We start from the raw sequence: 893,216 nt of genomic DNA, 5'->3' as shown, positions 1-893,216 counted from the left end.
AACTCGTTCGCGTTCCGGGGCCGATCACGGAGTTCTTTGACGATTCGAACCCTGTTTGTCCCGCCACGGCTTCCGGCAAACAGGTACCACAGGGCCTTCTCCATTTGCTGTGTAGTTGGTGTAAAGCGCGCAATCAAAGTCGTTTCGACATCTGGACCAGCCGTAGAGAACTGGCAATAGGACTTCCGTACAAGCCGTTCGACCATTAGTTGACAGTCTTACTGACCCAGCCAGTCGCCCCGCTCGGGGATGGGTCCGACCGGTTCTGCTCCTGCAGTTCTCCTATCCCGTCGGTCGCTCGGACGACGACCTCGTGGCTTCCGTCGGGGTCGAATTCGTAGCGGTACTGCCGCCAGACGTCCTCGTCGGGCAGCGGTGCGGAGAGTTCTGCGTCTTCCCACGTCTCCCCGCCGTCCGTGGAGACCTCGACGCGCTCGATGCCACGAGTGCCCGCGTATGCGTGGCCGGCAAGTTCGTACCGCCCGTCGTCGAGTTCGGTGATGCCCTCGTCCCAGAGTTTGGCGACAGTGTTGACCGGGCCTGTGCCTTCCCAGCCACGTTCCTCCCAGTAGCCGTCTTCTTCGGCTTCGAGCAGTTCGATTTCGTTGATCCACTTGACGTTAGTTTCGCCCCAGTGGCCCGGCACGAGCAGGCGAACGGGGTGCCCGTTCTTCTGGGGGAGAGGCTGGCCGTTCATGCCCCAGGCGAGGAAGCCGTCCTCCAGAACGTCGACGGGGAACTGGACGTAGTAGCCGTCCTCGCCGTGGAGCATCACACAGCCACACTCGCTTTCCGGATCGACCTCGTCGAGCAGGGAGCGGATCGGCGTCCCGGTCCAGATGGCCGAATCCAGTTTGTGACCGTTGAGGTTCTCGCCGACACAGCGCAGGGTGATAAGCCGGTGCTCGACGGGCATCTCCGTTAGCTGGTCGTATTCGATCTCTGTGTTCATTCCGACCTCGCCGCTGACCGTCAGCGCCCAGTCGTCGGAGGGCACTTCCGGATCGAAACCGGAGATGCTCGTCCGGAAGAAATCGTCGATCGTGCTCACCAGTCCGGGCAGGTCGTCGCTGGCGACATCGAGTTCCTGACTCTGTGTCTTCTGAAACCGTTGTTCGATTTCTTCTTCGTCCGCTCCGGGAGCGCTCTCACCGATGTCGAGTCCGTCCCCGACGAGGGTACTGCCAGCGGTGATTCCGAGTCCGGCGAACCCGACTGCGCCGGCGCTCGCAGCAAGCACACGCCGTCGGGAGTGATCCGGATCGGCCGGGATCGGCGCGATTCCGACGGCGGTGAACGCTGCGACCGGAACCGCAGCGCCGATTGCAAGCATGGGATCGCCAATGAGCACCGCTGTCACCGCCCAACTGAGCAGCCCCGCGAGTGCAATGCCAGCGACCGATCGTTCAAACCGTCTGGCGATTGCGAACCCACCAAGCGCAATCAGGCCGAACAGACCGACGAGGATGAAAACCGACAGCGCCCGATGCAGGTGGTGGGCCTCCTGTCCGACGTTTTCGATCATATACTGGGAAATCACGCCCGGCGTCATGTTGACGACGAAGTCGTCGACCGGTTGCATGACAAACGACCGCGTGTAGCCGGCCGTCGCGTACGAACCGATGACCGCTGTGACCCCCGCGAGAAACGCGAAAATCACCTCAGTTTGCGTCGGGCGTCTCATGGGATGCTCACCTCCTGGCAGTTACGTCGGCGGTCGGGGCCACGGACGGAGACCGGACAGTGGCCTGGCTGTTCCATTCCGTACCGTACCAGTCCGTCGTCAGGCGCGATCCCAGAGGCCGACACGTTCTGCGAAGAACGAGTGTTCAGTGTTGAAGAGACGGCTGATAGACGGCGAAGCGACGACCGATAGTTGACAGACTGGACACTCATACTCTTACTCTGTAGAGACGATGGGGCAGTTTACGTGTGCTGCCTCGTCGTCGAGGATAGTCGCGCTCGTCGCCGAGTCGAGATCGGAAACGTCCTCGAAGTCAGCGTTGTCGTAGACGTTGACCCGCCACAGCGGCGAGTAGCCGGCATCACCCGGAAGCGTGGCGACGACGTTGTGCGTCTGAGCGCTCATCTCCTCGGTCATGAACCCTGACGCCGGACCGCCGCCGTCCTGGCCAGGGTTGGTGTTGAAACTGACGTAGATCTGGGAGAGCGGAACGCTACCGTCCATGGTCTCGAAACTGTCCTCCTCGAAGAGGAAGTACTGGACCACCTCATCCTCGTACCAGCCCTGAACGAGCGGTGCCTCGTCGTGGCCGTCACCGTGATGTTTCGAGGCTGTCGACCCCTGGGGGACGATCGGACAGTTCTTGATCGTGTTCGTCTGTTCGACGTCGTAGCCAGCCTCGGAGATACCGGAGACACTGGTCACCGTATTCGCCTCGTACTCGTCGGGGACGGTAACCATGTTGACACGCCAGAAGTCGTTGTACAGTTCGTCGCCGGGAACTGCATCGACGATGTTGAGTTGCTCTTCGACCGGATCGCCGTTCTCGTAAAAGAAGGCGTAGATCGGTGCTGGCGTGGTCTCCTGGACGTCGAAGTTGTAGTACTCCACCGTGTTGCCGTCGGGACCGAATCCCTGCGTAATGAACGGTTCCTGATCGAAATCGACTGGTTCATCGGGACCGGGAAGCCCGTTCTCGTCATTGCGCACCAGTAGAGTCCCGGCCGATTCGCTGAAACGGTCGATGGCGGCGCGTGGTGCTTCGTCCGGATCCATCCCGCTCATCTCACCATCCATGTCGTCATCGTCCATGTCGTCGTCCATCTCATCGTCGTCCATCTCATCGTCCATGTCGTCGTTGCTGTCCTCTTCGTCGCCGCCTATACAGCCAGCCAGTGCGATTGTCGCCGATCCGCCTGCGAGTTGTAGGAATCTCCGCCGTGACTTGTTTGACATTACGACTACACAGAGATATAGAAGATTAAAAGAGATTTTTCAACAAGCGGACAAATTGTGACCAACATCCGTTCAAACCCCGTTCAAACTTCGTCCATAGTTCGGCTCTAGTACAGCGTTTTTAATTAAACGATCAGGGAACTTCGTTGGCGTCATACTCGGCATATATTTGGATCAGACGGTCGTCTTCGGCCAGCAGTCCCGACACTCGTCGTACCGAGTGTGTTGGAATGAGGGAGACTCGGACCAACCATCTCCAGGTGCCGGCGGATTGGGGTTATTAGTAGAGAAGTAGAGCTACGAACGCTGTGGGGTTGGAGAGATTGTGAACCACAAGAACGTCGCTGCGCTCGTTCTCTGGGTTCAAATCACTCAGAACATACCTGCCGCTCGTGGTGTTGCTCGCGGCAGAGAATGGGGTTGGAGGGATTTGAACCCCCGATTGACTGATATCTCCGATTCACCTCGGTTCTCCAGAGAGTCGTCAACGCGAACGATGATCAGTCGCACGCTCAGTATATCAGTCTGGAGTTCGTCACCGGGTGTCAGTCTCTGGAGTCAGTCGCCATGCCTGGCTTGGCCACAACCCCGTCACTACTCCATAACCCGGACCGCCCTAAAGTGGTTTCGATTCAGATCAATCTCGTTCGGCCTTCGCCCAGTCGCAGTCCTGGCATTTCTTTCCTGTGACCAGTTCCGTTACGGTCGGCATATAGACGACTTCGAGAACCGAACCGCCACAGTCCGGACAGTCGGTATCGCTCTCCTCGATGGATTCGGCCTCCATGATGCTTTCGTCTTCGATCATCTCTGCGAGGTGTGCAGGCGTGACCATTCGACCCTGAACGACGCGGTTATCACTCATCGTGTGAACGAGGGGCTGGCGGCACCAAAGGCGTTCTGCTTGGCGGGGTTAGAGCCATGGTTCGCGGCGTTCGTTGCCTGCGTTGTCGTCGCCGTCATCGTCGTCGCCTGGCGTCCACGAGGCGCTTGGACCACCATCAGCCAGATGTGCGTCTCCGGCACCGGTGTCCGACGGAGTGGCGCTCGTGGTTTCGGCGTTGTTCGACGCGTTCGGGTCGAGGGCAAACAGCGCAGTCAGGGCGAGTACGGCCAGCGGGGCCAGGTCGCCGAGCGGAAGGTCGAGGAGCGAGAGCGGTAGCAGACCGAGTGCTACGGCGCTCCCGAATCGGAACCGATCGAGGTCGACCATCGACCGGAGCACGGGCCCGAACAGTGCGACCAGCAGCGCGAAGCCGACGCCGACGCCGGCCGCCGCAACGCCACGAGCGACCAGTTCGAGGTCGGAGACGAAGGCGAGTTGGGCGCCGCTCGGGTCGATGCTGGCGAACAGGCCAAGGGCGACGATAATCGCCGGGCGTGGCATGTACTCGCCGACCGTAGCGCTCGCCGTCTTCGCCGCGATTGCCAGGATCACCAGCGCGGCGAACCGCTCGAAGATCACCAGATCGACGAGTTCTGCGATCGACGGCGCGAGCGCGGCTTCGACCGCGGCCAGGATCAACAGCGGGATACCGACGAGCGTCACCGTCTTTGCCTGGCTACGGGAGGTGCCGTTCATCTCCGCCAAAATGACCGCAACCGTTGCACTCCCGCCGAACACGAGTAAGCCGACCTGTACGATGCCGGCGGTCGTGTCGAGTGCCCCTGCAAGGACGAGTGCTGGGAAGATGCCGTCGAGTAGGGGAAGGAACATCACCGTTGCAAGGAGCCGAGTCGCACCACCAACGCGTCGCTCTAGCTCCAGTGCAATCGGGTGTTGTGAGGTACTCATCGATCAACTTGCGTGGCCGTACCCCGTGGCCGATGGGTGGTGTATACCGCGATGCGAATCGGAGGCCTCGTGGGACAGCCAGTCGATCGCGGTGGAGATGTCCACCAGTTTTGTCCCCATCCAGAAGAAATTGAAGCAGTTGCCGGAACGAATGGTCATCTGACCGGCGTTGCTCTGGACGACGGAACTGGTAGACTGCATACATCACTATTGTTCATATCGAGTGATAAACGTTGCGTGAGGAGCGTCCACATATCGCGGGTCACGCAGTATGTACTGTTTTATTCATCGATGTGACCGACTGTACGACAGATCGATAGACGATCGGTCAGATCCTGTACTGAACCCCCGTAACAGCGGCTACGAACAGCCGGATCCTCGGCGCGTCTCGCAACGTTTTTCAGCGACCGAATCGGACGGTTGACATGGCGAACGACGCAAACGATCGATTCTCTTCGAAATTAAACGTTCCAGAGGCATTGACCTTCGACGACGTGCTGTTGCGGCCCAAAGAAAGTACCGTCGAACCCGACGAGGCGGACCTCTCGACGCGCGTATCGAGCAACGTCGAACTCAACGTTCCGATCCTGTCGGCGGCGATGGACACGGTGACGACGAGCGAGCTAGCCATCGAGATGGCACGACAGGGCGGCCTCGGCGTCATCCACCGAAACATGGACGACGACCGGATGGTCGACGAAATCACCAAAGTCAAGCGCGCCGACGAGCTGATCATTCGTGACGTCGTCACCGCGGAACCCGACCAGACTGTCCATCACGTCGACACGCTGATGGAGAACGAAGGTGTGAGCGGTGCACCGGTCGTCGACGACGACGACGAGGTACTGGGGATCATCAGCGGGACCGACATCCGACCGTATCTCGAAGTCGGCGAGAGCGACGAGGTCAGGGAAGCGATGACCGACGAGGTCATCACCGCGCCCGAAGACGTCACGGCCCGTGATGCGCTGGAACTGATGTACGAACACAAAATCGAGCGCGTCCCCGTCGTCGACAAGCAGAACCGACTCACCGGACTCGTCACGATGCAGGGGATCCTCCAGCGCCGCGAGTACAACAATGCGGCGCGCGACGAGACTGGCCGCCTGCGCTGTGGCGCCGCCGTCGGCCCGTTCAGCACTGAGCGAGCGATAATGGCGGACGAAGCGGGTGCAGATATCATCTTCATCGACTGTGCACACGCCCACAACCGCAACGTCGTTGGCGGTGCCAGGGAAATCAAAGACAACGTCGAGGCCGACGTCGTCGTCGGCAACATCGGAACGCGCGAAGCGGCCCAGGATCTGGTCGACTTCGCCGACGGACTCAAGGTCGGCATCGGCCCCGGCAGCATCTGTACCACCCGCGTCGTCAGCGGGGCCGGAATGCCACAGATCACCGCCGTCTCACAGGTCGCCGACATCGCGGCCACCGAGGACGTGCCAGTCATCGCCGACGGCGGAATTCGGTACTCCGGGGATGCAATCAAGGCCATTGCGGCCGGCGCGGACGCCGTGATGCTCGGTTCGTACTTCGCAGGCACCGACGAAGCGCCCGGACGGGTCATCACGATGAACGGCAAGAAGTACAAGCAGTACCGTGGAATGGGTAGCGTCGGCGCGATGAAGGGCGGCGACAGTGAGGAGAACCGCTATCTCAAAGAGGAACCCGACGAGGAAGAGTACGTCCCCGAGGGCGTCGAAGCGGCGAAGCCGTACAAGGGGAGCCTCGCGAGCGAACTCCACCAGCTAACCGGCGGCATGCAAAGCGGCATGGGCTACGTCGGTGCGGAGACGATTCCCGAGTTCAAAACGCGCTCCGAGTTCGTCCGCGTCTCCGGTGCTGGCCAGCGCGAGAGCCACGCCCACGACGTGGTCATCACTGACGAAGCGCCGAACTACAGCCCAGAAGAGTAACGACTTTTCCGATCCGTTTATTGGCGCAATCGCATGAGGAGTCGGTGAACCATATCGGGACGTTCGAGGCGGACGACCGCTTCTTCGCTGTCGTATGCTATCAGTTCTGCCTCGTCGAGTGCCGGCAGATGGTTGTGATGCAGCGAGATCTCGATCCGACGTATCTGGTTCTCTCCCCGCCGCTCGACTTCGGACGTGTCGGTCGCGATCTGTTGTGCGATCTCGTGTCGCTCGACCGATTCCCGCGGATGATGGCCGAGAACCTCGAGTACTCGACGGCGGCGTCGATTCGCGAGGAGTCCGAACGATGCGGCTACCCCCTCCTCGTCGATCCGCTCCGCTGTTGGGGGGCTGTCGTCGGAGGGTGACTGTGGGTGCATTCCCATTAGTAGTCCATCATAAAACCCGCGAACATATAATGTTTGTACGTTTATTGGTTATCGCTCAGCAGCGGTGAAATAGCGTTAGAAAGCCGAAATCGAACGTTAGTATCGAGTAATAATTCGATAACAAACGTCGTCTCATTCCGTAGATGATATCGAAGAAGCCAGGGTCGACTGTTCAACTCGTAATCGTGTCGTTTACCGGTTCAATTCCGCTTGAATCAATTCTGCTACGTGTGCGGAGCCAGGGGGCTATGAAGATCGGGCTGAAACACCAAGTTGGCGCAGTTGTATCTTTTCAGGGAGTCATAGAACCATTCGCACACCGCCTCTTCTGAAGCCAGACGCTCACTCAGTGTGGCGGGAAGCCCACTAGCGATTCTCCGTGAGTTGGTAGTTCCGACTCTGAAACACTGCCTTGTTCTTTATTGGCACTGCGCGATATGTAGAAGTATGACACCTCCACAACAGTATGATCTCACAGCGATTGACCTCTCCGGCAGCCAGTATATCGTCGAACAGACGGGACGGGACAAGAACCTTCGACCCGAGTATGAGGCCAGAAACGTTGCTGGCGACACCGTCTTCAGCGGCTTGTACAAGATGTACCAGGAGGAAGACGAGTTTCCCTTCGTCGACACTGATGGGAACGAGATGTTTACTGTGAAGGCAAGTGGCACCTGGGATATCGCCGGCGATTACGTCCTTACAGATAGTCACACTGGAGACGACCTCGTCATACTGGACAACGATTTCTCACTGGTTCAGGACACCTGGCGGATCCGCGACGCCGATGACCAGTCGCTCCTCGCCGAAATCGACTCGCGTGGTGTACTCGTCACCGCTGGTCGCAAGGTTCTGCCGTTTGGCCAGTGGATCGGCCACAAGTACGAAATAACCGATGCAGAGGGCGAAACTATCGGCTCTATCGAGAGCGACTTCGCCATGTTTGACCAGTACGAAATCACGATTACCGACGCCAGCTCGGTTCCGATAGAGCCGATTGTGCTCGGGACCGTCGTTATCGATGCGATTCAAGCGAATTGAGTTGTGTATCTCGCGGCCCGGCGGCGTATCGATACTTACCCTCGAGGTCGGTTCGGACTGACAGTTGTCTCACGGAGTGTTCGTGGCTAAAACGGGCCGGGCGCGATTGCGAACCACGCCCAGAAATGCTCGCTTCGCTGCGCCTTTCTGTTCTGATTCAAATCGCTCTATCCGCTTCGCTCGTCACGAACTGTTCCTCACAGAAGCGGGCCGGACGCGATTTGAACGCGCGACCGTCTGATTAAGAGTCAGACGCTCTGCCGGACTGAGCTACCGGCCCAACGTACCCCGAAGTTGCCGGGGTATAGTGAAATACGTTACGTTTACAGGTCGGTCCGGCGGGCAGTTTGTGGCCTTCTCAGGAGTGGGTGTAGTAGACGACTGCCTCCGCTTCGCCAGCGGGGTCGATATCGTCGACGCGGACGAAGCCCACGCGCTCGAACTGGAGGATTTCGTCGGGCGCTCGCTCGGCGAAGCCGGGTTCGGCACGGCCGGAGATATCGCCCCCCATCGTGCGCATCCGGACGGGGACGGATTCGGCGGCCGGCACCCAGTGGATCACGTCGACGCCTTCCTCGCGCACGGCATCGATGTCGTCGCCGGTGAACTGGAAGCTATCGCGGGTGTGTTTCACGCAACCCAGGCCTTTCAGCCAGACGCGCTCCTCGTGGTCCGGGCGGTCATCGGGTTCGATCAGTACGGCCTGACCGACGGGGATATCGCGAGTGCCGCGGTCCTCGTGGTCGGGGTGAAGCGGCGGGGTCGCAGTGTCCGGTCCGGAGCCAGTGAGCGGCACCTCGACGCCATCGCGGACGAAGAAGGCCCGGTCCGCCTCGTCGTCGATGATATCTCGGTTCTTGGAGTAGACGCTCGACATCGCGAGGTCGACGTTGCTTGTGGAGATGCCGAGTTCGACCATCGCGTCGGTGATGGCCTCGCCCTGAATCCCCCGTCGGCGAACGCTAGCTATCGTGGGCGCGCGCGGGTCGTCCCAGCCGTCGAGTTCGCCCTCGTCGATCAGTTCCTTGATCGAAGACGTCGACATCGGGACGTCGTACTCGTCGATCTGGACGTGACCCCAGTGGAGGACCTCCGGGTACTCCCAGTCGAAGTAATCGTAGACGAAGCGCTGGCGTTTGGCCGAGTCCTGCAGGTCGATCCCGCGGATGATGTGGGTCATGCCGAGCAGGTGGTCGTCGATGCCGCTCTGGAAGTCGAGCATCGGCCAGCAGCGGTACTCGCTGGCCTCCTCGCGGGGGTGGGGCGTGTCGATCATCCGGAAGCCGACCCAGTCCCGGAGTGCGGGGTTTTTGTGCTCGATGTCGGTCTTGACGCGCAGGACCATTTCGCCGCTCTCGTACTCGCCCTCGACCATCTCGTCGAACTCCTCGTGGATCGTCTCAACGTCCTTGTCGCGGTGCGGGCAGGGCTTCGCGTCGTTTTTCAGCGCGGAGAACTCCTCGCCGGGACAGGAGCAGGTGTACGCCCCGCCGTTGTCGATCAGGTCACGGGCGTGCTCGTAGTAGGTCTCGACGCGGTCGCTAGCGCGGTAGACCGCGTCCGGTTCGAAGACGAGATACTCGATAGCGTCGAGTATCTCGTCGTAGGCGTCGAGGTCTGGCCGCTTGGTTTCGGGGTCCGTGTCGTCGAAGCGGACGCAGAACCAGCCATCGTACAGTTCTTTGTACGTCCCGATTACGGCTGGCATCCGGGCGTGACCCATGTGCCACGGACCGTTCGGGTTCGGAGCGACGCGCATCTTGATCTCGTCGTACTCCTCTGCACGGGGGAGGTCGGGCAGGACCTGTTCGTCCTCCTCGTCCTCGCTTTCCAGTTCTTCGAGTTCCTCGGGAGCAAGGTTGGCGAGTCGCTCCCGTCGCTCGTCAGTATCGAGTCCGTTCACCTCGGCGATGACGCCGCCCGCGATACCGGGGATCTCGTCGCCGTGCTCGCGGAACTCGGGGTTCTCGCCCATCAGCGGCCCCATGATGGCGCCGACGTCCGCGTCGCTTTCGTGTTTCACGGCGTTTATCAGCGCGTGTTTCTCGACTGCCCGCTCGACCCGTTCGCGGAGTTCGTCGTTCATTACCGGTCGATACTGGGCGCGGCGTCAAAACTGCCGTGGATTGTCGGCGACGACGAACGGGCCGTTTTTATACTCGAACGCGTAACCGGAACCAGTGACAGGGACGGACGGAGACTCGGTGATCAACACCCTCGTCGACCCCTCGCTGGACGCCGCCACGGAGGCGGTCGAAAGCGGATTCGAGGCCGAACGGCTAGTGACGCTCTTTGGCCGCTGTACCGTCGAGTACGACGGCCGGGCGTCCTCGACGCTCGGACTCGGTGACCGCCACGTCATGTGCAAGCCCGACGGCTCGATTCTCGTCCACACCGACGAGAGCCAGCAACCGGTCAACTGGCAACCACCAGGCTGTACTCACGAGGCTGGCGTCGCTGAGGACCGACTCGTCCTCGAAAGCGAGCGCTCGACCCCGGACGAGCGACTGGTGGTCCGGTTCGAGCAGATCGCTCAGGTGTCGACCTTTGCCGTCGAGGACGCCACCGAACTCACCCTCGACGGCACCGAGGAGGATCTCCGAAATCGCATCCTGGACGATCCGGAACTCGTCGAACCGGGCTTTACGCCGCTCGCGACCGAGCGCGACACCGCCGCGGGCGCAATCGACATCTTCGGCGAGGATAGCGACGGCCGGACCGTCGCGGTCGAACTCAAGCGAAAGCGCGTAGGTCCGGACGCGGTCGGCCAACTCGGGCGGTACGTCGACGCGCTCCGGCGTGATCTCCACGACGACGCCGAGATCCGCGGGATCCTCGTCTCACCGTCGGTGACTGACCGCGCAGCAGAGCTCCTGGAGCGAAACGGACTGGAGTTCGTCTCGGCGGCCCCCCGCGAGTAACGAACCTCGACTACTCGGCTTGTACTCGGCCCGCACGCGTCTCGACGACCGTCAGATAGCCGACGTAGACGAGCGCGGCGGCGACGAGCGCGACTGCAAGCACCGTGACGCCGACGTACCCCTCTAGCGCAACCGACGGTTCTTCCCAGAGATACTGCCCGCCCTCGACGGCGAAGACGAACAGCGCGCCGTAGATAGCGGCGAAGGCGATGGCTCGCAGGAAGCCGAGCGAGCCGAGATGCCGGCTGTTGAGCAACTCCATGACGAACAGAAACGCAACTGCGAGGAAATAGAACGGTTCGGGCAGTGCCTCGCCGATCATCCGCCCCTCCTGGATCGCGACGACGCCGTAGTACGCCAGCGCCAGCAGGACCGCACCGAGGATAGTGACCGTGATGCCGTAGCCGCTCGTTTCCGCGGTCTGTGGCGTCCGTGATTCACCAGCCGCTGGGGAGGACTGCCCTTCGGCCATGCATACGTGCTGTCGGCGAACGGGGTTAGTTAGAAACGGCCTGTTCGCCGAGGCCGACTGATAAGCCAGAATTACCTGCGATCGGACTGCGCTGGCGGCGATCAGTAGCGCTGTCGTGGCCGAGGCATTGAAGCCGTTGCCGTCCTGTCTCTCGGTAATGACCGAACAGGCGGCACTCAGGGGTTTCGAACGGTTCGTCGACGACGCTATCGAGGCCACCAGAGCGCAGTTCAGCGTCTCGCGGGTGCTGACTGGGAGTCGGGGCGTGTCAGGATCGGTCGTCGATCGGATCGTACAGAACTCGGAGGCGTTCGACCGCAAGGTCGTCGGGCCGGAGCTATCGGAGTATCGTGATCAGATCGTCGACCAGTTCGAGGTCGTACTGGAGTACGCCGCCGATCCGACAGCGACCGGAGAGGAGTACCGGGATCCGATACTCACCCAGGACGCGTATCTAGACGCCCTCCGGAAAGACGTCGATCCGTCGCGCCGGAACGAGATAGAGGACCGACTCGTAGAACGCCAACTCCGCCTCGGCGACGCGATGGCACCGCTCGTCGAGAGCGACAGATCGGCGTTCTGGCCCGCCGTCCGAGACGTGTTCACTCACGACGAAGCACGGACCTTTGTCGACGACCAGTTCCGGTTTGCCGGGCCGTTGCGGACCGAAGCGGACGCGTTCCAGTTCACTGCGACGTTCGACCCCGGAACAGTCATCGAGGGATCGCTTGCGAGCGTGCTGACCAGTGGGATGCCGAGCGTGACACTGGAGTACACCGACGAAGCCGTCCGGTCGATCACCCGCGCGGAGTCGACCGTCGTCGAGCGAGCAACCCGAACCGTCGATCGGAAGTTCTAGCCTACGTCTCGTCACGCACCGCCCGCAGGGCATCCTCTCGGGTAACGATGCCGACGATCAGGTCGTCCTCGACGACCGGGAGGCGGTTGATATCTCGCGTCTCGTCGGTGAGCAGTTCGATGACCTCGTCGAGGTCGGTGTCGGGTTCGACCGTCACAACGTCCTCGGTCATGATCTCGTGAATCGGTTTGCGGGCGGCCCTCGCGGCGTCGATGCCGATGTCGAGTTCGTCGAGCGAGAGGTCGAAGCCGTATGTCAGCGTCTCGCTGAAGGGCGGGACGCCGATGGGGATCCAGACGATCCGGTCTTTACTGCGAAACAACTGTACCAGATCGGTCTGCGTGACGATGCCGACGACCTGGTCGTCGTCGTCGACGACCGGGTACCCCTCGAAGTCGGCCTTTGCGAGGCGTTCGAGCACCTCGTCGACGCGGTCGTCCCGATGCACCGTCTCGACATCCTCGGTCATGAACGCACTTGTTCGGACCATACAGGATCATCAAACCGGCAGAGTGTAGTCGTTGTGGTGGGGCCAATGCGACCGGATGGGACGACTGCGATCAGTCGTCTGCGGTGACGTCCGGACGATACGCTTTACTGATTCGCTTCCACTTGCCCGTCCGGAAGCGCCAGTAGTTGATCGCCGCGGGAACCGTGGTCTCCGCGAGGAACGCCAGATACAGCCCCCAGTAGCCGAGCGAGGTCGTCGCACCGAGGTAGGCAAGCGGGATGGAGACGCCGAACATCCCGAGGAACTGGCTGAGGAAGGGGACCCGGGTGTCGCCGCTGGCGTCCAGCGGGCCGGCCGCGCCGCTGGAGACGCCGGCGAACACCACCGCCACACAGGCGGCGTAGACCAGGTCGATTGCAATCGGGATCTCGCCGCTCGTCGAGTCCTCGGCGAACAGGACGACGATGTCCCCGGCGAAGATGGCGATGATGACCGCCGAAAACATGTAGGTCACGACCGAGAAGACGATGATGTCGTTTCCGTAGGCCGTCGCGGTCCGCTCGTCGTTCTTGCCGAGCGCCTGTCCGACGAGACTCGACGATGCGAGGCCGAAGCCCCACCCGGGCGCGTTCATGATGCCCCAGATGCGGCGGGCGATGACGAAGGCGGCGACGGTGTTCTCGCCGAAGATGTCGAGGATACCGAGCATCGGGAACTCCGCGGCGGTCCAGACGAGGTTGCGTGCGCCGACGGGCACGCCGATCTCGACCAGATCGTGGAGCGTGCCGGGATCAACGTAGCTTCCGAACGGATCGATCTGTACCGGGAACGCGCCCATGCCGGGGAACTGCCCCCGGACGAGGCCTATCGCGAAAACCGCCGTGACGGCGACGTTCGAGAGGACGGTCCCGGCGGCCGCCCCGGCGACGCCCATATCGAGGCCGAAGATCAGGAGCGCGCTCAGCGCGATGTTCATGATCGCGCCGCCCGCCCGGGCCTGCATGGCTGTGTAGGCGTCGTCGGCACCGACGAGTACACGGCTCCCGACGAGATTGAGTCCGGCGAACGGAACCCCGAAGCCGACGATCTGGAGGTAGGTCGCGCCGTACTCTATCGCCGCTTCGTTGCTGGAGAGGATGGAGATGAGGGTGTGCGGGACCAGCCAGAAGACGGCCGCGACAGGGATCGTAATCACGGTCGCCAGCAGCGCGCTTGACCGTACCGCAAGCCCCAGTTCGTCGTGGGCATCAGCGCCGTAGCGCTGGGAGACGAGCGCGATCGATCCACCGGCGACGCCGCCGCCGAGTGCGAACGCGAGCCCCCAGTACGGACCGGCGAAACCGACACCCGCAACTGCGGAGGTGCCGACGGCGACGCCGACGAGGGCGACGTCGACCGCGTTCTTTGACATCCGCGCGATCCCAGTGACGATACGGGGCCACGCGAGTTCGGTCGTCTGCACCGCACGCTCGCGGTCGATCAGGCCGGCACGTGCGAGCGCTAGCCCGATCCAGAGGATGAGCAGACGGATCGGGTTCGGAGGGCGATACACGGAGTACGAAATTACCACTCCGTGGTCAAATGCGCTTTGTTATGTGTCGAAAGTCGCCGGCGTGAGGGTTGTGTCCGGACACCACGCCGTGGCAGCCGATTGGCTACTCGACGCTTACTGTTCAACTGTACTTCTCGATTAGCGATTCGAGCGTCCCCCGGTCCTGTGCGCCGACAAGCCGCTCGACGGAGTCACCGTCGGCATACAGCAGGAGGGTCGGAATGCTCTGGGCACCGAGTTGGCCTGCGAGTTGCCGGTTGGCGTCGACATCGACTTTCGCTACTGCTGCGTCGGTCTCGGCGGCCAGCGCCTCGATTGCCGGCTCCATCATCTTACACGGCCCACACCAGTCGGCGTAGCAGTCGACGAGCACGACCGAGTAGGAGTCGACGACCTCCTCGAACTCGGCGGACCCGTCGATGTGGATCGGCTCGCTGGGGGCGGCGCTATCGCCAGCACTCTCCTCTCTGGAGGCGTCGTTGCCTTCGAGTTGTCGTTTCAGTTGCTCTTTCTTTCGTTCACGGATCCGCTCACGTTCGTCGTCGCTGCTCATAGATCCCAGTACGGCGCTCCGAAGTATAATACTTGTGCATATAAAGTGCAATACTCTCTGGCACTAACGCCGTCTCGACCGATATGTAGCACCTGACAGATGCCAGAACGGATACGCTTTTGCGTTCGCCGCACAATGCCTTTACATGGGTTTTCATACCTTCCCCGTCGACCGTGCCGATGCGCTCGACGATCCGGCGCGCTATCGCTTCTGTTCTCGTGAGGAACTACTGGAGATGCTCGACGTGGCCGCCGACGCCGTCGTGGCCGACCTGGGTTCGGGGACGGGCTTTTACACCGACGACGTCGCGCCGTTCGTCGGAGCGGTGTACGGAGTCGACGTCCAGTCCGAGATGCACGATGTCCATCGGGAGAACGGCGTCTCCGAGAACGTCGAACTGGTGGCCGCGAACGTCGATTCGCTTCCCTTCGACGACGACGAACTCGACGGCGCGTATTCGACGATGACCCACCACGAGTACGCCAGCGACGAGACGATGGCCGAACTGGCACGCGTACTCCGCCCCGGTGGCCGTGTCGTCACCGTCGACTGGTCGGCGACCGGAACCGGCGAGGACGGGCCAGACCCCGACGAGCGGTTCGGGCCGGAGGACGTGCGCGAGCAGTTCGAGGCGGCCGGATTCACCGTCGAACGCGTCCACGACCGCCCCGAGACGCTCGCAGTCGTCGCTCGGCGCTGATCTCCACGACCTCGCTGAGTATTCTGTTTTCGAAGTAATCGAACCTCAAACAGTAGTATTGTAAGTTCTGCGAAATACTTTACATCCAGGTCCACGTAGTATACAGTATGGAGGATCCGTTCGTAATCGTCGGGGGCGACGCCGCAGGGATGAGTGCCGCAAGCAAGGCCAAACGGGAGGACCCGGAACTCGACGTAATCGTGTTCGAGAAGGGAGAGTGGGTCTCCTACGCCGCCTGCGGGATGCCGTACTACGTGAAAGGCGAGGTCGACGAACTCGATGACCTTGTCGCGGTCGAGCCCGAAACGTTCCGGGAGAAACGCGACGTCGACCTGCGAACCGGCCACGAGGTCGTCGATATCGACCCCAGGGCGAAAACGGTCACCGTCAGCGCGGGTGCCGAACCGTTCGAGCAACCCTACGGTTCCCTGTTAATCGGGACGGGCGCGCGAGCGATCGAACCGCCGTTCGAGGGCCTCGATCTCGACGGCGTGTTCACGCTGCGAAGTATGGACGAGGCCGACGCGATCCAGGGCTACGTCACCGATGCCGACCCTGCGAGCGCGGCGATTGTCGGCGGCGGCTACGTCGGCGTCGAGATGGCCGAGGCGCTCGTCGAGCGGGGCCTCGACGTCTCGATCTACGAGATGCTACCCCGGACGCTCCAGCCCTTCGGCGAGGAGACGGCCCGGACCGTCGAGGACCACCTCCGCGAGCAGGGCGTCGATCTGCACCTCGACACGGCCGTGGAGGGCTTTGCGGGCGATGGAAGCGTCGAGGGGATCGAGTACGAGGGCGGGTCGGCCGCCGCCGACCTCGTTATCGTCGGCGTGGGCGTCGTACCGAACGTCGAACTCGCAGCGGAGGCCGGGATCGAACTCGGGCCGACCGGTGCTATCGCGACCGACGAGTACGGCCGGACGAACTACGAGGACGTCTACGCGGCCGGCGACTGTGCCGAGGCCGAACACGTCGTCACCGGCGAACCGGAGCACGTCCCGCTGGCGCTCACCGCAAACCGCGCCGGACGGGCCATCGGGACCACGGTCGCGGGCGATCCGACACCGACCGGGGGAATTGCCGGGACGGCTATCGTGAAAGCGTTCGACCTCGGCGCGGCCCGGACCGGTGTTCTCGACGAGGAGCGGGCCCGAGAAGCCGGCTTCGATCCAGTGTCCGTCAGTATCGACGCTCCGACGCGTCCACATTACTACCCTGGCAGTTCGGAACTGACGGTGACCCTCGTCGGCGACACCGAGACCGGACGCGTACTCGGCGCCAGTATCGTCGGTCGTGAGGGTGCAAAGCGGATCGACACCGTCGCCACTGCGCTCAGTTCTGCACTCACCGTCACGGAACTCCAGAATCTCGATCTCGCGTACGCGCCGCCGTTCAGCCCGGTCTGGGATCCCGTCCTCACGGCGGCGAAAGTGCTCGCCGGGAAACTCGAGAACTGACCGCAGGGCCGTGTTCCGGAGGCGTATTAATTATCCTACATATATTCGCTTCAGGAAATCTTTAGAGTCCTTCGCGTGCTGTATCCTATCATGTCACTCGATGATACCAGTGCGTTCGTTTACGCCTGTGATCTCGACGACGTTCCGCGAGAGGAACCGTTTCTGGTCAGCACGGAGGAGCGGCCACTCGCTATCGTCCACCACGAGGGGGAGATCCACGCCGTCGACAACCGGTGTCCGCACATGGGGTTTCCGCTCTCGGAAGGATCGGTCGACGACGGTATCCTCACCTGCCCGTGGCACCACGCGCGCTTCGAGGTCTCCTGTGGCGATACGTTCGACCCCTTCGCCGACGACGTCCAGACGTATCCCGTCGAACTGCGAGATGGAGAGGTGTACGTCGACCCGCATCCGGAGCGAAACCGCGACCCCGCAGAGCGCTGGAGCGAGCGTCTCGATCACGGGTTACAGGAGAACCTGAGCCTCGTCGTCGCCAAATCGGTGATCGGTCTCGATGACGCCGACGTGGCCTACACGACGCCGGTCGACATCGGCGTGGACTTCGGCACGCACTACCGGCGAGAGGGCTGGGGCCGTGGACTGACGACGCTCGGCGTGATGACGAACCTCCTGTCGGATCTCCGGAGCGAAGACCGCCGCCGGGCACTCTACACCGGTCTGACCGAGGTCGCCGAGGAGTCGGCCGGCGAACCGCCGTTTTTCGTGCAGGATCCGCTGTCGACCGAGGACGTCGCCCCGGAGCGCCTTCGGTCCTGGTTCCGCGACAACATCGAGGTCCGCGACTCCGACGGTGCGGAACGAGTCATCCGGGCGGCGATCAACGCGGGCCTCGATGAGAACGAAATCGCCGGACTGCTCGTTGCTGCCGCGACCGATCATATCTACCTCGACGCTGGCCACCGGTTGGACTTTATCAACAAGGCGTTCGAGACGCTCGATCACGTGGGGTGGGACCGCGCGGACGACGTCCTGCCCAGTCTCGTGCCCGGGCTAGCGAGCGCAAGCCGCGCCGAGGAGGCCTCGACCTGGCGACAACCGATCGACGTCGCCGCGCTTCGCTCGGAGATAGCGGAGGAGCTACCGACGTTGTTGGCCGCGGGCGACGGCAAGGAGTGGCAGGAGCCGGACGGGTTCGTTGCGACACTGCTGGGTGACGACCCGCACGATATCGCCGACGCGCTAACCGAGGCGATCACGGCTGGTGCGACGGCGACAGAGCTAGCAGAGACTGTCGCGCACGCCGCCGCCCGCCGGATCGCACAGTTCGGGACGGCCAACGAGTTCAGAGACTGGGACACCGTCCACCACACCTACACCTACAGCAACGCCGTACACGCCCTTTCACAGCGCACGGACGCCCCGGAGCTCTACCGCGGTATCTTCGACGCTGCGTTCGCCGTCTACTTCGACCGATTCCTCAACACGCCGCCGATCCCGCTGCCCGACCCCGACGGTGACCGCGACCCATCGACGGTCCTCACCGACCTGGAGGAGACTTTCGAGGTCGAAGCCAACGAGGTAGTCACTCGTGCTGGCAACCTGACCGCCGAGTACCTCGCCGCTGGCGGCGAGGCAGGGGAGTTGAAACGGACGCTCGGCAAGGCGCTACTCCGGGAGGACGTCGGCTTCCACACCCGACAGAACGTCGAGGCGGCGTTCGCCCAGTACGACGCCGTTGACGAGGAGCGAGCGCGCGTCCATCTCGTCGCCACTGCACGATATCTCGCGGCTCACACGCCGACCCGTCGTGCGGGCGAGCAGACGTTCCGGATCGCGGAGCGACTCAACCGCGGCGAAGAGATCCACGAAGACTGAGCAGTTCGTTGAGGGAGGGCTGTCGATCAATCCGATGCCCAACGAACAGGCGGTCACTCGGCGAGGACAACCGACTCCGTAGGATCGAACCGCGTTACTCCTTGCTCATGCCGCCGAACACTGCTTCGGCGTCCGCGGGGACGTCGAAGTCGTGGAAGTGTTCGCCTTTCTCCTTTGTCAGAATGTTGAGCGCCGCGGCCGCACCGTCACCGACCGAAATCGCCGCCTGCCACTCCTCGGCCCGCGGCATCGCACCGGTCGCGTAGGCGTCCTCGACGCTCGTCTCCATCGTGATGTCGACGTCGACGGTATCGTCCTCATCGAACTCACAGCCCAGATCCTCGGCGAGGTCGCGGTTCGCTCCGGTCGCGAGGACGACGTAGTCGGCCGCTATCTCGTCGTCGTCCGTGGTGAGGGTGAAGCCGTCGTCGGTCTCCGTAACTCCTGTCACTTCCTCGCCCTGCCGGCGGTCCACACCGAAATCGTCGGCCTGCTGGCGCGCCGTCGCGAGGAACTCGCTGCCGCCGACAGAGCCGATGCCGAGATAGTTGAACAGGTGTGCCTTGTGGAGCCACGTCTCGTCGGTGTCGAAGACAGTCGCATCGAGACCGTTTTTCTGTGTGAACAGTGCCGCGCTGAGTCCCGCCGGTCCACCGCCGACGACAGCTACGTGTGTCATATGTGTACATCTGTACGAAGGAACTTCAAAGCTATAGTGAGACCGACCATACCACAGGATCGACCCGGTATCGGTCCGACGCGATCAGTCTACAAGGGCCATTCCCCGGGTCCAGGGCGTTACTCGAACTCCTGCTGTAACTCGTCAAGTAGCTGTAACGCTTCCAGCGGCGTCGTGTCGGCGAGATTGACGTCCCGAAGGCGGGCGGCGACCGCGGCATCGGTTCCCCCACCATCGCCGATGGCGTCGGCTGGCTGGGTTGGCTGCGAGGCGGCGGAGGTTCCAGCCAAGCTATCATCCTGTCGATCACCCAGTAGCTCTCGCGCTCGCTCTACGACCCGGCCGTCGACGCCCGCCATCCTCGCAACTTCGACGCCGTAAGATGCCGTTGCAGCGCCGTCGGATAGCTGGTGGTCGAAGGTGACTGACCCATCCTCCCGGCGTGCCGCGAAGTGGCGGTTCACGACGCCTGCCCGCTCTCGGGCGATCTCGGTCAGTTCGTGATGGTGGGTCGCAAACAGCGTCGTCGCGCGGATCCGGTCGTGGACGTGCTCGGTAACTGCCCGAGCGAGGGCGAGTCCGTCCGTCGTGCTGGTTCCCCGACCCACCTCGTCGAGCAGGACCAGCGAGCGCTCGGTGGCGGCGTCGAGAATCTCCGCGAGTTCGGTCATCTCGACCATGAATGTCGATTTCCCGCTGGCGATGTCGTCGCTCGCGCCGACGCGGGTGAACACCCGGTCGACCAGCCGTAGAGTGGCGCTCTCAGCGGGGACGAAACTGCCGATCTGGGCCAGCACGACGATCAGCGCGACCTGTCGCATGTACGTCGATTTGCCGGACATATTCGGTCCGGTGAGCACGGTGATGACGGCGTCGTCGTCGAGGTCGGCGTCGTTCGGGACGAACCGCTCCTCGGTGCGTTCGACGACCGGATGGCGACCGGTCTCGATGTCGATACCGTCGCCGCCCAGTTCGGGCCGGCAGTAGTCGTGCTGGGCCGCCACCGTCGCCAGCGAGACGAGGGCATCCAGTTCCGCGATCCGTTCGGCGACCGCCTGTATTCGGGCTGATTCGGCGGCGACCTCCGAGCGCACCTCGGTGAACAGCCTGTACTCCAGGTCGTCCGCGCGCTCCTCTGCGCTGATAATCTCGTCCTCTCGGGATCTGAGTTCGGGCGTGACGAACCGCTCAGAGTTCTTCAGCGTCTGTCGGCGCTGATACTCCTCCGGGACGGCGTCGAGGTTCGGGTTCGTCACCTCGATATAGTAGCCATGGACCGAGGTATGGCCGACTTTGAGCGAGTCGACGCCGGTGCGCTCGCGCTCGCCGGCCTCCAGGTCGTCGATCCAGGCTTTCCCCTCGCGCTCGGTCGCCCGGAGGTCGTCCAGGTGGTCGCTGTACCCCTCTCTGATCAGGTCGCCGTCCGTGACGCCGGTCGGCGGATCGGGCCGGATCGCCGCCCCGATCAGTTCGCGCACGTCAGCCATCTCGTCGAGATCCGCACGCAGATCGACCAGCACGTCGGTTTCGACGTCGGCGAGGGCGTCCCGGAGTTCCGGGATGACATCGAGCGTGTGCTTGAGCGAGCGGAGGTCGCGAGCGTTCGCCCGGCCGCGAGCGACTCGCGAGATGAGGCGTTCGATGTCGTAGACGTCCCGAAGCAGGTCACTCAGTTCCTCTCGGCTCCGGAGGTCACCGACGAACTCCTCGACGGCGTCGTGCCGGGCCTCGATCTCGGGGCGGTCGATCAGGGGCCGGCGGAGCCAGTCCTGTAGCTCTCGGCTCCCGAGCGCGCAGGACGTCTCGTCGAGCACGTCGACCAGCGCGGCCCCGGCCTGATCGTGGGCACCCCGGCGCTCGAACAGTTCGAGACTTCGGATGGCCACCCGGTCGAGCACCATGTACTCCCGCGGATCGTAGCGGGTGAGATGGTTGATGTAGTCGAGCGTTGCCGCCTCGGCTTCTGCCTCAGTATCCTCGTCGGCGTGTCTGGCGAACGTATCTGGCTCGAGTTCGGTGTGTTTCCCACCGCGGGTGTACTCGGCGTACGCAAGCAGCGCGCCGCAGGCCCGGATCTCGACCGCTCCGGCGAGCAGTCGCTCCGGATCGCCGAAGTACGCGCTGACCCGCTCGCGTGCGTTTTCCTGCTCGAAGGTTCGCTCGTCGTGTGGCGTGACCATACAGCCGTCGGGGAACGGGTCGGGATCGGCGTGGGGGCCGACGATGGCTTCCTGCGGGTCGAACCGGCTGATCTCGTCGCGCAGGGCGGCTGCTGATCCCACGGCAGTCGCGTAGAAGTCGCCGGTCGAGACGTCGAGCAGGGCCAGGCCGTACTCCTCGCCGTCCGCGGTCAGCGCGGCGACGAAGTTGTTGTCGTCGGTTCGGAGCAGTTCGTCCTCGGTCAGCGTTCCCGGCGTGACGATACGCGTGACGGCACGGTCGACGACGCCGGAGACCTGCGAGGGCTCCTCGACCTGATCGGCGACGGCGACCCGGTAGCCGGCGTCTAGCAGCGTCTCGATGTACGATTCGGCGTTGTCGATGGGGATGCCGGCCATCGGATAGGTGCCGGTCGAGTCCTCGCGCTTGGTCAGCGTGATCTCGAGGAGCCGGGAGATGGCCTCGGCCGCCTCGCAGAAGGCCTCGTAGAAGTCACCGACCTGAAAGAGGACCAGCGAGTCGTCGTAGCGGTCACAGAGTTCGTAGTACTGTGACAGCATCGGCGTCAGTTCGTCGCCCCGATCGGCCATCTTCTCGGGCGGTCCAAGCGCCGCGTCCATACGTAGGGGCGATGGCTCCGGGCAAAAATACTCTCCGTTCCGCGCCGGTTAGTTCCGCATCCGGGCGATGCCCTCCTCGAAGACGAGGCGGTTCGGCAGGATGTACTCTTCTTCCTCGTTCTCGATCCGGGTCGTCATCACTGTCATCTCCTGGACGATGCCCTGTCGGCCGCCGATTCGGACCTCGTCGCCGATCCCGTACGGGTGATTGAGCAGGAGATACATCCCCGCCGCGGCCGACGCGAGGAAGTCCTTGAACGCTAGCCCGCCGATCAGGACGACGCCGAAGACGTAGACGGTCAGTAACACGAGCAGGGCCGTCGTGTTGACGCCGACCTGCCCGAGCGCGATCAGCAGCGAGATGTAGAGGACGCTGTACTTGACGACAAGCGGAAGGACGCCGACCTCCGGCAGTTTGATGTCCTTGAGTCGCTCGCTGACGGCCAGTTCGGCCTTGTCGGCGAGAATAAAGCCCGCGATCAGCACGAGCACGGCGATGAACAGGCGCGGGACGAACTCGGCGACGCGGACCCAGAACGCCGGCGCGTCGAAGAGTCCTGAGATGTGGATCGCAGTCAGGATCGTTACGCCGTAGATGAACCACGAGGTGACCCGGGCGATGAGCGCGACCGTCGACGTCCCGATGCTTCTGGCTGTGCGCTCGAACGCCGTCCCCTCGACGGTGTCGCCGATCCCTGCAGTCATGAGGATCTGCTTGTTGATGCGGCCGATGCCAAGGCCCAACAGTAGACCGAACACCAGCACTAGCAGTGCGAGCACGATCGGTTCCTGTATCAGGTTGCCCACTTCCACCAGCGCCTGGTCGACCTGCATATCAGTAGTTCTCCGGATCGATCTCCAGAATCAGTTCCCCGCCTTTGAACGCGCGGACCAGTCCGTCGCTCTCGCTCAGTACGATCGCCGTCGCGTTCGTGTCGCGGGTGATCGCCCCAGCGGCCATATGTCGCGCGCCGAGACCTTTGGGAATGTCGACGCCCTCCGCCGCGGGTTCGAGGTAGCGGTAAGCGCTGACTATCTTCCCGGAGTCGCTGATGACGAACGCGCCGTCGAGTCGGGAGAACTCCTTGAGCATGACCGTCACGATGGGGTCACCGACGTGGACGTGGGACTTCTCGAAGGGGTTGTACGACAGCGGCCGGGACTTGTTCATCACCTTCCCGGCATCGCCGACGACGAACAGTGCGCCGACTGGCTTCCCTTTCTGGCCCTTCTGTCCCAGTTCGATCGCCACCTCGAAGACGGAACGGATCACCGATGGCTCGGCCCGAGACTGTGTAAAGAGATCGTAGACGCCGGAGTTCTCGCCCTCACTCGCCCTGACGCGGGCGACAGTATCAACTTCGTCTTCGTCGAACAGTTTCGCGCCACAGAGCAGTTCGTCGCCTTCCTCGACCAGGTCGTCGTCGAGTGCCCCTTCGATCGCAAAGGTCAGTTGCTCGGCGATGTCATCGAACACCAGCGGTAGCTCGACGAAACTGTCGGCCCCGTGTTCGTTTTCCCGACCGGCAACGATCACGTCGGTATCCTCCATCTCGGCAAACGCCTGGTAGTACGAACTACTCGGCGAGAACAGCACGATTCCGTCCGCACCGACAAATAAATCCTCGAATAACTCACTGACGTCCGACATTGCCCGTACCAACTCCGTGTGAGGGCAAAAGGTTTTGGTCACAGGGGTGGCGTACGCCCCGATTTCGCCGATCGATCGAACTCAATCGTTTCAAGTTCGGCCACACACAAGGACGGGTATGAGCGACGATCAGTCACGGGAGCACGTGCTTCCCGATAGCGACGAAGAACTGGACACGGCGGACGTCGAAGGCTTCGATTTTACCGGCGACGTCACCCTCGAATCTCTACTCGACTCGTATGCGACGACCGGGTTTCAGGCGACCGCTCTCGCCGAGGCCATCGACATCGTCGAGCGGATGCAAGACGACGAGGCGACGGTCTATCTCACCTGCACCTCGAACATGGTCTCTTCGGGCCTACGCGAAGTTATCGCCGCGCTGATCCGCGAGGGGCACGTCGACGTCCTGATCACCACGTCCGGATCGCTGACCGAGGACGTCATCAAGACGGCGAAGCCGTTCAAGATGGGCTCGTGGGACGCCGACGAGGCCGAACTCCGCGAGAAAGGGATCAACCGTCTCGGTAACATCTACGTTCCGTCGGACCGGTACGTCTGGCTCGAGGAGTATCTCTACGACTTCTTCGACGATTTCTTCGCGGAGGAGGCGGTGCGGACGCCGACCGATTTCGCCCGGGAACTGGGCGCGACGCTCGACGACGAGAACTCGGTACTGAAACAGGCCGCGGACAACGACGTTCCGGTGTTCTGCCCGGCGCTGACCGACGCCGAGGTCGGGAACTTCCTCTACTACTACCGCCAGCAGGCCGAGAAAGACATCGGCATCGAGATTCTGGAGGATTACGAGACCCTCATCGAGGACGGTATGCTCGCTGATACGACCGGCCTGATCGCACTCGGGGACGGCGTCCCGAAACACCACGCCATCATGACGAACCTGTTCCGCGGCGGCGCGGACTACGCAGTCTACGTCTCCACGGGGATGGAGGGCGATGGCTCACTGTCGGGCGCACCGCCGGAGGAAGCCGTCTCGTGGGGGAAGATCAAGGATACCGATGCGAACTACACGCAGGTCGAGGCCGAGGCGACGCTCGTGGTCCCGCTACTCGTCGCCAGCGCGTTCGAGTTCTGATCGGGAAACACCTTTTTATCCCCGTCTGCTACTATCAGCTATGATATCGCTCGACGAGGCAGTGACGGCACGGTTGGAATCACACGGGGAGCGGTTCGAGGTGCTCGTCGATCCGGACGCCGCGCTGTCGATCAAGCGCGACGACTTCGATGGCGAACTGGAGGACGTCATCGCCGCCGAAGACGTCTTCGAGAACGCTAGTCGGGGGGATCGGCCGACCGAGAGCGATCTGGAGGACGTGTTCGGCACGACGGACCCACTGGAAATAATCCCGGAGGTCATCGAGCGCGGCGAGATCCAGATTACGGCCGAGCAGCGCCGCGAGATGCAGGAGAAAAAGCACAAACAGCTAGTCAACCAGATCACGCGAAACGCCGTCAATCCGCAGATGGACGACGCGCCGCACCCGCCGGACCGGATCGAAAGCGCGCTCGAAGACGCCGGATTTAGCGTCGATCCGATGGAACCGGTCGAGGAACAGGTCGACGACGCGCTCGACGCACTGCGTCCGGTCATTCCGATCCGGTTCGACGAGGTCACCGTCGCCGTGCAGGTACCTGCCGACAAGGCCGGCAGTGCGCAGGCGAAACTCCGCGAGTTCGGAGAACTCCAGCGCGAGGAGTGGCAGGCCGACGGTTCGTGGATCGGCGTCCTCAAGTTCCCCGCCGGGCTTCAAAACGAGTTCTTCGAGCGGGCGAACGAAGTGACGAGCGGCGAAGCCGAGACACAGATCCTCAAGGACGAAGACGACATCAAAACGCGTTAGCCTCGACGGTAGCCGACCCAGAAGCCGCCGATGAAGCCCGCGCCGATCGAGAGCGTCGAGAGGATCGGGACGATCCAGCCAGGGTTCTGCACCGTCTCCTGTGTCGAGACGACGCCGTTGGTCAGTCGGTTGTAGTCGACGATCACGATCCCTTTCGACTCCAGAAAGCGGAACAGGGCGAGTTGGACGCCGACGATCACAGCAAGTAGTTTCGCGATTTTCTTGGTCCCGTAGCCGATCAGTCCGCCGATCAGCGCGCCGCCGCCGAACTCCAGGGCCAGTTGTTGGGCCTCGATCTCCATACAGGAAAGGGGTAAGCCGAGCATAATAAGCACTGTGTCACTGGTCGATCATCTGGTGAACGGGATATCGAAGATTCGCGGAGGAGTCGACGATCGAGTGTTACTCTCCGGGAGTAGCCAGTAACTATTTGAATCACAAGGCCTTCCACCATTGTAATTGTGATCGCCGAGAACAATCGGATACAGACAGGAGTCGCTGGCGCGGACGACGTCCTGAAGGGAGGACTCGTTCCGAACTCTGCAACCCTCGTCAGAGGCTCACCCGGTGCGGGCAAGACGATTTTCGGGCTACACTTTCTTGCGGCCGGTGTCGAAGCCGACGAGTCGACGCTCTATATCAATCTGGGCGAACCGACCGAGTATCTGCGCGACACTGCCGAACGTTTCGGACTCGATATCGGCGCCGTCGAATTTCTCGATCTCTCTCCCTCCGAAGAACAGTTCCAGAGTTCCGAATCCTACGATATCTTCGAATCGAGCGAAGTAGAACAACCGTCGCTTGTCCAGGCGATTCGAGGTGAGATCGAAGATATCTCTCCCGACCGCGTGGTGGTCGATCCGGTTACCGAACTCAAATACCTCTCTTCGGACGAACACCAGTTCCGAACGCAGATCCTGAGTCTGCTTGCTCTTCTCAAGGACGAAGGCGCAACCGTCCTGCTGACGTCCCAGGCCGCCGAGTCGATGGCCGACGACGATCTGCAGTTCCTCGCCGACGCGGTGATCGAACTGGACGCAGACTCCAATCGTCGGACACTGCAGGTGCCGAAGTTCCGTGGATCCGGCTCGAAGCCCGGCCCACACACGGTCACCATCGACGACGAGGGGATACACGTGTGGCCGCAACTGTTTCCCGCCGATCATCATCGAGACTCCTCGCTCGGCACGCTCCCCTCCGGCGTCGATGGGCTCGATAACCTCCTGCACGGCGGCATAACTACGGGAACGATCACGTTCCTGAGCGGGCCGACAGGTGCCGGAAAGACGACTACCGGCTTGCAGTTCCTCACCGAAGCCGCGAGCCGTGGACAGCGGGCGGTCCTGTATAGCTTCGAGGAGGCTCAGAAGACGATGCTCGCACGGGCGGACGACATCGGCATCCCGGCACGGGAGATGGTCGAACAGGGAACACTGATCATCGAAGAGATCGATCCGGACGAAATCGCGGTCGACGAGTTCACGGACCGACTCCGGACGAGCGTCGAAGCGGACAACGCACAGGTCGTCATGATCGACGGCATCACGGGCTACACGCGGTCGCTTCGTGGCGCATCGGACGACGGGACGCGACAGTTGATCAAGATCGGGCGGTATCTCCGTAACATGGGGGTCACGGGGATTTTCACCAACGAAGTCCATCAGATAACGGGAGACGTTCAGGCGACCGAACAGCGGTTGAGCCACCTCAGCGATAATCTTGTCGTTCTTCGCCACGTCGAGTACGACGGCGAACTGCGCAAGGTAATCGGCGTCCTCAAGATGCGAGCCAGCCAGTGCGACTCCGCGATCCACGACCTGGAGATCTCCGAAGACGGCATGTCAGTCGGCGAGTCACTGACTGGGTTACGTGGCATCCTGACCGGCACGCCGGACTGGGACGATGACGTCTGAACGGCCCTCGGGAACCGACATGGAGCGACAGGACGACAGTGATGACTCGCCGCCTAGAACAGTCATCTTCCCGTTGCTGGCTGACAGCGGCAACCGACGCGTTCTCCGGGAGTGGCTCGACGGTCACGAGGAGTATCGGGCCGCCGACCCGGATACTTCGCTCGAGGAGGCCCAGTTCGATCTCTGCGTCGTCGACTATCGGGAGCTAAAGCGCAATGCAACGGAGCTGAAACGGCTGAAAGAGGCCATCAGCCCGAGACTGTTACCGATCCTGCTCCTCCTCCCGGAGCGCCGGATGGACGTCATCGACGAGGACGCTGGCGAGATTGCGGACAACGTCTTCGCGACGACAATCGACGAGATAGTCTCGCTACCGATCAGACAGGCAGAACTCGGGTGGCGGATCAAGGCACTGTTGCGCCTGCAAGAGCAGTCCGAGGCCCTAGAGGCACAGGCGAGCGAACTCCGTCGGTTCAAAGAAGCGGTGGATGCGTCCGGACACGCTGTCTACATCGCAAACCTCGACGGGGAGATAGAGTACGTCAATCCGGCGTTCGAGGAGATTACCGGCTACAGTTCGTCCGAGGCGGTCGGTTCGACGCCAGAAATCATGGACTCCGGCGAGATGTCGGACGCGTACATCCAGAACCTGTGGGAGACGATACTCTCCGGCGAGGTCTGGGAGGAAGAGATACGCAATCAACGCAAGGACGGAACCGTATATACAGCGTATCAGACTATCGCACCGATTGTCACCGACGGAGAGACATGTGCCTTCGTCGCCGTCCAGGCCGACATTACCGAACAAAAACAGCTCCGGCGGGACGTCAAGCAGTCCGCCGCAATCATCGAGCGACTCGACGACCCGATCATGATGCAGGACACGGACGGGGAGTTCCGACTACTCAACGAGGCTGTAACCGAGTATGCGGGGCTCTCGAAAGCGGACCTCCGTGAGGCGGACGAGATGCCGTTCATGGACGAGCAATCCGCTCGGACGATAGCGGAGAACAAGGAAACGGTGCTGGAGACGGAAGAACCGCTCCAGTACGAGATATCGCCCACGTTCCAGCGTACCGACAGGGAGCCAACGTTCAGCACGAAACGCTACCCCTACTACGACCCGAACGGCGAACTCGCTGGGACGATGGCTATCTGCCGGGACGTCACGGGTCTCAAACAGCGCCAGATGGAACTTCGGCAGTACGAGCGGGCGATCACCGAGGCAAACGACCTCATCGCGGCAGTCGATATCGATGAGGAGTTCCTGTTTGCCAACCCACAGTACTGTGAGTATCACGATATCTCCCCAGATGAGATCAGCTCGCTTTCGCTCACTGATGTCATCGGCGAGGAAGCGTACACGACGGTCGCCGAGTCGATAGAGCGCACCCTCAACGGCGAGAGCGTCCAGTATCGCACCACCAGGACGCATCCCATCCGTGGCGAACGGACACTCGACGTGCGGTATCATCCGCTCCGAGATGACGAGGACGGTGTCATCGGCATCGTCGGAGTGCTTCGGGACGTGACCGAAAACGAGGAGAAGACCAAACAGCTACGCGTTGTCGACCAGATCCTGCGTCACAATCTGCGGAACAGCCTCCAACTGATCCGGGGCCACGCCGAACAGATGGGCGCGCAGGGTGACAAACAGATGAGCACGCTGGCCGATACGATAATAGAACGGAGCGACGACCTGCTGACGACCAGTCACAAGTCCCGGGCAATTACCGAAGTGCTGAGTGAGACGGTAGACGTTGGCCGGATTGATATCGGCGAGACCGTGAGCGTGGTGGCCGAATCGGTTGCTGGGTCGTACCCGGGCGCAGAGATCGATGTCGATGTTCAGGACCCGGGCGATGTATTCGCCACACAGCGGATCGATCTGGCGCTCGAAGAACTGCTCGAAAACGCGGTCGTTCACTGCGATTGTGGGTCTTCGTCCGTGGAACTGCGCGTCGAACGGGACGAGTCGGGAGTTCGGATCCACGTCGCCGACGAAGGCACCGGCATGCCGGAGATGGATCGGGACGTGCTGGTGAGCGGCCGGGCGACCGGGGACCTCTACCACGGAAGCGGACTCGGTCTGTGGCTGGTCTACTGGATCGTCAGACGGTCGGGTGGCTCGATCAGCGTCGAAGACAGGGAACCACGGGGAACCGTCGTCACAATCGAACTTTCGGGAGCGAACTGATCGCCGTCAGGTCACACACTCACGGCAACTACAACACTTTTCAGCCGACGGTGTCCACATAGTCGCATGCAGACGACACCGCTCGGTACGACCGGCGAAACGGTCAGTTCTCTCTGTCTCGGTCCGATGCTCTTTGGTACCGAGGTCGACCGCGCCACCTCGTTCGACCTGCTCGACCGGTACTACGAGGCGGGCGGACGCTTCCTCGACACGGCGAACAACTACGCGACGTGGATGGAGGGGTACGACGAACCCCAGAGCGAACCGCTCCTCGGCGAGTGGCTGAACGAGCGCGGCGTCCGCGAGGAGATGACCATCGCCAGCAAACTCGGCTTCAATTTCGGCGAGACACCACAGAGCCTCGCACCGGACGTTATCGAGGGAGAGATTGCGGGAAGCCTCGACCGTCTCGGCATCGACCAACTCGACCTGCTGTACGCCCACGTCGACGACTTCGACACGCCACAGGCGGAGACGATGCGCGCGTTCCAGCGCGCCGTCGATGCGGGCACGGTTCGCCATCTCGGAGCCAGCAACTTCCTCGGGTGGCGACTGGCCCGCGCGAACCGGATCGCCGAGGAGCAGGGCCTGACGCCGTACCAGTGCGTCCAGCCCCGCTTTTCGTACTACGCGCCCAACCGTGGGGCCGACTTCGGCGGGCAGGTGCAAGGAACCGACGAACTACTCTCCTACGCCGACCACGAGGACCTGACCGTCCTGCCGTACTCGCCGACCCTGAGTGGCTGTTACGGCCGCGACGACCGGGGCATCCCCGAGGGCTACGTCAATACCGAAAACCGGGTCAAACGCGATATCGTCGAGGAAATCGCCGACGAGAAGGCTCTGAACGGCAATCAGGTTGTGCTCGCGTGGCTACTCGACCGCGAACAGCCCACCGTCCCCGTCATCGGCGTCAGCACGCTGGAGCAACTCGACCAGAACATCGCCGCGCTCGACGTCGACTTTACGAAGGACGAACGCAGACGGCTCGATTCCGTCGAGACGATGGGGATCTACCCCTGGCGGAACTGAGGCTCCGAGGGACTCACGCCGCGGACGCCTCTACGACCAGGTCATCCGCCGACATCGCGACGTAGTAGCCACGAAAGGTTAGCTCGGTAGTGTCTCCCGCCGCCAGGTCGATCCGTTCCTCGGCGTGGACCGATGAGCCGTCGGGCGACGACACTGAGACGACAACGCGGCCGTCCTCGCTCTCGTTCGTCACAGTGGCGGTGAGGCTGGCCGGGCGCGCGTCGATCCAGTAGGTGTCGTATCCCGTAGCGATGCCCTCGAAGGATACCTCCCCTATCCCGGCTTCGTCGATTGTGATTCTTCGAACACGATCGGTGCTGCCGGTGTAGACCGTCCCGCCATCGGTTTCGTCCTCCGCACTCTCCAGCAGCGTCAGTGCGACGTCGACCTCGCCGGTGTTGCCTGCGTTCCCGACTCTCTCCGTGATCGGCGTGCTGTCCTCGGGGACCGGCGTGACGTCCAGCACGTCCCGCTCCGGCAGGTACGGGTCGGGATACCGAACCGATTCGACGACTGGCTCGGGCGCTTGCTCGTCACCGTCGTCCGACGACGAACAGCCGGCGAGCGGGACGGCAAAGAGGGCGCCGGACAGCGCGAGGAGTCGGCGGCGGTGCATAGCTCTGACGTATCACTCATCGAGGCTAAGTGTTTCGTCGATGCCGTACCGGCATTTAATACGCGTCGAGCGTCTATCCTCTGCTATAGCGGACAGGCTCACTCACATGAACGCGATAATCGCAAAACGCGTCGATTCCGGCACGCCAGATACGTCCGAGATCAGTGACCTCGCCCGTGCGGCGGGCTACACTGTCGTCGGCGAGGTAACTCAGACCCGGACTGAAGATCCAGCCCTCGGGATGGGCGAAGGGAAGGTCGAAGAACTGGCGGTGCTCGCCGCCCAGGAGGACGTCGAGGCCGTCATCTTCGACAACCGCCTCGATCCGTACCAGACCTACAACCTGGGACAGAAACTTCCGACGGGGATCGAGGTGATCGATCGCTTCACCCTGATCCTCGATATCTTCGGCCAGCGCGCCCAGACGCGCAAGGCCCAGTTACAGGTCGAACTCGCGGAGCTACGGTACGAACTTCCGCGAGCCGAAACCAAGGCCAGCCTGGCAAAACGCGACGAGCGGCCAGGCTTTATGGGTCTCGGCGAGTATGACGAGGGCCGCGAGCAGGACATCAAAAAGCAGATCAGCAACATCCGGGACGAACTCGAACAGATCGAGAAAACCGAGGCGAACCGGCGAAAGCAACGCCGGGAATCCGGGTTCGACCTCGTCGCGCTGGCGGGCTACACGAACGCCGGCAAGTCGACGCTGATGCGACAGTTAGCGTCCGATCTGGATGTCGACGAAAACGAGGAGCTTCATCCCGACCTCGACGCCACCGCGGAGTCGGAAGACCGCCTCTTCACTACGCTCGGGACGACGACCCGACAGATGGAGACGAGTCGGCGGGACGTCCTGCTGACCGACACGGTCGGCTTTATCAGTGATCTCCCCCACTGGCTCGTCGAGTCGTTCAAGTCGACGCTGGATCAGGTCTACCGGGCCGATCTGGTGTTGCTCGTCGTCGACGTCACCGATCCGGTCGAGGAGATCCGCGAGAAAGTCGTGACGAGTCACGACACCCTCTACGAGCGCAACGAAGCGCCGATCGTGACGGTGCTGAACAAGATCGACAAGGTCGACGACGAGGAACTCGCGGAGAAGCGCGCGGCGCTGTCGGCGCTCGCCCCGAACCCGGTCGCCGTGAGCGGGAAAGAGGGCGAGAACGTCGAGCGCCTGATCGAACGCATCGACCAGGAACTACCCGCATGGGAGCACGAACGACTCGTCATGCCGATGACCGACGAGACGATGAGCATCGTCTCGTGGATCCACGACAACGCACAGGTCAACGACGTGAACTACGGCGACGACGACGTGCTGGTCGATTTCGAGGCCAGACCGACGGTCGTCGAGCAATCGCGGGCGAAAGCGCGCGACCTCTCTCCGGCCGTCGAATCGGCCTGACGAGGGTGGGGCTTTTGCTTTCGGAGATGAACACGTACGTATGGGGGAGAACAACACGAACGCGATTCCGGTGACGGTAGTTTCTGGCTATCTGGGCGCGGGGAAGACGACATTGGTCAACTACCTCCTGTCGAACCCCGGCGACCGGAGGATAGCCGTCATCGTCAACGACATGGGAGAGGTGAACGTGGACGCGGATCTGATCGCCAGAGAAGGAGACGACGAAGAGGGTGTCGTCGACCTCTCGAACGGCTGTATCTGTTGTGAACTGGGTGACGACCTTGCGACGGAGGCGACACGGCTCGCGGAAAGCCGGGAGTTCGACGTGCTCGTCGTGGAGGCGTCGGGGATCAGCGAGCCAGTTCCCATCGCTCGAACGCTACTCGACATCGAGGACGACGCGGTGGCCGGGGGAGCCAGTCTCGAACTGGATACGATGGTGACCGTACTGGATAGTTTCGGCTTCTGGAAGGAGTTCGATCCGGAGGACCGTGAGCCAAACGAGGACGTCGAACGGCCGCTCTCGGCTGTGATGATCGACGAAATCGAGTTCTGTGACGTGTTGTTGCTCAACAAGACGGATACGCTATCGGAGGACGTCATCGACGAGATAGAGGAGACAGTTACCGAACTCCAGCCGCGTGCCCACATCGAGCGGACGGAGTACTCGGCGATCGATCCGGAACTCGTCCTCGATACGGGCCGGTTCGACTTCGAGGCGGCACAGCAGTCACAGGGCTGGAAACGGCAACTGAGCGGGGACGGCCACGACCACGAGGACGGGCATTCGGTGGCCGAGGCTCATGGGGTCAGTTCGTTCGTCTACCGCCAGCGACAGCCCTTCCACCCCGATCAGTTCGCCGACTGGCTCGACGACTGGACGGGCGATGTGATCCGGGCGAAAGGGATCTGTCGGATCGCTGGCCGAGACGACGACGTGATCGGGCTCAGTCAGGCCGGACCCTCCGTCGAGGCGGGACCCATCGGGACGTGGGACCCCGAACGAGACGACCCGCGAACGGAACTCGTCTTCATCGGACAATCACTCGACGAAGCACGCATAACCGACGAACTGGACGGCTGTCTGGCCCAGGAGGCGGACGGAGAAGACTGGCGGCCAGCGACGGATCCGTTCCCGCTGTAAGGCGGTTTCCCGCTCTAGCCCTCGAACGTCTCTCTGAGGTCGTCCCACTCCTCGTGGAAGCCGTGGGTCGATGCTGAGTCGGTCGACATTGCGGACTGGTACACGTCGTCGTATTCGAGCAACTGTGACCACCCCTCGCTGAACGCCGCCGTGCAGTACTTACACATACGATAGCGTTTACGGGAGAGAATATATGAGTTGGCCTGCCGGGTTCGATTTCGCAGGGTCCCTGTGAATATACAACGTGGGACAATAAATACTTATGCATGAGGTTCTAGGTACCGGGTGAGATAACCGATCGGCGGTAACGAGGTCAAGCATGAATTCGGCGAACTACATGGAGCAGGAAGGACAGTGGGTTGAACACGGTTGTAGTAAATGTGAGTGGGCGGCCTTCGCGGAAACGTTCCCCGAGGCTATCAAATCCTACCACTCACACCTAAAAGAACACCATCCGAAAGCCTGGCTGCAAGCCTAAAAAATCGAAGAGAGGGCGTCGCGCTACGGTTCGAGCAGCACTTTGATAACGCCTTCTTCGCGCGCGTCGAACTGCTCGTACATCTCGGGTGCTTCCTCCAGATCGACTCTGTGAGAGACCACCCACGACGGGTCGGCGCGCCCTTCGATGATCAGGTCGCGTAGCTGGCGGTTGTACTGTTTAACATTACACTGGCCAGTGCCGACTTTGAGACCCTTCTCGAAGAACTTGCCGAAGTCGATGCCGAGTCGACCCTGCGCGGCCATTTCGTCCGGCGCGCCGGGGTCTTCGGGGACGTACAGCCCCGGCACCCCGAGTTGACCGGTCGGACGGACGACCTTGATCAGCTGGTTCAGGACGACCGCCGGGTTCTCCTTGGCCGGGTCGTACGCGTACTCATCGGTATCGGTGTCGACGTCATCGGGATCGGTCGCCTGATAGCCGACCGCGTCGACGCCTTTGTCGACCTCGCCGCCGTGTTCATCGATGATCTGCTCGACCGGATCTCCTTCGGTGAAGTTGATCGACGTCGCATCACAGTGCTCTTCGGCGAGTTCCAGTCGGCTCGGCACCTGATCGACAACGTAGATTTCCGACGCGCCCTTGATACTGGCGCTGTAGGCGGCCATCAGCCCGACCGGTCCGGCACCGAAGATAGCAACGGACTCTCCGGGCTGGAGATTCGCCAGCTCGGTCCCGTGCCAGCCCGTCGGGAAGATGTCGGCCAGCAGTGCGAACGCGTCCTCGTGTTCCTCTCCCTCGGGCAGTTTGAGCGCGTTGAAGTCCGCGTACGGAACGCGCAGTTTCTCCGCCTGCCCGCCTTTGTACGGTCCCATCGCGACGTATCCGTACGCCCCACCGGCAAAGCCGGGGTTGACGTTCGTACAGAATCCGGTGAATCCATCCTCGCAGTTCTGACAGAACCCGCAGGCAACGTTGAACGGCAGGACGATCCGGTCGCCCTCCTCCAGCGTACTGACGGCCTCACCGACTTCGCTCACGACCCCCATGTTCTCGTGACCAAAGACGATGCCGGGTTCCGCCGCAGTGCGGCCCTCGTACATGTGGAGGTCGGACCCACAGATGGCCGACGTAGTGATATCTATCACGACATCGTTCGGATGTTGAATTTCCGGTTCATCTACCTCTTCGATCGCTACGTCGTATTCCCCTTGGTATACGACAGCATTCATTGACATATTGTAACTCCCCCTGCACGGAATGTTTCCACAGATCAACTATTATAGTTATTTCAGGCGATCTGAGAGTACCATCTCGAATATATTAACGAATATAGTGGGTTAATATATGCTTGCATCCCTCGGGGATCAGATATCGGACTGCACCGGCAACCCATTTAAGCCGTTCCTGTCGACGTTATCCAGTCCGACACGGTCCAGTAGCGTACGCGTCGGGCGGCCGTCGGCGGTCCACTCGCGGACCTCGTAGTATCGGTCGAGCGTCGTCTCGAACGATTCGGGATCGATGCCGTCGTCTCCGGCGAGCGAGGGCGGGAGCGCGTCGTCTGCTCTGTCGAACCCCTCGCGGACGTTGAACAGGCGCGTGAGCGTCCAGATGCGTTCGCCGACAGTGCGCAGGTCGGTATCGGGGACGACGCCGGCCGCAGCAAGCCACTCCGCCCCGAGGTCGCTGAACACGGGCGCGACGAAGTCGTCGAGGACGAGACTCCAGAGGACCGCTCTGCGGTCTTGCTCCTCGGCCACGGCAGTTGCGACGCGCTCTGGCGTCCAGCCGTCCTCGAACACTTCGTTCTCGATGGGGAGTGCTCGGCGGTGGCAGGCACCTCGATCACTGGTGGCGTACGCGAGCGCCATACTCGGCGCTCCCCGGGGATCGTAGGCGGGCAGTGCCATCGCCTTGACCGTCGGGACGAGTTCTCGCCCACCGAACCGGTGTGCCGCCGCATCGATCCCCTCGGCCAGAACGTCACCGAGGGGCGTGTCACGGGTCGCGATCTCTTGGAGTAGCCGTCGCGCCCCGACGGGATCACCGAAGTCGATCTTCCTGTCCAGTATACCGTCTTCGCTCGCCCTGATCGTCCAGGCGACTGCACTGCCGGCGCTGATCAGGTCGATGCCGAGGTCGTCACAGAGCGCGCCCAGTTCGACGACGGCATCGAACTCGTCGATACCGAGGCCCGCGCCGAGCGACATCGCAGTCCCGCCGCGCGGGACGCTCTCTCCGGTGTCGGTCTCGATACGGAAGTCGCCCGGTGCGGCGTCGTCAGGTCGTTCGCGCTCGGTGGCGTGTTCCCGGACGGCTTCGATTCCCACGGCATCGACGTCGTCGACGCCGCGTTGCTGCCACCCCTCGGCGGCGAGCGCACCGACGGCGTCGGCGAAATCGATGCTCTCGACCGTGCCGCTGGCCCGGTGCCAGCCGGTTGCCGCGTCGCTCTCGTAGCGCTCCTCGTAGCGCTCCCGAAGCGTCTCCAGACCGGTCGGGGGGTCGCCCCGTGCGACGACCGTTTTCAGACGCTTGGCCCCGAGTACCGCACCGGCACCGCCCCGCCCTGCGTGGTGCTCGCCAGCGTCAGAGGCAATCGTCGCGTAGGCCACGCGCCCTTCGCCTGCGGGGCCGATACAGGCGACTGCCCCGTCGTGGCTCTCCGCGGTCGAAACGGTGTCCTCGCCCCAGTTGTCGCTCGGTTCGAGGGTAGCGTCGCCGGACTCGATGTCGAGCCGAAGCGGTTCGCTCGCCTCGCCTTCGACCAGCACCCCGATATGGTCGTCGAGTGCTCCAGCCAGTACTGCCGGGAACTCCCCGCCACCGTAGGAATCCAGGAAGGTTCCAGTCAGCGGTGACTTCGTGACGGCGGCGTACCGGGCGTCGCCCGGCAGGACGCCGGTGAGCGGGCCCAGCATGAACAGGACGACGTTCTCCGGACCGAGGGGATCGGTACCCGGGGCCAGTTCGTCGTAGAGGTAGCGTGCGCCGAGTCCTTTGCCTCCAATGAACTTCCGTAGCCACGGCTTCGGGACGCGCTCGCTCGTCACGGACCGCGTCGAGAGGTCCACGCGGAGGAGCCGGTCGGGCGTGAGTGGCTCCGTCATCGGTACGCCAGTCGGGACTCTCGGTTCGGTCCCACCCGGGAGTTCCCGGGCGGGGCGTGTCCGCACCGCTCGTGAGCGATCACGTCAGTCGTCCGCGGGTGATTCGTCGGCTGGCTCGATACCGACGTCGACCTCGGCTGCTGCAGCCTTGTACTCGGGGATCTTCGCCCGCTCGTCGAGGACGTTGTTCGTCAGGACGTTCGCGGACGCCTCGGCGAAGTGTGGCGTCGTCCAGACCGAGCCCTCCTTGATGTCAGTCGTGACCTGCGCTTTCAGCGTGATCTCACCCCGTCGGGATTTCAGAGTGACGTAATCGCCGTCCTCGATACCGTACCGCTCGGCGTCCTCGGGGTGGACGTCGACGAAGTTCTCGGGGTGCTGGCGCTTGAGCGTCGGCGAGCGTCGACTCATCGTCCCCGTGTTGTAGTGCTCTTCGAGGCGTGCGGTGGTGAGCGTGAGCGGGTACTCCTCGTCGGGCACCTCCCTCGGTGGCTGGTGGACGACACCCTCGATCTGACCGAGTCCGTTCTCGGTGTCGAAGGATTCCTCGTAGAGGAACGGATCGCCCTCGTCACCGATCTCGTAGCAAGGCCAGTGGAGGCCCTCCTCGCCGAGCAGTTCGTAGGTCATTCCGTGATAGCTCGGACAGACCTGCCGGAGCTCCTCGAAGACGGCTTCGACGTCCTCGAACCGGAACGTCTCCTCGTCGAACAGCCGACTGCCCATCTCCATCAGGATCTCGAGGTCGTGTTTCGTGTTCTCGTGGACCTTGTCGACGCCGCGCATCCGCTGGACGCGCCGGTCGGTGTTCGTGACGGTGCCGTCGCGCTCGGCCCAGGTCGTCGCCGGCAAGATCACGTCGGCGAACTTGGCTGTCTCCGTCATGAAGATGTCCTGGAGGACCATGAACTCCAGTTCCTCGAAGCGCTCTCGCACCTCGTTGGCATCCGGTTCGGACATCACTGGGTTCTCGCCCATGATGTAGAGTCCGTGAACGGAGCTTCCCGCGGCGTTCGAGATTTCGACGTTGGTCAGTCCGGGTTCGTCCGGTATCTCGAAGCCCCATTCCTCTTCGACGCTCTCGCGGGCCTCGTCGTCGTCGACTAGCTGGTAGCCCGGCAGGACGTTCGGCATCGCACCGACGTCACAGGTCCCCTGCACGTTGTTCTGGCCGCGCAGCGGGTTCACGCCCGTGCCGGGGCGGCCGAGATTACCGGTGGTCAGCGCGAGGTTGATCTCGTTCTGGACGTTGTCGACGCCACAGGCGTGCTGGCTCATCCCCATTCCGGTGAAGATGGCCGCGTTGTTCGCCTTCGCGTACTTCTCCGCGGCGAGTTCGATATCTTCGAGCGGGACGCCACACTGCTCGGCGGCCTCCTCCTTGTCGAAGTCCTCTAGCGTCTCCTTCAGGTCGTCGAACCCTTCCGTCCGCTCGGCGATGAACTCCTCGTCGATCCAGTCGTTCTCCAGAACGGTCTTGAGTACGATATTCAGGAGCGGGATGTCGGTTCCCGGATTCAACTGGAGATGCATGTGGCGGTCGGTCTCGTCGATACTGAACGACCGGGTGGTCTTGTTGGCGTGTGGGTCGACCTGGATGACGGTGGCCCCCTCCAGAACGGCCTGTCGGAAGTACTGGCTGTTGGCGATGGGGTGCTGTTCGCCGGGGTTCGCCCCCTGGATCCAGAACACGTCGGCGGCCTCCTCGAGGTCCGCCATGCTGTTGGTCATTGCGCCCGCACCCAGACTCGTCCGGAGCGCCCACACCGTCGAGGCGTGACACATCCGCGTGCAGTTGTCGACGTTGTTGGTGCCGTAGCGGCGGGCGAGTTTCTGGAGCAGGTAGTTCTCCTCGTTCATCGTCTTCGAGGAGCCGTAAAAGCCCATGGCGTCCGGGTTGTACTCGTCCCGGATGTGTTCCATCTCCGAAACGATCCGGTCGTACGCTTCCTCCCACGATGCCTCCCGGAACTCGCCGTCCTCCTTGATCATCGGGTCTGTCAGACGGTCCTCGTGGTCGACGACCTCTGTCGCCGCGCCGCCCTTGATACAGACGCGCCCCTCGTTGACCGGTGCGTCGCCCCACGGCATGAAGCGAACGTCGCCCGGTTCATCGCCTTGCTGCACTTTGATTCCGCAGCCGACACCACAGTACGGACAGATCGTTTTGACTGGTTCTTGGTTATCGCTTGACATAGTTGAAGCCTCCCTGTTGAGGTGCCTATGATATATAATGACAGTTCAGCACTCATCAAGTTATCCTACGATATCTGACTAGTTATGGATCAGATGGGGCAATGCTCACAACGCCGGCGCTCGACACTGGACACGATGGAGCTAACTCGAGCGCTCATCGAACAATCAGCGACGGAGTACGAACGGGACGCGCCGTTTTATACGGTCGAGCAGGAGTCCATCGAGACGCTTCCCGCGGCGTTCAAGAACGGTGAGTTCGGCCGCCGGGACGCCATCTGGATCGTCGAGTGGTACTACCGCCGCGAACTGGGCGCGGTCTCGAACCGCGAGCGACGCGCCCTCGAAGACGAGTTCGAGGAGAACGACCGGCGGGAGATAAAACGGGCAGTCGTCGACGCCGCGAACGCAGACACGCTCGACGCCGCAACCGATTCTCTCACTGCGCTCTCCGGCGTGGACATCACCGTTGCATCGGCGTTCCTGTTCTTTATCGATCCCGACCGCTATCTCGTCGTCAGCGAGACGGAGTGGGACGTCCTGCACGACGCCGACTACCTCTCGGAGCCATACCCCGATCCGCCCACGCTCGACCAGTACAGGGAGTATCTCGACGTCTGTCAGGGACTCGCCGACCGGTTCGACTGCGACCTCTGGACGCTATATCAGGCTCTCCGACAGCTTTCTGATCGCTGAGAGCCGCGGCTCCCACAGGGGCTTTTACCCCGCAAGTCGATAGTCGGAGTATGTCTACGGCCGTGATTATCGCAGGGGGACGCTCGACGCGCTTTGGCGACCAGGACAAAGCCGTTGCCGACCTCGGGGGGACGCCGATGATCCGGCGCGTCGCAGACGCCGTCGCGGAGGAGGTCGACTCGGTCGTCATCAACTGCCGGGCCGACCAGCGTGCGGCGATAAAGTCGGCGATGGCTGGCTACGATGCCCCCGTCAGTATCGCCGAGGACGAACGCCCCGATGCCGGGCCGACAGCAGGGATGATGACCGGCCTCCGCGCCGTCGATTCCGGGTACGCCTTCGTCGTCGCCTGCGACATGCCCTTCGTCGACCCCTCGTTCGTGGAGTTCCTGTTCGACCGCGCCGCAGGCCACGACGGCGCAGTTCCGCTACTCGATGATGGCTGGTACCAGACCACGCAGGCCGTCTACCGCGCCGAGGCGATGGCGGATGCCTGTGAGCGCGCCCTCGACGCCGGTGAGCGGAAGGTTCTCGCCGCACTCGACCGGATCGAGTACGTCACGGTGGAGGAAGACGCGGTTCGCGATCACGCCGACCTGCAGACGTTCAGAAACCTCAATACGAACGAAGAGTTCGACGAGGCGACCGCCGAGTTCGAGTGAGTCCGGTCCGTGTTTCCGGGCCGGTCAGTCGAGGAGTTCGCGAACCGGGTCCTCCTCGATCATCGCAGTGAGCGCAACGGCGTCGATCCGTGGCTCCTCGCGGACCCGCGTCCCGATCTCTCTCGCTACGTCGAGGGCCGCCGCATCGTCGACCATGTTGACGACTGCGATCACGGTAGCGCTCTCGGGAACGCCCTTGAGCGCACCGAAATCGCTCGTCAGGACGCCCGCGACGGTCTGAGGGCGGATCTCGTCGCCGACCGATAGGTCCGTGATCGCCGCCACGCGCTCGGGCCGGTGGACGTACTCGTCAGTGAGCGGTTTGCCGACCGCCCGGATGCTCGCGATGGGGAGGACGGTATCCGCCCCGGCGGGGATCTGCGGTTCGTGTTCGGCGGGCGCTTTCAGCAGTCGCGTCCGTGCGCCGTCGGCCTTCACGAGTATCGGCGCTTCGACGTCCGCGTCGGCGAGCGCGTCGACGGTCTCGGGGTCGTAGCCCAGATACCGGTCCTCGCGCTCGCGCTCCGGGACGAGACCGAGCGGCCACTCGTCGGTCTCGCGGGCCGCCGTGATCGGATCCTCGGTCACGACGACTTCGGAGACCTGGCTGTCGAAGATCGGAATCCGAACCGTCGCGGTGACGATGGCCCGGTCGAGTCGGTTCGCAAGCGCGTACAGCGTCGTCTTCTTGCCGCCCGCGCCGACGACGCAGACGAGGCCCGAGCGAGCGTCGAGCGCGTCGGCCAGTGGCGGTGGATCGAGAACAGTCATCGCTGGATACTCACAGTCGCTCCTTACGTTTCTGTGCGACGTGTACGTTCTCGATTCTGGTGTCCGGATACTGGCCGTCGGCGTCCTTCTCGGCGGCTTTGACCATGTCCCAGACGACGTTCAGACCGGTCGTCACACCTTCGAGGGCTTCCATCTCACAGCCGGTCTTCCCGGTGGTCTCGACGGCGACGGCGAGGCCGACGCGGTCGTCTTCGACCTCGAAATCCACGTCGACGTTCGAGACCGGGATCTGGTGGCACAGTGGAATCGTCTCCCAGGTGTGTTTGACCGCCTGTATCGCGCCGATCCGCGCCGTCGCCAGCACGTCGCCCTTCTCTACGTCGTCGGCCCGGATCGCCTCGACCGTTGACGGCTGAAGCCGGATCGCGCCCTCGGCGACGGCCCGGCGGTCGCTGTCGGGCTTGTCGCCCACGTCGACCATCTGCGCATCGCCGGAGTCGTCGACGTGCGTTAGTTCGTCGGCCGGGGTCTCGGTCGCACCGTCCTCCTCACTCATCGCCATCACCCCACAGCGCCCGGGCGACCAGCGGTGGGAGATCAGTGGCGACCAGCCCGTAGCCGTGATCTTCGACGGCCAGATCGCCCGCAGTGCCGTTCGCGTACGCCGCGATGCCCGCGGCCTGTACGGAGTCGTCGAGCGTCGCGACCAGGGCGGCGGTGACCCCAGCCAGCACGTCACCCGTGCCCCCGACGGTCATGCCGGGGTTGCCCGTTCTGTTGACTCGCGTTCGCTCGCCGTCGCTCACGATGTCGTAGGCACCCTTGACCAGTAGTGTCGCGCCGACCTCTCCGGCGAAGGCTTCGACGGCGTCGGCGCGCTCGCGCCAGTCCTCCTCGCGCGGGCCGCCCATCGCCGCCAGTTCGCCCTGATGGGGCGTGCAGACGAGCTGTGCGTCGGTCTCGACATCCGGGACGACCCGGACCGGATCGGCGTCGACGACCGCGCGCCCGTCGTAGGATGCGAGGAACTCGCTGACAGCGTCGAGGCTCCCTTCGGCGGTACCCAGTCCGGGGCCGACGAGCACCGTGTCGACGTCCGCGGCGAGCGAGAGCAAGGTGTCGACGTGGACCGGCGCGATACGGTCGCCGGGCAGGGCCTCGACAATGAGGTTCTCGGAGTAGCCCGCGACGGCGTCGGCGACTGATTCGGGCGTCGCGACGTAGACCAGATCCGCGCCGGCGCGGAGGGTGGCGTGCGCGGAGAGCGCGGGTGCGCCGGAGTAGGGGCCACCGCCGATTACCAGCACCGTGCCGTGGTCGCCCTTGTGGCTCTGCGGATCGCGCGCGAGCGAGTGCAGGTCGCCGCGTTCGACGAACAACTCGGCGGCCGCGGGGATGCCGATATCGGCCACCGTGATATCGGCGTCGACTGCTTCGAGCCCCGGCTTCGCGTCGTGAAACGTCACTACGTGATCGGCCTCGACTACGACGCCCGGCGCATTGCCCGTGTCCGCGTCGACACCGGAGGGGACGTCGACCGAGAGGACCGTCGCATCGCTCGCGTTGATCGCTTCGGCGGCGCTCGCGGCCGGTTCTCGCAGTGCGCCGGTGACGCCAGTGCCCAGCATCGCGTCGACCACGACGTCCGCGTCGGGCAGTGCGATCTGGGCCGAGTCTCTGACCGCCTCGATATCGTACTCGCCCTGCCGCAGAGCATCCCAGTTCTCCCGTGCGATATCGGTCGTGATGGTCTCTGCCCGGCCCAGCAGGTGGACCGAGACGTCGTATGCGTCGAGAAAGCGCGCCGCGACGAAGGCGTCGCCGCCGTTGTTGCCCCGGCCGGCGACGACGACGACTCGGGTACCCCGCTCGGCGACGTCTCGGACGGCCTGGGCGACGGCGTTACCGCTCGACTCCATGAGCTGTTTCCGCGGGACGCCAAGCGCCTCGGCGTTCGCGTCTACCGCGGCCATGCGCTCGCTCGTGATCATATAGCGAGGTTCGGCGTCCGGCGACAAAACGATGCTGGAGGCTCGGCGTCGACAGCGAAAAAACAGAAGCCGAGACAGGAGATCGGGACCGGGCGTTGTCGGGAGATACCAGCCCGGATTCCGGGCCGTGATTACTCGAGATCGAACCGGTCGAGAGTCATCACTTTGGTCCACGCATCCACGAAGTCATGCACGAATTTCTCCTCTGCGTCGTCGGCACCGTAGGCTTCCGCGAGCGCCCGAAGCCGGGAGTTCGAACCGAAGATGAGGTCCACGCGGGTGCCTCTCCACCTGACTTCGCCCGTCTCACGGTTGCGCCCCTCGAACACGTTCTCGGAGTCCGGGGCCGCTTCCCACTCCGTATCCATATCGAGCAGGTTCACAAAGAAGTCGTTGGTCAGCGTCTCCGGTCGGTCAGTGAACACACCGAGGTCGGTATCCTGATAGGTGGCGTTCAGTGCGCGCATGCCGCCGACCAGAACCGTCATCTCGTCGGCCGCCAGATTCAGCAGTTCCGCGTTGTCAACCAGTACTTCCTCGGCCGGTCGGTCGGCGTCGCTGCCGAGGTAGTTACGGAACCCGTCCGCCGCCGGTTTGAGCGCGTCGAACGAGTCGACGTCGGTCTGTTCCTGCGAGGCGTCCGTCCGTCCCGGCTCGAACGGGACATCGACGTCGTAGCCGGCGTCTTCCGCAGCCTGCTCGATGGCCACAGAGCCACCCAGAACGATCAGGTCAGCGAGCGAGACTCGCGTCCCGTCGGACTGTGTGCTGTTGAACTCTGTCTGGATCCCTTCCAGGGTCTCCAGCACGGTGTCCAGTTGTTCCGGCTCGTTCGCCTCCCAGTGCTTCTGGGGTTCGAGGCGGAGACGGGCACCGTTTGCGCCGCCGCGTTTGTCGCTGTCGCGGTACGTCGACGCCGAGGCCCATGCGGTCTTGACCAGTTGGGGCACGGACAGGTCCGAGTCGAGGATCTCCTCTTTGAGTGCGGCGACATCGTCCTGCCCGATCAGGTCGTAGTCGGCTTCGGGGATGGGGTCCTGCCACAGCATCTCCTCGTCCGGAACCTCGGGACCGCGGAACCGGGTCGGCGGGCCCATGTCGCGGTGGATCAGTTTGTACCACGCCTTTGCGAAGGATTGCTGGAACTCGTCGGGGTTCTCGCGGAAGCGCTCGACGATCTCCCGGTACTCGGGGTCTTCCTTGAGCGCGATGTCCGTCGTCATCATCATGGGCGCGTGTTTCTCCGACGGATCGTGGGCGTCCGGGACGGTGTCCTGTGCGGCTTCGTCTGTCGGTGCCCACTGTACCGCACCACCGGGGCCTTCCTCTACCTCCCACTCGTAGTCGAGCAGGTTGTCGAGGTAGGAGGTGTCCCACATCGTCGGCGTGCCGTTCCAGGCGCCCTCGATGCCGCTGGTGATCGTGTCGGGACCTTTGCCGGTGCCGTGGTCGTTCTCCCAGCCGAGGTCCTGCGCGTCGATAGGGGCCTCTTCCGGGATTGGCCCGAGGTCTTCGTCGTCGGCACCGTGGGATTTGCCGAACGTGTGGCCTCCGGCGATGAGCGCGACGGTTTCCTCGTCGTTCATGGCCATGAGGCCGAACGACTCACGGATGTTCGCGGCCGACGCAAGCGGGTCCGGCTCACCGTTCGGTCCCTCGGGGTCCACGTAGATCAGCCCCATCACGCTGGCCCCGACTGGCTCGTCGAGCTGTCCCTCCTCGTTACGACGCTCGGACTGGTGGGCCTCGAACTCCTCCTCGGGCCCCCAGTTGACGGATTCGTCGGGCTTGAACGCATCCTCGCGCCCGCCGGCGAAGCCGAACGTCTCGAATCCCATCGACTCCAGGGCGCAGTTCCCGGCCAGGACGATCAGGTCGGCCCACGAGAGTTTGCGGCCGTACTTCTGCTTGACCGGCCAGAGCAAGCGGCGCGCCTTGTCGAGGTTCGCGTTGTCCGGCCAGCTGTTGAGGGGTGCAAACCGCTGGGTTCCGCCGGACGCGCCGCCGCGGCCGTCGGTGGTTCGGTACGTACCGGCGCTGTGCCACGCCATCCGAATAAACAACGGGCCGTAGTGGCCGTAGTCAGCCGGCCACCACTCCTGTGATGTCGTCATCACCTCTTCGATGTCCGTCTTCACGGCCTCGAGGTCGAGTGTCTCGAACTCCGTGCCGTAATCGAACTCCTCGCCCATCGGATCGGCCTGGCGGGCGTTCTGGTCGAGAATCTCCAAGTTCAGCTGATTCTGCCACTGGTCTGGGTCGGACCAATTCATCACCGGCGATTTGCAGTCTTTCGCGTATTAATCTTGTCTAACTCACTGACAATGTCTTTGTTAACCTCTAAGCAGTCTGTCGAATGTATTATTATGTTCGAGTGACTGCTTTACAGTCTCACGGACGTGTTTGTTCAGAACAAGCAGGCTGGAATAAATATGGGCATAGGACGATTGACTACACGCTTGGAGTCTTGTACGCCTGACTTCAATTTCTGGAGCAGAAAGCTTCGGAAACTATCGTCGGACCGTGCGAGAGTTGCAGTATCCAGTAGCCGGCCCTATTGGTCGTATTACGGCCGACCGCTAGTACCGGATCCGGAAGCCGTCCTCTCCCTGTGGCTCCTCGTACTCCACGTCGACGTCCTCGACAGTCGCTGCGGGACTGCCAGTGTGACACCATTCGACCATCTCTTCGATGGCCTCTTCGGGGCCTTCGAAAACTGCCTCGACGCGGCCGTCGTCGAGGTTCCTGACCCAGCCGTCGACAGCGTTCGATTCCGCCGTCTCTTTGGTCGTCGCCCGGTAGAAGACGCCCTGGACACGACCGGAGACGAACACGTGTGCGCGAGTTCGCGTCATACTCGAAGATGGATCGCCAGCGATCAAAAATGATGGGGCGCACGGCGAGTCGAAAACGAAATGCACCGGGGGTTCGTCCACCCCACAATGAAGCCGATCAAGGACAGCGTCCACGACTACATCGCGCTCGGTCCGGAGGCGGAAGCGCTGGTCGACACCCCGACCGTCCAGCGGCTTCGCCACGTCAAGCAACTCTCTACCGTTCGGCTGGTTTTTCCCGCGGCCAACCACACCCGGTTCGAGCATAGCCTCGGCGTCTACCACCTCGCCGACACCGCTATCGGACATCTCGACGTCGACGCCGACACCGCGGCCCACCTCCGCGCCGCGGCGCTCCTCCACGACGTGGGCCACGGCCCCTACGGCCACCAGACCGAGGAGGTAATTCACCGCCGGACCGGGAACGATCACGACGATGTTGGCTGGCTACTGACCGATCCCGACCGCCCCGTCTGTCAGGCACTGGAGGGCCTCGACCTCGATCCGGAGCGCGTCGCCACGCTCGTCGCCGGTGAAGGCCGACTCGGTTCGCTCGTCTCGGGCGAACTCGACGTCGACCGGATGGACTACCTCTCCCGGGACGCCCACCACACCGGCGTCCCCTACGGCGCAATCGACCACGGACGCCTCGTCCGCGAACTCCGACTGGAGAACGGCCACCTCGCTCTCGGCGAGGGCAACGTCGCGACGGCCGAGTCGATGCTGTTCTCGCGGGCGCTGATGAACGCTATCGTCTACCGTCATCACGTCTCCCGGATCGCCGGTGCGATGCTCGACCGGGCCTGTGAGCAGTATCTAGACGCCACCGAGACCGGAATCGAGTCGTTCCGACGGATGGCCGACCACGACCTGCTGGTCGCACTGGCCGAGCACGTCCCGACGCTCGGCCGGCGACTGGAGCACCGCGACCTCTACAAACGCGCCGTCTGGACGGGCATCGAAAACGTCCCCCGAGAGATCACGGACGTGGACTACGAGGACGAACGGCAGGCCGAGCGCGAGATCGCCGAAGCGGCAGGCGTCGACCCCGCCGCAGTGATCGTCGACATCCCCGACCGTCCGCGACTCAAGGAATCATCGACGAGCGTCGTCGTCGACGGCGTCGTCCAGCAACTGGAGGACGCCTCGGAGTTGGTCCGTGGTATCCGGATGGCCGAGCGGGCGCGCTGGCGCCTCGGCGTCTACGCTCCCGAAGAACAGACGCAGTCGGTCGAACGCGCCGCCCGGGACGTGCTGGGCCTTCGCTAGGTATCGGGAAACGTCCGGGCGACCTGCTCGCGGGTCTCCTGCTCCGTACCGGAGTTGTCGATGGCGACGTGGTACATCTCGATAGGGTGGAACTCCTCGCGGAACTGGTGGTACACCTCGACATCCGCGTCGCTCATACCGCCCTCACGGTCGGCGATGCGCTCCTCTGCAACCGAGCGCTCGCAGACGACTTCGAGCAGGCGAAACCGTGCGCCCGCTTCCTCCGCGATTTCCCGGACAGTGCGTCGACGGTCGCGCGCTGCAAACGTCCCGTCGAGAACGGCTGATTCGCCCGCCTCGACCGTCTGCCTGGTTCGGTCGAGCAGTTCGCGGTAGACGCTCGCTATCTCCTCGTCGGTGTACTGGGGGTCGTCGTACAGTTCCTTGCGGACCACGTCGGTTCGAAGGCGTCGCACCCCGAGGCGCTCCGCGACCACCGCCCCGACAGTCGACTTGCCCACGCCGGGAAGCCCACAGAGCACGACGAGCCACGGGTCGTCGCCGCCCGCCGGTTCGCCGTCTTCACCCTGCGCTGTTGCCTCGCCGTCGCTGTGGTCTCCGGACATACTGTATTCCGACCCAGGTGCCGGGTCTTGCTGTCACGTCGGACCAGCGGGTGCAAAATAGCTTCGACTACGCCGGGAGCGGTAGACACCCTTTAGTCCCCGCTCGCCAATCCTGTCGGTATGCCGAACTTCGAGGGAACGAGTGCCATCGAGACCTACTCCGGCGTCGCCTTCGACCCGCTCGACCCGGAGCCAGCATCGGTCAGGGTCGAGGACGTCGCACACGGGCTGGCGAACACCTGTCGGTATGCCGGCCAGTGTCAGTTCTACTACTCCGTCGCGACCCACGCGCTCTACGTGAGCCGTGAACTCGAGGAGTACGGGCCGCTTGTACAGCTTTACGGACTCTTTCACGACGCAAGCGAGGCGTACATCACCGACGTCCCCCGCCCAGTGAAACGCAAACTCGAGGAGTACGACTCCATGGAGCGGGAGATTCTCGCCGCCGTCTGGGAACGGCTGGACGTTCCCGCTCCGACCGACGAGCAGTGGACCGCGGTGATGGACGCCGACGACATGTTGCTCAGATACGAGGCCGACACACTGCTCTCGGAGTTTGCGCCCTCGCCGGTTCCGGACCTGTCTCACGAACTGACGCCGGGGCGTCCCGGCGAAGCGCGCGACCTGTTTCTCGACCGGGCGGAACGGCTTCGCGAGCGCGTCTGATCCGCTCCGAACGGTCGCCGAAATCGCCACCGCTAAACCCCTAGCACCTGAACTTTCTGGGATGGACCGAACGTCGACCGACGCTGACGGGACGCCGGATTGCGAGCAGTTGACGACGATCACACGGGAGAGCGCCGCCGCGGGGAGCGCAGTCGCCGCGGCGTCGTTCCGGACGGATCTCGACGTCGAGCAGAAATCGGAGAAGACGGATCTCGTCACCGCGGCCGACCGCAAGGCCGAAGCCGCGGTCGAAGAACGCATCCGGGAGTCGATGCCCGAAGCCACGATTTACGGCGAGGAGAGCGCGACCGGAGAGCTACCGGAGGAGGGCACCGTCTGGATCGTCGATCCGATCGACGGGACGAACAACTTCGTCCGGGAGAACCGTCGCTGGGCGACGAGCGTCGCCTGTCTCGTCGACGGCGAAGCGGTCGCGGCGGTAAACGATATGCCGGCACTGGGCGACACCTACGTCGGAACGCCCGAGGGTATCCGGCGGAACGGGGAGCCAGTTTCGGTCAGCGACCGCTCCGATCCGGAGACGTTTCAGGTCGTCCCGACGGTCTGGTGGCCGCGGGACCGGCGGCGGGAGTACGGCGCGGCAACGGGCGCGATAGTCCGCCGATTTGGCGACCTCCGGCGGGTCGGGTCGGCGCAGGCGGCGCTATCGCTACTTGCCGCTGGCTCTGTCGAGGGCGTTCTCACGAACGTCGAGACGAACGCCTGGGATACGGTCGCGGGCGTCGCGATGGTCCGGTGGGCCGGTGGCGAGGTCACCGACCTCGACGGCGAGCCGTGGACCCCGCAGAGTCGCGGCCTCGTCGCATCGAACGGGAACGCCCACGAGGAACTGCTGAAAGCGGTGGCCGAGATCGACGCGGCGCGATAAAAAAGGAGAGACGTCTACCGCATGAGCGAGTCGGCCATCCGCTGCGGGAAGCCAGTGATCAGCTCCCACAGGCTCATTTCCACGTCGTCCGAGCGGAGCCGCGATCGGAGCCGCTGGCTGAACAGCTCGACGGAGATGATGAGAACGAAGATAGCGAGCAACGTCGCCATCATCTCGGTGAACCGCAGCAGATTCTGCTGAGCAGTCAGGACGTAGCCCAGCCCGCCCGCGCCGATGACGCCGACGGTGACGCCGATCCGGACGTTGATCTCGAAGATGTACAGCGTCCACGCGATGAACGCTGTGCGAACCTGACTCAACATGCCGAAGAAGACGATCTGGGGTTTGTTCGCACCGGTCGTCCGCATCGCCTCGATCGGCCCGTCCTCGATCTCCTCGAGTTCGTCGACGAACAGGCGTCCGAGGTTCCCGATCGTGTCGAACGCGATCGCGATCGCCGCGGACGCAGGACCCAGTCCGAGGAAGGGAATGAAGATCAGCGTCCAGATGATCGCCGGGATCGCCCGGATGAACGACATCGTGCCACGGAAGATGAAGTTGAACGGAAACGGCGTGACACGTTCGGAGCCGAGCGTCCCGAACACTAACGCGAACGGGAACCCGATGACGGTCCCGACGAATCCCATTGCGAGCGTGATACCGGCCTCACCGAAGATCTGGAAGATCCCGAGCTCCTGGAAAAAGAACGCATACATGTCGGTCAGGTTCGGCGGGAACTGGAACAACAGCCCACCGATCTCGGGGTCGTACAGCAGGTTCTCCTGGCGGATGAACGAGATGTACTGGCTGATGTCGAGGAACGGGATTACGTCGAAGTATCTCGTGATCGGGAAGAACCCGGTCAGCGACTCGACGAACGTCTCGAGGCGCGCGTCGGGGTTGAGTAGTTCGGTCGCGGCGAATGCCTGGATCGTCGCAAAGACGAGGAACCCAGCGAGCGCGACCCAGCCGACTGCGCGGCGCCGTCTCGTCCGTTTGATGTTCTCGAACTGTTCCGCGATCCGACCCGGAGTCATATCGCTATCGATCTCCTCGCCACCGTCGGTGGTTGGCGTGTCGCCGGATTCACTCGAATCGGTGTGGGCGGATCCTACGTCCACGTCGTTGTCATCGTCTCTCACTGGATGATCAGCTCCGTTTGTGTCACTGTGTTGCGTTCTCTTTGTCCGCCGTTTCACCACCGACAAACATCCCATCGGTATCGATATCACCGTAGATGGTGTCGATCGCGTCGATCGTGAGTTCGTCGCGGTACCCGTCGAACACTTTGTGGCCGTTTCGCAGGCCGATGAACCGCTGTCCGAACTTCCGCGCGATGTTCACTTGATGGAGACTACAGAAGGTGGTCAGTCCACGGTCTTTCGAGGCGGCCAACAAGTACCGCATCACGTCCTGTGCGCTGCCCGGGTCGAGGCTCGCGACCGGCTCGTCCGCGAGGAGGACCTCCGGCTGCTGGACGAGTGCTCGGGCGATCCCGACCCGCTGTTGTTGGCCACCGCTCATGCTGCGCGCCTTCTGTTGGGCCTCCTCCAGCAGGCCGACAGTGTCGAGCGCGTCAAGCGCCCGGTGTTTCTCCTTCTCGTCCTGTAGCTGCAACACACTAGAAAAGAATCCGGAGCGATAGATGCCCCCGGAAAGCGAGTTCGAGTACGCCGTCATATCGCCGATGATGTTGTGCTGTTGGAAGATCATCGCCACTTCGGGGCGGGGGTCAACCATCGGCTCGCCGGCGATCACTATCTCGCCATCGGTCGGTGAGAGTAATCCACTTAGCGTCCGTAACAGGGTGGATTTGCCGGAGCCAGAGACGCCGAGAACGATAACGAACTCTCCTTCGGGCACCGAGAAGGACACGTCGTCGAGCGCAACTGTGTCGCCAAATCGTTTCGTGAGACCGTCTACTTCGATATAGCTCATAGTAATAAATACATAGTAACCGACGCCTAGAGGTTGGCCCAGTCCAGCCCGAGCTCCTGACCCAGCTCCGCGACCGGGTCGAAATCGCTGACGCTTGCCTCGACGACGCCGCTGAACCACAGTTCGTGGTCCTGAACGAGCTGGACGTCATCGAGTTCATCCTCGGAGAGTTCGTCTTCTTCCATGTCGAGCAGTTCGGGATCAATGCTGAGTGCCTCCGCGATGTCGGCCTGTGACTCGTGCTGGAACGCCTCCTCCGGTGCGTCGATCATGAGCTGTCGGAGTTCGTCCTTGATCGGCTCGTCCCACGCGGCGTTGCTCACGATCGGGGCCCGCGGGATCGGGTCGGAAACGGCGAGCAGTTGGAGCTCGGGGTCTCGCTCGCCGGCGCTATCGTACTCCGCGGAGATATCGACGAACTCCTGTGACATCTCGTCGAACTGCTCCTGTGGGACGTGCCCTGCCGTCGAGAACGCACCGGTACCGGCGGCAGCGATCCGGTCATCGTTGATAAGCTGATCGCGTGCGGTGGAGTGGTCCGAGGTCCTGAGGTCGAAATCCTCGGGCGAGCCAGCGGGTGCGTTGCCGATATCGAGGCCCGCGTTTCTGAGCATCAGGAGGGGGAACAGTGTTCCGGAGACGGATGTCGCCCCCGCGGATGCGAAGACCTCGCCTTCGATGTCGCTCAGTTCCTCGATATCGCTGTCGGCTCTCGTGGTAATGAGCGAGAAGTACCGTTCCGCCCCGTAGGCAACGCGCAGCCCCGTGACGTCGATCTCCTCGGGGATCTGTGCGACCGCGCCGGGCGAGGTGTCCGCAAAGACACGGTCGCCCTCGGACGCGCGCCGGAGTTCCTGTGCTGTTCCGGAGTAGCTCTGAGTGGGCTGCTCGACGATCTCGACGTCCGCCTCCGATTCGAGATACTCGAACAGTGGCTGATACTGTACCCGAATATCGATCTCCTCTTCTGCGGGATTCATTACCCACGTGACCTCCGTCGGGTCGTCGGTGTCACCGGTAGTCCCGCCGTTTTCGCCGCCATTCTCACCGTCGCCTCCGACACATCCGGATATGCCGAGGATCCCTGCGGCTCCCGCGGTTTTTAAGAACCTTCGCCTGTTCGCCGATGGTCTGTTATCTGCCATGATACCATCACTTTACTCAATGATAAAATGCGTTTCTATTACTGATATATATCTCTTAATAGATTTTGTATCTTCCAACAAAGGATCCAGTATCGTAACCGATCCACGGTCGGCTAAGGTGGCGACGCCCGGGATGGTTGGTTGGGCGTCGTTTCCCAGGATACCGGGGACCGGACCTTCGTACAGAGCCAGTCTCCCGAGAACACACCGGAACGGTGTTCGTCGTGTGGAGTCGATCATGATGTCGTCACCAGTTACGGGACACGGTCCGACAATGAGTGTACAGGTCGACCGGGTACGGCGGGAGCCGAGCAAAAGCGAACGTGACGCAGTTCGGTTCGGAGCTCGGGGAAACGTCTACGTTTCTCATAGTGTCAGCCGCTCGGGTGAGCGGTAGCTACGGAACGACCGACAACACAACGCCGATTACCCCCCATCGGTAAGAAGGTGGTATGAACGATCGTACGCGACTCGTTGCGGCCGTGGCGGGAACGGTCGCACTCTTCGTCCTCGTCCAGTTGGGCGCACTCGCGCTGGTCGAGCCGTTCCAGCAAGCCGAGTATCAGGCCGTCGAGGACCCGTCAGACCCGGCGAACAGCGCGCTCTTTTTCGGGGCTATCCTCGTCGCCACCCTCGTGATGCTGGCCGTGATCAAGTACGAGGCCGAGTGGCTGATCCGCGCCGGCGTCATCGGCGTCAGCGGGATGCTCGCCTGGTACGTGCTCAACGCCATCGTCCCAGTAGGATCCGTCGCGGGTGTCCCGCTCGCTCTCCTGCCGATACTGGCGGCGCTCGCCGTCATCCTCGGCCTGGTCTATCATCCCGAGTGGTACGTCATCGACGCCGCCGGGGTGTTGATGGGCGCGGGTGCCGCAGGGATGTTCGGCATCAGTTTCGGACTCCTACCAGCAATCGTTTTCCTCGCCGTGCTGGCCGTCTACGACGCGATCAGCGTCTACAAGACGGAGCACATGCTCACCCTCGCGGACGGCGTGATGGGCCAGAAGATTCCCGTCCTGCTCGTCATTCCGACCACGTTCTCGTACTCGTTCCGCGAGGCCGGTGCGGGCGATGAGATGACCGACGAAACCGCCCCAGACGGCGGAGACGTGGAGGCCGAATCTGACGATATCGTGGACGCTGAGGAGGACGAATCCGCAGATACCGGAGATGAGGAGCAGGCCCCGGAGGGCGTCCGGGATGCTCTGTACATCGGTCTCGGCGACGCCGTGATGCCGACGATTCTGATCGCGAGCGCCGCGTTCTTTATTCCGGCGGAGGCGGCCGCCCAGTTCGATATCCCGGTCATATCGATGAATCTCCCAGCCCTCGGCGCGATGGTTGGGACGCTCATCGGACTCGTGATACTCCTCCGGATGGTGCTCGAAGGGCGTGCACACGCCGGACTCCCGCTCCTGAACGGCGGAGCAATCGCGGGCTACCTGCTCGGCGCACTCGGCAGCGGCATCACGCTGTTGCAGGCGGTCGGCCTCAACCCCTTCTGAACGCGGCCGGGTCAGCGTCCGGTGAGTGCCTCGCTTGCGGGCGAGAACTCGATCTCCGTCCCTAGTCCCGCATCCAGCGCTCGTTCGTAGACCAGCGCGCCGCCGGCGACGGTTTCGATACCGGTGCCGCCGCTGTCGAAGATGGTGATTTCGTCGGCCGAACTCCGCCCTTCGACTGTTCCGGCAACGACCTCGCCCAGTTCCGCGTGGACGTGGCTCTCGTCGACCACTCCCTCCTCGACGGCGTGGATGAACGATCCGGCGTCGATCTCGATCCGCTCGCGCAGATCGGGGACGTAGGTCGCCCGCTCGATTGTCGTCGTATCGAGTTCGCGCTTCTCGGCGTTGTACTGGCCCATCGCGGTGACGTGGGTGCCTGCCTCGAGGCGGTCGCCGTCGAAGACTGGCTGGCTGGCGTTCGTCGCTGTGATCACCACGTCGGCCCCCTCGACGGCGGCCGCGCTCGCCTCGACAGGCCGGACGTCGGCCTCCAGCAGGTCGTCCATCTCGGTGGCGAACGACTCGCGGTGCTCGCGCGTCGGCGAGAACACGTCGACGCGCTTGAAATCACGGACCGTGGCCGTCGCGCGAAGTTGTCCACGCGCCTGTGCCCCGCTCCCGATGACTGCGAGCGTCTCGGCGTCGTCCCGGGCGAGCGCGTCGACGCCGACCGCACCGGTCGCCCCGGTCTTGAACGGGTTCATGCTCGCGCCGTCGAGTATGGCGAGCGGTTCCCCGCTCTCGGCGTCGAACAGCGGGGTCATGAACCACGCGTCCTGCTCGCCGAAACCTGCGGCGTACATGTACCCACCCATCACGCCGGTCTCCGGAAGGACGGCCGCGTAATCGGTGAGCATCCCCGGCGGATCGCCGCGCAACAGTCTGGTCCGGGGGCGGGCCGGAGCGCCCTCGCCGTGCTGTCGATAGCCCTCGCGGACCGCCTCGACGAACTCGTCCGGACTTGCCAAGCCATCCACGTCACTACTGGAGAGAAACAGTGCCTGCGTCATACGCGATGTCTACGAGCGCATCCGAGAAGAGTCCACTGGCGGTCGACCCCGCGGGTTGCCCGGCGTCGGGCGAGCAGTACCGTTCAGTCAGCGGTCATCGACCCGCCCAGAAGCGGGCAACGACGAGTCGCCACGGCACGACAACGGCGAGGACGGTCAGAGTCATCACGAGATTGAACGGCCACGTGGCGCTCCCCTCGAACAGCGGCGACGCGCGCAGGACGAGGGCGATGTTGACCGCAGCGAAAGAGGCCACCGCGCTCAGTCGGGCCGCCGTCCCGAGATCGGTCAGTACTTCGGTTCCGTACAGACCGGCGAGGCCCGCACAGAGGAGCCACCCGACGACGAATGGGGTGATCGTCTCGGCCGCCGACAGCGGGCTAGCAAAGCCGGCCGCCCCGTGGTGCTGGTACAGGCCGACCGAGACGATACCGATCACTGCGAGCAGGTCGCCGGTGAGTACGCCTAGCCGTCTCGAGTCACCGAGCGGGAGGCGTGCGGAGAGCGTGGACATACTCGGACTTTTGGCTCGACGAATAAGGACGTACTGGAATCAGAGCGGGCCAGATCGGGTGCTGGAGAGGCGTCGACCGCGCCGCTCAATCGGGCTTGACGCCGACAGCCGTGTAGTCGAAGCCACGTTCGGGAACGGTCGGCGACAGGCCAGCGTCGCCGAGAATCCCTGCGAGTTCGTCGGCGCCGAAGAAGGTCGACTCGAAGCCGATCAGATGTTCGCCCGCCACGAGCAACCGCCCGAGGACGGTGTTCGGATCGAAATCGCGGATCACCAGCACCCCGCCCGGTGCGAGGACGCGTGCCGCCTCCGCGATAGCCTCTCTCGGCCGACCGATATGGTGTAAAGCGTCGACGATCGTCACCGCGTCGACGGACTCGTCCGCGACCGGAAGCCGTACGGCGTCACCGCGGATGCCCGGAATGTCGCGTTCTGCGGCCTGTGCGAGCATATCGGCGGACGCGTCGACGACTGTCCAGTTCACGCCGGGCAGCGCACGTGCCGCACGACCGGTCCCGCCGCCGACATCTAAACCGATCTCGATCTCCCGGGTACCGAGATCGAGTCCTCGCCGTAACACCGCCGGGTCCGCATCCGGCATAAACAGGTCATAGAACCTCGCAAACAGGTCGAAATACCGAACGTCGCTCGATCCGGACATAGCGATACTTGTCCCCCGGCCGGCAAAAAGAGGCGTGATCGGTGCTGTCAGATCCCGCGGACTCTTGGGTCCCCGCCGTCTACGACATGTCATGCCGAGCCTTCTGGAGACTCACATCGAGAACCGGTACCGCGTACAGCCGAACCACGCCAACAACTACGAGACCGCACATGGAGGGAACGTGATGAAGTGGATGGACGAGGTCGGCGCGATGTCGGCGATGCGGTTCGCCGGCCACTCCTGTGTCACCGCAAACGTGGACGAACTCGACTTCCAGCGACCGATCCCGATCGGCGACAACGTCCTCGTAGAAGCGTACGTCTACGAGGCCGGCCGGACGAGCGTCCGCGTTCGTCTCCGGACGTTCCGGGAGAACCCCCGAACCGGCGTCCAGGAGCAGACGACCGAATCAGCGTTCGTCTTCGTCGCGCTGGACGACGGATCGCCGGTGGAGGTTCCGGATCTTTCCATCGAGTCGGAACGGGGCGAACGACTGCGAGCAGAGGCGCTGGAGTCCGATGCCAGAAACGACTGATCCTCTCGCCCAGTAAATATAACTCAGGCTACGCAGTATGGATATCCAGTGAGACGGACAGTCAGTATCGTTCTGGCAATTCTCGTGATCGCTGTGGGGGTCTCGACGGCAATGTCGCTTGTTGCACCACCGACTACGGATCTCGTCGCTCCCGAGGACGACACCGAACGCAACATGGTCCAGCTAGAGGGCAGTGAGAGTGCCTTTTCGCCGTATCTGAGTTCGACGAAGCAACACAAAAAGGGGAGTTCGGTCAACGTCGTCGTCCGCGCTGACCTCGACACTACGCTACAGCGGATGACCGAAACCGGTGACTGGAACGTGACTCAGGGAGAGGAACAGGAAGTCGGGCCCGAGGAACTCTCCGCCGAACAGATCGAACTCGACACGGCCGGCGGCACCTCGATGGAGTGGGACGAAGCGGGCGGTGCAACACGGTACGCGTTCGTCGACGACACGAACAGCAATGACGATGGCGAGTTCGTCACCGAGTCCGCCCAGATCCACTTCGGCGATTACTACGGCCATCGGTATCACATCCGGATGTACGAGGCACCCCACCCCAACGACGAGTGGGTGATCATGCAGGCCCACAACGAGCACTTCGACTGGTTCACGCTTCGCCACGCGGTCCACGGTAACGACGAAGCTCAGCGGCAGGTCGAACTCGACTTCAGGAACCAGCCGTTCACCGACGAAGTCTGGCGAATGTACGTTGGAAACGACGAACCCTACGACAACGATGGCTGGATGACCGTCGTCGAGTTCGCGTGGATGTTCCCCCTGTTCATGATCGGGGCGATCAGCCGCCAGCGCCTCCGAGACAGTGTCAGGCGGCTCTGGCAGAGCTTGAGTTACGTCGACAGGCGGCGTCTCCGCGCCGCGTACAACCGCCTGACGTTGAATCACATCCTGCTGTTCGGCGGAATCGTCGGGCTGTACTTCGGCGTTCGGGTCGGTGGGATACTGCTGGAACGGCACGTCCCCGCGCTCACGATGCACAACATCGCTGGGCTCCTGTACCCGTTTATCGCGGTGGGGATTCCGCTCGTGACGTATCTGATCGCACGCCGCATGACCAGACGGATGGACGCCGGCGTCGTCGCCGCCGGCGCGCTGTCGACGGCCGTGGTACTGGATCTGATGGCGCTATCGGTAGCCGTGATGCCCATCGGAATCGTCCTCCAGCGGGCGGGTATCGTGCTCGCACTGGGACTGATCGCCATCGGTTCGACTGACCGGGCGACCAGACAGGCGAACGAGGCCCTACCGAACGACTGGCTCGTCGTTGGCGGCACGCTGTGGGTGGCGCTTCTGGGCGCAACGCTCATGGGCTGGATCTAGGGACGTCTGCGACGGCAGGAAGGCCAATTTTAAGCCCGTTGCTCTCAGTATTGCATATATGATCATGCCGTCAGATCTCTCCGCGACGTGGGGGCGATATCGATGAGCATCTCGGCTGCAGAAGAGGAGCTCACGGAGGAAGAGCACGCCGGGCTCGAACTAGTCCGCGAGACGGGAGGGATTCACCAGAGCGAACTCTGGAAGGAACTCGACATCTCGTCGCGGCAGGGGAGCCGGATCGTCGACTCCCTCGCCGAAAAGGACCTCGTCGACCGCGAAGAGACGGTGTATCAGGGCCACAACACCTACTACGTCTCCCCGACAGCGATGGATCTGGACTTCTCCCTGCTGATGGCTGGCGACATGCTCTCACCGTTTATCGGCGAGGAAGAGATCGATCCCCAGAGCGACGCCTTCTCGCAGTGGATGATGAACCTCGCGTACGAGGAGTAAGCCCGGTCACGGTTCGTATCTTTATACTCACCCCTGCTCTACCGACTAGTATGGCGCTCAAAAAGCTACGCCCACCGTCGCTGCTGGACGGTACCGAAACCAACGAAGCCGAAGCGGAAGCGACCGAAACAGAGGCCGAAGAGACCGAGACGGAGGAGGAAGCGACCGAAGACGAAGAGACGGAGGACGAAGACGCCGAATCGAGCGGCTCGCGGCTCGGAACGCTAATAAAGGGTGCCGGCGTCGCCCTGAGCGCCGGTATCGCCTTCGTCACGCTGCGAAAGCTCCGTGGCGGCGATAGCGACGACGAGTAGGACCCGGCGATCCGTTTTCCGTTATTCCGACAGATGCTCCAGCAGTAGCTCCGTCACCGCCTCCGACTCCTCCTGATGGACCCAGTGGGTCGCGTCGGGGAACCGCTCGACGCGGCCGTTCTGACAGTACTGCAGGCTCATCGGCGCGAGGTCTGGGATCAGTGCGGTGTCTTCCTCGCCCCAGACGATGAGCGTCGGGTGGTCTATCGCTTCGTCCTGGGAGTGGCCAGTGCCCTCAGCCCTTTCTGACGAGTCTCCGAGCAACAGGTCGGTCGGGTGAAGCCCGGCCGCGCGGTACCAGTTTATAAGTCCCGATAGCGAGTCTGCCGCCGCCCAGCTTGCCCGATAGCGCTCGATATCGATGTCGGAGAAGGCCGCTGGCGAGCCACTTTCCAGCAGGGCGTCACCGAGACCCCGGTAGTCGTCGCGACCGAGCGCCCACTCCGGGATCCGCGGGATCTGAAAGAAGAAGACGTACCAGCTCCGCCGGAGCTGTTCGGCGCTCGACCGGAGTGCCTCCTGGAACGCTCTCGGATGCGGGACGTTGATGATTCCGAGACGGTCGACGACCTCGCTATCGATGGCTAGCTCCCACGCGACGATTGCGCCCCAGTCGTGGCCGATAACGTGGGCGGAGTCGCGGCCCTCGGTCTCGATGAGCGCCCGGATGTCGCCGGTCAGCGCCTCGATCCGGTAGGCGTCGGTGCCCTCGGGTGAGTCGCTCAGGTTGTAGCCCCGCTGGTCGGGGACGAGAACGCGATAGCCAGCGTCGACCAGCGGTTCGATCTGGTCCCGCCAGCCGTACCAGAAGTCCGGAAACCCGTGGAGGAGAACGACGAGCGGGTCATCGGGGTCGCCGGCCGTCACGACGTGGAGGTCGACCCCGTTGACCGTTCGCATTGTCGACTCGATGGAGGGCGCGTCGAGAAGGCTGGCGTCGGTTTGCATACATACCCCTTCGAGAGTGACAGTAAAATCGTTCGGGTAGCGCAGGGCGCTTATGATGCTTGAACCCCTAGAACACCCGTGATATCGAATCTGGGCGTTCTCAAGAAGGTTTTCGACGCGGACGATACAGACATGGCGGCGACCACGGAAGACGACGAACGAGAGGCACCGAAACTCCGTTCGAAGGTAGGACTGTTCCTCGCGCTGGTGGTTCTGACGGCTATCGGCGAAGCAACTGTTCTGGAGATTCGGAAACGCCAACGAGAAGGAGCGACGTAATCAGTCGAGGGCGCTACCGGCGCGGATGATCTCTTTCTCACCAAACGCGGGACCGACAAACTGGATACCGACCGGGAGGCCGTCTGCCTCGCCTGCCGGAACCGAGATGGCTGGCAGGTCCGCGAGGTTGACCGGTGTGGTGTTGGCGTCCGCGAGATACATCTTGAGCGGGTCGTCGAGGCTCTCGCCGAGTTCGAAAGGGGTAATGGGCATCGTCGGACTCGCAAGCACGTCAGCGTCCGAGAGCGCCTCGTCGAAGTCCTGTTTGACCCACGCTCTGGCGTCCTGGGCCTTCTTGTAGTACTTGTCCTGATAGCCTGCCGAGAGCGCGAAGGTACCGAGCAGGATCCGGCGTTTGACCTCGTCGCCGAAGCCCTCGCGGCGCGACGCGGCGAACGCCTCGTTCCAGTTGCCCTCGTAGCCGCCCGATTTCCCGTAGCGGACGCCGTCGAACCGCGCGAGGTTCGAGGAGGCCTCCGACATGGCGATGACGTAGTAGGCCTCGACGGCGTGTTCGACCGACGGGAGGCTCACTTCGTGATAGCTTGCGCCCTGCGATTCGAGTTCGTCGATGGCGTTCCAGAACTGCTCGACGACGCCCTCGTCGGCACCCTCGACCAGTTCCGTGGGGACGCCGATCCGAAGACCGTCGACGTCGCCGTCAGCGGCGGCGGCGTACTCGTCGTCGGGACGCTCACGCGTCGTCGCATCGTTTGGGTCCTCGCCAGCGATGGCGTCGAGCAGTTCGGCAGCGTCCTCGACGGTCTCGGCCAGCGGGCCGATCTGTTCCAGGCTGTTGCCGTACGCGATCAGGCCGTATCGTGAGACCAGCCCGTAGGTCGGCTTGATGCCGACGACGCCGCAGAACGCGGCGGGACAGCGGACCGAGCCGCCGGTATCGGTGCCCAGTGCGAGGTCGGCTTCGCCCGACGCGACTGCTGCCGCGGAGCCACCGGAGGAGCCACCGGGAACGTGTCCCGGCGCGGCCGGGTTCTCGGTCGCACCGAACGCGGAGGTTTCGGTAGTCGTTCCCATCCCGAACTCGTCCATATTCGTCTTGCCGGTGATCGTCCCACCGGCTGTTTTCAGTCGGTCGACCACGGTGGCGTCGTACGGCGGGATGTACTCGTCGAGCATCGCCGAGCCACAGGTCGTCCGGACGCCTTCAGTCGAGATGTTGTCCTTGACTGCGATCGTCTTTCCGGCGAGGGGGCCCTCTTCGTCACCCTCGATTCGCTCTTCGGTGATGTAGACGTTATCAGTCATGAGACGTTCGGCCCCTTGAAGTAGCCGTCCTCGCTCTCTTCGGCGTTCGACAACGCTTCGTTCTGCGTGAGTCCCTCCCGTTCCTCGTCCGGCCGCATCACGTTCACGAGGTCGGCGTCACGATCGACTTCAGGCACCTCGTCTAGCGTCTCGAAGTAATCGAGAATGTCGGCGAACTGCTCGGCGAACTGGTCGACCTCGTCGTCGGCGAGGTCGACCCGCGCGAGCTCCGCGGCGTGGCGGACAGTGTCGGGTCCGGCGGGGGTGTCGCTCATATACGGGGAAACTGGTGGATCGGGAGTAAGGGTTTCGATCCCTGAATCGATAGTGCGCAGGTGGGGGCCATACCGCGGTAGTTTTAAGTTGCTCGCAGTGCAACAAATGATTGCAATACGACGTTCTCCGTCTGCAGTCCCCAACCCTAAGAGCAATGACTGATACAACGATTCGCGATCACTCGAATACGCGCGAGCACGCGCGTAGACAGAAGAAAGAACAATCCCAGTCGGAAAACGAGGAGCAACTGGAGTGTCCGGAATGCGATGGACAGCTGGTCTCCGACGAGGAACGTGGCGAGACGGTCTGTCTCGGTTGCGGTCTCGTTGTCGACGAGGACGAGATCGACCGAGGTCCCGAGTGGCGTGCGTTCGACTCCAAAGAGAAGGACAAGAAATCACGCGTCGGCGCACCCACCACGAAAATGATGCACGACGATGGTCTCTCTACGAACATCGGCTGGCAGAACAAGGACGCGTACGGGCGGTCGCTGTCTTCACGCCAGCGCGAGAAGATGCAACGGCTGCGTACCTGGAACGAGCGGTTCCGCACCCGCGACGCAAAAGAGCGTAACCTCAAACAGGCGCTCGGCGAGATCGACCGGATGGCTTCCGCGCTGGGACTCCCGAAAAACGTCCGCGAGACCGCCAGCGTCATCTACCGCCGCGCACTCGACGAGGACCTCCTCCCGGGCCGTTCCATCGAGGGCGTCTCGACGGCCTCGCTGTACGCTGCTGCCAGACAGGCTGGCACCCCACGGAGCCTGGACGAGATCAACACCGTGAGTCGCGTCGATCGCTCCGAGGTCGCCCGGACCTACCGGTACATCGTCCGGGAACTCAATCTCGAAATTCAGCCTGCCGACCCCGAGCAGTACGTCCCCCGATTCGCGTCGGATCTCGAGCTCTCCGACGAGTCCGAGCGTCGCGCTCGCGGCCTACTCAAGAACGCCAAGCAGGAAGGCATCCACAGCGGTAAGAGCCCAGTCGGCCTCGCCGCCGCCGCGGTATACGCCGCCTCGCTGTTGACCAACGAGAAGGTCACACAGAACACCGTCAGCGAGGTAGCGAACATCAGCGAAGTGACCATCCGGAACCGCTACCACGAGCTGCTGGAAGCCGACGGTCACACTGCTGACTGATCCGTTTCGTCTTCGGCGCTCGTTTTCTACCGAAAGCGACGGCTACAAATCGACCCTCACCAAGCGGACGGTATGGAGACCACTCGACACTTTGTAGCGACCGTCCTCGTGGTCAACGACGGCGCGACGGCACTACACGAACACGAGAAACTCGGGATGTGGCTGCCGCCCGGCGGTCATATCGACCGTGACGAACTACCGCACGAGGCCGGACTCAGAGAGGTCCACGAGGAGACCGGACTGGACGTTGATCTGGTCGCCGACGCCGACGGGACGGCCTCCGACTCCGCTCGGCCCCTTCCAGAGCCCGAACAGTTCAAACTCGAGGATATCGACCGGATCGACGGCGACGTCGCCCACCAGCACATCGACTTCGTCTACTACGCCCACACCGACAACAGAGAGCTATCGCCGTCCGATGGCGAGGCCCCGGCTAGTGCGTGGGAGTGGTTCACGAAAGGCGAGTTGCGAGAACGACGCGACGAACTCGAAGCCGACGTCGTGGCGGCCGGCATCGACGCCATCGAGACAGTAGAGTCCTAGAGGGAGACGTCGCCCGACCCCTTTGCCATCTCTAGAGTCCGCTTTGCCAGCCGCGGCACGCCGTCGCGCATCTTCGGGTAGAGCGAGTCGGCCGCGTTGCCCTCCAGATGCCGGCGGAAGAACATCTCGCCGAGCGCGGCCATCTTGTACGCCGCGAGCACCCGATAGAAGCGCAGGTTCTCGGCCTCGATACCGCTCTCGCGCTCGTAGCGCTCGATCAGTTCCTCCCGCGACAGATAGCCCGGTTTGGCGGTGAACGTCGGCATTAGCTCCGGAATCGGTGGGTCCGGGTCGTCCGGTTCCTGCCAGAACAGGAGCAAGAGGCCGAGATCAGTGTGTGGATCGCCCAGCGTCGAGAGTTCCCAGTCGAAGACGGCGGTGAGATCCGGCGGCGTCCCCGGCGCGAACATGAGGTTGTCCAGCTTGAAATCGCCGTGGACGAGCATGTGGGGATGCCCCTCGGGCGCGTGCTCGGTGAGCCAGGACATCAGTTCGTACACTTCCGGCACCTCGCGCTCCTCGCCGGTGACGTCGAAGGCCCACGTGAACTGCTCGGACCAGCGCCGGACCTGCCGCTCGGTGAACCCCTCGGGGTAGCCGAAGTCGTCGAGGCCGACGGCGGCCGGGTCGACCGAGTGAATCGCCGCGAGCGTGTCGATTACCTCCTCGCTCAGGCGCTCGCGGGCAGTCTCGGACTGGAACCGTTCCGGTTCGTCCGTCCGCAACACGTCGCCGTGCTGGCGCTCCATCAGGTAGAACTCCGCCCCGAGAACGCTCTCGTCTTCACAGGCGAGTACGGTCGTCGGGACAGGCACTGGCGTCTCCTGCAGGGCGTCCATCACCAGATACTCCCGGGTGACCTCGTGGGCAGTCTCCGCGGTCTCGCCCGCTGGCGGGCGTCGCAACACGAACTCCCGGTCGCCCCATTCCACGAACAGCGTCTCGTTGGAGTGGCCCTGATCGTGCCGGGTCACCGTGAACTCCTCCGCCGAACCGAGTTCGTCGGTGAGATAGTCGGATAGCGATCCCTCGTCGACGAGTCTGTCGAGATACTCCTCGCTCACGTCGAACCACCCTCCACGAGTTGTCCGTTCATATACGTCGTTCATAGTCGACCGTTATCAAATAGCTTGGGACGGAGCAGTGATGCGATAAATTTGGAGAAAGCATTTAGGTGGAGTTCGATATGTCGTACCCATGCCAGGATCACGCATCGCGACAGACGGCGACGTGACGCTCAGGTCGCTCGAAGCGGAAGATCTGTCCTTTCTCCAGCGCTCGTTTACTAATCCCGAGATCAGGTATCCGATCGGGAACCCACTGAAGACTCGCACGGAACTGAAAGAGCGCCACGAGGACGGCGAAACTCCCGAGTTTCTCGTCTGTCTCGACGACGCGGGACCGGGGACACCCGAGGACGAGGTAGAGCGCATCGGCGCTGTCTCCGTCGACGACGTCGACTGGCGACGACCCGAGTTGGGCTACTGGCTCAAATCCGAGGTCCACGGTCAGGGCTACGGGAAAGCCGCGGTCAGTCTCGTCATCGACTACGTCTTCCGAATGCACGACCACCCGGCCATCGGCGCAGGTGTCTACGAGTTCAACGAGGCGTCGCGCGGACTGCTCGAATCGCTCGGCTTCGAGGAGGAAGGCCGGACTCGTCGTGACCGGTTCATCGACGGCGAGTACATCGATACCGTCCAGTACGTGCTGTTCCGCGAAGCGTGGCGCGAGTGAACTCCCAGGAACACGTTTTTCACGTCTTACAATAATGAACAAATATGAATTTCACATACGACGACCCGGAGCGCGGACGAGCGGTCGCCGAACGCACCCGCGACTTTGTCGACGAGGTCGTCCTGCCGGTCGAACGCGAGTATCTCGGGCGGGGACCGGTCCCGGGCAATGAGATAGACCGACTCCGCGACGCGGCGCGGGAGCGCGACCTCTATGCCCCGCAGGTGCCCGAGGAACACGGCGGCCTCGGACTGGACTTCCGCGAGATGCTGCCGGTGTTCGAGGAAGCGGGGCGGAGTCTGCTCGGCCCGGCGGCGCTACGGTGTAGCGCGCCCGACGAGGGGAATATCCACACCATCGAACTGGTGGGGACCGAGGCCCAGAAAGAGCGCTGGCTCGACCCACTCGTCGCTGGCGAGGCCCACTCCGGGTTCTCCATGACCGAACCGCCACAGGGCGGTGGATCGGACCCGAAGATGATCGCCACGACTGCCGAGAAAGACGGCGACGAATGGGTGATCGACGGCCACAAATGGTGGACCACCGGCGGCAGCGAGTCGGACGTATTGCTCGTGATGGCCCGAACCGATCAGGATTCCCACCCGTACCAGGGTACCTCGATGTTTCTCGTGCCGACGGACGCCGAGGGCGTCGAAATCGTCCGTGACGTGCCGCATCTCGGCCCCGATCTCGTGGAGATGGGCCACGCCGAGATCAAGTATCACGACGTCCGCGTCCCCGAGGAAAGCCTGCTCGGTGCGGAAAACGCCGGCTTCGCCATCGCACAGCAACGGCTTGGCCCCGCCCGACTGACCCATTGCATGCGCTTTTTGGGGATGGCCGACCGTGCGCTCGACGTGGCGACGGCCTACGCCAGCGAACGGGAAGCCTTCGGAGAGCCTCTCGCCGAGAAGCAGGCGATTCGGTTCGACGTCGCCGAGCACCGGATCCAGTTACACGCCGCCCGGACGATGGTGCGCCACGCCGCCGAGCAGATCCGGCAGGGCGAAGACGCCCGAATCGAGGTGGCGATGTGCAAGACGTTCGCCGCGAACGCCACCCAGCAGGCCGTCGACTCGGCGCTCCAGTACTGCGGCGGCACCGGCATCAGCCGGGACCTTCCCCTCGCGGACTTCTACGAGAGCGTCCGGCAGTTCCGCATCATCGACGGCGCGGACGAGGTCCACAAACGCTCCATCGCCCGCGAAGCCTTCGAGGACCCGCCGATGGAGGAGCTAGAGCGGATTACGCGGTTCGGGGAGTAAATCACGTCACCCGACGAGTCCCAGCAGACGCTCGATGCCGTACCACGACGCGGCGGCGAGCACAGTCGACCAGAGGACGAGACTCCCCGTCATCCAGCCGAGCACCCGACGACGCGAGGAGCCGAAGGCGAGTCCCAACACGGCGGCGAGATGTACGCCCGTCGTCACCGGCGCGGCGAGTGCGACGCCCGGCAGGCCGTATCCCTTCCAGATCCGGCGGGCGCGGCGGACGGTGCTGGAGTCGGTATCGGCTGTCGGATCGCCGTAGCGCCGCCGGACGAAGCGCAGGCTCCAGTCGGAGGCGACGACGACGGCGTAGACAGTCGTGAGGTTGCCGGTCGCCGCGGCGACGCCGACCAGCAGTGGGTCGAGACCGACTGCGATAGCGAACGGGATAACGACGAGTACCTCGACGACGGGGACCGCCGCGAAGACGAACACCAGCAGGTACGCAAGGGGGCCCTCGACCGCTTCGATGGCTTCGATTCCGATGCGGAGGTCCATGGGGAGAGTGACCGCAGACGGTCAGTCGTCGACCCGCGAGCGAATGTACTCGCTCACGTGGTCGTCCATCCGGCGTTTGAAGCCGGCCTGTCTGGCGAGTCGGTCGAGTTCGCGCCCGACGAGACTGCCGTACTGGACGGCCTTCTTCTCGCGAAAGGCGATACTGTCGGGGACGAACTCCCGTGCCGCGAGCCGAAACGCTCGTTTGCGCTCGCCGCGGTCGTCGACGAGCGAGTCGGCGGGGAGTCGAAGCGCGGTCTCGACGACGCCGTCGTAGAGTAGCGGGGCGACCGGTTCGACGCCCGCCGCGCGGAGCGCGAGAACATCACGTTCTAGCTGATCGGGCAGGGTGGCGATCATCTCACGCTGTGCGCCGCGGACGGTGTCGGCGTCGACGCGGGGGTCCTCGGGCGCACGGGCGACTTTCGCGTAGCCGCCGAACAGTTCGTCCGCTCCCTGGCCGACCGCGAGATAGTCGTAGCCGTCCTCGCGAACGCGCTGGGCGACGAGATACAGCGGCAGCGCGATCTGGACCGCCATCGCGCTCGGGCGACCGATCGCCCGTGCGACTTCTGGCACCGCCCGTTCGACGTCTTCGGGGGTGAACGCCACCTCGCGGAGTTCCGCTCCCATCGCGTCGGCCGCCGTCGCCGCCGCCTCGCGGTCGTGACTCCCCGCGAAGCCGCCGACGTACAGCGGGGCGTCGAACCCCGCGGCGACGACCGAGGAATCGACGCCGCCCGAAAAGGCGACCGCGACGGCGTCGGCCTCGTCGGGACGCGTTGCCGCGATGCCGTCCCGGACGGCGTCGACGAGTTCGCGCACAGCGCCGCGTTCGCGCTCGAAGGGGGCGGGATCCGGCAGCGACCAGCGCCGCTGAGGCTCCTCGCACTCGTGTTGTACGTGACCGGCGGGAAATGAAAGAGGCTCGTCGAGGTCGTTCGGATCGGTCGCCCACGTCGGGTCGGCGGGCCACTCTCTGGCGTCATCGCCCTCGACGAACAGCGGGTACCGGCCGAGGACGTCCCGGACGAGCATCTCGTCGACGTGTCCGGCAAAGCCCGCAGTGCCCGGCAGCGGATCGCCTGTCTCGACCGCCCGGCGGACGGCGTTGGGATCGGCCCCCTGCACCGTCAGAACAGCTCCTGAATCCGGTTCTTGACGCGTCGTTTCGCGCCGCCGGCGGCCTGCCGGAGGCTAATCCGCCACGGCGTTCGTTTCCCCGCGACCTCCGTATGCCCTGCCGTGATCGCGTCCAGAATGGCGTCGACCGAGCGTTCCTCGGCGTCGATCCGCGTCACCGCCTGTCCGACCATCTCGCTGATGTGGGCATCACTGCCCGCCGTCATCGGCATATCGTACTCCGTCGCGAACGTCCGGGCCTGTCGGTTACCGCGGCCAGTCAGCAGTCGAGAGTTGTAAACCTCGATGGCGTCTGCGGTCCCGAGCGCTTCGGGCGTGATGTTCGCCATCACGCCGCTACGTGATTCCTGATACGGATGCGGGACGACAGCAATCCCGCCCAGATCGTGGATCCGGTCGAGCGTCTCGCCGAACGAGAGCCCGGGTGGAACGGCCTCCTCGATACCGATCCCAAGCACGTGGCCAGCCTGGCTGGTGATCTCGATCCCCGGAATCCCGACAAGTCCGTACTCCGGTGCCTTGTCGACGGCTTCCAGACTGGCGTCTATCTCGTCGTGGTCGGTGACCGCTATCGCGTCCAGGCCGACCGCTTCGGCCTGTTCGAGAAGCAGATCGACTGGGTCACGACCGTCGTATGACAGCGCCGAATGGGTGTGTAGCTCGACCGACAGCACGCTCCCGTGTTTAGAGCGTACCGACAAAAGCGACTCGATACGGGTCACCGCGGCCGGTAAACCGACCTAACCGATCTGTTAGAACAGCGCCACGAGTGCTGGCTCGAACGTGTTTCCGTACGTGTGATTGAGAATGACGTAGGTCACGACGCCGAGGACGAGACTCAGGATCCACGAGGCGGCGGCGATCCGGCCGACTTGAGCGTGGCGTGTCTCGCGGAGTTCGCCCGGCGTGTGAGACAGTCCGAGCAGGAGGGCGTAGACGACGACCGGGATCGCCAGGCCCGACAGGAGGATGTGGATCGCGAGCATCGCGAAATAGCTGTAACTGACCAGTTCCGGGGCGCTGTCGGCGATGGCTTTCTGCCCGCCACCGCCGACCTTCGGGAGATACAGCACGAGGAAGACGAGGATCAGCGTAAACGCCGAAGCCATCGCCTTGCGGTGTTTGTCGACCTCGCCGTTGCGGATCCAGTACCACCCGGCGACGAGACAGACCGTCGCCAGCGCGTTCACGGCCGCGATAGCATGGCCCAGCAGGTCGACGCCGGACTCGGTGATGTTCGGGTAGGGGAACCAGCCACCGAACGTTCCAATCACCAGCAGGTAGCCGACCGCCGTCAGGAGAACCGTCCACTCGGTGACCCGACCTTTGATCGGACGGGCAGGTGTCGCTGTCGCCATAGCGGGCGATTAGGCGTGGTCCGGTATTTTCCTGTCGCTTCCAAGGAGATCAAAGTATAAACGAGTCGCTAGCAAACGATCATGTATGAGCGCCGATGGACAGCAGCGGACGATCCGGTGTCTCGTGGCGAAGGTCGGTCTCGACGGTCACGACCGGGGTGCACACGTGATCGCCCGCGCCTTCCGCGATGCCGGGTTCGAGGTGATCTACTCCGGCCTGCACAAAGCGCCCGAAGAGATCGTGCAGGCCGCAGTGCAGGAAGACGTCGACGTACTGGGGATATCGATCCTCTCGGGGGCACACAACACGCTCGTCCCGAAAGTCGTCGACGGCCTGAAAGAGTACGATGCGTTCGAGGATACCCTGTTGCTCGTCGGGGGGGTGATCCCGGACGACGACAAGGCGGCGCTAAAAGAGAAGGGCGTCGCCGAAGTGTTCGGGCCGGGCACGGAACTGGAGGAGACGATCGAGTTCGTCAGGGAGAACGTGCCCGAGCGATGAGCGGCAAGCAGCAAACGCTGATCGAAGGACTACTGGCGGGCGAGTACCGCGCGCTCGCCAGAGCCATCACGGTAATCGAGAACCGGGAGGATGGGTATCGGGAACTGGTCGCCGCGCTCCACGGCTACACCGGGAACGCCGACGTGATCGGGATTACGGGAAGCCCTGGCTCCGGGAAGTCGACGCTCGTTGACAAGCTCGCACTCGCCTACCGGGAGCGCGACGAGCAGGTCGGCATCATCGCTGTCGACCCCTCGTCGCCGTACACGGGCGGGGCCGTCCTCGGCGACCGGATCCGAATGGCCTCGAACGTCGGCGACATGGACGTCTTCGTCCGCTCGATGAGCGCCCGGGGGAGCCTTGGCGGCCTCTCGACGGCGACCGCGGACGCCGTCAAGGCGTTCGACGCCTTCGGAATGGACAGGATCATCATCGAGACCGTCGGCGCCGGACAGAACGAGATCGATATCGTCCGCGCGGCCGACACCGTTGCCGTCCTCGTCCCGCCGGGGAGCGGCGACACCGTTCAGACGCTCAAGGCCGGGATCCTCGAGATTGCGGACGTGTTCGTGGTCAACAAGGCCGATCTGGAGGGCGCGGATCGAACGGTCATGGAACTCCGGGAGATGGTCGGCCTGGGGGACGACGTGAACCCGATCATCGACGGTGGGGCGAAACACGGCCACGGGACGGGGACGGAGAGCACAGAAAGCGACGCACAGGAGGCGGACTGGACGCCGCCGATCGTCGAGACGGTCGCGACGCGGGGCGACGGCGTCGACGAACTCATGGAGGAGTTCGCTGCCCACGGATCGTATCTCGACGAGTCGGGCCGGCGCACAGAGCGCGAACGCACCCGGTCCGCAGAGGAACTCCGCCAACTCCTGCGGAGCGATCTCAACGGGATGGTCGAAGACGAGATCGAACACCAGGGTGGGATCGACGCGCTCGTCGAGTCGATGATCGACGGCGACCGCGACCCCTACACGCTGTCCGACGAGATACTCACCCCCATCGAGGAGTGTCTCGCAGAGCAACGCGACGGGTAACTGGTCAATTCAGCGAGCTTTATAAGTCCCCTCCGGACGAATGGGTGTGTATGAAGCTCCGAACACTGCTCGCGGGTACGGTCGGTGCGCTTGGAACCGCCGCTGTGGCGAACACCGTCCTCGCTCGACGTGCCGAGGAACTCCCCCCAGCGATCGAGGGTGACCAGAAGGAGTACCGATGGCGCGGGATGGACGTTGCCTACACGGAGCGTGGGGACCCGTCGGATCCGGATCTCCTCATGCTCCACGGCGTCGGCGCCGCGGGGTCGAGTTACGAGTTCGCCGAGGTGATCGACGAGTTCGCCGAGGATCATCACGTGATCGTTCCCGACCTCCCAGGGTTCGGTCGATCGGATCGACCGCCGCTGATCTACTCCCCGACGCTGTACGAGGGCTTTGTCGCCGACTTCATCAGTGACGTCACAGACCAGCCCACCGTGGTCGCGTCCTCGTTGACCGGCGCATACACCGCTGCGGCGGCCGAAGATGTCGACATCGAACGGCTCGTGCTCGTCTCGCCGACGGCCGAGACGATGCCCGGCCAGCGCACCTGGCTCCGATCACTGCTGCGGACGCCACTGATCGGTACGGCGATCAACAACCTCGTGACGAGCAAGCCGGGGATCCGCTACTTCAGCGCGGATCACGGCTACTACGACTCCAGCGAGATCACCGACGAACAGGTCGAGTATCAGTGGCAAACCGCACACCAACCGGGGGCGCGCTACGCACCCGCCTCCTTCATTAGTGGCTATCTCGACCCCGACCTCGACCTTGCCGATCAGCTAAAGGAGCTAGACATCCCGACGACGCTCGTCTGGGGCCGCGAGACGGAGACGACCCCGCTCTCGGAGGGGCGAGACCTCGCCGATCGCTCCGACGCGCGGCTGGTCGTCGTCGACTACGCCCGACTGCTACCCCACGCCGAGCACCCCGAAACGTTCGCGCAACTGCTCCGCGAGGAGCTATCGCTCCCGAAAAGCGAGTAGACGTTCGCCGTTCGTCTCGCTTCTCGCAATCTCTACCTCGACCGTCATACCGACAGAGACGTCCTCCGGATCGACGCCCTGTACCTGGCCAGTCAGTCTGACCGGGCCGAAGTCGGCGATTGCCAGCACGTAGGGCGCGTCGTCGGCAAACGCCGGTGCCGGGACCTCGGTGATATTGTAGGTGTCGACCCGTCCAGTCTCGGGCAGTGGCTCCTCGCGCAGTTGGTCGTCGCCACACTCCGGACAGAGTCGGCGTGGTGGAAGCGAGCCATGACCAGCCGAACATTCCAGATAGTAGCCCTCGCCGGATTCGATAGCGTCGAGAGCGTCGTCGTAGCCGCGGTCGCGCACGGTTTCCTCGGAATCACTCATTGTTGAACCTCCAGTACGTGAACGAGTGCACTCGCAACGGTGCCACCCGCGTTGTGCGTGACGCCGGTCGTCGCGTCGGGGACGGCGTCGCTATTGATGTGATCTCCCCGGAGGAGTTTGACTACTTCCGCGATCTGGGCGACGCCGGTCGCGCCGACGGGATGACCCTTCGCCTTGAGTCCCCCGGAGAGGTTGACGGGGACCGACCCGTCGATAGTGGTCTCGCCGCGGCGTGCCGCCCCGATTCCCTCCCCGGGTTCGTAGAGCCCAAGCGATTCGATGGCGAGCACTTCCGCGATCGTAAAGCAGTCGTGGACCTCGGCGACATCGATCCGGTCGACATCGATGTCGGCGTCCGCGTAGGCCTCCGCGGCGGCGTCGTCCGCGGCGGGGGAGGTCGCGAGATGTGCGCGGTCGTGTAGCGCGAGGCGGTCGCCGCCCTGTCCAGTCCCGGTGATCGCAACCTCGGCATCGAGGTCGTGTTCGGCGGCGTAGGACTCGCTCACGATGACGGCCGCGCTCGCACCGTCGCTGATCGGACAGGAGTCGTACAGTCCGAGCGGTGCCGAAACCATCGGAGCATCGAGCACGTCCTCGACCGAGATGGCTTGCTGGTACTGTGCTTTCTCGTTCTCGACGGCGTTTGCATGGTTTTTGACGGCGATATACGCGAGGTCCTCGCGCGACCCGCCGAACTCCTCGAAGTACGCCCGCGCCATCAGCGCGTACGCGCCGGGGAACGTCATCCCATGGCCGACCTCCCAGAGGTCGTCGGCGGCGATTGCCAGCGCGTCCGTCGCAGCCGCCGTGCCGAGGTTCGTCATGCGCTCCGCCCCGCCGATCAGAAGCACGTCCGCTTCGCCGTTCCGGACATCGTAGACGGCCTGCCGGACGGCCGCCCCGCTCGACGCACACGCCGATTCGTAGCGCGTCGCTGGTGCCTGTACCCCGGCGGCTTCGGCCATCATCGGACCCTGATGGCCCTGATGCTCCGCGAGTTCGCCCATAAAGTTACCGTAGTAGACGGCCTCTACGTCGCTATGATCGACTCCGGCATCAGAGATAGCTGTCGCCGCCGCTTCGCCGAAGAGATCACGGCCGGTCCGTTCGGGTGCTCTACCGAACTCGGTGACACCCACTCCAGCAACACGTGGCCCGTTCATACAATACCTAGATCACGAACTGCATATATTACCTTGGGTGCCCATCATATACCGGTGGGTTCTATACTCTCCAGCCAAAGTTATCTCTATGAATGAGGAACCCGGACTGTCCGATCAGTACCGGAAATCGAGCCCGTGGCCGATGCTGATCGCCCTCGGAATCGTGTTCTCGGAGGTCGGAATCGTGCTCGCACTGTTCCCCGTCGCGGTCGGTGGCCTGGTACTGTTGCTCGGGAGCATCGGCGGCATCCTGCGCGAGACGGAGTACGTCTCTAGCCCGTGGCCTGTATTCTTTGGGCTCTCCGTCGTACTCGTCGCCGTCGGGATGAGTCTGTTCAGTTTTGCTGGAGGGACGATCAGCCAGAGCCTGACTATCTCGGCTGCAGACAGTTCGATCGCGCTTCGCGGGCTATCGATAGCCGCCGCGGGTCTCGTCGGGGCGGTGCTCGCGCCGATCCTCCGTTCACGACTTCGGACGCAACCGAGCGTCTAAGCGTGACGCGTCGGCGACAGCGGACACGCTGAAGGGGAATCTATTTCTGCTCGCATACACTACCGAAGCCCAATGTCACGAGAGATCTTCGACCGGGATACGCTTTTGGACCTCACGGTCAATTTCATCCCGCTGGGTATTCTGGCCCTGTTCGTCGCAATGTACGTCATCCTGAACCCCTGGGGATGGGACTCGCTGTACAGCACGCTTCAGTTCGGAATGATCGCGTTCTGGTTCGGACTACTGGCGGTGCTGACCTACCTCTCGGCGAAGGCAATCGAAACCGACGAGGAACGGTTCGGCGGCGAGGAACACTAGCTTCCTCTCCGTATTCTTTCACTAACCGGCCCGAAACTAAGCCAAAATAACGAACCTTTCTTTACTCCTCAATACAGAGGGTGTCTATATGGTAAACGGACAAGTAGCTTTGACGGCGTTCATGGGGCTTTTCCTCGTCGCCGTCGTCGCATGGCTCACGCGCCTCGAAAGCTGGCGTACGTACTCGCCAGTCGGTGGCACGGGCTATGGCGACGACACCGAGACGACGCACTCTGAAAAGCCAAGTGGCGTTATCCGATGGCTCACGACTGTCGATCACAAGGATATCGGAATGCTCTACGGGGCCTACGCGATCATCGCGTTCGCGTGGGGCGGACTCGCTGTGATCGTCATGCGCGTGGAACTCACCTACCCTGGAACGTCGATCATCCAGGCGGACACCTACAACGCCCTGTTGACGTCCCATGGCATCACGATGCTGTTCCTGTTCGGGACGCCGATCATCGCGGCCTTCGCGAACTATCTCTTGCCACTGATGATCGGCGCGGACGACATGGCGTTCCCACGGATCAACGCCATCGCGTTCTGGTTGCTCCCGCCCGCGGCACTGCTGGTCTGGTCCGGGCTGATTCTCGGGCCGGTCATCGACGGCATCGCTGGCGCGCAGACGTCCTGGACGATGTACCCGCCGCTCTCGACTGACTCGACTATCGCCGGCACCCCATCCGGGGGCGGGCCGCTCAACCCCGGCGCGGACCTGATGATGCTCGGCTTACACCTCTCAGGTGTCTCGGCAACGATGGGAGCGATCAACTTCATCGCGACTATCTTCACCGAGCGTGGCGACGACGTGGGCTGGCACAATCTGGATATCTTCTCGTGGACGATGCTCACCCAGTCCGGCCTGATCCTCTTTGCCTTCCCGCTGCTCGGTAGCGCGCTCCTCATGCTGCTGGCCGATCGGAACCTCGACACGCTGTTCTTCGATCCAGCTGGCGGTGGCCCGATCCTCTGGCAACATCTGTTCTGGTTCTTCGGCCACCCCGAAGTGTACATACTGGTGTTACCACCGATGGGAATCATTAGCTACGTCCTCCCCCGCTTTGCGGGCAGGAAGCTGTTTGGCTTCAAGTTCGTCGTCTACTCGACGCTCGCAATCGGCGTCCTCTCGTTTGGTGTCTGGGCGCACCACATGTTCGCCTCCGGGATGGATCCCCGGCTGGAATCGGCGTTCATGGCGGTGACGTTATCGATTGCGATACCGAGCGCAGTGAAGACGTTCAACTGGATTACGACCCTCTGGAACGGCTCTATCCGGCTGAACACGCCGATGCTGTTCTGTCTCGGCTTCATCTTTAACTTCATTATCGGCGGCGTCACCGGGGTCTTCCTCGGTGCGGTACCGGTTAATCAGGTGCTCCACGAGACCTACTACGTCGTCGGACACTTCCACTTCATCGTGATGGGGGTGATCGGCTTCGCCGTCTTCGCAGGGCTGTACTACTGGTTCCCGCTGTACACCGGGCGGATGTACCAGCAACGCCTCGGCAAGTGGCACTTCTGGCTCTCGATGATCGGGACGAACGTCACGTTCTTCGCGATGATCTTCCTCGGCTACGGCGGAATGCCGCGCCGGTACGCGAACTATGAGGTGACCCTCGGTCCGCAGGCACTGTTCACTGATCTGCATCAGTTAGCCACGGTCGGGGCGTTCATCCTGCTGATCGGACAGATGATCTTCGTCTACAACTTCGTCATCTCCTGGCTGGAGGGACCGAAGGTCCGCGACGGCGACCCGTGGAACCTCGACGAACACGGCATGAAGACCCGCGAATGGGACTGGTTCAAGGACAACAAGATTCTGCCGATGACCGACGGCGGTGAAGACGAGCAGTCCTCGTCGGAACTGCGTTCGGACGGCGGAGCGGTCGACGGCGAAGAGGCGCCGGGCGAACTACAGACCGACGCCGACGCTGCGGACGCGAGCGACGACGCTTCGAGCGAATAGCTGACCGCTGTTTTTGTCGAATATCGTGGATTCGGGAACTACGTCAGAGCGTGATAGAGAGCCGACGGCGCGACGAGCTAGCTCAGTGCGATAACGAAGCCGGTAGAGAACATGAGCAGGGCGACCGCGGTCAGTATCAGCCCGAGCAGTTCTTGTTGAGTCATACCGTTGTTTGGCGGGGCAAGTGGAAAAACCTAATCGTTTGCCACCCCAATGAGTACTCGTGACAGATAGCGAAACGTCGTTCGAGGGCGTCGACGCGACAGCAGATCTCAACGGACAGCAAGTCGTCATCCGTCTCTACTTCATCCTCATCGGTATCGCCGCGTTCATGGGTGTTGTCCTGTCGGTGGTCCTCTCGGACGAGCTCGAGACGGTCGCGCTCTACGGGTTCATCGAGATGCCGCCGAACGCGCTCGGACTTGGTCTGTACGGCGCGATAACGATCGCTACTCTGCTCGGGATCCCGCTGTTCGCGATCCGGTACTACGGCCTCGGCGAGAACAACTGAGTCGAAAAAACGGAGTCAGGGAAGCCGGCTAGTCGCTGCTGACCTGCGCCTGGATGTCCTCGACGATTTCGGGGTTTCTGAGCGTCGACGTGTTGCCCAGTTCCTCCTCGTTGGCGATGTCTTCGAGCAGACGGCGCATGATCTTCCCGGAGCGGGTCTTCGGTAGCTCAGGCGTGAAGATGACTTCCTCCGGCCGTGCGAACGGACCAATGGCCTTCTCGACGTTGTCGATCACCTTCTCGCGAAGCTCCTCGCCGCCCTCGGCGTCGTCCTCGGTGATGACGTAGGCATACACCGCCTCCCCTTTGACCTCGTGTGAGCCGCCGACGACCGCCGCCTCCGCGACGCCCGGTACGCCGACGATGGCGCTCTCTATCTCCATCGTACCGAGGCGGTGCCCGGAGACGTTGATGACGTCGTCGACGCGACCGAGGACGGTGATGTAGCCGTCCTCGTCGATCTTCGCGCCGTCCTCGGGGAAGTAGACCCATTCGTCGGCGTCCTCGTCGGAGTAGTCCCGCCAGTACTCGTCGAGGAACCGCTGGTCGTTGTCGTAGAGGGTGCGCAACATGCCGGGCCAGGGGTTGCGGATGGTCAGATAGCCCGCATCACCCGGACTGACCTGTTCGCCGGCCGTATCGACGATTTCGGTGTCGATGCCGGGCAGTGCCGGGCCGGCGGACCCGGGTTTCATGTTGCCAATACCCGGCAGTGTCGTGATCATCATTCCGCCGGTCTCGGTCTGCCACCAAGTGTCGACGATTGGACAGGACTCGTCACCGATGTGTTTGTAGTACCACTTCCAGGCGCGGGGGTTGATTGGCTCTCCGACTGTCCCGAGCAGACGAAGACTAGAGAGGTCCCGGCTCGCGGGGTACTCCTCGCCCCATTTCATGAACGAGCGGATCGCCGTGGGCGCGGTGTAGAAGATGTCCACGGCGTACTTCTCGACGAGTTCCCAGAGGCGGTCCTTGTCGGGGTAATCTGGCGTCCCCTCGTACATCACAGTCGTCGTGCCGAGAGCGAGCGGCCCGTAGACGATGTAGGAGTGGCCCGTGATCCAGCCGATGTCGGCCGCACACCAGTAGCTATCCTCTGGCTTGATGTCCAGTACCGAGTGGGACGTCCACGCCGCATAGGAGAGGTAGCCGCCGGTCGTGTGTTTGACGCCTTTGGGCTGGCCCGTCGTGCCCGAGGTGTACATGAGAAAGAGCATATCCTCGGCGTCGCGGGAGACCGGTTCGACGCGCTCGCCGTCGTGGGCCGCGACCAGTTCGTCGTAGTCGTGGGACTGCTCGCCGAGGAAGTGGTTGAGTTCGTCGCCGAGTCGGTCGACAACGACCGTCTCGACGTCTTCGTCGACGCTCCGGAGGCCTTTGTCGGCTTTCTCCTTGTGGTTCAGGGCGTCGCCACGGCGGTAGTAGCCGTCACAGGTGACCAGATACTCGGAGTCCGCGGAGTTCATCCGCGTGGCGAGGGCGTCAGCCGAGAACCCGGCGAAGACGACAGAATGGGGTGCTCCGATCCGCGCGCAGGCGAGCATCGCGATCGGTAGCTCCGGGATCATCGGCATATACAGTGTGACGACGTCGTCCTCCTCGACGCCGAGGTCGCGGAGTCCCGCGGCGAACTCGTTTACCTCGCGGTAGAGGTCCTGATAGGTGTAGGTCCGGGTCTCGCCGAGTTCGCCCTCCCACTTGATCGCGGCGTGGTTCTTGCGGCCGGACTCGACGTGTCGGTCGATACAGTTGTACGCGGCGTTGAGTTCGCCGTCGACGAACCACTCGTAGAACGGGGCGTCGTCGTCGACGAGCACGTCGTCGTACTCGGTATCCCAATCGAGCAGGTCAGCGGCCCGCTCCCAACTTTCTGGCTCCTCGAACTCGTCGTATATCTCCGGGTCGGAGACGTTGGCCTGTTCAACGAACTCCTCCGGTGGTTCGAACTCTTCCTGTTCTGCCAGCCGCGCCTCCAACTCCACATCGGGCTCATCTGTCATATTTCATCATGATATGCACCGTGCTTCGGAATAAACATTCCCCCGAGAACTGCCGGCCAGATCACGTCGGTGCTAGCTGTTCGGTGTAGGAGCCGTACTCGTTCTCGAAGACGGTCATGATCTCGCCCATCGTCGCATACGCTTTGACCGCCGCGAGGATCGCCGGCATCGTGTTCTCGCCCGCCTCGACGGCCTCACGAAGGTCGGTGAGTGCGGATTCGACGGCCTCATCATCGCGTTCCTCGCGGACGTTCGTAAGTCGGTCGCGCTGGCGCTCCTGAACGTCCTCGTCGACCGAGAGTATCTCCGGTTCGGTCTCCTCTTCGATCTGGTAGGCATTGACGCCGACGACCACCTCTTCTTCGCGTTCGACCCGTTCCTGGTACTCGTAGGCGGCGTCCTGTATCTCGCGATGGAAGTAGCCCCGGTCGATCCCCCGGAGGACACCGGCGCGCATCGACCCGTCGCCCATCTCCCGGATCTCCTCCAGATACGCTATCGTCTCTGCTTCGACCTCGTCGGTCAGCGTCTCGACGGCGTAGCTTCCGCCGAGCGGGTCGACGATGTCCGCGACGCCGGACTCCTCGGCGATAACTTGCTGGGTCCGGAGCGCAACCCGGACGGCGTCCTCGCTGGGCAGTGCTAGCGCCTCGTCGTAGCTGTTGGTGTGGAGGCTCTGTGTGCCGCCCATCACGCCCGCGAGCGCCTGAATCGTCACCCGGACGACGTTGTTCAGGGGTTGCTGGGCTGTCAGTGACTGCCCGGCGGTCTGGGTATGGAACTTGAGCTGTTTCGCCCCGTCCGAGTCGGCGTCGTACCACTCGTCCATCAGTCGTGCGTAGATGCGACGCGACGCGCGGAACTTCGCGACTTCCTCGAAAAAGGAGTTGTGACAGTTGAAAAAAAAGGAAAGCTGTGGCCCGAACTCGTCGACGTCGAGGCCACGATCCAGCGCGTCCTCTACGTAGGCGAAGCCGTTGGCGAGAGTGAAGGCGAGTTCCTGCACGGCGGTCGACCCAGCCTCGCGGATGTGATAGCCAGAGATGGAGATAGGCTTGAACTTCGGCGTCTCGTCGACTGCGAACTCGAGCACGTCCGTGACGAGGTCTAGCGATGGTTCCGGCGGGATCACCCACTCCTTCTGCGCGATGAACTCCTTGAGCATGTCGTTCTGGAGGGTGCCCCGAACCTGCTCGCGCGGTACGCCGCGCCGGTCTGCCAGTGCGACGTACATCGCGTAGATCACTGGCGCGGAGGGATTGATCGTGAAACTCGTCGAGACGTCGGCGAGATCGATCCCCTCGAACAGGATTTCCATGTCCCGCAGGGTGTCGACCGCGACGCCTTCCTTGCCGACTTCGCCATCAGTGAGCGGGTCGTCGGAATCCTTGCCCATCAGCGTCGGCATGTCGAAAGCCGTCGAGAGCCCAGTCTGGCCCTCGTCGGTCAGGTAGTGAAACCGCTCGTTCGTCTCCTCGGCGGTGCCGAAACCCGCGAACTGTCGCATCGTCCATGTCCGCCCACGGTACATCGTCGGATAGACGCCGCGGGTGAACGGCTCCTGCCCGGGAAAGCCCAGATCGGCCTCGTAGTCGAGGTCTGCAACGTCGTCGGGCGTGTACAGTCGATCGACCTCGTGGTTCGAGACGGTGGCGAAGCGCTCCTTGCGTTCGCCGTACTGCTCCAGTACGGGATCGAGTCGTTCTTCCTCCCACTCCTCGCGGGACTCTCGGATCGACGCCAGATCCTCCTCGTCGTACATAGCTACCTATTGTCGTGGTGAATGATTAATAATTCGGGTTACCGGGGGTCGAGCGTTCGGGCAACAGTAGCCGAGTTACAGATACGCGAAAACGAGCAGGGCCGCACCGATTGCCGCGACTATCACCGAGGCGAAGCGGGTCAGACGATACTGCGTCTCCGACTCGATATCGTCGGTGGGGCCGACTGGATACCGGTTCTGGGCTTCCATCATACCCTCCGGCGAGGAGTAGCCTGAAAGACCCATCAGGAGCAGTACGACCCCAACGATGGCGAGAGCGAGTGACATAGCGGATGTGGGGTGCCGGGCTAGAAAAAACTACTCTTCGTCGTCCGGGACGACCTTCTTTCCGGTCGCCATCGGCACGACGTGCTGGTCTGCGTCCTCCCACTCGCGGTCGAGTTCGCGCCCCTCGAACAGGCGGTCGAGGAAGACGGCCAGCCCCGCAACCTCGGAGTGGGGTTGGTTCGTCACGCCGACGTTCCAGTCGGCCGCCTCGTAGACGTCGAAAGAGACTTTCTCCGCGCCGACGACGACCAGTATCGGCTCGCCCGATTCGTGGGACTCCCTGATCTCCGCTTCGACGTCCTGAACGCGCTCGCCGTACATCGTCAGGTGGACGACGACCCCCTCCCAGTTCCGCAGGACGCCTTTGGGACTCTCCGTAACCTCTACCTCGAAGGGGCCGCCGAAGCGCTCGGTGATGTCCTCGACGGTCTCTGCCGGACCGGACGCGCCGTCGAGGAGTACCCGGTCGGCACCCAGCGCGCGCGCGGTCAGCCCGACGTGTGTCGTCATCCGGTTGTCTCGGCCGGGGCGGTGGCCGAGTCGGAGGACGGTGACTTCGGATTCGTTGTGCATGTCCGATCCGTAGCACGACGCGTGTTAGGGCGTTTCGCTTCCCAGTCGAACTATGCCGGACGACAGACACGTTTTCACTCAACGAGGATCGAGAGTTATTCAGAGCAAGTAGATACGAGAAACTTTACACGAATTTTAAATAACGTGCTAACTATCTCTGGGTAAACCGCATGAAATCGAAGATCGATGCGATTGAGCGATGTGCGTACTGCAGAAGCTACGTCCCGGTTACCCCGATCAAGATCGGGTCGGAGCAGAACGGCAGTATCAGCGCCAGAGTATCCATCTGCGACGCCTGCCAGTCGGGAGGCCGGTGACGGGCAGGGTCGCGGTACCACACCACATGTCATGAGGGTGCGGAGAAACCCTTTTGTTCCCGCCACGGCCTGGTTATGGCATGAGCAAGCGCGAGCTGCTGGAGCTCCTTCTGGAGAACGCACGGTACTCCACCGAGGACCTGGCGCGGATGACCGACCTCGACGAGACCGAGGTCATCTCGACGATCGAATCGCTCGAAGACGAAGGTATCATCAGAGGGTATCAGGCAGTCGTCGACTGGAACGAGGTCGACGAAGAACGCGTCCGCGCGTCGGTCGAGTTGAACGTCAAACTCGACCGGGAGACTAGCTACAACGATATCTCCGAGCGGCTGGCGCGGTTTCCGGAGGTCAAGACGCTCAGGCTCGTCAGTGGCGACTACGACTTCGAGATGGTCGTCGAGGGCGAGTCGATGCAGGAAGTCTCGAAGTTCATCAGCGACAAGGTCGCACCCGTCCCCGAGATCACTCAGACGGTAACCCACTACGTCATGGATACCTACAAGGACCGTGGCATCCGAATGAGTGAGGACGACGACGACGACAGGCTGTCGATCTCTCCATGAAGATCAGCGAGCGCGTCCGGAAGGTCCCACCGTCGGGGATCCGGCGGTTCTTCGAGCTAGCCGAGGAGATGGACGACGTAATCTCCCTGGGTGTGGGCGAACCGGACTTCTCCGCACCGTGGGGCGCTCGTGAGGCTGCTATCGCCTCGCTCGAACGCGGAAAGACGTCCTACACGGCGAATCGCGGGAAACGAGAGCTCCGTGAGGGAATCGCCGAGCACGTCGACGAGCGATACGGGCTGACGTACGATCCGGACGATGAGATCATCGTTACCACCGGTGTCAGCGAGGGGGTCGACGTGGCGCTCCGGGCGCTCGTGGATCCCGGCGATACCGTCGCCGTTCCCGATCCGTCGTACGTCTCCTACGGGCCGGGAATCACCTTCGCGGGGGCCGATCCGCTGCCGGTCAAGACCAGCGATCACGGATTCAAGCTCACCGTCGAGGAGCTACAACGCGCCGGCGCACAGCACGCCGACGCGATGTTGTTCTGTTACCCGAACAACCCGACCGGCGCGATCATGACCGAATCCGAGCTAGAGCCGATTGCGGAGTTTGCCCGTGAACACGATCTAACGGTGCTGAGCGACGAGATCTACGCAGATCTCACCTACGGCCGCGAGCATACCTCGATCGCCACGCTGCCAGGGATGCGCGAGCGAACCATCGTGTTTAACGGCTTCTCGAAGGCCTACGCGATGACCGGACTGCGCCTTGGCTACGCGATGGGGCCGGCGAAAGCCATCGAGGCGATGAACCGCATCCACCAGTACGCGATGCTGTCGGCCCCGACGACCGCCCAGAACGCCGCCCTGGAAGCGCTGGAAAACTGTGATGACGACGTCCGGGAGATGGTCACCCAGTACAACCGTCGTCGAAACTTCGTCCTCTCGCGGTTCGAGGAGATTGGTATCGACTGCTTCGAGGCTGAGGGGGCGTTTTACGTCTTCCCAGAAGTGCCTGGCGGCGACGCGGAGGCGTTCGCCGAAGGACTGCTCGAAGAGCAGCAAGTCGCCGCAGTCCCGGGTGATGTCTTCGGCGAGGACGGCGAAGGACATCTCCGGGTCTCCTACGCGACCGGCCTCGACGACCTGAAAGAGGCGATGCGACGGATCGAGAGCTATATTGACTGAGAGCACGCTTTCGTCTCCGGACGAAGCTTTTAACGCTCCGCTCGTGCCCACTTTCCCTATGGACCTGGCAATCGACGGGAATGCAGCGCTCGTCACAGCATCGAGCAGCGGCCTCGGCAAGGCATCGGCGACGGCGCTCGCGGAGAACGGCGCGAACGTCGTCGTGAACGGTCGCGACGAAGAGCGTCTCGAAGCGGCGGCAGAGGAGATCCGTGAGAGCGCGACGGGCGAGGTCGTCGCCGTTCAGGCCGACCTCACGAAGAAAGACGACATCGAGCGACTCGTCGAGCGCACCGTCGAGGAGTTCGGCGGCATCGATCACCTCGTGACGAGCGCCGGCGGGCCGCCGAGCGGCCCCTTCCTCGACACGACCGACGAGGACTGGTACGAGGCGTTCGACCTGCTGGTGATGAGCGTCGTCCGACTCGTCCGCGAGAGCGAGCCATATCTCCGTGAGGGCGAGGGCACCATCGTAAACATCACCTCCCGGAGCGTCAAGGAGGCCATCGACCAGCTAGTGCTCTCGAACGCCGTCCGGATGAGCGTCATCGGGCTGGAAAAGACGCTCTCGAAGGAACTCGCGCCGGACGTGCGCGCCAACGCCGTCCTCCCCGGCGCTCACGAGACGGCCCGCGTCGAGGAGCTAATCGAGCAGTCCATAGAGCGCGGCGAGTTCGACAGCTACGAGGAGGGGTTAGCGGACTGGAGCGAGGGGAACCCGATGGAGCGGATCGGTGAGCCCCGCGAACTCGGCGACACGGTCGCGTTTCTAAGCTCTCCGCGGTCGAGTTACATCAACGGCGTGGCGGTGCCCATCGACGGCGGCGCCGGGGCGTCGAACCTCTGAGCGAACAGGCGACGAAGACGGATCGTGCGGTGGGACGTCGCACAACGGCAGCCACCGCACGTCGACAGTCAGATCATGCCGGCCCTCGCCGCGGCATTGTTGATAAATGGACGGCCAGTTACTCCACGAATCGACGAGTCACTTATATACGATCCCGCGCAATCGGCTGGTATGTCGCTGGTCCTCCCGGGGGAGATCGTCGTCGAGCGGTTCATGCCGACGGCCCGCGTGTTGCTCGCGAGCGAACTCGACGAGCGAGGGTTCACCCAGCAGGAAATCGCAAATCGGCTTGGGGTCACGCAGGCCGCGATCAGCAACCTCGTCAACGAAAACGTCGCCATCGAGCCGCGATTTAGCGAGGACGAACGGATGATCGCAACGGTCGAGCGGATCGCCGAGGGGTTCGACTCCGGCGAGATGGACGAGGTGGACGCCCTCGCGGAACTGCTGGCGCTGATCCGCGAGTTCGAGGATAGAGGGCCGATCTGTGCCATCCACGAGGAACTGATGCCGGAACTGGAGGGGTTGGGCTGTGATCTCTGCGTCCGCGGAACGGATTCACAGGTCCTCGCAGAGCGGGACGTGCTCCGGTCCGTCCGTCGGGCCGCACGCCTGCTGACCGGCACCGATGCCGTCACCGAGTACGTCCCGAACGTGGGGACGAACATCGGAATGGCACTGCCGGAGGCCGAGGGGCCGACCGACCTGGCGGCGATTCCGGGCCGGATCTACCGGATCCGCGGGACGGTCGAGCGCGCGGCAAACCCCGAGTTCGGCGCGTCAGAACACGTTGCAGGGACGGTCCTCGTCGCGAAAGAGGCGGATGACGACCTCAGGGCAGCGCTCAACCTCGCAACGAGCGATGCGTTGCTCGATGCCGCCCGGGACGCCGGAATCGACCCGCTGGAGTTCGACGCGGGCTACGAGGGGCGTGAAGAGCATCTCCGAGAACGACTCGCCGAACGGGAGTCGGTCCCGCTGGTTCTCTACCATCGCGGCGAGTTCGGTATCGAGCCAGTGACCTACGTGCTGGGCGAGACTGCGGTCGATGCCGCGGAGTTGGCAATCGATCTCGTCGAGAGCGCAATGGACGGGCGTGACCGCGAGTCGTGAGTACAAGAGTATTGTAAAGTATCAGAGCGAGGTGGGGGCTCTCGACGGCGCCCTCTCTGTTACCGGGCGATGTCCTGACAGGCCCGGTCGTAGGCGTCCCGGTCCGACAGTTTGGCCATCGTGTCGTCGATATCCGAGCGGAGAACAGCCAGTCGGTCCTCGAGTCGAACGTACTCCTCGCTCGCCCGGAGTTCGTAGTCCGGCTTTTGTTTGTCGAGAATCGCTTTCTTCGATGCCAGCGCGTAGAACTCCTGTAACATGCCGTCGTACTCGCTTCGCAACAGCAGTTGCTCGACCATCGCACGCAGTTCGTCACTGGATGCCGGTTTCACGAGGTAATCGTCGAACCCCATCTCGATGATCTCGAAATCCGGTTCGACGGCGGTCACCATCGCGACGCGACAGTCGAGTTCACGGTCCCTGATCGTGTCGAGTACCCGGTCCCCCGAGAGCCCCGGCATCCGGCGGTCCAGAAGCACCACGTCGACGCGTTCGTCGATCGAATCGAGTGCCTGGCTCCCGTTGTAGGCGGTTCGAACCTCGTAGTCTTCCTGAAGCCAGGCCGTGTACAGGTCGGCGAGGTCCGGTTCGTCCTCGGCGATCAGCACCGTTGGATCAACCGTCTGAGCCATTAGTTACAACCTCTGTACCTGTCATTGATCTAACTTTCGCAGGGGAGTTACTTCAATATAACGGCTATGCGAGAGAGCAAATGTGGGGATTCGACGGAAGAGAGCGAGCCGTTCAGTCGAGTTCGCGCTCGATCACGTCGCGGCGCTCGGCGATGGTCTCGGCATCCGACCGGACCGTCTCGTCGCCGACATCGATAGTCAGTTCGCCGCCTGCAGTCCCGGTACCGAGCCGTTCGACCGGTGCGATGCCGTCGAACGCGTCCTCGACGGCCTCGGGGTCAGTCGTCGCCACGATCGCCCGGCCTGGCTGTTCGTGGAACAACTCGGCAAGGGGTGCTTCCCCCGGCAGGGAGACGTCGAGACCGGCAGTCTCTGTCACCATCTCGGCGAGCGAGACGGCGAGGCCGCCGTGGCTTACGTCGTGGACCGCGGTCGTCGAGTCCCGATCTGATACGTCCGCGAGCGTCTCGACGAGAACGGCAGGACGCTCCGGGAGGTCGGGGAAGGCGTCAGTTCCACCGAACTGTGCGAGATACTCGGAGCCACCGAGTCGGGGCGTCCCCTCCGCGATGCCGCGGTCGCCCACGAGCAACACCTCGGCGTCGGCGTCGGCCGCGAGCGGCGGGGCGTCGTAGCCCGCTTTCGTTCCGGTCATCGCGAGGGTCGGCGTCGGCGGAATCGGCCCCGTCGGCGAGTCGTTGTACAGCGAGACGTTCCCGCCGACGACCGGCACCGAAAGCTCCGAACACATGTCCGCGAGGCCGTCGACGATGCCTTTGAAGCCGCCATAGACCTCCGGCTTCTCGGGATTGCCGCCGTTCAGACAGTCGACCGCGGCGAGCGGTGTCGCGCCCTTGGCCGCGATATTCGTCGCGTTCTCCAGGGCGACTGCTCGGGCACCGTCGTACGGCGCTGTTTCGGTCCAGTTCGGCGCGGCCCCCGAGGAGAGCGCGAGGCCGGTCCCGACGCCGTCGTCGCCTTCCGTCTCGCGGATGGCGAGCACGGCGGCGTCGTCACCCGGGGGAACGCTCGTCCGGACGCCGACCTCGTGGTCGTACTGTCGGTAGACCCACCGTTTGCTCGCCGTACTCGGACTGCCGACGACGGCCTCGAAGGCGTCCTCGACCGCGACGTCCGGCAGATCACGCTCCGGCTGTTGCGGTTCGACGTGATCGAGGTCGTTCATCGGCGCGCCGTCGCCGAGGAACTCGGCGGGGGCGTCGACTGCCACCTCGTCCTCGAAGCGACAGACGTACCGGCCCGTGTCGGTCACGTCCCCGATCACCGAACAGCCAAGGTCGAACCGCTCGGCAACCTCGGCGACGCGGTCGACGTTTTCGGGCGTCACCTCGTAGCACATTCGCTCCTGGGATTCTGCGAGCAGGATCTCCAGGGCGTTCATGTTCGGTTCGCGCTGGTGGACGGCTTCGAGGTCGATATCCGCACCGAGGCCGCCTTTTGCGACGAGTTCGCTCGACGCGCCGCCGAGACCGGCCGCACCGAGGTCCCGTGCGGACTCGACGAGGTTGTCCTCGACCAGTTTCTCGTTGGCCTCGATCAGTAGCTTCTCGCTGTAGGGGTCGCCCACCTGGACTGCGGGGCGGTCCTCGGTTTCTGCGTCCTCGCTCAGATCCTCGCTGGCGAAGGAGGCCCCCCCGAGGCCATCCCGACCCGTGGCGTTGCCGAGAAGGACGAGTTTGTTGCCCGGTTCCTGGGCGACTGCGGTGATCAGTCGATCCTCGTTCGTCAGGCCGACGCAGGCCACGTTGACCAGTGGATTGCCCTCGTAGCGCTCGTGGAAGTCGACGCTCCCGCCCACCGTTGGGACGCCGATGCAGTTACCGTAGTGGCTGATCCCCTCGACGACGCCGTCGAGCAGGTACCGAGAGTGCTCGCGGTCGAAGTTGCCGAAGTACAGCGAATCGAGCAGGGCAATCGGATACGCACCCATCGAGAGCGTGTCCCGAACGATGCCGCCGACGCCCGTCGCCGCGCCGTCGAACGGGTCGACGTACGAGGGATGATTGTGGCTCTCGACACCCATCGTGATGTACGTCTCGCTGTTGCCGTCGCCCGACGGTTCGGGCAGGGCGACGACTGCGGCGTCATCGCCCGGGCCGATGACGACCTGATCGCTCTCGCTGTCGAAGGCGGAGAGTAACGGTCGTGACGAACGGTACGCACAGTGTTCGCTCCAGAGGTTCTCGAACAGCGCCGTCTCGGCCGGGGTCGGCTCCCGTCCCAACTCGTCGACGACGACCTCCCTGTCCGAATCGGAGAGACTCATTCATCCCCGTGTTGACTCAGGGCGGATAAATGGCTTTCCATGTGCACGAACGTGGGAGTCAGGCGGGTCGGCATCCGGGTCCAGACAGCGGCCGTTCGCCGGACGGAATCAAAGTTGGTATATCGGCCACTACAGTAAGGACAACCAGGATGACTGACGTGAGTATTATCGGCTGCGGACATATGGGGAGCGCCCTCGTCAAAGGGCTCTCGGCGTCGGACGCACACCGGGTGACAGCGATTGACGTCGACCCGGACGCGCTGGCAGCGGTCGAGGAGTACAGCGACTGGACCACCCACGACATCGACGCGGCGGCCGAATCCGATGTCGTGATCATCGCCGTCAAACCGGACGTTGTGGGGACGATTCTCGACGAACTCGAACTCTCGCCGGAGCACACGCTCGTCACGTTTGCCGCCGGCGTCTCGACGGACTTCGTCGCCGGGCGAACCCCCGCGACCGTGGTCCGGGTGATGCCGAACCTCGCCGCGGAGACCCGAAACATGGCCGCCGCGGTCACCGAGGATACCGTCACCGACGAGGTACGGGGGATCCTCGACGCCGCCGGCGAGTACGCCGAAATCGACGAGGCGCAGATGGACATCGCAACCGCGGTCAACGGCAGCGGCCCCGCGTTCGTCTACTATCTCATTCAGGGGATGAAACAGGCCGGGATCGACGGGGGACTCGATCCCGAACAGGCCGAAACGCTGGCTACACAGACGTTCAGAGGCGCTGCGGAGATGGCACTCCAGTCCGACGACGACCTCGACGACATGATCGACGCCGTCTGCTCGCCGAACGGGACCACTATCGAGGGGATGGAAGTGCTCTGGGATAGCGACGTACAGGCGGAAATCAGCGAGGCCGTTGCCGCCGCCGAGGAGCGCTCCAGAGAGTTAGCGGAGGCCGTCGACGATGAGTAAGCAGATCGACAGCGCGGCGGTGGAAAGGACCAGAGAACTCGCTGCCAACGCCGGGCGAGTCGTCGTCAAGGCGGGGACGAACTCGCTGACGGATGCCGATTCGAACCTCGACGATACGAAAGTCGACAAACTCGTCGACGACATCGCGGCATTGCGAGAGCGCGACAAGGAGGTCCTGCTGGTCTCCTCCGGCGCGGTCGGCGCAGGTATCGGCCGGATCGACTACACCGGCGACACCGTCGAGAAGTCTCAGGCACTCTCGACGATCGGTCAGAGCCACCTGATGCGGCGGTACACCGAAAGCTTCGAGCGCTACGGGCTGAAGACAGCGCAACTACTCCTGACACAGAAGGATCTGGACAATCCCGAACGGTACACGAACTTCCGGAACACAGTCGAGACCCTGCTGGAGTGGGGCGTCGTCCCGATAGTCAACGAGAACGACGCCGTCGCGACCGAGGAGATCCGCATCGGCGACAACGACATGCTCTCGTCGTCGATCGCTATCGCGGTTGATGCCGGACTGCTGGTCACGCTCACCGACGTTCCCGGCGTCTACACCGGCAACCCCAAGCACGACGACGACGCCGAGCGGATCGAAGCCGTCGGCACCAACTACGACTACGTCCACCAACTGGTCGAGGAGAGTTCCTCGGACGGCTTCGGCGGGATCATGACGAAAGTCGAGGGCGCACGCCGCGTCAGCGAGCATGGCATCCCGGCCGTGATCGCGGAATCGACGGAACCGGACGTGCTCGAACAGATCGCTGCAACCAAGACCGTCGGAACGATATTTACACCCATAAACGGTGTCGATCATGACTGACAGGGACGCCACTACCAAAGTCCGTGAGGCACAGTCCGCCGCGCTCGAACTCGCGAACGTCTCCGAAGCGAGACGAAACGAGGGGCTCCGATCGATCGCTGACGCCATCGAGGCGAACAGCGAGGCGATCCTCGAAGCGAACGCGAAAGACGTCGAGAACGGTAAGGAACTGCTCGAAGCGGGCGAGTACAGTCAGGCGCTGGTCGACCGGCTGAAACTCTCCGAGTCGAAACTGGAGAGCATCGCAGATATGGTGCGCAGTGTCGCCGGGCAGACGGACCCGCTGGGCAAAACCCTGACCGCCCGCGAACTCGACGAGGACCTCGAACTCTACAAGGTCGCGGTACCGATCGGCGTCATCGGGACGGTGTTCGAGTCCCGCCCGGACGCGCTGGTCCAGATCGCCGCGCTAAGCCTGAAATCTGGCAACGCGGTCATCCTGAAGGGTGGCAGCGAGGCCAGCCACTCGAACCGTGTGCTCTACGAGACGATTCTGGAAGCGACAGCGGAGCTACCGACTGGCTGGACACAGCAGATCGAGGCCCACGCGGAAGTCGACCGGATGCTGGAGATGGACGACGAAATCGACCTGCTGATGCCTCGCGGCAGTTCGGAGTTCGTCAGCTATATTCAGGACAACACGCAGATTCCCGTCCTCGGCCACACCGAGGGCATCTGTCACGTCTACGTCGACGAGGCCGCCGACCTGGAGATGGCCGAGGAGATCGCCTTCGACGCCAAGGTGCAGTATCCCGCGGTCTGCAACGCCGTCGAGACCCTGCTGGTACACGAGGACGTCGCCGCCGACTTCCTCCCGGCGATGGTCGCGCGGTACGAGGACGCCGACGTGACGATCAGTGGCGACGAGCGCGTCCGAACCGTCGTGGACGTCGACGCCGCCACCGAGGAGGACTGGTCGACCGAGTACGGCGACCTCGAACTCTCGATCCGAGTCGTCGACTCGGTCGACGACGCCATCGAGCACATTACGGCCTACGGCTCCAAACACACGGAGTCTATCGTCACCGAGGACGCCGACCGCGCGGGTCGGTTCATGCGAAGCCTCGACGCGGCGAGCGTCTTCCACAACGCCTCGACGCGCTTTGCCGACGGCTTCCGGTTCGGTCTGGGGGCGGAAGTCGGGATCAGCACGGGCAAGATTCACGCCCGCGGTCCCGTCGGTCTGGAAGGACTGACGACCTACAAGTATCACCTCGAAGGCGACGGCCACCTCGTCGCCACCTACGCCGGCGAGGACGCCGCACCGTTCACCCACGAGGAGTTCGACGGCGACTGGTCGCCGGGACGCCTCTCGCGAGAGTAAAACCCCCCAACGCTCGTTCGCCGACAACCGAAAACGACATGCCTCGTGGTCAGCAGTTACGAGGCTCGTTGCACCGTACGATTCTGCCCGACTAGTAGCCGAGTTGTTCGCGGATGAGCACGACGGACGTGCGCCCTTCGTCGAGTTCCTGTCGGAAGATGAGCTGTTTGGCAACGGCAGAGTCGACGCCATAGGCCTCCTTGGCGCGCTCGTTTTCGAGGGGATAGGCGACTGATTCGAGTCGATCGAGCGCGTCGGAGAGCGTCGGAACGACCTTGTTCACGCCGCTGACGATAACGACGTTGCCGGCGGCGAACGGGTACGCACCGATGCGACTGCCCGAGCGATCAGCCGCGACGAGTTCGCCGGTCTGTGCGATACCGTTGATGCCGCCGAGGAAGTAATCAGCCGTCTGCGCGTCGCGGCGAGCGGCCTGTCGCTTTGCGTCGTCGTCGATGCTCCAGATTTCGTCGGCGAGGCTCTCCCAGTCGTGATCGCCCTCGTTGAGATACTCGGCGAATCCGATCTCCTCGAGCGTCGTCGAGTGTCCGTTCATCACGGAGGCTCCGGCGGGGATGAGCGACTGTACGTGTGCGAGCGCGTCCGCAGGCGAGTCGACGACGACGACATCGAAGCCGTTCGCCTCCAGGTTTTCGACTGTTTCTTCGATGGTCTCCTCGGTGGGAAGGTCGTCGAGCGATTCGTCGATCTCGGCATCGTCTACGTAGTCCGGTTTCTGTTGAGACATAGTTGAAATAGACGGTATGACAGCAATGATTCGTAGTCGGCGCTGGCGGATAAGTGCTCGCGGACACCGGTGTCCGGTAGTATCATCAGTGTTACTTCAGGCAGAAAGAGGCCTCGTGACGGCTCGGGGAGGGCAGCAGTAGATCCAGTCCCAACTACGAGTCATTGCCAGTCCCGGCAGAGAAGCGGCTCACTGCTGCTACGCGTACCGTTTCAGCTCCATCCGCGCTTTCGCGGGATCGACCCGATACTTGAATTTCGGCGTCCCGTCGACGAGAACGTAGGGAACGCGGTCGCTGTACTCCTCGTGGAGCTCGGGATCCTCGTCGACGTCCACGAGGTCGATCTCGATGTCGACGCCCTCCGAATCGGCGATCCGGCGGAGCGTGTCGACGGCCTCGTCACAGAGGTGACAGTCCTCACGCGTGTACACCGTGATCGGTAGCGGTTCGGCCATACAGATCCTATCCGGCGCAGACCAAGATACGTTGCGATCCTACCGGACGATAGTTACCGGAACGGGCGAGCGGCGGGCAACGGTCTCGGCAACACTCCCGAGCAGTACCCGGGAAACGCCCGAGCGCCCGCGGCTTCCGACGATGACGTGGTCGACATCGAACTCCTCGGTGGCGTCGATGATCCCCGATGCGGGCTTGCCGACGAGGATTTGGGTCACGAGTTCGCGGTCGTGGTTGTCCGCTATCTCGACGGCGTCATCGAGTATCCGCTCCGCGCGCTGTTCTTGGCCCTCTCGGATCGACTGGTAATCGACGTAGTGCTCGCCGTACATCCCGGAGAGGATGTCGATGACATGCACCGCGATCAGTTCGGCCTCCGGGTGCTCCTCGATGGCGTGTTCGAGCGCCGCTTCGGCCTGTTCGGATCCGTCGAGCGCGACGAGGACACGAGATGCCATAGATAAACTGACGGGCGGAGCTATCAAAAGCACCCTCCCAACGTAGTGCGCGGGTTCAAACAGGGGTTCGTCGAGTAGATACTGCGTATCGAAGCTAGTTCGGCGGAGCGGCCGCTCGCGATAGTTTGAAACAGGAAAGCGGCACTCGCGTAAAAAGCGCGAAGTGCCGCTTGCCGCCCTGAATTGGTCCCCGCTGACGCTTCGGCCCTCCAAAGCGAAGCGTCACCTAAACGAAACCGTTGGTGCCTCATAAATGTACCGACACGGTGTAATCGTTCGGCCATTGACCATCACAAATCCGCAACTACTCTCACATATGTTCCTCTTCGAGGGCCCACCCCAATGCTCGCTTGTAATGACTGAACAGTTTCCGGACCCCCTCGTGGCGCATTTCCTCGCTTTCGAGCTGTTCTTGCAGGTATTCGTACTGTTCGCGAATCTCGTCCTCGTCACGCATGTGGGTCCGTACCGTCGGTAGCGTCATGAAACCCGCGACGGGCTACATTCCCAGTCGGTGAACTACCGCGCCCTACTCAACCGTGGAAACGGTTTCCTTGAGGACGCGGCTTCCTGCTTCCACGACGCGACTTGCATCCACAGCAACGGAAGCATCGCCTCCGTCGGTAGACACAGCGGTCGCAGTCTCCACAGGCGTTGACGAGAGCGGAGCTCTCGTTCGCACATCAGAATCGCCGTGCGATTCTGAGGACGTTGATTCGGAGTGAACCACTCCTACTTCTTCCAATCCTCGGTGTAGAATATTCGCAGCTGCGTTGAAATCCCGGTCTGTTGTGTACCCATATGACGGACACGAGTGCTCACGCACCCACAACGGTTTCTCTGACTCTACACCGCACGATGCACACTCTTTCGTTGTCCCGGACGGGTGCTGTATCACCCCCCTACTCACTGTGTTCGTTGAGGAAGACGACTTAGCACCCATACTGTTAAACCGCCGGTCTCCAAAGAGGCGATGAACCGGGCGGCGACGCCCCACAGAGCTACACGTGACAGATAGAACCCGACAGACCGCGACGGAGCGACTCCTCGACCGATTTGCGCGTGACGGCGACTGCTACCGACAGTATACTGACGGCGTCGAGGCGGCCCTCGACGACGATGGCGTCGTCACGGCGGCGTTCGCGGCGTGGCGGTCGTTCTTCAGACAGAGCCATGGCGACGCTTTTGCCGGACTTCCCGACGGCGTGACGATTGAAGCCGTGTTCGCGGACGCGCTTTACTACGACTTCCTGATCGAGCGACTACTCTCGCGTGCCGAGGGGGTGCTCGGCGTCGACGTGAGCAACCGGGAACCGGGCTCGAACACCGATGCGCTCGACGTCGACTTCGTCGCCGTCCACGATATGGTCGCTAGCGATGGACTCGCCGAACAGGTGGACGAATCCATCGCCGCTGTCGAGGTTACGGTACTCGACGGCTCCGTGCTCCGGCGACTCTTCGAGTCTGTCGTCACCCAGCCCGTTCGACTCGCACTGGGCGAGTACTACACCCCGCGTGGCGTCGCGGACCTCGCCGTCGACGACCTCGCTATCGAGAACCTCGCCACGGAGACGTTTCTCGACCCGGGTTGTGGCTCCGGCGTCTTCCTATCGACGGTCGTCGAGCGAAAGCGCGCGGGCTACGCCGAGGCCGACGACGCACCGACGCCAGCCCAGCAGGTCGCCGAGATTACGAACTCGGTGTACGGCATCGACCTCAATCCTATCGCAGTCCGTAGTGCGCGGCTTGGGTATCTGCTCTCGCTCGCCCCTCTGCTCGACGACGCAGTCGACGCCGTCGAGTTGCCGGTCTTTCTGACCGACGCGCTCGGACTCACACGGGACGACGACCTCCGCTACGGTGGCGAGAGGTTCACGCCGACCGTCGACCACCTCGTCGGGAATCCGCCGTGGCTCACCTGGAGCGCGCTTCCCGACGATGTCAGGAAGGCGTGGCGCGAAGGGCCGGCCGACCGCCTCGACCTCGTGGTCCACCGCGGCGCGGACGCGAAACTCGGCCACGCCAACGACGATATCTCGGTCCCGTTCGTTCTCGCCTGTATGGACCGCTATCTCGATGGCGGTGATGCCGCGTTCGTCCTCAAGCGTGGCATCGTCAAAGGACCGGCCGGCCGTCGCCTTCGAGAACAGCGCCTGAACGGCGCGCCGGTCGCCGTCGACCACGTCCACGATTTTACTGACCTGCGCCCCTTCGGCGACGCACGCGCCGGCGCGGCAATCTACTCGCTCTCGGTGGGGTCGGAACCGACCGCGCCGGTCCCCGTCACGGCGTGGTCGCGGGACGGGATGCTGCCGGAGTTCGGAACCCTCGACCGACTTCGCGAGACGCTCGCGTGCGAGGAGACCGGCTTTGCCCCGGTCGACGAGGACGATCCGGCCTCCTCGTGGCTCCGGCGTGACGCCGAACGGCAAGCCCTCGGCGAGTGTTCCCACGAGATCCGCCACGGCGTCAAAGACGACGCGCGGGACGTCTTCGAACTCGATCCCGAGCGCGTCGACGACCTCGAACCCGACCGGGTCTTTCCCTATCTGAAGTCCCGACACGTCGTCAAGTTCGGGCTCTTCGGCCACGATTACCGACTCGTCCCGCTCGATAGTGCTGACGAGGACAACGAGGCGTGGCTCGAAGCCGAGTGCCCGCGGACCTACGCGTATCTCGACGCGAACCGCGAGGCGCTCGCGGCCCGCTCGTCGTCGTGGCTCGACAACGGCACTTTCTACAACGTCTTCGGCCTCGGCGAGTACACCTGGGCGGAGTACAAGGTGGTCTGGTGTCGACTCGGCTACAAACCCCACTTCGTCGTCGTCTCGACGGTCGAGGACGACCTGCTGGGCGAGCAGCCAATCGTGCCCGGCGACCACTGTATGTTCATCGGTACCGACGACGGATCGGAGGCGCATTTCCTCTGTGCGTTACTCAACTCCTCGATCTATCAGCGGACGCTCGACGACGTCTCCTCGGGCGGCAAATCGAGCCTCTCGAAGTCGGTCGTCTCGCGCCTCGAACTCCCGCGACTCGACGACGTCGACGCCCGGGCAGCGGATCGGCTGGCCGACCTCTCCCGCGCCGCTCACGGCATCGTCCCCGAGCATACCGACGTGAGCAAGCGAGCGTACAACCGAACGACCATCGACGATCTGGTGCCGATCCGCGCCGAAATAGACGCTCTCGTCGAGGAACTGCTCGCACGACGGGAGTGAGTCGGGCCGAACTGCCAACTGCGAGGGAGTGAGTATTTGACTCGCCACGCGCTAGACCGGGTATGGAGATACGCGGCGAGCGGGAGTGTACCGAGTGTGAGACCAGGTGGTCCTACTACGAGACGGGGACCATCTCGTGTCCGGCCTGTGGCAGCGTCAAAAGTGTCGGTATCGACGACGAACGCAAACAACATACGGCCGCACCGGCGACGCTAAATCTCACGTCGGTCCGGAACATGATCGACGAGGCCCCCCGCGAGGATATCGCGTCGGCGGCAATCGACGAATGCCGGGAGTACGTGCTCAAACAGGGCTTTATCGACGCCGGGGAACTGCAGGCGCTCGAAGACGTCTATCTCGCTGCCCACGAACTCCGGCAGGTCGCGGACGTCTTCGCGCGTTCGTTCGATCCCACGGATGAGGAGGAACTGTACTACCTCTCTCTCCTTCGGGGTGCCGACCACGGGGAACGACCCGATCCCGAGAGCGTCCCCGACTCGATCCGCGAGGCGCGCGGACTGGGCTATGCCGACGCCATCGACGAGTATCGGAAAGACCTCAAGACCTACGCCGAGGACCTGAACCGGACCGACAACGAGGCCCTCTCGGCGCTCCAGTCGCTCTCCGAGCATATCAAGCGAGTCCGGGCCCTGCAGGGCGACGTCGACCCGAAGACGGCCGAACGGCTTGTCAAGGCGGCCCGCGCGCTCGGCGAATACCTGCGCTGGGACGACGAGGACGCGCTGGTCCGGTGTCAGGACCGACTGAAACGGCTCTCGACCTGATAACGTTACAAACGCGCTGGCGGAACTCCGAACTACGGTAGAGCGGCCTTGTTGAAATACTCAAGCAGTGACAGTTATCGACGGCCGTGCTGAATATAGCGCGCGTGTCTCGCAACGCTTCACCGTCAGGGTTGCATAGCGAGTATTCATAACACGTGACCCCGCTACTTCGGGTATGAGCATCGTTGCAGAGTTCACTATCGATGGCGATGAGTTTCTCCTCGGTAAAACGCTTGCCCGCGACCCGGTCGCCCACATTGAGATGGAGCGCGTCGTCCCGGCGGCCCGGCGGATAATGCCATACGTCTGGATACATGGAGACGAGCTTGACCAATTCGAGGCGTCGCTCCATGCCAGCGAGCAAGTGAAAGACCTCAAGCAGTTAGACCAGACAAACGGGAGCGCGCTGTATCGCATCGACTGGGAGGACGAGGCGGAAAGCCTTATTGACGGAATCGCTGAAACTGACGCGACTATCCTCGAAGCCCGTGGAAAAGAAGAGTGGTTCTTTCGAGTCCGGTTTGACTCCCCCGTGGAACTCACTGAGTTCAATAACTTCTGTCGACAACACGACATTTCGATCAAACTGGACCGTTTGCACACGTTGACAGATCCGAGAGCTACCCCGGAGTTCGAGTTAACGGACTCGCAACGAGAGACGCTCTTCCAGGCTGTCAGAGACGGGTATTTCGAGGTCCCTCGTCGAACGACACTCGGTGATGTCGGGGGCAAAATCGGCATCTCTGAACAGACCGCCTCGGAAAACCTTCGCCGAGGGGCTAACAAGGTGTTAAAACAGGTGGTATTGAATCCGTCCGAATCTGACCCATCGTGATGGGGTCTAGTCAGGTAGAGCCATTTATACCGACTTACATAACAGGCAAAGACTCAGTAGAGATTGCATCGAACTACTCTCTGATGACAACCGTAGACCGTGCGGCATGGAAGACGATCTATGCCGCCCTGGCCCATGAGGAGAGCCGGGAGTTGCTCCAATACCTCAAAGGCGTTCAAGTGGCACAAATCGAGGACGTGGCACAGCAGCTCCTCAAGCGGGGGTATGGCTCCACTGAGGAGAGATCCGACACGATGAGGGTCAGGCTTCACCACGTCCGTCTTCCGGAGCTGGCGGAAGCAGAACTTCTCACCTGGGATTCAGAACAGAATCAGGTTACACTGACTGCGGTAGGCTCACAGTTGCCAGCTGAGTTGCTCGCTCCGAATCTGGTATCATCGCCAGATGTAAGCAATAAAGAACCGGTAGTAGACTGAAACAACGGCACGGTATGCTGACCTGTGATATGTAGAGGAAAGTGTCGCTGGGGGCCGCCCTCTCACTGCAGGAACCTCCATGCTGAATCCACAGTCTTTCTTCAGTACGCGGTTTCTATCAGCTTCGGGGAGTTCAACAGAGCCAGTAGAACCGAACTCGGCCACGAACTGGGCCCGGTACAGCAAAAAGATAAGTCGATACATGACGAACTACTCTCACGACAATGGATCACCGGCAGAAGCTACTCCAAGCCTTCCGGATCGGGTTTGTAGCCCTCCTCGTTGGCGGGGTCGCGGTAGGCCTGTTCCGAGAGGGGCTAACTGTCGACGCTGCAGTTACAGGCCTCGGAATCGGTATCTCGACAGTCGTCCCGGTCACAATGATCGTTGCTGTGGTACTCTTGGTACTCGGTATCGCTGATAGATGGTCGGCGAGACAGGCGTGAGACGCTGATCGCGGAGTCTCAGGGCAACTCGACGTCGACGCCCTCCGAGAGACTCGCCGCTTTCGTCGTGTTGTACAACAACATCGCGATGGTCATCGGGCCGACGCCGCCCGGCACAGGCGTAATAGCGCTTGCCTTCTCCTTCGCGCTCTCGAAGTCGACGTCCCCGACGAGTTCGTAGCCTTTCTCGGTGTCGGCGTCGACGCGGTTGACGCCCACGTCGATCACGACGGTACCCTCCGAGAGCATCTCGCCGTCGACCAGTTCGGGGACGCCACAGGCCGCGACGACGATGTCCGCCGACTGGGTCTTCGCCACGAGATCATCGGTGCGGGAGTGACAGACCGTCACCGTCGCGTTGCCGCCCTCGGCCTTCTGGATCAGCAGGTTTGCAAGGGGCTTCCCGACGATGTTCGAGCGCCCGACGATGACCACGTCTTTCCCCTCTGTGTCGACATCCGCAGATGCGAGCAGTTTCTGGACGCCGTGGGGGGTACAGGGCTTGAATCGCGGGTAGCCCGCGACGAGTTTGCCCACGTTCTCGGGGTGGAAGCCGTCGACGTCTTTCGCGGGGTCGATCCGGTTGATCACTTCCCGCTCGTCGACGTGGTCGGGGACGGGCATCTGGACGAGGATGCCGTGGACCTCGGAGTCGTCGTTCAGGTCGTCGATGGTGTCGTACAGTTCCTCGGCGGGCGCGTCGGCGTCGATTTCGACGTGGATGCCGTTGATCCCGACTTCCTCGCAGGCGCGCTGTTTCATCGAGACGTAGGTGTCGCTTGCGCCGTCGTCGCTCATGAGCACAGTCGCCAGCCCCGGCGTGACGTCCGCGTCGGCGAGCGCATCGATGCTCTCGGAAAGCTCCGCCCGGATGTCGTCTGCGACTGCGTTCCCGTCGATGATCTCCGTCATTACGTAGGTGGGCGCTCGCCGTGGCCTTCAAACTCTCGGATTCGTGTGCATCTCCACCTGTATAGAGGGACAATTATGCATATACATGCATATCAGCGCCCGCAGTCACCTGGCGTCGTCCGATCCGTCGCGTAGCCACGGTAGCGATAGCACGTTTTCGACGGTTTCCACCTGATGGGTTGGCTTAACGGTCTCCGGATTCCCGTGGCCGACCCACACCGAATGGAGTCCGGCCGCGCTCGCCCCAGCAACGTCCGTGTCGAGCGAATCGCCGACGTGGACGGCCCGGTCGGGTGCGACGTCGAGCGACTGGAGCGCCCGCTCGAAGGCGTCGGGGGCAGGTTTCGGCGGCGTCTCGTGCCCGGCGACGACTATCCGCTCGACCCACCGCTCTAGCTCCACCGCGTCGCATTTCTCCTGCTGTGCATCGGGCGCGCCGTTCGTGACCACTGCAACCGGATACTGACGACTGGCTGCGGTCAGGACGCGCTCGACACCAGGGAGGAGTTCGACGTTCGACTGATCGCGCTCGTCGCTGAACGTCGCCGCGACCTCCCGGCCACGCTCCCGGTTGAAGCCGTTCCCGGCGGCGAGGGCGGCGAAACAGTCGGAACGCAGTTGGTCCATCGAATCACAGGTCTCCGCGAACTCGTCGTACCGGGCGTAGTACTCCTCGACGGCAAACAGCGGGTCGACCCCGAGACGCTCGAACGACGCGCGAAGCACCGCGCCAGGGGAGCGACGGTACTGAAGCAGGGTGTCGTCGAGGTCGAACGTGACCGCTTCGATCCGGTCCATACGAGACGGATGGTCTCGCCCAGCCTAATACGTACGGCTCCGGCGCGCGACAGCCGTCGCTGGCTGGCGTTACATCAAAAAAATCGGGAACTGGTCTCCGACGATTTAACCGAACAGCTCGCCGAGGCCCTCGCCATCGGCATCTTCGTCTTCGTCATCGTCTTCGTCGGTCGTGTCCGGAAGGTCTTCTTCGCCTTCCTCGGCCTCCTCGGCCTCGTCGGTCTCCTCGTCTTCGGCTTCCGCCGCGGCACCGCCTGCCGCTGCGCCCCCTGCGGGGACGGCTGCGGCCTCGGCGACTGCCTCGTCGATATCGACATCTTCGAGAGCGGCGACCAGCGCTTTGACGCGGGACTCTTCCACGTCGACGCTAGCGGCCTCGAGGACGCCGTTAAGGTTTTCTTCGTTGATCTCTTCGCCCGTCTCGTTCAGGATGAGTGCTGCGTAAACGTATTCCATTGGTAGTTACCCAAACATGTTGCCGAGACCTTCCGCGGCGTCGCCGTCGTCGCCGTCGTCGTCGTCGTCATCGTCGTCGGCGTCTTCGGTGTCGTCTGCCTCGTCGGTCTCGTCCGCGGTTTCTTCGTCGCTCGATTCGTCAACTTCCTCGGAAGCGGCGGGGGCTTCGACGCCCTGGAGCTCCTCGGGAAGCGCCTCTTCGTCGTCGATCTGCGCGGCAAGCGTGCGGACCTGTGCGTCCGCCTTGCTCACGAGATCGCCCGCGAGGTCGGGGCTCTCGATAGACGCCTGGATACCCAGACTCTTGGCCTCGCCGGTCGCCTTCGCGATGAGCGTCGGCGCGGTGGACGAGGTCGGGTATTCGGCGTTGAGCGAGAGATTCCGTGCGCGAGCGGCCGCCGTCTGGACGTCCGTCCGGTACTCCTCGACGTCGATGTCGAGGTCTTCCGGTGCGAACATGACGCCCTCGGAAAAGACCGATCGCAGGTCGAGCCCGACTTCCTTGGGCTCGATACCGAGTTCGCTGAGGACGTTCGAGAGGTCCTGTGAGACTTCTCCGCCGGCCTCGAGGACGGTCGAGTCCTCGGTGACCTTGATCGAACCGTCCTGGATCCGCGCCGATGCGCCGACCGTCTGCAGGTCGCCGACGAACGGCCCCGGATCGACGCCGGTGTCACCCTCAGGGATGACGATGTCGTTCGGCGCGATTTCGCCAGCACCGATCGGTGCGGGCGTCTTGGACGCTTCGAGTTGCTGGTACAGTCCGAACGGGTTGTCGTTCGTCCCGATCAGGCCGACCTGGCCTTCGATATGCTCGGTAAGCTCTTCGATGCCCTCGTCGACCGCTTCGAGCGCTCGCGCGAGCAGCGTGTTGCGGCTGACGCGCAGTTCCGCGCTCCCGTGCAGGTCGCGGCGCATCTCCTGGAGCTGTCGCGAGGGGATCCCCGCGATGTTGACGACGCCGACGCTGTCGTAGCTCTCGATGACCTCGACAAGCGCGTCGACTTCGGCCTGCTTCCATTCGGGCAGGTTCTGCGTCTTGCGCTCCGCTTCGGCGCTCATCTCAGGCCACCTCCACGGCCGGACCCATCGTCGTTTTCACGAAGACGGTGTCCAGGTTGAGTGGACCTTTCTCGAGATCCGCGTGGAGACGGCGAAGGATCACGTCGATGTTGTCAGCGATCTCCTCCGCGCTCATGTCCTCGGCACCGACGCGCGTGTGGAATGTGCGTCGGTCGCCGCTACGGATCTGCACTGTGTTTTTCATCCGGTTGACGACTTCGACGACGTCGTCGTCGGGCGACAGCGGCTCGGGCATCTTACCGCGAGGCCCGAGGATCGTACCGAGATAGCGACCGACGTCCTGCATCTTGGATTCCTCCGCGATGAAAAAGTCGGTCTCCTCGGCGAGATCCTTCGCCGCGTCGTCGTCGTCTCCCAGATCTGCGAGGTCGTCACTGTCGAGAACTTCGTCAGCGGCGTCCTCTGCTCGAAGGCCTGTCTCGCCTTCGGCGATCACGACGATCCGTGTCTCCTGTCCAGTACCGCTGGGCAGGACCACGGACTCGTCGACTCGATTCGACGGTTCGTTAAGGTCAAGATCGCGCAGATTCACTGCAAGGTCCACCGTTTCGCGGAAATTCCGCGGAGGTGCATCCTCGAGTGCGCGCGATACTGCTTGCTCTAGTTCCTGATCTGCCATCGTTCACCTCCGTAGTACGCAGGGTATGCTCCTACGGGTCAGTGAAACAGGCGTAGCCTGTCTCACCCGTAACGAGTCCGATGCGACACTTAAAGTCGTCGTTACGGACGCGAGATTTTGGGGGTACGGCCCCGTTCGGGGGCCTGTGGCATGGCTTCGGGCACCATTCGGATCGACGTTCGAGGGCTGCTGATCCGGAACTGATCGCGAACTCCCACGACGAGCATCCTCAATCAAGAAACCGATCCGAGACGTCCTCGTCCGGGATCATGCACTGATCCTTTTTGCCGAACCAGCCGTACCGGTGTTCGGCGACGAAGTCGTATATCCGGTCCCGAACTCGCTTCGGTAGAATCGTCCCCACTGCGAGCAGCGACCACGGGAGGCCGAGGTGGCGCGCGGCGCGAATCGCGGCCGAGGACTTGCGGTAGTACTGACCGTCCTCGATCAGGACGACCGAATCGAGGTCGCCGTGTGGCGCGCCGACGGCATCCAGCAGCTCGTCCGCGCTGTCCCACTGGAGCGAAGCAAAGGAGAAGACGCCCTCGTCGTCGCGCTCGATGATGAACTGCACCGAGGCGTTACAGAGGTTACAGACCCCGTCGAACAGGAGGACCGGCCCCTCGAGATGCTCGGGGTCGACCGTACTGTCCGGGTCGTCGCGCGCTGCTGGTTCGGCCATACGTGCCCGTAGCTACCGGTCGAACACAGTAAAAGCGAGGGGTGAGAAGCGATGGCGTCGATTACGCTTCGAACTGGTCGTCGTACTCGCCGGCGTCGATCCGCTCTTTGAAATCGCGCGGGTTCTCGCCTTCGATGGTGACACCGAGCGAGGTACAGGTGCCGACGACTTCCTTCGCGGCGTTCTTGAGGTCGTAGGACAGCAGATCTGCGTGTTTCTGATCGGCGATCTGTTTGACCTGATCGACCGAGAGGTCCGCGACGAAGTTCTCTTGAGGCTCACCGCTGCCAGTGTCGAAGCCGGCCTCGTCCTTGATCAGTTCGGCCGTCGGCGGGACACCGACTTCGACGGTAAACGAGCCGTCGTCCTCGAACTCGACGGTGACGGGGACTTCGGTGCCGTCGAACGCTTCCGTGCGGTCGTTGATTTCCTGTACAACTGCCTGCACGTCCACGGGGGTCGGGCCGAGCTCCGGTCCGAGCGGCGGGCCAGGATCAGCCTGGCCACCGGGGACGAGTACTTCGATAGTTCCAGCCATATGGTGTAGAACCGCCGCGCGATTTTTAAGGATTATCTTTCTGTCGTGGCCGTGCTACTATGTGACACCCTCACACAATCTGGCTCCCGATTTTACCGTGTCCGGCGGCCGATTACTCGACTGCACCCGCACGCCAGTCCGCGAACGCGTCGAGCATCCCTGCTTCGTCGAACCGCTCGATACAGGGGACATCGTAGGGGTGAAGCGCCTCAACGCGCTCGACGAGTCGGGGATACGCCTCCCCCGTCGTCTTCGCTAACAGGATCTGTTCGGCGTCGTCGTGCACCGCGCCGTCCCAGCGGTAGGTCGACTCGCAGTCGATGCGGTTCACACAGGCGGCGAGTCGCTCCGCGACCAGCGTTCGAGCGATATCGTCGGCCGCCTCGGGCGGCGCGGTGATGTACGCAGTGGGCATGGGTGTACGACGGGGACGAGAGCAGAAAAAGCTACGAGACCGTTATGCGTCGGTCCGCTCGATCGGCGTGAACGCGCCCGTGATGTCCCACTCGTGGATGCAGTGGGGATTGCCCACCTGTCGCTCGCCATCGGCACTGACGATCTCCCACGTGCCTTTTTCATCGCTCCAGGCTTCCTGTCGGCCGCAGAGTTCGCATTCACGGGAGCGCGGCTTTCGGATCCTTGTGGCCATACGTTGCGTAACGTGCCCCGGGGTAATAATTTATTTGCCGTAATTCGGGGCGGATGGTGCTAACACTACGCATGGCTCTCCCGGATCCCCTGACTGTTTGTAACGAAGCCGGGCAAAAAACTGGAGATCCACGGATACAGCCCAGACGTGCGGGGCGATATCCCGAACCATTCATTACCGCCAAGTCAGACATACATAACTAGTTCGATTCCACGGGCGGTCCATGTCCGGAACGCCCCCTCACAGATCTATGAGCGACTCCCTGCATCCACCGTCCGCCGACCCGCGAGCATCGTACGATTACCGAAGCGACGAGGTTCGTCGGAGCGGTCTGGTCGACGACCTCGAACGCCTGATCGAGGGTGACGTCCGCTTCGACGAGTACTCGAAGGGACTGTACGCGACTGACGCCAGCGCCTACGAGGTGACACCTATCGGCGTCGTCTACCCGCGTTCGACCGCGGACGTCGCCGCGGTGATGGAGTACTGTGCGCGACGGCTGATCCCGGTACTCCCCCGTGGGGGCGGAACGAGCCTCGCTGGACAGGCGGTCAACGAGGCCGTCGTCCTCGACTTCGATCGGTACATGGACGACCTGCTGGCGTTCGACCCCGACGCGAGGACGGTCCGCGTCCAGTCAGGCGCAGTCGTCGACGAACTGAATCTGGCGCTGGAACAGCACGGCCTGAAGTTCGCGCCGGACCCGGCCGCGGGGGACCGCAGTACCGTCGGTGGCGCAATCGGCAACAACTCGACCGGTGCGCACTCGCTGAAGTACGGGCTGACCGACGCCTACGTCGAGGAGGTCGAGGCCGTGCTCGCGGACGGCACTGTCACGACGTTCGGCGAGGTATCGCTTTCGACGCTCCGCGAGCGCGCCGACCCGGACGGCGATCCGGAAGCACGGATCTACGCGGGCGTCGCCGACGTCATCGACGAGCACGATGCGTCGATCCGCGAGGTCTACCCGCAACTGAAACGAAACGTCTCGGGCTACAATCTGGATCGACTGCTCGACGAAGCCGAAGGCGGGTCGGTCAATCTCGCACGCCTGCTCGCCGGGAGCGAGGGGACCCTCGCCATCATCACCGAAGCCACAGTTTCGCTGGAGCCGATCCCCGAGACGAAATCGCTGGCACTGCTTTGCTACGAGGACCTCCGCCACGCGATGGAAGACGTCGCACCGATTCTCGACCACGATCCGGCCGCTCTGGAGGTGCTCGACGACGTCCTGCTCGATATGGCGCGAGAGACGGAGGAGTTCGCCGACCTCGTCGCAATGTTACCGGAGGGAACTGACACCGCTCTGCTCGTGGAGTTCTACGCCGAGACCGATGCCGAGGGCGTCGGTCGAGTCGCCGATCTGTACGCCGACCGCGTCCCCGCGGCGACGCCGACGGGCGACGCCGACGCGGACGCCGGGCTTATCACCGAGGTTCCGGTGACCGCGTTCGATGCGCTAGAGGCCCACGAACCCGCTCGACGGGCGGAGTTCTGGAAACTCCGCAAATCCGGGCTCCCGATCTTGCTCTCTCGGACCTCCGACGCGAAACACATCTCCTTCATCGAGGACACCGCCGTCCCGCCGGAGAACCTCCCCGAGTACGTCAGCGACGTCCAGGACGTGCTCGCAGCGCACGACACGTTCGCCAGTTTCTACGGCCACGCGGGTCCCGGCTGTCTCCATATCCGCCCGCTGATCGACACGAAGACGTCGGCGGGCGTCGAGCGAATGGAGTCTGTCGCGGACGCCGTCACTGACCTCGTCGTCGAGCACGACGGTTCGGTGTCGGGCGAGCACGGCGACGGACGCGCCCGGACGGGGTGGAACCGCAAGCTCTACGGCGACGACGTCTGGACGGTCTTTCGGGATCTGAAGGCGGCGTTCGATCCGGACTGGCTACTCAATCCGGGACAGGTCTGCGGCTATCGCCCGCAGGAGGGAGAGGGCGGACGCTCCCCGGACATGACCGAGAACCTCCGGTTCGACCCGGACTACGACTTCGAGGCTGGCTTCGAGCCGACGCTCTCGTGGGAGAACGAGAACGGCTTTCAGGGGATGGCCGAACTCTGTCACGGCTGTGGCGGCTGTCGAGGGGAACAGGAGACCACTGGCGGCGTGATGTGTCCGACCTACCGGGCGGCCGAGGAGGAGGTCACAAGCACGCGTGGGCGGGCCAACGCGCTCCGTCGGGCAATGAGCGGCGACCTGCCCGACGAGGAAACGTTTTCCGACGAGTTCGTCACCGAGGTGCTCGATCTCTGTATCGGCTGCAAGGGCTGTGCGCGGGACTGCCCCAGCGAGGTCGACATGGCGAAGCTCAAAGCCGAGTTGACCCACGAGTACCACCAGCGCGAGGGCGCGAACCTGCGTGATCGGCTGTTCGCCAACGTCGAGTTGCTCGCCAAGGTCGGGAGCGCAACGGCACCGCTGGCGAACTGGGCACAGAAGATACCTGGGTCTGGCATACTGACCGAGAAACTGGTCGGAATCGCCCGGGAACGCGACCTGCTGACCTTCGAGCGCCGCTCGCTCGTCGATCAGGCGGCCGACCGCGACCCGGCAGTCTCGGAGGCCGAGGCCGACCGGAAGGTGTTGCTCTTCCCCGATACCTACAGCAACTACAGCGACCCGGATATCGGGCTGGCGGCGATCCGTGTCCTCGAAGCGGCGGGCGTCCACGTCGACGTCCCCGAAGACGTGACAGGGAGCGGCCGCCCGCCGTTCTCGAAGGGCTTTCTCGATCTGGCCCGGAACCGAGCGGAAAAGAACGTCTCGGAACTCGCACCGAAGGTCCGAGAGGGCTGGGACGTCGTCTTCATCGAGCCCTCCGACGCGGTGATGGTCCAGTCGGACTACCGCGACCTGCTCGACGGCGAGGACGTCGACCGGGTCGCCGGCAACAGCTACGGGGTCATGGAGTATCTCGACGGCTTCGCGCTCGACGTGCCGACAGATGGCGACCAGCCGGTGACGTATCACGGCCACTGCCATCAGAAAGCGATCAAACGCGAGCATCACACCACAAACGTTCTCGAACGGGCGGGCTACGACGTCGACGAACTCGACAGTGGCTGCTGTGGGATGGCTGGAAGCTTCGGCTACGAGGCCGAACATTACTCGATGAGCCAGGCTATCGGCTCGATTCTCTTCGAGCAGGTCGAGGACAGCGACGGCGAACTCGTCACCGCGCCGGGAACGTCCTGTCGAAGCCAGCTAGAGGAGTACGATGGTGAGGAGGAGCAACCGCCACATCCGGTCGAACTGGTCGATCGCCTGCTATAACACGACGCTCGTCACGCCGATACTCTCCAGGAACATCCAGCAGACGAAAATCCCGTACAGGCAGAGCAAGACCCACGATTCGGGATCGGTGATCTCGAAGTCCGTCCGTGCGATTGTGAACAGCGCTATCGTGGCGACGATCAGGAACGCCATCATCGGGGCCGCGACCGCGAAGTTGATCTCGGTCGCCCCCGCGAGCATGACGCCGATCGGGATCGCGATGAGCAGATCGAAGATATTGCTCCCGAAGACGTTCGCGAGGCTGACTGTCGAATCGCCCCCCTGAGCGGCACGAACGCTGATGATGGCGTCGGGCAGACTCGTTCCGGCGGCGATGATCGTCAGCCCCCAGAGGAACGAGGGCGTCCCGAAGTACTCGCCGAGGCCGAGGGCGGACTGGACGAACAACTCGACGCCGATGAGGATCAAAAAGAGGCCCGCCGCGAGCAGTGCCCACTGTTTGCCGACCGACAGCGATTCCGGCGGGGCGGGGGCGTCGTAATCGCTCGTCTCCTGTTGCTGGATGAACAGGTAGACGGCGTATAGCCCGATCGGGAACAGCGCGAGTGGCCGAGTGATCTCGCCGACGAGCCCTCCGTTGCCAGCCGGGAAGTAGATGACGGCGAGCGAGAAGGTCAACAGCAGCGTCGCGACGGAGATGATATAAAACTGCGCCTCGCGGTAGACCAGCGCACGACTCGATTCCAGCGTCCCCCGGCGGGCGAGTGCTGACATCGCCGGAATCACGAGAATGTTGAAGACCGCTGAACCGACGATTGCGCCGACGCCGAGTTCGAACTCGCCGTATCGGAGCGTCGAAATTACGATGCTCGCGAGTTCGGGGAAGCTAGAGCCTGCCGCCGCGATGATCGAACCCTGAACGATTGCCGGGAGCCCGTAGTACAGGGCCAACCGGTCGGCCGCGCCTTCGAGATAGAGACTGCCCTTCCAGACGAACGCAGTGGCGACCGCGGCGAGAGTAAACAGCCAGAGTAGCGTCAGCATACGAGCAGGAACGGGTGGGGGTTAAAAGAAAGCGCCGAAGCGCTCAGAGCGCCAGCCAGATCTGGGCCAGTCCGGCGAGGACGAGCACGCCCCCGCCGATCCGGACGAGTCGTCGCGTCGGCAACGCCACCCGGTCGACCCCGATGCCGTGACCGATCGCGGTCAGCACCGTCGTCGCCAGCATGAGCGCGCCGACGGTGCCGGCGTAGACCGCGAGGACGCTGACCGTCTCCACCGTCGGGAGCGTCACCGACTGGAAGACGATGGAGAGAAAGAGCGGGGCGACACAGCCCGCCGCGGCGAGCGCATACAGCACGCCGAAGCCGCCGAACCCGAGCACTGTCGTCCGCCGCTCGGGCAACGAGACGTGTGGGCGCGGGCCGCGACCGGCCGCCAGCGCGATTCCGAGCACGACCAGCGCGCCGCCGACGAACAGTTCGACAGCCGGGAGATACGCCTCGATCGACTGCTGGACGGCGACCGCTACCAGCGCCAGCGCGGCGAACGAGAGGAAGACCCCGCCAGTCGCGGCACCGCCCCTGACCAGTGCGCCGGAGAGCGGGGGTTGGTCCTCGCCAGTCGACGCCACGTAGTAGCCGACGTAGCCCGGCAGGAGGGCGTACGCACACGGGGAAAAGAAGGTCGCGACGCCTGCCCCGGCGGCCAGCCCTGCGGTGGCGAGGAAGCCGAGTGAACTCATCCGCCCTCCGCGCGGTCGATTCCGGCCCGAAGCTCCGCCGCCGTCTTCTCGCCGGTGGCCGACCACGCAACCTCGTTATCGGCGTCGAGAACGAGCACGGTCGGTACTGACGAGGCGTCGAGTCTGGCCGTCAGTTCCAGATCGGTGTCGACGGCGACCGGCCAGCGACCGTCGTGGCGCTCCCACCAGTCGACGACGTCCTCGCGGGTCACCGTCCCGCCGACGGCCTCGTTTGTCACCGAGAGGAACTGGACTTCGTCGCCGCGCTCGTCGTAGACGGTCCCGAGCGCCGGCATCGAGCGCCGGCAGATCCGACACCACGTGGCGAAGAAGGTGACGAGTGTCACTCTGCCCTCTTCGGGGACAGCAATCGTTCCCGCATCGCTTCCGGGCGCGTCGAGCGTCTCGATTTCGACCGGCTTGGCCCCCGCCTCGCCCGGCGATCCGCCGAGATCGAGTCGGCCCGTCGCGACCGCCGCCCCGCCCCCGAGCACGCCCAGACTTGCCGCCGCGGCGACGAACTCTCTGCGGTTCATTCGAAGTGGTTTCGAACCTCGGTCAGATCCTCCAGTACGACGTCCGGTCGCGGCACATCGCCGCTATACGCCCGTTCAACGTAGCCGTCGACGTTGACCAGTAGCGTCAGCGACTGGTGCATGAACTCCATCTCTTCGACGTCCTCGTCGGGCGTGAACGCGTCTGTCTTCTGGAACGGGATGCCGAACGCCTCGCCGACGACCTCCTGGGCGCGCTCCTCGCTCTCTGGCCGCAGGAACTGCCAGTTCTCGGCGGTCGGATCAGCGCCACGGGCCTCGGTGAACTCCCGGAGCACGTCGGCGCTATCGTAGACTGGATCGAAGGTGACCGGCATGAGGACGACGTCGTCGGCGTACTCCGCTTCGGCGGCGTCGAGTTGGACCTGCGCCAGGTTCGAGGTGAGCGCGGGACAGACCTCGTGACAGCGCGTGAAGACGAACGTCAACAGTGCGTGGCGCTCGCCGACGAACTCCCGGGTGTTCACCTCCCGGTCGTGGATCGGCGAGGGGACCGTTACATCGGGCAACTCCTGACCGAAGGCTGGATAGGCCAGGTCCTCCGGGTCGGCCAACTGGTCCTCGGGTGCTGACAGCGCGGTCGGTCCATCGTCGCCGAGACAGCCAGCGCCCGCGACGACGGCGACGCCGGCGGCCGCTCGAAGATAGTGACGGCGGTTCATTTGTCGGGAATAGCTAGCGGCCGAGTAAAGCCTCGTTGGTGCGATCCTCGAACGCCTAGTCGAGCACGACCAGCACGTCGCCCATGTCGACGCTGTCCTCCTCTGCGACGGCGATCTGAGTGACCTCGCCGCCCCGTTCGGCGACGACGTCGTTCTCCATCTTCATCGCTTCGAGGACGCAGAGCACGTCGCCCGAGGCCACCTCGTCGCCGACCTCGACGTTGATCTCCAGGATGGTCCCCTGCATCTCCGCGGTGACGGTCTCGCCCTCGCCCGTTATCGCGGTTTCATCCTCGCCGCCGGGGCCGACCGTGTCGGGCCGGTTCCCGGTGTTCGCGGATGGCTGTGACGTGATCGGCGTCGCGCCGCGCTCTTCGAGGTCGACGTCGAAGCGCTTCCCGTTGACCTCGACGGTGAACTGGCGTTCGACGACCTCCTCGGCCTCGGCCTCGGTTGTCTCGGTGTCGCTGCCCCACTGCTTCTGGGCTTCCTCGATCCTGCTTCGGTCCATCTCCTCGTCGAGATACTTCGTCGTGTGACGGCCGTCGACGAACGCCTCGTCGCTCAACATCAGCCGATGGAACGGCATGACCGTCGTCAGGCCCTCGATATCGAACTCCCGGAGCGCGCGCAGGCTACGGCTGAGACATTCGTCGCGGTCGCTCGCGTAGACGATCAGTTTTGCGACCATCGAGTCGTAGTCGCCGCCGATTTCGTCGCCCTGGCGCAGGGCGTCGTCGACCCTGACGCCGATCCCGCCCGGCGGGTCGTAGGTCCGGAGCGTCCCCGTCTGGGGGGCGAACTCCTCGGCGGCGTTCTCCGCGTTGATGCGGAACTCGATCGCGTGCCCGTTGATCTCGACGTCGTCCTGCTCGAAGCCGAGTTCCTCGCCGGCGGCGACCCGGATCTGCCACTTGACGATGTCGATGCCCGTAATCTCCTCGGTGACGCAGTGTTCGACCTGAATGCGGGTGTTGACTTCGAGAAAGTAAAAGTTCGTCTCGGGCCCGAGCAGTTCGCCCGCCTCCCGGTCGTCGTCCTCCTCGACGAGGAACTCGACGGTCCCCGCGTTGGTGTAGTCGGCCGACTTGACGCCGCGCCGGGCGGCCGCACCGATCTCCTCGCGTAGTTCGTCCGAGAGCGCCGGACTCGGGCCCTCCTCGATCACCTTCTGGTGGCGGCGCTGAAGCGAGCAGTCGCGCTCGCCCAGATGTCTGACGTTGCCCTCGGCGTCCGCGAGGATCTGTACCTCGACGTGCCGGGGGTTCTCCAGGAACCGTTCGAGATAGACCGAATCGTTGTCGAAGTAGGCCTCTCCCTCGCGTTTCGCGCTCGTGAGTTGCTCGTCGATCTCGGACTCGCTCTCGACGATCTTCATCCCGCGGCCGCCGCCGCCACCCTCGGCCTTGATTGCGACGGGATAGCCGTGCTCCTCGGCGAACGTCTCGACCTCATCGGTCTCGGTGACTGGATCGGTCGTCCCCGGAACGATGGGGACGTTCGCGGAGTCCATGACCTTGCGGGCTTTCGTCTTCTCGCCGAGTTGCTCCATCGCGTGGGCGGAGGGGCCGATCCACGTGATTTCGGTCTCCTCCACCTTCGCGGCGAACTCGGCGTTCTCCGCGAGGAAGCCGTAGCCGGGGTGGATCGCATCGGCGTTTGCCTTCCGCGCCGCCTCGATCACGGCCTCGTGATCCAGATACGAGTCGCTCGCTCTGGCCGGGCCGACGTTGTACGCCTCGTCGGCGTAGCGGACGTGTCCGGCGTCCCTGTCGGCCTCGCTGTAGACCGCGACGGTTCCGACGTTCAACTCTTCACAGGCGCGCATCACCCGAACTGCTATCTCACCGCGGTTCGCGACCAGAACCTTCCGGAACATTCTTGATGGAAGTATCACCCACCACGTACCTTACTTTTCCGGTTCGGGAAGTCCGAGTCCGCGGCGAATCACCCACAATCGTAGAAATCGGTCGGTCGGTTCGCCCGTGGCGTCGGCCGCGGCGAGGGCGGCCCGCCAACAGCCGTCTAGAACCGGTCGCGACGACCCGCCGCAGTCCACGGATCAGTCGGCGCGTCGAGCGGGACGCGTCGGAACGAGCCGCCTCGGTTGGAGAGTTTGCCGTCGAACACCCAGCGCTTGCCCTCCCAGGTGTCCTCCTCGCTCCCGGCCTGGGCAGCGGCTATCTCGCGGTCGCGCAGGTGCGCACCGATAGCGGCCGCAATCGCCGCCGCCTCGGCGTCCGTCGCGTCCGGGGGGAGCGACATCGACACGTGCTCGGGCAGGACGTTCCCCAGTGGCTGATTGACGTCCTCCGGATCGGTCGTGGAGGTCGGTCGGTCGTCCATCGATCAGAGCGGGATATTGCCGTGTTTCCTGTCCGGACCGTCCTCGCGCTTCGAGCGAAGCATCTCCAGATCCTGAACGAGTCGCGGTCGCGTCTCGGTTGGCTCGATGACGTCGTCGAGATAGCCCCGGTCGGCGGCGGTGTAGGGGTTCGCGAACTCCTCGCGGTACTCGTCGATGAGCTCCTGGCGGAGCGCTTCGGTGTCGTCGGCCGCCTCCAGTTCGTCGCTGTAGAGCAGGTTCACCGCACCCTGTGGCCCCATCACCGCGATTTCGGCGGTCGGCCAGGCGTAGTTGACGTCAGCGCCGAGATGTTTCGACGCCATGACGCAGTAGGCCCCGCCGTAGGCTTTCCGGGTGATCACCGTGAGCAGGGGTACGGTCGCCTCCGAGTAGGCGTACAGGAGTTTTGCGCCGTGACGGATGATTCCGCGGTGTTCCTGATCGGTTCCGGGCATGTAGCCCGGTACGTCGACGAAAGAGACGATGGGGATGTTGAACGCATCACAGAAACGAACGAACCGGGCCGCTTTCATACTCGAATCGACGGTGAGCGTCCCGGCGTTGACCCGCGGCTGGTTGGCGACGATGCCGACCGAGTGGCCGTCGAGCCGTGAGAAGCCCACGACGATGTTCTTCGCGAAGTTCTCGTTGACCTCGAAGAAGGAGCCTTCGTCCATCACCGAGCCGATCACGTCGACCATGTCGTACGGTTTCTGCGGACTCGGGGGTACGATCTCCTCTAGCTCGTCGTCGCGACGGTCAGGGTCGTCCCACGGCTCGACGCGCGGCGGGTCCTCGACGTTGTTCTGCGGGAGATAGGAGAGCAGATGCTGAATCTTGTCCAGTGCCGTCTCGTCGTCCGGAACGGAGAACTGCGCGACGCCGGTCGTCGAGCTATGTGTCGACGCGCCGCCGAGTTCCTCGTGCGAGACCTCCTCGCCGGTGACCGTCTTGGTGACACCGGGCCCCGTGATGTACATGTGGCTCGTGTCCTCGACCATGAAGATGAAGTCGGTGATCGAGGGCGAGTAGACGGCCCCGCCCGCACACGGGCCCATGATGCCGGAGATCTGCGGAACCACGCCGCTCGCTTTCTGGTTCCGGTGGAAGATTTCGGTGAAGCCAGCGAGACTGTTGACGCCCTCCTGAATCCGTGCGCCGGCCGAATCGTTCAGGCCGACGATCGGACAGCCGACCTCCATCGCGGTGTCCATCACTTTACAGATCTTCTCGGCGAACACCTCACCCAGCGACCCGCCGAAGACGGTAAAGTCGTGTGCGAAGACGAACACCTTCCGGCCGTCTACCTCGCCATAGCCCGTCACGACGCCGTCGGTCAGGATCTTCTTTTCTTCCATCCCGAAGTTGTGGCTTCCGTGGGTTCGAAGCTTGTCGAACTCGTAGAAGGTGCCGTCGTCGAGGAAATATTCGATGCGCTCACGGGCCGTCATTTTCCCCTTGTCGTGTTGGCGCTCGATCCGAGACTCCCCGCCACCGAGTTCGGCCTCCTCGCGGAGACCCCGTAGCTCCGCTAACCGATCTTCCATCGTCATAGTTGCTGCCTCCGAGTCCAGTCCATACCGCCTCTGACAACTAGTAGGGGGAAAAAATTTCGGTCACAGTACTCACCCTCGGCGGAGAGATACGAGCCGGAATGTGGGTTCGTTGTCAGGAACGGCGACGAGACCGCCTCTCGACTCGGATTCCGAATGAACGTCCCCTCGGGATAGGTCCGTGTCTTTTTATAGCACTGTTGCGGAGCCAGTGGTGTATGTCAGAGAGAGAAACCTGGGCAACCCGCACCGGCTTCATTTTTGCCGCGGTCGGGAGCGCCGTCGGACTCGGTAACATCTGGCGGTTTCCCTTCGCTGTCGGAGAGGGCGGTGGTGCAGCGTTCTTGCTGGTGTATCTGTTATTCATCGCGATTATCGGATTCCCGGCAATCCTGGTCGAGTTCGTTATCGGCCGTCGCACGAACCTCAACCCCGTCGGAGCGCTGCAGTCCCTCGCAACGGGCCCGTGGCGATATATCGGCTATCTGTTCCTCGCCACTGGGTTCGCGATCATGGCGTACTACAGCGTCGTCGCTGGCTGGTTCGTCCGCTACTTCGTGATCGGCATCACCGATGGGTATACGGTCGCCGATCCCGACAGCGCGGCCGCACTGTTCGGCAGCGTCTCGACTGGGATGGACGCCCTACTGTATCACATCGTCTTCATGGCCGCCGTGATCGGGGTCGTCGCGGTCGGGATCCGGGACGGCATCGAGAAAGCGGTGAAGTTCATGGTACCGGCGATCATCATCCTGCTCGTCGTTCTGGCCGCCTACGGGGCGACGCTGAGCGGTGCTGGCGAGGCCTACGCCTACTACCTGTCGCCGGACTTCGGCGTCATCGCCGCCGAGTGGCAGACCCTGCTTCCGCTCGCCGCGGGACAGGCCTTCTTCACGCTCTCGCTCGGAATGGGCGTGATGATCACGTACGCGTCCTATCTCGGTGAGGACCGGAACCTCGTCAAAGACGCGCTGACGATCATCGGCTTCGATACCGGAATCGCCGTTCTCGTCGGCTTTGCCGTCTTCCCGATCATCATCACCGGTGCGGGCGTCGAGGCCGCAGGCGAGGAGACGGTCAACGCGGTCTTCGTCAGTCTCGCGGCCGCGTTCAGCGACATTACCGGTGGCCGGATCCTCGGCCTCCTGTTCTTCGGGACCGTCGCGCTGGCGGCGCTGTCGAGTGCGATCAGCATCCTCGAAGTCGTCGTCTCGTACATCATCGACCAGTTCGACGTCGACCGACGGCCCGCAACTGCTGTCGCTGGTAGCGGCATCTTCCTGCTCGGTATCCCCGTCACTCAGGACCTGATCTTCCTCGACTTGCTGGACGGCTTCGTCAACGACTTCCTGCTCGTGCTCGGAGCACTGTTACTCGTGTTGCTCGTCGGATGGGTGATTCCGGACGCCGGACGGGACGAACTCGCGAAAGGGATCACCGACATCGGCAAGCGCGGGGACATCTGGCTGTGGCTCGTCCGTATCCCGCTTGTCGTCGTCCTCGTCGTCACGCTGGCGCTCGGTATCGAGGGCTACCACGAGTTCCTAACCGGGCCGTTCAGCGAGTGGCTGGCTAGCTGACCGCGACTCGCGTTTCAGGCCTCGCCGTAGACCGGTACCGCCGCGCCGCTCGTCGGACTCGCGCCCTCGCTACAGAGGAACGCAATGACGGTCGCGATAGCGGCTGGGTCGACCCACTTCTCGTGGTCCGAATCCGGCATCATGTCGCGGTTCATGGGCGTGTCGATGACGCTCGGCATCACCGCATTCGCCCGGACGACGCCGTTGTTCTCCTCCGCTATCGTTTCGGTGAGGCGTCGGATCCCCGCTTTCGACGCCCGGTAAGGACCGTCGCCCTCGCCACCTTCTAGCGAGGAGCGCGAACTGATGCTCACTATCGAGCCCTCGCTCTCCTGGAGGTGTGACAGCGCGTGTTTCGAGGCGAGAAACGCCGTCTTGAGGTTGACGTCGAACAGCATCTCGAACTCGTCGACCGGCGTCTCATCGATCGGCTGGCCGCCGCGCCAGGTTCCCGCGACGTTCACGAGGTGGTCGATCCCGCCGTGGTCATCGACGATTTCGCCGAACCCTTGCTCGACATCGTCCTCGTCGGTAAGATCGATCTGGTAGTACTCGGTTCGCTCGTTGAGGTTGAGCAAGGAGTCCTCGTCGTCGGGAGCGAGCACGTCGACGGCGGCGACCGCCGCTCCTGCCGCGCTGAACTCGTCGGCGACGGCGCTCCCGAGCGCGCCACAGGCACCGGTCACGACGACGACACGATCACTGAAATCGAAGCTAACGGACATATCCACGGTAAAGGGCGGGACGAAAATGAATCCATGGGGCGGGCAGTTCATTACGCCGGCGACCGAGACTCCGCTATGCGAGTGATCGCCCACCGGGGGTTCTCCGCGGACGCCCCCGAGAACACGCTGGCCGCAATCGAGCAGGCGAGCGACCTGGCCGACAGCATCGAGTTCGACGTCCGTCGGTGTGGCTCGGGCGAACTAGTCGTCTTCCACGACGAGACGGTCGACCGGGTCACCGACGGAACTGGGCGCGTCGACGAGTTCGCCCTCGACGACCTGCAGTCGCTCGACATCCTCGACAGCGGCGAGTCCATCCCGGCACTCGACGCCGTTCTCGACGCCATCCCGCCGGAGGTCGACGTCAACATCGAACTCAAGGAGACCGGCATCGCTGACGACGTACTAGAGGCACTCGCCGCGGTCGAGAACGACCCGATCGTCTCCTCGTTTTCCGCCGCGGCGCTGCGGGAGGTGCAGTCCATCCCCCGGACCGTCGAGACCGCGTATATCACGAAACGGGTGCGTGATGAGCCAGTTCGCCGTGCCGTGGAACTCGACTGCCAGTACGTCCACCCCCGCTTCACGCTCCTGCTGTACTCGCGGTTGCTCTCCCGTGCGCGAGCGGTCGACCTCGGCATCAACGTCTGGACTGTCAATAACGCCCGTCTCGCCCGCCTGCTTGCCTGGCGCGGCGTCGACGGTATCGCCACGGACGGGCTTGCGGTCGCTCGCCCGTATCTGTAGCGTCGAGCAGTCGCCGGTCCACGAGTCGAAACGCCCCTAGACGCAGCATATTCCGCTCCTGTCGGTGGTAAGCCGCTCCTGCGTACTGGTATCGAAGTCATATCAAAGGGTGGCGATAGCGAGCGTCGAAACGGAGTCGCCTCTCGGGGCGACGTCGAGGCTCATGTACCGTACGACAGTCCCGCCCGCAGACCGGTATCGACACGCCAGAGCGGCCCTACTGTGCAAAGTCGATGCCGGGCCCGGACCGTCCAGGTCCGACACCACGGCCAGTCGCCACCTGAACGTCGCCACCCGGAACGAGAGGTGTCGCCGTGGCCGCCGATAACGCGCCCGGCCGGGTCAATCAGGCGTCGGCCGGTATCGATCACCGATCCGCGGAGCGCGCGCTGTGGGTGCTTGCACTCCTGTTCTACGGCTTCGGCGACCTCGTCTCGACGCTCGTCGGACTGGGCCTCGGCGCGACAGAGGGGAACCCGCTTCCTGCCATGCTCGTCGAAGTCGTCCCGGGAGCCCTCGGTCCGGCCGTCGCACTGACCGCGTGGAAAGCGGTCGTAATGACTTGCTTCGTGGTGGTCGCCCGACAGCTGCGGCCAGCCCACCGCCTCGCCATCTCCGGTACGCTCGCCGTACTCGGCCTCGTCGTGGTGGCGTGGAACGCGACTGTACTCGTCTCATTCTACGTATGAACGTCCAGAACACCGGCTGGCTGCTCGCCGTGGCGGTCGGTCTGGGCTGTGTCCTTCTGTTTACGACGGGTGTCCCGGCGTCCGCACCGCTCGTCGTCGCACCCGTCGGCTCCGACGCACTGGGCCGGATCATCGTCGGTACCGACAGTACCTCCGGCGCGTGAGCTACGCCCCGACTACCGTCACCGACACCGTCCGCGTCCGCGGGCCGTCGCACTCGACGAGCAGTACCGACTGCCAGGTGCCGGTGTCGAGGGTGCCCTCGACGACCGGGATGGTCTCACTCGGGCCCAGAAGCGTCGTTCGGAGGTGCGAGTCGGCGTTCTCGTCGAGTTCGTCGTGGCTGTGTCCCTCGTCGGGCACCAGACTGGAGAGGAACCCTTCGATATCGTCGAGCAATCGTGGTTCGGCCTCGTTGATCACGAGTGCCGCAGTCGTGTGCTGGACGAATACGGTACAGAGTCCCTGCTCGACATCGTCGGGGATGGCCTGCTCGACCTTGTCGGTGACGTCGACGACGGTGAGTCGGTCGCCCGTCGACACCGAGAACTGGTTGCGACTCGTCATTGGACCTCCGCGGCACAGCGGTTCGGCCCGAGTTCCAGTTCGATCGCCTCGGTTTCGTCCGCGACTGCCTCGCGGCCGGTGTTGAGGCCGATGATCTGCTCGTAGTTCGGTGGCTTCTCGGGGCGACGCTCGGTGACGTGCTCGACGAACGCCTCCCGGGGCTGGTCGAGCAGGTCGACCGACTGCCGGATATCGCCGATGGGTCGGGTGATCGGTTCGCCAGGGGTTAGCTCGCCGTCCTCGCCCGCGTCGCTGACGGGGAAATGCCCCGGCAGGACGGTCACGCTGTCGGGTTCGGCGAGCAGGGTGCGATGGAGCGAGTCGTAGAGTTCGCTGGCACCCTCCGCGGCCTCGCTGTCGCCGAACTGCAGTTCGGTGCGTCCGACCGAGTCGACGAAGAGGGTATCGCCGGTCGCGACGGCCTCGTCCTCGACGAGATAGCTCACTATTTCGGACGTGTGGCCCGGCGTCGACAGCGCCTTTATGTCGAGTTCGCCTACGCTGACGACCTCGTTTCGCTCCAGCGGTTCGTACTCGTGGGTCACGCCCCGGTCGGTCGCGTCGGCCCCGAGGTAGTACGGCACGTCCTGCTCGTCGGCGAGTGTCCGAGCGCCGGAGATGTGGTCGGCGTGGACGTGCGTGTCGAAAGCCGCGGTGATATCGTAGCCAGCCTCCGTGGCGGCGTCCACGAACTCCGCGACGTGTCTTGTCGGATCGATCACGCATGCCTCGCCCGTTTCCGTACAGCCGACGACGTAGCCGAGACAGCCTTTTGCTCTGCGCTGTACCTGAATGATCTCGACGCCGTCACTGTCGGTCGGGACGGTGGTGTGATCGTAGACACGGCTCCACGCCCGCATGCCGTTCTCGATGACGGTGACGTCGTCGTAGCCCGCTTCGTCCAGTTCGTCGAGGATCTCGAACGACGACTCGCCTTTGGCACAGATCGTCAGGATCCGGTCGTCCGGCTTCAGCCCGGTCTGTGCCCGAAAGTCTTCGGCGTCGAAGTCGTAGTGGGGCTTGTAGGTGTAGTTGATCGCGCCGTCGATATGCCACGACTCGAAGCTCTCTCCCGGGCGCGTGTCGACGAGCGTGTAGGGCTCGCCGCTGTCCTGTACGTCGCGGAACTCCTCCGCGGTGATCGTCTTGGTCATATCGATTATTCGTGATCGGCCAGTAAAAGCGTAGTCCGACTCTCGGGAGCGATAGCGGTCTGGAGTTGGACGGGACCCTTACTTAATTAAGAATTCCTATGCAACTGTAGTACTGTAATAACTACTATATAAGAGGGCTCACAGCGGCTCCACGGCGAATCAGTCAACAGTAACTGCCGTATTAATCTCCAATTACGGCTAAGACGGGCGTATTGGGGTCTTCGCGAGTGCCAGCGTTCGTGACATGTCGAATCAGTTCAGAGGCATCTATCCGGAGTCGTACAACCGAATCTTGATCGGCTATAGCCGCTACTCCAGCAGTTACCAGCGTTTTCTCGGAGCGTATCTGCATTCGCGCGTTCGGTACTGGCTATGATCGCTCTCACCGAGACGGGGCAGAGTAACAGTTGGCTATGTATATACGATATAAAATAAGAACCCAAATATCGGAGTACCACTACAGCTAGAGAACGTCGATCGGCCCACCGGGTTCGGCGTCACCGTCGGCATCGAAGCGGTCCAGTGCGTCGGCCAGTTGTGTAGCACGTGTTGCCAGATCGGACATCGAACCGGAAACCTCGGTAAGGGCGTTCGTCTGTTCTTCGGTAGCAGCGACGACCGTGTTCGCCTCCGAAGCCGTCTCCTGACTGATCGACGCTACTTCGCTGATCCGCTGTTCGACCTCCCGGGTCGAGATCATCTGTTGTTGGGTCGCGGAGGAAATCTCCTGAACGCCGGAGGACGTTTCGTCGGCGTACGTGGCGATGGATTCGAGCGCCTCGGCGGCGTGTTGAACGCTGCTGCTCGCGTCTTCGATTCGGTCGCTCGTCTTTTCGACGGCATCGATAGACTGTTCGGTCTGTGTCCGGATGCGTCCCAGTCGGGTTTCGATCTCCCCTGCGGCAGATTTCGCATCCGTGGATAGCTCTTTGACCTCCTGGGCGACCTTGTCGAACCCATCGTCCTGCTCGCCCCCGGGCGAGCGGACGGCTTCGAGGTTTGCACTGAGCGCCAGCATATTCGTCTGATCCGCGATCTCCTGGATCTGATCGATGAGTTCGTCGATCTGGGCGACCTCCTCGCCCAGTTCCTCTATCTGCTCGACCGCACGCTCGGACTCGGCTTCGATCTGGCCGATACCTGCGACCACCTCCTGGGCCGCTTCCTGCCCTTCCGCACCGGTACGAGCCGTTTTTTCTGCAATATTGGCAACCTCGTTTGACGACGTTGCGATACTTCGGGTGGTCGAGGAGAGATCGGATATCTCCGCTTTCACGTCCTGCAACGAGTCGTTCTGACGGTCTGCTCCCGCCGAAATCTGCTGGACCGAGCTGGCGACACGCTCCGACGAGGATCGAACGGCCTCACTCGACGCAGTCACCCGTTCGCTGGCGGCCGAAACTTCGCTCGCGAACTGGTTCAGTTGGGCGATAGTGTGTTCGAGTTCTTCGATCATGCTGTTGAACTCGTGGGCGACCTCCCACATCGCATCGGTCTCCGTGGCCGCAGGATCCATGCGTGCGGTTAGATCGCCCGCTGCGGCCGCCTGCATCACGTCCGCGTACTCATTGGCCGTCTTTGTGAGATCCTCGTTCATCTCTTCGATCCGTCGACGCTCCTGTTCGGCCTCTTGTCGCGCTTGCTGAGCCATTTCGATCTGCTCCCGTAGCGAGAGACGCATGCCATCGAACGCCAGGTATAGCTGACCGATTTCGTCGATACGTTCGGTCGCCAGGTCGACGTCCAGATCACCGTCCTCCATTAGAGCAGCACGATCAGTCAGTCGGTTGATCGAAAGCGCCGTATTCCGGCCGAGTACAGCACCGATAGCAGTGATCAGGATCATAGCCGTCGCGGTTGCGGCGAACCCGAAGCGCTGGACGGTCGTCACGAACCCGTACGCGTCAGCGGTCGGCTGATGCACCAGGACAGTAAAGTCCGTGCCGTCGACCGGTGCATAGCCGACGACGTACTCCTCCTCGGGGAAACCGTACTCGGAAAGCGCATCGGCGCGGTTACTACCCGCCACCGTATGAGCTCCCGACAGCCCGTTCTCGTCGTCGAGCGCGCTGCTGGCACCGTACTCCGACAGGAAGTTATCTCCTTCAGTACCGTAGTGGGCGTCGTCGAAAACGACTCTGTTCCGACTGTCGAGGACGAGTGTAGTCGACCGGTCGTCTCCGTAACTGTTGAACGTCTCCGTGTACTGCTGCAGTTCGACTGTGTAGACGACCCCGATAGCGCCGTCACCAGTCGTCTGTGCGTACGTTACGACAGGTGACCCCTCACCATCGTCCAGACGGTAGGGCTCCGACCGGTAGACAGAGAACGGCCCGAGTCCTTCCAGCAGTCGGTCCGAGTCCGGAATCGAAAGCACGTCGATACCCTCTCCTTCGACGCCACGATCCGTACTCGCCGTAATCGTTCCATCCCCGGCATCGACAATATGGATCGCATGAGCCCTGTCGGGTGCCTGAGTGTACTGGCGCAGTTGCGTCGTGCTAAGGCTCCGCAGTTCAGGGTTCCGGACGAGCGTCCGGACCCGTTGTTCGTTGCTCTCGGACCAGGCCTGGAGACTCTGGGCCTCCTGTTCCGCAAGCGTCGCGAACTCATCGTTAGCGTCGTCCTGAACCTGTGCACCGATCGCTTCGGTCGCCAACAGTCCGATCATCCCGACGGACACCCCAATGATCAGGAGGACGATTCCAAACTTCAGGGCGTAACTCCGCCGCACCCTGTTTGGGATCATCCGTCGTAGAATATTAAACATATACTGTACGCTGTTGACGAAATAGCTTAAACCTCCTGACTACAGGCAAATTGTAAATTTTTTATACTTTGTAGTTCGTATCGGTTTGCTGTAACAGATAGTTAACAGAGAAATACATCTAGCATACTGGTTAGGTCATCGAATACGTGATAGCCAGAGACGTCGATCCACACTCGGAACGAACCACACCCCGCCGGGGCCTCCAGCGACGACGGGATTACCAATGCGGTATCGCTGACCCCGGAGAGGGGATCAGTGTTCGCGGGAGTCGGTGCTCTCTGCGTCGGTCCCGGTGAACGAGAACATGTCTTCCTCCGACTCGTCGCTACTGTCCGCCTCCGTTTCGGACGCCGGTGTCCCGGTATCCGTCGACGTCGTCGTCACATCGGCATCGGCCGTCTCCGGGGGAGCGTCGCTACGCTCCGTCGATTCCCCGTCAGTCTCACTGGAATCGTCCGCTGCGGGGAGTTCGCCGCCCGTGTCGAGATCCGAGTGCTCCTCCGAAGCATCGGTCTCGAAGCGGTCGAGTGCCTCCGAAAGTTGTGAGGCCTGGTTGGCCAGGTCGGACACCGAATGTGAAACCTCGGTAAGTGCGGTTGTCTGTTGCTCGGCCGCCGCGGCGACGTTTTCCGCCTCCGCGGTCGTTTCTTCGGAGATCGTCGCTGCTTCGTCGACCATCGCGACCACCTCCTGCGTCGAGGCGGCCTGCTGTTCGGTCGCCGCAGAGATCTCCTGAACGCCGGTATTCGTCTCCTGTGTGTAGTCGGCGATTTCGTCGAGCGCGTTGGCGGCATCGCGAACCGAGTCCGTGTGGTTGGTGATCTCGTCGCTCGTCTTCTGGACCTCCAGTGCCGTCTCGTCAGTTTGTGATTTGACCCGTTCGAGGCGGTCCTCGATGTCCTCGGCTGCATCTTTCGTTTCGGCGGCTAACTCTTTGACCTCCTCGGCGACGACGGCGAACCCGTCGCCGGATTCGCTGGATCGAGAGGCCTCGATGTTGGCGTTGAGTGCCAGCATGTTCGTCTGCTCGGCCACTTCGGTGATGAACTCCAGCAACTCGTCGATCTGTGAGACTTCCTCCTGTAGGGCCTCGATCTCTTCGACGGCGTCTTGGCTCCCACGTTCGATACTGCTCATCCCCTCGATCGCTTCTTGAGCGGCCTTGCGCCCCTCTCGGCCCGTTCGGGCCGTCCGTTCGGCGATATCGGCGACCTCGTTCGACGAGGCGGCGATCTCCTCGGTCGTCGTCGAGAGGCCACCCATCTCCTGGCTGACGGATTGGAGCGAGTTGTTCTGTTGTTCGGCCCCGTCGGAAATCTCCTGGATCGACTCGGTAACCTGCTCGCTCGCGCTGCGAACCTCCTCACTCGACGCCGTGGCCTGCTCTGAGGCGACCGCTACTTGCTCTGCGAACTGTTTCAGGTCCGCAACGGTCACCTCGATCTCTCCCAGCATCTCGTTGAAGTCCTCGCCGATGCCACGCATCTGCTCGTTCTCCGTATCGACGTCCGCGCGGACGGACAGGTTTCCGTCCGCGGCGGCCCCCATCACGGCACAGTACTCCTCGGCGCTCTGTTGCAAGTCATCGTTGATCCGCTCGACTCGCTCGCGTTCGGACTCGGCCTGCGAACGCGCGGCCTGCGCCTCGCTGATCTGCTCCCGTAATGCATCCCGCATGTTCGCGAACCCGTCATAAAGTTGTCCGATCTCGTCGATCCGTGTGGTTTCCAGATCGACATCTAGATCGCCGGATTCCATGCGTTCGGCTCGCTCGGTGAGCTGGTTGATCGAAACCGCGGTACTTCGCCCGATAACTGCCCCCATCACTGTGATGAGTAACACGCCTGCACCCGTCGCACCGAGACCGAACCGCTGGACCGTCGCCACGAACCCGTATGCGTCCGCTGTTGGTTCGTGCACGAGAACGACCCAGTCCGTGCCGTCGACCGGTGCGTAGCCGACGACGTACTCCTCATCGGGGAAGTCGTACGCGGAGAGCGCCCCAGCGCTGTCAGAGGCCGCGACCGTACGAGCCCCGATTGTCTGACTCTGTCCTTCCAGAACGTCTCCATTGTACGATTGCAGGAAGTGTTGTCGTTGCTCGCCGAAGCCAGCATCGTCGAAGGCGACTCTGCTCTGGCTATCCACTACGAGCGTGGTCGAGCGGTCGTTGCCGTAACTGTTGAACTTCTCGGCGTACTGCTCGAGTTCGACGGTGTACACGACCCCGATAGCGCCGTCCTCGGTGGCCTGTCCGTAGGTCACTACGGGGGTCCCCTCACCGTCGTCTAGACGGTACGGCTCCGAAGTATAGACCGAGAACGGTTCGAGCTCCGTGAGCATCCGATCAGTATCGGGAACCGAGAGGTTGTCGACGGATTCGCCCACCAACTCACGATCCGTACTGGCCGTTATACTGCGGTCGTTCTGGTCGATTATGTGAATCGCACGCGCCCTGTCCGGAGACTGTGTATACTGTCGGAGATCCGTGGTACCGAGCCCACGGAGGTCCGGATTTCTGACGAGCGTCCGGACCTGTTGTTCGTTGCTCTCGGACCACCCTTGCAGGTTCTGTGCCTCCTGTTCGGCGAGCGTCGCGTACTCATCGTTGGTGTTCTCCTGGACTTCTGCGCCGATCGCTTCGGTCGCCAGCAGACCCACCGCGCCGACAGAGGCCCCAATAACCAGCAGGAGGATCCCGAATTTCAGCGCGTAGCTTCTGCGAACTACTGTCGGTATGAGACGGCGAAGCCAGTGTAACATCGAATTATGTAATGATGAATAGTTTTATTAATGTTTTGGTTTTCAGTTATGTTGGTCTCAGAGATAAGTTAGATAGCACGAACAAGAGTGACCGACACCCAATCGGGTGGATCGACGACAGCAGCGACAAAATCGGATCGCGGACCGCTGGCGCGGAGCTATAATGTCAGTTCCGGTTCTTCCGTTCCCGAGAGTTGACGGTTCTGCAGTGCGGTTCCGGTGCGGCCATCGAAGATATGGACGGCATCTTCCGGGAACCGAACGGTGATCGACTGCCCTGCCTCGATACGATGCATACCGCCGACGGTGGCGACAAACGTTCTGTCGTAGTCCGCACCCTCGAATTCGAGGTAGACAACGTTCTCGTCACCCTTCGGCTCGACCACGTCGACGGTTGCCTCGTAGTCGTGCACGCTGGACCCGGATTCCAGTAGTTCGATATCCTCTGGCCGGACCCCGAGTACGACATCCGTCACGTCACCGAGCGTTTCGAGAGACTCCTCGGACAGCGAGTACTGGAACCCGTCTCTGACTAATGCACCACTGGTGGCCGCTCCGTCAGTGGTTCCGACTTCCGATCCGCGGTCGAGTTCGAGGTCGAAGAAGTTCATCGAGGGGTCTCCGATGAACCCGGCGACGAACTGGTTGTTGGGCCGATGGTAACACTCCAGGGGCGTCCCCACCTGCTGCAGTTCACCCTTGTCGAGGATGGCGATTCGGTCGCCCATGGTCATCGCCTCGGTCTGATCGTGCGTGACGTAGACCGTCGTGGTATCCAGGTCCTCCTGCAGGCGCTGGAGTTCGGTCCGCATCTCGGCACGCAGTTTGGCGTCCAGGTTGCTGAGGGGTTCGTCCATCAGGAACACCTGTGGCTCACGAACGATCGCTCGGCCGAGTGCGACCCGCTGTCGCTGTCCCCCCGAGAGGTCGGCGGGTTTTCGGTCGAGGAGGTCGTTGATACCCATCATCGAGGCCGTTTCCTCGACCCGGCTGTCGATCTCGCTATCGGAGAGATCCGTCGACTCCTCGAGGCCAAAGCTCATGTTCCCGTGCACAGTCATGTGCGGATACAGAGCGTACGACTGGAAGACCATCGCAATGTCGCGCTCCTGTGCGGGAGTGTCGTTGACGACCCTGTCGTTGAGTCGGAGGGCACCCTCGGTAATCGTTTCGAGCCCTGCGACCATCCGCAGCGTCGTCGACTTGCCACACCCGGAGGGGCCGACCAGGACGAGGAACTCGCCGTCTTCGACCTCGATGGAGACGTCGTCGACGGCGACGACCTCCTCGCTGCCGTCCTGAAACACTTTCGTCACCCCGTCGAGCGTCAGATCAGCCATGGGAGAGCACCTCCGATCCTCCGCCGTTCGTCGAACTGATACCACCATCGTACGCGTCTATATCTGTCATTCGTGTACCGTTAGTCAGTCGAATCATTGTTCTCCCGCGACTCCTTTCGCGAACTGTTTACCGAACACGACGTAGATGATCAGCGTCGGGAGCGCCACGAGGAACGCACCCGCCATCTGTAGGTTGTATTCGGAGACCATTGCACCCTGCAACTCGTTGAGTTTCTGGGTGGCAACGTGACTGCTCGACGAGGTTACGAGCACCAGTGCGAACAGCAGGTCGTTCCAGATATTCGTGAACTGGTAGATGAGCGTAACCGCGAACATCGGCTTCGAGAGCGGCAGGATGATGCGCCAGTAGACGCGGATCGTCGATGCGCCGTCGATCTTGGCCGCCTCGAGAATATCGTTGTCGATCGTCAGGTAGTAGCCCCGGAACAGCACGGTACAGATCGGGATACCGAAGGCGGTGTGTGTGATCATCAACTCGATCAGATCAGCACGTTCCGCCAGCGCGGCGAACAGCGCGGGTAGCACTGGGAGCACCGCGACGCTCGACTCTGCGGTCAGCATCATACTCTCGATCTCGACCATCCCCCAGAAAACCCGAAGTGGGACCAGAACGGACTGGTAGGGGATGAACACGCCGGCTACGAACAGCAAGAGGACTGCCAACTGTCCCCGCCAGTCGATCTTGGTGAGTCCGAACGCGGCCATACTCCCCAGAAGCGCCGAGAATATCGTTGCCGGAATGCCGAACAGTAGGCTGTTGAACATTCCACCCTGCAGGCGTGACCATGCCTCAAACCACGGTTGTGCGACCATCTCACCGGGCAACGGTGGTATGTACGGAGCGGTCGTGGCGAACGCCGTCTGATTTTTCAAGGATGTCATGAGGCCGCTCCACAGCGGCGACAGAAACAACACTAGCACTGCTGCGAGGACGGCATAGAGTGCCAGCCGTCGCGGACTGGTCGCGTTCAGACGAGCGCGGACCCGTCCGAGGGCCCCGCTATCGTTTGTCGTCGAATCCTGGTCAGAGCTGTGAGTACCGTCGGACGTGTCGGAATCAGTCATTAGAGGTCACCTCGCTTGTGCTGCGTGTAGAGGTACGGGACGACGATCGCCAGTGCCAACAGGAACAACACTGTCGCGACGGCGGATCCGTACGCCCAGTTGCTCCGCGAAAACGCTTCCCGGAACATCATCACCGACAGGATATCGGCCGACGGGCCGGGTGTGTCTCCGAACATCACGAAGATGAAATCGAACGCTTTCAGCGCGAAAACCATCAACACGACCGTCGCGCTGGTTGTCGCCGACCGAAGCTGCGGGACGATGACTCGCCAGTACATCCGGAATGTGGAGGCACCGTCGACCTTGGCGGCCTCGTAGTGCTCGTTCGGGATCGCACGGAGCGCCGCGAGATAGACGATCATACAGTAGCCGCTGAACTGCCAGGTCAGTGCGACGATGATTGCAGCCAGTTTCGTCCGCGGATTGCCCAGCCAGTCCAGCGCCACTGCGCCCAATCCAACCGTCTCCAGTGCCTGATTGATCAGACCGATGTCCGCGTTGTAGAGCCACGACCAGAAGATAGCCGTGACGACGAACGAGAGGGCCATCGGGAGCAGATAGACTGTCCGGAACGTGTTCTCGAACCGGATATTCTGGTCGATCATGATCGCTAACAACAGTCCGAGACCCAGCGCCGCGACTGTAAAGCTGATCATGAGCACGACCTGGTTACGTGCTGCGACCTTGAACGAGGGGTCGGACAGCAAGTCTCGATACATACCGAGATCGAACGAATCGTAGAGGGGCTGACCAAGACCGCTCCAGTCGGTCAGCGAAATCACGACGTTCCAGCCGATAGCGCCGTATACGAACCACCCCATCAGGAGAAACGGCGGAACCCAAAAGAGAAGCCCGGCGACGCGCTCGTCCTGGAACAGACGTCTGATTCGGGTGCTGACGCTGACCGTGGGGGTCGAGGTAGCGCTCACCGACTCGCCGCCGTCGGTACGAATCGCATCGCTATCCGCACCGGAATCACCGGTGCCATCGGAGGAGCCCTCACGCCGATCTCGCGGATTACCGGCCCGTAATCGGTTCAGTATTCGTCGAAATATATGAATCATAGGTGTGGACCCTATTTACAGCTCGTCGAGGATGCGAGCCGTCGTCGCATCTGCGTCCCAGTTCTCGATGAACCCGGAGAAGATTTCCTCGAGAACGCTCTTGCCTTGCGGATCGATACCCGATCCATGTGCGATCGTCGGCGGCTGCTGGTCCGAGCTCTCGAAGTCCTCCATCTGGCTCTGGAGGAACGGACCGAACTCGTCGGACGGGACGTCAGTTCGGGGCGGGATCGAGCCCTTGATACTGTTGAACCGCTGCTGTGCGTCGATCGATCCACAGTAGGTCAGGAAGTCCTTGGTGAGTTCCGGCGACGGGTTCGGCTCGGGCATCACGAAGGAGTCCATGACCAGCGAGTACGTTCCCTCTGTCCCCGGGAACGCGATGTGGTCCCACTGCTCGCCGTATGTGAGGTCGGTGGCACCGTACTGGCCGGCCGCCCAGTCGCCCTGATGGATGAAGGCAGCCTCCCCGTCAATCACCTGGCCGTTCGCCTCGTCCCATGCGATCGAACTGGCATCGGGGCTGAAGTACTCTCTGTAGTCAGCAACGAGTTGTAGCGAAGCACGAATCTCCTCTTCGAGACTGTCGACATCCCGGTCGAGGAACGACATGAAGTCATCGACGCCGGTGTGACCGATGAACACCGTTTCCCATAGCTGGAGCGTCGACCAGACTGAGCCCGTCTGGTGAGCGAAGGCCGTGTAGCCAGCATCGTCGATAGTCTGTAGCGCATCGAGTAGCCCTTCGGGGTCGTTGATATTCGCCGGGTCGACGCCCGCGTCGTCGAGGACATCAGTGTTATAAAAGAGGTTGTTCAGCCGGTGAATATTGATTGGGACGCTGACGTAATTGCCGTCGGGCTGTGCAGTGTCCTGAACCCCCTGGACGTACGCGTCCTGCATGTCGTCGGACCAGATGTCGCCGATGTCCGCCAGCACGTCTGCATCGGTGTACGGACGGAGCGACTCGCCAGGCCAGATCTGGAACGAGGACGGCGGGTCCTGATCGATGATCCGCGACTGGATTGCAGCGTCGACTGCGGATCCAGCACCACCCGGTGCGGGGTTCTCGTTGATATTGCTATCGTCGTAGCCATACTCCTCCTTAAACCCAGTCAGCAGGGCGTTCAGTGCTTCCTCCTCGCCACCGGCCGTCCACCAGTGGACGAGTTCCATCTCTTGCTGACTGGCCTCGTTGCCGTTCTCGTCGCCGTTCTCGGTGCCGTTCTCGTCGCCGTTCTCGGTGCCGTTCTCGTCGCCGTTCTCGTCGCCGCCGCCGAGACAGCCGGCGAGGCCAGTCGTACCGGCGACACCAAGCGCGCTCGCTGCTTGGATAATCTTACGTCGTGAGTGGTTCGAATTGCTAGTGTTTTTTTCGCTCATATTCGAGATTCCACTCGGGTACTTCGGACCACACCACTTAAAATTTTGCTTTGGAGCACAATTTTCTTATTTATTCAGTCGTCGAAAGTCGGTGACGAGGTACGGGTGCCCGCGTGAGCGCGCCAGGCGGGGAACCGAAACAGTAATACGAAATGAGACTATCAGTATAGTCCATGAAAGTAATACTGTGCGAACGGTGGTCGGGCCCGATGAACGCTCGTCGGACGGGGGGTAGCGATGACTGAGGATTCGGATAGCGAGGATATGCAGTCGGGAATCCCCGATATGGGGGAATCACTCGGCGACGAAGCACCGACCGACGACTACGACCTCACGGATCTAGGAAACGTCAAGCAAGAGTGGAAGAGCGTAACGATCTATCTGCCTGAAGAGCTACACGACGCGCTGGAACTAACCTACCGAGAGGTGAGTTACGACTGCAAGCGTACCAGCAACTACGATCTACAGAAGTTACAGGACTTCTACCCCCTACTGGCAGCAGTAGGTCTGAACAGCCTGAACCAGTCGGATAGCGATGATACACTTGCGATGCTCGAGTACATCCAGGACGAATACGAGTAATCGCCCGATTCCGTTAGACGATTCGAACTGGACCGCCACTCAGCCTCTCTAGTGCCGATAATCGTATCGTACCGCTCTGTCGAGACAGGTGGACACGAAAACTGCCGGAAGTATTACTAGTATTGCGGATCGGGGGGTAAATGTGGAAAACTAGTACTACTATATAGCTCTCCCTACTTCCGGGGTACGAACTCAACGCTGATCGGAGAATAGATTTACGACTGTACCTCTGTAATAGCCCGTCCTCAGACGTGTTCAGATGCTCCGGCTACCAAAGCATGGAGCGAGGTTGTGGCGTCGATCGGTCTCTGAGCCGCAGCGAACTAATTTAACGATATTAATGTCATTACTATAGTACTCACGTGAAAAACAACTATTTTTAACTTTCAATATTTCCGTTACTTCTTCTATTTATTATACTCTCGTTAGTATCGTCGACGTCATCCAAATTTACGCTGTCTCCGCCGCTAGAGCCTATAAAACCAATTATACTCTACTTCTGAATGCTAACTCCGTTTCTATCCGGAGATAAAACTGCCTCCGCCACGTCCATATTTTGCGGATTCAAATCGTGTTTTAAGACTTATCAACCGTTCAAAATCAGTTAGTTTTCACCGGGAATATTGAACCAGGGCTACCGATCCACTTATTGCAATATGATATCTTATAATATACGTTAGCTTTTAATTCTCATTAATATCAATTTTATATTATATCTGTAGATGAGGAATTTCGTGGCGACTGGCGGCCAACGAAACTATCCTCCGCTGATCATTCGACGGGGGACACGCTCGCGCGCAGCATCACCCCCATCGTATTGGACAGAAACACAGCGTTGATCGCTCGGCCGCATCCGACGTTGCGGTCTTACAGAATCAATCCGATCATCTGTCGTCCCCAGAGGCCGGTTCCCGGTCCCGATGCGGGACCGCGTTTCGTCGGACGACGGTTCTACAGGGCTTACGCTAGCCAGTCGTCGGGTTTCGTGTCGTAGTCGACGTCGCTTGCGGCGATATCTTCGACGTCCTCCCAGGGGAGTTCGCGCTCGTCGAACCCGTCGCCGTCGTACCGGATCAGTCGGCCTTGCTCGGTGGGTTCGGGTTCCTCGTTGCGGCGGCGGGCGACTTCGAGGTCGTGATCATCGACGGTCTTGACGATTGTCACGAGGTTGACGGGGCGACCCCATAGCTCGAAGACGCGTTCGAGCGTGCTCTTTGCCTGCTCGATATCGAGCATCACACCGTTGTACCGGTGGGCCAGCAGGAGTTCGTTGCGGTTGTTGTAGTTGCCGTCCTTGACGAGGATGGTCGGTTTGCCGAAGTTGGTAAACCGTAGCAGTAGCTTCTGTTTGACGTCCGTGGCGTCCCTGCTGGCAACCCGTGGCTGGCCGGTGGCATGGGAGTGTTCGTAGGTGAAGTACTCGTTCTCCTCGATGAACTCCTGTGTGAGGAACTCGTCGAGAAAGGTCACGTCGTTGTGGCTCTCCCGGATCTCGCGCATCCGATCCCAGCCAGTGGTGTACTCCACGTCTTCGAGGGCCTCGTCGACGCTCCCGTAGATGGCGTCGTCGAACAGGTATCGGCCGATCCGTTCGAGTTCGGACTGGCTCACACTCGGCAGGAAGCGCCGGTGCTGTGGCTTGGTGAGCGAGAAGTGTCGTCGAGCAAGCCCCTCGTAGGTGAGTACTTTCCAGGGGTACTGGTCGACGTCGATCTCACCTTCGCGGGCGCGCTTCAGGTGCTCCCCGTCGACGAACTCGTCCGGGAGCGCGGCCACCTTGTCGAGTCGGTCACTGGTGATCAGTTTCAGTGCCGACGGGGGTTCGAGAGTCTCCAGCACGCTATCGAAATCGACCGAATCAAGCAGGTTCCGCCACGAGATTCCCTCTACGCGGAGGAGTTTGTCCAGCACCTCGCGTCGGTTGGCCGTGTTCTCGGCGTACTGCCAGAGTTCGAGGCCGAGTTTGTAGGGATTGAGTCCGGGCGAACCGAGCACCCGCGCCATGTGGTCTGCGTAGGTAAGAAACTCGTCAGTACTGGCGAAGTTCTCGTCGGCCATCATCCCGGATTCCCAGTAGGAGTTATGATTGACGAATCCAGCACCGGCGTATCTGTGTGTGTTGTCAACCGAGATATCGTACACTGTACCGGTACTCACTGACGTATCGATAACTTCGTCAGTCCAGCTTTCTTCCTCAAACCAGGCCAGTTCATCGACGTATTGATCAAGCAGGGCCTGTTTCTCCTGGTATCCGAACCCGATCTCTTCACCGAAAATACTTGCAGATTTCCCGGTTATATGGACGTGATAGCAACCATCCGACTGCTGGCGCCGCCGGGTCAGTATTCCGAAATTGGTCAACAGAAGCTGCACTTCCTTGCTCAGCTGTTCACTTTTCGTACTGAGGATGGCACCCTGTTCTCCCGCATAGCCATCAGCATCAAAGAGGCCACGAAGGAACGCGGCGACAACTGATTTCGGTGATCGAAGGATCGACTCTGGAACCGATTTATCACTTGCCGATTTACCGGATGGTAACCCGATCCCCTCAGTCAAAAGCTCTACCAGGTTCTGTGAATAGAGATACACACGCCATCGATCCCCCGACTCTTCAACAGATGCGTTGGTCCCGAAAAGCTCGTCCGCTAGCCCCGCAAATTCCTCTGCACGATCCCGTGAGCCACTGGTGAGACCGACCTGTCGGGATTTCGCCGAGACGTGCCCATCACCGGTCAGCAGACCAAGGAACCGCCCGAAAGTTTCGGATACAGTATCCGGGATGTGAATACCGTTCCGTGTCGAGACGCTCAGGTTCTGTCCTTTGTAGTCCGTCAGAGCGGTTTCTATCGCATCCGCTTTCCGTGCGGAGCCGGTTTCTCTGTATCGCAATACCGTCCAGACAGATACGCCTGCCTGAGTTGCGACATCGTCAAGCGTCTTTTGTTGGGGGTTCGTCCATTCGACCGGTACGTACTCCTCCGGCCAGAGTCCGTTCCCTCCTGACACTTCGATTGAGTCGCCGGTTTCTAGCTCGTCCAACCGTACCCAGGATCCATCAGGCCGCTGTACACGATGATTATTCGAGCCGGTCAGTTCGAATCCTCGCCTGCTTTCGATCGTTACTGTCTCGTGATCGTGTATGACGTTCGAGTCATACACTGTCTGATCGTCGGTCCCGTCCGAAACCGGAACGTGTCTCTCGACGACCTCCCGCATCGGAAGCACCCCATCTACGGTGAACACAGGAGTATCAGGAGCGACACAGGCCCATCCCTCGTTCATCACTTTCGTCATCTTCTGGCCGGCGAAGTAGTACGACTCGGTCCGCAGCATCTCCAGCACGTCGCGCTGCCAGGGTTCGTACTCGCGGGCCTTCCCGGTATCCTGGTCGAACTGTTTGCCGTGCTCGCCCAGGAAGGCGATGACGTCCTTCTCGGGCGTCTCTGGCTCTGCGGCGTCTTCCTCGGACGACTGGCCTTCGAGCCACTCGTCGGAGAACACCTCCTCGCGGACCTCGTCGCTCATGTTCAGTTCGCCGAGTTTCTCCGCGAGATCCTCTTCCAGTTGCTCCGTTTCGGCGTCGGGTTCTCCGGGGCGTGACGCCGAGAACGCCTGGTGCTGGTCGATCGTATCTTCGAGCGTGAGCACGTGATCGATCCAGCGCTCCACGTCGGCCCGATCGATCTCGGGGTCCTCCATGTACTCGCGGATCTGTCGTGCGTGTCGCTCCAGCATGGCGGCCGCCTCGACGGTATCGTCGCTGCGCCCGTCGGTGAACAGGCCGAACCACTCGTTGTTCGCGAAGAAGTCGGCGTGCGCCTCCACGTGCGTGATGACCGCTTTCTGGTCGGCTAGCTCGTTCGACTCCTGCAGGAAGGCGTGTGATGGGTTGTCGTTGTTGACGATTTCGAAGGCCTTCCCGCCCATGTACTGGCCCTGCTTTTGCTGGCGGTCGTACTGCATCCCCCAGCGCCAGTGCGGGTATCGCTGTTGAAACCCGCCGTAGGAGATCAGTTCGTTCATTTCGTCGTAGTCGACGATCCAGTAGTTGACCGGATACGGCTCTAATCCGAGCCGTTCGGCTAGCTTCCGGGCCTCGTCGACTGGCTCCTGTAGTTTCGTTGCCTCGCGCTGTGCGTTGTATCGATCGAAGTTCATTCTTCACTCTCCGTACTGAGGATCTCCTCGATGGCGTCGACGACGTCGTTCTGGTTCGAGACGTACGCGACCGCAACGTCGTCGTCCTCGCCGAAGTGGCTCTCCAGTTCCTTGGCGTGGGTCGCATTAACCGCGTTCCCGCTGGGTTGGGTCTCGACGTAGGCGTGGAGGTTCGCCGGAATCTCCTCCATCAGCGGGATCACGCCCGATTCGGTGTCGTTGCTGGAGTTCTCGCTGTCACCTGCGGCGAAGACGTAGCGGTTCCACTCGTGCCAGGGGTACTCTTCGAGCAGTTGCTCTGCGAGTTCGTACGCGCTGGAAATCTTCGTCCCGCCACCCGAACGGATCCCGAAGAACTCGTCGCGGTCGACCTCCCACGCCTCGGCGTCGTGGGCGATGTAGACGAACTCCGCGTTGTCGTACTTGCCCTGGAGATACCAGTCCAGCGGCGTAAACGTCCGCTCGACCAGTTCGCGCTTGTTCTGTCGCATCGATCCCGAGACGTCCCGGATGTTGACCACGACGACGTTCTTCTCTTTCTCTTCGATGATCTCCGGGTGTCGGTACCGCTCGTCCTCGCGGCGCAACGGGACGTGCTGGAGGCCTTCGCGTCGGATCTTTCGCTGGATCGGCTCCCGGTCGACGTTCGCGTCTAGCTGTTCGAAGCTCTCCCACGTGTCGAGTTCCTCGGCGGCGATATCGCTGTACGCCTCCTCGATCCACGGCTTCGAGACCGGGATGTTCTCGCCGCGGGCCCACTCGAAGACGCGCTGGGGCCCCCAGCCGTCGATTTTGAGTGTCTCACGGAGGAACTCCTCGTCGAAGTCCATCGCCAGTTTGCGTTTGAGCCCCTCTTTGAACATCCGCTCGAAGTCGAGGGTGGAGTCCGGGCCGCTCCGGGTGAGATCGGTGAAGGGTCCTTCCTTCTCCTCGACGACTTTCTTGCCTTTCGGCTCCAGGTCCAGCCCCAGTCGTTCGTCGAGTTCCTCGGCGAACTCTTCGGGATCCATCTCGTAGTACTCGTGTTCGCCGCCCTCCTCGCCGGGGTCGCCCTCCTCGTCGCCGTCCCCTGGCTGTGGCTGTGGCGGCCCTACCGGATCGCCGACGTCGCCCTCACCCTGACCGACGCCGCCCTGATCGCGCTGGTCGTACTCGAACGAGGGCAGGTCGACTATCTTGATCGGGATCTTTACCTCGTCCTTCTCGCTCCCACTGAGATCACCGTACTGGATGAACTCTTCGAGGTCTTCGCGGCGCTGTTCGCCCACCGCCCTGAATCGTTCGAGGTCGTCTTGCAGTCCCATTATTCCCACTTGTAGGCGATCTGTCCGACGACGTGACGGCTCGTCAACTCGGCCGACGCCGCCGTGTAGTCGAACAGGTCGATCATGTTCTCTATCGTCTGTGCTTTCACGCTTTCTGTCTCCGTATTTGCCGGGGGATCGTCCCACTGGTTCGGTTCGAAGTCCTCGTAGATCCGCGCGACATCGTCCCAGTCGTAGCTCTCCAGAAGACTTCGGATGATCGGGATCTCGGTCAGATCCACGTTCGACACGGAGAAGTCCTCGTCACGGTGCTCCCACGCGTGGCGGTTCAGTGACGTGATGATCTTGCTCCGCCTGAACTCCGCGACCGCGGTAGAGGGCTCGTTGCCGTCGTAATCGCTTTCGGCGAACCGACCCATATGCTCTGCCTCGAACAGTTTCATCTTCAGCGGGTCCGGTTCGATCCGCTCGCCGCGGTCGTTGGTGATCCGCTCGTCGGTCGCCCACGCGTAGACGTGCTCGACGTACTCGCCGACCGTCTCCTCGTCGACGCGGTTGTCGTGAAGCATCGCTTCGAGGACGTCGCTTTCTTGCTGGCCGAACAGGAAGTTCTTCACCGGCACGACCCGGTTCTCGAATTCGGCGCGCTCACCCGCCGAGAACATCGGCGCGTCCTCGAGGCCCTCCGCCATCGCGTTCAGAACGTCGCGGGGCATGACCACCCGTTCGACAGGGAGGTCGGCGTGGTGCCGATCCGTTTCGGTCTGGAGGAGCTCTGCCAGCACGTCACGCGTGAAGGTGACGGGAATCCCCTGCTCGCCATTCGTCTCGTCGTCGAACTCGAACTCGGATTCGTCGCGTCGCTCGTCGCCGTCCTGCAGGTAGCCCTTGTCGTACAGGACGGCCTTGTCGACGAGGTCGATTCCCGCGGGGAGGTCGCCGTCTTCCAGACGCGTCACGACGGCGTACATCGCCGCCGCCTCGATAGTGTGCGGTGCGAGTTCGCGCTCCCAGATCTCGCTATCCGATCCCCGCACCTTCATACTGATCGGTTCGCGGATCTTTGCCTCTAGCTCGTCGTACTCCTCGGTCTCCCAGACGGTCGTTTCACCGGTCAACTCCCGCCTGATCAGTTCGGTCTCCAGCGAGATGTTCGTGAGGTAGGTGAACTCGTGTTTGTCGAGGCGTCGCTTGAGCGCTTTCAGCGGGTCCGTCCCGTTGCGATCGGAGTGCTGATTCAGCTGATCTTCCAGATCCGGGTTCGAGATGATCAGCATCTGCGTATCGATGTCCATCCCGATCCCCTTATCGAGTTTTACCGTTCGCTCGTCGGGGACGTTGAGCAACTTCTGGAGCAGGTCCGCGTGCTGGGCCGCATCCTCGACGATAGTCAGGAGGCCGTTGCCCTGCGAGAGCACGCCATCGTAGCTGAACGCCTGCGGGTTCTTTCGACCGCGGGAGTCGAGTTCCTGTAACATTCCCTGCATCCAGGAACCGACGAGACGCTGTTTGGGATGGCCCTCGTCCTCCGAGTGCAGGACGCCGATCCCCTGTCCGACGTCGACGACGTAGTTTTTCACTCGCAGGTGCTCGGGGTCGGTGATCGCAGAGAACAGTTGTTCGGCATCGCCGTTCCGGCGGTACTGCTCTTCGAGGTAGTCGTACGCCTCCCGCGAGAACGGATCGAGTCGGGCGTCGACGTGAAGGTCGACGTGATCGTCGGACGTGTCGTTGATCGAGGCCAATATCTCCGACCGGACCTCGTCGGGAAACACCGAGAGGGGGTGCGCCTGCACGGGGCTCTCGTACCAGTCGTCCTCGTCCGAGCGCTGCTCGCTGCCGTAGCTCAGTCCCCGTGTATCGGCGGCCCCCTCGACGTTCCATTCGACTGTGTACCGGCGTCCTTTCTCGGTCTTCGAGTACTCCCGTAGCCCGTTGATCAGGCAGCGTTTGAGTTCGGACTTGCCGGTCGCCGTTGGCCCGTCGAACCAAATGATCTTCTCGCCTTTCCCCCGTTCGGCGGCTATCGTCCGCAGGTCGTCGACGAAGGCGTTGAGCACCTCAGTGTTGCCGAGTACGGCGTGCTCGCCGTCGTTGTGCGGGTCGTCGAAGAAGCGATACCGTTCTTTCTCTTCGCCCTCTTCGATGACCGTCCGGGTTCCCTGGGACTCGATCGCCTCGACGAGATACTTGCTCGCGTGTGAGGCGATCCGGGGGCGCTCGAAGACCTCGTCGACGTACTCGGCCAGACTGTGTGGCTCCTCGTAAGCCCCTTCGAGGGCGGCATCGGCCTCGCTGACGTACTCTTCTCCTCGAGACATTACTGTTCTAGTTCGGACTTTGCGACCTCGGCACCGGCGAACTCGAGCACCTCGCGCGCACCGTCCTCGCTGTAGCCCTGCTTGACGAGCGCGTCGATCCACGCCGAGCGCTCGTCGTCGTCGAACTCGTTCGCGCTGACCAGCGCCGAGAAGTTGATGTTGTGTTTCTTATCCTCCCAGAGTTTGCGTTCGAGCGCGCGGCGAAGCCGCTCGTTGTCCTGCGGATTGAACGCCTCACCCTCGCGTGCACGCCGGGAAACCCAGTTGCTGACCTCCTGTCGGAAGTCGTCTTTCCGGTCCTCGGGGATGTCGAGTTTCTCCTCGACCGAGCGCAGGAAGGTCTCGTCCGGTTCCTGTTCGCGGCCCGTGATCTCGTCTTCGACGGTGTCGTCGTCGATGTAGGCCATGACGTGGTCCATATACTTCTCGCCCTGTCGACGGATCTCGTCGACGTCGTACGCCAGGGCGTGGCGGACGTCCTCGATGGCTCGCTCGCGGTACTCCTCGCGGACGCGTTCGAGGTAGCGGTAGTACGTCTCGAAGTTGTCCTCGGGGATCGAGCCGTGATGTTCGAGGTTCTCCTCGAAGAAGTTGAAGACGATCAGCGGCGAGAGAAAGCCACGGCCGCGATGTTTGCTGTCCATGATCGCTTCGGCTATCTCATCGCCGATGAACCGGGGCGAGATACCGTCCATTCCTTCACCGATCTCCGCCGTGGTCGAGGCTTCCTCACGCAGTTTCTTCACGTCGACTTCGTCGGCCTCGTCCTCCTCGCCGTTATATGCTTTGGCTTTCTGAAGCAGGTCGACCGTGTCCGTATCCGGCTCCTCGATCCGCGTGAGGACGCTGAACAGCCCGGCCATCTCCAGGGTATGCGGTTCGACGTGGATGTCGGGCACGTCGGCGTTGCCGAGCAGTTTTCGGTAGATCTCGGCTTCCTGGTCATAGGACAGGACGTAGGGGAAGTCGATCCGCTTGGTGCGGTCGTTGAACGCTTCCATCTTCTCGTCGCCTTTCTTGTCCTTGTACTCCGGCATGTTCGTCCGGCCGACGATCACCTGGTCGATATCGATCCGGGGGTTGTTCTTCGGTTTGATCGTCTGTTCCTGGGTTGCATGCAGGAAGTCGTAGAGGAACTCCCGCTGGAGTTTCAGTAGCTCCTCGCCCGAGAAGACGCCGCGGTTCGCGTTACAGAACGCGCCGGAGTAATCGAACGCGCGCGGGTCGGACTCGCCGTAGACTGCGATTTTCGAGTAGTTGACGTCGCCGGTGAGTTCGGTCTCGTCCTGGTTCTTTTTGTCTTTCGGCTCGAACGTCTCCAGGGCCTGGCGCTTGTTCTCGTCGGCAGTGAGCCGGATGATCTCGACGTGTTTTTCGAGCACCTTCTGCAGGTCGTCGTTGTAATGCCCCAGCAGTCGGTCCATGTAGAACTCGCTTTCCGGGTCCAGCGACTGCTCGTTGCGGATCGTGTAGGGGGCCTCTAGTCGGTCGTTGATCCCGTCGATGACCTGCTGGCGCTGTTCGAGCGGCAGCAGGACGAGCGGGTCCTGGTTCATCGGCGATCGGACCGTGTCGTCGGCGGGGTCCTGATCGTCGATCACCGAACAGAGGTCGGTCCACCGGAAGGTGTACATCCGACCCTCCTCCTGCATCGTGTAGTCCTCGAAGTACCGCCGGACCTGCTGGTCGAAGGCGGACTTACCTGACCCGACTGGCCCGAGCAGCAGTTTGATACGGCGTTCTGGGCCGAGCCGTCGGGCACCGCTTTTGACCTTGTTGACGAACTCGTGCATCGAGTCGTGTATTACGCGGCCGAAAAAGCGGTTTTCGCCGTCGTGAAGCGGATCCTCCGACGCGAGGTGGTACTCGACGACGCCTGCCTCCTCGTCGTACTCGGTACCGTAGTGGTCGAACATGTCAGCCACCCGCTGGTGTGCGTTCCGCGCTATCTTCGGATCCTCGTAGACCTCGTCCAGATACCAGTCAAAGGATCTGGTCTCACGCAGGTCTGACGGTATCGACTCTCTGTACTCCTGACTGAGCTCGTCGAGCGTTTCTGTATCTCCGTTCATGCTTTCGATAAACACCGATCGGTCGACTGTTCCATCGTCGCGGCTGATGCCACGTCGGGCGGTTCGCCGTCGGTTCGGATCGTATATGTCATGTGCTGTCACTCCCCAGACCGTTCCGCGCAACGAGTGACTCGGCAATGAACGACTCAACAGTGCTAGACGCGTCGAAGTCCGGGTGGGGGTCCGGCGGGCGGTCACCGAATCGTGTGCTAGTCACAGAATCCAAGCTATATAAGCTTGTCCCCAAACCATATTTATGATTAGTAACCCCCTTATAATACTTGTTGGTATCCCGACGAAGAGTGTATTTTATTGACATCCATGAGACGGTATGAGCGACCTCGGTAATGTATGTGTGGGTCTCACACGGGGGGGGTGGGCCCGCGAGCGCGACGTGGTCGTGACTACCGGTCGGTCGCCGGACATCGTCGAGACACGGTAGTAGAATGTGGTCGTGGTCCCGCGCAGCCGTCGCCCACGGCGTCCCCTGCAGGAGGAAGGTGCTAATCGTCTCAGTCCTGCACACACTGCTGGCCGATGCCGAACCGTACCTCGCCCGCCCTGGCGTCTCACTCGCGCGTTCGCAGGTAATGAAACACGTACGTCTGGACGTAGCCCGCGTAGTCGTCGCCGTCACCGACGCCGAAGCGCTGGCGAATGGCCCGTGACGTCTCGGCGTAGTTACCGCAGTCGCAGTCGGGGAAGTGGTCCTCGATGGCCGTCCGGATCCAGGTATCCAGCGGGACGGCCTCCAGATAGCCCAGCGAGAACAGCAAGACGCAGTCCGCGACCTTGTCGCCGACGCCGACGAAGCGCGTGAGGCTCTCGCGGGCGTCCTCGTAAGAGAGTCCGAGAGCCTCGTTCGGATGCGCATCGCCGTCCGCGACCATCTCTGCCGTTCGGACGACGTATGGGGCGCGATAGCCCAGAGCGAAGTCACGCAGTTCGCTCTCGGACGCTGTGGCGAGTTCCTCGGGCGTCGGGAAGGCGCGATACGTCTGGCCATCGAACTCGACTTCCGCGCCGTATTCGCGGGCCAGCGTCGTCGTCATCGAGTGAATCCGTTCGACGCGCATCTGCTGGGAGAGAATAAACGAGATCAGGGTCGGAAAGACCGGGTCGGCGACCAATCGGAGTCCCCTGGCGTACTCGTAGGCGGCCTCGAGTATCTGCTCGTCGGGGGCGGCCCCGAAGATTTCGGGGAGGTCGTCGTCGAGGCGCAACAGTTCCCTGACGAGCGGTTCGGCCTCCGTGCTGGCGTGCCACTCGATGGCCGACTCGGTCTGGCGAACCCGGACGACTTCGCCGTCGACGACCGTGTAGTACCACGGCGACCCTTCCGTTGCGTTCTCGTACATCCGACCGTCCTCGCGCCGCCAGAGATACGACTGGCCGCTTTCGAGGGTGAGGTGAAGATCCATCCCGCCCGCCAGCGACGCCGTCGGTATCGCACCCGTGGGCATTACCGGGAGGGTAGGCCGACGAAGGCTTGTGGGTTTCGAGTCCTCCCGGACGGTGGCAGTCGGTGGATTCAAGCGCATGCTGGAAGAACTACCGGGTAGATGACGCTGCAGGTCACGAACTCCCTGACGGGCGAGACGGAACCGTTCGAGCCACAGGACCCCGACTCCGTTCTCCTGTACTACTGTGGACTGACGGTCTCGGACCTCCCGCATCTCGGTCACGCCCGCGCCTGGGCCCACGTCGACGTGATGCACCGCTGGCTGGAGTATCTCGGCTACGACGTCCGCCACGTCGAGAACTTCACCGACGTCAACGAGAAGATCGTCGCCCGAGTCAACGAGGAGTACGGCGACACCGAGAGCGAGGTGGCTCGTCACTTCGTCGGCGAGACCATCGAGGACATGCGCTCGCTGAACCTCAAGCGTGCGGACGTCTACCCCCGTGTGAGCGAGCACGTCCCCGATATCATCGACCTCGTCGAGACGCTACTCGACCGGGGCTACGCCTACGAGGCCAACGGTTCAGTCTACTTCGACATCTCGACGTTCGACGAGTACGGCAAACTCTCGAATCAGGATCTCGACGAGATCGAATCACAGGGGGATCCTGACGAACGCTCCGAGAAGCGCAATCCCGCGGACTTCGCGCTCTGGAAGGCCGGCGAGGCACATCCCGACGACGCCGACCCGGGTGGACAGACCTGGGCGTCCCCGTGGGGCGAGGGGCGCCCCGGGTGGCACATCGAGTGCTCGGCGATGAGCACGACCCATCTCGACGATTCGATCGATATCCACGTCGGCGGACAGGACCTGATCTTCCCGCATCACGAAAACGAAATCGCCCAGAGCGAGGCCGCCACCGGCGAGCAGTTCGCCCGCTACTGGCTCCACGTCAATCTGCTCGAAACCGAGGGCGAGAAGATGTCCTCCAGTCTGGAGAACTTCTTTACCGTCCGCAACGCCGTGCGCGAGTTCGGCCCGAACGCCATTCGGATGTTTCTGCTGTCGGCCGCGTTCGACAGCAGACAGACCTACAGCGAGGCGGCACTCGACGAAGCCGTCGAGCGCTGGGAGCGACTCGAGCGGGGCTATCGGACTGCGGTCGACGCCGCCGACAGTCCCGACGCCGCGGCGAAAGTCGTCGACGAGGAACTCCGCGCGACCGTAGCGGACGCCCGCGAGGAGTTCGAGCGTGCGATGAACGACAACTTCAATTCGCGCAGGGCGCTCGCGGCCCTGCTGGAGATTGCCGGCGCTGTAAACAAACACGTCGGGCACGAAACCTACGACTATCAGGGGCTGGCCGACGCCATCGAGGCGTTCGAGACGTTCGGCGGCGAGGCGCTCGGGTTCGCGTTCGACGGCGAGACCGGCGGGAACGTGCGACTCGCCGAGGAGTTGGTCGAACTCGTGCTCGACGTCCGCGAGGACGAACGCGAAGCAGGAAACTACGAGCGGGCCGATGCACTGCGTGACGACCTGGAAGCGCTCGGGGTCACTGTCGAAGATTCGGACGACGGCGTCGAGTACCGGTTCTAACCGATTACGATCTCGTCGACGCCCACGTCGACGGTGCGCGAACCGTCATCGGTCGATCCGCTGACGCCGCTCGTCTCGGTGTCTACCTCGCGCTGTTCGCCGTCTATAGTCGGGTCCTCGTCGAGGGGGTTTTCACTCTCGACGTAGGACTCGCCGGGGTCGACCTCGACCAGACCGATCACGTCGTTGAAGTTGGGGTCACCGGTATCCGTCTGTGATCTGTCTCGGTACCCCCCAGCGATATCCCAGGCCGCTTGATTCGCAAGTGTCGGATCAGCCGAATCGAACGCCTCGGAGTATTCACCGTCGTACCCACTGGCGTGATCGTACTCGTCTGCTAACCCGTCCTGATCCATTGTCACCTCCATCATGAACGCAAAGTCTTCTGTGCCGAGTTGGAGTCCGTCCTCCTGGAGTTCGACATCGTCGGTACCGTGATCGAAGACCTCCGCGACGCTTCGCTGGCGTTCGTAGCCTTCTTCGATATTCGGGAGATCGTTCCGTTGGTGATCCCGGGTCATTACGAACCCGGAACCGGGGTCGATTTCGCCGTCAGAGACGTCGACGGTTATCGGATCACCGAAATCAGTACACTCGTAGTGATCGTAGTTCCGAGAGTTGTACGTATCGCTGCTTTCGTACTCGTACGTCTCACACCGCCAGTACGTCGCTTCGATCGTAACTGATCCCTCGTCGAGTGACTCTTCGAGTTCGTACACTTGCTCTTGCGTTCCGAACGTATTCAGATTGAAGTCCTCCATCTCCGCTCCCGGCCCGGTAGTGTGTGGGTCGTCGAGATCGATCTCTCGGGTGGAGCCATCAGGGAGGAACCGGTAACGCGTGTCACCGACCACTGCCGACGACGTGACGCCAGCCCACCGCTTTGTCCAGTGGTCCTCCCACGGATCGTACCACTCCGCCGAAATCTCCGTCCCGATCAGGCTCACGTTCACGTCGGTCGGTTCGTCAACGACGATCTCACCGGGATCAGTACCGACGCCGTTACCGGCGTTTAGCTCGAACGTTCCGGTGGCAATGCTAGCGTCCGGATTGTTGTTGTGGGCTGACGGGAAGTTGGTGTCTGCGACGTCAATCGTGTACGTATACTCGCCATAGGGGAGTCGGCTCTGGTTGATATCTATCTCGTAGGTCGACTCCTCCCAGGATCGCTGTGAGAGGTCTTCAAGCGTTCGCTCCTCCGATATTTCGACTTCGCCGTCGGCGCTTTCGCCTTCGAGCAGGAAGGTAACATCGTACTCCTGAATGTCGCCCGCTATGTTTGTGAACTCCGCGGTGACGACGCCGGAACTCGGATCGTACTCGTGGGCTTCGATCCGGTAGAACGCTTTGGGCTGGCTAAACAGGAAACTCCCGGTTCCGCTGTCGTTGTCAGTCGCTATCTCGAAGGCGTACTCGTCGTACTGGCTGACAATCTGATGTTTCTGATTACTGATCCCGCCGACATCGACTAGCGAGCCATCGGCACCGCCACCACCGGGGTTAGAGGCGTACTCGAAAGTGATCGTCTGCCGCTCGCCCGGCGATAACTCGTCTGTCGAGAGGGTCTCCATTGCATCTCCCTCGATAGACATATCGACTGCCGTACTCCCGGGAGCAGTCCCCGTATTCCCGACTGTTACCTCGACAACGAGGTCCTCTCCGTGCTCGACGGTTTCCGTGACGGTATCGATGGAGTCGACGTTGAATGTCGGCGACCGTTCGGTCGCTAACTGTTTGATCGCGATGCGAAGCAGATCCTCGTCCGGATCATGATAGTAGTTGATGTGCTCGTGGTCGAGGTCGCTGTGGCGTTCCAGCGCCGCCTCCCATGCTTCGTAGTATTCGGTTTCGATTTCGATCACGATGTCCTCACCGCCGTCGGTCCCGTCGTGCTCAAGAACGTCGGCGAGTTTCGACTCATCGATAGCATTCGATCCGGGCCCCTCAGTCCGGGCGACCACATCGGCACCAGAAAATTGCGAGGAGTCGTCGACGTTCAGGAGCGAGACATCGAGACCGAGCGTCTCGTCGTAAGAGAACTGGAACTGGGGTGCCGACTGGACAGTGACCCGGTCGCCCGAGACGCGCCATTGTCCACCCCCTTCAAATACGAACTGCTCGTTGGCGCCGTCAGGTTGGTACCGGACGGAGTTGAGATCTATCTCGTACGGAGAGGACGTTTTTTCCCAATCAGTATCGTAGTCCGCCTCGTCGAAGTCGACGTCCGCCCGCTTGAACGCTATCGTCGTCGTACCGGATCGTAGCTCGGTCGATGCCGCCATATCGGGCAATCCCTGGGGATCGCCAGTTATTACCGCCTGCTGTAGCTGTTGTGAGGTCACGTCGAAGTTCTGCTGTGTCCGCTCGATATCGGTCTGGGTCTCGATCGTATCCATCAAACTCATGCCGGCAACCATGGTGATCATCGCACTTATCGCGACGAGCCCGAACAGTAGAATGATCGCCACCACAGGAGTGATGCCCCGGTCTTCCCGGTGTGATATTCGTTCCCAAGTCATCTTCTCGTAAGATATAGGTTTGTATTACTAAAATATAACGAAGTATGAAAATTAAATATTATCTGGTAAAAATAGCCCCTAATGTGGTTAACACTATCCGATTACGTCTTGCGAAAACGCTATTCAATCGGTCCGTCGTTTACACGCTCGCTATCGACTTCTTGGACCCGAATCCCCTTCGATCGGAGGTGCTGCAGTTGTCGCTGAGCGAAATCCTCCTCGGTCGTCCCGCGAGTCGCCAGGACGTAGACGCGGGATTTACCGGCGGGACGCATCGTTCGCCCGGCCCGCTGTGAGCCCTGGCGTCGGGAGCCACCGAGTCCCGAGGCCAGTATCGCCAGATCTGCATCGGGGAGGTCGATCCCCTCGTCGCCGACGCGGGAGACGATCAGGATGTCCCGCTCATCCTGGCGGAACTGGCTGAACAACTTCTCCCTGCGTGCGTGTGGCATCTCGCCGCTGATGAACGGCACCGAAAGCGCCTCGGAGAGCACGTCGCCCTGATCGATGTAGTCGGCGAAGACGAGCGTCTTCGAGTTCCCGTGGTCGGCGAGGATCGACCGGATCTCGTCGATCTTCACGGGATTTCCGGCAGCGAGCTGGCGTTTCTCGTGGCTCTCGGCGGTCGCGTACTCCGAGCGGTAGACCTCCTCGTCCCACGGGACGTAGCGGATCTCGACTTCTGGCTCCTGGACGTAGCCGGCGTCGAACAGCTCGTCCCAGTCGGTGCCAATCGGCTGGCCGACCAGCGTGTAGATGTCCTTCTCACGCTCGTCCTCGCGGATCGGCGTCGCCGAGAGACCGAGTCGGTGGCGACTCTGGAGGTCGGCACTCCGGCGGCTCACGTCTGCAGGGATGTGATGAACCTCGTCGTAGACGATCAGCCCCCAGCGTCGGCCGTCGAACAGCGAGCGGTGCCGATCCATCCCCGCAGTCTGATAGGTGGCGATGGTAATGGGCCGGATATCCTTGCTACCGCCGTGGTACTCTCCGATCTGTTCGGCGGTGAGGTCGGTGCGGGCGAGCAGTTCGTCGCGCCACTGGCTCGCTAGCTCTCTGGTCGGGACGAGGATCAGCGTCTCCCCGCCGATTGCCTCCATGATCCCCATCGCGGCGACGGTCTTCCCGCTCCCCGGCGGGCCGACAAGCACGCCAGATCCCGCGTCGACGAAGCGATTGACCCAGTCGCGCTGGTAGCCGCGCAGTTCGAGGCCGAGCGAGATATCGAGCGGGTCGCCCTCCTCCAGTTCGCGCTCGTCCTGAACGGGATAGCCCGCTTCGTAAAGCGTCCGTTTGATCGACGCCTCCGAGCCCTCGGCGACCCAACTTTCGGTATCGGAGATGGGCGCGCGAAGTTGTGCCTCCTCGAGTTCCTGTCTGGCGACGTTGCCCATCAACTCGGCGCTCTGGGCTTCGAGTACGGTGTAGCCGTCCTCGTGGGTCACCAGCCGGAACTGGCGTGCTCTGCGCCACTGGTCCTCGATCCACTCCTCCAGTTCGGGCAGTCGGTCGGGAAGCACCTGCTGGACGGTTCGGAGCAGGCGCTCGAAAGACTCGTATGGCGCTTGCCAGATGTCTTCCTTTCTGATCTCGTAGCGGTACGCTTCCGCGCCGGAGACGTCGACGAGATGGGCGAACTGGGATAGCTGTGCCCGGGTGAACTGGGTCGGCTGGTCGACGACGATCTCGCGGCGTTTGGGGAACGGGACGACGCGCTCGTGGTCGGCAAGCTTGCCCCAGTCGGTGGGGAACCAGACCACGGGATCGGTGCCGACGTCGACGTGTTGGATCTCCTCGGACGCGGCGAGGTTCTCCAGTGCGCCCATCGCTTCGGACTGGGTCCAGTCGCTCTGACGGGCGACTTCGCTGGCCGTCACGACCGGTCGGCCGAGGCCTTCGAGGGCGTCGTGAAAGCCTCGCATGGAGAGCGTTCGCGCAGGGTCGGTGGGGTCGTCGGATGCCTCGGGGTCCTCGGTCGATCCGTCGGCTGTCGGGGACTCGTCTGTCACTGTCCGTTCTAGTGGTCGCGGTGGTCAAACGACTTTCGTCGTCGCCTCGCTGTCGCAGTAGTTCCTCCCCAGTCTCTCCCGCCACGCACCGCCTGCCCTCCCCCGTCGGCGCGCATACAGCGCGCCTCGGCCACCGGCGTCTACGGTGAGCTATGCCCACGGAGCTGTAGCTTCCCAATCCTAATTGACCCGGAACACGCGCCTACTGACTGCTCTCTCGAACGTTGTTTCGGTAGAAGTTGTGCGTGGGTGCAGTCCCAGGGGGAATGCACCGTGCATCGTTTCCGGTGGGGTATGCCCACCAATGCACCGGAAATCCGAGATTTCCGAGCCTGCGAACCCGACGGTTCGCAGACGATGCGTGGGACCGGATTTAGTCGACGTCGTTTCGCTGCGCTCCCTGGAGTCACACGCGAGTAACACAACCGCTCGTTCATCGGTGGATCCCTGCGGGACAGCACTACTGCTCCGTGTTTATTTTCGGTAGAAGTTGTGCGTGGGTGCAGTCCCAGGGGGAATGCACCGTGCATCGTTTCCGGTGGGGTATGCCCACCAATGCGATGCGTGGGACCGGATTTGAACCGGCGGACCCCTACGGGACAGCGCCCTCAACGCTGCGCCGTTGGCCTAGCTTGGCTACCCACGCCCGCTGTCTTACTGCACTCAGTTCTATTCCACGGGTGAATAAAAGGGCTTTCGTTTACGGGCGGAGAGACAGAGGTTACCACGTCGGTAAGTACCGCGCCCTCGTCACTCGATTTTCCGGCCCCAGTACCGGGTGTTCGATCGACTTCCGACGCCGAACGGGCTTCGAGTGGATCTCGCGTAAAACGTCGAGAACCGATCTGACCGACGCTCTCCGTGCAGCTCCGAGACGTCGACCGCGAGCGGACGAATCGAGGCGGCGACGGTCCGTCGGCCAGACTGGCGGTGTGTCCCTCCGCACCACGTTTCGACACTACTAACTCGGGTTCACCGAAAGTACGGGACGAGTCAGAAATGAAGCTACACGAATATCAGGCGAAGCAGGTGTTCGCCGACGCCGGGATTCCGACACCGCCGTCGACGCTCGCAAAAAGCGTCGACGAAGCGGTCGCTGCCGCCGAAGAGATCGGGTATCCGGTCGCCATCAAGGCGCAGGTTCAGGTCGGAGGACGTGGAAAGGCCGGCGGGATCGAACTCGTCGATAGCGAGGAGGAAGCCCGCGAGGCCGCCGAGTCGATCCTCGGGATGGATCTGAAGGGCCTCCACGTCGACAGCGTACTCGTCGAGGGCGCAGTCGACTTCGTCAACGAACTCTATCTGGGCGTCACGATGGATCGTAACGCGGGCAAGCCCGTCGCCATGGTATCGACGAAAGGCGGCGTCGATATCGAGGAGGTCGCCGAGGAGGACCCCGACGCCATCGTCCGCGAGCATATCGACCCCTCGTTCGGAATGTTTCCCTACAAGGCGCGACGCGCCGTCTTCGAGGCCGGCGTCGACCGCGAGGTTGCGACAGATGTCGCCTCAGTCCTGCGGACACTCTACCAGCTATGGGCCGATAGCGACGCCACAGAGGCTGAGATCAATCCGCTGATGGTGACGGCCGACGACGAAGTGATCGCGGCCGATGCCGTCATGAACATCGACGAAGACGCCCTGTTCCGCCAGCCAGAACTCGCCGAGATGGAGGACGACTCCGCTGGCGGCGACGAACTGGAAGCCAAAGCCGGCGAGTACGGCTTCGATTACGTTCGCCTGTCGGGCAACGTCGGCATCATCGGCAACGGTGCCGGTCTCGTGATGACGACCCTCGACCTGGTCGACTACTACGGCGGCGAACCCGCCAACTTCCTCGACGTGGGCGGTGGTGCGAAGGCTGAGCGGATCGCCAACGCGCTGGATATGGTCTTCTCCGACGAGAACGTCGATTCGGTCGTCTTCAACATCTTCGGCGGGATCACCCGCGGCGACGAGGTAGCCAAGGGGATCAACAGCGCACTCGAACAGTTCGACGAGATCCCCAAGCCCGTCGTCGTCCGACTTGCCGGGACCAACTGGGAGGAAGGCATGGAGATCCTCAACGAGGACCTCGTGACCGTCGAGAAGACGCTGGAGGATGCGGTGCAACGCTCCGTCGAGTACGCGACGGAGGTGGAAGCATGAGTGTTCTAGTCGACGAAGACACGCGCGTCGTCGTGCAGGGTATCACCGGCGGCGAAGGGAAGTTCCACGCCGGCCAGATGATGGAGTACGGGACCAACGTCGTCGCCGGCGCAGTGCCGGGCCGCGGCGGGCAGGACGTCCACGGCGTCCCGGTCTACGACACCGTCGAGGCGGCAGCACGCGAGGAGAACGCCGACGCATCGGTCATCTTCGTGCCGCCGGCGTTCGCGGGCGACGCCATCTTCGAGGCGCTCGACTCGCCGCTGGATCTGGCGGTCGCCATCACGGAAGGCGTTCCGACTCAGGACATGGCGAAGGTCAACAAACGCCTCACCGAGACCGACACGCGGCTGATAGGCCCGAACTGTCCCGGCATCATCACGCCGGGCGAGTCGAAACTCGGCATTCTCCCCGGGAACATCTTCTCGTCGGGGAACGTGGGGCTGGTCTCGCGCTCGGGTACCCTAACCTACCAGGTCGTCGATAACCTTACCGACCGCGGACTGGGTCAGTCGACCGCCATCGGCATCGGCGGCGATCCGATCATCGGGACGAACTTCATCGACGCCCTCGAAGCGTTCGAGGCAGACCCCGACACCGACGTCGTCGTGATGTGTGGCGAAATCGGCGGCGAGGACGAGGAGCAGGCCGCCCAGTACATCGCCGACAACATGGATACGCCGGTCGCTGGCTTCATCGCGGGCCGTACCGCGCCGCCGGGCAAGCGAATGGGCCACGCAGGCGCTATCGTCTCCGGTTCGGGTACCGGTACCGCAGAGTCGAAGATCAACGCACTCAACGACGCCGGCGTTCCGGTCGGCGATACGCCGGAACAGGTCGCTGACGCCGTCGAAGACCTGCTGTAGAAGCGATCGTATTTTTTATTCGCCGTCCGCCAGATCCTCGATCCAGCTAAGCGCCGCCATCGACTCCGGGAAGCCAAGCGTCGGGATGGCGAGGACGCCGACGTGACGCAGCGTCTCGGGATCGATATCTTCGTCGAGGCCGCGGCGGACATGCGAGTGGACCGCGCCTTCGGACTGTGCACCGACCGCCAGCGCGAGTTTGACGAGGCGCTTCGTCTCCCCGTCGATCGGCCCGGCGTCCGAACAGGCTTCGCCCAGGTCGGCATAGCTATCCCAGACCTCGGGATGCTCGGCGGCGAGTCGTCCGGGTACTGACGGTAGTTCCTCGGGTTCTTCGATGTCGTCTGCCATACTGTACCCTTCGTTGGCATCGTTCATATTATTCCGGTGTTAGCAAGGCTCAAGGGACTTGCCGGACCGGATTATCTCTTTTGGCTATCAAGTAGCGCAGGAAGACGGTCATAAACCCGTCTAACGGCGGGCGAGTCCAGCGGTCGCCGAGCGTCGGGGACCGCAACGATCCGCTCAGTGCCAAGCAGGCTTGCCGTGCCTTTCGGGACCGAGTCCGTCCTCGTGAGGACCGCACCGAGAATCGGTGTCCCGACTTCCCGTGCCATCGCCGCCGTCTTGGCGGTGTCACGCAGACTCGCGGGTTCGCCCGTCGAGACGAGCACGACGCCAGTCGCGACGTCGATGGGCACCGCCGCGTCACGCCCGGCCCCGGCGGAACAGTCGATCAGCGTCCGCGCGGTGGCGTCCCGGAGCGTCCGGCCGATCCGCTCGAACGTCGGGCGCGGGCGGGGGTGATCCCGCTCCGTCGGGGCTTCGAGTACCGTGACGCCGCGTTTATCGATCTGCGTGGCTGGGTTCGGTGCAGTAACCGACCCCGTCGTCGCCGAGAGCGAGGGCGCAACACGCGCGAGCGAGTGGAGGTCGGGCATGTCCCAGTCCGCGTCGATGCCGACGACGGGACGCGACGTCCTCGACGCGACGGATCGCGCTAGCGCTACCGTAGTCGTCGTCTTTCCACAGCCGCCTTTCCCGCCTGCGATCGCGATCACGACCGTTCTGGCGTCGGGATCGGATTTAAACCTCGGGTGCTACTCGTCGGTGCCGGCGGCCCCGTAGCCGCTCCGATCGGTCACGCTCTCTCCCTCGCCGATTTCGGCCATGACACGCTCGTGGAACGACTGCAAGACGGCGCTCTCGTCCTCTGCTAGCACCACGTCGCTGGCAGACAGCGTCGCTAGCCCGAACGCCCGTGGCGTCGGCGAATCGACCGACTGGCTGACGACGTCGATATCGCCCGCTCCGATGGCACCGAGCACCGTCTCGATGCCCGCCAGATCCAGTTTGTCCTCGAGGATCTCGCGGTAGGTCTCTTCGATCACCGCGAAGTCCTCCAGATCCTGGGCGAACCCGAGCAACATCTCGCTGGAGACCTGCTGTTCGCTCGCGGACTTCTCGTAGCCCTTGTACCGCTTGAGGATCATCAGCGAGCGCGTCGCATTGATCCGGAAATACCGCTGGAGCAGGTCGGTGCCGTCGAGACTTGCGCGTAACAGTTCGCGGACTCGCTCCGGATTCGTCTCTTCGAGAATGCCCCGGACATCGACTTTCCGGTTCAGCGGCATCGAGATCGTAAAGCCGTTGTCGGCGACGGCGACAGTCACGTTGGCGTTGGCCTCCTGAGCACAGCGATAGGCAAGCAGTCGTGAGAGGCCATCGTTGAACCGCCGGCCGTAGTTCGAGTGGACGTGGAAGTTCCGCTCGTACTCGTCGTGGTCGCGCTCGACTTCGATCGCAAGGCGTTCGTCCGTGCTGACGCTCTCGGTCCCGGCGTATCTGATCTGGTGCTCGAAGATCCGTGCGACGGCGCGGACGCTGTCGTCGTCGAGCGGGAACTCCCGGAGCCAGTGGCGGACTGCTGGGGCACCACCATCGTCGTAGCGCTCGACGATATCCCGCTGGAACCGAAGCACCTCCTTGCCGAGGTCGTAGGAGAGGGGAAGCCGCTCGGAGTACCACGACGGCACTGTAGGCCGGGCGCTCGTCCGGTCGACGTAGACTTTCGACCCGCGGCGGTACTGATACTCGAAGTTCGAGCCGCCGAGGACGAACACGTCGCCTTTTTCGAGCGTGTCGAGATACGTCTCATCCAGTTGGCCGACCCACTCGTCGCTCGCGCGAGTGTACACGTCACAGCTAAAGGAATCGGGAATCGTCCCGATGTTCGTCATGTAGATCACCCGCGCCAGACGGCCGCGCTTCCCGATCAGCGGCTTCCCGACGGGGAACTCCTCGTGGTGATGTTCGCCCTCGGGCGGGTCGTTCGGATCCCGCCAGATCTTCGCGTAGACGTTCTTTTCCTCCAGTCCGTCGTAGTCGGCGGTGAGATATCTGGCCAACTGCTCGAAGTCGGCTTCGGTGTACTCGCGGTAGGGGTAGGCCCGCCGGAGCGTATCGACCACCGACTGCTCGGGACGGATCTCGTTGATCGCCATGCCGTAGACGTGCTGGGCGGCGACGTCCTGGGGCTTTTCGGGAATGTTGACGCTGTCGACGAACCCTTCCTGGGACTTCTTGAGCATGACCGCACACTCGATGAGTTCGTCGCGGTCGAGCGCGATGACTCGACCGGTCACCGTCTGACCGACGCGATGGCCGGCACGGCCGACGCGCTGGAGCAGCGCGGCGACGGACTTGGGACTGCCGACCTGCACGACCAGATCCACGTGTGGCATGTCGATACCGAGTTCGAGACTCGTCGACGACGTGACGAAGTCGAGCGACCCCTCCTTGAGCGCCCCTTCGATGCGTTCGCGCTCCCCCTTCGAGAGGCTCCCGTGGTGACAGCCGGAGTTGTCCTCGTCGTAGTCGTCGAACCGTTCCCTGAGGTTGTGGAGGACGCGTTCGGCCCCCGAGCGGGTGTTCGTGAACACCAGCGTGTTGGTGTGGTCCTGTATGAGGTCGTGTAGCTGATCGTAAAAGCGACTCTGGATCACGTCACGCGGGGTATGGATCAGGTCGTCAGTCGGCGACTGCAGTTCGATGTCGAACTCGCGGGCGAAGCGGGCGTCGACGATTTCGTACTCCCGCGGATCGCCGCCCGGTTCGGCCTGCCCGACGAGGAACTCAGCGACGGTCGAGAGGGGATCGATGGTCGCGGAACAGCCGATGCGTGTCGGAGAGCTCTCGGCTAGCCAGTCGAGGCGTTCGAGGCTCATGCTCAGGTGGGTCCCGCGCTTCCCGGCCGCCAGCGCGTGGATCTCGTCGACGACGACGTACTCGACGGTTCGCAGTTTCTCGCGGAACTTCGGGGAGTTAAGCAGAATCGCTAGCGTCTCGGGCGTCGTGTTGAGGATGTGCGGCGTCTCGTCGAGCATCCGCTGGCGCTCGCTGTCTTTCGTGTCGCCGTGTCGGATCGCGTGGCGGATGTTCGCCGCCGCAGGCTCACCGTCGCTCCGCTCGCGCTCGATATCGGCAATGCCATCGAGCGGGACGGTCAGATTCCGATGAATGTCGTTGGCGAGTGACTTCAGCGGGGAGACGTACAGACAGTAAACGGAGTTTTCGAGTCCTTCCTCGCGCTCGCGGGCGAACAGTTCGTCGATGATTGCCGTGAAACTGGCGAGGGTCTTGCCGCTCCCCGTCGGCGCGCAGATCAGCGTGTTCTCGTCGTCGTCGATCAGCGGAATCGCGTCTTTTTGTGGCGGTGTGAAGAATCCCGCGTTCTCGTCGACGTACTCACCAAACTCCCGAATCCACCACTCCTGGACGTGTGGATCGAGCCGTTCCAGTACCTCGCCGTCGGCGACAGCGCTGCTGTCGACAGACTCGTCCCCGACGTCCGAGAGAACCTCCTTCCAGCCCATTACCCGCTACTGAGGGCTGATAGCTCAAGTGGGTTTGGACCGGATCCCTACTACTCGACGTCGCCGTCGTTGCTTGGCTCGTCTCCGCCACGAGCCATCGCGGCGCTGGCGCTTGCGGAATCGGTCACTTCCAGACGCCGGTCGATCAGCCCCTCGAAATCGGCGGTAGAGTCGTACTCGTCGCGACAGCGTAGCGCGACCCGACCACGTTCGGTTACTTCGTACAGACCCGACCGTTCGGCCGGTCCGATCTTCTCGACGAGGCTGTAATCCTCCAGCACTGGCAGTCGGTTGTTGACGTTTTTCCGACTCTTGCCAGTGATGTGCGAGAGGTTAGGCGCCACGTTTCGCCCGTATGCGTGTAGTGCTTCGAGTATCAGGAAGTCTGTAGGCTGGCGCAATTTCACGGTTTTTCTCCTTGCGTAAAGATAGTCCGGCCCCGATAAGTAACCATCCCTTTACTACCATGTTGAAGTGCCGTAATCAAATGCTGTAGGTAATTACCATCGGCAATTTTAAGTTGTGAGGGTACGATGGGGTATTCGTGGCTCGGCGTGTTTGCCCCCAGATGCCCCCCAAACACGACCGGACCACAGTTTAGCCATGTCAGAGCCCTACAACTACCCGCTCCTCGGGGACCGACTATGACGGACCACAGTTGTGTGGAACCCATCGAAGACGGTCGGCATTCCCCACATGCGCCAACAGTCGGCCTCCTGCTCCAGAGCGATGAGTACCGAACCCAGGTTCGGACAGCAGTGCCGACCTCGTTCTCGATCACGGAGATCGAGGGCGCCCCCGTATCTCCCGAGGAGTTCGATCTGCTGATTCTCGAGGAGTCGGGTAGTTCCCCTGGACCGGTTCCTGAAATGACGGAGCGGGGCAACTCCGAGACGTCGATACTGTATCTGACTACGGATACATCCACGATACCGACGGACGTATGGGAGATGATCGACGACGTGCTTCAACCGCCATTGGTGCCCGAAGCGCTCGAAGCACGGATCCGCAATACGATGACCAGGACAGGCGACAGTCAGACGAAGCCGGATCACGCTCTCGTTGGGATCGATTGCATTCCGGACCCGACACTCGCGGTCGACGTCGAAGACGGTCGCCGAATCGTGAGGCAGGCAAACTCGGCGTTTGCGACCGAATTCGGCTTCGATGCGGACGTGCTCGTGAACGCGAACCTCGACGAACTCATCGTTCCCGAGACGGTGGCGGAGTACACTTCCCGCCTCGTCGACCGAGCGCTGGCCGGGGAGACGGTAGAACGTGCTCTCCGTCGAGACACCGTACACGGCCGGCGGGATTTCCTCGTTCGAATGATAGAGGCCGATCAGTGCGAGTCCGATCTCTGGATTACGTACACCGACGTGACCGGAAAGAAGTGTCGTGAACAGCAGATACAGGTCCTCAATCGTGTATTGCGCCATAATCTGCGCAACAATATGAACGTCATCCTCGGTAACGTCGACCGGTTGTTGTCCGGAGTCGACGACCCGGACGCGCAGGAGGCAGGCACGGCAATCCGGCAAGCAGCAGCCAGCCTCGTCGGTCTTGGAGACACTGCGAGTACGCTGCGCCAGACTTGGGACGACATCGATCCCACCGCGATCGATCTCGTACAGGTCGCCCGGCGTGTTCGCTGCGACGCTCGTGCAGAAAACCCGTCTGCCGACATCGATGTCGTAGCCCCCGATAGCTGCTGGGTCAGCGGTGATTCACGGCTAGTAACCGTGCTCTCCGAACTCGTCGAGAACGGTCTCGAACATGCCCAGTCGAATGCTGGCGTCGAGATGCGGATCGATCCCGGCTGTGAGTGGACGGAGATCCACGTGATCGATCACGGGCCCGGACTGGCCCCGTCGGAACGAGCGGTGCTCAACGGTGATATGGAGACGCCGTTGGAGCATGGCAGTGGGCTTGGCCTGTGGATCGTCAACTGGATCGTCTCGATTTCGGGCGGACAACTCGACGTCACTGTCGACGGTACCGCCGGCACCGTCGTGACAATATCGTTACCCACGGCCGACCTGGAAACGAAGGAATCCCGGCGATAGGACAGGCGAGTTACGCGGTTGACGGCCCGGAGCGGGCCGTCGGTAATTTTATTCGAGTCCTCTGTGTAGACCTCTTCAAATGGGTGGGTCTCCGGTAGAGTGGAGGTGCTCGGTTCGGTGAACATCGATTTCGCCCCCCTCGAAGATGGTGGTCTGGAGATCGCTGACCCGATCGAGCGCGTCCACTACACGCTGTTTACGCCCGACCCAGTGAGCGTCGCCGAGGCCGATACCGAGCAGTTTCGCTTCCCCGTCGATGCGGCCGCTGGGTTCCGAAGCCAGCGGATAACCCTCCCGACTGTCCCGGCGACGCTCGTGCGGGACGAATCCGAAACGGTCGTCGCACAGGTCGAACACTTCTCGGACGAAACCCTCCCCTCCGGCGAGTACAGCATCGAGCTATCTCTCCCGCTCAAGCTATACATCCGCGTCGAGAGCGCTATCGAGTTCTCCTCCGATGACGAGCGACTACTGATCGACTTCGGCGAGCAGACGGACGTTTCGATCGGCGTCCGGTCGAAACACGAACAGCCAGCCGGGACGATCACGACGACGGATCGACCGCGAGACATCATGAAAACGGTGACCGCGTTGAGTTCGTCGCTAAAGACGATATCGCCGGAGCGCTCCCTGCCCACGCTCCGCGGCCACCCACCCGAGATCGAACTCGGCGAGACGCTCTCGATTCCCGACGAACTCTCGGCACCCGACACGGGTATCGAACTCCACGTTCCGCCGACTTACCGGCACATCTTCCCCGCGGCCCCGCTCGCGTACTACCTCGGAGCGGAGATGCGGCCCGGCGAGGAGCCCCAGATCGTCACCGAGGGGGGCTACACGCACGAGCTAGTGGCTGCACACTCCTACGAGGAGCGGATCGCCCGCACCCTCAAGCAGGTGTTCTTCCTGGACTGTGTAACCCGGACGGAAGGGCTGTACCCGGTGCCGCTCCGGGAACGCACCTCCCTGGAAGACCGGATCGACCTGCCGTTCGGCAGACTGTACGAACTGTCGCCAGCGGATCGCCTTGCGACGTATCTCGACGTGCCCTACTCGGCCGTCGAGGATCTCCTGCCGGACTGGAAGCTTACGACGCACGTCTCGCCGACGGCGGAGACAATCGAGACGCTACCGTACCTCATCAACGACCTGGCGATAGTCCGAACTGCCGACCCCCAGACTGTCTCTCGGTCCTCCGTGGAAGACTCCGGGATGGGCGCGTACACTCGCGGGAGCGACACCCGAAGCGCCGTCAACCAGTCCTCGGACACCACCTACGTACAGGTCGAGGACGACGACGAAGCCGTCGAACAGGCGTGGATCGGCGACGAGACGCCGGTCGGACTGTCCAAGGCGACGCCGGAAGCCTACCGAAACCGCTTCGACCGCGACCCATCGGACGGCGACATCTCGATCACGGTCGTCTGCAACGACGATCGGATGGACCGCGAGCGGGGCGTCGTCGACGACGTGTACGGCTCACGAACCGATCTCCCATTCGAGGTAGCGATGCATCACGACCTGACAAAGGAGGAACTGGCGGACGTCCTCGCCCAGCCGTCGGACTTCCTCCACTATATCGGCCACATCGAGGACGGCGGCTTCCGCTGTACTGACGGTCTTCTCGACGTCGCCGACGTGGAGACCATCGGCATCGACGCGTTCCTGCTCAACGCCTGCCAGTCCTACCACCAGGGAATGGCACTGATCGAAGGCGGAGCGATCGGTGGCGTCGTCACGCTGAGTGACGTGGTCAACTCCGGTGCGATCCGTATCGGGTCGACGCTCTCGCGCCTGCTGAACTCCGGATTCCCGCTTCGGGCCGCTCTCAAGATTGCGAAAGGCGAGAGCATCGTGGGGAGCCAGTACCTCGTGATCGGCGACGGCGGTCTGGCAATCACGCAGGCGGAGAGTGGGACTCCGATACTTATCCAGCTCGAACAAAAAGACGATGACAAATTCAACGTTTGTTTGAGAGGATTCCCAACGACATCTGGAGGTATGGGGGGGATATTCTCTCCACATATCGAGCAAGTAGCTAATTATACGCTGAACTCGGGAACAACAGAGTCAATCAATCTTTCGAGAGCAGATTTACTCGACTTTCTACGGCTTGAGAAGGTACCAGTAAGATTCGATGGACGTCTTCGGTGGAGTTCTGAGCTAGCAGCCGAAATCTCGGTTACTTAATCAATCGTGTGAGCCATCGCCGCCGCTGCACCACCAACCTGACTGAGCGCCAGCAGTATCGTGAATAGCGCGCCGATCATCCGCGGGTGGTTCTTGAGGAACGCTTCCATCTTTCCGCTATTGTTGTCTTCCATCGTACATGCTAACGGTAATTGCCAATGGAAATAAGTATATTTAAAACTTGCTTACAGTAAAAATAATAGATTATATACAATATAAGAGAAAGTATCTATCAATACACTGTATCTTGCACATACGACGATTTAAGGCCGTAAGCGAGGGAATAGACGAGAGAGCCGATGAGGAACGAAAGGACTCTCAGTACGAGAAACGGGCGGTAATACCCGTCTCGACGACATTCTCGAAGACGCTCTGGAGCATGTATATCGTCTGGTCGTCGTGTTCGGAGCGGTCGAGGTAGAACTGTCCGACGGCGTCGGCCGCCGCGATGCGGTTCGTGAGGATCTGAAGGAACCTGAGTAGCCGTTCGACGCCTACCGTTTCGAGCAGTGCAGTCAGCGAGTAGAGACAGACAACCGTTCCGCCGTCGTCGTCGAGGAATGAACTGATCTTGATCCCGACCGTGCTGAGGTCGTAAGGGTCAGCCAGCGTCTGGATCAGGGCGTCGTCGATTGTGAGTTCCTCGCCATCCTGCCCCGCGGTCAGGAGCCGTTTGCGGCCGTCGACAGTGATATCGGCGAATCGGTCGACTGCGTCGGACCGCTCGGAATATCCTGCGAGCAAGAGCAGATCCTCGGGCGCTCGTTCGTCTACGAACCGTTCGGTGAACTCGATATCGTCGTCGGTTCCGGCTGTCAGTATCAACGAGCTGGTGCCCGCCTCCGCGGCCGCCACGGGCCCCGAGTCTCCCGGTGTCAGTTCCTCGTCTTCGGCCATTTGAGTGGAACTTGGAAGCCACGCATAAACACATTGTGAAATTGATGGATCGAACGTGACGTCCAAAGCGATTAGGATGGCCGGCACGGGATTACTACCATGCGCGTTACGTTTCTCGGCACTGGCAGTGCGATGCCGACCGGCGAACGATATCAGGCGGGGACGGTGCTCAGAGCCGACGACAGTACGCTGCTCGTGGACTGTGGTGCGGGGGTCTTGCAGCGCCTCCAGCAGAGCGGGGTCGGCTACGAGTCTATCTCGACGGTTCTGCTGACCCACCACCACCTCGATCACGTGGCGGATCTGATGCCGCTACTGAAGGCCCGCTGGCTCGCTGGCGAGGAACACCTCTCGGTCGTCGGTCCGCGCGGGACGAAGGCGCTGGTCGACGGCCTGTTCGAGGTCCACGACTATCTCGACGGCAGGATCGACGTCGGCGTCCGAGAGATAGCCGACGGCGACTACGATATCGCCGGGTTCGAGATGAGCGCTCGGGAGGTGCGCCACTCGAAGCGGACCCTCGCCTACCGGTTCGACGACCGCCTGACGCTCAGCGGCGACACCGAGGCGTTCGAGGGGCTTGCGGCCTTCGCCGACGGATCGGCCGTACTGGTCCACGACTGCTCGTTCCCCGACGACGTCGACGTCGACAACCACCCGACACCGACTGAGCTAGGGCGGGTGCTATCCGGCCACGAGTACGGCAGGGTCTATCTTACGCATCTGTACCCGCATACGGACGGCCGTCACGAGGAGATGCTCGACGCCATCGGCGAGCATTACGGCGGCGACGTGCGGTTCGCCAAGGACGTCATGACGGTCCGAATCGGCTAGGACTCGTCGTCCGAGAGCGGTCGAGAGAGCTGATCGAGTCGATCCTGAGCCTGCTTTTTGCGCGCCGTCGTCTCGTCGGGTCGATAGGAGAGTGAGAGGAGAGAATCGTCAGCGACCGTTGCCCGGAACACCGCCCCCTCGTGACGCCCGGGGTCGGGGACTCGCTCGATGTCGATGACGAACTCGTCGACGACGCGGTCGTCGGCTTCGAGCAGTAACGTCGCGTGCTCGCCGTCGACGATCCGGTCGAGGACGACGTCGTAGGTCTCGGTCATCACTCGGCGATAGGGACGCCAACCGCTTGAGTCCCGGGTGCGGCGATGGCGGCGGTCTCGTCATCGGGCTTTTCATCCAGCAGTTCGGCCGGATCGGTCGTCTCGTCGTACTCGGTGGTGACCGTCGTCTCCTCGCCATCGGTCCGAACCACCACGTCGCCGTGGACGCCGGTCCAGTAGGTCTCGATGCCCCTGTCCGCGAAGGCTTCGAGGGTTTCGTCGTGCGGGTGGCCGTACTGGCTCTCCTGAGCGCTGGAGATCACCGCCACCTCGGGATCGACGACGTCCAGGAACGGTTCGGTCGAACTGGTCGAGGAGCCGTGATGGCCCGCCTGATAGATGCCTGCGTCGAGTGCCTCGCCATGTACCTCGACGAGGCGCTCCTCGACGTGGCCCTCGGCGTCACCGGTCGTCAGATAGCTCGTCTCGCCGATACGAATCGAGAGCGCAACGCTGTTCTCGTGGAGGTCCGATCCGGAGTCGCCCGCGGGCGGATTGTAGATATCGACCGTCGTCGCTCCGAACTCGAAGCTATCGCCGTCCTCGACGGTTCGGAGGTCGACGTCGTGGCGCTCCACCGCATCCAGGTATCGCTCGTAGGTCTGGGAGGTAGATGTAACGCCGCTGTCGTAGGCCCGCCCGATGCCGTCTTTCTCTTCCTCGAAGTGGTCGATCACCGCCTCGTGGCCGCCGATGTGGTCGGCGTGGCCGTGGGTCGCGACGAGGTGGTCGATCCGGTCGAAGTCCTGCGATTCGAGATACGCGATAACCGCTTCACCGTCCTGTCGCCAGTCGCCGGAGTCGATCAGCATCGTTTCACCCTCTGGTTCGAGTATCAGCGTGGCATCAGCCTGCCCGACGTCGATATGATGGATCTCGACGGCGTCGTCGAGTGGCGGTTCTGGCTCTTCGCTGGCGGCATCCAGTGGCACTTCGCCGACACAGCCAGCGGTCACTACCAACAGACTGAGTAGCACGAGTAGAGCCGAACGGCGCATACTCTGATAACGGAGCTATCGGGGCATAAACGCCCGGTGAGGAATTGTACCTGACGTGGCCCCAACCCCCGCTTGTTTTCTCAGAACGATCAAAGGAATTATGTTCCAGTCACGAATCAGTTACAGTATGGTCGTAGTAGCAATAATCGCAGGAGGAGGCGTTATCACGCTTGTCGGCACCCTCGCTGCTGTCTATATGGGCGACTGGAGCGACGAGTCGGACTCTGCAGTTGCCGCGCGTGCCGCACTCGAATCCGTCTCGTTCGGCCGAGACTCCGATCTGGTCTCCAAACCGTCATCAGTCGAGTCGACGCCGGAGGTGAACACGCACCGCGACGGCGAACCGATCGTCGTCCCCGTGATCGAGGTCGAACTGGCGACCGACGAGGAACCGGACCGGGCGACGGGGTACCGGATCGCCGAGGCCGTCCTCGGGGCAGTCCACCCTGAGTTCGCAGACAGCCACGTTCGGAACTACGACATCCACCTCGTCTACGGGGACGACTCGTGGATCGGTGAGCGGGAGAAACGCCGGATCGCCGTGACGCCAGCGCTGGCGGACCGACTCGGGCGCGAACCGGATTTCGACGCGGCCGAACTGCGCCGGGAGATCGAGTCCCAGGACGACGGCGACGACGAGATTCCACCCGTCGCGTGGGGAGAACCTCTGAAATATCATCAGAACGGCGCGGCGACGACCGCCGCAACGACCGCTGCCACGACTGGTACGTTCTGAGACGCGAGCGGTGGACGCTCAGTCGTCGTCGTCTTCGGCACCGAGCACCCGGTTCGCGGCGTAGGCGGCACCACCCGCGACGCCCGCCGCACCGGCGGCGATGCCAAAGCCGGGGAGTTCGTCGTCCGCTTCGTCGGCAGGGGCGTCTTCGTCTTCGTCCTCGCCGTCGCCGTCCTCGGCCTCGATGTCGTCGTCACCGAGCGCGACGTATGGGATCTGTGCGGGGGTGTTCTCGTCGTACGCGAGCGCGTCCGCGCTATCGACGTCCTCGGCGGTCAGCAGGTCGATGACGTTCGGTGCCGTCTCGCTCTCCGCACCGCCGAACTGCCACTCGCTGGCTTCGGACTCGACCTGTCGGACGCCACCCTCGCCGTAACCGTCCATGCTCATTACGGTGACGGCCATGCCACCATTGGGGAGATACTCGATGCCGCTCTTGTCGAACTCCGCAACGATAGTGTTGGGGGCCTCCTCGGGATCGTAGCTGTAGTTGCCGTCCTCGCTGACCACGTTCCCCTCCGCGTCGTATACTGTCGGGTTCCCAGCCTGTGCGACCAGCACGTGCTGGTACGGCGCATCGAGTTCGGCGTTGACGCCGGTTCGGGTTTCCGTCGCCCCGGCGTCCGTTTCGGGATCGTTGAGATACACCTGAATGTGCTGGTGGGAGATGCCGGTATCGATGCCCCACGGGTTCGTCGGTTCGTTGTGGAACGCGAACGCGAAGCGGTAGGACTCGTCGGTCTCCTCGATCCGGACACCGGCGAGGTCGAACTCGCCCTCGGGGATCTCCGGGGTCGTCGGATAGGTGTAGTTGCCCGGTCCGGCGTCTGTCCCCTCCGGCTGTTCGAACTCGGCGATGACGTTGCCGGGCAGGGTGAACTCGGTCGGTTCGTCGGCTTCGAGCACGACGCTAGTCGCGACGTCGACCTCGACGAACTCGTGTTGCTCGTTGCGTTCGAGTCCGGCATCGTCGCCCGTAATGAGGTTCTCCGAGTCGACGTAGTCGCCGATCCGCACCGTCTGGATGTCGTCGCTGAAGTCGAGCAGGACGACGACGCGCCGATCGGTCTCGGTGTCGTAGCGGGCGTACGCGAGCGTCGAGTCCGAGTCGGCCTCGTAATCAATCCGCTCGACGCGGGCGCGGTGCTGGAGCGCCGGATGGGATTTTCGCAGGTCGACGAGGTTCTGGTAGAACCCCAGCGTGTTCCCGTCGAAGTTACCCCAGTTCATCGGTTCGCGGTGCTCCGTCAGGCCGGTCTCCTGCCCGTAGTAGATCATCGGCACGCCGGGGAGGGTAAACGTCGCCGCCCCAGCGGCGAGTTGGGCCATGAAGCCGTGCTCGTCGAGATAGCGGTCCGTGTCGTGGTTCTCGATGTACTGCATGAACAGCGAGTCGGTGTGTGCTCCGTTCTGGAACCGTCCCTCGTAGGCCTCAAGGACATCTCCAGCCGTCCCCTCCGCAGCGGCCCCCAGCGCGCCGTGGAGGTGGTTGTCGTAGTGGACGTCGAACCCGCCCGCGCCGAACTCCTCGGCGTACGGTAGCGTCTCGTCGAGCAGGAAGAACTCGGAGTCGTAGCCGGTGACCCGGTCGTAAACCTCCGTCCAGAAACCCTTCGGAACACCCCAGGCGATGTCACAGCGGAACCCGTCGACCTTCTCGGCCCAGAAATCGACGACGTCCAGTAGCCACTCGCGCACCTCGGGGTTCTCGTGGTTCAGGTTCGGGATGGCGTCCCAGCCGTAGTAGGCGTCGCGCTCGCCGTCCTCGGTCCAGCGGAACCAGTCGTAGTACTTCTCGTGGTCCTCGTGGTCGGGGTCGATCGCGGCCTGGAAGTACGGGTGCTTCTCCGAGGCGTGGTTGATGACGAGGTCGAAGACGACCTTGATGTCCCGGTCGTGCGCCTCCTCGACCATCGCCTCGAACTCCGCCATCGTCCCGAGGTCGGGGTCGACGTCGAAGTAGTCCGTCTTGTGGTAGCCGTGCGGCCCACCCTGCTCCGGGGGCGTGCCAAAGCCGCGGTCGGTCGGCGTGATCGGCGTCATCCAGAGCACGTCGATACCGAGTTCTTCGAGGTGGTCGAACTTGTCCGCGATGTCGTCGAAGCCGGGCGTCTCGCCGACGACGGTGCCGTCTTCGAGTTGCTGTTCCGGGAACCGCCGGGAGAATATCTCGTAGATGACCGAGTTCGCGATCCACTCCGGCGGTTCGTAGGGATGCTCGACGTGGAGTTCGTCACCATCCGGGACGAGTGTGAGCATGTCCGAGACGGAGTGACGGTCGCCGACTGCGACGGCGTGGATCCGAACTCGCTCGCTGATCTCGCTGGCAGAAACCGCACCGTCGCCGGAGAGCACATCCGCGTCGCGGTCGTCGACGTAGAACTCCACGTCGACGTGCTCCTCGATGACGTCCTCGCGATCCGGTGCCATCGCGTTCGCCGAGAGCAGCACCTGCCCGTCGACGATCTGGGCGTCCAGATCGACGCGCGGCCGTGGATCCTCCTCGTTCTCTTCGGGGAACACGCGGACGGTGAGGTCATGAGTCCCATCGGGCGCGTCCAGAGCGAGCGTGTACTCGCCGGGGACGTCCGGCTCGAACTCCGCGACGGCGGCGTCCGTTGGCGTCGCCGAGGAGCCAGCAGGCGCGTCGACGATCGACCAGGAGTACTCCGCATCCCCGTCGGGATTGCGCGGGGCGAGGTCGTCGCGGATGGTCTCCTCGTCGAAGTTCGGGTTCACGATCCCGTCGCCGACGTGGGTGAAGCGAGGCGGGCCGGGGTGATGGGAGCCGTCGTCGGTCTCCAGATCGAGCGCCGATCGGTTCTCCTTGTGATCCGCCGTGGCGGGTACGCCAGTCGCCGTCGCACCGGCGACTGCGGCGAGACTGGTTATGAAGGTTCTGCGTTGCACTGTACCACCCGTTAGGCTACACCCTGATAATAATTATGGTGAAAGATTACTTCATAAATATGGCCTCACGAGGGGGAGAGCGGTAGGATTTCGGGCTGATCGGCCGGTAGCGCTCGGTCGATCTGTTATCGTCGAGTTCGCACCGGGTTCGGATCGGCCCGAATCGGAGTTCCGTCAGACTCCGGCCAGTCCGGCTTTCATCCCTCATCTGCATCGGGCCGTTTCTTCGAGAGCACCGTCCGCTCGAACTGGCAGACTACTGTGTCGTCCTGATTGAACACTTCGACCTCCATCGTGACGACGCCACGCTCACCGTCGCTGGTCTCGCGCTTGTCCGTCACCGTCGTCTCGGCACGGATCGTGTCGCCGTGAAACACCGGCGCGGGATGTTCGACGTCGTCGTACGAGAGGTTAGCTACTATCGTACCATCAGTCGTCTCGGGAATCGTCAATCCGACCGCGAGGCTCATTGTGTACAGTCCGTTGACGACGCGCTCGCCGAACTCCGTCTCGGCGGCGAAGTCGGCGTCGAGGTGGAGCGGTTGCTGGTTCATTGTCAGATCACAGAAACGCTGATTGTCGCTCTCGCTGATCGTGCGCCGCTTCTCGTGGACGATGCGCTCCCCGACTGCGAACTCCTCGAAGTAGTTGCCAGCCATACGTGAGCATCAGACAGGGAGGAGAAAAGCCCACCGCCGGAATCGTCACCCGACAGGCCCGTAACTGTACTGTGGGATTACGGTGGTTTTTAACCGAGGGCGACCTACCGGACGGACATGACTGACGACGGGCAGACGGGACTTGCGGAATTCCGCGACGGGGTGGACGATACGTCGCCCTCCGGCGACGAGCGGGACCTCGCCGCGGAGGCCCGAGCCATCGCCGGCGACGGCGACGGCAACGGGATCGAGATGATCGATCCGACGCGGGACGGGTTAGATGCCCGGTACGGAGAACCGGGCGATAGCCTCCAGTTGTCGGTGATGCAGATCGATTACACCGTTGCGGGACGAGAGCCGAACGAACGGCCGATCATTCACCTGTACGGCCGCGACGCAGAGGACGATCCACACCACGTCAAAGTGCTCGGGTTTCAGCCGTACTTCTACGCCCCCACCGACTCTCTCGACAGGCCGCCCGAAGAGGAGTACGACGAACTGGTCGGCTCCGACGACACGGACGAGGACGGCGAACCGTTCGAGAGCATCCGCGGCGAACACCTCACGAAGATCTACGGCCGGACGCCGAGAGACGTCGGAAACGTCCGTGACGAGTTCGACCACTACGAGGCCGACATCCTGTTTCCGAACCGATTCCTGATCGACAAGGACATTCAGAGCGGCGTCGAGGTGCCCGTGCGCCGGGACGAGGACGGCTCGCTCATCGTCGCCCAGGAGGAAGTCGAAGCCGTCGAGATGACGGCGACACCACGGGTGAACACCTTCGACCTGGAGGTCGACGACCGCCACGGCTTCCCCGAACCTGACGACGCCGAGCAGCCGATCATCTGTCTGACCAGCCACGACTCCTACGACGACCAGTACGTCGTCTGGCTCTACGACGCTCCGGTCGGCGGCATCGACGCCCCCGAGGCGCTGGACGGCTACGACCCCCTGACCGACGGGGCCGACCACGAGGTTCGCACCTTCGACAGCGAGGAAGCGATGCTTCGCGCCTTCATAGAGTATCTCGAAAGGACGGATCCCGACGTGCTGACGGGGTGGAACTTCGAGGACTTCGACGCGCCGTATCTGGTCAATCGGCTGGAGAACCTGGGACTCTCCTACGACCGCCTCTCCCGCGTGGGCGAGGTCTGGGCCGGGGGCTGGGGCGGCCCGGAGATCAAGGGTCGCGTCGTCTTCGATCTGCTGTACGCCTACAAGCGCACGCAGTTCACCGAACTCGAATCCTACCGGCTGGACGCCGTCGGCGAACAGGAACTCGGCGTCGGGAAAGAGCGCTACACCGGCGATATCGGCGACCTCTGGGAGGGCGACCCCGAACAGCTACTGGAGTACAACCTCCGGGACGTCGAACTCTGCGTCGAACTGGATCGCAAACAGAACATCGTCGAGTTCTGGGACGAGGTCCGCACGTTCGTTGGCTGTAAACTCGAAGACGCGCCGACGCCCGGCGACGCGGTCGACATGTACGTCCTCCACAAGGTTCACGGCAACTTTTCGCTCCCCTCGAAAGGTAAACACGAGGGCGAGGATTATGAAGGCGGAGCCGTCTTCGACCCGATTACCGGCGTCAAAGAAAACGTCACAGTTCTAGATCTGAAGAGTCTCTATCCAATGTGCATGGTGACGACAAACGCGTCGCCGGAGACGAAAGTCGACCCTGACGACTACGGCGGTGAGACCTACCGTGCACCCAACGGGACCCACTTCCGGAAGGAGCCGAACGGCATCATCCGGGAGATGGTCGACGAACTGCTGACCGAGCGCGAGAGCAAGAAGGAACTCCGGAACGAGCACGACCCCGACAGCGAAGCCTACGCCAGATACGACCAGCAGCAGGGAGCTGTCAAGGTTATTATGAACTGCTTCACGCCGGATACTGACGTGCTGACGCCCCGTGGCGTCGAGAACATCCGGGACCTCGGGGTCGGCGACGACGTATACTCGATCGATCCCGAGACGATGGAGATGGAGACCAAGCCAGTCGTCGAGACACAGGCGTATCCCGATTACCGGGGCGAACTGATCGATATCGAGACCAGCAAGACCGACTTCAGCGTGACGCCGAACCACCGGATGCTGGTCCGAAAGAACGAGACGAACGGGATCACGGAAGATGGCTACGGCTTCGTGGAGGCGGGCGAACTCGACGACGCCACGAACTACGAACTCCCGCACGACTGGGATGGCCCTGACCCGGATCCGATCGAGGAAATCGATCTAACGCGGTTGCTCGACGACGAGCACGAAGTCTGGGTTCGGCCGTCAGTCCACGGACACACGTTCACCGCGGAACTGGGCTGGACGCCGCGCCGCGTTCCCAAAGCAGACGTCGGCGAGACGGGCTACGTGTTTACCGCCGAGGAGTTCGAGACGCATCGAGAGTACATAGAGAAAGTTTGCGAACGGAGCTTTATCCATCGGGACTCCGGTCGGAAGTGGATCCCACGCACCTACGATGCCGACGACTTCATCGAACTGTTGGCGTGGTATATTACTGAAGGGTCGGTCCAAACGTCAGAGGACAAGCAGTTCGGCGAACAGTTCCGGGGCTCCGCAACGACGATCAGTCTGGCCCAGGACGTGACGGACGACGCCGCCGCCGTCACGGATGGCGGTAGTGATCACGCTGCCATCGGCACGATGCTTGATCGGCTTGGATTCGACTACTACGTCGACGACAAGGGCTATCAGTTCACGTCGAAACTGCTCGGTGACCTGCTCCGTGAACTCTGTGGCGATAACAGCTTCGAGAAACGGGTTCCGAAGTTGGTGTTCGACGCAAGCCGATCGCAAAAGGAGTCCTTCCTCGACACGCTGATCGCCGGTGATGGGGATAGACAGCCCAACTCCTGGCGGTACAGCACCGCCAGCGATGAACTCCGTGACGACGTCCTCCGGTTGTGTACACACCTCGGCCTGACGGCGAACTACCGCAAAGACAGCGGAACCTGGCGCGTCTACGTCACCGAGAACGCGAAAAACACGCTCCGGATGCATCGCAGTAGCTCTCGGAGTACCGCAGACGATGGCGTGTACTGTGTCACAGTCGAGGACAACCATACGCTGCTCGCCGGGCGGAACGGTAAGTTCCAGTTCGTCGGCCAGTCGCTATACGGCGTTTTGGGGTGGGATCGGTTCCGCCTGTACGACAAGGAAATGGGTGCAGCAGTGACCGCGACAGGTCGGGAGGTAATCGAGTTCACGGAGGAGGCTGCGAACGAACTTGATTACGATGTAACATATGGGGACAGCGTCACCGGTGATCGACCGATCGTGGTTCGTGACCCTTCCGGAGCGGTTCGGATCAGACCGATCGAGGAACTGTTCAGGGCAGGGAGGGATCTCGATGTCCCTGGCGAGGTAGTCATTACTGCCGACGGCGGCACAGTCGGCACAGCGACGACAGAGAAAGATCGCCGGACACTCGACGGCTGGCAGGCGTTGTCGCTGTCCGAGACGGGACAGGCCGAATGGCAACCGATCGAGGGAGTAGTTCGCCACCAGACGGACAAGTCCGTCTGTACGCTCCAGCACAAGTTCGGCGAGTCGACGGTGACACGTGATCACTCGTTCGTCGTTGAGGAGGACAACGAGTACGTCGAAGCGAAGCCCAAAAACGTCGACGAACCGCTTCGAGTCCCCGATATTCCACCGGTCGAGCCTGTCGAAACCATTGACGTCTACGAGATGCTCGACGGATACGTCCGGGAGTACGAGGACGGTCGGAGCGTGGGCAGCGAGAACGCCATCTCGAAAACCAAACGCGTCCACACAGACGACGAGCGGGTCTGGTTTGGACACGAGCACCACGACGGTATCGAGTCGACGATCTCGATCCAGCGGCACATCGACATCGATTCCGAGGACGGTCGGGCGCTCGTCCGACTACTCGCTGCGTACATTTCCGAGGGGAGCGCCTCGACAGTCGAGACAACGGATGCGAAGTTCGGTGCGTCGATTGCCGAGTCCCGACGGGAGTGGCTAGAAGGACTCCAGACCGATTACCGGAGACTATTCGACGGTGCAACTGCCGGGATCACAGCTTCTGACAGCCGGGAACAGCGTACCATCGAATCCGACGACAGCGACGACTACGTATACGACGATGGGACGCTAAAACTCCAGATGATGAACGAGCTTTCGGCGGTGTTCTTCCGTGAGTTCGCTGGTCAGACGTCTGGGGGGAAACGTGTCCCCTCTTTCGTCTTCCATCTGCCATCGGAACTCCAAGACCTGTTTATCAACGTCCTCGTCGAAGGGGACGGCTCCCGAGAGTTCCCGCGGTACTCCGAACAGTACCGCGAGCGGAACTTCGACTACGAAACCGTGAGTCGCGAACTCGCCGCTGGCCTCTCGATGCTGCTCACCCAGCGCGGGCGCAAGCACTCGCTCAAATACCGGTCCGAGAAGGGAAGCTACACGATCCGAACGTGTGACTTCTACCGGTCGGGCCGAGAGCCGGTCGTCCGCGAGGTCGACCACGACGGCTACGTCTATGACCTGAGCGTTGCCGAGAACGAGAACTTCGTCGACGGTGTTGGCGGTGTCGTTCTGCACAACACCGACTCCGTGATGCTCGAACTCGGCCCGGACATCGAGACCGACGACGCCATCGAACAGTCCTTCGAGATAGAGGAACACATCAATTCCGCGTACGACGAGTTCGCCCTCGACCAGCTAAACGCCGAGCAGCACCGCTTCCAGATCGAGTTCGAGAAGCTCTACCGGCGCTTTTTCCAGGCGGGCAAGAAGAAACGCTACGCCGGCCACATCGTCTGGAAAGAGGGCAAAGACGTCGACGACATCGATATCACCGGCTTCGAGTACAAGCGCTCGGACATCGCCCAGATCACGAAGGAGGTCCAACTGGAAGTGATCACCCGAATCGTCCGCGGTGAGGACATCGAGGACGTCAAGACGTACGTCCACGAGATCATTCAGGAGGTACAGGCCGGGAATATCTCCCTCGACGAGATCGGGATCCCGGGTGGGATCGGGAAGAAACTCGATAACTACGACACCGACACGGCCCAGGTCCGTGGTGCGAAGTACGCAAACGAGCTACTGGGAACGAACTTCTCGTCGGGATCGAAGCCGAAACGGCTCTACCTGAAGAAGGTCCATCCCTCTTACTTCGAACGGCTGGAGGCCGAGGAAGGGTTCGACCCCCAGACCGATCCGCTGTACGGCGAGTTCAAGCGTGATCCGGACGTGATCTGTTTCGAGTACGACGATCAGATCCCCGAGGAGTTCGAGGTCGACTACGGGAAGATGCTCGACAAGACGCTCAAAGGCCCCATCGAGCGCGTCCTCGAAGCGCTGGACATCTCGTGGGGCGAGGTCAAAAGTGGGCAGGAACAGACCGGACTCGGAAGCTTCATGTAATTCGTCGGGCCGGCACGGCCCCGAACACGCGGTCGCCGGGCGACCGGTTTATACTCTTACGCGAGGAACCCCAGTACTGTGACAGATCGAGAGTCCCGCCACGACCGATTATCTTACCACGGAACGCCCGGGCCCCTGAACTCGCTCCAGCACTGGCCGGACGCGAAACATCCACTGCGCGTGATGCTGAACTACGTCGTAATCGTTCTCTGCCGCGTCTCTCCGAGTCTGACGCTGAAAAACTGGCTCCTCCGACGGCTTGGCGTGAGCGTCGGCGAGGGTGTGTCGTGGGGACTCGAATCGACGCCCGACGTCTTCTGGCCCGAACGGATCACCGTCGAGGACCACGCCATCATCGGCTACGACGCAACCTTGCTGTGCCACGAGTTCCTCCAGCACGAGTACCGGCTTGGCGAGATTGTCGTCGGCGAGCGGGCGATGATCGGCGCGGGTGTGGTCGTCCTGCCCGGCGTCGAAATCGGTGCAGGGGCACAGGTCGCTGCGAACTCGCTGGTGACCGAGGACGTCCCGCCGGGCGAGACAGTCGCCGGCGTCCCGGCGGAACCGCTGTCGACCGGCGGGGATGTAGACGACTGACAGCACCGCTTCCTCTCACAATCCGTTCTTCGCTCGTCCCTTCAGCATTGTTGCCTGGCGTCTGTATTTAGCCGATTACCTTGGAAAAGATATAGTTTCGTCGCCGATCAGGAGAGGAGGCAAACAATTATGTACTAAACGAAAGTATGATACCAAACAATGAGTGGTCGACTGGACACCGGTATTGACGTCCTCGACCGAAAGCTCAACGGCGGTATTCCGCCGGGGAGTATCATCGCTTTTACTGCCCCGCCGGCAAGTCAATCCGAACTCCTGCTGTACCAACTGACTGCCGCGCGCGGGTCGTTGTACCTCACGAGTCAGCGGACTGATCAGGCGGTCAGAGATGCGATCGAGTCGGCCAGCGCACCGACCGGTAGTCCGACCGTGAGGGACATCAGCGGTAGCGAACCGCTCGATCAGGCCAACAGACTGATCCGAGCGCTTCCGGAGGGGGCAAACCTCATCATCGACCCCGCCGACTCGCTCGAACGCCGCGAGCCGACTCGCTATCAGAACTTCCTCAACGACCTCCAGAACCACATGGTGAATACGGGGAGCATCGCCATTCTACACTGCCTGTCCGGCCACTCGCTCCCGGAGAACCGGGATACGACCAAACATATGGCGGATATCGTCTTCGATCTGACCACGACGGTCCGCGGGACGGACCTCGAAAACCGCCTCTCGGTACCGAAGTTCCGCGGCGGGCAGGCGCTCACGGAGACGATCAAACTGGAACTCAAAGACGAAGTCGCCATCGACACGAGCCGAGATATCGCATAGGCCCCGATCTCTACGAGGGTGAACACGGCATCTGCGCCGCTACGACCCCGGTCACGAAGAAAAATACCGCTCGGAAGCCGCGTTACTCTTCTGCGTTCTCGAGTTCTTCGACGATCTCGTCGGCGTCGACGTCGGCGTCCTCGAGAGCGTCCTCAATGTCGCCGCCGCCCATACCGCCGCCCATCATACCGCCCATACCGCCGCCCATCATACCTGCGCCCTCACCGAGGGTCTCCTGGATGATGATGCGATCGAGGTCGAGTTTCTGGGTGACGTCGTCCGCGATCTGCTGTTTCGAGAACATCCACTGCTGGTTCATCGAGAGCTGCGGCGTCGCCTCGATGTACAGCGTCTCCTTCTCGACGGTCTCGGTTTCGGTCTCGGGTTCAGCGTCCTCGTCGTCGTCATCGCTTTCGACGACGACTTCCTCTTCTTCCTCGTCCGTCTCGATCCACATTTCGAGGTCGGTGTCGACGTACATGCCGATCAGGCCTTTCGCCTGCTCGACTCGGTCGTCGACGGCTTCGAGCAGTTCGTACTCGTATTTGACGTCCTGTCCCGCGAGCGGGTGATTGAAGTCGACGCGTGCGCGGCCGCCGATGATGGCCTCGACGTGGCCGTGCTCGCCGTCGAGGTCGACGTGAGCGCCGGGATAGCGGTCGTCCTCCGGGATCTTGTCGGCGCTGACGGTGCGAACTTCGTCGGGGTCGCGCTCGCCGAAGGCTTCCTCGGCGGGGACGACGACTTCGCCCTCCTCACCGATCTCTTTCCCTTTGATGTCCTCTTCGACGCTCTCGAAGATGTGGCCCTCACCGAGCACGATGACGCGCGGCTCGAAGGTCTGTTCTTGATCGTCGACGCCCTCGTCTTCGGCGACTTCCGCGTCGGTGGTATCGACTAGCTGACCGTCCTCGACGGTGCGGGCCGTATAGGCGATACGCACGAAGTCTCCATCGGCAAGCCCCTCCGCTTCGGGCTGGTCGTCGTTCGCTTCTGTTTCGGCTTCTTGATCGTCACTCATACTCTAAACGTTTCCCGTTCAGCATTTAAACACCACGTTTCGGTCCCGTCAGCGTTCGAGGTCGCTGGGTGACTCGTAGCGATTGCAAGGGCCGGATCGGTGGGCAGGGGGTCTGGCACAACTGACCTGCCGGGACCACGACCATCGAAACGACGCGCCTTTTCCGGCCGGACACGTTCGAGCGAGTATGTATGAGGTCGAATTAAAAGTCCGAGCGGACCACGGGGCTGTTCGCGACCGGCTAGAGGAACTCGGAGCCGACCGAGACGAACGGCTCTACCAGGAGGATACCTACTACAATGCGCCGGACCGGGACTTCGCGGAGACCGACGAAGCACTGCGGATCCGGCGCGTTCGACCGGGCGGCGTCGACGACGAGGAGGCGACGGCGCGGGTCACCTATAAGGGGCCACTGCTGGAAGCCGAATCGAAATCGCGAGAGGAGTTCGAGACCGGCGTCGACAACGGCGAGACGATGGACCGGATCCTGCAGGGGCTTGGCTACGATCCGACCGCGACTGTCTCGAAGGATCGCGAAACGTATTCGCTGGACGGCTACACGGTGACGCTCGACAGCGTCGAAGGCCTCGACGAGTTCGTCGAGGTCGAAACCGAAATCGAGTCGGCCGATATCGAGGATGCACGCGACGGCGGACGGGCCGTGCTCGACCGCCTGGGACTCGATCCCGACGAGCAGATCCAGACGTCGTACCTCGGATTGTTGCTCGCCGAGAAGTAGCCCGTACCGTCGACGGCTGGTGGATTGGTATAACCCCGAAACATTACTTGGTGCCCAGAGGTTTCCGCAAGTTATAGAACGGCCGGTGACTAAACTCCGGCCAATGACAGAACGGAATATCCGGGTCGAGCCGATCGACCGCCGTGCAGTCGAGGATCAGGACGTCGAAATCGTAGAGCGAAAGGGGATTGGACATCCAGACTCGATCTGTGACGGTATCGCCGAACACGTCGCACAGGCGATTGCCAGCGAGTATCTCGACCGCGTCGGGAAGGTGCTCCACTACAACACCGATGAGACCCAACTCGTCGCCGGCAACGCCGCGCCAGCCTTCGACGGCGGCGAGGTTCTCGAACCGATCTATCTGCTTATCGTGGGCCGTGCAACCAAGGAGTACGAGGGGACGAAGATTCCGGCCGAGCGCATCGCGCTGGAAGCCGCCCGCGAGTATCTCAACGAGAACATCCCCCAGCTAGATGTCGGGACGGACATCATCGTCGACGTCAAACTCGGGGAGGGGAGCGGTGACCTGCAGGAGGTCTTCGGTGAGGATACCGACGAGGAACATTCCTCGGAGGGTTCGAGCGGGGACGCCTCGCGAGAAGCGGTCCCGACAGTACCGATGGCCAACGACACGAGTTTCGGCGTCGGCCACGCGCCGCTCACCGAGACCGAACAGATCGTCCTGAACACGGAACAGCGTCTGAACGGCCCCTACGCCGCCGAGAATCCCGAGGTCGGCCCCGACGTGAAGATCATGGGCAAACGCGAGAGCGACGAGATAGATATCACCGTCGCCGTGGCGATCATCGACGATCACGTTGCCGACCTCGACGAATACGACGAAGCCATCACGAACATCCACGACTACGTCGTCGAACTCGCGGGCGAGTACACCGACCGCGAGGTGTCTGTCCACGTCAACACCGCGGACAACTACGAGGACGGGTCGATCTATCTCACCACGACCGGCACCAGCGCCGAACAGGGCGACGACGGCTCCGTCGGCCGCGGAAACCGCGCGAACGGGCTAATCACGCCGAACCGCTCGATGTCGATGGAAGCGACCAGCGGCAAGAACCCCGTCAACCACATCGGGAAGATCTACAATCTGCTGTCGACCGAGATTGCCGAAAGCGTGGTCGACGACGTGACTGGTATCCGTGACATGCGCGTACGACTGCTGAGCCAGATCGGCCGCCCCATCGATCAGCCACACGTCGCCGACGTTCATATCGTCACCGACGACGGTGTCGTGCTCGACGACGTCGAGGACGAAATCGTCGGCATCGTCGACGACCAACTCGCCGACGTCACCTCGATCACCCAGCGCGTCATCGACGGCGAACTGACGACGTTCTAGTCGAAATCCACAATACGCCCCGTCTCCGACAGTGAATTAGTGACCCGCGTCTGTCTCGTCGGTGCCCCGGATGTCGTTCTGAAGTACGAACTGCTCTCGCGTGAGACGTCCCGGGACGCCCTCTCGACGTACACCCTCGAGGAACCGTTCGAGAACGCTATCGCGCTCGACACTGTCAGCGTCGGCGCCGCGGTCTCGCTACTGAACGATCTCAACTGGTATCTCGTCCGCTTCGTCGACACGGCACTCGTCAGGGAGCCATCGATCAGCGACGAGGAGTGGCTCTCGCGGGACCTCGCCGAAGCCGTCAGGACGAACCAGGTCGATCCCGAAGAGACGGGGGAGTACCTGAAGCTCTACGGCGTGGTGGATGGGGCCGAACCGAGTGACGGACAGCAGGGAGACGAGGAGACGCCGGATCAGCAATCGACCGCGGATCACGCCGGAGCAGTCCAGGTGGAGACGGAGACGAAACGACGCCTCGTCGAACCGCTCTACGTCCGGCGCACCGACCGGGAACTCCCCGAGTACGACCTGCGCGACGTCGACGAGACGGTCGTCGTCAGGGTTTCCGAATCGGAGTTCGAGGCGTGACAGGACCGCACACAGTATGATCGCAAGCAAACGCGTTCCGGCGGCCAACTCACGATACGTAACTGTCGACGACCGGCGGATCCACTATCTCGAAGCGGGTATCGACAACGACTCCAACGGACCACCCGTGGTCCTTCTGCACGGGAGCGGCATCGACGATGCCGCGCTCTCGTGGAAGCACACCATCGAGTTCGTCGCAGACGACCTCGGACGACACGTTTTCGCGCCGGACTGGCCGGGCTACGGCAAGAGCGACGACCCCGCCGCGTCGACGACCGAGTACTACGTCGAGGTGCTGACGGGCGTTCTAGACGCACTGGATCTCGACCGCTCCGCTCTCGTCGGTATCTCGATGGGGGCGAGCGTCTCCCTCGGCTACGCGCTCGACAACTCGGATCGGGTCTCACGGCTCGTACTCGTCGATAGCTATGGCCTCCGCGACGAGGTACCCGGTGGAACAGGCTCGTATCTGCTGGCGAACATTCCCTTTGCGAACCTGTTCGGACGGCAGTTCGCTGGCGCCACTGTGGCGGGTACCAGAGTCGCCGTCGGCGAGTTCGTCCACGACCCCGCATCGCTCGACGACGAGTTCGTCGCGGAGGTCAACGAGCGACTTCGACAACCCGGTGCAGGGAAGGCCTTCTTCTCGTTCATGCGCGAGGAGTTCCAGGCGGACGGCGTCCGAACCGATTACTCGGATCGGCTCGACGACCTCGGCGTTCCGACGCTACTCGTCCATGGCGCGGAGGATCCGCTCGTCCCGGTCGAGTGGTCGGCGACTGCCGCACAGTCGATTCCCGGGGCGAGGCTGATGGTGATCAAGCGCTGTGGCCATTGGCCCTCGCGAGAGCGTCCGGACGTGTTTAACGACGTTCTGGCGACCTTTCTCTGAGAGTTCCGGAGCCATCAGTTCGGTCGGGGACCGGCAGTGGCTGGCCGAGCGACTCCACCCGGCGAGACGTTCATTCATCGGCAGACCGTAGCTACTGCACGAGAACCGATGAGCGAGGACACACTCGACCGGCGGGCGCTACTCCGGGCTTGCGTCGGCGCTGGCATCCTCGGCAGTACCGGCTGTATAGGCTCGTCGGGGAAGCCGAGTATCGAAGACGTGACCGTCGAAACCGTCGCGACGGGCCTGCAGAGCCCGTGGGGAATCGACTTCCTGCCCGACGACCGCGTAGTCCTTACAGAGCGTGTGGGAGCGACGGCAATCGTGGCTCCGGAGACTGGCGATATCGAACGGGTCGACGGGGTCCCGGACGTCTCGACGGCCGGTCAGGGGGGCCTTCTCGATGTCTCGCTCCATCCAGACTATCCGGAGCCTGCGTGGCTGTATCTAACCTACTCGGGGACCGATGGAGCGGGCGCGACGGCGACGATGCTGGGACGGGGGCGGTTGGATCCGGATGCGGCGGTGCTCACTGCGTTCGAGCGCCTGCACGTCGCAGAGCCGTTCGTCGAGAGCGACGCCCACTACGGCTCCCGGGTCGTCTTCGGCCCGGACGGCGCGATGTACATGACCGCCGGAGACCGACAGTTCAAGAACTTCGGCCCAGAGCACGTCGCCCAGGATCCGACGAACGAACTCGGCACGACGCTCCGCCTCGATCCGGACGGGACGATTCCGGACGACAACCCCTTCGTCGACGACCCGGACGTGGAGGATTCGATATTCAGCTACGGTCACCGCAACCCACAGGGGATGACCGTCCATCCGGAAACCGGCGACCTCTGGCAGAGCGAGCACGGCGAGGAGGACGGCGACGAACTCAACGTCATCGAGCGAGGCGGCAACTACGGCTGGCCGATTGCCACCTACGCCTGCCGGTACGGAACCGACGACCCGGTCGGTGATCGACCGGACGAGCGCGAGGACCTGGTCGAACCGGTGTACTACTGGGAGTGTGGCTCCGGCGGCTTCCCGCCTGCCGGGATGACGTTCTACGACGGGGACGCGTTCCCCGACTGGCGCGGCGATCTGTTCGTCGGCAACCTCGCAGGGCGCTCTCTCGGGCGGTTCGCCGTCGACGGGCGCGAGGTGACCGAACTCGATCCACTGCTTGCGGAACGGGGCTGGCGGATCCGCGCAGTCGAAGCCCACCCCAGAACCGGGCATCTCTACGTAGTTATCGACGACGAGGACGCACCGCTCGTCCGCCTCGTTCCGGAGACGTAGCCGATCCGGCGGTCACCCGCGATCCGGCCCGAACTGCCGCCAGCCGACGAAGCCACCGACCGAGGCGACAAGGACGAGCAGCGACTCCGTGTTTGCCGCGCTCGTGAGGAGATAAAAGACGGCAAGTGGGATCGCTATCCCGAACGCGACCGACGGCCGGTCCGCGACCTCTCGGTCGATCAGCGTCGCGGCGACGCCCAGCAGGAGCAGGCCAGCACTGACCCCAGCAAGCACGTCGACGAGGTAGTGCACGCCGAGAGCGAGGCGGGTGAAACAGACTGTCGAGACGATGGCTGCCGCGCCCGCGAAGCGCCGTCTCCGCGTGCTAACCGTGAGTACCGCCGCCAGCGCGACGTAGACGACGGTGCTGTTGACGGCGTGGCCGCTCGGGAACCCGTAGCCGCCCGCCATCGCAGTCGCCTCGTATATCGGCTGGATCAGTTCCGGCAGTGCCGCGGGGTCGGCCAGTGGCTGGTCAGGACGGGGGAACTGAAAGAACTCCTTCAGGCCGTTGTACAGCCCCAGCCCTGCCAACCAGAGCCCACCAACCGTTGCGATGTCCTCGCGTCTCGCCAGGCCAGACACGTACAGTCCTGTCAGGAGAAGCGCCAGAAACCAGACGTCACCCAACTGAGTGAGCAGGGCGACGACCACGGCCAGCGACTCCGGGATGGCCTCCTGAATCGGCCCTAGTTCACCGAATCCTCTAGACATACCGGCGCGTAGTCACGACTGACAGATAGCTTTTCAGGTTCGTCGACGAGTTCGAACGGCCTAGTCGAACATGCCCGTCGACATATAGCGCTCGCCGCTGTCCCAGTAGACCGTCACGACCAGCGGGCCGTCGGCGTCGTTGCCCTCCGGGTCGGCGAGACGCTGGGCGACGCGTTTCGCGGCAAGATTCGTCCCGCCGCTAGATTGCCCGACGAGAATCCCCTCCTCGCGTGCGAGGCGACGGCACTCGGCCTCGGCGTCGTCGAGGCTCACCGTCTCGACGTCGTCGATCAGGTCGACGTCGAGGTTCTCGCTGACGAAGCCCGGTCCCATCCCCTGGAAGTCGTCGTGACCGGACTCGCCAGTCGAGAGCACGGCGTTCTCCTCGGGTTCAACGGCAACGACGTCCATCTCGGGGAAGGCCTCGCGAAGGCGGCGGGCCGTCCCGCTGATCGTGCCGCCGGTCCCGACGCCGGCAACGAAGGCGTCTACCTCGCGGTCACCGATCTGTTCGAGAACCTCGACCCCGGTCGTCTCGTAGTGCGCCTCCGGGTTGGCTGGGTTCTCGAACTGGCCTAGCTGGGTCGCCCCGGCCGCTTCCAGTTCGTCCGCGCGCTCGCGGGCCGCGGAGATGTCGCCGTCGACGAGTTCGATCTCCGCACCGTAGGCGCGCATGATCTGTCGTCGCTCCCTGGATTTCCCCTCGGGCATCACGAGCGTCATATCGTAGCCTCGCGCCGCGGCGACGAGCGCGAGTCCGATCCCCGTGTTCCCGCTCGTCGGTTCGACAAGCGCGTCGCCCGGTGAGATAGCACCCTCCTTCTCGGCGGCGCGGACCATCGCCAGCGCCGGCCGGTCCTTCGCCGACCCGCCGGGATTGAACGACTCGATCTTCGCCGCGATCGTCGCCCCCTCCGGTGAGTCGACCTGTACGAGCGGCGAACCGATCGTCTCGAGAATGCTCGTCTTCATTTATACACTCGTTCACAGGCGAGGCCTAAAGAGTGAGCGGATCCGGTGCGGGGCTGTTATACTCTCCCGGTGCCAACCAACGGGTATGAGTCTCGAAACGATGGAACCCACGCCGACGTGGGACGGTACGGCGCACGAGCGCACGGTCGAGGTATTCGAAGAACTGGACGACCTCACGTTCAAAGTGTGGGGGGCAGACTGGTGCAAGGACTGCCGTCGGGAGCTACCGGACTTCGCCGCCGCGCTCGACGCGGCCGGCGTCCCCGACGAGCGAATCGAGCAGTACGCGGTCGACCGCGACAAGGAGGGCCCGCTCACCGACGAGTACGACGTCGAACTGATCGCAACGGTCGTCGTCGAGCGCGACGGCGAGGAGGTCGCACGGTTCGAGGAGGAGGAGCCAGTGCCTGCGGCCATCTATCTCGCCGATCAGCTACGCGAGTCGGAACTCGCTCACTGATCGGCCGGTTCGGTCTCCCTATCCTCGCCTCCCTGCCCCTCGACCAGCCAATCGCGCAGTTTGAAGCCGACGAATAGCCCGCCGACGAGCAACACGGCCGTCGCCGTGATCGGATCGAGGACGAACGAGACTGCGTTGTAGACGACGAGCGTCCCGATCCAGACGACCGCCGCGAGGACGAGTAGCTGTAGCCAGCCGTTGCGCATCCGCTCGCCCGGCGTCTCGCCGGAAATCGACCACCAGGATCCTTCGCTCACGGCGACCACTCTCCGTTCATTGCCCGTATGGAGGAGACAAAGACGGGTAAGCGTAGCGTCTCGGCACAGCCACCGACGCGAAGCGAGTGCCCGGGGAGCGTTTAAGTCTACCCGCCACCCAGTGCCGTCCACAGCGAATGCCCGGACCCTCCGACGGACCGTGGCCGGATCGTGCGGAGACCGTCGACCGACCGGCGACGCTGACAGTGCTCGGCGTCGACCGCGGCGACGACGGGCTTCCGGAGACGCTTCGCGACGCCGTCCCCGAGGACGCCGACGCGCTGTTCACCGACCGGGACGGGACGGTGCTCTCTCGACGCGACCGCTGGCGGGCGTACGGACTGAATCCTGCGCTGGCGCTACTCGGCATTCCGGCCGCCATCGCAGTCCTCAGCGACTACGCTAGCTACGGAACCACGAGCAGAGAGTTCGACCGGCAGGCAGTCGACGCTGTCGCCGACGAGCGCGGCCTGCCAGTCGAATCGGTGGGTCGGTCACCCCTCACAGCGGTCGATACCGTCTCGCTACCGTGGCATCTCGGCGGCTGGGTCGTCACGCTCGTCCTGCTACTGGCGGCAATCTACGGACTCGTCGCACCCGGACTCGGCGGCGTCGTCTTTTGCGTGGCCGCGGTCGCACTGGCGAGCGCGTACGTCCTGGCGTATCTCGGCGCGACCATCGAGAGCGAGAGCGCCCGCCTGTTCGAGACGATTCGCCGGGGGGTCGAGGAGCAGTCGTACGACCACCCGGTCGCGGTCGTTCGGCGTCGACACGTCCCGTCGCTGACCGACCACGCGAAGGAGGCACGGATCAGAACGCAGGAGTGGACGCTCAGTCCGACGACGGATCCCGACTGGGTCCCGGAGTGAGGGGACCGGTTCTGGAGGGAGTACCGCGACTGGAAAGGGAGGGTTTACAGTCCACTGCAACGTTCACTTGCCCGTGCGAATCGAGAATAGCTTCATCCCCGTCCAGGGCGTCGGCGAGGCGACTGAACGGAAACTCTGGTCGAACGGGATCACACACTGGGACGAATTTGACGGCTCGGTCGTCGGCCCGACGCGCGCCGACCGGATAGAGACCTTCATCGCGGAGGCGTGGCCCCACCTCGACGACGGCGACGCTTCCTTTTTCGACCGAACCCTCCCCTCGGGCGAGCGCTGGCGACTCTACGAGAACTTCCGCGCGGAGACGTGTTTCTTCGACATCGAGACGACCGGCCTCGACCATCACCGGGACCGCGTGACGACCGTGAGCTTTCACCGCGATGGCGAGACGACGACGCTCGTCCAGGGCGAGGATCTCACCGCCGACACGCTGGCACAGCAGTTCGAGGACGCCAAGCTACTGGTGACGTTCAACGGCAAGCGCTTCGACGTCCCCTTCCTCGAAACCTCGTTCGACGTCGACCTCGACATGCCCCACGTCGATCTGATGTACCCCTGCAAACAGCTCGGCTACTCGGGGGGACTCAAATCGATCGAGGGGGACCTCGGCGTCGAGCGCGACGAACCCGACATCACCGGGAAGGACGCTGTCAGGCTCTGGCGCGAGTACGAACGCGGCGACGAGAGCGCGCTCGACACGCTGGTCTCGTACAACCGTGACGACGCAGTGAACCTCCAGTCGCTGATGGAAACGGTACAGGAGAAGCTCCATCAGGACGTCTTCGAGACGGCCCGCGAGCAGTAACAGTCTCTTTCTCACCGGGCGTGGATCCCCGGCCGCGACCCGGCGATCAGTTTTCGTCGTCCGATTCCTCACCGTCGGATCCGTCCTCGGATTCCTCGTCGGGCCGCTCGTCCTGCACGAGCACGGCGGCGATCCGCGTCCCAGTGACGTCCTCGACGGTAAGCCGCCAGTCCCTGACCATCACCTCATCGCCGACCTCTGGGGCCCGTCCGAGTTCCGCAAGCACTAGCCCGCCGATGGTCTCGAACTCGTCGCTCTCGAAGTCGGCATCGAGCGCGTCGTTGACGTCCGTGAGCGTGACACCCCCGTCGGCGAGTGCCGTCCGGTCGTCTCGACGGTCGATCGTCGGTTCGCGTGCCTCCTCGTCGAACTCGTCACGGATATCGCCCACGACCCGCTCGACGAGGTCCTCGATCGTCACGATCCCCTCGAACGCGCCCCATTCGTCGATAATGGCGGCCATCTGTCGGCTCTCGGACTGCATCTGAGTCAGGAGTTCGCTCGCACGGGTCGTCTCGGGGACGACTGGCATCTCGCGTGCGATTTCGCCTGCTGTCGGATCTACAGGGTCTGCATCGCTGGATTCGCTCACGCGCATCACGTCTTTCACGTCGACGAAGCCGACCACCTGATCGGTGTCGGAGCCGTCAACGACCGGATAGCGGGTGTGGCCCTGCTCGATGATCAGCGTGCGGAGGTCTGACGCTAACATATCGGCGGGCACGGAGACCACGTCCGGACGCGGGACCATCGCCTCGCGCACGCTGACGTCGTCGAACTCGAAGACGCGCTCGATCATCTCGACTTCCTCCATGTCGATGTTACCCTCCCTGCCCGCGCGGGCGAGGACGGTGCGGAGTTCGCTCTCGGTGAAGGTCTCTTCGCTCTCGGAGGCCGGGGGGATCCCGATAAGCCGCGTGAAGTAGTTGGCCGTACCGTTGAAGACGATGATCCCCGGCACGAACACGATGTAGAACGCTCGCATCGGTGCCGCGACGAACAGCGCGACGCGCTCTGCCTGTGCGATAGCGATCGTTTTCGGCGCGAGTTCGCCGAAGACAACGTGGAGGAACGTGATGAAACCGAACCCTAACCCGAACGCCACGAAGTGGACGATGCTCTCGGGGAGTAGCGGTGCCAGCACGGGGTCGAGGAGCGCCGCGACCGCAGGTTCACCGATCCATCCCAGGCCGAGCGATGCGATGGTGATGCCCAGTTGCGTGACGGCGAGATAGTCGTCGAGGTTGTCCATCGCCGCTTCTAGCTGTCCTGCGCCCGCTTTCCCTTCCTCGACGAGCGTGTCGACCGCTTCCGATCGGATCCGGACGTAGGCGAACTCTGCGGCCACGAAAAACCCGTTCAGTACGACCAAAAACAGCGCCGCGAGGAGCCGTCCGCCCGAGACCAGTAGGTCTACCACGCCGCCCACCCCGTATTGGTGGGCTGCGCGCGGGTGCAAGAAGGATCGAGTTCTGTCAATGCGGATAACCACTCGCTGTGGAACTGGATCTGCCCATCCATGATAGAGGGGTGCATACTTTCAGATGAAAGCCCTCCCACAAGAGAGTGTCGAGAGCCTCTCAGCACGGTTAGGGCTGTCTAACGCCGTGTTCGAGCGTTCCTATCCCCTCGATCTCGATTTCGACGAGATCCCCATCTTCCAGTGGGCCGACGCCTTCCGGCGTTCCGGTCGAAATCACGTCGCCGGGTTCGAGGGTCATGTACGCGGTAATCTCTTCGATTAGCTGGGGGACCGAGAAGATGAGGTGGTCTCGCGTCGAATCCTGCCGAACCTCACCGTTTACCCGAAGCCGGATCGCGGCATCCTCGGGGACGTGCTCGGGCGACGCGACGACTGGGCCGATGGGTGCCGCGCCGTCGAACGCCTTCCCGCGAACCCAGTTGGTCTCCCGACGCTGGTCGTCCCGGTTCGAGATGTCGTTGACACAAGTAAAGCCCTCGACGACGTTCATCGCCTCGGCGGCGTCGACGTTGCGACACTGCTCGCCGATGACGACCCCGAGTTCGGCCTCGTGTTCGATCGTTTCTTTCCCGGCAGGAAGGGTCACCGTATCGCCGTGGCCAGCCAGCGTGTTCGGCGGCTTCAGGAAGAGCAAGGGCCGGTCCGGGACGTCTTCGCCACGTTCGGCGGCGTGGTCGGCGTAGTTGCGACCGATACAGACGAGTTTGTCCGGCGTCGCCGGCGGCAGGACGTCAACGCTCGACAGGTCGTAGCGACTGTCGCCGAACCGGACGACGCCGTCTTCGTCTAGCTCACCGCGTCGAGTCGAACCGGCAGGATCTCGGAAGCGAACGGATCTCATACCGACCACTCGTCGTCCGGCGCGTTAAAAGTTCAGAAAACGGCGAACGCTCAGTCCGCGCCGACCGCGGCCGTCCCGGACTCGGTGCGCGGGGACCGCCAGTACGCCTGCAGATACGCGCCGACGAACATCCCCGCGATGCCGATCAGGATCGGATAGTTGCCGATCCCGAGGCTCGCGTAGGCTGCACCGGGACAGATCCCCGAGAGCCCCCAGCCGATGCCGAAGATCGAACCGCCCGAGAGGACGTTCCTGTCCATCGACTTGAGGCGACGCTCGTAGGGGCGACCCGTCAGCGGGGCGTCCTCCCGAAGGCGCATCGCGAGGAAGATTGTCAGCGCCGTGACCGTCGCGGCCCCGCCCATCACGAACACCAGACCGAGGTCGACTAGCTGGAGGAACGAGAGCACGACTTCGGGCCGGGCCATCTCACTGAAGCCGAGTCCGAAGCCAAAGAGGATCCCGCCGAACAGGACGAGTGCGAGAAAGGCCGTCCCGCCTTCTTGCTCGGACATTACGGGCTCACCCCGGCAACACCAACGAGCATCGCAGTTCCGATTGCGACAGCCATGAACACCGCGACGTTCGCGACGGACGTCCGGGAGAGGGAGCCGACGCCACAGACGCCGTGGCCTGACGTACAGCCTTTCCCGAGTCGGGTCCCGATACCGATGAGAACGCCGCCGACGAGCAACCGCCACCACTGGACGTCGGTCGTCCAGATACCGTCCTGAAAGGCGAGCGCGTAGAGGCCCGCACCCAGGACGATGCCGACGGTGAACACGACGCGCCAGTCACGGGAGGTGACGAACCGTCGTTGCTGGAGTCGCGGGAGCTTCGAGCCGTACGAGAGCGTCGACTCCAGAAACGTGCTCGCGCCCGCGGTGATCCCCGTGCCCAGATAGATAGCCGAGGCGCCGAGTCCGATGAAGACGCCGCCGATCAGGTACTGCCAGACGTGATTCGGAAACAGTGCCTCGAACGTGAGCGTGAGGAGAACGGGATCGATCATGGAATCTCTCGTTGCCCGGATAACGTGGCCGTTCTGTATGTCGGTTCCGATCGTTGGGTACGAGAACGGCTGACAGTCCCGCGGAACACGTTCACACGGCGACGTCGTAACGACAGGTTTAAGCAAAATAGCCAGCAACTCGAAGATACGCTTCGCATGGGCGAAGTGCGCTCCGTTGGTGTAGTCCGGCCAATCATTTCGGCCTTTCGAGCCGATGACCTGGGTTCAAATCCCAGACGGAGCATTTTTCCGAACTTCGTGAGGAAAAGCGCACGCTGTGGGATTTGATTCTCGCAGAGAACGGTTCCATTCTCCGCAGTTATTACTCATGACGAAAATACGTCGACGCGTCCGGCTGGGTTCGTCGTAGCCGCCTCTAAACCACTGGTCACACGAGCGGGGAATCGAGACTGAGTAACAGCGACGTGCTAGGTCCGTTAGAATCGACGTTTACTGCGACGACGTCTCGACTGTGAACGTCCCGGAGTTCGAGACAGTGATCTGGCAATCCTGGTACCAGAACGAGACTTCGATTGGGAGGTCCGTAGAGACCGAAGACGACATCAGGTCAGCCAGTGCACCGGGGTTGACGCTGTCGTACAGTGGCGGCATTGCCGTTACGTCCTGATCGGTGATGTCGGCGACACGCTCGACGATGGTGACGACGAGTTCGCCCTCTGAATTATTTGATAGATCAATAACTTCGGCGTCAGGGTCGCTGGATGTGTCTTGGCTTAAAAACCGTGATGAATTGTTACTTGAGTCGACCATTTCGTTGTCCATGGGCGGATACACGGCGGATCGGAATAAGGACATAGACTGACTAGTCAGCCTCGTCTGTTGCCGACTTCTCGAAAAGATGCTGAAAGACGGTCTGCTGGGCTATACGGAGGTGTTGGTTGAACGTCTGTCTGGTCACGCCAAACCGCTCGGCCAGTTCGTCGCCGCTGCTCGTGCGTGGCGAGTCGAAGTAGCCGCTGAAGTACGCGGCGTTGAGCGTGGCAAGCTGTCGGTCGGTCAGCGCGTCTTCGACGATGTCGTACAGCAGGTGCGGCGAGTAGACCAGTTCTTCCGATACCAGTTCGACTTCGGAATGGAACCTGGCGATACCCTCGGCCGCGAGGCGAGGATCCACGTCGCCCGGGAGTTCGCCCAAAAACCGAACCTGATCGTGCGCGATGACGATAGCCCGTGGCTGGCCGCCGAGAGACTGGAATACTTCGGCCACTGTCGCCGACTCGGCGCGGGCTTCAATACGGCTATAACCATCGATAGTACTGAGCAAGCGGACGTTGACGTAATGTGGCACCTCTTCGACGGCGGTGACGAAATCACCCGCGGAGAGGTCCCGCGTCCCCATGTACTGAATGGTCGCTCCATCCGGTAAAGAGACGACGGATTCGACTTCGAGCCGGTGTTCACCTGCTTCGATACGAAGAGACGGGGGGACCGCCGACTGGCTCGCTCGAAATTCGACCCGCTGCATGTGATCGCTACTCAGCCGTTCCTCCCGGCGTTTCAGTGCTGTCACGTCCTGAAACGCGACGACGACGAACTCGACCTCGCCGTGGTCGTTCAGTATCGGGGCGGCGTTGTTCGTTAGCCATCGTTCGGAGCCATCCGGCAGTTCGAGCCGCTGTTCGTAGCCGAACTCGGGCCTCCCCGACTCGAAGACGTGCGTGACCGGATGATCGTCGACCGTGACCGTTCCTCCCTCGTGATAGATCTCCCAGTCTGACGCGTGATATGTCCGACCGAGAAGTCGCGCGCGCGGACAGTCGAGCGTCTCCGTCGCGCGCTCGTTGGCATACGCGACCTCACCGCCCGCATCGATCACGACCAGCGCGATGGGACTTGCCTCGAACATGCGGTATGCGAGGCTCTGGGAGGGGGTGCCCCCATCGCCGTCTGACTGGCCATCTGGGGCCAAGTCGCCGCTCCGCGAGCCGTCGTCCGAGCTGTTCGTCATGCTCTCACATGCTCGTCGTTGACCCTGTTACTCACGGGGAGAGCAGGCCGTCGACGGTTCCACTCCCGGTCGATTGCCACCCCCCTGACTGGTGTGTAAACGGTTCGCCGACGGAACGGCGGACCGACGGGTCGATTTCTGGCCACAGCAACGGTATGGCCTCAGTGAACAAGTGTGTTTCAGGGGGGTCGTGTCGGACACCTCCGTCTTGGAATCATGGTTGCCGCTGGAGTGCCTCCGGAAAGATGCTCTCCGGGAGATACGCGGAGACCGTCCAGTGCGGCGCGTTGACGACCTGATTGAGCTTCAGATCGACAGCCGCCGAACAGAGGATGTAGGCCTCCTCGCGGGTCAGATCCCGCTCGTCGTGAAGATGGCTGACCATCGACCGGACCGCTTTCTCGCTCGCGGTGTACAGATCCTCGTCGATGCCCGATGTGCCGAACATGCGCTGGTCACGGCCGGTGGGGGTAAACGGCCTGTCAGTCTCGAACTGTGGCCGATCGATCGTCAGATCCGAACGTAGGTCGAACCGGCACGTGACCGACATCGGTGCCTCGATTCCCGTCCCACAGACTTCGCCGTCCCCCTGTGCGGCGTGACAGTCGCCGATGCTGAACAGAGCATCCTTGACCGCGATAGGGAGATACACCGTCGAGTCCGCTGTTAGATGCTTGATGTCGAGATTGCCGCCCGGGGGGCGCGGCGGAAACGTACCGTGCTCGCCTTCCTCAGCAGGTGCAACGCCGACGATACCGGGAAAGGAAGCCACCGGTACCTCGATGTCGTTTACGAACCGGGCAACGTCCCCATCTAGATCCCAGACGTGGAGTGCTGGCTCCGGGAACTCGTCGGCCAGCAAGCCGAGTTCAGCCTCTCCCGGCAGAACCAGTGTGTAGCCCCAGCCTCGATGCTCGACATCTAACAGTTCTATCTGTAGCACGTCGCCCGGACGAGCACCCTCTACCGCGAGAGGGCCGGTCAACGGGTGGATCTCTTCGAGATCTAGCTCTGCGAGGTCCTCTACGGTCGAATCCGGTCCGATCTGTCCGTTCGTTGCGTCACGACATGTGAATTCGACGACGTCACCCGGTTCGATCCGTTGTACCGGATCGATCCCGTTGTCCCACGCAGTGTGCACACCCTCTTCGTCGGTGCTCACTCGATGATCGACAGCCGGGAGGTCCTTCGCCATGTGACCGCACTACAGCGCTCAGGGGTAAATAGACCACTTGCTGTGTCGAACGTCAGACGAAGCGTTCGGGTGCGACATCGGCGGAGACGTGTTCAGTGGGCTGGGACTGCCAGGTGTTCTCGTCCGCCCGTCGGTCATGTACACTCGCCCCCGGTCGGACAGGCTGGCCTACGCGTAAGAGTATGCACACACGAATGTTTGTAAAATCTAATAATTTCTTAAATAACATACCTATCAGAACAGTTTTACCGCTAACCTCCAGATATTCGGGCAAGATCAGCACAGTAATGAGGGATACTACACGCCGCGGTCCCGATGCGCTCATCGCTCCCGATGACTGCGAGCGTCTCGGCGGACGGAGCGTACAATGAACGGCTGGACGCCGACGACCTGTATGCGCTGTGCCGTCGGCTGTGGCCACCTACAGAAAGGCGTCGACGCCGGGTACGGACTCGACACGGTCCGCGGGGATACAAATCATCCAGTGACCCAGGGGATGGCGTGTCAGCGAGGGATCGACGAGACCGCAGATCCCGACGGCGAGTGGCTGACGCGTCCGCTCGTTCGTAGAGACGGCACGCTCGTTCCGACTAGCTGGGACACTGCACTCGCAATCGTCGGCGACGAGTTCCGGTCGGCCCTCGAAGCGACCCATGATGGCGTCGCCGTACTGGGGAGCGGCCAGCAGACGAACGAGGCGGCTTACGCGCTGGGGAAACTCGCCCGGGGCGGCTTCGGTACACGGTACTACGACGCCAACACCACGCTGTGTATGGCGTCGGCCGTCACGGCCTACTATCAGGCGTTCGGTAGCGACGCACCGCCGCCGACCTACGACGACGTACCGGAGGCCGAAACTCACCTGATCTGGGGTGCGAATCCTGCGGCGGCCCACCCGGTGATGTACCGGTGGATCGCCGACAGCGCCGGCGACGACGACAGCCAGATGATCGTCGTCGACCCCGTCGAGAGCGAGACTGTGGAGGACGCAGACGAGCACGTCCAGCTAGAACCGGGGACCGACCTCGCCTTCGCCCGCGCCGTGCTGGCCCAGGTCGTCGCCGACGGCGGGGTTTGCGAGGAGTTCGTCGAGGAGGCAACCGTCGGCTTCGACGCCCTGCTCGGGGAGTTGCCGAGCGTGGAGGCTGCTGCAGAAACGGCGGGCGTGTCCGTCGAGACGGTCGAGCGCATCGCGGACGCCTTCGGGGATCAGACGCTGGTCTACTGGGGCATGGGCGTGAACCAGAGCGTTCAGGGAACCGCAACTGCGCGGGCCCTCATCGACCTCTGTCTGGCGACCGATAACCTTCGACCGGGGAGTGGCCCCTTCTCGCTGACCGGACAGGCCAACTCCATGGGAACGCGACTCTGCTCCTCGAAGGGAACCTGGCCGGGTCACCGTCCGTTCGGTACGCCCGAGGACCGAGAAGCGGTGGCCGACGCCTGGGGGGTCCCTGAGGGTCGCCTGCCCGAGGATCCGGGCCCCGGACCGGTGGGCATCGTCGACGCGCTCGCCGACGGCGACCCCGAGGCGTGCTGGACAGTCGCGACGAACCCGGTTGCGGGGATGCCCGACGCCGACCGTGTCAGGGAGACCCTCTCCGAGACGTTCCTCGTCGTCCAGGACGCCTTCATGACCGAGACGGCCGAGGTGGCAGACGTGGTCCTCCCAGCCGCGACGTGGGGCGAGTCAGCGGGGACCGTGACCAACATGGAGCGGACCGTTTCACAGGTCAGGGCCGCAACCGAGACGCCCCCGAAGGTCAGACAGGATATCGACATCATCGCCGCAATCGGCCATCGACTCGACAGCGAACTGTTCGAGCAGTCGGTCCTCGACCCGGAATCGGCGTTCGAGGAGTTCCGCGACCTGACGGCCGGGACGCCGGCGGATCTCTCCGGAATTTCCTACGACCGCTTGGAGTCGGAGATGGCGGTTCGCTGGCCGGCACCTGACTCCGATACGCAGGGCGGCTACCGCTACTACTCCGAGGACGGGTGGACCTTCCCGACGTCATCCGGCCGGGCACGGTTCTCGACGGGGACACACGCCGGACTCGCCGAACCAAGCGACGAGACGTATCCGCTGACGCTGACAACCGGGCGACAGCCCGACGCGTACAACACCGGGGTCCGGACTCGCGGCGACAGGACGGACGTTCCGCCGGTCGCACGGATCCATCCCGAGACGATGCTGACCTATGGCGAGGCGTTCGAGCGCGGGAAGACCGTGGTAGTCTCTCGGCGGGCGTCGGTGACGGTGTCGGTCCAGTCCGACGAGGGCGTGCCCGAGGGGCTGATCTGGCTCCCGATCCACCATCCGGCAGTCAACGCACTCACGCTCCCGACAGTCGATCCGGACTCCGACGAGCCGAACTTCAAACAGTGTGCCGTCGACGTCCGTGCGCCGGATAGTGTCTGATGCAGTTCGCAGGAGTGGAGAGCCGATACTCGGAGCTTATTTTCCTGAGTCTCGGTTCGTGATCGGATCGGGCACCGTCACCCCCGGTGCCTCGTCTTCTTGCTCCAGCAGGACGTCGACGCCGAACGTCTCCAGCAGTTCGATGCTCGATTCGACGTGATCTGTCACTGCCGGGATGGCGAGTTCGCCCCCGGCGACGGCGAGCGGGAGCAGTACCTGATCGGCCAGATGCTCGTCGACGACGCCGCCGCTGCGCTCGAACTCGCGGAGTTTGGCGGCGGCGGCGGTGCCGACTTCTTCTGCGGGTGTCCCGCGCTCCCCGAGCGCCGAGACCCCCGCTCGACCGTCCTCGTACGAGCCAACGACGACGACCACGGAGCCAGGGGACTGGGCGGTGGCGACCGTCGAGACACGCTCGACGACAGAGGCGTGTTCCGGGAGTTCGTCCATGGCGGCGGTTGCCTGTCGCGGGGCGACGTTTGACTCGTCGAGATGCTCGGACGCCACCGAGTAGATGCGGACATCCCGGCGCTCGCCGCGTTCGGTCGACCGAATCGGTCCCAGTGTGCAGGGACCGAGTCGGAGCGTTGCCTCGCCACCGCCGGCGGGGTAGAAGCCGCGGGGTCCCGGTTCGACGGCGGCCTGCAAGCCGTGCTGGCGGAGGAAGGGGAATTTCACTCGCCGGTAGTAGTCGAGCGGGGGCGACCACTTCACGTCGGTGCCGCCGTCCACGGTCACCGATAGCGGTTCGTCGAGTAATGGCGCAAGCGGGAGGAGCGTGTCGAACACGAGCGTGATGCTGCCGGCGGTCCCGATGGACGCTTCGTAGCGTCCGCCAGAGACTGTGCCCGGATCGACGGTCAGCGTCGTCGAGCCGAGATCCGCGCCAGTCACGTCGGCATCGCAGATATCGGCGACGAGTTCGACCGCGCTACAGTGCTGGTGTTTTAGCCCTGGATTCGGTCGATTCCCTCGGACATCTTCGATACGGATCGGCGTGTCAGTCAGTATCGAGAGCGAAAGTGCCGACCGAACGATCTGACCGCCCCCGGCAGTCCCGTCGATGTCGAGCATACGCAGACTACCCTCGGCAACGAGTAAAGTGATAGGCCTTCACGCGACCGCGAGGAGGAATCCGACGAGCACGAGAAACGTCAGTAGCGCCTGCGCGACCGTCGACCCTAAAATGCCGATCGTGGTGTACACCGCCGACGTGACTCCGCGAGAGACGTCGTCGTGCCGGCGGACTTCCAGCAGGAAGACGAGCAGGCCGACGCCGAGGATCATCAACAGGGGACCCGTGAGAAAGAGCAGTACGACGCCGGCAACGCCCGCAACCCCGGTAACTCGCCAGGATGCACCACCTGCCCTCGCGGAGATCGCGCTGGCGAGGAGTTCGACGCCGAAAGCCAGCACGGCCACGAGGACGAGTCCGCCGAGCACGACGACTCCCGGGTCCGTGTAGCCGGTCGACCACCAGTAGCCGACGACAGCGACTACCGACAGGAGGGGGCCGGGAACCATCGGGACAATGCTCCCGATGATGCCGGCGATCAACAGCACGACGGCGACGGCGAAAGCGACCTCTACCATGTGCATATTTTCGGGAGGATCGGTAAATGGGGGTTTCGGCTGACCCGAACCGTTACACCGGACGCGTTCGCAGGGACCGGTATGACAGAACGCGCGGTGGTCGTCGGCGCGTCCTCCGGAATCGGCCGGGCGCTCGCACACGAACTCGCAGGAGAGGGGTACGAGGTAGGACTGACGGCACGGCGGACCGAACTACTGAAATAACTGGGCGAGGAGCTCCCGACCAAAGCATACGTTGCGACGATGGACGTCGCCGAAACGGACGAGGCTATCGACCGGTTCGAGCGCCTCGTCGAAGCGATGGGCGGCGTCGACCTCGTCGTGTTGAGTGCGGCCGTCGGCGAACTGAACGACGACCTCGACTGGCCGCCGGAACGGGAGACCGTCGACGTCAACGTCCGGGGCTTCGCCGGACTCGCGGTCGCGGCGATGGCCCACTTCGAGCAACGGGGTGCCGGCCACCTCGTCGGCATCTCCTCCGTCGCGGGGAACTTCGGCAACGCAGGCGCGCCCGCCTACAACGCCTCGAAAGCGTTCGTCTCGCGATATCTGGAGGGACTCAGATACCGGGCCGCCAACAGTGAGGCCGACGTGACCGTGACGACTATCGAACCCGGCTTCGTCGACACGGATCTGGCGCTGGGAGAGGACCAGTTCTGGATGGCAAGCCCGGAGACGGCGGCCCGGCAGATCCGGCAAGCGATCGACCGCAAACGAACGCACGCCTACGTTACCCGACGCTGGCGGGCGGTCGCGTGGCTCCTGCGGGCGCTTCCGGAATCCGTATTAAAACGGCTGTTCGCGTAGTTACTCGGAATATCGCGCTCGCTCGTCGAGCGCCGTCTCGGTGCCGTAGTCGTCGACGAGGGGCTGGAACGCCGTGCCGAGTGCGCGTTTGCACTGGCCCGTCGAGTGATAGCCGAGTCGGTCGGTGACGGTCTCCCAGTCGTGGGCCTGCAGGACACGCAGAACGAGCAGGCGTTCGTCCTGATCGTCGAGGCGTGGCTGTTCCCCGTCGAGAAAGTACGCCAGCACCAGTCGGCGGAACGGTCGCGGCGAGACGTCGAAGAGTCCGGGGCCGTATGCCGCGCCGACGACGACGCGCCACTCCCACGCGGTCAGATCGAGCGGGACCGATCCGGCGACCGTACGAAGCGTCGCCCGAAGGATATTCGGATCGGCATCGGACAGCGCGTCCGAGAGCACGCCGCCGATCCGGCGGACGAACCGCTCGGTGGTCCGGTCGCGGAGGTCCTGACCCGCCCCGGAGAGCGGATCGATCATGATCGCGGAGTACTCGCCGCTGGTGTCGTTCCGGGTCGTAGAGAGATGCAGCGTCGAGAAGCCGTTCCTGTGCCAGAACCGGAGTAGCTCCGGCGTTGCACCGTAGCCGACGCCGATCCAGTCGAGGTCGATCTCTACTGCGTGCTCCCGAGCGGCGTCTAGGAGCGCCGAGCCGAGTCCACAGGAGCGGGCGGCGTGGTGGGTAGCGATCCGGAGGACGCGCCAGCCAACCGGCACGGCGGCGCGCTCGTCCCGTAACTGTGTCGTCAGCACGTCCGGAAACATGTTGCCGCGAACGCGCTCGCCGTCGTACATCTTCGCCCGCAGGTCGGCCGAGAGCCCGCCTTCCCGGGCCAGCATGGCGACCGAGACGACGTGACCGTCGTACAGCAGGGCGTGGACCGTGAGGTTCGGCGCGTCGAGTAGTCGGGCCAGGTCGTTCGGCTCGGTCCGGTAGTGCGCCAGCACCAGCAGGCCGAACACCTCACGAAAGCGCACCTCGTCGTCGAGCAGTTCCTCCGCGGAGAACCGCCGATGCTCGACGCGTTCGGGTGTGGCGTCCGCGACCAACTGGTCGACCGCCGGGCGCGCGTCGAGCAAGAGCGCGTCGAACGCCCAGACTTCCACCGGATCGCCGGGCGCGTACCGGATCGGTTCGGCCAGCGAGAGATCCGTGACCTCGTGGTTGCTCTCGTCGAGTCGGCTCCGGAACCGCACCGAGAACCCGCGGCCAGCCCCTTCGTAGCCATGTACGGTGGTCGCGAAGGCGACGCGGTCCGCCGCGAGGAACCGTTCGAGCAGTCCGACCGGGAACGCGGCGGCCTCGTCGACGAAGACGACGTCCGCATCGCCCGCACACTCGGCGGCCGCCGTTGGCTCCGCGAACCGAAGCGAGCCACCGTCTGCGAGGTCGATCCGCGTTGGGACAGCGGTGCCGTCGGCCTCTGTAGCCCGATCAGTGCCGACCGCGTCGAGCAGTTCGTCGGCCCGCGCGAACAACTCCCGGGCGCTCCGGAACTCCGGCGCGGTCACAAGCACGTTCTCGCCCGCGCGTACGAGACTACCGGCCGCGAGTCCGGCCGCGCTCGACTTCCCCCGGCCGCGGTCCGATTCGACGACGACCGCCTGCCCCCCGTCGGCGAGCGCTTCGAGTCCGCGAACGGCGTCGGCCTGGTCGGCGGTCAGACAGGCCTCGTAGGCCGCGTCAGGAAACACCGCGTCCTCGGGGGTGGTGACGGGTTCTGACACGTCCCCGAGCACAGGCGCCGGATCGGTCAGGCCGTCGGCCTCGATGCGCTCGGTATCGACGTCGACGATGGCGACGCCGCGATGGGCGCGAAGCCGTTCGACAAACCGTTGGCGGAAGTTGCCAGTAACGTCCTCGACGCCGAAGGGCGGTACCGCAAGCGCAGAGTCGAACGGATCGCTACGGTCCGGCCAGTCGTCGAGCGGCGGGCTACACAGGATCAGGAGGCCCCCGCCGTCGACTGCGCCGACCACCCGGCCGAGCGCGTTCGGGCGCAAGCCGTCGTGGGCATCGAAGACGACAGCGTCACGAGTGGTTCCGAGCAACTCGTTGGCGTTGCGGTGGGCGATTCGCTCACAGCCGAGCGCGTCGGTTGACCCGACAATGGTCGTCTCGCTTCGGGCGATTCCGGCCACGTCGAGCGCAGTCGCTGCGGCGTCCTGGCAGGCCGACTGCTTGCCCGACAGCACCAGTACGCGCCGCTCGTTCGTCGCAGTCGCTTCGCGACGGAGCGCCTCGGCGACCGTCTGCACGTCCATACGTGGTGCTGTTCCCGGGCGAATACAAAGGGGACGGTTCGCCGACGCCAGACACCCCCTTGATCTCCCTGTGACCGTGGCTCATGGCCTGGGACGTTTGAAAGCGCTTTTATGGAGTGGTGTGCAACGCAAGTGTACAGCCTGCGCGGGGTTGATGATGCTCCTAGCCACACAGGACTTTCGCTGACCGCCTTCGGGCGGTCGGACAGGCTCTCCGAACAGGGGATCCGGACGGCAGGGGAGCGCGAGCCCACGCGCGGGAGGTGAACAACCATGCCAGTATACGTAGATTTCGACGTACCAGCCGACCTTCAGGACGACGCCGTCGACGCCCTGGAAGTCGCACGAGACACGGGAACAGTGAAGAAAGGAACCAACGAAACCACCAAAGCGATCGAGCGTGGCAACGCCGACCTCGTCTTCGTCGCCGAGGACGTCCAGCCCGAAGAGATCGTGATGCATCTCCCCGAACTCTCAGAGGAGAAAGGCATCCCGGTCATCTTCATCGAGACGCAGGACGACGTCGGCCACGCGGCCGGTCTCGAAGTCGGGAGCGCCGCCGCGGCGATCGTCGACGCCGGCGAGGCGTCCGACGACGTCGACGAGATCGCAACCAAGGTCGAGGACCTTCAGTAGAGATCTCTCATGAGCGCAGAAGAGTCTGAAAGCGGATCCACGCCCGCAGAAGTCATCGAGATCGTGGGAAAGACCGGGATGCACGGCGAGGCCATGCAGGTCAAGTGCCGCATCCGGGAGGGCGAGAATCAGGGACGGATCATCACCCGAAACGTCCTTGGTCCCGTCCGGGAGGGCGACATCCTCCAACTCCGTGAAACTGCCCGCGAAGCCGATTCGATCGGAGGTCAGTAACAATGGTTCAGCACCGAACGTGCGATTACAGCGGAGAAGAGATCGAGCCGGGTACGGGCATCATGTACGTCCGTACCGACGGTACAGTGCTCCACTTCGCCGACTCGAAGTGCGAGAAGAACTACTTCCTCGGCCGCGAACCGCGCGACCTCGAATGGACCGAGGAAGGCGGCAACTGGTCCGACGAAGGCGATGCGCCGGAGCCGGAACCCGAACCAGAGGAAGAAGCAGAGCCGGACGTCGAAGAATCGGCAGACGAGGAAGACGTCGAAGCGGACGAAGCGGCTGACGCCGACGAGGCCGCCGACGAAGAGGACGACCAATGAGCGAGAGCCGCGAGCGGACGTTTGTGATGATCAAGCCGGACGCGTTCCAGCGCAGGCTGGTCGGCGAAATCGTCGGTCGGTTCGAGGAGCGCGGGCTGAAGCTCGTCGGCATGAAGCTCACGCGACTGGATCGTGACCTCGCCGAAGATCATTACGGCGAGCACGAGGACAAGCCGTTCTTCGACGACCTCGTGGAGTTCATAACGTCCGGCCCCGTCCTCCCGATGGTCTGGGAAGGCGAGGACGCGACGCGACAGGTCCGACAGATGATCGGCGCGACCGACCCCGCAGAGGCCGCGCCGGGGACGATCCGCGGCGACTACGCCGTCGACCTCGGCCGCAACGTCGTCCACGCGGCCGACCACGAGGACGAGGGCGCGAACGAACGCGAGATCGACCTCTTCTTCGACGAGGACGAACTCGTCGAGTACGACAACCACGAAGCGACCTGGCTCTACGAGTAGCGTAGGCCCGGCAGTTCGGGTTTTCTCTTTCACGACTCCGGAGCGACACCTCTGTCGAACGGTTCCGATCAAAAAGACTGCTCAGAAACGGAATCGCTCAGTTCGACACCGTGTTCGCCTGCCAGCCGGGATCCTGGCCTGTCTGGTCGATCAGGTCGGCCCGGCACGCCGGGCAGTAGTCGGGAGTCGCAGATGTTCCGTCGGGGACGTACACCGCGCCGCCACATTCTACACACTCGTCGTCGACGACCGTTACACAGTCCGCACAGAGGTTGAAGTCGTCAACTGTGAGTTCACGCAGGGGTTCGAGTTGTTTATCAAGAAGGTACTCGTCGATGACCGCCTGACAGCTGTGGCATGGTTTCATAGCGATTCAACTATTGGTATGAGATCACATCACAAGTATCTGTCCCCCGAACCTAGCTGACTGGCATCGTCCACGGATCGACGGCGGGTCATGGTACCTCGACTCTCGCAAGTGTTATACATCCCACGCCCCTCGAATAGTATGTAATGGCAGAAGGTAAGGTTGATTTCTTCAACGACACAGGCGGCTACGGTTTCATTTCCACTGACAGCGACGATGTAGACGACGACGAGGACGTGTTCTTCCACATGGAAGACGTCGGCGGTCCCGACCTAGAAGAGGGTCAGGAAGTCGAGTTCGACATCGAATCATCCCCCAAGGGACCCCGCGCGACGAACCTCGTCCGACAGTAAACGAGTTCTCCGCAACGGATACTTTTCAGTTTTTTTATAGCCCACGAGCCACGGCTGATGCGCTCTGAGCAGTTATCGATACGTAGCACCAGCAGTGCCGAGAAAAAACGCCGAAAGCGGGAGACGCGTCAGTTACTGATGTGGTCCGCGAGGTTATTGCGGAGGATCGTATCGCAGTAGACACAGCGAACTTCGTCGTCGAGCACCTCGAACTTCGAGTCGACTGGCTCGTCGTCGGTCGTGATGCAGTTGCGGTTAGGACACTCCAGCACGCCCTCGACGGTATCCGGGCGGTCCAGTCGGCGCTTGTCGACGACGTCGTACTCGTTGACGATGTTGATCGTCGCGTCGGGGGCGATCAGCGAGAGGACGTCTACCTCGTTCTGGCTGAGTTCGCGCCCCTCGACTTTGACGATGTCCTTTCGTGGAAGTCTGTCACTCGGGACGTTCATTCCGACACTGACTTCCTCGCCGCCTGAGCCGTCGATGCCGAGGATGGCGAGGACGTTCAGCGCCTGGCCGCCGGGGACGTGGTCGATGACGGTACCGTTGCGGATCTTGCTGACGCGGAGTTCGTGTTCGCTCATTGGGACTCACCTCGCTGGTTCGACAGCAGAATGTCGAGGAGCGCCATCCGGACCGGGACGCCGTTGTGCGCTTGCGAGAAGTAGTTCGCGTGCTCGGTGTCGTCGATTGCCGGTGCGATCTCGTTGACGCGCGGGAGCGGATGCATGATAGTGAGATCGTCGCTCGCGGCGTCGAGGGTTTCTTCGTCGATCTGATACTCGCCCGCGATGGCGTGATACTCGTTCTCGTCGGGGAACCGCTCGCGCTGGATGCGCGTAACATAGAGGACGTCTAGTTCCGGTAGGATCTCGTCGAGATCGGTGTGCTCTCGGACCGACGCGCCTTCCTGATGGAGGTCGTACCGGACGCTCCGGGGGATCTGGAGGCTGTCGGGGCTGATGAAGTGCTGGCGGACGTCGAAGTTCGTCAGCGCGTTCGCCAGCGAGTGGACGGTTCGGCCGTACTTCAGGTCGCCCATGATGCCGATCGTGAGATCGTCGAGGCCGTTCTGTTCGCGCATCGTGTACAGATCGAGAAGCGTCTGGGTGGGGTGATGACCCGCACCGTCGCCGGCGTTGACCAGCGGGACGTCAACGAACTCGCTGGCCATCTTGGCCGATCCCTGGCGCGGATGGCGCAACACGAGCGCGTCGGCGTAGCCCTGGATGACGCGGACGGTATCCGCGAGGCTCTCGCCTTTCGACACGCTGGAGGACTCGACCGAGCCCATATCGACGATATCCCCGCCCATGCGTTTGATCGCGGCCTCGAAACTCATCTTGGTTCGGGTGCTCGGCTCGAAAAAGAGCAACCCGAGCAGCGTGTCGGCGTGCCGTTCGCGGACCGCCGAGGGGTTCGCCGCGATCTCGGCAGCCCGGTCGAGGACGCTCTCGATCTCCTCTCGCGTTAGCTGTTTTGCCGTTATGAGGTGCTCGTCCCGCATTGTGTATCAACGGTAGCCGGTCCCTATTGAATCTCCCCATCTGTCCCAACCGGGAACAGAAAACAGGGTCGTTAGAAGGAGTCATCTCTGCAGTACGAGATGCCACCATTTTTCACCGAAAGTAACCGGACCGCGGACCAGCCCCTGCGTCAGTAGCCCACGACTTCGCCGTCCTTTCGCGGTTCCGTCGCTCCCGATAACGTCCCCTCCCGGTTGCGGACGATCTGTGCGCCGCCGAAGCGGATCGGCGGGAGGACGGAGACCCCGTGCCCCCGCCGAGCGAGTTTCGAGGCGAGCGCCCCGTCGAACTGTCCCTCGACGGCGAGTCGCCCATCAGCCTGGTAGCGCCACCGCGGTTCGTCCAGTGCCCGCTGGAGCGGCATGTCGTAGTCGACGATGTTCGAGACGACCTGGACGTGGCCCTGCGGCTGCATGTATCCGCCCATAACGCCGAAGGCCGCCCAGTCGTCCTCGCCGAAGCGGGCGAGCGCGGGGATCAGCGTGTGAAACGGGCGTTTGCCCGGTTCGATCCGATTCGGATGGTCGGAATCCAGCGAGAACGACCAGCCGCGGTTCTGCAGGGCGATGCCGGTATCGCCGGCGACAAGCCCGCTCCCGAACCCGGCAAACCGCGAGTTGATGTAGGAGACGAGATTGCCCTCGCCGTCGGCGACCGTCAGCAGGACGGTATCCGCGTTCTCGCCCGCGCCGTCACCGAACCCGACGTCGACGTCCTGGATCGGCTCCGACCCGATCTCTTCGGCTCGACTGGCAGTGTACTCCGGGTCGGCGAGTGGGGGAACCGCTTCGTACTCCGGATCGGTGATATACTGGTGGCCATCGTGGAAGGCGATCTTCGTCGCCTCGGCGAACTTGTGGACGCGCTCGGGCGAGTCGTACGGCTCGTCGCCCGCACCGATCTCCTCGGCAATGCCGAGCGCTTCGAGGGCGATTAGCCCCTGATTGTTTGGGGGCAGTTCGTAGATCTCCGCGCCCCGATAGCTGGCGCTCACCGGGTCGACGAACTCCGGTTCGAAAGTGGCGAGATCGTCGTGGCGCAGAAAGCCGCCGTTCGACTGCACTTCGTCCACGATGGCATCGGCGATCTCGCCCTCGTAGACGGCGTCAGCCCCCTCTTCGGCGATCTGCTGGAGACTCCCCCCGAGTTCGGGCAGGGTGACGTGCTCGCCGACCCGTGGCGCGCGCTCGCCGTCGACGAGATAGGCGTTCCGGGCATGCGGGTCGTCGAAGAGGTCCTCCCCGTGCTCCCATGCGCTGGCGATCACTTCGCTGACGGGGTAGCCCTCGGTCGCGTACCGGATCGCCGGTGCGAGCACGTCGCCAAGCGAGCGCGTTCCGAGCCGGTCGACGGTGGCCTCCCAGCCACGCGCTGTGCCGGGAACAGTCACGGGATGTGCACCGTGCTGGGGCATTGTAGCATCACTCGGTGCGACGTCTTGCTCCTCGGCCACCGCGTCCCGAACCCGGTCGAGCGTGGCGTCGGCGGGTGCGCCGCCACAGCTACGCATCGCTCCGACCTCGCCCTCTGCTGTGCGGTATAGCGCGAAGACGTCGCCGCCGAGTCCGGTGCTCGTTGGCTCGACGACGTTCAGCGCGGCCGCGGTCGCGACGGCGGCGTCGAAGGCGTTACCCCCGTCACGGAGGATCGAGACGCCCGCTTCGGCGGCGAGCGGTTGACTGGTCGCGACGATACCCTCCGGTGCATGCACGGTCGAGCGCCGGGATTCGAACCGATCGAGGTCGGGGGCGTCCATACCGACCTATTGGGTGGCCGGTAGGAAAAACACCGGAACCCGGAAGATGCTGTTCGGTGCGAGAGTCAGGCTCGCCCGGATACGACTCGACGAGTCGATTCGGAAGGCAGCCGAACTGCGCTGGCCGGAGCATCGCGACCAAGCCATTCACGCCGTCTCAGTCCATCTGCCGGTCGATGTGGTGGACGGCGTCCGGTGATAGCAGGCAGCCGGTGGGTAGCTCCACCCAGCCGTTTCCGAGCAGTCGGACAACTCCCTCGTGTAGCACGGTTTTACCCTCCATGTCGGCGTAAACGATGGCCTCTTCGAACGTTCGGGACGCTCCAGTTATCTCTTCGAGATCGAAGGGGGGTCTGGCGAGATGACCATACGTAGGCTTCGAACGCGAGCAAAAAAGCGTTCTGTACCCTGTAGGTAGTGCGCCCGGAGCGGGACGTTTAGGACGGAGCCGTCCCAACCGACGGGTATGCCGAGTGCGGGGGACGCTACGCTGCCCGGCGTCGACGACGAGCCGCCGGATCAGATCGTTCTCCACGTCGACATGGACTGTTTCTATGCCGCCTGCGAGCGCCTGCGCGAACCGGAGCTAGAGGGCGAACCGCTCGTCGTCGGGATGGGCTACGAACCTGGCGACGACATCGGGGCCGTCGCGACGGCGAGTTACGAGGCCCGCGAGCACGGCATCGAGAGCGCACAGGCGATATCGACCGCGCTCGATCGGCTCCCCCGCCTCGACGAGGGGAGCGACGAACCTGCGGAGGGGCCCGCAGGCTACTACCGCACCGTCGATCTGGAGTTCTATCAGTCCATCGCGGCAGACGTCAAGGAGATACTCCACGACTGCGCCGACGTGGTCCGCGAGGTGAGCATCGACGAGGCGTATCTGGACGTCACAGATCGCACCGCCTGGGAGGTCGCCGAAGGCTTCGGTCGCCACGTCAAAAACCGGATCGAGCGCGAGGTCGGCGTAGTCGCCAGCGTCGGCGTTGCGCCCACGCTAAGCGCCGCGAAAGTCGCCAGCGACCGCGACAAGCCGGACGGGCTCGTCGTCGTCGAACCGGGCGAAGTGGCGGACTTTTTCGCCCCGCTGTCGGTCGAGGAGGTCCACGGCGTCGGTCCCGTTACCGCCCGATCGCTCCGCGGAATGGGGATCGAGACCGCTGGCGATCTGACGACCGCGGATCCACACGCGCTAACCGATGCCTTCGGTGATCGCGGGCGAGAGCTGTACGACCGCGCACGGGGCGCAGATACTCGCCCGGTAACCCCGACCGGCGATCCCAAGAGCCTCTCGCGCGAATCGGCGTTCGCCGACGCCGTCGAGGACCCGGAGCGAAAGCGCGAGCAGGTGCGCGCCCTCGCCGGCGCGGTCGCTGACCGCGCTCGAAGCAGGGGCGCGCTCTACCGAACTATCGGCGTCAAAGCCGTCACGCCGCCGTACGATGTCAATACGCGCGAGCGCTCCCTGCCGGGGCCCATCGACGATCCGGACCTCGTCGAACGGATCGCACTGGAACAGATCACCGAGTTCGACGACGCCGCAGTCCGAAAAGTCGGCGTGCGCGTCTCGAACCTGGAGTTCCCGAGCGGCGAGCAGGCGCGACTAAGTGGCTGGGACGCCGACAGCGACGGCGGCACCGACGCGGAACCGACGGATGACGGGGGACGGACCGAGGAGCCATCACCGGGAGAGGAGTCGGGACAGTCGTCGCTGGCTGATTTCTCCGATCTCTCGTAATCAGCATCCCCGGTGAGGTTTCAGTGAGAGTATATTTTCCCGGATGCAGGCGGGTGCACAGGGTCGATCAGACGGCAAAGTGATATAATGCCCACCGTTGCTCCGGGTATTTGCCTCGAAAATAGTATAAACTTGCGCCTCATTTGCCGCAAGTGACCGCCGTTATATGACGAGAGATTTTTACGAACTGCTCGGCGTCGACGAGGACGCCTCGAAAGACGAGATCCGGGACGCGTTCCGGGAGATGGTCCAGGAGTACCATCCGGACCGCAACGACGACCCGCGCGCGACCGCCCAGTTTACGGCTCTGCGGAAGGCTTACGACACGCTCAAGGATCCCTCCGAGCGTCAGTCGTACGACCGACTGGGCCATACGGATTACGTCGCCAAACGGCTCGACGGGATTCCCGAGCCGAGTAGTTGGCCCTCCAACGACGACGAAGCGGAGTCGTCGGGGTCGGCAGGTAGTTCGAGCGGGGCTTCTGACTCCGGAGCGACGACCGGAAGCAGTTCGCAAACGAGTACCAGTTCGAGCACCGGTTCGACGCGCTCGGGGACATCGACTGCCGGGTCGACGACCGGTAGCAGTGCGTCGAACAGTTCGACCCGCAGATCAGCAGGCAGTTCTACCAGCACGTCGAGTAGCCGGACCACTTCGTCCTCGACCCGGACGAGTAGTTCGGCATCCAATAGCAGTGGATCGTCCAGCGGTTCAAGCCGTTCGTCCGGGAGTTCCGGATCGTCCAGCCGTTCATCCGGGAGTTCCGGGTCGTCCAGTCCCTCCTCGAGCAGTTCCCGAACGTCCAATCGCACCTCGTCGCGAACGAGCAGTTCGGGGGCGTCCAGTAGCGGGTCGGGACCGTCGAACCGCTCGGCCGGGTCGTCGGCCTCGTCGAGTACGAACACAGGCGGATCGACGTCCCGGAACCGAACCACTGCAGGAGCGACGGGCGGCACTGGCTCCGCGACAGGTGGCGAAACCGCCTCTACAGCAGGAGGGGCCGGCGCGTCGGCGAGTACGAACACCGGCGGGGCGACGGCAACCGACGGCGCGGCAGAAAGCGACACGTCCGGATCGGCCTCGGGCCTCCTGTTCGGCAACCCGATCGCCCGATGGATCGGGGCGAAACGCCTCGGCTGGCGGGCGATCATCGCCGCGTTCGGTCTGTATCTAGCCGGGCTTGCACACTACGGCTACCAGAACGCGGTCAGTATCGAGGAACTCGCAATCGAACTCAGAGCGGCAGGCACCGATACGGCCGCCTTACAGGCACTGCTCACCGAGTACACGACTGCCTACGGCATCACCTCGGCGTGGGAGTACGTCTACGCGACCGAAGTCGCGGAGATAGGGCCAAGCGCCGTCCTTGCGCTCGGCGTCGTGGTCATGCCGCTGGTGTTCTTCCTCGCGATCCGGAGAACGCGCCAACATCGCGGCCGTAATCTCTCGTACGTGTTCGCGCTCGCGGTGTTCGCACCGCTGGCCGCACTCGTCGGGAACGCCGCACTCGGCACGCTACCGCTTTACGTCGATCTACTCGGCTATCTGCTGGTGCCGGTGCTGGCCGGGGTGTTCCTCATCGGGAGACGGTTCGTCTGGACGCCGTTCCGTCGGTTACTCGCCTGAGTCGTTCCCCGCGTCGACGTTTCGCTTTGCGTAAACAAACACCGGGAGAGCGATCAGAATCCAGACGACAGCACCGACCCGGATCGCAAACTCCACTCGGACACCCCACGTCGGCAGGGTGTACGGGACCGAGAGGAGGGCGACGACCGGCGCGCCGACGACGATAGTGAGCACGAAGGTGGTCTGCATCACCCATCCGTAGTCGACGCCCTCGGGATCGCTGGTCTCGACTGGCTCTGGCACGCCTCCCGGTTACGACCCAAACATAAAGTAGTATCCGGATTTGACCGGTGACGAGCGGTTTCTCGAACGGATTCCCACTGGACAGGAATGCACTCACTCGTTTATACTGCGTCGCTCGTTAGACTGTCGTATGGCTGTTGGGTCTCCGTCCGACGAAGAAGAATCCGTCATTCCGCCCGTAGAGGACCGTGACCTACGGGTCGTCCTCGAGATCGAACGTGGTGGTGCCTGTGTGATGGACGCGATCGAGGAGGACGTCATCGACATCGACGTCCGTCTCGATCAGGAGCACTGCAACCTCGATATCGCGGTTCGCGACGACGACGACGAGAGCGTCTGCACGAAACACACCTCGAACGAAATCTGTGACCACTGTCCCGGCAAAGTGTTCTCGGAGTACGGCTGTCTTCCGCGCTATCTTGAGGTCGGGGACGGCGAGTTCGTCATGGAGACGTACGTCTCCGATACCGAGACGGTTGCCGAGATCGTCGCGGAGGTCCGGGAGGCCTGCACGCGCGTCTCGGTGCGTAGCATCGTCTCGACCGACGGATCCGAGGTCAAAGAACTCTGTTCTGTCGATATTTCGGAACTGACCGCCAAGCAGCGAGAGGCAGTGAACGTCGCCCAGGAGTTGGGCTACTACGATTCGGACTCGTCGATTCCGCTCGACGCGATCGCGGACGAACTCGGCATCTCCCTATCGGCGACGTCACAGCGACTCCGACGTGCCGAGTCGAACGTCGTCCGGCAGCTCTCCTGTGACTGCTCGTGCTGGGAGGCGTGACCAGCCACGGCATTGCAACCTCTATTATACTGACCCCTATATAAAATCCGAATTGATCCCGGGATATCCTCAACGACCCCCATCGTGTAGTCACGGGTATGGACCGAAAACTCGATCGACGGCGGTTCGTACAGATTACTGGCGCGGCCGGTCTCGGCGCGCTCGCCGGGTGTCTCGGTGACGACGAGCCGGCGGCCGAAAACGGCGACGAGAACGGGATGGAAAACGGCGACGAATCGGAAAACGGGCCGGAAGAAGAGGAGACAGAGGAGGACATTCCGGATCCGACGGCGACGGACAACGCGTTGATCGAACCCGCGACGCTGAAAGAGTGGCAAGACGTTGGGCTGGTTAACCTCGGCCAGCTGGACGTCCGCGAGCGGGTCGTCGTCTTGCGCGTCTGGGATACCGAAACCTACGATGACGGTCACGTTCCGGGGGCGCTCAAGTGGGGTCCAAACGAGTTCCACGCCGCTCGCGTGGAGGGGCTGGGCGAGGTCGCTCCGATGGTCCCGAACGGTGCGCAGATGGACGCGGTGTTACAGCGTAGCGGCGTCTGTCCCAAGACGACGATCGTCCTCTCGGGGCCGAGCTCGCTCCGGACGGCGAGGGCCTACTGGACGCTCCGCTACTGGGGTTTCCCCCGCGAGCGAGTCAAAGTCCTCAACGGGGGCTACGCCGGGTACGGCGAAGAGTACGAGCTCGAAACCGGCGGCGAACCCGACGCGCCGTCCGCGACGTTTAGCGTGCAGGCCAACAGTGAGCTGAACAACGACGACCGGCTCGGCATCGCCCAGATGATCCAGCGCGTCGACCTCAAACACGAGGGCGAGCGCGACGACGTATTCCTCGACAACCGGCCGGATCCGGGCGCGACGATCTCGACCGCGACCGTCGACGATCCGGGGAACTATAACGAGGGCGACAGCTACTCGACGAAGTTCGCCGAGGGGGGGGACTGGAAGGATGCCGACGCGATCGAATCCCACGTCTTCGGCCTCGAGGGCGTCGAGGACGGTGATACGATCGTCACGTACTGCGGGAGCGGCTACCGTGCGTCGATGGGATATTTCGCCCTCGACGGGATTCTGGGCTACGACGACGTCGTCGTCTACGACGGTTCGTTCTCCAGACAGTGGGCCCAGTACGACGGGAACAACACGGAGGGTAACGTCCCGCCGGAGAAGTGGCGCGTCGACGTTAACGACCGGACGGACGGCGATACCGGCGATAGCGACCTGGAGATCGTCGTCGACGAGATCCCCGAACTCGCGTCCGCTGGTGCGAACCAGATCGAGGCGGCCGATGCCGCATACATGGCCGGCGACGAGATGGAGACCGACGACGGGGGCGACGGGGGCGACGGAGGCGGCGACTGGGGCTGTAGCTCGGTCGCGACGCCGACGCTCTGAGTCCGGACCTGAAGGGCTATCGCCGTCAGCGCGCAACACTCTCTTTTGATCGGCCGATCCGATGGTTCGTCCGGCACGTCCGGGATTCACCAGCATATAAAACCTGAATAGATCCCGAGGACGACCTATGCGGTCTAGAACCGTGGTTCCTATTGTGAGCACTCCATGAGCCCAGAAAACCAACAGGATCCACTCGAGGCGCTGTCCGCCCTTGGAACCGATCCCGAAGAGAGCGAATACGATCAGGAGCTCGGCCGGCAGGTCGGCATCGACGCGATGCGCGTCGCGAACGGCGAACTCACCGAGACGGAGTTCCACGAAAAGTACGACAAACGACTCCGCGAGGAGTTCGGCGACGACTACACGCCAGCGGAGGTGATCGCGGATGAGTAGCGAGGACGGGAGCGGACTGACCCGTCGAAACCTGCTGAAGACCGGCGCGGCCGCCGCAGGGGCCGCCGCACTCGGTGGCTGTCTGGATAGCGCGCCCGGGCTGGCAAGTACGGATCGGTCTGCGACACCGGTCGCGGACGCCGACACCGCCTTCGGCAACTGCTGGATGTGCTGTCACAACTGTGCCCAGGAAGTCAAAGTCAACGACGATACCGTCGTCGGAATCACTGGCGTCGACGGTAACCCCCGGGGGAGCGCAGGTCCCGGCACAAACGGAACGCTCTGTCCGAAGGGGCTAGCCCAGCTCGACAAGACTCACGACCCCGACCGGATCAAACAGCCCTACATCCGAGAGGACGGCGAGCTACGGGAAGCGACCTGGGACGAGGCCTTCGAGTACACAGCCGAACGGCTTCAGGAGTTCGACGAGGAACACGGTGCGGAGACGTTCCTCGACGCCGGAAGCTGGGCGGAGACGCCGATCTTCCGGACGATCTGGCGCGACCTCTACGGCACGCCCGAACGGATCGGCCGGGGAGTCCACGTCTGTGCCGGGCCGACGTTCGTCACCGGCGGGATGATGGGCGTCGGTTCGAACAACCGGGTTCCCGACTACCAGAACTCCGAGTATCTCATCATGTGGGGTCGGAACCCGCTTGGCTCCTTTGCCGGGCAGTTCGAGGCGAAAGGCGTCCTCGAAGCCATCGAGAAGAACGACGCGACGCTAGTAACGATCGACCCCCAGTACACCGAGACGGCCGAGAAGTCCGACGAATGGCTCCCGATCGAGCCCCGAACCGACGGCGCGCTGGCGCTGGCGATAGCACACGTCATCATCCAGGAGGGTCGCCTCGATCTGGAGTTCGTACAGGAGCACACCCACGGCTTCGAGGCCTACCGGGAGTCTGTCGCGGACAAGACGCCCGAGTGGGCCGCGGAGATCACCGGGATCGATGCCGACAAGATCCGAGAGATCGCCCGCGGCTTCGCCGAGGCAGCCCCGGCAGCGGGAATCTCGGTCTGGACCGGAACGGCCCAGATGGGCAACGGCTGGAAGGCTACCCAGAACATCACCGCGCTGAACGGGCTAGTCGGCAACATCGACCGCCCCGGCGGCCTCCGACTGTGGAAGAGTACGCCCACGGCGGATCCGTTCGAGGTCTGCGAATGGACGCCCGACGAGAAAGGGACCCAGGCGACGATCGGTGTCGACCTGCCGAACAACGCCGCGGGCAAAGAGCCGGCCCTCCACAAGTACGAGGAGTACGAGGAGTACCCGTTTCGGCACATCGAAGGGATCGCCCACAATCTCGTCCCCGAGATGGTCGAGAACGACCACATCAACGGCATCTACTGCCACCACGACATGCCGCTGAAAGACGGCAACGCCGAGGCGTGGCTCGATGCCCTCGACGAGATGGATCTGGTGATCGCCGTCGACGCCTACTGGAACGGCGTCACGCGCAACGCCGACGTCGTCTTCGCCGACGCGACCCAACTGGAGAAAGACACTGTCGGCACCGGTTCCTGGAGCGCCTACCCCGAACACCAGTGGGTCGTCGGCGGGAAAGCCGCCGTCGAACCACAGTTCAACACCAAACCGGACTGGGAGATCCTGACTGGCATCGCCGAGGCGATGGGCTGGGGCGAGAACTTCCCGTGGGACGACCACGAGGAGTTCATCGACGATCAGCTACAGGCGGTCGATCTTACCCTCGAAGAGCTCGACAGCGGCGACAAGAACTACGAACTCGTCGGCGAGTACGGCTACGAGCAATGGCGCGACGAGGACGGCCCGGCGTTCAGCTTCGATCTGGACCAGATACCGCCGTTCGTGCAGGCTGCCGAGGAGGCGGGAATGGATACGGCTCCCGAGTGGCAGCCTCCGGGGACCTACGGCGACGAACTCGACGAGGAGTACCCGCTGGAGTTCTACGACATCCGATCGGTGTTCTTCTCACACGGTAGCGATCAGGGGATCGACCGGTGTCTGGACCAGTTCGCCCGGAAGAACGAACTCGAAGACGAGGACTACCGCGGCAACTATCTGCACCTCAATCCCGAGGACGCCGAGGAACGCGGCATCGAGACCGGTGACATGGTGACCGTCGAATCAGAGACGGGCGGAGGAGAGTTGATGGCACACGTCACCGAGACAATCAAGCCGGGCATTGTTACCGCCGAGTACGGCTTCGGCGAGGGATCGGCACAGGAGGATTACGAGGGGATGAACACCATGAAACTACACGCCAAACAGATGGACCCGATTACCGGACAGCCGGACAGACACATCGCAGTCGACGTCACCAGCGGAGGTGAGTAACGATGGGTGAACAGTGGGCGTTCTACTTCGACGCGAACAAATGTATCGGCTGTCATGCCTGTTCGGTCTCGTGCAAGCAACGCCACGACCGCGATTCGGATCAGGACGAGTGGCGGACGGTCCGTAACGTCGAGCGCGGGGAGTTCCCCGATGTAAGCTCGATGCCCATCTCGATGTCGTGTATGCACTGTACCGACGCGCCGTGCGAGAAGGTGTGTCCGTGTAACTCGATCGAAAAGCGCGAGGAAGACGGTATCGTCACCGTCGACCGGGACAGCTGTATCGGCTGTCACTACTGTGCATGGGCGTGTCCGTACGGTGCACCGACCTACGACGATGGCGGCACCATGTCGAAGTGCAACCTGTGTCTCGGAGAGGGGCCCGGTGGCGGCCACGACATGCCTCCTCGGGAGGAACAAGAAGACGGCGGCTCGACGCCCGCATGCGTCGACAACTGTGTCGGCGGTGCGATCAAGGCCGGACCGGTTAGCGAACTGAAAGCCGAAGCGTCGACGGAGGCTATCGAACGGTTCGCCTCTCAACCGGCGAACGTTATCGTCGAGGCGGACCAGGACGACGACGAAGCCGGTGCAGTGACCTACGAGGTGTAGTCGATCATGACTGCACCGGAACTCTACTGGCTCGACGCGGGCCACTGGGACGTGTTCGTCGCGATCTACCTCTTCCTCGGGGGGCTCTCGGGCGGGGCGTTCCTGGTCGCATCTCTCGCGGAAGTGATTGGGTCACGTAGCGGCTACGAGGGGTACGAGTACGTCACGAAGTGGGGTTTTCTCACTTCTTTCCTGACGATCGCCGCGGGGTCGATCACCCTGCTGTTGCACCTCTCCGGCCCCTTCCTCAGGGCGTTTACGTTCCCGGTCCAGTTCACCAACTGGAGTTCGTGGATGGCGATCGGGACCTGGGTGATCGTGATCTTCAGCTTCCTCGTCATGTTCCGGGCCATCTGGGCCACGTTCGGAACAGAAGCGACGGACGACCCCAGTGGACTCCCGCGACACGTCGTGGCACGGACCGGGTTCGAGGGCTACATCGATCGTGCTGCCGACACGACGCGCCCGACCGGCCTCGCCGCCGTCGCCGTGCAGGTGATCGGCATCGTCCTCGCCGTGTTGCTGATCGTCTACACGGCACTGCTGCTGAGCGACGTCGGCTGGAACGTGCCGCTGTGGAACCCGAACATCCTCCCGTTGCTGTTCCTGGCGAGCGGGTTCTCGGCGGGTATCGCGGCGGTTCTGATGCTCTCGCAGCTAGCCAGCGACATAGACAGCCATCTCGTCCATCGGTTTAGCATCCTCGACGACGCGATTATCATCGTCGAGATTGTGGTGCTGGCGGCGTTGCTGTACACGCTGTCTACGGGCGGGCAGCAGACACCGAGACGTACGCCAGCCTCACGGAGGGGTACGGTCTCCTGCTGTGGGTGGGCGTGCTCGGCCTCGGACTGGTGGTTCCGCTCGTTATCTCGGGCGCCCAGCAGGTCGTCGAGTTCCTCCGCGAAGAGAACGTGTTGATGACCAAACGGATCTGTACGACGAAGTTCGGGCTGGTTATCGCCGGATCGTTCATGCTACGATTTGTGATAATCTACGCGGCGATCCACCAGCCAGTCTACGTCGGATAAGCAACTACACAAACGATGAACGACGACCACACCCGCCTCTACGCCACGCTTGCGACGTGTTTCCAGCATCCGGACGAAGCGTTCGTTGACGCGGTCCGGAACGGAACGCTCGGGACGATCGTCGCAGAGTGTGCAGCATCGTTACCGATTGACAGCGTCGACGCACCGCCCCGGTTCGAAGATATTGCCCGGGCCCGCAGGGTATCTCCGGACCTTCAGAGCGTTCGAAGGCGAGTACGCTCCCCCGCCGAATCCGCCTACGAAGAGTGGTGGGACGGCACCGAACGCGGCATCCTCTCGGGACCGCCGGCGAGCGACATGAAGAGTCGATACGACGCGCTTGACGCCGCGGTTCCTCCGGAGTATCCAGCCGATCACGTCTCCCTGCTGCTGGAGTACGCGAGTCTGTTGCTGGAAGCAGAGCAACACGAGGGGTATGCCAACTTTCACGAAGCCCACTTCGACTGGATCCCCGCGTTTCGCGAGCGCGTCGAGGCGACTTCGGACTCAGGGTTTTATCTGTGGGCCGTCCGGACGCTCGATTCGGTCGTCCAAGCGATGGGCGAACGATACGCCGAGTGATCGAGGGATCACACCAGCGGCTGAGCGAGGATGTAGCCCGCGATCCCGATCGGAATCAGCCCGACAGCACGGGCAAGCCATGCCTGTTGCTCCGTAAGCACCTGGTCCTCGCCATACTCGCCGTGCCGGCCTGTGGTGGGCCCCTGTGCGAAAAACTGCAGTCTGACCACTGCGTTCGGCGCGACGACGAGCGCGAGGCCGAGGCCGAACGCCAGCACGGCCGCAAGAATCTCCCGGACTCCGTACATACGGCCGGGTTCGGAACGGGTGGGTATAAATATCCGACATCGTGGCCGGCCGTCCTCGCCGATGTCGGGCTATTGATCTTCCCACGCCATTTATTTGCTCCATCACCAACCACCCTGTATGGGACTGACCGTGCAGGACATCCGCGCCCGGGCGGGCGAGGAGCCGATTACGATGCTGACAGCGTACGACGCACCGACCGCAGAGTTGATCGACGAACGAGGCGTCGACGTGATACTGGTCGGCGACAGCATGGGCAACGCCGTACTGGGCTACGACTCCACGTTGCCGGTAACGGTCGACGAGGTAGCGAGCCGAACCGCCGCCGTGGCCAGGGGCGCTGAAGAGGCACTGGTCGTCGCGGATATGCCCTTCCTCAGCTACGGCACCGATCGGCAGACGAGCATCGAGAACGCCGGTCGGATGCTCAAGGAGGCCCACGCAGATGCGGTCAAACTCGAATGCGGCGAACACACCGTCGAACTGACCGAGCGACTCCACCAACTGGGAATCCCGGTCATGGCGCATCTGGGGTTGACGCCACAGCGCATCAACGAACTCGGCGGCTACACTCAGCAGGGTTCGGATCCAGAAGCCGCCCAGGAGATCATCGACCTCGCACACGCCCACGAGGAAGCGGGCGCGTTCTCGCTGGTGCTAGAGCACGTCCCGGCGAATCTGGCAGAGACGGTCACCGACGAACTGGAGATACCGACCATCGGCATCGGGGCCGGCCCGGCAACCGACGGGCAGGTACTGGTGTTCAACGACGCCATCGGCCTCGGCGAGTGGTCGCCGCCCTTCGCGGAGCAGTTCGGCGACGTCCGAGCGGAGATGCAGTCGGCAATCGATAGCTACGTCGAAGCGGTGTTGGAGGGTGAGTTCCCGGCAGAGGAGCATAGTCAGTACTCGGAGGAACTCGACGATCTATACTAATCGAGCGAACCGCTCTCCGCTAGCCCGTCGACGAACCGTTCGAGTGCGGTGTTGAAAGCGTCCGGCCGTTCGAGCATCGAGAGGTGGGCCGCATCTTCGATGATTGCTCGTGCGGCGTCGGGCAACTCCTCGGCGAGATACCCGTGGTAGCGCGGCGGCGTCAACTGGTCGTGCTCGCCGTAGATTGTAAGCGATGGCACGTCGGTCTCTTCTAACTGATCGCGAACGTCGAACGTGTGGCAGGTCCGAAAGTCCCGTTTCGTGATCTCACGGCCGACCTCCATCATGGCCGCCGCCGACGCCGACCGTAGTTCCTCGTCGGGGTCGTAGAACAATCGCCCGTCCGCGTGGAGGAACTCGACGGCACGCTCGAAGTCGTCGTCAGCCAACCAGCAAGTCCTCGAGCACGGCGAGTTTCGCGCCGGTCCCAGTCAGCACGAGCGCTCCGGGGTCGTAATCGCGTTCGAGCGCCATATGCAACAGGACGGCACCGCCAAGCGAGTTCCCGACCAGCACGTCCGCGTCGGTCTCCTGTGCGATAGCGACGACATCGCTGGCATAGACCGAGAGCGTCTCGTAGCCGGCGCCAACGTCGGCGTCCTCCGACTCGCCGTGGCCGCTGAGGTCCATCGTTACGACCTCGTACCGATCCGCGAGCGTTCGCTGTTGCCGCCAGATATCGCTCGTCGCACCGCTACCGTGCACGAACAGGACCGTCGGGCCGTCGCCACCGCGGTCGGTCCGCCGATATGCCGTCGTCCGACCGTGGTGTGTGTACGTTTCCATACTACATGTTGACCGCAACGCGACGTGAATGTTCCCCCCGACAGAGCCCGGTCGATAGTAGCCTCTCCGGAAGCAGTCGTACCGAAATCTGGTGTGAACCGCTTTTCGTCTATACTTGTGCTATATATGCCCTCTTGCGATTCTGAGAGTAAAGTTTATATACTAGCACGACTAACCTATTGTTAGGAATCATGGATATCAAACAGTTTTCACGACGAGACGATCGGCCGGTGCGGGAGTACGACGTCGACGGCACTCGCCGGGTCGTTGCGGATCTCGGAAGCGGCGTGGACGCCACCGTGGACGTCGTCGGTGACACCGCTATCGTCCTGCCCGAAGAGGGCGAGCAGATCGACATCGATCTGCCCCACGAGGATGCGCAAGCGTTTATCAAAAACGGAGTCCTCACTATCGAACTGGAGGAGCGACGATGAAACTCACTGTCAAACCACTCAAACAGAAAGACGCAGGCCGGGGACTCGCCGCGATCGATCGTGTATCGATGAGCGAACTCGACCTCGAAAACGGCGATTACATCGTCATCGAGGGGAGCGACGGGCGGAAAGCGGTTGCCCGCGTCTGGCCGGGCTACCCCGAGGACGAGGGACAGAACGTCATTCGGATCGACGGCCGTCTTCGACAGGAGGCCGACGTCGGTATCGACGACAGCGTCACCGTGGAGAAGGCGGACGTCCAGCCCGCGACGAGTGTGACTGTTGCACTCCCCAGAACCTCCGCATCCGCGGAAACATCGGTCCGCTTGTCCGTGACAAGCTTAGCGGACAGGCGATCACCGAGAACCAGACAGTGCCGTTCCCGCTTTCGTTCGGCCCGATGTCCGGGAACGGACGCTCGGTGCCGCTGAAAATCGCGAACACGGAGCCGAGCGGAACAGTCGTCGTTACCGATTCGACCGACATCGAGATCAGCGAGACGCCCGCCGAACAGATCAGCGGCGAGGCCGAACGCTCCGAGACCGGACCGTCGGTCACCTACGAGGACATCGGTGGCCTCGACGACGAGCTAGAGCAGGTCCGAGAGATGATCGAGTTGCCGATGCGCCATCCGGAACTGTTCCAGCAACTCGGTATCGAGCCGCCGAAAGGCGTGCTCCTTCACGGACCGCCAGGCACCGGAAAGACGCTGATGGCGAAGGCGGTCGCCAACGAGATAGATGCCTACTTCGAGACCATCTCCGGCCCGGAGATCATGTCGAAGTACTACGGCGAGAGCGAAGAACAGCTCCGTGAGGTGTTCGAAGAAGCCGAGGAGAATGCGCCTGCGATCGTCTTCATCGACGAAATCGACTCGATCGCACCCAAGCGCGGCGAGGCCGGTGGCGACGTCGAACGCCGGGTCGTCGCACAGCTACTGAGCCTGATGGATGGGCTCGAAGAGCGCGGTCAGGTCACCGTCATCGCGGCGACCAACCGCGTCGATGCGATCGATCCCGCACTGCGGCGTGGTGGGCGGTTCGACCGCGAGATCGAGATCAGCGTCCCCGACAAGGGCGGCCGCGAGGAGATCCTGCAGGTCCACACCCGCGGGATGCCCCTGACCGAGGACTTCGATATCGAATCGTACGCGGAGAACACGCATGGGTTCGTCGGCGCTGACCTCGCCAACCTCACCAAAGAGGCCGCGATGAACGCGCTCCGGCGGATCAGACCGGAGATCGACCTCGAAAGCGACGAGATCGATGCCGAGATCCTGGACTCCCTGCAGGTCACCGAACGCGACTTCAAGGAGGCGATCAAGGGGATCGAACCCTCCGCACTCCGCGAAGTGTTCGTCGAGGTCCCCGACATCACGTGGAACGACGTCGGTGGACTCGACGACACGAAAGACCGACTCGTCGAGACGATCCAGTGGCCGCTTGAGTACCCCGACGTGTTCGAGACGATGGATATGCAGGCCGCCAAGGGCGTCCTGCTGTACGGCCCACCAGGGACTGGGAAGACGCTGATGGCAAAAGCAGTCGCCAACGAGGCCGACTCGAACTTCATCTCGGTCAAGGGCCCCGAGCTACTGTCGAAGTGGGTCGGTGAGTCCGAGAAGGGCGTCCGTGAAGTGTTCAGCAAGGCTCGCGAGAACGCCCCGACCGTGGTGTTCTTCGACGAGATCGACGCCATCGCTACGGAGCGCGGAAGCGGCGGCGGCGACTCGAACGTCGGCGAACGCGTCGTCTCGCAGCTGCTGACCGAGCTGGACGGGCTCGAACAGCTCGAAGACGTGGTCGTCATCGCGACGACCAACCGTCCGGACCTGATCGACAACGCCCTGCTCCGGCCCGGTCGACTGGACCGTCACGTCCACGTGCCGGTGCCCGACGAGGACGCCCGCAAGGCCATCTTCGAGGTGCACACGCGAAACAAGCCCCTCGCCGAGGGCATCGACATGGAGTGGCTCGCAAGCCAGACTGAGGGCTTCGTCGGCGCGGACATCGAGGCCGTGACCCGCGAGGCGTCGATGGCCGCCTCCCGCGAGTTCATCAACTCGGTCGAACCCGAGGGGATCAAAGAGAGCATCGGGAACGTCCGTATCACGCGCGAACACTTCGAGCAGGCCCTCGACGAGGTCGGCCCGAGCGTGACCGACGACGTTCGCGAGCGCTACGAGGAGCTCGAATCCGAACTCACGCGAACGGAACCGGACTCCGAACAGCTCGGCCGAACCTTCCAGTAAAGCGGCGAGACGACCGACGTAGAACCGCTGTCGACGAATTTTTCACGGTTCTCCGGCAATGTTGAGTGTGCTCTCCGCGCTGACTACTGCGACTGTCGGGGCCGTGTTCGGACTCGTCCTCGCGTCGCCGCCGGGGCCGATGAATGCTGTTATCGCCGAGGAGAGCGTGCTCCGCGGCTGGACAGCAGGGTTCAAGGCAGGCCTCGGTGCGATGTTCGCCGACGTATTGTTTTTTATACTGACGCTGCTGGGGATCGCAGCCCTCATCGACGGAACTGACTGGGTCCGGGGACTGCTGTACATCGCCGGGGGCGTATTGATGCTGTACTTCGCGTTCGGGGCCTACCGGGACGCCCGTGCGGCAGGGTCGTTCACCGGCGACATCTCTCACGAATCGACCGGCTTTCGGAAGGCGTTCGCCCTCTCGTTGACCAACCCCTATCAGATCGGGTTCTGGATCACCGTCGGCGTCGGACTGCTCACTCCCGGACGGCTCGACGTATTTAAATACGTCCCGCTGGTGGGCGAGCGGCTGGCGGGAACACTGATCGTACAGACGGGAAGCATTGCGCTCCTGAGTGGCTTCTTCGCCGGCATCGCCATCTGGATAGTGGTGTATCCAGGCGGGCTGGTCAGAGTGGGGCGGCGCATCGACGCGTTCGCACCGATTATCGCGGGGCTCAGTGGCGTGGTGCTGGCCGGGTTCGGCCTCGTCTTCCTCTGGGTCGGAGCGGCAGGGCTCCTGTGAGGGGCCTGCTCAGTCGTCCGCGGGCGTCTCGGCGCTGGTGCCGAGTTGGTTTTCTTTCCACTCCGCTCGCGCCTCGATTTCGCGCCGACCGCGTCGCGTCGGGACGTACGCGTTCGTCCGTCGATCCTTCTGGTGTTTCTCCACGAGTCCCTTGTCGACGAGTTCGTCGAGATTGGGGTAGAGGCGTCCGGCGTTGATGTCGGATTCGTAGTACTCCTCGAGTTCGTCCATCACTGCGAGGCCCTTCGGTTCGTCGAGCCCCTGGATGACGTACAGGCAGTCGCGCTGGAAGGCGGTCAGATCGAACATTCTGTATAGTATAAGAGGCAAGGGTATTATGAATGTATGTGTTTTGCGGTAGTTCGAAAGCGGTCGAAAGACCCTCGAAACCGGATCGTAGATGAACTGCTCGCCGAAATAGTAGAGTACACTACACTTGGCCCAGAGTTGATAGATCAGGTAACTATCGGTAGATCGAGAGGATGACGCCCCGGTTCGCGAGAGGCAGTCGACTGCGAAAGACACTCCCGATCCCGGCCAAATTCCCTTCCTGTCGAGAATTTAACTAAGGTTAGTGAAAAACGGAAGATGATGGCTGACTCAGAGAGTCCAGACGTAATCGAGGAACTGGCGAGTCTACCCACCCTCGCCCATCCGACAGTATCGCCCGACGGCGACGAAATCGCGTTCTATTACGACGTGACTGGCCGCAACGAACTCCACGTACTTGACGTCGAGAGCGGTGAGATCACACAGTGGTCGGAGGGCGAGGTTCCGCGGAACGCCCGCTGGTTCGTCCAGTGGGACGACGATGGCGACCGCGTCCTCTTCCACCTCGATGACGACGGCAACGAACAGAACGACGTCCACGCCCTAAGCCGAGACGGCGAGGCCGAACCCGTACTGGAGATGGACGGGCAGGTGATGATCTCGGACATCCACGAGGACAGGTTGTTCGTCGGATCGTCGCGGGACGGCCAGATGAACGTCTACCGACACGATCTGACCGCCGGGGAGACGGAGAAACTGACCGACTACGAACGGGCCGTCTGGGGGGCGTTACTCTCGCCGGACGGCGACCGGATCGCCTACTCCACCAACGAGACCGACGACTACGACAACCAGGACGTCTACGTCGCGGCGAGCGACGGGAGCGACCCTCGAAACCTCCAGATCGGCGAAGTCGGCGCCGAAGCGAACCCTGTCGACTGGGGACCCGATGGCGACCGACTGCTCGTGATGGACAACACCGAGGATCTCGGCCGTATCGGCCTCTACGACCTCACAACTGAGGCGGTGACATGGTACGGCGACGGCGAGTACGAGGAAACAGGCGTCTGTTTCCACCCCGATGGGGACCGTGCCATCGCTACCCGGGACCGGGACGCCGTCTCGGTACCGGTCGTCTACGATCTGGACTCCGGCGAGGGCCGCGAACTGGATGTCCCGGAGGGCGTCTCGTCGTTCGGGCAGGTCTCAACTGGCGAAGTCGTCCTCGACGACGGGCGACTCGTCTTCCAGCACACCACCCCGACGCGGCGGCCGGAACTGCTCGCTTACGACCTCGCAACCGACGAGTACGAGGTGCTCGTCGAAGCGGAGTACGGCCCGTTCGAGCCGGATGACTTCGCCGATGCCGAGTACTTCACCGTCGAGTCCGATGGCGTGCCCGAGACGCCGGCGAAAGCCGTCGACCACGACTCTTACGAGGAACTCGAAATCGGGGCGTTGCTGTACGATTCCGGCGAACGACCCTCCCCGCTGATCGTCAACCCACACGGCGGGCCGCGCGCCAGAGATCAGCAATCGTTCGACCTCTACACGCAGGTGCTCGTCTCGCAGGGCTACTCGGTGCTGCAGGTCAACTACCGTGGCTCGACCGGTCGTGGCCGTGAGTTCGTCGAGTCGCTGATCGACGACTGGGGCGGGGCGGAGCAGGGTGACGTCGCCATCGCCGCGGAGCACGTCGCCGAGTACGACTGGATCGATGACGACCGCGTCGTCGTGTTCGGTGGCTCGTACGGGGGTTACTCCGCCTACTGGCAGATGGTCCAGTACCCCGACCTCTACGACGCCGGCATCGCGTGGATCGGACTGACGGATCTCGAAGAGATGTTCGAGACCACGATGCCACACTTCCGGACCGAACTCATGGAGAAGTATCTCGGGACGCCCGAGGAGAACCCTGACCTCTACGAGGAGCGCTCGCCGATCACGTACGCCGACAACCTCGACGCTCCGCTGTTGCTCGTTCACGGTGTCAACGACCGGCGAGTCCCCGTCTCGCAGGCACGACTGTTCAGTGACGCGCTCGACGAACTGGGCTACGAGGAGGGCGACGACAGCGACTACGAGTACCGCGAACTCGGCGAGGAGGGTCACGCGTCCTCCGATCAGGACCAGAAACTCCGCATGTTCCGACTGCTCACGGAGTTCCTCGACCGGCGCGTCGGGAGCGAGTAGCCGGCAGGGGGGCTTATCCGCACCCGGTGCAAAGCCAGCAGTGATGTATAGCGCCCGCACCCGGGTGGAGAACGAACAGTGGATCGAAGAGATAGCGGCGACGGCCGACGAACTCGATCTGGACGCCGACGCGCAGTCGACGGCGACGGATCTGTTTCTCTCCAGCGTCCCGGAGACAGAGCGATCCAAACGGGCGGTGATGGCCGCAAGTATCTACGCGGCGGCGTTGATCACGAGTCAGGCCAGATCACAGAGCGCCGTCGCCGACGCCGCCGGGGTTGCCCGACTCACTATCCAGCAACGGTGGAAAGACCTCCTGCGTGAAGCAGGGATGGAACCACCTGGCTGGTAATGGGAGACGAAAAATCAGTCCGACTGAACCCGATCACGACCCTCTCGCTCGGGCGTGAGGTTGCCTTTCTCGTCTATCTCGCCGTTGACGATTCGGGTGCTGGAGATGATCTCGCCGTCCTCGGCGTAGACGTGATCGACGACTTCGATCCGGAGCGGGTCGATACCGCGTTGTTCCCGGAGTTCGTTGATCCGCTCGGCACCGTCGATGGTCTCCGGTGAGACGATCAGACAGTCGAACCGTTCCTCGGTGGCGATGCCCGTTGGCTGGCTGAGCGTTCGGATCTCGTACTCGCGGTCGTACCGTCGGGCGTACTCTTCGAGTTCGGCCTCGAGGTCGGCTTTGCGCTCCTCGTAGGATCGGACATAGCGGTTCTCGTCCCGCGTTTTCGGTGCGAGGTCGTCGCTGGTCAGTCCAATGGTCACGTCGCCCAGCTCGAATGCACGCTCGAAGAGCGCTCTGTGACCGTCGTGGATCGGGTCGAACGTTCCCCCCAGCGCGACGTTCATACCCCCCATTCTCCGGCCCGATTCTTAAAAGAGTCGGAGTCGGAACAGAAACCGGATCAGTTCTCGTCGTGTTCGTCCGCCTCGTCGTGTTCGTGCTCGTCAGTCTCGTCGTGGTCGTGCTCGTCAGTCTTGTCGTGGTGGTCCGCTTCTTCGTGCTCGTGTTCGTCCGCCTCGTCGTGGTCGTCCATCCCTTCCTCGGTCCCCGTCTCGTCGGCTTCGTCCGGTTCCGGTTCGCCCGAGCGCTCTTCGACGGTTATCGTCACCGGCTCCTCGTCGGCCTCGCCGGCGTCCTCACGGTCGAGATACTGATCCATGTTGAACACCGTGTTGAGCTCCTTCTGGACCTGTCCGGCGACGCTTCCGACGAGGTCGCTCGGTGCCATCGCATCGTACTCGTAAGGGTTGTTGCCCGCGCCCTCGCTCTCGCGTTTGCTCCGGGTTACCTTCTCCTCGTCGTGGAGTTCGGCGAGCGCTTCACGAACCGTGCTCGGGTAGAGTCCGGTTCCTTCGGCGACCTCTTCGCTCGTACTACCGGGGTGCTGCCGGAGGTACACGTAGATCCGTGCGCGCGTCTCGGTCTCCAGGAGCCACGAGAGCAGGTCGACGATTCCCTGATCGAACCCCTCGACGGCCCGGTCTGCCTCCTCTTCGAGACGTTCGCGCGTCCCGCTTCCGTCCTCGGGGAGCAGTCTCTCGTCCGAACCGTCGTGTCCAGCGTTCTGTGCATCATCGGCCGGCGAATCCGGATCTGTGGTATCTTCGGGAGACATGCGTTGTTTCTAGAAGGACACAAGCCGCGAGAGGATAAAAACCTTGTTCAGAGCAGTAGCGACTCACAGAGCGCGTCGACACCCTCCTCATTTCGGAGGCGACGCTGTTTCGTCGCTCCGCTCTCGGCGTCGAAGAGGTCGCGTAGTCCACTCACGCCCAACCGATCGGACTCGACCTCGACGAGTTCGCCGAGTGTCACAGTGTCGTCCGCATCGGGCGCGATAAACGAGGCGTCGTGGCCGTATCGCATCGCTCGCCACTTGTTCTCGTCGAGCAGTTCCCGGCGGATCGGTGTTCCCGACTCGCCGTCCTCGTAGCGCTCGGCCAGGTCGAGCACCAGCGCGTGGACGTACTCGACGAAGGCCATGATCCGGTCCTCGTCGGCCTGCCCGTCCGGCGTTCTGATCTCGACCGTCCCCAGTTCGGAGTGTGGCCGGACGTCGTACCAGAGTTCGCCGCGGTCGTTGATCGAATCCGTCTCGATCATCATCCGCTCGAAGGCTGCGAACTCAGCGAAATCGTCGAAGGCGGTCGGCATCCCCGTGTTCGGCAGCGCCTCGAATATCTTCGCCCTCGCGGACTGCAGTCCAGTATCGTAGCCGTCCCAGTACGGCGAATTCGCCGAGAGGGCGAGTAGCATGGGGAGATGCCACCGGACCTCGTTTGCCACCCACGTCGCCTTGTCGGCGTCGTCAACGCCGATATGGATGTGGAGTCCCGCCGTCGTATTCCGGTGCTGTGGGTACTGAATGCGATCCAGTTGTTGCTGATACCGTGGTTTCTCGGCGTGTTCGAGTTCGCGCCACTTCGCTGTCGGGTGGAGGCCGGCCGCGGCGATCTGATACCCGTGCTCGGTCGCATGGTCGACGAGTGCCGACCGGATATCGTGGAGCGTCTCCGGCGCATCGTCAAGTCCGTCGATGACCGGGGTCTGGGTCTCGATGACGAATTTGAACAGCTCGTGGTCGAGCCGATCATCCAGTATCGCCGGAGGTTCCGTCTCGTAGACCAGTTCGTCCGTCCCGGAGGTCGGCCGACCCGTCTCGTCGACGATGAAAAACTCCTCTTCGATACCGATCGTCCCCAGCTCGGTAAACACGTCGGCCGAACCACCTTGCATTGGAAGTCTGTAATTTATCCGCGAATAAATACCGTTTGGACTCGTGCGCCCAGTCCACAGAGCCACCGACGAACCTATAACTTCGCGTAGACGTCTCGATATCGAAGAGAACGACCAGTGGGTGACCGGAACGAACGCCTGTATTCGATTACTGTCAGCGATGGCGGCAACGCCGTCGGGGAGCGACGGGCTGGTCGGTATCGATCCCTCACCTCGATACGTATATTAGGCATAAAAATCAGGAAAACAATGTCGAAAGTAGTTTATGGAGATATCGACAAGAGCGCGTATGGTCGAACTGGACGAGACCGATCTGCATATATTACAGCTACTGACCGAGAACTCCCGTCGGCCGTACAACGACATCGCCGAGCAAGTCGGCGTCTCGCCGCCGACCGTCTCGGACCGCGTCGAGCGACTGGAAGAACTCGATGTTATCGGCCAGTTTACGCTGGATATCGACCGCTCGCGGATCAGCGACGGCGTCGGCGTACTCGTCGACCTCCACCTTCGTCCAGGGACCGTCCACGACGTCATCGAACGGCTTGCACCGCTGGAGACCGTCGATCACGTGTACGCGACAGCGGACGCACACGTGGTGGCGAGGGCGACGGTCGACGAGTGCGAGATCCACCGGATCCTCACCGAGACACTCGACCTCTCACAGGTCGTCGAGTACGACGTCAGACTGCTAATCGATTCCGTCTGGGAACCGAAAGTCCAGGAGATGGAACGGGAGGAACCGGCCGCCCAGGAGGACCGCGGAGCAACAGTTGCTGATGGCGGGTCCGTCGACGTCGAGTAGGCGACGCCCAGAAATCATCCAGCAAGCATCTGTTATCAAGTATGATAATCAGCCTTTTCAGGGGTCAACTGCTACGTCTACGCGATTATGACTGGCGAACCGACGGTCGATAGGCGCACGTATATCAAAACAGCCGGTGCAGTCGGGCTTGCCGGTGTCGTCGCAGGCTGTACAGACGACGGAGGAGAACCCACCAATGGCTCTGAAAACGGTGACGAAGAGACTGATGGTTCCGAAGACGATCAGATGGACGGCGGCGCGACGATGGTACTCGTCGGTCCGGAAGACCAGTTCATTTTCGAACCGGGAGAACTGACGATCGACGTGGGAACGACCGTCGAGTTCGTCTGGGAATCGGATACACACAACCTCACGGTGGTCGAGGGAACAAACGGGGGATGGGAGGGGCACGAACCGATCGAAGAGGCCGGGTTCGTCCACGAACACACGTTCGACGTCGAAGGCACGTACGAGTACGTCTGTGACCCCCACGAGTCCCAGGGTATGGTCGGCACCATCGTCGTACAATAAATCGCACGGACCCTGTTCTTCTGTAATTCAAACCAGGAGTAGACTCGTCTCCGAAGACGATAACATCGGTCTGATAGCCCATCGTTAGTAACAAATGCCCCCAGTTATGCTATTGGTTATTAACTGAACCTAAAAATATGATACTACCTTTGTAGCGCACACCACACACCGATAGAATGGAGCCATCACGACGCCGTGTACTCGCCGGCACCACTGGGTTGCTAACCGCAAGCGTGCTTGCCGGTTGTCTCGACGAGGCTGAGGGAGCGAACGGAGACGAGAACGATGCTAAGGGGAACGGAACGGACGATACACCAACCGCCTCCGTAACGTTCCTGTTCGAAGGGGCCGATGGGCACAATCACGACGAGGAAGACGAGCACGAAGAAGAAGACGACCACCAGAACGAGGACACCGTCGAGTCTGTAGTTCTCTTCGCTCGCGGCGGTAGCGCGAACATCATCGAGGGGGACCTCGAGCACGCCGACGCCGCCGAAAACTGCAATCTGATCGACCAATACGTCGTCGAACTTGACGACGGTCACGCGGTCATGGAGTTCCGTGCCGACTAACCGTCACCCCATCAAGTTATTAATCAAGACCGAATATATAATAACGCTTTTACACGCGACACCACAACTACCAATCATGGAACGAACACGACGTGCCGTCCTGAAAGCCGGTGCCGGGGTAACTGCCCTGGGAACCCTGGCTGGCTGTCTGGAGGGGCCAGGCGGCGATCAGGGGGGAGGCGAAGGAGGATATACGGTCTTTTACGCTCTCCAGAGCCTCGCAAATGCGGTCGGCGGCGACGAGTTTTATTTCGAGAACCCGGTCGAAACGGGAACGATGGGCCACGGCTGGAGCCCGGACGGCGATCTGACGCGTGACATCGCCGCGACCCGGATGTTTCTGTATCTGGACACGCCGGAGTTCGCGTGGGCACAGGACGTCGCGAGCGAACTCCGGCGCGATTATCAGGACGTCGCTGTCGTCGACGCGATGCGAGGGATCGAGCCCTACCTGATCCCCTTCGACGAGGAGCCGATCCCGGAGCCGGACCACGAACCCGACTACCCCGTCGAGAGCCTCGTACTGGAGGAGTTCGATATCGTCGACCTCCGGTCCGGTACCCGACTCGGTGGCTGGCACACCGGACACTGGCAGGGCGGCGTGCCGGACGTCTTGCTCGACGAGAGCGTTCCGGTCGGCATCCTGCTCAAGGACGAGCAGGGGCGGGTCGTCCCGCTGGGCGAGGACGAAACCTACCAGCTCGATGCTCGGCTCGCCGACGGCGAACCCGATGGCGTCGTCGAAATCGAGTCCCACGGCGACCACGTGGAGTTCCACGGTCGCGAGGTGGGCGATGCCGGCGTCGTGTTCCAGATCCGACGCGGTGACGAACTCGTCTACGAGACTGCCGAGGAGACCACGTCCGTCGAAGTCGTCGAGCAACTCGGTGGTGAGGGCGCTGACGACTTTCACGACCCGCACGTTTGGATCGATCCCGTAATCGCCGAGCGCATCGTCGAGCGCGTCAGCCAGGAACTCGCGGCAATCGACCCGGACAACGCGACGACGTACGAGGAGAACGCAGCGGCACACACCGACCGGATTATGGAGGTCCACGAACAGTTCGAGACGCTCGCGGCGAACGCCGACAAGGACGTCGCGATCCTTGCCGGGCACGACTCGTTCCGGTATCTCGAACGCCGGTACGGCTTCGACCTACGGACGCCGACTGGCGTCTCACCGAACGCCGCGACATCGTTCGAGGACATCGGCGACCTCCTCGACATCATCGAAGCGAACGACATCGACACCGTGCTATACGATCCGTTCGAGGTGTCGAACCCGGGCCAGGAGCACCCGCAGATGGTCCAGACGATATTCGAGAACAGCGACGTCGATCAGGCAGAGCCGCTCTCGGCGCTCTCGGGTGTCACCGAGGACTGGGCGGCGAACGACTGGGGCTGGGTCGAACAGATGGAAGAAGTGAACCTCCCATCGCTCCGGGCGGCACTCGACGCATAGATCGATGAAAAGAGACAAACCCAGCCTGCTGGTAATGGTGAATAGATGACGACCGTCGTCGACGTCGAGGACGTAACGTTCTCGTACGGAGAGACCGTTGCAGTCGAAGACATCTCTCTGTCCGTCGAGGCCGGCGACTTCCTCGGTATGATCGGGCCGAACGGCTCCGGGAAGACGACGCTGTTGCACCTCATGATCGGCCTCGCACAGCCCGATCACGGCTCCATCGAACTGTTCGGAGAGCCCGCGGCGGAGTTCGAGGACGGCGAACGCCTCGGCTACGTCGCACAGCGGTCTACCGACCGCGGCGGCGCGATGCCGGTGACGGTACGCGAAGTCGTTCTGATGGGACGGTTCGCACACGTTGGCCACTCCAGACTCGGCCCGGAGGACCACGAAATCGTCGACAAGGCGCTCGAAACGGTCGACATCGTCGACCTCGCCGACCGCCCAGTGAGCGAAATCTCCGGCGGCCAGCGCCAGCGAGCGTTCATCGCCCGGGCGCTTGCCTCCGAATCCGACCTTCTCGCGCTCGACGAGCCAACCGTCGGCGTCGATGCCGACTCGCGGAGCGAGTTCTACAATCTCCTCGACGACCTGAACCGCCAGGGGATCACGATCATCCTCATCGAACACGACGTCGACGTCCTCACCAAACACGTCGACACCGTCGCGTGCATCAACCGGGAGCTATACCACCACGGCGATACGGTCTCGTTTATCGAGAGCGACGCGCTGGCCGAGGCGTACGGGAAATCGACAGGCGTCCTCGATCACAACCATCCATGAGTACGGACACTGCCGACGGGGAGACGGAGCAATCGGTGAGCGAACCGGCCAGACGAGTTCCCACACGGCGACGGGTCGAGGAGGTCCTGTTGGTCCTGACGGGGCTGTTAGGCGCGATGATGATCGCATTTATCGCCGTCGACTGGCTCCGTACCTTTCCCGGCGCGGTCGGCGCGCTAGCCCAAACCGGCTTCGAGCAGTTCCTGATCGCTGGCGAGTGGGCGGATTACTACCTCGGAACGAACGTCTTCCAGTATCCGTTCATGTGGCGGGCAATCGCCACGGGCGTCCTCGTCGGTATCGTCGGGCCGCTCGTCGGGACGTATCTCGTCCACCGACAGATGGCGCTGATCGGCGAGACGCTCGCCCACACCGCCTTTGCGGGAGTCGCTATCGGTATCGTCGTGGTGGGGGCGCTCGGCCTGAACGCCACGAACGGTCGGCTGGTGCTGGTCGCGCTGGTCGTGAGCGTCCTCTCGGCGCTCGGCCTGCAGTGGCTCACCGAACACACCGACAGCTACGGGGACGTTCCGATCGCAATCGTTCTGACCGGTAGCTTCGCCGTCGGGACGCTGTTGATCTCGTGGGGTCGTGAGTTCGTCTCGGTCCCGATCGATATCGAGCAGTTCCTCTTTGGCGACATGGCAGTCGTCACCGCGGAAGGCGCCCGGATCGTCGCCGTCCTCAGCGTCGTCGTGGTGGCCCTCGTCGCCTTCAACTACAAACAGTTCCTGTTCATCACCTTCGACGAGACGGCCGCGCGAGTCGCGCGGTTCAACGTCACCTGGTACAACGCCTTGCTGGTCACGATGACCGCGGTGGTTGTCGTCGGTGCGATGCAGATCCTCGGTGTGATCCTCGTCGCCGGCTTGCTTGTGATCCCGGTGGCGGCGGCGTCACAGATCGCACAGGGCTTCCGGGAGACGCTGTATCTCTCCGTACTGTTCGGGCAGACGGCGATCCTCGCCGGGATCGGCCTGGCGATCTGGCAGAGTCTGCCCTCCGGCGGGTCGGTGATCGTTGTCGCCATTGCGATCTATCTCGTGACGGTAGCGCTGTCGGACCGCTCGGCCGCACTCACGACACGATAGCTGCGGACAGATCACCGACAAGAGATGTCGAGTGTTTGTGAGTGTTATACAAAGAACAAGAATTATCACGAATATTGCTTTGCCATTATAAGACCCCTGTTTATACTCCGTACGATGTCAGTCAGTTTTTATCCGTGGGTATACTCAGTTTTACCTAGCGATGGGAGCGTTATCGGACCTGTTCGGGCCGGAACGTGTAGCAGTCGTCGGTGCAACCGACCGAGAGGGATCCGTTGGGCGGGCGATCCTGACGAACCTCCAGGAAGATTACACCGGTGACGTTGTTCCAATCAACCCGAACCGTGATGCAGTGCTGGGACTGGACTGTTACCAATCAGTGGCGGAAGCGCCACCGACGGATCTGGCGGTGATCGTCGTCCCGTCAGGGATCGTCATCGACGCGGTGAAGGAAGCGGCACAGGCAGGTGTCGACGACGTCGTCGTCATCACGGCTGGATTCAGCGAGACCGGCAGTGAAGGCGCAGAACGCGAGAACGAACTCGTCGAGGTCGCAAAAGAGTACGACCTCAATCTGGTCGGTCCCAACAGCCTCGGCGTGATGAGCACGCCGAACGGGATGAACGCGACATTTGGCCCCGACAACGCACAGGAAGGCTCGATCTCCTTTATGAGCCAGTCGGGCGCGTTCATTACGGCAGTGCTGGACTGGGCGAACGATCAGGATCTCGGCTTCAAAGACGTCGTCTCGCTCGGCAACGAGGCCGTTCTCGACGAGACCGACTTCGTCAGAGAGTGGGGCGATGACCCCGACACCGACGTAATTATCGGCTATCTCGAAGGGATCGACCACGGTCGCGAGTTCATCGATGCGACCCGGGAGGTCACCGACGATACCCCGGTCGTGCTGGTCAAATCCGGCCGTACCGAGGCCGGTGCGCAGGCAGCCTCCTCACACACCGGGACGATAGCCGGTAGCGAGCAGGCGTACGCGGCCGGCCTCGATCAGGCCGGCGTCCTGCGCGTCGAAACCGTCCAGGAGATGTTCGACTATGCGCAGATGCTATCGGGCCAGCCCCTGCCCGACCGTGACGACGTCGCCGTCATCACCAACGCCGGCGGTCCCGGCGTGATGACGACTGATGCGATCGGTGGCTCGCGGCTGGACCTTGCGGGCTTCTCCGACGAGACTCTGGAAATCTACAGCGAGATGCTCCCCGACGAAGGGAACATCTACAACCCCGTGGACGTGCTCGGCGACGCCGACTCGGGCCGGTTTGAGGAGGCGCTCGACGCCGCACTGTCCGACGATGGCGTCGGTGCCGCAGTCGTCGTCGCCGCGCCGACAGCCGTGCTCAACTTCGGCAACCTCGCCGACGTCATCAGCAAGATGAAAGAGAAACACGAGACGCCGATCGTCTCGGCGCTGATGGGCGGCGAAAGCACGGAAGCCGCGGCCCAGAAGCTCAAGGACAACGGCGTCCCGAACTACTTCGACCCCGCGCGTGCGATCCGGAGCATCGGCGCGCTCTCGGAGTACCGGGACATCAGCGAGACGACCCACGACGACCCGGCCGACTTCGACGTCGACCGCGAGCGCGCACGGGAGATCCTCGAACGCGCCGAAGGGCGAGACGACAATCGCCTCGGCGTCGAGGCGATGGATCTGCTCGACGCGTACGGGATCCCGACGCCGAACGGCGACGTCGTCGACTCGCCCGCTGCCGCAGAGGAAGTGGCGAAGGGTATCGACGGTCCTGCAGTGATGAAGATCGTCAGCCCCGACATCCTCCACAAGTCCGACATCGGCGGCGTGAAAGTCGGTGTCGAGACCGAGGACGTCGCAGACGCCTTCGAGAGCCTGGTGACGCGGGCCCGTAACTATCAGCCGGACGCAAACCTCATCGGGATCCAGGTTCAAGAGATGGTCGACCTCGACGATGGAACCGAGACGATCGTCGGCCTCAACCGCGACCCACAGTTCGGCCCGATGGTGTTGTTCGGACTCGGCGGGATCTTCGTGGAAGTGCTCGAAGACACCACGGTTCGGATCGCACCGATCAGCGAACCGGAGGCGGACGCCATGATCAACGACATTCAGGCCGCACCGCTACTACGTGGTGCCCGGGGACGGACACCGGCGGATACGGGCGCCATCTCGGAGTCGCTCCAGCGGCTCTCACAGTTGGCGACTGACTTCCCGGCCATCCTCGAACTCGACGTGAACCCGCTCGTCGCAGGGCCGGACGGCGCGACGGCGATCGACCTGCAACTGACCGTGGACACTGATAAACTATGACGAAGACCCTACTCGTAACCTCGACCGAAGAAGGCACCGGCAAGACGGCCGTCTCGATCGCGCTCGGTATGCTCGCCAAGGAGCGCGGGCTCGACGTCGGCTACATGAAACCCAAAGGAACGCGGCTCCGCAGCCGCGTCGGCAAGACCCTCGACGAGGATCCGATGCTTGCCCGCGAACTGCTGGAGATGGACGCGGAGATGCACGAACTCGAACCCGTCGTCTACTCGCCGACGTTCATCGAGCAGGTGATCCGTGGTCAGGAGGACTCCAGCGACCTCCAGACACAGGTCAAAGAGCACTTCGAGACGCTCGCGGCTGGGCGCGACCTGATGATCGTCGAGGGCGGCGGCTCGCTAACGACCGGCGGCATCGTCGACCTGACCGACGCCGACATCGCGGAGCTCCTCGATGCAGAAGTCGTCCTGCTGGGCGGCTACGACACTCCCGCAGACATCGACGGGGTACTCGCGGCGGCTCGACAGCTCGACGATCGCCTTGCTGGCGTGTTGTTCAACGCCGTCACCGACGACGCCTTCGACAGCCTCGAAACCGATGCCGTTCCGTTCCTGGAGAGCAAGGGAATCTCGGTCCACGGCGCACTGCCGCGGGAGCAGGAACTCGCCGGCATCACTGTCGAGGACCTCGCCGACGAACTCGGCGCAGAGATCCTGACCAACGCCGCAACCGACGAGTACGTCGAGCGCTTCAGCGTCGGTGCGATGGGCCGGGACGCCGCACTCCGTCACTTCCGACGGACCCGTGACGCCGCAGTCATCACGGGGGGCGACCGCTCGGAAGTCCAGACCGCCGCGTTGCAGGCACCCGGCATCGAATGTCTCATCCTCACCGGCGGCCACCGCCCGACCGGCGCTGTCGTCGGGAAAGCCGAGGAGAAGGGTGTGCCGATCCTCCTCCTGCAGACTGACACGCTGACGGCCATCGACCGCGCCGAGGGCGTCGTCAGCGAAGGTCGTACCAAGGACGCCGAGACCGTAGAACGCATGCAGGAACTGCTTGCCAGCCACGCAGACGTCGACGGACTGATCGGCGTGCAGTCAGGGTCGGACTCCGACGACGAGTAGACCGACCGCCTCTCTTTTGTCGCCAGCGCACCAACTCGATGGTATGAGCGACAGCGGCGACGACACAGACGAGGAACTCGCCCGTACAGCCGAGGAGCTGGCCGACACCTTGCGCGACCTCCGGCAAGAGGTCGAGCCACAGCCCCGGCGCGGCCCCCTCGGTCTCCCCCGCCCGCCCTCTCCGCGAGAGGTGCTCGAATTCACCGATGACGTCGCAATCCCGGCCGCGATTGCAGTGCTCGAAGCGAACATTCGAATCCTGGAGGCGGTCCAGCGCGCTATCGAGATTGCCAAAGCCGAACGCGAGGCCCGCGAGCGCGGCGAAGAGATCCGCGGTGAGGCCGAGCGCCGCAGCCGAGAGGTCCGTGAGACGGCGGGTCGGTTCGGGGAGGAGACGCTGGACCGACTCGACGACGCGCTCGTAGAGCTACAGCGCGCCGTCGACGAGGGCGCACTCCCACAGGACGAGACGGCCCGCGAGATTCTCACCGAGGCCCGAGAATTACGCGACGACCTCGACGAACAGGTCCGTGACGCCGAAGCACGCGTCGACGAGCAAACCGGGCGCGAGCGTCGAAGTGACGAGGAAGACGCCGATACGGACGACGAGGAGGCCGAACCCGACCCGGTGCAAGTCGACGTCGACTCGGAACTGGAGTCGCTTCGGAGCCGCTATGGGGAGGACGACGAATCGCCCGAGGAAGACACGGACTGAGAACGACACATACTTACTTTCAACTCGGGAACATCGGGTAGCGCGCGGGTAGCCAAGCCAGGAAAAGGCGCAGCGCTTAGGACGCTGTCCCGTAGGGGTCCGCCGGTTCAAATCCGGTCCCGCGCACTTCTCGGCTCGAACAAACGTGAGAGCCGTGAGTGCGCAATGAGGACTTGAACCAGACGAGTCGCAGCGCGAACGAAGTGAGCGACCGTCTCGACGAGGTTCAAATCCGGTCCCTCTCCCCCTGCAAAACCGGCCATGTTCTCACCCCAACGACCTGAACTCCCCGCGGAGCAACACGGTCGAACTGGTCAGTCACTCGCACCCACGCCGAACCGTTTTACATCCCCTCGTTCAAACCTGTGGACGAATGGGTGAGCAGAGCAAGATCACGAGACGGCGAGCACTCCTCGCAGGCGGCGGGACCGCCGTATTTGGGGGTGGCGTCGCGTACGTCGCATCGCGTTCGGAGTCAGAGGGCCAGGAGTACGTCCCCTCGGAGTTCCACACGAGCGACGGGACGAGCGGATTCGGCGTCGAGTTGGCTGGCCGACCGCTCGTCGGGGCACGCGATGCGCCTGTCGACATCTACTACTGGACTGATTATCTGTGTCCCTTCTGCAAGAAGTTCGAAACCGAGACGTTGCCAGCAATCGGTGAGGAGTACGTCGAGAACGGGACGGTCAGAGTTGTCGTCCTCGCGTATCCCAATATTGGCCAGTACTCGATGCCAGCGGCGATGTGGGGTCGAAGCGTCTGGAATCGGGTGGCCGAAAGCGATCCCACCGCGTTCTGGAACTGGCACACTGCGGTGTTCGACGCGCAGGCCGAGTCGGGCAACGACTGGGCTGACGAGGAGACGTTCACGCGTCTCACTGACCGAGTAGACGGTGTCGACCGTGCCGCCGTCGAGGAGTATCGCGCTTCCAACGAGGGGTTCGTTCGGGAGACCGTCGACGGCGACTACGAGGCTGCCCGATCGGTCGGCCTGCAGGGAACGCCGGCGTTCGTGTTGTACAACCGTGAAAGCGGCGCGGCCGGGACAATCGTCGGGGCACAGCCGTACGACGGCTTTGCCGATGCCATCGAGCAGGTACGAGAGGCATGACGGGTACGCGAGTCGCCGTGATGCGGGACTGGGCCCGCGACGTCGGAGACGCCCTCGTCCATCCGCTCACGTCGAACGCCCGACTGCTGTTCGCCGGGGGAGTGACGGGGCTGACCTACGTCCTCCTGGTGCTGAGCACGTTTCCACAGTTCTCGATCCAGTTACTCGCGAACGATATTACGGACCTCGGCTATGCCGTGACCGCCCTTACGAGGGAAGTGTATCTGAGCACTGGCTGGCTTGGTATCGGCCTCGTCACCCTGTATGCAGTGTTGACGGGCATCGCGGTAACCAACGCCGTCACGCTCTTCCGGCGCGCACGTCGTACCGGTGCGTCGACGCTGCTCGGCGTCGTTCCGGGCGTGCTCGCAGCGGGGTGTGCGAGTTGCGGTGCCGGCGTGCTCGGGGCGCTCGGCTTCGTCGGCGCGATGGCAATGCTCCCGTTCGACGGCAACCTGCTCCGGGCGGGCGGAATCCTCCTGCTCGTCGTGTTCCTCGGTCGAGCGGGCGACCCACTGATGTGTTCGGTCGGCAGCGACGGGTGGCTCTGAGCACAACCGATCGCCACGTCCCGTACCGTCAGGGAACGGTTGATAAACAGAGTGTTCTCCCCCTGTATTTATCAGTTATCGAGACAGATATCCTAGATGAGATGGACCGCGAAGAACTCGAAGACGCGGTCGACGACTGGGTGGAGGCCGAAATCATCACTCATGAACAGGCCGAGGCGATCCTCGCCCGTCACGAGGGCGACGAGCGATCGTTGCGGCTAATCACGGCGCTCTCGATCATGGGTGCGGTGTTGATCGGCGCGGGAGCGATCCTCTATCTCACGGGGAACTGGGCCGAACTCCCGCGGACCCTCCGGGCCGCAATCCTTCTTACGGTTCCAACTGCCGCCTACGGTTCGGGTGGGTGGCTCCGCCGCGGCGAGTACCCGCGAGTCGGGCATGGGCTGTTCGTCCTCGGGGCGGCCTTTGTCGGTGTGAGCCTGTTCGCACTGGCCGACCTGTACGAGATCGATATCGCGGCCGAGTGGTTGCTGATCGCGTGGACAGCGGTAGCGCTGCCCTCCGGCCATCTGCTGGAGTCGCGGCTGATAACGGCACTGGGCCTCGGCGTCGGCGCGGCGACACTCGTGACGGCGACATCGTTCGATCCGGCAGTGGTGACCGGGCTCTACGGAATCGTCCTGTTCGTCCACGGCGCGATGGACAGGGAGCCGCGATGGTCGATGAGCTATCTGCTCGTCGGCGTCGCCGCGACGCTCGGATCAACAGTCGCGTTGACGACGTCGGGTGGGCGTCTGGGTCCGTCGCCGGAACTGGATCTCGTCCTCGTGGGCGTCGCCCTCGGTGCGGCCGCGATGGCGGTTCGGACGGCCGTCGACTCGCGTTCGGACGGCGACGACTCTCTCACGCTCTGGGCGGCCGTCGCTATCGTCGTACTGCTGGTATTCCCACCCCTCGCGTCGGTTGACCTTTCGTCGTTCGCGACGTCGGTGATCGCTCACCTACTCGCACTCGTTCTTGTGCTCGTCACGGTGGGAATCGGCTATCGGCTCCGTGAGACAGGTGTCGTCAACATCTCCGCCCTTGCGTTCTTGGCGGTCGTGTTATCCTTCCTTGCTCGGACGGTCGCCAACGTGCTATCCGGGTCGTTGACGCTGATAATCGGCGGACTGATCCTGCTCGCCGTCGGCCTCGGCCTCGAACGCGGCCGGCGGACGTTGCTCGAACGGATGGATGCGTCGGGCGCTGCTGCTCGGGAGCGAAGCAAGTGAGACACCGTCGGATCGGGTAGGTGACTCGTATCGGTTCAATGCGGTCGAAAAGGAAGAAAGGCCTGTCGGACGGCTACCAGCTTACTCTTCGTCTTCGTCCGCTTCCTCAGACTCCTCTTCGAGCAGGTCGTTCTCTTCGAGGTACGAGCGGATCTCGTCCGTGTCGAGTTCGGCGTACTCCTCGGTCTCGGTCTCGACGGTCGCCAGTGCGAGACCTTCCGGGGTCAACCCGCTGTCCTGAGCGGAGGCCAGCGCTTCGAGTGCGAGCACGATACCGTCTTCGAGGCTGTCGCCGCCGTCGTAGTTCTCTTCGAGGAACTCCTGAATGTCGCCGCGGTCGGCACCGACTGCGAGTGCCTTCCATTCGTAGGGCGTTCCCGACGGGTCCGTCTCGTAGAGACGGGGCTCGCCGTTTTCGATGCCACCGATGATCAGCGCGACGCCGAACGGGCGAGCGCCACCGACCTGCGTGTACTGCTGGATGTGGTCGGTGACCTCCTTCGTCAGCGTCTCGACGCCGATCGGCTCGTCGTAGCGGAGGCGGTTGGTCTGTGCGCTCTGGCGGGCGAAGTCGATCAGCTGTCGCGCGTCGGCCACGTGGCCTGCGCTGGCGATGCCGATGTGTTCGTCAGCCTTGTGGAGCTTCTCGACGCTTGTTCCTTCCAGTAGCGGCGAACGGATCCGCTTGTCGACGGCGAGGACGACGCCGTCCTCGGTCCGCACGCCGATGCTGGCTGTGCCACGTTTGACTGCTTCGCGGGCGTACTCTACCTGGTAGAGCCGTCCGTCCGGCGAGAAGATCGTGATCCCTCGGTCGTAGGCCTGTTGTTGAGCTTGTCCCTGCATAGTATCACTGTAAATCGAGTGTCATCGCGCCGACAACCGAGGAGTCGACCCGTACATCCACGGAACTGTCGCGGATAACTGCTGGCCGCTCCTCGCCGTCGAACACGACGTTTCTCTCGTGGAAAAGTTCCGTCTGTCGTCCTAAATACTTTTCTTCACAGGCACGGATCGTACCACTGATACCGATGACTCGCACGCCCACCGAGTGAGTATTGATACTATCGATACAGGCAAGCGCGGCGCGAGCCTCGGTGCCGTGTCCGTGGCGAACCCGGACGACCGTCTCCCCCTGCCCGTCCGAGAACGAGAAATCGAGCACCGTGAGGTCAGCGTCCGCACTGCCGGTGTCGCCGACGAGGTTCTGTGCCGCATACCACAGTTCGCGCTGGAAGGCCCCCCGAGAGAGATCAGCGTCGGGCGTCGATTCGAGGGCGACCGCGAGATATCGCCAGCGCGGACGGAAGTGTTTGGGGAGATGTTTCATGCCTACTCGCCTCCGGCGGCCCGTTCGGCGACGAGCACGCCCACCTGCTCGTGGACGCGCTCGACGGCGGTTAGCGCGAAGCCAGCGCCTGTCAGCGCGTCCACGAGCGTGCCAACCGTCGCGGGGTCGTCGACCTCTGGACTGTAAAACGGCTCCTCCGGATCGGGTTCCCCGAAGAACATCACGTCACCGAGCACGAACCGTCGCGGCCCCAGGCCGGCGATCACGTCGATCGCCTCGCGTTTCTCTCCGTCCGAGAGGTGATGCATCGCGAAGTTCGAGGTGACGATATCGACCGGTTCGTCGATGTTCGGCACGCGGAACCGGCCGTCGCCGAACTCGACGTTGTCGATCCCGTTCTCGCTCGCCTTGGCGCGAGCCTGTTCGAGCATGCCCTCGCTGACGTCCCGACCGATCACTCTCTCGGCGTCGTCTGCGAGCGCCAGCGCGATGGCCCCTGTGCCGGTGCCGATGTCGAGGACCGTGTCGCTGTCCGTGGGCGCGGCGTGCTCGACGACGAGGCCTGCACAGGCGCGATACTCCTCGCTCTCGCTGTCGTCGTACTCCGCGGCCTTCTCGTCGAACCGGTCCCCGTGGGCCTCAGGCGTCTTCGTCATATCTCCCCCGTTCGACCCCCGGCTCAATGAACTCCTCGGACTGGATCCGCTCGTTTCGTTCGATCAGCCGCCCCCACTCGGCAAGCCCCTCTCTGATCATCCCGGCGTCGAACCCGATGGTCTCGCCCACGGCGACGAGTTCTCGGGGCGCCCGCAGGTGAAGATGTGATTCGGGCGTCGCGCTCACGACGTAGGGGGCGTCGTACTGCTCGATCAGTTCCCGAAGCTTCCGAAGCGATTTGAGCGCCCGGACGCGCTCGCCGCCGTCCGCACGCAGGACCGGCGAGAGGTCGAACTCGACGCGAACCCCGTTCTCCCGTGCAGCACGGGCGAGCACGTGGTTGAAATCGCCGTCGCCGCGCATTGGGTGCGCGAGCACGTCGACACGTTCTTGCTCGACCGCGAAGCGATTGATGGCGTTGGTCCCGCCCCCCACGACGACGAGTCGGTCGCGCTCGCGGTAGTTGCCGACGAAGCCGCTGGCACGCTGTGGATTGTCGGTCGAGATCTCGTTTGCCTCGACGACGGCGACGTCGTCATCGATATCCTCGTCAGCGTGGTCCGGCCGAGCGTCGTCGGCGTTCCTGACGACGATCCCGTCGTACCCGTACTCGCCCGCCGTGTTGGCCAGTCGGGCGACTGTCGCGTCTCCATCGGGCCAGGCGTGGACCGCCTCGTACATAGAACAGCAACCAGCCCCACGGCTCTTTGCTGTTACGTTATCGGGCGGCAAACGGTGGCTCGACCGCCCCGATCAGAACTCGTCGTCGCGGCAGGCCTCGATCGCCTCGGTGGCGTTCTCGACGGCCGCGGGCTTTTTTGCGGGATAGGCTTCGACCTTCGCGCGGAGCGTGATGCCGTCGCCGATCTCTGCACGGCCGTTGAAGGCCGCCTGTTTGTCGAGGCTCAAAAAGAGCGAGCAGTTCTCGTCGACGCGCTGGTCTAACTCGTCGAGGACCCGGTCGATCTCTTTCAGGTCGGCGACTCGTCGGAGGATGTGGCGCATGTCGTCGGCGTTTTCGACGCGCGTCGAAAGGACGACGATTCGGTCACCGTAGTGGCCTTCGCTCTCGGTGCGCTCTATCTCCGTCTCCTCGGGGAGGAAGAACCGCAGCGCCTCTCTGACGCGCTTTTCGTCTTCGGTCGCGTAGCAGAAGGCCCGCAGATCGATGTAGTGGAACGGGACGCTCGCCATCGGGGAGTTACTCTGCCGCTTCGAGCGAATCCTCGGAGATACCGGTCTCCTGGCCGTCCTCGAAGCTGACGGTGTAGGTCTCGTCGCCGAACATGGTCTCCATGACCTGCGTAACCGTCCCCTCTTCGCCGTCGTACTCGCTGTGCTCGTCGTACAGAATAACGCTATCGTCTTCTTCAAAGCTCATGGGTTCGACTACCCCCTCAGCCAGTAAAAAGGGACTGATTCCCGGCGGTGCGGTCAGACTGCAGGCCCCGATTCGGCCATCGGTGACGGGAGTCGAAGATCCTCGAACTCGTCGAGGAACTGCACGTTCATGACGAGTTTGAGTTCGGATGTCGCCGGCACGCCGACACAGGTCAGCCGAGCGTTCAGCCGTTCGACCTGCTTGTCAGTGAGAATCGTCTGGCCGGGCATGGCGACGTCGCCCTCCTTGACGATCACCGCACAGTTTGCACAGGCCCCGCCGCGACAGGCGTAGGGCCAGGACAGATCACGATTCTCCGCGGCTTCGAGGATTGTCTCGCCCGGTTCGACGAGAAACCGGCCGTAATCGCTCGGATCGAGATCGGTGTCGGAGGCCTTCTCGAAGAGGTCGCTATCGTCGAGCGACCAGCCGTGCTCGTCGAGGACGGCGTAATCGAGATACTGCACCCGGGACTCGGTGCCGGCCATGAGCGGCCCAGTGTTTTGCTGACTGTACCGCTGGACGATACTCGCGGCCTCCGCGACCGGTTTGGCCTCTAGCGACGCGAACCAGTCGACGACCGTCTGACCGCCGAGCCCGGATTTGTTGGCCAGTTCATCGAAATCGACGCCCTCGTTTTCGGCCACCGGTACGATGATCGTCTCCGATTCGAGCCGATCGATCCAGCCCTGCACGTCCTCGTTCGAGAGATCGTACCAGTTTGCCAGTTCGGAGACCGAAGCACCCTCGTCGTAGGCGATTGCGGTCATCAGGAGCTGTGTCGACTCCTTGCTACGTGCTTCCTCGAGCCAGCGCCTGAGATCGTCACTATCGACGTGTTGTAACTGCCCCATACCTCTACTCTCCAGCGGAAAAAAAGTAAAGCTATGCACTCGTCCGTCGATCACGTGCTCGACGGCGATTCGAGCCTGAGCGCCGACGCGAGCAATACGGCGGCGGCGGTCAACAGCACGACGGAAACGATCGGTCGACCGCCGTCGAGACCGGCGTAGAGCGCGTAGGCGACGACCGCCGTCCCGAACGCGACGGACACAGTCCCCGCGGCGTGGGAGAGTTCGGCCGAGCGCGTCTCCGCCTCACGACCGACCTGCTCGCCGAGTTCGATAGCGTTGACCGCGACGTCCCACGAGACGACGGCGAGCGCGCCGCCGATCAGGACGGAACCGACACCCGCATCACCGATCCCGGCGACGAGTGCGGCCGCAAACAGCGCCAGTCCGCCGCCGGTTGCGAGGCGCTCTCGGCCGTAGCGCAAGCCTGCACCGAGCAGGACGATACCGGGCAGCGATAGCCCGACCGACGGGGCCATCGAGACGCCGAGCACGGTCGCCGCGAGCACTGCCACGGCGAGCGAGATGACGGTGCCGGGACGCGTCGGCCGGCGGTCGACGGCAGGGCTCACGCCGACCACCTCGCGCCGGCCCGCGAAATCGCCGTGACGAGTGGCTCCTCCCAGTTCCAGTCGACGACCCGCAGTCCGGATCGCCGGAGGTCAGCCATCCGCAGGTCCCGCTCCATCCGGGCGACCGATTCGCCAGTTGTCGCCGTCGTCGTCGGGTTCGGACTGACTGCAGTCAGCAGATGGCCGCTGGCATCCAGCAGTTTCGCCTGCTCGACGACCAGGTCGTCCACGAGCGGCGAGAAGAGGATGATCTGGGCGTGACTGGGTAGCTGCTGGCGAAGCGCCGCGACGCTGATCGGGCGCTCGATCAGGTCGTCGACCGAATCCGGCGATAGCAGCGGCTCGGTCTGGAACATCTCACGAGCGCGGGTGCGGTGGTCCCCGCCACTTCCGGGCGGCAGCCAGCACTCAGTCGTCCCGAGCGCGGCGATGCCGACCCTGTCGCCGGCGTCGATCAGCGAGGAGAACACCTGCATCGCACCCTCGACGGAGCGCTCGACTGCACTGGTGGCGCTCTCGTCGGGCCGACACCACGCCTCGGTGCGGACGTCGATCAGCAGGACGACCGAGGCCGCCCGCTCCTCGCGGAACTCGAGCGTCGAGAGTTCGCCAGTCCGCGCGCGGGTGTTCCAGTCGACTCTGGAGAGCGGATCGCCCGGCTGGTACTCCCGCGTCGCGTAGAACTCGAGTCCGTCGCCGCCGATATCGGTCTCGACGCGGCCAGCATACGGCGTCGTCAGCGGTTGCAGGGAGAGGTTCGTCGACGGGGGCAGGGAGCCGGGAGTACAGACCAGCGGGTCACTCTCGCCGGGGACTCGCGTCTCCCGCTCGGCCGCACCGCTGAAGCCCCTGACGAGCACCTGTGCTGGCTTGAACTGATGGGTCCCGCGCTCGGCGACCACTGTGTAGCTAAACGTCGCCGTCTCGCCGGGGTCGAGCGAGGCCGCACAGCGTGGCGTCCCCGCGGCGACGTGTAACTGCCCCGGGACGCCGTCGACAATCCGAACGTCCGGAAGGCTCGACTCGCCGGCGTTCTCGACCGCCACGGTGACTTCGATTTCCTCGCCCGGGTCGGGACGGTCCTCGAAGTCGCGCTCGATATCGAGGTATGCGTCGGGCGCGCGCCCGGCCCCTGCGTAGGCCGCAAACGTGACGCCGAAGACGCCCGCGAGGAAGGGAGCGGGGTTCTGAGCGAACACGCCGAAGGCGACGCCGAACAGTGCGAGCGCGCTGACACCGGTCCAGCGACCGGTCCGGCGCAGGACGTCCTCGTGGAGTCGTCCGGCACTGTCGACCGTCGCCTCGTCGGCATCGTCTGGTTCCGCGTTCGGTTCGGGTTCGGTCTGGCGTTGCTCACTCATCGGTCTCCTCCGTGGGTCTCGTCCAGAGACGCTCTAGCTCTCCGGCGGCCCGTCTCGCCGTGAGCCCGTACTTCGACTCGCGCCCGAGACGGACCCGAAGCCGCAGCGACAGGGGGAACGCGGACCATGGCGTCCCGTCGAAAAACGACGCCGCGACGGGGTCGTCGGTCCACTCGCCGCTCGTCAGTCGCTCTCTCGCCTCCGCTTCGGTGTAGCCGCGACGGCGCTGAAGGACGGTCACGCCGACCGCTTCGAGTCGGTCGTTCACCGTCTCGCGGCCGGATATCTCGTGGACGCTCGACGCCGACCGCATGGCGACGTCGAACCCTTCGCCCGGTGTCGGAATCCCCTTGATGAGTTCCGGATCGCCAGTGCGTGCGTAGCCGAGTTCGGAGCCCCACCGGTCGCGGGCGATCCGAGCACCCTGAGCCAGGGCAACGATGCCGACGATGGTCAGCAGGAACTCGTCGGCCGAGAACATCGCGCCCAGATCGGGCGAAAGGAACGTCGCGACGCCGAGTGCGGTGATCACCACCCCGATGCCGGCGGCGATCCGGCGCTCGATGGTCGTCATTGGCGATCACCCGCGTACGCCGCTTCGATCTCCCGGAGCGCGTCGACGGCCCGCTCCTCTCGCTCGGGCGTCACTGCCCGCTCGCCGTAGCGGACCTCCTCGAAAACGTCCCGGAGCGTCTCGACGTGGCCCCGGTCCATCCCGGCGTCGGTCGCCGCCGCGGCGAACTCCTTCGGCGTGCTCGTCTCTGGATTCCGGAGGTCGACCACCTCCACCATCTCGTTCCAGGCGGTGTACACCTCGTTCTGGAAGGCGTCCTCAGACGCCTCGATCCGGTCGGCGGCGTCGCCGGCCGCCTCGCCGAGTTTGGTCTCCTCCTCGGGGTCGTCGGCGAGGTCGACCGTTTCCGCGTCGACGTCATCCTCGTCTCGAGTGAGCCAGTACCAGAACGCCCCGACTGCAGTCAGCAAGAGGAGTCCGATCAATCCGATCGTAGCGAGCGGGCTTCCGCCGCCGCCCGCCTTGGGTTCCGCACTCTCGTCACTCTCTGCGACGCCGATATCCGGCGTGACATCACTGATCCCGTCGAGCCCTTCCTGTGCCGCGCTGCCGTCGCCGCCGGAGGCTAGGAACAGTCCGGCAGCCACAGTCCCGAGTAGCAGTATGCCGGCGAGAAACGGGATGGCCTTGCCCATCGTCATGTCCGAGGCCTGCGCGTCGCCGAGAAGGTAGACGCCGGCGGCAAGCCCGACCACGAGGACGGTCAGCACGCCGAACACGAGCGTCGAGGAGACTGGTAGTGATAGCTGTGCCGAGACGCCGAGACCGGCCGTCGAGGCCGCGTCGGTGGGATCGGCGATCGTCGCCGCGCCGAAGCCGAACGCGACGAGACAGACACCTGCCGTGACGGCCGGCCGTACTGTAGTAGAGCGCATAGTAGTTGTTCGAACACTGTCGCCGCGGAGGGGGATCACGGGACAGTCCGTTACAGGCGCGTGGACGTGTCCCAAAAAAAGTGTACCGATCCCCCAAGCGTCAGACATACGCGTCGGAGGGTCCTACTGGAACCGATGACCGACAGCGTGCACGTCGACAGGGACTGTACGGAGCTATACACGGAGTTCGGCGACGAGCGACTCCCGCCCGGACAGCGCGAAACGGCGGAGTTCCCCGTCCTCTCGAAGAGCGGTACGCCCGAGTGGAACCCGGAAGACTGGGAGTTCCGCGTCACCGGTGCCGTCGAGGAAGCGCTATCGTTCGACTGGGAGGAGTTTCAGGCACTCCCCACAGAGACCCATCGCCAGGACTTTCACTGTGTCACTGGCTGGAGCAAGTTCGACTGTCAGTTCACCGGCGTCACCTTTCCGACGCTGGCCGAACGCGCCGGTCTCGACGACGACGCCTCGCACGTACTCTTTTACGCGCTGGACGACTACACCACGAATCTCCCGCTCGAGGACTGTCTGCGACCCGAACTACTTTTTGCCTACGAGTTCAGCGGCGAGGCGCTGCCGGCCGACCACGGCGGGCCACTCCGCGCCGTGACGCCGCACAAGTACGCCTACAAGGGCGCGAAATGGCTCTGTGGCGTCGAGATACTCACCGAACAGGAGCGAGGCTACTGGGAGAAACGCGGCTACTCCAACACGGCCGACCCGTGGAACGAAGAGCGGTATAGCTAGGTCGTGGAACCGCCGTCCGGCCGAGCTATCGGGCGAACCGCTCTCCCAGCGCGGCGCTATAACTCGTGTATAGCTCGCGAACAACGAACCGATCCCGCGGATCGACGCCCAACACGTCGAGCGCCGCGACGTAGACGACAAGCCCGATCAGGACGCCGGGGAGGAGAGCAACTACGCCGGGAACGACGGCACGGATCGCCCACATGACGGCGAGTGCGACGCCGCCAGCCACGATTGGGGTGAGGTAGGTCCGATCGAACGGCCAGAGTCCCTCGAACCGGCGTAACAACAGTACCTGAATCACGTTCTGTACGGAGATGGCGAGCGAGGTGCCGAGCGCGGCACCGACGAGACCGAACTCCACGATAAACGTGTAGGTCAACACGACGTTGAGGACGGCGAGCAGCCAGTCGAGGAGCATCCGCGCGTACTGGTGGTCAGTCATCATCAGTAGCCAGCCGGTTGCCCCGACCGCACTGCCGACGAACACGCCGCCGAGGTAGACGATCAGCGGGACGTATCCCTGCGTATACGTCGGGCCGAAGAGGGCGAGCAGGTCCTGCCCGTAGACGACCATCACCGCGAGGAAGGGAACGACGGTCGTGACGATCAGCCGCGTTACGGCCGTATAGATGGCGTTGAGCGTCGCCATTCGGTCGTCGGCATAGAGATCGGACGCGACCGGCGGGAGCAACTGATTGAACGACAGCAAGGGGATCCACGCGATAGCGACCAACACGAGCAAGGCGTTGTAGACGCCCGCCGCGACCGCTGTCAGCAGCGCTCCGACGAGCAGGACGTCGACCCGGTTCTGAAACACCTTTCCGAAACTGCTCATTGCGACCGGGGCGGCGTGATTGTAGAATCGTCCGGCCTCGGCGCTCACTCCCCGAATCGACGGGCGGATCCCCGTCGAACGCGCGGATAGCGGGATGGCGACCGCCGCAAGCACGGCCGTCCCGACGACGATAGCGCCGGCGACACCGACGACGGAGTAGCCGAGACCGAGCGCCACGACTGCCCCGGCCAGGCGGACGGCCGGGCGGAGCAGTTTATTGAACACGACTTCACCGCGTGCGGAGCCGACCGCCCGGAAGACGCCGGCGACGACCAGGACGACGCCGAGCAGTCCGACCAGAAGGCCAAAGACCCGCATCGTCGGAACGAAGGCGGCCTGCTCGACGGTGCGGTCGTTGATCCACGGCGCTACCACCCAGACGCCGAGGGCCAACACCGCGCCAAAACCGATCGTCGTCGCGTAGGCTAACCCGACGACAGCGGAGCGTCGTCGAGGCTCGCCCCGATACTCGGGTACGTAGCGCTGGAGCGCCGGCACGCTTCCGAAGGTGACGAGCCGGACGAGAACCTGGGCGATCCGCCACGCCAGTGCGTACACCCCGTATGCGGCTGGTCCCAGTCCGCGTGCGAGGATGATCTCGACCGTCGAGATCAGCGCACGTTGCCCGGAGACGCCACCGGAGGTAACGACGGCTCCGTGGGCGATTGTCAGGAGGGCCTCGCGTTCCTCGTCTGGAATCGACTCCTCGTCGTCTCGGGACACGGTTTGGCATTCGGGCGGTGCTACGTCAAAAGTCGGTCGCTTACCGACTCGACCGCCGCGCCACCACCACGAGAGAGGGACAGGCTGAAGAAGCCACGCTCCTGAGATGAGAGCAATGGAATCCCTGCGCAGTGGGGGCGACGCCAGCGCGCGGGCTGACGCGGCATTGGTGACGCGACGCCGCAAGCTGGACGCCGTCTCGCGTCGGGCCGTTCTCGACGAGTTCGAACCGCCACGGGGACTGTGGACGCCGCCGGACGGCCCCGCCTTCGTCGGCTGGGGCACCGCGACGACCCTCTCGGCGACCGGTCCTGACCGGTTCGAGGCCGTTAGATCGGCGGCTGACGAGCTGTTCTCACGCATCGACGCCGACGACGCGCCGACAGCGGCGCGCCCCCGACTCGTCGGCGGCTTCGCGTTTCATGACGAGCACGAACCGCACCCGCCGTGGACCGGGTTCGAGAGCGCGCGGTTCGTGCTGCCCCAGGCACAGGTGGTCTGGAGCGACGACGACGTCTGGCTCACGGTCAACGCCGTCGACCCCGATAGCGAGGCCGCACTGGAGGAACGACTCGACCGAGTCGCCACGGAGATAGAGGCGGCGACCACCGACAATGGGCCGGCCGACCCGCCGGGTGTGGCGAGTCGCGAGCGGTGCCCGTCGAGGGCCGACTGGCGCGACCAGGTCACGCGTGCGATCGGCCGCATCACGGGCGGCGACCTGCAGAAAGTCGTCCTCGCGCAGTCACTATCGGTCGCCCTCGACGAGCCGATATCGCTGCCGGACGTCATGGCGCGGCTGGATCGGTCGTACCCCGACTGCCAGCGCTTTCTCTTCCAGCCGGGCAACGGCCCGACCTTCTTCGGGGCGACGCCCGAGCGACTCGTCTCGCTCTCCGGCCGGACGGTGCACACCGAAGCCCTCGCCGGATCGACCGGTCGTGGCGACACCACGGAGGAGGACGAGTGGCTCGCAGCCGAACTACTCGATAGCGAGAAGGACATCCACGAACACGAACTGGTGGCCGATGCCGTCCGCGCCCAGCTCGCACCGTATGCCGGTTCCGTTCAGACCGGCCAGCGGACCATCCGAAAGCTCCCGACCGTCCAGCACCTACAGACGCCGATTACGGCCGAACTCGACGACGCCGAACACGTCCTCTCGCTGGTCGAGGCGCTCCATCCGACGCCCGCAGTCGGCGGGCTCCCGCCGGACGGTGCCTGGGAGACGATCAAGGAGACCGAGGCGTTCGACCGGGGGTGGTACGCCGCCCCCATCGGCTGGTTCGACGCCGCTGGCGACGGCGCGTTCGCAGTCGGTATCCGGTCTGCAGTCGCCGAGGGCGGCCGGGCGACGCTGTTTGCCGGGGCCGGAATCGTCGCCGACAGCGACCCGGACCGCGAGTGGGACGAGGTACAGCTCAAATACGGACCGATGCTAGACGCGCTGGAGTAGCTACTCATGTCTGCACCTAACAGAAACACGCTCTGGGCAGAGACGTTACTCGACGAACTCGTCGCCAACGGGATCGAGGCGGTCTGTGTCGCCCCCGGAAGCCGGTCGACGCCACTGACCGTCGCCGCGGCCGGCCATCCGGGTCTGACCGTCTTCTCGCATCTCGACGAGCGCTCGGCGGCCTACTTCGCGCTCGGCCGCGCCAGACGGACCGGGACCGCGACGCCGCTCATCTGCACCTCCGGCACCGCCGCGGCGAACTTCCACCCCGCCGTGATCGAGGCCAATCAGGCGCGGGTCCCCATACTCATGCTGACAGCCGACCGCCCACCAGAGCTCCGAGATAGCGGCGCGAACCAGACCATCGATCAGGAGAAGCTCTACGGCGATGCAGTCCGGTGGTTCCGCGACCTGCCGGAGCCGGAACCCACGGGGAGAAAACTGCGCCGCCTGCGCACCGACGCCGCCCGCGCGGTGGCTGAAGCAACGGGAACCCCCTCCGGCCCAGTCCACCTGAACGTCCCCTTCCGGAAGCCCCTCGAACCGGTCGAGGTGCCGGGAGACGTGCCCGACGATATCGCCGAAACCGCGCCACTCGGTGCGACCGGGCGTGACGGGCCGTTCGTCCAGACCGCCGGCGGGCGGATGGACCCCGACGAGGAAACTGTCGCCGACCTCGTGACCACCATCGAGGACGCCGAGCGGGGATTGCTCGTCGCCGGGCCCGCAGATCCACCAATCCCGGACGTGGACCGGCAGAGCGTCGCCGCAATCGCCAGTGCAACGGGCTTTCCGGTGCTGGCCGACCCGCTCTCCGGACTCCGGTTCGGCGACCACGTCGCCGAGGCCCAAGTGATCGGTGGCTACGACGGCTACCTCGACGAGCGCGTCACCGGCGACTGGCCCGACCCCGATGTCGTCGTCCGCTTCGGCGCGTCGCCGACGTCCAAGCCGCTCCGGAGCTATCTCGCCGGTGTCGACGCGCGCCAGTATATCGTCGACCCCGCCGCTGGCTGGCGCGAGGCGACGTTTACCGCGACGGATCTGCTCGAAGCCGATCCGACGGCGCTCGTTGAGTCGGTGCTCCAATCGCTCGACGCCGATGCCGTGGCACCCGCGCCAGACTGGCAGTCCCGCTGGCTCGATGCCGACGCCACCTACTGGGATCGGATCGGGACGGCGCGGGAGGACGCCCGCCGAGAGAGGAGCAAGCGATTCGAGGGAGCGGTCGTCGCCGCCGCCATCGAGGGCGCGCCCGACCCCGCCACCGTCTTCGTCTCGAACTCGATGCCGGTTCGGGACCTCGACCGCTTCGCCCGGCCCGCGACGGACGAACTGACCGTGCTCGGCAACCGCGGTGCAAGCGGTATCGATGGCATCGTCAGCACGGCGCTGGGCGCGGGGAGCGCGACCGACGACCCGCTCGTGGCGATCACCGGCGATCTGGCCTTCTATCACGATATGAACGGTCTACTCGCGCTGGAGCGGTGTGGCGTCGACGCTACTATCGTCCTGCTCAACAACGACGGCGGCGGCATCTTCCATATGCTCCCCATCGAGGAGTTCGATCCGCCCTTCACCGGGCAGTTCAAGACGCCACACGGGCTGGACTTCGCCCCCACAGCCGACCTCTACGACCTCTCGCTTACCAGCGTCGACCGGCTGGACGAGTTCACGGAAGTCTACCAGGCGTCGCTCGCCAGCGAGGGAACACAGGTAATCGAGTTCAGGATCGACAGTCAGGCGAGTCACGACCGTCGCGACGCGCTCTACGAGTCGGTCTGTGAACGGTTGCGCTAGCGCCCGACGACGCTCACCACCGCGACGGCGTAGCCGAGCGGGATCCAGACGAGCATGACGCCGACGACGACCCGCATTGTCAGGGGTTCCAGCATGCCAGTGGCGAAGAGTGCCCCGGGAACGAGCACGCTCAGACCGCCGAAGACGATCACACCGATGCCGGGAATCGTGAGCAGATAGCCCGCAGTAGCGATCAGTAGCAAACCGGTCGCGACCCGTATCGGGGCGAAAAAGAGCTCCGTGATCGTCGAGACCAGCAACAGCGGGTAGAGGAGCATCGACACGACGATCAGAAAGACCGTTTCCTGCGTAATCGACGGCATCGACAGCCCACGGCTCTGCGGTTCGGTCTCCCAGTCGTTGACCGTGTAGGAGTCGTCGCCACTCTGTGCATGGCCGTCGAAGCCGCGCCCCTTTGTAGACGTGCTCCCAGTTGCTGTCGTACCGCCCGCGGTAGACGCCCTACTGGTCGCCGAGGTGCCACCTGTTCCTCCCATACCGGCGGGACCTCCCATACCGCTCGTACTGCCTGTGCTACCCATGCCGCCCGCACTGGCCGTGCCGGCCGAGTCCCCGACCCACTCCCAGTCGGCCGTTTGCCGGCGGCGGCGCTGTCTGGCGTGGTGGCTCTCCCACCAGCCATCGGAGGTACCCCCACGGTCCACGTCCCAGTCGAAGCCATCGAAATCCAGGTCGTCACCGGTTCTCTGCCTGCGGCGAGTTCCCCCGTCGCCCACGTACGTTTCGTGGCCAAGCCGGTCGTACCGTTCGCGTTCCGCCTCGTCGCCCAGCACTTCCTCGGCGTCGACGACCGCCTGAAACCGCTCGCTGGCATCATCGCGGTCGCTCTGGTCCGGGTGGTACTCCTTGACCTTCTCCCGGTAGGCGGCGGTAATCTCGTCCTGGGTGGCGTCGGCGGTGACGTCCAGCACGTCGTAGAAGTCATTGGCCATCGGGCTGTTCGCCGAAGGTTTCTCTCGGTCGAACTAAAACGTTCGGTAGCCAGAGGGCGTTCACCACCCGATTATACAAACTACCTCGTAGATAGTGCCATATGGGGAGTTCACTGTTCGCGGAGACCGTCGAGGATGCAGACTGGATTCATCTGGGGGAGGACGAGGAGATCCGATGGACGGGACGGCCGTCGAAGTTCACGATTGCCGTAGCACTGGCGCTTGCGGCGCTCGTCACCGTGCTCGGCTTCGTCGCGTCGGCATTACTGGCGGCATGGACGGACCTACCGAGTTGGGCATCAGCGCTGCCCCTGCTCGTGATGTTCGGGGGGATCGGCTGGGCGATTGCCGTCTATCTCGACTGGCTCCGTCTGCTGTACGTCATCACCGACGAACAGCTATACGTCAAACACGGGCTGATCAGCCGCGACGTCACGGCGATTCGACTCGAACGGGTACAGAACACCTCCTACGAGCAGACGATTCTCGAACGGTTCCTCTCCTTCGGCGACGTGAGGGTCTTCACCGCCGGGACCGACACGGAGGACGTGACGTTTCGGAGCGTCCCGAACCCCGAGCGGGTCAAACGCACGCTCGTACACCTGTTGAGCGAGCAGATGCCCGAAGGGAACGGCCCGAGACAGCCGGTTCAGTAGCCGTCTGCAGCCGGACTGTAATCGAGGAGCTCGACGCCGCCGAAGGAGAGCGCACTCGGATGATGGTCCGAAAGCGGGTCGAGATAGCCCGTCGGTTCGAGCGTCGCCGCGACGACGACCTGTTCCTCCGCGAGGACGTCCATCGTATCGTCGACCTGTTCGATTCCGTGCGTCCGACAGTAGACGCCGACCGGTTCCCAGGTGTAGCCCTCGTAGTTCCGCAGCGCAACGGTGACCCGGTCGCCAGCGACGAGCGCCGACCGATCCGGCCCGTGGTCGGACTCGGAGCGACACTGCTTGCAGGGGACGCGGCCGCGTTCGTAGTCGGAGGCGACGCCGAGACCGCCCGCGACCGCGCCTGTTAGCTCGCGTGTGATACGTTCTCTATCCACATGCCCCGTTCGGCATCGAATAATAAAGACCTGTCCCGCGACGGGAACCTATTTGAACATGACGACCCGAGTTCGGGTAAATGGTCTCGGAACTCATGCAGGAAGACCGCTGGGAAGCGGTCGAAGATTTCGATTTCGATGACGTGACCTATCACCGCTCTTCCGACGGGAAAACGGTCCGAATCGCGTTCGATCGACCCGCAGTCCGGAACGCGTTCCGGCCGAAGACTGTCGACGAACTCTATGATGCGCTCGATCACGCCAAACGTCAGACAGACGTAGGCTGCGTGCTGCTCACCGGCAACGGGCCCTCGCCGAAGGACGGTGGGTGGGCGTTCTCCTCGGGCGGCGATCAGGCGATCCGCGGCGCGGACGGCTACGAGTACGAGGGGGACGAGGAGCAAGCCAGCGAGCACGGACGGCTCCACATCCTCGAAGTACAGCGGCTGATCCGCCACATCCCGAAAGTCGTCGTGGCCGTCGTGCCTGGCTGGGCCGTCGGCGGCGGGCACAGCCTCCACGTCGTCTGTGACCTCACTATTGCGAGCGAGGAACACGCCAAGTTCCTCCAGACCGATCCGGACGTCGGCAGTTTCGACGGCGGGTTCGGCTCCGCCTATCTCGCCCGACAGATCGGCCAGAAGAAGGCCCGAGAGGTGTTCTTCCTCGGGAAAACGTACAGCGCCGAGGAGGCCGCGGATATGGGGATGGTCAACGAGGCGGTCCCCCACGAGGAACTCGAAGAGCGCGCCCTGGAGTGGGGCAAGCGGATCAACGAGAAGAGCCCCACCGCGATGCGGATGCTCAAGTACGCCTTCAACCTCGATTCCGACGGCATGGTCGGCCAGCAGGTGTTCGCCGGCGAGGCGACGCGACTGGCGTACATGACCGACGAGGCCGAGGAGGGTCGCGACGCGTTCGTCGAGGGGCGAAAACCTGATTTCGACGACGTACCGTGGCGCTACTGATGACGGCGACAGAGGCCGAAACGCCGGAGATGTCGCGGGCGAGGGCGTGGCTGATCGCCACCCGCCCACAGACGATGCCGGCGGCCGCCGCCCCGGTGATCGTCGGCGTCGGACTGGCCTACAGCGCCGGGGTGTTCTCGCTCGGTCCCGCCGTCGCCGCACTCGTCGGCGCGGCGCTGATCCAGATCGGGACGAACCTCGCCAACGACTACTACGACGCGGTGAAAGGCGTCGACTCGGAGGAACGACAGGGGTTCACACGGGTCACCAACTCCGGACTGATCCCCGCCGAGCAAGTAAAGCGAGGGATGATCCTCACCTTTGCCGCGGCGATACTCGTCGGCACGTATCTGGTCTACGTCGGCGGCCTCCCGATCCTCGTGATCGGACTGGCGAGCATCGTGAGTGGCTACGCCTACGCCGGCGGCCCTTTCCCGCTTGGCTCGCACGGACTGGGTGATCTGTTCGTATTCGTCTTCTTCGGCGTCATCGCCGTGGTGGGGACCTTTTACGTGCAGGCCGCCGCAGTTCTCGCGGACCCGCTTGCGATGACCATCCCCGAAGGAACAGTCACGACGACCGCACTGCTCGCTAGCCTGCCCATCGCGGGCATCTCGACGAACATCCTCGTGGTAAACAATATTCGGGATCTCGAAACCGACCGCGAGGCGGGCAAGCTATCCCTGGCGGTCCTGCTGGGCTATCGCTGGAGTCGCGTGGAGTTTACCGGGTTGCTCGCGCTTGCATACGCGGTCCCGCTGTACTTCTTCGCGACGGGCGAGTTCGGAGGGGCGATCCTGCTGCCGTTCCTCTCGCTGCCGTACGCCGCGCTGCTCGCACGGACGGTGCTGACCCGGACCGACGGCGACGCGCTCAACCCCGCCCTCGAACGGACCGGCAAACTGCTCGCTGGCTTCGCCGTTCTGTTCGCACTCGGGATGGTGATCTGAATGGACGCCGAAACGACACACTTCGATCTGGCACTTTCCGAACCGCTGTCGACCGCCGCCGGACCGATCCAGCGCAGGCAAGGTATCGCGCTCCGAATCGAGTCCGACGGGACCGTTGGCGTCGGCGAGGCGACGCCGCTACCGGGCAGGACCGAGTCCCTGTCGGACTGTCGGGACGGCGTCTCGACCGCGCTGGAGCGGCTCAACGACGACGATCCTGCCGGCGCACTCGATGCGGTCGAAGAGCGGCCCGCCGCCCGTCACGCCGTCTCGCTCGCGCTGGCGGATCTCCGCGCACACGAAGCCGACGAACCGCTCTATCGCTTTCTCGGCTCCGTCGGCCGCACCACGCGCGTCCCGGTCAACGCGACGGTCGGCGACGTAGCGTCGGATGCAGCAGCGACCGCGGCCCGCGACGCGCTTGCCGAGGGCTTCACGACGATCAAACTGAAAGTCGGCACCCGGCCAGTCGACGATGACGCCGCGCGCGTAGCGGCGGTCCGGGAGGCCGTCGGGCCGGATGTCGCGATCCGCGTCGACGCCAACGCCGCGTGGGACCACGAGCAGGCCCAGGACGCGCTTTCCCGACTGGCCGCCTCGTCGGTCGAGTACGTCGAACAGCCACTCGACGCGGATGATCTCTCGGGTCACGCTGACCTGCGGCGCTCGTCTCGCGTCGACATCGCGCTGGACGAGTCGCTCGCGAGCCACTCCTTCGAGGAGATCCAGTCGGCTGACGCCGCTGACGTCCTCGTCCTGAAGCCGATGGCGCTGGGCGGACTGGATCGTGCGCGCCGGATCGCCATCTACGCCAGACGCGAGGGACTGATCCCCATCGTCACGACGACCATCGACGCGGTCGTTGCCCGCACCGGCGCGGTCCACCTCGCGGCGTCACTGCCGGGGATCGACGCCTGTGGGCTGGCGACGGGAGCACTGCTCGCGGAGGATCTCGCGACCGATCCCGCACCGATCGAGGACGGCGACGCCACGGTACCACAGGACGCCGGTCTCGGTACACGCGGGGCGTGGGAGGAGGGGTAACGGTCCATGAACAACTGGCTCGAAACGGATCTCCTCGCGGCGCGAGCGGCCACGTCGCCCGAGGACATCGCCGTGATCGATGCTGGCGACGGACCAGCCACCGGTGCGGCTACCGACCACCTGAGCTACGCCGACCTCGATTCCCTGGTCGACGACCTTGCGCGACGACTGACGACGCTCGGGATCGAACCGGGCGAGCACGTCGCCACGCTGCTGGATACGGGCCTCCCGTTCGTCGCGGTCGTCCACGCGCTCGACCGCCTGAGTGCGGTACTGGTGCCGCTCAACAGCAGGCTCACGCCAGAAGAGTCGGCGGCCCAGTGTGAACGCGTCGGCGTCGAGACGTTACTCTCTACCGCCGCGCAGGCGGAGCAAGCAGAAGCGGTCGCAGCGGCCCTGCGGGACCGATCGAATACCGAACATAGAGTTGCGCTCGTCGACGGCGAGACGGACTCCGGAACTGCTGTCTGGGACCGAGAGCCAGCCGGTTCGCTCCCAGTGATCGAGCGCTCGCCAGCGGATCGGCGACTCGTACTCTTCACCTCGGGGACCACGGGAACGCCCAAAGCCGTCCCGCTGACGACCAGAAACCTGGTCGCCTCGGCAGTCGCCTCGGCGTTCCGACTCGGTGTCACGCCGGACGAGCGCTGGCTCTGTGCCCTGCCGATGTATCACATGGGCGGCCTCGCCCCGGTGTTCCGCTCGACGCTGTACGGGACGACCGTGGTGCTCCAGTCGTCGTTCGACGCCGAGCGGACGCCCGCAGCCGCCCGGGCCCACGACGTCACCGGACTCTCTCTCGTGCCGACGATGCTTCACCGGATCCTCGACGCGGACGAAACGCTCCCCGACTCGCTTCGGTTCGTCTTGCTCGGTGGGGGTCCCGCGGATGCCTCGTTGATCGAGCGCGCCGAGGAGGACGGGATCCCAGTCTGTCCGACTTACGGGATGACCGAGACCGCCTCACAGATCGCGACAGCACGGCCCGCGGAGGCAGTCGAACACGAGGGTACTGTCGGTCGCCCGCTGTTCGGAACCGAGGTGACTATCGTCGACGAGGAGGCAACGCCGGTAGAGACGGGCGAGACCGGCGAACTCGTCGTCGCCGGCCCGACAGTGACGCCCGGCTACACCGGGGCGAGGGCGACGGCCGAAGCGTTCGGCCCGTATGGCCTCCACACCGGCGACCTCGGGCATCGAGACGAGGGGGGTCGGCTCTGGATTACGGGCCGGCGAGTCGACCGGATCGTCACCGGCGGCGAGAACGTCGATCCGGACGAGGTACGGACGACCCTCCGCGACCATCCTGCCGTCGAGGACGCCGCAGTCGTCGGCCTCGAGGACGAGGAGTGGGGCCAGCGCGTCGCGGCGCTCGTGGTGCCGTCCGAAGGGGCCCGTCCGGACGCAGACGCACTCCGGGAGCACTGTCGCGAGCGACTGGCTGGTTACAAACTCCCCCGGTCCATCGCAGTCGCCGAGTCGTTGCCCCGCACTGCGTCGGGGACCGTCGACCGGGCCACCGTCCGGGAGCGACTCCTCGACCCGGAGTGACCGGCCACCCGGGCGCACTCCGCCGGTGGGCGGGGCTACACCCCCAGTACGACCAAGGATTTTATCGCCTTGCTCGTCTGACCTATATTCGTGTGCACACTGACGCTCGCGTGGCAGACCTTCGAGAGCGCGCCGGTGGTCGTCGCGGCGAACCGTGACGAAGCGCTCGACCGGCCGTCGACGCCACCCGCTGTTATCGAGTCCGATCCGCGGATCGTCGCGCCACAGGACGAAGAGGCGTCGGGGACGTGGATCGGCTACAACGAGCACGGCGTGCTGGTCGGAATCACGAACCGCTGGAACGATGCCAAACTCGCCGGGGAGCGCTCGCGCGGACTGCTCGTCCGCGACGCTCTACGTCGGGAGAGCGCACAGGCCGCGGCCCGGTACGTCGAGCAATCGGTCCAGGAACACGAGTACGAGGGGTTCAATCTCGCCGTCGTCGACCGGACCGCCGCGCTCTACTACGAGTGGAGCGGCCAGTTGGCGTTCAGACAGTTCGGCCCGGGCATCCATGTCATCGTGAACGTCGGCGCGGACGGACGATATACGATTCCCAAATCGCGGCCTGACGTCGGCGAGCGACAGGCCGAAAACGCCGACCACCTCCGCGAGACGCTCGCGGTCGCCCCGGATGAAACCCCCGCGGAATGGCGCTCGCGCGCTGAATCCGTACTCGGCGATCACGAGCATGGCGTCTGTATCCACGGCGACGGCTTCGGGACGCGCTCCTCGTCGGTGATCACGCTCGGCGAGGGGGGCGCATACTACCGGTTTGCGGACGGCCCACCCTGCGAGACGCCGTACCGGGACGTCCATCTGGAGTCCTGAGAGCCATCAGATCCCGGAGTCATGAGATCGACTAGACGCTGTGAGCCGTGAAGCGCAAGCCGCGCTTTTGAAGTGTCTCAACCGATTATAGCGGGACAACGAATGAGTGAGGACTTCTACGATGTGCTCGGCGTAAGCCGCGACGCGTCCGAGGACGAGATCAAGCAGGCCTACCGGAAGAAAGCGAGCGAGTACCATCCGGACGTGAGCGACGATCCGAACGCCGAGGAGATGTTCAAAAAGCTCCAGAAGGCAAAGGAGGTACTCACCGACGAGGAGAAACGCCAGGCGTACGACCGGATGGGCCACGACCGCTTCGAGCAGGCAGACAAACGCGGCGGGTTCGATGGCGGCCGCGGTGCTGGCGGGGCCGGTGGGCCGTTCGGCGGTGGGGGCGGGCCGTTCGGTGGCGGCGCTGGCGGTGCCGGGGGTGCGGGCGGTATGGGCGACATCTTCGAGCAGTTCTTCGGCGGTCAGGGCGGCGGCGGTCGCAGTCGCCGGGAGCGCAAGGGCTCGGATCTACGAACGCGGCTTCAACTAGACCTCGGAGACGTCTACAACGGGGTCGACAAGGAGATCACGATCCGCCGTCCCGAGACCTGTACTACCTGCGATGGGGCGGGCCATCCGCCGGAGGCTGATTCCCAGACCTGTCCGGAGTGTAACGGCCAGGGGCAGGTCACACAGGTCACCCAGACGCCGCTCGGTCGGATGCAACAGACCCAGGCCTGTCCACGCTGTGAGGGCGACGGTGAGGTCTACGACGAGCGGTGTTCGGACTGTGGCGGCGACGGACAGGTGATGAACGAGGCAACGCTAACTGTCGAGGTCCCGGCCGGAATCAAGGACGGCCAGACCCTCCGGATGGACGGCGAGGGCGCACCCTCCGAGGGTCGCGGCCCGAACGGCGACCTTCTGATCGAGGTGTCGGTCGCCGACCACCCCGACTTCGAGCGCGACGGGGACGACCTCCAGTTGAACAAGGCCGTCTCGTTCCCGCAGGCCGTTTTCGGCGACACCGTCGAGGTCCCGACGTTCGACGGCACCGTCGAGATGGACGTTCCGGCAGGGACCCAGAGCGGCGAGACGTTCCGCATCCGGAACAAAGGCATGCCACGACTTCGTGGACGCGGACAGGGCGACCTGTACGTGCAGGTGCAGGTCGTCACCCCTGAGAGCCTCAACGACGAGCAACGCGAGGCACTCGAACAGTTCGCGGAGGCCGGCGGCGAGGAGATAGAGATCGAGAAAGGGTTCTTCGAGAAGATCAAGAACTCCTTCTGATCGCCAGCGACGGACGGTAAACGGTTCCTACCCGCGATTATACAACTGGTAACCAAGTAGCAACTCCTCCAGAGCACCAATGGGGGCACACACGACGATGCGGGCCGACCCGGAGTGACACACTGCAGATGGCACTCCCGTGACGGGATCAGCGCCGCACGTGCTGGTCGACATGATCGGAGTCGGTGTCGCTCGCGGCCGGCGTACAGTTGGGGAACTGTCGTCGTACCCGGATCCTGGAGCGTGGACGGAAGTGCCCCGGAATACTCCGTCTTTTTCACAGGTGACTCCCTAGCACCCTGCATGGACACGCTCGACGAGGAGACAGTACGGACACTCGACGACATCCTCGACCGCGAGCGTCGCTCAGGGGACGTCGCGGTTCGTGCGGACGGCGACACCGACCACGTCTACACCTATCGACGCTTCCTGACCACCGCCTGGAAGACGGGGAACTTCTTCCGCCATCTGGGCGTCCGCGAGGGCGTCACCGTCGGTATCGTCGCCGATCCCAGACCGCAACCACTGCTCGGACTGTTCGGCGCGGCGCTGCTCGGCGCGCATGTGCGACTGGACCCGCCCGAGACGGTCGACGCCAGAGTCGTCCTCGCCCCGACAGAGAGCATCGACCGGTACGAACTCCCGGCCGGGGGACAGCGCGTGGGCTACGGCGCGGATCCCACCGAACCGGGCGTCCGGTACTTCGAGGAGAACATCTGGAGCGAGAACCCCTCGTTCCCGCCACAGGACCGTGACCCTTCGGCACCGGTACTCGTCGACGATTCGGGAAGCTACACCCACGAACGCCTGATCGATAGCGCCTACTCGGCGATCGATCGACTCTCGCTCGACGCATCGGATATGGTCGCAGTACGGGCCCCGCTCGTCGACCCACGAACCATTGCGACGGGCGTGCTCGCACCGCTGATCGCCGGCGGTGCAGTCCAACTCGGCGCGGACGGTTCGGAGGCCGACGCCGAAATCGTCGCGCGGGAAGAACCATCGAGCGCTCGCTGGATCGACATCAGAACGGTCGATCTCTGAGAAAGAGTCGTGCCGCCTGCGCCTACGTCGCCGCTTCGAGCGCCTCGATCGCTTCGGGGTTTTCGATACTCGAAAGATCCCCGAGGTCTTCGCCGGTGTAGCTTGCCTCGATGGCACGTCTGACTATCTTTCCGCTCTGTGTCTTCGGGAACGCCTCGACGAACAACACTTCTCGCGGCCGGAACGGCTTGCCGAGTTCGGCCCCTACCTGCTCCCGAAGCGCCGCCTTCAGGTCCTCGCTCGGCTCAGCGTCGTCTTCGAGGACGACGTACGCGACGACGGCCTGGCCCGTCGTGTCGTCTGGGACGCCAACCGCGGCGGCCTGATTGACTGTCTCGTGGTCGATTAGCGCGCCCTCAACCTCGGCAGGGCCGACTTTGCGGCCTGCAACGTTGATGGCGTCGTCGGCCCGGCCGTGGAGGAACCAGAAGCCGTCCTCGTCGATCTGTGCCCAGTCGCCGTGGTCCCAGAGGTCGTCCCACGTCGACCAGTACTCCTCTAAATACCGCTCGTCGCCGCTCCAGAGTGAGTTCGTCATCGAGGGGCAGGAGTCCCGCGCGACGAGGAAGCCCCGTTCGTGCTCGTCGGCGATCGATTCCCCACTGGCGTCGACGATGTCGATATTCATGCCGAGACCGGGGCCGCCGAGCGTGCAGGGTTTGAGTGGCTGGGTCGGCATCGGCATGAGAAAGCAGCCCATGATCTCGGTCCCGCCGGAGATGTTGATGATCGGGCAGGTACCGCCGCCGACGCGGTCGTAGAACCAGCGCCACGACTCGGGGTCCCACGGTTCCCCGGTCGAGCCAAGCAGTCGAAGGCTCGACAGGTCGTGGCCGTCGAGCCACTCCTCGCCGTGTTTCCGGAGCGCACGGATCGCCGTCGGCGAAATGCCGAAGGTCGTCACGTCGTGGCTATCGATCAGTTCCCAGAGCCGATCCGGTTCAGGGTGGTCTGGCGCACCCTCGTAGAGCACAACCGTCCCGCCGAAGGCATGGTTACCCAGTAGAGTCCACGGCCCCATCATCCAGCCGATATCCGAGAGCCAGAAGAACTGATCGTCCGGTTGCTGGTCGAAGCCGAAGTGGATCTCCTTGGCCGCCTGCATCAGCGCGCCAGCGTGGGTCTGGACGATTCCTTTCGGTTTTCCAGTCGTTCCCGAGGAGTACAGCAACATCGCGGGATGATCGGCAGGGAGCGATTTCGTCTCGTACTCGTCGTCGGCCTCGCCGACGGCGTCGTCCCACCACTGGTCGGTCCCGTCGTTCCACGTCAGATCGATTCCGTCACCCTCCCGGCTACCAAGCCGGTCGTAGATGATCACGCTTTCGACGCCGCCGACCTCCTCGAGCGCGTCGTCCGCGGTCGGTTTGAGCGAGACGTGATTGCCGCGCCGGTAGAACCCGTCCGCCGTAAACAGCACGTCCGGGTCGGCATCGTCGAGCCGTGTCGCGACGGCGTCGGTGCCAAAGCCCGAGAAGACCGGGACCGCGATTGCACCGACTGTCAGACAGCCATAGAGGATGGAGACGACTTCCGGTACCATCGGCATGTACAGCGCGACGGTGTCACCCGGTTCTACGCCCCGGTCGTCGAGCGCGTTGGCGACCCGGTTCGTCTGTGCGGCGAGGTCGTCGAACGCTATCTCGCGGACGTCGCCGGGTTCGCCCTCCCAGATCACGGCAAGGTCCTCGCTGGCTTCGTCGCTGGCGTGACGGTCGACGACGTTGTGGGCCGCATTGATCTCGCCGCCGGGATACCAGTCGGTGAACTGTGGGCCATCGGTGTCGTCACGGACGGTCTCGTAGGACTCGAAAAAGTCGATCCCGAGATACTCGACGAGTTCGTCCCAGAACCAGTCGATTCCGGAGGCTGGCTCGCCGGCGACCTCACCGGTCGTCCGCGCGATCAGTTCGTCGTAGTCGTCGATCCCGTACTCGCGCATGAACTCGTAGACGTTCGTCGACTCGACGAACTCGCTCGAAGGCTCGTGGACGATCTCGTCGACGTCGCTAAGAGACGGCATACCTCGGGATTCCACACGAACGATTAAGAAGGTTTCCGGGGCGACAGGTTCGGCCGGTCAGACCGAGTAGGCGATCCGCTCGCCGGTCTCCAGTCCGTTTCGGAGTGCGGCGTGGATCCGCCCTTCGCCGGGCACCCAGTCGCCGACGCAGTAGAGCCCGTGTTCCTCGGCCGACTGGAGTGGGCCACCGAGGACTGCCCCCTCGGGGAGCCCGTACCGCCATCCCTGATGATCCGTCCAGTCCGGATCGGCGAGTCGCTCGTCGTCGAGCAGCGTCGCAGTCCGTCTTGCGAGTTCGTCGAGATTCGCGTCGGCCGGTTCGTCGTGGTTGGCGGCCGACCACTCCGGACTGGCCTGGACGACGAGCAGCGATTCGCCGTCGGGGACGTGGCCGGGTTTGCACTCCTCCCGTGCGACCCAGCCGATCTCGTGTTCGTTGTCGGTGTTGATCAGCGCGTAGTACGGACGGTCGATCTCGAAGGGGTAATGCAGGATCGCCGACCAGACTGGCCGGTAGTCGACGTCAGCGACTGCATCGACGAGGTCAGGCCGGATGTCGGCGTCCCAGTCGGCATCAGCCAACAGTTCCGCAGTCTGCGGCGCGGGCGGGTTCAGCACGAGCACGTCGAACGGCCCCCACGTCTCACCGTCGGTATCGACGAGTTGCCACGTGTCGCCGTCCCGCCGCACTGTTTCGACGCGCGTCTCCTGATGAACCGTCGCGTCGGTCTCGCCCAGCAGGCGTTTGGCGATCTGTGTCAACCCGTCGCGATAGGTCCACTTGTACTCGTCATCGTCTCGCCCCTCTGAGACGTCGTCGTCCTCGGTAAACGTCCAGATCGGCTCCGGGACGTCGACCAGTCCGTCGTCGTCTACCACTTCGGTCAGCAGTTCGACGACCCGGTCGTCCTCGGATCTGACGTAGTTTGCGCCGTAATCGTAGGTCACGTTGTCGCGACGCCGCGTCGCCGCCCGCCCGCAGACGCCGCGAGATTTCTCAAGAATAGTAACGTCGGCATCCGGTACCGCCTCATCTACCACGTAGGTCGTCGCGGCCGCGGCCGCACCGGCACCGACGATCCCGATTCGTGTCATCGCATTCGGCTAGGGGCTGGACAAGGATAGTCGCTCTGATGGGGGTGATGCACGCTACCTTACGGAGCGTTCATTATCCGGGTCCTCCGAGGCGTCCTCCGGCACCTGCTCTCCATCGATGTCGTCCTCCGTCGCCGCGCCGTCGTTCGAGGCGACTCGCTCTCCGGCGATTTCGTCGTTGGTCACTTTGTCGTCGTTCGTCTCAGCAACCTCATTATCGTTCACCTCGGGCACCTCATCGTCATTTATTTCTGCGGCCTCGTCGCCGTTCGCCTCTCCGTCTTTGCCGGCGTTGAGACCGGGGCCCAGCCAGGTGAGCACGACACCGCCGACGACAATCGTCGCAACGGCGGTGTTGCTGAATCCGCTCGTGCCGAGAGCCTCCAGTACGACGCCGTAGCCGCTGCCGAGAAACAGCATCCCCCCGCCGAGGAGACTGTACGTCGACTCTTCGGCGTTCTCGTATAGCTCCATGAGGCCGAGGTTCGCGGCCCCGAGAAAGACGAGCACCCGGGCGAGCCGCTCGGCCCATGCAGTGCCCGTCACCAGCGCGTAGATGCCGATGATGACGATCCCGAGAAAGATTCCAAGCAGCGCGACCGACTGCGCCGCGACGACACGATTCGGTGATGACATACTGGAACGTCCCGCCCGACACCCTCGAATCTTGCGATTCTGCGGCTCAATGCACACAAATCATTTATTCAGCGGCCGGCTAGTGTTGCATATGTACGTCCGGGACGCAAAAAACCGAGAAGAGGTCTGGTTGCTGGACCATATCGAAGCGATGGGGCTCGACGAGACCGCGTTTCGCTCGCGGGATTACGTCATTGCGCTCGACGAGCAGTCCGGGACGAAAGCGGGCTTCGGCCGTATCCGTATCCACCGGATCGACGAGGGGGAACTCTGTGAACTGACCAGTATCGGCGTCCTCGACGGGTGGCGCGAGCAGGGCGTCGGCGCGCACGTTATCGAACGGCTGATCGAACACGCCCGCGACGAGGGGTTCGAGCAGGTCTACAGCCTCACGGACGAGCCGGGCTATCTCATGCAGTTCGGGTTCCAGGGTATCCCGGCCGCGGAGCTCCCCGAGAAACTGCAGGAGCGTCTCGAAGCGAAACGAGAGAACACCGCGCCGGACGCCGTGCCACTCGTCATCGACGTCGACGAGTTCCGGATGCCCGACCGACTCCGCGAGCGATTCAAGAACGCGCGAGAACAGAGCTCCGACGAGCCGGATGAGCCCGCAGAAGACTTCGGCATCGACCCGGAGTCGGCGACGTACAAATACGATACGGGTTAGGCGGCACTTGCCGCGGTCAAGCGCCCTGTTCCTCACCGATTCCGTATTTGAACGCGACCCAGCCGATGACGGTGATGAAGATGATCGGCGGGAGCATGACGAACACCCACAGCGGTTCGGCTCCCCAGACCATCACCAGTGCGACGTTCGCCAGCCCGAGCAGGAGAAACGGGAGGATGTACAGCGCCGCCCTGATCCGGCTGGTGCCCGGCGAATCGTCGTCGGTCTCGGGGAACGGCGCACTCATTACTGACGACTGGGTGCTACACGATCAAAAACGGCGCGGTCCATCATCCGGCGTCGCCGCGTTCCGTCTCCGGTGAACTGTCATCTCCTACCGACCATCCGGCGAGCGCCCGTTTCGTTCCGAAATGTAACTCGTCCTTGTCAGGCGGATCGACAACCCATACGGCACCGTTGAGTTCACTCGGTTGGACCGTTATCGATCCGTCGACGTAGTCGGCCCGGAAGAACACGCGGAGCATATTGAGACGCTCCTCGTACCCCTCACAGATGATGCGGTCGTGGCGGAGATGACTGATCGTCCGCGGTTCGATATCGATCCCGACCTCCTCGCGAACCTCGCGCTCTACAGTCCGATCGAACGGCTCGTCGGTCTCTCTTCCGCCACCGGGGAGACTCCACTTCGTGTTTCCGCGGCCCAGAATCAGGAGAACGCGCTCGCGCTCGGGACCGTCCACGGGGAGCGTCTCCGAAAGCGGAGCCTGTTGCTCGGGCCATCGGCGGACGAGCGCGTAGGCACTGCCGACGTAGCCGTTCTCCGAGCCCTCGAGCCACTGCTCGAACCGATCCGGGTCGACGGCGTCAGTGCGCTGGTACACGGGTTTCTCGCCGAAGCGATCGAAGAGCCGATCGCGATGGCGCTCGACTGCGTCGAGTTTGATCTCACGATAGCTCATGACGTTCGGTTGTCTGTGCAGTCCGGTAAAAAGACTGTCAATATACAGCGGACTCGAATCGCCGTCGCCAATCCTTATGCACCCGGCCACCAACGTGGGAAACGATGTTCGACCCCGACGACCTGGAGGCGATCCGCGCCGGGAAAGACGAGTGGGAGCGCGAGCAGGTCGAGCCGACGCTCGAACGCTTCGGCGAGCGCCGGGAGCGGTTCACCACCGACACCGGCGGACAGGAGGTGCAACGGCTCTACACGCCCGCCGATATCGCCGAACAGGACTACGAGGAGGACGTCGGGTACCCCGCCGAGGAGCCTTACACCCGCGGCGTCTATCCCACGATGTACCGCGGGCGGCTCTGGACGATGCGCCAGTACGCCGGGATGGGCACCGCACGAGAGACCAACGAGCGGTTTCACTACCTGCTCGATCAGGGACAGACGGGGCTTTCGATGGCCTTCGACCTCCCGACACAGATGGGCTACGACTCGGACGACTCGATGGCCCAGGGGGAGGTCGGCAAATCCGGCGTCGCTATCGACTCGCTCCGGGACTTCGAGACGGTGTTCGACGGTATCCCGCTCGCGGACGTCTCGACGAGCATGACGATCAACGCGCCCGCATCGGTACTACTCGCGATGTACATCGCGCTGGGCGACCAGCAGGGCGTCCCCCGCGAAGAGCTTCGCGGCACGATCCAGAACGACGTGCTCAAGGAGTATATCGCGCGGAACACCTACATCTACCCGCCCGAGCCGTCGATGCGGATTATCACCGACATCTTCGAGTTCTGCGCCGACGAGACGCCGAACTTCAACACAATCTCCATCTCCGGCTATCACGTCCGGGAGGCGGGTGCGACTGCCGCGCAGGAACTCGCCTTTACCCTCGGCAACGGTATCGAGTACGTCGACGCGGCCGTCGAGACCGGCCTCGACGTCGACGAGTTCGCACCGCAGTTATCCTTCTTTTTCGCCGCCCACAACAACATCCTCGAGGAGGTGGCCAAGTTCCGTGCCGCCCGTCGGATGTGGGCCCGAATCATGGAGGAGCGCTTCGACGCCACCGATCCGGCGTCTAAACAACTGAAGTTCCACACGCAAACTGCGGGCTCGACACTGACCGCCCAACAGGTCGACAACAACGTCGTGCGCGTCGCCTATCAGGCGCTCGCCGCAGTGCTCGGCGGTACCCAGAGCCTCCACACGAACGGGAAAGACGAAGCGCTTGCGCTGCCGACAGAGGAGTCCGTTCGGACCGCGCTACGCACCCAGCAGATCCTCGCCCACGAATCCGGCGCTGCCGACACTGTCGACCCGCTCGGCGGAAGCTACTACGTCGAGTCGCTGACCGACGACCTCGAAGCGGAGGCGTTCGACATCCTCGACTCCGTCGACGAACGCGGCGGGATGCTCCGCGCCATCGAGGACCAGTGGGTCCAGCGCCAGATCCAGGACGTCGCCTACGACCGCCAGCAAGAGACCGAATCCGGCGACCGGATCGTCGTCGGCGTCAACAAGTTCGAGATAGAGGAGCGCCAGGAGATGGATCTGGAGGAGGTCACCGAGGAGGACGAACGCCGACAGATCGACCGACTGAACTCGGTCCGCGAGGAGCGCGACGACGAGGCCGTCGAAGCGAAACTAAATACGCTGCGCGAGACCGCCCAGAGCGACGGCAACCTGCTCCCGCCGATGATCGAGGCTGTGAAAGTCTACGCGACGGTCGGCGAGGTCTGTGACGTGCTCCGCGACGAGTTCGGCGAGTACCGCGGCGCAGGCGCAGTCTGAACGGAGCGTGGGCGCGGTCGCCGCCGGCATCGATGGTTGTCGCCCGACTGGAAGCCACCAAACGCTAAACTACTTGCCGGTAGTCGAATACTGTATGCAGTTTCATCACACGGGTGTCGCGACGCAGGACGCTGACCAGTTGATCGATCTGTACGGTGCGCTGTTCGACGCACCCGTCGTTCACGAGGAGGAACTCGACGGCCTGCGTATCGTCATGCTCGAAGTCGACGGGGGCTACTTCGAGCTACTCGAACCCATTCAGCACGCCACTGTTGCCCGATTTCTCGACAAGCACGGCCCCGGCGTCCACCACGTCGCGGTCCTGACAGAGGATATCGAGGCGGCCCTGGAGACGGCCCGCGAACTGGAAATCGAATGTATCGACGAAGAGCCACGGGAGGGCGCGTGGGGCCACGACGTCGCCTTCCTGCATCCGAACGACACCGGCGGCGTGCTGGTCGAGTTCGTCGAGGAGTGAGTGGGTCTCGCATTGCTCGCGAGGCCTCACTCTTTTTGAGGCCTCACTATCTTTCAGACCTCGTCCTCCCCAACCGGTGTCGCGCCCACGGAGGGGCGCGAGTGCCCTCGCGCGCGTCCCTCGCGCACGCCGGACGGAGGATTAGCCCTTGATGTTGCAGACGGGGAACGTCCGGGCGACCTTGTCGCCGATACCGAGTGCGTCCGAGACGCGGACGACCTCGTCGACGTCCTTGTAGACGCCGGGGGCCTCCTCGGCGACAGTCGCGCCGCTCTGGGCCTTGACGTAGATCTGCTGGGTCTCGCGCAGGTCGTCCTGGACGTCGCCGCCCCAGAACTCGTTTTTGGCCTGGGTGCGGGACATCAGCCGTCCCGCCCCGTGAGCCGTCGAACCGAACGTCTCATCCATCGATCGGTCGCCGCCGCGCAGGACGTAGCTTCCCGCGCCCATGCTGCCGGGGATGATGATCGGCTGGCCGACGTCACGGTAGGCCGCCGGAACCTCCGGATGGCCTGCGGGGAACGCTCTGGTCGCACCCTTGCGGTGGACGTAGAGTTCGCGTTCCTCGCCGTCGACGGTGTGGGTCTCCTTCTTCGCGATGTTGTGGGCCACGTCGTAGAGCAGGTTCATCTCCATCTCCTCCCACGTGCGGTCGAACACCTTCTCGAACACGCGGCGCGTGCGGTGCATGATGACCTGGCGGTTCACCCACGCGAAGTTGATCGCTGCACACATCGCGCCGTAGTACTCCTCGGCGAGTTGGGAACCGGCTGGTGCGGCAGCCAGTTCCTTGTCCGGCAACTGATTCAGGAGGTCGCTATGGGTCTGCTCGATCTTTCGGAGATAGTCGTTGCAGGTCTGGTGGCCCAGCCCCCGACTCCCGCAGTGGATCAGGACGACGATCTGATCCTCTTCGAGGTCGAACTCGCCGGCCACGTCCTCGCGGAAGACGTCCGTGACGCGCTGGACTTCGAGGAAGTGGTTCCCGCTCCCCAGACTCCCGATCTGGTTCTTCCCGCGATCCTTCGCCTTCTGGGAGATGGCTGACGGATCGGCGTCGGGTCGGCGTCCCTCGTCCTCGCAGGCCAGCAGGTCGGCCTCGACGCCGTAGTCCTCCTCGACGGCCCACTCGACGCCGTTCTCGAGGATGGCCTCGATCGTCTCCATGTCGCTTTCGACGACCCCGCCGCCGCCCAGTCCCGAGGGGATGTTCGCGAAGAGGTTGTCGACGAGTTCCTCCTCGTGACCTTGGACGTCGTCGTAGCTCAGATTCGTCGTCATCATCCGGACGCCGCAGTTCGAGACAATGAACCCATCCGCGATGAAGTTGTGTGCGCCGTGCTCGACACCGATATCGTAGACCGACTCCGTGCCGACGCAATCGATCGATCGGATTCGATCCGACACCATGAGGTTATCACCGACGGTGATCTCCTCACAGAATTCCTCGAATCCGGGGAAATCAGCCGGTGGCCGAGGTCGACCCTCACGGCCGCTCCAGACGCTACGTTCGATGAACCGGTCGTTGATCTCGAAGTCCATTTTGATCGCTTCGACGGATTGCCCACCGTCTGCCAGTGTTCGTGCCTGATCGGCGATCGATGTGCGCCGGTCAATTACTGTCTCCTTCCGTTTCAGGTACTGGAGCGCCTTGCTCGCTTTGCGCCGTTTCTCCTGATTGTATCGGTACCCCACTGCAGAGAAGAACCGAATCAGGTTTTGGCTATCGTTTTTGATGGCGAGGCGAAGCCGAACGGTCTCCCGATCGGCATTCGAGTCGGTCCCGAACCGCTCGATCTCGTTCGTCTCGATATCGAGATCTGCGAGGAACGAGGCAATCTCGGCCATGAACTGTTCGCCTTCATCAGCGACGTCCACCACACGAGTCTGTGAGACTTTCGGACAGTACAGGTTCTTGTCGTGTTGGGCTGCAGGCTCGTTCATTTCGGCCCCGAAATACGCCGACACGTACAGTGCCTTCTGCCAGTCTGCTAGCCGGTCGAAGTACGACGGCGTGGTAAACGAGGATTGGATCTTCGTCCCCTCCGGCGCACCCAGTTCCACGAGCATCCGCTGGAAGCCCTTCGAGGTCGCTCGCGTACTGTGCTCCGTGCTCTCGAACGATCGACCATCTATCTCGTGAGAACGAGTCCGTTCGTAGATCTTCGAGGGTTTGAACCCGATCGCACTGATGTCCGTCCGGATCTTCTCTAGGTCTTCGGGCTCGCCGTAGAACCAAGTCTGTCCCCCGCTTCCGATTGCTCCGTCTCCTGTGAAGAATCCGACAAGTTTGAGGAGTCGGTTGAATTCGTTGTCAGTCGACTTCAGCGGGAGCAGGTCGCGATCTTTCAGTGCTTGAACGAGCTGTAGGTTTTCGTCCTCGAAATCCGCTTCGGTCAGTACTGTGAACTCCTCGGGATCCTCGTGTTTGATGCCGCGGAACGGCTGAACCATCACTTCGTCCCCGTTCGAGAGTGCTCCGAGTTCACACATTCCGTCCGGGGTCAGGAAGGGGTGATCACTCGTCGCGGTGATCCGCTCCCCAGTTTCGGTTTCGACCTCATAGACCGTTGCGTCTTCCCGTTCAGTGAACAGCCGTATCGAGGACGGGGTCAGCGTATCGTCCGCGACCATCGCCCGTTCGTCCTCAAACCGTGTTTTGAGGTCCTCGATGGATACCGCCCGACCGTGTTCGAGGAGCACCTCTGTGTCACCCGTGAGGCAGTTGATGTCATAGCCGACCGCGCCCGGGGAGATACAGCCGTCTTCGGCGTCGAGCGCGCCGACGCCACCAACGGGGAAGCCGTAGCCCTGGTGGCCGTCGGGCATACAGATGGCGTGTTTCGTGATCCCCGGCAGGTGTGTCGTGTTTTTCAACTGCTGGAGCGTCTTGTCCTCGGAAATCTCGTCCAGTAACTGCTCGCTGGCGAGCACGCGCGCCGGGGCGCGCATCTCGCCTTCCTGGGGAATCTCCCAGACGTAGTCCCGAACCTTATGCAGGGTGATGCCGTCGGCGTCGTAGGTAGTCATACGCGAATATGCAACGCGAACGGCCCAATAGGTTTCGACGTGTCTCGACGCTGTCGTGTCGCTAGCGAACAGGTGACACGGCTCGCATGGTGGGAGGTCGCTGCCAGCACGGCGTATCACGGTCTCTGCGGACGGGGTGAACACCGTAGCATGCGGTAAGTGAACAACTGCGTGGAAGACGTGGAGAAACAAGGCTTTTGCGGGCGTGGTGAGCATCGGAGAACAATGACCGAGGACGTCTGTGTGCTGATCCCAACTCTCGACGAGGCCGAAACGATCGGGGACGTGATCGACGGCTTCCGAGCGGAGGGCTACGAGAACGTCCTCGTGATCGACGGCGGTTCCGCGGACGAGACGCGAGAGATCGCGCGCGACCACGGGGCGCGCGTCGTAGAGCAACGGGGCGAGGGGAAGGGACAGGCAGTAATAGAGGCGCTCGAGGAGATAGATGCCGAGTACGTCCTGCTCGTCGACGGTGACGCCACCTATCGTCCGGAGGACGCGGATGCAATGCTCGAACCGCTCCGCGAGGGGCGTGCGGAACACGTCATCGGCAACCGGTTTGCCGACATGCACCCCGGCGCGATGACCCGCCTCAATCGGCTCGGAAACCGGCTGATCAACCGGACCTTCGCCGTCGTGCATCACCGCAATCTCACGGACGTACTCAGCGGCTACCGCGCCTTCAGCGTCGAATCCATCGAGCGACTCGACCTTTCCTCGAACGGGTTCGGGATCGAGACCGAACTGGCAGTCGAGTGTGTCCGACAGGGCATCGACACCGAGGTCGTCCCGATCGGCTACCATCCACGCCCGGATGGCTCGGAGACGAACCTGCATCCGCTGCGGGATGGGGCAGTGATCGCCCTCACGCTGTACCGACTGGCGAAACTGAACAACCCCATTCTGTACTACGGGGCGATCGGTAGTACGAGCATGCTCGCCGGGGGCGTGCTCGGCCTCTACGTCGGCTATCGGTGGTTCGTCGAAGGGATCAGCCACGAGGTGCTCGCCCTGCTGGGGTCCTTTGCGATCCTGCTCGGTATCCAGATCATCATGTTCGGCGTGCTCTCGGACATGATCGTGACCCTACACCGGGAGCAGCGGCGGCGGATCGAGCAGATCACCGACGACGAGGAGTGAGCAGAAAGGAACCAGTGCGCGAACCTGCGCGAGCAGGCCGACTGACGTCGATTTTTCCGCGTTCCCGAGCGAAGCGCCGTAGCCGTGGCATAGCCAAGACCACCTCTCTGCTCGTCGAGCGGCCCACCGTAGTCCGGAAGGTCTTATCAGCCTCGCCTCTAACGTCCCGACATGACCGAGTACACCACCGTCTCGATCCCGAAGGATCTCGCGGACCGAGTCGACGAGACGATCGAGGGAACGAGCTTTTCCAGTACGAGCGATCTGGTCCGGTTCATGCTCCGGAGCATCGTCATTCAGCACCAGAAACGTGGAGAGCTAACCGAGGCCGAGTTCGAAGAGATCGCCGACCAGCTAAGCGAGTTAGGCTATCTGGAGTAGCTCAGAGGCCCTCGAACGAGTCAGTGGGCGGGACGGCATCGATAACAGTTAGCGACCGCCGTTCGCCGGACCGATTGAAAGCGGCGACGTCTCCGGCCTCCCACGGCGGTATCGCGACGAGGATCACTTCGTGAAGGTCGTCTTCGAGCGTGACATCCAGACTCCCGTCCGGATGGGAGAGGAATCGCCCCTGCGTCTGGTGGGGCGGGATGGTGAAGTCCATGCCGAAGACGGCATTGACTGATCGGTCGCCCTGGGGAACGTACAGGTCGGTGAAAACGGGCGTGTTCGCCGGGAGGTCGTTCGCGCCGTCGAGTTCGTCTGCAGGCGTCACCGAGAGCGCCATGCTCACCGGATCGGGATCCTGCTCGGCGGCGTACTCCAGCAAAGCCTCCTGTAACCCCTCGGTTACGAACACTCCGGTATCGCGGCTCACTACCGGTAACTTGCGGAGAGCGAGTGTTAACGGTGTCGCTCGGTTACCTCACTCAGAACGGGAGCACCGACCTGGCGTTCTCCAGGTACAGTCTGGGCATCCGCCTGCGCGACCCGGCTAGCGCGTCACGCATCACTCGGGTTGCGTCGTTGAGGATCGGCGTCCCGTGACCGATGAGGATCCGTTCGGGATCGAGGTTCTCGAAGACGTCACGCGGCGGCGTCGTCCGACGGAGCGGGTGGACGCCCAGTCGCTCGTCGCCCGCGAGGAAGTAACTCGCCCGCCCGAGGGATTCCGGAACGACCAGCGTGCCGGTCTCCTCGTCGTACAGCGCGACCTCCTTCCAGACGCGCCTGGTCACCACGGGCAGCACCTCGAAGCCAGTCTCGGCAAGCCGGTCGTCGAACCGCTCGATATCGGCGTCGAGATCCTCGGCGACGTCGTCCATCGATTCGTGGACGTACACCGGCACGTCGTGGCGGCGCGCAATAGCGGCGCTGTCTCGTTTGTGCCGATCCAGCAGGATGACGATGCCCGCCACGGGACCGTACTCGTCAAGTTTCTCGTCCAGGCCGTCGGCGTCCACCGGATCGACCAGCCACACTTCGTCGTCGACGACGAGTGCGTGGCTCGCGCGCTTCATTCCCTCGTCGGGATACGCGATCCAGCTCATTCCGATATCCCAGTCTACCGTCTTCTCGAGTTCGGCTGCTCCGCTGGCTTTGATCGGCATCTGTCTGCCCACAACTCGGGGTGCAAGCCCGATAAACCCACCCCAACGTCCCGAGAGGAACCGCCAACAGATCCGAGTGATATGTGAACACCCACCAAGAGTAGGGAATATATACGACGGGCCGCTAGCCGCTCGCGTGGCATCGCCGTACGACATCCTGGGCGTCGAGCGCGGAGCGGACGACGAGGAACTGCTCGAAGCGTATCGGGCACGGGTCAAGGAGACACATCCGGACCACGGCGGATCGGCGCGCGCGTTCCAGGCTGTCAAGACGGCGTACGAACGGATCGAGGCGGGCAAGGCGGGTCCGATCTCGGTCCACGAGAACGACACGGATCCCGTCGACGAGGCAGAAGAGGAGCGCTTTCGCGTCGAGTTCCTGAACTATCAGCGCCTCGACGAGCAGGGCTGGAGCCTGGAAGACGAAGATCTGTTCGAGAAAGCGGCCGGTGCAAATCTCGGACAGGCCGATTACGGCGAGATTACGGTCGAGAAAAACGAGACGTTGCTCGAAGCCGCCGAAAACAGCGGGCTGGCGTGGCCATTTGCCTGTCGCGGCGGTGCGTGCTCGAACTGTGCCGTCGCGGTGATCGAGGGGGACGTTCCGCCGCCGACGAGCCACGTCCTCACCTCGGAGATGATCGACCGGGGGATCCGACTGTCCTGTATCTCCGCTCCGGTCACCGAGGACACGAAAGTCGTCTTCAACGTGAAACACCTGCCAGCGGTCGAGGACCTGTTACTCTCGGAGAGCCGGTTCAATCGCGCCTACTCGACGGATTGAGCGTTACAGTTGGCCGGTGTCGATACTCACATCCGGTGGCGAGACGATCAGGAACCCGCGGAAGTGGACGAGTTCGCCGTCCTCGTCGCGTACGTCTCGGGCAAACCCGGCGGCCAGTTCGTTGATGTCGCCCTCGACGGCGAGGACGAGGACGTTTCCGGCGATCACAGTTTCGACCCACTCGTCCGGTTCCGTCGTGCCGTCGAGTACGCCGAGCACGACGCGTCCGTCGAACGCTTCGCCCTCGTCTTCGTCCTCGATGTGGTCCTCCATCGAACGGAGATCGAGGTTGAAATCGGTCATATCGCATCAGAGGTAACCCCCCGAGAAAAAACCTTCTCAGTCCGACGGGGCGACGAGCCGTCAGGTCGCACCCAGAGAGACGGCGCAGATACCCCATCGCTCGTACCGATAGGTACAACGATGATTTGGCCTAACAGTGGGGTTTTGTGTTCTACGCGTGACAGTTACGCATGATCCGACGTAGATTCGTGCTGGCCGCTGGTGCGACAGTGGCTACTGCTGGCTGTCTGGGCGACGACGGCCCGGAGGAGGAAGTCGTCCGTATCGACGACCGGATCCTCGATGCGGAGTCGTTCGAGTTCGACGTGGCTGAAGACGACGAGACGGAGGTCGTCGTCCATGTCCGCGAGGTGGGTGTGGCCGACGTAGCGCTACTGGATCCCGGCGAGGAGGACGATCCGGTGATCAGCGACACGCTGGAGTACGTCGACTCTTCTGTCAGGGAAACCTACACACCGACGCTCGATCCCGGAGTGGTCTAGACGCTCGATATCGACACCGACAATACGGTCATCGACGTGGTCGTGACGTCGTACTGGTAGGATTCGAGTCGCGCGTTCCCGTCGATAGACGAGCGGTACCCGTCAGCATGCCGTAGATGCCGGTTTGTAATTTTTGCCGGCCAAAGCAGGTCGACGATTGGCCGAACGAACGACACACTTATATACTGAGACATGATTCACTAAGATACCATGTCCGACCAAACGTCCATGGATTCGTCCTCTGACACCAGTCAGGGGGGTCGAGTTCTTCCAGGGCACGTTAGATTCAACTGACGAAATTGAGTCAGCACGCGTTTTCGATACCACACTCCGCGACGGAGAACAATCACCACGGACGTCATTCTCGTACGAAGACAAACGCGAGATAGCGGCCGTGCTGGACGAGATGGGTACCCACGTCATCGAGGCCGGGTTCCCCGTCAACTCCGATGCGGAGTTCGAGGCGGTGCGTGACATCGCCGAGAACACATCGACGACGACCTGCGGATTGGCGCGGGTCGTCGACAAGGACATCGAGGCCGCAATCGACAGCGGCGTCGAGATGGTCCACGTGTTCTCCTCGACGAGCGACGTTCAGATCGAGGATTCGATGCACGCGACCCGTGAAGAAGTAGTAGAGCGTTCGGTCGCGGCCGTCGAGCGAGTCAAGGACGCAGGACTGACCTGCATGTACTCGCCGATGGACGCGACCCGTACTGACGAAGGGTACCTGATCGAAGTGATTGAGGAGGTCTCGGATGCCGGGACCGACTGGATCAACATCCCAGACACGTGTGGCGTGGCGACGCCGCGACGGTTCTACGACCTGATCAGCACGGTCGTCTCCCACACCGACGCGAACGTCGACGTTCACACCCACGACGACTTCGGACTGGCGACCGCCAACGCCCTCTCGGGCATCGAAGCGGGCGCCAGGCAGGCGCAGGTGTCGGTCAACTCGATCGGCGAACGCGCCGGCAACGCCGCATACGAGGAGTTCGTGATGGCTATCGAGTCGGTCTACCAGGTCGATACTGGCATCGACACGTCGCGTATCACCGAACTCTCGCGGCTGGTCGAGGAGAAAAGCGGGATCGACGTCCCGGGCAACAAGCCCGTCGTCGGCGAGAACGCGTTCTCCCACGAGAGCGGCATCCACGCCGCAGGCGTCATCGAGAACTCCGATACGTTCGAGCCGGGCGTCATGACCCCAGATATGGTCGGCGCCCACCGCGAACTGGTGCTTGGCAAACACACCGGCAATCACTCGGTCCGCGAACGGCTAGAAGAGGCCGGCTTCGCTCCCTCCGACGACGAGGTCCGCGCGGTCACCCGCGAGGTGAAAGACCGCGGCGCGGAAAAGGAGCGAGTGACACTGGCGATGCTGAAGGAGTTCGCACGCGAGCAGGGCATCAAGCGCACGGAGGAGGTCCGCGCCTGATGACCGCGTCCGGGTCCGCCGGTAGTGACAACTGCGAGCGACTGGTCTACGACCGGTACTCGATAACACACAAGAATTATGTACTCAAAGAGCATCAGGTACGGCGTGATGAAACGGATCGCTCCGACTGGTGCCGCCACTGCCACCAGCGGACGGTCCGTCCGGCGTCTTCTCGGTGTGATTGTAGGGGCTCTATAGCCCCACCACTACCACAGTTTTCGACCCCGACCGTATCGACCATAGATCACACAGCCACCGCTCGAACCATGTATCGACCTCGACACCCACGACGACAGTATAGCCAGACAACCACGCCACCAGAACGGCCATCGGCGGGTGCAGGCGCATGAGTGAGCCAGCACACGCCGCAGAGATCACGGACAGCGAGGAGGAAACCGACCAGGAGCCGGTTACCACCGGCGCTCAGTCCGTCGTTCGCGCGCTCGAAAACGACGGCGTCGAACACCTCTTCGGCGTCCAGGGCGGGGCGATCATGCCCGTCTACGACGCGCTGTACGACTCCGACCAGCTCACGCATATCACGATGGCCCACGAACAGGGCGCGGCCCACGCTGCGGACGCCTACGGCGTCGTTGCAAACGACCCGGGGGTCTGTCTGGCGACGTCCGGCCCCGGCGCGACGAACCTCATCACGGGAATCGCCGACGCGTCGATGGACTCCGACCCGTTCGTTGCGCTGACCGGTCAGGTCCCGACGAACTTCGTCGGCAACGACGCGTTTCAGGAGACGGACACGACCGGCGTGACCGATCCGATCACGAAACACAACATCTTCGCGGACGACTCCGACCGGGTCGGCGACGACGTCGGGTCCGCACTCGCGCTCTCGCGTGAGGGGCGGCCCGGCCCGACGCTGGTCGATCTGCCCAAAGACGTCACCAACGGCGAGACCGACCAGGAACCAGGCGAGGCCTCGGTGCCGGATACCTACCAGTACAGGGAACACGCCGAGACAGAGAGCGTCGACGAGGCGGCGAGCGCCGTCGAGGAGGCCGCACGGCCCGTCATCCTCGCCGGCGGCGGCGTCATCCGAAGCGAGGCTTCCGAGGAACTGTACGAGTTCGCGACGCGCTACGAGATTCCCGTCGTCACGACGATGCCGGGCACCGGCGCGTTCCCCGAAGACCACGAACTCTCGATGGGCGGCGGCGGGATGCACGGCACCGGCTTCGCCAACATGGCCCTGCATCACTCCAGCCTGCTCATCGGCATCGGCACGCGCTTCGACGACCGACTGACCGGCGGCATCGAGACGTTCGCGCCGGAAGCAGAGGTCGTCCACGTCGATATCGACCCCGCCGAGATATCGAAGAACGTCCACGCCGACTACCCGCTGATCGGCGACGCGGGGACCGTCATCGAGCAACTCACCGACGCAGTCGGGCGAACGCCCGACGCCGACACCTGGCGCGACCAGTGCAAGGAGTGGAAAGCCGAGTATCCGATGGACTACCCGGTCCCCGAAGACCGGGCGCTCCAGCCGGAGTTCGTCGTCGAGGCGCTCGACGAAGCGACCAGCGACCGTGCAATCGTCACCACCGGCGTCGGCCAGCATCAGATGTGGGCCTGGCAGTACTGGGACTGGCTCGAACCGGGCACGTTCGTCAGTTCAAACGGGCTGGGAACGATGGGCTACGGGCTGCCGGCAGCCATCGGCGCCCGCGTCGCGGCCGACGACGACCAGGAAGTCATCTGCTTCGAGGGCGACGGCTCCTTCCTGATGACGATGCAGGAACTGTCCGTCGCGGTCCGCGAGGACCTCGATATCACCGTTGCGGTGCTGAACAACGAGTATATCGGGATGGTTCGCCAGTGGCAGGACGCCTTCTTCGAGGGGCGACACGCCGCCTCGGAGTACGGTTGGTGTCCCGAGTTCGACAAACTCGCCGAAGCCTTCGGCGCGCATGGCGAGGCCGTCGAGAACTACGACGAAGTCCCCGACGCCGTCGAGGCCGCGATGGAGTACGACGGTCCGACGGTCATCGACTTCCGCATCGACCCACAGGCGAACGTCTACCCGATGGTTCCCAGCGGCGGTAACAACGGGAAGTTCGCACTGTCGGAAAGCCAACTGGACGAGATCTAACAATGAGCGACGATACAGATTCCAAGGCACTGGATGGACCGCACCCGAACGAGCGACCGGAGACGTCGCGACGGCGCAACGCACAGGGGATCCGGATCGACCCCGACGCCGAGGCCGAACCGGATACCGAACGCGCGGTGCTCTCCGCGCTGGTCGCTCACGAACCGGGCGTGCTCGCCAAGGTCGCCTCGCTGTTTAGCCGGCGACAGTTCAACATCGAGAGCCTGACCGTCGGCGCGACGACCGACGACGACCGCGCGCGGATCACGCTCGTCATCGAGGAGCCCGGGCCGGGCGTCGAGCAGGCCAAAAAACAGCTCCAGAAGCTCGTCCCGGTCGTCTCCGTGACGGAACTGCCGAGCGACGCGACGAGGCGGGACCTCGCGCTGATCAAGGTCGACGGCACCCATCCCGACCAGGTCAACGCGATGGCCGATATGTACGGCGGACAGGCCGTGGACGCGGGCCAGGAAACTGTCACTATCGAGGTTACGGGCAGTGAGCAGAAGATCGACGCCGCGGTCGAGGCGTTCGAGCGGTTCGGAATCGAGGAGATCGTTCGCACCGGAACCGCGGCACTCACGCGGGGTGCGGAGCAGACGGCCGCCAAAGTGCCACCGACCGCGGAACCGGAAAGCAAAGAAGTGCCGGCCGACGACTGAAGATTGAGAAACATATGGCAGACGAGTTTACCACGACAGTATACCACGACGAGGACGCGAACAGTTCGTATATCGAAGACAAGACGGTCGCCGTACTCGGTTACGGTAGCCAGGGGCACGCCCACGCGCTCAACCTCGACGACAGTGGCGTCGACGTGATCGTCGGCCTGCGCGAGGACTCGTCCTCGTGGCCGGAAGCCGAAAGCGAAGGCCTGCGCGTCGAAACGCCGGACGTCGCCACCGCCGAGGCCGACATCGTCCAGATGCTCGTGCCCGACACGATTCAGCCTGCAGTGTACGAAGCCATCGAGGACGGTCTGGAAGCGGGCGACACGCTCCAGTTCGCACACGGGTTCAACATCCACTACGGCCAGATCCGACCGCCGGAAGACGTCGACGTGACGATGGTCGCGCCGAAGTCCCCGGGCCACCTGGTCCGCCGAACCTACGAGCGCCGCGAGGGCGTTCCGGGACTGATCGCGGTCTATCAGGACGCGACCGGCAACGCCAAAGAGCAGTCGCTCGCCTACGCGGAAGCTATCGGCTGTACGCGAGCAGGCGTCATCGAGACGTCGTTTCAGGAGGAGGTCGAGACCGACCTCTTCGGCGAGCAGGCCGTCCTCTGTGGCGGCGTCACTGACCTGATGAAACAGGGCTACGAGACGCTCGTCGACGCCGGCTACTCGCCCGAGATGGCCTACTTCGAGTGCATGAACGAGATGAAACTCATCGTCGACCTCATCTACGAGGGTGGGCTGATGGGGATGTGGAACTCCGTCTCCGACACCGCCGAGTACGGTGGACTCACCCGCGGCGAGTACGTCGTCGACGAGGAGTACGCCCGCGAAGGGATGGAGCAGGTGCTCGAAGAGGTCCAGAACGGCGAGTTCGCCCGCGAATGGATCACCGAGAACCAGACGAATCGACCGAGCTACAAACAACTCCGCGCCGCCGAGGAGAACCACGAAATCGAAGCCGTCGGCGGCCGCCTGCGCGAACTGTTCGCGTGGGAGGAAGCAAAAGAAGAAGTCCCAGCAGATGACTGAACAGATGCGAAACGTCGATCACACCCACCCGTTCGGTGACAGGAGTGCTGCCCGCTCGTTCGAGCGCGGCCCGACCGTCGTCACCGACGGTGGACAGGACGAACAGACCGAGGAACGAATGGCGGACGTCGACCACGTCCCGCCCCACGGCGAGGGCGCGAGTCCGGTCTTTAAGCGCGGGAAGAAGCGGCAGGCTGACGTATCCGTGAACGTAGCAGTAGATAAGGACAACAGATGAGCAAGGGAACGCTATACGACAAGGTCTGGGAAGAGCACAAGATAACCGAACTTCCGACCGGGCAGGACCAGCTGTTCGTCGGACTCCACCTCATCCACGAGGTCACCAGTCCGCAGGCGTTCGGAATGTTGCAGGAGCGGGGACTGGAAGTGGCCTATCCGGAGCTAACGCACGCGACGGTCGACCACATCGTTCCGACGGCGGACCAGTCTCGCCCGTACAAGGAGGACGCCGCCGAGGAGATGATGGCTGAACTCGAAGAGAACGTCCGCAACGCAGGTATCGAGTTCTCGGACCCGACGACTGGCGATCAGGGAATCGTCCACGTCATCGGACCGGAGCAGGGGATCACTCAGCCCGGAAAGACGATCGTCTGCGGGGACAGTCACACCTCAACTCACGGCGCGTTCGGTGCGCTCGCGTTCGGCATCGGGACGAGCCAGATCCGCGACGTGCTGGCGACCCAGACCATCGCGATGGAGAAACAGAAGGTTCGCAAGATCGAGGTCAACGGTGAGCTCGGCGAGGGCGTCGAAGCGAAAGACATCATCCTCGAAATCATCCGCCGGCTCGGCACCGAGGGCGGCGTTGGCTACGTCTACGAGTACGCCGGCGACGTGATCGAGAGCCTGGGAATGGAAGGCCGAATGTCGATCTGTAACATGTCAATCGAGGGCGGTGCCCGGGCGGGCTATGTCAACCCCGACGAGACCACCCTCGAGTGGCTCGAGGAGACCGACTACTTCCAAGAGAACCCAGGGGAGTTCGAGAAACTGAAACCCTACTGGGAGTCGATCCGATCCGACAAGGACGCAGAATACGACGACGTCGTCACCATCGACGCGAACGAACTCGACCCCGTCGTCACGTGGGGGACGACGCCCGGTCAGGGCGTCGGCATCAACGATCCGATCCCAGCGCCGGAAACGCTGGCCGATGACAAACAGAACACCGCGAAGCGCGCCCAGAAACACATGCGTGTCGAACCGGGCGAGACGATGGAAGGCTACGATATCGACGTTGCCTTCCTTGGCTCGTGTACCAACGCCCGCCTGCCCGACCTGCGCCGCGCCGCGGGCATCGTGAAGGGCCGCGAGGTTCACGAGGACGTCCGTGCGATGGTCGTTCCCGGCAGCCAGCGCGTCCAGAAACAGGCCGAAGAGGAAGGTCTCAAGGACGTCTTCGAGGAGGCCGGGTTCGAGTGGCGAAACGCCGGCTGTTCGATGTGTCTGGGCATGAACGAGGACCAGCTAGAGGGCGACGAAGCCTGCGCGTCCTCGTCGAATCGTAACTTTGTCGGTCGACAGGGAAGCAAGGACGGCCGCACCGTCCTGATGAACCCACGGATGGTCGCCACCGCGGCGATCACCGGCGAGGTCTCTGACGTGCGCGATCTGAAAGAGGTGACTACAGTATGACCGACGAAATCGAGATTCCGGAAGTCAACTACGTTACCGGGTCGGGTATCCCCGTCCGCGGAAACGACATCGACACCGACCAGGTGATCCCCGCCCGCTTCATGAAGGTCGTCACCTTCGACGGACTGGGCGAGTTCGCCTTCTTCGATCAGCGGTTCGACGACGAAGACAACCAGAAAGAACACCCGTTCAACGACGAGGAATTTCAGGACGCGAACGTACTGGTCGTCAACGCGAACTTCGGCTGTGGCTCCTCCCGCGAGCACGCCCCCCAGGCACTGATGCGCTGGGGTATCGACGCCATTATCGGCGAGAGTTTCGCCGAGATCTTCGCGGGCAACTGTCTCGCGCTGGGCGTCCCGACCGTGACTGCCGACCACGAGACGATCAACGCACTACAGCAGTGGGTCGACGACAATCCCGACGGCGAGATCCAGGTAGACATCGACGCCGAGACCGTTACGTACGGTAGCAACGAGATCAGCGTCACCGTCGACGACGCTCAGCGCAAGGCGCTGGTCGACGGCGTCTGGGATACCACAGCGCTGATGAAATCCAACGCGCACTCTGTCCGCGAGAAATCTGAGAGTCTGCCCTACGTGCAGGATACTGCGATCCCCGAAGCCGAGTAACCGGCTCTCTTGGCGATTCGGTCGGTAGTGGGAAGAAAATTATCTTCCGTTATATATCAGCCTGCATATAAAAACTGTATCTGTGCAAATGTTAAGCGCGACGTCGTCGAGACGTTCGCGGAGAGCTCCACGGACAACTGCAGGTCGCTTGGCATCCCCGCCGCAACCGCCGACAAAGAGACCGTGAGGAACCTCCGGAAGTGGCTTCGGGAGCATCCCGATGGTGACGTCGAATCCGACGGCTGTCGGCCTGGTTCGTCGCGATCCGAACGTTCCTGCGTAATTTGTCGACTGCCCCGGAGAAACCCTATCATCGACCACTACATATCAGTTGTATTCTATCACGCATCGTATACCTGTAGAGACCAATCCTACTGTGCATGTCTGATAGACAGAGCCGTCGACGGTTTCTCGGTGCAAGCGGCGCAGTAGCCCTCACCACAATCGCAGGCTGTCTCGGTGGCGACGAAGACTCTGCGGATGGAAACGCCGACGAGGGGGGAATGGAGAACGGCGACGAGGAAACTGCAAACGGCGAGGAGAGCGGCGACGAGGAAACGGCAAACGGCGAGGAGAACGGCGACGACGAAGAAGTGGAGAACGGCGAGGATGACGTTCCGATGGTCGCTGAGGTCCCGACGGAGATCGACGATTACCTCCAGGATGCTCCGAACTACGACGGGGGAATGGTTGACGCGACGGGTCAGGATCAGGTAACGATTGCGCTGACGGCCGAGAGCGTGTTCGAACCGCCGGCAGTTCGTGTCGATTCGGGAACCACGATCCAGTGGCTCTGGCAGGGTGGTGCACACAACGTCGTCTCCGATGCGGCTTCCGCCGCTGAGTTCAAAAGCGGGAGCGTCGTCCTCGAAGAGGGCGAAACCTTCGAGCAGTCCTTCGACGACGGGATCCAGCGATACTACTGTGAACCCCACGTCGATCTGGGAATGCTCGGCGCAGTCGACGTCGTCGCGCCAGACCAGTAAGTCGACCGAGTGACCGGCCGCGATACTGACGGACGGGCGATTTTTTGCTGGCCGCGAGGAGAGCAACGCCGTGAGATACTAAACCCCCCCTGACGAAGTGATTCTGTGGCACCTTCACACGTTCTCGTTCCGCTCGATGGCTCACCGCTCGCCGACGAGGCGCTCGAATACGCGCTCGAGACGTTCGACTGCCCGATCACGGTCGTAAACGTCGTTCTGCCGTTCGATGCACCGATGAGCGAGGGCGGCCTGCTCGGCGCTGACGACCAGCGCCTCGACGCCGCTCGCGAGTATGCCGAGAGCGTGATCACACTGGCCGGAGAACGGGCCGCCGAGGCGGACCGCCCAGTCGAGGTCATCATCGAGACGGGAGATCCAGCCGATGCGATCCTTCAGATGGTAGAAGAGCAGGATATCGATCACATCGTCATGGGCGGTCACAGCGACGAGACGAACCGGGTCGCACGACGACTGCTCGGGACGGTTGCGACCGCAGTCGTCGGGGAATCGCCGGTTCCGGTGACGGTCGTGAAGTGATCAGCTCATTCCTAACACCGTCGAGAGGAGCCGATACAGCCCGAAGCCGATGACGATCGACGTCGAAAGCGTAATCAGCCAGAACGCGACCGTGACACCGATCTTTCTGCGAGAGACCCCAGCAGAGCCAGCGGCGAGGCCGCCGCCGATCACGCCGGAGATGATGATGTTATTAAATGAGATGGGAACGCCGAGCGCGATAGCGATCTGTGCGATGACGAAACCGGGGACGAGTGCGGCAATCGAGCGACGTGCGCCGAGTTGGGCGTACTCGCGTGAGGTCGCCTGGAGCAGGCGAGGTGCGCCCATCCACGCGCCGGCGATGATCCCGGTGGCACCGACCGAGAGCAGGACGATACTCGGAAGCCCGAGTTCGGTCCCGAACAGGTTTTCCAGCGGCCCGGTCGCCAGTCCGACCTGACTTCCGCCGCTGGAGAAGGCGACGACGCCGCCGAGCAACAGCAGGAACGTTCTGATCCCCTGTTCTGCGGAATCGAGCGTTCGTCGACGAATGTACGCGAACCCGGCGACTGCGAACCCGATCGTCGCCAGGATCACGACGATGTCGGTACCCAGTACCGACGGTTCGCCGGCGGTCCGTGAGAAAAATTCTGCGACGGAACTCTGTTCGACGTCGGGCGGCGACGGGATCACACCGAGCCGGATATTTGCAAGGATCCCGCCGACTATCCCGGCGAGCAGTGGCACCCCGATCGCATCCGGGATGTCGTCCCGACGGAGCAGTTTCGCGGTGAGATACGCCATGCCGCCGGAGGTCGGCGGCACCAGTAGCCAGAAGATGATTAGCTCCCGGTAGGTCGCGGTCGCCGGATCGCCGCCCAGCGAGAGGCCGACGCCGACCATCGCGCCAGTGGTGGCGAAGGCGGCGGGCACCGGGTAGCCCGAGTAGACGCCGAAGATCATGAACGACGCCGCCGTCATGAGCCCTGAAATCGCCGCGAGAGCAGTGATCGGAGCGTTCAGGATCAGGTTCGCACCGACCGTCTCGGAGATCGCACCGCCCTGTGTCAGCGCCCCTAACGCCGCGAGGATACCGATCAGAAACGCTGCACGCATCGTCGAAATGGCGTTCGCGCCGATAGCCGGGGCGAAGGGTGGAGAGTTGCTGTTCGCGCCCAGTGCCCACGCCATGAACAGACAGGTCAGTGTCCCCAGACCGACGAGAGCCCAGAAAGCGATCGACACGTCAGCGCCACCCCTGCAGACAGCGCAGAGTCAGTTCGGTTGGCTGCCGTCCGCAAAGAAAGGCGCTAACAGCGTTCATATCATGGAGATCTATCGCCGGAGCCGTTAATAGTTGAGGGGGTACCGGAGAATCCTCTGGGACTTCGATCAGAAACCCCGAATGGTGACAAACCGAATCCCTTTCCAACCCCCACAGCATCTGAGGTGGTAATGACACATCGGATCGCGGTGATCCCGGGCGACGGAATCGGACAGGAAGTGACGCCGGCCGCAGTCGAGGTCCTCGAAGCGCTCGACGTCTCGTTCGAGTTTGTGGACGGCGAGGCGGGCGACGCGACGAAAGCCAGGACCGGCGAGGCGCTCCCGGTAGAGACCCGCGAACTGGCTGCCAGTGCTGACGCGACGCTGTTCGGCGCGGCCGGCGAGACGGCCGCCGACGTGATCCTCCCGCTACGGGACGTCGTCGACTCCTTTGCGAACATTCGACCGGCCGTCTCCTACCCCGGTCTCGACGCCGTCCAACCGGAGACCGACCTCGTCTTCGTCCGCGAGAACACCGAGGGCGTCTACACGGGCATCGAGAGCGAGATCGCCGACGGCGTGACGACGCTCACCCGCGTCATCACCGAAGAGGCCTCCCGCGACATCGCGGAGTTCGGCTTCGATTACGCCGAAGAGAACGAGTACGATGTGACAATCGCCCACAAGGCGAACGTCATGCGCAAGACGGACGGACTCTTCCTCGACGCCGCCGAAGCCGTCGCCGAAGAACGTGGCGCGGAGTACGACACCGCGCTGATGGACGCGCTGGCGATGCATCTGATCACCCATCCCGAGGACTACGGCGTTATCATCTGCCCGAACCTGGCGGGCGACATGCTCTCCGACCTGGCGGCGGGACTGGTCGGCGGCCTCGGCCTGCTCCCGAGCGCGAACGTCGGCGCGGAAAACGCCCTCTTCGAACCGGTTCACGGCTCCGCCCCTGACATCGCGGGCGAGGGCATCGCCAACCCGACGGCGATGATCCTCTCGGCAGCGATGCTACTCGACCATCTCGGTCACGGCGACGAGGCAGACCGCGTCCGAGCGGCTACAGAGGCCGTGCTCGAGGAGGGGCCCCGAACGCCGGATCTCGGCGGGTCGGCGTCGACCCAGGACGTCACCGGAGCCATCGTCGACCGTCTCTGAATCAGCCGGTTCGGTTCGCGGCTTCCGACGGGGAAACTGCGGCTTCATTTTTACACTCGACGAGGACGTACGAGGAGACATGCCCAGCGATACACGCACCCTCGGCCTGCTCGGGCGGACGGTACTCGCGTTGCTCGCGCTGTTCGTCGTGTTCGTCGTCGTCACGGCAGTCATCTCGGTGGCGCTCAGTATCGTCTGGACCGTCCTCGCGGTGGTCGTTCCAGTCGTCGTGTTTGCGCTCATCGCGTACGCCGCGGTGACGATGTACGGGAGCGGTGGTGAAGAAGCGAACAAGGGCCGACGCTCGTCGATATCGCCGGAGGAACGGCTCAAAGAGCGCTACGTGGAGGGCGAAATCGACGAAGCGGAGTACGAGCGTCGCCTCGAACGGTATCTCGATCCGGTCGATGTAGAGTCGCTGGACGACGAGTCACGGTCCAGAGAGTACGAGATGGAGTGAGAGCCCCCCGCCGATTAAGCGCGTCCGACTCGAAGAGACACATATGCCTGAAGTCGAACTCGAAGAAGAGACACTGGAGCGTCTCGACGATCTCAAAATCGAGGACGAGTCCTACGACGAGTTGATCAACGAACTGATCAACATCTACGAGGTCGAGGAGTTGACCCTGTTCAAAAGCGGGTAATCAAGGAGGTGGTAGCTACCCCATCAGGTAGCGTAGCCATGAGTTGTTCTGTACGAACTCGGTCTGTTCGAGGCGACCGTCCAGCCCCAGGGTCCGGCCCGCACCGAACGCGCCGAGACCGAACAGCAACAACATGTAGACAAAGGAGCTATCGCTGGGGAGAGCCACCGTGCGCTATTCGGCTCCGCGCGCTGCCGCACTACAGGCGGTCTCCCACTGATGCTTGGATTCGAGGTGGGACTGTAGCCGTTCGGCGTACTCGTCGGCGAGAGCCTCCGCCGCGTCAAGCCGTTCCTGATCCCCGCCGCCACCGCCGTCCATTCCGAACAGCCCTTTGAGCGCGCTGACGATACCGCCACCGCTCTCCGAGGAGCCACTCGGTGCGCCGCCCATCGCCCCCATCTGACTGCGGACGTCGTCCAGTGCTGGCATCACCTGCGGAACGTTGTCAGTGTTCGCTACGACGCGGGCGTTTTCCGGGTCTTCGGGGTTCTCGATTTCGAGTTCGACCGCGGTCATGATCATCCCCCACTCCTGGCTAGAGAACTCCGAGGCCTGCACTCGCTCGGAGAACTCCTGATCGACTTTCATGCGTGCGCCGACGATTCTGTCGGTCCAGTCGCTGTTGCTCATACCGGTACTACGACTGACGGTCCTATTACATCTGCGGAAAAAGCGGAACTGGTGGCTTAGCTGTGGAGCGTCACGTCGGCGTGGAGACTGTCCTTGAGCGCGTCGTGGACTTTGCACAGCTCGAACGCGCGTTCCGTGATCTGGTCGGCCGTCTCGTCGTCGAGGTCGGTCTCGGTGGTGACGTCGAACGAGATGGAATCCAGTTTGTCGTCGTCATTCAGTTCGCCGGTAACCGCAATCTCGATCTCGCCGAGGTCGCCGCCACCGCGCTGTTCGGAGCCGACGCGAAGCGCCGGGACGAAACACGCGCTGTAGGCGGCAAGCAGGGATTCGAGCGTGTCGGGGGCGTCCTCGCCGGTCGCATCGACGGTCGTCTCGAACTCTCGGATCTTGTTGTGTGTCGAAAAACCCTCTGTGGAGGTGCTGTGTACTTCTTTGGCCATAGCACCTCCCTCTTCAACCCCCGTCGATGTAAGGGTTGTTCCACCGGAAAATTCAGAGTGGACCGGGCGGGAGTTCGAAGGTTTCGTCGCCGTCGAGGATGTGGACCTCGGCTTCACTCCCGGTCGCCTTCACTTCGCGCTCGAACTGCTCGACGTCGATCTCGATCGGCGGGAAGGTGTCGTAATGCATCGGGAACGCGTGATCGACATCTAGCCAATCGACCGCAATCGCCGCCTGCATCGGCCCCATCGTGAAGTGATCGCCCGCCGGGACGGCCGCCGCGTCCGGTTCGAGATACGGCGCGATCACCTCGCGCATCTCGGTCATCAGGCCCGTGTCGCCGGCGTGGTAGAACGTCGTGCTCTCCTCGTCGGAGATCTGAGTCGGCTTGGTGTCGCTGATCACGTAGCCTACCGGCGTCCCACCCGCGTTCTCGTAGGCCGTGTCCAGTCCGTTCGTGTGATCGGCGCGATGCATCGTGATGTAGGCGTCGCCGAGTTCGACCGTCCCGCCGATGTTCATCCCGATGGTGTCCTTGACACCGTACTGGTCGGCGACGTAGCCTGTCACCTCCGGCGTCCCGACCGCCGTGACGTTGGCATACTGGCCGATGTGGGCGATGTGGTCCGCGTGGCCGTGCGTGAGGAGCACGTAATCCGGCGTCTCGATCTCCGAGGGATCGTGGTCCGTGTGGGGGTTGTCAAAGAACGGATCCATCAACAGATCGGTGTCTCCAACCGTTACACGCCAGGTCGAATGACCGTGCCAGGTGAGTTCCATGGTACATCAAAAGCTACTCCTCTCACTCACTTAGTGATACCTGACAGCATGGGGCCACACGTCGTCGTGCCCCTGTTCGGTCCCGAGTGGGACGTGCTCGCCTGGGAGACGGGACCCCCGCGGAGATGCGTCTCACAGGGAGTCCGTTTTCTGTCTGCCGACCCAACGACACCCATGCTCACGCTACAACTGGACGACTTCATGCTTGAACTCAAAGACGGTGCGATCAAGAACGTCGGGGCGTCGAACAAGAGCGCCACCGCAAAACTGTACGACGTCGAAAGTGCCGAAGCCAGGGAGTTCGGCGACGAGCGCGTCAAACTCGTCTTCGAGGACGAAGACGGTAGCGAGATACAGGTCGCACTCTTTCCCGAGGACATTCGATCGATCGCCGACGATATCGAGCAACTCGAGGCCAACAGCCCCCTCTTCGAGTAGCAGATTCGACCGTACACTGTCGACCACAGCGAGAGAGTTTCGACAACAGTTTTAGGACGGGGCTATTCAAACCGATTAAATGAGCAACTGTATCATCTGTGGCAAGCCCGTGGACGGGCTAGTCTGCAGTACGCACGAGGAGGACGTAGCATTCGAGTTCCGCGGTAGCTCCCCGGATCAGCTAACACCGAACCGCTACTACAAAGGCACCGTCGACGGCTTCGCCGAGTTCGGCGTCTTCGTCAACATCGGTGACAGCGTCACCGGCCTTCTCCACCGCAGCGAACTCGACCAGCGCCTCGACAGTCTCGACTGGGACGCTGGCGATGAGATGTACGTCAAAGTAAAATCTATTCGCGATAACGGCGACGTCGACCTGGGCTGGTCGATCCGACAGGAGGACCGCGATTTCCGGGGTCGACTCATCGACGCGCCGAGCGGCGACAAGATGTACGAGGACGAGTCGGGAAACGATTATAAGTCGTCGGCAGCGGCCGGCGACGATACCCTAGCGACGCCCGAGCAGACCGACACTGCCGAATCGACCGACACGCCCGAGGAGAGCAGGACTACGGACGGCGGTGGCAGTCAGCCCGAACCGACCACCGCCGACGAGTCCGAGACGGCTGTCGTCGAAGAAACGGTCGAAGAATCTGTCGAAGAAACTGTTGAAGAAACGGTCGAGGAAACAGTCGAAGAGACTGTCGAAGAAACAGTTGAAGAAACGGTCGAGGAAACTGTCGAAGAGACTGTCGAAGAAACGGTCGAAGAAACAGTCAAAGAAACGGTCGATGAGGAGGGCGAAGCAGTCGAGGACGAACCGATCGAACGCTCCGAGATCGGAACGCTCGGCGAGCGTGTCGGCGACCGCGTCCGGATCGAGGGCGAAGTCGCAAGCGTCCGACAGACGAGCGGACCGACTATATTCGAGCTTCGCGACGAGACAGGGACTGTCGAGTGTGCTGCCTTCGAGGAGGCGGGCGTTCGTGCCTACCCCGACATCGAGGCCGAGGACTTCGTCCGACTCGATGGCGAGGCCGAACTGCGCCGCGACGAACTGCAGGTCGAGACCGAGGCCGTCATGCGGCTGTCCGGCGGCGAGCGCGCCGTCGTCGAGGAACGGCTCCGCGCCGCGCTCTCGGAAGCCGCTCGGCCCGACGAGATCGACTTGCTAGCTGATAACGACGCCGTCGCCGAGGTCGAAGGTGGCATCGAGGCGGCCAGTACGGCGATCCGCCGAGCGATCATGGTCGGCCGACCGATCGTGGTCCGACACAGCGCGACCGCAGACGGCTACGCGGCCGGCGCGGCCATCGAACGCGCCGCCCTACCGCTGATCCGTGACGAGCACGACCGGCAGGACGCGGTCTACAACTACTTCAACCGACGACCGCTCGAAGGCCATATCTACGACATGGAGGCGGCGACCAACGACGTGACGAACATGCTGGAAGCCCGTGACCGACACGGCGAACAGCTACCCCTCGTCGTGCTCGCCGACGTCGGCAGCACGAAAGAGTCGACTGATGGCTACGAACTGCTGGACGTCTACGACGTCGAGCGAGTCGTCGTCGACACGCACGCGCCTGACGAGGACGTCACCGATGCCGTCGACACGTTCGTCTCCACCGAGGGCGTCACGACGCCCGCGCTCGCGGCGAACGTCGCCGCCGCCGTCAACCCGGACGTTCGCGAGGACTTAGAGCACGTCCCGGCAATCGGCTACTGGGAGGCCGCTCCCGAGGCGTACGTCAATCTCGCCGCCGAGGCCGGCTACGACGCCGACTCCGTGCAGGAACTCCGCGAGGCAATCGCGCTCGAAGCCTACTACCAGACCTACCGCGACAAACGCGAACTGATCATCGACCTGCTGTTCGAGCAGGCCGAGGGGCTGGCGAGCCACATTAGCGAACAGTTCCGGACGAAACTCGAGACCGAAATCGAGACCGCAGAGCGGAACCTGACGACTCGAGAGGCCGACGGCGTCCATTTCGCCGTCCTCGACACCGACGCCTACACCCACCAGTACGACTTCCCGACGACGACGCTGCTCGTCGACGCGCTCCACCGCCGAGAGAGCGAAGAACTCGGAACGCCGCTGGTCACGCTGGGTGTCGACGACGACGAGATCCACGTCCGAAGCTCCGAGGATCTCGACGTCCGCGAGATCGCAGCGCAGGCCGCCGAGCGAGCCGACAACGCCGCCGTCACCGCTGTTGGCGGCCGCGACGGTCACATCGAGTTCCTCGCGGGCGCCCGCGACGAGGTGCTCGAAGCGGCCATCGCCTCGATCGCGAGCGAGCTGTAGAGACCCACAGTCGATACTCTTATTCGCTGCAAGTCGCTCTGATCCAGTAATGAGTACCGAGTCGGACGCCACGGAAAGCGAGGCGTTCGAGAACGCCTGTTCGGAGCTGGTCGATCGGATCCTCGCCGGGGACGTAGAGCGAGATGACCTGGAGAGCGCAAAGCTCGACGTCTGTTCGGAGTTCTCCTCGCCGAAGGTGCCCAAACACACCGAGTTGCTGGACTACGCACCCCAGGAGCGACGCGAAGAGCTAGAAGCCGTCCTCCAGCGGAAACCGGTCAGGACGGCCTCGGGCGTCTCGCCGATTGCGATCATGACCAGCCCCCACAACTGCCCGCACGGGCAGTGTCTGTACTGCCCCGGCGGCCCGGGATCGGAGTTCACGAGTTCACAGAGCTACACGGGGCACGAACCGGCCGCCGCTCGCGGCGAGCAGAACGATTACGACCCCTACGGGCAAGTGACGCTCCGACTGCATCAGCTTCGAGAGATCGGTCACCCCGTCGACAAGGCCGAGTTGATCGTGATGGGTGGGACGATGACCGCCCGGAGCCACGACTATCAGGAGTGGTTCGTCAAACGCGCGCTACAGGCGATGAACGACTACGACCTGGAAAGCGAGCCCTCGCCTGCCGAGGAGGAAAGCTTCGCGCCCGATCCGGAGGAGACGGAGTTCGAGTATCTCGAAGACGTCATCGCGGAAAACGAGACGAACGAGATCAGAAACATCGGAACGACGTTCGAGACGAAACCCGACTGGTGTGATCCCGAACAGATCGACCGGATGCTCGACCTCGGGGGGACGAAGGTCGAAGTCGGCGTCCAGACCACCTTCGAGCGGATCAACCGCGAGATGCATCGCGGCCACGGCGCGCAGGCCTCTATCGACGCCAACCGACGGCTTCGGGACGCCGCGTTCAAAGTCGGCTTCCACATGATGCCCGGCCAGCCCGGGATGTCCCACGAGATGTGCATCGAGGACTTCCGCCGCCTCTTCGAGGACGAGGAATGGAAGCCGGACTACCTGAAGATCTATCCGACGCTGATCGTCCGGGGCACCCAGACCTACGATATGTGGCACGAGGGCGAGTACGACCCCCTGACGAACGAGGAGGCTGCCGAAATCGTCGCCGAGATCAAGTCGATGATCCCCCGCTACACGCGGCTTCAGCGCGTCCAGCGAGATATTCCTGCGGACTTCATCGACGCCGGCGTCTGGAAGTCGAACCTCCGCCAGCTAGCCTGGAAACGCATGGAAGAACACGGCTGGGAGTGCGAGTGTATCCGCTGTCGCGAGGCCGGGATGAACGACGAAACGCCAGAGAACGTCGAACTCGACGTGATGACCTACGAGGCGGGGGGCGGGACGGAACACTTCATCAGTTTCGAGGACTTCGAGAAGGACCTGCTGATCGGCTTCTGTCGGCTTCGGTTCCCGAACAACCCTGTTAGACGCGAACTAGAGGACGCCGCGCTGGTCCGGGAGCTACACGTCTACGGTAGCGAGGCCGCAATCGGACAGGACGCCGCAGGGGACCAGCACCAGCACAAGGGCTACGGTCGCCGTCTGATCGAGGAGGCTGAAGGGCTCGCCGCCGACGCGGGCTACGGGAAAGTCAGCATCATCAGCGGCATCGGTGCCCGCGAGTACTACCGCGAAAAACTCGACTACTACCAGGACGGGCCGTACGTGAGCAAGCGACTGTAGCGAGCGAAAATCTCGTGAGTGTAGCGAACGAGATCCGTGGAAGACGAGCAACGCGAGTCTTCCGAGCGAGCAGTTTTTGGCCGAGATTTTTCGAGGAAGGGTGGCGAGCGGAGCGTAGCCACCCGACGATGAAAAAGGTCGTAGTGACGGGCCGTACGTGAGCAAGCGCCGCTGAGTCGCGACTCCGCCAGCCCTCCGGAAGCACTGTTGACAGCTCCGCCAGCTATCATGACGGTTTTTATCCAGCCCCGCATAGCCTAACGCATGAAGGACGGACCGGAAGAACGGCTCCGGCAAAACGCCGTCGAGGTGACGTCGATGCTGGTCACGGGTCTCTGGCTTGCGTTGCTGTTCGTCGGGCCAGGGAACTGGTGGCTGGGGGTGATGCTGTTCGGCTACATCGTGGTGGTTCCGATCGTTGCCCTCCTCTACGGCGACGACGACGATATCGACGAGTGGCTCGACGACTACGATCCGGTCGAGTCGACCGAGAGTGATAGCGAGGAGGTACAGGACGCGCTGGAGACCCTGCGAGACCGGTACGCCCGCGGCGAACTCACCGACGAGCAGTTCGAGCGAAAACTCGACCGACTGCTGGAGACGGAGACGCTCGAAGACGTCGAAGACAGACAGCGCAGACAGGAGCGAGACATCGAGTTCGAGCAGTAAGCGGTCACACTGCGAGCGCCACGTCGACGACCAGCATCACGCCGACCCCGACCGCCGCCGCAAGGGGTTCCGGGAGTGCACCCAAGCCTGTGGTCGCCCCCGCAGCGAGCGCGATGAGTCCGACATCGAAAGCCGCTACAGTGGATCACTCCGGCGGTCGACGCTCCACTGACCGGACCATCGCGGTATCGGGCTCGTCGGTCGGCGACGACGTTCGATGGGCCTCATGATCTGTACAGCGACGGACTCGTCGATATGTCGTCTCGACGGTCCGGTCCACTGGCAGGTGCCGGTATCATGATAGGTCTTGGTGCGGAAGTTCTTACTGCAATCGCTAGGTGATCTCGAATGGAACTCTGGCTCCGACGGGCGCTCAGGACGGTTGGTGCGATCTTCGTACTCGTACTCGTTACTTCGATACTGTATCACACCGTCATGGTCGCCGTCGAGGGGCGAGAGCCGCTCTTCGCACACAGTCTGCAGGTAATCATCGAGACGTTCACCGGGACGGGCTACGGTTCGGACTCGCCGTGGGACACGACGATGGGGAACGTCTTCGTCTCCGCTGTCGATCTCTCGACCTTCCTGCTCCTGTTTATCGTCGTTCCCTACGTCTTCCGGCCGGTGCTCGAAGAGGCGCTGGGACCGGACGCCCCGACGGCGACCGAGGCGTCGGACCACGTGGTCGTCTGTGGCCTCGAACAGCAAAGCGATCGCTTAGTCGAGCAGTTCGAGACACGGGACGTCGAGTACGTCGTCGTCGCGACGACCGAATCCGAGGCGCTGTCGCTGCAGGAGGACGGCATCTCGGTAGTCCACGGCGATCCGACTTCCGTGGATACGCTCCGATGCGCAGGCCTCGACCGCGCGTCCGCAGTCGTCGTCGATACGATCGACGAACGGACCGCGAGCGTCATTCTCGCCGCGAGGGAACTCGACGAGTCGGTCCGGATTATCGCGCTGGTTGCCGATCTCGAGTTCGAGCAGCATCTGACCTACGCTGGTGCCGACGAGGTGCTGACTCCACGAGACCTGCTCGGGCGACGTCTCGCAGAGCGGGTCCTGACCGAACTGATCCCAGGGCGAAGCGACTCGATCTCGCTGGGAGAGGAGTACTCGCTGGTCGAACTGAGCGTTACCGAGGAAAGTCGAGTCTGTGGCTGTACTGTCGAAGAAATCGAGGCGATGGAGGAGCCTTCGCTGACGGTCGTGGGGGTGTGGCAGGACGGCGAGTTCGTCGATTCGCCGCCCGACGACTGTCTCGTCGACGAGGGCACGGTAGCACTCGTCGCGGGGTACGACGACGACCTCGACACCATAGAGACGGAGCCACGTGGGATCGAGGGCGGGGCCATCATCGCGGGGAACGGAATCGTCGGATCGACGGTCAGAGCGGCGCTCGAATCGGCCGGAGTCGAGTGTACGACGATCGATCTCCAGCCAGCCGACGCGGTCGACGTGGTCGGTGACGCGACCGACGAATCGACGCTCCGGGCAGCCAACATCGAGACCACATCGGCGTTCATCGTCGCGATCGGTGACGACGATCAGGCGATCCTCACGGTTCTCGTTGCCAACGAACAGAACGCGGAGATGGATACGATCGCACGGGCAACCCACGCGGAAAACTCCTCGAAGCTCCGCCGCGCCGGGGCGGACTACGTCCTCTCGCTTCCCGAGATCAGCGGCCGGATCCTCGTCCGTGAGGTGTTACATGAAGAGATCCTCTCGTACGATCGACAGCTTGAGGTCGTTCGGATCTCGGGCTCAGAGATCTCCGGACAGCGGATGGCCGGCACCAGTATCCCTGCGCTGGACTACATCGTCGTCGCCGTCGAGCGGGACGACGAACTCCTCACGGACATCTCGCCGTCGTTCGAGTTCCGGGACGACGACGACCTGCTCGTGGTCGGCGACGACGGGGCGATCGCCACCATCGAGGGCGAATGAGGCGAGCCAGATGTTCGATGACGCGTCGTACCGGCGCTGGCCGTATCGGGAGCGGCCGACAGGGGCCACCGTAGCGACACGCATTTTTGCGCCCGGACGGACCTATCGGTATGGATCAAAAGCAGGAGCTGACGAGCGTCGACCTCGCAGCCCTCGTCTCCGAGTTCGGAGCGTACGAGGGGGCGAAAGTCGACAAAGCCTACCTCTACGGCGACGATTTTCTCCGGCTGAAGATGCGGGACTTCGACCGCGGCCGCATCGAGTTGCTGGTCGAAATCGGCGACGTCAAACGGGCCCACCTCGCGAAGCCCGAACACGTGCCCGACGCGCCGGGGCGGCCGCCGAACTTCGCGATGATGCTCCGGAACCGGCTCAGCGGAGCCGATTTTGCCGGTGTCGAGCAGTACGAGTTCGACCGAATCCTGGAGTTCACCTTCGAGCGCGGCGACGAGAACACGACAATCGTCACCGAACTGTTCGGGCCCGGCAACATCGCAGTGATCGACTCGAACCGTGAGGTCGTCGACTGTCTGGACACCGTCCGCCTGAAATCGCGGACGGTAGCCCCTGGCGCACAGTACGAGTTCCCGGACTCGCGGATCAATCCGCTGACGATGTCCTACGACGCGTTCGTCGCGATGATGGAGGATTCGGACACCGACGTCGTCCGGACGCTCGCGACGCAACTGAACTTCGGCGGACTCTACGCCGAGGAGCTATGTACCCGCGCCGGCGTCGAGAAGACGATCGACATCAGCGAGGCCGACGACGACGAGTACGAACCGCTGTTCGCCGCTATCGACGAACTCGCGATCGAACTCCGGACCGGCGGACTGAACCCGCGAGTGTACTACGAGGACACAGAGGACGGCGAGAGCAGGCGGCGCGTCGACGTGACGCCGGTCCCCCTCGAGGAGTACAGCCACCTCGAAAGCGAGGCCTTCGACACGTTCAACGCGGCCGTCGACGATTACTTCTACGAACTCGATCTGACCGAAGACGAGGAGAACGCGGGCGGCACCCAGCGGCCCGACTTCGAGAACGAGATCGAGAAACAGAAACGGATCATCGAACAGCAGGAGGGGGCGATCGAGGGGTTCGAGCAGGACGCCGAAGCCGAGCGTGAGAAAGCCGAGTTGCTGTACGCACACTACGATCTGGTCGACGAGGTGCTCTCGACGATCCAGTCCGCGCGCGAGGAGGAGGTCCCGTGGGACGAGATCGAGGAGACGTTCGCCCAGGGCGCAGAGCAAGGGATCGAGGAGGCCGAAGCGGTACAGCGGATCGACGCCGACGAGGGGTTCGTCACCGTCGATGTCGACGGGACCGATGTGCGACTCGACGCGAGCGAAGGGGTAGAGCACAATGCGGATCGGCTCTACCGCGAGGCAAAGCGCATCAAGGGGAAAAAAGAGGGCGCGCTCGCCGCCATCGAGGACACCCGCGAGGCGCTCGAAGACGCCAAACAGCGCCGCGACGAGTGGGAGCGCAAGGAGCAGCAGGACGACGAGGAAGAAGAGACGGAACCGGGCGACCGCGACTGGCTCTCCGAGCCCTCGATCCCCGTCCGTAGTTCGGAGCAGTGGTACGAGCGGTTCCGCTGGTTCCACACGAGCGACGACTTCCTCGTGATCGGCGGGCGCAACGCCGACCAGAACGAGGAACTGGTCAAGAAGTATCTCGACAAAGGGGATCGCTTCTTCCACGCCCAGGCCCACGGTGGCCCAGTGACGATTCTCAAGGCCACCGATCCGAGCGAAGCGGCACGTGACGTCAGCCTTCCCGAGTCCAGCGAGCGCGAGGCCGCGCAGTTCGCCGTCTCGTACTCGTCGGTCTGGAAGGACGGGCGCTTTTCGGGCGACGTCTACGCCGTCGATCACGATCAGGTCTCGAAGACCCCCGAGAGCGGCGAGTTCCTGGAGAAAGGTGGCTTCGCGATCCGCGGGGATCGGGAGTACTTCCGGGACGTCGGGATCGGTGCCTGCGTCGGCATCACCTGCGAGCCATCGACGCGCGTGATCGGCGGCCCGCCGTCAGCGATCCGTGAGCACGCCGAGACGACCATCGAGGTCGAGCCGGGGCGATACGCACAGGGCGACGTGGCAAAGCGGATCTACCGGCAGTTCCGCGAGCGCTTCGAGGACACCTCGTTCGTCAGAAAAGTAGCCAGTCCCGACCTCATCCAGCATTTCCTGCCCCCGGGCGGGAGCCGAATCATCGAGGACTGATCCGCGCCAGAGTCACTGGTTTGGGTGGGTCGGAATCCGGACGCAGACTGTCGTCCCAGCCTCGCTCACGTCGAAGTCGAGTTCGCCGCCGAGGACGGCGACCAGCCAGCGAACGAGCCAGAGGCCAAGCCCGCTTCCGTGATAGAGTTGGGATTCGCCATCGGTTTCGAGCGCTTCGATCTCGTAGTCGGGGATTCCGGGACCGTCGTCGGAGACGACGAACTCGACATCCTCGTCGGTCCTGACCGCGATCTCGACGTGTGGCTTCGCCGAGTCGTTGTGCTCGATTGCGTTCTCGAGGAGGTTTTCCAGCGCGACTTCCAGTTGTTCGCGGTACGTGGCTATCGTGGCCTCGGACTCTATCGTCGTCACTATCGTGGCCGACGGGTATCGCCGATCGACTCGCTCGCCGAGCCGTTCGACAAGGTCATCGACGGATAGCCGCTCGACTGCACAGTCGTCCGTCTTCAGATGGCGCTCGACCGAGTGGGCTTTCCGGCTGAGGTCGACGATCCCCTCCACCAGCGACTCTATCTCGTCGATCTGCTCTCGGCGGTGCTCCCGGTCCTCGACGTCGACTAGCTGACTGACGTGGCCCTCCACGACCGAAAGCTCGTTTCTGAGGTTGTGCCGGAGGAGGCGGTTCAGCACCGTAATCCGCTGTTCGCGCCGCTGTTTCCGGGAGACGTCTCGGTAGACGATGGCGTACCCCATCACGTCGCCGGTCGGTCCCTCCACCGACGACTTGCTCGTCCGGAGCGTCCGCCCGCGAAGTTCGATGATCGCCGGCACGTCAGTCGGGCCGTCGGCTCCCGTATCGTGGACACACTCCAGCGGTTCGCCGAGACAGTTTGGCCGGTTGCAGTTCAGTAGCTGGCACGCGCTTTCGTTGGTCTGTAACACCGTGCCGTTCGTAGAGACGATAACGACACCCTCGTCGAGTTGTTGAAGCGCTCTGTCCTCGCCGATCCGGCGGGTCGCCGGGACGAACTCGAACAGGTGGTGTCTGGCCGCCGCGTACGTCACAGCGATGCTCATACAGCCGAACCCGAGTGGCAACAGGGGCATCGCAGGATACGGTTCGAGCTGTAATACGTCGATCCCGGCGACCACGTACGGCGAGACCGATCCCAGCAACAGCGCGAGCGCCTGCTCGGAGAACAGTTGATCGTACTCCGAAAGCGACCGGTGGAGGAAGACGAGTCCGATCGGCGAGAGCGAGAACAGTGCGAGCAGTTGGAAGACGCCGACGGCGTTCGATTCCGTCGTGACGACCGGGACCTCGCCGGACAGGTCGACGAGTACCTCCGAGTAGACGAGGCCATGGTACGGCCCAGTGATGTCGACGAGGACTAACAACGCGAGCAGTACTGCGACTGCGACGCGGCCGCGACGAGCCAGCAACTCTTCCCGACCGGTGTACGTGAGGACGAACAGGAACCAGGCCGCGACAGAGAGCGTCCCGAGCGCGAGTTGAAGATGTTCGAATAGTATGAGTACATCGGGCGAGCGGACCATTGTCGCCGTGAGAACGTACGTCGTCGAGTACACCCCGACAAGGACGTTCATCGCTGTGAGATAGAGGGCACCAGGAATCGTCCGATTCCGGAACGTGTACGCGGCCAGCGCAAAGGCTGAGAGCACCACGATGACGAGGATCCATACCCAGGCCGGAACGGCGACTAATTCCTGCATTGCCGAGGATCTGTGCTATCGTTAGTTCGATGATAGTTTAGTGTGCCGATTGTGGCGATTCTGCAGTCACGAATAACAGTTCACTTATCGTCGGAACGCCCACGTTCGGGTATGAGAATTCAGGATCGCCATCGGGTCGAGGGGGGCCGCGAGCGGATGACGCTCGTCCCCGAGAGCCTCGACGACCTCTGGCATCTCCAGTACGTGCTGGAGCCGGGCGACCTCGTCGGCGGCGACACGACGCGTCGGATCCAGCGCAACGACGATCAGATGCGTGACACCGGCGGCGAGCGCGAGCACATGTACGTCACTATCCGCGTCGAGGAGGTCGAGTTCCACAAGTTCTCCAACCGGCTTCGCGTGGCTGGGACCATCGAGGACTGTTCCCGGGAGGACCAACTCGGTCTGCATCACACGCTCAACGTCGAAGAGCGCGACGAAATCACCGTCGAGAAGCGATTCAAGCCCGATCAGGAAGAACGGCTACAGGAAGCGGTCGAGGCGACCGAAAACCCGGATGTAGCCATCGCGACCGTCGAGGAAGGGCAAGCGCACATCCACACCGTCGAGCAGTACGGCACCGAGGAGTACGCCCGTTTCACCGGAACGACCGGCAAGGGCGAGTTCTCGCGGTCGCGCGAGGAACTGTTCGCCGAACTGACCGACGCGCTCTCCCGGCTTGACGTCGACGCCATCATCCTCGCCGGGCCGGGGTTCACGAAGAAAGACGCCCTCTCGTACATCGAGGAGGAAGCGCCCGAAATCACCGACCAGATCACGATGGTCGACACGAGCGGTGTCGGCGACCGGGGCGTCCACGAGGTGCTCAAACGCGGTGCCGTCGAGGACGTCCAGGCGGAGACCCGCATCGCCGAGGAGGCCGAACTCATCGACGAACTGACCAAGCGGATTGCGAGCGGTGCGAAGGCCTCCTACGGCCCCGAGAACGTCGCGGAGGCGACGGAGTTCGGCGCAGTCGAGACACTGCTGATCCTCGACAACCGACTCAGAACCGAACGCAGTGGCGAGGGCGAGTGGGATATCGACGCCGACGAGGTGATCACGCAGGTCGAACAGCAAGGCGGCGACGTAGTGGTCTTCTCCGGGGAGTTCGACCCCGGCCAGCAGCTATCGAATCTGGGCGGCATTGCCGCGCTCCTTCGGTACCGTCTGGAGTGAGCGACAGCGAGAATCCCCTGACCGCCTTGCCGTAGCCGACACACAGCAACAGGGGGTTTATTGCGAATTGCCCGGATACGTTACGAGAGAATGAACGTTCCGGGTGAGGAATGGATCCAGTACGGCGGACTCGCTATTGCAGTGCTCGGATTCACGATCACCCGACTGTTCGTCGCCGAAACCGTCCAGACCGATACGGCGACGATGTTTCTCGTCGTCGGCCTGCTTCCGTTACTGATCGGACTGGGCATGGCCGTCTACGGTGTCACGCTGGCCGTCGGTACGTTCTCGACTGGCTACGTCAACACCGTGATGCGCTGGAGTTTCGCCGGGACCGGGACGATGCTGTTCGTGTTCGGACTGACCGCCGTCGACGAACTGCTCCGAACCGGAGGACTCCGCTTTTTTGCTGACTCACGGATCCTGGTCGGCAACGTACTGTTGGGCGGTGCCGTCGGTGGCATGCTGATCGGCCATCGCGTCGCCGAGAACCGACAGCAGCGCCGGGCAATCGACCGGCAGTCGAATCGTGCGCTGTTCGTCAATCGACTCCTCAGACACGAGGTGATCAACGCCGCGACGATCATCGACGGTTACGCAGGGATGCGCTCGGACGAAGGAGGGTCCGAGGCAACGGCGGCGATCCGGGAATCGGTCGGCAGGATCGAGGACACCGTCGACGAAATCGGGACGATCGCTCAGGATGCGACCGGATCAAAGCCCGGACGGATCGACGTCACGACCGTTCTGGAACGCGAGATCGAGACGTTCGAGCACGACCGATCGTCGAGAGTCGAGTTCGACTGTCACGCCGACGACATGGCGGTCGCCGGCGAGGGACTCCACCTCATCTTCCGGGAACTCCTCAAGAACGCCCACGACCACGGGACGGGATCCTCGGTCGGCGTCGACGTCGACATCGAAGGCCCCGAACTCTGTATCGCGGTACGGAACGATGGCCCGGAGCTACCGGCCACACAGCGGGCGCTCCTCGAAGACGGCGTGTTCCCGGAGTACGACGATCCGACGGCCGGGTTCGGCCTGCAGGTCGTCAGGCTACTCGTCGACCGGTACGGCGGTCGGATATCCGTCGCGGATAGCGAGGCGACTACGATCACGGTTCGGCTTCCACGCGACGAGGCCGACCGGGGACTGGCGGCCGCGCTCGGCGTGACGTTTCCGAACCTCTACCGGGCGGGTGCCGCCGGTATCGTCGCCGGGGGCGCGATGGGCATCGTCTACTCGGTCGCAACCGGCCTCTTCCCGGTGATCGGCGCGCTGTACGGCGTCGAGATACCGGTCATCGGCTGGGTCACACACCTGTTCCACAGCGTCGTCTTCGCGCTCCTGTTTGCGGTCGGTTGTTCGCGGCTTGCGGGGCGTGATTCGCCGAGCAAGACGGTGACAGCGACGGCCCTTGGCGCTGGGTGGGGGATCATCCTCTGGCTTGTCGCCGCCGGGGTCGCCATGCCGCTCTGGCTTCGTCTCGTCGGCATCGAGGCAACGGTCCCGAACCTCACCGTCATCGGCTTTGTGGGCCATCTTGTCTGGGGCGTCACGCTGGGCCTCGCGTACGTCCTGTTCCAGCGAGTGGGGCGGTCGTCGGTCTGAAACGTTCACTCGCAAATTGGATGTCTCGATCCCCTCTGGAACGGAGCGCCGTGACCGCTGACTACCCGGCTGACTGAACCGATAGGGCCGTCCGCTGTGCATCCCAGTCGCACGGCCACGGACCGTATTTATTCTCCGTCGTCGTGGATGGCATATGGCAGAGTTCGACGTCATCGTAATCGGCGGGGGGACAGGCAACAACGTGGCTGCGGCCGCGGCGGAGGCCGGACTGCAGACGGCGCTCGTCGAACCGGGACCGCTCGGCGGGACCTGTCTCAACCGCGGCTGTAACCCCTCGAAGATGCTCATTCAGGCCGCAAACGCGGTCAACGACGTCAGAGACGCCGGGAAGTTCCACGTCGACGCGTCACTCCAGGATGTCGACCACGCGGCCGTCGTCGACGAGATGGACGACCTGCTGGGCGGCCTCGCCGAGGACATGGCGGACCGATACCGGGAAAAAGAGAACCTGACGATGTTCGACGAGTACACCGAGTTTGTCGACGACCGGACGATCCAACTGGATGGCGAGGAGGTTACGGGCGAGAAAGTCGTCGTCGCGGCGGGAAGCCGTCCGATCGTTCCACCGATCGATGGCCTCGACGACATCGACTACCTCACCAGCCAGGACGCGCTCTACCTCCGGGAGACCCCGGAGAGTCTGGTGGTACTCGGCGGGGGATACATCGCAGTCGAACTGGGCTACTTCTTCGAGTCGATGGGCACCGACGTAACGATCATCGAGATGATGGACTCGCTGCTCCCGCGCGAGGACAGCGAGATCGCCGAGACGTTCACCGATATCGCGGCCGAGCGTCACGAAGTCCACACCGGTCACCGCGTGACGGCCGTCGAGGACGTCGACGGTCGGTATGCCGTTCACGCGGAGACCGAAGACGCGGCAGAGCTAACTGTCGAGAGCGACGAGGTGCTGGTCGCGCTCGGCCGGCGACCGAACAGCGACTCTATCGGTCTCGACCAGACGGGGATCGAAACCGACGACAACGGGTTCATCCGGGTCGACGAACACATGGCGACGACAGCCGAGAACGTCTGGGCGCAGGGTGACGTCGCTGACAACTCGATGTTCAAACACTCGGGCGATTACGAGACGCATCACACGGTGGCGAACGTCGTCCACGAGGAGAAACAGCCGATCGATCTCTCGGCGATGCCCCACACCATCTTCACTGAGCCACAGATCGCTGGCGTTGGGGCGACCGAAGACGAACTCGAATCCGAGGACGTCGAGTACGTCGTCGGACGGGCCGAGTACGCCGACTCGGCGATGGGCCGGGCCAAGAAACTCGACGACGGCTTCCTGAAAGTGCTCGCATCGCCGGACGGCGATATCCTTGGCAGTCACGCGCTGGGCTACGAGGCGTCCTCACTACTCCACGAGGCCGTCGTTGCGATGCGAACCGGCGCGACGGTCGAGGACATCGCAAACACGATTCACGCGCATCCGACGCTGAGCAAGGTCGTCGAGGCCGCGTTCCGGGACGTGTCGGCCTGACCTGCTATTTCGACTGGCGAAACTCCATGGCCCGTTGCTTGCCGAGGTCCATCAACTCCTGAATGAACGACGGGGTTCGGTCGACCTTCGTCGAGCAGTGGTACGCCTTCCCCATCGAGATGCGGTGAACATCGACCTTCGAGAAGTTACTCTCTGGGAGATGCCCCGCTTCGATCCACTCGTTGACGCGTTCGACGGCTCGTAGCTCCTGGTTCAGCGAGATGTTGCCCGAGAGTTCGTTCCGTCGGTCGGCGATCTCTTCGAGCGTCTGTGGCTCGCCATCGCGTTCCTGCGGGTTGATCTGGATGACCCACAGTTCGTCCGGCTTTCGGTCCACGTCGAGGCTCAGGAGGTCGTCGATCGGCGGGTTCTGCGAGAACAGGCCGTCCCAGTGATAATGATCGTGTATTTCGACGGCCTCGAAGAGGTCCGGAACGGCGGCGGAAGCCAGCACCGCTTCCGGGGTCACGTCCTCGTTGGTGAACGTCTCGAAGATACCTTCGTTGACGTTGACGGTTCCGACGACGAGTTCGGGCGAGTCACGCCCGCAGAGGTCGGGCACCGAATCGAAGTCGATGTGGCGTTCGAGAGTCCCCCGGATCTCGTCTTTGCCCAGTTCCGAACCGGGGATGTCGTAGGGGCTAGCCTCGACCACCGGAACCCCCAGACTCCGGAGGCGCGAGAAGCCGACGACGAGGCCGTTCAGCCACCGATCCGAGGAGTCCGACGCCGACAGGTCATCCCAGATAGCGTCGAGGAGTTCGATCGCCCGGTCCTCGTCCGCCGTCACCATGCCGTACCACGTCGCGAGGGCGTTGAACGCGCCGCCGGAGGTGCCGCTGATCCCGACGAGTTCATAGCCGTCCTCCCAGTTCGCGAGCAGTTCCTTGAGCACACCGGCAGTAAACGCGGTGTGGCTCCCCCCGCCCTGACAGGCAATAGCGATTTTTGTCGGCTCCGTCTCACTCATAGGTCGTCGTATACCCGCCGTCCCAGAGCATATCGCCGCCGTTCAGATGGTTTCCGTGTCGCGAAAAGCCAAAGACGAAGAGGTTCGCTACCTCTGCAGGAGTCATCATCTCCTTGGTCCGGGCCTGTCCGAGCATCACGTCCTCGACGACTTCTCGTTCGGAGATGCCGCGCTCGGCCGCAGTGTCCTCGATCTGATCGACCATCAGCGGCGTCAGCACGTAGCCCACCGAGACCGAAAAGCCGCGGAGAGTCCCCTCGCCTTCGGCTGCGATCGATCTCGTGAGCCCCTGCAGGCCGTGTTTGGCCGTGATGTACGCCGCTTTGTCCTGGGTCGCGTAGTGGCCGTGAACCGAGGACATGTTGCCGATCGCACCCACGCCGTCCGCGTTCGCCCGGATGTGTGGCATGGCGAGTTTCGAGACGAAAAACGGTGCCCGGAGCATGATATCGAGCAGGAGGTCGTACTGCTCCATCGAGAACTCCGGGATCGAGGCGATATGTTGCATCCCCGCGATGTTGGCGACGTATCGGAGATCGCCGTGATCGGCCGCCGTCTCCACCATCGCCTCGACCTCGGTCTCGTCAGTGAGATCCGTTTCGACTGGGACTATCTCGCCGCCTACATCGACCTTGGCCGCAATATCGGCCGTCTCCTTCAGTCCCGACTCGTCGATGTCGGCCCCGACGACGGTGAGGTCGTTCGCCGCCAGCGTGACCGCCGTTGCCTGTCCGATTCCCGACGCGGCACCCGTTACGATAGCGACGGTGTCGCCCGTGAAATGGTCGTCTTCGAGAACGAGCAGGTCATCAGCTGTCAGTTCCGGTTCCGTGAGGTCGAAGTCACTGTTTGCCATGGACTATGACCAATACACTGCCCCTACGTATAATCGTAGGTCGGGCGTGCACTGAGTTGACACACGAGGCGTTTGATACGGCTCCGAGATCACCGCTAGGCCACGAACTCGGTTGCCAGCACCACCACGCCCACGACGGCGAAGACAACACCGAGTACTGGCTCCATCACTTCGCTCGGAACGTACTTCGAGACTCTCGTCCCGATAGTCCCGCCAACGAGCACGCCCGGAATCGACCACGCGACCACGTACCAGACTGGCGTCGCCGAGAGGGCGTGCACGACCGCACCGGCAATCGCCGCGACGCCGAGTACGAAGACGCTGGTCGCGATGGCGACGCGGGGCGGTAGCCGACAGCGAACGATCAACTGTGTCGTCGTGATCTCGGGCAAGCCGGCGCTGATCAGGCCGGTGATGAACCCCCCCAGGGTCGATAGCCCGATTCCCGGCGGTCGCCAACAGGTGTCGTATCGGAACACCTCGCCGTCGGCGGTTTCGATCACCGTTTCGCCCCGATCGTCGTTTTTCTCTTCGAGGAACGATCCTTCACGCTCCCCGGGGACACACTTCTCCGGTGGATCGTAGTAGACGAGAAACCCGCCGAGTACGAGCAGTCCGACGCCGAAAGCGATAGTCAACAGTACTGTCGGGACGACGTGAGCGGCGAACGCGCCGACGACAGTCGCAGGAACTGCGCCCAGAAGCAGCCACTTTGCGGTCGCGTAATCGACGACGCCCTGCCGAACGTAGTTGAGCAGACCGTTCCCCATCCCGAACACCTCGGTCAGGAGGCCGGCACCGATGGCCTGCGCGGGAGCGAGTCCGACGCCCAGAATGAAAAACGGGCTGAAGAAGAGCGCCCCCGAAACGCCCGAGGAGAGCGCGACCAGCGAAAAGACGACCGAGGCCGGAAACACCCACCAGTGATCGAGGAACTGCTCGACCGGAAAGCCGGAGGGCACGATGGTCGTTCCGAAAACGCCATCGAACGCGCTGGGGCCGCCGGATCCGTGTAACGCGACGAGAGCAAGGACTCCGAGGACGCTGACCGCCGCGCCGAACAGTACGGATCGACGTTCAGTCATCGGTCTCGGCTTGGCGTGTCTGACACACGGCGGATCCCGCCCGGACTCGACTGTACTCCGTCGCCATCGGCCATCCCCGGGTGGCGTCTCCTGGCCCGATGATCATCCGAATAGCTCCGTTACCCGCTCCTCGTCGGGCGTCCAGCCAACGAACTCGCCGCCCTCGAACGAGAGGTCTGCGGAGGCGACGTAGTTACACAGGCCGACGTAGAAGTCGATCAGCAGGCCAACTGCGACGATTTCCGAGGGCGAGTACTCGCGGGCCAGGGCGTCGTGAATCGTGTCGGTGACCCGACCGGATTCGACTGCACGGGCGTACTGTAACAGGACGAACTCGGCGTCGTCGAACGGCGAGAAGTCGCCGCCACCGATCGCCTGCATCTCCACTATCGTCACGCCCCTGTCGCGAGCGATATCGACGTGTTGGTGCCACTCGTAGCGGGCACCGCGTGCCTTCGCGACGGTGAGGATAACGAGTTCTTTTCGCCGGTCTCCGATCTGCTCGTACAGCGTGTTCAGATACTCGAGCGTCGCTTCGAGCACCTCCGGGTTGTGCGCCCAGACGCGGAAGATATGGCGGTCCCCCAGATACTCGTCGGTGAACAGGTGGTGATACTCCTCCGGGATCTCGTCTCTGTCGAGTAGTGGTAGTCGTGACATGGTTCACCTCTGTTTGAGGATGGTCACTGCGGGTTCGTCCGGTCCCGATCTGTTCTACGCAAGGATGCCAGCCCCGAGGAAGGCACCGAGAACGACCCCGTACACGAGATGGACGACCCCAAAGGTGATCATCATGTTCGTGTCGGGAGCCATTCCCAAAACCGTACGCATCCAGAACATCATCCCGCCGATCATCAGGACGATGCCGTAGAGCAGGCCCAGACCAGCGGCGACGGCCAGCGAATCGAAGCTAAGCCCGACGAACGGGACGCCGAAAGCGAATACGATACCCGCGCCGATCCCGTACAGGAGGTGTAACGCCATTCCGGGCATTGCGTACTCCTCGGGGTCGCCTCCAGCGATCTTCGCGACGAGACCGGCCGTCGGTGGCGGACCACCGTCGCCCAGTGTCGACATCAGCACAGTCATTACGATCGTTGCTACGAGGCCGCCGATCAGTCCAGCGATGAGTGAAGCCATCGTGATCGGACAGACGCTGCCCGCCTAATTTAAACAACTCCGATGATGCAGTTTCCATACACTGCCGCAGTTGGTTTTAAGATGTATCTGGTTCTGGATGCTCCGTTCTCGCGGAGAAAACGGGCCGCAGTCGCGTGACTTCGCAGGGCGGCGCTTACTGGATACCGAGATTCAACTCGATGATCTGTGAGAGCATCGCCGCGAAGTTGGTATCGACGCTCCAGATAGCGGTCTCCTCGCCGGAGTCGTCGAACGTCTCGTCGTCGGTCACGCTCAGGAGGAGCGCGTTGCCGTCGGCGAGCACGATACGACCGGCAGGATTGTCCTCGTCGTACGGCATCGCTGGCTCGACGACGTCGATTTCCGCGTACTCAGCGAAGATACCCCGGATCTCCGGGGACTCGCTGATCACCATGACCGAGATACCCTCTTTAGCCCTGTCCCGCAGTGTCTGCTCGATCTCGTCGGGCAACAGCGCTCGCTCGCCGGCACCGAACACGATCCGGGAGTTCGCGCCATCGAGAACCTCCTGGGCCCGGGCATGGATCCGTTCACGGCCGCGAAGCGTCCAGATCGCCTCCTTTTCCTCCTGGCCATCGTCGTGCTGGGACTGAACCTGCTCGACGTAGTCGAACGCCTGTTTTTGCTCCCGCTCGAACCGCGAGCGGAGCGTCTCTTGTGCCTCTTCGATCCCGACAGGCCGGTACTGGATCGGGTTGGACTGCTGGACCTCGACCAGACCGCGGTCGGCCAGCGCGTCGGCGACGCTATACACCTGCGAGCGTGGGACATCCGTTATCTGATGGACGTCACGTGCGGTGCCGCCGCCGAGTTTCTGGAGGGCGATGAACACTTTCGCCTCGTAGCTCGTCAGCCCGAGTCGTTCGAGCGACTCGATAGCGTCGGACTCGTTCATTTATCCGCACCTTCCCAGTCTTCGGGGAACTCCTCGGTCGTGCCGCCGTCGGTATCGGCCGTATGGGATGCCGGGTCCGAGACGGTGGCCGTGTCGTCGCTCGACTGGCTACCGGCGGCTTCTGCGGCCGAGTCTTCGGCGATTTGACTCTCGTCAGCCTCCGCGGCTGAGTTGGCGGCGGACTGGCTCTCGGCCGTCGAGACCCAGCGGTGATAGACGTCTTCGAGCACCGACTGGGCGATCCGGCCCTCTCTCGCGCTGACGCCAGCCTCGCTGAGCACGTTCTCGTCGGGGGCGTCCACCGCGTCTAGTCGCTCCGACTCGGGCGTCGTGACGGGGATAGTCTCTGCACCCTCGACAGGGTGGTCGTCGTCAGCCGTGGTGAGCGTTCCGTCGAACTCGATCGTCTCACCGCCCGGGACGTCCTCGGGCACCGTCGCGACGTAGCTCATTCGGAGATCGACCGGCGTGACGGTCTCCCAGAGCACGTAGAGCGTCCGGCCGATCTGTTCGCACTCGGTCGGTTCCGGGCTAAGAGCCGTCACGTGGCCACCTTCGCCCGGTGCCTCCTCGGCCAGGACGACCCGGCCCTCGGAGGCTTCGACGGCCACAGTGGCCTCGAACTCCTCGCCAGCCGAAAGCTCCTCTCTCGACACCGTTCGGGTCGCCTGTGCGTCAGCCTCGTCGACGGCGGGCGCCGAAGACGCCTCGCTCGCGGCTCCAGCCGGTGACTCACCGGGTTCGGGATCAGCCGCCGCCGCTGCAGCGTCGTCGTCGCGGTCGTCCGACGGCTCGATCTCTAGCTTCTCACCGGGGCCGAAGTGACGTGTCCACAGCACCAGTAGCGAGGGGAGGACGATCACGCTCCCGAGGAACGCGTAGATGATCGTCATCCCGGTGATGATGCCGAACTGCTGGAGCACCGGTAGGATGGCAAAGCCGAGCACGCCGAAGCCGCCGACGGTGGTCGCCGCGCTGCCGAGCAGCGCGCCGCCCGTACCGGTGACCGCGACGTCCATCGCATCCCAGGCGCTTTCGTGTCTGTCGAGTTCCAGAATGTACCGCTCGCTGATGTGGATGCTGTAGGCGACGCCAAGCCCGACAGTGAGGCTCGTAATCATCCCCGTCAGCACGTTAAACGGCATCCCGAGCAGATACATCGTCCCGAGGATCCAGCTCACCGAGAGCGCAACCGGGACGAGCGTCACGAGGCCCAGAACCGCGCTCCCGTGTTGGATCCGGTAGATCACGGCCAGGAAGCCGAACACTGTGACGAGCGTCACCAGCAGGCTCTGGATGACGGTGTCGAATAGCTGACCCTGGACGACTTCGTTGACCACTGGGCCACCGGTGGCGATTGCAGTTCGGGACTCGCTCTGTCCCGCGTCGTCGATGCCGTCCGCAACCGTCCGCATCTCGCTCGTCACGTCGCCCGTTGCGGCGTCACCGCGAATCGAGACGGAGAGCAGGAGTGCTTCGTACTCGCCGTCATCCGTCTGGTAGACGACGTTGGCCGCCTCGCTCGGCGCGACCTCGTACAGTTCGTCGTACACCTCCTCGATGTTCTGGTCCGGAACGCCGTCGCCATCCGTATCCGCTGCGGTGAACGTCTCGTTGAACGACTCGTTCCGGTCGGCGACCGCCTGCATCGTTCCGATCGGACTCCGCGTGTCGGCCCCACCCGTCGAGAGGGTCACGGCAGAGTCAGTCTCCGCCGCCTCCGCTTCCGCGGCATCGATCCGCTCTAACGTCTCCGCGTCGGTCGCACCACCCCTGACCAACACGTTCGCCTGCGTGTCCTGCCGGATGAAGTTCGCGTTGACGTACTCGAAGTTGTCCTTGGCAGTGTAGTCGCCGGGGGCGATCACGTCGGGGAGATCTTTCATCCAGTCCGGCGGGTCGTCGGCGAGGAAGTCCTCGTCGTCGAAGCTAGTGCTGACCTGCGATCCGCCGACAGCACCACCAACGCTGATGACCAGCGCGAGGGCGATGACGACATAGGGTGCCTTCCGTGCGAGAACGGATCCCGTCGAGAGCAGGTCGCTGAAGCGCCCGCCGCCGGTTCCGAATGCCGTCTTTTTGCGGTCGAAGCCCCAGCCCTCGAGTATCTCGTCGATCTCGATTTTCAGGGCGGGCATCAGCACGCCGAAGATCAGCAGCGCGGAGATGATGCCGACGCTGCTGACGATACCGAACTCCTGGATCGGCGCGACAGGGCTGACGAGGTTCGAGAGGAACCCGAACACGGTGGTGGCGGTTACCCACACGAGCGCGACGCCGACCCCGGTTAGGCCGACGGTCATCGCCTCTCGGATCCCGCCACGGCCGGTGTAACCACCGGCTTCCCGTTGCTCCCGATGGCGCATGAAGATGTGTATCGCGTAGTCGATCGAGAGCCCGATCAGTAAGACGGGAACGGCGATGAAGATCTGGTTGAACTGGATACCGGCCCAGCCCATGAACCCGAAGGTCCAGATCAGCACCGCGATGATTCCCATAGTACCCAGTAGAATGTCGACCAGGTCGCGGTAGGCGACTGCTAGCGCGACGACGACGAAGAGCAAGGCGAGCGGCCCAACGATTGCCAGTGACTCACCCATCGATCGGTCGATCTCCTCGCTGATCGCGCCAAAGCCGAAGACGATCACTTCGTCTTCGGTTATCTGCTCGTCGCCGACCGACTGCATCGCGAGTTGGCTGTCGATCAGCGTGTCGGAGACGTCACCAGTCTCGAAGTTGCCGGCCTGGGCGACGTCCTGTCGGACGAGCATCATCCGCGCGTCCGAGGAGCTACTGCCCGGTTCGTAGCCGGTCGGCATCAGTTGGAAGGCGAAGTCCTGACCCTCCTCCGGATCGAGCACCGTCGTCGTGACGTTCTCGAACTCCTCGTCGTCCATTCCCTCTACGTGCTCGATCTGCTCGTCGAGCGAGGGCGTCGTGCCGTCCTGTAGCGCCTGCTGATCGGCTTCGAGTTGCTCACCGCGCTCTTCGAGTTCGTCGAACTCCGCTTCGAAGACGCCAACAGTACCGAGTTCGTAGACCTCGCCGATCGATTCGTCGATCTGCTCGATCTCCGCCTCGTTGTCGGCACCCTGCTCCTGTGCGGCGACGAGGTCGTTTCGATCGCTCACGAGCCCCCGAAGCTGGGCGACCGCATCCTCGAACGTCGCCGTCTCTTCGTCATCCAGATCCGCGGTAGCGTCGTCGACGACGGTACCGATTTCGGATTCGATCCGCTGCTGTTCGGACTCGTAGGTCGCCTGATCTATCTCGCCGTTCTCGAACTGGCGTTCGACTTCGTCGAGTTCGGTCTGCAGTGCACGGGTCTCGTTCAGTGCCGCTTCGAGTTCACCGGCACGGCCTTCGAGGGCCGCAGTGTCCTCTTCTAGCTGCGCGCCGCGGGCTTCCAGTTCGGCGGCCCGCTCGGTCTGAATCGACGTGATGGCGATCAGGTTCGAGACGCCGGTGATGGCGTTGTCTTCGGCCAGAGTATCAGTGATCTCCGGATCGTCCTGTATCGTCTGTTGATACTGGAGCGTCGACAGGACGGACTCTCTCGTGAGGACGTCGTCTCCACGAACGATTACCTGTACTCGTGTGATGTTCTCCTCGCCCGGCGGGACGAAGTTGTTGTCGACGTACTCCTGTGCGTCGACCTCTTCGTTCTCGCTCTCGAACTGGTCGAGCGACGATGACTGTTCGACCATCGCCGCGCCGCTTCCAAGAACCAGTGTTATCACCAGCATCACCGCGATAGCGGTTTTGCTGTAGGTCGTTACGAGCGATGCGAGTCGTTCGGGAAGACTCACAGCGACACCTCGCTTCGATCGTTGTCGTAAAATATGCTGTTAGTAGGATCCATACAACAGTCCTGTTGTTATTCGACTACTAACAACGTTTTAGATATAACCGTGTCGGTATCGGAGCATGACTCCGCCGTTCCAAAACCGTCCGGTAATCGCGTTACAACTGACTGGTGAGCCGGTGACAACAAGGAAAACACGGGACGCAGACTACCCGGTCGGGACCGGTTACTCGTCCTCGAACGGCGACCCCGCGGCTTCCGGTTCGTGGCCATCGAGGCTGATGATGTTCTCGCGGCCCACACGTAGCTTCGAAATCTCGCCCTCGTCTTCCATGTCGGACAGCAGCATACTCACCTTCGATTTCGACCAGCCAGTCTCCTCGACGATGTTGACCTGTTTCATTCGGCCGCCGTTCTCTTCGAGCAGGGTCACCACGCGGACCTCGTCGGTCAGGAGTTCCTCGTCGGGGACTGTCGTTTCGCTGCTCTGCTCGGCCGCGGCCGACTCCTCGGGCGGTGATGCAGGCGTCGCCGTCTCGGCCTCGGACGACGGGAGTCTGTCGAGCACGCTCCCGTCCCGTCGCCAGGCGACGATAGTTCCGATTCCGACGACAAGGACGACGATGCCCGTCAGCAACATCAGCGGATCGTCCTCGCCATTCGTCGTCCCGTTCACGTCGCCGTCAGCAGTCGTATCGTCCTGCACTGCATCAGCAGGCTGGAGGACGACCCGGGGGCGGTTGTCGGTGAACGTCTCTTCGCCCTGCCAGGTCAGCGTCTCGCTGTCGGTCAGGTTCTCCCCGGAGAGTTGGGCGTTCTCGGGATCGTACTCGGTGAACGAGAGCCCTTCGCCAGCCTCGAACACGATCCACTGGCTCTCGCCGATGTAGTGGCCGCCCTCGTAGATGTCGCCGACGACGACGCGGTCGTCCTGTTGCCTGGCGAAGCCGTCCCAGTAAAACGACATCCTGACGACGCCGATATCGTTACCCTGGGAATCGCTCTCGATGGTGGCTTCGCGCTCGAAGTCCCGGGCGTTCATCTCCCGGTCGAGTTCGCCGTCAGCGTTTGCTACGAGGGTCTGTCCCTGGTTCTGAAAGTCAACGAACAGTTGATGCTCGCGGTTCGAGTTGAACTCCTTGGCGAACGCCTCGAACTGATCGCGCTCCGCCTGATCTTCGAGATAGCGATCGGACTGAAACGTCCACTTTGCCGTGCCGTTCTCGTGAACCGTTATCTTGAAGCGCTCGACATCGACTTCGCCGGACTGTGCGAGTGAGAGATCGCCATCTGACTGTGCGGCGAGATCACTGCCGTATTCGGGTGACACGGCGAGCGGACCGTCGTGCCCGTCCGTCGGCGTCGCCGCGGCCCCAGAGAGGGCCATGAGAAGAGCGGCCCCAACCAGGATCGTCAACAAAAGCCCGATGCCCAGCGATCGGTTCATACTGTATAAGAAGAACGCGGGCCATACAAAAGACCTTGCGACCGATACCAGCGTATGGTAAGGCGTCACTACGGGCGGGAGTAGCCTCAGGGAGCCAGACGGTTCTTCCGGTTTTTCATCTGCTCGTTGTAGTGCTCGAAGGTGATCGGGCACCACTCCTCCGCGAGGTCGAGGATGTCCTCGGTCATGCCGCGGACCTCCCATTGGCTGTCTGCCGCAGCACGCATGTCAGCCACGTGCATCAGCATCCGGGCGTTCAGCGACATCACCATGTTCACCTCGGTCCCGATCGGTAGGACAAAGCGGGCGTCCTCCGGGGGCATTCCCAGATCGAGCAGTTCCTGATAGTCCTCGACGGACTGACGAACCGAGCGCTGGAATATCTCCTCGCGTTGCTCGACGGTCTCCTCGTCGACCTGTCCCTCCGTCTGGTTCCGGCCGACCCAGTCGGGATCGCTCGCAGAGGGCGGCGTGACGACCATCTCGCCGTCCTCCACGTCCGCCGGATCGACCTCGTCGAAGGCGACATAGCGCATGGACTGGACGTCGAAGGAGACGTGCCGGTGACGGGTGATCTGGGCCATACACGAGCGGCTGAGTCCCTTGATCACGAAGGTCGCCTGGGGGTGCTCGAACGGGCCGAAGTGGCCGTGGTCAAGCAGGTGGCCGATCAGCGTCTCCTTTTTGTCTTCCATCGAGTCACCGCCGACTGATTCCATGATCTCCTCGAACGACTGGTCGCCGACGAATCCCGACATGTAGTCGTTGCGCGCGCCGGTACAGATGACCTCCTCCGGGTTCTCCGTAGCTTCGAGCAGTTGGACTTCCATACACACGTGGCTGGGAGGCAGAAAGATAACGCTGCTGTTCTCCCACGGATTTGAAGGCTTCTCGTGAGCAGTATTCCATATGTCGTATCAGACCGCATCACCGGACGACGTCGAATCGGTGCTCGGCGACGAACAGGGCGGCCTGTGGTTTCTCAAGGAGCCACTCGATACGGAGTCGCTCGGCGTCTCCGTGCTCGAACTCGAACCGGGCGCGAGCGGCATGAAGCACGATCACATCGAGGACGAAATAGAGGAGGTATACGTCGTGGTCGACGGCACGGTCGAAATCGAACTCGACGGGGACACCGAACGCCTCGGCGCGGACGAGGCAATCCGGCTCCCGGCCGACCAGACCCGCCAGGTCCACAACACAAGCGACGAGAGAGCACGGCTAGTGCTGATGAGCGCGCCGGAGTAGGACCACCCAGCCGACAGGCCCAAACGCGGGCCACGCATAGCTGCCCGGCATGGTGACCAACATCGCGAAAGGCGTACAGGCGTTCACGAGCAACGCGTTTCTCGTCTCCGGCGACCGAACAGTGCTCGTCGATACGGGCGCGAACTTCGACGCAGTCGCCGCGGTTCGGGACCGCGTCGACGCCCTCGACGCCGTCGTCCTGACTCACACCCATCAGGACCACGTCGACAACCTCCCCGCAGTCAAGGACGCGTTCGACGTCGAGGCGTGGGGGTACGATCCGGACGAGTTCGGCGTCGATGTCGAAATCGAAGACGAGGCGCGCGTCCAGATCGGTGACGACGAGTACGTCGCACTGCACACGCCCGGTCACAAGGACGATCATCTCTGTTTCTACGCGGCAGGCAGGGAGAGGCTGTTCGCGGGCGACCTCGTCTTCCAGAACGGGAGCTTCGGTCGGACGGATCTCCCAGAGGGCGACCGGGGGCTACTGGTCGACAGCATCGACCGGGTGCTCGACCGCGTCGACGACTCGCTCGCGGAACTGTACGTCGGCCACGGCCCCAGCATCACGAACGAACCGTACTCGCACATCGAACTGTCCGCGAAGATGGCTCGGCAGCAGTAACGCCGGGCGTAGCTCTTTGACAGTTGCTGTCGTAGCCAACTCCTGGGAGCGACAATGACTGGCAAATCACTGCTGATGATCGTCGGCGATTTCGGCGAGGACTACGAGATTATGGTACCGTTTCAGGCGCTACAGGCGGTCGGCCACGAGGTCGACGCGGTCTGTCCCGAGAAAGAGGACGGCGAGACGGTCAAGACGGCCGTCCACGACTTCCGTGGCGACCAGACGTATATGGAGTCGCGCGGCCACGACTTCCAGTTGACGGCGACGTTCGCGGACGTCGACGTCGAGGCGTACGACGGACTGGTGCTTCCCGGCGGGCGCGCGCCGGAGTATCTGCGGAACTTCGAGCAGGTGATCGACGCCGTCCAGTCGTTCGACGAGGCGAACAAACCGATCGCGGCCATCTGTCACGCCGCCCAGATCCTCACGGCCGCGGACGTCGTCGAGGGGCGGACCTGCACGGCGTATCCGGCGCTCGAAGCGGACGTCCGTGACGCGGGCGGCGAGTGGGCCGAGGGCGTCGCAGTCGACGAGAACCTCGTGACGGCCCAGGCGTGGCCCGACCATCCCGGCTGGATCGAGGCGTTCCTGGACGTGCTCGGCACCGAAATCGACCACGAGGAGCCGATGGCCGCGGACGACTGAGAGAACAGCTAAAACGTCACTCGGCGACGGCGAGCAGTTCGTCGTAGGCGTGCGAGTAGGCATCTGCGACCGCACCCGGTTCGCCCCTTTTTTCGCCACCGAGCGCTGGTAGCCCGACGCTTGCGACCGGGTCGATCTGTGCGATGACGTCCTCGACGCACTGTTCGAGCGTCCCCTCGCGGGCGCTTCCGCGGGCCGCCTCGCAGGCGGTCGCGTAGCGGTCACCGTCGTAGATGCGCGCACGAGCGGGTTCGACGACCGCGACGGCGTCCGCCGTAAACCCCTGGAGGGGCCGCGCGATGTCGCCGTAGGATTCGACCACCGCGCGGTCGTGACGCTCGATCCGCGTCGCGACGGCGTCGAGGGCCGGGAGATGGCGCTTGCGCGTCACGTCGTTCAGTTCGTCGACCGTCTCGACGGTCGGCGCATCCGCGAGCGGGAGCCGCTCACGAACCGCGTGAGGCACGTCCGCGGCCCCGTTCCGTACGAACGCCCCTGCGACCCGGTCGAGGACGAACCGTCGGTGAGCGGCACCGATCAGCCCGCCGTCCGGGCCGGGCGAGGGACGCCACAGGCGGTGAATCGGATTGATCTCTTCCGGCGACACGTCGTCCGCGCTGGCCGCCGCGAGCCGTTTCGCGTCCTTGCCGTACAGTCGACCGTCTCCGATGGCCTGCCGGACGTCGTCCTGGTCGAACCAGTAGTCGTTGCCCGCACGAGGTTTGAAGCCGGTGCCGTCGATCCAGTCGAGAAGTCCGGTCGAGAACGTCGTCTTCCCGGCGTCGACCCGATCGCTACCGGCGACGAGCAGCCGCATACGCTACTCCTTGAGGCCGTAGTAGCCCGGTTCGTCCTCCGCGCGCGGTTCCGCGATCACCAGATCCTCGGCGTGGACCATCACCCACGGAATCGCCCAGTCGAGCAGGACGTCCTCGGTCTCGGCCTCGATCTCGGCGTCGGGATCGAGTTGCTGGAGCAATCGCGCTATCTCGTAGACGGTGTACATCTGCCCCGATTCGAGCAGGTCCTCGGGGGTGCTGAAGTCACAGGGAAACAGTTCGTCGAACTCGGATTTCGGTACGGGCATAGCTGTCGGTAGACGTGTCGAGTGGGTAAATGGCGCGATTCGATGCCGACCTAGCGGTCGCGGGAGAGCGTGAGATCGCTCCCCTTGCTCTCGCCGGGGAGGATATCGCCGAGCGCGCCGCCGAACGCGGCGGCCGCCCAGACGACGCTGACGTGACAGAGCGCCACCCACGGGACTGACCAGTCGACGCGGCCCCACAGTGTCATCGTGAACGCCGCGGTGAAAAAGGCAATCGAGAGGACTCCGGCTAGCCGTCGCGGGACGATGCCGAGGATCGGGTTCGCCCGTTTTACCTCCTGAATATCGGCCCAGTAGAGCAGGCCGATCGTCATCACGACGACAAAGGCCGCATTGGCGACGAAGAAGGCTGGCTCCGCGACGAAGTGGTCACCGATAGCGAAGACGCCGTCCTCGACCAGCATGGGCAACGAGATCAGGATGCTCCCGACGAAGGTCTCGGCGACGTCACGGCCGGTGTACTTGTCGATCTGTTTACCAAACGTCTTCCCGCCCGGAACCCGGTGTGCGAGTTGGATGGTCCGCTGGACGTGCTCGCGTTCGGCTGGATCGTCTACCGTCTCTTCGAGCAGTCGGAGTTCGTCCATCAGGTCGGCGACGTTCGCGCTCTGTGGCAGTTTCTCTTGGTCGGGTGTGCCGCCATCAGGACGGGATGGCTCTTCCGGACCGTCTCCGGCGTGCTCCGACGGGGGCTCCCCTCCCGATCCTGGATCGCTCATACCGCATGACGGTCAGGAATCGTGTAAAGCGTTGTGCATATTTGACGGTGAGCGGCGGGCGATCACGGACCATCCCCGTCAAACTTATATATGCCTCCGGCAAAGCCTCACTGTCTGATGCCTAAAGTCGAGATCAACGTGCCAGATCATCTGGATATGCAGATCACGCAGATGGTCGAGCAAGGCGAGTTCGTGAACCGTGAAGAGGCAATCGAAGACCTGCTATCAGCAGGCCTCAAAGCGTACAAGACCAGCGGTCCGTCTGACGATGACGAGCAGCAAGGATACGACGACGCACTAGAAGACGACGGGATGATGGGCCACGACGACGAGTACGTCTTCTAGACCGTTCGCTGTCGCGGCGAAGCGAGGATGATTTTACGCGCGAGGTAGACCAGCAGGTATGGTCAGCGTCACAGTTTGGAACGAGTACCGCCACGAACAGGAGAGCGAAGCGGTCGCAGAGCTTTACCCGAACGGCATCCACGCCGTGCTGGCCGAACTGCTCGAAGACGAGGGACACGACGTCCGCACCGCCACGCTGGACGAAGACGACCACGGACTCACGCAGGACGTCCTCGAGGACACCGACGTTTTGCTGTGGTGGGGCCACATCGCCCACGACGAAGTTGCTGAGGAAGTGGTCGACCGCGTCGTCGAGCGCGTGCGCGAGGGCATGGGCTTTCTCCCGCTACACTCCGCACACTACTCCAAGCCGTTCAAGCGACTGATGGGAACGAGCTGTTCGCTCAAGTGGCGCGAGGTCGGTGAGACCGAGCGCCTCTGGACGGTCGAGTCAGGACACCCGATCACTGCGGGACTCGACGAGTCCATCGTCGTCCCCGAGGCGGAGATGTACGGCGAGCGCTTCGACGTTCCACAGCCAGACGCGCTGGTGTTCGTTAGCTGGTTCGAGGGCGGCGAAGTGTTCCGGAGCGGTGCCTGCTATCGCCGTGGCAGCGGCCGGATCTTCTATTTTCGGCCCGGCCACGAGGAGTATCCGATCTACTTCCAGGAGGGGATCCGACAAGTGCTCGTCAACGCCGTCGACTGGGCGGCACCGACGGAGGGGCCCGAACCGTACTTCGGCAACGCCGATCCTGCCGAGCGGATCGAGTAGCGCGGGCGGTCCGACGCGGCGAACTCAGTCGAAATCCGGCAGGTCGTCGGGCGCGTCGTACTCGGCCTCCCAGTCGATGTAGTCGTTTTTGAGCACCTCGGAGATGGTCTGACCGAACTCGGTCATCGCGGCGTTGATGCCCGACACGGTCCCCCACGAGTCGAGGTCGGGGTGGTACTCTTTTTCCCGCCAGTCCTCGGGGATACCCGGCGCGTTGTAGCCGACCCGATCCGCGAAGTCGTCCCAGAAGAAGTCGAAGGCGGCGAACATACCGAGTTCGACCGCAATCTCGTATTCGTCCTCGTCGAGGTCAGTATGCTCGGCCCACTCGTCGAAGCCGTCGGTCCATGCCCCCTCGTGCAAGAACGTCTCCAGGTCGTTCCGCCGGTACTCGGAGTCTTCATCCAGGTGATCGTCGTCGTCGTACTTGTCGGGTACCTGTTCGCTCAGTTCTGGTGGGTCCGGCGGGTCGACATCGAGACTCATACTGAGCGGTAAGAGCGTGGAGGGAATAAGCGTCCCGCAGACGGCGGCGGACTACTCGATGCTGGGGTCGCGATCAGTGCTGGTGGAGGGGTTGACGCTCCATCTGCTGGCGCAACTCGGCGAGCGTCGATTTGTCGACGCCGCCGTCGAACTGCGCGATCAGGGTCAGTACCTCCGGCTTCGGCACTTTGACGCCACCCTGTTTGAGCACGTCCTCTGGTCGCTCGCGGAGTTCGCGGATCGTCCCCACAGCGAGCAAGTACGGAATCGCCCACGCGGCCAGCGTGTTACCTCGATGCTCTGGGAGCGCTTCGAGATAGAGGAGCGCGTCGTCGAGATAGCCCGCGGCCTGGTCGGTGACGCGCTCGATTACAGTCGTCACCTCGCGGACGTTATCCGCCTCGCAGACGGCGTCCTGCTCGACGCCCTGTTCTCGCAGCCAGTTTGCGGGCAGATAGACGTTGTTCTCCTCGTGATAGTCGTCAGTGACGTCTTTTGCGACGTTTACCAACTGGAGCAGGAGGGCGAACGAGCGGGCGTTCTTCTGTAGTACCTCGGTCTGTCTGGGGTCGGTCCCTCGCGTGATGAGGTTCGTAATCAGTTCGCCGACGGTGCCGGCCGCGTACCAGCAGTACTCCTCCAGTTCGTCGGCCGTTTCGATCCGGAGTCCACCGGTTTCGGCGTGACGGTCGACGAACGTCGCCATCCCGCCGACCAGTTCGCGCACCGGTTCGCGGATAGCTTCCCTGTCCTCGGCGGGCAGGTTCTCGAAGGTCCGGACGATGCGGGGAGCGTTGGCGACGACTCCCCAATCGTCCTTGTCCTCGCCAGGCTCCTCGGGGATCCACTCGGCGATGTCCTCGCTGAACTCGTGGACCGTCACGTCCGAGCCGGCCTCACGAGCGATCGCGTCGTTGTACTCTTCGAGAAGGGCCTGCTGGATAGTCGGCGGGATATGGCCGGCGTCTTCGACCGTGTCCGCAACACGGCAGAGGAGATAGCCGACGCAGATCCGCGAAGCCATCGGCTCGTCCAGCACGTCGATCGTGATTGCAAACGTTCGCGAGACGTCCGAGACGGCGTCGAAACACCAAGCCAGGTCCTCGTCGAACGTCACCTCTTGGGTGTCGTTCATCCTCGTAGTAGTTTCCTTAGACTCCGGGGATAAAAAGGTCTGAGGAATTTGTCCTGACACTCAGAACGGGCGGCCCCACCGCCCGCAGGTTATAAATGGTTTTTCAGGATGGTTTTGCGACGAGCAGGCACTATCCAGTTCCGGATTTGAAAAGTGAGCAGATCGTACTCGGTCGGCCTACTCGCTCAGTGCAATCGCCAGTTCCTGCAACGAGTCGATCGTCAGATCAGGGTCGCCGTCGAACGGTTCCCACGGTGTTGCCTGCCGATCCACCCGGACACCCTGCATCCCCGCGTGCTGTGCACCCATGACGTCGAACCACCCGGCCGTCACGTGTGCAATCTCGTCGATCGGTGTTCCCGTCCGGGCGGCAGCATGGCGATAGAGTTCGGCGTCGGGCTTGAACGTCCGGATCTCGTCGGCACTGATCGTGTCCTCGAGCAGATCCTCGATGTCGGCGTGTTGAACCATCGACGACAGCATCGCCGGATTTCCGTTCGAAACGACGTAGCAGGCGTATCCGTCATCACGGAGTTGTTCGATGCCGTCGCGAACGTCGTCGAACACATCGAGTTCGTGGTACACTACCAGGATCTCATCTCGCTCCGCCTGTGAGATATCGGCATCGTGGACGTCAAGTGCGTACTGCAGGGCGTCACGATTCATCTCGTAGAACGGCTGATACGCGTCGATCTGATTCGCGACGAACGTATACTCCAGTGATCGTGCACGCCAGAGTCTCGAAACGGGTTCAGGATCCGCAACGCGGTCAGCGAGTGCGTTCTCGGCCGCATCCACGTCGACGAGCGTACTGTAAGAATCGAAGGTAACCGTCGTAACGCGCTCGGGATCGAACGTCATCACGGACTACAACGGGTGCCCGAGTGATAATCCTCGATCTTCCAGGTCCATGTGCATTGGTCACAGAAACCGTCAAGTAGGGGTGGACGAACCTTCGAACATGGATTTCGCGCTCTCCCAAGAGCAACGCCAGATCGAGGAGATGGTGACGGAGTTCGTCGACGAAGAGGTCGTCCCGCGGGCGGCCGAGATCGACGAGACTGACGAGTTCCCCCGAAAACTGCTCGACGAAATGGCCCAGCTCGGCCTGCTGGGCATGCCGTTTCCCGAGGAGTACGGCGGGGCCGGACTCGATTACCACAGCTACGCGCTCGCGCTCGCGGAGATCAGTCGCGGGAGCGGCGGTCTCGGAACCATCGTCGCCGCCCACACCAGCCTCGCGGGCAACATGCTCTACGAGTTCGGCGACGACCACCAGAAGGAGACGTATCTGACACCGCTGAACGAGGGCCGAGACATTGGAGCGTTCGCGCTCTCGGAACCCGGCGCGGGTAGCGACGTCCCGGCGATGGAGACGACTGCGATGGCCGAGGGCAACGAGTACATACTGAACGGCGGGAAACTGTGGATCTCGAACGGTTCCGTCGCCGATACCGTCGTCGTCTTCGCGAAGACCGACGAAGACGCCGGCAACAAGGGGATCTCCTCGTTCGTCGTCCGGCCCGAGGAGGACGACGGCTTCCACGTCGAGGGGACCGAGCACAAACTCGGCGACAAGGGCTGTCCGACCGCCGAGTTACGGTTCGACGGCCTGCGGATTCCGGCAGACCGTCGACTCGGCGCGGAAGGCGAGGGGTTCGTCCAGGGGTTGAAGACGCTCAATGCGGGCCGGATCACCATCGCGGCCCGCGGCGTCGGCATCGCGCAGGCCGCCCTCGACGCCGCCGTCGAGTACGCCAACGAGCGCGAGCAGTTCGGCCAGTCTATCGGCGAGTTCCAGTCGATCAAACACAAGATCGCCGACATGGACACGAAACTTCAGGCCGCCAAACTACTGATGCACCGCGCGGCCGACCGGAAGATCCGCGGCGAGGACTACATCAAACAGGCCGCACAGGCGAAACTGTACGCCAGCGAGGTCTCCCGGGAGGTCGCCAACGAGGGCATCCAGATCCACGGCGGCTACGGCTACACGAAGGACTTCCCGGCCGAACGGTACTACCGAGACGCGAAACTCAACGAGATCTACGAGGGGACCAGCGAAATCCTGCGCAACACCATCGGCGATCAGGTACTCGACGGGTAATCAGGCCACCTGCTCGTCCATCCACTCGAACTGCCGCTCGACACTCCGGCGACCCGGCTCCGTCAGCGCGTAAATGTCGTGGAGCCCTTCGGTTCGTTCCTCGACGAACCCCTTGTCGACGAGTTGATCGAGCGCGCCGTAGAACCGCCGGGGCTCGAATCGCCTGTCGTATCGGCGCTCGATCGCCGTCTTGAGCGCCTGTCCGCTCCGTTCCTCGCCGTACAGCAGAATACAGAGGTCACGTCGGAACCCGCTCTGGAGCCACTGGCTCATACCCAGTAGCAGTCGCGGCGGCCGCTTTGGCGTTCCGGTTCGATGGGGCGTGCCCGAATCCTCGCGGGTTCCGGAACCGACAACTTCGATTAGGGGCCGTCCTAAGCGCCGGGTATGAGCGACGCCACTGCCGAGGCTGGCGACATCGACGCGGAGTACTACACCACCGAGTCCGAGCGCGTGCTGGCGTTCGATCGGGACGGCCGCAGTGCTGCAATCGCACAGAACATCGAGGGCTACGCGATGCTGAAAGTTCGGCCGAGCGAGGGCGGCGACGAGCTAGAGCGCTACTACGGCTTCGACATGGCGCTGGATCACGCCGCAGAACTGCTCGGTGCGTCGCCGAACGACCTGCCGATCCCCGACGACGCGAGCGACATGGGAATGTGATCAGTTGACGAGCAGGTAGACGAACAGAAAGAGGAAATAAACCAGGACGAGCGTGCCGAGTACTTTCAGTCTGAACCGGCCGATATCGTCGTTCTCTTCGAGATACGCGTCCTGGAACGCATCACGTTCCGCCTCGTCGATCAGATCCGGGTGGTCCAGTCCGAGATGGAGTGTCCGGTAGCGCTCGGTGCGGAACGGTCGGTCACAGTACGGACACCGATATTCGGTGGCGTCGTCCGGCACCTCGACGTCGATGGCTGTGACCTCTTCCATTGCTGATTACAGGCTAGCTCCGACGTACAGCACGACGACGAGGAACACCCAGACCAGGTCGACGAAGTGCCAGTACATCGAGACGGTGCTCACGGAGACGTGCCGTTCCGCGGAGTACTGTCCTCTGAGTGCCCGCACCATGACGATGCTCATCATGACGATTCCCATCGACACGTGGAGGCCGTGAAGCCCGGTCAGGGCGAAGAAGCCGTTGGAGAACGCGCCCTCGAAGAAGCCGTAGTTGTAGTGGATGATGAACTCGTAGTACTCGAACGCCCAGCCACTCATGAAGATCAGGCCGAGCAGGATCGTCGCGCCGAACAACTGCATGAATCGCTTCCGGTTATCGTTGAGTAGCGCCACGTGAGCGTAGTGGATCGTCGCGCTACTGGCCAGCAGCATCGCGGTGTTGAACAGCACAACGGAGTTCAGTAGTGCTGGCACGTCGCCGAAGTCGCCGGTCGGCCAGCTACCGACCCGGATGAAGAAGTAGTAGACGAACAGTGCGCCGAACGTCGCGATCTCGGACCCGAGGAACGCGAGCATCCCCCACCGAAGCTTCGCTTCGTGTTTGGTGTCGGCCTCGCGGTTCCAGAAGTCGGCGACGAAGGCGTGGTAGAGCCAGCCGTAGATGCCGCCGAGGAAGGTCAGCGCGCTCAGGGCAAAGAGGCTGCCACCGATCATCTGTTCGCCGAGGATGTAGATGGCGGCCGCGATGTAAAAGCCCGATCCGCCGATCGCTGTTATAAAGGGCCACCAACTCGCCTCCCCGAACCCCCTCGGGAAGTCTTTCACCGCCGGGAGGTGGTGCCCGTGGTCGTCCGCTGTGTCGTCGGCTACGGTCATACAGAGGGGTTACAGTCGAACTACTAAAAATCCATCCAACCGCGCCGGTGGAGAGCGGGCCGAATAGAGGGTCCCGGGTAGGTCAGAATCGTTGCTGTGGCCGGTAGTTCGCACTCATTACGCGGCCGACGTAGAGGACTACTGCCACGAGCAGGCCGACGAAGACGAGTGACCCGATCAGCAGGTTCGGAATGTTCGTCAGCGCGCCGGCGCGATGGCGCTGTCGAGTCTCCTCGTGGTCGTCAACTCCTCGCGCTCGCTGTGAGGGTTTTCGGCGGTCGTACCAGATTTCCTAATGCCGTCGCGGCCGTCCGTTTTAGTATGAACGAGTCTCATCCCACCAGACGGCGCATGCTCGCTCTCGCGGGTGCAGGCACAGTCGCAGTGCTTGCCGGCTGTCTCGGCGACGACGAGGCCGCGCCGGAGCCAATCGCACTCGACGCCGGGCAGTCCTGTGACCAGTGTGGCATGGTGATCGAGGAGCATCCGGGGCCGACAGGACAGGTGTTCTTCGAGGACCATCCCGAAGACAGGGACGGCCCCGCCCACTTCTGTAGCGGCGTCTGTACCTACCGGTACCGGTTCGACGCCGAGGACAGGGGCGAGACGCCCATCGTCACCTATCTCACCGATTACAGCACCGTCGAGTACACCGTCTCCGGTGAGGGGGAGTCGCAGTTCATCTCGGCGCATCTGCAGGCGGACGAGTACGCCGACGAGACCGACCTGAACTTCGTCGCCGGTTCGGACGTGCGCGGCGCGATGGGCGAGGACCTGATCCCGTTCGGAGAGGCCACTGATGCCGACTCCTTCGCCGACGAGTACGGCGGCCAGGTCATTACACACGACGAGATTACGCGAGAACTGATCGACTCGCTCGGAATGTGATCACCGACGCGAGACGCCGACTGCGGCGGCTGACAGCCCGATGAGCGTCCAGCTAACGAGGCTAAACGCGCTCGCGACCGGCGAGGCGTAGCCGGTCTCGGCGTCGAACGCGACGTACAGCACGGTCTCGAAGACCAGCCCACGGAACGCGCTCGCAGGTGACGCCGCGAGCGCAGTCACCAGCGTATCGCTCGCGATCCAGTCCGCGCCGACGCCCCGGAGGACCAGCAGGTCGAGGCCGACGACGATTCCGCCGACCCCAACGACGGCGAGCGTGAGCGCGACCTTGCGACTGCTCGCCAGCGCTGAGAGAGCGAGGACGACCGAAAGCACCATCAGCGCGTAGCCGAGCGTCAGGGAGATAAACCGGCCAAACAGAACGGGCGAGTCGATGCCACGGTGGGTCGCGACAATCGTGGTACCGGGCCCTGCAGAGAGCCAGATCAGCACGCCGACGACGATCAGCGGCACGGCGAGGGTCGTCACGACAGCGACCGCGCGACCGGCGTAGACGCCCCCGACGTACGCCCAGTCCGGCACCGGGTACGTGTTGAGCACTTCGAGTTCCTCGCGCTGGACGTCGTCAGCGATCGAACGGTAGCCGATACCGAACGCGACCACCGGAACGAGCAGTTCCAGTGGCAAGAGGAGATCGACCGCAGTCGGGACGTAGCCCGCCTCAGTGCCGCCACCGACGGTCGCGATGCCGACGATGACGGCGGCGACGCCGACGAACAACAGGAGATACGACCGCGACCGGGCGACGCTCGCGAGTTCGCGGCCGAAGATCACCCGCGCCGCGCGGCGGCCACTCATCGGGGTACCCCCACGACGTCGACGGTTTCGGCTGCCCCGGTGATCGCCGCCTCGAAGACGTCCCAGAGCGAGTCGACCTCGTACTCCTCGATCAGTTGCTCGGGCGAACCATCGGCGACGACACCGCCACGGTCGAGCACGAGTACGCGGTCGGCCGTCCGCTCGACCAGTTCCGGATCGTGCGAACTCAACACGACCCCCGTCCCCTCGCTCGCGAGGTCGGTCACAACCTCGAAGGTGCGTCGACGCATGCCTGGGTCGAGGCCGCTCCCCGGTTCATCGAGGACGACGACCGGCGGATCGCCCACAGTCGCCTGTGCGACCCCGAGCAGGCGCGTCATCCCGCCCGAGAGCGCCTCGACGCGTCTGTTTGCGGCATCCGGGAGGCCGACCTGTTCCAGGCGGTCACCCGGTGCGTCGCCGACGAGCGCTTCGTAGAAAGCGAGCGTCTCGTACACCGTGAACCCGGGCCTGAACGTCGGGCGCTGGGGGAGATAGCCGATCTCGCGTTCTGCGTCCGGCCCCAGATACTCCACCGATCCGGCGGTCGGCGTCAGGAGTCCGGCGAGCAGTCGCAGCAGCGTCGTCTTGCCCGAGCCGTTCGGCCCGACGATTGCCGTTACGGCGCCTGCCTCGACGCCGACCGAGACGTCGTCGATCACCGCCACGTCGCCGAAGGAGTGATCGAGGTCCTCGGCGCGGAGGATCGGCCCGTCGCTCACGACCCGGCACCTCCGTCATCGTCTTCGTCCTGCTGTTCCGCTTCGAGTTCCGCCAGCACGTCGGGATTCACTGGCTCCGCGAGCGGCGCAGTGTCGACGACGCTCCCGGTTCGCAGGCCCGGCGTGGTCCCGCGAAGTTCGCTTAGCCCGCGGGCCGCGGGCGACTCGGCGAGCGTCAGCGCGCCCTCCGTCCTGTGAAGCTGTCCGTCGACGGGGTCGGTCGGCGAGTACGACCGGTCGAGCACGCCACCCGATGCCGTCCCGTACGCGCCGTCCCAGTAGTTGCCTCGCCCCTCGAACGTCCAGATCCGGAGCGGCCCGACGTTGGCCTCGACGTGCTGGTCGTTGCCGACGATGTCGTTTCGCACGACGCGGTTGGAGGCGAGGATCGACCCGGTTCGCAGACCGACCTCGTTGTCGTAGATAACGTTCTCCTCGTACAGCGACTGATCGGCACTGGTCGTGATCCCGTAGCCGTTGTCGGCGACGACGTTGTTCGCGATGTAGCTTCGCGACCCGGCGGGGAGGATACCGTAATCCGACTCGCGGATGTCGTTGCCGACGACTGCGTTGTGCGTCGGATTCGTCATGATCGTCAGGCCGGCGATGTCCTGTCGGCGGGCGACGTTGTCGGCGATTACCGAATCGGAGGTGTGCATCAGGTGGACGCCAAAGCGGTTCTCGTAGAAGGCGTTGTCCCGGATCACCGTCCCGTGGGAGCGATGGAGGTAGACGCCGTCGCGGCCGCCGTCGAAGGTGGAGTTCTGGACGACCGCGGGCGAGCGCATCGACATGACGCCCATGAAGCCCTCGGCCCACTCCTCGCTCCCGTCGACTGCGATGTCGTCCACGACCGCGTCAGGAGCGTCACGGAGCAAGACGCCGTTGGCCGGCGTCTCGACCGAGACGTCGGTGACATAGACGCCGCTGGCGTTGACGACGTGGATCCCCGCATCGCCGTGCCCGTAGCCGAGTTCGATGTTCTGGTCCCAGTCGCCGTCTTCGCCGCTTACTTGCTCGGGGTCCCGGGTCTGATTGCCGACGCCGTCGACGTTAATACCCTCGATTGCGACGTCGTCGGCCCGCACCTCGACGACGTTCCCCTCGCCGTCGCCGCGGATAGTGGCGTTCTCGCCCCGGACCGTGAGCGGTCTGTCGATGCGAACGGTCTCCTCGTAGATGCCAGGGGGTATCTCGACCGTCGAGCCAGCGGGCGCGGCGTTGACGGCCTCCTGGACCGTCTCGTCCTCGCCGAGGGTCCGAACGGGGTCGCGGTCGAGCAACGGTCTGACGGCTGCGACCCGGTCGTCGGCCTGCGCGCGCTGGTCGTCGACCCGGTCGCGGACGACGGCGGCGGTGTCGATGTCGAACGACCGGCTCTGAAGCTCGCTCCAGCCGACGATTTCGCCGCCGTACTCCTCGGTGAACTCGACGGCGGCCGAACGGGTGCTGAACGGGACGACCGTCTCGCCCGCGGGCGTCTGCGCTTCGCTACCGACGACGAAGGAGGCCTCACTCGCGTCGGTCCATCCGACCGAGGTCTCCGGGGTCAGATACCCCTTATCGGTGAGTTCGAGAGTCGTGTGGGCGTAGTTCGAGACGTAGACGACCAGCGGGTAGCCGAACTGCTGGTCGTGTTCCGGCTGATTCAGCGTATCGACGGCCTGCTCGACGCCGTAGTAGCCGACCACGTACTCGTACTGGGAGTAAAACACCTCTACGCGGGGGATAGATATCTCTTGTTGCGCGGCGGCCCGCTCGTCTTCCTGCGAGAGGCCGAGCGTCGTCACGGAGTCGAACGGCTCCGGTGACGGCGCGGCGTCGTCGACGTCCGTCATGAAGACGCCAGCACCGACCGCGCCGACGAGACACGCCAGCAGGAGCAGTGCTACTGACAACTCTCTCCCGCGATACAGTCCGCTAGTCACAGCTATTCCTTTCGGTGGGATCGGTTTACATCGTGTGGTGCGGTTCTCGAATCCTCGACGCCGTCGGCCACTTCCTCAACGTCTTCGTTGGGACCGAGTCTGCTCGAAGGGGACAGCGCGTCGAAAAGGGGAGGCGCGTTATTCGGCGTCGGCTTCGTCGCCGTTCTCGGACGTTTCCATCTGTTCTTGCATGCTGTTCTCGAAGTCCTCGGGCTCCTCGACGTACACCTCAAAGAGCATTCCGGAGTGACCCACACCACAGTATTCGGTACAGTAGCCCTGGTACTCACCGACCTCGTTCGGCGTCGTGGAGACGGTGTTGACCGTGCCCGGCTGGGCCTGCTGTTTCACGCCCAGATCGGGTATGTGGACCATATGTAACCAGTTCTCGGACGACACCTGCAGATAGACTTGCTCGCCCTTGGGGAGGTAGAGTTCGTTTCTGGTCTGGACACCCTCGTACTCGTTCTGGTAGGTGAACTCCCACTGCCACGCGTCAGTTCCCTCGACTTCGATAACGACTGCGTCCTCCGGCGGTTCGTCGTCGGCCATCGAACTGATCTGCGGGTCGGCCATGACTTCGAAGGCGGCGAATCCGACGAACAGCAGGACGATGGCGGTCGCAATCGTCCACGTGATTTCGAGACGTCGGTTCTCCTGAGTCGGCCTCGGTTCGTCGTTGTTCCGGAACTTGAGAACGGCGTAGATGAGGATCCCTTCGACCAGTAGTGTGATCGGGAGGGCAACGATGATCAGCCGTTCGTTGAGGTCGTTGATCAACTCGGCAGACGTCGACGCCGCTGCTGCTGGCTGGGCCAGCATCAGTAATAGCGTCCCCGCCCACGCAGTGATCAGGGCGATCCGCGATCCCTTCATGATGGGTCGTTCTTAGGGAAAGGGGGTTAAATATGTGCTGACTTTTCGAGGGATCGACCCCGGAGAAGCGCGTCGCATAAGTATCCCCAGTCGAAGAATACAGCAAGAGGTACGCGTTCGTGACACATCCATCCCACCGGACGAACCCGTCGTTTCCGCTCGTCGACAGCCACACCAATTTCACGTGGCTGCTCGCGGCAACAGTGATGGGTGCGTATCTGCTGATCGTCGTCGGTGCGACGACAGCGATCACCGATGCCGCAGCGGCCTGTGGTGGCTGGCCCGCCTGTGGCGGCGAATGGCTCGCGATTTCGGACACGCAGATCGCAATCGCATGGGGCCATCGCGTCATCGCGCTGATCGTCGGCATGCTCGTCCTGGCGACGACGGCGCTCGCAGTGCTCGGCGACGCGTCCACACGTGTTCGTGCCGCTCTCGGTCTCGGTCTCGTGCTCTACGCCGTACAGGTCGGAATCGGCGCTATCGCGGCGACGGCAGAACTGTCGGGCCTGCTTGCCAACGTCCATCTACTCGTCGCGATGCTGGTGTTCGGCACGCTGATTCTCGCGCTCGCGTGGACGCTCGAGACCGAGACGGCGGGACTCGACGAGGAGCCAGAACCCACCGGTCCCGAGGAGGACGCCGACCCGGTCGAAGACGTCCCGACGCCCACGGTTCCGGACAGCCTGTTCGGACGGGCGAAGTTGATGGCGTTTGCGTATTTCCGGCTCATGAAGCCCCGTCTTATGTGGTTGCTCTGTCTCGTCGCGTCGGCCGGGATGGCCCTCGCCGCAGGCCCAGATCTGACGATCCGAACCATCGTACTAACGCTCTCGGGCGGCGTGCTCGCAATCGGCGCAAGCGGCACGTACAACCACGTCCTCGAACGTGACGTCGACAAGAAGATGGCCCGGACCTCCGACCGACCGGTGGCGACGCATCTCGTCCCGGCCCGGAACGCGCTGGCCTTCGGCGGCCTGCTGACGGTCGCCTCGCTCGCCGTCTTCCTGCAGGTGAACCTGCTCGCGGCGGCGCTCGGCCTGGTCGCGATCATGTTTTACAGCGTCATCTACACGCTGGTCCTCAAGCCGAACACGGTTCAGAACACGGTCATCGGCGGTGCGGCCGGCGCGCTTCCCGCGATGATCGGCTGGGTCGCGGTCACCGGCCGGATCGGTCTGCCCGGTCTCGCCCTCGCCGGCGTCATCTTCCTGTGGACGCCCGCGCACTTTTACAACCTCGCGCTGGCGTACAAGGACGACTATGCCCGCGGCGGGTTCCCGATGATGCCAGTCGTCCGCGGGGAAGCCGTCACGCGAAAGCACATTCTGCTGTATCTCGCGGCCACACTGCTGGGCGCGAGCGCACTGTCGGCGATCAGCGGCCTCGGCGTACTGTACGCCGTAACGAGCGTCGCACTCGGTGGCGTCTTCCTCTGGGCAGTGATCCGACTGCACTGGGAACGGACCGAACAGGCGGCGTTCCGCGCGTTCCACGCCTCGAACGCGTATCTCGGCGCACTGCTCGTCGCAATCGTCGTGGACACGCTGGTACTGTAGACAGATGAGTTCGCTCACACAGCGCTCGAATCTCGATCGAATCCTCCCCGACAGAGAGACAGCGCTGGTCTATGCAGTCCTCATCAACACGCAACTCGTCCTCGTCGGCATCTATCTCCTCCTGATCGGTCGAACGAGCGTGACGACGTTCGAGATATACCCGCTAATCTGGCTGAACGTGGGAGCGTGGGCGATCTACCGCACGTCCCCCTCCGATGCATCGGGACGGACGCGCTGGCTCGCCGGGGGCATCGCCGTGCTCTACTTCGGCATGCTCGCCGTCCTCGGCGGGATGGTCGGGCCGGGCGCGTCGTTTTACGAGGTCGCGTACGCGGGCGGCCTCAACCTCAACGTCGAGGGGCCGCCCGGTCTCGTCCCGAACCTGTACTACGGCGGCGAGTTGATCGAGTTCACGCTGATGCCCGCCTTCATCGTCGGCTACGCCGCGCTAGCCTATCTGGTCTACGCGACGATCATCGACGCGACGAACGCCGCCATCTCCGGGATCCTAGGCCTGGTCTCGTGTGTTAGCTGTACCTGGCCGCTGATCGCCGCCGTCGTGGCGAGTCTCACCGGCGGCTCCGCGAGCGCGTTCACTGCGGCCACCTCGAGCTTTTCGTTTGGGCTCTCGACGGTCGTCTTCGTCGTGACCGTGGGGCTGCTCTACTGGCGACCGTTCGGCCGGTAGCGACGTCTCGGGCGCTTTATACTGGAGAGGGAGAAAGGCTGCTCTAGTCGTGGACCTCTCGTCGATCCGAACACTTCCCGGTCGGTTGCACGAGTTCGACGCCCTGTTACTCGTCTCGTTGCTCTGGTTTCTCGCGAAGTTCGTCCGCTACGCCTTTCCACCACTCTTCGAGCCGCTACAGGGCGTCTACGGCGTCACGAATGCCGAAATCGGCCTCGCGTACACCGGCTTCATGCTGACCTACGCGGCGATGCAGTTCCCCTCCGGCGCGCTCGCGGATCGGTTCGGCTCCGTGACCGTCATCTCGGCCGGGAGCCTGCTCGCCGCGCTGGCCGCGCTCTCCCTCGGCGTCGACTCGCCCTTTTACGTCCTCGTCGGCGCGATGGTGCTCATGGGCGCAGGAACGGGCGCGCACAAGACCGTCGCCATCGGCCTGCTCTCGCGACTCTATCCGGCACGCACCGGGCGCGCGCTCGGCACGATGGACACCATCGGGACGTTCGCGGGCGTCGCCGCACCTGCCGTGGTAGTCGCCGTCCTCGCGGGGCCGGCACTGTTCGGCGACAACTGGCGAACGCTCTTTCTCGCGGCAGGCGTCGTCGGACTCGCGACGACCGCGACGTTCACGGTCCGGGTCTCGAACCCGGAGCGGCCTGCACCCACGGACGCACAGAGCGGGACGCTCGCCGAGTACGTCACGCTCTTTCGGAACCCCCGACTGCTGGCCTTCGTCGTCGTCACGGTGCTGTTCGGGTTCACCTACAACGGCGTGGTCGCCTTTCTGCCGCTGTATCTCACCAGCGAGGCCGGGCTGACGTCGGCGACTGCCGGACTGGTCTTCGCTGCGCTGTTCGCCGCGAGCGTGGTGCAGGTCGTCTCCGGCGTACTCAGCGACCGCGTCGGCGAGTTGCCAGTCATCGTCGCCACGCTCGCGCTCGCGACGGCCGCGCTCGTTGCGCTGGTCGTCCTGACGCCGACCGGAAACCCCCTCGTACTGGGTGCCGTCGTCGTCGTAATCGGTCTGGGCTCACACGGCTTCCGGCCGGTGCGGGGGGCCTACTGGATGGCCGTGCTCCCGGAATCGCTGGCCGGAGGTAGTCTGGGAATCGTCCGGACGCTGCTGATGGGCGCTGGCGCGGTTGCACCCGCGGTGGTCGGCGTACTCTCCGAATCGGTCGGCTTCGTCCCGGCGTTCTGGCTACTCACGGCGTCGGTTGCCTGCTCGACCGTGCTCGCGGCGTTGTTGCTGGCCGTCGGCACCGAACAGTGACTGCACCGGGATGTTGATTCTACAGGCCACACAGTATCACATATGGCAACGATGCTTGATCGATCGACGATCCTCATCCCGGTCGATGTGGCCGATCCGGACACCCCGCCCGCTGCGCTCGTCGAGCTATTACAGCCACATCAGTTGGTGATTCTGAGCTACTACAGGGTGCCGGATCAGACCCCGATCGAGCAGGCTGAAGAGGAGTTGGGAGACGAAGCGCGCGAGACCGTCGAGGAGGTCGTGAGTCAGTTCGAGGGCGACACCGACGTGACGTCGACAGTCGTCTTCACGAGGGGGCGCTCAACGACGCTGGACCGCGTCGTCAGGGAGTACGATGCCGACGCGGTGTTGACGCCCGGCGACATGGGCGAGAGCCTCAATGATGTGCTGGTTCCGCTGAAGGGCGATCCGAACATCGTACACATCGTCGAGTTCACCGGGCTACTGCTCGGGAACAGCGACGCCGCCGTGACGGTGTTTCACGTCGCCGACTCCGACGAGGACGAGGCGCGCTCGGAGTTCCTCCTGCGCGGTGCCTGTGATCGATTACGGGAGTTCGGCATCGAAGCCGATCGGGTCGGCTGGAAACAGGTGCGATCCGGATCGCCGGGGAACGCTATCGTCTCGGAGGCCGAGGACTACGACCTGCTGGTCGTCGGGGAATCGGAGCCCTCGCTCCGCAGGCGGATCCTCGGGACCGTGACCCGGAGCGTGAACGATCGGACGAGCAGTCCGACGCTCGTCGTCAGAAGCAAGTAGGGAAGACGTCTAGTCGCGGTGGCCCCAGCGCTTGCCCTCCTCGTCGTAGCGGGCCTCCGAGATCCGGTCGTGCTGGTCGTCGGTGAGTTCCACGTCGACCGCACCGACGTTCTCGTCCAACTGGTCGACGGTCCGCGCACCGACGATGGGGACGCAGGTGAACTTCTCCTGGTCGATCAACCAGCGCAGGGCGACCTGCGCGGGCGTGGCACCGACCTCGTCGGCGACGGCCCGGACTTCGTCGAGTACCTCCCAGCCGCGGTCGGAGACGTAGTAGTCGTCGAAGTTGGGATCGATCGCACCGCGAGAGCCCTCCGGTGCCTCGACCCCCTCCTCGGTCCGCTCGTACTTGCCCGTCAGGAAGCCGCCAGCCAGCGGCGAGTAGGGACAGACCGCGAGGTCCTGATCGGCGGCGACATCGAGATAGTCGACGACGTCGTCGCGATAGGCGGCGTGAAAGAGCGGCTGTGTCACGTCGAACCGTTCGAGCCCCTCGACGTCGCTCTTCCAGAGGGCCTTGGTGAGCTTCCAGGCCGCCATCGACGACGCGCCGATGTAGTGGACTTTCCCCTCGCGCACGAGATCGTTGAGCGTCCGTAGGGTCTCCTCGACCTTCGTGTCGTCGTCGAAGCGGTGGATGTAGTACAGATCCAGATAGTCGGTGCCGAGCCGATCCAGCGTGCCCTCGATCTGTGATCGAATGTGTTTCCGTCCGAGCCCGGAGTCGTTCGGGCCAGGTTCGCCGTCGCCGTCGTAGGGGAAGTAGACCTTCGAGGCGAGGACGAAGTCGTCGCGGTCCTGATCCTCCAGCCACTCGCCGATCCACTGTTCGCTTTTTCCGTTCGGCGTGCCGTAGACGTTCGCGGTGTCGATGAAGTTGATCCCGCGCTCGGCGGCGGAGTCGAGCAGTTCGTGGGCTTCCTCCTTCGTCGTCTCGACGGTCCCGTCGGTCTCGCGGCCGAAGCGCCACGTACCGAGACAGAGCTGTGAAACTGACGTACCGGTCGAACCGAGCTGTGTGTACTCCATACACTCGGCTCTCCCGTCGGAATCGAGTTAAGCAGTTGGGTAGCGGCTACCTATTTCGAGTTCACACTCTACGCACCGGAAACTCTAGAGTATGTAAGAACCAACTGACAATATGTAAAATACCTACGATCGTACAGCATTAAATATATTACTTGTATTCAGTTAAGTTTTTTTTTACTTCGGTATGTCTACCATCCATGGTCAATAGAACGACCAAGTTAACCCGAATGGGACGTCGCCGATTCGTGGAGAATCTCAGCAAACTGGGACTCTCAGCGGAAACTGTGCGACACATGACAAAGGAAGATCTCGAAGATCTTACCGGAGATCCTACTGACGAAGTCCCCCGCGTAAAAGCCTTCAGAGTACAGAACCCGGAAGACTGGGAAGAGCCGCCGTATCCGGACGAACTGTTGCCGAGAGAACCTGAGTTCTACACCATTTCTCGGGACAAGTGGATCGAGGTCGAAACGGCCCGAGATGCCGCCAGTCGGTTTCAGGAACAAATCGATTCACTTGATTCGACCGGGCTGGTGACAGCCGGAATTACGAGAACGACTCGTGGGCAACATACGAAGTATGCAGTCAGTGTGAGCGTTCAGAAACGAGTTCCTGCCGAAAAACGGAGAGCGGTAGAGTCAGTCAGCGAACTCGAAGACGATTCAGCCGTTCAGACGCCCGATATCACCGCTGACGAATTGAAGGCAACACTGCCTGATCAGGCAACTGGTACAGTCGGAGAGACAAAAGATACGTCCTACACTGTCGAAAACATCCCAGTCGAGTTCTCTGAGGGGTATGTTTCCGAGGAGGCATGTGAGGATGTCACTTGTGAATGGCGGCCGGAGAGAACTCACTTCAACGAAGAATATCGCCTCACTGATCGCTGGAACGAGGGGATTCCGGGAGGGTGTCAGATCCAGCCGATGGGTGACAGCACCTCGTTTAGACGGGCGACTCTCGGGCTAAGACTTTACGATCCGGACGAATATACGATGTATATGGCCACTGCGGCACACACTGCAATTGCTGATGGCGAAGATAGTGACGATGCTATCGGACGAGAGATACTCCAACCATACGGTGGTGATCCGATCGGAGAAATAAAACGCGTGTGGTATCATAGTTCAGATGATGATGTGGAATCTCCCATAGATATAGCTCTCATGGAGCCATCCGGGACAATGGAGGCTCGTTCTGAGCTAGCTGGAAATAATGGCGAAATCTCAGGGGATCTTTCCGGTGATATCGTTGCTGAGGATGATTTAGTTGATCATTTTCCGGATGTTTGTACTCAGGGAATCCGGTCAGGTCGATGTAGAAAGGAGATTAATCGAATAACTGATGATGGAGAGCTAGAGATTTTCCGGACTTACACGGAGGGATCGGGTAATTCTGGAGGCCCCTATTTTGTTGAAGACGGCGACGACTTGCTCCCCGCTGCGATTCATCGTGCTGGGGACGATTATTTAGGCTATGGAACGTATATTGGAAATATAGAACAGGAGCTAGATATGGAAGTGAGGTGAGGTAGACTATGGATGGAATTAATAGAAGGAATATGATCGTCGCGAGCCTCCTCACTCTCTTCGCGGGCTGTTTGGATGACGGAACGCCAACTGAGGACGATGATGACGAGATGTCAACGTCTGACGAGAATGGTACAGACGATAATCAATCTGAGGAAACACCGACGGAACCACAATACAACGAATATATGAGTATCGAGGCGCTGGTGATCGAAGATGTCCCGTCGTCGATCGATCCAGTTCCATCGGATGACGAACGGGTCGATGGTACCGGTCTCTTCGCAGACCTATTCGAAAGGCTCGCCGATGAAGAGTATGAGCGTGGTACTGTTCATACGGCTGATTATGGGGAGTTCGAGAGCATCAGTACCGACGATATTAGCCCAGACTCTGATGAAGGAGAGGCTACAAGAGAAGCCTACGAGAGTCTCTCTGAACAGACTGCAGAAGGTCTTCCGACGAGCCCATATCTCAAACATCAGGGAGAAGTCGTAAGTGTCCGTCTCCGCGTTATACAGGAAGAGTAACCGGATCAGGTCCTGATTCGCAGAATTGTATATCGTTAACAGAACCGCCACAGCCAGCACAAAACATATACGACGGTCCGATCACCGATACCCATGGTCGCCCCTCAATACGTGCCGGAGGTGAGCCGATGACCCCTCCGAGCCGTCGGCAGGTCCTCACTGCGGGTGCTCTGGCTCTCCTCGCTGGCTGTCTCGATCAAGAGTCGCAATCGGAAGACGAGAACGGCGATGACAACGACGACTCCGACGACAACGAGAATGAGGACCCAGAAGAGGCAGAACCTCGGAGTGAGGACATGGTCATCGAAGTGTGGTTCATCGACGAGGTTCCGTCGTCCCTCGATCCGATCCCGTCGGACAACGACCGAGTGGACGGCGTCGGATTCTTCCCGGAAATATTCGAGACAGTGGCCGACGAGGACTACGAACGAGGCACTGTGCGGAGTGCCGAGTATGGGGAGTTCGAAGCGTTCGAGCTATACGAGAGTGATGCTACGAGTTCCAAGGCCGAAGCGACGCAGGAGGCATACGACGAACTTCCCGAGCAAAGTCCGGACGGGCTCCCCACGGCTCCATACCTCGAACACGAGGACGAGGTCATCACAATACGGCTCCTCGTTGGACAAGAAGAGTGAGGACACCGGATCTCGCTCACAGGATCCGATTCAAAACCGAGTAGAGCCGGCAAAAACCTATACGACGATCCGATCACCGATACCCATGGTCGCCCCTGAACACGCGCCGGAGGTGAGTCGATGACGCCGCCGAGCCGTCGGCAGGTCCTCTCCGTGAGTGCTCTGACGCTCCTCGCGGGCTGTCTAGACTCCAACTCGACGACTGGCGGCGAAGAAAACGGCGGTGAACGTGAAGACACTACTGGGGACGAGCAGAAATCCGAGGAACTGATGTATATCGAGGCCTGGGTTATCGAAGACGTTCCGTCATCGATCGATCCGATTCCATCGGACGACGACAGAGTCGACGGGGTAGGGCTCTTCGCCGAGCTGTTCGAGAAGCTTTCGGACGAAAAGTACGAACGCGGTACTGTTCGCAGTTCTGATTACGGGGAGTTCGAGGGGATTTCGATCCACGGAGTCAGTGCGACATCCGACAAAGCCGAGGCGACACAGGACGCCTACGAAGACCTCCCCCAGCAGAATGCGGAGGGACTTCCGAACGCCCATATCTCGACCATGAGGGAGAAGTGATCGCAATCGTGACACTGGGAATCGGGCGTGAAGAGTAACCTGAGCGAGTCCTGATTCACAGGCACACACACTCAGTAGCTCTCTACAGCCACTCCATCGAATCGCTCGAAGTCGTCCGTATTTTGCGTGACGACTGTCGCACCTTCCTCTCTGGCGACGGCGGCAATCAGTAGATCTCCGGCGAGGGAATTGATTTTGTCCTGATTCACTGTTTCGTCCCGGTGAAATTCCGCTTCTAGCTCGCCAGCAGTAACCGCATGTTCCATCTGGAACGGGAGGATCGTCGTCCACTCGAATTTTGACTGGATCTTGACTGCGTCCAGCTTCCCCTGAATCTCCCGTCCGACGGCGATTTCCTTGATGTTCAGTGTCGTCGTTACGAACTCCTCTTGTTCGTGCCGTTCGAGATAGTCCGCCACCGCTTGCCGTCCCGCCCAGTAATGAATGAGGAAGGTTGTATCAAGCAGTTTCATCGTCTGCCTCTACATCCGCGAGTTCGTTGAGAGCCTCCCGCTGGCGTGCGGACAGCCCTTCACCAGTCCGATCACGGGAGTCCGTAACGATCCGTTCGAGTTCGTCTGCGTCTCCCTCCGGGAGCGTTCCGAATCCCTCACGCCAATCGGCGGTCGCGTCGTCCAGTATGCGATCCACGAGGTCCGTGAAGCTCTCGTCCTCCCGTTTTCGAGCCTTCAACCGCTCGTATACGTCCTCCCGGATGCCGATGGTTTTCGTCCCCATAGTTTGTGTATGCATACACAAACACAAAATACTTTCTAGGACTCCAAAACTGGGATCGAGACAGAAATTAGATCGTGTGGACTGCTAGATATCGAGGCGTACGACTCACGATTGGCCGAGCGGAGAGATACCGCGATCCCACAGTGATTAGTCGGCGCGGCGACAACCCCGAATCATGACACTCACTGTCGCGGGCTTCGGCCTGGGCGGCCTCGGCCAGCTAGAACTCCAGTTGTTCGCGGACATGGACGGCGTCGACGTGATCGCCGGTGCCGACCCGGCGCTGAGTGCGCGCAAGAAGTTCGATACCGGATTCGACGCCCCGGCCTACAGGACGGCCGAGGAACTGCTCGACGAGCACGCCGTCGACATCGTCAACGTCGCCTCGATCCACTCGGTCCACTACGAGCAGGTCATGGCGGCACTCGACGCCGGCGCGCACGTCCACGTCGAGAAGCCGATGACGACGACCGTAGCGGACGCTGCTTCACTGGTCGACGCCGCCGCGGCGTCCGACCAACTGGTGCAGGTCGGCTACCAGCGTCACTTCGATCCGCGGTATCGGGAACTCCGCGAGCGCCTCGATAGGGGAGTCGTCGGCGAACCCCACTTCGTGGACTGTCACCTCGAACAGGACTGGGTCGACTACGCGAAGACGTGGCGCGGCGATGCCGAACTATCCGGCGGCGGCTTCCTCTATGACTCCGGGTCGCACCTGCTTGACGTCCTGCTCTGGACTCTCGACGCCGAGCCAGCGTCCGTGAGCGCAACCACGGATCCCCGGGGGACCGGCGTCGACATCAACAGCGCGCTCTCCGTCGAACTGGAGCGCAATGGGAACCGGGTGACTGCGAGCGTCGCGCTGATCGGCGACGGGCCGACAACGCCGGACGTGGGCGATTCGCTGGACGTCTACGGCAGGAGTGGCCAACTGGAGTACGCCCAGGACGGTCTCGTTCTCGCCAAACGCGGCGCCGATCCGACGGAGATTTCCGTCGAGGACGAGACCGAGTTCGTCGTGTTAACCGAGGCGAAACTGACGAATCTGGTCGAAGCGATCCGCGGCAACGCCGACATCGCGGTGCCGCCCGAGGACGGCCTTCGCGCCATCGCGCTCAGCGAGGCGGCGACGCTATCGGCCGAGCGTGGCGAATGCGTCGACGTGCAGGAACTGATCGCAGACGCTCGCCACAGTTGATACCGCGCCCCGATTCGGTGGAGTGAGAAATCCTCGTCCAGTCCGGTCCGTAAGTGAGCTTATCCTTCGAATACCATCGCGTAATGGTATGGCGGCAGTTCGACAGTCCGTTCGAGCGTGACGTCTGCAGCATCGAGCACGCACTGTTGGGTTTCTTCGGGCGTCATGCGTAACTCGGTCGGCGGCCCGCGTGGTTCGTCGTCGATTCGAGTCGTCTCCCGCAGAGTGTCGTGCCAGTTGAAGATCACGAACCGGCCATCCGGGCGGAGTGAATCGAACGCCTCCCGAACGAACGAGTTGGGGTCGTCGATTCCATGGAAGATATTCGCCACCATCACGGTATCGACTGGCTCGGGAAGCCGCTCCGATAGCGTTCGGGCGTCGCAATCGATCGTTTCGATGTTCTCTATCGACTGCAGGTCGGCGAGATGAGACAGTTCCGCCAACAGAGAGGAGTCGATATCGACCGCATAGACGGTTGCAGGAGCGGTAATTCGTGCCGCAGGGAGCGCGAAGTAGCCGTTCCCGCTTCCGATTTCAGCGAGTGTGTCTCCCGGTTCGACGCCGACTTCGCGGAGGGTTTCTCCCGGTGCTGGCCACAGTCGCCCCCACCAGTCCCAATCGGGTTGGCCCGTATTCTGGAACCTGTCCATACGCACGACCGAAACGGCCCACGCTGATCAGTTTTCTGATAGACAGAACGGTGGTTTCATCGAGTACACTCACCCCGAGTATCGCTCCGCACACCCGCCCTCCGACCAACGAGGGACGAGAGCGATAGCCGGGCCCCAGTGGCCGAGCGGAACCGAACGGCATTTTCCGGCGCGCTCCCGAGTCAGTGGTATGACCGCACTGCTGTCGGCCGACGGCGTCTCGAAGTCCTACGGGGACCTCGTGGCACTCGACGACGTCTCGCTGTCGATCCGCGAAGGGGAGGTGTTCGCGCTGATCGGCCCAAACGGCGCGGGTAAGACCACCCTCGTTCGAGCGCTCACCGGGACGACTGAGCCCGCCTCCGGAAGCATCTCCGTCTTCGGTGCGGCCCCCAGAGAGGTCGACACCGGACGCCTCGGCGTCTTGCCGCAGGATTTCTCGCCGCCGGATCGGCTCACCGCGCGTGAACTGCTCCGGTACTACGCGGGCCTGTACGACGACCCGCTCGACGCCGAGGACGTGCTGGCGACGGTCGGGCTGAGCGGTTCGGGCGATACCTGGTACGAGAACCTCTCGGGCGGCCAGCAACGCCGGGTCTGTCTCGGGAGTGCACTCGTCAACGACCCCGACCTGCTCTTTCTGGACGAACCGACGACTGGCATCGACCCGGCGGGCCGGCGTACCGTCGCCGAGCGCGTCGAAACGCTCGCAGCGGGCGGGACGACCGTCCTGCTGACGACCCACGACATGGCCGAAGCCGAAGCACTCGCTGATCGGGTCGGCCTGCTCGCGGACGGCGAACTCGTCGCTGTCGGCACCCCCGAGGAACTGCTCGCCGAACACGGCGGCGAAAGCCGACTGGAGATCGACCTCGACGACGGGGAGGAAGCCGCCGTAACAGCGCTCGCAGAACACGGCTTCGACGCCACCACGACGCGACAGGGCATCGCAGTCCACGGGATCGAGCCAACCGCGATCGGTACCGTCGTCGACGCCCTGGAGCGCGACGAACTCGAGTACACCTCACTCACCTGGCGCGAGCCAACCCTCGAAGACGTCTACATGACGCTGGCGGGAGCCGAGGAGCAGGGCTTCGTCGACCGTGGCCCCGCACCGACGAGTCCGGACCGGTCAGTGCCAGCAGGAGGTGAGCGTCAATGAGCAGCGTCGGCCGCGTTCGCTCCGAGTTGCTCGCCTCGTGGCACTCCTTTCTACGCCGCCGGACGGCGGTATTTTTCACCTTCTTTTTCCCTGTCCTGCTGATCGTCATCTTCGGTGCGCTCGTCCGGACCGACCCCGGCGGTGGCGGCCTGTTCACCGAACCCGCGGAGTACTACGTGCCCGGCTACGTCGCCGTCGTCGTGCTCTTTACGCCGCTGTCGCGACTCGGTAGCACGGTTGCCCGCCACCGCGACGACAACCGTTTCGAGAAGCTAGCGACGACGCCGCTCTCGAAACTGGAATGGCTGGCCGCACACACGCTCGTCAACGTCGTCATCATCGGCCTTGCCAGCCTGCTGGTGCTCGTACTGGTCGCAGTCCTGACGGGTGCGACCCTGCCCCTCTCGCCCCTGCTCGTGCCCTACGTGGTCGCCGGCGTGGTGCTGTTCTGTGGCGTCGGCGCGATGCTGGGGAGCTACACGGAATCCCAGGACGGCGCGATTGCAGCGAGCAACTCCATCGGCCTGCCGCTGCTCTTCCTCTCGGATACGTTCGTCCCACCGGAGTTACTCCCGGAGTGGTTCGCGCCGCTGATCGAACTCTCGCCGCTGACCTACTTCGCGCGAGGCGTCCGGACGCTCTCGACCGGCGGCGATCCGCTCGCCGATCTGGCGGTGCTCTCGGTGCTCGCCGTCGTCTTCTTCGCACTCGGAGCCTACTCGCTCCCACAGGCGGACTGAAAAACGGCGTCGCCTACTCGCCGCGCAGGTCGTCCATGTGGTCGATGCGCTGCTGGACGAGATTTTCTTTGCCGATATCGTGACGGACGCGCAGGCCCTCAGTACCGGCGCGTTCGAGGGCGTCTTCTGCGATCTCCTCTGCCTCGCTGATCGTATCAGCGACGCCGACGACCGCGTAGGAACGCGAGGTCGTCGTGTAGATGCCGTCCTCGCGGGCGTCGACGCTGGCGTAGTACAGCAGGGCGTCGCCAGCCGACTCCTCGTCGATCGTAACGATTGCGCCCGCGTCGGGATCGGTGGGGTAGCCGTCGGGGACAGCGTATTTGCAGACTGTCGCCTGCGCGTCGAAGGCGAGTTCGGGCAGGGCCTTGCCGTCGCGGGCCGCCGTCAGCACGTCGAGGAAGTCAGTCTCCAGCACTGGCAGCGTGTTCATCGCCTCCGGATCGCCGAAGCGGGCGTTGAACTCGACGACCTTGACGCCTTCGTCGGTGAGCATGAACTGGCCGTAGAGGACGCCCTTGTAGCCGGTGAGCGCCTCGACGACCGAGCGCATGATGTCGAGCGCCTCGGCGGAGTCGGCCGGCGTCATGAACGGGAGCTGGAAACTAGACGCGCTGTAACTCCCCATCCCGCCCGTGTTGGGCCCCTCGTCACCCTCGTAGGCGCGCTTGTGATCCTGCACTGCGGGCGTAATCCGGAGCGAGCCGTTGGCGACGAACCCCTGAATCGTGAACTCCTCGCCGACGAGGCGCTCTTCGAGAACGATCCGGTCGTAGTTCGAGTCACGGATGTACTCCTTTCCTTCCTCGGCGGTCACCTGATCGCCGATCACTTTGACGCCTTTGCCGCCTGTGAGGCCCGCCGGCTTGATGACGAGGTCGCCGTCGTACTCGTCGATATACTCGCAGGCGGCCTCGCCGTCGTCGAAGACCTCGAAGTCGGGACAGCCGGGAACGTCGTGCTCGGCCATGAACTCCCGCTGGAACGATTTGTCCGTCTCGATGCGCGCTTCCTCGGCCTGCGGGCCGAATGCGTAGATGCCCGCCGCATCGAGCGCGTCGGCCACGCCCTCGGCCAGCGGCGCTTCCGGCCCGACGACTGCGAGCGTCGCGTCGACCGACTCGGCGTAGTCGACGACTGTGTCAGCGTCGGTTGTATCGAGCGACTCGAAGCCTGCGGCGATCTCGTCGATCCCGGGATTCCGGTTTCCGGCGCAAGCGTACAGCGTCGTGTCACTGTCCTCGAGCGCTCGTGCAATGGCGTGTTCGCGGCCGCCGCCCCCGACCAGCAGCACGGTTTCAGACATACCCGAAAAACCGCCACAGGACAGTGTAAAGCTTGCTGTTCTCCGCACGCGGTAGACGGCCAGCCAACCAGTTCTCGCCGAGAAATTGATTAACAACACCCATATACAACCATTCGAAAGCGTAAACACCGGACCCGACGTAGTAGGCGGCATGAACAGATCGCCACCCCTCCAGGGCCCACTTTTCGAGGCCGTGCAGCGGAGCGATATCTTCGAGGACTCGAAGACGTTCGTCGACTGCGTCCCGCGGTTGGATCCGAAGACGATCCGCAACCGGTTCGAGACCCGACGACAGGACCCGGAGTTCGATCTCCAGGACTTCGTCTACGAGCACTTCGAGGTCCCCGACGCCGCGGCCAGGGAGGCGACAGAGGACGAAGACACCCGGACTGACGATTCGATGGGCGAGCATATCCGGACGCTCTGGCCCCAGCTGGTCGACCATCCGAGCGACGAGCGCGCCGTCGAGTACGGCTCGCTGATCGGGACGCCAAAGCCATATGTCACGCCCGGCGGTCGGTTTCGGGAGCTATACTACTGGGACACCTACTTCACCGCGGAGGGGCTGGCAGCCAGCGGCCACATCGAAGACGTCGAGAACATCGTCGAGAACTTCGCGTGGGCCGTCGACGAGTTCGGCTACGTTCCCAACGCGAACCGGGAGTACCAGACCTCGCGGACCCAGCCGCCGCTGTTCGCGGAGACGGTGGGGATACTCGAACGCGAACGCGGCATCGACGCGGTTGCCCCCTATCTCGACGCGCTCGACGCCGAGTACGAGTTCTGGATGTCCGGGCAGGAGGACCTCGACGGCGAGGGGACGGCAGCGCGCAGGGTCGTCGACCCTGGCGACGCAGTCCTGAATCGATACTGGGACGAGACGACTGGCCCCCGTCTGGAGGCGTTCGACGAGGACGTCGAACTCGCAGAGAGCGTACCGGAGCGCGACCGTGAAAAGCTCTATCGCGACGTTCGCGCGGCCTGTGAATCCGGCTGGGACTTCAGCAGTCGCTGGTGTCGGGACGACTCGCTGGAGACCATCCGGACCACGGAACTGGTCCCGGTTGATCTGAACGCCTTGCTGTACGGCGTCGAATCGGATCTGGCGCGCTGGCATGCGGCAGTCGGCGACGACGCCGCAAGCGACGAGTACGCCGCCGCGGCAGCGCGTCGCGCCGAAGCCCTCGACCGGTACTGCTGGGACGAGCAAGCGGGGTTCTACTTCGACTACAGTTTCGTCGACGACGAGCGCACCGACAAGTGGAGCCTCGCCGCGGCCGTGCCGCTGTATGTCGGCCTGGCGAGCGACGAGCAGGCCGCGGCCATCGCCGACCACCTCCGGACGAAGTTCCTCGAAAAAGGGGGGCTGGTGACGACACTCACCGAGAGCGGCGAGCAGTGGGACGCCCCGAACGGCTGGGCACCGCTGCACTGGTTCGCGGTCCAGGGGCTGGAACGCTACGGCCACGACGAACTGGCCCGGGACATCGCGACGCGATGGGTGGACCACGCGCGGGTCGTCTACCAGCGAACCGGCCGAATGATCGAGAAGTACGACGTCACCGCCACAGGTCGGACCGGAAGCGGCGGCGAGTATCGCGTGCAACACGGCTTCGGCTGGACGAACGGCGTCACCATCGCCTTCCAGCAACAGTACGACCTCTTCGAGCGGGAGTGAACAACGGGAGCTTTTTCGCACGGCGATGGCTACCCCGTCATCGTGCTCTCGACTGACGGAGCGGCCCCCAACAGCCGATATAGCTGGTTCATCGCCGTCGTCGGCGCGGCCGCGATGGTGTTCACGTTCGGGACGCCGCTTTCCTACGGCATCCTGCGAGCGCCGCGGGGCGGCGACGGGCCTGATCTTCGTCGGGAACGGGCTGGGACTCTTTCTGCTGGCGCCGCTCTGGCAGTATGCAATCTCGACCGTCGGCATCGACCAGGCCTTTCTGCTCGTCATGTCCGTCTCGGCGATCATGTTTCTGGCCGCCCGGCTTGTCTATGGTCGGCCGTCCTGGGCCGGAAATCGCGTCGGCCAGCGCCCTCAGGCAGGAATAGCCTCTTCGGCTACCCCGAGGTTCCCCGGCGAAACGCGCTATACACGAGATAGCCGAAGAGAAGCGCACCGCCGAGCGCGAGCGCGTAGCCGAACTGGATGATGGAGGGCCTCCCCGCGGCGAGGGCGACAGCGTGGACGACGAGCGCACCGCCAAGTCCGCCGATAGAGAGCAGCGCGGCACGGTTCGTCGACCCCGGGAGTACGCCCACCCGCGGCGGGTAGAACTGGTAGGCCATCCCGACCACTGTTAGCCCCAGAAAGCCCAGCAGATTCAGCCGGAGATGCAGCGTCACGGTTGCCGCCGTGAGCCCCTCCAGCGCGAACCACAGGCCGAGCGAGACGCCGGCAACACCGCTTAGCATGGCCACAGCGACCGCGTAGAAGCCGACCCGGCGACGCTCTGACCGGTAGAGCATCCACAGCGTCACGGCCGCAAACAGCGAGACTGCGAGGGCTTCGAGGAGCGCCCCGGCGAGCAGGAATCGCGCGTCAACGAGTCCGCAGACGAGCAAGAGCGGCGCGAGCGCACCCGCGGGGAGCACGATCCACGGCGCCCACAGCGGCGGGTACGCCACGAGAAAGCGCGGCAGGAGTCGAAAGCCCAGTGCGAAGACGAACAGCGTCGCCGTACCCGCAGCGAGCAGATGGGTAGTCTGTGCGGGGAGCCCGTCGAAGAGTGTCGGCAATCCGCCATAGAGTGCCGCGGTTTCGTAGGCTCCGACGAGCAGATAGCCCAGCGCAACCGGCATGAAGCCGTTCGATAGCCGATCCACGGGGCGGCGGTCGGCGTTGTGATCGCCAGTCCCCGTCTCGCCGGCAAGGAGTGGGTCGCCGATGGTCCGGACCAGCGCGGCGACGAAGAGTGCGACGCCGAGCGCCCAGAGCAGCGCGCCGGCAGACGAGAGGGCGGCCGGGCCGACGTCGAGCGAGGCCGCGACGAGACCAGCAGTGCCGAGGACGACCAGCGGGAACTGCACTGCGGGTGCCCGGGCGACGGCGAGTTGCCGGTCGAAATATGCCGGGACGAGCGCGTAGGCCTTGCCGAAGAGCACGTGAAAGACGAAGCCGTAGACGGCCAGCAGTATCTCCGTCCGGCGCGGGACCGCGAAGAGAATGCCGATCTGCCAGGCGATCAGCGCGAGCGCGCCCACGAGGACGTAGCGTTTCGACCAGCGGGACGTTTCCTGGGTCATCGACGATAGCTGTTCGGGGGGCTACACAGGCACCCCAGTTAGGTGTTGTCGCGATCATGTGCGGCATTGCGATGTGCGAGACCGGGGGGTCGGTCAGTGACACCGGCACAGTCGACGGCTTCGCACCGTAGCCACTGCTTCGGGCCGCAGTGCCTGCCCTCCCCCGTCGAGCACGACCCCCCGCAATCGCGGGGGACGTGCTCTCGGCCGGGTGGTCGTCGGGGTGGAGGTTCTGCCCGCAAGGACGCCCTTTAGGACCGCCAGCACCTACGGAGAGTTATGACCGATCCGACCCGTCGAAACCGCCTCGACGAGGAACAGAGCCCGTATCTCACCCAGCACGCGGACAACCCCGTCAACTGGCAGCCCTGGGACGAGGACGCCCTGGAGGCCGCCCGCGAGCGCGACGTACCGATCTTCCTTTCAATCGGCTACTCGGCGTGTCACTGGTGTCACGTCATGGAGGAGGAGAGCTTTGAGGACGAGACCGTCGCCGAACGACTCAACGAGAACTTCGTCCCGATCAAGGTCGACCGCGAGGAGCGACCGGATCTGGACAGCGTCTATCAGACCGTCTGTCAACTCGTCAGCGGGCGGGGTGGCTGGCCGCTCTCGGTCTGGCTGACGCCCGAGGGCAAGCCGTTCTACGTGGGGACCTACTTCCCGCGGGAGAGCCGTCAGGGAATGCCCGGCTTCCTCGAACTGCTCGACAACATCACCGGTTCGTGGGCCGAATCCCGCGACGAGATGGAGTCCCGCGCCGAGGAGTGGACGAAAGCGGCGAAAGGCCGACTGGAGGAGACGCCGAGTCAGCCGACCGAACTCGAAGATAGCGTGCTTGTCGACGCCGCGAACACGGCGCTTCGTGCCGCTGATCGCGACCACGGCGGGTTCGGCTCCAGTGGCCCGAAGTTCCCCCAGCCATCGCGGCTTCACCTGCTCATGCAGGCGTTCGATCGGACGGGCCGGGAGACGTTCCGCGACGCCGCGGTCGAGAGCCTCGACGCGATGGGCAACCGGGGACTCTACGACCACGTCGGCGGCGGCTTCCACCGCTACGCCACCGACCGCGAGTGGATCGTCCCGCACTTCGAAAAGATGCTCTACGACAACGCCGAGATTCCGCGCGCCTATCTCGCTGGCTATCAACTCACAGGCGAGGACCGCTACGCGCAGGTCGTCGAGGAGACTTTCGAGTTCGTCGAACGCGAACTCACTCACGAGGACGGCGTCGGTGACCGCGCACGCGGCGGCTTTTACAGCACTCTGGACGCCCAGAGCGACGGCGAGGAGGGCAAGTTCTACGTCTGGACGCCCGGACAGGTCGAGGCGGTCCTGGACGAGGACGCCGACCTGTTCTGTGATCGCTACGGCATCACCCGCTCGGGGAACTTCGAGGGCAAGACCGTGTTGACCCTGGCGCGAAGCGTCGACTCGCTGGCCGAGGAGTACGACCTCTCAGAAAGGGACATCGAGGACCGACTGTCCGACGCTCGCGAGCAGATCTTCGCGGCGAGAGCGGAGCGTGTCCGGCCCCGGCGCGACGAGAAGATCCTCGCGGGCTGGAACGGCCTGATGATCTCCACGCTGGCGGAGGGCGGACTCGCCCTCGACGAGCGCTGGACCGACCTCGCCGAGGACGCGCTCGCGTTCGTCCGTGAGCACCTCTGGGACGAGGACAGCGGTGAACTCGCCCGGCGGTACAAACCCGCGACCGACGAGGCGGGCGACGTCAAGGGCGATGGCTATCTCGAGGACTACGCCTTCCTTGCCCGCGGCGCGTTCGACTGCTATCAGGCGACCGGCGACGTCGAGCACCTCGCCTTCGCACTGGAGCTGGCGCGGACGATCGAAGCCGAGTTCTGGGACGCCGAGGAGGGAACGATCTACTACACCCCCGCAAGCGGCGAGTCGCTCGTGACGCGTCCACAGGAGCGCCGCGACCAGTCGACGCCGTCGAGTCTCGGCGTCGCGGTCGACCTCCTGCTGTCCCTCTCGCCTTTCGTCGATCACGAGCGGTTCGGCGACATCGCCGAGACCGTCCTCTCGACGCACGGCCAGCAGATCGAATCGAGTCCGATGGAACACACCACGCTCACGCTGGCGGCCGACCGCAGACAGACTGGCGACCTCGAACTCACCGTCTCCGCCGACGCACTGCCCGCGGAGTGGCGCGACCGCCTCGCGGAGACGTACCTGCCCAACCGAATTCTGGCGCGGCGACCGCCGACCGCGGCGGGGCTCTCGGACTGGCTGGCGACGCTCGACCTCGACGAGGCACCGCCGATCTGGAAGGACCGCGAGGCGCAGGGGAGCGACCCCACGCTCTACACCTGTCGCTCCTTTACCTGCTCGCCGCCGGTCACGAGCATCGACGAGGCGCTTTCGTGGGCCGAGGATCTGGCCCCGGAGTACGACGACTAAACGCGGATCACTCCTCTCCCTCGTCGTCGGCACCCTCGGGACGACCGCCGTGTTCGGTCGGGGTCGTCGTCGATTCAGCATCAGTGGCACTCCTCGCCACCGATGTAGACGCTGAAGCGGTCTCGATTGCCGGTTCGCCGATAGCGAGCGTATCGTAGTCCTCGACGAACGTCACGACCATCGCCACGAAGATGCCCAGAACGATCGGCCCGACGAACAGGCCGACGAAGCCGAGCACGTAGACGCCGCCGAACACCCCGACGAGGATGAGGCCGGGGTTGAGATGGGCGCGCTTGTCGATCACGAGTGGGCGCGCAAAGTTGTCGACCATACTCACGACCAGGATCCCATAAAGCGCGAGAAACGTCGCTGAGACCGGGTCGCCGATAACCGCGAGATAGAGCGCGGCCGGTCCCCAGACCAGGAACGCGCCGATCAGTGGCAGCAGGGCGAGGACGATCATCACGAACGTCCAGAAGGCGACACTGGGGATGCCGGCGGCCCAGAGAGCGACGCCGCCGAGTAGTCCCTGCAGGAAGGCGACGGAGATATGACCGATGACGACGCCCCACGTCGTCTGTTCGATCTTTTCGAAGAGATTGTCGGTCACGTCACGCGGGAGCGGCGAGTTCGTCTGCATCCAGGCGACGAACTTCGGCCCGTCTTTCAGACCGTAGTAGAGCAGGAAGAACAGGAGTGCAAGGCCAAGTGAGGTCCGGAGTGCGAATGCGACGAATCCGGTCGCCCCCGATGAGAGCACGTCCAGAAGCTGTCTCGCACCGGTCATCAGTTGCTGTTCGATGTCGATGACGAGGCCGAACTGCTCGAACAGGGTCGCCTCGACGTTGTCGATTTCGAGGCCCGTCCGGCCGCGGGCGAGGTTCTGGAGGTCTCGGGTGAGCGCAGTGGCGATATAATAAAACGGTAGAAACGCCGTCAGTACGGTCGCGACGATCAACAGTAACGGCGACGCCTGCCTGCCGAGATGGGGCACGAGGCGCCGGTGAAGCGGAGAGAGAACGTATGCGAGGACGACAGCAGAAAGCACGTACTCGACGAAAGGGAGGACGATGAGAAGCGCCGCAAGTCCGGACAAAGCGATGCAGATCAGCAGAAACGACTGTGATCGATTCATATGGGAACTTATTGTGGTTGCGACAAAAATCCACTGGAGTGGGGAACCGTCAGAGGGCGGGCGGATCGGCCAACTACACGAAAGTTTAATATTTATCCCGATTCAGAGTGTAGTACATGGCGGATAAAGACGACCTCAAAGACCAGATGATCGACGCCTTCGAGGGCGCTGACTACCCCATCTCCAGTCCGATGGATCTCGTTCCGGCACTGCCGAACGGCCCCGGAACGAAGTTCGAGTCCGGTGACTTCTCGATGACTGCAATGGAGCTCAACACCAAACTCGGCGGCGGCGACTTCCCGTACGATTCGGCGGAAGCCTTCGTCGACGACGTCCTCGAACAGCTCGACGATCAGGACCTGATCTGATCGGCCGACCGTCGCTCGATTTCTTTGCGCCAGCCCCCCGAGCGACGGCACCGTCCTGCCCGCCCGTCGTCACAGGCTATTTAATAGTCGCCTTCGCAGGGAACTGTATGCCTGCAATAGAGATTACTGAGGATCAACAGGAGTATCTCGAAGATCTGCGCGCGGAACTCGAAGCCGACATCGTCGGTCCCTACGGACACGTCCGCATCGGCGACGCGGTCCAGTATCTGATCGACAACCACGACGGAACGCTCGACGACGTGCTCGCAGAGGAGGCTGCTGACGTCACAAAGTCCGACGATAGCCGTGACGTCGACGCGGATACTGAGGAAAGCGAAGACACGTCCGAGGAGAGTGAGGACGACGACGCCGAGGAGAGCGGAGATGATGATGCCGAAAAGAGCGAAGACGATGACGCCGATGAGCCCGAGGACGATGACGCCGACGACGACCAGAGCGGCGAGGACCGGCTCTCGGCGATGATGTCGTTACTGGACACCCACGACGAGAAGTGGCGAGAGACCAGTGGCGACGCGCGCTACGAGGTCGACCTCCCGGACGGAACGAGCGAGGACGCCCCGACGAAAGACGACGTCCGGGCGCTGCTGTTCAAGAACTACTGATCGCACAAACGTTGATTGGCCAGGCCGTCGTCCGCTGCATATGGTAGATGACGGTGACGAACGGCACGTGATCGTACAGGCCCAATCACAACTGGAAGACTGGACGGCAAGGGCACGGATGGAGGCGTACAGCGAACTTTTCGAGGGCGAGGATCCGCTCCTCTCGGCTGAAGACCTACGGCTTCTCGACGCACTCGACTCGAGGCTCGAACGGCAGGGAGACGACGGTATCTGGGGAACCGACCAGTACGGGATTCACTCTGCGGGTGAGACAGGCCCTGATCTACCGCTCGGCGTCGTCTGCGTGTATCGCCCACAGGTCACGGCGGACTCCGTCCTGCGAGGCGGGGCGGGACTTGACGACGACACCGAAGAGCGAATCAATACGGCGCTCTGGGACTATAGCGAGCGCGTCTCGGCACTCATCGAAGAAGAGCTAGCAGCGTTTCTGCGTGAAACACAGCAATGATCGCTGCTACTCGGCGTTGGTGGTCTTTTTGACTTCGGTGATGATGATGTCCCAGTCCGGATGCTCGGGGCCGTTTCTGCAGTCCCAGCCCCCTTCGACATCGATGCCGTTTTGATCTGCGCGCTGGAGGAGCGATTCTAACTCCGCGTGAAAGTCCGACTCTGACCCAGGCACGGATTCATCGCCCGTCATGACGCTGACGACCCCGTGAGATCCGCGTCCGTCCCTTGCTCGTCCGGCCGTGTGAGCGCAACGTCATCGAAGTTCGGCACGATGCCGTGTTCCTCGAGTCTGAGGGAGACGTCGACGTCTTGTGCCTCCGCGAGCAACGCAGTCGTGGCAATGGTCCGAGAGGCCGTTTCCTGTTCGTACCGGGTGCGATACGTTCGAGAGTTCTGGTAGGACTCAAGCGGTCGTAGGCCGACACCACTCCGTGTAGCGATCATTAAAGATATCTAGCTGCCAGTGCTGTTTGAGTTCGGTTACTGATTATACAGTACCTATATAAGTAACGCCCGGGCTCACTCTTTGACCAGCGTGGCGGCGATGAGACGGCGGTGGCCACGCCTGAGTCGCGAGGATAGCGACTGCTGTGTGATACCCAGTTCCTCGGCAATCTCCTCGAGCGAGACAGTCCGCGGCGAGTCGAAGTAACCGCGCTCGAAGGCCAGCACGAGTGCTTCCCGCTGGGTGTCGGTCAGTTCGTAGCCCTCGCTCTGTATCGGCAGGAGCGAGTGGACGGCCGTGATGTCGATCGGGATATCGTGCTCCTGACAGTACGAGCGGAACTCGCTGATCTCGTCCTGGCTCTCGCCGCGGACCTCGAAGTCCCACCCGGTCGCGGTGCCGACGCCGGAGAGGACGGCGAGGTTCATTTCGGCAAGCGCGTTCAGAACCCCGACGTACTCCCGTTCCCATTCGACGCGCATGAGATACTCGTGCTCGACACTGTCGATCAGTTCGATATCGGCCAGGCCCTCGTGGGCCTCGAACGATGCTTCGATATCGGCCGCTTCAGCACCCCGCACCCAGAAGTACGGAATAATCAGCGTATCGTGGGGGATGAGCCGTTCCAGTTCGACGCTCACGTCGGGGAGGTTCTCGAAGACCGTCCCGAGTGGGAACTCCGCGGCCGGACTCGTAAACTCCATCACGGTAGCCATAACATATCCTTGGTGGCCCACGTGAATAACACATACCGATGGTGTATCAGGGACAAAGGGGGACCCCGCCACGGATCGAAGACCGCAACCGAGCCTACCGAAAGCAGAAGTATCCCGCAATTAGGGTGGTAACTTGGTATACCAAGCCACCATGTTTTGTAGCGGCGCAATCAACGGAGGAGTGACTAATGAGCGTAATCGGGGAGATTCGGGTAGCTTCCGGTGATTTCGAGCTCGGGCAGATTCTCACCGTCGAAGGTGGCGCTTCTATCGAACTCGAAAGTCTCGTCCCGATAGCCGACGCTGCTGTCCCCCTCTTCTGGATTCACGATCGGGCGCGGGAGTCGTTCGTCGAGAGCGTCCAGGAGCATCCTGCTGTCAACGAAATAAAGCGGGTTGACGTGTTCGAGGACAAGACGCTGTTCACGCTGGACTGGGACGTGAACCAGGACCACCTCTTCGGAGGCATGCAAGAGTACGACGGACAACTTCTGAGCGCTATCGGAACCCCCGAAGAGTGGGAGTTCGAAATCCGTTTTCCGACGCATGACGCGCTCAGTTCGTTCACCAGTCACTGCAAGGAAGCACAGATTTCACTGGAGATAGTCCGCGTCTACAATCCGACGGAGCCCGACGTCGGCCCGTGGTACGGCCTCACTGACCCCCAGCGGGAGGCGATAGAACTCGCCGTGGAGATGGGCTATTACGACATCCCAAGAGGCTGTACGACCAAGGAAGTCGCTGACGAACTTGGCATCTCGGATCAGGCCGTCACCGAACGGCTCCGCCGCGCCATCGTCTCGCTGGTCTCCTACACGCTCGTCCCGATGAAATCGGAGGGCTGAGCGCGGCGGCGGCTCTCGGGGTCGTCGACTGCGGTGATTCCCGGCAAGCAGGAATGCATGAAATAATAACTACCTTCGAGATAGTAGTTCCATCTATGCAGTATATAGTCGCCACCGACGGATCGGCAGTCAGCGATACCGCAGTCGAACAGGCCGCGGCGCAGGCGGCCATGGTGGGCGCGGACCTCGAGGTCGTCCACGTGCTGACGCCGGAGACCGAACTCGTGGACGGACAGGTCGTACTCCCGGGTGAGGATGCCGCAATCGAGCAGGCGGAGCGGATCCTCGAACAGGCCAGGAGGGTTGCCGAAGATGCTGTCGCGGCCCAGGACGCCGACATCGAGATCAGCACTGAACTACTGACCGGCCGACCAGCCGAGTCGATTACGGCACGGGCAGAGGAGCGGGACATCGACGGCATCTACGTCGGTCACCGCGGCCTCTCGGACAAGCCGGATTACGTAGTCGGGAGCGTCGCCAAGACCGTCGTCGATAAGACGACAGTTCCGGTGACCATCGTCAAATAGCCGGTCAGACGACCCGTGCTACCGGAGTCACTCCTTCGCCGACGGCTTCGGCGCGAGCACGAGACCGAGCAGTATCGAGAGAAGGCCAGCGCCCGCACCGATCAGCAGCAGTTCCAACCGTGGGTAGCCCGAGACTGCCGCACCGGTGGCCGCGGAGACGAGCATGACGCCGGTCGCAATCGGTAGCTGGTGGCGGCGCATCAGATCCCGATTCCGATCCGTGTGTAGACGAAGTAGATCAGTGCGAGACACGGGAAAAAGACCAGCGCGAAGACGCCCTTGCTCCAGTTATAGACCGTCTTCCCGTCGAGCGGGCCGAACGGAACCATGTTGAACGTCGCCAGGAAGACGTTGATGAAGACGCCGAAACGGCCGACCTGCTCGACGAATGCGACCGGGACGAACACGAGCGGAAGGAAGACGGCGGCGAGTCCCAGATTCACCGCTGGCCCGGCAAGTGCGATCAGCCCGTTCTCTCCGAGGGTGATCCGACCGCGATGGTGTACCGCGCCGGGTGCCGCGAAGATGAAGCCGATAATCGCGCTCATGATGGCGAGAAAGAGCATCCCGTAGTCGGCGCGAAACTCGGCGACCTGTCCGAACCGAACCGCGGCCACCTTGTGACCGAGTTCGTGGAGGACGAAACTGACGCCGACAGTGATCATCGAGAGCGCGACGACCTGGGCGATTCCTGCGGCCCCACTGGCCATATGCAGGAAAATAAAGATCGCAAAGGCGACGCTGAGTGCGATCCACGCGACCGCGAGGTCACGTTTTTCGTCGGCGCTAAAGGTTAGCTCACGTCGCCGTGTGCGGCTTGGAACGCCGACCATGATCAGGGGAGGAACCCCGCGAGGATCTCCGCGCCGTTTCGCGCGCCGTTGATCAGTTCGGTACCGACGCCGCTGAGTCCTCCGATCTCAGGGGCCATATACGGCACCACGACGGTGATAAACAGGAAACTGGCGATGATGCTTCCGATGTTCGTCAGCGCGACGACCGTGATCAGCCGAAAGAGCGGGACGTCGAACATCCGGTCGACGAGTTCCGAGATGGGACTCTCGGTGTCGTCGAGGATCTCGTTCAGCGTCTGGATGTCGCTGACGTTGACCGGGCGCTTGCGCAGTTCCATGTAGCCGGTGAACCAGCCAGGGGCGAGCATCGGATTGATGCTGGTCAGCCACGCAACCGCGCCGCCGACGCCCGCACTGGACCAGTGTGCACCGCCGAGTCGGGCCAGGCCGAACGCGAAGACGCCGTTGATCAGGAACCACGCGCCGAACAGCCGAAGCAAGAACCCGTCCTCGACGCCTGCGAGGAGCAGGAGAAGGAAGAACACGGCGAAGCCGACGGTAAAGAGGTAGCCGACTGCCTTGCCGATCGAGAAGCGCCGTTTCGTCGCCGTCTCCGAGATCGACCCCATATCGGGTAGCGTCGTGGGCCGTGCGAGATACTCTTCGATGCCGGCACGATGGCCCGCGCCGACGACCGCGACCACATGATAACCGTTCGCCCGCAGCGCGTTCAGTTTGTGTGCGATGAAGGCGTCGCGCTCGTCGATCAGTGCCTCGGCACCGCGGGGACTGAACCGGCGGAACTCCTCCATCATCGCCGAAACCACGTCGCCGTCGGTTAGCTCTTCGATGTCGAACTCCTCGTCTATCTCCTCGACCTCCTCCATCGAGGCACTGAGCAGGACGCCGACGAGCGTTCCGAGCAGGAGGCCGACCGCGCCACCTGCCGCAACGCCCGTTCCGAGCCGAAGCGCCGTGACGCCGTAGCCCTCGAACGTTTCGGGGCCGAAGAGGCCGAGCGGGGCGACGCCGCTCGTAACGAGTGCAACTGCGCCGGCGATGCCGGCGACGCTCCCGACAAGCAACCGCGTCGTAAAGCCGTCAAGCCCAAGTCCCGGCGGTGGGCTGATCGACGGCAAGAACAGGGACCCAAGCAGGAGGCCGGCGATAGCTCCGAAGGCGACAGCGCCGAGAAGCTGTAATAGCCCGGCGCTCGTAACGCCAAGCGTCAGTAGTTCGCCGTAGCCGAGTGCGGGCGCAACGGCGACGCCGCCAACCGCGCCGAACAGCATCCCGAGGACCATGCCGCCGACGACGCCGAGCGTTCGCGGGTCGGTGATGCCGAGCGCGAGGCCGCCGACGAGTTTTGCCTTCTCGCCGATAGAGAGTCTGGTCCAGAACCGCTGCATCGTGACCTGAATATCTCGGTCGACGAGCGCGAGTCCAAGACCGAGTTCGTCGGCGGTATCGGTCGCCGCTCGCATGTCAGCGCCCGGCTCGATATCGAACCGGTCGCCCATCCGCGTCTGGACGTACGAGAGCATCCAGTAGGCGAGGAACTGAAAGACAGTGTTGCCGCTCAGCAGGTCCTTCGCCTCGATATCGTCGGGTGTTTCGCCCTGCATCTGGCGGTAGCGCCCCTCGTCGAGTTCGACGGCGACGACGTCCGGGCGCTCCTCGCGAATCGTCTCCTCGACCCGCTCTGCGCTCTCCGCAGAGACGTGGGCCGTCCCGACGACGGTCACGCTCCCCTCTTCCGAGGGGACGGCGTCCACGTCATCCGGCTCCGCTGGGTCCGTCATCTACGCCAAAATATACGCGCGCGGTTTTTACGCTTGTCGTGTCCGACGAGTCGGGGGATACTTCTCCCGGCCGGTCCGAGTGCGTGACATGCCGGAGACGCTCCTCGAATCCTATATCGAGAACCGCGAGATGGTCCAGCCGAACCACGCCAACATGCTCGAAACCGCCCACGGTGGCAACGTCGTCAAGTGGATGGACGAGGTCGGCGGGATGTCCGCGATGCGCTTTGCAGGCGAAACCTGCGTCACTGCCCGGATGGACCGCGTCGATTTCAAACGCCCCATCGAGGTGGGCGACACCGCCCTGATCGAGGCGTACGTCTACGCCGCCGGGACGACGAGCGTTCGTGTCCGCGTCCAGACGTATCGCGAGAACCCGCTCACCGGCGAGACCGAACAGACCGCCGACTCCTATTTCATCTACGTGGCCATCGACGAGGACCGGAACACCGTCACAGTGCCCGACCTCGTCGTCGATTCGGAGCGCGGCGAGCGGCTACGCGAGGAGGCGCTCGCTGGCGAGAACGGCGAACAGTAACGGCCACCGCTCAGTCGTCGACGAACGTCCCCGAGGTCGGAGCGCCGCCGCTACCCGTGTTTGCTTTGTGTTCTGCCCGACCACCGAGCGTCTCGAAGTCGAAGTTCTCGAACTGTGCTGGCTGGACGCCCTCCTGAGCGTAGACGTACAGCGCGGCCTTGGCGATGCCCCAGATCGTCTGACTGAGCAGGTACGTGAAGACGAGCGCAAGCGCAACGAGGACGGCCGCAAGCAGGACGCCTGGGCCAGGGAAGACGGCCGCCACTGGGATGGAGAGAGCGAGCGCACCGACGACGAGGACGAGTCCGATACCGACGACGATGCCAGTGATCCCGAACCCTGCGCCCAGCGTCTCGCCCCAGGTGTTCTTGAACGTGCTGCCGCTCCGCTTGAACATCTCCGTCGCCGAGACGTCCTCGAAGACGAGCACGGGGACGATGAAGAACGTCATAATCGACCAGCCGAGTGCAAACAGCGACCGCATGATCGCAGCGAGGGGGTTGTCGGAGTTCTCCAGCATCCGGAAGAGGATGCTCACGGTCGCCGAGATCAGCGACCAGACGACGATGGGCCCGAGTCGACCGTTGATCGCCGTCATACTCGACCGGAGACCCGGCTCGCGGCCGTGAAACGTCTCGTTTGCCGCGTAGACCAGTGCGGCCGAAAAGTAGGTGCTGAAGAAGGTCGTGACGAAGTACAGCGCGAAGAGAACCACGTACTCCAGTCCGCCGCCGATGACGTCGGCCAGCACCATCGGGAGGAAAAAGAGCACGAGAAAGAAGATACTCGAAATCGCCGCCAGTAATGGGAAGACCAGTAGTTTCGGATACTCCCGGATCACGCCGACGCTGTCTTTGGTGAGCGTCCACCCGGTTTTGATCCGGTCGAAAAAGCCCACCCCGCCCGAACGCGTGTTCATCGACATATGAGAGGGAACTGCTGGAGAGCACTTATTATTAACGGGGCAGATCGGAGAAAACTACTACAGACCGGAAGAGGGCTAGTACCCCCCCTCGACGGTCTCGTCGATCGGTCCGGCGAAGACGCCGTAGAGGAACTTGAAGTACCAGAGCACCAGCACCAACACCGGAAGCCCAAGCACGGTGACCAGATTGAGCGCAAGCGGCGACACCACCGCGGCGTCGATGGTGAGCCCGCTCGCCGGGTAGATCGTCGGATACAGCAGTCTCGCGACGAGACCGACAAGCAGGACCGAGAGCCCGAACGTGCTGGCGAACCAGAGCCGATGTCGGCCACGGCGGGCCAGCACGATCCCGCCGACACCGAAGACGACGCTTCCGAGCACGACGGCGACGGCCGGCAGCGTCAGCAGTAGCTCCCGAACGCCGACGGGATCCGTCCAGAAGACGACGGCGAGCAGGACGACGACCCCGCCGAGATAGGCAAGCGTCGATGCCGTCCCGTACCGGACCATATCGGCGGCGAGCGACCCTTGCGTCTTCGCGGCGACGAAGGCCGCACCGCTCGTGAGGGAGAGCGCAACCAGCCCGACCCCGGTCAGGAGGCTCGGCAGGCTGAGGGAGGCGGTGCCGAAGATCCAGCTACCGACCAGCATCCCGAGCAGGAGCGGCGTGGTCGTGCTCCCGAAGACGAACAGTCGGTCACAGGCCCGTTGCCAGCGCTCGTCCTCACGCTGCTCTCGGAGTTCGGGCGAGACGCCCCGGAACAACAGCGCCATCACGATCGCGATCGCGAGCAGGTAATGCTCGCTGAGCAGTCGCGAGTAGATCGGCGGGAACGCCGCCAACAGCGTCGTGCCGAAGGCGACCAGCCAGACCTCGTTTGCGTCCCAGACCGGGCCAAAGGCCGCCAACAGCGTCTCGCGGTCGTGCTCGTCGCGGGTGGCATAGAGCATGCCGATCCCGAAGTCGAAGCCGTCGAGGGCGACGTACAGGGCGAGAGTGAACAGCACGACCCCGAACCAGATGGTCGGCAACGAGGGGACGAGATACTGGTCGGTCGAGAGCACGAGCGGACTAATCATCGCTTCTCACCAGTGGTAGCTCCAGTTGACCTGACTCCTCGTCGCTCTCACGGACCCCCATCCGGACGAGTTCACCCTCGATCAGCCACTTGAAGACGTAGCCGAAGGTCCCGAGCAGGGCGATATACAGCGCGACGAACGCGGCGAGCGTCCCCGTCGCCTCACTACCTGTCAGCGTCGTCGACGCGGCCTCGTTCGTCTTGAGTACGCCCTGGATCACCCACGGCTGTCTGCCGATCTCGGTGACGTACCAGCCGGTAAGCAGCGCCGCGAACCCGAGCGGTGTGGCGAGCATCATCGCCTGCAAGTACCGGTCGCTCTCGCGTAGCTTGCCTTTGCGCAGGAGATTGCCGCCCCAGAGCGCAAGCCCGATGAACAGGAAGCCGAGGCCCACCATGAAGCGGAACGACCAGAAGACCAGGGCGACGGGTGGGTTGTCGTCGTACTCGTGTAACCCGACCACCTCCTCCGAGAAGTCACCGCCGCTCGCGAGGTACGACCCCATTGCCGGGAGGCTGATGGTCCAGAGGTTATCCGTCCGTGGATCGGTCAGCGAGTCAGCGCTCCTCGGGATAGCGATGAGGTGGAGGTCGGCCTGGCCCGTCTCGTAGTGGGCCTCCATCGCGGCGAACTTCTGTTCTTGGGTATCGGCGACGTGGCGGCCGTAGGCGTCGCCGTGGAGCGCCTGCAACGGGGCCGTGATCAGGAGCAAGGCAACGGCGATGCGCAGCGCGACGTTCCAGGCCTCCGAGTTGCGTTTCCGCCAGACGAAGTACGCTGAGACGCCGGCTACCAGCAGCGCGACGGAGATGACCGAGGCGTTGATCATGTGGACGTACATCCAGGGCATCCGTGGCGTGAAGAACGCGGCAACCGGATCGGTCAACTGCGCGATCTGCATGCCGTTGCGCTGGACGAGTTCGAAGCCCTGTGGCGTCTGCATCCACGCGTTGACGACGAGGATCCAGAAGCCCGAGAGCCACGCGCCGGCACCGGTCAGCACCGCCGACAGGATGTAGGTGCGGTCGGAGACGCGTTCGCGACCGAACAGCAGGACGCCGAGGAAGACGGCTTCGAGGAAAAAGGCCATCTTGGCCTCGAACGCGAGCGGCCCGCCGATCATCTCGCCGGCCGCTTCGGCAAAGACTGGGAAGTTCGTCCCGAACTGGAAACTCATCGGGATGCCGGTGACTGTCCCCATGACGAACCCGATGGCGAACACTTTCAGCCAGAACTCCCGGAGTCGGGCGAACCGTTGCTTGCCCGTCCGGACGTCCTTCCAGGTGAAGTAAATGATGAACGGCGCGAGACCGATCGAAAGCGACGCGAACAGGATGTGGACGCTGATCGTCCAGCCGAACTGAAGCCGACTGGCGAACTCCGGGGACAGGAGCGGTACTGCCTGCATCGTCTGGACCACAGTTGAAGCCATGGTCGCTGGTGGCGGGAACATGGAATGAGCTTTGACTGATTCTGAGTATCAGATAGCAATATATCCGAACTCTATTGCACACTCGTAGGAACAGGCGTATAGTTTATATAGATGGAGTGCTACATTTATTGCCCGCGCCCTCACTGGTTAGCTCTCATCGTATTCGTAGAACCCCACCCCCGTTTTCTTTCCGAGGTCGCCCGCTGCGACTTTCCGTTTGAGCAGGTAGGCAGGCTTGTAGCGGTCGCCCAACTCCTCGTGGAGCGTCTCGGCGGCGTGCAGTGCGACATCGAGACCGATATGATCGGCGAGTTCCAGCGGCCCCATCGGAACGTTCGTACCGAGTCGCATTCCGCGGTCGATATCCTCCTTGCTGGCGACGCCCTCGTCGTAGGCACGAACCCCCTCGTTGATCCAGGGGATGAGGATCCGGTTGGTGACGAAGCCAGGCTTGTCGTCCGCTTCCCAGGTCTCCTTGTCGAGGTCCTCGGCGAGGGCGTGAGCCAGTTCGGTCGTCGCCGCACTCGTCTTCTCGCCGACGACCACTTCGACCCCGTCCATGATCGGCACCGGGTTCATGAAGTGTAGACCGACGACCTGCTCAGGGCGCTCCGTCGCGCTGGCGAGAGTCGTAATCGAGAGGGTACTCGTGTTCGTAGCGAGGTACGCGTCGGCGTCGAGCAAGTCGTCGAGCGAGGAGAACACGTCCTGTTTGATGTTCATCTCCTCGACGACGGCCTCGATAACGAAGTCACAGTCCGAGAGGTCATCTAGCTCTGTGGTCCCGCGGATCCGTTCGCGGGCGTCTTCGGCGGTCCCCTCGTCGACGTCCCCCCGGTCTACGAGACGGGCGAGGCTGTCGTCGATCCGGGCAAGGCCGTCCTCGACCAGTTCGGTTTCGATATCGCGCATCCATACGTCGTAGCCAGCAGTCGCCGCGACCTGTGCGATGCCACTACCCATCGTTCCTGCGCCGACGACGCCGATGCGTTCGATTGCGTCGAGATCACCGTACATGGCTCCCGATACAACAGGATGGACGATAAACGTTTGTTTCCCAACTATAGTAGCGCAAACAATACGTGTCTGACGGGTTCCGTCCGGTGATACTGTGAGCAAGTTTCAAGAACCTGGGTAATAATCGTCGGTACCAGGTGACCCGTCGTGAGCGAGAACATACAGGAGGACAATGGATTACAGGAGTTACGCTACGTCGGACCGTCGACAGCAACAGCGCTACACGACGAAAACGTCGACGTAGAGGACATCCGCGCGAAACGCGTCTCCTACCAGTTTCTCGTCGATACGGGAATTAACGCCGGCGTGGCAACCAAGATCAGGCGCTGGCACTCGCTACCGTGGACCTTCGACAGCGAGGAGACACAACTGGATAACCGCTCGAAGAACGTTCGCGGCCTCCGCGATGGCGAACGCGAGTGGGTCGCGGCGAGCGCGGGGAGCGACTCGACGACCGATGAGTCGACGGCAGACGGCGACTGGACGCCAAGCGACTCCGCCGGCGACGGGCAGCGCTCCGTCCGTCGGCAGGGTGACTGGTCGCCTTCCGGGACGGTCGGCGAGACTGAAGACTCCCACACTGATGGCGACTGGACGCCGACGACGGAGACCGAACCGAACGTCGAGGCGGAGACGGACGGCGGCGGAACGGCGGCGGCCGCCGAGTCGGCGTGGCGCGACCGGGCGGAACCGGACCCGGTCACGGCGGTAACCGGTGTGACCGACGAAGCGGCCGGTCTGCTGCAGGAAGCGGGCGTCACGTCGGCACGACGGCTTGCGACCTCCGATCCCGAACAGGTCGCCGATCTGTTGAATGTCGAGCGCGAGCAGGTCGCCGAGTGGCACTCGAACGCCGAAGAGTTCGTTCGCTAACTCCCGAATTAACTATCTTAGTAGTAATGCAGTTCTGCGGTCTCTAGCAGTTTCTAAACGCCGTATAACTTAGTATAGCTCCATAGAAGCCGTAATTAGGAATCTGTCATCTACCGTTACCTATATATGCTAGATTACCGGATTACGAAATAGATGATCCCGCTGACCGACGCTCCGTTTTCGGCGCGTGACTCCGGTTCGACGCTGACGATCGACTGGATGGCTGACAGTTCTGCTGACGTACTCGGCCAGATTGCTCTGGGTGAGGGAGAGCATCCACCGGACACCGAAACGGCATCGGCCAGCGCGGGCGGCGTCGAACAGCGCGTCACGCGACGAGATGACGGGCGTCCCGGATCCGGTGCATCCGGCCAGCCCCGGTACCAGGCAAGCGAGGTGACCCAATGAGCGACAGTATGAATCCAGTACAGACGGCGACGGCGACCGGACAGGTCAGAACGACAATCGCGGACGAGGTCTTCGAGACGGTCGCGGAGAGCACACCCGAACTACGGGACGCGATCCGTGGTCGTCGGGCGAAAACCAAGTCGACGAACAAAAGCGGCGAGCGCCAGCGTGCGGCCGATATCTGGTTCGACGAACTCCTCGCCGAGCGCCTCGGCAACATCGACGGTGTGGGCGCGTATGCAAGCGAGGAACGCAAGACACCGATCGACTGTGGCGACGGTCTGAGCGTCACCGTCGACCCCCTCGACGGCTCCTCGAACCTCACCTCGAACAACCTCGTGGGGACGATTGTCGGAGTCTACGACGCCCCATTGCCAGCGAGTGGCCGTGACCTCGTGGGGGCCGCATACGTCATCTACGGCCCGACGATTACCATGGTCTCGGCGGCGGCGGGAACCGTCACCGAGTACGAGGTCGTCCACGGCGACCTCCGCTGTCAGGAGGAGAAACTCGAACTCCCGGCCGAGCCGGCCGTCTTCGGGTTCGGTGGGGGCGTCGACGAGTGGTTTGATTCCTTCGAGACATATGCGGACGGCATCCGCGAGAACCTGAAGCTACGGTACGGCGGTGCCCTCGTTGGCGACGTCAATCAGGTGCTCGGCTACGGCGGCATCTTCGCGTATCCCGCACTCGAGTCCTCACCGAACGGAAAGCTTCGGTACCAGTTCGAGGCCGCACCCGTCTCGTATATCGTCGAGAGTGCCGGCGGCCGCTCCAGCAACGGTCGGAAGTCCCTTCTCGAAGTCGAGCCAAGTGCACTCCACGAGCGGACCCCGTTCCACGTCGGGAACGAGAACCTGATCGACGAACTCGAACGGCAGTTGGCAGTGTGAAGTACCCCGCGCCCGGTGGCGCGGGGCTTCGCCGTTTAGGGCCGCACTGCACCGACAGGCGAATTTAATTCCCCCCGACCTTCTCTGTGAAGAGTCGGCTGGAATTAACACCCGAACTCGTTGTCCGTGAGGGTCGGGGCCTCCACCAGCCCCCGTTGAAACTCCCGTCTCACCGCCAATGGCGGGTTTTGAGAGGAGCCACATTTCCAAACGGTCAAACGACCAGCGAAGGAATTGAGGTCTTCAACTCCATACTTTGAGAGATTATTTCTGGTCGTTACCCTAAGTCTATTAGCTATAATCGTAAATCTTGCGAAATAATGTGACGCGCTTCACCCCCGACCACGGTGGGTCGGGGTACTCGCGATGCTATTCTTTATAGACGTGCGTTAATCAGTTCCTACGGCGGAGTAGTAGCTGTATTACCATGAGGTCCCCTATTGTTGGTGTGAACCGGACGCACGAGCGTCCGACGGCCTGCTGGGGAGACAGGCCGACAAAGTGTGGCCTGCTGGGGAGACAGGCCACCAAGGGGAAGAGGAGAGAGGACGGCCACGTCACACGCACCGCTGATGGGGGACGGACCTCCCTCACCTTTTGATAACCACGATATTACTAATCCTTGTCAGTGCTGGCCTTAGAGCATGGCAGAACGAACATCGAGTACCCAGACATTGACCACGGAAGAACTGGCCAGCGCACTCAGAGACCTCGCAGACGCCTTCGAGTCCGAAGAGACGCGGATCACAGTCGGCAACAAGTCGGTTAAAGTATCACCGTCCTCGGAGCTCACCTACTCCATCGACGTCGTCGAGCGGTCGGCGCTGCTCAGGGGACGGCGGGAGACCGTCGAAATCGAACTGGGCTGGCAACCAGCGTCGGCGGACAGCGAGTAGGCGCATCTTTCACGAAAGACCAAAATATTTTATCCGCGGTCGTCCCATTCGGTGACGTGAAAGTTCGTATCGGGGAGACGGCGACCGACGATGAGGCCGCCGCGATCGCGGCGGCGCTGGCGACGCACGTCGACGGCGAAATCGAGGTGTACGTCGGCGACGAAACCGAGCCCACGGTCTCCCGGTCACCCGGCGCCGATGCCGCCCACGGAGAGCCTGCAGATGGCGGGGAGGATCTGGGCCCGACAGAACGGGAGCAGCGTCTCCGCGAGGAGATCGACGAGATCGAGGCGGGCGGCCCGGAGAAGTACCGCGAGCGCCTCGACGAGCAGGGCAAGCTATTCGTCCGCAACCGTCTGGACCTGTGGTTCGGCGGCGACGAAGCCGAGGAATCGTCCTCGGACGCGGGCGTCCACTTCGAGGACGGCACGTTCGCAAACTTCGATAGCTGGCATCCCGACAGTCCCGAGGTCGAAGAGTACGACCCGGACAATCGCCTCCCCGCCGATGGACTGTTGACGGGTGCGGCCGCGTTCGAGGGCCGGGACGTCCACTTCATGGCGAACGATTTCACGGTCAAAGCGGGTTCGATGGCCCGACGCGGCGTCGAGAAGTTCCTCCGGATGCAACAGCGAGCGCTCAAGTCCGGAAAGCCGGTGCTGTACCTGATGGATTCGTCGGGCGGGCGGATCGACCAACAGACAGGCTTCTTCGCCAACCGCGAGGGGATCGGGAAGTACTACTACAACCACTCGATGCTCTCGGGCCGCGTCCCACAGATCTGTGTCCTCTACGGCCCGTGTATCGCCGGTGCGGCCTACACACCCGTCTTCGCCGACTTCACCGTGATGGTCGAGGACGTGAGCGCGATGGCCATCGCCAGTCCGCGGATGGTCGAGATGGTCACCGGCGAGCAGATCGACCTCGAAACGCTCGGCGGCCCAGCGGTACACATGGAGGAATCGGGGAGTGCCGACCTGATCGCCCGCGACGAGGAACACGCCCGCGAACTGGTCGCGGACCTGATCGGCTACCTGCCGGACAAGGCGGGCGAAAAGCCCCCGGAACGCGAGGGGACAGCCCCGGCAAAATCGCCGGAAGGGATCGACGCCATCGTCCCCGAGAAACCCAACGAGAGCTACGACGTTCTCGACCTGATCGAACGGGTCGTCGACGCCGACTCCTTTTTCGAACTGCGCGATGGCTACGGGAAAGAGATCGTTACGGGCTACGCCCGGATCGACGGTCGACCGGTCGGCATCGTCGCCAACCAACCCGCCGAACGAGCGGGAGCGATCTTTCCCGACGCCGCCGAGAAGGCCGCGGAGTTCATCTGGAAAGCGGACGCCTACGAGATCCCGATCCTCTATCTGTGTGATACACCCGGATTCATGGCCGGATCACAGGTCGAAAAGGAGGGCATCCTCGAACAGGGCAAGAAGTTCATCTACGCGACTTCGTCGGCGACCGTGCCACAGCAGACAGTCGTCACGCGGAAGGCCTACGGCGCGGGCATCTATGCGATGGGCGGCCCGGCCTACGATCCCGAGAGCGTCATCGCGCTCCCCTCCGGCGAAATCGGAATTATGGGCCCGGAAGCCGCGATCAACGCCGTCTACGCCAACAAACTCGACGAGATCGACGACCCCGAGGAGCGAGCGGAGCGGGAACAGGAACTCCGCGAGGAGTACCGCGAGGATATCGACGTCCACCGAATGGCAAGCGAGGTCGTTATCGACGACATCGTTCCGCCGAGCGATCTACGCGCGCAGTTAGCCGGGCGATTCGCGTTCTACGAGGACGTCGAAAAGGAACTCCCCGAAAAGAAACACGGTACGATATTGTAGCGGCCCTGGTTTTGCGCCTCACTGCCGAGTCGTCACCGGCTCCGCGAATACACTCTCATCTATGTTCAAAATTTATGAAGGAGGGGCACCTCCCACGAGTATGCGACTCGAAGGCAAGACAGTCTTTATCACGGGATCGGGATCGGGAATCGGACGCGCCAGCGCACTGCGCGCTGCCGAGGAGGGTGCGACTGTGATCTCGACGGACGTGGATGGCGACGCCGCCGCCGAAACCGCCGAGGAGATCCGCGAGGCTGGCGGCAGCGCCGACCACTACGAGTTCGACGTGACCGATGCCGAGGGGTTCGCGGCGGCGCTCGAAGATACCGCGGCGACTCACGGCCTCCACGTCCTCGTCAACAACGCGGGGATCGGCCAGCCGCCGAGCAAGATCGAGGACGTCGACGAGTCCGTGCTCGACTACGTCATCAACGTGAACCTCAAAGGCCCCTGGAACGGCACTCACGCCGCCCTCCCGATTATGAAAGAGCAGGGCCACGGAACGATCGTCAACATGTCCTCGCTGGCCGGAAAACTCGGCTTCCCGTATCAGTCGGTGTACGCCCTGACGAAAGCAGCCGTCATCAACTTCACTCGGGCCACCGCCGCCGAGGCAGGTCCCGACGGTGTCCGCGCGAACGCGATCTGCCCGGGCTTTATTGATACACAGCTCACCAACGCCTATTTCGCCGGTCGAAGCGACCCCGAGGCGGCGCGCGAGGAGATGATTCAGGACTACCCGCTCCGTCGGCTGGGCGACGCCGAGGAGATCGCCGACTGCGTCGTCTTCCTGGCGAGCGAGGAGTCCTCGTTCGTCACCGGCCACGCCCTGACGGCTGATGGCGGCTACTCCATCTCGTGAATTAGGTCCATCTCTCGTCCGGATCCGGGGTTATATACGCCTTACACACTGAGAAGAAAGTAATGAGTGGAAACGACGGATCGGAGCCGCCCGAGCAGCCCACAGAGGGCCAGCGCGACGGGACGACCAGTCGCTCCACGGAGTCTACCCGCGAGGAACCGATAGCCGCGGACGGCTTTACAGAGGCCGAGCCGTCGTCGCGCGAGGAAGACTCCGACGACGGCGCAACCGACTCGACGACAGATCTCGACGACAGCTCCGCGACGCCCGACGACCTGCGCGAGGAACTCGAAGACGTCTCGGCGTCCGAGCTAACGGTCCCGCCCCAGTCGCTACATCCCAAGGTCCGGATCGTCTGGGTCGTCCAGTCGCTGCTCTCTGCGGCCCTCTTCGGCGCTATCGTCGGCGCGATCGATATCGGCGTTACCGGCATCGGCCTCTGGGTTGGGCCCGCCGTCTTCGGCGTCTTCGCCCTGATCGGCGTGCTTCATGCGGTCCTGCGCTACCGCGTCTGGGAGTACGAGGTGCGCGAGGACGCGCTGTATCTCGAACGTGGCGTCGTGACGCGCGTACGGACCGTCGTCCCGTACGTCCGGATCCAGCACGTCGACGCAAGCCGTGGCCCGGTCGAGCGCGCCATCGGACTGGCATCGGCGGTCGTCTACACCGCCGGGTCGCGCGGGGCCGACGTAACCATTCCCGGCCTGACCGCCGACGGCGCTGACGACCTGCAGAACCGACTGAAGCGGATGGCGATCCTCGCCGAGGGCGACGACGCTGTATGACGACGAAGCTTCACCCTCTCTCGGTGCCGTACCGGAGCGTCCAGACGGCGCTGAACTTCCTCTGGATCGTCTTCATTATCGGCTTCTCGGGCACCGCCTTTATCGGCGGGACGACCGGCGCGCTGGTGTTCGGCGCGGCGATCCTCCTGGGACTCATCGGTGCGGTCGTCTGGGAACTACTCTACTACCAGCGCTTCGAGTACGAACTCACCGAGGACACCTTCGATCTGGCCTCTGGCGTCGTCTCGCGGCGGGATCGGGAGATCCCCTACCGACGGATCCAGAACGTCGGTATCAGCCGAAACGTGGTCCAGCGACTCGCCGGCATCGCGGAGGTCTCACTGGAGACCGCGGGCGGTAGTTCCGCCGAGGCACAGTTACAGTACGTCAGTTTCGAGGAAGCCCAGCGACTCCAGGACGAATTGAGCGAGCGGAAGCGACGCCGCTCACGCAGCGAGAGCGCGAGCGAGGCGGACGAAGAGGAGGAGCAGGAGGTCCCGGAACGGGAGACCGAACGCCTGTTCGAGATCACCGAGGGCGAACTCGCCGTCCTCGGTCTGGTCTCGATCGATCTCCGGTTGCTCCCGCTGTTGACCCTCGCAGTGCCGTTCATCTCGCCTGCGCTGTCGAACCCGGCGGTCTATGCCGGACCGCTGTACGTCGTCGCACCGCTGGCCGCGATCGTCCTGTATCTCCTGACGTCGATCGCTAGCGGCATCATCTCGGTGACGAACTACTACGGGTTCCAGTTGGTGCGGACCGGCGACGAACTCCGGTTCGAGCGGGGCCTGCTCCAGCGCTACAGCGGCACGATCCCGCTAGAGAAAGTCCAGACGCTGACAATCAGCGAGAACGTCCTCGAACGCGCCGTCGGCTACGCCTCCCTGCTCATCGAGACGGCAGGCTACTCGCCCGGCGAGTCGGGTGGTTCGCAGTCCGCAGTGCCGATCGCGAAACGCGACCGGGTGCTCCGTCTGGCCCAGTCCATCGAACCGTACGGCGATGTGGAGTTCGAGCGCCCGCCCAAACGCGCCCGGGAGCGGTACTTCGTCCGCTATCTGGGCGTACTGGCCGTCCTGACTGGCCTTGCCTATCTCGCCGAACTGTATCTGGTGCCGAACCTGGAGTGGTACTGGATGCTCCTGGGCGTGGTGGCGGTACCGATCGGTGCCCATCTGAAGTGGAAACATCTCGGGTACGCGCTCGTCGACGATCACGTCGTCACGCGGTCGGGCTTCTGGAACCGGACGACTTCCGTCGTGCCCTATCACCGCGTCCAGACCGTGCTAGACAGGCAGACCATCTTCCAGCGCCGCCGCAGACTCGCAACCCTCACCATTGACACCGCCGGTTCGCGGAGCCTTATCGGCCAGGACGCAAGAGCGATCGATATCGACCGCGAGCGGGCGAACGAACTGCGCGAAGAGGTAGCGGACCGGCTTCAGGAATCGCTCTCCGGACGGATCGCGCCCGAAGACAGGCTGTTCGATCCCACCACGTCGGGACCAGAGGCCGGCGACTCGCCGTCGGTCTCGCCAAGTGAGTGATCGTGACCGACCTGTTTCCCGAGCGAATAGAGACGAACCACTGACGCTCGAACGACTCTCTATCGGTCTCTTCGCGACGACCAAGTGTCACACCGACTATCCACCCAGCCGACCTCTCTGTAGCGGACGAATCCCCGCCCGTTGATCGGGACGCTATCGGCCATCTGAACGAGCATACTGCTGACGGTCGAGAGGGAGGAATAGGATATCAAATAACGACTTCAGCCTCGGGAAACAACTCGTCTTCTGTCCGTCTTGCCTCTTTACCTTCACCGACCAGCGTCGATACTTCGACCTGTTCGGAGAACCGTTCCGGATCGGGTTCGACAGGCTGGACCAGCGTCGAGAAGGTCGTTCCCCGCCGTCCACCCCCCATGACGATACCCCCGCACTTCCGTTCTTCAAACGGAGTCTCGTCCGGGTCGGGGAACTCCTCGCGGATGATCTGTGCCGTGTCTCTGATGTACTCGGCCGCCTGCTGTTGGGAGTACGAGCTTTCGATATAGTACGTCTCGGCGTGTTCCTCGTCGAGATCCTCTGTCAAGTGTCCCGGCGATTCATACAGTATAGACTCATTCGTCGTATACCCACTGGCAAACCGGACGTTCATCGTGAAGCTATCGGGATACCGCACAATGATTGGAGAGAACAACATGTCCGTGACGGTGGTTCGCTGCTGGATCCGCCAGAGTGCCTCCAGATAGTACGAAGTGAGTTCACCGACCCGGTCGTCGCGTTCACCACGACCATACGCCGCTGCGACCGCTCTGTAATCCGGGCCGGCAATGCGCTCGAGTCGTCGCTCAAAGCTCTTGGCGACGCGGTCGAGTTCCGTTTCGTATGCTGTCAATAATGATACGTTCGGATCGGCGAGCATCGCCGCCTTCTGTTCTCTGGCGTCCGCTACGCGCATCATGTTCTGATGGAATAGCCGCTCGGCCTCGATAGTCGCAAGCGGTGTTCTGACCGCGTTTCGGTGTAGAACACGTGCGTCGCCGTTGAGCCGGCCATGCTCTTTCTCCATGCAGCAATTACTCGGAGATCAAGTATTATCAATCCAATGGGTCATGGGTTCTGTCTAGCCTACGACGGGTCGAAAACCGGGTTTCGGGCCGGCTACTCAGTGGCTTAGCCAAATAGTGTCAATACTACCATAAATACTCATAGAGGGCACTGTCTAGTTCAGCACTTCCTCGGCAGGCATGCGGCCATCTAGCGCTTGATTTGGCCGATATCGGTTGTAGTAGTGCCTAAACCGCCGCAGCCACCGTTTCGCGCTACCTTGACTGCCCCGCCAAAACGAGTGAAAACGGTCGATCCGCATATCACAGTCTGGAACCATTTTTCGATGTGGTTCCGATCGGTATAGTCGAGCTGACCGCTCAATTCGTGGCGAGCGCCTCGATATTCCCATAGATATACTGATAGGTGACCTCGCCCCAGCTACTCTCCGGATATTGCTCCATTCGCCTTTATTAGAACGATCCGTACTGGTTGTTCGGTCGTCTGGACCGTACTGCACGCAATATCATAAGAAAACTTATATCATGTGCTCTCGTTGAGGAAGTGATCATGAGTTCACGGAGACCAGACGGTGACGCAGGCCGTATGTCACACGCCACCATTAGTCGGCGTCGACTCCTCGCGATGAGTGGAGTCGTCGCAGTCGGCGGATTGAGCGGTTGTGTGAGTCGAGTGGCGTCGGCTGTCACGAATACTGGCGCATCACCGGCAGCAGTGTTTGCAGGCGAAGACGACTCAGTCGGTGAACCACACGTGAGTCGGCTGACTCCGACGTTTTCAGCTGGGTCTGGATTGCTTTCTGGGGACGTGGAGCTCGAAGCGTGGGTGACTTCGGTCGCGCTCCGCGATGAGGACTACAACACCCCTCGGAGTAACCGGTCCGCTGCTCGACCGGATGACTTGGATTCGGATGCTGACGGCGTTGAGGACGAGGCCGATGTTCGCAATGCTGCAGTAGAACTGGAGACACAGCTCCTCGGTCAGACGAACGAGGCCGCAGAAGCTATCAGCAAGCGCAGTGCACGAACTGGTCGGAATCCAGAAACCAACAAGCCAATCACAGAGCGTTTTGAGGAGATGATGGGCACTATTGACAGGATACAGGCGACGTTAGAGCGTTGTTCTAATGACGTGTGTGTGACGGTTCTGAAGAACGCAGACCACCGAACGAAGCTCGTTCAGCAGGCACAGAGACACGTCGGCGACGAGGAATGGGACCAAGCGGCAACCGCCGTCGACGAGGTCCGGGACATCGTCGAGGGGGATATCGAACGGCTCGAAGACTACAACTCCCCTCGGAGCAATCGAAGCATTGCAGCCCCCGATGGCGTCCGTACTGACGACGAAGCTGATGAGATCGTTCGGTATTTGGATGATGCGCCGGTCGTGGCCGGACGGTTTACGGTGTGTTTGCCCGATGCTGACGTTCCCGGCGGAAACGGGAGTCTCGCAGCGGAAGTGACTCCGCAACGGTTCATCGATTATCTCACGGGGCGGGCCGCGGCTGACAGTGATGGGAACGTGTACGCGTGGGGAAGTACTCATCCACCCTCGGCGGTAGCTGAAGATAGTGACGAAGATGACGACACGGTGTGTTCTGAAGCAGTGAACTCTAGCGTCGCGAACGAAATTCTCTGTAAGTCGAACCATCTGGAAGCGGATATTTCCGGGCCGGTTGTGACAGGTGGGGGTCTCCGCACACTGCGGACAGATGTGGGGGTTACGGTCGTGAATGACCCGCCGGAAGCTGCGGTAGGCCCGTCGGTCCTCGTGTGCCCTGTTGATGGTGAGGCGTACGAGCCGTCGGACTTGAGCGGGTGGGGGTCGGAATCTGGGGCACGGTCGGAGACACCGACTGTCGTCTGTCAGGTGTGGGTACAGCCGCCGGAGTGTCCGTACCCGCTTCCTGCGTTGCTGTACGTGAAGCGGTGTCGGAGTGACGAACAGCTCGTCTACACGGGTGGGTGGGTTCTCGATGATGCGGCGCTGTATCCGGATTCAGTGACGGCATTGACGATTGCGGGGGGAACGCAAGTGGTCGGTGTAGAAGCCGTGGTCGATGGTGAGTGCTGTTTGGATTACAACGACGCGCTGTCGCGGTCGTTGTCAACTGAACGGGCTCGGCGGGGGGCGCGTCTTGATTTAGGGTCGGTCAGTTCCTTGGTTGAGGCTCGCGTGCTTTCGGAAGATGGTGGGGGGAAACTGTATGCGTGGGGAAGGAATGATTACTCGAAGGCTGACTCTGGTACTAACGGAGAAACTGACGGAGCTCACGGTGAGGTTACCGTGTTACATTGTCCGTTGGATGCGCCGATTCTTCACCTGGTGAATGCAGGGCGGGCGTCCAACGAAGTGAAGTTCAAAGCGGGGGCTGAACTCTCGAAGAGCATCAACTGAGTCGCCTCCATTCAGCGACTCTCCCACTGCTCTGCCTTGTTTAACTCGATAAAATCCATTATATACACTATCGAAACGATTCGGTTGAAACCATCAAATACGATATGATGGTAAGATTCTTTATCTGTGGTGACGTAGGTCTCGCTATGTCATCAGAAACGGATGGGCAGGGACGGCTGTACATCCCAAAGGAGGTGCGCGAGAAGTACGGCCAAAAGTACCACATCGTCATGTACGAGGACAGAATCGAGCTGATCCCAGTCGCGGACGATCCACTCGCCGCTGTCCGCGAAGCGGCAGGCGAGCTTCACGATGCATCCGTCGAGGAGATCCAAGAGGACATCGAGGCGGAGGCAGAAAACGAAGCTCAGGAGGCCGGCGGCGACAGATGACGGTGTACGTCGAGACTGATTTCCTGCTCGCACTCGCCAAAGACACTGATTGGTTGCAGGGCTCCGCTGAGGACGCCCTCGTCGAGTACGACGTCGAAACGTCACCGTTCTCATATCTCGAACTCCTCCTCGCTCGAGAACGCTACGAGTTCGACTACGTTCCGCTGGTGGCGAACCTGCTCGAACTCATCCCTGTACGAAACGAGGAAGAGAAACAGGTAGTGCTGAAAGCAGTCAACTACTACAACGAGGGAATGACGCCGTTCGACGCGTTCCACGCAGCAACTGCGGAAACGCGGGGGATGGACGTACTCTCCTCTGAGAGGGACTACGAAGATATCAAGGTAGAACGAGTCCCGCTCGAACCGACCGACGAGGAATGACTACGGACGGAGGATATCGTCCCAGCTGAACGAAGCGTGGTACTCGTAGTGATTGTCGTGGCCGCATGTACCACAGGCCTGCGTCGAATCTTCCGGCTGTACATCGAGTCCGAACATCTGTTGGATGGCGTCGAGACCCGACGCGGATCGTACTAATATTCTCATAAACGTTCTGTAACAGCCGTTCTTCCGGCTATCGACTCTCCCGCTGTTCGGCCTTGTTCAGTTCGATGCAATCCATACTGGAATCTCGTGAAAATAGCGTCGTGTCACAGACTTTTCCCCTGAATTCGAGAGATAGAAGACGTCTGTAGATAGAACATATAAATAGAGGCGCCTTGCTCTACTGGCGGTTGTTCCGATCGGTTAGAGCGTGTCGAATGAATCGATCACGTTGCTCGTCGAATGGGTCTCGACGAGATTTTGTTCGTCGAAGTCGGTATCATCGCTCCAAACGTCTGCGTCCTTGGCGAAGGCACACGCGACATATAGCACGTCGTCGGGATCGGTTCCCCCGATCGCTGCTTCGGCCTCTTCGATGTGCGGATAGAACTCGTCGGCGGGGACGACCTCAATATACTGAAACAGGAGTTCGACGAACTGCGCGACTCGATCTGGAGTCATCCCTGACTTCTCGACAATCAACTCCGTGTAGTTCTCGATCTCGTCGTAGACGAATTTGGGTGTCAGGAGGTCAGGTTCGAGCGTGACGATGAGTTCACGGGTTTTCGAGTCGGCGATGAGCGCGGAGATGACGATGTTGGCATCGACGACCAGTTTCATTCGTCGAGGCTACTCCGACTCTTCTTCGACGCGCTCGTGTGCGCTCTCGTTGATTTTGTTAGCGATATCGGCGACGTCGCTCTCGGTGAGTTCACTCCCGGACGTGAGTTCATCCATCACTTCGAGTGTCTCGAGTTTTTTCTGGATGGCCTGTCTGGTAACCTCGCTCCAGTTGATTTCGGGGTGTCTCTCCATCCGGTCTTTGAGGTCGTCGCCGACGTTGACCGTGATCGTTGGCATACAGAAAGCTATGTGCGCACAGAATACTGTGTCTTTCGGTGAATGCGTTTCGTGTATCGTTCCCAGGGATGCCTCTGGAAAGGGTTGAACCATTGAAATCGGATTACCTCAGCGAGACTCCCGCTGCTCGGCCTTGTTCAAGTCGGTGAAATCCATAATGGATTCTCTGGAATGACATCCTCCCCGTCGTGAACGACGGGGTTTCCTCCGTGGGAGTCTCAGACTGTCTGAGAGTCCCCGGAGGCAACATTCCCGTCACGGTGGACGGTACTCGGGTCTGTGCGCTGTTCTTTGGGACGGTGAGAGCGTGGTGACTCCAGCCATTCGTGGCTGTCCCACTCGAACCGCACGGGCCGTGCCATCGGCCTGACTGCTTTCTCTGTGTACCGTCTCAGGAACGTTTCTGAGGCTGTAAGGTCGGCGTGTCCTTCAAATCCGAACGGACAGGTGAGTGTGTCCTGATGCCGTGTCGTTCGGTCTGTGCCGCCACACTGCGGGCACTCTTGACTGGTCCACGCCTCTGATCGGACCTCGACCGAGATGCCGTATTCCTCGGCGGTACAGGCCAGTCGCTCGGTGAACTGCTTGAACGCCCAGAAGTTGTGGGTCTTGGCGTTCGTCTCGACCGACCAGTGTGTTTCCAGCACGTCGGTCAAGCCACCGATATACACCGTATCCACACCTTCGGCGTACAGCCGTTCCAGCAGGTCACGACACAGTACCTCTTGTGCGTGGTCGCGGCGACGAGTCCGTTTCCGGTACAGCCGCCGGATACGCTCGCTACTGTACCTGCCTTCTTCGAGTTTTGACTGCAACCGAGCGATCTCGCGTGCCGTCTCACGGAATCGTTGGAACAACTCGCGGCCTTTGTACAGGTATTGCGCGCCGGTCGTGGTGGTACAGGCGACGAGATTGTTCGCACCAATGTCCAGAGCGGCCTTCTCGTCGGCCAGTGGAGTGTCCCGTGCATCGTCAGAAACAGTCACAGGTTGCGAAGCTCGGAAGGTGCAATCAGTCTCGTCGTACCACAGCTCTAGTCGGCCTTGGTCTTCGTAGTCGGGCCAATTCGGGTCGCCAACGATTTCCAGACGGAGACGGCTTTTCGGGCTGTTGTGCTTGTCTCGGAGTTCTTTTCCGACGACCATCTCGAGCCGGGAGCGGTCGCCACATTCGACGCTGTATGCGTCTTTTCGGACGACGCCTTTGAGAACACGACCATCGTCCTCGTTACCACGGAAGCCCGGCGGTTCCGGGTGTTCCGTGACTGACGTATTGGACTCGTCGTGATACGCTTTCTTGTTCTCGAAGAACGATCGCCACGCTTCGCTGTTTGCTCGCCGGACAGTTTGAGCGGTGGACGCGCCGAGAACGGCTTTGTATTTGCCTTCGAGACGCCCTGTATCGGCGTCCCATACGTCACCGTCGAAGCCGTCTTCGTCGTTGTAGCGCATGAGACGCTCGTAGTTAATCTCGTTCCAGAGAGCGGCGGAAGCGTCTAACAGGCCGCGTAGCACCTGCTCATCGTCGTCGGTGAGCGGTCGCACGACGAACGTGTTGGTACGCTTCATGCCACAATTCTTTTCACGTCTCCACGTCAAATAAGTCTTGTAAGACATGACCGTTGACACACCGCTTACGTGTTACATTTGTGGAGAGACCGACGATTGGACTACCGTTGATTTGATTGGTTGTTTCGAGGATCGACAGGCCGCAGGGGAACGGTTTGAAGAAAAGCATGGGAAAGAACCGGACAGCTACCTGTTCGTCTGTCCCGAGTGCAAAGAGGAGAATCCGCACCATGCCGAAAACTGCTATGAGAAGTACGGGAAAGTCACATGAGGCCAGCAATTGACCTTTCCTACGGATTACACGGTCGTCTGAAAGATTACGCCGAAGCAAACGACTTGGAACTTTCAGAAGCGTATGCAGAAGTGTTGGAAGCGGGTCTTGAAGCGTTGGAGACTCAAGACCAGCAGTAACGCAGCGGTTTCTTACCAGAGCGTACGCGATTCACGCCCGCCGTGAACGGCGGGATTCTCTCGCTGTATCAAGATAGTGTCCAACCACACGTCCAATACGACAGAATTCAGGATACAAAGGGCGTTTATCGGTGGACTATTGAAATGAAGTGCCCTTGCTCTACGGAGAGTCGTTCCGATCGGCTAGCGCGTATCAAACGAGTCGATCACTTCGGATCGGGTTGCTCGTTATCGCGTTGCTGTCGAAGCGTGGACTGCGCCCGCTCGACGTAAGAGTTTGACGACCAACTGCGAGCGTCACTCATCTCGGCCAAAAACTCGTCGGCAGCGTCCGGCGAGATCGCGTCGTTGCGAACCAGTGCGGTGAGGAGGATGGGCGTCGTGACGATGCGGGTCTCGGCCAGCGAGGCGTGGACGAGCGCAAGTCGATTGAACTCGTCACAGAGCAGTTGCACAGCGTCGATATCGTTCGCCAGCGTGACTGCCGCGTTCTCACCGTCGTCCAGCGGGAACGTCTCGTCCAGTTCGATGGAACGAGTCTCCAACGCAGAGCGACGGTCGAGAACCGCCTGTGCCGCCTCACCGGATGCGTCGTCGTAGGACGCCGTCTCGGTGAGTTCGTCGACGACCTGCTCTGGGACGACCACGGTGTGCGAATCGAGGAGAAGGTCGAGCGGATTCGGTGAGGTGCCCGCCACCGTCCCCAGGCTTACGAGAGCCGACGTGTCGGCGACTATCAGAACCATCTACGAGTCGGCCAGCTCCTCTGCGACCTCGTCCACGAATTCGTCGGTCAGTTGCTCTTTCAGCAGTCGGAAGTTGGCGGCCTCCTCGTGCCCGACGAGGTCTTTCAGTTCCTCGAACGTGATGTCGTCGTCGTAGAAGGCCTCCGCGATTTCCTGTTTCATTTCGTCGGAGTGCGCGGCGTCCCGCAAGTAGTCCCGAAGCGCGGAGATGAGGATGTCCGTCCGATCCGTCTCGAACACCGCAGCGAGCGCGTCGGCCCGGTTTACCAGTCCCCTCGGTGCACGGAACTGGACGCGCTTCTTCTTGGACTCGGAGCCCATATGTGTACATTGTGAGTACAGGAGCAAAACGCTTGCGCTCTCGTCACTACCACATCCTTCGGAGCCACCGAACCCTGACACGGTGTTTTTCACCGAGCCTGAATCGAAAGAGCAGCTACCACAAGAACATTCCGAAGAGTGAACGGACTCCATACGGCTTATATTGTCGAATTTCGAGCTATCGGCTCTCCCGCTGTTCCGCCTTGTTCAACTCGATCAGCAGTCGGAAGATCGCTTTCACGAGATTCCGGTCGACGTCGAACTGGTCGGCGTTATCGCTCGCCCGGTCCATCACCGCCTCTTCCTGTGACTCGTCGGTCGTCGGGAGGCCCTGTTGCTCTTTGACGCCGGCAATAGTGTCGGCGACGTAGGTTCGCCGTGCGATCAACTCGACGATCTCCTGATCGATGTCTTCGATCTCCTCGCGGAGTTCGTCGAGGCTCATCTCGTCCGCGCGCCCTTGGATTGTGTCGTTGTCAGCCATGTGGTCCCACGTCGGTTATTCCAACTCTCTCGTACCCCTTCGAGTGCCTTTCGGTCGCCGACCGCGACGACGCTTGGGCCGGTCCCCGACAGCGAGACGCCGTAGGCGTCGGGCAGTGCCTCGATAGCGGGTGCGGTCGGGAACTCCAGTGCGGCGCTGAAGGCGAAGCCGTTGACCGTCATCGCCAGCCCGTAGCGGCCGTCGACCGCGAGTTCGGCGACCAGTTCGGCGACCGGCGCGATCCGATGACACTGCTCGACGTCGGCGTCCGCACTGAACGCCTGCTCGGGCGGGGTGTAGACGAGCACGTCCCAGTCGACGGTCTCGTGGGCGAGCAGTTCGTCTTCCGTGTTGTCGGTGACCGTGACGCCGCCGAGCATCGACGCCGAGGCGTCATCGAACGCTCCGGTGATCGTGACGCCGACGTCGCGAGCGGCCTCGACGCCGAGCAGACACGCTGTCTCGCGATCGACCTCACTGGCCACGTCCAGGGCGTCAAGCGTGGCGAGAACGGTTGCGTTCGCCGCCGCGCTGGAACTCTTGAGCCCCGACGCCATCGGCACCTCGCTTTCCGTCGTGACCGTTCCGCCCTCGCCAGCACCGTAGTGCTCGGTCGTCAACTCGACACAGCGCTCGATCAGGCGCGTGTCGGCCTCCGGTGCGCCGTCTATCTCGCCGTCGACGCCCTCGCTATCGGTCAGCGAGACCGTGGCTGTGGTGTACTCGTCGATGGCGAACGCCGATCCCTTGCCGCTTGCGAGCGCGTTCAGTATGGTTCCCGCAGCAGGCGCTTCCGCCGTCCCGTTCATGCTGTGATAGAGTCACAAAGTGTACTTACCTCTTGCTCTTCCGCCGGGCGTCGCTCCGCGACAGGCGAACGCGGCGCTTTTCCCCTCGTCGGTCCAACCTGCACGTATGAGCGCACGCAACCACGTCGCACCATCGACGCTCGGAATCTCTCTCGAGGAGGAGGGAATCACCGTCGAGTATCTCGACGGCCGCGAAGTGTTCTATCACGGACCGCCGAAGAAGGCCGACGAGACGGTGCGGACCGCCCCCGGAAAACTCGTCCAGGTGCTGGTCACCGACCCGACCGAGACAGAGGGCGTAATGATGTACGTCAACGATCTGGATACCCACGACTCGATCCTCGAAACGACGGGTGTGGGCCGAGTCTACGTCGAGCCAGGCGAGGAGAAACAACTGTTCCCCGGCGTACACGCCACCGCAGAGGGCCACTCGGTCATCGTCGAAGCCGACCCGGCCGTGGCCCGCGGACGCGTGTTCGTCTTTGCGGAGGACGAGATGGGCGAACGGGCCTACGAGATCGTCGATGAGAGCGACGAGGAGTAAGATGCCGCTCCGAACGCAGTGGCGCGACCTCGACCGCGAGGCCGCTCGGGCCGCGCCGAACCGCTACGGCCTCATCGAGTACGGCACCGCCGATAGCGACGTGCTAGCCGTCGAGACGGGGATGCTCAAGGACGAACTCAAAAGCGCCGTAGGCTACCGGGACGCGGATGCTGTGCGGTGGAAAGAAACCCAGACGAAAGAGCAGGCCGAGTCGCTTGCCGCGGAGCACCGCGAGCGCCTCGACGGATAACTCACTCCGCGGAGCACCGCGAGCGCCTCGACGGATAACTCACTCCGCCGAGCACCGGGAGCGCCTCGACGGATAACTCACTCCGCCGAGCACCAGGAGCACCCGGCGGGTAACTCACGCCATCGGATCCACGACCTGTTCCATGACGACGGCCTCCGCTTTTCTGAGATGCTCGGCTGCGGTCCCGGGCGAACAGCCCAGCACGTCGGCAACCGCCGACAGCTCTCCCTCCCGCGGCGACTGGTAGTAGCCACACTCGACCGCCGCTCGAACGGCCTCGCGCTGGCGGGCCGTCAGTCGAGTGCTGGTCTCGAACGGTTGCGCGTCGTACCGACTTACTTCGAGTACGTCCACCGTTAGCTCCGAGGGGACGTCTTCGACAGCGGCCTGCACCTCGGCCGACTCCCCGATCAGCGACAGGCGCATGCTCCCGTCCTCGCGGTACTCGATCGGCGGTGCGATGACGATCCCGGCCCGATCGAACGCCCTGACGATCGAGGCCCCTCCCGGGGAGAGCGATTCGCGGACGTAGAGGTAGAACGACTCGCCGACCGAAGAGACGTGATACTCCTCGACGATGTCGACCTCTTTGATAGCGTCGACATACGGCTCCTGGGGCCCAGTGACACGGAAGATCATCTCCAGACTCCCACCCGACGGGGCCTGCCAGTGCAGCAGTTTCGACCCCTGATACGCCGATTCCCTCACCACGTACTGGTGCATGGGGTGCCGAAACGACTCCGGAAGTTCGAGACTGATACGGACGAACCTCACACCGGCTATACAGAGAGACACTGTATAAAACAACCCCATCAGTGAGGCAGTAAACACAACATGTGGGCCTTCGAACACCAACTGTACAGCGAACAGACGCGGAACGCCCTCAAATCCCCGCCTATGACATCGCAACAGGATACGCAACCGATCGAGCGCAGCCGACAGTTCGAGTCACTCATCGACGAGTACGTTCTCGACAGAGAGGATCACAGCAACGCGCCGGGCGTCGTGATCCGTCCGGACGAGGTACAGCAAGTCCTCCAGACACTCCGCGAGGAGGCCGGATTCGACCATCTCGCCTGCGTCACGGCCCAGGAGTACGAGGACCGCTTCGAGACGATCTACCACCTCCGGCAGTACGACGACCCGGCCCAGGAGGTAAGCGTGGTCGTGCCGACGACGACCGACGACCCGCGAAGCCAGAGCGCCGCGCCGGTCTACGAGACCGCCGACTGGCACGAACGCGAGGCCTACGACCTCGTCGGCATCGAGTATGACGAGCATCCGAACCTCGAACGAATCCTGCTCCCCGAGACGTGGCAGGGCCACCCGCATCGAGAGGCCTACAATCAGGACCGCCCACAGATCGTCCCGTTCCGCGAGCACGCCAACCCCCTCGAAGCGGACAAACGCGTCACCGAGGAGGGGACGGACACGATGCTGATCAACATCGGCCCGCACCATCCTGCGACCCACGGCGTGATGCACCTGAAGACGGTCCTCGACGGCGAGATGGTCGTCGACGTCGAACCCGATATCGGCTACATCCATCGCTGCGAGGAGCAGATGTGCTCGCAGGGGACCTATCGCCACCAGATCATGCCGTATCCCGACCGCTGGGACTGGGGCGGCGCAGGCCTGCTCAACGAATGGGCGTACGCACGCACCGCCGAGGACCTCGCCGACCTCGACGTCCCGGAGTACGCGCAGGTGATCCGCACCATGTCGGCCGAACTCAGCCGGATGCTCTCGCATTTCCTCGCACTCGGCGCGTTCGCTCTCGACGTCGTCGGCGACTTCACGGCGACGTTCATGTACGCGATTCAGGACCGCGAGCGAGTGCAGAACCTGCTCGAAGACCTGACCGGCCAGCGACTGATGTTCAACTACTTCCGACTGGGCGGGGTCGCGTGGGACCTCCCCGAACCCCGCGAGGAGTTCTTCGAGAAGACCAGAGATTTCCTCGACGGCCTCCCCGAATCCGTCGCGGACTACCACAACCTACTGACCGAAAACGAGGTGCTGCAGGTCCGAACGGTCGATACCGGCCATCTCGATCCGGAAGTCGCAAAGCAGTACGGCTGTACCGGGCCGGTCGCCCGTGGCTCCGGCATCGACTACGACCTCCGACGGGACGACCCGTACGGCTACTACGACGAACTCGACTGGGACGTCGTCACCGAGGACGGCTGTGACAACTTCTCGCGCCTGCTCGTCCGGATGCGAGAAGTCGAGCAGTCCGCGCGGATCGTCGACCAGTGTATCGACCTGCTCGAGGACTGGCCCGAGGAGGACCGCCAGGTCCAGAGCAACGTCCCGCGCACGCTCAAACCCGATCCGGACACCGAGATCTACCGCGCCGTCGAAGCCGCCAAGGGCGAACTCGGCATCTACATCCGCGCCGACGGCACGGACACGCCCGCACGGTTCAAGATCCGCGGCCCATCCTTCTCGAACCTCCAGTCGCTACCGGAGTTCGGAACCGGCGGCTACGTCGCCGATCTGATCGCCTCGCTCGGCAGCCTCGACACGATCATGGGCGAGGTCGATCGCTAGAAGTCGACAGCCCGAAGGTCCGGCACCTAAAACGGCCGGACAATGACCGGCGGCACTTACACCCTGTTGATTCACCTCGCCAGTCCGGCCGCAATCGAGATCGGCGCGCTCGGCACCCACGACCTCGCTGCAGGCTGGTACGCCTACACCGGCAGCGCGTTTGGCGCGGGCGGCTTCTCCCGGATCGACCGCCATCGCCGGATCGCCGCGGGCGAACACGAGGTCAGACACTGGCACATCGACTACCTGCTCGGCCATCCCGCCGCGAGCGTCGCCGACGTCGAACGCCACCCCGACGAGGACGTCGAGTGTGCAGTCGCCGCCGCGCTCCCCGACTCGCCGGTGCCCGGCTTTGGCTCCTCCGACTGTGACTGCCCCGCCCATCTCGCGTACGACGCCGACGGCGAGGCGCTCCGGGCGGCGATCCGGGCGGCCTACGACCGTTGACCGTCGAGTGAAACCGATGCCTTAAACCCAGCCGACTGGCTACACGGAATTGCGTGCGAGGGTAGCCAAGCCTGGAAACGGCGGCGGACTCAAGATCCGCTCCCGTAGGGGTCCAAGGGTTCAAATCCCTTCCCTCGCACTGTAGCCCACACGGGCCCTCGCAAACAGTGCGGCAAGACGGAGCGTCTTGCCCTCGCAAACTTCTCACCGACGTCACCGGCGAGAGCCGTCAGTACCGAGATGGGCACACTGAATATGGAGTGGAAGAATCGTGCAGACACAGATGTCCCCGGGATGGCTCGATTCGAAGCCCTTCGAGGTACAGCTAATTATCGTCGCGACGGTCTGTGATCTCACCGGCGCGTCACTCGGCTACGCGCTCCACCCGCAACTCGGCGTCGAACCGCTGATAGGTCTCATCTACGGGCTGGTCGCCGGAACGTTCCCGCTTGCGATCTGGCTGTTCCAACAGCCGGAAGTCAGGTCTTAGTGTACGCAGGCCAAGACGGTGATAATGGACGAGCAGACGGATCCCAGCGCGATCAGATCGATCGCAGTCACCGCTGGCGACGTCGTGACCGCAATCGAGCGAAGCCTGCGGAGCAAGGACGATGTCGTACTGCGCGTGACGCCGCCGTTTGCGGGCCGGATGCGGGCGCGGATCCACCGGGCTGGCGACGATCAGTACGGCGAGCCAGCGCCGATCCACGTCGACCCGACCGACCTCGTCGACGACGTGCCCGCCTATCCGGAACCGGCAGAGACCGAAGACGACCTGCGATCCGATCCGGACCGGGAGTACGCGCCGGACCGACATCGGGAGTATCACCAGCAGGTGGTCGAGGAGTGGCGCGCCCGCATCGGCGAGCGGATCGTCGAGGAGACGACCCTGCAGTGGGACGGAGGCAGTCATCGGGTGACCGTCAAGCGACTCGGCTAACCGGTCGGGACCGACAAAGTGACGGCACCGCTGCGGGTAGCAGGGGTATGGGAAACGAGGAGACCGCACGAGCGGAGGTCGCAGAGCGCGCCGCAAGTGCCGGGGCCGACCGGGCGCTCGCCATGTTCCAGGGTGAACTGGCCGTCGAGACGAAATCGAACGCGGCGGATCTCGTCACGGAGGCGGACCGGGAGGCCCAGCGAGCGGTCTTCGAGACGATCCGGGAGCGGTATCCGGACGATCCGATCGTCGGCGAGGAGGAAGACGCGCTGAAGGAGGTGCCGGCGACGGGGCCGGCGTGGATCGTCGATCCGATCGACGGGACGGCGAACTACGTCCGCGGAAACCCGATCTGGGGCACCAGCGTCGCGGCGGTGAGCGATCAGGAGGCGGTCGCCGGGACGACGGTGCTGCCGGCGCTCGGGGATGCCTACGTCGCGGACGATGCGACGGCGCGGCTGAACGGGGAGCCGATATCGGTGAGCGCTCGGACGGACCCGGCGGCCGCACAGGTCGCCACGACGCTCTGGTGGGGGTTCATGGACGGTGACGCGCACATCGAGACGCTCGGAGACATCGGGCGAGCGTTCGGCGATATCCGGCGGTTCGGATCGGCACAGGCGACGCTCGCGATGGTCGCCAGCGGGACGGTCGACGCCGCGGCGTCACCGATCACGCCGAACCCGTGGGATTCGGTCGTTGGCGTCCAGTTGATCCGTAACGCTGGCGGGGTCGTGACGGACGTCCACGGCGACCGCTGGGAGGTCGGTGCGGAGGGACTCGTCGCCTCGAACGGTCACCTCCACGACGCGCTACTCGATCTGGTGGGGTAGACCGGAACCCTGAAAGTGCGTCCGGACGCTGGATGGGGTATGGAAGAGCTGTACGAGCGAGTCGACCCGTTTCGCGCGTGGCTTGCGGCGCTGGTAGGACTCATCGGCGTGCTCGTCGTCGGGTCGCTAGCGTTTCCGCGGCAGGTCTACGATGGCTTTCTCTGGCGCTACTTCTGGGGGCCCGTCGCGGCCGACGGCCAGGGAGCGACGTGTGCCGTCAGAGAGGGCGGAGAGACGGCGCTCCTGTCGAGCAGCACCGAGTGTGCCCAGGCGGCGGGCTACGTCGCTGAGCCGGGCTACACCACTGTCTCGACGGTCAGCTACGCCGTCATCCTCGTGTTCATGCTCGTCGGCGTCGTCCTGCTGTTGCGCCGACTGGACCTCGGCTACGATCCCGATTTCTTCTTCGCGCTGTTCCCGTTCGTCCTGTTCGGCGGGGCGCTCCGGACCGTCGAGGACGTCGGCGTGACACTCGGCCCCGAAGCCGCGACGACGGTTCCGTTCCCCTGGAGCGCTGTCCTCATCAGCCCCTTCATCTACTTCACCGTCTTCTTCCTGACGCTCGCGGCCTTGCTGGGGAGCATAGCGCTCGAACGGGAGGGTATCGTCGAACGGTTCCAGCCGCCGCTGGCCGTCACCGGCGCGTTCTTGCTCTCGATCACGCTCGCCTACCTCGTCTGGGTGAGTCAGGTCTCCGAACTGATCAGCTTCAACGCCGGGGTGCCCGTCGTCATCCTCGGCAGCGCGACGGTGCTCACCGCCATCGTCTGGTGGGCGACCGAGCGGTTCGCGCCGGTCGTCAACTACGGCACCGGCCTCATGGGCGCGCTGATCATCTGGGGCCACAACGTCGACGGCATCGCGAACGTCCTGAGCCTCGACTGGGGCTACGTGTTCGGCCTGCCGAACTACGGCCCGAAACACGTCGTCAACGGCTTCATCTACAACAACACTGGCGCGATCCAGCCAGCGTGGCTCACTGACGCCATCGGGACTGCCTGGCCCTTCGTCCTCCTCAAACTCGCGGCGGCCGTGTTCGTCGTCTGGATCTTCGACGAGCGCATCTTCGAGGAGAGTCCGACCTACTCGATGTTGCTCCTGGTCACGGTTCTCGCGGTCGGTCTCGGTCCCGGGACGCGCGACATGCTCCGGGCGACGCTGGGGATCTGAACTGTGCCCGTAGCGGGGTTTCGGATCGAACCGTGACGTAGACGGCACTTGTTGGGTACCAGCGCGTTATGTTGCCGGCCCTTCTCAGAACATCAATCGGTCCGACGTGCGTACGAGACCCGACGGTCTGGTCATCGCCGTTAACGGCGGGACTCGTTCGCGGTCAGCCGTAGCCATCCCTTTCAGGTGACGCCGACCGACGATGCTGTCTGCCTGAGCAACGGTGCAGTCCTGATGAGCAAGGGGGCAGTTTGCCTGATGCTGGCCCCGCAGTCGACAGGATCGGCCCGAGTATCGAACGGCGGCGTGGGGGCACCTTGGTATACCAAGGTTATTGAATCTCCCCCGAGAGAACCCCGATATGGCTACGGTCATGGAGTTCAATATCCCCGCCGAGGAGTTCCCGCTAGGGAGCATCTTCGAGACTATTTCAGGGGTGGTCGTCGAACTCGAACGGATCGTCCCGCACGACGCCAGGATCGTCCCGTACTTCTGGGTCCGGGGCGGAGCGATCCCGGATATCGAAGCCGCGTTCGGCGACCACAGCGGCGTGGACGAGATCAAACTGGTCGACAGCGTCGACGAGGAGTACCTGTTGCGAGCGGAGTGGGTGCCGGAGTACGTCGGCGTCCTGAACGCGCTGGCAAAGTTCGATATCGTCGTCCTCTCGGCGCGTGGAACGTGCGAGGGCTGGCAGTTCAAGGTGCGCTGTGAGGACCGGCCACGAATCCGCGAGTTTCATACCTACTGTCAGGACCAGGCGATTCCCATCGAGGTCGGGGCGGTCCACGCGCTGTTGCCGATCCAGAGCGGTGGCTACGAACTGACGGACGCACAGCGAGAAGCCCTGGTGCTGGCCTACGATCACGGCTATTTCGACTCGCCGCGGGAGGCGTCGCTCGACGAGATCGCCGCGGAGCTAGATATCACACAGCAATCGCTTTCCTCGCGGCTCAGACGGGGCTATCGACGGCTGGTCGGGGCGACGCTCAAAAGCGAGTAGCGCCGTCGGGCGTCCTCAGGGATACGGATGATAGCGCCGATCCAGCCGTGGCTCGAACCCGAGGTTGTCGGGCACCGACCGGGCCCGGTCGCTGAAGAACGGATCGCCAGTGAACAACGGCTGGGCCGACGGGACGACCGCCCGGACGACCTCGAAGTCGATCGTCTCCAGATCGCGCGGCGTCAGCCTGATACCGTACGACGAAAGCCCGGCGTCGGCGACGCGCTCGGTGAGCATTTCGAGTTCGGCCTCGCCCTCGGGCACGTCGTCCGGGCCGACAGAGTCGACCGGGATCGGATCGCCGGCGTCGACGAAGGCGGCCGCTTCTTCGGGGAACGAGGCGTACTCGCCGATCGCACCGCTCTCGTCCTCGGCGGCGTCTTCGCCGATCGAGCGCAGTTCCATCCAATTCTGGAGCGACTCGGCCAGCGCGTCCCGCGCCGCCGCGACCGGGTCGAGGTCGGCAGCCGATCCGACCGCAAAGCGGGGCCACTCGCCGTCGCGGTGGACGGCCACGGCCACAACGGGGACGTCGACGTCCTGTGTCACGAGCAGCGGCGTCACCGTGAGCCCCTGGCTCCGGGCGCGTCGGGCGAGCGACTGGAACGCCTCGTCGTCGACGGCGAGCGCCAGCGGTTCGAAAGTCGAGTACCAGGCCAGCATCGTCGCGTCGCGTTCGATCACCTCGTACAGCCCCGAGAGTAACGCGCCGACAGTGGACGAACCCAGGCCGAGGCCGGTCGTGATCGCCGGGCCGAACTCGCGTGATGGCGGCGGAAACGGTCCCTTCTCGGCTGGCAGATGCACCGTCTCGTGCGTATCGAGATCCAGTCCGGGAAGCCACGGGATCGGTTCGTCAGTCGGTGGCTCGGAGTCTCCGGGGACGACGAACGCCGCGGGCGAGACGGCGTTGTCTACCGTGTCGGCTGTGCCCGTCGGGAACGTCTCCTCGCGGTAGATAGCCGCGCCGTAGCGCTCCAGGGCCTCGCCCAGCGCCTTCATGAACGCGGCGTTCCAGTCCGGATCGACGCCCGCGGCCTGGGCGGGGGCGTCGGCGTCGCTGAAGCCCTCCGTTGCCCGGACGTTCGCGAGGTAGTACGGCGCGGGGAAGGACTCGACTTCGCCGACCGAGTCGACGACTCCAACGCGCTCGTCGAGTGCCATCTCGGCCCGTTCGAGCGCCTCCTCGACCGGCGAGGGCTCGTACGCGAGGTCGAACTCGCGGTCGGGCGGGGAGCCACACGCACAGTCGGGAACCGGCAGGAACTGACGGCGGCGATGGGGGATTTCGATCACGCCGCCCAGCACCGAGGACGTCTCCCCGGAGAGTACCTGGACGAGTTCGTGGCCCGCGACTGAGCCGGCGAGCCGAACCGCGCTGCGCCCGGCCGACGGTTCCTCGGCCGATGGCTCCGGCTCTCGGTCCGCCTCGGCGCGCGTGCGAAGACAGTCATAACAGCCCGTCGGGGGGGCGAAACCGGACACGGCGGCGTCGACGGCGTCGAGCGCTCGTCCACCGATCCCGCCGATTTCGATTGCGATCCAGGGGGTCTCCCCGGCGAGAGCGGCGTCGTTTGCACGCTCGAACGTCTCCGCGCCGGCGAGGTCGCTGACGACAGCGAACTCGGCGTCATCGATTGCGTCTGTATCCCCAGTCCGCGTCGAGACTGATGTGTCCGCCAGCGTCTGTCTCACGGCGTCGATTGCGGGTCCCTCGCCGACGAGTGTAACGTCCATGAGGAAAGCGTCGGGCGGGAAGTCGAAAAAGAGTAGGGATCTAGTTCAGAATCGACTGCGCCGTCGTCGCGAGTTGATCGTTGTCCGCGTCGCGGAGTCGGTCGTCTCCGAACTTCAGGCGCAGGCGCGGGCGACCGACGTCGATGGGGACCTTCTCGGTATCGATCAGGCCCATATCTTCGAGTTTGGTCTTCGTCCGGGAGAACGTCGCTTTCGAGGCGATACCGACATCCTCGCCCCACTTGCTGATGTCGTACAGCAGTGCCTCGTTTTTGGCCGCGACGAGCAGGCTGATCGTCACTTCGTCGAGACCGTCACCGTCGCCGCGGGCCGTCTCGAGGGAGTCCAGAATGTTCGAGAAGTCCGCTTCGGCGTCCGGACCGATCTCGTCTTCGAGGGTGTTGCGTACCCGTGTGATCGGTGGCGTACGGAGATTGAACTCGTCGGCCGCGTCCCAGCGGTCGCGATACGTCTCGACGGCCTGATCGACGAACTCCTCGTCCTCGGAGACGAGTCCGGCGACCTGACTGCCGGCGTCGATCAGCGCGACGACGGACTCGTCGGTGACGAGCAGGGAGTTCCGCGGCGGGCTCTCGACCGTTCGGAGCGAGAGTACGTCCAGGTCGACGAGATCCGCAGTGTTGCTCGCGACGATGAAGTCGTCCATCACGTCCTTGAGCGTTCGTTCCTCGGCGAGCATCTGGATCGACGGCAGGTCCCCCTCGAACTTGATCGCGACGTCGACGAACGTCTCGATTGTTCCGGGAGCCGGGTTGACGACGAGCAGCTCCTCGTCAGCATCGTCGATCAGCTCACGGAGTAGATCATCAAGCTGTTTATCGAGTAAATTTGAAGTCATGTCTATGTACAGGTGAAGTGGGTTAGACACTTAATTTTATTGGCCGAAAGAGGGCCAAATCTTTCATTCATTTATACTTTCTAAATATACATGATATATAGAGAGAAAATTGCCTGAGGGAACCATTCAGGGAAACAATCAAATAGGTTCCCTCCGAGGGTGTTCGATACGATGAACGCCGTTGCTCGCGTCGACGGATCGATGTGGACTATCGAAGCGACCGAACACAAAGAGTTGGGCGTCGGACTTGCCGGGGGAAGTGCGTACACCGGCCCCTGACCCGCGAGGGGTTCTCGTCCCGTCGAAGGATAGCCTAGACGACGAGTTCGCCGGATCCGTCCTCGTCCACCGAGCGTAGTCGTTCGACGATACTGTTGATCAGGACGACATCGCCGACCGACCGGACCCAGCGGTACGGGATCATAATGCCCTGAGAGCCGTCCACGTGGCCCGAGAACAGTTCCATATTGAGTTGGTGCAGCGCGAGTCCCGTCACCTGCTTGTGATCGAGGTCGAGACGGACGTCTTCGATCTCACCCACGAACACCCCGTTGTTCGAGTACACTTCACGGCCGACGAGCGCAGTAATCTCCGCTGAGGAGTTCTCCATACCCCCTCATGAGCGGGGTGTCACGTTAACTTTTCGTCAGACACGGTGGTTGGGAGGAAAAAACCGGACGGTTGGCCGGGAGTCGAAACGCCGACACCCCCGAACGTGGGGGCGACTCACTGAGAGAGATCCGAACACCACACTGAGAGAACGGGAACCGGTTCGAGACAGCGCGGCCGTCGAAATCCCCATAGGTCCACGAGACGTTGCAAGCGTATGGACGAGTCACAGACGATGCCCGAACGGCCGACCGCGCTCGACGACGGCGACGACCTCGACGCCTTCATCGAGGAGTACGACCTCGCACTCGTCGAGTTTTACACCGACGGCTGTTCGATCTGCGCGTCGATGGAGCCGATCCTGAGCAACGTCCACCGGAGCACCGCCGCAACCGTGGGGACGATCAATCCCCGGAACGATCCGCCGCTGGTCGAGGAGTACGACGTCCGGAGCGTGCCGTTGCTCGTCGTCTTCGTCGACGGTGAACCGGTCGAGCGCGTCGCCGAGGGGTTCGTCGAGACGGATCGACTGGTCGAACTGATCGAATCACACGCAAGCTAACGGACCGTTGTATCCTGCTGGGTATCCCAGGCGAGGCACTTTTGCCGAGGGACCGAGACGTTCGGACATGGACGTTCTCATCATCGGCGGAACCGGACTGATCAGCACCGCGATCACGCGCCAACTCGTCGACGCCGGCCACGACGTGACCTGTTTCACCCGCGGTGAGACCGAGGCGGACGTCCCCGAGGAGGTGGCGTTCGTCCACGGCGACCGGGACGACCACGCGGAGTTCACTGCGCAGGTCCGCGACCTCGACGTCGACTGCGTGATCGACATGATCTGCTTTGACGCCGAGCAGGCCGAGCGCGCCGTCGAGGCGTTCGCTGGCGAGGTCGAGCAGTACGTCTTCTGCTCGACGGTCGACGTCTACCACCGACCGCTGGCGACGAATCCGGTGACCGAGGACGCGGCGCGCGAGCCAGCGACTAGCGAGTACGGCGCGAACAAGGCCGCCGCCGAGGACGTCTTCACCGACGCCGACGGCGAGGCGTTCGCGGCGACGATCATCCGGCCGTGGAGCACCTACGGCGATCACGGCCCGGTCCTGCACACCTTCGGCGACGGGACCTACGTCCTCGACCGCATCCGGGAGGGCAAACCGATCGTCGTCCACGGCGACGGGACCTCCCTGTGGGGGCCCTGTCACCGCGAGGACGTGGCTCGGGCGTTCGTCAACGCCGTCGGCAACGAGCGCGCCTACAGCGAGGCGTATCACGTCACGAGCGAGGAGGTGATCACGTGGAACCAGTACTACGAGATCGTCGCCGAGGCGCTCGACGCGCCGGAACCGGACCTCGTCCACATCCCGACCGAGCAGTTGCGCGAGGCCGACCCGGAGCGTCGACATCTGCTGGAGAACCATACCTACTACTCCACCGTCTTCGACAACACGAAAGCCAGGCGCGATCTGGGCTTCGAGTACACCATTCCCTTCGCAGAGGGCGTCTCCCGGGCAATCGCGTGGCTCGACGACAACGACAAGATCGAGCCCTGGGACAGCGAGCACGACGACGAGATCATCCGGGTCTGGCGCGACTCGATGGGGACGTTCCAGGAGCGCGTCGACGAAGAGTAGCGCGGACAGTTACCGCGGCGAGAGGCCGACGCCCTCGGCCAGCAGTTCGTGGGATCGAAGCTCGGTTTCGTGCTCCGCGAGGACGTTCTGGATCATCACTTCCTCGACACCGACCCGGTCGGCCAGCTGTTCGAGCAGTCCGGATATCGTCTCCGGACTCCCCGAGATAGCTCGCGGCCACTCGTCGGGACCGAGCGTCGCGGGCGTTGGCTCGGGGACGCCTCCGAGTTCGTCGATGGCTTCGTCGATCGAGGGCGTCGTCCCGATGACGCCGCGGGCCATCCGCTTGTAGGAGGCCTCCGCAATCGCTCGCAGTCGTGCGGCCTCCTCGTCCGTCTCCCCGGCCACCGCGTTGACCGCGATCATGCCCTGTGGCTCATCGATCCCGCCGGGGAGCGGCGACGACTGAAACGCCTCGCGATATTTCTCGAACGCGGGGACGGCGAACTGCGGGCGGATGAACGCCGCAAAGCAGTAGCGCAGGCCGAGTTTTCCTGCGAGCGCCGCGCTGGAGGGGCTCGATCCGAGCATCCATGGCGTGGGCGGCGCCTCACCCGAACTCGGGACCGAGAGGTCGCTGTACTCGTGGCCCTCGGGATAATCGTCGTAGAGGTGTGAGATCACTGCCTCGACCTTCTCGGCGTGATCCTCGTCGGGGTTTTCGACGCCCCGCGCTGTCCCGAGCGCGCGATCCGATGCGGGCGAGCCGTTCGCCCGGCCGAGTCCGGCGTCGATCCGACCGGGTGCAAGCCCGTCCAGCGTGCCGAAGACCTCCGCGACTTTGTACGGGCTGTAGTGGTTGAGCAACACCGCACCGGAGCCAAGCCGGATAGTGTCCGTCGCGCCCGCGAGGCGTCCGAGCAACACTTCCGGCGTCGTGCCGGCAAGCGTCTCGGCCATGCCGTGGTGCTCGGCGACCCAGAACCGGGAGTAGCCGAGCGCCTCGGCCTGCTGGGCCGACGTGACGGTGTTCGCGTACGCGTCGGTCGCAGTGCCGCCATCGGGAACCGGCGAGAGATCGACGAAGGAAAGCTCCATATCCGCCTTCGGGGAGTCGGCCAGATAACTATCTTGATTCAGCGAGAGAATTCCGCCCTTTCTGTGAGTGACGGGTGTTCCGACGCTCTGTCGGAACCGAGGAGCGAACAGGGCGGGAGTGAATCGCGTAAGTTCTGGTGAGAAACCGCCGCGTTACTGCTGGTCGTGAGTCTCCAACGCTTCAAGACCGGCTTCTAACACTTTTGTATAAGCTTCTGAGAGGTTCATCTCGTTCGCTTCTGCGTAGTCTTTGATTCGCCCGTGGATTGCCCAGTCAATGTCGATGTTTGGCCTCATCGGTGGACTTATTAGACCTTGGGACTAATTATACTTTGGATGAAGCGTACCAACACGTTCGCCGTGCGACCGCTCACTGATGACGATGAGCAGGTGCTACGTGACCTGTTGGACGCTTCCGCCGCTCTCTGGAACGAGATCAACTACCAGCGCCTCATGCGATACAACGACGAAGACGGCTTCGAGGGCGACGTGTGGGACGCCGACACCGGCAAACTTGAGGGCAAATACAAAGACGTTCTCGGCGCGTCCACCGCCCAAACTGTCCGGCGAGCAAACAGCGAAGCGTGGCGCGGCTTCTTCGAGAACAAGAACGCATACCACGACGACTCGAATACATCGGTCACGGAACACCCGGAACCGCCGGGATTCCGTGGCAACGAGGACGACGGACGTGTCCTCAAAGGCGTCGTCCGAAAAGACGCATACACCATCGAATGGGGCAACCGCTCCCGGCTTGAGATCGTCGTCGGTGAAAAGCTCCGAGACAGACACAACAGCCCGAACAGTCGGTTCCGGCTGGAGGTTGTTGGCGACCCAAACTGGCCTGACTACGATGACCAAAGCCGGCTGGAACTGTGGTACGACGAGACAGACAGCACCTTCCGAGCTTCGCAACCCGTGACTGTTTCTGACGACGCACGGGACACTCCACTGGCCTCAGAGAAGGCCGCTCTGGATATTGGTGCAAACAATCTCGTCGCCTGTACCACCACAACCGGCCAGCAATACCTCTACGAAGGCCGCGAGTTGTTCCAGCGGTTCCGTGAGACGACACGAGAAATCGCCCGGTTGCAGTCCAAGCTACGGGAAAGCCGATACAGTAGCGAGCGTATCCGGCGGTTGTATCGGAAACGGACACGTCGGCGCGACCACGCACAAGAGGCATTGTGTCGTGACCTGCTGGACCGACTGTACGACGAGGGCATCGGTACCGTGTATATCGGTGGTCTGACCGACGTACTCGAAACGCACTGGTCGGTCGAAACCAACGCCAAGACCCACAACTTCTGGGCGTTCAAACAATTCACCGAGAGACTTGCGTGTACCGCCGAGGAATATGGGATCTCGGTTGAGGTTCGGTCAGAGGCGTGGACCAGCCAAGAGTGCCCGCAGTGTGGTTCGACAGACCGGACGACACGGCATCAAGATACACTCACCTGTCCATGTGGATTCGAGGGGCACGCCGACCTTACAGCATCGGAAACGTTCCTGAAGCGTCATCAGAACTCGGAACGTTCTGATTGGCGAACGAGACGCAGAGCGTCTCGTCAACGGCACACAGAGAAGAGAGTCAGGCGGATGGCACCGCCCGTGCGGTTTGAGTGGGACGACCACAACTGGTCGGAGTTACCACGCTCTCATGAAAGTCCCAAAGAACAGCGCACAGACCCGAGTACCGTCCACCGTGACGGGAATGTTGCCTCCGGTGAGTCTCAGACCGGCTGAGACTCCCACGTCGGAGAGGAAACCGCGCCGTTTACGGCGCGGAGGATGTCATTGGGCACTCACTCCTTCATCAACGTTTTTCAGGGTTGGACGTCCTTTTCGTGTATGGAGTATACCACACTCGGCAGCACCGGCGTCGACGTGAGCGAACTCTGTCTGGGCTGTATGAGCTTCGGCGACGACAACGAGTGGATGCTGGATCGCGACGAGAGCGAAGCGCTGATCGAGCGCGCCATCGAACTGGGAATCAACTTCTTCGACACGGCGAACATCTACAGCAAGGGCAAAAGCGAGGAGATCCTCGGCGACGTGCTGTCGGAGTACAACCGCGACGAGATGGTCGTCGCGACGAAGGTCCGGTTCCAGATGCGGGAGAACGACCCCAACTCCGAGGGCCTCTCCCGGAAAGCGATCGAACAGGAACTGCAGAACTCGCTGGACAGGTTGGGAATGGACACCGTCGACCTCTACCAGATCCACCGCTGGGACCACGACACGCCTATCGAGCAGACACTGCGCGCGCTCGACGACGCGGTGCGACGCGGACAGGTCAGACACATCGGCGCGTCCTCGATGTGGGCTCACCAGTTCGCCGAGGCGCTGCACACGAGCGACCGGCTCGGCCTCGAACGCTTCGCCACGATGCAGAACCTCTACAACCTCGCGTACCGGGAGGAAGAGCGCGAGATGCTCCCGCTCTGTCAGAAGGAGGGCATCGGCGTGATGCCGTGGAGCCCGCTCGGCGCTGGCTTCCTCACTCGCCCGCACGACGAGTTCGACGCGACGACGCGGGGCGAACACGAGGCCTCGCTCGGCCGCCCGTACGCGGAGGGCGGTGGCCGCAAGATCAACGAGCGCGTCCAGGAACTGGCCGCCGAGAAGGACCGCTCGATGGCCCAGATCGCCATGGCGTGGCTACTCCACAAGGAGTGGGTAACGACGCCGATTCTGGGCACCTCCTCGGTCGAACATCTCGAAGCCGCCGTCGAGGCGACCGAGATCGACCTCTCGGGAAGCGAGATCGAGTATCTGGAAGCCCCCTACGAGCCAGTCCCGATCAGCGGCCACGAGTAGCGGCTCCCGACCCGTTTCTGAGATACGTTTATGATCGTTCATGATGAACCCACAGCTATGCAGGCAGCTAGACTCCACGAGTACACCCACGACATGTCGAACGGCCTCTCACTCGACGAGATCGATCAGCCACAGCTATCGGCCAGCGATCACGTCCTCGTCGACGTCGAGGGCGCGGGCTGGTGCCAGACTGACAACCACATCATCGAGGGGATGTGGGAGGAGTACGTCCCACAGCCCCTGCCGATGACGCTCGGCCACGAGAACGCGGGGACCGTCGTCGAGGTCGCCGACGAAGTAGAGATCGTCTCCGAGGGCGATCAGGTGATCTGCCATCCGGTCCGGACCTGTGGCACCTGTCGGGCCTGCCGGATGGGCGAGACGATGTACTGCGAGAACGACCAGTTCTCCGGGCTGACGACCGACGGCGGCTTCGCCGATATCCTGCTCACGAACGAGCGAGCAGTCATTCCGCTACCTGACGGCGTCGATCCGGCCGATATCGCGCCTCACGCCGACGCGGGGATCACGGCGTATCACGCCGCAAAGAAGGCCGTCCGAGAGCTCAATCCCGGCGATACGACAGTCGTCATCGGTATCGGTGGTCTCGGCCACATCGGCCTCCAGTGTATCGACGCCATGAGCGCAACGGACATCGTCGCCGTCGACATCAAAGAGGAAGCCAGAGACCTCGCGAGCGACCTCGGCGCCCACTACACGCTCGACCCGGAGAGCCAGGATATTCCGGACGAAATCGAGGGCCTCACCGACGGGAGCGGCGCGGCGCAGGTGCTCGACTTCGTCGGTGCGGACTCGACGACGGCGCTGGCTCCGGACATCTGTGCGGCCGGCGGCGACCACCACATCATCGGCTACGGCGGCCACATCCACGAACCGGCACAGGCCCTGGTCAACGGCGAGTTCGCCTACCAGGGCAATATCGTCGGCAAGTACACGGAGCTACAGGAACTCGTCTCGCTCGTCGAGCGCGGCGACGTCGACCTCCACACCACACAGTTCGATCTCGACGAGATCAACACCGTCGCCGAGATGCTCGAAAACCGCGAGATCGAGGGGCGAGCGGTGATCACGCCCTGACGCCGGTCAGTAGATCGCCAGAATTACGAACCACGTCAGGACGGCGGCGATACCGATTCCGCCGATGACGATTCCCGAGAGCGGTAACCCCTTTTTCCGGTAGAGTTCGATCCCACAGAAGCCTGCGATCAGCCCCAGCAGCGGCATGACGACCCACGAGAGGATCGCGGTGACAGTGCCCACGAGCACGTACAGGCGTCCCGACTCGTTCAGAGTTCGCAGTTTACCGACGACGCCCGGACCGGATCCACTCATCGAATCACTGACTGCCCGTTGGTCGGACCGAACAAAAACACGTCGGTGCGACCGGTGGCCGTGTGTTCGAGTCCGTGGATGTTCGTCATTCGCTGTCGTTACACGTATTATCGCGAACTCCCAACGCCCGCTATGCACGAGTCACTGCCCGAGTACGATCGGGTGGAACTGTTTGAGGAGGCCTACGAGTTCATCGAGCAGTGTTACACGGAACTCGGGAAGGAGGATGCTATCGACGACAGACTTGACGAGATCGAAGACGAAATCGCGCGACGGGGGCACTACGACCACACCAGCGAGGAACTCGAACACGGCGCGAAGATGGCGTGGCGCAACAGCAATCGGTGCATCGGACGGCTGTTCTGGCAAGCCCTCAACGTCGCCGACGCCCGTGACTGCGAGACCGCTCGCGAGGTCCACGAGGCCTGCTGTAACCACCTCGAACACGCCCGGAACGGCGGCGATATCGTCCCGCTGCTCACCGTCTTCAAGCCGATGATCGACGGCGAACAGCAGGTCCGACTCTGGAACTACGAACTGCTGCGGTACGCGGGCTATCGGACCGACGACGGCATCGTCGGCGACCCCGACGAGGTCGAGTTGACGGAGTACTGCCAGTCCCGGGGCTGGGAGGGCGAGAGGACGGCCTTCGATATCCTGCCCCACGTCGTCCAGATCCGCGACGAGGAGCCCGAGATCTTCGAGCTACCGGACTCCGCAATCGGCGAAGTCCCGCTCAGTCATCCCGAGTACGACTGGTTCGAAGAGCTCGGTCTCTACTGGTACGACGTCCCCGTCGTCTCGAACATGCGCATGGAGATCGGCGGCATCCAGTACACCGCCGCGCCCTTCAGCGGCTGGTACGTCTCCACCGAGATCGGCTCGCGGAACCTCGCGGACGAGGACCGCTACGATATGTTGCCTACCGTCGCCGAACATCTCGGTCTCGATACGAGTCGGGATCGGACCCTCTGGAAGGACGAGGCCCTGCTCGTGTTGAATCGGGCGGTGTTACACTCCTTCGACGAGGCGGGCGTCCAGATCGTCGATCACCACACGGTCACCGAGCAGTTCCAGCAGTTCGAGCGCAACGAGGACGAAGCAGGCCGCGACGTCACGGGTGATCGTGACTGGCTGCTCCCACCGATGAGTTCGGCGACGACGCACGTCTTCGAGAACCAGTACGACAACAGCGTCGAGCGACCGAACTTCTTCTACCAGGACGATCCGGAACCGGTGAGCGAGCGCCGCTCGTCGATCGGCAGGTGAAGAACGGCTTCGAGTGGTCGGTGACGAGTTCCGGGTGTCTACGCGTGACTCGCTGACGGACAGATCGGGCGGTTTCGGACCACAGCCAGATTCGCGTTCCTGAAATACTGAATATCTGTGTAGTATTATTTCAACAGGGCAGAGTTCTACGCTACAAAAGTGAAAACAATTGTAGCTATCCAAACGCTTTTAGATATGTATTCTCAGTAACTAGTTGGGGGCAACTGGGATACGGAGCAACCAGTTTGGGGGAGACCGATGGGGCACGGAGCGAAACAGGTTTGCGGGGGACTGGGATACGGAGCAAAACCAGTTTAGGGGAGACCGATGGAACATAAAGACAACAATCACACGGGCGAGTCCGAAAACGACATCGACGAGTTCATACGCGGGGCAACTCGGGAGGGCGCCCCGGATACCGAGCAGTTCGGGGAACTGCAGGACGAGGTGGACGAGATGAGCGCCGACGGCCTCGTCGAGGATCCGAGCTATCTGGAGTTCCTGGACCAGTACGGCGAGCTAGAGATGGAAGAAGACAGCGTCAGCCTCGACGAACTTCTAAGTGAAGGGGACACCTCCGACGGAGGAGACGCCGCTGCCGACGAGGGGACAGGGGGCGCCGACAGCACGACGGACCACCAGCGAGACGACGAGCAACGCATCACGGTCACCGATGGCGATGCGGAGGAGCGGGAGGCCAAGGCCGAGTCCACACCCGTCGACGAACTGATCGACGCGCTCGAAAACGGAGCCGTGACCGACGGCAAGCGGTCCGAACTCCGGGAGGCATTGGGTATTCAGGACAGGCGACGGATGGAAGTCCAGTTCACCCATCTCAAGTCCCGGTTTCTCGATCTCGAAGCGTACATCCAGGCGATGGAAGACCTCTTCGACACCGATACCGACCTGCTGGACGAGGTCGAAGCACTCAACGAGGAACTCGCGGCGGTTCACGACGAGATCGAAACGCAGGTCGAACGCATCGACAGACTCGAAACCGATATCGAGGCAGTCAAGCAGGACGGACAGCGCCGCGATGCCGACCTTGATACCCTCGAGGGAGCCGTCGACGAGACCAGAGAGACACTCAGACGGAACTTGACGGCAATCGAGGGCGAACTCAAGAACGCGCGCCAATGGAGAGAGGACGTCGCGAAGGCGTTTCAGACGGTCGACCCCGACAGCGAATAGAGGGTCGATATCGCTGGAAAGGTCGGTGGAGTTAGTACTGCTTAGTAGGTTTTTACAAAAGAGCCGGTGGGGAGATTGTGAACCACGCCCACGTCACTCGCTGCGCTCGTTCGTGGTCTGATTCAAATCCTCAAATTGCTCTCCTGTTCCTCACGTCCGTTCCTCGCAAAAGCAAGCCGGTGGGGGAGATTGTGAACCTCCTGAACGTCAGTCGCTCCGCTCCTTCGTCCCGTAGTTCAAATCCCACTATTTGCATAGCTCGTCACGTCCGTTCCTCGCAAAAGCAAGCCGGTGGGGGGATTTGAACCCCCGGCCTAATCCTTACGAAGGATTCGCTCTAGCCAGTCTGAGCTACACCGGCACACTGCGTGTCCGAGCTCTGCTTCGCTTCGCGCTGCAGGACCCCGACACGCTACGGGCCAGCGCTACACCGCTACGCTCGCACTCACTCAACTGTACGACGCAAAACCCCAATAAGGGTTGCGAATTACCTGCGTGAGAGCCGGACGTCGAGACAGACGTTGAGTTCGTGGGGAGCGTAGGATCGCACCGTGTGCGCCGTCTCAACGGTCACGTCGTAGGTGGGTTCGGCGGCCTCGCGGATCGCCCGCTCGCCGGGGCCGTAGGGGTCGTCCTCGTGCTGGATGTCGTAGTAGTGGAGCACACAGTCGTCGCCCGCGATCTCGACGGCAGTGTCTACGAACTCGTCGGCGCTGTGCGGGAGGTTCATCACGATGCGGTCGGCCCAGTTCGCGTACTCGGTGGCGACCTCTCGGACGTCCCCCGCAATCGCCGTTATCTGCTCGTTGACGCCGTTTCGGCGGGCGTTCTCGCGGAAGTACTCGATCGCCTGCTCGTTGATATCCGTGCCGACGACCGTCGCGCCGCGGGCCGCCGCGGGGATGGCGAAGGGCCCGACGCCGGCGAACATGTCGAAAACGTGCTCGTCGGGGTCGATCTGCTCGACGACGCGGTGGCGCTCGGTCGCGAGTCGCGGCGAGAAGTAGACCTCGTCGAGGTCGAGCGCGAACTCACAGCCGTACTCGCGGTGGACCGTCTCCGTGCTCTCGCCGAGCAGGACCGTCCAATCACGGATGCGCTGTTCGCCCTTGATCTTCGAGGCGCGGTCGAGCACCGTCTCGACGGGCAGGGCTGACTCGTCGACGGCCGCGGCGATCTCGTGGGCCCGCTCTGGGTCGTCCTCGTCGAGGATCACGACGTCACCGAGGCGTTCGTAGCTGGGGTCGTAGCCCAGGATGTCCGCGGGCATCTCCGGGAGCGAGCGCTCGGGGAGGTCGCGAACGACGAGGTCGTACTCGTCGGGGACCGACTCGGGGTCGACGACCGGAATGTAGATCTCGCCGTCGTCGGCGACGATTTCGACATCTTCGGCGACCAGATCGGCCTCGGCAAGCGCGCGCCGTGCCTCCTCGCCGCGCTCGCGGTCGACACGCACGCAGTGGGCGTCCATGCCCTACCGTCGACGCGCCCCGGAAGTAACGCTGACGCTTCCTACTCGATGCTGACTGGGCCGTCGTCGCTCTCGCCGGGTTTCCACTCCAGTTCGAACTCGACGCTTAGCTCCTCGGTCCCGCCCTCGATCTCCCGTTCGGCCTTGATTTCGAAGGTCGGATCGGCGGGCACGTCGAGGTCGACGGACTGGTCGCCCGCGGAGAGAGTGATCGACTCGCCAGCGTCGAGTTTGTCCGCGACGGCACGGAACGTCTCGGCGATGTCGGCACGGCTCTGGGTACGCTCGGTCTCGAAAATGACTTCTTCAGTCATACCCACCACTACGCGCCGCGCCGATATAACTGTCTGGCCGGAAAGAGACCGATTCACAAACGTTTCAAATTGTAAGTAATTTAACCGAAATAGATCAGAGAATCGCACCGAGACAGGGATTCAGCATCGTCTCTGCACTGTTCGCCAGATATGCGGGGGAGACGACACACTTATTTTCAACTAACGTTTACCCTTGAATCGTTATACGATGTACGATCTAACAGGATTTCAACGTGATCTGCTGTACGTCATCGCCGGGAAGGACGAGCCACACGGACTCGCCATCAAGGACGAGCTAGAGAACTACTACGAGTCGGAGATCCACCACGGCCGACTCTACCCCAACCTCGATACACTCGTCGACAAGGGCCTCGTCGAAAAAGGCAAGCGTGACCGGCGCACCAACACGTACACGATCACCCGCCGCGGCCAGCGAGAGATCGAAGCCCGCGATGAGTGGGAGGCCAGTTACACCGAGGAATCGGACTGAGGGGGCCGTTTAAGAGGTTGTGACGTGTAGCCCGATGGGTGCTCGAAGTCGTGCTGTCGCTCGGCGACGCTGTCGCTGTCGGAGAGCCACAGGTGGCACAGGCGACGCCGCTCGATAGCTCCGTTTTCCGAATCGCGCTCGCCGCCGCGCTCGGTCTCTTTCTCGGTCTCGAGCGTGAGTGGTCCCACAAAACGGCCGGGATTCGGACGTACTCGCTGATCAGCCTGCTCGGGGCCGTCTTCGTCGTGCTCGATCAGGTCGCCCTGCTCGTCGTCGGCGGCGTACTCGTGATCACTCAGGGCATCTTACTTGCCGTCGAGGGGTTGGTCGAAGACGAGGGGGAGGGGCTGAGCCTGACTACCTCCGTCTCGATGCTCGTCGCCTACGGCGTCGGTGCGCTCGTCGCGTCGGGCTTTCTGATCGAGGGCGTTACCGTCGCTGTGCTCTCCTCGCTACTGCTCGTCCTGAAACGCGAACTGCACGACATCGCGTGGGGTCTCTCCCGGGAAGAGCTCCGCTCTGCGTCGGAGTTTGCCATCCTCGCGTTCGTGATCTACCCGCTCTTGCCCGCCGCTCCGATCGATATCGATCTCGCCAGGACCACGGTGGCGTTCGAACCCCGCGTCGCATGGCTGATGGTCGTGCTCGTCGCCGCCATCGGGATCATCAACTACGCCGTCGTCGAGAGCTACGGCGGGCGCGGCATCGCGGTGACCGGCTTCTTCGGCGGCCTCGCCTCCTCCGCCGCGGTCGTCGGGACGATGATCGACCACGTGAACCAGCGCCCTGACGCCGCCGCCTACGCGCTGACGGCCGTGTTGCTCGCGAACGCGGCCATGGCGTTGCGCAACCTGGGGATCGCTATCGTGTTCACCATCGACGGCGGCCTTCTCTACGGCGCTATCGTCCCGCTCGGGGCCATCGTGATCGGCTCCCTGCTGATCGCGCTGTACGTCGCCGACTGGTCCGGCGAGGTCGAACTGGAACTCGATAGCCCCTTCTCGCTCCGGAACGCGCTCGCCTTCGGTGCGGTGTTTACCCTTATCCTCCTTGCGGGGGCGGTCGCGGAAGTCGAACTCGGGCAACTGGGCTTTTACGCCACCGCAGTGGCGACCGGCCTCGTCTCCAGCGCGGGCGCAACGGCTTCTGCCGTATTGCTCTACCGCGTCGGCGAGATCGGCGACCAGACGGCCGTCGTCGCGATCCTGCTCGCGACGGCCGCGAGCGTGCTGGTGAAAGTTGGCCTCACCGCCGTCGGCCCCAACCGCAACTTCGCCCTCCAGGTCGCGGCGTGGAGCGGCGCGCTGCTGGTGACTGCGGGCGTCGCGACTGCCGCCGTCGTCCTCGTCTGAGTACGACTCACCCGGCAACGTCTCGCCCCGCGAATACTTTAACGTAGCAGGAGCCTACACGCTAGTTATGGACAGAGAGACCGCCGAGCCAGTGGTCGATGACGTACCGGGCGAGCGAGCCGAAGAGTGGGTCCGCTATCACCACGAGTTCGCCGCACCGAGCACCTACGTCTACGAGTTCGTCTGGGACGTCACACGCGAGTCGGTCGGCCCGTTCTGTACGGACATCGACGGCAACGTCCTGCTGGATTTCACCAGCCACGTCGCCGCCTCGCCGCTGGGCTACAACAACCCCAAGGTGACCGACGCGCTGGATGGGTTCGATCTGCCCGAACCCACGAAGTTCGCCGGCCAGGACTTCTACGGAAGCGGCGGCTGGCCGCCCGAGGATCCCGAGTTCCCCGGGCCGACCCAGCTCATGGAGCGGATCGTTTCGGCCTCGGAGTCGCTCGGACTCGATCAGGTCTTCCTCTCGAACACCGGCGCCGAGGCCGTCGAGAACGCCATCAAGATCTGTTATGCCGACCGCGGCCATCGCGGCGTCACCTTCGACGGCGCGTTCCACGGCCGCACTCTGGGGGCGCTCTCGCTCAATCGCTCGAAAGCGACCCACCGCAAGGGCTTTCCCGAGATTCCCGGCGTGATCAGCGTCCCCTACTGCACCTGCGACGGCGAGTGTGCCTGCGGGTGGGAGACGGACGGCCCGGCCGGGAACGCACTGGGCGACAAACTCCATCCCGAACGGGGCGTCGTCGACCCAGAGGAGGTCGCATACGTCATTCTCGAACCGATCCAGGGGGAGGGCGGCTATCGCATCCCCTCCGATCGATTTCTCGACGACATCGCCGAGATCCGCGAGCGCTACGGCATCAACGTGATCGCCGACGAGATCCAGTCCGGCCTCGGACGAACGGGCGAGTTCTGGGCCATCGAGCACACCACGCTCGAACCGGACGTCATCAGCAGCGCGAAAGGCCTGCGCGTGGGCGCGACGGTCGGCCGCTCGGAGGTCTTCCCCGACGAGACCGGCCGTCTCTCCTCGACGTGGGGCGCAGGCGATTTCCTCTCGGCGCTCCAGGGCGTCGCGACCATCGACGCCATCCACGAGTACGACCTGATGGAGAACGCGACCCGGCGGGGCCAACAGTGCAAAGAACTGCTCTCGGACGCCTACCTCCCCGGCGTCGAGGACATTCGCGGGCGCGGGCTGATGCTCGCCATCGAGTTCGACACGAAGGACCGGCGCGAGGCCGCCATGCGGGCGGCGCTCTCCCGGGGCCTGCTGACGCTTGGCTGTGGCTACAAGACGCTGCGATTGCTGCCCCCGCTCGACGTCACCGAGCGAGAGATCCAGATGGGCGTGGAGTTGCTGGCCGAGTCGGTCCAGGAAGTGGCCTGATCACGTCGGAAGAAGAGCAGTCGTTGATGTATTAACTTGCATCATATAATGGACTGTGAAACCCCTTGCCTCACGCTGCACAGTACCGGGATTTGAGACGGTGAAAAGCTCGTAGCATCTTACGGTGCGGCGGTTGCTGTGTCGTCAGCCTCTGGATCGAATGGGAGGTTAATGACGAGTTCGTCGAACCAGACGACCGGGCGCTTACTCTGACCGTGTTCCTCGAAGAAGATGATGCCCAGCTGGGCGAGCCGACTGAGTTCCTCGTGGACGTTCTTTACATCCCGGTCAACAACTCGTGCGGTCTCGTTGATGCTGGATGGCGCTTCGCGACGGATGGCTTCAATGAGATCGAGGACGCGCGGCGTCAGCGTCTCCATGAGATCGTCGTAGCTGGTGAACGAGAGCGTCGGTGTGGAATCCACCGCGTCGCCCCGTTCAAGCGCCTTGATGCCGTCGATGACGTCGTCGTGGTACTCACTGGACGACTTCACAGTCACGACGAGTGTTGATTCGGCCCGAAGCTGTTCGCGCTCCATCGGGTGCAGCGGCGGCGTATTGTCGTTCATGGGTATCACCGTGGTGTAATGGTCTCACTTGACCTCGAACTCGGATTTCGGGATCTCGCTCCAGAATCGTTCCCAGAGTTCGACCATCCCGGGGAACTCGATTATGTCTGGGTCGGGCTCCGGTGCGACGTGCAGTTCGTGGCCTTTGGTGTCTTCGTGCGAGTTATCGTCTCGAAACGGCAGCCGTTTCGACGAGTCGTCGAAAATCTCCGATTTTCGAGATGTCGACGAATCGTCCCATCGTCAAGTGTGCGGGGTGGGTTCGGCTCCGTCGTACCATAGTGGAGCCTGTAGGCCCATCCAGACGGATACGCGTCACGGTCTGTCCGCATGCAAAACACGCGGACAACGGTCCCGTCGGGGTACTTCCGGCCCTCGCTCACACCATCGAGGTCGTCGTCGGTCAGTGAGGCCATCCTCGTTAATTGGTACACAGACCAATACAATAAGACTATTGGTCGGAAGAACAATAGCAGTGATCACACTCTCAGCACTCGTGCTTTTCTTCGATGCCACTCCATTCCACAACGTCGTACTCCAGCCATTCGGCCGTTCCTCTCTCCCACTTTATTTGGCGCGGCGAACAGAGTATTCCACGACCATCACGTCCCCTTACGCGGCTTACTGCGCTTCGCGCAGACAGTATGCGTGGCCCGGCTCTTCGAGGACGGTCTCCTCGTCGTCGTCGTAGTAGTTCGAGAAGACGGCGCGTTCGGCGTAGTACACCCGGCCGTCGACCGGTACCGGCGCGCTGGTGACCCGGCCCCGGTTGGGAACCCGCCAGCACCGCTCGCCGGTCTCGCGGTCGAGCGCGTAGACGTGGGAGTCGTAGGATCCGACGAGCAGTTTGCCCGCCGTCGCGCTGAGTGCGCCGACGACCCGGCCGTTCACGTCGGCGCTCCACAGTTCGTCGCCTGTGACGGTGTCCAGCGCCCGGACGATCCCGCTATCGCTCCCCGTGTAGACGACGCCCTCGTCGGGATCAAGTGCGGGGTTGGACATGTTCGAGCCACCGGTATCGACCGACCACTCCTCCGTGCCCTCTTCCAGATCGAGACAGTAGAGCTGCTGATCCCATGATCCCACGTAGCCCCGGCCGTCGTGTGCCGCGACGGTACCTTTGATCTCCGCGCCGGAGCGAAATGCGCCGCCCTCGCGCTCCTCGCCGTTGGCCTCGGCCTGGAACTCCCAGCGAAAGTCCAGCGAGGGAAAGTTCCAGCAGTAGACGACGCCGTCGTTCGAGCCAGCCATGATCAGCCCGAGATCGAGATCGATCGTCGGCGAGGGGTGGGGCTGGCCCCAGATGCGCCGGTCGCTCCACAGCGGTTCGCCCGTCTCGGGGTCGACCTCCCAGAGCGCGCCCGTCGACGGACTACCGTACTCCGCGATCAGGTACAGCGACCCCTCGTAGTACGCCGGGCTAGAACCGATTGCGAGCGTCCCCTCGAAATCACGAGAGGTCGTGTGCCAGACGATTTCGCCGCTGTCCATATCCAGCGCGTAGAGGTCGCCGTCGTAGCCACCGATATACGCCGTATCGTCGACGATGGCCGGCGAGCCGTGAAAGCCGAGTTTGGTCGCGCTCGTCTGCGTGCTCCACTTCTTCTGGCCGTCGGGACAGTAGGCCTCGACACGCCCGCTATCGCCCGCGATGACGATGGTGTCGCCCTCTCGCGTCGGGACGGGGCTCGACTTGGCGGCTGTATGCCCCACGAAGTTCTTCTGCGTCGCCCAGTTGACCTCGACGGCCTCGGGGATGCTCTCGTCGGGGTAGTAGTTCAGCCGTCGCAGTCCCCGGCCGAACATCGAGACGTCGTCGTTGGGATGCGTGGCGTACTCGGAGACGTCCGCCGCGGGCTCGACGGGGTCACAATCGATCTCGGCCTCGGGATTCGGCTCGCCGCCGAACTCCGCACAGCCGGCGATGCCCGCCGTCGCCGTCACGCCCGCCGCCTGCAGGAGTCGGCGGCGCGTGTGGCCATCCGCGCGTTGGTCACTGGAGGAATCCATTATTGCTGGGGACAGGTGGTACCCAGAAAAACGTCACGGTCGGACGGTAGGTCAGCGATACAGTTCGTCGTCAATATCGTCTTCGTCGGTGTCGGTTCCCGAGGCGAAGCGACCGCAGCGCATCGTCTCCTTCTCCGATTCCGAGAGCGGCACTGTGGATTCACGGAACATGTCTACGACCTCGTCCTGCGAGTCGTACGCGTTTTCGACGAGACGAGCGAGGAGATTCTCCCGTCGTACCGTGGTCCCAGTCTCCTTTTAGATCTCCGATCGAAGCACTTCGAGTCGGGCGACCGTCACTTCGTCGAGGACGATCGGGTCATGCGGACTCAATGGATCCATTGGTACCATTCTCCAAGATCGACGAGCTGGTTTTCGATCTCGGTTGTACCGTACTGTTCAAGAATCGACTCGATGGTACGTGCGAGTCCTTCCGGATCAGTATCCGGCAACTCCTGATCGTAATACAAGAATATACCAGCGTGGTCGAGTTCCCTGTGTAGCTGCTCAAAATCTTTCGCGTTGTTGGAAATGAGAATCGTATCGTTATTCTCACACCATCGAACAAGCGATTCGTCGGTCGTCCGTTCTCCAAACTGGTCTTTTGCCTGCAAAACAGCATAGCCACGCTCCCGGAGCACACGCTCGAAAACGCGTCCGACGTGCTCGTCAAGCAAAAACTGTACAGTCACGATACCGGCTCTTTCGGCTTCAGTGCGGCTTCGCGAACACGCTCGAACGCGTCGGCGTTCTCCCGCGCAAGCTCCCGCATCGTGTCGGGATGTGCATAGTAGTACGAGAGTGCTTCGTACACCGCAGCAAGCGCCACGTCGAGTTGATCCGCCACGTGCGGTGGTGACTGATCGCCGTCGATCACCATGTCGGCGACCTGTCGAACCGCAATTCGAGTCCCCTCGATCCGTGGCTCACCCCCCAGAACCCCTTCGTCTTGGGTGATCGTCATATCCAATCGTACGTGCGGCTCTACTAATACATTTGTGTGCTAACGGCTACGGCAGACCGTATCGACTGGGAGTTCGGCGGTGCTACCGCTCTCCGGTGTAGCACGCAAAAGAAAATCCGCACGGTGCGGAAAAGGGAACTCAACTACGGCAGTCGAGTTTAGTTGTGTCGGCGGGCGAGCAGTGCGGCACCGAGCAGCGAGAGGACAGCGACCATCAGGCCGAAGCCGGGCTGGGAGTCACTGTTGGGTTCCTCGTTGCCGTTCTCTTCGTCGCCGTTCTCCGTTCCGTTCTCTTCATCGCCATTCTCCATTCCGTTCTCCTCGTCACCGTTTTCTTCATCGCCATTCTCTTCGTCACCGTTCTCGGCGCCGTTCTCCTCACCGTTCTCGTCTTCGACGACGATGGTCAGGGTTGCCTCACCGGAGGCGTCGAGAAGGCCGACTTCGAGATCGTGGTCGCCTTCGGGGAAGTCCTCCGCGTTGGTGTCGAGCGTGAAGGTGACCCCGTCACTTGCACCGGCATCGGCGGTCAGAGCGTCGCTGGCGAGTTCCTCGCCGTTGAGCGAGAGCGTGACGTTGTCGGCATCGAGTCCGTCAGCGCCTGCGACGGCGGTGACGTCGATATCGACTGCATCACCCTGATCGATTTCGTAGGTGTCCTGGCCGAAGTCGACGGACAGTTCGGACTCTTCTTGCTCAGCCTCGACGAATGTCGAGGTGATCTGGTCCTGATTGTCCGAATCGAACGCTTCGGTTGCACGGAGCGTGAACTCCTGGTCAGCGTTCTGTTCGCTGAAGTCCCAGGCGGTGGTGAACGTTCCATCATCCGTGACTTCGACGGTCTGGGTGGTGACGAAGACACCGGCCTTGCGGGCAAGGGTCTCGACCTCGGTGCCTGCCGCGACGTTCGTCGTGCCGTTCAGTTCGGCGTTCGCGGTAGTCGGTGCTTCGCTGGCCTCGTCGCTCCACCCAAGGGTACGCTCTTCGATGGTGAACGCACCGGTCGTGTCCTGGTAATCGTCATAGAGCGGACTGGCTTCAGACATCTCCACGAATGCCTGATACTCCTTGTTCATTTTGAGGAGGTCAGTTTCGATCAGGATAATTAGCTCTTCGTCGTCCTGATCTGCTTTGACGACAGTGGCTTCGAAGTCATCCTGCCACGTTCCGTAGTCCCCAGCGTCGTCGACATTGATCTCGTTTTCGAGGTTATCAACCTTGACCAGCATGTCGTCAACGACACCCGGGCCTTGACCGAAGGTTTCGACGCTGTCTCCCTCGAAAGCGAAGCCATAGACGCTCTCGGCTTCGACTTTGATCAGCATCTCGTCGTCCGCAGCGATCGTATCGGTTTCGGTGAGGGTCGCATCTTCGAGATCCTCAGCGTCCTCGATGGTTTCAGCCGGAGCCGTCAGCATCGTTGCGGGCGCTTGAGAGATCGGCTGATGCTCGCTGAGCATCATAAACGTCGTGTCGAGTTCGTCGATGAGCGCTTCTTCTGTAGTATCGTAGTCCTTAGCGATCCTCAGTTCGTAGTCGGCGGGGTCGAGCATCTCGTCGGACAGTCCAGAGACGGTGTAGAACGCGTCGGCTTTGGCATCACTGTCCTCGACGCCCCAGGTCTGGTAGTACGTGTTGTAGGTGAGGACTAGCTCTTCGTCCTCGTTGTGCTCTCCGAGATTGCTCACTTCGATGACTTCCTCGTAGGCCACGTCTTCTTCGTTGCCCACTACAACGTAGAGGTTGTCGTCGTCGTAGTTGTCGACATTGACACTGATGTGAGCGATGTTGCCGTTCTGAACCTCGTACTGGTTCTCGGCGAAGCTTACATTCGTTTCGCGTGGCTCGACGACGTCGACAGTCACACTGTCGGAGGCGGTTGTGTCCGCGACTGCGACTGTGAAATTGTACTGGCCAAGATCCGCATCGTTGGCAATTTCGGCGTCGATAGAGTCGCCGACAGCAAGGTCGGCAACCGTCACCGTGTTCTCGTCATCGTTCTGATCGACGCTGTCGAAGATGTCCGCGAGCGTGTCGGCATCAATCGCCTCGCCATCACGCTCGCCGCGGATCCGAGCATCAACCCGTTCGTTCCGGTTGTCCTCTACAAACTTCAGACCTGCAGATTCACCTTGTTCGATTGTCGCCTGGTCAAATGCAAAGGTGGTTTCCTGCACCTTGATCTCTACCGGACCATGCGTAGTTCCAGCGTTGTCGTCGACTTCTAAGAGATGTAAGCCTTCAGCATCCGAGGTATCGAATGAGACGGTTCCGTCATCGTCTGCCAAACCTCCAGCGAGGGACTCCCCTGTTGCACGCTCCTCAAATGAAACCAGCTGGTTGCTATCAAACACACCAACATGGAGGTCTTGGCCTTGCCAGATCGTCATCCCTGCAAGTGCTTTTTTTGGAATTGCATTTTCAGGGGTGTTAAGAGATACTGCTGCCGTATCGGAAACGACAGTAGGCAGATTATCTGTAGCAGATGTGCCCGCTGTGGGGATCATTTCTCCGTTCGGACTTCCGTCGTAATGGAGTGTCGCAACAACTTCAGTATCTTCTGCCAGCGGCTCTATCTCAATTTCTACATCCTCAGCAGAGCCACTGAGCGTTTGCGACGACCCAAGAACTGGGAGTTCACCATCTGTTGCTTCGTGTATGACGATAGTGTAATCATCAGCAGGAGACAGGTTACTAGAGTTGACAGTGACGATATCACCGTCTACCTGATCGTTGCCAGCATCTTCAACGTTCACGTCCGCTGCATAAGCCGTTGCAGTATCTGCAGTGATAATGTTGTTTTTAGTTTCTGATTTGATTGGATCACCGATCTCTTCACCGTTCAGCCCATCGATCGCGTGAACGGTATGGGTACCCGGTGCTCCACCCAAATCTTCGAGTTCGATATTCACGTACTGTTCTTCGTTGGCACCATCTGCGATGCCGGCCACGATCAGATCTCCTGCTGAATCTTCGTAGGTGGCCACGAGAGTTGCCGCGCCACTACCTGCCGTATTCACGAAGATCTCGTTGTTTTCGTTGATAGCCTGATCCTCGAACTCGACAAAGGTCTCGGAGAGAGTCGCGGTATCCGTTACATCAACCAATTCACCTGCTTCAAGCCGCTGAATTCCGTCTCCAGGAGACCCGTCATCTTCTGCGAAGTGAAGCATCGCATAGACATCGGTGAATCCAGCGTCAAGTGGTTCGTCAAGAGTCACCTCTGGAGATTTGTCGCCCGTGGTCGGAGCACTGGTGCCGAGGATTTCGTCACTTTCAGCATCATGGATAACAGCCACATATTCATCATTGGGGTCGAGATATGTATCCACTGTGACGGTATTTTCGTCCGGAACTTGATCGTCTACTGAAATATCAGCACCGTATATAGTCGCTGTAGATTGGCTAATAACCGCTTTCTTTTGTCGGTCGGATATTTGTGCGCCCACTATACCATCTCCCGGCTGGGGTTGTCCCGCGTACGCAACGATGTAGAACGTATGTTCACCAGCCCCGTCGGTCGTCCCATAAATCTGAGAGCTTGCAGACGAAACACCGTGATCAGCATCAACAATGGTGCCGGATTCATCGGTCACTATATAAAATCCGGCACCTTCGGGTCCAGAGGGAAGATCTGCGTCCGCAACGATAGTCCCATCAAAGGTCGAGCCCTGTGACTGAAGACTTACTTCTCCCTTTCTGAGATTACTTTCCCAAACTAGTGGGGCATCATCTGATGCAATCGCGCTGTTCAGGGTGCTCGTAGAGATTTCACCCAAACTGTCCTCGTAGTTTTGACTGAGAGTACTGGTCGGAACAGCGTATACTGTGAACGTGCCCTCATTATCGCCTACATCTGTTTCTCGTGTGATGGTGGCTGTATCATCCGCGGTAGAAACTTCGGTACTGCCACGCATGTACTGGCCTCCCTCACCAAAGTCAGTTTCCAGCAGTAGTGTTGCATCTCCATTGACATCGATGTCAGATATGGTGATGTCCTCAACTGGGCCCTCGCTGCCCTTACCGACCTGTCCCTCAAAAAGAACGGATGCCTCGGTTGCGTCACCTTCTGCAACGACAACTGCCGTGTCAGCGTCGAGTGCGGCGTTGGCCGTTGTCTCGTCAACTACGTCACCGACGCTGAGACCTGCGCTACTGGCAGTCTTATCGTCGAAAACGTGTACAGTGTATGCACCATGTAGGCCGTCAGGATAGCCCTCGTCGATACCGATATTGACTGATGCACCGATATTGTTCGCACCCCCATTGATGCCCGCTACTTTTGTAGAATCGCCATCGTTGGGATCATTATAAGTCAGTATAACTGTTGCATCTCCATTCGTGTCGACGTCCACATTTATGGAGTCATCCTGTGCGAGTTCTTGATTATCGAACTGTACAGTCGCATCGGTGGCTGCCTCGGCTACCGCTGCACCCGGAAGGGTAGCAGTCATAGCAACCATCGAAAGTACCATGATCGTGGTCAGAAGCACCGCACGTCCTGTCTCGCGATATGATTTTGTGTCGTTTGTCATGTCTGTAGTATCCTGTCGGTTGGTGGCAATAGAATCCTCACCCCGGACGAGTCCGAGAAGGTAATTAATATCTACTACCACGGTAGGGATTGCATTCGTTACATCAGAATGCTATTAGTAATAATTTACGGTGTTATAGTTCTTCACAGACAAAATTTTGCCGTAGGAACTCTAAAACAGTTTTATACAGTTTTTAGAATCAAATACCAAAGAATGAGATGAGTGTTCCACAAAGTTTTGTAGTTATGTCAAAAAGTGGAGGCCAGATCTAGATATGTGATCAAGTACTCAAGAAACACCAAAGCTACTGTCGGCACTAGTTCATCAGTGCATCAAAAAAATCCGCGCGATGCGGAAAAGGGGAACTCAACTACTGCAGTCGAGTTTAGTTGTGTCGGCGGGCGAGCAGTGCAGCACCGAAGAGCGAGAGGACAGCGACCATCAGGCCGAAGCCAGGCTGGGAGTCACCGGTGTCCTCGCCACCGTTCTCGGTACCGTTCTCGCCACCGTTCTCGGTACCGTTCTCGGTACCGTTCTCGGTTCCGTTCTCGGTACCGTTCTCGGTACCGTTCTCCTCACCGTTCTCGGTACCGTTCTCCTCACCGTTCTCGTCCGTCGTATCGTCAGGGACGTTAACGGTCAGAGTCGCGGTCTGACTGGCGTCGTCAGTTGCGACACCGTGCTCGTAGTCGCCTTCGAGCTCGGAGGTGTCGACGTCAGCGAATTCGACGGTGGTGCTGCCACCAGCGTCGAGGGAGACTTCCTGAGTTGCGAGCGCGTCACCGTTGAGCGTGAAGGCAACGTCCTGCGTGCCTGCAGCGTCGCCGGTGTTCGCGATGTTCGCGGTAACAGTGATCAGATCGCTCTGGTTAACTGTCACGTCCTCAGGGTTGAGCTCCGAGACCTCGAAGGTCGCGGTAGGCTCGGGGCCTGCCTCAACGAGGGTCGAGGTGATTTCGGCCTGGTTGTCGCCATCGTTGGTGTCAGTTGCGGTGAGGGTGAACTTCTGGTCAGCCTCTTCGCCCTCGAAGTTGAGCGTTGCCGTGAAGCTACCGTCGTCAGCAACCGTCGTGGACGGTCGCTGGACGAAGACACCGGACGCTCGAGCGAGCGTGGTCACTTCGGTACCGGGTGCGACGTTGGTCGTACCGGTTGCGGTCGCATTAGCGGTAGTTTCGACTTCCGAAGCGGAGTCGTCCCATTCGATGGTACGCTCCTCAACGGAGAAGCTACCTTCGGAGGTTTCGTCGTCAGCTTCTGCGTTGTCTCCGACGAGAGCGTTGTCACCGCTGATGGCGAACGTGGCGTCGTAGGTCGAGCCAGCGTTCAGCGCATCAGCGTTGTTAACAGCGACGATGACCTGTCCGTCCTTGACGGTCAGAATCGTAGCGTCGAGCGTGTCGTCCTCAGTAAAGAGCGACTGACCTTCCGCGTTCGGACGGTCGTCCTGCTCTTCAAGTTTGAGGGAGAGGTCGTCCTGCTCGCCGATATCACCCGTCTCGATGAACGAGTTAACACCGGTTGCCTCGAAGCTCATTGCGACCTCATCGCCTGCTGCGATGCTGTCGGTAGTCGAAATCTGTGCGTCTTCCCAGTCTTCTGGGTTCAGGTTCTCGTCACCGTCGGGAGCCGTCCACGTGGTCAGATCCTGACCGATCGGCGTTCGCTCGGTCAGCGTCAGGAATGCAGTGTCCTGCTCATCATCGATGACCTGCGTTCCTCCGTTGTCGGACGAGTCGAGGCCGAGGCTCACTTCGTAGTCGGCGGCACCGAGCGGTGCGGTGTCGATGCCATTGTTGATAGTGACCGTATCAATGGAGACGTCCTCGTGGTCGACCGACCACGCGTCGTACTCGCCGTCAGTCTCTGAAGCGTCCGGGTTCACTGCGGTGTTGAGGGTCAGAGTTACCTCTTCGCCCTCAGCAACGTCGTTGAATCCGGAGAGGTCCAGAATGGCCTCGTAGTTGACGTCAGCGGCGTTACCGACCTGAACGGATACCTCGTTGGTGTTGTCCGCAACAAACGAAACTTCGGCGTCGTCACCGAGTTCGCTTTCGAAGCCAGGTTCGGTGAATTCGATGTTGGCGTCCACAGGCTCGACTACTTCGAGCGTGCCACTGGCGGAGGCCGTCGTGTCAACAACATCAACTGTGACGTTGTTTTCACCGAGTTCTTCGCCCGTGAAGTCGAAGTCCGGAACGGAATCGGCAGCGACAGTGATCGAGTCGTCTTCATCGTTCAGGGTGTAATCCGTACCAGCGGTACCATCAGCCAACTTATCAAGAGCACTACTGTCGTAGCCGTCAACACTGATTTCGACATCGAAGTCAGCTAGATCACGGTTATCGGACTCGATTTCCAGAGTGCTGAGGTCATCAGAGTCTTCCTCAAGCGTGGAATCTGTGAAACTGGCGCTGAGATCCTGCTCAACAATCTCGAAGTTCTGTTGATGCCAGTCCGGGTCTTGTGCGTCCTCGGCCAGGCCGTCATCTACGAATTTGTAGATGCCTGGGGAAACACCATCCGTCTGGAAGACGACGGAATTGTCCGATTCAAGCTGGGAGCTGACAGAGTTCCCATCTCGGTTGAGGAGGTCGACAACAGCGTCGTCGCTGACATCATTCAGCGCGACCTGCTGACCAACGTAAACTGGACTATCTATACCACTGTCATCGCCTGCTGTTACATCGTTCGCTGCTGCGCTGCCCGCAAAGACAGCACCTGCGGCGAAAATCGACATAATCATCATCGCGGCCAGGAACACTGCGCGTCCCTTCTCACGATATGATTCTGTATTACTTGTCATGTGTGTTGTATTTCGTTGTCGTCGGCAACAGCAGCTTTCTCACGCATAACGTGATACTAATTGCTGGTACCATGGGTAGGGGTACATTACATTGGTTGAACCATTATTATAAATGCTTTGTGGTGGTTTCGGGGTATGGTAAGACGTGCCATATAGTCTGAGACGGCCGATATCGGCTAATTAGGAAAATCTTACCGTCAGACGTTCGTCCGACTCTCTATTTAAACAATAGCGGTGCCGGGACGTCGATCCGACGCGATCCGTGAAAGACTAGGTTACCGGCATCGGCAGGCTCACCGCGACGCGAGGGCGTCCTCGACAAAGCGACCGGGCCTCCGAGCGGAGGGCGTCGGCCGTCGACTCCTCGCGAGGGCACAGTGATTTATAAATATCGGGAGCGAGCCACAACTATGGGCGGTATCGAGATTGTAGATGGCGAACTCGTCATCGATCGGCCACCGAACGAACTCGACGAGCTAGCGATCGCGTTCACCGAGATTCTCGACGACCTCAATATCGAACACGTCTACGTCGCGGGCTATCTGGCGATCCTGACCGGCCGCTCGCGCTCGACCGAAGACATCGACGTGTTGCTCGAACCGATCGACGAAGCCGAGAGTGAGCGCCTGGCCGAGCGTCTGAAACGCGAGGGCATGTGGGGACCTGCAATGCCGCTCGACGATCTACACATGATGTTGAGCGACGGGGACAATATCTGGGTCGCGCCGGACGAACAGGTAATCCCACATATCGAGGCGAAGTTCGTCGACGACGAGGCGGACCGTGCCTCACTTGACCAAGCTATCACTGCCCGGGTTGGCGACGCCGAACTGCCGGTCGGGCCGCTCGAACTGCAGATCCCGTACAAGCTCTACCTCGGAACGCGCACGGACATCGAGGATGCGGCCCACCTTGTGGCGCTGTTCGAGGAAAGCCTTAGGACCGAGGAACTCGAAAAATGGGTGCGGAAACTGGCTGTCGAGGACGACTATGACCGACTCAGATCTTCGTGACCGACTCGACGAGAAACACAAGCGCAACCGGGAGCTCCGGCTGGAAGCGATTCGTCGGTGGGTCGAGTTTATCGAGGAGCACCCACCCGAGGTATGGGGACCACAGCAGAACAGGCTGGTCGAGTCCCAGCTACAGTCGGCTCGCGAGACCGGACTCGATGCCGAGCACTACCGGTGTGTCGAGCGGGCTGGCGAAGCCAAGCGGGAGTGAAAGAATCTACCAGCGGGCAGACTGCTACTCGTCGCCGACGTTGTTGAGCGCGCTGTTCAACTCGAAGAGTTCCCGGACGACGTCGCTGTCTGCAACCCGGTACCGACGTGGAGACGTGCCTGGAACCTCCTCGATGAGTTCGACCTCAAGCAGAAGATCGGTATAGTTGCCGACAGTCTGGCGTGTGACACCGGCGTGCTCTGCAAGTTCAGTTTTGTTGAATTCGCGGTTTGGCGGAAGATCGAGCAACGCATCTACGAGTATCGGAACTGCGTCGTGCTGCGTGAGGTAGAGCCATCCGCTTGGGTGCTCCTTGCGGAGTTCCTTCTTTTCGCCGCGGTCAGCCGCATGGTCCATGCTGCTCATACAGAGAAACAACGGCTGTTCGTTCATAAGTATTTCCACTACCGTTAACAGCCATTAACAGTATTTATGTTCCAGCGGCTATATCCACCGATCATGCAGAAGCCGTCAGTGAAATGTGCCCTCCTGGCAACGATGATAGCGAAACACAGGTGGGGCTCGCCGATCACGGAGGATGCTCTCCTGGATCTCTCAGCGATCGATGGCGACTATCCCACGGCGCGTGATGTCTTCGCCGACCTGCGCAGCGAACCGTATATCACGTACCGCGGAAGCCGTGGTATCGAGCTCAACAAGAGCAACTTCGGCAAACTCGCCGATGTCCTTTACCACGACTGTGGCTGGGAGCCGTGGGAGATCGATAGTCGGCTGAAACACTACGAAGGTATCGACAATCACGACTAGGCATGAGCACGGTTCTGCACATATCGAGGATGCGCCACCTTCTGGCGCGGTTCGAGGAAAGCCTTAGGGCGGATGAACTCGAAAAATGGGTACGGACACTGGCTGTCGAGGACGACTATGACCGACTCGGATCTTCGTGACCGACTCGACGAGAAACACGAGCGCAACCGGGAGCTCCGGCTGGAAGCGATTCGCCAGTGGGTCGAGTTTATCGAGGAGCATCCACCGGAGGTGTGGAGAGCCCAACAGAACAAGCTGATCGAGTCCCAGCTACAGTCGGCTCGCGAGACCGGCCTCGACGCCGAGCACTACCGGTGTGTCGAGCGGGCTGGCAACGATGAGTGAAACAATCCGATTTCTTTCCGTGATAAGGATGATTAGGGCGGGAGATGTCGATCGTACACGTTTCGTCGGTGACCGACTGCTTCGACGATCAGAAGGTCGTCGTCACGATCCCACGTAATGATCGCCCGGTAGTCGCCAGCGCGAAGCTTGTAGTACGGGTAGCCGGACAGGCGTTCTAGTCGCTGTTCCGTCTAGTCGGTCGCTTCGTCGACCTTGTTCATTACGCGATCAGCAACTTGCGGATCGAGCGTTTCGAGGTGTTCGATCGCCTGTTCGATGTATTCGACGTTACTCATCGAGGCCGAGGTGTTCGATCGCCTGTTCGGTGTATTCGACGTTACTCATCGAGGCCGAGGTGTTCGATCGCCTGTTCGGTGTATTCGACGTTACTCATCGAGGCCGAGGCGTTCACGAACGTCGTCGGCCGAATACGTTTCTCCGCGCCCCCGTTGCTCGCGACTGTCTTCGAGCGCGTCGAGCACCTCTTCAGAGAGCCGCTCCGGCGGGTCGATCCAGTCCCGGAGCGCGTCGCGAATCGCCTCCGATCGTGACGTATAGCCGCGGCGCTCGTACTCCTGGTCGATCACTTCGAGAAGTCGATCCGGAACCCGGACGTCGATCTTGGACGTACCGTTGCCGTCACCAGCGTCATTAGTATCAGTACTCATTATTGTGTGAGACGCATGTCTCACATATAAGCGTTTCCCGTACCGGAAGCGTTAATGGGGAGCTACAGTCCATTCCCACACAGCATCTCGGTGATTCTGAAGCCACCACCACCTCCAATCTCGGTTGCTGATAGCAGACGCGTTCCTCTGATACCGATCATCTACAGCTCCAGAGTTGTGGAGTTCCTACCCCTCAATCGCGTCCTCGACCAGTGCCCGCGCCTCGTCGTACAGCTCCGCGGTAGCCGCTTCCGTACGACCCTCCGCCGTAATCCTGACGAGCGGCTGGGTGCCGCTGGCGCGGACGAGGAACCAGCCGTCCTCGCGTTCGACGCGGACGCCGTCGAGACTCTCGACACCATCGTACTCTTCGTGTGCGCGCGTGGCGACCGTCTCCATCAGGTTGCGTTTCCCCTCGACTTCGATGCTCTCCCGACGGAGTGGGTACGAGGGGAGTTCGGCGAGCAGTTCGGAGAGCGGGCCCTCCCGGTCGACCAGTGCGGCGAGTTTCGCCGCGGCGAGCGGGCCGTCCGGAGCCAGCGTTTCGTCGGGCCAGATCCAGGCCCCGCTTGGCTCTCCCCCGAAGACGACGTCGTCCTCGCGGGCTCGTTCGGCGACAAATACGTCACCCACGCGTGTGCGCACGAGCGATCCACCGATCTCTGCGAGAACGTCGTCGACCGCGAGGCTGGTGTTCAGCGGCGCTGCCACGACGTCGCCGTCGCCCGCCGCTCCGCGGGCGAACAGCGCGAGCAGGGCGTCGCCAGCGGGGAACTGGCCTGTCTCGTCGACGACCATCATCCGATCACTGTCGCCGTCGTGGGCGATGCCGAGATCCGCGTCGGTCGCGGCGACGTGTGCCTGCAGGGTGCCACAGGCCTCTTCGGTCGGCTCGCTGGGTCGGCTGGGGAACCGGCCATCCGGCTCGGCGTTCAGCGTCTCGACCGAGCAGCCGAGCGCCCGGAGCGCGCCAGCGGTGATACCTCCCGCGCCGTTGCCGACGTCGACGACGACCGACAGCTCCTCGACCGGATCGACGGCGTCGACAATAGCATCTCGATGACGTGCCGTGGCGTCCGACCAGGCCGTTTCCGTGCCGACTGCATCCCAGTCGGCCGGGGCATACTCGTCGGCCTCCACCAGTTCGGCGATCCGTCCCCGGCGGGCTTCATCGAAGGCCATCCCCGACGGCGTCCAGAGCTTGATGCCGTTATCCTCGGGCGGGTTGTGCGAGGCGGTGATCATCACGCCGACGTCCGCGTCGCGCCACGCCACTGCCCGTGCGAGCGTCGGTGTCGCAACCATCCCGCAGTCGATCACGTCCCCGCCAGACTCCCGAACGCCGGCAGAGAGGGCGTCCCTGAGAACTGGCCCCGTCGTGCGAGGGTCCCGACCGATGACGACCCGTTCCGCTCCGTCGGCGACGACTGCACGTCCGATCACAACCGCCAGATCAACTGTAACGTCAGTGCCGAACTGCCCGCGAACACCGCTTGTACCGAACATAGTTGCACTTGAGAACGGAGACAGTTACAGTTATGCGATCCACGATGGCGCTGTAGAAACCACCGCAGGGCCGGGGCGTGGCTCCAGTAGGACGCTATGGATTCGGCGGGCAGAGAGACGGATCAGGTAACCGCAGACGACAGCACCGCGGGTCGCCGTCGAATCGAATCGCAGGCGTCGCCCGACTGGTGCCCGCCTGCACGACTGTTTCCCGTCAGTGTATGGGAACCGGCTTCACGATTCCGGGCAGCGTGTCCGTATTGCGTCGCGCTCGCCGGAGGTAGAACCCCTCAATAAGCTGGAAATAGGGATATACGGTAGTTGATTGAACTATTAGATATGGACCTATCACTCGGTTCCCGGAGTCGCCGATTCGCGGTGTTTGTGATGGTGATGATGCTGGTCCTCTCGCTCGGGACTGGCGTCGTCGCCGCACAGTCGTTCCAGGGCGCCTCCGGCACGGTCGTCGTCGAGGAAGGAGAAACGTACGACAGCATCAGCGGGATATCGGGATCGATCATCATCTCCGGGACGGTCACGGGTGACGTCTCCGGGGTATCCGGCCAGATCCACGTAACCGAGACCGGAGTCGTCGAAGGCTCCATCGATGCCGCCGCCGGGACCGTGCTCATCGACGGGCAGGTGGACGGAGACGTCAGCGCCGGCGCGGGCCACGTCGAAGTGAGCGAAACCGGCGAGATCGGCAACGATTTCGACGTCGGAACGGGCTTCCTTCGGGTCGACGGGCGCATCGGCGGTGACGCCCGGGCCGGCGCTGCGACGATCGAACTCGGACCGAACACGGACGTGGGCGGCGAGTTCCGCTACGACGCGGGAAGCTTCACCCAGGACTCCGCCGCGACCGTGACCGGTGGCGTCGTGCAGGATTCGAGTCTGGGCAACGGCTTCGGCGTTACCACCGATCTCAGCCCGGTGTCGTCGACCTTGACGACGATTTACGGCCTGTTCGCCAGCCTCCTGCTCGGCGCGGTGCTCCTCGCGGCGTTCCCCGCGTTCTCTAGGGGCGTCGCGACGAGAGTCTCCGAGACACCCGTCACAGCCGGCGGCGTCGGCTTCCTGACGCTGATCGCAGTTCCCGTCGTGCTCGTGATCCTCGCGATCACGATCGTCGGGATCCCGCTCTCCGTCGGCGGCGCGATCGTGTTCGGCCTGGGGGTCTGGGTCGCCGTTATCTACGGCCAGTACGCCGTTGCGGCCTGGGCGCTGGGACTCGTCAGTGCGGACAACCGCTGGCTCGCGCTGGTCGTCGGCCTCGTCGCTTTCACCCTCCTGGGGGCGATCCCGTTCGTCGGGAGCCTGCTCGAGTTCTTCACCCTCCTGCTCGGACTGGGCGCGATCACCCTCGGGCTGCGCGAGGGCTATCGCTCCCGCCGCGAGCGGCGAACGGAGGGGCGACAGGCCACGCTCAGCGAGGCAGCGAGCGACAGGTCCGGTAGCGGGGCGAGCGAGTAGCGCACTAGCTGTCAGCGCCCTCACTCGTTCTCGAAACCGAATACCGACCAGTCAACTATCTCAGCGGATGATCGTTACTGATACAGGGGAGCGGAATACGACGGTTTCAGCGACCTGGCCGACCAACGATCGATCTTCCTCGGCTCGCCCATGCACTCCCATTACGATATGATCGACAGCGTTCTCTCTGGCGTACTCGGGAATCAGACGCTGTGGATCTCCGATAGCCGATTCGGTGTCGATCTCTCGATCGTACTCGGCAGCGATCTCGTCTGCCTTCGAGAGCAGGTGATCTGCTGCCTCCCGTTCGATCTCGTCCCACTTCCCGGACCCACCGAGCAGTTCGGCTATGGACGTATCGTTCACGTCGTATGCCGGTTCGTAGATGTTCACCACATGGTAGGCGATTACCGCTGCGTCCGGGAACTTTTCGAGAGCGTGTCGAAGCGCCTTCTGTGATAACGGTGATCCGTCGATCGGAACAAGGACTGTTTCCCCCATACCGTTAGAGTACTCTCGCTACGGATTTATCTGCTCCCCCGAGTCACCGGGGGCCGCCTGGTGACTCACGACTCACACTGGCGAGTAGCGCTCGAATCGGCCGACAGCGTTCCGGTACAGCACCACGGCGACGAGCACGCCGCCGAGCAGACCGGCAAGACCGGCGCGGGCGGCCGCCGGCGCGACGACGGCAGCCATCCGGTGCGGGAAGATGTCCCAGCTCTGGCCGAGGCAGTACGAGTCCGTGAACGTACTGTCGGCCCGAGACGGCTGTGAGCGTGATCGGGGGCAACCGTCCCTCATCGCCGAGGGGGGGTCATGATTGAAATACGCATAAATGTGGCGTTGCGTATAAAAAGCAATATCAAATTGCTATTCGACTCTAAAACGGTCTAAAAAGAGTTATTGGCATTCTCAATATTTCCTGTTAGTCACAATATTAATCCCTACTCGACCCATGTGTAGATCTGTAATGAATTCTCAAAAAGGTCGTTCGTTCGGCGCAGCATTCGTCCTCTTGCAGGGAGTAGCGACTGCGCTTTTGCCGCAATTGAGTGTCAAATTCACGAAACAGATGATCGGGAAGAACTTTGACAACGCCTCCGAACTCGAGGCGACCCCGGAATATCTCCGACAGGTGCGCGCGATCGGCATCGGTATGGTCGCCGCAGCCGGGACGGATCTTCTCCTGCAAAGCACCGAAGAGTCAGATTCCGACTCTTCTGGGACCGACGAATCCGACGAGAGCGAGGGACAGGAGAACTAATCGCGCCAATACTTCTTTTCGGGTGGGAACCTGAACTGTAGCTCCCCCAGAGACGCGCTCTGCGTTGATCATGGAGTCAATGACCACGGCAATCAGGCCCCCTGATCCTGGCGTTCGCGCCGAGTGGCCCGGCGTCGACCCTGCTGTGCATCCGGGCTGATGCTTCGGGAGCGAGTGATCCGAACGCTGGGCCCGCCGCCTGGTGACTCGCGACTCACACTGGCGAGTACCGCTCGAAGCGACCGATCGCGTTCAGGTACAGCATTACAGCGACGAGCACGCCCCCGAGCAGCAGTAGCCCGCCACCGACGAGCTGGAGCCGTGCGAGACCGATCGACTGGATCACCTCCCCGAGGTTGGCGAACGATTCACCAACCCTGATCAGGACGCCGCCGTCCGATCGACTGAGTAGCTGCAGGGAAATCGCGGGGAGAAAGCCGAACAGGCCGGCAAGACCGGTGCGGGCGGCCGCCGGCGCGATGACGAGTGCCGCGAGCACCCCACCGGGAACGGTCGTCAGTCCGGCGTGGACGACGACGGCAGCCATCCGTGGCGGGAGCACGTCCCGGCTCTGGCCGACGCTGATCGCGCTAAAGCGCGGGAGCGTCATCCCGATTGCCGGCGTAATGGTGGCTGCAACGCAGGTGAGATACACGCCGAGGACGACCAGCCCGACGTGCTCGCTGGGCGAGTACGGCGAGAAGACGCCCCCGAGCGCCGTCAAAGCGACGACGACCGGGAGCCCGAACAGCAGGCTGGGCAGTACGAGTCCGCGGACGTACTGTCGGCCCGAGACGGCTGTGAGCGTGATCGGGAGCAACCGTCCCTCGTCGCCGAGGGGGTTCATCGCGAATAGCGCACCGGCGAGCCACGGGAGGACGACTGCGAACACCGGCGTCGCCACAGTACCGATCGCTCCGGCTTCAAGCGCGCCAGTGGCAAGCGGACCGCTCATCGCGATCACGGGGATCAGGATGAACGTCAATCGGTTCGGATCCCGGCGCGTGCGTAGCAGTGCCCACTCGGCGACGCGCCGTACCGGCGTCGAAACGAACTCGGGGACCGCCAGCGGAGCGATGGCCGCGGCGAGCGGGTCGCGACGCAGGTCTCCATCCGTGGCACTCGCTGTCGTCTCCGTCGTATCCTCGCTATCGACGCTGACCGGTTCGCTGAACCACAGCGCAACGGTCTCGTGCTCGATGGCGACGCCGCCAGCGCCGAGCACGGCCAGACTGACGACGACGGCCCCACCGGCACGGAGTGGTGCCTCGGCGAGGCCGGTGCCGAGGAGGGCGAGGTCGAGGAGCCACGCGATGGGGAGTGGCGCGAGCAACTCCGGCGTGATTCCGGAGATCTGTGGAAAGAAAAAGACGAGATACAGCCCCGTCCCGGCTAGCGAGGCGACCGAGGCGAGCACCGTTCTGTGTCTGGCGACGAACCGCGACGTCGCGACCAGCCAGGCTACCGCGTAGCCGGCGACGGCCGCCGCGACGACGGCCGTCACGGCAAAGAGCGCCGCCGCGACGGGCACGACCACCAGACTCACGGGCGCGCCCAGCAGGCCAACGCCGACCCCGGTTAGCACGAGTACGGGTGGGGCGAGATACGCGAGGATCCGGAGCGTCTCCGCGACGACCATCCCGCCGGCAACCGTCCGGGCCGACACCGTCGTGAGCATCAGCGATTCGGCGTCGATCCGCGAGCGGGCCGAGACGACGCGCTGGCCGAGCAGGAACACCGCAAACAGCCAGAACAGCGCCACCCACCCCCGGAAGAGGTCCGGTTCAGGAAGCGCATCGACACCGCGGATCGGATCGGAAAAGATGACGGCGAAGACGGCCGCCATGAGCGAGGGGACCATCACGCCGAGTGTCATGAGGGCGAACCGGGCCTTGTCCGCCCAGATGTCCCGAACTGATCGGCGGAACTCGAAGATGCCGACGCTAAGTACGTTCGCTGGCCACCCTGGCTCAGCCATTCCTCGCCTCCGCGTCGACTGCCGGATCGGTCTCGGTCAGTTCGAGGAAGACGTCTTCGAGCGTCTGGGTCCCCGCCTCCGTTTCCGCGGGCTGAGTGAGGGCTTCAGGGGATCCCTCGGTGACGAGGCGTCCGTCGTAGAGGATGCCGACCGTGTCAGCGACGTCTTCGACGACCGGCAGGATATGCGTCGAGAGGAAGACGGTCGTTCCCGCGTCGGCGAGGTCCGTGATCATCTCCCGGATGGTCCGGGCCGCCCGGGGATCGAGGCCGGACGTTGGTTCGTCGAGAAACACGACATCGGGCTCGTGGAGAACAGCCTGAATGTACGCCGTTTTCTGGCGCATTCCCTTCGAGTACTCCGCGATCCGCGTCTCCGCGTCGGCCGCGAGGTCGAGCGCATCGAGCAGCCCGTCGATCCGTTCTCGTGTGGACGCTTCGGGCAGGTTCCGAAGGCCGGCGACGTACTCTAGCTGTTCGAGCGCGGTCGCCTGCTCGTACAGCGGTGGCTCTTCGGGCAGATAGCCGATATGCGAGCGGAGCCCGTCCCGATCCGTGACAGGGACACCGGCGACGGTGGCGCTCCCACTGGTCGGTCTGGTGAGGCCGGTGAGCATCCGCATCGTCGTGGTTTTTCCGGCACCGTTCGGTCCGAGGAAGCCGTAGACGACCCCCTTCGGGATGGAGAGGTCGAGGTCGTCGACGGCAAGCGTTTCGTCGTATCGCTTCGTCAGCTGTGTCGTTTCGATTCCAGTCATTGGAGGGCGATATTTCATGTGTATCTGTCAAAGGGAAAGTAGTTACCCGTATTCGATTGAGAGATGTACTCCTTCAGAGTGACCGAGAGCCTCACCCAATCAGCTGAGAGTCGTACGGAGTACGGAATTCAAACAGCTTCCAGCGGTCCAGACTACAGGGGGACGTCGGTGAGGTCGGAGGGGGTGATCGTGGCTTCGACGATTGCCCTGTCGTCTTCCTGTTGCTGAGAGGTTTCGTCATACTGACCGAATAGCTCACCATCGGCGCTGTTTTCGTCGATCTACGTCTCAACATCTCCCGTCGGCCGTTCGTGCTTAAAGACGAGTACCCACTGTCTGATCGCCTTGGATTCCTCAAAGCAAAGTGACATTCCGTGGGCGACTTCCGCACCGACGGCCCACGATGGTGAGGAGCTCGCCACTGCATCGACACGCCGCGTACACGCTGCCGGCAGCGGTCGACTCCACTGAGCGACCCCGGAGGAGGTCTTCCTCATGCGCCCGCCTGAAGATGACGCTCGCCTCTTCACGTCGCGACCGAGTGAGATCGAGCGCCCCCACGAGCCGCGCAATCTCTCCACAGGCACGCACCAGGTTCCGTTCCTTCTTTGATCGATATCGCGCTCGACCGTGTTGTCTGCGAAGCCGATGCAGTTGTCGACGCTTCCTGCTCGAGAGGCTGTTTCCGTTCGCATCGACCCGCCGCCCGATCTCAGTCGAGAGGCCGCGGTCGTGTCTCGCAGGCGTGAGCGGTGCCCCCGTTCGTGTTCGCTCGGGAGTCCCGCCCGCGAACGATCGCTTCGCCGCTGCATGGTCGATCCGGTATTCGTCGACGATTACTCCACACTCAGTGCAAGTCGTTTCTCCGCCAACAGTCTGCAGGCCCCCATCGCATTCGGGACACGCCGTTCGGTTTGTCGTCTGTCCATCGTCTTCGTCGAAGCCAGTTTCGTAGACATCTCTCAGTGACATACTCTGTACACAGGACATTCTTCAGAACGCCCCGCACCCGTCAGGGGGCGATAGAAATGGCATGCGGAAGCGATCAGTTACCTACGAGAGGCTCTGTTCGAATACTCAATTACTGCTAAGTTCTGACCCGGTACGGGTGAGTACAGAGTGTACAGATAGCATCAGCTCGGACGTGTAGCCTGCCAAAAAATCGAGAGTGGTGTCTGTCGCTGTGAACGACAGTTGTGTGTCAGTATTACTGTCGGACGACGTTCTCTGCGCGAGGCCCCTTGGGCGAGGACTCGATATCGAACTCGACCTCAGTACCTTCCGTGAGGTCTTCGCCGCCGACGTCTTCCATGTGGAAGAACACGTCTTCGTCGTCGTCGAGATCGCCGTCATCAGTCGAAATGAAACCGTAGCCGCCAGTGTCGTTGAAGAAGTCAACCTTACCGTTTGCCATTACAAACAAACAGAGGAGTGGATAAGGGATAACCCTTGCGAGGGTCGAGGTACCACGACTCTTCACGCTACATTCGCAGTCTTCGGCGAGCGGCTGTACAGTTGTCGGTCTCGTCAACTGGGAGCATTAACACGCAGCAAGTCATAACACCTCCACTTACACGAACTGGATCCACGATCGACAACCCATATGACGGTCTCAGGGGAGACCTCACTGCTCAGTGTTTTGTCTATTAGGCACCTCACGTCGTCCCGTTCTGACACACTCCCAGCAGGGCAGTCCATCCGGAAGCGCAGTGCAGACGCATCCAGTGTCCGAGCCGTCGCCTTCACTGGTATCGTCTTCCTCTGCTGTTGTCTGAGATCGGTCCGTCGATACCTGGCTCGCTCTCGGTGGGGACGAGTCCGGGGTATCTCCCGCGGGTTCTGAGGTAGATCGTGGTTTCCCACCATCAGCGGCAAGCTGTCGGTCGACTGCTGCATCCAGGATCGGTCGTCGAATCGCAACGGCGACTCGATGCTTGCACGCGCTCTCGTAGTTCGCGTCGGCGAGACACTCACACCCAGTGGGGAGCCCGCCCTCGAGCGTGACGAGGTACTCGTGATCCTCTGGGTTCGCATGGCTGCCGTTTCTAACTCGTACGCCGTCGTCCTCGACCGTGAACTCGAAGGCCTCGTACTGGGCTCGTTTGATCACTCTACTCGTTGCGTCTAGTTCGGATAGTGGAACACTCATTGGTAGGATTCGGTGGTTGCAGAAAGCGCGACTGCACAGCAGTCGCTCTCCGTGGTCAGGTACAATCGCTGTTCGACGTCGCCCCGTTCAGGAAATCTCGTACCTGATGACGTCCGTCTCGAAACAGTACGGACACAGCTCAGTCTCACTGGCAAGCGTCGTCCCGCAGTGACGACACTCGTGGATTCGCTCAGGGCGTTGTCGGCCGACGCGGAGGAGTACCGCAAGGAACGAACGGTTCATCGGTGTCGTGCCCTCCGTTGTGGGTCTGGGGCGGGGCGTGCAAGGTCCCACGACCGTGGGACATAGCCCAGTTGATCGATCGTGTCTGCGTGGGTTCGGAGCACCGCTACGAGGGCACGATCCGGCACACCGGCGTCGGCGTGGCTCACCAGCCACCACTTGAGCGCGTTCTCTGCATCGTCGATTTGGGAGTTCTTCGATGGGGTCACTTCTACTCAGCAGGCACTTTATGAGCGCGCCTGCACCCGTTGCAGGCGCTCAAAAAATCGCGGTGAGTAACGCCTCTCAACCGGGCAGCTGACTGTCTTACGTCTAGCTCCGTAGAAGTTCTTGTCTGATAACAGCTATTTGGATTCGGTGGTGAAGTGTTCGACACTGGTCCACAACTCGATACAGGACGAATGTGGAGGTCGTAGCTTCAGATTCGTTCGAGTAAGACTTTTAATTGTTACCGAAGTATTGGTAACTACCAGATGTACGAGGTACTTGACGACACGGCAGCACAGATCATCCTCGCCATTGAGAGTGGTGACTCTATCCGACGTGTCTCCCAAACCATCCACACGCCGTACGAAACGGTGAGACAGGCCGTCAACCGCCTCGAAGACGCAGGCTACGTCCGCTATGACGACGGCCTCTCAGTCGTCAACGACAACGTGAGTCACGCAGCACGCGAACTCATCGCTGCCAGCGCCAGCGTCAGCCCACCATCCATCGAGGAAGCCTACGTCCTCCCGGAGTTCGGTGACTGGCCGTTCGCGTTCACACGGATCGACGCCGTCTACGTGTGGACACAGGGCGGCTACCAGGTCGGTCGCGATCCCAACGACTATCCGCTGTTCCTTGCCGTCCGTGAGCATGACGTCGACGCCTGGCAGACGTTTTTCGAATCGTTCGACCTCCCCACCGCATTCGAGCGGCAAACCCGAGACGAGCTGGATGGACCGCTCCAGGTCGTCCTCGATCCACAACCATCACTCGAAATCGAGCACGTCGAAGGCTATGCGGTGATCCCAAGAGCGGAGACGATCGAGTATATGCACGAGCACTACGCCCAGTTCCAGTCGGCGCTGGCGATGGTCGACCGGATGTACGACGACCTCGACCTTGGCGTCACATACCGGGAAACGGAAGGGGCACAGACATGAGTTTCCACAACCGGAGTGACGCGCTCATCGAACTGCTCGAGGAACTCACTCAGGCAGGTCACGAGTACGTTCTTGTCGGCGGCTATGCTGTATCGGCGTTCAACGCACGCTTCTCCACTGACCTCGATATCGTCGTCGCCCAGGATACCAAGGCGGGATTCATCGAATTCCTCGAACGTCGAGGCTTCGAGGAAACGGACAGCCACGCTAAGGAATGGTTCTACGACACCGAAGTTATCGAGTACGAAAAACGGCTCACGCCGCAGCAGCCGATCGGCTTCGATCTGCTGGTGAATGGACTCGGCTGCCGCCAGACAGAAGCACAATGGTCGTTTGACTACCTATACGACCACAGCCAACAACAGGAGGTCAGCAGTGGGACGATGACGACGACGGCCCGAGTCATCGATGGAGCGGTCCTCGTGGCGGCAAAGCTCCACAGCGGCCGTGAAACAGATCTTCGAGACGTCTTGGCGGTCGCAGAAGAGATCGGTCTCGAAGCTGTCACACCCCATCTGCGGCGAGGGGACGAGGACGCGCTACGAAGGCAACTTGAGCGTGGATCGGAGATCTTAGAGAGTGAGGTGCTCAAGCACGGCTATCAGAGTGATTTCGGGGCATCTGCTGTCTCGACGAAGACAGCCGTAGCACTCCAAGAGTATCTGTCTATACAATTTGATCAACTAGATTAATAACTGCTAGCAAGGAACCACGTCCTTCCTGTCAACCTGAACGAGTAGCGTCGAATGCTCCCCGTTGCTGTTTTCGATCACAAGTGAGTCCTCGTTGAACGCGTCCGGTTGTCGATACACCTCGAACTCTTTGGCGACCTGGTCATGCACACACGCAGGGTAGATCTGTTGTGTTTTCTGCACTCCCCTGGCCTCCAGTGCTGTTCGGCAGCGGGCGGTGACCGGTCCCACGACCGTGGGATGTGGCCAAGTTGATCGATCGTGTCTGCGTAGGTTCGGAGCACCGCTACGAGGGCACGATCTGGCACACCGGCGTCGGCGTTGCTCACCAGCCACCACTCGAGCGCGTTCTCTGCATCGTCGATTTGGGAGTTCTTCGATGGTGTCACTTCTACTCAGCAGGCACTTTGTGAGCGCGCCTGCACCCGTTGCAGGCGCCAATAAGTTCGCCCGTCAGTTACTCCAGTATCCATACTTCACAGCCCCAGATCTCATGAGGATTTCGGCGACGTCTTGGGGTATCTCGTCGCGTTCGTACTTTTGCTATACCTCGATTAGTACTTCATTCGAGAGCATCTCTCGAAGCGTCTCCCGAACTCCCTGACGGACGATTGTACTGCAGTTTACATTCGATGACGAAACCACTGTTTGTTGCGGGGACAGAACGCAATGAGAGACACTGAAAAGGAACTAGAAGCGCTGTTCGTTATCAACAAGAAAGCAAAGCAGTATGCTCGACGGGGAACCGAAGCATATGAACAGGGGCTCGGTGGAGTAGCAAAGGCCGATAGCCTGCGAAAGAGCGCACTCTACGAGCTCAAATCGCACGTTCTTGCGCGGCTGTATATGCTGGGTGACGTCGACGAGATACAACTACATCACATCGACGGTGCGAAGTACTACTGTCTTGAGATCCGCAACTATCAGTTCCACTCACCAGTCTCGGAGTTCGAAGATGCCGTGGCTTCCCTTCCCACCGATGCAACGATAGAGAGTGAGGGGAGTCTGGACTCATCTGAGATCGTCGAGGAAACGGAGGATATCAAACATCTCGACGGGTTCACGACCTCGGAACGGGTTCCTGCAAAGATGATGAGCGAACGCGAGGCACTCCAGCACCTAGCCGAGGAGTTCAGATCAGCAAATACGTTCATATATCCATTTAACGACGGACGATCGATCGGATGGTCGTATCTCCCAGAGTATATCGAGGAGGGCACGGTACTCTCCGAATCCGAGTTTCGAGAGCAACACTCCAGTGAGTTTCTCTTTGCAGTCGGTGATTCCTTCCAGACGATCGAACATGGCCGAGTGACGATCGTGGATCGATACGGAAAGTGGCTTTCGAGACGGTTCTCACGCGATCCTATTCTCCCACGACCAGTCTACGATATTGACCTGCGTGAAGTAGACGAGCGAAAGACGGGCATTCGCAGGGAGCGCATTATGGATGACTGGCGAATCCACGTCGAAGATCCAGGCGATCCCCTTCCAGATGTTGACGGAACCCTTGCCGGCCAGGTAGAGTCCTACGACCTTGATTTCGACGCCGGCGACGTGCTCACGCTCGATAGAGGATTCGAAGAAGATCCCACAGAGTGGAGAGTTGACCATCTCTCGATATACGGCCTGCTTCTGGAAGTCCACCTGCAACCGTGCGGTGAAGAGTGGACAGAGCCACTCACTCCAGAGGAGTTTGTCGACGACATCGTCGAAATCACTCGCAAGTAGGTTCGAGATCTGCGTACTGGCGCCCATCTCTCTGAAGCCGTCGAGACACCCGTCTTCACAGGCAGTCGGGGAGGCTTCCTGGTCACTGGAATCGACACATCGGCTCGGCTACCGTTGCGTTCGTGTTGCTGGAGTGAGTAGGTGCCGAAAAGGGCCCGAGGACCTGCGCGTTGGAACGAACTATCGACGAGGAACGCTGTTCTGAAGGGCGGTCGTGATGAGCGGTCAGACCGCCGTTCCAGCAGTCCAACGGTGGTATTGCCGTGGTCACGAGTATCGCAACAGCGACGACGTCGGCATGCGCGCAGTGGCGTTCTGAGGGCCCGTGGCCGTGGTCTCGGTTACGCGGGTCGGCAGGTATCAAGAACCCGCCTGATTGGGGACGCCAGCGCGCAGAACTGAGCCGTACACTGGCTCACGCCTCGGTTGCGAGATCAGCGAGGACACGATCACCGACCGCGAGCACGAGCATCGCACCGACCAGATCGAAGACGAGGTCGAGGGCAGTGTCTTTTGCCCCGTACGGAACGAGTATCGCGTCGACACCGAGCCATCTGGCCACGGCCTGAATGGCGTACTCGAGGAGTTCCCACAGGAGTCCGAGACAGACAACGGCCGCGATGACTCGAGGCCGAGGATCGCGCCCCTGCCGCCGGCTGACTACGTAGGCAGCGCCACCGATAATCGTCGCGGAGTGAGTATGCGTCAGGTGATCCCACCACCACACATCTTCGTACGGACCGAGCATTCCGATAGCGTGGGTGATCATTGCGGTACTGATGTACGCACGGTGCCACGAACGGAGTTCGACGTCGAACGTCCATTCGACGAAATCGGGCACATAGGTGCCGACTACGCCGGCAACGGCGTTGACGACTGCCCCCGGATCCCCGCGGCGAATACCGGTGACGAACACCATCAATAACCCATAGCGAACCCCGCGTTCGATCTCGTGTTCGGTCGGAGCCCCCATTGTCTAGTCGATACTATATCCCGGCAGACACATATTGGTATCGAGATGTTTGGTGTGTGTTAGCATGGCGTGGTCGTCGTTCGTAGACGCACACTGTCCCTCTGGCACTCAAACACACCCACGCCGCCATCGACCTGGTCGGCTGATTCGTTCCGGAGATCGATCGTAATCGTCGACGAGCTCGAAGCGGGCGGTCTCCCCGAAGAGCTGACTGGCAAGGAAGACTGGAAGGAGCACCAGCACTCGACGTATTTGCCAGCCCTGACTATATCTGGTCTTCCACTGCCTCGATCAGGTGGGTTGCCGTCTCACGAATCCGCCCGAGTCGTTCGAGGATCACCTCGGGATCCTCACCCTGCCACGCCGCGAGGTAGAACGCAGAGCCGCTCATGTCGAGACCGAAATACCGCCCCACGAGATACGCGACGGCTTCCGCTTCGACTTCGCGTTTGGTTCGCTCCGGGCGATCAAGGTCGCCGCTGTGCAGTCGTGCGTGAGCGTACTCGTGGATGAGCACGCCCACGAGTGCCGCGGGGCTGGATCGGTCACGGACCTCGACTGTCGGCTGCTCGTCGACGGCGTGCGTGCAGATCCCATCTGCCTCGCCATGAGACCACTCCGAGTCGGGGACGATCCGGACGTCGATACCGAGTGGCCCTGCTGCATCGAGTACCCGCGGGAGCACTGCTTCGGCGTCGCCCTCGGCCTCGGTGTCGAGTTCAGGAAGTGGCTCTCCCTCCGTCTGTGAGACGTCGAAGACCGAGGCTGGCCTGAAGCTGACGAGGCCTTTCGACCACTCCTCGGGTGGCGTGTCCGTGTACTCACAGTCGCTTTGTTCGTGATACGATCTGGCGTTGCCACACTCCGGACAGCGCTTGGCGATGATCGGCGCCCAGATCCAGATGGCGTCTTCGCCCGCTGTAACCTGCCGATCGAACTCGGTTTGCCACGTTCGGTAGCCGGCGACGCGCGTCGCCTCCGGACACTGGAGGGTAATCAGGAGGGTGTTTCGATGCGAGTAGTCGTGAAACCGGCTCTGGACGTCGAGCCACGCTCTGAACGCCTCGCTGGTCGTCGCATCGTCGACGAGTTCGACCAGTTCTTCGGCCCACCGCTCGACCGTGCTGTGCATCTCCGCTGTTCGGGTATCGCTCTCTGTGAACGATACCCTCTGGGTTGCTGGTTTCATTGCTCAACTGCGAGGACACAGGTATCTCGAGTGCCCCGCACCCGTGAGGGGCACAAAAAATATTACAGTACTCTATGCGCTCGGAACGAATCAACCAGACGATGAAATCGAGGCGATCATCGAAGCGCGAGAGAGCTGGAACTCTTCAACCACTGCGCTAGAACGCGTTCGGCAGAAAGTTGAGCAGGCAGCTACGCCCAAGACGGCAAGTGGAATGGCGATGAGGCACTCGTGAGTGAGCCGACCGCTCGGAAGCCACCATCACGTGCCCGGCTTTTATACCAATCAAATCGGGAGCGTCTCGTCGAACGAGGCGGGCCCCAATGGGAAGATGCGGCGACCGCACCTAGGGAGGGTTAGTCGCGTCATTGAGCGGGTCGTCCGTCCCACTGTCGTAACCAGTCCGCCATAACTGGTGTACCGCACGCGCGACGAGGACGAGTTCCGTGACGCTGATACAGGACGCTTCGACATCGTCGGTATCGCCCGACGCGTTCGGCGGTGGGTGATAGTGAGCGTCGCCGTTGGGGTCCGGGTACTCGTGGGGATGCACATCCCATCGGAGGTCACGACCCGTGTTGTCGTTATAATGAACGTTGTAGTCACTCTGCACCGACCACCGGACGGTGATGGTCGCGCTCGCCGCCTCACCGATACCGTCATCAAGCTGAAGGCGCAGTTCGCTGGGACTCAACTGGTCGTCCAGCGACCCGTTCGCGAGTGGTTCGAGGCGCTCGAACTCGGAGCGAAAATCGTGGAGTGCGCCGGCGTCGATAGCGCCCCGAAGCGAGTGCGACTCGGTGTCTCGCATCGTGTCAGCTCATAACGCCTGCTTGTTCACCGTATTCGTCCGATTCGGTGTCCGCCCCAACGACCTCAGTCGCGTCAGCGAGTGCGAGCGCGGCTCGTGCGAGCTTCAGGTTCCGACGCGCAGTCTGCCACTCGGTCATGGTCGCCGCGTCCAGTTCCGCTCCATCGATTGCCGCTGCGCGCGGAGATTCTGCTCCAGTCTGGTCCTCGAACTCACGAACGGTCTCGCGAAGTTCCCTGACACGTGCTGATAGTGTCTCGATGTCGACGGAGTCGAGTATCTGCTGGGCACGTTCGAGAACGACCGAGCGAGGGGCACGTTTGTACCGCGTCCCGCGCTCGTCCGGAAGGGAAACTGCCTCGACGAATCCGTCCTCGGCGAGGATGTTCAGGTGCTTTCGTGCGGTCGTCTCAGAGGTCAGCGCACGCTCGGCGGTGGTGGCGACAGACTGGGGGCCGTACACCCGCTTCATCACGGTGCGAACGCGCTCGCCGGGACTGGTGTCCGCCTTCCACTCCTCGGTGACGCGCTCGTTCACGTCTGCCGGGCGGTCGTCGGTCATACATATTCTCGTGAGTGTAAGTATATTAATCTTGGGAGCAATATTCTTTCCTTGATCGTCGCGGTACACCATCGCATCGGGCCGGCGAGTCTGACATTCTTACGGAGAGTCAAGGAGAAAGCCCCACTTTTCAGCGCGGGGAGGATATCAAACTGTGGTGTCTCTGAAGAAGGGGCTACCAACAGAGCCAACACACTCGCCCGTCGTACCAGCTCTTCGCTACCCCCGAATCCGCACACGCTCGCCTTCCTCCATCATCGATTGCTCGCTCGCCTTCTAGATCGTCACTTTGTACACGTCCGAGTCGTCCTCGATCAGACCGAACTGGCTGATCTTCGGATGCGTCGCCTCCCACTACACCTTCACCGTGCCCTCGATACACACCTCGGCGCGATCTACCTCTTCGACCGCTGTGATCGGAATCACCGTCCCAGCCGCCTGCTCTAGCTCCTCGAACACGCCGACGACCCCACTCAGGACATCCGATCCATCGACGACGCGCTCGGCCAACCGCCGACTGATCGCCGCTCTCGACCAGCCATCGAGTTTCGCTTCTAACCGTCCTACCTGCTCGTTCACCATCCCCAGTTGCTCTCTGCGCAACCGCGCTCTTGGGTCATCCACGTCGGGATCACACCGCGGATCCACGCTCGGTGCCCGTCTCTCAAAGTTACGTCGTCCCGCCCTATTCCCGCCTTCTGCAACACGTTGCGTCCGCGCCTCCCGATCCGAGTCGGATCTTCGATCCTACCGATCTCTCGTCTACTTGACCTCCCGGTATCTCGCTTCTCGCTTTTTTTGAGCCACTACCGTCTGTCCGAACAACCGTCCGTCAATCTCCTGATCATCTGCGTAATCTACTTTCGCCTGAATGTCCTGCTTGACGCTCGCTCGCAGCTCCGGGTGTCTCTCGCCGTCGACCCAGTCTACGTCTTGTTCACATTCAGGCTGGCTCCCTACTGTAGGTCGCGTCAGTGTCGACGTCGTCGTACATCCGTCCGAGCATGTCGAGTGCCGACTCGAAGGTCGCGTAGTGCTCGTTTGCGAACGCAACGGTCTCCTCGAGTGAGAGAACGGGCCGTCCATCGACCAGCTCGGCCTCGACCTGCGACCGTCGCTCGAGGACGACCTGTATCGCACCATTGAGGTCTTCAGCGGGCTGGCGCTCCTCCGCAGTCGGGATTCCGAATCGATCGAAGAACTCCATCCAAGCGTCGAGGTCGGACTCGTTGACGGCGATAAACAGCGGGTAATCCTCCGGGTCGCGAGCGACCTGGTAGCCACCGCGGGTCCAGACGTAGACTGCATCGATGGATGTGAATGCATAGTCCATGCCAGCGAACTGGGGGAGAACATACGCCTCCGAGATCGATGGGGGTGAGGTGTCTGCTGCCGCCATTAGGAATTCGAGACCGACATCTCGGAGCGTTTGATCGACGAGCGTGAGACCATCGTCGTACGCGACGTACCCCGCCTCTTCAAGCCGGTTCACGACGCGACGAATCGTCTCACGGTTCTCGTCGACCTTCCGCGCGACATCAGATATGGAATCCTCTGGGTCGAGCGCAAGGATGATCTTGAATTCCTTCTCACCGCATATTTCGTACATCCTATGATTACACAATTCTGTGCAACCCCCAAAAGAATTACTCTTCCTATCGGTCCACTGGCTGAATCCGGCGAGCGTCTGCAACGAGATCGCAAATGTACCCCCGAAGCGTCTCCATGTCCTCGCGGGCGTTTTCAAACTATGTAGCGAGGCGGATTCCCCCGGCCACCGTGCCCGGGGTTGACGCGTCTTACCCGTCGCTTGGGCTACGATTTTGTCCTGATCGCGAATGCGTTTGAGGGCATCCAGATATATCGGCCCGAACACACCGGGTCGGTCGTCGTCGCTCTGTTATGGGCTGGTGGCTGGCTTCGTCGTCGGCCAGGGCTGCTTGGGCAACAGCAACGTGGTTTTCCACCCGGAGAGGTCATCCCGCCCCTCTATCTCGTCGGCGTCGAGTTTCTGGGCGACCTTCTCGGGCGACACCACGTCATACTGATCTCGCAATGACGGATCTCGGAGACGAACAAACAGAACGGATCGCGTCGACTACCGGCCCGGGAAGTCGATCTCACTCCAGCCAGTCAGCGCCAACGAGACTCGCCCATCGTACCAGCTCTTCGCCGCCCCCCGAAGCCGCACACGCTCGCCTTCCTCCATCACCGGTTGCTCGCTCGCCTTCCAGACCGTCACTTTACACACGCCCGAGTCGTCCTCGATCAGGCCGACCTGGCTGATCTTTGGATGTGTCGCTTTCCACAACACCTTCACCGTGCCCTCCACACACACCTCGCCTCGGTCGACCTCCTCGACCGCCGCGATCGGGATTATCGTCCCGGCCGCCTGCTCTAACTCCTCGAATACGCCGACGACTGCACTCAGAACATCCGATCCATCGACGACGCGCTCGGCCAACCGCCGACTGATCGCCGCTCTCGACCAGCCATCAAGTTTCGCTTCCAACCGTTTCGATTGTTCGTTCACCAGCCCCAACTGCTCCCTGCTCAATCGCGCTCTCGGATCGGCCACATCCGGATCACACCGCGGATCCACGCTCGCTGCTCGCCGCTCGAACTCGCGTCGTCGCTCCGCACACCCATCTTCGACGACACGCCGCGTCCGCGCCTCCCGATCCGAATCGGCGCGCCGATCCCACCGATCTCTCGTTCTGTTGATTTCCACCTCTCTCGCTTCCCGCTTTTCCTGTGCAACCAACGTCTGTCCGAACAACCGCCCCTCGATCTCCCGGTCATCCGCGTAGTCAACTTTCGCCTGAATGTCCTGCTCGACGCTCGCTCGCTGTTCAGGACCTTCTTCGACGTCGCCTCGTCCCCACTCCGTCTCGTGTTCGTTCGTCTGTTCATCAACCGAACCTTCTTTTCCGATAGTGCGTTTAGTACTCATTGGAGTCTCAAGCTCCGAAGGCGCCCACACAGCGTCTTTTTCCAACACTACAACTCACCAGTCGTAGCTCTCGACGACGACATCACACCATCACTGCGCGCTGCTCGCGCCTTCACGAGCGCCCTCTGGGCGCGAGCAGCGCGCGTTCTGCGGCGACTCAACCAGCACCGCGCGCTGTCGTGCCCGCCGCGAGCGTCCAGTTTTAAGCCGGTTTCCGCGCCGAACCTGTGAGGGGCGAAAGCGCGCTTAATACTGGCGTCGAAACCAGATGCCCGGCAGGAACCGCTCCGCATGGAGCGGCATGCCCGCCCGGACTGGTCGGTCGCGAGCGAGGCGAGGCGTGACCGAAGGGAACGCCTCGCAGCGAACGGCTCTGCCGTGAGCGATACGGCGGGCAGCTGCGACAGCGAGCGGGGCGTGCTACTCACTCGTCAGCCGAACAACTGGTGATCGGTCGAGAAGACGTACTTTGACCGGGGCCACGCAATCATCACATGAGAGCAGGGACACCCACCCGTCGTTTCCGCTGTTCTCACGAGTGAGCTGCCGCCACAGACACCCTGACGAGATCGATTTGTACAATCGGGAAATATCGGGAGACTCCCGTAGCAGACAATCCGTCGTGAATGTTCTCGAAGAGGTGCAGTAGCTCGCGAGTATTACTGTTTGGGCTGAATTATACAGATTCGAGGAGAATACCTGCGGCTTTAGCCGCAGGATGAATCCGACAACACGGAGTCAATCGACGCTACAAGAGCCACTGTGAGATTTGGCGCGTAGCTTTAACTGACAGACAACCCTACACACAGGTAGGAATCGGTTGGGAATAGAGCGATTCCCACCAGCCCTACGATGGCGGCCTGTCCGCCCCAAGCAACCAAGCAATAATCGGAACCAGTCGATAACCGGCGAACCCTCACAGGATTCGACCGGAGTTGACTGCTGTACGGCCGACGAAAGTAACTCCGAGTCTGTCGAAGTCTGCCGGACTCCCCGAGGCAAAAACAACTCTGGGAGTCCATACACGACGGAAGATAGGAGTACCGGGGGCTTGGCACTCCCAGCAGTCCCACCCGCTACAGTCCGTGAGCATCCCCACGGATTCTTACCGTTTGGATGCTCGGTGGAACTGCAAACCTGAAATCTCCAACGCTCAGGATTCCTCCGCGTTCACGCGGAGGGGGATGTCAATCTGACCGCTATGTGTCAGTAACTGGTCTCTTAAGCCAGAGTGGACAACTAGCGACATTGATGAGAGCCAGAGAGGTCATCGATTTCGGTAGACGTGATCAAATGAGTGTGATATCATCATCCTCGCTATCAATGAGATCCCAGAGTGTGATGATAGTAACTTGCCCCTCGTAGCCTAACGACGACATTGCGGTTTCGATTGCCTCTCGGGCAAGCCGGTCGGCGGTGATCACAGTGATGTTATCCGCTCGTTCTGTATCGAGAAGGTATTCGACAGCAAGTCCAGCGAACACGGGATCGGCTTTTTCCACGTCGTGCTCATCTTTGCTCGACGATTTCGAGGCGATTGCTCGCCGGACGATATCTTGGGCTGTTGTCGCCTTGCTGTGTGAGACGGTCGGGGCCGCCACAACTTTCGCCCATCCTTCGTCTTGAGCGCGCTCCAGTGCTGGCTTGACTCCACCCTGTTCAATTTCGTCTTCAACGCGAGCAGGAACCAGAAGCGTCACGCCAGCACGCCGAACTGTTTGACGGAACCGATGATGCTTGGATATACCTGGATTTCCGACGCTAATGAAGACGTTTGCGTCGACTAATGTGACTGATTCGGGGGAGAGAGGAGATGAATTATCCATCGAGAATGAGAAGAATTACGACTCAGTATTCGGATGAGGCGCAGTCACGTCGAGTTCACTCTCGAATCCGATATCATCTGAAATTTCCGGGAAAATAACGTCGAAGTAGGGATCGTATTCGTGCCCAACTGCGAGCGCAGGCTTAAGCGCGAGGACAATACAGATCGCTTCCCCAGTTGGGATACCAAGTGGATCAGCGGCCATTCGCTGCGTGATCTGACCAGCATAGTGGAGTCCGGCCTGCCGGATAGCGGCAGCGAGTTTGCCAACGCCGTGTCGCTCAACAAAGTATGAGACATCTTCGTCGACTTCCTGTAGTGCAACGGCGTGGAGGATCGTCGGCGTCACAACAATACCGTCAGTGGTGATTCGAACCGGATCTGCGGTCACTTCCACCGGTCGATCTCCCGCCAGCGTGACGATTCCGAGCGCCTCAAGCGTCTCTACGTGATCATAGACCGTGGTCTTCGGGATGTCCAGTGCCGCCTTGATCTCTGGTCGAGTGACCGACCCGTAATAGCAGGTATACACATAGACACGCGCCAGTTCTGGATGATCCAATAACCGGCCGACAGTTGCGAGCTGATTGATCCCGGTTTCGAAATCATGTGGGGGTGTCTCCGTGACGGGGTGGGGAGTCATACTAGCTAGTACGAAATTCTTGAACTTTAAACTTCTCCCGGTAATAGTGAGACCTCGTTCCAGGTTGTGAACGACGCACTTGATGAACGAGTATCACCTGGTCACTTGCTTGCGATCCCGTCGACGATATCGGCTGGCGTGAACAGCGAGACGTCATCTCGCTCCGCAGCAGTCCGTTCGAGCCCATCGGAAAAGCCGGAGCGACAGAAACAGCAGTAGTGATGGGTGAGGTCACTGCCGCCAGGTGGCGTCCATTCGACCTGGGACGCACTGCGTTCGAGATCGGCGAGATCGCCTTCGTGCATTTCTCGGCTCGTATACTTGCATTCGCCCGCGACGATCGTTCCGTCGCTTGCAAGGCCGGCGACATCGAGTTCGTGGTGCTGGTGCCACCAGTACCCGATCCCGCGGTAGGTCTTCGGAACCAAGCCCGGAAGCGCGTTCTGACAGATCTGTTCGAACATCGGCCCCATGTAGTCGATGAACGACGGTGCAACGACCTCATCGTACGCATCACTACCAAGCTGTACAAGCTCTCCCGTCCGCCCGTAGACATACCGAAACCAGAAGCGAAACAGCGGCTCTTGCAATCGATATCGGCTCTTCCGTGTTGCGTTCGGGTTCGCCGTGATGGGGATATCACGCTCGATCAGCCTGAGTCGGCGTAGTTTCGAGAGATACGAACCGAGCGTGTTTGAATCGACACCGGCGAAGGTTGCGATCTCGTTCGCTTTGCGTTTCCCGGTGGCGATTGCCCGCAGGATCGTGTAGTACGTCTGGGGCTCGCGAATCCCGAACTCGGTCCGCAAGAGGAACTCCGGTTCGTTGTGCAACACACCGTGCTCTGAGAGGAGTAACGACTGGATATTTTCCGGGAGTGTTCGGTCCGATGACAGCGCCCGGAGGTAGTACGGTGTGCCTCCGAACACCCCCCAGGCCTGTATCGCGGCGTCGGGCTCCTCGACGGGATACAGTTCGCGGGCATGGTCCAGTCCGAGCGGAGGCAGGTCGATCGTCGCCGTTCGGCGGCCATACAGGGGACTACCACCGCCAAGGACGTTCTCCTCCATCACGGAGATTGACGACCCGACGAGGACGAGAGTCATCTCCGTCTCTTCGAGATGGAGATCCCACACTCGCTGGACCTTCGACGGTAGTGCATCGTCAGATTCGATTAGATACGGGAACTCGTCGAGGACGACGATAGCGTCCTCACGACCGAGTGCTCGCAACAGCGCCTCCCAGTCGCGCTGGATGTCTTCGAGGAGGGGGAACGCTTCGCTGGCAGTGTCCACGAAGTTTGCTAACTGTGCGTCGGCTGTCTCTTCGGTTGCTTGCCAGTATACTGCATCGTCCCGGCCCTCGACCGCGTTCCGGACGAGCGCACTCTTGCCGAGTCGTCGACGGCCATAGATGACGATCAACTCCGCTGTATCGCTCTCGAACTGTGACTGAAGCGTTTCGAGTTCGTTGCGACGATTCACGAACGCTGCGTTGCTCATACCCACGCTACGCCCCACGTGAAGATAATGCTATGGATCATCTAAATCGCGATTTTACTAATTGCGATTTTACTATTTGTGATACTGATCAATAGAACCGATATCGAGGTACCCAGACAGCGACACAGAGTACACTCAACTCTTGTTAGATCCCGAAATACATCAGCTATCATACGTCTCAGTTACACATAACTGCAATTTATTATCCTCTCTTTCTACCGCTATCTACACACTCATCCAGCCACCGCGACCCGAGATAGCGCTCACGACACATGCCCACTCCTACTTCACCACCCCGTTCTGATGCCCCGCTCTCGAACTCCGCCCCTTCGTCGACGAATGCCGACGCGGATGAGTTACCCGTTCCCGCCGAGGACGTCCGCGAGTATATTCAGGTCACGCCGACTGATGCATCGCTTCGCGCTGACTCGGCGGCGACCTACTTCAAGCGACTGCACGGACTCACGACGCCAGACGATGCAGCAAGTGGCCTTTCCCGGCTACTCTCGCTCGGTTCGACGACGGAGGCTCCGCCAACGATCGAGTGTCTACTCCACAGTGATCACTCACGTGAGCAGCCACTCACGTACTGGTTCGGCGTCGACGACCCGGCGGCGACGCCAGCGCTCGAACGCATCCTCCGTGGCGTCTTTCCCGATAGCTACGAGTTCGAGCGGCGCGCGATCCAGCCAGGGTATCTCGAATCGATCATCAGAGCCACAGCGGGGACAGACCACGCCACGACCGACCGCACTATCCATGCGGTCGAGTACGAAGGCACCCCGACGCGACCGCGTGATTGGCAGACCCAGCTGACACTGTTCGAGTCGTTCCAGGATGACGAGGAGAGTCGCGTCCCGCTCGCCTCCGTCGTCGAGACGATGAGTGCCCACCAGGGGCCGATCGTCTATCAGGTGCTTTTACAGCCCAAACCGGACTGGACCGCCGACGCCGAGGAGCGACGCATGGCGATCGAACTCCACAGCGATACGCTGGGCGAGCGCCTCGCGAATACGGTCTTCGGTGCGCCAGACCCGACCGAAGAGCCGACGCTTACACCCACGAACGAGACGCGACTCGCCGAACTCGAGGCAAAGGACGCGCGCCACTCGTTCGTTCTTACCGCTCGACTCGTCGGCAGCGTCGCCGCCGAGACTACCACCGAGGAGGTGGGTGCGGCCACCTTCCGCGAACTCGAAGGTGCGTTCACCCAGCTCGATCGGACCACCTACGAGATCGACGGCGAGCGGACGAGCGAAGCGGCCGCAGAGCGGGTTCTCGATGATCTGCTTGCACGGACTGTTTATGTCCCGGAGACGGAAGGGCTCTCGAATCGCCTCCCGTGGCGTTCCGCTCCACCGCGCGGTATCGTCGCGGACGTCCACGAGGCGCCGAGTTTCTGTCTCGTCGGTGGGAGGGCGCTTACGACGGCTGGCGAACGCGCGCTCTCGACGACGCCCGGCGAACGGGCACCCGTTCCCCGACCGCCGACAGGGCAACTCGACCGGTATCACGACGATGGCCTGCTGCTGGGGAACCCGCTCACGCAGGACGGTTCCGCCGATCCGACTCCGCTGTCGCTTCCCCCTGCGTTACAGCCCATGCACGTCGGCTGGTTCGGGAAGACTGGCTCCGGGAAGTCGACATCGCTGCTCAACGGGATCCTGGGAAATCATGCGGCCACCGAAGGGGCAGACATCCTGATCGACCCGAAAGGCGACGGGATGGCGATCGAGTACCTGCAGGCACACTACGCGAGGTATGGCTCGCTGGAGAACGTGCTCTACTTCGACTGCGCGAAGGTGCTGCCCGCGTTCTCGTTTTTCGATATTCGCGACGACCTGGCTGCTGGCGTCCCGCGCGAGACAGCCGTCGAGGACACGATCGATCACTACATCGAGATCCTCACCCAGATCATGGGCAAGGATCGCTTCGAGCAGGCCGTTCGCTCGCCAGACATCATCAGATACCTGCTGAAGGCGCGGTTCGATCCCGTCCACGGCTCCGATGCGTTCACGCACCGCGCGTTCCACTACGAGGTCCAGAGTATGCACGAACGCCAGTCGAGCCCGCCCGTCTCGGATACGGACCTCGAACGGATGCTCGGGGGGATCGTCGCAAACCGGCCCAAGACGTTCGACAACCTGATGAGTGGGGTTGCAAACCGGATCGAGAAGATCCCGGTCGACCGTCGCCTGGCCAAGATCTTCAACAACATCCCACAGGAGGGCGATGCACACTTCGATCTCGCCGAGCATCTCGACGACGACACGGTGATCATCCTCGATACTGGTGGCCTCAGATCCGAAGCCAAGCGCGTCCTCACGCTGTTGATCCTCTCGAATCTCTGGAGTGCGCTCAAGCGCCGCAGCCAGCGTGCAGGGGGCGACGAAGCGGGCGAAGATGGCGAGGGGCCGTCCGCAAGCGAAACAGCTGATACGCCACTGGTGAACCTCTACGTCGAAGAGGCTGCAAGCGTCGCCGTCTCTGATCTGCTCAAAGAGTTGCTCTCCCAGTCACGGAGCTTTGGCTGTTCGGTCACACTGGCGATGCAGTTCCCCGGCCAGCTCAAGCAGTACGACGACGTCTACGACGAAGTGCTGAACAACGTCTCGACGCTCGTCACGGGGAACGTCCCCGTTGATCGCCGCCTCGCCGAACGGCTGGCGACCGACGCGATGGATCCACAGGACGTGGGCAATCGGCTTCGCGCACTGAAACGCGGCGAGTGGTTCGTGAGCCTCCCCGCCCCCTTCGACGAACCGGAGCCGCGGCCGTTCCTCCTCCAGTCGGCAACGCCACCCGCTGGCCATCCGGATGGCCCACGCCCGCTGACAGCCAGTGAACGAGCGGCCTTCGAGACGCAGACCGAGGCCGTTACGGACCGAACGCTGGAGCGCTGTGGGATCTCGCTCGACTCGCCAAGCATCGCCGACGACGAGGACGAAGACGAGGAGACGGACGAGGAAGGCGTGGCCGTCGCACGCGTCGACACCGCTCTGCTGACGACGAAACGGATGCCCGAGACCGTCGAATACGACGAGTCGATTCACGCAGTGCGGTGTACAGCCTGTGACAATCGGTATGATCCACACATCGACGGCATGAAGCGAGCCATCTCGTGTTGTGCCTCACTCGACGAGACTGATCGCGACGACGTGCCGGTCTGCGAACTCAACCTCAAGGTCACACCTGAAGAACGTCAGGACTCGGAGTTCACCGACATCCAGCTCATGTTCCTCCAGGCGGTGTACAACGCCCAGCAACTCCGATATGACCCACTGGCCTACGACATCCTCTCTGACTCGATGCTCCGCCTGCAGGAGTACGCGGGTATCGACGCTGACGCCGTCGACGAGCTCATCGATTCCGACCTACTGCGCCACGATACCGACCACCCACATCGGCTGTACACGGTGACGCCTGACGGTCGCTCGGAGATAGGCGAGAGCTATCGGCTGGGCGTCGACTACGGACATGGACAGGGCGACCTGGAGGAATCGAGCCAGCACGTCCTCGCAGTCGAGGTCTCCCGACGCTATCTCTGTCAAGAGTATCTCGAGGATCCCGACTCACCCGTCGTCGAAGTGCTGCCGTACTACGACCTCGAAGAGGTGACTCTGCCCGCGTCGATCTACATGGGTGGTGATCAGGCGGCCGCCGAAGACGCGGCCTCTGCCTTCGACAAGCGTCGTCTGGACGTCGCCGCGCTCGACGAGGACGGGAGAGTCGTGGTTGCCGTGGAAGTCGAGCGGATCAACAACGACGTCCAGCGTGCAGTTCCCGACGACTTCGATAAGATCGCCGACTGTGGCGTCGACGAGGCGATCTGGGTCGTCATGAAACAGCGCGACGGCCACAAGGTCCTCTCGGCGCTGAACGACCCGATCGAAGGAGAGCCACGCGTCGAGAAGACCTACGCCAAGACGACGCCACCCCAGCAGTTCCGGATCGATACGCCAGGGCTGACTGCGGTGTATCCCGTGGAGTGGCTGCGGGAGAATCATCTGGAGGAGTGACTCTCGACTCCCGTCGTGGGCATCCGTCTTGGTCAGGGACTATTCGTCAGTGTGTGGAGTGAGCAGTTTGTCGAGCGCGGGTAGATCGATTAGTACCCACTCGTCGTCGAGATCCTGCTCCAGTTCGTCGACGAAGCCGCTCTTCGAGAACAGGACAAACCGTTCGTCCCGGTCTGGTGATCCCCACTGAACGCGGTCGGCCTTCGACCGGAGCTGGTTGACCAGAGTGTGTCCGACAGGCTCTGTGGTCCACTTGCACTCTCCCAGTAGGATCCGATCGTCGCTAGGTGCAAGTCCGACGATGTCGATTTCGTCTTCTCCGTACCACCACCGACCGATATCGGAATACGCATCGAGGTCGCCTCGACGTATTGCTTCCCAGATCGCTTCCTGACAGACCGACTCGAACGTGGTCGCGACGTGGGTCGGAAAGTCCGGCTCGATCGTTCCCTCGAAGACGAGTGCTGGTGCCTCCTCGATACTCGATCGGTTCGGCTCGACGTATCGGAACCAAAACCTGAGGAACTCGTCATTGAGACGATACCGTGAGCGCTTGGACTTCTGTTGTGCTGCCGTCACCGGGACATCACGGGTGATCAACCGAAGACGGCGCAGTGTCTGTAGATACTTCGAGAGGGGCCCGACATCGATTCCCGTCGCCCCCGAGATTTCGTTCGGTGTTGTATGACCAAGCGCGATCGCCTCGAGAATGCTCATATATCGAGCTGGGCTCCGCAGCTCGGTCCGTAACAGGAACTCGGGCTCGGTGTACAGGACGGCCGTTGGCGACAATACGTTCTGACGGACATTCTCAGCGAGAGAACGCTCGTAGTCGAACAGCGTGAGATACATCGGAGTTCCCCCAGTGACCGCGTACGATCTGATCGCATCTTCGATCCCGTACGTGATGATCTCACGCGCCTGAGTGAACGAGAACGGCTCTAGATCGATCTGTCCCGTTCGTCGACCGTACAGTGGGCTTTTGTGGCCGAGCACCTCCGACTCCATCGCACTCACGCTTGAGCCACACAGAACGAGCATCGACTCGCTGTGCTGTAACTGTTCGTCAACGAACGCCTGCATGTATGATGGGAGCGACTCGTTTTCGTCGGTAAGATATGGGAACTCGTCAATAACGACCACCAGCTCCCGGTCGGCGATCTTGTCGCCAAGATAGGCTAGCGCCTCGTCCCAGCCGTCGATACGTGGGACACGATCGTCGAAGTAGGCCGCCACCTGCTCAACGAACTTCTCCCGCTGTCGATGTTCAGCCTCTTCTGAGGCGAGAAAATAAATGTGCTCTCGGTCGGCGCAGAACTGCTTGAGTAGTTCCGTCTTCCCAACGCGGCGACGGCCATAAACGACGAAACACTCGTGCCCGGGAGAGTCCATTGCCGCATCGAGCGCGTCGAGTTCTGCCGTCCGGTCGAAAAAGGTCATACTCTAAATAATGATTATCGTGATAATGACTTAGATGTTCCGACGACCACAGACACCAATCGTTGCGGAGGGTCTCCGTTTTCCGGACGCTCTACCGGTTCTCTGGGACTCGGACGATTCGACATCGGATTCGAGGATACGTCTACGGCAAACAGCATTATCGACGGCCCACCAGTGGGCCTATTCAATTCGAAGACATTTCTGGTGTCAAACAGGGGTTTCGACGCCTCACTAGCGGCCCGATCCCGTTCATAATCGCTCCTCAGCACCGCTACTACTCTTGCACGGACTCTGGAAATCGAAGTATGAACCGGGGCCATGTCTGAGCGGAGGGGAATCGACGTCGTCGACGCGACGAGGTCGAGACGAGAGTCGGGAAAAACGGGTCAACCAACGGCGTTGAAACAGTATGCGAGGGTCGGTATCGACGACAGGATAGGTCGGGATAGCGGAGACGTTACACTTCGAAGACGGGGTGTCGGCCCGCTGAAAGCGGCGTCCATCCCGCTTGCAGGTACGTACGCGAAGACGTCGACGCGCACACGAACCGGAGGATCAGCAGGAACTCACCCCGTCCGTTCGACGTCCTACAGGAGTTCGTTCAGGGGTCCCAACCAGTGAGTGCTGGCCGTCAGACAGCAGGGCTTTTGCGACCTCGATCGCTGAATCTTCATAATCGGATCATACTGGGGGAAGAGCGCTTCTACAGCAGCTATGGGAATTCGTGGGAGCCGTCGTGTGCTGGTTGGAAAACGCAGTGACAGTATACTGTATGGCGTGTAGGACGGTTCTCTACCGAGTATGCTGCAGATGAGCGGTTTCGTGACGAGTGACCCTGGTCTGGCGTCGACGGCTAACAACCCCAAACCGCTAGACGGGAGCCGATTATGAAACTCGAAGTGGGGCAGAAACAGGCCGTCGTCGACGACCGGCCAGACAATGGACCAGCGTGTTCGGTCTCCTCTGGGTGTCTTGCTCTGGTTCCCCGACCTGAACGTCATTCTCGGTCTCGTTCCTAGTTCTGTACATGGTAGTTCGTCTAGACGTCCTACCGGACCAGACGAACGAGTATGGATCGACGATCGACCACACAGGCGATTCGGCCATCCTCCTCACCCCCCACCGTTTCATCTGTTCGAGGAACGAATCCCGGAATGAGTCCAGCTCGCTCGTGGGGAGCCAGTCTCACCCCCCACTGTTTCATCAGTTCTTGCGTTTCCTGCTGTCGGTTGTACGATTTTCTTCTTTCTCAAGAAACTCATGAAGAAGGGGTCTTCGACCGTCTCCGGCTGGCGGCTGAGCATCGATTAGCTGGGGACGTTCGAGAGGCTCAGGCGCTCAAAATTAAGTTCCTCGACGGCAGCCACGAGATCGTCGTGCTCGACGATGGTCTTTAGGACCAGTGTCTGCGGGTTATGACACGACAACAGCGGAAGCCCACGACTTCAGTCGTAAGAGGACGTCACATATATCCAAGCGGTTGGGATTACAGCCTCCACCTTGGGGAAGTGGGTGGACTTACACTCCTCCGGTACGATAATGCTCACGAACAAACCAAAGGGCACGAGCGACATACGGAGAATCATGTCGAACGCATCGATGTTCCCGGAATGCTTGCGCTGTACGACTGATTCAAGCGGGAAGCAGACGAAATGACACCAGTCTCGTGGAATTGGCCCGAGTAAGACATCATACAGAGGCAGCGCGGAAACCCACGGCTTTAGCCGTGGGAGGAAGCGCGTCACTTGTGAATCCAACTACGCATCCAGACACGGCTGACTCCCCAACGAAAAACATAGTCTTTAAATAATAAAACCACAATATTTGAACCGTGACGGTCGTCAGAAACCTCGAAATCAAGCTCGACGTTGCCGACGAGGACTACCCAGTTCTCGATGAGACGTTCGAGCAATTCCGTCAAGCCGCGCAACACGCCGCGGACTACGGCTGGTCTGACGACCCGACCCAAATAATCGACAGCAAGTCGAAACTCCACGACGCCACCTACCAAGACGTACGTGAAAAGACAGACCTCACCGCAAACCACGTCCAAGCCGCTCGCAGCCTCGCGGCAAACGCGCTCGGTAACTGCAAAGACCGTATCCTCGAAGACGGTGAGAAAGCCAGTAAATCAGAGTTCCGCGGTAGTGTAGTCGTCTACGACGGTCGCACAATAACGTACAACGACGACCACTGCACGCTGTCTACCGTGGATAGTCGTGTCTCGGCTGAATACACCATTCCCGAGGATACTCGCGGCACGCCGTTCGAAGAATACTGGGAGAACCCAGAGTGGGAACGCGGTGAGGCCACGCTACACAAGCGTGACAGCACGTACTATCTGCACGTGTCGATAAAAAAGGAACGCGAGGATGACGAGGCATCTACTTTTGAGTACGGAGCGGTACTCGGCGTAGACCTCAACGTTGACGGTTACCTTGCTGTCACCTCGACTGGTGCGTTCCTCGGCAACGCAGACTACCTCAATCACAAGCGTGCGGAGTACGAACGGCGTCGTGGAAAACTCCAACAGACAGGCACTCGGAGCGCCCACTTGACACTGAAAGCCATCGGGAATCGCTTCTCGAATTGGGGCGAGGATTACTTGCATCGCGTCGCACTCACACTGGTTCTCGAAGCCCGCCGACACGATTGTGACGCGATAGCGTTCGAGAACTTGAAACATATTCGAGCGCGTATCTCGAATGCAAGTAAGTTCCAGCAGTGGGCGTTCAACAAACTCCAATCTCTTGTTGAGTACAAGGCCGAAGAGTACGGTATTGTCGTTGATGACGTGAAGCCACAGTACACGTCCCAGCGATGTAGTCACTCGGAGTGCGGGTTCACGCACGAGGAGAACCGTGACGGTGACGAGTTTAAGTGCCTGAACTGTGGAAAGGAGCTTCACGCGGATTATAACGCTGCTCGGAACATCGGGTGGCGGCTTGTCCAGCACTGGCTCAAGTCTGGGGCTGGACGGGCGGACTGTCAGGTCGCCCTGAAGTCAGGGACAGTGAACGCGAACGGCGAGTTTTCGCCTACCACATCTCGTGGTCAGAGCGGGAGTCCACTGACAAGCCCACGACTTTAGTCGTGGGTACCTGACCAGGAGAGAAATCATGCCAACGCTCAAAGTCACCGTCGGCGAACGCACTCGTCTCGATCAGCAAACGCGCCAGCGTATCAAAGCAGCGCAAGAAGACGAAGCACTAGATAACGCACAGCCGGTACTCAATTTCGGGTCGTATGCCGAATTAAGCCGCTTGTTGAGCCAGAAGAACCTCGAGTTGTTAGAAGCTCTCGCTGAACACGATCCGGACAGTATTCGCGAAGCAGCAGATCTGGTCGATCGCGACTACAAACAGGTCCATCAAAACCTCACCGAGCTCGAAGATATCGGCGTCATCGACTTCGCGGGCGGTGGCTCAGGACGGGCAAAGAAACCGCAACTGGCCTATGACGGCCTCGAAATCGATCTTCCACTTACTGATTCGAACAGCTCACCTGAGGCAGCTGCGCCCTGATTAACCGCTCATACTTCATAATCGCCAGCCCCAAACTAGAACCTCGCGGTCAGAGATGCCGTCGATCGGACGCTTCTACTCGGGGTCATGACGGGTGAGGTTGCGAGCGTGATCCCGGTGACGGCCATCATGAAAAGAGTGTGCGCGTCGAAGACCCCAAACGAAGAGAACGACTGTCTGGTCTTCGACAGCAGGAAGAGCAATACAAACGAGATTGGCGGGAAAGACGACTAGTGAGCCGAGGAGTATCCTCCAGCTTTGTAGAGGTACTGAAAAAGCGCATCACGGAGTGGGTGTAAATCACGTCGTCAACTGCTATGCCCTGACGTCGATGGAGTGAGAGAGTACGTTTCGTGTGCTTTGTGGATTTGTTGCGGATCCCCCACCCCCCACTGTTTCATCTGTTCTTTAGGAATAGTCGCTCCCGAGCGTCACACCGAGTGGGTGTTGGAAACTGCACGCTGAAGCGGTAACGGAGTCGACTTCGTGTGCTTCTATATGCTTCGACGTCGACGGAGTGAGAGAGTACGTTTCGTGTGCTTTGTGGATTTGTTGCGGATCCCCCACCCCCCACTGTTTCATCTGTTCTTTAGGAATAGTCGCTCCCGAGCGTCACACCGAGTGGGCGTTGGAGACTGCACGCTGAAGCGGTTACGGAGTGGATTTCGTGTGCTTCCGGATGCCTCGACGTCGACGGAGTGAGAGAGTACATTTCGTGTGCTTTTCCCAAGATGGCAGGGAGGGTATGAATTGAGAGAGTGAATTTCGTGTGCTCACTCGCCAACACAGAGAGAGTACGTTTCGTGTGCTTTGTGGATTTATTACAGACCACCCACCCCCCACTGTTTCATCGGTTCTTTGGGAATGGTTGCTCCCGAGAATCACACCGAGTGGGTGTTGGAGACTACACGCTGAAGCGGTTACGGAGTGTATTTCGTGTGCTTTCGTATGCTTCGACGTCGATGGAGTGAGAGAGTACATTTCGTGTGCTTTTCCCAAGAAGACAGGCCCGGTTTGAGAGAGGATACGTGAATTTCGTGTGTGATCTTATCAGACATAGTGTGAGTACATTTCGTGTGCTTTCAGTAGAACTGCGATACATATCTACCAGACACGTTGATGATAATCTGCAGAAAATAAGATACGAAATAGCAAACGAAGCTAACAAAGTAAGGTTTTAAATACTATTGAGCAACCAGTTGATAGTGAATGAGCAATCCGTTCGGCGACATGGTTGATACGATTTTTGCGGACAAGGAGATGCTCACCGAGAGCTACCAGCCGGAGACAATTCTCGAGCGAGACGAAGAGATCGAGGAATACCGCTACGCGCTGCAGGACGTCCTGTTCGACCGCGAACCCGAGAACGTCATGCTTTATGGCAAAGCCGGCCTCGGGAAGACAGCGGTGACGAAGTACATACTCGACGCACTCCAGGACGAAGTCGAGACACGCGAGGAGGCCGACGACTTGCACGTCCACGACCTCAACTGCAACGGCAAGACCGTCTTCATGGTCGTTCGCCAGCTCGTGAACACGCTCTTGCCCGAGGGTGCAAGCGACTTTCCGAAGCGTGGCCTCGGGACCGGCGATGCCTTTGAAGAGCTCTACAGCCAACTCGATCGAATCGGCGGGACGCATCTAATGGTCTTCGACGAAATCGACCATCTCGACGACGCCGATACCCTCCTCTATGAACTCCCGCGAGCACGCTCGAACAAACACATCGTCGACGCCCAGGTAGGCATCATCGGGATCAGCAACAACTACACCTTCCGCACCACGCTCTCGCCCAAAGTGAAGGACACGCTGATGGAGACCGAAATCTCGTTCAGTCCGTACAACGCCGTCGAGCTTCGTGCGATTCTACAGGATCGGGCGGAGCAAGCGTTTGCCGAGGACGCCTGTGATCAATCAGCGATCGGTCGGGCTGCAGCGCTGGCCGCACAGGATATGGGGAATGCACGTCAGGCCATTGACCTCCTTCGCGTTGGCGGGGAGGTCGCCCTCCGTGAGGAGGCTGACTGCGTCACCGACGACCACATCGGGCGGGCTCGCGAACGCGTCCAGCGCGGCCGACTAAAAAATCGCATCCGCGACCAGACGATCCACGGACAGTACATCCTGGAGACGATCGCATACCTCGAAGAGAAGGGGAAAACGCCCGCTCGCTCGAAGGAGATCTACGACGTCTACCAGGACGTCGCCGCGGCGTGTGGTGCCGATCCGTTGACGACGCTCAAGAGCATTCAGGACCATCTCTCGGATCTCCACATGCTCGGGTTCCTCCAGCGCTTCGAGCGGAATCAGGGACTCAGTGGCGGGCAGTACTACGAGTACGAACTCGATCTCGACCCGGAGATCGTCATCGAGACGCGCAAGACGATCGAGGAGACTGGCGATCTGTAATACACTACTGCTCGACGATAAGCACACGAAACGTACTCTCTCCCTGTTTGGTGTTCGGACTTTGTCTCCAGTATTGGTACCGTCTCATGGTGAGAAAGCACACGAAATGTACTCTCTCACTCTCCCCATGAGCCACTTGTTCGAGAAGGAAAGCACACGAAATGTACTCTCTACAGTTGCTTCGAGTTTGTCACAGTCCTCAACGGTGCCGACACACGGACATCCGACTTAGCTGTAATTGAGGGCGCTAAGCCCCCTTCCTCAGCGAGCGGCGAAGCCGCGAGCAGGGAGGGGGATACAGCGCCCGCACGAGTTACTTGCCCTTTCCCCGCCACGCTTACTACCCCTGCGGTCGAACGAGGTAGTAAGATGCTCACCACGCTTCTGGCGTTGTTCAAACGCGACAAAAAGCGTGCAACGTCGGTTGTGGCCGAGTGTCGATTCGGTAGGAGTGGGACACTCCGAACCGCCCCTGAAGGGAAATCGTCTGCGGAGTCTGGAATCCCTGTGCCCACGTTGGGTATAAATTCCGACACAGAAACAGGAAGCCCTGCCCTCAACAAGCGAGGGGCGAGTAGCCCCGAGCGCGGTAGGGCAGGGTAGTTCACTACGTTTGCGGTGGCCGCTCAAGAATCTCGAAAATTTCCGTTGCGCGGTATTCTTTGTTGCGCTGTTTCCCTGTCACTTCCTCTAGAACTCCCTCAGTTTCAAGATCAGCAATAGCACGGTATGCTGTTGAACGCTCTATATCGAGCATCGTCGCGACTGTTTTCGTGGTCACGTACGGCTGCTCGAAGAGTTTGCACGCCAAGCGATGCTTCGCGTACTGGACACCACCGTACTCCTCCTCGTAGCGACGCCGAAGTTCGTCCAGTGCCAGCGTGCGGTCAACGGACTCTGCAGCTTGCTGGGCCACTCCTTTGACGAAAAACGACACCCAGTCTTCCCAGTCGCCGCGAGACCGGAGCGCTTCCATTCGGTCGACGTACGTGGCTTTGTTCCGGTTAAAGTACTCACTGAGGTAGAGGTTCGGGCGCTCAATGAGATCGGCATCGTAGAGCTGGAGTGTGATGAGGAGGCGACCGAGGCGTCCATTCCCATCGCCATATGGGTGGATCGTTTCAAACTGGTAGTGAAATAGCGCGATGTCCACGAGCGTATGATAGCTCCCCCCAGTTCGGTAGTACGTGAGAAGGGCATCCATCAGCCCCTCGACGTCACCCGGAACTGGTGGGAGGAAGTCGCCGAGATGGTTTGGAACTGTCTTGTATGCACCAATCGTGTCCGTCTCAATGCGGTCGTCTGGAACGCCCGTGAGCAGCGTCTCGTGGAGGTCATGGAAAAGCGCAACGGAGATCTCCCCACCGCTATCGAGTGCTTCAATGCCCTCCTCGATGGCCTGTTCGTAATTCAGGACTTCTTTGGTATCTTTTGTCGCTGCTTCACTTGTGGAGGATGCAATAGCGTCTGCAGCTGTAGACTCGTCGAAGCTGCGTGTTTCGAGACTGTAGAGCGCGTTATAGTCGATATCTGCTCCTTCGATTTCGGCCGATTCCATCGCTTCTTTTCGGAGGAGGGACGTATAGAGGACAGGAGGAAAGCCGATTTCTAGACTGATACCACTGAGTTTGCCGAGCCAGAACGTGGCCTCCGAAAGCAGGTCGTGAAAATCCGCATCGAACTGGAGATCACTCGAGGGTGGTAGAGGCTCTGGCCGGTAGTATGACTCTCTCCCGTAGGAGATGAGTTTTCCAGGCGCGGTATCTTCGATCTCTGGTCCTCTCATGCATGTACCGACACTATGTAGCGCCAGTAAATGAATCTAGTGAATTCAAATGCAAATACTGGGGTGAGTTAAGCCCAGTTATTGTATTTGAGATACTATACACAAACAAGGTCGGTATTTCCCTGACGTGTTCTCATCCACAGCGAATCAGACTATGCGATGTCGCAGATTCCTGGCGAGCTGTGGACTGTCAGTTGGGGTTGGCCTTGCAGGCTGTCTCGATCGGGTTCCCGGTATCGGCCTCGATACAGACTTCGAGCAGGTAGATCCAGAATATGGCATCGACGAACCACCGGCCGTCACCGTCGATGACGCCATTGTGATCACTCGCGGACCGATACTGCTCGGCTTACACCCACCCAATTCTAGATGAAAGAACACCGAGTGTTGGGACAATACACATTTTCGTGGGAATACTTTTACTTCATCCCCGCATAGAGGAGATTACAGTGAGCAAGACAGCGAAGGTAGACGATCGTGGTCGGATTGTCATTCCACAGGAGATCCGCGAAAAATACGGTGACAGATATCGAATCGTCGAACTCGACGATCGTGTTGAGTTAATTCCGCTAAACGATGACCCGATTGAGGGACTTCGAGAGGCCGTTGGCGGTGCCTTTGATGGGAAATCCATCGCGGAAATCAAACGGGAGGCACGCGATACTGCCCGGGAGGACGTGATTAAGGAAGTCACTGAGTCGGAGAAGCGATGATCTACGCTGACACGGATTTTTTCATCGCACTCGTGAAAGACGACGATTGGCTTCAGGAACGAGCAGGAGCGATCGCCACAGAGCACGAAGGGGACATCTACACGTCGCGGGCAACGCTCCTAGAGTTACTAATGATCTCAGATCGGTTCGAATTCGACCGAATGGAAGCACTCAGTTATGCGCTTGAGATCGCATCGGTGTCTTCAGACGAGACGGTTCTCTTCCAGGCAGCAGATTATATGGAGCAGTATGGCCTCACCGCTTTTGATGCATATCACATCGCGTATGCTGATCATGATCGCATAATATCCTCAGACCAATCCTTTGACGATGTTACTGAGAAGCGAATCTCGATCGAACAACCACCTGAGTGAGCAACTACTGACAAAGCAGAAAGCACACGAAATGTACTCTCTCACTCTCGCAGAATGCTCCCGATCGAGAACAAAAGCACATCAATTCCACGCAGATCACTGGGGGGTCCTCGATCACACCTACACTGAGACGTCAGTCTTATTCAGGGCCACCTGTTGCAAGATGGATGACCCGGTCGCATCCCTCTCGATCACGGTAGCGACGATTCCCATACCACATACAGAACCAGCGCGAAAACCCACGGCGTTAGCCGTTGGAGGAAGCGCGTCACTGCTGAATCAAACCACACTCTACAGCACGAGTGACTCCCCCCAGCACGAATCACGATTTTTACATCATTCCGACAACATTTGAAGAGTGATGGTCGTCAGAAATCTCGAAATTAACCTCGACGTCGACGAGGACGAGTATCTCGTTCTTGATGAGACGTCCGAGCAATTCCGTGAAGCCGCCCAACACGTCGACCGTCCGGATAGTCGTACCGAGATCTCTCAGGACGGGCGTCTCGCGGTATTGGTCGCCTTTTGCGTGCCAGACCCGCAGCACCGTTCTGGCGTCAGTGTTGACGACAGTCGGGGTTGCGGGCCGCGACGTCGATATACAGCCGCATCGGTTCGTCGTCGATCCGTGACGCGGTGTATCGGGGTACTCAGTCGTGTTTCCACTGGAAGCCGTGCCCGCATGACCGGTATCCGGAGACCTGCGAGGCAACGGACTACTCGAAGCTTCGTACCTGCCCGTCGTCGCGGTCGCCCCACGATGTCCGAAGCGGTCGGGTGACCGCTCATCGACTCGCCAATGAGGGCTAATCGCTGGTCTCCGGTCGGTTGGACGCGAGCGGGTGGTTTCTCGACAAGCAGTACGACCGGCGGACAGAGCGCACGAAGACGAATAACGAGACGACTTCTTGAGACTGTGAAATCACCACATGACGGGCTGATTGCAACGACGACGAGATACGGCGATACTGGGAGTGCTGGATGTGGTTGTCTCAAGAAGACCCCATAGTGGGTTAGCAACGTATCAAAAGTCGTGGTCAGACGTCACCTCGATCAGAAGCGTCTCCCGGCGTCCATACGTGCGGTGGTGTTCCGAAAGGCTGCCTGCGAATCACGGGCTGAGACGTTTGAATGGTGGAGTCGAGGCTGAGACGTTTGAATGGTGCGGTCGATACAGCCCTCTGGATGCACTCGCGTCAGTGCGAGTCGAAAATGGACTCGTGTGGGACGCTACGGCCTGTTCGAGTATGCAGTCGACGTCGAGAGTGCGATACAACTCACGTATCATGCTGATCCCATGGCTGTCCAGAACCGCAAAATCACGGAGATAATGGAGAATTGGACGCTGAAACCACTCACCACGATGTCTGTTTCCTGCTCTACTGTCTAGTGCCTATGTACACGCAACTCCCCTGCCGTCTCATGGTTTTCACGTTTCGGCGGTCTCACGACGTCGTTCGCACTCCACGACTATAGCCACGTTTTTCGCCTCCAATACGACGTTTTTCGGAGCCGCTCCCCGCGTATGGCTCCCCGAAGTCTCCACCAGAGCACACAGCAGTGGTGTACCACACCTCGTTCGACGTCCGCCCGTATATGGAACTCAAATCGATTCGGAGGCCAAAAGTTAAATTCAGATCATTATCACGAGCTGAGATTCGTACGCTGAGTTATTTGCCGGATCGACCAAACATTCAGACATGGCCAAGACAGGAGCGATCCGTTCCAGCGACGAGCACAGTCGTGCCGAGCGGACGATCCGGGCTGATATTCGGTTCGAGGTCCCCGACGCGGACTGCCCGATCGCCAGAGCCTCCGATCGGAACATCTCCACGCACATGATCCTCGAAAACCGGTGTTACGTGGTTTCCGAGGCCGACGGCGATGATGGTGCCGTGCAACAACACGAACAAGCGGTTAGTGGGTGCTGTCCGTGCACCGTCTTCTGTCGATACGGCTGTCTCCCCGAGTTCGAGTCGGCGAGCAACGGCCGCGTCACTGTGACGACGTATCTGACCGACCGTGAGACCGTACAGGACCTGATTCGTGACCTACAGGAGGTAAGCGAGTACGTTTCCTTACAGCGACTCGTCGACCTCGACGAAGAACGGTTCGCTGATCTGCGGTCCGTGGACGTCTCCCTGCTCAGTGATGCCCAGGAAGCGGCACTTAGTCGTGCGATCGACGCCGGCTATTACGACAACCCGCGCCGGATCGATTTCGATGCGCTTGCCGAGGAACTGGAGATAACAAAGCCGACCCTGTCGAAACGGCTGCGTATCGCCGAATCGAAACTGCTCGTCGACCTCGTCGAAGAGTAGGCGGCAGTGGTCCTGTGGAAACCCGATTCTTCAGATATAGTTGCGCCCGAAACAGCCAGTCGCTGAAAGGCACAACCTAATCAATCGCCGTCACTGCGGTATGCATCACCACCCCGCTTTCGAATCCGTAAGACGTAGAGAATTTGTGTGGTGCGGTCCGCACGACAGCCAAGTCGGAATGGACCAATACGGAGCTTTTCGTGGGGTGCTCCCTGCAGTGGTTCGAGATGTTCGGGTGGATCTCGCCATTCGTCAGTAGTGATCTCGTCGAGTTTGCTAGCGATGCGATCACGTGCATGATTGTCGAGTCCGTCGAAATCCCGCCGTGCCGTGTCGGTGAGTTCCCAGTCCCACTCACTCATCGCTGTCACGTACGGTCCCGTCGAGGCCGTATTCGGCTTTCACATCGTCGCTACTGTGAGTGCGACCGTCACGAATCTCAGCTTCGCTGGTGAGCATCGCCTTCAGATCTGCGCGGTTAAATTCGGGATGTTTGAGTGCATCGCGGAGGACGGCTCGGATGAACTCACTGCGGCTGTTGAAGCCGTATTCTTTCCACGTCACGTCAACGTCCTCCAAAAAGGTCTCTGTCATCCGGACGTTCACCGTCGTTTTCTCAGGTGGAGATTCCGCTTCTGGCATATGCTGTGTTGAATTTGTGTATGAATAAGCATTACGGCAACCAGTCCTTTTCCTGTGTTGAGGGCATCTGTGGCAGCAAATCTCACTTACTAGAACCGTTTCAGTCTGTGCCGGGCTACGAACGTTACAGCCTACAAACGAGCACGATAGCACAGGAGGGCCCACTATTTCACGTTATTCCTAGATGTATGTCTGCTATATCTCACTATGTAACGATATCTGGTAACAACAGGTCCGATTATAACTACATATGCGACCTAGAAGAAACGGGCAACTATTAGCCGCGAACGGCAGGGCGGCGTACGAACTACGTCGTAGTAGAGGCACAAGGATGGGTAACGAAACTGATCGGCTGACGGAAGAGGAAGCGCACGGCGTCGACGCCGATGACTGGGAGCAGGCGTCGGAGGAGATACTGGCCGACAGCTCGGCCGACGCTGATCTCGGGAAGCGGATGAGTCGGGACGCCGTTCGCGTGAGTATCGGGGAGATGAGCGAAGCGGAGTTCCACGAGAAGTATCACGAAGAGATCCTCGAGGAGTTCGGCGTCGACGAGCGTCCGACGGATCCGGAGGTAACCAATGAGTGAGCAAGAGTCCTCCGGCGTCCACCGTCGGTCAGTGTTACTCTCCGCGGGAGCGGCGGCCGGGGCACTCGGCCTCGGTGGCGGGAACGTCCTGCAGTCGCTCGGAGAGGACACGGCTGAATCCGCAGTCGTCGAAGACCTATTCGATCAGACCGAAGTCCTCAACACGGCGTGTGCGCCGAACTGCCGTGGGAAATGTCCACTGAACGTTCACGTTAGAGACGGTCAGGTCAAGTTCGTCGAGCCACAGATGACCGATGACGAGCAGTATCGGCGTGGCTGTGTCCTTGGCCAGTCTCACGTCCAGCGAGTTTACAGCCCGAAACGGCTGAAGTACCCGATGGTCAGAAGCGACTGGTCGCCAGGTGAACCGAACCCAGAGGGCCGAGGCGAAGACGCCACGTTCGAGCAAGTCTCGTGGGACGAGGCGCTCGATTACGTCGCCGATAAAATGAGCAGGGTCCGCGAGGAGTACGGCCCGGAGAGCGTCTTCTTCCACACTGGCTCCGGAGACAACGGGATGGGGACGACGTTCTTCGGTCGCCTCGCGTCGATGTTTGGCGGCACGCAGCAGGGGTGGTCGATCGACTCGAACGTCGGGATGGGCTTTCGTCGTGTAACTGGACACGGCTACTTCCTCCCGCCGACGAACGAGAGCGAAGACTGGGTAAACGCGAACACGATCATCGTCTGGGGCTCGGATCTGTTCAAAAGCCAGTTCCAGAACGACGCCTCGAAGGTCCTCGACGCGATGGAAAACGGGGCCAAGTTGGTCGTCGTCGATCCCGTCTACACGACGACCGCTGCGAAAGCCGACTTGTGGCTGCCGATCAAACCCGGCAAGGACACCCACCTCGCGCTGGCGATGATCCACGAGGTGCTGGCCGAAGGGATCTACGATCAGGAGTTCCTGCGCGAGCGCTCGACCGCGGGTGCCCTCGTCCGCGAGGACACCGAGGAGATGCTCCGGATGAGCGATATCACCGGGGACGACGACGACCGCGTTGTCGGCATCCATGCCGAGACCGGCGAACCGATCCCACTGGAGCCAGATACGCATGCAGAGGTCGAACTGTTCGGTCGCTACGATATCGGAGGTATTTCGACGACGACAGGACTAACACTGCTGGAAGAGCACGTTCAGGACTACTCGCCGGAAGCCGTCGCCGACGTTGCAGACCTCGATGCCGAAGACATCCGGACGTCCGCACGGTGGCTGGCCACGCGCGGCCCCGGTGGGATCGCATCGAGTTACGCGCTCGGCCGATACAAGTACGGCCACGTCTTCGGCCAGAGCTACGCCATCCTGCTCGCCCTGACGGGCGACTACGGTCGGTCCGGGACGATCCACGCTCAGCACCCACTGGGTGCCTCGCTGAACAGCGGTGGGTACGGCTCACCGGAGGGGGCAGAAGGTGCCCAGTCGCTCCGGATGCATGAAGAGCCCGCCGCGCTGGAAAACGGCGATCCGTGGCCGATCAAGGCGATCTACGGGATGGAGTCGAACATGCTCGTCAACCAGTTCCCGGACCGACAGCGGTGGCAGGAACTGCTCAAGAACGTCGACATGTTCGCGATGGCTGACATCCACAACACGCCGACGGTCCAGCACGCAGACATCATCCTGCCTGCCGCCCACTGGTTCGAGCGTGAAGACATCACCGACGCCTGGGGATCGCACCCCCACATCTCACACCGGACGAAGGCACACGAGCCACTGTGGGTGGCCCGGGACGACTACTTCATCATCGCCGACCTCGCCGAGAAACTCGGCTACGACGACCTGTTCCTCGACGACAAGCGTGAGGAACTGCGCAAGATCGCAGCCAACGATGACCGGATCGACTTCGACGAGTTACGCGAGAAGGGGAACGTCCGCGTCGACGTGGACGTCATCAAGTACACCGATCCGTTCCCCACGGACACCGGTCGCATCGAACTCTACGACGAGGACCAGCCGGTCGAAGACGAGGGGACGGTCCTCGACCTCCCGCGTCCGATCGAGGATCGGACGGCCGACGATCACGAGTTGGCTGAGGACTATCCGCTCATGTTCATGCAGAAACACTCGAAGTGGCGGATCCACTCACAGTGGGCGGACAACGCGATGGTCCGACAGATCAACCCCGAACCGACACTCGACATCCATCCCTCGGACGCGACAGCGCGTGGGATCGACGACGGCGACTACGTCCGGGTGTACAACGACCGCGGAGAGGTCGTCGTTCGGGCGCAGTACAACGAAGGGTTCCAGCCGGGGCTGATCAACATCGACCAGGGCTGGTGGACCGAAGACTACATCCACGGCAACCTGCAGGACCTGACCCATATGGACGTCAACGACCTCGCGCCGACGTTCGCCTTCTACGACGTTCGGGCCGAGGTCGAACCCGCTCCGGCAGACATTGACACGAGTATGTACACGGACCCCGGAACGGACGACTGGCTCGACGGCTACCCGAACCGAGGTGATAACTGATGACGAACTACGGCATGGTGATCGACCTGGAACGGTGTATCGGCTGTCATGCCTGCTCGGTGAGTTGCAGCCAGGAAAACAACGTTCCGCTGGACAGCCGGTGGAACCGGATCCTCACCGAAGGCGGCGATACGATGGACACCCCGGAGGGTGAGTACCCGGAGAACGGTCGGGACGGTACCCTCTCGATGAACCACCTCCCGACATCCTGTCAACACTGCGAGAACGCTCCCTGTGTGAAGGTGTGTCCCGTCAACGCGACGTACAAACGCGATGACGGTATCGTCGAGATCGACTACGACAAGTGCATGGGCTGTCGGTACTGCATGAGCGCCTGTCCGTACAACGCACGGGTGTTCAACTACGACGAGCCCAAGACGCTGCCGACCGAGGGCACCGGGAACGTCGAAGAGCGCGAGCAGGGCGTCGTCGAGAAGTGTACGTTCTGTAGCCATCGCGTCGAGGAGGATCTCGATCCGGCCTGTACGGTCGCCTGTCCCGCAGATGCGCGGATCTTCGGCGATCTCGATGACGAAGAGAGCACGGTCTCCCGATATATAAACAAGTACGAGACCGATCAACTGCTCGACGACCTCGAAACCGATCCGAACACCTACTACATCCGCGGCGAGATGAGTCCCGGTCGCCCGCAGGACGGGAACCAGCTCGAAGGAACGGAAAAGAAGGAGGTCGGCCATCCTGATGGTGTCGCGAGCAACGGAGGTGAGAGCTGATGGCGACCGATACCGAAAGCGGCGTCGTCATCCCGCAGTTCGGGACGCGCGGCAAGGCGTGGCTCGGCGTCCTCGTGCTGACGATCCTCGTCGGCATGGGCGCGTGGGCTTACCAGCTCACGCAGGGCCTTGCGGTCACCGGGATGGACAACGTGTTCTCCTGGGGGCTGTACATCATGCTGTTCGTGCTGTTTATCGGCCTCTCGGCGGGGGGGCTGATCATCTCCAGCGCGCCGAAGTTCTTCCACTCGAAACGCTACGACAGCCTCGCGGCGATGGGCGTACTCCTGAGCCTCGGGTGTATCGTCGTCGCCGGCTTGCTGATCCTGCCCGATCTGGGTCGCCCGAGCCGAGTCGTCGGCTTCCTCACATCGCCGGACTTCCGGTCGCCGATGGTCTGGGACTTCGGGATCGTCCTCGTGTACGGGCTGTTCAGCGCCGGCTACCTCTGGTTGCTGACGCGCCGTGATCTCGCCCGGATGGGCTCCAGACTCGCCTTCGGCGTCGAGGACACCGAGGAGGGCCGCGAACGCGACCGCAAGCTCGCGTTCTGGGCGGCCGCGGTCGCGATCCCGCTGGCGATCGCGCTGCACTCCGTGACCGGCTGGATCTTCGCCACACAGATCGGTCGCGGCGACTGGTTCAGCCCGCTCGTCGCGCCGATGTTCATCATGAAGGCGCTGGTCTCCGGGCTCGGCCTGCTGTTGGTGACCGCAATCGTACTCGACCGGACGACGAAGTTCCGACTGGAGGAAGACCTGGTCTCCGAGCTCGCGAAGGTACTGGGCGTGTTCGTCGCGGTCCACGTCGTCTACCTCGTGGCGGCCGAGCGCCTGCCCCACGCGTGGGCGGAGAACTTCGAGTTCTGGTCGATCACGGGCTCGTTCCTCGTCGGCGACACCATCCATTTCTGGCTCTGGACCGTCGTCGGCGGGGCGCTCCCCATTGCGTTGCTCGCGATCCCGTCGCTCCGTCGCAAGCTCTGGGCGGTCGCGACCGCGAGCGTCTTCGCCATCGTCGGGATCCTCTTCGAGGGTGTCAACCTGATCTTCACCGGCTACACCGAGCTGAACATCGGTGCCGCGCCCGGCGTGACGACCGGCACCGACTACACCGGCGTGACGGCGGACGTCTGGGCGACAAGCGGGACCTACACCCCGACGCTGATCGAACTGCTGGTCGTCCTCGGCATCGTCGCGATCGGCGCGCTAATCGTCACGCTCGGGCTTCGCTTCCTGCCGATCCAGCCGGGCGGTGGGTCGCCCGAGCCCGTCACGTCGGAGGAGCCGACGACCGATGCAGCCGTGACTGACGGCGGGGCAGTCGGGACCGGCAACCACGGAGTGAACGACGATGAGTGACGCAGGCGCTGCTCACGGCGGCGACACTGCGGATCTCGCCAGCGGGTACGCCATGCTCGCGCGGTGTTGGCGACAGCCGACGGCCGATCTGGTCGACGCCGTCGCGGACAGCGGGCTGTTCCGATCGGTCGGCGTCTCCATCGAGGACGTCTCGGTGACCGCGCTGCGCGCGGAACACGCACGCCTGTTCGTCGGTCCGGGTGAGCCACGGTGTCCACCCTACGAGAGCGTGTATCGGAACGAGTCGGCGGACGTCCTCGGCCCGGCGGCTCACGACGTCGTCCAGTGGTACCAGGAGTACGACCTCGGGCTCGATCCCGACTGGCCCGACCTCCCCGATCACGTCGCGACCGAACTTGAGTTCGCCGCGTATCTGCTCGCTCGCGGTGAAACGACCGCCTGTGAGTCGTTCCTCGACGAACATCCCGAGCAGTGGCTCGACGAGTTCCTCGCCGACGTCAAGGGAGAGACCGAGGAGCCGTTCTACGAGGCGCTCGCGGAGGTGACTGCAGCAAGTCTGGAGTGAGGTAGGGTTGGCCCGCCGCCGGGCCAGCCAGGTGGTTTAGATTTCTGTAGAGTCACCATAGTCCGACGGAGTCCCGACCGAGTTCCCTACTCGGCCGCTTCGGCACTCGCCGCGTCCTCCTCTTTCTCCTGGAGTCGCTCTTTGGCTTCGTCGTAGTCCTCGGGATAGCTGATGTCGATGCGCCAGTTGTCTAGGCCGATGGCGTCGATCGTCAGGCCGGATTGGATCAGCGGGTCGATCGCCTCGCTGATCTCGTTACAGCAACTCTTCCCGTACCGCTCGCCCGCGGAGGCGTGTTTCTACTATTGGCCTGGCAACCGGTTGTAGGGTCCGTCCTCCTCATGCCGGCGTTTGTCACACGAGTAGTCGAACTGGCGTTTGAGTGCTACACGTCCTGACGTGCAGTCCTTCGTTATCTCTGTCTGTTCAGGGCCTGTCGTCGAGGTACAATCAACCGACATGAACACACCCCTCTATCGATGTGTTTCTGCGAGTCGTTCGTACGGTAGACACACCCCTCTATCGATGTGTTTCTGCGAGTCGTTCGTACGGTAGACACACCCCTCTATCGATGTGTTCGATCTGTAGAGAACCGCCGCGATAGCGCGTAAAATAGATGATCTACAGTCAGTGAATATGCAAAAGGAACTCGAACGGTGCTGTACTCGTGCTCAAGACGGTCGAAACCTACATCTACTCGGGACAGCCGCATTTTTAGATGAGAGGAACCTACCCCCGGTCTGTGGAACACATCGAACACTTCGATAGAGGTGTGTCTGTGCCTCTAGTCTAGAACGCTAGACGACTAGACGACCACGACTGGTCGAAATTTTGTTCTTAAACAGCGGAAACGCGTAATATCGACGTTTCCGTGGCTTTCACGGGTGGTGTGACCCGCTAGGGGCCCCTCCCCCTCAAACAAATCGAACACATCGATAGAGGGGTGTCTGTGTCTGGTCGACATCAACAGTGAGAACACATCGTCGGACGTGAGGATAATATGTTGAGATACTTGGGATAAATGCACGATTATCCGCGAAATAGCGGCCGTACTGCGTAATCACATATCGATAGAGGTATAGCTGGGTTTTTATACCTCGCCTGTATGGCACGACGTATGACATCCGAGGACGTTAACGCTCAGCCCGAAGACCCGCCGCCAGACGACCGACCAGCGGAGTCAGGCGAGCAGTCGATCGAGGAGATGATACTGGAGTTCGACGAGCAGGAGGGCGTGATCCGCGACCGGTCGCTGTTGGACCCGACGTTCGTCGTCGAGGAGGACCGGATCGTCGGTCGTGACGAACAACTTCGGGAGGTCACGAAGATGCTTCGCGTTGCACTCGGGGACAACCGCCCGCCGAACCTCTTTCTCTACGGCCCGAGTGGGACCGGGAAGTCGCTCATCACGAAAGCGGTCTGTAAGAACATCAGCCGGATCTGTGAGTCTCGAGAGATCCGGTTCGGGACGATCGAGGTGACGTGCCAGGATCTGGATACACTGGGAATCGCCGTCTACGAGCTCGCCGAGACGGCCGCCGCCGAGACCGGTGCCGAGGTGCAAGTACCCAAGCACGGCGTCTCGACGAAAGAGAAGTGGGACGACCTCTTCCGGATCCTTGACGAGCAATTGGACCTCGCTGTGTTCGTCCTCGACGAGTTAGATATGCTCGTGGGGCGACGCGACAAGCAAGAACCCGCGTTCTCCCGGTTGCTCTACCAGCTCTCGCGAGCGGGGACAGACAACGATCTTGACTGTGCGATCTCGATTGTCGCGATCTCGAACGACACGCGTATGATGGAGTCCGTCGGCTCCCGGGCGTTAAGCTCCTTCACGCCCGAAGATGTCCACTTCGACGACTACGATGCGAACCAACTCAAGGCGATTCTCCGGCGTCGGCAGGACGCGTTCTATGATGGCGTCATCGAGGATGACGTAATCCCGCTCGCCGCGGCGTTTGCGGCACAGACGCATGGCGACGCCCGGAAGGCGATCGATCTGGTACGGGTTGCGGGCGAGTTGGCCGAACGCGAGGGTGACGGCTACGTTGGCGAGGAGCACGTCCGTACCGCACAGGAGAAAGTCGAGAAGAACCGCGTGCTCGAAGTCGTCCGCGGGATCAGCACGCAAAAAAAGCTCTGTCTGTACGCGACGGCCGCGGTCGCCGCACAGAGCAGCGACGGGACCGCCCGGAGCACGACCGCGTATCAGGTGTATGAATACCTCACCGAGCAAATCGACGCGAACCAGTACCACCAAGAGACCTACGTGAACAAAATGAAGGAGCTGACGACGTACTCACTCGTCGACGTCGAACGGCGCAGCCACGGCCCAAGTTCCGGGATGTTTCTGGAGTTCCAGTTCGGCGAGCGTCCCGAAACGAGTCTGGACACGTTGCGCGAGGATTCCCGCCTCGAGATGGTCGACCAAAAGTCCGTCCAGAGCGTCGTTCGTTCGCAGTTACGCTCGCAGACATAGGCGACACACACCTCTATCGATCTGTTCGATGTGTTCGCTGAGACCTGGTACTCGGCCGAAGTCGGACCGTTGTACTCACGCTCCGAGCGCGGCGACGACGTCATCGATCGTGTAGAGGCGTACGTCAGTACGCTCGGTGGCGGCTTCGGTGACGCTGTCGGTAAACCCGCTCCGGGAGAACAGCGCGTATTCGAGGGTTCGGGTGCCGCCGCCTGACGGCTGCCATCGGAGTTCCTCGATGTGCGTCTCTAGTGATGCCAGTGCGCTGTAATCGAGTGGCGAGTCCTGATACTTGCACTCGCCGACGACGAGCGTTTCTTCGTCGGTGAGTCCAACGACATCGATCTCGTGGTCTTGGTACCACCACTGTCCGACATCGACGATCGGCGTCTCGTCGTACAGCGTCCACAGGGCCTCACAACACAGTTGCTCGAAGGCGGGCGCGACGAAGTCGGCCAGCTCTGGTTCGACGAGCCGTTCATAGGCCCCGTCGCCGAACTGGTCATAGCGATCAGCACTTCCATACAGGAACCGGAACCAGAATCGGAAGAGCGGATCACGCAGCCGATACTGGCTTCGCTTGGATCGTTCGGCGCTCTCAGTCACCGGTACGTGCCGTTCGATGAGCCGAAGCCGCGAGAGGCGATCCAAGTACGTCGATAACTGGTTGTAGTCGATGCCCGTCACGCCAGCAATTTCGTTTCGGCCGGTTGCTCCGCCAGCGATCGCTTCGAGGATCGAAAAGTAGCGAGTCGGCTCTGTCAGTTCCATGCGGAGGACGTGCTCCGGTTCGTTGTGGAGCGAGCCGTGACGAGTCAACACCGTTTCCTGGATGTTTTCGCCGAGCGACCGGTCGGCGTCGAGTTCCTCGAGATAGTAGGGAACTCCTCCAAACACACTCCAGGCGCGTACGACATCGTCTGCTGTCGCATCGTCCGGGAGAAATTCCGTCGCGGCGTCGAACGGGAGTTCGCGGATGTCGAGCGTTAGGGATGTCCGCCCGTACAGCGGGCTATCGCCAAGCAGCGTCGCTTCCTCCATCATACTAATCGACGACCCGACGAGAACGAACGTCGTCTGCGACTCATCGAACTCGTGGTCGAACAAGGCCTGTAACACGGACGGGAGGCTCTCGTCCTGTTCAATTAGCTGGATATAGGCGCTAAGCCCCCACCCTCACCGGAGCGACCGAAGGGAGCGGAGTAGGGTGGGGATACAGCGCCGTCATCACCTGTTCATACGGCGATACGGTTGCAGACCCACAGACCCACGTAGTCGCAACGTTTTTGCATTAGGATATTGTATAACAGTACGAACCCAATGGAATACGACCTCGATTCGGGAGCGCATTCGACGTACTCCCTGCACTACCACCTGATACTCACCACAAAGTATCGGCGCGGAGTGCTAACCGAGGAGCGAACCCAATTCATACGTGGGGTCATCAGCGGGTTCACGGACAACTACGGCGTCGAGCTGACGAACCTTGACGGAGAGGACGACCACGTTCACATCCTGTTCCGTGCGAAACCAACCACGGACCTCGTGAAGTTCATCAACACGGTCAAGGGCGCGACCGCCCGACGTATCCGTAACGAGTACGCGGACGAACTGAAGACCGAACTGTGGGGCGACTCGTTCTGGAACGACTCCTACTGCCTCATCTCGACGGGGCAGGTGTCGCTGGATGTGCTGAAACAGTACGTCGAAGACCAGCGGGAGAGTTGATGTACTACGCCTACAAGTACCGCCTCAAACCGTCCGACGCCCACCGAGAGGAGTTGGACCGCCACCGAGACATTTGTAGGCAACTGTACAACCACACACTCTACCGCCTCAACGAGTACCAAGACGAACACGGCGAACTGCCGTCCATGACCACCCTGCGGTCGGAACTCCCCGACCTCAAGGAGTGGTGGGGCGACCTCTCCGACGTGTACTCGAAGGTGCTCCAAACCGTCGTAGAACGGCTGTTCGACAACCTCAAAGGCCTCTCCAAACTCAAGGACAAGGGCTACGGCGTCGGCCAACTCAAGTGGAAGCCGCCGCGGGAGTTCCGCAGTTTCACGTACAGCCAGTCTGGCTTCAAGCTCGACAAGAAGGGCGGTCAGACTGTCCTGTCGCTCTCGAAACTCGGTGACATTCCCATCCGGCTCCACCGTGCCATCCCCGACGACGCGAAGCTCAAACAGGTCACGGTCAAGAAGGAACCGACGGGCGAGTGGTTCGCCACCTTCGGCGTCGAAATGGACCGCGAACCACCCGAACCGCCTGAGAACCCCGAGAAGTGCGTCGGTATCGACGTGGGGATTTGCAAGTACGCTCACGACACCGATGGCGCGGCGGTCGGGTCGCTCGACCTCTCTGCCGAACGGGAGCGACTGGAATGCGAACAGCGGTCGCTCTCGCGGAAGGAACACGGGTCGAACAACTGGGAGAAGCAACGGCGGCGGGTCGCGGAGTGTCACGCCGACCTCCGACGGAAGCGCCGCGACTTCTTGCACAAGCTCTCGGCGTACTACGCTCGGGAGTACGACCTCGTGGCGGTCGAAGACTTGAACGTGAGGGGGATGCTCGAATCGCCGTCGAACAGTCGCAACACGGCGTCGTCGGCGTGGCGAACGTTCCTCTCGTTGCTCGAATACAAGTGCGAAAGAGAAGGAACGCACTTCGTGGCGGTCAACCCGAGAGGAACGACGAAAGAGTGCGCGGCGTGCGGCGTCTCGACGGAGAAGCCGCTGTGGGTCCGTGAACATTCCTGTCCTGCCTGCGGGTTTGAGGCGGACAGGGACGCGAACGCGGCGTGGAACATCCTTTCTCGCGGTCTACAAGATGTAGGAGTGGGACACTCCGAACGAACGCCTGTGGAGACTGCGCTCCCTGTGGACACCTCTGTGTCTGCAAAGCGCGTCGTGGAATCAGGAAGCCCTATCCTCAAGCAGCGAACGGCGTCAGCCGTGAGCGAGTAGGGTAGGGTAGTTCACTTGAGAACCATAGCTTCGGAAAATTCTTTCGCTCAATTCGAAAATGTAGTTGCCGAACTGCCCGATTCACAGGCGGTACGAGGCGGATGCCACGGGGCTTGACCCCGAGGCGGTTGACTTGCAGGCGTGAACGGTAGCGAGCGGCGTTCGCCACTGCCCCGATTCGGTCTGTCGAGGCGCTGCTCGCGTTCGCGCTATTCAGTCAGGGCCTCGACGTACTTGACGATCGCACGAAGTGTGACCCTGGAACACTCTTTGAGAGTGTTCGGAAGGTACGTCTGGATCGGCGGCGGTGTGGGTTGGTCGTAGCTCTTGTTCGGACCACGGTGAGAGAGCCAGTGATTCTGTTGGTTAAGATGGGTTCGTTGTTGGTTACAACCGCGACCGAAGTCTGGTCACCCAGGCCGTTACCCTCAGGATCACGAGTTTCGAGATGGTCGACGACGGCCGAAGGTTTCTCCGTGAGCGCCACGGAGTATTGCGTACGATGCACGCCGTCGTCCCGACTACTGGCATGGGAACGCGATTGCGCCCACTCACCAGTGAGACGCCGAAAGGACTGGTCGAGGTCGCCGGAACGCCGATTCTCACCCATTGCTTCGAGCACCTCGTGGAGCTGGGGATCGACGAGATCATCGTGATCGTCGGGTACGAGGGGCAACAGATTATCGACCACTACGGTGATGCCTTCGGTGGGATCTCGCTCACGTACGCCTGGCAGGAACACCGCCGGGGACTGGCACACGCACTGGTGCAGGCGCGTGACCACGTGGAGGGGGCGTGTCTGGTCGTCAACGGCGACAACGTCTTCAGTAGGTCACCTCGACGGCTTTTCGACGCGTTTCACGAGGAGGACGTCGACGGCGTGGTATACGTCGAATCCGTCTCTATCTTTAACGGAATTGTTATGATCGAGAAACGAATCCTCCGAGTGACTGTTGGGCGAATCTCCAACACAGTTATGATGTTGGGCGATAAACCAACAGACGAGGGATGGGCCACGACCTTACGCATCGCTACACCCACGTCGAAGCCGGACTTGTCGAGAACGTCGTCATCCGACGAACGACCGATACAGATACCTACCCGTCCGGCTGGAAGTACACACTGCATCTGGGAACGCTGCAGGATCTGACGCTCATTCGCTATCTCGAAAATCGGAGATTGTCGACGACTCGTCAAAACGGCTCGCCGTTTTGAGACGACAATGCCCATGAGGACACCAAGGGCCACGAACTCCACACCGCTGCTGGCGACGCAGACGTCGAGTTTCCTGGCATGGAAGAACTCATCGTCGAGTTCTGGGCCAGCGCTGACGAGTACTGGGACACAGCTAGTGGCAACTCACCCCGTCCCTACTGACAACAACTAGAATCCACATCTAACAGACCCAACCATGACCACGCTTCACATCACCGTCGGCGACCGAGCACAACTCCGAGAGGACACGCTCCAGTTCATTCAGCGTGTCGAGGCTGGCGACCTAGATGAACAAGATGAGCGTGCAGTCCTCCAGTTTGGGACCTATGACGATCTTGTCGACAGCCTCACCCCGCTGCGCCTTGATCTCATCCAGGCAATCGCTCAGGAGCACCCTACAAGCATGCGTGAGGCTGCGCGACTCGTTGACCGCGATGTCTCGGATGTCCATGCAGATCTGAAACACCTCGAAGTACTGGGTATCCTCGAACTCAAGGAGGGAGGGCCCAGTGGAGCGATTCAGCCCGTTGTCCCATTCGACAGAATCGAGATGCACATCGACTACCCCCTTCTTGACGACGTCGGTCCAGACAACACTCCTGCCAGCGCAGACTAGTCCCTTGTTTTGTAGTAGTCGCCGATTTCGTCAATGATTCGCGTCACATCGAGAAGGCGACACGCCTTCTGGATCTGGACCTCACCGGTATTCGCATCCGGGGTAGCGTTCAACCCGGGCTCAAATGTCGGCTGTCCGTGTGTATGCCCGAAGGCGTCTTCCGCTGCAGCAATCTGATCCAGAAGGGAGGTTGGATCACTCATTTGTCAGTAGCTCCTGTTTGACCCGCTGGAGTGTTTCGGAGGAACACAGTGTAATGGCGTCACCGAATAGGTCCTCGGCGTCTATACGATCGGGCTGATTCAGAACCGACTGCGGCGTCTCTACGATAAGCTCGAATGAATAGCGCTCGGCCGACGGTGGTAATCGGCTCGGATTTTCGAGCTGATTTTTGATTGCCTCCCAGTCGGAATCGAGATCAGCGCTATCCGCACTCGATATCTCAATCGAAGCTGGTATTTGCAGTTGTTCGAGATGGTTTGCGAGTTTATTCGCTTGATGTCGTCGTTTCATGTGATCGCCGCGTACGAGCACCCACAGGTCGATGTCTGATTTTCGATCGGCTTCGCCACGAGAGACACTTCCGAAGAGGATAATTCCGAGAACTTCTTCGAGCTCGTCTTCGATATACTGGCGTGCGATGCGTAGGGGAGTCCGAAACTCCAGTTGTGGAACGCTCGAAATCGGATCGTCCGGCTTGTGAAGTCTGGCTCTGTTAATTCGCACGTGGCGAGCGTTTCCCTCCCGAAACGTCTCAACCAGATCGTTCGCTTCGAGCGTATTGATCGCTTCTAGAGTTGCTCGCTCGCTCATCGGTGTGACGTTGGCGAGCTGACGAGCTGGGAGATGGATCTCCGGATTGTCGAACAGAAAGTTGAGGATATGCGGGCTGGCCGTATGTTTGAAAAGTTCCGTGTCTCGGATCGGGAGTGCTAGTTCCACCGATGATCCTCGCTGTGTCGATGGTTCGAACTTTGTCGAACTGTTACTGCGCATGTGTAGTTATAGATCGTGCTACTATTTATAATTTATATAGTAGTGCCGCCGCTATCTGTAGAGATCATCTCGTATGGAACAACCGACACTCCCCATATCGCGCGCTACTCGTCGATCCGAGCTAACCCTCATGACTTGGGGCACCCACGACCACCGCTCCGAGCACAGAACAGCGGAAATGACGGGTGGGGATGTGGATTGAATTATATCCCAATCCAGCGGTGCGGTGCCGTGGGACTCCTCCGCATTCATATGGAGGAGGATGTCAATACGACAATCAGCCACCTGGTTGCTCGACGTATACCTTACCTGAGACCACCCGCCAGTTCCGCTTTCGTACCCGAACTTGGTAACAGACGCAACCGATCATCAAGCGCACCAGCTACCGGTGTCACACTTCAGTCGTTGATCGTGGCCTCGAGCTTAGCAGGGAGTCGTTGCAGACAGGTCTCCAGAAAGCTCAGGGGAGCTTCTGCCTCGAGGTGTCCTGGCTCGTGGACTCGTTCGTCAGCAGCTTCGATCTGGAAGTGAGTAGTGCCGAGCTCTTCGTGATCGTCATCTTTGTGCCAGCCAAGACTGACCGCATCGTCGACCCACTGCACACGCTGGACATCCGTGCCAGCACGGGGACGCCAGGTGACCTCACAGGTGGCCTGTTTCCGGGGAAATCTACCCCCGAAGAACATCTCGGTGTGACGTCCTCCCACGAGTAAACTCCTGTCTCTTACCCACAAATCGAGTCGCTGCCGAGGTCAATAAATCCGATCGAAACCTCGATATCTACAGATGTAACACTCCTATGGAACGATTTTGCTAATCTCGTTTACCACATTCAGTACCCACCCACCGCCGAGATTATCGCCCGGATCACTCCTCACCTCGATCTTCCGATTGCAGATTGGGGTCGACAGCGTCTGAAACGTCTGTTTGTGACCCCGTGAACTTATGGGTAAGAGACAGGACTCAAGTCGTGGGCTTCCGCTATCATTGTGTCAACATCAGCGACAACAGACCGGGGGCGGAGTCTGGACGGTTGATACTGGACGTCAGAAAACCCCGGCTCCATTTCGAGCCGTTCTTTGATCCGTCGCAGTCCTTCACGCCGCGTGAATCCTCGGCCACTAGCAAGAAACAGGATCATCTCTGCTTGCTAGCTTTCCTGTTGAAGCATCCCCAAACCATTCTCTCCGGTACGTGGATCCGCATCGAGCTTCGTCAGTGAACTCTGCAGGCTGATGGCGAGCTGAATCGCTTCCCGTATCTGAATGTTGTATTCCCATTCCTCGATGATCTCGAGGCGATCCCGTCGATCGGTCGGCGACAGCTCATCACGTGCAAGGCTTTGGCGAAGTTCCGCGAGTGAGTTGACGGCGTACGCTGATTTCCACGAGTCGATTTCGTCTCCGATTACACGCAACTCATTGGTGAGTTCGTCTACGGACTGTTCTTCAGCGAGGGTACGAACTTCATGAAGGAACTGTGTAACATCGTCCGGCTTGTAACACGTGCCGTCAGCTGTTTCGACGATCGAAAGATCGCCCTGATTCGCCATCCGATCGAGATATTTGACGGCCGTATCCCGTGAGACATCGGCCTCTTGAGCGATCCAGCCAGCGTTTCGTGGCGTTGTTCGGGTCATCGCAACATGCCTGACCCGGTCTGCGGCATCCATCTCTGCTGGCCATGCACGTGATTGATCGGTCATGGGTCACTCTAGAGTGGGTATTGACTACTAATTTGGCATACTTCAGAACTATTTCGTATTACCGTGCTGTCGTTGGCCTCGGCGTCAACGGCGAGCCCTCGACGCACGGACAGCAGAATGTGGATGAGGTCAGCGCCGATCCGAAATCTCGTGACTGCCCAGCCACCGGTGGGGGAACATACTGATGGTCTTCTCCCGCGTTTCGATGAGTTGATCAACAGTCTGTGTTTCTGCGTCCCGCTTGACCAGTGCGGAAGTGTCGAAAAACAGCATTTCAGCCGCTCAGTTCGGCCGTCATCGACAAGCTCGCCCATCGAATCAACACCTGTGCGGAGTTCTTTGAGATCTTGCTCGTGCCCGTGTGACTCGATAAAGTCGTTCATCCGACGGCGGAGTCCCTCCACCCGTGCGGTACGGAGGGCGTGATGGCCAAGTTCGGCAATGTCGTCTGCATCGCTCATAGTCGGGTTACGTCGGGAGCCGTTACAACGGTTTGATGCTACTATAAGCTGTCTTCCACCCGCTATTTGGCTTCTGCGGGTGCTGCTACCTCCTCTTTCTCTTGGAGACGCTCTTCGGCTTCGCGCGCCCCTCTGGATAGCCAACGTCGATGCGCCAGCCCTCGAGGCCGATCGCATCGATCGTGTGGCCCGACTGGATCAGCAGGCCGAGCGCCTCGTTGATCTCGTACTTGCCGCGGGTCGACGGCTGGACGAGCGTGCAGGCAGAGGAGATCGACGCCGAGAGGCTGTGGCGTGTTCGAGATTGCGCACTGGAGGCCTGATCTGCTGTGTTCCTTACCGGGCCCTCCATTGAATATGTCATACGTCGACGGTTGCATATGAGTCGAAGCGTCGGCGCTACTGCCGGTGTCCTCGTCAGCGTGAGTGTGTTCGCCTGGCTTGCGGGGCCGCTTCTGGCAGTGTACTTCGGAACGGAAGCAGTACTCGTCACGTACGGGGTCCTCGCACTGGCCGCGGGGGCGCTCACCTACATGCTTGGTCGGCGGATCGATCACCGACTCGCCCGCTCCGCGGGGGCTGAAACGACAGCGGAGTCCCAGGGAACGGCAGTTACCGTCGAACTGGACGACAACGCCGTCGAACAGGAACTCGATCAACTCCGCGAAGAGTGAACACACCAGCAGACCCACCTCACCCAGTAGTCGACGACGTCCGAAGGTTTCTCCGTGAGCGTCACAGAATAGCGTATACGATGCACGCCGTCGTCCCGGCTGCTGGCAGGGGAACGCGATTGCGCCCACTCACCAGTGAGACGCCGAAAGGGTTGATAGAGGTCGCCGGAACGCCGATTCTCACCCACTGCTTCGAGCACCTCGTGGAGCTGGGGATCGACGAGATCATCGTGATCGTCGGGTACGAGGGTCAACAGATCATCGATCACTACGGTGACGCCTTCGATGGGGTCCCGCTCACGTACGCCTGGCAGGAACAACGCCGGGGACTGGCACACGCACTGGTGCAGGCGCGTGACCACGTGGAGGGGGCGTTTCTGGTCGTCAACGGCGACAACGTATTCGGTCGGCCACCCGGACAGCTTCTCGACGCGTATCTCGAGGCTGACGCCGACGGCGCGGTATACGTCGAATCCGTCTCTATCGGGGAGGCCCGAACGACCGGCGTCGTCGAACTGGCTGACGGACGAGTCGTCGATCTGACCGAGAAAGCGGACGAGCCTCCATCGACGCTCGCGAACGCAGGCTGTTACGTGCTCCCCGAGGCGATCTTTCAGGCGTGTGACCTCCTCCAACCGGGTGCAGAGGGCGAGTACCAGCTCAGCGACGCGGTCGGCGTCCTCTGTCGGGCGGGCTACGAGTTCGTCCCCGTGGAACTCGACGGCTGGCGAGTGAACGTGAACACGCCGGGCGATATCGAGCGCGCTGAAGCGAAGATATCTGGTTGTGACTACTCACACGAGTGAAGTCTTTGGGTTCCGCTCTATATCATCCGTCAAAGTCATCAAGCAGCCGGTCACGGTCTTCGTCGTCGAGAAATTCAGCCGTTCGGTGGGTGTCGCTGGTGGCTAACTTGTCTTCTGAACGCCGCCGACGGGGGGATGCTCCCGGCGTGATTGCGGCGGCGTGCCCACCAGAATTATTGCCTATGAGGTCATAGGTCATAGTAGGTAGAGGATGACCGGCAACCACCCACTCGAACTGAACCGCGCGGTCCCCGGCGGCCGTGTGGAGATGTTCGCCATCCCCGACGACGACTACCCGGGCGGGTGGTTCTACCGATTCCAGTACTATCACCCGGAAGAAGGGGAGATACTGCGCTACGATAACGCGCACGGCGATGACGATCTCGGCTGGCACCACCGACATGTCGGCTTCGGCGAGGACACGGAGATCGAGTTCCAGAACATCACCGCGCATATCAGCCGCTTCCTCCAGGAAGTCGGTCACCTCACCAACATCGAGGACACGAACAATGACTGACCCCACCGACGACGGCTGGCCCGACAAGTACAGCGATCCCCGCGACCGTCCGCATCCCAGCGTGCTCCGCGTCACCGTGGAGTCGTTCGACGAGTTGCGTGAGGACGTGCTCGACGCTGCCGAAGCGGTCAGCGAGGGGGAGGAGCAGCCTGCGGTCGTCTCGTTCCGCACGGTTGGGGAGCTGCGGAAGATCCTCACCGACCGCCGGATCGAACTCCTGCGTGCGTTGATGGCGATCGAAGGAGCAGCCGAGAGCATCTCCGCGGTCGCGGAGGCCCTCGACCGTGACTACCGGGCGGTCCACGACGACGTCTCCCTGCTCGACGACTACGGCCTGGTGTTCGTCGTCGAGGACGGCCAGGCGAAGCGACCGTACCTGCCCTATGAGCGGATCCACCTTGATGTCGAACTTATCGGCGAGCAACCTGGCGAGGAGCGCGCACCGGCGTGATGACGGCGCCGACCGACGCCATCAGAGTGATCTCAGAGTGGCATCACGGTCCTCGTCGTCAAGAAATCCTGCCGTTCGGTGGATGCCACGGCTTGCCAACTCGTCTTTGAACGCTTCAGTGGAGACGTCCGCGAGTTCGGCGGCCCTGTTCAGACTCACGGAGCCATGCCGGTATTTTTCGATTGCAAGAGAAAGTCGAAGGTTCGGCCGTCGGCGCAAGAGTTCCCCGAGAGCGTCTTCGAGAACATCGTCCGCGTCCTCGTAGCCCCCTACGGAGGCAATCGTCTCGACGTCATCGGTCAGGTCGCTCATCGACTGACAGTACGGTCGACATACGATTAAACACTGGGTTGGATCGGAACCTGTCCAATCGGGATCTCTTCGTGACTCTCCCCCGTAGAACTCGACGGCTGGCGAGTGAACGTGAACACGCCGGGGGATATCGAACGGGCAGAGGAGGCTATTAATAATCGTGATCAGGACAGCAACACATCGGTATCCGATGGGACCTGAACCGAGGCGTCGACGAACGAGTCGACCGTTGAGCGTAGCTCGTCGATGGCGTCGGCGGCGGCTGGATACAGGTGAGTGAGATAGAGCCGGTCGAGGTCGGCGTCTGCTTCGGACAGCGTGCGTCCCAGCGAGGTGGGTGTGGCGTGGTTCGATGGATCAGGATGAGAATCAGGATACGCGCAGTCGTGCAGTAGCACCTGACAGCCGTCGGCCAGGCGCGCAACGGCGTGGCTGGCTTCGGTATCGCCACTGAAGACGAACCGGTCGCCGAAGCGATACGCCAGACAGTACGCGGAGTGGTCGGTCTCGACGGCAGTGACATCGAAGCCGGCAACGGTGTGCGTTCCCGGCTCGATTTCGGTTACGTGGAGGGTGGCTCGATCCCAGAGCTCGTCGACAGCAAGGAGCTGGCGAAGCGTCGATTCGGTTCCGGGCGGACCGACGACCGTGCACTCCGGGCGGCCAGACAGAACGCGCGCCTTGACGATCGACGACAGATCTGCAACGTGGTCGAGATGGAGGTGCGTGAGCAGGACCGTGTCGATGGTCTCTGCTGGACGCGACAGCTGGGCCAGTCGCTGGAAGACGCCGTTGCCCGCGTCGACGAGCAACGATCGATCACCAGCCTCGAGCAGGATCCCGGTCTGGTAGCGCTCGCCTGTGGTCTGAGCAGCACCAGTCCCGAGGACAGTTACGCGCATACGGACTGTATCTCGGTCCGGCTACTCAGGATTGTCGGATGAGCGGATCTTATCGGGCCTCGTTCTGTCGGTACCACTCGATGAACCTGAGTCCTCTCAGAGATGGTACTACTCAATTGAGATAGGGGATTGAAGGAGATCCTCTATCCGCTATTCGGCTTCCGCAGGTGCCGCTTTCTCTTCTTTCTCCTGGAGACGCTCTTCGGCTTCATCGCGATCCTCGGGGTAGCCGACGTCGATCCACCAGCCGTCCAGACCGATCGCGTCGATGGTGCGGCCGGACTGGATCAGCAGGTCGATCGCCTCGCTGATCTCGTACTCGCCGCGGTTCGACGGCTGGACGAGCTTGCAGGCGTGGAAGATGGCCGGCGAAAAGGTGTAAAAGCCGGTCATCACGAGATTGCTCGGCGGGTCGTCGGGCTTCTCGACGACATCGGTGATCTCGCCGTAGCTGTTCGTGTCACAGACACCGTACCGGGAGGCCACATCCTATGAGACTTCCTCGACGAGGAAGGCGGCGTCGGCGCGAGACTCCTGCTGCCGGTGGACGACGTCGTCGAGATTGGCCTCGAAGATGTTGTCGCCGAGAATGAACTTGACGTCGTCGATATGCTCTTCGGCGGTATGTAGCGGATGTCCGAGGCCATTCTGTTCGCGCTGGTGGTGTATGTGAGCCATCCACAACGATCTACATACACTTCATATCAACAACTCAAAATTGTGCCTGGAAATGTGGATCTTGATCCAGACGTCGACGTCTGGCAGCAGGTCCACGTCGCCGACCACTTGGACAGTTAATAATGCCTTTCCAGTAGGTTAAACATCGTTGTTCGGATTGTCCGTGACGCTGCAAAGAGCGTGCCTGAATAGATAATCGCACCTGCTCCAACAAGGAGAACGACGTTAATCCAACTTTGTAACGGCACCATTGTGAGTAGTGCCAGTAGTACACCGTACATGCAGAGACCTGCGAACAGTTGGGAGAAAAACGGACGTGGGAGAAGCGTTGCTTGAGGTGCATGCTCTCTAACAACAACCGCTTGAAGCCCCCATCTAGTGAAAAATGTAAACGCCGTTGCGACGGCAACTCCGATCGGGCCAAGAAGATACAGGAGTGCAATTCCAGCAACAACGTTGAGCAGTGTCGTACTGGCGTAGATTTTGAGTTCAGTTCTGGGCAGGTCAAGTCCTCGGACAATCGCAGAGTGAACGGAGGCTTGGGTTTGTCCGATGTTGGCTAACGCAAGCCAGATGAGAAAGCCACCAGAACCGGCGTACTTCGAGCTGAAGACCGTAACAACAAGTGTTTCGCCGAACACGAGGGCCCCGAAGAAGACCGGAATCGCAAGGATAGATGTGAACGCGGTATTGCGGGAAATGTGTTCGGTGATGTCTTCTCCTCTACTGACAAGGTTGCTGATTCGGGGCATGAGACCGGCAGTGATTGATGACGTAATGACCAGAGCGGGTATTACGAGCTTGAGCGACACCTCGTAGAGCCCAACCGCACCTGTTGCAAAGACGAACCCGAGGAGAAGCTTATCGAAAGCGGATGCCACTTTGTTCACAATCCCATTAAATGTACTATACCGTGCGAATTCCCACATTGAACGAAGCGTGGCTCGCGATGGGATCGTCGGTCGAATATTGAGATAATAGAGTGCCGCCAAACCGGCTAGCATAGCTGCGATGATTGCTCCTGTAATGAGCCCGGTGATTTTGAATCCAGCGAGAATGAGCGCTATTTGAATTGCCCTTTCAATGGTGTTTCGTGCTGTGGAAAGCCACATTTCAATACCGGACTTGCCAGTGGCTGAAATGAGCGACAGGAAGATATTCGATCCGACATAGAACGGGAATAGAATTGCTAGCATCACGGGTAGATGCTGGGTGTTTGACTCTGGAAGGTAGTCTGCAAGGAAAATAAAAAGAGTAGTATATAGAAGCGTCGCGGCGAATATCGTGAGTAAGACTGCTCCGAGCAGTTCACTCTGGGGTGCATCTGTTTCAGAAAATCGCTTTCGAGCAGAGGCACAGAATCCAACAATCGGGCCATCTGCAATGGTGATTATTGCGATCAAAAAGAAGTATAGCCCGAACACTTCCGCGGAGAGAAGACGTGCAATGAGGACTGTTGTGAGGAATCCGATACCGAGTTGGGCGACCTGGGCGATGCTGCCAGAAATGACTTGCCACCGGTGGTTAACATCGCCAGCCTCGGTCATAGATAGCCCAGCTCTTCAAGGCGACTCTCAGTCTCAGGGTCCAGGTCGACCCGCTGTTCGTCGTCCATTACCGTGGATTTGTACTCTTGAATGTCGGTCTCGAATTGAGCGAGGATCTCTGGTGGAATCGGAGCGTCCTCTTTTTCCCAGTGATCATCCGTTTTATGTTGTACAAAACTGTCTCCGAGTGAGTCCCAGACGTATTTTGTCTGTGGATTGGTGTAGACGGCCCTGATGAGCCGGTCCCAGTATTTTTCATTGAGCTGAGGATTGGTGACACCAGCTCCGATTACCTCTGCCGGGACATGTGACCGGTGGGGCATCTCTGAAAATGGTGTGTCTCGAGCGATTGCTGTTATGAGCTCGCCAAGATCAAGATGGGAGAATACCTCGTTATATTCTGCGTCGAGCCAAGATGGAGCGTTAATGATCTCACAGGGAACGTGTAGGAGTGCTTCCGAGAGAGATGCCGTGTGGTTGAATAAGCGATCTTCCTCGGCGTAGCCGAGATTCTCACCGTGGTCGGCAGTCACAATGACCGTGGTTTCGTCATCGGTGTTTTCTTGCAGGTCAGTGGCGAGCTGTGTGACTTTCTGATCTAGATAGTCGATTGCAGTGGCATAGAGCTCTCGGTAGTGTTGGAGATGTTCTTGAAACAACTCATCGGTTTCGTCGGCGAGTATCATTTCCCAGTTCTCGAAATCGTTGGACGTCCAGGTATGTGGGACGTCATGCAGGCTGTTATCGAAGCCTGAAATGCTCTTCAGTGGGCCGTGTGCGTCCATGAAATTCATGAACAAAAAGAATGGTTCATCGTCGGGGACCTCTCGAGCGTGAGCACACATCCGACCTGCACCTTCTGTAAGTGGGGTCGGGATTGGTGCTTGTTCGAACAGCGACCTGGCTTTGAGTACAAGTCCATTCCCGATCGTTTGGAGTGGACTGTTTGAGGAGAGAGCCATCTTGAAGAATGCAGGAAATCGGGCTAGCCCTTCCTCTTCACGGTTGTGAATCCACCATTTGATGTTTTTCCCATCTGGGAAGTATTTGTCCGTTGAAACCGATATGAAGTCGTCGAAGAATTGATCGAACCCGAATTCCGTACTGGCGAATGCGTTCGCGCTAATACAGGCCGTGTGGTGTGAGAGCTCGGCAGTGAATGCGGTGTTCGGATCGATCGTTGTAAACGATTTATTGTGTGTATGAACGCCGTGTTGCGATGGAAGTTCACCGGTCATAATGCTTGCATGACTCGGGGTTGACCAGGACGATGCAGCGCGGCATTCACTGAATGAGACATCAGAGAGAGCCGTTAGCCGTGGGGCGTGTTTGTCGAAATAATCTTTTCGGACCGTGTCGAGGATGATGAGGGCAACGTTTCGTGTCATTGTGCAATATTTCGAACGGCGTTTTTGAAGTGTCGTGCTTGGTTTTCTTCGGTTAGCTCGGAGACAGCCTTTCGGTTTTCATGCCCAATGTTATTCCGAGAGTCGGGGTTCTTCTCAAGGAGAGTGTCGACAGTGTGTACGATCCCTTTTGTAGTGACTGGGGAGATGAATTCGGGAGCAAGAATCTCTTTGACGCCAACGGTTTCTGTGACAACAACGGGCAGTCCGGCTAGCATCGCTTCGAGGACAGCAACAGGGAATGCATCTCCGAGAGACGGTTGCAAGAACAGATCCGCTTTTTCGAAGTGTGTAACGAAGTCCGCGATCGGCACGAAACCGGGGGTGGTAATTCTGTCGTGGGAAGCGTATCCCATGCTGTCATGTCCGGCGCCAAGAACTGTTGCTGTCGCATCTGGACGGGTATCGAGGATGTCGGTGAGGACGCTGAACCTCTTCGATGGTGATGGTCTGCCGACACACAGGAGGTGTTCACCATCACTGTTGACCGGCAGTTCCTGAAGCCCGGGGTATTTTGCGTCGCTGATTGGTGGACGGACTATGTGCGTGTCTGCGGTGATGTATGGGTGTGTCCAGGAGGCGACAAGCTTACTGACGGAAATAATCCCATCAAGCGCCTGAGAAGAAAGTGGTTTGACCGCCTGCCAGAAGTAGTGTGAGTGTCTGTCGGGAAGTGTTTGGAAGGTGCGGTCAGCGCCGAGATAGATGGTTGTTGTAGCCGGTGAGAGTGTTCCTGTGACGAGTGCGGTTTGGAGCGGTGCCGAGCCTTCTGCAATCACAATATCGTACGTTCTGGCTGCGAAGCCCGTTTTGATGCGTTTTGTAAGCGACCCTTGATCGGATGGCTTCGCATCGGGTGAGATACCCTGTTCGAAGTGAAGGTAATCACAAGCAATGCTGTCACCGAATGTTTCGTGTGCTGGATGTGGGTTAGCGCCCTGATAGAGCATAACTGCATTCATTTTATTGCATAACGGCCATACTCAGTCATGTTACCAAATGTGTCTGCACGAACATCTGTAACGTCGGTAAATGCAGAATTCCAGTACGTGTCATCAGAGAGGAGCATACCAGCTGTGTTGAGGTACTCCCACGCAAGTTCGTATGTAAATACCATGCATGTAAGCGAATGTTCAGAGTCATGCAAAAACAGATCTATGTCACCAGCGTCAGCGAGCACCCCTGGTAACTTCCGTTGACTTTTCCCTTCTGTCACCTCCCATCTGTCGGTGAGCCTGTCAGGGACAATCCAGCCCGATTTCTTATCAGTTTGATTCACGTTACATGTACCCCAATTCTTTGAGTTGGTCTTCTCTGTCCTGTGAGATAGTGCGTGTCTCTATCTCGGGCTGGTGAGATCCCGTGTCTGTCGCTTGTTGGATATCCCACGGCACTCGACGCATTTTCGGATGGACAATCCCTGGCTTGTGTCCCCAGAACCCGTACTCGCCGAGCGCATTCCCGTGGTCAGCCGTGATGGCAACAGTTCCGTCGACATTGTCCAGAACTATTTCGACGTCGTTCCACACGTGTCGGAGATTGGCTTCGTAGGCTTCTCTGACCGTCTCAATGTCATCTCGAACCCCATAGAGGAACTGATCCCACAGGGCCAGCGAGTCCTCAGAAAAAGCCTCATCATCGATGATCTCCCAGGTCATCTCGCCACCTGTTTCTTCACTCGCTATGAACGGGTAATGTGGTTGCATGTAGTGCGCTATCGTCCGGTCGTGCCCTTCTCGGTGGCGTTTAATAGCATAATCTGTGATGGGCCGGGGCGGGATCGTTCCGCGTTCAGAATCCCAGTGTGTTTTCCAGAGTTCGTCGAGACACGCGAATTCATCTTCGTGTGCAAGGTTCTCCGAAAACGGGTTCCCGGTTACATATGCTGTCTCGGCCATCTCGTGCTTGTACTGCTCGGCAAATGTGTTCGTCATCCATTCACCAGAGGCACTGCCGACAGACCACAGTGGTTCGCCACGCCCAACGAACTCGTCATACATATCCCATCGGCAGGCATCCAAAATCAGGAGGACATCCCAGTCTTTCGAAAAGACATTCGTCCCGTATTCAGGAATATACGGCAGTTTCCCGGTTGCGCTCATAATAAAATCCGACCCAATCGCTGGGAGTACTGATGCGCCCTGTTCGCGATAGCGAGCTTTCGACTTACTGATAAAGTCTGTTAATGACATAGTCTGGTATAAATTTTGATGAGTTGGGTGGCTGTGGATTCCCAAGTGAATGTTGCCGCACGTTGTATAGGTTTTTTTGTTTGGGTGTTCTCGACGGCTCTATCAATCGCGTCTGCAATAGACGTGTGATCGTTTGGTTGGCAGTAGAACCCAGCGTCGTCAACAACCTCCGGAAGCGAATAGGCATCAGACACGACTGGTGGCGTTCCACACGCCATCGATTCGAGCGGCGGTAGTCCGAAGCACTCGTGATACGAGGGGAACAAGAACAGTTCCGCATTCGTGTAGAGCTGGGGGAGGTGCTCGTTCGGGACGTACCCAAGGAAGTGAACCTTGTCTTCGATCCCAAGTTCAGACACACGATCATGCATGTGCTCCCATCCCCCACCGCCAATTACGAGATCATGTTGTTGGGTTGATGCTGCATACCCTTTGAGGAGATTTTCAGGGTTCTTCCGGCGCGAGTAGGCACTTAGATGGAAAATGTACGGCTCCTCGACGAACTGCGCTGAAAGGTGGTTCGTGCTCGTGTCGGGAGCGAAACGCGGCGCTGGTGCATTGTGCGTCACTTCGACGTTGCTTAGCAACGGCGAGAATCGCCGCAGCATGCGTTGTTTGAGATCGTTCGAAACGAAACACACGGCATCGTACTGCCAGAGCTTGGCCAGATCAACGAGGCGCTCTTTGATGCTGTTGAGGTACGGATGCGCACCGTAATTCAGGGCAGGGATCTCCCACTGAATATCACCATGATAGGTGAGAACAGTCGGGACTGACAGTCGTTTGGGAACGGTTGTATCCATTGTCTTGTTCCAGTGCACGACCTCAACGCCGGATTGTTTCACGAATGCGTTGGCGTTCTTGGCCGTAACGTGGTCAAATTCAGTTGTAACAGGCTCCGAGGATCCATGAATCACTTCGACATCCTGCTTTTCGAGGGCACGTATTGTGTGTCGAAGACACCGCTCCGGGGCACCGTTATCATCTATGTTTGGCTCCCAGATCCCAACGCGTGCTGGAGTCATTATGACTGAATTGATCTACTGCCGTTTGAAGGTGTGCTCTCCGCCCGATGGAATTGCTTGGTCCTCGATCTTGGTCCGCCAGTTCTCTTTAATAATGTCTCGATTGAGTTTCGTACGGTAGCACTCAATAATCTTGGTTACCAGTGCTGTCGGTGCAACTGCCAATCCGACTGTTCCCCAGGACATACTATCGAATGGGTTTGTGCGTAGTGCCGCGCCACTATGGCTGAGAGAGGTGGCCCGGTCGCCATACCGCAGAAGCTCTTGGGCAGTCGTGACTCTGAGAGTCTGCAACTCCTCCGGTGTTAAGAGCTCTTCAATAGCACTGATTCCGTCTGCCTCGACTTTATCGTCGAAATCGTCTGGACAACGGTCTGTGAGTGTCCGAATGACTCCATATTTTCCATAGAGCTTTGTCCGGTACATCTCAGTTGCATAGACACTGTCAGGATTCATTTGCAGTACATAGAGCGGTTCATCGATATTCCGGAGTGGGTACTTCACAGCAAGCCGAGCCCATAGCTCGAGGTCTTCTGCGGTCGGGAACTGTTCACTGTATCCCCCAACTGTTTCAAATGGATCTCGTCTAAACATCACTGAACCGTGAATAAAGGGACTCGAGTCCAATAACTGGTCTTTCGATGGTTTGATCCGGACGTGTCGAACACTACGCAGAGACCCATCCGAGTCCGTGAGATACGCACCAGAGCCAACCAGGGCTGTTTCTGGATTTCTGTTCAGATAGGCTACTTGTCGTTCGAGTCGGGGTGGCATTGATCGATCGTCTGCATCCTGTCGAGCAAGCAGATCGTATTTCGCTTCAGTGACTCCGGTATTGAGTGCGCTTGGGAGACCCGTTGCTGTGTCTCGTTCAATAATCGTGAGGTCTGGAACCGCCGATTCGAACTGTCTCACGACCTCGATTGTGCCGTCATCAGAGCCGTCGTCAACAACAACGACCTCGAATTCGTCGTATGTTTGATTAGCAAGACTTTCGAGCGCAGTTGCGACCTGATCGGCTTCGTTGAGCGTCGGGAGAATAACACTCACCCCGGTGTTCATACGTGGACTTACTGGGCAGAGTACAGGTATGTTATTATCTCGCTCGTTATGGACTCGATTCGATCACGTCTTTGTGAGTGGCGATCAGTCGGCCGTTCACTTCGGCGAGTCGCATCGACGAGTCATCGATAAGGACTGTAGCCGGATTATTCGGATGCTTCAGCGGTCGCCGGATCCTCTGCTTTGTTCTGGAGCCGCTCTTCGGCTTCGTCGCGGTCCTCGGGATAGCCGACGTCGATGCGCCAGCCATCGAGGCCGATCGCATCGATGGTGCGGCCCGACTGGATCAGCAGGTCGATCGCCTCGCTGATCCCGTACTCGCCGCGATTCGACGGCTGGACGAGCGTGCAGGCGTGGAAGATCGACGGCGAAACATATGGAAGCCAGTCATCACGAGATTGCTTGGCGGGTCGTCAGGCTTCTCGGCAACGTCCGTAATCTCGTCGTAGCTGTTCGTATCACAGACGCAGTAGCGGGAGGCCTCGTCCCACGGTATGGTCACAATAGTTATAAAGTATATTGTCTGTTTGGTTGTGGTGGCTAATAAAAACGATTCGATCCGAATCCATCAGAGCGATTCACGAAATCGATATACGGACCCGAAGAGGGAGCCTCTACTGATACCGAAACTAATTAAATGATATATAGATAGCAGTCTCGCTCAAGTCATTCTCCTCTAGCAGATCAGTCCGGTTCGATGTTCACATGCGCAGATCTATGTGTTTTCGATAAGCACTCGTGCGTATGACCGCTGATCGGCTGACAGATCAAACGATTCTTGTTACAGGTGGAGCCGGATTCATCGGAAGCCATCTCGCGAATGCACTTGTTGCAGAGAACGACGTTCGGGTACTCGATAATCTAACAACTGGCGACCGAGCACACGTACCTGACAGTGCGACATTCATTGAAGGCGATATCCGAGACGATGAGGCACTCGCCCGTGCCACCGACGGCGTCGACGTGATCTTTCACGAGGCGGCCCTCGTCAGCGTTCAGGGCTCAGTGGAGGATCCGCTAACGAGCCACGAGATTAACTCTACGGCGACCCTCGAACTGCTTGAGGCTGCCCGCGCCGAGGATGCTCGCGTCGTGCTCGCCTCGAGTGCGGCGATCTATGGCCACCCGGATTCCGTACCGATCACGGAAACCGATCCCAAAGACCCGACGTCTCCGTATGGTCTTGGCAAGCTCTCGGTCGACCACTACGCTCGCCTCTACAACGAGCTATACGACCTCGAGACGATTGCGCTCCGCTATTTCAACGCTTTCGGGCCGGGACAGGTGGCTGGCGACTACAGTGGCGTCATTAGCATCTTCCTCGATCAGGCATTGGGCGGCGACCCGATCACCGTCAATGGCGAGGGCACACAGACGCGGGATTTCGTCTACGTCGACGATATCGTCCAGGCCAACTTGCGGGCTGCCACAACCGACGTCGTCGGCGAGGCATACAACGTCGGAACCGGCGATTCGGTCACGATCCGTGAACTGGCCGAGCACGTCCAGGCGGTTACCGATACGGACTCGGAGATCGTCTATACCGACCCACGGCCAGGCGATATCCAACATTCGTCGGCGGACATTTCGAAAGCGACCGCCGATCTCGATTACGAACCGACAGTCTCCTTCCAAGCGGGACTTGAGCGAACAGCGGAGTGGTACCGGAGTCAATAGCTGAGTAGCTCTGTAGGCCGGTAATCCAAAGGAATTGTCTTGTCGATCAATATGTCGCCCTCGCTGAATCTCGCATTCCTGGGCAACGGTTCTTGCTAGATTTCGAGATTCATTGACACACTCTTTCTACGGGTTAACAGATTATCGGAGCGTCGGCGGGTACGGCTTCGACGCGATACGACCAAGTTCGTGTTTCAGGACTATCAGTCGATTCCCGACCTGAGTGCTTGAGCCAACGCGGCCCTCCCGCAGGAACACACCGGCGAACGCGACGAGGCGTGGCTCTACGAACTCTTCGAGCGACTCGGCATCACCGACATCGCCGCCAAGCGTCCAGCAGCGCTCAGTTGGGGCGAGAAACAACTCGTCGGCATCGCATGGGCACTCGCAAACCAGCCCGAGATCGTGCTTGCGGACGAGCCAACCGGCCACCTCGACCCCGGAGACAGCACAGCAGGTGCTCGAACTGCTCCAGGAACGCAGGAGATAGTGACGACCACCACGTCGTGATCAGCCACGATCCGGCGATTGCAGAGCGCTTTTCAACGCAGTATCGACTCGTCGACGGACAGATCGTGGGTAGTTCTTGAGTTCTCCGCCGAGATAGGTATGATAGATTAGATAAACGTCAATAGAGGTAACCGACGCACCCACAATACCCAATTTGCAACAACGTTACTGTTCAATACTGTTAGATTTTGGCCGAACGTTTGATCTCGAAAGGGTCTACTCTGACCATCTTATGCTGAAAAGACGCGCCACCACCGTCTTCAGACTGTGGAGGGTGTCAACATGGTGTCAGAGTCACAAATATAATATGTAAAACTGATAGTCAAAATTAGTTAATACAGACAACTTTTTATATCTACTTTGGATTCCCGTCTACTATGCAAAACAACCGCGTGCTAGTCACCGGTGGCGCAGGATTTATTGGATCAAATCTCGCGAACCATCTGGCCGAGGAAAACGATGTTGTGGTCGTAGACGACGAGTACTTAGGAACGCGAGAGAATCTCGACGACGCGGTCGAATTCCACGACCGAAGTGTCGTTGAAGAGGATTTGCCAACAGACGTGGATGTCGTCTTTCATCTCGCGGCACTCTCCTCGTATGCCATGCATGAGGAGGATCCGACGAAGGGCGCGCGTGTCAACGTCGAAGGATTCGTCAACGTAGTCGAACAAGCTCGGAACGACGGCTGTGAGACCGTTGTCTACGCTTCGACCTCGTCGATTTACGGGAGTCGAACCGATCCGTCTCCGGAGGACATGCCTGTGGGGGTAAACACCGGCTACGAAGCGTCGAAACTCGCACGCGAGCGGTACGGTGAGTACTTCTCGAACCATTACGATATGGCCGTCGCCGGGATGCGGTTTTTCTCCGTGTACCAGGGCTACGGGGGTGCAGAAGAGCACAAAGGTGAGTACGCGAACGTTATCGCACAGTTCGCTGACGATATCTCGAACGGCGACGCGCCAGTACTGTACGGCGACGGAACCCAGACGCGAGATTTCACACACGTCAATGATATCGTGCGGGGGCTTGAACTCGCCGCTGAACACGAACTCAATGGGATCTACAATCTCGGTACCGGCGACACCTACGATTTCAAAATGGTCGTCGAGATGATCAACAACGAGCTGGGCACCGACGTAGAGCCCGAATACATCGAGAACCCGATTCCAGACGACGTGTACGTCCATGATACCTGTGCTGACTTCTCGAAGATGACTGAAGCTACCGGCTGGGAACCACAAATTGACTTTGAAGAGGGCATCCAGAACGTTTGCCAACAGTACAACAGCTCTCAGGAGCAGCCCCAACAGGTCAGAGCCGATTCAGGTGATTGATAGAACTGGTCATACCGTCCTCTGACTGACCAGCTATGTGCCCCGCAAAAGTAACTCAAATTATGTGCGTTCATATAGTAGAGCTGATATTTATGACTCGTGGTGGTCACAGGCAGATGAATGTTGATGCGCGGTAAATCCAGCGTCCGATTGACGATGCCGGCTCACCCCGTGTTATAATCCGGTATTATATTATAACAGCTCTGCTGTAGCCTGACGTACCGCCGCATTACTCTCTATTTCAGGTTCCCATCCGAGTGCGGACAGCTTCTCGATTGATAGTCGCATCTTCGGTACATCACCAGTCCATCCACGCTCGCCGCCAGTATACTCGTACTCCGGATTGAGGCCCAGTTCGTCACTCACGATATCCGCGATCCGATTCACCGACGTCGTCGTCCGTGTTCCCAGATTATACGTGTTCAGCGAGCTGTCAGTGTTCTCGATCACGTGAATCATGGCGTCGAGACAGTCCTCGATGTGCATATAGGACTTCTCCTGGAGGCCGTTACCCAGAATCGTCAGCGTCTCCGGCTCCTCACGGAGTTTCTCGATGAAGTCGGGGATCACTGCGCCGATCAGTCGTGGTCCGACGATGTTTGCGAACCGGAACGTCCACGCCGTAAAGTCGTGCGAATGTGCGTACGTCGACACAAGCCCTTCATCAGCTATCTTACCCGTTCCATAGACACTAATGGGCTCAAGTGGCGCGTAATCCTCCGGAGTTGGACGTGGTGCTTCGCCATACACCGTCGACGACGACGTGAACGCGATATTCGTCACGCCGACTTCGCGCATGCGTTCGAGGATCGTATGCGTCATTGTCGTATTTGCGGCGAACTGCGACTTTGGATCCTCATCGTTGACGCTCTTGTGCGCGGCCAGATGAAAGACGAGGTCGAGATCGGAAGTCACCGCCTTGGCAACGCCGTCTTCGGTGGTAAGATCGGCCTCAATAAACTCAGCGTCTTTCGGCACCCACTCACGTCGGCCATTCGAACAGTCGTCCGCGATACGGACTTTGTTACCATCAGCGAGCAATCTTGCGACGAGATGCGAGCCAATGAAGCCTGCCCCACCTGCGAGGAGAATCCGCTGTCCTGTGAGATTCATATCTTCCGTTGGAGCAAGCCCGATAAGGTAGTTTTGGTCACAGGACGGATGATCCATCGACCTGCGACTCCAATTCAATCACTGGAGTGAGGTGAGAACGCAGTGTAGTTGGGGTCATCAGACAGGTAGTTCACTCGAAGTAAACTACTGAGGTAGATATTCGGTTTCGTGTAATCGTGGTTCGCCTTCCGTAAAACGTCACACACTCCGAGAAAGTCCACGCCCGAGTTCCCTACTCGGCCGCTTCAGCAGTCGCCGCGTCCTCTTTTTTCTCTTGGAGTCGCTCTTCGGCTTCATCGCGATCCTCGGGGTAGCCGACGTCGATGCGCCAGCCATCGAGTCCGATCGCGTCGATGGTCCGTCCACTCTGGATCAACAGGTCGATTGCTTCGCTGATCTCGTACTCGCCGCGATTCGACGGCTGGACGAGTTTGCAGGCGTGGAAGATGGCCGGTGAGAACGTGTAAAAGCCGGTCATCACGAGATTGCTCGGCGGGTCGTCGGGCTTCTCGACGACATCCGTAATCTCGCCGTAGCTGTTCGTGTCACACACCCCATATCGGGACGCCTCGTCCCACGGCACTTCCTCGACGAGGAAGGCGGCGTCAGCACGGGATTCCTTCTGCCGGTGGACGACGTCCTCGAGGTTGGCCTCGAAAATGTTGTCGCCGAGAATGAGCATGAAGTCGTCGTCGATATGCTCCTCGGCAGTTAGCAGGGCGTGGGCCAGGCCGTTCTGCTCGCGCTGATGAGTGTAGGTGATCGGAATGCCCTCCCACTCGTCGCCGTAGTGTTCGATGATGTCCTCCTTGCGATAGCCCACGACGACGACGAACTCCTCGGCGCCGAGTTCGGCGAGGCGTTCGAAACAGTGGGTGACGATCGGCCGCCCGTTCACTTCGACGAGGCCTTTCGGTTTGTCGTCGGTGAGCGGGCGCAGGCGCGTTCCCTTGCCGGCCGCGAGTACGACTGCTTTCATACCCATAGGAGGCTACTACTCCGGTAAATATCTTATTATGATATCATGTGTCAGTGATACGTTCGGGGTGTCGGGCTCGGAGATAGATCGCGGCGTTATTGCTCGGTGCGTCGTCGCTTCGTGATGGCTTTTGGAATCTTCACCTGATCGAAATACGGCTCGATGAGATACCATCCCAGACTCGCCGTGATCGCGGCCGCGTTGACGAAGCCGTCGACGAGGGTCATGTGCCGCTCCGGGACAAAACCCTGAGCGACCTCGATCCCAGCCCCGTAGGCGGTCGCAAGGACGAAGACGAGGAGCGCCTTGCGTCGCCGGGAGAGCGATCGGTCAGTTAGTGCGTACGCGACCGAGAGCCCGAGGACGAAGTACGCGAGGAGGTGGCGGGCGGTTGGGAGTTCGAGCGAGTCGGGAGCGCCGGTTTCGGGTGGGATGACGAGTACGGAGAAGTAGAAGATGATCCCACAGACGATGGCGACGGCGAGCAGTCGCACTCGTCGAGGGAAGACGGGGAGTGGGAGCGCCATGCCGTGGTGTTGGTCGGAGTGAGGGAAAATAGCTGTCGGATTTATACGGATTGGGGTGACTTACACTTCAAAAGCCCCTGGCGCGCTCGACTCCCGCGGCTCGCTGCGCGCTTCGGCCTCCGGCCTGCAGTGCTTGTTGCGTGACTCGCTACGCTCGTCACGCGACGTTCGCCTCACGCCGTTCGGCTCACCGTCGCCGGGGTTCGCCGAGCCCGCCAGCCCCTTTGAGTCCCACCCTGTGGTCTCTGTAGGAGCGCACATGCTGGTCATAATGTCGGGTGTTTTGACCAAGGTTTTTATCAATCTGGCACCATCTCCGTGTATGAGCGACCGACTATCGGTCGATACGACCGGGATCAAGCTCGCGCTCCTCGTCGGTGGCGGGCTTCTGTTGTTCATCTTCGCCGGGCAAGTGCTGCGCTTCATGAGTCGGATGGTCGCCTGGGGCTCGTTCGTGTTGCTCGCCGCGCTCGCGATGTACGTCGCCTACGAAGTGTACACGGGCTGGACGGCAGGTAGTGAGTCCCAGCGGAGTGTCGAGACGTCCCGGTCGAAGCCCGCGGATCCCGTGAGTGACGTCAAGACCGAGTACGCCGAAGGGTCGATGTCGGAAGCCGAACTAGAGGAGGAACTCGATCAGTTACTCGACGATCAGCGCGAACGGGAGCGTCGAGATATGAGCGAGCTCGAAAAGGAGCTGTGAACAGCAGCTATTGGTGTGATGAATATGAAAGCTCCTAAGCGGCTTCTGGAAGAGATCGACGAACTGGCCGAGGAACTGGAGTATAGCAACCGTTTGAAGCTCATCCGAGAGGTGTTGCGCGACCCCACGGAGCCGATCCTGACCCCCGGCGCACAGGAGGGTATCTCGGAGGGCTACGCAGACGTTGCGGCGGGGCGGACGTTGTCCACGGACGAAGCGCGCGAACGCCTCGGCATCGATCAAGAGTAGCGTCCCCCGGCTACTGGTCGTCGGAAACAGACCAAAAGAACAACAGTTTTTGGGCTGGTAACCGACTTCTCCTGTAATGCAGGTACTCGTCACTGGCGGCGCGGGCTTTATCGGCGGCCACATCGCCGAGCGAATGGCGAACAAGGGCCACGACGTCAAGGTGCTGGATAAGTTCGTTCCCTACTACGACTTAGGGATCAAAGAACACACCGTCGACGTCGCACGGACGGCAGCCCAAGAGAACGGCGGCTCGTACGAACTGATCAAGGGCTGTCTCACGGATGCGGAACTCGTCGAGGAGGCTACCAACGATATCGATGTCGTCTACCATCAGGCCGCACAGGCTGGTGTGCGCGCGAGCGTCGACGAACCGAAGACGGTCAACGAGTACAACGTCACCGGGACGATCAACGTTCTGGAGGCCGCCCGGCACCACGACGTCGAGCGCGTGGTCGTCGCGTCGTCTTCGTCTGTGTACGGCAAACCCGAGTATCTCCCCTACGACGAGGATCACCGAACCACGCCCGTGTCACCCTACGGCGTCTCGAAGCTCGCGACCGAGCAGTACGCGCGTGTGTACAACGAGATCTACGGCCTGCCCACGGTTGCCCTGCGGTACTTCACGGTGTACGGCCCGCGGATGCGCCCGAACATGGCCTTCACCAACTTCGTCTCGCGGTGTCTTCACGGCGAGTCGCCCGAGATCTACGGTGACGGCGAGCAGACGCGTGATTTCACGTACGTCGACGACATCAAGCGCGTCAACGAGCAGCTGCTCACCGACGACAGCGCCGACGGCGAGATCATGAACATCGGGTCGACCGACAACATCGACATTCTCACGCTGGCGGAGGTCGTGCGCGACGAGATCGATCCGTCGCTGGAGATCGAGTTTACCGACGCGCGCAAGGGCGATGCCGAGCACACCCACGCGGATATTGCGAAGGCCAACGACTTGTTGGGCTACGAACCGACCGTCGACATCCGCGAGGGAGCCCAGCAGTTCATCGACTGGTACCGGGCGAACGAGGCGTGGTACGATCCATTGGTTCGGAATTCATAATCTGGTGCCGTTGCGGACTGGGAGCGTCGTCCAGCGCCGAGGCGTATGAGGAATCATGTTGTAGTATTTTCCACCCCGATTTTCCTGTGATAGTATTGTCAAAGCATTTATGAGAATTGAGATGCGTGTGGTTAAACAATGCTTACCGGGTGGCCGTATCGAATTACAAGTGCTATCGGGACCGTTATATTGACCCTTACTGCCGTTCTCGTGGCGAACCATCCGGTGCCACAGCGGCTGTTCACCGAGTACGTACCGCTGTTCAATCGGCTGGAGCCAATCGTGCTCTGGGGCAGTTCGCTCGCGCTGGTCGTCGGCCTGACGGTCGGGGCCGTGACGCTTGCGTTGATTCCGCTGTACAAGCCACGCCCACGGCGAGTGCTGGATACAGTTGCGCTAACCGAGAAACGTCTCGTCGCGAGCGGGCTTGCGCTCGCCGCGATCGGCTTTTTTAATTTCTCGTATCGCGTCCCGCGTGCGACGCTCGTGATGACGGTCGGCCTGCTCGGGCTGGCGCTGCCCCTCTGGTTCGTCTGGATCCGACACCGCCCGGATACGGACGGCAGTCGGACGATCGTCGTCGGCGACGATCCCGCACAGATCGAGCGCGTCGTTCCGGATCTGGACGGGAACGTGCTCGGCTATCTGTGTCCGACCAGTGTGCTTGAACCGATCTCGAAAGACGATCTATTTGATTCGAGGGACGGGGAGGAAGTCCCAGTCGTTACCGACGGCGGGATGATCTATCTGGAGCGACTTGGTGGGCTTTCACGTCTCGAAGACACACTCGTCGAGTGTGATATCGATACGGTAATCCTGGCCTTCCGACAACCCGACCGGGCCGAGTTCTTTGGTGCACTCGATGCCTGTCACGAACACGGTGTTAACGTGAAGGTTCATCGGGACTACACTGATAGTGTTCTCGTTGGTGAGGGGGCTGTTGGTGATCTGGTTGATGTGGATCTGGAACCGTGGGATCCGCAGGACCACTTATTCAAGCGGGTGTTCGACGTGTTCTTTGCGTCTGCTGCCCTGTTAGCGACGTTACCAGCGATCATTGTAATTTCTACCGCGATCAAGCTCGAGGACGGCGGATCGATCCTCTACGGACAGCAACGGACAGCTACGTTCGGCGAAACCTTCCAGATCTACAAGTTTCGGAGTATGATCGAAAACGCCGAATCCGTCTCCGGGGCGAAGATTAGTGAGGAAGATGCTGGAGGCGTAGATCCACGTGTTACCCGCGTCGGGCGTGTTCTTCGGAAGACGCATCTCGACGAGATCCCACAGCTGTGGTCAATTCTTATCGGCGACATGAGCGTCGTCGGTCCACGACCCGAACGACCGAAACTTGATTCGGACATTCAGGAGGGTGGTGTTGATTGGGAAAAACGATGGTTCATCAAACCAGGACTGACAGGGCTCGCACAGATCAACGAGGTCACTGGCCACGAGCCCGGTCGAAAGCTCCGCTATGACATCGAGTACGTCCGAAAACAGTCGTTCTGGTTCGACGTAAAGATCGTGGTTCGGCAGCTCTGGATGGTTGCCATGGATGCGATGGCGTTCGAACGCGGTGCGGAACCACCAAGTGAGACTAAGACAGAGGGCCAAGATGCGAACAGTGGAGACGACTGAGACGCCGCAATTCGATGTGCTACTATGCAAGATCACTCAGAGATACGTAACGAGACAGTATTAGTCACCGGTGGAGCAGGATTCATTGGAAGCCACCTCGTCGACGCGCTGGTTGAAGAGAACGACGTCCGAGTTCTCGACAACTTCTCCTCGGGGTCCCGTGAGTATCTGCACCAGGACGCCGAGCTAAACGAGGGTGACATTCGAGACGAGAAACTGATCTCGGAGGCAATGAGTGGTGTCGATATCGTGTTTCACGAGGCTGCTGTTGTGAGTGTTAGCCAGTCCGTTGAAGAGCCTACAGAAAGTCACTCGGTGAATATAGAGGGAACGCTGAACGTCCTCGAAGCGGCACGGGCTGAGGATGCTCGCGTTATCCTCGCGTCAAGTGCGGCGATCTACGGTCACCCCGAATACGTTCCGATCGACGAGGGGCATCCGACCGAGCCCAGTTCCCCCTATGGGCTTGAGAAGGCAACTGCGGACGAATACGCACGTCTGTATCACGAACTGTACGGTTTGGAGACAGTTGCACTGCGGTACTTCAACGTATATGGCCCACGGCAGGCCGGTGGGGATTACAGTGCTGTGATCAGTATTTTCCTCGAGCAAGCACGTGCAGGCGAGCCGATCACCGTGAATAGTGACGGAGAGCAGACACGAGATTTCGTTCACGTATCCGATGTGGTGCAAGCAAACCTGTTGGCAGCAAAGACTGATCACGTTGGAGAGGCGTTCAACGTCGGGACTGGATCCTCTGTGACGATTCAGGAGCTAGCGGAAACGATTCGGGATATTGTCCGCGGAGAGTCAGATATAATTCATCAAGATCCACGACCCGGCGATATCGAGCACAGCCGAGCGATCTCTCGAATATCCAAGCAGCTATGAATTACGACACGACGATTAGTCTCATAGACGGACTTACGACACTGGTTCAGGAGTCTCAGTGATGGCTCGTGATCTCCCGGAAACGGATTCACCGATGCGGATCCTTCGAGTCGCACAGACCGCATACCCTGACGTGAAAGGTGGCGGTGCGTATCACGTCCATGCTATGAGTCGGGATCAGGCAGCGATGGGCCACGACGTCACGGTACTTACGATACACCGCAACCCGGACAAACCACAGTTCGAAACACGTGACGGATACACTGTTGTGCGATACGATCCGACAGTAAACTTACTCGGGAATGATATCTCAACTGGCGTTGCACAGTACCTGAAAGACGCTGGGGACTTCGACGTGATTCACGCCCATTCGCATCTGTACTTTTCGACGAACCTAGCAGCGTTGAAGGCGTTCTTAGGTGATATCCCGCTGGCAATCACGAATCACGGCCTGTACTCACAGACGGCCCCCGAGTGGGTTTTCGAGTTGTATCTGAAGACGATTGGGCGATGGACATTCAACCAAGCAGATGTGGTATTCTGTTATACTGAGGAAGACAGGGAACGCGTTCAAGAGTACGGAGTATCAACTAGGATAGAAGTTGTGTCGAACGGTATTGATATTGAGCGATTCACGCCTCATGGACGGGCTAGCGAGAAGATAGATCATCGTGGTCCAGTAATCTTATTTGTCGGTCGTTTGGTTGAGGGGAAACGACCGCAAGATGCAGTAAAAGCGATTTCAAAGCTCTCGAATGAGAAAGATATAAAACTATATCTAATTGGAGATGGCCCAATGCGATCTGATTTGGAAAAAATAGCTGATAAAAAAATAGAATTCCTCGGACAACTCGCCTATGATGAGATGTGCAAAATCTACCGATCTGGCGACGTGCTGGTGTTGCCGAGTCGCGCTGAAGGACTGCCTCGAACTGTGTTAGAGGCGATGTCGTCGGGAATCCCTGTCGTCGTAAGTGATCTGGAGCAAGTCACACCAGTGGTCAACGGTAGTGGTGTAACGGTTCCAGTTGGAGATGTCGATGGTTTCGCGTCAGGTATTGACACGATGATACACGAGGACTATGACGAACCGCGGGCGCAAATTGAAGGATCGTTCGATTGGGCTGAGACAGTAGGACGAACCACTGATATATTGGGAAGTATATTATAGCCAAGTTCCCGGAATACGTGAGAGACCTGAGAAAGGTCCGACGAGTTTTACGTCTTAGTATCGTGCTAATTCGTAGGGAAGCACGCGATTGGTAGTGAGAGATGGGATTTACAACGAGGGATGGAACTGACCACCACCCGCTAGAACACTGACTCGATCAATCCCCGTAGAATTGTAAAGAGTGCATCGATGGAACAACCATTGGGATTGTTATAGATTGGTGTCCTTACCAGTACGATCCCAATTTGAAGTCCCACTCGACCGGGTAAAACCTCTCTGTGCCTGCAGCAGGAGCTAAGGTCATCTCTCCAAAGTAGATCCTGTTGTCACTAGTATGGTACAGGTCTACGCGAACAAACTCAAAATCTTCTCCCAGCGTTTCAGCAATTTTGATCATCTCGTCCAAGCGATCTGGTTTATCAATTGTCGGTCCTAATGGGTAGTCCAATCTAAAGTCGCAAGCATTCCATTCTCTGTCAAAGAATCTTCGCGACCTCTCAGCTGAAAACCGGTTGAAATCAACATGTACGAATTCGACACGACCATTGAAAACGTAGAACTTGAAATCAGGAGGTATATCATGTTTTGGGTCATCGATATATTCCTCAATGACCACCCGTGGTTGAATTTCCTCATACCAATATTCTCTGGATTTCTTTCCGAACGGTGTTTCGAGCCATGATTTGCATTTAGATTCGATCAGATCAAAGTCATACTCCCGGTGGTCGTCTACTACAATCGTCATACCACTTCCGTGGGTAGCTTTAATAACGAATTTTTCCGGGAGTCCGTTTTTGGGTATTTCCCCCGATGATTCGCCGACAAAGTAGAGATCTGTCAATAGATTTTCTCCCACCTTCTGTTTAACATACTCCCTAACTGAATACTTATCAGATACCGTCGAGAATAGTTCGGCTCTTTCACCAGATAGCTTTCGCGAAATGATTTTTTCGCTGAATGACCGTGGTTCCTCGAGTTGTGGCCAGTATCCCAGAACAGGTGCAGCCATCAGCTTTTCGTGAGTTTTAGGAGACAAGATTTTTGAAAAAACTGGATAGCCTGCCTTCTGAATCGTAAAACGAACCCCATGTCTAACTGTCGGGATAACTCCTCGATGTCGTGCTGTTTTTTGAAGTTTAGCAAGATACGTCATAAGTATTGGAGTAGTTGCTTCTCAAATATAGGTGTTGAATTCGGTATTCCAACCAGTAAAAGTCATACACTATCGATGCCGATGTTCCCGAGGGATATAGACACTTCGTTATTCATAATTTAATATAGTTAATCTTTCCCAAGATAGATCACTTAACGAACAAAGAACATAGTAATCGCTGAAATCACTAATGCTCTTCTAAGTGCCGTCACTCTCTCACTCTCCCGAAACGATTGGCGCCCGAAAATTCGGGGTTATGTATTCTACTCGAGATATCCTAGCTCTTTGAGATGATCTTCGATGAGTTCTTCATCTTCAACACCAGATGTCTCACCGCGACGGCGCTGTTCCATCTCGTCGAGGTGCTCGTCGAGTACGCGTGTAAGCGACCTGTACTGCTGAGTAGCGGCATTTGACTGATCGCCTTCTGGGTCCTCTTGTAGATTCGTATTCAAATCAAGTAATAATTCACCCTCAATATCGTGTCGCATCAGTTTCCAGTTGTTAGCATGTCGAACACCTGCATGATCCCTATTTAATTCGGGCTCAACATCAACAAACAGGTGCTCGCGTTCCTGGACTACGCCGTCATCATCTGGAAGGATACTGTGGCCGTCCCAGTTCGGGGGGAACTCAATTCCGACAGAATCTAGTATTGTCGGTGGGATATCAACGAGACCGATTTGATCATCAATCGTCTCGTTACTCCGTCCTGGAATCGAGATGCCACATGGGACGTGGATCACCTCTTCCCAGAACTGCTGTGGATGCCCACCAAGTCCATGTTCACCGTGCATCTCGCCATGGTCGGCAGTGACGACAATTACCGTTTCATCCCTTACGGAATCCGGCAGAGAAGTAAAGAGTCGTTCGAGCTGATCATCCAGATACTGACATTCAGCTTTGTAAAGCTGTTTTTGTAGCTGCCAATCTTTATCGCTCAGATCATCTGGTCGGTGTGTCGCCGCGCTCGCAAGTTTCTGTGATTTTCTTCGTGAGACGGGTTCTTCAAGATACTGCCGTTGATATTCGTCAGGTGCTTCGTACGGCGCGTGAGTATCCATAGGATGGACCCAGGCAAACCAGTCATTTTCTCTGTCTTCAATCCATTCCGTGACTTGATCTACGAGAACTTCCGCCCGGACGAACCGTGTATCATCTCCTCGGATATTAAGAAGTAGATCATCTATAAGATGATAGCCTCTCAGAATTGCTTTAAAAAGTAGTCCATCTTGATCGAGGCGTCCCCGAACTTCATGTTTGAGACGTTTTTCTGACGATGTCGCACCCGAATCCCACATTGAATCCATTCCTCGGTCGTAGTTGTAATCACTGCTTGCAAAACGATTATCAGTGAAACCCGCGGTCGCATAACCTTCTTCTTGCAGAGTTTCAGCAAGCGTCGGGCGGACATCATCCTCGCCCGGAATACCAAATCCATCGGTACCCCCTGAATACCTACTCCCAAGAAGGGTAGGGAACGACCACGGTGTGCCAGGACCGTTTGCATAACAACGAGTATATTCCATGTTCTTGTCGACAAAACCATGGGTTTTTGGCATAATCTCTGAGGTCACGTGATCTGCACGGAGCGCGTCGACGGTGATATAGAGGACATTCATCAAGACATAAACGAAGGCGAATGTACTAAAATGTAGCTCTTTTAGTGGAACGCCAAGCCAATAAGGGCGATATTGATCTTGAACCGTTAATTGATATCCTCAACTATTTTTCTGATATCCTTTTTAAAATTTTCACGGCTAAACTGTTCTGATGACCGGTTTAATTGAGACAAGAGGTCTTTTTGGAGATCATTATTACTCATAACAGTAGTAATATTACGAACTGCTTCTTCCGGATTTTCGTACGTGAGCAAGTTGCTTTCGTTAACAATCTCTGTTTGTCCCCCGGATCGAGGTACAAATGGAATAGTTCCACTCATCGCCATTTCAGCCACAGCAATACCAAAGTGCTCATATTGTCGTCCATGGATTCCATACTTATGAGAAATTAATGCATTATTCAATTCGGACCGATCAAGCTTGCCTTCTAAAGATACCCAATCATATTTTGAGACTCGATTTTTGATTTCTTGATTATACTGTGTGGACGACTCAGGACCTATGATATGCAAATGTGTATCATATCCAGTTTCTCGTACTGATTTTATCATCTTAATTATTTTTTTAATATTTTTGCTTGGATAGATGCGACCAATACATATAAATCCATCTTCTCTTTTTTCAAATGATTTCGAGTCCTTTGGAGGAACAACAGGAGGATAGACCACCTTAGAGTCTACATTGTACGCTTTTTCTACCATCTTTGCAGTCCATTTTGAATTACTCACCAAACAATCTGACTCATCAAACTCAATATCCATGCCACCCATTCTCCTACATAATAGATTATATATTGGCAGAAGTTGATTATCATTTCCAACTACTCCAGGAATCGATTTACCACCATACTGGGGCACGTGAATGTATTGTAATGTTTGAATATCGTTGATGTCAATTTCATTACTAGTGCTTATAATGGCATCATAATTATGAGAAATTGACTGGGCATATCGGTTTAATAAAGACTTTTTCATTCGCTCTAATCCTATACCAAAATGTTTTTTGGAATATTTTGACGGTATATTTAGAACTCCTGAGTAATCAGGGACAATAACGCTATCAATCCTTGAGTATGTTCCCAACGCCTTATTTAATCCTTCAATATCTGGCTCGCCACTAGTTATGAGATCTACTTTATGATCCTGTTGTAAGGCTTCAATAACATTAAGACAGACTGCATTAGCTCCCCCGGTAGATTTCAATTCAGGGTGCACAACACCTACTCTCATGAATATATGGTCCTGAGTTGCTCTATGGTTATATTCTTTCGCTCCTGTAGTAGTGTCCCAGATCAGTCGTTGCGATGTCAACGTTCGACGTCACAGTGTGCTGGAGCATCGTATTTAATTGTCTTTATACGAGGGTCGATGTCCTCTAGGTCGCCCACCCCGCCGACCGTCGCTTCGATGATTGTGCGCCTTGATGTTCAATCACGTTTTGAATTACAGCGGTTCCGTATCGAGATTGCCCTTTGTATCAACGGTAATTCTATATCTATCACCATTAGAATCTTCGATGACCGGCCCTTTTTGATTGGTCATCTCTATATCGCGATTTTCGACCATGACTTGATCATCAGCGGTCGTCTCTGACTCTCGCCCGACCGCGACCGAATTGGAGTGGTTGACCGCTGCACCCTCGCCGAGTGCGACCCCAAAGTTCGGGCCGACACTCGCGCTTTGCCCAATAGCCACGGCGCCGATTGTGTTGCCGCCAGCATCGGCATTCGCCCCGACAACCGTCGTCCGATTTGTCGCATCCGCCTCCCGGCCAACCGCAGTTGCGTTCATCGCGCTCTGGGCATTGTATCCGATGGCGGTCGCTCCCGTATCCAATGCATTTGCTCCGAATCCGATGACAGTCAAGAGGTCAAAATTCCCATCAGCTTTGTTGTCGCCACCGACAATCACTGCCCGAGACACCTCATCACTTGGACGAATATTATTTCCTAGGACGACGCCTCTCCCTGGATGTTCTGCATTCACACCCATCGCTAGCGATTGATTGGCGGCTCTGGCATGACTGCCAACGGCTAACGATTCCTGACTGCCCGCGATCGCCGTCCGACCGACGGCCATCGGCGGCCACTGCCTCCCGCCCGACATCCGTTCGCGCGTCCCGCCGAGGACGCCCCCGGTGTCTAACTGTGCTGGCGGATGCGCCCCGTCTCGCGACAGAGATCCGGTTAAGATAGTCGTCCGGGTTATCGTCGCGCTCAAGACGGGCAACGAGCCGTCGCCCGGCAATTGCGAAATTCAGAGCGGCAGACTACTCATCGGCCGGGTCAGACTCCTCCCACACACCGGCACCCGTGGTACCGTCCGACGCAGCAATTATCGCGCCAGTTTCTGTAAATTCGCCACCCGTCACCTCATATGCGGAGAAGCCGACGTAGACGGTCCCAGTTTGGTCATCTCGACGACTCAGCAAAGCGATCCCCGGCATCCCCTCCGCTTTTGCAGGCCAATTCCAGATATATTTTAGAACCATATTTTCCGGGTCTTCGGCCCGATGAATCGCGTAGATCCCCGGCGAACTCTGGTTATCCGAACCAAGGACCATCCCGTGCCGTCCGGCGAGGATCGTTGTGATCTGATCCCGTTCTTCGAGGGGGTTGTCGAAATGCTGTAGCCGGTACCAAGTGTCGCCGTCGTCGTCTGAATAAAAGATGCCACCCGCATCAGTGTGGCCGTCAATGGTCCAGAATCGGTCGGCCCACGGGTCATATGCACACCCGTGGTGGTGCATGTCCTCGTGGTGGTCGGGATGTCGCTCCACGGAATCGTACACCTCTGACCACGTGTCCCCTGCATCAGTGCTGATCCAGACATGTCGGCTATCCGGCCGGCTTCCGCCTCCGGCGTAGTGGTTGACGACGAACTTTGTCCCGTCTCCGTCAATACTCCAGCGTCGGATGACGGTCCCATCGTCATCGAGACTGAACACGGATGTCCACGAGACGGATGTTGTCTCGTCGCTGTCCCACCCCGACGACTTATATATCGAGTCGGCAGAAGCGATCAACACCTCGCCGTCATCTGTCGGCAGGATGTGCCGGTCGGGATCGATTGGCGTGTCGACGTGATGGCTCCACGTCTCGCCATCGTCGTCTGACCGATGGATGGAGTGCTGCCCGTCAACCTCCGCACGCCCCCACACATAGCCGTCAAAGGCATTGAGGGGCCATGGGGGATCTCCCAGAGACTCCCGCGTTGGAGCAACAAGAGGGGTCGGATGCAGAGCCATGTGTTCGAAGGACCGAGCACGATCGATGCCTGCCGGCTCCTCAGTGAGCACTGATTGTTCGGTATCGACCGCCTCGTGATGTGTTGTGCTAGGAATGGATTGCTCTTCCGAACCCCGGCCAGCAAAGTACTCCCAGTCTTCAGCTGACGCGTCCCACCGCCAAGTTATCTGCTGATCTGTCGCGTGGTACAGCTCGTCGTCGGACTCTCCCGTGTCGGGTCGTTCCGAGATTGGACCGTGCACGATCGCCTGCACGTCAACCGCGTCGACCGTGTCAATGGTCCCAGTCAGTATCGCCCTGTTCAAACCGGTCTAAATTCAGTCGTGGTGTTTCGTCTACCATGATTAGAGCGTGTCATAGAAAGCGTCACGTACGAAGCAGCAGGGTGCGCGAAGTGTGTCCAACACAAGCGCAACCCTGCAAGATGTAGCTTCGGTAGACGACTTCTTGAATGTCGCGGCTATCGAGACAGTGCCGCTGTTTGAACATCTTGAGTTCGAGTTTCTGCTGGAGTACGACGTGTTCGCCCCCGCTTCGAGGGGGCGAACACGAGTTTACCAGCCACCAGATCTCTTTCGCGGCTTTCTGCACTGCTACTACGAGGATGTGTACGGTACACGCCCGGTTACACGAGAACTTCAGAACGGCCTTGTCTGGTACTACTGCGGACTCGACAAACCGCCATCCAGAGACACCATTGACCGCTTTCTCACTGACCTCGAACAAGTTATCGACGATGTCTTCGACAGACTCGTCGAGCAGGCCGCCGCCCGCGGCCTGCTCGACTCCACGTACTCCATCGATTCGACACACGTTGAAGCGATTCAATACAACGACGCGGCGTCATGGAACTACGATCCAACGGCTGAGGAGTACTACTACGGCTTCGGCTGTACGATCATCTCGACCGGCGCAAAGATCCCGATAGCAGCGGAGTTCACACAGGCCAAACAAGCAGATAAAGAGACGGCGATGCGCGTCACGTGTGACGCGCTCGCCGTCGATATACCGGTCTGGATGCTTGGAGACAGCGCCTACGACATCCTCGACTGGCACGACCACCTGCTGGCCGCAGGGGTCGTGCCAGTCGCCCCATACAACCCGCGAAACACTGACGACCCGAAAGACATCAAGTACAGGGTCGAAGACCGAATCGAGGAACATAGCGAGGACGTGCAGCTGAAACAATCTATCTTGGACGAGACGTACAACAACCGGACAGGCGTCGAACGAACCAACGACGCGGTCAAGGATTGCGGCCTCGGGCATATCCGCGCCCGAGGCCGCGTCCACGCACGAACAGAAGTGTTCCTCGCGCTGTGTCTTCGGATTGTTGTCGCAATCACCAACTACGAGCGAGGAAACGAACCGGGCTGTGAGAAGCTATGAGATGGATTCTATGACACGCTCTGATTAGTTAAGTTGGATGGCCGTACGGGCTGGCCCCGTAGCCAATACCGTATTCTTCGTCATCACCGGTTCCACCACCGCCCCGTCGCTTTCACCGACACCTCCACCTGATGACTCGCCGTCTTGTTCCTCTCCTCCATCATCATCTTCAACACTGCCGTCTCCATCGTCGTTTTCTTGCTGCTTATCGGTGTCTCGCTCGTCGCGCTCTTCGTCTTCGTCAGGATCGTGCTCATTCTGCTTATCAGTGTCTTCTTGATCGTCTCCGCCATCGTCCGCATCGGCGTTGTCAGTGACTCCATCGTCTCCGTATCCGTACGATGACTCGTTGTCTGATGATGTGTTATCGTTGCTAAAACAGACCGCGAAGAGTGCCATGCTACCGGCACTTATGGCCAGTAACTCTCGCCGCTGGAGAGCAATCCTCTCACGGTCCATAAGCTGTTATATTACTACACAAGTATATTATTTTGGTTATTGTTGTTGGTGGTTTTTAGATATTAGGCCTTGGTGAATCACTGTAAGGCAGCAGGAGAGGTCGTCAAATCGAAGGAATTGAAGCGGGAAATCGGCGATGCTCTATGTCGAAGATTTCCCGCTTCACGAGCAAACTAGTATAGAGCGAACCAAGGGTTGAATAGATCACTCCTGAGAGGAGGTAATTAACTAGACAGTGCCTATAGTTTGAGGTTATCGCCCTTTCTTTTATGTCTGTAATAGTACAAACTGAAAACCAAGTACGGTATTAAATATATAAATAATATAATTATAGATACATTATGCCAGAAGATTGGTAGACTCCAGAGGGGTGAGTGCCAAGATAAGACTATACTTGCAGCAATAAGGCCATATATTTGACTTGAAAGGAAACTTTGACTAGATTTTGAATATGCGATTTGTGACACATATCCCCACAAAAAGATTATTACTAAACCAAATACCCCAAAGTCAAGATACGGGATTCCTAGTGCTGTCGCTGTTCCTCCTCCTTGCGTTGGCTCTATAGCTGCATAAACAGATGTTAGATATGCATCGCGTACATCATCTTCTATAAATAAATACTGAAATATAAACCCAAAGGTTTCAAAACCATATGTATGTTCACTTATATATGTGATACTCCGGTGCAAGTTTCCAATATCGTTTGAAAAATAAAAAAGGATTCTATCGATGCTGTACGTCACTGAAGTAATAACTGAATCAGGCGAAGAACGTACTCGTACCACTTCTTGAATTGTCCATACACTAAACCCAATAATAGTGCCTATAATTGGATAAACAACTGGAATTCCTTTATCAGAGATAGATATATACGTGATGAGCGATCCAATAATGGCGGCAGCTAAGAGTAGTCGTTGAGACACTAAAATCGGAAGTACTGTTAATGGTATCAATCCAATAATTAAAAGTGTGGTTAATCTCTGGTTATTATAGTATCTATGATTTATCAATGGATTGTCGCGCCCTATTACAGCAAGGCTCGCTGCTGAGAATATCATCACACTAATGAACCCAGTATATAACAGCCGTGCGCCGGGAAACGGTTTTTGTTCTCTCCACAGCTGACCTGTAGAGTGCCAATCAGACAATAGACCACTTAAGAAAGTACGAAAAGATCCAATCTGATAGATGGCGAGTACGGTCCAGCAAAACAAGAGGAAAAGAATAGCAACACCATATAAATAAAATAACAACAGGGAAATGTCTGATTTTTCCATTGTCTGTTTTATGTACTGATGTCTGAAAATATCATTGGGCATTTTAATTTGTAACTGAACTCGATTTGCGACAAATACACCCAGCAAAAATACTGCTGTTGATATAATAACCCATAAGCTTCCTTCTACGGTAATTGTGGCTCTTGGAACATCATGAAGTCCGTAGACTAACTCTTTCGGACCTATGTATGCGGCAATATGTGAAATAACCCATGTTACGACAAATAATATCGCAGGGGATACATATCTTCTTGTAATATATTTCATGTATTATGTAGTGCGGGTGATATTTTTTATTGTTATTACTAACTTACTTTTTGTATCTCTTCTTAATAAAGATAATACTAATGCTATGTATGTTTTCCACAATAATGGATACAGCATTATGGATTTGAGATAATAAGAAATAGCGTCTTTGAATCTTCGATGTGATTGTAAAAACCTACCCACCGTGAAATACTGCACAGCAAAACTTTTTCTACGCTCATGCCATGGCAAGCTGTTTATATCCTCTTGAATATATTCAAGAACCTGTTTATGAGCTTCCATGCGAGGTTCAACATTACTAGTGATCCGATTATCATTCTCAATATACATAGTCACAAGAGGATCCACAATGTAATCAAAGTCATAATCCCGTGATATTCGAATCCATAATTCATAGTCTTGTCTGGCAGAAAGATCTTCATTAAAACCATCAACTTTATCAAAACAGCTTGAACGGACCATCACAGTTGACGTAGGGTTTATCCAATCCTTTTTTAATTGCTCTTTATAGAGGTCTCCTCGCTTAGAGGGAACTTCTCCAATTTCAACCGCTCCATCGTGTTTGACATAATACCCAGTATAAACTACACCTACTTGCGGTGAACATTCGCGAAAACGAGTGACCTGCCGTTCAAGTTTCTCACAATCCCATTTGTCATCACTATCAATAAATGCTATAAAGTCACCATCAGCTGCTTCAATACCTGTATTTCTTGCAGCGGGTGCACCTCGATTAGTGTCGTGACAAATATAATTGACTTTATCTCCGTATTGTGACATCAATTCAGAGGTATTATCTGATGAGTTATCATCTACTACGAGAAGCTCCAAATCAGAGAAAGATTGATTGATAACACTATCTATTGCTCTTGAAATCACGTCCTCCCGATTGTATGTCGGAAGAACCACACTAACTGTTGGGTCCATTAAAATCACACCCTTATTTGTATATTATTGCTAAACCAATTGGTGACCTTCGATAATGGCTCTTGACTAAAACATTCATTGTTTTTATTATACATGATTAGTACTGGCTACAGACACGGTCAATGCCCTCCTGTAAATAAATTCTGGGTTTCCACCCTGTTGCTTGCTCCATTTTTGAATAGTCTGCACAGGTGTCGTGAATGTATACGTCTTCAGGAATCGGGTTCTCCACGTAATCCGGTTCCACATTCGTACCGAGTTCTTCATTGATCATGTTCACAACCGTATTAAAGTCATAGGCCTGGCTAGTCCCAAGGTTATAGATATCGTCAAGGTCGTATCCGGCTGCTTGTACCAAGCCACGGACAATGTCATCAACATGCGTGAAATCACGAGTCTGATTACCATTGCCATACAATTTTGGTGAGTTACCGTTCGCGATGTCGTCAGCAAACTGAGCTATAACATTGGCGTATTCTCCTTTATGACTCTCAGCACCACCATACCCTTGATACACCGAAAACAAGCGCATCCCTGCTGCTGTCAAGTCATAATGGTTTGAAAAGTACTCAGCGTAACTCTCACGTGCGATCTTTGAGGCCTCTTAGCCAGTATTGACTGTGATATCCATGTCTTCGGGTGAAGGATCAGTACGGCTACCATAGATAGATGATGTAGAGGCGTACACGATCGTATCACAACCGTCTGCCCTTGCCTGTTCAATAACATTAACGAATCCCTCGACGTTCACTCTTGCGCCTGTTGTGGGTTCGTCTTCATGCATCGCGTATGACGACAATGCTGCCAAATGAAATACAACATCTACATCTGTCGGTAGGTCGTCGTCAAGTACACTCGTATTGGAGAAATCAATATTATCGTCCAAGTTCTCGGAGGTTCCGAGATAGGAGTTGTCCACCACTATAACATCATTGCCCTTAGCGAGTTCATTAGCCAGATTTGAACCAATGAATCCTGCACCGCCAGTCACCAAAATACGCCGGTCTTGCATTGTTAAAAACAGTAAATTCTTCCAATAAAAAGGCACCCATTTTTATCATTTACACTGTTCTGGTATCGGACCCAAGGGAGAGACATAAACTGTTTTATATAGTAAATTATGAGAAAAGATGCCCACTGAGTGAATTCTCACAAATCATTATAAGATCGCACCGACTTGATTGTCTACTTTTCTGAGTAGGGGATCATTCCATCCGGATCAGGATACCCAATCGCCATGAGCATGACGACGGTCTCATCAGACTCCAAATTAAGAAGTGATTGCAATTTCCGCTCGTTATTAGGGATCGCTGGCCAGTTGATGCAGCGAGAAGCAAGTCCCTGCGTCTCTAGTGCAAACTGGAAGCCATTCCGAAAGACTGATATCAATGTAGATGACGTGTTTGTCGCGATCATTAAAATACGCTCGCTGCTTGTCGACGATCACCGCGAGGGATGGGACGTTATCACTATATCCAGAAGCACCGATAGCAAGAGACGATAGCTCGTCAATCAGTTCACGGTCATCAAACAATAGATACTGGTAGGACTGTCTGTTGCAGGTGCTCGGCGACTGCATAGCGACTTCCAATGCTTCGTCGGTCTCCTCTCGAGGAACTTCCCGGTCCTGAAACCACCGAGTGCTCGTTCGCTGGACCGCTAATTGTTCCATCTGCTCAGGTGACACTGGAGACTCACCGAGCTCGCGACGCGGGAACAGGACGCGACCGTCCGGAGTATACTCGATCTCTGAGGGGAACTCCGACTCGGCCTCAATGATGATCTCGGTTTGATCCACGGCGTCAAAATATTTTGATAAGACGTCAACGGCCCACTTGAGTTGTTCGTCGTCGGATTCCGGGTCCCATGCCGTCACTAGATCAGCAACGACCTTTCGGATGTACGACTCGGCGAACACCGAGCGTCGGTTAGGCATCGAGAGCCCTTCTTCAATCCTATGCACACTCCGTATGATCTGATGGCATGGTGCCTATCGTTGAGATTCGAACACTTCGTACGCCGCGAGCCCGGACAACACGGAGCGTTGTTCGCTGTAGAACATTCCAGTGACATGAAAGTACAGCGCAGTCAGAATCCGCGACCGGTGATTGAATCGAAGGGCACGGTTCTTCGGAAGAACGCTCCAGACGACGTGCGTAAAGAACTGCCGATAGGCGAAGTGCTTCTCTTTGCGTAGAAGGGTGCTGGTACCCTCCTCATGGTAGACCGAACTCGCGCGATTGAGTACCGAAATCATCCAGTAATTGTTGCAAGAGGACTGACACAGGCATGGGACATCCGAGACACAGAAGCAACTCACTCTTATTCGATGTAGATATCACAACAGATATATCGTCAGTCCAGCAATCTGGACTCGAACGTGACATCTCTCGTCATCGGGTGCGCTCCGTCTATCGAGAGGACGGAGCTCTCGTTTTATGTAAGAAGACCCTACGAAAACTGCACACAAAGAGCTATTGCCGAGCGATTTCCGTACGCGGATACTACTCGCTAAATATCGACGATCGAACCGTCGAGTTCTCTGCACCGACCCCAACGCTGGTAGAACGGAACCGGCAACGCTTCCGGCAAGAATCCGAGGAGATTTATGATTTCTTCGGATCAATTAAAAAGGAGGACGACGTAGTGTACGATATCGGGGCGAATACCGGTCTCTACTCGCTTTTTGCCGCGACAAAGTGCCGACATGGGAAGGTCATCGCATTTGAACCCTATCCGCCAAATGTGGAGATGCTACGACAGGACCTTGAGGGCGGTGTTAACTTAGCCATTGATTCCACCAGACGGCGTGAGCTTGTAGCCATGATTCTGCGGTATCTGGATCAACGTGGCTGAAGCAGTTTGAAAACGAAGATGTTCGTCGTTCTACCTCACGAAAGACACGTTCGACGGCGTTTCGAAAGCCGTGTTGCTGGACGCGGTAGCTGAGATTTTCTCGTCGAAGGCCGGCGATGAGGTCATCTGCGTCATCGACGAGAAACACGGCGTCTGTGACGGCGTGTTTCTCGGTCAGTTCAGTGAGAAACTCTCGTGCAATCGGCACCGTATACGTTGGGAACAGTCGTGAATGGAGAATTTTGTTGGATTCAGGATCAACCGCGGTGTACAGCCAGTATTACTCGTCGTTGATCCGGATCGATTTTTGATCGACCGCAACTCGATCCAGATTCTCACCGCCGCTCGGCTGTAAATCCGCTTTTTGAACCCAGTTGTGAACCGCAGTGCGACTGCGTTTGACACCCGACTCCTCAAGTAACACAACTGTATTCGAGAGTGATAGGCCCGCAAGATGGTGGCGAATACCCTTTTTAATGAGCTGCAGGGGTGTCCTCTCACGCTGCACAAACTCCAAGTTGATCCAGTCTGTAGATTCGTTGAGGCGGTCGGTTTCGGCCATGAACATCCGAATCTTCGACCGCCTCGTTCCTAACTTAACACGACCACCTTGAGCGGAACAGCTTATATAACATCGAGGTCGTGGAGTCCGCACTCTCCGACTCCGTCGGCGAGATCGAGTTCAGCCAGCCCCAGGAGGATGATATCGGATACGGCTCCTCTTCGATTGGTGCCAACGGTACGCGAGAGACACTTACTGTTCCAACGACGACCGGGGATAAACTAGTAGCTCCATTCGTCTTTAGCTAAGCCTCACACCTCGGTTGCGTAGCGGTAGCGAGCGTCTCTTGTAAGATCGGTCGTTGCTGATGAATCTTCTGTGCCTCTTCGATCAGCCGTTCCAGCAACGGCGGTGGCGAGTAGCCAAGGTACTCACCGAGTTCGTGGAGGATGAGCTGGCGTGCGACCGGAAGGTCGCCGCCCAGCGTTCCGGCGGAAACACGATCTCATCAGCGGCCTGCTCAGTGACCAGAGCCAACAGCTCACCACTCACCAACAGCGACAGCAACGCCGCATACACCAAAATCTCTACGACAACAGGGTTGCTCGTGTCGAACTCGTCCAATTCGTACTGCGTCTTCAATTCACGAAACAGCGTTTCTACCTCCCATCGACACCGATACAGCGTTGCTAGATCTTCCGGGAGAAATTCTTCTCGCGGCACGTTCGTGATGTACAGATGGTAGTCGTCGTCGTCCTTGTTGCGGCCGACGACGACGCGGAACCGGTTTGTGTCCGGCGACCGATTTCCCTCATACTGTCCGGATTGAATTGTGTTTCGACCCTAACGTCAATTTACTCCGCAAGAGGCCATCAACCACATCATGGCTCTTCTCGCCTTCCAGGGGAATGGCGCGGGAGTGATCAGCGCAATCCCTGCAGAGAACTCTGTCGAGTCATCAACAATAATCTAATGATCTCACGGGCTCACGCTGTGCCAGCTGCCGATACTTCGGGATAAACACACATGTATCAATTTATATGACTCAGTAACAGATATGGTTGTAAGATGCTCATATCGGTCGTATCTCCCGATCTCTCGCACAACTGTCTCGGTCGCGCGTACGTTCTCGCGCAGCTTATCGAACAGAATTACGATGTCGAAATCGTGGGGCCAAAACTCAAAGGGACGGTATGGGAACCGATCAAGGACGAGTACGAGTACAAAGGGGTCGAAACGGGATCACGAGTGTATCAGTTCCCGTTCGCCGTTCCGAGTCTTTTGGATCGGATCTCCGGAGATCTCGTTTACGTGTCAAAGCCTCGGACGACTAGTTATGGTCTCGGCTTGTTAGCGACAATTGGCCGCGATAGACCGCTCATCCTCGATATCGATGACTGGGAGACGGGTTTTAGTTACCGACACGGACGGCTGGAAACGGTTTTAAAAGGGGTTCCCAGATTAGCATCAATGAACTCGTATTATTATAAAAGATTTCTCGAAGCCCTTTCAGGTGTAGCGGATGCCCGGTCCGTCTCGAACCACTTTCTCCAAGATCGATTCAGTGGCACCCTCGTCCCGCATGCAAAAGACACCGAGAAACTAGATCCATCACGCTTCGAAAAATCGGCCGTACGAAACGACCTCGACTTACCTGCCGAAGAATTTCTTGTGATGTTCGTAGGGACACCTCAACCGTACAAAGGCGTTCATAACCTTGCGAAAGCGGTAACAGAAATCGGACGGGATGACGTACAGACAGTGATTGTCGGAGCACACGACTCTGAGTATGTCGACAAAGTCCGTCGGCTTGGCGGGGACTCAATCATTATTCGCGGAATGCAGCCATTCGATAAGATTCCGAAGTGGATCGCAGCTGCGGATGCCATCGCGATTCCACAGGAAAACAGTCCTGCGACGTGGGGACAGATGCCTTCGAAAGTGTTTGACGCGATGGCAATGGGTAAGCCTGTGATAGCAAGCGATGTGAGTGATCTACCGATCGTCTTGGAGGGTTGCGGTCGGATTATAAAGCCGGGGGACGTTGGAGAATTGCGGGAGTCGATCCTCGCCCTGTACAACGATCCGGAGCTATGTGAAGAACTGGGGACAAAAGCTAGGCAGCGATGTGTTAAAAAGTACAGTTACAATGCTCTTGCCCCCGTTGTTGAAGAGCTAGTCTCTACTGCTTACATATCCGCATGAAATAGCGTCAAGCGACATTAGATTGATACAATAGAGAGGAGGATATTATCGGTAGTTCCTATCGAGTCAGCGAATATAAAATGAGCCGTGACCCACCAAAATTAGCTCGTGTATAGCGATTCACCAGAACCCGACCGTAATTGGTTAAGTTGATCTCGCACCAACGTCTTGAGAGTGGGGCTAAAAAGTACAAATATAGAATAGGAAATAACACCCACCACAATTACAATAGTGAGCTGCACTATGGTTTCCACTGGAGTTATTTGTTCCAGTACCAACAAGCACACAGCCATTAACCCCGACGCTACACAACATTCAAACCATGCCCGAATTGGTGCGCGAATTGTAAGAAATCTCTGTAAATAATACCAGTGAAGTATCACCCCACCGACAAGTGAAGCTAAAGTCGTAGCCACTGCTGCACCAGCGATACCATATTGCTGAATAAGCAGTACATTTAATATAAGATTTAGTATCACTGCTACAATAGTTGCACGCGCGGCAAGATCAGGCCGATTAACAGCTTGTAATGATCTACCTAAGACAGTCTGTACCGATTCAGTTATTTCATCAGTCATCAGGACTATCAGGGCTAACCACGCAATTGCAGCATCTTCACTAAAAACAATAGAGAGGATCTCAACAGAATATAGTGCCACCCCAAAGAATGCGGGAACAACTATTAACGGAGTCAGTGCTAACAATTCCGTTAGCTTCGTTTCAATTTTCTCCTTTGAATCAGAAGCGTGCCAGTTACTGACCTGCGGGAAAAATGTTGTAGAGAGCGCTTTACTAAATATGATGGTGAAACTTGTGATACGCCAAGCGATTTCGTAAGCTCCGACATGTGACGGTGAGAGAAAGTAACCAATGATGACAATATCCATCCAATTATAAAAGTATCCTCCGACAGAGGAGACTAGATTATACTTCGCATATGAAAATAGCGATCGGAAATGCTTAAGCGATGGTCTTGTGGGTTGGATAGATACACGGAGCCATCCAATCACAGATACAGTAACCAATCCAGAAAGTATGCCAAAAATCAAAGCTTCAACTTCCAATCCGTGGATCACCAACAAGACTGAGGTCACAACCCAGATGATCTTCCTAAGTATCTGTAAGGAGGCAGTTTCTTCTACCCGAAGCTCGCCTTTAAGTACGGAAATAGAAAGATTGGCTATTTCTTGTAGTAAAATAGCAATAATCAAATAAACTGCTACAGTGGTCCCGACATATTCGTTTATATAAGGGGCGGTAAGCGCGATTGCAGAACAAATAATCACTATTGGGACAGATTTGATTATAAAAGCACTAGCAAGAAATGCCCCCTGATCCTGTTCCTCGCTAATCCGCTTTTCGATAGCACCACGTAATCCAAAATCGGCAGGAATTGCCAAGATGCCTAAAACAGCTTGGAAAAGAAAAAATATTCCAATAGTTGATAATCCGATGGCACTTTCGAAATATATGATAGCTGCAAATTGAAGGATTGCACTACTAATGTTGGCTAAGAACAGTTTAGAGGTAGAACGAGCAATATTCATCGTGTTTTCAAGAACTCTTTTACGAAAGTACTAACCCTTTATCATATAAGCTCAGAGCTGAGCCTGAAATCAAAATGACCACACATAAACACACATATAATTTAATAAATTTTAAATTCTATAGCATCAATATTATATTTTATAGCATTAATGATACTATAATTAACCCCAATATATACCAACATTGTGACCATATGTTAAAATTTTTGAGAATGACCAGTCATAGGAGAATCTTCGGTTAGTTTCAATGGCACAACGAATATCTCCGAGATTCAACGATCTATAAGGATGTTTTCAAATTGATCGGTTGCATTGTCCCAAGTGAACTGCTGAATATATTCGTGACACTGACCTTTCATCCTTTCAACTCTCTCGGGGTTATCAAGAAGATTTTTTACGGCTGTAACAATTGGAACAGTCTGACGTGCCGGAATAAACTTCACAGACTTCTCTGGGGAGTACTCACGCACCGCACCAACATCCGTAGAGACAACTGCAGTTTTACATGCCATAGCCTCCATCGGAGGCATCCCGTAACCTTCAACCCAACTCGGATAAACGAATATGTCTGCTTGAGAATAAAGTCTTCGAATGTTCTCCTGTGAAGGATCTTCGTGGAATTCAACAAAGTCGGGAATCACGGGACGCTCTTTAGTCCCGAACATGAGGTAATTAACGTCAGGTCGTTCCTCATGGAGACGTTTGAACGACTCAATAGCCTGTTCATCTCCCTTTTCTCGTGAGTTACGATACAATGCGAGGATGGTGGGATCATCGTCGTCGTCCACATTCAGGTCTGGATAGAATGTATCAAAATCGATCCCGTATTTCACTTTTCCACAGTGTTCGTGACCGAGTTCATCAAGCACGTCTTCTTCCCACTCCGAAGTGATAATGAGGTCAAGAGAAAGTTCATACGACTCGTCAACGAGCTTCTTGTAGGATTGAAGATGTGGATCATCCGGAGTAACTTTAGTCATATTTACAGAGGGTCTACCATCAAGCGCTGACGCTTCTTCCCAGCAATCAGAGTCGTCCCAGACTGGCCAAATTTCGTAGTGCTGAACGAAATAAAACTTTTGTCCCTTTGATTCACTCAGAGTGGCCACAGGGTATGCTGTTTCCCACGCTGTTGCTATAGTACAATCGGCTTCAGGAATCCAGCGTTCAAGCATTCTATCGAACCGCGGTTCCATATGTAGTATCTTTTGCTTATCGGCTTTTACAGGCAGCCAGTCAAGCGTTTGCGAGACCCGTGAGACTGTTCCGAGTCCAGACGCACACACCGTGCGAAGGGAACCCATTATTGAATGAGGCATCGTAGGAGCGATGTGAGAAGTGATAATCGTCACATTGTGGCCCCTATCAACCAGTCTGTTCGTGATTTCGACGACGCTTCGGATCCCGCCTGATAACCCGAAATGAGGGAGAAGCACGTTTATTTTCATAATCACTAATTAGGGGTCAGTATAGAAAATGTTGCGACATCGCAGTTGATCACGTGAGTTGATCTTTAGTAATTCCAAACGCCTAAGTCGATCTATTAGTGTTGGGTAAGTAATGGTCCAAATCCACGGTGTTGAGGTCCGCAATCTACAAGTAAACACGGACGAACGGGGGCATTTGGTTGAAATCTACCGAAAGGACTGGGATGAGTATGACCCTAATCCCACAATGTCGTACTATTCAATGACCTACCCAGGAATAACTAGAGCCTGGCATAAGCACCACCGCGGTCAAATTGACTACTTCGTCTGCCCTAAAGGACGAATCCAGATCGCCGTCTATGACGACCGCAACGATTCACCCACACAAGGTGAACTCGAAACTCACATTATCGGCGAACACAATCAAAAAGTAATCAGGATCCCCGGTGATTGCTGGCACGGGTTCAAAGCTATCAGTGATGAGCCCGCATTCCTCATTAACTTCCCGTCGAATCTCTACGATTATGACGAACCTGATGAAGAACGTCTTCCATATGATACAGATAGAATACCTTTTGACTGGGACGAAGAACCGAGTGGATAATCATGAAGGGTGTTCTTCTTTCGGGCGGGACCGGATCTAGACTCCGTCCCATAACCCACACGGGACCCAAGCAGCTTGTACCAGTCGCAAACAAACCAGTCCTCGAATACGCGATTGAAGACCTCAAGGAAGCCGGCATTACCGAAATCGGCGTCATCCTTGGGAATAAAGGTAGAGATGAGATCCAAGAACTTCTCGGCGACGGCTCCGAGTACGGCGTCAAAATCACCTACATCATCCAGGGGAACCCCCTTGGACTCGCACATGCCGCAGGCTGCGCCCGAGACTTCGTCGGCGACGACGATTTCGTGATGTATCTCGGCGACAACATCCTCAAATCCGGCGTCACTAGTCTCGTAGAGAGCTTCGAGGCGGGTGACTACGGCGCAGGCATCGCGCTCCAAGAAGTGGACAACCCACAGGCGTTCGGCATTGCCGACGTCGACGACGAGGACAACGTCACCGAACTCATTGAGAAGCCCGACGATCCGCCGACGAATCTCGCTCTCATCGGGATGTACGTCTTCTCACCCGCGGTCTTCGATGCCATCGACGACCTCGAACCGTCATGGCGTGGCGAGCTCGAAATCACCGACGCGATACAGGATCTCCTCGAAGACGGTCACGAGATCGATTCGCACGTCGTGACCGGCTGGTGGAAAGACACCGGAAAGCCCGAGGACATCCTCGAAGCGAATCGGCTCGTTCTCGAAGATGAGAGCCTCGAAACAGCAGGTACTATCGAGACGGGGGCGGAAGTCGAAGGCCGCGTCGAGCTCCACGAATCTGCCACCATCAAGGACGGTGCGGTCGTCCGTGGCCCGGTTTCCATCGACAAGAACACGACAATCGGGAGTGGCGCCTATGTCGGGCCCTACACCTCCATTGGCGCGAACTCCACGCTTGAAAGCGTCCACATCGAAAACAGCGTCGTCATCGGCAACTCTGAACTCACGGCGTCGGGCCGGATCGTCGACAGCCTACTCGGACGGAACGCGAACGTCGAAAGCGCCGAAGAACTCCTTCCCGAAGGACGCCGACTCGTCGTCGGCGAGAACTCCCAGCTCAAACTCTAACTAAAAATGAGAATCATCACCCACACTTGTCCGACCTGTGGTACCGTCGTCGCGGCGAACGAACTGGAGGACAATCGCGTCATGAAGTGTCCAGGACTCGGCTGTCAGGAGGTTCTCCACTTTGAGGATCTCCCGGAAGACGCGCGCAATCACTTCCTCGGTAACCGAGACCGATATCAGGTATAGTTCGACTCGAAGATATCCCGAATAGCTTCCACATCTTCTCGCAGTGTCGTTTGCGAACGGTCCAGCGTCGCCTCTATGTGTGAAACGTCTAAACCTGTCCCGCGCGAACGACGTTACTGCCAAGTTGCCCGTTTGCGCCGATAACGAGAAGCCCCATACTTTCGCTGCCCCAGTGGCTAGGTCAATATGTTCTCTGGATAATATTAAGCTTACAGACACAAAACGACCGGATGGCCAGATCACCTCACAGATCCCGGATCAAATCGGGTAGTTACAAATTGATTTGTTGTCGGAAGTACTCGACCGATTCACGTAACCCATTCCGCAATCCTACTTCAGGCTCCCACCCCAACTCCGAACACGCTTTCGTGATGTCTGGCCGCCGAACCTCCGGATCCTGCGGCGGGAGCTCCTCATACGTTATTCCGCTCTCACTCCCAGTCACCTCCGACACAACTTCTGCCAGTTCGTTTATCGTCCGCTCGTCGGGGTTTCCAATATTCACTGGCTCTTGCACTTCGGACTCCAGCAACGCCACCAAGCCATCGATCATATCCGACACGTAACAGAAGCTCCGCGTCTGTTCCCCGTCGCCGTACACAGTCAGATCCTTGCCCGTCAGTGCCTGCTTCATAAAGTTCGGGATCACACGGCCGTCATCAAGCCGCATCCGCGGCCCGTACGTGTTGAAGATCCGGGCCACCCGGACATCCAGATCGTGTTTGTCTCGATAGGCACGCACCAGCGACTCTCCATAGCGCTTCGACTCGTCGTAACAAGAGCGCGGCCCATAGGGATCCACATTCCCGCGGTAGGACTCCGGCTGTGGGTTCACTTCGGGGTCGCCATACACCTCGCTCGTCGACGTGAACAGGTACGTCGCTTCTTTTTCCTTCGCCAACCCGAGCGTCTTGTGCGTGCCGAGTGCGCCCACCTTCAGCGTCTTGATCGGGTAATCCCGGTAGAACACTGGTGACGCGAGACTCGCTAAATGAAGGACCGCGTCCAACTCGCCGGAAACATGGATGAACTCCGTCACGTCGTGCTCATAGAATGAGAATCGCTCGTGATAGAAGGCGTCGTCTAGATTCGCTGTCCGCCCGCTCACCTGATTGTCCATCCCGATGACTTCGTGACCGTCCGCCAACAGCCGATCACAGAGGAACGACCCGAGGAAGCCTGCCGCCCCAGTGACGAGAATTCGGCTCACTCGAACTGCTCCTCCAGGAGTTCCTGAACAGCGCCGTTCATATCGCCGTCGTCATGGCGAAGCGCCATTTCGATGTTCGCTTGCAGCCAACTCGGGATGTTCCCGATGTCGTAGCGGTCGCCGTCGAGTTCGACGCCACGCACGTCGTCGAGTTTTCGAATCGCATCCGTTAGTTGGAGTTCACCACCGACACCTGGCTCCGTTGCTTCGAGGATGCCGAAGATCTTCGAGGTAAGAATGTATCTTCCCGTAATCGCGAGATTCGAGGGAGCTTCGTCCTGTGGGGGTTTTTCGACGAAATCGTTGACTGGGAAGCTCTCCGCAGTCGCGTCCACGTCAGCGGTATCAGCGACTCCATACGAGGGTACTTGCTCCCAGGGAACCCGTTCGAGCGAGAGCGTCGATGTGTCATGTTTCTCGGCAGCTGAAATGAGGTTCTCGGTGCATGGCGTTCCGTTCTCGATGATTGTGTCGCCCAACAGGAGCGCGAACGGTTCGTCACCCACGTGTTTTTGAGCGTACAACACGGCGTCACCGAGGCCGTCTCGTTCTTTCTGCCGAACGTAGTGAATGTCAGCTAGATCCGCGATCTCCTGTACGCGATCGAGCCGATCAAGCTTTCCGTCAGCCTCCAGTTCCTCTTCAAGTTCGTAGGACTTGTCGAAGTGCCGTTCGATAGCCTGCTTACCGCGGCCGGTAATGATGAGAATATCGTCAATCCCGGATTCGACTGCTTCCTCGACCACATACTGGATCGTTGGCTTGTCCAAGACGGGCATCATCTCTTTCGGTTGCGCCTTGGTCACCGGCAAGAAGCGAGTACCGAACCCCGCTGCAGGAATGACTGCCTTCGTTACATCCATGAGTCATAACGATGTCAACGCTCCCGATAAATATTGTTTGTCATTGGATCGTAACCTGTCGGTCTGAGATTCGGACTTCACAACGACCCTTGAGAACCCTGAATGGGAACCTGACCAGACGTTTCTTATCAGTGACTCACGAATGGACAGTTGAGATGCGTCTTTCCATCATCGGCAGTGGCTACGTGGGAACGACAATCGCGGCGTGTTTCGCGGATCTCGGGCACGACGTGGTCAACATAGATATCGACGAGGAGATCGTAAAGACGATTAACCACGGGCAGGCCCCCATCCACGAGACAGGACTCGACGAACTCATCGCCGACCACGCCGGCCCCAAGGGTACCGGCCGCCTCCGGGGGACCACGGACTACGACACCGTCCTCGATACAGACGTAACGTTCCTCTGCCTGCCGACCCCACAAAACGACGACGGCAGCATCGACCTCTCGATCATGGAAGCAGGCGCAACCCAACTCGGGCAGACTCTCGGGAATGCTCCCGACTGGCACACGGTGATCGTCAAAAGCACGGTCGTGCCCGGATCCACGGAGGATGTCATCACACCGATCCTCGAAGCAGAGAGCGGCAAGACCGCTGGCGAGGACTTTGGCGTCGGGATGAATCCGGAGTTCCTGCGCGAGGGGACCGCTGTTGAGGACTTCCTACACCCGGACAAGGTTGTCCTCGGTGCCGACGACGAGCACGCACTCGCAGACGCTCGCCATGTGTTCGACCCGCTTGTCAGCCAGGCCGATGCGCCGGTCGTTGAGACCGACACTCGCACCGCGGAGATGATTAAGTACGCTAACAACAGCTTCCTTGCGGCGAAGATCAGCCTCATCAACGACCTCGGAAACATCTGTGAGGAGTTCGGGATCGACTCATATGAAGTCGCGGCCGCGATCGGCCTCGACGACCGCATCGGCGAGCAGTTCCTCCGTAGCGGCGTGGGGTGGGGTGGAAGCTGCTTCGGAAAGGACGTAGCAGCAATCATCGCGGCGGCTACAGACGCTGGATACGAACCGCCGCTTCTGAACGCGGCCGTCGAGGTCAACAACCGCCAGCCGCACCGATTGGTCGATCAACTCGCGGAGCATCGTACGCTTGACGGTGCACGGATCGCCGTGCTCGGTTTGGCATTCAAACCTGGAACCGACGACATGCGGAATTCGCAGGCAATCCCTGTGATCCATCGACTTCAAGAGCGTGGGGCGGCCGTGACCGCCTACGATCCCGTCGCAACGGAAAACGCCAAAGAGTATCTCGATGATGTCGCGTACGCCAACTCGGCCGCAGGCGCGCTAGCCGACGCCGATGGCGCGGTCGTCGTCACCGACTGGGACGAGTTCAAGACGCTTGACGAAGAGTTCGACGCGATGGCCGCCCCGATCGTTGTCGACGGTAGACGAATCATCGAGCGCCGCAACGGAATCACGTACGAGGGATTAACCTGGTGACCTCGAGTGTCTCTAGCTTGTGGGTCAGAACGAGGCACTGGAGATGCCGACAAGCGGTCTCAGTAGCTGAGAGCTGATTTGCGCCTGACACGGTTCAACTCGAATCGAGTCGGGATTCAAGTGACTGCTGGTCCATATTCGATTAATGACAACCGACCGCGAGTTGAACCCGTCTGAAGAGTGGCACTCGATTGTCGAACACGTCCCGCTCGTCTCAGTCGACCTCGTCGTCGAATACGACGACGGCGTCCTCTTGGGAAAACGCAAGAATGAACCTCCGAAAGACGAATGATTCGTCCCCGGCGGAAGGGTACTAAAAAACGAATATCACATGAATGCAGTCCTCCGTGTGGCGGAGGAAGAACTCGACGAACCAGTGGTAATCGACGAGTGTCTCGGCATCTACGAGCACTTTCATGACACATCCGAGATCGACGACGTCGACTTGAAACACTACCTCGCGACTGGTTATCGCTGCCGCCTCGAGCGCGATCACGACCGATGATCAACACAGCGCATTCGAGGTGTTCCGGCGACCGTATCAGGATCACCATCGATACGTTGAACAGTATCTCGACACAATCGGACAGAACTGACCCCAACTACATTGTTGATAGCTCTAAAACGACAAAACTTCTGTTCGTACGTGGACGCGGCCTCGGGCGCGAACGTGCTTCAGGCCGCAGTCCTTGACTACATCGTTGGTTCGTTCGACTCCTGTCCGGTGGTTGAACGTCTCGGACCGTGTCATAGAACAGTTCTCATGATTTCGATAACCGTCTGGAAACGCCGTAAACTTGGTTCAAGCCGTTTATACTGGGCTACACAGGCAAAAAAGGGCTCTGGTGAATCGCCATATGGCGTTGGGATACAGCTTTTGAGCGTCCGTTGTAACCTCCTTCGACAAGCATCAATCGAAGGTTTTGCGGAGATAGCCGCCGCTGAGAATGAATCCCGGGATATTATCGCCATGATTGCCCGTCAGTTTAGACCCCAATCCCGACGCAGCCTAGTGATTCACCAAAGCCGTTAGAGATGAAGATCTGGCGAGTGCTGCTGCGTCTCTCGGCGCAGCTGCACGACACCGCTGATCACGCCGTGATGGACGCGACGTTCTTCGACCGCGAAACCGCCAGCAAGCACTACTGCCGCCGGACGAATTATCGCGTTCAAACGCTGAAAACAACCGCACTCGTCGATACAAAAACACAAGCAGTCCTCGACGTTCATTGTACGACCGAGAAACGTCACGACACGCAGATCGGCTGGCAACTCGCCCGCCGCAACGCGGGCGAGATTGCCAGCCTCGCCGCCGACAAAGGCTACGATTGGCAGCAATTACGCGAGAAATTACGCGAAGAAGGTGTAAGACCGTTGATCAAGCACCGCGAGTTCCGACCCATCGATCACGCGCACAACGCGCGGATCGATGGATCTCTATACGGTCAACGAGCACTGTCTGAGACCGTCTTCTCCACGATCAAGCGCACGCTCGGCCACGCGGTGCGTGCCTGAGCGTGGTACCGCGAATTTCGTGAGATCGTCCTGATGTGTGCGGTCTACAACATCAAGCGAGCCGTGAAACAGTGAAATCAAACGCCTTCTGGCGATTCACCAGAGCCGACGAGGAGGAACGCGATCATTTCATCGAAAACAGAGATCAGTACCGCCTCTGACTGGCGAACCTACAATTTTCGATTCTACTGCTCAGTCGAGAGCTGCTGATATCTCATCTGTAAGGACTGGTCGATCGCGGCTAGTCAGTGTCCTCGCAAGTGTCGTCGTCAGACACGTGTAAACCGGTCGCGGGGCGGGCCGATCAACGTCGTCAAGTGATCCCTCTTCGACCAATCCCGGATCAGCCAGACCGGAACTCTCGATCAAGGCTTTCCCGAATTCATAGGGCGTTACACAGTCTCGGCTCGCGACGTGGAATATACCATCTACGTCTTCTTCAAGTAATGCCAACACGACATCCGCCGCGTACTCCGCGCGCGTCGGTGTCACATACTGATCAGTAAAGGCTGGCACCGACTGCCCCTCACGTGCCCGGGCGAGTACCCACGCTGGGAACCCCTCCAGTTCCCCAGTCGCACCGTGGCGTCCCCAGACGAAGGAGAGCCGACAGACGATCGCGTCCGGATCGGCGTCAAGTACCTGCTGTTCGCCCGTCAGCTTCGTCTTACCGTATACTTGGACCGGGTTCGGTTCGTCGTTCTCCGCGTATGGTTCCTCGGCCTCGCCGTCAAAGACGTAGTCCGTCGAGAGGTGGACAAAGGAGATCCCGAGTTCGGCACAGACTCCGGCCAGATAACCTGGCGCATCGCCGTTGACAGTACGTGCAAGGTCTGGGTTCTCTTCACACCCGTCAACATCAGTGTAGGCAGCACAATTCACAACAGAGTCGGGCTCAACCTGCTCCACGATTTCCCGAACCTGTTCGGAATCACGGATATCGAGCTTGAACAGATCGACATCGAATGCGGGCCGTTCAGTATGATACGTGCCAGAAACGTCGATACTTCGATCCAGACAGGTTCGAACCAGCGAACTCCCGACAAGCCCGTTCGCCCCGATGACCAGTACGTGCATGCAAACGTGTTGGACAAGAAAGAAATAAAGTGCTGCCGATTCGAGTACCGCCTAATGAAAGCCTTGGTCACGGGCGGAGCGGGATTCATCGGCTCGAACTTCGTCAACTGGGCGCTTGAAGCGGATCGCTATGACGAGATTACGACTGTTGACTCGCTCACCTATGCAGGGACGACTGAAAATCTGAAGGAGACACTTGACGACGACCGTCACGAGTTCATCGAGGGCGACATCCGGGACGAGGAGATCATGGATAATCTGGTTGCGGAGGCCGATTATATCTTCAACTTCGCTGCGGAGTCCCACGTCGACCGCTCGATTGAGGACGCTAGTGAGTTTGTCTCGACGAACGTGGACGGCACGCGCGTCCTGCTTGATGCAGCCGTCGAGCACGGCGTCGAGCGGTTCGTCCAGATCTCTACAGACGAGGTGTACGGCGAAATCCTCGATGGCGAATTCTCGGAAGACGACCCGCTTGCGCCGCGGAACCCCTACTCTGCAACGAAGGCGAGTGCTGACTTACTTGTCGGGAGCTACTACGAGACTCACGACCTTCCGACGATCATCACACGCTCCTCGAACAACTTCGGCCCACACCAGCACACTGAGAAACTGATCCCAAAGTTCATCACCCGCTCGCTCGCTGGCGAAGAGCTTCCCGTCTACGGCGACGGTTCGAACATCCGTGAGTGGACCTATGTCGTCGACAACTGCCGCGGGATCGATATCGCCGCCCGTGAGGGCAATCCCGGCGAGGTGTACAACGTCGGCGCGAGCGAGGAACGGACGAACCTCGAAGTGACTGAGGCGATCCTCGACGCGACGAGCGGCTCCGAAGAGCAGATCACTTTTGTCGAGGACCGACCGGGCCATGACCAGCGCTACGCACTCGACACGAGCAAACTCGAAGCGCTGGGCTGGAAGCCCGAGTGGACCTTTGAGGAGGGGCTCGTGAAGACCGTTGATGGGTTGCAGTGAGTTACAAACTGGTCGCAATATTCTATCTCACTAAAATCCTGAAGCTGATCCACTTCTCAGCACCAGTGTGAGAGTACATTTCTGCTCTCACCCTCAATCGGAGAGGCTTGGCCAGGTAGTTCAGGAACACAAAAAGAGTACGTTTCGTGTGCTTTCCAGCATCAGAGAGAATCCGATAGTAAATCGAGCTAGCCCAGACTCAGTCCCTCTCCTCCTGATCACTCACACCACCTGAAAGCCGACCCAGTACATACGCTGCCCCACTGACACCGAACAGTGAGCCGACGACGCCGGGGCCTGGCGAGCCATCGTCGTCCTGGTCGCCACCCGCAGATTCGCTCGTGGTCTCCCCAGACATTGAGTTATCATGGTCTTGCTCTCCCTCGTCGTCAGTCTCGCCCGCCGATTCGTCTTCACCCACGTCAACTGTAACGATGAATGACGTACTGTCCTCACCGGTCGCCTCGTTCGTGACGAGTAACTCGATATCGTACTCGCCCGGCTCGTCGAACTCGCGAGTAACGGTCTCACCGGTCAGTCTCTCGTCGCCGTCGATCGTCCAGTCGTAGCTATCAATGGGGCTTTCGGGGCTCTCCGAATCGGTTCCGTCGAAGGTTACTGTCTCTTCCGGCATGGGCGCGGCCGGCTCGTACGTGGCGACCGCATCAGGTTCGGGCGGCGGGGTCAGCGCGTAGAGCCAGTCCTGCTGGGACGTGATATATACCGTCTCGTTGGCGACTGCGGGTCGGCCCGTGATCGGGCGCGGGAACTGCTCGTTCGGGACGAGTCGCCATCGTTCGGTCCCGTCGGCGGTCGCCAGCGCATACACCGTCCCATCGTTGCTACCGACGTAGACGGTGTCGTCGACGAGCAATGGCGCAGCCCAGATCGAACCGCCCGTCCGGAACCGCCAGCGTTCGGTTCCATCGTCGGCGTCAATCGCGTAGAAGACACCCTCTTCGTCGCCGACGTATAGGGAGCCGTCGCCGACAGCCGCCCCCGCACGAGCTCTCGATTCGGTCTCGAAGCGCCACTGTTCGGTCCCATCGGCCGCGTCCAGTGCACGGACGTCGTGGGTTGGTACGTAGGCCGTTCCGTCGACGACCGCGGGAGCGGATTCGATGTCGCGTTCGACGTCTGCGGACCACTGTTCGGACCCGTCCTCGGCGTTCACTGCGTAGAGGGTACGATTCGTACTTCCCAGATAGATCGTTCCGTCGACGATGACAGCTCTGGCTATCGAGCGGTATACTAAGCGACGTACTAGGTGTCATATCTACCACAAGAACTCATACATCGCTAAGAGACCCAACAGACGGAACATGCCCTGATAGGCGTATAAGCGGCGATTCATACTCGGTTCGACGTCCGCAAGTAGTGAGACTAGCGCACACAAAAACGATCTAGGAAGCACCACCGTGGAAGGGACCACCAGCAGAAACCCGTGGGGGAGGCCACGCGTAGCGCCTGTACTGTCGACTTCCTCAGATGTGACCCCGACGTCGAGTATCTCGATCGACGTCCGAATGGCTTCATAATCGGCTCCCGTCTGTCGGTTTTCCATATTGGGGCCACGGCGTCGACGTGAATCCGCAACCCGACACGTCGGTGTATCGCGAAAACCGCGGTTATAGCCCACGTACACCGTGTGTAGCAGGCAGTGGCCACATAGCCGTCGGCAACAGAATACGTTCCTAGATCAGATCCATACTCAGTATAGAGACTTCCTACCGGCCTTACACACCGATTATGAACATTCAGTGACGTGCCCTCTGTACTCGAAAGCCTGTTTCGACCCCGGAGCGGGCTTTAGCCCAATTATGAACGACACAGAACTCGTCTCGAGTCGGGAGATGCGGCTTCCTTGTGCATACTGTCGATCACGACGTCGCTCTTTCTCGCAGGACAGGATTTGCTTGACCTCCTCCCGCGTGTGAACTACCCCTGCCTACTCGCCGCCGTTGGCGGCTCCTTGAGGCAGGGGCTTCCTGGTTCCACGACGCGCTTTGCAGGAACAACCGCAGTTCCCGTAGGGAGCGCAGTCTCCACAGGCGTTTCTTCGGAGTGACCCACTCCTAGTTCCGAAAGTCCGCGAGAAAGAATGTTCCACGCTGCGTTTGCGTCTCTATCTGCTTCGAAGCCACAGGCCGGACAAGAGTGCTCACGCACCCAGAGTGGTTTGTCGGTTTCGACGCCACACTGAGCGCACTCTTTGGTGGTTCCTTCGGGTTCAACGTCCACGAAGTGTGTCCCTTCGCGCTTGCATTTGTATTCGAGCAGCTCGGTGAAGGTGTTCCACGCAGCAGACGCGGTGTTGCGGCTGTTGCCCGGCGATTCCAGCATCCCTTTCACGTCAAGGTCCTCGACGGCGACCATCTCGTACTCCCGAGCGTAGTATGCCGAGAGTTTGTGAAGGAAGTCACGCCGCTTGCGCTTGATGTCGAGATGACACTCAGCGACACGCTGACGTTGCTTCTCCCAGTTGTTCGACCCATGCTCTTTGCGCGAGAGGTTCCGCTGCTCTCGTTCGAGCCTGTCTCGTTCTTCTGAGAGATCAAGTGAACCGACTGCCGTGCCGTCAGTGTCGTGAGCATACTTCAGAATCCCCACGTCGATGCCAACCATCTCGTCGGCGTCAATCTCCGCCAGCGACGGTTTGGGCGGTTCCTCTTTGTCGTCGACGGCGAAGGAGGCGTACCACTCACCAGTCGGTTCTTTCTTGAGCGTGACTTCTTTGACTGTTTCATCGTCGGGAATGTCTCGGTGGCACTCTATTGGAATATCCGCGAGTTTCGACAGTGAGAGCACAGTCTGACCGTTCTTCTTGTCGAACTCGAAGCCAGACTGGACGTATGTGAAACTGCGGAAGTCTCTGGGAGCTTTCCAGTTTAGACTCCCGACGTTGTAGCCCTTCTCTTTCAGTTCAGACAGTGCTTTGACGCTGTCCTCGATCCGCATGACAGCGGCCTGTGCAACCGTTGAGTACAGGTCGTTCAACTCCTCCCACCAGTCTTTGAGGTCGGTAAGTTGATCGCGGACCTGTCGCACTCGTTGGTTGAGTGTTCCCGCCGATTCGGGGATCTCGGTAAATTCTCCAAGGGCGTGGTTGTAGAGTTGCCTACAGGTATCGCGGTAGTGATCCAACAACTCACGCTGTTCGGTGGTTGGCTTGAGCCGGAACCTGTAGGCGTAGTGCATCGGTTACTTGATTGGGTCTGATGTCCGGACGATTTTCACGTCTGCGCCACGCCAGTCTTTGGGAACGAGGACATGTGCGCCGTTGCCGGTGGCTTTCACCTCGCCTTCGATGACTTCGAGGCCTTCAATTTCGTGTCTATCCATCACCTATGTTTAGACATTGTTTCAACATAAACGTATCGGTTCGTGGGCCTGTGGGCCAGCAACAAGCAGGCGCATGATAGATGATGACGGCGGTGTATCCCCTCCCTACTGCGCTCCTTGTCCGCTTGCGCGGACTGCGGTGCTCGTTGAGGAAGGGGGATTAGCGCCTGCAATCAGCTAAAAACGGAGATTCTCACCGATGGACGATAGTTACGTCGAGGAGGCACTCGACGACGCGGAAGCGGCGTTCCAGCGAACTGCTGGACAGACGACTGAGTCTGATCTGGACATCTCGGACGACGCCCTTGTACAACTGCGGAAAGCGTGTCGACTCCTTGAGGCGGACGAACGCTTCGCAGCCGAAACGGATACTACACTGTCGTCATCGAGGCGTCGTTCGTGGCAATCGAACGGAGTATCCAGTTTTATAGAGAGCAAGGAGAATACCTGACCCTTTAGGGTCAGGATGAATCCGACAATACACTACACGCACCACCGTTCGATGACATTCCCGAGTTTCCAATCCGTAGTTTCAAGCGGTAACATCTCGTAGCAGGAGGTAAGGTCAGGTCGGAACGGAGCGATTCCGAACGGCCTTCGGAGGCGGTCTACCCGCCAGTAATGAGACAATATCCGAAACGCCAACACGGTGAACACGAACGCAGAAACATTCGCCTCTGTGCCTGTTGGTCGAGCAAGCCTCAAAGGTAACTCCGAGTCCGCTGAAGGGTCAGCGACTCTCTGCTGGCAAAAACAACAGATGGGAGTCAACGACGCCGAGGATAGGAGTAACGGCGGTTTGGCACCGCCAGTCAGCCGCTGTCCACGATGGCTGGGTTAGACAGGTTCCCGTTAAGTGGCAGAATCATGGTTGCGAACCTGAAACTCCCAACGCTCGGGATTCCTGCGTCTTTAGGCGCAGGAGGATGTCAAGTGACAACAATGGGCTAGTCTGCGCTGGCAGGAGTGCTGTCTGCATCGACGTCATCAAGAAGGGGGTAGTCGATATGCATCTCGATTTTGTCGAATGGGACCACGGGCTGGATCGCTCCACTGGGCCCTCCTTCCTCGAGTTCGAGGATACCCAGTACTTCGAGGTGTTGCAGATCTGTATGGACATCCGAGACGTCGCTGATCCAGGACGACGCAAGGACCGCAGCCACAGGCGAGGACCGCAGCGAGGCGCGCGACTCGAGCCTGCGGCCCCTTTCGGACTGGCAGTCGTGCGTATCACCCAGAACTACAATATCCGAATCCACTATCTTCTTACAGCGAGAGAATCCCGGCGTTTACGGCGTTGACGAGACGCTCCGCGTCTCGTTCGTACATCAGAACGCGGAGCGTTCTGAGGACGGGCGTGAATCTTTGCCATCTCCCGGACACGACAATCCAGGAGGTCGTCGAGACGCTCGATCTCCCCCAGCGAACGGTGTACGAGTACGTCGACAACCTCGAAGCCGCGGGGCTCATCGAGCAGTCCAACGAAGGGCGACCGGCCAAGTACGCCGCCTGTGGAATCGAACTTCGATTGGTAGACGGCAATGCTGAACGACTGGTGAGCCTGTGGGCCGGGAGAAACAACCCGGCGGCTGGTCGGCCACTGTCGGCTTCACCCTCGGGGTCAAGCCCCGAGGCACTCGGCCTGTTCCGCCTGTAGAGAGCGGCAATCGTCTCCCAGCCTCAAACGTTTGCCTGGTCGCGCGACGTGTCAGAATCGACCAGTGGAAGATCAACCTCGATCGTATCGTACCACACCGACGGCCGCTTTCGACGACCTTCCTGCTCGAACTCTATCAGGTGGAGTGCTTCGAGCTCCTCGAGATTGGTATGAACCTGTCGGACATCACGATCGACGAGCCGTGCCGTCTCTCGGATACTCTCTGGTGTGTGACGGACGATAGTACGGAGCAGTTCCAGATTCTTCGGTCGTGTGACACGGTGAATGTCGGCCGGATCATCGAAGATCACCTCGAAATGAGGCTCCGTCATTTCACCACGGTCAATCGCGGACAGTGCGTCCTGCAGGCTGTCGTCGTCGCCGCTCTGAAAGCGAATATACATCGTCCGGTCAGTCGAGTTACCAGGTTTCTCCATGAGTACGTACCTCCCGTTTGAATCGATCGAACAGTGCTTCGAGACCGTGGAACTCGATGTCCTCGGTATCGCCATCCACGGTATGTTTGTGATGCATCGTTGCTCCCGGGTGGTCCGGGAAATTGTCATACCGAAACCGTGTCCCACCGTCCCGACTCCCGTACTGCATTGAGTACTTGAGACCGTCGGGATATCGATCCGACGGCGGAACGTTCCACGCCTTCACCTCGGCATACGTCTCACCGAAATCCTTCGATACGCTGATTAGCAACTCCGCGTCGTCGCCACCCATCTATCGTTGTTTTGGGGCACAACATAATAAGTGATGTGGTTAGCTACAACACAAATAGTTGCTCACGTTGATCCAGTCCGGCCGGACGATCAACGCGATCAGCCTGGGGGGTCCCGCGAGGTCACGAGCGGGACCTCGAGTGACCTTTTCGATTTCCCAGACAGAGCTCTCGATGGGTGCAGACCTCAATATTCACTCCCTGCGAACACATCGATAGAGGGGTGTGTCGTCTACATCTCTGGGCGCAACTGCGAGCAACGGTCTGAACACTACTGGTCGACATCTTTGAGGCAGCATTCCCGGGCTTCAGTCCGGGGAGGATATCAACTGTAGACTGAACTGCTTCCCTATTCATGAACTGTAATACAGTTCGGTCGAAGCTCCGCTTGCTCGCGGGCGTACCCGGAAACACTGACAGGCGCAGTGGCGCGTGCTGGCGCGCCGCCTGTGGCGCGCCACCATCACGCGAGGGTGGCGCTGAACGACGTGAAGCGCCACGGTTGGGGAGGACGAGGAGCGGTAGGGAGGGAAATCGAAAGGGGCCGCAGGCTCGGGGACGCACGACGACGCAAGGACCGCAGCCACAGGCGAGGACCGCAGCGAGGCGCGCGACTCGAGCCTGCGGGGGCTTTCGGACTGGCAGTCGTACTCTGTCATGCGTATCACCCAGAACTCCAGTATCTGAATCCTCTATCGAGTATAGAATACCGAGAGTTGGGCCCCTGTTGTCGAAAATCCCGGTCAGGGTGGATTGTCTGCGTCGTTGATTCCCTCGAACGTTTCGTTGGTGTACGCATACCGCCACCGTTGTACAATCGCACGGGTATGCCTACGAATGTGAGTGGACGCTGTCGGGGAGATCCGGAACACGGCTTCGAAGCTCGTCGAGAGATGTTTCGAGGATTGCCATCGGATTCGAATCGGTAAAGGATGTGGATTCACGGTACGGTGTTGCCCACGCTTCGTGATCAACTTGAAAGTGACTTGGACCCAGGGACTCGTGTGTTTCGTCCTGGTGCCATCCACATGACCACGGGGTGCTCGAATCGTTGTACTGGATACGGAACGCATCGCGCCCGGACTGGGGACGCCACTCGAATTCGAGTGTCGCTTTACCGGCAGCCTGGTCGAAAAAGATCCCCCGGTCGAGGGTTGCGACGAGACGGACTGGACGCATCGGACTTGGTTCAGCCTTGACAGCCGTGCTGCCGGCGTGACGTCGAAGGCGCGTTGCGACTCGTTTGTGGACCTCGTATCGGTGGAGATGCGTGTCTCCCGGAATCGGTGAGTTCCCCATTCGCTGGCACCAGGTCAGTTGGCAGAGGCGAGACGACTCTCGCGGGTCGCCTCGATCGTATCGTAGAGCTGAATGGCCTGCTTGATGAGCATGGCCTGGTGCTCGTAGTACTCCCAGTCCTCTGCATCGTGACGTCGCTGTCGACGGTCTGCTACCGGAAGATCATCACCAACGGTCGTCCGGAGTTCGTCAGCAGACTCCACATCGTATGTGTCCTTCCACTCGTCGATGTCAGTCCGAATGGCATCTAATTCGGCCGTGAGTTCGTCCTTTTGATGTTCGTTGACCAGGTCACGGATCTGATCGAAATACTGGGTCACTGGATCAGGGTAGTAGCACGTCTCGCGACCACGCTGGACCGTCGTGAGTGTATCTACCTCGACGAGTTGCGTGAGATACTTTTCGGCCGTGTTTCGGGCAACCCCAGCAGTCTCGGCAATTTCTCCCGCATTTTTTGGCTCGCGAACCGTCATGGCAACCTCCCGAATCCGATCCATCGTAGTCGTGTGATTGCCTGTTCGCCCGTTGCTCATATACGTACTCCGACCGCCAGCGACATTAGCTTTTTGCAACTCGATTCACTATTTTGAATTGGGCGTGTTGTTCGCTCGCAGATCGACAGACCCTCCCCGCGTCAGTCGGTACGAATCGCTCGAAGTTATCGATGCGATCACTCACCCATCGAAACCGTCTCCCCGTCGACGACAGCCGCCTCAGTCACAGTAACCGTCTCATCCGCAACCGTATACTCTCCTGCGTACGGAATCGTCACTCCAAACCGTCCCTCTCCATCGCTCTCAACCGTTCGTTCGTACTCGAGCGTTCTCCCGTCGACTCTCACCTCCGTCGCAACGGTAACGCTTTCGTTCGCGCCAGCCTCCCCCTCGATCGTCGCCCCGGGAACCATCGCGAACGCCGCTGCAGTGCGATCGTCGTCGACGGCCAGTAACCGATAGTGTGCAAGGCCCTGCTCACCAGCACCGAGGTCACCCAACAACTGGTCCTGGGTAGTCCCCTGCGCAACCGACCCGCCACGATCCGTAACCACGACGTAGCCGACGCGATTGCCAAAGTCGGCGTAGGACTCGTCAGGGCTGGCCCCACCGACGAAGCCGTTGTAGTTCGATCGTGCGTAGCCGTAACTACTCGACTCCCCGTTCACGTGGTAGTTCTGCATCCGATTCCGTGGCCACTCGTTCAGCACGAAGTTCTCGGGGTACTCCCGATCGACGCCCTCCTCGAACTCTTGGATCGCCTGGTTCGCCTCGTACTCGGCATCCGTGTAGGTGATCTGGCTCGTGAGCGACGGCACATAGATCAGGCCGAACCCACACACGAGCACGCCGATCACGAGGAGATACGATGCCTTCGTCCCGCCCGGCACGGAGATCGACGACCTGCGCCCGCCGTCTGCGACCGCTCCAGTCGTTTCCTTATCGCGGAACACCGTGAGCGGGCGGGCGAGCTCCACCGCCGACAGCAGATAGACGAAGCCGACGCCGCCGAGCACCGACAGCGGTACGATCAACTGTGCGGCGAAGCGGACCTGGATCGTCGCGAGCACGAGCCAGAAGCCAGTGTAGACGACCAGCAGCAGCCAGCCGGGCTCGTACTGGCGATACACGAGCACCGCGACCAGCGCGAAGACGGCCATTCCCAGATAGAACCCGACGCCGAGCTGGATCAGCGGGCCGAAGATCACTCCGTAATCGAAGGTGAACAGCGAGACCGACTCGGTGTAGCCCTCTCTGAGAAACAGATCGTCAGCCCGTTCCTGTGATCGTGCCCAATCTTCGGGGCGCATTCGCCGGAAGAGATACAGGCCAATACCGGCGAGTACCCCCTCGATAGCCACCAGTCCGACGGAATGGAGCTGCCATCGCCGCCAAGCCTCGCCCAGTACAACGACTGCCAATGCCCCAGCGAACACCATCACGGGCGTATAGGCCACGAAGCCGGCGTGCCACTCCCAGTTCGTGTGCAACCAGACGGATATTGCGGCACCGATACCGACCCCAACAAGCACAGGCAAGTTCGCAAGCGTGGGCGAGATCCCTTCCCGGGCGTCGACGACGGCACGAAGTCCGATATAGGCCGCGAGCGGGATGAACATGAGTGCCGAGCCACCCCATAGATGTGTGGTGATGCCCAGCGAGAGGCCAAGCACCCCAGCAACGAGCCACGTCATCGGGGTCTGGAGATGTCCAGACACTGCACCTCGTTGCCCCCTTTCTCCAGCCTCAATTCGTGTCTGTATGTCCATCGCCAGCCACGCCAGCGCCAGCAAGGTAACACCCAGCCAGAGGTACTGATGCAGTCGGTGCTCGATGAAGCCCACGCCCGTGTACACCGCGTGGACGGGCGCGACTGCGAGCAACACCACGGAGGCGAGCCCGATCCGGACGTCTGCAGTAATCACCACGGCGAGTTTGTACACCACGATCCCGAGCGCGAGCGTCGCAACGACGGGCAGCCAGGCGGCGACCATGTCCGCGGCCCACTGGTCCCCGCCGAGCATGGCGGCGAGCCACCAGTTCACGGCGTGGCTCAGGGGGCGCGTCCCGCCGACCCCATCGGGCATGTTCGCGATCACGTCGAGGTTCGTCGGGTCGGTCGATTCGGCCAGCAGCGTCTCCATCCAATATCTGTAGTAGTACGGATCGTTCCCCGGGGAGACGACGTCATCCCCCCGGAACACCGATCGGTACTGGGTGATGCGCATCACGAACAGGAAGGTAAGCGCGCCGGCCAGCCCGGCCATCGCGCGCAGGTCAATGTCGAGTGAGGGGTCGAATCCCGCAAGCACTCCGCCCTCACCACCATCGTCAGCCGCCTCAAGTGATTCGCCGGCAAGTGCCGACTCCACGGCGTCCCGATCAGCAACGCGATACTCGCCGTCGACCTTTTCCACGATCCCCTGTGAGACTAATTCACCGAAAGTGCCCGAGTCGGCAGCGATATCCTCGAACAACCACGTGCCGTGCTCGGCGTCTACTTCGAGCACATCTGCCAAGACGGTCTCGGCATCAGAATCGTCATCCAGAAACGTGGCGGTTGCCTCCCACACGGTCTCTGGATCGTTGCCGGCGTCAGCAGTCATTGCTTCAAGTAGTTCTATTGGCCTACCATGTGCTTTTCGCTCCAATCAGCATCGTAGTTGGCACTCGATGCGTGGTGGCGATCGGTTATGATCGAGTCGCAGAGGACCAGCAGCTCGCATCTGATCCGGACGTACACGTCCCGAATCTCGTCCATCGTCATTGTGTATCCCCACGGAACAGTGTTGCAGTGCCCCCGATCGGTCCATCTGCGAACGGCTGTTTGTTGCGCCCTGACCCACCGGACCAGCTGCTGCATTCGCCGTGATTTTTCCTACAGAGACTAAGGGAACACCAAAGGAGCGGGGCCCCTGCAGCGTTCACTCATAACGTACCCCCCTCCATCGGCGGGCTGTACGCTCGCAGCGCAAGTTCAGTCAAGCAAAGTCGCTGGCTCCGCGCGGTCGGGCATGCGATAGTGCCGAGCCGCCCACCCACGAGCACTTCCGTCGCCCCGAGCGTCGGCGTTCGAACTGTGCCGGGCGCGCATCCCCAACAGTAGAGCCGCGGAACGTCCCACACCGCCCTGTCGGCACAGCGGTACGCGTACGCGAACACGAGGTCCGTCTCGACGAAGGCAGTTCCACAGTCGGCACACTGAGGACCGGTCGCGGACGGCCCGACGGGATGGCCCGTCAACACCTGTTCGGGCGCGGCAGACACTGTCGGGTCGACGATCAGAGGTTCGCTGGCAGTGTCGTCGACGACCTGCGGACGGGCGTCTTTACCGACCATGGGTCCTCCTCGCGGCATACTCTCGTGACGGATCGAAGCACTCGAAACAGGGGAGTGCGTCCCCAGCCGGGCCGTCACACCAGTCGTACTCACAGTGCGATTCGTCGTCGACATCTTTTTTGCGTGTGGTATCCGTAGTAGCCATTGCTTCTCACCTGCGAGAATCGTGAAATATCCCCGCAAATCTAGCAAATGAATTAGGATATTCTCGTCAATATATTCAATTCAGGTTAATACGTCTACGTGAACATGGTATTGTGCGAAACATTGAACGGGGAGTCTGCGAAATTATCGAGGATCCAGAAAGCCAGTAACAATATTGAGTAATAAAGTATATATTTTTAAATAAATTTTAATATATGGTACTCTACTTAGTATCCCTCACTAATTATACATATATATTAGACGAATGAATCGCTCAAATGGTTTTCTAATATATGTGGGTAGGTGCCGTATGGCACTCTCTGAGCGTGTTCCGTTGATGAAACCAGGCCATCGAGTGCGGAACGTGGCAGTGGGGTTTGGCTACTTCATCGTCGTGATGAGTCTCCTGAGCGCGCTGGGCGGTGACGATATCGACGATGACGAGCCAGCACCCGAAGCAGAACCCGAGATGTCGAGCGACGACGCGGATACAGAGGACGAACCAGCCGACCTCGAGACCGAAGAAGAGTCCACGGATGACGCCGACTCGGAGGCTGAAGACGAGACTGATCCGCCCGACGAGGAGCCAGTAGAGGATGCAGAAGACACGACGGAGGTCACAGAAGAAGAACCTGCTGAGGAAACGACCGATCTCACTGAAGAGGATCTCCTGATGATGTTCGAGTTGGTCGTCGAAGGTGAAGGAGGATTAGAACTCGCTGATGTCGAGCGCGACGGCGAAGTCCTCCACGTCGAATACTACCCACAAGGCACGACCGAAGCGGAGATCAGCGAGGAGATCGGCTACCTGACTGGCGCGTATATCGGCGCGACAGCCGAGGGGCTCGACACCGAGCGCATGGAGGTGACGGCGTTACACCCGGTTGACGAATCGGCGGTGTCGCACTTCTACGTCGAACGCGAGTGGGTGGATGCCCATCTCGACGACGAGCTGACGGTGGAAGAGCTGACGATGGAGGTGCTCATGACCCTAGAGGTCGAGGACGAAACAGCGAGCGTCGGTGCGCCAGCCTACGAGCGTAGCGTCAGCAGTGCGGGCTGAACGACCGGTTTTCCAATAGCCAACGAAGTGGTCAGCCTCGACACGATACTGCTCTTGTTCGAGGCGGACACGAGTCGCAAAGAGTAGACCATGATACGTAATGTGGACTGAGCCCGAAGCTCACGTCCCGTGCGGTGATGATAAAGAGGTCGTCGTAATCGGTCATCGGGATCACGTTCCAGCGGAACTACGGGTGTGTGTCTGGCGATCCGATGCTCGAGCACGTAAACGTTCCGGACGGCGCCCTCCGCCACGCTGGCGGCCGATTTACCTCGTACAGCCCGCCCCACTCCGGTGCCGTCATCAGCCACACCCCTCAGTAACGGGCGCGTAGTCGAAGATTATATTCAACAGTGTAACAGAAAGAACGGTATCATGATTCATAGCCCATCGAATCGCTCCCGGAGTGATCGCTCGTGGACCTGATCGACGACTACGGACGCATCGCGGGCCTGGTCAACGTCATCGACCTGTTGGCGGTCCTCGGGGTCACGGCCGTCCTCGTGGCTGGCCTCGCCCTGCTCGACGTAAGCACGCTGGCAGTCGGTGGCGTGCTCGCGGTCGGCGCGCTCGCGGTCGGCGCGCTCGCGTACGCCGACGACCCCGACACGAGAACGGTCTACGCCGTCCTCGATGTCGGGACGGTCCCGCCCTCGGTGGCCCGAAAGCTCATCGACGGCGCGGGCGCCCTCTCGGTCGTCGACGCTTACCTCACGCCCGCGCCCGACGGCGTGGAGACGGTCGTCGAAGTCGCCCTGGACCAGCGCCCCTACCAGTCCGCGCCGGAGTATCGCGGGCAGGAACTCGAGGACGGCAGCGAGCTCACGCTCCGAGTCGGCGCCCGAGACCTCGACGCGACCGTGCTCGAAACGAACGCGGAGCCGAGCCTCGACCGGACCGAGACGGCCCTGCTCGTGAGCGCGGAGCTCCCGATCGAGACCGCACTCGCCATCGAGGACGGCGACAGCTTCCCGCTTGCCGGCCGCGAGGTCGCCACGGTCGAGTCGGTCGCCCGCGGCGGCACGACCGATCCCGACGTGGTCAGAACGGCGCTCGGGCTCACCGTCGATACCCGGCTGGTCGAAGACGCCCGGGAGTTCGCGGGCGAGCCGCTTCGCACCGGCCGCGAGATCCCGTTCCGAACCGCGCGCTACGAACTCGAGGGAACGATCGATCGCGTCGGGACGACCGAGGCGTTCGGCGAGCCGGTTACACGAACCCTGACGGTGAAGGCGACCGACGTCTCCCCGGACTGGCGGGACGCGATCGAACCGGGCCTCGAGGAACGGATCGGCGGCGAGACGATAGCTACCGTCCAGTCGGTCTCCCCACCGGACGGCGCCGCGGACGAGCTCGCCCGGACCGACGGCACCGGGACCGATCTCCGCCTGACAGTGGAGCTGGCTGCCCGCGAGACGGAATCCGGGCTCCGGTTCAAGGGCGCGCCGATCGAACTGGGCTCGACGGTGACGCTTTCGCTCGGCACGCTCACCCTCACCCCGACCGTCGTCGGGCTGGAGTGAGATGGCCGCACACCCCAACTGGCGGCGCGCGGTCCAGCGTCGCCTCCGAGCCATCATGACCGGGTCGGTGCTGTATCGCCTCGCCCGACGAGCGACGGCCACAGTACCGACCCCCGGCGACGCCGAGACCGGCGGGCTCTGGGAGGTCCTTCGCTGCTCGTGGCTCGCCCGCTGGCTCACCGCCGAGCCCGACCCGGACGTGATCGTCATCGACCTCCGGGAGGTGCGGACGGTCCGTCCGTTCGTTCTCGCGCTCGAGTCCGTCCTCGACGGCCTGGCGACCGCGACGGTCTACTCGCGGACCGGCGCGGTGGCCTACCGCGGGCTCGAACAGCTCGCGCGTGCGCCGGTCCGGAGCGCGGGCAGTGTGCTCCTCCTCGCGACGGGTGCGGGCGGCCTCGTCACGGTCACGGGCGACGGCCCGTCGACGACCACCCTGGGCGTGCTCGGGGCCAGCGCGCTCGTAGGACTGCTCGCGCTCCTCGAGACGCGCTCGTGGGGAGAACTCCGCGAGACGCGACCGATCAGGTGGCTCGCGAGCGCGTTTAGTCCGCCCGAACCCCCCGAACGCAACTCCGAGCGCTGAGACGCCGAGGGAGCCAGAGCACCGGTCGTGGAGACGGCCTGAACGCGCTCTGTTGATCGGACTCCTAGACGATGCGTCAAGTGTTCGTGACACTCATGTGTAACACCCTCATCCGAAATCCACGCGACAGGAGTCGCCCCACGTTTCGTATACGTTTCGATCACGAACCAGGTGCCGACAAATGTTATTGAATCAATAAGTCTTATACAATAGGGGATCAATCAATGCGATAACATGAGCACCGACGACGACTCCACACCATTCCCCCAGTCGATCCGGCACAAACAGGTACTGGATACGGCGGAGGACCATCCGGACGCCTCGATCGACGAGATCGCCGCGATGGTGCCGAGTGCGACGCCCGACCTGGTCGAGCGGGTGTTCGACGAGTACGGCGATCCGGCGGCCGACGAGGACGCGACGGAGGAGTCGAGCCCCGAGGACCCGTCGATGGAGAGCGACGACCGCGACGACCCCGACACCGCTGAGGCCACGACCGACGCCGTCACACGGAACGAGGAAGCCGTCTCGGACGAGGCACCGACGCCTGACGGCGGCGCGGCGTCCGACGGGGAACCGACGTCCGATGCCGAAGGCGCACCAGAGGAGACCAGCCCCAGTGGACCGGACGAGTCGACGGAGCCCACCACGGAGGGGACCGAGGACAGCCACGCAGGCGAAGATGCAGCTGAGAGCGCGTCCGACGACCTCCCCACCGCGGAGACGCTCTCGGAGAAACAGCGCGAGGTGCTGGCCGTCGTCGCCGAGCGGCCCGCGGCGACCCAGCAGGAGATCGGCGATCGTCTGGACGTCTCGAGCGCGACCGTGAGCAACCGCGTGAACAGCATCGAGGGGTTCGACTGGAGCGCCCGCGAGACGCTCGTCGAGCAGGTGTTCGACGAACCGCCGACGGCGGCCGTCACGACGGATGGTGGACCGGCGGTCGAAAGTACCTCCACAGATACAGAACAGCCCGAGTCGACCGATATCGGACAGTCGGAATCGACCACCGCGGACGACGAACAGGCTGACACGGACGGTTCCGATCCGACGGCCGAAATCGAAGACGAGCTCGCCCGGATCAACGAACGACTCGCTGCCCTCGAAGCGGCCGACGAGCAGGAATCAAGCAGCGAATCCGCGGGCACCGACTCCGCCTTTGCCGATCCCGCGCTCGTCCACAAGGTCGCCCACGCCTGTCTGGACTCCGACGCCATCTCGGAGGCCGAGGAGCTGCGTATCTTCGAGGAACTGCTGGAGTGAGGCCATCGGGCCGTTCACGATCAGATTTTTTATTGTATTCCTATTAGGAATAGTATGCCTAATAGGAAAGATTCTATCACGATCGAGCTGGAGTATCCGTTCCCGGACGAGCGAGTGTTTCGCTATCAGGCCAGCAGGACGTTCTCGAGATCCTGATCGATCAACCGTACACCAGGTACTCGGTGACCGAACTCGCAACCCTCACGGGAGCCAACCAGGGGACGATCTCGAAGGCAGTCGGGCTGCTCGACGAACTTGACGCCGTCGAGACCATACAAGACGGCCGTGCTCAACAGGTGCAGATCAATCGTGAGCGGATAACGAAGCCGGATCCAGTGCTCGCCATTCCCCAAGCGGAGTTCCACCAACCGATTCGGGCGTTCCTACAACGACTCCAGGAAGCGGTGGCGGAGTTGGTCGGGGTCGTCCTTTTCGGGAGTGTTGCCCGAGGTGATGCCGACAGGGCCAGCGACATCGATCTCCTGGTGGTCGTCGAGGGCGACAAGACGGAGGACCGGCGATCCGTCCAGTCAGTCGTTGCCGATCTCGAGGACCGGAAGTTCGAGGGCAACCGATACACGTTCCAGCCGCTCGTGGAATCGACGGACAGCGTACGGCGAATTGGTGATCAACTCCGGCCGCAGTTCGACGACGGGATCACGTTGGTCGAGTCCGACCAACTCACCGAGCTCCGGACGGAGGTGTACACCGATGGTGAATGACGAGATTCGGGAGAAGTTGGTCGCAACCGAGCGGACCTTTGAGGGTGCTCCCGGAACGATAGAGGACGGGCTGGACATCGACGATGCAGAGTTGGTCCAACTTCGCCGCGCCTGCCGGCTATTGGATGTCGGGTCGAACTTGCTGAAAAAGGCTACTACACAGTGGTGATCGAGTCGGCGTTCGTGGCGATCGAGCGTACCATCCAGTTCCGGCTGATCCACGACGGGGCAATGGCCACTGAAGAGGTTATCAGTAGTCACCGACGGCTCTACCAGCGTGGGGCCGAGATCGGGCTGTACGACGACGCCTTCGGTGACGACCTCGCTGAGCTGTGGAACCGGAACCGGACCAAGACCTACTATCGGCTCGGAATCGCAACGAAGGAACAAGCCGAGGCGATGCACCTGCTCGCCGACGACCTGCACCAGCACCTCGTCGATATGAGCCGGGTCTCGGACGAGTGCCTCTGTCGGGAATAACGGGTCCCCCAACGAATCGGTGGGGATCGTGGTCTCGGGCCGGTGATTCGGTCAACATCCCGAGCTCTATCGATAGTATATTTGTCAGCAGAGCTACTGCTAGGACTGACGCGTCCGTCTCAGCGAGTATCGATACTTATTACCCCACCCAATCGGCAGTGAGCACACAGTGACTTACACGGATCTGATCATTGCGATCCTCGCGGGGATCGTCCAGGGGGTCGTCGAATGGCTGCCCGTCTCCAGTCAGGGCAACCTCGCGTTGTTTCTGACGGCTGTCGGGACGGAACCCGATGTCGCGCTCCAACTCGCGCTCTTTCTCCAGATGGGGACCACAGTGTCGGCCGCCAGCTACTACCGTAACGAGATCGCGACGGCGACGCGTGCCGCCCCCGAGTGGCGACCCCGCGCCGCCTTCGAGGGCCAGAACGCGCTCGTCTCATTCATCGTGGTTGCCTGCTTCGCGACGGGGATCGTCGGCATCCCGCTCTACATCTACGCGGTCGATCTCGCCGGCCAGCTCACGGGCGGCGTCTTCATCGCCCTGATCGGCGTCCTGCTCGTCGCGACCGGCATCCTCCAGCTCGCCTCCGAGTCGGTCGGGATGGGCATTCGCGAGGACCCCACCTTTCTCGACGCCTGCCTCGTCGGCGGCGCACAGGGTATCGCGATCCTGCCGGGCATCTCGCGGTCGGGCGTCACCACCAGTGCCCTGTTGTTCCGGAGCTACGACCCGCCCGTCGCGTTCCGCCTTTCCTTCCTGCTGTCGATCCCTGCGAGCCTCTCGGCCGCGGCGCTGACGGTCGCTGGGGCGGGCGGGCTGCCGGGGATCAGCCCGACTGCGGCCGTGCTGGCGATGGGTTCGAGCGCCATCGTCGGCTACTTCACGATCGACCTGCTGATGCGGGTCGTCGAACGCCTGCCGTTCTGGCTCATCTGTTTCGGCCTGGGCGGCCTCGCCATCGTCGGCGGCGGGATCGTCTCGGTCGTCGTCTGAGCCCCTATTCGTTGTCGCGCCAGGATCCCCACACCTCACGGTATTTCCCCAGTTCTCGGTACTTTTTCTTTCGCTCGAAGACGTCGATGGCGTAGATCAGCTCGTTGTCCTTGTCCCAGTCGATCAGTACGCGGAAGTCACCGACTCGGAGCTTGTACCCGGGGTGATTCTTTAACCGATCAAGAAAGTGCTCGGGGAAATCGCCGATATCCTCCAGCTTGTTGATAATGCGCTTTGCGTTTTCTGTCTCGAACTGCTCCACCGTCGAAAAGAACGTCTCTGTCAGAATGACGTCATGGCTCACTGGTCAGTCCTCACTCATCGATGCCGAGGCGGTCCTTCGCGTCCGATATCGTCATCGTACGCCCCGCTGCCACGTCCGCATACCCCTCGGAGACACCCTCCTGCGCCCCGGGCGTCAGAATCGGCTCAGTCGTGTCGCGCAACACCTCACGGACGAACTCCGACCGGTTGGTGTAGTTCAGTTCCGCTGCCAACTCGTCCAGTTCCTCCAGAAGACGCTTCGGCACTTTGACGTTGAGTTTCACCATGTCACCGTCGTCATCTGCGTCTGTGCTCATACTCTGTGGTACGTGAGTGGTACTAATAGAACTATCGCACAGTCCTCGCGAATCACCACCCATTCCCAACAACGGTAGCGTTCTACGACATCGACACCGCAACACACTACTACTGCGACTGACACGCCTACGATATGCGAATCAACGTCATCGGGAGCGGCTACGTCGGGACGACGCTCGCCGCCTGTCTCGCCGACCTCGGCCACGACGTGCTGGCGATCGACATCGACGAGGACGTCGTCGCGGCGCTCAACGACGGCCGGGCACCGATCCACGAGCCGGGCCTGGACGACCTCGTTGCCGACCACGCCGGGGCGAACCTCCACGCGACGACGAGCTACGACCGCGTCCCCGAGGCCGCGGTGACCTTCCTCGCGATCCAGACGCCCTCGCGCGAGGACGGCAGCATCGACGCCGCGCCGCTGGCCGCGGCCGCGGAGATGACCGGCGAGGCGCTCGCCGACACCGACGAAGACCACCTCGTCGTCGTCAAGAGCACGATCACCCCGCCCGCGCTGGAGGAAGTCCGCAGCGCCCTGTTCGGTGCCTGCGAGAACGCTGAGGGGCGGGTCGGCCTCGCCACGAACCCCGAGTTCCTGCGGGAAGGGACCGCAGTCGAGGACTTCCTCGCACCCGAGAAGGTCGTCCTCGGCACCGAGGAGGCGTGGGCAACCGAGCGCCTCGAAGCCGTCTACGAACCACTGCTCGCCGCACACGACGCCCACGTCGTCCGGACCGACCCCGCGACCGCGATGCTGATCAAGTACGCCAACAACGCCTTCCTCGCGACGAAGATCTCGCTGATCAACGATATCGGCAACGTCTGCAAGGAGTTCGGCGTCGACGCCTACGAGGTCGCCGACGCGATCGGCCTCGACGACCGGATCGGCGAGCAGTTCCTGCGGAGCGGCGTGGGCTGGGGGGGATCATGTTTTCCAAAAGATATTGCTGCAATTATCGCTGCAGCAGAGAACGAGGGGTACTCCCCACCCGTGCTCGACGCCGCTGTCGAACTCAACGATCGCCAGCCCGAACGCATGCTCGACCTGCTCGACGACCACGTCGACGTGACCGGCAAGCGCGTCGCTGTCCTCGGACTGGCGTTCAAGCCCGGCACCGACGACACGCGTAACTCCCGGGCGATCCCGATCATCGAGGGACTCACAGAGCGCGGAGCCGAGGTCGTCGGCTACGACCCCGTCGCGACCGAGAACATGCGCGAACGCTTTCCGGATATCGAGTACACCGACTCCGCACCGGCAGCGCTGGACGGGGCCCACGGCGCGCTCGTCGTCACCGACTGGGACGAGTTCGCGACGCTCGACGAGGAGTTCGATGCGATGGCCGACCCGGTCGTGATCGACGGGCGGCGGATCGTCGACCCACAGGAGGGAATCGTGTATGAAGGGCTGACCTGGTAACTACGTCGCCCTCGCTAACCGGTTTTGTCGCGTTTGCTTGCTCTGCAACTCCTGCTCTTCCCCGATCCGATCAGAGTTCGCTCAATATTTTCAAGGCTTTCACAACTAACACTCATTACGTTGTGCACGCTAGCTACAGATACGATGTCGATTGACCGAGAAACGTTCGAGAAGACGAGCGAATCGGAACTCGAAGAGCTCTCTGTTCCGGAGCAGGTGCTCGGATTTCTCGCGGCCCACGACGACCGTGCGTTCAAAGCTCGTGAAATCGCCACACAGATCGAAGTCGATGAGGGGGCAGTCAGCACAGCACTCTCCCGACTGAAGCGTCGCGACCTCGTCGAGCACAAGGCAACCTTCTGGGCGATAACGAATGACGAGGGCCGGCTCGAAGAGTACAGTGGCTACGAACGTGCAACTGCCCTCTTCAACGAGCAGTTTGGGAATGAAGAGAAGGACGCATGGCAAGAGCACGCACCAAACGAACCACATCCGAGCGTCGACGCCGAGGACGAAGCGTGACCGACGAAGAGGCACCAGTTTTCGAGCGAGGCGATGTCGTCTATAAAGGATAGCAGCGCGAGTACCCCGACCCACCGTGGTCGGGGGTGAAGCGCGTCACAGCACGAACTTTTAACAAGTCCCAAATCATACCAGAATACAGTGCAGTCGTCCAAACTCACCCAAACCTTGTCGTTCGGACTAGACATCCACACGGGGAGTGACGACGACCTGCAAACCGGCTGTCTCGAATCACGACGTATCCGCAACGAAACCAACCGCCTCGACCGACAAGGCGGTGACTGGAGTGACATCAAATCAACTGTCGTGGATAACGCGAACCACGTCAAAAACACCAGTCAACTCATCGTTGACAAGGCACTGGGGGAAATCGAAACGTACCACGACAACAAAGACGACGACTGGGGTCGGCCATACCCCTACATCGACGGGATGTACCCGATGGTGATGAACCACGAAGAAGGCTACCGCCTATTCCCCGAAGATGGTGGGTTAATTCGGTTCCGAGTCACGGCCACGAGAGGCACCCACCTCAAAGGTGAACTCCGTGGCAGCCCCGACCACTTCGACCGACTCCAGACAGCGTTCAACGACGATGAGTGGCGGGTTGGAACGGCTGAAGTTGTTCACAAACACGACGAGTGGCGGCTCCACGTTACCGTCACACACGAGACGCATCGAGTCGCCAACAAAGTCGATGCAGATACGATTGTTGGCGTGGATGTGAACGAGGACTGCATCGCTCTCGCTGCGATGAGTCGTGACGGCGCAATAAAGGACTCAGTAGTGTTTGAGTATCCGTCGGTGAAAGAACAGCGCCACGAGTTTTTCACCAAGCGAAAGCGGATGCAGAAAGCAGGACAGACCGCGTTCGAGACGGTCGTTCAAACTGAAGAACGCGACTATGTTCACGACTGTCTGCACAAAGTATCGCGTCGAGTAGTTGAATGGGTGTCGCAGTTCACGAACCCGCTTTTTGTCTTTGAAGACCTCAAAGACATGCGAGACTCCATCGACTACGGAACGCGAATGAACCGTCGCCTCCACTCACTGCCGTTCGCTGCACTCCAAAACATGGTGTCGTACAAAGCTGCGTGGGACGGGATTCCCTCTGACGAGGTTGACCCTGAGTACACGAGTCAGCGATGCCCGAGAACGGAGTGCCAGCACACTGAACGAGCGAATCGCCACAAGAAACGGTTCAAGTGCGAGAAGTGTGGTTTTCAAGACCATGCTGATAGGAAGGCGGCGGTGTGCGTTGTGCAGAACTGGTTAGACGAAGAAACTGGAAATGTGCCGTCTCTCAACAAGCTTCCCCGCGTGAAGAAGATGAGATGGGCGGCATCGGGGGCTGGTGGAGGCCCCGACTCTCACGGAGCAATTTACGCTTCGGGTGTTCACCGACACGGAACGTCGGCGCAAGACTCTCAGAGTCAAGCGCGAGAGGAATTAAAGACCGTTGCCTCAGCTGTGCAGGACTAAACACGGACGCCCCGCGCCACCGTGCGCGGGGTACTTCACTCCGTATCGGTCTCCGCTGACATCCGGTCGATCAGCTCGTCCAGTCGCTCCTCATCCCGTTCGCGTTCTTCGCGCAGGAGAGCCGTCGCTGGGCGATCCGTGTCGGCGTCACGGTCCAGTCCGTGAAACTTACCCATCGACCCGACAGGGCGGACGACGATCTCCCCCTCTTCGTTCTCGACGAATTTGACGCGTCCGGGTGCCTGAATCCCGTGCTTTTCTCGAAGCTGCTTGGGGATCGTGGCCTGCCCCTTTTCGGTGACCGAGACGATCCGTTCGTCACCGTTGGAAGCGGTATTCTCTGACATAAGTATTACTTTGTCATAGTAATATTTGGGAGTATCGTCGGCGTCCCGTTTCTGTCGAACTCATCACCGATAACACAGAGCGTATATATTTCCGGCCGATGACGTATTAGCAACGAATGTACGATTTCGCCGTCGTCGGCTGTGGACCCGCGGGCGCCCGGTTCGCACGACGTGCCACTGAGGAGGGCCACGATGTCGTCGTCTTCGAGAAAGGGGAGGTGGGCGCGCCGCTGGCCTGTTCGGGCCACGTCAGCACCGACATCTGGGGCTTTACTGGCCCGGACGCCCGCGACGAACTCCTCCAGAACCGGATCCGCGGGGCCCGCTTTCACATCGACGAGCCAGCGAACGGAACGGGCCCCGCGGACGACCGTGCCCGCGAGGCCGGGAAACACTTCGACGACGCCGAACCGTTCTACAAGGACGAAACCATCTCGAACGTGATCGACCGCGTCGGGCTGGATCGCCACCTCGCCGACCTCGCTCGCGAGGCGGGCGCGGAGGTTCGCGAACACCACACCGTCACCGGGATCGACGAACGCGAGGACCGGGTGGAACTCACCGTCTCGACGCCGGAGGACACGACGACCGTCGAGGCAAAGATGATCGCCGGGTCCGACGGGCCGCGCTCGCGTGTCCGGGACGCCCTGGGCCTTGACGAACCCGACGAACTGCTCCACGGCGTGCTCGGCTTCGACCCGGACCCCGACCATCAGGAGTACGTCGACGTCCACCTCACCGCGCCGCGGTTTTTCGCGTGGCGCATCCCGCGGGGCGACGCGGGCGTCGAGTACGGACTGGCCGCCCCGCCAGGCGATAGCGTCCAGGCACAGTTCGAGCAACTCCAGCGGAGCTACGGCGTCGACCTCGACCGCACCTGCTCGGGGGCCATCCCGATCGGCCCACCGGACCGCGTCACGACGCGCCGGGGCTTCCTGCTCGGGGACGCCGCCGCCCAGACCAAACCGTTCACTGGCGGGGGTATCCTCTACGGCATGACCTGTGCGGACCACGCAGTCCGCGAGATCGATCCCGACTGGCCGCCGACGCTACAGGGGTACGAGCAGGCCTGGCGCGAGGACCTCTCGCGAGAGATCCGACTCGGCCACCTGCTCCGGCGTGCGTACTCGCTACCCGAATCGGTCCAGCGGGCGGGACTGCGCGCGCTCTCGGGCGAGATCGGCGTCCACATGGATCGGCCCACGTCGCTGTTTTCGCGCGACCAGCTCAAAGCGCTCGTCTCACGCTGACTCGGCGTCCTCGTCGGGCAGGGACACACCGGTCCGCTCGTCGGACTCGGTGACGTCCTCTAGCCCGTCGACGATCCGCTGGGCCTCCTCGGTCTCCGTCTCTCGGAACGCCTCGACCAGCGTCAGCGCCCGGCTGAGCCGGGTCTGTCGCCACGACTGCTCGCGGTGCTGGTAGGTGCGGATGCTGCGGAGGAACTCCGGCTTCGAGAACTCCGGCCAGTACGGTGTGCAGAAGTAGACTGCGGCCTCGTTGCCGTTGGCGTACCACGGCAGGAAGTTGCTCGTCCGCTCGTCGCCGCCCGTCCGGATGATCAGGTCGACGGCCCGTACCGGCCGGTCGTAGAGCTGTTCCTGGACCGTTTCGACATCGATCTCGCTCGGCTCCATCACCCCCTCGTCGACGCGCTGGAGGATGCGCTGGGTCGCAGAGAGCAACTCCGAACGCCCGCCGTAGGCGAGTGCGATGTTCAGAACGAACGAGTCGTACCCGCGCGTTTGCTCCTCGGCGTACTCGACGGCGTCCTGGACGCGCTCGGGCAGGCGGTCGATTTCGCCCAGCGCGCGGATGCAGACGCCGTTCTCGTGAACCCGGTCGGCGTCGGCGAACTCCCGGAGTTTCCCCTCGATGAGATCGAACAGCGCCTCCTGCTCGTCGGCAGGGCGCTCGAAGTTCTCCGTCGAAAAGGCATAGAGTGTGAGCTCTTCGATCCCGAGTTCCTGCGACCATTCGAGCACCTGCTCGGTCGTCTGCGCCCCCTGTCGGTGCCCATCCGATTTCTCCGCGCCCTCACTGCGGGCGTACCGTCGATTCCCGTCCTGGATGACAGCGACGTGTGTCGGCACCTCCTCGATGCCGCTACGCAACGCTCGCTCGTAGACCGACGCGATCGTCTCCCGGAGCCACCGACTCATGTCTGTTTGCTAACGAGTAAGCAGACGCGCCGGTTTGTACTTTCTGATCCGAACCCTGCACGGGCCGCCCGAGGGAGCCACAAGGGGGTATTTTCGCCTGAGATTATATATCATATAACCTGAAATAAACCAGCAATAGGGGCTGAAACCGCAGCACCTGCGACTTTCACCATTGTTAAGTAGCCATATAGTATTACCCACGTAACATGACTGTGATGTCCGCTGTCGTCCTCGCCGCCGGGGAAGGTGAACGGTTGCGGCCGTTGACACACAACCGGCCGAAACCGCTGTTACCCGCCGGCAACCGGCCGATCATCGATCACGTGCTGGATTCGCTGATCGACGCCGGGATCGAGGAGATCCACGTCGTTGTCGGCTACAAGAACACGCGCGTGCAGGATCATGTCGGGTCGACTTACAGGGCCGCGTCGATCAACTACGTCCGACAGGAGACACAACTCGGTAGCGGCCACGCCCTGCTACAGGCCGAAAACGCCGTCGAGGGGCCGTTCGTCGTTCTCAACGGCGACCAGATCGTCGCGTCGGAGATCGTCACCGCGGTCGTCGGCGCACATACCGACACCGACGCGCAGGCCACGCTTGCAGTCCTCGACGACAGTCGGGCGCAGGCGTACGACGGCGTCGACGTCGAAGACGGGCAGGTCCTCGACGTCGCAGTTGGGCCGGACATCCCGGCGGATTACGGCCTGAACGCCGGCGTCTACGGGTTCGAGCCGAGCGTGTTCGATGCGATCCGTACCGCGTCGAGCGGCGACGGAACGCGGACGCTTCCGGGGGCAATCGAGACCATGCTCGACAGTGACGAACCGATCCGCGCCGTCGAAACTGAGGGGCTCTGGGTCGACGCAAACTACCCGTGGGACCTGCTGGTCGTTGCCCGACAGCTCTTCGCCCACGACGCGCTGCCGGAGGCCCCCAACGAGATCCCCGAGAGTGCAACGGTCCACGAGAGCGCCACGCTTCGTGGGTCGATCGCTATCGACGAGGACGCCGTCGTCGGGCCGGGCGCGGTGCTCGGGCCGAACGTCTGTCTCGGCGAGAACGCGACGGTCGAAGCGAACGCCGTCGTCGACAACAGCGTTGTCGATAGCGACGCGCGAGTCGGGCCGAACGCGACGCTGGTCGACTGCGTCATCGGTCAGGGCGTCCGGATCGGCGCGGGAGCCACGATCGCCGGCGGGCCGGGCGACGTCCGCGTCGGAACCCGCGTGTTCGAGGACGAATCGCTGGGGGCCGTGATCGCGGATCGAGCCGAACTGGGTGGCGACGTCAGCGTCGCCCCCGGAACGCTCGTCGGGCCGGACGTCACCGCGGCGACGGGCGTCACGCTCGACGGGACCATCGATCCCGGACAGGAGGTGGTCCGATAATGTGTGGCATCGTCGGCTACGTCGACCGGAGCGGCACTCCCGCGGCGCTCGACGTCCTCGATACGGGGCTAACGAGTCTCGAATACCGGGGCTACGACTCGGCGGGCGTCGCACTCGCCGACGAGGGGCTGACCATCGTCAAGCGCGAGGGGAAAGTCGAGGCGCTGACCCAGGCGCTCGACGAGGAGCATCCCGACGACGTTGCGGTCGGCATCGGCCACACGCGCTGGAGCACGCATGGCCCACCGTCGGACGCGAACGCCCATCCCCACACCGACTGTTCGGGTTCGGTCGCAGTCGTCCACAACGGCATCATCGAGAACTACGACACGCTCAAAGCCGAACTCTTAGAGCGTGGCCACGCCTTCGAGAGCGAGACCGACACCGAAGTGATCCCGCACCTGATCGAAGACGCGCTGGAGCGGGGCTGCTCGCGCGAGACCGCGTTCCGCGGCGCGATCGAGCGTCTGGAAGGGAGCTACGCTGTCGTCGCCGTCTTCGAGGGCGGGGACGAACTGCTCGCGACCCGGCAGGACTCCCCGCTCGTGCTGGGGATCGGCGACGACGGCTACTACCTCGCGAGCGACGTGCCTGCCTTCATCGAGTACACCGACCGCGTCTCCTATCTCGACGACGGCGAGTTCGTCCGCGTCACGCCCGAGGCCGTGACCGTCTCCGACGCGTCGGGCGCCGAGATCGAGAAGTCCGTTTCGACCATCGACTGGGACCCCGAGGACGCCGGCAAGAGCGGCTACGAGCACTACATGCTCAAGGAGATCCACGAACAGCCTCGCGCGCTTCGCAAGTGCCTGCGCGGCCGCGTCGACGAGATTGACGGCCGCGTCTCGCTGGATCTCGACCTCGATCGGGAGAGCGTCGAGCGGATCCACCTCGTGGCGTGTGGTACGAGCTATCACGCTGCGCTGTACGGCGCACAGCTACTGCGCGCACAGGGGATTCCCGCCCAGACGTTCCTCGCGAACGAGTACGACGAGACTACCCTCGCCGGCGAGAACCCGCTGGTCATCGGCGTTACCCAGAGCGGCGAGACCGCGGACACGCTGAGCGCGCTCCGGACCGCCCAGAGCGCCGGTTCGGAGACGCTCGTCGTGACCAACACGGTCGGGAGCTCGGCGGCGCGCGAGTGCGATCACGCCCTCTTTGTCAGAGCAGGCCCCGAGATCGGCGTCGCTGCAAGCAAGACCTTTGCTAGCCAGCAGACCGCCCTGCACCTGCTTGCGCTGTGGCTCACGGGCGACGACGTCGACCCCGACCGTATCGCCGCGCTCCGGGCGATCCCCGAGCAGGTCCAGTCGATCCTCGACGACGACAGCGCCCGCGAGGTGGCGGCGGAGCTAGCCGGCTCCTCGGCGTACTTCTTCATCGGACGGGGCCCACACTGCCCCGTCGCGCTCGAAGGCGCGCTCAAACTGAAGGAAATTTCGTACGAACACGCGGAAGGCTTCGCCGCTGGCGAACTCAAACACGGCCCGCTCGCGCTGATCACGCCCGAGACGCCGATCATTGCGATGGTGACCGGCAACGACGAGCGCGCCCGGAAGACCGTCGGGAACGTCAAGGAGGTCCAGGCCCGCGGCGCGCCGGTCGTCGCCGTCACCGACGGGAAGGCGACCGTCGAACAGTACGCCCAGCACGTCCTGTCGGTACCCGAAACCGACCCGGAGATCGCCGCGCTGCTCGCAAACGTCCAGTTGCAGGTGCTCGCGTACTGGATCGCCCACGACCTCGGCCGCCCGATCGACAAGCCGCGCAACCTCGCGAAAAGCGTCACCGTGGAGTGAGCCGCGACGTCGCCCGCGGTCTCCGAGGCGGATCGTCGCCGTTTGATGGCGCGACAAATGGCTCATGAATGACACTACCTTTTTATTCTTTGACTGAGCATCTCACGTATGGACGCTATTGTTCTGGCAGGAGGATTCGCGACACGAATGTGGCCGATCACCCGTCACCGGCCGAAAATGCTGCTCCCAGTCGGAGATACGACCGTTATCGATCGGATACTGCAGCAGTTAGAGGACGACGACCGCATCGAGACCGTCTACCTGAGTACGAACGAAGCGTTCGCGGAGACGTTCAGAGAACATATCGCCGACAAGGGGTACGACAAAACGCAGCTCTCGGTCGAGGATACGACCGGCGAGGACGAGAAGTTCGGCGTCGTCGGCGCGCTTTCCCAACTCGTCGAGCGCGAGGACGTCGACAACGACCTGTTCGTCATCGCGGGCGACAACCTCATCGGCTTCGAGCTGGGCGAGTTCCTCGACGAGTACGAGGAGAACGACGCCCCCACCCTCGCCGCCTACGACGTCGGCTCGCGGGAGAAAGCCAAATCCTACGGGCTGGTCGACCTCGACGGCGATCAGGTCGTCGACTTCCAGGAGAAACCCGACGATCCCAAGAGCACGCTGGTCTCTATCGCGTGTTACGCGTTCCCCGCCGACTCCGTGCGCTTTGCCGAATACCTCGCCGGCGAGAACAACCCGGACGAACCCGGATGGTATATCGACTGGCTGCAGTCACAGGAGGCGGTGTACGCCTTCACCTTCGACGACGTCTGGTTCGATATCGGCACCGCCGACTCGTATCTCGAGACGGTCGAGTGGAAACTCGACGGTGGCTCGAAGATCGATCCCGACGCAACGGTCGAAAACTGTGAGATCGGCGAGACGGTCCACGTAATGGCCGGCGCGACGGTTCGGGATTCGACGCTCGAACAGACGGTCGTCTTCCCTGACGCCACCGTCGAGAACTGCAACGTCGACGGGACGATCCTCGACACGGACGTCGCGGTCGAGGACCTCCGGATCTCCGAGTCGATCCTCAGCCATATTTCGGTAATGGACGAGTAGGGGCGACCGGTCTCGCGCGTTTTTCTGTACTTGCTGAAAGGGTGAGCGAAGCGGCCGCTAGATCAGCGGTTCGATAATGTCCCGGCCCGCTTCGAGCAGGTTCCGGACCTGTTCGTCGCTGTCGGCTTCGGCGTACACGCGGAGTTTCGGCTCGGTGCCCGAGGGTCGCACCAGCAGCCAGGAACCGTTCTCGAGGAAGATCTTGAAGCCGTCCTTCTCGTCGACGCGGTCGACGTCGAGGCCGAGGATCGACTCCGGGAGGGAGTCGTCCAGTTCGCCGAGTACCGCTTCCTTCCGCGCATCGGGGCAGTCGACGCTGATCCGATCCTGATAGATCTCGCCGTACTCAGCGAGGATGTCGTCGATCCGGTCGTCGAGCGAGCGCTCGGCGTGGGCGCTGGCGATCACCAGCGCCAGCAACACGCCGTCCTTGTTCAGCAGGTGATCGGTGAGGCCGAAGCCGCCCGATTCTTCGCCGCCACAGAGCGCGTCGGACTCGCGCATCCCCTCGGCGACCCACTTGAAGCCGACCGGGACCTCGACGGTCTCCTCGCCGTGGGCGGCCGCAATCTTGTCGATGAGGAACGTCGTCGAGACGGTTCGGACCGCCGGGCCGCTCCCGGATTCGAGGAGGTACTCGTACAGCGCGGCGTACAGCAGGTTCGGATCGAGGAAGCCACGCTCGGGCGTGACGATGGCGATGCGGTCGGCGTCCCCGTCGTTCGCGACGCCGAGGTCGGCCCCGCTCTCGGTGACGCGCTCGACGAGTGTTTCGAGTTTCTCGGCGGTCGGTTCGGGCGACCCCCCGCCGAACGTCGGATCGAGTTCGTTGCGGAGTCGCTCGACGTCCGCACCGGCAGATTCGAGCAGCGCGTCGGTGACGTCACGGCCGCTCCCGTGCATCGCGTCGTAGACGACCGAGAGGTCCTCGAGGTCGGTGTCGGCGTACGCCAGCGCGTGGGCGTGGTACTCGGGGACGAGTGGCTCCTCGGTGACGGTGCCGCGTTCGACCTCGGGCAGCAGGTCTGGCTCTGCGAGTAACTCCTCCAGGCGGTTCGTCACCGACTCGCCGGCCGGCGACCCGTCGGGCGAGAGGAACTTGATGCCGTTGTACTCCGGCGGGTTGTGACTCGCCGTGACGACGATACCGCCGTCGAGGTCGCGGTCGTCCAGCGTCCACGCCAGCACTGGTGTCGGGCAGTCGCGCTCGCTCGTGACGACGTCGAGACCGTTCCCCGAGAGGACTTCGATCACTGCCTCGGCAAAGCCGGGCGATGTCTCGCGCGCATCGTAGCCCACGCCGACCGTCTCGGCGTCCTGTTCGTCGAAGTACGAGGCGGCCGCCTGTGCGACGATCCGGACTCGCTCTTCGGTGAACGTATCGAGGGTTGCGCGCCAGCCATCGGTTCCAAAGGAGATCTGATCCATGTGAGAGTACAAACACGCCAAATACCAATAGATTACCTATTTGGGCAGTGATATATGGCGCACTCTGCGAACCGTTAAGTTCTGGACGCGCAACTATCACCCATGGGAATGTCGAACGACGCCGACGACGCGACAGACGCACCGGTCACCTTCGAGATGGAGATCGATGAGGAGAAGACCGAGATCGTGGTTTCCGGCGACCGGGATACCGCAGTGATCGTCCGCTCCGAGTCGGGCGAGCAGATCTACCTGCCGCCGGAGGACTTCGATCGGGAGCCGAAACGCCAGACGCCCTACCAGAGTTCCTATGGCTCGCAGGCCCAATCACAGACGACGCCGTACCAGTCACAGGCCGATACGTCATCGATCGAGGGAATGGAGTCCACCGCGGACGGCTACATCATCGTGCATCCCGAACCGGTGACCGACATCCGATTCCTGCGGTGACCGAGGGGAGGGCTACGCTTCCTCGTCGAGGATATCGTTGTACAGTTCGACGTGTTCGTCGGCGACTTCCGCCCAGGTGTGCTCTTCGTACTCGATCGGCGACGTCATCGAAAGCGCGCGGTCGATCCCGTCCGCGATGGAGTCCGAATCCGGTTGGACCTGAATGACACAGTCGTCCGGCAGGATCTCCGTTGCCCCGCTCTTGCTGGCGACGACCCGCGTGCCGACCGAGAGCGCCTCGACGATAGTGATGCCGAACGGCTCGGCAAGCGACGGCGAGACGAACAGATCCGCGCTGTTGTAGTAATCGCCGAGTTCCTCCTGTTTGACGTAGCCGACGAATTGTACCTGGTCGTCGATGTCCAGCAACTCGGCGAACCGCTTGAGCTGATCGGTCAGATGACCCGATCCCCCGAGGACGAGAGTGACGTCCTCGCGCTGGAGCTTCGAGAAACCATGCAGGAGGAAGGAAAGCCCCTTCTGGTCGGTGTGGCGACCGACGAAAAAGAGCATCTCGCCGTCGATATCGAGTTCGGCTTTGAGGTCTTTGCCGGTCGGCTCGACGGACGAGAACCCGTTGTAGATGACCCGCGCGTCGGCGTCGTACTCCTTGCGGATGCGGTCCCGGGTGAACTTGCTGACGGCGACTAGCTCGTCGGCCTGGTCGGCAACCCGCTGTTCCGTCCGCACTTCCCGTTGCGGGGGGTTGACGTTCCGGTCGACCGAGAGCGAGTGAAACGTGGTGATCCACTCGACGTCGTGGGCGGAGCTAGCTCTGGAGCCCGGCTCGTAGCCGAACCAGTCGTTCGTGTGGATGATATCGGCGTCCTCCGCACGGTTGGAGAAGGCGCTGGCGAGGCGGCCCACGCGCGTGACGATGTCGCCCTGGCCGGTCGGGACGCCGTGGATCCCGGGCCGGTCCGAGGGAGCGAACTCTTCTGGCAACACGAGTTCGACCTCGACGTCGTCTCTCGGCGCTAGCTGTTCGTACAGTTCCGCTATCGCGGTGTCCAGTCCGCCCGTAATGTTCGGGGGGTACCCCCATCCTAGCAGCAGTACTTTCGGAGCCATATTCATCGATTCACTTGTTACAGCGTTGTCGGTCAGCAGTATATAACTTCGTGCCGGAGAAGGCAGGCGGCGGCAGCATCTGTCGATATTTATGTGGGCGTCCACAAGCACGGTATATGTGGCCCTGGGGACATGCGGCGGTCGGCTATCTCCTGTATTCAGCCTACACACGCTCGCGAGGCGACCGCCGACCACTGGCTATCGCGACGATCATCCTCGCAGTCGGGACACAGTTCCCCGACCTGATCGACAAGCCGTTCTCGTGGACGTTCGGTATCCTCCCCACTGGCCGGACGCTTGCGCACACACTGCTGGTCCTGGTGCCGCTCACCGTCGCCATCTACGTGGCCTGCAAACGCCTGCGCAGACTGCGAAGCGAGTGGGCTATCGCGTTCGCCATCGGGGCTCTCTCACACGTGGTCGTCGACGCCATTCCGTCAGTGGTGTGGGGCGACGTCGCTATGGGCAACTTTCTGCTCTGGCCGTTGCTGTCCGTTCCGCCGTACGAAAACAGCAGTCCCTCCATCATCGGGGCCTTCCTCGCGTTCGATCTCTCGAACTACGTTCTGTTCGAGTTCGCCCTCGTTGCGCTCGCTATCGGCGTGTGGTGGGCCGATGGCCGCCCGGGCCTGTCCTATCTCCGCAACCGGTTCCGGAAGGAACTCGCCCCGAGTCGGGATTCGACGTAGCCTAGTCGTTTCTGTCGTATAACACCGACTCGCCGGGCATCGTCATCGTCTCGACGCCGAGTTTCACGCCGGCGTTCAGGCTCGTGTTGATCCCCGTCTTCGTCCGGTCGCCAGCGACGACGCCGAGTTTTCGTCGGCCCGTGTCGACCTTGTCACCCTTGACGAGCATCGAGACGGGTTCGTCGTCGTGGCGCAGGTTCGCGACCTTGGTCCCTGCGCCGAAGTTGACGTCCTGGCCGAGCACGGAGTCGCCGATATAGGCGAGATGGCCGGCGGCGCTCCCCGCCATAATCACTGAATTCTTCACTTCGACCCCGTTCCCGATGCGGACGTCCTCGCCGATCACCGTCGACCCGCGGACGTAGGCGTTGGGGCCGATATCCGCACCCGATCGAACCACGATGGGCCCTTCGAGATACGCGCCCGAGCGGATCCGCGCGCCCGCTTCGACGACGACCTCGCCGTGCAGATGGGCATCGTCCTCGACGGTTCCGTCGACCCGTCCGTCGAGATTACTCAGGACGGCCTCGTTGGCGTTCAGTAGCTCCCAGGGGCGGCCCACGTCGAGCCACGGACCGTCGTACTCGACTGCAGCGACGGAACGGTCGTCGGCCATCAGTAACTCGATCGCTTCGGTGATCTCGTACTCGCCGCGCAGGCTCTTTTCGGTCCGGTCGATGAACTCGAAGATCGATGGCTCGAAGGCGTAGATGCCCGTGTTGATCAGGTTCGACGGCGGGTCGTCGGGCTTCTCGACGAGCGTCGTCACCTCGCCGGACTCGGTCTCGACCACGCCGTACGAACTCGGATTATCGACTGGCTGGACGGCGATCGTCGCCCCCTCGCTCTCGCTTAGCTGGCGGGGAAGCCGATCGTCGATGACGACGTCGCCGTTGATGACGAGAAAGCGACCGTTGACGGCCGCCTCGGCGCAGCCGATTGCGTGGGCGGTCCCAAGCGCTTCCTCCTGCGTGACGTACTCAACCGGGATCCCGTTGTACTCGGGCCCGACGCGCGCTTCGATCGTCTCGCCCATGTAGCCGATGACGACGACGAACCGGTCGACGACATCGGCACAGCGGTCCATGGTCTGTTCGATAAGCGTCGATTCTCCGAGTGGGAGGAGTGGCTTGGGGCACCCACGCGTGAGCGGGCGCATCCGGGTTCCTTCGCCGGCGGCGATAATGACGGCGTCCATACTCGTTCGACAACGGGAGGCTCAAATAAAGCTACGGATCGAACAGAACGGGCTTCGAGTGGCGGGGACCTGTCACTCCGGGACGAACGCGTTCCCCCGGAGGACCATCCGGGTCGTCAGCGCCGCGGTGGCCACCCAGACGACCGAAAGCAGCAGCGTCACGGCGGCGAGCACGTAGCCGAACGCGGCAATACCGAGGAAGTTCCCCAGCGCGCCCGCGGAGATGGCAAACGCACCGACCGGGAACGTGTAGGCCCACCACGTGAAAAAGAACGGATGGGACAGACGGGTGATGTAGTAGCTCATGAGCGCGGCGGTCAGCACGAACCACCAGGCCGAAAAGCCCCACATCGCCAGGGCAAGCAGTTTCAACACGGGTAGCAGAGGTTCGACCGCGAGGCCGAGTCCGACGCCACCCTGGAGTGCGTGTCCGAGCTTCGTGACCGAGATGGTCAGCACCGCGGTCGGTGCCAGGCCGATGACGAACGTCGGCGCGAGTTTCTCCGGTGGCAGGCTCTCGTAGGCGTAGCGGTGGAGGATGATCGCTCCGAAGAAGAGGAACATGAACGTCCCGATCCCCAGCGCGATCATCGACACCAGAAACACCAGTTGTCCGGTTGCCGTCCCGCCGAGGTAGCCTCCCGCGAGCTCGAAGCCCAGTAGCGGGATCACGAGATGACTAACCGGTGGAATGTACCAGGCGAAGACGCCGTGTTGGGTCCCGATCCGGTCGTTGGTGAACATAACCGTCACCACCAGCAGGCCGAAGGCAAAGATGCCGACGCTCCCGACGACGAACAGCGCCGTCAGTAACGGATCGAGCACGCTCGTCGGGACGACGTTACCCATCGTCCGGGCGATTCCGAGTCCGAGAACGATCAGCGTGATCGGCATCGTCGGGAAGAACTGCCCCCGGATCGGGTGCAACAGGTCCTCCCGGACGCGCCCGGGATACAGGAACATCCGTGCCAGCCACGGGAGCGTGAAGGTGACAGTCATCACTGCTGTCAGCGCCACGAAGAACTGGGAAAGCGGGAGCAACGCGCCCAGCTGGAACTGATCGGCGACCAGCGCAAGCGCGACGCCCAGCGCGCCCGTCCCCATCGTCGATCCGAACCACTGCGGCCCGAAGAACTCGACCGTGTTCGCGAGCCGCGACTGTCTCGTCTGCGTCACATTCACTTCACTCATAGTATTGTACGTTGTAGTGGTTTTCGCACAAGCATAGACTTCAATGTAACGACTCACAGATCGCGCGTGTAATACGCGATACCGGCAATAGCTGGCCATTTAGTCGGCTTATTCGGGAATATACGGCGACAAGAGACATGGAACAGAATTCATCACCATTATTCTACACCAATAGTATTGTACAACATAAGCAATATCAGTGTCGGCTCCCGAAGACCAGCCAATGTCAGAAGAGTTCGAGTTGTCGGAGTTCGACGACGGCACCGAGGACGGAACGCTCGTCGACTGGCACGTCGACGCGGGCGACACTGTCGCGGCCGGCGAGCGCATCGCCGACGTGGAGACAGACAAGTCCGTGATCGAGATAACCGTCCCGTCGGCCATGGCGGTGACCGAACGTGTCCCCGCAGTCGGCGACGCCGTCACGGTCGGCGACGTCCTGTTCCGCTACGAGGACGCCGCTGAGGAACCGACGACCGCCGAGTCGGGAGCGGAGGATGGTCCCACGTCAGCGGTCTCCCGTGTCGACGAGGGTGATGACGGCGATGACGGCCCCACATCGGCGGTCTCCCATGTCGATGGGGGGGAGTCGTCGAGTCGAGCACTAGCCGACAGCTGCACGGACGTGCTCGTCATCGGCGCGGGTCCGGGGGGGTACGTCGCCGCGATCCGGGCAGCCCAGCACGGCCTCGACGTTACCCTCGTCGAGAAGGACGCCTACGGCGGGACCTGCCTCAACTACGGCTGTATCCCCTCGAAGGCGCTCGTCCACGGCGGCGACGTCGCCCACGAGGCGCGGACCGCCGACCACCTCGGGATCGACGCGGACGTCGACGTCGACCTCGGCCGCCTCGTCGACTGGAAAGACGGTATCGTCGACCAGCTCACGGGCGGCGTTGAGGGCCTCTGCAAGGCCGCGGGCGTCGACCTCGTCGACGGCGCCGCGCAGTTCGTCGACGAGCACGTCGCCGAGATCGACGCTGACGGCGAAACGCGCACGCTCGGATTCGAGTACGCGATCGTCGCGACCGGGAGCCGGCCACTGGAGGTGCCGGGCTTCGAGCCCGACGGCGGGTACGTGCTCGACTCGCGGGACGCGCTCGAACTCGACGAGGTTCCGGACTCCCTGATCGTCGTCGGCGCGGGCTACATCGGCATGGAGCTCTCGACTGTCCTCGCGAAACTCGGCACGGACGTAACAGTCGTCGAGATGTTCGACGACGTGTTACCGATGTACGACGACGATATCTCGCGGGTGATCCGCGAGCGCGCCACGGAGCTGGGGATCGACTTCCGCTTTGGCGAACTGGCCGCCGACTGGGACGAACGCGACGAGGGTGTCGTCGTCGCGACGGAGACCGAGGACGGCGATATCACCGAACTCTCGGCCGACGCGGTGCTGGTCGTGGCCGGTCGCGACCCCGTCACAGACACAGTAAACTTCGATGCACTCGGGATCGAACCCGACGACGACGGCTGTGTCCCGACCGACGCGCAGGGTCGGACCGACCTCGATCACGTCTTCGCTGTGGGCGACATCGCTGGCGAGCCGATGCTCGCGCACAAGGCGAGTTACGAGGGCGAGGTGGCCGCCGACGCCATCGCCGGACAGCCCGCTACGCTTGACCACGCAGCGATGCCCGCGGCCGTCTTCACCGATCCGGAGGTCGCCACAGTGGGGCTAACCCGGGAGGAAGCCGCCGAAGCGGGCTACTCGCCGGTCGTCGGCCAGATGCCCATGGCCGGGAACGGCCGCGCGCTCACCGTCGAAGCGGACGACGGGTTCGCCCGGATCGTCGCTGACGAGCCCACTGGGCGCGTACTCGGCGCGCAGATCGCCGCGCCAAACGCCTCGGAGCTGCTCAGCGAGATCACGCTGGCGATCGAGCAGGGACTGACGCTGTCGGAACTGGCCGGGACGGTCCACACCCACCCCACGCTATCGGAGACCGTCATGGAGGCGGCCGCCGACGCGCTCGGCGAGGCCATCCACACCAGATAGCAGCCCGCATTAAGTACACGAACGTTCACCATACTAATCGATTACAACAGTTACATCGATACAATTCCCATAACAAGAGACGATTCGCAAGGGCTTTAATAGTATAGTGGATAATGCACAATAGCAACATGGCAGATATCAGCCTGACCACGACGAGCACGGACGGATTCGACACTCAAAGCGTCATCGGCGACTTCGCGCTGGGTATCGACCCCATGAACGAGACGGGACCGAACCCCAATGCCGTCCTCGTCGCGGACTACGCTGCGTGTTTCCTGCCGGCCGTCCGCATGGGCGCACAGAGGTCCGGCTACGACGATCTCGGCAAACTGGATATCGAGGCCGACGCCGACCTCGACGATCACGACAACGTCGACTCGATCAGCTTCACGCTAAAAGTCGAGGGCGCCGTCGATGATCCCGCAGAACTCGTCGAACTGGGCGAGCAGTACTGTCACGTCCACACGGCCCTGCGCGAGGGACTCCACGCCGACGTGACGGTCGTCGACGACGCCTTCTAGACAGCCCGTACGATTCATTCGTGTTCACCCCGAAGATCACATAGTTTCAATGGAGCATACAGGAACGGTGAAAGTACCGGATGGAAAGCTCGTAGAAGTCTCACTAACGGGAAGTGATCGGATCGAAGCTGCCCGCGTAACTGGCGACTTCTTTCTCGAACCGCCAGCAGCCCGGTCGGAGCTAGAACGGGCGATCGAGGGCCACCCGATGGACGTTGAACGCGAGACGCTCGTCGAGGCCATCGCAGCCGTCGACGCACAGCTCATCGGGTTCGACCCGGGAGATCTCGCAGACGCGACGCTGGAGGCCATCGCATGAGGCTGCGAGTCATCGATTCTGGGACCTACAGCGAGCCGGTCCAGCAGGCGCTCGAACGCGTGCTGACGGACCGACTGGCCGCTGGTGAGATGGAGCCAACCCTGCGCTTCTGGTACCGCGACGCGCCGGCCGTCGCAATGGGGCGGTTCCAAGCATACGCCGACGAGGTCGCCGTCGACTACGTCGACGAACAGGATCTCGATGTCGTCCGACGGGCCACCGGCGGCGGCGCGATGTTCGTCGAACCGGGCGCGGTGATCACCTACTCGCTGTACCTCCCGCGGTCGGCCGTCCCGGACGACGTCGCAGAGAGCTACGCCGAACTCGACCAGTGGGCCATCGAGGCGCTTCAGTCGCTGGGGCTCGACGTCGCCCACGAGCCGCTGAACGACGTCGTCCATCCCGACGGCAAGATCGGCGGGGCGGCCCAGCTACGGACCGACAACGCCGTTCTCCACCACACCACGATGAGCTACGATCTGGACACCGAGGAGATGCTCCGGGTCCTCCGGATCGGCGAGGAGAAGATCTCAGACAAGGCCATCAGCTCCGCCGAGAAACGCGTCGCGGTGATGTCCGACTACACGGACGCGAGCCGCGAGGCGGTGATCGGCGCGATGACGGACACGATTGCCGATCAACTCGACAGCATCGACGACTCGCTGTCGGGCGTCGTCGAGGGAGAACTCTCTGAGGACGCCCTGAGCGAGGCGCGCGATTTCGCTACCGATCGGTTCGCGACCGACGAGTGGAATCGACAACTGTAGCGCTCGACCCGAACGCGCTCAAGAGCACGACGAGGCGGGCTAGACGCGCTCTACGATCGTCGCGATCCCCTGCCCGAAGCCGATGCACATCGTCGAGAGGCCGACGTCCTGCCCGGTTCGGTCGAGTTCGTGGACGAGTTTCGTGAGCAGGCCCGCCCCGGTCGCACCGAGCGGGTGGCCGTGTGCGATTGCGCCGCCGTTGACGTTGGTGTCGGCCCAGTCCGCGCCGGTCTCCTCCAGCCACGCGAGCACGACCGAGGCGAACGCCTCGTTCACCTCGAAGAGGTCGATATCGTCGACGGTCAGCCCCGCTTTGTCGAGGACGCCCTCCGTCGCCGGAATCGGCCCGGTGAGCATGGTGACGGGATCGACGCCGACGACCTCGGTTTCGACGATCCGGGCCATCGGCTCCCAGCCGTGGGCTTCCGCGGTCGTCTCGCTCGTCACGAGGAGCGCGCTTGCGCCATCGACGATGCCAGAGGAGTTGCCGGCGTGGTGGATCCCCTCGCCCTCCTCGCGGAACGCGAGCGGAAGTTTGGCGAGGTCGTCCGCGGTCGTCCCGGGTCGGGGATGCCCGTCGCGCTCGACAGTGATCGACTCGCCGTCGAGCGTCGTCTCTACGGACACGATCTGGTCGTCATACCGGCCTGCCTCCCACGCCTCGCCCCAGCGGCGCTGGGAGTCGGCCGCGAGTTGGTCGGCGTCGTCCCTGCTGATTCCATACTCCTCGGCGATGCGTTCGGCCCCCTCACCCTGCGACGTCGCCTCGTCGAAGTGCTCAAAGTAGCTGTCGGTCAGGGCGTGCTCGTCGACGACGCCGCGCTCGGCGTTGCCGTCGCTGCCCATCGGCACCCTGGTCATGTGCTCGACGCCGCCCGCGACAAGCACGTCGTGAAAATCGGCCCGAACCGACGACGCCGCCCAGTTGACCGCCTGCTGGCCGGAGCCACACATCCGGTTGAGTTGGACGCCCGGAACGCCCTCACCCCACCCGGCGACCATCGGCGCGATCCGGCCGATGTTCAGCCCCTGCTCGCCGACCGGGGTCACACAGCCGTACACGACGTCCTCGATCAGTTCGGGATCGAACCCGACTCGCTCTTCGAGCGCGCCGAGCGGTTCGGCCGCGAGGTCCTGGGGATGTGTATCCCGGAAGGCTCCGTCGTGCTTGCCAAAGGGCGTCCGTACCGCGTCGACGATGACAGCATCGTTCATGATAGATCAGTTTCGGACGAAGCGTTATAACGGTGGGTGGCCGGGAGTACGAACTCTGGGAGACCACAGGTACGAACGCTGATAGCGCCGAGGAGACGCTCAAAGACTCGTCGTTCACTAGCAGGTACGACCCGACTGCGATCGTACCGCTAGAACTGCTCCTGGACCCGATCCATCTTGCACTGCACGCAGAGGTCGTCCGCGAAACAGGCCACGTTGTCGTACGGACACTCGTACTGCTCGACGTCGACCGAGAGGGAGCGTTTCGCCTGTTGCCACTCGCGTTCCCAGTCCTCGATCGCCATCTCGCGGGAAGTGAAAACGACGTCGCCGTCCCGGTCGACGATCTTTGCGGCGGTGACCGCCGCCGTATGTGACTTGACCCGGTCGATCGCTTCACTGTAGGACGAACACGTGAGTTCGTCGACGCCCTCCTGGTCGTCCAGTAGCCGAACCGTCACGGTACCGTCGTACTCCTCGGTGGGATCCAATCCGTCGTTCATACGTCCTAGGTCCGGGACGATACATAAAAAGACACCACCTGGCGAACAATGTCCTGCCAACTATCTCCCCACGCGGACCGTTACTGGTGGGTTGACCGCCGCCCTGCTCTCAGAACTGCATCACTCCGTCCTCGGTGACGACCTGATCGAGCAAGCGCGTCGGCGTGCAGTCGTACATCGGGTTCTCGACGGTGAACCCCTCCTTCGGTTCGAGCATTACCTCGTTGCCCGACCGGTAGGTCTGCTGGAACTCGAAGCCGTCGCCGATGAACTTCGAGGACGAACCCACCACCGTCACAGGGACGCCAACGTCGGCCGCTGTGGCAGCGATCGGATACGTCCCCACGCGGTTGTAGATCGTATTCTCGATGATGCAGTTCATGCCGATTATGACTCGATCGCAGTCGGGCAGGACGGTGCCGACCGCGCTATCGACGATCATCTTGACCTCGACATTCTCGTGCGAGGCGAACTGCCGTGCAGTCGTCCGCCCGAAGAAGTTCGGTCGGGTCTCGGTCGTGTACAGCGTAAACTCCGTCCCGGACTGGCTGGCGTATTCGAGCGCCATCGTCGCCGTCGACGAGTTCGAGTGGGTCAACAGGGTGTCGCCGTCCTCGATGAGATTCGCCGCCCGTATCGCCGCGGCCTCCTTGCTGGCTTCGACCTCCGTCACGGCGTCGTCGACGACGCTCTGGAGCTCCGCTTTCGCCTCGTCGACCGTCTCGGGGTTGGCGTCGGTAACGGCGGTGACGATCCAGCGCTGGGTCGTATGAAGGGGTGCATGCGATCGGTTTGCACCCTTGAGCACCTTGCTGTTGCGCTCGAGGTCGTACTCGAACTCCTCGACCGTGCGGTACTCCCTGTCGAGCAGTTCGAGCAGTGCCTCGGCCGCCTTGACGGCGACGACCGACGAACTCCGGGTCTCCATCTCCTTTATCTGGTTGACTGTTTGGTCGATCATCGAGTACCACACCGTGACGTCCGGATCCGAGACTGGGTCCGCTGAGTCAGGACTGGCTGCAGACTGGCAAGCATACTTAGTCCCCCAGTTTCGCTTCGACCCGTTCGATCAGTGAGGTGTTTCCGAGGAACGTCGGCGTCCGGGCGTGGATCTCGTCGGGTTCGACGTCGAGCAGTGATTGGTTCGTGTCCGACGAACTGCCGCCACTCGCTTCGATGAGGTAGGCGAGCGGTGCGGCCTCGAAGTGGACTCTGAGCTTCCCCCCCGGGTAGGTCTCGGTCTCGGGATAGCCAAAGAGGCCACCGTACTGTAACACCTGCGCGAGGTCTGCGACCGTCGCGCCGCCGTATCGGAGCTTCAGGTTCCGCTCGAGTTCGGTGGCAAGCGAATTGAACCCCTCGGAGCGAGCATCCTTCTTACCCGCGAGGCCGATCACGGTCGGCTCGTCCGGAAGCTCGTACTCCCCCCAGCGTTCGCTGTAGCCGTCGCGGAGGAGATAATCCTGCACGATATCTCTGTCCTCGCGGGCGACGGTCATCGTGGTGTACGGCCCGAACAGAACCATCATCCCGGCGACCAGATGTCGGCCGGATGCCGGTAGCTCGGCGTCGTAGACGCCGACGATCGTACCTACGGAGTTGTTCGAAGCGAGGTTCGACGAGCCGTCCAGCGGGTCGATTGCGATCGTGTAATCGCCGTCGCCGCAGTCGACCACCCCTTTGCGCTCCTCGCTAGCGTAGCCGCCGACGCCCTCGAGCGAGGATAGCTTGTCGAAAAACAGATGATCAGCCCAGACGTCCGCATCGATCTGTGTCTCTCCGCTGGGGTTCGATCCTCCAGAGCCCTTGGCGTGATCGGGGAGGTTACTATTCACGTAATGGGCCGTATCCTGAACTGTTTGAACGATTCTGTCCATCGACTTCATAGCTGATCAGTTAGCGGTTCGCCACAGTGTTGAATCATACGTAACCACCTAACGGTGCGAGTAGTATGACATTATCTATAATTGAAGTTATTAATTCGGTTTTGAGTCAAAATATTTTGCCCCCTGAGGACCAGACAGAACGGGGGTGAACAGTCAGTTGTAGACCTGTGGGTTCGCGAGAACCGACGAAAATCGCTCCGCTTCAGTCGGTTCGTCCGGTCGCTACGACGAGGACCCCTCGCACTCGTCGTCGACTGGAATCTCGATGCCGGATTGGTCGTCCTCGAACGGGCCGTCGAGAGCACCGAACCGCCTCGCTGCCTCGTCCCGCCGGCAGAGATACGCCCTGCTGAGACGCCGCCGGACTGTATCGAATATCGACATACCCAAACGAGAATCTCCGGACGGACTTAATACTCAGTCAGACGCCCGTCTGCTGTCTGTCAAACGCCGTGGACGAACGCGGTTCCGTCGTGGGATCTTACCACTCGAACGCCTCGTGGATACCGCGACCCTCATCGTTCAGAACCGGACCGTCGACTGGGGTGATGTCACCGAGGATGGCTTCGGACCGGACCGGCGGGCCCGAACCGAGGAACTCGTCGAGTTCGTCGCCGCCGACGCTGTAGACGACGCGCCCGAACCCGGCCCGGAGCATCCCACCCGCGCACATCGGACACGGCTCCGTGCTCGTGTACATTACTGTCTCTGCGCGCTCGTCCGGCGTCAGTTCCCGGCACGCACGGTAGGCGAGATGCAGTTCCGGGTGCCGACGGGGGTCGTTTTCCGTGTTGATACGGTTCGATTCGGACATGATCACCTCGTCGTCACGGACGAGCACGGACCCGAACGGCTCGTCGCCGCGGTCACCGGCCTCGCGAGCCAATGCGAGCGCCGCGCGCATGTGAGCAGCGTGATCGAACGCCTCGAAGGCTTCGGTCGTCATAGTCGGTCTCTGGGCGGGCGGGGGAATAAATCGTCGGGCAGTCGAAGCGGCGGGCAGGCGAGGATGTCAGCACGAGCCGCAGTCGCTTGTGACTCGGTTGGGAGAACACCGTTCGGGGGAACAACTTTCATCTCACCGCGAGAATGAACCGGTAGTGACAGATACGTCGGAAGAAAGCTCGGGGCTGGGCGAGCTTACCGCGAAGCAGTATCGAGCGCTGATAGAGCAGACTTCCGACGTGATCACCGTCGTCGACGCAGAGGGGACGATCCGGTACCAGTCGCCGAACTCCGAGCGCGTCAAGCGGTGGCCACCCGAAGAGCTGATCGGCGAGAACATCCTCGACTACGTCCACCCGGAGGACAAATCCAGAGTGATCGAGCAGTTCTCGGCGCTCGTCGAGGGAAGCGGCGTCATCAAAGACGAGATCGAGTTCCGGTTCCGGACGAAGGACCGCGGGTGGATCTGGCTTGCGGTGACCGGTGCCGCACCGGGCGCGGAGGTTCCCGTCGACGGCTACGTGACGACGAGTCGGGATATCAGCCGACGGAAAGCCTACGAGCAACGCCTCGTCGGACAGCGCGATGACCTCGAAACGCTCAACGGAGTCGTCCGTCACGACATCCGAAACGACCTCCAACTCATCGCCGGGGCTGCGGAGACGCTCGAACCGCATGTCGACGATGACGGCCAGGAGCTACTCGAAACCATCCAAGAGAGTGCGAGTGACGCAGTGTCGCTCACCACGGCGGCCCGGGATCTGGCCGAGGTAATGTTGCGCCCCGACGACACCACCGACTCGATTCGACTGATGGGCATCCTGTCCGAGCAGGTCGACGCCCTCAAGTCGAGCTATCCGAACACCACGGTAACCGTCGAGGAGGTTCCAGAGACGACCGTGCAGGCCGGAGAGTTGCTCTCGTCCGTGTTCAGAAACCTGCTGACGAACGCCGTCCAGCACAACGACAAGGATGTCGCCGAGATAACGGTCTCGGGGGAGAGAGCAGCCGACCGGGTGACGGTGCGGATCGCGGACAACGGCCCCGGCGTTCGCGAGTCGATGAAAGACGACATCTTCGGCAAAGGAGAGAAGGGACTGGAGAGCGCCGGAACCGGCATCGGGCTCTATCTGGTTCAGTCGCTGGTCGAGAGCTACGGGGGCGACATCCGGGTCGAAGACAACGACCCTACGGGTGCAGTGTTCGTCGTCGAACTGCAAGCCGCCGAGTGACCGGATGCTGGTCGCCTGCTCGACCCTGCTCTAGCTACAGACTCGATACAGGTCCTCCAGCGAGTCGATATCCCACGTCGGCCAGACGTTGAGATCCCAGTTAGTGCGGTGGGGGCGGCGAATAAACGCCGAGTCGATCCCCGCGTTCTCGGCCGCTCGGATATCCGATTCGTTGTCGCCCACAAAGAGCGCGGAGTCGGCGTCGAGGTCGGCCAGTGCCCGGTCGAGATAGTGCGAGTTCGGTTTGCGGAGATTCAGGCTCTCGATAGTCGGCTCGCGGCCATAGGCCGCGCCGAACTGATGGGAGATATCGTAGTGGTCTAGCACGAAGTCGACCGTCTCCTGCTGGTTCGAGCTGACGATTCCCATCGAGACGTCGAGATCAGGCAGCATATCGACATCATCGTACAGGGACTTCCGCCCGGCGCGGACTTCGTCTTTCTGTGCGTTAGAGAGTGATCGTTCGCGGGCGCGCCAGAATCGCTCGGGCTCCAGATCGTACTGACCACAGATTTGGTCGACCTGTGCGGGCGTCGCGCCAACTGTCATACTGTCTACGTGATCGGCGTCCATGTCGGTTACACCGAACTGCGAGAAGGTTTCGTGGGTTGCGTCCCGAAGCACCTCGAAGCTCGTTCGTTCGACGAGGACACCGTCGTTGTCGAAGACGACGGTATCGTAGTTCACACGATACTTTGGCCGCTTGGCCTGATAAGTGTTTCACCGAGTACATTGGGACTGGGCGCGCTGATCGGTGCATAGCCTGTTCCCACCGTGTAGTAAAAATGCGTCGCGCCGCACAGAACTAGCAATGAGCGATATCGGCACCTGCGAGCGCCACGGCTACGTTTCGGGGACGATCTGTCCCGACTGCGGGAACGACGTCCCGACGCTCCTGTCAGGCGATCGACGGACACAGCTATCGAAGTTCGTTAGCGGCGCACTCCGACACTTTCCCGAGGACGCCGGACTGGAGTTGGACGATCAGGGCTGGACAGCGTTCAGCGCTGTCGTCGACATCGTCACCGACCGGTATCGCTGGGCAACGCCGGAACACGTCACGGCAGTCGTGTTCACCGATCCGAAGGGACGGTTCGAGCGCGACGTGGACGGTGGGGATGGTCACGACGAGGGGCGCATCCGGGCGGCATACGGCCACTCGGTCGATGTCGACCTCGATCCGGCGTCGACAGCGGTCCCGGACACGCTGTACCACGGCACCGCGCCGCGACACGTCGACGCGATACTCTCGGCGGGACTCAAGCCGATGAACCGACAGAAGGTCCACCTCTCGGGGACGCGGGACTCGGCGCTGTCGGTGGGCGAGCGCCACGCCGACGACCCCGTCCTGCTGGTCGTCGATGCCGAGCGACTGCAGGCTGACGGCCAGCGGGTCGTCAAGCGCGGCACGGATGTTTACACGACCGAGCGGGTCCCACCGACGTATCTGGAACTGGTCGAGGAGCACGAGTAGACGACTGGACGAGGCGTCAGGGCTGGTGGACAGACACACCGGGTTTCCGGTGGAAACTCATAGCAGGTGGCATGCAAAAGTCGTAGCGGGTCGGCGTGTGAATCAGACAGTGACGATGCAGGAGATATACGAAAGGAGTTAGCACGGTGCCGGAAATATAGGAGAAGGGTAGTGTAACTGTTACAAATTCCAGTATCTATAAGTAACTACCAGTAGTAAACAGTAACATCAGATGCCACGGTCGTACTCAATTGGCGAGTTCGCAGAGGAACTCGGTGTTCACGCTCAAACCGTCAAACGCTGGTGTCGGAACGACGACCTCGATTACACCCGAACACCGGGCGGTGAACGACGTATTCCACACCGGGAACTCCGTCGACTTGCTGGTGATACTCGTCCGACAGACCGTGTTGCACTCTACGCTCGTGTCTCCAGTCACCGCCAGAAAGACAACGGCGACCTTGACCGGCAACTCGACCAACTTACAGACTACGCCCACGAACACGGGTGGAGCGTCGAAAACACCTACACCGACGTTGGCAGTGGCCTCAACGAAGACCGTCGTGGCCTCAACTCACTCCTTGATGACGTACGAGAAGCCAACTATGGACGCATTCTCGTCACTTACGAAGATAGACTTACTCGCTTTGGCTTCTCGTATCTCGAACGGTACTTCGAGTGTTACGGTGCCACCATCACCGTTATCGAAGACGAGACGGACAAATCAGCACAGGAAGAACTCGTTGATGACCTCATCAAGCTCGTCGCCAGCTTCTCCGGCAAACTCTACGGTATGCGTTCGTCAAAAAAACAACAGATCGTCAACACCGTCGAATCCGAGGTGAACCCCGATGAGTGACCACCTCTCGCTTCCAATCCGCTTGCCAGACGACGATACCGACCGATTCGAGCGACTGGCGACACTCACGCAAAGAGTCGCCAATCACGTCCTCAAAGACCACTGGATGCCAACCCATCTCGACGGGATTGCTGACGCCTCCCATCAGGCGTGGAAATACTTTGACGAACACGAGCCGTTTGAGGGACTCGACCTGTATCTCCCCTCGCGGTTTCGACGCTGTATATTGCAGAAAGTCGGTGAAACACTGCGGAGTCACGCCGACCGACGAGACGCCTTTCAGTCCATCCAGAACGTGTTGCCCGACCACAAAATCCGACGCATCCACCGTCGTCGCATCAAAGAACGGCTTTGGGACGACGGCGACTACCTCTCGTCAGGCTACGTGGACATCCTCATCGACCAACTCAACAGTCACTACGACCGGCACGGGATGTATCCAGACACGTATGTTAAGATGCAGGACTGTCCTGAGTACGATAACGGCGTCTTGCCGTTCTCTGCGGATGATGGCCCAACGAGCGGGCAAGCTGTCAAATACCAGTACGACACCGAGACCGAGACGCTGACTATCCGACTCAAGACGCCAGACACACGTTCACCAGAGACACGCGGTGACTGGTCCTGGACAGAGTACGAACGTGGCGGCTACGAGGCGTTTCACGATCTGCTCTCTCACGGTGACCTCTCGGCTCCTGAGTTCCAACCTTCCCGTCGCAAAACTGGTGACGCCTACTACGAACTGTCCTTCCCTGTCGATGTCGAACAGACTGGGGCAAGCGACGACGGTGACTGCGTGCTGGCACTCGACGCCGGGATGCGAAAAGACATGACTGCCGTGGTGGTGACTGACGACGGCGAACAACTGTCCACGCCACAGTTCATCCAGTTCACTGACCGCGAGAAGATGCGACGACTCCACCGTGAACGAACGCGCCTGAACGACCGCCTTGCCGCGTTGCGCCGCCATGGTCGCTCGCATAGAGACGAGTTCGCTCATATCCAGAGCGAATACGAACGGGTGAACAACAAGATTCGACACAAGCGCGAGCAATTGACACACGACGTGGCCAACCAAGTCCTCGCACTCGCCCTCGTCTACGACGTGGACGCGATAGTTCACGAGGATTTGCGCTCGCTTTCTCCGCCGAGTGACGAAGGCGCGTTGTCGTGGGAGCTGTCGTCATGGGCACGACGAGACATCATCGATAACATCGAATACCGATCAGACTGTGTTGGACTCGCTGTTGAGCGGGTCTACCCGGAGGGAACGAGTCGGTCGTGTCCCCGGTGTGGTTCGACCGGCCACACCTGCAAGTCACCCGACCACCAGCAAGAACACTGGTGGGGCGGGCACTTCCGGTGTGACAATGCCCGGTGTGGGTTCGAGGGCGACCGCGACTACATCGGGGCGCTGAACGTGGCTCGCGTGTTCTTCAGCGAGACGGACGAGCTAGACCACGGTTTCACATCCTCCTATACGGGGGATTCTGAAATCGTGCTAGCTGGCCGTTCCGCTGGCACGCGGTTCACGTTCGGTCGTGGTGTCGTTGCCTACGAACCCGAACAGGCAGCGGCGACCGCTGGTGGTGGGTCGGCTGTCATAGCGCCCGCTGTCGCCGTGCCGGAGTCGAACACAGATAGTAGCGATGGACGTGGCCCAGTCGTCCAACAGTGTACCCGTTTCCTACGGTGTGCTACTGAAAGCTACTGAAAATTGGAACGGTCGAAAGGATGCCAGAGGTTTTCTGGCGAATCCCGCAATATATAATTTTGTTTGTATATTACACACACACCGGGTTTCCGGTGAAAGGTGCTAGAGAGAAGGGGGAAGAGGTGACGTACATGGAGATATCATTCGAGTAATAGACAGATTTACGATGATTTTCGTAACGCAGTATTTTTGTACCATATGTGAGTAGAGTCCAGTGGCTGAATCGTCGATCGGTAAGAGAAACGACAGACTGTCGTTTCGGTCTCGAAGCGAAACTGCGATAACGGACAGTACCGAGGGGTGACCGAAAGTCCGTCAGACACCAGTGAGCCGAGTTGTGGGCGTTCTCGAACTGTAACAGCAGTAGTACCCTGGACACGATCCGGGCGCTACCCCCACCCCCACTACTATCACACGGATTTCACCGGAAACCCGGTGTGTGTCTCTCGTCAACCCACACGGAAACGGAAGCTACTTTCACCGGAAATGCGGTGTGATGTGTATGGACGCAGACGACGACCTGTTCACTCGGGAGGATCCGATCTTCGCCAACAAAGAGTTACTGGAGATCAATCATCTCCCCGAAAAGAACCGGATCGTCGGTCGAGACGACGAGATCCAGTCGCTCGCAAACGCCGTCAACCCCGCTATCTTCGGGCAAAGCCCGAGCAATTTGCTGATCTACGGGAAAACTGGGACCGGAAAATCGCTGTGCGCGAAACACGTCTCCGGCCGTCTGATCGAGACCGCCGACCAGGAGGGCGTGACGATCACCTACGCGTACATCGACTGCTCGCAGGACACCACCGAAACACAGGCAGTGCAGTCCCTCGCAGCGTCGACCAACAACCCTGACGAAACGGATGTCTCGATTCCTGACAAGGGAATCAGCACGGCGACGTACTACAAACGACTCTGGGGGATCCTCGACGACCAGTACGATGTCGTTCTGGTGATCCTGGACGAGATCGACAAACTCGAATCCGACTCGATCCTGATGCAGCTCTCCCGTGCCGGCGAAGCGGGAAAGATCGATGACTGCAAGATCGGCGTCATCGGAATCAGCAACAAGATCAAGTACAAGGATCGGATGGACGAGCGCGTCAAGAGTAGCCTCTGCGAGCGCGAGTTCGTTTTCCCGCCGTACGACGCCAATCAGTTACGATCGATCATGAACGCTCGGAAAGATGCCTTCCGCGACGACGTGCTCGAATCGGGCGTCATTCCGCGCGCCGCGGCGCTGGCCGCACAGGAACACGGGGATGCACGAAAGGCCATCGACATGCTTCGCTACGCGGGGGAGATCGCACAAGCGAACGACGCCGAAATCGTCCGCGAGGAGTTCATCACCGATGCCCGAGAGAAGGCCGAAACGGATCGGTTCCGAGAGCTCATCCGTGGGGCGACACCACACTCCCGGTACGCCCTACAGGCGCTGACACATCTCTCGCTCAACGACTCCGCACAGGACGCGTTCCGGACAACCGCCATCTACGACGTCTATGAGCGACTCTGCTCGGAGGTCGGCTCCGATCCCCTCTCGCTTCGCCGTGTCCGGGACCTGCTGAAAGAACACGCGTTCCTCGACGTGCTCGAACAGTCACGACACTCGGGCGGGAGCGCCGAAGGGAACTTCACCAAGCACCGACTGCTGGAGGACCCGGAAGTCGTCCAGGACGTCCTCGTGAATATCGACTGAGACGCGTTCATCACACCGCCCGTTTCACCGGAAATCCGGTGTCTACCGGGTCCCGAGACTATGGAACCGACCTGCCGTTCCACCGGAAACGCGGTGTGGATATACCGCACGGCGAACGTTCAAACATCATCCCGAACGAGCCACGGCCATGAGCTTCGTCATCGGACGCGGAAGCGACGCCGACCCCCAGCAGGCAGGCTATCTCGGCCGGTATCGCGCACTCGACGGGAGCGAAGGCGCAACGCTACACCTGGATCTGGATGGCCCCCATGCGATGTTGATCGTCGGCAAGCGTGGCTACGGCAAGTCGTTCACGATGGGCGTCCTCGCGGAGGAACTGGCGCGCACGCCGGGCGTCGCGCCGGTACTCGTCGACCCGATGGGCGTCTTCTCGACGCTCGCGGACGGGACACAGGGCGACCCAGTTCCCGTGGAAGTGTTCGATAGCCCGGCCGTCTCGGCCGACGTGCTCGATCCGCGGTCGTGGTGTTCGCTACTCGGACTGTCGCCCGAGAGCGGTGCCGGCGGGCTGGTCTGGCAGGCCGCCCAGCACTCCACCACACTCGCGGAGATGCGGCCCCACGTCGAAGACGCGAACGCCCCGGACGCCGACACGCGGGCGGCGCTCAATCATCTCGCACTCGCCGAGTCGTGGGGCGTCTTCGATGCCGATGGGCTCGATGCTGGGGCCCTCGCGAGCAGCGCGGTCTCCGTACTGGACGTCTCGGGCCTAGACGCCGCGCCGATGAACGCAGTCTGTCGGGGTGTCGGCGAAGCCCTGTATCGGGCGCGCGTCGACGAGTCCATCAACCGCCTGCCGTGGCTGTTGCTCGACGAGGCCCACACCTTTTTCGGCGGCGTCGGCGAACCAGCGCTGCACACGATCCTCACCCGCGGTCGCGCACCGGGCGTGAGCATCGTTCTGGCGACACAGCGACCGAGCGCCGTCTCCGACATCGCCATCTCCCAATCGGATGTCCTGCTCTCGCACCGACTGACTGCGGAAGCGGATCTGGCGGCACTGACTGCCGCCCAGCCGACCTACATGACCGAGTCGCTGGACGAGCGGCTCCCGACGGAACCGGGCGAGGTCATCGTGATCGACGACGCGACGGAGACGATCCACGCCGCCCAGATCCGGCTCCGTGATACGCCACATGGGGGTGAGAGTCCCTCAGCGCGCGAACTCGCGAACCTAGAGTGACCGCTCTCGGAGGGGCCCTCGCAATGGCGGACTCGCCACTGCCGGAGAGAGTACGAAAGCCAGCGGTCGAAAAAGCGTGCACACCCGGGCCCGGTGACCCAGAGAGACCAGATCCGGGCCGATCAGTCCTAGCTGAGGAGTTCGATCTCGTGGCCGTCGACGGTCTTCGTGAAGGCGTAGCGGTTGCCACAGGACTCCGGATCGCGGTAGTCCTCGGCCCCGCGTTCGAGCAGGGTCTCCCAGTCGTCGTGGAGATCATCCGAGCGAACCGCGAGATGACCCCAGGCATCGCCCATCTCGTAGCTGCTGCCGTCGTAGTTGTAGGTGAGTTCGACCGACATCGCCTCGTCGGCGGCGTCCTCGGGGTTCATGAAGTACAGCGCGAAGGAGCTGTGTTCGGAGCGTCGGAACATGTCGTATTCGAGTTTGCGGGCGTACCAGCCGATGGCGGCGTCGGCGTCCTCGACGCGGACCATCGTGTGATCGAGGCTCCAGCGCGCGCCATGGTCGCGTTCGACGATCTCGATCTCGTGGCCGTCCGGGTCCTTGACGAAGGCGTAACTGCCGCCACAGGAATCGGGGTCGCGGTAGTCCTCGACGCCGGCGTCCATCAGTTCGTCGTAGGCCTCGTAGACGTCCTCGGCGCGGACTGCGATGTGGCCCCAGGCGTCGCCCATGTCGTAGGATCGGCCGTCGTGGTTGTAGGTGAGTTCCAGCGTCGCGCCCTCCTCGTGCATGTCTTCGGGGCCGAGGTGGACGTTGGTGAAGGTGTCAGCGTCCCAGCGGCTCTTCTCCTCGTAGCCGAAGTGAGTCTGGTAGAAGTCCAGCGCCGCGTCCAGATCCTCGGTTCGCATCATCACGTGGTCGAGTGTTCCATCCATACCTACGAGTTGGTGGCGGATCGTCAATAACGTACTGGATCCGGACGCTGAGGCCGGGTGCGCGTCAGGTGTTGTAGACGTCGACGGTTAGGAGCGTACTAGGTGTGGACGTCGACAGCCAGTGCGGAGCATTGCTGCGGTTCGAGTCGCAAACTGGGTTCGGGACGTTTCTAGGTCCCTTCGTCCGTTGTTCGACGCATCGAGGCCCGTTCGATCGGCGACTCCCAGAGCAGTATTGCGACCGATCCGAGAACCAACACGCCCCCAGCGACCGAGAGTGCGATCAGCGGCGAGACGGCGTCGGAGATGACACCGCTTCCGAGTTGGAACGGGATGACGGTGAGTGCGCTCACCATCGCCATCGCGCTCAACACGGTCGCCCGCCCCAGCGTCTCGATGCGGTCGTTCACGTACTGGCCAGCGAGGACCCGCGTCGGTTCGACAGAGGCCCAGCCAACGAACAGGGCGATGAGTGCGACCGACGGCACGAACATCATCGTCATCAGCAGGCCGCCCACCAGCAGTGGCACGCCGACGAACCACCGACGCAGTCCGATCCGGTCTCGAACGAGGTCGATGCGGTAACTGACGGCCGCGGAGGCGAGATTGATCGCTGCGTAGTATATGCCCAGCAGCGTCTCGACGTCGCCAGTGGAGAGAGCGAGTCTGTAGGGGTCGTCGCGGCCAGGGACGGGAAGCGAGGTGGCCAGACTCACGTCGATCCCGGCCAGGACGGACTCGAAGACCGGTTGCAGGAAGATGAAGACGAGATAGGTAACGGCCGAGAAGAGCACGAAGTAGTAGAGAATGAACGACCGGAGACGACGCTGGCTGACGGCCTCGGTGACGACGGTCCACGCCTCGCGAAGCCCCATCTCGCTGGAGCCACTCTCCTCGTATGTCGTCGGTTCGTCGAGCGTGACGATCACGAACAGGCCAAGGCCGGTGAAGAGCGCGGCCGCGAGAAACGGATAGGCGAGGTCGAGGCCGCCGAGATAGCCGCCGACGAGCGACGCACCGACGCCCGCGGAGAGGGCAATCGACTGACCGCGGCCCCGAACGCGAGTGAACTCCTCGCTCGCAGAGACGTCGGTCAGCGTTTCGTACACCCACGCGTCCTCGGTGCCCGAGCGAAAGTTGTAGCCGAGCGACCAGCAGACGAACAGGAGCGCAAACGCGAGAAACGAACTGGCCAGGGCGAGTCCGACCAGCGTCGCGGTGATCAGCGCAGTCCCGACGAGGAGACTGTTTCGACGACCGATCCGATCGCCGATGTAGCCGGTTGGCACCTCCCCGAGGACGGTCGTTACGTTGTAAAGCGCCTCGATGATGACGATCTGCGTGAACGAGAGCCCCTGAGAGAGAAAGTACAGATACATGATCGGCCGGTAGAACTCCACCGCCTCCGTGGCCTTGAACAGGTAATACTTGAAGACTGCCCGGGAACGCGCCATATACGAGAGTTCCCGTTAGGACCCGTAATTCCTCTGGTATCTTTGCCGAGGATCTGGTGGAGAGTTCGGCGTCGATGTGGGCACCGGGGAACGCACCTCGGCAAGTAGGCTGAAGTCACTCTGGACCCTGTGACCGGGTAGTGGACTTGCGAACCCTCCTTATCGTGGCAGCGCTGGTGACCAGCCTCGGAGTCGCAGGCGGCGTGGCGGCGACCACCAGTGACGGACCGGTACCCAACAGCGATATCGCGACGGTCGACGGCATCGGCATGGACCTCCCCAGCACCCCCGACGAGATGGGCACCGCGACGCATACGGACCCACCGGTCGATGCCGTCGACAGCTATGGCGCGGCCGAAACGGTAGCGGGCGCCCCGAGCGATACGATAGACCTGAGTATCGAGCTAACCCGGCGTCCGGACAGCGCGGGCGAGGTCGGCGTCGAACTGCAGTATCGGTTGCCCGACCGGCTTACCTCCCTGGACGCCCGTCTCTTCAACGCGACGAACGTCGAATCGACCGACGGGTTCACGAAGGACGCTGAGGGCCGCTACGTCTGGGACGAGGAGACGGACACGCCGACGATTAGCTATGCGCTCTCGGTCGATCAGGAGCTAGAACAGGACGGTCCGATAGCCGGGCCGGGGACGTACGTCTTCGCCGATACCGCAGGGTGGACGGTGATGGCCCAGCCGCGACTCTCTCACGGGTGGGGGTGGCGTGGGGGCGAGGCGGTCGGACTCGACCGGACGACGACCATCGACGGTCCCGGTAGGGTGGGTAACCGGATCGCCTTCCTCGGCGAGCAGGAAACCTACACACACGAGGCACACGGCCAGCAGTTCGAACTCGTCGTTCCCGAGGCCGCGGCGCTCGCCGAGTCGCCGGACGAGATATTCACGTCGGTGAGCCACGCCTCCGACTCGTTGCAGGTCGGGAGCCGCGACGAGGAGGTGTTCATGCTCGCCGTGCCGACCGACGAGGTCGGATGGGGAGTCCGTGGACTCCAGACCGGCGGATCCGATCTCTGGGTGAGGGACAACGAAGTGCTCGATACTGCCGACAACGTCTGGGTACACGAGTACGTCCACACCCGCCAGGGCTACGAGACGAGTTCCGACGCCAGGTGGTTCACCGAAGCCACGTCGACGTACTATGCCGCCCTGCTGACACTCGAAGAAGAGCGCATCGGGTACGAGGCGTTCCGGGAGCGTCTCGACATCGGGACGCGCGAGCGCCACGCCGACGCCGTGCTCGCCGAACCGGGGACGTGGGCCCGGGGCAGTAATTACTACAAAGGTGCGCTGGCCGCAGGAGCGGTCGACCGCCAACTCAGGCTCACGACCGACGGCGGGGCGAGTTTGCAGGAACCGTTCAGCCGGATGAACGAGGCGAGCGAGCCCGTCGACCGGGAGACGATGCTCGAGTATGTCGACGCGGCTGGCGGCGACGAACCACGAGAGACTGCGGCACGGCTGACCGGGACCAGCGAGACGGCGAACGTCTGGTCAGTCGAAGAGCACGCCGCCGCCTTCGCCACACAGCCAGCCCGGATCAGCTACGCGCTACCCGGCGACCCCGACGGGATTCGCGTCGACGGCGACTATCGCGAGCGATCGCTCAGCGACGAAGAGCCGATCACCGTCGTCACGGGCGAACGGCTGACGATAGCTGGCGCGGTCGAGAACACGGGCGAGAGTCCGGGGAACTACGAGGCACGCCTCCGTGTCGACGGAGAGGTCGTCGACCGCGTTGCCGGACGCCTCGCTCCCGGCGAGGGCGAGACGGTGGAGTTGGCCCACCGGTTCGAGGAAGCCGGAGAGCGGACCATCGCCCTCGGGGACGACCAGCGCCGCGTCCTCGTCGAAGCACCCGCGACGAGCCGTGTGACTGAGGTGACCCGGACGCCCGGACGAGTCGCGCCGGGCGAGGACGTGACGGTCACAGCAACGGTCACGAACGACAACCAGCTTCCGGGCCGGGCCGACGTGACAATCCGGACTGACCGAGGAGTGATCGAGGAGACGGCCGTCGCGCTGGATGCTGACGGTGAGACGACCGTCACGACGATGGTTTCCTTCGACGAACCGGGCACCCAGCGCATTACCGTCGACGACGGCACCGACGACCGGAGCGTGAACGTCCGGGTCGCAAGCGGGGGCGCTTCCGGGCTGATTACCGACCTGGGTGATGGCTCGCTCGGCGTCGGCGCACTGACAGTGGTCGTGTTGCTCGTCGTCCTCACGGCATCGATGTACGTGTTTCGCGACGGCCAGTGACGCCAGGGGTCGTCGACTGGCGGACGACGCCGACCCGGCATCGGAGTCACGGCTATCGAAATCTATTCACCAACTGGGTCTATATATAGGGTCATGAACGACAGCCTCCATCACAGTACGCTGTGCAGGCAGCGCAACCAGGCTACCAGACGGCCGGCATGAGCGCCGTCAACAGCCTCTGGTACCTCGCAGATCAGGCGACACAGCGAGCCGAACAGGCCGCACACGACCTCAGTCGGCAGTACGAACCGACGTTCAGCTACGAACGCACCAGAACCGTCTCGCGCCATCACTTCCGGACACTCACCGAACGGATCCAGCAGACCGGGATGCCGTATGGCACGCAGAGCATCGTCCACAGGTCGTCGGGAGAACTTCTGTTGGTGCGCCACAAGGAGGTCGGTATGTGGGTCCTCCCGGGCGGTTGTGGCCACAGTGGTGAGACGTTCCAGGAGACGGCCCGCAGAGAACTGCAAGAGGAAGCCGGGATCGAGGCATCGTACGACGGGCTAGCGCTCCGGACCGACGTGACGTTGCGCTGTGGGACGACCGAAACGTGGGGCATCCTGCCCGTCTTCGCCGCCCGCGCGGAGACGACCGACCTCGCGGTCGACGACCCGGACGGGGAGATCAGCGAGGCGCGCTGGTTCGACGAGCCACCGGCTGATACTCGTGATCGCGAGGAGATACTGGCGTGGCGCGAACAGGCACGCTCGGATTAGTGAGCGACCGAGCCTTCCTGCATATCTTCGATCGTCGAGTCCCGTGACCCGTCCACCGGATCGGAGCCCTCACGGGCCGGTTGTAGCTCCGAGTCGGAAACCCACTCCCACTCGCCCGTTCCGTTTGTACCCTCATCCATCTCGCTCGTGTTGCCGTCCAGTGCGCTCGGGCGTTCCTCCGGTCCGATTGTGCCCTCATCCATCCCGCTCGTGCTCTCGCCCGTCGAGCTCCAGGTCCCGGGGTCGGCTAGCGGCCGCGTCGCGTCGTCCAGCGGGACGACCCGTTTCATCGGATACGGCGCGTGGCCGACCCTGTTGCCGCGTCGATACTCCGAAAGTTCGAACTGGTGGGCTTCGTCTCCGTCGTCGATGACGAGCACCTCGACATCGTCCGCAGCCAGCGAGTCCAGAAACTTCTCCGCCAGAGGATAGCCGTTCTGCAGGCTCGATAGGTGCTTTCGCTCCCGGGGAACGAGTGCCGCGGTCCGCCCATCGGCAAGAACGAACCTCGACACGGAGCGGGGACGTCCCCCATACAGTTGCGACATACGATAGTTTGAGTACAGCGCATCGTAATAAATTTTTGGGCTATCCCGTTCAGAATTGAACTCTGGCCACCGACAGCAGCGGATCGCCGAGACGAGTGATGCCCGGCCAACCGACGCCCGAACGACCGCTACGGCCCGTGACTCATGCCGTCCCGCTCGTCCGCGCGTAGTCGCCGGAGCGCCGCCCGGGCGTTGCTCGCGTCGTAGCCGAAGAGCACCGCGTCACTGTAGGCGTCCGCGACCTCGACGGCGTGGATCAGGTCGTCGATATCGACGTCGACCGCGTACAGTTCGACGCTGAATGGCGTCTCGAGTAGCGAGTCAAACCCCTTTGCGATGGTCTCGATCCAGTAGGTCGTCGAGTAGGCCATATCGTACAGCGGGACGACGAACTCGTCGACGTGCTCGGCAAGGGCGTCGACGTCGATTCCGGCCCGCTCGTAGAGATGGCCCGGATAGGGATCCGGATGCAGTGTCAGATACGTCTTCCCGGTGATGCGGCCCGCTGCCTCCGCGACGAACTCGGTGATCACGTTCGCGCGCCATTCGTACCGGTCGTCAAACTCGCTGTCGGCAAACAGCCGGTTACAGCGCTCGCAGTGACAGTACTCCCCGCGTGGGAAGCCGACGTCGTCGAGGCGGACGTCGCCGCCGTCGGCCGCGCTCTCGTCGATCATCTCCAGTAGCCCCTCGCGATACTCCGGATGGGTCGGACAGATATACGCCCAGTCGAAGTAGGGCTGCTCGCGGGTCGCACGCTCGCCCTCGTCGCTGACGGGGGCGAGTGAGGGCTCCGCATCGACGGCCGCGTTGTCGGCGAAACAGGAGATCATGTTGATCGCGCCGAACTCGGGTTCGGTCGCCCGGCCCGTGACGTCCTTGACCTCGTAGAACGCCCGGTCGAACTCCGCCCAGCCGAGCTCTTCCTCGTTGCGCGTGACAACACCGTACATACTCGCAGGTGGGCGGCGAGAAGGGTAAGTGGTTCGTTCGGACTAGGCTTCGTCGTACTCGACATCGACTTCTTCGGTCGAGAACAGTTTCCAGAGCGCGACGACGACGGCGACGACGAGCAGCAGTTTGATCAGTCGGGACATACATGTCACTTCGTCGTATAGGAGTATAATTGTTGCTGATCCTGCAAGTCCGCGTTCCTCGCCCGCCGGGAAAACCGACGGTTACGAGGAGTCGTCCGGTTCTGGTTCGGTGACGATTCCGGGTTCGTTGCTGGAGATGACGATGATCTGATCCGTGATATCCTCCATCGTGTTGTGGAGTTCGTCAAGGAGGATGGCGAACTCGCGGTAGACGAGCGGTTGTTCGATGGCGTCGTCCGCGAACGCCGTTTCGATCACGTCGTTGCGAACATCGTCACAGACGCTCTCGATCTCCCGAATCCTCGCGATTTCGTCGACCAGCGAGTCCGAGGCCTCCGTATCACAGAGGTTGTGAATGAACGTCGAAACTAGCTCCTGGAGTTCCGCTACCGCGGTGACGGCGTGGTTTGCCATCTCGTGGAGGCCCTCGAAGCACTCGTTGTCGTGTGGCGGATTGACGATGACGAGTTCGTCGGCGATGCGCTCGACGAGGTTCACCACGGTATCGAGGTTCTTGTAGAACTCCAGGAGCGCGGAGGCGTTGAAGTGGATCCGCGAGTTCAACAGTCCCATCTCTCCTGGACCCGCGTTGGTGATCGAACTGTTGATATCGTGAATGATATCGTCACAGTCGCTTTCGAGCGTTTCGATCCGCTCGACCGTTCCCCTGGTAGATTCGCCGGCCGCATACTGGTCGAACAGATCGGGCAAGAGTGTAACGCAGTCCTCGAATTTGACGAGGTACTCCTCGGTGTGGGTTTCGAGTTGCTCCCCGAAATCGGCTTCCGATGACATCTCGTCCCGTACTTATCCGCATCCGTACTAATAGGTGCCGTCTATTACTGCAGGGTTTTATATGTGAGATGCAGACTGGCTACGCGACAGCATCGGCACGCGCCCCGACGCTCACTGCTCGCTGCGATACTGCACGTCCGGCGCAGTTACATCGACGCCGAGTTCGCTCAGCGCCTCTGCAACCGCCGCAAACGGCGATTTCGGTGGGATCTCGAACGGATCGTCGGGCGACCAGACGTGCGTGACAGTCCACTCGTCGTCGACCACCAGCAGTGCCCGCCCGGGGATGTCCCGGTGGCCGTGCCAGTCGTTCAGGCACAGACCGTACGAATCCGAGATCCCCGCGTGGAAATCGCTGAGCACTGGAAAGGACAGGTCGAGTCGGCGTGCGGCCGCGGAGTTGGCGAACAGCGAGTCGCCAGTAATGGCCCACACGAGCAGGTCGTCCCGAGCGGCCCATCCCGACGCCCCGAGCGCGCGCAGGTCGTCCTCGCAGACGGGTGCGTGGGCGGAGGGGACAAACGCGAGTATCACGGCCTCCACGTCGTCGATGAACCGGTGGAGGTCGTAGATCGAAGGGTCACGGTCGAGGACGCCCGGAAGCGAGAAGTCCGGGGCTTTCTGGCCGGGAGCGATCATAGTTTCACGGCCGAGAGAGAGCGACAAAAGCGTAGCGGTCGGCCCGCGATCCGGGCGAGGAACGAAGACCGTGGAGTCCGTAGCCGGCGTCGTGACGGACCCTTCCTCGGGCGCGGCCCTGATCGCCGCCCGGAGCAGGACATGCCCGCCGAGCGCCGGCATCGAGGACGTCGTCGACGCGCTCGGCTACGAGCTGCTCGAGACTGTCTGCCAGGAGCGCCGGGAACACAACCGCTACAATCTGGGGCCGGGGCTGGTCGATCGGCTTGCCGACCGGATCGACGTGGCAGGCGTCGCCTTCCTCGCCGTCGACCACCTCGTCCATCCGGGGCAGATGGTCGATCTCGCGGCGACGCTCCCGCCCGTAACGCTCCGGGATCGGCGCGGCGTCTTCCGAGAGTACCTCGCGGCGGAGAACCCCGTCGCAGCGCTCCTGTCGACACGGCAAGAGAAACGGATCGAACGCCGGGCGGTCGCCCGCGACCAGCGCGACGGCGCGGCGGCGACACCCAATGGCACCGGACGGCGACTCGACGCGCTCGACCGCGAACTGGATCGCCTCGACGACCGGATCGAAGAGCGTGTGGTGGACCGACGGGCACGCGTCGCCGAGACCAACGCCGCCGACAGCTACGTCGCCGTGACGGGACCGCCCGGGGCGGCTATCGGGGCGACCTGGCGGATGCTCACGGACGAACCGCTCGACGCCGCGGGTGTGCTCGGGCCCGCCGAACCGACGACTACACGCGTTTCGATCGGATGCCACGACGTCGCAGTCACCGCAACGACGGCGATACTGGAGGGCCTGCCCACGTGGTACGAACGGACGATTCCGGGAACGGTCGCCGCGCTCTCGCAGGCCGATGTCGTGGTGTCGGTGCTGCCCGCTGGCGATTCCCGGCGGGCAACAGTCGAGACGATTACCGACCGGTTCGGCGGGACACACATCGTCGTCGGCGAGCAGTCGGCGGGGGTCGCGGATCTGGCCGCCGAGACAGCGACTCGGGAGGACGATACACTCGCCGACCGGATCGGGACCGTGCTACCAAGCGAGCGACTGGGCGTCGCTCTGCCACAGACCGACGAGAGCATGACGCTCGTCTCGTGGTGTTACGACAACGGCCAGGTGGTCGAGATAGCGTACGGCGAGACGGTAACGCTCACGCTCGAACTGCCCCCGGGCCTGGTAGACGAACTCCGCTCGCGCGTCTCGTCAGTCGGCGGAACGGTAGACCGGAAGGAATAGACCGCTTCAGGCTGTCTGCAGGTACTTTTCGTTGACGACCCACTCGCCGTCCTCGTTTTCGACCATGTACTCGCCGTAGTAGGGTACCCGGTTGTCGACGGTCTCGCGATACCGCTCGCGGATCTCGGGCTTCGTCATCTCGCCCATCGAGCGCAGGTCGTCGTTGCGGTTGAGACAGCCCTTGAGATAGCCGTCGTGTGTGACCCGGACGCGATGGCAGTTCTGACAGAACGACTCGTTGCCGACGGGGTCGACGATTTCGACCATCCCGGCGTCGTCGTTTGGAGCATCGCTGTCGGGGTCGCCGCCGATCCAGTAGCGTTTGCGGTCGTGCATCTCGCGGATCTCGATTTCGTCGGCCTGTTCGGCGAGCCAATCGTGGACTCGCTCGATTTCGATCATCCACTCGGGATGGCCCGCCAACTCGGGCATGTACTCGATCAACTGCAACTGGAGTCCGGAGTTCTCGGCGACGTGTTCGACCATCTCGGGAACGTAACCGGCCGTCTTTTCGAAGACGACCATGTTCAGTTTGACCGGATCCAGACCGGCGTCGAGCGCGGCGTCGACCCCTTCCAGCACGCGGTCGAACGCGCCCGTCTTCGTCACCTCGGCGAAGTCTTCGGGATCCATCGAGTCCTGGGAGACGTTCACCCGTTCGAGTCCGGCGTCGACGAGGTCCTCGGCCCGGCCGGGCAGGAAGGTGCCGTTAGTCGTCATGGACACCTCCATTTCGTCGGGCGTCCGGCGGATGATCTCCTCCAGGTCCTGCCGGAGCATCGGTTCGCCGCCGGTGAACTTTACCTTCTCCACGTCGAACTCGCTGGCCACCTCCAGAAAGCGGACCACGTCGTCGGCGCTCATCTCGTCGTCCTGTGGCTCCATCGGGCCACGGGTGTCTCCTAGCCCCTCGTTATGGCAGTAGACACAATCGAAGTTACAACGGTCGGTCAGCGAGATCCGGACCCCGGTGACCTCCCTCCCGAACCCGTCTGTCAACATATCCCTCGCTTCGTTAGCAGAGTTCTTAAAACCATTGTCGGATTTTGCCCGATTGTAACCTATTGTGGTTACGCCCGAGATTGTGGGGTCGAACGGCCGAACCGGCGACTGACAGCTAGCCGAGAGTTCATAGGTGATCGGGCGGCCAGCGGGGCACGATGGAGCTACTGGGAGTGCAACCGGTCGTCGATCCGGAGTTGACGCTACTCACGCTCGCGTGCATCGGCGCAGGCTCGACGATGGGGACGGTCAGCGGGCTGATCCCTGGCCTGCACGCGAACAACTTCGCGCTCATGCTTGCGTCGGTTGCTTCCTCCATCCCCGCCGCGCCGCTGCTGGTCGGGGTGACGATGCTCGCCGCTGGCGTCGTCCATACCTTCGTCAACGCCGTCCCGGCACTCGCACTTGGCGTCCCCGACGCGGAGACGGCAGTGACGACCCTGCCCGCCCACCGGCTAGTCCAGCAGGGCCGCGGCGAGGAAGCCATCCGGCTCACCGCGCTCGGCAGTCTGCTGGCCGTCCTCTGTGCGGCCGTGCTGGCAGTGCCCGTCACCCGTGGGATGGAGGCTGGGTATCCGACGGTCATGGACCACATGGCACTCGTGCTCGTTGCCGTCGTGGTAGCGATGATCGTCGCCGAGCCAACGCGCCGGGCCCAGTTCGGCGGGGCCCTCGCGATGCTGGCGAGCGGCCTGCTGGGGGCCGTGACGCTCTCAATCGAGCCGTCAGCACCGCTCGACGCCGGGGGGATGCTCACGCCGTTGTTCGCCGGCCTCTTCGGCGCGCCGATCCTGCTCGACGCGATGGCCGGCGGCGGCGTCCCGCGCCAGCGTGGCCCGGCGATCCGCTCGACACGCCAGCGCGTGCTCGTCACCGCCTCCGCGGGCGCGCTCGCGGGCGCTATCGTCGGCTACCTGCCCGGCATCTCCGCGGCGATTGCCGCCGTCGCCGTCCTCGCGGTCCTCCCCGGCGGCGTCGACGACCGGGGCTACGTCGTCGCGACGAGCGGCGTCGACACGGCGAATACGATATTTGCGTTGTTTGCCCTGTCGGCCATCGGCCAGCCACGCACCGGCGTGATGGTCGCGTTTCAGGAGACCGGTGCGCCGGTGGAGCTACCGATACTCCTCGCCGTCGTTGCGCTTTCGGGCGTCATCGGCTTCGTCGTTGTCCTCACCGTCGGCGACTGGTACCTGCAGGTGGTCGGACAGGCCGATTACCGGACCCTCTCGATGAGCGTTATCGCGCTCTTGCTCGTCGTCGCCTTCCTGCTGGCCGGGTGGATCGGCATTCTCGCTTTCTGTGTCGCAACGGCTGTCGGACTGGTCCCGCCACATCTCGGTGCCCGGCGTGTCCACCTCATGGGCGTGCTGATCGGCCCGTTGGTACTGAGTCTCTGAGCGGGTCTAGAAGAAAACGGTTAAAAGCGACGGCGGGGAATGGAGGGTATGAGCAAGTCCCAGAAAGAGCGAGCGCAGAAGTGCGTCTCGTGCGGGATCAACATCGCAGGAACGAGCGCTGCGTCGTTCAAGTGCCCTGACTGCGGTGCCCAGATCGTCCGCTGTGCGAAGTGCCGCAAACAGAGCAACCTCTACAAGTGCCCGGACTGCGGGTTCATGGGGCCGTAACGATGGGGAAGGTTGCAGCCGCGATCAAGGTCATGCCACAGAGCCCCGAGATCGATCTGGACGACCTCCAGGATCGGCTCGAAACGTCGCTTCCCGAGGGTGCGAAGATCAACGGCGTCGAACGTGACGACGTCGCCTTCGGTCTGGTCGCACTCATCCCGACCGTCATCGTCCCGGACGACGCGGGCGGTACCGAAGCGGTCGAAGAGGCATTTTCGACTGTCGAGGGCGTCGAGAGCGTCGAAGTCGAGAACGTCGGTCGTATCTAAGGAGCCGTCCTTTCTTTCGATTCTGCCGACTCGAATCCCCCGAGCCGTGGGCAACCTTTTTGCTGGTGGTGTGTGTAGGGTGTTGACATGGACGAAGCGTCCGCTAGACTTCTCTGTCCGGAATGTGGTAAAGACTGGCAATCTGCGGTAAGTACCCTCCCGCACTCTCGGGAGATGTACCACTGTCCGAACTGTCACGCGAGTCGACAGCTCGCGGAGTTCATGCGGACCGATCGCGACCTGGAGACCCTCCAGCAGTTCGAGTAGCTATTCTCCCGTCGCCGACCGGGCCCCACAGGCTTCACACCGAAGCAACAATGCGCCCTGATCACGCTCGAACCGGGTGTCCGGGAGGCCACACTCGTCACACAGCACGTACTCGTCGGCGTACGCCGACAGTGCGTCGGCGATACGGTCTTCGCCGAACGACCCAGTGAGGCGGGCCCGCCCGCTCTCGTCGATTGCACCGTTCGTCCCGAGTTCGTTCTGCAAGAACTTCATGACGTGCGTGTCTTCGCGCCCGAGTTGACCGACGGTAGACTGAAAGTTCTCAAACACCGTCGTCGACCCTTCCTGGCGCAAATCCGGCTCTGGGACGCTAAATCGGCTTGAACTACCCTCGATATCCGGCGTATCTTCGAGCGCTCGGTCGAGTTGCTCGTCGTAGTCCATATCGGGACATAACTGGCAAAGGAACAAAAACGTTCAGTATATCGCATGTATTCCCCGGTGGTAAGTCGTACTTACGCCACAGGGCGTCGCCCCGATTTGGGATTCACGGGGTAAAACTGCCTGAGATGCACGAAGACATGTGGTAACGGCTCTCAGGATAATAATATAACCCTGCACTCTATAGACGTAGTTGCCCATGAAGAAGCAGGAACTCATTCACCTTCACGGACTGCTCGCAGAAGTATCGAACAATTATGAGGAGTACAACAAGATTTCGCTAGACTATTCCGAATACGAAAACCTCGGCGTCCGGCCGACATCCATCCATAAATCGAAAACCGACCACAAGGCGGCCGTCTTTGCTCTTGCGAACTGTATCACCACGGACCTCGACGAAGAAGACACCGAAGCCGTTCCTGCGACTGCCGACTAATATCTCTCGTACTGCGACTCGCTTCTCCCCCTGACGTGACTCTCGGCAGCGCTGCGCCCGCCGATATCGACAACAGCTCGCGAGATCTGACTGCAGAGTTCGATTCCGTGCCGCTGACGGTTACTCGATGAGGTCCTCGAACTCGGGGAGTATCTCCTCGTCGGACTCTTCGGATTCGGTATCGGAGTCGTCCGTCGACTCGTCGTCGTCGTCGTCGCCGTCGCCGCCATCGTCGCCCTCCTCGCTCTCCCCGTCATCGTCCTCGTCGATCGTCTCGATTTCGAGCACCTCCAGTGGGATGTTCTCGAGGCGTTGGCCGATCTCTTTGCGGGCGATCCGCGAGGCGTGTTGCTGGCGCTCGACGTTGAAGACGGTCATCTCCAGTTCGAGCGCAACCAACCCCTCGTCGGCGGCGATAAAGGCCGGTTCGAGATCCTCCTCGCAGTGCGGACAGGCGCGTTCGCCCATCTCTATCTCGACGTAGTTGAGATCCGGATTCAGCATCGCACCCGTCTTCGAGATAGCGATCCGAACCGCTTCGTCGGGCGTTTCCACGTCGTATACAGGCACCGCCGCCTCGACGACAACTCTGCAGTTCATGCTCATTTTTGTGTTTCGGAGCCCAACAGTATGAAGGTTAGCCCTGCCAAAACCGACGGAAGAGCCCCGGCATACGGAGTATCAACGGGATCAGACCTCTTCGGCTGGAAGCGAGTCGATGGCGTCCTCGACGATCCGCAGGCCGTCGATAGCGTCGTCCGTGTCGAGAACGAGCGTCACGTCGCCGTCGACGCCGGCCGCAGCAGCGACTTCGATTCCGGCCACCCGCAGTCGCTGACAGACCGTCCCCAGCGCCCCCGCAGACACGTCTCCCGACGCCGAAATCGCGGTGTAGGGGCCGTCGGGCGTCACGCCGACGTCGCCGAGTCGAAACAAGGCGTTTGGATCGGACGTCTCCGTGATGCCGACGCCGCGTTGCATCGTCACCGTCGCGCTGGCGGCCATCTCCTCGTAGGGGTCTAGCTCGTCTCCGTATCGCCGAAGCGCCGTCGCGATGGCCTCCGCGTCGCCATCGATGTCGAGAAAGCGCGCCGCAGCGGTGTAGTTGAGCACGCCCGCCCGGAGCGCGTCAAAGAGGAACGCCTGCTCGCGGACGGCCGCCCGGGTCTGCTCTGCGAGTGACATGAGCGTGTGCACGCACCCGGAGACAGTAAGTGGTGGGACTCGCCGCGAGCGACGTCGCAGGCGAAGTCCATAAGAGAGTTCGGGCCTGAGCGTCGGCTATGCAAGCGCTGGTTATCGTAGCACACGGCTCACATCTCAATCCGGACTCCAGTACGCCAACCTACGATCACGCGGACACCATCCGCGAGACGGGTGCGTTCGACGAAGTCAAAGAGGCGTTCTGGAAGGAAGAACCGAGTTTCAGAGAAGTCCTCCGAACGGTCGAGAGCGACGAGGTGTACGTCGTGCCGCTGTTCATCAGCGAGGGCTACTTCACCGAGCAGGTGATCCCCCGCGAACTCCGCCTGGACGGCTGGGACGTCGACGAGTGGGACTCCGAGGACGGCGTCAGCGCCAGTCAGGCCACCCTCGGTGCCGACGACGTCGAAAAGCGGATCCACTACTGTGGCCCGGTCGGCACCCACGAGGCGATGTCCGACGTGATCGTCCAGCGCGCCGAGTCGGTGACGGCGGACCACGACGCCGACGACGGACTCGGACTTGCCGTCGTCGGTCACGGCACAGAGCGCAACGAGAACAGTGCGAAGGCGATCTACTATCACGCCGACGAGATCCAGGAGCGCGACCGGTTCGACGAGGTGCAAGCAGTGTTCATGGACGAGGAACCCGAAGTCGACGACGTCACGGATTTCTTCGAGTCGAAAGACATCGTCGTCGTCCCGCTGTTTATCGCCGACGGCTTCCACACCCAGGAGGACATCCCCGAGGACATGGGGCTGACCGACGACTACCGGACGGGCTATCCGGTGCCAGGCGAGGTCGACGGCCACCGGCTCTGGTACTCCGGCGCGGTCGGCACCGAGGGGCTGATGGCGGACGTCGTGCTGGAGCGGGCGGCAGACGCCGGCGCGGACGTTGGCTCGGCTATCGAGCAGGTGCTCGACGAGACGAGCGACTCCTCGGTGGCGGGTGACTGATGAACGCGACACAGTTCGACGCCCTGCTGTCGGCGGCCGACGACGGCGTCGAGTTCGAGGCGCTCACCGTCGCGGCGGACGGCGACGAGTACGTCTTTTCGACCCTCGAAGCGGAACACACCGGGTTGTCCGAGAGTGACCTCCACGAGGTCGCCACCGAGCACTCGCCCTCCGTCACGGACTGGTACTACTGGACCCACGTCGTCGACACGACCAAAGCGGATCGCCGCACGTTCCTCCAGTGGCTCGAAGACGCAGACGGCCACGCGCCGCCGGACCGTTACGAGGCGCTCGCCGACGGCGTCACCTGCCACTGGGGCCAGCTAGCGCTCACAACGACGATAGACGAGGACGGTCTCCGCTACTACGACGTCAGACACGTCGACGACGTCAAGTACGACGTTGATGACTTGGAGCGCCACGACGACCCGCTCGACGCGCGCGACATCACGACCTACGACGAGGACGGTCGCTACCGACCGCTGAAGACCGCGCCCTCGCTGCAGTCCGGGTGGGTGTTCCCGGACCTCGATGCTCCCGACCTGCTCCAGACGGTCGAGTACATCTACCCGGCGACCGTGCCGAACTGGTACCGAGAGCAGGAGGGTGAACTGGACATCTCTCACTGGCGCGATACCGCGGAGCGACAGACCGGCATCTACGAGATCATCGAGGAGCTCGACCGCGACGCCGTCGAGTGGATCGCCCAGGCCTGCTGTGACGACTCCCAGTGCACCAAACGCCGCGAGTGGCAGTACGAGGCGGGCAACGAACTCGCCGCGGATGGCGGAGACGGCGAGTTCCCGTGCCGGGAGCCGTGTTCGCTCGTCGTCGCCGCGGCGCGCAAGTGGACGACGCTCGAAAACGAGTCGGAGAAGACCTTCCAGATGGAGTTGACGCTGAGCGAACTACGACAGATCGAGGAGATCATCGACACCGTCGCCGAGGGCCGTGTCGACGAGATCCGGGAGGCGGACGTCTACAAGGGCGCGAACCGGTATCGGGCGCGCTATCTGCGAGCGAAGCGGTTCGACGAGGACGGCGAACTGCCGGCCGTCGAGGTCGAGGAGTAATCGCGAGCGCCGGGCGTTTTTTACCCGGGTCGAGGAGGCTCACTATCGGATCACAGTGGCGATGCCGCCGCCGACCGCGAGTACGACCAGTAACACGGCGAGAAAGACCGCGGCACCGCCGATCTGCCACGCGGCGACGAGTGCGATCAGCAGTGCGATGGCCGCGAGCAGGACGAGTGCGGTCGTTCCGGGATCGAGCGTCTCCTCCAGTTCCGCAACGATCTCCATCGGATCGGCCGCGACCGACTGGCCGCCGTTGGATCGCGTCGGTGTGGGGTCGGCGTCGACGCCCGTGTTCTGGGGCGTCACGACGGAGACGGGCAGTTCGATCTGCGTTCGACCGTAGCCGGTCGCGACGCTCACCGTTCCCTCTAGCGGTCGGTGTTCGGTCGTGATCGCAACCATCAGCCGTACCGTCTCCCCCGCGGGGATGAACGGATTCGGCGTCTCGACGGCCCCGCCAGCCGCGAGGTCGCCCCCGAGGCTCAGGTTCACGTGCGAGCCGTCTCCGTGGTTTTCGATTGCGACCTCGAAACTGTCGGCCACAGCCAGCGATGACTCTACAGGCTCGATGGCGTGGCGTTCGGACCGGTTCAGATGGACAACGAGGTCGTCGGGCACACCCCAGAGGTCGTAGCGGGACAGTAAAAGCTTTGATGCCGAGGGTCAGGCGGCTTCGCGCATGTCCGGCGGCAGCAGGTTCGGGATTCCGTCCTCAATCGGGTAGCTCTCGCCGCAGTCGACGCAGGTCAGCGAGCCTTCGAGAATTTCTTCGTCCTCTTGCTCGTCGATCTCCAGTTCGAGTTCGCTTTTGTCGAGCGGGCAGCAGATGATGTCGAGCAACGACTCTTTCATGTAGGGTCGATTGGGGTCGAGAGAGAAAAATATAGGGGTTTGCGCCCGGAGTTCGCTACTCGAAGGGGTTCTGCCGCACGACCGTCTCCTCGCGGCCGGGGCCGACGCCGATGGCGTAGACCGGCGTATCGAGTTCGTCGCTGATGTAGTCGAGATACTCCTTGGCGGCGTCCGGGACGGCATCGTAGCCCTCCTCGGCGACGACGTCCCAGTCGACGTCCTCCCAGCCCTCGAACGTCTTCAGGGTCGGTTCACAGCGTTCCCAGCGCTCGGTCGTCGCCGGGACCGTCTCGAGTTCCTCGCCGTCGAGGCTGTAGGTGTGACCCACCTTGACCTCGTCGAGACCCGAGAGCACGTCGATGTGGTTGATCGCCAGGCCGGTGAAGCCGTTCGCACGGGCGGCGTGGCGCAGCATCGGCATGTCGAGCCAGCCGACGCGTCGCGGGCGGCCGGTGACGGTGCCGTACTCGCCCCCCTCGTCACGAATGTAGCTCGCGATTTCGTCTTCCTTGCCCTCGCCGGTGCCGCCGGTCTGGTCGTCGATATCGCCGAGTTCGGTCGGGAGCGGACCCGATCCAACTCGCGAGAGATAGCCTTTGACTATCCCGATGACTTCGCCCTGGCCGACCGTGGTGGGGCCTAGCCCGGTGCCGACGGCCGCCGCGCCCGCGGTCGGGTTCGAGGAGGTCACGTAGGGGTAGTTCCCGTGGTCGATATCGATCGATGTGCCCTGTGCGCCCTCGAACATGACTTCGCCGCCCTCGTCGATGGTCTCCGCGAGGAACTTTCCTGCGGCGACGGTCATCTCTTCCTCGTCGAGGCGCTCGCCGAACCGGCGATACTGCTCGAACAGCGCGCTGACGTCGAAGGCGTCCTGCACGTTGACGCCCTCGATGACGTCGTCCACGTCGGCGAGCGAGACGTTGTAGACGTCCTCGATGAGTGCGCGTTTCTGCGGGACGACGTACTCGAGGCGTTTCCGGAGCACTTCGGGGTCGAGCAGGTCGCCGACGCGAATCCCGCGCCGTCCGGCCTTGTCCTCGTAGGTCGGGCCGATACCCCGGCCCGTGGTTCCGACCTTGATGTCGGTATCGCTCTTGACGTCCTCCTCGATGTTGTCGAGGACGCGGTGGTACGGAAGAATAACGTGCGCACGACGTGCGACGCGAACGTCGGGATCGAGTCCCTTCTCGCGGAGGGTATCGATCTCTTCGAACAGCGTTTTCGGGTTGACCACGCAGCCGTTGCCGAGGATACCGACCTTTCCGCGGACCGCTCCGCTCGGAACGAGCGAGAGCTTGTACTCGGTCCCATCCTCGACCACTGTGTGGCCGGCGTTGTCGCCGCCCTGATACCGGGCGATCACGTCGGCAGCGTCGCCATACAGGTCGACGACGCCACCTTTGCCTTCGTCGCCGAGCTGGGACCCGACGATGGTTACGGTCATAACACAGTCCGGTTCTCCTGCTCCAGATAAACCGATTACGGTTTACGCGGTGCAACTATCCCGCGGTTCCGGCGGCAACAGTGCACACGTTTATGATGAAAATGGCCGTATATCTAGATGGTGGAAGACAGGTGCCCAAACCACGCTCACCGACTGGTGACGACTCCAGAGAGGACCGGCACACGCCGACAGCGCCGGATGCGACGAGTGGCGTGAGTCGCAGAGCAGTGCTTGGTGGTGGCATCGGGGCCGGAGCCGCCCTGCTCGCCCAGGAGGAAGACGAGACCAGCGAAGAAAACGGAGACGAGGAGACTACCGAGGAAAACGGAGCGGAGGGAGGCTCTGTCACCGCCGAGCTAGTCGACTACGCATACGAGCCGGGGACTGAAAGTCCGCTCGTCATTTCTCCCGGAACCACCGTCCAGTTCGTCTGGATCACGGACACACACAACATCAACGTCGATTCACAGCCGAGCGAGGCCGGCTGGGAAGGCCATGAGCCCGTCGAAGACGCCGGCTTCGAGTACGAGCACACGTTCGAGGTGGCCGGAGAGTACGAGTTTCACTGTGACCCGCACCTGAACCTGGGAATGGAGGGAACGATCCGCGTCGAAGAGGGCACCACCAGCGGCGGAGGGGATGGTGGTGGCGGCGCCATCAGACCGTACGTTCCGGATGAGGCGATGACACTCGCCGTCGGGTCGATTACCGCACTGGTGTTCGTCACGTTCATGGCGTACTTCTTCATGAAATACGGTGGCGAGTACGAGAGGGAGATGTGAGATCCATCCCGCTCTGGGGGCAGGGCTTCCCGGGCGTCGGATATTTGTCCAGTCGATTCGGATAGTCTGTGCCGTGCGGTTCGTGAACCGGCCGTCGCTGGCTCTACACCGAGTTCGTCAGTTTCAAATGCACCCGAAGGATCATCCAGTACACCAGAAGGGATCCGAATCGTCGATATGCGGTGGACGATGACGGGCGCTGCAGTCCCGTCCTGAACGGCGACGCCGCACACCAGCGCACAACCGCTCGAATCGAACGTGTTAACTACAACCACGAGAAACATTGTAGCCAGTTGACGCCCGGGCGCCGGAGGGTAACATTTAAAGCCCGCTATGACAAGTTAACAAATGCCATGATAGACCGGCTTGAGAAAGAAGTAGATATGCTGGAGCGGCATTTGCAGGTGCTGAAGATGGTTATTGAGAACGAGCCGATCGGCATCGTCAAGATGTCCAACGAGACGGGGTACCCACACCACAAGGTGCGCTACTCGCTGCGCGTTCTCGAAGAAGAAAACCTCATCGAGCCCTCCAGTCAGGGAGCGATCACCACGGATCGCACTGCTGAGTTCGTGGATGAACTCGACATGAAACTCGACGACATCGTCGACAAGCTCGATACGATGAAGATAGACGATGCGGTCGAAGTCCAGAACTAAAGCTCCGGCACGTTCAGGTGGAACTCGTCTCCGCGCGCTTCGACGAGGCAGAGATGGTAGCCTTGCTTTCGTGACTGCTTGACGAAGCTCATTCTGGAGTCCCGACTCAGGAAACTCCCGCTAGTCGCCTCGCTCGCCGCCTCGAGAGCACCAGGCTCGAAGAACGAGGCCGTGACGAGGAACGCGGCACTCAGCGTCTCCGAGGCCTCCTTGACACGCGTCGCGTCCGACTCGAGTTCGACGAGCATCCGCTCGTTGGCCGGATCGCGCGAGTCAGAGAGATCCGCGACGATCAGCGGTTCGCCCATCCGGTTTCGTAACACCACGTCGAAGGTGGCGACTTCCGTTACGTTTTCGCCGTCCTCGCGGTAGGTGAGTTCGATTTCGCCGTCGAACTCGACCCGATCGATCTGCGGTATTGCATCGTAGAGATCGCTAAGCCCGCTCTCGTGGCCGGTGTTTTGAATCTCGTACAGCAACGTCCGAACGACCCAGTCGACGAACTGCAGCTCCAGAGTGTCGTCGAGGAACGTGTCGTACGGTTCGCCCTGAACCGCCACAGCGTCGGCTTCGAAGGTCGTGTGCCGTTCGAGTTTGAGGTTCGCGTCGACGTCGTCGGCGGTCGCCGTCCCATCGTGTGCCGTCTCCAGCGTGTCCTTGCCCTTCGAGCCGTACCGGACGAACAGGTTCGTCCCCGAGATGGCCTGAGAGGGCTGGATCTGCTGGTCGGCGTCGTAGGCCGTCTTGCCGGCCGCCTCCAGCGCCGATTCGACCTCTGCTAGCTCCGAGCGGAGCCGTTCGACCTCGGTTTCGAGCCGTTCGATCTCCTCGGCCATCGACTTGTTCTCGGCGGCTAGCTCGTCGCGCTCCGTGTTGACCTCCTGGTGGGCCGACTGGAGCCGTTCGATCTCGGTTTCGAGCTTCTCGATCCGTTCCTCGCGCGCTTCGAGTTTCGCTTTGGGCACCGTGTCGGGCGAGGTACGCTGTTCGCTGTGGCCTGGAGACCCGGCCGAGCCACCGTTGCGCGCTGGCTGCTCGTCGGCAGTTCGGTCCGTCGAGGTCCCCGTGGAGCGCTCTGTGGTCGTCCCCGCAGAGCGGTCCGGCGTCGAATCGCGGCGGCGCTCCGTGCTCGCTGTGGACTGGGGACGGCTCTCCTGCTCGGGTGGGCTGGCGTCGGTGGGAGTTCGAGGACCCCCGTTCGTTCTGGATCCAGCGTCGGTTGGCTCCGGTTCGGGGTGGGCCGAATGGGTCGGATCGAGCGATGGGATTATCGTGGCTTCGCGCCAGTCCGCTTCGGCTTCGATCGGATCGCTACCGGCCTCGCCTGTCACACTCTCCTCGCCGGGATCGGGCGACGATGTGACCTGCTCCGGTGTGGTGGCCGGTTCTTCATCGAGGGTGGTCCCGCTCGCCGGCGCGGCGTTGGAGCCGCCCGCAGTCGATTCCTGAGCGGTCGAACTCTCACCCGTCGACGTCGGCTCCGAACCTGCGCGCGATGACGATTGCTCACGAGGCTCGGTATCGATGCTCTCGACGCCCGAGACGGAGCTCTCCCGTTCCTCGACCTCTTCGTGCTGATCCGACTGGTCGGTTTCTCGTGCTGGCTCGCGGGTCGGCGTTCGTCCGGCGTCCGACGTGGAATGGTTGGCCCGCCCGGACTCCGAACCGTTCGAGGCTCGGTCGGGTTCGGACTCCCGGACGGGGCTGTCCTCGGTCGGTGGCTCCGAATCGACAGCGGGAGCAGGAGACTCGGAGACTGACGACGCGGACTCAGCCTGTCTGGTCGGCTCTGGCGGCAGGTCGTCGTCGGGACCGGTATCGACGTCCTGGCGAATCGTGGCGGCGAGCGACGACCGGTCCTCGCTCGGGCCGTCCCCGGTGGCCTCGACCGATTCAACCGTCGACGGATCGCTCCGTTTGGATGCGGACTCGCGGGCAGACGGGCTGTCGTCTGCTGGCTCCGCGGGCGTCGGATCGCTCTCTACTGGCTCTGTGGCTGTCGGGTCGCTCTCCCCGGAGCCTGCGGCGGTCGGTTCCTCCGTTCCAGCGTCGCTCGGGGACGATTCGGACGCCGCGGATCCGGTAGGCGATGGCTCCGGATCCGGCTCTGGGCTCGGGATATCGGTGACCTCGACAGTGGCGTCGCAGACCTCATAGATGCCCACTTCGTCGTTCGCGCGCTCGAAGGCCTCCTCGTCGCCGAGCAGTTCGTCTCTGGAGCCAACGAACGCGGCGCTCATGGAGCGGCCGCCGTAGTACACCACGAAATAGTCGCCACTCAGGACGTTCTCGCTGAGTTCGAGATAGCCCGTGAACGACCCTGAGGAGAGCGTCTCGTCGACCTCGCTGATCGGCGTGTCTTCGGTGTAGTACTTGGCCCGCGTCTCCGTGTCGCCCTCCCACATAGTAAACAGCAGGGGGAGCGCTGGTTCGGGAGCGACGTGAGCGGTGCCCGAGGCGTCCTCGAACGCGTCGATGGAGCCGTCATGTACGCCGATAGCGCGGCCGTTCAGCATGAACAGCCACGTTCCAGACGTTTCGACGGCACCGGTGAAGTCCGACCCAGCAAGATCGTTGAGACCTTCATAGCCGCCCGAGAAGGGCCGGGACTCCCACCGTTCGACGCGCTCTACCGTGCGCGTATTCATACCGAGTACAAACAACAAGCGAAACAAATACTTTCCGGCGTCGAGTTCCCGCCGCCCCCACCCGCTCGATGGCTCGGTCCGCGAGCTAGATCTTGCCTTCTGCGTCCTTTGCGAGTTCCTCCATTCGCTTGCCGATGCGGCCGGCGCTGGAGAACTCGTCGTCGCTCATCGCGTTCGCCAGGGCGTTCCCGAGCACGAAGACGGCGTGTTTGTGCTCGCTTTTCGATTTGTGTACGTGGGATGGATCGACTTCGAGTTCGTCGTAGGGCTCGAACAGTTCGTCGTCGACGCCCTCACGCCCGGCGAAGTTCTCCATGATGATGACCATTTGCTCGTGTAGCTCCAGAAGCTCGTCTTTGTGCATAGACGCCTGTAGGTGCGGTTCGGGTTTAAGGATTACTGCCGTAACGGGGGAAAAATCGAACAGCGGGGTTACTCTGCGGGGGGCGACCGCAGATGCAGGGGGTTCGGAAGCGGCGGCCATCCGAGTTTCGCCCTGGCCGCGACGAGGGACCAGCCGCCGAACACTGCCGCCCCGACGGTTTCCGGGATTGCGAGTCCGGGGATCGGTCCGGTGAGGGCGGCCGCCCAGACCAGCCACGCGAGCAGGTGGAAGATGCCCAACCAGATGGTGAGCAGTCCCCAGCGCGGACGGCCGGCGAGCACGCTCCCGGTGCCGTACGTCCACATGAAGACGATGCCGAGCAGGTAGTGAGTGATCGCCACCGTGCCATGGGGGTCGCGTGGAATGTGGAAGACGCCGACCAGCGCGAGCGCGATCAGTGCCCCGGCGAACTCGACCGCACCCAGTCGGTGGAACGCGTTCTCGGCGTCGGTCCAGAGCCGCAATGCGAACGGTAGCCCGACGAGTCCGGTCAGAATCAGCCCGCCGTTGAACAGCACGAACTCGGGGGCTCCGGTCAGAAACGAAAGCGTGATCGACTCGCTCACTGGCAGCTCCCCGAGATTCGAGAGCGCGTCGCTAGCCCACGAAAAGCCCGGATCGACGACTGTCGCCGCCAGAATTGTCACCGCCGCGAGTATCGGGGCCGCGAGACCGGTCGCGGCTGCCATCGCTCGTTTTTCCATAACCTTGCGACTCGTGCATCGTGTATAAAAGTACGGAGGTGCCTGCGGAATCGGACAGTCGAGCGGTGATCAGCGGCGGCGAAGCGAGGACCGCTAGCGACTCGGACTGTCGCGGGGGAACCAGACCAGATCGTGTTCGGCCGTGAGAGTCACCGAAACGGGCGTATCCAGATCGAGCGATTCGCTGTGGTTGTGCATGCACTCGATCGTCTCGCCGCTATCGAGTTCGACGCGGTACAGTACGGAGGGTCCGAGATACCGGCGATACGTAACGCGACCATCGGCGCTTTCCTCGTCTGTCGGATACGCCAGCACGTCGTCCGGACGCACGAGGACGTCGATCTCGGTCATGTCGTACTGGGTCGCCAGCCCGTGGACCTGTTCGCGGCCGATCATGGCCACGGAGGTGTCGATCTCGTTGCCGCTGACGTAGCCTTCCAGGAAACTCGCGTGGCCGAGGAAGCCCGCGACGAAGCGGGACTTGGGTCGCTGGAAGACGGCTTCGGGACGGTCGACCTGTTCGAGCTGTCCCTCGTGCATCACGGCGACCCTGTCGCTGATCGAGAGGGCCTCCTCCTGGTCGTGAGTAACCGAGACCGCCGTCACGCCGGTCTCTTTGAGAATGCTCCGGACTTCCTCGCGCATCTGGACCCGGAGATCGACGTCCAGATTCGAGAACGGTTCGTCGAGCAGGAGGATCTCCGGTTCGGGCGCGAGCGAGCGGGCCAGGGCGACACGCTGTCGCTGGCCGCCCGAGAGCTCTTCGGGCCGGGAGTCGCCCTGCTCGCCCAGTCCGACGAGTTCGAGCAGGTGAGCGACGCGCTGGTTCTGTTCGTCCTCGGGCAGGTCGCTGATACCGAACGCCACGTTCTCCGCGGCAGTCATGTGAGGAAACAGCGCGAAGTCCTGAAAGACGACGCCGATGTCCCGGGCGTCCGGCGCCACGAAGGTATCGTCGGCCGTCGCGACGGGATGACCGTCGACGCGAATACTACCGGTGTCCGGTCGTTCGAGGCCGGCGATCAGCCGGAGCGTCGTCGTCTTCCCACAGCCCGATGGCCCGAGCAGTGTGAGCAACTCGCCGCGCTCGACCGACAGCGACAGGTCTTCGACTGCGGCCTCGGAACCGAACGATTTCGAGACGCCGTCGAGTTCCAGCAGCGAGTCGGCTGCCGACTCGTACGGCGTCTTCTCTCGTTCCCGTTCGACCGTTCTCTCGGTGGTTGTGGATTCAACTGACATCATATGTCTCCTGTTTTAGCGGCACGGTCATCGAGAGCCCCGAGATCACGATGAGCGACGGGAGCGCCGCGACGACCGTCCGAAATTCTCGGTAGTGGAGATCGGTCCGCGTCGTAAGAACCACGAGCGGAACGCCGATCAAGGAGGCTCCCATCGTCACTGCAAGTATCAGGGTAACGCTCGTCGGCAGGATATCGAGCGTATACGATGAGGACATCAGACCGAGCGCCCCGCCGGCCGCTGGTGGACGTGCGGGCAGCCAACGAAGGACGGATTCTACCAGTCCGGCGATCACGCCACTGAACAGTAACAGCCCGATATGGGCGGCGAGGTCCTCGTTGGCGGTCATCGGAGTGCTGAAACGGTTGATGCCCACGGAACTACTCTGTCTGTATCTTTCGAGCGGGGAGGTTTTAGGCTTTCCTAAATATCTCAGATGGTCGTTTCCACCTGGCGGAGCAGATCGGTCGGGAGTTCGCTCCTCGCCCTCCAGCATCACGGCAACGAACGTGCAGAACGCGCCGGAGTTCGGCCGGTCGAAGTGACGAGAGAGTTCACGAGAAGGGAACAGCCACCGCGGAATCGGGAGCAATGACTGTGCTGAAGCGCGGATCAGCGCGCGCGAGGACGTTCCTCCGGTTTGCGAGAGCGAGTGCCCCGGTATCAGCGGTGCGGGGCTGGCGCGCAGTTTCCGCGCCAGTCACTCCTCGGGGAGATTGTCGATAAGTACTACCGCTTCCCCGTCGATGATCACTTCCCCCTCGCCGTCGCTGACGACGGTGCTGAGTCGGTACTGGTCGTTCCCCAGGTCCTCGATTATCTCGACGGTCGCAGTGACGCGATCACCGATTCTGACAGGCCCGCGGAACTCCATATCCTGCGAGAGGTAGATGGTCAGGCCGGGAAGGCGTGCCAGCGCGGCGCTGATGAGCCCCGAGACGAGCGTCCCGTGGGCGATGCGACCACCGAATCGAGCCTCGGCGGCGAACTCGTCGTCCAGATGGAGGCGGTTCGTGTCGCCACTGGCGAGCGCGAACCGTTCGACGTCCGCGTCGTCGATCGGTTTGCTGAAACTCACGCTGTCTCCCACCGTGATCGAGTCAGCCTGCTCGACTGATCGTTCGTACTCCCACTCGTCCGTCTCGAACGCGAGCGAGGGCACTGACCCCTGGCGGAGTTCTGCGGCTTCGGTACCGCTTTCCGCCACATCGGCATCGTCGCCGTTTCCGCCGTTATCGGCTGACGCGCCGACCGCTGCGCGGTTCATCGCTGTTGCACTTTTTACTGCACTTTCTCCCAGCTGCATCCACGCGCTCGTGAGATCCGCAAAGGGTGTCGCAGATCCCGTATCTTTCGACATATGTATCACTAGGAGAGGCAGTATAAGTTTCCTCTGGCTATGGCCCGCGTTCACAACCAGCGGGAAACCACAGTTCAACGTCTTGACAATCGAACGGGGCCAACCGGCAAAACCACTCAGTACCATTGAGAACCATTCAGAGGTAAAGGTTAAGATGCGGCGGGTCCTATACACACGTGATGACAGACGAGACGACCGGAATGCAGTGGCCGCCGGCTATGTTCGCCGAGCAGTTGCAAAACGCGAGTGAACAGGCTGTCGAGAGCCAGCAGGAACTCGCAAAGCAGTTCGTGTCCGCTACCATGGGCGCGGGTTCGAACAACATGTCCGGGTTCCCGGCGATGGCGATGGGAACTGGGACGTTCAAGACCCGCGTGCAGAGCGGCGGCCGAATCAGCATTCCGGACGCTGAACGTGAAGCCCTCGACATCAACGAGGGCGACATCGTTCAGACAATCGTCATCCCGATCAAAACAGGTGATTCCAATGAGTGAAAGCAATCCCATCAAGACCGTCTTCGACTTCCAGCGAACCGTCCTCGAATCCAGCCAGCGCATGACCCACGGCACCATCGAGGCCCAGCAGACCGCGATGCAGGCGTTCGTCGACAGCATGGCTACCATGGAAGAAGTCACCGAGCAGAACGCCAGCATGAGCCAAGACGCCCTCCATAGTTACTTCGACACTGTCGAAGAGATGATGCCTGAGGGAAGCGATATCGACTTCGCGGACCTCCGTGAGATGGTCGACGAGCAGTTCGAGATGTACGGCGAGGTCAACGAGGAGACGTGGAGCGCCGTCCAGGAGGTGCTCGACGAGGCCAACGGAACCTTCGAGGAGGCCAGCAACGAGTATATCGACGCCGTCGACGAGCAGTTCGATGCGTATCTCGAGGTTCACGAGGAGGTCGAAGAGACGACCGTGGAGATGGCCGAAGAGATGGAGTCGACCGCCGAAGAGATCGACGTCTCCGCACCGTAGAGCGCCCAACACTTTTCGTCCCGGCCGCGGAATTTTTCCAACATGTCCGACACATACGACACTGACGCAGTACAGAACGGGTGGAGCGAGTTTATGGAGCAGATGAACGAGCAGTTCGTCGACGCCTTCGAGGAGAACATCGAGGCACAGGCCCAGTTCGTCGAGGCCTGGAGCGACGCCGTCGAATCCTCGAGCGACGACGAACGGCTGAGTGAGGGCTTCGAGGGCTACGCGAACGCCTATCAGGTCTGGATGGACGCTGCCGAAGAGATGGTCGAGCGCACGGGCGATGCGGCCGCGGGCGAGGACGTCTCCCCGGACGAGTTCCGCGACATCTGGCTCAACAACGCCAATCAGGCGTTCAGCGAGGTCATGTCGACCAGCGCCTTCGCGGCGATGACCGGCGAGACCGTCGGGGACGCCCTCGAAGTCCAGCAGATGGCCGACGAAAGCGCCGAGTCGACGCTCCGTCAACTTCGGATGCCGACCCAGAGCGATATCGAGGAGGTCGGCGACCGACTCGTTGAGTTAGAGCGACGCCAGCACGCCGTCGAGCAGAAACTCGACCGCGTGCTCGAACACCTGGAGGAGTGAGACAGCGATGAGAAACCCCTACACCGCCACGCTGGATCTCCAGCGCCAGGCCTGGGAGAGTGCCACGGACATCGTCGAGTCGACGGGCGCGATGCCCGACGCTGGCGAGGCCATCGCCGAGGCCGACGTCGGCGAGACGCCCAAAGAGACCGTCTACGAGGAGAACAAGCTCAAACTCTATCACTACGAGTCCCAGACGGAGAGTCAACACGACGTGCCGATCCTGATCGTCTACGCGCTGATCAACCGGCCGTACATCCTCGACCTGCAGCCGAACCGATCGGTCGTCCGAACACTGCTGAACAACGGCTTCGACGTCTATCTGATCGACTGGGACGAGCCCTCACAGCTAGACCGCTCGCTCACGCTCGACGACTACGTCAACCGCTACATCGACAACTGCGTCGACGAGGTGCGAGACCGATCCGGTCAGGACAGCATCAACCTGCTCGGCTACTGTATGGGCGGGACGATGTCGACGATGTACGCCGCGCTCTTCCCCGAGAAAGTCCGGAACCTCGGCCTGATGGCCGCCGGGCTCTGTTTCGAGGGGACTGGCGGCGTCCTCGAACTCTGGGGCGACGAGAAGTATTTCGATCCAGATGTCGTCACCGACACCTTCGGCAACGTCCCCGCTGACTTCCTGGACGTCGGCTTCGCCCTGATGGACCCTGTCGAGAACTACGTCACGAAGTACGTCCGGTTCTACGACAACGTCGAGGACGAGGATTTCGTCGAGAACTTCGCCCGAATGGAGGAATGGCTCGGCGACGGCATCGACGTGGCCGGCACCACATTCGAGGAGTTCATCACCGATATCTACCAGGAGAACGCCCTCTACCGGAACGAACTCGAACTCGGCGGCGACCACGTCGATCTAAACGAGATCGACATGCCGGTCCTGAACATCGTCGCCGAGTACGACCACCTCATTCCCCCGGAGGCCTCGAAGCCGTTCAACGAGGTCATACCGAGCGACGACACGAGCGTCATGGAGTTCAAGACGGGCCACATCGGCATGTCCGTCTCCTCGCGCTCACACGACCAACTCTGGCCCGACGTGTGTGAGTGGTTCGAGGAGCGCTCACAGGTAGAGAGCGAGGACACCCACGACGACGAACAGACAGAGACCCACGGCGAACAGCCAGACGAAGGCGCTCACAGCGACGAAGAGGAACACGCTGAGGAGCAAGCAGGCGATGAGAGTCACGACGAGGAGCAGACAGACAGCGAGGACGCCCACGCCGGCGAGGAAGCGGCCGGTAACGGCGTCCAGACTATCGACGGCGTCGGGCCGACATACAAGGAGCGTCTGGTCGACGCCGGCTACGGGACCGTCGAAACCCTCGCCGACGCGGACGCCGACACGGTCGCGACCGAGTGTGACCTTCCGATCAGTCGCGTGGAGGACTGGATCGATCAGGCCCGCTCGCTGAACGCCTGAATCCGTCGCACAGCCCACATTTATTATACTAGCTGCTGATGGTGGTACTACGACGGGAACCGCCCGTTCGATATACAATGGACGACAGGACCTGTCTCATCACCGGGGCGTCGCGGGGGATCGGAAGCGGCATCGCGGAAGACCTCGCAGCCGAGGGCGCGAACGTGATCATCAACTACCGGAGTTCGACCGACAAGGCCAACGACGTCGTCGAGAAGATCCGCTCGGCAGGCGGAACGGCGATGACCGCTCAGGCCGACGTCACCGGCCGCATGGAGGTCGAGGCGATGCGCGAGGCGATCCACGAGGAGTTCGGCCCCGTCGACGTGCTGGTCAACAACGCGGGGATCACGCAGGACACTCGCTTCGAGGAGATGAGCCGCGAGGAGTGGGACCGGGTGATCGACGTCAACCTCGGCGGCGTGTTCAACGTCACGCAGGTGTTTTTCGACGATATCAAGACTGCCGACGAGGGACGCCTGATCAATATCTCCAGCATCGTCGGCAAGCAGGGCAACTTCGGACAGGCCAACTACGCCACCGCAAAGAGCGGTCTCTTCGGCTTTACCCGGACGATTGCGCTCGAACTCGCGCGGTCGGGATCGACGGCGAACTCCGTCTGTCCGGGCTTTACACAGACGGACATGCTCGCCGAGGTCGACGACCGCATCCAGGAGCAGATCCTCGAAGACATCCCGCTCGACCGGTTCGCGAGAATCGAGGATATCGCGGCGACGGTCCGCTTTCTCGCCAGTGAGGACTCCTCGTACATCACCGGCGAAGTGATCGACGTCAACGGCGGGATGGACCTGTAGCTCTCTGTTCGACGACGCACAGCGTAGTCGGGAGCGCAACAAAAGTAATCGAACTGAAAGTCCTGCGCCTCAGATACCGCTCTCGAAGTCGTCAAGAGCGTAGCTCGGCTCCGCACCGCGGCGGTCGAGCAGTTCGTTGGCCATCAGCCAGTAGACGACTGAGAGTGCCTTGCGACCCTTGTTGTTCGTCGGGACAACCAGATCGACGTTGCTGGTCGAGTTATTCGAGTCACACATGGCGATGACGGGGATACCGACCGTGATCGCCTCCTTGACGGCCTGCTCGTCACCGATCGGGTCAGTGACGACCAGCACGTCCGGCTCGATGTAGCCGTCGTACTTGGGGTTCGTGAGCGTCCCGGGGATGAAGCGTCCGGTCCGTGCACGAGCGCCAACTGCCTCGGCGAACTTCTCGGCCGGGAACCGGCCGTACTGTCGCGAGGACGTGACGAGGATCTGCTCCGCGGTGTAGTTGGACAGGAAGTCCGCGGCCGTACGGATACGGTCGTCGGTCGTGCCGACGTCCAGCACGTAGAGACCGTCGGTACGGACGCGGTGGATAAACCGCTCCATGTCCGCCGTCTTCTGCTGGGTACCGATGTGGACACCGGCACCGAGATAGTCCTCGACGGGGATGAGGAGGTCGGCCTCGTCGTCGGCCATGACGTCCTCGTCTAGCTGTGGTTCGTCCTCGGCCTCCTCGGCGTCGGCGGGCGCTTCCTCTGCGGGCTCCGCGTCCGGTTCGGCGGCCGCTCCACCCTCCGGCTCCTCGTCGACCGCCTCCTCGGCGGCGTCGAGCCCTTCCTGTTCTACGTCGTTTTCTGTCATGCTGCGTCGTCCGCGATGCGGATTAGTTCGTTGAGTTTTGCAGTACGCTCGCCACCGACCGTGCCGGTCTTGATGAAGTCGGCGTCGGTCGCGACGGCAAGGTGTGCGATCGTCGTGTCTTCGGTCTCACCGCTGCGGTGAGAGACAATGACGTCGTAGGTGTTGTTCGCGGCTAGCTCGATTGCGTCGAACGTGTCGCTAAGCGAGCCGATCTGGTTGGGTTTGATCAGGATAGAGTTGGCCGAATCCTGCTCGATGCCCCGTTCCAGTCGCGAGACGTTGGTGACGAAGAGGTCGTCACCGCAGATGAGCGTCTGGTCGCCGACGCGCTCGGTGAGGTCGGCGAAGGCCTCGAAGTCGTTCTCGTCGAGGGGGTCCTCGACGTACGCGAGATCCCATTTCTCGACGAGTTCTGCGATGTAGTCGACCTGCTCGTCCGTACTGCGAACCTGATCGCTGTAGATGTAGCCGCCTTCGTCTTCGTCGTACATCTCCGCAGCGGCGAGGTCGAGTCCGAACTTGATCTCGAAGCCGACCTCCTCGGCGACGGCCGAGGTGGCCCCGTCGAGAATCTCGAACGCTTCGGCGTCGTCGATCGACGGCGCCCACGCGCCCTCGTCGCCCTTGCCGGCGGGCGTGTCCCGCTCGATGAGCATGTCGTGGATCTTCTGGTGGACCGCCGCGTTGGCGAAGACGGCATCGGCGACGCTCGGCGCGCCGACCGGTGCCGACAGGAACTCCTGAATGTCCGTGGCGTCAGCGGCGTGTTCGCCACCGCCGACGACGTTCCCCAGCGGGATCGGGAAGTTGTCACCGCGGAACGCGCCGCCGAGATGCTGGTACAGCGGTGCACCGAGCACGTCGGCCGCGGCCTTCGCGGTCGCCATACTGATCGCGACGGCGCTGTTCGCGCCGATCTCCGAGAAGTCGTCCGTGCCGTCCGCGGCACGGAGCGTGTTGTCGACAGAGCGCTGATCGCCCGCGTGCACCGTGTCGACGAGACGAGGTACGGCGTGCTCTCTCGCGTTCGCGATCGCTTCGTTCGCCGGCAGTTCGATCGCCTCGAACTCGCCTGTCGAGGCGCCGCTCGGTGCGGCTGCGCGGCCGAAGCCACCACTCTCGGTCAGTACGTCTGCTTCTACCGTTGCGTTACCTCGCGAGTCGAGGATGCGTCGGAGTCGGATGTCAGTGATCAGAGTCATGTTCTGTTAACCGTGAACGGGAGGGCGTTTGCGTCGTACTCTTCCGCTGCGATCAGAATCGGTTCCGCCTGGTCGGTTTCGACGAGTACCGGTGCCCCGTACGAGATCTGTAGCGCTCGTGCGCCGAGGATCCGTGCTTTCTCGTACCGTGTGTATCGCTGTGTCCCGGACATAATTACTGATAGGGTGCGACGATGTCGACGAGGTCCTTGTGGGAGACGAGCATCCGGCGACAGCAGTGTCGCTCGACGCCGAGTTCGTCGAGAACTTCGGCGGGATTTTCGTCGCCCTCACGAGCGCGCTCTTTGAACTCTTCCCAGTGCTCACCCACGACGTTGCCGCACGTGAAACACCGGACTGGTACCATCATAGTATCACCTTAGCGGTAGGATTTCTGGTAGCGGGCACGTGCGCCGGGTCCGCCCCACTTCTTTGGTTCGGACTGGCGAACGTCGTTGACCAGCAGCGAGCGGTCGAACTCCATGAACGCGTCACGGAGTTCGGCGTCGCCCGTGTGCTGGACGAGCCCGCGTGCGATTGCCGTTCGCACGGCGTCGGCCTGTCCGGAGACGCCGCCGCCTTCGACGGCGACTTCGATGTCGATGCTGTTACGAACCTCGTCCGCGATGCGGAACGGTTCGGTCATCTTCAGACGCGACGTCTCCGGGTCGACCAGTTCGACCGGGCTGGAGTTGATTCGTACGCGACCCTCACCATCGCGAACGGTAGCGCGTGCGATGGCGGTTTTCTTCTTGCCACTGGTGTTGGTTACCATGTTCGATTAGCACCCAGGTTCTCGCTGATCTCTCCGAGCTGGAGGAACTTGATGTTCGATAGTCGGTCGAGGGAGGTTCCCTCGAGGACGTCGCCGTCGTCGTCGTACGGGTTGCCGACGTAGACGCGGACGTTCTCGAACGCTTCGAGGCCACGATCCTTCTTGTACGGCAGCATGCCGCGGATCGAGCGCTTGAAGATCATGTCCGGCCGTTTCGGGTAGTACGGACCCCGATCGGAGCCGATTTCGACTCGCTTCTCGAAGGTGCTCATCACGTCGTCTTCGCTGCCCGTGATGACCGCGTTCTCGGCGTTGACCACCGCGATACGCTCGTCGTCGAGCGCCTTCTGGGCGACCTTGCTAGCGACGCGACCGAGGATGCAGTCGCCGGCGTCGACGACTACGTCTGCCTCGAACTCTGCGACGCTCATCGGATCACCCGCACGTTGGATCCTTCGGGGTTCTGTTCGATTGCCTGTTCTAGGTCTACTGTTTCGCCGACCTGGTCGATCTTTTGTTCTGCCGTGCCCGAGAAGTCGACCGCTGCAACGGTGACCGACTTCTGCAGGACGCCGCTTCCGAGCACCTTGCCCGGAACGACGACTGTTTCGTCCTCCTGGGCGTATCGCTCGATACGTCCAAGATTCACTTCCGCGTGCGTGCGGCGGGGCTTTTCGAGCCGAGAGGCGACGTCGCTCCAGACGTTCGCGTCCTCGGTTCGAGAAACCGACTTCAGCTCGGCGATGAGACTGCTCAGTCTCGGGTTCGTCTTGCTCATAACTTTCCTCCTGAATAGGGGTGAAAACGGTGATGCAGGGAGCAGGATTTGAACCTGCGAACTCCTACGAGACAGCGCCCTGAACGCTGCGCCGTTGGCCTGACTTGGCTATCCCTGCCCGCGTTCTCGTTTACTGGGTGCCCCTTCAAACCACTTTCGATCGAAGCCGCCCGCGATTGCGGGGCGGCCATGGCTCCGGCCTCGTAGTGTACGGCGTCGGAGCCCGCCGAAATCCGGGCGAAGCTATCGCTTCGGGTCCGGGCTTCGGTCAGGGGTAAGTGGTTTGTTGGAGCGATCATCTCTATAGCTGTACTGCGTCTTCGAGTTCGTCTGCGCGATCCGCGATGGAGTCGGCCGCCAGCGTGACGAGTTCCTCGACCGTGTAGGAGCCGTCAGTCTCGACGTGGAACACGAACGCGTTCGGGACGTCGGTGACTTCGACTTCCTTGCCGGGATATCGCTGTGAGAGATCGTTGTCGAACTCCTCGGCGAGGAGTAACTCGCCGTCGTCCTCAACGATGCCCCGAAGGATTCGGGTCTCTTCGTCCTCGAACTCGCCACGGTCACCGACGACCTCGATCTGCTGGAGGTGTCGGTAGCCGACGGAGACGCCGCCCTGATGTTTGGCGTGCTCCTTGCCGGAGGTCATCACTGCCTCGGCTTCGAGTTCGAGCCGCTGGTCGTCCTTGAGGTCGATAATCGGGACCCCGTCGATAGCTACCTCGACCGACTCGTCGTGACAGACGAGATCGCCGGAGTAGGCCGTATTCGGTCCCGCCACGTCGAGCGAGAGGGTGACGGAGTCACCCACCTCGAACTCCTCGGGCGGCGTGGTCAACGGAACCAGACCGAGCCGAAGCCCGATCTGTTCGTCGAACATCACCGACGAGTTCTCGACGAACTGGACCGTGTCGATGGCCATCGTCGGCACGTCGGCGATCATCGCTCGACGGATGCCGTTGGCGAAGGCCGGCGTGACTCCTCGGACGAGGAACCTCGCCGATCGATCGTCGCGTTCGATGAACTCGACCTCGTAATCCACTGGCATGGTCGTCAGAATCCGCCCTTGCCTTTCGGTGCGCGCGATCCGTCGTGCGGGATCGGGGTTACGTCTTCGATACGACCGATCTCGAGGCCGGCACGGGCAAGCGCACGGATCGTCGCCTGTGCGCCCGGTCCGGGGCTCTTCTGGAGGTTCCCGCCAGGTCCGCGAACGCGGACGTGGACGCCGTCGATGCCCGCGGCGAGCACCTCTTCGGCGACCTGCTCGGCCATCTGCATGGCCGCGTAGGGGGATGCCTCGTCACGGTTCTGCTTGACGACTGCGCCGCCCGAGGACTTCGCGATCGTCTCGGCGCCGGTCAGATCCGTCACCGTCATGATCGTGTTGTTGAACGATGCGTGCACGTGGGCTACGCCCCACTTTCCGTCTTCTGCCATGTTATTGCTCCTCCGCTCGTTCCGGGTGTAGGTCGTCCGCCAGCGGGCTGGTCTCGTCGAACTCGATCGAGGCCTCTTCGTCGACCCCGACTGTGTACGACGGGACAGTCACGCGGTGGTCACCGACAACGATGTGACCGTGACCGATGAACTGTCGTGCCTGCTGTGGCGTGTTTGCGAGGCCTTTGCGGTAGACGACAGTCTGGAGGCGACGTTCGAGCACGTCGTTGATCTCCAGGGACAGCACTTCGTCGAGACCGTCGGTCTCGCCGAGAATGCCGTCGCGTTTGAGGCGTGCGAGGAACTCGCTCCCCGCTTCCTCGGCGGCCTCGGTGTCACCGAGCGCCTCGCCGATGAGGCGTCGAGCCTCGCGACGCATGTCACGAAGCTCGGACTGGGCGCGCCAGAGTTCTTCTTTGGTTGCAAGGCCGTACCGGCCGAGCAGGTCGTGCTCGCCCGCGATACGCTCGCCCTGCCACGGATGGTTGGGCGTCTCGTACGCTTTGGTTTTGTTACCGAGCGGCATTATTCTTCATCCCCCTCGGCTTCTGCCGCTTCTTCAGCGGCCTCTTCACGAAGCTCCTCGACGTTGACGCCGATCGTCCCTTCGGTACGTCCAGTGGACTTGGTCCGCTGGCCGCGTACCTTCTGGCCCCGGTTGTGACGAACGCCCCGGTAGGAGCTGATCATCTTCATCCGGTTGATGTCGTGGCGGCGCTTCATGTTCAGGTCGTTACCGACCTTGTGCGTCGTTTCGCCCGAGAAAAAGTCCCGCTGGCGGTTCGCGAGCCAGTCGGGGACTTCCTCGGCGTACTCGTCGACGACATCGACGACCGCGTCGATCTCGTCGTCTTCGAGTCGACCGAAAGTTGCCTGACGGTCGACGTCGGCTTTGTCCGCAATGATTCGGGCCGTTCGGCGGCCGATGCCGTTCATCTCGATGAGCGACCGTTCGACGGATTTGGTCCCATCGAGGTCCGTTTGCCCGATGCGGACGAAATACCGAAGGTCCTCGTCGTCCTCGATTTCGTCCTGTGGTTCTTCTGCACTCATATGTGGTGTGTAGGTGTTGCAGTCGGTAGCCGACTGCGCTGGTACAATCCACCGACCGATACACTGGTCGGAAGATGGTTGACGTCGTGGCGGGGATTTGAACCCCGGAGGCTTTACGCCACATGGTTAGCAACCATGCGCCTTGGGCCGCTTGGCTACCACGACACGCTGTGTATCTCCGCCCTCACGGACTCGGGGCCGTTGCCCCTACATTGGATTGCAGACGTACCTTCCCCGTTGCCGTACTTAAACACTACGATAGAACCCGATGACAGACCGCCCGAATCGCGTGGTTTTCGGCCGTCAAACGGTCGTCGAGTGTTCACATGGATCAGCACTCATCGGCACGAAGGCCGACGGCGATGGACGCCACTATCAGTCGGATCTGTAGAACGAATCCGCGCCGTGGTCGTCCTGCCAGGCGAACGCAAACAGTCGCCGCGTTGGCAGTCTGTCGAGACGGCGACCGTCATTCGAACGGCCCGTCGCCGGATCCCACGTCGTTCCGTCGCCCACGATGCCCGAGTCGGTGGCCTCGACGGAGAATCCTGGATCGGCAAAACCGTGGATCCCGCCGTCCTCGGTAGCGATCACGAGGACGTCCTGCTCCCCGACTGTCGTTCGGACGACGCCGCCAGCCCGCGATACGCGCGGTAGCGGAACCCCGAGCGCCGCGTCGTCGAGTTCGACACCGATCACGACCGTTTTCGGCCGGATATCGTCGTCACGAGTCCACTCGCGGACGCTCTCGCCCGATCGGTGGGCCGCAAGACCGAACCCCTCTCCCGACCGGTACGCCTTGTAGGGACCCGTATCGTACTCGATCTGCGCGGGCGAGTCGTCCTCGCTTGCGGCCTCGCTGGTCCCGCCGGGTGCCTGGAGGACGACGCCGTCGGGATACGACTGCTGGAACGCTCCCCACGTGAGCATCGCCGCGGGCCGGACGGAGAGCGAATCGCCCTCGAACCGGCCCGCGAGACACGTCCCGCTCGATTGTTTCCACTCGCTTTCCGTTTCGCGGTCGTACATGACGAGGTCGTCGTCGGCAAGCTTTCCGGAGACGCCGAACTCCAGTGTCCGCCCCTCGTGGCGACGGTCGTAGACGACGGCGCTCCCACAGAGCGGACACCAGGTAACGGCGATCGGTTCTGCTCCGGCGTCGAGCACGTCGTTGACGATTTCGTGGTACGCGAGATACCGTATCGGGTACGCACGCGGGGGTTGCCCGGAGTCGACGACGACGACTCGGTCGTCCCCATCGCCCTCGTAGCGCTCGCCGAACTCGGGGTCGTCGACGCTCGGAATCGCATCGCGTGGAATGACTCGACGAACGTTCACACGCGGTCGTTGACGCCGACAGCTAATAGCTCCCCCGCCGAACCGATCACAGCGGCGCGTCCGACGTGTCCGGTCGCTCGTCGCTCAGTCTCGCCACGACGGCCTCGATGCGGTTATCGACTGCAAGTGGGCCACTGCCGCCGATCAGGAGGACCGACGCCATCCCGAACAGCGCGACGTGGGCCAGCACCGGATCGTCGGGCAGGGCAAACAACGTCAGCGCGAACATCGTGATGGCCGTGGCCGCGCTCGCACGGGTAAAGAGGCCCACGATGAGGGCAATGCCGAGGGCGGTCTCAGTGAGGCCGGCACCCAGCACCCATAGCTCCGCAGGCACCGGGATGACTGCGGTGAGGTCGTAGTGTGAAACGACTTCCAGCCCGATACCGGGACGAAGGAGCTTCTGGCTCGCGCCGAGATAGATGAACGTGATGCCGAGGCCGACCCGGGCAACCGTCGGGAAGAACCGCTCGTAGGGACGGATCCAAGCCTGTCCGCGCTGGACGACATCGTGGACGACGTCGAAGCGACCGTACACCGTGCCCGGCGTCCCGGCGAGACGCTGGAGGACGTGATCCCCGCTCGGCTTCCCGCTTCCGACGAGAGCCAGCGTCGCCATCCCGCCGGCGATCTCCAGTTGGAGCAACAGATCCGGGTAGATCACTGCCGCCACGACGTAGACGACGAACCCGGCCACTGCGACGACCCGTGTTGCGATGCCGAACAGCAACAGGAACCCGAGCGCGACCTGTAAGAGACGCATCTCGATTTCGACCGAGGGCGTGATGAAGTAGCCGGCGAAGCCGGCACCGATCAGCGGAATACCGAAGGAGATCCGCAGGAGCCACGGGACGTACTCGGTGTACTCCGCCATCGCGGCGCGAAACGTCGTGATGTCCTGACGGAGCGGCTGGAAATAGAGATAGGCGAGGACGACCCCGAGAACGGCGACGGCACCGGCGACGAGCAGTCCCACTACGACCGGGTCCGACAGCGCATTCCCGAAGAACTCGGCGGGGGTGACGGCCTGTTCGTCCTCGACGACGTACTCCTCGTGAGCGCTCGCCGTCCCCACGAACGAGAGGAGTACAAAGAGCGCCCCGAAAAACGCCGCCGGAGCGCGCGACAATCTGTGACGGCCCGAATCTGACATACCCATCGTAAGGGCCGCAGTCAACAAAAGGTGTTGTTGTTGGCACAGAGCCATGACCAGCGCCACCATTTCACACGTCGAAGACAACGTAAGCGTACCACTCCCCGTCGCGGCGTTCGAGGGCCATCTCCGAGTAGGTGACGGCTTTGACTTCCCGTGCCGTCACGTCTGCGAGCGGCACGCCGCGGGCCGTGGCGTCAACGGTCCACTCGCCGTCGTCCTCGACGACAGTCGCCTCGTTGTCGACCGGGAGAACCGACCGGACGTCCCGTTCGTAGATGAGTTCGTCGAGATACTCGAACAGGACGGCTTCACGGCTTTCGGCGGTAACCGATAGCTCGAACCGCTCGCCCGTCTCGGGGACATCCTCGCACATCGCGGCGGCCAGCCCATCGGCGACGGCGCCTGCAACGGCCGAAAACGTCTCGCCAGTCGCTTCGACGGCGATGTCAGCAGTATGTTCTCGTAGTTCGTAGCTCACGGTCGAACTGACGAGCGGAGCGACCGTGAATAGCCCGGTTTCGGACCGTCCCAGGAGCGAGAACGACGGCGACCTGCCGGTGGAATTATATTCACGTCGCCGTTACGTACCCACAGTGAGCGTTAACGTCGATTCACGCGTCGTCGCGCCCGGCGACGATGACTACCTGGGCGATGCCTGGGAACTCAAAGAGCAGATCCGCCGCTCGGAGGGCGTCCTCAAGCAGCGGCGCGGCTTCTTTACGGATGCGTACCGCCGATCGACCGTCCACCTGTTCCTCGACGGCGACGACCTCGTCGGTTTCGCGACGGTCCGACGTGACGGCTACATCCTGTTTCTGGCAGTTGCACCGGAGTTCCGCGGCGAAGGGTTCGGCGAACGACTCGTTGCTCGCGTCGCCGACGAGCACGGCTCCGTAACCTGTCATGCACGCGCGACAAACGAGAACGCATTGCAGTTCTACGAATCGCTAGGCTTCGAGATCAAACGGCGCATCGAGAACTACTACGAGGACGGCGGCGATGCCTACTATCTCAAACTCGGCGAGGACGAGAGCATCACGAAACGGTTGAGCGAACTGGTCAGGCGACGCTAAAATGACCGCGCCGTCGCAAACACTCGGCGCATCCGTCGTGCTCGCGTTCGGCCTCGCGCTCGCGGCAGTCATCTATCTCGATAAGCCGGGCGGCCGGTGGGGGCGGGCGGTTCGTTCCCGACTGCTACTGGGCGTCCCGTGGGGATCGGTCGTGTCTGTGCTGTTCGTTCTCGCGGTCTATCTGTTCCTGCAGGAGGGGCTGTTGAACTGGTCGGACCCGGTGGTACTCCCCTATCGGTCGTGGTCGTATCTCTATCCGACCGGCTGGCTCACCTCGGGCTTTGCCCACGCCAACCCCGGCCACATCCTCGGAAACCTGACGAGCGCTATCGTGCTGGCACCGATCGCCGAGTACGCATGGGGTCATCTGCCGAGCGAACGCGGTTCGCAGTCGTTCGCATCGTGGCGAACGAACCCGTGGATTCGGGCGTTCGTCGTCTTCCCGACCGCCGTACTGCTCGTGGGGGTGGCGACCAGCCTGTTCGCGCTCGGACCCGTAATCGGCTTTTCCGGCGTCGTCTTCGCCTTTGCCGGCTTCGCAATCGTCCACTATCCCGTCGTGACGGTCGTGGGACTGCTGATCTCGCGGGTGGTCAGCACCACGCTCCAGAGCCTGCTCGATCCCGTCCTCGTGGCGACGACCTCGGCGAGTGCCCCATCCGCGCCGTCGTGGGCGTCGATTGCGGTACAGGGACACGCGCTGGGCTTTCTCGTCGGTGTCGTCCTCGGTCTCGCCGTCCTCCGGCGGCGCGCACGGCGGCCGAGCGCCGCCCGTCTCCTCGGGGCAACGCTGGTCTTCGGCGTCGTGCAGGGACTCTATCTCGTCTACTGGTTCCGCGGCGGCGGCGAGTATGTGCTCTTTCGCGGGCCCGGTCTCGTACTCGTGGTTCTGCTCGCCGTGCTCGTCACGCTGGCTGCGACCACCTCGGACAGAACGGTGGTCCGCTCGACCACGCGCCGTGGCGTCGCCATCACGATGCTGATACTTGGCCTCGCCGCACTCGGCGGGGTAGCTATCGTCCCGAACCTTTACACCGTAGACGATACCTCGATCGACGAGGACGCAGTGACCGTCGAGGACTACCAGATCACCTACGACGAGGGCGTCCGCAACGAGATGGTGTTCGCCTACGATATCGAACTGTTCGGCGAGAGCACCTCCATCGACACCAGCGGGGTGATTGTCACTAGTGAACAGCGGGACATCTGGATGACCCACACCTCGAAGGAGAGACTGGCGTTCCGCGGTTCGACGACGGTCAAGGTGGGTGGCCCAGGCTGGAGCGAGACCGTCCGCGTGGTTCGTGAAGGATGGACGCCGACCGGGAAAGAGACGGTCTATCAGGTGTTCGTCGACGGGAAGGAGCGACCGGTGTTCGTCTCCGATCTCCAGACTGCGACACCGCGGATCGACGGGCGTTCCGTCATGATCATCCCCGAGAACGGCCAGTTCATCCTTGCCGTCGACGACGGGAACGGTCGCCTCGATCGGACGCCCCTGCCCACAGCAGACGAACCGGTCGAGGCTGGTGGGCTTACCTTCGAGCGCGAACAGACTGACGGGAAGACGGTGATCATGGCCGAGCGCGGTGAGACGAGCGTCCAGATTGCGCGCGCGGAAGGTCGTGGGTTCTAGCGGTCCCACTCGATACGGAACACTTCGGCGTCAACGACGCGTCGGTTCTCGCTGTGGAACTCGAACTGGCGATCCAGATCCAGTTCGGCACGGAACGCTCGCGTGACCTCGCCACCGTTATCGCCGGCGAACGCGTCGACAAACGCCTGACTGTCCGAATTGTGGATCGAGTAGGAGACGGAGGCGACCTCGGAGGCAGTTTTGAGAAACGCCCGGTCGGCGTGTGCGTTCCCGTCCTGCGCGCCGAACGGGGGGTTCATCAGAACGACGGCGTCGTCGATACAGAGCGGTGCGCGCGTCGCATCGGCGTGGATCCAGCCGATATCGGTCGTCGTCCCAACCCGGCGCTCGTTCCTGCGTGCCGTCTGCAAGGCTCCACGGTCGATGTCGATACCGATCGCTCGCTCCGGTCCACGCAGCGCCGCTCCCAGCGCAAGCATCCCGGTCCCGGCACCGAGATCCAGCACGGTTCGACCGTCGATGTCGCCCTGCAGATCCGCGACGTGGACCAGATGGGCCGCCAGATCCGGCGGCGTCCGGTACTGCTCCAGTTCGACCGTCGGATCGTCGAACCCACCCACAACGCCGAGTTGCTGGGCGAGTTGTCGTTTCGTACTCATCGGTCGCTGGCCCCTGTCGGGATCCGTATCACCGCAGTCGTCCGACCTTCCCTGGCGCATCCGATCGTCGGCATCGACGTCTGGTACATCTCAGAGACTAATACACAGTATGAATACAAAAGCGTGATGGATGCGTATGAGTTATATATCTGGGCACGGCGATACGTGGCCCGCCGGGATTGTGCTCTCCGCATCGTTCGCGGAAAATAGTTAAGTCGGTGCCCTTCGTCGGCATCGATATGGACTGCCCACGCTGTTCGGAGCCGTTACAGACCTACACACTGGAGGGTCATCAGGCGGAGGTCTGTGAATCCTGTGGCTACGCCGGAGTCGCGGTGGAGCACGCCAGCGAGCGCGAGGAGTTCGAGTCCTGGCAGGACGCGCTCAGTCGCTTCCGCGAGAAGTAGCCTCGCAGTTGGAGCGGCAGGGGCGATGCGGTCAATCAGATACCCAATACCGACAGCCAGCGCCACGGCGTCACACAAAAAATCGAACGAGGTTCGGGCTGCGTTACTCGTCGGCGGCCGGGGCTTCTTCCTCTTCGGCACCGCCTGCCGGCGCTTCTTCGTCGGAGCGTGCGGCCACGAGGCCACCACGTGCAACGCTGTACAGGGGTTCGTTGGCGTGGCTGACGCCGCTGATCGAGAACGGAATGTTGGCGTCCTGCAGATGGTCGCGGAACAGATCCTCGAAGCCGTCGGGGCTGGAGGTACCGCCAGTGACGACGACCGGCACGTCCAGGCCCTCCTCGACGTCTTCGTCGTCGACTTCCTTGACGATCAGGTCGATGACGTAGTCGAGCAGGTTCTCGTAGTAAATCGACAGCGCGCCCTCGACGCCACCGACGTCGGTCTGGAAGTCGAGTTCGAAGTCGTCTTCCTTGATAGAGGTGACCTTGTCGACCGGCGTGCCAGTTGCCTGTGCAGCCTGCTCGTCCACCCAGTCGCCACCACGGGCGACCGAGAACTTCATGACCGGCACCGCGTAGTACGCCAGACAGACGTTGGTCATCCCGGCACCGAAGCTGATACCCAGCCCGGTGAAGTCGTTGTCGGCCAACTCGCTATAGATGACCGACATCCCCTCGTTGATGGGCTCGGCGTCATAGCCCATGTCGTTGATGAAGGATTCGAGGGTCTTCTGGTGATACAGGGTCGAGATGCTCGAGTCGATCGGATCGGCCGGGGAGGAGAAGTACAGTTTCTCGCCGGGGTGGTTCGGCTCGCCAACCACCTGCTCGATGATGAGCTTCATCATCGGGATTGCGGACTTCTCGTCCGAAGAGAGGATACCGTGCTGCATAGGACGTCGAGTCTCGCGGTTGAAGATGTTCGCAAAGTTGAGTGCGTCATCGCCGACCACGTAGACCTTGTCGTCCTTGCGGATGTGGAGCACTTCGCTTCGAGAGAGCATCTGCTCCGCCATGTCGGAGTAATCGATCTCTACGAAGGAGTTGCGCTGTTGCACGAAGACGGTGTCGTTACCATCCTGCTGTGCCGACAGGATGTTCATTGTGCCGACGTCTAGGCCTTTCGCCATAGTCGATACAAGCTTTCCCCCGTACAATAAAACTATGTGAAATATTTACAGAACTTCCCGGCAAGTAAGTATATCAATACCGAGGAGACATTGATTAGTTCCGACCCAGCAGTCCACGGACCCGGTCGACGAGACCGATGTCGGCTATAACGGCGTCGTTCTCCTCGGTGGCTTCCTCCTCCTGTTTCCGTTGCCGCAGTTCGTTGAGTTTCGAGGTCTGGTCGTCGACCGTCGACGACGACGTGGCCGTCTTCGTGTCGCCACCCTTGAGCGCTTTGAGCCCACTCACCTGCGTGTCGACGCCGCCAGTCTGGCGCGTCGTCTCGGCCTCCACATCGACGTTGGCCGCCTCGAACGAGTCCGACGCACTGAACGAGAGTCGCTTCGACTCCTGTTTCTCGACGCCACCCCAGGACATCTCGACGCCCTCCATCGCCGACTCGATGTCCTGTTCGATATCTTCTTCACTGATCGATTCTTCGACCTCGTCCGCCTCGACAGCCTCTATCTCGGAGGGATGGGGTTTTGCGCGTTCGAGTTGGTGGGCCACCAGTGCGGCGCCGGTGGCCGCAGCGACGATAGCGAGTCCGACCCCGTACGTCCCGAGGATCGTGAGCATCGTCGAGGCTCCGAACTCGGCCCACTGGCTGGGGTAGTACCAGGAGAACGCAACGGTGGCACCGATCGTCACTACGACGCCAGCCGCTGACGCGAGCACTGCCTTCTGTTCGACCGGCAACAGTACGTCGACGCCTAGCAACAGGAGCGGTAACGACAGCAGTGCGGCGACGAAGGCGGCGTTCGCAAAGACGAAGTACGACCCCTCGCGATACCCGAACGCCGTGACACCGCCGATGAAAGTAACCGCTGCGATCACCGCAAGCGCTACCCCGATAAAAAAGAGCCCGAAGCCAAGGTAAACGTCCGTCTGTGCGTCCGGTTCGCCGATATACTGTTCGTACAGATCGAACAGTTTGTTGTCGGGTAAGGTGTCGGAACCGTCCTCAGTCATTGGCATCGTCTTTTTACCGCATACTCATGATTGTTCCCCTTATTATTTCGTATCTGACGAGTATCGATTGAGAACTCGTTGCGGGCCTGCGGCTGTTCGAATCGGGAAACTCGCCATGATCGGAGTCGAAAAGAGCGCGACAGTCGAAGGATCGCGTGCCGCATCGAATTCGGTTGCCGGGTCGACGACCGTTCGGCTGCCGTTCGTCGCTACCAGGTGCCGTGGAAGGTGTCGAAGCTCAGTTCGTCGAGCGGTTTGTTGCCGACGGCGATCTGGTACTCGCCAGGCGTGAGCATCGGCTTGTGGAACTGCGGGCCGTCGTCGGTCGTGATTCGCGGACAGCCAGTGTTGACGTAGGCGTCGAAGCCGAAGTTCCGCAGGCGATCAGGCGTTACCTCGTCCATCGTGATCAGATAGGCGTTGTCGTTGTCTTCGAGGACCGCCTCTGCCTGATCCATCCGACCCTGACCGATCTTGGTACAGAAGATGACGCCGAACGTCTCGGCATCCATCGCCTTGTGGACGGTGGCGTAGCGCTGTTTCATGAACTTCTCGGTGTCTGCGATGGTCACGACGTTGTTGACCGGATCCGCGATAATGACGTTCTTGTCGGGGTGTTCCATCGCCAGTCCGAGGGGGTGGAACTTCCCGCCGCCGACGTAGAGGATCTGGTCGGCGTCGACGTCGGCCGAAGCGTAGTTACAGCCGAGCACCTGCCCCTCGTGGGTAAGCCGGTCGTCGCCGCGGCGGGTATGGACGTTGTAGCCGCGGTCTTCGAGCCACTCGGACATCTCCGAGAAGCGGTTCATATGCTGGGCGGTCGTCACGAGCCCCACGTCGGGGTCGTCGTCCGGGTCGGTGAGTTCCGCCTTGGCCTCCTCCATGATCGGCATGACATCGACGTTCGAGAAGAGTGGGACGTAGATGATCTTGTCCGACTCCTTCATCGGGCTATGCCCGAAGTGGACGAACACGTCGGTCCGGCGCATCATGAAGGTATCCAAGTCGCAGGCGCCGTAGCAGGGCTGGCCCGAGAGCAGGATCATCACGTCGTCGTCGAGGATTTGGCGCAGGTCGTCGGCGACGTCCGGGCCGCGACGTTTGAGACCCTCGGGGAACTGCAGGCCGACTTTCTTTGCGTCGCGTTCTTCGACTGCCTCGACGATCCGGTCGAGTTCGTAATCCCATTCTCGGTCGTGCTTGAGAGACATACCGGTGTTCCGGAGGTCTCCGTCGCTGTACTCCGTCTCCTCGCTCATTGTCCTGATTAGCGGTCCGCAACGTATAACCTCGGCGTTTGCCGAAGAGATGTGGTACTACTTCACATCTCTGATTGGCCGATCACGGGTTTCAAGCCGTTCGCCTGCCTGGATATAGCCATGTCAGAGACACCGACATTGCCGCTCGAACATCGGACGATCGAGGCCGAGGGCGATGGCCCGTCCCCCGCCGTCGTCATACTCCACGGTCGCGGTGCCGACGAGACGGATCTCCTGCCGATAGCGCAGCAGTTCCCCGACGAGCTGTTCGTCCTCAGCCTGCGCGCGCCTGACACGCTACAGGGCGGCTACACCTGGTACGACCTCGACCTCTCGGGGGGCGGGCTTCACGAGAGCGAGCCCCATCCCGAGCAGTTCCGCCGGAGCCTCGATCTGGTCGACGAGTCGATCGAGGCCGCCATCGAGCGCTACGACCTCGATGCCGACCGGATCGGCCTGCTCGGCTTCAGTCAGGGCGGCATCACCGCTCTCTCGCTCCTGCTCGAGGACCCCGACCGGATCGACTGGGTCGCCGCGCTGCACTGTTATCTCCCCGAATCACACGCCGATCTGGCCCCCGACGGCATCGAGGACAAGCCAGTCTTCATCGCGGGCGGCAGTCGGGACCAGATCATCCCGCCGGGACGGACCGACAGCGCGGCCGTCCGCCTGAGCGAACTCGACGCAGCGGTCACCGCCCGGACCTACGAAATGAGCCACGGGATCGGCCCGGACGAGCATGCCGATCTGCTGGAGTGGGTCGACGAACAGGTCTAGAGCAAGCCGCCGTCTTCGTCCTCGCCGTCGTCGGTCGTATCGCCCCCATCATCTCCGTCATTGCTCGTGCTGTCTGCGCCCTCGTCACCGCTATCGGCGTGCTCTACGACGCCGCTCATCAGCGCCTCGACGTTTCCTTCCTCTTCGCTCCGGACCAGTTCCGGGTAGACGCCGATGGTTACGAGCAGGTCGTCGTCGGTCTCGACGGCCTTGCTGACGTGAAGATAGACCTCGACGTCCTCGCCGTCGAACTGCGCGCTAGCGCTGAACCGCGAGACGGTCGTCGACTGATCGAGGATGCTTGCCGTCCCGTCCTCCTCGTGTTGGATGTCGTCGATACCGTCGTAGTTGTCGTCAACCAGATCGATGAGTTCGCGCGTCGACATGTCCTCGACGGGGTTGAACTGGTAGTTCGGGATGCCGATCTGAGGCGTCGACAGGATCATGAATACCGCCCCGCGTTGCTCGCCGAGCGGTCCCATGTCGACCGACCTCTCGTGTTTGGTCATGTAGTTCGCGACCCGAACCGACTCCGTGGCCGGGCCGAGGCCGACCGATTCCTCGACCGGGAGTTCCTCGATACCGACCTGTTCGTAGCCGGTCTCCTCGCGGGTCTCGGCGTCGACGCCACCCGGGGTCGCTTCGTGTTCGTCGAGTCCGGCCAGTCCGAGACAGCCAGAAATGGATGCGAGGCCGAACGCACCCGCTCCAGCGAGAAAGTGTCGTCTGTTCATCTGGCAAACAATTACTAGCCGGTTTGTAAGTGTTTTTTGGCCCGGATGCGCTGTTACAGTTCCACGAACGGCTCGATATCGGCTTCCTTGTCGACAGCGTAGACCGTCCACTTCTCGTCTTTTGCACCACCCATTCCCGGCGAACCGGCGGGCATCCCTGGCAGCGCGATACCTGCGATGTCGGGGGAATCGTCGAGCAGCGTCGCTATCGTCTCAACCGGAACGTGTCCCTCGACGAAGTACGACCCGACTTCGACGGTGTGACAGCTCTGCAGGTCCCCGGGGATGCCGAGATCGGTTTTTACCGTCCCGATGTCCTCCCGCACCGAGGACGATAGCGACCCGTCAAGATGCTCGTCGAGATATTCCCCGTAGGCGCCACAGCAGTCACAGTTCGGGCTGTTGTACTGGTGTGCGGTAGCCGAAAGCGTTCCCGAGTAGGACCACTCGTCCGTGCTGTCGCCGCCCAGACAGCCTGCTACTGAAACGGCGGCGACCGAGGACCCCGCAGCGAGCAGCGATCGGCGGGAGACACGATCGCTCATCGAACTACCCCTGCAAGGGCGCGGAACGGTTTCGTTACCGCGAGGTGGTAGTCCTCGTGGGGGTCGTAGCCGCGGAAGGCGAGGCTGTTACCCATCACCGAGAGGCTGGAACCGGTCATCGCTAGCCCGGCGAGCGCGGGGTTGAGCAGGCCCAGCGAGGCGATCGGGACGAGCGTAACGTTGTACGCGAACGCCCAGAAAAGGTTCTGCCAGACCTTCGCGATCGTCGCCTCGGAGATCCGGATCGCCTTGAGCACGTCGGCAGGGTCGTCGCGCATCAGCGTGACATCCGCACTCTCGATGGCGACGTCCGTCCCGCTACCGATGGCGATACCGACGTGGGCGGTCGTCAGCGCCGGCGCGTCGTTGACGCCGTCACCGACCATGATCGCGCGGCGGCCACCCTCCTGAATCCGATCGACTGTGTCCGCTTTCTCGTCGGGAAGCACCTCCGAGTAGACGTCGACGGCGTCGATCCCGAGTTCCTCGGCGACGGCGTGGGCCGTCCGGTCGTTGTCGCCGGTGAGCATGATCGGGTCGATACCGCGCTCCTGTAGCGCGGCGACGGTCTCTTTTGCGCTCTCGCGGACGGTGTCGGCGGTGGCGACCACGCCGATCAGTCGGCCGTCGAGGGCGACCAGCATCGCGGTCTTGCCATCGCGTTCGAGGCGCTCCATCGTCTCCACGGCAGGGTCGGGATCGATCCCGTTGTCCCGCATGAGTTTGCGGTTGCCGACCAGCGCCTCGCCGCGGGCCGTCTCGGCGCGGACGCCGTGGCCGGGGACGTTCTCGAACTCGGTCGCGTCTTCGATATCGATACCGCGCTCTTTCGCACCCTCGACGATAGCCTGTGCCAGCGGGTGTTCGGAGTCGGATTCGACGCTTGCGGCGACGGAGAGCACGTCGTCCTCGCTGAACTCCCGCTCCTCGGTCACGACCGCGCCGCCGTCAGGGAGCTCTTCACCGCCATCGGCGGCAACGCCGCCCGTCGCCGCGCCGTCACCCACGGGGACCACGTCGGTCAGCACCATGTCGCCGTGGGTGAGCGTCCCCGTCTTGTCGAAGACGACGACGTCGATGTCCCGGACCTGTTCGAGGATGTCAGCACCCTTGAACAGGACGCCGTTGGTCGCGCTGATCGTCGACCCGACCATCGTCGCGGCGGGCGTCGCCAGCCCCAGCGCACAGGGACAGGCGATCAGCAACGCGCTCGCGAGGACGACCATCGAGAACTCCAGCGTGGAGACGCCGCCCGCGACCGGGCCTCCCCCGACCGGTTCGAGGTACGGAAGGACGCCGCCGAGCCACGAGGAGGCGGTGTACAGCAGATCGGGTGCGAGCGCCCAGACGACCGCCCAGAAGACGGCATTGATAATGACTGCGGGGACGAAGTAGGCCGAGACCGTGTCGACCAGCCGCTGGACGTCGGGCTGGCGGGCCTGGGCCTCCTTGACGCGCTGGACGATCTGCTGGATCGCTGTGTCCTTGCCGACTTTGGTCGCCTCGATCAGGAGGACGCCGTTCTCGTTGATCGTCGACCCGACGACTTCGTCGCCCTCGCCCTTCTCGACGGGGACCGACTCGCCGGTAACCATCGACTCGTCGACCGCGCTCTGACCGTCGACGACCACGCCATCAGTAGGGATCTGCTCGCCGGGCCGGACCTTCATCACGTCGCCGACCTCGATCTCTTCGACCGGGACCGTCCGCTCCTCATCATCCACTACCAGCGTCGCCTCGTCGGCCTCCATCTCCAGTAACGTCTTGAGGGCGTCGCTCGCCCGGGCTTTCGACCGCGCTTCGAGCCAGTTGCCGAGCGTGATGAACCAGAGGATCACCGCGACGGCCTCGAAGTAGAGGCCGCCGGGGATCAGTCCGGCCACGACGGCAGTCGAGTAGACGTAGCCCGTCGACGAACCGACTGCGACCAGCGTGTCCATGTTCGCGCGACCGGTGTTCACCGCGGCTTCGTACGCGCCGACGATGAACTCCTTGCCGAGCGTCGCCATCAGAAGCGTCGCGAGCAGGAACTCGACCCACCCCGGCGCGACGAGTACCTCCGGCAGGACGCCCGGGAGGAACATCTCGATCATCACGCCGAGGAAGGGGAGCGCGAGGATACCGCCGCCGATCACCAGCCTGCGCTGTTTGTTCAGTTCGCGCTCGACGGCGCTCTCGCGTTCCTCGCCGAGGTCGGCCCCCTCCTCACTGCTGGGGCGGTCCGGATCGTAGCCCGCATCCTCGATTGCGTCGTAGACGTCCTCCAGCGAGACGTCGATGGGGTTGTAGACGACCTGTGCCTCGTCGGTCGCGAAGTTGACGTTCGCCTCGATCACGCCGGGGACATCCTCGATGGCCTGGCGGTTGGACTCCGCGCAGGTCGAACAGGACATACCGGCGATACCGACCGTTGTCGAGGCTTTCTCCGGCTCGTAGCCGCCGTCCTCGATCGCCTCGTAGATCGCCCCCAGCGAAACGACCGCGGGGTCGTACGTAACGGTTCCATCGTCGGTTGCGAAGTTCGCGCTGACCGATTCGACGCCCTCCAGGGCGCCGACGGCCTCCTCGACCGACGAGGAACACGTCGAACACGACATCCCGGCAACCTCGACGTGGGCAGTTTCCGTACTCATAGCTATCACTAACTACGGGTTCCATATTCAAGCGGGTTGTCCCTAACGAGTCGCTAGTTTGCGCGCACCCGATCCTAACGAACCACGAGTCAGTCGCCGAGTCCGTCGTTCAGTTCGTCATAGCGCTCCAGAAACAGCGACTCACAGGAGTGACAGCAGAGCACGTATCGGTGCCCGTCACGTTCGATGGTGACCCCTTCTCCCTCGACGGTTTTTCCACATTCGACGCAGTCGACGGCGAACTCGCCGCCACGCAGTTCGGGGTTCCACGCCGACTCGACGACGCCTTCGACGCTGTACTCGATGATCTCGCGATCGGCCAGCAGGTCGCTCAGGAGGGGCCTGAGTTCGTCTTCGGCCAGATGTGTCTGTGCGACGACCCGCCCGCTCTCGGTCCGGATGACGTGCTCGACGCCGTCGACGGCGTCTAGATCGGCGGCGACGCCGGTCGCCTCGCCCGGCCCGACTTGGACGTCGACCAGTCGCGCCGCGCTGTTGGCGAACATCGACTGGTCGACGGCGACGGTGAAGCGTTCGAGGACGCCGAGCTCTCGCAGGCGCTCGACCCGGTCGGAGACGCTCGGCGCGGTCAGATCGACCTCCTCGCCGATCTCGCGGTACGAACGGCTGGCGTCCTCGATCAGCAGACGGAGGATCTCGGCATCAGTATCGTCCAGTGGCACGAGCGAGGGTAGGGACTGGGGGTACAAAGGATGTGCCTTACACGAACACCACGACGGCGAGCATACACAGGAACGCCAGTGTCAGCAACGCCGCACCGGCGGTCGGCAGCACCGAGTGGTACAGCATCGCACCGCCGATGATCAGCAACGTCATGCCGAGGACGGACAGTCCGAGCCCTCGACCGTCGGTGAACTGCTGGGTTTCGGTCACGTTACGCACCCCGGTTGGTCGGTCGACTGTTCCGCGCCGGTACCTCCAAGTCCGAACGGTGAGGTCGTGATCTCATAGTGGTAGCGTCCGTTTGTTCGCGGGCCGACCCGTGATGTTGCATGCAAACACACATCACGATAAGTCGTATCAGATGTTGTAGTTTACCCTAATATAGTTATTGGATAATCACAGATCGGTTCGAGCGGCGACCGAAACACACTGAACCGCCGAGTCCTGACAGCCAGTATGGCCGATTCGACGCCGACACTCGAACTGTACAACCTCCAGGGCTGTCCGTACTGTGCGAAGGTGCGCCGGGCGCTGGATGACCTCGATCTGGCGTACGAGACCAACGACGTCCCCGGCTCCCGGTCCAAGCGGGAGGCCGTCCACGAGGCGAGCGGCCAGTACGGCGTCCCGGTGCTGGTCGACCGATCCAAGGGGATCGAGGGGATGCCCGAAAGCGACGACATCGTCGAATATCTATACGCGGAGTACGGCGACGGCGAGAGCCCGCCCCCGTCGGGCATCGTCGGTCGGGTGCTCTCGGCACTGTTCTGAACCGCGGACCCTAACTATAACTTTCGAAGTGATACACTTCGAAAAGACAAGTAACAGAAGAGCACGTCGGAGTGGCGTTCAGTCTCGGCTCAGGACTGCCGGTAGATCAGGTTCCGCTGGATCTCGTTTGCGCCCTCGTAGATGACCGGGACGCGCACGTCGCGGTAGACACGCGCAATCCGGCGATCCGTGAGCACCGACCGGCCGCCGTGGAACTGCATCCCCTGCTCGGCGCAGTCGGTCGCCGTCTCCGTGGCTTTCGTCTTTGCCATCGCGGCCCAGAGGCCGGGGTCCTCGCCCTGTTCGACCTTCTCGGCGGCGCGCCAGGTGAGTGCGCGAGCGCTCTCGAACTCGAGGCGCATGTCGGCGACGCCGTGCTGGACCGCCTGGAACTCGTTGATCGTACGGCCGAACTCCTCGCGGCCGTGGATGAAGTCCCACGTCTCCTCGATGGCCGCGGCGGCGAGGCCGAGACCGTGGCCCGCGACGACGACTCGCCCGTGGTTGAAAAACTCCGCGAGCATCCAGAAGCCCGCCCCCTCCGTCCCGACGAGGTTCTCCTCGGGAATACGGAAGTCGTCGAAGACGATGTGGGCCTGCTTGGAGGCACGAAAGCCCATCTTCTCGGGGATGTGCTCGGCGTTGTACCCCTCGCCCTCGGTGGGGATAATGAACATCGAGTGGTTGCCGTAGCGGTTGTCCTCGTCGTCGTCGGTCCTGGCGTACAGCGTCAGCCAGTCGCCCTCGACGCCGTTGCCGATCCAGTACTTTTCGCCGTTGATGACGTACTCGTCGCCGTCCTTTTCGGCAGTGGTCTGCATCCCCGCGAGGTCGCTTCCCGTATCGGGTTCGGAAACCGCGAGGCCGGTGATCTGGTCACCCTGGGCAACGGGGCGGAGATACTCCTCTTTCTGGGCGTCGTTGCCGTACTCCTCGACTATCTCCGCGCCGAAGCTAGCTAGCTGGAGCGTCAGCGCGATACCGGCATCCGCCTTGTAGAACTCCTCTCCGATCGCCAGCACTTCCGTTAGTGAGAGGTCCCGACCGCCGAGGTCTTCGCCGAGGTCCTGGGCCACCAGTCCAGCCTCCTGTCCGGCCTCGAGGATATCGTGCGGGTACTCCCCCCTGCGGAAGTACTCCTCAGCGTTGGGTTCGATATACTCCTCGGCAAACTCGCGGGCTTCATGTTTGACTTCCCGGGCATGCTCGGGAACGATGGTGTCGTCGAGTAGTTCCATGGTCCCTTCGAAGGACGGGTCGGCCATATATGCACGGGAACTACTAACACGCGGGAGGCAGTTCACTCCCGACGGGTCGGGTCACCCGTGTAGGCACAAACGACAAACCGATGCCGTGCCAACTATCGGTATGGTACTGAAAGAGTCCGATCCGGAACTGGAGGACGGCGACTCGGCCCCCGACTTCGAACTCCCCGGCGTCGACGGCGAGACGTACACGCTCGATTCGTTTGCGGACAGGGAGGCGCTCCTGATCGTCTTCACCTGTAACCACTGCCCGTACGCGAAAGCGAAGTTCGACCATCTCAACGAACTCGCCGAATCGTACGACGACGCCGCAGTGGTCGGGATCAATCCCAACGATGCCGAGGAGTATCCCGAGGATTCCTTCGAGAAGATGAAAGAGTACGTCGAGGACGGGACAGTCGCCTACGACGCCTACCTCCGCGACGAGTCACAGGAAGTAGCCCAGGAGTACGGTGCCGTCTGCACGCCCGACCCGTTCCTCTTCGCGAACGAGGACGGGGAGTTCCGACTGGTCTATCAGGGCCGACTCGACGACGCGATGAACCCCGACGCGGAACCCACCGAGTTCTACGTGCAGGGGGCAATCGAGTCAATTCTGGCCGACGAACCGGTCGACCTCGAATGGCGTCGCTCGCAGGGCTGTTCGATCAAGTGGCGCGACTGATCGGGCCGTGCGGGCCAGCCGGAGATACAGAGCAAACCGGCTTAATTTAGAGTTATTTTCTATTGATCAAGTTCCGATATCGGATCAATAGATACAGTAACATATTCCGAAGAGGAGCCGCTAAAACCAACTATAGTTGTTTTGCCGGCGTTTGAACTACTTATTTTCGGCTGAAAGAATACATCATACTTCTAAACATTCAATACATTACATTATTTTTTATTAACACCTATGAGCGATATTTATAATGGTCGATCCTACAGAAAAAACGATGTCAGACTATGACAACAAGTGGCGTGACAGCGAACTCACTCGGCGTGACGTCGTGAAAGGCGTCGGAGCCGCAACGATCGGTTCGGCCGCCGCCAGCGCCGCGAGCAGCACCGCTCTCGCTGACTCCCACGCCGCCGGCGAGACGACGATGCTGCAGTACTTCCACACCGACTGGACGGAGGTCGAAGCCAGCATGGCCAACGTCGCCGACGCCGGGTTCGGCGCGATTCACGTCCCCGCCCCGCAGGAAAGTATCCTGACCAAGGACGATCAGGGGGGCAGTCATCCGGAGTACGGCGACGAGTACCCCTATCACCCGCCGCTCGGCTATCAGCCGTACGACCGGACCTCGCTCGACAGCGAGTTCGGCACCGAGGCCGAGTTCCGCTCGATGATCGACGAGGCCCACGCTCAGGGCGTCGACGTGATCGTCGACGTCGTCCTCAATCACAACGGCTACGGGCCGGAACTGGACGACTTCCCGAACCTCGACTCCCAGCATTTCTACCAGGAGGGTGGCATCGAGGGCTGGATGTACTCCTACGATCCGAACGACGACCGCTGTTACGACCCCAACGGCTGGGAGTGTGCACCCGACGAAATCGAGACCAACGACCTCGTGGGGCTTCCGTCACTCGACTGGACGACCCAGACCGTCCAGGACCTCGCCTACAACTATCTCCAACTGCTCGCCGACTGCGGTGCCGACGGCGTGCGCTGGGATGCCGCCAAACACGTCCACAACTGGGTCTTTGCCGAGCTGCTCAACCCCTGGGCCGACGAACTGGGGTTCTACACCGTCGGCGAAGTGCTCCACGACCCCATCGGCTACGTCGACGAGTACGCCCAGACCGGGATGGACGTCACCGACTACCCGCTCTTTTACACGATGAAGTACGAGGCGTTCTCCACCGACGGCGATTTCCGTGCGCTCGACGGCGCCGATGCCGGCTACGCCGCGCAGAACCCGTTCCAGTCCCTCACCCTGATCGCCAACCACGACAGCGCACCGCCCGAACTCGAACGCCTCGCACGGGCGTTCATCCTCACCTACGAGGGGTATCCGCGACTGTACAGCTATCTCATCGACTTCGACGACCCCGAACTACGGAACCTGCTGTGGATCCGCAACAACCTGCTCGGCGGGACCGCGATCACCCGCTACGTCGATCAGGAGTTCATCGTCTTCGAGCGCAAGGACAACGCCGTCGTCGCGCTCAACAGGGGCTTCAGCGAGCGGAGCGAGTGGGTCGACGTCCCGTGGACCAGCGAAGCGCTGCAGGAGTACACGGGTGCCGCTAGCGACACCGAAGCGAACAGTGACGGCTGGGCGGAGATCACCGCTCCGGCTGGCCAGTGGACCGTCTACGCCCCACAGGATGCGGCCGAAGCACCGGCCACCGACCAGATCACGCTGCAGGTCGAAGCGCCGACGGCCGACGGCGAGTCAGTCTACTTCACCGGTGGGTCCGACCAACTGACTGGCTGGGGGACCGGGGTCGAAGGGACGTCCGTCGGCAGCGGCGTCTGGGAGGTGTCGATCGACGATCCCGGCACGTTCGGCTGGAAAACCCGGCGCGGCCCCGAAGGTGGTTCGGGCGACGTCTGGGAGGCGGGCGATAATCACACCGAGGCCGACCTCGCTCCGGCGCATCAGGGCTGGGAGGACGGTTTCGATGGCAGCAGTAGCACCGAGCTCGAAGGGACGTATTCGCTCCGCGCGAGCCACAGCGGCAAGGCCCTCGACGTCGAAGGAGCGTCAACGGCCGACGGAGCAAACGTCCACCAGTGGGGCTACCTCGGCAAGGACAACCAGCACTGGACCGTCGAAGCGCTCGGCGGCGACGAGTACCGCCTGATCGCACAGCACAGCGGCAACGTACTCGCGGCCGACGGGACTGGCGACGGTGCGAACGTCCAGCAAGAGGCGTGGGCGGATACCGCGAGTCAGCGCTGGACGCTCGGCGATGTCGGAGACGGCTCTTACGTGGTCGAAAACGTCGGCAGCGGCAAGACCCTCGACGTCGAAGAAGCGTCGACCGACGACGGCGCGAACGTCCACCAGTGGGGCTACCTCGGCAAGGGCAACCAGCACTGGACGCTCGATCCGGTGTAGCCGGATAGAGCGCGGACCGGGACCCGACTCCACTGCCGGTTCGCGGCAATCCTTTTTACCGACCGGCGACGAAGTGGGGGACGATGACGGTAGAAGAACGTGCCGAGGATCTCGCCTCCGACCTCGGTGTTGACAAAGAGGAGGTCATAGAGGACCTGGAGAACCTGGTCGCCTACAGCGTGCCGATCGACGAAGCCGTACAGAGCCTGCGACGCAAGTACGGCGGCGGCAGCAACTCCACGGGAACACAGTCGAAAGACCGAATCGACGAGATTACCACTGCTGACGGGAACGTCACCGTCACCGCCCGCGTGTTGAGCGTCGGCAAGCGCTCGATCCGGTATCAGGGCGATGACCAGACCATCTTCGAGGGGACGCTCGCCGACGAGTCCGGCCGGATCGACTACACCGCCTGGCAGGACTTCGAGCTCTCTCCCGGCGATACGCTCACGGTCGGAAACGCCGGCGTCCGCGAGTGGGACGGCGAACCCGAACTCAATCTCGGCGACGGGACGAGCGTCGCCGTCGAGGAAGAACCCCTCGACGTGCCATACGAGATCGGTGGCGACGCCGACCTCGTCGACATCGACACGGGCGACCGCGGCGTCAACGTCGAGGTCACCGTTGCGGAGGTCGAGCGCCGGACGATCGACGGCCGGGACGGCGAGACCGACATTCTCAGCGGCGTGCTGGCCGACGAGACCGGTCAGCTACCCTTTACCGACTGGGACCCCCACCCGGCACTCGAGTCCGAGGGGAACTCGGTCAGGATCGAGAACACCTACGTCCGGGAGTACCGCGGCGTCCCCTCGATCAACGTCTCCGAGTTCTCGACGGTAGAGCCCCTTGACCACACGGTCGAGATGAGCGACACGGGGACACAGCTATCGATCGGTGACGCCGTCGACGCGGGCGGCATCTACGATGTCGAGATCACCGGTCACGTCCTCTCGGTCCGTGACGGATCGGGACTGATCCAGCGCTGTCCGGAGTGCAATCGCGTGGTTCAGAACGGCCAGTGTCGGACCCACGGTGAGGTCGACGCCTACGACGACCTGCGCGTGAAAGCCATCGTCGACGACGGGACGGGGACGCTGACTGCCGTCCTCGACGCCGACATCACCGAGGAGATCTACGGTGGTGGCCTCGACGACGCCCGCGGACAGGCGCGCGAGGCGATGGATCAAACGGTCGTTGCCGAGTCGATCCGCGAGGAGATAGTCGGCCGCGAGTTCCGGATCCGCGGGCACCTCTCGATCGACGAGTACGGCGCGAACCTCGACGCCGCGGAGTTCACGGAGGTCGACGCCGAACCGGAGTCGCGTGCAAGTGCGCTGCTCACGGAGGTGCGCGGATGAGTGGCTCTGACGACGAGGTCGGCCGCCGCGAAGTCGCCTACCGGGTGTTTGCCGCCGAGTTCGAGGACGCGACACTCGATTACAAGGAAAGCGACGAGGAGCGCGCGCCGAACTACGTGATCACGCCGACCGGCGCACGGGTCAACCGGATGTTCGTCGTCGGCGTCCTCACCGAGATAGAGCAGGTCAACGAGAACGTGCTCCGGGCACGGGTCGTCGACCCCACCGGGGCGTTCGTCATCTACGCCGGGCAGTACCAGCCCGACGAGATGGCGTTTCTCGAACGGACGGATCCGCCGGCGTTCCTCGCTGTCACCGGCAAGGCCAGAACCTTCCAACCGGACGATTCCGACCGGGTCTTCACCTCGATCCGACCGGAGAGCATCAATCAGGTCGACGCCGACACCCGCGACCGCTGGATCGTCGGCACCGCCGAGCAGACCCTCGACCGCGTGGCGACGATGGCAACCGCGATAGAGCGTCCGGAAGCGGGCGACGAACTCGAATCACTGCTCGTCGACGGCGGGGCCGATCCCGCCCACGCAAGCGGGGTCCGACTCGCCCTCGAACACTACGGTACCACCCCCGAGTATCTCGCGGCGATCCGCGACCTGGCTGTCGAGGCGACCGAGGTCGTCGCCGGCGAACGCGATGAGGTGTCCAGCCTCGACGTTGCGCCCGACGAGGGCGACGGCAGTGTCACAGTCGACGACCTGCCCGACACGCTCGGCGAACTCCCCGAACCGGCGGCGGTAGCGGAGTCGACCGAGGACGAAGCCACCGAGGCAACCGAGACGGCGGGAGACGAGGCTGACAGCACCCCGACAGCGTCAGCGAATGCCGACGAGTCGGCGGAGGAAAGCGAACCGGCGGTAGACCCGCCCGACGCGTCAGTCGAGGAGAGTGCTGATTCGTCCGAGACGACCGCCAGCGCCGAATCGTCCGAGACGACCGCCAGCACTGATGTGACCGAGTCGACCGACGAGGTCGACGTGGGCCAAGAGTCCGAAGACGTGTCGCCAGCCACGGAGGGAGACGAGAGTGCCACACCCGCAGAGGGTGAGGAGACGACTGGCGCCAAGTCGGTCGGGAACTTCGATACCGCAGGCGATGCGGAGGCCGAGGCGGAATCTGCCGATGCGGAGGCTGACGCGGAAGCCGTCGGTGTGGACGCCGACGCGGAAGCCGTCGATGCGGAGGCCGACACGGAAGCCGTCGACGTGGACGCCGACACGGAGCCAATCGATACCGGCACCGACGCGGAATCCATCGACGCCGACGCTAGCGACGAGGAAGGCGCCGCGGCGACCGGCGAGATGTACGAGTTCTCCGAGGACGAACGCGAGGAGATCGAGGAGGAGTACGGCACCGAGTTCTCGACAGGGACGGAGGTGCCCGACCCCGGCGAGTCGGAGATCGAGACGCCCGATACGGGAGACACCGAGGAGTCGGAAGCACAGACTGCCGACGAACCGGCAGACGACACTGCCTCGACTGCCGAGGAGAGCGAGGAAGACACAGCGGTGGAGCAGGCAGACGAAGCCACGGACGAGGTGAACATCCCCGACGACGTCACCCTGACCGACGTGGTGATCGAGACGATGCAGGAGATGGACACCGGCGACGGCGTCGACCGGTACGACCTGATCAACGAGGTCATCGAGAACACCGGAATGACCGAGCCGGACGTCAAGGACGCCATCGAGGAGGCGCTGATGGGCGGACGGTGTTACGAGCCGACCGACGACACCCTGAAGCCGATCTGATGGCGACAGTCGAACCGATCCCCGGCGAACCCGCGGCAATCGCCGACATCGAAGGGGAACCCGCGCTGGTCATCGCAGACGTCCACGCGGGGATCGAAGCGGCCTTTCGGGCCGAACGCGGTCTATCACTGGACAGTAGAGCCGAACAGCGCCGCGAGCGGATCGGGCGACTGCTCGCGGAGCACGGCGCGACGCAGTTGGTCGTACTCGGCGATCTGATGCACTCGATCGGCGCCCCCGGCGGGGCCGAACGCGGCGAAATCGAGGTGCTGCTCGAATCCCTGCCCGGACACGTCGACGTGACGCTGGTCAAGGGGAACCACGACGGCGATATCGAGTCGTGGATCGAGAACGTCACCGTCACGGACGGCGGGGGCGTCCGACTCGGATCGGTCGGCTTCGTCCACGGTCACACGTGGCCGGATCCGGACGTCCTCGCCGCCGATATCGTCTGTGTCGGCCACGAACACCCGCAGGTTCGCCTCGAAGACGACGTGGGCGGGAGCCGTGCCGAACGCATCTGGTTACGTGGTGATCTGGACCGGACAGCCTTCGCCGAGCGGTACGACCCGGCGGCGATACGAGCGACGGAACTCATCGTTTGTCCAGCGTTCAACGAACTCGTCGGTGGGACCTGGGTCAACACGAATGACGAGTTCCTCTCGCCGTTTCTCCCCACCGGAATCGCCGATGCACAGGCGTATCTGCTGGACGGTGCGCGACTGGGGGCGTTCGACAGTATCTGACATATCTGGATGAATATTTGCCTATACCCTCAAGAACTAGCAATCGTCCAAAATATATACACAATGAACTAGTATTCACGGCATTATGGATAACGGTTAAATATGGTGTTGGGTGTTATCTACTCACATGGTCCGTACAGATCCATATACGCCAACAGAATCGTACTACGAATGCACGGAGTGTCTGGCCCGAACCGACGAGGACGTTAACGGGCGCTGTCCGGAATGTGGCGGCGTCGTCCGCAATATCGCCGTCGCGAGAGAGTAAGTCACAGACCGAGACCACGACAGAAGTTGTGTGTCGCGTACACCTGCCCGTCTTCGGTGACGTAGACGCCAACGCCACCGGACTCCCAGTTCTCGCGGAGCAGATTCTCGCGATGACCGGGTGACTCCATCCACTGTCTGACGAGGCCTTCGGCCAGTTCCTCGTTCGTCGTATAGGTGACGCTGTCGCCCTCGCCGATATCGACAGGTCGCCCGGCCCACGACATCGCGATGTTCTCACCGTAGGCGAAACAGCCGTTACCGACCGCCCGGTACCGGTCGTGTGGCCCCTCCCCGTCAGGGTTCGTATGTGAGAAGTACTCACTATCGGCCATATCCTTGCTGTGAGCGCGTGAGACAGAGGCAACTGTCTGGTCCCACTCTAGCGGTTCGAGACCGCGGGCGGTCCGACGCTCGTTGATCTCGGCATGGATCTCCCGCTCGACTGCCGTGCTGTTTATGTCACCCTCCTCGAAATCGTAGGCTGATGCTGCCGGATCGTCCGGATCGAGTGCATCGCCGTCCCCGCCCGGTATCGGAACGTCCCCGACCGCGCCGAGGTCGACTGTCATGCCGGCGGCCTGCAGCGCAAAGACGACGACTGCCACGAGTACGAGCACGACCAACAGGGCTTTCAGAATGCTAACGAGCAGTCGGAGTGCAACCCCGAGCAGTCTGGCGAGCAACACCAGCGGAGCGACCAGCACCCGGACCAGCGTCGTGAAGATCGTTCGAGCCATCGGTATTGGGCCACGAGCGCGCTGTCTGCGACACCCGTGGAAGCTACCGAACGATAGGCTCCCCGCCTCAAGACTATACGGCGCTTACCGCGCGGGGGCCGTGATTACCCCGCGAAACGGCCGGGAACAAATGGCTTAACCTCGTCGGGCCCCGAACTCTCGTCGATGACAGACGGCGAGGTCGCCCCCGATTCTGCGGCCTTTACGCATCTCGGCGAACAGGTTCGGGCGGCGCTCTCCGATCGCGGCTTTTCGACGCCGACGGAGCCACAGCGCCGTGCGATCCCACCCCTCGCGGCGGGCGAGAACGGCCTCGTAATTGCCCCGACGGGGACGGGCAAGACCGAGACTGCGATGTTGCCAGTGTTCGACGCCATCGCACAGCGCCGCGCCGAGACGCCCGCGGAAGCGGGCGATCCCTACCCCGGCTTTGCGGCGCTGTACATCACGCCGCTTCGCGCGCTGAACCGCGACATGCGCGAGCGACTGGAGTGGTGGGGCCAGCAGTTAGACGTGCGCGTCGACGTTCGCCACGGCGACACGACGGATTACCAGCGCAGCAAACAGGCCAACAACCCGCCGGACGTGCTGGTGACGACGCCCGAGACGCTTCAGGCGATGTTCACCGGTTCGAAGCTTCGTGCAGGGCTGGAATCGGTCGATCACCTCGTGGTCGACGAGGTACACGAACTCGCGGCGTCGAAACGCGGCGCTCAGCTATCCATCGCGATGGAGCGCCTGCGCGAGGTGGCCGGCCCGTTCCAGCGGATCGGCCTCTCGGCGACCGTCGGCGACCCCGAGGCTATCGCCCAGTTTCTCACCGGCGGCCGCAAGTGTGCGATCCGCGGCGTCGACGTCGGCAGTCGGATCGATATCGACGTCCAGACGCCCGAGATCAGACCCGTCGACGAGCGTCTGGCTGGCGAACTGATGACCGCCGAAGACGTTGCGAGCCACGTCCGCCGGATCGTCGAACTGGTCGAGGCCCACGAGTCGACCCTGATCTTCGTCAACACGCGTCAGACTGCGGAGGCGCTTGGCTCGCGGTTCAAGGCGCTCGGTCCGGACGGCGACGTGAGCGCGCTCGATACGACGGCGACCATCGGCGTCCACCACGGGTCGCTCTCGAAAGCGGCCCGGATCGAGGTCGAAGAGCAGTTCAAGTCGGGCGAGATCGATGCCCTGCTCTGTACCTCCTCGATGGAACTGGGAATCGACGTCGGCCACGTCGATCACGTCGTGCAGTACTCCAGTCCACGGCAGGTCTCGCGCCTGCTCCAGCGCGTCGGGCGCGCTGGCCACCGCCGGGATCAGGTGTCGTCGGGGACCGTCGTGACGACCCGCCCGGACGACACGTTCGAGGCGCTGGCGATCGCCCGGCGGGCGAAAGCAGGCGAGGTCGAGCACGCGCCGATCCACGAGGGAAGTCTCGACGCCGTCGCCAATCAGGTCGTCGCGCTGGCGATGGGCCACGAGGAGATACCGGTCGCAGACGCCTACGAGATCGTAAGCCGATCTTACCCGTTCCGAGAACTCTCCAAGGAGGAGTTTCTGGCCATCGTCGAGGAACTCGCGGGCAACCGCGTTATCTGGTACGCCGAAGCGAAAGACCGGATCGAGAAGACCGGCGGCACCTGGCAGTACGTCTACGCGAACCTCTCGATGATCCCGGACGAGGAGACCTACGAGGTCCACGACGTCGCCAGTGGCCGCCAGATCGGCACGCTCGACGAGCGGTTCGTCGTCAACTTCGCCCAGCAGGGCGAGGTGTTTATCCAGCGCGGCGAGATGTGGCGCATCACCGACATCGACGACGAGGAAAGCGAGGTGAAGGTCTCACCGATCGAGGATCCGGCGGGTGAGGTCCCCTCCTGGATCGGCCAGGAGATCCCGGTCCCGGAAGCGGTTGCGGGCGAGGTCGGCGAGATGCGCCGGGTCGCCGAACCACAGTTCGAGGGCGGTGCAGACACGGAGCGCGTTGCCGGGGAGTTCACGAACCGGTATCCGACCGACGAGAACACCGCCCGCAAAGCCCTGTCCCAGCTAGAACGCCATGCCGAGACCGAGCATCCGATGCCGACAGATGACCGACTGGTGATCGAGCGTGAGGGTCGGACCATCGTCGTCAACGCCGCCTTCGGCCACCGCGCCAACGAGACGCTCGGCCGGGTGCTCTCCTCGCTGCTCGGCCAGCGTACTGGCTCGTCGATTGCACTGGACGTCGACCCCTATCGGATCGAACTGGAGACGCCGGGGCGGGTCGACGTCACCGAGGTCGTCGAGGTGCTCGAAACGACCGATCCCGGCCACGTCGAAGCGATCATCGAGTTGAGCCTCAAGCGTTCTGACACGCTGAAGTTCCGCCTCGCACAGGTCGCCGAGCAGTTCGGCCGGATCAAGCGCTGGCAGGGCGACGCGAGCGTCTCCAGCGGTCGCCTGCTCGCCGCGCTGGAGGACACGCCGGTCTACGACGAGGCTGTCCGGGAGGTGTTTCACGAGGATCTTGACGTCGACGCCGCGAGCGACGTGCTGGCGGCGATCCAGCGGGGCGAACTGGAGACCGAAATCGTCGGCGGACGCACCCCGGTCGGAACCGGCGGGCGCTCCAGCGGCACCGAACTGCTCTCGCCCGAAAACGCCGACGCGAGCGTCATCGACACCGTCCGACAGCGGATCCAGGACGACCGGGTCATCCTGCTCTGTCTCCACTGCACCGAGTGGAAGACCGAAAAGCCGGTGCGTCGCGTACGTGACCAGCCACAGTGCCCGGAATGCGGGTCGACACGGGTCGCCGCACTGAATCCGTGGGCCGACGAGGTCGTCCAGGCGGTCCGCGCCCAGCAGAAAGACGAGGAGCAGGACAGCCAGACCAAGCGGGCCTTCCGCGCCGGGAGTCTGGTCCAGACGCACGGCAAACAGGCGGTCATCGCGCTGGCGGCCCGCGGCGTCGGCCCGCACAACGCCGCCCGGATCATCAATCGCCTACGCGAGGACGAAGACGAGTTCTACCGGGACATTCTGGAGCAGGAGCGCCAGTACGCCCGGACGCAGTCGTTCTGGGACTGAGTCGGCAACCTCATTACCGCCCGCTGACCAACTGTCGGACATGCAACTCGCTCCCGGGGCCCGCCGGTACGCGGCCCCGCCGCTCGTCGCCGCGATTCCGGCACTCCTGTTCGTCCCGCCGGTCGGCCTCGCGCTCATCGCGCTCGCGCCCGGCGTCCTGTACTTTTACCGTGATCCCGAGCGGACGCCGCCGGCGGAGGGCCTCGTCTCCCCTGCCGACGGCAAAATCTCGGTGATCCGCGAGGAGGAGGGCCGACTCCGCGTCGGCGTCTTCATGAACGTCTGGAACGTCCACGTCAATCGCGCGCCGCGGTCCGGCGTCGTCGAGTCGGTCGAACACGTCGACGGCGCACACCGCCCCGCCTTCTCCAAGGAGTCCGATCGGAACGAGCGCGTCCACCTGACCTTCGAGGACTACACGGTGACGCTGATCGCCGGGGCGTTCGCGCGGCGGATCCACCCCTATCCCGAATCGGGGGCAATCATCGAGCGTGGCGACCGGATCGGTCACATCTCTTTCGGCAGTCGTGCGGACGTCCTGCTCCCGCCCGAGTACGACCGGGACGACCTCGTGGTCGAGCGTGGCGAGAAAGTGCGGGCCGGAGAGACGGTGCTGGCGCGTGAGTGAAATGTAAAAGTCGCTCAACTACTTCGAACACAAAGCTTAGTACCGGGCGTCCGATGGATGAAGACATGAAGCGACGGCAGGCCCTGAAGTATCTCGGCGGCGGACTGCTCGCCGTCGGGACGGGCCGAGCGGCGCAAAACACCGTGATCGGCTACGGCCGACTCACCGGTACGAATCTCACCGAGCAAGACCTTCAGCCAATCGTCGCCGAACATCTCGATGCCGACGAGTGCACGACCGATATCGGCGAGTACGAACTATCGCTCTCGGGCGACGAGATTGGCCTCTCTGACGGAGACGGCACCCTCGAAACGCTGTCAGTGACCGAGTCGACGCCCGAAGCGGGCACGGCAGTCGACGACGAGTACGACCTTCCCGGTAGCCCGGTCGAACAACTCCTCAGGGACGTCCCGGCGCTCCGGGCGGGCGAGTACGTCGTCGAGCCCTCCAGCTACGAGCGTTTCTTCGAGCGACTCCGCGACGTCGAGACACGGCCCTTCTCGGTCGGCACGACGCGGAACCGCTACACCGGTGCCGATCCGGCCGTTGTCGAGGAGTTTCTCGGCTCACCGCCGACCGATCCCGAGCGTGTGGTCGCCGAGTTGATGGCGGCGTTTCGCGAATACTCGAACTACGACGTCCCCCGCTATCTGGCCGGATCGGTCGAGGACAACGTCCTCATGAGTCAGGTCGAGTTACGGGAGTACTTCGAGTCGCCAACCGACTTCTCGGCGATAGCGGACGGCGAGAACACGGGGATGTTCTGTACCGAGTTGACTCGCCGGTCGGCCGAGGCGCTACTGGCCGTCCCCGCCCACGAGGCGACGCTCCCCGTCGTCGCGGGCTTCGTCCAGAACAGTCGCCACAAGCACGCCTATACGGGCATTGCGAGCCTCTACCGGCGGGATGGCGACCTCGTCCTCCCGATGACGTTCGTCGATTACACCCACACCACCCAGTTCGACGACTTCCACGTCAGGCGATTCCTGGGCGAAGGGCTCGATGCGTACAACACTACCCATCGCACCACCGCGATGTACTGGTAGCTACACCGACCCGAGCGTCGGGTCGACCGACTCCAGCGCCTGCTCGAAGTGTTCTGCAGTGATCGCTATCTCGTCGGCCCGCTCGTTGGCTTCCTCCGGACCGAGCTCCTCGGCCGTCTCGCGGATCGACAGCATCGACGCCTCGCGGACGATCGCCTCGATATCCGCGCCGGTGTAGCCCACTAACCCGTCCGCGACGTCGTCGAGGTCGACGTCGTCGGCGAACGGTTTGCCGCGGCCGTGAACCTCGATGATCGCACGCCGCGCCTCGGCGTCCGGGGCGGGCACCTCGACGTGGTTGTCCAGTCGGCCCGGCCGAAGGAGCGCGGGGTCGATCGCTTCCTTCCGGTTCGTCGCGGCCAGCACGACGAGATTGGGGTTCTCGACCATCCCGTCGAGTTCGGTCAGTAGCTGTGAGACGACCCGTTCGGTCACCTCGTGGCTGTCGTCGCGCTGGGCGGCGATGGCGTCTATCTCGTCGAAGAAGACGATGCTCGGCGCGGACTGTCGGGCGCGTTCGAACACCTCTCTAACCGCCTTCTCGCTTTCCCCGACGTACCGGTCGAGCAACTCGGGCCCGTTCACGTGGACGAAGTTGACCGCGCTCTCGCCGGCGAGCGCGCGGGCCAGCAACGTCTTTCCGGTGCCCGGCGGGCCATGCAGGAGGACGCCGCTCGGCGGTTCGGTGTTCGTCACGCTGAACAGGCGATCGTACTCGAGTGGCCACTCGACGGCCTCCCTGAGCGTCGATTTGGCGTCCTCCAGTCCGCCGACGTCGGAGAAGGAAACCTCGGGCGTCTCGGCGACCCACTCGCGCATCGCGGAGGGTTCGATGGCGGCCAGCGCGTCTTCGAGGTCGCTCCGCGAGACCTCCAGATCGGTCCCGGAGAGCCCATCGGGGTCGTTCCGAGCGCGCCGGAGCGTCAGCATCGCCGCCTCTGTCGTGAGCGCGTCGATATCCGCACCGACGAAGCCGTGGGTCTGGGCGGCTAGCTTCTCGATGGAGACGTCCTCCGCGAGCGGCATCCCGCGGGTGTGGACCTCGAAGATCTCCTTGCGGCCGTCCTTGTCGGGGACGCCGATCTCGATTTCGCGGTCGAACCGGCCACCACGTCTGAGCGCCGGGTCGATGGCGTCGACGCGGTTCGTCGCGCCGATGACGATCACGTCGCCACGGGAGTCGAGGCCATCCATCAGCGAGAGGAGTTGTGCAACCACGCGGTTCTCGACGTCGCCGCCGTCCTCGCGCTCGCCGGCGATCGAATCGATCTCGTCGAAGAAGATAATCGCTGGTGCGGCCTCGCTGGCTTCCTCGAATATCTCGCGGACGTGCTCTTCGCTCTCGCCCTTGTACTTCGACATGATCTCCGGGCCGGAGACGGTGATGAACTCCGCGTCGACCTCGTGGGCGACCGCACGCGCGATCAGCGTCTTTCCGGTGCCCGGCGGGCCATAGAGGAGGACGCCCTTCGGCGGATCGACGCCAAGCCGGCGGAACAGTTCGGGCCTGCTCAGCGGCAGTTCGATCATCTCCCGGACCTGCTCCAGTTCCTCGTCCAGGCCGCCGATGTCCTCGTAACTCACCCGGGAGGGGGGCGCCGGCGCCTCGCCGGACTCCTGTTCGGTGGTCGTAGCCGTCGGAGCCTCGTCCGTCTCGTCCGTCGACTCACTGCCTGTCGTCCCGTCGACCTGTTTCGGGTTCGGCGTCACGACGACGACCGTGTTGTCGGTGATCCGAACCGGACCGTCCGGCGAAGTGTCGGTGACGGTAAAGGGCTGGCTGGCGACCCGTTCGAGCGCGACCTGCTCGCCCTCGCTCACCGGCCGGTCGTGGAGGTCCCGGTTGACCGCGCGCTCGATCACCCGCTGGTCGACGTCCGCGAGCGACGGCGGCGGGGCGAGCGTCACCGAGATGGCGTCGCTGAGCGATCCCTGGCGGACGACGACGGTGTCGCCGATGCTGACGCCCGCGTTCGCTCGCGTGTCGGCGTCGATGAGGACTGTTCCGTCCGGCACGTCCGTACTGGCCGGCCACACTTTCGTCGCGGTTCGACGCTCTCCCTCGACGACGACGGTGTCGCCACTGAGGACGCCGAGTTCGCTCCGGGCCGACTCTGGAAGGCGTGCAACGCCCCGTCCAGCGTCGCGTTTCTGGGCGGCTTTGACGGTCAACCGTACGCCGCCGTCCTGCTGACTCATACTCACAATTTACGGCCCAGCGTTCTTGAAGGATTCCCTCGTGAGTCGCGATCCCGGTAGCCATCGGACCAACACGCGGCGCTTTTCACCGACGCGCCCGGAGTTCGCCCATGCTCACTTTCGTCGGACTCGGACTCTACGACGAGCGGTCGATCACGGTCGAGGGCCAGCAAGCGCTCCGGGACGCCGACCACGCGTTCGCGGAGTTCTACACCAGCAAACTGATCGGGACGAGCGTCGAGACGCTCGAATCCCACCACGGCGTCGAGATAGAGCTGCGTGATCGGGCGGGCGTCGAACAGGATCCCGAACCGATCCTCGACGCCGCGGCCGAGGGCGACGCCGTCTTTCTGACCGCTGGCGACACGATGATCTCGACGACCCACGTCGATCTGCGACTCAGGGCCCACGAGCGCGGCATCGAGACGCGCGTGATCCACGGCGTCACCGCCCAGACGGCGACGAGTTCGCTCACCGGCCTCCAGAACTACCGCTTCGGGAAGGCAACGACGCTCCCGTTCCCCTACGCCCACGGCGCGGATGGCCTCCCCGCGAGCGTCACCGAGACGATAGCGGACAACCAAGCGGCCGACCTGCACACCGTCGTCTACCTCGACATCAAGGCCGACCGCGATGAGTTCATGACCGCAGATGTCGGTGCGGAACTGCTCGCCGAGCAGTATCCGGACCTCGTAGGCGTCGTGGTCGCCCGGGCGGGAAGCCCAGAGCCACTCGTCGAGGCCGCTCCCATGGCCGACCTCGCAGAGCGGGAGTTCGGCGAGCCCCTCCACCTGCTGGTGATCCCGGGCGAACTCCACCTGCTCGAAGCCGACGCTCTGTGTGAACTCGCGGGGGCGGACCACGCTACCCTCGAAATCGCCTGAACGCGTCGAACGGACCGCGAAATTCAAATGACGGACCGTCTTATACAACATATGGCCAAGTATTCGACGGGCGGTTCCTCCGACTCGGGCGATGGCGGTGCGTGCGAGCTGTGTGGTGCGACAAGTGAGTCGCTCCGCACCGCAAACGTCGCAGGTGCCGAACTCGACGTCTGCCCCGACTGTCGTCCGCACGACGACAACGCGCACAAAGACAAGAAAAAGCGGAGCAATCAGGGACAGCAAAGCGGGAGTGGAGCGAGCACCTCGACGAGTTCGCCGATGAACACCTCCACCACGTCGACGAACACCGGCTCGACCACCTCCGAGAGCAGTATGTGGGATGGCGATACGAGCCACTGGGAGGAGAGCGGGACCGATTACGACGACGATCAGCTCCCCTATCTGGTCCAGACATACGGCGAGCGAGTCGAAGACGCACGCCAGGACGCCGGACTCCAGCGCGACGAACTCGCCGAGGAACTCGACGTACCCGAATCCGATCTCCTCGCCGTCGAACAGGGCCGGGCCACGCAGGCCGGACTCGGCGGGTCACTGATCGAAGCGCTCGAAGACGAACTGTCGATCGAACTCGTCGAAGACTGAGGCGAGTGCGGTCGGACCCCCGATCAGTCCGCAGTGGCGCGTTCTCGCTGTACCTCGACGGCATACTCCAGAAAGTTATCGAACAGGTGTTTTGCCTCGCAGGCGGTCTCGTACTGTTCCGCGTCGATCCCTGCAAGCACGTCGTTGATCCGGTCGGCGGAGAGCTGATCGGTCTTTGAGGTCGTGACCGTTCTCGCAGTCTCCATGTCGTACTCGGGGTGGAACTGGACCGCGAAGACGTGTCCCGTGCGGAAGCCGTGGATCCCGTACTCGTTTTTTGCGAACACCGTCGCGCCCGGCGGTGCCTCGGTGACGTGATCCGAGTGCGTCGTAAAGACGGTGAAGTCGTCGGGGACGCCCTCGAGCAGGCGGTTCTCGCCGTCCTGATACACCGTCCGGTAGCCGATTTCGTACTCGCCCATGCTCTGTACGCTACCGCCCATCACGTCGGCGAGTAGCTGATGGCCGTAACAGACACCGAGGGCGGGGAGTCCGGCCCGAACGGCCTCGCCGACCCACTCTTTGAGTTCGCCGATCCACGGTTCGTCCCAGTAGACCGACGCGCTAGAGCCAGTGACCACGAAGCCGTCGTATCTGAAGTCGTCGGGGAGTTCACCCGACGGGCAGTGAAACGCCTCTAGCTCGGCGTCGAGTTCGCGACAGAAGTTCTCTCGCGTGTCGGCGGCCTTGTGCGCCGCGTTCAGCAGGGCGATTCGGGGGCGATTCATGCTGGTGTCGTATCTGTCATCTGTTGTCGTGTACCGTCCATTCGTTCGTGACTCGATGCTGTCGATCAGTCCGCAAGGACCGAGCGCTCCTGCTCGATGTCGGCTTCGAGGCGGTCGGCATACTCCAGTCGGATCGCCCGGGCCGCCGCCTCGGAGACCGCCGCACCGGCGTCGACGCTCCCGGCGAGCGGTTCGTAGGCCCCAACGTCGAAGCCCATACGGTCGAGATACGAGCGAACCGCCTCCGATTCGAGACCGTCGTAGATGCTCGCCTCGACGTACTCCTGGACCGCGCCGAACTCCGGAACGACGACCGAACTCTCCATCACCCGGCCGGTTTCGCCGCCGATGCGCAACTCGCCGTCCCGGACGCGTTCGATCACCGCCGTAATCTCGTCGGCCAACCGAAGAATCTGGGTCGGCAACGCGGTATCGGGCGAGCGCCACTCGACCGTCGAGAACCGCTCGCGCAACTGCACCGGCGTCCAGACCGCGCTCTCGACGGTGAACTCCTCTCTGGCTGTCTCCAGATCGACGCCCGCGAGGACTGCCTCCGTGAGAAACTCGCCGTAGCGGCGTTCGAGTCGCCGCGCCCACTCCTCGCGGTCGTCGGCGTACGGCCAGAGCTGTCCCTGATGCGGAAGCCGCTCGTAGGCCATCCGCCGGTAAAGCTTCGACCGCGCGCCCGTAACCAGGCGCTCACTGCGGTAGTACGGCGAGGAGTTGACGAGCGCCAGCGCTGGATCGAGCGCGATCAGGGCGTTTAGCTGATCGATCTCGAAGCCTGGCTGTTGCTCGAAGTGGATATGGGTGCCAGCGCAGTGGCGCACGCACTCGAAGTTCTCGCCGACGACGCGGTCCTGGATGCGGGTGCGTTCGCTCGGGCGGTCCTCGATATCGCCGCGATGGATCGGTGTCGCGAGCGGGACGAGCCGTTTCCCGACCGCGTCGGCACGTCCGAGGACTCGACCGAGGCGCTCGAACAGTTCGCTACGAAGTTCCTCGGTCGTCTCGCACGGCGAGGTCTTGATCTCCAGAAGCGGCTCGACGAACTCCCGTTCGACTCCGGGGGCCGCGTCGACGAGGCCGTCCGGGGCTGTCAGTCGGCCCGTCTCGTCGACTACCCAGTACTCGACCTCGAGGCTGCGGCGGATCGGCGACGTGGTTCCGGAGCGATGCGACGCGGAGCGGGTGGCAGTTGGGTCAGACATTGTAGAGCGTGATCGGTCCTGCACGACGGCTCACGGACCGCTGTGGTCCGCCGTCGGAGTTCGGGAGTCCCGGGAGGTCCTGTGGACGAGTCCGGTCGGCCAGTACTGAACGGGCGAGATTATGCGTGACATTCACATACAACTGATCGGCAGGGACTGATACAAGGAACTTCCGTCCATACACGTATCAGTCCCTTATATTCCGAATAAATGTCAATATCTCCGCCAGACTACCACAAATACAGGGAATCTCTGTAGAAAGGCGACGATCATCCACCGCAACTACCCGTCCGAGACGGCAGTCTCCCCCCGGCCCGATAGTTTTTGTAGGACGACGACGTTGCCACCCCTCAATGAGCGGACAGCGAGCAGCGGCCGAGCCCTACACCACCCAGTTTACGACGACCGTGACGGCAGTCGACGGCCGAGACGTCCGACTGGAGACGACGTACTTCTACGCCGAGAGCGGCGGTCAGCCAGCCGATACGGGTCGCATCGAGTCGGCGGCAGTTGAGGACGTCCAGCAGGTCGACGGCGAGACCGTCCACCGACTCGCCGAGGAGCCATCCTTCGATGTCGGCCACTCGGTACTGTGTACGGTGGATTGGCAACGCCGGATGTACACCATGCGCGCCCACACCGCCAGTCACGCACTGTACGGCGTCGCACGGGGACTTCTCGACGAGTTGAGCTATGGCGGGTTCGACATCGCCGCCCCGGACGGCGACCCGGGCGGCGACGAGAAGGTCCGGATCGACTTCCGGACGAGCACCGATATCGACGATGGGACGCTACTCGAACTGGAACGGGGCGTCAACGAGGTCGTCTGGAACGCCCACGACGTCTCCTGGGAGCAGGTGCCAACGCAGGACGCGTTCGACCGCGAGGACGTGGCGTACAACGCCGCCACCGAGGAGGGCCTCGTCGGCGAATCGGAGACGGTTCGGCTGGTCACCATCGAGGACGTCGACGTCGCGGCCTGTGGCGGCACACACGTCCGGAATACCCGCGAGATCGGTCCCGTCACCGTTCTCGATCACTCGAACCCCGGCGAAGGGCTCACACGGGTCGAGTTCGCCGTCGGGCCCGCCGGGATCGACCGGCGCGTCGCGGAGAAACGCGCCGCCCTCGCGGGAAGCGCGGCACTCGAAACGAACGTGGCCGATCTGCCCGACGGGATTGTCCGCCTACGCGAGGAGCGAGACGAACTACGCGACGAAGTCGACGACCTCACGACCGCGCTCCTGGACGCACGGATCGACCAACTCGCCGCGACACCGCTCCGGCGCGGCGAGCAGACGTGGGTCGTCGGAACGGTCGAGCACGCCGGGCCGAACGCCGTCGCGGATCACCTCCGCGGCCGTGAGAGGGAGGAGAGCGCCGACGTCATCGCCCTGGCCGGGGCCGGGGAGTCACCGTTCCTCGTGGTGCGGGCGGGCGAACAGGTCGACGCGGAGAGCGTCGTCGACGACGTTACGAGCGAGTTCGGAGGTGGCGGCGGCGGGTCGCCCACGGTCGCCCAGGGCGGCGGGATCGGCGTTCCGGGCGAGCGCGTCGTGGAGTATCTGCGGGAGTAGCAGGGGACTGCTGTACCCGTCGATGGGCGGTCGGAGACCACGGGCCGCCCGTAGTTTTTTCGCGCGAGCGCCGGAACTACCGGCATGGAGTTTACCGAGGAGCAACGGGCCGTCCGGGAGGTGGTCCGGGAGTTCGCGGTCGAAGAGATCCAGCCGATCGCTCAGGAGGCCGACGAACAGGAGGCGTTCCCGGAGGACGTCTGGGACGGACTGGCGGAACTGGATCTGACTGGCCTGACGACACCGGTGGAGTACGGCGGCTATGACGCCGACCGAGTGACCTACGCGCTGGTCAACGAGGAGGTGGCCTACGGCGCGCTGGCGGTGGCGACCGCGCTATCGGTCCACTGTCTCGCGACCTCGTGTATCGCCCAGTTCGGCTCCGAGTCACAGAAGAAGCGCTGGCTCCCCGAGATGGTCGACGGGCGGCCTGTCGGTGCGTTCGCACTGTCGGAGCCAGGGGCCGGGTCGAACCCCGCACAGATGACGACCGAGGCGCGGCCGGTGGGCGGAGACGACGAACCGACCGAGTACGTGATCGACGGCGAGAAGCAGTGGATCACAAACGGCGAGCGCGCCGGCGTCTACATCCTCTTTGCGAAGACGGACCGCGATGATCCTGCCTCGATCACGCAGTTCGTCGTGCCGGGCGACGTCGACGGCCTCTCCATCGGCGATCCCGAGGAGAAACTCGGCCTGCGCGCCAGCGACACGACTTCGCTCACCTTCGATGGCGTGCGGATCCCTGCAGAGAACCGGCTCACACCGGACGGAAAGGGCCTGAGCGCCGCGCTTTCCATCCTCACTGGCGGCCGGATCGGGATCGCCGCCCAGTCGGTCGGCCTCGCCCAATCCGCGTTTGACAGGGCGCGCGAGTACGCCACCGAGCGCGAGCAGTTCGACGGCCCGATCGCCGACATACAGACGATCCGCCACAAGATCGCCGACATGTACGCCGGGATTCAGGGCGCTCGTGCGCTCACGCTCGACGCCGCCCGCGCGGACGACCGGAACGACGACTCCGCACTACGTGCGAGCGTCGCGAAGTACGTCGCCAGCGAGACGGCGATGGACGTCACCAACGAGGCGGTCCAGATCCACGGCGGCTACGGCTACGTCTCCGAGTTCGACGTCGAGCGCCTCTACCGGGACGCCCGGGTGACAACCATCTACGAGGGTACGAGCGAGATTCAAAAGACGATCATCGCCCGGCACCTGCTCGGCGAGACCTAGCGCAGGCGTTCGACGTCCTCGCGGAGGTCTTCGAGTTCGGCCTCTCGCCGGTCGAGGGCCGCGAGCGCGCCGTCGATGTCTGCGAGTAGTTCCTCGGGATCTGGCTCGTCGCACTCCAGTACCAGTGCGCCGGGACTCGATTCGGTGCAGGCAGATAGCTCCACCTCGTCGCACGGTTCGGAACTCGCCTCGCGCGTGCCGCAGTTCTCGCCGTCCTCGTGGGTCGCCTCGACGGTCACGTCTGGCGCTCTCGCATCGGCGCTGTTCGCCGGCGTCGAGCCTGTGGTCTCGACCGGTCGTGCCGGTACACCGGTGACGGTGGTCTCCGGTTCGACGTCGTCGACGACGACCGCGCCGGCACCGACTGTCGCGTCCTCGGCGATCGTGATATCGCCGATCAGCGTCGCGTTCGCGCCGAGGGTCACGCCGTCTTCGAGCGTCGGGTGGCGCTTCTCGGGCCGCGGCGAGTTCCCGCCCAGCGTACAGCCGTGATGCAGGTGGACGTCGTCACCGATTTCGGCCGTCTCGCCGATCACGACGCCGGTCCCGTGGTCGATGAAGCAACGCCGACCGATCTCGGCCGCCGGATGGATCTCGACGTTCGTGAGAGAGCGCGAGACGTGTGACAGGAGGCGGGCGGGCCAGTGGAACCCACGGCTCCAGAGCGCGTGGGCGATCCGGTGGAACCAGACGGCGTGAAGGCCTGGGTAGGTGGTGAATACCTCGCGGCGACTCCGCGCCGCGGGATCCGTCTCCAGCGCCGTTTGGATATCCTCGCGTATTCCCTCAAACATGGCTCGGGGTCGAGGGTGTCTCCGGTGTCCGAGCCAGCGCGTCCGGATCGTCGTCGGGGGCGGGGCGAACTGCTAGACGACAGCACCACGTACCGGTAACCGGGTGGTGGTCAGAAGCGAGCGCGGTGAAGTGGGCTGTCGTCCCCATACGAATAGCTAGGAGCCATCCGAACAAAAAAGCCGTTTCATTTGAGGGGCGAGAGGTTTTTGCCCGGCACGTGCGTGTGTTCAGTCGATGGACGGCGAACACACTGATCCGGCCGACCGAGCGCGAGCGCTTCGCGAGCGTGCCCTCGAATCACCGACGGCGGTCGACGTCGACGAGATCCGGTCACTACTGGCCGATCCGACGATGCCGGCCTCCGTCCACGAAGACGCAGTGACCGCCCTGCTCGATGTCGCTCGAAGCGAGCAGTCGGTCGGCGGGGAGTTCGCCGAACTGGTTGCCCCACTGCTCGGTCGGCCCGCACTCGATGCGGATCCGCTCTTGCTGCGGTGTCTCCGGGCGCTCGCGACCGAATCCCCGACGGCGGTGCTCGAACACCGGGACGCCATCGTCGACCGCGTGACGGTCGAGGACGACGAGACGACACAGGCAGCGACGGGGTGTTGTGTCGAACTCGTCGCCACGGATCCCGGCGCATTCATCGACATCGTTCCGACACTCAGCGCGCTCCTCGACGCCGACGATCCGACACGGACGAACGCGCTGTATATTCTCTCACAGCTAGCGCTGGGCTATCCGGAGGAGGTGCGGCCGGTCGTCCCGCAGCTACTGGACGGGATCTCGGACCGCGAAACCGCTTACCAGACCAACGCGCTGTCGGCGCTCGGCGCAATAGCGTCGGCGTACCCCGCGGCCGCACTCGACGCCGTCGAGGAACTGACGGCCCTCGCCGCGTCCGAACAGGCGGGCGTCCGCGGGAACGCCGTCGGCCTGCTCGCGGACGTCGCACAGGAGCACCCGGACAGCATGACTGAGGCGGTCGACGTCATGATCGAACGACTCGACGACGAGGACGAGTACGTGCGCGGCAACGCCGTCTCGGCCGTCCTCCACGTCGGTCTCGAACGTCCCGACGCCATCCGGGAGGCACGGGACGGCCTCAGAGAGCGCCTCGACGACCCCGCGCCGATCGTTCGAAGCAACGCCTGCAAAGCCGTTGCCGGCCTCGAACTCGACGGAGTGCGGGACCGACTCGAACGGCTCGAAGCCGACGATCCGAACGAAAACGTCCGCGAACACGCCACCTGGGCACTCGCACAACTCGACTAGTCGTCACCGGCGCTTCGTGAGCACCAGAACGGCGAGCAGAGAGATGACGGCTACCGCAATCCCGAACCCAGAGACCGTGTCGTCATCGCTTTGTGTGGGGTCGTCGTCGGTGTTCGAGGTGGATTCCTCCTCTTCTGTTCCTTCCTCATTCGTTTCATCGTCTCCCGAGTCGTCCGTGTCGTCGTCTCCCGAGTCGTCAGTATCGTCGTCTCCCGAATCGTCCGTGTCGTTACCGTCGCCCGAATCGTCCGTGTCGTTACCGTCGCCCGAATCGTCCGTGTCGTTATCGTCACCCGAGTCATCGGACGTCTGGGGGTGATCTATCTGGAGAACGACGGTGACCTGGCCGTGCGAGGCACCGGGTTCGTAGGTCCATCCGCCGCCCGCTTGCTCGTAGGAGCGGGCCTCAGCGAGCGGGTCGATGTCCGAGTCCCACGATTGCCCGGCCTGCTGGATGTAGCCGACTACTTCGACCCGGTCGGCGAACTCGCCCTCGACCGTGGCCTCGCCGTACGAGACCGACTCGTCGGTCGGAAGCCCGTGGAGCTCGATACAGTGAGAGTCCAGATAGCCATCGCCCTGGGGCAGGTCGGAGTCGGTGCCGAACTGATCGGCGTCGAGCGGCCGCTCGTAGTTGTCAGTCAGCGGGAGGTCGACCACGAACGGATCCGCCGAGGAGTGCCAGGACGTCGACTCGCCCGTCGGGATACTGACGGTCGTGTTCGGCACCGTCTCACCGACCGCGACCTGACCATCAGCGTTGTACACCGAGACACAGATCTTCCCGGAGCCGTCACCGAGATACGGCTCCCGGTACTCGTCGCGCGGATTGACGTAGCTGACCCAGCTACCGTCGCTCGCAGACGCCTCGAAGTAGGGGTCGCCCGGACTGGGGACTTCCTGGCGGTATTCCTCTTCGCGCTGGTCGGTCGCCTCCTCTTCATGTTCGTCTAACAGCAGCCCCTCATCGCTCGTCTCCGAACTGTTCAGAGCAGGTGACTCGACCGTCGGCGTACCCGAGTCCGTGTCGTTGACCAGACCTGCGACGCCCGCGGAAACGAGCGTCAGACAGACCACCACCACCACGATGCTCAAAATAGATGATTTGGACATGTCCGTATCGGATGATCGTGAGCCAGTCACGTAGCTATGCGGCGTATAACTGCAAGTAGACGGTCATTACCGGTCCCCGACGGCTCAACCAGATGGGCCGAGTCGTCCGAGTAGAATACCGCCGCGGAGCCTCGACCTCCACCACGGATTACGCGACGCTTTCTCCCGGGGCGACTCCCTGCGAGTCCGGTGGAAGCACAAACGTTTATTTACCGTTCGGCACCCACGTCATGCAAAGACGTTACACATGGGCACCACTACCACACAGAAGATTCCGTCGGTGAGAGACCGACCCGGGCTAGCTATCGCCGTTCTCTTCGCCACACTCCTCTTCGCGGACCTACTTGCGAAGCTAGCAGGTTTCAGTCTCGGTCCATTTGGCGGCGCACTCTCCGTAAATCGGCTTTCCTCGAACCTCTGGAACGGGCTGGTAGTCGGGCTAGTGATCGGACTCGCGGGCATCGGCCTCTCGATGACGTACAGCATTCTGAACTTCGCGAACTTCTCACACGGTGACCTCATCAGCGTCGGGGGCTTCACCGGCTGGGGCGTCGCGTTCGTGGTCGCAGCCGCCGGCCGGGAGCCGCTGGGCGCGCTGCTGACCGTTCGGGGAGCAGGTGACGTGAGTCCGGGCGATATCGGCGCGCATATCCTCTCGACGCCCGTGGCGGTCGGTGTCGGACTGATCGCCGCGTTCGTCATCACGGCGCTGATAGCGCTTGCACTCGATCGGGCCTTCTACAAGCCGATGCGTGACCGGAGTGGCATCTCGCTACTGATCGCGTCGATCGGTGTCGCGCTGGTCGTGCGCTATCTCATCCAGTTCGTCTACGGCGCACAGAGCCGTGGCGTCACCGGCACCGTCGACGAATCGGCCTTCGCGTTCCCGTTTGGACTCACCGTCGACGCACACCAGTTGACAATCGTCGTCGCCGCGCTCACGCTCATGGCGGCGATGCACTACGTGCTTCAGGAGACCAAACTCGGGACGGCGATGCGCGCGATGTCGGACAACAAGGACCTCGCGCTGATCACCGGCATCCCGGCCGAACGCGTCGTCGCGGCGACGTGGATCCTGGGCGGCGGACTCGCCGGCGCGTCGGGCTATCTCTACGTCCTCCTCCGCGAGACCATCGGGTTCGACTTCGGCTGGCTCCTCTTGCTGTTGATCTTCGCCGCAGTCATCCTGGGCGGCATCGGCTCGATATACGGCGCTATCGCGGGCGGAGTCGTCATTGGCATCGTCTTCACCACGTCGACGATCTGGATCCCCTCCGACTTCAACGAGGCCGCGGCGTTCGCGGTGATGATCACCGTCCTGCTCCTTCGCCCTGAAGGTATCTTCGGAGGTGTTTCGACGGCATGAGCGAGGACTCGACCGATCCGGACAGCGCCCTGCGGGTGGTGCTAGACGCCGCCAGGCGGAGTGATCTCGGGCTAGTGCTGCTGACGCTCGGGCTAGTCTATATCGTTGCGACGCTGCTCACCTTCAGCGACGGACTGAACAGCGTCGTCGGACTGCTCCGGACGCTGACCTTCCTCGGACTGGTGTACGCCCTGTCGGCGCTCGCGCTAAATCTGCACTGGGGATACACCGGGCTGTTCAACATCGGTGTCGCCGGCTTCATGGCCGTCGGCGTCTACACGATGGGCATCGTCGTCCGGTCGCCGGATCCCGCGATCGGACCGCCGGGGTTCGGCCTACCGCTTCCGGTCGGCATCGTCGCCGGCATGGCGATGGCGGCACTGGTCGGCCTCCTGGCCGCGTTACCCGCGCTCCGACTCCGAGCCGATTACTTCGCCATCGTCACGCTTGGCATCTCGGAGATCATCCGGCTGACGCTCCAGTCGAGCGCCTTCGATACGTTCCTCCGCGAGACGCTCTCAGTCGGGACAGGTGGCGGTCGCGGCATGGGGATGCCGAGCAATCCCGTCCGAGAGCTGTTTCTCGTCGGTGGTACCGCCAATAATCCGACCGCGCTCGGTGAACTGGTCTTCGGCACGCTCGGTGAGGGTGGACTGGGTATCGCGAACACCATCCTCATCCGGTGGGCGTACGTGTTCGTGCTCGCGCTGTTCGTGATCGCGTTCTACGTCTTCCTCGAACGCCTCGGTCGGTCGCCCTTCGGCCGGACGCTCAAGGCCATCCGCGAGGACGAACTCGTCGCCGACTCGCTCGGCAAGAACGTCGACCTCGTCAAGATCAAGGTGTTCATGATCGGCTGTGCGCTGATGGGCCTCGCAGGGATCCTCTGGTTCGGTAGCCAGGGGAACGTCTCGCCGACGCCCCAGTTCATGCCGCTGCTCACGTTCTACATCTTCGTAGCAGTGATCATCGGCGGTGCCGGGTCGAACACCGGGAGCGTTCTCGGCGGAATCGTCTTCGCGACGGCGCTCTTCGAGGGACCACGGCGAGTCGGTAGCGTCCTGCGCGACACTATCGACGCCCCAACGCCGCCGACGTTCGCCGACGCAGTCGCCTCTCTCAGTCCGGGACAGTTCCTGGCGTACGCGACCGAGAACATCGCGCCGCTCCAGTTCGTCCTGCTCGGATTCGTCCTGATATTCATGATGCACCGGCGACCGGAGGGCATGCTCGGCGACCGGATCGAGACCGCCGCGGCCGTCGACCTGTCACGGCGCACGGACAAGCGAGGGGGTGAGCCCAATGAGTGATTCGCAAGCGGGCGACGAAAGAGCGGACTCGGCGACCGATGCGGCCGACTCGCAACAGGAGGTCATCGGCCAGGAGACGCCGCCGGGGCTCCCCCTGCGGGTCGAGGGACTCGTCAAGCGCTTCGGCGGCATCACCGCCGTCGACGGCGTCTCGTTCCAGATCGAGGAAGGCTCTCTCACCGGGCTGATCGGGCCGAACGGGGCTGGCAAGTCCACGACGTTCAACTGCATCACTGGCGTCCACGAGCCGACAGCGGGCAACGTCTATCTCAACGGCGAGGACATCACCGGACTCCGGCCCTACCAGATCGCCCAGCGTGGCCTCGTCAGAACGTTCCAGATCGCACGAGAACTCGAAGAGATGACTGTGCTCGAGAACCTCATGCTGGCCCCGCAGAAACAGATCGGGGAGTCGGCGGTCCGGTCGGTGCTGCCAGGGTTGCGTGGCGCTGTCGTCGAACAGGAGCGTGAGCTCCGGGAGCGGGCGTGGGAGACGCTGGAGTTCTTCGAGATCGACCACCTGGCGACCGAGTACGCGGGGAACCTCTCGGGCGGTCAACGAAAGCTACTGGAGATGGCACGGGCTCTGATGACCGACCCCGAGGTGGTGTTGCTCGACGAACCCCTCGCGGGCGTCAACCCCACGCTGGAGGAGAAGCTTCTCGATCGAATACATCAACTCAGGGAGGACGACTACACGTTCCTCCTCGTCGAGCACGATATGGACGTCATTATGAACAACTGCGAACGCATCATCGTCATGCATCAGGGTCGCGTTCTCGCCGAGGGAACGGGAACGGATATCCAGAACAACGAGCAGGTCATCGAGGCGTACCTGGGTGAGGACATATGAGTGTCGACGGATCGACAGCGAGCACTGACCACGTGATAGACGGGGAAGCGATGCTTCGGATCCGCGGCCTCGACGCCGGATACGGCGACCTCCAGATCCTGTCGGACGTCGAACTAGATGTCGCCGAGGGCGAGTACGTGACGATTGTCGGGCCGAACGGGGCCGGCAAATCGACGGTGATGAAGACGGTGTTCGGGCTGACGACGCACATGGAGGGCACCATCGAGTTCGTGGGGGAACCGATCCACGGCGAACCGCCGGAACAGATCATCCGCAAGGGCATCGGATACGTTCCACAGAACGACAACGTGTTCGCCGGACTGAGCGTCCGCGAGAACCTGGAGATGGGGGCGTACATCCTCGACGAGGTCCCGGAAGAGCGGATAGAAACGGTCTACAACCGGTTCCCGATCCTGCGCGAACGCGAAGACCAGAAGGCCGGTAATCTCTCCGGCGGGCAACGACAGATGGTCGCGATGGGCCGGTCGCTGATGCTCGACCCGGACTTGCTCCTGCTCGACGAGCCATCGGCCGGTCTCGCGCCCGACCTCGTCGCGGACATGTTCGACCGAATCGACCGCATCAACGACGCCGGGACGGCAGTGCTGATGGTCGAACAGAACGCAAAAGAGGCGCTCCGGCGGTGTGACCGGGGCTATGTACTCGTCGACGGAACCAACCGGTACACCGACCGCGGCGAGGCGTTACTGCAGGACGAACAGGTCCGCAAGGATTTCCTCGGCGGATAGGCGAACAGGCGGTCCGCTCAGAGGTTCAACACGCTACTCCACTGGCTTGAGTAGGTAGATTGCTGCGGTTCGAAGGAGACCCGCTCGGTGATCTCGCCGTCGCGTTCCTCGAAGGCAGTCACGTACTGCTCTTCGAGCGCCTGTCCGTAGGCGTCGTTGAGATACAGCGTCCCCGAGGTTTCCGCACCCACCTGGTCGCCACTGGCGAGTTCAGCCAGCGCGGGCCCCTGCAGGAGGTCCGAGGGGGCGGTCCGGAAGATGTAGTCGTTGTCCTCCAGATTCGTCACGTCCGGATCCGTCGACGACGGCGAGTTGCCGACGACGCCGTTCGGGATGAACACCTGATCAGCCACCTGCAGGTTGACGTTCGACGCTGCGGGACCGACGACGGACGAATAGCCGGCATCGACGAGCGCGTTTGCACCCGAAATCCCTGCCTGTGGATTCGTCTGGGTGTCCTCGACGCGCGTATCGACGGTGACGTTGATGTCGGCGTCGTTGATCTGCTCCGCTGCAAGGAGTGCTCCGTCACGAATCGGGCCGCCCAGCGGGGCGAGGTCACCGGTTTCCGGCATCAACACGCCGACTTGCGCCTCGAACCCGTCCACGCCGACGGGGTCCTCCGCCGTCGCCGCCATGTCTTCTTCGCTGAGTTCGGTGCCGAACTCGACGGTGTCGACGGTCTCGAGTTCGCCGCCCTGGAAGTCGACGATGTCGTATGCGGCCGTTATGATATCGCCGTTGACGTCGAAGTCGACGCTGGACGAGGCACCCACGTAACGGATCGGATCGCCCGCCGCAACCGTTTCGACCGCTTCCACCAGATCCGCCGGGCCGAACTCCTCGCCGTCGGGGTTCGACACCGTTCGGATCCGGTCCCGAACGGCCGTCCCGTCGTTCTCACCCGCCGCGACAGTGGCGAGAACGTTCACCGCCATCGAGTCGTACGCCTGTGGGGTGAACACCCCCGGTTCCTCGCCGTAGGCGGCCTCGTACTCGTCGGTGAAGAACTCCGCACCGGGACCGCCCGCAGACGGAGCGGTTCCGATGACGTTGTTCATATCGTTGTCGACCTCCCCCGGTAGGTCACTGTCGATGAGGCCGTCGGGGACGATGATGTCCAGATCCGGGGCTTCGCTCTCGAACTCCGAGTAGAAATCACGGAACAACTGGATCCCCGACTGGGGGAACCCGACGATCATTACCGCGTCCGGCACATCGGAATCGTCTTCGCCGCCGTTCTCACCGTTATCGTCGGTCGTACAGCCAGCCAGCGCTGCCAGGCCGGTCGCTCCCGTTCCGATCAGCATATCACGTCGACTGAGTTCGCGAGTCATGTGTTACAAGTTACCAATTGTCTCAATATAAAGGTACCTCCGTACGCAAATATGAAAAGTGGTCGTTATGCCTATCTACGTGGCCTATTTGACGGTGTACTGGTCTGACGATTACTCCGCGTCGTCGACCAGCGGCATCGATGCTAGCCGGGCCGCACCGATCGAGGTAAGTCCCCGTGCCGTCGTCGAGTCGCGAGTACGCCGGTCGTGAGCGAGTCCGAGTCCATCCTGATCGGCGATCGGAACGAGTCGGATCTCGGTCCCGGACGGCCCGACCTCGAGGAGGAGATACGACTGTGGGAACGAACAGGTCGTCGGCGTTGCGATCTCACGAACGCCCCGATCCATGCCGGTAAGCGGTAGATGGAAATGGCCGGTGAGAACCAGAGAGGCCCCGCCATCGGCGAGGACGTCTACGAACGTGTCGACATCGCGCATCGTGGGCGGGATTGCCATCTCCTCGGAAACCCGGTCTCGATGTCGCCGAAGCTGATCCGTCACCGGTTCGAGATTGTGATGTACCAGCACGAGCGGGTCGTCCACGCCGTCGAGTTTCGCGGCAAGCCAGTTACGCTGATCATGGTCGATATGCCCGTCGTGAGTCTCGGTTAGCCGGTTCCCACTCCCGGAGGAGTTCAGACCGAGCACGTCGAGATCGCCGACCTGCTCGTGGAAGGGGTATGCTCCTGCGCCGAACCGGTCGGCGAACCCGTCGACCGCCAGCGTGTCGTGCGCGTCACCGACTTTGGGGACGTCGTGGTTCCCGGGGACAGCGTAGAACGGGGCGTCGAGCGATTCGAGTGCGTTTTCGACCGCTGCCGCGTTCCATTCCTCCCCGTCTTTCGTGAGATCACCGGGCGAGAGGACGGCGTCGACGTGCCGACTAGCGATATCGTCGATTGCGGCCTCGAAGTGATCGAGCGTGTGCTCGAACAGTTTCGACGTCCCCTCGGCCCGCGTCGAGACGTGTGGGTCAGCAACTGCGGCCAGTCGAATCGACTGCGATGTGGTTGGCGTGTCGAGGCGGGCCAGGAGGAGTCCCGGCGTGTCGTCGGTCATAGCTCCTCCGGAAAGAAGTGTGCAGGATTCTCGTGTTGGAACGTCGCGAGCAGGGTCCCATCCAGCAGTCGGACGTGTGAGTACAGTTCGCCGCGCTCGCGTGCCGCCGAAGCGAGCGGCCCGGCACGGTCGAGATCGACAGTGCCGACCAGTATCACCGCGAGTTCGTTCGCCCGGTCGGTGAACTGTGTTACCAGCGACAGATCCGTGCCGGTGACGCGTCGAAACGATTCGTATCGATCGAACGACCCGCGGTCGACGAGGGCAGAGAGTTCGTCTCCGAGGCTGTCCGGGACGATGTACACCAACCCGTAGTCGTCTTTGGACTCCCTCGGTGGGACAGGTGTGACGTGTCCTGCACTGACGACACGAACCTCCCAGCCACCCTCTCGAAGTTCCTCGGCCAGGCCGCCGGCCGCTTCGAGGACCTGTTCTCGCACCGTCCGGTCGCTCTCTGTTGACGCTTCCATCACCCCAATTTTTGGTCATTTGCACAAATATCTTCGGGTAAAATTTAACTATAAACATCTATATAGGTATATTTTTTAAATTATACTCCAATATACGACAGTTTAGAGATATTATAAGATATTAAATACGAACGGTCGAAATCGGTATCTGATGACTCGTGATACAACCCGTCGCGGCTTTTTGACCGCTGCTGGCGCGGGGGCGCTGGCTGCTGCCGCCGGCTGTACAGAGAGCGATGAACCGTCGCCGACAGACGACCCCTCTTCCTCGGATCCCAGTAATAGTAGTACCACATCGAACTCCGGCGGCGATTCCCTCCAGATGATGGCAACCGGGTCGATCCAGACGCTCGATCCGATCAGCGCCAAAGGCTCGGGTGCGGGCTACAACCAGTACAACCAACAGCTCATGTACTTCCCCGATGGGGAGTATCCACCAGAACCAGGGCTCGCCGAGGGATACGAAGTCTCCGAGGATGGCCTGACCTACACGTTCGACCTCCGGGAGGACGTCACCTTCCACGACGGCAGCGAGTTCACGGCCGATGACGTCGTCTACTCGTACCGACGGCTCGCGGAGTCCTCCAACTCCCGGAACAAGGACGATATCGTCGGCCAGACGCTGACGGTCGAACACGAGAAGGATCAGACGCTGTCGGAACCGACCGACGAGGAGACCCTCGACGACGTCGTACCGGGGAGTCTGGCCGTCGAAGCCCTCGACGATTTCACGGTCGAGATGACGCTGGCCTCGCCGTTCGAGTACACGCTCTTCCAGATCGCTGGCGGCGCGTTCGCCATCCTCCCGGAGAACGCGGTCGGCGATATCGAGGGCTACGACGGCGAGTACGAGTACAACGAGTTCTTCAGCACCCAGGGCGACGGTCCGACATTCGCCGGTGCAGGGCCGTTTCAGGTCGATTCCTGGCGAAAGGGCAGTAACATCTCGCTCACAGCGTTCGAGGACTACTACGACGGCGAACCCGAACTCGACGGCATCACCTACACGGTCGTCGGGAGCGGAAATACGCGTCTCCGGCGGTTCTCGAACGGGAACGCCGACATCCTCGAAAGCGTCCCCACTGCGTCATTCAACCCGGGCGATGTCTCGATCGAGCAGGAGGACGGCAACGCATCGATTGGCACCTACGCTCTCGATGACGGCACGGAGGTCAACTACGGCGAGATCCCGGCACTCACGACCGAGTACATCGTCTTCAACGCGCTCGAAGTGCCCCTCGCCGTCAGGCGGGCCTTCGCCTACGCGATGAACCAGGCGGATATCGCCGAGAACGTCTACAAAGGGACCGGGAAGCCGGCATATCATATCGTTCCGCCTGCGGCGTACCCCACCTTCGAGGACGGGATGTCCGGCGAGGAATCCTACGACCGCCACGCCGAGACCGGCTACCAGTCCAACACCGATTTCGCCGCCAACGGCTATCCGTACGGCTACGGAGAGACCCGACTCGACGATGCCCGCGCGGAGATGGAAGCGGCGGGCTACGGCGAGAACGACCGCTACGAGGTCACCGTGACGACGATAGCCGGCGACAGCGGGTACGAGCAGGTGTTCACGCGGCTCCAGTCGAAACTTCGGGCGGCATACATCGACATGGAGATCATCGAAGCAGAGTTCGGAACGATCATCAGCAAGGCGATCAGCGGCGAGATGGAAGTGTTCGGCCTCGGCGACGGGATGGAGTATCCCGGCCCGCAGAACTTCCTTCGATTCCTCCACGGCCAGGATCCCTCGAACCAGTTCACCCGCTGGGGTGCCGAAGGAAGCTACTCAACCGACGAGTACCGCCAGACGGCCCGGGAGGCCTGGGACAGCAACTACGCCGCCGAGGGAACGACCCGGGAGGACCACAACGAGGCCTTCCAGACCGTCGAGGAGATGAACTGGGCGTCCGTCCAGGAACTTCCATTCCTCCATCCGATGAGCCAGCGCTTCTGGCACGACGACGTCGACGTCGAGATGTACGGCGTCATGGAGAATCAGGCGTTCGACGATACCACGCTGAATCGGTGACCGAGGGTACTTCGAGGAACACGCCTGTTACATCTATGCATTCATTATCCGCATCGGCTTCACGATTCAGCGGTCTGCTGAGCCACCGGCGAGGTGACCACCAGTGAGTCGGCTGGGGTATCTCCTCAAGCGATTCGCTATGGCGATTCCGGTGGTGTGGATCGGGATGAGCATAACCTGGTTCATCATCTTCATGGGCCCGATCGATCCGGCAAGCAGACTCCTTAGCGAGGGACAGACACGCAATCCCGCCGCCTACGAGGCAGCACAGACTCAACTCGGGCTGAACCAGCCGCCGCTCCAGCACTACTTCGACTGGATGTCGAGCGTCCTCGTGTTCGATCTGGGGCAGACGTGGCTACTATACGAGGGATCGAACGTCAACGCGCTCATCCTCGATTTCCTGCCGCGGACGCTCTGGCTCGGCTTTTGGTCGGTCCTGATCGCCGTCCTGATCGGGGTTCCGCTTGGGTTTTACGCCGGATTGAACTCGAACACGCTGGCGGACTATATCGCGTCGTTCGGCGGGATCGTCTGGCGGGCGATGCCGAACTTCTGGCTCGCGATCATGTTGCTCGCCGTGTTGAGCATCTCGCCGACGATCTTCGGGGTCTCTCTGAACTGGGAGTCGGTGTTCGTCCCCATCAACTCGATCTCGGGGAGCCCGGAGATGGCCCGGATCTGGACGGTCGACGGCTTTCTCGCGGCGACGAAGAAAGTTCTACCAGCGGCGCTGGTGCTCGGGTCGGCGTCGATGGGTAACGAGATGCGGATCGGCCGGACGGCGATGCTCGAAGTGCGCAACGAGGAGTATATCGACTTCGCGAAGGCGAAGGGGGTCTCGGATCGCGTGCTGGTCTGGAAACACATTTTCCGCAACGCTCTCGTCCCGCTCGTGCCGATCATCACCAGCGAGGCGTTCCTGCTGATCGGCGGTTCGGTACTGGTCGAGACCGTCTTCGGAATCAACGGCATCGGCTACCTGTTCTATCAGGCGGCCATTCAGGGCGACCTCCCGCTAGTCGGGACGCTCATGTACGTATTTATACTCATGACTGTCGGAATCAACCTCGTTCAGGACGTACTGTACACGATAATCGATCCCCGAGTCGGACTGGAGGGGACCTGACGTGGCCGACGCGACGCCGCGCGAACGCGAGTGGCTCTCGTTCACTGGTCGGTTCGACCCGACGCTTGCGGCGTGGGTGACGGTCGGGGTCGTCCTCTTCGTCTTCCAGGCCGGCGCGGTCGCGACGTTCCTCACTGGAGTGATCGCTACCCTGCTCGGGGCGCTCCCGACGGCGGACGCCGCCGGTTCGCCCCTCGCAGTCGCGACCGGGCTGTTCGACGGCGCACAGCAGTATGCACGGACGATTCCGACGCTGCTCTCCCGGGACGTCATCCCCAACGCCGGCTACTGGAACGGCCAGCAGTGGGTCGGGACCTTCCTCGACCTGTCACCGGGCGTCTCCTGGGCGATCCGGGCGGTGCTCGTGTACGCCTACGCGTTCGGGTGGGTCGTCTGGGCGGTGTTCGGCTACCGGTACTACCGCCGGGAGATCAGAGTCGCCGACTGGACGCCGCGCGACGACGTAATCGATCGGTTTTCGTCCCACAAATGGGGTCTGTTCGGTGCGACCGTCGTGTTCATGTTCGCGGTGCTGGCCGTCTTCGCACCGACGCTTGGCCCGACAACCGTCGAACAGAACATGATCAACTCCTACTCCTACGAGATGAACTACTGGGACCAGCAGGCTAGCTCGGTCGAGACGATTCTGATCGGTGAGGCCAACCTCGACTCCCAGTCGACCGGCGATAGCTCCCGTGTGATGCCGATGAGCTACGACAACTACGGCCGGTTCCACCCGTTCGGGACCATGCCGAACGGCCGGGACCTGTTTACCTTCATCGCGGTCGGCTCCCGGATCTCGCTGGTCATCGGCCTTCTCTCTGTGGGCCTGAGCGCGTTGCTCGCCGTCTCGCTCGCGCTGACTGCCGCCTACTACAAGGGCAAGGTCGACCTCGGCACGGTACTGATCTCCGATGGGGTGATGGCGATGCCGCAGTTGCTCCTGTTGATCATGCTCACGACCGTCCTTGCCGACTCGTGGATCGGCGATATCTACAGCGGTGGGTTCGTGCTCGCGCTTATCTTCGCGTTCACTGGATGGACCTACATGTGGCGGTCGATTCGTGGCCCTGCGTTACAGGTGTCCGAACGGGCGTGGATCGACGCCGCCCGTAGCTTCGGACAGCGACCGCGGACGATCATGCGACGGCACATGCTCCCCTACGTCACCGGATACGTGTTGATCTACGGCTCGATGACGCTGGGCGGCGCAATCATTGCGATCGCCGGGCTCTCGTTTCTCGGGCTTGGCGTCGCCCCGCCGACTCCCGAATGGGGGCGGGCGATCCAGCTCGGCCAGGACTACGTCACCACAGGCTCCTGGCACATCTCGCTGATCCCTGGTGCCCTCATCACGCTCGTCGTAACGGGGTTCAACGCTCTCGGTGACGGCATCCGGGACGCAATCGATCCACAGTCCGACAGCGCGACCGGCGCGGCGGCCGGCCGGGGTGGTGGCGCGTGAGCCGTGCCGATCCCCCTGACCTGGCCGCCACGCAGGAAGCGTCTCGCGGCAAGACGCCGCTGCTGTCGGTTACCGACCTCCGGACCGTGTTTTACACTGACAAGGAGACGATCCACGCCGTCGACGGGATCTCCTTCGATATCTACCCCGGCGAGACGGTCGGCCTCGTCGGCGAATCGGGGTCCGGGAAGTCCGTAACTGCCCGCTCGATCCTCGGTCTCGTCGACGAACCGGGCGTCGTCGAGGAGGGGCAGATCCGGTTCAAAGGCGACGACCTCGTCGAGACCGGCTGGGACGAACACCGCGGAGACCTCTCGATCGTCTTCCAGGACCCCTCGAACGCCCTCAATCCGGTCTACACCGTCGGAAACCAGATCCGGGAGGCGCTGAAGATCCATCAGGGTCTGACCGGGGCCGCAGCGGCCGAGCGGGCGATCGAACTCCTGGAAGCCGTCGGGATTCCAGACGCACCGCGCCGGGTCGGCGAGTATCCCCACCAGTTTTCCGGCGGCATGCAACAGCGAGCGGTCATCGCCATCGCTCTCGCGTGTGATCCCGATCTGCTGGTCTGCGACGAGCCAACGACGGCGCTGGACGTGACGATCCAGGCACAGATCCTCGAACTGCTTGCCGAACTCCAGCGCGAGGAGGAGCTTGCGATACTCTTCATCACGCACGACATGGGCGTCATCGAAGAAACGGCCGACAGAGTGAACGTGATCTACGCCGGCGAGGTCGTCGAACGTGCGCCCACGGAGACCCTGTTCGCAGAGCCGGAGCATCCCTACACGAGCGCACTCCTGAAGAGCATTCCCGGCCGGACGCCGCCCGACCAGCGCCTGCCGACTATCGAGGGAGAAGTCCCGACGCCGAACGCCCCCGCCGATGCCTGTCGATTCGCGCCCCGGTGTCCGATAGCCGTCGACGAGTGCATGAGGGATGTCCCCGAGACGGTTCAGACCGACGCCGCCGTCGATCACGCCGCTGCCTGTATCTTTGCGGGCGACAACCGCGACCACGGAGATGAGAACCGATGACTGCCACGACACCACAGACACAGACCGCATCGGGTGACGATCAGGACCCACTACTCGAGATCGACGGCCTCAAAACGTACTACACGGACGATTCGCTGGTCAACAGCGATCCCCCGGTCAAAGCCGTCGACGACATCTCGCTGGACGTCATCCGCGGCGAGACGCTCGGCCTAGTCGGCGAGAGTGGCTGTGGCAAGACCACGCTTGGCCGCACGCTCGTCGGACTGGAGTCCGCAACATCCGGGAGCGTCACTGTCGACGGGACCGATGTCACCGAACTGAGCGGGAGCGAACTCCGCGAGTGGCAGCGCCGCGTCGGAATGGTCTTTCAGGATCCACAGGAAAGTCTCAACGATCGCCAGACGGTCGGGGAGATCGTCGGCGAACCGCTGGAGGCACACGAGTGGAAGACACCCGCCGAACGCGAGGAGCGCGTGAATACGTTGCTCGATCGGGTCGGCCTGCGAGAGGAACACTTCTATCGATACCCCCACCAGTTCTCGGGCGGCCAGCGCCAGCGAGTGGGCATCGCACGTGCGCTCGCACTCGAACCCGAGTTCGTCATCCTCGACGAACCCGTCTCCGCCCTCGATGTCTCCGTCCAGGCGCGCGTCATCAACCTGCTCGAGGAACTCCAGGCCGAACTCGGTCTGACGTACCTCTTTATCGCACACGACCTCTCGCTGGTCAGGCACATCGCCGACCGGGTCGCGGTCATGTATCTCGGGAACGTCCTGGAGGTCGGCCCAACGGAGCGGGTCTTCGAGGAGCCAGCGAACCCCTACACACAGTCGCTACTGTCGGCTATCCCGGGGTCGTCGAGTCCGGCACCCGACGACCTCGATCGGATCACGCTTCGGGGGACGCCGCCAAACCCCCGACACCCGCCCAGTGGCTGTCCGTTCTCGACCAGATGTCCGGCGAAAATACCGCCGGCCGCCTACGCCGACCTCTCCGGCGACGCCTTCGAGGCGATCGAGACGTTCCGCGACGTACTCAGAGACCGCGTTCGAGGGGAGGGGGGGCTATCGAAGCGTCTCAAGCGACAACTCGGCCTCGGAGCGGGCGGACGCTCCGTCGAAGTAATCGTAACCCAACTGTTTGCGGACGTCGAGCTATCCCCGGCAGCCAGCGACGTGATCGACCGCGCGACTGCAACCGCGGATACGGATCCCACCGAGGCGCTTGCGCTTCTGAACGAAGAGTTCAGCTCCGTCTGTGACCGCGAGTCTCCGGTCGAACACGACGTCGACGAGACGGGCCGGACGAGCCGGTGTCTCCGCCACCGATCCGACTACGACGACCCCGGAAGTGATCGGTTGTGACCGACTCCTCGACTGGCTGGGACGACGCAGACGCCACACCTGGAACGCGACATGGGAGTTCGATACCCCGATCCGATCGGGTCGCCGTCGCCCGCGAGGCAGCCAGGGCCGGCGGAAACGTCGCAATGGCGTCGTTCCGTCGCGATATCGACGTCGAGACGAAGAGCGGAAAGACGGACGTCGTGACGCGGGCCGATCGCGACGCCCAGGATCGGATCGCCGCGGTCATCGGCGAACGGTTCCCCGAAGAGCCGTTCGTCGGCGAGGAAAAGGGCGCTCGCGAGACCGTCCCCGAGAGAGGGCCGGCCTGGATCGCGGATCCGATCGACGGGACGAACAACTACGTGCGCGGGATGCGCCAGTGGGCAAGTAGCATCGCTGGAGTCCGCGACGGCAAGCCGGTCGCGGCGGCGACAGCGCTCCCGGCGCTGGGCGACATCTACGTCGGCGGTCCGGGCGGTGTCACGCGCAACGGCCGTCCGATCGGAGTGAGCGAGACGGACGACACGGATCGGTTCACCGTCTCACCAACGATCTGGTGGTCCCCGGACCGTCGCGACGAGTACGCCCGGGCAACCGAGGCCATCGTTACCCGGTTCGGCGATTTACTCCGGCTGAAGTCCGTCCAGGTATCGCTTGCGCTGGTGGCTGCTGGCTCGGTCGAGGGCGTGATTACGAACGTCGAAACGCATCCGTGGGACACCGTCGCCGGAGCGTATCTGGTCGAGCAGGCCGGCGGGACCGTCACCGACCTCGACGGCAATCCCTGGCGACACGACTGCCGCGGACTCGTCGCGTCGAACGGGCAGGTCCACGAGGACGTGCTCGCGGCGGCGAACGCGATCGATCCGCCTGCGGGAGACGACTCCCGGCTTCGATAAGCCGCGGGAAGAGATCAGGATGATAACACTGAGAAGGTCAGCTACACCCACAGACGAACGGTCTCACGGCAAATTCCGCGCAGCAATCTGAAGACTGTGGATGATGATACCCCACAGTCCACTGAAGCGGGGACCCGTGTTTTAGGACAACGGTTCCGATCAGCCCCCAGTTGTATCTGTAACTCTCTGTACACTGCTGTAGAGCTACTATATGCCCTCCGAGCGCGTACTAGTAACTAGTGAACACATCATGACCCAGAGTACCACCTACAACCAAACTACTGAAAACGTCCACAGAACAGCGGTAGACAGCCGGAAGCCAGCAGGGGTGCTCTTTGTCGCACTATCCGCGCAGTTTCTGACGGTCATCATGCTTACAGCAGCGATGGCGCCGAACTACGACTTCGGTGCGGCCGCAATCAGCGACCTCGGCGTCATCGACGAGACTGCGCTGGTGTTCAACAGTTCCCTCATCGCCGCCGGCGTGCTCAACCTCCTCGGTGGGTTCTACTTCTACCGAACCCACGACAGGCGCTGGCTCTTCACCGTTTTCGCACTCGCCGGCATCGGTGCTGTTGGTGCCGGCGTCTTCGCACTCGATACCGGCGGACTCCACTCACTGTTCGCACTGCTCGCGTTCGTGTTCTTCAACGTGCAGGCCCTCGGGACTGCGACTCGACTTTCCGGTGTAATGCGAGGACTGTCGGTTCTCGCCGGTGGCCTTGGACTCGTGTTCGTCGTGCTCATGGCCGTCGGCGACGCCGGAAACGCTGCGGCGTTTGGCCCTATCGGCCACGGTGGGACCGAACGAATGATTATCTACCCGGTGATGATCTGGCTGATAGCCTTCGGTGGCTACCTCCTCGGGACTGCTGACCGACCTGGTGCAATCGCGGATTCAGGAGAGTAATCTCTAGTCATATACGTCCTGTGCCTAACGAGAGCGACTGAGTGGTTGCACAGTGCGGTCACTTCGACGGGCACAGTTGCCAGTGCGGTTCCCAATCGACATCCAGTCTGTCACAACACCCGGACTGTCTGTCGGTTCGAGGCGTACTCGTGATACAGTCGACTGACCAAGCGGGTACACACCTCAAAAATGAGAAATCGGGAATGCGGATCTGTACCGTCTCGCAATCGAGGCAGTCAGTCGGCTGCTCCGGCACTCGCGGCCGCCGTCGACTGGCTCAGCGCATCACGACTGGACAGCAGGATGATACCGAATCCGATCTTTGCTGTCAGGTCGAGGACTGCAAACCCTGCGGTTTCGATGCCGAGACCCGGTAGCACGGCGAGCCCCTCGGTCCCGACTATCCACCATACGGGGTAGACAGCCCAGATGACGACGATCAGGTTCCGGAGCGTCTTGAACGTCGATGTCGCCTGGCCGCCAAGCGCTTCGGCCTTCTCGGTGAGGCTGCCAAACAGCATGTACAGCAACACGATCATGAAGGCCGTCGAAATGCCCCACCAGACGAGGCGCTGTGCCTCAGTCCCGAGGGCACCGATGGCTCCGGCACCGTCACCGGTCAGCGTCGCGATGACGCCCGTTCCAATCATCCCAACGTCGAGTCCCATCAGGGTAGCCAGCTCGTTCCGGGTCGCGCCCGCGAGCAGGCCGATGTCAAGTAACAACAGCGGCGTTGTGATGAACCAGTCAGTATATCTGGCCCAGTAAATCACCGTCTCTTCGCCGTTGATCATGACCGATGTAACACCGTATCCCAGCGCCATCGCCAGATAGTTCACGAACGCGATTGCGGCGATGAAGATGGTGACGATGTAGAACTCCTGCATCCGCTCGTTCTCCTCGCCCCATCCTTTCGCGATGAAGTATAACATCCCGATAATCATACCAGCTGTGCCGACCCACAGCGACGCTTCCACTAGTCCGCCAATTTCGCCAGGTAATACCATGCGAAGAATTCTATGGAGTTATTAAGTATAAATCAAACACATTACTAGTAAGGCATACAAAGTATTGGGAATTAAAGAGGAATGAGAGCGCTGAACTCCGCGTTTACTTCCTTGTCTTCGATGGGGGCAGGGAGGGAGGTCTAATGCCCTGTATCCTGTCTAAAGGGACCTTATGCGGAGAGTCGAACTCTCTCCGTGACAAGTTCTGACGACCCGAAGGACTCGCTTTGCTCGTCGTATGCTCCGTCAGAAATGGGTTGGGCAGATGTGAACTGCTGCAAGACGTGTTCGCTTCGCTGCGCGCGACTTGCGTAGTTCAAACTGCCGACTGCTTTCGACGACGAGGACCCCTCGCTTTGCTCGTCGTATGCTCCGTCAGAAATGGGTTGGGGCAGATTTGAACTGCCGGCTTCCTCCGTGTGAAGGAGGTGTCATAACCAGACTAGACCACCAACCCTCGCAAAAAGTCGTACCGCTGCTCCGGACTTAAGCCTTGCTTTCGGAAGGCGTCGCGTCCTCGCCCTCGCGGTACGAACGGATACGCTCACGAGCCTTCGTGACGGCTTCTTTCGCCTCTCCTTCGGCGCGCTCTTCGATCTCTTCGAGTTCCTCGCGGATGTTGTCGAGTCGCCCCAGTTCCGGCTCCTCGTCGTCGCCGGTGAGCGCTTTGAACTTCTCTTCGACCGGTTCGAGTTCCTCGGCGACGCCCTGTTTCGCTTTCTTTCCGGCGCGGGTCAGGTAGTACCGTGCATCTTCGAAGTGCCTGTTCATATTCGTTGTTACGCAGAGAACAGATATAACTCTTGTGTGTTCATCCATCTGACGTATCTCTCCAACAGATGCATCAAACGGCACCCAGCAGGGTGGAGTCCAGTGCATGGCATATTTACCATCCATAACTTCACCGACAAGAGTGGGGAAAGCCCGTTCCACCGCTCCGAGTCAACCACCAGCAGTGCGTCACCGGTTCACAAATGGTTTTACCGCTCGGCGGCCGAGCAACGCACGATGTTCAGTCGGCTCTCGATCCCGACGCCGTTTCAGGTCGGCCCCGTCAACGGGTATCTCGCCGGACGAACGCTGATCGACCCCGGCCCCGACAGCGACGAGTCGTGGTCCGCCCTGACAGAGAAGCTAGCGGCCGAGGACTGCCAGGTAGACGACCTCGAACGGGTCGTAGTGACACACCCCCATCCGGACCACTTCGGGATGGCGAACCGACTCCGCGAGCGGGGAGTGCGGATCGTCGCCAGCCCCGACGCGGCCACCATCATCGAATCGTTCGACGACAGGCTACAGTACGAGCAGGCGTTCTTCGAGACGTTTTTCGTCCGTCACGGACTTGACCAGTCGACCGCAGAGACGGTGACGACGCTTCCCGAGGCGTATCTCCCCTACGCACCGAACTGCTCTGTCGACCGAACCGTCGACGATGGCGACGAGATATCGATCAACGGAACTGACCTGACGGTCGAGGCTGTAGATGGCCACGCGCCGGGCGAGTTGCTGTTCTCCTACGAGACGGCCGGCGAGTATCGGGCGGCCGTCGGCGACCACGTCCTCGGCGACGTGACGCCGAACCCGCTCCTCCGGCCGCCGATGGACCGGGAGGACGACCGACCGCGGGTGCTACCGTGCTACAACGCATCCCTCGCTACGCTCCAGGAGCGCCCCTTCGACCAGTTATTGCCGGGCCACGGGAGCCTCATCGACGATCCACAGGGGCGGATCGGCGAGATCCTCGCAGCCCACGAGGACCGGACCGCAAACGTTCTGGAACTGATCGACGGGCCAACGTCCGCACGGGAGGTGATGGACGGTCTGTTCGACGACCTGCCCGTGATAGACTACTTCCCCGCGATGAGCGAGGCCATCGGTCATCTGGACGTCCTCGAAGAGCGCGGCGAAGTGCGTGCAACTGAAGACGCCGGACGAGTGGTATACACACGAAAATGAATCCGACACAGGCGGTCGCGCTCGGCGAGGCCGACGCCGACATCGCGATCACCGGTGGACGCGTCTTTCTGCCCGAAACCAGAGAGTTCCGCGCGCTCGACGTCCTCGTCGTAGACAACGAGATAGCGGCGCTGCCCGAGGACGCGGGCGACGTAATTGGGCCGGAAACGACACGCATCTCGGCGGACGGGCGCGTCGTCATGCCGGGCTTGATCGACGCCCACACCCACGTCGACACCGTCCAGTCGCTGGAGAACGCCTACCATCACCTGCTTGCCTCGGGAACGACCACGGTCGTCACCGAGTCGTCCGCCCTCGGAAGCCTGTTCGGCGCGGACGGTGTCGAGGCGCTCCTCGCCGCGACGGCGTATCTCCCGATCACAGTGCGGATGACCGTCCCGTCGATGCCGCTGGTCGACACGTTCGGTGACAGACGCGCGAGCGAGGCCGACGAAGACGCCCTCGTTGATCTGCTCGCGGACGACCGCGTCGTCGGCGTCGGCGAGACCGACTGGGTCCACGTCGTCGGTCGCGAGAGCGGACTCGACGGCCTGTACGAACGAGCGCGACAGGAGGGAAAACCCATCTGCGGCCACGGTGCAGGCTGTCGCGGCGAGAAGCTAACCGCCTTCGCGACGCTGGTCGACAACGACCACGAGGCGATCAGCGGCGAAGGGCTGGTCGACCGGGTCGAGCGCGGCATCCACACCATCGGCCGGTACGGCACGGTGCGGAACGACATCGATGCGCTCGCCGACGCCGTCGGCCGCATCGGCCCGTCCGAACTCTCGCTGTCGACCGACGGGATGTGGCCCCGTGATCTGCTCGACGAGGGCGCGATGGATGCCGTCGTCCGGCGAACGATCGAGGCGGGCGTCGACCCCGTCGACGCGCTCCGGATGGCGACGCTCAACCCCGCCAGACACTTCGGCCTCGACGAGCGCGGGTCGCTCGCCCCCGGCAACGTCGCCGACGTGGTGATCGTCGACGATCTGGAAGCGATGAACGTGACCACCGTCCTGAGCGGCGGCGAGGTCGTCGTACGCAACGAGGAGATCCGCGTCGCACCGCGGAGCCACGAGTATCCGGCGTTCGTCTACGATACGATCGACGTCGAGAGCGGCCCCGAGAGTTTCGCCGTCCCGGCCGAGGCGGCCGACGAGAACGGTCGTGTGAGAGCTATCGAGGTCGGCGAGGGCCTGCTCTCGATGGCGACGACGGTGGAACCAAGAGTCGAGGACGGCGACCTCCACGCCGCGCCGGATCGGAACGTCGCCAAGGTCGCGCTGCTCGACCGACATCCCGACGGTGACGGCACCGGCTTCACGGGCTTTCTCGAAGGCTATGGGATCGACGAGGGCGCAGTCGCGACAAGCATGACAATGGAGTCCACGGGCGTGCTGGCGGTCGGGACGAGCGACGAGGCACTCTCGACTGCAGTCGAGCACGTCGCGGACCTGGGTGGTGGCTGGGCCGTCGTCCGGGACGGAGAACCCATCGCGGAGGTGCCCTACCGGATCGCCGGTGCCGCGGCGGATCTCGAAGTCGAGGAGACGGCACAGCTACTGAACGCAGTCGAGAACGGCTGTCGCTCGCTTGGCGTCGACGTCGACCAGCCGTTGCTGACGGTCGTCTCGCTGCCGTTCGTCGGCGTCCCGACGTTCAAGCTAACGTTCTCGGGCTACGCCGACGTGCTCAACCGATCGGTGGTCGGACTCACGCCCGAGAACGGAGCGCAGTAACGCCTCAGTACGTCGGATTTTCTTCTGGAACGTCGTCGCGCTGGTTCACTACCCGGGCGAGTACGAACAGGGCGTCCGAGAGCCGATTCAGGTACTGGATCACGGCGTCGTTGATGTTCTCCTCGGCGGCCAGCGCGACGGTGCGTCGCTCCGCACGGCGACAGACCGCTCTCGCGTGATGGAGGCTTGCGCCGCTTTCGCTCCCGCCCGGCAGGATGAAGTTCTCCAGTGGGGGCAACTCCTCCTCATGAGCGTCGATCCACCCCTCTAGTTCGTCGGCGTGTGCGTCGGTGACGACCGGATCGTCCTCCTCGGGCGAGGGGTTGGCCAGATCCGCCTGCGCGATGTGTAAGTGGTTCTGGATCCGTTCGAGTTGCTCGTCGGCGTCGTCGTAGCCGCTCGGCCGGACTGCCCCGATCAGAGCGTTGAGCTCGTCGACGGTACCGTACGCCTCGATGCGTGCGCTCGTCTTCGCGACGCGGGACATGTCACGGAGGTCGGTCATTCCCTCGTCGCCGCGGCCGGTGTAAATCTTCATACGAGATGGCAAGGGGGCGGACGAACTTAGTTCCTCTCTGCTGGCGAGTAGGTGACACGAGTCAGGGAAGGTTTATTCAGAATTACGTCGAATCTATAGTATGTATTCGAAAACACCGACTCGAAGCCGGCGGGACCTGCTCCCCGGAGGAAAAGCATGGCAGCAATAGAGATCGACGGACTCACGAAGCGGTTCGGCGACGTCGTCGCCGTCAACGATCTCGACCTCACGATCGAGGAGGGCGAGATCTTCGGCTTTCTCGGCCCGAACGGTGCGGGAAAGTCGACGACAATCGACATCCTGCTCGACTTCATCCGCCCGACGGAGGGATCGGTGACGGTGCTCGGCCACGACGCCCAGTCGGAGGGCGTCGAAGTCAGACGCCGCACCGGCGTGCTACCGGACGCCTACCACGTGTACGACCGGCTCACCGGTCGCCAGCACGTCGAGTTCGTCCTCGAAATGAAAGGCGTCGACGAGGATCCCGAGGCACTCCTCGAGCGCGTCCGGATCGCCGACGCCGCCGACCGAAAAGCCGGCGGCTACTCGAAGGGAATGCGCCAGCGACTCGTCCTGGCGATGGCGCTGGTCGGCGACCCCGACCTTCTCGTGCTTGACGAGCCGTCGACAGGACTGGATCCGAACGGTGCCCGCGAGATGCGCGAGATCATCCGCGCGGAGAACGACCGCGGGACGACCGTCTTCTTTTCGAGTCACGTCATGGAGCAGGTCGAAGCCGTCTGTGACCGCGTTGCGATCCTCGACCGCGGCGAACTCGTCGCAGTCGACACCATCGACGGACTGCGCGACGCGACTGGCTCGGGCGAGACGCTCTACGTCTATCTGCCGAGCCTCGACGAGGAGACGGTCGACACGGTGGGCGGACTCGACGGTGTCGGGAAGGCCTCGGTCCACGATGGCCGCCTGCGCGTGGCTGTCGACGGCGTCTCGAAGTTCGCCGTGCTGGAATCGATAGATCGGACGGTCGGGCCAGTACAGGACTTCTCGGTCGTCGAATCTTCGCTCGAAGACCTGTTCGTCCAGTATACGACCGAAAAACAGGAGGTCGAAGCATGACGACGCTCGCCGTCGCAAAGAAGGATTTCCGCGATGCCGTCCAGTCGCGGGCGCTGTGGGCGCTCGTCACCGTGTTCGTCCTGCTGTCGGTGGTCTCGTCGTACGCCTACGTGCAAGTACCGGAGATGTTCGGTTCCCCCGGGGGTGCAACGTTCCCCGGTCTGATCTTTTTCACCGTGGGACTGATCGGGCTGTTCGTGCCGCTTGCGGCGATTGTCGTCTGTTACAAATCTGTCGCCGGCGAGCGAGAACTGGGAAGTATCAAGCTCCTGCTCTCGCTGCCGACTGACCGGCTGAACGTGTTCGCCGGCAAAGTCGTGGGTCGGGCCGCCGTGCTCGCGTTCGGACTGGGTATCGGGCTGACGGTCGGTCTGGGCTTCGGTTCGGCGCTCCTCGGAGATGTCGACGTCCTCGCACTGCTCGTGTTCGTCCTGCTGACGCTCGCGTTTGCTGGGGTCTACGCCGGCATCGTCGTGAGTCTCTCGGCGACGACGGGGTCGACGTCGCGGGCAACGACGCTCGCACTCGGCTTTTTCGTCGTCTTCGAGCTATTCTGGGACGCCGTCCCGGTAGCGGTGTTGTACGTCGTGGAGGGCTTTTCGATGCCGACGGCGGTACCTGACTGGGTGTTCGCCGTCACGCAGATATCACCCTCCTCGGCCTACTTCTCCGGACTTGTTGCACTCCTGCCGGATCTCGCCGCGGCGACCGGTGCTGATCCCGGACAGGGGGGTGCAGGCGTCGACGTCGGGGCAACCGGCGGAGGCTCGCTCTACACGGCACCGGAGATCGGCCTCGTCATGCTCGCACTGTGGGCGATCCTCCCCCTCGCCGTCGGCTACTACCGGTTCGCCCGGGCGGATCTCTGAGACGGACAGCACTCCCCGTCTCACTGACCAGCCGCCGGGTCCATCCCTCGCGAGCGATAGGACGATTCGATATAGCACGATACGATTTATTGCCTGACTCGCCCGGACCAGTCCCGAACTGCCGTAATCGGACTCAGATAGCGTCTCGGCTCCTCGAACCGCGGAAAACTGACCCAAACCAGTGGCATTAAGCGGAGCGGCCTGAAAGTCGGGATATGGAACGAGAGACCTACTGCCCCAACTGCGAGGAAGAGCAGACCTTCTGGCTCACGGCGAGCACGGAGCTCCACCTCGGCACGAAAACGAAGTGGCGCTGCTCCGAGTGTGAACGCGGCGTCGTCCGGATCGGTGACGCCGTCGACACGAGTTCGACGGCCTAACCGCTCCGTTCGGACGCCTCCTTCCACTCGCCCACGCCCGACGGATCGAGATGCACGTGTGCGTCGCCGACCCCTTCTTCGGCCCGCAGCATGTCCACGAGTTCCGTCTCTACTTCATGGGCGTCCCGAAGCGAGAGTTCGCCCTCGACCTCGGCGTGTACCTCGACTTCGAGCACTGTGCCGTCGTAGAAGACCACCAGATCGTGAACCCCCTCGACGTCCGGATGGGACAGAAGAGTTTGTCGAACTGCCGCCCGCTGTTCGTCCGAGGGTGCCCCCCCGACGAGATAGGTGATGTTCTCCCGGCCGATCGAGAACCCCTGATAGACGACGAGCAGGCTCACCAGACCGCCAGCGAGGGGGTCGAGGATCGGGTAGCCGACGAGCACTCCGAGCACGCCGGCGATCACGGCGATGGAGGTGTAGATGTCGTTGAGGCAGTCCTTCGCGAGCGCGGACAGCGCCGTCGAGCCGAGGTCGGCGTTGACCTGCTCGGTGTACCAGTAGACGGCGTACATGTCCACGATTGCGAAGCCGATAGCTGCCAGCAGGAGATAGCTGAACTCGATGAACTCGTCGGCGAGCAGTCCCTGAATAGACTCGTAGAGGAGGTTGAGACCGAGCAGCGCGATAGCCACCCCGACGAACAGCGCGGTCAGCGGTTCGATCCGGGAGTGGCCGTGTGGATGAGTCGAATCGGGGTCCTTGAACTGGGCCTGTCCCCAGATCAGCACGACGACGCTGGCAACCAGGTCCGCAATAGAGTGTGCCGCGTCGGCCAACAGGGCGACACTACCGAACGTCAGGCCAGCGGCTCCCTCGACGATGATCTTCACGGCGTTCCCGAGCACGTTCACCCACGATGCGCGGGCAAAGCGTGACCGGTCGGCGTCGTCCATGGGCGATTTAGATGTAGTCTAAACTTGAAGCTTGCCATCGCCGTCGGCTCCCCGGCCAGCCTACAGCGCTTCCGAGATTCCCTGTGTGAACTGGTCGACCGGGATGACGGAATAATCGACCGAGAGCGTGTCCTGGGTCGCCCGAATCTTGCCGACGAACGTCGAGATGTCTTCGAGTTCACCCTCGAGGACGAACAGTTCCATGCAGTAGCTCTCGCCGACGTGGCTGTGGAAGTTCGAGGCGACGAGGTCCTCGTGCTCGTGGCGCAGATTCATCATCTGCTCTTCGACGCTGGTCGTTTCGTAGTCGAAGACGACGGTCACCACGCCCATCAGGTCTTTCTCCTCGAGCTGTTTGTCCTCGAACTCGCCCAGCAGGTTCCGTGACGCCTCTCGGATGACTTCGCTCCGGCCGGTGTAGCCGTGGTCGTCGGAGAACTCGTCGATCCGTTCGAGCAGTTCCTCGGGCATCGAGACGCTTACGACGGTCATATATTAACTGAGTCGCGGTTCGTTATTAAGAATTACTGAACAGAGCGGTTAATCCGCGTCTCTCTTACTAGAAACGTCGGCGCTGCGCTACTCCTCGAGCGCCTGCCAGGAAAGTCGCAGGTTCCGCGCCGCCGATGTCTGGTCGATCAGTCGCGCCGCAGTCCGAGATGGCGCGGCTTCGAGCGTCTCGTCGTCCTCGTCGACGACGGCGTTGAACGCCCTCGCGAGACTGTCGAGCGTGTCACGGTTCTCTATCTCGGTTGGCTCGGTCATCAGCGCCTCGCCGACGATTTCGGGCCACTTGGTCGTCGGTGGGTGGACGCCGTAATCGAGCATCCGCTTTGCGACGTCCGCAGCGTCCTGTTCGCCCGCGCTGGCGACGAACTCGTGATGGAACGGGCCGTAGGGAACCTCGTACTCGATCTGTTCGGCGAGGTAGTTCGCGTTGAGTACGGCCTTCGCGCTGGCGTCGGTGAGCCCTTTGTCGCCGAGTCGCGCAATGTAGGCGTAGGCCTTCACGAGGACGAGCCAGTTGCCCGAGAAGCCGTGGACCTTTCCGATCGAGTTGTCGGGGTCGAACTCCTCGTAGCCCATCTCCGAGCGCCGGATTCGGGGGGTGGGGAGGAACTCGGCGAGGTCATCGACGACGCCGACCGGTCCTGCACCGGGGCCGCCGCCACCGTGAGGCGTTGCGAACGTCTTGTGGACGTTGTAGTGCATGATGTCGAAGCCCATGTCGCCGGGGCGAGCGCGCCCGAGCAGGGCATTCAGGTTCGCGCCGTCGTAGTAGAGCAGGCCGCCGACGTCGTGGACCATCTCCGCAATCTCCTCGATATCGCGCTCGAACAGGCCGAGCGTGTTCGGGTTCGTCAGCATGAGCGCGGCGGTATCCTCCGAGAGCGCGGCGTCGAGGGCATCGAGGTCGATGCGGCCGTCCTCGCCGCCTGGCAGTTCGACGACATCGTAGCCGCCCAGCGCCGCGCTGGCGAAGTTGGTCCCGTGGGCGCTCTCGGGGACGATTACCTCGCTCCGGTGCTCGTCGCCGTTCGATTCGTGATAGGCCTGCGCGACCAGAATTCCGGTGAACTCCCCGGCCGCTCCGGCCGGTGGCTGAAGCGAGACGGCGTGCATCCCGCCGATCCGTGCCAGGTAGTCCTGTAGCCGGTACTGCAGTTCGAGGGTGCCCTGCTTGCGCCGCTCCGGCCGATCCGGATGGATCGACGCGTCGGCGAGCGCGGCGACGTCCTCGGTGAACTTGGGGTTGTACTTCATCGTACAGCTACCCAGCGGATACGGGCCAGTATCGATGGCGTAGGTCATCTGCGAGAGCCGCGTGTAATGCCGCGCTAGCTCCGGTTCGGAAAGTTCCGGAAGCGTGAGTTCGTCCCGAGTCAGGTCGTCCGGCAGCGGGACGTCGGCAGTACTGTCCGCGTCATCGCCCGATGCAGTGCTCGCCCCGCTGAGCGCCACCGTCGTCTCGTCCTTGTCCGAAAGCAGTGGTTCGTAGACCGGTTCGTCGTCGCGTCGCCAGCGGGCCTGATCGAACGTCATCCCTCGACCACCTCCGTGAGCGCCGCGACGAAGCCATCGAGGTCGTCCTCGCCCAGATCGTTCACACAGAGCTGTATCTCGTGGTCGTCGAGGGCGTGGACGGCGTAGCCCAGATCCGCTAGCTGGGCGGCTATCTCCTCGGCCGGTCGCTCGGTGCTCGCGACGAACTCGCGGAAGTGATGCCGGTCGTGGACTGGCGCGTCGACCCCCGAAAGCTGGTCGACGGCGTCGGCGAGCCGGTCGGCCCGCGAGATACTGTCTTTCGCCGCCTCGACGAGTCCGCTTGGCCCGAGCCAGGTAGCGTGAATGGCGGCGCGCAGCGCAACCCACGCCTGGTTCGTACAGATGTTGCTCGTCGCGCGCTCCTGGCGGATGTGCTGTTCTCGGGTCTGGAGCGTCAGCGTGTAGGCACGCCGATCCGCGGCGTCCTTGCTCGCGCCGACGAGTCGTCCCGGCACCTGCCGGACGTACTCCTCTCGCGTGGCGAACATGCCCAGTCCCATTCCGTGACTCGCCGGAAGACCGAGCACGCTGGCGTCGCCGATTACGACGTCTGCACCCACTGTTTCAGGCTCTTCGAGCACCGACAGTGCGATCGGATCGGAGCCGAGGGCGAAGAGAGCGCCGTGATCGTCGGCGATATCGGCGACGGCATTCAGGTGTTCCTCGATGACGCCCCGAACCGTCGGGGTCTCGGCGTAGACGAGTACGGCGTCGTCGTCGGCCCGGTCGGCGAGCGCGTCGACGTCGACACAGCCATCGTCCATCTCGTATGTCTCGACGGAAAGATCGGTGCCGGCGACGTAGTTGGCCAGTACCGCCCGCTTTTCGTCTCGGATATGCTCGGGGACGAGCACGCGGTCGCCGGCCGTCGAGCGCACGCGATCAGCCAGCGTGGCGGTCTCGCCAAGCGCCGTCGCGGCGTCGTACATCGAGCAGTTCACGATTCCCAGTCCGGTTAGCTCCGCGAAGATCGACTGATACTCGAAGAGGGCCTGCAAGAACCCCTGCGAGACCTCCGGCTGGTACTGGGTGTAGGACGTCAGGAACTCGGAGCGCTGGGAGAGATGATCGACCAGCGACGGGATGTAGCCGTCGTAGTGGCCGCGTCCGAGCAACTCGACCATCGTATCGTTGCGTCCGAGCATCCTCTCGACGTCTTCGCGTACTTCGCGTTCGCTACGAGCGTCGATCCCGAACTCGCCGTCGAAGCCAACCCCCTCGGGGATGTCGAACAGGTCGGCCTCCTCGTCGACACCGATCGCGGCGAGCATCGCGTCGGTCTCCGACGGTGTATGCGGCGCGTACGGGCTTCCACCGGATCGGGTCACGGCTGGATCCCCGTCCGGCTACCGTGTAGAGCTTTCACGTGTGGAAGTTACGACTAGCCGTATATCATAATCCCGGTTCCGGTGCCCCAACTCGCTGCTGTGAGCGGTCTCGGGCACCGTCGCTGGACCGATCGAAGAGAACCCATATATCAAATACCGCTATACCAAACTTGGAAAATACTTTTCATATGGGGCTGGAATCGAGCATATGAATCTCCCAGAGCAGTGGACAACCGGCACTGTCTCTACGAACGGTATCGAACTGCAGTACTACCGAACCGGCAGTGGGGAGCCGATCGTGATAGCCCACGGAATGTACGATAACGGCCGTCGCTGGGTCCCGCTTGGCTCGGCGCTTGCCGACGACTACGAGGTTATCACCTACGACGCCCGTGGGCACGGTCGCTCGGGCGCCCCGGATACTGGATACGATATGGGTTCCCGCGTTGCGGATCTCGTCGGGCTCGTCGACGAGTTGAACCTCGCCGACCCGGTTCTCCTTGGCCACTCGATGGGAGCAGCAACGGTTGCATGGACGGCCGCGAACTCCCATCGTCCGCGCGGAGTAGTGCTCGCAGACCCGGCTCGATTCCACGAATCGCCCGATATCAGCATGGCAGACGCACGAGAGATGACTCGTGAACGATTACGCGAGGCGAAAGCGCGTTCTATCGAAGAGCGGATCGAAGACTACGATGACGCCGTCCACGGTATGGACCACGTCCGACGGTTAGCCGCAGCGACCGACGAGTGTAGCCCACATATCGCAAAGCTAGCACAGGAACACACCCCCGTCAAAGACGCGTTCGACGAAATCACGTGTCCGACGCTGGTGTTGCGCCGCGACGCCGATGTGGCAGACAGAGCGACCGATCTGGACGCCGCTGACCGGTTGCGTGACGGCCGACTTGTACATATCCCGAACGCCGGACATTACGTATTCCGTGACGAATACGACGCAGCGTCCGCCGAGCTTCGTGTCTTCCTCCAGCGGTAAACTCACTGTGGGCCGGAACAACGGTTTTGTGCCAGCCAATCGTCACGTTCGCTCATGCGAGAGTTCGTTACGCCGCCAGCAATGGAGCCGGGTGACCGTATCGCTGTGCTCGCACCGTCGAGCGGCGGCGCGCGCGATGCGCCGCACGTCTTCGAACTCGGTCTCGAACGGTTGCGCGAGCTGTTCGACCTCGAACCGGTCGTCTATCCCACAGCCAGACAGGGCAACGATTTTCTCGCAGCCAACCCCCGCGCCCGTGCGGCGGATATCCACGCCGCCGTCCGCGATCCGGAGATAGCCGGCATCGTCGCGACCATCGGCGGGTACGACCAGCTCCGGATCCTGAAACACCTCGATAGCGAGGTGCTTCGCGCCAACCCGACCCGGTTCTTCGGGATGAGCGACAACACAAACCTCGGGCTCTACCTGTGGAACGAGGGCATCGTCTCGTACAACGGCGCACAGCTGATGAACGAGCTGGGTGTCCCGGGCGAGCTCCCGGCTTACACCGAGCGCTACTGTCGCCGCGCCTTCTTCGAGGAGTCGATAGGGGAACTCGCCCCCAGCGAAGAGTGGACCGACGAGCCCTCGACGTGGTGGACCGATCCATCGCAGATGGGCGAGCCACCGGCGTACGAGCCGAATCCGGGCTGGTGCTGGGCGGGCGGCGAGGGTGATGTCGAGGGGCGGCTCTGGGGTGGCAACCGGAGCATCGTCGAGTGGCAACTGGCGACCGACCGTTACCTGCCGGAGCCCGAAGCGCTCGACGGCTGCATCCTCGCGCTGGAGACAGCCGAGACGATTCCCGACCCTGACGAGGTAGAGGCGACGCTCATGTGTCTCGGCGAACGGGGGCTACTGGAGCGGTTCGCGGGCGTCCTGGTCGGGCGCGCGCCGACGCGAAGCCACCTGACCGAGCCACCGCGTGAAGAGCGGGAGGCCTATCAGGAGCGGCTCTACGAAACTATCGCCGAAGAGGTCGCTCGGTACAACCCTGGCGCGCCCGTAGTGCTGGGCGTCGACTGGGGCCACACGACACCGATTGCACCGCTACCGCTCGGCGAGCGCGTCCATCTCGATCCGCAAACGGGGACGATCGGATTCGAGTGAGACGTTATTCCGTCTGGTCGACGTACTCGTCGGCCGCCAGCAGGTCGTCGAAGTCGCTCTCGTCGTCGAATTCGATCTCCAGCATCCAGCCCTCCCCGTAGGGGTCCTCGTTGACGAGCTCCGGGGCGTTAAACAGTTCTTCGTTGACCGCGACGACCTCGCCGCCGACCGGCGCGTAGAGGTCCGAGACGGCCTTGATACTCTCGACGACGCCGAACTCGGCCTGTGCCTCGAGTTCCTCGCCGACGTCGGGGAGTTCGACGAAAACCACGTCGCCGAGTTCGTCCTGCGCGAAGTCCGTGATACCGACTCGGGCCGTACCGTCGTCGCGTCGCGCCCACTCGTGTGATTCCAGGTAGCCGAGTTCGTCAGGGGTTTCGAAGCTCATCTGTGTTCGTCCAGTAGGTTCGACGGTTCGACTCTTGCCTTTTTCGACTGTTCTCGGATCTCGACCCGCACGGTCGTACCGACCTCGGCGTACTCGCTATCGACGTAGCCGAGACCGATCGGCTCCGAGAGCGTGGGGCTCATCGTCCCGCTGGTGACGGTACCGATCGGCTCGCCGTCAGGGGTGGTGACGTCGTAGCCGTGCCGCGGGACGCCCCGGTCGATCAGGCGAAGCCCGACGAACCGCTGGTCGGGACCTTCCTCGTACACCCGTTCGAGCGCGTCGCGCCCGACGAACTCCGTATCGAGTTTGATGCTGAAACCGACGCCGGCCTCGTATGGGTCGCGGGGATCGGTCTCGTAGTCGAAGTCCTGTCCCGAGAGGAGAAAGCCAGCCTCGATGCGAAGCGTGTCGCGCGCGCCGAGTCCGCAGGGCTGGCAGTCGAAGGCCGACCAGACCGTCTCGGCGGCGTCCCACGGCGCGAGGATCTCGTAGCCGTCCTCGCCGGTGTAGCCCGTGCGCGAGACGAGAGCGCGGACGCCCGAGACCGTCATGTACTCGGCCTCGAACTTCGAGAGGTCGCGAACGTCGCCCTCGGAGACGTCGGCGAGGGTGGCGGGGGCGTCAGGCCCCTGCAGGGCGAACATCGCATAGGAATCCGTGTGGTTCTCGACGTCGGCGTCTAGCCCCCACTCGTCGCGGTGGTCCGTCCAGCGCGCCAGTATGTCCTCGTCGTGGCCGGCGTTCGGGACGAACAGGTAGCGCGCGTCCTCGCCGTAGGTCGCCACCGCCCGGTTACCCTCTGGCAGACGGTAGACCACTGTATCGTCGATGATCAGCCCCTCCTCGTCGGTGATCATCGAGTACTGGGAGTCGCCGGGCGAGAGTCCCGTCACGTCGTTCGAGGTGAGTCGCTGCATCAGGCGGGTCGCGTCGGGCCCGCCCACCTCGATCTCGCTCATGTGCGAGACGTCGAAGATCCCGAGCGACTCGCGGACGGCGTGATGTTCGGTCGTGATCGAGTCGAACTCGACGGGCATCTCCCAGCCACCGAAGTCGGTGAGTTTGGCGGCCCGGTCCTCGTGTACGGCCGCGAGCGGCGACAGACGTAGCGACATATCTGAGCGTTGTCGGGCAGGTAGTAATGGTTTCCGTCCGATGTGGCTCCACCGGGCATCCCAGTGCGTCGTTCCAACCGTGCTCCGTGTTTCGCCACACCTATGTCCCGAGGTGGGGAAGAACGGGCATGGTTGATCGGTTACGCGCCTTGCAGGACCGAATATCGGCGGTCAACGAGGCCGACCGCATGCGCGTCGGACTGTTCGTCGACGGGCCGAACGTGCTCCGCGACGAGTTCGACGTCGATCTGGACGACGTCCGCGACGCCGCCGCGGAGTTCGGCCAACTCGGCGTGACGCGGCTCTATCTCGACGAACACGCCACGCCGGGACTGATTCAGGCCGCCGAAGCGCGGGGCTACGAGGTCGTCATCACGAGCGGTGACGTCGACGTCAAACTCGCTATCGACGCCGCCGAGAGCGCCGTCCGCGACGAAATCGACGTCCTGGTGATCGCCTCTCGTGACACGGATTTCAAGCCGGTGCTGGAGACCGCGGGGCGCAACGGCATCCGAACGGTCGCCATCGCACCGGGGACCCACGGCCGGTCGGATGCGCTCAGAAACGCCGCAAACGAGGCCGTCCTGCTCGGCGAGTGAGCGTCGGCCGATTGCGGAGTGGCGCTGTTTTCGGGGGAGACGGAGTCAATTGTCGACCTACGTCGCCACAGTAGTCACAGTACAGGAGAGCGCTACCCCCTCGATTCGACGCCGAAACGAAGTGCTTTCCACGCCGACGCTCCTTGTGCCGCGCATGGATCTCGACACGCCGGTCCTCGACAATCACATACACCTCGATCCTGACCACGGCAGAGGGATCGACGCCGTCGAGGACTTCGCACATCTGGGCGGGACACACCTGCTCGTCGTCAACAAACCCTCCTGGCATCTCGGCGTCGAGCCGGACACCGGCGAGGACTTCCGCGAGGTGTTCGAGCGCACGATAGCGGTCGTCGAGGAAGCGAGCGACGTCCTCGAGGGGCGAGCATGGCCGGTGCTGGGCGTCCATCCGGGACTGATCTCGCGACTCGTCGACGAGCGGGGGTTCTCCCCGGAGGCGGCGGGCGAACTCATGCAGGCCGGCCTCGACGTCGCCGGGGGGTTCGTCGACGAGGGGCGCGCGCTCGCGCTCAAATCCGGGCGTCCCCACTACGAGGTGAGCGAGGGGGTCTGGACGGCGTCGAACGAAGTCATGCGTCATGCGTTCGCGCGCGCCGCGGAACTGGATTGTGCCGTCCAGCTACACACTGAGGGCACTGACGATCTGACGGAGGTCGCGGAATGGGCCGAGGCAGCAGGGCTCCCGGCCGACAACGTCGTCAAGCATTACGCCGGCGGCACGCTCGCGGGGCCGGTCCCGAGCGTGATGAGCGAGAAAGAGCGCCTCCGCGTCGCGGCCGACGCGGGCGAGCCGTTTCTGATGGAGACGGACTTCGTCGACGACCCGGACCGGCCGGGGGCAGTTCTCGGGCCGAAAACCGTCCCACGGCGGGTCCGTTGGCTACTCGAGGAGGGCCACGAAGCAGCCGTCAGGACGGCACACGTCGAGACGCCCCGGACCGTGTATGGGATCGATACACGCGGGAGTTTATAAGTAGTCGCGCGGACGAACAACCGCCACGCTGGGATCGGTGTGCCGGGGAGGAGCGCCCCTACCTGATGGTACCGGCATCTCCGCCCCAGGGGATCACCAGCCCCCGGAGAGAAAGGGTTTTCAAGCCGCCAGCGTACGGTCAAGGTATGAGCGCGCCGCCGAACGAGTTTTACTCAGAGGAACGCTGGCAGAACTGGCTCGACCGAATAACCGACGAAGAACTCGACCCCGAAGACGAGGACTCCGCACGACTGCTCCTGAACCTGCAGGACGACGCCGCTATCGCGGTCGCCAAGGTCGTCTCGGCTCACGACGAGGACCATATCGACACCGAAACTGCGATGGAGGAGATCGAGGACATCCGCGAGATCGTCCTCAGTGAAGTCGAGTTCGACGACGAGGAGAAAGAACTTCTCGTCGACGACGTCCAGACCAGCCTCGTCTGCGTCTTCTACGCCGCCGAGGAGTACGTCTCGAACGGCGCGCCCGACGACGCCGGCATCGAGCAGTACGTCCGCGCGGCCGCCGACGCGGAGGCCGAAGAGGACATCGACGCGGCGCTGGGCTATCTCGTCCAGGCCGGTACCATGATCATCGACGGCGAGGAACTCGACTTCTCGGTCGTGGAAGATCTGGAGTACGGTCTCGTCTCGACCTGGGTCAACGGCCTCGACAGCCTCCAGAGCGCGATGAGCGATCCGGAAGTCGTCGAAGAAGAAGACGAGGAGTGAGAACACGGCGACGGCAGGGACTTTTTACGACGTTACTGACCGGCCCGTAGCCACGGTTGCTGGATAGCTAACCCCAACAGCCTTTTTGTTGCCGGATGCCATCATCTCTGTAGTATGAATTTCTGGGGTGACGATCGTGGCGCAGCCATTCAGATCGGCGCTGTGATCCTCTTTGCTTTCGTCGTGATCGCGATGGCCTCCTACCAGGCCACGGTCGTCCCCAGTCAGAACTCCGGCGTGGAGTTCAACCACAATCAGGACGTCCAGAGCCAGATGGTCGATCTTACCACCGGGCTGGACGCGTCCGCCCGCGACGGCACGCGTGGCTCTCACGCCGTCCGACTCGGGACGACGTATCCCTCGCGGACGTTCTTCGTGAACCCGGGACCGCCAAGCGGGCAGTTACGGACGGTCGAAAGCGGGCAGATCGAGTTCGAAAATATAGTCGTGAGCGACAGCGAGAGCGCCACGGTTACATCTTACTGGGAGACTGCCCCCGAGCCGGTGACGACAAGCAGGCTCCAGTACGTCCCGGACTACAGCGAGTATCGCGCCGCGCCGACGACCGTGTACGAATACGGTGCGCTGATCAATGACAACCCTCAGGGGACACCGACACAGTTCGTGCCCGATGGCGTTGTTGACCGCAACGAGATTATGCTGATCGCCCTTCGCGGTGATGTACAGCAAGCGTCGAGTACCACTGTTTCCGTAAATCGCCGGGCACTGAGCAGCTCGGCAAATACCGTGACGATTAAGCAAGGCACGATCAGACTGCCGACCGAATATCCCGGCTACTGGGTCGACCAGCTCGCCGATCGGAACGGTATCGATGTCGCCGAGAACGGGGATACTGTCGAGATTACGATTCGGAGCGGCGAGACGTTCGACCTCCGGATGGCGAGGGTCGGCGTCGGCGACGTTACCAGCGTCGACAGTGGCCCCGACGAGCGCGCGACCTACGTGGCGGCGACCGACGACGAGGCACCGACCGTCAGCGCAGAGGTCCGTGACGAGTACAACAATCCCGTCGCCGGGGCAACGTTCGAGTACGAGGTCGACGGCGGCCCGACCCAGTCGGGAACCACGGATCGTAACGGTCTCGCAGTGGTGGACGGTGTCTCGGAGGGCGAAACGGTCCGAATCCGGATCGGCGGCGAAGATTGGGAGGAAGTCGCCATCGACGCACGGGCGAATAGCGGCGGGGGCGGTGGGGGGAGCAACGGCGCGTACGATGTCGTCTGGGACACCGACAAGATCGAAGCCGAGAACGGTGGAGTGACCTGCGATGCGTCGAGTTGTACGATCACTGACGACGCGGGGAAAACATTCTATATATTCACCCAGCCGTCGGTGGACGGCGCGGCCGTCGAGTACGCCTCGGGCAACAGATCCGTTGTGAGTTTCGGTAGCTCGACTGGAACGGATCAGAACGGCAAAGACGACGTTGACGTCACGGTGGGCGACAACGGTGTGACGGAGGTGTTCGCGTCGAGTGGTGGAAACGGCGACCGACTACAGGTCACGGTCGATGTTGGCGGGACTGTTCCGGGTGCACTGTTCCCCGATCGGTTCAAAGATCAGGAAGGTGGTGACGGCGACATTCCACCGGATGTTCCCGCGGGGACGATCAATAGCCCGACCAATATGCAGTCGGAAGATGAGACCTTCGCGGGACTCCGTGGGTCGGGGGGTAACGCTTTCTCCGTCGGGACAGCGACTGATACCGTGTCAAGTGGCACTTACACCGTCGAGATTGGGTACCGTAACAACGCCAAGCAGGATGCGACAGTCACGTTCACCAATGAAACCGGGCAGGTACTTGAGACGGTCAATTTAGATGACAAAACCGAAACACGGGTCACGGCGACCGGAACGATAGAAGTAGACAGTGAGACGACAGTGTACGCCCAGTACGACGCACAAAATAAGAACTCAGAGACGGATATCTACTACCAGAAGCTGACGTAGCCATTGATCAAACCGTATATACTGTCAAATGGCACTTGGACCGTCTAAACCGACGTTTTGATCCTCTTCGCAGCGCTGATTGGGCCGACGACAACCGGCAAGGTACATAGAACATCGAGTCAAACCAGGAACGAGCGATTCGGATCGGACTGTCATTATAAACTTCTCAGACCCGATCAGAATGTTGTGACGACCGAGAACGTAGATATCCGGTTGTAAAACTATTCGACATACGTCGAAACCCCTATCGACAAACCCATATAGAACCTTCACACAAGTCTACCCATGACTGAAGTCGGTATCGACGCCATCGAGATCAGGACGGGGAACCTCAGACTCGATCTGCCGAACACGTTCGCGCCACAGAAAGGCGAAGATCCGGAGAAGTACACGAAAGGGCTCGGTCTGACGGGCAGTTCGTTCCCGGATAGCTACGAGGACATCGTAACGATGGCGGCCAACGCCGCACATCGGCTGATGGAGCGCAAAGGGCTCGAACCCGAAGATATCGGCCGGATCGACGTCGCAACCGAGAGCGCGTTCGACAACTCCAAACCGGTTTCGACGTACGTCGCAGGCTGTCTCGAACAGGTCTTCGAGGGCGACTTCCACCACGCCAACAAGGGCGAGCGAAAGTTCGCCTGCATCGCGGGCACCCAGAGCCTCGACGACGCGTACAACTGGATCCGCGCAGGGCGAAATCGCGGGCGGGCGGCGATTGTGATCGCCACGGACACGGCGCTGTACGCACGCGACGACCCCGGTGAGGCGACGCAGGGGGCTGGTGCGGTCGCGATGCTGATCGACGAGGAGCCCGATTTGGTCTCGCTGTCCCTCGAACAGGGCTATGGCTCGGCCGACGAGACTGACTTTCTCAAGCCGAACCAGCAGTTCCCGAGCGTCGACGGCAAGCGCTCGGTGCAGGTGTATCTCGCGCGGATGCGCGAGGCCCTGGAGGACTACAAGTCGGTCGCGGGCGACATCCATCCCGACGACTTCGCGTACGGCCCCTTCCACACGCCGTTCCCGGGGATGGTGCGCAAGGCCGCCGTGCTCGCGTACCGCAACCTGATCAGGGATACCGACATCGAGGACGTCATCGGCGAACAGATCGGCGAACAGCCACGCCGTGACGAGTTCGCGGACGACGACGCCTTCGTCGACGCACTGACCGACTACACCGACGCGCTCTCCGAGACCGAGCGGTACCAGCACTGGTACAGCGCAACGATCGAACCGACGCTCGGCATCGCCCGCGAGGTCGGGAACTGGTACACTGCATCGGTCCATCTGGCCCGGATCAGCGCGCTGCGACACGCCGCCGAAAACGATATCGACCTTGCCGGCGACCGCCTGCTGGTCGGCTCGTACGGTAGCGGCGCACAGGCCGAGATCCACACCGAGACCGTCCAAGATAACTGGCGCGAGGAGATCGAGGCGCTCAACGTCGACGAACAACTCGACCGACGGTACGACCTCACCTTCGCCGAGTACGAGGACGTCCACGACGCGCACAATCACGACATGGACACCGAAACCGAGGAACTCACGACGCCCGAATCCGAGTTCGTCTTCGATGGCTGGGGCCGGATGGGCGAGCGCAAGTACCGATACGTCGAGTAGCGACGCTCACGACCGGGCGACGAACAGGTTGGGGTGGTCGGATATCGGTATCGCAACTGACGACTGAGAGTGGATGATTTTTGTGTCGTCCTGCTGGCATCGACCCGAAACACGGACCGGCGGGTCTACGCACCTAAAACGTCGCTGGCACGGGTCATGTGTGCTGCCTTCCCGATCGTTTTTTGCCTCCTGCCGAGGGATGTCTCGGTATGGAGACGCTCAAGCGCACGCTGCGCGAGGCACCCATCGTCGATCGGGGCGAGTACCAGTACTTCGTCCACCCGGTAACCGACTGCTTGCCGGAGGTTCAACCGGACCTGCTACGGGAGATCGCAACTGCATTCGAGGCGGTCGTCGATCTCGATCGGGTCGACAAGATCATCACGGCCGAAGCGATGGGGATCCACCACGCCTCGGCGCTGAGTCTGCAGACCGGGATCCCGTTCGTGGTCGCACGCAAGCGCGACTACGGCTTCGAGAGCGAGGTCGCGGTCCATCAGACGACGGGCTATGCGGAGGACGAACTCTACGTCAACTGCATCGAGGAGGGCGAACGCCTGCTGTTCGTCGACGACGTCTACGCGACTGGCGGGACGATCAAGGCGATGTGCGATGCCATCGACGAGACGGGCGGCGAACTGGTGGAAGCGGCAGTCGTTGTCAGACGCCGCACCGGAGAAGAGCCAGTCGACCTGCCGATCGACGTCCAGCACCTGCTCGAAGTCGACGTGGTAGACGGAGAAGTGGTGATACTTGACGACGAAACCGCAGAAACAGTCGAGTAATCAGGGAAGGTCGCGGATGGCGTCGAGCATGTCGTCGACGTCGGCATTCGAGACGGCCAGCGAGTAGCCGTCGATGGTCGCCAGTTTGGGGGCGTGCTCCCAGAGGTCGTCCGGATCGAGACCGTGCAGGACGACCGCGTTGGGCGTCGGATTGACGACGCGGAGCGCGACCAGGGGCGACTCGCCGCGAGTGACACCTGTGAAGACGAGGCTCCGATTCGTGCTCTGACCGTAGAGACGGAAGAACTCCTCACTGGAGAGGCGCGTGATCGCGCTGATGCTGTCGATGACGGTGTGGCCGGTCACCGAGTCCTGCTCGCCCTCGACGATTTCGGTGGCGTCGATGGCGTCGTAAAACCGATCGAGCGGCATCGAGGTCGAGTACTCGCGCAGATCCAGCACGATGTCGCTCTCGAACCCGGCCGAGAGCACGCGGGCGTACTGGCGGATCCGGTCGCCGCCACGGCGTTCATCGATTGCGAGCAGTCCTTCGACGATCCGACTGATGACGCTAATGCCGGGGCTCGCGCGGCGACCGCTCTCGTAATCGCTGATGACCGACGAGGAGATATCGAGTTGGTCGGCGAGTTCGGTCTGGGAAGCGTCGAAATCCGTTCGCCATTTCCGGAGCGTCGCGCCGGGATCCTCGCTCAACGTTATCTCGCCGGCGATTTTCTCGGCGAGGTTCCGCCGCGGGTCCTGCTGAGTCGTCATGGCATGTGCTGTGGGTGGCCGAACCAAAAGAATATCGAAACTGACGTTCGACAGTTGACGTACCATCGGCTGGAGTAGGTGGTACGTAAACGCTAACATACCACAGAACCGAGAAGGGGTATGCCCTCTACGGTCGTGCACGTCGCGCTGGCCGGACTGATCGGGACCGCACTGCTGGCCCAGCGCTTCGATGCCAGATCCATCGTCCTCGTAATGGCTGTCACCGCCGTGATCGATCTGGACACCGTCATCGACATCTGGATCCCCGGTGCTCACCGGGCGTACTTTCACAACCTCGTCATTCCGGCCGCGGTACTGCTCGCGCTCTGGTGGGACGTCCGCTGGCGCGAGACGTCCTACATCAAACGCCGGTGGGGGGAGTGGGGCGTCCGAGTCACCTGGGTGAGCATGGTCGCGCTGGTCTTCGCACACGTCCTGTTAGACGCCTTCTTCAACGGCGTGAACCTATTCTGGCCGCTTCACGACCGGTTTTACGATCTCTCGGGCGAGTTCCTGCTCTCCGATCAGCGCGGCGTCGTCCAGACGTTTATCGACGGCGAGACCGCGGAAGGGACCGTCGAGGAAACCCACTACACGACCGGCGTCAATCCGACGCCCGAGGAGACGCCCCAGAACGTCGAACGCCTCTTCCCCATTGCAGGGACCGGCGAGCGGTTTCTGCTGGTGATCAGCGGGTTCGCCGTCGTCGCGATGCGCCTGATCGAGGAACGGCGATCCGACTGATCCCTGCGCATCCGGCAGTCGTTTTGATGCTACTGCGAGATTCCGTACACGTCGCCAGTCCAGTCCTTGGCCGGCGTGTCGTAGACTGGTTCGCCGCGGTCGAGTTCGTCTAGCCGTCGACGGTCGGCGTCGTCGAGTGCCCAGTCGAAGAGGTCGACCTTCTGGCGGACGTGCTCGGGTGAGGACGATTCACGGAGAACGACATCGGTTCAAGTTAATCGATCTGGTGTCGGGCCTGCCACGCGCTCGGATTCACGCTCCGAATCCCGGCAATGACTGTCTCAGTCCGGCAGATATCTGACGTTGAGGAGGCCATTGTCGGCGTCCGAACGGACCTCGACGCGGACGGCGTCCAGTCGCGCCGCGCGTTCCAGCGTCGCGAGGTCCTCGACAACGTCCGCGGCGGCGGCCGTGGTTTCCGCCGGCGGCACGGAGATGACGTGAATCTCACCCGTCCCGGCGCGCTCGATGCGTTCGACGTCGCCGACAGACTGCTCGGCCGCGATCTCTCTGGCCTGTTTCGTCGGCGAGAGGTCCGAATCGAGGATCTTGATGTCCCGTCGGCCCTCGATCTCGACGACCGACCAGACGACGTCCATCGGCGGTTCGGGTTCTATTGTCGCGTCGATGACTTCACGCTCGACCACGTTCGGATTCGAAGAGAGCGTGTGTACCTGTCCGTCCGTCACGTCGCGGAAGATGGCGGCGTCGTCGGCGGCGCTCGTGACCACGAAAGTGCCTGCTTTCTTGCTCATACCTCCCGTAGGCGCTCCGGGCCACTTCGGGGTTTCGCGTCGGGGGCGATCAGCGCATGATCCACTGCTGGACGGCGACGATCAGGATCGCTCCGAGCACCGGGGGGGCGAGTGCGGCGAGCGGCGGTAACGAATAAAAGAACTCGATGGCCGGGGCGATGAGTCCCGGGGGGTCGGTACGGGCCTCCACCGGCGCGGAGATCACGAGTGCCAGATAGATCGAGGCGACGAACAGGTAGCCCGCAACGGCGAGTGTGGCGTCTCCCTGTCGGTCGGCAGTACCCGCCGCCCGGTTTTTCTCGGCGTACAGTACGGGGCCGACGAGCGGAGCGAGCAGGGCGAGACCCACCAGGGGCAACAGTGCCCGGCCGATCATGTTCAGCGCCGTCTGGCCTGCCGTCTGGGCGATCCAGATGGGCATCGCCAGCAGGACGAGCGCGATCAGAAAGAGGCCGACGAGCGCGCTGACCACGGCGTACGAACGGAGCAGTATGGAGTCGCTCGACCGGAACGTCCGGCCGTAGGACTTGCGGAGGATGCTTCGAGAGCCGCTCTCCTCCGAGCGTTCCGGAGTTGCCGCGCCGTCGGTCGCCGCGTCAGTCATACGTCGCAGTTAGAACGGCGGGCGGTTAAAGAGCGCGATACTGGAAGGTGGCCAGCGAGCGCACAGGGGCGCTGCAGGTTCGCTGGACCCATACGGCGGATTTTTGACCCCGGCGCGTGCATCGGTTCGTATGGACGTAGACATCGGCAACGCGCTCGCTTCGGAGGTCTCACCGGGAGTTTCACGGGCGGCGCTGGACCGACTCGACGAGGACGTGGCGACAGCACACGAGCGGATCGAACGCGGGCGGGCGAACGCCGAACACGGCTACGCCGCGCTGAACTTGCCCGAGACCGCCGACCCCGACGTGATTCAGGCGGCGGTCGACCCGTTCGACGACGCCGAGCATCTCCTGCTCGTCGGCATCGGTGGGAGCGCGCTCGGCGCGGCGACGCTCACCGACGCGCTCGACGGGGACCTCTCGATACACGTCCTCGACAACGTGGATCCGGCACATATCGACGACCTGCTCGCGTCCGTCCCGCTCTCGGAGGCAGTCGTCAACGTCGTCTCGCGCTCCGGGACGACCGCGGAGACCCTGTCGAACTTCCTCGTCGTGCGGGCGGCGATGGAGGATGCGGGCGTCGACTGGACCGATCGAACGGTCGTCACGACCGGCGACGAGGGGCCGCTTCGCGACCTCGCTGGGACCCACGACCTGCCGAGTCTGCGGGTACCCGACGGCGTCCCGGGGCGGTTCTCGGTGCTCTCGACGGTCGGCCTCGCGGCGGCGGCGCTCGACGGGCACGACGTCGAGGCGATCCTTGCGGGGGCCCGCCAGGCCGCAGACGGTCTCACTGGCTCGTTGTTCGAGTGTCCGGGCTACGCCTACGGTGCGACCGCGTACGCGCTCGATGCCCGCGGCGCGACGGTCAACGCGATGATGCCGTACGCCGAATCGCTGGAGACCTATGCGGAGTGGTTCGCACAGCTATGGGCCGAGAGCCTCGGCAAGGACGGCCTCGGACAGACGCCGGTCCGGACGCTTGGCGCGACCGACCAGCACTCGCAGTTACAGCTCTACCGTGCAGGCCCGCGAAACACGATGGTTACGCTCGTGCGGCCGACCGAACGGACGGATCTGGAGATCCCCGCCACCGATATCGAGGGGCTCTCGTATCTCGGCGATAGCTCGCTGGGTGACCTGCTCGACGCCGAGTTCGAGGCGACCGAGGCGAGTCTCGCCGCGGCCGGACGCCCGAACGTCCGCGTCGAACTCGACCGGGTCGACGAGCGTGGCCTCGGGGAACTGCTGTACGGGATGGAGGCCGCCTGCGTACTGGCGGGCGAACTGTACGGCATCGACACCTTCCACCAGCCTGCCGTCGAGTGGGGGAAGCGCGCGGCGCGAGGACTGCTCGGTGGCGGCGAGTTCGAGGAAGCCCGCGCAGTCGACGAGAAGACGACGCTGCGGATCGAATAGGGTCGACAGACCGGATTCGCGGGCGGTGCCGTGAGACCTATGAACAAGGGTAGCTTCTCCGGACTCGGAATCGTCCTCGCCACGGTCGCCGCAGCGACGACGCTTCAGCCCTGGCCGTCAGTCATCATCGTCGCCGAACCGATTGATGTGACCGTCTCGGCGGCGGCGCTTGCGACCGCGTTCTCCTTTTTGACGCTCGCCGGATTTCTCGCCCGTCGATACGACTGGCTGGACCGGCCGGTCGGCGTGGCCTTCACTGTCACCGGGAGCGTAGGAGTGGTCGGCTCCGCACTGACCGCCCTCGCGGTCGTGACGGACGCCGGAGCGTCGGTCTCCCTGTGGCCACCACTAGCCGCCGTCTTCGGCACCGCAACAGGTCTCACCGGCGTGGTCGAGTGGAGCGAACTCCGGATAGACGAAGTGCTCGACCGGTCGGAAGCGGTCGTCGCCAGGAGTATCGTTGCAGTGGGCGCGTTACTCGTCGCTGGAGTGCTCGATGCCGTATTACGGCCCATCGCGACCGTCCTGTTCTCGGGCAACGAGATGCTCGCCAGCGCGTTGGCTAGCCCGACAGCGGCCGGACTTGGACTGACAGTCGTCGCCGCAGTCTACCTTTACTGGCACGATGACGGCCTCGAGTTCGTGGATCTCGACTGGCTGGACACTCGAGAGTTGCTCTACTGTATCGGCGGGTTCATCGGGCTGTTGGTCGCCCTGATCTTCGCCGCGGAACTGCTCGCGGGACTCGGCGTCCCGTCGTCCCGGTCGGGCGTCGTCGAGCAGGGTATCGAGCGGTCTCCCGACATCTTCCTTGCCGTCCTGCCCGTCTCGATGCTGCTCGTTGGTCCGGCCGAGGAACTGCTCTTTCGCAACGTGATCCAGAAGTCCCTGTACGCCACTTTTTCCCAGCCCAGTGCGGTCGTCCTCAGTAGCGTCCTCTACGCTGCGATCTATCTGCCGGCCTACGCCACCGTCTCGTTTCCAGCAGCGCTGGGCGGGCTTGCTCTCGCGTTCGTCCTGTCGCTCGTGCTCGCCTACACCTATGCCCAGACCGACAATCTGCTCGTCCCCACAGTCATCCACGGTGGTTTCAACGCGTTCCAATATGCCGTCTTGTACGTCGCCGTGACACGCGAGGTCGGCGTCGTCTGAGCGTCGGCCCGGCCCGCGACTCGTTCCCTTCGAAGGCTTTATCGGCAGCCTCGGCCTCGGTTCGCGTAACAACCATGTCCGAGAAACCCGCCTCTATGTATCGGCAGATCGACAAGCCGTCCTACACTCGCCGCGAGTATATGGGAGGGATCCCCGGTTCCAAGATCGCCCAGCACGAGATGGGCGATCTCCAGACCGATCCCGACGAGTACCCCGTCCAGATCAGCCTCGTCACCGAGGAGGCCGTCCAACTCCGTCACGGCGCGCTCGAAAGCGCCCGCCTGTCGGCCAACCGCCACCTCATCAAGGAACTCGGCGAGAACAACTACAGAATGACCCTGCGCAAGTTCCCCCACCAAGTCCTGCGAGAGAACAAGCAGGCAACCGGTGCAGGCGCCGACCGTGTCTCCGACGGAATGCGCCAGTCTTTCGGCAAGATCGTCGGCACCGCCGCACGCATCCCCGAGGGCGACCGCATCTTCACCACCTGGTGTACCGTCGACCAGGCCACCACCGTCAAAGAAGCCTTCCGCCGGTCCTACAACAAACTCTCGCCGCCATGCCGCATCGTCGTCGAGCGCGGCGAAGAGCAACTCGTCTCCTGAGGCTTGTAGTCCGTTTTTGTGCGAATTTCTATCAGTAAACGTAGCCTTACGCCCATAACTGTCGTGTAATCAATAGCATTACTAATCGGGTGTTGCGTGTGAGAACTAAACACGTGATACTACATGTCGGTACTCAATCGGTTAGTCGGAGTGATACGCACCGAGGAGGAATTGGACGTGCTCTACGAATGTAGACGGTGTGGTACCTCGCTCGACGTCTCCGAGAGAGCCTGTCCGACGTGTGGTTCGGGCGACTGTGCCACCTACAAACTCTGACCCTGCTCAGACACCGAGCGTATCGGCGAGTCGCTCACCGGCCGCGTTGGACGATTCCGGCCCGCGCCCAGTGATGAGGTCGCCATCGACGGTAACGCTCGTCTCCGCGTCGAGTTCGGCGTCCCAGTGAGCACCGGCCGCCAGAACTTCGTCCTCGACCCAGTACGAAAGCTTTCTACCGTCCGGCATACAGTCGTTCTCGTCGACGATACCCTCCTCCCACTCGTTGGGGAACCCGGTCACGTTTCGCCCCTCGACCAGCATCTCGCCGTCGCTATCTCTGGTGAACGCGAGGATAGCGACAGCGTGACAGACGACGAGCGCCCGTCCCTCGTCACCCTCGACGGCGTTACGGAGCAGTCTGCGGGCGTCACGGTCCTGATTGACGTCCCAGACGGTGCCGTGGCCGCCGGGGAAGACGACTGCGTCGTAGTCGTCCGCCGACACTGTCGCGAGCGGTTCCGGATCCGCCAGACGCGGATCGTTGTTGTGACACTCCATTACGCGTTCCGCGGTCTCCTCACCGACGTTTTCGGGATTGACCGACCGTTCGTCGATAACGGGTTTATCGCCGCTCGGCGTAGCCACCTCAATATCGACGCCACGGTCGGAGAGCAACTGCAGTGGGTCGACACATTCCTCTCCCCAGTACCCTTCCTGACTGACGACGAACAGTGCGGATGTCATCATCGGGACTAGCACGAACAGAGAGATAAACCCCGTGCCACCGGATGCTACCGTTACCCGAGGAGGAGGTAGACCGCCAGACAGGCGACGCCGACCAGTGCTACCGCGACGCCGGGGACAGTCGTACCCAGAGCGGCTACCACACCCCCTGCGAGCAGGGCGACCAGACCGACGACGCCTGCGGTCGGCGCGAGGACGCGCTCGGTCGCCGCGTCGACTGCAATCTCGCGGAGTTCGGCCTCGCTCGGCCCGTCGTCGGCATCGGCGAGCGCTTCGACGCGCGATTCGAGGGCAGTGACGTCGGATCGCAGTTCCGCGAGTTCGTCGATCCGGTCGTCGGTCCGGTCGAGGGCGCTTTCGAGTTCGTCGATCCGTTCGAGTTGGTTCTCCACCTCAACGATCCGGTCCTCAAGTCCTCTAACCGTCCCTTCGAGGGTATCGACGCGCTCGTCGGTCTCCGCCGTCGAGGATTCGATACGCCCGATGCGCTCGTCGGTGGCCGCCACACTGGCATCGATGTCGTCGACACGCGATTCGAGGGTATTCGTCGTGCCGCTTGTCGTTGCGACCCGTTCGTCCAGCGTGTCGAGGCTCTCGTCGACATTGGCCGCACGGTCGGCGAGCGACCGTTCGACGGCCGTTACCGCCGAATCGACCTTGGCGACCCTGGCTTCGAGGCTGTCGGTCCGTTCGGCCGTTCCCTCGACCGCCTCGATCCGGTCTTCGAGTCGGTCGGTGCGGTCTACCGCAGTCGCTGCCTGTTCCTCGACTCCGTCGAACCGCGCCTCGATCCCGTCGGTACGGGCCAGGGCCGTGTCGGCATCTGCTACAACGTCCTCGAACCGCGTCTCCAGTTCCCCGGTTCGCTCTGCGGTCCGGTCGATCTTCGTCGCGGCGTCGGCGAGTCGCTGCTCGACCTCGTCGACTCGTTCGAGGGCACTGTCGGCCGCCGCGTCCACAGTGTCGAGCGTCTCACGGAGGGAGTCGACCTGCGACTCCAGTCCAGCGCGCTCGTCGACAGTCGATTCGACGGCCGCGAGGCGGGAGAGTAGTTCGTCGTCCGGCGAGTCAGCGGCGGTCTCGACGTCGTCGAGGTCATCGCGGAGTGCCGCAAGCGCATCCTCGATACTCGTGACGGCCGCCGCCAGTTCCTTGTCTGTGTCGTCGAGTCGGGTATCGACCGCGTCCAGTCGCTCGTCCAGGTCGGCGAGGCGGCTCCGTACGCCGTCAAAATCGTCCGCTACCGTGTCGATGCCCGCCGAAAGCGCCGGGATCCGCTCGTCCCGGATCTCGTCGAACCGGGCGTCGAGCGTCTCGACTGACTCGCGCAGGTCCGCAGTCGCCGCGGCCTCGGCCCGTGTCTCGATCCGGTCGCGGAGTTCGTTGAGGCTATCGTCCAATCGGTCGACAGTTCGAGCGATATCGTCCGACGTGGTGACATCGTCCCCCTGAGCAGACACACCGGCAGTAGCCCCGGAGTCAGCGGTCGCCGCGGGAGTCGACGATCCGTCGGTATCGGCCGTCGGTTTCCTCGCGCCGGCGGCCGCTCCCGCCTCCGCCTCGGCTACCGCCGATTCGACCGACTGCTCGGCCGCGGCGTCGGGAGCGAGTACGGCACCGCGGGCGACCGCCGTCACCGGATTGTCGAGGACGCAAACGGTGTCGATATCGAACGGGATCGCGGCATCAGCGAGCAGGGACTCGAGCGTCGCGTCGATGCCGTCCGATCGGGCGGCCGGGCCGGCGACGACGACCGGGACCGACGCACCGTCGAGGGCAGTCGTGAGACGCTCGGCGGCGCGGTCGACGACGTACGAGAGGTAGTTCTCGTAGTACATTCCGAGTACGTCGCCGTCCCCGCCGGTGAGGTCGTACCCCTCGCGCTCGTCGGCGACCACACTCGGTTCCTGATCGGTCGCATCGGCGACCTGCCGGTCGATCCAGCTCCCGCCGCGACTGAGGCCGAAGCCCGCGAGCGGTTCCCCGTCGTCGAGCAAGCAGACCTCGCTCGTGCCGGTCCCCAGCACCAGTACCAGCCCTGACGGCGCATCGGTGCCGAACCCGGCGTAGCCGGCGGCACGCCCCCGCGTGACTGGATCGGGATCGTAGCCCAGCGCGGCGAGGCACTCGTCGATGGTGCGCCGGTGATAGAGCGTCGCGACGTCCTCGTCGACTGGCTCTGCGGGGATGGCGTAGGTCGCCCGCTCATCCGCCGCGCCGTCTCCGGCGACCTGCGCGATTAGCAGTTCGACCAGCGTGGCGTCGGCATCGCGCTCGCCGGTGAGGACGCCGCCGCGCAGTAGCGACTGGACCGGCGCGTCGAACATTCCCGCGAAGTCGGTGGCGGCGTCGCCCACCGCGTACACCGAGTCGCCCTGCTCGACGTACTCGACGCTCCCGCTCGACAGCATATCGAGCACCATCTCTTCGGCCGGCAGTGCAACGAAATTCGTCCGCTCGGCCGATGATTCGGCGTCGTCGTGCGCGACGATGGTGAAGCGCTCGCCGATATCGAGTCCGATAGTCATTCGTCCCCGACGTTCTCAGGGGGGCGTTATGGGTGTTGTGCTGGTAAGTGTCGCGGCGCACGCTATCGGCATTGTGTCCCGCGGTCGAATCGAAACGAAGCCCTTAAAACTTGAACTCTCCTCTATCCGAATGCACTGGGACCGTGGGGTAGTGGTATCCTCTGCGGATGGGGTCCGTAGGACCCGAGTTCAATTCTCGGCGGTCCCACTTCTTATTCTGAAGAACGTCATTGTCGGCGTTCTCAGGTATGTAAGACGCTCGAAATCGCCATCATTACTTTACTGGTAAGTGTAGAAACTTGCCGGTACTCGGATGACGCGAAAAATGGCGCTATAGACCGCCCGAACAGCCGCGGAACGAGGGGGTGGTCGGCGTGTTGAAACTCGTCACGGAGAGCGACGAGTCCCCCGCCTGCCAGAACTGTGGCGCCCACGTTTCGGCAGACTTCAAGCGCGTCTACGGCGACAACGACCACGTCGTTCATCGCTGCCGGGGCTGTGACACCATGCGGCGGCTCACTCGCTAGGGGCCGACAGCCGGGCGGCAAGCCATTGTGTAACCCCTCCAGTTCAAGTGGAGTTGCAGTTTTCACGTAGTTGTATATAGTTGACTTTAGTTCTGGGGAGTGGCGACGTCGTGATCCGGGTGGTCGAGGCGAGATCCCCGGAGGGGGAGTTCCTGCCAAGCAGGACATACCTCTTAGGGCGTATGCCTGAGAGCACTGGCGGAGAGAAGTGCCACGCGCCGCTGGGTTCTCCGTGTTCCAGTTGATCCACTGGAAACGGTGGTTATCCCGCATCGTTAGTTCGGTTGAACCCCTCGAAACCGGCACCGGAGAACCCAGTATTATTATTCATCCATATTTTGAGGTGTGATGTGCCACCCCGACCGAGCACGACAGCGAACCACGGACCGGACAGCGAGCGAAACCGAAGATGCCGAGGAGACGAGAGAGCGGAGAGAGTCGCCGTCGAGGGGGATTGTTGACGCACCAGTGCGCGCACTCAAGCGAGCGCACGCGCTGATCCATAACTCAGAGTGTAAACACCGAGCGCGACGACAGTCGAAGTACAGTCTCCCAAACAACGGGCTTTAGTGTACGCCGTCGAAGTTGGTGTGTATAGTTACCAATAGTCATATCCTAGTCGCTGGCGGCGGACGGGTCGGATTTCGAGTAGCACAGTTCTTCAGACAACGTGGACACCAAGTGACAATTATCGAGCGAGACCCGGACCGTGCAAACGAGCAGGACTCGGACGACATCGAGGTTGTGGTAGGTGACGCGACAAAGCCGTCCGTCCTATCGAATGCTCTCACGGACGATACGACCGTTATCGGCGCGCTAACAGACAGCGATAGCAGTGAACTACCCTGCCCTACCGCGCTCGGGGCTACTCGCCCCTCGCTTGTTGAGGGCAGGGCTTCCTGTTTCTGTGTCGGAATTTATACCCAACGTGGGCACAGGGATTCCAGACTCCGCAGACGATTTCCCTTCAGGGGCGGTTCGGAGTGTCCCACTCCTACCGAATCGACACTCGGCCACAACCGACGTTGCACGCTTTTTGTCGCGTTTGAACAACGCCAGAAGCGTGGTGAGCATCTTACTACCTCGTTCGACCGCAGGGGTAGTAAGCGTGGCGGGGAAAGGGCAAGTAACTCGTGCGGGCGCTGTATCCCCTCCCTGCTCGCGGCTTCGCCGCTCGCTGAGGAAGGGGGCTTAGCGCCCTCAATTACAGCTAATCTCGCGGTCTGCCTCGCTGCGAGGACGTTCGAACCGGATATCCGAACGGTGGCGCGTATCACCGATGCCGACGGCGACGAGTACGAACAACTCGTCGACGAGGTCGTGTTCCCGGAGCGTGCAAGTATCAAAACTGCAGTGAACGCACTCAGCGGGAGTGATGTGCGAACATTCGAGGATATCACCGGTGAGATGGAAGTGTTCGATATCCGCGTCGCCTCCGAGTCACCAATAGCAGGCCAACTTCTCAAGGATGTTGACCTTCCGGAGGGGAGTCTCGTGATTTCTGGAGCCGGGGGAGACCGATCCGCCACCTCCGAAACGCGACTGGAGGCCGGCGAACGATACATTATCGCAGCCGATCCTGACGCCTCAGATGCCGTTATTTCGGCGTTCCGAGGTGAGTGAGTTCAGTATACGGTCCGCCGGTGAGCTATGATGAGTGGCACTGTGATCAACTGAGGCTCTGTATTCAGCGGGCGATTTCCATTAGTCTCTGAGGGTTACAACAGAGCCGTTGCTTTGGTTCAGAACTACCCGACTTTTCGGCGCTCCCGCTGCTGAGTTCCCGGCGAATACGTTACACGATAGTGGTCGGGAACCGTCTGCAGATCGTTCCACCGGTCCCAGTCGCAGTCGAGTAGCGGGTGGACTCGGTCCTCGACCGGATGTGGACGATGACCAACATCACCGGCGACCTCGCGGTCACGACGGTCATCGCAAAATGGAACGGCGGCATCGACTTCAATAGCAGCGTCTGGGCCGCCCCAACCGACCCGTTAGAGACGGCCGACTTGACGCCTACCGCGTAGAGCACGGCTCGTGCCGTCTCGGCCTTTGTCTCCTGATTCGGTAGATCAACCAATACCCCATCCATCCGCCCCGGACGATTCCGCTAGGAACAGCGATTCATCATACTGAACAGCTGATAAGTCACTTATATGTTGGCTCAGAACGGGGGTCAATGTATGACCAGGGCCGCCGACGACCCGCAGTGCCCCGAGTGCGGGGGCAAAATCGGGCAGACAGCCACCTACTGTATGCACTGTTCGGCGGATCTCACCGAGGAACTCGATGCCGCCGACGCGGACGAAGACGGGGCGTGGGACGCTTCCGACGCCGCGTCAGCGGACTCACAGGAGCGGACCGCTACTGAAGAATCCGAACAGCGGTTGGATCCGGACGGAGTTCTCGATAATACCCTCACCGTCTTGGTGGGTATTGTGGGTGGAATTATCGTCGGCGCTGTGGGAACCATCGTCCTGTTGATCGCAACTAACAGCGGGTGGGCACTTCTCTTTGGATTTGTCGCCTGGTTGGGTGCTACTGCCAATCTCGTCCGTCGCCGAACGGTCCAGGGTGCGGTTTCGAGAACCGGCTACGCCGTTGCTATCGTTCTGTTGCTGGTTCCAGTGATCGCACTCAGTCCGGCCGTGAGTGTCGACGGCGGTATCGGGGAACGCGGCGGACTCTTCGTCGTACTGCTGGTCTTCGTTGTGGTCCCCGCCTGCATCGCCACCGGAATCGGCTGGGTGGCAGCACAGTTCATCCCCGGAGAGGGCACCACCAGTGAGGGGTGAGGCGTCTGCGCAGTAAGAGCCATCCATTCAACAGGGCTCTCGAAAACACTGCCGGGTCTGCTAGCCCGTTCTGGGGCCGGTACCTGTTCTTACTGGCCAGCCGTTGCATTCGCAGAAGTATCGAACGCAGAGGCGTTCAGCAGAACCGCTCGGGACAACAGGCACTGAGTATTTTATCGCTCAGCCACTAGCAGGAGTACTGTGTCGAGAGTATTATCGGACGATGACCGCCAGAAAATCGATAGCAGCGATGACGACGGATTCTACGAGTCTTCCCGGTTCGTCACCCACGCTGATGATGCTTTCACTGAACGGCTGACGGAGTTGTACGAATCCGTACTAACGCCGGGGGACCGTGTCTTCGATGCGATGAGCAGTTGGGTATCGTTCCTCCCGGAGGTTCCGGTGGAGCGTGTGGTGGGGCATGGACTCAACGAGGCTGAACTCGAAGCAAACGAGCAACTAGACGAGTACTTCCGCCAGGATTTCAATTCGAACCAGACACTCCCGCTCGAAGACGACTCCTTCGACGTCGTCTGCTGTGCGTTATCGGTGCAGTATCTGCAGTATCCTGGTGAGATATTCAGCGAGTTCGCACGCATTCTGGCTGCGGACGGGACTGCTGTAGTGAGTTTCACCAACCGGATGTTCCCAACAAAGGCGATTCGTGCGTGGCAGACGCGGTCGATGGATGAACGGGCGGCGCTCGTCGAGGAGTATTTTGCTGCTGGTGGATTTGCAGAGACAGAGCGGATCGTCGACCAGCCGGGAACCGACCCGTTTTACGCGGTCGTCGGTCGACTGCCTGAAGAGTAGCCCAGAGTCACCGTCGTGTTCGTCGGCGACAGTCAATCACAACGGGGCCCACCCCCAGTTTGAAGTATATATATCACTAAAAATAATCTATGTCTGGACAGACCGGCACAGCAATGGACTCCATCGAAATCGAAGAGTTCCTGCAAGACCAACAGACCGGCGTCCTCGCGCTCGCGAAGGACTCGGACGCATACGCTATCCCGGTCTCGTACTTTTTCAGCGACGACGAGCAGTGCGTTTACCTCCGGTTGGGCTACGCGCCCGGGAGCCAGAAGCGACGGTATGGCGACGCCACCGATCACGCCTCGCTGGTCGTCTACGAGGACACTGACGATGGTTGGAAAAGCGTCGTAATCGAGGGCACCCTCGAAGAGACAACGGACAGCAACCTCGATACCGCGCTCGAAGAACACGACGAGAAACTCGACATTCCCTACGTCCGAATCTTCAAGCGACCGGTCGACGATATCGAGTTCCACACCGTCCGGATCAACATCACGAGCATGAAGGGAATGATCGAGGGGTGACGCGGCGATCCGCAGGACCGCGAAGCTAAGTGTGTCGGTCGCTATCTGTCGCACATGCCGGACCGGCTGATGAAAGTCAACGCGTACACGACCTTCGATCTGATCGACGCGACGGTGCGAGGCCACGAGTTCGAGGCGGACTCGTTTGCCGTCCTGAACGCGACCTCCCCGCGAAAGAACCCCGACGAGGTGAAACTCCAGCTAGAACTGGACAACATGTCCGAAGAGCACCTCCCGGCCCACATGGAGGAAGTCCACCTGTCGCCCGAGGAAGCGAGAGCACTGGCGAGCGATCTGGAAAAACACGCAGACAAGGTCGACGCGGCAGGCAGCGAGTAGCTACTCGGCCAGTCGCGCCATCTCCTCATCGCGCAGGTCGATCATCGAGGCGGCGACGTTCGCTTCCAGATGCTCGACCGATGAGGTGCCCGGAATCGGGAGCAACACGTCCGAGCGTTCGAGCAGCCACGCGAGCGCAATCTGGTAGCGCGACGCCCCGTGCGCCGCCGCGATATCGTCGAGCACGTCGGCGTACTCGCCGAGATCACCGCCGCCCATCGGCGAGTACGGCATGAAGCCGATGCCGTAGTTCTCGCACGCGTCCAGGACGTCCGTGTTCTCCCGGTTGGCGACGTTGTACTGGTTCTGGACCGTCACGACGTCGACGAGTTCGCGGGCCTGTTCTAGCTGTTCGACGCTCACGTTGCTCAGGCCGATATGGCCGATGACGCCGTCGTCCTTGAGTTCGGCGAGCGCGTGAATCTGGTCTTCCATCGGCACGTCGGGGTCGATCCGGTGGAGCTGGTAGAGGTCGATCTGATCCACACGGAGCCGATCACGACTCGTGTATGCCGCGTGCTGGAGATAGCCCGGGTGGCCGTGGCGCGCCCACTCGAACCCCTCGTCGACCTGCCGGATCAGCCCGCCTTTCGTCGCGACGACGACCTGCTCGCGGTACTCGGGATCGGACATGAGCGTCTCGCCGATAAGTCGCTCGCTGACCGAGGGGCCGTAGGAGTCGGCGGTGTCGACGAAGTCGACGCCGAGGTCGACCGCCCGACGGAGGACGTCACGCGCGTTCTCGACGTCGGCCGGTTCGCCGGTGATATGCTCGCCGGTGAGCCGCATCGCGCCGAAGCCGAGACGGTGGACAGTCAGATCGCCACCGATATCGAACGTGTCGCTCTCGTTGTGAACCGTCATGGCGGTTGATTAGGCCGCCGCCCGATAGTCGTTTATGATATCGGCGCGCCTCAAACGAGGTTGAGGCCGAGGACGAGGAGGTGGGTGAATCCGACGAGCACGACCGTCGCGGCGGCGGACACCGAGCAGAGCACGCCGATCAGGTCGTCTCGCGAGCGGAAGTACTGGCCCACTGCCCGGATCGCCAGCCAGGTCGTCGCCGCGATTGCGGGCAGCGCCGTCACGCCAAGCGTTCGACCGACCGTTCGGGTGGTGACGGTGCCGTCGAGTCCCATCCGCCACTGGATCGTCATCGCCTCCGGTAGTGACGCGTATGCGAGTGCGCTCGCGGCGAGCATCGCCGCCAGCACGCCGACCGACAGCAGGGTCGACGATCGTTCGAGCAGTCGGTGCTGTTCGTCGTTCGTCGTTGCCTCGTGGGTGCGAACTGACATACAAACGGCTTGGACCGGGAGTATCATACTACCCCGAGCACGACTTCACGAACTGAAGTACCCGAAACCGATTTATTAGCGCTGGCTGTCAGTGTTCGTATCGTGAGTGAGGAGTCGGATCTCGAAGCCATCGCCGCCCTGCTCGAAGACGAGACGGCGAGACGGATCCTCACCGAAACCAGCAGCCAACCCATGTCCGCATCAGATCTCTCCGAGCGCTGTGAGGCGTCGAAACCGACCGTGTATCGCCGGCTCGACGATCTCAGGCAGTGCGATCTGCTCGTCGAGACGACACGACCCGATCCCTCGGCCGGGCATCACCACACCGTCTACTCGACGAATCTCGATCGGATCGTCGTCGAGGTCGAGGAGGACTCGCTCCGACTGCAGATCGACCGCCGGGAAGACATGGCCGATCGGTTTACCAGACTCGTGGAGGGGATGTGAGATGTGGATAGCCCCCCTCCAGGTCATTCAGGAACCACAGATTCCCGACTGGCTCCTCGCCTTCGGGCAGGTGGCGAACCTACTGAGCGGCCTGATCGGCGTGCTGATCGCCTACGTTGCCTACCGCGGCTTTCGGCGCAACGACAGCCGACCGATGCTGTACGTCGCCGCGGGCTTCGGTCTCTCGCTCGGCGTCCCGTTCGGGCTGTATCCGTTCGCCATCCTGCTGCCCGAGGGCCTCGCCCCGGCGCTGTATGTCGTCCAGATGAGCAGTCAGCTGGGTGGCCTGCTGTTGATCCTCTACGCACTCCGGATGCAACCGTGAGCTACTCGGACAGGCGGGCGTACTGCTCGGTCGTGAGTTCGATCGCCGAGGCGGCGACGTTCGCTTCGAGATGCTCGATCGAGGAGGTGCCCGGAATCGGCAGGGTCACGTCGGAGTGTTCGAGCAGCCACGCCAGCGCGATCCCATAGCGCGAGGCGTCCTGTTCGGCCGCGACGGACTCGATGACGTCGGCCTTCTCGCCGAGGTCGCCGGCCGCGAGCGGGAACCACGGAATGAATCCGATGTCGTAGTTCTCACACGCCTGCAGGACGGCCTCGTCCTCCCGGTTGGTGATGTTGTACTGGTTCTGGACCGTCGCGACGTCGACGAGTTCGCGGGCCTGATCTAGCTGTTCGACGGTCACGTTGCTGACGCCGACGTGGTTGATGTAACCATCGTCCTGTAGCTCTGCGAGCGTCGAAATCGAGTCCTCGAAGGGCGTCTCGGGATCCGGGCGGTGGTGCTGGTACAGGTCGATCTGATCGACGCCGAGCCGATCGATCGAACACAGGAGGGCGTTCCGGAGGTACTCCGGATCGCCACGCGGAAGCCACTGCCCGTCCGGCTGGCGGAGCAGGCCGCCCTTCGTCGCGACGAGCACCTCGTCACGGTACTCCGGATCCGAGAGGAGCGCCTCGCGGATCAGGCGTTCGCTGACGCCGGGGCCGTACGAATCCGCAGTGTCGATAAAGTCGACACCCAGATCGACGGCGTGGCGGAGCACTTCGTGTGCGTTCTCGACGTCGTCGGGTTCGCCGATTATATCCTCGCCAGTGATCCGCATCGCACCGTAGCCGAGCCGATGCACCGTGTCCTCGCCGCCGATCGCGAACGTGTCGCTCTGATTGTCGACCATGACAGGCGGTTCGGCGTCCCGGCAGGTATGGCTGCTGGTATCGGCGGACTGTTCGAGACGGGCAGAGCACTCAGGCCGAATCGCCGAAGGCGTCGTCCAGGTCGTCGGCGATCCCCGCAATCGCTTCGTGGGCGCGATCGACTTTTTCGGCCCCTGATAGCATCGTGATGAAGCCGTGAACCATCGACTCGTAGTTGCGATACCGGACCGACACGCCGTCGTCGACGAGCTGTTCGACGTAGACCTTCGCGCCGTCTCGCAGGGGGTCGAAGCCGGCCGTGATCACCGTCGCCGGCGGGACGTCCGAGACGTCACAGGCCATGGTCGGGTTCGCGTAGGGGTTCCGAAAGTTGATGTCACTGCCGAAGTAACACTCCCAGAACCACTCCAGATCCGCTTTCTCGAGGACGATTCCGGCATGCTCCTGGACCGACTCCTGTTCGTCCCGGACGTTGATGCCGGGATAGATGAGCACCTGATAATCTATTTCGGGCCCATCGCGCTCGGCCGCCATCAGCGACGTGACGGCCGCGAGCGCGCCACCGGCGCTGTCGCCAATAACTCCCAACTGGCCGTTCGAGTTCAGGAGCGCCTCGTTGTCGGCCGCCCACTCCGTCGCACAGTAGGCGTCCTCGACGTTCGCCGGGAACGGGTGCTCGGGTGCGAGGCGGTAGTCGACCGCCACAACCACACAGCCAGTCTCCCGGGTCAGATGGCGACAGAGCACGTCGTGGCTCTCCAGATTCCCGATGACGTGGCCGCCGCCGTGGAAGAACACCAGCGTTGGAAACGGCCCTTCGGCATCCGGTTCGTAGATTCGGATCGGCAGGTCGCCGCCGGGGCCGTCGATGGTCCGGTCGGTCGTCGCGCCGACCGCCGGCGGGTTCCTGTTCTGAAGCCAGTTCAGCCCGCGCATCACGAGGCGCATCCAGCGCACGGAGCGCCGCGGGAAGAGCAATGGCTCGATACGCTCGCGCCGGGAGAGGATCCGCTGGACCTCAGGGTCGATCTCGTCAGCTTCCATAGAGGTTCTGGGTCCGGTCGGGAGAAAAGTCCGGCGCTCAGAGTTCGACTGTCTCGCCGAGGTCCGGCGCGTGCGCCTCGATTCCGCCGCTCAGAGGTCAACCGTCGCGTCGAGGTCCGGCGCATGCGCCTCGATTCCGCCGCTCAGAGGTCAACCGTCGCGTCGAGGTCCGGCGCATGCGCCTCGATTCCATCACCCTGCAGTTCCTCGGCGAAGGCGTCACAGCGGTCGCCATGGTTGATGAGTACCGGTACGTCACGGTACTCGTCGAGGAACCCGAGCAAGCCATCGCGGTCGGCGTGTGCGGAGAAGTCGTACTGCTCGACCCGGGCACTGACCGGCATGATCCGGCCGTCGATTTCGGCGCTGCCGGTGTCCAGCAGGTCTCGGCCGGGCGTCCCCTTGACCTGATAGCCGGTCATCGTGATCTTGTTCATCGGATTCGACCGGATCTCGGGGATGTAGGTCATGGCAGGGCCGCCAGAGAGCATCCCGCTGGTGGTGATGATCGCCGCCTTCTGGTCGGTGATCCGTTTTCGCTGGCCGTCCCGACCCGTGACGAACCGTGCGTGGGATTTCGCCCGTCGGAGCGCGTCGGCATCCCGGACGAACTCGGGATGGCGCAACAGCATTCGCGTCACCTCCTTGCCCATCCCGTCGACGTAACAGGGGATATCGTGGGCCTCACAGATCAGCAGCATCTCCTGAGTGCGACCGATGGCGAACGCGGGGACGACGACGGTGCCGCCCTCCCAGAGAGTCGTCTCGACGCTCTCGGTGAACCGCTCCTCGACGACGGATCGGTTCTCGTGCTCGGCGTCGGAGTAGGTGCTTTCACAGATTACGGCGTCGGCGTCGGGCCGAGCGGTAGTCTCCGATACCAGACGCTGGCCGTTCACTGGGGAGACGCCCCCGTTCGTGCGGCCCGAGGCGGCGTCCGCACCCTGGCTGTTGCCGGTGTGAAAGTCGCCCGTGTACAGCAGTCGGGTGTCCCCGTCGTCGATCAGGACGTGGGCACTCCCCGGAATGTGTCCGGCGTTGTAGAACGTGATTTCGTAGCCGGCGGCCTCGAACGGGTCCCGGTAGCCGTGGGTTTCCGACACCTGCGTCATGCGCTGGACGTCGGTCTCGGTGAACGGGCACTGGAGGGTGCCGCCGTGCAGTTTCAGCGTATCACGTGCGAGCGTGAGCGCCAGTTCCCGCGTGGGCGGCGTCCAGTGGATCGGCGGGCGCTCAGTGCCCGACAGCAGTGCCGGGAGCGTCCCGACGTGATCGAGATGACCGTGGGAGACGACCACCGCGTCGGGCGTCGGCGTCTCGACCGGAAACTGCGGCGGGGTCTCGGTGAGCATGCCGAAATCGAGAAGCAGGGAGTCGTCGACGAGCAGGGCGCTCCGGCCGACTTCGCCCGCGCCGCCGAGAAATCGAACTTCCATCGTCGACGGCTAACCGTTCTGGCCGTTTGACCCCGTCGATCGGGTCAGTAGAGGGAGAGCTATCGACCCCCAATCGCTCTGTGCGCTCGTTCGGCGATCCGGGGGCACCCGACGGGCCGGATATTTTCCTCTCGGAAATCGTAGGCTCACTCGGAGATAGCGCATGGACGAGCACAGAAACGCGTCCGGAGAACCGTCGGATCGGGGGACTGGCCACGGTAGCGGCGGTATGCACGAAGGACACGAACAGATGTTCCGCCGACGCTTTTTCGTCTCGACGCTGCTCTCGATTCCGGTCCTCCTGTACAGCGAGACGCTCCAGGAATGGCTCGGCTTCTCGGTCCCCGCGTTCCCCGGCAGCGAGTGGATCACGCCGGTATTTTCGGTCGTCGTCTTCGCGTACGGTGGGGTCCCCTTCCTCCGGATGGCGGCCCCGGAACTCAGGGACCGAGCACCGGGGATGATGACGCTCATCTCGATGGCCATCACCGTCGCGTTCGTTTACAGTCTCGCGAGCGTGATCGTCCCGACGACATCGACGTTCTTCTGGGAACTCGTGACACTGATCGATATCATGCTGCTGGGCCACTGGATCGAGATGCGGTCGATCCGCAGGGCGTCTAGCGCCCTCGACGAGTTAGCGAAACTGCTTCCCGACACCGCCGAGCGCGTCACCGATGACAGGGATATCGAAGAGATCCCAGTGAGCGAACTGGAAGAAGGCGACCTCGTGCTCGTCCGACCGGGGGCGAACGTTCCCGCTGACGGCGTCGTCGAGGAAGGCGACTCGACCGTCAACGAGTCGATGATCACCGGCGAATCCAAACCCGTACCGAAGGAGCCAGGCGAGGAAGTGATCGGCGGTACTATAAACAGGGACGGCAGTCTCCGGGTACGGATCGACGCTACCGGCGACGACACGACGCTTGCCGGCATCATGCGCCTCGTCGAGCAGGCCCAGGAGAGCGAGTCCCGAACACAACAACTCGCCGACCGCGCGGCAGGCTGGCTGTTCTACGTCGCTCTGGCGGTGGCAGTCGTGACGGGCATCGCATGGACCGTCGCCGTCTCGTTCGGCGCCACGGTCGTCGAACGGGTCGTGACAGTCCTCGTGATCGCCTGTCCGCACGCGCTCGGGCTTGCCATCCCGCTCGTCGTCGCGATCAACACGTCGCTGGCCGCCGAAAACGGCATGTTGATTCGCGATCGGGTCGCGATGGAGCGGGCACGAGAGCTAGATACGGTCGTCTTCGACAAGACCGGGACGCTCACGAAGGGTGAGCAGGGCGTCGTCGACGCGACGACTGTTGCGGACATCGACCGGGACGAGGCGCTGGCACTCGCTGCGGCCGTGGAAGGCGATTCGGAGCACATGATCGCACAGGCGATTCGCGAGGCCGCGACCGATCGGAGTCTTGACACCCCCAGCGCCACGGAGTTCGAGGCGCTCAAGGGTCGCGGAGTGCGTGCGAGCGTCGACGGCGAGACCGTGCACGTCGGCGGGCCGAACCTGCTGTCGCATCTCGATACCGACGTCCCCGAGGAACTGACTGTCTTCGCGGACCAGGCCGGAGCGAAGGCCCAGACGGTAGTCTATCTCCTCCGGGACGAGGCTCCAGTCGCCGCATTCGCGCTCGCCGACGTCGTCCGTGAGGAGAGCTATCAGGTCGTCGACGCGCTTCACGAACTCGGTATCGAAGTCGCGATGCTGACCGGGGACTCCGAGGACGTCGCCCACGCCGTCGCCGAGGAACTGGGGATCGACACGGTGTTCGCCGAGGTGTTGCCGGAGGACAAGGACGAGACGATTACCGAACTCCAGGAGGGAGACACTCTCGTGGCGATGGTCGGCGACGGCGTCAACGATGCGCCCGCGCTGACGCGTGCGGACGTCGGGATTGCCATCGGCTCCGGGACGGACGTCGCGGTCCAGTCGGCGGACATCGTTCTGGTCCAGAACAACCCGATGGACGTCGCCCGCCTCGTGACACTGTCCCGCGCAAGCTACCGGAAGATGCAGGAGAATCTCGTCTGGGCGGCCGGCTACAACGTGGTCGCGCTCCCGCTCGCAGCGGGCGTCCTGGCTCCCGTCGGGATCTTGCTTTCACCCGCGGTCGGCGCGCTCCTGATGTCGCTCTCGACGGTGATCGTCGCGATCAACGCCCAGTTCCTCCGTCGCACCGATCTGGAACTCCCGAGTTTGCCGGGCGTATCCGCGTCGGGAGAGGCACGACCGGCCGACTGACGGGCAGACTTCCCTCGCCTTTGTGGTCGGGCGGCGAGAGCGTCCGGGACATACCGAAGCGTGGGCACCGCCAGTACCGGAGAGCGCTCCGGATGCGGCGAACCACCCTCGGCAAGGCATCGCGGGCAGAACACCGTTTCAATACGCTTTTGAGTCACCGCCGATTGATTCCGGGTATGGCAAACTTTCAGGTCGTCGTCGCCGACCCCGAGACGGGTACGACGTATCAGCGTGAAGTAGACGAACAGGACGCCAACCGGTTCCTCGGCAAATCCCTCGGCGAAACCGTCGACGGCGGTGCAGTCGGCCTCGACGGCTTCGAACTCGAACTCACCGGTGGCTCCGACGACGCGGGCCGACCGATGCGAGCGGACGTCTCCGGTCCGAACCTTCGCGAAGTGCTCCTCACGGGCGGCACGGGCTACGAACCGTCGCGCCAGGGCGAGCGACGGCGCGTCACCGTTCGCGGTAGCGAGGTCAGCGATGCGGTCGCACAGATCAACGCCAAGATCAGCGAGCACGGCGACGGCGACGTCGACGAACTGCTCACCGACGAAGAGTAGGCTCTTCTCCTCTCTCGACGCCCTGTCGACCCCGTAGCCGCCGCGCTCTGCAGTTCATTGCTCAACCGACGGTCACCGACAGGGAGTTTATCAGTGATGCCGACCGAGTGATCACCGATGGCCGACCGTCTTCCCTCCGATCACGACTCGATCACGACCGTCAGAGCGACCCTGGTGCGCCGGGGTGGAACCTCCCGGGCGGCGATCGAACTGCCCGCCGAGTCGGGCGTCGAATACCCCGAAGGCGAGGTCGTTCGCGTCGTCCTCAACGGTGACGAGCGCCACGCCCGGATCACCGACTCCGCAAGCGGCCTCCGGATCCCCGGTATCTACGACGATCCCTCGTTCGCCCGCGACCCCGGCTCCGCACCGAACCGGCTCGTGGAGTGGATCGACGCCGCGGCTCTGGAACTCGGCGGCTCCGTGCTGGTCGACGAGATCGAACCGGAGTTCAAATACGGGATTCGGGAACCCGGCGACCGAGTGTTCTACGACGCGAGCGAATCGCCGGACGACAGTCTGGCGTCGATCGCAAAACGGCTCGAAGAGAACGGGTAGCCGTCCCGGAGATAATCGCTAGTCGTCCGCCGATTCGCTTTCGACGTCGGAGGTCGACTTCCCCGCGATGGCCTCGCCCAGTCCATCGACGGGCCGGTCGGGGTTGGCTTTGCGGGCTTCCTCGGTGAGACCGAGTTGGTAGTCCTCCGCTTTTTCGCGCAGACTCGTCCGGCCGCGGTGGACCGAGACGTCGTTGTTCAGGTGGAGCCGAACCGCTTCGAGCAGGGCGTCGGCTTCGAGAGGCTGACCACGCTCTCTCAGATCCTCGCGGATGGCGTCGTCGGGCACGTCGAACGCTCGCTGGGTGATGATCGGGCCCTGATCGAGATCCGTCGTGACGTAATGGCCGGTGACGCCGGCGATCCGGACGCCCTCCTGTATCGCCTGTTCGTACGCACGAGCGCCGGGGAACGAGGGGAGCAGGCTCGGGTGGATGTTGATGATCCGATCCTCGTACCGGAAGACGACGTTCGGACTGAGAATGCGCATATACCGCGCCAGTACGATCAGGTCGGCGTCGTACTCCCCGAGCAGGTCGAGCAGTTCCGCCTCGTCGGGGGTCCCTTTCTCGTCGCCGATGTCGAAAAAGGGGACGCCATACTGCTCGGCCACCGGCTGAAGGTCGTCGTGGTTGCCGATGACGACGGAGATGTCAGCGCCGAGCGTATCGTTGGCCCAGGCCTCGAACAGCGCTTCGAGACAGTGCGATTCCTTGGTGACGAGGACGGCGATCTGTTGAGTCTCCCGGTCGGCGGGGAACCGTGCCTGGACGTCGACCTCTAGTTCGTCGGCGAGTTCCTGCAGGTCGTGGCGGAGCTTTTGCTCCGTACAGACCATCTCCTCGGTGTCGACGGTCATCGTCATACGGAACAGTCCGTCGCGGACGGCCTGATCCAGATCCTCGATGTTGATCCCGCGCTCGAACATCAGCGTGGTGAACTGCGCGATGAGTCCGGTGGCGTCGTCTCCGATCACCGTGATCTCTGTCAGATCGTTCGTCAACGCGACCACCTCCGGGCGGGATCAGTTGCTTCCATCAGTCGAATCCTGAGCGGCGGCGGTAAAAAGGCTTGTTTTCGCCGATTTCCCGTGCCAGAGACGCGTTCGCAGGGGCGTCGTTCCCAGCTAGCGATCGGCCGAAAGTATCCACGTTCGTGGATACGCACGGCAAGTCACAAGTGTTTTTGCGCACGGACGTCCACGTACAGCCGATGACTGCCTACACCGCCACGGTCACGGTGCGGCTCAAGCAGGGCGTGCTCGATCCAGAAGCGGAAACGACCAAACAGGCGCTCGAACGCCTCGGCTTCGAGCTAGCCGAACTCCGCTCGGCGGACCGGTTCGAGATCGACCTCGATGCCGACTCCTCGGAGGAGGCCCGGGAGCGTGCCGAGGAGATGGCTGAGCGACTGCTCGCCAACCCGACGATCCACGACTACGACGTCGGCGTCGACGAACGATGACGGTCTCAGTCCCTATCACCGAGCCCGTCTCTCCCACTCGAAGGTGGTCGTTGTGACTGTCTCAGTGATCAGATTCGGCGGCTCGAACTGCGACCGGGACGCCATCCGGGCGCTCGATCATCTCGACGTCGACGCCGAAATCGTCTGGCACGAGGACGGCCTGCCCGAGGAGACGGAGGGCATCGTTCTCCCCGGCGGCTTCTCGTACGGCGACTACCTGCGAGCGGGAGCGATGGCCGCTCGCTCGCCGATCATGGACGACGTCCGGGCGGCCGCCGACGAGGGCACACCCGTCCTTGGCGTCTGCAACGGCGCACAGATCGGCTCCGAGTCGAGCCTCACCGCCGGCGCGTTCACCACCAACGAGAGCGCGCGGTTCCAGTGCGAACACGTCTATCTGCGCGTCGAGAACGCCGACACGCCGTGGACCGAGGCCTACGAGGAGGGTGACGTGATCGAGATTCCCATCGCCCACGGCGAGGGTCGCTTCGAGATCACCGACGACCGCCTCGACAACCTGCGCGAGACCGACCGCGTGCTCTTCCGGTACTGCGACGAAGATGGCAACGTGACCGCGGCGGCGAACCCGAACGGTTCGAAAGACAACGTCGCCGGCATCCTCGGCGAGGACGACCACGTCGCCGTGTTGATGCCCCATCCCGAGCGCGCGACGCTGCCTGACGTCGGGGCGACCGACGGACAGGGCGTTCTACAGGGCTTTTCGAGTACGTAACAGAGCGGGCCAGTTCACCGTGCGTCGTCGAGGGCGACCGCGGTACACACGTCCGCCGTGATCCACTCGGTTGTGATGCGTTCCGCACCGGGGCTGAAAAGCGTCAGTTCGTTCGGATCAACTGTGTTATCGTGCAGGAATTCTACCGAAGTGCTACCGATTTCTTCTGGAATATTCGTCTCCGGTTCCGAATCGTGTTCCCGTACGCTCATATATACGATATATGTTCAATACCGTATAAGCGTTCTGTCCTTATATCCATACATTCCTAAAACACTCTCCCGCCAGCATATTAATCGCTGTCCGGTGTCGCCCCCCCGTAGAGGTGACAGGCTGCGGGATGGTGCTCGTCCTGTAGCTGTGGCGTGGTCGTCTCGCAGACGCTCTCGTAGTGCTCCCGGAGCAGTGTCTCGGCCGCGTCCCACTCCTCGTCGGCGAGGTGGGTAAACGCCTGCTCGACGCGCGAGCGGTGGGGTTCGGACAGTGAGACGTCGAGCAGTCGGTCCGCGAGACGGTCGAAGAACTCCTGACGGTGTCGCTCGCGATTCGCTTCACTCCCTTCGGCCTCGATCCGCTCGCGGACGTTCATCACCGCCCGGAACTCCGCTTACTCGATGGCGACGTCGTCGGCGGTCAGGTCGTCGCCGTTGTAGAACACCACGTCGTCCCGTCTCCCTGGGCCTCCCAGTCCTCGACGACCCGTGCGAAGATCCCTTCGCCGAGCTCGAAGTCGAACAACGGCTCGTAGATGTGGTCGTACACGTCGAAGTAGTCCCCCGTAATGTGATCGAGCGGATCGATGGTGTCGGGGAACTGCGAGAGTGTAACAACGAACTCCACCTCTTCCTCGGGGTCCTCGGCCAGACAGCCCGCGACACTCGGGAGTGTCCCTGCTGCTACCCCGGATTTCAGAAACGCACGCCGGTCGAGACGACCAATACCGTGTGGCATATTTCTGTATCCGAGATTGATAATAGATGGCTAATTATCAGGTAGTAGTGAGTTATAACAGAAATCTATTATTTGAGAAATATACTTGCTGGTTAGATTGGTAGCAGCAGATAAAATAAGGTACGTACCAGTCAGTCGAAAATCATTTACTGGCAGGCGACACCGACAGGTCGGTCAAACATTAAAGACAGTGGCGGGCATTGCTCAAGCCAGACCGAGAGCTGTCACATGTCAGATAAAACCACGGCCATGGTCGTCGGACGGCCGGAGGCCGTCCGAGACAGGATCGAACACGCTCTAGAGACGTCCGCACTCGCGGTCGTCACCGACGACGGGTCGAATCTCCGTTCGCTGCTCGCGTCGACACGGATCGACTGCATAGTCAGTACGGCGGACACGGACAGTGGCAACTGGCAGCCCCCATTCGAGGCGAGTTGTCCGCGCCCTTTCGTGCTCTGTGCCCCGGACGACGATATCGACCTGGCCGCCGCACTCAACGCCGGCGTCGACGGTTACGTGAGTCCGGAAGAGATAGACACCGAACTCGTCGAGCGTGTCCGGGCCGCCGTCGACGCAGCACCGGAACTGGGCACCGGCGAGCGGAAGCGGGAACTCGAACGGCGCGACCTGATCGTCGAGACTGTCGGCGACGGGGTCTACTCGCTCGACACTGACGGCTGCTACACGATGTTGAACGAGGCCATCGCCTCGATGACGGGTTACTCCCGCGAGGAACTGCTCGGCTCGCACGTCTCGCGGCTCATGTCCGACGAGGATATCGAGCGAGGACGAAAGCTCATCCAGCAGATGCTCGACGAGGACGGCCCCGACGTGCAGAGCTACGAGGTCGAACTGATCCAGAGCGACGGCGAGCGGATCCCCTGCGAGGTGATCATGTCGCTGCTCCCCGGAGAAAAACGCTTTAACGGAACTGTCGGGTCGGTCCGTGACATCAGCGAACAAAAGCGCATGGAGGAGGAACTCCGCGAGCGGAAACGAAACGTCGAAAGCGTCCACAGGGCCGCCACGCAGTTAGAGAACACCCGGACCGCCGAGACGATCGACGACATCGCGCTCGACGCCGTCCTCGACGTGCTAGAAGTGGACGTCTGCTGTCTGCAGACCACCGACGACAGTGAGACCCGCTGGCACGCCCCAGCGGCTACAATCGACGGTGAGGAGTATCCCGCGGACGCTCTGGACGAGCAGATCCACGAGCGAACGGTTCGGGGGGACAAGACGTTCATCGTCGACGACCTCCACGAGCGCCGCCGACCGGCACAGCAGACCGCGATTCGATCCCTGCTCAGCGTTCCGGTCGGCGACAGCGGCGTGTTTCAGGCAGGGACGACCACCCCCGACGCGTTCAAATACGACGACGCGGAGATAGCGGAACTGCTCTTCGCGCACGTCGCCAATGCCGTCGAGCGGATCGACGTCGAGGCGAGGCTCGTGGACGAGCGGGACCGCTTCGCCGCCCTCTTCGAGAACGTTCCCGATCCGGTCGTGAGCGTCCGATACGAGGGCGACGTTCCCATCGTTCTCAAAGCCAACCCCGCCTTCGAGCGAACGTTCGGCTACGACATCGACCAACTTCGCGGGGAGTCCCTCGACGCGTTCGTCGTCCCGCCAGAGAGTGTCGAGCGGGCGGCCGAACTCAACGAACGCGGACGGCAGGGCCAACTCGTCGAAACCGAAGTCGAACGCCAGACTGCGAGCGGTCGGCGGAAGTTCCGCCTGACAGTCGTCCCCGTCGATCTGGGCGAAGACAGTCCGATCACCTACGGCGTCTACACGGACATAACCGATCAGAAACGACAGCGACAGCGTGTCGAGGTGCTGAATCGAGTACTCCGACACGACCTGCGCAACGGAATGAATATCGTCAAAGGCTGTGCCGAGATGCTGGAGTCAGCCGACGGCGACGGCCACGAGTACGCGAAGACGATCCAGCGACGCGCCGACGAACTGATCTCGCTCGCCGAAAAGACCCGTGCTGTGGAACAGACGCTCGAACGGGACGAGGGACAACTGGGTTCGGTCGACGTCGTCGAAACGGTGCAAACAACGGCCGGCTCTATCGAAGGGAAACACGACAGTGTGGAGCTGTCGCTATCGATACCCGACAGCGCGCACGCGAGAGCGGACGACATGCTCCGGACGGCGATCCGTCACGTTCTCGACAACGCCATCGTCCACAACGAGGGAGTAGCAAGCGTCTCTGTGGACGTCTCGACGGACGACCAGTACGTGACAGTTACTATCGAGGACGACGGTCCCGGCATCCCGAGGGCGGAATGGGAACTCCTCGATGATGACAGAGAGATCACGCAGTTACGCCATGCGAGCGGGCTTGGGCTGTGGCTCGTGAACTGGGTCGTCACGCAGTCGGGGGGTACCCTCTCGTTCGAGACGGACGGCGTCGACGGCACCCGCGTGATCATCGCTGTCCCGCGGGCGCTGGCGGACGAGGAACTCGAAGCCCAGTAGCTGTACCGAAAACTGGTACTGTTCAGTAGCGATGGCGCGAGCAGTCGCTACTGGCGGACCTCTGCTGGCGAGTCGGTCGTGATCCAGCGATCAGTCTCGGTGCCGTCGCGGAGTTCGAGTTCGCCGTCCGGGTGATACACCATCTCTGGCTCGCCGTTCTCCAGGTCTGACTCCGATTCGGTCATTGCGCTCCCCCTCGTAGCACGTTTCACACTCCATTATCGGGGGTATTCAGTACACGCCGCATACCTGATCGAACGAGGAGCGTACTCTCCAGCAGTGACCGTTTGGGTGGCCGTAGTCACCGGATACTCGATGCCCTACCGCGTGAGCGGACCGTTGTACAGCGTCTCCCGCTCGACGACGGCGTCCCAGGTTCGCTCACAGTCACAGGTCACCTGCTCGAAGACGCTCGGGTCCTGCCGGAGGTCGAAGTCCTTGATAGCGCGCTGGACACGGTCGTCGCAGTCCCCGCAGTTGTGCGGGCCGCGGTCGCTCCCGTGGCCGACCGGGTCCGAGACGACGATTGCGTCGGCGTCGGCCGTCTCTTCGAGGACGTGTGCGACGCTCCAGAGCCACGGCGGCCGGTAGCCGCCGCGGAAGTGGAGTTCGTCGACCATGGTGTAGCGCTGGACGTTACACGGGTTCATCGAGACGGTGTGGGCGTACTCGGCGCACTTCTCGACCGATCGGATCATGTCCTCGATGGCTTCGGACTCCGAGAGGAACGGCGGCTTCATCAGCAGATATGCTTTGATGCCCGCGCCCGCCGCCTCGGCCATCTCGCTGGCCTCGATGAACTGCTCGAACTCGAAGTACTTGTTCACGCAGTCCCGGCGCACTCGGTCGGTTCCCGTTTCGAGACCGACTGCGATATCCGTCTTCAGACCCTGTTCGGTGAAATCTTCGATCTTCTCGCGCTCGACGAAGTCGGGCAGGCTCTCGACGACGATCCGGTCCCGATCCGCAAAGGTCTCGGCGATGCCCTGGCGCGTCTCCGCCGGGACCTCGCGCTCGTCGAGGAACGATCCGCTCGTGTAGATCTTGATCAGTCCCGACTTCTCCTCGGCCTCGCTCGCCTCGTGATCGAGGCAGACGTCGATCTGGTCCATCAGCGCGTCGTGGCTCACACTGCCCCCCTCGACGCTCTCGGCGACGTAGCCACACATCGTACAGCCACCGGCCCGCGCCCACCGACAGCCGCCAGTGTTGAGAATGATCGTCAGGCTCTGGTAGACGCCGTCGGGCGTGTTGTCCTCGTCGATCCAGACCCGGGTCGGTTCGTGTGGGTCGTAGGTCGCGTCTTTCTCCGAGCGGATCTCCCGCATCACCTTGTTGTGGGCGTCCATGCCCTTCCCCTGCTCGTAGACTTCGGGGCTCGGCTTGCTCATTGAGGGATCGTAGCGGTGCAGGCGGTAAATCGGCTTCGGCTTGGCGAGTCACGGGGGCACCGACGAACCGTTCGACTCCGACAGCACGGCCTGTCAGGAATAGTGATAAGTTACAACGGCCGTTGTTACCAGCAGTCAAAAAACGGAACTGTTTTTTCCGCCCCGGGCGCACATCAGTGTATGAGAGATGAGACGATCGGCGGTTCCAGGGAGACGTCGACGCCCTGCTGGACCCGAGAGCAGGCGGCAGGAATCAAGCGATCGGACGCGACGGTCGCACCGATCGTCTACCCACCCGAGCAGGAGACCGACGACGACGTCCACATCTGGGATACGTGGCTACTCCGCAATCGTGACGGTTCGATCGCCGAAATCGACGGCTATCGCGTCATCTTCTCGCTGTCCGCGTCCAAAGAGCTACTGCCCGGCAAGCGCCACGACGTGGCGACGATCCGGTACTTCTACTCGGAGGACGGGAAGACGTGGACCTGCGGTGGCCCTGTCTTCGACGGCGATGCCTTCGGCTCCCGGCAGTGGGCCGGGTCCGCGCTCTACGACGACGATGGCACCGTTTACGTCTACTACACGGCCGCGGGCTACCGCGACGAAGCGGAACTGAGCTACCAGCAGCGCATCGCGGTCGGCGCGGGCGGAGCGGTCACCACCGATGCCGACGGCCTCTCCGTCGACGGACCGTGGTCCCACGAGATCCTGCTCGAACCGGACGGCGAGTTCTACGAGCGCGAAGAGCAGTCCCGCGGCATGATCTACACCTTCCGCGACCCGTGGTTCTTCGAGGATCCGGCGACCGGCGAGACGTGTCTTCTCTTCGAGGCGAACACGCCCGTCTCCGAGAGCGACAACCCCTACGACTGCGATGCCGTCCACGAGGAGTTCAACGGGAGCGTCGGCCTCGCCGTCTCGACGACCGGTGATCCGACCGACTGGGAACTCCAGGAACCGTTGCTCGAAAGCGTCGCGACGAATCAGGAACTCGAACGCCCACACATGATCGTCCGCGATGGCTCGTACTACCTGTTCGTCTCCAGTCACAAGCACACGTTCGCCCCCGGACTGGAGGGACACGACGCCCTCTACGGGTTCGTCGCCGACTCGCTTCGCGGCGAGTTCGAGCCGTTGAACGGCTCCGGGCTGGTCGCGACCAACCCCGCGAGCGCGCCGTTCCAGACCTACTCGTGGCTCGCCTATCCGCACAGCGAGGAGCTACTGGTCAGCAGTTTCTTCAACTACTACGACCTTCGCGGACTCTCCCTCGACGACGTCGCCGGGCTTCCGCCCGTCGAACAGCAGCGTCGCTTCGGTGGCACGCTCGCCCCGACGCTCCGGATCGAACTCGACGGGGCGGAGACGCGAATCCTCGGCGCGCTGGAGCACGGCCACCTCCCCCTGAAGCGCGAGGCGCTCCCGAGGCTTCTCACCGAGTACCGGCTCTCGGCCGACGACGGCGGCGAGTACTGACCCACCTGGTCCCCCACCCCAACTTCGTATCAGCCTACCCGTATAATCAAAAGGTGTCAGAGAGTAGCCTCCAGTATGGGAGCTATCGAACTCGACGGTCTGACGAAGGACTACGGAGAAGTCCTCGCCAACGACGACCTCACCTTCGAGGTCGCGACCGGCGAGATTTTCGGCTATCTCGGCCCGAACGGGGCTGGCAAGACGACGACGATACGGACTCTGCTGGGCTTTATCTCCCCGACTAGCGGCTCCGCGCGAGTGCTCGGCCACGACATCACGGACCGTTCGGCCCTCATCGAGGCCAAACGCCGGATCGGCTATCTGTCCGACGAGCCGGGGTTCGACGAAGACGCGACGGGCACGAAGATTCTCGACCTGCACGCCGCCGTCAAGGGCGACGAGCGCCGGGACGAACTGATCGAGTTGTTCGAGCCACCGCTCGATCGGCCGGTTCGTGATTACTCTCGGGGGAACGTCCAGAAGTTGGGTCTCGTTACGACGTTCATGCACGATCCGGATCTCGTCGTACTGGACGAGCCGACCAGCGGGCTCGATCCACTCCTGCAACAGCGCTTCGCAGAGTTCCTCCGCGAGGAGAAACGCGACGGCGTGACGGTGTTCTTTTCCTCACACGTCTTGAGCGAAGTGCGCCGACTCTGCGACCGCGTCGGCATCATCCGTGAGGGTCGACTGGCGGCGATCGAACCGATCGACGCGCTGCTGGAACGGACCGGCAAGTCGGTCAGGATTCACGCCGACGAGTCGATCCCGCTCGACGCCCTCGACGTAGCGGGCGTCCACGACCTCGAAACGGCAGGACGAGACGTCGACACGGCCGATGCGTTCACCGAGTGTACGTTCACGTTCACCGGCGACATCAACACGCTGTTGGCCCACCTCGGCGAGTACACACTGCTCGACCTGTCGATCGAAGAGGCACCGCTCGAAGACGTCTTCTTGCAGTTCTACGGTGAGCGCTAATGTTCGAGTTCCTGCGGTACGACGGTACCAAGCGGATCAGAGGCAGTATCTATCTCTCCGCCGGGATGGCCGCGCTGGCGGCGATGGTGATCTGGGTCTACCCGTCGTTTAGCGATTCTTTCGACGGTGACGAGCTACTGGAGGCGTATCCGCCCCAACTCATCCAACTGTTCGACGTCGAAACCATGGCGTCGATCGAGGGCTTTCTCTCCTTCGAGCTATACGTCTTCGGCTGGGTCATCCTGCTCGGACTGTATATGGCCTACAGCGCCGCTGGCGTGATCGCCGACGAGGTCGATCGGGGTCGGATGGACACGCTGCTGGCGATGCCGGTGTCGAGACCGCGATTGCTCGCGGAGAAGTTTGCCTCGCTGGCCGTGCCGATCGTTCTCGTCAACGTGCTCGTCCCGCCCGTGATCCTCGTGAGCGTCTGGCTGATCGACGAGTCCATCGCACTCGCCGCGCTGGCGGCGATCCATCTGTTTGCGATCCCCTATCTGTTCGCCTGTGCGGGGATCGGCCTGCTCTGTTCGGTCGCGTTTGACCGGACGGGAGTCGCCCAGCGGGTCGCCCTCGGCGGCACGTTTGCGCTCTTTCTCGTGGATTCGTTGCTCGAAGGGACGGAGTACGAGGCGGCCGGCGCAATCGCGCCGATGCGCTATTTCGATCCGAACGAGATCCTCCTGAAGAACGTCTACGATCCGGTCGGGGCGGCAGTCCTGATCGGGATTACCCTCGTGCTCGTCGGTGCCAGCACGGTCTGGTTCGTCCGAAAGGACGTCTAATCGGTGCGCGCGGCGACAGCCTCTTTCGACATGGGGCCGCCCTCGCCCCACGCTCGGCCGAGTTCCCAGACGTCGAACTCCGGTAGCTCTACTGTCCCGCCCTTCGCGTGGATGGAGAGCATATCGCTGTCGGCGCGCGTGGGATAGATCCGCGTCGTCAGGCAGTGCCGGTCGTTTGCGAACAACTCGACGACCGAGCCATCGACGAACAGTCGGAGCGAGAGGGGTTCGTCGATCGGCGAGATCGGCATCTGATCGGGCATTTTAGAGGTATGATCGTCGAGGCTGGAGTGGCTCCGGTCCACGACGAGTTGGCTGTCGCGCGTGTATCTGATCGGTGTCTGTTCCTCGCCGTCCGGCGATTCGCCGATCACGATCTCGAAGGCTTCGGCATCGTCGAGTTTGATCTCGGCCGATAGCTCGTACGCCATGCCGCTCGTGTCGAGCGTCTCCCATTCGCCGCGAAGCGATCGGCCCCCCTCGTGGACGTGTCGCTCGCGCAGCGATTCGAGTTCGGCTGCCGGGCGCTGGCGGAGGGTGCCGTCGTCGGCCAGTTCGATCTCCCGAGGGAGCGAGAGCGCGCCCGACCAGCCCGCGTCCCACTGGGCGCTCGCGTCTCTGGCCTCCCAGATCCAGCCCCAGGTCAGAACCCGTCCGTCGTCTGTCCGAAGCGACTGTGGTGCGTAGAAGTCGCCGTAGTCGAGTTGGCCCGTGCGCTCCGTCTCGAACTCGCCGTCCTCGTACTCCCCGAGGTAATATCTGACCTCGTCGTAGTTCGAGATGTGGAGTAGCTGTTTCTCGCCCAGGTCGAGCAGTTCGGGACATTCCCACATCGAGCCATCAGTTTCCGGATCGCCCGTGAGGATCGGCCCCTCGTAGTACCACTGTCTGAGTTCGTCGTCGCTCGAGGAGTACAGCAGGGCGGTGCCACCGCCGTCCTCGACGCCCGAACCGATCAGCTGGTACCAGGTATCGTCCTCCTGCCAGACGTTGTGATCGCGAAACTCTACTGCCCAGTCGTCGGTCGACCGGAGCGGCGGGTCCACCGGCAGGGTGTCTATCACCGGGTTTTCCGGGTCTTTCTCCCACGAATCGAGTCGCTCGTCGGTCGCAGTGGCCAGACACGGAAGTTGTAGGTCACCGCGCCCGCCGGTGTACATGATCCGGACGGTGCCGTCGTCCTCGAACGCACACCCGGACCAGCAGCCGTCCCGATCCGGGCCGTCGAGCGAGGGCGTCAGCGCGACGGGCCGGTCCTCCCAGTGGACCAGGTCCTCGCTGACAGCGTGGCCCCAGTGGATCGTGTCGTGATACGGCCCACCGGGATTGTACTGGTAGAAGACGTGAAACTCGCCGTTCCAGTGGATGAGTCCGTTCGGGTCGTTGAGCCAGTTCGCGGGCGACGTGACGTGGTACTGCGGTCGGTGGGGGTCGGTCGCCAGCGTCTCGCGCATCGTCGTTAGCTGTTCGACGTCTTTCGGTCGACCCTCGGTCAGGCGTTCCTCGCCATCCAGTACCGACAGGAGATTGCAAAGGAGCGCCGTCCGGTTGTAATCACAACGGTCTGTGGTTTCGCCGGCGAAGGTCACTGCCGTCCCGAGTCCGGCGACGTCGCCGTCGCCGACCTGCCAGCCGATCAGCGCTGGCTGGTGGGGAACGTCTTCTTTCGCACGGATCGTACTCGCCAGCACGTCGCCGTGCTCTGGCAACACCGCGTCGTACCGTGCGAACTGCTGGGTGCCGTGTGCCGAGCGGGTCGGAAGACGGAGGTCTTCGAACCCGCCGAAGACGGGCCGGTCGGCGTAGATCGATTTGCACAGGAGTCCGATCTCGTGTTCCGGTTCGACCTCGCCAGTCGCGTCCGGGGCAACGGGGTCGATCCCCAGCGGTGCGACCGCTTCGACTGCCCGGAGTGAGAGCAACAGGCCGCCCCCGTCTTCGACCCACTCCGAGATGGGGTCGATACAGGCGTCAAGCCGCTCGGCAGTGTCGACGGTCTCGTTGCGGTGCCACCACAGGACGTCGTAGCGTGACAGCGAGACCGTCCCCTCTGCAAGGTCGCCGAAACTGACTCGGTCGGCCTCGATCCCGGCGTTGGTCGCCCAGTTCAGCGCGGCACGCTGTTCGGGTGACGGCTCGTCCGCCAGTAGAAACCCAACGGAGTCCGGAAGATCGTTCATCTATTGGGACTCAGACGCCAGAGCGTAATAGATGTGGCGACACAGAACCGTCTTTCAGGGCCTCTACTCCCAGTATGCGGGTTTTACGGTCTATCGCGCTGAGTTCGTTCGCATACGCTCACCGGCTGATACGGCGGCGCGTGGTTGCCGAAGAAGTTTACAATATATGTAGTAAACATCTATATAACCGATGCTGACCAGCCCCCTCCCGGTTGGTACGCCGCCCGCATTGGATATCGTTGAGCGGTATCGGTTCGGCCCACGAGATATCGTGCAAGATCATTCATCCCGGAGACACACGCAGACGATCGGCTGTGCTGGCAAGAGAACCCAGTGCCGTCGAACTGCTTACGGTCCGGGAGGTCGATCGTTTCGACACCCGTGCAACCGACTGACACCGACGGAGATCCCCCGCAAACATGACGCCACCACGTGAGACTATCGATAACCGAGACGAACTCCGACAGTCACCCTCCCGCTCGCTCGCACTCGACTGTCTCCAGGCCGGTATCAACGCCACCCACCCCGAGGTAGTCGTCGACGACGCGCTCGAACTGGATGGAGAGATGTTGCAGGTGAGCGGAGTAGTAGAACAAGAGTCCAGGGGCTACGACCTGAGCGAGCACGAGTCGATACTACTTGCTGGCGGCGGCAACGCCGCGGCACATCTTGCCACGGCCGTCGAGAACGTATTGGGTGATCGGATCACCGGCGGTACCGTCGTTACCGACGACCCCGTCGAGACCCGGGCAGTTGATGTCTTGCCCGGCGATCATCCTGTTCCGAGCGAGCGCGGCGTCGAGAGTGCCCGACGCGTCGAGCGCGTCGTTGAGCAGGCCGGCGAGGACGACCTCGTGATCGGACTGCTCACCGGCGGCGGCAGCGCCCTGCTTCCGGCTCCGGCCGGCGACCTCTCGCTCGATGATTTCCGGGAAACGACCGAGGCGCTCCTCGCGAGCGGTGCGACGATCGGAGAGATAAACGCCGTCCGCAAGCATTGTTCGCGGATCAAAGGGGGGCGTCTCGCACGGCGTGCGGCCCCGGCAACCGTCGTCGCACTGGTCATCAGCGACGTGATCGGCGACGATCTCAGCGTGATCGCGAGCGGGCCACTCTCGCCGGATCCGACGACCTATGCCGATGCGAGAGAGGTGCTCGACCGGTACGGGATCGAGGCAGCAACCGTTCGGTCCCATCTGCGTCGCGGCGAGGCGGGCGAACTCGACGAGACGCCGACATGCGACGATCCCGCGTTCGAGAGAGTCGACCGGCATGTCGTCGCGAACGGCCGAACCGCAATCGACGCCGCCGCAGCGGTTGCCGAGGACCGGGACTACACCCCGCTCGTCCTCTCCAGTCGCGTCCGTGGCGAGGCCAGTGAGGCCGCCAAAACTCACGCCGCAATCGCGGAGGAGTGTCTCGCTACGGCGACCCCGGTTGCCCCGCCTGCCGTGTTGCTGTCGGGCGGCGAGACGACCGTCACCCTCGCCGATGACCACGGGGCTGGCGGCCCCAACCAGGAGTTCGTGCTGAGCGCCGGCCTCGAACTCGACGCCGACGCTATCGTGGTTACAAGCGTGGATACGGACGGCATCGACGGCGCAACCGATGCGGCCGGTGCGATCGTCGAGTGCGAGACTGTCGACCGGACGACCGCACGCGAGGCACTTGACCGGAACGACGTCTATCCGGTCCTCGACGAGAGCGACGCGCTGATCAAAACAGGGCCAACGGGAACGAACGTCAACGACCTCCGCGTGTTCGTGATCGACGAGTGAACGTTACTGCTCGTCGACGTGGCGAACCGACGCCGCGACGCCCCGAGTGCTCTCAGCCATCTCCGGACCGCTCATCTCGGCGCGGCCGACGCCGAACGCTTTCGGTCCCTCGACGACCACTTCGTCGCCAACCCGGATCTCGTCGTCGGCGTCGACGACGCCGGGGGCGAGCACGTCGCCGTGCGGAACGAACGCGTCGATCTCGATGCGTTTGGTTGGTGCGTCGCTCTCGACCCATTGTCGCCCACCCGCGAGAGTCATCGAAAGGACGCCGTACTGGGGAACCATCGCGGCGAGTTGTTCGCCCTCGGGGTCGTGGACGCGCAGTTTCGGATAGCGGCTTTCCATCGTGATGTCCTCGAAAAGCGCGTCCCCCGCACCGTCGCCGAACTGGTAGTCTGCGATCGCCCGCACAGTGTTTTTTTCGCGTTCGCGTTTCGAGTACTTGAGTTCACCCTCCAGCGCGCCCGCGAGGTTGACCAGCGACTCCTCGTCGGTCGGGTGCTCCTCGACGGTGTAGGTGAACTCCAGATCGAGCGCGTCCTCGACGCGCTCGCAGATGTCGCGATAGCCTTCGTCGGGGATATGCGCGATCACCGACGGGTACTCGTTGCGTTCGAGGTAGGCCTGCAGGACGTTCGCGACAAACCGCTTTTCGTCCTCGGACCAGCGACCGGTGACGACGGAGTCGTAGTGCTGGGCAGGGTAGGTGCACTCCAGTTCCTGTGGGACGACGCCGATAGGGCTCGTCATCGAGACGACGTGGCCGCGGAAGCCGATCGCCTCGTGGAACTGGCCGTGGCTCTGTGACTCGCTGTAGGGTTTGGTCGCCGAACAGGGGACGAGCACGAGCGGGTTCGAAAACCGGTTCTGATACCGGTTGGTTACTCGCTCGGCAAAGCGCTGGATCTCGACGCGGCGGATCGTGTCCTCGGTCGCAGAGACCAGTTCGGAGCGTCTGAGGACCGGCGTTCGTTGTTCGAGATACGACCACTGCTGGTCGAATTCGCGGAAGGCCGCGGTACACCACTGCTCGTGGCGGGCCTGCCCCTCGATGTAGTCGCGAAGTCGGCCGGCGCGGATCCGTTCGCGAACCCGACCGAGTTCCGCACGAAGCGCGTTAGCGTTGTGATCGGCACAGTCCTCACGGTCGAACTCGCCGACTGGCTGCCGGCAGGCCGGGCAGGCACAGGGGAGTTCGCTGAGATCCTCGAGGAAGTGTTCGCCCTCGTTGGTGAGGTACTTGCCCTGTAGTCCTTTCACAACCGCGCGATGTTCGTCGACCAGATCGACGCCCGCGTAGACGAGCGTAGCGACGTTGACCGGCGTGGCGACGCCGGAGAGATAAAGTCCGCTGTCGGCGGGGATCGAATCACGCGTCTCGATGATCGCATCACGGAACGCACTACCGTGGCCGATCGATCCCTGGACGTCCGAAAGCACGTAGGCGTCGGCTCCGAAGTTCTCGGCAGTGTCGGGCGTGACGGCGACGGCGCTCGGATACTCGACATCGGGGTAGTCGACGGCAAACGACTCTTTGACCTCGTCTGCAGTGCCGGCCGGAAAGCCGCGGTGGGGAAGAACGGTGAGAGCGCTCTCGTCGCCCGCTGGCAGTTCGCGCTCCTCGGGCCAGAGGCTCCCGGCGTCCTCGACGACGTCGTCGACGAGCGCCGGCGTGGTTACCGGGTCGGAGAGGCGGAGCTGGGCGATCCGGGCCGCGCCGTCCCGCTCCAGCACCTCGAAGTAATCGGTCATACTATACCGCTGTCGCGGTGCGTGAAAGAGACTATCGGTCCCGGATCGCCAGGGCTCCGCGGTGGCGTCAGGGCGCATGGCGAACAGGCGACATCGGCGACCTCCGAAGCGGCGTGTCACACAGCCGCGAACCGCTCCGGAGCGGGGTCAGTGCATGGACGCCGCTGGCCGCTCGCTGCGATATAAACGTGTGGACGGGCGTCCTACGGGTCGCCGAGAGAGAACGATTCGACGCGCTCGGGAACCCGGTCAAGCGCCGACGCGGGCCAGTCCCAGTGGCCGAGTGTGAACTCGGTGTCGGGGTTCGACTCGACGAGACGGGCGACGCCGTCGGCCGCGGCCTCGTAGGCGCTCGCATCCAGTCGGTCGGGAACCTCCGCCGTGAGGGGGTAGGTCTCCGAAAGGGCTCTCGGGAACGGCCCGAACGGCGGGACGATGCGCCAGGATTCGTCGTAGTTGTTCGAGCTATCGCCCTCGGTCAGGAGGACCTGTCCCTCCGGATCGAGTCGGTCGAGTCGGCGGTGATGGCGATGGACCTCCGGCCTGTTCGCGCTCTCGCTGGAGAGGTAAAAGAAGGTGCTCTTCGAGACGGGGTCCTCGCGTTCGAGTTGTTCAGAGTGTTCACAGAGCGCCCGATAGCCGTCGAGCATCGCAGGGTGGCTCCGTGCGCGCTCCTCGACGAGTTCGAGCAGGTCGCCGCTCCGGATGGCCTGCTTGATCCGCCGGATCTCCGTGAAGGTGACGTGGAGGTTGTGTGCCGCGAGCGCTTCCTCGCGTGCTTTGGCGTTGAGCGCACGCAGATCCTCGCCAGTGGAGTCGGTACAGACCGTACAGGAACAGGGGAGGTAATCGAGGTCGTCGAGTTGTTCGGTCCCGCGGACGGTGAGATAGCGGTCGTCCCGGGCGTACAGGGCGTAGGCAGCCGAATCGAACAGGTCACAGCCCATCGCGACAGCGAGCGCGAACATCATCGGGTGACCGGCACCGAACAGGTGGACCGGCGCGTCGACGCCGAGTCCGCGTTTGGCGGCCGCGACGACATCGACCATGTCGCCGTACCGGTACTCGTTCATCAGGGGGACGACTGCACCGATCGGGAACACGTCGTGGTCCGTACCGTCGGCGTGGGCCCCAGCCCGCTCGCGCAGGTCGGGATGCGTCGACCCCTGGACCGGAGCCGTGAGGAGCATCTCGCCCGTATCGATCGATTCTGCCGCCTCGATGCGCTCTTTGGTCGTCTCGAGTTCCGCTTCTGCTCGCTCGTGGGAGACGTCCGGCGGCGTCGGGATGTCGACCGGCGTACCGATGTCGGAGCCGATCTCGCGCTGAAATCTGAGGATCTCGTCGGTCGTGACGTCGATCTCCCCGTACTCGGAGAGCTGAAACGACCCCGAGTCGGTCATGATCGCACCGTCGAAGTCGAGCAGTTCGTGAAGCCCCTGCTCGCGGGCGCTCTCGCGGAGGTCGTCGTTGTTGTGGATAATATAAGAGTTCGTGATGAGAATCTCCGCGCCGAACTCCTCGTGGAGGCGGGCGGGTGATATCGTCTGAAGGTTCGGATTGATCACCGGCAACAGTGCCGGCGTTTCGACGGTGACCCCTGCTCGTGGGACGGTTAGCTCTCCGATCCGCCCCCCAGCGTCGGCGTCCTGCAACTCGAAATGGTCGCGCATGGTCGGGTGGAGGGCAGGTGACGGCCTAAGGATTCCGTTCGTCGGCGAGCAGCACGTATCGGAGCACTGCCAGCTGGGCCCGCCCGTCGCGGATCTCGTCGTTTTCGACTGCGGCGAGCAGGTCGTCGAACGTCGTCGTCTCGACGCGGATGCTCTCGTTGTCGTCGAGTTCCTGCTCGGCGGTCGGCGCACAGCCCCGGGCGACGAAGACGTTGTGAACGCTGTTTGTAGCACCGTTCATCGGTTCGACCGTCGTCAGGTGTTCGAACTCCCGTCCCTCGTAGCCGGTCTCTTCCCGGAGTTCTCGCCGGGCGGCGGCGGCCAGCGACTCGTCGTCCGGTTCGACAGTCCCAACCGGGAGTCCGCGGTTGATGCGGTCCACGGCCTGTCGCCACTCCTCGATGACGACGACGTCGCCGTCGGCAGTGAACGGCAACACGACGACTGCCGGTGGTTCAGTAAGATAATCGAAGGTCGTCTCGGTCCCGTCGGGCAGGCGCACGTCGTCGGTCACGACGTCGAAGCCGGGACAGGAGTACGCAGTCCGGGAGCCGAACGTCTCCCACGAAAGTGAATCTTCAGTCACGTCCCATCACTTACAACGGAGCGTGCAAAAACCTCTCGCCCTGCGGGCAATCGCGACAGTAGCCGGGGGCTACGTCGTGTTCTTCAGAACGTGACTGAGACCCGTGACAAACGGACGTGGGTCGTCGACCCGGAGATTGTCGAAGTTCGGGTCCTCGTAGCACGACCGCAGTATCTCCCACGCCGTTCCCGGGACTGACGGACGGCCGACGATTGCGGAGTCGTCGGTGAACAGGCTCTGGAGGTGGCCGAGTTCACCGTACAGGAGATGGGTCCCGACTCCTACCTCGTACTCCGGGTCTATCGCTTCGGGCCGACCGGTCGCGAGAAGCCAGTAGTACCACGGGAAATCGGCCCCGGCCCGGACGGCACAGGGAAGCGACTGCCAGAGCCGTGGGTTGATCTCCGTGAGAACGAACTCGTCGGTCTCCTCGTGGCGCATATACTCGATACAGGCGAGACCATGGTAATCAATGCTGTCCAGAAGCCTCCGTCCCACCTGATCTAGCTCCGGGATATCGACGGAGACCCTGTAGACGCCACCGCCGCCAGTGTAGGAGTCCCCGCGTATCTGCCGGTGCTGGAAGGTCGCGAGCGCCTCGCCGTGGTCGTAGAGTGCCCCGAAGACGTACTCGTCGCTCGACGGGATATACTCCTGTACGATCGGGTCGTGGCCCATCGATTCGGTGAGTTCCGCTCGATCGAGTTCGTCGCCTGCGCGATAGTGGCTCACGGATTTTGCGGTCGCGGACTCCCGTTCCGAGTACGAATCGAGATACTCGCTGGCCAGCAGATTGTAGCGCGATTTGACGATCAGTTCGCGGTCGGTGTCCTCGACGTCGGAAAGGAGACGGGTATCCGGTACTGGCACGCCCGCGGCTTCGGCGGCCGCCGTCAGCCGAATCCGATCGTGGACCACTCGAAGCGTCTCCATCAGTGGCGTTACCACCGAGACGTGCGCCTCGAACTCCGACTCGTACAGCGAGAACAGATACGTGTCCTGTGGCCTGATCGGGAGAATCGTCTTCACGTCCTGCCGCGAGGCGATCCGTAGCAGTGCGTCTCGGTAGTCAAGCAGATCCTCGTCTGGGGCCGGGATCCGTACGGTTTCGTCGCAGAACCGGGATCTCGACGCCGGAACGTCGTCGTGCTCAGAGGCGATGATCGTCCGGATTCCCCGTCGCGAGAGCGACCGTACACAGGAATAACTCCCCGGATCGAACCCGGTCGGGATAAGTACCGCGTCCTGGCCCTCCTCCGTGTCCATGCCTCCACGTCCGGAGCACACCATATTAGTATGCAGAAACTACCGGACGAAGGGGCCGTCTCGTCAGGCGGTAGGCCGACCGCCGTCGATGAAAATTCACACGACTGGAACGGTGAGACCGATACAAAACTATTAATCCATGTAAAAGAACAGAAGAATACGCTTGAGTGACGAAATGATCGACGTCTCCGAGGGGGCGTCAGTGTTACTACTCGGTGCGTCCGGCACGAACGCCGACCACTGCTGTGACACGCTACTCGATGTCGGTGAAGCCACGAACCGGGCAGAGCTATCTGTCAGGTTTCCTCAGGATATCACCGATCGAACCCGACTCGATACGGGGACCACGGGACGACAACCGGAGAAACGTGGGGAGATCATCGTCGGAGACGTGTTGCGCTCGGCGGATCCGACGGAACCGGATTTCGACGCGCCGGTCGCAACGGATATCGTGGAAGATCCCGCGGCGCTGACCGATATCGGAGCGTCAGTGAGCGAGTTCTGTGAGACCTGGTCGAGCGACGGCCACCGGATCGTGCTGTGTTTCGACTCCATCTCCGGACTGCTTGTCCACTCGGACCCGGAGGTAGTGTTTCAGTTCCTGCACACCCTGCTTGGACGCCTTGCCGAGACGGAGGTTGTGACCCACTTCCACATCGATCCAGAGGAACACGACGAGCAACTGATAGCGACCTACTCGTCGCTATTCGGCGAGATCGTCGATCCGGAAAATGCGGATGCACTGATCGACGAGTCCAAACTAGAGGACAGGGAAACGACATCCGAGGCATCACTGAGTGACGGCATCCCGGCCACGTCGGGGTCGTCACAGGCCTCCGACAGCGATATCGCGGCCCGAATGGACGACGACATCGAGGACGCCGAGTTGTCCACCAGTACGGAGACTACGAAGAGTGGGGATGCGGAGGCAACTGACGACGAGATAGCGGATCGACTCGACCGACTCGAAGACGATGACGCGGGCGAGTGATATCGTTAGCCGAGTATGTCCGTGACTTCGCTGACGATCTCTGAGACGGGGGTATCCGGATCGACGGAAAGATACAGTCCCTCGCCGCCGCTGAGGACCCGAATGATCGCGGCGTAGTCGGTGTACGTGACGAAGGCGTTCGTCTCGGTCACCTGTGGATAGAGATCCTCGAACAGTTCTCGTTCGAGGAAATCGACGTTCATGTACTCGTGGATGACGTCGCCGACGACCCAGATATCGGTCTCGTTCTCGTACTCATCGAGCCCTGTGTCACTGGCGTAGATGATATGAAAGTCTTCGGGGATGAACTCAGCGCAGACGAGAAGGTCGTCACCGATCCGGCTCTGTACGGCGTCGAGAGCACCGATAGCATCAAAATCGGTGAGAACCGAATCGTTCCTTGTAGGCATACCACATTTTGTCGTGTCAGGGTTAATAAACATTATTGCCCCACACATCGAGAACGAAACGCTTTACATAGCGACTACCGAAGAGAAGGGTACGGGGCCGTGGGGTAGCTTGGTATCCTTCGAGCCTTGGGTGCTCGCCACCTCGGTTCAAATCCGAGCGGCCCCATATTACTGTCGCGAACAATTCCGTGAGCGACAGTCATTGCACGAGTGAAGATTTGAACCCTGGCAGGCGCGCGCAACGTAGTGAGCACGTCTGCATCCGGTTCAAATCCGAGCGGCCCCATATTACTGTCGCGAACAATTCCGTGAGCGACAGTCATTGCACGAGTGAGGATTTGAATCCTTGATCCGGTTCAAATCCGAGCGGCCCCATCGATTCTGCGAGGAACGGACGTGACGAGCGACTCGTACACGCCGTTCGGATCTGAACCCTGGCAGGCGCGCGCAACGTAGTGAGCACGTCTGCATCCGGTTCAAATCCGAGCGGCCCCATATTGCTGTCGCGAACAATCCCGTGAGCGACAGTCATTGTACGAGTGACCGGCCCCATATCACCCCCACAAACGGTACCATGAATTACCTGCCCGTTCCTGCAGAACAGACCGCAGTAAATAGCTGGAATCTATCTATTTATACCTGGTCGGCGTGAGACACACATGAAACAAAGATTCGGCCTGACCATCTTTGTCGTTGCACTCGTGCTACTTGCTGGCTGTGTCGGCGGAACTGGTTCTACTGATCCAGCAGATGAACCCGATGATGGCACCGACGGAGAAGTGATGATCGTCGACAACCGAACGGCTGCAGTGTTGGATGCTGGGGGCTATACCTCCGTCTGGGAGATGGAGTTCACCACCGAGCGTGACGGTGTAAGCACAACGAGATACACGCATGCCGTCGATTACGTGAACGAACGATCCAGTTTCGGGATGCTGATGACGAACCGGGACGAAGTGACCAACGATTACGAGAGTTTCTACGCCGACGGCACGTCGTACGTGCGATACGGCGACGGCGAGGAGGCGACGTATCAGACCGCCCCGGGAGAGTTCACCCCGGAGAACACCCTGTTCTCGGTCGAGAGCTCTATTACGAGCGGGAGCGATCTCTCGGAGTTCTCGGTCGTCGGAACTGAGACGTACGACGGCGTCACCGTCACGCGCTACGAGCGAAGCGACCAGCCGGCCTGGATCGCCGCACAGGGCACCGACGACGAGTTCACCTGGACAGCGTTCGACTACGCGGTGCTGGTCGACGAGGACGGTTTGGTCCGCTACGATAGCTGGACCGGCGAGGGTGTCGACGGAGAGGGCGTCGAACAGACGATGACGTTCAGCTACTCGCTCACGGATGTCGGCTCGACAGTCGTCGAGGATCCCGACTGGCTCACGGCGGCCGGCGAGCAGACGGACGCCTAACGCAGTCCATTCGAAGTCCCGAGAGCTTCGCAGGCGAGGTGCCACCGACGCGGCGAGAACTACCAAATAGCGTGAGTGACTCCTCGCTTCGGTGAGCAGACGGGACGAGCGGGACTTTTTCTATCTCCTCCCGAAGGAGTAGATATGGATGCAGTCCGGTCTCGCTCGCGACGTCGTCTCTTGGGTAGCATTGGCGGCGTCGTCTCGGTCGCTGGTCTCGGTGGCTGTCTCGACGACTCGGGCGAGAATGATCCCGATGAGAGCGATGCGGGCGGAGATGATCCGGATGAGAGCGATGCGGACGGAGATGATCCGGACGAGAACGATCAGGACGGAGACGACCCCGAAACGGACGAGTTAGACCTCCGGGAGGCAAACGTCGTCGACGTCGCCTTCGAGAGCGAAGGCGGGACGTACACGTTCGACGTGATGCTCCATCACGACGACGAGGGAGAAGACGGCTACGCGAACTGGTGGCAGGTAGAGCGAGTAGACGGGACGCGTCTGGGCCGACGGAACCTCGCGCACGCACACTCCCAACAGCCGTTTACCAGATCCGAAACGGTCGAGATTCCGGACGACGTGAACTGCGTCGTCGTCCGTGGACACGATCAAACGCACGAGTACGGAGGAGTAGCGGCCGTGATAGATCTCGACTCGGCGGAGCTACGACCGATCGAGCAGGGGTCGGAGAAACGCTCGGTCGATGCCGACGACTGCCCCCAGTGAGGGTCGCTCCGGGGAAACTGTATAGTATCTACACGGTTGTTTCTGATAGAAGGGAGTGTCTCGACGGGGTAAGTAGGCAACTCCGCAACCATTATGAGTCTCGGTAGTCTCGATGTAGTCGCTATGGCAGAAGGTACGGTCGATTTCTTCAACGACACAGGCGGTTACGGCTTCATCGAGACTGAGGACGCGGACGAGGACGTCTTCTTCCACATGGAAGATATCGGCGGCCCCGACCTCGAAGAGGGACAGGAACTGGAATTCGAAATCGAACAGGCACCCAAAGGGCCGCGCGCGACCGAAGTCACCCGACTGTAAGTCGCTGCCGCAGTTCTGACGGTTTTTGACGCCGACGCGCTCGTCGGCGTCGCTGCTACCCCTGAGCGGCGGCCTCGCCGCGCGAAACGGTTTTGTAGCACTACCGAGTAGCGACGGCCGTGCCAGAAGATTCGTCGCTGACGGAGTTTGTCGAGACGGACGGCCAGTCGGAGGGCGAGAAAGAGGGCGACGCCGACAAGCCAGCGCGCGACGAGACGTCGCCGGCAACCGTCACCTACGCGTGGGACGACGCGGGAGGAGAGTGTGCGGCCTGTGGCGAGGCGGTTACGAAACGGTGGACCGGAGAGGAGGGGATGGTCTGTGCGGCCTGCAAGACCTGGTAGCTACCGGTCTTCGTACCGCAGTTCGGCCAGTACGGGCAGGTGATCGGACGGATACCGGTGCCGGCGGTCCGTCTCCGAACAGGTGCCACACTGCCGGACTGATAGGGGGCCATCGACGAACACGTGATCGATGATCCAGTCGGGATGGAGCGAACCGAAATCCGTCCGCGTCGTGTGGGGACCGAACGGAGGCAGTTCGCTCGCGGATCGAGCATCGCGAACCCCGGCGTCGACGAGTCGTCGATACGGTGGGGAGTCGGCCTCGCAGTTGAAATCGCCGGTCAGAATCGTCGGATCGTCGCCGTCAAGTCGTCGAGCGAGCAGGGACGCCGCTTCGCGCCGTGCTCGCTCACCCTTGTGTGCGAAATGCGTGTTACAGTGGGTGAGCGTCCGCCCAGTTTGTTCGTCGCGAAGCCGAAGCCGGGTCGCGATCCGGGGGAGTTCGGCGTCCCAGCCGACGCTACCAGGATTCTCGGGCGTCTCGGAGAGCCAGAGCGTCTCCCGGTCCAGCACCGAGAACCGGTCCCGCCTGAACCCGATCGGTGAGCGCTCACCGCCGCCATCGGCGTTCCGCCCCCGGCCAACGATTTCGTACGCCGGAAGCCGCTCGCGCAGATCGGTTAGCTGGTGGGGAAGCGGTTCCTGAAACCCGACGAGAGCCGGACGGCGAGAGCGGACGATATCCGCGACGGCATCCCGGCGCTCGTCCCAGACGTCGTCGCCGTCCCCGGGCGTGTCGTACCGGACGTTGTAGCTCATAGTCCAGAGAGCGGTCATGTCAGGGTGTCCGTTCGGCCGGATCAAATGTCTCTCGACTCAGAGCCGCTGGACCCGGCCTGCCGTGACGTCGATCCCGGGGCCGTACTGACAGATCGGCTCCCCCTCGGGCATCTCGAACCCGGCGGCCTCGAACAGGTCGTTGCGGTCGAACTCCGCCTCGGCGTCCCGCAGGGTCCACGGTTCGTGCGCGATATCGCCAGCATAGAGCTGATCGCCACCGATATCGACTGACGGAAGCCTGTCCTGGCCGACCGCGTAGAACCGATAGCGCTCGGTCAGAAACGCTTCCAGCGTACCCGGTTCGGGTTGGTGTGGCTCCCCGACTGCCCGATACTCGGCGTCGAACGATGCGGGCGGGACGCCGTCGTGAGTGCGTCGACTTCTGAATCGGACATTCTCGGACGTACGAGAGACATCCATCTCCGCGCGGTAGTACGGCAGACCGAACAGTTTGCGGGCGATGGGGACGCCGATCCGGTCGTCGGCGTCGAGATTGTAGAAGTAGATCCCCGGCGGCCCATCCTCGTGGGTGACGTAGGTGCGCAGGTTCAACTCGGGGAAGGAAAGGCCGAACGGGACGCCGCTCGGGCTAATGTCGCTCATGACGAACGCGACGACGCTCAGATAGGCGTCACCCTCGAACAGGTCGACGTCGAGGCCGTCGGGAAGCGTCGGTCGGACCATAGCGGGGTCGACGGGCCAGTGTGCAAAGAGCACGTCCTCCCAGCGCATCGAGAGGGCGCGCGGTTTGTCGGACATACGAGAGCGTTAGGACGCCGGCCTCTGAAACCTGTCGTCTAGACGAGAACGCGTTCGAGTTCGACGACGACGCCGTCTTCCGCCTCGACATCTCCGGTCAGGCGTCCGAGACAGACCGCCGCGTCGTCGGGCGTATAACACGTGACCAGCGGTTCCGCTTCCTGGTCCCGTACGCCCTCGGCACCGAGCACGCCGGGCGCGTACACCGGTGCTCCCTCTGCGACTTCGCGGGCCGCCGACTCGGCGATAGTCACGCGGGGGAGGTGGGTAAGTGCGCGCTCGGCGGGCGAGACGACCTCGCGTAGCGGGCCGTCGTCGCCCTCGTCGAGTTCGGCAAGCGCGTCGACGAGGTCGTGCATCGTCTGCAGGTCGGTGTCGTCGAACGGATCGGTCGCCGAGCGGCGGAGATGGCCCATGTGTGCGCCCGTCCCCAGCGCCAGACCGATGTCGTGGCAGAGTTTGCGGACGTACGTACCGCTCTCACAGCGGATCCGCAAGAGCGCCTGTCGGGGTTCGACTTCCAGCAGTTCGAGGTCGTAGACCTCGCGGACTCGAAGCCGCCGGGAGACGGCGCTTTTCTTCGGCGGTTTCTGGTAGAGTCTGTTCTCGAACTCGGAGACGACGGCCTCGATATCGCTCGGGGCATCGTCGTGGAGTTCGAGCACTGCGATGTACTCCTTGCTCCCTTCGAGAAACACCTGTGCAAGCCGGGTCGCATCGCCGAGCAGGACGGGCAAACAACCGGTCACTTTCGGGTCGAGCGTCCCCGCGTGGGCGGCACCCCACTCGCCGGCGTACTCGTCCTCCGGGACGTGCTCGCCGACCGCATCCCGGAGCCAGCCAGTCACCTGATGGGCCGAGGGACCCGGTGGCTTGTCGAGATTGACGACCCCGAAGCTAAGCAACTCGGCGGGCGTCCGTTCTGCTGGGGGGCCACGCATGAGTCAGAACTCGTAATCTGCGTCGACCCGTAGCTTGCCTTCGTCGCTATCCTCGTCGTACCCCTCGACGCCTTCGACGAGCAGGGTAAAGACCGTATCCTCGTCCCAGCGTGCAGTGTTGATACTCAGGTCGTAGATCGACAGGTCGGAGATATCGATATTGTAGTAGTCGAGATACCGTTCGTGCTCGCTGGCCTCGCGTTCTTCGGTCTCGGTCTCGGCCTGCTCGACGGGTTTCCCCTCGCGGTCGGCGATCCGGGCCGCACGGACCGACAGCGGCGCGTCGAGCCAGATCCGAACGTCGGCCTCGTCGGCGGCGAGCCAGCCCGAAAGGCGGGATTCCAGCAGGACGTCGTCGCGTTCATGGGCGATCTGCTGTAGTCGCCGGTCGAGGTCGCGATCGATCTCGTCGTCCTCCTCGGCTAGCTCGTTGAACTCTGCGAGGGTGTAGCCCCGTTCCTCGGCCAGCGAACGGAAGATATCGCCGCCACTGACGTGCTCGATGCCGAACTCCGCTGCGAGCGCCGCTGCGGTGGTACTCTTCCCGCTCCCCGGTGGACCGGAGACTGTTAGTAACATATCCTATCTGAGCGACTGCCGGTAAAAGAGGTTATGAACTTCGATGACGAGGCGAGGGGAGTCGGGAGGTCTACGACGGCGTCGTGTTGATGTTCAGCGACTTCCGGATCAGCTGGGTGAAGCCCAGCGAGCACAGGAAGTACCAGACGATCCAGGACTGCATCGGACCGACGAGCCCCGACGAGAGCGTCACTTCGCCGGCGATGGGCATGATCATCGTCTGCTCGGCCGCCGTCAGCTGGCCCGCATTGACCGCCCAGTAGATCCAGAGGAAGATGGGGATAGTAAGCACCATGATCCAGACCATCGGACGGAACTGCTCTTTGAACATCCCGATCTGGTCGCCCATGGCGTCCATCTGCTCCTCCTGGATGCGTTCGAGAGCCTCGTCGTCGCCGCGTTCTTTGGCCTCTTCGCGGCGATCCTGTAGCTCCTGCATCTGATCCTGATACTTCGACATCTTGTCCATGTCCATCAGGTTTGCCTGCAGGATCGTCGAGTACATCCCGGTCAGCATCGCGGCGATCAGGATCACCGCGTAGAACGGGAGCACGGCGTCGATTGGGCCGAGGAAGATGTTGATCGTTCCGCCGATCAGGTCCCGGACCGGGTTGAAGTAGTATCCAACCATCATCGCGACCGTTGCAACGCCGGCCATCTTGTCCCACTGGGTCCAGGAGCTCTCTTCTTCGACTTCGGGAGTCTCCTCGTCCGGGAGCGAGATATCACCGTTATCGTCGATAACTTCCTCGACGCCGTCGGGATCGGAGAACTCGAACCCGCCGTCGCTACTCCTGAGGACACCCTTCTCGATCAGGCGGCCCCACTGGCCGCTGGTAACGTCGCGTTCGACGTCGGTCCACCTGACCTCGCCGCCGTTCTCGTCGGCGGCCCGCTTGATCGCCGCGAGGGCATCGGCGAAACTCTCGTCTTCTTCGACGAGAGTCTCTACTTTCTCCGCTGTCCGAACCATTTGCTATCTTCTAGGAGGGGAGGGGTATTCAACAGTTGTGATCGTAGGGAGCGGTCCACAGGAGAAAGTGCTCGAGGGGGACCACTCTGCGCGTGGTCAGACCGCGTCCTCGATTGTCGCTTCGACTGCTTCCCAGACCTCGTCGGGAGTTCCTTCGCCGTCGATACGGACGAGATCGCCCTCGTCTTCGTAATGGTCGATCACCGGCTGAGTGTTCTCCTCGAAGACGCGCAGGCGCTCGCGGACGGTCTCTTCGGTGTCGTCCTCGCGCTGGACGAGACGCTCGCGGATCTCCTCGTCGTCGGGCATATCGAACTCGGTGTGGTAGATGTCGCCCGTCTCGGGATCCATACGTCGGCCTGTGAGTCGGCGGACGAGTTCCTCGGTACCGACGTCGAGTAGCAATACGGCGTCAAGGTCGGTGATGTCCGAGAGATACTCTGCCTGATCGAGGTTGCGCGGGTAGCCGTCGAGCACGTAGCCGTCGGCCTCCTGCAGCGCCGTCTTGACGATCTCGTTGACGACCTCGTCGGGGACGAGTTCCCCGGCGTCCATATACTCGCCCGGCGTATCGTACTCCGTATCGAGATGGCTGATATCCATCTCCTTGTTCGCGCGCAGTGCGTCGCCCGTCGTGACGTGTTCGACGTCGAACTCCTCGGTGATTCGTGCGCTCTGTGTACCTTTCCCTGCCCCGGGTGCGCCGAGTAGCAGTACGTTTGGACTGGCCATACTGAAAGAACAGCCTCCCGATGTAAAGCTTTGAAGAAACCGTTCCGCCTTTGAGAGCCTATCTCGAACGCACGGGTATGACCAGATTCGATGCCGAGACGCCCAAAGACCGCCGCGCGCTCGCGGAGGACGCCATCGCCGCCCATCGAGAGCGCGACAGCGCCTTCCTGACCCTCGAAGCGGAGCTACCGGCGGAGACGACCGACGAAGACGCCGTAGCGCCGTGGATCCAGCTTGCAGAGGACACGCTGAACCTCGACTGTACGGACACTGAGCTCGACCGGCTCAAATCCCTCCTCGACGAGTACCCCTCCTTCACAGTCGACGAACTCGTCCGGCCCGAAGAGGCCGAAGGGACGAACGCCCGCATACTCGCCCGGACCGACGACGAGCGTATCGCCCAGTTCGTCGAGGACGCCTTCCGGCAGGTGTACGAACAGGACGAGGAGTACCTGCTCTGGGCCGCGGGAGTCTGAGTCGCCCGGCAGGCGGTCGTCGCCGGCGATTCCTTGCCGGGGTCGGACGACGGGCTTTTGCGACGCGCGAGCGCCTTTATGTGTATGCCCGCGACCGCACATCACGTCGGTATCACCGTATCGGATCTCGACCGCGTCGTCCCGTTCTACCGCGACGTGCTCGGACTAGACCTCCGCACGCGGTTTTCCGTCTCCGGAGAGGCGTTTGCGACCGGCGTCGGCGTCGAGGGCGCGACCGGGTCGTTCGCCCATCTGGACGCCGACGGGATCCGGATCGAACTCGTCGAGTACGAACCGGAGGGGACGGCCGTCGACGACGCCGCGCTCAACCGCCCCGGCGCGACGCATCTGGGACTGGACGTCGAGGACCTCGATGCGTTCTACGAGGACCTCCCCGAGGACGTCGAGACGATCAGCCCGCCCCAGACGACAGAGAGCGGGACGCGGATCTGCTTTCTGCGCGACCCGGAGAACAATCTCGTCGAGATCCTGGAGCAGTAGGGATCACGCGTAAAACAGCGCCGGCCGCCGCTCGGACTCCTCGCCATCAGGGAGGTCGGCCCGCGTCCGGTCGCCGATGAGGTGCTCGAAGACGTCGATGGCGGATTCACGAAGCAGTGGGGCGTTGTCGTTCCCGCAGTTCTCCGAGTACGTGCAGGCCGGACAGCCGTCGGGACGGCCGCACTCGCAGTTGCGGAGTTGATCGCGTGCGTGCGCGGCGAGCGTCTCGAACTCCTCGTAGATAGCGCGGGCAAAGCCGATCCCGCCCTCGACGCCATCGTAGATGAACCAGCCCGAGGCGGTGCCGGTAGAGCCCTCGGCACGATCCGCGATAACGGCCTCGACGGCGTCAAGCGAACGCTCCGCGGTCGCACCGAGTTCGTCGTGCTCGGGGCTGGCGTAGTGGCTATCAAGGACGAGCGTCGAGAGGCCGCCCAGATCACCCTGATCGACGAGTAGCTCCAGCGGTGCGGTCTTGATCATCGCGTGTTCGGCGGCGTGGAGGCCAGCAACGTAGCCGATCTGGGGCGCACCCGCGCGCTCGGCGTCGACACCCGTCTCTGTCCCGTACTCCCGGTACGTTTCGAGCAGGCCGCGCTCGACGTCCTCGGACACCTCGACCCAGCAGAGTTGGGTCTCCATCCTGATCGGCGGGCGGTCGGTCGGAAGCAGCCGCTCTTTTGGCTCGTTCGACTCGACGTACACCTGATCGTAGGAGTGGTGATGGACGAGCACGGTTCCAGTGCCGAAATGCAGCGTGAAGCCGTTGACCTCGCGCGAGCGCTCCGACTCGGCGTCGACGACGTTCACGTCGGAAAGCGTCCGCGTGTAGTACTCCCGGTCGACCGGTTCGAGTTCGACGACTGGCTGGGGCCGGTCGTCGTGGATCGCCGTCACCTCGAACTGCTGGCCGTCGAATAGCCGTACCGCCCCCTCGTGGTAGTCGCGGAAGGCGCGGTTTCGCGCGACGTTCTCGGCGTCGAAGTCGCCGACTGCGGCCTCATCGACGTCGTCAGTCAGTCGGAGTTCGTACTCGTCGCCGCCGGTGCCGTAGATGCTCACCTCGGTCTGAGGGCGGCGCGCGCCGGCGTAGTGGACCACAGCGTCGAGATAGCCCGTGAGGCGGCCAGCGCGTCGCCACATCTCGACGCCCGAGCGGAGTCGCTCCTCGCTGGCGAAGCGCCCGATATCCGCCTCGTCGAGCGCGATTTCGTCGGCCGCACAGAGCAGGTGCTGGGCGAAGACGGCGTCGTTGTCGGTGTCGACGACGGCGTCCTCGACGTCGGTATCGAGCAGATACTCGGGGTTGTCGACGACGTACTGGTCGAGCGTGCGGTGGTCGGCGACGAGGACGCCCACGCTCCGGGAGCCACCCCGCCCTGCACGGCCGATCCGCTGCCAGAACTGCTGGCGCTGGCCGGGATAGCCCAGCAAGACCACGCCGTCGAGGTCACCGATGTCGATGCCGAGTTCCAGCGCGGAGGTCGTCGCTAGCCCGGCGAGCGACCCGTTCTTGAACGAGGATTCGCGCTCCTGACGCGTGATCCGGCCCATCCCCGCGTTGTAGGCTTCGAGCGAGGGAAGCGGCCCGTTCGTGGCCCGGTAGTAGCCCGGATGCTCGGAGCGGTGTTCCGCCGCGCGCCTGACCGCGATTTCGGTGAGCTTTCGGCTCGGACAGAAGAGTAGCGAGCCGATCCCATGGTAGGTGAGATGGTTCCAGAGCCGTGGCGCATCGACCGAGGCGGGCACCCGCGAGGTGATGCCGCCGTCGACGCCCGGTGCGGCCGGCGGGTCGTCCGCCGCGAAGGTTCCTTGCTCCTGCTCGCTCCCCGACGGCGGTGGGTTCCACAGCAACAGATCACGAGGGCCGCGTGGCGATCCGTCCTCGTCGACGACTGTCACTGGCTCGTCGAGCAGTTCCTCGGAATGCTCCTCGGGGTTGCCGATGGTCGCCGACGTCAGGACGTACTGCGGATCGCCGCCCCAGTGGGACACGACCCGGCGGAGCCGTCGGAGGATCCACGCGACGTGCATTCCCTGGACGCCGGTGTGGGTGTGGGACTCGTCGAGAACCACGAGGTCCAGACCCGAGTAAAAGCGGCTCCAGCGGTCGTGATCGTGGAGATACGTACTCACGCCCATCGGATTCGTCAGGATCACGTCCGCGCGCTCTCTGATCTCCCGGCGCTCGCTCTGGGGGGTATCGCCGTCGTAGCGCGCGACGCGGACGTCGAGTCCCATCTCGTCGTAGCGGTCGGCCAGACTCTCGCGCTGATCGCCCGCGAGCGCCTTCGTCGGATAGATACACAGCGCGGTCGCGTCGGCGTCGCCGGTCCGGGAGCCGTCCGGCGCGAGCACGCCCGCATCGAGGAGGTTCCGGGCGATCTGGAGGGCGTACACGTCGGTCTTGCCGGAGGAGGTCGACGTGGCGACGGTGACGTTCTCGTCCCTGTCGAGCGCGTTTAGCGCGTCGGCCTGATGGCGAAACGGCTCGAAGGGGTAGCGCTCGGCGAGCGTCGGGCGCAACACCTCGCCGGACGGGACGGTGTCGGCCTCGCGTGCCGGAAGCGGCCGGTACGTGATCGAGTCGGAATCGAGCCAGACGCCCTCGCGCGGGAACGTCGCAATCAGGCGCTCGACGTCGATAGTGGAGTGGTGAGTCATATCAGAAATCCGTGAGTCCGGTCTGCTGGCCGCCCGAATCGGTCGCACTGTCGCTCGGGTCGCGGCGTCTGGCGTCCTCGATTGCCTGCCAGACGTGCCAGAGCGCCCGGCAGTCGTCCTCGCAGTAGCGCTCGTGACGCGTCCAGTCGGGTTCCGCGGCCGGGTCGGCGGGTGCGCGCATGAACCGCTGGTAGGCCGCGGCGGTCTGTGCGCCAGTTAGTCCCGTCTCGCCGCCCGCGTAGCCGAGGGCCCGCGCCACGTCGTCGAGTTTGTTCGTCCGGCCGGGGAGGAGCGCGTTCCCGTCCCGCACCCCCCACGAGTACAGGTCGTGTTTCCAGAGATCCTGCCACGCCTCGACGTACTCCGGGGCGTGCTGGCGCACGAACTGTTCGATCACAGGGTAATCGAAGCCGTCGCCGTTCCACGTCAGTATCGTCCGCTCGGCGTGGCTGGCGAACAGGTGATCGCAGAACTGCCGGACGTTCCGGCCCGGCTCGCTCGGCGTTTCGTCCTCGATGAAGGCAGTGTACTCGTCGGTCTCCGGGTCGTAGATGCCGAACTGCCAGACGACCGTCGGCGAGAGGCCGTCGGTCTCGATGTCGAGACAGATCGGCTGCCGGCCGTTCCGCAGGGCCGGGAGCGACACGTTGGTGAGTCGCAGGGGATCGCCCGTCTCGATGACTTCGGCGTGGGCGTGCATCCGTTCCGCGGAGTCGCGGCCGACGCCGGACAGATCGGCGAGCGTAGCGACCGGCGTCTCGGCGAGTCCGGAGCGCGTCGTGATCCCCTGCTGGTGCAGGCTGGCTTCCGTCTTCGCGCCGACGCCGTGGATCGCCCGGAGGCCGAAACTGTCGGCGTCGACTGACTCCCCGGCGACCGCGCCGCTCGCCGTACAGGAGAGCAACGTGAGTCGCGATCCGTCCGCGCCGCCGCCCATTCCGTGGACCGTCACTGGCTCTCCGCCGCCAGTGTCCCAGGGATGGTGGTAGTTCGCGGGCTGGCGTCCTGCGAGCACGATCAGCGGGCCCGACAGGACGTTTCGGATCTCGGCCAGCGCATCGAGGTGGGGCAACCGCGCCGTCAGCGTCGTCGGATCGTGCTGGACGGCGAGATCCGGGACGACGAGCACCGTCGGCAAGTCCTCGGCGGCGTCCTCGCCGTTCGGCAGGATCTCGTCGATCTCGGAGAGGACGCTCCTCTCGCGGACTGAAACGAGTTCGTGGGTCGCAGTCGTCGGGTCGACCGCCGCTTGATCGACGACTTCGCCCTCCGGGGTGCGTCTGTGGTGTCCGACGTGGCCCGTCCCGGCCCGCGGAGCGATCACCGGAACCGTAGCGACCTTGCGAACGCCGCCGTACAGTTCCGGATCGAACTCGCCGGGCAGACAGACCGCGTCGGAATCGAAGTACGCCAGCGCGTCCTCGATGGCGGTTCGAGAGAGACGATGTCCCGCGTGGGCAGGAATCGAAAGGAGATCGAACGAGGAATCGCCGGCCATTGGACTCGGAGAGGGGCCGGAGAGAAAATAAACCTGCGGACGACAGGCCGGTCGTCGCTCGGACGGATGCCCGATCAGCACCGATCGGTCGGTGCTGGATGGTTCGCCTCAGTCACGGTGTCGCGAGGTGTTCGACCGCTGCCGTGGGGCCGACGTACTCCACCGTTTCCGTTTCGTAGTCGACGTCGACGACGCCGTTCTCGGTGAGCGTCGGGAGTATCTCCTCGTACAGGAGCGTCTCGACCTCCGCGTCATCGTCAGGGAACGCGGCCGTCTCCTTGTCGGCAAGGCGGTGAGCGAGCACGGGAATCGGGAGTGCAAGCGTCGTCGTATCGGCGATAGCCGCAGCGACATCCCAGCGCCGGCGGAGCGTTCGACCATCACCGCCGAGCAGTGCCAGGAGCGAGCGAATCGCGTCGGGATCCGCAGGCTCCTCGTCGAAGACGCCCTCGAGTTCGCGGCGGATCCGCGAGCGGCGGCTGATACCGAACGCGAGTCCGATTGCTAGGCCGAGCAGTGACAGATACTCGAAGAAGAACGCCGGATCGGCGAGGTTGACCTGTTCGGTAAGCTGATGCAGGTAGAGCCCACCGCCGATCAGATCCGCACCGACGATGCCGGCCACGCTCCAGGCGAGGATAACCCACAGATCGGTCGTGTCGTAGGAACTCCCTGCCAGTCGGTACGCGCCGAACACTATTGCGAAGGACACGGCTGCCACGACGATCAGTTCGACCTGCCACCAGACCGCCGATTCTCGATGGGTTAGCAGAAAGCCGATCGCTAATGCACCGAGGAGCGCTCCCATAAGCCCTATAAACCCCGCGGGGACCGATCGGCCGATTCGACTGTAGTTTCGTGTGTGTGTCGTTGCCATCGTGTCACCTGTCACTCCCAACTACACTGCCCTGAGTTATAAGTAGTTTGGATACCCCGTTATTCAGGAATCCGAAATAAATATAAGATCGGGTATATTAAGTGAGGGTGAGCACATGGTGGGACACGATCTGGATCGGAGTCTGGGACTTTATTCGACGATGATGATTAGTATGGGGGCGATGATCGGGAGTGGGATCTTCGTCCTTCCGGCGCTTGGATACAAGAAAGCCGGGCCAGCCGTTATTCTTGCGTACGTGTTGTCGGCAATCATCGTACTGCCAGCCGCACTATCGAAATCGGAGATGGCAACGGCGATGCCCGAGTCAGGCGGGACGTATCTCTACATCGACCGAGCGCTCGGGCCGCTGTTCGGTACTATCGCGGGAATCGGTGCCTGGTTCTCGCTAGCGTTCAAGAGTTCGTTTGCGCTCGTTGGACTCGGCGCGTATCTCCTGTTGTTCGCACCGATCTCACAAGGGGCGGTTCAGTTCATCGCGCTCGCTCTGGCCGCGCTGGTCATCATCCTCAACATTTCGGGGACGAAACTGAGCGGCCGGGTGCAGGCGGTCATCGTCAGCCTCGTCGTTGTCGGTCTTACAGCGTATACGCTCAACGGCGGGCTGGTCGGCGATACGTCCGCTTTCACGCCGTTCTTCCCCGATGGCGGCGGCGGCATCATCACCGCAGCGGCGTTCGTCTTCGTCTCCTTCGCAGGCGTGACCAAGATTGCTGCCGTCGCTGAAGAAGTGAAAGATCCTGGAAAGAACCTGCCCCGAGCGATGCTGGGATCAATGGCGATAATGACGGTCATCTACGTACTTGTCGTAGCCGCAATCATCGCACTGGCCGACCCCGAGGTGCTGAAACACGGCGGTCCCGGCGGAAGCGCATCGCTGACACCGCTGGCAGAGGGGGCGGACGCATTGTTCGGCGGCTTCGGCGTTGTCATCATCTCCGTGATCGCAGTGGTGGCCCTCATCAGCATGGCCAACGCCGGCGTGCTTTCGTCTTCACGGTTCCCGCTCGCTATGAGTCGTGACAAACTGCTTCCGCCACAGCTAGAACGGATCGACGAGCGGTTCAAGACGCCGCGGAACTCCGTGTTGCTCACGGGGACGGTGCTGTTCTTGCTGATCGCGTTCGTGCCGGTGATCGAACTGGCAAAACTGGCGAGCGCGTTCCAGATCCTCGTCTTCTCGATTTCGAACTTTGCACTGATTGCGTTCCGCGAAGCGGACCTGCCCTCGTACGACCCCGAGTTCGTCGCCCCGGGCTATCCGTTCGTGCAGATCTTCGGAATCCTGGCCGGACTCGGCCTCCTCACGCAGATGGGGCTGGTCCCGATACTCGGTACTGTCGGGATCACGAGCGCCGGTGTCGTGATCTACTTCGCCTACGGTCGATCCCGCACTGACAGGACGGGAGCGATCGGAACGATCATTCAGCGGCGTCGCGGAGACGAAGAAGGGGCGACAGTCGTTCCCGAGTCGGAGTAATCGCCTTCAGAAAGCGAGGACGACACTCGCAGGGCGGTCGTATTCACACAGGTCGGCAGTTTTCCGAACGGTTCCCGCTCAGTAGTTTCTACAGAGAAAACAGGCAGAGTGCCTCGGGGCTTGCCCCCGAGGGTGAATGCCGTCACGATATGCCATAATTATAACTATTCCGAACTATAACACACAGACAACGGCCAGAAACAACCCCTCAAAGTATGGAATTGAAGACCTCAATTCCTTTGCTGGCCGTTCGGTTGCTGGAAATGCGACTCCTCTCAAAACCCGCTACTGGCGGTGAGACGGGAGTTGTCGTGTCGTGGTGGAGCGACAGACCCTCACGGACACATCGGCGTGTTCGGGTGTTACTTCCAGCCGACCCCTCACGGGGAAGGTCGAGGGGAATTAAATTCGCCTGCGGGTGCAGGGCAGTCCAAGACGGCGAAGCCCCGGGGCTTGACCCCGAGGTACTTCACGAGAGGAGTCCTACTCAGTCAGTAGTCGCGGCGAACGACGATCACCGGATCGCGAGTCTCGTTGGCGATCCGATCCGGAAGCGAGCCGAATAGACGGTCGCCAAGTCGCGATTCGGCCTCGTACATCACGACCGCGTCGTACTCGTCGGCCACCCGAAGGATCTCGTCGTCGTGTTCTTGCCCCTCGACGACGCGCGTGTCGACCTCGCTCGGATCGAACCCGGCATCGATCAGTTGGTCGCGGATCTCTGTGACGAGTTCCTCGGCCTCCTCACGGCTCCCATCACTCTCGACGACGTGAAACAGCGTGATCTGCTGTGTCGAGTCCTCGCTAAGGAGACTGATGAACTTGGGAAGTCGGGTAACCTCGGCGGCGGCGGGGATCGGGACGAGGATCCGACGGATGTCGTCGGTCGGAGCGGGATCGAGTTCGGCGACGCAGCCCTCCTCCTCGGCTACCTGTTCGATCGCCGTCGCTCGGTCTTTCCCGAACACCAACCGCGTCCGGACGGATGCCCCCGCCTCGGCGAACTGCTCGGCTATCTCGTCGAGCGTCTCCTGTGCCTCCTCGCCGAACTGTTCGCTCGCCGACCGGGCCGGCGTCTGTTCAGGGAGGCCGTAGTGGCCCAGTACCACGACGTTCAGCGACGAGAGGTCCTCGATCAATACGGGCGACAGCGGTTCCGGATCCGGAAGTTCGAGCGGTACGAGAATCGTATCAACCATAGCGATACTTCGGACTCGAACGTGAAAAACGAGGGGCTTACGACGTCGGGACGGTTTATGATGGCGACGGATTCGTCGTATCGTCGGCGAGGAATGGTGCCAGCGGCCCGTTACTGTCGGCTTCCTCGGTCGGCAGGACGGTCACGACGTCGTTTGGCTGGAGCGTCGTCTCGTCGGGGGGATGAATAACCGACCCCTCGCGCTCGACAGAGATCACCACCGTCTCCGGAGAGAGCACACCCGCTTCCTGGGCTTCGACCGGCGACAGTCCCACGATCGGTGCATCCTCGGTGACACACACTTCGACGACGGACATCCCGTCGGCCAGTGTAACCGTATCGGTGACGGCCGACTCTTGATCGCCTTCGGGCAAGAACCCGGTGTACGGCGTGTGAAGTTCCGTCTGTAGTAGCTCCTCGTCCTCGATCTGGATGTCGAGTCCCGAGAGCGAACGGGCTATCTTCCGCAGGTCGCTCGTCTTTTCGCCGACGGCGACTACCTGAAGATCACGTCGGCCCGCCATCAGCACTCGCACATTGATGACACCCGGAATCGACCGCGCGGCCAGTGCCAGCCGTTCCCGTTCGTCGGCCGGCACCGTACACATAAAGACCGACGTGAGTCGGCCGCCAGCCTGCTCGAAGTCGATGATCGCCGTGTAGCCGCGTATCACGTCCTCTTCTTCGAGGCGCTCGATCCGGTTACGGATCGTTCCGGCGGAGACGTTCAGATCCTCCGCGATCATCGGTGCGGACGTGTTCCGTGCGTCCGTCATCAGCGCGTGGAGTATCTGATGGTCGATTTCGTCGAGTCGGTGGGTCATGACAGATCACGTCGCTGGGAGACCGAGAGACGGCGAACTGCCCGCCGGAGATCCACTCGCCATCGTCGAGACAGCGCGCTCGGTCGGTCGGAGAAACGCCGAGCCACAGTGTTTCTGTGGGGCTGATCGTCGGCGAAAACACCCTGTGAAATCATATCATAACGTAGCTACCAGAACGTAATATGGCTTGTCCTACACGGGTTTGGAAGGCGTCACAGCTATGACTCCCGAGAAACTGGCCGGGGGCACCCCATCGGTCGGTCCTCGATAAGGGGTAACGCCCGTCGTCACTCGAGATAGCCGAGTTCGCGCAATCGGTCGCGGGTCACCTCGTCGGCCTCGGCGAGCGCGTCTCGCCCAGTGGCGTCAGATTCGGCCGCCTCGTTCCAGGCCCCGCCGACGGCCTCCTCGAAGCGTGCTAGTGCCCGTTCAGTTTCGGCGACGACCGCGTCGTCCGCCGGATAAACCGGCAACTCTTCTTTCGGATATTCGTCGAGGCGATAGGCCTCGTCGGGGATGCGATCCGCGCGAACGTATTTCGCGTCGGGACGCCGTGCGGCACGGAATCGTGAATAGGCTCGATGAGACTCTGGGAGGTCGATACCCGCCTCGCTGGCTTTCTCTTCGAGGTGATGGAGTTCGATTACTGGCTGGGCGTACTCGACGAAGCCGTAGTCGCCGTCGCTCTTGCGGACTGCGCGCTGTCCGGGATCCGGATCGTCGCTTGCCCCGAAGTCGCGATATCGCTCCGAGAGGAGCGAGCGGGTCCGGTCGAGCGGTACCGGGTTTGCCTCCTCGCCCACGTCTCCGTCGTCCGGGTCGACGCCCAGCGCGTGCATGATCGAGTGATAACAGTCGAGCAACTCGACGAGGTCGTCCCGTCGGTCGGCGTCGAGCGCCGGATGTTTCACCAGCAGCGGAACGTTGATCAACTGCTCGTAGAGCGCGAACTCGTGGCCGTACAGGTCGTGTTCGCCGTGCAGTTCGCCGTGGTCGGCCGCGACGACGACTGTCGTCTCGTCCCATCGTCCAGTCTCGCGGAGCCAGTCGAATAGCCGTCCGAGTTCGGCGTCCATATGCGCGATTGTGGCGTCGTAGAGCCGCCGGATCGCGTTCCACTCCTCGTCGTCGATGTCGCGGGCACCGGCGTTGTACTCTTTGGAGTTCTGGCAGACATCGCCGGGATCGACATCGGGTGCGAACTCCTCGCGGTACTCCTCGGGGGGGTAGTACGGCAGGTGCGCATCCATCAGATTGATGAACGCGAACCAGCCCTCATCGCTCTCGTCGATAAACCGTTTCGTCCGATCGATCACCGTCGGTGTCTTCGAGTCCGCGCGCTCTCCGCTGGCCAGTTTGGCGTGGATCATCGCGCCGACTCTGACGATTGCCGACGCCAGTCGCCGGAGATACTCGCTGTCATTGATCGATTGCCACGCGGTGGCCAGCGGCCCCGAGAGCAGGTCGCCGGGTAGGACCTCGAAAAAGGAATCCTGCGCGTCGAAGCCGTCGGTGAGGCCCGTATAGGGAGTGATCCACGCGTTCGAGGAGTAACAGGCCGTGTCGTAGCCCGCCGCCGAGAGGGTCGACGCCAGACTGGTCGTTTCGTCGAGATACGGACTCTCCTGGTCCGCCCCGTGTTCGCTCGGATAGAGGCCGGTAAACAGCGACGCGTGGACCGGTAGCGTCCACGGTGCAGGGGCGACGGCCGACTCGAAGACCGTCGCCTCGTCGGCGAATCCCGACAGGTGTGGTGTCGTCCCTCTGGTGGAGCCATACGGTTCGAGAGCGTCTTTTCGGACCGTGTCGAGAATCACGAGGAGGACGTTCGACTGAGCGGCCGCGTCCATTACGAGTAGTACCTCAGCATCACTCAAAAATGAGGGGTGCCGGTGAGCAGCGCTCGGTTGCGTGTCGATGCGTACGTTCGGGGTAAGATGAACTTACTACCTGGACTGACCGAACGGTTCATGCGCGTCCGAAACGGAGGCCCGAATACGCGATTGAATCATGTATCGGGGAGGCCACATCGGCCTCAACGCGGCGCTGTACGCGCTCGTCGTGCCGACGGTGAGCCGACACTGGTCGCTCGAAGTGGCGCTTTTCGGGGCCGCACTCACGGTCGGCCTGGCGAACATCCCTGACCTCGATCAGCCGCTTCCGCGGCTTCGGCATCGCGGAGGGACTCACACGATCTGGTTCGCTCTGCTCGTCGGGGCCCTTACCGGTATCGTGATGACGGCTCTCGTCGGTGGAGCGCTCGCGTCGGTACTGGGCTTCGCCATCGGGGCCAGCAGCATCCTCGCCCACCTCGCTGGTGACGTAGTGACGCCGATGGGACTCCGTCCGCTCGCACCGCTCTCGCGGCGACACGTTACACTCGACTGGTTCAAGTCGAAGAACAGGCGAGTCAATCGAACGGTTTTGTTCGTCGGTGTTGTACTGTTGCTCACATCGCTTGCCCTGACGAGTTACCAGCTCTCGGGGGTGTTGTAGTCGTGCATCGGCACGGAGCGATCCACGTGAGGAACCGAAAACGAGTATGTCAGTACCGGTTTGCCAACTGCCAATGATCCCATTGCAACTGGGTCACGCTCCGACGTGGCTAGAGTCGCTCTTGACGTCTGATCTCGCGCTCGCCGTGTTGTTAGGGATCTGCATCCTCGAAGGGACGATGTTGCTCCGGTTCATGCCGAGCGAACTCATTGCCCCGACGGCACTCGCGCTGGTCGGCACGTCTATCGCCGATATCACCGTGATACTAACGATCACCGTCGTCGGGACGACTATCGGACAGACGATCCTGTTTTTCCTCATCCGCCATGCAGGACGGGAGTATCTCCTACAAAAACGCTGGTTCCCGCTCACTGGCGCTCGACTCGATCGGTTCGACAGCTGGTTCGATCGGTGGGGGCCACTCGCCGTCGCGGGAAGCAATACACTGCTGTTCGTCCGGGGGGTGCTCACAGTTCCTGCCGGACTGTCGGATATGCAACTGCGATCGTTTGTCACCCTGTCGGCGATCGGAACGCTGTCGTATCAGTCGATCCTCACCGGACTTTATCTGCTGGGTAGCGACATGGTGATGTGAGCGCATGGAGATCGCCGGGAGGCAGGCGAGAGGTTCGGGCTACCGGTCACGCCGAGTGATGGGATGGCGAAACCGGATGCCGGCATCGCGCAGTCGCCACCTGATCTCCAGACCGAGCCACGTCATCCCGATAAGGAGGCCGACGCCGATGGCGGTGAACTCCATCGAACCGACCCAGATCGGTGTCGCAAACAGGAGACCGTTGTAGACCCGATGTGGGAGGAGTTCCTGAACGATGTTGTCGAGAAATCCAAACGGATCGACACCCCCGCCGCTTTCGGCGGCATCGGCGTCGACGGTTCGTGATTCGAGTCCGAGTTCGGCCGCGCTCTGTCCCCCCTCGCTTTCCGCGCCGCTTTCGAGTCGCTCAGCCTCGTAGGGAAGCGTCGATCCGACCGACCAGACGATCTCGCCCGACTGGTCGACCTCGAAGACGCGGTTGCCGTGCGAATCGGAGATCAACGTGTGTCCATTGGGTAGCCGGTCGGCATCACGCGGCCACTGGATCCGGTCGTCCGCCCACTGCCAGGTTCGCGTCCACTCGTCTCCCTCGCGCTGGAACTCCTGGACCCGGCCGTTCTCGGAGTCGGCAACGAGAACTGCGGGTCCGCCCTGTGACTCGGGAATGTAATCGGGGTTGTGCTGTTCGTACTGGATGTCGTAGTTGTCCTCCTCGCCGAGCGTCCACTCCTCGACGAGTCCCTCGTCGGGGTCGAGGAAGACGACCTGATCCTGATTCCGAAGGCTGGCCATGATTCGGCCCTCGTTTTCACCCTCCTCGATATACTCGACGTCGTTGATGTGGGCCCAGTCTTCCGGATACGGTCCGCCCCGTTCGACGGGGAACTCGCTCTGTGCATCCCAGAGCCACTCGACGACCTCCGTCTCGGTGTTCACGATGAAGACCTGATCCGCGACGATGTCGGCAATGACGACGCGGGTGTCGTCGATCCGTGCCGAATCGTGCCACTCGCCAGCGGTCTCCTTGTAATCGTAGCGCTCGTAGATCACGTCGACCTCACCGGTCTCGACGTCGACACGCTCCAGTACGTTCCGGGCACACGGCGGGTCGCTACAGGTCGGCCCCTCGCTGTGAATCGTGTCGGTCGCCGTGTATTCGACAGTCATCGGGTCGCCTTCGACCGGGTCGGCATCGAAATACTTCGTCCGTGAGTTGTTGTAGTACGCGACCTCACCGTCGGGTGCGTAGACGGTGATCGTTCCGGCCCGGCCCGACTCGGTGATAACGGTGTAATCGTCCGTCTCCGGTGCGGTCGGTACGGCGGTCTCCGAGCCCGTCGAGAGGTCAGTCGAGACCGCCGCGGCGGCGACGACCCCGACAGAGAGCACCAGTAGGACGGAAAAGAGGATCCGGAGTCGGTTTCGTGTGAGTCCCGAGCGGAGGCGGTTCGTCGCCCGGCGCACGCGGTCGATCACGGGTAGTCCACCCTCAGGTATGGGACGAGGCTCTGTGGGACCATTGGGTTTTGCTTCCGGAGGATATCTATTAGTCCTTTGTGTCGGCACGGGGTACTCGCTGCCGGCCGACTCCGTTCGTCGTGCGTACGCACTGCTGATCGTCCGTGGCTCTCGGCGGTATTCCGCGCAAGAAATGGTGTTGCGGACTGCTCGCTTACTTCCCGAACATGTTCCGCATCATCGGGTGCATCTCCATGAGTTGCTCCTCGGCGATCTCCTCGTACAGTTTGTACGTGATAGAGACCGTCAGCAGCAGCCCCGTTCCGGTGACTTCACCGATGGTGCCGAGCATGTTCGCGCCGACCGCAAGGATTCCGACGAGTGCACCGCCGATAACGGTCACTTGCGGGATGTACCGCTCCATGACCTTCTCGACGACGCCCACGTTCTGGCGGAACCCGGGGATCTGCATCCCGGAGTTCTGGATCTGTTTCGCGGTCGATTCCGGGCCCATGTCCGTGGTTTCGACCCAGAAGATCGCGAAGATCGCCCCGCCGACGATCATCACGAACAGGTCGACGCCCACGCGGATCATGATGTTTGCGGGAGCCTGTGCGACGGCCTCCGTCCACCACATCCAGTCTTCCGGGCTGTAGATGGGGGCGACGTAGTAGAAGAACCCCTGTACGGGCTGTCCGTTAGCGTCGTAGACCCCGAGCCACGCCGGCATACTCGCCGTCCGGTCGATGATCCGTCCGACGAACTGCAGGTTCGCCTGCAGCGCCCGAACGAGGATCATCGGCAGGACGCTGGCGTAGATGAGCTTCACGGGGAAGCGTCCACGCGCGCCCTTGACGCGACTGTGACTCAGCGGGATCTCGACCCGAACGCTCTCTGCGTACACGACGATCCCAAAGATCAGCAGTGTCGTGAGCAGCGCGAGGATCTGTCCCTGACCGAAGATCAGGAAGTTGAGACCGTCGCCGCCGATCAGCGAACCGGTCGGCCCCTCACGGCCGAGCGCGATGTTGATCCACGTCGGAATGAAGCCGCCTGAACCGGGGCTGAGGAACCCGGCGACGAGCTTCTGGCTGACGCCTGCAATAATGAACAGGCCAACACCGCTACCGACGCCCCACTTGGAGACGATCTCGTCCATGTATAGGATGAGGATGCCGCCGAGGACGATCTGCGCGAACAGCAGTGCGCGCACACCTTCCAGCGGGACCCCGATCGCGTTAGCGACTTCCGGACTGGCCTGAAGGAACCCTGCCCAGACGAGCGGGATCGCCATCAGCACCGTCATCACGACGACCAGCAGTTTCTGGAGCCCCTGATAGAGCACCTGATCCCGCGGGTCGTCCGTATCCAGTCCGAGCAGATTCGCGCCGCCGAGTAGCTGCAAGACGATACTCGCAGTGACGATCGGGGCGATCCCGACCTGCATCAGGGTGCCCTGCTGGACAGCGAGAATGGATCCGAACTGGCCGAACGCGTCGGCTCCTTCTCCTCCCCGAGGAAGACCCCACAGCACGATGTTCGTCAGGAAGAAGTACAGCATCAGTACTCCGCCGGACCACAGTAGCTTTCGCTTGAACGGCACGTGGCTAGTCGGTCTGCGGACTGTCGGCATCCGCGTTAGGACCGGTTCAGCAGCCTCCTTCCATCCCATGTCTTATTCCCCGTCTTCGTCAGTCTGGGATACGTCTTGTGGTTCGTCCTCGTCTTCCTCTCCGCGTTCCGAGAGGACTGCGTCGCCACCCTCCTCCTCGATGAGCGCGCGAGCGCTCGCGGAGAAGGCGTCAGCAACGATTTCGAGCTGATTCCGAACCTGTCCGCCTCCCAGTACCTTGACCGCGTCGACTTCGTAGCCGTCCTCGACGATATCGCGGACGTCGATACGGTAGCCGCCGTCGACTTCCTCGGCGACGTCGTCGGCCACGAACAGCGTGGCGTCCTCGTCGAGCTTCTGGACGTCGATCGTCAGGATCTCGTCCTGCGTCGATTCCGGCGGTGTGAAGCCGTGCTTGCCGAGCGGTTCGTAGTTGTGGAACTCGTGTTTGTCACGCCCGGCTGCGCCCCGGCCGCCGCGGTGGCCGGCTCCGCGTCGGTTCTTGTGAGAACCGCCGCTGTGGGTACGCGAGCCGCGCTGACGTCGTTTCTTACTAGTCATTGTTCTATCGCATTGCGGTGAGGAGTGCGTCGAGCTCCTCGCTGTCGTGTTTTCCGAGCTGGCCGCCCTCTTTGGTCGGGTGCTTGATGCCCTCGTGACCACCGCGTGGGGGGTGCAGACGGAGGACCGGTGAGAGGCCCTCGTCTCGCAGCTTCGTCTCCTCGTCCAGTAGCGCCTCGGTGAGTGCCGTCACGTCGTCGTAGTCGGTGTTGTCCGCCACCCACTCGTCGTCGATGTCCGCGCTGCCTTCGAGGGGCTCGGCGCGGAGACGGATTAGCTCCTCGACGACGTCGTGGCTCGGCTCGCCGTGTGCGACGTGGTCGTGGACCTTCGTGATCATGCCGCGGTAGGTGTCGGTCTCGGGAACGAGCGTACAGTGGTTGACGCCGTGGAGATTCAGCATCTCCATGGTGTCTCGCACGTCGCCGTTCATGTTGACCTCACCGCGGAGTTGGATGATCGCTTGCGTCATTCGACTACCTCACGCTGTTCTCGGGTGTACTCCGGCACGCGCGACTCGGCTGCGTTACGCAGTGCGTTGTAGGTCGCTTTCGCGAAGTTCACCGTCGTCCGGGTGTTGCCGTGGCTCTTCGTCCAGGCGTCCTCCACACCGGCGAGCTCCAGGACCTTCCGCGGCGTCTCCGCTGCGGCGAGGCCGAGCCCTTTCGGTGCGGGCTTGACTTCGACTTTCACGCTGCCTGCCTTGCCAGTTGCCTTGCGGGCGAGCGAGTGGTTCCCACCGGCGCGGTCCTCCCAGGAGCCGCTGCCGCGGGGCACGTCGATGATGTTCAGTTTGGCGATGTCGATCGCCTTCTGGATCGCTGCACCGACCTGGTCGTCGCGCCCTTCGGCGTAGCCGACGTAGCCGTCGCGGTTACCGATTGCGACGACACAGCGGAACTTGACTCGGCGACCCGAGTCAGTCATCCGCTGCACCATGTTGATGTCGAGTACTTCGTCTTCCAGCCCCGGGAGGAGCTGGTCGACGACTTCGGCCTCCTTCAGCGGGAGTCCGGAGTTGAGGGCGTCTTCCATCGTGTCGATGTCGCCCTCCTGTACCTTTCGACCGAGCCGGGTTACCGGCTCCCAGCCGCCATTGTAGTTGTTTCCGCTCATTGTTCGAGGATCTCCTCTCGCACCGTATCGAAGTGCTCGGGTAGGTCTGTGGCGTCGAACTCGCCGCTGTACAGCGGCTCGTCGAGCTGTTCGGCGTACTCGGCGATATGCTCGCCGCGGTCACGCTCCCAGTCCGGAAGGACGCTGTCGTTGTGCGGGATTTCGATGCCCGCGTCGATCGCTCCTTCCTGCACTGCGAATACTTTACTCTCTTCTGTCGCCGTATTAAGGCCGATGTCGAGCACCGCTTGCTCGGTGTCGTTCGCAAGCGCGCGTTGGCCAGCGAGCAGTCCAGTCAAGTACGCCGCAGGGAGGTTGCCCGTTGGGGCTTCCCAGCCGTACTCGGCCAGATCGCTGGAGTGTGCGCTCGCAATCGTCTCGTCGCCGTCAGTACCCGGAACGATCAGCTGCGCCGTCACGTGTTTGTTGCTCTTTCGAGCGACCAGACGTGGTTTGCCGGATTTGAGTAGGCGCAACCTCTGATGGTAATCGGTCCGAACTTCACGGCGGCGCCGCATCGGCACCTTGTATCGTGGTCCAGTTGCCATTACTGATCACCTTCGGCGTCGACGTCGACGCCGTAGTTGTTTTCGATGTAGTTCACCAGTCGCGCTACGTCGCGGAACTCGCCACCGCGGGACTTGTTGTACAGCTCCCGGTACTGACCGGGGTCGATGGTCCCGTCGTCGCGGAGATCGCGGAGCAGCTGTCGCTGGGCTCGAACCTTCGCCGCCCACTCGTCTTTCTGGTTCTCTCGAGCACCGGCTTTCCCTTTTCGCTTGCCCGGGCCCTTCTGGTGGCCGTAGGCGCGCTTGTCCGCGCGTTCGCGAGCGCGGCCGCGGGAGTTGCCTTTCTTCTCTTTTGCCGTGATGGTGCCCTGTTCGACGAGTTCGCGGATGTCGTCGCGCGTAATCGCGTCGACGAGTTCGTCCTGGGCCTCGGGGTCGAACCAGACGCGGTTCTGTCCGACGTCGAGGACGTCCGCTGCGAGCCGTTTCTGTGCTTTCAGGTCCGTCATTGCTCGACCTCCACTTCGACGTAGGTGGGGTTCAGGACGCGAACGCCCTGTTCCTCTGCAAGGTCTTCGATACGCTCGCGCTTGCGAGCGCCGACCGTCGAGGCGATACGGACTGCCTCGTGGTCACCGTCGACGCCTTCGAGGCCGTCCGCGTTGTGGATGCGGACTTCCTCGAAACCGCTCGGATGCTTTCCGCGAACGGCTTCCGGCGAGCGGTAGCCCGCCTCGACCGATGCGCCCTTGCCCTTGATGCCGCGGCGCTGCTTCGAGAGTGCGCCGCGTGGCTCGCGCCAGGATTCGGGAATCCGCTTTTTCTTGTGGTAGTCCTGCGACTTGAACGCGGGCTTGCTCGCCGACCGTCGCTCGGCGATCAGGCGCGCTTCTTCGTCGCTGAGGTCGGGCGTCTTGTCGGCCAGCCCGCGGGGCTGGAGCTCCGTCTCGACGTCCTCCTCGACTTCTTCTTCGGCCTCTTCGTCTTCGATTTCGGCCTCCGCTTCGGCCTCCTCGTCGACTTCGAGGTCGCCAACGTCAGCTTTGATACGCGCAGCGAGCGCGTTACCGATCCCGTCGACTTCCGACAGGTCGTCCTGACTGGCGCCTTTGACGTCCTCGATGGACGTGATACCGAATTCGCGCAGCGCTTCGGCTTTACTCGCGCCGACACCGCTGATGTCTTCGAGTTCTTCGAGTTCGTCTGCCATCTATCAGGCACCTCCTTTGCTGGGCTTCTGGGTGATGTAGACGCCGTCCTGGAAGACGCGAACGTCCTTCCCCGAAACCCGGGTTAGCTGTTCGATATCGGCAGCTGTCTGACCCACGGCCTCCTTGTCGGGGCCGCTGATCGTCACGAGTTCTTCGTCGACGTCGACCTCGGTGTCCCCGTGAATCGACGTTCGTCGGGGCGCTTTCTCGCCGAGGAAGTTCTCGATGACGACGTCGCCGTCTTCGACCCGAACCTGCATCGGGAAGTGAGAGTAGAAGACCTCCATGTTGTACTCCCAGCCGTCCTGCACGCCGTGAACCATGTTCTCGACGTGGCTTTCAAACGTGCCAACCGTCGAGAGCGTGTTCGCGTCCTCGGCGTCAGTCTCGATGACGACTTCGTCGTCTGCTACCTCGACGGTCACGTCGGGGTACCAGAGGCGTCGTGTGACGCTGCCGTTCGGTCCTTCGATTGTCAGTTCGAGGTGGTCGACCTCTGCGCTGACTTCGTCCGGTAGTTCGATTGCTACTCTCGTCATTAGTACACGTACGCGATGACCTGACCACCGATGCCCTGATCGCGGGCCTCGTAGTGGCTCATGATGCCGTGACTGGTCGTAACAACGAGCGTCCCGTAGTCCCGAGCGGGGAGGAACCGCTTCTCCCACTTCTCGAACTCGTCAGCGCCCGCCGCATAGCGGGGCTTGACGGGGCCACACTCGTTGATGGCACCTTTTAATTCGACCTCGAACTGTCCGGATCGGCCGTCGTCGACGAACTCGAAGCCGTCGACGTACCCGCGGTCGTAGAAGACCTCGAGCACCTGACCGATCTCGTTCGAGGCGGGCGATACCTCGTGGGTAAGATGACCCACACTCTCGGCGTTACTGATCCCCGAGAGGGCGTTACTGAGCGGATCGTTTGCCGTCATATTATCGGTACTTCCTGAATCCCATATCTCGGGCAATCTCTCGGAAGCACTGTCGGCACAGCCAGATGTTGTACTTCCCGACGAGACCTTGCTTGCGGCCACAGCGCTGGCACTCCTCTAGCTGGCCGGTGCGCTTCGTGGCGTGCTCGCCCGTCTGCTCGTTGTCACTTTCGCTCATTGTTCTACCTCCACGTCGAAGGTCGACCCGACGAACGCGACTGCATCGTCGGGGTCGAGTCGGTGGTTCGAGGGGATCGACCGGGTCGCCTTCTTTCGCTGGGCGACGCGGTAGCCGGGACGCACGAGATTGACCGTGACGTCAAGTCCGAAGATCCCGATGCTCGGATCGTACTCCTGGCTCGGGAAGTCGGTGTGTTCTTCGATCCCGAAACTGAAGTTCCCGGTATCGTCGAACTGCGTCGCCGAGATATCGGCGAGCGGCAGCGCGGTCTCCAGGAACTCGTGGGCATCGTCGGCGCGAAGGGTGACCTTCGTACCGATCGGATCGCCCTGGCGGATCCCGAACTCGGGTTTGGTCGCTTTGGCCTGCGTCCGGACGCTCTGGTGTCCGGTGACCGTTTCGAGGATCTCCTCGGCGTTGGCGAGTTCGCGGCCACCCTGCCCGACGCCCATGTGGACGACGACCTTCTCGACCTGTGGCTCGCGCATCTCGTGGAAGTCGGCTTCGGCTTCACTCATCGTCGTCCACCTCTTCGTCAGCCGATTCGTCTTCCAGTCCGCCCTCAACGAAGTTCTCGTCGATGACGACGACGTACTCTTCGATCGTCTCGAAGGCGTCGCTTCCGGCGACGCCCTCGACGACGACGCGGTTGTCGCCGCTGCCGGGCGTCACTTCGATCGATTCGACCTCGCCGATGTCGCCGGCGTGCTGTCCGCTGACAGCGGTCACGAGTGCACCTTCCACGTACGGGAAGTGTGCGACGATCTCGTCAGTCTCGTTGTCGACGACCAGCGAGTCGTCCCCGCTGTAGTCGCTCGCGTCCTCGACGAGCACGTTCTGCCCGTCGTGGAGGTTGATCTGCGTCTCGCCGCCAGCGACCTGGCGCTTGCCGACGATCTTGCCGAGCTTGCTGCCCGCGGCGTCGGCGTCGATCCCGGTGAGTGCGAGGCGGCCTCCCTCGTCGGGGAAGACGCGGTAGTACTCTTCGCGCTCGGAGAACTCGAGGATGTCGAACATCCCGACGGGACGGCGGTAATCGCGTATCTCGTCGCCGTTGATGCGGACGTTCCCTGATTCGAGCGCGTACCGTACCTCCTTCTTGGAGTCGGCGTAGCCGAGCACGTCGCGGAGCAGGACGACGAGCGGAACGCCCGCGTCGCCGTGCGGTCCGTCGTCGGCCTTGACCGTGAACTTCTCCGTCTTGCGTTCGACCGGCCAGGAGTTCGGTGCAGATAGTCGTTTCTGGTGGTTCGTCATTGGGTATCACCCTGGAGACGCTCCTCGCGACGGTCGTCGGAGAGGTCGAGGTCGATGACCCGCAGGTTGCTGGCGTCCAGCGGCCGCGGAACCTCTTCGCCGTCAGCGGTTTCGACCGTGACGTCCTCGACGTGTACGACGGAATCTTTGAGGTCGACGTGAACGACTTCGCCTTCTTCGCCAGCGAAATCGCCTCGCATGACCTCGACGGTGTCGCCCGCGTTGACGCGGACGCGTCGGGTGTCGTACTCCTCGCGGAGCTCCGAAGAGAGCGTCGTATGCACGAACTTGTGCTGTTCGTGCAGGGAGGCGTTCTCCGTTTCCTTTCGTTGTTTGCGTGGTTGTCGTGACATGCTATACAATCATCGTAGCCGTGCTTGCGATACTTCCGAACCGCTCTGCGACTTCCCGCGCGATGGGACCCTTGATCTCGGTCCCGCGCGGTTCTTCGTTCTCGTCGATGACGACGGCCGCGTTGTCCTCGAACTTGAGGCGCGTACCGTCGGGGCGGCGGATGGGCTTTCGCTGGCGGATGATTACCGCTTCGATGACCTGGCGACGCATTTCGGGCGTCCCCTTGGTAACCGAGACGGTGATCTTGTCGCCGATGCCGGCTTTCGGGTGACGGTTCTTCGTCCCCGAGTAGCCGGCAACGCTGATGACTCTGAGTTCACGCGCGCCAGTGTTGTCGGCACACGTGATCAGGGATCCTTTCTCCAGGCCCTGGGTCACGTCAGCTTTCATCGCTTCCATCGTTACTGCCCCCCCGTCGTCGCGGCTGCCTCGACGGCAACCTGCTCGACGACGACGTGACTTTTCGTCTTCGAAAGCGGTCGTGTCTCTGCGATCTTGACCGTGTCGCCGACATTGAGTCCCTCCAGCACGCCCGGCACGTGTGCCGGGATGCGGGAGCGTCGCTTCATCAGTCGGTCGTACTTCGGAACGTTCACGTCGTACTCTCGTTCGACGATCACGGTCTTCTCCATATCCGTCGAGACGACTTCGCCTTCGAGGACCTGCCCTCGAACAGCGAGATCGCCATAGAACGGACACTTCTCGTAATCGTATGTGGCCGGGTCGTCCGGCTCTGGTGGTTGTTCTACGTCTAATCCAATTGCCATGGTGATGTACCTCGTGTTTCGGTGCGTTCTGCGGGTCGTGAGAGCAATCGTGAGCCATCCACCGTAACGTAGGTCACGCCCTCGCCGGAGGGGCCGTCGGCGTCGGTTTCCCGACCGTCTTCCGACGGAGTCGCCGTCGACTCGGCCTCCAGTTTGGACGCAATCCCCGCTCCCTTCTCGGGTGCGGCGGCTTCATCTGTGTCTGCTTCGAGCACGAACTCGAATATCGATCCCTGCTTCGGCACCTGCCGCACCCGAGACTCGTCTGCTGCGATATCGCTGTCGGCGGCGTTGCCGCCTTCATTCAGTTGTTCCTGCGGAACAACGCTCTCTATGTGCAGCGTATTTGCAGTCTCAACCACGATACGCCCGGCTATCCCGATCAGATCGGGGTTCGGGGCATCGACGACCCGTACGTACAGGCCGTTGAGTTCGTGTCGTGGGAGTGTCTCGGGTGTCAGTGGCATCGTTTATTCTTCGTCTTCGAAGTCGCCTTCTTCTGCCTGAATCGTCTTGATTCGGGCAATGGTCCGGCGAAGTTCGCTGATGCGGCCCGGATCGTCCGGAGCGCCACCAGCGGCCTGGACTGCTTTCGCGTTCAGCAGTTCGGTCTTGAGTTCGTCGAGTTCGGCCTCACGCTCGGCCGGCGTCATGTCGCGGATCTCTTCGACGTGAAGGATCGCCATCAGGCATCACCCTCCTCGTCGTCGATCTCCTCTTCCATCTCGTCGACGAGTTCGTCCGCTTCCTCCTCGACTTCCTCTTCGAGGTCGTCGAGTTCCTCGGCGATCTCTTCGTCGCCCTCGGGAACGTCGACCTCCTCGAACTCCTCGTCGGGTTCGTCGGTCTCGATGACTTCCTCGACGACTTCGTCGTCGGCTTCGGCCTCGGTGGCCTCGTCTTCGAGCTCGTCGAGCTCTTCGTCTTCAGGCTCTTCGAGCAGTTCTTCGACGCCCTCGTCGGTCTCGACCTCGGCGGCGAGTTCGGAGACGTCGGCGTCTTCCTCGATACGGAAGTCGTCCGGAAGCTCGGCTCCCGGCGGGATGATCTTGACGTCAACGCCGATCGTGCCGAGCTTCATCACTGCGACGCCCTGGCCGTGATCGACGATAGTCTCTGCCGGCTCACCGTTGTGCTTGATGTAGCCGTCGTTGAACTTCTCGACGCGCGACCGAGCGCCGGTTACCTTCCCGGAGAGGACGATCTCGGCACCCAGCGCGCCGGCGTCCATGATGCGTTCGAGCGTGGTGTGGCCCGCTTTGCGGAAGTACCAGCCACGTTCGAGTGCGTTGGCGAGTCGGTCGGCCACGATTCGTGCGTTCAGGTCGGGTTCTTCGACCTCCTGAACGTCGATCTGGGGGTCCTCGAGGTTGAACTGCTCTTCGAGGGCCGTCGTGATCTTCCGGATGTTCTCTCCGCCCTTCCCGATAACCATACCGGGCTTTTCGGCTTTGAGGACGATCTGTGTGCCCATCGGCGTTTTGGCGACGTCCATGCCGCCGTAGCCGGCTCGACCGAGTTCGTCCGCGAAGAACTCGTCGATCTGGGACATCTGCATGCCGTCTTCGATGAACTCGTGTTCGTCAGCCATTATTCGTCACCTTCCTCCTCGGGTTCGGCGAGGACGAGTTCGACGTCGACTTCCATCGTGTTCCAGGCGCTCGCGCGACCCATCGCGCGGGGTTTGCGGCCCTGGACTTCGCCGACCTTGTGGGCGGCGACGTGCTCGATGCGCATCGATTCGGCGTCGAATCCCTGTTGTTCTGCGTTGTTCATGCCGTTCTGCAGCAGATCGATGAACGCTTTGCTGGCCTTCTCGGGGAATCGTCCGGCGTCCCAGCCGTCGATTCCCGAGCGGTGACCAACGCCGCTGTTGTGCTGTCTGAACGGAACGGGCTGTTCCTCGTCGATAACCGCTTCGAGGTACTCCACCGCTTCGGTGGTCGTCTTGCCCTTGATTTCTCGGGCAATCGCCCTGCTGTGCTTGTGGCTCATGTGACGCTCCCGAAGCATCGCTTTCGCGGTGGTCTCCGGATCGACGTCGACGCTGTAGTTGATTCCCATGGGTTATTTGAGCGGTACGAACTTCGACGAGCGGGTTGCTCCGATCCCGGCCTGTCCGTGTTCGACCGACGTTCGGGTCAACTGGAACTCGCCGAGGTAGTGCCCGATCATCTCGGGTTCGACCTCGACGCGCTCGAAGCCCTGACCGTTGTGGACAGCGAAGGTCAGACCGACGAACTCGGGCAGCACTGGCATGTCGCGCAGGTGCGTCCGGATCGGATCGTTCGTGGACTCCTCTTCGCTCGTCTCGCGGGCTCGTTCGAGCAGTTTCTCGTGCTGGACGCCGAGACCGCGTGTGATAGTTCGCCGCTGTCGTGCGGGGAGCAGTTCCGCGACCTCGTCCATGTCCATCTCCTGCAACTCGTCGAGCGTGTGGCCACGGTAGGTGAACTCGCCTTCGCGGCCGGTTCTGTATTCTGATCCACTCATTATTCTTTTCCACCTCGTCCGGTTCGGCTGGACGCGATGTCACCGACCTTCCGTCCCGGCGGGGTGTCCCGCGAGACGGACTTCGGTTTGCCGGGGTGCTGGCGGCCACCGCCACCGAAGGGGTGGTCGACCGCGTTCATGGCGACGCCACGGACGCGGGGGTACTTCGTGCCCCGGGCTTTCATCTTGTGATACTTGTTGCCGGCCTTGACGAACGGCTTCTCCGTTCGTCCGCCACCGGCGACGACCCCGATGGTCGCGCGGCATTCGGGATCGAGTCGCTTGACCTCGCCGCTCGGCAGCTGCACGACAGCCGCATCGCGGTCGTGCGTGATGAGGTCGGCGCTGACGCCCGAGGATCGGGCGAACTTGCCACCGTCGCCGGGGCTGGACTCGACGTTACAGACGGGGACACCCTCCGGAATCTCGGCGAGCGGAAGGGTGTTACCCGGCTGGATCTCCGCGGTGATACCTACCTGGATTCGGTCACCGACTGTGACGCCCTCCGGGGTGAGGATCATCCGCTGATCGCCGTCCTCGAACTCGACGACCGCGACCGGCGCGCTGCGGGCCGGGTCGTGTTCGATATCGACGACGGAGCCGGAGACGAGATCGGTCTCTTCCGGCGTCTTGTGCTGTTTGTCGGACTTGTACCGGTGCGATGGGGCTCGGAACGTGGAGCCACCGCGACCGCGTCGTTGTCCCTGAATTCGTCGTCCCATGTTCAGAACACCCCGATTCTCGATGCGACTTCATCGGCTGCGTCGTCGGGACCCAGCTCGACGGTCGCTTTCTTGGTTCCGTCCATGGTGATCTGTGTGTTCACATTGACGACTTCGACATCGAAGCGCTCGGAGACCGCGTCTGCGATATCCGGCTTCGCCGAATCGATGTCGACGATGAACTGGAGCTTGTTCTCGAAGTCCATGTCGTTCATCGCCTTCTCGGTAACGAGGGGATGAACGATGACGTCTCGGTCCTGGCTCATCGGTCAGCCACCTCTTCGATGGCGCTCTCGGTAAACACCGTCAGTCGTCCTCCGTTCGCGCCCGGCGCGAGGTCTTCCGTATTGACCTCGGTCGCCGTTGCGACGTCCGCGCCGGCGATGTTGCGGGCCGCTCGGGACGGGCCAGCCTCGCTCGACGTGACGAAGAGGAGTGATCGCGGTGTCGTGTATTTCCGTCCGCGGGTCGTTCCTCGACCAGCGCGGACCGATCGGTTCTCGTCGGCGCGTTCGACGTCCTCGTGCACGTCAAGGGCTTCGAGAAGGGCAACGACCTCCTGGGTCTTCTCCAGGTCCTCGAACTCGTCGTCGACGACGAGCGGGAGTTCGAGATCCTCGTCGAACTCGTGACCGCGCTCGGCGACTGCGTCCACGTCCGCCGTTGCGGCGATCGCGGCGCGGGTCGCGAGCTTTCGCTCCTTGTCGTTGATGTCGAGGCCCTGCTCCTTCTCGGCCTTCGGGGGGTGTGCACGGCGGCCGCTGACGGCCTGGGGGACGCGTCGGGCAGTACCGTTCTCGCGTGGCACGTGTGCCATACCGCGACCGCTACCCTGGGACTCCGCAGGTGTGCGGAGACCGGCGAACTCGTCCGCGCCGTAGTCCTGTTTCCGGTTTGCCTGAGCGGCGAGCACTGCGCGCTCGATCAGATCCGTCCGGATCGGCGTCTCGAAGACGTCCGGAAGGTCGATCGTGCCCGCGTCCTCACCGTCGAGGTCACGTACTGTAGCCTGCATAGATTATCCTTGATTCGATTCCGTTGATACGTAGCGCACCTCGGGATCGAGGCGCGGTTGGTCGTTCGGTCGCACTGCCGGGCGGAACCGAAGGACGCGCTGCTGAGGACCCGGAAGGGACCCTTTGACGAGCGCGTACGAGCCGTCGATCTCGCCGTAGTTGACGAAGCCACCCGCGGGGGTGACGTCGTCGTCGCCGAGATCGAGGAGGCGCTTGTTCAGCTCCGTCCGCTGGTGGTAGCCGGTCTGACCCTGCTGTGGAACCGTCGAGCGAACTCGGGACGGGTTCCACGGGCCGAGATTACCGATCCGGCGCCGCCAGCCCTGGCGTGCGTGCTTTCCTTTTCGTTTCTGAACGCCCCATCGCTTGACGGGGCCCTGCGTTCCTTTCCCTTTCGTCACACCGGCGACGTCCATGTACTCGCCGGGTCGGAAGATCTGGTCTGCGGTGTGTTCGCCACCGTTTTCCAGAATATCCAGTCCGTATGCGAGACGGTCTTCGACGGAACCGCCGCCGATTCGTGTCTCCATGACGTCCGGTTTCTTCTTCGGAACGCTCTTGACGTCGCTCGGGACCGTGTGCGTGATCATCCGCAGGTCGGCGATTCGACCGTCGGCAACGGCATCACGGATCTGACCCTCTGCGCCTTCGGGGTCGTGGTCCTGGGGGATGTCAAGTGTGCGATCGAGTTCCTCATGGAACTCGGTGGCCCAAACTTCGGTCAGCGGTTTCTGACCGTAGGGCGTGTCCTCGTACGCTCGCAGGGCAACCGCCCGCATGGGCGGCGTCTCCACGATGGTGACCGGAACCGTCTCCTCCATTCCCTCGGTGGGCGAGTCGGCTTCGTCGTTGATCATCACCACGTGGGTCATGCCAGCCTTGTAGCCGGCAAAACCCTGAAGCGTCGGCTGTCCGTCGTCACTCGGCCACGAGTTGAAACGTGGGACCTCGCTGGTCGCACGCTTCCGTGGGCCGAATCCCAACGAGCCTTTGCGTGGTCTGCTTGGTTGTGGCATTGTGTTTCACTCTGGGAGTGTTAGGCAGGCAAGCGATGCGACGATTGCTTCTTCAGTTCGCACCACCTTGCTGCCCTGGTTCGGAACCGTATTTAGCCAGAGGTCGAACCGGCTGGGTGCGCCCGGTTCGACGTTGATGTGCGACGAGTCGCCCTCGTCGCTTTCTCCGTCCTCTCGTTGCCCCGCTGGGGCAACGCGCTCGACGGTGACCCCGTCGAGCATCGCCGGAAGCCCTCTCTCGGGCGCACCGAACGCGACGGTCATCCCGTCCCGTTCGATGCGTCCGGCCAGTGAGCCGAGTCGAGACGTCGTCAGGTTCTCGCCGAACCTCGACGTCGCAACCCGGACACCGGCATCCTCACGGCCGAGCGCTTCCGAAAGGTCCATGCGATGGATCGAGAGCACCGAAATGGGCTCGTCGACCAGTTTCGCACGGACCGGCTCTCGCGAAGAGATCCTGACTGTTACGCGCTCTCCCTCGTCGACCTCCATTTTCGGAGGGACGACAAGCGAGATCGGGTGTTGCAAGCCGCAATTGACCCGTACGCGCCCGTCAGGTCCGACCTCGGTCACGATTCCCTGTCTTGTCGACCCCGAATCGTCAGATTCGGAGCCGGTCTGCGACGGTGCGCGGAGCGGCGGCAGGACGCCCGCGTACTCTAGTTCGCTCCGCGTCCCCCACGCCTCCTTTCGGAGGTATGGCGGTGTCGCGGCGTACCGCAGCACGGTTTCGACGAACCCGCCGCCCCACCTGCGTTCGCCCTCCCCATCGGGGAAGACGACCAGGCGATCCGCCCGGAATACCGTTGCCGCGCGAGCAACGTAACCGATCTTACGCGTTGCCTCGCGTTTGTCTTCGGCTTCCCGGACGAGGGACGACGGCACGAGTATACTGACTGTCATGCCGTGACGCTTCGACGCCTCGCCACTAGACTGTGCCGATGTTTTCCTGTCCGACCCTAAAAGGGTGCCGGATCGGATTCGGCAGTGAGAGCCGTTCACATCCGTATTGTGAGGGGTTACCGTGGTTTTGAGTGCGGAATCCTTGCCTATGAGTGTCACGGGTCGGTGACACGTCGACGACTCTTCGCATACGCACACCTGAAAGAGTTATTTGATGGCACCTGCTTTCCATCTACACGATGTCGTCCAATACTTCGGGGTCCGAGCCCTCACTCGTGATCCGTGCCCTCTGGTTCGTGTTCGTCGGCTGGTGGCTCACTGGCCTCTGGCTCTCTATCGCCTGGCTACTGAACCTCACCATCATCGGAATCCCGCTGGGGATCAAGATGATCAACGTCGTCCCGAAGGTGCTCTCGCTGAAATCACCCCAGCGAGATCTCGTGACCGATCCCGAGGGGAACCTGGTCGAATCGGACAGAGAGCAGTACAACCTGCTCGTCCGTGGCGTCTGGTTCGTCTTCGTCGGCTGGTGGGCCAGCGCCCTCTGGACCGGGATCGCCTACCTGCTGACGCTGACGATAGTCGGCATCCCTATCGCGGTGATCATGTACAACAAACTGCCCTTCGTCGTCTCGCTGTATCGGTACTGAGGTAATAACGCGGTTTCTTTTGTTTCGGGCCCGGATGCGGCGTCGGTCGTGGTTCCGTACCGTGGTTCTGGTTCCCGAAGCCGCTCGCTTTCGCAACTCTTATACAACAGTCTCTCGTTATCTGTGAATGCAGACAGGGCGCGTCGGTAGTGTAGTGGTATCACGTGACCTTGCCATGGTCACAACCGGGGTTCAAATCCCCGCCGACGCACTTCTCCGATTTTTACTTGACAAGCGGTGCGTTTCATCGCGCCGCGATTCGTAAAATCGGTGTATGCGTAATCGGGGATTTGAGCAGACGAGAGGAGTGAAGCGAGTTCAAATCCCGGTCGGCTACTGCCGACCGACGTTCAGATCGTTTCGCTCAGTGAACTCCCCGCCGACGCACTCCTTTCGAAGCAATACCCGCGAGTGCGTGCGGTATCGGGAGCCACGAACAGCAGGTGGGACGAACGGTTGAGAGGATACGCTCCCATAATTAGCGGAGTATACTGGTGACTAACCGCAGAGGAGAGGGAATGTTTTTGCGTGCGCCACCTACATGCCCGATATGGGCGTCAGCGCACTCTCGGTCCTAGCTGTTTCCGGTGGCGTCGCTATCCCTGCGGTGGCCCCACCGCCACTGTCGGTGGACATGCTGGTCGTCTTCGGGATCATCGCACTCGCGCTCGTTCTCTTCGTCTGGGAACCGGTTCCGATCGATGTCACGGCGATCGGGGTGATGGTCGCGCTGATCGTCCTCGAACCGTGGACCGGCGTCGACCTCGCGCAGGGGCTGTCGGGCTTTTCCAGCAGCGCGACGATCGCCGTTCTCGGGATGTTCGTCCTCAGCGAGGGGATTCGCCGGACCGGGTTGATCAGCGTCATCGGCAGAGAGATCGCCGATAGATACGGTAACAGCTCGTTCAAACAGCTGGTTGCAGTCCTCGGACTATCGGGCGGGACGGCCGGGTTCATCAACAACACGCCGGTCGTGGCCGTGATGATTCCGATGGTCTCCGAACTGTCCGACCGGACTGGCGTCTCGCCCTCGAAACTGCTGATGCCGATCTCCTTTGCCGCGATGATGGGTGGGATGTTGACGCTGGTGGGAACGTCGACGAACTTGCTGGCGAGCGATATCTACGACAGCATGGGCGCGGAGTACGAGGCGTTCTCGATGTTCGAGTTCACGACACTGGGGGTGATCGTGCTGATCGTCGGTTGCGTCTATCTGTTAACTGTGGGGGTGCGCCTGACGCCCGAACGCGTGCTGGTCTCCGAGGAACTCACCGAGGACTTCGAGATGGCAGAGTACCTGACCGAAGTCGTCGTCGAGGAGGACTCGCAGTTTATCGGTCAGACCGTCGACGAGTGTCTACGGGCGGTCGACGTCGATGCCGATATCGTCCAGTTCATCCGCAACAAGCAGGCGTTTACCGAGCCGCTGGCACACAAGGAGATCAGAAGTGGCGACGTGCTCGTTCTGCGGACCGACAGGGAGAGCCTCGTCTCATTGATCGAGACCCAGGGGCTGGGGCTTGCCCCGGATGCCGACGTCGCGGTAGACGACGAGACCCTCGCCGTGGAGGGCGAGGAGCGAGAGGAGGTCGAGTCCCAGCAGCTCGCGGAGGTAGTGATCACGCCCGATTCGTCGCTGATCGGCGAAACCTTCGAGACGCTGAACTTCCGACAGCGGTACAACGCCACTGTGCTCGCGATCCGACGTGGCGGGCAGATGATCCACGCCCGGATGGACGAGCGGCACCTCCGTGGCGGCGACACCCTGCTGGTACAGGCGAGCGCCGACACGTTCCAGCAGTTCGCCAACGATCGCAACTTCGTGGTCGCAGGGGAGTTCTACGTTCCCGAGTACCGCAGATCGAAGCTACCGATCGCGCTGGGGATCGTCGCGCTCGTCGTCGGACTCGCCGGTGCGGGACTGGCACCAATCGCCGTCTCGGCGCTTGGCGGCGTCGTAGCGATGGTGGCGACGGGCTGTCTGCGCCCGTCGGAAATGTACGACGCCGTCGACTGGAACGTCATCTTCCTGCTGGCGGGGCTCATCCCGCTCGGGATCGCGATGGAAGCGACCGGCGGTGCCGCGTTCCTCGCAGGCCACGTCGTCGGGATCGCTGGCGGCCTCGACCTACTGCTCCTGCTCGGCGTCCTGTATCTCCTGACCGCCGTGCTCACGAACGTCGTCAGCAACAACGCCTCAGTCGTGTTGATGATCCCCGTCGCCGTCGACATCGCGGTCGCAGTCGGCGCGAATCCGTTCGCGTTCGCGCTTGCGGTGACGTTCGCCGCATCGACGGCGTTCATGACGCCGGTTGGCTACCAGACGAACCTGATGGTGTACGGCCCCGGCGGCTATCGCTTTACCGACTTCATGCGCGTGGGCGGCCCGCTCCAGTTGCTGTTGACCGTCGTCACCGTCCTCGGAATCAACGCCATCTGGGGCGTCGCGTGACTGTCACCGCACCGCGGCCATCAGACGCCATGCGGCCAGACGCCGATCCGTCGTTTGCCGAACAGACGCCGGCCTCTCGGGCCTAGATCCCTTTGCTGATCGAGCGTTTCGTGGAGTTGGTGGTCGCGACCTGTGCGTATGGCGTCACTCCGTGCTGAACCGAATCGCACGGGAGATGACGTACATCAGAACGATACCGGAGCCGATTGCGAGAACGAACTGACTCGCCAGAACGAACAGCAGTCCGATCCCACCCTGACCGCCTAGCAGTATCGCCACCAGGAACGGGACGAGCGCAATCGCGACGAAGAACCCGATGAGTTTGGCGAGCAGTATCGATTCGGTGATGATCTGCGTCGTATCTAGCTCGCTTGTCTGCGGGTCGACGAACGGGGTGGAGGGGGCCATATTACCTGATTTTGATAGTTCTAACGTATAACTATTGCTGAAAGTCGGCAAAACGGCGGATCCGCACGGGTTCGTGTCCGCTCCGGGCGATCACGGTTCGGCGTGAGACTCAGTCTGCGGACTGCTCGTCGACGACTGCACCCGTTTCCGTGACGGGATCCTCGCTGGATTGGACTTTCCCGAACAGGACGGCGGCGATGTAGATAGCGACGGCGACGAGCACGATAGTCCCGCCGGCAGTCGTCGCGTACTGGAACGAGAGCGTGATTCCGAGGATGACCGCGAGTTCGGCCAGGATGACCGACGCGAGCAGCGCCTCGCGGAAGCTGCGGGCGATCTGTGCCGCACCGGCGACCGGGACGACGAGCATCGCGGCGACGAGGATGACGCCCATGATCTGCATCGCGCCGACGACGACCATCGCGGTGAGCATCGACATGACACGGTTGTACCAGGGAACGTTGATGCCCGCGACGCGGGCGGCCGTCTCGTCGAAAGTGACGTAGAGGAGCTGTTTGTAGGTGACACCGACGACGAGCGCGATGACGGCAAACAAAGTCAGCAGGAGGACGGCGTTCTCGTTCGTCACCGTCGAGAGGTTCCCGAAGAGATACTGGTTGATACCGACGGCAAGCCCGCCCGCGTTGAGGCTGATCAGCACCGCCCCCAGCGCGAACCCGGTCGAGAGGACGATAGCCATCGAGACATCGTTGTATGCGTCGGTCACCTCGGAGATCAGTTCGATGGCGAGCGCGGCGAGCATCGCGATGACGACCGCCGAGAGATAGGGGGAGATCCCAGTCCCGAAGACTGAGTTGACGAACAGCCCGACAGCGACGCCCGCGAAGGCGGTGTGGGCAAGCGCGTCGCCGATCAGCGCAAGCTGGCGGTGGACGAGAAAGGTCCCGATCAGGGGGGCCATCACTGCGATGAGGATGCCGACGAGAAACGCGCGGTGCATGAAGCCGTACCGGAGCATCTCGATGCCGAACTGCTCTCCGAGAACCGACAGCAGGTCGCTCCAGCGTTCGAGGACCCAGAGCAAGGCGTCGTATGGGACTCCGAAGACCCCGACCGACGGCGAGGACGCGACACTCACGCGACCGTCACCTCCTTGTCACGACGGATGTTGGTACCGTAGGCACGGTCCAGCGCGTCGCTCTCGGCGAACTCGACGGGAGGGCCGTCGAAGTAGAGTTCGCGGTTGAGACAGAGGACGCGCTCCGTGTGCTCGAGGACGGCCCCGATATCGTGTTCGACGAGCAGAATCGTCATGCCCTCGTCGTTGAGTTCGCCCAGAAGCTCGAAGAACTCCTCGACGGACTCGGCGTCGACGCCGACAGTCGGCTCGTCGAGGACGAGCAACTCGGCCTCCCCGGCGAGCGCACGGGCGATGTAGGCGCGCTGGCGCTGGCCGCCGGAGAGTTTCGTGATGCGTCGGTCCGCGAGGTGTTCGATGTCGACCGTCCGGAGTGCCTCCTGGGCTCTCTCGCGGTCGGCCGAGGTGATGCGTCCAAAGCCGGCGTGTGGGAACCGCCCCATGAGAACGACCTCGGCGACGGTAATCGGCATCTCCTTGGTGTTCTCGGTGACGTCCTGTGCGACGTAGCCGATCCGCTCGCGGTCGGCGAAGGCCTCTGCCGGGTGATCGAGTAGCTCGATACTGCCGGCATCCGGCTCGTGCAGGCCCAGAATCAGCTGCAAAAGCGTGCTCTTTCCGGAGCCGTTTGGGCCGACGATACCGACGTATTCGCCGGAGTCGACGCCGAACGAAATGTTCTCGACGACCGGTGCGGCTGTGTATCCGAAGGAAACGTCATCGACGTAGATGTCTGTCATTGGTAGCTCTGTTACTCAAAATTCCGCCACTCCGCTTCGAACGCCTCCGATGGCTCCTGCGCATCGAGGAGGCGGCCGAACGTCTGCATGTTTATCTGTCGGGCGATATCGAAGTAGCCCCAGCCCCGCTCTGCCCACCGCTCCGTTATGCCGGCGTATGGGGTGACCGGATAGTAGCTCTCGACCGACGTCTCGGCCAGTAGCTGCTCGGCGGGCCGCCGGGGCTCGAACACCGCCGCGCCGATGTGGCGGATGTCGTTATCTGCGATCGTATCCTGTGCTCGCTGCATGTCAGCCGGTCGCACGTCGTTGTTTGCGGCGAGGTTCGTAACGAGCGGCTGGAGCGTGACCCCGTAGCGGTCCCCGACGTACTCGAAGGCGTTGTGCGCCGCGAGGAAGGTTACGTCGCGCTGGGCGGCATCGACCAGCGAACGCCACTCGTCGTCGAGGACATCGAGTTCGGCCTTGACCGCCTCGGCGTTCTCTGCCAGCACCGCTGCTTCGTCCGGTGCGATCCGTTCGAGGCCGTCCCGGATGTTGTCGACCGATTCCTTGGCGCGTTCGGGGTCGAGCCAGAAGTGCGGGTCTTTCCCTCGTCCGATCTCTTCTTCTTCTCCGACGGAGTCGGCGAGGTCAAGGAGGTCGATCCCCTTCCGGACGTTGACGAACTCGGTCTCGGCCCGGTCGTCACGGGCAGTTTTGATCGCCCGGTCGGCCCACGGCTGGAAGCCGGGGCCCACGTTGATGAACGCGTCCGCAGTAATGATGTCGACCTGAATCGAGGGGTCGGGCTCCCAGCCGTGGCCGTGGAGCCCCGTCGGAATCAGGTTTTTGACGAGGATCGGCGTCCCCTCGGCGACCTGGCGAGCAAAATCGTAGAAGGTAAAGAACGAAGCGACTGCGATAGGGCCGTCGTGTGAGGCCCCCCGCGTATCGGTCGCACAGCCTGCAAGACCGAGCGAAAGCGCACTGCCACCGAGGGCCAGTGCCTTTCGTCGCGACAGCCTCTTCGCGTGAGTCTCCGTCATCAAGCAGGATTAGATGGGGCTAAACTAAAAGTGTTGCTACTCAATAAGTTTAGATTCCGTCTAATCCATCGGTGAAATCCCGGCCGATCGGCAGGTAATCAGGCCTTAGCCGTGATTATGTAGTAGCCCAGCGCGCCGCCCCCGACAAGCCTGTAGACGTCGTATGACGCCCGATACAGCGCCTGCTGCCGGTCGTTCGACCCGCCAAAGAGACCGCGGAGCCGGTGGATCGGATAGTTTACCAGCCCCGTGATCCCTCGTCTGCGAACCGACGGGACGACGGCGTCGGTGACGTCCCGAACCGAGACGTTCTCGAAGCCCGCCCCGTCAAGGCCGGTTTCGAGCGCGTCGATCCGGGTCACCTCGACGCCAAAGCCGTCGTCGACGCGTGCCAGACGGCTGGCTTCGTCCTCGTCGAGGTCGCGTGGACGCTGGAACAGGTCGCCGACGACGAGTCGTCCCCCCGGCGTGAGAACCCGGGCCACTGCATCGAGGACGGCCGCGTCGTCTCGCGCGTGACAGAGCGCTTCGAGGCCCCAGACCACGTCGATGGAGTCGTCATCGACGGTCGATAGCTCGTGAAAGTCATCGTTCCGGAACGTCACCGACTCGGCGACGCCGCTTTCGCGCGCGTACTCCCATGCGGCGTCTAGTAGCCCGTCGTTGACGTCGATCCCGACCACAGATGCCCCGCGGTTGGCGGCGATCCAGATCGATTCCGCGCCGGCCCCGCAGCCGATATTTAAAATGCGGTCGTCGGGACCGATCTCCGCCAGCGTGGCGAGGATTCGGGTCGTGTTCTCGACCGCTGTCGCGGGCTCGTCGTGGTCGTCGTCGTGGTAGCCGTAGTGGAGGCTCCGGTGGCCCTGCTGGTCCCACATCTGCTCGTGTGACTCCTGTAACTCGTCGTACACCCCGGAGACGGCGTCGCTATCGAGCTCTCCCATCGTATCGGTTCAGGGGGCTAAGACTTCTAAAGCTTGGCACCAGTGGCCACCGATCCGCACTCTCGACACCGTGTATCTACCACCACTTGAGGCATGACATTCGTCTGACGAGAGCTTATGATCTTCCACTCCCATGGTATGGTAAGTCATGTCATATGATCGTCCGGCGGAAAGTATCAGTGGCCCAAACGAGTGGCGCTGGAACCGGTTACACGAGGACGAGGGGCCCGAAGAGCGTCGGACGGAGCGCTCGGGTCACCGACCGACCGCGAACCAGCACTCGGAGGACCAAGGCACTGATCGACAGGGAGATACCGCACGCAAAATCACGGTACTCGAAGCCGAACTCCAACGAAAGGACCGCCGCTTGCAACACGTCATCGAGCAGTACGAGCGCCGCCTGTCCGAGAAGAACCGACAACTGACACGAGACCGAGAGAGAGAAGCGGAATCAGCACAGTCGACGCTTCTGGGCACCATCCGTCGGTATCTCACTGACGGCTGACTGGCTTAGGAGTACTGTTCGTGCTCCGCGATCATAAGCCGGGTATCGGCGGTTTCGGCGAGCACACGAACGCCGTCGCTGGATCGCTCGGTCGAGAACTGTAGCTCCCCGACCGAGGCCGTCTCACCGACCGACGGAACCGGAGTCTCGCCGATCCGGGAACCGTCCTCGCTCACGCGGACCAGAAACGCGTCGTCGGTGGGGACCAGCGCGAGCGTTCGGCCGTCGATCCGCGCCTCGGCCTGCACCGGATCGGATACGAACGACCGTGTCGTCTCGCCATCCAGTTCCAGATCGACGACATAGGCGGTGTCGTTGCCCACGACATCCCAGCCGGTTCGCTCGGCGTGGACGGTCTCCCGCCAGCCGATCCCTCCGACGACCGCCGTATTGTTGCCCTCGAACTCGAGGACCTCCTCCCTGACGCCGATCGTCCAGAGTTGGCGCGTCTCGCTCACGACGATCACCCCCGTCTGCTGGCTGGCAAGCAGGTCGTCACCGCCCAGATCGATCGCGGGTCGCTGCGCGCTTGTCGCGTTCTCCTCGTAGGTGACGGTATAGTCGCCGACCTCGACTCCACCGGACCCCGGAACCGGGTCGTCGCCGAGGGTAACCAGGCTGATCGGCAGACTGGGGAGTGCAACGAGCAGTGTCAGCACCAGTAGCCCGACGACCGCCGTCCGACGCCGCGACACCGGGCTGGTCACCCAGCGGTCGGGAGCCAGTGGCGGGATTGCAGGTAGCGCCAGCAGCGTCGTGAGCAACGCTATCGGCACGACGGAGATGGCGAGCGGTTGCCCCGTAACGACCGCCCCGCCCGCGATAAACACGCCGCCGAGCACCACCAGTCCGAGCCAGAGGGCGGCCAACTGCCGGCGGGTCGGCACGCGGTCGAACCGGCCGAGCACGCTTGGAAGCGGTCGGTCGCTTCCAGTGACAGCGACCGTGACCAGTATCGTCAACAGCAACACGAACACGACGCCAGCGCCCCGGTAGAGGAAGAAGACGTCGTCCCCGCCAGGCGAGGCGAGCAACCACAGCGACTGGGCTATCCCCACGAGAAGCGTCGCGAAGAACACCCGCTGGGTCGTCGGTCGCCAGCCGCGACGCCACAGCAGGCCGATCCCCAGTGCCACGCCGAGCAGAAATCCGAGCAGGTGGGCCTGAAACGCGATTCCCGCCCACGCGGGCGGCGCTGGCGTCCCCGTCTCGACGACCTCTCGGACGACCGGCTCGCTCAGCGCGTTGTACAGCGTCCCGAACACGGTACCAACGACGACCGCGACCACAGTCGAAAGTGGGTACGTTACGACAGCGAAGCCGAGCAGCGCGAACACCGCCCCGGAGAAGCCGAGGCCCGGACCGAACGAGAACAGCGCCGTGACGAACGCGATGCCGAACAGGAGCAGCGGAAAGACGACGACGGCGCGTATCCAGGGACGGGCCAGCAGGCCACCCGAACTGTCGGAGCGACTCTCCTGCCCAGTCGACTCGGCGTCGCCAGGCGGGTAGTGGCTCCACGCGTACTCCACGATGGGGGCGAACGCGAGCGTTCCGGCCATGTTCGAGGCGAGATGCTGGGGCGACCCGTGTGCGATCCCGGAGGTCAAGAGGCCAGTCGGGTAGAAATAGGACCACGTGACGAAGGGGAGCGTGACTGGTTCGGACCAGTTCCGTACGCCGCCCTGTGCCAGCAGGTAAAACAAGACGACGACAGTAATCGTGACGAGAGTCCCCCACGGAATACCGTAGAGAAACCGGTCGTCGAACCGAGACCGCCAGCGACCACGCCCCTCGTAGTACCAGACGAAACCGAGCGCGGCCCCGAGCGCAAGCAGGAGGACGATCTGTGTGGGCGAAACGGGCATGGTGTACAAATACTGACTCGCGTGGCAAATAGGTGGTCACCAACGAAAACATATCGCGGTTCCAGTGAGCGGATCGTGAGAGCGATCCGGGACCACGGACCCCCAAGACACGAGAGTTTTACTCGACGCCGCCCACAGTTCGATCATGACTGTCGTTGCACTGCTGTCGGTAGCACCGGTAATCGAGGAGAGCATGGCGAGTGAAGTCGCGAAGGCCGTCGACGCGCTGGACGAGTTCGACGTCACCTACGAGACGAATCCGATGGGGACCGTCATCGAAACAGAAGATATCGGCGAACTGTTCGACGCCGCACAGGCCGCCCACGAAGCGGTCGACGGCGACCGTGTGAGCACGGTGCTCAAAATCGACGACAAGCGGACCGCGGAGACCAGCGCCGCCGACAAGGTCGACGCCGTCGAGTCGGAACTCGGCCGGGAGGCGAAAGGCGGGGAGTGAGAGATGGAAAACGATTCAACACCCCGCCCCCTACCCCCGGCCATGTCACGACGAGAGTTCGACGTCGAGGGAATGTCATGTGGTGGCTGTGAAGAGAACGTATCCGACGCGCTGACGGATCTCGACGGCGTCGAGAGCGTCGCCGCGGATCACGAGGGGAACATCGTAACGGTCACGCTCGGCGGGGACGTCGCCGACGACGACCTGACGGCCGCCATCGAGAGCGCGGGCTACGAAGTCGTTTCGTAACGAGACCAACGAGGCCCCACCGCGGTTGCCATGGAAGCCCCCACGGGCGATACCAACAGGTAAAACCGAGGACGAACAACGAGGCGGCATGGAGAGTCTCAACAGAATGGCGATCGAGTTGGTCGACGAGGCCCTCGACTTCGCCGAGGAACTCGATATCGGTGCCCACGAACTGGAGAACGAGGCCACCGTCCTCGATTTCGGCGTCGATTTCGACGGCGGCATCGAGTCCGGCCTCTTGCTTGCGGAGATCCAGACGGCCGGGCTGGCAACCGTCCAGACCCGCATGGACGAGGTCGGCGGCGCACCGATCCCCCACGTAGAACTGGCGACCGACCATCCCGCTCTTGCCCTCCTGTGCTCGCAGAAGGCAGGCTGGGAAGTGACGACGGAGAGCTTCGAGGGACTCGGGAGCGGCCCGGCCCGTGCGCTCGTCGGCGAGGAAGAGGAGTTCAGCCGCGTCGGCTATCACGACGCCTTCGATCTGACGGTGCTGGCGCTCGAAAGCGATCAGCTACCGGACGAGAGCGTCGCCGAGCAGGTGGCCGACATGGCCGACGTCGAGCCAAGCGGCGTCTTCCTGCCGGTGTTCCCGAGCGCCAGCATCGCGGGCAGCGTGACGATGGCCGCCCGGGCCGCCGAACTCGCCGCGTTCCGGCTCTCGGAACTCGGCTACGATCCGCTGGATATCGTCTCGGTCAGCGCGAGCGCACCGGTCGCCCCCATCGCGGAGGACGAACAGGCCGCGATGGCGCGCACCAACGACGCGCTGGCCTACGGCGGGCAGGTCCATCTTACCGTCCGCGAGGAGTTCGACCGCTTCGGCGATATCGCCTCGACGGCAACTGACGAGTACGACAAGCCGTTCGCCCAGATCTTCGAGGAGGTCGACTGGGACTTCTACGAGGTCGAGGACGGCGTCTTCGCACCCGCACAGGTGACTGTGGACGTGCTAGGCGGTTCGACGACGGTCTACGGCGAGACTAACGAGGAACTGCTGGCCGAGAGCTTCGGGCTGTAGCCATGTCTGGGGACGCCCGGTTCAAGCCGGTCCCACCGACCCCAGCATCGCTCGACCGCCTCTCCGAGGCGCGAAGCGCGGTCCCGCTCGTCCCGAGCGATAGCGACGACTGCTGTGCCCGACTCCGCCGTGGTCTCGGCCTCGCAGACCGCAATGCCGGGCGGACCTGGCTCGTCTTCTTACGAGCGCTTTCGCTCGTCGACCGGAGCGACCGGGGCTACCGGCGAACCCGCGAGGACGTCAGCACGAACGAACTCGGGCGCCGGTTCCGCGAGCGTGTCGTCGGCGCGGACGACGTGCTCGCCGCCGTGGAGGCCGCCGACGAACCCCTCTCCGTCGATACCGTCTTCGAGCGCGTGCAGGGGACGGTCCCGGCGTGGGAGCGACGGCGTCACGAGGACTGGCGGGCAGTCTGGCGCAACCGGACCGAACGGCTCCTCGAATGGGCGCGACTGTTCGAACTGGTCGAGCGCGTCGACGGAGCGTACGCCCGGTGACGAGGGGGATCACAGAACGAGCGAGACGACGCTAAACAGGATCAGCACGCCGGTAATGTCGGAGACGTTCGTGACGACCGGAATCGTAGTGTCGTCGGGGTCGTAGCCGAGTCTGAACGAGCTATACACCGCAGCGATACTGACGACGACCACGAAGACGGCGAGCAACATCCCGCTCGTCACCGAGATGAACATCACCTTCCAGAGCGCTAGCGTGCCGCCGAGCAACTGCCCGATAGCCCAGGCGCTCAGGCCGAGGACGACGAACACTGTCGCGGCAAGTCCCATCACTGCACCCACGTTCGACCGGATCGCAGGGTTGTCGGGCGTGAACTCCAACGTCCCCAGATGAAGCTCCGTCGAGAGCCGCGAGCACATGATCGAGCCGAGATTGCCCGCCGTCCCGATGGTGACCGGGACCAGGATCAGCAGGGAGGGCGTCGTGAGTAACTGTTCCTCGAACGTCTCGAGAACCGTCCCCGACACCATCTGGAGGATCGACAGGATGGCAAGCAACGGCAGCATCGTCCGGATGATGTGTCCGATCATCCACCCCTCGGGCAACACTGGTTCGGAGCGGTCTGCGGACTCCGTGTCGGGCGAACTCACAGTATCAGCCTCATTAGATAGACGCCGACCAGCAAGAAGAGGACGCCGAAGACGTCACCAACCGTCGTCACCACGGGACCGATCACGTTGTCGGGGTCGAGTCCGCGCCGATAGCCGACGAAGATGACTGTCAGGAGTACGCCAAGCATCGTGACCGCGCTGAGAAAGCCGGCGATCAGCATGATCCCGACGAGTTCGATGAGGCTCCCGGATCGCCCCAGCATCATGAGGACGAGGAAGGCGATGACGGCGATGAACAGCGAAACGGTCATTCCGTTGACGAAGGAGGCCACAATCGCGTTCGTGACACGTTTGTCGCGCGTGAAATACGGCTCGATGAGCCCCTGATGAAGCCCACTGGAGAGGCGCGCGCCGAGCGAGCCGTACACGCCGCCGCGGGTGGCCAGAAAGGCTGGGAGCAGTAACAACAGTCCGGGCACGCTCGCGATTCCCTCGCGCATCGCATCCGTCCCGAGAATCGTCCCCGCAAAGAGTCCGGCGACGAGACTGACGAGGATTACGGGCAGTGATTGTTTGTATACATCGACCGCCGTTTCCTGGCCCGGCATTGTTCCTAGACGCTGGCCGTACCTTCATAAAACTGTATAGCGACGAGTACCACGCAAGCGTAACAAACTCTTTACTGGCAGGCCGAGTAGCGCAATCTATGGGACCGAACGAGGGCGACGTCTCGTCGCAATCGATCAAGTACGAACCGGTGAGCGTCAAGGACGTGCTCGTCGAGATGAAAGACACGTCGGAACTGCTCATCGACCTCTCGTACTCCGCCGTGCTCCACCAGAGCCAGGACATCGCCGCCGAGGTTTTGAAACTCGAAGAGAAGATGGACGTGCTCAAGATGCGTGCGCGGATGAGCCTGATGATGGCCGCGCGCAACCCGAGGGACACGGAGATGCTCGCGCCGGTGATGGGCGTGGTCAGCGGTGCCGAGAAGATCAGCAATGCGACGGGCGACATCGCAAAGATCGTCCTCGAAGAGATGGGGCTCCCGGAAGCGATGCGTGCAGCGCTGCCCGAGGCCGTCGAGACGCTCGTGCGCGGGACCGTCGATGCCGACTCCGAGTACGTCGATCGGACGCTCAACGGGATCGATCTGGAGTCCAGGACCGGCGTTCGTGTGATCGCGATCCGCCGCGGAGATGACTGGAACATGAGCCCCGGCCCGACGACGACTATCGAGGCCGGCGACGTGGTGATCATGCGCGGACCCGCACAGTCGATCGAGGACGTCTACGAGATCGCGACCGGCGAGACGTACAGCCAGCCAGCACTCGAAGAACCGGAGGTCGACGACCTCGAACGCGCCGTCGGATCGATCATCCACATGAAGAACCTGAGCGAACTGGCGGTCGATCTGGCCTACGGCAGTATCCTGTTCGACAACGCCGAACTGGCCGAGGAGGTCCACAATCTGGAGATCGAGGTCGACGCCTTGCAGTCCCGCTTCGAGGCGTGGACGCTCCGGGCCGCGAAAGACGCCGAGGACCCGGTATCGCTTCGCGGACTGATCCGACTGGGTATCAGTACCGAGGTGATCAGCGACGCCGCGCTGGAGATCAGTGAGGGCGTCCGCCGCGATATCGACGTCCATCCGGTCGTCGAGGCGGCGATGCAGGAGAGCGACGAGATTCTCGCCCGGGTCACGGTCGAACCGGGGAGCGCGCTCGCGGGGACGCAGATCACCGAGGGCGTCCCGGATACCGACGTGACGATGAGCGTCATCGCGATCAGACGGCCGGACGAGGGGTGGCTGCTCGTCGCGGATGCAGAAGAGACCCTGGAGGCAGGTGACGTACTGATCGCGAAGGGAACCCGAACCGCCGCGGACAAGTTCGGGTCGCTCGCCGCGGCCTGACTCCAGATTCGCGCTGCTCTTGTCGCGTTCTCGCCCGCGATGGGAGCGTTCTATTGTTCCGGCTTGACGTCCGTCACGGTGCCGACACCTTTGCTTCGTCCCTCACGGAACACGAAGCGCTGGCCCTCTTCGATCAGGTACGGCCGGAACTTGAACCGGATGCGTGCGGTGCCGGTATCGCCTGGCAGAAGCGTGCCGCCGTCGGGGTGGAACACGGCGGCCTCGCTGATCGTCTCGACGTGGACGACCGGTTCGTAGCCGTCGTCGATGCTCGTTGGGTGATTGAGCACCATCACCTCGGCGGAGAACTCCCGGATCGGGTCGGGATTGCTCTCCCGTGGCAACAGGGCCATCCCGCGCTCGATCTCGCGTTCCTCGACGCCCTTGAGCGCGATGCCGACGATCCGGCCCGCTTTGGCCTCGTCGACGCGATGGTAGTGCATCTCGATAGAGCGGACCTCCACCTCGCGAAAACTTCCGTCACCCATCGGGCCGAGCAGGAGTTCGTCGCCAGCCTCGACGGTGCCGGACATGATCGTCCCGGAGGCGACCGCGCCGACGCCGGTGACGCTGTAGGTGCGGTCGATATACATCCGGAAATCGCCGTCCTCGCCGGCGGTCTTCGGAAGCCGCTCGAACAGTTCGTCGAGCGTGTCGATGCCGTGTTTGGTCACCGCGCTCGTCGTGACGACCGGAACGACAGTCTCGCTGATCTCGGTGATGGCGGCGTCGATGCCGTGGCGCTCGACCCTGAGCGGGCTCCGGTCGACGTCCCGGAGCATCCGCTCGACCTCGCGTTCGACCTCGGCCAGGCGCTCGTCGGAGACGATATCGGCCTTCGTGATGGCGACCATGGTCGGCAGTTCGGTCGCCAGCAGGACGCCGAGATGCTCGCGTGTCGTCTTCGTCGGGCCGTCGTCGGCCGCGACGGTAAGCAGGCCGTAATCGAGTTTCTGGCCGACGAGCCCGCGAATCGTCGTTCGGAGCCATGGCTCGTGGCCCACCGTGTCGACGAAGGAGACCAGCCGCTCGGACTCCTCGACGATCCGCGCCCGGTCTGTCTTCCGGTTGGGGTTGTCCATCCGCACCGGCCCCTCCTCGTCGAAGCCGTAGACGCCGTAGGAGAGGTCCGCCGAGAGACCCCGCTCGACCTCGTGGGGCTGAACGTCGAGATAGCTTCGCGTTCCCCCCTCGCCGTCGTCGGCCTGCCCCGTCACGAGCGATCCGACGAGCGTGCTTTTGCCGTGGTCGACGTGGCCCGCCGTCCCGACGACGATATGGCTGTCGTCGGTGTCGAGGATGGCCCCCTCGCTGATCGTCGCGACGCCGACGAGACCGGTGTCGGCGTCGCCGCTTGGCTCGATACCCCACGTCTGGACCTCGTCGATGTGTGCGCTGGCCTCCTCAGCCAGCAGTGAGAGCACATCCATCGTCTCGGAGAACTCGTCGGGCGAGATTCCCGCGAGTCCGCCGTCGTCGGTGACGCCGACGACGTAGGTCGCCTCGCCGTCTCCCGACAGGACGCGGTGTCGAAGTTGTGCGGCCAGACTCTCTCGCCGGCCGTCGACCAGATGGAGTTCGCGGTTCAACCGCTCTTTGAATTCGACGCTGCCGCCTTCCCGCTCGCCGCGCTCTATTGCCCGTTCGAGCACGGCCCGGTCCGGGCTCATACCGCCTCGTTAGGTGACAGCGAATAAAAGCCTTCGCTGTGCCATGCCATGGCACGATTCGGGGAGAACACCCGATACACGAGCGGGGAGAGAGCGTCTCGCACCTCTACGCGCCCACCGATCTATGTCCGCACATCATCGCGCAGTGTCTGCTGGCTGACATGGTCGACGCCGGTGATATCGACCCGAAGTCCTCCCCCCGCACTTTCGGACAGCGAAAGCGACCAGCCGTGAGCCTCAGCGATGGCGCGGGCAATCGTGAGTCCCAGTCCGGGCCGCTGCTGGACCGTCGAGTAGCCCGCCTCGATAACTGCGTCGTACTCGCCATCGGGAACGCCGGGGCCGTCGTCGGCGACAAAAAAGCCCTCCTCGGTAGTGCCGGCGGAGACTGTGGCGTCCGCGGGGCCGTGGCGGACCGCGTTGTCGAACAATCGTTCGAGCAAGCTACGGACCCGGTTCCGGTCAGATTCGATCGGGTCGGCTTCGTCGATGACGAGTTCACCGGCCCCTGGGGAGCACTCGCGCCAGCACGAGTCGACGACTGCGCCGAAATCGGTCGGTCGAGTCTCCTGAACTGGCTGGCCGAGTCGTGCGAGGTCGACGACATCGTCACTGATCGCGCGGATCTCGTCGAGCGCGTCCTCGACGTGCTCGAAGGACTCGTCGTCGCCGTCACTCCGAGCGCGGGCGAGATAGCCGCCCGCGATCGTGAGCGGGTTCTGGAGGTCGTGGCTGACGACGCTTGCGACCTCTTCGATCCGCTCGGACGGCGACAGGTGGCGAGTCGACGGGTCTCCATCCGTTTCAGGTGTCGAGGCGTCCTCGTCCATCTTCCGGAGGGTGTCTCTCCGGGCACATATTCCTTGCTCTCGGATGGGGACGATGCGGGCCGGATTACTGCTCGGTCAGTCGCTCGTAGGCGTTCGTCACGCGTTTGAACTCCTCTTCGTCACCGTCCGCCGTGTCCGGGTGGACGGATTTTACTTTCTCACGGTAGGCCTTCCGGATCTCCGCGTCGTCGGCGTCGGTGCCGAGGTCGAGGATCTGATAGGCCTCCCGAGGGGTCGGGCCCTCGGTACTGGTCGGTGCTCGACGGGTCCAATCGGTTCCGCCGGCGTTTCCTGACGGACCCCGGCGGGCCTCGCGAAACCGTTGTTCGCGTGGTCCAGCGCCGAACCCACCCCGGGGTCCGGTTTGCCCCCCGGTGGCCGCACCTTGCCGAACGCGGCGCTCCATCAGACCGGAGACGTGATACCAGATCAGATACGCCGATAGGGCGAACAGGCCAGCAATGAGCAAGAAAAAGAGATTGTAGCGGATCGCGAGAGCCGTCTGGAGGGCTGCCATTAGCCCGAACACGAAGACGAGCGCGTACCCGATCGTCTGGCGGTTCACAGGCGTGTTAGGCCCTCGATCCCCCTAAGCCCCTCGGCTACGGCGGTCCTCGCCCGGACCCCCGCTCGCCGGTACCGGGTGAACCGGATGGGCCAGCGCGTAGACGGTGTTGTGCCCGGTTATCTCGACGGTGGTGAACTCGCCGACAGTGAGACCGTGCTCGCTCGCGTTCTGGACGATGATCTGGCGGTACGCGCCGTCCCGGCACTTCACCGAGTCGTTGGTTCCCTCTTCGACGACGAGCACGTCCCGACGCTCGCCGACCATCGAGTCGTAGGCCTCGCCCACGATCTCGTATTTTAGCTCCGACATCTCCTTCGAGCGTTCCTTTTTGAGCGTGCCGCCGAGACCGTCCATCTCCGCGGCGTCGGTATTCGGTCGCTTGGAAAAGCGGGTGACGTTTACTTTCTCCGGGCGGATCTCCCGGAACAGTTCCATCGTCTGCTCGTAGTCCTCGTCCGTCTCGGTCGGGAAGCCGACGATGAAGTCCGTCGAAAGCGTCCACTCGTCGAGATACTCGTCGAAGGTCTCGACGGTCTCGACGAACTCGCTAACCTGGTGCTGGCGGCGCATATCGCCCAGCACGTCGTTCGACCCGCTCTGGACCGGCGCGTGGATGAAGTTGTACAGTTCGTCGTGCTCGGCGAAGACGGTTCCCAGTTCCTCGCGGATACCGTGAAGCCCCTTCGGGTTGGCCATCCCGACCCGGACCCGGAACTCGCCGTCGATCTCGGTGCAGATCCGTTCCAGCAGGACGTGCAGTTTCCGCTCGCCCTCGTCCCAGCCGTAAACGCCGGTATCCTGGCCGGTGACGCGGATCTCTTTCGCGCCCGCGTGGACGAGCGCCCGCGCCTTTTCGACGTTCTCCTCGACCGGCGGCGAATCGATCTTGCCGGTCGCGTGTTTCGTGATGCAGTACGAGCAGTCGCTCATACAGCCTCTAGCGATCGGTAGGATGCCGATAACGCCGTCGAGCACCGGTTCGGTGCCGACGGTCGTCGTCGGACACTCGCCGTTGCCGACCGCGGTCGGCACGTCGTCCCAGTGGAGGACGCGCGCGTCGATCCCTTCGCTCTCGAACTCCTCTCCCTGGGCGAGGGCCATACAGCCAGTGATGATCAGGTCGGCGGTCTCTGCCTCTAGCTCTTCGGCCCGGCGGATCATGTTGCGCTCGGTTTTCTCGACGACCGTGCAGCTGTTCATGATCGCGACGTCCGCGGCTTCGGGACCGTCGACCGGGCGGTGACCCGCGTCCCGCAGTTTCTGCTCGATCGCTCGGCTCTCACCCCTGTTCGACGTACAACCGTACGTCTCGATGTGGTAGCGGGCCATCTCAGTACCACTGATAGCGTCTCCGACGGCAAAAGCACGACGAAAGCAACCGTCTCACTGCCCCGTCTCAGTATCGTGAGTAACAAGTATTTATAATCAATATAAGAGCCGAAAATATAAATACCGGCCAAAGAGACACTCAGGATGCATGAGCAGAAAATCGTTGACCCTCCAGGGTAACGCGGTAACCGCCGTGTTACTCGTCGCAGTGATGCTTTGCGGGACGGTTGCTGCCGCCGCCCCTGCGGCGGCAGCCGACGCCAGTATCGACAGTCAAGAACTCGATGAGGACGTCGAGCCAGCGGACGAGATTTACGTCGACGAGGACGGCAACGCCGTGCTCGTCTACCAGGACGACGGAGGTAACAACAATATAACTACACTCGACCTCGGGATGCACGTCAGCGAGGGCCTTGCACACACGCTGATCGTCGCCGAACCCGGTCAGGAAGAACTCGACGAGAACGCCACCGGCGGCCTGTCGCTCGTTCTCGAAGAGGACCGATTCTTCGGCGAGGGGAACCTCCAGACGAAAAGCCCTGAAGAAGTCGAAGACCTGAGTCTCGACGTCTACGGCGAGCAGACGTCGGAGAACAGCGAGTTCGATGCAAACCTCGAAGCGGTTGTCGAATCCGGAGAGGAGACACAGGACTTCCAGAGCTTCGAGACGACCGGTGATGCCAGCGTGACGCCGGATACGTTCTCGACGACCGGTAACGTCACGGCCGAGTGGAACACGGTCCAGCCCGGCGAGTTCAGCTACGACGTGAGCGTCTCTGACACCGACAGCGGCTACACGGTCGACGTGACTCAGGACGAGATCGTCAGCCAGTTCCAGACCGGCAGTTGGGAGACCGAAGCCGCCGCGCAGGAAACGCTCGAACAACAGTACGGCATGATCGGTGAGCAGTTCGGCGGCTCCAGCGAGATCACGATCAACAGCTACGACTACACCGAGACCGCCGACGGTGAGGGCGACCTCGACATCAGCTACACCGTCGAGTATGAGAACATCGAGGAGGGCCTCGTTGACCAGATTGCAACCGCCCTCGCGGAGGACCCCGAACTCGACCTCGACCAGAGCGAAGCCGACGCGCTCGCACAGAGCCTCGTCGACGTCGAAGTCGATACGATGGAGTTCGCCGCCGAGCAGTCCGGTTCGACGCTGACCGCCGACTGGAACATCGAACTGAGCAACCTCGAAGGCGCAGTCGACGAGTCGATGACGCTACTCGACACCATCGAGGACGAGGAGCTCGAAGAGCAGATCCAGCAGTTCCAGGACACGGTCGACGCCCAGCAGGCCGCTGATCTGGGCCAGAACTACCAGTGGTCGGCGACCTACGAATCCCAGGATACCGACTACGATCGAGTCGCGCTCTCGCTCAGCGCCGACACTGAAAACTGGAGCGACTACGTCGACGAACTCGAGGACCGCGATATGAACGGGACGGTGGGCGACGTGACGGTCGATCTCAACGCCGAGATCGACGACAACGACGCGCTCGTCGCCGACATGGCCCTCGAAATCGAGCAGGAAGAACTCGTCCAGCAGGCGGTCGATTCCATGATGGAGTCGGCCATGCAGGATCCGAGCACCGGCCCGGAGATGAACCAGTTCCTCACTGATCTCGAAGACTCCGAGTTCGAGATTGCCGCCATGGAAGCCAACGTCGACGGCGAAACCGTCGAGATCGAGGCCGGCGCGAAGTTCAACAACATGGAAGCGCTGACCGACGAGATCGACGCCGCCTTCGGCGGCAACGAAGTGACCCAGATCGCGGGCGCTCTCGAAGACGATGACACGATGGGTGTCCACGTCCGCGTCGACGGTCTCGTCGGTGCGGACGCCGAGAAGAGCGACGTTCGCGCACTCTCCGTCGCCGACGACGAGACGGAGGTCTTCATGAACGGTGACTGGGACCGCGACTTCAACGAGATGGACACCGAGGCCGCCGAGGAGTTCCTCGGTGCACAGTCCGACTCGGGCATGGATGAGGAAGAAGACGCCGAGGAAGGCGACGACTCGCTGCCCGGCTTCGGGCCGCTCGCCGCCGTCCTCTCGCTGCTCGCTGTTGCCCTGTTCGCCCGCTACCGCAACTGATCGCTACTGATCGGCCGAGCGCCGATATTCGGTCGCGATCTTTTTTCCGCTACTCGCACCGATCCGTTCAGCGCCGGCCTCGACGAACGCCAGCGCTTCCTCGTAGCTGCCGATCCCGCCGCTTGCTTTGACCGGGAGATACTCGCTCATCGCCTCGACGTCCGGGATCGTCGCCCCCGTTTCACCGTCGACCGGGGCAAAGCCAGTCGAGGTCTTCAGATAGTCGGCGTCCGCCTCGACCACGAGTTCCGAAAGCCGGTCGCGCTCGGCATCGCTCAGAAGCGCCGCCTCGACGATCACCTTCACCGGTACCGTAACGCCGGCAACGATCTCGCTGATTTCCTGACGGACGGCGTCGTCCTCGCCGGCTTTCAGTCGACCGATGTTCGCGACGACATCGATCTCGTCGGCACCGCGTCTGGCCGCAGTAGTCGCCGCCTGGACCTTGCTCTCTGTCGAGGTCTGGCCGTGCGGGAAGCCGACGACGGTGACGAGCCTGACCGATGGCGCGTACTCGGTCGCCTCCGTGACGTAGCAGTGTGGGATACAGGCGTTCATCCCGAACTCCTCGGCCTCGTCGAGGACGCGGTAGACGTCCGAGACGGTCGTTTCCGGGCCGAGTACGGTGTGGTCGATACGCGCAGGAAACTCGGGGTACTCCATACGACAAGTCGGGGGCGAGGGGTCAAAAATCGGTCCGTCGATCCGGCCGGATCGCTTTTGTCACGTGAGAGCGTAGCACGAACTCATGGCCGACGACGAGAGCCGAATCGTCGACGACGTCAGCGCGACGGCAGCGGAGATCGCGGAGATGGAGACCAGGGGTGCGGTAGCGATAGCGACGGCCGCGGCCGACGCCCTTGCGACACAGGCCGCCGAAAGCGACGCCGAGAGCCCCGCCGCGTTTCGTGATGAACTGGCCGCCGCGGGCCAGGAGCTATATGATACCCGGCCGACGGCAGTGAGTCTGGCGAACGCGCTCCGGTACGTGCTTCGCGACCTCGACGACGAGTCGGTCGACACGCTCGAACGGACCGTCCTCGAACGAGCCGCGGCGTTCCGCGAGGAGGTCGAAGCGGCCCAGTCACGCCTCGGCGAGATCGGGGCCAATCGACTGCAGGACGGGGACACGGTGATGACGCACTGTCACTCGACCGACGCGCTGGCCTGCATCGAGGCCGCCGTCGAGGACGGAAAGTCGATCAGCGCCATCGTCAAGGAGACGCGACCGCGCAAGCAGGGCCACATCACTGCCCGCGAACTCCGGGAGATGGGGGTGCCGGTGACGCTGATCGTCGATGGCGCGGCACGGCGGCACCTGTCCGAGGTCGACCACGTCGTCGTGGGCGCGGACAGTATCGCCGCGGACGGTTCCGTCATCAACAAGATCGGTACGAGTGGACTGGCGGTTCTCGCCCGCGAGCAGGGCGCACAGATCATGGTCGCCGCCGCGACGATCAAACTGCATCCGGACACGCTAACGGGCACGACCGTCGAAATCGAACAGCGGGACGAAACGGAGGTGCTGCCCCCGGACGAGCGGGCGGTGATCGAGGAGCGGGAGGCTACAGCGGACGGCGCGCCACTGATCGAGGTCGACAACCCCGCGTTCGACGTGACGCCGCCGCGCTACGTCGACGCCATCGTGACCGAGCGAGGACAGTTCCCGCCCGAGAGCATCGTCACCCTGATGCGCGAACTGTTCGGTGAGACCGTCGAGCGACCGTGGGACGCTCCCTCAGAGATTGTTTCGAAGAGGAAGTAACCGCAAGCTTTTCAGCGGTTCCGGACGCGTGTGGCGTGTATGGTAGTTCCGGAAGGTCTCACGATACCCCCGTTACCGTACCTGTTCGGACTGATCGTCGGGACGGTCGGAGTCGCCGGACTCATCTATTTGCTCCAGCCGGCGGTCACGAACTGGACGGTCGTCGCGTTCGGACCGTGGATGGCGACTGGAGGAGTGCTCCACGGACTGGAACAGATCGGGGCGTATCCGCCAGCGATCACGCCGCTGTTCGAGGCTCCCGGTGCCTACGCAACGATGGCCATCGTCACCGGACTGGCGTGGGCGTTCGCCGAGATCGCTTCGGAGATCCGGCCACACGGCTCCGCGGACCGACGGCTCGGCGTCATCGGCGCTGCCGTCGCGGTCATCGTCGTGGCTCTGGGACTGTATCGGGGTGCCGAGATCGGCACCTTCGAGCCGTTCTGGCCGGTGATCGCGATCGTCGCCTCCGTCGTCGTCGCGGCCGTAGCGTGGATCGTGCTGACCCTCCGCTTCACCGAGTCCGCCGCGGTCACTGGCCCGGCAGGCGCCATTCTGGTCGCCAGCCACGCCTTCGACGGCGTTACGACGGCGGTCGGCTACGACGTCCTCGGCGCGCACGAGCGAACGCCGCTCTCGCGGTACGTCCTGGAGGCTGGCGAGTTGCTTCCGACGGCCGATCTGGTCGGTGCTGGCTGGCTGTTCATCCTCGTCAAGGTCAGTCTCGCAGCGGCTATCGTCGTCCTGTTCCGCGAGTTCGTCAAGGACGACCCAGTGTTCGCTCGACTCATGCTGGCGGTCGTCGCCGCCGTCGGACTCGGTCCCGCGTTCAACAACCTCCTGCTGTTCACGGTCGGCGTCTGAACCGGCGGCACACTTTTTATACTCTCCGGGCGTTCGTACAGGTTACACCGCGGGCCGTGGCCGCACATCCGAGTTCGAACCCGCTCCCGCGGCGATTCCCTATGGTACGAGTACTGAGTGCCGGCCACGTCAACTGGGACGTGACGCTCCGGCTCGACGAACTGCCAGAGCCCGACGGCGAGGCACGCATCCGCTCGCAGTCCAGCGGGGGCGGCGGAAGCGCGGCGAACACGGCCGTCGCGCTGTCGAGTCTCGGCGTCGGCGTCGGCGTCATCGGTAGCGTCGGCGACGACGAAAACGGGCCACTCGTCCGCCACGAACTGGACGAGCAGGGCGTGAATCTGACGGGCCTGCGAGTGGTCGAGGGCAGGACGACGACAGTGAAGTACCTCCTGATCGCCGCGGACGGCTCCGTCGCGGTACTCGGAAACGACGGCTGCAACGAAGCGGTCGCCCCGGAGGACGTCGACGCGGACCGACTCGACGGCGTCGAACACCTGCACCTGACGAGCCAGCGGCCCGAGACGGCGCGACGACTCGCCGAACTCGCCAGAGCAGGGGACGCAACGGTAAGCTTCGATCCCGGAAGGCGGCTTCCCAACCGAGATTTTTCGGCCGCACTCGGACTCGCCGATCTCGTCTTCTGTAACGACCGCGAGGCCAGCGTCGTCGCCGAGCTAGAAGCGGATCTGCGAGAGGACTGTACGGCCGTCGTCAAGCGTGGAAGCGAGGGAGCAAGCGCGCTCACGCCAGATGGGACGGTCCATCACGAGGGCTTTGGCGTCGATCCGGTCGACACGAGCGGGGCCGGTGACGCCTTCGCCGCCGGCTTTCTGACGGTCTGGCTCGACGGCGGCGCTCTCGAGCGATGTCTGGCCGTTGGCAACGCCTGTGGCGCGCTCGCGGCGGAACAGCCGGGTGCCAGAACGGCGCCGACGCAGGCGGCTATCGATGCGCTCCTCGACGGCGAGAGTTCCCCGGAGACCGACCGATAGCGAGTCTTCGGGCAAGTTTAATACTGCCCCCCCGTTGCTCGGGACATGCTCGGACTCGGCGCACCGTTTCTGACACTCTGGCTCTCGCTGGCTGGCGCACTGCTCGCTGCGACGCTGTTGTTTCCGCTCCTCTATTTCATGCGTGAGGGGCTGACGCCCGCCTACGTGCTGGCGGCGAGACGCCATGGATGGTCGATCGACGAGGTCTCGCTAGGGCGGATGGCGTCGGCGTACGCACTCGCCGCGGGCCTGCTCGGCATCGTCTTCGGCGTCGCCTACCTCGGCGTCGCGGCGCTCCCGATCGATTGGCTCATCCCCCCGGTCGCCGCCGCGGCGACGGTGACTTCGGTGATGTATTTCCTGTTCACTCGACTCGTGCTCCCCGACGTCGACCTCGACACGGACCGCACACGACTGCTGAAGCTACAGTTACTGGCCACGGCGTTTCTGTACGGTCTGGTCCTGATGGTGCTCGTCCCTACCCTCGCGCTCAGTGCCTGAGCGGCCGGTCGACTACTCGGGCCGGAGCGCGCGTTTTTTGACGGCCTTCGACGAACGAAGAGGTATGGCAAAACAGCCCCACCTGCTCGTCGAACCGGGCGACCTGAACGATATCGCGCTACTGCCGGGCGATCCGGGCCGCGTCGATCGGATCGCTGGCCAGTGTACGAACGCCGAGACGGTCGCCGAGAACCGCGAGTACAAACTCGTCAACGCGGAGTACGAGGGGACGCCGGTGACCATCTGCTCGACCGGGATCGGCTCGCCGTCGGCCGCAATCGCCGTCGAGGAACTCGCCGCGGTCGGCGTCGAGACGTTCATCCGCGTCGGGACGACCGGCGCGCTCCAGTCCGGCATCGAGATCGGCGACATGGTCGTCGCGACCGGTGCGGCCAAGGACGAGGGGACGACCGGCCGCTACGAGTCGGACGCCGTTCCCGCAGTGCCGGAGTACGAGGTGCTTTCGGCGCTCGTCGATGGGGCCGAGACGAACGATGAAGACGTCCACGTCGGAGCGGTCGCTACGGACGACGCGTTCTACGCCGAGACCGAGGAGTACGTCGACTCGTGGGAAGCGGCGGGCATCCTCGCCGTCGAGATGGAGGCCGCCGCTATCTTCACGCTAGCCCGCCGGAAAGGCCTCGCCGCTGGCGCAATCTGTACCGTCGACGGCAACCTCGTCGAGGGCACCCAGAAAGGCGAGACCGACGACGACGAACTGCCCGACAAGGCGAACAACAACGTCGAGCGAGCGATCACGATTTCGCTCGACGCGGCGGCCTCGCTCTGAGACCGGGGAAGGGGACAGAGGGCCTGTCCAGGCCCATGCTCCGGTTATCGAAGCCCTTATCCGAACACTGACCGTTTCTCACCGTAACAACCATGTCCGAGAAACCCGCCTCTATGTACCGGCAGATCGACAAGCCGTCCTACACTCGCCGCGAGTATATGGGAGGGATCCCCGGTTCCAAGATCGCCCAGCACGAGATGGGCGATCTCCAGACCGATCCCGACGAGTACCCCGTCCAGATCAGCCTCGTCACCGAGGAGGCCGTCCAACTCCGTCACGGCGCGCTCGAAAGCGCTCGCCTGTCGGCCAACCGCCACCTCATCAAGGAACTCGGCGAGAACAACTACAGAATGACCCTGCGCAAGTTCCCTCACCAGGTTCTCCGCGAGAACAAGCAGGCAACCGGTGCAGGCGCCGACCGTGTCTCCGACGGAATGCGCCAGTCCTTCGGCAAGATCGTCGGCACCGCCGCACGCATCCCCGAGGGCGACCGCATCTTCACCACCTGGTGTACCGTCGACCAGGCCACCACCGTCAAAGAAGCCTTCCGCCGGTCCTACAACAAACTCTCGCCGCCATGCCGCATCGTCGTCGAGCGCGGCGAAGAGCAACTCGTCTCCTGATCGGGGTAGCTGAGCGGCATTCTTTTCTTTCTCCTCTGCAGAGTGACGGCTATGATCGACCTCGTCGCCGTGAACCGTGCGGAGACGTTCGAGCGGATCCACGATCCGCTGGCCGAGCGCGGCATCCGACTCCACCACGTCCCGGCCACCGAGCGGACGCTCACACTGACCGGCGACGACGCCGAGCGCACCGACGAGTTCGACGTCGGCTTCGTCTACCCTAGCCGATTTATGGAGGGCGGCGTCGCCGACGCCTTGCTCGATGTCCCCTGGCTCAACGGTCGCGAAGCGGTCGTCACCTCCCGAAACAAGGGCGGCGTGATCGCTCACCTCGACGCCGCAGCGGTCCCCGTCCCCCGGACCGAGATGGTCTCGAACCCCGTCGATCAGGGCGACCTCGTCGACGTCTTCGAGCGGTTCGATCCGCCGGTCGTCGTCAAGCCCAACTCCGCGACGCGGGGGGTCGGCGTGGCGAAGGTCCACGACCTGGATTCGTTTCTCGGCGTCGTCGACTATCTGGACCTCGTCCACGACTACCGCGCCACCGGCGACAAGTCCTTTCTCGTACAGGAGTACGTTACGGGCGCGACCGACTACCGGGCGATGGTACTGGACGGCGAATACGTCGGCGCGGTCGAACGGCGGCTTCCCGACGCGGCGCTCGAGTCCGGGCAATGGAAACACAACGTCCACCGCGGCGCAAAAGCCACGGCTGTCGACCTGTCCGACGACCTGCGCCGGCTAGCGGAACGGGTGGCCGCGGAGTTAGACATCTCGCTGCTAGGCGTCGACCTGCTCGTCAGTGAGGATCGGACGGTGGTGAGCGAGACGAATGCGCGTCCAACGGTCGACGACGCGACGAAGTACGAGAACGGCTTTTACGATCGGCTGGCGGACGCGATAGAACGGACCGCAGGATCGAAGCGACGATAAAAATCGAGCGTGCTGTTGCTACGGGAGACCGCGACGCCGACTGCGTTAGTCGAGGTCGATGTTCGCGGAGTCGTCAGCGCGGTCGAACGTGATCTCTAGCACGCCATTGTTGTAGGTCGCGTTCGCGGAGTGTTCGTCGACTGCTCCGGGCAGTGAGATCTTGTCGTCGTACTGGCGGCGCTCGCTTTCGGCGGTGATCGTCAGCACTTCGCCGTCGCAGGTGAGATCGATCGCATCTTGGTCGACGCCGGGGATGTCGGCGATCACGCGGATCTCGTCGTCGGTCTCGTGGATGTCGACGTGCGTGTCAGCGCCGAAGCCAGCGTTGGACTCGAAGCCGACGTCGCCATCGTCCATCATGTCGTTCATCATCCGCTCGATCTCGCGGAACAGGTCGTCGAACGGGTCGTCGCGGTCGTCACGTCTCATGGGGGAACGTAGTGACCAGTCGAGGAAAAGCCTTCTGTCCGTCTGGGTCCGAGCGTCCTCAGTCGCCACTCGCGCGCGTCGAAAGGATCGGCGGTGGCCCGTCCGGCGTTTCGCGGAACGACAGGCCCAGGCTATCGTTGGTTCGCGCGATGCTCTCTCTGGCGTCGGCAAGCCCGAACATCGCCCGGAGCGCGTCGATGTTCTCGGGGACGACGTCGGCCTCCTGGTGGATCGCCTGGAAACAGTAAAAGTCCGATCCCTCGACCGCGATCGACTCGCCCCAGACGCAGTTCTCCCAGATATCGCCGCGCGGGCGGCCGGCGTCGCGAGCGCACTCACGGAGTTCGCCACAGCCATCGATACGGAGCCGTTCGGGGACGACGAAGAGGCGGGACTCGCGCGCCAGACGCTCGCGGACGGCGTCGACGTCGGGCGTCGCGTCGAGCGTGACGTTGACGCCGTGGAGATGCATCAGCGTGGCGGGGACGGTCACACCCATCGTTTCGATGGAGAGGTCGGGAAAGATTGTCTGGACGTCGGGGCCGTGGTGGGAGGGCACGGCGATCGGATCGGGAAGAATGTCGTTGATCGGTCCGCGCGAGGACTGGTCGGGGTCGCCGCCGCGCCGGATCAACGTCGCGCGCACCTTCTCGATGCCGTAGGCGTCGGCGAGCGGGGCGAGCAATCGGGAAAGGCCCGTGGTGTTACAGGAGACGACCCGGACGTACTCCGCGTCGCGAGCCGCGTCGTAGTTCGCCCGCGCGTTGAAACTGGTGTCTGCGACCGTGGGTGCTTCCGCACCCTGGAACACGGCTGGCGTCTCCAGTCGCTCGTACAGTGTACGGTTCTGTTCGCCGACACCCCCTGGCGTGGCGTCGACGATCACGTCGCTGTCAGCGACCAGGTCCTCGGTGGTCCCCGCGAGATCGTTGCTGGTTTCCTCGAACCGGGTCATATCCCCTTCGGAGGCGGCGTACAGCGAGTATCCCGTCGCAGTAGCGTGGTCGGCGACGAAATCCGGCGATCTCTTGGCGACACCCTGAACAGTCATGTCAGGTTGAGACCGGACCGCGTCGGCGACTCGCTTCCCAATCGTCCCGTAGCCGTTGACACCCACGGAGAGCATATGTACGACTGCATCCCCAACCCTCATAATCTTTCCGGATAAATTATAGATTGGTACACGTAATCGAGTAGTAAATTGGCGGGCTATACAGGTTGATCCGGGGGGAGGGCCTACTCTATCGACAACAGCAGATAGTATCGTGATTGTTTCTGCCTATTTGCGAAACGTACATTTCCGTCCTGGACACGGTTAAATAGGAGACACTATAATTATTTTTTACATGATAAATGAACTGTCCGAAGCGTGTTTAGATAAATACTTTACGCACGACATCAAACGTGTTCAGGTATGAGTGAAACTGCAGACGACCCTGTTCGAGTAGGACTGAACGGCTTCGGCCGAATCGGACGGAACGTGTTCCGTGCTGCGCTCGACGACGAGACCGTCGAAATCGTCGGTATCAACGACGTCATGGACATCGACGACATGGCGTATCTTCTCAAGTACGACAGCGTCCACGGCCGTACCGAAGACGTCTCTGTCGAGGGCGATTCGATCATCGTCGGCGACAAGACGTTCGACGTCTTCTCCGAGCGTGACCCCGCCGACCTCCCGTGGGACGAGTACGACACCGACGTCGCCTTCGAGTGTACCGGCCTGTTCCGGAACTACGACGACGCGTACAAACACGTCGAAGCGGGCGCAGAAAAGACGGTTATCTCCGCCCCTGCAAAAGGAGAGAAAGAGGTCCAGACGGTCGTCTACGGCGTCAACCAGGACGAGTACGACGGCGAGGACGTCGTCTCGAACGCCTCCTGTACGACGAACTCCGTCACGCCGATCGCGAAGGTGCTCGACGACGAGTTCGGCATCGAGTCCGGCGTCCTGACGACGACTCACGCCTACACGGGCACGCAGAACCTCGTCGACGGCCCGCTCCCGAAGACCCGACGCGGCCGCGCCGCCGCCGAGAACATCGTCCCGACCTCGACGGGTGCCGCACAGGCGACCACCGAGGTCCTCCCCCAGCTCGAGGGCAAACTCGACGGGATGGCGATGCGTGTTCCCGTCCCGGACGGTTCGATCACGGACCTCACCGTCGACCTCGCCGAAGAGGTCTCGGCCGAGGAGATCAACGCCGCGTTCGAGGAGGCCGCCAACGGCGAACTCGAGGGCGTGCTCGGTTACACGGAGGACGAACTCGTCTCCCGTGACGTCATCGGCCAGCCGTACTCCTCTCTCGTCGACGCTAACTCGACGATGAAAGTCGAAGACGGCCTCGTGAAGGTGCTCGCATGGTACGACAACGAGGTCGGCTTCTCCCACCGGATGATCGACGTTGCGCACTACATCCTCGACGAAGCCTAAGCGACCGACCGGCTTTTTATTCATCGCGCCCCATACCCAAACTATGTTCGAAACCATCGACGACCTTGACGACCAGCAACGACTCCTGATGCGTATCGACGTGAACGCCCCCGTCGAGGACGGGGAGGTACAGGACAACCGCCGGTTCGCTCGCCACGCCGAGACCATCTCGGAACTGCTCGCGGACGACCACGCCATCGCGCTGATGGCCCACCAGGGCCGGCCGGGCCGTGACACGTTCGTCACGCTCGAACAGCACGCCGACATCCTCGCAGAGCACGTCGGCGAACCCGTGGAATACGTCCCCTCGACGTACGGCGAGGAGGCGCTCGACGCCATTGACGACCTCGAATCGGGCGACGTGATCCTCCTGGAGAACGTCCGGATGACCGACGAGGAACTCGCCGACCTGACGCCCGAAGAGCACGGCGAAACTGAGTTCGTCCGGACGCTCGCGCCCGAGTTCGACGCCTACGTCAACGACGGCTACTCGGTCGCCCACCGCGCACACACCTCGATCGTCGGCTTCCCGCAGGTCATGGACAGCTATGCCGGCCGCGTGATGACCGACGAGTACGAGTACAACACCAGCGTCGAGCGCCGCGAGTTCGACGGCAAAGTCACGATGGTGCTGGGCGGCACGAAGGCCGAAGACGTCATCGCCGCGATGGAGCATCTCGACGAGAAGGTCGATCAGTTCCTGCTCGGCGGTATCGTCGGCCACCTGTTCCAGCGCGCGAAGGGCTACGACATCGGCAAGGACACGCCGGACGGCCCCAGCCTGTACGACGACAACTGGGAAGCAAACGAGGAGACGATCCACGAGGTCATCGAGGAGTACGGCGACCGGATCTCCCTGCCCGTCGACGTCGCCCGGGAGGGCGAGGACGGCGAGCGCGTCACCGACCGCATGGAGAACCTCCAGGGCGCGCCTGACGCCTATATGGACATTGGCGAGGCAACTATCGACGAGTACCGACCGCACGTCGAGGAGTCAGAAGCCGTCCTCGTGAAGGGCGCACTCGGTGTCTTCGAGATGGAGGAGTTCAGCTACGGGACCCGCGGCGTCCTGCAGGCAGTCGCCGATACGGACTGCTTCTCGGTCGTCGGCGGCGGCGACACCTCCCGCTCGATAGAGATGTACGATATCGGTACCGAGAACTTCGATCACCTCTCGATCGCTGGCGGTGCCTATCTCAAGGCGCTCACCGGTGAGCCACTCGCGGCGGTCGAAGCCCTCGAGCAGTAACAGTTCGCCGTCGACTGTTTTTCGGCATCGGGAGAACAAGACCTAACTCGCTTCCAGACGAGGTGTCGGTATGAGCGATATACACGAGGCCGCAGAAACCGCAGTGCACCAATGCCTTGCGCTCGACGCCGACGAGTCCTGTCTGGTCGTCACCGACGACAAGCGCGAACGGATCGGCGAGGCGCTGTACGACGCCGCCACGGGCGTCACCGAGGAGGCAACAGTCATGCGCTATCAGCCCGGCGACCAGCACGGCGAAGAGCCACCCGCTCCGGTCGCCGCCGCGATGGCCGAGGCCGACGTCTTCTTGGCGCCGACGACGAAGAGCCTGAGTCACACGCGAGCGCGGGGGTCAGCGTGCGAAGCGGGCGCGCGCGGCGCGACACTGCCGGGGATCACCGAGGAAGTGTTTACGACCGGCCTCGACGCCGACTACGAGTCCATCGCCGAGGTCTCGGCCGACATGCTGGAGACGGTCAGAGATACCGACGAGATCCGTGTCACGACGCCCGCAGGAACCGACATCACCTTCGCGGTCGGCGGGCGCGAGTGGCAGGACGACACCGGGATGGTGCACGAACCCGGCGAGTTCTCGAACCTGCCCGCCGGAGAAGTGTTCATCAGTCCGACGTCGGCTGACGGCACCTACGTCGTCGACGGGACGATGCGCCCACACGGACTGCTCGCGGAGGGCCAACAACTCACGTTCGAGGTCGAGGACGGCTACGTGACGTCGATCAGTGACGACGAGATCCGCGATCAGATCGAGACCGGTGCCGAGGAAGTCGGGCAGGACGCGTACAACCTGGCCGAGTTGGGTATCGGAACGAACCTCGCCGTGACCGACCTCGTCGGTTCGGTACTGCTCGACGAGAAAGCCGCGGGGACTGTCCACATTGCCATCGGGGACGACGCCGGGATCGGCGGCGATACCGACGCACCGCTCCACCTCGACGGCATCCTGCGGGACCCGACCGTCAGTGTCGACGGAGAGGTGATCGACCTCCCGCAGGCCGAGCGGTAATGGGAGAGGACCGGCCCACGATCCGGTCGCGCTCGCGACGACTGGTCGCGTATCTCAGCCACAACCGGACGCGGATACTCGTCGATGTCGCGCTGCTGACGGCGTGGGTGCTGGCGACTTCGGCGGTGTTTGGCTGGCTCGACCTTCCGAACTGGCTCCTCTACGTCGTCGTGTTCACCGGAGTCGTCGCGTATGCCAGGTTCACGCCGACGTGGGAGCGGCCGTATCGGAGTCCGGATTGAATGGCCGTGTCAGACGAACTGCAACAGCGGTATGGTGACCGCGACAACCCAGAGCAACACCCCGGTTCGCACGTAGCCGTGTTCGACACCGGGCTCTCGGGCAGTCTGTGACGCGCCAGCGGCGATCAGGCCGATGGCAACCGCGAGCGCTCCGCGATGAACAAACGTATCCAGCGGAAGCCTCGTCACGCCCAACAGCGTGTAATCGAGGAAGATAGCGACGGTAAAGCCGAGCGAGGCCGCCGCAAACGCCTGTTCCCGATCGAGTTGTCGCGTGGATAGATAGGCCACGACCGGCAAGCCGAGGACGAGAAGGGGGTAGAATACGATGACGATGGCATTGGTTCGTAGCCCGGGGAACAGCCGTTCGATCCCGACGGCTCCGAACCGGATGGAGAGATATAGCAGAACCAACAGACCGATTGTCGCCAGCGAGCGCAGGGTCCTCCGGACGTCCTCGTCCTGCCATAGCTCCGTGCCGCGTTCGAGCGTTCGCGCAACGCCGATAGAGCCCAGAAGCAATCCGGCGATCAACAGTCGGGTCGCCCGCTCGTCGAGGTCGACGATCGTCACCCACCCGTCCGCGTCCGAACTGGCGTCGTTGGCGAACCGATCACGAGTGACACTATCGACGTACCAGCGGCCGAAGAAGTCCTCTTCGATGGCGAGTTGTGACTCTTCGATACTGTGGACCGTATGCCGCAGGTGGAACCAGTCCCAGTGCTCGTCGTGGGCCTGGATCGCAGTCCATTCGTCCTCGGCCGGATCCTCGTAGCCCCGGAGATGCTGGCGCTCGCCCAGATAGTCCCCATCGTGTAACTGGTAGGATTCCACCAGCCAGAGCGCTCTGTCGTCGACCGTATCGACGTAGACGTAGCGGGTCGCCCCGCTCGCCCCGCCCCACGCGACGGTCGTCCGGTTACCGTCGACCTCGAACTCCTCGGCGGGTGCGATGTCCTGTTGGTCCTCTTCGACCGGTTCCCAGTCCGCAAGAGAGATTTCACGCAGGGCGCGTTCGGTCGCGTCCGTATCACCGTACACCACGAGATTGATCGAGAGCGTCCGCTCCCGATAGTTCGGCCCCTTGCTGGTGTACGGCCATAGCTCGGAGCCGTCCTCCAGTGTCACGGTCTCTGGATCGGCGGCCCCGCCCGAATCGAAGAACTCAGCCGACACTACCGACGCACCGGTAATCGCAGCGATCACGACGAACAGCACAGTGACCGCCGTCGTCGGCCGAACTTCGCGTGCCACAAGTTGGCATACTAAATAGTCCCTATTTAATGCTTCTGGGAGCACCGGGGACCCGACGAACTCGACGCCAGCACGTCTACTCTCGGTCGAAATCGGTCGATCGAGGGGCAAATCGGCGTACGATTTTAGTGGGAGGGGTTGTTATTACTTACTGTATGGGATTCGGGAGCTACGACGAATCCGAACAGGAAAATCAGGATTTTGACACGGAAATCGACGATAACAACGTCGGTGCTGGCGACAGCGAACACGAAGGCGAGATAGAGTTCGAAATCGGGGCATCGAACACCGAACTACTCGATCGGCTTCAGGAGATCAAGGACGAATAGTCGTAATGAAGCCCGGTACGCGGGCGCTCGGAATCGCCGAATCCTACGACGGATCGGTTGACTCGGAGTTCTCGACGCTCGCGGGAGCGGTGGTCCGGGCGGACAGAGTGGTCGACGGACTGACCTTCGACCGGACGACTGTCGGCGGGACCGACGCGACCGACGCCGTCTGCCGTCTCGTACAGAGAGACGATGTCCGCTTCGTTCTTTTATCTGGGATCGCACTCTCATGGTACAACGTCTGTGATATCGGTGCCGTCCACGAGCGGGTCGACCGGCCAGTTCTCTCCGTAAGCTACGAGGAGAGCGACGGACTGGAAGACGCCCTGAAGCGAGAGTTCGACGGCGAGGCGCTCCGGAGACGGCTCAGCACCTATCGCGCGCTTCCGCCTCGAACGCCGGTGTCGGTCGGCGACGAGCGACTGTACGTTCGGTCGGTCGGCAACGTCGACGAGAAGGCGGTGCTCCGGCACTTTACGGCGAGTGGCGGCCGGCCGGAGCCGCTTCGCGTCGCCCGTCTGTCGGCCCGGGCGGCACACGACTATCGGTTTCACGGAGACGGAGAGTCCGCCGACGAAGGATGTGACTAGTCACCAAACATCAGGTAAGAGTCCCTGAGGGGCCGGAATATAGCGAGTTAGGAGGCAGTAGTTTCATTAGTGAGAACAATATAGTGATACGTACAATGTCCCTGCTGATGATCCTGGGAGTAGTTGCCGCCGTAACTGGTGGCCTCCTCGGCACACTCCTACTGGTGTGTGTCGGTCCCTCGCTACTCTCTGCCCCCCTCCGCGATCCCGACGCCTTCAAGCGTCGGCTCCACAGTGTCGCTCCGTTCGTCGGCGCCCTCGCTATCGTACTCGTAATCAACAAAGGCCTCCACAAGTTCAGCGTCGCCCTCTCGTGGGAGATCGGGCGGAACGTTACTGGCGAATTCTACGCCCTCGAAGGCGAGTTCGTCGCCTCCCTCCAGGAGCTGTTCCCCAAAGAGGCGGCGCTGTACTTCGCGTTCATCTACGTGTTTGGCTACATCGTCCTGCTGGTGTTCCCGATGATCGCGTATCTGTTCCGCGACTCGCTCCACACCCTGAAGGTGACGCTGATCGCATACGCGGCGAACTACGGTCTTGGCGTCTTCTTCTACACGCTCTTTATCGCGTACGGCCCGCGAAACGTGATGCCGAGCGTGGTTAGCCAGCCGATGTACGAGACGTTCCCCGAGGTGATGTTGCTGACTTCGGCGATCAACACGAACGTGAACGTGTTCCCCTCCCTGCACACCTCTCTGGCCGTCACCACGATGATCCTCGCGCTGATGACGCGGCGGTCGTTCCCACGGTGGACACCCATCGCGCTCGTGATCGGTACCAGCGTCGTCATCTCGACGATGTATCTGGGTATCCACTGGCTGACTGACGTCGTCGCCGGTATCGCACTCGGCGCTCTCAGCGTCTACATCGGCGAATACGTCGTCAATCGGGCTGATCGGGTGCCGATACTGCGCGACCGTGACAAACAGGCGTCGTACCGGGCATCGGACTAATAAACAGCCGAACGACGAGCAGACGTCTCACTCGAAGGCCGCAATCCCTGTTTCTCACTGCGTTGCGCCGTTTCTCGTTCGCTCTCGCTCACTCGAAGGCCGCAATCCCAGTGAGATCTTCCCCCACGATCAACGAATGAATATCGTGAGTGCCCTCGTAGGTGTAGACCGTCTCCATGTTGGCGAGATGGCGCATGGGCGGGTAATCGGTCATGATGCCGTTGCCGCCGAGCATCTCGCGGGCGACGCGTGACTGGTCGCGAGCCATCCGGACGTTGTTCCGTTTGGCCATCGAAACCTGCTGTGGGCGCAGGGTGCCCTGCTCTTTCAGGTCGGCGAGTCGATGCGCGAGTAGCTGTGCGGTCGTGATCTCCGTCGCCATCTCGGTCAGTTTCTCCTGTTGTAGCTGGAAGCCGCCGATGGGCTGGTCGAACTGCTCGCGGTCGGTCGCGTACTCGCGGGCCGCCTCGAAGCAGTCCCGTGCCGCGCCGACCGCACCCCACGCGATGCCGTACCGGGCCTGCGTGAGACAGGAGAGCGGTTCTTTCATCCCCGAAACGTCGAGGACGTTCTCGCTGGGTACGTAGGCACCGTCGAGTGATATCTCACCGGTGACCGACGCGCGCATGGATAGCTTGCCGTCGATTTCGTTGGTCCTCACACCGTCGGCCCGATCGGTCTCGACGAGGAAGCCCCGGACCGGGCGGTCCTCCGCAGAGACGTCGCGCGCCCAGACGACGGCCACGTCGGCGATGGGGGCGTTCGTGATCCACGTCTTCGTGCCCGTCAGGCGGTAGCCATCGCCGTCCGCTTCGGCACGGGTCTCCATACTCGCCGGGTCGGAGCCGTGTTCGGGTTCGGTGAGGCCGAAACAGCCAACTGCTTCGCCCCGGCCGAGCGCGGGAAGCCAGCGCTCCTTCTGGGCTTCCGAACCGAACGCGTGGATCGGATACATGACTAATGCGCCCTGCACGCTCGCCATCGAGCGGATCCCCGAGTCGCCTGCCTCCAGTTCCTGCATCAGCAGCCCGTAGGCCGTCTCACTGACGTTTGCGGAGCCATAGCCCGCCAGGTTCGGCGCGTAAAAGCCCAGCTCTCCCATCTCCTCGATCAGGTGCTCGGGGAACTCGCCGGCCTCGAACCAGTCCCCGATCGATGGCTTCACGCGATCAGCGACGAACTCGCGGGCCGTATCACGGATCAGCCGTTCTTCCTCAGCGAGGTCGGCCTCCAGGTCGACGTAATCGAGCATAGCGGAGATAGAGTCCACGGGGGCAAAATAGAACCGCCCGTGACTATACTATGTGAATCTATAAACTATAGTTACCGAAGTTATGGAGTATCAGCCGCTGAAGATCGGTATACCCCGACTTGGCGGTTTCTCGGACGGCTGTCTATCCAGGGGAGACCAGACGCGGTACGTTCAGGAAAACCAGTCGGCGGCGCTCTCAGTCCGCGCCCGCCGGGTCCGCGGCGTCACCGGCGACGTCGTCGCGCCGGACGTTCTGGACGAACTGGAGCCAGTTCTCGAAGACGGCCTTCGCTTCGCAGGCCTTCGCGTAGTTCTCCTCGGTGATGCCGTCGAGGACGCGCTGGATGCGCTCGTCCGAGAGATCCTTGCCGAGCGTCACCTCCCGGGCGGTTTCCATGTCGTACTCGGGGTGGAACTGGACGCCGAAGACGCGGTCCTTGCGGAACGCGTGGATCGAGTAGTCGTTCTCGGCCAGCACCTCGGCGCCCGGCGGGACCGTGACGACCTCGTCGGAGTGGGTCGTGAAGGCGGTGAACTCCTCGTCGATGCCCTCGAACAGCAGCGACTCACTGCTCTGTTCGATCCCGCGGTAGCCGATTTCGTACTCGTGCATACCCGCGACCTCGCCGCCAAGGACGTCTGCGAGGAGTTGGTGGCCCCAACAGACGCCCAGACACGGCAGCCCTGCCTCGATAGCTTCTCGAACCCACTGACGAGTGGGTTCGATCCAGTCTTCGTCCCAGTACACGGAGACGCGTGACCCCGTAACGACGACCCCGTCGAACGACTCCGCCAGCGGCGGGAGCTCGACGTCGGTGACGTCGAACTCCACGAGGTCGGCGTCGAGTTCCCGGCGGAAGTTCCGACGGTTGTGCCCGGGGTCGTGGGCTGCGTTGAGCACGGCGATGCGCGGTCGACTCATCTGTATCCGAACGAAGCGGCCGCGTGGTAAAAGGGGTTCCGTCCTCCGGGAAACGTGCCGACTCCTGTGACGCCGGATCGGCAGGTAAGCGGGCTAAGACGACCATCGAGGAGTGACACCACATGACAGGACCCCTGCTGGTTTTTATACCCCTGGGTCTCACCGTGTCCGACAGAAACGATTACTCGTCGAAGTCCGCGTGATCCTCGATAACCCCGGTCAACAGGTCGTTGACGCCGGTCGCACGCTCGACGCCGACGAGGTGACCAGCCTCGGGTGCAGGCTCGAGTTCGCTGGATGGGAGCTCTCGATCCAGTAGTTCGGCGTTCGAGAACGGGACGATTTCGTCGTCCTCACCGTGGATCACCATGGTTGGTAATGTCGTCTCGTACAGCGGATCGCGGTGTTCGTAGTTCTCGAAGGCGGCCGCCTGGGCCTGCCACGCCGCGCGGTCGGCGTCGTCCTCGGCCCGCCACGCCGCGATCCGTTCGATAGCCTCGGGATGGTCCTCCCGAAAGCCGGAGGATACCACCGCTTCCAGCGACGCCGCCAGCGCGGCCTCGTCGTCACGCGGCGCGAAGGCGTCTTCGAGTCGATCAGTTCGGAGGTCGGCGTCCTCGCCGCCCGGACTCGCGCCGATCAGTGTCAGCGTCTCGGCGCGACTGTGCCGCTGTGCGTAGTCCAGCGCGACCATCCCGCCGAGGCCACAGCCGACCAGATGGGCGGTGTCTACGCCGTGGTCGGCGAGCACCGCCTCCAGGTCGGCTGTTAGCTGGGAGACCGTATACGGCCCCTCGGGTGCGTCGGAGCGACCGGTCCCCCGCAGGTCCCAGACGAGCGTCTCGAACGGTCCGGCAAGGGCGTCGTTCTGCCAGCCCCAGAGCCACGCACCGAAGCCGACATCTTCGATGAACACGACCGTCTCGCCGCTCCCCCAGGTATCGTAGTACAGCGAGACACCCTCACGAGTTGCTGTTGGCATACGTCACCCTCGACGCGGGAGGGGTTAGTAGCACACGATATCGAATCATCCATGCCCGCCGGACAACGTTTTAGTTCCGAGACGCCGTAGTTTGGCCTGATGACGGGTCTCGATACGGTTCCGGCGTGGGCTATCGGGTACGCCGTCGCATTCGTCGTGTTACACCTCGTCGTCGGCTACTACTTCTATCGCCGCACCCGGGAGTTGGGGCTAGAAGGCGACGTCCGAGCGGGGATGATGACCGAGGGAGGCCTCGACCGGATCGAAGAGACGCCCGCATCCGGCGAACTCCCTGAGGACGCCTCGGTCGTGCGCTGCCGACACTGCGAGACCGAAAACGAGGTGGGCTACAGATACTGTCGGAACTGCGTACAGCAACTGCCGAGCGTCGCCCGACAGTCCTCGTCGACGACCATACCGAACGAACGGGAAAGCCTGTGAGACGGCCCCGGAGAATTGGCAGATTTTAGTCTGTGCAGCCCATAGATCTAGGAGTAACAGATGTCTGACTGGAACGAAGAACGCGACGACGACAACTGGGACTCCGACGGGTGGGACGACCCCGCCGACGGAGAGCCGGTCACAGCCGGTGGTGACGAACCTGACGTCGGCGGCCCGTCGCCCGACACCCCCGACCCGCGGGCCCTCCTCGGAATTACTGCTGGAGCAATCGGGCTAGTGATCGGTGCATTTGCAATCGGCACCGCCTCTGCAATCGTGCTGATCGTGGCCATCCAGGCGCTGGGGGTAGCTATCCTCGAAAACGACCTCATGCTGACTGTCATCTCGACGGCCACCCTGCAGGGAGTCGGAATGCTGGGCATCTCGCTATGGTATCTCTCCCGCCGCGGCTACGGACTCGAGTTCCTCCGGCTACGGATGCCCACGCTTCGACACATCGGGCTGGTAGTCGTCGGTGTTTTCGGCACGTTCGCGGCGTCAATAGGGGTGCAGAGCGCCCTGACTCTGCTGGGCTACGATGGAGGAGAACACGAAATCGTCCAGACTGCGACTGGTTCTCCCGAGATCCTGCTGGCCCTGATCCCGCTTTCGTTCCTCTTGATCGGTCCGGGCGAAGAACTCCTCTTTCGCGGGATCATCCAGAGCAGGTTCGTCAATCGTAGCGGCGTCCCCCTGGGGATCGTCCTTGCGAGTCTGCTCTTCGCCGTCGTCCACATCCCGGCGTACGGTGGCCTCGACAGTCTCCCGACCATCGTGGGACTCTTCTTCATCAGCCTCGTGCTGGGCGGGTTGTACGAGTACACGGAGAACCTGTTCGTACCGATCGTCGTCCACGGCGCGTTCAATGCGATTCAGTTTGCCGGTCTGTATTTCGTGCTTACCTCCGACGCGGACGTAGCGTTACTCCTCTGGCCGTTCTAGACGCCGACGGTTCTTTTCTGCTCGCGGTTCGGATCCCAGTAGCCTGCTGAGTAGCCACGCGATAGCGACGAACGGGAGCAGCGGGAACAGCAGTAGGAGCACGCCCCCCGCGATCAAGTAGCCGACGGTAGTCATGTCCGGTCTCCCCCCTACGCTTCGTGGCGGCGTGGCGGATCTGGTCATACTAGAATAACGGCGATCAAGCCGAAAGAATCCTCGGCCGCTATTTGACGGTTAGCCGGATGAAACCGAACCTCTACCACGGTTCGTCCTTGAGGCCGAGTTTGAACGCGGCGGCGTTGGTCCCCAGATGCAGGACCGGCGTCAGGACCAGGATAGCGACGATGACCGGCACGGTGAACCACTCGACGAACCAGTCGGTTGCGACGAGCGCGGTCAGCACGAGCGAGACCGCAACGAAGTCCAACTGGTCGATGCCGGGGAACGCCGCGCCGCGCTCCCGGCCAGTCCGCCGTTTCAGGAAGGAGGCAAGGATGTCACCGAGCATTGCACCGGCCGCCAGCGCGAGTAGCGCAGCGATCGGAAACTCGGGGAGGGAAACGCCGATGGCCCCGCTCACGTCGCTCACGATGGCGTTCAACACGAGTCCCAGTCCGACGCCGGCGAGAATACCGCCCGCGGTCCCTCGCCAGGTCTTGCCGTCGCCCAGCAGACGCTTGCCGCCCCACGTCCGACCGCCGTCGATCGGGGGGCCACCGCCGGTCAGTACGGCCGCATTGTTCGGCACGTACGCTGGCAACATCAACCAGAAAGCGAGGACGACGATATCGAGTACGTTCATATTCGGACCTGTCCGCGGATCTGTATAAACGGCCACGGTTCCGACTCGTCGGGGAACAGTATACAAACCTCCAATGACAATCATCTGGTATGCTCCCGCCTATCGCATCCAACTTCGTTGCCGGTGAAACGCCCGCGGAAGCTCTCGTTCACGCCCGTGAATGTAACGACCGCGGCGTCGGCGTCATTCTCAATCTGCTTGGCGAACACTACGATGATCCTGCGGCGGCCGCCGCGGATCGGGACGCATATCGCCAACTCATCGGCGACATCGCGGACGAAGAACTGCGTGCATGTGTCTCGATCAAACCCTCCCAGATCGGCCTGGACATCGGTGCCGAGACGTTTCGGTCGAACCTTACGGATATCGTCGAACACGCCGACGAGCAGGGTGTCTTCGTTTGGGTCGACATGGAGGATCACACGACGACCGACGACACCATCGATACCTTCGAGCCTCTGGCACGGGAGTACGGCTCGGTCGGCCTCTGTCTGCAGGCGAATCTGAAACGGACCCGAGAGGACCTGGAGCGACTGATCGACGTCCCCGGAAAACTCCGGCTGGTGAAGGGGGCGTACGACGAACCGGACGAGCTATCTTACAGCCGAAAGGAGCGCGTCAACGAGGAGTACCGCGAACTGCTCCGATACGCGTTCGAGCACCGCGACTCCGGCGTCGCCGTCGGCAGCCACGACCCTGCAATGATCGAGCACGCGAAAGAACTCCACGACCGCCACGGGACCGGATTCGAGGTGCAGATGCTGATGGGCGTGCGCGAGTCGGCCCAGTTCGAGTTGGCCGACGACTGCGAGGTGTGGCAGTACGCGCCCTACGGCGACAAGTGGATCTCTTACTTCTATCGGCGCGTCATGGAGCGCAAGGAGAACGTACTATTCGCTGTGCGGGCGGTCTTGAGCCGATCTTGAGCAGTTTCCCCCGACGAGGGCAGTAAGGATAACAGCGCTGATTAGGATGGATCCCAAACGGTGGATAATGACAACGTGGAAACGGGACTTCGGGAGCGGCCTCGTCGTTCTCGTCCCGATCATCGTTACGCTCTGGGTGATCATCTGGCTCGCCGGATTTATCGCTGATCTCCCGTTCGTCGCCGCAATTGACGCCGAACTCCTCGCGATGTTAGGACTCGGCCGACTACCGACAGACGTGGTCCGCGTCGTCGTGACGATTCTCGTGTTCATCGTGTTGGTTTTCGCAGTCGGCTATCTCATGCGGACCGCACTCGGCGGGTTCGCCGAGAACACGCTTGACGACCTGGTGAACCGCCTGCCGGGGCTACGGGTCGTCTACAACGCCTCCAAAATGGCCGCCGAAACCGCACTTGGCGGCACCGAGGCCCTCCAGACGCCGGTCAAAGTCGAGCCCTGGGAAGACATGCGACTGACTGCGTTCAAGACCGGCAAGCAGACGCCCGACGGCCATGAGATCCTGTTCATGCCGACCGCACCGAACATCACTACCGGGTTCGTCGTCGAGGTCAAACCCGAAGACATCGAAGAAGTGGACGAACGTGTCGAGGAAGCGCTGACCCGCTTGCTGAGCGCTGGCTTCGGTGACTCCAACGGCAACGGTCCCGGCTCTTCGCGACTCGGGGGTATCCCTATCGACGTTCAGGAAGCGTCCGAAAGCGAGTACGGACGGCTCGATCCGCGGCGGGCAACCGAAAGCGAACAAGAGAGCGAAGACGCCGCCGGCGACGTCCCGATAGAGTCCGACGAGTAGTCGACTAGACGTAGGTGAACCAGTCGTCGTACTTCTCCGGGGGCGATTCGAGCATGTCGAAGAACGTCTGCTGGATCTCCTCGGTCACCGGGCCGCGCGTCCCGGAACCGATTTCGACGTTATCGACCTGTTTGATCGGCGTGACCTCCGCGGCCGTGCCGGTAAAGAACAGTTCGTCGGCAGTGTTCAGTTCGCCGCGGCTGATCGTCGCCTGATCGTGGACGGTGTAGCCCAGATCCCGGGCGACCTCGATGACGCTCTGGCGCGTGATGCCGTCGAGGATCGACTGGGAGAGCGCCGGCGTGAACAGTTCGCCGTCGCGCACAAGGAAGATGTTCTCGCCGGGGCCTTCCGCGACGTATCCCTCCTTGTCGAGCACGATGGCTTCGGTGTAGCCGTTCCGGCGCGCTTCCTCGCCCGCCAGCATGCTGTTGACGTACAGCCCGGTCGTCTTTGCGTTGGTCGGGATCTGGCTAGAGGAGTGTTTCCGCCAGGAGGAGACCATCACTTCGACGCCTTTCTCCAGGGCGTCCTCGCCGAGATAGGTGCCCCACGGCCAGCACGCGATTGCGGTCCGGGTCGGGCAGTCCGTCGGACTCACGCCGAGGCTGTTGTAGCCGTAGAAAGCGATCGGCCGGACGTAACAGGATTCGAGCTCCTGCCGTCGGATCAGTTCCATCGTCGCCTCGGTTAGCTCCTCGCGGTCGTGACCGATCTCTAGCTCGTAGGGCTCACCGGACTGGTAGAACCGGTCCAGGTGGGCGTCCCAGCGGAACAGCGCCGGGCCGTTCTCGGTGTCGTAACACCGGACGCCCTCGAAGATGCCGGTCCCGTAGTGGAGCCCGTGTGTGAGGACGTGGATCTGGGCGTCCTCCCAGTCCACGAACTCGCCGTCCATCCAGATGGTGTCGACGTCCATCTCGTCAAATCCCATATGAACTCAATTGAAGCCCGTGTTTAAAACGATTTACAAGGCCGAATCGTGACGACAGCGACTCTTTGAGTTTGCAGAAGTTCTTTTGTATCAGTCGTCGATGATCTTACCATGGCACAGGACAGTCTCACATCGACCCGTGGCCGACGGGAAGTGCTGGCAATTGCCGGCGCAGTGCAAGGTGCGTTGCTGGCTGGCTGTCTCGCCGATGATCCGGCAACGGACGGCGAGGAGCCACAGACCGGGAACGGCGACGGCGACGGCCCGACCGGCGACCTGGAGCAACTCCTCGAGGGCAACGACGAGTTCGCGCTCGACGTCCTGGCGGAGTTGGTCGGGGAGCGCCCGGACGAGAACCTGTTTTACTCGCCGTACAGCATCCGCGCCGCGCTGGCGATGACCTGGGCGGGGGCACGCGGCGAGACGGAGACGGCGATGGCCGACGCGCTCGCCTTCGCACTCGATGGAGAGGAACAACACGCCGCATTCGGCGATATGTCGGCCGAACTCGACGCCCGCTCCGAAGCGGCCGAAGACAACGACGGCGATCCGTTCACGCTTCGCGCGGTCAACGACGTCTGGGGGCGCGAGGAGTACCCCTATCGTGAGGAGTACCTCGCAACCCTCGAAGAGCACTACGACGCGGACCTGCGAACGGTTCCCTTCGAGTCCGACCCCGGGGCGGCCCGCGAAGAGATTAACGGCTACATCGCCGATCAGACCGAAGGCCGTATTGAAAACCTGCTGCCGAAAGGAGCTATCTCGGCCACGACAGTCATGGTGCTAACCAATGCCATCTACTTCTACGCGAGTTGGCTCCACCAGTTCTCCGAGGAGTCGACCCAACCCGCCGACTTTACCGCCCTCAATGGCTCGACCGGCGAGGTACCGATGATGTCGCAGGGACGGCGGTTCCCCTACGCGGAGGTCGAGGGGCACCAGATCATCGACCTTCCCTACGTCGGTGAGGAAGTGAGCATGACGGTGATACTCCCCGCCGAGGGCGAGTTCGAGGCTTTCGAGGAAGGGTTCGACGAGGAGACACTCGGCGGCCTGCTCGACGAACTCGACCCGAAAGAGGGGACCATCGAACTGCCCCGCTTCGAGTACGAGTCCTCGTTCGCGCTGCAAGAGGTTCTCTCCACCCTCGGGATGGAGGTCGCCTTCGACCTCGGTCGCGCGGACTTCAGCGGTATCGTCGAGGGCGGCGGAATCGCCATCGACGACGTCTGGCACGATGCGTTCGTCTCGGTCGACGAGGAGGGGACGGAGGCCGCCGCGGCGACTGCGGTGGGGATGAACGAATCGGCACCGCAAGACCCGTTCGAGATGACCGTCGACCGGCCGTTCCTCTTCTGTATCCGGGATCGGCCGACCGAGACGCTCCTGTTCGTCGGACGGGTCGTCGACGCCGCCGCGGCGCAGTGAGGGCGGCGGGATTTTGGGCGCGTGACGGCCATGACGCTACGACGTTTCACGGCGCTTATACCGCCCCCGTGACGAGTGAGTAGTATGGTAAACGACGAACTCATTACGGCGCTCCGGGACGCCGATGCGGTCCAGTACGGCGAGTTCGAGCTCTCCCACGGCGGGACGAGCGAGTACTACGTCGACAAGTACCTCTTCGAGACCGACCCGCACTGTCTGGAACTGATCGGCGAAGCCTTCGCCGAGCGTGTCGGCGACGAGACACTCGCGGGCGTCGCGCTCGGTGCCGTCCCGCTGGTCGCGGTGACCAGCGTCGAGACGGGCCAGCCCTACGTCATCGCACGGAAACAAAAGAAGGAGTACGGCACGGCAAACCTGATCGAGGGCCGCCTCGAGGAGGGCGAGGAGGTCGTCGTCCTCGAAGACATCGCAACGACCGGCCAGAGCGCAGTCGACGCCGTCGAAGCGCTGCGCGAGGCCGGTGCGACCGTGAACCGCGCGATAGTCGTCGTCGACCGGAACGAGGGCGGACGCGAGAACCTCGCCGAGATCGACGTCGAACTCGAATCGCTCGTCACCGCCGAAGAACTGCTGGCGGACGCCGACGCGTAACCGCGTGGGCCGCAACCGCCTTTTCGCCTCGCTCTGTGGGCTCGTCTTCCTGGTCAACCTCGCGCGAATCATCTTCGCGCCGCTGTTGAACGTCTTCATCGCCGAGTTCGGCATCGGCGAGGCGACCGCTGGACTGATCGTCACGCTAGTGTGGGTCGGCAGCGCGTCGCTTCGCCTGCCGACTGGCTGGCTTCTCACGAAGGTCCCCAGACACCACCTCGTGCTCGCGTCAGGGTCGATCCTTGCAGGCTCGTCCGCCGTCGCCGCGACCGCGAGGACGGTGCCACACCTCATGCTCGGCACCTTCCTCATGGGAATCGCCTCGGGCGTCTACTTCGTCTCGGCGAACCCGCTGGTGAGCGAACTGTTCCCCGGCCGGGTCGGCCGCGCCATGGGGATCCACGGGGCAGCCAGTCAGATCGCCGCGGTGATCGCCGCCCCCTTCGTCGCGCTCACGCTCTTCGTCGACTGGCGGCTCTCGCTGTGGGCTATCGCCGTGGGAGCAGCGCTCATAACCGTCTACATCTACCTGACAGCACGCCAGACCGAACTGCCCGACGCCGGGCAGGACGACCGCGAGTTGATCGCTGGCGCGCTCTCGGAGTGGCGGCTCATCGGCACTGCACTCGCCATCGCCGGGATTACGGTGTTCATCTGGCAGGGCGTGTTCAATTTCTACGAGCTCTATATGCAGTCGAAGGGCCTTTCAGATAGTCTGTCGAGCACGATGCTCACGCTCGTCTTCGCCGCGGGGATCCCCGCATTCTTCGTCGGCGGCGACCTGGCGGACCGGCTTCCCAAGATCCCCTACCTGCTGGGCATCGTCGGGACGTTCGCCGTGAGCCTGTTCGTGCTGACGACTGTCGAGAGTCTTCCCGCGCTGATCACGGTCACTGCCGTCATCGGCTTCGTCATCCACGCGCTGTTCCCGGCGATCGATACGTACGTCCTCGGCACCCTCCCTGATGCGACTCGCGGGAGCGCCTACGCCGCGTTTAGCTCCGTCTGGATGCTCAGCCAGTCGCTGGGCTCGTACGCACTCGGCCTGTTCGTGGAGGGCGGCTACACCTACGACGGGGTGTTCGCGGCCAGTGCGCTCCTCCTCGGCGTGACGGTCGTAGTGTTGTTCGCCGTAGACCGAACGGGGCGGCTTCCCGGCTGAACGGGTCGCGCTTGGTTTTCGGCAGCAAGTTCTTCATCGGGACGTCCCGGAGAGTTGACGCTGTTTCCCTCCTCGCTCGCGACCGTTTTCGGTCGGCGCTCGCCAGAGGAGAGACGTACCGTCTCGTTTCAGCTGTTAAGCATATATTACACCCGATCGGGTAGGGATGATTATAAACTATAAAAATGACAGCGATACACTATAATGAATGTTTATTATAATTTTCAATGTTCAAAAATTCCCCCTCCAGTTATCATCACATCTGTTGCGTGGTAACATGCTATGTCGATGCAAGCAGTCGTCCTCGAAGAGTTTCAGGAGCCACTGGAAGTACAGGAGATCGAACGCCCGGATCCGGAGCCCGATGGAGTGGTAGCGAAGGTAGAGGGCTGTGGTGTCTGTCGGAGCGATTGGCACTGCTGGCAGGGGGATTGGGACTGGTTCGGCTACCGGCCTGATCCGCCACACGTCCTCGGCCACGAACCGACAGGAACCGTCGTCGACGTCGGCGAGAACGTCGAAACCGTCGACGAAGGAGACGAAATCGCGATTCCCTTCAACTTCGCCTGTGGGAAATGTTCACTTTGTCGGAACGGACGCGAGAACATCTGTGAAAATCACATCGGACTCGGCTTTATGAACGAGGCACCCGGCGCGTTTGCCGAAGAAGTTCATATCCCGAACGGCGATGTCAACGCCGTCCCGCTTCCGGACAGTATCGACGCCGAAACTGCCGCTGGCTGTGGCTGTCGGTTCATGACCTCGTTTCATGGAATGGCCCACCGAGGGGATGTCGGCAACGGTGAGGACGTCGTCATTCACCGCTGTGGAGGGGTCGGACTCTCGGCAGTACATATCGCAAACGCGCTGGGGGCAAACGTCATCGGTGTCGATCTAATGGACGATAAACTCGACCGCGCCGAAGAACTCGGGGCTGTAACAACAGTCAACGCAAGCGAGGTCGACGACCCGGCCCAGGAAGTCCACGACATCACCAATGGCGGCGCTGACGTCTCCGTCGACGCCCTGGGAATCGCGACGACCTGTCGAAACGCCGTCGATTCGCTCAAAAAGGGCGGACGCCACGTCCAGATCGGACTCACCACCAGCGAGGAGAAAGGCGAGGTGTCGCTTCCAACCGACGATATCGTCGCCAAAGAGATCGACTTCGTCGGTTCGCTCGGGCTGCAGCCATCCCGGTACTCGGAGATGCTCGATATGATCGAAACCGGGAAACTCGATCCGACCGCGCTGGTCGAAGATAAGATCGATATCCATCAGGTGCCGGACGAACTCGAAGCGATGACCGAGTTCGACACCGTCGGCATCCCGGTGTGTAACGATTTCAGTAGCTAAACCGAGCACAGGATTCCGGCTGGCATGCGCGTCGCCACAGCCGGCATCTCGATCCGTTTTTTCGCCCAGTACCACAGCATCGCGAACCGAGCTGAGCGGACCTCGCCACCACCGATGAGTTGACACGTCACCCCCCTAATCGCCCGAAGAAACGCCGATATAGACGCCACAATGCCTATATATCGTGAGTGGCTTACCTTCGAATATGTCACGGTCTGCGCTCGTCGGCAACATTACGGCGATGCTCGAAGACGCAGGCTTTGCAGTGAGTGACCGCTGTGCGACGCGCCCACGGAGTTTCGACGTCGCCGCCCGCCGCGGCGACGAACTCGTCCTCCTGAAGGTGCTGCGAAACGTCGACGCGTTCGACGCCGAGACTGGCGCGGAGATGCGCCGGATCGGCGCGTATCTGGACGCGACGCCGCTGGTTATCGGCCTGCGAACCAGAGACGAGGACCTGAAGCCGGAGGTCGTCTACTTCCGGCACGGGGTTCCCGTATTTAGCCCCGACACCGCGCTGGATCTGTTCGTCGAGGGCGTCCCGCCGCTGATCTACGCCGCACCGGGCGGTCTGTACGTCAGCATCGACGGCGACATCCTCGAAGACAAACGTCAGGAGGAAGGCTGGAGTCTCGGCCAGTTAGCCAGCGAACTGGGCGTCTCCCGCCGGACCGTCTCGAAGTACGAGGACGGGATGAACGCCAGCATCGAGGTCGCGATGCAACTCGAAGAGCTGTTTGGCTCCGGTCTGACCAGTCAGGTCGACGTGCTGGAGGGGGCCGAAGACGTCCGGGACGCCGATCCGACGCCGGACGCTCCGGATGCGGACCCCGACGACGAGGAGATAGTCACCGTCATGACCCGCGTTGGCTACGAGGTCCACCCGACCCTGCGCGCACCGTTCAAGGCCGTTAGCGAGGAAGAAGACGAGGGGGACCTACTGGATGGGACGGTGCTGACCGGGCACTCCGAGTTCACACGGACTGCGGAAAAGCGCGCACGGATCATGGGATCCGTCGGCCGCGTCGTCGGAACGCGCTCGGTCTACTTCGTCGACAGCGCGAAACCGACCTCCATCGAAGGGACCGCGCTGATCGAGCGCGAGGAGGCCGCAGAGATCGACGATCCGAAAGAGTTCCGCGATCTGATCCGCGAGCGCGCCGACTACGACGAAGAGCCAGCGTGAAGTACCCCGCGCACGGTGGCGCGGGGCGTCCGTGTTTAGTCCTGCATCGCTGACGCAACGGTCTTTAATTCCTCTCGCGCTTGACTCTGAGAGTCTTGCGCCGACGTTCCGTGTCCGTGAACACCCGAACACAAATCGTGTCCGTGAGAGTCGGGGCCTCCACCAGCCCCCGATGCCGCCCGTCTCACCTTCCACACGCGAGGAAGGGTTTCGAGAGACGGCACATTTCCAGTTTCTCGCTCTAACCACTCCTGCACAACACACACCGACGCCTTCCTATCCGCGTGATCTTGAAACTCACACCGTTTGCACTTGAACCGCTTTTTGCGGCGATTCGCCCGTTCCGTGTGCTGACATTCAGTTCTTGGGCATCGCTGACTCGTATACTCAGGGTCAACTTCATCCGAAGGAATCCCAAGCCACGCAGCCTTGTACGACACCATGTCTTGGAGTGCAGCGAACGGTAGCGAGTGCAGGCGGCGATTCATTCGCGTTCCGTAGTCGATGGACTCTCGCATGTCTTTGAGGTCTTCAAAGACGATAACCGGGTCGTTGAATTGCGATACCCATTCAACTACTTCCCGCGATACTTTGTGCAGGCAATCATGAACGTAGTCGCGTTCTTCGGTCTGTACGACCGTCTCGAATGCAGTCTGCTTGGCTTTCTGCATCCGCTTGCGCTTGGTGAAAAACTCGTGACGCTGTTCTTTCACCGACGGATACTCGAACACCACGGAGTCTTCCACCGAACCACTTCGACTCATCGCAGAGAGTGCAATACAGTCCTCGTTCACATCCACACCAACAATTGTGTCCGCGTCGTGCTTGCTGGCGACGTGATGGGTCTCGTGTGTAATGGTGACGTGAAGTCGCCACTCACCGTGTTTGTGAACGACTTCAGCGGTTCCAACCCGCCATTCATCGTCGTTGAACGCGGTTTGCAGTCTGTCGAAGTGGGCTGGGCTGCCACGGAGTTCACCTTTGACGTGCGTGCCTCTTGTGGCAGTGATACGGAAGCGAATCGTCCTGTCCCCTTCGGGGAACAGGCGGTATCCTTCGCCGTGGTTCATCACCATCGGGTACGACTCATCGATGTACGGGTAGGGACGCCCCCACCCGTCATTTTTGTTGTCGTGATATGTTTCGATTTCACCGAGTGCCTTATCAACGATGAGTTGGGTGGTGTTGTTGACGTGATCGGCGTTGTCAACCACAGTTGGTTTGATATTGCCCCATTCCCAACCAGCTTGGTCGAGGCGGTTGGTTTCGTTGCGGATGCGTCGGGCTTCGAGACACCCGGTTTGCAAGTCGTCGCCACTCCCCGTGGTAATGTCTAGTCCGAATGGCAAGGTTTGGGTGAGTTTGGACGACTGCACTGTATTTTAGTACGGTTTAGTAATTGAAAAAAGTATGGATTAGACGCGCTTCACCCCCGACCACGGTGGGTCGGGGTACTCGCGCTGCTATCTTTTATAGATCGGCCACACTGGACTCGTCTGCCGCCATTTCTGTCACCCATTGCTTCGGCGGTAGCCGCATCTCTCGAACCCGCAACACAGCTACAGGGCCGCGAGCGCGTGCCCAGCGGGCCGCGCTCGGCGGGGAAGGGCAGGTGCTGCGTCGAGACGGCCGACGGGACTGACCGGGACACCGGCGACTTAGAGGTCTCGATCTACTCCCCTGAGAACCGCACTACGTTCCGACGGGTGACCGACTGCCCACAAACCGCTCGATCAGACGTACTGCTCTTCGAGGTAGGCAACGATATCGTCGCTCTCGGGCATGCCGTGGACGTCGTTTGCCTCGTCCATCAGCACCGGCACGCCGGTCTGCCCACTGACCTCTTTCACTTCGGTTCGCTCGGAATGGCTCCGCGGTACTTCTCGCGCTTCGTACTCTAGGTCGAGTTCATCCAGTTTCGTAGTGACTTTCGCACAGAACGGACAGCCCGAAAGTTCGTACAGTATCAGATCGGACATTCATCAGTAGTTGGGGGGTGAGAAGCAAGAAAGCGTTGGTGCCGTGCGCGGCCGACGCGAACCCGATCTAGAGAATGAAGCCGCCGGTCTGGAGGACGTAGTACGCGATCAGCGCGAGCGCAAGCACCCACTGACCGAGGCGGACTTCGGCCCCCTCGCCCATCGCCGCCTTGACGATCGGATAGGAGATGATCCCCGCCGCGAGACCGTCAGCGATCGAGTATGCGAGCGGCATGACCGTGATCGTGAGCGCACCCGAGATGGCCCAGGCCGGATGCGTCCAGTCGATATCGGTAACGCCCTGGAACATGATGACGCCGACGACGACCAGCGCCAGGAACGAAGCGTAGTCAGGGATGATCGAGACAAGAGAGACGAGCGGCAGGGCAAGCAGGAAACAGGCCGCGACGACCAGTGCAGTGAACCCGGTTCGACCGCCCTCCTCGATACCCGTCGAGGATTCGATGTACGTCGTCACCGTCGAGGTGCCGACCATCGCGCCGAAGGTGGTGCCGACTGCGTCGGCCATCAGGGGTTTTTCCATCTCCGGGAGTTCGCCCTCATCGTCGAGGAAGCTACCGAACTGCGCGACGCCGATCAGCGTCCCCGCGGTGTCGAAGAAATCGACGAAAAAGAACGTCAACATCACGAACAGGAAGGTTAGCGGATCGATGTCCTGCAGGCCGCCGACGAACGCACCGGCGAGCGGGGTGATGTCGTACTGGACGCCAGTGATCAGGGTCCACATCGCAGAGAGAATGCCGTCCTGCTCGAAAGAACTGTAGAGACTGCCGTCGACGACGGTTGCCGGTTCGGTGAGGTTTGCCGCGGCGACCAGCCAGCCGGCGAGCGTCGTCGTCAGAATACCGATAACGATCGATCCAGTAACGTCACGTGCCCAGAGGACCAGCGTGAACGCGACACCAAGAACGCCGAGAATCGCGAACGGGTTCGATGCGATGTCGCCCAGTTGGACGAGCGTCGTCGGTTCGGCAACGATCACCTGCATCTCCTGCAGGCCGATAAAGAGCAAGAACACACCGATCCCGGCTCCGACCGCGTACTTGACTGGCTCCGGGAACAGGTTGATGACGAATTTACGCGCACCGACCGCAGTAAGGATGATAAACAGAATCCCTTCGACGAAGACGGCAGCGAGCGCCGTCTCCCACGGGATTTCCAGAGCTATGACGACCGTGAACGCGAAAAACGCGTTGAGGCCCATCCCCGGCGCGAGGCCGAACGGTCGGTTTGCGTAGAGTGCCATCACGAGCGTCGCCAGGGCCGACGCCAGAATGGTCGCAATCGCGATCATCTGGATCACCTGTCCCTGATCGTATCCGTCGATTACGATCGCTTCGGAGAGAATGAACGGGTTGACGACGATGATATACGACATCGCCAAAAAGGTCGTGACCCCCGCGAGCATCTCCGTTCGTAAGTCGGTGCCGTGATCCTCGAACTCGAAGAACTCCGCGATCTGGTCCACTGCCATTGGATGATTGTGCAGTCGGCGAACAGACAACTTAAATATTTTCTTCTCAGTTCCCTAGGTGTATACACGATTATGTAATACTGGCGTGAAAACGCCGGATCCAGGGCTCCAGTTCCGAAACGAACGCAAGCCGTGGTTCGATCCTGTCCGACCACCAGCGCTAACCGAGTCTCTGATCGGTCTGAACGACAAATATTCGAATGAGACCGTCCGAAGCGCGCCCGCAGCACCACTCCGCGGATCAGTTACGACAGTTTACTCGATATCGATAGAGTGGCCTTCCTCAGCCCCGAACTCCTTGGGTACCGTGACGGTCAGCACGCCGTTGGTGTGCGAGGCCGTCACCGACTCCGCGTCGACAGGTTCGGGAAACGCGATCGACCGCGAAACCGACTCCATCCGGCGCTCCTGACGGATATACTGGTCTCCTTCCTCCTCCGATTCGACCTCCCGATCAGCCTCGATGCGGAGCGTGTCGTCGGCAATCGTCAACTCGATGTCGTCGGTCTCGTAGCCCGGCAGGTCGACGGTAACGACGAACTCCTCGTCACGCTCGGCAAGGTCGACCGCCGTCGAATCGGTCTGTGGCTGGAGATCCATGCCCGTTTCAAACTCCTGTTCCATCCGCTCTAACAGCGATTCGAATTCTTCGAACGGGTTTCCTCGCATAGTTGATCAGGGCGATCTGCCCGTTTGTAGCTACGGTATCGGGGCCTATAACCTCCGACCCCTCACAGAGAACAGAGTCGAGAACCGTGGCTTAGACGACGTGGGAGGTGTCGTAAGAGCCAAGCCGTCGGATCCAGCCGTTTTCGGCGAGTCCGTCGATGTCGGCCAGCGCCTGCTGGGTACGGTCCTCGTACAGCCCTGCTGCGATATCGACGTGGAAGACGTAGTCGCCGAGGCGTTCGCCGCTGGGGCGGGATTCGACGCGGGTAAGGTTGATATCGCGGTCGGCGAAGGGTTCCAGCAGGTCGAGTAGCAGTCCGGGATAGTCGTCGTTCGGGTAGACGATGAACGTGGACTTCCCGCCCGCTCGCGAGCGGTCTTCGGTCGGGGCGATCACGAAAAAGCGGGTCGCGTTCGAGTTGCGGTCCTGGATATCTTCGGCCAGCACTTCGAGGCCGTCGCCCCCGTTATCGGGGTGGCCAATTCCCGCGACAGTCGGATCTTCGCGGGCGACCTGAACGCCGCGGGCCGTGCTGGCGACCGCTTCGAGGTCGGCGTCGGGATAGTGCTCGCTGAGATACTCCCGACACTGTGCCAGCGCCTGCGAGTGGCTGGCTACAGTCTCGAACTCCTCGTCCTGAGCCAGTAGCGCGTGTCGGATCGGCGTCACGACCTCCTCGACGATAGCGAGTTCGTAATCGGCGAGCGCGTCGAGGCTCTCGGTGACGCTTCCCTCGATGCTGTTCTCGATCGGTACGACGCCGCGGTCGTACTGGCCGTCGGCGACCGCCTCAACGATGGCGGTGACGGACTCGCGGAACTCGACTGTGGCCGCGACCGACCGCGCGGCGCGATGCGAGTAGGTCCCTTCGGGACCGAGGGTAACTGCTTTCATCGACTGCTCATACTCCGAGGGCGACTAAAAGACCGTCGCCGTCGGAGTAGACGGGTTGTCGACGGACGGATCTCAGTGTGCTTATGAGAGGCGAGTACTGAGTCTGGACGTGATGTCTCTCCCTACGACCGACGGTCGTCGTGTCGCGAGCGAGTGCTCCCTCCCGTCCGAGGTGGTCGCCTGATGCCGACTCGACGTTGCGTTCTCGGCGCCGTGGCCGGTGCGGCGGCGGTCAGCCTCGCCGGTTGTACGGGCGGCGGCGACTACGAGGACGGGGACGCCGACCCCGGCGTATGGCTCTCGGACGTCGACGAGTTCGACGGGGTCGAAGAGTACACAGGTACCGACGAGGTCACGGTGGCCGTCGGCGCCGGGGACGGACTCGCCTTCGATCCCACTGCGATTCGGGTCGACGCCGGAACGACGGTCGTCTGGGAGTGGACGGGCAACGGCGGTAGCCACAACGTCGTCCACGCCGGGAGCGATGGCCTCTTCGAGAGCGATCTGGTCAACCGAACCGGTCACACTTTCGAGTACACGTTCGACGAGCCGGGAACCTACAACTTCCTCTGTACACCACACCAGGCGTCGGGCATGAAAGGATCGGTCGTGGTGGAGTGATCGGGCGGGACCATCCAATACTGTACCGGAGGTGTTTTGTAGCGAGGAAAGAGAGACTCCGGTAGGCGGCACGGTCAGGCAGCTACCTTTCGGCACGCGTGGTTTCCACGGTGTCATGGCTGACTGACCTAAACCGTCTCTCTAACACCCACGAGCGACAGCTATTGCTCGCGACGAGCTCCTGATCGGGTACCGGTAGGTACAGACGCGAACTGCTCTCCGGCGCACTCGGAAATCGAGCGCAACCGTCGGCAAACGGCTACGCCATCCGGGGGGAGGTTACCGGTTTAGCGTGTGGATCGCGTGACCGAGACCGTTCTCGGCGGCTTCCATCACCGACTCCGAGAGCGTGGGATGAGTGTGAATCGTCGATGCGACGTCTTCGAGGGTCGCGCCCAGTTCGACAGCCAGTCCGATCTCGGCGATCAGTTCGGAGGCCTCGGGGCCGACGACCTGCCCGCCGAGGACGAACCCATCTTCGGCGTCGGCGACCAGCCGGACGAACCCGTCGCTCTCGCCGGTCGTGAGCGCCCGGCCGCTCGCGCGGAACGGAAACTGGCCGACGACTGGCTCGAAGCCAGCCTCTTCGGCCTCTGTCTCGGTCATGCCCACAGTACCGATCTCCGGTTCGGTGAAAACCGCCGCAGGGATCGCCTGGTAGTCCAGTGCGGCCGGTTCGCCCGCGATGACTTCGGCGGCGACCTGGCCCTCCTTGCTCCCCTTGTGAGCGAGCATCGGCTCGCCAGCCACGTCGCCGACCGCGAAGACGTGCTCTTTGTTCGTCCGCGCCCGGTCGTCTGTCGGCACGAACCCGCGGTCGTCCGTCTCGACACCGACCGCACCGAGGTCGACGGTGTCGGTGACCGGCTGGCGGCCGACCGCGACGAGGACCTTGTCGGCGTCGAGTTCGAGCCCGTCGTCGTCGCCCGCCGCATCCGTCCGAACGACGATGCCGCCATCCATCTCCTCCCAGCCGGCGGCGGTCTGGCCGAAGTGGAAGTCGACACCCAGCGATTCGGCGTGTTTCTTCACTGGCCGCGCGAGGTCGGACTCGTAGCCCGGCAGGACGGAGTCGAGCATCTCGACGACCGTAACGTCGGTGCCAAGTTTGGCGAAGACGCCCGCAAGCTCCATGCCGATGTAGCCTGCGCCAACGATAACCATCGCGTCGGGCGCGTCTTCGAGCGCTAGCGCCTGTTTGGAGTCGAGTACCGGGTCGTCGGCATACGAGAAGTTCGGAATCTCGATCGGTCGCGAGCCAGTTGCCAGGATGGCATGCTCGAACTCGATCGTCTCCGCGCCCTGTCCCTCGCCACTGTGGACGACACGGGCTTCGTTTTCGTCGACGAACTCCGCGCGGCCCTCGATGAGGTTGACCTGATTGGCCTTGCAGAGCTTCTCGACGCCGCTGGTTAGCTGGTCGACGACGCCGCCTTTCCACTCTTGCATCTGCCCGATGTCGATCTCGGGGGCGGCATGGATCCCCATCTCCTCGGCGTTGCCAGCGTCGTGGGCGACGCCCGTCGCCGTAATCAGCGCCTTCGAGGGGATACAGCCGTGGTTCAGACAGACGCCGCCGTAGGCCTCTTTCTCGACGAGCGTGACGTCGAGATCCAGTTGTCCGGCCCGGATCGCGGCGACGTAGCCGCCCGGTCCTGCACCGATTATCAGTACATCCGTACCAGTAGTGACGTCACCAACAACCATGCAGGGCTATTGGAGAGGTCGGTACAAAGAACGCAAGGTATCGGTCCGACACCGGCGGTGCCGGATTGGTAGGTCCCATCCGAGAGTCGTCGATGTGGATGCGTCAGGCGGGCTTGAGCGGGTTCGAGCCATTCGGGGACTGACACTAACCGAAGACGTTTTGTCGTCGTACGCGGGGCAAAACGCATGAACGTGATCGATATCATATCTGCGGGCGGATCGAGCCAGCGACCGGGTGAGAGAGCCGTTGCCCCCGAACTGCCCGTCGGCTGTCCCTGCGAGGGAAGCACTGACCGGCCGACACCCGAGAAGAACGTCGAGTCCACCGGGGGTGTTCGCTGACCGATGTCGGCCGGCACACGGGATGTCGTGATAGTCGGCGGCGGCATCGCCGGGCGCACGGCGGCGACGTTTACCGCCCGACACGGCCTGAACACGCTCGTCATCGATGCAGGCGCGTCGATCCTTCGGCGGAACGCCCACCTTGAGAACTTCCCGGGCTTCCCGGCCGGCGTCAACCCCCGTCGACTGCTCGACCTGACGAGCGAGCAAGCAGCGGGTGCAGGGGCCGAGTTCGTCGAAGCAAGGGTCACGCGCGTCAAGGAGACAGAAGAGGGATTCACCGTCGCTACCGACGGCGACGAGCGCTACCACGCCCAGTACGTCATCGCCGCGACGAAAAACGAGGTGAGCTATCTCGATGATATCGACGGCGTCGGCCGCATCGACCGGGGGAAGGTGTTCGTCGACGTCGATGAGCGAGGCCGCACCGGCGTCGACGGTCTGTACGCCGCCGGGCGGCTTGCCGAGAAGCCACACCAGGCAATCGTCTGTGCAGGCCACGGCGCGGAGGTCGCGGTCACCCTCCTGGAGGACGACGATAGACCGTTCTACCACGACTGGGTCGCTCCGGACGGCTACTTCACCGACCGCGACCGGGAGCTACCCCCCGGCTGTGAGGAAATCGATGCGGCAACCGCGCGTGAGCGCGAAGACGAGTCGAACGAGGTGATGCGAGAGCGCTTTACGGAACGCCATCCCGACGAGCAGGAGACGCATCCGAGCCTCGAAGAATGACCGAACCTTTGTAACGCGATGGCCCGCGTATCTACCGCCTCTCCCGGCCTGAACCGTTCCCTTTTAGTTTAGGCTGACCTAAACAGTCGTCATGGCAGAAGAGTCCGAGAACGAACACACCGACGACGAACGGACGACGATCCGAACTGGCCGCGACTTCGAGCAGGAGTACCGCCTCGACGCGAGCGAAGCGGGCGAGTTCCTCATCGCAATCGGCGAGCAACTCCGCGACGACGACGAACTGACAGTCGTCGACGACGAGTGGGAACTGCCGTTCGCGTTCGGCGAACCGGTCTCGCTCGAAATCGACTACGAGGGCGTCGGGGAGCCAGAACTGGAGATAGAGCTAGAACTACCGGGGCGGACTGACGAGCACGCGCCAGACGTCCAGTAGCTTGTTCGAGACGGTGCTATTGTCTCACTCCAGCAACAGGAGCTCCGGCGCTTCGAGGTACTCGATGACCCGATTGGTGAACCGCGCCGCGTCCGCGCCGTCGACGACCCGGTGGTCGATCGACAGCGACAGCGGCAGTGTCTCTCTGGGGACGACCTCCCCCTCGTGAACCCGGGGCCGTGGCTCTATCGCGCCGAGCGCGAGGATCGCTACCTCGGGATGGTTGATGATCGGCGTGGCGTACTCGCCGCCGATGACGCCGACGTTCGTGATCGTGAACGTACCGCCCTGCATCTCCGAGGGTTCGATCGAGCGTTCCCGGGCCTTCTGGGCGAGTTCGTTCGTCTCCGAGGCGAGTTCGAGCAGGCCCTTTCGGTCGGCATCGTCGACGACGGGCACCATCAGTCCGGCATCCGTGTCGGTCGCGACACCGAGGTTGTACTCGCCCCGCTTGACTATTTCCTCGTTCTCCTCGTCCAGTTGCGCGTTGAGGACGGGATGGTCCTGTAACGCGGCGGCGACGGCTTTCATGACGAACGGCGTGTAGGTCAGTTTGATGCCGCGCTCGTCGGCTTCGCTCGCCAGTCGCTCGCGAGTCTCGACCAGCGCAGTCACGTCGGCGGTGTCGTGATGGGTGACGTGTGGCGCGGTGAACTTCGCGTTCGCCATCGCCTCGCCGATGGTGCGGCGGACCCCGCGGTAGGGTTCGCGAGTGTCGCCTGTCGAATCCGCCCGCACTGCCTGCGCGTCGGCCTCCTGTGCGGCCCGCTGGGCCTCGGCGTACTCCCGGACCGCCTCGGCGGTGACGAAGGCCTCGCCATCGCGTTCCTCGACGGCCGGGACCGCGTCTAGGTCGACGTCCTCCTCGCGGGCCACGCGGCGGGTGGCCGGGGCGGCGAGGGTTCTGTCGCGGTCGGCGGAATCGGTCTCGATGCGGGCCGAACTGGCGGCAGTGGTCCCGGCCGTGTCCCGACCGGTCGGGGTGGACGCCTCGGCCGTATCGCGGTCGGCCGTGCGTGACGCCTCTGCGATATCAGCATCCTCGGCCGCTGGTTCCTCCTCGGCACTCACGGTTGCGGTGTCTCCCCCACTCGCGGCCGCCTGAACGTCGGCCGCCGTGATCCGACCGCCAGGGCCGCTTCCCTCGACCGAATCGAGGTCGATGCCCGCCGCTCGGGCACGGCGACGGACCGAGGGCGACGCGAAGACGCGTCCTTCGGAGGTAGCGACCTCGGCGTCGGACGTGTCGGCCTCAGTGTCGGCCGTGGCGGCGGAGTCGTCGGTCTCGGCGTCAGCGTCCGCCGTCGGCTCCGCCGCGCTATCCTCGCCCTCCACGTCGAACGTCACGACAACGTCGCCGACGGGAACCATCTCGCCTTCCTCGGCGTGGAGTTCGCGGATATGTCCGTCGACCGGCGAGGGTAGATCCACCATCGCCTTGTCAGTCTCGACCTCAGCGATCGGCTGGTCCTCCGAGACGGCGTCGCCGGGGTCGACGAGCCAGCGGACGAGTTCGCCTTCTGCAACGCCCTCGCCCACGTCGGGTAACTCGAACTCGCGGACCATGCTAGAACTCCACCGTCTCCCGGATCCCTTCCTCGATGCGGGCGGGTTCGGGCAGGTAGTAGTCCTCCAGCGCGTACAGCGGGAACGGCGTGTCAAAGCCGGTGACGCGTCCGATCGGTGCCTCCTGATACAGCAGTGACTCCTCCTGTAAGGTTGCCGTGATCTCGCCGGCGAGGCCACCGGTTTTGGGTGCCTCGTGGACGACGACGGCTCGGCCGGTCTTCTCGAAGGAGTCGACGATGGTCTCCCGATCCAGCGGCGAGAGCGTCCGCAGGTCGACGACTTCGACGTCGATATCGCCCGCAAGGTTCTCGGCGGCCTCGACGGTCCGGTGGGCCATTGCGCCCCAGCAGTAGGCGGTGACGTCTTCGCCCTCGCGCCGGACCGCGGCCTCGCCAAGCGGGATTTCGTAGGATTCGTCCGGGACGTCGCCGCGGAACGCCCGGTAGATCAGTTTCGGTTCGAGAAAGAGCACGGGGTCGGGATCCCGAATCGCGCTCGTCAGCAGTCCTTTCGCGTCGTACGGCGTCGACGGCACGGCGACCTTGAGCCCTGGCTGGTGAGCGAAAAACGCCTCCGTCGACTCGGAGTGGTGTTCCGGTGCGCGGATCCCGCCGCCGTAGGGTGCGCGGATCACCATCGGGCAGTTGAACCGACCGCGCGAGCGGGTTCGCAGGCGCGCCGCGTGGGAGACTATCTGGTCGAACGCGGGGTAAATAAAGCCCATGAACTGGATCTCGGCGACCGGGCGGAGACCGTACGCGCCCATACCGATCGCGGTGCCGACGATACCCGATTCGGCCAGCGGCGTGTCGATCACGCGGTGCTCGCCGTACTCCTCGTAGAGCCCCTCCGTGGCGCGGAAGACGCCGCCGTTCTTCCCGACGTCCTCGCCCATCACGATGACGTCGTCGTCGAGGTCCATCTCGGTCGCCAGTCCGTCACGAACCGCCTGGACGAGCGTCAGTGACTCGCTCGTTACCTCCGTCGGGTCCGGTGCGGTCGTCGGTTGCTGTTTGCTTGCCATCGTTATTCCTCCGTGAGGGCGTCGTCGCCGCGTGTCTCCCTGATACGCTGGAAGTATCGTAGCTGTTCGTCGAGACGGTCGGGCATCTCGCGATAGACGTGCTCGAACATCTCCGCCGGTTCCGGCCGCCGCATCGCTTCGACCGACTCGAGGGTCTCGGCGACGCGGTCCTCGACCTCGGCCTCGATGGCGTCGACCGTCTCGTCGTCGAGTCGGCCGGTCGACCGCAGGAACGTCTCCATCCGCGGCAGGGGATCTTTCTGCTTCCAGCGCTCGACTTCCGCCTCGTCGCGGTAGACCGACGGGTCGTCCGCGGTCGTGTGCGCGCCAAAGCGGTACTGCACCGCCTCGATCAGCGTCGGCCGTAGCTCGCCGGTCCCCGGATCCTTGGCCTTTTCGACGGCGTCTTTCGTCACTTTGTACACCGCGAGGGGGTCCATTCCATCGACCTGCACGCCCTCGAACCCGTACGCGGTCGCCTTCTGTGCAAGCGTCTGGCTGGCCGTCTGGCGCTCTCTGGGCATCGAGATCGCCCACTGGTTGTTGTTACAGAAGAAGACGGCGGGCACGTCGAACACGCCCGCGAAGTTGAGCCCCTCGTGGAAATCGCCCTCGCTCGTCGCGCCGTCACCGAAGTAACAGAGAAAGGCCCGCTCCTCGCCTTTGAGCTTCGACGCCCATGCCATCCCGGTCGCGTGGGGGATCTGCGTCGCAATCGGGACCGCGACGGTGAAGACGTTGACGTCGTCGGGAATCCGACCGCCCTTCTCGCTACCCATCCAGTACAGCATCGTCCGGTCGAGCGGCATCCCGTGGACGGTAACCGCGGCGTGTTCCCGATAGCTCGGGAAGATCCAGTCCTCGGTGCCGAGGGCGTAGGCGCTCCCTATCTGGGCGCCCTCCTGCCCCGACATCGGGGGATACGTCCCCATCCGGCCCTGGCGCTGGAGGCTAACGGCGCGCTCGTCGAGGTGACGGGCGAGCCGCATATCACGATACATCTCCACGAGTCGGTCGTCCGAGAGCTCGGGGACCGTGGCACCATCCCGGACGTGACCGTCCTCGTCCAGTATCTGTACCCGGTCGTCGGGATCACGCTGTACCGTGCTCACCGGAATAACCTCCGTTGCATATCATAATTATCAATCGCTCGGGTTATAGGGTTTTCGTGGAATCAGCCCGTGTTTGACGTAGGAACGGACGGAAATACCCGCTAATGCGTTAATACTGTACGTTTGCAGTACAACTGTGGCGAATATAGTACGTCTCCGTGTCTCCGATCGTCGATGTCTCGAACAGATCCGACCCTGCGGATCGCGGCATCGGTCCGTTCCGCGACACAACTGTTTTGAAGGGGCCGGTAAAACTGGTGTTTATGAAAGTCTTGCTCGGGGTCGGCGGAAGCGAAGAGTCCCGGCGCGCGCTCACGGAGACGGTCGAGCGAGCCATGGAGGCCGGCGACGAGTTGACGGTCGCAGTCTTCGAGACGGGAGAGCGAGACGCCGGCCGCGAGGCTATCGAGGCTGACGTGCGCGCGGAACTCGACGAGTCGGGACTCGACGCAACGATCCGACACATAGAGGAGAACCCGGAAAGCGAACTGCTCCGGATCGCCGAGGAGGAGGGATTCGACCAGATCGTGATCGGTGGGGGGCACGCAAGCCCGATGGGGAAAATCAAACTTGGTCCCATCACCGAGTTCATACTCGTTAATGCACAGGTAACGGTGAAGCTGATACGATGAGTGACGAGCGACACTACCCGGAGAAGGCCTCGGGGCCGTTCCCCTCACCACCGGACAGGTTCGAGGACCGCGAGGGCCGCGAGATCCTGATCAAGCAGTACGAGGAAGCGGACAAGGAGGCGCTGACAGAGATGTACGTCGACTTCGATCCGGCGGATCGTGCACAGGGGATCCCGCCGTCCTCGGAGCAGCGCGTCCGGAGTTGGCTCGACGTCATTCTCGACGAGGGGCACAGCGTCATCGCCACTCACGACGGTGACGTCGCCGGCCACGCGGCACTGGTCAGGGATTCCGACGCCGGGACCTACGAGTTAGCCATCTTCGTCACGCAGGAGTACCAGCGCGCCGGGATCGGCGGTCGGCTGATCCGCAATCTGCTCGGCTACGGAAAGGAACAGGGCGTCGAGTGCGTCTGGCTCACCGTCGAGCGCTGGAACACCGCCGCGGTCTCGCTGTACGAGAAAGTCGGCTTCGAGCAGACTGGCAGCGAAAGTTTCGAGCTAGAGATGGCGCTACGGCTCTGCGACTCAGACTGACAGTACCGGCTGGCTGGCGTACAGGAGCGTGTATTCAGCGGCTTTTTCCAGGACGTCAGGCTCGTCAGTCTGCGATTCGCGCGGGATCACCAGGAAGTCGGCGTTGGTCTCCTCGGCGACGTCGAGGACGACGCTACCGGGATGCTGTGTCTTTCGCTGCGTGGAAAAGCCGTACGCGATCATCGTGCTAACGGGCACGTCATGTTCGGCGGCCTTCGCTTCGACCGTCTCCAGATAGGCCCTGTTGTCCGCTGCAATAGACGTATCTTCGAGTTGCTCCTCTTCGATGGCGCGGACGACGTCCTCGCCGAGGATGTAGAGCGCCTCCAGGGAGGCATCGTACCGGTCGGCGATGGCGACCGCGTACTCGACGGCGCGTGTCGAGTCCTCGCTACCGTCGACTGGAACGAGCACTGTCTCCACGGTCGGCACCCGATCGGGATCGTCGACGGACTCATCGTCCCCGAAACTCGATCGGGACCCGTTCGTGACTGGTGACATACACGGACGAACGCGGTCCGCCATCAAAAATCCACCCCTGACGACTCCCAGCAGGGAGACGTGACCGCTCACCGGAGGACCGGAGATTTATGCGACCTGCGAGAAAACAGGTAGATATGATCGACACTGTCGTCGTCGCGACGGACGGGTCCGAGAGCGTCCAGCGGGCGGTCAACGTGGCGCTTGACCTCGCAGAGCGCTTCGACGCGAGCGTCCACGCACTGTACGTCGTCGACGAAAGCGAGGTCGACGCGTCGCCCGACCAGCTTCGCGACGACCTGCACAGCGCGCTCGAACGCAAGGCCGAGGACGCGTTCGATGCCGTCAGGGAGAACGCGGACCGGGAGGTACACACCGCGGTACGGGAGGGCCATCCGGCGAAGGAGGTCTGTGAGTACGCCCGGGAGATAGACGCCGACGTGATCGCGACCGGTACCCGCGGTCGCCACGGCGAACACCGTTTTCTCCTCGGCAGCGTCGCCGAGCGTGTCGTCCGGTCCAGTTCCGTCCCCGTTCTGACGGTTCGACAGCTCGCGTAACACGGTGCAGATCGCCGAGAGCTCGTGTTGCTCGTGGACCCATTGTGACACCGTCGAAAGTCGGATCGGCGGGTTCTTTGAGCCGGGGCCACAGGCCACAGTATGGACGATTCACTCATCGATGATAGCGAACTCGCCCCGCCGCGACGATCCGTACTGCCCGGCGAGGGCTTTTTTGTCCCCGATTCCTTCGAGGAGGATCTCGAAGAGCAGGAAGCGGCCGAGGAGCTAACCGGTGTCGAGGTCGCCGTCGTCGCCGATCCGGACGCGGACGGGCTCGCCTGCGTTGCGCTGTTAGAGGAGATGTACGGCGACGTGGCGCTGATCCCGGCCAGCCCGCACGACCTCGAAGAAGGGATGGAGTACGTCGCCGAGTACGGCGAGGAGGGTATCCGAGCGTTCGTCTGTGATCTCTGTCCGGACAGGTTCGAGTACGTCGAGGAGGAACTCGACGCCCTGCTCGACCGCGCGAACGAGGTCCGATGGTTCGACCACCATCAGTGGGACGACGAGGTCGCCGCCGCCGTCCGCGAGGCTGGCGCCGATCTCGTCGTCGGCGACTCAGACGAGGAGTGTACTGCCGATGTCGCGCTCCGCTCGCTCGACTACGAGTTCCCCGAACACCTCCGCGAACTGGCCCTCGTCACGCGCGATCACGATCTCTGGATCCGAGAGGACGCCCGCAGCGACGACCTGGCCGACTACTCCTACTGGTCGGAGCCCGACGAGTACGTCGAGACCGTGCTCGAACACGGCCCGGACCTCTCGGAGGAGGTCCTCGACTTTCTCGAAGAGCAACGCGTCGAGAAGAACGACCTGATCGAGCGGGCGGTGAGCCGCGCCGAGTTCGTCGAGATCGGACCGTGGACCGTCGGCGTCACCTACGGTCGCTGTTCGCAGAACGAGGTCGCCGAGGCGATGCGCGAGGCCGACGCCGACGCCTCGGTGATCGTCAAGCCCGCGGGCAGTGCGTCGATCCGCGGCACCGACGGTTTCGAGCGCTGTCACGAGGTCGCCGGGCAGGTCAACGGCGGCGGCCACCCCAAGGCGGCCGGCTGCAAGCCCGACATCTACGACGACATGCTCGACTACGCCCACCACTGGACGAGTCGCGGCGCGACGACAAAGCAGGTGATCCTCGACGCGTTCCGGAACCTGAACTGGGAGGACGATGCCGCCGACGAATAGGCGAAGCTAGTCCGTACGTTCCCCGACGACCCACTTGTGCGAGTACGCAGTCCCGCAGGTGCACTGTGCGTAGGCGTGGATCACGTCACCCTCGGCGTAGAGGCCGCCGACTTCCTCGTTCTGTTCCTCGGCGAAGGCAAAGACGAAGCGCACGTCGTGGTCTTCGCCGTCCGGACAGGTCCCGCCGGTCAGCGATCGGTCGATTTCGCCCTCCGTACCCATCGCGTCCTTGGCAAAGCCCATCGCGTCGGTCCCCGTCGCGGACTGGAACGCGCCGCGGCCGGCATCGCCATCGACGACCAGCAGGTGGCCGCCGTCGACGCGTTCGCCGAACCCGTCCAGTTTCTCCGGTTCGTCTACCGCCCGATCAGCGAGGAAGAAGGCGACATCCTCGAGTCGCTCGCCAGCCAGAAACTCCGCGCGTGCCTCGGTCATACCCACTCTTTCCCTTCGATACTCAAAAGTACCGCGACAGCGGCCGCTGTCGGCGTTCGACCTCCGGAACTTACTTTTGGGCGTCCGCAGACAGTTCCTGTATGTCCTCCAACAGATCACGGCTGCGTATCGTCGAGGCCGTCCTTGCGCTGACCGTCCTGATCGTCGCCGTGATGACTGTCAAACTCGTCCCCGGAATCGACACGCTAGAAGCGATTCTCCAGGTCCTCCCGGGCAGTAATGCTCTGGGGTCGGGGACGGTGTTCGTCTTTCCCACCCTGCTCGCCATCGTGACGCTCGTCGGCGCGGTCCTCGACTGGCCGAGCATCGCGTCGGTCGTCGTGACCGCACTCGCCGTCATCACGCTGGTGATGGTCGCACTGAGCGTCGATACGTTGGTCTTCGGTGAGGGAGGCGGCGTCTTCTTCGGCCACCTCTTCGTCGGACTCGGCGCGATTCCGCTCGCGGCTCTCGTCCTCGTCAGACCCCTGGTCGAGCGACTTCTGCCCGCGGACCGTCCGAACCTGCTGAACCGGTTCGGTAGCTGACTCCGTTGCGCGCGAGTCGCGATCGCCCTGGAACACGCCGGAGGTACGCCGGAGTGCCCACCGCACGCCAGCCACGGGAAATAACTCTATTTAATTCGGTTTAATCGTCGAATAACGGCCCGAAACTGCCACAAAACGGGGTTGAGCGTTTCAGGGGCTTAAATGTCTACCACTCCCCGATCCGGATGCAATGAACACTCGAACACTACTCACGATCGCGGTCGCCGCGGTCGTCCTGATCGGTGGCGCGGCGGCAGTCGGTGCCGCCGCCCCCGCGGACGCATCGAACGCAACCGAGACGACTCCCGAAGAGGCCGATGACTACGCGGCTGACGAACCGGGCGCGGTGAACGCTGATGGTATCGGCGCCCCTGACGGGCTGCCCGAGCAGGTGCCAGATCACGTCACCGAGATCCACGATACGATCGACGCGTTCCTCGACGGCGGCGTCGACAACCTCGGCGACGCAGTGAGCGACATCGCAGACGGCGCCGGTGACGTTGTGGATAGCGTGAACGATGAGGCCCCCGATGCAGTCGAACAGGCACAGTAACGCGACCTACGTTTCAAGCGATCCAAACCAATGACTGACGACACATACACGACCGACAGACGCTCGTATCTCGAGATGGCAGGCGGTGCGGCGGCCATCGCCACGACCGGACTCGCCGGCTGTCTCGGCGGCGACGCCACGGGGACGCTCGCGACCAGCGTTACCGACCAGCCTGCGGACATCGGCGACTTCGAGTCCTGCGTCGTAACGATCACCGGCATCTGGCTCGGCCCCGAGGGCGCAGAGGAGGGCTCCGAAGGTGCCGACGACGGTACCGAGGAAGAGCAAGACGGAGAAGACGAAGCGGCGTCGAGCCGCGAGTACTACGAACTCGATGACCCCCGAGATGCCGACCTCGTCGAACTCCAGGACGACTCGACCGCGCTGATCGACGACCGCGAGCTCGACGCCGCCCAGTACGAGTTCCTCCAGCTAGAGGTCTCCGGCATCGAGGGAACGCTGGACGGCGGCGACTCTGCGGAGATGGACACGCCCGGCGAGGCCCCGCTGACGTTCAACGAACCGTTCGAGATCCGCGAGGACACCCAGACCTCCTTCACCGCGGACTTCGCTCCCGTCAAACAGGGACAGACCAACCGGTACATCCTCCGGCCGGTTCCCGAGGGCATCGAAGTCCACTACGACGACGGCAGTGACGAATAGCGAGCATCGTCCCGCTGGCGCTGTCGGTCCTCCGCACGTCTTCTACGCGTTTCCAGAACTCCAGCAGAGAGATCTGAACTCGGTCAGTTGTGCTCGCGCTGCTGCGCGCGTCTGATCTGCTCAAATCCCCTTGTTGGAGTTTCCTCAGCGCAGACGGTTTGCTTCGCTCGCCGGGTTGTGCTACAAAGAACGTCCGGACGGAGTCTCGAAGTCTCCGACTCCGGGGTACATCTGATCGCCGATCAGATGGTGTCTCACGCGAGCAAAGCGAGCGTGAGGCACGTCCGGTCGCGAACGCAGTGAGCGTCCGGACGGAGTATCGTGTGAGCGTAGCGAACGCGATGCACGTGCGACCAGAGGTCGCACGGAGATTTGAACTCTGGAAGACAGTCCGGGCATGCGGCGCTTCGCGCTGTTCCGGGCTGTGACTTCCGTGCCCAAATCTCCGTTGCCGTGCTTCGCGGCGCAGACTCCTCGCTACGCTCGTCGTTATTACGCCACAAAGAACGTCCGGACGGAGATTTGAACTCCGGTCCCTGGCTCCGCAAGCCAAGAGGATAGTCCACTACCCTACCCGGACTCATCTCTACGTACCGCCGACCTACGTAAAGCGGTTACGATCCGAATCGTCTCTGGCAATACGTCACGGAGAGGCGTCGGCCCAGCGCACAAATTTATATCGGAAAGCGAGGCTACAGCACTCCATGCTACGCCAGAAAGGACGTCCGCGACCGCATCGAGACCCGCCAAGGGCCCGCACTATGCTGTCGGAATCCCCCAGACAGCGTCGCTCCCTGCGGCAAGGACAACGCTTAACCGGGGGCCAAACTACCACACCGTACTAGAATGGGTGCTATCGAGGACGTATACGAGGATCTCGAGGCAGACGTCCCCCAAGAGAAGTTCCGCGAGGCCGTCGAGGCCAAGGTGGAACAGATGGGTGGGCTGGCCGACGAGGAGACCGCCGCGATGCTCGTGGCACACGAGATTGCGGACAACGAGGTGAACGGAATCGCGGATATCGAACCGGGGATGGAGGAAGTGAAGTTCATCGCGAAGGTGCTCGGTATCGGCGAGGTGCGAACGTTCGAGCGTGACGACGAGGAACAGCCGGAAGGCCAGGTCGTCAACGTCGAGTTAGCCGACGAGACCGGCAGTTTGCGCGCGGCTTTCTGGGACGGCCAGGCCGAAGCCGCGACCGAGCAACTGCAGGTCGGCGACGTGCTCCGCGTGAAAGGCCGGCCGAAGGACGGCTACAACGGCCTGGAGGTAAGCGTCGAGGACGCACAGCCAGAGGACGAGGTCGAGATAGACATCTCGGTGACCGACACCTACCAGGTCGAGGACCTCTCGCTGGGTCTTTCCGACGTCGACCTCGCCGGACTCGTGCTGGACACCGAACCGGTCCGGACCTTCGACCGCGATGATGGCAGCGAGGGGAAGGTCTCGAATCTGGTCCTTGGCGATCCGACCGGCCGCATCCGGATCACGCTGTGGGACGAGAAGGCAGACCGCGCGACAGAAATCGAGTCGGGGACGAGCGTCGAGGTCGTCGACGGGTACGTCCGCGAGCGCGACGGCAGTATCGAACTGCACGTCGGCGACCGCGGTGCCATCGAAGAGATCGACGAGGAGATCGAGTACGAACCGGAACGAACGCCGATCGAGACGCTGGAGATGGGCGAGACCGTCGACATCGCCGGCGTCGTCCGCTCGGCGGACCCGAAGCGGACCTTCGACCGGGACGACGGCAGCGAAGGGCAGGTCCGGAACGTCCGCGTGCAGGACGATACGGGCGACATCCGGGTCGCTCTCTGGGGCGACAAGGCGGACAAGGAGATCGCGCCGGGCGACGAACTCGCGCTCGCCGACGTCGAGATCCAGGACGGCTGGCAGGACGACCTCGAAGCCTCGGCAGGCTGGCAGTCGTCGGTAACCGTGCTGGGCGATACGACGACACCGACGGAAGACACCCCGACGGCCGACGGTGATGCAACGCTGGGGTCGTTCGACGACGACTCGGGCGATGCGTCGTCGAGCGACGCTGGTGGGACGGCAACGGCAGCCGACGACGACGACACCGGTGGAACTGCCGCGGGCGAGGGCAGCGCCGCGAGCGCGATGGCTGACGGGGAGCAGACCGAGTTCACCGGGACGGTCGTCCAGGCGGGGAATCCCGTCGTCCTCGACGACGGCGAGGAGACCGTAAGCGTCGAGACTGACGCCGACGTCCATCTCGGCCAAGAGGTCACCGCTCGCGGGTTGTTGCGCGACGGGACCATCGACGCCGAGGACGTAGTGTAGTCGAGTTGGGACCAGAACGCCGCGACGGAAAAGGTTAAGGTGCCGACTTGCCCGAAATTGGGTATGAGCGTTGAGTTACCGTTTGCTCCCGTGGACACTATTATTCGACGGAACGCTGGCCAGTTGCGTGTGAGTGCCGAGGCGGCGAAAGAGCTCGCGCGCCGGATCCAGATGCACGGGGCAGATCTCGCAGAGGACGCCGCCGTCGAGGCGACCAAGGACGGTCGAAAGACGCTGATGGCAGAGGACTTCGGCGTCGAGCAAGTCATCGACAAGGACGCACTCGAACTACCCGTTGCGCCCATCGACCGGATCGCGCGGCTCAACATCGACGACTCGTATCGCGTCTCGATGGACGCACGGATCGCGCTCGCGGACATTCTTGAGGACTACGCGGACAACGTTGCGACCGCCGCGGCGAAGCTTGCGAGACACGCGGATCGGCGAACAGTAAAGTCAGAGGACATCCAAACGTATTTCGAGCTGTTCGAATGAAATGAACTTCGGCTACAGCGAGACGTGCCTCGACCACGATACTGGCGATCGGCATCCGGAGGCAGCCGACCGCCTGCTAGCCGTCCGTGAGGGGCTCAAACGAAAACACGGGGTCGAGTACGTCGACGCAACGCCCGCAACGGTCGACGAGATAACCGCCATCCACGACGAGGACTACATCGAAGAACTACGAGAGTTCTGCGACGACGGCGGCGGAAGCTGGGATCCGGATACGGTGGCGGTCGAGAAGTCCTGGGACGCGATTCTGAACAGCGCCGGGCTAGCGGCGTGGGCGGCGGAACGAGCACTCGCAGGCGATCATGGCCGGGATACACCGTTCTCGATCGGACGACCGCCCGGACACCACGCCGTCACCGACAACGCGATGGGATTTTGCTTCGTCAACAACGTCGCCGTTGCGGCCCAGTACGCCCTCGACGAAACGGATGCCGAGTCGGTCGCGATTCTCGACTGGGACGTCCACCACGGAAACGGCACACAGGAGATATTCTACGACCGCGAGGACGTCTTCGTCGTCTCCGTCCACGAGGACGGAATCTATCCCGGCACTGGACGAACCGGGGAAACAGGAGCAGACGACGGCGAGTGGTCGACGCTTAACGTTCCGCTTCCGGCAGGCGGCGGCGACCCGGAATACGTGGCAGTGTTCGAGGAACTGGTCGAGCCAGCAATCGAAGGGTTCGATCCCGACCTCCTGCTCGTCAGCGCCGGCTTCGACGCGCATCGGCACGACCCCATCTCTCGGATGCGGCTCACGACCGATGGCTACGGCGTGCTCACCCAGCACGTCCGCGATCTCACCGACCGGATCGACGGCGCGCTCGCGTTCGTCCTCGAAGGTGGGTACGGGCTGGACGTCCTCGCCGACGGTGTAGTGATGGTCCACGAAGTGTTCGATGGGCTCTCGCCATCGACACCGGACGACGATGTCGACGACGAAGTCGAAGCGCTGATCAGCGACATCCAGACGCGCCACCGCGGCGTCACGCCGCCGAACTAGGGCGTCGGCTCGAAGTATCGGGCCAGTTCGACGCCGAACTCGTCGACGAGTGCCGTGATATCCTCACCGACGAGCACGTCGTAGCCGTCTTCGAGCGCCTGTTCGATGTGGGTTCCCAGCGCGACGGTGAATATGTCCTCGCTGTTGAGAAACGCCGCCGCAGTCGTGTACTCTCGCGCCCGCTCGACGACGTATCGATCACCGTCGAGGAACGGCCCGTACGCGTCGGTGCCGTCGTACTTCTCGAAGAACCCCTCGGCGTGGGATCGAACGTGTACCGGCGGCCCGATGTGGCGCTCGATGGCCGGCCGCCTGGTCACGGCAAGTTCGACGAACAGCACCGCGGTCTCGTGGGCGAAGGCCCTCGATCGGCAGATATCGAAACCGCGTCGATCGAGTTCTTCGACGATGCCGGACTCCGAGCGGCGGAGCTGTGGATACAGTTGATCGTCGACGATATCGGGGACGTCGAACCTGATCGCGACCGGGGTCGTCCGGCGATTCTGGAGGTGAACGACCAGAGCAGCCTCGTCGAGCGGATCGGGTTCGATCGGCGTGAACAGATCGGTACTCGGATCGTCGAGTAGCTTTCGGGCGTAGTGTTGAAGCCGTGCGACGTTCTCGGCCGAGAGGACTGCCGCCACGTTCCGATTCGGATCGGTCGGATCGATGACGGTCAGCGGATCGTCGAACGTCTCCTCGCCGTGTTCCTCGGGATCGAGTTCGACCGGGGGATGCCACTCCGCAGCAGCCTCGATCAGGGCTCTGAACCCACCGTACTCTAGCACCAGTAGCTCGGTCAGATAGCCGCTGAACCCCCTCGTTCTGAGGTCGCTCCCGTAGACGCCGATGCCGGAGAAGAACTGTTTTGTGAGACGGACGTCACGGGCCAGTTCGGCGTCGAGACGCTCGTTGATGTACTGGGCGTGGAACGGCGTCCGGTCGACTGCGGACTTGATGTCGCCCGGATCGTCGACGTCGTAACAGGGCACGAGGTCGATGTCGAAACTGTCGACGGTGCTTTTGACGTATGGATGCTCCGCGTACTCCTCGTTCCCGTCCGGGAGGACTTCGTGGCCGACTTCGAGGCCATACTCCTCTAGCTCGGCGCGGTCGATCGAAGGTGGAAATCGGACGAAGAGATCGATATCGCGGTCGCCGCTAATCCACGTATCCCGTGCTGTAGAGCCCACGCGGACCACGTCGGCCTCGACGGGGAGCTCCTCGATCACCGCTTCCGCTCGTTCGATGAGCGCCGTCACGACCTGTTCCATGCGTTCTTGCTCGTCCGGTGCTGGGTCGACTGACTCGCGGACGGCGGCAACGACGCTCTCGAACTCCTCGGCGTCCCTCATCACTCGCTCGTTCTCGCTAGGCGAGTGAAAGGATACCGGTGTACGACCGGAAGAAAAACGAAAGCCATTTCAAAAGACGTCGACTACTCAGAGTTGCCTGCGGGCCGCCGTAGCTCAGTTGGTAGAGCACCTGGTTGTTACCCAGGTTGTCCCAGGTTCGAGCCCTGGCGGTGGCGTCTTTTTGCTGTACACGATCCGATAGCGGCAGTTTTGCTCGACGTGACGACTGCCTCGACTGCCACCCAGATGCGACAGGTCTTAGTTTCAGGTCCATCAACGACCACGCGAGGGCCCGTATCTCAGTCTGGTTAGAGAGAGCGGCTCATAACCGCTTCGTCCTTGGTTCAAATCCGAGCGGGCCCACTTCCAACCGAATCGTTCTGTGGTTGAGATATTCCTGTTGTAGCTGATTCACGAACTCCTCCCGACCCTGAGACACTGCCGACGCCGCTTGATAGATCTGATTTTGTAGAACGTCGTCCGGGTCGAGTTCCGTATCGCCGTCGACGCGCCACGACTGGATACCAACGCCTGCCGCCGCTCCAGCCGCAAAGAGCGCCGCGCCACCGACTGCTAGCGAGATGCCGATAGCCTCACTCTCGCCGGTCATGTGACCACTGCCGAGACCTACCGCCGTCGCCCCAGCCGCCGCGGTCCCTCTCAGGAACATCCGCCGATCGAGCGACCTGTTTGGAACCGGACCTGGGATGTCTTTCTGGGCTTTGGGCCGGATGCGTCAGCCGACATCTAGATCAGGCCCCCGATCAGCAGGCCGCCGCCGCCAGCCAGTGCAACCGCCGCGCCCGAGAGCGCCCCGAACGCGAGCGTCCAGGTGACGGTGTCGTCGAGGCGATCGGCCAGGTCATCAGTAGCTTCGGTCGTCGCACTGTCCTGCTCGGTCGTATCGGTAGAGGTTGCTGTTGCCATGTTCGAGGACCTCACTTGTAGGCGATCAGGTAGAACGCGGCGCCGTTGAGCATCACCAGGAACCAGCCGAGGAACCACTGGGCGGTGATCGTCGACGAGACCACCGGGATCAGTGCCATACTGATATTGAGGACCAGCGCAAGCAGGAAGACGATCGTCTCCATATCGGTGAAGTCGTCGATGGTTGTCTGGCCGTTCGTCACCCAGGCGGTGAAGATCGTCACCATCGTGATCACGAAGCCGAGGGTGATCTCGGTCCCGCCAGCCGCCCAGAGGATATCTTGAAACCCCCAGTTGATCGGGTCGAACAGCTGGACCGTCCCGACCGCCGCGGTCGAAAACGTCGCCAGCGCGAACAGCGGTGCCAGCACTGCATCAATCAGGTCGATTCCGTCTTCTCGGCGAACCCCTTCAGGGATCCAGTTTGCATAGGACATTGCGATCAAGGCGGCCACACGCGCCGCGGAAAAACTTCGGATTACCTTGGTTTCGCCGCCTGATAGCTGCTGGTTGCACCAGTTTTATTAGATGGCGTGTGGCCCGCTCTGAGTATGGCAGTCAACAAACTCCGACAACTCGACTCGAATAGTGCGGGCATCACGATCCCGAAAGACGACCTCCGACTCGACGGGCTGATCAACGAGGATGGCGAGGTTGACGGCGAGCAGCACGCGCATATTCAGCGTGAGGGGCCGGGGAAGTGGACCGTCGAAGTAGTTGAGGATTTGTAGGATAGTAGTTTTCGGCAGGTGACGGTGGGAAGGGACTGACCAGTATCTGTAGCTAATTCAGAGCGTGTCATAGAATCCATCTCATAGCTTCTCACAGCCCGGTTCGTTTCCTCGCTCGTAGTTGGTGATTGCGACAACAATCCGAAGACACAGCGCGAGGAACACTTCTGTTCGTGCGTGGACGCGGCCTCGGGCGCGGATATGCCCGAGGCCGCAATCCTTGACCGCGTCGTTGGTTCGTTCGACGCCTGTCCGGTTGTTGTACGTCTCGTCCAAGATAGATTGTTTCAGCTGCACGTCCTCGCTATGTTCCTCGATTCGGTCTTCGACCCTGTACTTGATGTCTTTCGGGTCGTCAGTGTTTCGCGGGTTGTATGGGGCGACTGGCACGACCCCTGCGGCCAGCAGGTGGTCGTGCCAGTCGAGGATGTCGTAGGCGCTGTCTCCAAGCATCCAGACCGGTATATCGACGGCGAGCGCGTCACACGTGACGCGCATCGCCGTCTCTTTATCTGCTTGTTTGGCCTGTGTGAACTCCGCTGCTATCGGGATCTTTGCGCCGGTCGAGATGATCGTACAGCCGAAGCCGTAGTAGTACTCCTCAGCCGTTGGATCGTAGTTCCATGACGCCGCGTCGTTGTATTGAATCGCTTCAACGTGTGTCGAATCGATGGAGTACGTGGAGTCGAGCAGGCCGCGGGCGGCGGCCTGCTCGACGAGTCTGTCGAAGACATCGTCGATAACTTGTTCGAGGTCAGTGAGAAAGCGGTCAATGGTGTCTCTGGATGGCGGTTTGTCGAGTCCGCAGTAGTACCAGACAAGGCCGTTCTGAAGTTCTCGTGTAACCGGGCGTGTACCGTACACATCCTCGTAGTAGCAGTGCAGAAAGCCGCGAAAGAGATCTGGTGGCTGGTAAACTCGTGTTCGCCCCCTCGAAGCGGGGGCGAACACGTCGTACTCCAGCAGAAACTCGAACTCAAGATGTTCAAACAGCGGCACTGTCTCGATAGCCGCGACATTCAAGAAGTCGTCTACCGAAGCTACATCTTGCAGGGTTGCGCTTGTGTTGGACACACTTCGCGCACCCTGCTGCTTCGTACGTGACGCTTTCTATGACACGCTCAATTCAGTCTAATAGTCTCTTTCGTGAACGACGCCGCTGATACCACCGAACTGGAATGACAATAAGAAAACCAGCGGCGAGAATCGGAAAGATAGCCTCTACAAATCCTTCTTGAGTTGCTGGGGTTCCTACCCACATTGCATACGGAACTGTACAGGCGAAACTCACGAGAAGTAATAAACCAACTGTTGAAAGACTAAAGAAAGACTGTTGATGCGCAGGCGTTTTCGATGTATTACTTTCCTCCGCCCGTTCTTCAGTTTCCTTGGATTGGGACTGGATAAGTGATCCGTCTGATGCGACATCTGGAGACCGGTCATCAATGATTTCTTCACTCTCCGGGGTTGTTCCCATCACCTGTGCATCAACCGTTTCAAACTCTTCTCGAATCCGTTCGCGTGTGGAGATGCGTTCAAATGGGGCCTCATCTCTCTCTGTCTGGATTTGGCCGTCGTTCTTAGACTGAGTTTCCTGTTCTTCTTGAATTGGCTCCCATCCGTTTTCCAACCCGATACACTCGTGTTTTTCGGGCAGGCGATGATCTATACAGAATGGGTCTTTACAGTATTTACATTGGAATGGCATGTCCACCTCAGTTGAACAAATCGCACACTCTACAGGCATTACTAAGCGCAAGACATAGCGATTAGTTAAAAATTCGGTAAATTAGAGCCAGTCTACCTTCCCTCTTTCTCGCTGCTGGGCTTCCGGCGAGTACGTCCCGCGGTAGTGCTCCAGAAACGTCTCCAGATCGTTCCAGCCGCCCCAGTCGCAGACGAGCAGTGCGTCGACGTCGGCGCTGGCGAGCGCGGTCGCCCAGGTGCGCCGGAGATCGTGAAAGCCGAGGTGGTCCCACCCTTCGTCGCCGGTTTCGTCCTGGAGGCGATCGGCGGCGTTCTGGATCCAGCGCCGAAGTGACCGAGTGCTGGTCACGTCGAGCAGCGACGAGTTGGCGCTGGCGTCGCGAACGTCGTCGATCGTGCGGATGGTCGTCGCAAGATCCCGCGGAACCGGCGTTTCGCGGTACTGGTCGCCTTTCCCGTGCCAGACCCGGAGCACGGTCCCGGCGTCGGTGTCGACGACATCCTCGGGAGCCACGTCGAGGACCTCATGGGATCGGAGCCCGCAGCGAGCGCCGAGCCAAAAGGCGATCCGCTGCTGGGTGCCGTCCGCCTGAGCGATTAGTTGATCAACTTCGGTCTGACTGAGCCAGACCTTCATGTCGTCTCTGTGAGCGTGGGCTTTCAGGTTCATGTCCGAGTAGCCTGTAACCCGGACGGCCACACGGGAGGTAAAGGGGTTTTCGGTGGGGGTGGGAAGGGTGATCGGGGCCGAATACGTCCGACTTTCAGAACGTTTCCGGACGCTATTTTCGGGTCGTTTAGACTGAAATACGCGGTAAGTAGGTTTGCGAAGCCATCAAGAAGATCCTCGGTCTCTTATCGTCTTTTATATAGTAGACACTTTTATGCTCTCATCCCAAAAGACCGATAATGGTAGAACGACCCGAGGCGCAGTTTGCCGCAGACACGACGCGCCAAGCGACTACCGCAGATCTCCGTACTGAACTCGGGTCTCATAATCTCACACGCCACCTCGCGCTCTTCTATCGGTCAAACGAAGCCCAGTTGGCTGCTACCACAGCCTTCCTCGTCGAGGGCCTCCAGTCTGGCCACCGCTGCATCTACCTGCTTGATGTCAATACCGCTGCCGACATCAAATCTGCACTCCGGAGAGCCAATATCGATGTCGAGCAACGCATCGACGCTGGCGATCTCGTCATTCGAGATGCCGAGGAAGTCTACCTCGAATCCGGCTTCGACCCTACAAAGATGATCAAGACCCTCGAAACCGAAGCCAACGTCAGCGTCGAAGACGGCTACGACGGGTTGTGGCTCGCCGGCGAGAACTCGTGGTGTTTCCACACCGAGCAGTCATTCGACCATGTCCTCGATTTTGAAGCGGACTTCGATGCCGCCTGCCCGAATCTCCCGGTCACCGCACTCTGCCAGTACGACCTCAAACGGTTCAATGAGACATCGGCCGCAAAAGCTCTCCGAACGCACGAACAAATCATCTACCGCAACCAGCTCTGTAAGAACCCCTTCTACATCCCACCCGAGGACTATCGCTCAACCGGTAGCCCGGAGTTGAATGCGCAACTAATGCTGGAGCAAGCGTACTCGCTGACGAGCGCACGCCGCGACATCAACGAACGCGAACAACGGTTAGGTATCGTCAACCGCGTCCTCCGGCATAACATCCGCAACGATCTGAACCTCGTAAGGGGGACGCTCAAACTGATAGACGAGGAGGAGTCGTTGTCCGGCGAGAGTCACCAGCAACTTGCAACTGCCATCGAGCATGCTGAGTCGGTCGTCGAGATGGCGGAGAAAGCCCGCTACATTCAACAAACAACAGGCGATACGACGGTCGAGCCACAGCAGCTTGGCCCCCACATCAAGACAGCCATCGAAGAAGCGACAGCCGAATATTCGGCTGCCGACGTCCAGTTTTCCGGAGCGAATGAAGTGACTGTGCTTGCTGATGAGAATCTCGACATCGCGTTGCGTGAAGCCATCGAGAATGGGATTGTCCATCAGGACACGGACTCCCAAACTGTTGTTGTCTCTGTCTCGACACCAAGCGAAGACACGGCCCAAATCGAGATTCAGAATGAAGGGGCAATTCCGGACGTGGAACGGTATTCGTTGGAGAAGGGTGAAGAGACCCCACTAGAACATTCGAGCGGGCTTGGCCTCTGGCTAATCAAATGGGTCGTCGAGAACGCGCACGGGTCAATCGAATTCCCAGACTCAAGCGCAGGCGAAGCACGCCTACAGATCGAATTATACCGGGTTCCCTCATAGGGGAAGCCGTTACGGGATAGTCCGGACACACGTGAGGACGAAGTCCAAAGTAGCGTTTCGTCAAGAGCGTGGATTACTACGCTGTCCGTTCAGTCGGTCGTCTGTACGTACCGAAGCCAAATTCTCGACTTTCCCTCTCTTTCCGGACACCTCACAACGACCGGAACTTTCCGTACAGCGCGTCGGCGGCCTCACTGGAGAGGTAGATATTCTTCTCGCTGGCGGTGACCGACTCGCCTGCGACGTCTTCGATCAGGTTTGCTAACTCCTGGAGGTATGCCTCGGATCGTTCCTCACGAAAGCCCATCACGAAACGCTCGCCTTGGGGTGTCTGGCGGTTCCGAATGTAGACGTCGACGAACTCGTACCGGAGTTCGTCCGAGACGTCGTCGAGATACTCCGGCAGCGAAAACGCCGATTGGTCGCTCTTTTCGCCCTGTGGCGCACCGAGTACGACGAGTGCTCGCCCGAGGACGCTGGCGTGGTCCGTGGGCACGATCTCGGTTGCTCTGTCGGATTCGTCCGCTCGCTCGCGTCGCCAGTCGATATCGAGCGTGTCCAGCGCGTCGGTCACGCGCGGTTCGGTCGCGTCGTCGACGGCGAAATGCGGGACGAAGGTCTCTCTGGAGATCGAGCCGCCCGAGAAAATCCACGCGACGAGCTGGTTCAGCGCCGCGAACTCCTCGGAGTCGACGCCCTCGAACCACCCGCGCTGCTCGGCGACTTCGACGGCGCGGGCGGGATCGGGCTTTGCGCCGTTCTGCCACGCGCGGATTCGACCGCGCGGCATCTCCCATTCGACGCGAGCGCGCTCGATCCGCTGTCGGGATGCCGGGCGGCGACGTCGAGATACACCTGATAGTCTTCGACGGCGTCCCAGGGCTCCGCCCGTTTCTGCACGTTATAGGTCCGCGCAAGCGATTTCGGCGTTAATTTAGTTGTTATTATTTACTTATAATTTACATGCTGTCTGGGTTACAACTGTGATGTAATATTTCATATCTGGCTTAAGTTTTATTACGGATGAATGTATTCTCTTGTGTAACGCCGACAGCACGCGAAAGGACAGGCGAGGAGGGGTGTCAGATCCCATGAACCCCTTGCCTCATCATATCACACGGACGTGTCTGATATGAATCCTTTGGCGGAAATCGGCGCAAACAACCTACAAAGTACACACAATGGATTTCAAGAAACTACTCGAAACGGACGACGACGAACGCGCGGTCTCGCCGGTTATCGGCGTGATTCTAATGGTTGCAATCACAGTAATTCTCGCGGCCGTTATCGGTGCGTTCGTGATTGGTATCGGTGATGATCAGCAAGAAGTCCCACAGGCTAGTTGGGATTGGGATCAGACCGGCGAGACAGGCTCCGATTCAGTAACGCTATCACATCAGACCGGTGATACAATATCTAACAGCAATCTTGAGCTCCAGTTCTCCGGTACTGCAACTGACGTATTCGACAATAGCGGCGACATCGACACAGGACCGTTTGGTAATAGTGATGTGAGTGCTGGGTCTTCTGTTGAACTCAACTTTAGCTTCACCAATGACTACGCCACTGATGCTGAGAATGAAACACTAACGCTCTCTTGGGAGTCTGATTCGGGTGGAGATTCCTCAGTGCTGACTTCCTGGGATCTATAAATATGGATATGAAAAATATGCAATATTCTGATGAGGACCGAGCAGTATCTCCTGTGATAGGAGTTATACTAATGGTCGCTATCACTGTAATTCTTGCCGCTGTTATTGGTGCATTCGTGATTGGTATTGGTGACGATCAACAACAAGTTCCGCAAGCCAGCTGGGACTTCGATCAAAGTACGGAAAATTTCACTGACGCAGCACCGCACTCCTCGAATTTAACTGTTGTTGATATTTCACATCAAACTGGTACTACAATTGACGAAAGTAACATCGACGTCACGGTGAATGGTGATACAGCATACGGTATTACGCCTCAGACAGGTCCTTCTGATGATGATGTCAAAGAAGTCTGGTCCAGTAGTGGAGATATCAGTGCTGGAAATAGTGTACAGGTAGTCTTTGCATCCGGAGAAGACTTGGATGATACGTTCGCTGTCGACTACGAAGACGGACCTGACCAAATTAATCAAGTAACCGACGGGACAGACACGTACAATGAGGAAGGGCTCTCATCAGGAGATACCATCCGAATTGTTTGGGAATCTGACGACGGGGCAGACTCGTCCGTCCTTCAGGACTACACCGTCAGCTAACCGGACCCACCACAGTCCGTTCACACGCAAATGACTCACTTTTTTTCAGACGCCGACGCCCAGTCGAGCGCAATCGGCACCATCCTGCTCGTCGCGATAGTCGTCATCCTCGCCTCAGTCCTCGGCATCTTCGCCATCGATCTGTACCAGAGCGCTGGAGACGTCGAAGAGACGCCGAATGTGCGCTTCGACGTCGAGCAGTACGGCGATGGCGACCAGCAGGTCCGCCTGTACCATATGACTGGGAACACGGTCGAGGATGTCGAGACGCTCTCGGTCGTCGTCGACGGCGAGACGGTAAGCGACAGCGGCGCGGACTGGTCGGACTCAGCCGACGGCTTGCGCTCACAGAGTTCGCTATACATCGCCGCCGACGGCAGTGGGAGCTACCTGACTGACGACAGAGCGTCGATCAGCGGTAGTCCCGAAGCCCTCACCGCGGGCACCGAAATCTCGGTGATCTGGAACAGCGCCGACACCAACTCGTCGGCAACGCTGTTCGAGTACGAAGTCGAAAAACGATAGCGCTCTCTACTCTCTCAAAATCCGCAAGCTACAGCTATACTCGCCGAGGACGCGGTTGATGTTCGGCGTCGAGGTCGCCACACGATGTCCGAAGCGGTGCGATTACAGCGCACCTGCTGGAGGACATTCCGGTGGAGATCGTGAGCGAGCGGTGTGACGTGAGCCGCGACGTGCTCGACCGCCACTACGACCGCCGGACTGAGCGCGAGAAGATGGAACAGCGCCGAAACCACCTTTCGACGAACTAACAACCATGATAGCACATAGTTCCCCCACGGAGTACGGCGATTCTGAGGACTATAGGACCCGAGCGGGCCCATGTTTTTGCGACGTCATTGCGAACAGCGTGAGCAACGGTTCGGAGCGGCTTCCCGCTTCGGTGAGCAAATCGGTCATCTCGATCGGATTGAGTTCAGACTGTGAGCGCTGCCAGACCGGTTAGATCGTTCCTCTTCCAGTCGATATACTACAATCAGTTTTTGAGCCAAGGGGGATATTAAGTATCAAGCAACAGTACCGATAGACATGTTGTCGAACCTGACTGACGATCAAAAGTTCGATCTGACCATTGCCGCTGGGGCCTTCATCGCGCTGTACTGGGTTTTGTACGTCAATCCGTTGACTGGGGAACTGCTGGGTCTGGTGCTCGGGACGCTGCCAGTCCTCGGTGGCGTGTATCTGTACGTCGAACCGGAGCAGTATATCGTCCAGAGTCTGGCTGGGATAGCGGCAGTTGCACTCGGCGGTGCTGCCCCGGCAACGGTCCTCTATCAAACGCCTGCTGGCGACTGGCTAGTCGGGAGCCAGCCACTCCCGCTGGCGCTCGGAATCATGCTGCTGGTGGTCATCACGACACTCGTCGGTCGGCGATACGTGCAACTGGCCGTTAGTTCACGCGACACCTCTCCTGCCTGAATCGGAACTCGAACTCCGGTAGCCCCGGACGAACTCCTGACGATCCAGCAGACCAGTTGCTACTGACCGATCAAACGGGGCGGCAGGACGTGCCCGCCCGCGAGAGGTGGCGTGCCCGATGCCCACAGTACTGCCGAACGCGAGGATACACGTTAGATCTGACAAGCAAGCAACCACTGACACGGTACGTCAGTAAATCGTAAAGAACCGTTGCTGGATCCGGTCGCGAGCGCACCAGTAGAACAGACTCACGGTCACAAGCGAAGCGACGATCCCCAAATTGGGAGCACTCGTGTTCGGCAAAAAGTAATCGTTATACGGTATGCGTTCCACCTCCCGAGTATGCAACGACGAGCAGCGGCCGGCTATGTTGCCCTCTTTCTCGTCATCGCGGTCGGAGCGTATGGACTCGCCGCGACAGCCGAGAGTCCCGAGATATCGCTTGAAGACCCAGAATATGACGCGACAGTGGGCGACCAGTTCGAGGCCGAAGGCCAGACGTACACGCTTGCCGAAGTAACGATTGAAGAAGGTGCCCCCGTTGGGACGCTGGAGTGGAACATCACCGAGGACCAGAGCGAAACCTGGGCCGATGGAGATGAGATAGAGTATCAGGGAGGGGATTACGAGGTGCTCGTCTCGAACGAGACCGATGCCTCCGAGTTCACGCTCCGTGAGGTACCCGGTGACGATGTCGAAGTGACCGGTGAGGGTGACGACCGCATCATCCGCGTCCAGGAGGACGGGGAAGAACAACTGATTCCCATCGACGAGTACGAACCACTCGACCGCCAGACGTTCGCCGAAGGCGACGGTATCGAGTATCAGGAGTTCAACGCTACCGTCGGCGAAGTGGCAGAGGAGGAAGTAGTGATAGAGTGGAGCGAGCAGGTCACCGAGGATCTCACTGTCCGGGAGGGGCAGAGGTCGTCCAGGTTTCGGAGAACCAGACGTACATGGCCCACTTCACCGCCGAGGACCGACTACAGCTAACGTCGAACAAAGAGTTGTACAACGAAGAGGCCGACAGAGTCGCCTACTTCGAGGAGCGGACGAACGGAATGACCGTCGCGACGATCATCTCCGGACTCGCCGCCCTCCTGCTCGTCGCGATGGCGTACCTGCCGCGCAAGGAGTAACCGCGTAGAGCGTCGAAATCGTTTTTATCTTCCGGAGTCCGGGACCGGCATGTCGGTGCAGTAGCTTCTTGCGCAACCGTCGACGATCCAGTACGCACAGTCTCCAAATGCAACTATTGGTCGAGTATACACTTGACCGGGCATTGGAATGAACGGCGGTCGGGGAACGAGAGAGGATAGGAGATATTGAATCCGGTACCAGATCTCACACCGTACGGTCCGATGTGGTTCAACTGCTTCCTGCCGGTTCACTCACCCCTTGTTGTCACTCGGCGGTTCGTTGCACGGGCCGGGAGGGAGTTGAACCCTCGACCGTCTGGTTAAAAGCCAGACGCTCTCCCTAACTGAGCTACCGGCCCTACACAAACCGGTTGGGGGAGGGGCAATTAAACCCTTATGATGCACGGCGGGGATCAGCGTTCCCTGAATTCGCGGTCGAGGGCACGATGGGCGAGGTGATCGGGTGAGATCCCCTCGTTTGCGGCACGCCGTCGAAGTTCGCGGTAGACGTGCGGCGGCAGTAACAGCGAGACTTCGCCGAGCTGGATTCCGTGCCCGTCAAGTGCTTCCTTCACGCTCTGGCCGTCATTGACGTCGCTGGCGAGCGTGCGGATCTCACGGACTGTGAGGTCGTTGTCGAGCGCCGCCCACGCGAGGTCGAAGCGGGCGGTGCCGCTCACCCGTGCAATGTGTTTCGCGGCTGTCGGCGCGATATGACCCATCGCGACGTGTCGCCGGATCGACTGTGGGAGGTCGTGGACGCGTGCCCACTTGCGAATAAACGCGACCGTCGCCTCGCCGCCGGCGCGTTCGGCGGCGATCTTGTAAGAGCCTTCGCCTCTGACGAGTGCCGCACACGCCGCTGCACCGCGGAGCATGTAGACGTTGTCGGCCGCGCCGGCCGTGTTTCCGGCGAACGCGGCGACAGTCTCGGCCGCACGGTCGAGGCTCTCGGGATCGTCGGGATCGAAATGGACCGCCTCGTCCGCGTGCTCTCCAGTGACTTTCGCATCGCCCCGAACCACAGGGTTACCAACTGGCTCCTCGCGGTCTGCCGGTGGCGCGTGGGGACCGCTCTCGGAGCGATAACGTTCGTTTCGCTGGTCTTCCGACCAGTCAGCAGTCATTGTAACACTGTAACGTCGGCACCGCAAAAAACCCTCCTACTCGGGCAACCCGACAGGTGTCAGACTAGAGGGAGACGCTACTCCTCACGCTGCTCGGAGAGGTGCTCCCAGATCTCCGTACAGCCAGCCCCTTCCTCGACGTCCGCGAGGTGATCGTCGTCCGATTCTTCCTCAGTATCGTCTCCATCTTGCGCTTTGAGTTCGCTCATTGGGAGACCACCGAGTCTCGTTCGTAGAGTTCCGGCGCAACGTCTGCTGACGTATGCTGTTGGTTCGATACTCGATCAACGCACGAGTCGTCTGTCATCGTCTATGCTTTGTAACGGTATCTCCTTAAAAGAGCGCTCAGCAACAAACCCTACCCGAACTCCCGATTAGCAGAAATCCTTTCCGGTATCACGGACGAAGCGATCCGGGTCAAATGCGGCCCCTGCTGTCGGTTTTTCGGTATTTGTATCGTCACAGCTCCGGTAAGCATTGTTGTCGGCGAGGGCCTAAGGTAGACGGGTGATCTGTAGGCACCTATGGTAGTCTCCGTGCGGACGCTCGACGACGGTGCCTGGATCAGCATCAACGATTCGCGAGCCGTCGGTGTGAGCCAGATCTGGCCGATCGCCCGCCACGATTTCTGTGGGTGCGAGACCGCACACCTGCTTCTGGAAGCGTTCTACGATGTCGGGGTCGACGGCCGTCGCATCGTCGCGGGCGTCGTCGGCCAGTGTATCGACTGTGGAACCGAAGGGTCGATCGATACGTTACCGGTCGGCCGGGTCGTCGAGGGCGAGTTCTCCGCGTACGAACCCGGACAGGTGCAGTCACTGCTCGAACCAGTCGAGGGAGTCACCGAGGACGAGCATCGCCTCTCGGGGCGATTCTAGCACGGATCGGGACCCCAGGCCGTGACACGTGACGCCACAACAGGCAATCCTTTCTGGTACACTGTAGATGGGGGGAGAACTGACGCGAGGCAGTGGCGTATATGAAGAGGGGTCTTACTGAGCCCATATGCCAACTGACGTCGAAAAATGGAAAAGCGAGGTCTATGGAAACGAGATCAGGGAACATCTGGAGCAGTTCGCGGAAGACGGGTGGGAGTCGATCCCCGACGAGGAACACGACGCGTGGTTCGAGCGGTTCAAATGGTGGGGCCTGTATCACCAGCGGTCCGGGCAGGAAAGCTTCTTCATGATGCGAATCGGGACGCCGAACGGCGTACTCGAACCCGGCCAGACGGAAGTCGTCGCCGAGATCGCAAACGAGTACGCGACCGGCCCGGCATCGAATCCCGAGTTCGGCAACGCCTACGTCGACTGGACGACGCGCCAGTCGATCCAGCTCCACTGGATCAAACTCGAGGACGTCCCGGAGATATTCGAGAAACTCGAATCTGTCGGGCTCTCGACCCAGCAGGCCTGTGGTGACTCCTGGCGGAACATCGTCGGTAACCCGATGGCCGGCAAGGCCCCCGAGTTCGTCGACGCGCTGCCGGTCATCATGGAGCTCAACGAGCGGTTCAAGGGCAACGAGGACCACTCGAATCTGCCGCGCAAGTGGAAGGTGTCGGTCACCGGCGCACCGGACGGCTCCGGACAGGGTGACATCAACGACCTCGCACTCGAACCGGCGTTCAAAGAGGTCGACGGCGATGAGGTCCGCGGGTTCAACATCCGCGTCGGTGGCGGCCTCTCGCGAAACGAACCGCGCCTGGCCCGCGAACTCGACGTGTTCACGCGACCGGAGAACGCTGCGGACGTCGCCGGCGGCATCTCGTCGCTCTTCCGCGAGCACGGCGACCGAGAGAACCGCTACAACGCTCGCGTCAAGTTCCTCATGGACGAGTGGGGCCCGGAGAAGTTCCGCAACGTGCTCCAGGACGAGTTCGTCGACTTCGAGCTAGAGACCGCAGGAACGGACCTCCGCGAGCAGTACACCTACAACGCCGGCGGCGACGAGCACGGTGACCTGATCGGTGTCCACGAACAGCGCGACGATAACTACTACGTTGGACTCAACGTCCTCGTCGGGCGGATGGGTGCCGACGACACCGCTGAGTTGGCCCGTGTCGCCGAAGAGTACGGTTCGGGCGAGGTGCGGGTCTCCCAGCGACAGAACGTCATCATTCCGGACGTCGCCGAGGAAGACCTCGACGCGCTCCTCGAAGAGGACCTGCTCGAACGTTACTCGCCGGACCCCCATCCGTTCATGCGCGGTTCGGTCGCCTGTACGGGCACCGAGTTCTGTTCGCTCTCGATCGTCGAGACGAAGAACCGCCAGGTGCGGTTCGCCCGCTGGCTGAAGCAAAACGTCGAACTGCCCGAGGGCGTCGAGGATTTCCACATCCACCTCTCGGGCTGTACGGCGTCGTGCGCCCAGCCCCAGATCGCCGACATCTCCCTGCGCGGCATGAAGACGCGCAAGGACGGCGAACCGGTCGAAGCACTCGACATCGGCCTCGGCGGCGGCCTCGGCGAGAACCCGCAGTTCGCACAGTGGGTCGCCGAGCGCATCCCGGCCGACGAGGTTCCGGGCGCTATCGAGAACCTGCTCGATACGTTCGAGTCCCAGCGCGAGGGCGGCGAGACGTTCCGCGACTTCATCGCGCGACTGGACGAGGACGCCCTCGACGACATCGTCGAACCCGAGGAGACGAGTTACGAGGATCCGTACATGCACAACACGAAACGGACCTGGTACCCGTACGCAGAAGACGACAGTCTCGATTCGAGTCCGGCACCGGCCGACGATTAGAGCGAGATCCGGGCGGAGCGAGGATCTCGTTACGGCGAGCGGGGAGGAACGACCCGCGAGAAGCAAGGTCTGAGCGTAGCGAAGACCTCGTTGTAGCGAGCGGGGCTATGCCCCGCGAGCAGCGCGGTCTGACCGGACCGAGACGGCGACCAAACGGGACGGCTCAGCGTCGGCCGCCAATCACTTTCGCGGCCGTCAGGACGGGGTCCCACGTGGTGTTGAACGGCGGCGCGTAGGCAAGGTCGTAGTCGGCGAGGTCGTCGACGGAGAGTCCCTCGGTCACTGCCCCGACGAGCGCGTGGCTTCGGTGGACCGCACCCTCGCCGTACTCGGAGGCGAGGCTGCCGCCCAGCACGCGTCCGGACGGCCGGTCGATGGTGAGCGTCACGCGGACCGTCCCACCGTCGGGGTAGTAGCCGGCCCGGGATTTCGCTTTGATCGTCTCGGTCATCGGATCGAAGCCGGCCGCACGGGCCCGGTCGTGGTCGAGGATACCCGTCCGTGCCGCCTCCATCTCGAACGCTTTGACCGCTGCCGTGCCTGCGACGCCGCCGCCCTCGGTCGGATCTCCTGCGACCGTCTTCCCGATTGCTCGACCGTGTCGGTTGGCAGTGAGCGCCAGCGGAACGTACACCGGGTCGCCGGTGATAACGTGCTCGGCTTCCGCACAGTCGCCCGCGGCGTAGACGTCGTCGAGGTTCGTCTCGCGGTAGGCATCTGTTTCGATGGCTCCCGTCTCGCCGAGTTGGATACCGGCGGCCTCGGCGAGGTCAGTGCGCGGTCTGACGCCCGTCCCGACGAGCACCATGTCGACCGGAACCCGCTCGTCGTCGGTGACGACTGCCTCGACCCTGTCGTCGCCGGCAAGCGTCTCGACTTCCGCTCCGAGATAGACCGCGACGTCCTGCTCGACGAGATGGTCGAGTACGGCCTCGCTCGTCGCTTCGCTGAACTGTTTGAGGATCCGGTCGCCGCGCTGGAAGAGGTGGACCTCGAACTCGTTTGCGGCGAGCGCTTCGGCCATCTCGACGCCGATGTATCCGCCGCCGACGATACCGACCGGCCCGCTACAGGTCTCCAGGAACTGACAGGCCGGGCCGCTATCCGGCTGTTGGAGGTCCCCCTCAGCGCGTGCCCGGCCGACGTACTCCCTGAGTTCCGTCCCGTCGGACATCGAACCCAGCGTGAAGACGCCGGGGGACTCAAGCCCGTCGATCGGCGGTGTGACCGCTTCGGAACCGGTCGCGACGAGGAGGTGGTCGAAGGGCTGGACCACGTCTCCGCCCTCGCTACGTGCCGTGACGACGCGCTCGTCCCGATCGATATCGACGACCTCGTGACCGATGCGAAGATCGATATCCCGCTCCTCACAGAACTCTTCGGGGGTGACCGAGACGAGGTCGTCGAGCGACTGAATTTCGCCCTTGATGTAGTATGGGAGCCCACAGGCGCCGTACGAGACCCACTGGCCCTTCTCGAAGACGACGACATCTATCTCCGGGTCGTCGCGTTTCGCTTTACTGGCTGCTGACATGCCGGCGGCGTCCCCGCCGACGACAACGAACGTTGACACGGAGAACATATCGCAGAGCCAGCATATAAACGAACCGTGAGTGTGCGATACGAGTACCAACTCGGCCGCAGGGGGCCCGTCGAAGTTGCATCCGAGAGGCACATCGGCCACAGCTATTTGCCATCCGCAGTCATCGATCCGAAACATGGGGGAGACAACAGAGAGCTACGAGGTTATCGTCGTCGGCGGGGGGCCTGCCGGGATGACGGCGGCGCTGTACAGCACACGACTCGGACACGACACTGCCGTCGTCAGCCGCGGCGGCGGTCGCGCAGCGATGATGCAGGAGGTCCATAATCTGCTGGGCGTGACCGAAGAGACCAGCGGGGCGGAGTTCCTCGGCATCGGCCAGGAGCAACTCGAAGGCTACGGCTGTGATATCCACCGTGACATGGTGACCACCTGTTCACGGACCGAGGAGGACCGAATCTATCTTTCGGGAAACACTGGGACGTACGCCGCAGAGCAGGTCGTACTGGCGACCGGATTCAACGACGTCCGTCCCGAACCGCCGCTTCCGCGCACCGGCCGCGGTCTTCATTACTGTCTCCACTGTGACGCACACATGTTCGTCGACAGGTCGGTGTACGTGATGGGACACGGCGAAAGCGCCGCTCACGTCGCCGCGCTCATGCTGAACTTCACCGACGAAGTCGACCTGCTTACCCGCGGGAACGATCCCGAGTGGAGCGAGGAGACAGCCGAAATGCTGGAGGGCCACCCGATCGACATCGTCCACGAGGACGTTACCGGCATCCAGAACGGCGAGGACGGCTGGCTGAAAGCCATAGAGTTCGAGGACACCGTGGGACCACGTCCCACGAGCAGCCGGACGGAGTCCGACGACGGAACCGTCCGGGAGTACAGGGGCGGATTCGCGATGTACGGGGCAGAGTACAACAACGGTCTCGCCCGGGAACTCGGCTGTGAGATCAACGAGGACGGAACGATCGAGGTCGGCGATCACGGCCAGACCTCAGTCGAAGACGTCTACGCCGTCGGCGACTGCACGCCCGGACACAACCAGATCCCGGTAGCGCTCGGCCAGGGTGCGAAAGCCGGTATCGACATCCACTTTCAGCTCCGGGATTTCCCGCGGGACCCGGAAACCATCGAGGAGCAGGGACCGGTGCGCTCCGAGGAAGTGCCGGGCATCCCCGACGAACTGCTCGAACAGGCCGTCGATTTCCATACGTACGGGGAGTGAGACGGGGCGGATCGTGGAGTAGCGTCGACGGCCCACTCAGGCAACTGGTAGTCGGGCAAAGCAGTAGGTCCTGCAGTCCAACGCTCTATATATGTCAGCTCTCTCGCAGTCGGCAGTGCTGGAACGGACAGCCTTCTCACGTTCTCGGCTCGACGCGCTTGCCGGCCAAGTCCGAACGGTCGGCGACCGATCCTCGCTCGACGTCAGAACGCCCGCAACCGACGAGGTGGTGGGCACAGTCCCGGCCTGCGAGGCGGCGGATGTCGCCGCCACGGTCGAACGGGCACGGGAGGCCCAGACCGCCTGGGCGGAGCAGTCCGCCGAGGAGCGAGCGGCAGTGCTCTATCGGTTTGCGGACCTCGTGCTCGACCACCGCGAGGAACTGCTCGATGCGATTCAGATAGAGACGGCAAAAGCACGCGAGGACGCCTTCGAGGAGGTGTTAGACGTCGTCAACACCTGCGCGTACTACGGGAAGGAGGGACCGGAAATGCTCGAGGATCAGGATCGCTCCGGTCCCGCACCAGGGCTTACGAGCGCGATAGAGACCTTCGAGCCGCTCGGCGTGGTCGGCGTGATCAGCCCGTGGAACTACCCGATCACGCTCTCGACGACTGACGTGTTGCCCGCTCTGGTCGCTGGCAACGCCGTCGTCTGCAAACCCGACGAACGGACGCCCTATGCGACGCTCATGCTGGCCGAACTCCTCGAGGAGGCTGGACTCCCCGGAGACGTGCTTTCGGTGGTGACCGGCGAGGGGAGCGTCGTCGGCCCGGCGCTGATCGACCGCGTGGACTACGTCGCGTTCACCGGCGGGACCGAGACGGGCCGGACGGTCGCCGAGCAGGCCGGGCGGAACCTGATCGACTGCTCGCTGGAGCTAGGGGGAAAGAACCCGATGCTCGTTCTCGACGACGCCGATATCGACGACGCGGCACGGGGCGCAGCGAACGGCGCGTTCACGAACGCCGGCCAACTCTGTCTCGCGCCCGAGCGGATCTACGTCGACCAGTCGGTCTACGACGAGTTCCTCGACGCCTTCGTCGGCGAGACGCGGAAACTCTCGCTCGGCGTCGAGGTCGGCTACGACGGTGACGTCGGGTCGCTGATCGACGGCCGACAGCAGAGCGAGTCCAGCAACACGTCGAGGGGGCCGTCGAAGACGGCGCGTCGGAGCTCACCGGCGGCCGCCACCGGCCCGACGTCGGGCCGTTCTGTTACGAACCGACGATCCTCGAAGGCGTAGCTCCGGACTCGCAGGTGGCCTGCGAGGAAACGTTCGGGCCGGTCGTCTCGGTCCATCCCGTCTCCGGCGTCGACGAGGCGGTCTCGGCCGCCAACGACACCGAGTACGGTCTGAACGCGAGCGTCTACTCGGCGGATACTGACCGCGGCCGGGATGTCGCCCGCCGGATCGACTCCGGGACCGTCTGCGTCAACGATCCCTACACCGTCGGCTGGGCGTCGATGGACTCGCCCATGGGCGGGTTCGGTGACTCGGGATTGGGGCGGCGACACGGCCTCCCGGGGCTCCGGCGGTACGTCGAGTCGCGGACGATAGCGACCTCCGGCGTCGGCCCGCTCGAACCGCCCGCGCGACTCCCGAAGCGCTGGTTCGTCCGACTGACCGCCAGCGCGATGCGCCTGCGGACCCGAATCGGGCGGTGGTTGCCGTGAGCGATCCACGCGTTCTGCTCACCGGCTTTCCGGGCTTTCTGGGCTCGGCACTCGTCGAGCGCCTGCTGGAGCGCGGTGACGGCCCGGTCGCCTGCCTCATCCAGTCAAAATACCGCGAGACTGCGGAGCGACGGGCCGCAAACCTCGCCGAGAGAAGCGACGAGGACGAGCCGATCCGGCTCTACGAGGGTGACATCACGGAGCAGGAGATAGGTCTGGAAGACCCCGCTGAGACGTTCGAGAGCGTCGAGGAACTGTATCACCTCGCGGCGGTCTACGACCTCGCCGTCGATGCCGACCTCGCCGAGCGCGTGAACGTTCAGGGGACCGAGAACGTCCTCGACGTCGCCGAGATGCTCGACCTCGAACGGTTCCACTACGTGAGCACCTGCTACGTCAGCGGGCGCTACGACGGCGTGTTTACCGAGGCGCACCTGCAGGAGGGCCAGTCGTTCAACAACCACTACGAAGAGACGAAGTACCGGGCGGAGGTCGCCGTCCAGGAGCGAATGGCGGCGGGCCTCCCGGCGACGGTCTACCGGCCCGCAATCGTGGTCGGAGACAGCGAGACTGGTGAGACCGAAAAGTACGACGGCCCCTACTACCTGCTCTCTTTGCTACTCGCTCAACCGGAGTGGCTATCGCTATCGTTCGCAGTGCCGGGGTCGGCCGACGCCGAGTTGAACGTCGTCCCGCGGGACTTTGTCGTCGACGCCATCGCCACCATCGGGACGCAAGACGGCGCTATCGGCGAGGTCTACCATCTCTGTGATCCCGCGCCGCTCCCCGTTACCGAGTTCGTCGATGCGCTCTCGGCGGCTGCCGGCCACCGTACCGTCACGGTTCCCACGATCAAGCCGGTCGCACGGTCAGCCGCGCGGTGGCTCGACTCGCGGGGGATCTCGATAGAGCCCGCGACCCTCGAATATCTCGACCATCCGACCCGGTATAGCTGTCCCAACACTCGGCGGGCACTGGCGGGGACCGGGATCGAAGCGCCCCCGTTCGAGTCGTACGTCGACCACCTCGTCGCGTTCGTGAAGACGCATCCAGAACTCGGCGACGACGCGATGGTCTGATCGCCACCCGGAGTACCTCGTCACGGGAACCGCTCACAATGTTTATAACAACTGGCAAAGAGTATTGAAACGAACCAGGTGTGAGCGTGTGTCACGAGTAAAAACGGTCGACGAGATTCGCGCGGCGTTCCCCGAAGACGCCAGTATACTGATTACTGGCGCGTGTCCCGAAACCATCGGGTCGCTCCCCCGGGAACTCCTCTCCAGTGCTGTCGGAGATGACCAGGGCGCTGTCGTCATCACCACGAAAGACGCCGCAGAGCACGTCCACCGACAGTTCGAGCGGGCAAGCGAGTTCGCCTCGACGTCGAAGCTTGCAGTCGTCGACGCCACGCCGAAAGACCGGCGACACGCTGAACCGGACGAGAACGTCTGGAAGACGAGCTCTCCGGTCGACTTCGGCGGCGCAATGCTCGGTCTGCGGCGCGGCTACGAGTCGCTCGCGCTGGAACACGATACGATCCATCTGCTGTTCGACAGTCTAACCACTCCACTACTCTCCGCAGATTCGATGACTGTGCTTCGGTACGCCCATCAGGTGATGCTCGAGGGAGGCTCCAGATCCGGACTTCAGCTATTCCCGGTCTGCACGAACGTCACGGGCGAGCGCGACGTCAGCAAACTCAAGCATCTCTCCGAGAGGATGATCGAGGTCAGAAAGCGTGGCGGGGAACGACAGGTCCGACTTCATGGACTGCGCGAGGCTTCCGACGAGTGGTTCACCCTGCCGGAGCACGATACCAACGCAGGTGTCGCTGGGCTGGTCTGAGCGGCAGTCGTTCCCAGGAATCGAGGAGTCGCCGAATGTTTTTCCCCACCCGAAGCCACCGTCAGGTATGGACGAATCGGAACGTGAGCAGTTGCTCAAGCAAATCAACAGACAGAGCGCGACCATCGGCGCGAAGACGCCGGACACGATCACGGTAAACGGCGAGGAACTCGACCTCCAGGAGTTCATGATGGAGACGCGCCGCGTCGAGGGGGTCCCGGACGAAGCGAAAGAACTGGTTCTCGACACGAAGCGCGCGCTGAAAGCAGAGCGAATGGAACTCGTCGACCGACTGGAGACCGAGGAGATGTCCTACGAGCACGGCAAGGAGATAGCGGACACCATCGTCGGCATCGACCGTGCGCTGAACGCGCTCAACAGCCTGCGCGGCCGTCGGTACGGCCAGCGCTCCCGGTCGGTGAACGTGAACGATCACAAGCAGTGGCTCGATTTCCTGAAGTCGGTGTCCAGTTGACGCCCGGAGGACTAGCCGGAGCCCCAGGGAAACACGTTCCTGAGGTCTCTGAGGAACGGTCCCGGATCGTCGAGACAGAGGTAGTCGAAGTTGGGCTGGTCGTACACCGACTGTGCGACATCACGGGCGGCCTGCCGAAACCGCGGCGGGTCGACGAGCGGAAACTCGTCCCGGAGGACACTGTGAAGATGGACGAGTTCCCCGCGGAGCAGGTGTGTCGCGACGCCGTCCTCGTACGATGTCGACCCGTTTACTGATTCACCACCCGCGATCTGCCAGAACAGATGGGGAAAGTCCAGTCCGGCAGCGATCGGACAGGCGAGCGACAACCAGAACCGAGGGTTGACCTCGAGCAGCGTGAACTCCCCGGTGCGCTCGTCCTTGACGAACTGCACGGATGCTGGGCCGTTCCAGTCGAGCGCGTCGAGGACCGCCGTGCCAGCAGTCTCCAGGTCCGGGATCGAGACCGTCTCGCGGCAGACGCTGGTGCCGCCGCTGTACTTGTAGGCCCGGAGCTGATGTTTCCCGCAGGTCGCGACTGGCTCGCCGTCGTCGTAAAGCGCCCAGAGCGCATACTCCGATCCTGGAACGTACTCCTGGACGATGGGCTCGTGGCCCATCCGTTTGCGGATGCTCTCCCGATCCGGCTCGACGCCTGGCTGGAGCAGCGTCGCCGATCCGGTACTTTCGAGCCGATCCGGACTCGTCGTTCCCTCGTACTCGTCGGCCAGTAACACCAACCGCGGCTTGACGATCTGGTGTCGCTCCCAGTCGTCGACCTCGCCGAGCAGTCGCGTCTCCGGCACAGCCACACCTGCGTCGGCGGCTGTCTCCACCAACCGGGACCGGTCGTGGACGGTCCGCAGCATCTCGAAAGAGGGGAAGGTGGGCAGCATCTGCGCCTCGAACGCCGATTCGTTCCGTGCGAGCGTGAACACGTCGACTTCCCGCATCGGCGCGACAGCCCTGACGTCTGCTCGCTCCGCGAGCGCAAGGAGGGCATCGCGATACCCCGCACGATCTTCCATCGGATCGGGCACGATCCGGCGTTCCGTGGCGTACTGTGAAGCGAGCGCGGGTGCGGTTTCTGACTCGGAGATCGCGATGGTACGGATTCCCCGCTTGCCGAGCGCGCGGAGACAGGCAACCGAGCTTGCACCCCCCTCAGGCACGACTACCGTGTCTCCGAACCTGCGTTCATCTTGCATCTGATTACTGCTGTTTTGATATTTGTTGCTTGAGGGTAGTTTGTTGGTACCGGATAGTTGCAGGTTACTCACAGGCCGCGTAGTCGTGGCAAACCACTCACGAAAAAATCTCGGCAAAAAAGCCGCGACTCCCTCGGGACGACTCACACCGTTCGTCGCCCACCGCTCGCCGCGGTGCTACTCCTCGAAGACGAACCGCCCGTCCTCTTGCACCGTTTCGCCGTCGACTTCGATCCGCGAATCCTCGCTCATGTCGACGATCATATCGACGTGGACCGCGCTGTCGTTCTGCTCGTTGTCCTCGCCGACAGTGTCCTCGTAGGCGCGTCCGACCGCCATGTGGACGGTGTCGCCCATCTTCTCGTCGAACAGCATGTTGTCGGTGAATCGGTCGATGTCGCGGTTCATGCCGATGCCGAGTTCGCCGAGATAGCGTGCGCCCTCGTCGGTTTCGAGGACCTCCGTCAGGACCTCCTCGTTCTTTTCGGCGGCGTGGTCGACGACTTCGCCGTCCTCGAACTCCAGATAGACGCCCTCGACCTCGCGGCCCTGATGGTAGAGCGGTTTGTCGAACAGCACTTCGCCCTCGACGCTGTCGGCGACCGGCGCGGTGAAGACCTCGCCGCCGGGGAGGTTCTTTTCGGCGTAGTCGTTGAGGACGGGGTTGCCGGCGATAGACATCGTGACGTCGGTGGTGTCACCGCTGACGATCCGGACCTCGTCGGCCGGTTCGAGCAGGTCGACCATGTTGGCCTGGAACTCCCGCTGTTCGTCCCAGTCCTTGTTGACAGCGTCCCAGACGAAGTTCTCGTAGCCCTCGGTGGAGAGTTCCGCGAGTTGGGCGTTCGAGGGGGCGGGGTACTGGGTGAGACACCAGCGCTTGGACAGTCGCTCGGCGGTGATCGGCTTCTGTGCGCGCCGGTAGGCGGCGTTGGTTTCGGCGTCGACGTCGCTGGTCTCGGTGGCGTTCTCGTTCGCCCGGATCGAGATGTAGACGTCGGTCTCGTCGATCAGGGCCTCGGTGTGGCCCGGCGTCTCGAAGTCGTCTACCTCGCTCGCACGGAGGTATGCGCGCTGGGCGCGGTCGTTGCTGGAGAGGCTGATCGGGTTCGCACCGATGTCGCCGATCACTTCGTGGAGGGCGACGACCAGGTCCGAGGCGACCGGCGGGGCGACGATGACGACGTCGTCGCCTTCCTGCAGGTCGACCGAGTGGTGTGCGATGACCTCTGCGTGTTCACGGATTCGCGGATCCATACAACGAACTCGCGGGCGAGGTGAAAAACCGTTTACGTTTTCGGCGATGGACTTCGAGTATGATCGATCTCCGCAGCGATACGGTGACGACACCGGACGACTCGATGCGAGCGGCCGCCGCAGATGCCGAGGTCGGCGACGACGTCTACGAGGAGGATCCGACCGTCGCCGAACTGGAGTCCCGGGCCGCCGATATCACTGGGTTCGAGGCCGCGCTGTTCGTGCCGAGCGGGACAATGGGGAACCAGATTGCTGTGCGCGTCCACACCGAACGCGGCCAGGAGGTGCTCATCGAGGGACAGAGCCACGTCTACAAGTGGGAACTGGGTGGACTGGCCCAGCACTCGCAGGTCCAGACGCGGACGATAGACGGCGGCGAGCGGGGGATTCCCTCGCCCGATGCGATCCGCGCCGGCTACGTCGAGAAGGACCTCCACCGGCCCGGCACCGGACTGCTGACGCTAGAAAACTCCCACAACAGCAGAGGCGGCATTGCCATCGCGCCCGAGGCCATCGACGCCGCCGCCGAAACCGCAGAAGAACTCGGTGTCCCGGTCCACCTCGACGGCGCGCGACTGTTCAATGCCGCGACCCACCACGATGTCCCGGCCGAACGGATCACCCGGAACGTCGATTCGGTGATGTTCTGTCTCTCGAAAGGGCTTGGCGCACCGATCGGTTCGATGCTCGCCGGAAGCGAGTCGTTCATCGCCGAGGCACGCAGGGTGCGAAAGTTGTTCGGCGGCGGCATGCGACAGGCCGGGATCATCGCCGCCCCGGGACTCGAGGCACTGGCGAACCGGGAGCGACTCCACGAGGATCACGAGAACGCCCGCCTGCTCGCCGAGGAACTGGCGGGAATCGAGGGCCTCGACGTTCAAATGCCCGAGACCAACATCGTCCTGGTCGGGACGGGCGCGCTCGGACTGAGCGCCGCGGCGTTCTGTTCGGCACTCGAAGAGCGTGGCGTCCGGGCGAGCGAGTTCGGCGAGACGACTGTCCGGTTCTGTACGCATCTGGATATCGACCGCGAAGCTATCGAGACGGCCGTCGGCGTCGTAGAGGACGTCACCACGGCGACCTGAGAGAGCAGCGATTCAACGACGCGAATCGTCGATGCCGTCTTTGAACGACATCACAGTCTTACGGAAAAGCAGGAAAAAGAACAGGAAGAGGCCGACGAAGACCCCGACGAGGCCGAGGAAAAACGGATCTGTGTACATACTATCGGATTCAGGAGGCGCGGACAAATGCGTTTCGGCCCGTACTGCACAAAGTTCTTTCCGTTCGACTGTTGACACGGTAGTATGGCTGATCTACTACCCTCCATCCCCGACACCTCGTCCGTCGATGACGGCGAACCCAGAGTGGTTGGGATCGACAGCGAGGAGGCCGACGATGTTCTCGCTGCGCTCTCCTCGAACACGGCCCGACAACTTCTGACGGCGCTCCACGACGACCCCGGCACCCCCTCCGATCTGGCCGACCGGATCGATACCTCCCTACAGAACGCCCAGTACCACCTCGGCAATCTGGAGGACGCGAACGTCGTCCGAGTGATCGATACAGCCTACTCCGAGAAGGGCCGCGAGATGAACGTCTACGGGCCGACCGACCAACCGCTCGTCGTCTTCGCCGGCGACGAGTCGAAAGAGACCGGACTCCGCGCGGCGCTCAAGCGACTGATCGGCGGCATTGCTGCCGTCGCGGGTGCAAGCCTGCTCATCCAGGCGATTGCTGGCAGTGGGCTGTTCGACTCGGCGGCCAACGACGGCCAGCAGTCAGGAACTGATGGAGAAGCGACCGAAGACTCCGGACAGATCGGTACCGCGAGCGAAGAGGATTCGGGCGCGGCCGACGCCGATCCGACGGCCGCCGACGGCGACAGTCTGGATATCCCCCTGATCGAGGACGATTTCGGGCTCCTCGATGGAGCAGGACTTCCGCCGGGCGCGCTCTTTTTCGCCGGCGGCGCGACGGTGATGCTCGCGTGGTTCGTGATCTGGTACGTCCGAATTCACCGGGTGTAGGCCATATCCGGCCGAAAGCGGTGGGGATTTGGACGCGATTACGATAACTAAAGCCGTTGTTTGACTCTACGATGGCTATTTTTCCCCGGTACTCGTAGCCGTAAGTGCGTCCGTTCCAGAGGACGTAGATGCCTGCCAACCGAACCGCAATGCGGTCGGTCCGATCGGTCTGCCCCTGCCATCGATGGACCGCCCGCGGCCGCCCGTCTGCCCCGCCGCCCGCAGCCCTCCACTTTGCGGCTCGCGCCCTGTGCCGCGACCCTCTCTCGGCGCGATGTTCGCGAGGCCGTCGCGGTCATGCATCTGTGGTCCGTCCCCGCTGGCGCTTCTACGGCTCGATCCTGAACTCCTCGAAGACGGTTCCGTCCGGCTGGCAGAGTCGACCAGCCAGTCCGCCGCCTGCCGGTTCTAGCTCCGCATGGCCCGGCCGATTACCGCGAGGGTCGGCGTGACTCCCGGGGTTGAGCAGTGTCAGTCCATCGGCGTCGACGACCGACGGCTGGTGTGAGTGCCCCGAGACGACCACGTCGGCCTCGCGCTGGCGGCCGAACAGCGAGAGCGCGGTCGGGCCGCCGTCGCGGCGATGGGTCACTGCAAAGCGAACCCCCTGATACTCGACGGTGCGGGCCGTCGGAAGCCGGTCCCGCACTGCCATGCTGTCGGCGTTCCCGTGGACTGCGTCTAGACGTCGTGCCTCCTCCTGAAACGCCTCGAGCGCGCTCGGCGACGTGAAATCGCCCGCGTGAATCACGCGGTCGGCCTCCCGAACCGCCTCCAGCGTGCGGCCAGTCAACGCGTGCCCGTCGTGGCTGTGTGTATCCGAACAGATAGTGAGCATACCCCGGTAGACGGACGGGACCGAAACCTGTCTTTCGACTCGGCGCGACGAGAATGAGAAGGTCCATCACCCCCGGCCAAAAACGGGCGCGTATGCCGACCGAGGGCGAGGGCAGTCCGCTCGACCATGCCGACGAGGTGCTCGCTACCTTCGGCGACGCGACGCCGAAGACTGCCGAGACAGTCGCCGAAGAGACCGGGCTAGATGTCGAGACGGTGCGGGCGACGCTCTCGGCGCTGGTCGAGCGCGACGCGCTGTCACACAAAGCGGTCCACGGGAACGACGATGCCGAGCGACGGCTTACGAGCGAGGAGCTTTCGGACCTCGCCGTCGACCTGTGGTATCTGCCCGCCGACCGGGTCGCCGGCGGCACCGTCGTCGTTACCATGGAGGACGAGGAGGCGGTCGAAGCCGCACTCGACGAACTGTCGTTCCCGGGCGCGAGCGACCTGATGCGCGAGTGGCGGCGAGACGCCGTGCGGGCCGCCTACGAGTATCTGCACGATCGTCACTCGGCCACTGATGCGGACTTCGTCGAGGAGGTCTACCCGACTCAGCCGGCGGGCTACGCTACCGGCGAGGCGTGGTGGGACTGCGTCGCTCCGCGACTTGCCGAACTCCCGGACGTCGAATCCGACGACGGGGAGTGGCGCGTCGACACCAGAACTCTACTGCACCGATCCAGCGCTCCTGGCTCGCTTCACAGTCGAAATCGACGTGATACTCCCGGCAGGACGAGTGGAGACGGTCGCCACAGACGCATTTGGCCGACTCTGTACGTCGGAGGTGCCCGCCACACGCGGTACAACGAGGCATAACGTGTTATCGTATACCACACAGTATAGTAAACGCTTGCAAAAGACGGGTTAGAGACACATAGTCGTGGTTTCAAATCGGGCCGACTGCGTGCTGAACAGGGAACGGGCTCTCCCGAACGGCGGTTGCGGAACTGTTTTACTCTCCGCGGAGCGACGTGCGAGTAATGAGTCAACTGGAGGAGGCGTACCGCCTCGAGTATTTCGAGGAGGAAGACTTCGTCCGCAAGCAGTGTCCGGAGTGTGGCGTTCACTTCTGGACGCGCGATCACGACCGCGAGACGTGTGGCGAACCCCCGTGTGGCGAGTACTCTTTCATGGAGGACACTGGCTTCGACGAGGAGTTCAGTCTGACCGAGATGCGCGAGACGTTCCTCTCGTACTTCGAGGAGCACGATCACGAGCGGGTCGAACCGTACCCCGTCGCAGCGAACCGCTGGCGGGACGACGTTTTGCTCACGCAGGCGTCGATTTACGACTTCCAGCCGCTGGTAACCAGCGGTGAGACGCCGCCGCCGGCGAACCCGCTCTGTATCAGCCAGCCCTGCATCCGAATGCAGGATATCGACAACGTGGGCAAGACGGGCCGGCACACGATGGCCTTCGAGATGATGGCCCATCACGCGTTCAACACGAAAGAGGAGGTCGACGAGGACGAGTACGCCTATCACGGTGAGGTCTACTGGAAGGACGAGACCGTCGAGTACTGCGACGGCCTCTTCGAGGCGGTCGGCGTCGATCTGGACGAGGTCGTCTACATCGAGGACCCGTGGGTCGGCGGCGGTAACGCCGGGCCGGCAATCGAGGTCATCTACCGCGGCGTCGAACTCGCGACGCTCGTCTTCATGTCGCTCGAACAGGACCCCGACGGCGAGTACGAGATGAAAGACGGTAACACCTACTCGGAGATGGACACCTACGTCGTCGACACCGGCTACGGGCTGGAACGCTGGACGTGGGTCAGTCAGGGGACTCCGACCGTCTACGAGGCGGTCTACCCCGAGACGATCGAGTTCCTCAAAGAGAACGCGGGGATCGACCACACCGACAAAGAGGAATCGATCGTACAGGAAGCCTCGAAACTCTCGGGCAAGATGGACATCGACGAGGCCGAGGACGTCGAGGCCGCGCGCGGCGAGATCGCCGAGTCCGTCGGCGTCGACGTCGCGGAACTGGAGTCCTTGCTCGAACCGCTCGAAGACATCTACGCTATCGCCGATCACTCGCGGACGCTGGCGTACATGCTGGGTGACGGAATCGTCCCCTCGAACGTCGGCACCGGCTATCTGGCACGGATGGTGCTTCGCCGAACGAAACGACTGGTCGACAGCGTGGGCGTCGACGCCCCCCTAGACGAACTGGTCGACATGCAGGCCGAGCGACTCGACTACGAGAACCGCGATACGATCCGGGACATCGTCCGGACCGAGGTCGAAAAGTACCGCGAGACGCTCGACCGGGGCTCCCGACGCGTCGAACAGCTCGCCGAGGAGTACAGCGAGAAGGGCGAGCCAGTCCCGACCGAGGAGCTGATCGAACTGTACGACTCTCACGGCATCCAGCCGGACATGGTCCAGGAGATCGCCGACGAGAAGGGTGCGACTGTCGAGGTACCCGACGACTTCTACAGCCTCGTCGCCGAGCGACACGACGACGAGAGCGCGGGCGATCTCGACGCCGAGAGTATCGACGACCGGTTCGAGGACCTCCCCGAGACCGAGAAGCTCTACTACGACGACCAGCAGGGCACCGAGTTCGAGGCGGTCGTGCTCGACGTCTTCGAGCGCGAGGAGGGCTACGACATCGTGCTCGATCAGACGATGTTCTACCCTGAAGGCGGTGGCCAGCCGGGCGATGTCGGGACGCTGTCGACCGACGACGCGACGGTGACGGTGACCGACACCCAGAGCGAGAACGGCGTGATCCGCCACCGGACCGACGACCCGCTCAACCGGGGCGCGATGGTGCGAGGACAGATCGACGGGGCACGCCGCCGACAGCTAATGCGTAACCACACGGCGACCCACATCGTCATCCACAGCGCGCGACAGGTGCTCGGCGAGCACATCCGGCAGGCCGGCGCACAGAAAGGCGTCGACTCCTCGCGAATCGACCTGCGCCACTACGATCGGATCGACCGCGAGGACGTCAAAGAGATCGAACGGGTCGCCAACCGACTGGTGATGGAAAACCACTCCGTCACCGAGGAGTGGCCCCATCGCAACGACGCACAGGAAGAGTACGGTTTCGACCTCTATCAGGGCGGGATCCCGCCGGGAGAGCAGATCCGGCTGATCCACGTCGAGGACGACGTACAGGCCTGTGGAGGCACTCACGTCTCCCGGACCGGCGAGATCGGTTCGATCAAGATCCGCAATGCAGAACCCGTGCAGGACGGCGTCGAGCGACTCGTCTTCTCGGCCGGCGGGGCAGCGATCGAGGCCACACAGGAGACCGAAGACGCGCTCTACGAGGCCGCCGAAATCCTCGACGTGACGCCGACCGAGGTGCCGGAGACGGCGGAGCGCTTCTTCACCGAGTGGAAAGAGCGCGGCAAGCGCATCGAAGCGCTGCAGGAGGAACTCGCCGAGGTGCGCGCCAGCGGTGGGTCGGACGCCTCCGAGTTCGAGTTCGACGACGTGACGGCGGTCGTTCAGCGTCTCGACGGCGGCGTCGACGAACTCCGGGCGACGGCCAACGCCATCGTCGACGAGGGGAAAGTCGCAGTGATCGGCAGTAGCGCGGACGGTGCACAGTTCGTCGTCGCCGTCCCCGACGACGTCGCAGTCAACGCGGGCGAAGTCGTCAGCCAGCTAGCCAGTGAGGTCGGCGGCGGCGGTGGCGGCCCACCGGACTTCGCACAGGGTGGCGGCCCCGACACGGAGGCCCTCGACGACGCGCTGGCCAGTGCACCGGACATCCTCCAGCAGGTCCAGGACGCCTGAGATGGAGCTAGAGACGAGAGCCGAATACGACGCGCTGGTCGACGAGATCGCAGCCAACGCCGAGGACCAGGCCACCCCACCGACCAACGAGGACGTCTGGGCGAGTGTGAGCGACGTGGTGCCGAAGCTAACCGGGGCAGTCTGTGATCGCGTGCTCGACCTCTCGACGAGGGTGCCGGACGACGAACTCGTCGACGAGGTGACCGCCGCCCGCGACTCGACCGCGGCGGAGACGAAGCGCGCGGAGGCGGTGACAGTGCTCGTCCAGGACGTCGAGACGCGCCTCCGCTAGCGGAGCGGCTGAGCGGCCGGCAAGCCGCCTTCCGGTTGGGATTCGAGACGCCGGTTTTTAAGACCGTCCGGCGAACAGCCATGGCCATGAACCGGTTTCGTCTGCGAGGGCTCGTCGTCACCATCATCGCAATGGTGCTTGCGTCGCTGTCGTACGCGGCCATCTCGGCGAGTCTTCCTTACGGAATCACGCCCGCGACAGCGGACGCTATCGGACTCTCGCTGATCGTCGTCCCGGTCGTCTTTTTCGGCGCGCTGGCAACTGGCGGGTTCCCGTTCAGGGAGTATCAGGAAACAAAGGGGATCGGCGGGATGCTCGCAGACGGAGCCATCATCTTCGCCGTCTGTCTGCTCGCAACTGGGCTAACCGCACAGACTGTGGGCCTGGTCGGTCTCGGCAGTACCGGCCGACTGGTCGTGCTGGGTGGGATCGGCTACCTGACGGCCTTCGGCGTCTTCAGTGCACGCAATCTGGAGTTCTACGACCCCAACAGGTGACTGTATGAGACGACGGCGGCCGGTGATATTTCCGGCTTCACACCCAATCGAGAGACGATGGGAGTCAAGGTCAGACCGGCGCGACGGGAGGATCTGCGTGCGGTCCAGCGGCTCGTCAGCGACTCGTGGCGCGTCGCCTACGGCGACCTCCTTCCGCCGGACGCGCTCGCCTTCATCGCCGACGAGGAGCGGTTCCAGCCGATCGAGTCGCTGGAGTACGCACTCGAAAGCGACGATATGGACTTTCTGGTCGCGCTCGTCGACGGCGAGGTAGTCGGCGAGGGCCAGTTCGCTACCGGCTCCGAGACGCACGCCTTCGTCTCGCCCGAAGACGACGAGGTCCAGTTACAGTCACTGTACGTTGCGCCCAATCACTGGCGCGGGGGGATGGGGTCACGGCTTGTCGAGGCAGGCTTCGATACCGTTCGCGACGATGCCGACGCAGTGCTCGTCGAGGCGCTTGCCGAAAACGACGACGCCAGACGGTTCTACCGGTCGATGGGCTTCGAGAAGACGGGCGACCGCATCATCAGCCTGTTCGGACTGCCCTACCGCGCGACGATCATGCGCCGACCGTTCAGGACGGCGTAACCGTGATCTGCTGTTTGCGGTCGATTGCCAACTCCAGCTCCTCCGCAATGGCGCTTCCCCGCGAGACCTGCACTTCGCCGCCGCGGCCTACCGTCGCGGTGAAGAGGTACTCGCCGTCCGCTTCGACTTCGACCGTCTCGCCGGCCTCGCCGTCGACCGGAATCACGATGTGGCGCGAGGTGATCTCGGGCTTGACGATCTGTCCTGATCGGTCCGAGGCGGCGGGTGTGGTGCCGCCCGCGTCGCCGCTTTCGTTGGGGCTACTGTTTGGCTTCTCGTCGTGGGTGCGCACGTCGATATCGATTCCCAGGCGGTTCTCGACGTCCTGGATGCGGCCACCACCTTTGCCGATGACCGTGGAGATGTCCTGATCCTCGACGTAGACGACCGCCGTGTTGGGGCTCTTGAGGTCGACGTCGACGTGGCCCTGTGCGATCGAGCGGATCTCCCGTTCGATCTCCTGGCGTGCGATCCGGTCGACGCCGGTGGACTCTTCTTCCTCCTCGTCGTTGAGCGGGACCGTGACGACCTGCCGATTGAAGGTGTAGATCTCGTAGGCGGGTTCGCCCGTCTCGAAGTCGTTGATGACGATGACCGGCCGCGCGAGGTCTTCCTCCATCAGGCCGTGAGGGACCTTGACTTCGGTCGTCACGTCGTAGACGGTGTGGACCTCGCCGGCCTCGATGTAGACGACGGTGTCGACGACCTGCGGGATCATCCCGAGTTCGACCCGGCCGACGAGTCGCTGGAGCGCGTCGATGGCGCGGGTCGCGTGGACGACGCCGATCATGCCGACGCCGGCCAGTCGCATGTCCGCGAACACCTCGAAGTCGTCGGTTTTGCGGACCTCGTCGTAGATGGTGTAGTCGGGGCGGACCATCAGCAGTGAGTCGGCCGTCAACGACATCTGGTCGTTGAGTTCGGTGTACTGGGTGATCTCCGGGCCGACCTGCAGGTCCCGCGGTTTCTCCATCGTCTTGACCGAGTAGTCGCTGCCCGAGAGGAACCGGGCCACCGCCTGCGCGAAGGTGGACTTCCCCGCGCCGGGCGAACCGGAGATCAGGACGCCGCGCTGTTGTTCGAGTAGCCGGTTACGCAGTTCGTCGTCGTACTCGTAGTCGTCCAGATCGGTCTGGACGATGGGGCGCACGGCGGTAATCTCGATCCCGTCCGAGAACGGCGGCCGGGCAAGGGAGATCCGGTAATCCCGGAACTGGACGATCGTCATCCCCGGTTCGGAGAGTTCGATGAAGCCCTCGGGCGACTCCTTGGCCGAGTTTTCGATCTCGTCGACGTACTCTTTCATTCGCGCCTCGGAGAGAACCTCGTCGCGGATCTCCTCGTAGTGCATCTCGCCGATCTCACCGCGTTTGGCCATCGGCACGACGCCCGTCTTGAGGTGGACGCTCATCGTCAGATCGTCGAAATACTCCTCGATCGTGAGTTCGCCGACGTCCTCGACGCGCGGGGCGATATACTCGACGTCGAGCCCTTTCGCCTCGGCGACTTCGCTCTGGACGATATCGCTGGTGACGAAGGTCGCACCCATGTCGTCGGCCAGATCGCGGATCAGCGCGTCGATTTCGCCCTCGGTGGCGTGACCGCGCTCGACCGCGTCCGGCCGCTCGCCGACGTATTCGAGCGTTATCTCGCCCTCGTCGGCGAACTCGGCGAGACGCTGGAGCTCAGAAAGCCCGTCCCAGCCGCTTTCGACGCCGTCGTTAGCCTGTGCTTCTAGCTCCGCGACGACTGCTTCGGGTATCGAAATCGTCGCCCCGGCGAACTTCCCGTCTTCGACGTGGTCGGACACGCGGCCGTCGATGACCACGCTTGTGTCCGGTACAACGTTCATAGGGTCGCTTTGCTCCCCGTGGTGAAAAGGGTTTCAAGGAGCGGCCGGGATCGCTCAGAGTCGGTGGGCGGGCGGCATGCTCTGTTCGCGCTCCGTGCGTTTGCCGCTGCCGAGCGCCGTCCGGGTCATCCCGCCCAGTCCAACGATTGTGATCAAGAGTACGACCGGTGCGCCGGCGTAGGGAACCAACGCCAGCACCGCCGCCAGCGCCACGCCCACGAGCAGGCCGACCCAGTCGTGGTCGACGCCAAAGCGGGCAACGATGGCGTTCCCGAAGGCAATAAAGCCGATTGCCTGGGCGATGAAGGTCGTGCCGAGGACGAGCAGTGCAAGCGGATAGGCGGCTACCAACCCAGCATGATCTGCGAGAAGACCCATGCCGAGGCCCCGAGCAGCGCCAGCAGTACCGCGACAGCGATACCGAACAGCGAGGAGACGAACACGCTCGAACGGGCAGTCCTGATGGCAGGTGAACACCAGTGTGGCAAGAGGGCGAGGACGGCGACACCCATGAACGTGACGACGCTCGTCTGGATGGCGACTCGCTCGAACAGCGTCAGTTCGACGACCGAATCGGTCGGTACACCCTGCGCAGCAGCCACTGAAGGAAGCAACGCCAGCACCGCTACAAGCGCGAATCCCCCCACTCGCCGGTTCATGTTTACCACTTACTGTCCCATTGTAAATAAAGACTTGCTTATGAAAGAAAAGCAGAGAGGTCTGTGACGTGAATGTGCACCCGTGATCGGTCTATAACTGCCTCGCAATCTGAGAGCATGCCGGAGAACTCATGTCGTATCGCGCTCGGCGTACGTCAGTTGCCAGTATGCTGCCTCGTCGAGGGGGCGGTCGCCGATGGACCACGAGACCCCGTCGGCCGGTCGCGCGACCAGCGTACAGCGGTGGCCAGAGACCAGCGAGATCGGGAGTCGGTCGTCCGGAAGAAACCCGTAGGTGAGCAACAGATCGTACGGGATCACCGTCCCCGAGATGGCGACGACGTCCGAACTCAGGTGATCGGCCAGTACGGCTTCGAGCGTCGCCGAGAGGCCGCTTCGCCACCGCATCCCGCCGGTCATCGGCACCACTTCGCCAATCTGCGTGATCGTTACGGCATCGTTCGTCCGCCGTGTTCGTGCGATGAGGGCAACTACTGGCTCCCCATCGACGGTCGCCACGTACGTCGACCGAACCCAGACCGGACTGGCAAACCGCCACTCGTAGAACCGTCGCGTCCGGTAGGCGTGAAATCCCGCTGGCTGCCGGCGTTCGTACAGTCGGACGAGTTTGTCGACGTCGAGGCCGGGCCGCGACTCGACGGTGATATCGTCCAGTCTGTCGTCGGCCCCACTGCGGCGGTCATAGTACCGTCTGAGCAGCGGCCCGACAAGCACGGCACCTGCCCTCGCCGGCGGGCTATCGATGTACTCGGTTGCGAGCGACTCGGGGTGTTGCACGCGATAGTGCGTCCGTTTCCGGTCGATCCGTCGCCAGCCGAGGCGCTCGTATCCCGGACGAGAGATCCCGTTCGGGAAATTGAAGTACAGGTCGACATCGGTGTCCTCGTAGTACTCGATGGCGCGTTCGGTCATCCGGGTGAACAGGCCCTGACGACGGTGGTCCGGATGGACCATCGTATCCGTCGGCTGTAGCGCCAGTACAGTGTGATCGTCGACCCGGATCTCGAACGGCATGAAGGGGCGCGCGCCGACGACATCGCCGTCTTTCCGGACGACAAACAGGGGAGTGTGATCGACGTACGGGTTCTGCTGGTACTTCCAGTCGAACCACTCGCCCCCACGGTCACGGTCCCACACCAGAGAGTCGAGGGCAAGGACGCCGTCGCGGTCGGCCGGACGATACTGACGGATCTGGTACTCTGTAACGGCGTCGCTCTCCATTAATAAGTTCCAATCCAGTGAGCCACATAGTAATCCTCGGCATAGTCGACGGGCGGAGACGATGATCGATGGATGGGAGCGGGTATAGCCTGAGCTATTGGTACGGAAAACTCTCCTACCAGCAGAGATCCGAGGGTAATCAATACGTTTTAGAGACAAACCGGTTAGAGCGAACCGCCGGTAGCAGGAGATTGATAGGCGATGACACGAATAAACGGGTATGGCAACGGATGCAGCCTCCGAGACTGAGCCGGCAGAGTACGAGGCGTTTCTCGAACGGGTCCAACGGTACACCAACGTGGGGAACGCCGCAGGCGTCCTCGGGTGGGATCAGGAGGTCATGATGCCCGAAGGCGGGACACCCGCTCGCTCGCAACAGCTATCCGCACTTTCGGCGGTCAGCCACGAACTACTGACCGACGAGGAGACCGCCGATCATCTGGATGCGCTCGAAGACGCCGAACTCGACGACGAGCAGGCCGCGGTGATACGCGAGGTCCGCCGGGAGCACGACCGGGCGACGAGCGTCCCCACCGAACTGGTCGAGGAGATATCCCGGACGACCAGCGAGGCCCATCCCAAGTGGAAGCAAGCGAAGGAGGAAAACGACTTCTCTATCTTCGCGCCGACGCTCGAAACGTTGGTCGAACTCAAGCGCGAGTACGCCGAACACGTCGACCCCGACGCTGACCCCTACGCCGTCCTCTTCGCGGAGTACGAGCCATATCTCGACCTGGACACGGCCGACCGCGTCCTGACGCGTCTCAAAGAGGAGCTAGTGCCCCTGATCGACGACATCGCCGACTCCGAGGCCGACCTGGCGACGGACGCGTTTGCGGGGGAGTTCCCCGAAGACGAACAGGAGTCGTTCGTCCGCGACGTGCTCGACGAACTGGGCTACGACTGGGACCGCGGACGCCTCGACACCGCGCCCCATCCGTTTTCCTCGGGGACGCAGTTCGACGCGCGCGTCACGACGCGCTTCAACGAGACCGACCCGCTCGGCGCACTAACGAGCACGATCCACGAGTTCGGCCACGCCACCTACACGCAGGGACTGCCTGACGAGCACTACGGGACGCCGCTGGGCCAGTCGCGTGACCTCTCGGTCCACGAGTCCCAGTCTCGATTCTGGGAGAACCACGTCGGCCGCACGAAAGCGTTCTGGGAGCTGATCCTTCCGGATATGAAGGCCCAGTTCCCTCAGCTGAGGACGTCACTGTGGAGGACGCCTACGAGGCCGCGAATCAGGTGTACGACGACAACCTGATCCGGGTCGAAGCGGACGAACTGACCTACCACATGCACATCATCATCCGCTACGAGGTCGAGCAGGCGCTGATCAGCGGCGACCTCGCAGTGGAGGACGTCCCCGAGGTCTGGAACGACAAGTACGAGGAGTATCTCGGGATCCGGCCCGAAACCGACGCCGAGGGCTGTCTGCAGGATATCCACTGGAGCCACGGCAGTTTCGGCTATTTCCCGACCTACTCGCTGGGGAGCGTGCTGGCCGCCCAGATAGACGCGACGATGCGCGACGAACTGGATGTCGACGCGCTGGTTCGTGACGGCGAGTTCGACGAGATCATGACGTATCTCAACGAGAACGTCCACGGCCATGGCTCGCTGTACACCACCGACGACCTGATCGAGGAAGCGACCGGCGAGGCGTTCACCGCCGATTACTTCGTCGAGTACGCCGAGGAGAAGTTCGGCGAGCTATACGACGTCTGAGCAGGGGACCTGTCCGGCGTCAGCGTTTAGCCGTCCGACCCCATACGTGGATTCGATGAACGTCGTCTCCTTGCTTCCCTCCGCGACGGAGATCTGTTACGCCCTCGGTATCGAGCCAGTCGGCGTCTCCCACGAGTGTGACGTGCCGCCCGAGGCGGCCGAGCAGCCATCGATCAACTACGCACACGTCGATCCGGAGGCGAGCAGCGGAGAGATAGACGCGCAGGTACTCGAAGCCGAGCGCGAACACGGCGGCGTCTACGGCATCGACGTCGAGGCGCTGGAGCAGGCCGACCCGGACCTCATCGTCACGCAGGGGATCTGTGACGTCTGTGCGGTCGACGAGGTGCTCGTCGAGGACGCGGTGGCGGATATCGACGCCAACTCCGAGATACTGACGACCGACCCCCACAGCGTCGGCGACGTGCTCGACGACATCGAGACGGTTGGCGAGGCGACTGGACGCGGCGAGCGGGCCGCCGAACTGGTCGCCGATCTGGAGGCCCGAATCGAGCGCGTCCGGACCGCAACGGCCGAGGTCGAGGAGCGCCCCGAAGTCGCCATCCTCGACTGGCTCGACCCGGTGATGGTTGCGGGCCACTGGGTACCCGAAATAATCGAGTGGGCCGGCGGCGAGTACGGCCTCGCCGATCCGGGCGACCGGTCGACGCCGCGCGAGTGGCGACAGATCCGCGAGTACGATCCGGACGTCCTGATCGCGGCCCCCTGTGGCTCTGAACTCGACCAGACAGCCGAGAACCGAACCGACCTGACAGAGCGGCCCGGCTGGGAGGACCTCCGTGCAGTGAGGCAGGGTCGCGTCCACGCGATGGACGGCCACAACTACGTCAACAGGCCGGGCCCGCGTCTCGTCGACACGCTCGAAGCCCTCGCGGGCGTGCTTCACCCGGACATCGTCGATATGCCCTCGGACGACGTCGTCTCGTCTTTCGAACGGCTCCACGACGCCACCCCAAGAGAGCCGTGATCGAACTCGAACGGTCGGTCTACGACGGACTGATCGACCACGCGCGAGCGGCTGCACCGAACGAGGCCTGCGGCATCCTCGGCGGACACGTCGACGAGGACCGTGCTCGGGTGACGTCCCGGCATCCGACCGAAAACGTCGCGGAGCAGCCACGAGCCGAGTATTTGATCGATCCCGAACAACAGTTGGCGCTGTTCGAGCGGATCGAAGCGGCCGGCAAGTCCATCGTCGGGTTCTACCACTCGCATCCGAGGGGCCCGACGGCTCCGAGCGAGACGGATCGGAAACACGCTGCCTGGCCGGGAAAATCGTACGTTATCGTCGCCATGGACGGCGGGCCGTTCGTGGGCTCCTGGCGGTGGCGAGCCACGGCGGAGCGGTTCGAGGCGGAACCGGTGCAGGTGGACTAACCTCGGCATACCCGACCCGTTCTCGGGGGCGACTACAAGCCTTTTTGACGCCGACGCCCCTCCAAAGAGGTATGAGCGATCTGACTGCGACGATCCACACGAACCGCGGCGACATCGAAGTCGAACTGTACGACGAGAAAAACCGAACACGGTCGAGAACTTCGTTGGCCTCGCCACCGGCGAGAAGGAGTGGGAAGACCCCGAAAGCGGCGAGACGGTCGAGGACGAACCGCTGTACGACGACGTGGAGTTCCACCGCGTCATCGACGACTTCATGGTCCAGACCGGCGACCCGACCGGGACAGGCCGAGGCGGCCCCGGCTACACCTTCGACGACGAGTTCGACGACGACCTCTCGCACGACGGTGCGGGCGTGCTCTCCATGGCGAACCGTGGCCCCGACACCAACGGCTCACAGTTCTTCATTACGCTGGATGCCCAGCCACACCTCGACGGGAAACACTCCGTCTTCGGCCGCGTCGTCGACGGGATGGACGTCGTCGAGGAGATCGCCGACCTGCCGACCGACCGCAACGACAAGCCACAGGGCGAAGCCGTCATGGAATCCGTCACGATCGAAGAGTAGCACCGCACACTACGACACTGATCGGCGGATTCCGAGCATCGCCCACCACGAGAAGACGACGCAGGCGATAGCAAAGCCCCACCAGATCGGCGGGGGCGTCACCGTCTGGTAGGTCGCCACGCCGACCAGTGCGACGAAGCCACCGAGGGCCGTCGACCACGCGCCGAGGAATCGCCCTGACTCCGCCGCGTTCTCACGTCGCTCAGTCCCGAGTCCGTCGAGCAACCGGAACCGGTCGCCGAAGCCGAGCGCACAGCCGAGCACTACCATCGAGACGCCCGTAAATGTGAACACGCCGGCGGCAACCGTTTTCGGTGCCCAGTCGTAGGCGTCGCCGAGCACGACGCCAAGAATAAAGCTCACACCGCTGATCGCACTCACGACCCCGCCATGGGTATCTCGGATACCCACGCGAAGGCGCTACCGGCGAGGAGGAGGGCCGCACCGACCGTCAGCAGGGTCATCGACATACTACGGGAAGTATACTGTCAGCGATTAAACGTTTTGGGGTATTCATTAGGGATCGGGCGCGGGCTACGGGGCCGCGCGGACCGTAAGCCGAAAGACGATCCAGTTCGTTCGAGTGAGTAATGAGCGATCTGGATGCCGAACTGCAGGATCCGACGTCGTTCGGTGACAGCAACGCACCCCCGACGGAGGAGAAGCCCTACAAGATCATCTTCGACGCCAGCGCGTGTTTCGGCGCGGGCAAATGCGCCGAGGTAGCGAGTAACTGGGAGATGGACATCAAAAGCGGAATGGCAAGCCCCCGATCCTACTACATCGGCGAGGACGACCTCGACGAGAACGTCAGCGCGGCGGAGGCCTGCCCGGCGAACAAGGGCGATGGCTGTATCTACGTCATCGACCGGCGCACCAGCGAAGAGGTCGCACCCGATCCCCACGGCGACGGCACCCTCAGCCTGGAGCGGTGACCAACCGCAAGACTGTAAACCGCCGGGCCAGTTAGCTACGAGCGCAGCGAGGGAGTAGCCAAGCAGGCCAACGGCGCGGGTCTTAAGAACCCGTCTCGTAGGAGTTCCTGGGTTCAAATCCCAGCTCCCTCATTTCCGTATTTTCATTTGTACGAGAGAACTGCGGACAGATCGCTACGAGAGAGCGATCAGAACTCGATGAGCGCACTCACTGGTGCGTCGGTCCGCTCCCGAGCGCGCTCGATACCGTCGTCGCCGACCGCGATCAGGGTGAAGACGCCGCCGATCTCAGCGCCGGCGCGTTCGGCGATATCGAGCAGGAGTTCCTGGGTCTCGCCCGAGCGGATGAGGTCGTCGACGACCAGCACGGTGTCGCCCTCGTTGATCGAGCATGCCGGCAGGTAGTAGGTCAGTTCGATCCCGGACTGAAGCCGCTGGCGGGACTCGATGAAGTCCTCGACCGCGGTCTCTTTGGACTGTTTCGCGTAGGCCGAGCGCCCGCCGTAGTAACTCGCGATGGCGGCCGCAAGCGTGATGCCGTCGGTGGCCGCCGTGAGCACGACGTCCGGCCGGTCGAACTCGAAGGACTCGGCCGCGACCGGGGCCGCGAGATCCAGAAAAGACTGATCGAAGACGATAGAGGAGTTGTCGACGTAGCCCTCCTCGTCCGTTTTAACGCGGTCTTCGAGTTCCGCCGCCAGCGCGTCGCGGCCGACGCCGGAGACGACCTCTCGGGCACGGTCGTCGCTCGGCAGGACGTGACCGTTGACGTACCGGTTGAGATCGCCGGCCGGGAGTCCGGTGAGTTCGGCGAGTTCGTCGTACGTGCGCGTCTCCTTGAGCATACGGAGAACCGAAACCGCGCGCAACTGGAGGGCCGCCTTCTCTGCTCTGTTCATACGACCTATGCACGGTTCCACAAGTATGGTGGTTACGATACTGACGGGGGGGCTGATGTCCACGAACGTGGATCTCTCAGCGTGCATACCTGTAAACTGACCGCGAGAAAGGCTCGCCGAAAAGCGTCAGTCCGCGAGGAAGTCCGGTTCGATCCGCTTTTCGTCGCGTTCGGAGCGCAGGTGATCGCGGAACGTCTCGATTTCGACGTCGTACTCCTGGTCCTCGAAGCGGTCACGAACCGAGATGTTGCCGTCTTCCTCCTCGTTGTCGCCGACGATGATCATGTAGGGCACGCGGTCGTCGTGGGCCGCGCGGATCTTGCGCTCGATGGTGCTGTCGCGGTCGTCGACCTCGGCGCGGAACTCGTCGAACTCGTTTTTGACGCGGTGGGCGTAGCCGAGGTTCGCGTCGCTGATCGGCAGGACGCGGACCTGCTCGGGGGCGAGCCACAGCGGGAAGTTGCCCGCGAAGTGCTCGATGAGCACCATGAAAAAGCGCTCGTAGCTACCGTAGAGCGCGCGGTGGATCATCACCGGCTTGTGGTCCTCGTTGTCCTCGCCGACGTAGGACAGGTCGAAGCGCTCGGGCATGTTGAAGTCGAGTTGGACGGTCGGGCCGTCCCAGCGGCGACCGATCGCATCCTCAAACCCGAAGTCGATCTTCGGGCCGTAGAACGCGCCGTCGCCCTCTTCGACGTCGTACTCGATCGATCGGCTTTCGAGGACGCTCTCGAGTTGTGACTCGGCGCGGTCCCAGATCTCGTCGCTTCCGACGCTCTTCTCGGGCCGGGTCGCGAGCGCCACGTCGTACTCCAGATCGAAGGTGGTGAGCACGTCGTCGATCATGTCCATGATCTGTTCGACCTCCTGACGGATGTCGTCGGGCCGGACGAACAGGTGACCGTCGTCGATGGTGAACGCCCAGACTCGTGAGAGGCCGGAGAGTTCGCCACGCTGTTCTTTCCGATACACTTTGCCGTTCTCGGCGTACTTGATCGGCATGTCCCGGTAGGACCACGAGCTATCGTCGTAGATTGCGGCGTGGCCCGGGCAGTTCATCGGCTTGAGACCGTACTCGTCCTCGCCGACGTCAAAGACGAACATGTCGTCCTGATAGTTCTCGTAGTGGCCGCTCTTCTCCCAGAGGTCGGTCTTGAACAGGTGTGGCGTCTCGACGTACTCGTAGCCGGCGTCGAGGTTCAGATCGGCGACGAAGGACTCCAGTTCGCGCAGGATCGTCTTCCCCGGTGGGTGATAGAGCGGCAGGCCGGGGCCGGTGACCTCCTGGATCGAGAACAGGTCCATCTCCGCACCGATCTTGCGGTGGTCACGGCGTTCGGCCTCGCGCTGGCGCTCGTGGTACTCCTCCAGTTCCGCTTCGCTCTCGAAGGCGGTGCCGTAGACGCGAGTCTGCATGGGGTTCTCCTCGTCGCCCCGCCAGTAGGCGGCGGCGATCTCCAGCAGGTCGACCGCCCCGATCTCGCCGGTCGACTCGACGTGCGGGCCGGCACAGAGGTCTTCCCACTCGCCCTGGCTGTAGAACGTGACCGTGTCGTTCTCGTCGGCGAACTCCTCGAGGAGTTCGAGTTTGTAGCGCTGGTCCGCGAGTCGCTCGCGAGCCTCCTCGATCGAGACTTCCTCTCGCTCGATGTCGTAGTCGGCCTCGATGATCTCCTCCATCTCGGCTTTGATCTCGTCCAGGTCCTCCTCGTCGAGGTCGATATCGTCGAAGTCGTAATAGAAGCCCTCGTCGGTTGGCGGACCGATCGCTAGCTGGACGTCGTCGTAGAGCCGTTCGACGGCCTGTGCGAGGCAGTGCGAGGCCGAGTGGCGCATCACGCGCAGCGCCTCGTCGGAGTCCTCGGTGACGATCTCGATCTCGACGCCGTCGTCGTGGATCGGCTCGTGCTTGGAGACGAGTTCCCCGTCGATCCGACCGGCGACAGTGTCGCGGCCGAGGCCGGGCCCGATCTCGTAGGCGACGTCCTCGACGGTCGCGCCACGCTCGACGCTAAGTTCGGAACCGTCGGGCAGTACTACCGATATTTCGTCCGCTGAATCTACATCCTGAGACATTGGTGCACCTCCGGCTGGTCGGTGGTGACCAGCGAGAGAATCGGCAGGCGGGAGTTGTAGTTAGTTACGGGCGAGCGCCCGGCCTGTAAAGCAGCCACCTGCCATCTGTATCCTGTGCTACTGCGGGATCCAGTAAAAGGGTTGTGATACAGTAGTTCGACGTATCCGGTAGTCGCGCCCTCATCCGGTCGTGTCCGGCAGTTCGACTTCGTCGGGATGTGGCATCCAGAGCAGATCAATCGCGATACCGAGCGTGAGCGGGATGCCGATAACGACGACCAGAGCGGTCGTCCGATCGCCCGCCGCGGTACCGATACCGAACGGGCCGCTCAGCAGCATCGTCGACACGACCAGCAGTAACGGGATGAGAAGCGCCGCGTACAGCGCTGCCCCCCACCGAGTCGTCAACCGGATGCGGAAAAAGCGCGTGGCTATCGCCGCAATCGCCGTGTGGACGGTCAGGAGAATGCCGTAGCCGATCACCGTGCTCACTGCGACCATACCCGGGGTAGTCGCTGCTCGGTCTTTGTCCTGTCGGATACCGGCGAGCGATCCCGGGACCGGGGTAACGGTTTTGCCGGGAGCGAGCAACTGTGAGGTATGCACCGGGCTATCGGCGAGCGGGACGTCGCGGAGACAGCGGTGACCGAAGCCGAGGCGGTCGACCTCTACCGAGAGATGGTTCGCGCGCGCCAGTTCGACGACCGGGCGCTCGCGCTCCAGCGCCGTGGCTGGATGAGCGGCTATCCACCGTTCCGTGGGCAGGAAGCGACACAGGTGGGCGTCGCCCACGCCATGGAAGCGACGGACTGGCTCGTCCCGACGTACCGCTCGAACGCTACCCAGATAGCTCGCGGCGTCCCGATGAGCGACCTGTTCGCGTTCCGAAAGGGCTACGCGGAGTTCCAGTCCGGGCATGAGGTTCCGGTCTTCCCGCAGGCCGTCCCCATCGCGACCCAGTTACCCCACGCCGTGGGCCTCGGGATGGCCACCCAGTACCGCGACGACGACCACGCCATCCTGACGCTCTTCGGCGACGGCGCGACGAGCGAGGGCGATTTCCACGAGGCGATGAACGTCGCGGGCGTCTTCGACGCGCCGGTCGTCTTCTGCTGTGAGAACAACGGCTGGGCCATCTCGTTGCCCCGCGAGCGCCAGACGGCAAGCGAGACCATCGCACAGAAGGCGACCGCCTACGGCTTCGAGGGCGTCCGCGTCGACGGGATAGATCCTATCGCAGTCGCCGAGACCGTCGCGGACGCGCTGGCGACGGCGCACGACACCGGCCCCGTTCTGATCGAGAGCCTGACCTACCGCCTCGGCGCGCACACGACCAGCGACGACCCGTCGCGATATCGCGACGACGAAGGGGATCTCCCCGAGTGGCGCACGACGGATCCGCTGGAGCGCTACGAGACGTATCTCCGCGAGCAGGGGCTTCTCGACGACGAGACGGACGAGGAGATCCGTGCGGACGCCGAAGCGGCTGTCGACGACGCCATCGAGCGCGTCGAGGCGATGCCAGACTCGGAGCCAGACGAGATATTTGACTCCGTCTACGAGCGGCTTCCGGCCGAGCTACAGCGCCAGCGCTCGGCGGTGGTGTCGGCCGCAGACACTGAAGGAGAATAGCT

906 protein-coding genes, 18 tRNA genes and 38 pseudogenes (1 of these 962 running past the window's edge) are annotated in these 893,216 nt (G+C 62.2%); 464 read left to right on the top strand and 498 right to left on the bottom strand.

Going from position 1 to position 893,216, the window contains the following annotated elements:
- The 7 genes from ACFQL3_RS07375 to ACFQL3_RS07345 all read right to left on the bottom strand — a co-directional run.
- Window positions 1–104 carry the 5' end (the start) of a winged helix-turn-helix domain-containing protein gene (locus tag ACFQL3_RS07375; protein WP_377052823.1) on the bottom strand. Its footprint begins 172 nt before the window's first position, so only the first 104 of its 276 coding nucleotides appear in the window; the start codon lies at window positions 102–104; its stop codon lies beyond the left edge, outside the window.
- A 101-nt stretch (window positions 105–205) separates the two neighbouring features.
- A complete protein-coding gene (locus tag ACFQL3_RS07370) occupies window positions 206–1,684 on the bottom strand; it encodes a molybdopterin-dependent oxidoreductase (protein WP_377052821.1) in 1,479 nt (492 codons plus the stop codon).
- Between the two features lie 216 nt (window positions 1,685–1,900).
- The gene (locus ACFQL3_RS07365; protein WP_377052819.1) at window positions 1,901–2,920 is read right to left on the bottom strand and encodes a hypothetical protein; all 1,020 of its coding nucleotides are present in this window, start codon (window positions 2,918–2,920) and stop codon (window positions 1,901–1,903) included.
- 415 nt (window positions 2,921–3,335) lie between these two features.
- A tRNA-Trp gene (locus ACFQL3_RS07360) sits at window positions 3,336–3,510 on the bottom strand.
- 47 nt (window positions 3,511–3,557) lie between these two features.
- Complete coding sequence (locus ACFQL3_RS07355) at window positions 3,558–3,785, bottom strand: DUF5795 family protein (RefSeq protein WP_377052817.1); 228 nt, start codon at window positions 3,783–3,785, stop codon at window positions 3,558–3,560.
- 48 nt (window positions 3,786–3,833) lie between these two features.
- Window positions 3,834–4,715, bottom strand: coding sequence for a DUF5794 domain-containing protein (locus tag ACFQL3_RS07350; RefSeq protein ID WP_377052815.1), 882 nt, complete (start codon window positions 4,713–4,715; stop codon window positions 3,834–3,836).
- Window positions 4,716–4,718: 3 nt separating this feature from the next.
- The gene (locus ACFQL3_RS07345; RefSeq protein WP_377052813.1) at window positions 4,719–4,916 is read right to left on the bottom strand and encodes a hypothetical protein; all 198 of its coding nucleotides are present in this window, start codon (window positions 4,914–4,916) and stop codon (window positions 4,719–4,721) included.
- Between the two features lie 224 nt (window positions 4,917–5,140).
- On the opposite strand from ACFQL3_RS07345, the gene guaB reads away from it, so the two are divergent.
- Complete coding sequence (gene guaB / locus ACFQL3_RS07340; protein ID WP_377052811.1) at window positions 5,141–6,631, top strand: IMP dehydrogenase; 1,491 nt, start codon at window positions 5,141–5,143, stop codon at window positions 6,629–6,631.
- Window positions 6,632–6,648: 17 nt separating this feature from the next.
- Here the strand turns inward: guaB and ACFQL3_RS07335 are convergent, their stop codons facing one another.
- Window positions 6,649–7,017 (bottom strand): DUF7344 domain-containing protein, encoded by a 369-nt coding sequence (locus tag ACFQL3_RS07335; RefSeq protein ID WP_377052809.1) that lies wholly within the window; start codon window positions 7,015–7,017, stop codon window positions 6,649–6,651.
- Between the two features lie 450 nt (window positions 7,018–7,467).
- On the opposite strand from ACFQL3_RS07335, the gene ACFQL3_RS07330 reads away from it, so the two are divergent.
- Entirely contained in the window at window positions 7,468–8,061 is a 594-nt protein-coding gene (locus ACFQL3_RS07330) for a hypothetical protein (RefSeq protein WP_377052807.1), read from the top strand.
- A gap of 206 nt (window positions 8,062–8,267) precedes the next feature.
- Here the strand turns inward: ACFQL3_RS07330 and ACFQL3_RS07325 are convergent.
- Window positions 8,268–8,341 (bottom strand) — tRNA-Lys (locus ACFQL3_RS07325).
- Between the two features lie 78 nt (window positions 8,342–8,419).
- Window positions 8,420–10,147 carry a glutamate--tRNA ligase gene (locus tag ACFQL3_RS07320; RefSeq protein WP_377052805.1) on the bottom strand — a complete coding sequence of 576 codons (1,728 nt, stop codon included), beginning with the start codon at window positions 10,145–10,147 and terminating at the stop codon, window positions 8,420–8,422.
- 94 nt (window positions 10,148–10,241) lie between these two features.
- Between ACFQL3_RS07320 and nucS the strand changes: the two genes are divergently transcribed.
- A complete protein-coding gene (gene nucS / locus ACFQL3_RS07315; RefSeq protein WP_377052803.1) occupies window positions 10,242–10,982 on the top strand; it encodes an endonuclease NucS in 741 nt (246 codons plus the stop codon).
- A 10-nt stretch (window positions 10,983–10,992) separates the two neighbouring features.
- Here the strand turns inward: nucS and ACFQL3_RS07310 are convergent, their stop codons facing one another.
- Entirely contained in the window at window positions 10,993–11,454 is a 462-nt protein-coding gene (locus ACFQL3_RS07310; RefSeq protein WP_377052801.1) for a hypothetical protein, read from the bottom strand.
- Between the two features lie 157 nt (window positions 11,455–11,611).
- Between ACFQL3_RS07310 and ACFQL3_RS07305 the strand changes: the two genes are divergently transcribed.
- Entirely contained in the window at window positions 11,612–12,313 is a 702-nt protein-coding gene (locus ACFQL3_RS07305) for a hypothetical protein (protein WP_377052799.1), read from the top strand.
- Window position 12,314: 1 nt separating this feature from the next.
- Here the strand turns inward: ACFQL3_RS07305 and ACFQL3_RS07300 are convergent, their stop codons facing one another.
- The 3 genes from ACFQL3_RS07300 to trxA all read right to left on the bottom strand — a co-directional run bounded on the left by ACFQL3_RS07300 (window position 12,315) and on the right by trxA (window position 14,869).
- Entirely contained in the window at window positions 12,315–12,803 is a 489-nt protein-coding gene (locus ACFQL3_RS07300; RefSeq protein ID WP_377052797.1) for a CBS domain-containing protein, read from the bottom strand.
- A 70-nt stretch (window positions 12,804–12,873) separates the two neighbouring features.
- Window positions 12,874–14,316 carry an MATE family efflux transporter gene (locus tag ACFQL3_RS07295; protein WP_377052795.1) on the bottom strand — a complete coding sequence of 481 codons (1,443 nt, stop codon included), beginning with the start codon at window positions 14,314–14,316 and terminating at the stop codon, window positions 12,874–12,876.
- Window positions 14,317–14,437: 121 nt separating this feature from the next.
- Window positions 14,438–14,869, bottom strand: coding sequence for a thioredoxin (trxA, locus tag ACFQL3_RS07290; RefSeq protein ID WP_377052793.1), 432 nt, complete (start codon window positions 14,867–14,869; stop codon window positions 14,438–14,440).
- A 145-nt stretch (window positions 14,870–15,014) separates the two neighbouring features.
- Between trxA and ACFQL3_RS07285 the strand changes: the two genes are divergently transcribed.
- The 3 genes from ACFQL3_RS07285 to ACFQL3_RS07275 all read left to right on the top strand — a co-directional run bounded on the left by ACFQL3_RS07285 (window position 15,015) and on the right by ACFQL3_RS07275 (window position 18,862).
- Window positions 15,015–15,569, top strand: a complete 555-nt coding sequence (locus ACFQL3_RS07285) for a class I SAM-dependent methyltransferase (RefSeq protein WP_377052791.1) — start codon at window positions 15,015–15,017, stop codon at window positions 15,567–15,569.
- Window positions 15,570–15,676: 107 nt separating this feature from the next.
- Window positions 15,677–17,026: an FAD-dependent oxidoreductase gene (locus ACFQL3_RS07280; protein WP_377052789.1), complete on the top strand. Its 1,350-nt coding sequence runs from the start codon at window positions 15,677–15,679 to the stop codon at window positions 17,024–17,026.
- Window positions 17,027–17,116: 90 nt separating this feature from the next.
- Window positions 17,117–18,862, top strand: a complete 1,746-nt coding sequence (locus tag ACFQL3_RS07275; RefSeq protein ID WP_377052787.1) for a Rieske (2Fe-2S) protein — start codon at window positions 17,117–17,119, stop codon at window positions 18,860–18,862.
- A 94-nt stretch (window positions 18,863–18,956) separates the two neighbouring features.
- Here the strand turns inward: ACFQL3_RS07275 and ACFQL3_RS07270 are convergent, their stop codons facing one another.
- The 4 genes from ACFQL3_RS07270 to dacZ form a co-directional block, all read right to left on the bottom strand.
- On the bottom strand, window positions 18,957–19,541 hold the full coding sequence (locus tag ACFQL3_RS07270; RefSeq protein ID WP_377052785.1) for an NAD(P)/FAD-dependent oxidoreductase: 585 nt from the start codon (window positions 19,539–19,541) through the stop codon (window positions 18,957–18,959).
- A 119-nt stretch (window positions 19,542–19,660) separates the two neighbouring features.
- Entirely contained in the window at window positions 19,661–22,321 is a 2,661-nt protein-coding gene (gene mutS / locus ACFQL3_RS07265; protein WP_377052783.1) for a DNA mismatch repair protein MutS, read from the bottom strand.
- A 48-nt stretch (window positions 22,322–22,369) separates the two neighbouring features.
- Window positions 22,370–23,137 carry a mechanosensitive ion channel family protein gene (locus ACFQL3_RS07260; protein ID WP_377057052.1) on the bottom strand — a complete coding sequence of 256 codons (768 nt, stop codon included), beginning with the start codon at window positions 23,135–23,137 and terminating at the stop codon, window positions 22,370–22,372.
- Window positions 23,138–23,156: 19 nt separating this feature from the next.
- Window positions 23,157–23,972 carry a diadenylate cyclase DacZ gene (gene dacZ / locus ACFQL3_RS07255; protein ID WP_377052781.1) on the bottom strand — a complete coding sequence of 272 codons (816 nt, stop codon included), beginning with the start codon at window positions 23,970–23,972 and terminating at the stop codon, window positions 23,157–23,159.
- Window positions 23,973–24,090: 118 nt separating this feature from the next.
- Here dacZ and ACFQL3_RS07250 point away from each other — a divergent pair, with 118 nt between their 5' ends.
- Together ACFQL3_RS07250 and ACFQL3_RS07245 are read left to right on the top strand one after the other, a co-directional pair.
- Entirely contained in the window at window positions 24,091–25,065 is a 975-nt protein-coding gene (locus ACFQL3_RS07250) for a deoxyhypusine synthase (protein WP_377052779.1), read from the top strand.
- 40 nt (window positions 25,066–25,105) lie between these two features.
- The gene (locus ACFQL3_RS07245; RefSeq protein ID WP_377052777.1) at window positions 25,106–25,831 is read left to right on the top strand and encodes a ribosome assembly factor SBDS; all 726 of its coding nucleotides are present in this window, start codon (window positions 25,106–25,108) and stop codon (window positions 25,829–25,831) included.
- Here the strand turns inward: ACFQL3_RS07245 and ACFQL3_RS07240 are convergent.
- Window positions 25,828–26,133: an FUN14 domain-containing protein gene (locus ACFQL3_RS07240; RefSeq protein WP_377052775.1), complete on the bottom strand. Its 306-nt coding sequence runs from the start codon at window positions 26,131–26,133 to the stop codon at window positions 25,828–25,830. The genes ACFQL3_RS07245 and ACFQL3_RS07240 overlap by 4 nt on opposite strands.
- 159 nt (window positions 26,134–26,292) lie before the next feature.
- Between ACFQL3_RS07240 and ACFQL3_RS07235 the strand changes: the two genes are divergently transcribed.
- The 3 genes from ACFQL3_RS07235 to ACFQL3_RS07225 all read left to right on the top strand — a co-directional run bounded on the left by ACFQL3_RS07235 (window position 26,293) and on the right by ACFQL3_RS07225 (window position 30,973).
- A complete protein-coding gene (locus ACFQL3_RS07235; RefSeq protein WP_377052773.1) occupies window positions 26,293–27,744 on the top strand; it encodes an ATPase domain-containing protein in 1,452 nt (483 codons plus the stop codon).
- Window positions 27,734–29,941, top strand: a complete 2,208-nt coding sequence (locus ACFQL3_RS07230) for a PAS domain-containing protein (protein ID WP_377052771.1) — start codon at window positions 27,734–27,736, stop codon at window positions 29,939–29,941. Before ACFQL3_RS07235 ends, ACFQL3_RS07230 begins: the two co-directional genes overlap by 11 nt.
- 66 nt (window positions 29,942–30,007) lie before the next feature.
- Window positions 30,008–30,973 carry an aldo/keto reductase gene (locus tag ACFQL3_RS07225; RefSeq protein ID WP_377052769.1) on the top strand — a complete coding sequence of 322 codons (966 nt, stop codon included), beginning with the start codon at window positions 30,008–30,010 and terminating at the stop codon, window positions 30,971–30,973.
- Between the two features lie 13 nt (window positions 30,974–30,986).
- Here ACFQL3_RS07225 and ACFQL3_RS07220 read toward each other — a convergent pair whose 3' ends face one another.
- Complete coding sequence (locus ACFQL3_RS07220; protein WP_377052767.1) at window positions 30,987–31,589, bottom strand: hypothetical protein; 603 nt, start codon at window positions 31,587–31,589, stop codon at window positions 30,987–30,989.
- A gap of 106 nt (window positions 31,590–31,695) precedes the next feature.
- Between ACFQL3_RS07220 and hflX the strand changes: the two genes are divergently transcribed.
- Together hflX and ACFQL3_RS07210 are read left to right on the top strand one after the other, a co-directional pair.
- Window positions 31,696–32,994: a GTPase HflX gene (gene hflX / locus ACFQL3_RS07215; RefSeq protein ID WP_377052765.1), complete on the top strand. Its 1,299-nt coding sequence runs from the start codon at window positions 31,696–31,698 to the stop codon at window positions 32,992–32,994.
- Between the two features lie 40 nt (window positions 32,995–33,034).
- A complete protein-coding gene (locus ACFQL3_RS07210) occupies window positions 33,035–34,138 on the top strand; it encodes a CobW family GTP-binding protein (protein WP_377052763.1) in 1,104 nt (367 codons plus the stop codon).
- A gap of 14 nt (window positions 34,139–34,152) precedes the next feature.
- Here ACFQL3_RS07210 and ACFQL3_RS07205 read toward each other — a convergent pair whose 3' ends face one another.
- From ACFQL3_RS07205 to fdhF, 4 genes are all read right to left on the bottom strand, one after another.
- Complete coding sequence (locus ACFQL3_RS07205; protein WP_377052761.1) at window positions 34,153–34,305, bottom strand: hypothetical protein; 153 nt, start codon at window positions 34,303–34,305, stop codon at window positions 34,153–34,155.
- Window positions 34,306–34,639: 334 nt separating this feature from the next.
- Window positions 34,640–35,809, bottom strand: coding sequence for a glutathione-independent formaldehyde dehydrogenase (locus tag ACFQL3_RS07200; protein WP_377057050.1), 1,170 nt, complete (start codon window positions 35,807–35,809; stop codon window positions 34,640–34,642).
- 135 nt (window positions 35,810–35,944) lie between these two features.
- Window positions 35,945–37,690: an aldehyde ferredoxin oxidoreductase family protein gene (locus ACFQL3_RS07195; protein ID WP_377052759.1), complete on the bottom strand. Its 1,746-nt coding sequence runs from the start codon at window positions 37,688–37,690 to the stop codon at window positions 35,945–35,947.
- Window positions 37,691–37,774: 84 nt separating this feature from the next.
- Window positions 37,775–39,886, bottom strand: coding sequence for a formate dehydrogenase subunit alpha (gene fdhF / locus ACFQL3_RS07190; protein WP_377052757.1), 2,112 nt, complete (start codon window positions 39,884–39,886; stop codon window positions 37,775–37,777).
- Window positions 39,887–40,021: 135 nt separating this feature from the next.
- Between fdhF and ACFQL3_RS07185 the strand changes: the two genes are divergently transcribed.
- Complete coding sequence (locus ACFQL3_RS07185; protein ID WP_377052755.1) at window positions 40,022–40,579, top strand: hypothetical protein; 558 nt, start codon at window positions 40,022–40,024, stop codon at window positions 40,577–40,579.
- 50 nt (window positions 40,580–40,629) lie between these two features.
- Window positions 40,630–41,241, top strand: a complete 612-nt coding sequence (locus tag ACFQL3_RS07180; protein WP_377052753.1) for a molybdenum cofactor guanylyltransferase — start codon at window positions 40,630–40,632, stop codon at window positions 41,239–41,241.
- 24 nt (window positions 41,242–41,265) lie between these two features.
- On the opposite strand, the gene yqeC is transcribed toward ACFQL3_RS07180, so the two are convergent.
- The 5 genes from yqeC to ACFQL3_RS07155 form a co-directional block, all read right to left on the bottom strand.
- Window positions 41,266–42,012: a selenium cofactor biosynthesis protein YqeC gene (gene yqeC, locus ACFQL3_RS07175; RefSeq protein ID WP_377052751.1), complete on the bottom strand. Its 747-nt coding sequence runs from the start codon at window positions 42,010–42,012 to the stop codon at window positions 41,266–41,268.
- Between the two features lie 10 nt (window positions 42,013–42,022).
- A complete protein-coding gene (moaC, locus tag ACFQL3_RS07170) occupies window positions 42,023–42,529 on the bottom strand; it encodes a cyclic pyranopterin monophosphate synthase MoaC (RefSeq protein WP_377052749.1) in 507 nt (168 codons plus the stop codon).
- Window positions 42,522–43,964: an NAD(P)H-hydrate dehydratase gene (locus tag ACFQL3_RS07165; RefSeq protein WP_377052747.1), complete on the bottom strand. Its 1,443-nt coding sequence runs from the start codon at window positions 43,962–43,964 to the stop codon at window positions 42,522–42,524. The genes moaC and ACFQL3_RS07165 overlap by 8 nt, the downstream gene beginning before the upstream one ends.
- A 131-nt stretch (window positions 43,965–44,095) precedes the next feature.
- Entirely contained in the window at window positions 44,096–46,237 is a 2,142-nt protein-coding gene (katG, locus tag ACFQL3_RS07160) for a catalase/peroxidase HPI (RefSeq protein ID WP_377052745.1), read from the bottom strand.
- A 306-nt stretch (window positions 46,238–46,543) separates the two neighbouring features.
- A complete protein-coding gene (locus ACFQL3_RS07155) occupies window positions 46,544–46,819 on the bottom strand; it encodes an acylphosphatase (RefSeq protein ID WP_377052743.1) in 276 nt (91 codons plus the stop codon).
- An 87-nt stretch (window positions 46,820–46,906) separates the two neighbouring features.
- On the opposite strand from ACFQL3_RS07155, the gene ACFQL3_RS07150 reads away from it, so the two are divergent.
- Complete coding sequence (locus tag ACFQL3_RS07150; RefSeq protein ID WP_377052741.1) at window positions 46,907–48,067, top strand: HD domain-containing protein; 1,161 nt, start codon at window positions 46,907–46,909, stop codon at window positions 48,065–48,067.
- On the opposite strand, the gene ACFQL3_RS07145 is transcribed toward ACFQL3_RS07150, so the two are convergent.
- The gene (locus ACFQL3_RS07145) at window positions 48,064–48,633 is read right to left on the bottom strand and encodes an AAA family ATPase (RefSeq protein WP_377052739.1); all 570 of its coding nucleotides are present in this window, start codon (window positions 48,631–48,633) and stop codon (window positions 48,064–48,066) included. The two genes, ACFQL3_RS07150 and ACFQL3_RS07145, sit on opposite strands and share 4 nt — an antisense overlap.
- A gap of 120 nt (window positions 48,634–48,753) precedes the next feature.
- On the opposite strand from ACFQL3_RS07145, the gene ACFQL3_RS07140 reads away from it, so the two are divergent.
- The gene (locus ACFQL3_RS07140) at window positions 48,754–49,299 is read left to right on the top strand and encodes a hypothetical protein (RefSeq protein ID WP_377052737.1); all 546 of its coding nucleotides are present in this window, start codon (window positions 48,754–48,756) and stop codon (window positions 49,297–49,299) included.
- A 61-nt stretch (window positions 49,300–49,360) separates the two neighbouring features.
- The gene (locus ACFQL3_RS07135) at window positions 49,361–50,188 is read left to right on the top strand and encodes an inositol monophosphatase family protein (protein WP_377052735.1); all 828 of its coding nucleotides are present in this window, start codon (window positions 49,361–49,363) and stop codon (window positions 50,186–50,188) included.
- Window positions 50,189–50,202: 14 nt separating this feature from the next.
- Here the strand turns inward: ACFQL3_RS07135 and phnE are convergent, their stop codons facing one another.
- The 3 genes from phnE to ACFQL3_RS07120 all read right to left on the bottom strand — a co-directional run bounded on the left by phnE (window position 50,203) and on the right by ACFQL3_RS07120 (window position 53,271).
- A complete protein-coding gene (gene phnE, locus ACFQL3_RS07130; RefSeq protein ID WP_377057048.1) occupies window positions 50,203–51,225 on the bottom strand; it encodes a phosphonate ABC transporter, permease protein PhnE in 1,023 nt (340 codons plus the stop codon).
- Between the two features lie 127 nt (window positions 51,226–51,352).
- Complete coding sequence (locus ACFQL3_RS07125; protein WP_377052733.1) at window positions 51,353–52,126, bottom strand: phosphonate ABC transporter ATP-binding protein; 774 nt, start codon at window positions 52,124–52,126, stop codon at window positions 51,353–51,355.
- Between the two features lie 26 nt (window positions 52,127–52,152).
- The gene (locus tag ACFQL3_RS07120) at window positions 52,153–53,271 is read right to left on the bottom strand and encodes a phosphate/phosphite/phosphonate ABC transporter substrate-binding protein (protein WP_377052731.1); all 1,119 of its coding nucleotides are present in this window, start codon (window positions 53,269–53,271) and stop codon (window positions 52,153–52,155) included.
- 452 nt (window positions 53,272–53,723) lie between these two features.
- On the opposite strand from ACFQL3_RS07120, the gene ACFQL3_RS07115 reads away from it, so the two are divergent.
- Window positions 53,724–54,776: a presenilin family intramembrane aspartyl protease PSH gene (locus ACFQL3_RS07115; protein WP_377052729.1), complete on the top strand. Its 1,053-nt coding sequence runs from the start codon at window positions 53,724–53,726 to the stop codon at window positions 54,774–54,776.
- 11 nt (window positions 54,777–54,787) lie between these two features.
- Here the strand turns inward: ACFQL3_RS07115 and ACFQL3_RS07110 are convergent, their stop codons facing one another.
- From ACFQL3_RS07110 to ACFQL3_RS07100, 3 genes are all read right to left on the bottom strand, one after another.
- Window positions 54,788–55,786 carry an ornithine cyclodeaminase family protein gene (locus ACFQL3_RS07110; RefSeq protein WP_377052724.1) on the bottom strand — a complete coding sequence of 333 codons (999 nt, stop codon included), beginning with the start codon at window positions 55,784–55,786 and terminating at the stop codon, window positions 54,788–54,790.
- Window positions 55,787–55,880: 94 nt separating this feature from the next.
- Window positions 55,881–56,300, bottom strand: coding sequence for a DUF3054 domain-containing protein (locus ACFQL3_RS07105; RefSeq protein ID WP_377052722.1), 420 nt, complete (start codon window positions 56,298–56,300; stop codon window positions 55,881–55,883).
- A gap of 85 nt (window positions 56,301–56,385) precedes the next feature.
- Window positions 56,386–56,961 (bottom strand): class I SAM-dependent methyltransferase, encoded by a 576-nt coding sequence (locus ACFQL3_RS07100; RefSeq protein ID WP_377052720.1) that lies wholly within the window; start codon window positions 56,959–56,961, stop codon window positions 56,386–56,388.
- A gap of 91 nt (window positions 56,962–57,052) precedes the next feature.
- Between ACFQL3_RS07100 and ACFQL3_RS07095 the strand changes: the two genes are divergently transcribed.
- The 4 genes from ACFQL3_RS07095 (at window position 57,053) to ACFQL3_RS07080 (ending at window position 59,607) form a co-directional block, all read left to right on the top strand.
- Window positions 57,053–57,496: an acyl-CoA thioesterase gene (locus ACFQL3_RS07095; RefSeq protein ID WP_377052718.1), complete on the top strand. Its 444-nt coding sequence runs from the start codon at window positions 57,053–57,055 to the stop codon at window positions 57,494–57,496.
- Window positions 57,497–57,544: 48 nt separating this feature from the next.
- Window positions 57,545–58,840: a hypothetical protein gene (locus tag ACFQL3_RS07090; RefSeq protein WP_377052716.1), complete on the top strand. Its 1,296-nt coding sequence runs from the start codon at window positions 57,545–57,547 to the stop codon at window positions 58,838–58,840.
- A 102-nt stretch (window positions 58,841–58,942) separates the two neighbouring features.
- On the top strand, window positions 58,943–59,293 hold the full coding sequence (locus ACFQL3_RS07085) for a helix-turn-helix transcriptional regulator (RefSeq protein WP_377052714.1): 351 nt from the start codon (window positions 58,943–58,945) through the stop codon (window positions 59,291–59,293).
- A gap of 50 nt (window positions 59,294–59,343) precedes the next feature.
- Window positions 59,344–59,607 carry a hypothetical protein gene (locus ACFQL3_RS07080; protein ID WP_377052712.1) on the top strand — a complete coding sequence of 88 codons (264 nt, stop codon included), beginning with the start codon at window positions 59,344–59,346 and terminating at the stop codon, window positions 59,605–59,607.
- A 21-nt stretch (window positions 59,608–59,628) separates the two neighbouring features.
- Here ACFQL3_RS07080 and ACFQL3_RS07075 read toward each other — a convergent pair whose 3' ends face one another.
- Entirely contained in the window at window positions 59,629–60,555 is a 927-nt protein-coding gene (locus tag ACFQL3_RS07075) for an alpha/beta fold hydrolase (protein WP_377052710.1), read from the bottom strand.
- Window positions 60,556–60,633: 78 nt separating this feature from the next.
- Here ACFQL3_RS07075 and ACFQL3_RS07070 point away from each other — a divergent pair, with 78 nt between their 5' ends.
- Window positions 60,634–60,834 (top strand): hypothetical protein, encoded by a 201-nt coding sequence (locus ACFQL3_RS07070; RefSeq protein ID WP_377052708.1) that lies wholly within the window; start codon window positions 60,634–60,636, stop codon window positions 60,832–60,834.
- On the opposite strand, the gene gatA is transcribed toward ACFQL3_RS07070, so the two are convergent.
- Window positions 60,835–62,100, bottom strand: a complete 1,266-nt coding sequence (gatA, locus tag ACFQL3_RS07065) for an Asp-tRNA(Asn)/Glu-tRNA(Gln) amidotransferase subunit GatA (protein ID WP_377052706.1) — start codon at window positions 62,098–62,100, stop codon at window positions 60,835–60,837.
- Window positions 62,097–62,375, bottom strand: coding sequence for an Asp-tRNA(Asn)/Glu-tRNA(Gln) amidotransferase subunit GatC (gatC, locus tag ACFQL3_RS07060; RefSeq protein ID WP_377052704.1), 279 nt, complete (start codon window positions 62,373–62,375; stop codon window positions 62,097–62,099). Before gatC ends, gatA begins: the two co-directional genes overlap by 4 nt.
- A 155-nt stretch (window positions 62,376–62,530) precedes the next feature.
- On the opposite strand from gatC, the gene ACFQL3_RS07055 reads away from it, so the two are divergent.
- Both ACFQL3_RS07055 and ACFQL3_RS07050 read left to right on the top strand, forming a co-directional pair.
- Window positions 62,531–63,517: a transcription initiation factor IIB gene (locus ACFQL3_RS07055; protein ID WP_377052702.1), complete on the top strand. Its 987-nt coding sequence runs from the start codon at window positions 62,531–62,533 to the stop codon at window positions 63,515–63,517.
- Between the two features lie 72 nt (window positions 63,518–63,589).
- Window positions 63,590–64,060 carry an NUDIX hydrolase gene (locus tag ACFQL3_RS07050; protein WP_377052700.1) on the top strand — a complete coding sequence of 157 codons (471 nt, stop codon included), beginning with the start codon at window positions 63,590–63,592 and terminating at the stop codon, window positions 64,058–64,060.
- Here the strand turns inward: ACFQL3_RS07050 and ACFQL3_RS07045 are convergent.
- Window positions 64,057–65,169: a phosphotransferase family protein gene (locus ACFQL3_RS07045; protein ID WP_377052698.1), complete on the bottom strand. Its 1,113-nt coding sequence runs from the start codon at window positions 65,167–65,169 to the stop codon at window positions 64,057–64,059. The genes ACFQL3_RS07050 and ACFQL3_RS07045 overlap by 4 nt on opposite strands.
- 88 nt (window positions 65,170–65,257) lie before the next feature.
- Between ACFQL3_RS07045 and ACFQL3_RS07040 the strand changes: the two genes are divergently transcribed.
- Both ACFQL3_RS07040 and ACFQL3_RS07035 read left to right on the top strand, forming a co-directional pair.
- The gene (locus ACFQL3_RS07040; protein ID WP_377052696.1) at window positions 65,258–65,797 is read left to right on the top strand and encodes a GNAT family N-acetyltransferase; all 540 of its coding nucleotides are present in this window, start codon (window positions 65,258–65,260) and stop codon (window positions 65,795–65,797) included.
- Window positions 65,798–65,841: 44 nt separating this feature from the next.
- The gene (locus ACFQL3_RS07035) at window positions 65,842–67,062 is read left to right on the top strand and encodes an acyl-CoA dehydrogenase family protein (protein ID WP_377052694.1); all 1,221 of its coding nucleotides are present in this window, start codon (window positions 65,842–65,844) and stop codon (window positions 67,060–67,062) included.
- A 6-nt stretch (window positions 67,063–67,068) separates the two neighbouring features.
- Here the strand turns inward: ACFQL3_RS07035 and ACFQL3_RS07030 are convergent, their stop codons facing one another.
- The 4 genes from ACFQL3_RS07030 to ACFQL3_RS07015 all read right to left on the bottom strand — a co-directional run bounded on the left by ACFQL3_RS07030 (window position 67,069) and on the right by ACFQL3_RS07015 (window position 70,067).
- Window positions 67,069–67,566 (bottom strand): small multi-drug export protein, encoded by a 498-nt coding sequence (locus ACFQL3_RS07030; RefSeq protein WP_377052692.1) that lies wholly within the window; start codon window positions 67,564–67,566, stop codon window positions 67,069–67,071.
- Between the two features lie 21 nt (window positions 67,567–67,587).
- Window positions 67,588–68,697 carry an asparagine synthase C-terminal domain-containing protein gene (locus tag ACFQL3_RS07025; RefSeq protein ID WP_377052690.1) on the bottom strand — a complete coding sequence of 370 codons (1,110 nt, stop codon included), beginning with the start codon at window positions 68,695–68,697 and terminating at the stop codon, window positions 67,588–67,590.
- A 2-nt stretch (window positions 68,698–68,699) separates the two neighbouring features.
- Window positions 68,700–69,383, bottom strand: a complete 684-nt coding sequence (locus ACFQL3_RS07020; RefSeq protein ID WP_377052688.1) for a PHP domain-containing protein — start codon at window positions 69,381–69,383, stop codon at window positions 68,700–68,702.
- Window positions 69,384–69,461: 78 nt separating this feature from the next.
- Entirely contained in the window at window positions 69,462–70,067 is a 606-nt protein-coding gene (locus tag ACFQL3_RS07015) for a DUF420 domain-containing protein (RefSeq protein ID WP_377052686.1), read from the bottom strand.
- An 85-nt stretch (window positions 70,068–70,152) separates the two neighbouring features.
- Between ACFQL3_RS07015 and ACFQL3_RS07010 the strand changes: the two genes are divergently transcribed.
- The 3 genes from ACFQL3_RS07010 to ACFQL3_RS07000 are packed head-to-tail and all read left to right on the top strand — an operon-like array spanning window position 70,153 to window position 72,607.
- On the top strand, window positions 70,153–70,569 hold the full coding sequence (locus ACFQL3_RS07010) for a cobalamin B12-binding domain-containing protein (RefSeq protein WP_377052684.1): 417 nt from the start codon (window positions 70,153–70,155) through the stop codon (window positions 70,567–70,569).
- Window positions 70,566–71,618, top strand: coding sequence for a methylmalonyl Co-A mutase-associated GTPase MeaB (meaB, locus tag ACFQL3_RS07005; RefSeq protein ID WP_377052682.1), 1,053 nt, complete (start codon window positions 70,566–70,568; stop codon window positions 71,616–71,618). Before ACFQL3_RS07010 ends, meaB begins: the two co-directional genes overlap by 4 nt.
- Window positions 71,619–71,668: 50 nt before the next feature.
- The gene (locus tag ACFQL3_RS07000; RefSeq protein ID WP_377052680.1) at window positions 71,669–72,607 is read left to right on the top strand and encodes an alpha/beta fold hydrolase; all 939 of its coding nucleotides are present in this window, start codon (window positions 71,669–71,671) and stop codon (window positions 72,605–72,607) included.
- Here the strand turns inward: ACFQL3_RS07000 and ACFQL3_RS06995 are convergent.
- Together ACFQL3_RS06995 and ACFQL3_RS06990 are read right to left on the bottom strand one after the other, a co-directional pair.
- A complete protein-coding gene (locus tag ACFQL3_RS06995) occupies window positions 72,584–72,979 on the bottom strand; it encodes a Zn-ribbon domain-containing OB-fold protein (RefSeq protein WP_377052678.1) in 396 nt (131 codons plus the stop codon). The genes ACFQL3_RS07000 and ACFQL3_RS06995 overlap by 24 nt on opposite strands.
- On the bottom strand, window positions 72,976–74,142 hold the full coding sequence (locus ACFQL3_RS06990; RefSeq protein ID WP_377052676.1) for a thiolase domain-containing protein: 1,167 nt from the start codon (window positions 74,140–74,142) through the stop codon (window positions 72,976–72,978). Before ACFQL3_RS06990 ends, ACFQL3_RS06995 begins: the two co-directional genes overlap by 4 nt.
- Window positions 74,143–74,230: 88 nt before the next feature.
- Between ACFQL3_RS06990 and ACFQL3_RS06985 the strand changes: the two genes are divergently transcribed.
- The 4 genes from ACFQL3_RS06985 (at window position 74,231) to ACFQL3_RS06970 (ending at window position 77,433) form a co-directional block, all read left to right on the top strand.
- Complete coding sequence (locus ACFQL3_RS06985; RefSeq protein WP_377052674.1) at window positions 74,231–74,635, top strand: DUF7541 family protein; 405 nt, start codon at window positions 74,231–74,233, stop codon at window positions 74,633–74,635.
- Window positions 74,636–74,707: 72 nt separating this feature from the next.
- Window positions 74,708–74,953, top strand: coding sequence for a DUF6684 family protein (locus tag ACFQL3_RS06980; RefSeq protein ID WP_377052672.1), 246 nt, complete (start codon window positions 74,708–74,710; stop codon window positions 74,951–74,953).
- 121 nt (window positions 74,954–75,074) lie between these two features.
- A complete protein-coding gene (locus ACFQL3_RS06975) occupies window positions 75,075–76,922 on the top strand; it encodes a cbb3-type cytochrome c oxidase subunit I (RefSeq protein ID WP_377057046.1) in 1,848 nt (615 codons plus the stop codon).
- 223 nt (window positions 76,923–77,145) lie between these two features.
- Window positions 77,146–77,433 carry a DUF7520 family protein gene (locus tag ACFQL3_RS06970; protein WP_377052670.1) on the top strand — a complete coding sequence of 96 codons (288 nt, stop codon included), beginning with the start codon at window positions 77,146–77,148 and terminating at the stop codon, window positions 77,431–77,433.
- A gap of 28 nt (window positions 77,434–77,461) precedes the next feature.
- Here the strand turns inward: ACFQL3_RS06970 and acs are convergent, their stop codons facing one another.
- The 4 genes from acs to ACFQL3_RS06950 form a co-directional block, all read right to left on the bottom strand.
- Entirely contained in the window at window positions 77,462–79,432 is a 1,971-nt protein-coding gene (gene acs / locus ACFQL3_RS06965; RefSeq protein WP_377052668.1) for an acetate--CoA ligase, read from the bottom strand.
- 61 nt (window positions 79,433–79,493) lie between these two features.
- Complete coding sequence (locus tag ACFQL3_RS06960) at window positions 79,494–81,194, bottom strand: acyl-CoA mutase large subunit family protein (protein ID WP_377052666.1); 1,701 nt, start codon at window positions 81,192–81,194, stop codon at window positions 79,494–79,496.
- A 75-nt stretch (window positions 81,195–81,269) separates the two neighbouring features.
- Window positions 81,270–81,482 carry a hypothetical protein gene (locus ACFQL3_RS06955; RefSeq protein ID WP_377052664.1) on the bottom strand — a complete coding sequence of 71 codons (213 nt, stop codon included), beginning with the start codon at window positions 81,480–81,482 and terminating at the stop codon, window positions 81,270–81,272.
- Between the two features lie 30 nt (window positions 81,483–81,512).
- Window positions 81,513–82,055 (bottom strand): tRNA (cytidine(56)-2'-O)-methyltransferase, encoded by a 543-nt coding sequence (locus ACFQL3_RS06950; RefSeq protein WP_377052662.1) that lies wholly within the window; start codon window positions 82,053–82,055, stop codon window positions 81,513–81,515.
- 397 nt (window positions 82,056–82,452) lie between these two features.
- Here ACFQL3_RS06950 and ACFQL3_RS06945 point away from each other — a divergent pair, with 397 nt between their 5' ends.
- The 4 genes from ACFQL3_RS06945 to ACFQL3_RS06930 all read left to right on the top strand — a co-directional run bounded on the left by ACFQL3_RS06945 (window position 82,453) and on the right by ACFQL3_RS06930 (window position 86,031).
- Window positions 82,453–82,938, top strand: a complete 486-nt coding sequence (locus ACFQL3_RS06945) for an Lrp/AsnC family transcriptional regulator (RefSeq protein ID WP_377052660.1) — start codon at window positions 82,453–82,455, stop codon at window positions 82,936–82,938.
- Entirely contained in the window at window positions 82,935–84,071 is a 1,137-nt protein-coding gene (locus ACFQL3_RS06940; RefSeq protein ID WP_377052658.1) for a pyridoxal phosphate-dependent aminotransferase, read from the top strand. Before ACFQL3_RS06945 ends, ACFQL3_RS06940 begins: the two co-directional genes overlap by 4 nt.
- Before the next feature lie 58 nt (window positions 84,072–84,129).
- On the top strand, window positions 84,130–84,918 hold the full coding sequence (locus ACFQL3_RS06935; protein WP_377052656.1) for an SDR family oxidoreductase: 789 nt from the start codon (window positions 84,130–84,132) through the stop codon (window positions 84,916–84,918).
- Window positions 84,919–85,089: 171 nt separating this feature from the next.
- Complete coding sequence (locus ACFQL3_RS06930) at window positions 85,090–86,031, top strand: thiamine-phosphate synthase family protein (protein WP_377052654.1); 942 nt, start codon at window positions 85,090–85,092, stop codon at window positions 86,029–86,031.
- Window positions 86,032–86,090: 59 nt separating this feature from the next.
- Here the strand turns inward: ACFQL3_RS06930 and ACFQL3_RS06925 are convergent, their stop codons facing one another.
- Window positions 86,091–86,663, bottom strand: a complete 573-nt coding sequence (locus ACFQL3_RS06925) for a response regulator (RefSeq protein WP_377052652.1) — start codon at window positions 86,661–86,663, stop codon at window positions 86,091–86,093.
- A gap of 112 nt (window positions 86,664–86,775) precedes the next feature.
- Window positions 86,776–88,950, bottom strand: coding sequence for a phosphoribosylformylglycinamidine synthase subunit PurL (purL, locus tag ACFQL3_RS06920; protein WP_377052650.1), 2,175 nt, complete (start codon window positions 88,948–88,950; stop codon window positions 86,776–86,778).
- A 149-nt stretch (window positions 88,951–89,099) separates the two neighbouring features.
- Here purL and proC point away from each other — a divergent pair, with 149 nt between their 5' ends.
- The 3 genes from proC to ACFQL3_RS06905 are packed head-to-tail and all read left to right on the top strand — an operon-like array spanning window position 89,100 to window position 92,026.
- Window positions 89,100–89,876 carry a pyrroline-5-carboxylate reductase gene (proC, locus tag ACFQL3_RS06915; protein ID WP_377052648.1) on the top strand — a complete coding sequence of 259 codons (777 nt, stop codon included), beginning with the start codon at window positions 89,100–89,102 and terminating at the stop codon, window positions 89,874–89,876.
- Entirely contained in the window at window positions 89,869–90,702 is an 834-nt protein-coding gene (gene proB, locus ACFQL3_RS06910) for a glutamate 5-kinase (RefSeq protein ID WP_377052646.1), read from the top strand. The genes proC and proB overlap by 8 nt, the downstream gene beginning before the upstream one ends.
- Window positions 90,695–92,026 carry a glutamate-5-semialdehyde dehydrogenase gene (locus tag ACFQL3_RS06905; RefSeq protein ID WP_377052644.1) on the top strand — a complete coding sequence of 444 codons (1,332 nt, stop codon included), beginning with the start codon at window positions 90,695–90,697 and terminating at the stop codon, window positions 92,024–92,026. The genes proB and ACFQL3_RS06905 overlap by 8 nt, the downstream gene beginning before the upstream one ends.
- 91 nt (window positions 92,027–92,117) lie before the next feature.
- On the opposite strand, the gene ACFQL3_RS06900 is transcribed toward ACFQL3_RS06905, so the two are convergent.
- From ACFQL3_RS06900 to ACFQL3_RS06880, 5 genes and pseudogenes are all read right to left on the bottom strand, one after another.
- Window positions 92,118–92,774, bottom strand: a complete 657-nt coding sequence (locus tag ACFQL3_RS06900; protein ID WP_377052642.1) for a lactate utilization protein — start codon at window positions 92,772–92,774, stop codon at window positions 92,118–92,120.
- A gap of 198 nt (window positions 92,775–92,972) precedes the next feature.
- Window positions 92,973–93,230, bottom strand: coding sequence for a glutaredoxin family protein (locus tag ACFQL3_RS06895; protein ID WP_377052640.1), 258 nt, complete (start codon window positions 93,228–93,230; stop codon window positions 92,973–92,975).
- A 39-nt stretch (window positions 93,231–93,269) separates the two neighbouring features.
- Window positions 93,270–93,689, bottom strand: a complete 420-nt coding sequence (locus ACFQL3_RS06890; RefSeq protein WP_377052638.1) for a universal stress protein — start codon at window positions 93,687–93,689, stop codon at window positions 93,270–93,272.
- Window positions 93,690–93,999: 310 nt separating this feature from the next.
- Window positions 94,000–94,146, bottom strand: a complete 147-nt coding sequence (locus ACFQL3_RS06885; RefSeq protein ID WP_377052636.1) for a hypothetical protein — start codon at window positions 94,144–94,146, stop codon at window positions 94,000–94,002.
- A 72-nt stretch (window positions 94,147–94,218) separates the two neighbouring features.
- Window positions 94,219–94,578 (bottom strand): annotated as a pseudogene (locus ACFQL3_RS06880) (zinc ribbon domain-containing protein); the annotation flags it as partial.
- Window positions 94,579–94,696: 118 nt separating this feature from the next.
- Here ACFQL3_RS06880 and ACFQL3_RS06875 point away from each other — a divergent pair.
- The 5 genes from ACFQL3_RS06875 (at window position 94,697) to ACFQL3_RS06855 (ending at window position 99,413) form a co-directional block, all read left to right on the top strand.
- The gene (locus ACFQL3_RS06875; RefSeq protein WP_377052634.1) at window positions 94,697–96,910 is read left to right on the top strand and encodes an N-6 DNA methylase; all 2,214 of its coding nucleotides are present in this window, start codon (window positions 94,697–94,699) and stop codon (window positions 96,908–96,910) included.
- 62 nt (window positions 96,911–96,972) lie between these two features.
- Complete coding sequence (locus tag ACFQL3_RS06870) at window positions 96,973–97,695, top strand: DUF7117 family protein (RefSeq protein WP_377052632.1); 723 nt, start codon at window positions 96,973–96,975, stop codon at window positions 97,693–97,695.
- Window positions 97,696–97,870: 175 nt separating this feature from the next.
- Complete coding sequence (locus tag ACFQL3_RS06865; RefSeq protein ID WP_377052630.1) at window positions 97,871–98,530, top strand: helix-turn-helix domain-containing protein; 660 nt, start codon at window positions 97,871–97,873, stop codon at window positions 98,528–98,530.
- 83 nt (window positions 98,531–98,613) lie between these two features.
- The gene (locus ACFQL3_RS06860) at window positions 98,614–98,967 is read left to right on the top strand and encodes a DUF7344 domain-containing protein (protein WP_377052628.1); all 354 of its coding nucleotides are present in this window, start codon (window positions 98,614–98,616) and stop codon (window positions 98,965–98,967) included.
- A 224-nt stretch (window positions 98,968–99,191) separates the two neighbouring features.
- Window positions 99,192–99,413 (top strand): hypothetical protein, encoded by a 222-nt coding sequence (locus tag ACFQL3_RS06855; RefSeq protein WP_377052626.1) that lies wholly within the window; start codon window positions 99,192–99,194, stop codon window positions 99,411–99,413.
- 18 nt (window positions 99,414–99,431) lie between these two features.
- Here ACFQL3_RS06855 and ACFQL3_RS06850 read toward each other — a convergent pair whose 3' ends face one another.
- The 9 genes from ACFQL3_RS06850 to ACFQL3_RS06810 form a co-directional block, all read right to left on the bottom strand.
- On the bottom strand, window positions 99,432–100,325 hold the full coding sequence (locus ACFQL3_RS06850) for a bifunctional methylenetetrahydrofolate dehydrogenase/methenyltetrahydrofolate cyclohydrolase (protein ID WP_377052624.1): 894 nt from the start codon (window positions 100,323–100,325) through the stop codon (window positions 99,432–99,434).
- Window positions 100,326–100,430: 105 nt separating this feature from the next.
- Window positions 100,431–101,123 (bottom strand): HAD family hydrolase, encoded by a 693-nt coding sequence (locus ACFQL3_RS06845; protein WP_377052622.1) that lies wholly within the window; start codon window positions 101,121–101,123, stop codon window positions 100,431–100,433.
- A 105-nt stretch (window positions 101,124–101,228) separates the two neighbouring features.
- The gene (rpl12p, locus tag ACFQL3_RS06840) at window positions 101,229–101,579 is read right to left on the bottom strand and encodes a 50S ribosomal protein P1 (protein WP_377052620.1); all 351 of its coding nucleotides are present in this window, start codon (window positions 101,577–101,579) and stop codon (window positions 101,229–101,231) included.
- A gap of 6 nt (window positions 101,580–101,585) precedes the next feature.
- On the bottom strand, window positions 101,586–102,641 hold the full coding sequence (locus ACFQL3_RS06835) for a 50S ribosomal protein L10 (protein ID WP_377052618.1): 1,056 nt from the start codon (window positions 102,639–102,641) through the stop codon (window positions 101,586–101,588).
- A gap of 1 nt (window position 102,642) precedes the next feature.
- Complete coding sequence (locus tag ACFQL3_RS06830; protein ID WP_377052616.1) at window positions 102,643–103,281, bottom strand: 50S ribosomal protein L1; 639 nt, start codon at window positions 103,279–103,281, stop codon at window positions 102,643–102,645.
- 229 nt (window positions 103,282–103,510) lie between these two features.
- The gene (locus ACFQL3_RS06825; protein ID WP_377052614.1) at window positions 103,511–103,963 is read right to left on the bottom strand and encodes a thiol-disulfide oxidoreductase DCC family protein; all 453 of its coding nucleotides are present in this window, start codon (window positions 103,961–103,963) and stop codon (window positions 103,511–103,513) included.
- Window positions 103,964–104,024: 61 nt separating this feature from the next.
- Window positions 104,025–104,501 carry a 50S ribosomal protein L11 gene (locus tag ACFQL3_RS06820; RefSeq protein ID WP_377052612.1) on the bottom strand — a complete coding sequence of 159 codons (477 nt, stop codon included), beginning with the start codon at window positions 104,499–104,501 and terminating at the stop codon, window positions 104,025–104,027.
- Window positions 104,502–104,613: 112 nt separating this feature from the next.
- Window positions 104,614–104,916, bottom strand: coding sequence for a divalent-cation tolerance protein CutA (cutA, locus tag ACFQL3_RS06815; RefSeq protein ID WP_377052610.1), 303 nt, complete (start codon window positions 104,914–104,916; stop codon window positions 104,614–104,616).
- Between the two features lie 42 nt (window positions 104,917–104,958).
- Complete coding sequence (locus ACFQL3_RS06810) at window positions 104,959–105,150, bottom strand: HEWD family protein (RefSeq protein WP_377052608.1); 192 nt, start codon at window positions 105,148–105,150, stop codon at window positions 104,959–104,961.
- 250 nt (window positions 105,151–105,400) lie between these two features.
- Between ACFQL3_RS06810 and ACFQL3_RS06805 the strand changes: the two genes are divergently transcribed.
- A complete protein-coding gene (locus ACFQL3_RS06805; RefSeq protein WP_377052606.1) occupies window positions 105,401–108,436 on the top strand; it encodes an FAD-binding and (Fe-S)-binding domain-containing protein in 3,036 nt (1,011 codons plus the stop codon).
- On the opposite strand, the gene ACFQL3_RS06800 is transcribed toward ACFQL3_RS06805, so the two are convergent.
- The 8 genes and pseudogenes from ACFQL3_RS06800 to ACFQL3_RS06765 all read right to left on the bottom strand — a co-directional run bounded on the left by ACFQL3_RS06800 (window position 108,431) and on the right by ACFQL3_RS06765 (window position 115,251).
- Window positions 108,431–109,441: a sodium:calcium antiporter gene (locus ACFQL3_RS06800; RefSeq protein ID WP_377052604.1), complete on the bottom strand. Its 1,011-nt coding sequence runs from the start codon at window positions 109,439–109,441 to the stop codon at window positions 108,431–108,433. The two genes, ACFQL3_RS06805 and ACFQL3_RS06800, sit on opposite strands and share 6 nt — an antisense overlap.
- Window positions 109,442–109,484: 43 nt before the next feature.
- Window positions 109,485–110,141 carry a cytochrome c biogenesis CcdA family protein gene (locus ACFQL3_RS06795; RefSeq protein ID WP_377052602.1) on the bottom strand — a complete coding sequence of 219 codons (657 nt, stop codon included), beginning with the start codon at window positions 110,139–110,141 and terminating at the stop codon, window positions 109,485–109,487.
- Window positions 110,138–110,677 (bottom strand): TlpA family protein disulfide reductase, encoded by a 540-nt coding sequence (locus tag ACFQL3_RS06790; RefSeq protein WP_377052600.1) that lies wholly within the window; start codon window positions 110,675–110,677, stop codon window positions 110,138–110,140. Before ACFQL3_RS06790 ends, ACFQL3_RS06795 begins: the two co-directional genes overlap by 4 nt.
- Entirely contained in the window at window positions 110,674–111,357 is a 684-nt protein-coding gene (locus ACFQL3_RS06785) for an SCO family protein (RefSeq protein WP_377052598.1), read from the bottom strand. Before ACFQL3_RS06785 ends, ACFQL3_RS06790 begins: the two co-directional genes overlap by 4 nt.
- 55 nt (window positions 111,358–111,412) lie before the next feature.
- Window positions 111,413–111,634 (bottom strand): annotated as a pseudogene (locus ACFQL3_RS06780) (biotin/lipoyl-containing protein); the annotation flags it as partial.
- Window positions 111,635–111,717: 83 nt separating this feature from the next.
- Window positions 111,718–113,236 (bottom strand): annotated as a pseudogene (locus tag ACFQL3_RS06775) (acetyl-CoA carboxylase biotin carboxylase subunit); the annotation flags it as partial.
- Between the two features lie 146 nt (window positions 113,237–113,382).
- A complete protein-coding gene (locus ACFQL3_RS06770) occupies window positions 113,383–113,703 on the bottom strand; it encodes a hypothetical protein (protein ID WP_377052596.1) in 321 nt (106 codons plus the stop codon).
- A 3-nt stretch (window positions 113,704–113,706) separates the two neighbouring features.
- Entirely contained in the window at window positions 113,707–115,251 is a 1,545-nt protein-coding gene (locus tag ACFQL3_RS06765) for an acyl-CoA carboxylase subunit beta (RefSeq protein WP_377057036.1), read from the bottom strand.
- A gap of 224 nt (window positions 115,252–115,475) precedes the next feature.
- Here ACFQL3_RS06765 and ACFQL3_RS06760 point away from each other — a divergent pair, with 224 nt between their 5' ends.
- Window positions 115,476–116,837 (top strand): sodium-dependent transporter, encoded by a 1,362-nt coding sequence (locus ACFQL3_RS06760; RefSeq protein ID WP_377052594.1) that lies wholly within the window; start codon window positions 115,476–115,478, stop codon window positions 116,835–116,837.
- Between the two features lie 14 nt (window positions 116,838–116,851).
- On the opposite strand, the gene ACFQL3_RS06755 is transcribed toward ACFQL3_RS06760, so the two are convergent.
- Window positions 116,852–117,562, bottom strand: a complete 711-nt coding sequence (locus ACFQL3_RS06755; RefSeq protein ID WP_377052592.1) for an SDR family NAD(P)-dependent oxidoreductase — start codon at window positions 117,560–117,562, stop codon at window positions 116,852–116,854.
- A 75-nt stretch (window positions 117,563–117,637) separates the two neighbouring features.
- Here ACFQL3_RS06755 and ACFQL3_RS06750 point away from each other — a divergent pair, with 75 nt between their 5' ends.
- The 3 genes from ACFQL3_RS06750 to ACFQL3_RS06740 all read left to right on the top strand — a co-directional run bounded on the left by ACFQL3_RS06750 (window position 117,638) and on the right by ACFQL3_RS06740 (window position 119,162).
- Window positions 117,638–118,309 (top strand): glycerophosphodiester phosphodiesterase, encoded by a 672-nt coding sequence (locus tag ACFQL3_RS06750; RefSeq protein WP_377052590.1) that lies wholly within the window; start codon window positions 117,638–117,640, stop codon window positions 118,307–118,309.
- 314 nt (window positions 118,310–118,623) lie between these two features.
- On the top strand, window positions 118,624–118,998 hold the full coding sequence (locus ACFQL3_RS06745; protein WP_377052588.1) for a hypothetical protein: 375 nt from the start codon (window positions 118,624–118,626) through the stop codon (window positions 118,996–118,998).
- Window positions 118,995–119,162 (top strand): hypothetical protein, encoded by a 168-nt coding sequence (locus tag ACFQL3_RS06740; protein WP_377052586.1) that lies wholly within the window; start codon window positions 118,995–118,997, stop codon window positions 119,160–119,162. The genes ACFQL3_RS06745 and ACFQL3_RS06740 overlap by 4 nt, the downstream gene beginning before the upstream one ends.
- A gap of 1 nt (window position 119,163) precedes the next feature.
- Here the strand turns inward: ACFQL3_RS06740 and ACFQL3_RS06735 are convergent, their stop codons facing one another.
- The 8 genes from ACFQL3_RS06735 to ACFQL3_RS06700 form a co-directional block, all read right to left on the bottom strand.
- Window positions 119,164–119,565 carry a secondary thiamine-phosphate synthase enzyme YjbQ gene (locus ACFQL3_RS06735; RefSeq protein WP_377052584.1) on the bottom strand — a complete coding sequence of 134 codons (402 nt, stop codon included), beginning with the start codon at window positions 119,563–119,565 and terminating at the stop codon, window positions 119,164–119,166.
- Window positions 119,562–120,719 (bottom strand): MBL fold metallo-hydrolase, encoded by a 1,158-nt coding sequence (locus ACFQL3_RS06730; RefSeq protein WP_377052582.1) that lies wholly within the window; start codon window positions 120,717–120,719, stop codon window positions 119,562–119,564. The genes ACFQL3_RS06735 and ACFQL3_RS06730 overlap by 4 nt, the downstream gene beginning before the upstream one ends.
- 463 nt (window positions 120,720–121,182) lie before the next feature.
- Entirely contained in the window at window positions 121,183–123,489 is a 2,307-nt protein-coding gene (locus ACFQL3_RS06725) for a methyl-accepting chemotaxis protein (protein ID WP_377052580.1), read from the bottom strand.
- A 252-nt stretch (window positions 123,490–123,741) separates the two neighbouring features.
- The gene (locus ACFQL3_RS06720) at window positions 123,742–126,252 is read right to left on the bottom strand and encodes a methyl-accepting chemotaxis protein (RefSeq protein ID WP_377052578.1); all 2,511 of its coding nucleotides are present in this window, start codon (window positions 126,250–126,252) and stop codon (window positions 123,742–123,744) included.
- Between the two features lie 158 nt (window positions 126,253–126,410).
- Window positions 126,411–127,592 (bottom strand): ABC transporter ATP-binding protein, encoded by a 1,182-nt coding sequence (locus ACFQL3_RS06715; protein WP_377052576.1) that lies wholly within the window; start codon window positions 127,590–127,592, stop codon window positions 126,411–126,413.
- Between the two features lie 93 nt (window positions 127,593–127,685).
- The gene (locus ACFQL3_RS06710; protein ID WP_377052574.1) at window positions 127,686–128,678 is read right to left on the bottom strand and encodes a carbohydrate ABC transporter permease; all 993 of its coding nucleotides are present in this window, start codon (window positions 128,676–128,678) and stop codon (window positions 127,686–127,688) included.
- On the bottom strand, window positions 128,678–129,742 hold the full coding sequence (locus tag ACFQL3_RS06705) for a carbohydrate ABC transporter permease (RefSeq protein WP_377052572.1): 1,065 nt from the start codon (window positions 129,740–129,742) through the stop codon (window positions 128,678–128,680). Before ACFQL3_RS06705 ends, ACFQL3_RS06710 begins: the two co-directional genes overlap by 1 nt.
- A 15-nt stretch (window positions 129,743–129,757) precedes the next feature.
- Complete coding sequence (locus ACFQL3_RS06700; protein WP_377052570.1) at window positions 129,758–131,125, bottom strand: ABC transporter substrate-binding protein; 1,368 nt, start codon at window positions 131,123–131,125, stop codon at window positions 129,758–129,760.
- 237 nt (window positions 131,126–131,362) lie between these two features.
- On the opposite strand from ACFQL3_RS06700, the gene ACFQL3_RS06695 reads away from it, so the two are divergent.
- On the top strand, window positions 131,363–131,707 hold the full coding sequence (locus ACFQL3_RS06695) for a hypothetical protein (RefSeq protein ID WP_377052568.1): 345 nt from the start codon (window positions 131,363–131,365) through the stop codon (window positions 131,705–131,707).
- Window positions 131,708–132,667: 960 nt separating this feature from the next.
- Here the strand turns inward: ACFQL3_RS06695 and ACFQL3_RS06690 are convergent.
- From ACFQL3_RS06690 to ACFQL3_RS06670, 5 genes are all read right to left on the bottom strand, one after another.
- Window positions 132,668–135,865, bottom strand: coding sequence for a SpoVR family protein (locus ACFQL3_RS06690; protein WP_377052566.1), 3,198 nt, complete (start codon window positions 135,863–135,865; stop codon window positions 132,668–132,670).
- Window positions 135,862–137,169 carry a YeaH/YhbH family protein gene (locus ACFQL3_RS06685; RefSeq protein ID WP_377052564.1) on the bottom strand — a complete coding sequence of 436 codons (1,308 nt, stop codon included), beginning with the start codon at window positions 137,167–137,169 and terminating at the stop codon, window positions 135,862–135,864. Before ACFQL3_RS06685 ends, ACFQL3_RS06690 begins: the two co-directional genes overlap by 4 nt.
- A complete protein-coding gene (locus ACFQL3_RS06680) occupies window positions 137,169–139,451 on the bottom strand; it encodes a PrkA family serine protein kinase (RefSeq protein WP_377052562.1) in 2,283 nt (760 codons plus the stop codon). Before ACFQL3_RS06680 ends, ACFQL3_RS06685 begins: the two co-directional genes overlap by 1 nt.
- Window positions 139,451–141,523, bottom strand: coding sequence for a PrkA family serine protein kinase (locus tag ACFQL3_RS06675; RefSeq protein WP_377052560.1), 2,073 nt, complete (start codon window positions 141,521–141,523; stop codon window positions 139,451–139,453). The genes ACFQL3_RS06680 and ACFQL3_RS06675 overlap by 1 nt, the downstream gene beginning before the upstream one ends.
- 569 nt (window positions 141,524–142,092) lie before the next feature.
- Complete coding sequence (locus ACFQL3_RS06670; protein WP_377052558.1) at window positions 142,093–142,986, bottom strand: DNA-3-methyladenine glycosylase family protein; 894 nt, start codon at window positions 142,984–142,986, stop codon at window positions 142,093–142,095.
- A 99-nt stretch (window positions 142,987–143,085) separates the two neighbouring features.
- Here ACFQL3_RS06670 and cysS point away from each other — a divergent pair, with 99 nt between their 5' ends.
- Entirely contained in the window at window positions 143,086–144,525 is a 1,440-nt protein-coding gene (gene cysS / locus ACFQL3_RS06665) for a cysteine--tRNA ligase (RefSeq protein WP_377052556.1), read from the top strand.
- On the opposite strand, the gene ACFQL3_RS06660 is transcribed toward cysS, so the two are convergent.
- From ACFQL3_RS06660 to ACFQL3_RS06650, 3 genes are all read right to left on the bottom strand, one after another.
- Window positions 144,522–146,921, bottom strand: a complete 2,400-nt coding sequence (locus tag ACFQL3_RS06660; protein ID WP_377052554.1) for a DUF7289 family protein — start codon at window positions 146,919–146,921, stop codon at window positions 144,522–144,524. The two genes, cysS and ACFQL3_RS06660, sit on opposite strands and share 4 nt — an antisense overlap.
- A gap of 242 nt (window positions 146,922–147,163) precedes the next feature.
- On the bottom strand, window positions 147,164–149,053 hold the full coding sequence (locus ACFQL3_RS06655; RefSeq protein ID WP_377052552.1) for a DEAD/DEAH box helicase: 1,890 nt from the start codon (window positions 149,051–149,053) through the stop codon (window positions 147,164–147,166).
- Window positions 149,054–149,614: 561 nt separating this feature from the next.
- Window positions 149,615–149,699 (bottom strand) — tRNA-Leu (locus ACFQL3_RS06650).
- 284 nt (window positions 149,700–149,983) lie between these two features.
- Here ACFQL3_RS06650 and sucC point away from each other — a divergent pair.
- Window positions 149,984–151,201 (top strand): ADP-forming succinate--CoA ligase subunit beta, encoded by a 1,218-nt coding sequence (sucC, locus tag ACFQL3_RS06645; protein WP_377057034.1) that lies wholly within the window; start codon window positions 149,984–149,986, stop codon window positions 151,199–151,201.
- Window positions 151,198–152,067, top strand: coding sequence for a succinate--CoA ligase subunit alpha (gene sucD, locus ACFQL3_RS06640; protein ID WP_377052550.1), 870 nt, complete (start codon window positions 151,198–151,200; stop codon window positions 152,065–152,067). Before sucC ends, sucD begins: the two co-directional genes overlap by 4 nt.
- 15 nt (window positions 152,068–152,082) lie before the next feature.
- On the opposite strand, the gene ACFQL3_RS06635 is transcribed toward sucD, so the two are convergent.
- The 4 genes from ACFQL3_RS06635 to ACFQL3_RS06620 all read right to left on the bottom strand — a co-directional run bounded on the left by ACFQL3_RS06635 (window position 152,083) and on the right by ACFQL3_RS06620 (window position 156,349).
- The gene (locus ACFQL3_RS06635; protein ID WP_377052548.1) at window positions 152,083–152,418 is read right to left on the bottom strand and encodes a carboxymuconolactone decarboxylase family protein; all 336 of its coding nucleotides are present in this window, start codon (window positions 152,416–152,418) and stop codon (window positions 152,083–152,085) included.
- 71 nt (window positions 152,419–152,489) lie between these two features.
- A complete protein-coding gene (locus ACFQL3_RS06630) occupies window positions 152,490–153,128 on the bottom strand; it encodes a MinD/ParA family ATP-binding protein (protein WP_377052546.1) in 639 nt (212 codons plus the stop codon).
- A gap of 39 nt (window positions 153,129–153,167) precedes the next feature.
- The gene (locus tag ACFQL3_RS06625) at window positions 153,168–155,942 is read right to left on the bottom strand and encodes an ATP-dependent helicase (protein WP_377052544.1); all 2,775 of its coding nucleotides are present in this window, start codon (window positions 155,940–155,942) and stop codon (window positions 153,168–153,170) included.
- Between the two features lie 50 nt (window positions 155,943–155,992).
- The gene (locus ACFQL3_RS06620) at window positions 155,993–156,349 is read right to left on the bottom strand and encodes an ArsR family transcriptional regulator (protein WP_377052542.1); all 357 of its coding nucleotides are present in this window, start codon (window positions 156,347–156,349) and stop codon (window positions 155,993–155,995) included.
- Window positions 156,350–156,586: 237 nt separating this feature from the next.
- Here ACFQL3_RS06620 and ACFQL3_RS06615 point away from each other — a divergent pair, with 237 nt between their 5' ends.
- Window positions 156,587–158,008, top strand: a complete 1,422-nt coding sequence (locus ACFQL3_RS06615) for a sensor histidine kinase (RefSeq protein ID WP_377052540.1) — start codon at window positions 156,587–156,589, stop codon at window positions 158,006–158,008.
- 117 nt (window positions 158,009–158,125) lie between these two features.
- Window positions 158,126–160,198 (top strand): hypothetical protein, encoded by a 2,073-nt coding sequence (locus ACFQL3_RS06610; protein WP_377052538.1) that lies wholly within the window; start codon window positions 158,126–158,128, stop codon window positions 160,196–160,198.
- On the opposite strand, the gene ACFQL3_RS06605 is transcribed toward ACFQL3_RS06610, so the two are convergent.
- Together ACFQL3_RS06605 and ACFQL3_RS06600 are read right to left on the bottom strand one after the other, a co-directional pair.
- The gene (locus ACFQL3_RS06605; RefSeq protein ID WP_377052536.1) at window positions 160,195–160,332 is read right to left on the bottom strand and encodes a DUF7503 family protein; all 138 of its coding nucleotides are present in this window, start codon (window positions 160,330–160,332) and stop codon (window positions 160,195–160,197) included. The genes ACFQL3_RS06610 and ACFQL3_RS06605 overlap by 4 nt on opposite strands.
- A gap of 184 nt (window positions 160,333–160,516) precedes the next feature.
- Window positions 160,517–161,095, bottom strand: a complete 579-nt coding sequence (locus tag ACFQL3_RS06600) for a DUF7504 family protein (RefSeq protein ID WP_377052534.1) — start codon at window positions 161,093–161,095, stop codon at window positions 160,517–160,519.
- Window positions 161,096–161,194: 99 nt separating this feature from the next.
- Between ACFQL3_RS06600 and ACFQL3_RS06595 the strand changes: the two genes are divergently transcribed.
- Window positions 161,195–161,929, top strand: coding sequence for an MBL fold metallo-hydrolase (locus ACFQL3_RS06595; protein ID WP_377052532.1), 735 nt, complete (start codon window positions 161,195–161,197; stop codon window positions 161,927–161,929).
- Here ACFQL3_RS06595 and ACFQL3_RS06590 read toward each other — a convergent pair.
- Both ACFQL3_RS06590 and ACFQL3_RS06585 read right to left on the bottom strand, forming a co-directional pair.
- Window positions 161,926–162,204, bottom strand: a complete 279-nt coding sequence (locus ACFQL3_RS06590; RefSeq protein ID WP_377052530.1) for a DUF3006 domain-containing protein — start codon at window positions 162,202–162,204, stop codon at window positions 161,926–161,928. The two genes, ACFQL3_RS06595 and ACFQL3_RS06590, sit on opposite strands and share 4 nt — an antisense overlap.
- Entirely contained in the window at window positions 162,204–163,202 is a 999-nt protein-coding gene (locus ACFQL3_RS06585; RefSeq protein WP_377052528.1) for a ComEC/Rec2 family competence protein, read from the bottom strand. Before ACFQL3_RS06585 ends, ACFQL3_RS06590 begins: the two co-directional genes overlap by 1 nt.
- A gap of 127 nt (window positions 163,203–163,329) precedes the next feature.
- Between ACFQL3_RS06585 and ACFQL3_RS06580 the strand changes: the two genes are divergently transcribed.
- Complete coding sequence (locus tag ACFQL3_RS06580; RefSeq protein ID WP_377052526.1) at window positions 163,330–163,938, top strand: hypothetical protein; 609 nt, start codon at window positions 163,330–163,332, stop codon at window positions 163,936–163,938.
- 18 nt (window positions 163,939–163,956) lie between these two features.
- Here the strand turns inward: ACFQL3_RS06580 and ACFQL3_RS06575 are convergent, their stop codons facing one another.
- Window positions 163,957–166,848, bottom strand: coding sequence for an alpha-amylase family glycosyl hydrolase (locus tag ACFQL3_RS06575; protein ID WP_377052524.1), 2,892 nt, complete (start codon window positions 166,846–166,848; stop codon window positions 163,957–163,959).
- A 197-nt stretch (window positions 166,849–167,045) separates the two neighbouring features.
- On the bottom strand, window positions 167,046–167,507 hold the full coding sequence (locus ACFQL3_RS06570) for a MaoC family dehydratase (protein ID WP_377052522.1): 462 nt from the start codon (window positions 167,505–167,507) through the stop codon (window positions 167,046–167,048).
- A gap of 117 nt (window positions 167,508–167,624) precedes the next feature.
- Between ACFQL3_RS06570 and ACFQL3_RS06565 the strand changes: the two genes are divergently transcribed.
- The 3 genes from ACFQL3_RS06565 (at window position 167,625) to ACFQL3_RS06555 (ending at window position 174,302) form a co-directional block, all read left to right on the top strand.
- Window positions 167,625–172,919, top strand: coding sequence for a DNA polymerase domain-containing protein (locus ACFQL3_RS06565; protein ID WP_377052520.1), 5,295 nt, complete (start codon window positions 167,625–167,627; stop codon window positions 172,917–172,919).
- Between the two features lie 78 nt (window positions 172,920–172,997).
- The gene (locus tag ACFQL3_RS06560; protein ID WP_377052518.1) at window positions 172,998–173,516 is read left to right on the top strand and encodes an acyltransferase; all 519 of its coding nucleotides are present in this window, start codon (window positions 172,998–173,000) and stop codon (window positions 173,514–173,516) included.
- Window positions 173,517–173,675: 159 nt separating this feature from the next.
- Window positions 173,676–174,302 (top strand): RAD55 family ATPase, encoded by a 627-nt coding sequence (locus ACFQL3_RS06555; protein WP_377052516.1) that lies wholly within the window; start codon window positions 173,676–173,678, stop codon window positions 174,300–174,302.
- Window positions 174,303–174,384: 82 nt separating this feature from the next.
- Here ACFQL3_RS06555 and ACFQL3_RS06550 read toward each other — a convergent pair whose 3' ends face one another.
- A complete protein-coding gene (locus ACFQL3_RS06550; RefSeq protein WP_377052514.1) occupies window positions 174,385–175,323 on the bottom strand; it encodes an FKBP-type peptidyl-prolyl cis-trans isomerase in 939 nt (312 codons plus the stop codon).
- A 187-nt stretch (window positions 175,324–175,510) separates the two neighbouring features.
- Here ACFQL3_RS06550 and cyaB point away from each other — a divergent pair, with 187 nt between their 5' ends.
- The 5 genes from cyaB (at window position 175,511) to ACFQL3_RS06525 (ending at window position 180,198) form a co-directional block, all read left to right on the top strand.
- The gene (gene cyaB, locus ACFQL3_RS06545) at window positions 175,511–176,062 is read left to right on the top strand and encodes a class IV adenylate cyclase (RefSeq protein WP_377052512.1); all 552 of its coding nucleotides are present in this window, start codon (window positions 175,511–175,513) and stop codon (window positions 176,060–176,062) included.
- A gap of 103 nt (window positions 176,063–176,165) precedes the next feature.
- Complete coding sequence (locus tag ACFQL3_RS06540; protein ID WP_377052510.1) at window positions 176,166–177,425, top strand: methionine adenosyltransferase; 1,260 nt, start codon at window positions 176,166–176,168, stop codon at window positions 177,423–177,425.
- 39 nt (window positions 177,426–177,464) lie between these two features.
- Window positions 177,465–178,019 carry a DUF5804 family protein gene (locus ACFQL3_RS06535; protein ID WP_377052508.1) on the top strand — a complete coding sequence of 185 codons (555 nt, stop codon included), beginning with the start codon at window positions 177,465–177,467 and terminating at the stop codon, window positions 178,017–178,019.
- A 16-nt stretch (window positions 178,020–178,035) separates the two neighbouring features.
- Window positions 178,036–178,911, top strand: a complete 876-nt coding sequence (locus ACFQL3_RS06530; RefSeq protein WP_377052506.1) for an alpha/beta fold hydrolase — start codon at window positions 178,036–178,038, stop codon at window positions 178,909–178,911.
- A 108-nt stretch (window positions 178,912–179,019) separates the two neighbouring features.
- A complete protein-coding gene (locus ACFQL3_RS06525) occupies window positions 179,020–180,198 on the top strand; it encodes a PQQ-dependent sugar dehydrogenase (protein ID WP_377052504.1) in 1,179 nt (392 codons plus the stop codon).
- A gap of 12 nt (window positions 180,199–180,210) precedes the next feature.
- On the opposite strand, the gene ACFQL3_RS06520 is transcribed toward ACFQL3_RS06525, so the two are convergent.
- Entirely contained in the window at window positions 180,211–180,912 is a 702-nt protein-coding gene (locus tag ACFQL3_RS06520; RefSeq protein WP_377052502.1) for a phosphatase PAP2 family protein, read from the bottom strand.
- A gap of 60 nt (window positions 180,913–180,972) precedes the next feature.
- Window positions 180,973–181,884: a PLP-dependent cysteine synthase family protein gene (locus tag ACFQL3_RS06515; protein WP_377052500.1), complete on the bottom strand. Its 912-nt coding sequence runs from the start codon at window positions 181,882–181,884 to the stop codon at window positions 180,973–180,975.
- 85 nt (window positions 181,885–181,969) lie between these two features.
- Between ACFQL3_RS06515 and ACFQL3_RS06510 the strand changes: the two genes are divergently transcribed.
- Window positions 181,970–182,344, top strand: coding sequence for a TlpA family protein disulfide reductase (locus ACFQL3_RS06510; protein WP_377052498.1), 375 nt, complete (start codon window positions 181,970–181,972; stop codon window positions 182,342–182,344).
- On the opposite strand, the gene ACFQL3_RS06505 is transcribed toward ACFQL3_RS06510, so the two are convergent.
- Window positions 182,338–182,601: a hypothetical protein gene (locus ACFQL3_RS06505; RefSeq protein WP_377052496.1), complete on the bottom strand. Its 264-nt coding sequence runs from the start codon at window positions 182,599–182,601 to the stop codon at window positions 182,338–182,340. The two genes, ACFQL3_RS06510 and ACFQL3_RS06505, sit on opposite strands and share 7 nt — an antisense overlap.
- 137 nt (window positions 182,602–182,738) lie before the next feature.
- Here ACFQL3_RS06505 and ACFQL3_RS06500 point away from each other — a divergent pair, with 137 nt between their 5' ends.
- Together ACFQL3_RS06500 and ACFQL3_RS06495 are read left to right on the top strand one after the other, a co-directional pair.
- Complete coding sequence (locus ACFQL3_RS06500; RefSeq protein ID WP_377052494.1) at window positions 182,739–183,470, top strand: hypothetical protein; 732 nt, start codon at window positions 182,739–182,741, stop codon at window positions 183,468–183,470.
- 73 nt (window positions 183,471–183,543) lie between these two features.
- The gene (locus ACFQL3_RS06495) at window positions 183,544–184,293 is read left to right on the top strand and encodes a ribonuclease H-like domain-containing protein (protein ID WP_377052492.1); all 750 of its coding nucleotides are present in this window, start codon (window positions 183,544–183,546) and stop codon (window positions 184,291–184,293) included.
- Between the two features lie 46 nt (window positions 184,294–184,339).
- Here ACFQL3_RS06495 and ACFQL3_RS06490 read toward each other — a convergent pair whose 3' ends face one another.
- The 4 genes from ACFQL3_RS06490 to ACFQL3_RS06475 all read right to left on the bottom strand — a co-directional run bounded on the left by ACFQL3_RS06490 (window position 184,340) and on the right by ACFQL3_RS06475 (window position 187,629).
- On the bottom strand, window positions 184,340–185,713 hold the full coding sequence (locus tag ACFQL3_RS06490; RefSeq protein ID WP_377052490.1) for a hemolysin family protein: 1,374 nt from the start codon (window positions 185,711–185,713) through the stop codon (window positions 184,340–184,342).
- Between the two features lie 169 nt (window positions 185,714–185,882).
- Window positions 185,883–186,617, bottom strand: a complete 735-nt coding sequence (locus ACFQL3_RS06485; protein WP_377052488.1) for a fumarylacetoacetate hydrolase family protein — start codon at window positions 186,615–186,617, stop codon at window positions 185,883–185,885.
- A 50-nt stretch (window positions 186,618–186,667) separates the two neighbouring features.
- A complete protein-coding gene (locus ACFQL3_RS06480; RefSeq protein WP_377052486.1) occupies window positions 186,668–187,132 on the bottom strand; it encodes a DUF6691 family protein in 465 nt (154 codons plus the stop codon).
- The gene (locus ACFQL3_RS06475; protein WP_377052484.1) at window positions 187,132–187,629 is read right to left on the bottom strand and encodes a YeeE/YedE family protein; all 498 of its coding nucleotides are present in this window, start codon (window positions 187,627–187,629) and stop codon (window positions 187,132–187,134) included. Before ACFQL3_RS06475 ends, ACFQL3_RS06480 begins: the two co-directional genes overlap by 1 nt.
- Before the next feature lie 169 nt (window positions 187,630–187,798).
- On the opposite strand from ACFQL3_RS06475, the gene ACFQL3_RS06470 reads away from it, so the two are divergent.
- Window positions 187,799–187,873 (top strand) — tRNA-Glu (locus ACFQL3_RS06470).
- Between the two features lie 206 nt (window positions 187,874–188,079).
- Here the strand turns inward: ACFQL3_RS06470 and ACFQL3_RS06465 are convergent.
- From ACFQL3_RS06465 to ACFQL3_RS06455, 3 genes are all read right to left on the bottom strand, one after another.
- The gene (locus ACFQL3_RS06465; RefSeq protein WP_377052482.1) at window positions 188,080–188,412 is read right to left on the bottom strand and encodes a HalOD1 output domain-containing protein; all 333 of its coding nucleotides are present in this window, start codon (window positions 188,410–188,412) and stop codon (window positions 188,080–188,082) included.
- Window positions 188,413–188,452: 40 nt separating this feature from the next.
- Window positions 188,453–189,598 carry a helix-turn-helix domain-containing protein gene (locus ACFQL3_RS06460; protein ID WP_377052480.1) on the bottom strand — a complete coding sequence of 382 codons (1,146 nt, stop codon included), beginning with the start codon at window positions 189,596–189,598 and terminating at the stop codon, window positions 188,453–188,455.
- Window positions 189,599–189,812: 214 nt separating this feature from the next.
- Window positions 189,813–190,793, bottom strand: coding sequence for an acetamidase/formamidase family protein (locus ACFQL3_RS06455; RefSeq protein ID WP_377052478.1), 981 nt, complete (start codon window positions 190,791–190,793; stop codon window positions 189,813–189,815).
- Window positions 190,794–191,160: 367 nt separating this feature from the next.
- Here ACFQL3_RS06455 and nasA point away from each other — a divergent pair, with 367 nt between their 5' ends.
- Window positions 191,161–193,215: an assimilatory nitrate reductase NasA gene (nasA, locus tag ACFQL3_RS06450; protein WP_377052476.1), complete on the top strand. Its 2,055-nt coding sequence runs from the start codon at window positions 191,161–191,163 to the stop codon at window positions 193,213–193,215.
- Between the two features lie 36 nt (window positions 193,216–193,251).
- Here nasA and rtcA read toward each other — a convergent pair whose 3' ends face one another.
- Both rtcA and ACFQL3_RS06440 read right to left on the bottom strand, forming a co-directional pair.
- Complete coding sequence (gene rtcA / locus ACFQL3_RS06445) at window positions 193,252–194,289, bottom strand: RNA 3'-terminal phosphate cyclase (RefSeq protein ID WP_377052474.1); 1,038 nt, start codon at window positions 194,287–194,289, stop codon at window positions 193,252–193,254.
- A gap of 39 nt (window positions 194,290–194,328) precedes the next feature.
- Window positions 194,329–194,808, bottom strand: coding sequence for a DUF456 domain-containing protein (locus ACFQL3_RS06440; protein WP_377052472.1), 480 nt, complete (start codon window positions 194,806–194,808; stop codon window positions 194,329–194,331).
- A gap of 81 nt (window positions 194,809–194,889) precedes the next feature.
- On the opposite strand from ACFQL3_RS06440, the pseudogene ACFQL3_RS06435 reads away from it, so the two are divergent.
- Window positions 194,890–195,615 (top strand): annotated as a pseudogene (locus ACFQL3_RS06435) (SDR family NAD(P)-dependent oxidoreductase).
- On the opposite strand, the gene tmcA reads toward ACFQL3_RS06435, so the two are convergent.
- On the bottom strand, window positions 195,616–197,877 hold the full coding sequence (tmcA, locus tag ACFQL3_RS06430) for a tRNA(Met) cytidine acetyltransferase TmcA (RefSeq protein WP_377052470.1): 2,262 nt from the start codon (window positions 197,875–197,877) through the stop codon (window positions 195,616–195,618). It abuts the pseudogene before it with no gap.
- A gap of 273 nt (window positions 197,878–198,150) precedes the next feature.
- On the opposite strand from tmcA, the gene rpl7ae reads away from it, so the two are divergent.
- Genes rpl7ae through ndk form a run of 4 tightly spaced genes read left to right on the top strand, consistent with a single transcriptional unit; the run spans window position 198,151 to window position 199,537 of the window.
- Entirely contained in the window at window positions 198,151–198,513 is a 363-nt protein-coding gene (gene rpl7ae, locus ACFQL3_RS06425) for a 50S ribosomal protein L7Ae (RefSeq protein WP_377052468.1), read from the top strand.
- A gap of 9 nt (window positions 198,514–198,522) precedes the next feature.
- Window positions 198,523–198,747, top strand: coding sequence for a 30S ribosomal protein S28e (locus ACFQL3_RS06420; protein WP_377052466.1), 225 nt, complete (start codon window positions 198,523–198,525; stop codon window positions 198,745–198,747).
- 2 nt (window positions 198,748–198,749) lie between these two features.
- A complete protein-coding gene (locus ACFQL3_RS06415; protein WP_377052464.1) occupies window positions 198,750–199,073 on the top strand; it encodes a 50S ribosomal protein L24e in 324 nt (107 codons plus the stop codon).
- A complete protein-coding gene (gene ndk / locus ACFQL3_RS06410) occupies window positions 199,070–199,537 on the top strand; it encodes a nucleoside-diphosphate kinase (RefSeq protein ID WP_377052462.1) in 468 nt (155 codons plus the stop codon). The genes ACFQL3_RS06415 and ndk overlap by 4 nt, the downstream gene beginning before the upstream one ends.
- A gap of 97 nt (window positions 199,538–199,634) precedes the next feature.
- Here ndk and ACFQL3_RS06405 read toward each other — a convergent pair whose 3' ends face one another.
- Window positions 199,635–199,904, bottom strand: coding sequence for a DUF7571 family protein (locus ACFQL3_RS06405; protein ID WP_377052460.1), 270 nt, complete (start codon window positions 199,902–199,904; stop codon window positions 199,635–199,637).
- A 146-nt stretch (window positions 199,905–200,050) separates the two neighbouring features.
- Between ACFQL3_RS06405 and ACFQL3_RS06400 the strand changes: the two genes are divergently transcribed.
- Entirely contained in the window at window positions 200,051–200,257 is a 207-nt protein-coding gene (locus ACFQL3_RS06400; protein WP_377052458.1) for a cold-shock protein, read from the top strand.
- A gap of 128 nt (window positions 200,258–200,385) precedes the next feature.
- Here the strand turns inward: ACFQL3_RS06400 and pyrI are convergent, their stop codons facing one another.
- The 4 genes from pyrI to ACFQL3_RS06380 form a co-directional block, all read right to left on the bottom strand.
- Window positions 200,386–200,844 (bottom strand): aspartate carbamoyltransferase regulatory subunit, encoded by a 459-nt coding sequence (pyrI, locus tag ACFQL3_RS06395; RefSeq protein WP_377052456.1) that lies wholly within the window; start codon window positions 200,842–200,844, stop codon window positions 200,386–200,388.
- Window positions 200,841–201,767, bottom strand: coding sequence for an aspartate carbamoyltransferase (gene pyrB, locus ACFQL3_RS06390; protein ID WP_377052454.1), 927 nt, complete (start codon window positions 201,765–201,767; stop codon window positions 200,841–200,843). Before pyrB ends, pyrI begins: the two co-directional genes overlap by 4 nt.
- A gap of 149 nt (window positions 201,768–201,916) precedes the next feature.
- Window positions 201,917–203,542 (bottom strand): gamma-glutamyltransferase, encoded by a 1,626-nt coding sequence (gene ggt / locus ACFQL3_RS06385; RefSeq protein WP_377052452.1) that lies wholly within the window; start codon window positions 203,540–203,542, stop codon window positions 201,917–201,919.
- A 157-nt stretch (window positions 203,543–203,699) separates the two neighbouring features.
- On the bottom strand, window positions 203,700–203,825 hold the full coding sequence (locus ACFQL3_RS06380) for a hypothetical protein (protein WP_377057149.1): 126 nt from the start codon (window positions 203,823–203,825) through the stop codon (window positions 203,700–203,702).
- Window positions 203,826–204,008: 183 nt separating this feature from the next.
- On the opposite strand from ACFQL3_RS06380, the gene dinB reads away from it, so the two are divergent.
- Both dinB and ACFQL3_RS06370 read left to right on the top strand, forming a co-directional pair.
- Window positions 204,009–205,280, top strand: coding sequence for a DNA polymerase IV (dinB, locus tag ACFQL3_RS06375; protein WP_377052450.1), 1,272 nt, complete (start codon window positions 204,009–204,011; stop codon window positions 205,278–205,280).
- A gap of 166 nt (window positions 205,281–205,446) precedes the next feature.
- Window positions 205,447–205,581, top strand: a pseudogene (locus ACFQL3_RS06370) (DnaJ domain-containing protein); the annotation flags it as partial.
- Window positions 205,582–205,658: 77 nt separating this feature from the next.
- Here ACFQL3_RS06370 and ACFQL3_RS06365 read toward each other — a convergent pair.
- Window positions 205,659–206,381, bottom strand: a complete 723-nt coding sequence (locus tag ACFQL3_RS06365) for a hypothetical protein (protein ID WP_377057147.1) — start codon at window positions 206,379–206,381, stop codon at window positions 205,659–205,661.
- A gap of 286 nt (window positions 206,382–206,667) precedes the next feature.
- On the opposite strand from ACFQL3_RS06365, the gene ACFQL3_RS06360 reads away from it, so the two are divergent.
- Window positions 206,668–206,907, top strand: coding sequence for a hypothetical protein (locus tag ACFQL3_RS06360; protein ID WP_377057145.1), 240 nt, complete (start codon window positions 206,668–206,670; stop codon window positions 206,905–206,907).
- Here the strand turns inward: ACFQL3_RS06360 and ACFQL3_RS06355 are convergent.
- Window positions 206,896–207,150 carry a DUF5822 domain-containing protein gene (locus ACFQL3_RS06355; protein ID WP_377051077.1) on the bottom strand — a complete coding sequence of 85 codons (255 nt, stop codon included), beginning with the start codon at window positions 207,148–207,150 and terminating at the stop codon, window positions 206,896–206,898. The two genes, ACFQL3_RS06360 and ACFQL3_RS06355, sit on opposite strands and share 12 nt — an antisense overlap.
- Window positions 207,151–207,280: 130 nt before the next feature.
- Here ACFQL3_RS06355 and ACFQL3_RS06350 point away from each other — a divergent pair, with 130 nt between their 5' ends.
- The 7 genes and pseudogenes from ACFQL3_RS06350 to ACFQL3_RS06320 all read left to right on the top strand — a co-directional run bounded on the left by ACFQL3_RS06350 (window position 207,281) and on the right by ACFQL3_RS06320 (window position 214,286).
- Window positions 207,281–207,934 carry a helix-turn-helix domain-containing protein gene (locus ACFQL3_RS06350; RefSeq protein WP_377051079.1) on the top strand — a complete coding sequence of 218 codons (654 nt, stop codon included), beginning with the start codon at window positions 207,281–207,283 and terminating at the stop codon, window positions 207,932–207,934.
- 98 nt (window positions 207,935–208,032) lie between these two features.
- Entirely contained in the window at window positions 208,033–209,346 is a 1,314-nt protein-coding gene (extH, locus tag ACFQL3_RS06345; protein WP_377052448.1) for a selenite/tellurite reduction operon rhodanese-like protein ExtH, read from the top strand.
- Window positions 209,347–209,511: 165 nt separating this feature from the next.
- Complete coding sequence (locus ACFQL3_RS06340; RefSeq protein WP_377051083.1) at window positions 209,512–209,739, top strand: 4Fe-4S ferredoxin N-terminal domain-containing protein; 228 nt, start codon at window positions 209,512–209,514, stop codon at window positions 209,737–209,739.
- Window positions 209,732–212,062, top strand: a complete 2,331-nt coding sequence (locus ACFQL3_RS06335) for a molybdopterin-containing oxidoreductase family protein (protein WP_377052446.1) — start codon at window positions 209,732–209,734, stop codon at window positions 212,060–212,062. The genes ACFQL3_RS06340 and ACFQL3_RS06335 overlap by 8 nt, the downstream gene beginning before the upstream one ends.
- A gap of 2 nt (window positions 212,063–212,064) precedes the next feature.
- The gene (locus tag ACFQL3_RS06330) at window positions 212,065–212,673 is read left to right on the top strand and encodes a 4Fe-4S dicluster domain-containing protein (protein WP_377051087.1); all 609 of its coding nucleotides are present in this window, start codon (window positions 212,065–212,067) and stop codon (window positions 212,671–212,673) included.
- Between the two features lie 6 nt (window positions 212,674–212,679).
- A pseudogene (nrfD, locus tag ACFQL3_RS06325) lies at window positions 212,680–213,704 on the top strand (NrfD/PsrC family molybdoenzyme membrane anchor subunit).
- Between the two features lie 15 nt (window positions 213,705–213,719).
- The gene (locus tag ACFQL3_RS06320; RefSeq protein WP_377052444.1) at window positions 213,720–214,286 is read left to right on the top strand and encodes a molecular chaperone TorD family protein; all 567 of its coding nucleotides are present in this window, start codon (window positions 213,720–213,722) and stop codon (window positions 214,284–214,286) included.
- Between the two features lie 8 nt (window positions 214,287–214,294).
- Here ACFQL3_RS06320 and ACFQL3_RS06315 read toward each other — a convergent pair whose 3' ends face one another.
- A complete protein-coding gene (locus tag ACFQL3_RS06315) occupies window positions 214,295–214,534 on the bottom strand; it encodes a hypothetical protein (protein ID WP_377051099.1) in 240 nt (79 codons plus the stop codon).
- A gap of 118 nt (window positions 214,535–214,652) precedes the next feature.
- Between ACFQL3_RS06315 and panB the strand changes: the two genes are divergently transcribed.
- Window positions 214,653–215,468: a 3-methyl-2-oxobutanoate hydroxymethyltransferase gene (gene panB, locus ACFQL3_RS06310; RefSeq protein ID WP_377052442.1), complete on the top strand. Its 816-nt coding sequence runs from the start codon at window positions 214,653–214,655 to the stop codon at window positions 215,466–215,468.
- On the opposite strand, the pseudogene ACFQL3_RS06305 reads toward panB, so the two are convergent.
- Window positions 215,465–216,254, bottom strand: a pseudogene (locus tag ACFQL3_RS06305) (alpha/beta fold hydrolase). The gene panB and the pseudogene ACFQL3_RS06305 sit on opposite strands and share 4 nt — an antisense overlap.
- A 191-nt stretch (window positions 216,255–216,445) precedes the next feature.
- Here ACFQL3_RS06305 and ACFQL3_RS06300 point away from each other — a divergent pair.
- From ACFQL3_RS06300 to ACFQL3_RS06290, 3 genes and pseudogenes are all read left to right on the top strand, one after another.
- Entirely contained in the window at window positions 216,446–216,688 is a 243-nt protein-coding gene (locus ACFQL3_RS06300) for a DUF7127 family protein (protein WP_377051101.1), read from the top strand.
- Window positions 216,685–218,939 (top strand): annotated as a pseudogene (locus ACFQL3_RS06295) (CDC48 family AAA ATPase). Before ACFQL3_RS06300 ends, ACFQL3_RS06295 begins: the two are co-directional and overlap by 4 nt.
- Before the next feature lie 58 nt (window positions 218,940–218,997).
- On the top strand, window positions 218,998–219,687 hold the full coding sequence (locus tag ACFQL3_RS06290; RefSeq protein ID WP_377052440.1) for a LysE family translocator: 690 nt from the start codon (window positions 218,998–219,000) through the stop codon (window positions 219,685–219,687).
- Between the two features lie 9 nt (window positions 219,688–219,696).
- Here the strand turns inward: ACFQL3_RS06290 and ACFQL3_RS06285 are convergent, their stop codons facing one another.
- On the bottom strand, window positions 219,697–219,996 hold the full coding sequence (locus tag ACFQL3_RS06285; RefSeq protein WP_377051105.1) for a helix-turn-helix transcriptional regulator: 300 nt from the start codon (window positions 219,994–219,996) through the stop codon (window positions 219,697–219,699).
- A gap of 282 nt (window positions 219,997–220,278) precedes the next feature.
- Here ACFQL3_RS06285 and ACFQL3_RS06280 point away from each other — a divergent pair, with 282 nt between their 5' ends.
- Both ACFQL3_RS06280 and ACFQL3_RS06275 read left to right on the top strand, forming a co-directional pair.
- Complete coding sequence (locus tag ACFQL3_RS06280; RefSeq protein WP_377052438.1) at window positions 220,279–222,150, top strand: S9 family peptidase; 1,872 nt, start codon at window positions 220,279–220,281, stop codon at window positions 222,148–222,150.
- A gap of 43 nt (window positions 222,151–222,193) precedes the next feature.
- Complete coding sequence (locus ACFQL3_RS06275) at window positions 222,194–222,502, top strand: transcription initiation factor IIB family protein (protein ID WP_377052436.1); 309 nt, start codon at window positions 222,194–222,196, stop codon at window positions 222,500–222,502.
- Between the two features lie 14 nt (window positions 222,503–222,516).
- Here the strand turns inward: ACFQL3_RS06275 and ACFQL3_RS06270 are convergent, their stop codons facing one another.
- The 3 genes from ACFQL3_RS06270 to ACFQL3_RS06260 are packed head-to-tail and all read right to left on the bottom strand — an operon-like array spanning window position 222,517 to window position 224,902.
- Window positions 222,517–223,011 carry a phosphopantetheine adenylyltransferase gene (locus tag ACFQL3_RS06270; protein ID WP_377052434.1) on the bottom strand — a complete coding sequence of 165 codons (495 nt, stop codon included), beginning with the start codon at window positions 223,009–223,011 and terminating at the stop codon, window positions 222,517–222,519.
- A 56-nt stretch (window positions 223,012–223,067) separates the two neighbouring features.
- Entirely contained in the window at window positions 223,068–223,781 is a 714-nt protein-coding gene (locus ACFQL3_RS06265; protein ID WP_377052432.1) for a winged helix-turn-helix transcriptional regulator, read from the bottom strand.
- Window positions 223,782–223,828: 47 nt separating this feature from the next.
- Entirely contained in the window at window positions 223,829–224,902 is a 1,074-nt protein-coding gene (locus ACFQL3_RS06260; protein WP_377052430.1) for a glutamate--cysteine ligase, read from the bottom strand.
- A gap of 289 nt (window positions 224,903–225,191) precedes the next feature.
- On the opposite strand from ACFQL3_RS06260, the gene ACFQL3_RS06255 reads away from it, so the two are divergent.
- The 13 genes from ACFQL3_RS06255 to ACFQL3_RS06195 all read left to right on the top strand — a co-directional run bounded on the left by ACFQL3_RS06255 (window position 225,192) and on the right by ACFQL3_RS06195 (window position 237,103).
- Window positions 225,192–225,707: an Lrp/AsnC family transcriptional regulator gene (locus ACFQL3_RS06255; RefSeq protein WP_377052428.1), complete on the top strand. Its 516-nt coding sequence runs from the start codon at window positions 225,192–225,194 to the stop codon at window positions 225,705–225,707.
- A gap of 87 nt (window positions 225,708–225,794) precedes the next feature.
- A complete protein-coding gene (locus ACFQL3_RS06250; protein ID WP_377052426.1) occupies window positions 225,795–226,238 on the top strand; it encodes a plastocyanin/azurin family copper-binding protein in 444 nt (147 codons plus the stop codon).
- Window positions 226,239–226,414: 176 nt separating this feature from the next.
- Window positions 226,415–226,810, top strand: coding sequence for a hypothetical protein (locus tag ACFQL3_RS06245; RefSeq protein WP_377052424.1), 396 nt, complete (start codon window positions 226,415–226,417; stop codon window positions 226,808–226,810).
- Window positions 226,811–226,886: 76 nt separating this feature from the next.
- Complete coding sequence (locus ACFQL3_RS06240; protein WP_377052422.1) at window positions 226,887–228,272, top strand: metal ABC transporter solute-binding protein, Zn/Mn family; 1,386 nt, start codon at window positions 226,887–226,889, stop codon at window positions 228,270–228,272.
- Window positions 228,273–228,317: 45 nt separating this feature from the next.
- Window positions 228,318–229,061 (top strand): metal ABC transporter ATP-binding protein, encoded by a 744-nt coding sequence (locus ACFQL3_RS06235; protein ID WP_377052420.1) that lies wholly within the window; start codon window positions 228,318–228,320, stop codon window positions 229,059–229,061.
- Window positions 229,058–230,152, top strand: a complete 1,095-nt coding sequence (locus ACFQL3_RS06230; protein ID WP_377052418.1) for a metal ABC transporter permease — start codon at window positions 229,058–229,060, stop codon at window positions 230,150–230,152. Before ACFQL3_RS06235 ends, ACFQL3_RS06230 begins: the two co-directional genes overlap by 4 nt.
- A gap of 160 nt (window positions 230,153–230,312) precedes the next feature.
- A complete protein-coding gene (locus tag ACFQL3_RS06225) occupies window positions 230,313–232,409 on the top strand; it encodes an acetate--CoA ligase family protein (RefSeq protein WP_377052416.1) in 2,097 nt (698 codons plus the stop codon).
- Window positions 232,406–233,494: a phosphotransacetylase family protein gene (locus ACFQL3_RS06220; RefSeq protein ID WP_377052414.1), complete on the top strand. Its 1,089-nt coding sequence runs from the start codon at window positions 232,406–232,408 to the stop codon at window positions 233,492–233,494. The genes ACFQL3_RS06225 and ACFQL3_RS06220 overlap by 4 nt, the downstream gene beginning before the upstream one ends.
- Window positions 233,495–233,537: 43 nt before the next feature.
- Window positions 233,538–234,209, top strand: a complete 672-nt coding sequence (locus ACFQL3_RS06215) for a DUF7547 family protein (protein ID WP_377052412.1) — start codon at window positions 233,538–233,540, stop codon at window positions 234,207–234,209.
- A gap of 42 nt (window positions 234,210–234,251) precedes the next feature.
- A tRNA-Leu gene (locus tag ACFQL3_RS06210) sits at window positions 234,252–234,335 on the top strand.
- Between the two features lie 247 nt (window positions 234,336–234,582).
- The gene (locus tag ACFQL3_RS06205) at window positions 234,583–235,320 is read left to right on the top strand and encodes a DsbA family protein (protein WP_377052410.1); all 738 of its coding nucleotides are present in this window, start codon (window positions 234,583–234,585) and stop codon (window positions 235,318–235,320) included.
- Complete coding sequence (locus ACFQL3_RS06200) at window positions 235,317–235,871, top strand: hypothetical protein (RefSeq protein ID WP_377052408.1); 555 nt, start codon at window positions 235,317–235,319, stop codon at window positions 235,869–235,871. Before ACFQL3_RS06205 ends, ACFQL3_RS06200 begins: the two co-directional genes overlap by 4 nt.
- Before the next feature lie 101 nt (window positions 235,872–235,972).
- The gene (locus tag ACFQL3_RS06195) at window positions 235,973–237,103 is read left to right on the top strand and encodes a DUF2157 domain-containing protein (protein WP_377052406.1); all 1,131 of its coding nucleotides are present in this window, start codon (window positions 235,973–235,975) and stop codon (window positions 237,101–237,103) included.
- Between the two features lie 81 nt (window positions 237,104–237,184).
- Here ACFQL3_RS06195 and psmA read toward each other — a convergent pair whose 3' ends face one another.
- The 11 genes from psmA to ACFQL3_RS06140 form a co-directional block, all read right to left on the bottom strand.
- A complete protein-coding gene (psmA, locus tag ACFQL3_RS06190; protein WP_377052404.1) occupies window positions 237,185–237,949 on the bottom strand; it encodes an archaeal proteasome endopeptidase complex subunit alpha in 765 nt (254 codons plus the stop codon).
- A 4-nt stretch (window positions 237,950–237,953) separates the two neighbouring features.
- On the bottom strand, window positions 237,954–238,433 hold the full coding sequence (locus ACFQL3_RS06185) for an Rpp14/Pop5 family protein (protein WP_377052402.1): 480 nt from the start codon (window positions 238,431–238,433) through the stop codon (window positions 237,954–237,956).
- Between the two features lie 2 nt (window positions 238,434–238,435).
- Window positions 238,436–239,050: a class I SAM-dependent methyltransferase gene (locus tag ACFQL3_RS06180; protein WP_377052400.1), complete on the bottom strand. Its 615-nt coding sequence runs from the start codon at window positions 239,048–239,050 to the stop codon at window positions 238,436–238,438.
- Window positions 239,034–239,732, bottom strand: coding sequence for an RNase P subunit p30 family protein (locus ACFQL3_RS06175; protein WP_377052398.1), 699 nt, complete (start codon window positions 239,730–239,732; stop codon window positions 239,034–239,036). Before ACFQL3_RS06175 ends, ACFQL3_RS06180 begins: the two co-directional genes overlap by 17 nt.
- Window positions 239,733–239,804: 72 nt before the next feature.
- A complete protein-coding gene (locus ACFQL3_RS06170; RefSeq protein ID WP_377052396.1) occupies window positions 239,805–240,245 on the bottom strand; it encodes an RNA-binding protein in 441 nt (146 codons plus the stop codon).
- A 7-nt stretch (window positions 240,246–240,252) separates the two neighbouring features.
- Window positions 240,253–240,432, bottom strand: coding sequence for a DUF1918 domain-containing protein (locus tag ACFQL3_RS06165; RefSeq protein ID WP_377052394.1), 180 nt, complete (start codon window positions 240,430–240,432; stop codon window positions 240,253–240,255).
- A 53-nt stretch (window positions 240,433–240,485) separates the two neighbouring features.
- Entirely contained in the window at window positions 240,486–241,286 is an 801-nt protein-coding gene (gene fer, locus ACFQL3_RS06160) for a ferredoxin Fer (protein ID WP_377052392.1), read from the bottom strand.
- A 50-nt stretch (window positions 241,287–241,336) separates the two neighbouring features.
- A complete protein-coding gene (locus tag ACFQL3_RS06155; protein WP_377052390.1) occupies window positions 241,337–241,855 on the bottom strand; it encodes a DUF7519 family protein in 519 nt (172 codons plus the stop codon).
- A complete protein-coding gene (locus ACFQL3_RS06150; protein ID WP_377052388.1) occupies window positions 241,852–243,216 on the bottom strand; it encodes a DUF58 domain-containing protein in 1,365 nt (454 codons plus the stop codon). Before ACFQL3_RS06150 ends, ACFQL3_RS06155 begins: the two co-directional genes overlap by 4 nt.
- Window positions 243,209–243,790, bottom strand: coding sequence for a DUF7269 family protein (locus ACFQL3_RS06145; RefSeq protein WP_377052386.1), 582 nt, complete (start codon window positions 243,788–243,790; stop codon window positions 243,209–243,211). Before ACFQL3_RS06145 ends, ACFQL3_RS06150 begins: the two co-directional genes overlap by 8 nt.
- Window positions 243,787–244,665, bottom strand: a complete 879-nt coding sequence (locus ACFQL3_RS06140) for a DUF4129 domain-containing protein (protein WP_377052384.1) — start codon at window positions 244,663–244,665, stop codon at window positions 243,787–243,789. Before ACFQL3_RS06140 ends, ACFQL3_RS06145 begins: the two co-directional genes overlap by 4 nt.
- 135 nt (window positions 244,666–244,800) lie before the next feature.
- On the opposite strand from ACFQL3_RS06140, the gene ACFQL3_RS06135 reads away from it, so the two are divergent.
- On the top strand, window positions 244,801–245,412 hold the full coding sequence (locus ACFQL3_RS06135; RefSeq protein ID WP_377052382.1) for a sulfite oxidase-like oxidoreductase: 612 nt from the start codon (window positions 244,801–244,803) through the stop codon (window positions 245,410–245,412).
- 25 nt (window positions 245,413–245,437) lie between these two features.
- On the opposite strand, the gene ACFQL3_RS06130 is transcribed toward ACFQL3_RS06135, so the two are convergent.
- The gene (locus tag ACFQL3_RS06130) at window positions 245,438–246,973 is read right to left on the bottom strand and encodes a lipopolysaccharide biosynthesis protein (RefSeq protein WP_377052380.1); all 1,536 of its coding nucleotides are present in this window, start codon (window positions 246,971–246,973) and stop codon (window positions 245,438–245,440) included.
- Between the two features lie 115 nt (window positions 246,974–247,088).
- Here ACFQL3_RS06130 and ACFQL3_RS06125 point away from each other — a divergent pair, with 115 nt between their 5' ends.
- Both ACFQL3_RS06125 and menD read left to right on the top strand, forming a co-directional pair.
- On the top strand, window positions 247,089–248,429 hold the full coding sequence (locus ACFQL3_RS06125) for an isochorismate synthase (RefSeq protein ID WP_377052378.1): 1,341 nt from the start codon (window positions 247,089–247,091) through the stop codon (window positions 248,427–248,429).
- A 6-nt stretch (window positions 248,430–248,435) separates the two neighbouring features.
- On the top strand, window positions 248,436–250,229 hold the full coding sequence (menD, locus tag ACFQL3_RS06120; protein WP_377052376.1) for a 2-succinyl-5-enolpyruvyl-6-hydroxy-3-cyclohexene-1-carboxylic-acid synthase: 1,794 nt from the start codon (window positions 248,436–248,438) through the stop codon (window positions 250,227–250,229).
- On the opposite strand, the gene ACFQL3_RS06115 is transcribed toward menD, so the two are convergent.
- Window positions 250,226–251,182, bottom strand: coding sequence for a J domain-containing protein (locus ACFQL3_RS06115; RefSeq protein WP_377052374.1), 957 nt, complete (start codon window positions 251,180–251,182; stop codon window positions 250,226–250,228). The genes menD and ACFQL3_RS06115 overlap by 4 nt on opposite strands.
- A gap of 101 nt (window positions 251,183–251,283) precedes the next feature.
- On the opposite strand from ACFQL3_RS06115, the gene ACFQL3_RS06110 reads away from it, so the two are divergent.
- Window positions 251,284–251,838, top strand: coding sequence for a PH domain-containing protein (locus ACFQL3_RS06110; RefSeq protein WP_377052372.1), 555 nt, complete (start codon window positions 251,284–251,286; stop codon window positions 251,836–251,838).
- Here the strand turns inward: ACFQL3_RS06110 and ACFQL3_RS06105 are convergent.
- Window positions 251,832–252,230 (bottom strand): hypothetical protein, encoded by a 399-nt coding sequence (locus ACFQL3_RS06105; protein ID WP_377052370.1) that lies wholly within the window; start codon window positions 252,228–252,230, stop codon window positions 251,832–251,834. The genes ACFQL3_RS06110 and ACFQL3_RS06105 overlap by 7 nt on opposite strands.
- 80 nt (window positions 252,231–252,310) lie before the next feature.
- Between ACFQL3_RS06105 and ACFQL3_RS06100 the strand changes: the two genes are divergently transcribed.
- The 7 genes from ACFQL3_RS06100 to ACFQL3_RS06070 all read left to right on the top strand — a co-directional run bounded on the left by ACFQL3_RS06100 (window position 252,311) and on the right by ACFQL3_RS06070 (window position 259,902).
- The gene (locus tag ACFQL3_RS06100; protein ID WP_377052368.1) at window positions 252,311–253,198 is read left to right on the top strand and encodes a 1,4-dihydroxy-2-naphthoyl-CoA synthase; all 888 of its coding nucleotides are present in this window, start codon (window positions 252,311–252,313) and stop codon (window positions 253,196–253,198) included.
- Window positions 253,198–254,148 (top strand): 1,4-dihydroxy-2-naphthoate polyprenyltransferase, encoded by a 951-nt coding sequence (locus tag ACFQL3_RS06095; protein WP_377052366.1) that lies wholly within the window; start codon window positions 253,198–253,200, stop codon window positions 254,146–254,148. Before ACFQL3_RS06100 ends, ACFQL3_RS06095 begins: the two co-directional genes overlap by 1 nt.
- Window positions 254,149–255,192, top strand: a complete 1,044-nt coding sequence (menC, locus tag ACFQL3_RS06090) for an o-succinylbenzoate synthase (RefSeq protein ID WP_377052364.1) — start codon at window positions 254,149–254,151, stop codon at window positions 255,190–255,192.
- A gap of 6 nt (window positions 255,193–255,198) precedes the next feature.
- Window positions 255,199–256,743, top strand: a complete 1,545-nt coding sequence (menE, locus tag ACFQL3_RS06085; RefSeq protein WP_377052362.1) for an o-succinylbenzoate--CoA ligase — start codon at window positions 255,199–255,201, stop codon at window positions 256,741–256,743.
- Window positions 256,744–256,833: 90 nt separating this feature from the next.
- Window positions 256,834–257,574, top strand: coding sequence for an NRDE family protein (locus tag ACFQL3_RS06080; protein ID WP_377052360.1), 741 nt, complete (start codon window positions 256,834–256,836; stop codon window positions 257,572–257,574).
- 102 nt (window positions 257,575–257,676) lie between these two features.
- On the top strand, window positions 257,677–258,858 hold the full coding sequence (gene dnaJ / locus ACFQL3_RS06075; protein ID WP_377052358.1) for a molecular chaperone DnaJ: 1,182 nt from the start codon (window positions 257,677–257,679) through the stop codon (window positions 258,856–258,858).
- A gap of 303 nt (window positions 258,859–259,161) precedes the next feature.
- Window positions 259,162–259,902, top strand: coding sequence for a hypothetical protein (locus ACFQL3_RS06070; RefSeq protein ID WP_377052356.1), 741 nt, complete (start codon window positions 259,162–259,164; stop codon window positions 259,900–259,902).
- Between the two features lie 22 nt (window positions 259,903–259,924).
- Here the strand turns inward: ACFQL3_RS06070 and ACFQL3_RS06065 are convergent, their stop codons facing one another.
- From ACFQL3_RS06065 to ACFQL3_RS06055, 3 genes are read right to left on the bottom strand one after another with little or no spacing between them, the layout of a single operon-like run.
- Window positions 259,925–261,925, bottom strand: a complete 2,001-nt coding sequence (locus ACFQL3_RS06065; protein ID WP_377052354.1) for an AMP-binding protein — start codon at window positions 261,923–261,925, stop codon at window positions 259,925–259,927.
- Window positions 261,926–261,982: 57 nt separating this feature from the next.
- Window positions 261,983–263,020 (bottom strand): NAD(P)/FAD-dependent oxidoreductase, encoded by a 1,038-nt coding sequence (locus ACFQL3_RS06060; RefSeq protein ID WP_377052352.1) that lies wholly within the window; start codon window positions 263,018–263,020, stop codon window positions 261,983–261,985.
- Window positions 263,021–263,074: 54 nt separating this feature from the next.
- Window positions 263,075–263,656 (bottom strand): hypothetical protein, encoded by a 582-nt coding sequence (locus ACFQL3_RS06055; protein WP_377052350.1) that lies wholly within the window; start codon window positions 263,654–263,656, stop codon window positions 263,075–263,077.
- A 91-nt stretch (window positions 263,657–263,747) separates the two neighbouring features.
- On the opposite strand from ACFQL3_RS06055, the gene ACFQL3_RS06050 reads away from it, so the two are divergent.
- On the top strand, window positions 263,748–264,323 hold the full coding sequence (locus ACFQL3_RS06050; RefSeq protein ID WP_377052348.1) for a GNAT family N-acetyltransferase: 576 nt from the start codon (window positions 263,748–263,750) through the stop codon (window positions 264,321–264,323).
- A gap of 16 nt (window positions 264,324–264,339) precedes the next feature.
- Here ACFQL3_RS06050 and ACFQL3_RS06045 read toward each other — a convergent pair whose 3' ends face one another.
- A complete protein-coding gene (locus ACFQL3_RS06045) occupies window positions 264,340–264,570 on the bottom strand; it encodes a hypothetical protein (RefSeq protein ID WP_377052346.1) in 231 nt (76 codons plus the stop codon).
- Between the two features lie 43 nt (window positions 264,571–264,613).
- Window positions 264,614–265,243 carry an NUDIX domain-containing protein gene (locus tag ACFQL3_RS06040; RefSeq protein WP_377052344.1) on the bottom strand — a complete coding sequence of 210 codons (630 nt, stop codon included), beginning with the start codon at window positions 265,241–265,243 and terminating at the stop codon, window positions 264,614–264,616.
- Window positions 265,244–265,347: 104 nt separating this feature from the next.
- Here ACFQL3_RS06040 and ACFQL3_RS06035 point away from each other — a divergent pair, with 104 nt between their 5' ends.
- Window positions 265,348–267,030, top strand: coding sequence for an acyl-CoA mutase large subunit family protein (locus ACFQL3_RS06035; RefSeq protein WP_377052342.1), 1,683 nt, complete (start codon window positions 265,348–265,350; stop codon window positions 267,028–267,030).
- Window positions 267,031–267,124: 94 nt separating this feature from the next.
- A complete protein-coding gene (gene mce / locus ACFQL3_RS06030; protein ID WP_377052340.1) occupies window positions 267,125–267,508 on the top strand; it encodes a methylmalonyl-CoA epimerase in 384 nt (127 codons plus the stop codon).
- A 141-nt stretch (window positions 267,509–267,649) separates the two neighbouring features.
- Here mce and ACFQL3_RS06025 read toward each other — a convergent pair whose 3' ends face one another.
- A complete protein-coding gene (locus tag ACFQL3_RS06025; RefSeq protein ID WP_377057032.1) occupies window positions 267,650–270,238 on the bottom strand; it encodes an RtcB family protein in 2,589 nt (862 codons plus the stop codon).
- Window positions 270,230–270,538: pseudogene (locus ACFQL3_RS06020) on the bottom strand (RtcB family protein); the annotation flags it as partial. The pseudogene ACFQL3_RS06020 and the gene ACFQL3_RS06025, both read right to left, overlap by 9 nt.
- A gap of 225 nt (window positions 270,539–270,763) precedes the next feature.
- Between ACFQL3_RS06020 and aglJ the strand changes: the two are divergent.
- Window positions 270,764–271,681: an S-layer glycoprotein N-glycosyltransferase AglJ gene (gene aglJ, locus ACFQL3_RS06015; protein WP_377052338.1), complete on the top strand. Its 918-nt coding sequence runs from the start codon at window positions 270,764–270,766 to the stop codon at window positions 271,679–271,681.
- Between the two features lie 171 nt (window positions 271,682–271,852).
- On the top strand, window positions 271,853–272,062 hold the full coding sequence (locus tag ACFQL3_RS06010; protein ID WP_377052336.1) for a ribbon-helix-helix domain-containing protein: 210 nt from the start codon (window positions 271,853–271,855) through the stop codon (window positions 272,060–272,062).
- Window position 272,063: 1 nt separating this feature from the next.
- On the opposite strand, the gene ACFQL3_RS06005 is transcribed toward ACFQL3_RS06010, so the two are convergent.
- Together ACFQL3_RS06005 and ACFQL3_RS06000 are read right to left on the bottom strand one after the other, a co-directional pair.
- The gene (locus tag ACFQL3_RS06005; RefSeq protein WP_377052334.1) at window positions 272,064–272,498 is read right to left on the bottom strand and encodes a hypothetical protein; all 435 of its coding nucleotides are present in this window, start codon (window positions 272,496–272,498) and stop codon (window positions 272,064–272,066) included.
- Window positions 272,499–272,550: 52 nt separating this feature from the next.
- Window positions 272,551–273,231 carry a hypothetical protein gene (locus ACFQL3_RS06000; protein ID WP_377052332.1) on the bottom strand — a complete coding sequence of 227 codons (681 nt, stop codon included), beginning with the start codon at window positions 273,229–273,231 and terminating at the stop codon, window positions 272,551–272,553.
- Between the two features lie 136 nt (window positions 273,232–273,367).
- On the opposite strand from ACFQL3_RS06000, the gene fer (ACFQL3_RS05995) reads away from it, so the two are divergent.
- The gene (gene fer, locus ACFQL3_RS05995) at window positions 273,368–274,015 is read left to right on the top strand and encodes a ferredoxin Fer (RefSeq protein ID WP_377052330.1); all 648 of its coding nucleotides are present in this window, start codon (window positions 273,368–273,370) and stop codon (window positions 274,013–274,015) included.
- Window positions 274,016–274,018: 3 nt separating this feature from the next.
- Here fer (ACFQL3_RS05995) and ACFQL3_RS05990 read toward each other — a convergent pair whose 3' ends face one another.
- Complete coding sequence (locus ACFQL3_RS05990; protein ID WP_377052328.1) at window positions 274,019–274,318, bottom strand: DUF5779 family protein; 300 nt, start codon at window positions 274,316–274,318, stop codon at window positions 274,019–274,021.
- 170 nt (window positions 274,319–274,488) lie between these two features.
- On the opposite strand from ACFQL3_RS05990, the gene ACFQL3_RS05985 reads away from it, so the two are divergent.
- From ACFQL3_RS05985 to ACFQL3_RS05940, 10 genes are all read left to right on the top strand, one after another.
- Window positions 274,489–274,800 (top strand): hypothetical protein, encoded by a 312-nt coding sequence (locus ACFQL3_RS05985; RefSeq protein WP_377052326.1) that lies wholly within the window; start codon window positions 274,489–274,491, stop codon window positions 274,798–274,800.
- A gap of 205 nt (window positions 274,801–275,005) precedes the next feature.
- Window positions 275,006–276,241: a LeuA family protein gene (locus ACFQL3_RS05980; RefSeq protein WP_377057030.1), complete on the top strand. Its 1,236-nt coding sequence runs from the start codon at window positions 275,006–275,008 to the stop codon at window positions 276,239–276,241.
- Window positions 276,242–276,587: 346 nt separating this feature from the next.
- Complete coding sequence (ilvB, locus tag ACFQL3_RS05975) at window positions 276,588–278,348, top strand: biosynthetic-type acetolactate synthase large subunit (RefSeq protein ID WP_377052324.1); 1,761 nt, start codon at window positions 276,588–276,590, stop codon at window positions 278,346–278,348.
- A 2-nt stretch (window positions 278,349–278,350) separates the two neighbouring features.
- Entirely contained in the window at window positions 278,351–279,010 is a 660-nt protein-coding gene (ilvN, locus tag ACFQL3_RS05970) for an acetolactate synthase small subunit (protein ID WP_377052322.1), read from the top strand.
- A gap of 14 nt (window positions 279,011–279,024) precedes the next feature.
- Window positions 279,025–280,056 (top strand): ketol-acid reductoisomerase, encoded by a 1,032-nt coding sequence (gene ilvC, locus ACFQL3_RS05965; protein WP_377052320.1) that lies wholly within the window; start codon window positions 279,025–279,027, stop codon window positions 280,054–280,056.
- Complete coding sequence (locus ACFQL3_RS05960; protein WP_377052318.1) at window positions 280,049–280,294, top strand: hypothetical protein; 246 nt, start codon at window positions 280,049–280,051, stop codon at window positions 280,292–280,294. Before ilvC ends, ACFQL3_RS05960 begins: the two co-directional genes overlap by 8 nt.
- Complete coding sequence (leuC, locus tag ACFQL3_RS05955) at window positions 280,291–281,712, top strand: 3-isopropylmalate dehydratase large subunit (RefSeq protein WP_377052316.1); 1,422 nt, start codon at window positions 280,291–280,293, stop codon at window positions 281,710–281,712. Before ACFQL3_RS05960 ends, leuC begins: the two co-directional genes overlap by 4 nt.
- Window positions 281,709–282,344, top strand: coding sequence for a 3-isopropylmalate dehydratase small subunit (gene leuD / locus ACFQL3_RS05950; protein WP_377052314.1), 636 nt, complete (start codon window positions 281,709–281,711; stop codon window positions 282,342–282,344). Before leuC ends, leuD begins: the two co-directional genes overlap by 4 nt.
- A gap of 380 nt (window positions 282,345–282,724) precedes the next feature.
- The gene (locus ACFQL3_RS05945) at window positions 282,725–283,330 is read left to right on the top strand and encodes a halocyanin domain-containing protein (RefSeq protein WP_377052312.1); all 606 of its coding nucleotides are present in this window, start codon (window positions 282,725–282,727) and stop codon (window positions 283,328–283,330) included.
- A 105-nt stretch (window positions 283,331–283,435) separates the two neighbouring features.
- Window positions 283,436–283,867 (top strand): universal stress protein, encoded by a 432-nt coding sequence (locus ACFQL3_RS05940; protein WP_377052310.1) that lies wholly within the window; start codon window positions 283,436–283,438, stop codon window positions 283,865–283,867.
- Here the strand turns inward: ACFQL3_RS05940 and ACFQL3_RS05935 are convergent, their stop codons facing one another.
- Window positions 283,868–285,019 carry an inorganic phosphate transporter gene (locus ACFQL3_RS05935; RefSeq protein ID WP_377057028.1) on the bottom strand — a complete coding sequence of 384 codons (1,152 nt, stop codon included), beginning with the start codon at window positions 285,017–285,019 and terminating at the stop codon, window positions 283,868–283,870.
- Between the two features lie 264 nt (window positions 285,020–285,283).
- On the opposite strand from ACFQL3_RS05935, the gene ACFQL3_RS05930 reads away from it, so the two are divergent.
- The 3 genes from ACFQL3_RS05930 to ACFQL3_RS05920 all read left to right on the top strand — a co-directional run bounded on the left by ACFQL3_RS05930 (window position 285,284) and on the right by ACFQL3_RS05920 (window position 286,905).
- On the top strand, window positions 285,284–286,261 hold the full coding sequence (locus ACFQL3_RS05930; protein ID WP_377052308.1) for an isocitrate/isopropylmalate family dehydrogenase: 978 nt from the start codon (window positions 285,284–285,286) through the stop codon (window positions 286,259–286,261).
- Between the two features lie 79 nt (window positions 286,262–286,340).
- A complete protein-coding gene (locus ACFQL3_RS05925) occupies window positions 286,341–286,721 on the top strand; it encodes an SHOCT domain-containing protein (RefSeq protein WP_377052306.1) in 381 nt (126 codons plus the stop codon).
- 43 nt (window positions 286,722–286,764) lie between these two features.
- Window positions 286,765–286,905, top strand: coding sequence for a DUF7557 family protein (locus ACFQL3_RS05920; protein WP_377052304.1), 141 nt, complete (start codon window positions 286,765–286,767; stop codon window positions 286,903–286,905).
- Window positions 286,906–286,920: 15 nt separating this feature from the next.
- Here ACFQL3_RS05920 and ACFQL3_RS05915 read toward each other — a convergent pair whose 3' ends face one another.
- The 4 genes from ACFQL3_RS05915 to ACFQL3_RS05900 are packed head-to-tail and all read right to left on the bottom strand — an operon-like array spanning window position 286,921 to window position 288,762.
- Entirely contained in the window at window positions 286,921–287,073 is a 153-nt protein-coding gene (locus ACFQL3_RS05915; protein WP_377057143.1) for a hypothetical protein, read from the bottom strand.
- Window positions 287,074–287,079: 6 nt separating this feature from the next.
- Entirely contained in the window at window positions 287,080–287,538 is a 459-nt protein-coding gene (locus ACFQL3_RS05910; RefSeq protein ID WP_377052302.1) for a DUF5799 family protein, read from the bottom strand.
- Window positions 287,539–287,594: 56 nt separating this feature from the next.
- On the bottom strand, window positions 287,595–287,981 hold the full coding sequence (locus ACFQL3_RS05905; protein WP_377052300.1) for an OsmC family protein: 387 nt from the start codon (window positions 287,979–287,981) through the stop codon (window positions 287,595–287,597).
- Between the two features lie 52 nt (window positions 287,982–288,033).
- Window positions 288,034–288,762, bottom strand: a complete 729-nt coding sequence (locus ACFQL3_RS05900; RefSeq protein WP_377052298.1) for a metal-dependent hydrolase — start codon at window positions 288,760–288,762, stop codon at window positions 288,034–288,036.
- 174 nt (window positions 288,763–288,936) lie between these two features.
- Between ACFQL3_RS05900 and ACFQL3_RS05895 the strand changes: the two genes are divergently transcribed.
- The 6 genes from ACFQL3_RS05895 (at window position 288,937) to rqcH (ending at window position 298,063) form a co-directional block, all read left to right on the top strand.
- Window positions 288,937–289,200 carry a hypothetical protein gene (locus tag ACFQL3_RS05895; RefSeq protein ID WP_377057026.1) on the top strand — a complete coding sequence of 88 codons (264 nt, stop codon included), beginning with the start codon at window positions 288,937–288,939 and terminating at the stop codon, window positions 289,198–289,200.
- A gap of 79 nt (window positions 289,201–289,279) precedes the next feature.
- On the top strand, window positions 289,280–291,508 hold the full coding sequence (locus ACFQL3_RS05890; protein ID WP_377052296.1) for a DHH family phosphoesterase: 2,229 nt from the start codon (window positions 289,280–289,282) through the stop codon (window positions 291,506–291,508).
- A 49-nt stretch (window positions 291,509–291,557) separates the two neighbouring features.
- Entirely contained in the window at window positions 291,558–293,216 is a 1,659-nt protein-coding gene (locus ACFQL3_RS05885) for a tRNA uridine(34) 5-carboxymethylaminomethyl modification radical SAM/GNAT enzyme Elp3 (RefSeq protein WP_377052294.1), read from the top strand.
- Between the two features lie 264 nt (window positions 293,217–293,480).
- Window positions 293,481–293,885, top strand: coding sequence for an SHOCT domain-containing protein (locus tag ACFQL3_RS05880; protein WP_377052292.1), 405 nt, complete (start codon window positions 293,481–293,483; stop codon window positions 293,883–293,885).
- Between the two features lie 348 nt (window positions 293,886–294,233).
- Window positions 294,234–295,835 carry a potassium channel family protein gene (locus ACFQL3_RS05875; protein WP_377052290.1) on the top strand — a complete coding sequence of 534 codons (1,602 nt, stop codon included), beginning with the start codon at window positions 294,234–294,236 and terminating at the stop codon, window positions 295,833–295,835.
- Between the two features lie 110 nt (window positions 295,836–295,945).
- On the top strand, window positions 295,946–298,063 hold the full coding sequence (gene rqcH, locus ACFQL3_RS05870) for a ribosome rescue protein RqcH (RefSeq protein ID WP_377052288.1): 2,118 nt from the start codon (window positions 295,946–295,948) through the stop codon (window positions 298,061–298,063).
- A gap of 12 nt (window positions 298,064–298,075) precedes the next feature.
- Here the strand turns inward: rqcH and ACFQL3_RS05865 are convergent, their stop codons facing one another.
- Complete coding sequence (locus ACFQL3_RS05865) at window positions 298,076–299,758, bottom strand: histidine kinase N-terminal 7TM domain-containing protein (RefSeq protein ID WP_377052286.1); 1,683 nt, start codon at window positions 299,756–299,758, stop codon at window positions 298,076–298,078.
- A 111-nt stretch (window positions 299,759–299,869) separates the two neighbouring features.
- Here ACFQL3_RS05865 and ACFQL3_RS05860 point away from each other — a divergent pair, with 111 nt between their 5' ends.
- From ACFQL3_RS05860 to ACFQL3_RS05850, 3 genes are all read left to right on the top strand, one after another.
- A complete protein-coding gene (locus ACFQL3_RS05860) occupies window positions 299,870–300,937 on the top strand; it encodes an mRNA surveillance protein pelota (RefSeq protein ID WP_377052284.1) in 1,068 nt (355 codons plus the stop codon).
- Window positions 300,938–301,027: 90 nt separating this feature from the next.
- Window positions 301,028–302,548, top strand: coding sequence for an ATP-binding protein (locus ACFQL3_RS05855; RefSeq protein ID WP_377052282.1), 1,521 nt, complete (start codon window positions 301,028–301,030; stop codon window positions 302,546–302,548).
- Between the two features lie 154 nt (window positions 302,549–302,702).
- Entirely contained in the window at window positions 302,703–304,064 is a 1,362-nt protein-coding gene (locus tag ACFQL3_RS05850; RefSeq protein WP_377052280.1) for a dihydrolipoyl dehydrogenase, read from the top strand.
- Between the two features lie 4 nt (window positions 304,065–304,068).
- On the opposite strand, the gene ACFQL3_RS05845 is transcribed toward ACFQL3_RS05850, so the two are convergent.
- The 9 genes from ACFQL3_RS05845 to thyX all read right to left on the bottom strand — a co-directional run bounded on the left by ACFQL3_RS05845 (window position 304,069) and on the right by thyX (window position 315,113).
- Entirely contained in the window at window positions 304,069–305,034 is a 966-nt protein-coding gene (locus ACFQL3_RS05845; RefSeq protein ID WP_377052278.1) for a patatin-like phospholipase family protein, read from the bottom strand.
- Entirely contained in the window at window positions 305,027–305,890 is an 864-nt protein-coding gene (locus tag ACFQL3_RS05840; RefSeq protein WP_377052276.1) for an SDR family oxidoreductase, read from the bottom strand. The genes ACFQL3_RS05845 and ACFQL3_RS05840 overlap by 8 nt, the downstream gene beginning before the upstream one ends.
- Window positions 305,891–305,985: 95 nt before the next feature.
- Window positions 305,986–306,975 carry a sulfite exporter TauE/SafE family protein gene (locus tag ACFQL3_RS05835; RefSeq protein WP_377052274.1) on the bottom strand — a complete coding sequence of 330 codons (990 nt, stop codon included), beginning with the start codon at window positions 306,973–306,975 and terminating at the stop codon, window positions 305,986–305,988.
- A 102-nt stretch (window positions 306,976–307,077) separates the two neighbouring features.
- Window positions 307,078–307,635, bottom strand: coding sequence for a carboxymuconolactone decarboxylase family protein (locus ACFQL3_RS05830; protein ID WP_377052272.1), 558 nt, complete (start codon window positions 307,633–307,635; stop codon window positions 307,078–307,080).
- 54 nt (window positions 307,636–307,689) lie between these two features.
- A complete protein-coding gene (locus ACFQL3_RS05825; RefSeq protein ID WP_377052270.1) occupies window positions 307,690–308,115 on the bottom strand; it encodes a hypothetical protein in 426 nt (141 codons plus the stop codon).
- Window positions 308,116–308,269: 154 nt separating this feature from the next.
- Window positions 308,270–309,031, bottom strand: coding sequence for a TrmB family transcriptional regulator (locus ACFQL3_RS05820; protein WP_377052268.1), 762 nt, complete (start codon window positions 309,029–309,031; stop codon window positions 308,270–308,272).
- A complete protein-coding gene (locus tag ACFQL3_RS05815; RefSeq protein ID WP_377052266.1) occupies window positions 309,028–312,840 on the bottom strand; it encodes an MMPL family transporter in 3,813 nt (1,270 codons plus the stop codon). The genes ACFQL3_RS05820 and ACFQL3_RS05815 overlap by 4 nt, the downstream gene beginning before the upstream one ends.
- Window positions 312,841–313,062: 222 nt before the next feature.
- Window positions 313,063–314,283, bottom strand: a complete 1,221-nt coding sequence (locus ACFQL3_RS05810) for a helix-turn-helix transcriptional regulator (RefSeq protein WP_377052264.1) — start codon at window positions 314,281–314,283, stop codon at window positions 313,063–313,065.
- An 86-nt stretch (window positions 314,284–314,369) separates the two neighbouring features.
- Complete coding sequence (thyX, locus tag ACFQL3_RS05805; protein ID WP_377052262.1) at window positions 314,370–315,113, bottom strand: FAD-dependent thymidylate synthase; 744 nt, start codon at window positions 315,111–315,113, stop codon at window positions 314,370–314,372.
- Between the two features lie 79 nt (window positions 315,114–315,192).
- On the opposite strand from thyX, the gene ACFQL3_RS05800 reads away from it, so the two are divergent.
- From ACFQL3_RS05800 to ACFQL3_RS05790, 3 genes are read left to right on the top strand one after another with little or no spacing between them, the layout of a single operon-like run.
- Window positions 315,193–315,531, top strand: coding sequence for a cupin domain-containing protein (locus ACFQL3_RS05800; protein ID WP_377052260.1), 339 nt, complete (start codon window positions 315,193–315,195; stop codon window positions 315,529–315,531).
- Window positions 315,532–315,580: 49 nt separating this feature from the next.
- Window positions 315,581–316,159, top strand: a complete 579-nt coding sequence (locus ACFQL3_RS05795) for an MBL fold metallo-hydrolase (protein WP_377052258.1) — start codon at window positions 315,581–315,583, stop codon at window positions 316,157–316,159.
- A gap of 54 nt (window positions 316,160–316,213) precedes the next feature.
- A complete protein-coding gene (locus ACFQL3_RS05790; RefSeq protein WP_377052256.1) occupies window positions 316,214–316,807 on the top strand; it encodes a DJ-1/PfpI family protein in 594 nt (197 codons plus the stop codon).
- 16 nt (window positions 316,808–316,823) lie between these two features.
- Here ACFQL3_RS05790 and ACFQL3_RS05785 read toward each other — a convergent pair whose 3' ends face one another.
- Genes ACFQL3_RS05785 through ACFQL3_RS05775 form a run of 3 tightly spaced genes read right to left on the bottom strand, consistent with a single transcriptional unit; the run spans window position 316,824 to window position 318,631 of the window.
- Window positions 316,824–317,624 carry an ATPase gene (locus ACFQL3_RS05785; RefSeq protein WP_377052254.1) on the bottom strand — a complete coding sequence of 267 codons (801 nt, stop codon included), beginning with the start codon at window positions 317,622–317,624 and terminating at the stop codon, window positions 316,824–316,826.
- Window positions 317,625–317,627: 3 nt separating this feature from the next.
- Window positions 317,628–317,894: a DUF5827 family protein gene (locus ACFQL3_RS05780; protein ID WP_377052252.1), complete on the bottom strand. Its 267-nt coding sequence runs from the start codon at window positions 317,892–317,894 to the stop codon at window positions 317,628–317,630.
- Window positions 317,895–317,944: 50 nt separating this feature from the next.
- Complete coding sequence (locus ACFQL3_RS05775; RefSeq protein ID WP_377052250.1) at window positions 317,945–318,631, bottom strand: DUF2391 domain-containing protein; 687 nt, start codon at window positions 318,629–318,631, stop codon at window positions 317,945–317,947.
- Window positions 318,632–318,748: 117 nt separating this feature from the next.
- Between ACFQL3_RS05775 and ACFQL3_RS05770 the strand changes: the two genes are divergently transcribed.
- Together ACFQL3_RS05770 and ACFQL3_RS05765 are read left to right on the top strand one after the other, a co-directional pair.
- The gene (locus ACFQL3_RS05770) at window positions 318,749–318,976 is read left to right on the top strand and encodes a ribbon-helix-helix domain-containing protein (protein WP_377052248.1); all 228 of its coding nucleotides are present in this window, start codon (window positions 318,749–318,751) and stop codon (window positions 318,974–318,976) included.
- Between the two features lie 58 nt (window positions 318,977–319,034).
- Window positions 319,035–319,751 (top strand): ThuA domain-containing protein, encoded by a 717-nt coding sequence (locus ACFQL3_RS05765; protein WP_377052246.1) that lies wholly within the window; start codon window positions 319,035–319,037, stop codon window positions 319,749–319,751.
- 24 nt (window positions 319,752–319,775) lie between these two features.
- Here ACFQL3_RS05765 and ACFQL3_RS05760 read toward each other — a convergent pair whose 3' ends face one another.
- The 3 genes from ACFQL3_RS05760 to ACFQL3_RS05750 form a co-directional block, all read right to left on the bottom strand.
- Window positions 319,776–320,237, bottom strand: a complete 462-nt coding sequence (locus ACFQL3_RS05760) for a hypothetical protein (RefSeq protein ID WP_377052244.1) — start codon at window positions 320,235–320,237, stop codon at window positions 319,776–319,778.
- 73 nt (window positions 320,238–320,310) lie between these two features.
- On the bottom strand, window positions 320,311–321,372 hold the full coding sequence (locus ACFQL3_RS05755; RefSeq protein WP_377052242.1) for a phytoene/squalene synthase family protein: 1,062 nt from the start codon (window positions 321,370–321,372) through the stop codon (window positions 320,311–320,313).
- Window positions 321,373–321,549: 177 nt separating this feature from the next.
- The gene (locus tag ACFQL3_RS05750; RefSeq protein ID WP_377052240.1) at window positions 321,550–322,233 is read right to left on the bottom strand and encodes a haloacid dehalogenase type II; all 684 of its coding nucleotides are present in this window, start codon (window positions 322,231–322,233) and stop codon (window positions 321,550–321,552) included.
- Window positions 322,234–322,333: 100 nt separating this feature from the next.
- On the opposite strand from ACFQL3_RS05750, the gene ACFQL3_RS05745 reads away from it, so the two are divergent.
- The gene (locus ACFQL3_RS05745) at window positions 322,334–323,479 is read left to right on the top strand and encodes an acyl-CoA dehydrogenase (protein WP_377052238.1); all 1,146 of its coding nucleotides are present in this window, start codon (window positions 322,334–322,336) and stop codon (window positions 323,477–323,479) included.
- Here the strand turns inward: ACFQL3_RS05745 and ACFQL3_RS05740 are convergent, their stop codons facing one another.
- The gene (locus ACFQL3_RS05740) at window positions 323,480–323,752 is read right to left on the bottom strand and encodes a PadR family transcriptional regulator (protein ID WP_377052236.1); all 273 of its coding nucleotides are present in this window, start codon (window positions 323,750–323,752) and stop codon (window positions 323,480–323,482) included.
- Window positions 323,753–323,866: 114 nt separating this feature from the next.
- On the opposite strand from ACFQL3_RS05740, the gene ACFQL3_RS05735 reads away from it, so the two are divergent.
- Complete coding sequence (locus tag ACFQL3_RS05735; RefSeq protein WP_377052234.1) at window positions 323,867–324,142, top strand: DUF7111 family protein; 276 nt, start codon at window positions 323,867–323,869, stop codon at window positions 324,140–324,142.
- Here ACFQL3_RS05735 and ACFQL3_RS05730 read toward each other — a convergent pair whose 3' ends face one another.
- Both ACFQL3_RS05730 and ACFQL3_RS05725 read right to left on the bottom strand, forming a co-directional pair.
- Complete coding sequence (locus ACFQL3_RS05730) at window positions 324,143–324,415, bottom strand: DUF7410 domain-containing protein (protein ID WP_377052232.1); 273 nt, start codon at window positions 324,413–324,415, stop codon at window positions 324,143–324,145.
- A gap of 6 nt (window positions 324,416–324,421) precedes the next feature.
- Complete coding sequence (locus ACFQL3_RS05725) at window positions 324,422–325,261, bottom strand: cytochrome c oxidase subunit 3 (RefSeq protein WP_377052230.1); 840 nt, start codon at window positions 325,259–325,261, stop codon at window positions 324,422–324,424.
- A 321-nt stretch (window positions 325,262–325,582) separates the two neighbouring features.
- Here ACFQL3_RS05725 and ACFQL3_RS05720 point away from each other — a divergent pair, with 321 nt between their 5' ends.
- The gene (locus tag ACFQL3_RS05720) at window positions 325,583–326,149 is read left to right on the top strand and encodes a nitrous oxide reductase accessory protein NosL (protein WP_377052228.1); all 567 of its coding nucleotides are present in this window, start codon (window positions 325,583–325,585) and stop codon (window positions 326,147–326,149) included.
- On the opposite strand, the gene ACFQL3_RS05715 is transcribed toward ACFQL3_RS05720, so the two are convergent.
- The 4 genes from ACFQL3_RS05715 to coxB all read right to left on the bottom strand — a co-directional run bounded on the left by ACFQL3_RS05715 (window position 326,150) and on the right by coxB (window position 330,491).
- Window positions 326,150–326,965, bottom strand: coding sequence for an ABC transporter permease (locus tag ACFQL3_RS05715; protein ID WP_377052226.1), 816 nt, complete (start codon window positions 326,963–326,965; stop codon window positions 326,150–326,152). It lies immediately after the preceding gene.
- Window positions 326,962–327,687 carry an ABC transporter ATP-binding protein gene (locus tag ACFQL3_RS05710; protein ID WP_377052224.1) on the bottom strand — a complete coding sequence of 242 codons (726 nt, stop codon included), beginning with the start codon at window positions 327,685–327,687 and terminating at the stop codon, window positions 326,962–326,964. The genes ACFQL3_RS05715 and ACFQL3_RS05710 overlap by 4 nt, the downstream gene beginning before the upstream one ends.
- The gene (locus ACFQL3_RS05705; RefSeq protein WP_377052222.1) at window positions 327,684–329,615 is read right to left on the bottom strand and encodes a NosD domain-containing protein; all 1,932 of its coding nucleotides are present in this window, start codon (window positions 329,613–329,615) and stop codon (window positions 327,684–327,686) included. The genes ACFQL3_RS05710 and ACFQL3_RS05705 overlap by 4 nt, the downstream gene beginning before the upstream one ends.
- A 138-nt stretch (window positions 329,616–329,753) precedes the next feature.
- Window positions 329,754–330,491, bottom strand: a complete 738-nt coding sequence (coxB, locus tag ACFQL3_RS05700) for a cytochrome c oxidase subunit II (RefSeq protein WP_377052220.1) — start codon at window positions 330,489–330,491, stop codon at window positions 329,754–329,756.
- Between the two features lie 119 nt (window positions 330,492–330,610).
- Between coxB and cyoE the strand changes: the two genes are divergently transcribed.
- The 4 genes from cyoE to ACFQL3_RS05680 are packed head-to-tail and all read left to right on the top strand — an operon-like array spanning window position 330,611 to window position 334,770.
- Entirely contained in the window at window positions 330,611–332,050 is a 1,440-nt protein-coding gene (gene cyoE, locus ACFQL3_RS05695; RefSeq protein WP_377052218.1) for a heme o synthase, read from the top strand.
- 4 nt (window positions 332,051–332,054) lie between these two features.
- The gene (locus ACFQL3_RS05690; RefSeq protein WP_377052216.1) at window positions 332,055–332,738 is read left to right on the top strand and encodes a DUF7546 family protein; all 684 of its coding nucleotides are present in this window, start codon (window positions 332,055–332,057) and stop codon (window positions 332,736–332,738) included.
- A 49-nt stretch (window positions 332,739–332,787) separates the two neighbouring features.
- Complete coding sequence (locus ACFQL3_RS05685; RefSeq protein ID WP_377052214.1) at window positions 332,788–334,008, top strand: MFS transporter; 1,221 nt, start codon at window positions 332,788–332,790, stop codon at window positions 334,006–334,008.
- A 42-nt stretch (window positions 334,009–334,050) separates the two neighbouring features.
- A complete protein-coding gene (locus tag ACFQL3_RS05680) occupies window positions 334,051–334,770 on the top strand; it encodes a universal stress protein (protein ID WP_377052212.1) in 720 nt (239 codons plus the stop codon).
- Between the two features lie 9 nt (window positions 334,771–334,779).
- On the opposite strand, the gene ACFQL3_RS05675 is transcribed toward ACFQL3_RS05680, so the two are convergent.
- On the bottom strand, window positions 334,780–335,799 hold the full coding sequence (locus tag ACFQL3_RS05675; protein WP_377052210.1) for an aldo/keto reductase: 1,020 nt from the start codon (window positions 335,797–335,799) through the stop codon (window positions 334,780–334,782).
- A gap of 245 nt (window positions 335,800–336,044) precedes the next feature.
- Here ACFQL3_RS05675 and ACFQL3_RS05670 point away from each other — a divergent pair, with 245 nt between their 5' ends.
- The 4 genes from ACFQL3_RS05670 to ACFQL3_RS05655 all read left to right on the top strand — a co-directional run bounded on the left by ACFQL3_RS05670 (window position 336,045) and on the right by ACFQL3_RS05655 (window position 339,063).
- A complete protein-coding gene (locus ACFQL3_RS05670; protein WP_377052208.1) occupies window positions 336,045–337,328 on the top strand; it encodes a hypothetical protein in 1,284 nt (427 codons plus the stop codon).
- Window positions 337,329–337,336: 8 nt separating this feature from the next.
- Window positions 337,337–337,855 (top strand): hypothetical protein, encoded by a 519-nt coding sequence (locus ACFQL3_RS05665; protein ID WP_377052207.1) that lies wholly within the window; start codon window positions 337,337–337,339, stop codon window positions 337,853–337,855.
- A gap of 128 nt (window positions 337,856–337,983) precedes the next feature.
- Entirely contained in the window at window positions 337,984–338,490 is a 507-nt protein-coding gene (locus ACFQL3_RS05660) for a hypothetical protein (RefSeq protein ID WP_377052205.1), read from the top strand.
- 120 nt (window positions 338,491–338,610) lie between these two features.
- Entirely contained in the window at window positions 338,611–339,063 is a 453-nt protein-coding gene (locus tag ACFQL3_RS05655) for a hypothetical protein (protein WP_377052203.1), read from the top strand.
- Window positions 339,064–339,134: 71 nt separating this feature from the next.
- Here ACFQL3_RS05655 and ACFQL3_RS05650 read toward each other — a convergent pair whose 3' ends face one another.
- Window positions 339,135–339,536 carry a type II toxin-antitoxin system VapC family toxin gene (locus tag ACFQL3_RS05650; RefSeq protein WP_377052201.1) on the bottom strand — a complete coding sequence of 134 codons (402 nt, stop codon included), beginning with the start codon at window positions 339,534–339,536 and terminating at the stop codon, window positions 339,135–339,137.
- Complete coding sequence (locus tag ACFQL3_RS05645) at window positions 339,523–339,801, bottom strand: antitoxin VapB family protein (protein ID WP_377052199.1); 279 nt, start codon at window positions 339,799–339,801, stop codon at window positions 339,523–339,525. Before ACFQL3_RS05645 ends, ACFQL3_RS05650 begins: the two co-directional genes overlap by 14 nt.
- 175 nt (window positions 339,802–339,976) lie before the next feature.
- Here ACFQL3_RS05645 and ACFQL3_RS05640 point away from each other — a divergent pair, with 175 nt between their 5' ends.
- Window positions 339,977–340,999: a Gfo/Idh/MocA family protein gene (locus ACFQL3_RS05640; protein WP_377052197.1), complete on the top strand. Its 1,023-nt coding sequence runs from the start codon at window positions 339,977–339,979 to the stop codon at window positions 340,997–340,999.
- Between the two features lie 59 nt (window positions 341,000–341,058).
- Here the strand turns inward: ACFQL3_RS05640 and ACFQL3_RS05635 are convergent, their stop codons facing one another.
- Window positions 341,059–341,652 (bottom strand): class I SAM-dependent methyltransferase, encoded by a 594-nt coding sequence (locus ACFQL3_RS05635; RefSeq protein ID WP_377052195.1) that lies wholly within the window; start codon window positions 341,650–341,652, stop codon window positions 341,059–341,061.
- 190 nt (window positions 341,653–341,842) lie between these two features.
- On the opposite strand from ACFQL3_RS05635, the gene ACFQL3_RS05630 reads away from it, so the two are divergent.
- Both ACFQL3_RS05630 and ACFQL3_RS05625 read left to right on the top strand, forming a co-directional pair.
- Window positions 341,843–342,814 (top strand): ABC transporter ATP-binding protein, encoded by a 972-nt coding sequence (locus ACFQL3_RS05630; RefSeq protein WP_377052193.1) that lies wholly within the window; start codon window positions 341,843–341,845, stop codon window positions 342,812–342,814.
- On the top strand, window positions 342,811–343,554 hold the full coding sequence (locus ACFQL3_RS05625) for an ABC transporter permease (RefSeq protein ID WP_377052191.1): 744 nt from the start codon (window positions 342,811–342,813) through the stop codon (window positions 343,552–343,554). The genes ACFQL3_RS05630 and ACFQL3_RS05625 overlap by 4 nt, the downstream gene beginning before the upstream one ends.
- 13 nt (window positions 343,555–343,567) lie before the next feature.
- Here the strand turns inward: ACFQL3_RS05625 and purD are convergent, their stop codons facing one another.
- Window positions 343,568–344,860, bottom strand: coding sequence for a phosphoribosylamine--glycine ligase (purD, locus tag ACFQL3_RS05620; protein ID WP_377052189.1), 1,293 nt, complete (start codon window positions 344,858–344,860; stop codon window positions 343,568–343,570).
- A gap of 151 nt (window positions 344,861–345,011) precedes the next feature.
- Between purD and treF the strand changes: the two genes are divergently transcribed.
- Window positions 345,012–346,538: an alpha,alpha-trehalase TreF gene (gene treF, locus ACFQL3_RS05615; protein ID WP_377052187.1), complete on the top strand. Its 1,527-nt coding sequence runs from the start codon at window positions 345,012–345,014 to the stop codon at window positions 346,536–346,538.
- Window positions 346,539–346,635: 97 nt separating this feature from the next.
- A pseudogene (locus ACFQL3_RS05610) lies at window positions 346,636–346,881 on the top strand (hypothetical protein); the annotation flags it as partial.
- Between the two features lie 46 nt (window positions 346,882–346,927).
- On the opposite strand, the gene ACFQL3_RS05605 reads toward ACFQL3_RS05610, so the two are convergent.
- Window positions 346,928–348,112, bottom strand: a complete 1,185-nt coding sequence (locus tag ACFQL3_RS05605; RefSeq protein WP_377052185.1) for a hypothetical protein — start codon at window positions 348,110–348,112, stop codon at window positions 346,928–346,930.
- 279 nt (window positions 348,113–348,391) lie between these two features.
- Here ACFQL3_RS05605 and ACFQL3_RS05600 point away from each other — a divergent pair, with 279 nt between their 5' ends.
- A complete protein-coding gene (locus tag ACFQL3_RS05600; RefSeq protein WP_377052183.1) occupies window positions 348,392–350,536 on the top strand; it encodes a thioredoxin domain-containing protein in 2,145 nt (714 codons plus the stop codon).
- Window positions 350,537–350,543: 7 nt separating this feature from the next.
- On the opposite strand, the gene ACFQL3_RS05595 is transcribed toward ACFQL3_RS05600, so the two are convergent.
- Entirely contained in the window at window positions 350,544–351,671 is a 1,128-nt protein-coding gene (locus ACFQL3_RS05595) for an AI-2E family transporter (RefSeq protein ID WP_377052181.1), read from the bottom strand.
- A gap of 116 nt (window positions 351,672–351,787) precedes the next feature.
- Between ACFQL3_RS05595 and ACFQL3_RS05590 the strand changes: the two genes are divergently transcribed.
- The 3 genes from ACFQL3_RS05590 (at window position 351,788) to ACFQL3_RS05580 (ending at window position 353,131) form a co-directional block, all read left to right on the top strand.
- On the top strand, window positions 351,788–352,039 hold the full coding sequence (locus ACFQL3_RS05590) for an MTH865 family protein (protein ID WP_377052179.1): 252 nt from the start codon (window positions 351,788–351,790) through the stop codon (window positions 352,037–352,039).
- Between the two features lie 107 nt (window positions 352,040–352,146).
- Window positions 352,147–352,662 carry a hypothetical protein gene (locus ACFQL3_RS05585; RefSeq protein WP_377052177.1) on the top strand — a complete coding sequence of 172 codons (516 nt, stop codon included), beginning with the start codon at window positions 352,147–352,149 and terminating at the stop codon, window positions 352,660–352,662.
- 40 nt (window positions 352,663–352,702) lie between these two features.
- Window positions 352,703–353,131: a DUF7539 family protein gene (locus ACFQL3_RS05580; protein ID WP_377052175.1), complete on the top strand. Its 429-nt coding sequence runs from the start codon at window positions 352,703–352,705 to the stop codon at window positions 353,129–353,131.
- Window positions 353,132–353,137: 6 nt separating this feature from the next.
- Here the strand turns inward: ACFQL3_RS05580 and ACFQL3_RS05575 are convergent, their stop codons facing one another.
- From ACFQL3_RS05575 to ACFQL3_RS05565, 3 genes are all read right to left on the bottom strand, one after another.
- Entirely contained in the window at window positions 353,138–353,305 is a 168-nt protein-coding gene (locus tag ACFQL3_RS05575; protein WP_377052173.1) for a hypothetical protein, read from the bottom strand.
- 14 nt (window positions 353,306–353,319) lie between these two features.
- A complete protein-coding gene (locus ACFQL3_RS05570) occupies window positions 353,320–353,577 on the bottom strand; it encodes a hypothetical protein (protein WP_377052171.1) in 258 nt (85 codons plus the stop codon).
- A gap of 75 nt (window positions 353,578–353,652) precedes the next feature.
- Complete coding sequence (locus ACFQL3_RS05565) at window positions 353,653–354,294, bottom strand: helix-turn-helix domain-containing protein (protein WP_377052169.1); 642 nt, start codon at window positions 354,292–354,294, stop codon at window positions 353,653–353,655.
- 188 nt (window positions 354,295–354,482) lie between these two features.
- Between ACFQL3_RS05565 and ACFQL3_RS05560 the strand changes: the two genes are divergently transcribed.
- Together ACFQL3_RS05560 and ACFQL3_RS05555 are read left to right on the top strand one after the other, a co-directional pair.
- Window positions 354,483–355,139: a helix-turn-helix domain-containing protein gene (locus ACFQL3_RS05560; RefSeq protein WP_377052167.1), complete on the top strand. Its 657-nt coding sequence runs from the start codon at window positions 354,483–354,485 to the stop codon at window positions 355,137–355,139.
- Between the two features lie 95 nt (window positions 355,140–355,234).
- Entirely contained in the window at window positions 355,235–355,666 is a 432-nt protein-coding gene (locus tag ACFQL3_RS05555) for a universal stress protein (RefSeq protein WP_377052165.1), read from the top strand.
- A 27-nt stretch (window positions 355,667–355,693) separates the two neighbouring features.
- Here ACFQL3_RS05555 and ACFQL3_RS05550 read toward each other — a convergent pair whose 3' ends face one another.
- The 3 genes from ACFQL3_RS05550 to ACFQL3_RS05540 are packed head-to-tail and all read right to left on the bottom strand — an operon-like array spanning window position 355,694 to window position 358,262.
- Window positions 355,694–355,867, bottom strand: a complete 174-nt coding sequence (locus tag ACFQL3_RS05550) for a hypothetical protein (RefSeq protein ID WP_377052162.1) — start codon at window positions 355,865–355,867, stop codon at window positions 355,694–355,696.
- Entirely contained in the window at window positions 355,867–356,499 is a 633-nt protein-coding gene (locus ACFQL3_RS05545; RefSeq protein WP_377052160.1) for a metalloprotease, read from the bottom strand. Before ACFQL3_RS05545 ends, ACFQL3_RS05550 begins: the two co-directional genes overlap by 1 nt.
- Window positions 356,500–356,501: 2 nt before the next feature.
- Complete coding sequence (locus ACFQL3_RS05540) at window positions 356,502–358,262, bottom strand: TraB/GumN family protein (RefSeq protein WP_377052158.1); 1,761 nt, start codon at window positions 358,260–358,262, stop codon at window positions 356,502–356,504.
- A gap of 88 nt (window positions 358,263–358,350) precedes the next feature.
- Between ACFQL3_RS05540 and ACFQL3_RS05535 the strand changes: the two genes are divergently transcribed.
- On the top strand, window positions 358,351–358,800 hold the full coding sequence (locus ACFQL3_RS05535) for an acyl-CoA thioesterase (protein ID WP_377052156.1): 450 nt from the start codon (window positions 358,351–358,353) through the stop codon (window positions 358,798–358,800).
- Between the two features lie 10 nt (window positions 358,801–358,810).
- Here ACFQL3_RS05535 and ACFQL3_RS05530 read toward each other — a convergent pair whose 3' ends face one another.
- The 4 genes from ACFQL3_RS05530 to ACFQL3_RS05515 form a co-directional block, all read right to left on the bottom strand.
- Window positions 358,811–359,725 (bottom strand): DUF6159 family protein, encoded by a 915-nt coding sequence (locus ACFQL3_RS05530; RefSeq protein ID WP_377052154.1) that lies wholly within the window; start codon window positions 359,723–359,725, stop codon window positions 358,811–358,813.
- Window positions 359,726–359,800: 75 nt separating this feature from the next.
- Window positions 359,801–360,805 carry a cytochrome d ubiquinol oxidase subunit II gene (locus tag ACFQL3_RS05525; protein WP_377052152.1) on the bottom strand — a complete coding sequence of 335 codons (1,005 nt, stop codon included), beginning with the start codon at window positions 360,803–360,805 and terminating at the stop codon, window positions 359,801–359,803.
- Window positions 360,798–362,237, bottom strand: a complete 1,440-nt coding sequence (locus ACFQL3_RS05520; protein WP_377052150.1) for a cytochrome ubiquinol oxidase subunit I — start codon at window positions 362,235–362,237, stop codon at window positions 360,798–360,800. The genes ACFQL3_RS05525 and ACFQL3_RS05520 overlap by 8 nt, the downstream gene beginning before the upstream one ends.
- 147 nt (window positions 362,238–362,384) lie before the next feature.
- Window positions 362,385–363,254, bottom strand: a complete 870-nt coding sequence (locus tag ACFQL3_RS05515; RefSeq protein WP_377052148.1) for a 3-hydroxyacyl-CoA dehydrogenase family protein — start codon at window positions 363,252–363,254, stop codon at window positions 362,385–362,387.
- Between the two features lie 147 nt (window positions 363,255–363,401).
- Here ACFQL3_RS05515 and ACFQL3_RS05510 point away from each other — a divergent pair, with 147 nt between their 5' ends.
- From ACFQL3_RS05510 to ACFQL3_RS05475, 8 genes are all read left to right on the top strand, one after another.
- Entirely contained in the window at window positions 363,402–364,127 is a 726-nt protein-coding gene (locus tag ACFQL3_RS05510; protein ID WP_377052146.1) for a DUF7409 domain-containing protein, read from the top strand.
- A gap of 153 nt (window positions 364,128–364,280) precedes the next feature.
- A complete protein-coding gene (locus tag ACFQL3_RS05505) occupies window positions 364,281–364,535 on the top strand; it encodes a hypothetical protein (RefSeq protein ID WP_377052144.1) in 255 nt (84 codons plus the stop codon).
- An 8-nt stretch (window positions 364,536–364,543) separates the two neighbouring features.
- Entirely contained in the window at window positions 364,544–365,428 is an 885-nt protein-coding gene (locus tag ACFQL3_RS05500; RefSeq protein WP_377057024.1) for a class 1 fructose-bisphosphatase, read from the top strand.
- A gap of 644 nt (window positions 365,429–366,072) precedes the next feature.
- Complete coding sequence (locus tag ACFQL3_RS05495; protein WP_377052142.1) at window positions 366,073–366,324, top strand: amphi-Trp domain-containing protein; 252 nt, start codon at window positions 366,073–366,075, stop codon at window positions 366,322–366,324.
- Window positions 366,325–366,380: 56 nt separating this feature from the next.
- Complete coding sequence (locus ACFQL3_RS05490) at window positions 366,381–368,171, top strand: acyl-CoA carboxylase subunit beta (RefSeq protein WP_377052140.1); 1,791 nt, start codon at window positions 366,381–366,383, stop codon at window positions 368,169–368,171.
- A gap of 100 nt (window positions 368,172–368,271) precedes the next feature.
- Entirely contained in the window at window positions 368,272–369,033 is a 762-nt protein-coding gene (locus tag ACFQL3_RS05485) for an SDR family NAD(P)-dependent oxidoreductase (protein ID WP_377052138.1), read from the top strand.
- Window positions 369,034–369,308: 275 nt separating this feature from the next.
- Complete coding sequence (locus tag ACFQL3_RS05480) at window positions 369,309–369,818, top strand: PH domain-containing protein (RefSeq protein WP_377057022.1); 510 nt, start codon at window positions 369,309–369,311, stop codon at window positions 369,816–369,818.
- Window positions 369,815–371,365 carry a PH domain-containing protein gene (locus ACFQL3_RS05475; protein ID WP_377052136.1) on the top strand — a complete coding sequence of 517 codons (1,551 nt, stop codon included), beginning with the start codon at window positions 369,815–369,817 and terminating at the stop codon, window positions 371,363–371,365. The genes ACFQL3_RS05480 and ACFQL3_RS05475 overlap by 4 nt, the downstream gene beginning before the upstream one ends.
- A gap of 208 nt (window positions 371,366–371,573) precedes the next feature.
- Here ACFQL3_RS05475 and ACFQL3_RS05470 read toward each other — a convergent pair whose 3' ends face one another.
- A complete protein-coding gene (locus tag ACFQL3_RS05470) occupies window positions 371,574–372,389 on the bottom strand; it encodes a hypothetical protein (RefSeq protein WP_377052134.1) in 816 nt (271 codons plus the stop codon).
- A gap of 153 nt (window positions 372,390–372,542) precedes the next feature.
- A pseudogene (locus ACFQL3_RS05465) lies at window positions 372,543–372,763 on the bottom strand (IS6 family transposase); the annotation flags it as partial.
- 432 nt (window positions 372,764–373,195) lie between these two features.
- Here ACFQL3_RS05465 and ACFQL3_RS05460 point away from each other — a divergent pair.
- The 3 genes from ACFQL3_RS05460 (at window position 373,196) to ACFQL3_RS05450 (ending at window position 375,560) form a co-directional block, all read left to right on the top strand.
- On the top strand, window positions 373,196–374,785 hold the full coding sequence (locus tag ACFQL3_RS05460; RefSeq protein WP_377052132.1) for a hypothetical protein: 1,590 nt from the start codon (window positions 373,196–373,198) through the stop codon (window positions 374,783–374,785).
- A gap of 146 nt (window positions 374,786–374,931) precedes the next feature.
- Window positions 374,932–375,177, top strand: a complete 246-nt coding sequence (locus ACFQL3_RS05455) for an AbrB/MazE/SpoVT family DNA-binding domain-containing protein (protein ID WP_377052130.1) — start codon at window positions 374,932–374,934, stop codon at window positions 375,175–375,177.
- Window positions 375,174–375,560 carry a PIN domain-containing protein gene (locus ACFQL3_RS05450; RefSeq protein ID WP_377052128.1) on the top strand — a complete coding sequence of 129 codons (387 nt, stop codon included), beginning with the start codon at window positions 375,174–375,176 and terminating at the stop codon, window positions 375,558–375,560. The genes ACFQL3_RS05455 and ACFQL3_RS05450 overlap by 4 nt, the downstream gene beginning before the upstream one ends.
- Before the next feature lie 366 nt (window positions 375,561–375,926).
- On the opposite strand, the gene ACFQL3_RS05445 is transcribed toward ACFQL3_RS05450, so the two are convergent.
- The 7 genes from ACFQL3_RS05445 to ACFQL3_RS05415 all read right to left on the bottom strand — a co-directional run bounded on the left by ACFQL3_RS05445 (window position 375,927) and on the right by ACFQL3_RS05415 (window position 380,922).
- Window positions 375,927–376,343, bottom strand: coding sequence for a PIN domain-containing protein (locus tag ACFQL3_RS05445; protein WP_377052126.1), 417 nt, complete (start codon window positions 376,341–376,343; stop codon window positions 375,927–375,929).
- A gap of 9 nt (window positions 376,344–376,352) precedes the next feature.
- Window positions 376,353–376,583 carry a hypothetical protein gene (locus ACFQL3_RS05440; RefSeq protein WP_377052124.1) on the bottom strand — a complete coding sequence of 77 codons (231 nt, stop codon included), beginning with the start codon at window positions 376,581–376,583 and terminating at the stop codon, window positions 376,353–376,355.
- 218 nt (window positions 376,584–376,801) lie between these two features.
- The gene (locus ACFQL3_RS05435) at window positions 376,802–378,151 is read right to left on the bottom strand and encodes an RNA-guided endonuclease InsQ/TnpB family protein (RefSeq protein ID WP_377052122.1); all 1,350 of its coding nucleotides are present in this window, start codon (window positions 378,149–378,151) and stop codon (window positions 376,802–376,804) included.
- A 617-nt stretch (window positions 378,152–378,768) separates the two neighbouring features.
- Window positions 378,769–379,308 carry a hypothetical protein gene (locus ACFQL3_RS05430; RefSeq protein WP_377052120.1) on the bottom strand — a complete coding sequence of 180 codons (540 nt, stop codon included), beginning with the start codon at window positions 379,306–379,308 and terminating at the stop codon, window positions 378,769–378,771.
- Complete coding sequence (locus ACFQL3_RS05425) at window positions 379,309–379,629, bottom strand: hypothetical protein (protein ID WP_377052118.1); 321 nt, start codon at window positions 379,627–379,629, stop codon at window positions 379,309–379,311. It abuts the gene before it with no gap.
- A 178-nt stretch (window positions 379,630–379,807) separates the two neighbouring features.
- Entirely contained in the window at window positions 379,808–380,113 is a 306-nt protein-coding gene (locus ACFQL3_RS05420) for a chorismate mutase (RefSeq protein WP_377052116.1), read from the bottom strand.
- On the bottom strand, window positions 380,071–380,922 hold the full coding sequence (locus ACFQL3_RS05415) for a shikimate kinase (protein ID WP_377052114.1): 852 nt from the start codon (window positions 380,920–380,922) through the stop codon (window positions 380,071–380,073). Before ACFQL3_RS05415 ends, ACFQL3_RS05420 begins: the two co-directional genes overlap by 43 nt.
- 106 nt (window positions 380,923–381,028) lie before the next feature.
- On the opposite strand from ACFQL3_RS05415, the gene ACFQL3_RS05410 reads away from it, so the two are divergent.
- Both ACFQL3_RS05410 and ACFQL3_RS05405 read left to right on the top strand, forming a co-directional pair.
- On the top strand, window positions 381,029–381,466 hold the full coding sequence (locus ACFQL3_RS05410) for a DUF5796 family protein (RefSeq protein ID WP_377052112.1): 438 nt from the start codon (window positions 381,029–381,031) through the stop codon (window positions 381,464–381,466).
- A gap of 1 nt (window position 381,467) precedes the next feature.
- Window positions 381,468–381,716 (top strand): DUF7508 domain-containing protein, encoded by a 249-nt coding sequence (locus ACFQL3_RS05405; RefSeq protein WP_377052110.1) that lies wholly within the window; start codon window positions 381,468–381,470, stop codon window positions 381,714–381,716.
- A gap of 114 nt (window positions 381,717–381,830) precedes the next feature.
- Here the strand turns inward: ACFQL3_RS05405 and ACFQL3_RS05400 are convergent, their stop codons facing one another.
- A complete protein-coding gene (locus ACFQL3_RS05400; RefSeq protein ID WP_377052108.1) occupies window positions 381,831–382,490 on the bottom strand; it encodes a helix-turn-helix domain-containing protein in 660 nt (219 codons plus the stop codon).
- A 123-nt stretch (window positions 382,491–382,613) separates the two neighbouring features.
- Between ACFQL3_RS05400 and ACFQL3_RS05395 the strand changes: the two genes are divergently transcribed.
- The 8 genes from ACFQL3_RS05395 to ACFQL3_RS05360 all read left to right on the top strand — a co-directional run bounded on the left by ACFQL3_RS05395 (window position 382,614) and on the right by ACFQL3_RS05360 (window position 388,662).
- A complete protein-coding gene (locus ACFQL3_RS05395; protein ID WP_377052106.1) occupies window positions 382,614–384,269 on the top strand; it encodes an NADH-quinone oxidoreductase subunit D in 1,656 nt (551 codons plus the stop codon).
- A gap of 42 nt (window positions 384,270–384,311) precedes the next feature.
- Window positions 384,312–384,716 carry a GIY-YIG nuclease family protein gene (locus tag ACFQL3_RS05390; protein ID WP_377052104.1) on the top strand — a complete coding sequence of 135 codons (405 nt, stop codon included), beginning with the start codon at window positions 384,312–384,314 and terminating at the stop codon, window positions 384,714–384,716.
- A gap of 55 nt (window positions 384,717–384,771) precedes the next feature.
- Window positions 384,772–384,855, top strand: a tRNA-Leu gene (locus ACFQL3_RS05385).
- A gap of 132 nt (window positions 384,856–384,987) precedes the next feature.
- Window positions 384,988–385,206 carry a hypothetical protein gene (locus tag ACFQL3_RS05380; protein ID WP_377052102.1) on the top strand — a complete coding sequence of 73 codons (219 nt, stop codon included), beginning with the start codon at window positions 384,988–384,990 and terminating at the stop codon, window positions 385,204–385,206.
- 24 nt (window positions 385,207–385,230) lie between these two features.
- Window positions 385,231–385,656: a hypothetical protein gene (locus ACFQL3_RS05375; protein WP_377052100.1), complete on the top strand. Its 426-nt coding sequence runs from the start codon at window positions 385,231–385,233 to the stop codon at window positions 385,654–385,656.
- A gap of 47 nt (window positions 385,657–385,703) precedes the next feature.
- A complete protein-coding gene (locus ACFQL3_RS05370; RefSeq protein WP_377052098.1) occupies window positions 385,704–386,489 on the top strand; it encodes an inositol monophosphatase family protein in 786 nt (261 codons plus the stop codon).
- A 39-nt stretch (window positions 386,490–386,528) separates the two neighbouring features.
- On the top strand, window positions 386,529–387,659 hold the full coding sequence (locus tag ACFQL3_RS05365) for a DUF63 family protein (protein WP_377052096.1): 1,131 nt from the start codon (window positions 386,529–386,531) through the stop codon (window positions 387,657–387,659).
- 361 nt (window positions 387,660–388,020) lie between these two features.
- Window positions 388,021–388,662 carry a helix-turn-helix domain-containing protein gene (locus ACFQL3_RS05360; protein ID WP_377052094.1) on the top strand — a complete coding sequence of 214 codons (642 nt, stop codon included), beginning with the start codon at window positions 388,021–388,023 and terminating at the stop codon, window positions 388,660–388,662.
- 15 nt (window positions 388,663–388,677) lie between these two features.
- Here ACFQL3_RS05360 and ACFQL3_RS05355 read toward each other — a convergent pair whose 3' ends face one another.
- The 3 genes from ACFQL3_RS05355 to ACFQL3_RS05345 all read right to left on the bottom strand — a co-directional run bounded on the left by ACFQL3_RS05355 (window position 388,678) and on the right by ACFQL3_RS05345 (window position 391,868).
- Window positions 388,678–390,399, bottom strand: coding sequence for a YcaO-like family protein (locus ACFQL3_RS05355; protein WP_377052092.1), 1,722 nt, complete (start codon window positions 390,397–390,399; stop codon window positions 388,678–388,680).
- 40 nt (window positions 390,400–390,439) lie between these two features.
- Window positions 390,440–391,258 carry a transcriptional regulator TbsP gene (gene tbsP / locus ACFQL3_RS05350; protein WP_377052090.1) on the bottom strand — a complete coding sequence of 273 codons (819 nt, stop codon included), beginning with the start codon at window positions 391,256–391,258 and terminating at the stop codon, window positions 390,440–390,442.
- Window positions 391,259–391,571: 313 nt separating this feature from the next.
- Window positions 391,572–391,868, bottom strand: coding sequence for a PRC-barrel domain-containing protein (locus ACFQL3_RS05345; RefSeq protein ID WP_377052088.1), 297 nt, complete (start codon window positions 391,866–391,868; stop codon window positions 391,572–391,574).
- A 216-nt stretch (window positions 391,869–392,084) separates the two neighbouring features.
- Between ACFQL3_RS05345 and ACFQL3_RS05340 the strand changes: the two genes are divergently transcribed.
- Window positions 392,085–392,429, top strand: coding sequence for a thioredoxin family protein (locus ACFQL3_RS05340; RefSeq protein ID WP_377052086.1), 345 nt, complete (start codon window positions 392,085–392,087; stop codon window positions 392,427–392,429).
- Between the two features lie 67 nt (window positions 392,430–392,496).
- Window positions 392,497–393,507 (top strand): NAD-dependent epimerase/dehydratase family protein, encoded by a 1,011-nt coding sequence (locus ACFQL3_RS05335; protein ID WP_377052084.1) that lies wholly within the window; start codon window positions 392,497–392,499, stop codon window positions 393,505–393,507.
- A gap of 9 nt (window positions 393,508–393,516) precedes the next feature.
- Here the strand turns inward: ACFQL3_RS05335 and ACFQL3_RS05330 are convergent, their stop codons facing one another.
- Both ACFQL3_RS05330 and ACFQL3_RS05325 read right to left on the bottom strand, forming a co-directional pair.
- A complete protein-coding gene (locus tag ACFQL3_RS05330; protein WP_377052082.1) occupies window positions 393,517–394,545 on the bottom strand; it encodes an LLM class flavin-dependent oxidoreductase in 1,029 nt (342 codons plus the stop codon).
- A 153-nt stretch (window positions 394,546–394,698) separates the two neighbouring features.
- Entirely contained in the window at window positions 394,699–394,842 is a 144-nt protein-coding gene (locus ACFQL3_RS05325; protein WP_377052080.1) for a hypothetical protein, read from the bottom strand.
- 39 nt (window positions 394,843–394,881) lie between these two features.
- On the opposite strand from ACFQL3_RS05325, the gene ACFQL3_RS05320 reads away from it, so the two are divergent.
- From ACFQL3_RS05320 to ACFQL3_RS05310, 3 genes are all read left to right on the top strand, one after another.
- Complete coding sequence (locus ACFQL3_RS05320; protein ID WP_377052078.1) at window positions 394,882–396,291, top strand: RNA-guided endonuclease InsQ/TnpB family protein; 1,410 nt, start codon at window positions 394,882–394,884, stop codon at window positions 396,289–396,291.
- A 105-nt stretch (window positions 396,292–396,396) separates the two neighbouring features.
- A complete protein-coding gene (locus ACFQL3_RS05315; protein ID WP_377052076.1) occupies window positions 396,397–397,365 on the top strand; it encodes an aldo/keto reductase in 969 nt (322 codons plus the stop codon).
- A gap of 57 nt (window positions 397,366–397,422) precedes the next feature.
- A complete protein-coding gene (locus ACFQL3_RS05310) occupies window positions 397,423–398,463 on the top strand; it encodes an NAD(P)-dependent alcohol dehydrogenase (RefSeq protein ID WP_377052074.1) in 1,041 nt (346 codons plus the stop codon).
- 6 nt (window positions 398,464–398,469) lie between these two features.
- Here ACFQL3_RS05310 and ACFQL3_RS05305 read toward each other — a convergent pair whose 3' ends face one another.
- The gene (locus ACFQL3_RS05305; protein WP_377052072.1) at window positions 398,470–398,718 is read right to left on the bottom strand and encodes a hypothetical protein; all 249 of its coding nucleotides are present in this window, start codon (window positions 398,716–398,718) and stop codon (window positions 398,470–398,472) included.
- A gap of 132 nt (window positions 398,719–398,850) precedes the next feature.
- Between ACFQL3_RS05305 and ACFQL3_RS05300 the strand changes: the two genes are divergently transcribed.
- Together ACFQL3_RS05300 and ACFQL3_RS05295 are read left to right on the top strand one after the other, a co-directional pair.
- Window positions 398,851–399,987 (top strand): nitric oxide synthase oxygenase, encoded by a 1,137-nt coding sequence (locus ACFQL3_RS05300; RefSeq protein WP_377052070.1) that lies wholly within the window; start codon window positions 398,851–398,853, stop codon window positions 399,985–399,987.
- A 327-nt stretch (window positions 399,988–400,314) separates the two neighbouring features.
- Entirely contained in the window at window positions 400,315–401,178 is an 864-nt protein-coding gene (locus tag ACFQL3_RS05295) for a hypothetical protein (protein WP_377052068.1), read from the top strand.
- A gap of 286 nt (window positions 401,179–401,464) precedes the next feature.
- Here ACFQL3_RS05295 and ACFQL3_RS05290 read toward each other — a convergent pair.
- The 3 genes from ACFQL3_RS05290 to ACFQL3_RS05280 all read right to left on the bottom strand — a co-directional run bounded on the left by ACFQL3_RS05290 (window position 401,465) and on the right by ACFQL3_RS05280 (window position 402,963).
- A tRNA-Thr gene (locus ACFQL3_RS05290) sits at window positions 401,465–401,539 on the bottom strand.
- 126 nt (window positions 401,540–401,665) lie between these two features.
- Window positions 401,666–402,649 (bottom strand): class I SAM-dependent methyltransferase, encoded by a 984-nt coding sequence (locus tag ACFQL3_RS05285; RefSeq protein ID WP_377052066.1) that lies wholly within the window; start codon window positions 402,647–402,649, stop codon window positions 401,666–401,668.
- Window positions 402,650–402,690: 41 nt separating this feature from the next.
- Window positions 402,691–402,963, bottom strand: coding sequence for an amphi-Trp domain-containing protein (locus ACFQL3_RS05280; protein WP_377052064.1), 273 nt, complete (start codon window positions 402,961–402,963; stop codon window positions 402,691–402,693).
- A 208-nt stretch (window positions 402,964–403,171) separates the two neighbouring features.
- Between ACFQL3_RS05280 and ACFQL3_RS05275 the strand changes: the two genes are divergently transcribed.
- The 3 genes from ACFQL3_RS05275 (at window position 403,172) to ACFQL3_RS05265 (ending at window position 406,204) form a co-directional block, all read left to right on the top strand.
- Window positions 403,172–403,453: a PadR family transcriptional regulator gene (locus tag ACFQL3_RS05275; protein ID WP_377052062.1), complete on the top strand. Its 282-nt coding sequence runs from the start codon at window positions 403,172–403,174 to the stop codon at window positions 403,451–403,453.
- Between the two features lie 50 nt (window positions 403,454–403,503).
- Window positions 403,504–404,805, top strand: coding sequence for an MgtC/SapB family protein (locus ACFQL3_RS05270; RefSeq protein ID WP_377057020.1), 1,302 nt, complete (start codon window positions 403,504–403,506; stop codon window positions 404,803–404,805).
- A gap of 67 nt (window positions 404,806–404,872) precedes the next feature.
- Complete coding sequence (locus ACFQL3_RS05265) at window positions 404,873–406,204, top strand: aminotransferase class III-fold pyridoxal phosphate-dependent enzyme (protein ID WP_377052060.1); 1,332 nt, start codon at window positions 404,873–404,875, stop codon at window positions 406,202–406,204.
- Between the two features lie 119 nt (window positions 406,205–406,323).
- Here the strand turns inward: ACFQL3_RS05265 and ACFQL3_RS05260 are convergent, their stop codons facing one another.
- From ACFQL3_RS05260 to ACFQL3_RS05230, 7 genes and pseudogenes are all read right to left on the bottom strand, one after another.
- The gene (locus ACFQL3_RS05260; RefSeq protein ID WP_377052058.1) at window positions 406,324–406,773 is read right to left on the bottom strand and encodes a hypothetical protein; all 450 of its coding nucleotides are present in this window, start codon (window positions 406,771–406,773) and stop codon (window positions 406,324–406,326) included.
- A gap of 24 nt (window positions 406,774–406,797) precedes the next feature.
- Window positions 406,798–407,189: pseudogene (locus ACFQL3_RS05255) on the bottom strand (toxin-antitoxin system TumE family protein).
- Between the two features lie 205 nt (window positions 407,190–407,394).
- Window positions 407,395–408,783, bottom strand: coding sequence for a PQQ-binding-like beta-propeller repeat protein (locus ACFQL3_RS05250; protein ID WP_377052056.1), 1,389 nt, complete (start codon window positions 408,781–408,783; stop codon window positions 407,395–407,397).
- Between the two features lie 329 nt (window positions 408,784–409,112).
- Window positions 409,113–409,475: a DUF5615 family PIN-like protein gene (locus ACFQL3_RS05245; protein ID WP_377052054.1), complete on the bottom strand. Its 363-nt coding sequence runs from the start codon at window positions 409,473–409,475 to the stop codon at window positions 409,113–409,115.
- Window positions 409,472–409,747: a DUF433 domain-containing protein gene (locus ACFQL3_RS05240; RefSeq protein ID WP_377052052.1), complete on the bottom strand. Its 276-nt coding sequence runs from the start codon at window positions 409,745–409,747 to the stop codon at window positions 409,472–409,474. The genes ACFQL3_RS05245 and ACFQL3_RS05240 overlap by 4 nt, the downstream gene beginning before the upstream one ends.
- A 158-nt stretch (window positions 409,748–409,905) precedes the next feature.
- Window positions 409,906–414,282: a BGTF surface domain-containing protein gene (locus tag ACFQL3_RS05235; protein ID WP_377052050.1), complete on the bottom strand. Its 4,377-nt coding sequence runs from the start codon at window positions 414,280–414,282 to the stop codon at window positions 409,906–409,908.
- A gap of 385 nt (window positions 414,283–414,667) precedes the next feature.
- Entirely contained in the window at window positions 414,668–417,088 is a 2,421-nt protein-coding gene (locus tag ACFQL3_RS05230; RefSeq protein WP_377052048.1) for a BGTF surface domain-containing protein, read from the bottom strand.
- Between the two features lie 410 nt (window positions 417,089–417,498).
- Here ACFQL3_RS05230 and ACFQL3_RS05225 point away from each other — a divergent pair, with 410 nt between their 5' ends.
- On the top strand, window positions 417,499–418,101 hold the full coding sequence (locus tag ACFQL3_RS05225) for a hypothetical protein (protein WP_377052046.1): 603 nt from the start codon (window positions 417,499–417,501) through the stop codon (window positions 418,099–418,101).
- On the top strand, window positions 418,079–418,312 hold the full coding sequence (locus tag ACFQL3_RS05220) for a hypothetical protein (protein ID WP_377052044.1): 234 nt from the start codon (window positions 418,079–418,081) through the stop codon (window positions 418,310–418,312). The genes ACFQL3_RS05225 and ACFQL3_RS05220 overlap by 23 nt, the downstream gene beginning before the upstream one ends.
- Before the next feature lie 24 nt (window positions 418,313–418,336).
- Here ACFQL3_RS05220 and ACFQL3_RS05215 read toward each other — a convergent pair whose 3' ends face one another.
- Window positions 418,337–418,678, bottom strand: a complete 342-nt coding sequence (locus ACFQL3_RS05215) for a hypothetical protein (RefSeq protein WP_377052042.1) — start codon at window positions 418,676–418,678, stop codon at window positions 418,337–418,339.
- 93 nt (window positions 418,679–418,771) lie between these two features.
- Here ACFQL3_RS05215 and ACFQL3_RS05210 point away from each other — a divergent pair, with 93 nt between their 5' ends.
- Window positions 418,772–419,080 carry a hypothetical protein gene (locus ACFQL3_RS05210; RefSeq protein WP_377052040.1) on the top strand — a complete coding sequence of 103 codons (309 nt, stop codon included), beginning with the start codon at window positions 418,772–418,774 and terminating at the stop codon, window positions 419,078–419,080.
- A 117-nt stretch (window positions 419,081–419,197) separates the two neighbouring features.
- The gene (locus ACFQL3_RS05205) at window positions 419,198–419,425 is read left to right on the top strand and encodes a hypothetical protein (RefSeq protein ID WP_377052038.1); all 228 of its coding nucleotides are present in this window, start codon (window positions 419,198–419,200) and stop codon (window positions 419,423–419,425) included.
- Between the two features lie 32 nt (window positions 419,426–419,457).
- Here the strand turns inward: ACFQL3_RS05205 and ACFQL3_RS05200 are convergent.
- The 3 genes and pseudogenes from ACFQL3_RS05200 to glmM form a co-directional block, all read right to left on the bottom strand.
- Window positions 419,458–419,721: pseudogene (locus ACFQL3_RS05200) on the bottom strand (type II toxin-antitoxin system RelE family toxin).
- 90 nt (window positions 419,722–419,811) lie between these two features.
- Window positions 419,812–420,093: a ribbon-helix-helix protein, CopG family gene (locus ACFQL3_RS05195; protein ID WP_377052036.1), complete on the bottom strand. Its 282-nt coding sequence runs from the start codon at window positions 420,091–420,093 to the stop codon at window positions 419,812–419,814.
- 186 nt (window positions 420,094–420,279) lie between these two features.
- Window positions 420,280–421,599 (bottom strand): phosphoglucosamine mutase, encoded by a 1,320-nt coding sequence (glmM, locus tag ACFQL3_RS05190; protein ID WP_377052034.1) that lies wholly within the window; start codon window positions 421,597–421,599, stop codon window positions 420,280–420,282.
- Window positions 421,600–421,938: 339 nt separating this feature from the next.
- On the opposite strand from glmM, the gene ACFQL3_RS05185 reads away from it, so the two are divergent.
- Window positions 421,939–423,072, top strand: a complete 1,134-nt coding sequence (locus ACFQL3_RS05185; RefSeq protein ID WP_377052032.1) for a cell shape determination protein CcmA — start codon at window positions 421,939–421,941, stop codon at window positions 423,070–423,072.
- A 60-nt stretch (window positions 423,073–423,132) separates the two neighbouring features.
- Here the strand turns inward: ACFQL3_RS05185 and ACFQL3_RS05180 are convergent, their stop codons facing one another.
- On the bottom strand, window positions 423,133–423,573 hold the full coding sequence (locus tag ACFQL3_RS05180; protein ID WP_377052030.1) for a universal stress protein: 441 nt from the start codon (window positions 423,571–423,573) through the stop codon (window positions 423,133–423,135).
- A gap of 72 nt (window positions 423,574–423,645) precedes the next feature.
- Complete coding sequence (locus ACFQL3_RS05175) at window positions 423,646–423,876, bottom strand: hypothetical protein (RefSeq protein ID WP_377052028.1); 231 nt, start codon at window positions 423,874–423,876, stop codon at window positions 423,646–423,648.
- A gap of 169 nt (window positions 423,877–424,045) precedes the next feature.
- Between ACFQL3_RS05175 and ACFQL3_RS05170 the strand changes: the two genes are divergently transcribed.
- Window positions 424,046–424,339 (top strand): hypothetical protein, encoded by a 294-nt coding sequence (locus ACFQL3_RS05170; RefSeq protein WP_377052026.1) that lies wholly within the window; start codon window positions 424,046–424,048, stop codon window positions 424,337–424,339.
- Between the two features lie 214 nt (window positions 424,340–424,553).
- On the opposite strand, the gene ACFQL3_RS05165 is transcribed toward ACFQL3_RS05170, so the two are convergent.
- The 6 genes from ACFQL3_RS05165 to ACFQL3_RS05140 all read right to left on the bottom strand — a co-directional run bounded on the left by ACFQL3_RS05165 (window position 424,554) and on the right by ACFQL3_RS05140 (window position 429,466).
- Entirely contained in the window at window positions 424,554–426,317 is a 1,764-nt protein-coding gene (locus tag ACFQL3_RS05165; RefSeq protein ID WP_377052024.1) for a hypothetical protein, read from the bottom strand.
- Entirely contained in the window at window positions 426,310–427,074 is a 765-nt protein-coding gene (locus ACFQL3_RS05160) for an ABC transporter ATP-binding protein (protein WP_377052022.1), read from the bottom strand. The genes ACFQL3_RS05165 and ACFQL3_RS05160 overlap by 8 nt, the downstream gene beginning before the upstream one ends.
- Before the next feature lie 354 nt (window positions 427,075–427,428).
- A complete protein-coding gene (locus ACFQL3_RS05155) occupies window positions 427,429–428,046 on the bottom strand; it encodes a transcription initiation factor IIB (protein WP_377052020.1) in 618 nt (205 codons plus the stop codon).
- A gap of 235 nt (window positions 428,047–428,281) precedes the next feature.
- Window positions 428,282–428,488, bottom strand: coding sequence for a cold-shock protein (locus ACFQL3_RS05150; RefSeq protein WP_377052018.1), 207 nt, complete (start codon window positions 428,486–428,488; stop codon window positions 428,282–428,284).
- A gap of 210 nt (window positions 428,489–428,698) precedes the next feature.
- Window positions 428,699–429,223 (bottom strand): SWIM zinc finger family protein, encoded by a 525-nt coding sequence (locus ACFQL3_RS05145; protein WP_377052016.1) that lies wholly within the window; start codon window positions 429,221–429,223, stop codon window positions 428,699–428,701.
- Between the two features lie 87 nt (window positions 429,224–429,310).
- Window positions 429,311–429,466 carry a hypothetical protein gene (locus tag ACFQL3_RS05140; protein WP_377052014.1) on the bottom strand — a complete coding sequence of 52 codons (156 nt, stop codon included), beginning with the start codon at window positions 429,464–429,466 and terminating at the stop codon, window positions 429,311–429,313.
- A gap of 473 nt (window positions 429,467–429,939) precedes the next feature.
- Here ACFQL3_RS05140 and ACFQL3_RS05135 point away from each other — a divergent pair, with 473 nt between their 5' ends.
- A complete protein-coding gene (locus tag ACFQL3_RS05135; protein WP_377052012.1) occupies window positions 429,940–430,614 on the top strand; it encodes an RNA polymerase subunit sigma-70 in 675 nt (224 codons plus the stop codon).
- Window positions 430,611–431,306 (top strand): nucleotidyltransferase domain-containing protein, encoded by a 696-nt coding sequence (locus ACFQL3_RS05130; protein ID WP_377052010.1) that lies wholly within the window; start codon window positions 430,611–430,613, stop codon window positions 431,304–431,306. The genes ACFQL3_RS05135 and ACFQL3_RS05130 overlap by 4 nt, the downstream gene beginning before the upstream one ends.
- 6 nt (window positions 431,307–431,312) lie before the next feature.
- Here ACFQL3_RS05130 and ACFQL3_RS05125 read toward each other — a convergent pair whose 3' ends face one another.
- Entirely contained in the window at window positions 431,313–431,456 is a 144-nt protein-coding gene (locus ACFQL3_RS05125; RefSeq protein WP_377052008.1) for a hypothetical protein, read from the bottom strand.
- A 501-nt stretch (window positions 431,457–431,957) separates the two neighbouring features.
- On the opposite strand from ACFQL3_RS05125, the gene ACFQL3_RS05120 reads away from it, so the two are divergent.
- On the top strand, window positions 431,958–433,037 hold the full coding sequence (locus tag ACFQL3_RS05120; RefSeq protein WP_377052006.1) for a hypothetical protein: 1,080 nt from the start codon (window positions 431,958–431,960) through the stop codon (window positions 433,035–433,037).
- 415 nt (window positions 433,038–433,452) lie between these two features.
- Here ACFQL3_RS05120 and ACFQL3_RS05115 read toward each other — a convergent pair whose 3' ends face one another.
- The 12 genes and pseudogenes from ACFQL3_RS05115 to ACFQL3_RS05060 form a co-directional block, all read right to left on the bottom strand.
- Window positions 433,453–434,010: a hypothetical protein gene (locus ACFQL3_RS05115; protein ID WP_377052004.1), complete on the bottom strand. Its 558-nt coding sequence runs from the start codon at window positions 434,008–434,010 to the stop codon at window positions 433,453–433,455.
- 265 nt (window positions 434,011–434,275) lie between these two features.
- On the bottom strand, window positions 434,276–435,199 hold the full coding sequence (locus ACFQL3_RS05110) for a DUF955 domain-containing protein (RefSeq protein WP_377052002.1): 924 nt from the start codon (window positions 435,197–435,199) through the stop codon (window positions 434,276–434,278).
- Between the two features lie 346 nt (window positions 435,200–435,545).
- Window positions 435,546–436,010, bottom strand: coding sequence for a hypothetical protein (locus ACFQL3_RS05105; RefSeq protein WP_377052000.1), 465 nt, complete (start codon window positions 436,008–436,010; stop codon window positions 435,546–435,548).
- Window positions 436,011–436,014: 4 nt separating this feature from the next.
- Window positions 436,015–436,572 carry a DUF7342 family protein gene (locus tag ACFQL3_RS05100; RefSeq protein WP_377051998.1) on the bottom strand — a complete coding sequence of 186 codons (558 nt, stop codon included), beginning with the start codon at window positions 436,570–436,572 and terminating at the stop codon, window positions 436,015–436,017.
- Window positions 436,573–436,926: 354 nt separating this feature from the next.
- Window positions 436,927–437,196, bottom strand: a complete 270-nt coding sequence (locus ACFQL3_RS05095; protein WP_377051996.1) for a hypothetical protein — start codon at window positions 437,194–437,196, stop codon at window positions 436,927–436,929.
- 319 nt (window positions 437,197–437,515) lie between these two features.
- On the bottom strand, window positions 437,516–438,181 hold the full coding sequence (locus tag ACFQL3_RS05090) for a winged helix-turn-helix domain-containing protein (RefSeq protein ID WP_377051994.1): 666 nt from the start codon (window positions 438,179–438,181) through the stop codon (window positions 437,516–437,518).
- A gap of 46 nt (window positions 438,182–438,227) precedes the next feature.
- Window positions 438,228–438,448 (bottom strand): annotated as a pseudogene (locus tag ACFQL3_RS05085) (hypothetical protein).
- A 24-nt stretch (window positions 438,449–438,472) separates the two neighbouring features.
- On the bottom strand, window positions 438,473–438,628 hold the full coding sequence (locus ACFQL3_RS05080) for a hypothetical protein (protein ID WP_377051992.1): 156 nt from the start codon (window positions 438,626–438,628) through the stop codon (window positions 438,473–438,475).
- A gap of 42 nt (window positions 438,629–438,670) precedes the next feature.
- On the bottom strand, window positions 438,671–439,525 hold the full coding sequence (locus ACFQL3_RS05075; protein ID WP_377051990.1) for a DNA-binding protein: 855 nt from the start codon (window positions 439,523–439,525) through the stop codon (window positions 438,671–438,673).
- Window positions 439,526–440,814: 1,289 nt separating this feature from the next.
- A complete protein-coding gene (locus ACFQL3_RS05070) occupies window positions 440,815–441,351 on the bottom strand; it encodes a hypothetical protein (RefSeq protein ID WP_377051988.1) in 537 nt (178 codons plus the stop codon).
- Window positions 441,352–441,366: 15 nt separating this feature from the next.
- Window positions 441,367–441,993, bottom strand: coding sequence for a DUF7437 domain-containing protein (locus tag ACFQL3_RS05065; protein ID WP_377051986.1), 627 nt, complete (start codon window positions 441,991–441,993; stop codon window positions 441,367–441,369).
- A 101-nt stretch (window positions 441,994–442,094) separates the two neighbouring features.
- Window positions 442,095–443,495: an ATP-binding protein gene (locus ACFQL3_RS05060; RefSeq protein ID WP_377051984.1), complete on the bottom strand. Its 1,401-nt coding sequence runs from the start codon at window positions 443,493–443,495 to the stop codon at window positions 442,095–442,097.
- A 272-nt stretch (window positions 443,496–443,767) separates the two neighbouring features.
- On the opposite strand from ACFQL3_RS05060, the gene ACFQL3_RS05055 reads away from it, so the two are divergent.
- A complete protein-coding gene (locus tag ACFQL3_RS05055) occupies window positions 443,768–447,514 on the top strand; it encodes an ATP-binding protein (RefSeq protein WP_377051982.1) in 3,747 nt (1,248 codons plus the stop codon).
- A 39-nt stretch (window positions 447,515–447,553) separates the two neighbouring features.
- On the opposite strand, the gene ACFQL3_RS05050 is transcribed toward ACFQL3_RS05055, so the two are convergent.
- Window positions 447,554–448,954, bottom strand: a complete 1,401-nt coding sequence (locus ACFQL3_RS05050; protein WP_377051980.1) for an ATP-binding protein — start codon at window positions 448,952–448,954, stop codon at window positions 447,554–447,556.
- Window positions 448,955–450,423: 1,469 nt separating this feature from the next.
- Here ACFQL3_RS05050 and ACFQL3_RS05045 point away from each other — a divergent pair.
- From ACFQL3_RS05045 to ACFQL3_RS05030, 4 genes and pseudogenes are all read left to right on the top strand, one after another.
- Window positions 450,424–450,585 (top strand): annotated as a pseudogene (locus tag ACFQL3_RS05045) (toxin-antitoxin system TumE family protein); the annotation flags it as partial.
- A gap of 200 nt (window positions 450,586–450,785) precedes the next feature.
- Window positions 450,786–452,045, top strand: coding sequence for an RNA-guided endonuclease InsQ/TnpB family protein (locus ACFQL3_RS05040; protein WP_377051978.1), 1,260 nt, complete (start codon window positions 450,786–450,788; stop codon window positions 452,043–452,045).
- 28 nt (window positions 452,046–452,073) lie between these two features.
- The gene (locus tag ACFQL3_RS05035) at window positions 452,074–452,478 is read left to right on the top strand and encodes a transcriptional regulator (RefSeq protein ID WP_377051976.1); all 405 of its coding nucleotides are present in this window, start codon (window positions 452,074–452,076) and stop codon (window positions 452,476–452,478) included.
- Window positions 452,479–453,687: 1,209 nt separating this feature from the next.
- On the top strand, window positions 453,688–454,887 hold the full coding sequence (locus ACFQL3_RS05030) for an orc1/cdc6 family replication initiation protein (RefSeq protein ID WP_377051974.1): 1,200 nt from the start codon (window positions 453,688–453,690) through the stop codon (window positions 454,885–454,887).
- A 607-nt stretch (window positions 454,888–455,494) separates the two neighbouring features.
- Here ACFQL3_RS05030 and ACFQL3_RS05025 read toward each other — a convergent pair.
- Window positions 455,495–456,673: a Fic family protein gene (locus ACFQL3_RS05025; RefSeq protein ID WP_377051972.1), complete on the bottom strand. Its 1,179-nt coding sequence runs from the start codon at window positions 456,671–456,673 to the stop codon at window positions 455,495–455,497.
- Window positions 456,674–457,122: 449 nt separating this feature from the next.
- Here ACFQL3_RS05025 and ACFQL3_RS05020 point away from each other — a divergent pair, with 449 nt between their 5' ends.
- Entirely contained in the window at window positions 457,123–457,386 is a 264-nt protein-coding gene (locus tag ACFQL3_RS05020; protein ID WP_377051970.1) for an AbrB/MazE/SpoVT family DNA-binding domain-containing protein, read from the top strand.
- Window positions 457,383–457,760, top strand: coding sequence for a type II toxin-antitoxin system VapC family toxin (locus tag ACFQL3_RS05015; RefSeq protein WP_377051968.1), 378 nt, complete (start codon window positions 457,383–457,385; stop codon window positions 457,758–457,760). Before ACFQL3_RS05020 ends, ACFQL3_RS05015 begins: the two co-directional genes overlap by 4 nt.
- A 331-nt stretch (window positions 457,761–458,091) precedes the next feature.
- Here the strand turns inward: ACFQL3_RS05015 and ACFQL3_RS05010 are convergent, their stop codons facing one another.
- The gene (locus ACFQL3_RS05010; protein WP_377051966.1) at window positions 458,092–458,307 is read right to left on the bottom strand and encodes a hypothetical protein; all 216 of its coding nucleotides are present in this window, start codon (window positions 458,305–458,307) and stop codon (window positions 458,092–458,094) included.
- Window positions 458,308–459,460: 1,153 nt separating this feature from the next.
- On the opposite strand from ACFQL3_RS05010, the gene ACFQL3_RS05005 reads away from it, so the two are divergent.
- A complete protein-coding gene (locus ACFQL3_RS05005; RefSeq protein WP_377051964.1) occupies window positions 459,461–460,081 on the top strand; it encodes a helix-turn-helix domain-containing protein in 621 nt (206 codons plus the stop codon).
- 80 nt (window positions 460,082–460,161) lie between these two features.
- On the opposite strand, the gene ACFQL3_RS05000 is transcribed toward ACFQL3_RS05005, so the two are convergent.
- Together ACFQL3_RS05000 and ACFQL3_RS04995 are read right to left on the bottom strand one after the other, a co-directional pair.
- Entirely contained in the window at window positions 460,162–460,443 is a 282-nt protein-coding gene (locus tag ACFQL3_RS05000; RefSeq protein ID WP_377051962.1) for a type II toxin-antitoxin system RelE family toxin, read from the bottom strand.
- Window positions 460,436–460,723: a ribbon-helix-helix domain-containing protein gene (locus tag ACFQL3_RS04995; RefSeq protein WP_377051960.1), complete on the bottom strand. Its 288-nt coding sequence runs from the start codon at window positions 460,721–460,723 to the stop codon at window positions 460,436–460,438. The genes ACFQL3_RS05000 and ACFQL3_RS04995 overlap by 8 nt, the downstream gene beginning before the upstream one ends.
- Before the next feature lie 331 nt (window positions 460,724–461,054).
- Between ACFQL3_RS04995 and ACFQL3_RS04990 the strand changes: the two genes are divergently transcribed.
- Genes ACFQL3_RS04990 through ACFQL3_RS04970 form a run of 5 tightly spaced genes read left to right on the top strand, consistent with a single transcriptional unit; the run spans window position 461,055 to window position 466,409 of the window.
- Window positions 461,055–461,312 (top strand): 4Fe-4S ferredoxin N-terminal domain-containing protein, encoded by a 258-nt coding sequence (locus ACFQL3_RS04990; RefSeq protein WP_377051958.1) that lies wholly within the window; start codon window positions 461,055–461,057, stop codon window positions 461,310–461,312.
- Window positions 461,305–463,788: a molybdopterin-dependent oxidoreductase gene (locus ACFQL3_RS04985; RefSeq protein WP_377051956.1), complete on the top strand. Its 2,484-nt coding sequence runs from the start codon at window positions 461,305–461,307 to the stop codon at window positions 463,786–463,788. The genes ACFQL3_RS04990 and ACFQL3_RS04985 overlap by 8 nt, the downstream gene beginning before the upstream one ends.
- The gene (gene dsrO / locus ACFQL3_RS04980; protein ID WP_377051954.1) at window positions 463,788–464,522 is read left to right on the top strand and encodes a sulfate reduction electron transfer complex DsrMKJOP subunit DsrO; all 735 of its coding nucleotides are present in this window, start codon (window positions 463,788–463,790) and stop codon (window positions 464,520–464,522) included. The genes ACFQL3_RS04985 and dsrO overlap by 1 nt, the downstream gene beginning before the upstream one ends.
- Window positions 464,522–465,883, top strand: a complete 1,362-nt coding sequence (gene nrfD, locus ACFQL3_RS04975; RefSeq protein ID WP_377051952.1) for an NrfD/PsrC family molybdoenzyme membrane anchor subunit — start codon at window positions 464,522–464,524, stop codon at window positions 465,881–465,883. Before dsrO ends, nrfD (ACFQL3_RS04975) begins: the two co-directional genes overlap by 1 nt.
- Window positions 465,876–466,409, top strand: coding sequence for a TorD/DmsD family molecular chaperone (locus ACFQL3_RS04970; RefSeq protein WP_377051950.1), 534 nt, complete (start codon window positions 465,876–465,878; stop codon window positions 466,407–466,409). The genes nrfD (ACFQL3_RS04975) and ACFQL3_RS04970 overlap by 8 nt, the downstream gene beginning before the upstream one ends.
- Before the next feature lie 86 nt (window positions 466,410–466,495).
- Here the strand turns inward: ACFQL3_RS04970 and ACFQL3_RS04965 are convergent.
- Window positions 466,496–466,663, bottom strand: a pseudogene (locus ACFQL3_RS04965) (UTP--glucose-1-phosphate uridylyltransferase); the annotation flags it as partial.
- A 950-nt stretch (window positions 466,664–467,613) separates the two neighbouring features.
- Between ACFQL3_RS04965 and ACFQL3_RS04960 the strand changes: the two are divergent.
- The gene (locus tag ACFQL3_RS04960) at window positions 467,614–468,888 is read left to right on the top strand and encodes an orc1/cdc6 family replication initiation protein (RefSeq protein ID WP_377057018.1); all 1,275 of its coding nucleotides are present in this window, start codon (window positions 467,614–467,616) and stop codon (window positions 468,886–468,888) included.
- A 75-nt stretch (window positions 468,889–468,963) separates the two neighbouring features.
- On the opposite strand, the pseudogene ACFQL3_RS04955 reads toward ACFQL3_RS04960, so the two are convergent.
- Window positions 468,964–470,040, bottom strand: a pseudogene (locus tag ACFQL3_RS04955) (ATP-binding protein); the annotation flags it as partial.
- Window positions 470,041–470,208: 168 nt separating this feature from the next.
- Between ACFQL3_RS04955 and tnpA the strand changes: the two are divergent.
- The 5 genes and pseudogenes from tnpA to ACFQL3_RS04930 all read left to right on the top strand — a co-directional run bounded on the left by tnpA (window position 470,209) and on the right by ACFQL3_RS04930 (window position 473,688).
- Window positions 470,209–470,616 carry an IS200/IS605-like element ISHko3 family transposase gene (tnpA, locus tag ACFQL3_RS04950; protein WP_377051948.1) on the top strand — a complete coding sequence of 136 codons (408 nt, stop codon included), beginning with the start codon at window positions 470,209–470,211 and terminating at the stop codon, window positions 470,614–470,616.
- On the top strand, window positions 470,616–471,857 hold the full coding sequence (locus tag ACFQL3_RS04945; RefSeq protein WP_377051946.1) for an RNA-guided endonuclease InsQ/TnpB family protein: 1,242 nt from the start codon (window positions 470,616–470,618) through the stop codon (window positions 471,855–471,857). The genes tnpA and ACFQL3_RS04945 overlap by 1 nt, the downstream gene beginning before the upstream one ends.
- Window positions 471,858–472,359: 502 nt before the next feature.
- The gene (locus ACFQL3_RS04940) at window positions 472,360–473,007 is read left to right on the top strand and encodes a nucleotidyltransferase family protein (protein ID WP_377051944.1); all 648 of its coding nucleotides are present in this window, start codon (window positions 472,360–472,362) and stop codon (window positions 473,005–473,007) included.
- A pseudogene (locus ACFQL3_RS04935) lies at window positions 472,929–473,234 on the top strand (hypothetical protein). Before ACFQL3_RS04940 ends, ACFQL3_RS04935 begins: the two are co-directional and overlap by 79 nt.
- Before the next feature lie 34 nt (window positions 473,235–473,268).
- Window positions 473,269–473,688 (top strand): transcriptional regulator, encoded by a 420-nt coding sequence (locus tag ACFQL3_RS04930; protein ID WP_377051942.1) that lies wholly within the window; start codon window positions 473,269–473,271, stop codon window positions 473,686–473,688.
- Here ACFQL3_RS04930 and ACFQL3_RS04925 read toward each other — a convergent pair.
- Window positions 473,685–473,891 (bottom strand): hypothetical protein, encoded by a 207-nt coding sequence (locus ACFQL3_RS04925; RefSeq protein ID WP_377051938.1) that lies wholly within the window; start codon window positions 473,889–473,891, stop codon window positions 473,685–473,687. The two genes, ACFQL3_RS04930 and ACFQL3_RS04925, sit on opposite strands and share 4 nt — an antisense overlap.
- Complete coding sequence (locus tag ACFQL3_RS04920) at window positions 473,884–474,630, bottom strand: nucleotidyltransferase domain-containing protein (RefSeq protein WP_377051936.1); 747 nt, start codon at window positions 474,628–474,630, stop codon at window positions 473,884–473,886. The genes ACFQL3_RS04925 and ACFQL3_RS04920 overlap by 8 nt, the downstream gene beginning before the upstream one ends.
- A gap of 548 nt (window positions 474,631–475,178) precedes the next feature.
- On the opposite strand from ACFQL3_RS04920, the gene ACFQL3_RS04915 reads away from it, so the two are divergent.
- Window positions 475,179–475,397 (top strand): hypothetical protein, encoded by a 219-nt coding sequence (locus ACFQL3_RS04915; RefSeq protein WP_377051934.1) that lies wholly within the window; start codon window positions 475,179–475,181, stop codon window positions 475,395–475,397.
- A gap of 437 nt (window positions 475,398–475,834) precedes the next feature.
- Here the strand turns inward: ACFQL3_RS04915 and ACFQL3_RS04910 are convergent, their stop codons facing one another.
- Both ACFQL3_RS04910 and ACFQL3_RS04905 read right to left on the bottom strand, forming a co-directional pair.
- Window positions 475,835–476,389 (bottom strand): DUF7342 family protein, encoded by a 555-nt coding sequence (locus ACFQL3_RS04910; RefSeq protein WP_377051932.1) that lies wholly within the window; start codon window positions 476,387–476,389, stop codon window positions 475,835–475,837.
- A 523-nt stretch (window positions 476,390–476,912) separates the two neighbouring features.
- Window positions 476,913–477,124, bottom strand: a pseudogene (locus ACFQL3_RS04905) (UTP--glucose-1-phosphate uridylyltransferase); the annotation flags it as partial.
- Window positions 477,125–477,230: 106 nt separating this feature from the next.
- Here ACFQL3_RS04905 and ACFQL3_RS04900 point away from each other — a divergent pair.
- The 4 genes from ACFQL3_RS04900 (at window position 477,231) to ACFQL3_RS04885 (ending at window position 479,298) form a co-directional block, all read left to right on the top strand.
- Window positions 477,231–477,524, top strand: coding sequence for a hypothetical protein (locus ACFQL3_RS04900; RefSeq protein WP_377051930.1), 294 nt, complete (start codon window positions 477,231–477,233; stop codon window positions 477,522–477,524).
- A gap of 80 nt (window positions 477,525–477,604) precedes the next feature.
- Window positions 477,605–478,330 carry a sugar phosphate nucleotidyltransferase gene (locus ACFQL3_RS04895; RefSeq protein WP_377051928.1) on the top strand — a complete coding sequence of 242 codons (726 nt, stop codon included), beginning with the start codon at window positions 477,605–477,607 and terminating at the stop codon, window positions 478,328–478,330.
- A 211-nt stretch (window positions 478,331–478,541) separates the two neighbouring features.
- Window positions 478,542–478,847: a toxin-antitoxin system TumE family protein gene (locus ACFQL3_RS04890; RefSeq protein WP_377051926.1), complete on the top strand. Its 306-nt coding sequence runs from the start codon at window positions 478,542–478,544 to the stop codon at window positions 478,845–478,847.
- The gene (locus tag ACFQL3_RS04885; protein ID WP_377051924.1) at window positions 478,840–479,298 is read left to right on the top strand and encodes a hypothetical protein; all 459 of its coding nucleotides are present in this window, start codon (window positions 478,840–478,842) and stop codon (window positions 479,296–479,298) included. Before ACFQL3_RS04890 ends, ACFQL3_RS04885 begins: the two co-directional genes overlap by 8 nt.
- A 21-nt stretch (window positions 479,299–479,319) precedes the next feature.
- Here ACFQL3_RS04885 and ACFQL3_RS04880 read toward each other — a convergent pair whose 3' ends face one another.
- From ACFQL3_RS04880 to ACFQL3_RS04830, 11 genes and pseudogenes are all read right to left on the bottom strand, one after another.
- Window positions 479,320–479,610, bottom strand: coding sequence for a UPF0175 family protein (locus tag ACFQL3_RS04880; protein WP_377051922.1), 291 nt, complete (start codon window positions 479,608–479,610; stop codon window positions 479,320–479,322).
- Window positions 479,611–479,774: 164 nt separating this feature from the next.
- Window positions 479,775–480,512, bottom strand: a complete 738-nt coding sequence (locus ACFQL3_RS04875) for an MBL fold metallo-hydrolase (protein ID WP_377051920.1) — start codon at window positions 480,510–480,512, stop codon at window positions 479,775–479,777.
- Between the two features lie 150 nt (window positions 480,513–480,662).
- A pseudogene (locus ACFQL3_RS04870) lies at window positions 480,663–481,175 on the bottom strand (sugar phosphate nucleotidyltransferase); the annotation flags it as partial.
- A gap of 131 nt (window positions 481,176–481,306) precedes the next feature.
- Window positions 481,307–482,737, bottom strand: coding sequence for an oligosaccharide flippase family protein (locus ACFQL3_RS04865; protein WP_377051918.1), 1,431 nt, complete (start codon window positions 482,735–482,737; stop codon window positions 481,307–481,309).
- Window positions 482,734–484,125, bottom strand: coding sequence for a sulfatase-like hydrolase/transferase (locus ACFQL3_RS04860; protein ID WP_377051916.1), 1,392 nt, complete (start codon window positions 484,123–484,125; stop codon window positions 482,734–482,736). Before ACFQL3_RS04860 ends, ACFQL3_RS04865 begins: the two co-directional genes overlap by 4 nt.
- Window positions 484,122–485,093: a glycosyltransferase family 4 protein gene (locus ACFQL3_RS04855; RefSeq protein ID WP_377051914.1), complete on the bottom strand. Its 972-nt coding sequence runs from the start codon at window positions 485,091–485,093 to the stop codon at window positions 484,122–484,124. The genes ACFQL3_RS04860 and ACFQL3_RS04855 overlap by 4 nt, the downstream gene beginning before the upstream one ends.
- An 8-nt stretch (window positions 485,094–485,101) precedes the next feature.
- Window positions 485,102–485,422, bottom strand: a complete 321-nt coding sequence (locus ACFQL3_RS04850) for a class I SAM-dependent methyltransferase (RefSeq protein WP_377051912.1) — start codon at window positions 485,420–485,422, stop codon at window positions 485,102–485,104.
- 1 nt (window position 485,423) lies between these two features.
- Window positions 485,424–486,245 carry a hypothetical protein gene (locus ACFQL3_RS04845; protein WP_377051910.1) on the bottom strand — a complete coding sequence of 274 codons (822 nt, stop codon included), beginning with the start codon at window positions 486,243–486,245 and terminating at the stop codon, window positions 485,424–485,426.
- Between the two features lie 80 nt (window positions 486,246–486,325).
- Window positions 486,326–487,360, bottom strand: a complete 1,035-nt coding sequence (locus ACFQL3_RS04840) for a glycosyltransferase family 4 protein (RefSeq protein WP_377051908.1) — start codon at window positions 487,358–487,360, stop codon at window positions 486,326–486,328.
- 15 nt (window positions 487,361–487,375) lie between these two features.
- Entirely contained in the window at window positions 487,376–488,422 is a 1,047-nt protein-coding gene (locus tag ACFQL3_RS04835) for a glycosyltransferase (RefSeq protein WP_377051906.1), read from the bottom strand.
- A gap of 146 nt (window positions 488,423–488,568) precedes the next feature.
- Window positions 488,569–488,918, bottom strand: a pseudogene (locus tag ACFQL3_RS04830) (sugar phosphate nucleotidyltransferase); the annotation flags it as partial.
- 248 nt (window positions 488,919–489,166) lie between these two features.
- Here ACFQL3_RS04830 and ACFQL3_RS04825 point away from each other — a divergent pair.
- From ACFQL3_RS04825 to ACFQL3_RS04815, 3 genes are all read left to right on the top strand, one after another.
- On the top strand, window positions 489,167–490,099 hold the full coding sequence (locus ACFQL3_RS04825) for an NAD-dependent epimerase/dehydratase family protein (RefSeq protein WP_377051904.1): 933 nt from the start codon (window positions 489,167–489,169) through the stop codon (window positions 490,097–490,099).
- Between the two features lie 309 nt (window positions 490,100–490,408).
- Window positions 490,409–490,609, top strand: coding sequence for an ATP-binding cassette domain-containing protein (locus ACFQL3_RS04820; protein WP_377057016.1), 201 nt, complete (start codon window positions 490,409–490,411; stop codon window positions 490,607–490,609).
- Window positions 490,610–490,986: 377 nt separating this feature from the next.
- On the top strand, window positions 490,987–491,949 hold the full coding sequence (locus tag ACFQL3_RS04815; protein ID WP_377051902.1) for an NAD-dependent epimerase/dehydratase family protein: 963 nt from the start codon (window positions 490,987–490,989) through the stop codon (window positions 491,947–491,949).
- Between the two features lie 192 nt (window positions 491,950–492,141).
- Here ACFQL3_RS04815 and ACFQL3_RS04810 read toward each other — a convergent pair whose 3' ends face one another.
- From ACFQL3_RS04810 to ACFQL3_RS04800, 3 genes are all read right to left on the bottom strand, one after another.
- Window positions 492,142–493,062 carry an NAD-dependent epimerase/dehydratase family protein gene (locus tag ACFQL3_RS04810; protein WP_377051900.1) on the bottom strand — a complete coding sequence of 307 codons (921 nt, stop codon included), beginning with the start codon at window positions 493,060–493,062 and terminating at the stop codon, window positions 492,142–492,144.
- Window positions 493,063–493,294: 232 nt separating this feature from the next.
- A complete protein-coding gene (gene aglF, locus ACFQL3_RS04805) occupies window positions 493,295–494,041 on the bottom strand; it encodes a UTP--glucose-1-phosphate uridylyltransferase AglF (RefSeq protein WP_377051898.1) in 747 nt (248 codons plus the stop codon).
- Window positions 494,042–494,136: 95 nt separating this feature from the next.
- Window positions 494,137–494,568, bottom strand: coding sequence for a VanZ family protein (locus ACFQL3_RS04800; protein ID WP_377051896.1), 432 nt, complete (start codon window positions 494,566–494,568; stop codon window positions 494,137–494,139).
- 322 nt (window positions 494,569–494,890) lie between these two features.
- Between ACFQL3_RS04800 and ACFQL3_RS04795 the strand changes: the two genes are divergently transcribed.
- The 6 genes from ACFQL3_RS04795 to ACFQL3_RS04770 all read left to right on the top strand — a co-directional run bounded on the left by ACFQL3_RS04795 (window position 494,891) and on the right by ACFQL3_RS04770 (window position 500,283).
- A complete protein-coding gene (locus ACFQL3_RS04795; RefSeq protein ID WP_377051894.1) occupies window positions 494,891–495,271 on the top strand; it encodes a hypothetical protein in 381 nt (126 codons plus the stop codon).
- 18 nt (window positions 495,272–495,289) lie between these two features.
- Window positions 495,290–495,520, top strand: coding sequence for a ribbon-helix-helix domain-containing protein (locus ACFQL3_RS04790; RefSeq protein WP_377051892.1), 231 nt, complete (start codon window positions 495,290–495,292; stop codon window positions 495,518–495,520).
- 76 nt (window positions 495,521–495,596) lie between these two features.
- Complete coding sequence (locus tag ACFQL3_RS04785; protein ID WP_377051890.1) at window positions 495,597–496,583, top strand: GDP-mannose 4,6-dehydratase; 987 nt, start codon at window positions 495,597–495,599, stop codon at window positions 496,581–496,583.
- A gap of 138 nt (window positions 496,584–496,721) precedes the next feature.
- A complete protein-coding gene (locus ACFQL3_RS04780) occupies window positions 496,722–498,221 on the top strand; it encodes a sugar transferase (RefSeq protein ID WP_377051888.1) in 1,500 nt (499 codons plus the stop codon).
- 24 nt (window positions 498,222–498,245) lie between these two features.
- The gene (locus tag ACFQL3_RS04775) at window positions 498,246–499,112 is read left to right on the top strand and encodes an NAD-dependent epimerase/dehydratase family protein (protein WP_377051886.1); all 867 of its coding nucleotides are present in this window, start codon (window positions 498,246–498,248) and stop codon (window positions 499,110–499,112) included.
- 94 nt (window positions 499,113–499,206) lie between these two features.
- Window positions 499,207–500,283, top strand: coding sequence for a glycosyltransferase family 4 protein (locus ACFQL3_RS04770; protein WP_377057014.1), 1,077 nt, complete (start codon window positions 499,207–499,209; stop codon window positions 500,281–500,283).
- Window positions 500,284–500,509: 226 nt separating this feature from the next.
- Here the strand turns inward: ACFQL3_RS04770 and ACFQL3_RS04765 are convergent, their stop codons facing one another.
- The 5 genes from ACFQL3_RS04765 to ACFQL3_RS04745 form a co-directional block, all read right to left on the bottom strand.
- Complete coding sequence (locus ACFQL3_RS04765) at window positions 500,510–501,436, bottom strand: ATP-grasp fold amidoligase family protein (protein ID WP_377051884.1); 927 nt, start codon at window positions 501,434–501,436, stop codon at window positions 500,510–500,512.
- A gap of 263 nt (window positions 501,437–501,699) precedes the next feature.
- Complete coding sequence (locus ACFQL3_RS04760) at window positions 501,700–503,058, bottom strand: sulfatase-like hydrolase/transferase (RefSeq protein ID WP_377051882.1); 1,359 nt, start codon at window positions 503,056–503,058, stop codon at window positions 501,700–501,702.
- 86 nt (window positions 503,059–503,144) lie between these two features.
- A complete protein-coding gene (locus tag ACFQL3_RS04755; RefSeq protein WP_377051880.1) occupies window positions 503,145–504,287 on the bottom strand; it encodes a glycosyltransferase in 1,143 nt (380 codons plus the stop codon).
- A 213-nt stretch (window positions 504,288–504,500) separates the two neighbouring features.
- Complete coding sequence (locus ACFQL3_RS04750) at window positions 504,501–505,136, bottom strand: hypothetical protein (RefSeq protein WP_377051878.1); 636 nt, start codon at window positions 505,134–505,136, stop codon at window positions 504,501–504,503.
- Window positions 505,137–505,326: 190 nt separating this feature from the next.
- A complete protein-coding gene (locus ACFQL3_RS04745; protein ID WP_377051876.1) occupies window positions 505,327–506,559 on the bottom strand; it encodes a WD40/YVTN/BNR-like repeat-containing protein in 1,233 nt (410 codons plus the stop codon).
- A gap of 142 nt (window positions 506,560–506,701) precedes the next feature.
- Between ACFQL3_RS04745 and ACFQL3_RS04740 the strand changes: the two genes are divergently transcribed.
- On the top strand, window positions 506,702–507,694 hold the full coding sequence (locus tag ACFQL3_RS04740; RefSeq protein ID WP_377051182.1) for a transposase: 993 nt from the start codon (window positions 506,702–506,704) through the stop codon (window positions 507,692–507,694).
- 24 nt (window positions 507,695–507,718) lie between these two features.
- Here the strand turns inward: ACFQL3_RS04740 and ACFQL3_RS04735 are convergent, their stop codons facing one another.
- From ACFQL3_RS04735 to ACFQL3_RS04715, 5 genes and pseudogenes are all read right to left on the bottom strand, one after another.
- Window positions 507,719–508,153, bottom strand: a complete 435-nt coding sequence (locus ACFQL3_RS04735; RefSeq protein ID WP_377051059.1) for a hypothetical protein — start codon at window positions 508,151–508,153, stop codon at window positions 507,719–507,721.
- Window positions 508,154–508,392: 239 nt separating this feature from the next.
- Window positions 508,393–509,700: an O-antigen polymerase gene (locus ACFQL3_RS04730; RefSeq protein WP_377051061.1), complete on the bottom strand. Its 1,308-nt coding sequence runs from the start codon at window positions 509,698–509,700 to the stop codon at window positions 508,393–508,395.
- A 3-nt stretch (window positions 509,701–509,703) separates the two neighbouring features.
- Complete coding sequence (locus ACFQL3_RS04725) at window positions 509,704–510,627, bottom strand: glycosyltransferase family 2 protein (protein ID WP_377051063.1); 924 nt, start codon at window positions 510,625–510,627, stop codon at window positions 509,704–509,706.
- Between the two features lie 97 nt (window positions 510,628–510,724).
- Window positions 510,725–511,639, bottom strand: a pseudogene (locus tag ACFQL3_RS04720) (NAD-dependent epimerase/dehydratase family protein).
- A 288-nt stretch (window positions 511,640–511,927) separates the two neighbouring features.
- Window positions 511,928–512,563 (bottom strand): nitroreductase family protein, encoded by a 636-nt coding sequence (locus ACFQL3_RS04715; RefSeq protein ID WP_377051065.1) that lies wholly within the window; start codon window positions 512,561–512,563, stop codon window positions 511,928–511,930.
- 353 nt (window positions 512,564–512,916) lie between these two features.
- Here ACFQL3_RS04715 and ACFQL3_RS04710 point away from each other — a divergent pair, with 353 nt between their 5' ends.
- Window positions 512,917–513,483 carry an FkbM family methyltransferase gene (locus ACFQL3_RS04710; protein WP_377051067.1) on the top strand — a complete coding sequence of 189 codons (567 nt, stop codon included), beginning with the start codon at window positions 512,917–512,919 and terminating at the stop codon, window positions 513,481–513,483.
- Here the strand turns inward: ACFQL3_RS04710 and ACFQL3_RS04705 are convergent.
- Window positions 513,407–514,045: pseudogene (locus tag ACFQL3_RS04705) on the bottom strand (IS6 family transposase). The gene ACFQL3_RS04710 and the pseudogene ACFQL3_RS04705 sit on opposite strands and share 77 nt — an antisense overlap.
- A gap of 244 nt (window positions 514,046–514,289) precedes the next feature.
- Window positions 514,290–514,901 (bottom strand): annotated as a pseudogene (locus ACFQL3_RS04700) (transposase); the annotation flags it as partial.
- A gap of 152 nt (window positions 514,902–515,053) precedes the next feature.
- On the opposite strand from ACFQL3_RS04700, the gene ACFQL3_RS04695 reads away from it, so the two are divergent.
- Window positions 515,054–516,190, top strand: coding sequence for a glycosyltransferase (locus ACFQL3_RS04695; RefSeq protein ID WP_377051874.1), 1,137 nt, complete (start codon window positions 515,054–515,056; stop codon window positions 516,188–516,190).
- Between the two features lie 101 nt (window positions 516,191–516,291).
- Here the strand turns inward: ACFQL3_RS04695 and ACFQL3_RS04690 are convergent, their stop codons facing one another.
- Window positions 516,292–517,737, bottom strand: a complete 1,446-nt coding sequence (locus ACFQL3_RS04690; protein ID WP_377051872.1) for an oligosaccharide flippase family protein — start codon at window positions 517,735–517,737, stop codon at window positions 516,292–516,294.
- A gap of 272 nt (window positions 517,738–518,009) precedes the next feature.
- Entirely contained in the window at window positions 518,010–519,185 is a 1,176-nt protein-coding gene (locus tag ACFQL3_RS04685; RefSeq protein ID WP_377051870.1) for a glycosyltransferase family 4 protein, read from the bottom strand.
- A gap of 112 nt (window positions 519,186–519,297) precedes the next feature.
- Between ACFQL3_RS04685 and ACFQL3_RS04680 the strand changes: the two genes are divergently transcribed.
- From ACFQL3_RS04680 to ACFQL3_RS04670, 3 genes are read left to right on the top strand one after another with little or no spacing between them, the layout of a single operon-like run.
- The gene (locus tag ACFQL3_RS04680) at window positions 519,298–519,768 is read left to right on the top strand and encodes a dTDP-4-dehydrorhamnose 3,5-epimerase family protein (RefSeq protein ID WP_377051868.1); all 471 of its coding nucleotides are present in this window, start codon (window positions 519,298–519,300) and stop codon (window positions 519,766–519,768) included.
- A 2-nt stretch (window positions 519,769–519,770) separates the two neighbouring features.
- Window positions 519,771–520,844 (top strand): glucose-1-phosphate thymidylyltransferase, encoded by a 1,074-nt coding sequence (locus ACFQL3_RS04675; protein ID WP_377051866.1) that lies wholly within the window; start codon window positions 519,771–519,773, stop codon window positions 520,842–520,844.
- A gap of 6 nt (window positions 520,845–520,850) precedes the next feature.
- Window positions 520,851–521,030 carry a hypothetical protein gene (locus tag ACFQL3_RS04670; RefSeq protein ID WP_377051864.1) on the top strand — a complete coding sequence of 60 codons (180 nt, stop codon included), beginning with the start codon at window positions 520,851–520,853 and terminating at the stop codon, window positions 521,028–521,030.
- Window positions 521,031–521,301: 271 nt separating this feature from the next.
- On the opposite strand, the gene ACFQL3_RS04665 is transcribed toward ACFQL3_RS04670, so the two are convergent.
- Together ACFQL3_RS04665 and galU are read right to left on the bottom strand one after the other, a co-directional pair.
- Window positions 521,302–522,240 (bottom strand): UDP-glucuronic acid decarboxylase family protein, encoded by a 939-nt coding sequence (locus tag ACFQL3_RS04665; RefSeq protein ID WP_377051862.1) that lies wholly within the window; start codon window positions 522,238–522,240, stop codon window positions 521,302–521,304.
- A complete protein-coding gene (gene galU / locus ACFQL3_RS04660) occupies window positions 522,237–523,103 on the bottom strand; it encodes a UTP--glucose-1-phosphate uridylyltransferase GalU (RefSeq protein WP_377051860.1) in 867 nt (288 codons plus the stop codon). Before galU ends, ACFQL3_RS04665 begins: the two co-directional genes overlap by 4 nt.
- A gap of 155 nt (window positions 523,104–523,258) precedes the next feature.
- Between galU and aglM (ACFQL3_RS04655) the strand changes: the two genes are divergently transcribed.
- Complete coding sequence (aglM, locus tag ACFQL3_RS04655) at window positions 523,259–524,563, top strand: UDP-glucose 6-dehydrogenase AglM (RefSeq protein WP_377051858.1); 1,305 nt, start codon at window positions 523,259–523,261, stop codon at window positions 524,561–524,563.
- 145 nt (window positions 524,564–524,708) lie between these two features.
- Window positions 524,709–525,159 (top strand): annotated as a pseudogene (locus ACFQL3_RS04650) (NUDIX domain-containing protein).
- Between the two features lie 23 nt (window positions 525,160–525,182).
- On the opposite strand, the pseudogene ACFQL3_RS04645 reads toward ACFQL3_RS04650, so the two are convergent.
- Window positions 525,183–525,302, bottom strand: a pseudogene (locus ACFQL3_RS04645) (IS5/IS1182 family transposase); the annotation flags it as partial.
- A gap of 293 nt (window positions 525,303–525,595) precedes the next feature.
- Between ACFQL3_RS04645 and ACFQL3_RS04640 the strand changes: the two are divergent.
- A pseudogene (locus ACFQL3_RS04640) lies at window positions 525,596–526,153 on the top strand (IS5 family transposase); the annotation flags it as partial.
- Between the two features lie 117 nt (window positions 526,154–526,270).
- Here the strand turns inward: ACFQL3_RS04640 and rfbD are convergent.
- The gene (gene rfbD, locus ACFQL3_RS04635; protein ID WP_377051856.1) at window positions 526,271–527,155 is read right to left on the bottom strand and encodes a dTDP-4-dehydrorhamnose reductase; all 885 of its coding nucleotides are present in this window, start codon (window positions 527,153–527,155) and stop codon (window positions 526,271–526,273) included.
- A gap of 54 nt (window positions 527,156–527,209) precedes the next feature.
- Between rfbD and rfbB the strand changes: the two genes are divergently transcribed.
- Window positions 527,210–528,133, top strand: a complete 924-nt coding sequence (gene rfbB, locus ACFQL3_RS04630) for a dTDP-glucose 4,6-dehydratase (RefSeq protein ID WP_377051854.1) — start codon at window positions 527,210–527,212, stop codon at window positions 528,131–528,133.
- Between the two features lie 199 nt (window positions 528,134–528,332).
- Here rfbB and ACFQL3_RS04625 read toward each other — a convergent pair whose 3' ends face one another.
- From ACFQL3_RS04625 to ACFQL3_RS04615, 3 genes are all read right to left on the bottom strand, one after another.
- Window positions 528,333–529,358 carry a PQQ-binding-like beta-propeller repeat protein gene (locus tag ACFQL3_RS04625; RefSeq protein WP_377057012.1) on the bottom strand — a complete coding sequence of 342 codons (1,026 nt, stop codon included), beginning with the start codon at window positions 529,356–529,358 and terminating at the stop codon, window positions 528,333–528,335.
- Window positions 529,359–530,071: 713 nt separating this feature from the next.
- Window positions 530,072–531,331: an RNA-guided endonuclease InsQ/TnpB family protein gene (locus tag ACFQL3_RS04620; RefSeq protein ID WP_377051852.1), complete on the bottom strand. Its 1,260-nt coding sequence runs from the start codon at window positions 531,329–531,331 to the stop codon at window positions 530,072–530,074.
- Window positions 531,332–531,334: 3 nt separating this feature from the next.
- Window positions 531,335–531,475, bottom strand: a complete 141-nt coding sequence (locus tag ACFQL3_RS04615) for a DUF2080 family transposase-associated protein (protein ID WP_377051850.1) — start codon at window positions 531,473–531,475, stop codon at window positions 531,335–531,337.
- 199 nt (window positions 531,476–531,674) lie between these two features.
- On the opposite strand from ACFQL3_RS04615, the gene ACFQL3_RS04610 reads away from it, so the two are divergent.
- Window positions 531,675–531,926: a hypothetical protein gene (locus ACFQL3_RS04610; RefSeq protein WP_377051848.1), complete on the top strand. Its 252-nt coding sequence runs from the start codon at window positions 531,675–531,677 to the stop codon at window positions 531,924–531,926.
- 496 nt (window positions 531,927–532,422) lie between these two features.
- Here ACFQL3_RS04610 and ACFQL3_RS04605 read toward each other — a convergent pair.
- Window positions 532,423–532,605: pseudogene (locus ACFQL3_RS04605) on the bottom strand (transcriptional regulator); the annotation flags it as partial.
- Between the two features lie 227 nt (window positions 532,606–532,832).
- On the opposite strand from ACFQL3_RS04605, the gene ACFQL3_RS04600 reads away from it, so the two are divergent.
- A complete protein-coding gene (locus ACFQL3_RS04600; protein WP_377051846.1) occupies window positions 532,833–533,132 on the top strand; it encodes a helix-turn-helix domain-containing protein in 300 nt (99 codons plus the stop codon).
- Window positions 533,133–533,155: 23 nt separating this feature from the next.
- Here ACFQL3_RS04600 and ACFQL3_RS04595 read toward each other — a convergent pair whose 3' ends face one another.
- From ACFQL3_RS04595 to ACFQL3_RS04575, 5 genes are all read right to left on the bottom strand, one after another.
- Entirely contained in the window at window positions 533,156–533,569 is a 414-nt protein-coding gene (locus tag ACFQL3_RS04595; RefSeq protein ID WP_377051844.1) for a transcriptional regulator, read from the bottom strand.
- Complete coding sequence (locus ACFQL3_RS04590; RefSeq protein ID WP_377051842.1) at window positions 533,553–533,861, bottom strand: toxin-antitoxin system TumE family protein; 309 nt, start codon at window positions 533,859–533,861, stop codon at window positions 533,553–533,555. The genes ACFQL3_RS04595 and ACFQL3_RS04590 overlap by 17 nt, the downstream gene beginning before the upstream one ends.
- 1,311 nt (window positions 533,862–535,172) lie before the next feature.
- Window positions 535,173–535,691 carry an ArsR/SmtB family transcription factor gene (locus ACFQL3_RS04585; protein ID WP_377051840.1) on the bottom strand — a complete coding sequence of 173 codons (519 nt, stop codon included), beginning with the start codon at window positions 535,689–535,691 and terminating at the stop codon, window positions 535,173–535,175.
- Between the two features lie 137 nt (window positions 535,692–535,828).
- Entirely contained in the window at window positions 535,829–538,258 is a 2,430-nt protein-coding gene (locus ACFQL3_RS04580; protein ID WP_377051838.1) for an MFS transporter, read from the bottom strand.
- Window positions 538,259–538,580: 322 nt separating this feature from the next.
- Complete coding sequence (locus ACFQL3_RS04575; RefSeq protein WP_377051836.1) at window positions 538,581–538,991, bottom strand: hypothetical protein; 411 nt, start codon at window positions 538,989–538,991, stop codon at window positions 538,581–538,583.
- A gap of 454 nt (window positions 538,992–539,445) precedes the next feature.
- Between ACFQL3_RS04575 and ACFQL3_RS04570 the strand changes: the two genes are divergently transcribed.
- From ACFQL3_RS04570 to ACFQL3_RS04535, 8 genes are all read left to right on the top strand, one after another.
- Entirely contained in the window at window positions 539,446–540,198 is a 753-nt protein-coding gene (locus ACFQL3_RS04570; RefSeq protein ID WP_377051834.1) for a hypothetical protein, read from the top strand.
- 416 nt (window positions 540,199–540,614) lie between these two features.
- The gene (locus ACFQL3_RS04565) at window positions 540,615–541,721 is read left to right on the top strand and encodes a hypothetical protein (RefSeq protein ID WP_377051832.1); all 1,107 of its coding nucleotides are present in this window, start codon (window positions 540,615–540,617) and stop codon (window positions 541,719–541,721) included.
- A gap of 1 nt (window position 541,722) precedes the next feature.
- The gene (locus tag ACFQL3_RS04560; RefSeq protein WP_377051830.1) at window positions 541,723–542,307 is read left to right on the top strand and encodes a hypothetical protein; all 585 of its coding nucleotides are present in this window, start codon (window positions 541,723–541,725) and stop codon (window positions 542,305–542,307) included.
- Window positions 542,308–542,541: 234 nt separating this feature from the next.
- Complete coding sequence (locus ACFQL3_RS04555; RefSeq protein WP_377051828.1) at window positions 542,542–543,570, top strand: winged helix-turn-helix transcriptional regulator; 1,029 nt, start codon at window positions 542,542–542,544, stop codon at window positions 543,568–543,570.
- Window positions 543,571–543,752: 182 nt separating this feature from the next.
- Window positions 543,753–544,292, top strand: a complete 540-nt coding sequence (locus ACFQL3_RS04550) for a nucleotidyltransferase domain-containing protein (RefSeq protein ID WP_377051826.1) — start codon at window positions 543,753–543,755, stop codon at window positions 544,290–544,292.
- Window positions 544,282–544,461, top strand: a complete 180-nt coding sequence (locus ACFQL3_RS04545; RefSeq protein ID WP_377051824.1) for a hypothetical protein — start codon at window positions 544,282–544,284, stop codon at window positions 544,459–544,461. The genes ACFQL3_RS04550 and ACFQL3_RS04545 overlap by 11 nt, the downstream gene beginning before the upstream one ends.
- A gap of 14 nt (window positions 544,462–544,475) precedes the next feature.
- On the top strand, window positions 544,476–544,772 hold the full coding sequence (locus ACFQL3_RS04540; RefSeq protein ID WP_377051822.1) for a hypothetical protein: 297 nt from the start codon (window positions 544,476–544,478) through the stop codon (window positions 544,770–544,772).
- 169 nt (window positions 544,773–544,941) lie between these two features.
- Window positions 544,942–545,769: an undecaprenyl-diphosphate phosphatase gene (locus ACFQL3_RS04535; RefSeq protein WP_377051820.1), complete on the top strand. Its 828-nt coding sequence runs from the start codon at window positions 544,942–544,944 to the stop codon at window positions 545,767–545,769.
- A gap of 4 nt (window positions 545,770–545,773) precedes the next feature.
- Here ACFQL3_RS04535 and ACFQL3_RS04530 read toward each other — a convergent pair whose 3' ends face one another.
- Window positions 545,774–546,073: a type II toxin-antitoxin system RelE family toxin gene (locus ACFQL3_RS04530; RefSeq protein WP_377051818.1), complete on the bottom strand. Its 300-nt coding sequence runs from the start codon at window positions 546,071–546,073 to the stop codon at window positions 545,774–545,776.
- 10 nt (window positions 546,074–546,083) lie between these two features.
- Entirely contained in the window at window positions 546,084–546,350 is a 267-nt protein-coding gene (locus tag ACFQL3_RS04525) for a ribbon-helix-helix domain-containing protein (RefSeq protein ID WP_377051816.1), read from the bottom strand.
- Window positions 546,351–546,484: 134 nt separating this feature from the next.
- On the opposite strand from ACFQL3_RS04525, the gene aglM (ACFQL3_RS04520) reads away from it, so the two are divergent.
- From aglM (ACFQL3_RS04520) to ACFQL3_RS04510, 3 genes are all read left to right on the top strand, one after another.
- Window positions 546,485–547,771 carry a UDP-glucose 6-dehydrogenase AglM gene (aglM, locus tag ACFQL3_RS04520; RefSeq protein ID WP_377051814.1) on the top strand — a complete coding sequence of 429 codons (1,287 nt, stop codon included), beginning with the start codon at window positions 546,485–546,487 and terminating at the stop codon, window positions 547,769–547,771.
- Between the two features lie 144 nt (window positions 547,772–547,915).
- Entirely contained in the window at window positions 547,916–548,293 is a 378-nt protein-coding gene (locus ACFQL3_RS04515) for a MarR family transcriptional regulator (protein ID WP_377051812.1), read from the top strand.
- 141 nt (window positions 548,294–548,434) lie between these two features.
- A complete protein-coding gene (locus ACFQL3_RS04510) occupies window positions 548,435–549,775 on the top strand; it encodes an RNA-guided endonuclease TnpB family protein (protein WP_377051810.1) in 1,341 nt (446 codons plus the stop codon).
- Window positions 549,776–549,810: 35 nt separating this feature from the next.
- On the opposite strand, the gene ACFQL3_RS04505 is transcribed toward ACFQL3_RS04510, so the two are convergent.
- Window positions 549,811–550,122 carry an AbrB/MazE/SpoVT family DNA-binding domain-containing protein gene (locus ACFQL3_RS04505; RefSeq protein WP_377051808.1) on the bottom strand — a complete coding sequence of 104 codons (312 nt, stop codon included), beginning with the start codon at window positions 550,120–550,122 and terminating at the stop codon, window positions 549,811–549,813.
- Window positions 550,123–550,238: 116 nt separating this feature from the next.
- On the opposite strand from ACFQL3_RS04505, the gene ACFQL3_RS04500 reads away from it, so the two are divergent.
- Window positions 550,239–551,372: a geranylgeranyl reductase family protein gene (locus tag ACFQL3_RS04500; RefSeq protein ID WP_377051806.1), complete on the top strand. Its 1,134-nt coding sequence runs from the start codon at window positions 550,239–550,241 to the stop codon at window positions 551,370–551,372.
- Here ACFQL3_RS04500 and uppS read toward each other — a convergent pair.
- Window positions 551,364–552,284 carry a polyprenyl diphosphate synthase gene (gene uppS, locus ACFQL3_RS04495; RefSeq protein ID WP_377051804.1) on the bottom strand — a complete coding sequence of 307 codons (921 nt, stop codon included), beginning with the start codon at window positions 552,282–552,284 and terminating at the stop codon, window positions 551,364–551,366. The genes ACFQL3_RS04500 and uppS overlap by 9 nt on opposite strands.
- 206 nt (window positions 552,285–552,490) lie before the next feature.
- Between uppS and ACFQL3_RS04490 the strand changes: the two genes are divergently transcribed.
- The 3 genes from ACFQL3_RS04490 to ACFQL3_RS04480 all read left to right on the top strand — a co-directional run bounded on the left by ACFQL3_RS04490 (window position 552,491) and on the right by ACFQL3_RS04480 (window position 556,545).
- Window positions 552,491–553,675: a sugar phosphate nucleotidyltransferase gene (locus ACFQL3_RS04490; RefSeq protein WP_377051802.1), complete on the top strand. Its 1,185-nt coding sequence runs from the start codon at window positions 552,491–552,493 to the stop codon at window positions 553,673–553,675.
- Complete coding sequence (glmS, locus tag ACFQL3_RS04485; protein ID WP_377051800.1) at window positions 553,675–555,477, top strand: glutamine--fructose-6-phosphate transaminase (isomerizing); 1,803 nt, start codon at window positions 553,675–553,677, stop codon at window positions 555,475–555,477. Before ACFQL3_RS04490 ends, glmS begins: the two co-directional genes overlap by 1 nt.
- Before the next feature lie 108 nt (window positions 555,478–555,585).
- On the top strand, window positions 555,586–556,545 hold the full coding sequence (locus ACFQL3_RS04480) for a sugar phosphate nucleotidyltransferase (protein WP_377051798.1): 960 nt from the start codon (window positions 555,586–555,588) through the stop codon (window positions 556,543–556,545).
- A gap of 57 nt (window positions 556,546–556,602) precedes the next feature.
- On the opposite strand, the gene ACFQL3_RS04475 is transcribed toward ACFQL3_RS04480, so the two are convergent.
- Window positions 556,603–557,973 (bottom strand): phosphoglucomutase/phosphomannomutase family protein, encoded by a 1,371-nt coding sequence (locus ACFQL3_RS04475; protein WP_377051796.1) that lies wholly within the window; start codon window positions 557,971–557,973, stop codon window positions 556,603–556,605.
- Between the two features lie 108 nt (window positions 557,974–558,081).
- Here ACFQL3_RS04475 and ACFQL3_RS04470 point away from each other — a divergent pair, with 108 nt between their 5' ends.
- The gene (locus tag ACFQL3_RS04470; protein WP_377057010.1) at window positions 558,082–558,420 is read left to right on the top strand and encodes a DUF7510 family protein; all 339 of its coding nucleotides are present in this window, start codon (window positions 558,082–558,084) and stop codon (window positions 558,418–558,420) included.
- A 12-nt stretch (window positions 558,421–558,432) separates the two neighbouring features.
- Here the strand turns inward: ACFQL3_RS04470 and ACFQL3_RS04465 are convergent, their stop codons facing one another.
- Complete coding sequence (locus ACFQL3_RS04465) at window positions 558,433–559,491, bottom strand: glycosyltransferase family 4 protein (protein ID WP_377051794.1); 1,059 nt, start codon at window positions 559,489–559,491, stop codon at window positions 558,433–558,435.
- A 116-nt stretch (window positions 559,492–559,607) separates the two neighbouring features.
- Between ACFQL3_RS04465 and ACFQL3_RS04460 the strand changes: the two genes are divergently transcribed.
- Complete coding sequence (locus ACFQL3_RS04460) at window positions 559,608–560,180, top strand: metal-dependent hydrolase (protein ID WP_377051792.1); 573 nt, start codon at window positions 559,608–559,610, stop codon at window positions 560,178–560,180.
- A 1-nt stretch (window position 560,181) separates the two neighbouring features.
- Here the strand turns inward: ACFQL3_RS04460 and glmU are convergent, their stop codons facing one another.
- Window positions 560,182–561,378, bottom strand: coding sequence for a bifunctional sugar-1-phosphate nucleotidylyltransferase/acetyltransferase (glmU, locus tag ACFQL3_RS04455; RefSeq protein WP_377051790.1), 1,197 nt, complete (start codon window positions 561,376–561,378; stop codon window positions 560,182–560,184).
- 72 nt (window positions 561,379–561,450) lie between these two features.
- On the bottom strand, window positions 561,451–562,569 hold the full coding sequence (locus ACFQL3_RS04450) for a C4-dicarboxylate transporter (protein ID WP_377051788.1): 1,119 nt from the start codon (window positions 562,567–562,569) through the stop codon (window positions 561,451–561,453).
- Window positions 562,570–562,792: 223 nt separating this feature from the next.
- Here ACFQL3_RS04450 and ACFQL3_RS04445 point away from each other — a divergent pair.
- The 5 genes and pseudogenes from ACFQL3_RS04445 to ACFQL3_RS04425 form a co-directional block, all read left to right on the top strand.
- A pseudogene (locus ACFQL3_RS04445) lies at window positions 562,793–563,005 on the top strand (biotin/lipoyl-containing protein); the annotation flags it as partial.
- A 189-nt stretch (window positions 563,006–563,194) separates the two neighbouring features.
- Window positions 563,195–564,571, top strand: coding sequence for a dihydrolipoyl dehydrogenase (gene lpdA, locus ACFQL3_RS04440; protein WP_377057008.1), 1,377 nt, complete (start codon window positions 563,195–563,197; stop codon window positions 564,569–564,571).
- A 128-nt stretch (window positions 564,572–564,699) separates the two neighbouring features.
- Window positions 564,700–565,092 carry an OsmC family protein gene (locus ACFQL3_RS04435; protein WP_377051786.1) on the top strand — a complete coding sequence of 131 codons (393 nt, stop codon included), beginning with the start codon at window positions 564,700–564,702 and terminating at the stop codon, window positions 565,090–565,092.
- Window positions 565,093–565,141: 49 nt separating this feature from the next.
- Window positions 565,142–565,411 carry a hypothetical protein gene (locus ACFQL3_RS04430; RefSeq protein ID WP_377051784.1) on the top strand — a complete coding sequence of 90 codons (270 nt, stop codon included), beginning with the start codon at window positions 565,142–565,144 and terminating at the stop codon, window positions 565,409–565,411.
- Window positions 565,408–566,178: a lipoate--protein ligase family protein gene (locus ACFQL3_RS04425; protein WP_377051782.1), complete on the top strand. Its 771-nt coding sequence runs from the start codon at window positions 565,408–565,410 to the stop codon at window positions 566,176–566,178. Before ACFQL3_RS04430 ends, ACFQL3_RS04425 begins: the two co-directional genes overlap by 4 nt.
- A gap of 39 nt (window positions 566,179–566,217) precedes the next feature.
- Here ACFQL3_RS04425 and ACFQL3_RS04420 read toward each other — a convergent pair whose 3' ends face one another.
- The 6 genes from ACFQL3_RS04420 to ACFQL3_RS04395 form a co-directional block, all read right to left on the bottom strand.
- Window positions 566,218–567,393 carry a thiolase family protein gene (locus ACFQL3_RS04420; RefSeq protein WP_377051780.1) on the bottom strand — a complete coding sequence of 392 codons (1,176 nt, stop codon included), beginning with the start codon at window positions 567,391–567,393 and terminating at the stop codon, window positions 566,218–566,220.
- A 149-nt stretch (window positions 567,394–567,542) separates the two neighbouring features.
- Entirely contained in the window at window positions 567,543–567,896 is a 354-nt protein-coding gene (locus tag ACFQL3_RS04415) for a hypothetical protein (protein ID WP_377051778.1), read from the bottom strand.
- Window positions 567,897–568,005: 109 nt separating this feature from the next.
- Window positions 568,006–568,857, bottom strand: coding sequence for a translation initiation factor eIF-2B (locus tag ACFQL3_RS04410; protein WP_377051777.1), 852 nt, complete (start codon window positions 568,855–568,857; stop codon window positions 568,006–568,008).
- Window positions 568,858–568,933: 76 nt separating this feature from the next.
- On the bottom strand, window positions 568,934–569,782 hold the full coding sequence (locus ACFQL3_RS04405; RefSeq protein ID WP_377051775.1) for a class 1 fructose-bisphosphatase: 849 nt from the start codon (window positions 569,780–569,782) through the stop codon (window positions 568,934–568,936).
- Window positions 569,783–570,004: 222 nt separating this feature from the next.
- The gene (locus ACFQL3_RS04400) at window positions 570,005–570,166 is read right to left on the bottom strand and encodes a hypothetical protein (protein ID WP_377051773.1); all 162 of its coding nucleotides are present in this window, start codon (window positions 570,164–570,166) and stop codon (window positions 570,005–570,007) included.
- Between the two features lie 97 nt (window positions 570,167–570,263).
- Window positions 570,264–570,728: a nucleoside deaminase gene (locus ACFQL3_RS04395; protein WP_377051771.1), complete on the bottom strand. Its 465-nt coding sequence runs from the start codon at window positions 570,726–570,728 to the stop codon at window positions 570,264–570,266.
- A gap of 154 nt (window positions 570,729–570,882) precedes the next feature.
- Here ACFQL3_RS04395 and ACFQL3_RS04390 point away from each other — a divergent pair, with 154 nt between their 5' ends.
- Window positions 570,883–571,959: an ATP-binding protein gene (locus ACFQL3_RS04390; RefSeq protein WP_377051769.1), complete on the top strand. Its 1,077-nt coding sequence runs from the start codon at window positions 570,883–570,885 to the stop codon at window positions 571,957–571,959.
- 30 nt (window positions 571,960–571,989) lie between these two features.
- Here ACFQL3_RS04390 and ACFQL3_RS04385 read toward each other — a convergent pair whose 3' ends face one another.
- Entirely contained in the window at window positions 571,990–572,646 is a 657-nt protein-coding gene (locus tag ACFQL3_RS04385) for an HAD family hydrolase (RefSeq protein ID WP_377051767.1), read from the bottom strand.
- A gap of 124 nt (window positions 572,647–572,770) precedes the next feature.
- On the opposite strand from ACFQL3_RS04385, the gene ACFQL3_RS04380 reads away from it, so the two are divergent.
- From ACFQL3_RS04380 to ACFQL3_RS04360, 5 genes are all read left to right on the top strand, one after another.
- Complete coding sequence (locus tag ACFQL3_RS04380) at window positions 572,771–573,433, top strand: RNA 2'-phosphotransferase (protein WP_377051765.1); 663 nt, start codon at window positions 572,771–572,773, stop codon at window positions 573,431–573,433.
- 232 nt (window positions 573,434–573,665) lie between these two features.
- On the top strand, window positions 573,666–574,292 hold the full coding sequence (locus ACFQL3_RS04375; protein WP_377051763.1) for an IS607 family transposase: 627 nt from the start codon (window positions 573,666–573,668) through the stop codon (window positions 574,290–574,292).
- Entirely contained in the window at window positions 574,285–576,006 is a 1,722-nt protein-coding gene (locus ACFQL3_RS04370) for a zinc ribbon domain-containing protein (protein ID WP_377051761.1), read from the top strand. Before ACFQL3_RS04375 ends, ACFQL3_RS04370 begins: the two co-directional genes overlap by 8 nt.
- Before the next feature lie 502 nt (window positions 576,007–576,508).
- Complete coding sequence (locus ACFQL3_RS04365) at window positions 576,509–577,705, top strand: orc1/cdc6 family replication initiation protein (protein ID WP_377051759.1); 1,197 nt, start codon at window positions 576,509–576,511, stop codon at window positions 577,703–577,705.
- A gap of 148 nt (window positions 577,706–577,853) precedes the next feature.
- On the top strand, window positions 577,854–578,909 hold the full coding sequence (locus ACFQL3_RS04360; RefSeq protein ID WP_377051757.1) for an ATP-binding protein: 1,056 nt from the start codon (window positions 577,854–577,856) through the stop codon (window positions 578,907–578,909).
- A gap of 128 nt (window positions 578,910–579,037) precedes the next feature.
- Here the strand turns inward: ACFQL3_RS04360 and ACFQL3_RS04355 are convergent, their stop codons facing one another.
- Together ACFQL3_RS04355 and ACFQL3_RS04350 are read right to left on the bottom strand one after the other, a co-directional pair.
- Entirely contained in the window at window positions 579,038–579,790 is a 753-nt protein-coding gene (locus tag ACFQL3_RS04355; RefSeq protein WP_377051755.1) for a VOC family protein, read from the bottom strand.
- Window positions 579,791–579,960: 170 nt separating this feature from the next.
- Window positions 579,961–581,244 (bottom strand): MFS transporter, encoded by a 1,284-nt coding sequence (locus tag ACFQL3_RS04350; protein ID WP_377051753.1) that lies wholly within the window; start codon window positions 581,242–581,244, stop codon window positions 579,961–579,963.
- Between the two features lie 140 nt (window positions 581,245–581,384).
- On the opposite strand from ACFQL3_RS04350, the gene ACFQL3_RS04345 reads away from it, so the two are divergent.
- Both ACFQL3_RS04345 and ACFQL3_RS04340 read left to right on the top strand, forming a co-directional pair.
- Window positions 581,385–583,523 (top strand): hypothetical protein, encoded by a 2,139-nt coding sequence (locus ACFQL3_RS04345; protein WP_377051751.1) that lies wholly within the window; start codon window positions 581,385–581,387, stop codon window positions 583,521–583,523.
- 158 nt (window positions 583,524–583,681) lie between these two features.
- Window positions 583,682–584,245, top strand: a complete 564-nt coding sequence (locus ACFQL3_RS04340; protein WP_377057006.1) for an NUDIX hydrolase — start codon at window positions 583,682–583,684, stop codon at window positions 584,243–584,245.
- On the opposite strand, the gene ACFQL3_RS04335 is transcribed toward ACFQL3_RS04340, so the two are convergent.
- From ACFQL3_RS04335 to ACFQL3_RS04320, 4 genes are all read right to left on the bottom strand, one after another.
- On the bottom strand, window positions 584,242–584,760 hold the full coding sequence (locus ACFQL3_RS04335) for a hypothetical protein (RefSeq protein ID WP_377051749.1): 519 nt from the start codon (window positions 584,758–584,760) through the stop codon (window positions 584,242–584,244). The two genes, ACFQL3_RS04340 and ACFQL3_RS04335, sit on opposite strands and share 4 nt — an antisense overlap.
- A gap of 161 nt (window positions 584,761–584,921) precedes the next feature.
- Window positions 584,922–585,746, bottom strand: a complete 825-nt coding sequence (locus tag ACFQL3_RS04330) for a hypothetical protein (RefSeq protein ID WP_377051747.1) — start codon at window positions 585,744–585,746, stop codon at window positions 584,922–584,924.
- Window positions 585,747–585,971: 225 nt separating this feature from the next.
- The gene (locus ACFQL3_RS04325) at window positions 585,972–586,685 is read right to left on the bottom strand and encodes a DUF47 domain-containing protein (RefSeq protein ID WP_377051745.1); all 714 of its coding nucleotides are present in this window, start codon (window positions 586,683–586,685) and stop codon (window positions 585,972–585,974) included.
- Between the two features lie 111 nt (window positions 586,686–586,796).
- Window positions 586,797–587,324 (bottom strand): redoxin domain-containing protein, encoded by a 528-nt coding sequence (locus ACFQL3_RS04320; RefSeq protein WP_377051743.1) that lies wholly within the window; start codon window positions 587,322–587,324, stop codon window positions 586,797–586,799.
- Window positions 587,325–587,394: 70 nt separating this feature from the next.
- On the opposite strand from ACFQL3_RS04320, the gene ACFQL3_RS04315 reads away from it, so the two are divergent.
- Window positions 587,395–588,570 (top strand): DUF1949 domain-containing protein, encoded by a 1,176-nt coding sequence (locus tag ACFQL3_RS04315; RefSeq protein WP_377051741.1) that lies wholly within the window; start codon window positions 587,395–587,397, stop codon window positions 588,568–588,570.
- Window positions 588,571–588,576: 6 nt separating this feature from the next.
- On the opposite strand, the gene moaA is transcribed toward ACFQL3_RS04315, so the two are convergent.
- On the bottom strand, window positions 588,577–589,572 hold the full coding sequence (gene moaA, locus ACFQL3_RS04310; protein WP_377051739.1) for a GTP 3',8-cyclase MoaA: 996 nt from the start codon (window positions 589,570–589,572) through the stop codon (window positions 588,577–588,579).
- A gap of 158 nt (window positions 589,573–589,730) precedes the next feature.
- Here moaA and ACFQL3_RS04305 point away from each other — a divergent pair, with 158 nt between their 5' ends.
- The 4 genes from ACFQL3_RS04305 to ACFQL3_RS04290 all read left to right on the top strand — a co-directional run bounded on the left by ACFQL3_RS04305 (window position 589,731) and on the right by ACFQL3_RS04290 (window position 591,736).
- Window positions 589,731–590,972 (top strand): tripartite tricarboxylate transporter permease, encoded by a 1,242-nt coding sequence (locus ACFQL3_RS04305; protein WP_377051737.1) that lies wholly within the window; start codon window positions 589,731–589,733, stop codon window positions 590,970–590,972.
- A gap of 48 nt (window positions 590,973–591,020) precedes the next feature.
- Window positions 591,021–591,200, top strand: a complete 180-nt coding sequence (locus ACFQL3_RS04300; protein WP_377051735.1) for an HVO_2753 family zinc finger protein — start codon at window positions 591,021–591,023, stop codon at window positions 591,198–591,200.
- Window positions 591,201–591,202: 2 nt separating this feature from the next.
- Window positions 591,203–591,469 carry an elongation factor 1-beta gene (locus ACFQL3_RS04295; RefSeq protein ID WP_377051733.1) on the top strand — a complete coding sequence of 89 codons (267 nt, stop codon included), beginning with the start codon at window positions 591,203–591,205 and terminating at the stop codon, window positions 591,467–591,469.
- An 87-nt stretch (window positions 591,470–591,556) separates the two neighbouring features.
- On the top strand, window positions 591,557–591,736 hold the full coding sequence (locus ACFQL3_RS04290; RefSeq protein ID WP_377051731.1) for a hypothetical protein: 180 nt from the start codon (window positions 591,557–591,559) through the stop codon (window positions 591,734–591,736).
- On the opposite strand, the gene ACFQL3_RS04285 is transcribed toward ACFQL3_RS04290, so the two are convergent.
- A complete protein-coding gene (locus ACFQL3_RS04285) occupies window positions 591,737–592,141 on the bottom strand; it encodes a translation initiation factor IF-2 subunit beta (RefSeq protein ID WP_377051729.1) in 405 nt (134 codons plus the stop codon). It lies immediately after the preceding gene.
- A 196-nt stretch (window positions 592,142–592,337) separates the two neighbouring features.
- On the opposite strand from ACFQL3_RS04285, the gene ACFQL3_RS04280 reads away from it, so the two are divergent.
- Window positions 592,338–592,574: a UPF0058 family protein gene (locus ACFQL3_RS04280; protein ID WP_377051727.1), complete on the top strand. Its 237-nt coding sequence runs from the start codon at window positions 592,338–592,340 to the stop codon at window positions 592,572–592,574.
- A 120-nt stretch (window positions 592,575–592,694) separates the two neighbouring features.
- Here the strand turns inward: ACFQL3_RS04280 and ACFQL3_RS04275 are convergent, their stop codons facing one another.
- Both ACFQL3_RS04275 and ACFQL3_RS04270 read right to left on the bottom strand, forming a co-directional pair.
- The gene (locus ACFQL3_RS04275) at window positions 592,695–593,174 is read right to left on the bottom strand and encodes a DUF555 domain-containing protein (protein ID WP_377051725.1); all 480 of its coding nucleotides are present in this window, start codon (window positions 593,172–593,174) and stop codon (window positions 592,695–592,697) included.
- 90 nt (window positions 593,175–593,264) lie between these two features.
- The gene (locus tag ACFQL3_RS04270) at window positions 593,265–593,759 is read right to left on the bottom strand and encodes a DUF7523 family protein (RefSeq protein WP_377051723.1); all 495 of its coding nucleotides are present in this window, start codon (window positions 593,757–593,759) and stop codon (window positions 593,265–593,267) included.
- Window positions 593,760–593,857: 98 nt separating this feature from the next.
- On the opposite strand from ACFQL3_RS04270, the gene ACFQL3_RS04265 reads away from it, so the two are divergent.
- Both ACFQL3_RS04265 and ACFQL3_RS04260 read left to right on the top strand, forming a co-directional pair.
- Window positions 593,858–594,736, top strand: a complete 879-nt coding sequence (locus ACFQL3_RS04265) for a CbiX/SirB N-terminal domain-containing protein (protein WP_377051721.1) — start codon at window positions 593,858–593,860, stop codon at window positions 594,734–594,736.
- The gene (locus tag ACFQL3_RS04260; protein ID WP_377051719.1) at window positions 594,736–595,809 is read left to right on the top strand and encodes a DR2241 family protein; all 1,074 of its coding nucleotides are present in this window, start codon (window positions 594,736–594,738) and stop codon (window positions 595,807–595,809) included. The genes ACFQL3_RS04265 and ACFQL3_RS04260 overlap by 1 nt, the downstream gene beginning before the upstream one ends.
- Before the next feature lie 42 nt (window positions 595,810–595,851).
- Here the strand turns inward: ACFQL3_RS04260 and ACFQL3_RS04255 are convergent, their stop codons facing one another.
- The 3 genes from ACFQL3_RS04255 to ACFQL3_RS04245 are packed head-to-tail and all read right to left on the bottom strand — an operon-like array spanning window position 595,852 to window position 598,111.
- Window positions 595,852–596,430 carry a DUF7524 family protein gene (locus ACFQL3_RS04255; protein ID WP_377051717.1) on the bottom strand — a complete coding sequence of 193 codons (579 nt, stop codon included), beginning with the start codon at window positions 596,428–596,430 and terminating at the stop codon, window positions 595,852–595,854.
- Window positions 596,431–596,475: 45 nt separating this feature from the next.
- Window positions 596,476–596,664: a methytransferase partner Trm112 gene (locus ACFQL3_RS04250; protein WP_377051715.1), complete on the bottom strand. Its 189-nt coding sequence runs from the start codon at window positions 596,662–596,664 to the stop codon at window positions 596,476–596,478.
- A gap of 55 nt (window positions 596,665–596,719) precedes the next feature.
- Window positions 596,720–598,111 carry an adenylosuccinate synthase gene (locus ACFQL3_RS04245; protein WP_377051713.1) on the bottom strand — a complete coding sequence of 464 codons (1,392 nt, stop codon included), beginning with the start codon at window positions 598,109–598,111 and terminating at the stop codon, window positions 596,720–596,722.
- A 131-nt stretch (window positions 598,112–598,242) separates the two neighbouring features.
- Here ACFQL3_RS04245 and ACFQL3_RS04240 point away from each other — a divergent pair, with 131 nt between their 5' ends.
- Window positions 598,243–598,893, top strand: a complete 651-nt coding sequence (locus tag ACFQL3_RS04240; protein WP_377051711.1) for a plastocyanin/azurin family copper-binding protein — start codon at window positions 598,243–598,245, stop codon at window positions 598,891–598,893.
- Window positions 598,894–599,246: 353 nt separating this feature from the next.
- The gene (locus ACFQL3_RS04235; protein WP_377051709.1) at window positions 599,247–599,552 is read left to right on the top strand and encodes a hypothetical protein; all 306 of its coding nucleotides are present in this window, start codon (window positions 599,247–599,249) and stop codon (window positions 599,550–599,552) included.
- Here ACFQL3_RS04235 and ACFQL3_RS04230 read toward each other — a convergent pair.
- The 6 genes from ACFQL3_RS04230 to ACFQL3_RS04205 all read right to left on the bottom strand — a co-directional run bounded on the left by ACFQL3_RS04230 (window position 599,549) and on the right by ACFQL3_RS04205 (window position 605,891).
- Window positions 599,549–602,200, bottom strand: a complete 2,652-nt coding sequence (locus tag ACFQL3_RS04230) for a DUF7527 domain-containing protein (RefSeq protein WP_377051707.1) — start codon at window positions 602,198–602,200, stop codon at window positions 599,549–599,551. The two genes, ACFQL3_RS04235 and ACFQL3_RS04230, sit on opposite strands and share 4 nt — an antisense overlap.
- A gap of 85 nt (window positions 602,201–602,285) precedes the next feature.
- Entirely contained in the window at window positions 602,286–602,564 is a 279-nt protein-coding gene (locus ACFQL3_RS04225) for a UPF0058 family protein (protein WP_377051705.1), read from the bottom strand.
- A gap of 68 nt (window positions 602,565–602,632) precedes the next feature.
- On the bottom strand, window positions 602,633–603,289 hold the full coding sequence (locus ACFQL3_RS04220) for a DUF998 domain-containing protein (protein ID WP_377051703.1): 657 nt from the start codon (window positions 603,287–603,289) through the stop codon (window positions 602,633–602,635).
- A gap of 93 nt (window positions 603,290–603,382) precedes the next feature.
- Window positions 603,383–604,534, bottom strand: coding sequence for an ABC transporter ATP-binding protein (locus tag ACFQL3_RS04215; RefSeq protein ID WP_377051701.1), 1,152 nt, complete (start codon window positions 604,532–604,534; stop codon window positions 603,383–603,385).
- The gene (locus ACFQL3_RS04210; protein ID WP_377051699.1) at window positions 604,521–604,880 is read right to left on the bottom strand and encodes a hypothetical protein; all 360 of its coding nucleotides are present in this window, start codon (window positions 604,878–604,880) and stop codon (window positions 604,521–604,523) included. Before ACFQL3_RS04210 ends, ACFQL3_RS04215 begins: the two co-directional genes overlap by 14 nt.
- 351 nt (window positions 604,881–605,231) lie before the next feature.
- Window positions 605,232–605,891, bottom strand: a complete 660-nt coding sequence (locus tag ACFQL3_RS04205) for a MaoC family dehydratase (protein WP_377051697.1) — start codon at window positions 605,889–605,891, stop codon at window positions 605,232–605,234.
- 179 nt (window positions 605,892–606,070) lie between these two features.
- Here ACFQL3_RS04205 and ACFQL3_RS04200 point away from each other — a divergent pair, with 179 nt between their 5' ends.
- The 5 genes from ACFQL3_RS04200 (at window position 606,071) to ACFQL3_RS04180 (ending at window position 609,725) form a co-directional block, all read left to right on the top strand.
- Entirely contained in the window at window positions 606,071–606,385 is a 315-nt protein-coding gene (locus ACFQL3_RS04200; protein ID WP_377051695.1) for an AbrB/MazE/SpoVT family DNA-binding domain-containing protein, read from the top strand.
- Window positions 606,378–606,872 carry a hypothetical protein gene (locus ACFQL3_RS04195; protein ID WP_377051693.1) on the top strand — a complete coding sequence of 165 codons (495 nt, stop codon included), beginning with the start codon at window positions 606,378–606,380 and terminating at the stop codon, window positions 606,870–606,872. The genes ACFQL3_RS04200 and ACFQL3_RS04195 overlap by 8 nt, the downstream gene beginning before the upstream one ends.
- 42 nt (window positions 606,873–606,914) lie before the next feature.
- A complete protein-coding gene (locus ACFQL3_RS04190; RefSeq protein WP_377051691.1) occupies window positions 606,915–607,466 on the top strand; it encodes a poly(R)-hydroxyalkanoic acid synthase subunit PhaE in 552 nt (183 codons plus the stop codon).
- A 7-nt stretch (window positions 607,467–607,473) separates the two neighbouring features.
- The gene (gene phaC, locus ACFQL3_RS04185; RefSeq protein WP_377051689.1) at window positions 607,474–608,910 is read left to right on the top strand and encodes a class III poly(R)-hydroxyalkanoic acid synthase subunit PhaC; all 1,437 of its coding nucleotides are present in this window, start codon (window positions 607,474–607,476) and stop codon (window positions 608,908–608,910) included.
- 77 nt (window positions 608,911–608,987) lie between these two features.
- A complete protein-coding gene (locus ACFQL3_RS04180) occupies window positions 608,988–609,725 on the top strand; it encodes a beta-ketoacyl-ACP reductase (protein ID WP_377051687.1) in 738 nt (245 codons plus the stop codon).
- 69 nt (window positions 609,726–609,794) lie between these two features.
- On the opposite strand, the gene rpsB is transcribed toward ACFQL3_RS04180, so the two are convergent.
- The 16 genes from rpsB to ACFQL3_RS04100 all read right to left on the bottom strand — a co-directional run bounded on the left by rpsB (window position 609,795) and on the right by ACFQL3_RS04100 (window position 618,773).
- On the bottom strand, window positions 609,795–610,553 hold the full coding sequence (gene rpsB, locus ACFQL3_RS04175; protein ID WP_377051685.1) for a 30S ribosomal protein S2: 759 nt from the start codon (window positions 610,551–610,553) through the stop codon (window positions 609,795–609,797).
- A complete protein-coding gene (eno, locus tag ACFQL3_RS04170; RefSeq protein WP_377051683.1) occupies window positions 610,550–611,755 on the bottom strand; it encodes a phosphopyruvate hydratase in 1,206 nt (401 codons plus the stop codon). Before eno ends, rpsB begins: the two co-directional genes overlap by 4 nt.
- Window positions 611,752–611,928 (bottom strand): DNA-directed RNA polymerase subunit K, encoded by a 177-nt coding sequence (locus ACFQL3_RS04165; protein WP_377051681.1) that lies wholly within the window; start codon window positions 611,926–611,928, stop codon window positions 611,752–611,754. The genes eno and ACFQL3_RS04165 overlap by 4 nt, the downstream gene beginning before the upstream one ends.
- Window positions 611,929–611,930: 2 nt before the next feature.
- Entirely contained in the window at window positions 611,931–612,125 is a 195-nt protein-coding gene (locus ACFQL3_RS04160; RefSeq protein ID WP_377051679.1) for a DNA-directed RNA polymerase subunit N, read from the bottom strand.
- A gap of 9 nt (window positions 612,126–612,134) precedes the next feature.
- Window positions 612,135–612,530: a 30S ribosomal protein S9 gene (locus tag ACFQL3_RS04155; RefSeq protein WP_377051677.1), complete on the bottom strand. Its 396-nt coding sequence runs from the start codon at window positions 612,528–612,530 to the stop codon at window positions 612,135–612,137.
- The gene (locus ACFQL3_RS04150; protein WP_377051675.1) at window positions 612,524–612,961 is read right to left on the bottom strand and encodes a 50S ribosomal protein L13; all 438 of its coding nucleotides are present in this window, start codon (window positions 612,959–612,961) and stop codon (window positions 612,524–612,526) included. The genes ACFQL3_RS04155 and ACFQL3_RS04150 overlap by 7 nt, the downstream gene beginning before the upstream one ends.
- Window positions 612,958–613,308 carry a 50S ribosomal protein L18e gene (locus tag ACFQL3_RS04145; RefSeq protein WP_377051673.1) on the bottom strand — a complete coding sequence of 117 codons (351 nt, stop codon included), beginning with the start codon at window positions 613,306–613,308 and terminating at the stop codon, window positions 612,958–612,960. Before ACFQL3_RS04145 ends, ACFQL3_RS04150 begins: the two co-directional genes overlap by 4 nt.
- A 33-nt stretch (window positions 613,309–613,341) precedes the next feature.
- Window positions 613,342–613,426 (bottom strand) — tRNA-Leu (locus tag ACFQL3_RS04140).
- A gap of 183 nt (window positions 613,427–613,609) precedes the next feature.
- Window positions 613,610–614,356 carry a DNA-directed RNA polymerase subunit D gene (locus tag ACFQL3_RS04135; RefSeq protein WP_377051671.1) on the bottom strand — a complete coding sequence of 249 codons (747 nt, stop codon included), beginning with the start codon at window positions 614,354–614,356 and terminating at the stop codon, window positions 613,610–613,612.
- A 5-nt stretch (window positions 614,357–614,361) separates the two neighbouring features.
- The gene (locus ACFQL3_RS04130) at window positions 614,362–614,748 is read right to left on the bottom strand and encodes a 30S ribosomal protein S11 (RefSeq protein ID WP_377051669.1); all 387 of its coding nucleotides are present in this window, start codon (window positions 614,746–614,748) and stop codon (window positions 614,362–614,364) included.
- Between the two features lies 1 nt (window position 614,749).
- Window positions 614,750–615,274 carry a 30S ribosomal protein S4 gene (locus ACFQL3_RS04125; protein WP_377051667.1) on the bottom strand — a complete coding sequence of 175 codons (525 nt, stop codon included), beginning with the start codon at window positions 615,272–615,274 and terminating at the stop codon, window positions 614,750–614,752.
- Window positions 615,274–615,801, bottom strand: a complete 528-nt coding sequence (locus tag ACFQL3_RS04120) for a 30S ribosomal protein S13 (RefSeq protein WP_377051665.1) — start codon at window positions 615,799–615,801, stop codon at window positions 615,274–615,276. Before ACFQL3_RS04120 ends, ACFQL3_RS04125 begins: the two co-directional genes overlap by 1 nt.
- Before the next feature lie 82 nt (window positions 615,802–615,883).
- Window positions 615,884–615,966, bottom strand: a tRNA-Ser gene (locus ACFQL3_RS04115).
- Between the two features lie 210 nt (window positions 615,967–616,176).
- Window positions 616,177–617,139, bottom strand: a complete 963-nt coding sequence (locus ACFQL3_RS04110) for a DUF3179 domain-containing protein (RefSeq protein ID WP_377051663.1) — start codon at window positions 617,137–617,139, stop codon at window positions 616,177–616,179.
- Window positions 617,140–617,185: 46 nt separating this feature from the next.
- Window positions 617,186–618,292, bottom strand: a complete 1,107-nt coding sequence (locus tag ACFQL3_RS04105; RefSeq protein WP_377051661.1) for a DoxX family protein — start codon at window positions 618,290–618,292, stop codon at window positions 617,186–617,188.
- Between the two features lie 70 nt (window positions 618,293–618,362).
- Window positions 618,363–618,773, bottom strand: a complete 411-nt coding sequence (locus ACFQL3_RS04100) for an archease (RefSeq protein WP_377051659.1) — start codon at window positions 618,771–618,773, stop codon at window positions 618,363–618,365.
- Window positions 618,774–618,888: 115 nt separating this feature from the next.
- On the opposite strand from ACFQL3_RS04100, the gene ACFQL3_RS04095 reads away from it, so the two are divergent.
- Both ACFQL3_RS04095 and ACFQL3_RS04090 read left to right on the top strand, forming a co-directional pair.
- Window positions 618,889–619,368: a GNAT family N-acetyltransferase gene (locus ACFQL3_RS04095; RefSeq protein WP_377051657.1), complete on the top strand. Its 480-nt coding sequence runs from the start codon at window positions 618,889–618,891 to the stop codon at window positions 619,366–619,368.
- 1 nt (window position 619,369) lies between these two features.
- Window positions 619,370–621,004, top strand: a complete 1,635-nt coding sequence (locus ACFQL3_RS04090) for a rhomboid family intramembrane serine protease (RefSeq protein WP_377051655.1) — start codon at window positions 619,370–619,372, stop codon at window positions 621,002–621,004.
- Here ACFQL3_RS04090 and ACFQL3_RS04085 read toward each other — a convergent pair.
- Window positions 621,001–621,624, bottom strand: a complete 624-nt coding sequence (locus ACFQL3_RS04085; protein ID WP_377051653.1) for an METTL5 family protein — start codon at window positions 621,622–621,624, stop codon at window positions 621,001–621,003. The two genes, ACFQL3_RS04090 and ACFQL3_RS04085, sit on opposite strands and share 4 nt — an antisense overlap.
- Before the next feature lie 239 nt (window positions 621,625–621,863).
- Here ACFQL3_RS04085 and ACFQL3_RS04080 point away from each other — a divergent pair, with 239 nt between their 5' ends.
- Window positions 621,864–622,031 carry a zf-TFIIB domain-containing protein gene (locus ACFQL3_RS04080; RefSeq protein WP_377051651.1) on the top strand — a complete coding sequence of 56 codons (168 nt, stop codon included), beginning with the start codon at window positions 621,864–621,866 and terminating at the stop codon, window positions 622,029–622,031.
- Between the two features lie 103 nt (window positions 622,032–622,134).
- On the opposite strand, the gene ACFQL3_RS04075 is transcribed toward ACFQL3_RS04080, so the two are convergent.
- From ACFQL3_RS04075 to dph2, 3 genes are all read right to left on the bottom strand, one after another.
- Window positions 622,135–623,163: a hypothetical protein gene (locus ACFQL3_RS04075; protein ID WP_377051649.1), complete on the bottom strand. Its 1,029-nt coding sequence runs from the start codon at window positions 623,161–623,163 to the stop codon at window positions 622,135–622,137.
- 94 nt (window positions 623,164–623,257) lie between these two features.
- Window positions 623,258–624,175, bottom strand: coding sequence for a DUF7139 domain-containing protein (locus tag ACFQL3_RS04070; RefSeq protein ID WP_377051647.1), 918 nt, complete (start codon window positions 624,173–624,175; stop codon window positions 623,258–623,260).
- Window positions 624,176–624,384: 209 nt separating this feature from the next.
- Entirely contained in the window at window positions 624,385–625,434 is a 1,050-nt protein-coding gene (gene dph2 / locus ACFQL3_RS04065; protein ID WP_377051645.1) for a diphthamide biosynthesis enzyme Dph2, read from the bottom strand.
- Window positions 625,435–625,554: 120 nt separating this feature from the next.
- On the opposite strand from dph2, the gene ACFQL3_RS04060 reads away from it, so the two are divergent.
- Window positions 625,555–626,211: an alpha/beta hydrolase gene (locus tag ACFQL3_RS04060; protein ID WP_377051643.1), complete on the top strand. Its 657-nt coding sequence runs from the start codon at window positions 625,555–625,557 to the stop codon at window positions 626,209–626,211.
- Here ACFQL3_RS04060 and ACFQL3_RS04055 read toward each other — a convergent pair.
- The 5 genes from ACFQL3_RS04055 to ACFQL3_RS04035 form a co-directional block, all read right to left on the bottom strand.
- On the bottom strand, window positions 626,208–626,945 hold the full coding sequence (locus ACFQL3_RS04055) for a DUF6517 family protein (protein WP_377051641.1): 738 nt from the start codon (window positions 626,943–626,945) through the stop codon (window positions 626,208–626,210). The genes ACFQL3_RS04060 and ACFQL3_RS04055 overlap by 4 nt on opposite strands.
- Window positions 626,946–626,998: 53 nt before the next feature.
- Complete coding sequence (locus ACFQL3_RS04050; RefSeq protein ID WP_377051639.1) at window positions 626,999–627,490, bottom strand: DUF411 domain-containing protein; 492 nt, start codon at window positions 627,488–627,490, stop codon at window positions 626,999–627,001.
- Window positions 627,487–630,123: a heavy metal translocating P-type ATPase gene (locus ACFQL3_RS04045; protein ID WP_377051637.1), complete on the bottom strand. Its 2,637-nt coding sequence runs from the start codon at window positions 630,121–630,123 to the stop codon at window positions 627,487–627,489. Before ACFQL3_RS04045 ends, ACFQL3_RS04050 begins: the two co-directional genes overlap by 4 nt.
- Before the next feature lie 89 nt (window positions 630,124–630,212).
- Window positions 630,213–630,806 carry an AsnC family transcriptional regulator gene (locus ACFQL3_RS04040; protein WP_377051635.1) on the bottom strand — a complete coding sequence of 198 codons (594 nt, stop codon included), beginning with the start codon at window positions 630,804–630,806 and terminating at the stop codon, window positions 630,213–630,215.
- A 37-nt stretch (window positions 630,807–630,843) separates the two neighbouring features.
- Window positions 630,844–631,017 (bottom strand): hypothetical protein, encoded by a 174-nt coding sequence (locus ACFQL3_RS04035; RefSeq protein ID WP_377051633.1) that lies wholly within the window; start codon window positions 631,015–631,017, stop codon window positions 630,844–630,846.
- A gap of 246 nt (window positions 631,018–631,263) precedes the next feature.
- Between ACFQL3_RS04035 and ACFQL3_RS04030 the strand changes: the two genes are divergently transcribed.
- Window positions 631,264–631,578, top strand: a complete 315-nt coding sequence (locus ACFQL3_RS04030) for a glutathione S-transferase N-terminal domain-containing protein (RefSeq protein ID WP_377051631.1) — start codon at window positions 631,264–631,266, stop codon at window positions 631,576–631,578.
- Window positions 631,579–631,667: 89 nt separating this feature from the next.
- On the opposite strand, the gene ACFQL3_RS04025 is transcribed toward ACFQL3_RS04030, so the two are convergent.
- Window positions 631,668–632,816 carry an acyl-CoA dehydrogenase family protein gene (locus ACFQL3_RS04025; RefSeq protein ID WP_377051629.1) on the bottom strand — a complete coding sequence of 383 codons (1,149 nt, stop codon included), beginning with the start codon at window positions 632,814–632,816 and terminating at the stop codon, window positions 631,668–631,670.
- A gap of 130 nt (window positions 632,817–632,946) precedes the next feature.
- Between ACFQL3_RS04025 and ACFQL3_RS04020 the strand changes: the two genes are divergently transcribed.
- The 6 genes from ACFQL3_RS04020 to ACFQL3_RS03995 all read left to right on the top strand — a co-directional run bounded on the left by ACFQL3_RS04020 (window position 632,947) and on the right by ACFQL3_RS03995 (window position 640,034).
- Complete coding sequence (locus tag ACFQL3_RS04020) at window positions 632,947–633,507, top strand: thioredoxin family protein (protein ID WP_377051627.1); 561 nt, start codon at window positions 632,947–632,949, stop codon at window positions 633,505–633,507.
- A gap of 271 nt (window positions 633,508–633,778) precedes the next feature.
- Window positions 633,779–635,896, top strand: coding sequence for an alpha-amylase domain-containing protein (locus ACFQL3_RS04015; protein ID WP_377051625.1), 2,118 nt, complete (start codon window positions 633,779–633,781; stop codon window positions 635,894–635,896).
- Between the two features lie 83 nt (window positions 635,897–635,979).
- The gene (locus ACFQL3_RS04010) at window positions 635,980–637,254 is read left to right on the top strand and encodes a Single-stranded DNA binding protein (RefSeq protein ID WP_377051623.1); all 1,275 of its coding nucleotides are present in this window, start codon (window positions 635,980–635,982) and stop codon (window positions 637,252–637,254) included.
- A complete protein-coding gene (locus tag ACFQL3_RS04005) occupies window positions 637,251–639,020 on the top strand; it encodes a hypothetical protein (RefSeq protein WP_377051621.1) in 1,770 nt (589 codons plus the stop codon). Before ACFQL3_RS04010 ends, ACFQL3_RS04005 begins: the two co-directional genes overlap by 4 nt.
- A complete protein-coding gene (locus tag ACFQL3_RS04000; protein ID WP_377051619.1) occupies window positions 639,020–639,766 on the top strand; it encodes a metallophosphoesterase in 747 nt (248 codons plus the stop codon). The genes ACFQL3_RS04005 and ACFQL3_RS04000 overlap by 1 nt, the downstream gene beginning before the upstream one ends.
- 127 nt (window positions 639,767–639,893) lie before the next feature.
- A complete protein-coding gene (locus tag ACFQL3_RS03995; protein WP_377051617.1) occupies window positions 639,894–640,034 on the top strand; it encodes a rubrerythrin-like domain-containing protein in 141 nt (46 codons plus the stop codon).
- Window position 640,035: 1 nt separating this feature from the next.
- Here ACFQL3_RS03995 and ACFQL3_RS03990 read toward each other — a convergent pair whose 3' ends face one another.
- Window positions 640,036–640,773, bottom strand: coding sequence for a CAP domain-containing protein (locus ACFQL3_RS03990; protein WP_377051615.1), 738 nt, complete (start codon window positions 640,771–640,773; stop codon window positions 640,036–640,038).
- A gap of 165 nt (window positions 640,774–640,938) precedes the next feature.
- On the opposite strand from ACFQL3_RS03990, the gene ACFQL3_RS03985 reads away from it, so the two are divergent.
- The 3 genes from ACFQL3_RS03985 to ACFQL3_RS03975 are packed head-to-tail and all read left to right on the top strand — an operon-like array spanning window position 640,939 to window position 645,513.
- Window positions 640,939–643,839 (top strand): DEAD/DEAH box helicase, encoded by a 2,901-nt coding sequence (locus ACFQL3_RS03985; RefSeq protein WP_377051613.1) that lies wholly within the window; start codon window positions 640,939–640,941, stop codon window positions 643,837–643,839.
- 40 nt (window positions 643,840–643,879) lie between these two features.
- Window positions 643,880–644,467, top strand: a complete 588-nt coding sequence (locus ACFQL3_RS03980; RefSeq protein ID WP_377051611.1) for a protein sorting system archaetidylserine decarboxylase — start codon at window positions 643,880–643,882, stop codon at window positions 644,465–644,467.
- 53 nt (window positions 644,468–644,520) lie between these two features.
- Entirely contained in the window at window positions 644,521–645,513 is a 993-nt protein-coding gene (locus ACFQL3_RS03975) for a hypothetical protein (protein ID WP_377051609.1), read from the top strand.
- Here the strand turns inward: ACFQL3_RS03975 and ACFQL3_RS03970 are convergent, their stop codons facing one another.
- Window positions 645,514–647,712 (bottom strand): CDC48 family AAA ATPase, encoded by a 2,199-nt coding sequence (locus ACFQL3_RS03970; RefSeq protein ID WP_377051607.1) that lies wholly within the window; start codon window positions 647,710–647,712, stop codon window positions 645,514–645,516. It lies immediately after the preceding gene.
- Window positions 647,713–647,822: 110 nt separating this feature from the next.
- Between ACFQL3_RS03970 and dph5 the strand changes: the two genes are divergently transcribed.
- The gene (gene dph5 / locus ACFQL3_RS03965) at window positions 647,823–648,596 is read left to right on the top strand and encodes a diphthine synthase (protein WP_377051605.1); all 774 of its coding nucleotides are present in this window, start codon (window positions 647,823–647,825) and stop codon (window positions 648,594–648,596) included.
- A 51-nt stretch (window positions 648,597–648,647) separates the two neighbouring features.
- Window positions 648,648–649,199 (top strand): helix-turn-helix domain-containing protein, encoded by a 552-nt coding sequence (locus ACFQL3_RS03960; protein WP_377051603.1) that lies wholly within the window; start codon window positions 648,648–648,650, stop codon window positions 649,197–649,199.
- A gap of 23 nt (window positions 649,200–649,222) precedes the next feature.
- Here ACFQL3_RS03960 and ACFQL3_RS03955 read toward each other — a convergent pair whose 3' ends face one another.
- Together ACFQL3_RS03955 and ACFQL3_RS03950 are read right to left on the bottom strand one after the other, a co-directional pair.
- A complete protein-coding gene (locus ACFQL3_RS03955) occupies window positions 649,223–649,927 on the bottom strand; it encodes a type 1 glutamine amidotransferase (RefSeq protein ID WP_377051601.1) in 705 nt (234 codons plus the stop codon).
- Window positions 649,928–649,992: 65 nt separating this feature from the next.
- Entirely contained in the window at window positions 649,993–651,138 is a 1,146-nt protein-coding gene (locus ACFQL3_RS03950; RefSeq protein ID WP_377051599.1) for a glutamate-cysteine ligase family protein, read from the bottom strand.
- A gap of 353 nt (window positions 651,139–651,491) precedes the next feature.
- On the opposite strand from ACFQL3_RS03950, the gene ACFQL3_RS03945 reads away from it, so the two are divergent.
- Both ACFQL3_RS03945 and ACFQL3_RS03940 read left to right on the top strand, forming a co-directional pair.
- Window positions 651,492–652,715: an alanine--tRNA ligase-related protein gene (locus ACFQL3_RS03945; protein WP_377051597.1), complete on the top strand. Its 1,224-nt coding sequence runs from the start codon at window positions 651,492–651,494 to the stop codon at window positions 652,713–652,715.
- 84 nt (window positions 652,716–652,799) lie between these two features.
- Window positions 652,800–653,948 carry an acyl-CoA dehydrogenase family protein gene (locus ACFQL3_RS03940; protein WP_377051595.1) on the top strand — a complete coding sequence of 383 codons (1,149 nt, stop codon included), beginning with the start codon at window positions 652,800–652,802 and terminating at the stop codon, window positions 653,946–653,948.
- Between the two features lie 287 nt (window positions 653,949–654,235).
- On the opposite strand, the pseudogene cysE reads toward ACFQL3_RS03940, so the two are convergent.
- Together cysE and ACFQL3_RS03930 are read right to left on the bottom strand one after the other, a co-directional pair.
- Window positions 654,236–654,742: pseudogene (gene cysE / locus ACFQL3_RS03935) on the bottom strand (serine O-acetyltransferase); the annotation flags it as partial.
- Complete coding sequence (locus ACFQL3_RS03930; protein WP_377051593.1) at window positions 654,735–654,890, bottom strand: hypothetical protein; 156 nt, start codon at window positions 654,888–654,890, stop codon at window positions 654,735–654,737. The gene ACFQL3_RS03930 and the pseudogene cysE, both read right to left, overlap by 8 nt.
- A gap of 87 nt (window positions 654,891–654,977) precedes the next feature.
- Between ACFQL3_RS03930 and ACFQL3_RS03925 the strand changes: the two genes are divergently transcribed.
- Window positions 654,978–656,018, top strand: a complete 1,041-nt coding sequence (locus ACFQL3_RS03925) for a HEAT repeat domain-containing protein (protein WP_377051591.1) — start codon at window positions 654,978–654,980, stop codon at window positions 656,016–656,018.
- Window positions 656,019–656,021: 3 nt separating this feature from the next.
- Here ACFQL3_RS03925 and ACFQL3_RS03920 read toward each other — a convergent pair whose 3' ends face one another.
- Complete coding sequence (locus ACFQL3_RS03920) at window positions 656,022–657,104, bottom strand: PGF-CTERM sorting domain-containing protein (protein WP_377051589.1); 1,083 nt, start codon at window positions 657,102–657,104, stop codon at window positions 656,022–656,024.
- A 274-nt stretch (window positions 657,105–657,378) separates the two neighbouring features.
- On the opposite strand from ACFQL3_RS03920, the gene ACFQL3_RS03915 reads away from it, so the two are divergent.
- The 4 genes from ACFQL3_RS03915 to ACFQL3_RS03900 are packed head-to-tail and all read left to right on the top strand — an operon-like array spanning window position 657,379 to window position 661,409.
- Window positions 657,379–658,497, top strand: coding sequence for a branched-chain amino acid ABC transporter permease (locus ACFQL3_RS03915; RefSeq protein WP_377051587.1), 1,119 nt, complete (start codon window positions 657,379–657,381; stop codon window positions 658,495–658,497).
- Window positions 658,494–659,807 (top strand): branched-chain amino acid ABC transporter permease, encoded by a 1,314-nt coding sequence (locus tag ACFQL3_RS03910; RefSeq protein ID WP_377051585.1) that lies wholly within the window; start codon window positions 658,494–658,496, stop codon window positions 659,805–659,807. Before ACFQL3_RS03915 ends, ACFQL3_RS03910 begins: the two co-directional genes overlap by 4 nt.
- Complete coding sequence (locus ACFQL3_RS03905) at window positions 659,800–660,660, top strand: ABC transporter ATP-binding protein (protein WP_377051583.1); 861 nt, start codon at window positions 659,800–659,802, stop codon at window positions 660,658–660,660. The genes ACFQL3_RS03910 and ACFQL3_RS03905 overlap by 8 nt, the downstream gene beginning before the upstream one ends.
- A complete protein-coding gene (locus ACFQL3_RS03900) occupies window positions 660,657–661,409 on the top strand; it encodes an ABC transporter ATP-binding protein (RefSeq protein ID WP_377051581.1) in 753 nt (250 codons plus the stop codon). The genes ACFQL3_RS03905 and ACFQL3_RS03900 overlap by 4 nt, the downstream gene beginning before the upstream one ends.
- Window positions 661,410–661,426: 17 nt before the next feature.
- Here ACFQL3_RS03900 and ACFQL3_RS03895 read toward each other — a convergent pair whose 3' ends face one another.
- From ACFQL3_RS03895 to ACFQL3_RS03885, 3 genes are all read right to left on the bottom strand, one after another.
- Window positions 661,427–662,746 (bottom strand): ABC transporter substrate-binding protein, encoded by a 1,320-nt coding sequence (locus ACFQL3_RS03895; protein WP_377051579.1) that lies wholly within the window; start codon window positions 662,744–662,746, stop codon window positions 661,427–661,429.
- Window positions 662,747–662,857: 111 nt separating this feature from the next.
- Entirely contained in the window at window positions 662,858–663,805 is a 948-nt protein-coding gene (locus tag ACFQL3_RS03890; protein ID WP_377051577.1) for a metallophosphoesterase family protein, read from the bottom strand.
- Entirely contained in the window at window positions 663,802–664,275 is a 474-nt protein-coding gene (locus ACFQL3_RS03885) for a DUF7529 family protein (protein ID WP_377051575.1), read from the bottom strand. The genes ACFQL3_RS03890 and ACFQL3_RS03885 overlap by 4 nt, the downstream gene beginning before the upstream one ends.
- A 151-nt stretch (window positions 664,276–664,426) precedes the next feature.
- On the opposite strand from ACFQL3_RS03885, the gene ACFQL3_RS03880 reads away from it, so the two are divergent.
- The 7 genes from ACFQL3_RS03880 (at window position 664,427) to ACFQL3_RS03850 (ending at window position 673,057) form a co-directional block, all read left to right on the top strand.
- On the top strand, window positions 664,427–666,310 hold the full coding sequence (locus ACFQL3_RS03880) for an ABC transporter substrate-binding protein (protein ID WP_377051573.1): 1,884 nt from the start codon (window positions 664,427–664,429) through the stop codon (window positions 666,308–666,310).
- A 103-nt stretch (window positions 666,311–666,413) separates the two neighbouring features.
- On the top strand, window positions 666,414–667,439 hold the full coding sequence (locus tag ACFQL3_RS03875) for an ABC transporter permease (protein ID WP_377051572.1): 1,026 nt from the start codon (window positions 666,414–666,416) through the stop codon (window positions 667,437–667,439).
- A gap of 1 nt (window position 667,440) precedes the next feature.
- The gene (locus ACFQL3_RS03870) at window positions 667,441–668,904 is read left to right on the top strand and encodes an ABC transporter permease (protein ID WP_377051570.1); all 1,464 of its coding nucleotides are present in this window, start codon (window positions 667,441–667,443) and stop codon (window positions 668,902–668,904) included.
- Window positions 668,901–669,941: an ABC transporter ATP-binding protein gene (locus ACFQL3_RS03865; RefSeq protein ID WP_377051568.1), complete on the top strand. Its 1,041-nt coding sequence runs from the start codon at window positions 668,901–668,903 to the stop codon at window positions 669,939–669,941. The genes ACFQL3_RS03870 and ACFQL3_RS03865 overlap by 4 nt, the downstream gene beginning before the upstream one ends.
- The gene (locus ACFQL3_RS03860) at window positions 669,938–671,266 is read left to right on the top strand and encodes an ABC transporter ATP-binding protein (RefSeq protein ID WP_377051566.1); all 1,329 of its coding nucleotides are present in this window, start codon (window positions 669,938–669,940) and stop codon (window positions 671,264–671,266) included. The genes ACFQL3_RS03865 and ACFQL3_RS03860 overlap by 4 nt, the downstream gene beginning before the upstream one ends.
- 62 nt (window positions 671,267–671,328) lie before the next feature.
- Window positions 671,329–672,147 carry an inositol monophosphatase family protein gene (locus ACFQL3_RS03855; RefSeq protein ID WP_377057004.1) on the top strand — a complete coding sequence of 273 codons (819 nt, stop codon included), beginning with the start codon at window positions 671,329–671,331 and terminating at the stop codon, window positions 672,145–672,147.
- Window positions 672,148–672,397: 250 nt separating this feature from the next.
- Window positions 672,398–673,057 carry a DUF998 domain-containing protein gene (locus ACFQL3_RS03850; RefSeq protein WP_377051564.1) on the top strand — a complete coding sequence of 220 codons (660 nt, stop codon included), beginning with the start codon at window positions 672,398–672,400 and terminating at the stop codon, window positions 673,055–673,057.
- 236 nt (window positions 673,058–673,293) lie between these two features.
- Here ACFQL3_RS03850 and ACFQL3_RS03845 read toward each other — a convergent pair whose 3' ends face one another.
- The 3 genes from ACFQL3_RS03845 to ACFQL3_RS03835 form a co-directional block, all read right to left on the bottom strand.
- Window positions 673,294–674,064: a bacteriorhodopsin gene (locus tag ACFQL3_RS03845; protein ID WP_377051562.1), complete on the bottom strand. Its 771-nt coding sequence runs from the start codon at window positions 674,062–674,064 to the stop codon at window positions 673,294–673,296.
- Window positions 674,065–674,446: 382 nt separating this feature from the next.
- A tRNA-Val gene (locus ACFQL3_RS03840) sits at window positions 674,447–674,521 on the bottom strand.
- 29 nt (window positions 674,522–674,550) lie between these two features.
- Entirely contained in the window at window positions 674,551–674,835 is a 285-nt protein-coding gene (locus tag ACFQL3_RS03835; RefSeq protein WP_377051560.1) for a DUF7553 family protein, read from the bottom strand.
- A 237-nt stretch (window positions 674,836–675,072) separates the two neighbouring features.
- Here ACFQL3_RS03835 and ACFQL3_RS03830 point away from each other — a divergent pair, with 237 nt between their 5' ends.
- Together ACFQL3_RS03830 and ACFQL3_RS03825 are read left to right on the top strand one after the other, a co-directional pair.
- On the top strand, window positions 675,073–676,020 hold the full coding sequence (locus ACFQL3_RS03830) for an MBL fold metallo-hydrolase (RefSeq protein ID WP_377051558.1): 948 nt from the start codon (window positions 675,073–675,075) through the stop codon (window positions 676,018–676,020).
- Entirely contained in the window at window positions 676,017–677,762 is a 1,746-nt protein-coding gene (locus ACFQL3_RS03825; RefSeq protein ID WP_377051556.1) for an adenine deaminase C-terminal domain-containing protein, read from the top strand. The genes ACFQL3_RS03830 and ACFQL3_RS03825 overlap by 4 nt, the downstream gene beginning before the upstream one ends.
- Window positions 677,763–677,766: 4 nt before the next feature.
- Here ACFQL3_RS03825 and ACFQL3_RS03820 read toward each other — a convergent pair whose 3' ends face one another.
- On the bottom strand, window positions 677,767–678,300 hold the full coding sequence (locus tag ACFQL3_RS03820; protein WP_377051554.1) for a cob(I)yrinic acid a,c-diamide adenosyltransferase: 534 nt from the start codon (window positions 678,298–678,300) through the stop codon (window positions 677,767–677,769).
- A gap of 156 nt (window positions 678,301–678,456) precedes the next feature.
- Between ACFQL3_RS03820 and ACFQL3_RS03815 the strand changes: the two genes are divergently transcribed.
- The 3 genes from ACFQL3_RS03815 to ACFQL3_RS03805 all read left to right on the top strand — a co-directional run bounded on the left by ACFQL3_RS03815 (window position 678,457) and on the right by ACFQL3_RS03805 (window position 680,626).
- A complete protein-coding gene (locus tag ACFQL3_RS03815) occupies window positions 678,457–679,377 on the top strand; it encodes an ABC transporter ATP-binding protein (RefSeq protein ID WP_377051552.1) in 921 nt (306 codons plus the stop codon).
- Complete coding sequence (locus ACFQL3_RS03810) at window positions 679,374–680,246, top strand: ABC transporter permease subunit (protein WP_377051550.1); 873 nt, start codon at window positions 679,374–679,376, stop codon at window positions 680,244–680,246. Before ACFQL3_RS03815 ends, ACFQL3_RS03810 begins: the two co-directional genes overlap by 4 nt.
- 215 nt (window positions 680,247–680,461) lie before the next feature.
- Window positions 680,462–680,626: a hypothetical protein gene (locus ACFQL3_RS03805; RefSeq protein WP_377051548.1), complete on the top strand. Its 165-nt coding sequence runs from the start codon at window positions 680,462–680,464 to the stop codon at window positions 680,624–680,626.
- On the opposite strand, the gene ACFQL3_RS03800 is transcribed toward ACFQL3_RS03805, so the two are convergent.
- The 4 genes from ACFQL3_RS03800 to gcvPA form a co-directional block, all read right to left on the bottom strand.
- Entirely contained in the window at window positions 680,623–681,525 is a 903-nt protein-coding gene (locus ACFQL3_RS03800) for a cation diffusion facilitator family transporter (RefSeq protein WP_377051546.1), read from the bottom strand. The genes ACFQL3_RS03805 and ACFQL3_RS03800 overlap by 4 nt on opposite strands.
- A gap of 60 nt (window positions 681,526–681,585) precedes the next feature.
- Window positions 681,586–682,017 (bottom strand): nickel-responsive transcriptional regulator NikR, encoded by a 432-nt coding sequence (gene nikR / locus ACFQL3_RS03795; RefSeq protein WP_377051544.1) that lies wholly within the window; start codon window positions 682,015–682,017, stop codon window positions 681,586–681,588.
- 87 nt (window positions 682,018–682,104) lie between these two features.
- On the bottom strand, window positions 682,105–683,568 hold the full coding sequence (gene gcvPB / locus ACFQL3_RS03790) for an aminomethyl-transferring glycine dehydrogenase subunit GcvPB (RefSeq protein ID WP_377051542.1): 1,464 nt from the start codon (window positions 683,566–683,568) through the stop codon (window positions 682,105–682,107).
- Window positions 683,565–684,899 carry an aminomethyl-transferring glycine dehydrogenase subunit GcvPA gene (gcvPA, locus tag ACFQL3_RS03785; RefSeq protein ID WP_377051540.1) on the bottom strand — a complete coding sequence of 445 codons (1,335 nt, stop codon included), beginning with the start codon at window positions 684,897–684,899 and terminating at the stop codon, window positions 683,565–683,567. The genes gcvPB and gcvPA overlap by 4 nt, the downstream gene beginning before the upstream one ends.
- Window positions 684,900–685,107: 208 nt before the next feature.
- Here gcvPA and ACFQL3_RS03780 point away from each other — a divergent pair, with 208 nt between their 5' ends.
- Both ACFQL3_RS03780 and ACFQL3_RS03775 read left to right on the top strand, forming a co-directional pair.
- Complete coding sequence (locus ACFQL3_RS03780; protein ID WP_377051538.1) at window positions 685,108–685,896, top strand: alpha/beta fold hydrolase; 789 nt, start codon at window positions 685,108–685,110, stop codon at window positions 685,894–685,896.
- A 54-nt stretch (window positions 685,897–685,950) separates the two neighbouring features.
- Window positions 685,951–687,006, top strand: coding sequence for a S66 family peptidase (locus tag ACFQL3_RS03775; RefSeq protein ID WP_377051536.1), 1,056 nt, complete (start codon window positions 685,951–685,953; stop codon window positions 687,004–687,006).
- Between the two features lie 4 nt (window positions 687,007–687,010).
- On the opposite strand, the gene gcvH is transcribed toward ACFQL3_RS03775, so the two are convergent.
- On the bottom strand, window positions 687,011–687,394 hold the full coding sequence (gene gcvH / locus ACFQL3_RS03770; RefSeq protein WP_377051534.1) for a glycine cleavage system protein GcvH: 384 nt from the start codon (window positions 687,392–687,394) through the stop codon (window positions 687,011–687,013).
- A complete protein-coding gene (gene gcvT, locus ACFQL3_RS03765) occupies window positions 687,391–688,512 on the bottom strand; it encodes a glycine cleavage system aminomethyltransferase GcvT (protein WP_377051532.1) in 1,122 nt (373 codons plus the stop codon). The genes gcvH and gcvT overlap by 4 nt, the downstream gene beginning before the upstream one ends.
- 128 nt (window positions 688,513–688,640) lie before the next feature.
- Between gcvT and ACFQL3_RS03760 the strand changes: the two genes are divergently transcribed.
- The 6 genes from ACFQL3_RS03760 (at window position 688,641) to hpt (ending at window position 695,215) form a co-directional block, all read left to right on the top strand.
- Entirely contained in the window at window positions 688,641–689,111 is a 471-nt protein-coding gene (locus tag ACFQL3_RS03760) for an NYN domain-containing protein (RefSeq protein WP_377051530.1), read from the top strand.
- A 154-nt stretch (window positions 689,112–689,265) separates the two neighbouring features.
- Window positions 689,266–690,105, top strand: a complete 840-nt coding sequence (locus tag ACFQL3_RS03755; protein WP_377051528.1) for a TatD family hydrolase — start codon at window positions 689,266–689,268, stop codon at window positions 690,103–690,105.
- A 146-nt stretch (window positions 690,106–690,251) separates the two neighbouring features.
- Window positions 690,252–690,836 carry a DUF2150 family protein gene (locus ACFQL3_RS03750; protein WP_377051526.1) on the top strand — a complete coding sequence of 195 codons (585 nt, stop codon included), beginning with the start codon at window positions 690,252–690,254 and terminating at the stop codon, window positions 690,834–690,836.
- Between the two features lie 114 nt (window positions 690,837–690,950).
- A complete protein-coding gene (locus ACFQL3_RS03745; RefSeq protein ID WP_377051524.1) occupies window positions 690,951–692,807 on the top strand; it encodes a hypothetical protein in 1,857 nt (618 codons plus the stop codon).
- A gap of 285 nt (window positions 692,808–693,092) precedes the next feature.
- Window positions 693,093–694,430: a hydroxymethylglutaryl-CoA synthase gene (gene hmgB / locus ACFQL3_RS03740; protein ID WP_377051522.1), complete on the top strand. Its 1,338-nt coding sequence runs from the start codon at window positions 693,093–693,095 to the stop codon at window positions 694,428–694,430.
- A 209-nt stretch (window positions 694,431–694,639) separates the two neighbouring features.
- Window positions 694,640–695,215 (top strand): hypoxanthine/guanine phosphoribosyltransferase, encoded by a 576-nt coding sequence (gene hpt, locus ACFQL3_RS03735; protein ID WP_377051520.1) that lies wholly within the window; start codon window positions 694,640–694,642, stop codon window positions 695,213–695,215.
- On the opposite strand, the gene ACFQL3_RS03730 is transcribed toward hpt, so the two are convergent.
- Window positions 695,216–695,929, bottom strand: a complete 714-nt coding sequence (locus tag ACFQL3_RS03730; RefSeq protein WP_377051518.1) for a helix-turn-helix domain-containing protein — start codon at window positions 695,927–695,929, stop codon at window positions 695,216–695,218.
- 120 nt (window positions 695,930–696,049) lie between these two features.
- Between ACFQL3_RS03730 and ACFQL3_RS03725 the strand changes: the two genes are divergently transcribed.
- Window positions 696,050–696,673, top strand: a complete 624-nt coding sequence (locus ACFQL3_RS03725) for a metal-dependent hydrolase (protein ID WP_377051516.1) — start codon at window positions 696,050–696,052, stop codon at window positions 696,671–696,673.
- Window positions 696,674–696,702: 29 nt separating this feature from the next.
- Here the strand turns inward: ACFQL3_RS03725 and ACFQL3_RS03720 are convergent.
- The 3 genes and pseudogenes from ACFQL3_RS03720 to ACFQL3_RS03710 form a co-directional block, all read right to left on the bottom strand.
- Window positions 696,703–696,876, bottom strand: a pseudogene (locus tag ACFQL3_RS03720) (aldo/keto reductase); the annotation flags it as partial.
- A 78-nt stretch (window positions 696,877–696,954) separates the two neighbouring features.
- Window positions 696,955–697,428, bottom strand: coding sequence for a DUF5812 family protein (locus tag ACFQL3_RS03715; RefSeq protein WP_377051514.1), 474 nt, complete (start codon window positions 697,426–697,428; stop codon window positions 696,955–696,957).
- Between the two features lie 49 nt (window positions 697,429–697,477).
- Window positions 697,478–698,032 (bottom strand): hypothetical protein, encoded by a 555-nt coding sequence (locus tag ACFQL3_RS03710; protein WP_377051512.1) that lies wholly within the window; start codon window positions 698,030–698,032, stop codon window positions 697,478–697,480.
- Between the two features lie 130 nt (window positions 698,033–698,162).
- Between ACFQL3_RS03710 and ACFQL3_RS03705 the strand changes: the two genes are divergently transcribed.
- The 3 genes from ACFQL3_RS03705 (at window position 698,163) to ACFQL3_RS03695 (ending at window position 701,212) form a co-directional block, all read left to right on the top strand.
- A complete protein-coding gene (locus ACFQL3_RS03705) occupies window positions 698,163–699,455 on the top strand; it encodes a glucose-6-phosphate isomerase (protein ID WP_377051510.1) in 1,293 nt (430 codons plus the stop codon).
- 39 nt (window positions 699,456–699,494) lie between these two features.
- Window positions 699,495–700,607 carry a CPBP family intramembrane glutamic endopeptidase gene (locus tag ACFQL3_RS03700; protein WP_377051508.1) on the top strand — a complete coding sequence of 371 codons (1,113 nt, stop codon included), beginning with the start codon at window positions 699,495–699,497 and terminating at the stop codon, window positions 700,605–700,607.
- A 74-nt stretch (window positions 700,608–700,681) separates the two neighbouring features.
- Window positions 700,682–701,212 (top strand): 50S ribosomal protein L16, encoded by a 531-nt coding sequence (locus ACFQL3_RS03695; protein WP_377051290.1) that lies wholly within the window; start codon window positions 700,682–700,684, stop codon window positions 701,210–701,212.
- A 282-nt stretch (window positions 701,213–701,494) separates the two neighbouring features.
- Here ACFQL3_RS03695 and ACFQL3_RS03690 read toward each other — a convergent pair whose 3' ends face one another.
- Window positions 701,495–702,175, bottom strand: a complete 681-nt coding sequence (locus tag ACFQL3_RS03690; RefSeq protein WP_377051506.1) for a type 1 glutamine amidotransferase domain-containing protein — start codon at window positions 702,173–702,175, stop codon at window positions 701,495–701,497.
- Window positions 702,176–702,228: 53 nt separating this feature from the next.
- Entirely contained in the window at window positions 702,229–704,703 is a 2,475-nt protein-coding gene (locus tag ACFQL3_RS03685) for a hypothetical protein (RefSeq protein ID WP_377051504.1), read from the bottom strand.
- Window positions 704,704–704,840: 137 nt separating this feature from the next.
- Here ACFQL3_RS03685 and ACFQL3_RS03680 point away from each other — a divergent pair.
- The 9 genes and pseudogenes from ACFQL3_RS03680 (at window position 704,841) to ACFQL3_RS03640 (ending at window position 709,707) form a co-directional block, all read left to right on the top strand.
- Window positions 704,841–704,911: transfer RNA gene (locus ACFQL3_RS03680), tRNA-Pro, on the top strand.
- A 169-nt stretch (window positions 704,912–705,080) separates the two neighbouring features.
- Complete coding sequence (locus tag ACFQL3_RS03675; protein ID WP_377051502.1) at window positions 705,081–705,230, top strand: DUF7563 family protein; 150 nt, start codon at window positions 705,081–705,083, stop codon at window positions 705,228–705,230.
- A 588-nt stretch (window positions 705,231–705,818) separates the two neighbouring features.
- Window positions 705,819–706,058 (top strand): annotated as a pseudogene (locus ACFQL3_RS03670) (NAD-binding protein); the annotation flags it as partial.
- A gap of 435 nt (window positions 706,059–706,493) precedes the next feature.
- Window positions 706,494–706,853, top strand: coding sequence for a TrkA C-terminal domain-containing protein (locus tag ACFQL3_RS03665; RefSeq protein WP_377057002.1), 360 nt, complete (start codon window positions 706,494–706,496; stop codon window positions 706,851–706,853).
- Between the two features lie 239 nt (window positions 706,854–707,092).
- The gene (locus tag ACFQL3_RS03660; protein ID WP_377051500.1) at window positions 707,093–707,257 is read left to right on the top strand and encodes a hypothetical protein; all 165 of its coding nucleotides are present in this window, start codon (window positions 707,093–707,095) and stop codon (window positions 707,255–707,257) included.
- Window positions 707,258–707,413: 156 nt separating this feature from the next.
- Window positions 707,414–708,025, top strand: coding sequence for a hypothetical protein (locus tag ACFQL3_RS03655; RefSeq protein WP_377051498.1), 612 nt, complete (start codon window positions 707,414–707,416; stop codon window positions 708,023–708,025).
- Between the two features lie 201 nt (window positions 708,026–708,226).
- Window positions 708,227–708,841, top strand: coding sequence for a class I SAM-dependent methyltransferase (locus tag ACFQL3_RS03650; RefSeq protein ID WP_377051496.1), 615 nt, complete (start codon window positions 708,227–708,229; stop codon window positions 708,839–708,841).
- Window positions 708,842–708,930: 89 nt separating this feature from the next.
- Window positions 708,931–709,368 carry a pyridoxamine 5'-phosphate oxidase family protein gene (locus ACFQL3_RS03645; RefSeq protein WP_377051494.1) on the top strand — a complete coding sequence of 146 codons (438 nt, stop codon included), beginning with the start codon at window positions 708,931–708,933 and terminating at the stop codon, window positions 709,366–709,368.
- 54 nt (window positions 709,369–709,422) lie between these two features.
- Entirely contained in the window at window positions 709,423–709,707 is a 285-nt protein-coding gene (locus ACFQL3_RS03640; protein WP_377051492.1) for a DUF6360 family protein, read from the top strand.
- Here the strand turns inward: ACFQL3_RS03640 and ACFQL3_RS03635 are convergent, their stop codons facing one another.
- Window positions 709,708–710,571, bottom strand: coding sequence for an aldo/keto reductase (locus ACFQL3_RS03635; RefSeq protein WP_377051490.1), 864 nt, complete (start codon window positions 710,569–710,571; stop codon window positions 709,708–709,710). It lies immediately after the preceding gene.
- Between the two features lie 50 nt (window positions 710,572–710,621).
- The gene (locus ACFQL3_RS03630; protein ID WP_377051488.1) at window positions 710,622–711,005 is read right to left on the bottom strand and encodes a hypothetical protein; all 384 of its coding nucleotides are present in this window, start codon (window positions 711,003–711,005) and stop codon (window positions 710,622–710,624) included.
- Between the two features lie 102 nt (window positions 711,006–711,107).
- Between ACFQL3_RS03630 and ACFQL3_RS03625 the strand changes: the two genes are divergently transcribed.
- On the top strand, window positions 711,108–711,452 hold the full coding sequence (locus tag ACFQL3_RS03625; RefSeq protein WP_377051486.1) for a helix-turn-helix domain-containing protein: 345 nt from the start codon (window positions 711,108–711,110) through the stop codon (window positions 711,450–711,452).
- A 1-nt stretch (window position 711,453) separates the two neighbouring features.
- Window positions 711,454–711,777 carry a DUF7521 family protein gene (locus tag ACFQL3_RS03620; protein ID WP_377051484.1) on the top strand — a complete coding sequence of 108 codons (324 nt, stop codon included), beginning with the start codon at window positions 711,454–711,456 and terminating at the stop codon, window positions 711,775–711,777.
- Between the two features lies 1 nt (window position 711,778).
- Here the strand turns inward: ACFQL3_RS03620 and ACFQL3_RS03615 are convergent, their stop codons facing one another.
- From ACFQL3_RS03615 to ACFQL3_RS03605, 3 genes are all read right to left on the bottom strand, one after another.
- Window positions 711,779–712,633: an aldo/keto reductase gene (locus ACFQL3_RS03615; protein WP_377051482.1), complete on the bottom strand. Its 855-nt coding sequence runs from the start codon at window positions 712,631–712,633 to the stop codon at window positions 711,779–711,781.
- A 70-nt stretch (window positions 712,634–712,703) separates the two neighbouring features.
- On the bottom strand, window positions 712,704–713,657 hold the full coding sequence (locus tag ACFQL3_RS03610) for an alpha/beta hydrolase (RefSeq protein WP_377051480.1): 954 nt from the start codon (window positions 713,655–713,657) through the stop codon (window positions 712,704–712,706).
- Between the two features lie 143 nt (window positions 713,658–713,800).
- Window positions 713,801–715,093, bottom strand: coding sequence for an MBL fold metallo-hydrolase (locus tag ACFQL3_RS03605; RefSeq protein WP_377051478.1), 1,293 nt, complete (start codon window positions 715,091–715,093; stop codon window positions 713,801–713,803).
- A gap of 229 nt (window positions 715,094–715,322) precedes the next feature.
- Here ACFQL3_RS03605 and ACFQL3_RS03600 point away from each other — a divergent pair, with 229 nt between their 5' ends.
- From ACFQL3_RS03600 to ACFQL3_RS03590, 3 genes are all read left to right on the top strand, one after another.
- Window positions 715,323–717,338: a copper-translocating P-type ATPase gene (locus ACFQL3_RS03600; protein ID WP_377057000.1), complete on the top strand. Its 2,016-nt coding sequence runs from the start codon at window positions 715,323–715,325 to the stop codon at window positions 717,336–717,338.
- A 176-nt stretch (window positions 717,339–717,514) separates the two neighbouring features.
- Complete coding sequence (locus ACFQL3_RS03595; protein ID WP_377051476.1) at window positions 717,515–717,901, top strand: 30S ribosomal protein S6e; 387 nt, start codon at window positions 717,515–717,517, stop codon at window positions 717,899–717,901.
- 117 nt (window positions 717,902–718,018) lie between these two features.
- A complete protein-coding gene (locus ACFQL3_RS03590) occupies window positions 718,019–718,459 on the top strand; it encodes a DUF7112 family protein (RefSeq protein WP_377051474.1) in 441 nt (146 codons plus the stop codon).
- An 18-nt stretch (window positions 718,460–718,477) separates the two neighbouring features.
- Here ACFQL3_RS03590 and ACFQL3_RS03585 read toward each other — a convergent pair whose 3' ends face one another.
- The gene (locus tag ACFQL3_RS03585) at window positions 718,478–719,461 is read right to left on the bottom strand and encodes a formyltetrahydrofolate deformylase (RefSeq protein WP_377051472.1); all 984 of its coding nucleotides are present in this window, start codon (window positions 719,459–719,461) and stop codon (window positions 718,478–718,480) included.
- 209 nt (window positions 719,462–719,670) lie between these two features.
- Between ACFQL3_RS03585 and purS the strand changes: the two genes are divergently transcribed.
- Both purS and purQ read left to right on the top strand, forming a co-directional pair.
- Window positions 719,671–719,922, top strand: a complete 252-nt coding sequence (purS, locus tag ACFQL3_RS03580; protein WP_377051470.1) for a phosphoribosylformylglycinamidine synthase subunit PurS — start codon at window positions 719,671–719,673, stop codon at window positions 719,920–719,922.
- Window positions 719,923–719,974: 52 nt separating this feature from the next.
- A complete protein-coding gene (gene purQ, locus ACFQL3_RS03575; protein WP_377051468.1) occupies window positions 719,975–720,655 on the top strand; it encodes a phosphoribosylformylglycinamidine synthase I in 681 nt (226 codons plus the stop codon).
- 14 nt (window positions 720,656–720,669) lie between these two features.
- Here the strand turns inward: purQ and ACFQL3_RS03570 are convergent, their stop codons facing one another.
- From ACFQL3_RS03570 to ACFQL3_RS03560, 3 genes and pseudogenes are all read right to left on the bottom strand, one after another.
- Window positions 720,670–720,867 carry a hypothetical protein gene (locus tag ACFQL3_RS03570; RefSeq protein WP_377051466.1) on the bottom strand — a complete coding sequence of 66 codons (198 nt, stop codon included), beginning with the start codon at window positions 720,865–720,867 and terminating at the stop codon, window positions 720,670–720,672.
- Window positions 720,868–720,947: 80 nt separating this feature from the next.
- Complete coding sequence (locus ACFQL3_RS03565; RefSeq protein ID WP_377051464.1) at window positions 720,948–721,244, bottom strand: hypothetical protein; 297 nt, start codon at window positions 721,242–721,244, stop codon at window positions 720,948–720,950.
- A 27-nt stretch (window positions 721,245–721,271) separates the two neighbouring features.
- A pseudogene (locus ACFQL3_RS03560) lies at window positions 721,272–721,606 on the bottom strand (peptide ABC transporter substrate-binding protein); the annotation flags it as partial.
- Between the two features lie 228 nt (window positions 721,607–721,834).
- Here ACFQL3_RS03560 and ACFQL3_RS03555 point away from each other — a divergent pair.
- Window positions 721,835–724,096, top strand: coding sequence for a PAS domain S-box protein (locus ACFQL3_RS03555; protein ID WP_377051462.1), 2,262 nt, complete (start codon window positions 721,835–721,837; stop codon window positions 724,094–724,096).
- Between the two features lie 47 nt (window positions 724,097–724,143).
- Here ACFQL3_RS03555 and ACFQL3_RS03550 read toward each other — a convergent pair whose 3' ends face one another.
- Window positions 724,144–724,281 carry a hypothetical protein gene (locus tag ACFQL3_RS03550; RefSeq protein WP_377051460.1) on the bottom strand — a complete coding sequence of 46 codons (138 nt, stop codon included), beginning with the start codon at window positions 724,279–724,281 and terminating at the stop codon, window positions 724,144–724,146.
- A 135-nt stretch (window positions 724,282–724,416) separates the two neighbouring features.
- Window positions 724,417–725,487 (bottom strand): archaeosine biosynthesis radical SAM protein RaSEA, encoded by a 1,071-nt coding sequence (locus tag ACFQL3_RS03545; protein WP_377051458.1) that lies wholly within the window; start codon window positions 725,485–725,487, stop codon window positions 724,417–724,419.
- A 180-nt stretch (window positions 725,488–725,667) separates the two neighbouring features.
- On the opposite strand from ACFQL3_RS03545, the gene ACFQL3_RS03540 reads away from it, so the two are divergent.
- The 3 genes from ACFQL3_RS03540 (at window position 725,668) to ACFQL3_RS03530 (ending at window position 728,732) form a co-directional block, all read left to right on the top strand.
- The gene (locus tag ACFQL3_RS03540; RefSeq protein ID WP_377051456.1) at window positions 725,668–726,966 is read left to right on the top strand and encodes a glycoside hydrolase family 68 protein; all 1,299 of its coding nucleotides are present in this window, start codon (window positions 725,668–725,670) and stop codon (window positions 726,964–726,966) included.
- Window positions 726,967–727,041: 75 nt separating this feature from the next.
- Complete coding sequence (locus tag ACFQL3_RS03535; protein WP_377051454.1) at window positions 727,042–727,947, top strand: ABC transporter ATP-binding protein; 906 nt, start codon at window positions 727,042–727,044, stop codon at window positions 727,945–727,947.
- Window positions 727,947–728,732 (top strand): ABC transporter permease subunit, encoded by a 786-nt coding sequence (locus ACFQL3_RS03530; protein ID WP_377051452.1) that lies wholly within the window; start codon window positions 727,947–727,949, stop codon window positions 728,730–728,732. Before ACFQL3_RS03535 ends, ACFQL3_RS03530 begins: the two co-directional genes overlap by 1 nt.
- Here ACFQL3_RS03530 and ACFQL3_RS03525 read toward each other — a convergent pair.
- The gene (locus ACFQL3_RS03525; protein WP_377051450.1) at window positions 728,729–730,912 is read right to left on the bottom strand and encodes a GH32 C-terminal domain-containing protein; all 2,184 of its coding nucleotides are present in this window, start codon (window positions 730,910–730,912) and stop codon (window positions 728,729–728,731) included. The genes ACFQL3_RS03530 and ACFQL3_RS03525 overlap by 4 nt on opposite strands.
- Window positions 730,913–731,331: 419 nt before the next feature.
- Here ACFQL3_RS03525 and ACFQL3_RS03520 point away from each other — a divergent pair, with 419 nt between their 5' ends.
- Complete coding sequence (locus ACFQL3_RS03520) at window positions 731,332–732,690, top strand: glycerate kinase type-2 family protein (protein ID WP_377051448.1); 1,359 nt, start codon at window positions 731,332–731,334, stop codon at window positions 732,688–732,690.
- Between the two features lie 3 nt (window positions 732,691–732,693).
- Here the strand turns inward: ACFQL3_RS03520 and arcS are convergent, their stop codons facing one another.
- From arcS to ACFQL3_RS03500, 4 genes are all read right to left on the bottom strand, one after another.
- On the bottom strand, window positions 732,694–734,445 hold the full coding sequence (arcS, locus tag ACFQL3_RS03515) for an archaeosine synthase subunit alpha (protein WP_377051446.1): 1,752 nt from the start codon (window positions 734,443–734,445) through the stop codon (window positions 732,694–732,696).
- Between the two features lie 203 nt (window positions 734,446–734,648).
- Window positions 734,649–736,118 carry a tRNA guanosine(15) transglycosylase TgtA gene (gene tgtA, locus ACFQL3_RS03510; RefSeq protein ID WP_377051444.1) on the bottom strand — a complete coding sequence of 490 codons (1,470 nt, stop codon included), beginning with the start codon at window positions 736,116–736,118 and terminating at the stop codon, window positions 734,649–734,651.
- Between the two features lie 25 nt (window positions 736,119–736,143).
- Window positions 736,144–736,704 carry an NUDIX hydrolase gene (locus tag ACFQL3_RS03505; protein ID WP_377051442.1) on the bottom strand — a complete coding sequence of 187 codons (561 nt, stop codon included), beginning with the start codon at window positions 736,702–736,704 and terminating at the stop codon, window positions 736,144–736,146.
- A gap of 69 nt (window positions 736,705–736,773) precedes the next feature.
- Complete coding sequence (locus ACFQL3_RS03500) at window positions 736,774–737,970, bottom strand: carboxylate--amine ligase (RefSeq protein WP_377051440.1); 1,197 nt, start codon at window positions 737,968–737,970, stop codon at window positions 736,774–736,776.
- 163 nt (window positions 737,971–738,133) lie between these two features.
- Between ACFQL3_RS03500 and ACFQL3_RS03495 the strand changes: the two genes are divergently transcribed.
- Window positions 738,134–738,961, top strand: coding sequence for a DUF7504 family protein (locus ACFQL3_RS03495; protein ID WP_377051438.1), 828 nt, complete (start codon window positions 738,134–738,136; stop codon window positions 738,959–738,961).
- A 5-nt stretch (window positions 738,962–738,966) separates the two neighbouring features.
- Here ACFQL3_RS03495 and ACFQL3_RS03490 read toward each other — a convergent pair whose 3' ends face one another.
- Window positions 738,967–739,371, bottom strand: coding sequence for a hypothetical protein (locus ACFQL3_RS03490; RefSeq protein ID WP_377051436.1), 405 nt, complete (start codon window positions 739,369–739,371; stop codon window positions 738,967–738,969).
- 93 nt (window positions 739,372–739,464) lie between these two features.
- Between ACFQL3_RS03490 and ACFQL3_RS03485 the strand changes: the two genes are divergently transcribed.
- From ACFQL3_RS03485 to ACFQL3_RS03465, 5 genes are all read left to right on the top strand, one after another.
- A tRNA-Pro gene (locus ACFQL3_RS03485) sits at window positions 739,465–739,537 on the top strand.
- Window positions 739,538–740,030: 493 nt separating this feature from the next.
- Complete coding sequence (locus ACFQL3_RS03480; protein WP_377051434.1) at window positions 740,031–740,792, top strand: DUF7537 family lipoprotein; 762 nt, start codon at window positions 740,031–740,033, stop codon at window positions 740,790–740,792.
- Between the two features lie 144 nt (window positions 740,793–740,936).
- Entirely contained in the window at window positions 740,937–741,521 is a 585-nt protein-coding gene (locus ACFQL3_RS03475; protein WP_377051432.1) for a hypothetical protein, read from the top strand.
- Window positions 741,522–741,644: 123 nt separating this feature from the next.
- Window positions 741,645–741,839 (top strand): cold-shock protein, encoded by a 195-nt coding sequence (locus tag ACFQL3_RS03470; RefSeq protein ID WP_377051430.1) that lies wholly within the window; start codon window positions 741,645–741,647, stop codon window positions 741,837–741,839.
- A gap of 119 nt (window positions 741,840–741,958) precedes the next feature.
- The gene (locus ACFQL3_RS03465; RefSeq protein WP_377051428.1) at window positions 741,959–742,183 is read left to right on the top strand and encodes a DUF7573 domain-containing protein; all 225 of its coding nucleotides are present in this window, start codon (window positions 741,959–741,961) and stop codon (window positions 742,181–742,183) included.
- Here the strand turns inward: ACFQL3_RS03465 and ACFQL3_RS03460 are convergent, their stop codons facing one another.
- From ACFQL3_RS03460 to ACFQL3_RS03435, 6 genes are all read right to left on the bottom strand, one after another.
- Window positions 742,184–742,960, bottom strand: a complete 777-nt coding sequence (locus ACFQL3_RS03460; RefSeq protein WP_377051426.1) for an endonuclease/exonuclease/phosphatase family protein — start codon at window positions 742,958–742,960, stop codon at window positions 742,184–742,186. It lies immediately after the preceding gene.
- A 39-nt stretch (window positions 742,961–742,999) separates the two neighbouring features.
- Window positions 743,000–743,722, bottom strand: a complete 723-nt coding sequence (locus ACFQL3_RS03455; protein ID WP_377051424.1) for a YqjF family protein — start codon at window positions 743,720–743,722, stop codon at window positions 743,000–743,002.
- A 38-nt stretch (window positions 743,723–743,760) separates the two neighbouring features.
- The gene (locus ACFQL3_RS03450; RefSeq protein WP_377051422.1) at window positions 743,761–744,663 is read right to left on the bottom strand and encodes an RNA-guided pseudouridylation complex pseudouridine synthase subunit Cbf5; all 903 of its coding nucleotides are present in this window, start codon (window positions 744,661–744,663) and stop codon (window positions 743,761–743,763) included.
- Between the two features lie 3 nt (window positions 744,664–744,666).
- Window positions 744,667–745,242 carry a (d)CMP kinase gene (cmk, locus tag ACFQL3_RS03445; RefSeq protein WP_377051420.1) on the bottom strand — a complete coding sequence of 192 codons (576 nt, stop codon included), beginning with the start codon at window positions 745,240–745,242 and terminating at the stop codon, window positions 744,667–744,669.
- A gap of 70 nt (window positions 745,243–745,312) precedes the next feature.
- On the bottom strand, window positions 745,313–746,215 hold the full coding sequence (locus ACFQL3_RS03440) for a DUF106 domain-containing protein (protein ID WP_377051418.1): 903 nt from the start codon (window positions 746,213–746,215) through the stop codon (window positions 745,313–745,315).
- Window positions 746,216–746,311: 96 nt separating this feature from the next.
- Entirely contained in the window at window positions 746,312–746,947 is a 636-nt protein-coding gene (locus ACFQL3_RS03435) for an adenylate kinase (protein ID WP_377051416.1), read from the bottom strand.
- Between the two features lie 77 nt (window positions 746,948–747,024).
- On the opposite strand from ACFQL3_RS03435, the gene ACFQL3_RS03430 reads away from it, so the two are divergent.
- The gene (locus ACFQL3_RS03430) at window positions 747,025–747,423 is read left to right on the top strand and encodes a hypothetical protein (protein WP_377051414.1); all 399 of its coding nucleotides are present in this window, start codon (window positions 747,025–747,027) and stop codon (window positions 747,421–747,423) included.
- A gap of 84 nt (window positions 747,424–747,507) precedes the next feature.
- The gene (locus tag ACFQL3_RS03425; RefSeq protein WP_377051412.1) at window positions 747,508–747,924 is read left to right on the top strand and encodes a VOC family protein; all 417 of its coding nucleotides are present in this window, start codon (window positions 747,508–747,510) and stop codon (window positions 747,922–747,924) included.
- Between the two features lie 3 nt (window positions 747,925–747,927).
- Here ACFQL3_RS03425 and ACFQL3_RS03420 read toward each other — a convergent pair whose 3' ends face one another.
- The 3 genes from ACFQL3_RS03420 to ACFQL3_RS03410 form a co-directional block, all read right to left on the bottom strand.
- Entirely contained in the window at window positions 747,928–750,588 is a 2,661-nt protein-coding gene (locus ACFQL3_RS03420; RefSeq protein ID WP_377051410.1) for a DEAD/DEAH box helicase, read from the bottom strand.
- A gap of 1 nt (window position 750,589) precedes the next feature.
- Complete coding sequence (locus ACFQL3_RS03415) at window positions 750,590–752,086, bottom strand: ribonuclease H-like domain-containing protein (protein WP_377051408.1); 1,497 nt, start codon at window positions 752,084–752,086, stop codon at window positions 750,590–750,592.
- Between the two features lie 112 nt (window positions 752,087–752,198).
- On the bottom strand, window positions 752,199–752,894 hold the full coding sequence (locus ACFQL3_RS03410; RefSeq protein ID WP_377051406.1) for a hypothetical protein: 696 nt from the start codon (window positions 752,892–752,894) through the stop codon (window positions 752,199–752,201).
- A gap of 184 nt (window positions 752,895–753,078) precedes the next feature.
- Here ACFQL3_RS03410 and ACFQL3_RS03405 point away from each other — a divergent pair, with 184 nt between their 5' ends.
- The gene (locus ACFQL3_RS03405; RefSeq protein WP_377051404.1) at window positions 753,079–754,461 is read left to right on the top strand and encodes an APC family permease; all 1,383 of its coding nucleotides are present in this window, start codon (window positions 753,079–753,081) and stop codon (window positions 754,459–754,461) included.
- Window positions 754,462–754,952: 491 nt separating this feature from the next.
- Here the strand turns inward: ACFQL3_RS03405 and ACFQL3_RS03400 are convergent, their stop codons facing one another.
- From ACFQL3_RS03400 to ACFQL3_RS03390, 3 genes are all read right to left on the bottom strand, one after another.
- The gene (locus ACFQL3_RS03400; RefSeq protein WP_377051402.1) at window positions 754,953–755,660 is read right to left on the bottom strand and encodes a universal stress protein; all 708 of its coding nucleotides are present in this window, start codon (window positions 755,658–755,660) and stop codon (window positions 754,953–754,955) included.
- Between the two features lie 55 nt (window positions 755,661–755,715).
- On the bottom strand, window positions 755,716–756,483 hold the full coding sequence (locus tag ACFQL3_RS03395; RefSeq protein WP_377051400.1) for an Lrp/AsnC family transcriptional regulator: 768 nt from the start codon (window positions 756,481–756,483) through the stop codon (window positions 755,716–755,718).
- Window positions 756,484–756,770: 287 nt separating this feature from the next.
- On the bottom strand, window positions 756,771–758,333 hold the full coding sequence (locus tag ACFQL3_RS03390) for a sulfatase (protein ID WP_377051398.1): 1,563 nt from the start codon (window positions 758,331–758,333) through the stop codon (window positions 756,771–756,773).
- Between the two features lie 160 nt (window positions 758,334–758,493).
- Between ACFQL3_RS03390 and ACFQL3_RS03385 the strand changes: the two genes are divergently transcribed.
- Together ACFQL3_RS03385 and ACFQL3_RS03380 are read left to right on the top strand one after the other, a co-directional pair.
- Window positions 758,494–758,979, top strand: coding sequence for a metal-dependent hydrolase (locus ACFQL3_RS03385; RefSeq protein WP_377051396.1), 486 nt, complete (start codon window positions 758,494–758,496; stop codon window positions 758,977–758,979).
- A gap of 73 nt (window positions 758,980–759,052) precedes the next feature.
- Complete coding sequence (locus ACFQL3_RS03380; RefSeq protein ID WP_377051394.1) at window positions 759,053–759,574, top strand: DedA family protein; 522 nt, start codon at window positions 759,053–759,055, stop codon at window positions 759,572–759,574.
- Between the two features lie 39 nt (window positions 759,575–759,613).
- On the opposite strand, the gene ACFQL3_RS03375 is transcribed toward ACFQL3_RS03380, so the two are convergent.
- The 26 genes and pseudogenes from ACFQL3_RS03375 to ACFQL3_RS03250 all read right to left on the bottom strand — a co-directional run bounded on the left by ACFQL3_RS03375 (window position 759,614) and on the right by ACFQL3_RS03250 (window position 775,642).
- The gene (locus ACFQL3_RS03375) at window positions 759,614–761,011 is read right to left on the bottom strand and encodes an aryl-sulfate sulfotransferase (RefSeq protein WP_377051392.1); all 1,398 of its coding nucleotides are present in this window, start codon (window positions 761,009–761,011) and stop codon (window positions 759,614–759,616) included.
- A 196-nt stretch (window positions 761,012–761,207) separates the two neighbouring features.
- Window positions 761,208–762,665, bottom strand: a complete 1,458-nt coding sequence (gene secY, locus ACFQL3_RS03370) for a preprotein translocase subunit SecY (RefSeq protein ID WP_377051390.1) — start codon at window positions 762,663–762,665, stop codon at window positions 761,208–761,210.
- 3 nt (window positions 762,666–762,668) lie between these two features.
- A complete protein-coding gene (locus tag ACFQL3_RS03365) occupies window positions 762,669–763,166 on the bottom strand; it encodes an uL15m family ribosomal protein (RefSeq protein ID WP_377051388.1) in 498 nt (165 codons plus the stop codon).
- Between the two features lie 4 nt (window positions 763,167–763,170).
- Window positions 763,171–763,638 (bottom strand): 50S ribosomal protein L30, encoded by a 468-nt coding sequence (gene rpmD, locus ACFQL3_RS03360; protein WP_377051386.1) that lies wholly within the window; start codon window positions 763,636–763,638, stop codon window positions 763,171–763,173.
- On the bottom strand, window positions 763,635–764,282 hold the full coding sequence (locus tag ACFQL3_RS03355; RefSeq protein WP_377051384.1) for a 30S ribosomal protein S5: 648 nt from the start codon (window positions 764,280–764,282) through the stop codon (window positions 763,635–763,637). The genes rpmD and ACFQL3_RS03355 overlap by 4 nt, the downstream gene beginning before the upstream one ends.
- Window positions 764,279–764,830, bottom strand: coding sequence for a 50S ribosomal protein L18 (locus ACFQL3_RS03350; protein ID WP_377051382.1), 552 nt, complete (start codon window positions 764,828–764,830; stop codon window positions 764,279–764,281). Before ACFQL3_RS03350 ends, ACFQL3_RS03355 begins: the two co-directional genes overlap by 4 nt.
- The gene (locus ACFQL3_RS03345) at window positions 764,830–765,300 is read right to left on the bottom strand and encodes a 50S ribosomal protein L19e (RefSeq protein WP_377051380.1); all 471 of its coding nucleotides are present in this window, start codon (window positions 765,298–765,300) and stop codon (window positions 764,830–764,832) included. Before ACFQL3_RS03345 ends, ACFQL3_RS03350 begins: the two co-directional genes overlap by 1 nt.
- The gene (locus ACFQL3_RS03340; RefSeq protein ID WP_377051377.1) at window positions 765,297–766,001 is read right to left on the bottom strand and encodes a 50S ribosomal protein L32e; all 705 of its coding nucleotides are present in this window, start codon (window positions 765,999–766,001) and stop codon (window positions 765,297–765,299) included. The genes ACFQL3_RS03345 and ACFQL3_RS03340 overlap by 4 nt, the downstream gene beginning before the upstream one ends.
- 3 nt (window positions 766,002–766,004) lie before the next feature.
- On the bottom strand, window positions 766,005–766,541 hold the full coding sequence (locus ACFQL3_RS03335; protein WP_377051375.1) for a 50S ribosomal protein L6: 537 nt from the start codon (window positions 766,539–766,541) through the stop codon (window positions 766,005–766,007).
- Window positions 766,541–766,933, bottom strand: coding sequence for a 30S ribosomal protein S8 (locus ACFQL3_RS03330; RefSeq protein ID WP_377051373.1), 393 nt, complete (start codon window positions 766,931–766,933; stop codon window positions 766,541–766,543). The genes ACFQL3_RS03335 and ACFQL3_RS03330 overlap by 1 nt, the downstream gene beginning before the upstream one ends.
- A gap of 1 nt (window position 766,934) precedes the next feature.
- Window positions 766,935–767,111, bottom strand: a complete 177-nt coding sequence (locus ACFQL3_RS03325) for a 30S ribosomal protein S14 (protein ID WP_377051371.1) — start codon at window positions 767,109–767,111, stop codon at window positions 766,935–766,937.
- Window positions 767,108–767,632: a 50S ribosomal protein L5 gene (locus ACFQL3_RS03320; protein ID WP_377051369.1), complete on the bottom strand. Its 525-nt coding sequence runs from the start codon at window positions 767,630–767,632 to the stop codon at window positions 767,108–767,110. The genes ACFQL3_RS03325 and ACFQL3_RS03320 overlap by 4 nt, the downstream gene beginning before the upstream one ends.
- Window positions 767,625–768,371: a 30S ribosomal protein S4e gene (locus tag ACFQL3_RS03315; RefSeq protein ID WP_377051367.1), complete on the bottom strand. Its 747-nt coding sequence runs from the start codon at window positions 768,369–768,371 to the stop codon at window positions 767,625–767,627. Before ACFQL3_RS03315 ends, ACFQL3_RS03320 begins: the two co-directional genes overlap by 8 nt.
- Window positions 768,368–768,724 (bottom strand): 50S ribosomal protein L24, encoded by a 357-nt coding sequence (gene rplX / locus ACFQL3_RS03310; RefSeq protein WP_377051365.1) that lies wholly within the window; start codon window positions 768,722–768,724, stop codon window positions 768,368–768,370. The genes ACFQL3_RS03315 and rplX overlap by 4 nt, the downstream gene beginning before the upstream one ends.
- 1 nt (window position 768,725) lies before the next feature.
- A complete protein-coding gene (locus ACFQL3_RS03305; protein ID WP_377051363.1) occupies window positions 768,726–769,124 on the bottom strand; it encodes a 50S ribosomal protein L14 in 399 nt (132 codons plus the stop codon).
- A gap of 20 nt (window positions 769,125–769,144) precedes the next feature.
- Window positions 769,145–769,492, bottom strand: a pseudogene (locus tag ACFQL3_RS03300) (30S ribosomal protein S17); the annotation flags it as partial.
- Complete coding sequence (locus ACFQL3_RS03295) at window positions 769,477–769,959, bottom strand: ribonuclease P protein component 1 (protein ID WP_377051361.1); 483 nt, start codon at window positions 769,957–769,959, stop codon at window positions 769,477–769,479. The gene ACFQL3_RS03295 and the pseudogene ACFQL3_RS03300, both read right to left, overlap by 16 nt.
- Window positions 769,960–769,962: 3 nt before the next feature.
- A complete protein-coding gene (gene rpmC, locus ACFQL3_RS03290) occupies window positions 769,963–770,178 on the bottom strand; it encodes a 50S ribosomal protein L29 (RefSeq protein ID WP_377051359.1) in 216 nt (71 codons plus the stop codon).
- Window positions 770,178–771,083 carry a 30S ribosomal protein S3 gene (locus ACFQL3_RS03285; RefSeq protein ID WP_377051357.1) on the bottom strand — a complete coding sequence of 302 codons (906 nt, stop codon included), beginning with the start codon at window positions 771,081–771,083 and terminating at the stop codon, window positions 770,178–770,180. Before ACFQL3_RS03285 ends, rpmC begins: the two co-directional genes overlap by 1 nt.
- Window positions 771,083–771,556, bottom strand: coding sequence for a 50S ribosomal protein L22 (locus ACFQL3_RS03280; protein WP_377051355.1), 474 nt, complete (start codon window positions 771,554–771,556; stop codon window positions 771,083–771,085). Before ACFQL3_RS03280 ends, ACFQL3_RS03285 begins: the two co-directional genes overlap by 1 nt.
- Window positions 771,557–771,559: 3 nt before the next feature.
- On the bottom strand, window positions 771,560–771,985 hold the full coding sequence (locus ACFQL3_RS03275) for a 30S ribosomal protein S19 (protein ID WP_377051353.1): 426 nt from the start codon (window positions 771,983–771,985) through the stop codon (window positions 771,560–771,562).
- Window positions 771,985–772,707 (bottom strand): 50S ribosomal protein L2, encoded by a 723-nt coding sequence (locus ACFQL3_RS03270; RefSeq protein ID WP_377051351.1) that lies wholly within the window; start codon window positions 772,705–772,707, stop codon window positions 771,985–771,987. The genes ACFQL3_RS03275 and ACFQL3_RS03270 overlap by 1 nt, the downstream gene beginning before the upstream one ends.
- Before the next feature lie 2 nt (window positions 772,708–772,709).
- The gene (locus ACFQL3_RS03265; RefSeq protein ID WP_377051349.1) at window positions 772,710–772,973 is read right to left on the bottom strand and encodes a 50S ribosomal protein L23; all 264 of its coding nucleotides are present in this window, start codon (window positions 772,971–772,973) and stop codon (window positions 772,710–772,712) included.
- A complete protein-coding gene (gene rpl4p, locus ACFQL3_RS03260) occupies window positions 772,970–773,722 on the bottom strand; it encodes a 50S ribosomal protein L4 (RefSeq protein ID WP_377051347.1) in 753 nt (250 codons plus the stop codon). Before rpl4p ends, ACFQL3_RS03265 begins: the two co-directional genes overlap by 4 nt.
- Before the next feature lie 3 nt (window positions 773,723–773,725).
- Window positions 773,726–774,739 carry a 50S ribosomal protein L3 gene (locus ACFQL3_RS03255; RefSeq protein WP_377051345.1) on the bottom strand — a complete coding sequence of 338 codons (1,014 nt, stop codon included), beginning with the start codon at window positions 774,737–774,739 and terminating at the stop codon, window positions 773,726–773,728.
- A gap of 6 nt (window positions 774,740–774,745) precedes the next feature.
- On the bottom strand, window positions 774,746–775,642 hold the full coding sequence (locus ACFQL3_RS03250; RefSeq protein WP_377051343.1) for a putative RNA uridine N3 methyltransferase: 897 nt from the start codon (window positions 775,640–775,642) through the stop codon (window positions 774,746–774,748).
- Between the two features lie 239 nt (window positions 775,643–775,881).
- Here ACFQL3_RS03250 and ACFQL3_RS03245 point away from each other — a divergent pair, with 239 nt between their 5' ends.
- The 3 genes from ACFQL3_RS03245 (at window position 775,882) to ACFQL3_RS03235 (ending at window position 778,744) form a co-directional block, all read left to right on the top strand.
- On the top strand, window positions 775,882–776,292 hold the full coding sequence (locus tag ACFQL3_RS03245) for a YccF domain-containing protein (RefSeq protein ID WP_377051341.1): 411 nt from the start codon (window positions 775,882–775,884) through the stop codon (window positions 776,290–776,292).
- A gap of 140 nt (window positions 776,293–776,432) precedes the next feature.
- Window positions 776,433–776,503, top strand: a tRNA-Gly gene (locus tag ACFQL3_RS03240).
- A 387-nt stretch (window positions 776,504–776,890) separates the two neighbouring features.
- Window positions 776,891–778,744, top strand: coding sequence for an SLC13 family permease (locus ACFQL3_RS03235; RefSeq protein ID WP_417587602.1), 1,854 nt, complete (start codon window positions 776,891–776,893; stop codon window positions 778,742–778,744).
- 144 nt (window positions 778,745–778,888) lie between these two features.
- Here the strand turns inward: ACFQL3_RS03235 and ACFQL3_RS03230 are convergent, their stop codons facing one another.
- The 5 genes from ACFQL3_RS03230 to ACFQL3_RS03210 form a co-directional block, all read right to left on the bottom strand.
- On the bottom strand, window positions 778,889–779,152 hold the full coding sequence (locus tag ACFQL3_RS03230) for a hypothetical protein (protein ID WP_377051337.1): 264 nt from the start codon (window positions 779,150–779,152) through the stop codon (window positions 778,889–778,891).
- 109 nt (window positions 779,153–779,261) lie between these two features.
- On the bottom strand, window positions 779,262–780,251 hold the full coding sequence (locus tag ACFQL3_RS03225) for a metal ABC transporter permease (RefSeq protein ID WP_377051335.1): 990 nt from the start codon (window positions 780,249–780,251) through the stop codon (window positions 779,262–779,264).
- Window positions 780,248–780,991, bottom strand: a complete 744-nt coding sequence (locus tag ACFQL3_RS03220; RefSeq protein WP_377051333.1) for a metal ABC transporter ATP-binding protein — start codon at window positions 780,989–780,991, stop codon at window positions 780,248–780,250. The genes ACFQL3_RS03225 and ACFQL3_RS03220 overlap by 4 nt, the downstream gene beginning before the upstream one ends.
- A gap of 11 nt (window positions 780,992–781,002) precedes the next feature.
- Window positions 781,003–782,019 carry a metal ABC transporter substrate-binding protein gene (locus ACFQL3_RS03215; RefSeq protein WP_377051331.1) on the bottom strand — a complete coding sequence of 339 codons (1,017 nt, stop codon included), beginning with the start codon at window positions 782,017–782,019 and terminating at the stop codon, window positions 781,003–781,005.
- Between the two features lie 98 nt (window positions 782,020–782,117).
- Entirely contained in the window at window positions 782,118–782,966 is an 849-nt protein-coding gene (locus tag ACFQL3_RS03210) for an SAM-dependent methyltransferase (RefSeq protein WP_377051329.1), read from the bottom strand.
- Between the two features lie 148 nt (window positions 782,967–783,114).
- On the opposite strand from ACFQL3_RS03210, the gene ACFQL3_RS03205 reads away from it, so the two are divergent.
- Window positions 783,115–783,471: a hypothetical protein gene (locus ACFQL3_RS03205; protein ID WP_377051327.1), complete on the top strand. Its 357-nt coding sequence runs from the start codon at window positions 783,115–783,117 to the stop codon at window positions 783,469–783,471.
- A 5-nt stretch (window positions 783,472–783,476) separates the two neighbouring features.
- Here ACFQL3_RS03205 and ACFQL3_RS03200 read toward each other — a convergent pair whose 3' ends face one another.
- Complete coding sequence (locus tag ACFQL3_RS03200) at window positions 783,477–785,339, bottom strand: rhomboid family intramembrane serine protease (RefSeq protein ID WP_377051325.1); 1,863 nt, start codon at window positions 785,337–785,339, stop codon at window positions 783,477–783,479.
- A 145-nt stretch (window positions 785,340–785,484) separates the two neighbouring features.
- Here ACFQL3_RS03200 and ACFQL3_RS03195 point away from each other — a divergent pair, with 145 nt between their 5' ends.
- The 4 genes from ACFQL3_RS03195 to ACFQL3_RS03180 all read left to right on the top strand — a co-directional run bounded on the left by ACFQL3_RS03195 (window position 785,485) and on the right by ACFQL3_RS03180 (window position 787,563).
- A complete protein-coding gene (locus tag ACFQL3_RS03195; protein WP_377051323.1) occupies window positions 785,485–785,796 on the top strand; it encodes an MTH1187 family thiamine-binding protein in 312 nt (103 codons plus the stop codon).
- Window positions 785,797–785,838: 42 nt separating this feature from the next.
- A complete protein-coding gene (locus ACFQL3_RS03190; RefSeq protein ID WP_377051321.1) occupies window positions 785,839–786,045 on the top strand; it encodes a heavy-metal-associated domain-containing protein in 207 nt (68 codons plus the stop codon).
- A gap of 88 nt (window positions 786,046–786,133) precedes the next feature.
- Complete coding sequence (gene mch, locus ACFQL3_RS03185) at window positions 786,134–787,066, top strand: methenyltetrahydromethanopterin cyclohydrolase (RefSeq protein WP_377051319.1); 933 nt, start codon at window positions 786,134–786,136, stop codon at window positions 787,064–787,066.
- A gap of 2 nt (window positions 787,067–787,068) precedes the next feature.
- Window positions 787,069–787,563, top strand: a complete 495-nt coding sequence (locus ACFQL3_RS03180; protein WP_377051317.1) for a hypothetical protein — start codon at window positions 787,069–787,071, stop codon at window positions 787,561–787,563.
- A 9-nt stretch (window positions 787,564–787,572) separates the two neighbouring features.
- Here ACFQL3_RS03180 and ACFQL3_RS03175 read toward each other — a convergent pair whose 3' ends face one another.
- Window positions 787,573–788,112 (bottom strand): magnesium transporter, encoded by a 540-nt coding sequence (locus ACFQL3_RS03175; RefSeq protein WP_377056999.1) that lies wholly within the window; start codon window positions 788,110–788,112, stop codon window positions 787,573–787,575.
- Window positions 788,113–788,168: 56 nt separating this feature from the next.
- Window positions 788,169–788,741 (bottom strand): magnesium transporter, encoded by a 573-nt coding sequence (locus tag ACFQL3_RS03170; protein WP_377051315.1) that lies wholly within the window; start codon window positions 788,739–788,741, stop codon window positions 788,169–788,171.
- A 98-nt stretch (window positions 788,742–788,839) separates the two neighbouring features.
- On the opposite strand from ACFQL3_RS03170, the gene ACFQL3_RS03165 reads away from it, so the two are divergent.
- Complete coding sequence (locus tag ACFQL3_RS03165) at window positions 788,840–790,048, top strand: potassium channel family protein (RefSeq protein WP_377051313.1); 1,209 nt, start codon at window positions 788,840–788,842, stop codon at window positions 790,046–790,048.
- 50 nt (window positions 790,049–790,098) lie between these two features.
- Here ACFQL3_RS03165 and ACFQL3_RS03160 read toward each other — a convergent pair whose 3' ends face one another.
- From ACFQL3_RS03160 to ACFQL3_RS03145, 4 genes are all read right to left on the bottom strand, one after another.
- Window positions 790,099–791,718 (bottom strand): GTPBP1 family GTP-binding protein, encoded by a 1,620-nt coding sequence (locus tag ACFQL3_RS03160; RefSeq protein ID WP_377051311.1) that lies wholly within the window; start codon window positions 791,716–791,718, stop codon window positions 790,099–790,101.
- Window positions 791,719–791,840: 122 nt separating this feature from the next.
- Window positions 791,841–792,548: a sensor histidine kinase gene (locus ACFQL3_RS03155; protein ID WP_377051309.1), complete on the bottom strand. Its 708-nt coding sequence runs from the start codon at window positions 792,546–792,548 to the stop codon at window positions 791,841–791,843.
- A 64-nt stretch (window positions 792,549–792,612) separates the two neighbouring features.
- A complete protein-coding gene (locus ACFQL3_RS03150) occupies window positions 792,613–793,113 on the bottom strand; it encodes a J domain-containing protein (RefSeq protein WP_377051307.1) in 501 nt (166 codons plus the stop codon).
- Between the two features lie 24 nt (window positions 793,114–793,137).
- Window positions 793,138–794,445 carry a tRNA (N(6)-L-threonylcarbamoyladenosine(37)-C(2))-methylthiotransferase gene (locus tag ACFQL3_RS03145; RefSeq protein WP_377051305.1) on the bottom strand — a complete coding sequence of 436 codons (1,308 nt, stop codon included), beginning with the start codon at window positions 794,443–794,445 and terminating at the stop codon, window positions 793,138–793,140.
- Between the two features lie 148 nt (window positions 794,446–794,593).
- Between ACFQL3_RS03145 and ACFQL3_RS03140 the strand changes: the two genes are divergently transcribed.
- Window positions 794,594–796,549 carry a PGF-CTERM sorting domain-containing protein gene (locus tag ACFQL3_RS03140; RefSeq protein WP_377051303.1) on the top strand — a complete coding sequence of 652 codons (1,956 nt, stop codon included), beginning with the start codon at window positions 794,594–794,596 and terminating at the stop codon, window positions 796,547–796,549.
- 3 nt (window positions 796,550–796,552) lie between these two features.
- Here the strand turns inward: ACFQL3_RS03140 and deoC are convergent, their stop codons facing one another.
- Window positions 796,553–797,212, bottom strand: a complete 660-nt coding sequence (gene deoC, locus ACFQL3_RS03135) for a deoxyribose-phosphate aldolase (RefSeq protein ID WP_377051300.1) — start codon at window positions 797,210–797,212, stop codon at window positions 796,553–796,555.
- Between the two features lie 85 nt (window positions 797,213–797,297).
- On the opposite strand from deoC, the gene ACFQL3_RS03130 reads away from it, so the two are divergent.
- The 7 genes from ACFQL3_RS03130 to ACFQL3_RS03100 all read left to right on the top strand — a co-directional run bounded on the left by ACFQL3_RS03130 (window position 797,298) and on the right by ACFQL3_RS03100 (window position 803,020).
- Window positions 797,298–798,314, top strand: coding sequence for a ribose 1,5-bisphosphate isomerase (locus tag ACFQL3_RS03130; protein ID WP_377051298.1), 1,017 nt, complete (start codon window positions 797,298–797,300; stop codon window positions 798,312–798,314).
- 39 nt (window positions 798,315–798,353) lie between these two features.
- Entirely contained in the window at window positions 798,354–799,178 is an 825-nt protein-coding gene (locus ACFQL3_RS03125) for a DUF63 family protein (RefSeq protein ID WP_377051296.1), read from the top strand.
- A gap of 101 nt (window positions 799,179–799,279) precedes the next feature.
- Entirely contained in the window at window positions 799,280–800,173 is an 894-nt protein-coding gene (locus tag ACFQL3_RS03120; RefSeq protein ID WP_377051294.1) for a carbohydrate kinase family protein, read from the top strand.
- 45 nt (window positions 800,174–800,218) lie between these two features.
- Window positions 800,219–800,674 (top strand): hypothetical protein, encoded by a 456-nt coding sequence (locus ACFQL3_RS03115; protein ID WP_377051292.1) that lies wholly within the window; start codon window positions 800,219–800,221, stop codon window positions 800,672–800,674.
- 64 nt (window positions 800,675–800,738) lie between these two features.
- The gene (locus ACFQL3_RS03110; protein ID WP_377051291.1) at window positions 800,739–801,464 is read left to right on the top strand and encodes a nucleoside phosphorylase; all 726 of its coding nucleotides are present in this window, start codon (window positions 800,739–800,741) and stop codon (window positions 801,462–801,464) included.
- A gap of 92 nt (window positions 801,465–801,556) precedes the next feature.
- Window positions 801,557–802,087, top strand: coding sequence for a 50S ribosomal protein L16 (locus tag ACFQL3_RS03105; protein ID WP_377051290.1), 531 nt, complete (start codon window positions 801,557–801,559; stop codon window positions 802,085–802,087).
- Between the two features lie 51 nt (window positions 802,088–802,138).
- Window positions 802,139–803,020, top strand: coding sequence for an ATP-grasp domain-containing protein (locus ACFQL3_RS03100; RefSeq protein WP_377051288.1), 882 nt, complete (start codon window positions 802,139–802,141; stop codon window positions 803,018–803,020).
- Between the two features lie 45 nt (window positions 803,021–803,065).
- Here ACFQL3_RS03100 and ACFQL3_RS03095 read toward each other — a convergent pair whose 3' ends face one another.
- Complete coding sequence (locus ACFQL3_RS03095) at window positions 803,066–803,449, bottom strand: Hsp20/alpha crystallin family protein (protein WP_377051286.1); 384 nt, start codon at window positions 803,447–803,449, stop codon at window positions 803,066–803,068.
- A gap of 58 nt (window positions 803,450–803,507) precedes the next feature.
- Window positions 803,508–804,575, bottom strand: coding sequence for a type II glyceraldehyde-3-phosphate dehydrogenase (locus ACFQL3_RS03090; RefSeq protein ID WP_377051284.1), 1,068 nt, complete (start codon window positions 804,573–804,575; stop codon window positions 803,508–803,510).
- A 288-nt stretch (window positions 804,576–804,863) separates the two neighbouring features.
- On the opposite strand from ACFQL3_RS03090, the gene gap reads away from it, so the two are divergent.
- The 4 genes from gap (at window position 804,864) to ACFQL3_RS03070 (ending at window position 808,398) form a co-directional block, all read left to right on the top strand.
- Entirely contained in the window at window positions 804,864–805,883 is a 1,020-nt protein-coding gene (gene gap, locus ACFQL3_RS03085; protein WP_377051282.1) for a type I glyceraldehyde-3-phosphate dehydrogenase, read from the top strand.
- A 43-nt stretch (window positions 805,884–805,926) separates the two neighbouring features.
- Entirely contained in the window at window positions 805,927–807,132 is a 1,206-nt protein-coding gene (locus ACFQL3_RS03080; protein ID WP_377051280.1) for a phosphoglycerate kinase, read from the top strand.
- 70 nt (window positions 807,133–807,202) lie between these two features.
- On the top strand, window positions 807,203–808,156 hold the full coding sequence (locus ACFQL3_RS03075) for an aminopeptidase (protein WP_377051278.1): 954 nt from the start codon (window positions 807,203–807,205) through the stop codon (window positions 808,154–808,156).
- Complete coding sequence (locus ACFQL3_RS03070; protein WP_377051276.1) at window positions 808,156–808,398, top strand: hypothetical protein; 243 nt, start codon at window positions 808,156–808,158, stop codon at window positions 808,396–808,398. The genes ACFQL3_RS03075 and ACFQL3_RS03070 overlap by 1 nt, the downstream gene beginning before the upstream one ends.
- A gap of 9 nt (window positions 808,399–808,407) precedes the next feature.
- Here ACFQL3_RS03070 and ACFQL3_RS03065 read toward each other — a convergent pair whose 3' ends face one another.
- On the bottom strand, window positions 808,408–809,652 hold the full coding sequence (locus ACFQL3_RS03065) for a hypothetical protein (RefSeq protein ID WP_377051274.1): 1,245 nt from the start codon (window positions 809,650–809,652) through the stop codon (window positions 808,408–808,410).
- Window positions 809,653–809,807: 155 nt separating this feature from the next.
- Here ACFQL3_RS03065 and ACFQL3_RS03060 point away from each other — a divergent pair, with 155 nt between their 5' ends.
- The 3 genes from ACFQL3_RS03060 to ACFQL3_RS03050 all read left to right on the top strand — a co-directional run bounded on the left by ACFQL3_RS03060 (window position 809,808) and on the right by ACFQL3_RS03050 (window position 811,524).
- Complete coding sequence (locus ACFQL3_RS03060) at window positions 809,808–809,981, top strand: DUF5786 family protein (protein WP_377051272.1); 174 nt, start codon at window positions 809,808–809,810, stop codon at window positions 809,979–809,981.
- A 5-nt stretch (window positions 809,982–809,986) separates the two neighbouring features.
- Window positions 809,987–810,571 carry a DUF99 family protein gene (locus ACFQL3_RS03055; protein ID WP_377051270.1) on the top strand — a complete coding sequence of 195 codons (585 nt, stop codon included), beginning with the start codon at window positions 809,987–809,989 and terminating at the stop codon, window positions 810,569–810,571.
- Between the two features lie 107 nt (window positions 810,572–810,678).
- Window positions 810,679–811,524, top strand: coding sequence for a phosphatase PAP2 family protein (locus ACFQL3_RS03050; RefSeq protein WP_377051268.1), 846 nt, complete (start codon window positions 810,679–810,681; stop codon window positions 811,522–811,524).
- A gap of 88 nt (window positions 811,525–811,612) precedes the next feature.
- Here ACFQL3_RS03050 and ACFQL3_RS03045 read toward each other — a convergent pair whose 3' ends face one another.
- From ACFQL3_RS03045 to ACFQL3_RS03035, 3 genes are all read right to left on the bottom strand, one after another.
- A complete protein-coding gene (locus tag ACFQL3_RS03045; protein WP_377051266.1) occupies window positions 811,613–812,776 on the bottom strand; it encodes an acyl-CoA dehydrogenase family protein in 1,164 nt (387 codons plus the stop codon).
- Window positions 812,777–812,972: 196 nt separating this feature from the next.
- The gene (locus ACFQL3_RS03040; protein ID WP_377051264.1) at window positions 812,973–813,698 is read right to left on the bottom strand and encodes a type 1 glutamine amidotransferase; all 726 of its coding nucleotides are present in this window, start codon (window positions 813,696–813,698) and stop codon (window positions 812,973–812,975) included.
- Window positions 813,699–813,879: 181 nt separating this feature from the next.
- Window positions 813,880–814,680: an alpha/beta fold hydrolase gene (locus tag ACFQL3_RS03035; protein ID WP_377051262.1), complete on the bottom strand. Its 801-nt coding sequence runs from the start codon at window positions 814,678–814,680 to the stop codon at window positions 813,880–813,882.
- 99 nt (window positions 814,681–814,779) lie between these two features.
- On the opposite strand from ACFQL3_RS03035, the gene ACFQL3_RS03030 reads away from it, so the two are divergent.
- Window positions 814,780–815,121 carry a DUF7577 domain-containing protein gene (locus tag ACFQL3_RS03030; RefSeq protein WP_377051260.1) on the top strand — a complete coding sequence of 114 codons (342 nt, stop codon included), beginning with the start codon at window positions 814,780–814,782 and terminating at the stop codon, window positions 815,119–815,121.
- Between the two features lie 60 nt (window positions 815,122–815,181).
- Window positions 815,182–816,063, top strand: coding sequence for a CPBP family intramembrane glutamic endopeptidase (locus tag ACFQL3_RS03025; RefSeq protein WP_377051258.1), 882 nt, complete (start codon window positions 815,182–815,184; stop codon window positions 816,061–816,063).
- On the opposite strand, the gene ACFQL3_RS03020 is transcribed toward ACFQL3_RS03025, so the two are convergent.
- Window positions 816,043–816,246, bottom strand: a complete 204-nt coding sequence (locus ACFQL3_RS03020) for a DUF7535 family protein (RefSeq protein WP_377051256.1) — start codon at window positions 816,244–816,246, stop codon at window positions 816,043–816,045. The two genes, ACFQL3_RS03025 and ACFQL3_RS03020, sit on opposite strands and share 21 nt — an antisense overlap.
- A 73-nt stretch (window positions 816,247–816,319) precedes the next feature.
- The gene (locus ACFQL3_RS03015; protein WP_377051254.1) at window positions 816,320–816,865 is read right to left on the bottom strand and encodes a CDP-2,3-bis-(O-geranylgeranyl)-sn-glycerol synthase; all 546 of its coding nucleotides are present in this window, start codon (window positions 816,863–816,865) and stop codon (window positions 816,320–816,322) included.
- An 89-nt stretch (window positions 816,866–816,954) separates the two neighbouring features.
- On the opposite strand from ACFQL3_RS03015, the gene ACFQL3_RS03010 reads away from it, so the two are divergent.
- A complete protein-coding gene (locus ACFQL3_RS03010; RefSeq protein WP_377051252.1) occupies window positions 816,955–817,791 on the top strand; it encodes a proline dehydrogenase family protein in 837 nt (278 codons plus the stop codon).
- Window positions 817,792–817,858: 67 nt separating this feature from the next.
- A complete protein-coding gene (locus ACFQL3_RS03005; RefSeq protein ID WP_377051250.1) occupies window positions 817,859–818,605 on the top strand; it encodes a DUF502 domain-containing protein in 747 nt (248 codons plus the stop codon).
- A 4-nt stretch (window positions 818,606–818,609) separates the two neighbouring features.
- On the opposite strand, the gene ACFQL3_RS03000 is transcribed toward ACFQL3_RS03005, so the two are convergent.
- Window positions 818,610–819,539, bottom strand: a complete 930-nt coding sequence (locus ACFQL3_RS03000) for a branched-chain amino acid transaminase (RefSeq protein WP_377051248.1) — start codon at window positions 819,537–819,539, stop codon at window positions 818,610–818,612.
- Between the two features lie 111 nt (window positions 819,540–819,650).
- On the opposite strand from ACFQL3_RS03000, the gene ACFQL3_RS02995 reads away from it, so the two are divergent.
- The 5 genes from ACFQL3_RS02995 to ACFQL3_RS02975 all read left to right on the top strand — a co-directional run bounded on the left by ACFQL3_RS02995 (window position 819,651) and on the right by ACFQL3_RS02975 (window position 825,283).
- Window positions 819,651–820,967, top strand: a complete 1,317-nt coding sequence (locus tag ACFQL3_RS02995) for a serpin family protein (RefSeq protein ID WP_377051246.1) — start codon at window positions 819,651–819,653, stop codon at window positions 820,965–820,967.
- An 84-nt stretch (window positions 820,968–821,051) separates the two neighbouring features.
- Entirely contained in the window at window positions 821,052–821,579 is a 528-nt protein-coding gene (gene pyrE / locus ACFQL3_RS02990) for an orotate phosphoribosyltransferase (RefSeq protein ID WP_377051244.1), read from the top strand.
- Window positions 821,580–821,583: 4 nt separating this feature from the next.
- Window positions 821,584–822,741, top strand: a complete 1,158-nt coding sequence (locus ACFQL3_RS02985) for an MFS transporter (RefSeq protein WP_377051242.1) — start codon at window positions 821,584–821,586, stop codon at window positions 822,739–822,741.
- A gap of 288 nt (window positions 822,742–823,029) precedes the next feature.
- Window positions 823,030–824,097: a zinc-dependent alcohol dehydrogenase family protein gene (locus ACFQL3_RS02980; RefSeq protein WP_377056998.1), complete on the top strand. Its 1,068-nt coding sequence runs from the start codon at window positions 823,030–823,032 to the stop codon at window positions 824,095–824,097.
- Between the two features lie 205 nt (window positions 824,098–824,302).
- A complete protein-coding gene (locus tag ACFQL3_RS02975) occupies window positions 824,303–825,283 on the top strand; it encodes a transcriptional regulator (protein WP_377051240.1) in 981 nt (326 codons plus the stop codon).
- A 35-nt stretch (window positions 825,284–825,318) separates the two neighbouring features.
- Here ACFQL3_RS02975 and ACFQL3_RS02970 read toward each other — a convergent pair whose 3' ends face one another.
- From ACFQL3_RS02970 to pheA, 5 genes are all read right to left on the bottom strand, one after another.
- Entirely contained in the window at window positions 825,319–826,659 is a 1,341-nt protein-coding gene (locus ACFQL3_RS02970) for an RNA-guided endonuclease TnpB family protein (RefSeq protein ID WP_377051238.1), read from the bottom strand.
- Between the two features lie 357 nt (window positions 826,660–827,016).
- The gene (locus tag ACFQL3_RS02965) at window positions 827,017–827,262 is read right to left on the bottom strand and encodes a glutathione S-transferase N-terminal domain-containing protein (protein ID WP_377051236.1); all 246 of its coding nucleotides are present in this window, start codon (window positions 827,260–827,262) and stop codon (window positions 827,017–827,019) included.
- Window positions 827,263–827,329: 67 nt separating this feature from the next.
- Window positions 827,330–828,757: an NCS2 family permease gene (locus ACFQL3_RS02960; RefSeq protein WP_377051234.1), complete on the bottom strand. Its 1,428-nt coding sequence runs from the start codon at window positions 828,755–828,757 to the stop codon at window positions 827,330–827,332.
- Between the two features lie 255 nt (window positions 828,758–829,012).
- Window positions 829,013–829,426 (bottom strand): Hsp20/alpha crystallin family protein, encoded by a 414-nt coding sequence (locus tag ACFQL3_RS02955; RefSeq protein ID WP_377051232.1) that lies wholly within the window; start codon window positions 829,424–829,426, stop codon window positions 829,013–829,015.
- Window positions 829,427–829,517: 91 nt separating this feature from the next.
- On the bottom strand, window positions 829,518–830,321 hold the full coding sequence (gene pheA / locus ACFQL3_RS02950; RefSeq protein WP_377051230.1) for a prephenate dehydratase: 804 nt from the start codon (window positions 830,319–830,321) through the stop codon (window positions 829,518–829,520).
- Between the two features lie 183 nt (window positions 830,322–830,504).
- Between pheA and ACFQL3_RS02945 the strand changes: the two genes are divergently transcribed.
- Window positions 830,505–830,942, top strand: a complete 438-nt coding sequence (locus ACFQL3_RS02945) for a halocyanin domain-containing protein (protein ID WP_377051228.1) — start codon at window positions 830,505–830,507, stop codon at window positions 830,940–830,942.
- 279 nt (window positions 830,943–831,221) lie between these two features.
- Here ACFQL3_RS02945 and lpdA (ACFQL3_RS02940) read toward each other — a convergent pair whose 3' ends face one another.
- Entirely contained in the window at window positions 831,222–832,649 is a 1,428-nt protein-coding gene (gene lpdA, locus ACFQL3_RS02940) for a dihydrolipoyl dehydrogenase (protein WP_377051226.1), read from the bottom strand.
- Between the two features lie 186 nt (window positions 832,650–832,835).
- On the opposite strand from lpdA (ACFQL3_RS02940), the gene ACFQL3_RS02935 reads away from it, so the two are divergent.
- The 3 genes from ACFQL3_RS02935 to ACFQL3_RS02925 all read left to right on the top strand — a co-directional run bounded on the left by ACFQL3_RS02935 (window position 832,836) and on the right by ACFQL3_RS02925 (window position 834,120).
- Window positions 832,836–832,991 (top strand): hypothetical protein, encoded by a 156-nt coding sequence (locus ACFQL3_RS02935; protein ID WP_377051224.1) that lies wholly within the window; start codon window positions 832,836–832,838, stop codon window positions 832,989–832,991.
- A gap of 3 nt (window positions 832,992–832,994) precedes the next feature.
- Window positions 832,995–833,726: an NAD(P)/FAD-dependent oxidoreductase gene (locus tag ACFQL3_RS02930; RefSeq protein ID WP_377051222.1), complete on the top strand. Its 732-nt coding sequence runs from the start codon at window positions 832,995–832,997 to the stop codon at window positions 833,724–833,726.
- Between the two features lie 91 nt (window positions 833,727–833,817).
- Complete coding sequence (locus ACFQL3_RS02925) at window positions 833,818–834,120, top strand: amphi-Trp domain-containing protein (protein ID WP_377051220.1); 303 nt, start codon at window positions 833,818–833,820, stop codon at window positions 834,118–834,120.
- A gap of 24 nt (window positions 834,121–834,144) precedes the next feature.
- Here the strand turns inward: ACFQL3_RS02925 and ACFQL3_RS02920 are convergent, their stop codons facing one another.
- From ACFQL3_RS02920 to pdhA (ACFQL3_RS02910), 3 genes are read right to left on the bottom strand one after another with little or no spacing between them, the layout of a single operon-like run.
- Entirely contained in the window at window positions 834,145–835,686 is a 1,542-nt protein-coding gene (locus tag ACFQL3_RS02920) for a dihydrolipoamide acetyltransferase family protein (protein WP_377051218.1), read from the bottom strand.
- 1 nt (window position 835,687) lies between these two features.
- Window positions 835,688–836,713: an alpha-ketoacid dehydrogenase subunit beta gene (locus ACFQL3_RS02915; RefSeq protein WP_377051216.1), complete on the bottom strand. Its 1,026-nt coding sequence runs from the start codon at window positions 836,711–836,713 to the stop codon at window positions 835,688–835,690.
- A gap of 2 nt (window positions 836,714–836,715) precedes the next feature.
- The gene (pdhA, locus tag ACFQL3_RS02910; protein WP_377051214.1) at window positions 836,716–837,825 is read right to left on the bottom strand and encodes a pyruvate dehydrogenase (acetyl-transferring) E1 component subunit alpha; all 1,110 of its coding nucleotides are present in this window, start codon (window positions 837,823–837,825) and stop codon (window positions 836,716–836,718) included.
- Window positions 837,826–838,088: 263 nt separating this feature from the next.
- Here pdhA (ACFQL3_RS02910) and ACFQL3_RS02905 point away from each other — a divergent pair, with 263 nt between their 5' ends.
- Window positions 838,089–838,457 (top strand): universal stress protein, encoded by a 369-nt coding sequence (locus ACFQL3_RS02905; RefSeq protein WP_377051212.1) that lies wholly within the window; start codon window positions 838,089–838,091, stop codon window positions 838,455–838,457.
- Window positions 838,454–838,993 (top strand): GNAT family N-acetyltransferase, encoded by a 540-nt coding sequence (locus ACFQL3_RS02900; protein WP_377051210.1) that lies wholly within the window; start codon window positions 838,454–838,456, stop codon window positions 838,991–838,993. The genes ACFQL3_RS02905 and ACFQL3_RS02900 overlap by 4 nt, the downstream gene beginning before the upstream one ends.
- Here ACFQL3_RS02900 and ACFQL3_RS02895 read toward each other — a convergent pair.
- Window positions 838,985–839,494: a universal stress protein gene (locus ACFQL3_RS02895; RefSeq protein ID WP_377051208.1), complete on the bottom strand. Its 510-nt coding sequence runs from the start codon at window positions 839,492–839,494 to the stop codon at window positions 838,985–838,987. The genes ACFQL3_RS02900 and ACFQL3_RS02895 overlap by 9 nt on opposite strands.
- A gap of 116 nt (window positions 839,495–839,610) precedes the next feature.
- On the opposite strand from ACFQL3_RS02895, the gene ACFQL3_RS02890 reads away from it, so the two are divergent.
- Entirely contained in the window at window positions 839,611–840,033 is a 423-nt protein-coding gene (locus ACFQL3_RS02890) for a universal stress protein (protein WP_377051206.1), read from the top strand.
- A gap of 102 nt (window positions 840,034–840,135) precedes the next feature.
- Window positions 840,136–841,221, top strand: coding sequence for a DHH family phosphoesterase (locus ACFQL3_RS02885; protein WP_377051204.1), 1,086 nt, complete (start codon window positions 840,136–840,138; stop codon window positions 841,219–841,221).
- Window positions 841,222–841,227: 6 nt separating this feature from the next.
- Here the strand turns inward: ACFQL3_RS02885 and ACFQL3_RS02880 are convergent, their stop codons facing one another.
- A complete protein-coding gene (locus ACFQL3_RS02880) occupies window positions 841,228–841,656 on the bottom strand; it encodes a DUF5807 family protein (protein WP_377051202.1) in 429 nt (142 codons plus the stop codon).
- A gap of 101 nt (window positions 841,657–841,757) precedes the next feature.
- Here ACFQL3_RS02880 and ACFQL3_RS02875 point away from each other — a divergent pair, with 101 nt between their 5' ends.
- The 3 genes from ACFQL3_RS02875 (at window position 841,758) to ACFQL3_RS02865 (ending at window position 843,420) form a co-directional block, all read left to right on the top strand.
- Complete coding sequence (locus ACFQL3_RS02875; protein WP_377051200.1) at window positions 841,758–842,204, top strand: hypothetical protein; 447 nt, start codon at window positions 841,758–841,760, stop codon at window positions 842,202–842,204.
- Between the two features lie 190 nt (window positions 842,205–842,394).
- The gene (locus ACFQL3_RS02870; protein ID WP_377051198.1) at window positions 842,395–842,757 is read left to right on the top strand and encodes a hypothetical protein; all 363 of its coding nucleotides are present in this window, start codon (window positions 842,395–842,397) and stop codon (window positions 842,755–842,757) included.
- Window positions 842,758–842,787: 30 nt separating this feature from the next.
- On the top strand, window positions 842,788–843,420 hold the full coding sequence (locus tag ACFQL3_RS02865; RefSeq protein ID WP_377051196.1) for a DUF4382 domain-containing protein: 633 nt from the start codon (window positions 842,788–842,790) through the stop codon (window positions 843,418–843,420).
- Between the two features lie 507 nt (window positions 843,421–843,927).
- On the opposite strand, the gene ACFQL3_RS02860 is transcribed toward ACFQL3_RS02865, so the two are convergent.
- Window positions 843,928–844,000: transfer RNA gene (locus ACFQL3_RS02860), tRNA-Arg, on the bottom strand.
- 266 nt (window positions 844,001–844,266) lie between these two features.
- Between ACFQL3_RS02860 and ACFQL3_RS02855 the strand changes: the two genes are divergently transcribed.
- The 3 genes from ACFQL3_RS02855 to ACFQL3_RS02845 all read left to right on the top strand — a co-directional run bounded on the left by ACFQL3_RS02855 (window position 844,267) and on the right by ACFQL3_RS02845 (window position 847,240).
- A complete protein-coding gene (locus tag ACFQL3_RS02855; protein WP_377051194.1) occupies window positions 844,267–845,724 on the top strand; it encodes a single-stranded DNA binding protein in 1,458 nt (485 codons plus the stop codon).
- Between the two features lie 63 nt (window positions 845,725–845,787).
- On the top strand, window positions 845,788–846,219 hold the full coding sequence (locus tag ACFQL3_RS02850; RefSeq protein WP_377051192.1) for a histone family protein: 432 nt from the start codon (window positions 845,788–845,790) through the stop codon (window positions 846,217–846,219).
- Between the two features lies 1 nt (window position 846,220).
- A complete protein-coding gene (locus tag ACFQL3_RS02845; RefSeq protein ID WP_377051190.1) occupies window positions 846,221–847,240 on the top strand; it encodes a histone deacetylase family protein in 1,020 nt (339 codons plus the stop codon).
- Here the strand turns inward: ACFQL3_RS02845 and cca are convergent.
- Window positions 847,237–848,595 carry a CCA tRNA nucleotidyltransferase gene (gene cca / locus ACFQL3_RS02840; RefSeq protein ID WP_377051188.1) on the bottom strand — a complete coding sequence of 453 codons (1,359 nt, stop codon included), beginning with the start codon at window positions 848,593–848,595 and terminating at the stop codon, window positions 847,237–847,239. The two genes, ACFQL3_RS02845 and cca, sit on opposite strands and share 4 nt — an antisense overlap.
- A gap of 103 nt (window positions 848,596–848,698) precedes the next feature.
- Between cca and ACFQL3_RS02835 the strand changes: the two genes are divergently transcribed.
- Window positions 848,699–848,771 (top strand) — tRNA-Asn (locus tag ACFQL3_RS02835).
- A 112-nt stretch (window positions 848,772–848,883) separates the two neighbouring features.
- Window positions 848,884–848,958 (top strand) — tRNA-Ile (locus ACFQL3_RS02830).
- A 384-nt stretch (window positions 848,959–849,342) separates the two neighbouring features.
- Here ACFQL3_RS02830 and ACFQL3_RS02825 read toward each other — a convergent pair.
- Together ACFQL3_RS02825 and ACFQL3_RS02820 are read right to left on the bottom strand one after the other, a co-directional pair.
- Complete coding sequence (locus ACFQL3_RS02825) at window positions 849,343–849,522, bottom strand: hypothetical protein (RefSeq protein ID WP_377051186.1); 180 nt, start codon at window positions 849,520–849,522, stop codon at window positions 849,343–849,345.
- Between the two features lie 11 nt (window positions 849,523–849,533).
- Window positions 849,534–849,965, bottom strand: coding sequence for a hypothetical protein (locus tag ACFQL3_RS02820; protein WP_377056996.1), 432 nt, complete (start codon window positions 849,963–849,965; stop codon window positions 849,534–849,536).
- Between the two features lie 108 nt (window positions 849,966–850,073).
- Between ACFQL3_RS02820 and ACFQL3_RS02815 the strand changes: the two genes are divergently transcribed.
- A complete protein-coding gene (locus tag ACFQL3_RS02815; RefSeq protein WP_377051184.1) occupies window positions 850,074–850,253 on the top strand; it encodes a hypothetical protein in 180 nt (59 codons plus the stop codon).
- Window positions 850,254–850,334: 81 nt separating this feature from the next.
- Here the strand turns inward: ACFQL3_RS02815 and ACFQL3_RS02810 are convergent, their stop codons facing one another.
- From ACFQL3_RS02810 to ACFQL3_RS02800, 3 genes are read right to left on the bottom strand one after another with little or no spacing between them, the layout of a single operon-like run.
- Entirely contained in the window at window positions 850,335–851,327 is a 993-nt protein-coding gene (locus ACFQL3_RS02810) for a transposase (protein WP_377051182.1), read from the bottom strand.
- A 52-nt stretch (window positions 851,328–851,379) separates the two neighbouring features.
- Window positions 851,380–852,000: an AN1-type zinc finger domain-containing protein gene (locus tag ACFQL3_RS02805; protein WP_377051057.1), complete on the bottom strand. Its 621-nt coding sequence runs from the start codon at window positions 851,998–852,000 to the stop codon at window positions 851,380–851,382.
- 42 nt (window positions 852,001–852,042) lie between these two features.
- Window positions 852,043–852,630 carry a tyrosine-type recombinase/integrase gene (locus tag ACFQL3_RS02800; RefSeq protein ID WP_377051071.1) on the bottom strand — a complete coding sequence of 196 codons (588 nt, stop codon included), beginning with the start codon at window positions 852,628–852,630 and terminating at the stop codon, window positions 852,043–852,045.
- 239 nt (window positions 852,631–852,869) lie between these two features.
- On the opposite strand from ACFQL3_RS02800, the gene ACFQL3_RS02795 reads away from it, so the two are divergent.
- On the top strand, window positions 852,870–854,246 hold the full coding sequence (locus ACFQL3_RS02795; protein ID WP_377051055.1) for an MEDS domain-containing protein: 1,377 nt from the start codon (window positions 852,870–852,872) through the stop codon (window positions 854,244–854,246).
- Window positions 854,247–854,397: 151 nt separating this feature from the next.
- On the opposite strand, the gene ACFQL3_RS02790 is transcribed toward ACFQL3_RS02795, so the two are convergent.
- Window positions 854,398–855,036 (bottom strand): hypothetical protein, encoded by a 639-nt coding sequence (locus ACFQL3_RS02790; protein WP_377051053.1) that lies wholly within the window; start codon window positions 855,034–855,036, stop codon window positions 854,398–854,400.
- Window positions 855,037–855,427: 391 nt separating this feature from the next.
- Here ACFQL3_RS02790 and ACFQL3_RS02785 point away from each other — a divergent pair, with 391 nt between their 5' ends.
- The 7 genes and pseudogenes from ACFQL3_RS02785 (at window position 855,428) to ACFQL3_RS02755 (ending at window position 859,073) form a co-directional block, all read left to right on the top strand.
- On the top strand, window positions 855,428–855,898 hold the full coding sequence (locus ACFQL3_RS02785) for a type IV pilin (RefSeq protein ID WP_377051051.1): 471 nt from the start codon (window positions 855,428–855,430) through the stop codon (window positions 855,896–855,898).
- A 2-nt stretch (window positions 855,899–855,900) separates the two neighbouring features.
- Window positions 855,901–856,494: a type IV pilin gene (locus ACFQL3_RS02780; protein WP_377051049.1), complete on the top strand. Its 594-nt coding sequence runs from the start codon at window positions 855,901–855,903 to the stop codon at window positions 856,492–856,494.
- A gap of 30 nt (window positions 856,495–856,524) precedes the next feature.
- Window positions 856,525–857,019, top strand: a complete 495-nt coding sequence (locus ACFQL3_RS02775) for a type IV pilin (protein ID WP_377051047.1) — start codon at window positions 856,525–856,527, stop codon at window positions 857,017–857,019.
- Between the two features lie 59 nt (window positions 857,020–857,078).
- Window positions 857,079–857,267 (top strand): annotated as a pseudogene (locus ACFQL3_RS02770) (site-specific integrase); the annotation flags it as partial.
- 277 nt (window positions 857,268–857,544) lie between these two features.
- Window positions 857,545–857,934 carry a hypothetical protein gene (locus tag ACFQL3_RS02765; RefSeq protein WP_377051179.1) on the top strand — a complete coding sequence of 130 codons (390 nt, stop codon included), beginning with the start codon at window positions 857,545–857,547 and terminating at the stop codon, window positions 857,932–857,934.
- Between the two features lie 342 nt (window positions 857,935–858,276).
- Window positions 858,277–858,927 carry a hypothetical protein gene (locus tag ACFQL3_RS02760; protein ID WP_377051177.1) on the top strand — a complete coding sequence of 217 codons (651 nt, stop codon included), beginning with the start codon at window positions 858,277–858,279 and terminating at the stop codon, window positions 858,925–858,927.
- Window positions 858,891–859,073: a hypothetical protein gene (locus ACFQL3_RS02755; RefSeq protein ID WP_377051176.1), complete on the top strand. Its 183-nt coding sequence runs from the start codon at window positions 858,891–858,893 to the stop codon at window positions 859,071–859,073. Before ACFQL3_RS02760 ends, ACFQL3_RS02755 begins: the two co-directional genes overlap by 37 nt.
- A 285-nt stretch (window positions 859,074–859,358) precedes the next feature.
- Here ACFQL3_RS02755 and ACFQL3_RS02750 read toward each other — a convergent pair.
- From ACFQL3_RS02750 to ACFQL3_RS02740, 3 genes are all read right to left on the bottom strand, one after another.
- Window positions 859,359–859,432 (bottom strand) — tRNA-Lys (locus ACFQL3_RS02750).
- A gap of 54 nt (window positions 859,433–859,486) precedes the next feature.
- The gene (locus ACFQL3_RS02745; RefSeq protein ID WP_377051174.1) at window positions 859,487–860,200 is read right to left on the bottom strand and encodes a DUF7119 family protein; all 714 of its coding nucleotides are present in this window, start codon (window positions 860,198–860,200) and stop codon (window positions 859,487–859,489) included.
- Window positions 860,201–860,277: 77 nt separating this feature from the next.
- A complete protein-coding gene (locus tag ACFQL3_RS02740) occupies window positions 860,278–860,409 on the bottom strand; it encodes a hypothetical protein (RefSeq protein ID WP_377051172.1) in 132 nt (43 codons plus the stop codon).
- Window positions 860,410–860,724: 315 nt separating this feature from the next.
- Between ACFQL3_RS02740 and ACFQL3_RS02735 the strand changes: the two genes are divergently transcribed.
- Complete coding sequence (locus ACFQL3_RS02735; protein ID WP_377051170.1) at window positions 860,725–861,078, top strand: hypothetical protein; 354 nt, start codon at window positions 860,725–860,727, stop codon at window positions 861,076–861,078.
- Between the two features lie 127 nt (window positions 861,079–861,205).
- Window positions 861,206–862,948: a nitrite/sulfite reductase gene (locus tag ACFQL3_RS02730; protein WP_377051168.1), complete on the top strand. Its 1,743-nt coding sequence runs from the start codon at window positions 861,206–861,208 to the stop codon at window positions 862,946–862,948.
- A 163-nt stretch (window positions 862,949–863,111) separates the two neighbouring features.
- On the opposite strand, the gene ACFQL3_RS02725 is transcribed toward ACFQL3_RS02730, so the two are convergent.
- Entirely contained in the window at window positions 863,112–864,530 is a 1,419-nt protein-coding gene (locus ACFQL3_RS02725) for an FAD-dependent oxidoreductase (protein WP_377051166.1), read from the bottom strand.
- A 136-nt stretch (window positions 864,531–864,666) separates the two neighbouring features.
- Here ACFQL3_RS02725 and ACFQL3_RS02720 point away from each other — a divergent pair, with 136 nt between their 5' ends.
- The 5 genes and pseudogenes from ACFQL3_RS02720 to ACFQL3_RS02700 all read left to right on the top strand — a co-directional run bounded on the left by ACFQL3_RS02720 (window position 864,667) and on the right by ACFQL3_RS02700 (window position 869,728).
- Entirely contained in the window at window positions 864,667–865,728 is a 1,062-nt protein-coding gene (locus tag ACFQL3_RS02720) for an NAD(P)/FAD-dependent oxidoreductase (protein ID WP_377051164.1), read from the top strand.
- A gap of 91 nt (window positions 865,729–865,819) precedes the next feature.
- Window positions 865,820–867,405: pseudogene (locus ACFQL3_RS02715) on the top strand (succinic semialdehyde dehydrogenase).
- Complete coding sequence (locus ACFQL3_RS02710; RefSeq protein WP_377051162.1) at window positions 867,393–868,484, top strand: SDR family oxidoreductase; 1,092 nt, start codon at window positions 867,393–867,395, stop codon at window positions 868,482–868,484. Before ACFQL3_RS02715 ends, ACFQL3_RS02710 begins: the two are co-directional and overlap by 13 nt.
- An 88-nt stretch (window positions 868,485–868,572) precedes the next feature.
- Window positions 868,573–869,253: a DUF7504 family protein gene (locus ACFQL3_RS02705; protein WP_377051160.1), complete on the top strand. Its 681-nt coding sequence runs from the start codon at window positions 868,573–868,575 to the stop codon at window positions 869,251–869,253.
- A 67-nt stretch (window positions 869,254–869,320) separates the two neighbouring features.
- A complete protein-coding gene (locus ACFQL3_RS02700; RefSeq protein WP_377051158.1) occupies window positions 869,321–869,728 on the top strand; it encodes a DUF5788 family protein in 408 nt (135 codons plus the stop codon).
- 11 nt (window positions 869,729–869,739) lie between these two features.
- Here ACFQL3_RS02700 and ACFQL3_RS02695 read toward each other — a convergent pair whose 3' ends face one another.
- Together ACFQL3_RS02695 and ACFQL3_RS02690 are read right to left on the bottom strand one after the other, a co-directional pair.
- Window positions 869,740–870,936, bottom strand: a complete 1,197-nt coding sequence (locus ACFQL3_RS02695) for an ATP-grasp domain-containing protein (RefSeq protein ID WP_377051156.1) — start codon at window positions 870,934–870,936, stop codon at window positions 869,740–869,742.
- Between the two features lie 177 nt (window positions 870,937–871,113).
- Entirely contained in the window at window positions 871,114–872,193 is a 1,080-nt protein-coding gene (locus ACFQL3_RS02690) for an aminopeptidase (protein WP_377051154.1), read from the bottom strand.
- A gap of 59 nt (window positions 872,194–872,252) precedes the next feature.
- On the opposite strand from ACFQL3_RS02690, the gene ACFQL3_RS02685 reads away from it, so the two are divergent.
- Entirely contained in the window at window positions 872,253–873,278 is a 1,026-nt protein-coding gene (locus tag ACFQL3_RS02685; protein WP_377051152.1) for a threonine aldolase family protein, read from the top strand.
- Between the two features lie 12 nt (window positions 873,279–873,290).
- On the opposite strand, the gene ACFQL3_RS02680 is transcribed toward ACFQL3_RS02685, so the two are convergent.
- Window positions 873,291–873,416 carry a hypothetical protein gene (locus ACFQL3_RS02680; RefSeq protein WP_377051150.1) on the bottom strand — a complete coding sequence of 42 codons (126 nt, stop codon included), beginning with the start codon at window positions 873,414–873,416 and terminating at the stop codon, window positions 873,291–873,293.
- Window positions 873,417–873,500: 84 nt separating this feature from the next.
- On the opposite strand from ACFQL3_RS02680, the gene ACFQL3_RS02675 reads away from it, so the two are divergent.
- The gene (locus ACFQL3_RS02675) at window positions 873,501–874,223 is read left to right on the top strand and encodes an ArsR/SmtB family transcription factor (protein WP_377051148.1); all 723 of its coding nucleotides are present in this window, start codon (window positions 873,501–873,503) and stop codon (window positions 874,221–874,223) included.
- Window positions 874,224–874,551: 328 nt separating this feature from the next.
- On the opposite strand, the gene ACFQL3_RS02670 is transcribed toward ACFQL3_RS02675, so the two are convergent.
- Window positions 874,552–875,061 (bottom strand): metallophosphoesterase, encoded by a 510-nt coding sequence (locus ACFQL3_RS02670; RefSeq protein WP_377051146.1) that lies wholly within the window; start codon window positions 875,059–875,061, stop codon window positions 874,552–874,554.
- A gap of 92 nt (window positions 875,062–875,153) precedes the next feature.
- On the opposite strand from ACFQL3_RS02670, the gene ACFQL3_RS02665 reads away from it, so the two are divergent.
- The 5 genes from ACFQL3_RS02665 to ACFQL3_RS02645 all read left to right on the top strand — a co-directional run bounded on the left by ACFQL3_RS02665 (window position 875,154) and on the right by ACFQL3_RS02645 (window position 880,201).
- Complete coding sequence (locus ACFQL3_RS02665) at window positions 875,154–875,879, top strand: hypothetical protein (protein ID WP_377051144.1); 726 nt, start codon at window positions 875,154–875,156, stop codon at window positions 875,877–875,879.
- Window positions 875,880–876,043: 164 nt separating this feature from the next.
- A complete protein-coding gene (alaS, locus tag ACFQL3_RS02660) occupies window positions 876,044–878,821 on the top strand; it encodes an alanine--tRNA ligase (RefSeq protein ID WP_377051142.1) in 2,778 nt (925 codons plus the stop codon).
- 1 nt (window position 878,822) lies between these two features.
- The gene (locus ACFQL3_RS02655) at window positions 878,823–879,113 is read left to right on the top strand and encodes a hypothetical protein (RefSeq protein ID WP_377051140.1); all 291 of its coding nucleotides are present in this window, start codon (window positions 878,823–878,825) and stop codon (window positions 879,111–879,113) included.
- 86 nt (window positions 879,114–879,199) lie between these two features.
- A complete protein-coding gene (locus ACFQL3_RS02650; RefSeq protein WP_377051138.1) occupies window positions 879,200–879,610 on the top strand; it encodes a hypothetical protein in 411 nt (136 codons plus the stop codon).
- Window positions 879,611–879,667: 57 nt separating this feature from the next.
- The gene (locus ACFQL3_RS02645) at window positions 879,668–880,201 is read left to right on the top strand and encodes a GNAT family N-acetyltransferase (RefSeq protein ID WP_377051136.1); all 534 of its coding nucleotides are present in this window, start codon (window positions 879,668–879,670) and stop codon (window positions 880,199–880,201) included.
- On the opposite strand, the gene ACFQL3_RS02640 is transcribed toward ACFQL3_RS02645, so the two are convergent.
- The 4 genes from ACFQL3_RS02640 to ACFQL3_RS02625 form a co-directional block, all read right to left on the bottom strand.
- Window positions 880,188–882,053: a PINc/VapC family ATPase gene (locus ACFQL3_RS02640; protein WP_377051134.1), complete on the bottom strand. Its 1,866-nt coding sequence runs from the start codon at window positions 882,051–882,053 to the stop codon at window positions 880,188–880,190. The two genes, ACFQL3_RS02645 and ACFQL3_RS02640, sit on opposite strands and share 14 nt — an antisense overlap.
- Window positions 882,054–882,107: 54 nt before the next feature.
- A complete protein-coding gene (locus ACFQL3_RS02635; RefSeq protein WP_377051132.1) occupies window positions 882,108–882,431 on the bottom strand; it encodes a hypothetical protein in 324 nt (107 codons plus the stop codon).
- Complete coding sequence (locus ACFQL3_RS02630; protein WP_377051130.1) at window positions 882,398–882,712, bottom strand: hypothetical protein; 315 nt, start codon at window positions 882,710–882,712, stop codon at window positions 882,398–882,400. The genes ACFQL3_RS02635 and ACFQL3_RS02630 overlap by 34 nt, the downstream gene beginning before the upstream one ends.
- A 129-nt stretch (window positions 882,713–882,841) precedes the next feature.
- Entirely contained in the window at window positions 882,842–883,954 is a 1,113-nt protein-coding gene (locus tag ACFQL3_RS02625; protein WP_377051128.1) for a GNAT family N-acetyltransferase, read from the bottom strand.
- A 220-nt stretch (window positions 883,955–884,174) separates the two neighbouring features.
- On the opposite strand from ACFQL3_RS02625, the pseudogene ACFQL3_RS02620 reads away from it, so the two are divergent.
- From ACFQL3_RS02620 to ACFQL3_RS02605, 4 genes and pseudogenes are all read left to right on the top strand, one after another.
- Window positions 884,175–885,688, top strand: a pseudogene (locus tag ACFQL3_RS02620) (carboxypeptidase M32).
- A 55-nt stretch (window positions 885,689–885,743) separates the two neighbouring features.
- Window positions 885,744–886,676, top strand: coding sequence for a cobalamin-binding protein (locus ACFQL3_RS02615; RefSeq protein WP_377051126.1), 933 nt, complete (start codon window positions 885,744–885,746; stop codon window positions 886,674–886,676).
- A complete protein-coding gene (locus ACFQL3_RS02610; RefSeq protein WP_377051124.1) occupies window positions 886,673–887,086 on the top strand; it encodes a desampylase in 414 nt (137 codons plus the stop codon). Before ACFQL3_RS02615 ends, ACFQL3_RS02610 begins: the two co-directional genes overlap by 4 nt.
- 71 nt (window positions 887,087–887,157) lie before the next feature.
- Window positions 887,158–887,672: pseudogene (locus ACFQL3_RS02605) on the top strand (peptidylprolyl isomerase).
- A 9-nt stretch (window positions 887,673–887,681) separates the two neighbouring features.
- On the opposite strand, the gene ACFQL3_RS02600 reads toward ACFQL3_RS02605, so the two are convergent.
- Window positions 887,682–888,053, bottom strand: coding sequence for a hypothetical protein (locus ACFQL3_RS02600; RefSeq protein WP_377051122.1), 372 nt, complete (start codon window positions 888,051–888,053; stop codon window positions 887,682–887,684).
- A gap of 209 nt (window positions 888,054–888,262) precedes the next feature.
- Between ACFQL3_RS02600 and ACFQL3_RS02595 the strand changes: the two genes are divergently transcribed.
- Entirely contained in the window at window positions 888,263–888,607 is a 345-nt protein-coding gene (locus ACFQL3_RS02595) for a ferredoxin (RefSeq protein ID WP_377051120.1), read from the top strand.
- A gap of 48 nt (window positions 888,608–888,655) precedes the next feature.
- Window positions 888,656–888,739 (top strand) — tRNA-Leu (locus tag ACFQL3_RS02590).
- Window positions 888,740–888,795: 56 nt separating this feature from the next.
- On the opposite strand, the gene ACFQL3_RS02585 is transcribed toward ACFQL3_RS02590, so the two are convergent.
- From ACFQL3_RS02585 to ACFQL3_RS02575, 3 genes are all read right to left on the bottom strand, one after another.
- Window positions 888,796–889,506 carry a phosphoribosyltransferase family protein gene (locus ACFQL3_RS02585; RefSeq protein WP_377051118.1) on the bottom strand — a complete coding sequence of 237 codons (711 nt, stop codon included), beginning with the start codon at window positions 889,504–889,506 and terminating at the stop codon, window positions 888,796–888,798.
- 126 nt (window positions 889,507–889,632) lie between these two features.
- On the bottom strand, window positions 889,633–891,582 hold the full coding sequence (gene thrS, locus ACFQL3_RS02580) for a threonine--tRNA ligase (RefSeq protein WP_377051116.1): 1,950 nt from the start codon (window positions 891,580–891,582) through the stop codon (window positions 889,633–889,635).
- A 180-nt stretch (window positions 891,583–891,762) separates the two neighbouring features.
- A complete protein-coding gene (locus ACFQL3_RS02575; protein ID WP_377051113.1) occupies window positions 891,763–892,083 on the bottom strand; it encodes a hypothetical protein in 321 nt (106 codons plus the stop codon).
- Between the two features lie 99 nt (window positions 892,084–892,182).
- Here ACFQL3_RS02575 and pdhA (ACFQL3_RS02570) point away from each other — a divergent pair, with 99 nt between their 5' ends.
- Window positions 892,183–893,214, top strand: a complete 1,032-nt coding sequence (pdhA, locus tag ACFQL3_RS02570; protein ID WP_377051111.1) for a pyruvate dehydrogenase (acetyl-transferring) E1 component subunit alpha — start codon at window positions 892,183–892,185, stop codon at window positions 893,212–893,214.
- Window positions 893,215–893,216 lie beyond the last annotated feature (2 nt).

This window comes from Natronoarchaeum sp. GCM10025321, from assembly GCF_042663585.1.
Classification (GTDB): domain Archaea; phylum Halobacteriota; class Halobacteria; order Halobacteriales; family Natronoarchaeaceae; genus Natranaeroarchaeum.
The sequence above is the reverse complement of the archived record's forward strand: the minus strand, read 5'-3'. Positions and strand labels throughout refer to the sequence as shown.

Bases quoted from the DNA above. Each gene is read 5' to 3' on its own strand.
- ACFQL3_RS05420 (WP_377052116.1), bottom strand. From the start codon at position 380,113: ATGGCTGACAACGACACAATCCAAGGGCGCGCGGACGAGATGAGCCTC.
- ACFQL3_RS03940 (WP_377051595.1), top strand. From the start codon at position 652,800: ATGGAGTTTACCGAGGAGCAACGGGCCGTCCGGGAGGTGGTCCGGGAG.
- fdhF (WP_377052757.1), bottom strand. From the start codon at position 39,886: ATGTCAAGCGATAACCAAGAACCAGTCAAAACGATCTGTCCGTACTGT.
- ACFQL3_RS04730 (WP_377051061.1), bottom strand. From the start codon at position 509,700: ATGAAATATATTACAAGAAGATATGTATCCCCTGCGATATTATTTGTC.
- alaS (WP_377051142.1), top strand. From the start codon at position 876,044: ATGAGTCAACTGGAGGAGGCGTACCGCCTCGAGTATTTCGAGGAGGAA.
- ACFQL3_RS02865 (WP_377051196.1), top strand. From the start codon at position 842,788: ATGACTGACGACACATACACGACCGACAGACGCTCGTATCTCGAGATG.
- ACFQL3_RS03595 (WP_377051476.1), top strand. From the start codon at position 717,515: ATGGCAAACTTTCAGGTCGTCGTCGCCGACCCCGAGACGGGTACGACG.
- ACFQL3_RS04770 (WP_377057014.1), top strand. From the start codon at position 499,207: ATGCGGATCCTTCGAGTCGCACAGACCGCATACCCTGACGTGAAAGGT.
- rfbD (WP_377051856.1), bottom strand. From the start codon at position 527,155: ATGCACGTACTGGTCATCGGGGCGAACGGGCTTGTCGGGAGTTCGCTG.
- ACFQL3_RS05565 (WP_377052169.1), bottom strand. From the start codon at position 354,294: ATGGCTACCGTGATGGAGTTTACGAGTCCGGCCGCGGAGTTCCCACTC.
- ACFQL3_RS03430 (WP_377051414.1), top strand. From the start codon at position 747,025: ATGACCAGATTCGATGCCGAGACGCCCAAAGACCGCCGCGCGCTCGCG.
- ACFQL3_RS07140 (WP_377052737.1), top strand. From the start codon at position 48,754: ATGCCGAACTTCGAGGGAACGAGTGCCATCGAGACCTACTCCGGCGTC.
- ACFQL3_RS06940 (WP_377052658.1), top strand. From the start codon at position 82,935: ATGAAGATCAGCGAGCGCGTCCGGAAGGTCCCACCGTCGGGGATCCGG.
- ACFQL3_RS04610 (WP_377051848.1), top strand. From the start codon at position 531,675: ATGGACGATAGTTACGTCGAGGAGGCACTCGACGACGCGGAAGCGGCG.
- ACFQL3_RS03355 (WP_377051384.1), bottom strand. From the start codon at position 764,282: ATGAGCGGAAACAACTACAATGGCGGCTGGGAGCCGGTAACCCGGCTC.
- ACFQL3_RS06565 (WP_377052520.1), top strand. From the start codon at position 167,625: ATGACTGACGACGGGCAGACGGGACTTGCGGAATTCCGCGACGGGGTG.
- ACFQL3_RS05885 (WP_377052294.1), top strand. From the start codon at position 291,558: ATGAGTACCGAGTCGGACGCCACGGAAAGCGAGGCGTTCGAGAACGCC.
- ACFQL3_RS05130 (WP_377052010.1), top strand. From the start codon at position 430,611: ATGAGTTTCCACAACCGGAGTGACGCGCTCATCGAACTGCTCGAGGAA.
- ACFQL3_RS05855 (WP_377052282.1), top strand. From the start codon at position 301,028: ATGAACGTTCCGGGTGAGGAATGGATCCAGTACGGCGGACTCGCTATT.
- cca (WP_377051188.1), bottom strand. From the start codon at position 848,595: ATGAGGGACGCCGAGGAGTTCGAGAGCGTCGTTGCCGCCGTCCGCGAG.
- ACFQL3_RS06460 (WP_377052480.1), bottom strand. From the start codon at position 189,598: ATGACGAACAGCTCGGACGACGGCTCGCGGAGCGGCGACTTGGCCCCA.
- rpl7ae (WP_377052468.1), top strand. From the start codon at position 198,151: ATGCCAGTATACGTAGATTTCGACGTACCAGCCGACCTTCAGGACGAC.
- ACFQL3_RS06820 (WP_377052612.1), bottom strand. From the start codon at position 104,501: ATGGCTGGAACTATCGAAGTACTCGTCCCCGGTGGCCAGGCTGATCCT.
- ACFQL3_RS03215 (WP_377051331.1), bottom strand. From the start codon at position 782,019: ATGACGGAGACTCACGCGAAGAGGCTGTCGCGACGAAAGGCACTGGCC.
- ACFQL3_RS04780 (WP_377051888.1), top strand. From the start codon at position 496,722: ATGCTTACCGGGTGGCCGTATCGAATTACAAGTGCTATCGGGACCGTT.
- ACFQL3_RS05425 (WP_377052118.1), bottom strand. From the start codon at position 379,629: ATGGGCTCCGAGTCCAAGAAGAAGCGCGTCCAGTTCCGTGCACCGAGG.
- ACFQL3_RS06300 (WP_377051101.1), top strand. From the start codon at position 216,446: ATGGATATCAAACAGTTTTCACGACGAGACGATCGGCCGGTGCGGGAG.
- ACFQL3_RS05680 (WP_377052212.1), top strand. From the start codon at position 334,051: ATGGCAACGATGCTTGATCGATCGACGATCCTCATCCCGGTCGATGTG.
- ACFQL3_RS03295 (WP_377051361.1), bottom strand. From the start codon at position 769,959: ATGCCACTGACACCCGAGACACTCCCACGACACGAACTCAACGGCCTG.
- ACFQL3_RS04415 (WP_377051778.1), bottom strand. From the start codon at position 567,896: ATGAACGACGGATTGGATCCCACCGAGGAGTACGACGGTACCGTGACG.
- ACFQL3_RS02935 (WP_377051224.1), top strand. From the start codon at position 832,836: ATGAACGTGATCGATATCATATCTGCGGGCGGATCGAGCCAGCGACCG.
- katG (WP_377052745.1), bottom strand. From the start codon at position 46,237: ATGAATTGGTCCGACCCAGACCAGTGGCAGAATCAGCTGAACTTGGAG.
- ACFQL3_RS03475 (WP_377051432.1), top strand. From the start codon at position 740,937: ATGGATGCAGTCCGGTCTCGCTCGCGACGTCGTCTCTTGGGTAGCATT.
- ACFQL3_RS06235 (WP_377052420.1), top strand. From the start codon at position 228,318: ATGACGACCGTCGTCGACGTCGAGGACGTAACGTTCTCGTACGGAGAG.
- ACFQL3_RS04420 (WP_377051780.1), bottom strand. From the start codon at position 567,393: ATGAACGATGCTGTCATCGTCGACGCGGTACGGACGCCCTTTGGCAAG.
- ACFQL3_RS04865 (WP_377051918.1), bottom strand. From the start codon at position 482,737: ATGACCGAGGCTGGCGATGTTAACCACCGGTGGCAAGTCATTTCTGGC.
- ACFQL3_RS04375 (WP_377051763.1), top strand. From the start codon at position 573,666: ATGCCACGGTCGTACTCAATTGGCGAGTTCGCAGAGGAACTCGGTGTT.
- ACFQL3_RS06770 (WP_377052596.1), bottom strand. From the start codon at position 113,703: ATGGACGACCGACCGACCTCCACGACCGATCCGGAGGACGTCAATCAG.
- ACFQL3_RS05060 (WP_377051984.1), bottom strand. From the start codon at position 443,495: ATGAGCAACGCAGCGTTCGTGAATCGTCGCAACGAACTCGAAACGCTT.
- ACFQL3_RS07120 (WP_377052731.1), bottom strand. From the start codon at position 53,271: ATGGCAGATAACAGACCATCGGCGAACAGGCGAAGGTTCTTAAAAACC.
- ACFQL3_RS03630 (WP_377051488.1), bottom strand. From the start codon at position 711,005: ATGTCAGTTCGCACCCACGAGGCAACGACGAACGACGAACAGCACCGA.
- ACFQL3_RS04620 (WP_377051852.1), bottom strand. From the start codon at position 531,331: ATGCACTACGCCTACAGGTTCCGGCTCAAGCCAACCACCGAACAGCGT.
- ACFQL3_RS04125 (WP_377051667.1), bottom strand. From the start codon at position 615,274: ATGCCGCTCGGTAACAAAACCAAAGCGTACGAGACGCCCAACCATCCG.
- ACFQL3_RS05655 (WP_377052203.1), top strand. From the start codon at position 338,611: ATGACGCCGCCGAGCCGTCGGCAGGTCCTCTCCGTGAGTGCTCTGACG.
- ACFQL3_RS03415 (WP_377051408.1), bottom strand. From the start codon at position 752,086: ATGGCCGGCGATTCCTCGTTCGATCTCCTTTCGATTCCTGCCCACGCG.
- ACFQL3_RS07155 (WP_377052743.1), bottom strand. From the start codon at position 46,819: ATGACGCGAACTCGCGCACACGTGTTCGTCTCCGGTCGTGTCCAGGGC.
- ACFQL3_RS04460 (WP_377051792.1), top strand. From the start codon at position 559,608: ATGTGGCCCTGGGGACATGCGGCGGTCGGCTATCTCCTGTATTCAGCC.
- ACFQL3_RS05175 (WP_377052028.1), bottom strand. From the start codon at position 423,876: ATGAGGGACGGTTGCCCCCGATCACGCTCACAGCCGTCTCGGGCCGAC.
- ACFQL3_RS03540 (WP_377051456.1), top strand. From the start codon at position 725,668: ATGAGAGATGAGACGATCGGCGGTTCCAGGGAGACGTCGACGCCCTGC.
- ACFQL3_RS05665 (WP_377052207.1), top strand. From the start codon at position 337,337: ATGGATGGAATTAATAGAAGGAATATGATCGTCGCGAGCCTCCTCACT.
- ACFQL3_RS04590 (WP_377051842.1), bottom strand. From the start codon at position 533,861: ATGGGTGGCGACGACGCGGAGTTGCTAATCAGCGTATCGAAGGATTTC.
- ACFQL3_RS04250 (WP_377051715.1), bottom strand. From the start codon at position 596,664: ATGAAAGAGTCGTTGCTCGACATCATCTGCTGCCCGCTCGACAAAAGC.
- ACFQL3_RS03425 (WP_377051412.1), top strand. From the start codon at position 747,508: ATGCCCGCGACCGCACATCACGTCGGTATCACCGTATCGGATCTCGAC.
- ACFQL3_RS05450 (WP_377052128.1), top strand. From the start codon at position 375,174: ATGACGGTGTACGTCGAGACTGATTTCCTGCTCGCACTCGCCAAAGAC.
- menD (WP_377052376.1), top strand. From the start codon at position 248,436: ATGTCTGCACCTAACAGAAACACGCTCTGGGCAGAGACGTTACTCGAC.
- ACFQL3_RS03690 (WP_377051506.1), bottom strand. From the start codon at position 702,175: ATGACATCCGCACTGTTCGTCGTCAGTCAGGAAGGGTACTGGGGAGAG.
- ACFQL3_RS03905 (WP_377051583.1), top strand. From the start codon at position 659,800: ATGAGTGATTCGCAAGCGGGCGACGAAAGAGCGGACTCGGCGACCGAT.
- ACFQL3_RS03035 (WP_377051262.1), bottom strand. From the start codon at position 814,680: ATGCCAACAGCAACTCGTGAGGGTGTCTCGCTGTACTACGATACCTGG.
- ACFQL3_RS03145 (WP_377051305.1), bottom strand. From the start codon at position 794,445: ATGGCCCGCTACCACATCGAGACGTACGGTTGTACGTCGAACAGGGGT.
- ACFQL3_RS05230 (WP_377052048.1), bottom strand. From the start codon at position 417,088: ATGACAAGTAATACAGAATCATATCGTGAGAAGGGACGCGCAGTGTTC.
- rpmD (WP_377051386.1), bottom strand. From the start codon at position 763,638: ATGACGCAAGCGATCATCCAACTCCGCGGTGAGGTCAACATGAACGGC.
- ACFQL3_RS05075 (WP_377051990.1), bottom strand. From the start codon at position 439,525: ATGAGTACTAAACGCACTATCGGAAAAGAAGGTTCGGTTGATGAACAG.
- ACFQL3_RS07030 (WP_377052692.1), bottom strand. From the start codon at position 67,566: ATGGACCTCCGCATCGGAATCGAAGCCATCGAAGCGGTCGAGGGCCCC.
- ACFQL3_RS06140 (WP_377052384.1), bottom strand. From the start codon at position 244,665: ATGCGCTCTACTACAGTACGGCCGGCCGTCACGGCAGGTGTCTGTCTC.
- ACFQL3_RS03945 (WP_377051597.1), top strand. From the start codon at position 651,492: ATGAGCGGACAGCGAGCAGCGGCCGAGCCCTACACCACCCAGTTTACG.
- gcvH (WP_377051534.1), bottom strand. From the start codon at position 687,394: ATGAGCTTCGAAACCCCTGACGAACTCGGCTACCTGGAATCACACGAG.
- ACFQL3_RS04515 (WP_377051812.1), top strand. From the start codon at position 547,916: ATGTCGATTGACCGAGAAACGTTCGAGAAGACGAGCGAATCGGAACTC.
- ACFQL3_RS04670 (WP_377051864.1), top strand. From the start codon at position 520,851: ATGAGAATCATCACCCACACTTGTCCGACCTGTGGTACCGTCGTCGCG.
- ACFQL3_RS05360 (WP_377052094.1), top strand. From the start codon at position 388,021: ATGGCTACGGTCATGGAGTTCAATATCCCCGCCGAGGAGTTCCCGCTA.
- ACFQL3_RS04010 (WP_377051623.1), top strand. From the start codon at position 635,980: ATGACGGTAGAAGAACGTGCCGAGGATCTCGCCTCCGACCTCGGTGTT.
- ACFQL3_RS06885 (WP_377052636.1), bottom strand. From the start codon at position 94,146: ATGCGTGACGAGGACGAGATTCGCGAACAGTACGAATACCTGCAAGAA.
- proB (WP_377052646.1), top strand. From the start codon at position 89,869: ATGAGTAAGCAGATCGACAGCGCGGCGGTGGAAAGGACCAGAGAACTC.
- ACFQL3_RS04395 (WP_377051771.1), bottom strand. From the start codon at position 570,728: ATGACGACCGAAGCCTTCGAGGCGTTCGATCACGCTGCTCACATGCGC.
- ACFQL3_RS05850 (WP_377052280.1), top strand. From the start codon at position 302,703: ATGGCAGAGTTCGACGTCATCGTAATCGGCGGGGGGACAGGCAACAAC.
- ACFQL3_RS05550 (WP_377052162.1), bottom strand. From the start codon at position 355,867: ATGCGCCGCCACCAGCTACCGATTGCGACCGGCGTCATGCTCGTCTCC.
- ACFQL3_RS03745 (WP_377051524.1), top strand. From the start codon at position 690,951: ATGAATTTCTGGGGTGACGATCGTGGCGCAGCCATTCAGATCGGCGCT.
- ACFQL3_RS04280 (WP_377051727.1), top strand. From the start codon at position 592,338: ATGAAGAAGCAGGAACTCATTCACCTTCACGGACTGCTCGCAGAAGTA.
- ACFQL3_RS05205 (WP_377052038.1), top strand. From the start codon at position 419,198: ATGACCGACTCGGATCTTCGTGACCGACTCGACGAGAAACACGAGCGC.
- ACFQL3_RS04290 (WP_377051731.1), top strand. From the start codon at position 591,557: ATGGACGAAGCGTCCGCTAGACTTCTCTGTCCGGAATGTGGTAAAGAC.
- ACFQL3_RS03125 (WP_377051296.1), top strand. From the start codon at position 798,354: ATGGTAGTTCCGGAAGGTCTCACGATACCCCCGTTACCGTACCTGTTC.
- ACFQL3_RS03080 (WP_377051280.1), top strand. From the start codon at position 805,927: ATGTTCGAAACCATCGACGACCTTGACGACCAGCAACGACTCCTGATG.
- ACFQL3_RS05250 (WP_377052056.1), bottom strand. From the start codon at position 408,783: ATGGATTCCTCCAGTGACCAACGCGCGGATGGCCACACGCGCCGCCGA.
- ACFQL3_RS03160 (WP_377051311.1), bottom strand. From the start codon at position 791,718: ATGAGCCCGGACCGGGCCGTGCTCGAACGGGCAATAGAGCGCGGCGAG.
- ACFQL3_RS06485 (WP_377052488.1), bottom strand. From the start codon at position 186,617: ATGAGATCCGTTCGCTTCCGAGATCCTGCCGGTTCGACTCGACGCGGT.
- ACFQL3_RS05840 (WP_377052276.1), bottom strand. From the start codon at position 305,890: ATGGCAAACAGTGACTTCGACCTCACGGAACCGGAACTGACAGCTGAT.
- ACFQL3_RS03340 (WP_377051377.1), bottom strand. From the start codon at position 766,001: ATGGCAGACGAACTCGAAGAACTCGAAGACATCAGCGGTGTCGGCGCG.
- ACFQL3_RS06125 (WP_377052378.1), top strand. From the start codon at position 247,089: ATGGAATCCCTGCGCAGTGGGGGCGACGCCAGCGCGCGGGCTGACGCG.
- ACFQL3_RS03995 (WP_377051617.1), top strand. From the start codon at position 639,894: ATGGTCCGTACAGATCCATATACGCCAACAGAATCGTACTACGAATGC.
- ACFQL3_RS02650 (WP_377051138.1), top strand. From the start codon at position 879,200: ATGAACCGGTTTCGTCTGCGAGGGCTCGTCGTCACCATCATCGCAATG.
- ACFQL3_RS02780 (WP_377051049.1), top strand. From the start codon at position 855,901: ATGGATATGAAAAATATGCAATATTCTGATGAGGACCGAGCAGTATCT.
- ACFQL3_RS04450 (WP_377051788.1), bottom strand. From the start codon at position 562,569: ATGAGTGAAGTGAATGTGACGCAGACGAGACAGTCGCGGCTCGCGAAC.
- aglM (WP_377051858.1), top strand. From the start codon at position 523,259: ATGCGTCTTTCCATCATCGGCAGTGGCTACGTGGGAACGACAATCGCG.
- ACFQL3_RS06680 (WP_377052562.1), bottom strand. From the start codon at position 139,451: ATGTCTCGAGGAGAAGAGTACGTCAGCGAGGCCGATGCCGCCCTCGAA.
- ACFQL3_RS07055 (WP_377052702.1), top strand. From the start codon at position 62,531: ATGACTGATACAACGATTCGCGATCACTCGAATACGCGCGAGCACGCG.
- ACFQL3_RS07335 (WP_377052809.1), bottom strand. From the start codon at position 7,017: ATGGGAATGCACCCACAGTCACCCTCCGACGACAGCCCCCCAACAGCG.
- tmcA (WP_377052470.1), bottom strand. From the start codon at position 197,877: ATGGACGTGCAGACGGTCGCCGAGGCGCTCCGTCGCGAAGCGACTGCG.
- ACFQL3_RS04840 (WP_377051908.1), bottom strand. From the start codon at position 487,360: ATGACTCCAGCACGCGTTGGGATCTGGGAGCCAAACATAGATGATAAC.
- ACFQL3_RS04500 (WP_377051806.1), top strand. From the start codon at position 550,239: ATGTACGATTTCGCCGTCGTCGGCTGTGGACCCGCGGGCGCCCGGTTC.
- ACFQL3_RS02915 (WP_377051216.1), bottom strand. From the start codon at position 836,713: ATGGCAAGCAAACAGCAACCGACGACCGCACCGGACCCGACGGAGGTA.
- nrfD (WP_377051952.1), top strand. From the start codon at position 464,522: ATGGCGACCGATACCGAAAGCGGCGTCGTCATCCCGCAGTTCGGGACG.
- ACFQL3_RS02745 (WP_377051174.1), bottom strand. From the start codon at position 860,200: ATGACTGCTGACTGGTCGGAAGACCAGCGAAACGAACGTTATCGCTCC.
- ACFQL3_RS06200 (WP_377052408.1), top strand. From the start codon at position 235,317: ATGACGGGTACGCGAGTCGCCGTGATGCGGGACTGGGCCCGCGACGTC.
- ACFQL3_RS06250 (WP_377052426.1), top strand. From the start codon at position 225,795: ATGACTGGCGAACCGACGGTCGATAGGCGCACGTATATCAAAACAGCC.
- ACFQL3_RS03610 (WP_377051480.1), bottom strand. From the start codon at position 713,657: ATGGAAGCTGACGAGATCGACCCTGAGGTCCAGCGGATCCTCTCCCGG.
- menE (WP_377052362.1), top strand. From the start codon at position 255,199: ATGAACAACTGGCTCGAAACGGATCTCCTCGCGGCGCGAGCGGCCACG.
- ACFQL3_RS05000 (WP_377051962.1), bottom strand. From the start codon at position 460,443: ATGAGTGAGTGGGACTGGGAACTCACCGACACGGCACGGCGGGATTTC.
- ACFQL3_RS05925 (WP_377052306.1), top strand. From the start codon at position 286,341: ATGCCCAGCGATACACGCACCCTCGGCCTGCTCGGGCGGACGGTACTC.
- ACFQL3_RS04990 (WP_377051958.1), top strand. From the start codon at position 461,055: ATGGGTAACGAAACTGATCGGCTGACGGAAGAGGAAGCGCACGGCGTC.
- ACFQL3_RS03385 (WP_377051396.1), top strand. From the start codon at position 758,494: ATGTATCGGGGAGGCCACATCGGCCTCAACGCGGCGCTGTACGCGCTC.
- thyX (WP_377052262.1), bottom strand. From the start codon at position 315,113: ATGGAAGTCCAACTGCTCGAAGCTACGGAGAACCCGGAGGAGGTCATC.
- ACFQL3_RS07165 (WP_377052747.1), bottom strand. From the start codon at position 43,964: ATGATCACGAGCGAGCGCATGGCCGCGGTAGACGCGAACGCCGAGGCG.
- ACFQL3_RS07330 (WP_377052807.1), top strand. From the start codon at position 7,468: ATGACACCTCCACAACAGTATGATCTCACAGCGATTGACCTCTCCGGC.
- ACFQL3_RS05775 (WP_377052250.1), bottom strand. From the start codon at position 318,631: ATGAGCGATCCAGGATCGGGAGGGGAGCCCCCGTCGGAGCACGCCGGA.
- ACFQL3_RS06615 (WP_377052540.1), top strand. From the start codon at position 156,587: ATGACGGACCACAGTTGTGTGGAACCCATCGAAGACGGTCGGCATTCC.
- ACFQL3_RS06480 (WP_377052486.1), bottom strand. From the start codon at position 187,132: ATGTCCGAGCAAGAAGGCGGGACGGCCTTTCTCGCACTCGTCCTGTTC.
- hflX (WP_377052765.1), top strand. From the start codon at position 31,696: ATGAACGCGATAATCGCAAAACGCGTCGATTCCGGCACGCCAGATACG.
- ACFQL3_RS06705 (WP_377052572.1), bottom strand. From the start codon at position 129,742: ATGATTCATATATTTCGACGAATACTGAACCGATTACGGGCCGGTAAT.
- aglM (WP_377051814.1), top strand. From the start codon at position 546,485: ATGCGAATCAACGTCATCGGGAGCGGCTACGTCGGGACGACGCTCGCC.
- ACFQL3_RS03005 (WP_377051250.1), top strand. From the start codon at position 817,859: ATGACAACGTGGAAACGGGACTTCGGGAGCGGCCTCGTCGTTCTCGTC.
- ACFQL3_RS02805 (WP_377051057.1), bottom strand. From the start codon at position 852,000: ATGCCTGTAGAGTGTGCGATTTGTTCAACTGAGGTGGACATGCCATTC.
- ACFQL3_RS05030 (WP_377051974.1), top strand. From the start codon at position 453,688: ATGAGCAATCCGTTCGGCGACATGGTTGATACGATTTTTGCGGACAAG.
- ACFQL3_RS06530 (WP_377052506.1), top strand. From the start codon at position 178,036: ATGATCGCAAGCAAACGCGTTCCGGCGGCCAACTCACGATACGTAACT.
- ACFQL3_RS06810 (WP_377052608.1), bottom strand. From the start codon at position 105,150: ATGGCCACAAGGATCCGAAAGCCGCGCTCCCGTGAATGCGAACTCTGC.
- ACFQL3_RS03705 (WP_377051510.1), top strand. From the start codon at position 698,163: ATGGACGTAGACATCGGCAACGCGCTCGCTTCGGAGGTCTCACCGGGA.
- ACFQL3_RS06060 (WP_377052352.1), bottom strand. From the start codon at position 263,020: ATGACACGAATCGGGATCGTCGGTGCCGGTGCGGCCGCGGCCGCGACG.
- ACFQL3_RS05390 (WP_377052104.1), top strand. From the start codon at position 384,312: ATGACCGGCGGCACTTACACCCTGTTGATTCACCTCGCCAGTCCGGCC.
- hmgB (WP_377051522.1), top strand. From the start codon at position 693,093: ATGACTGAAGTCGGTATCGACGCCATCGAGATCAGGACGGGGAACCTC.
- ACFQL3_RS04900 (WP_377051930.1), top strand. From the start codon at position 477,231: ATGAGTCGAAGCGTCGGCGCTACTGCCGGTGTCCTCGTCAGCGTGAGT.
- ACFQL3_RS03140 (WP_377051303.1), top strand. From the start codon at position 794,594: ATGAGCAGAAAATCGTTGACCCTCCAGGGTAACGCGGTAACCGCCGTG.
- ACFQL3_RS03520 (WP_377051448.1), top strand. From the start codon at position 731,332: ATGACGCCACCACGTGAGACTATCGATAACCGAGACGAACTCCGACAG.
- ACFQL3_RS06175 (WP_377052398.1), bottom strand. From the start codon at position 239,732: ATGTACGAGGCGGTCCACGCCTGGCCCGATGGAGACGCGACAGTCGCC.
- ACFQL3_RS05640 (WP_377052197.1), top strand. From the start codon at position 339,977: ATGACACTCACTGTCGCGGGCTTCGGCCTGGGCGGCCTCGGCCAGCTA.
- ACFQL3_RS03180 (WP_377051317.1), top strand. From the start codon at position 787,069: ATGTCTGGGGACGCCCGGTTCAAGCCGGTCCCACCGACCCCAGCATCG.
- ACFQL3_RS03990 (WP_377051615.1), bottom strand. From the start codon at position 640,773: ATGGCTCGAACGATCTTCACGACGCTGGTCCGGGTGCTGGTCGCTCCG.
- rfbB (WP_377051854.1), top strand. From the start codon at position 527,210: ATGAAAGCCTTGGTCACGGGCGGAGCGGGATTCATCGGCTCGAACTTC.
- ACFQL3_RS04050 (WP_377051639.1), bottom strand. From the start codon at position 627,490: ATGAGCGATCGTGTCTCCCGCCGATCGCTGCTCGCTGCGGGGTCCTCG.
- moaA (WP_377051739.1), bottom strand. From the start codon at position 589,572: ATGTTGACAGACGGGTTCGGGAGGGAGGTCACCGGGGTCCGGATCTCG.
- ACFQL3_RS05100 (WP_377051998.1), bottom strand. From the start codon at position 436,572: ATGACCGACGACCGCCCGGCAGACGTGAACGAGCGCGTCACCGAGGAG.
- ACFQL3_RS06805 (WP_377052606.1), top strand. From the start codon at position 105,401: ATGAGCGACTCCCTGCATCCACCGTCCGCCGACCCGCGAGCATCGTAC.
- ACFQL3_RS05440 (WP_377052124.1), bottom strand. From the start codon at position 376,583: ATGCCAACGATCACGGTCAACGTCGGCGACGACCTCAAAGACCGGATG.
- ACFQL3_RS05930 (WP_377052308.1), top strand. From the start codon at position 285,284: ATGACACATCGGATCGCGGTGATCCCGGGCGACGGAATCGGACAGGAA.
- secY (WP_377051390.1), bottom strand. From the start codon at position 762,665: ATGGGATGGAAGGAGGCTGCTGAACCGGTCCTAACGCGGATGCCGACA.
- ACFQL3_RS04045 (WP_377051637.1), bottom strand. From the start codon at position 630,123: ATGAGTACGGAAACTGCCCACGTCGAGGTTGCCGGGATGTCGTGTTCG.
- ACFQL3_RS05135 (WP_377052012.1), top strand. From the start codon at position 429,940: ATGTACGAGGTACTTGACGACACGGCAGCACAGATCATCCTCGCCATT.
- ACFQL3_RS02735 (WP_377051170.1), top strand. From the start codon at position 860,725: ATGGTAGTCTCCGTGCGGACGCTCGACGACGGTGCCTGGATCAGCATC.
- ACFQL3_RS07200 (WP_377057050.1), bottom strand. From the start codon at position 35,809: ATGAATGCTGTCGTATACCAAGGGGAATACGACGTAGCGATCGAAGAG.
- ACFQL3_RS03390 (WP_377051398.1), bottom strand. From the start codon at position 758,333: ATGGACGCGGCCGCTCAGTCGAACGTCCTCCTCGTGATTCTCGACACG.
- glmS (WP_377051800.1), top strand. From the start codon at position 553,675: ATGTGTGGCATCGTCGGCTACGTCGACCGGAGCGGCACTCCCGCGGCG.
- ACFQL3_RS02675 (WP_377051148.1), top strand. From the start codon at position 873,501: ATGGCTGATCTACTACCCTCCATCCCCGACACCTCGTCCGTCGATGAC.
- ACFQL3_RS06520 (WP_377052502.1), bottom strand. From the start codon at position 180,912: ATGTCTAGAGGATTCGGTGAACTAGGGCCGATTCAGGAGGCCATCCCG.
- ACFQL3_RS06010 (WP_377052336.1), top strand. From the start codon at position 271,853: ATGACCGAGTACACCACCGTCTCGATCCCGAAGGATCTCGCGGACCGA.
- ACFQL3_RS05370 (WP_377052098.1), top strand. From the start codon at position 385,704: ATGGGAAACGAGGAGACCGCACGAGCGGAGGTCGCAGAGCGCGCCGCA.
- ACFQL3_RS06905 (WP_377052644.1), top strand. From the start codon at position 90,695: ATGACTGACAGGGACGCCACTACCAAAGTCCGTGAGGCACAGTCCGCC.
- ACFQL3_RS05340 (WP_377052086.1), top strand. From the start codon at position 392,085: ATGGACGAGTCACAGACGATGCCCGAACGGCCGACCGCGCTCGACGAC.
- ACFQL3_RS05050 (WP_377051980.1), bottom strand. From the start codon at position 448,954: ATGACCTTTTTCGACCGGACGGCAGAACTCGACGCGCTCGATGCGGCA.
- ACFQL3_RS07110 (WP_377052724.1), bottom strand. From the start codon at position 55,786: ATGACGCAGGCACTGTTTCTCTCCAGTAGTGACGTGGATGGCTTGGCA.
- ACFQL3_RS04230 (WP_377051707.1), bottom strand. From the start codon at position 602,200: ATGAATACGCGCACGGTAGAGCGCGTCGAACGGTGGGAGTCCCGGCCC.
- ACFQL3_RS05505 (WP_377052144.1), top strand. From the start codon at position 364,281: ATGATCCCGCTGACCGACGCTCCGTTTTCGGCGCGTGACTCCGGTTCG.
- ACFQL3_RS05650 (WP_377052201.1), bottom strand. From the start codon at position 339,536: ATGAAACTGCTTGATACAACCTTCCTCATTCATTACTGGGCGGGACGG.
- ACFQL3_RS04190 (WP_377051691.1), top strand. From the start codon at position 606,915: ATGTCCGACACATACGACACTGACGCAGTACAGAACGGGTGGAGCGAG.
- ACFQL3_RS06850 (WP_377052624.1), bottom strand. From the start codon at position 100,325: ATGACGGAGATCATCGACGGGAACGCAGTCGCAGACGACATCCGGGCG.
- ACFQL3_RS05470 (WP_377052134.1), bottom strand. From the start codon at position 372,389: ATGGAGAAAGAGCATGGCCGGCTCAACGGCGACGCACGTGTTCTACAC.
- ACFQL3_RS06785 (WP_377052598.1), bottom strand. From the start codon at position 111,357: ATGAACCGCCGTCACTATCTTCGAGCGGCCGCCGGCGTCGCCGTCGTC.
- nikR (WP_377051544.1), bottom strand. From the start codon at position 682,017: ATGACCGTCGTAAGCGTCTCGATGCCCGAGGAACTGCTCGAACGGATC.
- ACFQL3_RS03545 (WP_377051458.1), bottom strand. From the start codon at position 725,487: ATGAGCAAGCCGAGCCCCGAAGTCTACGAGCAGGGGAAGGGCATGGAC.
- purD (WP_377052189.1), bottom strand. From the start codon at position 344,860: ATGTCTGAAACCGTGCTGCTGGTCGGGGGCGGCGGCCGCGAACACGCC.
- ACFQL3_RS04070 (WP_377051647.1), bottom strand. From the start codon at position 624,175: ATGACTGAGGACGGTTCCGACACCTTACCCGACAACAAACTGTTCGAT.
- ACFQL3_RS02815 (WP_377051184.1), top strand. From the start codon at position 850,074: ATGGCAGTCAACAAACTCCGACAACTCGACTCGAATAGTGCGGGCATC.
- psmA (WP_377052404.1), bottom strand. From the start codon at position 237,949: ATGCAGGGACAAGCTCAACAACAGGCCTACGACCGAGGGATCACGATC.
- ACFQL3_RS07145 (WP_377052739.1), bottom strand. From the start codon at position 48,633: ATGTCCGGAGACCACAGCGACGGCGAGGCAACAGCGCAGGGTGAAGAC.
- ACFQL3_RS06335 (WP_377052446.1), top strand. From the start codon at position 209,732: ATGAGTAGCGAGGACGGGAGCGGACTGACCCGTCGAAACCTGCTGAAG.
- ACFQL3_RS04350 (WP_377051753.1), bottom strand. From the start codon at position 581,244: ATGGCGCGTTCCCGGGCAGTCTTCAAGTATTACCTGTTCAAGGCCACG.
- ACFQL3_RS06165 (WP_377052394.1), bottom strand. From the start codon at position 240,432: ATGAGCTTTGAAGAAGACGATAGCGTTATTCTGTACGACGAGCACAGC.
- ACFQL3_RS03830 (WP_377051558.1), top strand. From the start codon at position 675,073: ATGTTCAGTCGGCTCTCGATCCCGACGCCGTTTCAGGTCGGCCCCGTC.
- ACFQL3_RS04910 (WP_377051932.1), bottom strand. From the start codon at position 476,389: ATGACCGATCAATCACGTGCATGGCCAGCAGAGATGGATGCCGCAGAC.
- ACFQL3_RS03100 (WP_377051288.1), top strand. From the start codon at position 802,139: ATGATCGACCTCGTCGCCGTGAACCGTGCGGAGACGTTCGAGCGGATC.
- ACFQL3_RS06730 (WP_377052582.1), bottom strand. From the start codon at position 120,719: ATGACCAAGACGATCACCGCGGAGGAGTTCCGCGACGTACAGGACAGC.
- ACFQL3_RS06700 (WP_377052570.1), bottom strand. From the start codon at position 131,125: ATGAGCGAAAAAAACACTAGCAATTCGAACCACTCACGACGTAAGATT.
- ACFQL3_RS07350 (WP_377052815.1), bottom strand. From the start codon at position 4,715: ATGAGTACCTCACAACACCCGATTGCACTGGAGCTAGAGCGACGCGTT.
- ACFQL3_RS05690 (WP_377052216.1), top strand. From the start codon at position 332,055: ATGAGTTCGCTCACACAGCGCTCGAATCTCGATCGAATCCTCCCCGAC.
- acs (WP_377052668.1), bottom strand. From the start codon at position 79,432: ATGACAGATGAGCCCGATGTGGAGTTGGAGGCGCGGCTGGCAGAACAG.
- ACFQL3_RS04380 (WP_377051765.1), top strand. From the start codon at position 572,771: ATGAGCGATATCGGCACCTGCGAGCGCCACGGCTACGTTTCGGGGACG.
- ACFQL3_RS03975 (WP_377051609.1), top strand. From the start codon at position 644,521: ATGGATGAAGACATGAAGCGACGGCAGGCCCTGAAGTATCTCGGCGGC.
- ACFQL3_RS03250 (WP_377051343.1), bottom strand. From the start codon at position 775,642: ATGACAGTCAGTATACTCGTGCCGTCGTCCCTCGTCCGGGAAGCCGAA.
- gcvPB (WP_377051542.1), bottom strand. From the start codon at position 683,568: ATGACGTTCGATCAGGCCCGCTGGCGACGCGACGACGAACCGGTCTAC.
- ACFQL3_RS04245 (WP_377051713.1), bottom strand. From the start codon at position 598,111: ATGACCGTAACCATCGTCGGGTCCCAGCTCGGCGACGAAGGCAAAGGT.
- ACFQL3_RS04470 (WP_377057010.1), top strand. From the start codon at position 558,082: ATGTCGAACGACGCCGACGACGCGACAGACGCACCGGTCACCTTCGAG.
- ACFQL3_RS03775 (WP_377051536.1), top strand. From the start codon at position 685,951: ATGCGAGAGTTCGTTACGCCGCCAGCAATGGAGCCGGGTGACCGTATC.
- ACFQL3_RS06860 (WP_377052628.1), top strand. From the start codon at position 98,614: ATGACAACCGTAGACCGTGCGGCATGGAAGACGATCTATGCCGCCCTG.
- dph5 (WP_377051605.1), top strand. From the start codon at position 647,823: ATGCTCACTTTCGTCGGACTCGGACTCTACGACGAGCGGTCGATCACG.
- ACFQL3_RS05990 (WP_377052328.1), bottom strand. From the start codon at position 274,318: ATGACCGATTTCAACCTCGATCTCCGTTCGATGGAGGACCACATCGAG.
- ACFQL3_RS02655 (WP_377051140.1), top strand. From the start codon at position 878,823: ATGGAGCTAGAGACGAGAGCCGAATACGACGCGCTGGTCGACGAGATC.
- ACFQL3_RS04750 (WP_377051878.1), bottom strand. From the start codon at position 505,136: ATGGCCGTCGGTCGGACGGCGATCGCGGGCAGTCAGGAATCGTTAGCC.
- tbsP (WP_377052090.1), bottom strand. From the start codon at position 391,258: ATGACTTCAAATTTACTCGATAAACAGCTTGATGATCTACTCCGTGAG.
- ACFQL3_RS03000 (WP_377051248.1), bottom strand. From the start codon at position 819,539: ATGGGATTTGACGAGATGGACGTCGACACCATCTGGATGGACGGCGAG.
- ACFQL3_RS05900 (WP_377052298.1), bottom strand. From the start codon at position 288,762: ATGGAACTCACCTGGCACGGTCATTCGACCTGGCGTGTAACGGTTGGA.
- ACFQL3_RS07080 (WP_377052712.1), top strand. From the start codon at position 59,344: ATGGCGCTCAAAAAGCTACGCCCACCGTCGCTGCTGGACGGTACCGAA.
- ACFQL3_RS03210 (WP_377051329.1), bottom strand. From the start codon at position 782,966: ATGGGAGAGCTCGATAGCGACGCCGTCTCCGGGGTGTACGACGAGTTA.
- ACFQL3_RS06515 (WP_377052500.1), bottom strand. From the start codon at position 181,884: ATGAAGACGAGCATTCTCGAGACGATCGGTTCGCCGCTCGTACAGGTC.
- ACFQL3_RS06755 (WP_377052592.1), bottom strand. From the start codon at position 117,562: ATGTCCGTTAGCTTCGATTTCAGTGATCGTGTCGTCGTCGTGACCGGT.
- ACFQL3_RS07225 (WP_377052769.1), top strand. From the start codon at position 30,008: ATGCAGACGACACCGCTCGGTACGACCGGCGAAACGGTCAGTTCTCTC.
- ACFQL3_RS03835 (WP_377051560.1), bottom strand. From the start codon at position 674,835: ATGAACAGGCACTTCGAAGATGCACGGTACTACCTGACCCGCGCCGGA.
- ACFQL3_RS05145 (WP_377052016.1), bottom strand. From the start codon at position 429,223: ATGAGTGTTCCACTATCCGAACTAGACGCAACGAGTAGAGTGATCAAA.
- ACFQL3_RS03455 (WP_377051424.1), bottom strand. From the start codon at position 743,722: ATGTCCGACAAACCGCGCGCCCTCTCGATGCGCTGGGAGGACGTGCTC.
- ACFQL3_RS03280 (WP_377051355.1), bottom strand. From the start codon at position 771,556: ATGGGAATCAACTACAGCGTCGACGTCGATCCGGAGACCACCGCGAAA.
- ACFQL3_RS04505 (WP_377051808.1), bottom strand. From the start codon at position 550,122: ATGTCAGAGAATACCGCTTCCAACGGTGACGAACGGATCGTCTCGGTC.
- ACFQL3_RS03900 (WP_377051581.1), top strand. From the start codon at position 660,657: ATGAGTGTCGACGGATCGACAGCGAGCACTGACCACGTGATAGACGGG.
- ACFQL3_RS05515 (WP_377052148.1), bottom strand. From the start codon at position 363,254: ATGTACGGTGATCTCGACGCAATCGAACGCATCGGCGTCGTCGGCGCA.
- ACFQL3_RS02665 (WP_377051144.1), top strand. From the start codon at position 875,154: ATGCCGACCGAGGGCGAGGGCAGTCCGCTCGACCATGCCGACGAGGTG.
- ACFQL3_RS07365 (WP_377052819.1), bottom strand. From the start codon at position 2,920: ATGTCAAACAAGTCACGGCGGAGATTCCTACAACTCGCAGGCGGATCG.
- ACFQL3_RS06580 (WP_377052526.1), top strand. From the start codon at position 163,330: ATGGTCGTAGTAGCAATAATCGCAGGAGGAGGCGTTATCACGCTTGTC.
- ACFQL3_RS05435 (WP_377052122.1), bottom strand. From the start codon at position 378,151: ATGAAGCGTACCAACACGTTCGTCGTGCGACCGCTCACCGACGACGAT.
- ACFQL3_RS04465 (WP_377051794.1), bottom strand. From the start codon at position 559,491: ATGGCTCCGAAAGTACTGCTGCTAGGATGGGGGTACCCCCCGAACATT.
- ACFQL3_RS06625 (WP_377052544.1), bottom strand. From the start codon at position 155,942: ATGGGCTGGAAGGAGGTTCTCTCGGACGTCGGGGACGAGTCTGTCGAC.
- ACFQL3_RS06740 (WP_377052586.1), top strand. From the start codon at position 118,995: ATGAACGTCCAGAACACCGGCTGGCTGCTCGCCGTGGCGGTCGGTCTG.
- ACFQL3_RS06035 (WP_377052342.1), top strand. From the start codon at position 265,348: ATGTTCGACCCCGACGACCTGGAGGCGATCCGCGCCGGGAAAGACGAG.
- ACFQL3_RS03755 (WP_377051528.1), top strand. From the start codon at position 689,266: ATGGATCTCGACACGCCGGTCCTCGACAATCACATACACCTCGATCCT.
- ACFQL3_RS06800 (WP_377052604.1), bottom strand. From the start codon at position 109,441: ATGCTGACGCTACTCTGGCTGTTTACTCTCGCCGCGGTCGCCACTGCG.
- cmk (WP_377051420.1), bottom strand. From the start codon at position 745,242: ATGTTACTAACAGTCTCCGGTCCACCGGGGAGCGGGAAGAGTACCACC.
- ACFQL3_RS03275 (WP_377051353.1), bottom strand. From the start codon at position 771,985: ATGAGTGGATCAGAATACAGAACCGGCCGCGAAGGCGAGTTCACCTAC.
- ACFQL3_RS05285 (WP_377052066.1), bottom strand. From the start codon at position 402,649: ATGGACGCCCACTGCGTGCGTGTCGACCGCGAGCGCGGCGAGGAGGCA.
- ACFQL3_RS05210 (WP_377052040.1), top strand. From the start codon at position 418,772: ATGCAGAAGCCGTCAGTGAAATGTGCCCTCCTGGCAACGATGATAGCG.
- ACFQL3_RS05760 (WP_377052244.1), bottom strand. From the start codon at position 320,237: ATGAGTCTCGATGTCGACCCGCCGGACCCACCAGAACTGAGCGAACAG.
- cysS (WP_377052556.1), top strand. From the start codon at position 143,086: ATGACGCTGCAGGTCACGAACTCCCTGACGGGCGAGACGGAACCGTTC.
- ACFQL3_RS03220 (WP_377051333.1), bottom strand. From the start codon at position 780,991: ATGACAGACATCTACGTCGATGACGTTTCCTTCGGATACACAGCCGCA.
- ACFQL3_RS05660 (WP_377052205.1), top strand. From the start codon at position 337,984: ATGACCCCTCCGAGCCGTCGGCAGGTCCTCACTGCGGGTGCTCTGGCT.
- ACFQL3_RS05150 (WP_377052018.1), bottom strand. From the start codon at position 428,488: ATGGCAAACGGTAAGGTTGACTTCTTCAACGACACTGGCGGCTACGGT.
- ACFQL3_RS03050 (WP_377051268.1), top strand. From the start codon at position 810,679: ATGATCCTGGGAGTAGTTGCCGCCGTAACTGGTGGCCTCCTCGGCACA.
- ACFQL3_RS06825 (WP_377052614.1), bottom strand. From the start codon at position 103,963: ATGGCCGAACCAGCAGCGCGCGACGACCCGGACAGTACGGTCGACCCC.
- ACFQL3_RS07205 (WP_377052761.1), bottom strand. From the start codon at position 34,305: ATGTGTAAGTACTGCACGGCGGCGTTCAGCGAGGGGTGGTCACAGTTG.
- ACFQL3_RS03010 (WP_377051252.1), top strand. From the start codon at position 816,955: ATGCTCCCGCCTATCGCATCCAACTTCGTTGCCGGTGAAACGCCCGCG.
- ACFQL3_RS02615 (WP_377051126.1), top strand. From the start codon at position 885,744: ATGAACGTCGTCTCCTTGCTTCCCTCCGCGACGGAGATCTGTTACGCC.
- ACFQL3_RS05905 (WP_377052300.1), bottom strand. From the start codon at position 287,981: ATGGCCAAAGAAGTACACAGCACCTCCACAGAGGGTTTTTCGACACAC.
- treF (WP_377052187.1), top strand. From the start codon at position 345,012: ATGAACAGATCGCCACCCCTCCAGGGCCCACTTTTCGAGGCCGTGCAG.
- ACFQL3_RS03655 (WP_377051498.1), top strand. From the start codon at position 707,414: ATGACCAGGGCCGCCGACGACCCGCAGTGCCCCGAGTGCGGGGGCAAA.
- ACFQL3_RS07195 (WP_377052759.1), bottom strand. From the start codon at position 37,690: ATGACGGAGCCACTCACGCCCGACCGGCTCCTCCGCGTGGACCTCTCG.
- ACFQL3_RS06215 (WP_377052412.1), top strand. From the start codon at position 233,538: ATGAGCGACAGCGGCGACGACACAGACGAGGAACTCGCCCGTACAGCC.
- ACFQL3_RS04815 (WP_377051902.1), top strand. From the start codon at position 490,987: ATGCAAAACAACCGCGTGCTAGTCACCGGTGGCGCAGGATTTATTGGA.
- ACFQL3_RS02995 (WP_377051246.1), top strand. From the start codon at position 819,651: ATGGCACAGGACAGTCTCACATCGACCCGTGGCCGACGGGAAGTGCTG.
- ACFQL3_RS06290 (WP_377052440.1), top strand. From the start codon at position 218,998: ATGTTGAGTGTGCTCTCCGCGCTGACTACTGCGACTGTCGGGGCCGTG.
- ACFQL3_RS03020 (WP_377051256.1), bottom strand. From the start codon at position 816,246: ATGACCAGATCCGCCACGCCGCCACGAAGCGTAGGGGGGAGACCGGAC.
- ACFQL3_RS05485 (WP_377052138.1), top strand. From the start codon at position 368,272: ATGCGACTCGAAGGCAAGACAGTCTTTATCACGGGATCGGGATCGGGA.
- ACFQL3_RS06510 (WP_377052498.1), top strand. From the start codon at position 181,970: ATGAGTCTCGAAACGATGGAACCCACGCCGACGTGGGACGGTACGGCG.
- rpl4p (WP_377051347.1), bottom strand. From the start codon at position 773,722: ATGCAGGCTACAGTACGTGACCTCGACGGTGAGGACGCGGGCACGATC.
- ACFQL3_RS03530 (WP_377051452.1), top strand. From the start codon at position 727,947: ATGTTCGAGTTCCTGCGGTACGACGGTACCAAGCGGATCAGAGGCAGT.
- ACFQL3_RS05445 (WP_377052126.1), bottom strand. From the start codon at position 376,343: ATGAAACTGGTCGTCGATGCCAACATCGTCATCTCCGCGCTCATCGCC.
- ACFQL3_RS05395 (WP_377052106.1), top strand. From the start codon at position 382,614: ATGACATCGCAACAGGATACGCAACCGATCGAGCGCAGCCGACAGTTC.
- ACFQL3_RS04410 (WP_377051777.1), bottom strand. From the start codon at position 568,857: ATGATCGACCAAACAGTCAACCAGATAAAGGAGATGGAGACCCGGAGT.
- panB (WP_377052442.1), top strand. From the start codon at position 214,653: ATGGGACTGACCGTGCAGGACATCCGCGCCCGGGCGGGCGAGGAGCCG.
- ACFQL3_RS03880 (WP_377051573.1), top strand. From the start codon at position 664,427: ATGACTCGTGATACAACCCGTCGCGGCTTTTTGACCGCTGCTGGCGCG.
- ACFQL3_RS04090 (WP_377051655.1), top strand. From the start codon at position 619,370: ATGACCGCGCCGTCGCAAACACTCGGCGCATCCGTCGTGCTCGCGTTC.
- ACFQL3_RS03285 (WP_377051357.1), bottom strand. From the start codon at position 771,083: ATGGCTGACGAACACGAGTTCATCGAAGACGGCATGCAGATGTCCCAG.
- ACFQL3_RS03460 (WP_377051426.1), bottom strand. From the start codon at position 742,960: ATGACCGCTCTCTGGACTATGAGCTACAACGTCCGGTACGACACGCCC.
- ACFQL3_RS05825 (WP_377052270.1), bottom strand. From the start codon at position 308,115: ATGGCTTCACTCATCGCTGGACTGATCGGCGGCCTCGTAGCAACGATC.
- ACFQL3_RS05600 (WP_377052183.1), top strand. From the start codon at position 348,392: ATGACCGATCCGACCCGTCGAAACCGCCTCGACGAGGAACAGAGCCCG.
- ACFQL3_RS03525 (WP_377051450.1), bottom strand. From the start codon at position 730,912: ATGAACGATCTTCCGGACTCCGTTGGGTTTCTACTGGCGGACGAGCCG.
- ACFQL3_RS07010 (WP_377052684.1), top strand. From the start codon at position 70,153: ATGAGCGCCGATGGACAGCAGCGGACGATCCGGTGTCTCGTGGCGAAG.
- glmM (WP_377052034.1), bottom strand. From the start codon at position 421,599: ATGTTCGGTACAAGCGGTGTTCGCGGGCAGTTCGGCACTGACGTTACA.
- mutS (WP_377052783.1), bottom strand. From the start codon at position 22,321: ATGGACGCGGCGCTTGGACCGCCCGAGAAGATGGCCGATCGGGGCGAC.
- ACFQL3_RS05555 (WP_377052165.1), top strand. From the start codon at position 355,235: ATGCAGTATATAGTCGCCACCGACGGATCGGCAGTCAGCGATACCGCA.
- ACFQL3_RS04270 (WP_377051723.1), bottom strand. From the start codon at position 593,759: ATGTCACTCGCAGAGCAGACCCGGGCGGCCGTCCGCGAGCAGGCGTTC.
- ACFQL3_RS06605 (WP_377052536.1), bottom strand. From the start codon at position 160,332: ATGGAAGACAACAATAGCGGAAAGATGGAAGCGTTCCTCAAGAACCAC.
- ACFQL3_RS03345 (WP_377051380.1), bottom strand. From the start codon at position 765,300: ATGACGGACCTGAAAGCACAGAAACGGCTCGCAGCGGACGTCCTCGAC.
- ACFQL3_RS02850 (WP_377051192.1), top strand. From the start codon at position 845,788: ATGAGCGTTGAGTTACCGTTTGCTCCCGTGGACACTATTATTCGACGG.
- ACFQL3_RS03640 (WP_377051492.1), top strand. From the start codon at position 709,423: ATGCCGGACCGGCTGATGAAAGTCAACGCGTACACGACCTTCGATCTG.
- ACFQL3_RS04880 (WP_377051922.1), bottom strand. From the start codon at position 479,610: ATGAGCGACCTGACCGATGACGTCGAGACGATTGCCTCCGTAGGGGGC.
- ACFQL3_RS04130 (WP_377051669.1), bottom strand. From the start codon at position 614,748: ATGGCAGAAGACGGAAAGTGGGGCGTAGCCCACGTGCACGCATCGTTC.
- ACFQL3_RS05740 (WP_377052236.1), bottom strand. From the start codon at position 323,752: ATGAGCCAGTGGCTCCAGAGCGGGTTCCGACGTGACCTCTGTATTCTG.
- ACFQL3_RS05835 (WP_377052274.1), bottom strand. From the start codon at position 306,975: ATGACTGAACGTCGATCCGTACTGTTCGGCGCGGCGGTCAGCGTCCTC.
- ACFQL3_RS02680 (WP_377051150.1), bottom strand. From the start codon at position 873,416: ATGTACACAGATCCGTTTTTCCTCGGCCTCGTCGGGGTCTTCGTCGGC.
- ACFQL3_RS03075 (WP_377051278.1), top strand. From the start codon at position 807,203: ATGAGCGATATACACGAGGCCGCAGAAACCGCAGTGCACCAATGCCTT.
- ACFQL3_RS05415 (WP_377052114.1), bottom strand. From the start codon at position 380,922: ATGAACGGGACGGCGGAAGCGCCTGCTGCGGGAACCATACTGAACGCG.
- ACFQL3_RS05545 (WP_377052160.1), bottom strand. From the start codon at position 356,499: ATGGTCGGCGTTCCAAGCCGCACACGGCGACGTGAGCTAACCTTTAGC.
- ACFQL3_RS05430 (WP_377052120.1), bottom strand. From the start codon at position 379,308: ATGGTTCTGATAGTCGCCGACACGTCGGCTCTCGTAAGCCTGGGGACG.
- ACFQL3_RS05715 (WP_377052226.1), bottom strand. From the start codon at position 326,965: ATGAGTGGCCGCCGCGCGGCGCGGGTGATCTTCGGCCGCGAACTCGCG.
- ACFQL3_RS05910 (WP_377052302.1), bottom strand. From the start codon at position 287,538: ATGAGCAACAGCGACTGGACCGACAGAATCGTCGGCGCACGCATGAAA.
- ACFQL3_RS03620 (WP_377051484.1), top strand. From the start codon at position 711,454: ATGTGGATAGCCCCCCTCCAGGTCATTCAGGAACCACAGATTCCCGAC.
- ACFQL3_RS03915 (WP_377051587.1), top strand. From the start codon at position 657,379: ATGGGCACCACTACCACACAGAAGATTCCGTCGGTGAGAGACCGACCC.
- ACFQL3_RS03040 (WP_377051264.1), bottom strand. From the start codon at position 813,698: ATGAGTCGACCGCGCATCGCCGTGCTCAACGCAGCCCACGACCCCGGG.
- ilvC (WP_377052320.1), top strand. From the start codon at position 279,025: ATGGCAGACGAGTTTACCACGACAGTATACCACGACGAGGACGCGAAC.
- ACFQL3_RS06695 (WP_377052568.1), top strand. From the start codon at position 131,363: ATGACTGAGGATTCGGATAGCGAGGATATGCAGTCGGGAATCCCCGAT.
- ACFQL3_RS03895 (WP_377051579.1), bottom strand. From the start codon at position 662,746: ATGACTCGCGAACTCAGTCGACGTGATATGCTGATCGGAACGGGAGCG.
- ACFQL3_RS04330 (WP_377051747.1), bottom strand. From the start codon at position 585,746: ATGTACGGTGTTGTCACGCGCAACGAGGAAGAGCTCGGCTGGGCGGAG.
- ndk (WP_377052462.1), top strand. From the start codon at position 199,070: ATGAGCGAGAGCCGCGAGCGGACGTTTGTGATGATCAAGCCGGACGCG.
- ACFQL3_RS04220 (WP_377051703.1), bottom strand. From the start codon at position 603,289: ATGGAAAAACGAGCGATGGCAGCCGCGACCGGTCTCGCGGCCCCGATA.
- rpl12p (WP_377052620.1), bottom strand. From the start codon at position 101,579: ATGGAATACGTTTACGCAGCACTCATCCTGAACGAGACGGGCGAAGAG.
- ACFQL3_RS06670 (WP_377052558.1), bottom strand. From the start codon at position 142,986: ATGCCCACGGGTGCGATACCGACGGCGTCGCTGGCGGGCGGGATGGAT.
- ACFQL3_RS05275 (WP_377052062.1), top strand. From the start codon at position 403,172: ATGTACGATCTAACAGGATTTCAACGTGATCTGCTGTACGTCATCGCC.
- ACFQL3_RS04180 (WP_377051687.1), top strand. From the start codon at position 608,988: ATGGACGACAGGACCTGTCTCATCACCGGGGCGTCGCGGGGGATCGGA.
- ACFQL3_RS05605 (WP_377052185.1), bottom strand. From the start codon at position 348,112: ATGACCCAGGAAACGTCCCGCTGGTCGAAACGCTACGTCCTCGTGGGC.
- ACFQL3_RS03925 (WP_377051591.1), top strand. From the start codon at position 654,978: ATGGACGGCGAACACACTGATCCGGCCGACCGAGCGCGAGCGCTTCGC.
- ACFQL3_RS07105 (WP_377052722.1), bottom strand. From the start codon at position 56,300: ATGTCCACGCTCTCCGCACGCCTCCCGCTCGGTGACTCGAGACGGCTA.
- ACFQL3_RS06340 (WP_377051083.1), top strand. From the start codon at position 209,512: ATGAGCCCAGAAAACCAACAGGATCCACTCGAGGCGCTGTCCGCCCTT.
- ACFQL3_RS04775 (WP_377051886.1), top strand. From the start codon at position 498,246: ATGCAAGATCACTCAGAGATACGTAACGAGACAGTATTAGTCACCGGT.
- ACFQL3_RS06275 (WP_377052436.1), top strand. From the start codon at position 222,194: ATGTATAGCGCCCGCACCCGGGTGGAGAACGAACAGTGGATCGAAGAG.
- ACFQL3_RS06205 (WP_377052410.1), top strand. From the start codon at position 234,583: ATGGGTGAGCAGAGCAAGATCACGAGACGGCGAGCACTCCTCGCAGGC.
- ACFQL3_RS06635 (WP_377052548.1), bottom strand. From the start codon at position 152,418: ATGGCAGACGACATCGAAGAACCCGAGGAACTACCGTCAGTACCCGGA.
- ACFQL3_RS03780 (WP_377051538.1), top strand. From the start codon at position 685,108: ATGAATCTCCCAGAGCAGTGGACAACCGGCACTGTCTCTACGAACGGT.
- ACFQL3_RS05585 (WP_377052177.1), top strand. From the start codon at position 352,147: ATGCCTGCAATAGAGATTACTGAGGATCAACAGGAGTATCTCGAAGAT.
- ACFQL3_RS02925 (WP_377051220.1), top strand. From the start codon at position 833,818: ATGGCAGAAGAGTCCGAGAACGAACACACCGACGACGAACGGACGACG.
- ACFQL3_RS03700 (WP_377051508.1), top strand. From the start codon at position 699,495: ATGAACAAGGGTAGCTTCTCCGGACTCGGAATCGTCCTCGCCACGGTC.
- ACFQL3_RS06240 (WP_377052422.1), top strand. From the start codon at position 226,887: ATGGAACGAACACGACGTGCCGTCCTGAAAGCCGGTGCCGGGGTAACT.
- ACFQL3_RS02845 (WP_377051190.1), top strand. From the start codon at position 846,221: ATGAACTTCGGCTACAGCGAGACGTGCCTCGACCACGATACTGGCGAT.
- ACFQL3_RS04560 (WP_377051830.1), top strand. From the start codon at position 541,723: ATGGCCGCACACCCCAACTGGCGGCGCGCGGTCCAGCGTCGCCTCCGA.
- ACFQL3_RS04940 (WP_377051944.1), top strand. From the start codon at position 472,360: ATGCACGCCGTCGTCCCGACTACTGGCATGGGAACGCGATTGCGCCCA.
- ACFQL3_RS06985 (WP_377052674.1), top strand. From the start codon at position 74,231: ATGAATGAGGAACCCGGACTGTCCGATCAGTACCGGAAATCGAGCCCG.
- galU (WP_377051860.1), bottom strand. From the start codon at position 523,103: ATGGATGTAACGAAGGCAGTCATTCCTGCAGCGGGGTTCGGTACTCGC.
- ACFQL3_RS06525 (WP_377052504.1), top strand. From the start codon at position 179,020: ATGAGCGAGGACACACTCGACCGGCGGGCGCTACTCCGGGCTTGCGTC.
- ACFQL3_RS04945 (WP_377051946.1), top strand. From the start codon at position 470,616: ATGTACTACGCCTACAAGTACCGCCTCAAACCGTCCGACGCCCACCGA.
- ACFQL3_RS04615 (WP_377051850.1), bottom strand. From the start codon at position 531,475: ATGGATAGACACGAAATTGAAGGCCTCGAAGTCATCGAAGGCGAGGTG.
- uppS (WP_377051804.1), bottom strand. From the start codon at position 552,284: ATGAGTCGGTGGCTCCGGGAGACGATCGCGTCGGTCTACGAGCGAGCG.
- ACFQL3_RS04725 (WP_377051063.1), bottom strand. From the start codon at position 510,627: ATGGACCCAACAGTTAGTGTGGTTCTTCCGACATACAATCGGGAGGAC.
- ACFQL3_RS06360 (WP_377057145.1), top strand. From the start codon at position 206,668: ATGCCGCTGGTGTTCTTCCTCGCGATCCGGAGAACGCGCCAACATCGC.
- ACFQL3_RS04710 (WP_377051067.1), top strand. From the start codon at position 512,917: ATGGGACATCCGAGACACAGAAGCAACTCACTCTTATTCGATGTAGAT.
- ACFQL3_RS05065 (WP_377051986.1), bottom strand. From the start codon at position 441,993: ATGACTCCCCACCCCGTCACGGAGACACCCCCACATGATTTCGAAACC.
- ACFQL3_RS06170 (WP_377052396.1), bottom strand. From the start codon at position 240,245: ATGGCGAGCGTCCCGTTCCACTACATCGATCTGCGGGCCTTCTGCTAC.
- ACFQL3_RS06835 (WP_377052618.1), bottom strand. From the start codon at position 102,641: ATGAGCGCCGAAGCGGAGCGCAAGACGCAGAACCTGCCCGAATGGAAG.
- ACFQL3_RS02630 (WP_377051130.1), bottom strand. From the start codon at position 882,712: ATGAACCGGCGAGTGGGGGGATTCGCGCTTGTAGCGGTGCTGGCGTTG.
- leuC (WP_377052316.1), top strand. From the start codon at position 280,291: ATGAGCAAGGGAACGCTATACGACAAGGTCTGGGAAGAGCACAAGATA.
- ACFQL3_RS02760 (WP_377051177.1), top strand. From the start codon at position 858,277: ATGCAACGACGAGCAGCGGCCGGCTATGTTGCCCTCTTTCTCGTCATC.
- ACFQL3_RS03405 (WP_377051404.1), top strand. From the start codon at position 753,079: ATGGTGGGACACGATCTGGATCGGAGTCTGGGACTTTATTCGACGATG.
- ACFQL3_RS04715 (WP_377051065.1), bottom strand. From the start codon at position 512,563: ATGCCTAACCGACGCTCGGTGTTCGCCGAGTCGTACATCCGAAAGGTC.
- ACFQL3_RS03715 (WP_377051514.1), bottom strand. From the start codon at position 697,428: ATGAGCAAGAAAGCAGGCACTTTCGTGGTCACGAGCGCCGCCGACGAC.
- ACFQL3_RS05935 (WP_377057028.1), bottom strand. From the start codon at position 285,019: ATGGCGTGGGCACTGGGCGCGAACAGCAACTCTCCACCCTTCGCCCCG.
- ACFQL3_RS05235 (WP_377052050.1), bottom strand. From the start codon at position 414,282: ATGACAAACGACACAAAATCATATCGCGAGACAGGACGTGCGGTGCTT.
- ACFQL3_RS07245 (WP_377052777.1), top strand. From the start codon at position 25,106: ATGATATCGCTCGACGAGGCAGTGACGGCACGGTTGGAATCACACGGG.
- ACFQL3_RS03090 (WP_377051284.1), bottom strand. From the start codon at position 804,575: ATGCTCTCCGTGGGTGTCAACGGCTACGGGACGATTGGGAAGCGAGTC.
- ACFQL3_RS05295 (WP_377052068.1), top strand. From the start codon at position 400,315: ATGGAACATAAAGACAACAATCACACGGGCGAGTCCGAAAACGACATC.
- ACFQL3_RS03890 (WP_377051577.1), bottom strand. From the start codon at position 663,805: ATGACCGACGACACGCCGGGACTCCTCCTGGCCCGCCTCGACACGCCA.
- ACFQL3_RS04000 (WP_377051619.1), top strand. From the start codon at position 639,020: ATGGCGACAGTCGAACCGATCCCCGGCGAACCCGCGGCAATCGCCGAC.
- ACFQL3_RS02960 (WP_377051234.1), bottom strand. From the start codon at position 828,757: ATGGCAGTGGACCAGATCGCGGAGTTCTTCGAGTTCGAGGATCACGGC.
- ACFQL3_RS05625 (WP_377052191.1), top strand. From the start codon at position 342,811: ATGAGCAGCGTCGGCCGCGTTCGCTCCGAGTTGCTCGCCTCGTGGCAC.
- phaC (WP_377051689.1), top strand. From the start codon at position 607,474: ATGAGAAACCCCTACACCGCCACGCTGGATCTCCAGCGCCAGGCCTGG.
- ACFQL3_RS03555 (WP_377051462.1), top strand. From the start codon at position 721,835: ATGTCAGATAAAACCACGGCCATGGTCGTCGGACGGCCGGAGGCCGTC.
- ACFQL3_RS06990 (WP_377052676.1), bottom strand. From the start codon at position 74,142: ATGAACGGGCCACGTGTTGCTGGAGTGGGTGTCACCGAGTTCGGTAGA.
- ACFQL3_RS04930 (WP_377051942.1), top strand. From the start codon at position 473,269: ATGACCACGCTTCACATCACCGTCGGCGACCGAGCACAACTCCGAGAG.
- rplX (WP_377051365.1), bottom strand. From the start codon at position 768,724: ATGTCACGACAACCACGCAAACAACGAAAGGAAACGGAGAACGCCTCC.
- ACFQL3_RS06220 (WP_377052414.1), top strand. From the start codon at position 232,406: ATGACGAAGACCCTACTCGTAACCTCGACCGAAGAAGGCACCGGCAAG.
- ACFQL3_RS05580 (WP_377052175.1), top strand. From the start codon at position 352,703: ATGGTAGATGACGGTGACGAACGGCACGTGATCGTACAGGCCCAATCA.
- ACFQL3_RS04300 (WP_377051735.1), top strand. From the start codon at position 591,021: ATGAGCAAGTCCCAGAAAGAGCGAGCGCAGAAGTGCGTCTCGTGCGGG.
- ACFQL3_RS03395 (WP_377051400.1), bottom strand. From the start codon at position 756,483: ATGACCCACCGACTCGACGAAATCGACCATCAGATACTCCACGCGCTG.
- ACFQL3_RS04475 (WP_377051796.1), bottom strand. From the start codon at position 557,973: ATGGATCAGATCTCCTTTGGAACCGATGGCTGGCGCGCAACCCTCGAT.
- thrS (WP_377051116.1), bottom strand. From the start codon at position 891,582: ATGTCTCAGGATGTAGATTCAGCGGACGAAATATCGGTAGTACTGCCC.
- ACFQL3_RS02885 (WP_377051204.1), top strand. From the start codon at position 840,136: ATGGACGATTCACTCATCGATGATAGCGAACTCGCCCCGCCGCGACGA.
- ACFQL3_RS04795 (WP_377051894.1), top strand. From the start codon at position 494,891: ATGAGCGACCGACTATCGGTCGATACGACCGGGATCAAGCTCGCGCTC.
- ACFQL3_RS06685 (WP_377052564.1), bottom strand. From the start codon at position 137,169: ATGGGACTGCAAGACGACCTCGAACGATTCAGGGCGGTGGGCGAACAG.
- ACFQL3_RS05795 (WP_377052258.1), top strand. From the start codon at position 315,581: ATGGTGACCAACATCGCGAAAGGCGTACAGGCGTTCACGAGCAACGCG.
- ACFQL3_RS04295 (WP_377051733.1), top strand. From the start codon at position 591,203: ATGGGGAAGGTTGCAGCCGCGATCAAGGTCATGCCACAGAGCCCCGAG.
- ACFQL3_RS06420 (WP_377052466.1), top strand. From the start codon at position 198,523: ATGAGCGCAGAAGAGTCTGAAAGCGGATCCACGCCCGCAGAAGTCATC.
- ACFQL3_RS04995 (WP_377051960.1), bottom strand. From the start codon at position 460,723: ATGCCAGAAGCGGAATCTCCACCTGAGAAAACGACGGTGAACGTCCGG.
- ACFQL3_RS06135 (WP_377052382.1), top strand. From the start codon at position 244,801: ATGACCGACAGCGTGCACGTCGACAGGGACTGTACGGAGCTATACACG.
- ACFQL3_RS05820 (WP_377052268.1), bottom strand. From the start codon at position 309,031: ATGAACGAGTCCGACGCTATCGAGTCGCTCGAACGACTCGGGCTGACG.
- ACFQL3_RS04085 (WP_377051653.1), bottom strand. From the start codon at position 621,624: ATGAGTACGAAACGACAACTCGCCCAGCAACTCGGCGTTGTGGGTGGG.
- tgtA (WP_377051444.1), bottom strand. From the start codon at position 736,118: ATGCGCGACCATTTCGAGTTGCAGGACGCCGACGCTGGGGGGCGGATC.
- ACFQL3_RS07115 (WP_377052729.1), top strand. From the start codon at position 53,724: ATGAACGATCGTACGCGACTCGTTGCGGCCGTGGCGGGAACGGTCGCA.
- trxA (WP_377052793.1), bottom strand. From the start codon at position 14,869: ATGAGCAGCGACGACGAACGTGAGCGGATCCGTGAACGAAAGAAAGAG.
- ACFQL3_RS04325 (WP_377051745.1), bottom strand. From the start codon at position 586,685: ATGTCATCGGAAGCCGATTTCGGGGAGCAACTCGAAACCCACACCGAG.
- ACFQL3_RS05520 (WP_377052150.1), bottom strand. From the start codon at position 362,237: ATGGCTTCAACTGTGGTCCAGACGATGCAGGCAGTACCGCTCCTGTCC.
- ACFQL3_RS06720 (WP_377052578.1), bottom strand. From the start codon at position 126,252: ATGTTACACTGGCTTCGCCGTCTCATACCGACAGTAGTTCGCAGAAGC.
- ACFQL3_RS02645 (WP_377051136.1), top strand. From the start codon at position 879,668: ATGGGAGTCAAGGTCAGACCGGCGCGACGGGAGGATCTGCGTGCGGTC.
- ACFQL3_RS04400 (WP_377051773.1), bottom strand. From the start codon at position 570,166: ATGTCGATATTCGATACAGTCCGGCGGCGTCTCAGCAGGGCGTATCTC.
- ACFQL3_RS04555 (WP_377051828.1), top strand. From the start codon at position 542,542: ATGAGCACCGACGACGACTCCACACCATTCCCCCAGTCGATCCGGCAC.
- ACFQL3_RS03760 (WP_377051530.1), top strand. From the start codon at position 688,641: ATGGTTGATCGGTTACGCGCCTTGCAGGACCGAATATCGGCGGTCAAC.
- ACFQL3_RS04875 (WP_377051920.1), bottom strand. From the start codon at position 480,512: ATGCGCGTAACTGTCCTCGGGACTGGTGCTGCTCAGACCACAGGCGAG.
- rpsB (WP_377051685.1), bottom strand. From the start codon at position 610,553: ATGACAGAAAACGACGTAGAACAGGAAGGGCTCGACGCCGCCGAGGAG.
- extH (WP_377052448.1), top strand. From the start codon at position 208,033: ATGGACCGAAAACTCGATCGACGGCGGTTCGTACAGATTACTGGCGCG.
- ACFQL3_RS05335 (WP_377052084.1), top strand. From the start codon at position 392,497: ATGGACGTTCTCATCATCGGCGGAACCGGACTGATCAGCACCGCGATC.
- ACFQL3_RS03695 (WP_377051290.1), top strand. From the start codon at position 700,682: ATGTCCGAGAAACCCGCCTCTATGTATCGGCAGATCGACAAGCCGTCC.
- ACFQL3_RS04030 (WP_377051631.1), top strand. From the start codon at position 631,264: ATGGCCGATTCGACGCCGACACTCGAACTGTACAACCTCCAGGGCTGT.
- ACFQL3_RS02670 (WP_377051146.1), bottom strand. From the start codon at position 875,061: ATGCTCACTATCTGTTCGGATACACACAGCCACGACGGGCACGCGTTG.
- ACFQL3_RS05830 (WP_377052272.1), bottom strand. From the start codon at position 307,635: ATGTCACGACTACCACTACTCGACAGAGACGAGATCCCGGAGGAGTAT.
- ACFQL3_RS05215 (WP_377052042.1), bottom strand. From the start codon at position 418,678: ATGAGCAGCATGGACCATGCGGCTGACCGCGGCGAAAAGAAGGAACTC.
- dnaJ (WP_377052358.1), top strand. From the start codon at position 257,677: ATGAGTGAGGACTTCTACGATGTGCTCGGCGTAAGCCGCGACGCGTCC.
- ACFQL3_RS03305 (WP_377051363.1), bottom strand. From the start codon at position 769,124: ATGGAAGCGATGAAAGCTGACGTGACCCAGGGCCTGGAGAAAGGATCC.
- ACFQL3_RS03860 (WP_377051566.1), top strand. From the start codon at position 669,938: ATGACTGCCACGACACCACAGACACAGACCGCATCGGGTGACGATCAG.
- ACFQL3_RS03175 (WP_377056999.1), bottom strand. From the start codon at position 788,112: ATGATCGGACACATCATCCGGACGATGCTGCCGTTGCTTGCCATCCTG.
- ACFQL3_RS07305 (WP_377052799.1), top strand. From the start codon at position 11,612: ATGACCGAACAGGCGGCACTCAGGGGTTTCGAACGGTTCGTCGACGAC.
- ACFQL3_RS03440 (WP_377051418.1), bottom strand. From the start codon at position 746,215: ATGGTTCGGACAGCGGAGAAAGTAGAGACTCTCGTCGAAGAAGACGAG.
- ACFQL3_RS06115 (WP_377052374.1), bottom strand. From the start codon at position 251,182: ATGGCCAATGACTTCTACGACGTGCTGGACGTCACCGCCGACGCCACC.
- cutA (WP_377052610.1), bottom strand. From the start codon at position 104,916: ATGCCCACTGCGTACATCACCGCGCCGCCCGAGGCGGCCGACGATATC.
- ACFQL3_RS05790 (WP_377052256.1), top strand. From the start codon at position 316,214: ATGACTGGCAAATCACTGCTGATGATCGTCGGCGATTTCGGCGAGGAC.
- ACFQL3_RS06280 (WP_377052438.1), top strand. From the start codon at position 220,279: ATGGCTGACTCAGAGAGTCCAGACGTAATCGAGGAACTGGCGAGTCTA.
- ACFQL3_RS07210 (WP_377052763.1), top strand. From the start codon at position 33,035: ATGGGGGAGAACAACACGAACGCGATTCCGGTGACGGTAGTTTCTGGC.
- ACFQL3_RS06040 (WP_377052344.1), bottom strand. From the start codon at position 265,243: ATGAGCTATCGTGAGATCAAACTCGACGCAGTCGAGCGCCATCGCGAT.
- meaB (WP_377052682.1), top strand. From the start codon at position 70,566: ATGAGCGGCAAGCAGCAAACGCTGATCGAAGGACTACTGGCGGGCGAG.
- ACFQL3_RS06950 (WP_377052662.1), bottom strand. From the start codon at position 82,055: ATGCACAACGAATCCGAAGTCACCGTCCTCCGACTCGGCCACCGCCCC.
- aglJ (WP_377052338.1), top strand. From the start codon at position 270,764: ATGACCGAGGACGTCTGTGTGCTGATCCCAACTCTCGACGAGGCCGAA.
- ACFQL3_RS04225 (WP_377051705.1), bottom strand. From the start codon at position 602,564: ATGCACAAAGACGAGCTTCTGGAGCTACACGAGCAAATGGTCATCATC.
- ACFQL3_RS05105 (WP_377052000.1), bottom strand. From the start codon at position 436,010: ATGCGAGACACCGAGTCGCACTCGCTTCGGGGCGCTATCGACGCCGGC.
- ACFQL3_RS04155 (WP_377051677.1), bottom strand. From the start codon at position 612,530: ATGGTAACCAACACCAGTGGCAAGAAGAAAACCGCCATCGCACGCGCT.
- pheA (WP_377051230.1), bottom strand. From the start codon at position 830,321: ATGAAAGCAGTTACCCTCGGTCCCGAAGGGACCTACTCGCATCGCGCC.
- ACFQL3_RS05225 (WP_377052046.1), top strand. From the start codon at position 417,499: ATGGGCGGTATCGAGATTGTAGATGGCGAACTCGTCATCGATCGGCCA.
- ACFQL3_RS06455 (WP_377052478.1), bottom strand. From the start codon at position 190,793: ATGGCGAAGGACCTCCCGGCTGTCGATCATCGAGTGAGCACCGACGAA.
- ACFQL3_RS03330 (WP_377051373.1), bottom strand. From the start codon at position 766,933: ATGACGGCAAACGATCCGCTCAGTAACGCCCTCTCGGGGATCAGTAAC.
- ACFQL3_RS04970 (WP_377051950.1), top strand. From the start codon at position 465,876: ATGAGTGACGCAGGCGCTGCTCACGGCGGCGACACTGCGGATCTCGCC.
- ACFQL3_RS05860 (WP_377052284.1), top strand. From the start codon at position 299,870: ATGAGAATTCAGGATCGCCATCGGGTCGAGGGGGGCCGCGAGCGGATG.
- ACFQL3_RS04370 (WP_377051761.1), top strand. From the start codon at position 574,285: ATGAGTGACCACCTCTCGCTTCCAATCCGCTTGCCAGACGACGATACC.
- ACFQL3_RS05475 (WP_377052136.1), top strand. From the start codon at position 369,815: ATGACGACGAAGCTTCACCCTCTCTCGGTGCCGTACCGGAGCGTCCAG.
- ACFQL3_RS06735 (WP_377052584.1), bottom strand. From the start codon at position 119,565: ATGACGAGTCGCAACCAGTTCTCGGTGTCGACGGGCGACCGACTCACC.
- ACFQL3_RS03500 (WP_377051440.1), bottom strand. From the start codon at position 737,970: ATGGACACGGAGGAGGGCCAGGACGCGGTACTTATCCCGACCGGGTTC.
- ACFQL3_RS04165 (WP_377051681.1), bottom strand. From the start codon at position 611,928: ATGTCCGGGACACAGCGATACACACGGTACGAGAAAGCACGGATCCTC.
- ACFQL3_RS05630 (WP_377052193.1), top strand. From the start codon at position 341,843: ATGACCGCACTGCTGTCGGCCGACGGCGTCTCGAAGTCCTACGGGGAC.
- leuD (WP_377052314.1), top strand. From the start codon at position 281,709: ATGACCGACGAAATCGAGATTCCGGAAGTCAACTACGTTACCGGGTCG.
- ACFQL3_RS04200 (WP_377051695.1), top strand. From the start codon at position 606,071: ATGACAGACGAGACGACCGGAATGCAGTGGCCGCCGGCTATGTTCGCC.
- ACFQL3_RS04675 (WP_377051866.1), top strand. From the start codon at position 519,771: ATGAAGGGTGTTCTTCTTTCGGGCGGGACCGGATCTAGACTCCGTCCC.
- ACFQL3_RS05880 (WP_377052292.1), top strand. From the start codon at position 293,481: ATGAAGGACGGACCGGAAGAACGGCTCCGGCAAAACGCCGTCGAGGTG.
- ACFQL3_RS06110 (WP_377052372.1), top strand. From the start codon at position 251,284: ATGGGGAGTTCACTGTTCGCGGAGACCGTCGAGGATGCAGACTGGATT.
- ACFQL3_RS02945 (WP_377051228.1), top strand. From the start codon at position 830,505: ATGCCGACTCGACGTTGCGTTCTCGGCGCCGTGGCCGGTGCGGCGGCG.
- ACFQL3_RS04760 (WP_377051882.1), bottom strand. From the start codon at position 503,058: ATGAATGTCCTCTATATCACCGTCGACGCGCTCCGTGCAGATCACGTG.
- ACFQL3_RS05310 (WP_377052074.1), top strand. From the start codon at position 397,423: ATGCAGGCAGCTAGACTCCACGAGTACACCCACGACATGTCGAACGGC.
- ACFQL3_RS03955 (WP_377051601.1), bottom strand. From the start codon at position 649,927: ATGAATCGCCCCCGAATCGCCCTGCTGAACGCGGCGCACAAGGCCGCC.
- ACFQL3_RS03350 (WP_377051382.1), bottom strand. From the start codon at position 764,830: ATGGCAACTGGACCACGATACAAGGTGCCGATGCGGCGCCGCCGTGAA.
- ACFQL3_RS03325 (WP_377051371.1), bottom strand. From the start codon at position 767,111: ATGAGCGAAAGTGACAACGAGCAGACGGGCGAGCACGCCACGAAGCGC.
- ACFQL3_RS05305 (WP_377052072.1), bottom strand. From the start codon at position 398,718: ATGAGTGGATCCGGTCCGGGCGTCGTCGGTAAACTGCGAACTCTGAAC.
- ACFQL3_RS06285 (WP_377051105.1), bottom strand. From the start codon at position 219,996: ATGTTCGATCTGACCGCCTTCCAGCGCGACTGCCTGTACGTCATCCAG.
- ACFQL3_RS04005 (WP_377051621.1), top strand. From the start codon at position 637,251: ATGAGTGGCTCTGACGACGAGGTCGGCCGCCGCGAAGTCGCCTACCGG.
- ACFQL3_RS04785 (WP_377051890.1), top strand. From the start codon at position 495,597: ATGCAGGTACTCGTCACTGGCGGCGCGGGCTTTATCGGCGGCCACATC.
- ACFQL3_RS02635 (WP_377051132.1), bottom strand. From the start codon at position 882,431: ATGGGTCTTCTCGCAGATCATGCTGGGTTGGTAGCCGCCTATCCGCTT.
- ACFQL3_RS03815 (WP_377051552.1), top strand. From the start codon at position 678,457: ATGGCAGCAATAGAGATCGACGGACTCACGAAGCGGTTCGGCGACGTC.
- ACFQL3_RS03105 (WP_377051290.1), top strand. From the start codon at position 801,557: ATGTCCGAGAAACCCGCCTCTATGTACCGGCAGATCGACAAGCCGTCC.
- ACFQL3_RS06725 (WP_377052580.1), bottom strand. From the start codon at position 123,489: ATGTTTAATATTCTACGACGGATGATCCCAAACAGGGTGCGGCGGAGT.
- ACFQL3_RS05315 (WP_377052076.1), top strand. From the start codon at position 396,397: ATGGAGTATACCACACTCGGCAGCACCGGCGTCGACGTGAGCGAACTC.
- ACFQL3_RS05985 (WP_377052326.1), top strand. From the start codon at position 274,489: ATGATCCGACGTAGATTCGTGCTGGCCGCTGGTGCGACAGTGGCTACT.
- ACFQL3_RS05165 (WP_377052024.1), bottom strand. From the start codon at position 426,317: ATGGCTGAGCCAGGGTGGCCAGCGAACGTACTTAGCGTCGGCATCTTC.
- ACFQL3_RS04365 (WP_377051759.1), top strand. From the start codon at position 576,509: ATGGACGCAGACGACGACCTGTTCACTCGGGAGGATCCGATCTTCGCC.
- ACFQL3_RS03480 (WP_377051434.1), top strand. From the start codon at position 740,031: ATGAAACAAAGATTCGGCCTGACCATCTTTGTCGTTGCACTCGTGCTA.
- ACFQL3_RS02980 (WP_377056998.1), top strand. From the start codon at position 823,030: ATGCAAGCAGTCGTCCTCGAAGAGTTTCAGGAGCCACTGGAAGTACAG.
- ACFQL3_RS06550 (WP_377052514.1), bottom strand. From the start codon at position 175,323: ATGAGTGACGATCAAGAAGCCGAAACAGAAGCGAACGACGACCAGCCC.
- ACFQL3_RS07050 (WP_377052700.1), top strand. From the start codon at position 63,590: ATGGAGACCACTCGACACTTTGTAGCGACCGTCCTCGTGGTCAACGAC.
- ACFQL3_RS07150 (WP_377052741.1), top strand. From the start codon at position 46,907: ATGAAGCCGATCAAGGACAGCGTCCACGACTACATCGCGCTCGGTCCG.
- ACFQL3_RS04215 (WP_377051701.1), bottom strand. From the start codon at position 604,534: ATGATGTCAGTTGAATCCACAACCACCGAGAGAACGGTCGAACGGGAA.
- rqcH (WP_377052288.1), top strand. From the start codon at position 295,946: ATGGATCAAAAGCAGGAGCTGACGAGCGTCGACCTCGCAGCCCTCGTC.
- ACFQL3_RS03170 (WP_377051315.1), bottom strand. From the start codon at position 788,741: ATGCCGGGCCAGGAAACGGCGGTCGATGTATACAAACAATCACTGCCC.
- ACFQL3_RS04135 (WP_377051671.1), bottom strand. From the start codon at position 614,356: ATGCCAGTGGATTACGAGGTCGAGTTCATCGAACGCGACGATCGATCG.
- ACFQL3_RS06830 (WP_377052616.1), bottom strand. From the start codon at position 103,281: ATGGCAGATCAGGAACTAGAGCAAGCAGTATCGCGCGCACTCGAGGAT.
- ACFQL3_RS04105 (WP_377051661.1), bottom strand. From the start codon at position 618,292: ATGTCAGATTCGGGCCGTCACAGATTGTCGCGCGCTCCGGCGGCGTTT.
- ACFQL3_RS05755 (WP_377052242.1), bottom strand. From the start codon at position 321,372: ATGAACGACACCCAAGAGGTGACGTTCGACGAGGACCTGGCTTGGTGT.
- ACFQL3_RS05735 (WP_377052234.1), top strand. From the start codon at position 323,867: ATGAGCGACGCCACTGCCGAGGCTGGCGACATCGACGCGGAGTACTAC.
- ACFQL3_RS03930 (WP_377051593.1), bottom strand. From the start codon at position 654,890: ATGGGGACGACAGCCCACTTCACCGCGCTCGCTTCTGACCACCACCCG.
- ACFQL3_RS06065 (WP_377052354.1), bottom strand. From the start codon at position 261,925: ATGCCGTCTCTTAGCGACGTCGACGAGATCGTCCACGAGCCTTCGAGC.
- hpt (WP_377051520.1), top strand. From the start codon at position 694,640: ATGGAGACGCTCAAGCGCACGCTGCGCGAGGCACCCATCGTCGATCGG.
- fer (WP_377052392.1), bottom strand. From the start codon at position 241,286: ATGGGGCAGTTACAACACGTCGATAGTGACGATCTCAGGCGCTGGCTC.
- dinB (WP_377052450.1), top strand. From the start codon at position 204,009: ATGCCGAGTGCGGGGGACGCTACGCTGCCCGGCGTCGACGACGAGCCG.
- ACFQL3_RS06765 (WP_377057036.1), bottom strand. From the start codon at position 115,251: ATGGAAGATCGGTTAGCGGAGCTACGGGGTCTCCGCGAGGAGGCCGAA.
- ACFQL3_RS06945 (WP_377052660.1), top strand. From the start codon at position 82,453: ATGAGCAAGCGCGAGCTGCTGGAGCTCCTTCTGGAGAACGCACGGTAC.
- ACFQL3_RS06600 (WP_377052534.1), bottom strand. From the start codon at position 161,095: ATGGCCGAAGACGAGGAACTGACACCGGGAGACTCGGGGCCCGTGGCG.
- ACFQL3_RS02965 (WP_377051236.1), bottom strand. From the start codon at position 827,262: ATGTCCGATCTGATACTGTACGAACTTTCGGGCTGTCCGTTCTGTGCG.
- pyrB (WP_377052454.1), bottom strand. From the start codon at position 201,767: ATGCGGGACGAGCACCTCATAACGGCAAAACAGCTAACGCGAGAGGAG.
- ACFQL3_RS03190 (WP_377051321.1), top strand. From the start codon at position 785,839: ATGTCACGACGAGAGTTCGACGTCGAGGGAATGTCATGTGGTGGCTGT.
- ACFQL3_RS02900 (WP_377051210.1), top strand. From the start codon at position 838,454: ATGAGTGACGAGCGACACTACCCGGAGAAGGCCTCGGGGCCGTTCCCC.
- ACFQL3_RS03615 (WP_377051482.1), bottom strand. From the start codon at position 712,633: ATGGTCGACAATCAGAGCGACACGTTCGCGATCGGCGGCGAGGACACG.
- ACFQL3_RS06055 (WP_377052350.1), bottom strand. From the start codon at position 263,656: ATGTCATCACCGAATCGTGTCGTCGCGGCGCAGTCGGTCGCGCTGCTT.
- ACFQL3_RS05525 (WP_377052152.1), bottom strand. From the start codon at position 360,805: ATGATTAGTCCGCTCGTGCTCTCGACCGACCAGTATCTCGTCCCCTCG.
- ACFQL3_RS04835 (WP_377051906.1), bottom strand. From the start codon at position 488,422: ATGAACACCGGGGTGAGTGTTATTCTCCCGACGCTCAACGAAGCCGAT.
- ACFQL3_RS03255 (WP_377051345.1), bottom strand. From the start codon at position 774,739: ATGCCACAACCAAGCAGACCACGCAAAGGCTCGTTGGGATTCGGCCCA.
- ACFQL3_RS04570 (WP_377051834.1), top strand. From the start codon at position 539,446: ATGGCACTCTCTGAGCGTGTTCCGTTGATGAAACCAGGCCATCGAGTG.
- ACFQL3_RS06855 (WP_377052626.1), top strand. From the start codon at position 99,192: ATGGATCACCGGCAGAAGCTACTCCAAGCCTTCCGGATCGGGTTTGTA.
- ACFQL3_RS03195 (WP_377051323.1), top strand. From the start codon at position 785,485: ATGACTGTCGTTGCACTGCTGTCGGTAGCACCGGTAATCGAGGAGAGC.
- ACFQL3_RS04825 (WP_377051904.1), top strand. From the start codon at position 489,167: ATGACCGCTGATCGGCTGACAGATCAAACGATTCTTGTTACAGGTGGA.
- ACFQL3_RS07015 (WP_377052686.1), bottom strand. From the start codon at position 70,067: ATGGCGACAGCGACACCTGCCCGTCCGATCAAAGGTCGGGTCACCGAG.
- ACFQL3_RS02905 (WP_377051212.1), top strand. From the start codon at position 838,089: ATGAAAGTCTTGCTCGGGGTCGGCGGAAGCGAAGAGTCCCGGCGCGCG.
- ACFQL3_RS05155 (WP_377052020.1), bottom strand. From the start codon at position 428,046: ATGTCACTGAGAGATGTCTACGAAACTGGCTTCGACGAAGACGATGGA.
- ACFQL3_RS07320 (WP_377052805.1), bottom strand. From the start codon at position 10,147: ATGAACGACGAACTCCGCGAACGGGTCGAGCGGGCAGTCGAGAAACAC.
- ACFQL3_RS06790 (WP_377052600.1), bottom strand. From the start codon at position 110,677: ATGAACCGCAGAGAGTTCGTCGCCGCGGCGGCAAGTCTGGGCGTGCTC.
- ACFQL3_RS04265 (WP_377051721.1), top strand. From the start codon at position 593,858: ATGCAAGCGCTGGTTATCGTAGCACACGGCTCACATCTCAATCCGGAC.
- ACFQL3_RS04160 (WP_377051679.1), bottom strand. From the start codon at position 612,125: ATGATGGTACCAGTCCGGTGTTTCACGTGCGGCAACGTCGTGGGTGAG.
- ACFQL3_RS07230 (WP_377052771.1), top strand. From the start codon at position 27,734: ATGACGTCTGAACGGCCCTCGGGAACCGACATGGAGCGACAGGACGAC.
- ACFQL3_RS05115 (WP_377052004.1), bottom strand. From the start codon at position 434,010: ATGGGGGCTCCGACCGAACACGAGATCGAACGCGGGGTTCGCTATGGG.
- ACFQL3_RS06795 (WP_377052602.1), bottom strand. From the start codon at position 110,141: ATGAGTTCACTCGGCTTCCTCGCCACCGCAGGGCTGGCCGCCGGGGCA.
- ACFQL3_RS02720 (WP_377051164.1), top strand. From the start codon at position 864,667: ATGGGGGAGACAACAGAGAGCTACGAGGTTATCGTCGTCGGCGGGGGG.
- ACFQL3_RS04020 (WP_377051627.1), top strand. From the start codon at position 632,947: ATGGTACTGAAAGAGTCCGATCCGGAACTGGAGGACGGCGACTCGGCC.
- ACFQL3_RS04075 (WP_377051649.1), bottom strand. From the start codon at position 623,163: ATGGCGAAAGGCCTAGACGTCGGCACAATGAACATCCTGTCGGCACAG.
- ACFQL3_RS03470 (WP_377051430.1), top strand. From the start codon at position 741,645: ATGGCAGAAGGTACGGTCGATTTCTTCAACGACACAGGCGGTTACGGC.
- ACFQL3_RS03800 (WP_377051546.1), bottom strand. From the start codon at position 681,525: ATGGACGACGCCGACCGGTCACGCTTTGCCCGCGCATCGTGGGTGAAC.
- rtcA (WP_377052474.1), bottom strand. From the start codon at position 194,289: ATGCTCGACATCGACGGGACTGCCGGGGGCGGTCAGATCGTTCGGTCG.
- ACFQL3_RS04320 (WP_377051743.1), bottom strand. From the start codon at position 587,324: ATGATCGCTCCCGGCCAGAAAGCCCCGGACTTCTCGCTTCCGGGCGTC.
- ACFQL3_RS03410 (WP_377051406.1), bottom strand. From the start codon at position 752,894: ATGGGAGCGCTCCTCGGTGCATTAGCGATCGGCTTTCTGCTAACCCAT.
- ACFQL3_RS05170 (WP_377052026.1), top strand. From the start codon at position 424,046: ATGAATTCTCAAAAAGGTCGTTCGTTCGGCGCAGCATTCGTCCTCTTG.
- ACFQL3_RS05345 (WP_377052088.1), bottom strand. From the start codon at position 391,868: ATGGAGAACTCCTCAGCGGAGATTACTGCGCTCGTCGGCCGTGAAGTG.
- ACFQL3_RS04425 (WP_377051782.1), top strand. From the start codon at position 565,408: ATGAGGCTGCGAGTCATCGATTCTGGGACCTACAGCGAGCCGGTCCAG.
- ACFQL3_RS03155 (WP_377051309.1), bottom strand. From the start codon at position 792,548: ATGGACGAGGACGCCTCGACACCTGAAACGGATGGAGACCCGTCGACT.
- ACFQL3_RS05330 (WP_377052082.1), bottom strand. From the start codon at position 394,545: ATGGAGCTTTCCTTCGTCGATCTCTCGCCGGTTCCCGATGGCGGCACT.
- ACFQL3_RS05025 (WP_377051972.1), bottom strand. From the start codon at position 456,673: ATGAGAGGACCAGAGATCGAAGATACCGCGCCTGGAAAACTCATCTCC.
- ACFQL3_RS06045 (WP_377052346.1), bottom strand. From the start codon at position 264,570: ATGAGTGCGCCGTTCCCCGAGACCGACGACGATTCGCCGGGCACCAGC.
- ACFQL3_RS04055 (WP_377051641.1), bottom strand. From the start codon at position 626,945: ATGAACAGACGACACTTTCTCGCTGGAGCGGGTGCGTTCGGCCTCGCA.
- ACFQL3_RS06330 (WP_377051087.1), top strand. From the start codon at position 212,065: ATGGGTGAACAGTGGGCGTTCTACTTCGACGCGAACAAATGTATCGGC.
- ACFQL3_RS05810 (WP_377052264.1), bottom strand. From the start codon at position 314,283: ATGAACCGATCGCTGGGCATCGGGCTTTTGTTGACGATCCTGGTTGGG.
- ACFQL3_RS05355 (WP_377052092.1), bottom strand. From the start codon at position 390,399: ATGGACGTTACACTCGTCGGCGAGGGACCCGCAATCGACGCCGTGAGA.
- ACFQL3_RS03420 (WP_377051410.1), bottom strand. From the start codon at position 750,588: ATGACTCACCACTCCACTATCGACGTCGAGCGCCTGATTGCGACGTTC.
- ACFQL3_RS05365 (WP_377052096.1), top strand. From the start codon at position 386,529: ATGGAAGAGCTGTACGAGCGAGTCGACCCGTTTCGCGCGTGGCTTGCG.
- ACFQL3_RS05160 (WP_377052022.1), bottom strand. From the start codon at position 427,074: ATGACTGGAATCGAAACGACACAGCTGACGAAGCGATACGACGAAACG.
- ACFQL3_RS05220 (WP_377052044.1), top strand. From the start codon at position 418,079: ATGACCGACTCAGATCTTCGTGACCGACTCGACGAGAAACACAAGCGC.
- ACFQL3_RS03365 (WP_377051388.1), bottom strand. From the start codon at position 763,166: ATGACTAGTAAGAAACGACGTCAGCGCGGCTCGCGTACCCACAGCGGC.
- ACFQL3_RS07125 (WP_377052733.1), bottom strand. From the start codon at position 52,126: ATGAGCTATATCGAAGTAGACGGTCTCACGAAACGATTTGGCGACACA.
- lpdA (WP_377051226.1), bottom strand. From the start codon at position 832,649: ATGGTTGTTGGTGACGTCACTACTGGTACGGATGTACTGATAATCGGT.
- ACFQL3_RS02785 (WP_377051051.1), top strand. From the start codon at position 855,428: ATGGATTTCAAGAAACTACTCGAAACGGACGACGACGAACGCGCGGTC.
- ACFQL3_RS03205 (WP_377051327.1), top strand. From the start codon at position 783,115: ATGTCATATGATCGTCCGGCGGAAAGTATCAGTGGCCCAAACGAGTGG.
- ACFQL3_RS04260 (WP_377051719.1), top strand. From the start codon at position 594,736: ATGAACGCGACACAGTTCGACGCCCTGCTGTCGGCGGCCGACGACGGC.
- ACFQL3_RS05090 (WP_377051994.1), bottom strand. From the start codon at position 438,181: ATGTACGAAATATGCGGTGAGAAGGAATTCAAGATCATCCTTGCGCTC.
- ACFQL3_RS05720 (WP_377052228.1), top strand. From the start codon at position 325,583: ATGAACGAGTCTCATCCCACCAGACGGCGCATGCTCGCTCTCGCGGGT.
- ACFQL3_RS03265 (WP_377051349.1), bottom strand. From the start codon at position 772,973: ATGAGCCAGGACCGAGACGTCATCGTTCATCCCCTCGTTACCGAGAAG.
- ACFQL3_RS03070 (WP_377051276.1), top strand. From the start codon at position 808,156: ATGGGAGAGGACCGGCCCACGATCCGGTCGCGCTCGCGACGACTGGTC.
- ACFQL3_RS05780 (WP_377052252.1), bottom strand. From the start codon at position 317,894: ATGCCCGTACCGAAATCCGAGTTCGACGAACTGTTTCCCTGTGACTTC.
- ACFQL3_RS05055 (WP_377051982.1), top strand. From the start codon at position 443,768: ATGCCCACTCCTACTTCACCACCCCGTTCTGATGCCCCGCTCTCGAAC.
- ACFQL3_RS06960 (WP_377052666.1), bottom strand. From the start codon at position 81,194: ATGTACGACGAGGAGGATCTGGCGTCGATCCGAGAGTCCCGCGAGGAG.
- ACFQL3_RS04150 (WP_377051675.1), bottom strand. From the start codon at position 612,961: ATGAGCGTCGCAGAGTTCGAGGCAGACGTAGTCGTCGACGCCGGCGAC.
- ACFQL3_RS02755 (WP_377051176.1), top strand. From the start codon at position 858,891: ATGGCCCACTTCACCGCCGAGGACCGACTACAGCTAACGTCGAACAAA.
- ACFQL3_RS03970 (WP_377051607.1), bottom strand. From the start codon at position 647,712: ATGAGTCAGCAGGACGGCGGCGTACGGTTGACCGTCAAAGCCGCCCAG.
- ACFQL3_RS06935 (WP_377052656.1), top strand. From the start codon at position 84,130: ATGGACCTGGCAATCGACGGGAATGCAGCGCTCGTCACAGCATCGAGC.
- dph2 (WP_377051645.1), bottom strand. From the start codon at position 625,434: ATGAGCGAGGAGACGGAGTACAGCGACGGAGACCTCCGGAACACCGGT.
- purL (WP_377052650.1), bottom strand. From the start codon at position 88,950: ATGAGTCTCTCCGATTCGGACAGGGAGGTCGTCGTCGACGAGTTGGGA.
- ACFQL3_RS07095 (WP_377052718.1), top strand. From the start codon at position 57,053: ATGCCGAGCCTTCTGGAGACTCACATCGAGAACCGGTACCGCGTACAG.
- ACFQL3_RS05110 (WP_377052002.1), bottom strand. From the start codon at position 435,199: ATGAAACCAGCAACCCAGAGGGTATCGTTCACAGAGAGCGATACCCGA.
- dsrO (WP_377051954.1), top strand. From the start codon at position 463,788: ATGACGAACTACGGCATGGTGATCGACCTGGAACGGTGTATCGGCTGT.
- ACFQL3_RS06660 (WP_377052554.1), bottom strand. From the start codon at position 146,921: ATGGATACGATCGAGACCCAGACCGATATCGAGCGGACACAGCAGAAC.
- ACFQL3_RS07345 (WP_377052813.1), bottom strand. From the start codon at position 4,916: ATGCAGTCTACCAGTTCCGTCGTCCAGAGCAACGCCGGTCAGATGACC.
- ACFQL3_RS05635 (WP_377052195.1), bottom strand. From the start codon at position 341,652: ATGGACAGGTTCCAGAATACGGGCCAACCCGATTGGGACTGGTGGGGG.
- ACFQL3_RS05745 (WP_377052238.1), top strand. From the start codon at position 322,334: ATGGATTTCGCGCTCTCCCAAGAGCAACGCCAGATCGAGGAGATGGTG.
- ACFQL3_RS05560 (WP_377052167.1), top strand. From the start codon at position 354,483: ATGAGCGTAATCGGGGAGATTCGGGTAGCTTCCGGTGATTTCGAGCTC.
- ACFQL3_RS05945 (WP_377052312.1), top strand. From the start codon at position 282,725: ATGTCTGATAGACAGAGCCGTCGACGGTTTCTCGGTGCAAGCGGCGCA.
- ACFQL3_RS06440 (WP_377052472.1), bottom strand. From the start codon at position 194,808: ATGGTAGAGGTCGCTTTCGCCGTCGCCGTCGTGCTGTTGATCGCCGGC.
- ACFQL3_RS06930 (WP_377052654.1), top strand. From the start codon at position 85,090: ATGTCGCTGGTCCTCCCGGGGGAGATCGTCGTCGAGCGGTTCATGCCG.
- ACFQL3_RS07285 (WP_377052791.1), top strand. From the start codon at position 15,015: ATGGGTTTTCATACCTTCCCCGTCGACCGTGCCGATGCGCTCGACGAT.
- ACFQL3_RS04340 (WP_377057006.1), top strand. From the start codon at position 583,682: ATGAGCGCCGTCAACAGCCTCTGGTACCTCGCAGATCAGGCGACACAG.
- tnpA (WP_377051948.1), top strand. From the start codon at position 470,209: ATGGAATACGACCTCGATTCGGGAGCGCATTCGACGTACTCCCTGCAC.
- aglF (WP_377051898.1), bottom strand. From the start codon at position 494,041: ATGAAAGCAGTCGTACTCGCGGCCGGCAAGGGAACGCGCCTGCGCCCG.
- ACFQL3_RS05770 (WP_377052248.1), top strand. From the start codon at position 318,749: ATGCCTAAAGTCGAGATCAACGTGCCAGATCATCTGGATATGCAGATC.
- ACFQL3_RS03025 (WP_377051258.1), top strand. From the start codon at position 815,182: ATGTCTGACTGGAACGAAGAACGCGACGACGACAACTGGGACTCCGAC.
- ACFQL3_RS05185 (WP_377052032.1), top strand. From the start codon at position 421,939: ATGGACCTATCACTCGGTTCCCGGAGTCGCCGATTCGCGGTGTTTGTG.
- ACFQL3_RS03335 (WP_377051375.1), bottom strand. From the start codon at position 766,541: ATGACGAGAGTAGCAATCGAACTACCGGACGAAGTCAGCGCAGAGGTC.
- ACFQL3_RS04960 (WP_377057018.1), top strand. From the start codon at position 467,614: ATGATACTGGAGTTCGACGAGCAGGAGGGCGTGATCCGCGACCGGTCG.
- ACFQL3_RS06180 (WP_377052400.1), bottom strand. From the start codon at position 239,050: ATGACGAAGACGCCTGAGGCCCACGGGGACCGGTTCGACGAGAAGGCC.
- ACFQL3_RS07135 (WP_377052735.1), top strand. From the start codon at position 49,361: ATGGACCGAACGTCGACCGACGCTGACGGGACGCCGGATTGCGAGCAG.
- ACFQL3_RS03570 (WP_377051466.1), bottom strand. From the start codon at position 720,867: ATGAGCGTACGGGAACACGATTCGGAACCGGAGACGAATATTCCAGAA.
- ACFQL3_RS05265 (WP_377052060.1), top strand. From the start codon at position 404,873: ATGGACAGAGAGACCGCCGAGCCAGTGGTCGATGACGTACCGGGCGAG.
- dacZ (WP_377052781.1), bottom strand. From the start codon at position 23,972: ATGTCGGACGTCAGTGAGTTATTCGAGGATTTATTTGTCGGTGCGGAC.
- ACFQL3_RS05015 (WP_377051968.1), top strand. From the start codon at position 457,383: ATGATCTACGCTGACACGGATTTTTTCATCGCACTCGTGAAAGACGAC.
- gatC (WP_377052704.1), bottom strand. From the start codon at position 62,375: ATGAGCGACACCCCCGCCGGACCCGACACTGTCCGCCACGCCGCGGAG.
- ACFQL3_RS06750 (WP_377052590.1), top strand. From the start codon at position 117,638: ATGCGAGTGATCGCCCACCGGGGGTTCTCCGCGGACGCCCCCGAGAAC.
- ACFQL3_RS04405 (WP_377051775.1), bottom strand. From the start codon at position 569,782: ATGAAGTCGATGGACAGAATCGTTCAAACAGTTCAGGATACGGCCCAT.
- ACFQL3_RS04430 (WP_377051784.1), top strand. From the start codon at position 565,142: ATGGAGCATACAGGAACGGTGAAAGTACCGGATGGAAAGCTCGTAGAA.
- ACFQL3_RS07035 (WP_377052694.1), top strand. From the start codon at position 65,842: ATGAATTTCACATACGACGACCCGGAGCGCGGACGAGCGGTCGCCGAA.
- ACFQL3_RS04360 (WP_377051757.1), top strand. From the start codon at position 577,854: ATGAGCTTCGTCATCGGACGCGGAAGCGACGCCGACCCCCAGCAGGCA.
- ACFQL3_RS07100 (WP_377052720.1), bottom strand. From the start codon at position 56,961: ATGTCCGGATCGAGCGACGTTCGGTATTTCGACCTGTTTGCGAGGTTC.
- ACFQL3_RS06890 (WP_377052638.1), bottom strand. From the start codon at position 93,689: ATGGCATCTCGTGTCCTCGTCGCGCTCGACGGATCCGAACAGGCCGAA.
- ACFQL3_RS07310 (WP_377052801.1), bottom strand. From the start codon at position 11,454: ATGGCCGAAGGGCAGTCCTCCCCAGCGGCTGGTGAATCACGGACGCCA.
- ACFQL3_RS04595 (WP_377051844.1), bottom strand. From the start codon at position 533,569: ATGGAGAAACCTGGTAACTCGACTGACCGGACGATGTATATTCGCTTT.
- nasA (WP_377052476.1), top strand. From the start codon at position 191,161: ATGAACGGCTGGACGCCGACGACCTGTATGCGCTGTGCCGTCGGCTGT.
- sucD (WP_377052550.1), top strand. From the start codon at position 151,198: ATGAGTGTTCTAGTCGACGAAGACACGCGCGTCGTCGTGCAGGGTATC.
- ACFQL3_RS04205 (WP_377051697.1), bottom strand. From the start codon at position 605,891: ATGTCGAAAGATACGGGATCTGCGACACCCTTTGCGGATCTCACGAGC.
- ACFQL3_RS05895 (WP_377057026.1), top strand. From the start codon at position 288,937: ATGCTCACGCTACAACTGGACGACTTCATGCTTGAACTCAAAGACGGT.
- ACFQL3_RS02800 (WP_377051071.1), bottom strand. From the start codon at position 852,630: ATGAACCTGAAAGCCCACGCTCACAGAGACGACATGAAGGTCTGGCTC.
- ACFQL3_RS04235 (WP_377051709.1), top strand. From the start codon at position 599,247: ATGATAGACCGGCTTGAGAAAGAAGTAGATATGCTGGAGCGGCATTTG.
- ACFQL3_RS07275 (WP_377052787.1), top strand. From the start codon at position 17,117: ATGTCACTCGATGATACCAGTGCGTTCGTTTACGCCTGTGATCTCGAC.
- ACFQL3_RS06195 (WP_377052406.1), top strand. From the start codon at position 235,973: ATGGACCGCGAAGAACTCGAAGACGCGGTCGACGACTGGGTGGAGGCC.
- ACFQL3_RS06150 (WP_377052388.1), bottom strand. From the start codon at position 243,216: ATGAGTGAGCAACGCCAGACCGAACCCGAACCGAACGCGGAACCAGAC.
- ACFQL3_RS04845 (WP_377051910.1), bottom strand. From the start codon at position 486,245: ATGAGCGCAACCGGGAAACTGCCGTATATTCCTGAATACGGGACGAAT.
- ACFQL3_RS06255 (WP_377052428.1), top strand. From the start codon at position 225,192: ATGGTCGAACTGGACGAGACCGATCTGCATATATTACAGCTACTGACC.
- ACFQL3_RS06980 (WP_377052672.1), top strand. From the start codon at position 74,708: ATGTCACGAGAGATCTTCGACCGGGATACGCTTTTGGACCTCACGGTC.
- ACFQL3_RS05645 (WP_377052199.1), bottom strand. From the start codon at position 339,801: ATGGGGACGAAAACCATCGGCATCCGGGAGGACGTATACGAGCGGTTG.
- ACFQL3_RS03600 (WP_377057000.1), top strand. From the start codon at position 715,323: ATGCACGAAGGACACGAACAGATGTTCCGCCGACGCTTTTTCGTCTCG.
- ACFQL3_RS04680 (WP_377051868.1), top strand. From the start codon at position 519,298: ATGGTCCAAATCCACGGTGTTGAGGTCCGCAATCTACAAGTAAACACG.
- ACFQL3_RS05320 (WP_377052078.1), top strand. From the start codon at position 394,882: ATGAAGCGTACCAACACGTTCGCCGTGCGACCGCTCACTGATGACGAT.
- ACFQL3_RS03435 (WP_377051416.1), bottom strand. From the start codon at position 746,947: ATGGCCAGTCCAAACGTACTGCTACTCGGCGCACCCGGGGCAGGGAAA.
- ACFQL3_RS06475 (WP_377052484.1), bottom strand. From the start codon at position 187,629: ATGATCGATCCCGTTCTCCTCACGCTCACGTTCGAGGCACTGTTTCCG.
- ACFQL3_RS06260 (WP_377052430.1), bottom strand. From the start codon at position 224,902: ATGCAAGGTGGTTCGGCCGACGTGTTTACCGAGCTGGGGACGATCGGT.
- ACFQL3_RS03825 (WP_377051556.1), top strand. From the start codon at position 676,017: ATGAATCCGACACAGGCGGTCGCGCTCGGCGAGGCCGACGCCGACATC.
- ACFQL3_RS03960 (WP_377051603.1), top strand. From the start codon at position 648,648: ATGGCCAAGTATTCGACGGGCGGTTCCTCCGACTCGGGCGATGGCGGT.
- ACFQL3_RS05500 (WP_377057024.1), top strand. From the start codon at position 364,544: ATGAATCCAGTACAGACGGCGACGGCGACCGGACAGGTCAGAACGACA.
- ACFQL3_RS02890 (WP_377051206.1), top strand. From the start codon at position 839,611: ATGATCGACACTGTCGTCGTCGCGACGGACGGGTCCGAGAGCGTCCAG.
- ACFQL3_RS03730 (WP_377051518.1), bottom strand. From the start codon at position 695,929: ATGACGACTCAGCAGGACCCGCGGCGGAACCTCGCCGAGAAAATCGCC.
- ACFQL3_RS05730 (WP_377052232.1), bottom strand. From the start codon at position 324,415: ATGGAAGAGGTCACAGCCATCGACGTCGAGGTGCCGGACGACGCCACC.
- ACFQL3_RS06185 (WP_377052402.1), bottom strand. From the start codon at position 238,433: ATGAAACATCTCCCCAAACACTTCCGTCCGCGCTGGCGATATCTCGCG.
- ACFQL3_RS05240 (WP_377052052.1), bottom strand. From the start codon at position 409,747: ATGACGATCACCCAAGACGAAGGGGTTCTGGGGGGTGAGCCACGGATC.
- ACFQL3_RS03820 (WP_377051554.1), bottom strand. From the start codon at position 678,300: ATGAAGATTTACACCGGCCGCGGCGACGAGGGAATGACCGACCTCCGT.
- ACFQL3_RS04490 (WP_377051802.1), top strand. From the start codon at position 552,491: ATGACTGTGATGTCCGCTGTCGTCCTCGCCGCCGGGGAAGGTGAACGG.
- ACFQL3_RS04985 (WP_377051956.1), top strand. From the start codon at position 461,305: ATGAGTGAGCAAGAGTCCTCCGGCGTCCACCGTCGGTCAGTGTTACTC.
- moaC (WP_377052749.1), bottom strand. From the start codon at position 42,529: ATGAGTGAGGAGGACGGTGCGACCGAGACCCCGGCCGACGAACTAACG.
- ACFQL3_RS04685 (WP_377051870.1), bottom strand. From the start codon at position 519,185: ATGAAAATAAACGTGCTTCTCCCTCATTTCGGGTTATCAGGCGGGATC.
- ACFQL3_RS06690 (WP_377052566.1), bottom strand. From the start codon at position 135,865: ATGAACTTCGATCGATACAACGCACAGCGCGAGGCAACGAAACTACAG.
- ACFQL3_RS03110 (WP_377051291.1), top strand. From the start codon at position 800,739: ATGGCAAAACAGCCCCACCTGCTCGTCGAACCGGGCGACCTGAACGAT.
- phnE (WP_377057048.1), bottom strand. From the start codon at position 51,225: ATGACTCCGGGTCGGATCGCGGAACAGTTCGAGAACATCAAACGGACG.
- ACFQL3_RS03845 (WP_377051562.1), bottom strand. From the start codon at position 674,064: ATGGTATTACCTGGCGAAATTGGCGGACTAGTGGAAGCGTCGCTGTGG.
- ACFQL3_RS03015 (WP_377051254.1), bottom strand. From the start codon at position 816,865: ATGAACGTACTCGATATCGTCGTCCTCGCTTTCTGGTTGATGTTGCCA.
- ACFQL3_RS03120 (WP_377051294.1), top strand. From the start codon at position 799,280: ATGGTACGAGTACTGAGTGCCGGCCACGTCAACTGGGACGTGACGCTC.
- ACFQL3_RS07085 (WP_377052714.1), top strand. From the start codon at position 58,943: ATGAGCATCTCGGCTGCAGAAGAGGAGCTCACGGAGGAAGAGCACGCC.
- ACFQL3_RS07180 (WP_377052753.1), top strand. From the start codon at position 40,630: ATGTCTACGGCCGTGATTATCGCAGGGGGACGCTCGACGCGCTTTGGC.
- cyaB (WP_377052512.1), top strand. From the start codon at position 175,511: ATGTATGAGGTCGAATTAAAAGTCCGAGCGGACCACGGGGCTGTTCGC.
- ACFQL3_RS07300 (WP_377052797.1), bottom strand. From the start codon at position 12,803: ATGGTCCGAACAAGTGCGTTCATGACCGAGGATGTCGAGACGGTGCAT.
- ilvB (WP_377052324.1), top strand. From the start codon at position 276,588: ATGAGTGAGCCAGCACACGCCGCAGAGATCACGGACAGCGAGGAGGAA.
- ACFQL3_RS05280 (WP_377052064.1), bottom strand. From the start codon at position 402,963: ATGACTGAAGAAGTCATTTTCGAGACCGAGCGTACCCAGAGCCGTGCC.
- ACFQL3_RS04080 (WP_377051651.1), top strand. From the start codon at position 621,864: ATGGACTGCCCACGCTGTTCGGAGCCGTTACAGACCTACACACTGGAG.
- ACFQL3_RS06320 (WP_377052444.1), top strand. From the start codon at position 213,720: ATGAACGACGACCACACCCGCCTCTACGCCACGCTTGCGACGTGTTTC.
- ACFQL3_RS05300 (WP_377052070.1), top strand. From the start codon at position 398,851: ATGCACGAGTCACTGCCCGAGTACGATCGGGTGGAACTGTTTGAGGAG.
- ACFQL3_RS06000 (WP_377052332.1), bottom strand. From the start codon at position 273,231: ATGCCGATCAAAGCCAGCGGAGCAGCCGAACTCGAGAAGACGGTAGAC.
- ACFQL3_RS05765 (WP_377052246.1), top strand. From the start codon at position 319,035: ATGGTCAGCGTCACAGTTTGGAACGAGTACCGCCACGAACAGGAGAGC.
- ACFQL3_RS06050 (WP_377052348.1), top strand. From the start codon at position 263,748: ATGTACGTCCGGGACGCAAAAAACCGAGAAGAGGTCTGGTTGCTGGAC.
- ACFQL3_RS05595 (WP_377052181.1), bottom strand. From the start codon at position 351,671: ATGAATCGATCACAGTCGTTTCTGCTGATCTGCATCGCTTTGTCCGGA.
- ACFQL3_RS02765 (WP_377051179.1), top strand. From the start codon at position 857,545: ATGTTGTCGAACCTGACTGACGATCAAAAGTTCGATCTGACCATTGCC.
- ACFQL3_RS05845 (WP_377052278.1), bottom strand. From the start codon at position 305,034: ATGAGTGAGACGGAGCCGACAAAAATCGCTATTGCCTGTCAGGGCGGG.
- ACFQL3_RS04210 (WP_377051699.1), bottom strand. From the start codon at position 604,880: ATGACCGCCAACGAGGACCTCGCCGCCCATATCGGGCTGTTACTGTTC.
- ACFQL3_RS03380 (WP_377051394.1), top strand. From the start codon at position 759,053: ATGATCCCATTGCAACTGGGTCACGCTCCGACGTGGCTAGAGTCGCTC.
- ACFQL3_RS04800 (WP_377051896.1), bottom strand. From the start codon at position 494,568: ATGGCGCTCCCACTCCCCGTCTTCCCTCGACGAGTGCGACTGCTCGCC.
- ACFQL3_RS05195 (WP_377052036.1), bottom strand. From the start codon at position 420,093: ATGAGTACTGATACTAATGACGCTGGTGACGGCAACGGTACGTCCAAG.
- ACFQL3_RS05960 (WP_377052318.1), top strand. From the start codon at position 280,049: ATGACTGAACAGATGCGAAACGTCGATCACACCCACCCGTTCGGTGAC.
- ACFQL3_RS04525 (WP_377051816.1), bottom strand. From the start codon at position 546,350: ATGAGCACAGACGCAGATGACGACGGTGACATGGTGAAACTCAACGTC.
- ACFQL3_RS06570 (WP_377052522.1), bottom strand. From the start codon at position 167,507: ATGGCTGGCAACTACTTCGAGGAGTTCGCAGTCGGGGAGCGCATCGTC.
- ACFQL3_RS03605 (WP_377051478.1), bottom strand. From the start codon at position 715,093: ATGGAAGTTCGATTTCTCGGCGGCGCGGGCGAAGTCGGCCGGAGCGCC.
- ACFQL3_RS02775 (WP_377051047.1), top strand. From the start codon at position 856,525: ATGACTCACTTTTTTTCAGACGCCGACGCCCAGTCGAGCGCAATCGGC.
- ACFQL3_RS02625 (WP_377051128.1), bottom strand. From the start codon at position 883,954: ATGGAGAGCGACGCCGTTACAGAGTACCAGATCCGTCAGTATCGTCCG.
- ACFQL3_RS04195 (WP_377051693.1), top strand. From the start codon at position 606,378: ATGAGTGAAAGCAATCCCATCAAGACCGTCTTCGACTTCCAGCGAACC.
- ACFQL3_RS06415 (WP_377052464.1), top strand. From the start codon at position 198,750: ATGGTTCAGCACCGAACGTGCGATTACAGCGGAGAAGAGATCGAGCCG.
- ACFQL3_RS06265 (WP_377052432.1), bottom strand. From the start codon at position 223,781: ATGTCTCCCGAAGATACCACAGATCCGGATTCGCCGGCCGATGATGCA.
- ACFQL3_RS04690 (WP_377051872.1), bottom strand. From the start codon at position 517,737: ATGAATATTGCTCGTTCTACCTCTAAACTGTTCTTAGCCAACATTAGT.
- mce (WP_377052340.1), top strand. From the start codon at position 267,125: ATGCAGTTTCATCACACGGGTGTCGCGACGCAGGACGCTGACCAGTTG.
- ACFQL3_RS05180 (WP_377052030.1), bottom strand. From the start codon at position 423,573: ATGGGGGAAACAGTCCTTGTTCCGATCGACGGATCACCGTTATCACAG.
- ACFQL3_RS03910 (WP_377051585.1), top strand. From the start codon at position 658,494: ATGAGCGAGGACTCGACCGATCCGGACAGCGCCCTGCGGGTGGTGCTA.
- ACFQL3_RS06270 (WP_377052434.1), bottom strand. From the start codon at position 223,011: ATGAACGTCGCGCTGGGGGGAACGTTCGACCCGATCCACGACGGTCAC.
- ACFQL3_RS06070 (WP_377052356.1), top strand. From the start codon at position 259,162: ATGGACACGCTCGACGAGGAGACAGTACGGACACTCGACGACATCCTC.
- ACFQL3_RS03980 (WP_377051611.1), top strand. From the start codon at position 643,880: ATGCAACTCGCTCCCGGGGCCCGCCGGTACGCGGCCCCGCCGCTCGTC.
- ACFQL3_RS03565 (WP_377051464.1), bottom strand. From the start codon at position 721,244: ATGAACGTCCGCGAGCGGATCGAGGCCGAAGGGAGTGAAGCGAATCGC.
- ACFQL3_RS04480 (WP_377051798.1), top strand. From the start codon at position 555,586: ATGGACGCTATTGTTCTGGCAGGAGGATTCGCGACACGAATGTGGCCG.
- pdhA (WP_377051111.1), top strand. From the start codon at position 892,183: ATGCACCGGGCTATCGGCGAGCGGGACGTCGCGGAGACAGCGGTGACC.
- ACFQL3_RS04735 (WP_377051059.1), bottom strand. From the start codon at position 508,153: ATGGACCGTGAGAGGATTGCTCTCCAGCGGCGAGAGTTACTGGCCATA.
- ACFQL3_RS04025 (WP_377051629.1), bottom strand. From the start codon at position 632,816: ATGGAACTACTCGACGACACCATCGTTCCCGAGCATGCCCGGGAAGTC.
- ACFQL3_RS05750 (WP_377052240.1), bottom strand. From the start codon at position 322,233: ATGACGTTCGATCCCGAGCGCGTTACGACGGTTACCTTCGATTCTTAC.
- menC (WP_377052364.1), top strand. From the start codon at position 254,149: ATGGACGCCGAAACGACACACTTCGATCTGGCACTTTCCGAACCGCTG.
- ACFQL3_RS05890 (WP_377052296.1), top strand. From the start codon at position 289,280: ATGAGCAACTGTATCATCTGTGGCAAGCCCGTGGACGGGCTAGTCTGC.
- ACFQL3_RS03055 (WP_377051270.1), top strand. From the start codon at position 809,987: ATGAAGCCCGGTACGCGGGCGCTCGGAATCGCCGAATCCTACGACGGA.
- ACFQL3_RS04695 (WP_377051874.1), top strand. From the start codon at position 515,054: ATGCTCATATCGGTCGTATCTCCCGATCTCTCGCACAACTGTCTCGGT.
- ACFQL3_RS07280 (WP_377052789.1), top strand. From the start codon at position 15,677: ATGGAGGATCCGTTCGTAATCGTCGGGGGCGACGCCGCAGGGATGAGT.
- ACFQL3_RS06315 (WP_377051099.1), bottom strand. From the start codon at position 214,534: ATGTACGGAGTCCGGGAGATTCTTGCGGCCGTGCTGGCGTTCGGCCTC.
- ACFQL3_RS06095 (WP_377052366.1), top strand. From the start codon at position 253,198: ATGACGGCGACAGAGGCCGAAACGCCGGAGATGTCGCGGGCGAGGGCG.
- ACFQL3_RS04860 (WP_377051916.1), bottom strand. From the start codon at position 484,125: ATGACACGAAACGTTGCCCTCATCATCCTCGACACGGTCCGAAAAGAT.
- ACFQL3_RS05495 (WP_377052142.1), top strand. From the start codon at position 366,073: ATGGCAGAACGAACATCGAGTACCCAGACATTGACCACGGAAGAACTG.
- ACFQL3_RS07270 (WP_377052785.1), bottom strand. From the start codon at position 19,541: ATGACACACGTAGCTGTCGTCGGCGGTGGACCGGCGGGACTCAGCGCG.
- ACFQL3_RS02640 (WP_377051134.1), bottom strand. From the start codon at position 882,053: ATGAACGTTGTACCGGACACAAGCGTGGTCATCGACGGCCGCGTGTCC.
- ACFQL3_RS04895 (WP_377051928.1), top strand. From the start codon at position 477,605: ATGCACGCCGTCGTCCCGGCTGCTGGCAGGGGAACGCGATTGCGCCCA.
- ACFQL3_RS04120 (WP_377051665.1), bottom strand. From the start codon at position 615,801: ATGAGTGCAGAAGAACCACAGGACGAAATCGAGGACGACGAGGACCTT.
- mch (WP_377051319.1), top strand. From the start codon at position 786,134: ATGGAGAGTCTCAACAGAATGGCGATCGAGTTGGTCGACGAGGCCCTC.
- ACFQL3_RS05570 (WP_377052171.1), bottom strand. From the start codon at position 353,577: ATGATCGCTACACGGAGTGGTGTCGGCCTACGACCGCTTGAGTCCTAC.
- ACFQL3_RS06955 (WP_377052664.1), bottom strand. From the start codon at position 81,482: ATGTCACTCGCTCTCGCCATCGTTGGGGTCGTACTGCTCCTGATGGGT.
- ACFQL3_RS03060 (WP_377051272.1), top strand. From the start codon at position 809,808: ATGGGATTCGGGAGCTACGACGAATCCGAACAGGAAAATCAGGATTTT.
- ACFQL3_RS06540 (WP_377052510.1), top strand. From the start codon at position 176,166: ATGACAGAACGGAATATCCGGGTCGAGCCGATCGACCGCCGTGCAGTC.
- ACFQL3_RS06590 (WP_377052530.1), bottom strand. From the start codon at position 162,204: ATGACCGAGACCTACGACGTCGTCCTCGACCGGATCGTCGACGGCGAG.
- ACFQL3_RS05540 (WP_377052158.1), bottom strand. From the start codon at position 358,262: ATGACGGACCCAGCGGAGCCGGATGACGTGGACGCCGTCCCCTCGGAA.
- ACFQL3_RS02875 (WP_377051200.1), top strand. From the start codon at position 841,758: ATGTCCTCCAACAGATCACGGCTGCGTATCGTCGAGGCCGTCCTTGCG.
- ACFQL3_RS06845 (WP_377052622.1), bottom strand. From the start codon at position 101,123: ATGGACCGGATCGAAGCGGTCACGTTCGACCTCGACGACACCCTGCTT.
- ACFQL3_RS05375 (WP_377052100.1), top strand. From the start codon at position 385,231: ATGGACGAGCAGACGGATCCCAGCGCGATCAGATCGATCGCAGTCACC.
- ACFQL3_RS03550 (WP_377051460.1), bottom strand. From the start codon at position 724,281: ATGACCGAATCGGAGTCAGACCTGGAGAACGGCGAGCCAGAGATGGTG.
- ACFQL3_RS05590 (WP_377052179.1), top strand. From the start codon at position 351,788: ATGGCGGATAAAGACGACCTCAAAGACCAGATGATCGACGCCTTCGAG.
- ACFQL3_RS03400 (WP_377051402.1), bottom strand. From the start codon at position 755,660: ATGGTTGATACGATTCTCGTACCGCTCGAACTTCCGGATCCGGAACCG.
- ACFQL3_RS03320 (WP_377051369.1), bottom strand. From the start codon at position 767,632: ATGAGTGAAGCCGAAGCCGACTTCCACGAGATGCGCGAGCCACAGGTC.
- ACFQL3_RS05865 (WP_377052286.1), bottom strand. From the start codon at position 299,758: ATGCAGGAATTAGTCGCCGTTCCGGCCTGGGTATGGATCCTCGTCATC.
- ACFQL3_RS03450 (WP_377051422.1), bottom strand. From the start codon at position 744,663: ATGCGTGGCCCCCCAGCAGAACGGACGCCCGCCGAGTTGCTTAGCTTC.
- ACFQL3_RS03230 (WP_377051337.1), bottom strand. From the start codon at position 779,152: ATGGCCCCCTCCACCCCGTTCGTCGACCCGCAGACAAGCGAGCTAGAT.
- ACFQL3_RS03270 (WP_377051351.1), bottom strand. From the start codon at position 772,707: ATGGGACGACGAATTCAGGGACAACGACGCGGTCGCGGTGGCTCCACG.
- ACFQL3_RS04790 (WP_377051892.1), top strand. From the start codon at position 495,290: ATGAATATGAAAGCTCCTAAGCGGCTTCTGGAAGAGATCGACGAACTG.
- ACFQL3_RS03245 (WP_377051341.1), top strand. From the start codon at position 775,882: ATGTCGTCCAATACTTCGGGGTCCGAGCCCTCACTCGTGATCCGTGCC.
- ACFQL3_RS06350 (WP_377051079.1), top strand. From the start codon at position 207,281: ATGGCTGTTGGGTCTCCGTCCGACGAAGAAGAATCCGTCATTCCGCCC.
- ACFQL3_RS06925 (WP_377052652.1), bottom strand. From the start codon at position 86,663: ATGGCTCAGACGGTTGATCCAACGGTGCTGATCGCCGAGGACGAACCG.
- ACFQL3_RS03850 (WP_377051564.1), top strand. From the start codon at position 672,398: ATGACCCAGAGTACCACCTACAACCAAACTACTGAAAACGTCCACAGA.
- ACFQL3_RS02700 (WP_377051158.1), top strand. From the start codon at position 869,321: ATGGACGAATCGGAACGTGAGCAGTTGCTCAAGCAAATCAACAGACAG.
- ACFQL3_RS05035 (WP_377051976.1), top strand. From the start codon at position 452,074: ATGCCAACGCTCAAAGTCACCGTCGGCGAACGCACTCGTCTCGATCAG.
- ACFQL3_RS02975 (WP_377051240.1), top strand. From the start codon at position 824,303: ATGTCACGGTCTGCGCTCGTCGGCAACATTACGGCGATGCTCGAAGAC.
- ACFQL3_RS06145 (WP_377052386.1), bottom strand. From the start codon at position 243,790: ATGACGACCATCGAGCGCCGGATCGCCGCCGGCATCGGGGTGGTGATC.
- ACFQL3_RS04015 (WP_377051625.1), top strand. From the start codon at position 633,779: ATGTCAGACTATGACAACAAGTGGCGTGACAGCGAACTCACTCGGCGT.
- ACFQL3_RS03095 (WP_377051286.1), bottom strand. From the start codon at position 803,449: ATGAGACGTGACGACCGCGACGACCCGTTCGACGACCTGTTCCGCGAG.
- ACFQL3_RS06595 (WP_377052532.1), top strand. From the start codon at position 161,195: ATGCGCGTTACGTTTCTCGGCACTGGCAGTGCGATGCCGACCGGCGAA.
- ACFQL3_RS07355 (WP_377052817.1), bottom strand. From the start codon at position 3,785: ATGAGTGATAACCGCGTCGTTCAGGGTCGAATGGTCACGCCTGCACAC.
- ACFQL3_RS03810 (WP_377051550.1), top strand. From the start codon at position 679,374: ATGACGACGCTCGCCGTCGCAAAGAAGGATTTCCGCGATGCCGTCCAG.
- ACFQL3_RS02920 (WP_377051218.1), bottom strand. From the start codon at position 835,686: ATGGTCCGCGAGTTCGAGTTACCCGACGTGGGCGAGGGCGTTGCAGAA.
- ACFQL3_RS04060 (WP_377051643.1), top strand. From the start codon at position 625,555: ATGTCAGAGACACCGACATTGCCGCTCGAACATCGGACGATCGAGGCC.
- ACFQL3_RS03950 (WP_377051599.1), bottom strand. From the start codon at position 651,138: ATGTCTGACCCAACTGCCACCCGCTCCGCGTCGCATCGCTCCGGAACC.
- ACFQL3_RS03635 (WP_377051490.1), bottom strand. From the start codon at position 710,571: ATGACGGTTCACAACGAGAGCGACACGTTCGATATCGGTGGCGATCTG.
- ACFQL3_RS03490 (WP_377051436.1), bottom strand. From the start codon at position 739,371: ATGCCTACAAGGAACGATTCGGTTCTCACCGATTTTGATGCTATCGGT.
- ACFQL3_RS07370 (WP_377052821.1), bottom strand. From the start codon at position 1,684: ATGAGACGCCCGACGCAAACTGAGGTGATTTTCGCGTTTCTCGCGGGG.
- ACFQL3_RS05410 (WP_377052112.1), top strand. From the start codon at position 381,029: ATGAGCGCACGCAACCACGTCGCACCATCGACGCTCGGAATCTCTCTC.
- ACFQL3_RS03130 (WP_377051298.1), top strand. From the start codon at position 797,298: ATGGCCGACGACGAGAGCCGAATCGTCGACGACGTCAGCGCGACGGCA.
- pyrE (WP_377051244.1), top strand. From the start codon at position 821,052: ATGGTAAACGACGAACTCATTACGGCGCTCCGGGACGCCGATGCGGTC.
- ACFQL3_RS02740 (WP_377051172.1), bottom strand. From the start codon at position 860,409: ATGAGCGAACTCAAAGCGCAAGATGGAGACGATACTGAGGAAGAATCG.
- ACFQL3_RS03805 (WP_377051548.1), top strand. From the start codon at position 680,462: ATGGAACGAGAGACCTACTGCCCCAACTGCGAGGAAGAGCAGACCTTC.
- ACFQL3_RS07000 (WP_377052680.1), top strand. From the start codon at position 71,669: ATGAAGCTCCGAACACTGCTCGCGGGTACGGTCGGTGCGCTTGGAACC.
- ACFQL3_RS03885 (WP_377051575.1), bottom strand. From the start codon at position 664,275: ATGGAAGCGTCAACAGAGAGCGACCGGACGGTGCGAGAACAGGTCCTC.
- ACFQL3_RS04545 (WP_377051824.1), top strand. From the start codon at position 544,282: ATGGTGAATGACGAGATTCGGGAGAAGTTGGTCGCAACCGAGCGGACC.
- ACFQL3_RS02790 (WP_377051053.1), bottom strand. From the start codon at position 855,036: ATGCCGCGCGGTCGAATCCGCGCGTGGCAGAACGGCGCAAAGCCCGAT.
- eno (WP_377051683.1), bottom strand. From the start codon at position 611,755: ATGACTCTGATCACTGACATCCGACTCCGACGCATCCTCGACTCGCGA.
- ilvN (WP_377052322.1), top strand. From the start codon at position 278,351: ATGAGCGACGATACAGATTCCAAGGCACTGGATGGACCGCACCCGAAC.
- ACFQL3_RS03030 (WP_377051260.1), top strand. From the start codon at position 814,780: ATGACGGGTCTCGATACGGTTCCGGCGTGGGCTATCGGGTACGCCGTC.
- ACFQL3_RS02690 (WP_377051154.1), bottom strand. From the start codon at position 872,193: ATGGATCCGCGAATCCGTGAACACGCAGAGGTCATCGCACACCACTCG.
- ACFQL3_RS06405 (WP_377052460.1), bottom strand. From the start codon at position 199,904: ATGAAACCATGCCACAGCTGTCAGGCGGTCATCGACGAGTACCTTCTT.
- ACFQL3_RS07040 (WP_377052696.1), top strand. From the start codon at position 65,258: ATGCCAGGATCACGCATCGCGACAGACGGCGACGTGACGCTCAGGTCG.
- ACFQL3_RS02685 (WP_377051152.1), top strand. From the start codon at position 872,253: ATGATCGATCTCCGCAGCGATACGGTGACGACACCGGACGACTCGATG.
- ACFQL3_RS06900 (WP_377052642.1), bottom strand. From the start codon at position 92,774: ATGTCTCAACAGAAACCGGACTACGTAGACGATGCCGAGATCGACGAA.
- ACFQL3_RS05455 (WP_377052130.1), top strand. From the start codon at position 374,932: ATGTCATCAGAAACGGATGGGCAGGGACGGCTGTACATCCCAAAGGAG.
- ACFQL3_RS02725 (WP_377051166.1), bottom strand. From the start codon at position 864,530: ATGTTCTCCGTGTCAACGTTCGTTGTCGTCGGCGGGGACGCCGCCGGC.
- ACFQL3_RS04145 (WP_377051673.1), bottom strand. From the start codon at position 613,308: ATGAGCAAGACGAACCCGAGACTGAGCAGTCTCATCGCCGAGCTGAAG.
- ACFQL3_RS05800 (WP_377052260.1), top strand. From the start codon at position 315,193: ATGTCGTATCAGACCGCATCACCGGACGACGTCGAATCGGTGCTCGGC.
- coxB (WP_377052220.1), bottom strand. From the start codon at position 330,491: ATGAAGGGATCGCGGATCGCCCTGATCACTGCGTGGGCGGGGACGCTA.
- ACFQL3_RS04755 (WP_377051880.1), bottom strand. From the start codon at position 504,287: ATGAGAGTAGGTGTTGTGCACCCTGAATTGAAATCTACCGGGGGAGCT.
- deoC (WP_377051300.1), bottom strand. From the start codon at position 797,212: ATGGAGTACCCCGAGTTTCCTGCGCGTATCGACCACACCGTACTCGGC.
- ACFQL3_RS06995 (WP_377052678.1), bottom strand. From the start codon at position 72,979: ATGAGTGATTCCGAGGAAACCGTGCGCGACCGCGGCTACGACGACGCT.
- ACFQL3_RS05530 (WP_377052154.1), bottom strand. From the start codon at position 359,725: ATGTCGATGAACACGCGTTCGGGCGGGGTGGGCTTTTTCGACCGGATC.
- ACFQL3_RS02730 (WP_377051168.1), top strand. From the start codon at position 861,206: ATGCCAACTGACGTCGAAAAATGGAAAAGCGAGGTCTATGGAAACGAG.
- ACFQL3_RS03045 (WP_377051266.1), bottom strand. From the start codon at position 812,776: ATGCTCGATTACGTCGACCTGGAGGCCGACCTCGCTGAGGAAGAACGG.
- ACFQL3_RS03710 (WP_377051512.1), bottom strand. From the start codon at position 698,032: ATGACTGACGCGGCGACCGACGGCGCGGCAACTCCGGAACGCTCGGAG.
- proC (WP_377052648.1), top strand. From the start codon at position 89,100: ATGACTGACGTGAGTATTATCGGCTGCGGACATATGGGGAGCGCCCTC.
- guaB (WP_377052811.1), top strand. From the start codon at position 5,141: ATGGCGAACGACGCAAACGATCGATTCTCTTCGAAATTAAACGTTCCA.
- ACFQL3_RS02795 (WP_377051055.1), top strand. From the start codon at position 852,870: ATGGTAGAACGACCCGAGGCGCAGTTTGCCGCAGACACGACGCGCCAA.
- gap (WP_377051282.1), top strand. From the start codon at position 804,864: ATGAGTGAAACTGCAGACGACCCTGTTCGAGTAGGACTGAACGGCTTC.
- ACFQL3_RS03685 (WP_377051504.1), bottom strand. From the start codon at position 704,703: ATGACTATCGGACTCGATATCGGCGAGCGCTTCACCATCGTCGCGCAC.
- rpmC (WP_377051359.1), bottom strand. From the start codon at position 770,178: ATGGCGATCCTTCACGTCGAAGAGATCCGCGACATGACGCCGGCCGAG.
- ACFQL3_RS03725 (WP_377051516.1), top strand. From the start codon at position 696,050: ATGCCCTCTACGGTCGTGCACGTCGCGCTGGCCGGACTGATCGGGACC.
- ACFQL3_RS04810 (WP_377051900.1), bottom strand. From the start codon at position 493,062: ATGAATCTCACAGGACAGCGGATTCTCCTCGCAGGTGGGGCAGGCTTC.
- ACFQL3_RS06710 (WP_377052574.1), bottom strand. From the start codon at position 128,678: ATGACTGATTCCGACACGTCCGACGGTACTCACAGCTCTGACCAGGAT.
- ACFQL3_RS03535 (WP_377051454.1), top strand. From the start codon at position 727,042: ATGGGAGCTATCGAACTCGACGGTCTGACGAAGGACTACGGAGAAGTC.
- ACFQL3_RS04855 (WP_377051914.1), bottom strand. From the start codon at position 485,093: ATGCTCTATCAGGGCGCTAACCCACATCCAGCACACGAAACATTCGGT.
- ACFQL3_RS05785 (WP_377052254.1), bottom strand. From the start codon at position 317,624: ATGCGGCTGCTCGTCGCCGGTAGCGATCGGGTCGACGCCGGGAAGACG.
- ACFQL3_RS06715 (WP_377052576.1), bottom strand. From the start codon at position 127,592: ATGGCTGATCTGACGCTCGACGGGGTGACGAAAGTGTTTCAGGACGGC.
- ACFQL3_RS02855 (WP_377051194.1), top strand. From the start codon at position 844,267: ATGGGTGCTATCGAGGACGTATACGAGGATCTCGAGGCAGACGTCCCC.
- ACFQL3_RS07185 (WP_377052755.1), top strand. From the start codon at position 40,022: ATGGAGCTAACTCGAGCGCTCATCGAACAATCAGCGACGGAGTACGAA.
- ACFQL3_RS04285 (WP_377051729.1), bottom strand. From the start codon at position 592,141: ATGGACTACGACGAGCAACTCGACCGAGCGCTCGAAGATACGCCGGAT.
- ACFQL3_RS03200 (WP_377051325.1), bottom strand. From the start codon at position 785,339: ATGCCCGTTTCGCCCACACAGATCGTCCTCCTGCTTGCGCTCGGGGCC.
- ACFQL3_RS05070 (WP_377051988.1), bottom strand. From the start codon at position 441,351: ATGGATAATTCATCTCCTCTCTCCCCCGAATCAGTCACATTAGTCGAC.
- ACFQL3_RS03590 (WP_377051474.1), top strand. From the start codon at position 718,019: ATGGCCGACCGTCTTCCCTCCGATCACGACTCGATCACGACCGTCAGA.
- gcvT (WP_377051532.1), bottom strand. From the start codon at position 688,512: ATGTCGCTACGTCTGTCGCCGCTCGCGGCCGTACACGAGGACCGGGCC.
- ACFQL3_RS06555 (WP_377052516.1), top strand. From the start codon at position 173,676: ATGAGTGGTCGACTGGACACCGGTATTGACGTCCTCGACCGAAAGCTC.
- ACFQL3_RS04925 (WP_377051938.1), bottom strand. From the start codon at position 473,891: ATGAGTGATCCAACCTCCCTTCTGGATCAGATTGCTGCAGCGGAAGAC.
- ACFQL3_RS05535 (WP_377052156.1), top strand. From the start codon at position 358,351: ATGCCGGAGACGCTCCTCGAATCCTATATCGAGAACCGCGAGATGGTC.
- purS (WP_377051470.1), top strand. From the start codon at position 719,671: ATGACTGCCTACACCGCCACGGTCACGGTGCGGCTCAAGCAGGGCGTG.
- ACFQL3_RS03315 (WP_377051367.1), bottom strand. From the start codon at position 768,371: ATGACGAACCACCAGAAACGACTATCTGCACCGAACTCCTGGCCGGTC.
- ACFQL3_RS03750 (WP_377051526.1), top strand. From the start codon at position 690,252: ATGAGCGCGCCGCCGAACGAGTTTTACTCAGAGGAACGCTGGCAGAAC.
- ACFQL3_RS06760 (WP_377052594.1), top strand. From the start codon at position 115,476: ATGTCAGAGAGAGAAACCTGGGCAACCCGCACCGGCTTCATTTTTGCC.
- ACFQL3_RS07220 (WP_377052767.1), bottom strand. From the start codon at position 31,589: ATGCACCGCCGCCGACTCCTCGCGCTGTCCGGCGCCCTCTTTGCCGTC.
- ACFQL3_RS06895 (WP_377052640.1), bottom strand. From the start codon at position 93,230: ATGGCCGAACCGCTACCGATCACGGTGTACACGCGTGAGGACTGTCAC.
- ACFQL3_RS04275 (WP_377051725.1), bottom strand. From the start codon at position 593,174: ATGAACTGCAGAGTTGTCGTCGAGGCGGCGGTGCCTGTATACGACGTG.
- pyrI (WP_377052456.1), bottom strand. From the start codon at position 200,844: ATGAGCGAACACGAACTCCGCGTCAGCAAGATCCGCAACGGTACCGTC.
- ACFQL3_RS06585 (WP_377052528.1), bottom strand. From the start codon at position 163,202: ATGCGCCGTTCGGCTCTACTCGTGCTACTCAGTCTGTTGGTAGTGACC.
- ACFQL3_RS04585 (WP_377051840.1), bottom strand. From the start codon at position 535,691: ATGAGCAACGGGCGAACAGGCAATCACACGACTACGATGGATCGGATT.
- ACFQL3_RS06380 (WP_377057149.1), bottom strand. From the start codon at position 203,825: ATGGAGGGTAAAACCGTGCTACACGAGGGAGTTGTCCGACTGCTCGGA.
- ACFQL3_RS03985 (WP_377051613.1), top strand. From the start codon at position 640,939: ATGACAGACGGCGAGGTCGCCCCCGATTCTGCGGCCTTTACGCATCTC.
- ggt (WP_377052452.1), bottom strand. From the start codon at position 203,542: ATGGACGCCCCCGACCTCGATCGGTTCGAATCCCGGCGCTCGACCGTG.
- ACFQL3_RS06975 (WP_377057046.1), top strand. From the start codon at position 75,075: ATGGGGCTTTTCCTCGTCGCCGTCGTCGCATGGCTCACGCGCCTCGAA.
- ACFQL3_RS02695 (WP_377051156.1), bottom strand. From the start codon at position 870,936: ATGCAAGATGAACGCAGGTTCGGAGACACGGTAGTCGTGCCTGAGGGG.
- glmU (WP_377051790.1), bottom strand. From the start codon at position 561,378: ATGGACGCCGTCATTATCGCCGCCGGCGAAGGAACCCGGATGCGCCCG.
- ACFQL3_RS03165 (WP_377051313.1), top strand. From the start codon at position 788,840: ATGGGACCGAACGAGGGCGACGTCTCGTCGCAATCGATCAAGTACGAA.
- gatA (WP_377052706.1), bottom strand. From the start codon at position 62,100: ATGACTGATAACGTCTACATCACCGAAGAGCGAATCGAGGGTGACGAA.
- ACFQL3_RS05405 (WP_377052110.1), top strand. From the start codon at position 381,468: ATGCCGCTCCGAACGCAGTGGCGCGACCTCGACCGCGAGGCCGCTCGG.
- ACFQL3_RS06400 (WP_377052458.1), top strand. From the start codon at position 200,051: ATGGCAGAAGGTAAGGTTGATTTCTTCAACGACACAGGCGGCTACGGT.
- ACFQL3_RS06865 (WP_377052630.1), top strand. From the start codon at position 97,871: ATGAGCATCGTTGCAGAGTTCACTATCGATGGCGATGAGTTTCTCCTC.
- ACFQL3_RS05005 (WP_377051964.1), top strand. From the start codon at position 459,461: ATGGCCAAGACAGGAGCGATCCGTTCCAGCGACGAGCACAGTCGTGCC.
- ACFQL3_RS02930 (WP_377051222.1), top strand. From the start codon at position 832,995: ATGTCGGCCGGCACACGGGATGTCGTGATAGTCGGCGGCGGCATCGCC.
- ACFQL3_RS02955 (WP_377051232.1), bottom strand. From the start codon at position 829,426: ATGCGAGGAAACCCGTTCGAAGAATTCGAATCGCTGTTAGAGCGGATG.
- ACFQL3_RS06245 (WP_377052424.1), top strand. From the start codon at position 226,415: ATGGAGCCATCACGACGCCGTGTACTCGCCGGCACCACTGGGTTGCTA.
- ACFQL3_RS04765 (WP_377051884.1), bottom strand. From the start codon at position 501,436: ATGACGTATCTTGCTAAACTTCAAAAAACAGCACGACATCGAGGAGTT.
- ACFQL3_RS02895 (WP_377051208.1), bottom strand. From the start codon at position 839,494: ATGTCACCAGTCACGAACGGGTCCCGATCGAGTTTCGGGGACGATGAG.
- ACFQL3_RS04435 (WP_377051786.1), top strand. From the start codon at position 564,700: ATGGCAGATATCAGCCTGACCACGACGAGCACGGACGGATTCGACACT.
- ACFQL3_RS04885 (WP_377051924.1), top strand. From the start codon at position 478,840: ATGACTGACCCCACCGACGACGGCTGGCCCGACAAGTACAGCGATCCC.
- ACFQL3_RS02585 (WP_377051118.1), bottom strand. From the start codon at position 889,506: ATGAACAGAGCAGAGAAGGCGGCCCTCCAGTTGCGCGCGGTTTCGGTT.
- yqeC (WP_377052751.1), bottom strand. From the start codon at position 42,012: ATGACTGTTCTCGATCCACCGCCACTGGCCGACGCGCTCGACGCTCGC.
- ACFQL3_RS05675 (WP_377052210.1), bottom strand. From the start codon at position 335,799: ATGGAGTACACACAGCTCGGTTCGACCGGTACGTCAGTTTCACAGCTC.
- ACFQL3_RS05875 (WP_377052290.1), top strand. From the start codon at position 294,234: ATGGAACTCTGGCTCCGACGGGCGCTCAGGACGGTTGGTGCGATCTTC.
- ACFQL3_RS06230 (WP_377052418.1), top strand. From the start codon at position 229,058: ATGAGTACGGACACTGCCGACGGGGAGACGGAGCAATCGGTGAGCGAA.
- ACFQL3_RS06100 (WP_377052368.1), top strand. From the start codon at position 252,311: ATGGTCTCGGAACTCATGCAGGAAGACCGCTGGGAAGCGGTCGAAGAT.
- ACFQL3_RS05920 (WP_377052304.1), top strand. From the start codon at position 286,765: ATGCCTGAAGTCGAACTCGAAGAAGAGACACTGGAGCGTCTCGACGAT.
- ACFQL3_RS07240 (WP_377052775.1), bottom strand. From the start codon at position 26,133: ATGGAGATCGAGGCCCAACAACTGGCCCTGGAGTTCGGCGGCGGCGCG.
- ACFQL3_RS02870 (WP_377051198.1), top strand. From the start codon at position 842,395: ATGAACACTCGAACACTACTCACGATCGCGGTCGCCGCGGTCGTCCTG.
- ACFQL3_RS07250 (WP_377052779.1), top strand. From the start codon at position 24,091: ATGAGCGACGATCAGTCACGGGAGCACGTGCTTCCCGATAGCGACGAA.
- ACFQL3_RS02825 (WP_377051186.1), bottom strand. From the start codon at position 849,522: ATGGCAACAGCAACCTCTACCGATACGACCGAGCAGGACAGTGCGACG.
- ACFQL3_RS05725 (WP_377052230.1), bottom strand. From the start codon at position 325,261: ATGACCGTAGCCGACGACACAGCGGACGACCACGGGCACCACCTCCCG.
- ACFQL3_RS05260 (WP_377052058.1), bottom strand. From the start codon at position 406,773: ATGAACGACAATACGCCGCCGCTGCACCCGATGGAGCGCGAACAGCTT.
- ACFQL3_RS04890 (WP_377051926.1), top strand. From the start codon at position 478,542: ATGACCGGCAACCACCCACTCGAACTGAACCGCGCGGTCCCCGGCGGC.
- arcS (WP_377051446.1), bottom strand. From the start codon at position 734,445: ATGACCGATTACTTCGAGGTGCTGGAGCGGGACGGCGCGGCCCGGATC.
- ACFQL3_RS07075 (WP_377052710.1), bottom strand. From the start codon at position 60,555: ATGCAAACCGACGCCAGCCTTCTCGACGCGCCCTCCATCGAGTCGACA.
- ACFQL3_RS04580 (WP_377051838.1), bottom strand. From the start codon at position 538,258: ATGACTGCTGACGCCGGCAACGATCCAGAGACCGTGTGGGAGGCAACC.
- ACFQL3_RS04355 (WP_377051755.1), bottom strand. From the start codon at position 579,790: ATGGATGGAACACTCGACCACGTGATGATGCGAACCGAGGATCTGGAC.
- ACFQL3_RS05325 (WP_377052080.1), bottom strand. From the start codon at position 394,842: ATGAGGCCAAACATCGACATTGACTGGGCAATCCACGGGCGAATCAAA.
- ACFQL3_RS04305 (WP_377051737.1), top strand. From the start codon at position 589,731: ATGGAGCTACTGGGAGTGCAACCGGTCGTCGATCCGGAGTTGACGCTA.
- ACFQL3_RS06500 (WP_377052494.1), top strand. From the start codon at position 182,739: ATGCCCGGACCCTCCGACGGACCGTGGCCGGATCGTGCGGAGACCGTC.
- ACFQL3_RS05140 (WP_377052014.1), bottom strand. From the start codon at position 429,466: ATGAACCGTTCGTTCCTTGCGGTACTCCTCCGCGTCGGCCGACAACGC.
- ACFQL3_RS04575 (WP_377051836.1), bottom strand. From the start codon at position 538,991: ATGGTCGGTAAAGACGCCCGTCCGCAGGTCGTCGACGACACTGCCAGC.
- ACFQL3_RS06225 (WP_377052416.1), top strand. From the start codon at position 230,313: ATGGGAGCGTTATCGGACCTGTTCGGGCCGGAACGTGTAGCAGTCGTC.
- ACFQL3_RS03645 (WP_377051494.1), top strand. From the start codon at position 708,931: ATGTCTGGACAGACCGGCACAGCAATGGACTCCATCGAAATCGAAGAG.
- ACFQL3_RS07045 (WP_377052698.1), bottom strand. From the start codon at position 65,169: ATGAACGACGTATATGAACGGACAACTCGTGGAGGGTGGTTCGACGTG.
- ACFQL3_RS02595 (WP_377051120.1), top strand. From the start codon at position 888,263: ATGAGCGATCTGGATGCCGAACTGCAGGATCCGACGTCGTTCGGTGAC.
- ACFQL3_RS03115 (WP_377051292.1), top strand. From the start codon at position 800,219: ATGCTCGGACTCGGCGCACCGTTTCTGACACTCTGGCTCTCGCTGGCT.
- ACFQL3_RS02880 (WP_377051202.1), bottom strand. From the start codon at position 841,656: ATGACCGAGGCACGCGCGGAGTTTCTGGCTGGCGAGCGACTCGAGGAT.
- ACFQL3_RS06870 (WP_377052632.1), top strand. From the start codon at position 96,973: ATGGAGATACGCGGCGAGCGGGAGTGTACCGAGTGTGAGACCAGGTGG.
- ACFQL3_RS06675 (WP_377052560.1), bottom strand. From the start codon at position 141,523: ATGAACGGAGATACAGAAACGCTCGACGAGCTCAGTCAGGAGTACAGA.
- ACFQL3_RS06465 (WP_377052482.1), bottom strand. From the start codon at position 188,412: ATGGACAACGAAATGGTCGACTCAAGTAACAATTCATCACGGTTTTTA.
- ACFQL3_RS02575 (WP_377051113.1), bottom strand. From the start codon at position 892,083: ATGGTCGCAGTGAGCACGGTGATCGGCTACGGCATTCTCCTGACCGTC.